Origin of the sequence: Salegentibacter sediminis (assembly GCF_002078605.1) — a bacterium.
In the GTDB taxonomy this organism is placed as follows: domain Bacteria; phylum Bacteroidota; class Bacteroidia; order Flavobacteriales; family Flavobacteriaceae; genus Salegentibacter; species Salegentibacter sediminis.
In genome coordinates, this window is record NZ_MSJR01000001.1 from 114,276 (window position 1) to 901,136 (window position 786,861).

Sequence of the window (786,861 nt, forward strand, 5' to 3'; positions counted from 1 at the left end):
ACTTAAAAATATTTTCTTCATAAATTTTATTATTTTGTTTGTGATGCTAATATTAAGGCGTTGTAAAGATTTACCATTTTTCCTGAAACAGAGAGTTCATTGAATTTTCGAGTGTTTTGACCTTCTTCTCCTACTAAAACGGAAGTCCGGGTGCTTATCCCGCTATCCATAATAATTTGTTTTACCTGTTCGGCAGATAGTTTAGGATAAAATGACCGAATTATTGCCGCTACTCCTGAAACTGCTGGAGCCGCCATAGAAGTGCCTTGCATATATTCATATTCATTGTTTGGGGTAGTGGACCATATCTTTGTTCCCGGCGCAAAAACATCGACATTAAGCTTTCCGTAGTTTGAAAAACCGGCAACCAATCTGGAGCCATATTCGAAATTAAGAGCTCCCACATTTAAGACATTATTTGAAATCTCCGTTGGATTCTCAGGGGTTTGATCGTTGGGATAAACCCTTTTTTCATCAAGATTAATTCCTTCATTTCCGGAAGCATTAACGATTAGCACATCGTTTTTAGCAGCATATTTTATGGCTTCTTCCACCCACTCCGGATTTGGAGAAAAGTATTTACCAAAACTGGTATTGATAATTTTAGCTCCGTTATTTACGGCATAACGAATCCCAAGGGCAATATCCTTATCATATTCGTCACCATCTGGTACGGCTCTAATTACCATTATTTCCACATTATTGGCCACACCTTTTATCCCGCGATCATTTTCCCGGTTTGCAGCAATAATTCCAGCTACGTGAGTCCCGTGCTTGGCGTCCTCTTTTTTAGGATCGGGACCAGAAACTTCATTATTTCCGTAATTGGTATCCTTAATATCGTAGGGATCGTCACCTACGGGTGCTCTTCCATCCAGATCAAGGTTAAAGTGAGTGTCGATTCTTCCGGCATAGTACTCAATGGCTTCATCGAGTTCTTCCAGTGCTTCCGGAATGTTTTCATTAACATTCTCCTGTATTTGAAGCAACATCCCCTTGTACTGTGCTAATTGCTGATTGGTAGTTTCCAAGGCTCTCAACTCCTCATTGATGTAATCTTCTTTTCCTAATTGGGAAGATACAGCTGCGTGGGCGGCAACCAGTTGTTTTTTAATCGCTTCATACTGATTTTTATTCTGAAGAGTTTCGTTGTACTCCTTTTCGTATTCAGCCTTTGCCTCCTGGTAGTAGATATATTCTGCGCGATCTGCAGTGCTAATGGAACTTGCTGGTTTTCCTTCATATTTAGGTTGAAGCCTTTTCATAATACGGGTATATTCCATATTTTCTTCAACAGCATCTCCCAGGAAGTTCCAACCGTGAATATCGTCTACATAACCATTGTTATCGTCATCTTTTCCATTGTTGGGAATTTCATCCCGATTTATCCAAATTACACTGCGCAAGTCTTCGTGGGCTATATCTACCCCGCTATCTAATACCGCTACAATAACTTTTTTACCTTTATTATTTTTAATGATTTCCTGGTAAGCACGGTTTACACTCATCCCCGGGATAGTATCGGCCATAAGATCTGCGCCGCCCCAACCTTTTAATTCGGTTTCAGAAAGATCTGTAATTTTTAATGGGATAGAATCAATATTGGCAATTGGTGTAGAGACTATTTTTGGTGCCGTACTGCTGCAAGCTGTAATAATTACAGTACCGGCCATTACAAGTACCTGTTTTAAAAAAGGTATTTTCATAGTTTTTTCTTAATTAAAAAGTTCGTTAAAAGTAAAAGTTTGATCCAGTCTTACACCTTTCTCGGTGTTTTTAAGACTTATGATTTCGTTGTGGGCATCGTGTTCCAGGAAAAGATAGAAATTTTCATCGGCAGCCTGCTTCAGGAATTTATTCTTTTCGAGTAGGGTGAGTAAAGGCCTGGTATCGTAGCCCATTACATAAGGCAGCGGAATATGCCCCACGGTAGGGAGCAGATCTGCCATAAAAACCAGGGTTTTATCTTTATAAGTAATATGAGGTATCATTTGCTTATCGGTATGACCGTCTACAAATAAAACGCCAAAAGGCAAATTGTCTGACTCTTTGAAGGTTTCAGTTTCTTTTCTTTCCAGGAAATGAAGTTGCCCGCTTTGTTCCATGGGGATAATATTTTCCTTTAAGAAAGAGGCTTTTTCCCGGGCATTTGGCTGGGTGGCCCACAACCAATGTTCTTTATTACTCCAGAATCGGGCATTCTTGAATGCCGGTTCGTAACCTGTCCTGTCTTTATTCCACTGTATACTTCCCCCACAATGGTCAAAATGGAGGTGGGTCATAAAAACATCGGTAATATCATCCCGGTGAAAACCGTGTTGTTTAAGAGATTTATCAATAGAATGATTTCCCCAGCGATAATAATAGCTAAAAAACTTTTCGCTTTGCTTATCACCCATTCCCGTATCGATAAGTATAAGTTTGTCACCATCTTCAATTAAAAGGCAACGGGCAGCGATATCTATCATATTATTTTCATCGGCAGGATTTGTGCGATTCCAAAGGGTCTTGGGAACCACCCCAAACATGGCCCCGCCATCCAGTTTAAAATTTCCGGCTTCTATAGGATATAATTTCATACAAGTTGATTTTTCCCCTGCAAATTACTAAAAGCATAATACATGTTTAAACATTCGGGGGAAGAGGGAAAATTTTTAACAGGAAATTCAGAAATCAGGATAGGTATAGCACCTGTTCTCCCGGTAGAATATCATCATTATAATGAAATGGTCGCTTCTGGCCTTCAGGATTAATAATAATCACAGGAAGAAAATCGGCGTTTTTCTTCTGATGTTCCTTCACCCATTCCCGGGTTGTGATTTCTTCTTCTATCTTTTGTTTATTTTCCTTAAAGTTGCCTGCGGCTATTCTCCTGGACCAGGGTTCCAGCTCGGTCTTATCGGCGAACATGGAGGTAGCATTCACCTTATCCAGCAGTTCCACATCGGCCCCGTTTTCATTTGGAGAAACCAGGACAATCTTTTTTGGAATAAAAAAAGCATCATCGGCAAGTTGAGCAGCCAGAAGATTTATTTCAGTGTTTCCTGTAAGAGCTATAAAGCTGCCTTTTTCTATCGCCCCGGCATCTTCCATTGTTTCTTCTTTAAGTATATTCCCGTGAATGGTATTAAATCCTTGCTGCTTGGCTTCGGCAACAAGTTCCCGGTTTCCATCGATGATAACTATCTCCTGCTCTCCTTTTAACTTATTGGCGATAAAAAGACCAAGCGGATTTGCCCCTAGAATAATATATCCCGACCGGGATTCCTGGGTAATAAGTTCTCCTCTACTCCTTAGCCATTTGGTGGTCCAGGTTAACATAACCGGCACACTTAAAGTGGTAAATATCGCCATGAATACAAGAATAGAAAAGATCTCTGAGGTTATAATTCCCATTTGCAAACCTATTCCCGCGATAATAATCTCTACCGCCCCTCGCCCATTCATCCCGGTTCCTACCGTAATTCCCTCGCGCCAGCCATTTCCGCTTGGGAGGTAAAATACAGCAGTACCAATAATTTTACCAACCATAGCTACGGCAGTAACCACAATAAGCATCCAGAGATCGGTCTGGAAAACTTCTAAAGTCACGTTGAATCCTGCAGAAACAAAAAATATAGGAGCAAGGAATCCAACCGAAACATCGTGGAAGATATGATTGATATCTTTTGAAATCTGCCGCTGAAAAACCCCATCTCTTATGAATAAACCTGCCATAAAAGCACCCAGAATGCTATGAAGCCCGGCAATTTCGGCGAGTTCAGAAAAACCTAATACAATTATCAAAATAAGCGTAAAATGCAGGGTACGGCTGGTGATATTGGCTTTATAGAGGTATTTTCCCAAAAGCGGCAAAAGATAAATACCGGCAAGAGCGGTAAAAATAAAAAATAAGATAGCTTTTGCTGCAACCCAGGTCAAGCCCAAACTGTCTATGCTTCCGGCATCTACATAACTTATTATACCGGCAAAGATTACCAGGGCAAGGGTATCTGAAATTAGGGCGCCGGCCATTAAAACATAAGCTATCCGGGTGTTAAGCAATTTAAGATCAACAAGAATTCTACTTTTGGTCGCCAAAGAGGTTACCCCCACTGCGATTGCAACGAAGATCGCAGCCATTTGTGTTCCGCCGAAGAAAAGAATGGTGTAGTAACCCAGGACAAAGGGGACAATAAAGCCTCCAATCGCGGCCAGTAACCCTGCCCAGGAAGCTTTTCCCAGATCCCTGAAATTGATTTCCATCCCGATGTATACCATAAGAAGAATGATTCCTACTTCAGCTAAAACATTAATCATTTCTGAAGTTTCCAGAAGTCCAAAAAGAGCGGGCCCAAGAAGAATACCTATTAAAAGTTCACCAAGAATAGCGGGATAACCAACTTTTTTAGCCAGGGAACCACCAATCCATGCGCTCGAAAGAATGATTAACAGGTTGAGGATATTTAATTCTTCCATAGGTTTGGTTCTTTATAGTTTAAATTGCATACAAAATATTAATATTTTTCGAACTAAAGTTCAATAATTCAACCTGATAGTGATAAAAGGCAGTTTTTTGTTTAATAAATGAGAAATATCCTTAAATACATTTTTAAATCGGGTTATTTTTGTAAATAGCAATATTCCGCTTAAATAAAAAAAGCATGTTAGAACTTGCAAGTCTTGTTATACTTGGAATCCTGGCCCAATGGTTGGCCTGGAAAATAAAAACCCCCGCAATTCTCCCTTTAATTCTTATAGGGCTTTTGGTAGGACCTGTTTCTACCTTTTTTACCGAGGATGGGACTAAATGGCTGGAACCCATCTGGAATGGCAGTGAAGGTGTTTTTCCAGGGGAAAGTTTGTTTTATTTTGTATCCCTGGCAATATCAATAATACTTTTCGAAGGTGGATTAACCCTCCGCAAAAGTGAAATTGGAAATATAGGTCCCGTTATTGTAAAGCTAATTAGTGTGGGAACCCTGGTAACCTTTGTAGGAGCCGGCCTGGCAGCTCATTTTATCTTTGGCCTGACCTGGCAGATTTCCTTCCTTTTTTCGGCATTGATAATTGTTACTGGCCCCACGGTAATCTCCCCTATTTTAAGGAATATTCCGCTTAGGAAACACGTTTCTTCCATCCTGAAATGGGAAGGAATTCTCATAGATCCCATCGGGGCCCTTATATCAGTATTGATGTTTGAATTTATAAGGGTAGAAGGAGGGCAGGATTTTACCTTAACCGCTTTAACGGAATTTGGTAAGATCCTGCTTTTCGGACTCACTTTTGGATTTACTTTCGCTAATATCCTGGCTTTTCTCATCAAGAAAAATATAATCCCGCATTATCTATTAAACGTATTTATTCTGGCCACCGTGCTTGGAGTCTTTGTTCTGGCAGATATTTTCGCTCATGAAAGTGGATTGCTTGCCGTGGTTATTATGGGAATGGTAATGGGTAACAAAAAACTCCCAAATATCAAAGAGCTTCTTTATTTTAAAGAATCTTTAAGCGTATTGCTTATTTCAATTCTATTTATCCTCCTTGCCGCCAATATAGAAGTGGAGGAAATGTTATTGGTTTTCAACTGGCAATCGCTTATTCTCTTCGGAATAGTGGTGTTGGTCGTTAGACCTTTAGGCGTAGTTCTTAGCTCCTTAGGCTCGGGCCTTAAAGTAAACGAGATTTCCTTTATTAGTTGGGTTGGTCCTCGGGGAATTGTGGCTGCAGGTATCGCTTCCCTCTTCGGACTGCGCCTGGTACGTGAAGGCATAGAAGATGCTGAATATATCACTCCCCTGGTGTTTATGATTGTGCTCTTCTCGGTGCTTTTAAATGCGGCTACCGCCAGGTTTTTTGCTAAAATAGTAGGGGTATTCATTAAGGAATCTGAAGGAATTTTAATTATCGGGGCTTCCTCTATAGCAAGGTTAATAGGAAAATACTTACAAGACAATAATCGGCATGTCGTCCTGCTGGACAGTAACAGGGATAACGTAAAAAAGGCCAAAAGTCTTGGAATTGATGCCATTGAAGGTAGTGTTTATGAAGATAACCTTCTTAACAATATCGAATTAAACGATATTGGATATTTAATGGCTATGACGGGGAATAGCGATATTAACAAGACAGCTATTAATAAATTCAAGAAGCAGTTTGGGGAAAATGGTTCTTTTAGGGTGATTACATCAGATGAAATGACCAACCCTGAACTTAATCCTGAAGAAGGGCTGTTCTCTCATACCGATGATTATATAAAGCTTACGGAATTAGCCAGAAAATATCCTGAAATTCACGAAAAAGAGCTGAATAGCAAAGAGCATTATGAAGGGCTTATCGAAATTACCAAAAGCAGTCCTGATATACTTCCCGTTTTTGTAAAGAACAGGGAAGGAAAATTCACCATTATTCCTTCCAATAGTTCACAGGTGGAAATCGAGGAAGGTTTTAAACTTGTATACCTCGGACAATTGTTGGAAACTGAACAAAATCGAGGGAAAAATGCCAATGAGTCGGTAAACACTTAGAATTTAATCTTACTGGTGTAGGAATTTTTTCAACAGAATAATTATCTGGTTATAAGTCTATAATGATAAAACCATAAAAATATTTTGCAGGGGACATCAGGATAAATTTGTTTATACCCTAAAGGATTATTCCTCCATTGCGTTAATCAGTTCATCGGTGATCTCCAGGTTGTGATACACATTCTGAACATCATCATCATCCTCAAATTTTTCAACCAGGTCTAATATTTTTTTAGCATCCTCAATAGGAAGTTCCAGAGTATTCATAGGAATGCGGTGAATTTCTGAAGCTTTTGGCTCTATCTCCAGTTCTTCCAGTTTTGAAGACATTAATCCAAAATCGGTAAAATCAGTATAAACACTTAGAAGATCCTCTTCTTTTTCAATTTTGGTGGCGCCCCCTTCAATAAGTTCCAGTTCAAACTCCTCAAACTCAATTTCAATTTTATCCCGTTCAATAACGAAAACCCCCTTTTTGTCAAAAAGGAATTCAAGCGAACCATTAGTACCCAGGCTTCCACCATTTTTTGAAAAAATCGACCTGACCGATGCTACGGTGCGGTTGGTATTATCGGTGGTACACTCAATAAAAAACGCGATCCCATGTGGTCCATAGCCTTCAAAAGTGACGAGTTCATAATTATCGGCATCGGCCCCGCTGGCTTTTTTTATGGCTCGCTCAATAGTATCTTTGGGCATATTCACCCCTTTGGCATTGGAAATAGCATTTCTTAAGGCCGGGTTTGCTTCAGGATCGGGGCCACCTCCCTCTTTTACAGCAACACTAATCTCTTTTATGGCCCGGGTAAATTCCTTAGCCCTTTTTTTATCCTGCGCACCCTTGCGATGCTTAATATTCGCCCATTTACTATGTCCTGCCATTTCCTTATTGTTTTTGAAGAATTACAAAAATAAAAAAATGAGTAAAGAGAAAAAACCGGAAAACTTTGGCGCATAAAAAACCCCACATCTTAATGCGGGGTTTAGGTTATATCGTTGGATTTAAAACTAATCGTTAAGTTTTAAAACAGCCATAAATGCTTCCTGCGGAATTTCTACATTCCCTACCTGTCGCATACGTTTTTTACCCTTTTTCTGCTTTTCAAGAAGTTTTCGCTTTCGGGAAATATCTCCACCATAACATTTAGCGGTAACATCTTTTCTAAGCGCTTTTACCGTTTCACGGGCAATGATCTTGGCGCCAATTGCCGCCTGAATTGGAATATCAAACTGTTGACGCGGAATAAGCTCTTTAAGTTTTTCACACATCTTTTTTCCAATATCATAAGCATTATCCACGTGAAGTAATGCGGAAAGCGCATCCACCTTGTTGGCATTTAGCAAAATATCAACCTTTACAAGTTTAGACTGGCGCAAACCAATAGGAGAATAATCAAAAGAAGCATATCCCCGGGATACGGTTTTAAGCCTGTCGTAAAAATCGAAAACTATTTCTGCCAGGGGCATATCAAAAGTAAGTTCGACTCTTTCAGGAGTTAAATAGGTTTGATTGGTAATCTCGCCGCGTTTTTCAATACACAAATTCATTACCGGCCCTACATAGTCAGCTTTGGTAATTATACTTGCTTTTATATAGGGTTCTTCCACCCGGTTAAGAGAGGAAGGTTCGGGCAGGTCTGATGGGTTATTCACCAGAATAACCTCATCTGGATTCTTATTGGTGTAGGCGTGGTAAGACACGTTGGGAACCGTGGTAATAACCGTCATATCAAATTCCCGCTCAAGACGCTCCTGGATAATCTCCAGGTGTAACATCCCAAGGAAACCACAACGGAAACCAAAACCAAGGGCGGCAGAACTTTCAGGAGTGAAAACCAGCGATGCATCATTAAGCTGAAGTTTTTCCATAGATGCTCTCAACTCTTCGTAATCTTCGGTATCTACAGGATAGATTCCGGCGAAAACCATGGGTTTCACATCTTCAAAACCGGCAACGGCTTCGGTGGTTGGATTTTTTGCATCGGTAATGGTATCCCCCACCTTTACCTCGCGGGCATCCTTAATTCCCGTGATGAGATAACCTACATCTCCGGTTTTAATTTCATTTTTAGGTTGCTGTTTCAGTTTAAGGGTACCAACCTCATCAGCGTAATAATCTTTGCCTGTTGCTACAAATTTTATATGCTGACCTTTTTTGATACTTCCATTAATAACCCTGAAGAAGGTCTCTACCCCACGAAAGGGATTATAAACCGAATCGAAAACAAGCGCTCTTAAAGGAGCATCTACCTTTCCACTCGGGGGAGGTATACGGGTGATGATGGCGTGGAGAATCTCCTCTATTCCTAGACCTGTTTTAGCACTGGCTGGAATAACATCTGAAGGGTCACATCCTAAAAGGTCTACGATATCATCGGTTACTTCTTCGGGATTAGCGCTAGGGAGATCAACCTTATTAAGAACCGGGATGATTTCCAGATCGTTTTCCAGAGCGAGATAAAGATTAGAGATGGTTTGTGCCTGAATGCTTTGGGCGGCATCAACTATAAGAAGGGCTCCTTCACAGGCTGCAATAGATCGGGAAACTTCATAGGAAAAATCTACGTGACCCGGAGTGTCGATGAGGTTGAGAATATAATTTTCCCCCTCATGTATATAATCCATCTGGATAGCGTGACTTTTAATGGTAATTCCACGCTCGCGTTCCAGATCCATACTGTCCAGCAACTGCTCCTGTTTTTCGCGTTCGGTAACCGAACCCGTAAAATCCAGCAGCCTGTCGGCCAGTGTACTTTTTCCGTGATCAATGTGTGCAATTATGCAGAAGTTTCTAATATGCTTCATAAAAAATATTGAATGAGCCTGTTCAAAAAGATTTGTTCCGTAACCTTATATACCTTAAAAACAGTAGTATGAGATTTAATTCAACACTTTATTTCTCTTTTCGACAGTCCCGATTTTAAGGCTACAAATATAGGTTATTTAAGCCGTTTCCAATATAGATAGAAAACAAGTTTCTATTTACAGTAAAAACTTTATGACTTCATTTATAAAATAAAAAAATAAGAAATCTATCAACCTTTCTTAAAAAAACTTAGCTAAGTGTCTATTCGTTCTAAAAAAGTTTCTTTTTTTTGTAAGAAGGATTTTTGTTATAAGTTTATTAACACTTAAACTACTTTCTAAAACCTCAACTAACTAATAAAAATATAATATGGGAGTACAGGATCATTCGGGTAGACAAAATACCAACAGGTCGATAATCATTATTGGTGCATTATTCTTTATTTTCGGGTTTGTTACCTGGTTAAATTCAGTACTTATTCCCTTTTTAAAAACTGCCAGCCAGTTAAACAATTTTGAATCTTATCTGGTTGCTTTTGCATCTTACATTTCTTATTTTGTAATGGCTATTCCTTCTGCCTGGGTATTGAAAAAAACAGGTTTTAAAAACGGAATGTCTCTTGGTCTCGTGGTAATGGCAATTGGGGCTTTAATTTTTATACCCGCAGCTATGTCAAGAACCTATGCGCTGTTTCTTTTTGGTCTGTTCATTCAGGGTACGGGACTTGCTTTGCTACAGTCTGCAGCAAATCCATATATCACCATTCTTGGACCTATTGAGAGTGCGGCGAAGCGAATTAGTATAATGGGTATTTGTAATAAGGTGGCCGGGGCTTTAGCACCAATTATTTTTGGTGCAATTCTGCTGAAGAATATGGATGCAGTAGAAGCGAGACTGGAAGGTATGGGTGCAGCAGCCAAAGCGGCCGAGTTAGATGAGCTCGCTTCCCTGGTGATTACACCTTATTTGGTAATGGCGGCTATTTTGGTGGGACTTTCGGTTCTTATTTATTATTCAGCATTGCCTGAAATTGAAACCGATAGCGAGGATGAAACGGTAGCTGCAGCCAATAAAAATAAAACCAGCGTACTTCAGTTTCCTAATCTATTATTGGGAACCCTGGCGATGTTTCTATACGTTGGGGTGGAAGTAATTGCTGGTGATACCGTAATTAGTTACGCCCGCGATGGGCAGGGTATTTCTACAGATATCGCTAAATATTTCACCACTTATACCCTAATCGCAATGATTGTGGGTTACTTAATTGGTACGGTAACCATTCCGAAATATATCAGTCAGCAAAAAGCGCTGCAAATTTCAGGTATTCTTGGGATTATCCTTGGGCTTAGTGCAATTTTTACTGATGGGTATATTTCAGTGCTTTTTATATCGCTATTAGGTTTGGCAAACGCCTTGGTTTTTCCGGCTATATGGCCTTTGGCTCTTAACGGATTAGGAAGATTTACTAAAATAGGCTCTTCATTTTTGATTATGGCGCTGGCCGGAGGAGCTATTCTGCCCCTTGTTTATGGTTATTTAGCCGATACTTTTGATACGCAATCGGCCTACTGGATCGTTATACCTAGTTACTTATATATTTGGTTCTTTGCAGCCAAAGGACATAAAATTAAATAAAGCTTTTATTATGAAAAAAACTATAATTTACTTCTTGTTTACACTGATGTTAGCGCTTCCATTTGGTAGCATAGCTCAGGAAGTTACTGCAGAAAATCCGGCAATTATTCCGCAGCCGGCAGAAATTGAATGGAAAGAGGGTGTTTTTACTCTTCCGGAAAGAACAGTGGTTTGTTACAATTCCGAAGCGAAAGCTTCGGCTGCCTGGCTGCAACAATTGCTCAAAAATACCAATAGTCAAAGTTTCCCGATGCAGGGAGAGGATTGTCTTGGATTTTCACTTAAAATAAAGGAAAACCTGAAGGATAACCTGGGAGACGAAGGTTACAAACTTGATATCACCCATAATAAGGTAAGTCTTTTGGCGGCGACCGAAGCCGGGTTGTTTTATGCGATCCAGACCCTTAGGCAAATGTTTCCTGCCGAAATAGAAACCGGAAAGATTTCCGAAGAGATTAAATTAAAACAGGTAAGCATTACCGATGTTCCAAAGTATGAATGGCGTGGTACTATGATCGATATTTCCAGGAGTTTCTTCGGCCCCGAATACATCAAAAAACACATAGACCGAATGGCTTTTTATAAGCTTAATCGCCTTCACCTTCATCTTACCGACGATCAGGGGTGGAGAATAGAGATCAAACAACTTCCTAAGCTTACTGAAGTAGGTAGTAAAGGAGCCGTAAAAGGTGGAAGATCCGGATTTTTAACTCAGGAAGAATATAAAGAGATCCAGGAATATGCTGCTGCCAGAAATATTATAATAATTCCCGAAATAGACATGCCGGGGCATAATTACTCTGCCCTTATGGCTTATCCTGAACTCAATTGCGACGAATTCGCCAATCTAACTCCGGCCCGGGCTACACCTCCTGCATTATATCACGAATACAATGTTGGCTGGAGCAAGTTTTGTCTTGAGAATCCTGAAACCTACGATTTTGTAGCTACCGTAATGGGAGAAATGGCCGAAATAACCAAAGGTCCCTGGCTCCATATTGGCGGAGATGAAATTGAAGATCCCCTTTATGAAGAATTTATGGTAAAGGCCGATTCCATCGTGAGAGGCCTGGGCAAAACCACTATAGGATGGGAGGAAGCTACCAAGGCCGAAATAGATTCAAGTTTTATTAGTCAGCGTTGGCATGGGGAGGTAGAAAGCGTAGTAGACGTGAAGATCATTGAGTCTATTTGCTCTAGTTTTTATTTGGACCACGCCAATGTTGAAGGCCAGGAATCAACCAATAACTGGTGTAAAGAAGATGGCGTTTCTTTAAAGAATGTATATGATTTTAAAACCAATAACCCGAATGTACTTGGAGTGGAAGCCCCTGTTTGGACAGAAATGGTGTTAAGCGATTCAGCGCTTGACGATAGATTCTGGCCAAGAAGTATTGCTATGGCAGAAGTGGGTTGGAGTAAAACTGAAAGCCGGGAGTATCAAGATTTTATAGACCGACTTGGAAAACACGGGGAAAGACTGGATAGAATGAAGGTTAATTACTACCGAACCCCTGAAGTGAAATGGAATTCGGAAAGAAGTGACGGAGTTTTCTCTGGTTTTCTACCCTCTTCTAAATAAATAATGCTGTAAAAATGAATAAAAATCCCGATACGGAAAGATCTTCCAACTATAACGATTTAGAAAAAATGAGCACTTCAGAATTGCTCACCAATATTAATAAGGAGGATAAAAGTGTTCCTGATAGTGTCGGGAAGGAAATTCCCGCCATCCAAAGCCTTGTTGATGTAATCGTGTCCAAAATGGAAGACGGAGGGCGACTTTTTTATATCGGCGCAGGGACCAGTGGAAGACTCGGGGTGCTAGATGCCTCAGAATGTCCGCCAACCTTTGGCGTAACCGATGATATGGTGATTGGCCTCATTGCCGGGGGTGATACCGCCCTTAGAAATGCGGTGGAAAATGCCGAAGATGATACCGCGCAGGCCTGGAAAGATCTTCAGAAGTATAAAATTTCTTCGGCAGACGTGCTAGTGGGAATTGCCGCATCAGGTACTACGCCTTATGTTATAGGTGGAATAAAGGATGCCCGTGAGAAAGGGATAGTTACCGGTTGTATAACCTGTAGTTCCGGAAGCCCACTCGCTGAATCTTCAGAATATCCAATCGAAGTTATCACAGGTCCTGAGTTCGTTACAGGAAGTACCAGGATGAAAGCAGGCACCGCCCAAAAGTTGGTGTTGAATATGATTTCCACTTCGATTATGATCAAATTAGGTAGGGTACAAGGCAACAAAATGGTAGATATGCAGCTCTCTAATAAGAAGCTTGTTGGCCGGGGAACCAGGATGATCATGGAAGAACTTGATGTTGATGAGGCCAAAGCGGCAGAACTTTTGAAAAAGTACGGCAGTGTGCGTAAGGCAGTTAGCAATTCCAAAAATGAACTTAAATAAAAATTTCATAAAAGTTAAAAAATACTAAAAAAAAATAGGATTCAAATCAAATCTTTTTAATTAATCCAATATCTTTATAAGGAAGTTTCCACATAAATTTCAGTACTTGAATTAAATACAACTTACCACTAACAGATTTATTCACACAAATTTTAATTATGGAAAAACGATTACGAAGGCCTATTTTAATCTTACTGTGCTTTTTCTCGCTTCAGATGTGGGCGCAACAGAAAGAAGTTTCTGGCGTAGTGCAGGATGAAGAAGGAATGCCATTGCCAGGCGTTAACATTTACGTTAAAAATACTAATCGAGGCACCGTTACAGACTTTGACGGTAAATTCAGTTTATCTGTGCCCGAAAGAGAGGATACTATTCTTGTATTCTCTATGATTGGATTTACTACCCAGGAGGTACGTATTGGAGATGAAAGTACCTTTAATATTACCTTAGGAATAGATACGCAAGGTCTTGACGAGGTAGTGGTTACCGCCCTTGGAATAAGACAGGAGAAAAAAGCCCTGGGATATAGTGTAACCGAAGTCGAAGGAGTTACCATTGCTGAAACTCAACGGGAGAATTTTGTGAATTCACTTGCAGGACGTGTCGCCGGGGTTGAGGTTAATGCAACTTCCGGACTTCCGGGGTCTTCTTCTTCTATTGTGATTAGGGGGATTAGTTCCTTAAGTGGGAATAACCAGCCGTTATTTGTGGTGGATGGTTTACCAATTAGTAACAATACTACTTCAACAGGTGTTTTTGCCTCTTCGGTAGGAGCCGGGGCAATGTCTTTTGAAAACCGTGGTGTTGACTTTACCAACCGTGCGGCCGATATTAACCCTGAAGATATTGAAAGTGTTACCGTCCTTAAGGGCCCGGAGGCTGCCGCTCTTTATGGAATCGAAGCTGCTTCGGGAGCTATCGTAATTACTACAAAAAGAGGTGCTGAAGGTAAAGGTCGTATTGATTACAGCAATAGTTTTAGAGTTGACCGAATTGTAGAGTATCCGGAAATTCAACAAACTTATGGTCGTGGAGCTAACGGAATAACCCAGGATGCCGATGAAAGTCTCTATTATTTTGGAGAGCCGTACCCTGAAGGAACTCAGTTCTATGATAATGTTGGAAGCTTCTTCCAGGATGCGATTACCCAACGTCATAACCTTTCTTTTTCGGGAGGATCTGAAAAAATTCAATACCGTCTTTCGGGATCTCATACCGATTCTGAAGGTTTCATTCCAACAACCGGGCTTGAGAAATTAAATCTTACTTCAGCTATTACGGCCGAGGTATCTGATTGGTTAAAAGCTGATGTTACTTTTGATTACACCAGATCTGATAATGATCAAACTTTTAGAGGTTCGGGTGGACCACTGCTTCACCTATTGTTGTGGCCTTCTACAGATGATGCCAGCAATTACCTAACCCCATCGGGAAACAGAAGAAATTATGCTGATTTTGCAACTGCGGTAGAAAACCCGTTTTTCAATGTAAATAAAAATGTTTTTAATTCACTTACCGACAGATACAAACTCAACACCAGTCTTACAGCAACCGCCACCGATTGGCTTAAGTTTGTTGGCCAGGTAGGAGTAGACTATTTTACTGAAAAAAATACCATCGTAAGGCATCCCGAATCAAATTCAGGAAGAAATTATAACGGTATTTTCGATCAGGCGCTTATTACTACCAGGAACCTAACTTTCCAGGGATACACCCAAATTACCCCTCCTGATCTTCTTGATGGAAAAATAAAAACAGACCTTAAACTTGGTTCTGCCATTTACGATTATAATACCTTTAGTGCAGCTGCAAGCGGACAGGATTTTCAAGCGCCCGATCTTTGGTCTATAAATAATACCAGACTTGATACGCATAGAGCTTTTAATAATTTAGTGCAGCGTAGATTGGTTGGTGTATTTGGTAGCTTTAATGCAAGTTATGATAATCAACTTTTCTTAACCTTAACCGGAAGAAATGACTGGAGTTCGACGCTGCCTAAAAAGAATAACTCCTTCTTCTATCCTTCAGCAGGATTAAGCTGGGTTTTTACCGAGTTAGCACCATTTAAGGATATAAGCGATGTATTTTCTTACGGAAAATTAAGAGCTTCTGTAGCTCAGGTAGGAAAAGATGCCCGCCCTTATAGTATTCGTCCATTTTACGAAAATGCTACTACCACAGGAGGCGGTTTCCGTTATGGGTTTACCGGCCCAAGCTTAAATCTCGTACCAGAGATGACCACTTCTTACGAATACGGTATGGAACTTAAGTTCTTTAATAATCGCTTAGGTCTGGACGCTACTTATTTCAATAAAAAATCTGAAGATCAGATTGTTCAAAACCTTCGGCTGAGCTATGCCACAGGTTTTGTATTAATGACCTTTAATGCCGGGGAAATTCAAAACGAAGGTGTTGAACTGCAGTTGAATGCAACTCCTGTTCAAACCAAAGACTTCTCCTGGGATATCCTGGCAAATTATACCAGAAACTGGAGTGAACTGGTTAGCCTGCCCGGTGATGTTGAGGAGTTTTATAATTCTGACACCTGGTTATACGGTAACGTTCGGGGGGGAGCGAGAATTGGTGGACCTCTAACAAGTTTTACGGGCTATGACTTCCTGAAAAATGATGAAGGGGAAATGATCATTAATCCCACTAATGGCCTTCCATTACTTGATACCAGTGAATGGGTCGTGGTGGGAGACAGGAGCCCCGATTTCACTGTTGGATTAACGAACACATTTTCTTATAAGAACCTTTCCCTTAATTTCCTTCTGGATTTTCGTGTAGGTGGAGATGTTTACAATGCAACAGAACACTACCTGACAACCCGAGGTTTAAGTAAAAGAACTTTAGATCGTGAAACCCCAAGAATTGTAGATGGAGTGTTAAGAGATGGATTGGAAAATACTGATAATCCAACTCAGAATAATATACCAATTAATCTCAACACCAACTCCACGTACTGGGGATCTATTTATCCATACCAAAGTTTTATAGAGAAAGATGTAAATTGGGTAAGACTTAGAGATGTAACCCTTAATTACTACCTGCCACAATCCTTCCTTGATAGAACCAACGCTGTACAAACTGCAAGCGTTTTCTTAACCGGAACAGATCTCTTCCTGTTTACTAACTATTCAGGACTTGATCCTGTAGCAAATGGTAACTCCGCAGCGGTAGGAGGTGCCGGTGGTACTGGATTTGACTATGGTAACTTCCCGTTACCACGAGGAATTAACTTTGGAGTTAGAGTAGGACTATAAAAAAATTAATGATGAAAAGAATATTAAAAATATGTATAGTAATTGCGGGCCTCTTTAGTTTTTCGGGCTGTGAGGACTACCTTGATGTTAATACGAACCCAAACGGTCCAGATGCATTATTGCAACCGGAACTTTTCCTGCCTCAAATTCAGTCTGAATTAGCTGTGGCTGTTCAATGGGATGGTAGGTTTACCGGATTTTATACCCAAAACTGGATATATGCTTCCGGTGAGGCTTATTCTCTAAACCTGCACTCAAACCCTCTTTCAGATTTTTATGCTCAATTATGGAGAGCAGTTTATTGGAGTATGGGTTATAACCTTTCTGATATGATTGAAAGTGGTGAACTCAATGAAAAATATGATTTCGTGGGAGTTGGTAAGATACTTAGAGCCTACGGTTGGCAAATGCTTACCGATTATCACGGGCCTATAATTGTTACCGAGGCTTTTGACTCAGAAAAAAGGGTTTTTAATTATGATGAGCAACAAGTGGCTTATGAGGAAGTAAGAAGATTGCTTTTAGAAGGGATTGAAGCTCTTGAAAGAACCGACGGGCTAGGACCGGATGAATCGGGACTTCGCGAAGCCGATCTTATTTACCAGGGAGACCGCGATAAGTGGAAGAAATTTGCCTATGGATTATTAGCTATCAATGCTCATCGTCTAACTAACAAGAGCAGCTATGATCCTCAGGAAGTAATTGATTATGTAGATCAGGCTTTAGGCGGAAATCAGGATGATGCTCTTATCCGGTTTGAAGGAACGGTAAGTTCAAACACGAATTTTTTCGGCCCACGAAGGGGAAATATAGGTTATTACCGCCAGAGTAAATTTATTACCGGACTTCTTGACGGAACAAATCCAGTTTTCCAGGATAGTGACCTGGATGGCGCAGATCCTGTTTATGAGGGGCAACACGTGCACGATCCACGAATCACTTCTATGCTAGCGCCTTCTCCCGATGGGGAATATAGAGGAATAGATCCCGAAACGGGAATTAACGAATATGAAGCTGAAGAAGTACCAAAGAATTTCTGGAATGAAGAAGGCTACGTTGGAAGTAATCCAAGCCCACAAATTTATTTCTTTAATAATGATGCAGATTTCCCGTTAATGACCTTTGCGCAGCTGCAGTTTATTAAAGCTGAAGCCGCTTGGATAGCAGGAAACGAATCTCTTGCTCTGGATGCCTATAACACCGGGGTAGAAGCCCATATGGATTTCGCGAGAACTTATGCTCCTGATGCTGATCTTTTTGACCAGCGAAGAGCCTTGTATGAAACCAACAAGGAGTTATTCCCGGCTACTGCTGATGAACTTAACCTTTCTAAGATTATGCTTCAGAAATTTATTGCAACCTGGGGATGGGGATTCTTTGAATCCTGGTCTGATATGAGAAGATACCACTATGACCTGGATGTTGCTCCTGAAAATAAAGTTTATGTTGGTTTTGAACTACCTGAAACTTTTGCACCGGCTAATAACGAGAATCCTGCTTATAGAGCTCGCCCCAGGTTTAATTCAGAATATATGTGGAACCAGGAAGCCTTAGAAGCTCTGGATGCCTTTGAAGAAGATTATCATACTTACGAAACCTGGTTTAGTAAATCTGAATAAAAATTAAAATTATGAGAACGATATATAATAAGATCTTTTTGGTATTATTAACAGGCCTTCTTTTTGCGGCCTGTGAAGAAAATGCCATTCCGGAACTTGCCGAACCTCTACCGGATTCGGCCACTGAAGCAAAATTCTTTTTTCATGTAGAAGAAGCTCCTGAAGCTAACTTTTATGTTGCAGGGCAAAAAGCCACCTCGGCAGCATCTACCGATGAAACCCTAAAAGGCTTCAATTACGGTTCAATATTTCCATCCAATGCCTATGCAGTGGTTGAATCTGGAGATGTTGATATAGTAGCTGAGACCCTGGAAGGGGAGGCTCTGGCCACTACCAGTGCGAATTTTGAAGAGGACTCAAATTATTCTGTTTACCTGGTAGGTACAACCAATGCCTACGAAATATTTGTAATGGAAGACGAGCTGCCAGAGGTTGATACTGAACGAATCTACTGGAGGTTTGTTAACACTATGGCCGAAATGCCTTTTAGTGTTGATGCCTATGCCGTAAGAGGTGGAGAGGATCCTGCAGTTATTTCTTTAGGAAATAACCTCGATTTTAAACAAGCCGGCGATTATGTAGCTCTGGATCCCGGGAATTATACCTTTAAGGTGTTCGAATCTGGAAGCGAATACGATCCTGAAACCTCAGAGCCTTATATTCAACATAGTTTGAACCTTTCAAGCATGGGAAGAATTTACAGCACCCAGATTAGAGGGACCTATTCTGAAACTCCTGCATCTTCAAATATAGATTACTGGAGAGAATACTAATGATTATCAATCATTCAATAAAAGAGAAAGCGACACACCTTAAGTGTCCTTTCTCTTTTTCTTTTTCTGCTGAATAACTATTCAATTTATTCTGAAAATTATGAAACTCAGATCCATATTTCTCTTTTTGGTTTTAAGTATAATTCTTGTTTCCTGTAAATCTACTCAACCGGTACCGGAAATACCTTCAGAAGAGATCGAGACAAAAGACACCTTAGCTGCTTCTAAACCCGAGGTTTCTTCCGAAGTAAAAGAAGAAATGGTCGGGATCACTCCCTGGGATCCAAACACTCCCAAAAACATAGAAGAATTCCGTGCTGCCTGGGTAGCCACGGTTGCCAATATCAACTGGCCAAGCACACCGGGACTTCCCACTTCAGAGCAACAAAAGGAAGCCCTTGAATTACTTGATTATCTGGAAAACAACAATTTTAATGCAGTGATCTTCCAGGTTAGACCACAAGCCGATGCACTTTACGACAGTAAATTGGAACCCTGGTCCTACTACCTTACCGGGCAACAGGGAAAAGCTCCCGAGCCTTATTACGACCCGCTTAAATTCTGGATAAATGCAGCGCACGAGCGTGGACTGGAATTACATGTATGGTTAAATCCATATCGGGCTCATCATACCACCGGAAAAGAAATCAGTGAAAAATCTGTGATTAAAACAAATCCCGACCTCGTTGTAGAGCTTGAAAACGGAATGTGGTGGATGGATCCTGCCCAAAAAGGAACCCAGGATCTTTCATCGGCAGTGGTGATGGACCTGGTAAAGAGATATGACATAGATGGGATTCATTTTGATGATTATTTCTATCCTTATGATTCTTATAACAATGGAAAGGATTTCCCCGATGATAGAAGCTGGCGGGCATACCAGGCTGCAGGGGGAGAATTATCCCGTGGAGACTGGCGCCGGGAAAGCGTGAATACATTCATAAAAAGAGTATACAACGAAATAAAAGCAGAAAAACCTCATGTGAAATTCGGATTAAGTCCCTTTGGTATTTGGCGTCCCGGTTATCCTGAATCTGTAACCGGTTACGACCAGTATGAAAAACTTTATGCTGATGCCAGGCTCTGGCTGAATGAAGGATGGATAGATTATTACACCCCGCAGCTTTATTGGAAAATCAGTCAGCTAGGTCAGAGTTTTCCCGAATTATTGGGGTGGTGGCAAAGTGAAAACACCAAACAACGTCACTTATGGCCTGGAATGAATGTTGGCGGCGAAGGTGACCAAATGCATATTACCGAAGTAATCAACCAGATTATGATTACCCGTGGGATGCTGCCAAAGAGTAAAGGAGCAGTACATTGGAGCATTGGCCCCCTGTTAAAGCATAAAGAACTTTCAAATGCTTTAAGAGAAGGACCTTACCGTAAGAAGAGCCTCGTGCCGCCAAGTCCCTGGCTGGACAATGAATCTCCAAAAAAACCACAGGTCACCACTCGTGCCGAGAATGACAGACTGGTTATTTCCTGGGAGCATGAACAAGCAGATGCTGTTTTTCGCTGGGTGGTATATTTTAAATATGAAGAAGGAAACTGGGATTACAAGATTCTTAGTCGTGATGCCCGTTCGCAAAATTTACAAAGAATTGTAGGCGACCAAAATCGCAAGCTGGAGAAAATTGGCGTAACCGCCGTAGACCGGACCGGAAACCAAAGTAAATTCAAAGAGATTTTAATAAAATAAGCATCCTGTATGTCCCCCATTTTAGTTTTTAGCATCATCGCCGGATATTTTCTAATGTTGATGGCCATAAGCCATTTCACATCACGGAAAGCCGATAACGCTACTTACTTCACCGCAAACCGCCAGTCGCCCTGGTTCCTTGTGGCCTATGAAATGGTAGGGGCTTCTTTATCGGGGGTAACTTTTATCTCTGTTCCCGGGGAGGTTGGAAATTCCAACTGGACCTATTTGCAATTTGTGATGGGGAACCTGGTAGGGTATGCAGTAATTGCATTGGTGTTAATTCCATTATTCTATAAACTTCGGCTGATTTCCATTTATGAATACTTAAAAGATCGTTTCGGGCAGAGATCATACTATGCGGGAGCTTCATTTTTTCTTATTTCACAAACCATTGGCGCCTCTTTCAGGCTTTTTCTTGCCGCCTTAGTGTTGCAGATCGCTTTTTTCGATGCTTTTGGAATTCCCTTTTGGGCAACAGTTTTAATTACTATCGGTTTGATCTGGCTGTATACTTTCCGCGGAGGAATAAAAACAATTGTGTGGACCGATACCCTGCAAACAACATTCTTATTACTGGCCGTTCTCATCAGCATATTTGTAATCGTAGATCATATGGAGCTCGAGGCTACCCAGGTGTTCTCTGTAGTTTCTGAAAGCAGCATGTCTGATGTTTTCGATTGGGACTGGCGTTCCAATAGCAATTTTTTTAAGAGTTTTCTGGCCGGTATCTTTATTACCATTGCCATGAATGGACTGGACCAGAATGTGATGCAGAAAAATCTTACCTGTAAAAATCAAAAAGATGCCCAAAAGAATATCTTTTGGTTTTCAATCACTTTCTTTATTTCTACGGTGTTATTCCTGGCTTTGGGGGTTTTGCTTTATAAATATGCGATGGACCAGGGAATTGCAATCCCCGAACGCTCAGATGATCTTTATCCGCTCCTGGCGCTTAATCATTTTGGGATTCTTGCCGGTATCGTATTCCTGCTGGGAATAATCGCCGCGGCATTCTCCAGCGCCGATTCAGCTTTAACAGCTTTAACTACCTCATTTTGTGTAGATATCCTGGATATCGAAAAACGCAAAGGCAATCAGAAAAAAACCCGTATGCTGGTTCATATAGGCTTTACGATTTTAATGTTTTTCGTGATCGTGATCTTTAATGCGGTTAACGATAGCAGTGTAGTTAGCGCGGTGTTTAAAGTTGCAGGCTTTACCTATGGCCCTTTATTGGGGCTGTTTGTCTATGGTTTGCTTACTAGTAATCCGGTAAAAGACAAATGGGTACCTCTGGTATGCCTTATCTCTCCAATTATTTCGGTAATTTTAGACTGGAACTCTGCAGAGTGGTTTAATGGATATCAGTTTGGTTTCGAAATACTTCTGGTAAACGCTGCCATTACGATAATTGGGCTTTTTGCTCTTTATAGAGCAAGGTCAATAAATATTTAATTTAAACAAATGAAAGCATTTTCGAACTTCATAATCTTAATGCTATTTCTTGCTATCCCTATTTCAGTATGGGGGCAAGATGGGGAGGATGTTTTTATCAGGTTAAACCAGGCAGGTTATTTAGAGGAAGACACTAAAGTGGCCGTGGTTTTTTCAGCTAAAAGGCCTGATGGAAGATTCATTATAATTAATGCGGAAACAGCAGAAGAAATATATAATGGAAAACTTCAACCCCAAAATAGGGGAGATTGGGGTAATTTTAAACATTATTTTAAAGCTGATTTTTCTGAGGTTGCTACGCCGGGCAACTATTATCTCTTAATAGAAAATCCAGTTGTAAAATCGGCTGAATTTGGTATAGGCCGGGACTTTTCCTATAAAAATCACCACGAAGATTTGATAGGATTTATGCGCCAGCAGCGATGCGGGTATAATCCTTTTTTGGATATGGTTTGCCACCAGCGCGATGGGCGCAGCATGTTTGGACCTATGCCCGATTCTACTTTCGTAGACTTTAGTGGGGGCTGGCATGATGCGGGAGATCAATTGAAATATTTAATCACTTCCAGTAACGCGACCGCAAAAATGTTGAAAGCCTACGAACTTATTCCCGAAAAGTTCGCAGACAAGGTAAATGCATTAGGGCAGGAGGGAAGCAATGGCATTCCAGATGTTTTAGACGAGGCCAAATGGGGTTTAGACTGGATCCATAAAATGCACAGTGGGCCAGGCGAACTTTTTCACCAGGTAGCCGATGACAGGGATCATTTAGGAATGAAATGGCCCGACAAAGATTCATCAGATTATGGATGGGGACCAAATTCCTATCGTGTTGCTTATTTTGCCACCGGAGAACCTCAGGGACTCAGGGAATATAAAAGTAAAGCAACCGGAATTGCAAACCTCGCCGGAAGATCTGCTGCTGCAATGGCCCTGGGTGCACGAATCTGGGAAGATTTCGATCCGGTTTTTGCTGAAAAATGCCGGGTTGCAGCTATAGACCTGTATGAATTGGGAAAAAGACAGGAAGGATTTCAGCAGGGAAATTCTTACGGTGCTCCCTATCGTTACAATGAAGATACCTGGGCGGATGATATGGAATGGGCAGCGGCCGAATTATTCATAAATACAAGGGAAGATATCTTCCTAAACGATGCTAAACGCTATGCCCAAATGGCCAATTCGGTTTCCTGGATGGATAAGGAAGATGCCGATCATTATCGGTTTTATCCGTTTTTTAATATCGGGCATTTTGTGCTTTACGAACATGTTGATAAAGATTTTCAACAGAAACTGGCGCAGTATTATCGCCATGGGATTGATGCTACCCTTAAGCGGGGTCAGGGAAACCCCTTTCAAATAGGCGTGCCCTTTATCTGGTGCTCCAATAATTTAGCTACTAATCTTATCACCCAGATAATTCTTTATGAAGAGATGACCGGCGAAAATCAATATCACGATTTCATGCTTGCTCAACGGGATTGGCTTTTGGGAAATAATCCCTGGGGAACTTCAATGTTTATGAATATTCCGGAAAAGGGAGAATATCCGGAAGAGGTACATACCAGTATCTGGTATCTTACCGGAAAGGAAGTTCCGGGTGGATTGGTGGATGGCCCGGTTTACAAAAGCGTTTATGAAAATTTGAAAGGCCTAAGCCTGAAAGAGGATGATGAATTTGCTCAATTTCAGACTGATTTTGTAGTTTACCACGATGATTTTGGAGATTATTCCACCAACGAACCAACTATGGATGGTACCGCCGATGCGATCTTCTTTATGGCTTGGTTTGCTAAGGATGCAGAAAATAAAATTGACTAAAACCTGAATTATGAAGCTCGAATTCCATCCGTATAATTTAGAATTAAAAAATACCTTCACCATTAGCCATGGCTCCCGGGATTTTCAACCCACCTTGATCGTTGCTGTGAGTGACGGCGGGCATACAGGTTACGGGGAAGCGACAGCCACTTCCTATTATGGGGTTAGCATAGAAAAGATGCAGCAGGATATTAGGGAACTGGAACCTTTGTTAGCCGAAAATATTCATAAAACTCCTGAAGAGATCTGGGAACTTACCTGGCCAATGCTAAAGCAGAATCCCTTCGCGCAGTGTGCTCTTGATATAGCCCTGCATGATCTTCACGGAAAAAGAAACGGGCAGCCGCTTTATAAAATGTGGGGACTCGATGTCAGCAATATACCGCTTACTAATTATACGATTGGGATTGATACTGTTGAAAAAATGGTGCAAAAGATCAAAGATTTCCCCTGGCCCCTTTATAAGATCAAACTCGGCACTCAAGACGACGTGGCTATTGTTCGTGAACTTAGAAAACACACCAAATCAGTTTTTCGGGTGGATGCTAACGCGGCCTGGACGGCAGACCAAGCCATAGAAAATGCAAATGCCTTGAAGGAACTAAATGTTGAGTTCCTGGAACAACCCTTAAAAGCCGATGATTGGGAGGGAATGAAAAAACTCTATAAAGAATCGGTGCTGCCACTAATTGCGGATGAAAGTTGTATCGTGGAAAGCGATGTGGAAAAATGTGCCGGACATTTTCATGGGATTAATATCAAACTCACCAAATGTGGTGGTCTCACTCCCGGGAAAAGAATGATCGAAAAAGCTAAAAAACTCGGCCTGAAAGTTATGGTGGGATGTATGACCGAATCTACCGTTGGAATTTCTGCAATTGCACAATTACTACCACTGCTGGATTATGTAGATATGGACGGAGGGCTTCTGATTAAAAATGATATCGCCGATGGGGTAAAGGTCTATGATGAAAAAGTCCATTTCCCCGAGAGGAACGGTACCGGCGCTGAATTATATGAAAAACAAAAAAAAAGCTGAAATTAGCTGTTATTCTGAATTTGCTTCAGAATAAAAAAAAAATAGGAATATTAGATTTTAAATAAAAAAATAATGAAGCTACTTAGAAAAATTTACCTCCCATTTGCTCTTTTAATCTTACTTGCTGCTTCTTCTTGCGAAGAAAAAAGTCAGAAGGAGGAGAAAAACCCTACCGATGAGTATATAGCCGAAGTAAAAAAAGAATACGCACCCGATGGAAGAGTAGCCCTTTTTGATGTGAAAACCGAAAAACAGGGAGACTCTTATATTCTCAAAGGAGAATCAAACGATCCCGAAGCGGTTGAAAGCCTCAGGCAGAAACTGGAAGCAGAAAACATAAAATTTACCGACAGGATACGTTTGCTGCCAGATGCCGAAGAACTGGAAAACAAAACCAGGGGAGTGGTGAAGATCTCGGTGGCTAATATACGGGATGAACCCAAACATTCGGCCCAGCTGGTAACCCAGGCTACCTTAGGGATGCCGTTAAAGGTATTAAAGAAACAGGGGGGCTGGTATTATGTTCAAACTCCGGAAGCTTACCTTGGATGGGTAGATTACGGTGGGATTCATAATATGAATGAGGAAGAACTCAGGTCCTGGAAACAAAAAGATAAACTCATTTACCTTGAAACTGTCGGGTTTTCTTATGAAGAACCCAACTCCGACTCTCAAAGAGTATCCGATCTTGTTTCAGGAAATATTTTAGAGCTCGTAGAGCGCCGTGGGAAGTTTTATGAGGTGAAGTATCCTAATGGGAAGAGAGCCTTCGTAGAAACCGCTTATGCGCAACCTTATCAGGACTGGTTGGCAAATCTCGAAGCCACCGAAGAAGATCTGGTAGCTACAGGAAAAGACCTAATGGGCGCTCCTTATCTTTGGGGTGGGACCTCACCAAAAGGGATGGATTGCAGTGGCTTTACCAAAACTGTATTTTTCATGAATGGGGTAGTGCTTCCCAGGGATGCCTCCCAGCAAATTCACACCGGAGAAGAAGTTGATACCGAAAGGAATTTTGAGAACCTTGAAAAAGGGGATCTGCTTTTCTTCGGAAAACCCGCCACCGATTCTACTGCTGAAAGAGTAATTCATGTGGGAATGTGGATAGGCGATAATAAATTCATCCATTCTATGGGAAATGTACACATCAGTAATTTCGATAAGGATGCTGAAGATTTCGACGAATACAATTATAATCGCTATTTACGAACAAAAAGAGTTTTAAACAAGGAAGATAAAGGCTTGATATACCTAAGGCAATCAGACCTTTTTACTTTGCCTGAAGCCGAAGAAGTGAAGATGTAAAAAATAAATGCTCCATAAATTAAAAAGCCTCCCAATTAAGGGAGGCTTTTGAATTTTAATATAGTAAATATTGAGACCTCAGCTTTTTAAAAAATTCCAGATCATCCTGCCAGGTCTGAATAATTTCCCGAGGCTTTTTCCCGGCATCAAGAGCTTCACGCACTAAAGATGTTTTTAAAAGTCCGTCCAGCCTTTCTTTGCGCCACTCCAATTGTTCGGGATAAAGTTTTTTAAGGGCATGAAGCATATAGATACCCGCTTCTACAGATTTAAAGTTATCCCTGTTAGTTAAGGTCAATTCTACTGCGGGAATCTCTTCCCCCATAAATTTTGGCGGATAGATTTCGATGCCGTCTACCATTTGCTGTGCGGTGATTTGGGTGGTTTTGTACGAAATCCCCTTCAAGTTATAAGACTCGAGCTGGGTTATTAGATCTTCTGGATGGACCCAGGGAGCTGCGATAAGCTCGAAAGGCTTTAGAGTTCCGCGGCCTTCTGAAACATTGGTGCCTTCCAGTAAACAGGTTGCCGGATAAAAGGTAGCGGTAGTTAGATTAAGCATATTTGGAGAAGGCTTAATCCAGGGCAGGCCGGTTTGATCATACCAAAGTTCACGCTTATAATTTTCCATTGGAATAACCTTTAAATCTGCTGAGAGCAATCCGGAATTTTCTCTTTCCTTATTGAACATTGTTGCGAGTTCCCCAACGGTCATTCCGTGAGTGATAGGTAACATATCGATATCTGTAACAGGCTCTCCTGGTTTTCCAACGGGACCATCTACGTATCTACCTCCAATTGCATTGGGGCGATCCAGCACTATAAAGGGAACATTGTTCTCTGCAGCAGCTTCCTGTACCAGAAGCATGGTTTTTATGTAGGTATAGAATCGGGCACCAATATCCTGAATGTCGAACACCAGTACCTCTACATCCTTTAGCATTTCAGCTGTGGGTTTTCGGGTCTTTCCGTACAGGGAGACCACTGGAAGACCTGTTTTTTCATCTTTTGAATCGCTTACGTGAGTATCCTCTTCACCGCGAATTCCATGTTCCGGACCGAAAAGCATGGTGAGCTCTGTTTCAGGGTTTTGATAAAGAAGATCAACCAGATGGTCTCCATTAGGCAGTAGCCCAGTGTGGTTGGTAACCAGGCCGATTTTCTTGTCTTTGATCAAATTAAAATATTCGGCCTCAAAAAGTCTTTCAGCACCAATTTTTACCGGGTTTTTGACTTTCAGTAAAGCTAATTTCGAATATAAGTCGCCCCCCGGGCAGGTTGTTTCTGCCTGATCTTTATGTCCGCTGATGGTCTCCCGTGAAATATCATATTTCGAAGAAAGGAAGCTTACCAGTTTATTAAGGCTCTCCCATTGTTGAGGTAATAGCTTCTCTTTGTTGAAATCGCCTTCCACAACGATCAGGACGTGGCCATTTAAATCATAATCGGTATTAGAATCCCCCTGAAAGTTAATATCCCGGCCTTCTGCGATCTTCCCGCTGGTGCCTATATAAAAATGATAAGGCACATCGGGCCAGGCTTTTTTAACACTGCCATCGGCCATTGGGGAGTCATTTTGGGAAAAATTCTGCAGCGCCTGAAGTTTCTCTTCAATAGAGCGTTGAGGTTTTTGGGGCATTCCCGTGTGATGTATGGTAATAAACTGCGGCTTATGAGGGATCATTTGCATCACCGGCTCTTTTGCTTTCCAGTTTTCCCTTGTAATAACAGCTAATTCACTTTCTTCAATAATTTGTGCTGAAGAGGACAAAACGCAAAAAAACACTAAGATGAAATTGATAAACCCGATTCTAAACATAAAGCCGCAGTTATAAATATTTCTGATACAAATTGTAAAGTATTTTTAAATCGTCTTCATTAAGAGGAGATTGGATATCTTCCTGAATAAAATGAAGTTTAAATGATTGTAGGGCTGCTGCCATATTACTGGTGTCAAAACCAATTATTCTCAAGGCCATTTCCACATCGAAAGTTGCAGGAATCACTTCAGGGAAAAGTATTTTATCCAGGAAAGAAATTCGTTGGGTTAAAATAGAATTTCTCCCTATTGCCAGGGGGTTTGGCCGAAAGAATTCAGCTTCTGTTTTAAGGCTTTTCACTTCCTCTTCGTTATACCAGAGGCCGTAGCCTTCTTCAGCGAGCCTTTCCCAGGGGAAAGTGGCATTAGGATCTACCTTGCGTCCCGGAGCGATATCTGAATGGCCCACGAAATTTTCAGCGGGGATCTTATAATCTTCTTTGAGACTTTCTAAAACCGCCAGCAGGCTCTGGATCTGGGCTTCAGAGAATTCCTCAGAGCCGTTGTTATCCAGTTCAATCCCAATGGAGGAGGAGTTGAGGTCGGAGTTATTTCCCCATTTTCCTACTCCGGCATGCCATCCGCGGAAGTAATCATTCAGCATATGATACACCTCGCCCTCACGACCAATAACATAATGCGAACTCACCTGCGTTCGCGACAGCGTAAAAGTTTTTAGGGTTTGCTGAACCGAATCCTGCGCGGTGTGATGAATTACCACATAATTGGGTTTACGCAGGTTAAAATTAGTAGTTCCCACCCGGTACTCACCATAATCGAGTGCGGATCCATCAGACTTTTCCGGGAGTGGGAACTTGCTTAATTGCTTTGTGTAGGCTTTTGCCTGTTTTTTATAGACCCGGTTGGTTTTGGAATATGGATTGGAGGCACAGCTTGCCAAAACCAATAAAAGAAGGACTATATTAAGTAGGGCAAATCCTCTTCTCATAGCAATAAGGCTTAATGTTATAATTTCCAGCGTACAAAAGCTTCCATAGCCTCATAATTTGCGAGGCCAAGTTTATCGTAGGCTTCCGCAGTTTCACGGTTTCGCTCTTCTGCACGTACCCAGAACTCTCTTTCATCATCGCCGGGAAATACAGGACGATCTTTTTGAGATTGATGCTGAAATATGGCTTTTCTTTTTCGTTGTACTTCCTGTGGAGAAAGCGGCACAGCCATTTCGATCTCGTGGATCTCGAATTCCTGCCATGCGCCACGATACATCCATAACCAGCAGTCTTTGGTCCATTCTTCGGTCTTGCGGAGCCTGGTAAGTGCCTCGAGGATTATTCGGAAACAAACGATATGGGTTCCGTGGGGATCGGCGAAATCACCTGCGGCAAAAACCTGATGTGGTTTTATTTGCTGAAGCAATTCCATAGTAAGTTTCACATCTTTTTCGGTAACGGGATTTTTCACCCTTTTTCCGGTTTCATAAAATGGCAGGGCCATAAAATGAATGTTTTTGTCTTTCAAGCCGGCAAATCGCGCTCCTGCAATCGCCTCAGATTTCCTGATGAAGGCTTTTACATCCTGGATTTCCTGAAGATCAATATCGTTTGGTTGTTTGTCTTCAAGAGAACGGCGCATTTTCTCATAGGTAGCTTCTAATTTTTCAACATTTTCGCCACGGCTTCGGTTAAAGTCTATAGCGAATTCTACGTATCGAAGCACATCCGTATCCCAAACAGCCGTGTTTCCTGAGGTTTGATAGGCTACATGCACCTCATGCCCCTGATCTACCAGGCGTATAAAAGTACCTCCCATAGAGATCACATCATCATCTGGGTGCGGCGAGAAAATAAGCGAACGTTTTTGGGCCGGTTCTTTTCTTTCAGGCCTTTGGGTATCATCGGCATTTGGTTTTCCCCCGGGCCATCCTGTAATGCTATGCTGTAGCTGATTGAATACATCAATATTGATGTTGTAAGCAGGTCCAAAATCGGTGGCGAGCTGGGCCATCCCGTTATTGTTGTAATCTTCGTCGGTAAGTTTAAGGATGGGCTTTTTAACTTCTGAAGAAAGCCAAATAACTGCCTTTTTGATAAGTTGTTTATCCCATACGCAGTCTTTTACCAACCATGGGGTATTGAAACGGGTGAGTTCAGAAGCGGCATCTTCATCTAAAATAAACTCTACATTTTCTGAAAGTTGAAGGTAAGTGGCAGGAACATTCCCAGAAATTTCTCCTTCAACGGCTTTCCTGATAATCGGTGCTTTTTTGCGACTCCAGGCCATCAGGATGATTTCGCGGGCCTTAAAGATTGTTCCAATACCCATAGTAATTGCCTTGGTGGGTACATTTTCTTTTCCTCCAAAATCACGGGAGGCATCGCGACGGGTAAGATCGTCTAAAGTGACCAGGCGGGTTCCTGAGTTTGGGGCCGATCCCGGTTCGTTGAAACCGATGTGCCCGGTTCTACCAATCCCTAATACCTGAAGGTCTAGACCACCAAGTTCTCCAATCTTATTTTCATAGGCTATACAGTAATCGGCAATATCTTCTTTTGCCAGAGTACCATCCGGAATGTGAATATTCTCTCGTTTTATATCGATGTGCCCAAAGAGATTTTCATCCATAAAACGAACATAACTTTGTTTAGCATCGGGTTGCATCGGGTAATACTCGTCCAGGTTGAAGGTAATCACATTCTGAAAACTCAGCCCTTCTTCTTTGTGTAGGCGCACCAGTTCTTCATACACCTCAATTGGGGTAGCACCTGTTGCAAGTCCCAACACGGCATTTTCACCTTTTTCCTGCTTTTTTTTAATAAGTGTTGCTATTCTTGCTGCTACAGTTTTTGAAGCTATGTGCTCATCTGGATAAACGCTAACCGGTAGCTTTTCGAAACGTGTTTCTTCTAAGAGGTTTAATCTGGCCATAATTTAGTGCTAATTCGGAATTTTTAATTGATGTAAGATTTAACCAGGGCCACCTGGTCTTTAAATATATCGTCCATGACTGCGATGGTACCCCCAAACAAACTTGAATTAGACCCTAATTCTGATAGTTCGATCTTAGTTCGTTCTTTGAGCTGCATCATGCAGTAGGTGTTCATTGATTGGTGGATTGGGGTAGTGATAAACTGTTTGGCTTCGGCGATCTTACCCTCCAGGATAACCAGTTCTGGATTAAATATTTGAATAAGAATGGCAATTCCTTTTCCAAGCTTGATTCCAATCTCCGAAAGTACATTAATAGCAAACTGATCCCCTTTGTTGGCAGCTTCTATAATCACTTCGGGTTCTAATTTGTCCATCTCTTTCTGGCTCAAATTATTTAATACTGAAGTCTGTCCCGCTTTAAGTCCTTCTTTGGCTTTTCTAACCAGAGCGAGCCCCGAGGCTTCTGTTTCCAGGCAACCTCTTTTTCCGCAGTGGCAAAGCAAGCCATCTTCGGTCATTGGGATATGACCGAATTCCCCGGCGAAGCCAGATTCCCCCGAATGCATTTTACCACCCATAATAATTCCCAATCCAATGCCCCAGTCCATAGAAATTACAAGCACGTTGCTTTTATCGCGAGCCAACCCAAAACGGAATTCGGCTAAACAGGCACTTTTTGCATCATTAAGGATCACCACAGATTTTTTGAATTTCTTTTCAAATCTACCTTTTAACGATTCGGGTTCCTGTTCGCTTAAATAATAGGTGAAGTTCTTACCTGCCTCGGCAGAAACAAGCCCAGGCATACTAATAGCCACACCCATTAAATCACTCATTTTTATTTTGGCCGATTTAAGCAGCTTCTGGGACTGCTCAAAAAGTAAATCTACAATATTGGAATCGGGAGAAATTTCCCTGGTTAAAACACTTTCTTTAACAATGCTGTGATTATTGTCTATGACTGCCAGTTTTATTCTGAAACGTTCAATGTGGATGCTTAGCACAAAAAAAGAATGTTCCTGCATCCCATAAAGGTCGGGTTTGCGTCCGCCTTCAGATTTTCCCCTCCCGGTTTTAGACACAATTCCATCCTCTATCATCTGGTTTAAAAGAGACATGGAGGTAGGTAAACTCACATTAAACCTGCTGCATATCTCGGCGTTGGAAGTGTTTCCGTTTAAAAACAGATGTTTTACGATTTTTAGCTTTTGCAAATATTTCTTGCGTTCTACATTGCTGATATGAGCAAGTTTTTCTTCATCTAAGAGAAAATCCTGTAGTTTTTTTGGCATGTGTGGTTTTTTTGGTTTGAATTAAAGAACTATCGCTAAATTTAAAATCTTTTTAAAATTAAGCCTCTAATTCAGAATTAAAAATAGATAAAAAAAATATTCTGAGAAATACTTTTTCAATTTTTTTATAAAAGATCATTTATTTAAATGAAATTTATATTTTTAAGTATTCAAATTTTAATGACGTCTTAAGTCTTTTAAAAAAAATAGATCTATGTCCCCGAAATCTGTCGTAACTCTCCCAAAATCCCAGCGCTATTTCGCACTGGATATTCTTCGCGGAATGACCATCGCCCTAATGATCCTGGTAAACACCCCGGGCAGCTGGTCTCATATTTATGCACCATTCAGGCACGCCGCCTGGCACGGGTTTACCCCAACCGATCTGGTTTTTCCGGCTTTCCTTTTTGTAGTAGGAAATGCGATGAGTTTTAGCCTTAAAAAGTATGAAGCAAAATCGGAACAGGATTTCCTCAAAAAAGTATTTAAACGCAGTCTGCTAATTTTTGTGATAGGCCTGTTTTTAAGCGCATTTCCCTTTGTATATCGGGCAGGAGGGGAACTTGTTTTAAAAGACCTTAGCAATATGCGAATTATGGGAGTGCTGCAACGAATTGCTCTTTGTTATTTATTCGCATCGCTTATAATTCATTATTTTAAGCTTAAAAAATCCCTGATCATTGCCGCGATAATCCTTTTGGCTTATTGGGCGATAATGTGGTTTTTTGGCGATGCTCCCGATCCTTATGGCCTTAAGACTAATGCGGCCCTTAAATTTGACAGGATAATCTTCCCGGAAGAAAATCTCTGGAAAGGTTTTGGCTTCCCCTTTGATCCCGAAGGGCTTTTAAGCACCCTGCCGGCGATAGTAAACGTGATTTTTGGGTATGCCGCCGGGGTATTTATTCAGAAGTCGGGAAATATTATGAAGACCGTTTGGAAACTGGCAATTGCCGCGTTAGTCTTTATAGGAATTGCATTGACCTGGGATATTTATTTCCCAATTAATAAGGGAATCTGGACCAGTAGTTTTGTAATGTACAGCACGGGTTGGACGCTGCTCCTGCTTTCGATATTTATCGCGATTATTGAGGTTGCCGGATTTAAAAAATGGACCTATTTCTTTGAAGCCTTCGGAAAAAACCCCCTTTTTATATATGTAATGTCTGGGGTGGTGGTAATGCTAATGAGTGTAATTTACGTTAACGGCCGAGCCCTGAAGCCTTTGTTATACGAAAAATTTTACCTTAGCTGGCTTAACGATTATAATGCATCCTTGTTATTTGCCATTAGTTATATGGTGCTTATGTGGTTGCTTGGATACTGGCTGGATAAGCGAAAAATATATATTAAGGTGTAAACCTGGATCTGTAATTTAAAATTGAACTTTCAAAAAACATACTGCTTAGATGAAAATTAAAATCTCTCTCCTAATAATTGCAGCCTTCCTCCTGGGATCAAATATCCGGGCGCAGGAGGAAAAACCGCCATTTCTTAAATATCAGAACAGCAAGTGGGTTGATTCCATTATGGAAAACCTCACTCCTAATGAACGCATCGCCCAACTCATTATGGTTGCCGCTTATTCCAACCGTGGGCCTGAACATAAACAGGAGATTCTCAAACTAATAAGGGAACAAAAAATAGGTGGACTCATTTTTTTCCAGGGAGATGCAAGAACCCAGGTCAATCTTATGAATGATTACCAGTTGGTTTCTGAAGTTCCTCTGCTGGGAGCCATAGATGCTGAATGGGGCCTGGGAATGAGACTTGATAATACCATAAGTTATCCTTTCCAGATGGCACTTGGTGCTATTCAAAACGATAGTTTGATTTACGAGCTTGGGCAGGAAGTGGCCCGGCAGATTAAGCGAAGCGGACTGCACCTCAATTTTGCTCCCGTGGTAGATGTGAATAATAATCCTGATAACCCTGTGATCAATTTTAGATCTTTTGGGGAAAATAAGGAAAATGTTTCCCGTAAAGGGATCGCTTATATGCAGGGAATGCAGGATGCTAATTTGCTCACTACAGCAAAACACTTTCCCGGCCACGGAGATACCGATACCGATTCTCATTATGCACTTCCGCAGATAAATCACGCTTTTAATAGGCTGGATTCCCTGGAAATGCATCCCTTTAAAAAACTTATAGACGCCGGAATTGGCGGGGTTATGGTTGCACACCTCGATATACCAGCCCTAGACTCAACAGGGGTGCCTTCAACTTTATCTAAACCCATAATCACCGGAATTCTCAAGGAACGATTAGGCTTTGAAGGCCTGATCGTTACCGACGCGATGAACATGAAAGGAGTTACCGAAGGTAATGAGCCCGGGGTGGTAGATAAGGATGCTATTCTGGCTGGAAATGATCTGCTGGAATTTACCGAAGATGTGCCCAAAGCCATTGCCGAAATAAGAAAAGCCATAAATCAGGGGCTGATCACCCAGGCTGAAATCGATAAGCGGGTAAGAAAATTGCTTGCCGTAAAACAGTGGGTAGGCCTGGATCAATACAAAGCAATCCCGCTCAAGAATATAGATGAAGAGATCACCACCCTTGAAGCCGAATGGTTAAACCGAAAACTGGTTGAAGCCTCGCTGACCGTTCTTAGGAATGAAAATGATATTTTGCCGGTAAAAGAACTTGAGAAGGTGAAGATCGCTTCGGTTTCCTTTGGTGCTAAAAAAGAAAGCGTTTTCCAGGAAAGTCTGAGCCTTTATACCGATGTGAAACATTTCCAGGTGGGAATGGGTGCTAAAACTTCAGAAGTAAAGAAGATCTTTGAAGAGCTAAAGACCTTTGATCTAATAATTGCCGGGATTCACGACGATAGCCGTTTTCCCCGTAATACGATAAAATTTTCAAATGCGGTTCAAAATTTAATGGGGGAGATTTTTGAAGAACAGAACAGCATCGTCGCATACTTTAAAAACCCCTATTCTCTGGATAAACTTAAAGGGGTTGAAAATGCTTCAGGATTAATTCTTACTTACCAGGATAATGATATTAGCCAGGAACTTGCGGCGCAGCTTATTTTTGGCGGCGTGGGAGCCAATGGTCAATTACCGGTAAGTGTGGGTAAAAAGTTCAAATCGGGGGAAGGCCTCGAGGTAGAAGGGGGATTACGCCTTAAATACACCAGGCCTGAAGATGCCGGGATGAATTCTGAAACCCTGTATAATGGGATAGATTCCTTAATGCAGCAGGCTATGGATATGAAAGCCATACCAGGCGGCCAGATCCTGGTGGCCAGAAAGGGGAAAGTGGTTTTTCATAAAGCCTACGGCTTGCACGATTACAGTGACACTGTAAAGGTTAAAAAAACCGATTTGTACGATCTTGCCTCGGTGACGAAGGTATCTTCAGCATTACCTGCACTTATGAAACTTGCTGATGAAGGGAAATTTAATCTCGATGCGGGGATAGATACCTATCTGCCCTATTTCAGAAATTCGAATAAGGCGGGAGTACCTTTCAGGGAAATCCTGGCTCACCAGGCTCGTTTTAAGCCCTGGATTCCTTACTGGAAAAATACCCTGCGCAAGAACGGGAGCTATAGATGGAATACTTTTAAAAAGGATTCTTCAGCCAGGTACCCGGTGAAAGTGAGTGAAAACTTATGGTTGCACCGCAAATATCAAAAGAAGATGTTCAGGGCGATAAAAAAATCAGAGCTCGAAAAGGAAGCAAAATATAAATACTCAGGCCTGGCCTTTTATCTCCTGCCAGATATAGTAGAAAACATTACCGGAGAGGATTTCAGAAGTTATATAAATGAAAATTTTTATGATAAACTGGGGGCCACCACTTTAACCTATAAGCCTTTAGAAGAATTTAATTCAGATAGAATCGTGCCCACTGAGCACGATTATTTTTTCAGGCATAAACCTATACACGGAATGGTTCACGATGAGGGGGCGGTGATGATGGGTGGAATTTCGGCCAATGCCGGACTTTTTTCTACGGCTAATGATCTTGCCAAACTCATGCAGATGTATTTGAATATGGGGGAATATGCCGGAGTGCGTTATATTGAGGAAGACACCTTTAAAGAATGGACCAAAGCGCAGTTTCCTGAAAATGATAATCACCGGGGCCTGGGCTTCGATAAACCCTATCTCGAATATAAAGGAGAAAGTAGCAATACTGCAAAAGATGCCAGTAAGGCGAGCTTTGGCCACACCGGTTTTACAGGGATAATGGCCTGGATGGATCCGGAAGAAGACCTGCTTTATCTTTTTCTTTCTAACCGTGTTTTGCCTTCAAGAAGCAATACCAGATTGTACGCTTTAAATACCAGAACCAATATTCAACAGGTACTTTATGATGCAATAGAGAAATAAAAAGTATTTACGGTTTTACGGTAAAAAGTTAGTTTTTTTGGAATAGAAATACCAAAATAGAAGATAGGTATTAAGGAAATATTATATTTGAAAGAATTTTCCTTAAGTCCTCTTGACCTATATGAAAAAAAACCACACTTATTTTCTGCTTACCCTACTTTTTATTATTTCCACTCAGGCTTTTTCACAGCATTCAGTTCGCGGAAAGCTGATCGATGAAAACCTTCAGCCAGTGGCTTTCGCCAATGTTATTTTACTCAGCGCTCAGGATTCGGTTAGTGTTTATAAAGGAACCATTTCGGAAGAAAACGGGGTCTTTAAATTCCTGGATGTCGAAGAGGATGAATACCTGCTGAAAACCAGTTTTATAGGTTTTGAAGATCATCATGAAATAATCGAGGTTTCCAAAGATCTTGATCTTAACCGGATCGAAATTAAAGTTTCCTCTTCTGAACTCGATGAAGTAACCATACAAGCCCGGAAACCTACAATTAATCGCAGTATAGACCGTATTACTTTTGACGTGGAAAACTCTACGCTTTCCAGCGGAAATTCCTGGGATGTTCTTCGGCAAACTCCGGGAGTGATTCTAAATCAGGGTCAGCTTCAGGTTAGAAACGGCGCAGTTACAGTTTATATAAACGACCGAAAGGTGCAACTCAGCGCCGATGAACTCACAACTTTGCTTCAAACCTATTCCGCAGAGAATCTTAAATCGGTTGAGGTGATTACCAATCCTCCAGCGAGATATGATGCCGAAGGTGGCGCGGTTATCAATATTAACACTACCAAAGCTTTAAATCCGGGATATAAAGGAAGTCTGGAAGGGAATTACACCCAGGGAATTGTTCCAAAATATCAAATAGGGACCAGTCACTACTGGAAAGGAGAGAAGCTTAATTTTTTCGCTAATTACAGTTTTAGTCCACGAAAAGAGATCAAAAGGGATGAAAGCTATATTAATTTTATAAGTGCACAAAACGCCGGAAATTCCCGTTGGGAAACCGATTTTGAACGTATAACACGCTCCCAGGCACATAATGCCAATGTAATGTTGGATTATGATTTTGATGCGAAAAATAAACTGAGCTTTTCTTCTTCGATAATGGTTTCTCCTAACAAGACCTTTAACAACCAGGTTGAGACAGAAATAAGAAATGCCCAGCCGGAACAGCAGGTTAATTCCATGTTTCTATATACCGATAGCAACCTGGAGAATGATGAAAGTAACATAGCTTTAAACCTTGGTTACACTCACAGCATGGATAATGGCGGAAGTCTTTCTTCCAACTTGCATTATACCCGCTTTGATCAGGACCGAATGCAAATGGTGGAAACCGATTATTTTGATGCTGCCGGAGATCCTCTTCAGACCGTCTCGTTTAATACAGATGCCAAGCAGGAGATCGATATTGTAACAGCTCAACTGGATTTTACAAGTCCTCTCGGTAGTTCAAACTTTGAAGCCGGGGCAAAATTCTCAAATATAAACTCCGGCAGCGGAATTGTTTTTTCTAATGCTGAAAGCCTGGAAGACCTTTATGATGATCTTTCAGACGATTTTGAATATGACGAGATGGTTTATGCAGCTTATGCCAATATCTCTAAAGATTGGGAAAACTGGAGCATGCAGGCCGGTTTGCGAGGAGAATACACCGATCTTGAAGGGAATTCATTATCTATGGAGCAGGTGAATTCACAGGAATATTTCGAATTGTTTCCCACCGCTTACCTCCAGTACCGCGCTTCAGATGATCATAGTTTTACCCTTGATTACAGCCGCAGGATAGAGCGCCCAAAGTATGAAAGCCTGAATCCCTTCAGGTATTTCCTCAATGAAAACGATTATAACGCCGGAAACCCAAATTTAAGAGCGGCCATAAGCAATAACTTCAACTTTAATTATACGCTTAAGGGCTCGTATTTCTTTGATGTGTATTATCGCGATTATGGTAATTCACCCGCCACGCTGGCTTTTCAGAATAACGACAGGCAATTTATTAGAAGGGTGAGTATGAATTTGCTGGAGAATAAAACCTACGGGCTGGATATCACCCACGTGAGAATGTTAACCGGTTGGTGGTACTCTCAGTTGTATGCTTCCATTTTTCACGAAGAAAACCGTTTTGCCGCGCTCGAAAGTGAAATAGAGGCACATACCAATGAAGTTGACGGAGTTCTGGCGCAGCTGTATAATAGTTTTACCCTTTCTAAAGACGGCACCTTAACCGGTACGCTCACTTATTTGTATGTGTCAGATTATATGTCTGGCTCATATAATTTTGAACCTTTTTCCACTTTAAGCATCGGACTTCGGAAAACCCTTTGGAACAATCGTGCGGAGCTTAGCCTTAATGTGAACGATATTTTCGATCAAACCAACACCAGGTTAACTTCCCTATATGCCAATCAGGATAATTCGTTCTTTGCCCGAGAAGAAACCAGGTATGTAAGAATTGGTTTCAAATACAACTTCGGAAACTTCAGGTTAGAGGATAATAAGCGCAGTATCGATGCCGAGGAGCGGGATAGGCTGTAATTTAAATTATCATTTAAAAGAACTAATTATCTGAAAATTAGTGAAAAAAACTTCAAGCTATCCTTGGAAGTTTGGGGGCGTTCTTTTATTTCTTAATTTTGCAGCCCAAAATAAACCAACGTGGCTAAAATAGGAAACATAGATGTAGGAGACTTCCCGTTGCTGCTGGCACCGATGGAAGATGTGAGCGACCCGCCATTCAGGGCACTTTGTAAAGAACAGGGTGCCGATGTGGTTTACACTGAATTTATCTCTTCTGAAGGGCTTATTCGCGATGCTGCCAAAAGCACGATGAAGCTGGATATCTACGAGAAAGAGCGTCCTGTGGGCATACAGATCTTTGGGGCTAACCTGGAATCTATGCTACAATCGGTAGAGATCGTAGAGAAATCTAATCCCGATATAATTGATATTAACTTTGGTTGCCCCGTAAAAAAGGTGGTTTCAAAAGGCGCCGGCGCCGGTATTTTAAAGGATATAGACCTTATGGTTTCCTTAACCGAAGCTATGGTGAAACATACTCATTTACCCGTTACTGTAAAAACCCGCCTGGGTTGGGATAACGATTCTATCAAGATCGTTGAGGTTGCAGAAAGACTTCAGGATGTGGGCTGCCAGGCTATCTCTATTCACGGGCGTACCCGCGTGCAGATGTATAAAGGAGAAGCCAACTGGAAACCTATCGCCGAGGTTAAAAATAATTCCAGAATGCATATCCCGGTTTTTGGAAACGGCGATGTCGATTCTCCAGAGAAAGCGATGGAAATGCGCGATAAGTTTGGACTTGATGGCGCTATGATTGGCCGTGCAAGTATTGGTTACCCGTGGTTTTTTAGGGAAGTAAAACATTTCTTTGAAACCGGAGAACATATGGCTCCTCCTACTTTGGAAGAGCGTGTACAAGCGGCAAGACGCCACCTGCAAATGGCAATTGACTGGAAAGGAGAAAAACTTGGGGTTTTTGAAACCCGTCGTCATTATACCAATTATTTTAAAGGAATTCCGCACTTTAAGGAATACCGCATGAAAATGGTGACCAGCGATGATGCCGCCGATGTGTTTGCGGCTTTTGATGAGGTGGAAAAAGAATTTGCCGGCTACCAGTTCGTTTAAAATTTCAACTAAAATATTTAATGAGTCCTTTAATTTATTTCAGGGAGATGGCCGATAAGGCCTGAGGCTGAATCTATTTAGCCTGCAAAGCTTTTTTGCTTCTACCGGCAGCAATATAGGAGGCTCCAAAGCCTAAAATCCCAATGGTAAAGAACACTATAAGAATATTTTCAAGCTTTATAGCTACCGGATAAGGCAGGCTGGGAGTGATCATTACCAATTCGAACTGCATTTGCAGATAAATAAGGATTATAGCGAAAATCAATCCTAAAACCCCACCAAGTAAGGTCATTAGCATTCCCTGGGTAAAAAAGATCTGTTTTATTTGAGAAGTACTGGCGCCAAGGCTATAAAGGGTTTTAATGTTTTCCCGCTTGTCCAGAATCACCATAATAATTGAACCTACTACATTAAAAAGGGCAATAATCAGCACCAGGGTAAAGATGAGATAAACCGCGAGGTTTTCGGTATTCAGCATCTTATAGAGGGTTTCGTTTAGCTGCGCCCTGTTTTTCAGGATTACCCCGTCTTCAAAAACCGGGGTGATCTCCTTGCTGATATCTGATGGAATTATCCCGGGTTTTAATTTTATTTCCACCGCCGAATAAGTGTCCTCATCAAGATCTAACAGGTTTCTCGCAAGGCCTAGATTGGCAAAAACATATTTGCCGTCCAATTCTTCGTTGATGCTGTAAATCCCGCTGGTAATTACCTGTTGGGTATTAAAAGCGGCATCTGGATTGGCAAGACTTACCTGGCCTTTTCCGGGTTTTGGAACCCATAGTTTCAACAGCCTTTGATAGTTAAAAACGCTAAGCCCGAGTTTCCTGGAAATCGTATTCCCCACAACCACCTGTGCTTCACTATCGGTTAGCCAGCTACCGTTTACGATGGCGCTGTCTATTTGGTTGACCAGGCGGTAATTTTTATCTACGCCTTTGATATAAGCCCAGTCGTTCTTCTCGCGGTAATCCAGGAAAACCCGCTCCTCAATCACTTTAGTGAAAGTGGCTATGCCTTCAATTGCTGAAAGCTTTTCGGCCTGGGCTTCATCAAAATGAAATGTTTTTCCGCTTTGGGGCAGTACTTTAAGATCGGGGTCGAATTCATTGGAAAACTGAAGGCTGAAATCCTTCAATCCCGCAAATCCCGAAAGGACTATAAATAGAGAAAAGGCCCCCGCAAACACCCCAATGGCCGCAATAATCGTGATAATATTAATCGCGTTATTGCTGCTTTTGGTAAAAAGATAGCGCCTGGCGATGTACAGCGGAAACTTCAAATTAAGATTTTTTCCTTTTATCCAGTAAATCAGGATTGGAGATAGGATTTTCGTCTCCTTTAATAGATTTTTCTATGTTTTCTATATACTCCAGCGAATCGTCTATAAAATAAGAGATCTCCGGCATCTTGCGCAGCTGATTTCTGGTGCGTTGTGCCAGTTCGTGTTTTATCTTTGGCTTAGCCGTATTTATCTCCTCCAGGATCTCCTGGGCGAATTTCGTTGGAAAGATGCTGAGGTAAGCCTTGGCGATAGATAGGTCTGTAGTGACCTTTACCTTGGAAACCGAAATCAGAATTCCCGTTCTTCCCGCTTCCCTAAGGTTATTCTGAAGGATATCTGCTAAATCCTTTTGTAAAACCCCGCCTATTTTCTTTTGTCTGTTTGTTTCCATACTGCAAAAATAGCTAATTAAAAATTCCCGAACTTTGGTTTTATGAAAATACCCATTTCCTTTGCTGAAAACAAAAAGAATGGCCATCTCTTCCCGATAATCACCGGGATGATATAAACAAAACTAAAGCATTGAATTATAATTTTTTGTGCAGATGAAAAAAATTGAACATATAGGCATTGCCGTAAAAGACCTTGAGGCAGCCAATGCCACCTATAAAGCCTTGCTAAAAAGCGAGCCTTACAAAACCGAAACCGTGGAAAGTGAAGGCGTAAGCACCTCATTTTTTAAAACCGGCGAAAGCAAGATAGAGCTGCTGGCCGCCACGAAGCCCGACAGCCCCGTTGCCAAATTCATAGAAAAACGAGGGGAAGGCATTCACCACATCGCCTTTGCCGTAGACGATATTGAAGCCGAGATTAAGCGGTTGGAAGCCGAAGGTTTTCAACTGCTGAATAAAAGTCCTAAACCCGGTGCCGACAATAAGCTGGTGGCTTTTCTACACCCTAAAAGTTCACATGGGGTATTAGTAGAACTTTGTATGGAAAAAAATCAGCGCGGAGAGAAGGAAAAAAGCAAGTAAGGAAATTGCGTTAAGTCTTGCAGAGATTGAAAATATGTGCTAATATTGCACTCCTAAAATTCGGGTATTTTAATAATATCGGGATTGGTCCTATAGCTCAGCTGGTTAGAGCACTTGACTCATAATCAAGGGGTCCCTGGTTCGAGCCCAGGTGGGACCACAGAAAACCTCGCTTTTTGCGGGGTTTTTTTATGGCTTGTTTTGAGCGAATTTTTGTCTAATTATTTTTGATTACTTGTTCGATCCCGGAGCCTGTCCAGATGTAATGGGGATGAAACCACCAACGAATATCTAGCTTTCAGCCAACCAGAGCTATCGCAGTTTTTTCTCTATGTTATTCCTACTGAAGGATTTAAACCTTCTTCGAGAAAACTTCAAAATCTACCACTTTTGTGGTATTTCAGGATTTGTTTTTGCGCTTTACCTTAGCAACTTTAATAATGGGAGATAAGTAGGCAGGGATCCTCCAGGAAGTTTGGGTAGGGCATAGCTTCCGGGAGATATGTTTGGGGCATAAAAGTAAAATTTGGTCCAGCCTAAATTTGTTTTCCCAATTAAGGAAAAAACCTTCAGAGTATTTCTGAAGGTTTTTCTATTTAGTAACTTCTGATGGATTTTCTATATTAGCATCCTTATCCTCTCAAAGCCAGCAAAGAATGCAAAGCGACCTGCAAAAAATTTCTGATCACTGGGCCAGGGCATATTCCTGCAAACTAAACGGAACCGAATCTTTTAAGCTTTCCGAAGAATTCAAAAGACTAATTGCGCTTACCACTCCTGGAAATTCCTATTCCTATATCGTAAATCTTCTGGATATGAGCCTGGAATATTTATCGGATTCCGCTTCGATTTTTATAGGAAAAGCTCTTGAAAATATTCAATTACAGGATTTGATGCAAAATATACTGCCTTCAGAAGTGGAGAAGATCAAACTTAAAAGTCAGGTTATTAGTCAGTTTTATACTCAATTTTTGAATAAGCAGGAGGGATTGGATTATAAGAACATCTTTTCCTATCGTATGCAGGATGCGGCGGGTTGTATTAGAACGATGTTATACCAGGCCATACCTCTTAGCCTTTCAGAAACAGGAACTCCGGCTTATGTTTTATGTATCCAAACCGATGTGTCTCATCTAAAGATCACTGGCAGTAATGCGGTTAGTTTCCTGCACATAAATGGAGGGCCATCTTATTTTAATGTAGATTCAGCCACGGCCAGTTTTGATCCTGCCAATTGTGATAGCCAAAATTTTAATGAACTGTTTACAGAAAGGGAAAAGCAAATCATCAATAAATTTACCCAGGGCCTAAATGCAAGGCAAATTGCAGAGGAAATGCATCTCTCTATCCATACGGTGAAAACCCATAGAAGAAATATTCTTCAAAAAAGCGGGTGCAATAACACCACTGAGCTAGTTGCTAAATGTCTCTCATCAGGGATTATTTCCCCGGGATTGCAGTAAACGCCCTTTTTTTATTTTACCATCGGGCATTTTATTTACTGAATTCCATTTTTTGTAAAGAATGCGATAACTGATATGTCTAAATAATTTTTCAGCAGTTTAGCCTATTAACGCTTTGTTTTTATCATCCAACCTTTTATAGAGAGGTAAGGTTTTTCTATTCAAATCCATCATTTTCATCTTCAGAAAGATAATGAGCCTTTTAATAAGCCACCTGAAATTGTACTAACATCTTACTGGAATCGTATTGTGATGTTCCGGGTAAATTGTGTTTATAATCATTGATTACGCCTACAAGCGATAATTTAGCATCATAACTTCCGGCAAATACCAGGCTTAACATAGGGACATAAGTATTAATCTCATCATCTTCAACAGCAGTATTTTTGTCCAGATATTCCTGTCTGAAACTTAATTCCAGGGCCCGGAGCCGGGGAGCCTGAAGTCGATATTGCAAACTGTAGAGGAAATAAAAACCTTCCATCGTGTAATTGTCAAGGTTGGGGAGAGGGTCTTCAGAGAGGCGGAAAGCCTCAAAATTAGTCCCTTTTTTATATTCGGCATTGATATCAAGGTCGAACCTGTTTCCCAGGGCTTGCTGGAGCTGCCCGTCGATACCATAAGCCCTGGCTTTTTGCCCATGATAACTGGCTTTGCCGCCATTCAGTCCAATTTTCAATACAGGAAGAGGCATGTATTCCAGGCGCAATGTTAAATTTTTGGAGCTGTCATTATCGCTGATTATGTTTTTATTATTACCATTATAAACCGTAAGGTAGTAGGAAAAAATATTTGATTTTAGGGATCCAAAAGCAGCAGCTCCTATTTGAAAACTTTGCCAGCCGTTGCGGCCAAAAAGGGAATACTGCCTGGACCAGGCATAGGAATTATCAAGCTGGAAAGGATGCAGATCTTCCAGCCCAAAAAATGGCCTGAACTGGCCAAACCTTAATTTGAGAAAAGAATTATGATAGTAAGTTATAAAGGCATTTTCCAGTACTTTTCCGCTTACTTGCTCCTTTTTGAAATCAGCCAGATTCACCATAAGGGAAGTCGAAATCCTGTCATTAATAAAGAAAGTGGTAGATAAACGCGCGTATTGCATTTCAAAGGAGTTGCTTACAACATCCTCATCGGTGTAGTGCTGCCCCAGGTAATCTATATTTTTGTTTAATGAGGTTGTATATCTGCCTACGACCAGGGCATTCAATTTAAATTTTCTTTTATAAAAGGAGTAGTCTTCAATCAGGCTATCATTTTGTGCAAATCCATTTAAATTACTCAGAAGCACAAAAATTATGGTAAATATTGAAATACTGTAGTTTGAACAGCTTTTCATAGCGGTAAAATTCAGATTAGTAGAAAGGGGATATTTTTTTGTAAAGATAGGTATATGCCGGAGCCAAAAAATTGATCCTAATCAGGTTCAGGATCATTTTAATTTTTAGAATTGTCATTAATTTAGTCTGGAATTTTGGTAGGGATCCGGGGCTAAAATTCTGTATAATTTACTCCCTCAAAAGACTTTTTCAAAAAGCCTCCTCAACTACAACGTTTTCGCTGATAGCAAGGGTTTCCAGCGCATTCTCGCTCTTATGTAAGCAAGTGAAATATGACCGTCGTCATATTTTTAGGCTAGGAGTAAGGGTACCTTTAGTTACTTTCTGAAACCAATTTTTTTTGTATGAAGATTATAAGGAAAGTAGAGTACTCTTTTATAACCTCTTAAAGCAACAACCATGAAAAATTTATTGATTCCCTTCGACTTTTCTGATGTTTCCATGAATGCCCTGGAGTATGCCATTAAATTTGGAGCCAGGTGTGAGAAAGCTACCATCAATCTGCTCTACATTTCTAAATCAAAACTGGAAAAGGATAAAGAAAATGAGTTAAAAAACAAATTTGAAGAATTGCTGAAAAAGCATCAGGGAGCAGGTAAACCCGCTTTAGGCTACCATTTTCGCATCGGAAATTTTACGGATGCTGTAGTTGATATTCATAAATCTCTGAAGATTGATCTTGTAATAATGGGTACCAGTGGTGCCGAGGAAGGAGCAGAGTCTCCGGTGACCAGAACCTCCAGGTTTGTGTTGGAAGCCGATTTGCCTGTATTAGTAATACCTGTAAGCCATAGGTACTTTAAACTGGACAAGATTTTGCTGGCCCTGGGAGAAGATGTGATGCATGATACGTCTACACTAAACTTGTTGCTGGATGTTTCCAGTAGATCTAATGCAGAGGTGGATGTGCTTACGGTAAGCCGTACTCCGGAAAGCACAGGATATTCTGAGGCCGATGAAAAGAATGAGAACACCCTGCAGTACTATCTTGAAATGTTCTATTCACACCATAGCTTTGCAGAAAATGAAGATATTCTGCAAGGAATTGACGAGTATATTAAAAAACATGACGTCGATCTCCTGGCTATAATGCCTAAAACCCATTCCAAAACCAGTTCTCCTTCAAAAGGGAAATTAACCAGGGAAGTGACCTTAAAAAGTGAAATCCCTGTCCTGGTGTTGGATTAATCCTGTAAAAAGATGTACCTGCTTTTAGCTATCCTCGCGATTACCATAGTGTTATTTGTCTGGGATAAATACCCTCCAGATGTAGTAGCCCTAATGTCTATGCTGGCCCTTTTCCTTTTTGGGATTCTGGACCTTTCTGAGACTTTAAGTGGGTTTAGTAATCCTACGGTAATAATGATTGCAGCTTTGTTCATTATTGGAGAAGGGCTTTCCAGAACCGGGTGGACTGCCCTCGCCGGTCGTAAGTTTGTTAAACTTGCAAAAAAAAGCAACAATAAATTACTTGTCCTTATTACACTCGGCTCCGGATTGCTTTCAGGGGTAGTGAGCAACACCGGAGCCGTAGCCGCCCTTATGCCTATGACGGTCTCGGCGGCCTGGACGGCCGGAACCCTGCCTTCAAAATTACTTATCCCATTGGCTTACGGCTCCAATACCGGTGGCCTACTTACCTTAACAGGTACGCCCCCAAATATCATTGTGAGTGATACCCTCATTCAAAATGGTATGGATGGGTTTTCCTTCTTTGAATTCAGCCTCATAGGTGTGCCTTTGCTTATTGTTACCTTATTGTACTTTAGGTACATAGGGCAAAAACTTTTGCCTGCCAGGGAAAGTAAAGACAGGCCTATAAACATCGATTCTGAAATGCATAAATGGATTGAAGAGTACAGTATAGGACATAATTTATACCGTTTGAGGATTAGGTCCATGTCCCCCCTCCTCAATACCAGGATTGTAGACTGGAACCTCGAAGAGAAATATGGGGTATCTATTGTAAGGCTTAGACGAAGACATCCAAAACCTTTTAAAAGACATTCCAGGTTTGTAGAGATCCCGGTGCAGAAAACGAAACTGCTGTATCACGATGTTATTACTGTAAAAGGAAGCACAGAAGCTGTAGATAAGCTAATCCTGGACTTTAATCTTGTTATCATTCCCAATGATAAAGAGCTTAAGGAGGAGTTAATAAATCTGGAAGTGGGAATGGCTCAAATGGTGGTTACCCCCAGTTCACGTCTTGTGGGGCAAACCGTGGCCTTGGGGACTTACCTGGAACAAACCGGTATTCAATTACTTGGAGTCTCCCGCGCCAATAAACCCTACAAGGAAAACAAAATAAAGATACAGTCGGGTGATAGTTTTGTGGTACGGGGTTCCTGGAAGAATATAGATAACCTGAAAGCCATTCATGAAAATTTGGTAATTGTTGGTAGCCCCGAGGCTATGAGCAAAGATGTGGATATGCTTGGTTATAGATCTTTTATCGCCATGGGGGCCCTTTTGTTGCTTATATTGCTGCTGGTCTTTGATGTGATGCCGGGATCTGTAGCGGCTTTAATATGTGCAGGAATCGTGATGCTTACTGGTTGTGTTCCTATATCCAAGGCTTACAGCGGTATAAGCTGGACCAGTGTGGTGATGATTGCCGCAATGATCCCGATGGGGCTGGCTTTACAAAAAACCGGTCTGGCACAAATAGCTGCCAATGGGTTGGTGAACTCCCTGGGGGCCATTCACCCTACGGCTCTTCTTGCCGGGATATTTCTGGTGACTTCCCTTTTTAGTCAGGCTATCAGTAATTCGGCAACGGCAATTCTTATGGCTCCAATTACCTTATATGCTTCTAACAAGCTGGGATTATCAGTAGAGCCTTTTTTGATGGTGGTTGCCGTAAGCGCCTCTACCGCCTGCTTAACCCCTGTTGCGACCCCAACTAATGCCATGGTGATGACAGCCGGGAATTACAAATTTGCAGATTACTTTAAAGTTGGAGCTCCCCTTCTTTTATTGCTTTTCATTACTAGCATTATCCTGGTGCCATTAATATGGCCCTATTAATATGACTAAATCTAAAATTATGGAAACACAAGTCAAAAATTTCGATGCCAAGCTTTTAAAAAATTACGGATTAAAAGACACTGTAGCCCACCGCAACCTTTCCGGAGAAGAGTTACAGAGGATCACCGTAGAAAGTAATTGGGGTGTAGAAACAGAAAACGGCACCTTAGCTGTTAATACAGGGAAATTCACAGGGCGATCCCCACAAGATCGTTTTATAGTAAAAGATGATTACACAAACGACAAAGTATGGTGGGGCAAAGTTAATAAGCCTATTTCTCCTGAGAACTTTGATCATCTTTATGATAGAGTGACTGCTTACCTTAGCGGAAAAGAGGTCTACGTCCATGATGGTTATGTTGGTGCTTACCCCGAATACCGGCTCAATGTACGTACTATTGCGGAGTATTCCTGGTCTGCCTTCTTTGTAAAAAACATGTTTCTTCGTCTCGAGGAGGAGGAGCTTGAAGATTTCAGGGAAGATTGGTTGGTAATTTGCGCTCCCGGTTATGTGGAGCAGGATCCTGAGAGCTATGGTTTAAGGCAGGGAAATTTCAGCATACTTAACTTCAGCAGAAAAATTGCCCTAATAGGGGGATCGGCTTATACAGGTGAAATGAAAAAAGGCATTTTCTCTGCGCTTAACCTCATTTTGCCGGTCGAAAAAGATGTATTGCCCATGCATTGTTCGGCTAATGTTGGAAAAGATGGAGATACTGCAATATTCTTCGGACTTTCGGGCACCGGAAAAACCACCCTTTCTGCAGATCCTGCACGTAGGCTTATTGGGGATGATGAACATGGCTGGACTGCTCAAAACATCATCTTTAATTTTGAAGGCGGGTGCTATGCCAAAGTTATAGACCTTAATGAAGAAAAAGAACCGGATATTTACAGGGCGATTAAACCCGGGGCTATGCTGGAAAACATAATCTTTAAGAATAACAGCAGGGAGGTAGATTTTGAGGACAGCAGTATTACCCAGAATACCCGGGTGAGCTATCCCATAGATCATATTGAAAACATTCAGCAAGCTTCCTTTGCAGAAAATCCTACCAATATCTTTTTCCTTACCTGTGATGCTTTTGGGGTGCTTCCCCCGGTTTCCAGACTTACTCCCGGGCAGGCTGCCTATCATTTTATTTCGGGATATACTGCAAAGGTAGCCGGAACAGAAGCTGGCATCCATGAGCCCGTGCCCTCTTTCTCTGCCTGTTTTGGAGAACCTTTTATGCCGTTGCACCCAACTGTTTATGGAGAAATGCTAAGTAAAAAAATGACAGAAGCAAATGTAAAGGTTTGGCTTATAAATACCGGCTGGAGCGGCGGCCCTTATGGAATAGGCTCCAGGATTAAACTCAAATTTACCCGTGCAATGATCTCGGCGATTCTCGAGGGGAAACTCGATGATATGGATTTTAAAGTTCATCCCATATTTGGTCTTCATATGCCTGTTTCGTGCCCCGGGGTTCCTTCAGAGACGCTTGATCCTATAAATACCTGGGAAAACAAGGGAGCTTATATTCAAAAGGCAATACAGCTGGCCCACTCATTTCATTTGAATTTCGAAAAATTTGCAGGGGAGGCTTCCCAGCAGATCCTCGCAGGAGGCCCGCTCATTGATGAGCACCACCACCTGGAAGAACATTTTTAAATCAGGGAGAAAAATGCCTATTTAAACAGCAATTTTTAAAAGCTTTGGATATCCATTTAGAGATATCCGAAGCTTTTCTCCCTATGGAGAGGAAAACGCAATGAAGATAGAAATGATTTTGATATTACCTTTCACCGACTTAAATAAAAATTTTACCGACTTTTTTTGAAAATCAGCAGCTTAAGCTGTAAGTTTACTCTTGTTGAGTTTGAGCTTAATCGCGGAGGAAAAACTTTAAGGTTTGTATTTTAAGATGAGCCGGTTTACCCAGGTACTTTTTACTTTAGGTTTGTTGACGGGATCCCCAAGTTCCTGTTTTTTTAAAAGCATTACCCCATTAACTTTTTTTTGTGATTCCAGGGAATGTATTACATTACGCACGTCTATGAGGGTAAATTATAAATACGGTATAATATTTTCAGCCTTCCTGCTGTTCTTTTCCCTTGAGGTGTTCACACAAACCAGTCCTCCTCAGCCTCAAATGAGCCAGAATAAGGGCCACGGTCCTCCATGTGCGCCAAAAGGTGATGGAAGTGACGGGTTCCCTAATCCGCCACCACCCGGGCTTTGTCTTCCTATAGACGATTATATTCCCTATCTGCTAGTAGGAGGAATGCTTATTGGCCTTATTTATACCAGCCAAAAAGTAGCTAAGCCTGGCGGAGTTCATTAAGACGTTTCACGTATTTCCCAATAACATCAAATTCCAGGTTCACCCTGTCACCTTCTTTAAGGTTTTTAAAGGTAGTTTGCTCAAAGGTATAAGGGATAATAGCTACGCTGAATTCATTCATTTTTGAATTCACCACCGTTAGACTTACTCCGTTAACGGTAATAGAGCCTTTTTCTATGGTGACATTTTGCAGGGTGGGGTCATACTCAAAAGTGAATTCCCAGCTGCCTTCTTTTTCGAGTACCTGTTTACAAACAGCTGTTTGGTCTACATGGCCCTGCACGATATGTCCGTCCAGGCGGGCACCGAGTTTCATGCCTCGTTCCAGGTTAACAGGCGCACCTACTTTAAGATCACCCAGATTGGATTTTTCCTGGGTTTCCTGGATAGCGGTTACTGTGTATTCGTCACCTTCTATATTTACTACCGTTAAGCAAACCCCGTTATGGGCTACACTTTGGTCTACTTTTAATTCTGAAGTCATTTGAGCCTTCACTTTTATATGCAGGTTGCCATTCTCGCGGTTTAGTGCGGTGACCTTACCTGTTTCTTCAATGATTCCGGTAAACATGTTGTATAATATTGGTTACATTTGTGTTGTAAAAATAGAAATAAAAAGCCGGGAAGGATATGAAACACGCTGAAAAGGTAAAATTAGGAATTAGCATAGGAGACCTCAATGGAATTGGTGGCGAGATAGTCCTTAAAACCTTTGATGACTCCCGGATGCTTGATTTTTGTACGCCGGTTATTTTTGCGAATACCAAAACCCTGAATTTTATAAAGAAACATTTCAGGCTCTCCCTTAAATTCCAGGGTATTGATGAACCCTCTAAAGCCATAGACGGAAAGATTAACGTTTTAAATGTTTGGAAGGAAAACGTAAATATAAATTTTGGCCAGGAAGATCCTAAAGTTGGAGAGTATGCATTTAAGTCTCTGGAAGCAGCCACGGCTGCACTAAAGGCAAACGATATAGATGTATTGGTTACAGCGCCTATCAACAAGCATTCTATACAGAGCGATAAATTTAATTTCCCCGGTCATACCGATTATCTGGCGCAGGAGCTCCAGGGCGAAAGTCTTATGTTTATGATAAGCGATGAGCTTCGGGTAGGACTTTTTACCGATCACGTAGCCCTTAAGGATATTGCCAATGTCATCACACCTGAACTTATTGAGAAAAAAATAAGTTTAATCCAGAATAGTTTGAAACAGGATTTCAGAATATCAAAACCAAAGCTTGCGGTGCTGGGAATAAATCCCCATAGTGGGGACCAGGGAGTTATAGGTAAGGAAGATGAAGAAATAATGAAGCCTACCCTGGAGAAATTGCGGGATAAAGGGGAGCTGGTTTACGGCCCATATTCTGCCGATAGCTTTTTCGGGTCTAAAAATTACAAGAATTTTGATGCGGTAATCGCCTCTTATCATGACCAGGGACTTATCCCTTTTAAAACCCTTTCCTTCGGAAACGGGGTGAATTATACCGCTGGATTAAGCAAGGTGCGTACCTCCCCCGATCACGGTACCGCTTTTGAAATTGCAGGGAAAGGAGAGGCAGATATCAATTCGTTTAAAGAGGCTGTCTTTAAGGGAATAGAGATCTTTAATTGTCGTGAAGAATACGCCGAACTCACCCGGAATCCGCTTAAAAAACAACGCAAAAAGATATAAACAAAAAATTGTTTATAAATCATCGTTAATTTATTAATTTTTATATCTTTGCACCCGCCTTATCCTGAGGGAGTAGGCGCTCGAAACTGATGATGAAATGAGGAAACTAGCTGAGTATACAATCCCTTATGTGGGGTTAAAGCTGGGGAAACACCGGTTTGAGTACGAGATAGATAACACGTTCTTTGAACATTTTGGGTACGAAGAATTTAATGATGCCAGGCTTAAGGTAGATTTGTTGTTTGAGAAAAAAACAACAATGATGGAGCTAAGCTTTAGCGTGAGTGGAACCGTGAATGTAAATTGCGACCTCACCAACGAGCCCTACGACCAACCTATAGAAGGGGAGTTGTTTCTGGTAATTAAATTCGGCGATGAGTATAACGATGATAATGAAGACCTGCTTATTTTGCCTCACGGAGAATATGAGGTGAATGTACAGCAGTATATTTATGAACTTGTCGTGCTCTCTGTACCTTTAAAGAAAGTTCATCCGGGCGTGGAAGACGGTACGTTGAAATCTGAAGTACTTGATAAACTGGACGAGTTCAGCTTAAAAGAAAAGAAGAAAGAAGAGGAACAAACAGATCCTCGATGGGATAAATTAAAAAACTTATTAAACGATAAATAATAGCAAGCCATGGCACATCCAAAGAGAAAAATCTCTAAAACAAGAAGAGATAAAAGAAGGACACATTATAAAGCTTCGGTACCTAAAATTGCTACCGATCCTACTACAGGCGAAGCGCATTTGTACCACAGAGCACACTGGCACGAAGGTAAACTGTACTACCGCGGTCAGGTTTTGATTGACAACACCGAAGAAGTTGAAGCTTAATATATTAGAGCTTCCTTGATTTTAGAAACTCTCACCTTGTGGGAGTTTTTTGTTTTAAGTTGAATAAGTCCTAAAAAGACCTTAATTTGCACCCCCGTTAAAGTAATTTTTAGTACATTTCTTTAGCGGCTTCTGCCAAAAATGGTGAGGAAAGGTGTTTAATTTTGATGTGTATGAATAAGATCACAGCTGCTATTACCGCTGTGGGTGCCTACGTGCCCGAAGACGTTTTGACCAACAAAATGCTGGAAGAAATGGTCGATACCAATGATGAATGGATAACTTCCAGAACCGGCATCAAAGAGCGCCGAATCCTTAAAGATCCTGATAAAGGAACTTCTTACCTTGGCATCCAGGCCGCAAAAAATTTAATTGAAAAATCGAATTTGGATCCTGCTGAAATTGATGTAGTGATACTCGCTACAGCAACTCCAGATATGCCGGTGGCGGCATCTGCGGTGCACGTCGCAACACAGATTGGGGCAGTGAACGCCTTTGGATACGACCTCCAGGCAGCCTGTTCAGGATTTTTATATGCTATGTCTACGGCATCAGCTTATATCGAAGCTGGCCGATACAAAAAAGTACTGGTTATAGGAGCCGATAAAATGTCTTCTATAATCGATTATACCGACAGGACTACCTGTATTATCTTTGGGGATGGAGCCGGAGCGGTTCTTATGGAACCTAATGACGAAGGATTCGGACTTCAGGATGAGATCCTAAGAAGTGATTCCATAGGACGTGCATCTCTAAATATAGAAGCCGGTGGTTCTTTAATGCCACCTACCGAGCAAACCGTTGCCAAAAAACTACATTTTGTAAGGCAGGATGGAAAAACCGTTTTTAAATTTGCGGTTTCCAATATGGCTGGCGTTAGTGAGCAAATCATGAAACGCAACCACTTAACCAACGACGATGTTGACTGGCTGGTAGCTCACCAGGCCAATAAGCGTATTGTGGGGGCAACAGCAAATCGCATGAATCTTGAAGATGAAAAGGTTCTTATGAATATTGAACGCTATGGAAATACTACATCGGCTACTTTGCCTTTGTTACTTAGCGACTACGAGAAAAATTTTAAAAAAGGAGATAATATTATTTTCGCTTCATTTGGAGGAGGTTTCACCTGGGGAGCCACTTTCCTGAAATGGGCTTATAATTCTTAAAAAAACCAACACCCTATCATTATGGATTTAAAAGAAATTCAGAATTTAATCAAGTTTGTAGCCAAGTCTGGCGCCAGCGAGGTGAAACTGGAAACGGGCGATGTGAAGATCACCATCAAAACAGGCTCAGACGAAAAAGAAACCACCATTGTTCAGCAAGTGCCAATGGGCAATCAAATGCCGCAACAAATGCCGGTGCAGCAACAAGCTCCCGCTCCAGCACAGGAGAACGCTCCTGCACCTGCAACCGAAGAGAAAAAGCCTTCAGAAGAAGACAACTCAAAGTATGTTACTATTAAGTCACCTATTATTGGAACTTTCTACCGCAAACCTTCGCCCGATAAACCAACTTTTGTAGAAGTTGGAGACTCTATTAAAGAAGGAGATGTACTGTGCGTTATTGAAGCGATGAAACTCTTTAACGAAATTGAGAGCGAAGTTTCAGGAAAAATAGTGAAGGTCCTTGTTGACGATGCTTCTCCCGTAGAGTTCGATCAGCCGTTATTTTTAGTAGATCCATCATAAATTACTACCCATTTAGCCTAAGGGAGTTTTCCCAGGGTCAAAAAAACAATAGGTATGTTTAAAAAAATATTAATTGCCAACAGGGGCGAAATTGCACTGCGCATCCTTCGTACCTGTAAAGAAATGGGAATTAGCACCGTTGCGGTTTATTCTACTGCAGATGCTGAAAGCCTTCACGTAAGGTTTGCCGACGAGGCCGTATGTATTGGCCCTCCGCCGAGTAACCTTTCCTATCTTAAGATATCTAATATTATTGCTGCTGCCGAGATCACCAATGCAGATGCTATTCATCCAGGTTATGGATTTTTATCTGAAAATGCTAAGTTCTCCAAGATCTGTGAAGAACACGACATTAAATTCATCGGCGCCTCAGCCGATATGATTAGCAAAATGGGAGATAAGGCCACGGCCAAAGCCACTATGAAAGCTGCGGGTGTACCCTGTGTGCCTGGGTCTGAAGGTATTCTTGAAGACTATGAAGACTGTCTTAAAACAGCAAAAGAAATTGGTTTTCCCGTTATGCTGAAAGCTACTGCCGGTGGTGGTGGTAAAGGGATGCGTGCCGTTTGGAAAGAAGAAGATTTACAAAACGCCTGGGATTCTGCTCGTCAGGAATCAAGCGCTGCTTTTGGAAACGATGGGATGTATATGGAAAAACTCATTGAAGAGCCACGCCATATCGAGATCCAGATCGTAGGCGACAGCAGTGGAAAAGCCTGTCACCTATCTGAAAGAGATTGTTCGGTACAACGCCGTCATCAGAAATTAACCGAAGAAACCCCTTCCCCGTTTATGACCGATAGCCTTCGGAAGAAAATGGGAGAAGCTGCAGTTAAAGCGGCAGAATATATAAAATACGAAGGAGCGGGAACTATAGAGTTTTTGGTGGATAAACACCGTAATTTCTACTTTATGGAAATGAACACCCGTATCCAGGTGGAGCACCCTATTACAGAACAGGTGATAGATTACGATCTTATCAGGGAGCAAATTCTGGTGGCGTCGGGAGTGCCTATTTCAGGGAAAAATTATTTCCCGCAGCTACATTCTATTGAATGCCGTATCAATGCTGAAGACCCGTATAACGGCTTCAGGCCTTCCCCAGGGAAGATCACCAATCTCCATGCCCCGGGTGGCCACGGAGTACGAATCGATACTCACGTTTACAGCGGATATATAATTCCGCCAAATTACGATTCTATGATCGCCAAGCTTATCACCACGGCCCAAACCAGGGAAGAAGCGATAAGTAAGATGAAAAGAGCTCTTGATGAGTTTGTGATTGAAGGTGTTAAAACCACCATCCCTTTTCACAGGCAGCTAATGGATCATCCCGATTATATTGAAGGAAATTATACCACCAAGTTCATGGAAGATTTCAAAATGAAACCTATGGAGGAATAAGCGGGAATCTTTTCTGCTTAAAGATACGACCCCACAGTTTTTGAGCTGTGGGGTTTTTTATGCTTTATAATGCACTAATCAAGAAGCCGAATTATTTTAAGGCAGCAAGCCTTTATCCAAAACTTTCTGTATTTTCAAAGAAAATTAACTGCCTGATGAATTTTTCTTACTGGGAAATCCAAACCTGGTTTTCAGATATTGATTATTGCATAATTGGAAGCGGAATAACCGGCCTCAACTGTGCCCTCGATCTCAAAAAACGCTTTCCAAAATCCAGGGTTCTCATTCTGGAACGCGGTCTCCTTCCAAATGGGGCAAGTACCAAGAACGCGGGTTTTGCTTGTTTTGGGAGCCTCTCCGAGATCCTGGACGATCTAAATACCCACTCTGAAAAAGAGGTGGTAGACCTGGTAAAAAAACGGATAAAAGGACTTAAACTTCTAAGACAAAATCTTGGAGATGCTAAGATAGGTTACAAAGAATATGGAAGCTACGAGCTTTTTGCAAAAAAAGACGAAGCTTTGTTTGAAGAGTGTGTTTCAGAAATGTCCCGTATTAATTCAATGCTGAAGCCCGTTTTTGGAGAAAAGGTCTTTAGCCAGGAAAAGGATATTTTTAGCTTCAGAAATATTCAGAAAAAACTTATTTATAACCAGTTTGAAGGACAGCTGGATACCGGCAAAATGATGGAAGCTCTTTTGCATAAGGTACAATCGGCCGGAATCAAAATCCTTAATAATATTAGTGTTGAGGATTTTTCAGAAGCAGGGAATTCAGTGAAGATAAAAACAGACCGTCTGGAATTGTCTGCGAAAAAACTTTTAATCGTAACGAATGGTTTTGCATCAAGGCTCGGGATTGAGGGGGTGAAACCTGCCCGGGCACAAGTGCTCATCACAAAACCCATTAAAGACCTGGAGATCAAAGGGACTTTTCATTTGGATAGAGGTTTTTATTACTTCAGAAATATAAACAACAGGATTTTACTGGGCGGCGGCAGAAACCTTGATCTTAAGGGCGAAGAAACTACCGAAATCGCCCAGACCAAACTAATTCAGGATCGCCTGGAGGAACTTCTGAAAACAAGCATTTTGCCGGAAACCAGTTTTGAGATCGACAAACGCTGGAGCGGAATAATGGGAGTTGGAAGCCAGAAAAAACCAATTCTCAAACAGCTTTCAGAAAACGTTTATTGTGGGGTTCGTTTAGGGGGAATGGGTGTTGCTATTGGCAGTCTTGTAGGAAAAGAACTTTCAGAACTTATAAAATGATGAAAAAAATCTTCAGGTTGATCTGGAAATTTATCGCGGGAATTATTTTGTTTTCAATTCTTACGGTTATACTTCTTAACTGGCTGCCCGTCAAATTTACACCGCTTATGGGAATTCGCTACCTGGAAAATCCAGAGGAGGAAATACACCATACCTGGGTTCCCCGCGAAGAAATATCCTTGCATCTACAGCTTGGGGTGATTGCCAGCGAAGATCAGAATTTTATTAGTCACAACGGCTTCGATTTTGAAGCTATAGAAAAGGCTATAGAGGAAAACCAGGAAGGGAAACGTGTGAGAGGAGCCAGTACCATATCTCAGCAAACCGCCAAAAACGTATTTCTGTGGCCGGGTAGAAACTGGATTCGGAAGGGCTTAGAGGTTTATTTTACTTTTTTAATAGAGACTTTTTGGAGTAAGGAACGTATTTTAGAAGTATATCTCAATAGCATTGAAATGGGTCCCGGTATATATGGGGCCAATGCGGCCGCACAATACTGGTTTAATAAGCCCGCCTCAGAATTAACACCTTCTGAAGCTGCTGCTATTGCGGCAATTTTACCTAACCCGCGGGAGTATAAGGCCAATCCTGCCAGCAACTATATTGAAGGTCGAAAGAGCTGGATAGTTAAACAAATGAAGAATTACGGCAAATTCAGTTTTGAAAAAAGAGAAGAATGAGCGAATTGAAAAAGGAATTGATACAAGAGGCTGGTTCTTATGTAGAAGAACGCTTACAGCGAATTCATGCGGCCATTGATGACCTGAAGGCTGCGCTTAAACTGGAGACCAAATGCTCTATGGGCGATAAATATGAAACCGGCCGGGCAATGCTACATCTTGAATTTGAAAAATTGTCGGGGCAGTTGGAACAATATGGAAAACTTAAAAAAACTCTGAATTCTATTCCGGCCAAAGCCCAGGAAAAAGTTGGTTTTGGAAGCCTGGTGAAAACCAGTGGAGCCAATTATTTTATCGCTATTCCGGCTGGGGAGTTAAAGACGAATTCGGGAAAATTTTATGCCGTGGGTGCCAATTCTCCGGTGGCGATTGCCCTGAAAGATAAAAGAGCCGGGGAAGATTTCACCCTTAATGGACAAACTCACACAATTCTAAGCGTAGAATAGTTATTTGCGGGCATCAATGAGCCTGGAAGAAACATTTATTCCCGTTATAGTACCTAATTTTAAGGCCGACGGATTTTCTATAAAGATTTCCTGTCCTTTTAGCCTGGCCTTTATCAAATAATGCTGCCCACGGAAAAAATTTTCTTTTACCTCTACCTTTATATCTGATTTTTTTGAAAAACTAATTTCGTGTGGATACACCAGAATTTTTTTTCGGCTCTTTTCTTCCGGGATTAGGTTTTTAAGCATGATCTCGTTTATTTCTCCAAAAAGTGATGCCACATACTTATTAGGTGGATTCTGGTAGAGTTCTTCTGGTGTGCCTTCAGCGTGAATTTTGGCGTTTTTCAACACTATTGTCTTATCGGCAAAGGAAAGTGCATCAGTGCTATCGTGGGTGGCTACAATACAGGTAATGTTTTTTTCTGCCAGATAGGAAAACAGTTGGCGCCTCAGGTTATTTTTTCTGAAATGATCGATATGGCTAAAAGGTTCATCAAGCAAAAGTAATTCGGGTTCATTTGCCAGTGCTCTGGCCAGGGCAACCCGTTGTTGCTGACCCCCGCTTAGGTGTTTTGCTTTTTCATTGGCAAGCTCGGTCATTTCCACCACTTCCATTAATTCCCTAACCCGCTGTTTCTTCTTTCGCGGATACATATTGCTGAGGTGTTTTCCTATATTTTCAGCAACAGTCAAGGGAGGCATCAGGTCAAAATCCTGGGCTAGATATTTTATAAAAGCTTCTCCCGGCACGATATTAAATTGAGGCCCAAGTAATTCCTTATTATCCCACAAAATTTTTCCATCGGTATGCAGCAGGCCATAGATAAGTTTTAGCAGAGTGCTTTTCCCGCAACCGCTTTCTCCAATTACCGAGAGGTTTTTACCCTTTTCCAGACTGAAGTTGACATTCTTCAATATTGGCTTTTCAAGGTAAGCGAATGAAACGTTCTTTAATTTCAGCATAACATCTTAAATTCTTGTTTAGAAAATGATAATTAGAAATGCGCTGGAATTACATTCATTATCTTTTCTGAAGGTAAAACTAATTAAGCTTATAGAGTTTTCTGCAGGAAAATATGGAAAAAATTATTGTTTATGAGCTTCATCGAGCTTTTGGTGAAAACTAGTAGAAAATAAAAACCGCTGGCATTATTAGTGCCAGCGGTTTTTATAAAATAAGGCTTTTCGATTAGTCTTTTTCCTTTTCTATTGCATTTGGCAAAGCCTCAAAGCCCATATTATAAAGGGTAAACCCAAAAACATCGGCATATTCCTCTATGATCATTTGAGTTGGTTTTCCAGCACCGTGACCGGCTTTGGTCTCAATTCTTATTAAAGTTGGATTATCCCCGGCTTGTTTCTCCTGTAATTCTGCAGCAAACTTAAAGGAATGTGCAGGCACTACGCGGTCGTCATGATCTCCTGTGGTTACCAGGGTAGCCGGATATTCTACTCCTTCTTTTACATTGTGTACGGGAGAATACTCATAAAGATATTTAAACATTTCTTCGCTATCTTCAGAAGTCCCGTAATCATAGGCCCAACCTGCACCGGCAGTAAAAGTGTGGTACCGCAGCATATCCATAACCCCTACGGCGGGCAAGGCTACTTTCATAAGCTCAGGTCTTTGGGTCATCGTGGCTCCCACCAGAAGACCTCCATTTGAAGCCCCCCTTACCGCAAGATAATCGCTGGAAGTATAATTTTCTTCAATAAGGTATTCCGCTGCAGCGATAAAGTCGTCAAAAACGTTTTGTTTTTTAAGTTTAATGCCGGCATCGTGCCACTCTTTTCCATATTCGCCACCTCCTCTAAGGTTTGGAACAGCATAAATGCCGCCCTGCTCAAGCCAAACTGCATTTGCCGTACTAAAAGAAGGTGTTAAACTAATATTGAAACCTCCATAACCATAAAGCATTGTTGGGTTCTTACCGTCAAGTTTAAGACCCTTTTTGTGAGTGATAATCATAGGAACTTTTGTGCCATCTTTAGAAGTATAGAACACCTGCTTGCTTTCAAAATCTTCAGGGTTGAATTTGATCGCGGGTTTGTTATAAACCTCAGAAGTACCCTGCTCGATATCAAATTTATAAATAGTACCCGGGGTAACGTAATTGGTGAAAGAATAGTAAAGTTCTTTCTCTTCTTTTTTGGCGCCAAAGCCACCGGCCGAGCCTATTCCGGGAAGTTCGATCTCTCTTACCAGCTCGCCGTTGTAGTCATATTGTTTTACCTGGGAAATAGCATCAACCATATATTCGGTAAAGATATAGCCACCTCCGGTAGAGGGACTAAGCACATTTTCGGTTTCCGGGATAAGATCTTTCCAGTTTTCAGGAGTTGGATTAGCCGCGTCTACAGTAACAATTCGTTTATTAGGAGCATCGAGATTTGTAACTATTAAAAGCTTGCTACCCTCGTTATCCATCACATAGGTATCGGTTTCTTCGTGGTCTAAAATAGTGACCAGTTCAGGATTATCCTGCTGAAGGTCCATCATATAGAGTTTTCCTCCGGAAGTTGAATTATTTGCTGAAATGAACAAATAGCGATTATCTTCTGAAACGCTACCTCTTACATACCGATGTTTCTGTTCTTCAGTATCACCAAAGATCACTTTGTCTTCTTCCTGAGAAGTTCCTAATTTATGGTAAAATAGTCGGTGCTGATCGGTTTTTGCGGAAAGCTCACTACCCTCGGGTTTTTCATAACTGGAATAATAGAAACCATCGTTTTCTTTCCAGGAGATCCCGCTGAATTTTACATCTCTCAAGGTGTCTTCTACAACTTCTTTGTTTTCAGTATCTATAATAATAATTTTTCTCCAGTCGCTTCCACCTTCAGAAATGGCATAGGCGGCTTTTTTACCATTCTCTGAAAAACTTAGCCCAGCAAGCGAAGTTGTGCCATCTTTACTGAATTTATTAGGGTCTAAAAAGATCTCAGCCTCCCCATCTTCTTTCTTTTTACGGTAAACCACGTATTGATTCTGTAGCCCATCGTTTTTCGAGAAATAAATATAATCGCCTTCTTTTCTAGGGGCGCTTATTTTCTCATAATTCCAGATTTCTGTAAGTCTTTCTTCGAGGTCTTTCCGAAATGGAATTTTTTTAAGATAACCGAATGTTACTTCATTTTGGGCTTTCACCCATTCTTCGGTTTCTTCGCTGCGGTCGTCCTCCAGCCAGCGATAAGGATCTTTTACTTCGGTGCCAAAATAATTTGTTACCGTATCTACTTTTTTAGTTTCAGGATAATTCAAACTGATTTCGTTTTCGGTTTTAGAATCGGTGCAGGAAGCCAGGACGGCGAGTGCAAAAATTCCGGAGAATGTTTTTTTCATAAATTATGTTTTGATGCATAAAGTTAGTACTAAAAAATGCCTGTAAGTTACAATTTTACAGGCATTTTATTGTTGAACGGAAGCTATGGCTTAAACCAATTTATTTGCGATCAAATATTCAGCTATCTGGATGGTATTTGTAGCGGCACCTTTTCTAAGGTTGTCGGCAACCACCCACATATTTAAACTTTTAGGCTGGGAATAGTCCCTGCGAATTCTTCCTACAAAAACATCGTCTTTCCCTTCAGCATAAATTGGCATAGGATAGGTGTTGGTAACAGGGTTGTCCTGTACGCTTACGCCTGGAAACTCACTCAGGATTTTTCTAACTTCAGCCTCATCAAAGTCATTCTCAAATTCAATATTCACAGATTCTGAATGCCCGCCCACTACCGGGATCCTAATCGCGGTAGCGCTAACCAATACCGAATCGTCTCCCAGGATCTTCTTGGTTTCTTTAGTGAGTTTCATCTCCTCTTTGGTGTATCCGTTTTCCTCAAACACGTCGCAATGGGGTAAGGCGTTTTTATGAATAGGATAAGGATAGGCCATTTCGCCTTTTTCATCTCTGTATTCATTTTCCAGTTGCTCTACAGCCTTTACGCCTGTTCCGGTGATTGACTGGTAGGTAGAAACAATTACCCGTTTAATTTTGAAAGCATCATGCAGCGGTTTTAAAGCCATAAGTAGCTGGATGGTAGAGCAGTTAGGATTGGCGATAATCTTGTCTTCTTTCGTTAATTCCGAAGCGTTTATTTCGGGAATTACCAGTTTTTTGGTTTCATCCATTCTCCAGGCCGAAGAATTGTCTACTACGGTCGTCCCATTTTCGGCAAATTTTGGAGCCCATTCCAGAGAAGTTTCTCCCCCGGCAGAGAACAAAGCGATATCGGGCTTAATATCTACCGCCTCCTGTAAGCCAATAACCTCGTAATCTTTCCCCTGAAATTCGATCTTTTTCCCAATAGATCGTTCTGATGCCACCGGATATAATTCGGTTACCGGGAAATTTCTTTCTGCTAAAACCTGTAACATTACCTGGCCTACCATTCCGGTAGCGCCTACCACTGCTATTCTCATAATAAATATTTTAGTCATTTCCGTGAAGACGGAAAACATTTAAATGTTTTTAAACAAGCCGCAAATTTATTGTACGAGGTTTAACTTACCCAGTCTCCGGTCTTAAAAATGGTAAGAATTATAGTTTTTGAACCAATTCCCCTTTTTGGTTAAAAAAAGACCCCACAGTTTCCTGTGGGGTTTGGTTAAATTACGATTTATTTAAAAATGAGCAGTATAGCGGTGCTCGTATTGTATCTCCTTATGGAGTATTGTTCTGTTTTTTAAGTTCGTCTCTAATCTCAGTTAGTAACTCTTCCTGACTGGGGCCTTTGGGTTCCACCAGTTTTGGTGCTTCTTTTTCCTTTTTTGTTTTTTCATAAGCCCGTAGCACCAAAAATATGAAAAAAGCAACGATTATAAAGTGAATTACAGTATCTATTAGATTGCCGTAGGTAATTACTGCCGCTTCCACTTCCTTCGCAGCTTCCAGGCTTTCGTACGAACCTCCATCTAAAGCTATAAATTTTTGGCTAAAATCTGTGCCTCCGGTTATTAAACCAATGATGGGCATAATCACATCGGCAACAACCGAAGCAACAATTTTGTTAAAGGCTGCACCGATTACTACCGCTGTAGCCAGGGCTATAATATCGCCTTTCAGCATAAAAGCCTTAAAATCTTTAATGAAACTCATATTAAACTTGATTGAATTAGTTATAACTAAAGCAATTTACATAAAAATTGAAGATGATTTAATGTGAATTTAAAGTTACTGAAGAATTACCCGTTTCACCCGTTGGGAAATCCCGGTAATGAGTTCGTAGGAAATGGTCGCTCCAGCGCTGGCGAATTTGGTTACATGCTGGGGCCCGCCAAAAACAATTACCTCGTCGCCTTCTTTGCAGGCAATGTTAGTTACATCTATCATAATAATATCCATACATACGTTTCCCACTATCGGCGCATATTTACCATTTACAAAGACCCCGGCTTTTCCGTGACCGTAAATGCGTTTAATACCATCGGCATGGCCAATGGGAAGCGTGGCTGTTCTTGAAGATTTTTTAGCTTTAAAAGCACGACTGTAACCCACCGTATCTCCTTCTTCTAAATCCTGAATTTGTGAGATTACTGTTTTAAGGGTGCCCACTGGTTTCAGTTTTTTATCCAGGTTCGCATCATTCGAAAAACCGTATAATCCCAGGCCACTCCTAACCATATCGAAACCGGCTTCGGGATAATTAAAGATCGCAGAGGTGTTACAAATATGAAATACGGGACGATAATCCAGGTGGTCTAAAAGCATTTCGGCTAATTTCTGAAAGCGATTAATCTGATGTAAAGTAAAGTCCCTTTCCTGCCAGTCTTCACTGGCTGCGAGATGAGAAAAAGCCGAAGCAACTTTGACGGCTCCGGTGATTTTTAACTTTGAAGGAATTTCTTCAAAATTTTTCTCTGTAAAACCCAGACGGTTCATTCCTGTATTGAATTTAATGTGAACAGGATAGTTTTTCTGATTCTGCTTTTCGGCAAGCTCTATAAAAAGCTGAAGAGTCCTTGCACTGTACAAATTAGGTTCCAGGCAATTTTCTATGATTTCAGGGTAATTTACCGGCTGTGGGTGAAGGATTAAAATAGGTTTGCTAATTCCGGCCTTTCGCAACCTAACTCCTTCCACAGTATAAGCTACCGCAAAATAATCGGTGCCGAGTTCTTCCAGCTTTTTGGCGATCTCTACAGAGTCATGGCCGTAGGCATAAGCCTTGATCACCGACATAAATTTTACTTCCGGAGAAATTTTAGATCTAATGAACCTGTAGTTATGGGCTAAAGCTTCAAGATCTATTTCCAGCTGGGTTTCGCGGGCTTCAGGCATTTTTTTCTTTTGGGTTGGGATCCAGTTCCTCTTCGTCTTTTACATCCAGCTTTTTAACTCGCTCCCTAAGCATGGCCTTGTAATATGCGGCCCGGCTTAAAGGTTCATACTCTTCAGTTTCTCCAAGGAAGACAAGCTCGTCGTTAACCGCTTTTCGGTAACTAAACTGGGCGAGATTCCCCGTTCGGGTACACACGGCATGTACTTTAGTGACATATTCTGCAGTAGCCATTAAAAATGGCATGGGGCCAAAAGGATTTCCTTTAAAATCCATATCCAAACCGGCAACAATAACCCGAATTCCACGGTTGGCAAGGTCATTACAAACGCTTACGATCTCATCATCAAAAAATTGGGCTTCATCTATGCCAATAACATCACAACCATCGGCAAGGATAGGAATATTGGATGCTGAAGGCACCGGGGTTGAGCGAATTTCATTGGCATCATGAGAGACCACCATCTCTTCGTCGTAACGCTTGTCTATGGCAGGTTTAAAGATCTCTACTTTTTGCCGTGCAAACTGTGCCCGCTTGAGTCGGCGGATAAGTTCTTCGGTCTTGCCCGAGAACATGCTACCGCAAATAACCTCAATCCAGCCAAATTGCTCTTCGTGATTTACTGTATTTTCGAGAAACATTTTGTAATTTTCAAATCGAAACAGGAACTAGCCCTTTTCGATAAAGGTGGAACAAATTTATTAAAAATACAAGCCATTGCCCGATGCTAATTTCTAAAGTTATTAATGCCGGGATGGGCATCTTTTTTGAGGGATATAGTTTAAAATCCTTTTAGGCTTAAAAATGTAGGGTTCATAAAAATTGTATGAAAATGAAAAACAGACTTAAGAAAGAGTTGGTAAAACTCGCTGAAGAAATAATTTCTGAAAAAGAAAATCTCGATACTAAAGCGCTTAAGCTAAAAGCGGCGACCCTTTATGAACAACTTTCTATACTGAATTTTACCGAGCATAATCTCCAGGCATTTGAAGCTCCCGAAGCTACAGAAACCCTGAGTATAGAAAAACCGAAAAATATAAAGGAACCCGCAAAATCTGAACCTGATGATTACGCCCCCGACGGAACCGAATACCGTGAGGACGCCGATGCCATAACCGAACCCAATACCGAAAAAATTAAGGATATTGTGGCGCAAATGCCACCAGAAACAGAAAAGGTAGATGAACTTTTTGGACAGAGAGAAAGACCTCAAAAAACACCTGATACCACACAGCCCGCACCCCCAAAACAACCTGAGCAGAGGAGTGTGCCGGTTTCTGAGAAGGAGACGCCAGAGCCGAAGAAGGATTTTAGAGATATAGGAGTTGATTATGATAACCTTCCAAATTTTGAACCCCTTAACAGCAAGCAAAAAGATAACCGACCAAAGTCTGTGAATGACAGGTTGAAAAAGGGAATTAATATCGGTCTTAACGAAAGGCTCTCTTTTATTAAACACCTCTTTGACGGCAACACTGCCGATTATAATAGGGTGCTCTCCCAGTTAAATACCATTGATGATCCCGGCGAAGCCAGAAAATTTATCGAAAAAATTGTGAAGCCCGATTATAAGTATTGGGATGGGAAGGAAGTTTATGAGGAAAAGTTCATGGAAAAGATCGAAAATAAATACAGACAGTAGCCGGCTTAATTTATGGGAAAACTTTATTTGGTGCCTACCCCAATAGGTAATCTGGAGGATATCACCTTCAGGGCGGTGCGTATATTGAAGGAAGTAGACCTCATTCTTGCTGAAGACACCCGAAACAGTGGGAAACTCCTGAAACATTTTGAGATCAAAACACCTATGCAGAGCCATCATATGCATAATGAACATAAGACGGTAGAGGGAATTGTGCAGCGCATAAAAAACGGGGAAACTATAGCACTAATAAGTGATGCAGGTACTCCGGCTATTTCAGATCCTGGTTTTTTATTAACCCGTGCCTGCGTGCAAGCCGGCGTTGAGGTAGACTGTTTGCCAGGTGCTACGGCATTTGTTCCGGCTTTGGTGAATAGTGGTTTTCCCAACGATAAATTTATTTTTGAAGGTTTTCTTCCGGTGAAAAAAGGCCGGCAGACAAGGCTAAAATTGCTAGCTGAAGAACCCAGAACGATGATTTTTTATGAATCTCCACATAAACTACTAAAAACCCTTCAACATTTTGCTGATTATTTTGGTGCAGAACGGCCGGTCTCCGTTTCCAGGGAGATCACTAAGCTTCACGAAGAGACAATTCGCGGGACTGTTTCCGAAGTGATTCAATACTATTCACAAAAGCCACCCAAAGGAGAAATAGTGATCGTGGTTGGGGGAAAACCATAAAGTTTTTTATTCAGAATAGAATTGAGAAAAAATATTTTATATTGCTTCCTTCCTGAAGAAATCAGGTTCTTTCCCAAAACTTAGGCTCACAATATCATTTTTGAAAAAATTTTCAAGCATATGCGCTGGACGCTTAAACCTAAACCCGATCCTGAAACCGTTTCTCTTCTTTCCTTGCAACTGGGGGTAGATAAACCAATAGCATCTCTCCTGGTACAACGGGGTATAGACACTTTTGAGGCAGCGAAAAAGTTTTTCAGGCCCAGCCTGGACGATTTGCACGATCCCTACCTAATGAAAGATATGGAGGTGGCGGTTAACCGAATTCAGCAGGCAATCGCTTCCGAAGAAAATATAATGGTTTACGGCGATTATGATGTGGATGGTACAACCAGCGTAGCTTTAATGTCCTCCTACCTTAAAACCCTTACCCCCAATATTGCCAATTATATCCCGGACAGGTATGGCGAAGGCTATGGGATCTCTTATGAGGGTATAGATTTCGCGGCCGATAACGATATTTCACTTATAATCGCCCTGGATTGCGGAATTAAAGCTAGTGATAAAGTCGCCTATGCAGCGGAAAAAGGCATCGATTTTATCATTTGTGATCATCACCGTCCCGGTGCTGAAATACCTAAAGCTGTTGCTGTTTTAGACCCGAAAAGGGAAGATTGCGAATATCCCTATAAAGAATTGTGCGGATGTGGCGTGGGTTTCAAGCTTATTCAGGCCCTGGCTTTGGAAAGAGGAGCTTCTATAGATGTGTTATTGCCATATCTCGATCTGGTTGCCACCGCCATTGGAGCAGATATCGTCCCAATCACCGGTGAAAACCGGATATTGGCTTTTCACGGGCTAAGGGTGATAAATATAGCACCCCGCATTGGTTTCAAGTCAATTTTAGATCAGGTAAAAAAGAAGAAGATCAGTATAAGTGATGTGGTTTTTATCCTGGCCCCACGAATTAATGCTGCCGGAAGAATGAAACACGGGTTGCACGCTGTGAATTTGCTTACCGAAGAAGATGAAGCTACCGCCCTTGAATTCGCAGCAGAAATAGAAAAATTTAATGCCGACAGGAAAGATGCCGACAAAACGATTACCGTAGAAGCTCTTGCCCAGATAGAAGAATTAAAAGAGCAGGAACGCTATACCACCGTGGTTTATGACGAAAACTGGCATAAAGGAGTGATAGGTATAGTAGCTTCGAGGTTAACTGAAACCTATTATCGTCCCACCCTGGTTTTTACCAAAAGTGGAGAGAAGCTTGCCGCTTCGGCGCGTTCGGTGAAAGGTTTTGATGTATATAATGCCCTGGAAGCCTGCCAGGATCATATAGAACAGTTTGGAGGGCATAAATATGCAGCCGGGCTAACCCTGGACCATGCAGAATATGATAATTTTAAACGCAAGTTTGAGGAAGTCGTCTCCGATAGTATAGAAAAACATTTGCTAACCCCCGAAATAAGTATTGATGCTGAATTAAAATTAAGCGATATCACGCCTAAGTTTTACAGGATTCTCAAGCAATTCGCGCCGTTCGGACCCGGGAATATGAGTCCGGTGTTTATGAGCAGAGAACTTATCGATACCGGTTATGGGAAATGTGTGGGGGCAGAAGACGCCCATTTAAAATGCACGGTAACTCAATTGCCGGCAGGACCAACTTTTGATATGATCGGTTTTAACCTGGGTGACAAAGTTGAATTGATTAAAGAGCGAAAGAAATTTAAAGCGGTTTATAGTCTGGATGAGAATGAATGGAATGGAAATGTTTCGCTTCAATTAAAACTGAAAGATATTTCTGAATAAAAACCACTTTTATTAAAAGTCATTGGTATTAGCTTACTTATTTAAATGCCTCTGGGTAAAATTATTAAGTTGTTAAACTGTAAATAAGGAGTACTTTTTTAAGTACTCTTGTGTATTTTTGTAAAATGGAAACAGTTAATTATAGTAATTTCCGTTCAAATCTTAAGTATTGGTTTGACAAAGTAATTAATGATGTAAGTGATGTTATCATTAAACGCAAAGGAGGTAAAGATCTTGTTTTGATATCTTTGGATGAATATAATTCATTAAAAGAAACCACTTACTTACTCACAGGAAAGAACAGGGAGGTTTTATTAAAATCTATCCAGGAATTAGAAAATGGTTCTGTGGTTCGCAAAGACCTTATTGAGTAATGCAGTTGGTTTGGTCTTCCACTGCATGGGAAGATTATTTGTACTGGCAGAAAGTTGATAAAAAGATTCTTAAACGAATCAATACCTTGGTAAAAAGTTGTCTCCGAACCCCGTATGATGGAATTGGTAAACCAGAAGCTTTAAAAGGAGATTTACAAGGTTTTTGGTCAAGACGAATTACCTCTGAACACCGCCTGGTATATAAATTTGAGAAAGAAAAGTTATTAATTGCCGCCTGTCGTTATCATTATGGCAAATAAAATTTCTAATCTAATTTCTTCAAAGAAGTTTTCTCCCCATCAAAAACAGCGTAAGTATAATGCGAGATCCAATCGCCGGTGTTAATATACCTGGAGTTTTCATCCAGTTGAATATCAAGAGGCAAATGCCGGTGCCCAAAAATAAAGTAATCGTAGTGTTTTTCTTCAAGCTTTTTGCGGCAGTACTGAATAAGCCACTCTCCCTCTTCTCCTAAAAATTTCTGATCTTCTACGCCCGAAATCATCTTGTTTTTTACTGAAAAATACTGGGCCAGGGGAATTCCTAAATCGGGGTGGAGCCAGCGATACAACCATTTAGAAAAAGGATTGGTGAACACCTTCTTCATTCGTTTATATCCGTGATCACCGGGCCCAAGTCCGTCTCCGTGGCCAATAAGAAAGCTTTTATTGTTGAATTTAAATTCCTTTGGTTTATGGTAGACCGGAATATTCAATTCCTCCTCAAAATAATCTCTCATCCACAAATCGTGGTTTCCCACAAAGAAATACACAGGAATACCACTGTCCTTTATTTCGGCTAATTTTCCTAAAACCCTTACAAATCCTTTTGGAACCGCATGTTTATATTCAAACCAAAAATCGAAAAGATCGCCTAAAAGAAAGATTGCGGCAGCATCATCTTTAATTTCTTCCAACCATTTTACGAAGCGTACTTCCCGGGGCCTGCTTTGGGAAGCGGTGGGTGCGCCTAAATGATTGTCGCTTGAAAAATAGATTTTTTTGCCTTCAGGAATGGTCATTTAATCGTTTTCTGAATTGTAAATATAAATATTTTGCCAGAAGACCTTACAGGTTTGCAATTCCTGTGAGGTCTGAAATAAAACTTGAAATAATTTAAGTTAGCCTCCCCCTGGGGAACTAACCTATTTGATCGCTAGCATACCACTCGGCAAAACTTGATTCAGTTTCCTGAAGTTTTAAAGAATGAAGCTGTATATGCCCCGGAAGGTGTTTTTTGATCTTTTTAGCAAAATCTATTACCATATTTTCGCTAGTGGGTTGGTAATCAACCAGGATTACATGGTGATCACGATTTTTGAGTTCCTGCGCCAGTTCGATATGTGGGGTGTTTTTATTGAATACAGTGGCGTGATCAAATTTATCGACGATCTCAGATTTTACGATCTTTTTTAGGTCGCCAAAATCTATCACCATTCCAAATTTCACATCAGATTGATCAGTGATGGGCTCTCCAATCACGGTTACATTGAGTTTATAGCTATGGCCGTGCACGTTTCGGCATTTCCCGTCGTATCCATAAAGGGCGTGACCGGTTTCAAAATTAAATTGTTTTGTAATACGTATCTTACTCATAGAAGTAAATTTTGGGCAAAGATACAGGATTTTTGGTGCCTGAATTTTTTCCTCGATAATCGAGATTTAAAAACTAAAAGGCCTATCCTCACTTTTAAAAATTATTTTTCTCTGTATGCCTTTTTGTTTTGAAAAAGTTTATGCAAATAATTCTGTTTCCGGAGTATATTTGCAAAATTTGTGTACTATGGAAAACACCGACATCCAACTTTTTGAACAACTTGAATTTAAGGAAAACCCTTATTACGAGGAAATAATAGCAGAACTTGTAGACAAACAATACTGTATTGCCGATAACTTTTTTAATGCTGAAGAGGTTGCCGCTCTGCGTGATTCTCTGAAACAAAAATTTAAGGAGGACGAATTCAAAAAGGCGGCAATTGGTAGTAAGGTTAACGAAGTGATTGCTAAATCGGTGAGGGGGGATTTTATCCTCTGGCTTAACGAAGCCGAGGCTGGTTTGGCAGAAAATTATTTTTTCAATAAGATTAATTCGTTTGTAAATTATCTAAATAAGACTTGTTTCCTCGGGATCCTTACCAAAGAATTTCATTATGCCCTTTATCCTGAAGGGACATTCTACAAACGCCATCTGGACACTTTTCAAAATGATGGCAGGAGGAAACTTTCTTTGGTTTGTTATTTAAATGATGAGGATTGGAAACCGGAAAACGGCGGGGAATTGGTTATTTATACAGAAGAAAATGGCAAAGAAGTGGCAAAATCGATTTTTCCGTTGCCGGGTAGAGTGGTCATTTTTGAAAGCCAGGTGTTAGAACATGAGGTGAAACCCGTAAATACTACAAGATTGAGTATTACCGGATGGCTGAAGACGCGCTAACTTATTTTTTATACCTGCTGTAAATTACTACAACAATCAAAATTACAGCAAGAATTAGCCAGAAGCCCATTCCGCTTAGAAAACTGAATATTTCCCAGGTGTCTTCGCTCATTAGTTTTGCTTTCTTCTATTCTGGCGTTTTCTCCAGCTTATACGAGCATACAAGAAAATACCAAGGATTAGCAGGATGGCAATCAGATAAAGCCAGTTGTCGGCGATGAATTCCCAAAGGGTGAATCCCCATTCCTCTTCCCGAGTTGCCGGCCGGTCTTTTGGCAGATGTTCCTGAAATAGGCTCATAATCTTCAATTTTCATTAATATACTGAATATTCAGGGATATCGGCTTATTTTTTGAATTTCGCCAGGGCATTTTTTGTGAACTCAGATAACACCAACTCTCCCGAAATAGCCGCCCTTTCTGATAATAATTCTTCCCAGTGAGACGTGTCTTTCCATAAGATTTGTTTCATCTCCAATAAAGCTTCAGGATTATAGGAGGCGAGTTTTTCTGTGAAAAGCTCCATCTCCTTATCGAGGTCTTTTATCGATTCAAAAACCCTGGCGTAGAGGCCTTTTTCCTTTGCCCAGTAAGCGTTTTTCCATTCGTGGGCCGCGAGACTAAGTTCGGCCAGGGCATCTACCCCCATTTTACGTTCTACCGCCGGAGCGATCACAAAGGGACCAATCCCTATGCTTAATTCAGAAAGTTTAATTGCAGCAGCCTCAGTAGCCAGCGCGTAGTCACAAGCAGCCACGAGTCCTACGCCGCCGCCCACAGTCTTGCCCTGAACACGCCCAATAATTAATTTTTTGCATTTCCGCATCGCATTGATCACATTGGCGAAACCAGAGAAAAATAATTTCCCGGTCTGCATCGTCTCAATTGCCACAAGTTCATCGAAAGAGGCGCCAGCGCAAAAAGCTTTCTCACCTTCCGATTTTAAAAGAATTACATTTACATTTTCGTCATCAGAGAGCTTCTGAAATTCCTTTTCCAGACGTTCTAAAAGGGTTGATGGAAAAGAGTTACTTGCAGGGTGCCCGAATTCCAAATGGGCAATTCCGTTTTCGATTTTGGTATATAAACTTCCGTTTTCTGAAGTATTGGTCATAATTTTTCGATTGATTTCCCTCAAATTTAAAATATTAAGCGGGAACAAACGAAATCTTCACACTTCTTTATGCAGGTATTTTCTTCGGAATTTGATCACCAGGGCACTACTTCGAATAAGCATCCATACAAAAAACGCGATCCAAATCCCGTAAAGTTGCAAACCGAAGTAGTCTGAAATTAATAGAGTAGGCGTGAATCCCAGGAAGGTAGCCACCAGTAATAAATTGCGAAGGTATTTGGCTTCGCCCAGCCCTTTAAAAATTCCGTCAAACATAAAAGCGATGGCATTTATAGGCTGCATGAGCAATACGATCCAGAATACTGAAGAGAACAGGGCCAATACTGCAGCCTCCTTATTAAAAACGAGACCTATTTCGTTATAAAACAGGGCACAGATGCCCATCAGGATTAGAGCGATTAGAATGGAGTATTTACTGATCTTTTTGCTGAGTTCCCAAAGATTTTTATAATCGCGGGCACCCAGTAATTTTCCGCCTATTGCGTTCCCGGCATTGGCATAGCCATCGATGAAGAAACTAAAGAATAACCAGATATTCATCAGGATACTTTGTGCGGCGATATAATTTTTCCCATAATCGGTGGCATAGGCATTGGCAAGGTAGATCGCAAAATTAAGAGCTCCGGTGCGCACAAAAAGATTGGCCGCCATTAAAAGCAAGCCTTTAAGCCGGGGATTGATATTAAAACTCAACTTTAGATGAAAAGGTGTTTTTTTGAAGAAAAACCATAAAGCCATAATCAACATTGTAGCCTGGGCAGCAAGGCTGGCGTATGCCGCACCTTTTAGATGCATCGCCGGGATAAGGTCGTCAATTCCATATACTAAAAGGAAATCTAATCCTACATTCACTGCAGCCCCCGCGAGGCTACATTTCATAGCCCACAAAGTATTTTGAAGCCCTCGAAAAACTCCAAAAATAGCGAAGGTGACCAGGGTGAGTGGATAACCTAATGCTCGAATTTGATAGTATTCTTCAGAATAATTCAGGATGAGTCCTTCGGCATTATAGGCGCTGAAGATGGCTTCAGCAAAAAAGGCAGTGGTGAAATAGATAACCAGGCTAAAGGCAAAATTGAAATAAATTGCCTGTGGAATGAGGGTTTTCACCGCGTGCAGCCGGTTGGCACCCAGGTGTTGAGAAACGATGGCCGAAATTGCGGTTTTGGTTTGGGCAACGATCCAAATAATAGCCGAAAGGAAGGAGCCCACGATCCCTGCTGCAGCCAATGCCTCTACAGGATTGTTCTCTACATTTCCAATTACCGCGATGTCGGTTAGGGAAATGAGGGGCTCGGCAATTCCTGCGATAATTGCGGGAATGGCAATACGGTTTATATTTTTAAAACTTACAGGTGCTTCCAAGTTCGCAAAATTAGAAAATTAGGACTGTTAATTCAGAAAGATATTCTCCGGAAAAAAATTCTGAAGCTATAGAACCAGTTCATAACAGTGAAACGGGTGTTTACTTTTCTGCGGAAAATAAATATCTTCCAGTTTCCGGTAACCTCTGGCTTCATAAAACCGCTGATTTCTTTGGTTTTGACTGAAGGTGTCCAGTCGCACCGAAACGCAATCTCTTTTGCGGGCAAAATCTTCGGCAAAATCCATTAGCTGTTGGGCAAAACCCTTTCCCCAATGTTCCGGCAGTATAGCCAACCGGTGCACATACAGATGTCTTGTGGTTTTGGTGATCCAATTTACAGGTTTATAGACTTCATCTTCTCTGGTACAAAGCATTACGATTCCGATGATCTGGTTGTTTCGTTGGTATATATATAAGTCTTCATTTTCAATATCTGCGCGCAGTTGGTCCCGGGATGGGTAGTTCTCGTTCCATTGATGAATACCCTGTTGCTGGAGTGCTGCGGCACAAGCTTCGGTGAGTTTCTTAATTTCCTGCAGATCGGAGAGTTTGGCCGTGTTAATCATTTTTTATTCAGAAAATTATAAAAGCATTTTAATTAAAAAGAAAATTATTATTACATTTGCCCTTCAGTTATGGGGGATTAGCTCAGCTGGCTAGAGCGTTTGGCTGGCAGCCAAAAGGTCATCGGTTCGACTCCGATATTCTCCACCAAAAACCACCGTTTCCGCGGTGGTTTTTTATTTCGGGGCCTTTTCTTTTTCAATATAAAAAAACCACCCGAATAGGGTGGTGTAGAATTTATTTTCTTCCGAAGGAAAATTAATCATTTTCGTCAAGGTCCAGATACTCATCAAAAAGTTCCTGGGCATCGGCATGAAGAAAATCAAGACTTTGATTCAAAACGTGCTGAAATTCCCGGGTTAATTCATCCTTCTTCCAGGGATGTGAGATTCCAAAGGTGTGGTCGGCGCCTTCTACCAGCAGTAATTTTGAGGCGGGACTCCATTCAAAAAGATTTCCTGCATCGGCAATGGAAACACTGGTATCATTACTACCGTGAGCAATGAAATGAGGGATTTCCAGCTTTTTAGCTGCTTTCTGAATATTAAGTCTTTCTTTGTTCTCCCTGAAATTCCGATAAAACTGGTAGTGATGAGGTAGCTGTTGTTTGGTGCGGGTATTGGTGATATATCGCACCCCTTTTTTCTCCCAGGCCTCCAGTTCTTTTCCTTTAGGAAATCTTGATGCAAAATCACTTACTGCGGCTAAGGTTATTAGCTTGGTGACTCTTTTTTCTTCAGCAGCCTTTATAACGGTTATTCCTCCACCCCTGGAATGACCAATAAGACTTATGTTGGAAGGATCTACCTGGGCAAGATGAGGAAAATTAGGTAATAAAATCCAGTCTATAACCGATTGTAGGTCATCCAGTTCTTTGGTATAATTATTATCGCCGAAAGCTTCAATGTTAGGGAATTCAGTTAGATTTTCGGGAGAGGTCCCGTTATGACTAAAGTTGAATTTCACGAAGAAATAACCCTTTTCGGCATAGAATTCGGCCATTTTCTCCCAGGCACCCCAGTCCTTAAATCCTTTGTATCCGTGGGAAAATATGATGACAGGCTTTGGTTTGTCATCAGTATTAAAATAAAGGTCTGCGAGTATTGGTTTATTGTGTTTTCCTTCTATTTGAAGGTTGGTTTCTTTAGTAATTTCCATTTTTAATTTCTTTTTCGATAAATGCCGTATTAGGATCACAAATTTCGGCAATTAATTTCTTTAATTCGGTCTGAAAAGCATTCATTATTTCAGGATCAAGGTCGGTTTTTCCTCCCCCTTTTTGATTCGGCTTTTCGTTTTTGGTAAACTTTAAAAATCCGTTCTGCAGATTTTTAAACGAGATCACTCCTGCCTCCACCGGCGGACTTAGATCCAGACTGTTTTTAATAAGGCTGGCATAGGTAAGTACCTGAAAACTTTTGCTGTACTTATCATAATCTGTGGCCAGTAGTTCCCAATCTACAATTTTAAGTTGAGCCTGTTGTACCTTGCCAGTTTTATAATCAATAATTCTGGTAATACCGTTAGTATTTTCAAGCCGGTCTACTTTGCCTCTTATAAAAACCGGGAAATCCAGAGATTCTATCTTAATTTGAGTTTTAAGGTTCTTCTCGACCATCACTATTCTAACCTCCTCACCGTTTTTTATTCGGTTTAATTCCTGCTGGAGGAAATTTTGTAAGTAGCGTTTGGCCACTTCAAAAATCAGGAGGTTTTTTCCACGGTTCATAGGAGCCGAGGTGTAGGTTTTTTTAAACTGAAGGCTGATCTCCTCTGGAATGCGTTTTTTAAACTGAAGGATATCATTTTCGCTTAGGGTTTTTCCTTCAAAGTCTTTATAAAATGTTTCCAGGCTATCGTGAATAACCGTACCAAGAGTATTATAAGCGACGGTTTCTTCTACATTCTCACTGTCTCTAACCCCAAGTACATAGCGGTGATAAAAATCTATAGGGTTCCTGATGTAAGTGGTAAGCGCCGAAGGTGAAAACCCTGAGGCAGCAAGCTCTTTGAGCTTTGCCATAATTTCGGGTGTTTTTTTCACCTCTTTCAAGCCGGTAGTAAGCGGGGGTACCTTTGGGCTTATCAGTTTTTTGACCAGTCTATGCTTAGGATGTTTTTCTACCTCTAATTGCGTGATAAAGCGGCTTTTCTCGCCGGTATTCATCCCGTCTGGTTCAGTATTGTATAGCAAATAAACCTTTTTTGCTCTTTGGAGTAGTCGGTAGAAATGATAAGTGTAAACCGCATTCTTTTCACTGTAAGTAGGTAGGTTATATGCCTTTTTTAGATCATAGGGTAAAAAGGAATTGTTTGATTTTCCCGAAGGTAAGATCCCCTCGTTGACAGAAGTGATAATCACGGTTTCAAAATCGAGCGCCCGGGATTCCAACATCCCCATAAGCTGGAGCCCCTTAAAGGGTTTCCCCTGAAAATCCAGGTTTTGAGTGGTCATAATTTCCTGGTAAAAACCTTGAAGAGTTTTTAAACTTTTTATGTGGGGATATGTAGTGTTGAGGTTTTCAAGCTTATTGAAAAGGACATGGAATTGATACAAAAATTCCAGCCCAAGCCTGTTTTCTTGTTTTCTGTAGAAATCCCTGATCTCCCGAATGAGGATGTGCAAATTAGCGAGGAGTCTTTCTGGTTTATTGTTTACCTCCCCAAAACAAGCTTTGATTATCTGTTGGTTAACTTCAGGGAAATTGTTAATGATTTCTTCAGAGGGGATATATACCGAGTTCTCCTTTTTGATTCTGATCGAAAAATCATCGGCGGCAGGTTTCAGAAGGCTATGCAAGGCGGGATGATTTATTATAGAGAGCACATCTTTATAATAGAATCCTGAAGTAGCATTGAGATGAATATGGAAAATCTTTTCGAACAGGGAACTCAGTGGAGCATTTTTAAGTGGAAACCCCATAGTAATATTAAGGTCCTGGATGTTTGGTGGTAAACTGTTTAAGACAGGTAGGAGCAGGTCTTCTTCGCCCAGCACCACGGCAGTATTTTCCAGCTGTTGTTGCTCCAGGCCGGAAAGCAGTTCTCCCAGGTATTTTGCCTGTCCAATATTTTTAGGCACCCCAATTAATTCGATTTCCTTCTCCTTGCGGTACTCATCTACTCCCCGAGTAAAATTTCCATCCTTATAAACCGGCCATTCTTTGAGATAATGATTGATGAAGACGGAAGCAGAATGCTCTTTGTCCTGCAGAAAAACATCATCCAAATCCCAGTGAATTTCTGCCTTTTGTGCCTCCAAAAGATACTGTATGATTTCCTGCTCGGCCTTGTTTAGCGCATTAAAACCAATAAAAACATGTTTTTGCGAAACCGTGGAAACATAATGCTTAATGTTGGCTGAGGCTTCCCTGTAAATTAAACCCTGGTACCCCAAATTTCTACTGAGGAGGCTTTCTTTAAGATGTTCATAAAATTCCGGAAGTTGTTGCCAGAACTTGAGGTAATTTTCAATTAGGTCAGTTTTTTCCTTCTGCAGGTACCAATGGTTTATATCCTGAATTCCTGAGAGGTAATTGAAAAAGCTTTTATGATCTATAAGGTATCGGTCTAGTTCATTAAAATCATGAACGAGGGTTTGGGCCCAGGTAGTAAAGGCTTCAAAGTCTTCCCGCTGCGCTTCAGGGGTGAGCGTTCGGTAAACTTCGTAGAACTCAAAAAGGCTTATGGTATTGTCTATAGGCTGGAGTCCTGAGATAATTTGTGCAAATTCTTCAATGCTATATATCCTGGGGGCAAAAAGGTAATTTTGATTTAATTTGGATAGTTCATTCAGTAAAAAACTCCCGGCTCTTTTCGAGGGGAGGATAAAAATAGTTTCTGAAATGTTCTCTTCTGATTCTAAGAGCTTTTGAAGGACCTGGGATATAAAAGAAATCATTTTATAAAAATAAAAAACGCCCCGATTAATCGGGGCGTTTTCAAATAAAGTTTTAAACTTTTCTATTCATCTATATCAGTAGAATCAGTTTCAGTTTCTTTGTCCTTCATTTCCTTGTCTTTATCCAAAGAAATCTCAACACGTCTGTTATCCTGTCTTCCGGCAGCAGTATTGTTAGTAGCGATTGGTCTCGATTCACCGTAACCTTCAGAAGTTAATCTGTTGGCTGGAATTCCGGCGTTTTGTAACCAGTCTTTAACTGATGCTGCACGCTCTTTAGAAAGTTGCAGGTTATACTGATCGCTTCCGGTACTATCTGTGTGACCTTCAACGTGGAAAACAGTATTTGGATACTCTTCCATGATGTCGGCAATAGATTGAAGAGCTTCTTCAGAATCTGAACGGATAGTTGCTTTGTTCAGGTCGAAAAGTACTGTTTTAGAATACTCATTCAATTCAGAAATAACTTCAACGTCCGGTTCTGGACATCCGTCGTTTTCTACTGTTCCGGCTGTGTCTGGACATTCATCGTCTTTGTCAAGAACTCCATCGTTGTCACGATCTTCGAAAGGACATCCATTGTTTTCAGCTGGACCAGCTTCTTCTGGACAGTCATCATCTGGATCGGCAACACCGTCACCATCAGCATCAGGACATCCGTTAAGATCGGCAAGACCAGCTACTTCTGGACAGTCATCTTCTGGATCTGGGATTCCGTCACCATCGGTATCAGGACATCCGTCAAACTCAGGAAGACCAGCTACATCAGGACAGGCATCTCTTCTGTCTTCAATCCCGTCACCATCGGTGTCAGGACATCCATTGAATTCTTGAAGACCTGGAGTTTCAGGACATTCGTCATCTTTGTCGTAGATACCGTCACCATCAGAGTCGGTACCGCCAAACATAAATTTCACACCTGCTGCATGTTGAAAGTGTGTAGCCATTTCCGGGTCGAATACGTGCTTGTAATTAGACTCAACAGTTAAGGCTACGTTATCGCTAAACCAGAAGTTAATTCCTAATTTACCGTTTAGGGTAGCAGCGCTCATATCTGTGATTGGAAGATCTCCTGAATCGCCAATACGGGTGTAACCACCTCCAATACCGAGAACAGGGTCAAACCAACCATCGTTTAACATTGCACGAAGGCTGTAGTTGAAGGTACCGTCAAGTGAGTAGTAAGAAAGATTGCTAACTCCCATATCCCCGTATTGATCAATTTGATTGATAGAGCCTGCAAGGTCAAAAACAAAGCCGCCACCGATGTAGCGTCCTACAGAAATTCTTGATACGGCGGGAATAATATTCCAGTGGTCTCCTACATTAAAATAATCTTCGAAGGTTCCTCCAAGTGGAGCATCTTCACCAGAAGGATAGAAATCTACCGCATTGGTTTGAATACCAATGGACCAGGGATTGTTGGCGTCCTGAGCATTTACTGAAGTAAACCCAAATACCAACAAAGCAGCCATTAAAAATTTGCTAAGATGTTTCATATTCAATTGTTTAGTTTTAAGTGTTAATTGTTAACAAAAGTAGATGCAAATTGGCTATTAACAAAGCGTATAATAATAAAGTTTTCTTAATAAACCCTTGTCTAGCGCCGTTTTTCAGAGCTTTTTTTTCGAAATATCGGCAGTTTTTGGCAACATATTAACACATAAATATGGAGTTAATTAGATCACTCCCAATTCTTTCCCTACTTTGGTGAAAGCCTCAATGGCCTTGTCTAAATGTTCTTTTTCATGGGCGGCAGAAAGCTGTACACGAATTCGGGCTTTACCTTTTGGTACAACAGGAAAGAAAAAGCCAATTACATAAATTCCTTCTTCCAGAAGTTTATCGGCCATGGTTTGCGATAATTGAGCATCATAGAGCATCACTGGTACTATGGCAGCATCTCCATCTATAATATCGAACCCGGCTTCCTTAATTCCTTTTTTAAAGTACTTGGTGTTTTCCTTTAATTTATTCCTGAGAGAGGAATCGGTTTTTAGCATATCAAAGACCTTGATGGAGGCGCCTACAATTGCAGGAGCCAGGGAATTTGAAAATAGATAAGGGCGGGAACGCTGCCTTAGCATTTCTATGATTTCCTTTTTAGCGGTGGTATAACCACCCATAGCTCCACCTAGAGCCTTACCCAGGGTTCCGGTGATGATATCTACCCGATCCATAACATTTTTTTCTTCCAGGGTACCAATTCCGTTTTCCCCTATGAAGCCTGTAGCGTGGCATTCGTCTATCATAACCAAAGCATCATATTTATCGGCAAGGTCACAAATCTTATCCAGCGGTGCTACCAAACCGTCCATGGAGAAGACCCCATCGGTAACGATAATCTTAAAGCGGGCATCTTTTTCATTGGCGGCAATAAGTTGCTTCTCCAGGTCTTCCATATCACCATTTTGATAACGATAGCGCGCCGCTTTACATAACCTTACTCCATCTATAATAGAAGCGTGATTTAGAGAATCTGAAATTATGGCGTCTTCAGCAGTAAATAAAGGTTCAAAGATTCCGCCATTGGCATCAAAAGCAGCCGCATATAATATCGTGTCCTCGGTTCCGTAGAAATCAGCGATCTTTTTCTCCAATTCCTTATGGATATCCTGGGTGCCACAAATAAATCTTACGCTGGACATGCCAAACCCACGCGAGTCAAGGGTGTCTTTTGCCGCCTGGATTACCTCTGGATGCGAAGATAGCCCCAGGTAATTATTCGCGCAGAAGTTTATTACCTCCTGCCCGGTAGAAATTTTAATCACAGCATCCTGAGGACTGGTGATAATTCTTTCTTTTTTAAATAACCCGTTATCTTTAATCTCCTGAAGTTCCTTTTCGAGATGATCTTTTATTTTTCCGTACATTTTATTCTATTTTTCACAAAATTACACATCTTTTTTAGACAAATTCAAGGCTTAACTCCTTGTTTATATATACCAGGATTTTCCTGCCTGGTTTAAAACCCATATTTTGCAGGGTTTCTGCATACCTGTTTATTTGTAAAGCGTGGGAATTTTTATAATTCCCGGTTTTATAATCCAGTATACTTACTTCATTTTCTTTAAAATTAAGCCTGTCTGGCCGAAGTCTTTTTCCACCATCTATGAGAATATCCCGTTCATTTAGATTAGAAGCATCTGGTGAGAAGAACTCTATTAATTGCGGATGCATTATTATAGATTCTATCACTTTGGAGATCTGCGGAAGGGCTTCCGAGGCTATAGTGCCATCCAATACGGCTTGCTCCAGCGCAAGGGTCGAATCTTCGCGGGTGTTGATGTTGGCCAGGATGTCATGAATTATCTCCCCTTTTTCTATGGCTTCTTCTTGTTTTGTATCCCATAACGCACCCGATCTGGTCACAATATGTACTGCCTGGTTTTGAGTTGGTGTAGAATAAAAATGTTCCTGAACCTGGCTGTTAGAACCTCTTTCTCCTGGCCTAGGCTGCGGAAGTTTTCCAAAACTATACTGAAGCTGGCCATCAACCCATTTCCCCATATTCTTTAGAAATCCGATCAATAATCCTGAAATTTTTGCCGGATTTTCATTCCCTTTTTTGTCAATCTCTAATTTTGACAAAATATAAAGTTGTGCTGAAGCTCTTGTGCAGGCTACATATAGAACATTTAAGGTGTCGAGTTCCTTTTGATCAAGAAGTTCCTGATAAACTTCGGAGGCTTTATCTCCCCAATTGAGCATTTTTTTTGAAGCACTCATATAACTTACAGGAATTTCCCCGAGAGCTTCGGGCAGATCCAACCACAAGGAGTCCATTCGGGTGTCCTGAAAACCTGAATTGGCAAAAGGATAGATCACAATTGGAAATTCCAGACCTTTAGAAGAATGAATGGTCATGATTTTAACGGCATTATCCTCTTCCGGGACGGCGATACTGAGTTTTTCTTTCTTCTGTTCCCAAAGATCGAGGAAATCGGCTATGCCGGTAACCGATTTCTGGGTGGTTTCAAAAATATAATCCAGAAAAAACTGGATATAAGCATCGGAGGTTTCGACAAGGGAAAAACTTCTTATGATGTATTCCCCAGATTCATATAAAGAGAGATTTTTTAGGGCTTCCAGACTAAAATCTATATCATATTCCCTCAGCCAATGAAAGAAAGCATCCTCATTATACCTCAGGTTCTCACTTATGATTTGATGTGAAGCTTCAAGCTGGAGTTTTTCCTGAAGAAAACTAAATATTTCGAGCTTTATATTATCGTCTTTTGGGTTAATGGAAAAAGCAAGAAGATTTACTATGAAATTCACGGCAGGGGAATTGGCCACCAAAAGTGTTTCTGAAGATACAACAGGAATACCCTGTTCACTAAGGTAACTTGCTATAGCTATACCTTCTTTTTTTCTTCGGGTTAAAATACAAATATCACCTCTTGAAAAGGCTTTCTCATCGAGGTCCTGTATTATTTCCAGAACTTTTTCAGGATAGATTTCAAATTCTTCTGCGCTGGTATTTGCTTCTATAAATGAAATATCTACGTAGCCGTTATTTTCTTTTTTGGGGGTTTGCGCGCTGTTTTCAAAAAGTTCACTGTAACTGGGATGTCGCAGGGAGGCCGAAGCGAATTGAAAAAGATTATTGTTGAAGTTTACTATCTCCCCTGCACTTCGGTAATTGTCGGGAAGATCTTCTACTTTTTGATCTATACTAAAAGGTTTTGCCTGGAGGTTATAAAGGTCTATAAATTGTTCGGCTTTTCCTCCGCGCCAGCGATAGATACTTTGTTTGGCATCACCAACCAGCATAAGGCCCGCCGGTTCCCCCTCTTTTGGTTCTCCCGAGAGGCTGTGTTCCACCAGGGGTTGGAGGTTTTCCCATTGCATTTTGGAGGTGTCCTGGAATTCATCAATAAAATAATTCTGGTAGCGTTCCCCGAGTTTCTCATAAATAAAAGGGGCCGGTTGGTCTTTTACCTGGGCGCTAATCATTGGGTTGAATTCTGAAATAAGGAGAAGGTTTCGTTCTTTTTTTATGATTTCAACCTGTTGATTTATGGCATTTAAAAGTGAAAGTTGCACCAGTCTTTTTTCTATTTCAGTGAGAAATTCAACATGATAGATGGCTTTTTCTGAAGCTCTAAAAAGCTCACAAAACTGCGGCTGCAGGCTGTCTAATAAGGATTTTTTGTGCTCGTTTTGGTCTTTTTTATATAAAGGAGCGGTTTCCAGAGTCTGAATCCATTTAGTAGAGAAATTAGGGGTTTTACCCTCTTCTAATTTCTTAAAATGTTTAGGTAAATATGAGCCAGTGAAATCTGAAAACTCCAGGTTGTGATCCTGCATTATTCCGAAGAAAATTTCTACAGAGCTTTTTATAATATTTTTGGTGCTTTCTTTTTCGGCTTTTAATTTTTTTGAAAACTTCTCAAAATCTTCCAGGCTTTTGCCTTTTAATTTGCTAAGTGGCAGGTGATTATTTTCATTGGTAAGTAACTTTGAAATTTCAAAAAGATCGGCCGTTATATCCCAACTTTTTTCATCATCGGTTTTACTCAGAGCAAATTCTTTAAGAATTTTGGTAAGAGCTTTATCTGTACCGGCCTGGGCAATTAAAGCTTCCACGGCTTCAAGTAGAATTTGTTCTGTATTTAGTGAGACTTCAAAATTAACCGATAGACCCAGATCTTTGGCAAAACTTCGGAGAATGCGCTGGGTGAAGCCGTCTATAGTAGAGATCTCAAAAGCCGAATAATTATGAATGATATTTTTAAGTATTCTGGCAGATTTAAGCTGAATTTCTTCTCCCGGGAAACCCGTTGCCTGCTTTACGGCATTAAAGAGATTAAAAGAATCTTCTGGCACCGGCGTTTTTGAAAAATTATGAAGGCTTGAGATGATTCTGGTTTTCATCTCTTCTACCGCCTTATTGGTAAAAGTGATGGCCAGGATATTTTTATATGCATCGGGGCGGGAAGAGTTGATGAGGAGAATTAGGTATTCTTTCACCAGCGTAAAAGTTTTTCCCGAACCCGCAGAAGCATTATAAATATTGAAGGAATGTTTCAAAAATCAGCTTAGTTTAGATGAAATTTCAGTTAAGGACAGAAACTTAAAGATAAAATAAAATTGTTTGCCAATACGCCTATGCTTTTAAGTATTTTATAACAGAAAATTATTTTTAGTACATCTCTTAATACTTAAATTTGAGAGAATTTAATACTAATCACAAAAAAACATATAAACTATGGCTTTCGAATTACCGAAACTAAAGTATGCATTTGATGCATTAGAACCTCATATAGATGCCAGGACTATGGAAATTCACCATGGGAAGCACCATGCAGGTTACACAAATAAACTTAACGACGCTATAAAAGGCACCGACCTTGAAGGAAAAACTATAGAGAATATCCTTAAAAACCTGGATATGTCTAAAACAGCCATTAGAAATAATGGTGGTGGTTTCTACAACCATAGTTTATTCTGGGAGATCATGTCTCCTGATGGAGGCGGGAAACCCGAAGGTGAACTTGCTTCTGCTATAGATTCTGCTTTTGGTTCTTTTGAAGCTTTTAAAGATGAATTCTCTAAGGCAGCGGCTGGCCAGTTTGGCTCTGGTTGGGCTTGGTTGTGTGTTCATCCTGGAGGGAAAGTTGAGATTTGCTCTACTGCAAACCAGGATAATCCTCTAATGCCTGAAAAAGGTTGTGGGGGAACTCCAATCCTTGGTCTTGATGTTTGGGAACATGCTTATTACTTAAACTATCAAAACCGTCGTCCAGATTATATTAATGCTTTCTTTAATGTTATTAACTGGAAAGAAGTTGCTAGCAGATATGCAAAAGAAAAATAGATAATAGTAGCTCATTATATAAAGGCCGCCCATTGGGTGGCTTTTTTTATGATCTTTAATTGAATTTTAGGCAATAAAAAAAGGTGGGTCGTTTTAAGATCCACCTTTCTTTGCCCCAAATCTACCATGAACTTAACCTACTTATGTTATGGTCTTACCAAGATAAGGAGAAAGTAAAGCTCTGGAAAACTTTTTAGATGAAATACAAAAAAATTAGTCAATAGGTATTTTGGAAAAAGTAATGTAAGAGAGGGATTATTTTTTGTTCCAAAACCTGTAAAATTGAACATAAAAAAAGGCGGATTTTTCATCCACCTTTTTTTGCCCCAAATCTACCATGAACTTAACCTACTTATGTTATGGTATAGCTAATATAAAACAGTTTTTACTTCCAGCGAGTACTTTTAGCCCAACCACTTAAATATTTGTTGAAATCCTTTTTCAGAAAAGGTTTTGTAGGAAATTACTTATATTTTAATGCAGCCAATACCCATTTATAAACAGGAAATTCCCTGGTTAAAAAGCATAAAAAAAGGCGGATTTTTCATCCACCTTTTTTTGCCCCAAATCTACCATGAACTTAACCTACTTATGTTATGGTCTTACCAATGTATGCAGGAAAATCCCGGGAAAAAAATATTTTAGACGAAAGGCATAATTAATTGATAAACAGCTAATTTGTTAGTATGCTCTGTCTTTATTTCCTTCAAAAAAGTTGATGAAAGCCCTGTTTACTACCCTGTTTCCGCCAAAGGTGGGGTAATCTCCAGTAAAATACCAATCCCCCAGATTCTTGGGGCAGGCTTTATGCAGGTTGTCTACAGATTGATAGATCACTTTTAGCTTTGCCTTAATGGTAGGTTCACTAATCAATTCAGCGATTTTATCTGAAATTTGTTCATCGGTGAAAGGTTCATAGATTTCTTTTACAAAGTTTTTTACCTCATGATCTTCCAAATCTACCTGCTCCTTACATTTTTCATAAACCTCTTCAACAATTTGGTATTGGTTGTTATCTTTTAACAATTCTAAGGCAGCCCGAAAAGCCACGAGATCTTCCAGCCTGGCCATATCAATTCCGTAACAATCGGGGTAACGAATCTGTGGGGCCGAAGAGACAACAACAATTTGTTTGGGATTTAAACGATCCAGCATGGTAATAATGCTTTTCTTCAGGGTTGTGCCCCTCACAATACTATCGTCTATAATCACCAAGCTGTCTTCCGGTTTTACAACTCCGTAGGTTACGTCATAAACGTGAGCAACCAGATCATCACGGCTGCTGTCTTCGGTAATAAAAGTTCGAAGCTTGGCATCTTTAATCGCGATTTTTTCCGTTCTAAGGCGATGGGCAAGTATTTCCTGAAGCCTGGCATCGGTAAGATTTTCTTTTTCGGCCAGGATAGCCTCGTTTTTCTGTTTGTTCAATTCATCCTGGGCTGCTTCAACCATCCCGTAGAAGGAGGTTTCAGCCGTGTTTGGAATAAAAGAAAAAACAGTATTTATGGTGTCGTGCTTTATAGATTTCAGAACCTCAGGCATTAATAAACGCCCAAGCATTTTACGTTCTTTATAGATTTCGGCATCGCTTCCGCGGGAAAAATAAATGCGTTCAAAAGAACAGGCTTTTCGCTCCAGTGGTTCCAGTATTTGCTTTATGGAAACTGTACCGTCCTTCTTGGTAATAATAGCGTGGCCGGGATCGAGTTCCCTCACTTCTTCGTAATCTACGTTAAAAGCGGTTTGAATTACAGGTCGTTCAGAGGCCACTACCACTACTTCCTCATCTTTATAATAATAGGCCGGTCTTATCCCTGAAGGATCTCTTAATACAAAAGAATCGCCATGCCCCAGTAAGCCTGCCATAGCATAACCGCCATCCCAGTTTTTGGAAGATTTTCTCAATATTTTTGCAACATTAAGCTTTTCAGCAATTATAGGCGAAGCTTCTACTTTGGAAAAACCTTCCTTTTTTAATTTTTTATATAATTTCTGAACTTCAGAATCAAGAAAATGCCCGATTTTTTCCATTACCGTAACGGTATCAGCTCTTTCCTTAGGATGCTGCCCCAGGTCCACCAGGTTGTTGAAAAGCTGGTTTACATTGGTCATATTAAAATTCCCGGCTACAATAAGATTACGATGCATCCAGTTATTCTGCCTAAGGAAAGGATGAACATTTTCAATACTGTTCTTCCCGAAGGTTCCATAACGTACGTGTCCTAGGTAAACCTCTCCTATATATGGTATATTTTTTTTCTGAAGAGCGACATCATCGGCATATTCGGGGTTCTCTTTGATCTCAAAGTTGATCCGGTCGTTTATTTGCTCAAAAATATCCTGAATGGGCTGTGCCGCATTAGAGCGTACCCGGCTTATATACCTATCTCCCGGCTTTGTATTTAATTTAATGCTGGCAAAACCGGCGCCGTCCTGGCCTCGGTTGTGTTGCTTTTCCATTAATAAATACATCTTATTTATTCCGTAAAAAGCCGTACCGTACTTTTCCTTGTAATATTCAAGCGGCTTTAAAAGGCGTACCTGGGCAATTCCGCATTCGTGTTTTATGGCATCACTCATAATAGTTGTTCCTGGATTAGGGTATTTATTTTGTCACAAAAAAAGCCCTGAAATTACAGGGCTGTATGATTTAACTTATTTCAATTTCGAATTGAGTGAGTTTTTTAAACTCTTCCAGTCTTTCCTGAACATCGGCCGGAGATAATTCCTGCATCCTTTCGGTACCGAATTTTTCTACGCAGAAGGAAGCAAGGTTAGAGCCGTAAATAATGGCGTTTTTCATATTTTCAAAAGAGATGTCTTCAGTTTTAGCCAAATATCCGGCAAAGCCACCTGCGAAGGTATCTCCGGCTCCCGTGGGATCAAAAACCTCTTCGAGCGGAAGCGCTGGGGCGAAAAATATCTCCTCTTCGTGGAACAACAATGCTCCGTGCTCCCCTTTTTTGATCACTACATAATCTGGCCCAAGCTGGTTGATCTTTCTGGCGGCTTTAACCAAAGAATGTTCTCCTGAAAGCTGACGAGCCTCTTCATCATTAATGGTGATTACATCCACCTTAGCGATTACTTTAAGCAGGTCGTCCCAGGTGTTATCCATCCAAAAATTCATAGTGTCCAGGACTACCAGTTTAGGGCTTTCAATTTGCTCTAAAACACTTAGCTGAACAAGAGGGTGTAAATTACCAAGCATTACGATATCGGCATCTTTGTATGCTGAAGGCACTACCGGATTAAAATCGGCAAGTACATTTAATTGGGTATCAAGAGTGTCCCTTGTATTCAAATCATTATGATAACGACCGCTCCAGAAGAAGGTTTTACCACCTTCAACGATCTCAATTCCGTCTATATTAATGTTATTGCCGGTAAGCAGGTCCAGATATTTCTGAGGGAAATCATCGCCTACCACCGATACCACTGCACTATCCACATTAAACTGCGAGGCCGAAAGGCCTATATAAGTTCCTGCGCCTCCAAGAATTTTATCGGTTTTTCCAAATGGGGTTTCAATCGCATCAAAGGCTACGGTGCCTACAATCAGTAATTTACTCATAACGGGTTTTAAAATGTGCTGCAAATATACAGTTTGTTTTTCAAGGGATAAACCTAAATTAAAAATGGCTTGAGAAAGCTTTAATTTTCTTCAAATCCCTGATCTATAAGTAGTTTTTTCTCTTTGGAAGCGGCTACCGCAAGGCTGTCACAACGTTCGTTTTGCGGATGAGAATTGTGGCCTTTTATCCATTTAAATCTCACCTTGTGTTTTCTATATTCCTTTAGGAAAGCTATCCATAGATCAGAATTTTTACGGTCTTTAAAAGCCTTCTTCTCCCAGTTGAAGACCCAGCCTTTTTCTACAGCATCGGCTACATATTTCGAATCTGTAAAAACAACTACTTCCAACCCCGGTTGTTTAAGTTTCCTAAGCGCTTCAATAACGGCCCGAAGCTCCATTCGGTTATTGGTAGTGTGTTTATAACCTTTTGAAAATTCTTTGCGGTAAGCTTTACCTACCCATTCCATGACAATTCCGTAACCTCCGGGGCCGGGGTTTCCTCTAGCAGCACCATCGGTGTAAATGTAAACCTGGGGTTTATGCACTATTGTTTGTTTTTTTGGAGGAGTTGTTCAATCACTTCGGGAAAGTGTTTATATTCAAGTTGATGTATTTTTCCGGCAAGACTATCGGGCGTGTCGTTTTTATCAACCATTGTTTTTGTTTGAAAAATAATTTCGCCTTCATCATATTTCTCATTTACAAAATGGATGCTAATGCCGCTTTCTTTATCTTTATTATTGATTACTGTCTCGTGGACTTTTGCTCCATACATGCCTTTTCCGCCGTAATTGGGTAAAAGTGCAGGATGAATATTGATCACCTTATCTGGAAATTTCTTTAAAATATTATTCGGAAAAACCCAAAGGAAGCCGGCCAGGACGATAAGATCTGGTTTGATGTCTTCCAAAACGTGTAAAACCTCATTGCTTTTATACAGAGCATCACGATCAAAATACAAGGCTTTAACTTCAAGATCGTGAGCTTTCCTGAGGACTTTGGCTGATTTTCGATTAGAAAATACTGCAACTACCCTTGCCAAGGAGGAATCCTGAAAATATTTAATGATATTCTCGGCATTAGTACCGGTCCCGGAAGCAAAAATCACAATTTTCTTTAGGGAGCTGTTTGTGTGTAGGGCCAAAATGATGCTGTTAACAATTAATAAAGTGTAAAATTAAGGGCTTTCAGGGAAAAATATGTAAATTAGATTCACATTTTTAAAGTAAAAATCGGTTTTAAAATAAAGTTTTTTATTTTTGCCACCTAATCAAAATTAAAATAAAATATTATGTCAGACATTGCATCAAGAGTAAAAGCGATTATCGTTGACAAGTTAGGTGTTGACGAGAACGAAGTTGTAAACGAAGCCAGCTTCACCAACGACTTGGGTGCTGATTCATTGGACACTGTGGAATTGATCATGGAATTTGAGAAGGAATTCGATATCCAGATCCCTGATGACCAGGCTGAGAACATTGCCACAGTAGGTCAGGCAATTTCTTATATTGAAGACGCAAAAAAATAAACCAATAGACCATATGGAGTTAAAGCGAGTTGTAGTCACGGGCCTTGGAGCCCTAACCCCCATTGGTAACAATATTGAAGAATATTGGGATGGCTTGGTGAACGGAAAAAGTGGGAGTGCTCCCATAACCTATTTCGATACCGAAAAATTCAAAACCAAATTCGCTTGCGAACTCAAAAACTTTAATCCGCTGGATTACTTCGATAGAAAAGAAGTGAGAAGGCTGGATAGGTTTGCCCAGTATGCCATTGTAGCTTCAGATGAAGCTATTAAAGATTCCGGCATCGATCTGGATACCGTAGATAAGTATCGGGTTGGTGTAATATGGGGGGCCGGAATTGGCGGATTGGAAACTTTTCAGAACGAAATGATAAATTTCGCCCAGGGAGATGGTTCTCCAAGATTTAATCCTTTCTTTATTCCTAAGATGATCGCAGATATTGCCCCGGGTAATATCTCAATTCGTCATGGGTTTATGGGTGCGAATTATACCACCGTCTCTGCCTGTGCTTCTGCAGCCAATGCCATGATCGATGCCTTAAACAATATCCGTCTGGGATATAGTGATGTGATTGTTTCAGGGGGTTCAGAAGCTGCGGTTACTATTGCAGGAATGGGAGGATTTAACGCTATGCACGCTCTTTCTACCCGGAATGAAAGTCCGGAAACAGCTTCGAGACCATTTGATGCTACCAGGGACGGTTTCGTGCTTGGCGAAGGATCTGGAGCCTTGATCCTGGAGGAATATGAACATGCAAAAGCACGTGGGGCGAAAATTTATGCCGAAGTTATAGGCGGCGGTCTTTCTTCAGATGCTTATCATATGACGGCTCCTCACCCTGAAGGAAACGGGGTAGTGGCGGTTATGGAAAACTGTTTGAGAAACGCCGGACTAAAACCTGAAGATATAGATGCGATAAATACCCACGGAACTTCAACTCCCCTGGGGGATGTGGCCGAGCTTAAAGCCATCGGAAAGGTTTTTGGCGAACACGCGAAAACCATCAATATCAATTCAACAAAATCAATGACGGGGCATTTGTTAGGAGCCGCAGGAGCCGTAGAAGCTATCTCAGCAATCTTATCTATGAAATACGGAATTGTGCCTCCAACAATTAACCATGAGCATGCTGATGAAAATATTGATTCTGAATTAAACCTAACCCTTAATAAAGCTCAAAAACGCGATGTTAAGATGGTTATGAGCAACACCTTTGGGTTTGGTGGCCATAATGCCTGTGTGATTTTTAAAAAACTGGATGAGTAACATTTTCTAAAATGAGCGTTATCCGAAACATATTAAATTCCCGATCTTCTAAAGACGGGAATTTTTTTATGGCCCTAACCCAGATTCTGGGCTTTAAACCTAAGAACCTGGCGCATTACCGTAAAGCTTTTACACACCGCTCACTAAATATAAAGGACGAGAAGGGAAATGCGATTAGCTTTGAAAGACTGGAATTTCTCGGGGACGCTATACTTAGCGCGGTTATAGCTTCCCATCTTTTTAAAGCCGTTCCCGGTGGAAACGAAGGTTACCTCACCAAGATGCGCTCTAAAGTAGTTAGTCGAAAGCACCTTAATGAATTGGGAAGAGACCTGGATCTTATTGAGCACGTAAAAACCAATATTCCGGTAGATCAATTCGGGGTAAATATTCACGGGAATCTATTTGAAGCATTAATAGGTGCAATCTACCTTGATCGGGGATATAAATACTGTAAACGCTTTATCTACCAACGGGTTATAGATCCTTATGTGGATATAGAACAGTTGGAAGGAAGAGTGATTAGTTATAAAAGTCTTTTGATAGAATGGTGCCAAAAGGAGAAAAAGGAGTTCGATTACGAAATTTATGAGGATACGGGAAACGATGAGACCAAACATTTTGCTGTTAAACTCCGTATTGATGACAGGGTGGTAGCCAAGGCCAGAGCAACATCAAAAAAGAAGGCGGAAGAGAAAGCTTCCAAAAGGGCATATTATGCACTTCAAAATATTATCTCGTAATTTCAGAGAATTGCTTTGAGCTATAACGTTTTCGTAGAAAATTGTGAAATTTTTCTGCCGTTAAGCTTCATTATTCTTATTCTTATTTTATCTTTATCCAGAAAGTAGAAGACTTATGCAGGCGCATAAAATGATGTTGGACGAGGTAGAAGAAGACCTCTTTAAGCTCCTTGCTATTTATTGTTCCGTAGAGGATTTTAGAATGGCCTTTTTGCTTAATAAGCATTTAAAACTGGGCTTAAAGAGAGAAAGGGAAGATGTAGATTTCCTACATCAAAATGTTCAGGCCTGCTATGCTAGATTTACTTTTAAAGATCCTAAAAACTTTCACAGCTATAACCTGGTGGCCAATAAATTTAAAGGCCAGGCCTCAAAAGTCCTGAATACGGGTTCTTTATTTGCAGAAGACGAGGTAAGACCGCTGGAACTAAACCTTATTCCCGAATACAAAAAGGTAGATTTTTTTCTGAAAATAGAAGAAGATATGCCCGATCAACATTTTAATAAGCTGGTTAATATAATTAGCCAGATTCCACAGGTGATTGCAGTGCACAAAATTGATGTCGAGCAATTAAAATCTAAACAAAATTTAATTTTTGAGTAATGCCAACAAATAAGAAAACAAAAATCGTTGCTACCTTAGGGCCAGCAACAAGTTCTAAAGAAATCCTAAATAAAATGCTCCAGGCTGGAGTAAACGTGTTCAGAATAAATTTTTCCCACGCCGATTACAATGATGTTAAGGAGCGTATCGCCATGATTAGGGAACTCAATAAAGAAAAAGGTTATAACGCCGCTATTCTTGCCGATTTACAGGGCCCAAAACTTAGGGTAGGTGTTATGAAAGATGAAGTGGTTGTTTCTGAAGGAGACGAGATCATTTTTGCTACCGGGAAAGAATTTAAAGGCACGGCGCAACGTGTTTACATGAATTATGATACTTTTCCTCGCGATGTACAGGCAGGAGAGCGTATACTTCTTGATGATGGTAAACTAATCTTTGAGGTAATTTCAACCAACAAGAAAGATGAAGTGGTAACAAAAGTTATCCAGGGGGGACCTTTAAGATCTAAGAAAGGGGTAAATCTTCCTAATACCAATATCTCTCTTCCTGCTTTAACCGAAAAAGATGTTAAGGATGCCAAATTCGCTTGTGAAATGCAGGTAGATTGGATGGCTCTTTCCTTTGTGCGTCACGCCGAAGATTTGATAGAACTTCAGAATTTAATAAAGGAACATAGCCAATATAAGATCCCAATCGTTGCGAAGATCGAAAAACCTGAAGGTGTGGCTAACATCGAAAAGATTGTTGCTTATTGCGATGGCTTGATGGTAGCACGGGGTGACCTGGGCGTAGAAATTCCCGCACAGGAGGTTCCTCTTATTCAGAAGAAATTGGTGCTAACCGCCAAAAAAGCAAGGATACCGGTAATTATCGCCACCCAAATGATGGAAACCATGATCACAAGCCTTACCCCAACCCGGGCGGAGGTGAACGATGTGGCCAACTCCGTAATGGATGGAGCCGATGCGGTGATGCTTAGTGGAGAAACCTCGGTGGGGCAATATCCCGTACAGGTTATTGAGAAAATGACCCAGATCCTGGAGAGCGTGGAGAATTCACCGCTTATTAAAGTGCCTCATGATCCGCCGCATATTCGCACCAAACGATATATCACAAAATCTGTATGTTATCACGCCGCGCATATGGCCAACGAGATCAAGGCTAAGGCTATTTGTACCCTCACCAATAGTGGGTATACCGCATTCCAGATTTCTTCATGGAGGCCCGAATCACATATCCTTGTTTTTACCTCAAATACCCGGATTCTAGCTCAATTGAGCTTACTTTGGGGGGTGAAAGCATTTAATTACGAAAAATTTGTCAGCACCGATGAAACCATTGATGATGTGAACCGCATCGCCAAGGAAAATGGCTTTGTACAGCACGGGGATTTCACTATCAACCTGGCAGCAATGCCGATCTCAGATAAAGGGATGGTAAATACACTTAGAGTCTCTGAAATTGAATAATTGAAATAAATTATATATTAAAAAGCCACCAATTTTTTGAATTGGTGGCTTTGCTTTTTATTTAAAATTCAAACTTCAGCTGAACCTCTACCTCTTTCTTTTCTTCGGAAGTAATTTTATCCTTATCGGTGTTTAAATTAGATAAGGAAATTCCCAGTAGACGTACCGAGTTTTTCATCTTTTCCTGATACAATAAGTCTTTGGCGATTTCTAAAATTAACTCCTTACCCGAGATATAGTAAGAAATAGTTTTGCTTCGGGTTTGCATGCTGAAATCGCTGTACTTGATTTTAAGTGTCACGGTTTTTCCGGCGACTTTGCTCTTTGTGAGCCGGCGTTCTATTTCTTCAGCGATATTTTCCAACCTTTCCAGCATAAAAATTTCTGAAGAGATATTTTCATTGAAAGTCCGTTCCGCTCCAAGGGATTTTCTTATCCGGTTGGGTTTAACTTCACTAAGGTGAATGCCGCGAACCACATTATAATAATGGGCTCCACTTTTCCCGAATTTTTCAGTTAAGTAATCGAGGCTTTTGGTTTTTAAATCCTTCCCGGTAAAAATTCCAAGCAGGTACATTTTTTCAGCGGTAACTTTTCCCACGCCGTGAAATTTACGAATATCCAGGACTTCTAAAAATTCTTCAACCTCTTCCGGGTTTACCGTTTTTTGGCCGTTGGGCTTATTAAAATCGCTGGCAACTTTCGCGATAAATTTGTTAATGGATATCCCCGCCGAGGCATTTAAGCCGGTTCTCTCCTTGATTTTCTCCCTTATTTCCCTTGCAATAAGCGTCGCGCTGGGATTTCCCTTTTTGTTTTCGGTTACATCCAGGTAGGCCTCGTCCAGCGAAAGTGGTTCTACCAAATCTGTATACTCTAAAAAAATTTCTCTAATGCGCTGGGAGATTTCCCTGTAACGCTCAAACCGGGGTTTCACAAAAATTAAATGCGGACAATTGCGTTTGGCCATTACGCTGCTCATAGCGCTTTGCACACCATATTTTCGAGCTTCATAACTTGCAGCCGCTACTACGCCTCGTTGGGAACTTCCGCCAACAGCTATGGCTTTTCCCTTTAATTCGGGATTGTCTAACTGCTCCACAGAGGCATAAAACGCATCCATATCTATATGGATTATTTTTCTTTGCGACATTTGCTTTTCCACGAGGTAAATTTAATGAAACTTCACCTGACCCTGCTAAAACTAAGGCTAAAGTGAACAGGAGAATTAATCTTACATTCCAGGTTTTTTGAAACAGGAAAGAATTAAACTGTATCTTTAAAAGACTTTAAAACCCGAAAAATGTCAAAAACCGCAATCATATTGGGCGCTACGGGGCTTACCGGGAGTTTTTTATTGAAAAGACTGATTCCGGACAAGAGCTATGATAAGATTATTCTTTTTTCCAGAAGCGCTACCCCCATAAAGAGTTCAAAGATTGAAGAACATCTTATAGACATGTTTGAACTGGGGAGGCATCGCGATAAATTTAATGCCGATGTTGTTTTTTGTTGCGTGGGAACCACACAAAATAAGACCCCGAACAAGGAGATTTACCGTAAGGTAGACTATGGGATTCCGGTTACTGCGGCAAAACTATGTGTGGAGAATAAAATCAAAAATTTTCTCGTGATCTCAGCTTTGAGTGCCGATGATAAAAGTAGGTTTTTCTATAATCGCACTAAAGGGGAGATGGAAAAAGCAGTACTTGAGCAGGAGATTAAGAATACCTATATTTTTCAGCCGTCTTTAATTGGGGGAGAACGGGCAGAAAGCCGGCCATTAGAATTTATATCGAAACAATTGATGAAAGCGGCCAATTTTGTTATGTTCGGTCCGCTTAAGAAATATCAGAGCATACATCCCGATACTATTGCCAGGGCCATGCAAAAAGTTGCTGAAGACGGCTTCGGAAAAATAAGGATAGAATCTGACGAAATTAAGAAAATAGCGAAAGCCGATGATTGAAATCGAAAGAAAGTTCCTGGTGAATTCAGAAGAGTATAAAAAAGAAGCGTTTAAAAAAATTAAGATCAAACAAGGTTTCCTAAGCACCGATCCCGAGCGCACCGTAAGGCTTAGGATCACGAATGAAACCGCTTTTTTAACAATTAAAGGGAAATCTAAGGAAAATGGACTTAGCAGGTTTGAATGGGAAAAGGAGATCGATAAAAAAGAAGCAGAAGCCCTCTTTAAGCTTTGCAAACCAGGCATCATAGATAAAACCAGGTATCTGATTAAAGCCGGTGATTTCACCTTTGAAGTGGATGAATTCTATGGAGAAAACGAGGGATTGGTGGTAGCCGAAATTGAACTTAATAATGAAAAAGATACTTTTCAAAAACCAAAGTGGTTAGGAGAGGAAATAACTGGAGAGCTTAAGTATTACAATTCACAATTAAGTAAAAACCCCTATAAAAACTGGTAAAGAAAATGAAAAAAATATTTTATATACTCCTGCTTCCATTTTTATTTTTTTCCTGTAAAGAAATCCCTGAGCAGGAGCGCGGTATCCCGGGACTTGAAGAAGTTGCCGTAAAAAAACCTAAATTCAATATAGATTCTGTAGAAAAAGATCTTACAGAGAGAGGCTATCAAACCTTTAGGTATGAAGAAGGCGATACCACTTATTTAATGCAGCAGTATTATATGGTTTTTCTGAAAAGAGGTGAAAACAGAAGCCAGGATTCTACCGAGGCAGCTGAATTGCAAAAACAGCATTTGGCCCATCTTTCCCGTATGGCTGAAGAAGGTTATGCGAGTCTCATTGGACCTTTTGGGAGCGATGGCGAAATTCGTGGTATTGCCGTTTACAACACGGCCACTGAGAAGGAAGCTGATAGCCTTGCTAGGCTTGACCCCATGGTGAAATCGGAGAGATTAAAAATTGAAGTGCATCCCTGGTGGACTGCCAAAGGCGGGAAGCTCAACTAATTAAAAAGTTCCGGTAAGTCCAACTCTGCCCAATCCGACGTTAAATTTCCAGCTAATCCTGTTTTTTTCCTTTGGGCCATAGAGACGTTCTTCATTTAAGTAATTATCAATGCTGTCCACCACCAAAACGCTTATAGCAAGACTCAATCCTACATCGGTAAGCCAGTGTGCGCCGGCCCAAAGTCTGGATACCGGGGCGATTAGTCCCAAACCATAAATTCCAGCTTTAACAAAAGGATTGTCAAATTGTTTTCCGATGGCATAAGCTGTAGTAAAAGAGAGGATAGTGTGACCCGAGGGAAACGAATGGTAAGCTCCAATACCTCTAAATGGATCAAAACTAGCTTTCCCTTCTCCGGTTGCCGGTCTTGCACGGCCAACGGCAGTCTTTGTAATCGTTTGTATTAATCCAGCGGTAGAAGCAGCCGAGATAAGCAAAACTCCGGTTTTTCTCACCTTTTCATTTTTAGTGAAAAGCCCATATAGATAGACCGCGCCGTTTATAGCATAGTTGTTTTGGGGACTTCCATAATACCAACCTATATCCTTAATTAATTGTGGAATTTCCTCGTTCTGGTCAATAAAATAATCGCTGGTTTCTTCGTCAAAAATATAAAGTGCAGCTGTTCCTGCGAAAATTGCTCCAGCGGTAATGAAATCGTCTTTCTCCCATTGTAAGGGCCTGGAATAAGTGTATTTCATCCCTCCAAATGCACTGGCTCCGTCGTATTTAAGGAGTTCCCAGGTGCTGGGAAGGCTATCTTTCGAGACTTTGCTGTTATCTAGCTGTGCGGAAGAAATTCCGAAGCTTAAAAGGAGAATTACAAGAAGGTAATTCTCCCATTTTAATTTTCTTAAATCCATCTTCTGATTTTACTATGCTGCGGCAACCTTTCTTAATGATCTTGTTATGCTGAAGACTTCTACAGGATTACTCCTTCCCTTTAAATATTGAGCTCCCAGGGAAGTTGAATAATACCTTTTTTCAACATCGTTCAGATTATAAACGGCTTCAGAGATTAAGAGAGGTTGAGAATGAACTTTGCATAAACCCTCTAATCTGGCTGCAACATTAAGGGTGTCTCCATGGTAGGCGATATCTTTTTTAAGGTCACCAACCTCCACGGCGGTAACCTTACCGAGGTGAACTCCGGCCTTAAATACCGGCGCTATGTTATAATTATTTATATAGTAATCCTGTTTTTCCCTAAAAAGCTCCTCCACTCCACAGAAGAAATCAATATACTCCAGGTTTTTTGCTTTTTCTACTGGCCAGCTAAGAACCACTTCATCTCCTACATATTGGTAGACTTCAGCGTTATATTTTTTCACCATTTTATCAATATCCAGAAAACTATCTTTTATTAGTGCAGAGTATTTAATATGGCCAAGTTGCTCAGCAAGTTTGGTAGAACAACTAAGGTCCAAAAACATAAATATTCGCTCTTCTTCTCTTGGATATTTATATTTTCCTGAAAAAAACGGGAGAAGCATCCCAGGTCCAAACCTCTTGCTTAGTTGGTTTACAAATCCAATAATGAGGCTCATAAAACCGGTATGAACACCTAAGATCATAAAGTAGTAATTCCAATGCTGTGTTAGTAGATTTAAGCTAATTTCATTTAAAAAATTATTTCTCCCGAAGCTCAATAAATATAACCTTACCAGACTAATAGCTCCCATTAGCAAGCCAGTATAAAGGGCGCCAGCGGTTAAGGCATTAAGGCCAAGGGAATAATTTTTGAACTTATCTTTTTCCAAAAGAATATCAACTAAACCTAAAAAAGGACTAAAAAGCAATACCGAAAACATAACAATAAGAGGCAGGGTCGCGGCAGAGCTTTCCAGATCGGCTAAAAAGATCTCGAAAATTGATATGGTATGTAAATGTATAGTGAAAAATAAAAGGGAGTATGCTATTCCCCAGAATGCAAGTTGCCTTAGCGTCTTTTTTAAAAGCTGTTGCTCGTTAATGTTAAATGATATAGGGTAATTTATCGTCATATTTTTAAAATTTTAGTGTAATTATCTGGTATACAGAGTAAAAAACCAATTTTATTGTCTCGTATCTTTAAAAGATATTCATGCTGCAAAATTACTGCAGAAGGGGGCTTCTTTCAGTAACCTTTGTTACTTGTAAAAGAGGAGATTAAATAAATTAGGAGTTATAAAAAACCCGGAATATTTAATCCCGGGTGGGTTTTTAAGAATGTGATTTAATCACTTCAGTAATTTGATGTTTTTGTAATACACCCGATTGGCGCCAGAGTTGTTTCCCGTTTTTATAGAGAATCATGGTAGGAACGCCTCTTACCTGGTATTTCGCCGCTAGTTCCTGGTTACGATCAACATCTATTTTCACAATTTTCACCTGGTCTCCCAATTCGGCTTTCACGTCTTTTAGAATCGGGGCCAACATTTTGCAAGGGCCACACCAGTCAGCAAAAAAGTCTACCAGTACCGGTTGGTCGCCATTTATGATATCATTGAAACTGCTTTTCATAGTCTTGTTTTCCTATAAATTTAAAAAATTTTTAGCTTAGTCGGTTTAGGTGCCAAAACATAACTTCCAAAAAAAAACCAACCCGGGTTTCCCCGGGCTGGTTCACCAACAACTAATAAAACAGATTATTGCCAACCGCCACCAAGGGCTCTGTAAAGATCTACCATGGCCTGTAGCTGGCTGTATCTTGCATTGATGAGGTTTAATTGCGAATTCAAGGCATTTTCTCTTGCTGTTAAAACTTCCAGGTAATTTGCGAAACCATTATTTAAAAGTTCTTCTGAATATTCTGTAGCTCTGGCATAGGCCCCATATTCCTGGTTAAGAACTTTTATTTTCTCGCTGCTTGCTTCATAATTGTATAAAGCATCTGAAACTTCTTTACCTGCATTAAGGATTGCCTGTTTAAAATTTAACAGGGCATCTTCCTGTTGGGCTTCGGCTACTTCAAACTGCGTTCTAATCTTTCTTCCATTTAAAACCGGTTGCATTAATGAGCTGGCCAGGTTTGCAAAAAGAGAATTTGCATTGAATAATTGATCGAGTTCCAGGCTTTGGAAACCACCCGTCGCAGAAAAACTTAAGGAAGGATAAAAATTGCTTCTGGCGACATTAGTAAGCTCAAAGGCATTCACCAAATTATATTCTGCCGCAATAACATCGGGCCGATTTCTAAGAAGTTGTGCCGGCACTCCGGTGTTTAATGGAGTATTGATATCCTGATCCTCAAGTTGGCTACGCTCAATGCTTTGTGGCCCTTCTCCCAGTAAAATTGAAAAACTGTTTTCAAGTAATCTTATCTGGTTATTGATATCAATAAGGAGAGCTTGTGCTGTGTACAACTGGGCCTGGGTTTGTTGTACACCAACTTCGGTAAGATTTCCTGCCTCTTTCAGGGCTTTGGTTGTTTCCAGGCTACGCTGCCTGTTTGCTATGGTTTCTTCTGTGATCTCTTTTTGTGCGTCAAGGCTTAAAAGCTGATAATACGTAGAAGCAATATTGGCTATTAGTCTAGTTTGTACGGCTTTATGCGCAGCTGCACTTTGAAGATAAGAAGCCTGAAACGCTCTTTCATTACTCCTTATTTTACCCCAAATATCGGCTTCCCACGAAAGATTCCCTGTAACATCATACTGGGTAATGCTGCCATCGAAAAAGCTACCAAACTGACTGTTTTTTGAAAGAATCTGGTGGTTTAGGTTTGCGCCTACATTCAAGCTGGGAAAATATCCTGCTTTTCCTTGTTTTACATAAGCTTCGGCCATAAGCATTTGTTGGATGGCCCGCCTAATGTCAATATTGTTTTCGAGGCCATTGGCAATATATTTCCTTAGCATTGAATCAGCGAAAACCTCATCCCATGCGATATCGGCCATATTGAGACTGTCCTGAGAAATTGCATCTGTCCTGTAAAGATTTTCATTTACTTCTTCAATTTCAGGACGTTCATAATCTTTTGCAACAAAGCAGGACATTAAAAGTAATGGGGTGATCCCCGCCAAAAGGCTATATAGTTTAAGTCTTTTCATTATTGATCTTTTTGCAAAGAGTTATTGTTATTTTCTTCAGCTTTCTGAGGCTCTCCTGTGGCCTTTTCCTGAAGCCACTGGAACAGGATAAAAAGAATTGGGATTACAAAAACTCCTAAAACAGTACCTATCAGCAATCCACCTACGGCTCCCGTACCAATAGATCGGTTTCCTGCAGCCCCTGTTCCACCCGCGAATACCAGCGGTAATAGGCCTATAATGAAGGCAAAGGAGGTCATAAGAATTGGCCTAAGCCTTACCTTAGCCGCATCAAATGCAGCCTCGGCAAGCGGTACTCCCGCTCTGCGCCGTTGTATAGCGAACTCTACGATCAGGATGGCATTCTTAGCTAATAATCCCAGAAGCATAATAAGGGCGATCTGGAAGTAAATATTATTCTCCAGGCCGGTAAAGTATGTTGAAACATACGCGCCCATTACTCCAACAGGCAGTGAGAAAAGCACCGAAAGAGGTAATAGATAACTTTCGTATTGCGCTGCAAGAATGAAGTACACAAATAATATGCTTAACAGGAAAATGAAAGTTGTTTGATTCCCAGCCGAAATTTCTTCACGGGTTAAACCGGAGAAACCGATATCAAAATTGGCCGGAAGAGCACCGTTACCTACCTCCTGAACAGCAGCAATGGCATCCCCCGAAGAATATCCAGGTGCGGCAGCACCATTAACACTGGCTGAATTGAAGAGATTGAACCTGGTAACCGATTGGGGCCCGTATACTCTTTTAAGATTCACGAATTCGGTTATCGGGGCCATTTGTCCCTGATCATTTCTGACAAATAAAGAATTAAGATCTGAAGCTTTAGCCCGGTCTTCCGGCAGGGCCTGTACATAAACCCGGTATTGTTTTCCGTAGCGGGAGAAATCGGCTGCATATATACTTCCAATATAGCCCTGTAGTGTTGAAAATATACTGCTGATGTTCACCCCGGCTTCCTTAGCCTTCGGGACATTCAGCTCAATTTCATACTGCGGATAATTGGTGTTGAAAGAAGAATTCGCATATAGAATTTCAGGTCGCTGTGTGAGTTCTGTCAAATAATTTTTAGTGGCTTCATCCAATTCGGTGAAGGAACCACCGGAGCGATCCAGTACCTGTAATTCAAATCCAGAAGAAGCTCCGAATCCTGGTATACTTGGTGGTGCAAAGAAAAGTATGTTGGCATCACTTATTGCCGCTGCCCGCTGAAACAGTTGCGCGGTAATTGCATCTATAGTTTGATCATCACCTTCACGTTCCTCCCATGGATCAAGCTTTATAAATCCGAGCCCAAAATTACTTCCGGCACCACCAATTAGACTATATCCGTTTACCATGGTGATTTCACTAACTCCCGGAATATCTTTAGCAAGTTCTCTAAGCTCCTGAGTAACCTCTACGGTTCTATCAAGAGAAGCGCCGGGTGGGAGTTCGATATTAGTAAATACAATACCTCTGTCTTCATCAGGTACAAAACCGGTAGGAGTAGCAGAGGAGGCAAGGAAAATTCCAATTATTGAAACTACCAGGATGGCTGCCGTAATCCATTTATGTTTAAAAAGAAACCTTAGTGAGCTTACATATCGCTTTGTGGTTACTTGAAATCCAGTATTAAAAGCGGTAAAGAAACGATTTAAAAAGCCTCTTTTCTTTCCTTTTTCGTGTTCAGGTTTTAAGAAAATAGCGCAAAGAGCAGGGCTGAGAGTCAATGCGTTAATCGCAGAAATTGCGATAGCCACCATAAGAGTAACACCAAACTGCTCATAGAAAACCCCTGTGGGTCCGGTAATAAATGTCACTGGAATAAAAACGGCACCCATTACAAGGGTAATGGAGATAATCGCCCCGGCAATCTCATCCATTGCTTTATAGGTCGCTTGTTTTGCATTTTTCGCTCCCTCCTCCATTTTTGCATGCACTGCTTCAACTACCACAATGGCATCGTCTACCACAATACCAATTGCAAGTACCAAAGCAAAGAGGGTAAGAAGGTTAATAGAATAACCAAATAAGCTTAGAAAAAAGAATGTTCCGATTATGGATACCGGTACTGCAATAGCAGGAATTAGGGTAGATCTGAAATCCTGCAGGAAGATAAATACAACCAGAAATACAAGGAGGAAGGCCTCGAGCAAGGTAATTGCCACCTTGTTAATAGAGGCATTGAGAAATTCATTGGTATCGAAATTCACAAAATAGGCCATGCCAGTCGGAAAATCTTTTTCCAATTGGTCCATTTTCTCATGGATTTCTTCAATGATTTCCTGGGCGTTGGAACCTGCGGTTTGGTAAATACCCATACTAACTCCCGGCTTCCCATTGGCGTTAGCAATTGCATTATATCCCTGAGCATCCAATTCTACCTGGGCTACATCTTTTACACGCAGGAACCTTCCGTTATCCATTGCTTTTATGATGATATCTTCATACTGCTGGGCTGTTTTAAACCGTCCTCCGTATTTTATCACATATTCAAAGGCCTGGGCATTGTTCTGGCCTATAGCCCCGGCGGCAGCCTCAAGGCTTTGTTCATTGATCGCTGCTGTAACATCAGCAGGAATGAGGTTATAAGCCTGAAGTTTTTCGGGTTGCAGCCAAATCCGCATTGCATAGGTTTTGGCTCCAAAAATATTGACATTACCTACCCCGTTAATACGTTGTAATTCAGGGAGTACGTTAATGTTTAGATAGTTTTGTATAAAAGTAGCATCATATTTCTCATTTTCAGAATTAACCGTGAGAAACATAAGGGCACTGGTTTGCTGTTTCTGAGTAATAACCCCGGCCTGAGCAACCTCACGTGGCAATAAAGGCGTTGCACGAGCTACCCTGTTTTGCACGTTTACTGCTGCGATATCGGGATTTACTCCTTCTTTAAAAAATACGTTGATGGTACCACTACCATTGTTACTGGCTGTAGAGGTGATATAATCCATATCCTCTACTCCATTAATTTGCTCCTCTATTGGAATAATGACACTTTCAAGCACTGTTTCGGCATTGGCGCCAGGATAATTGGCCCTCACCTGAACAGTAGCAGGAGCAATATCTGGATATTGGGTAACTGGCAGAGAGTTTATTGCCAAAAACCCCAGAATCAAAATTATTATGGAAATAACCGTAGATAAAACCGGCCTGTCTATAAATGTTCTTAACATATTTTTTTATTTAAATACGGGTTCTAAGGTATTGGCTATACTATCAAAAGGAACCGGTTGGGGTTTTATCGGGGTGTTATTGCGCAGTTTGCCAACTCCTTTGGCCACTATAACATCACCTTCGTTTAGGCCAGATGAAACAACGATTAAATTATTAAGCCTGTCCTTAACTTCAATTACCGTTGAAATCGCTAAACTGTCATTTTCCACTTTATAGGCATATACCATTCCCTGTTGTTCGAAAGTGGAGACTTCCGGAATTACAGGAACATTTTTATAGGTCTTAGGGATCCTGATTTTTCCGCTGCTTCCATTGGAAAGTATTCCGTTGGGATTAGGGAATTTTGCCCGGAAACTTACGGTACCTGTGGCTGGATCTATCTGTCCTGAAACTGTTTCAATGGTTCCGGTTTCTTCATAGATGTCTCCATTAATAAGTTCCAGCTCTACCGGTGGAAAATTCTTTAATTTTTCTGAAGTATTTGCACCTTCAGTATTTTTGAGAAAGTCCAGGTACTCTCTTTCATTCATGGAAAAGAAGGCAAATACTTCCTCTGTATTTGAAACCCGGGTGAGCGGGTTGGGATCACCGGGGCTTATTAAAGCTCCTTCCCTAAAGGCTATGGAGCCTATATAACCATCTACCGGACTTTTAATAGTTGCATAATCAATATTAGCCGCGATGCTTTTGTAATTGGCTTTAGCCTGGGCAAGCCGTGCCTTGGCTGTTTCAAGCTGTACCGGACTAATAATGTTCTTTTCAACCAGGGGTTTTAATTTATCCACTTCCACCTGGGCGGCATTTATATTGGCTTGAGCGGCTCCGGCGTCCTGACTTAGAGATTGTGTTTCTAATTTGAAAAGACTTTGGCCTTTTCTAACTTTTTCGCCCGCATCTACCAAAACAGCAGTAATATAACCCGTTACTTTAGCCCTTACCGCGCTATTTACAGTTCCTTCAATGCTAACCGGATAGGTGGTATGACCTGTAAGCGTTTTTGTTGGTACTTCAATCACAGGGTAAGGCATGGCCCCCTGAGTTTGTTTTTGATTAGCCTCCCCATTTTTGCAGGAAATAAAAATCAGAGTACTGATAATAAAACTGAAATAGATTAATTTTTTCATGCGTGCTGTGATTGTTATTTTAATTTATCTTGAGATTTAAGTCTTGATTTTAATTTTTCAAGGGCTTCAGAGGCCTCCTCGAAGAAAGTTAACAGGCTCTGTTGAAATTCAAGGTCAAATTGTGTCTCGATTGTATCTTTATTTATTTCGTTGGACAAACGTTTAAAATCCAAAACCTCCTGGTGCACCAATCTTTGAGCCTCCCATTTGGTAGTGAGTTCGTTAATATAGCTTTTCATGAGCTGCGGGTTCACTATAAAATAGCGTTTACGATCGCCCGGTTTTGTATAATATTCAATACGATTACTCACCTGCAGGTTTTCCAGATGGGAAGAAACGGTACTCTTTCCTGCCTGGAGATCTTTTACCAACTGGTCAAAGGTAATTCCTAGCTTTCCACTCATGATAACGGTGGCGAAAATCCTGGCGGCAACCGGAGCCAGCTGATGTTCTTTCTCGAGCTGTACACCAAGTTTTTCAACCAGCCGATGTTTCTTTTTTTCTAACTGTGCTTTGTTCATCCAATGATTTTGAGCCTGCAAAAATAAGATTAGTTCGGAAAAAACCGAACTAATCGAAACCTAAAAAGATGTTAAATTTTTTTATATCATATTTTTCATAAAAAAACCCCATTTACAATTCTGTAAATGGGGCTAATAATATTTCTGATGTTCTTATTTCACAGGAAAGCTATTCCTCGCCGTAAATACCAATTTCCAGGTCTCCGTTTTTATTCATATGTGCTCTATACATTCCTGCGGTATTGAATTCCATTGCAATATTTCCCTGAAAATCAATCGCGATTATTCCGCCATTCCCTCCAAGATCTGGAATTTTATTCTGAATCACTTCGGCTGCAGCATCTTTCAGGCTAAGTCTTTTGTATTGCATCAAGGCCGAAATATCGTGAGCTACCACTCCACGAATAAAAAATTCACCCCAACCTGTGGCCGAAACCGCACAGGTTTTATTATTGGCATAAGTCCCTGCACCAATTATGGGAGCATCGCCAATACGTCCCCATTTTTTATTGGTCATACCTCCAGTGGAGGTACCCGCTGCAAGATTCCCATCTTTATCCAGGGCTACGCAACCCACGGTACCATATTTGGAATCCTTGATAAATGGATCTACAAAAGCTGCACTCTGGTCGTGATCCAGCTCGGTTTTTTCAGCATCTCTTTCCTTTAAACGTTGAAGACTTTGAAATCGGTTTTCTGTATAAAAATACTCAGGGTCAACAATTTCCATCCCGCGTTCTTCGGCAAAAAGCTCGGCGCCTTTCCCGGCCATCATTACGTGTTCTGAATTCTCCATCACTTCCCAGGCAAGGTTTATCGGGTTTTTAACGGTGGTGACTCCGGCCACGGCCCCGGCGTTCAGCGTTTTTCCGTCCATTATAGATGCGTCAAGTTCGTTGGTTTCAGCATTGGTGAAAACAGCCCCTTTTCCCGCATTGAAAAGCGGAGAATCTTCCATGATATTTATGGTGCGCTGTACGGCTTCCATGGCTGTACCTCCATTGGCAAGGATCTCGTGGCCACGCCTAATCGCTTCCTCCAGTTTGTCTTTGTAGGCCTTTTCCAGAGAATCGGTCATATTTTCCTTTACTATGGTTCCGGCACCTCCGTGAATTACGATTCCAAAGTTATCGGTGGGCTCGGTGCTTAGTTCTTCTTCGGAAACTTCTTCTGGTAATTCTTTTTCTTCTGAAGAATTACAGGCAAAAAACAGAGATAAACTGAGTAATAGAAATATTTTTTTCATCGTTGTTGGTTATTTTATTCCGAAGATAATAAATTTTGCGCCAGTCCGCCAGCAAGGGACTCATGAAGCAAGTAGAATTCAAACAGGAAGGAGCAAGCTTATACCTTAAAAAAGAAAATAATCGATCGGCTTTGTGAGGGAGATTGCGTAATTTTAAGCTTGCAAAAACTAAATTATGGCGGTAAATAAACCTTTTAACCTGAATAAATGGATTGAACAGAACCGGGAAAGTCTGAAGCCACCTGTTGGCAACCGAAACCTTTACCGCGAATCTGAAGATTATATTGTGATGATCGTGGCCGGCCCGAATGCACGTAAGGATTATCACTATAACGAAACCGAAGAGTTATTCTATCAGCTGGAGGGGGAGATAGAAGTGCATATTCAGGAAGACGGAAAAAAGAAGACCATGAAGCTTGGTCCCGGAGATATGTACCTGCATCCTGGAAAAGTACCCCACTCTCCCGAAAGACATGAAAATAGCATTGGCTTGGTGGTAGAACGAAAAAGAACCGATCCTGACGCAAAGGACGGATTACTTTGGTATTGCGATAACTGTAATAATAAGCTTTACGAGGTTTATTTTCAGCTTAACGATATAGAAACCGATTTTTTAAAGCATTTTAAGCATTTCTATGGAAACAAAGATTTAAGAACCTGTAATAATTGCGGGGAAGTGATGCCGGTAGACAAGCGTTTTACTTCTAATGAGGATTAGCACTTTATTTTTATTATTTTCGCAAAGAACACACAAAAGAACAGACTAAAATTTAAGGATTAATGAGTGAAATAGCAGAAAAATTTGGGATTAAACAAGCCCTGAAAGACTTAGGATTAAGTGATGTCAATAACGGTACATCTACCGGCACAGACTTTTTTAGTAACGGGGAAATTATAGAATCCTATTCTCCAGTTGATGGAGCGCTTATTGGGAAAGTGAAAGCTACCACTAAGGAAGATTACGAAAAGGTAATAGAAACTGCCACAAAAGGTTTTAAGGAATGGAGAACCTGGCCTGCACCGCAACGAGGGGAAGTGGTAAGACAATTTAATGATGAACTACGTCGCCTTAAAGCACCTCTGGGTAAACTGGTTTCCTATGAAATGGGAAAATCTTACCAGGAAGGTCTGGGAGAAGTTCAGGAAATGATTGATATCTGTGACTTTGCCGTAGGACTATCCCGGCAGTTGCACGGCCTTACCATGCATTCAGAGCGGCCGGGGCATAGAATGTACGAACAATACCACCCGCTTGGTGTGGTAGGAATAATATCGGCCTTTAACTTCCCGGTAGCGGTATGGTCCTGGAACACAGCTTTAGCCTGGGTTTGTGGAGATGCCTGTATCTGGAAAGGATCGGAGAAGACTCCGCTTACTTCTGTTGCCTGCCAAAATATCGCAGCCAGAGTTTTTGAGGAGAACAATGTGCCTGCAGGAATTTCATCTTTAATAACCGGAGATTATCGTGTAGGAGAGATGATGACCAATGATAAACGTGTGCCTTTAATTTCGGCAACGGGATCTATACGAATGGGAAAAATAGTAGCCCAGGCCGTTGCTGCGAGACTTGGGAAATCCCTTCTCGAATTAGGTGGAAATAACGCCATAATCGTAACCCCAGATGCAGATATCAAGAATACAGTAATTGGAGCTGTATTTGGCGCAGTAGGAACCTGCGGCCAACGCTGTACTTCTACCCGAAGACTTATTATTCACGAATCTATTTATGATAAGGTGAAAGATGCGATCGCAACGGCATACCAACAACTTCGAATTGGAAATCCACTGGATGAAAACAACCACGTGGGGCCTCTTATCGATAAGGATGCGGTAAAAAATTACCAGCACGCTCTCGATAAAGTGGTAGAAGAAGGAGGAAAAATTCTCGTGGAAGGCGGAGTGCTGGAAGGTGAAGGCTATGAAAGTGGTTGCTATGTTAAACCGGCAATTGCCGAAGCTGAGAATCATTTTGAGATCGTACAGCACGAAACTTTTGCACCGGTGCTTTATATTATGAAATATTCAGGGGATGTGATGAATGCACTTGAGCTTCAGAATGGGGTGGTGCAAGGACTTTCTTCAGCAATTATGACCAATAACCTGAGAGAAGCCGAAAGATTCCTTTCCGTAGAAGGTTCAGATTGTGGAATTGCCAATGTGAATATAGGAACTTCAGGAGCTGAAATTGGTGGTGCCTTTGGTGGTGAAAAAGAAACCGGTGGTGGCCGTGAAAGCGGATCGGATGCCTGGAAGATCTATATGAGACGCCAAACCAATACGATCAATTATACTACCGAGCTGCCATTGGCACAAGGTATTAAATTTGATCTTTAAGTTTCTGACTCAGAATCTTTAAATAAAAAAATCCCGCAGCTCGCGGGATTTTTTCATTTAAAGAAGAGTCTTAGTTTATTTTAAAACTTCAGCTCTTTCTGTTTTTGCTTCATAGTCCAGATAACCTTCTTTTCCGGGGGTATAAAAAGTATCCTCATCATATTCACTTAAAGACACATTTTGTTCGAAACGCTCCACAAGATCGGGATTTGAAATAAATGGTTTTCCGAAAGCGACCAGATCGGCGTTACCTTCTTCAATTACTTTATTTCCACTTTCCTGGTTAAAGCCTGCATTGATAATGATCGTACCATTATACATGGGGCGGTAGCGTTTAGCGATCTCGGTTTCAGCATAAGGGATATCGGAAACATCATTAAATGGCTCAGATAAATGCAAATAAGCCAGATCATAATCATTTAGTTTTTTGATGATATAATCGAAGGTAGGAATGGTTTCCTCATCCATGGTCATTCCGAAAATTCCATTTAGAGAAGGATTCAGGCGCAGACCTATTTTGTTTTCCGGCATCACTTCTTTTATAGCCTCAATCACTTCAAACAGAATTTTTGCTCTGTTTTCAATACTTCCGCCATATTCGTCGGTACGATGGTTGGAGGTTCCATTAAAGAACTGATGAAGCAAATAGCCATTAGAAGAATGGATTTCAATTCCATCAAAACCGGCATCCATAGCATTTTTAGCCGCATTTTTATAATCCTGAACAGTCTCTTTGATCTCCTCGATACTCATTTCCTTTGGGGTTACAGTATCCTTAAACCCTTCGGGTGTAAAAGATTGAGCATTTGGGTTTATTGCTGAAGGAGCTAGAGGCAATTCCCCGTTATGGAAATCGGGGTGAGACATTCTCCCTACATGCCACAGCTGAAGAAAAATACGGCCATTGGCTTCGTGTACTTTCCCGGTAACTTCTTTCCAGCCTTCAACCTGTTCCTGAGAATAGATTCCCGGGGTATTTACATAACCAACGGCTTGCTTTGAGATTTGAGAGCCTTCGGCAATGATGAGTCCGGCACTGGCGCGTTGTTTATAATATTCTCCCTGAAGTTCTCCCGTAGGTTTATGCTCGGGATTTGTGGCCCGACTTCTGGTCATGGGAGCCATTACTACTCGGTTTGGTAATTCAAGGCCATTCAGATTATAAGGTTCTAATAAAGCTTGTTTCTTGCTCATTATGTTGATTATTTAAATTAAAATTTCAGTTTCTAGACCTTTTGAAATAAAGGTTCAGCAGAAATGAAGAAAATTATTTCCGTCATTCTAATGAGTGCAAATTTAAGCCCTGTAATACATTAGATTACTTGATGTATGTTAACCAAATGGGTTAAAAACTGTTAAGCTATTGTAATTCTCTGCGAATACGGCTCAGGCTTTCGGGTTTTAGTCCGAGATAATTTGCAATGTGATAGTTGGGTACTCTTTTCTCGATCTTCGGATAGGTTTGGCAGAATTCCAGATAGCGCTCTTTTCCCGTTTTCTGAAGAGAAGAAAGAATGCGGGTTCTCAAGGCTACAAAGGCATTGGTGATCTTTAACCTGAAGAAGCGTTCAAATTTTGGAATGCGCTGGTAGAGCATTTCAAGGGCAGTTTTGTCTAATTTGAGCAAAATCGAATCTTCAATTGCTTCTACATATAGTGCGGCGGGGGTGTCTTTAAAAAATGCTTCAAAATCACTCATCCACCAGTCTTCTATAGCAAATTGGATAATGTGATCTTCGCCGGTTTGGTCGCGGTAAAACGCCTTAAGGCAGCCTTTCACCACATAATATTCTGAATCTACCTTGTCTCCAGGCTGGATGAGGAATTCCTTTTTTAATATGTTTTTTTCTGAAAGTATCCCTGTAAATTCCTCTTTCTCTGAAGCGGTTAGCGAAATATCTCTTGAAATATGATTCAGGATTTGGGAGTACATTTTTGAGTGAATTTTGCGGACAAATTAAGACTTATTGGTTTAGTTTTTTACCAAATCGTGGTGAAAATCTTGAAAACATAACCAGTTTTTTTCTGGTATTTATAAAGTAAACTCCGGTGAGCAGTACGATAGCGGCCAAAACAGCCTGTATTGTAATCTGTTCATTTAGAAAATACCACCCAAGAAAAATAGCTATTACGGGATTGACGTAGGTTGAGGTCGCTACTTTTTCCGGAGAAACCACTTTTAATAAATAATTGAAGGCGGTAAAGGCCACAATACTTCCAAAGATAATAAGCAGTAACATCGAATATCGTGTGGGGTCAGTCCACATAGTAGGCCAGCTCCAACTCTCTCCGAAGGCCAGACTTCCCAGGAGTAAGATAAGCCCGCCACTGACCATCTGGTAAGCGGTATTAACAAAATGATTGGTTGGTAAATTTGCCGTCCCTACAAAAAGGCTCCCATAAGACCAGCTAAGCAGGCAGAGAAAAATCATCCCCACTCCCAACCAGGAATTTTCCTGATTAGTGATCTGGTTTTGACTAACCAGGAGATAAATTCCGATAACACCTAATACTACACCCACCATAGACATAGGAAGGATCTTTTTTCCCTGAAAAACCCTCATCATTATAAGGACCACCAGGGGTTGTGCTGAAATTTCCAAAGCGGCAAAACCACTGTCTACATATTTAAGGGCCCAGACCACCACGCCGTTTCCAAAGGCGAGAAATAGGAACCCGGCAATAATAGTATTGGTCAATTGTCTTCTGGTAATAGCTAAACTTATTTTCAGGATTTTGCAAATGAGAAAGATCAGTAATCCGGCGGTGATAAACCTAACAGAAGCTAACATAAATGGAGGCAATTCGGTAACCGCGATCTTATTCAAAAGGTAGGTAGAGCCCCAGATGAAATAGATAGAAAAGAAAGCCAGAATAACCAGCAGCGTATTTGAAGAATTGTTCATACTAAGATGCAAGTGTATTGCAATATTAGGAATAAACTTCTTTAAGTATGGTACTAAAAAAACCGCTTAAGTAATTTAAGCGGTTTATAGTATTATGTTTTCAGGTTTTTTAAAGCGTTCCGTTTGGCTCCACCCATTTGAATTTGTGCTGATCTTCGGGTATTGCCATTCTATCGGCAATACGGGTCATCCTGTCTGGTAATTTCATTAAATAATCCCGGGCTTTTTGAGCCTCATCGGTAAGGCCCCGCATTTTATCGATTTCCCAGTAATTGTTAAGGGTCTTTAAAATATTGATATAATCTTCAGTGGTGTAAACGCCAAGCCTTTGAGCTGCATTGGAGAAATTCTCAAATGCTGAGGCGATACCTTCGCCACTTTCCCGTATGAATTGGGCGGGCATCACGATCTTTTTCTTCATCATATCGTGGAAAGCCAGCATCATTTCACTTGGGTCGTGTTCAAATATGGTTTTTACAAATTCGCGGTAGGCCATATAATGTCTCATCTCATCTCCGGCAATTATGTTACACATCTTTGCCAGCATCTTATTGCCTTTTTTCTTGGCGAGTTGTCCCACGCGTTTGTGAGAAATATTGGTAGCCAGTTCTTGGAAACTTGTATAAACAAAGTTTCGATAAGGATCGCGCCCGGTACCAATATCAAAACCATCGTTGATGAGGTATTGGGTGGTTTTTTCAATTTCCTTCATGTTCACTCTACCCGAAAGGTAAAGGTATTTGTTTAAGGTATCTCCGTGGCGGTTCTCCTCACCCGTCCAATGACGTACCCATTTGGCCCAACTATTCGATTCCCCCCGGGATTTTCCGTGCTGCTCTACACCTTCCATATCCATTAACCAGGATTCATAGGTGGGAAGGGCTTCTTCGGTTACCATATCGGCTACCAGGACCACCCAAAAATCGTATCCAAGCTCTTTGGCCTCTTCCCGAATCTGGTCTATATCTTCAGCATAATTTTCTTTTTGCAAATCAGGCAACAGGTCGGTGGGTTGCCATATATCTTCTACGGGGATAAGATATTGATCAATAAAACCATCTACTTTCTTTTCAATGGTTTGCATTACTTCTAATCTAACATTACTAAGGGCCATTTCTAAATAATTTACACAAACATCATTACAATGTTGTTGGTTATAACTCTATCAACAAGAATTGTGCTGAACTCTATGTTTTATCAATAGCCAACAAATAAAAGCTAAAATCCTTGAATTACAAATATATAATTCAAAGATGTGGATTTGTTATAAGAAAGTCTTAATTTCTACCGTTTTCCTCAGGATATAGTTTAAAAACAGGGTCGCTTTGCCATATTTCCTTGGTGTTTACTTCTATGGCAGAAATAGGGCCAGTGAAGGCGGCACCGGTATCTATATTCCAGACGTTTGCCTTGTGAACCGGTGTGCTTTTTCCTATGCGGGTTACCGGGGTGTGGCCTATAAAGATTTCTTCAAAAAGCTGAAGTCTTTTGGGATAATACTTATCGTCGGGTTGGATTTTTGTATCAAGAGAAAGTACTGTTTCCCATAGAGTTCGATCCCAATAGAAGCCTGATTCATAGTATTCGGTTTCCGGACCATGCTGATTGGTAAATCCGGCATGTACAAAAAGTCTGTTTTGCTTATCGATATAATAATTTAGCATCTGCTCATAAAACTCTATATGCTGTTTTTTCTCTTCTTCCGAAAAATTCCTGTAGGCGTCAATGCTTGACTGGCCTCCGTGTTGTAGCCACTGTTCTTTTAATTCCCCTGTCTTAAGCCAGCGGTAAGTAAGGTCGTCATGATTTCCACGAATAAAAATACACGTGTTTTGTTGGGATAGTTTAATGAGATAAGAAACCACATTAGCCGAATCGCTCCATCCGTCTACATAATCTCCCAAAAAAATAAGCTCATCATCAGGGGTTAGGTCTACGCGATCAAGTAGCTGGACAAGGCCTTTTAAACCTCCATGTATATCTCCAATGGCAATACTTCTGCCCATATTAGTTGTATTTTACTTTTCTAAGAATCCTGCTGGTTTCCTTGTAGTTATTGTAAGCCTCCTGGCTGTACTTCTTTAAATGCAACCTGGATTCTTCGAGTTTATTAATTGCATTTTCAAAATTATTAAAATAGCAGAGAAGATATGTTGAAGGAAGGTTAATTAGATCTTTTTCTTCTTGTTTGCTCAGGGGTCTGTCTTTTTTTAGTTTTTCCAGAAGACTGTTGTTGCTGTTGTAAATATGGTATAAGACCTTTTTGTCGAATTTAGGAGGCTCAAAAAGGAGATTGCTTTCTATCTCGTAACTCATATTATCCTTAAAATTAATGCTTACCTCTTCCAGCGGATAATATTTAAAACTATCATGCAATCCCAGGTGAACAAACTCCAGAATTTTAAACTGGTCTTTAGTGGTTGTAATACTCACTTCATCTAATTCTGAATAAAATAGCTTCACCTGTTCATTGATTAACTCAATATCTACCCTTGAATAATAAGTGCCTTGTTTTCCTTTTTTCTCTTTTCCTGCCCAACATACTACAAAATACTCTTTAAAGACTTTGTAGGTAGCTTTGAAATCCTGTCGCTTATTTATAAAATCGAAAACTCCATCAAGAGTAAGTTCAATATTATTATGAGAATGATTCTCTATAGAAGTTACTATTTCGTAATTGACATTCTCAATTTCAATTTTGTTAGTGTAAGGCATACTTATGCTGCCCTCCCTTTTAAAAACCAGACCCTGGTAGTATTTCCAGATATTCTTTTGCAGGGAGCATAACTTACCATGGTTTGGCCTTATGGTCACCAATCCTACCACCAGGTGTGAAGGCAGGTGAGGAAACGGTATATTTTCATAGGAGATCAAGGGGGGATTATGGAGATAGGCATTTACAAGATTCTGGATTTTGCTGTCGTCAAAAAAGTCTACGCCTACAATGGAGTTGTCAGTATCTTTCACCCCAATTACTATATAGGAATTGTTCTCAGGGTTTGAGTTTGCCAGAGCACAAACATGCTTTAAAAATTTAGCCTTTCCTTCTCTTTCCCCAATGGTAAGTCGCAGCTTCTTGTCGTAGAAGCTGTTTTCATTGCTATGCGCCAGGAGATTTTTGATAAGGAGGCGTTTATTAATCATACTTACCCGGTTATCTCCGCAAAGACGGAAATCTTTCTTTTATATTCTTATTATTGAAAAAAAGTAAACATTAATCTTTATTTACCGTAGTGCTGTTGGCCTGTGCAGTGGGCATTACCGTAAGATCGGCAATGTTTACATGCAAAGGACGGCTTATCATAAAGTATATTATTTCAGCAATATCCTGAGCTTCCAGAGCTTTATAGCCTTCGTAGACTTTTTTGGCCTTTTCTGTATTTCCCTTAAAACGCACCTCGCTGAATTCGGTTTGGGTAAGGCCGGGATTAACAGCGCCAACTTTTATCTTGTATTTATTCAGGTCTATCCGCATTCCCTGGTTAAGTGCGTCTACTGCATGTTTGCTGGCACAATATACATTCCCATTGGGGTAAACTTCTTTCCCGGCAGTAGAACCAATATTGATAATATGACCGTTTTTCCTTTCTATCATTCCCGGAATCACTGCCTTACTTACATATAAAAGGCCCTTTACATTAATGTCCAACATCGCATCCCAATCATCGGTATTACCGCTTTCAATGGGGTCCAGGCCATGGGCGTTCCCGGCATTATTGACCAGGATGTCTATTTTTTGAAATTTTTCGGGAAGTTGCCTGATATTTTTAAAGACTTCATCTTTATCCCGAACATCAAATCGTAGAACATGAACGGGAACCAGTGCCTGGAGTTCGTCCCTGAGTTTGGCCAGGCGATCCTTTCTTCTTCCGCAGATGATTAATTGTATATTTTCCCGGGCCAAAAGCCTTGCTGTGGCGCGGCCTATACCACTGGAAGCGCCGGTTATAAGAGCAGTTTTCATCGTAATTTTTTTGTTTTAAGGGTCTAACTTGTTAAATGATTGTTTGAGGCGTATTTATAAGATAGGGTTAAAGCCTGTTAAATTTCGTTAATTAAACATTATCAACAAAATGAAATACCTTCTTATCCGTTATCGAAGCAACGAACAATAAAAAAATTCTACTTATGAAAAGATCTTTTAAAAAATGGAGCCTGAAGCCCGCAATTTTTTTAGCGGTATTAGGCTTAGGTTTAACAAGTTGTAGTGACGATGATACCGATGAACCTATTGCGGAGGAAAACGCAAGAATAACTGTGAGAATGACAGATGCTCCCGGGGATTATGATGCTGTTACCGTTGATGTACAGGATGTAATGGTTCAGGTGGAAGCAGAACAGGGGGTAACCGATGAAGAAGGTTGGCTAAGCCTTGATGATGTTCAGGAAGGACAGTATAATCTGCTTGAGTTAACAGGTGGAATGACCCAGTTACTTGCAGATTCTGAAATCCCCGCCGGATTCGTTAGCCAGATAAGACTTGTGCTTGGACCGGATAATTTCGTTACCGTTGACGGGGTAGAACTGCCTTTGGCAACCCCAAGTGCAGAACAGTCGGGATTAAAATTAAATTTAAATCAGGAGCTGGAAGCAGGAGAGGAATATGAATTCCTTCTCGATTTTAATGTGGATGAATCTATCGTGACCACCGGAAATGGAGGTTTCATTCTAAAACCTGTAATCAGACTTTCGGCTTATGCCGATACTGGAGAGATTGTAGGGGAAGTACATCCTACCGAATTCAGCACATTGGTAAAAGCCACTAACGGAAGTCATACTGTTTCAGCATATACTGCCGAGACCGGGGAGTTCGTGTTACACGCCTTGCCTGCAGGAACTTATAAGGTGACCGTTACTCCCGAGGAAGCCAGTGGTTACTCTATGATCACCATTAATGATGTAGTTGTAGAAGCTGATGGAACCACCGATCTTGAAACTATTTTTCTTGATGGCACAGAATAAAAAAAATAAATCTTTACCTGTATTGATTTAACTGAAGGAGCGGCCTAAATGGCCGCTCTTTTTTTAACCATCTCTTAACAGCCAAAATGACAAAGATTTTTCAATTTGTGCGCATATTTAGAAGTATGTATATTCACTCCCGTTAAAAAAATTAAGAATGATAGAAAATGAAGCTTCGATAGATATTGCTAGCTTGAACGAGAAAATAGAGAGGGAGAGTGCTTTTGTGGATATCCTTACCACCGAAATGAACAAGGTGATTGTGGGCCAAAAGCATATGGTAGAACGCTTGCTTATCGGACTTTTAGGGCAGGGGCATATCTTGTTGGAAGGGGTTCCCGGCCTGGCTAAAACACTCGCCATAAATACCCTTTCCCAGGCTGTTCACGGTAACTTTAGCAGAATTCAATTTACCCCCGATCTTTTGCCGGCAGATGTTATAGGTACTATGATCTATAATATGAAACTGAATGATTTCAGCATAAAAAAAGGGCCTATTTTCGCTAATTTCGTGCTTGCCGATGAGATTAACAGGGCTCCAGCCAAGGTGCAGTCGGCTTTGTTGGAAGCTATGCAGGAAAAGCAGGTGACCATTGGAGAAGAAACCTTTACTTTGGATAAGCCATTTTTGGTAATGGCTACCCAAAACCCCGTAGAACAGGAAGGAACTTACCCGCTGCCTGAAGCACAGGTAGACCGGTTTATGCTAAAAACGGTTATTAGATATCCTCAGGTGGCCGAAGAACAGCTTATTATAAGATCGAATCTTAAAGGAGCTTTCCCGAAGGTAAATCCGGTGGTTAATCTGGAGCAAATCCTTCGGGCGCAGGAAGCTGTTCGGGAGGTTTATATGGACGAAAAAATAGAAAAATATATTCTGGATATCGTATTTGCCACCCGTACGCCTGAAAAGTATAAACTGGAAGAGATCAAACCCCTAATAAATTTTGGGGCGTCTCCCAGGGGAAGTATCAATTTGGCTATGGCGGCAAAATGTTATGCTTTTATTAAAAGGCGTGGCTATGTAATTCCTGAAGATGTTCGTGCGGTCGTACACGATGTGTTGCGCCACAGGATTGGAATTACCTACGAGGCCGAGGCTGAAAATATCACCTCAGAAGATATTATTAATAAAATCATTAATGAAATAGAAGTGCCTTAGACCTCCCTTCCCTTTTGGGACTTTTTCTGATTCACTTAATTACAAACCTTCAAATCTCTGCTTTCCTTGAAGCAGACTCGGGAAAGGGCTAAAATGGATACCAAAGAACTACTAAAAAAAGTACGCAAAATAGAGATAAAAACCCGCCGGTTGAGTGACCACGTGTTTGGTGGGGAATATCACTCGGCTTTTAAGGGTAGGGGAATGACCTTTAGCGAAGTAAGACAATACCAGTTTGGCGATGATGTAAGAAGTATAGACTGGAATGTTACCGCCCGTTATAGCGAGCCGTTTGTAAAGGTTTTTGAAGAAGAGCGCGAACTCACCTTAATGCTTATGGTAGATGTTTCGGGCTCCGAAATGTTCGGGACACAATCCCAGTTCAAAAAGGAAGTGATTACCGAAATTGCAGCAACCCTGGCTTTTTCTGCCACTCAGAATAACGATAAGATTGGCCTGATGCTCTTCACCGATAAGATTGAGCTTTATATTCCGCCGAAAAAAGGACGCTCTCACGTCCTGAGAATTATCAGAGAGCTTATAGAATTTAAACCGGAAGGCAAGAAAACCGATATTGCCGGAGCTTTAAAATACCTTTCTAATGTGCTAAAGAAAAAAGCTATTGTTTTTCTTCTGTCAGATTTTATTGCCGACGAATATCAGCATACCTTGAAGATTGCGGCGAATAAACACGACCTTACCGGGATAAGGGTGTACGATCGCAGAGAAGAAGAAATTCCAAATTTGGGCATTGTACAGATGCAGGATGAAGAAACAGGAGAATATCTCACAGTGAATACGGGCTCAAAAGCGGTTAGAAATAATTATGCTGAATTCTACCGGAAACGAAAGAATTATTTCACAGAGAGTTTTAGATTAAGTGGAGCAGGAACTATAGATACCAGGGTAGATGAAAGTTACGTAACCAAATTACTGGGCTACTTTAAACGCAGGGGTTAGAGAAATGATAAAATTAACTGAAAGGAAATATATAGAGGATAAAAGTAGCATGCCCTTATCAGGGGTTATTCTTTTTTTATTGATGCTCATTCCTGTATTTTCCTTTGCTCAGCAAACCCGGGTAGATGCTGAAATTGATACTTCAACAATAAAAATTGGAGAGCAGATCCTTTACAGCATTCAAGTGGAAACCGATTCTTCAAACCTGGTTGTTTTTCCCGAAGGAGATAGTTTTTCTCCTATGGAAGTGGTTGAGAGTTTTAAAGCCGATACCACAAAGCTGGAAGCTCGTTTCAGACTTCTTAAAGAATACAGTCTCACTCAATTCGATTCCGGAAGCTATGTAATCCCCCGGCAAAAAGTTATTATTAACCAGCGTGAATTTTTTACTGATTCAATGCTGATTGAGGTGGCCGATGTAGTAGTAGATACCACCCGGCAGAAAATGTATCCCATAAAGCCTTCGGTAGAAGTGCCGGGGAGTTTCAAAATACCCTCCTGGGTCTGGTGGGTTTTGGTTATTCTTCTTTTGGCCGGGCTTGTTTTTTATCTCTACAGAAAAAAACAGAAAAAAGAGGCAGAAAAAGAGCTTCCACCTTATGAACAGGTAATCCTTGAGTTGCAGCAGCTTGATAATTCAAGCTTGCTGGAGCAGAGAGAAGTTAAGGAGTATTATTCGCAACTTACATTTTCTGCCAGAAAATATTTAGATCGGGAAGTCTATGATCGTGCTCTGGAAAGTACCACTTCAGAGTTGATAGCCTATCTCGAGCTAAATAAAAATGCGGGGAAACTTCAGCTGGACGAAAAAACCATCCAGGACCTTAAGGTGATCCTTAGCCGTGCCGACCTGGCCAAATTCGCGAATTCCAGACCTGATGTAATTACCGCCAAATCAGATAGGTCCAGGGTAGGTGATATAATAGAAGAAGTAAAAGCTTCCATCCCGGAGCCTTCCGAAGAAGAAATTAGGAAAGATGAGGCTTCCCAGGAAACCCGGGAAAGAAAGAGAAAACAAAAAAGAGTGATAATAGCTGCGGTTTTGGCCTCACTTTTAATAATTGGATCTTTTACAACGTTTATCATATCTAAAGGGTTTTATGAGGTTAGAGACAGCCTCCTGGGACATCCAACCAAAGAGTTGTTGGAAGGGGAATGGATTCGAAGTGAATATGGAAACCCTTCAGTTTTAATTACTACTCCCGAGGTTTTAATAAGGACAGAATTAGATCTTCCGGAGGAAACAAAACAAATGATGCTGGGTAGTGAAACCTTTGTATATGGCAGCCCGGTTAGTAATTTTTATACTTCCCTCACCACGGTGAAATTCAGTGGGGAAACAGATTTTGATCTGGAAAAATCTGTGGATGGTATTTATACAATGCTTGAACAACAGGGAGCTCGTAATATTATAATGAAGGAAGAAGAATTTAGTACCTTAAGTGGAGTTGAGGGAATAAAGATCTTCGGAACTTTGGAAATTGAGGATCCTGTAACCGGCAGAGCGGTAACCAACACCTATGAAATTCTGAATTTCGTTGAAAACAGTGGTTTCGAACAAATTATGGTGATATATAATGAAGGTGATACCTATGCTGAGGAGATTTCGAAACGCCTCATCGATTCGGTGGAATTTAATAAAGAAAGCAACTAATGTTCAATAATGTCACTTTCGAGAATCCTGAGTTTTTCTGGCTGCTGCTTTTACTGCTGCCGGCTATAGGCTGGTATTTTTGGAAACGGCACCGTCAAACTGCCGAATTAAAGATCTCCAGTCTGGGGGGATTCAAAGCCAAAAGCTCGATACTGGCAAAATTAAGACCAATACTCCTGGTATTACGGCTTCTTGCGCTGGCACTCATAATTGTTGCGATGGCTCGCCCCCGAACGGTAGATGTATCAACCAGAAGCAGCAGTACTCAGGGAATAGATATTATTATTGCCGTAGACGTATCGGCAAGTATGCTTGCACGTGATCTTCAGCCAAACCGGCTGGATGCAACTAAGGAGGTGGCCATAGAATTTGTAAAAGGTAGACCTGCCGACAGATTAGGCCTGGTTTTGTACGCGGGAGAGAGCTACACCAAAACCCCGGTTACCAGCGATAAAGGTATCGTGATGCGGGCTTTGGAAGAGATAGAATACAACGATATTTTAGAGAATGGCACTGCCATTGGTTCGGGCTTAGCAACCTCGGTTAACCGTTTAAAAGACAGTGAAGCAAAAAGTAAGGTGATAATTTTGTTGACCGATGGGGTTAATAATTCGGGCTTTATAGATCCTAAAGTGGCCAGTGAGCTCGCAGTGGAATATGGGATAAAAACCTATACCATTGGTGTTGGTAGCAATGGTACAGCCTTGTCACCAATTGGGATTTTACCCAATGGCAGATTTCAATATGGGAATGTGCAGGTAGAGATAGATGAAGAATTATTGAAACAAATAGCAGCCGATACCGGCGGTAAATATTTTCGGGCTACCAACAATGAAAAGCTGGAAGAGATCTACGAAGAAATAGATAGCCTGGAAAAAACTGAAATAGAAGAATTCAGATATTATAATTATGATGAAAAATTCCGGCCTTTGGTTTTGCTGGCAGGAGCTTTGCTATTATTTGAAATATTGCTAAGGTATACGCTATTCAGGAGTTTTATTTAAAGAGTATGTTGTTAGAAGAGAAAATATATTTTTGGTTATTGCTGGCGCTTCCGGTGGTCCTGCTCGTTTTCCTGGCCTACAGGATCTGGCAGAAACGCATTCGCAGGAAATTCGCCAATCCTTCCATGTTTTCTCAGCTTAGCCCAAACCGCTCGGTTTTTAAACCCTGGCTTAAAATCTTGCTTATTCTTTTAGCTTTGGGAAGTTTGGTAATTGCGATGGTTAATCCGAAGATTGGTTCTCAAATGGAAACCGTGAAGCGGGAGGGAGTAGACATTGTTTTTGCTATAGATGTTTCCAAAAGTATGGAAGCCGAGGATATTGCCCCTAACCGACTTGATAAATCCAAGCAATTGGTGCGACAGATACTGGACAACCTGGGGAGTGACCGTGTAGGGCTTATCGCCTATGCGGGAAGTGCTTTTCCGCAATTACCGATCACCACCGATTATGCTTCGGCAAAAATGTTTTTACAGGCATTAAATACCGATATGATCTCCTCCCAGGGAACGGCAATTAGCGAGGCGATTAAACTGGCTACTACTTTTTATGATGAGGATAGCCAGACAAACAGGATGCTCTTTATTATTAGTGACGGGGAAGACCACGAAGGAAATACCGAAGATATTGCTGAAGAGGCTGCCAACGCAGGAATTAGGGTTTTTACCATTGGTGTAGGGACAGAGAAAGGCGGGCCTATTCCTATTAAACGCAATAATGTAATTCAGAATTACAAAAAGGATGCCCAGGGCGAAACGGTTATTACCAAATTAAATTCAGAGACCTTAAGGAGTATAGCCTCTGAAACCAATGGAAAATATATAGATGGTAGGGTGACTTCAGAGGTGATAACCCAGGTGATGGACGCCCTTCAGGATATTGAAAAAACCGAATTCGAAGCGAGGCAATTTGCTGAGTATAAATCGCAATTTCAATGGTTTTTAGGTTTGGCCGTAATTTTGCTGTTATTGGATATCTTCCTGTTGGAGCGAAAAACCGCCTGGGTGAGGAAGCTTAACTTGTTTAATGAGCGAAATAAAAAGGAGGAGAAATAGGATGAGCTACCGTTTGAACATAATAAAAGCTGTTTTGATGTTGTTGATAATATTTTTCGGGTTGCAGGTAAAAGCCCAGGAAAACAACAGCAAAGACCAGGCTGAAGCCGAAATTTATTTACAGGAGGCCGAGGATGCTCTTTCAGAAAATGATTTTGCAGCTGCGGAAGCCGCATATCGTAAAGCCATAGCCAAAGACCCGGGCAACCCTACAGCAAAATATAATTTGGGAAACCTCTATTATAACAAAGAAAAACCAGCTGAAGCCGGGGAACGGCTAAATCAGGCTGGAGAAATCGCCGATTCGAAAGAAACAAAACATAAAGCCTTCCATAATTTAGGGAATTCCTTTATGAGACAGAAAAAATATAAGGAGGCTGTAAAGGCTTATAAGGAGGCCCTTAGAAATAATCCCAGCGATGAGGAAACCCGTTATAATCTTGCCTTAGCCAAGAAGATGCTGGAAGAAGAACAGCAACAACAGGATGAACAGGATGATGGCGAGGGAGGTGATAACCAGGATCAGGATCAGGAAGAAAATCAGGAGCAGCAGGAAGACCAGGAAAACCAGGGAGGTGATGGTGAAAATGAGCAGGAATCAAAAGATCAGGGAGAAGAGGAAGAAAAGAAAGATGAGGGAGAACAGCAGGAAGATGAAAATGAAGACGAAGGGGACCAGGAACAGGAGCAGCAGGAAGAGGGTGACCAGCAAGAGCAACCACAAGCACAACCTCAACCACAGCAAGGACAACTGTCTCCAGAGCAGATAAAAAGCTTGCTGGAAGCCATGAATAATGAAGAACGAAAAGTTCAGGATAAAATAAATGCCGAAAAGGCAAAAGGTGCCAAAGTGAAGACTGATAAAGATTGGTAAAATTTTTGCAGAAAAGAAAGCCGGGAAAACAGGGTTTTTAAAGCAATATGAAATTAAAATATCTATTTATAAGCATTTTATTTCTAATGGCCGCCGGCGTGCAGGCCCAGGTAAAATTTGAAGCGAAGGTTAGCAAAAACAAGCTTGGGGTTAATGAACGTTTGAGGGTTGATTTTGAAATGAATAAAGATGGCGATAACTTCAGACCGCCATCATTTGCAGGATTCACCGTGGTAGGGGGACCAAACCAATCGGTGAGCCAGAGTTTTGTGAATGGAAAACGTTCCTATTCTAAAACCTATTCTTTTTTTCTTCAACCAAAATCAAGGGGGAATAAAACCATTGGCCAGGCAGAGATCATCATAGATGAAACCACCTATAAAACCTCCCCCGTAGATATTGAGGTGACAGCTGCTGTAGAAAAACCTACCGATGGTAATGATGCCGAAATTGTGGCAGCCGAAAACCTCCATTTAATCGCTGAAGTCTCAAAAGCTGATCCCTACCTTAATGAGGCAGTTACCGTAGTGTATAAGTTATATGTGAGCCCCAATATAAGTGTTAGCGACTGGCGCGAGGTAGACAGTCCTAATTTTACCGATTTCTGGAGTCAGAACATAGATATCAGGGAATTAAGAGTAGAAAATGGCGAATATAAGGGGGAACCCTATCGCTATGTGGAACTGCGCAAAAGTATACTTTATCCGCAGAAGACGGGAGAGCTGGAAATAGAACCGCTTACCCTTTCTATTTCGGTAGATGTTCCCGGAGAGCGCAGAGATCTTTTTGGTCGGCGATTGTATAAAACGATTAATAAAACCGTGAGTTCCAGCACCAGGACACTGGATGTGAAACCTCTCCCTGAGGAGGGGAAACCCCTAAGTTTCACCGGGGCTGTGGGGAATTTCAGTTTTGATGTTAAAGCCAGCAAAACCGAATTAGATGCCTCTGAATCACTACAGGCCACTGTGGAGGTAAAAGGGAATGGAAACTTAAATCTCTTTGAACTTCCTGTTCTGGAATTACCCTCTTCTCTCGAGGTCTATGACCCTGAACGAAGCGAGAATGTGAATGTTAGTTTAAGAGGACAGGAAGGAACCATTTCAGAAAATTACACCATAGTTCCCACTCAAAAAGGGAAATATCCTATTAAACCGGTAAATTTTTCATATTTCAATCCTAAAACCGAATCTTATCACAGCCTTTCTTCTGAAGAGATTCTTATTGATGTAAAACGCGGTCCTGCAGCTTCTTCCATTGCAGGAAGACAGGGAGGTAGTAAGGCCGTGGCTTTGCCTTCAGATCAGTTCAGGTATATAAAACTAAAACCAAATTTAAAGCCCATTGAACAGTCTTCATTTTTTAATTCCCCTGTATTCTGGGGTAGCCTGGCCCTTCCAATAATTGCAATTCCCTTGCTTATTTTCTTCGGAAGAAAAAGGCTGGAAATAGCTGGCGATGAAAAAGGAAAACGCATAAAAAAAGCTGACAGATTGGCCAGGAAGTATCTTTCGGAAGCAAAGAAAAAATTAGGTGATCAGAAAGAGTTCTATGAAGCGCTGGAGCGTTCTTTACATAATTACCTTAAGGCTAAACTCCATATCCAGACGGCAGAGATGAGTAAGGAGAAAATAAGTGCGATCTTAAAGGAAAAGGGCATTAATGATGAAGATATTATGGCTTTCACCAATTTGTTGAAAAGTTGTGAATTCGCGAGATATACGCCAGCTTCGCAAGTAAGTATGGAACAGGATTACGATAAGGCCGTTACAGTAATTTCAACCCTCGATAAACAGCTTTGATATGAAAAATTTAATCTACATCATATTTTTTATTTCCTGGGTTATGCCGGCCCAGAACGAAGCACTTTTCGAAAAGGCCAATTCCCAATACGCTGAAGGGAATTATGAGGAAGCAATCTCTCTGTACGAACAGATTATTGAAAATGACGAGACATCGGTCCCGGTTTATTATAATTTGGGTAATTCTCATTATAAACTTAATAATGTGGGACCCAGTATCTATTACTATGAAAAAGCTCTCCAACTTGATCCCAATGATGAGGATGTACAAAACAATCTGGATTTTGCCCGTAATATGACCTTGGATGCTATTCCCGACGCGGAAGCCACCGGTTTTTCCGCGTCCATTAATGAGCTTATCTCCATGTTTTCCTATAATACCTGGGGCGTTATGGCTATAATTGGTTCGGTGTTGCTTGCAGTTTTCTTTGTGATATATTATTTCCATCCCCAAACCTTAGCTAAGCGAATCTTTTTTAGTGGAGCTGTTTTTATGTTCATTATGATGGCGGTATCAGTGTTTTTTGCCTTTAAACAGCAGGACCACCAACTAAATAATGAATTTGCGATTATTTATGTAGAAGAGGCTGAAGTGAGAAATGAGCCAAGTCAACGAGCCGGGAATACTTTCACACTTCACGAAGGCACCAAGGCCAGGGTGCTTGAAGACTTTCAAGGCTGGGTTAAACTGGAACTAGCCAATGGGACCCAGGGTTGGACCCTCCATGAAAACCTGAGGAAACTATAAGGAGACTTGATATCTGCTTAACGATAAATTATCGTTAAGGTCTATTGTTATTCTTAGAAGAAGCCTATTTTTGCCCAAAGTGAAAAAAACAGCTTACATACTTGCCTTTTTATTCGTGACCTTTCTGGCTACTCCAAGTTTTGTGGTCTTGATAGATAAATCGGCAGATGTTTCTATGGCCTTTAGTGTAAACGAAGAAGAGAGTTCTAAAACCCAGATAAATCTTGAATTTAACCTGGAAGAAACTCATTCAAATTACCTTAGTATTCACTTTCTTCAGGAACAGAAGAACCCGGGACATTACTATACCGAGGCTTATCCGGTGGTTTTTCTCGATGTTATCTCACCTCCACCTAAACAGGTTTAATCTTACTATTTATTGAGGATTATATGGTATTCCCGTTTTTTAATGGGGATAAATGATAGTGATGCAATCTTTTCAGATTGTAAACATCCTCTAATTTTTCATTTTTCAATTTTAAAGTAAGCTTTAAGGAGGTTTTTAAATCTCCTTTCAAAACCTGTATATATGTTTAAACATTTTAATAAAGATTTTCCTGCCAGTATAGTTGTATTTTTCGTTGCCCTTCCTTTGTGTTTGGGTATTGCCCTGGCCAGTGGTGCGCCACTTTTTTCCGGTTTAATCGCCGGTATGGTCGGTGGGATAGTTGTGGGTGCTCTTTCTGGGGCACAGCTTGGAGTAAGTGGCCCGGCAGCCGGGCTGGCGGTTATTGTACTTAGTGCCATCGAAAGCCTTGGAGCATTCGAAAGTTTTTTACTAGCGGTAGTAATCGCGGGAGCTTTCCAGATTATTCTTGGCGTCTTAAAAGCCGGAATCATCGGTTATTATTTTCCTTCCTCAGTGATCAAAGGAATGCTGGCCGGGATTGGAATCACCATTGCGATTTCACAAATCCCTAATGTGTTTGGCCTTAATGGCGCAAACCTTGAATTTTTCAATTATAGCGACGGAATTATTGCTGCTTTTGGGCAGTTTGCACAAATGATTTCTCCAGGGGCTGTTATTCTTACTCTTGTGGCTTTAACCATCCTTCTTTCATGGGAGAATATTCTGGTGCATAAACATAAGATCTTCAAACTGGTGCCGGGATCTCTGGTGGCTGTGGCGTTTGGGGTCCTGTATTATCTGCTTGTTCCCGCAGGAACATTTGGAATAGGTGACAGCCAATTGGTAGCCGTGCCCGTGCCAGATGACGTTTCTTCCTTCTTTGCTCAATTCACGTTACCCGATTTTACTCAAATTGGAAATTCTGAAGTCTGGATCGTAGCCATTACCATCGCTATTGTCGCCAGTTTGGAAACACTTTTAAGTGTGGAGGCCATTGACAAGATTGATCCTGAAAAAAGGACCACTCCTACAAATAGGGAGCTTTTTGCCCAGGGGACAGGAAATATGGTTTCAGGTTTTATTGGGGGCTTGCCTATCACCCAGGTAATAGTTAGGAGCTCGGCGAATACGCAATCTGGCGGAAAAACAAAACTGTCAACTATAATGCACGGATTTCTAATCCTGGGGTCTATCATTGCCATACCCAGCCTGCTTAATATGATTCCTCTTGCCGTACTGGCAGCCGTACTATTAATAGTAGGATATAAACTGGCAAAACCTGCTTTGTTTAAACAAATGTATACTTTAGGGAAATCCCAGTTTTTACCCTTCGTGATAACAGTAGCCGGAGTAGTGTTTACCGATCTTCTCATGGGAATTGGACTTGGACTATTAGTAGGGATATCTGTTATTCTAATTAATAGTTATAAAAACTCCCATTTTCTTCATAAAGAAGGTTTTGATATTCCTGACGGACAATATCAAATCACCCTGGCCGAAGAAGTTACATTCCTGAATAAAGGAGCAATAATCCGGGAGCTTAATGCGCTGCCTGAAGGTGCAACCGTACGTCTGGATGTTTCAAAGACCCGGGTACTGGATTATGATATCCTGGAAATTCTTGATGAATTCGCTATCAAAGCAAGAAGAAAAAATATCACTATTAAACTAATTTCAGACCGGGGTACTGTGGAGAATCCTGATAGTTATCGAAAATTCTTTGGACTGGATATGCCTGTTTAAACTAATTATACTAATTTAATTACTTAAAAAATTTTAGCTATGGACGCATTTTATAAAAAACTTAAAGAAAACAATAAAAAGTGGGTAGAAAGCCAATTAAGCGAAGATCCCAATTATTTCAAAAAACTGGCTGAAGGTCAGCAACCGCCGGTTCTGTGGATAGGTTGTGCCGATAGCCGTGTGCCGGCCAACCAGATCATTGGTGCAGAGCCGGGAGAGGTTTTTGTACACCGTAATATTGCCAATATGGTTGTGCACAGCGATATGAATATGCTTAGCGTACTCGATTATGCAGTGAATGCCCTTAAGGTTAAACACGTGATTGTTTGTGGTCACTATGGCTGTGGTGGCGTTGCGGCTGCCATGGGTCACGAAACAATTGGTCTTATCGATAACTGGCTAAGACATATTAAAGATGTCTACAGGCTTCATAAGGATGAGCTTGATGCCATTGAAGATGAAAAGGAGCGTCAGGATAGATATGTTGAGCTTAATGTTAAGGAACAGGTTTACGATCTTTCCAAGACTTCAATTGTACAGGGTGCATGGCAAAAGGGACAAGGTTTACAGTTGCACGGCTGGGTGTACGGAGTAGGCTCGGGGATAATCAAAGACCTTAATGTAACTGTTGAGAACAACAGTCAGTTGGAAGGCATTTATCAGTTGAATATATAATCGATCTTAAATTTTCTCTATTGGAGGTCCGGTTAATCCCGGGCCTCTTTTTCTTCAGTGAGTTCGTCAAAACCCTCTAAGAGATCGTGTTTTTGGGCTTCCCTTAAAATAGAAGGTAAGAAGATGGGGGCAATACTCTCGATGGGCCCATACAGCACCGATTGCTCCAGGATTTCTTCAGAAACGATATCAATTTCTTCATTGGTAGCCTTAAAGAACATTATGACCACACTGGCCAGAAAAGCAACTTTAATTAAACCAAAAGCACCTCCCAGGAATTTATTAACCAAACCTAATGCTGCAAAACCGGCAATTTTAGTGAGTACTTTCCCCGCGAGGGAGATAAGAAATACGATTAAAACAAAGGTGATAGCGAAAGCGATTAGGTTTACATATTGAGTATCCCAACCCATTTTTTCTGAAAAGAAGTCGGCCAGAAGATGAGAGAAATGTATTGCTCCATATATTCCAACAAAAATGCCAACCAGAGAGGCTACCTCTGCCAGCAAACCTCGGAAAAAACCTCTAACCAACCCGTACACCAAGATTAGGGCAAGCACAATATCAATTGTATTCATACACCAAATATAGTAATTTCAATAAGTAAGATATTATCTTTGCGCTATGGCAAGAGATGAACAATTAAAAGGACGCTGGGAAGGCTTACAAAAAAAGCTTTCAGCGCAGTTTGCAGACGGAGAATTGATGGACCTTGACGCTATAATATATGTGATTGGGGTCCAGGAACTGGGGCAGGTACATCGCAAATTCAAAAAAGACCATAAAATTGATCTTATGCATATTGCTATATGTAGACTTTTGGAGCCTTATGGCTATTATGAATTCGATTATTTTGATGACGACGGCTGGCCACACTATAAAATCCTGGAGCAATTACCGGTACTTAAAGCCGGGGAACAAAGCGTGCTGATGAAAGAAGCTATCGTGCAATATTTTATTCAGAATGGTTATATAGATTAAATCCCTGCTGAAAAATTCATTTTTACTAAATTTGCCCTTCTGAAAAAGAAAAGCATCCATGATAGATAAAATAAAGGAACATATTGCTGAAGTTGAAGCTTTTAATGCTGAAACGGCCGACCAAATTGAAGCTTTCCGAATAAAATACCTGGGAAAAAAAGGAATTTTAAATGGATTTTTCGCCGAATTCAAATCGGTGCCCAAAGAGCAGAAAAAAGATTTCGGTCAGGCCGTGAATAGTCTGAAGCAGGCAGCTGAAGCTAAAGTGACTTCCCTTAAAGAGGTTCTTGAAAGCAAGCAGGAAGAAAAAGGAGTTTATGGCGATCTTTCCCGCCCTGCCGAACCCATAGAGATTGGTGCCCGCCACCCCATATCTATCGTAAAGAACCAGATTATCGAGATTTTCTCTAATATTGGTTTCAACGTTTCTGAAGGACCCGAAATTGAAGACGATTGGCATAACTTTACTGCCTTGAATTTGCCGGAATATCACCCGGCTCGCGATATGCAAGATACTTTCTTTATCCAGACAGATCCCGACATCTTGTTACGTACCCACACCTCTTCGGTGCAGGTTAGATATATGGAAGATAACCAACCGCCGATTAGAACTATTTCTCCCGGCCGGGTTTTTAGAAATGAGGCTATTTCGGCCCGTTCTCACTGTATTTTCCATCAAGTGGAAGGCCTGTATATAGATAAAGATGTAAGCTTTGCCGATCTTAAGCAAACTTTATTGTATTTCACTAAGCAGCTATTCGGAAAATCAAAAATAAGGCTCAGACCTTCTTATTTTCCTTTTACCGAGCCCAGTGCCGAAGTTGATATCTATTGGGGCCTTGAAACCGAAACCGACTACCGCATTACCAAAGGTACCGGATGGCTGGAGATTATGGGCTGCGGAATGGTAGATCCAAATGTGCTTAGAAATTGTAATATCGATCCTACCGAATATTCCGGTTTTGCTTTCGGAATGGGGATAGAAAGAATTGCAATGCTGCTGTATCAAATAGGGGATATCAGGATGTTCTACGAGAACGATGTGCGATTTCTGGAGCAGTTTAAATCTTCTATTTAAACGAATTCTTCGGAAATTTCCCGGGGATGATTAACTTGTAAAGAAATAAATACTTATGAAAACAGTTGGTTTAGTCATCCTTGGTATTATCGTTCTGGCCGTTATAATCATATTGGTAGTTGTAGAGATTATTGAACTGGCCTTAGGAGCTATTCTATTAGGAATTGCGGCGCTAGCGCTTTGGGGCTTATATAAATGGGCTAAAAATAAGATTCAAGATTAGTGAAAAAAGACATTGAAATACCTAAAGTTGAAGGAGTTTATTTGGCGGCCGTCAAACAATTCAATAAAGATTTTCAGGCAGAAGAATGGAATGCCTACCTCATAAACGACCGTGATGATGCCCTGGAAATGGTGCTTATCGTGAGCCGGGGTTTTTCAGATAAAGACCAGACTTCGGTAATGCGCCATAAGATTGAAAAGCTTCCACCTAAATCTTTCGCCAAGGTTGAATTCCTTCAGGAAGAAGTACTGGCCTTGAACAATGAATTTCAGGTTACTTTTTTTGCTGAAAATAAGATGTTTGAAAAGAAATTTCTTTTCAGAAAAAATAGCATAAACGAAAAAGCGTTGCATGAACTTCCTTTAATTCCTGAAAAAGGAATTTTACTGAAATAACTCTTCAGTAGCTAATCCAGTTTTTCTGCAAGCTTTTTAAATACCTTCTTCGGATTTTTTCCTTCGTACAGAATACCATACACGGCATTGATAATTGGGGTTTTCGCTCCTTTTTCCTTGTTGATCTTGTAAGCGCTTTCGGTGGCATAATAACCTTCAGCGATCATACTCATTTCCATTTGGGCGCTTTTTACGGTATAGCCCTTCCCGATCATATTTCCGAACATACGGTTGCGGCTAAATACTGAATATCCGGTTACCAGGAGATCACCAAGATAGGCAGAGTCATTGATGTTACGTTTCATCTTATGTACTTTCTTGATGAATTTCTTCATCTCACGAATGCCATTACTCATCAACACACTCTGGAAGTTATCTCCGTATCCCAGTCCATGCGCAATCCCTGCGGCAATTGCATAAATGTTTTTAAGCATCGCGGCATATTCGGTGCCGGTAACATCATCGCTTATCTTACATTTTATGTATTCACTGCTTAGATGTTTGGCAACAATTTTTGCTTTTTCTTCATCGCTGCAGGCAATGGTGAGATAAGAAAGGCGCTCCAGGGCCACTTCTTCGGCGTGGCAAGGCCCGGTAATCACTCCTATATTTTCGGCGGGCACATTATGGAATTGCTCAAAGTGTTCTCCAACAATGAGGCTGCTTTCGGGAACGATCCCTTTTATTGCCGAAAAGATCACTTTTCCTTCCAGGGGAACTTCCAAACTGTCTAGCTCTCTTTTGAGAAAAACCGAAGGAATGGCAAAGATTAGATAATCGGCTGCTTTAACGGTTTCGTTGATGTCAGAACTAAGGTCGAGTTGGTTGATATCAAATTCTACCGAGCTAAGATAATTAGGATTGTGTTCCTGTTTCTTCAGGTGCTCAATGGCATAAGTACTTCGCATATACCAATGAATGGTGTCTACGTTTTCACTAAGCATTTTTACAATTGCAGTCGCCCAGCTGCCTCCGCCAATAACGGCAAAAGAAGGAGATTTTTCCATAATTAGATTTTCTATTGCCAAAAATAAACAAAATAAAAGGATATAGAAACCGTGGAAATTAGATGTGGTATGGGATAAGGGCTAATGGCTTAAATTTTAACATGTTAAAATAAACCAAGAAAGCAATCTTTCTGAAAGGCAGCCCGTTATTTGTTTGTTCTTTATTCCAAAAAGGAGAAGAATGGATTTTCTTAGTTTTTTTGGTTGGTTATTTAGTTTGAAAAACGCCGTTGGATCTTGTGGTCTTCCGGCGTTTTTTGCTTAGAAATCTAACAAAATTTTAGGACGACTTTTGGAAATAGAATGATTATGCTTTCGTAATTTACTGTAAATTAATAAAATCTAAAAAGATGGGAGTATTTTCATTTATTAAAGATGCCGGAGAAAAAATCTTTGGCCGGGATAAAAAAGAGGCTGAAAAGCCAACCGAAAGAACAGAAAATACCCGCGAAAAAGCAGATCGTGAAAACGTTAAGGCGGCCTCAAAATTGGAGACTACCCTGCGAGATCTTAAATTACAGGTGGAAAATCTAAATATTAAGATTGAAGATGATATCGCCACCATTACCGGAAAGGCAGAGAACCAAAGCACTAAGGAAAAAGTAGTCTTGGTGGTAGGAAATTCAGAAGGAATTGCCAAGGTGGACGATAGAATGACGGTAGATAAGACGGAGCCCGAAGCTAAGTTTCATACCGTAGAACGCGGAGATACTTTAAGCAAGATCGCAAAGGAACATTATGGAGATGCCATGAAATACCCGGTGATCTTTGAAGCAAATAAACCTATGCTAAAAGATCCCGATAAGATATATCCCGGGCAGGTGCTTAGAGTGCCACACCTGGAGAAAAAATAGAAGTTAAGACTGTTTAAAAGTTTTGAGGAAGTTACTTTGAGGGCAGACGACGTCCTACAGCTTGTAGTTCCACGATGAAAAAAGTAGGTTCAATCAGCTAAACTGAACGACCAAAAGGGTTTTTAAACAGTCTTTCTTTAAATAAAAGTGAAATCCCGATAACACCGCGGGATTTTTATTTTCTGATTATCGTATAAACGATTACTTATAAAAATTCATCAGCTTGATATAATCCCAAACCGCAGATGGAAGCATTGGTTTTATATTTTTTCCCTCTTTTACCGCTCGTCTAATGAAAGTCGAAGAAATTTCCATCACCGGGGCTGCAACCCGGGTGATCTTTGAGTGCTCCTTGAATTGTTCTGCGGGCTTCCCGACAGCAATTCTCGGGTAAACATAGATCTGATGATTTTCAAGGATCACCTCGTAATTCTTCCACTTGTGAAAGCTTTTCAGGTTGTCTTCCCCCATAATGGGGCAAAATTCATTTGTAGGATGTTTTTCCTGAAGATGGGCCAGGGTGGTAACAGTGTAATTGGGCTGAGGTAGGCCAAATTCGATATCGCTGGGTTTTAAATTTTCGTAGCCTTCGCAAGCCTTATACGCCATTTCCAGGCGATGATGATTTTCCAGCAAGCTGCTCTTCTTTTTAAAGGGATTGTGAGGGGTAACTACCAGCCAAACTTCATCCAGGTCTGAGAATTCGGCCATATGATTGGCGATAATTAGATGCCCGATATGCACCGGATTAAAAGTGCCGAAGAACAAGCCTATCTTTTTATTCATTTTCTGCTGGCTTTTCTGCTTTTACATAACTCGCCACCAGCTCATAAGCTTCCTTAAGCGCCGTGCCCAGGTGATGATTTTCGATTATAAAATCGAATTGAGGAGCCGTGGCCAGTTCTATCGATGCTTTTGCCACCCGCATATTTATCTTGTCGTCGCTCTCGGTCTTCCGCTTTTTCAATCGAATTTTTAATTCTTCGATGCTGGGCGGTTTAACGAAAACAGCAAGGGTTTTTTCTGGATAGATATTTTTAATATCGAGTCCGCCAACCACATCAATATCGAAGATCACGTTTTTCCCTTTCGCCCAGATGCGTTCTACCTCTGCTTTTAAAGTTCCGTAGAAATTATCGCGGTAGACTTCTTCCCATTCCAGGAACTCGTCGTTTTTTATCTTTTTCTTGAAATCTTCAGTAGAAAGGAAATAATAGTGCTGCCCATCAACTTCATCCCCGCGTGGGGCTCGGGAAGTCGCCGAGATCGAGAATTCCAGGTTAAGTTCTTTCTGCTTTAATAAATGTTGGACTATCGTGGTCTTTCCCGAGCCCGAAGGCGCCGAAAACACGATAAGTTTGCCATCGCTCATTTAGAGTACGTTTAAGAGTTGTTCTTTTATTTTTTCCAGCTCATCCTTCATCTGAACCACAAGTTGTTGCATAGGTGCGAAATTGGATTTACTGCCAATAGTATTGATCTCCCGACCCATTTCCTGAGAGATAAAGCCCAGTTTTCTTCCGTTAGAATCTTCAGAATTGATGCTTTCTTTAAAATATTCCAGGTGGTTTTCCAGCCTCACCTTTTCTTCGGTGATATCGAATTTCTCGATATAATAAACCAGTTCCTGTTCAAATCGGTTCTCATCAACATTTTCCTTGAGATCGGCTACGCCTTTTTTTAAGCGTTCCCTTACGGCTTCCACTCTTTCGGGGTCGATTTCAATCACCTCCTGGAGCAGGCGGTCAATATTCTCAACCCTTAATTTAAGGTCTTTTTCCAAAGCTTTACCCTCTGCGCTTCTAAAATCGTTGATTTCTTCCAGCGCTTCAATTACTGCATCTTCTATAGCCTTAAATTCAGTCTCGTCGATTTCTTCCCGGGCGGTACTCAACGCATCTGGCATTCTTACAGCCATTTTCAGCAATTCGGTTTCATCGCCGTCGACAATATTTTTTAGCTGCTGAATGTATTTCTTTACAACCCCAGGGTTTACCGAAGCCGTGGTTTCCTCTCCGGTGATCTCTACAAAAAGAGAAAAGTCTATTTTCCCGCGGGTGAGGGATTTAGAAATGGTGTTTCTTAGCTGAAGTTCTTTTTCGCGATATTGCGAAGGAATTCGTGCGTTTACATCAAGATTTTTGCTGTTGAGCGACTTGATCTCTACGGTGATCTTTTTGGCCGGAAGTTGCGTTACGCTTTTTCCGAAACCTGTCATTGACTGAATCATAGGCGATTTTTAAGCTTGCGCAAAGATAATCAATTCTAAAGCAGCGCAAAGCGACCTATACGCTATTTTAAAATTCCCTCTTCTGAAGCTTTCAGGTTTGAAAAGAGGTTTATTGAGAAAAGCCCTGTATAAATTCCAAAGCCCTTTCTTCGTGATAATAGCTTTCCTTATTCTGAATAAATCCTACGTGTCCCCCGTGAGCCGGGATTTCTAAATGAAGAGTTTCAGAATTCTCTGCTATTTCTATCGGATAGCAGGTCGCCGATAAAAATGAATCATTTTCAGCATTGATAATTAAAGTGGGAATTTGAACATTGGGTAAAAACTGAAGTGAGCTGCATTTCTGGTAATAATCGGCTGCATTTTTGTAGCCGTGAGCCCGGCTGGTGTAGAGCTCATCGATGTCCCGAAGCGTTTTGCACCCGTCGATTTCCTTTTTCGTAATTCTCTCCGGAAAAGCCAGGTGCCGCTTGAATAATTCTTTTTTCAGGTTTCTTATAAAGCGTTTTGAATAAATAATATTTCGCGGTTTACTGATTTCTTCCAGCGAGCCTCCCAAATCGCAGGGTGTAGACACCGCTACCGCCGATTTTATTTCTGAAGGTATCTTTACATTTTCACCTAAATACTTCAGCATTAAATTTCCTCCAAGGCTAAAGCCTACCAAAACGATTTCATCGTATTGATTTCCCTTTAATATATGCGATATCACCGCCTCCAGATCTTCGGTTGCTCCGGCATTGTAACTACGATAGAGCCTGTTCATCTCTTCGCTGCAACCTCTTAGATTCATCGCGGCTGTATCCCAGCCATCTTCTTTGAAAATACGGGCCATGGCTTTCATATAAGGACGTTGGGCATTACCGGCAAGTCCGTGCAGGAGGATTACCAGTCGATTATTTTTTTCAGAAGAATAACTTCGGTCCAAATCGAGAAAATCGCCGTCCTCCAGTTCAATGCGGTTGCGTTGGGTGGTGCTAAAGGCCACCTTCCTTAAGCTGGAAGCATAAATGGTCGAAAAATGGGCGTTTCGGAATATTCGCGGGGCCGTATATGTGGTTTCTATCAATGGCATTTGCGGCTAATTTCTGCAAATTAATTTTAAGCACAATAATTATGCACGCATAATATTATTTGTTAGTTTTATTAAAAAATTTACAATGTATATTAAAGAATTCGATATCCGCTGGAGCGATATAGATGCCAACCGTCACCTGGCCAATACAGCCTATATAAATTTTATGAGCCAAACCCGCATGAGCTTTTTAATGGAAAACGGTTTTGGCCATGAAGAACTGGCAAAATATAACCTGGGTCCGGTAGTGTTTTATGAACATGTCTATTACTTTAGGGAGGTTTTTGCCGGTCATCCGGTTAAAGTGACGCTGGAATTAAGAGGTCTTTCAGAAGACGGGATGTATTTTGAATTTCTCCATAATTTTTACGATCATAAGGGAAGGAATTTCGCCAGCTGCGAGATGATGGGGAGCTGGATAGACCTTAAAGAACGCAAGCTCACCAAACTTCCTCCCGAATTGTATAAAAATCTTGATAGTCTTTCCCACACTGAGGATTTCAGGATTTTAACAAAAGAAGACACCCGAAAATACGGAAAACGTCCTCAGCATATTGAACCACATCAACTTTAGTTAATTTCTTATTTCAGTTTTCTTTTTGGTAACCATATAAACCCCGGCAAACACCAGGAGGCCGGCTACAACTTTGGTTAGATTCAACGAATCGGCGCCTGTACTTATGGCATAAACTATGGCGATAAGGGGCTGCAGGTAAATAAAAGCACTTATGGTTGATGCTGAAAGTTGTTTTAGCGCATAAATATTCAGCAAATAGGTAGAAAAGGTTGTGCCCAGCCCAACGAAAGCCATTTTCCAAATCGCATCAAATGGTAAACTGCTCCATTGCACATCTGTGAATTCACCAATGGTGATCGGGAAATTTATAAAAACAGCAATCAGGAATAGCCACTTCATAAGGGTAAAGGAATGGTATTTTTTGGTTAAAGGCTTTACAAGAATCAAATAAAGTCCGTAGGAAAAGGCGTTTACGATAAACAGGATATTTCCCATAGGGATATTTGGAGCATTGGTGCCTGTATCTGCACTAAAAAGCACGAGAATTAAGGCCCCTGCAAGGCCAACGATAATCCCGAGGCTTTTTAAAATTGTGATGCGTTCCCGAATTAGAATGGAAGCAAGAATTAGCACCATTACCGGCGAAAGGGTAACAATCACCGAGCTGTTTATAGGAGTAGAGAGACTAAGGCCCTTAAAAAAGAACAGCATATTAATGACCATTCCAAAAACAGCGCATCCAAGAATCCGTGGCCAGTCTGAAGTGGCTATTTTTTCGCGAGGGCCCAGGAAACTAATAGCCCAAAAAAGAATTGCTGCACCAAAAACCCGAAGAAATATGAACCCGAAAGGCCCAATGTGAAAAGGCATCACTCCTTTAGCTACGGTATGGTTTATTCCGTAAATCGCACTGGCAATAGTTGCTGCAATAATTGCCAGGGCACGATTATTCATTTATAGATTTTTTTGCAGCTTCCACCATTTTTTTTGAGTTTCCGACAAAGATCTCATCGTTCTTGATAATCACAGGGCGTTTCAAAAAAGTATAGTGTTCCAGGATAAGATTTCTATAGCGGTCTTCGGTGAGTTCCTCCAGGTGTAGTTCTTTTTCTCTGTAGAGCCTTGCCCGTTTGCTGAAAAGCGCTTCATAACTTCCGGCCAGCTCCTTCATTTCATCGATTTGTTGCTCGGTGATTCCTTCGGTTTTTATATCCTGAAGTTTAAACGCTGCAGGCGGGTCCAGTTCTTTAAGGATTCTTTTATTCGTATCACAGGTAGAGAGGTGATAAATCTTTTTCATATTGAAATACTTTATAATTCAAGCTTTATGTATTCCGAAATTTCACTTTGATCAAATTCCATCCTGTATGGGCCATCGGCGTAAGCGGCAATTTCGTAAGCGTTGTAATAGAGCATAACTTTTGTACTGCTGAAACCGATGTTTTGCGGAAGTTGAAATTCATCATTTTCAAATAACAAGCCTGTACTGTTTATGGATTCCCCTTCAGGAACTCCCTGTTCTTTTCTGAATCTCTTCTCAACAAAAGCCTTAAAGTCTTCGGTAAAAAGTTCATCCTGGGAATAAATCGCTCCGGTCTCGGGATTAAAATTCAACCAGGTTACACTGCTATAGCCGTGGGCACCACCTTCAAAAACTTCAGAATCAAACTGAATGGAAACTAGCTTATCAGACTCATAGGTAATTTCACTATAAATCGTGGCCTCCCAGGGAGTATTATATCCCGGGAAATCTTTTTTGGTCTTTTCGTAATTTTGGATGAAGATATCGGCCATAGCTTCTACCGATTCGATATTGGGTTCATCTTCATAACCCAGGATATAGCTAAGATGGTTTTCGATTTCTTTATTGATTTCTTTCTCCCGGGTTTTCGTGCCTGAGGCCACAGGGAAATTAAGATCTATAAAACTGCATTTTTCAGTTTCAGGGTCACAGTTATTTGCACTTCTTTCTACTGAATAATTTAAAAATTGGAGACTTTCGGGTTCCTGCTCGCAGGCAGAAAAAAGAAAGATAAGGCTGAAAACAGAGAGTAGTTTTTTCAATTTTATGGCTGTTAAATTGAAAGATAAAGGTACAGCCAATTTTGCTATTGCCCAACAGGTATGCTACATTTGCTTAAGACTCAGTAGCCATGAAATTCAACACCAAGACTATACACGGCGGTCAGGAAGATACAGATCCCGCATACGGGTCGGTCATGCCACCAATTTACCAAACCACTACATATTCGCAAAGTACCCCGGGCGGGCACAAGGGCTTTGAATATTCCCGCAGCGGAAATCCCACACGAACAGCCCTGGAAAAGTCGCTTGCCAGTATTGAGAATGCAAAGTATGGCTTGGCGTTTGGTTCTGGTCTTGCTGCGATAGATGCGGTGATGAAATTGTTTAAGCCTGGTGATGAGATCGTCTCTACGAATGATCTGTACGGAGGCTCTTACCGGCTTTTCACTTCTATTTTTGAGAATTTCGGAATAAAATTCCATTTTATCGGAATGCAGGATGCTTCAAAAATTGAGGAGTATATTAATGAAAACACAAAACTCATTTGGATAGAGACTCCAACCAACCCCATGATGAATATCATCGATATCCAGGCAGTCTCAAAAATCGCCAAAAAACACAAGTTGCTGCTGGCGGTAGACAATACTTTTGCTACTCCCTATTTGCAGCAGCCTATGGATTTGGGTGCTGATATCGTTATGCACAGCGCGACCAAATATCTTGGGGGGCATAGCGATGTGGTGTTGGGGGCACTGGTGGTGAATGATAAAAATATTGCTGATAAATTATATTTTATTCAGAATGCAAGTGGTGCGATTTGTGGCCCACAGGATAGTTTCCTGGTGCTTCGCGGAATTAAAACTTTACACCTGCGCATGCAGAGACATTGTGAAAATGGGGAGGCAGTTGCAAAGTTTCTTAAATACCATCCAAAAGTTGACAAGGTATATTGGCCTGGTTTTGAAGATCAGCCCAACCATGATATCGCTAAAAAGCAGATGACAGGTTTTGGCGGAATGATCTCTTTTACCACCAGGGAAAACACTTTGAACAGTGCCACAAAAATAGTTGAAAAGCTTAAAGTCTTCACTCTGGCTGAATCTCTTGGCGGGGTAGAATCTCTTGCTGGCCACCCGGCCAGTATGACCCACGCTTCCATTCCAAAGGAAGAAAGAATAAAGACCGGGGTAGTAGATTCCCTTATTCGTCTTAGTGTAGGCGTGGAGGATGAAGAAGATTTAATTGAGGATCTGAAGCAGGCTTTGGAATAGAGTTAGTTTTCCTAAAAATATCAGCCACGAATTCAGGGAAAGAATTCGTGGCTCTTTTTAAAAGATTTCTTTCAAGACTCCAATCAATTTTTTTACTTCATCGACGGTATTGTAATGCACAAGGCTTATTCTCACCACGCCGTTTTTTTCCTCCAGACCCAGATCGTGGATTAATTTTTTAGCATAAAAATCGCCAAACCTAATACCGATGCGATGCTCATCTACCTTTTTCACGATTTCGTCGCTTTTCATCCTGGAATGAACAAAGGAGATGGTAGGCACCCGTTTATTTTTATCGGCTTCAGGGTAACCTATAATTCTGATTTCAGGATTTTCTCTAAGGAATGTCAATAAAGGAACACTTATCCTTTCCTCATATCTCGCAATAATATCAAAGCTTTTGGCAAGTTTTTCCGGGGTATCTAATTTCTTTGTGCTGCGAAAATGCTCCCGGTAAAATTCCTCGAAATATTCGGTGATTCCCAGCAGGCTGTAGGTGAGCTCAAAATTGAAATTGCCGGGTTGAAACTTATAAGGCACATCTTTCTTCCCGAAAAAATAATGATTTATTCCGTCCATTTCGTACAGTAAATCGTATTTCCCGTACATAACAGCAAGATGAGGGCCATAGGTTTTATACCAGCTGAAGACATAAAAGTCTACATCCAAATCTTTTACATTTACCTGCCTGTGGGGGGCATAGGCAACCCCATCAACACAAATAAGAGCCCCGGCTTTATGCACTTTTTCAGTAATTTCTCTAATAGGGTTAATCGTTCCCAGTACGTTGGATACGTGGTTTACTGCAACCAGCTTAGTACGTTTAGAAAGAAATTTCTCAAGGTCTGCGAGATCCAGTTCCAGGCTTTCGGGGTTTAGCTTCCAGATCTTCACCTTAATACCTTTCTCCTGGAGATCGGTCCAGGGGGAAACGTTGGCTTCGTGATCGGTATTTGTGACTATTACCTCATCCCCTTCCTGCCATTGTTTGCTAATGCTCAAACTCAGGATTCGTAGGAGCATACTGGAGGAGGCTCCTATGACTATTTCTTCAGTTCGTGAGGCATTGATAAATTTTGATACTTCATTGGTAGCGTAATTGAGTTTCTCTCCCGCTTCTCTGGAAACCTTATAAGAAGCACCCAGTTGCACATTATGATGCAAAAGATATCCGCTTATTCTTTCAGCTACCTTGGCGAGGGTTTGCGAGCCCCCAGCATTATCCATATAAGTAAAGTCCTGCTCCAGTGCCGGAAACTTCCGGCGTACAAAATTTATGTCCATTAATCCAGGAGGCTTTCGTTAAATAGTTTCAGAATACGCTTATATTCATCGGTCCAGCTACTGGGTTCAACAAAACCGTGATCTTCTACGGGGTAAACCGCCATCTCCCAGTTATCTTTTTCAAGTTCGATAAGGCGTTGAGCAAGTCTTACCACATCCTGAAAATGAACGTTTACATCAAGCATTCCGTGGGCTATTAAGAGGTCGCCTTCAAGACCTTCAGCAAAATAAATAGGAGAAGATCTGCGGTAGGCAATTGGATCTTTTGAAGGTTCATTCAAAATATTGGAGGTGTACCCGTGATTGTAGTGAGCCCAGTCGGTCACCGAGCGCAATGCAGCGCCTGCTTTAAAAGTTTCAGGCTCATTGAACATTCCCATCAAGGTGATAAATCCACCATAGCTTCCACCGTATATGCCAACTTTATCTGGATTAATGTCATGATTTTCTATGAGATATTTCACTCCATCTACCTGGTCACTCAAGTCTTTTCCACCCATATGCCGATAGATTCCGGTTCTCCAGTCACGTCCGTAACCTGCACTTCCACGGTAATCGATGTCGATAACGGTATACCCCAGATCGGTTAGCAGATTATGGAACATATATTCCCTGAAATAGCTGCTCCACCATTTATGCACATTCTGAAGATAACCTGCACCGTGCACAAAGACTACCGCGGCATCGTTTTTCACATCAGCTTCAGGTTTGTAAAGTCTGGCAGGAACCATAGCTCCATCTTCAGCCTGGAATTCTATCATTTCGGGAACACGCCAGGAATACGATGAAAACTCTTCAGACTGCCCCGCGGTTAGTTTTTCAGCTTTGGAATTGGAACGGGTTCTTTTTAAATATAACTCCCAGGGCTGGTTGCTGTAAGAATGCCTGATAGCCATATATTTCTCGTCAGGAGAAAGATAAACCTCGTTATTTCCCGGCATCTGGGTTAATTTTTCCATTTTGCCACCCATTAGCGGCATCTTATAGAAATGACGTTCCCCGGGGCCGACTTCTGAAGTAGTTAAAAACCAGTTTTTATTATCATTGGATAATTCAGGGTCAAAAACTTCGAATTCCCCACTGGTAAGAGCCTTTTTATTTCCCGTATCTACATTGAGTAAATAGAGGTGAGAGTAACCTGTTTCCTCACTTTGAAAATAAATATGTTTATTATCGGGGAGCCAGCCGAAGGTACCCCCACCGTAATAGGTATAGCCAACACCAGGACCGGCAATCCAGGCTTCATCGCGTTGGCGGTCAAGGCTTCTTAATTTTCCGCTTTCCAGATCTATTGCCGCGATCCAGCGGTCTTTGTTGTCTTTGGAACGAATATTAACCACCGCCTTTTCACCGTTTTCAGAAAAGTAGGTTCCCGATGGAATTACTTCTCTTTCCATCTCTTCCCAGTCGCGTTCGGGGTAATCTTCGGTATAATCGGGCAGATCTTCCAGGCCGGGAAGAGTTTCGGTATCAACCATAAAAACAGTATCCTTCTCAAAATTGTAAATAGCAAGTTCAACCGTGGTTTCATCATCTCCTACCTTTGACCTGGCGGGAAGATTAACCGTATATCCCGATTCATCTACATAATTCGGCACCTCGGTGCTTTTCCCGGGTTTACGGGTAATGAGGTTAAAAGTGGCATATTTGGCATTAGGGGCTACCTGTAGATTACTGATGCTGCGATCTTCCAGGTAAAAAGTGAAATCTTCTTTTTCGGCAACGGCTTTGCGGTGTGCTTCTGTTTCTTCTTTTTTTGTTTTTCTCTCACGTACAACCCCGAGTAATTCCAGGTTTTCTTTCTTAACCCAGGCATCCTTTTCAGAGGCATCTTCAGTTTTTTCCTCTTTTTTATTGCCTCTTTCAATTTTAGTAAGTTGATCAAGTCTGGCTTTTTTATAGTTAAAGAGATAGGCATTGTTTCCTGAAGTAAAAGTCATCAGGTTTTCATCGGCCATAAACCGGGGATCTTCAATTTTTTCTGAAAGATCAACGAGCTGGGTTATCTCGCTAGATTTTAGATCGGCGATGGCCAGATTCTCATTTTCAATAATCAACTTTTTTGTTCTTTTTTTATTAAGATCGCCAGCGCTGGGAATTATCTCTCTGCGCTCCTCCAGGCTTACTTTCTGAATCTTAGATTTATTCTGAATATTGATCTTATAAAGGGAGTCACCTGGGTTAGCCTCAGGATTGTAATCAAAATAAATATTCTGGCTATCGTAACCCCATTTAATATTTTCGGGAAAGGTTCCCATCCAGGCGGGATCCTGCATTATTTTTTCTACTGATAGTTCGCTCTCCTGGGAAAACCCATTGGTAGAGATAAGGGTAAAAATGAATAAAAAAAGTAATGTTTTTCTCATAAGTAAAATTTTCTATCAGGTATGGACTTGAAACCTGAGGGGGTTGTTTTGCTGAGGCAAGATACTTAAATTCTGAAAAAAATCCTGAAGCCCTGATTTGGGTTTTTGTGGCAGGGGAACTGAAACCTGACTTTGTACTAAATATGATATATTTGAGAATAAAACATTATCAACCTAAAACTTTACGATGAAGTATAAACTACTATTATTTTGTTTTTTTCTGGTTTCTATGGCTGGTACCGCCCAGGACCAACTTGTGGACAATATTATTAAGGAAGCCAATGAAAATTCAAAGCTCGAAGAACTCGGCCATGAGCTAATGGATGTTATTGGACCACGCCTGGTGGGAACTCCGCAAATGGATAATGCTCACAACTGGGCAGTAAAAAAATATGAAAGCTGGGGTATAGCTGCAGAAAAACAGCAATGGGGCACCTGGAAAGGCTGGGAGCGGGGAGTAACCCACGTAGATCTTGTGGAGCCAAGAGTCCAGAGCTTGCAGGCACGCCAACTGGCCTGGAGCCCTTCTACTAAAAAGAAGGGAGTGATCGCCGAGGTTGTTTTGCTTCCTGAGGCTTCAGATTCCCTTGATTTTGTAAAGAATCTAGCAGCAGTAAAAGGTAAAATAGTTTTGGCTTCCATGTACCAGGCTACAGGCAGACCCGATGAAAACTGGGAAGAATGGGCCACCGAAGAATCCTTTCAGAAAATGAAAGATCAGCGGGAAGAACAGGAACAAGCCTGGGAGGAAAAAATGGAGAAGACCGGTCACAATAACAAGAGTCTTCATTTGGCTCTTGAAAAAGCAGGTGCTGCCGCTATTGTAACGTCTTACTGGTCCCGCGGTTTTGGAGCGAACAAAATTTTTGGGGCTTATACAGAAAATATTCCTACTGTGGATATGAATCTTGAGGACTACGGACTGGTGTACCGACTTGCAGAATATGGGGATATACCAAAACTGAGAATTGTTGCTGAATCGAAAGATCTTGGCGAAGTTCCTGCATTTAATACCATCGCGAGAATTGAAGGAACCGAAAAACCTGAGGAATACGTTATCCTCTCCGCTCATTTTGATTCCTGGGATGGCGGAACCGGTGCTACCGATAACGGAACAGGTACCTTAGTGATGATGGAAACAATGAGAATATTAAAGAAACTTTACCCAAATCCCAAACGAACCATTATTGCAGGGCATTGGGGAAGTGAAGAGCAAGGATTAAACGGTTCCCGTGCTTTTGTAAAAGATAATCCCGGTATTGTTGAAAATGTCCAGGCGGTATTTAACCAGGATAACGGAACTGGAAGAGTTGCCAGAATAAATGGACAGGGTTTCCTGCATTCTTATGACTATCTTGGAAGATGGATGGAAGCAGTGCCCGATGAGATTAAGTATGATATTGAAACTACCTTTCCTGGAACACCTTCCGGAGGGGGATCAGATCATTCTTCTTTTGTGGCCGCAGGTGCCCCGGGTTTTATGCTGAGTTCTCTTAGCTGGAATTACTGGAACTACACCTGGCATACCAATTTAGATACTTATGATAAGATTGTTTTTGATGATGTAAGAAGCAATGTGATCTTAACTGCAATCCTTACTTATATGGCTAGTGAAGATCCAGAAACTACTTCCCGTGAGCAAAGTGTGCTTCCCGTTAGCAGAAGAACGGGAGAGCAAATGACCTGGCCGGAGCCCCAGGATGCCACCCGAAGGGGAGGCCTGGATTAATTCAGGAAGAATTTTCATGAAAAAAATCCGTAGTTCTGTTGAGCTAGGGTTTTTTTGTTTTGATTTCTTTTTATCCTTCCAAAGGCGCACCTACAGGTACTGAACAGGAATGCCCAGGTTCTCCGTGAGGCGGATTGATCTTAGGAGTTGAACTCTTCAATCGCACCGGAGACTGGGTACTGGTATTTTGACGGGTAGTGGCAGCCTGGTCTAAAGGCGCTCCTACCGGAATATCGCAACGGTGATAGGGCTCCCCGTGTTTAGGATTCAATTCGGGAGCTTCTGCAGCACTGGTACTGCCTTGCTGATTAGTGGAATTTACACTTGGCGCAGTTTTAGCAGCTTCCGAAGTTTTCTCTTCCTCCTTGCATGAGGTAAAAAGCCCGAGGCTCACTACCAGGATAGAAAGTAATATTTTTGTTGCTGAATTTTTCATAAGGGTTTATTTTTCCTGATTTGCTAAGATAGAAAGAAAGCCAGCGAATTAATAATCTAATCGGTAAGTTGCTTTAATTCCTCGTCGCTAACATCTAAAAGCCCGGCTTTTGGCAATCTCCTTAACATTTCACGCCAGTTTTCATCTTTTTTGAAGATCTTATCGAAAACAGGCTTTGCTTCCTCGATTTCTCCCGCGTTGGCCAGGGCTACCGCCTTCCAGAATTGCATTTCCAGGTTATCGGGGAACATTTTTTCAGCGGTGCCATATTCCTCCAAAGCCTTATCTACGTCACCATCTTCCATAGCAAGGTCACCACGGTTCATATATTCATAGGCACGGGCAGTCTTTAAGAGTCGTTCCAATTCTTTGATAGGTTCAGCATGATCATCTACCCGCAGGTCTATTTTTTTATCTTTCCAGCTTTCCTCAACTCTATTAGCTCCAACTACAATCAAGGCTGCCGATTGTTTTCCGCGGATATCCCCTCCTGTTTCCTGTGCTGCTTTTAGGGCTTCCAGTACCCTTTCAGCCAGGGGGAGATGAGAATTACTGCTGAAACTCTCTGCCATAGCAGGAACGGTTTCATCGTTAAGCATCATATTGGCCTGCACCGAAAAATTTTTTTCGGTGATATGGCTGGCGGCTTCTACACAATTCTGGCCGGTGAATGCGGCAGTATTCCCGCGGCTGTCCAAAAAAGCCACCTGCCTGTATTCACGTCCACTGTCTGAATTGGCGATTTCTTCCAAAGCTTCTACTGCGGTTTTCCCTTCTTCCATTAATTCAAGTCCGCGAGGGCCATACTCCGGATTAACGAAAGACTGGGTGGCAACAACCCCAACGCCGCTTTTCCCCCAGGCTACCAATGGGCCTACAGAAAACCAATGGCTTTGTACACCAACCGCCATTTCACCTGTTACACTGTCGCGGGCTACTATAGAATAAGTGTGGGCAAATGCCTCTTTCTCAATTCCAGGATTTTGAGAAAAAACCGGCAGACTTAAAATAATTGCCATTGCAGAAAGTAAAGTTGTTTTCATATTTAAGTGTTTAGATATTTGGAATATGCAATCTTCTTGAAGGAGTGGGGTTTTTACTGAAAATTGAAAAATGCGCTGTTATAAGAAGCAGATGAATTATTAAAGCCTTTATTGTTTCTCTTTGATACTGTTTACTTCAATATAATCGGGGCCTCCATCTACTGGGTAACCTTCTACTTTTTCACCTTCAATGTTAACGCTTTTACCTTCATATTGGCTGAGGTCTATCTTCTCACTCCGAAGCGCGTAAAAAGTATCTTCGGTTGTTAGAGTATGCGTGCCATATTGATACGAGGTAATTCCTGTGGCTTCGAGGGTGCCGGTAAGCTGAAGTTGATCGTTTTGACCGTCAGGGGAATTACATGTATTGGCGAATAAAAAGATGAAACTGCTTATAGTTGCGAGTAATTTCATGATGCAAAAATTAAGTTCAGATTGAAATTACAAAGTTTCCTGATGCTATGCGAAGTTTTAAGAGGGAATTTGATTTTTTTCTCAAAACATTATTATTTTTGTGGCCTTTACAAGGCCTCGTAGTTCAATGGATAGAATAGAAGTTTCCTAAACTTTAGATCCAGGTTCGATTCCTGGCGAGGCTACTGGGAGTGTTTTAATCAAAACCAAAACCTTGTTAATCACATGATTTTCAAGGTTTTTTGTATTCACGAAATTGATTTGTACCAACCTGGCAGACATTTGGGGATATCCATAAAGAAATAGTTTTGAAGCAGCTCTTTATTAGAGCCCCCCTTTAATTGAAGAAAATTGAATTCGGCTATAAACAGAATAATCCCTCAGGACTTGATTATAAAGTTTATTTTGATTCATATGAAACCTCTACTTTCCGAATTCAAAAAGTGATCATTTAGATTTGATAATTTGAGGGACAAGAGTAAATAGGTAAATTATAAGATCTTTATTCCAAGATTAATTCTCTATTTTTTCAAACTTTTTAATATATCCCGATAAGTTGAATTATTAGGTGAAATTTTCAATAATTTGTTGATAGTGTTTAATGCACTGTCTTTTTTACCGGTTTTTAACTCTCCAATCAATTTTACGTAATGAAGATTTTCATTGTGAGGATTTGTTTTTAGTCTCTTTTTTAAAACCTCCAATGATTTATTAAATTCTTTATTTTCCTGTAATTTCAACGCGTAATTGTAACAAGCTCTTAGATTATTTCTTTGGCAAGCCTCAGATAAATAAAACAAAGATTTTTTTTCTTCCTCCATTTCATTGTAGAGCAAACCAAGCATAAAATAAGAGTCAGCATATTCTGGTTCTAATTCGGTAACCTTGAGGTAAAGTGATTCAGCGATTCTAATATCACCTTGGTTAAATGATAATAATGCTAAATTCATTCTGGCAACATTGTAATGTCTGTCAATTTGAAGTGCTCTTTCATAAGCTTTTTTAGCTAGATTAATTTCACCTTTGGCCTCATAATATAATGCCTGTTGAACTTGTCCAGATGCAAAATCGGAATTCATTTTCAAGCTGTTAAGAAATTCTTCTTCCGCTTTTTCAAAAGATTGGGAGGAAGGTTCTTTTTGATTTCTAATGAAATAATTTGCTGCAGATATCCGAACCATCCTCGAGGAGTCATTCAACAGAGATTCAATATATCCTGAAATCCCAATATCACCCTGTAGCGTAGATAGTTTAATGGCTTCATTTCTTACTAAGGCTGATGAGTCCTGTAGTAAATTAAAAACCAGGTCTCGTCCCTCTTCATCAAGAATGTGATCTGATAGTCTTCTTACAGCCGTGGCTCTGACAATCTCGGGATAACTATCATTTTCCAATAAAAGGTATAATGGTTTTATATCTCCCAAACTCCCCGGCAGCAAATGATCGGAAAAGTGATCTGCTCTTTCTTTACCAAATTTTTTTACTATTACTTCACTTGCCCATTGGGGCGTTTTATCTTCGTGACACTGGTTACATGCATTTGGAGTACCATAAATCATGCTTTGATCTGGACGTGGTATCCTAAAACTATGATCTCTTCTAAAATCATTACCCATATATGTCTTTCCTGCCATATGACAATCGATACAGGAGGAACCGACGCTGTTTTCCTGATGCATATGATGAGAGGGGGCATTATAATCTGTACTATGACAGCTTAAACAAAGTTTATTTCCTGTTTTCTTTAATTTTGTAGTATGCACATTATGGCAATCTGCGCAGGAAACCCCGTGCTGGTACATCTTACTCTGAACAAAAGAACCGTACACATAATCTTCATCATCAATTTGACCATCAATTTCATATTCCGGATCTGTCAAGAGATGAGGTTCATAATGATCAAAAATTTTTCCTTTATAATTAAATTTCTCTGTTATTTGCGTTCTTCTGGAATGACACCTGGCACATTTGTCTACCAATTCAGTAGACGATAGGTCATTACCGATATAAAGGGTATTGGATTCTCCATGATTTCCTCCTTTCTGGTAATAGCCCACATGTTGACCTGCTGGACCGTGACAGGCTTCACAGCTGACGTTTATTTCACTGTAGTGCGTATTATAAATCTTTTGGTCTGGATTAAAATTCTTCTCTAAATCAGTCGAGTGACAATCCGCACACATGGAATTCCAGTTCATTGATCCCCCGGTCCAATGCATCCATTCATCATGTTTTATATCCAGGTCTGGCTGAAGATGGAACCATTTCGATTTTTCAGCATCCCAGGCCACCGGCAGACATTGGTATGCTCCGTCAGGAAATTTTACAATATATTGTTGTAAAGGATAAACCCCGAAGGTATACAAGATCTCAAAATTTTGATTCTCGCCGTTAGAACCTTCGGTATTCACAAAAAATTTATCTTTTCTCTTAAAGAATTTGGTAAGCTTATCCTTGTGTTTAAAATGTTGATCTTCGAAATTTCCTAAGACGGTATTCGAGTTAGCTATCTGCATTGCCTGATAATGATGTGACTCCTGCCATTCTGCATATTCTTCTTGGTGACAGGCGGCACAGGCTTTTGATCCTATAAAGGTTCCTGATTGAGAGGAAATTTCCCCTGATTTTTCAATTGTAAGATAAGCTTCCTTTTCATCATTATGGTTGCACCCTATAAAAAATACAAGTATTAATAAGACTAGGTAAATATTAAATATTCGTGATGAAACTAAATAAAGGGCGGAAGTATGCATTTAGTAAAAACTAAATATGATATAAGAATGATTCAAAAATAATTAATTTTATTTTAAATGTATGTTTTACGTTTGATTTAAATGATTTTAATAGACCTGGGCGACAATTTTTGTGCGGTCCTGGAGGGTAGGGTAGACTTGGTTTTTATTATGCAGCCTTTTGACTAAAAGCTTTTAAAGATCTTAGTTTCGGCTTGGACTTTAGCATCTGCTCGTGGGCCAGGAAATAATAAATAACAAAAAAGAGAAAATACATCACCATTGTTTTCTGCCTGATAATGATTCCCAAATTAGACATTACAAAGGTCATTGCAAAAGAACTCAGTAAGAACAATAACAGGCTCATTTTAACCTTTACAGGGGCAATCTTAATAAATTTGATGAAATTCCTCTTGAACAGCTTCACTACCAGTAAGAGATAGATAAGATTTTCAGCAGAAACGATAACTCCAAAGAATCCGGGTGCGTCAAAGAACAATGGCCTGAACCAAAAAGTGAAAAACTTCTCGAAAAGAGAATATTCGCTCATTGCTACCCCAGAGGTTGCCTGGCCTAAACTATCGGCCCTTTTATTGGTAAACGCAATAAAATCACCGATGAGGTCCTGAGAATTCCCAAGGTTTACCACTCCAAGAATCTGGTCCTTGAAAATTAAGAGCACTCCTGCAATTAGCCCGGTGTAAACCAGTTTCTTTTTCCATTCGATTTGCTTTTTACCAAGTAAGATTCCCAAAACCGCCACTACTGCAACGAGCAGGAAAATGTGGGGTCGAATACAAAATACCAAAAGGGAACCAAAAAAGAGCCCTTGCCAACGTTTTTCAGGATTCTTGACGGCATAGGCAAACATCATAAGTCCTAGAAATATTGGTGCACCTTTTCCCAATGAGGCTGTCCAGAAGTGCATATTTGGAAGGAATAGTAATAGTGGTAATAAGTTAATCTTTTTAAACACCTTGATGCTATGAGGAATATTTTCTCTAAAAATTAGGTATGCATATACAAAACCCAGATAACCAATCCAGGTGAAAAGTAACATCATCATTTCGTAGCTGAAACCGAGGTAGTTTATAAATGGATAGGATATAAAGTCTATGAAACCAGTTCCAGTTGTTGCAAAATCCAACCATTCTTTTCCTTCTCTTTGCGGAACTTTAAAATACCTATGTGAGTCTGATGGGTTAACCGAGGCATAGGTATAGTAAATAGCACCAAAGAGGAGGTGATAAAAAAATAGGCTGTTCATTAGCCTGAAAGAGAAAAAGGTATGTCTTCTCTTAAGACGCTTGAAAATCTCCTGGTTTAGCAGGTATAAAAATGGAATCAGAAATATAACTTGTGCAATATTTAAAAGCAGGTTTATATCGGTCAACATCTTTTTAATTTGGGTTCTTCCCCCTTAAACCAACTTTCTTACCACTTTTTAATTTTCTTTTCTTCAATGAAGTATAAAACACTCTTATAGAGGTTGTTGAATGGGGTTTTTAGTGGGTTTAAGCATTGTGAAAGAAAAGAAATCACACGTGGAGATGCTGCAAATTGGTGTGGAATTCCACAGTTTGTTGTAGAACTCCTTATGAGATTGAATATAACAGATGCTTAACAGCAGTTGTGATCGTAAATCCTTAATTTCAGTAAAGTATAATTAAAAAGTAATGATGATGAAAAAATTGCAATTAAATTTCGTTTGTAGTTTCCTCTTCGCTTTGTTATTTATTAGCACAGGGATTGCCCAGAGTGAAGATCAGGAACGATTAATAGATGACGCAGAAAGAGCTAAAACCGCTTTTGTAACCGATAACCCTGAGTTGGAAGAACTATTTGATATTTCTGCCGGATATGTAATCTTTCCCAATGTAGGAAAAGGAGCTTATATTTTGGGAGGAGCAGCCGGAAACGGTGTGGTTTATCAAAATGGAAATCTTGTTGGTTTTGCTGAATTGAGACAATTGGATATTGGGTTTCAGTTAGGCGGCCAGGCTTTTAGGCAGGCTATTCTATTTCAAACCCAATCTGAATTGAACAAATTCAAGGAAGGGAATTATAAGCTTTCCGGTAATGCATCTGTGGTAATAATTGAAGAAGGTAAAGCTAAAAGTGTAGAATTTGAAAACGGAAGAGCTATCGTGACCATGCCAAAGGCAGGAGCAATGATAGAAGTTTCTGTTGGAGGTCAGAAATTTGATTATAAAGACCTCAATTAAGAAATTCAATCTCAAAAAAAACCGGAATGTATTACATTCCGGTTTTTTTGTGTAAAAGCTTTAAAAGTTGAATCCAAGGCTAAACATAAATCTGTTGCCATCATCCCCCAGGTAATACCCGAAATTTGCAGTTAAAGCGTTAAAGCCATTTATAAAGATTGAACCTCCATAATTGTCATGCCAGTCGTTAGACTCTGCCTCATCACTCCATACTCTTCCGTAGTCATATCCGGCTGTTATCCCGAATCTAAGTGGAATAAAATCTGTTCGTACCTTTGAAAGTCCTACCCGAATATCGGTGCTGTGAAAAAAAGCAGTTTTCCCATTAAAACGTTCATTGCGATAGGCTCTAAGACTGTGGTTACCGCCCAGGGTAGCTCCGTGATAAAATTCATAATTATCCCCGAAGATCATTTCCCCGCCTACTTTGGTGGCCAGGGTAGCGATTCCGCTGGAATGAAGCGGATAATTTATACCTAAAGAAGGTTTAAGATAGCCGAATTTATTATTGTGCTCATCGATATTGGCCTTGTAGCCTGTGGTTAGACTAAAATCAAGTCCGCGGCTTGGGAAGGCGGGATTGTCCTGATTAAAATAACGGTAATAGATTTCGGCACCCCCGTATAGTTGATGGTTAAAAAGTTCGCTATTTTCATCAAAAGTCTGTCCTACAAATTCATTTTCGTTATAGGCTACTTCCATGGATTCCAGTATACCTTTCAGGTGAAAACTGCTACCACGATTATTTTCTCTTATCAGAGAAGGGGCAAAACTTATTTGCTGAATCCTCACCCGGTTAAAGTCCATATCCACCAGGTCTTCGTCATAAAAACTATCATTACCTGTTCCGAAGTAATTTAAGGTGTAATTGGGGCTGGTGTATTTTGCTTCAAGTCCCAGGTTCCAATTGGGGAAGATATGTGCAAATTCCCCGGTATATTCTGCAGAAAATCCATCGGTAGCAAAGAAATAATTAAGGGAAAGGCTGTGTTTTGCCGTGAAGGGGTTTCTGGCCAGGCCATAGGTGGTGTAGGTGTTCTTAACACCCATTTTAAAACCTGCATCGGGATCGAAGCCTATGCTGGGGAATAACACATTGGTTGAATGTTTGCGTTTCGTGGGATCATAGTTATTAATATCATAATTATCGGTAAGCATTTTGGAACCGGTCTTTCCAAAACTGTTCTTTTTACTTTTATAATCATAGATCTTTGTTTGGCGCGGATTATCAAAATTATAGGTATCATTGTTCTTGCCACCTACAATTTTAAGTTTAATCAGGTCATTTCCTTCTCCTTCTACTTTAAAATCGTCTTCACCTTCCAGGCCAAAGATCCATATCTCTTTGGTCTCTGAGGAAGAGTAGGCTCGTTTAAACTCTGAACCGTCACCTCCCTCTACCCGGATTTCAGTTATGCCATTAGGCTTTCGGGTTATAATAAATAAATCGTCCTTTTCGGTGGCGGTAACAATATCGTGTTGTGTAAGGAACTTATAATAGCGCTTAGCGATATCTTCTAGATTACCTCGTCTGGCTTTAAGAGCTTTTTTAATATTTTCTATGCTTGCATCCCGGGTGTCTTCGGGCAGTGCCGCAAACGCTGCCTCAATTTTTTCATCGCTCAAATTTTGCTGAATATATTTCACCTGTTCTTCCCATTCGGGCCATTTGGCATTTCTTATAAAAGCTTTGTCTAATGGATATGCTGCCTTGTTAAACCACTTTATATCGGCAAGATCTGGTTTAAAACTCTGAAAGGCTCTGGTTTCAGGAAAACCAAATTTCAACAATCTCACCATAAGGCCATCATATTTTGAAAAGGCCTGATCGCGATCCCTTGGAATTGGTTTGTACATTTTAACCGAATCGTTTTCTTTAAATTCGGCCCAGCGCCACTGGTCTTCGTGCCTGTCCCAATCTCCAATGAGCATATCGGCAAGCCGGGCGCGTATATAAGTGGGCTCGTGTACGTAAATGTTCTTGGTTTCTCTCAACTCAAGCAAAAGATCAGAAGTACTAAGTATATCATCAGCATTTCCAAAATCTTCAAACTCCTTATTGTGATCCCCAACGTGCTCTTCTAACATATAAAGCTTATCTCCATAATCTTCGTTATAGATATTCAGGTTTTCTTGCTTCGGAACATAATAAAGTTTTGGATTGGCGTGATAAATATCAAGGTCTTCCATGATATCATTAACTGCAAATGGCGCATATGGGTGGGCCGTGGTGTAAAAATCCTGTACGATTCGTTCTGCAACTGTGTTTTGCATATAATCGTAGATATAATGTCCCGGAATATTTCCCTGAATAAATCTGAGGGCACTTTTTCTGATTTCTCTTAGTGTAAATTCATTTTCATTGTCGTCGCGTAACCGAAGGGAACGCGATTGCCGACCTCCACCTTCATTGATGGCAACGGGGTTTCCCGGCAGCGTATCTATAAATAATACCGGTACTTCTATTTGTTTAGCATAAATTTGTCGGTAATGTTCACCCCATAATTTTTTGTAAGCATAAGACTTATTTACCTCTTTTTCGGTATAAACCGAAGCTTTGAAAGTAGCTCCAAAATCTTCTTTGGAATGATAAGTAACCTCCTCCTCACTAATTCTCTCCCGCTTGATAGTCTGAGTGTGCAAAAGCTGTGGTCCCGAAGCCGTAGCCTCGTAAAATTCTACCTTTGAACTGCCATCTTTATAAACATTTAGTTTAACGAACCCGGTTTTCTTTGAGGCAAAATCCTTATCGCCTTCAGGTTTTGATCTTTGGAGTTTACCTAAGGCCCCACTTATGATCTGGGGGGTATTGTCATCTTCTATATATTGCAGATTTCTGTCGTTTCCAGAAACAAAGATCACATCTTCAAACTGTCGGGAGAGGGTTTCCAGCCTGTTACGTAATTCTTGCCGTAGTGGATTTTGGTAGGATTGCTCGGTAAAACCGGCAATTTTATTGATAAAACCATGCCGGGTGTTAGACATTACAGGATGGTGAATACTCACAATTATAGTTTTTCCCTGCTCATCTTTTAATTCATCTTTAAATTCAATAAAAAACTGCTCTCTGGTTTTGATCTCGCATTTATCGTTAATGTATGGATGATTGTCCCATTCTTCCAGAAACCATTGTGAATCTACCATCACCAGGCGAACATCATCGTTTAGATCCTCCCCTTCAATAGGGCAGCCATCATTAGGCCAGAATTCTGCTTCGCTGTTATCCTGAAGAAAAGACTCCATATCGTCCAGGTTTTGGTGGCCTTCTTTGTTCCATTCGTTTACGCCAGGGGTGTAAATGATATTACCGTTGAAACCTTCCAGAGGTTTCATAAGTCTTTCTTTTAAAAAATCTTCTGTTTCTTTACGATCTTTCTTTTTTGGCGGATAACCTCCTTTTGGGGTAATATTTCCTACAATAACAACTGAAGCTTCCTTATCAGATTGTGAAGCCTCATTTATTTGCTTCAGAATTAATCCTGAAGAGTGGGAATCATCAATTCCTGTATTTGCAGTAAAATAAACCGAATGGGAAATTTTCTTATTATTCTGGATCTCCTGGGCAGAAGAGTTTATAAAAAATAGAACCATCACGTGGCATAACAGGGCTTTACCAGGGGTCTTAGTAATCCTAAAAAATCGGTTTTTCATAGATTCAGAGCTTGAATTAATCGAGGTCAACTTTAACATTTTTCAAGTTTCAGAAAAAAATTTCTGCAATCCATAAATTTTAACTGATTATAACATTTTAAAATATTGGTCTTTAAATTTTAATTTAAACTATAAACTTTAAATAATTCGGAATCCAAAGCCCTTTTAAGCGAGTGAAGTACAATTCGTTAACACAAATATGCACTGCTGAAAAAAGCGTGGAATTAATTGATAATTCTTATCTTCACCCACCCTAAATAAAAAAGCTCATGCATAGTAAATCTTATCTGATTTTAACCACGATTGTTTCAGCCCTGGGAGGTTTATTGTTCGGTTATGATACCGGAGTAATAAATGGCTCCCAATATTATTTCAGCCAGTATTTTGATCTTGATGCCGTGATGAAAGGTTGGGTTGTTGGAAGTGCCCTCCTGGGATGTTTTGTAGGTGCAATAATCGCCGGACCTATTAGTAATTTTATGGGGAGAAAGTATTCACTTATCCTCTCAAGTATACTCTTTTCTCTCTCGGCCTGGGGCTCTGGCCTTCCCGATTTCCTTCCGCAGTCGGTGTCTTTACTGGTGGTGTTTAGACTAATTGGGGGGTTGGGAATAGGACTTGCTTCTATGAATGCGCCCACTTATATCGCAGAGATCGCCCCCGCAAAAATACGAGGTACCCTGGTTAGTTATTATCAACTGGCCATCGTAATTGGCTTTTTTGTAGTTTTTCTGGCTACCTATTTCATAGGAAGTTCTGCTACAGAAGCTGAAAATATTGAAAACGGCTGGCGATATATGCTCTGGTCTGAACTTATCCCCAGTCTCTCCTTTTTAATCCTTCTGTTCTTTGTGCCTAAGAGTCCGAGATGGCTGGCCTTAAAAGGATTGAAATCCCAGGCCTTAGAAGTGCTTACAAAAATTCACGGGAAAGAGGTGGCTAATATTGAAATACAGGAGATCGAGAAATCCCTGAAGAAAGAAAAGAGCGGCTTGAAAGTGAACATTTTTGCCAAAGGGATATTTTCTATTATAGTGATAGGGACTGTGCTCTCAGCCCTACAACAATTTACAGGAATTAATGCCGTGCTTTATTATGGTGCCGATATTTTTGAGAAAGCCCTTGGCTTCGGAAAAGAAGATGTACTGGCACAACAAATTCTGTTGGCGGGGGTAAACCTTGTCTTTACCTTTGTTGCGATGGCTACCGTAGACCGCTTTGGAAGAAAACCTTTACTCTATATAGGTTCTGTTGGGATGATGGTTGGTTTTCTCCTGTTAGGAGTTTCCCTAATGACCGGAAATGTTGGTCTTGTTTCCCTAATTGGGGTGCTATTGTTTGTAGCAGCATTTGCAATGTCTATGGGACCAGTGGTATGGGTGATTCTTTCCGAAATGTTCCCTAATAAGATTAGATCTATTGGGATGTCTATTGCCGTAGCGGCACAGTGGGCAGCCAACTATGTAGTGTCACAGTCCTTTCCAATTGTTGCTGAAAGTGATTTAAACAATAGTGATTTCTGGAGTGGATCTTTACCTTATTTTATCTTCTCCTTATTTATCCTGGCGATAATATTTTTTACAATGAAATATATCCCGGAAACAAAAGGGAAATCTTTGGAGGAGTTGGAAGATATGTGGGATATTCCTGAAGAATTGAAAAAGGCCTAAGGTTTGAAATATAATTCAATTAAAAAGCACTGCCGTTTTAGGTGGTGCTTTTTAATTTAGGTTTCTTCTTTCAATAAAGAATCGCTTTAATAATGCTGAAGCTTCTTTTTCGAGAACCCCTTGTTTTACCTGAGTTTTGGGATGAAGTTTCACCCCATTTTTACGGTAACCACGCTGTTGGTCTTCAGCCCCGAACACCAGTTTAGATATTTGACTCCAGTAGAGAGCTCCTGCGCACATCTGGCAGGGTTCCAAAGTGACATACATCGTACAATTAATTAAATATTTTCCGCCTAAAAAATTGGCTGCTGCGGTTATAGCCTGCATTTCGGCATGAGCAGTTACATCGTTTAAGGTTTCGGTTAAATTGTGGCCGCGGGCGATTATTCTGTCGTTAATTACCACCACGACTCCTACAGGTATTTCTCCTTTATCATAAGCAATTTCAGCCTCTTCAAGGGCTTTTCGCATAAAGTATTCGTCGTCAAAGGGACTGAGCATTATTCCAGTATTTTTTCGAAAGATAAAAATAATAGAGCGTTTGTATTTAAAATGCTTACCATAATTACAAATTCATAACTTAACTTTGCGCGCATGGCAACACCTTTATTAAATACAATAAACAGCCCAGAAGACCTGCGAAAACTGCCACAGGAAGACCTTTTTGGTTTGGCTGCAGAGCTTCGTAAATTTATTATAGACATTGTTGCCACCAAAGAAGGTCATCTTGGTGCCAGCCTTGGGGTGGTGGAGCTTACTATTGTTCTGCATTATGTATTTAATACCCCGGAAGACCTCCTAGTATGGGATGTGGGGCACCAGGCCTACGGCCATAAGATTCTAACAGGACGCAGGGATCAGTTTCATACCAACCGACAATTAGGCGGAATTAGTGGATTTCCGAAGCGCTCAGAGAGTATTTTCGATACTTTTGGTACGGGACATTCTTCTACCTCTATATCAGCCGCACTGGGAATGGCTATTGCTTCAAAACTTGAGGGAAATAAGGAAAAACAACATATCGCTGTGGTAGGCGATGCATCGATAGCCAGTGGAATGGCTTTCGAAGGACTCAATCACGCCGGGGTGACCGATGCTAATTTATTGGTTATCCTAAATGACAATGCAATAGGGATTGACCCCAGTGTAGGAGCTTTAAAACAATACCTTACCCGGGCCAGGGTGGGCTATAAACCCAAACAGGATAATATATTTGAAGCGCTTAACTTTCAGTATTTTGGACCGGTGGAAGGTCATGATATTTCTGGTTTAATAAAAATTCTCAGGAAACTTCAGAAGATAAAAGGACCTAAATTCCTGCATGTGGTTACCACCAAGGGAAAAGGTTTAAAAAAGGCTGAAGAAGACCAGGTGAAATATCATGCTCCGGGTAAATTTAGCCCTGAGACCGGGGAGCTTTTGCCTAAAGGAACAGAAAATTTACCCTTAAAATACCAGGATGTTTTTGGACTTAGCCTTGTGGAACTTGCTGAAAAAAATGAGAAAATTATAGGGATCACCCCGGCTATGCCCACGGGTAGCTCTCTTAAATTTATGATGCAGGCTTTCCCAGATCGGGCCTTTGATGTTGGGATTGCCGAACAACACGCGGTAACTCTTGCTGCCGGAATGGCTACGAGAGGGTTTCGGGTTTTCTGTGCGATCTATTCTACTTTTCTGCAAAGGGCTTATGATCAGGTTATCCACGATGTTGCCATACAGAATCTCCCGGTTATATTTTGTCTTGATCGTGCAGGCCTTGTAGGTGAGGATGGAGCGACCCACCACGGAGTGTTTGATATCGCCTATCTGCGGGGGATTCCGAATTTGATTATTGCTGCTCCATCCAATGAAATTGACCTTCGAAATCTGCTTTATACCGCCCAATTAAAACTAGATTCTCCCCTTGTAATTCGATATCCGCGGGGCAGGGGTCAATTGACAAACTGGAGGCAAGCTTTTGAAGAATTAGAGATTGGGAAAGCTAGCTGTCTAAAAGAAGGCAGAGAAGTTGCTGTGCTGAGTATTGGGAATATGACCAAAAATTCTAAACTGGCTATAGAGGCTCTTAAGCCTGAGCATAAAGATAAGGTGGGGCATTTTGATATGCTTTTTGTAAAACCTTTGGATGAAGCATTACTTCATAGGGTTTTTCAGAAATACAAAAGTATTATTACCGTGGAAGACGGGGTTGTGAAAGGAGGTTTTGGAAGTGCGGTTTTGGAATTCGCTGCGAAAAACAGTTATCATATGGAAATCAGGTGTTTAGGGATTCCTGATGAATTTATTGAGCATGGTAGGCTGGATGAATTACAAGAAAAGTGCGGAATAAACGTTGAAAATATACGTGAGGTGATTTTATCTCAACTCTGAATTTTTTATTTTTGCGAATCCGAATAATCCGAAGAATCCAAATTATCCAATGAAAATCCAAATCCTGAGTTTTTTGGCGTGCCTTTTTGCGCTAAATGCTTCTGCCCTGTCGTTATATCAAACAATTCCCGATACCATAAAACCATCTGATACTATTAAAGTTGTAAAACCTGAACCGGTTCAGGATACACTTTCGGTGGTTTTGGATACCATAAGCTTGGAGCCTCCAATGGTTGTTTTCTGGACCGAAAAGAATGCAATAGGCCTAAACCTTAACGAAGTGGCTTTTATAAACTGGAACGCCGGGGGGAACAATTCCATATCTGCCCTTGTACACGGAAATTTTGAAAGAAACTATAAGAAAAAATTGCTTTCCTGGAAGAATCGTGTGTCCTTTAAATATGGATTAAACGCCCAGGAAGGACGGGAGGTGCGAAAGACCGATGATGAATTTAGATTGAATTCTTCTTTTGGGTATCGTAAAGACTCGCTTTCCAATTGGTATTATTCGGCTAAATTCGATTTTAATACTCAAATTGCTAATGGGTATAAATACCCCGAAACCGATAAACCGATCTCCAAATTTATGGCGCCGGGGTATCTCTTTTTAGGTGTTGGTAGTCAATATTCAAGTAAGGATGAATCTCTGGATGTTTATATCTCCCCGCTTACCCAAAAATCTACTTTTGTCCTGGACCAGCGCCTCGCAAATGAAGGGATGTTTGGGGTGCAGGAAGCACAATATGATGATCTCGGGAATTTGGTTGAAGAAGGAGAAAACGTGAGAACAGAAATAGGGTTTTTGGTAACCAGTAATTTTACTAAAGAGATAATTACCAATGTGAAATTGGAAAACAGGATAAGTTTATATTCAGACTACCTCAATAAATTCGGAAATGTAGATGTGGACTGGGAGGTAAATGCCGACCTTAAGGTAAATGATTTCATAAGAGCAAATATTGGTACGAATCTGCGGTATGATGATGATGTAAAATATAAGGAAGATACCAACGGAGACGGCGAGCTGGAAACTTTTGGTCCCCGGGTGCAGTTCAAACAGTTACTAGGTATTGGCCTAATCTATGAATTCTAAGCCTACAGGCTTAATCCCTTATACCTTTCAAAGGAGGCCACGGTTAATCCGTCGGTTAGTGATGCGGTATAAGAACATATTTCCATAAGTATTTTATATACCGAGGTTTCCTCCTGCAAGTGCTGAAGCTTAGGCACCGATTTTAGTACAAGTTTGTTGAAGTTCGAACTCTCCTCTTCCTGAGTCGGTAAAAGAGCTTTTGTATAAGTATCCAGAAGATATGAAAGCATCTTATAGCCGGCAATTTCTTTGTTGATCACTTCTTCGCTCTGGTATATGCGCTCAATGCTTATTTTTATAATGTCTTTGATCTGTGCTTCATAACCGCTTTTGTCAAATAAGGCCTGGTGGAAGTTTCCTGCCAGAATAGCTTCTTCGTTTTGTAAAAAGGTCTCCACGGCTTCAGATATAAGAGTGTTTATTGCCAGTGCCCGTAGATAGGCAAGCCTGTCTGAAGTATTTTGGAGTGTATTGTATTTCTGAGTGTTGATATTGTTTTTAACTAGTTTTATAAGGTATTCCAGGGCATAATCTTCATCTATGAGTCCTAAATTAATACCGTCTTCAAAATCTATAATGGTATAACAAATATCATCGGCTGCCTCAACCAGAAATGCCAGGGGATGCCTCGCATAACCCAAATTTCCATCTTTCCCTGTTTGAATTAGTCCTAATTCCTGGGCCAACTCCTGAAAGCTGTCGCGCTGCAACTGGAAAAAACCGAATTTCTTATCGGCGATATTAGAGGTGGGTTTATGCGGAAGGGACTCTTTAGGATATTTGGTAAAAGCCCCAAGAGTGGCGTAAGAAAGTCGGAGCCCACCGGGGATTCCCGGTCTTGTTTCGGTTAGAATTTTAAAACCATTAGCATTTCCTTCAAATTTTACCAGGTCGCGATATTCTTTTTCTGTAAGTTGTTCTTTGAAGCGTTTGCCTTTATCATGACTAAAATATTCGCCAATCGCCTTTTCTCCTGAATGCCCAAAAGGCGGGTTTCCAATGTCATGAGCCAAAGCCGCCGCTGCCACGATAGCACCAAAATCATTCATTTTGTAACCATGAATTGTTTCCAGATGCGGGTGTTTCTCAAGGATCTTCTGTCCTGCCAGACGTCCCAGGGAGCGACCTACCACAGAAACTTCTAGGCTATGAGTAAGGCGGGTATGAACAAAATCGGTTTTAGAAAGAGGGATAACCTGGGTTTTATCCTGTAAACTCCTAAATGCAGAAGAGAAGATTATGCGATCATAATCTACTTCAAAGCCAAGGCGGGTTTCATTTTGTTCTTTTCTAAGGCGTTTATTGGTGTCTCCAAAGCGTTTTAAGGAGAGAAGATGTTCCCAGTTCATCATTTGTGTTGGTGTTTGAGCTCAGTAGGTTGCGCAGTCTGGTCAAAAATAATAATTCCAAAGACTTCCGGGGCTGGAATTAAGGCTTATTTTCGTTTGTTTTTAAAGGGAATTGAATTTTAGGAGAATCTTGATTAAAATTAAAACCGGGGGGTGTTTTAATAATAGCTCAAAAAACGCCACGTTGGGGGTCGTAGCGTTTTTGAGGCATTACAAATCAGTTTTAAAACTGATTTTATCAGAATCTTTATCTATTTTCTTTCCTGCCTGTTGAAATTTGCCTACACGTTGTTCGGCCAGGCTCGGTCGTCTGTCTGCTTGATCAGATGTTTCTTCTGTATTCTTTTTACAACCAAATTTTTCAAAAAGATTATCGCTAAGCAATTTTAGGTACTGCTCCATATGTTCCACGGGCATTCCTATTAGATTAACCGGTAAACTTTGTAAGAGAAAATCTCCTATTAAATTTTCTGTCTCCAGGATGATTTCTCTTATTTTTTCAGGAGAGATATCTTTTTTGATCTTTTCTGAATAGAGGTGTATGGCCAGGTCACGGTGATAGATTTTATCCCGTGAAATGAGTTCACAATAATAGTTGAATCCCGATAGGTCTTTACGTTTTTTAATCCATAAAAGGGAAGAAAGTGCTGCCGGAAAGAAAATTGCATTCAAGGCAGCAGAAGCAACCAGGGCTTCGGCCAGGGAACCTGAACCTGTCCAGTTTTTGATGCGATTTTCAACAATTTTTAACTGCGGATTAATTTCAGAAAAAAGCCTTTCTTCGGTCTTTGGTCTTTTCAAAAAAGCTCGGGTGAGCATGGAAAAACTTTCGACGTAAACATTTTCTGAAACTGCCTGAAAATCAAAACAGAAGTTCGCTTCGGGGGTATCCCCCTTAAGTTTTCGGGTTATATTCCGGGAGGCAAGGTTTTGAGAACCGGCAAGGAAGGCCATTAAGTTCCTCAGGAAATGAACCTCGTTGGTGTTTAACTTTTGTACTTTAATTTCCAGTTTATGGTCGGAAATATCGGTGTGTGGTGTCCAGAAACGGGACGCCATTTTTTTATACCAATCCCAAATATCGTGGTGTTTAACAGGGAAAATGATGAAACGATTTTTATCGTCTTTCAGCGTGGTTTCCTGCAGGGATTTTGACATATTTTTTGGTGCGAACCTTTTTGGTTTCCAGGCTCACGACAAATATGATGAAATGTTTTGAAAATCAGCTAAATAAAGTTTAAACGTTTTCAACAAAGTTTTCAACACGCTGGCTTGATAAACAGTCTGAAATCTCCCTTATAGCAGTTGTTTCTCTCGAATTACCCCATAAATGTTGATAAATAAAGAATGAAACAAGTGTTAAAACTGATCAATAGGCAGGTGAACAGGATTAATTTTGAAAATTTTATTTTACTAAATATTAGCGAACCACTTTTCAAACTGGTGCCCAAGTATGGGAACCGGTTTTGTTTTGTAATTAACTGCATTAATTAGCCCCATAATCCATAAATACAGCAGGAATATGGAACCCAGAAAACTTAATATCCAACCTAAAATAGGGATCATTCCTATAATGAAAAGGCCCAGGCTAATTAATACCAGGCCCAGGGATTGTTTAATATGAAACGTGGCAAATTCATCTCTTTTATCATTATTCAAAATAAAAGCTATCACCAGTCCGATTATTGTTAAATAAGCAATTATGGCTATTGTTTTCGGATCAAAAGTGCCTTTAGTTTCGTTGGTATGTGCGTTTGTGTTTTCCATGGTTTCCGGTTTTTTATTTGGCTGCACCTAAGGCTGCATAGTTTTCTTTAGTTATAGTAAAAGATTTTTGCTCCAACCCGGTACAACGCATATTCACATTCCGGTCGGGGTTTTTCTTGTCTAGCATTTGCATTTCCATCATTAAAGCATCGCCGTCTTCCAGCCAGTTAGCATTCCAGCCTTTTGGGATATTGCTATTTTTATCACTGTACATATTGGCAAAACTAATAGGTGCTTCTTGTGTGAGGTAGAAGGTGAATTTGTGTTCTTCGGTTTCGGTTTCATAGCCCTGGCATTCATAGCCCAGGATGTTTTTTGTTCCTATTTTCTTTAATTCTGAATTTTCATAGGGATTGGTATCGTCTTCGGGATTGGTAAGATCTTCTATTTTGCTGGCGGTTATAAAATTATTGTCGCCCGATGAGAAATACATAATACTGAGTTTCCTGTCCATATCCAGTACCATAAACATGCCTTCGGCTTGAGGCATACGCATCCCAAAATAAGGGGCGTTTTCTTCTAAAAGATAGGTCATGTCTACCTTCCCATCTTTAGTTTCCATATTTAACTGATACTCCCAGTTAAAATTATAAGCGTTTGGAACTTCGCTAATATCAACGCGATTGGCACCCATGGGGATCGGACTATTTTTTAAGTCGGTCTCCCACATTTTATTGAGGGACTTATTGGCTTCATGCGCCGCCTTGTCTGAAATATTTTCTGTTACCGCATGTTCAACCTTTTTCTCAACTTTTTCCTTTAATTTTTTTAAGAACTGGGCCTCCATAGTGGAGATACAAAAGAGAAGTGAGAACCCCAGGAAGATTAATTTTTTCATGATTTTAAATTTTAGATTATAAAATAAATTGTTGGCCTTTAAGATTAAGGGTAGGGGCAAAATCTAAAATAGGTAGGGCTATGTAAGTACCGAAGTAGGGATAGATTCGGTTTGTATTGGGGCGAAAAATCGAAAGTTGAAGATAAGAAAATATTTCAGAACAAGAAAATAAGATGCTGAAAAACAGGGCTTTAAGGCTTATTTTTCCTTTTGGATTTGTTGTGCGGTTTCTTCGAGCTCCTCGTACCAGTCTTCCCCAAATTTCCTGATTAATGCATCTTTAGTGAATTTATAAATGGGCACCTGGAGCTCTTTACCCAAACTGCAAGCATCATCACAAATATGCCAGTGGTGATAATTTACAGCAGAAAACCGGGAATATTCCTGTACTCTTACCGGATAAAGGTGGCAGGAAACGGGTTTTTTAAAATCGATAAGACCCTCGTTATGGGCTTTCTCTATGCCACAAAGGGCGGTGCCTTTATAGTCGAAAGTGACATAAGCACAATCGGCGCCTTCGATAAGCGGGGTTTCGAGTTCGCCGTCCTCTGTGGTAATATAGGTTCCCTGGGTTTCGATGGCTTCTACGCCTTCTGGTCTAAGAAAAGGCTTAACTTTTGGATAAATCTTTTCCATAATTTCACGTTCCTCTGGTTCTACCGGGGCACCGGCATCTCCGTCTACACAACAGGCCCCTTTGCAGGCCGAAAGATTACAAACAAAATCTTTGTTGATAATCTCTTCTGAAACTATGGTGTTCTTTATCTGAAACATGCGGCAAAGATAATTGATGAAATTAGTTTCTGAAAAAATCTATGAAAAAATAAATGTATTAATCTATTAAGGAAAAGCGTAGGCTGCCATCTGCCTGTCTCGCGGAACTAAAAAAGATGATAAATTCTATTTAAAATCGGATGGAAATTACAAGGGAAAACTTTATAAAGAATTAATAAACAAAACCTTGGCAGCTTGTTTTTTAAAATTACTTTTGCACAAAATTTTTCAAATCCGGAGTTATGTGGAACCAATTAGACCTAAAGCAGATCTTTACCGCGGGAATGATACTTTTTGCGGTAATTGATATAATTGGGAATATCCCGATTATTATAGACCTTCGCAAAAAAGTTGGTCATATTCAAAGTGAAAAGGCCTCTATTGTAGCGGGAATTTTAATGATCGTATTTTTATTTCTGGGGAAAGAAATACTTAATTTAATCGGCATCGATGTAAATTCTTTTGCGGTTGCAGGTGCTTTTATATTGTTCTTTCTGGCTTTAGAAATGATCCTTGGTATCAGCCTGTATAAAGACGATGAGCCCGAGACGGCTTCTATTGTACCCCTGGCTTTTCCGTTAATTGCGGGGGCGGGTACAATGACTACTCTGGTTTCTATTCAGGCTGAATATGAGACCATTAATATTATTGTGGCCATCTTACTCAACCTAATCGTTGTTTATGCAGTGCTGAAAGCTTCAGCCAAAATTGAAAGAATTTTAGGAAGCCAGGGTATTAGTGTAATTAGAAAGGTATTTGGCGTGATATTGCTGGCTATTGCCGTTAAATTGTTCGCCACTAACATTCAGAGTTTATTTGTATGAAAATTTTAATTTACAGTATTATTTTACTTGCTTTAGTCCTTATTGGCTATAGTTCTACTATCCTTGATTTTCATAACTTATTGGAGGGAGATAGTGCCAAAGCTGGAATGGCAATTATTGCCAGTTTATGCGTTATCGTGTTAATGATTATTCTTCTGCTCTCCCGTAAAATCCATAAGAAACAACACGAATAATCTAGGATTTTGAGGTGATTATAATTGGCGGAGGAGCTGCAGGATTGTCTTGCGCTTTAATCCTGGGATCTGCACAGGATAAAGATTTTGCAAGAGATAAAAACGTGGGCATAATTATGCACCAAAAAACCTCACATCTGCAAACAGCCCTTCTTAATAATGTGCTGGGTCTTCCTGCTGGTACCCCGGGGGCTAAGATCCTAAAAGATGGTCCAAAGCATTTAGCAGAGAACTATCCCGGAGTGGTACAGATCCAGGGGGAAAAAGTAAAGGAAATTGAGTCTCAGGATGAAGGCTTCAGCGTAAAAACCAATAAGAACTCTTATTCGGCTAAAAAAGTGGTAATCGCCGTAGGCTATACTAATACAATAACTATAAAAGGTCTTGAGGAATATATTATTCCGCATAAAAAAACAAAGCCAGATAAAAATCGTATTCAGCTTAAGAATGAAGATCACCTGGTGAAATCAGGTTTATACGTTGCCGGTACCCTTTCTGGCTGCCGAAGTCAGTTTGCAATTGCTTGCGGAAGCGGAGCCAGTGTAGCTACCGATATCTTATCCGAGTGGAACGGGGAACATACTAAAATTCACGATAAATTAGTCTAACAGGAAATATCCGATGAGCATAAGCGGTACCGAAATGAACATCAGGATTATGAAAGCGCGGTGTAATTTTTTGTAAAGCAGTGCTATTTTAAGTTTTTTGGTAAAATCTAAATCGGGATGATTGGAGATCTGGTGTTTGATACATTTATCAGAAACATTGGAACTGGTAACAAGTATTTCCTTCTGAAGAAATAATAAAGCACTGTTATCCAACAACCTGAAGCTTACAGCGATTATGAAGAAAAACAGGGGGGATACAATAAGGAAAATTACGAAATTTTCATAGAGTTCGTTCACTGATGCAATTTATTGTTTTTTCTCAGACAATTCAATTACTTTTTCAATTATTTTATCTCCATTATTTATCAATTTCTCAAAAGCGTCTGTGCCGTAGAGCTGTGCGGCCATTGTAGCTTTCAGGTATTTTTTAAGGACATCTTTATACCGGTAAACCCTCACGTTGATATTTTCGGTTCTTCCAAACTGAAGGAAATCCCGAATCATTTCGTCACTAATTTCTATTTCCTGGTTAAAATCTTCTTTGGCAAGAGCATTATAGAATTTTCGGTTTTTTTCCAATTCATCAAATATAAAACGGCTCATCATGCCACTTTTATGCATCAGGATAATATTTTCCATTTCGGCATTGGTATCCCGGCCCACAAACACATCGGGGATAATACCACCGCCGCCGTAAACCACTTTGCCTTCGGGGGTTTCATACCTTAACGAATCGTTTACCTCTATGCTGTCTATACTTTTAAATTCCCCGTTTTCATACCGGTGAACATAGTCCTTAAAATAGGTTTCGTTTCCGTTGTCATATGGTTTTTGAATAGAGCGTCCGGTAGGGGTGTAGTACCTTGCAATTGTAAGTCTCACTGCGCTGCCATCTCCCAATTCCATTTCCCGTTGTACAAGTCCTTTCCCATAAGATCGTCTTCCTACAATGGTGCCTACATCGTTATCCTGAAGCGCTCCTGCAACCACTTCGCTGGCCGATGCAGAATTCTCATTTATAATAACATACACGGGAGCATTTTCAAAATCGCCTTTGCGATTGGCATAGGTCTCTTCAATAGCGCCACTTTTATTTTTGGTGTAGAGTATAAGTTTGTCGTCTTCGAGAAACTCATCAGCGATATTGATTGCTTCGGAAAGATAGCCGCCGGGATTGTCGCGAAGATCCAGCGCGATTTCTGTAGCCCCTTGCTTTTTAAGCTTTTCAAGACTTCTTCTGAATTCTTTAAATGTGGTTTCTGCGAAGCGGTTTATCTTAATATAGCCTAACTTATCCGTAAGCATATAAGCAGCATTTACACTTTTAATTGGGACTCTTCCCCTGCGAACATTAAAGGTAAGCAGGTCTTTTATGCCCTGGCGGAGTACTTTTAAGGTTACCTTCGAATCTTCTTCCCCTTTGAGGTACCTGGTAAGTGAGTCGTTGCTTATATTCTTGTTGAAGAGCTGAGCATCATCTGCATAAAGAATGCGGTCTCCTCCACGAATTCCTAATTTTTCGCTGGGGCCACCTTCCAGGGCCTGAATAACCACCACCGTATCGTTTACATTATAAAAACTCACGCCAATACCCACAAAATCTCCCTGCATATTTTCGGTCACATTGGCATATTCGGTTTGAGGAATATAAACTGAATGGGGATCGAGGTTTTCCAGGATCTTGTTTACCGTAATATCAACAATGCTGTCGGTGTTCACATCGTCAACATATTCATAATCTATGTAATCTATAAGTTTGTTGAGTTTTTCCTTCCTGGGATTGGAAGAGAATAAACCTTCGGAAGAAGAGGAAAAGTTAAGCTGGGTCCCGAGAAATATTCCCAGGGCACAGGCCATTGCCAGTAACATTGGCGTATATATTTTGTAATTTCCTTTCAATCTTCCAGATCGTTTATTTGTTCAAGTTCCACTCCTGCTCTGCTTAAGAACTCCAGGCCTGAGTTGTCTTTGTAATCAATATGATAAACCAGGCGGGTAATTCCCGACTGATGAATAAGTTTGCTACACTCTTTACACGGAGACATGGTAATGTACAAAGTTGCACCCTGGCAGGATTGGGTAGAGCCCGCTACTTTTAAGATAGCATTGGCTTCGGCGTGTAAAACGTACCATTTGGTGTATCCTTCGTCATCTTCACAATAGTTCTCAAAACCGCTGGGAGTTCCGTTATAGCCATCAGAGATTATCATTCTATCTTTAACAATAAGTGCGCCAACCTGTTTGCGATTGCAATGAGAAAGTTTGCTCCATTCCCGGGCTATTCTTAAATAAGCCTTGTCAAACTTAAGTTGTTTTTTCTTATTCATAGTATTCAGACTAATAACCCATTGGGTTTTAAAATGTTGTGAATGTGATTAACTGGCTAATTTATTAAATAGCCAGAAAATTTTCCTGGAGTATGGGCAAAATAATTCCTATAACTATAGAAGAGACCACCAGCACCCAGTCCCGCTTCGAAACCTGGAAGACATTCTGGGCGATAAAAGCAAGAATCATCACAGCAAGTACCACGATAATTTGTGCAGATTCTATTCCAAGAGCAAATTCTAAAAGGGGGAGGAAATAGCTGTCGGTATTAGAAGCTACCATCTTAAAATAACTGGAAAAACCGAGTCCGTGTATCAACCCGAAAAAAATCGTAGTAAAAAACAGCAGGTTTGCATTTTTATTGCGCTCTTTCCGTCCAGCGGTAAGTACGTTATAGATAGCTGTAACAATAATAGTGACAGGGATTAAAAGCTCTACCCAGCCTGGGTCTACTTTTACAATTTCATATACCGAAAGAAAAAGAGCCAGGGTGTGACCTATGGTAAAAAGAGTTACCAGCCAAACGATCCTTTTCCAGCTGGTAAAACTGTATGCAGCTACCAGAACGATAAGAAAGAGTATATGATCGTAGGCCTGCCAGTCCAGAACGTGTTCCAAACCAAGCCTGAAGTACAACCAAAATTGGGACATAATATTAGGGTTATGAAGTGTCCGAAAGTACAATATATTGGCTAAATGACAAAAAGTGCCGGAATGATAATATTCTGAAAATAAGAGAGATTATTCCAAGCGCTCCCTCCACCTTAAGATTATATGTTATAAATGCTCAAAAGGGACATTTTCCTGACTATATCGTGAACAATAATAAGCGGCTTATATAGACCGGGTTGTTCTCTTCCTACAAAATGATGGACTAAAACAATATTTCCTTCTCCTTAAAAGATTTATTTGTTTTGGAAACTTGAACTATACTTTTTGATTGTTATTCCCTATTGAATTGGTGAAAGTTAGGCTTTTAAATCTATTAGATTAAGTATCTTTATTATATGCAAAATTAGATATGGAAGCTACCAGTTTTGATTTCTGGATGTTCGCAGCAGGCCTCGGAATATTTCTTTTCGGGATGCATCATCTTGAGCAAGGGCTTAAAGGTTTAACCGGCAAGGCATTTAGAAAATTGCTCCAGCGTTTTACCAACATGAGCTGGAAAGGAATAATAACCGGAACCATAGTGACTGCCATTTTACAGAGCAGCTCTATGGTAACCCTGTTGGTCCTGGCTTTTTTGGGTGGGGGAATGATAGGCTTAAAGAATTCTCTTGGAGTGGTGTTAGGGGCCAACCTGGGAACTACTTTCACAGCCTGGATGGTGGCTGCCCTGGGTTTTAAAATGAATATTGCCGATTTTTCTTTTCCTTTCCTGGCCGTGGGGATATTAAGCTATCTGTTCTTTAATTCCAGACCGGTTCTTAAAAGCCTCGGCGGTTTTCTCGTTGGTTTTGGGCTGCTTTTCCTGGGGCTAGATTATATGAAGGACTCTATAGAAAGTATCGCGACCCAGGTAGATATGACTAAAATTGCGGTTTATGGCCTGTGGGCTTTTCTTTTAACCGGAATCGTAATTACTGCTATCTTACAATCAAGCTCAGCCTTAATAGTGATTATTTTAAGTGCGCTAAATGCCCAGCTTATTGATATTTACCAGGCCGTCGCGCTAATAATTGGTGCTAATATTGGTACTACGGCTACCATGATTATCGGCTCCCTGGGTGGTACCGCCGATAAAAAAAGATTGGCAATTGCTCACCTGATTTTTAATCTGGTCGCCGGCATCTCTATTTTTTTCTTTATAGAGGAACTGGTGAATCTCACCTATTCTTTTTTTGGTATAGGAGACCCATTGATGGAATTGGTCCTGCTGAATACTCTTATCAACCTCTTCGGAATTCTTTTGTTTTACCCTTTTCTTAAGCCATTCACTAAGTTTCTTAAAAGCCTTTTCGCTAAAGCCGTTCCCAGGGGAGAAACCTTATTCGTTAAAAATATTCCTACTGAAGTTCCCGACGTAGCCATAAAAGCACTTGATAAAGAGCTGGATCAAATATTCCTTTATACTGAAGAGTTTATTCTCGATTGTTTTCAACTGGGAGCTAAAGATAAGAATAGAGAATCCCAATGGAAAAAAATATTCAGCAGCGCCACAAACCTCACCAGGAAATACGAGAAAATAAAGCGTTTGGAAGATGAGCTCACCGTTTATTACGCCCAACTCCAGGAGAAAAATCTTAGCATTGAGCAGGCCCGGCAACTTACGGCTGGTATGATGGGCTTACGATCTATGATCTATGGGGCTAAAGATATTAAGGATGTCATGCATAACATCAGGTTTATTCTGGATAGTGATGATAAACTGGGAACCGAAATTCTTAAACGTTTAAGTAGGCATATGAGTCTTCGATTAAAGGAAATTCATGAATTTATAATTGCCGGGGAGATTGCCCCGGAATTGCAAGCCAGCCTTCCTGCCGGCTGGTTAAAGGAAAACGAAGTGTTTTATAATGAGACCATAAGCTACCTGTATGAGCATTTAACCCACCGGGGCAAAAATGCGGTACCCTTTTCTACCTTAACCAATGTGATCAAGCAAAGTCATTCTTCAATAGATAATCTATGCAGTTCCATTATCTACTGGAAGTTAGAAAAGGGAACAACTCTGGACAACTCTGAAGCAGTGAAGCTGAAGCCGGAGACAGAAGATCAGGTTAAGTCTTAGCCTGACATCCTGGCCACGATAAAAATTGCAAGTAGAACACTTCCCAGAAGAAACAGAAATTTCAACAGATTTGCTACGCGATCATCTCTCATTATGTTTAGATTTAGAATTCTCTATAACATAAAGTAGGTCTGCGGGGAAAATTAAATATACAAAAATCATAGTATAAGACCTGAAGTTTTAAAGCGAATTACTTTGGCAAGGGAAGAGCCAAAACGGGGAAGAAAATTGAGATTAAAGTGAATTTTATACTTTTTAATGCCCCGTTTTTAAGTATTTTTTTGAGTTGGTCTAAAAATTATATAGATTTAACAATAAACAAGTCTTAATTTTGACCAAAAAATTACTTAGCTACTAACCAATACAATTATGGCAAAACCAAATTTTAAGTTTAAATCTACTTCTATCACCTTATTACTTAGTTCTATTTTAATAGTATTTGCATCTTGTAAAAATGATGATGAAGATACCAGGGAGGCTGAAGACATCAAAGTGAGTCAAACCATGAATGCTGAATTGACAGCCCCGCCACAGGTTCCCAAACCTACGGGAAGGCGTAAAGCAAAAAAGCTGGTGGTGGACATGGAGGTTATTGAAGAAGAAAGTGAAATGACCGACGGGGTAAAATATGTTTATTGGACCTTTGACGGCACTGTTCCTGGAAGTTTCATAAGAACCAAAGTTGGGGATGAGGTGGAATTTCATCTAAAAAATCATCCCGACAATAAATTACCGCATAATATAGATTTACATGCCGTAAATGGCCCAGGCGGAGGCGCCGAATCTTCTTTTGTGGCGCCTGGCCACGAAGTTGTTTTCTCTTTTAAAGTATTGAACCCCGGCTTATATGTATATCACTGTGCCACGGCACCGGTGGGGATGCATATCGCCAATGGCATGTACGGTTTGATCCTGGTAGAACCAGAAGAAGGCCTGCCCGAAGTGGACAGGGAATATTACATCATGCAGGGTGATTTTTATACCAAAGATGAATTTGGAGAGCCCGGTTTACAGCCCTTTGATATGAAAAAAGCTATTGATGAAGACGCAGATTATGTAGTATTCAATGGAAAAGTAGGTGCTATGACCGGTGATAATTCGCTTACTGCTGAAGTGGGTGAAACCGTTAGGCTTTATGTGGGTAACGGAGGACCAAACCTGGTGTCCTCCTTCCACGTGATTGGAGAAATTTTCGATAAGGTTTATGTTGAAGGCGGAGATCTCGTCAATGAAAATGTTCAAACCACCTTGATTCCTGCCGGTGGTGCTGCTATTGTAGAGTTTAAAATCGAAGCCCCGGGAGAATATATCCTGGTTGACCATTCGATTTTCAGAGCATTTAATAAAGGCGCCCTTGCACAAATTAAAGCCGAAGGGGAAGGAAATAAAAAGGTGTTTTCAGGAAAGATCGAAGAGGGTATTTATCTGCCTGAAGGTGGAGGCATTCAGGAAATGCCGGTGGATGAAGAAGAATTAGCGGCTTCCCGACCTTCAGAAAAACCAGATTTGCAAGAAAAAATGGAGCTGGGTAAAAACGTTTACGGTCGTACCTGTGTGGCCTGTCACCAGGCTAGCGGACAGGGAATACCTTCGGTTTTTCCTCCCCTTGCTGAGTCTGATTACCTGAATGAAGATGTGAAAAGAGCTATTGATATCGTGCTTCACGGAAAATCAGGAGAGATTACGGTAAATGGAGAAAAATATAATAGTGTGATGACTGCCCAGAATATAAGTGACCAGGAGGCTGCCAATGTGCTTACTTATATCTATAACAACTGGGGAAATAATGGCACCGAGGTTACCGAAGAAATGGTGAAAGCTCAGCGAAGGAATTAAAATAACCTATATGTATAGATTTATCCTTTCAGGGATGTGTCTTTTGATGATTTCCGCGGGTTTTTCCCAGGAATCAGAAATGGCAGCAATAGAAGGGGGCGCTTACATTCCTCTTTATGGAAACGATTCGCTGCCGGTAAGTGTTGAAAACTTTAAAATAGATAAATATCCTGTTACAAATAGGGATTACCAGAAGTTTTTGCTGGAGAATCCCAAATGGAAAAAATCTGAAGTCAGGGCCTTATTCGCCGATGGCCGGTATTTAGCCCATTGGCAGGATGATAGCCATTTAAAACCTGATGAACTGGAGGATGCTCCCGTGACCAATGTCTCCTGGTTTGCAGCCCGGGCGTATTGCAAATGGCGGGGAAAGCGCCTGCCAAGCCTTGATGAATGGGAATATGTGGCCATGGCCGATAAAGTAAGCGCCGATGCGCGAAAAAAGGATGGTTACAATGAATTTATCCTTAGCTGGTATGAAAGACCAAAATCTTTTCACCAAAAGGTGGGAAGTACCTATAAAAATTACTGGGGGGTTTACGATATGCACGGGATGGTGTGGGAATGGACCTCCGATTTCAATTCGGTAATCATTTCGGGAGAAACCAGGCGCGATGAAAACCAGGATAATAATCTTTTCTGCGGAAGTGCAGCCATTGGTTCTTCCGATCTTATGAATTATGCGGCCTTTATGCGTTATGCCTTCCGAAGCAGTGTAAAGGGAAATTATTCCATAAGAAACCTGGGTTTTAGATGCGCACAGGATAGTAACGAAAAAGAAAATTCAGCAAATGAAGCTTTATAAATTGATGCTCCTTAGCTTTCTGCTATTAGGGGTTTCCTGCAAAAATGATAAAAACAAAAGCGAAGAAACCGAGCCGGTGGCTCAGGCCGAAACCGAAGCCCTACCGGAAATGAGTGTTTTTCAACTTCCGTCATCCTGGACTACTCAGGAAGGGGAAGATATTCAATTGGAGGAACTGCGCGGTGAGGTGCTCGTTATGGTGATGATCTACACTTCCTGTCAGGCTGCCTGCCCCAGGCTGGTGGCAGATATGAGAAACATTCAGAAAAAAGTTTCAGAAGAAGCTAACGAAAAAACCAAATATGTTTTTGTAAGTATAGATCCTGAAGTAGACACCCCCAAACGCTTAAAAACATTTGCCAAAGAGAATAAAATGAATAATGACCAATGGTTGTTTCTTAGGGGGAATAAGGACGCTACCAGGGAATTTGCTGCAGTGCTGGCCGTAAATTATAAACGCATCTCTCCAATGGACTTTTCTCACTCCAATATTATTAGCGTTTTTGACAAAGATGGGGTGCTGGTGCATCAAAAAGAGGGCTTAGGGACCGATGATTCCAAAACCATTGAAGCTATTGAGGAGCATGCTATCGATTAATTCATCGCTTCTGGTCGTCTTCACAAAGAAAATTTAGAGATAATCAAAATTTGTATTTTCGGGTACAAAACAAAAAACCTGCATTAGCATTGATTTTTACAATGCTAATGCAGGTTTTAAAAGTACTCGAGGTGGGAATCGAACCCACACGACCGAAGTCACTGGATTTTGAATCCAGCGCGTCTACCAATTCCGCCACTCGAGCCTGGTGGAGCGCAAAAGTATAAAAAATTTCTATTTTCGAAACCAGATTTTTGATTTTTTAAAGGGTTTTAGGAGCTTTTCCATAAGTTGCCTAAAATATTTTATAAGCAGTTGCGTGTTAGCGCTCTCAACCAGATATAATTTTTAAATTTGCGGCGCACAGTTTTAATAACACATAACAACACAACACCATGTCTAATTTCTATCCCGAGGCAAAGATCTTTAATTGTACCCAAAGCAGGGAACTTGCTGAGAAGATCGCAGCTTCCTATGGGTCTAAACTCGGAAATGTAATCACATCTACCTACAGCGACGGGGAATTTCAGCCTTCTTTTGAAGAATCGGTTCGCGGTTCACGGGTCTTTATTATCGGGTCAACCCACCCGGGTTCCGATCACCTTATGGAAATGCTTTTAATGCTTGACGCCGCCAAACGTGCTTCAGCCAGGCATATCACCGCAGTAATTCCATATTTTGGATGGGCAAGACAAGACCGAAAAGACAAACCCCGGGTTCCTATCGCAGCTAAAATGGTTGCCAGTATTCTGGAAACCGCAGGAGCTACAAGAATTATCACCATGGATCTTCACGCCGATCAAATCCAGGGGTTCTTTGAAAAGCCTGTAGATCATCTTTTTGCTTCCACGGTATTTCTTCCTCACTTGAGGGCATTAAACCTGGATAATCTAACCATCGCTTCTCCAGATATGGGAGGTTCAAAAAGAGCTTATGCCTATTCTAAAGCTTTAGAAAGCGATGTGGTGATTTGCTATAAACAACGAGCCAAAGCCAATAAAATTTCCCATATGGAATTAATCGGAAATGTGGAAGGTAAAAATGTGGTTTTGGTAGACGATATGGTAGACACCGCAGGAACCTTAACCAAAGCTGCCGATGTGATGATGGAGCGCGGAGCAATAAGCGTACGTGCTATTTGTACGCACCCGGTGCTATCTGGTGAGGCATACGAGCGAATTGAAAACTCGAAACTCCAGGAATTAATTGTTACCGATTCTATTCCTCTCAAAAAGAAAAGTAAAAAGATTAAAGTGGTAACCTGTGCCGATCTTGTTGCAGATGTGATGAAGCGGGTACATGAGAATGAGTCTATTAGCTCAAAATTTATTATGTAAGCTAATATGAATTAAAGGAAATAGAAATTTCCAAATAATTCATTTTTAAGTTTTTAAAAGCCGCGAAAAAGATTACTTTTGCAGCCTAAAATTTTTCAACAATGAAATCAATTACGATCAACGGATCTAAAAGAGAAAGCGTAGGAAAGAAAGCCACTAAGGCCCTGCGTAATGCTGGACAGGTTCCTTGCGTATTATACGGGGGAGATGCCAAGCCGTTGCACTTTGCAACAGAAGAAATTTCGTTTAACAATCTTGTGTACACCCCAGATGTGCATACTGTGGAAATTAAGTTTGAAGATGGTGATAAATTTAACGCCATTCTGCAGGACATCCAATTCCACCCGGTTACCGATGCTATTTTGCACGTAGATTTCTACCAGATTTCTGAAAACAAACCTATCACTATGGAAATTCCAATCCATACCGAAGGTGTTGCCAGAGGTGTTAAAAATGGTGGGGTTTTACGTTACAACTTACGTCGTTTAAAAGTAAGAGGTTTGGCGCAGGAACTGCCAGATTACATTACTGCTAATGTAACCAAGCTTAAAATTGGTCAGAAGCTTTACGTCACTGCCGTAGCAGACGAGAGCTATGAAATTCAGCATCCGGATAACACAGTAATTTGCCAGGTGAGAACATCTCGTAACATCGTTGCTATTGAGGACGAAGACGAAGATGAAGTACCAGCAGACGAAGTACCGGCAACTGAAACTGATGATACAGCTGCAGTAAAAGAAGGAGAGGATAATTAATTTTTCCTTTTTTGCAAAAACAAAAAAAGCATCCCTTAAGGGGTGCTTTTTTATTTAGGGATAGCCTGTGCTTTTTGGAGACTTCGTTGTAAAGAATTTTAATAATTTTATCTTTACCAAAACGAAACTATGCTTTCTTTCTTCGGAAGATTACTCAATACCAAAAAGCCCCGGGAAGAAGAAACCGAACCCATGAAGAAATTTTTGATCGTAGGCCTTGGGAATATTGGCCCCAAATATGAAAATACCCGTCATAATATTGGATTTAAAATCCTGGATTTCCTGGCAGAAAAAGAGGAGATCAGTTTTACAACCGATAAATTGGGCGATATCGCCCGTTTTAAATATAAAGGCCGAAGCTTCATTTTACTGAAGCCTTCCACTTATATGAATCTTAGTGGGAAAGCTGTTAATTACTGGCTTCAGAAAGAAAAAGTGCCACTGGAAAATATGCTGGTTATCACCGATGATCTCAATCTCGATTTCGGAACAATTCGATTGAAGACCAAAGGCAGTGACGGGGGGCATAATGGACTGAAAGATATCCAGAATACCCTGAACACTACTAAATATAACCGCTTTAGGTTCGGGATAAGCGATGAATTTTCTAAAGGTCAGCAGGTAGATTATGTCCTTGGAGAATGGGGGGAAGATGAACTTAAAAAACTTCCCGAAAGACTTGAGAAATCGCGTGAGCTAATAAAATCTTTTGGAACTGCCGGAGTTAATAACACTATGAATACCTTTAACGGAAAATAAGCAGGCTGTGAAAATACACAATGGAGCTAACGCCTTTAGCAGCGAGCGACAAACAGTGGTTACCATCGGTACCTTTGATGGGGTACACGCTGGCCACCGAAAAATAATAGACCGAATGGTTAATGCGGCCAAAGCCGGAAACCTGGAATCGGTGATCCTCACCTTTTTCCCGCACCCCCGTATGGTCTTGCAACAGGAATCTGATATAAAACTTATCAATACCATAGAGGAACGAAAACAGATACTTGCCGAAACAGGCATTGACCATCTTGTAGTGCACCCGTTTACCCGGCAGTTTTCACGACTCACCGCTCTGGAGTTCGTAAGGGATATCCTGGTAAATAAACTTAAGGCCAGCCACGTAATTATTGGTTACGATCATCGTTTTGGCCGAAACCGTACCGCCGATATCACCAACCTAAAGGAGTTTGGGGAGCAGTTTGGTTTTGAAGTAGAAGAGATTACCAAAGAAGAAGTAGACCAGGTAGCGGTGAGTTCCACTAAAATAAGAAAAGCCTTACAGGAAGGCCGTGTTGAACGTGCCAATAATTACCTCCAACAACCATTTTCCCTGTATGGCACCGTGATAAAAGGTAGAGGTTTGGGAAAAGATTTTAATTATCCCACGGCAAACCTCCATATTGCTGAAGAATATAAACTCATCCCAAAAAACGGGGTTTACGTGGCAAGAGCAGAAATTGAAGGGGAAATGTTTTTTGGAATGATGAATATCGGGACCAATCCTACCGTGGGTGGGGAAGAAAGAACTATTGAAACTTACTTTTTTAATCTCGACAAAGATCTATACGGAAAAAGCCTTAAGATTGAAATGTTGGTGAGAATAAGGGACGAAAAGAAATTCGATTCTGTTAATGCGCTTAAGAACGCGATGAAACAGGATGAGGCTTTTTCAAAGCAATACATCAAAGATAACTATGCTGAATAGATGGCTTTTTAAGCAAATCGATAATTCGGCACTCATTGTTTTTAGGGTGTTTTTTGGTTTGCTTATCACCATCGAGGCCTGGGGTTCGATCTGGACTGGTTGGATAAGGCGCGTCTTTATTGAACCGCAATTCACTTTTAATTTTATAGGTTTTGAGTTTCTTCAACCCCTGCCCGGGGATGGGATGATTTGGTATTACGGCATAATGGGGTTTTTGGGAATTTTTGTTATGCTCGGTTTTAAATACCGGCTAAGTATGTTTGCCTTCGGAATTATGTGGGCTTCGGTCTACCTGATGCAGAAGTCTTCCTACAATAATCACTATTATTTGTTGATGCTGCTTTGCATGATTTTTGTCTTTCTACCAATGCATCGCTATTTCTCCATAGATGCCTGGCGGAATAAAAATCTAAGAAGTATCTATATGCCGCGCTGGGTTTGGCTGGTGATAGTGCTTCAGCTTTGGATAGTCTTTACTTACGCTTCAATAGCAAAGATGTACCCCGATTGGCTGGATGGTACTCTCCCGGCAATTTTAATGAAAAGCAAGCAGGATTATTGGCTTGTAGGCGAATTCCTTCAGCAAGGATGGGTGCGCTACGCTATTGCGTATTTTGGATTATTATTCGATTTACTTATTATTCCTGCTCTTCTTTGGAAGAAAACAAGGTTTCCTGCTTTTCTATTAGCGATTTTCTTTCACCTCTTTAACAGCTTCATTTTTCATATTGGGATTTTCCCTTATCTCTCGCTGGCTTTTAGCCTTTTCTTCTTTCCTTCAGAAAAGATTAATAAATGGTTCCTCTTCCGCAGAAAACCCTATTATGACGCAGATGAGGTTATTGTGCCTAAATACAGAAACCTGATCGTTTTCCTCATTTCAGGCTGGTTTATCGTACAACTTTCTTTGCCTTTACGTCACTGGTTCTTTAAGGATAATGTGCTTTGGACGGAAGAAGGCCACCGGTTGAGCTGGCGTATGATGCTGCGTTCCAAAGCTGGGAAAAGCACTTTTAAGGTGGTGGAGAAAGGTTCGACCGATACTATTTATGTGAAAAAATCGGATTATCTCTCGCGAAAACAGTTACGTGCGGTGAACTCCAAACCCGATATGCTTTGGCAGTTTGCGCAACGCTTAAAAGAAGATTATGCCAGTCGTGGAAAAGAAATTGAAGTTTATATTGATTCCTGGGTGAGGGTGAATGGTCGCCCGGCAAGGCAGCTTATTGATCCCAAAGTTGATATGGCAGCTGAAAGATGGCAACATTTTAAACATAAAGACTGGATTTTACCCTCAAAATTAGACTAAAACTTTTCGTGGCTTTTGTTACATTTGCTGCTCCAAACCGGTAGAAACAAAGCTATGTTACAAGTTAATAATATCAGGGATCACAAAGAACAATATATTAAAGCGCTGGCCAAAAGAAATTTTGAGGCCTCAGCTATTCTGGATCAGGTTTTAGAACTTGATGAAACCCGCCGAAATACCCAGGCCAGGCTCGATGATATCCTTGCAGAATCTAACAGGCTTTCTAAAGAAATAGGAAAACTGTTCAAAAATGGCGAACATCAAAAAGCCAATTTGATCAAAGAAAAGACCGGAAAATTAAAGGAAGATTCCAAAGAGCTTTCAGAAAAGCTTACCGCCACAATACAGGAACTGGAGCAATTGCTTTATACTATTCCAAATGTGCCTCACGAATCTGTACCGGCAGGAGTTTCTGAAGAGGATAATGAAGAGGTTTTTAAAGAAGGAGAAATTCCGCAGTTGGAAAAGACAGCCCTTCCTCACTGGGAGCTTGCTAAAAAATATGATATTATAGATTTTGAACTCGGTAATAAGATCACGGGGGCAGGTTTTCCTGTTTATAAAGGTAAGGGTGCAAGGTTACAACGCGCCCTCATCACATATTTCCTTGACAAAGCTACCGAAGCCGGATATACCGAATTCCAGGTGCCTTTAATGATTAATGAAGCATCTGGTTTTGGCACAGGTCAACTTCCGGATAAGGAAGGCCAAATGTACCATATGGCTGAGGATAATCTTTTTATGATCCCAACGGCCGAGGTGCCTATAACTAACATGTTTCGCGACAATCTTTTAACCGATAAGGATTTCCCTATTTCCTGTACCGGCTATACCCCGTGTTTTAGAAGAGAAGCGGGTTCTTACGGAGCTCATGTGCGCGGGCTTAACCGTCTTCACCAGTTTGATAAAGTGGAATTGGTAAGAATTGAAAAACCTTCAGATTCGTATGCGGCTTTAGATAAAATGGTTGACCACGTAAAAGAACTGCTTCGGGAGCTCAAATTGCCTTACCGTATTTTGCGTTTATGTGGAGGTGACCTTGGGTTTACTTCGGCGCTAACTTATGATTTCGAGGTTTTCTCAACCGCCCAGGATCGTTGGTTGGAGATAAGTTCTGTTTCAAATTTTGAAACCTTCCAGGCCAACCGCTTAAAACTTCGGTATAAAAATAAAGAAGGTAAAAAAGAACTGGTACACACCTTAAACGGAAGCGCGTTGGCCCTGCCTCGCGTGCTTGCAGGAATCCTTGAGAACTACCAAACAGAAAAGGGGATTAATATCCCTGAGGTTCTGGTTTCCTATACCGGCTTTGATCGTATAGATTAAACTCCTGAAATTCACTGCAGAACAAGTCAAATCCTTATCTTTACAAGATGCGGAATTTGCTTTTTATAGCTGCCTTTTTTTGCTGGGTATTTCAACTTAATGCCCAGTCTCAGGAACTTGCCCAAAATTTCTTTGATCAGGGGGAATACGAAAAGGCCTTAAAAATCTACCAACAGCTAGCGAAGGACAATCCGGGGAATCCAGTTTTTTTCTATGGAGTGATATCTTCTTATCAGCAGCTGGAAAACTTTGATGCAGCTGAGGAGATGCTTCGGGAAAAGCTAGAAAACACTGCCAATAACCCTAATCTGCTTATAGAACTTGGTCATAATTTTGAATTAAGAAAAGAGGAAGAGAAAGCAGAAGAATTTTACAGGGAAGCTCTGGATGCTATAAACGCAAGGCCCAATTATGCCTATGGTATCGCCCGGGGTTTTGAAAAATATAATTTGCTTGAGGAAGCGGCCACAGCTTATGAAAAAGGGATGGCACTGCAGAGCGATCACAATTTCAATCTTCAGTTAGCCAGAATCTATGGTGAACAGGGGAAGCTCGAAAAAATGTTTGATAATTATCTCGATCTTATGGATGAAAATCCTAAGCTGTTTCACGTTGCTAACCGGGAATTTGGTCGCTATATCTCTGAGGATGCTGGATCTGAAGCGAATACGATTTTCCGTAAATTATTGCTGAAAAAACTGCAGGAGAATCCACAGGTTTTTTATAATGAAATGCTGGCCTGGCTATTTATTCAACAAAAAGAATTTGATAAAGCCTTTACCCAACAAAAGGCTGTATACCGCCGTGGGGAAGGGGGTTTACAGGATATACTTAACCTGGCTGTTCTCGCTGAAAGAGCCGGAGATACGCAGGCGGCCAAAAAAATTGTGGCTTATGCCATAGAAGAAGCCCCTTCAGAAAATATCGTGTTGCAGGGAAAGCGATTTCTGCTAAACCTGGCAGGTAAGGAGGCCACTACGAATTTCAGAGAGATCGAAATAGAATATCAGGAGCTTTTTGAAGAATTTGGGCTCGACCTAAACACACTGGATCTTCAGTTGGATTATGCACGCTTTCTAGCTTTTAAATCGGGGGAACGAGAACAGGCAATTGAGCAGCTTCGGGAACTATCAGAAATAACCCGTTCAAATTACGACAAGGGCCGGGTGAAAATGGAACTGGCAGATGTGTTGGTTTTGGAAGAGAAATTTAATGAAGCGCTTATTTACTACTCCCAGGTGCAGAATCTCATGAAAAATGACGCGATGTCTCAACAAGCCCGGTTTAAAGTAGCAAAAACCAGTTATTATAAGGGAGATTTTAAGTGGGCTAAAACCCAGCTGGACGTGCTTAAATCTTCTACCTCTCAGCTAATCGCTAACGATGCTATGGAACTCAGTTTATTGATTCAGGATAATTCTATTGAAGATACAGCTCAGGTGGCATTAAAAAAATACGCCAGGGCCGATTTAATGGCTTTCCAAGGGAAAAATGAAGATGCCATAGCATATCTGGACGAAATTCTTGCTAATCATAAAGGAGAGAAAATAGAAGATGAAGTTTTGCTGAAACAGGCAAAACTCTATGAAAAGAGTGGAGAATTTGAGAAGGCTGAATCGAATTACCTGGAAATCATCAGGCTTTTTAATACAGATATTCTTGCCGATAATGCTAATTATTACCTTGCCGAACTCTATGCGAAGAATCTCGATAATCCCGAAAGGGCAAAGGAATATTACGAGCAAATTATCTTTAACTTTGCCGACAGCATTTATTTTTTAGATGCCCGTAAAAAATTCCGTCGTCTTCGGGGCGATACCATCGAATAAAATATTCCCTATGTATATCTATAATGTTACTATTAATATTGAAGAGTCTATTCACGAGCAATGGCTCGACTGGATGAAATCTGAGCACATCCCTGATATGCTAAAAACCGGAAAATTCACAAAAGCTCTTATGACCCGGGTTATGATTAAAGAAGAAATGGGAGGCATCACCTACTCTGTACAGTATACTGCGCCAGATAAGGAAAGCCTTGAGAATTATTATCGCAATCACGCTCAGGACCTGCGTTCCCGGGGCAAGGCCTTTGAAGGAAAAATGGTAGCTTTTCGCACAGAACTCGAGGTAATCACCGAGCAGGAATCTAATTAGAACACCGATATTTAATGGGGAAATTTCGTAAAAAACATACAACTCACCTTGCAGATTCAGAAGTTAGAGCAAAAAAACATCTGGGGCAGCACTTCCTTACCGATGAAAATATTGCCGAAAGAATTGCAGATACCTTAAGCTTTTCGGGTTATAGAAAGGTACTTGAAATTGGGCCTGGGATGGGAGTGCTAACCAAATATTTGCTGAAAAAGGATACTGAAGTTCACGTGATCGAGATCGATACCGAAAGTGTGACCTATCTCCAGGAAAATTATCCCCAACTTCAAGGCAGGATTCACGAAAAGGATTTTTTGAAGTATAAGCTTTCTGAAATTTTTGGGGACGAAGCCTTTGCGGTAATCGGGAATTTCCCATATAATATTTCGACCCAGATCGTGTTCAAGGTTCTGGAAATGCGGGAGCAGATCCCTGAATTTTCCGGGATGTTCCAAAAAGAAGTTGCCAGGCGCATTTGCGAAAAAGAAGGCAATAAAACTTACGGGATCCTATCGGTTTTGGTCCAGGCGTTTTATGAAGCCGAATATCTTTTTACAGTTCCGCCCTCAGTTTTTAATCCGCCACCAAAGGTAGATAGTGGAGTCCTGAGGTTAACCCGAAAGGAAAACCTGAAACTGGCCTGCGATGAAAAACTTTTTTTCAGAGTTGTTAAAACAGCCTTTAACCAACGCCGAAAAACTCTTAGAAATAGCTTAAAAAGCTTCAATTTACCCGATAGTTTAAGGGAAGATGCTATATTTGGCAAGCGTCCTGAGCAACTGGGCTACGATGCATTTATTGAACTGACCTTAAAAATTCAGCCGTATGCAATTTCAGATCAGCAATGAGTTAATAGAAAAAATTAAATTCCTCGTCGAAGAAAAGAATAACGAGGAACTTCTTCTGCATCTGGAAGACGTGCACCACGCCGATATTGCTGAAATTCTTACCGAGCTAAGCCTGGAAGAAGCGGTTTATGTGGTTAAACTGCTGGACAGCCAGAAAACAGCCGAGGCTTTGATGGAGCTTGAGGAGAACGTGAGAGAACGCATTCTCGAAACCCTTACTCCCAAAGAAATTGCCGATGAGCTCGAGGAAATGGATACCGATGATGCCGCCGATATTATTTCTGAGCTTTCCCTGGAGCGACAGCAAAATGTCATCGCCGAAATGGCCGATGAGGAACACGCCGATAATATTGTCGAGCTCTTGCGCTATGATGAGGATTCTGCCGGGGGTCTTATGGCAAAAGAGCTCGTGAAGGTTAATGAAAACTGGAGTGTTACCGGCTGCATGACCGAAATGCGACAGCAGGCCGAAAATGTGACCCGGGTTCATTCTATTTATGTGGTAGACGACAAAAATAAATTAAAGGGTAGACTTTCCTTAAAAGATTTGCTTACCGCGCCAAGCCATGCCAATATCAGTGATGTTTACATCCCACAGGTAGATTATGTGAATGTGCATACCGATGGGGAAGAAGTAGCCCGAATAATGCAAAAATATGACCTGGAAGCTATCCCTGTTGTAGATGAGATGGGCCGATTGGTAGGTCGTGTTACCATTGACGATATCGTTGATTTCATCAAGGAGGAAGCTGAGAAGGATTATCAAATGGCAGCCGGTATCTCTGAAGGGGTAGAGGCTGATGATAATGTATGGCGTTTAACACGAGCCCGTCTGCCCTGGTTGGTACTTGGGCTTTTTGGAGGTTTAGGAAGTGTTTACGTGATGCAGGGTTTTGAAGAGGCTCTCGCCCGCTACCCGGTCCTGTTCTTTTTTACACCACTTATTGCAGCAATGGCAGGAAACGTAGGTGTTCAATCCAGTGCGATAATCGTCCAGGGTCTGGCAAACAATAATCTTAGAGGAAGCCTTTTTAATCGGCTTTTAAAAGAACTAAGTTTAAGCCTTATCAATGGGGTGGTACTGGGGTTATTAATCGTAATTTTTGGTCTTATAGTTGGACAACCGCAACTGGTAAGCCTTACCATAGCTATTTCATTGCTAAGCGTTATTATTTTAGCTGCATTAATAGGTACTTTTGTTCCTATTATCCTTGATAAGCGCGGAGTTGATCCCGCAATTGCCACAGGACCTTTTATTACCACCAGCAATGATATCTTTGGGATATTTCTCTTCTTTTATCTATCTAAAGTTATCCTTGGTTTTTAGAAGCTCTGCCTTCGATTTTTCCTGGTTTCGGCGTCATTCTTTATCTTTGTCTGTTGCATTTGCTATTTCAGATTAAAGTTTCTGAAAGTCAATTGTTTCACAATTTTTTAGAATTAAAACAAATAAAAAATGATCATATTACACGCCGATACCAATCATCCAACCCTTATGAAACAGCTGGAAGAAGCTGGCCATCATAATATTGAAGGCTACACTCAAACCAGAGAAGAAACGCTTGCTAATCAGCACTTATATGATGGGATCGTGATAAGAAGTCGGTATAGTATTGACAAAGAATTTATTGATGCTGCGCCAAACCTGAAATTTATCGCGAGAGTTGGTGCCGGTCTTGAGAGTATTGATGTGGACTATGCTAAAGAGCACAATATAGAACTTTTCTCTGCTCCTGAAGGAAATCGAAATGCCGTAGCCGAACATTCTTTGGGAATGCTTTTATCCCTATTTAATAAGCTGAACAAAGCCGATCGCGAAGTAAGAGACGGCCTGTGGCACCGTGAAGAAAATCGAGGCCTGGAACTTGACGGAAAAACGGTAGGAATTATAGGATATGGAAATATGGGAAAAGCTTTTGCTAAGAAACTGAAAGGTTTCGAGGTGGAGGTGCTTTGCTATGATATCAAGGAAAATATAGGAGATGAAAATGCCAAACAGGTCACTTTTGATGAATTTGTCAAAAAGGTAGATGTGGTTAGTCTGCACACCCCTTTAACTCCGGAAACCCACCAAATGGTGAATAAAGAATTCATCGGGAAATTCAAGAAAGCTTTCTGGTTCATCAATACCGCCCGTGGAAAAAGCGTGGTTACCGAAGATTTGGTAGAAGCCCTTAAAGATGGACAAATTCTGGGAGCAGGCCTGGACGTATTGGAATATGAAAAGGATTCTTTTGAGAGCCTTTTTTCGAATGAGAAAAAGATCGCCCTCAGTGTAGAAAACAAGATTCCCCGCGCAATGCAGGAGCTTATGTTTTTACAAAATGTTATTCTTAGTCCCCACGTTGCTGGTTGGACGGTAGAATCTCACGAAAGACTGGCCAGTGTTATCGCAAAGAAAATCATTGGGAAATTCGGGAAGGGAGACAAGAAATAGTATTTCCCGGAAATTAAGTTAAAAAAGGGCGGCTCAACGAAATATTCGTTGAAGCCGCCCTAATAATATAATTTTTAATTGTTCTGGCTTAATTCAATAAGAGCAGATTTTATAGATTCTTCACCCTCTAATGCTTCAAAAGCCATATTCTTGGCCAGTGGGTCGGCCAGGCACATTACCAATAAGAAAGCAACATCATCACGGGAGATTTCTCCGCGCTCGTCAAGTTTTGGCGCAATTTTTACTTTTGCCAGTCCAAGATCATCGGTTAAGGCGCCGGGTCTCACAATGGTGTAAGGAATCCCACTATCCACTAGATAATCATCGGCCTCTTTTTTGGCTTTCAGGTAATGTTCCAGTTCCTTATTTTGGGAAGGATCATCGGTTCCCATCGCGCTGAGCATGATAAATTTTTTCACCTTAAATTTTTTCGCAGCATCCACCATTTTTTTTGCACCTTCCTGATCTATGCTGGTGGTTTTTTCGGGCCCTGTCTTACTGCCAGATCCGGCTGCGAAGATCACCCGGTCTATCTTTTTAAACGCATGTTCCAGGTCCTCTTCAAGATTGGCAAAAACGGTTTCGACTTCCATATCATCGAACATTTGCTTTTGAGATTTATCCCGAATCATAGCGATGGGTTTAAAATTCTGAGTATTGTTAAGGATTTCTATCACCCTTTTTCCTGTATGTCCTGTCGCTCCTGCGATAAGTATCCTTTCCATAATTTTTTGTTGTTTTTTGTATATGCTGAAAGATAAGAATGAAATAAAAGTTTCCCTAAACCAAGCTTCAGAATAACATGAAATTAACAGGCATGGGAAGTAACCCGGTGTCGGTTTTTAATTGCGTGTTACCAATTGAACGGTGTCGCGGGTTATTTGCTTAAGAAGAATTTCTTTGTCTTTTTCCAGGCTGGCTATTGCATCATCATTAAAATGCCTGATGGTGTAAAGGGAAACACCCGTATTATATTTTACCCTGAACCTGGCTTTTAAGTGCTGAATAAGTTTCTCCAGCTTATTAAACCTGTTATCGACACAAACCGAAAAACTGATCGCTGAATTCTGGATGAGATCCACTTTCATCTGATAGAGGTGAAAAAGCCTGAAGATCTCACTAATATTTTCTTCCACCATAAATGAAAAGTCAAGGGAAGCAAGTGAAATAAGTACCAGCTCTTTTTTGACAATGAAGCAGGGTATCTCAGGCTCTATTCGGTTACCTCTTCTTACCGAAGTGCCTTTTCCATCAGGTTGGACAAAGGACTTAACGTAAAGCGGGATCTCCTTTTTCTGAAGGGGTTGCAGCGTTTTTGGGTGTATAACCGAAGCTCCATAGAAGGCGAGCTCGATTGCTTCTTCGTAAGAGATCTGGTTAAGCAGGGAGGTTTGAGTGAATTCCCGTGGATCGGCATTGAGTACTCCTGGTACATCCTTCCAGATGCTTAAGCTTTCAGCGTTAAGGCAATAAGCAAAGATCCCTGCGGTGTAATCACTTCCTTCGCGGCCCAGGGTAGTGGTGAAATTATCGGCATCTGAAGCTATGAACCCCTGGGTGATATTTACTTGATTTCTGTCAATATTTTTTTCGATTGCTTCCTGGGTTTCTTCCCAGTTTACCTGGGCGTCCCGGTAGGTACTGTCAGTCTTAATGACGGTTCTGGCATCCAGCCAGGTGTTTTTAAAATTATGGGAATTAAGATATTCACTAATTATTGTGGTAGAAAGCAATTCTCCGTAACTCACTATCTGGTCATACACATAATCATATCGCTTAGATTTATTATGCTTCATGAAATTCCGAATATCCTCAAGTAACCCGCTTATTTTTGAAAAAACCGGATGGGAGGGTTCGGCGAAGAGTTCTCTGGCAATTTCGAGATGAGAATTTTCAATTTCCTGAAGTTCCTCCGGAATCCTGGTTTCTTCCAGGTACTTCTTTACAATTTTTTCAATGGCATTAGTAGTTTTTCCCATCGCCGAAATTACGATAAGAAGTTTGCTATGGTCATTAGAAGTTAGTAAGTTAAAGAGGTTTTTTACTGCCTGAGGATCTTTTACCGAAGCTCCTCCAAACTTATATATTTTCATTCGAGTTTTTCAATGTTTTTCTGGATTCCGTTTTCGTCCATATGCACGGTGTACCAGTTTTTCTTAATATCGGCACCGGTGTTTTCATAGAATTCGATGGCATTTTTATTGCCTTCAGAAACGACCCACTCTACACGTCTAACGCCATTATCATAAGCATATTTTACTACCCGGTTGTAAAGAGCGCCACCCAGACCGGTACCACGCATTTTTTTGCGCACAATAAGATCTTCAAGATGAACGGTTCTACCTTTCCAGGTAGAAAAGCGGAAATAAACCAGGGCCATTCCTTCTATTCTGCCCTTAACATCGGCTACAAAGCATTTAAAGTGTTTCTCTTCAAAACCCTCTTTAATCAAATCGTCCAGATGTATCTCTACCTCATCGGCCGCATTTTCGTATTCGGCCAGTTCTTTTATAAGTTCAAGAACCGCAGGCATATCATCCCGTTTAGCTTCCCTAATTTTGTAATCAACACTCATGATTTCTGGTTTTAAAGTTGGTTATAATTCAAAATTAGGAATAGATTTATAAAATATACCGGGGCTTAGCTTTAAATTAACGTGTGTTTTTCAGATATTCGTCCATGGCCTGTTCATCCATTTGCACGGTGCACCAGTCATCAAAGACCAGAGCTCCACTTTTGGTATAGAAATTTTTCGCTGGAGTATTCCAGTCCAGCACTACCCATTCCACCCTTTTTACTCCTTGTTCTTTAGCGTATTCGATTACTTTAGTATAGAGCGCTTTACCTAAACCTTTCTGTCTAAACTTTTTTCTAATCACCAGGTCCTCGAGATGTACGGTCTTTCCTTTCCAGGTTGAATAGCGGTAATAACACAGTGCCATTCCCTCTATTTTACCATTTACTTCAGCAACAAAACAGATAAAAGATGGGTTTTCGCCAAAACCATCTCTTTTCAGGTCTTCGGCTGTGATTATCACGGCATCGGGTTCTTTTTCGAATTCGGCGAGCTCCTGAATTAACTCCAGAACTGCGGGCATGTCTTCGGGAACTGTTTTTCTAATAATATAGTCCATTTCGTACGATGTTTAGAACAAAAGTACAACTTGAAATAGATAATTAACGAAAACGTTGTAGCAAGTGTTTATTTTAAATATTTTTGGTCTATAAAATCAAAATAATGGCTAAACAATATCAAACCCTTGGGGAATTTATAATAGATAATCAGGCAGATTTCCCTTATTCTTCAGGCGAATTGTCCAGATTGATTAACTCCATACGCCTTGCGGCAAAAGTGGTAAACCACGAGGTGAATAAAGCCGGATTGGTTGATATTATCGGGGCTTACGGCGAAACCAATATCCAGGGAGAAGACCAGCAAAAACTGGATGTTTATGCCAATCAAAAATTTATTCAAACCCTTACCAACAGGGAGATCGTATGCGGAATAGCCTCCGAAGAAAACGATGATTTTATCACGATTTCAGGCTGTAACAACGACCATAAAAATAAGTACGTGGTCTTGATGGATCCGCTTGACGGGAGTTCTAATATTGATGTGAATGTTTCTGTAGGAACTATTTTTTCTGTTTATCGTCGGGTAACGCCTATTGGCACTCCGGTAACCAAAGAAGACTTTCTCCAGCCGGGGAATAAACAGGTGGCGGCCGGCTATATTATTTACGGTACTTCTACAATGCTGGTTTATACCACAGGTCATGGGGTGAATGGATTCACCCTGAATCCGGCTCTGGGTTCCTGGTATCTCTCGCATCCGGATATGAAATTTCCTGAAAACGGCAGAATTTATTCTATTAACGAGGGTAATTATGTCCATTTCCCGGAAGGTGTGAAAAAATACATCAAATACTGCCAGGAAGAAGACGACGACAGGCCTTATACTTCCAGGTATATCGGTTCCATGGTTTCTGATATTCACCGAAATATGATTAAAGGCGGAATATTCATTTACCCTAAAAGTTCAAAAGCTTTTAATGGCAAATTGCGACTACTCTATGAATGCAATCCTATGGCCTATATAATAGAACAGGCCGGAGGCAAGGCTAGCGATGGTTATTCCCGAATAATGGATATCCAACCCACAGAGTTACACCAGCGGGCACCATTTTTTGCAGGAAGCAAAAAAATGGTCGAGAAAGCCGAAGAGTTTATGAGGAAATTCCAGTAGAACTAATACTGGTTTAAAATAGAAAAATCCCACTCCAGTGGGATTTTTCCGTTTATTATTTCAATAAGATATCATTCCTTCTTATCAAGAAGAGATTTATAGTCTTCAAAGCTTATTTGTCCTGTGAAAATCTGGATAGACCGTTTGATAATAGCTTCAGAAGCCGCGCTGGAGAAGCCTAAGCCGATGGCGTAACGTTTAATTAGTTCCTCTTCCTCACGATCTATATGATTGTCGGCAAAAATAATTTTAAAAAGATCATGCAGGCGTTCCAGACGCTGTTCTACACTATTGCAGGAGCTAACAGGAAATTCCTGAGGATTTCTAACTACCGTTTTATATTCTGTTTCGGTAATGTCCATCTTATGAGCAAAGCGTTTTAAAAGGGTTTTCTCTTGTTCGTTGATCTCCCCATCCACACTTGCCAGGTTGACGATGCAGGCAAAATGGTTGATGTTTCGGAGGTGTTCCCCCGATCCGAATAAATCTGAAATTGACATTTATTTAGGTTTTATACTACAAATATAGCTAAAGCCAGAACCTTTTCCTTTTAAAAGTCTGCTAAAAAAGCAGATCGGTTTGGACTTTCGCTAATCTTTTCTTAATCCTTTTTTTATGAGGGGCAATTTGGGTATTTTCAAATATAAGCTCTGAAGAAAAATGGAAAAACCTCTATTAGTTTTTGATGATAAAGGTATTTATTGTGCCATTGCCGATGTCTACCTCGATCCCTGGAAACCGGTAGATAAAGCTATTATTTCTCCTGGCCACGCCGATCATTCCAGATGGGGGCACAAAAAATATATAACTCACCATACTAATATCCCCATTATAAAACACCGGTTGGGGGATATTGAAGTCAGCGGAAAGGAATGGAATGAAAGTTTTACAATCAACGGCGTAAAATTTTCACTTCATCCGGCCGGTCATATTATTGGGTCTAGCCAGATTCGGGTAGAATATAAGGGAGAGGTATGGGTTTTTAGTGGAGACTATAAAGATGAAAATGATGGCGTGGCGGTACCTTATGAACCGGTGAAGTGCCATACTTTTATTACCGAATGCACTTTCGGGCTACCCGCTTTTAAATGGCAAGCCCAGGAGGAGGTCTTCGAGGAGATCAATGCCTGGTGGCGACAGAATAAGGAAGACGGCAGAACTTCGGTGCTCTTTGGATATTCACTTGGCAAGGCCCAGCGCCTGCTCAAACATTTAGATGCTTCCATCGGAAAAATTTATACTCACGGCGCGATAGAAAACATGACAGAAGTACTCCGGTCTCAGTTAAAATTCCCGAAGACAACCAGAATTACCCGGGAAGTAAAAAAGGAGGAAATAAAAGGAAATATAGTAATTGCACCACCAAGCGCTCACGGCACGACCTGGATCAAAAAAATGACACCTTATGTTACCGCTTCAGCAAGTGGATGGATGATTTTTAGAGGAGCCAGAAGACGGCGAGCTATTGATCGTGGTTTTGTTCTATCAGATCATTGTGATTGGCAGGGCTTGCTGAAGTCTATAAAAGCTACAGAAGCTTCAAAGATCATATGTACTCACGGTTATACCGATATTTTTTCCCGATTTCTGTGCGAGCAGGGTTACGATGCCAGAACCGTAGCAACGCAATATGAAGGAGAAATGGGAGAATTGGAAACAAAAAATGAAACTGAAATTTAGATTTCCACCTTCACGGAAACTCCAGCGCTATGAAGAAATTTGCAGCATTAATAAAAACCTTGGATACCACCAATAAAACAAGCCTGAAGGTTGAGGCCCTCACTAATTATTTTAAAGAGGCACCCGAAAAGGATAAAGTCTGGACCATAGCAATTCTCTCGCACCGCCGGCCACCACGACCTGTAAATACAACCTTGATGCGCAACTGGGCTTCAGAATTGGCAGAAATTCCGCTGTGGTTATTTGAGGAATCCTATCATATCGTGGGAGACCTGGCAGAAACCATTGCCCTGGTAATTCCCCCGGCAGAGGAATCTTCAGAAAAAAGTTTGAATCAGTTTCTTCAGGAGATTATCGAGCTCAAGTCTCGAAGTGAAGAAGAAAAAAAAGACTATCTTCTCGAAAATTGGCTGGCGCTAAATTATTACGAACGTTTTGTCTTTACCAAACTTATCACTGGAAGTTTCAGGATAGGCGTGAGTCAGAAATTAATGACCCGGGCACTTTCCCGGGCTACAGATATCGATGAAGATATTCTGGCTTATAAAATGATGGGTAACTGGAATCCTTCCGAAACGAGCTTTTCAAGTCTTATTTTAGAAGAAAATGAAGAGGATTATTTATCTAAACCTTATCCGTTCTATCTGGCCTACGCCCTGGAAGGCGATGTGGAAGACCTGGGGGACGTTTCTCAATGGAGTGCCGAGCATAAATGGGATGGTATTCGCTCCCAGGTGATTGTTCGCAACGATGAATTATTCGTTTGGAGCCGGGGGGAAGAACTCGTAACCGATAAATACCCCGAATTTCAGGAGTTTGTAGGCACTATTCCTAATGGGACCGTATTAGATGCCGAGATTCTTTCTTATCCCAATGGGCAAATAGGAACTTTTAATGATCTTCAAACCCGAATTGGAAGGAAAAACATCAGTAAAAATCTGCTAAAAAAGAACCCGGTTATTCTTAAGGCATACGATATTTTGGAGTGGAAGGGAAAAGACATCAGGAATCATCCTTTTGCTGAAAGAAGAAAAATTCTCGAATTGCTTTATGCTGAGGTCTCTTCTGAAGATTTCCCACTGCATTTATCTGAGAAAATTTCGTTTCAATCCTGGGCGGAAGTGGCAGAAGAAAGAGAAAGAGCACGGGAAGAAAAATCGGAAGGCTTAATGTTGAAACGTCTTGATTCTCCTTACTTGGTGGGAAGAAAAAAAGGCGATTGGTGGAAATGGAAGGTCGACCCCCTTACGGTTGATGCGGTGCTTACCTATGCGATGCGTGGCCACGGAAGAAGGAGCAACCTCTTCACCGATTATACTTTCGGATTATGGGATGAAGAGAAAAAAGAGCTGGTAACCTTTGCTAAAGCATACTCCGGCCTCACCGATGCAGAATTCAGAAAACTGGATAACTGGATTAAAAAAAACACTCTGGAACGTTTTGGCCCTGTGCGAAGTGTAACTCCCCACCACGTTTTTGAGATCGCTTTTGAAGGGATAGCCGAATCTAAACGGCATAAAAGCGGAGTAGCAACCCGTTTTCCCAGGATGGTACGCTGGCGAACCGATAAGAATATCCACGAGGCAAATACGCTGGAAGAGTTGAAGGCATTGATACCTAAATAAACCATCCAATCTTTAAAACCAGTATGGTCCTTTCAGAAATGAACAAAAACCAACTTATAAAATTAGCCGAAACCTGGTTTGAACAACAGGACTGGAAGCCTTTTGCCTTTCAGAAACAAACCTGGGCGGCTTTTTTGCAGGGAAAAAATGGCCTGTTGAATGCCCCCACGGGTAGTGGAAAAACTTATGCGCTCTGGATCCCCATTGTTTTGGATTACATAAAAAATAACCCAGACTATAAAACTCAGCATAAAAAAGGACTAAAGGCGATCTGGATCACACCTCTTCGGGCGCTTTCGGTAGAAATTGAACAGGCGGCGAGCCGGTTTGCCGATGAATTGGGTAGCGGATTAACAGTTGGAATCCGCACCGGCGATACCTCTCAAAAAGAAAGAGCAGCTCAAAAAAGAGCTATGCCAGATCTTTTAATCACTACTCCTGAAAGCTTGCAGCTTTTGCTTTCTTCAAAGAATTACGATAAGACATTTAAAAATCTCAATGCCGTGGTTGTAGACGAATGGCATGAATTGCTGGGTACCAAACGCGGAGTGCAGATGGAGCTGGCTCTATCGAGATTGAAAAGCCTTTCTGAAAAGCTGAGAATCTGGGGAATTTCGGCTACGATTGGAAATCTCGAGCAGGCGCGGGAAGTTCTTTTAGGTCCCGACTCCGAAGCTTTCCAGAATTCGGTTTTGGTTAGAGCTAATCTTAAAAAGAAAATAAAGGTTCATTCGATTATTCCTGAGAAAATGGAAAGGTTTCCCTGGCGAGGGCATCTTGGCTTGCATTTAATAGATGAGGTGGTCCCGATTATAAAAAAATCGAGGACTACACTGCTTTTTACTAACACCCGCTCCCAGTGTGAATTATGGTTTCAAAAGCTCATTCATAAATACCCTGAATTTGCCGGGGAATTGGCGATGCATCATGGAAGCATCAATAAAGAAACCCGTCTATGGGTGGAACAGGCTATACGCAATGAAAGTTTAAAAGCCGTAGTGGCCACTTCCAGCCTGGACCTGGGAGTTGATTTTGCCCCGGTGGAGACCATAATACAGATAGGAGGACCCAAAGGGGTAGCCAGATTTTTACAACGCGCCGGGCGTAGTGGGCACAAACCCGGGCAGGAGAGTGTAATTTATTTTTTGCCCACCCACGCTATTGAACTCATTGAAGCTTCAGCACTGCAGAAAGCCGTAAAAACTATGGCTGTAGAAGACAGGATTCCCTACCTGCTTAGTTTTGATGTGTTAGTGCAGTATCTAACCACCCTGGCGGTTTCTAACGGGTTTTTTCCGAAGGAAATATGGCCGGAGGTGAAATCTACTTTTTGTTTCCAGGGAATTACAGAAGAGGAATGGCGCTGGGTCTTGAATTTTATCACGAAAGGAAGTCAGTGCCTGCAGGCATACGATGAATATAAAAAAGTAGAAATAGAAGAAGATGGCCGGTTTAAGGTGAATAATCGTGCCACTGCGATGAGACATCGTTTGCAAATAGGGACTATTGTGAGCGATGCGGTTTTAAGTGTAAAATACCTGAAAGGCGGTTATTTAGGTACCATTGAAGAATGGTTTATCTCTAAACTTAATCCCGGCGACGTCTTTACCTTCGCCGGGCGAAATCTCGAGTTGATACGAATTAAAAATATGCAGGTGCTGGTAAAGACCTCGAAACAAAAAACCTCCAAAGTTCCGAGCTGGGCAGGGGGAAGAATGACCTTTTCGGCGCAGATGAGTGAGCTACTGAGGGAAGAGATGTATACCGCGGCTGAATCGGTGAGCTCCGGTAAGAAAAAATCGGCAGAATTGCAGGCCATGCAACCTATTTTAAAAAGACAGCAAAAAGAATCTATTATTCCCGGCAAGGATGAATTTCTAATCGAAACTTTTAAAACCCGGGAAGGCTATCACGCGATATTTTACCCTTTTGAAGGAAGATTCGTGCACGAGGCACTGGGAAGTTTAATGGCATATCGAATTAGCTTACTCATGCCTGTAACTTTTTCGATCGCCTTTAACGATTATGGTTTTGAATTGCTTTCAGATCAGGAAATCGATATGCAGCAGGTTTTGGATAACGAGCTGTTTTCTTCAGCGTTTCTAATGGACGATTTATACAAAAGTTTGAATGCCACTGAAATGGCCCGAAGGAAATTCAGGGATATTGCGGTGATTGCGGGAATGGTCTTTACCGGATATCCGAATAAATTGATAAAAAGCAAACATCTTCAGAGCAATTCGCAATTGCTTTTTGGCGTGTTCAGAGATTATGAAGAAGATAATTTACTTTATCAACAGGCCTTTAGGGAAACCTTCGAGCATCAATTAGAGGAAGGCCGGTTGAGATTGGCGATGGAGCGAATAGCCTCCCAGGATATCGTATGGAAAAACTGCGAAAAACCCACCCCCTTTTCCTTTCCTATTATTACCGACAGGCTTCGGGAGAAATTGTCTTCAGAAAAGCTGGAAGACAGAATACGCCGGATGCTGGAGCAGCTCGAGAAATGATTTAATAGTTCTTCAGTTTCCTGTTTACATAATTTCTAACCAGCTCGGTGGTCACTCCAAAAAGTACGTGAGCAAATAACTCATTTGCCTGGGTTTTAAGCGGGATATCCTTTGGATTTTCTTCCAGGCCTATCAGTGGCAATGAGGTTTCATGAGTGGTAAACCAGGTGGTGCTACCAAGTATAACCCCATCAGTAATTTTAAGATGATCTTTGTCCTTTTTTCCGTAGCCATAAGCGGCTCCTACGCTTGCACCAATAGGGAAATTCACCAGCTGCTCGGCCAATGCTTCGTTTTGCACGCTTATAGGGCCGCCTGTAATCCTGGTAGAAAGATCATCTAAAACTTTGATCTGTGCTGAGCGTTGCTCCACTTTTCTTACCGGCAAGTAGCGTTCTACTATACTTTTAACCGCGGTTCCGGCGAGACCCCCCAGAAACCCCGAAATTAGTGCTCTTTGTGTATCAGGGGTGTAAGTATCTTTGTTTAAAAAGGCAGTTAGTTTCATGTCGTGTAAATTTTATTAGTTAAAGCTATTTAATAGCCCTTTTTTCTGCAATTGTTTAACATGTAATTGGGATGAGTTGTTTAAAATTTAATAATTTTAAGCTATGAGTAAATCACTAAATACAGCTTTGTTACAGGTAGACCTCACATGGGAAGACCCACAGGCTAACCGCAGTTTGTTTTCAAAAGAAATTAAAGCACTTTCAGATGAGGTAGACCTTATTATTTTGCCTGAAATGTTTACCACCGGTTTCAGCATGAATGCTGAAAAGTTAGCGGAAAGAAATGATGGTCTCAGTTTTAATTGGATGCGGGAGATGGCTGCACTTAAAAATGCTGCAGTAACCGGGAGCCTTATTATTACTGAAAACGGAAACTATTATAACCGTCTGTTCTTTGTCTTTCCCGACGGGAATTTTAAAATCTATGATAAGCGCCACACCTTCACCTTGGCCAAAGAAGATGAAACCTATACCGGCGGAAAAGAGAGGTTAATTGTGGAATATAAAGGATGGAAAATTTGTCCGCTTATTTGTTACGATCTCCGTTTTCCCATCTGGGCAAGAAATACTGAAGATTACGATCTTCTAATTTATGTTGCTAATTGGCCCGATAAGAGAGTGGCAGCCTGGGATGCGTTATTGAAAGCCAGAGCGATTGAAAATATGAGTTACTGCATCGGCATTAACCGAACCGGTACCGATGGTGGTGGCCATTTTTATTCAGGACATAGCGCGGCTTACGATTGTTTAGGAAAAAACTTAACGGGAGAGAACAGGGAATTGCCCTTTGTCGAGGAGGTTAGTCTGGATAAGAACCACCTGGAAAAAACCAGAAAGCAGTTAAAATTTCTTCAGGATAGAGATGAATTTACTCTAAAATAAAACTTTCGTTTAAATCCCAGTTAGAGCGAACCTCCAGGGTGTCACTATGATAAATAATCCTTTCTGCCTGGCGTTTCTCCAGGTAATTGCCGGTATCCCATTGCTGGTTGCCGTTATCATCTATAATTACGCGCACCAGGTATTTTGCCGGTTTCAGGAATCTGAAATTAAAATTTGTTTCGCTTTCTGAAAATCTTTCGGCTTGTACTTCCCCTTCCAGGTTGGTTAATTGAGCAATTATAGGGAAGTTGTTTACATTTTGAAGCCTTAGCATCACGCTGCCATATTCAGAATATGGTTTTGTAGTAATTTGCTGGTTGATGGTGTCGTTGGTCTTTCCGAAGAGATCGGTTAGGGCCCCGGGTAATGCCCGTATCTGGTATTTGTTGTTCTCTTCTTTCTCAAATTGAAGTTGAAGTTCATTTTTAATGAGTAAAAGTTCTGCAGAAAAATTTACTTCAGCCGAATCTTTATCGAGAATTCTTATCAGGTCTGCATTGCTTCCGACAAGGGGGGTATTGGCTCGAAATTTAAAGCTTTGGTTGAATTCGATATTTCCACTTGGTTCAGTGGTTACTTTAAGGGTGTCGCGTTCAAGTTCAGAAATCTTGGTAAAGAGCGTATCTCTCTTTTCAGGGCTCACTATTTCAAAAGAAAGGCTGTCTGATTCCGGTTTTTGGTTATACCAGTAATAAAGCGTATCGGTTTTGGGGTCTTTTATAATTCTAGAACGAAAGCCTTCAGGTTTTGCATTTAAAAGAGTAATCTCAAGACTATCCAAATCTGTAACTCCTTCATAGCCAAAAAGGATCTGGTTTCCTTTTAATAATTTGGGCCTTTGCACACTAAATTCCAGTTCTTCTTTAAAAAGCGTAATATGATAGCTGGTATCTGTTGGAAGGCTAATTGATTCTTCAATAAAGCCTATTTTTTCTGATTTAGGATTGAATTTATAATTAGCATTTTTATCCTGAATCGCGATCATTTTGTAAGTTCCTGCCTTAAGATTTTCGAGTTCAAAAGTGAAAACGCTATCCTTAGAATAGGTTACATATCTCGGGTTTTCTTTGTAGACGATAGAATCGGAATATGTAGAGTCCAGTTCATATAAAAAGATTGAAACCGGTGCTGTAAGCTCTTTTAGGGAAGCATCATCCACAGTGCCCTGCACCGAAAGCGAATCGAGATAATCTCCGGTAGAAAAAACATATTTAAAATAATCTAATTCATTGCCTTCATTATTATCTACTATACTTTTTCCGAAGTTGATGGTATAGGTGGTATTTTCCTGCAGGGTATCAAAGATCTCGATCCTGATATCTTTTCTTGCGCTTCCCAAAGGAAGAATGGTAGGCTTGGGATCCATAGGAGGCGAGATGATAATCTGCTCCTGGGGTTTGTTTAGTTTGATGTATTCGTTAAAATAGATGCGTATCTCATCACCCTTAAAGTTAGTGCTGAAATTTTCTGGGCTGGCCCTCAAAAATTTTGGGGGTTCCTCATCTTCGGGGCCTCCCTGTGGCATTCCTTTTTTTGCACATTGAACCATTCCCAGGGCCAGGACAATTACAAACAGAAAATTAGGAATTCGTTTAAGCATACTTTTGCGATGAATCTTTAGACAAAGAAACGATTATTTTGGGTTTTGTGGCAAACATCAATCGGTAATTGCCATACTTGCCAGGCTTATCTTTACTCCATTTATCTTTTGAAGCTTTAACACGCAAGCCTCCATAGTAGCGCCGGTTGTGATTAAATCGTCTACAAGCAGAAGGTGTTTTTTCTCAAGTTTTTCGGGATTTTCTATCATAAAAGTTTCGTCAATATTTCCCCAGCGGCTTAATCGTTTTTTCAGGGTTTGGGTAGTAGTGGCCGATTTTTTCACAAGAACGTCATCCACGTATAGGGCATCCAGGCTATTTGCGATCTCCTTCCCAAAACCCTCAACCTGATTAAAACCGCGGGATCTTAATTTTTTCCGGTGCAGCGGTACCGGTACCACCGCATCGATTTGGGTGTAAGCAGGAATTTTTGCCAGTTCCTCCCCAAGCCATTGTCCCAGGAAACTTCCTATTTCCCGATTGCCTCGATATTTAAGATTATGAATTAGTTGCTGAACCAGCCCCTTTTTTTTAAAATACAAGAGGGAAGTAGCATTTTCGATACTAAGTCTTCCTGAAAATACTTTTTTTGTAGCGTTCTCGTTATCAAGGTGGAAGTTAGTGAGTGGAAGCTCGTGAAGACAAGAAGTACATATAATAGTTTCGTGAGCAACTAATTCCGTTTCGCAAGCATTGCAAATTTTCGGGTAGAATAAATTAAGTAAATCGTGAAACATTTGTTAACATCTTGTCGGTTCCCTTACTAAACTCATAAATTTACAAACTAAATTCTATTATATGATGACTGAAAAGAAGAACAATACAGCCTTGAAGGTCTTAACCGGTATTCTGGCAATCGCCCTTTTAGTTTTGGGCATCTATACCGTTAAATTTTACAATGAAGAGAAAGAAAATAAGGCAATTCTCCAAAAGGAAAAAGCCGTAATTGAAGATGAACTTAATGACCTTATCATTAAATATGACGAGGCGATCGAAGAAAATGAAGTGCTGGATCAGGATCTTGTGAACGCACGCGATAGGATAGAGCGTCTCCTGGATTCGGTTAAAGATTACGATGCTACTTACGCCATGAATACCCGTCTGCAAAGGGAGATTTCAAACCTCAAAATTGAGCGGGAACGTTTATTCAGGGTCGTGGATAGTTTAAGCGCCCAAAATCAGAGAATGGCAACAACGCTTGATAGTACTAACGTGGTCCTCCAGGAAAGAACCCGAATTTCAGATTCTCTTCAGAGTACCAATCAGAATCTTTCCAATAAAGTAGACCGAGCTTCACAACTTAAAATTACCAGTCTCTCAGGAGAAGGAGTAATTGTGAGAAACAGCGGAAAGCTGGTAGAAAACGACCGCACCCGAAGGATAGACCAGATAAGGACCTGTTTTACCATTACGGCAAATGATCTTGCCGGCCCGGGAGAAAGAAATATGTATGTTCAGGTTTATAATCCCGAAAACGAATTGGTAGGCGACGAAATTGTGGTAAATCACGAGGGCGGTCCAATGGTGTATAGTGCGGCCTCTAAGGTGTACTATGAAAACAACGAGCTGGATGTTTGTATTTTAGCCAACACCCAGGAAGATAAATTGCTGGAAGGAAATTATAAGGTGTATGTCTATGCTGAAGACGTGTTGCTGGGAACAGGATCATTTAGCCTTAGATAATTAAAAATTTAAATTTCAAAGGCCGCCTTGACTAATATCGGGGCGGTTTTTTTATTTTTGCGCTATGGCAAAACAAGAAGATTTATTTAAAAATGTAATATCCCATGCTAAAGAGTATGGGTATATTTTTGCGTCGAGTGAAATTTATGACGGATTAAGCGCCGTTTACGACTATGGTCAGAACGGGGCCGAATTAAAAAAGAACATCAAAGATTACTGGTGGAAAAGCATGGTGCAACTGCACCAGAACATTGTTGGTCTTGATGCCGCAATACTAATGCATCCTACCACCTGGAAGGCTTCAGGCCACGTAGATGCTTTTAATGATCCGTTAATTGATAATAAAGATTCTAAAAAACGTTACCGCGCCGATGTGTTGGTGGAGGATTATGCCGAAAAGATCCATCAAAAGGCGGAGAAGGAAATTGCCAAAGCACGAAAGCGTTTTGGAGATGCCTTTAATGAAGAGGAATTTGTGACTACCAATCCACGGGTTATTCGTTACCGCAAGGAACAAAAGGAGATTCTTGAGCGGCTTGCAAAGTCGTTAACCGAAGAAGATCTGGACGATGTAAAAGCTCTTATTGAGGAATTGGGAATAGCCTGCCCTGAAAGTGGTTCAAAGAACTGGACCAATGTCAAGCAATTCAACCTTATGTTTGGCACAAAGTTAGGCGCTTCGGCCGATACTGCTTCAGATTTATACCTGCGTCCCGAGACAGCCCAGGGAATCTTCGTAAATTTTTCTAACGTTCAGAAAACCGGAAGGATGAAAATTCCTTTTGGAATAGCACAAATTGGAAAGGCTTTCAGAAATGAGATTGTAGCCAGGCAGTTTATCTTCCGTCAGCGGGAGTTCGAACAGATGGAAATGCAATTTTTTGTGCGGCCCGGCGAAGAGCTGAAATGGTTTGAACATTGGAAAGAAACCCGTCAGAAATGGCACGATTCCCTTAACCTGGGGAAAGAAAACTACCGTTTTCACGACCACGAGAAAATGGCGCATTACGCCAATGCCGCTACAGATATTGAATTCAATTTCCCTTTTGGATTCAAGGAACTGGAAGGAATTCATTCCCGTACAGATTTCGATTTGAAAGCACACGAAGAGCATTCAGGAAAGAAGCTGCGGTTTTATGATCCTGAGCTTAAAGAGAATTATGTTCCTTACGTGATTGAGACCTCTATTGGTTTAGACCGGATGTTCCTGGCAGTATTTTCGTCGTCTCTAAAAGAAGAGGAGCTTGAGGATGGAAGCAGTAGAACGGTTTTAAAGTTGCCTGCCGTGCTGGCTCCTACCAAGGCTGCCGTTCTTCCACTGGTTAAAAAAGATGGGTTGCCGGAACTGGCTCAGGAAATAATTGAAGAATTGAAATGGGATCTCCAGGTACAATATGACGAAAAAGATGCCATTGGTCGAAGGTATCGCCGCCAGGATGCCGTGGGAACGCCATTTTGCATTACCGTAGATCATGATTCTCTGGAGGATAGAACCGTAACGCTGCGCTACAGGGATACTATGGAACAAAAACGTGTGAAAATTTCAGAATTGGCATCTCTTATTAAAGAGGAAGTCGACTTTAAAAAATGGTTGAGATAAGTTTCGTTTAATTCAGCTAAATCTTAAAAAAGAGGCATTTAATAGTTTATTAGGTGCCTCTTTTGTTTCTATTATCCTGATAATGATTATTTTTAAAGAATATATCCAGAATTGCTGTAGATGAAAAAAATACTATTACTAATTGCGTTGTTTTTTGTTTTTCAACTTCCTGGCCTGGCACAGGATAGGGTGGTGGCTGGGCCTGGGTATATCGATTCGGCTCAGGCGGTGCCATCTGCAGCATTTTCAAAAACCAGGTTTATTTCCCCTACCACAGAGTACAAATTCTTTAATCCCAGAAATCGGGGAATTAATAAAATAGTACCGGGGAAAGGGCTGCCCAGAGGGGAAGACCCCACAAGGCAGCGTACAATGGGGGATGTAAAACTTTCCGGTGAAAAAAAACTGAATTTTGAGGCTGTGAGTACCCGGGCAACCCCTTCTGATCCTACTGGAGTGGCAGGTCCCAATCATTATGTTAACGCCTGGAATGCAGCTTTTTCTATTTTCGATAAAAATGGAAACCAATTAACACCCCCTGCCGATCTTGCCAGTTTTGGGGGTGAATTTGCCAATGAAAGAGGGGGAGACCCCATAGTGGTTTACGATGAGAATGCCGATCGTTATCTTATTAGCCAAATGGATACGCTTCCGGGAAGTTTTTTAATAGCTGTTTCTCAAGGCCCAGATCCTGTGAATTCTGGGTGGTATACCTACCGATTTCCAACAAATGGGATGTTTCCCGATTATCCAAAAATGTCTGTTTGGTCTGATGGTTATTATTTCACCACCAATAAAGACAATACTACTGCCGAGCAAAGTGAAGTTATCTACGTAATGGAGCGGGATAAGATGTTAAGGGGAGCACCTGCAAAGGTTATTGGGTTTCCGCTTCCCGGAATTAAAACCAGTCGGTTTTATAGTCCGGCAGGTTTCAATGTGAATGGGAAGGAATTACCTCCCCCGGGGAATTCGCCTATAGTCTATATGCAGGATGATTCCTGGGAAGGGGTCAATGAAGATCTTTTAAAATTATGGTTGGTGAACGTTGACTGGGATCAGCCGGAGAATTCTACAATTTCTGAATCTCAAGAACTCGGGGCAGGAGAAGGAGTCTCTCCTTTTCATTCTACTTTTGATGGGGGCTCGTTTAAAAATTTAGCTCAGCCTTTTGATGCTCCTGATATAGACGCCCTGCAGGCCACAATGATGTACGCTACCCAATACCGCCGATTTGGTACTCACAACTCTGTTGTGATGAACTTTGTGGTAGATATCGAGCCCAGTGCAGCCGAACATGCTGCGGTGCGGTGGTATGAGCTTCGCCAGCGCGAGGATGGAGCTCCATGGCAGGTTTACCAGGAAGGTACTTATGCTCCTGATAAAAGTGATAGGTTCGGCGGCAGTATCGCTATTGATGCTGAAGGGAATATAGGTTTAGGCTATACAGTGCTGGATGACAGCCCGGAGCGACCAATTCCGCCTTCGCTTCGCTTTACCGGTAGATTTGAGGGAGATCCCAGAGGAGTGATGACTGTGGAAGAAGAAAGTATTATAGAAGGCATTAGTCCCAATCCCAGTTTTCGTTATGGAGATTATTCTCATATGAGTGTAGATGCCGCGGATGGCTTAACCTTCTGGTATATAGGCGAAGTTTTTGAAGGAGATCAACGCATTAACCAGGTTGGAACCTTTAGAATTGCGCCGGAATATAATAATGACCTTGCCATAACAAAATTGGTAGCCCCAGTAGAGTCTACCCTTGGAGAAAATGAGGAAATAACTATCAGAATCAGGAATCTGGGAAGGAATTCCCAATCAGATTTTGAGGTAAGTTATAGTGTTAATGGAGGAGAAACAGTTACCGAAACCATTAGGGAGACCCTGGGAAGTACTGAGATGTTAGAGTATACATTTAGTGAAACCGTAGATCTTTCTGAAGCGGGAGCAGCCTACGAAATTAGCGTTAGTATTAATCTTGCCTCTGATGAGAATGAGAATAATAATGGTCTTACCGAGACTATCCTGCATCTTCCACCCAATGACATAGGCATTAGTTCAATAGACGCCCCTGAGACAGGAGAATTTTTAGGTGCAACAGAGGAAGTGGTGGTTACCATAGAAAATTTTGGAGGAATGCCCCAGGAGGATTTCCAGGTGAGTTATCAGCTTGGAAATAATTTTAGTGTTGTTGAGAATTTCCCGGGAGTGCTTGAGGTTGGCCAGGATGAGGTTTATACTTTTTCTCAAACCTTAGATCTTTCAAAATCGGGATGGTATAAAATTGAAGCCAGCACCCTACTGGAAACCGATACAAAACCTGAGAATGATTCAATAGTAGAAACTGTAGTGAGTATGGATTGTATTCCGCAGGGAAGTGATTGTAGCTTCGGTGACGGGATATGGTCTTTTGAGCTTGGTGATTTATTGAATGAAAATATCCCCTGCGGAAATGGATATGCCGATTTCACCGATCAAACCACCACTCTGGACCGCTCGGAAAGCACTCATATAGTTTCTGTGCAAACCTCTTTTGTAGCTCAGGAAAGGGAGCAGTTCTCTATGTGGATAGATTTTAATGACAATGCGGTTTTTGAAGATTCGGAAAGGGTGATTACTTCCCAGGCTCTAACCCGTTATAAAGCCTGGGAAAGCTTTGAATTTGATCTTCCCGAAGATGCTCCGCTAGGGCAACATCTATTAAGGATCAGGGCTGGGGATACAGATCCACAATGGAGTGGTGACTTAAACTCCCCCTGTTCAGTAATGCAATATGGGACAACTCACGATTATACAGTTACCATTACCGACAGCACCCTCGATATTGAAGATTTGCTTCTCTCAGAAGCTGAATTGATTATTCTTTCACAGGATCAGCAACAATTTAAGGCTATACTGGAGACCACCTATGACCAGCCCTTACGAATAAGTGTGTATAATATACTTGGACAACAGATGATTGAAAACCAAGTGATGAGTAATGGAGGTGCCTATGTGTACGAATTTGATATGAGCTATGCAGCACGAGGGGTCTATCTTGTGCGGGTAGGTACCCGGAAAGTTGGAAAAGTAAAACGTATCATCGTGAAGTAGAAAATATTCGCCTTTATAAATTTTTCAAATAACAATATTTCTTTTAATTAAAATCCTGGGCTTGCGGTTTTTCCCGGAAGCCTTATTTTTGAACAAAACAGATTAAATGAAAATCATTTCCTATAACGTAAACGGAATAAGAGCAGCAATAAGAAAAGGATTTTTAGATTGGGTACAACAAGTTAACCCAGATGTGGTTTGCCTTCAGGAAATAAAGGCCCAGCCCGAACAACTCAACCTTGAGGATTTTGAAGAAGCAGGATATCCTTATCATTATTGGTATCCAGCACAAAAAAAAGGTTACAGTGGGGTGGCTATCTTAAGCAAAACCAAGCCTGAGAACGTCGAATTTGGTACCGGGATAGATTACATGGATTTTGAAGGTCGAAATATCCGCGTAGATTTTGAGGAATTCTCGGTGATGAGCCTTTATTTACCTTCCGGTACAAATATCAATCGCCTGGAGCATAAGCTTCAGTATATGGACGATTTCCAGCGTTATATCGATGAACTCAAATTAGAGGTTCCCAATCTTGTGATTTGCGGGGATTATAATATTTGCCACCAACCAATCGATATTCATGACCCGGTACGCCTAAAGAATGTTTCCGGTTTTCTTCCTGTAGAGCGGGAGTGGCTTGATAATTTTATGAAAAGTGGCTTCATTGATTCTTTCCGGTATTTTAATGAGGAAGCCGATCAGTATTCCTGGTGGAGCTACCGTGCCAATGCCCGAGCTAATAACAAAGGTTGGCGAATTGATTATAATTTAGTGGCAGAGCCACTGCAAGATAAATTAAAACGAGCCGTTATATTACCAGAAGCTTATCACAGCGACCATTGCCCGGTATTGCTGGAGCTGGAATAAAACCCAAATACTTTACTATGAAAAAAATTGCCCTAATGGCGCTGGTTGTAGTTTTTAGCCTTACCTCCTGCGTATCCTCAAAAGTATATAATGACCTTGAAAGCAAACACGCCGACCTTAAACGGGAAAACCGAGACCTTAAGAGCGAACTTGAAAAATACAAAAATCTCGATGAAGACTTTTCAGCATTAAAAATGGATTATGCTGAAGCCATTGCAGAAAGGGACCGTCTAAAAGAAGAACTAGCGAGTATTAGAAGAAACTATGAAACCCTGAAAGATTCTTATGATGCTCTGGAGGAGAACAGCTCAGCTGCCATTGCTGATAATTCCCGGCAGAATCGTCAACTCCTGGCCGAGTTGGAAGAAAAGGAAAATGCGCTCGCCCAGGAACAATCACATTTGGCCAGACTACAACGTGATTTAGATTCCAGGTCGAGAAGAATAGATGAGCTAGAGAGCCTCATTGCAGCAAAAGATGCTAAGATGAATGCGCTAAAAGAGGCGATTTCGAAAGCACTAACCAATTTTGAGGGAAAAGGCTTGAGTGTAGAACAACGCGATGGGAAAGTTTATGTTTCCATGGAAAATAAATTGCTTTTCAGCTCTGGAAGCTGGGCCGTTAATGCCGAAGGAAGACAGGCTGTACAACAATTAGGGCAGGTGCTGGCGCAAAATCCAGATATCGCAGTTCTAATTGAAGGCCATACCGATGACGTGCCATATGGTGGAAGTGGAGCTTTAAAAGATAACTGGGATCTTTCTACAAAAAGAGCGACCTCTATAGTTCAAATCCTGCGGGAAAACAATAATATTGATCCTCAAAATTTAACTGCTGCCGGTCGGGGGGAATACGCTCCAATCACAACCAATGAAACAGCTGAGGGCAGATCCAGGAACAGAAGAATTGAAGTAATTCTTACTCCAAAACTTGATGAGGTAACTAAATTGCTAAACGAAGAAGACTAAAAGATTTTCCTTAGGAAATTAAAATATGAAATATACCAACCTACCGAATACCGATTTAAAAGTTAGTAAAATATGCCTGGGTACGATGACCTGGGGAGAACAGAATACAGAAACCGAAGGTCACGAACAAATCGATCTTGCCCTGGAAAAAGGAGTTAATTTCCTTGATACAGCCGAAATGTATTCTGTGCCTGCCCGTCCCGAAACCCAGGGAAGAACAGAAGAAATTATTGGGACCTGGCTTAATAAAACCAAACGTAGGGATGAGATCGTACTGGCATCAAAAATTGTGGGCCCGGGAGAATATGTGGCTCATATCCGGGAGAAGCTGGATTATTCTAAAGATACCCTCGAGGATGCTCTCGATAAGAGTTTAAAACGCCTCCAAACCGATGTAATCGATATTTATCAGCTTCATTGGCCCGAGCGGCAAACGAACTTTTTTGGGAAAAGAGGATTTTCGGTTTCAGAGGGTGAAGAATGGGAGGAAAATTTTGAGGAAGTATTATCTAATCTTCAGGATTTCGTGAAAAAAGGAAAGATAAAATACATTGGCCTATCCAATGAAACTCCCTATGGATTAATGCGTTTCCTTGAGGAAAGCAAAAAGGATCTTCCCAGAGTGCTCACGGTTCAAAATCCATATAATCTTCTAAACCGAAAGGATGAAATTGGATTAACCGAGGTGCTGCATAGGGAAAATGTAGGGTACTTGCCCTATTCCCCGCTTGGGATGGGCGTTTTAACCGGAAAACATTTGGATGGAATTCAGAAAAATACCAGGCTGGATTTATTTCCGCAGTATAAAAGATATTCGAATGAGCAGACGGTGAAAGCGACCCGGGCATACTCCGAAATAGCTAAAAAACACGGACTCAGTTTCGCACAAATGTCACTGGCCTTTATCAATCAGCAGCCATTTGTGACCAGTAATATTATTGGTGCCACCAATTTGAAGCAGCTTACTGAAAATATCGAGAGTATAGATTTGGAGCTTTCCCCTGAGTTAATTGAAGAGATAAATGCGGTTCACGAAAGCATTCCTAATCCCGCTCCTTAGATAGGAGCAACAAGACTTTGGTGAATGTAAGAGGCTTTATTTTCAAATGTTCTAACGTGATACCAGTCTTTGGCTTTTCCGAGGAAATTTAAGGTGTCATTTGAGTTTAAGGTTTTCAGAACTTTGGAGTTCCTGGTATCCGGGCGGTTTCTTAGGTTGGCTTTTGTTGAGGTAATTAGTAATTTCTCTGGATAATTGTTTTCCGAAGCATTATTAATTTCCAGCTCCGGGGTTTGAAAAACAAAACCCAATGGATCTATCGCGCCCCGATAACTTTTGTAAATCCCAAAATGTAGATGCGGCGGGGTGGTACGGGCGTTTCCGGTATTTCCCACATAGCCTAGGGTGTCGCCTGTTTTTACTTTTCCTGAAACAGGATGAATGCTGTCTAAATGTGCGTAATACAAAGATTGTTTCCTTTTATTATCGCGCAACCAAACCTGTTTGCCCCCCAGGCCTTTTTCCCCTGTGAAGGTGATGCGGCCATCGGTTGCCGCAACAACGGGAGTCCCTCGTTTGGCAAAAATGTCTATGCCTTCATGGCTTCTTGCGCCTCCATCCCTAACTGCACCCCAATAACTTTGAATTGAGTTGTTTTTACCTGCCAGGACCGGAAAGACATAAGCGGGTTTTTTTTCTATTCTGAAAGTGAAGGCTGTATTTGCTTCAATTTCAGGTTGGACGATAAGTTTGTATGTTCCGGCTGTTTCAGGTTCAAAGCTGAATTCTTTTTTCTGAAAATCAGCAGTTTCAATCTTCTTAAAATTCGGGATAGAATCTCCCATTTTCTGGTACAATTCGATAAACACCAAATTTTTCACTGAATCGGTTTCCGCAGTAAAATTCAGGATCTCTCCCGGCTGAAGTTCAATTTCATAGGAATAGATCTGGAAACCACGAGGCTTGAAATTACCGGTTTCAGCATAAGGAAGTTCAATATTCACACTGTCCTGAAGGGCCAGATCAACCTGGGATTTCCAAAGGTTGAATAATTCATCTGAGATATCAAAGTCACGCTGGTATTTCTCCTTAGCGGTGGGGTTTGTTATAAAATCGGAAGCCTTGTTGATCTGGGAACAGGCGGTGATTAGTAAAACCAAATTGATTAAAAGTACTTTTATCTGAAGCGTTTTTCTCATAGACGCCCATTTAAAAGCAGGAATTATGCCATTATTAGCCAAAGAGATGGCTAACCACATCTTCGATTTTAGCGGATTTTATGACCTCTATGGTAAAATTGTTTTTCGGTATCTTACTTTGTTTAGCGATCATAATCTTTGCGAATCCGAGTTTTTCGGCTTCCAGGATACGTTGCTCCACTTTGGTTACCGGTCTTATTTCTCCGGCAAGGCCAACTTCTGCGGCAAAGCAAATGTCTTTTTCTACCGCGATATCTTCATTTGAAGACAAGATAGCGGCAACCACAGCCAGATCAATAGCAGGATCGTCTACGCTTATTCCCCCGGTGACATTCAGGAAAACATCTTTTGCTCCCAGGCGGAATCCCGCTCGTTTTTCCAGCACGGCAAGCAGCATATTCAATCTTTTCACATTATAACCCGTTGCAGAGCGTTGTGGAGTACCATAAACGGCGGTACTCACCAAAGCCTGAATCTCGATCATCAACGGGCGCATTCCTTCCAGGGTTGCTGCAATGGCAGTTCCGCTGAGGTCTTCGTCGTTTTTGGAAATGAGAATTTCAGAAGGATTAGTGACTTCCCGTAAACCGCTGCCCTGCATCTCGTATATTCCCAGTTCGTGTGTAGAGCCAAAGCGATTTTTATGAGCACGGAGAATTCGGTAGACGTGATTTCTATCCCCTTCAAACTGAAGTACGGTGTCTACCATATGCTCCAAAACCTTTGGCCCGGCGATACTGCCTTCTTTGGTAATATGGCCGATTAAAATTACCGGAGTATCGGTTTCCTTGGCGAATTTTATCAGTTCGGCGGTACATTCTCTTATCTGGGAAATACTACCGGGCGAGCTTTCTATGTAATCGCTGTGAAGGGTTTGTATGGAATCAATAATAAGCACCTGGGGCCCTACACTTTCAATATGCCGAAAGATATTCTGAGTCTTGGTTTCAGTTAGAATATAACAATTTGCCGGATTAGGATTAATGCGTTCAGCCCGCATTTTTATTTGCTGCTGACTTTCTTCGCCCGAAACATACAACACCTTATAATTAAGCTGAAGCGAAATTTGAAGCAAAAGGGTACTTTTGCCAATACCCGGTTCTCCACCGAGTAGGGTAAGAGAACCGGGCACAAGGCCGCCTCCCAAAACCCTGTCCAGCTCATTGTTTGAGGTTTTCCAGCGGTTTTCGGGAGCGGTCTCGATCTCGGCAATTTTGAGTGGCCGGTTTGCTCTTTTAGATTCTTTTGAAGCGGGTGTTTTCCAGTCTTTAGGATCTGGTTTCTGCACCAGTTCTTCAACTATAGTATTCCACTCTCCGCAGGCGGAACATTTCCCCTGCCATTTTGAATATTGGCTGCCACAATTCTGGCAATAAAAAGTAGTCTTTACCTTGGCCATTTAAGCTTCTGAATTTTTATGCTAATAACCGAAATCTTTTTTAATCGCATCGGCTTTGGCTAGCATAAAATCGGTGTCCAGGAAGGCAATTTTTTCCTGTCCATAGGCTTTTTGATAAGTTTTCATCGCCTTTCTGGGATTTCCGGTTTCCTCTTCATAGCGCGCCTCAAAATAGGTAGCCAACATGGTTCCGGGATAATGATTCTCTGCAAGTTTGCTTAGTTCACGATAATCATCCCAGCGGCGGGTTTTTTCTATAGCCTTGTATATAGCCATAAAATCATTCAGCCGTATTTGTTTCTCTACGTGAAAAAGCTCATTTATGCTTTCGTATTTCTCCGTTAAATACTGAACCGGAGATATAGAAGTTTGTAATAGAATCTCGTTATATTCTTTTACAGAAATCGGACTGTAAACCTGGAACATACTAGCCAAAGCTGAGGGGATAGCTTTTCCTACCAAAGTATAATGTGTGGTGTTCTCAAAATTGTCGAAATGGTATTCCACCATTTTGTTGTCTAAAGTTTTTAACTGTTTATCGAAAGAAAGTATTTTTTCTTTGAGTTGAGCGATATCGTCACTTCCGGTAGCCAGGTAGTACCATTTTTTTGTTTCAGACTTAGCCAGGGAATTGCTGATTCTTTCGGTCATTTGAGGAGCCAGGTCTGGACTAAGGTTTATATAACCGTCAAAAAGAGGGTCGGGTTTGAAGAGGTAGTAATTAATAAAGTTAGAAGTGAAATCGTGGCCTACGATAACTCTAAAATCGGTGGTGCGATATTTACCGTCTAAATGTTGCAAAAGTTCCATTCCCAGGAACTCGAAAAAAGCCGCGCCATCTCCCGAGGGTAAAAAATTTCGCTCGTCGTAAGCGGCGTCATATTCCCGGCTGCCATCCTGGTTGATTCCTACCACGATCATTTCGGGAGCATCTTCCCAGTAGGAGTAAAAATCAACATTTCCGGCAACAGGTTCAAAGAGGTAATCGCCGTCCAAAACGATCATTACCGGATAGGATTTTTCAGTATTTGCCTCATAATCCCGTGGTAACTGGATTTTTAATTGTCTTTCTTCCCCGAGTTTCTCCGAGTTAATTGTTTCATAAAGTGTTTGTGAAAATGTGAATATTGGAGCAATAAATGTTACAAATAAGAGTAATTTTTTCATCATAGGTGTTAATTTGGTTATATAACCCCAAGATAATCAATTATTCTTACGGTTAAAAAGAGGAAGTATAATGAAGGAGAGGGCTCCCAGTACCAGTACTAGCAGGGTTTGTGTGCCCCAGGTAAGCCAGCCAAAGGCTTCGCCCGATTGCTTGCTTATTCCAAAAAGCACCAGAATTGCGCCAATGGCTACCGGATATACCCCAATTCCGCCATTGGTGGCTGAAATCGCCAGCGACCCCACGACAAAAGCGGCTAACATCATACCTAATTCGGGTGGCACCATTTCGGGAACAGAGAAGCTTATCACGTAGAACATTAGGATATACATAAGCCAAATGAAAAGGGTGTGAAAAAGGAAAGCCCATTTTTGTTTCATTCTAAAAATGCTCCGCATTCCTTCAATTAAACCCTGGGCCATCTTCCTGATTTTTATCAGAAAAGGTAGATTAGAGCGTTTAATCAGCCAGATGAACCCTATCCCTGCAAGGAGTAGCACAAATAATATTGCGATAGTAACAAGCGGGTTGATCTGATTGGCTTTAAAATAGGTGAGCAGGTGTTCGGTTTGAAGGATAAGCGTGAAACCCATAATTGCGAGCATAATTACTATATCGGCAATCCTTTCGGAAATAATAGTGCCGAAGGCTTTTTCAAAAGGTACTTTTTCATAGCTGGAAAGAGTTGCGGCTCTAAGAACTTCCCCGGACCGGGGGATACCAAAATTAGCCAGATAACCTGCCATAACGGCCATAAAAGAATTTGCGAACCGGGGTTTGTACCCCATTGGCTCGAGCATATATTGCCACCTGTATGCACGGGACATATGTGACAAGGTCCCAAAAACCAGGGAAAGAATTAGCCAAAACGGGTTGGCATTTACAATGTTGTCTAAAAGCTCCCGGCGCTCCTGAGGGGTTGCGCTTTGCAGAGAATACCAAATGAAAATAAACCCGAGTAGAAGGGGGAGAATGATCTTTAGTATTTTGGAGGTTTTTTTGTTCAAAAAAAATTAACTCAAAAGGTTATTTTCTTCGTTAGGAAATACCAATGAGGGTTTGAATGATTTTGCTTCTTCAAATTCCATTATGGCGTAGGCAATAAGTATAAGCACATCGCCTTTGGCTACTTTCCTTGCAGCTGCGCCATTTAGGGTTATTTCTCCGGAATTTCTGGGTCCGGGGATAACGTAGGTCTCAAGCCGTTCGCCATTATTATTATTAACGATCTGGACTTTTTCCCCTTCTATGATATTGGCTGCATCCATAAGGTCTTCGTCTATAGTTATGCTACCAATATAATTAAGGTCTGCACCCGTTACCTTTACGCGATGAATTTTAGATTTTACGACGTGTACCTGCATTTTTAATTAATTTAGGGCCATATTGTCAATTAAGCGAACTTCCCCGGCATAGGCCGCGATAAAAGCACGATATTCCTGGCCTTTTCTTTTTCGGTTTATTTTTTTTAGGGTTGAGGCATCAGCTATTTCGAAGTATTCCAGCTTTAGAAAGGGATGACTTTCGAACTGAGCATATACCCAATCGGTGATGTAGTTAACACTTTTTGTGCCAAATAAGTCCCTGGATTTCAGTAGGGTTTGATGAATAAAGGAAGCACTCTCCCTTTCTTCGGGTTCCAGAAGTTCGTTTCTTGAACTACGGGCCAATCCGTTAGGTTCTCTAAGGATAGGGCAGCCAATTACTTCCACCGGGAGTTTCTCGTCTTTTGTTAATTTACGTATGATCTGTAATTGCTGAAAATCTTTCTGGCCAAAGAAGGCTTTAGAAGGCTTTACTATTTCAAATAGCAATTTTACTACAGTGCCAACTCCGTCAAAATGTCCTGCGCGGTATTTTCCTTCCATGACCTTGCCCAGCCCACCAAAATCGAATTCTTCTGAAATAATATTTTCACCATAGAGCTCTTGGGCGGTAGGGGCAAAAACCCATAAATTCGGGTTCAGGGTTTTTAATAATTCAATATCTTTCTGCAAACCTCGGGGATACTTTTCAAGATCCTGGGGGTTATTGAATTGCGTGGGATTAACGAAGATGCTCACCACCACCTGGTCGCAGATTTTTTCGGCGTTTTGCACCAAAGATAGATGTCCATCATGTAGCGCGCCCATAGTAGGCACTAATCCCAGTGTTTTTCCTTGAGATTTAAGCTCGCGCACTGCCGTTTGAAGGGCCTCTTTTTCCTTAAAAATCTGCATATTATTAAAAAATTAACAGCGTGCAAACTTAATATATTAAGGGCAATCTGCATAAAATTTTGTAATTTTGCGTGTTTTTTATTCGCAACTGCAATTAAAGCAATGAATTTATGAAAGATAAGAGGATATTGTACGTCTCGTCTGAAGTTATACCTTACCTACCTGAAACCGAAATATCATCCACGTCTTTTGAAGCCGCAAAAATGGTAAACAACCTTGGGGGCCAAATTAGAATATTTATGCCCAGGTTTGGTAATATTAATGAACGTCGCCACCAGTTACACGAAGTGATTCGCCTCTCTGGGATGAATTTGGTGATCAACGATCTTGATATGCCATTAATCATAAAAGTGGCCTCGATACCTAAAGAAAGGATGCAGGTTTATTTTATTGATAATGAAGATTATTTCAAACGTAAGGCTACCCTTACCGATGAGGATGGAAACCTCTTCGAAGATAATGACGAACGCGCCATCTTTTTTGCAAAAGGCGTGATTGAAACCGTGAAAAAATTGAACTGGTCGCCAGATATCATTCACGTTCACGGGTGGCTTGCCTCCTTATTGCCTCTTTATCTAAGACGTTATTATGGAAATGAACCTTTGTTTAGCGATGCAAAAATTGTGACTTCGGTGTACAATCAAAGTTTCGATGGGACGTTAAGTGAAGATATGCAGGAAAAGGTACTGTTTGATGGAATGGAGAACCAGGACGTGAAACACCTGAAAAATCCAAACTATGTTAACCTGATGAAAACCGCCGCCGATAATTCTGATGCTCTTATCCAGGGCAGTGAAGAAATCCCGGCTGAGTTGTCTGATTATATGACTAAACTTAAAAAACCAATACTTCCTTATAAAAACCGGGAAGAATTCGCCCAGGCTTATCAGGATTTTTACACCGAAAAAGTTTTACCCCAATAGAAATAATACCGAATGAATTTTAAGAGATTGACAGGCAAAATTGCAGCGCTTCTGGCTGTAAGCTTTGTTTTAGTAGCATGTGATGATGAGTTTAGTACTGTAGGAGGAGAAATAATCGAAAACCCTGCCGATGTAGAACTGCGGGAGCTGGAAGTGAAAACTTACAGCAAAAAAATAAATTCGGTACAAACCAATAACCTTACCGATTATTTGCTTGGAGTATATAACGACCCTGTTTATGGAGAAACCCAGGCAAGTATTTTTTCCCAACTTTCACTCACTACCACCAATCCTGATTTTGGAGATAATACCAAACTGGACAGTGTAGTACTTACTATTCCATTTTATAGTACCGAGGGTGATAGTGACGAAGCTGGGAACATCGAATATAGCCTTGATTCTATCTTCGGCGAAGGAAGCTTTAAGCTATCGGTGCAGGAATCGCGTTATTTTTTAGCCGATTTCGATCCTGATGCCGATTTTCAGAGCCGTCAGAAATATTATTCAGATCAACAGGATCTTGTGGAACAAAACCTTGTAGGGGATGTGTTATATGAAAATGATAATTTTCGTCCTTCTCCAGAGGCAATCGTAAATTATGGTTATGATGATGTTGGAGAGGCCGACACTACTACAACGGGACCTGGTTTAAGAATAAAACTTCCTGTAAATTATTTTCAGCAGAAAATAATAAACAAGGAGGGATCTTCAGAATTGAGTAACAATAACAACTTCAGGGATTATTTCCGCGGTCTTTTTCTTAAAGCCGAAGCCAATAACGATCCTGGAAGCCTAATGCTTTTTAATCTGGGTGAAGGAGATGTAAGTCTTTATTATACTTTTGAGGAAGAAGAAACCAATGAGGATGGAGACGCTGAAACCATAAGAAAAGGAGCAAGTTACCAACTAAAGTTTGGTAGTAATGCGGTTAATACTTTTGAAGGTGAATTCCCTGCAGATGTACTCGAGACCATAACTTCTGCAGACACTGTAAACGGAGAAGAAAACCTTTTCCTTAAAGGTGGCGAGGGCAGCATGGCGGTAATTGAGCTTTTTGAAGATGACACCGTATTGGAAGAATTAAAAGAAAATAATTGGCTTATTAATGAAGTTAATCTTCAGTTTTATGTAGATCAGGACCTTATGGCTGGAGCTCAGGAGCCCGATAGGTTGTATATTTATGACCTGGAAAATAACAGGGTGCTTGCCGATTATTCCTTTGCTGAGCAATTTATTGGCGATCTTAATCCTGAAGACCTTTCAGAATCAATGAAAACTTTTTCAACACCCCTGGAACGGGATGAAGATGGAAACGGAATAAAATATAGCCTAAACCTTACTCAACACGTTAGTGAAATTCTCAACAACGATGGGGAGAACGTTAAACTTGGTTTAGTGATCACCCAAAATATTAATCAAACTGCCAACTCTGCTGTGAGAGGTGGTGGGGAAGTAACCCGTGTACCGGCAATGTCTGTTTTGGCACCCCTGGGAACGGTTCTTTATGGAAATGCGTCCGAAAATGAAGAGAAGCAACCAAAGCTTCGAATTTATTATACGCGAACCACAGAATAAAAAAACTATTAACTTAACTACCAATAACTTAAAATATGTGCGGAATTGTAGGTTATATAGGGCATAGGGATGCTTATCCTGTAGTGCTCAAAGGACTTCAGAGATTGGAATATCGCGGTTACGATAGTGCCGGGATTGCTCTTTATGATGAGACAGAACTTAAACTTTGTAAGACCAAAGGAAAAGTAGCAGATTTAAAAGAAAAGCTGGAGAGTTCTATTTCAACAAAAGGAAATGTAGGGATAGGGCATACCCGGTGGGCTACTCATGGGGTGCCTAACGATATAAATTCCCACCCTCATTATTCTAATTCAGGAAATCTTGTAATAATTCACAACGGGATTATTGAAAATTATGATGCTCTTAAAAAAGAGCTGCAAACCCGTGGATTTACCTTTGAGAGTGATACTGATACAGAGGTTCTCGTAAACCTTATTGAAGATGTTTCGGACAAGGAAGGTGTGAAATTGGGTAAGGCCGTTCAAATCGCCCTTAACCAAACCGTGGGAGCATACGCAATCGCAGTTTTCGATAAGAGAAAGCCAAATGAGATTGTTGTTGCGCGTTTAGGAAGTCCCTTGGCTATAGGAGTGGGAGAAGATGAGTTTTTTATCGCTTCAGATGCTTCCCCGTTTATTGAATTCACCAACAATGCGATCTACCTGGAAGACGGGGAAATGGCTGTGGTAAGGCGTGATAAAGGTGTAAAGGTTAGAAAAATTAAAGATGATTCTCTTGTAGATCCTTATGTGCAGGAGCTTCAGCTTAACCTTGAACAAATTGAAAAAGGGGGGTATGAACACTTTATGCTAAAGGAGATTTATGAGCAGCCCAGCGCCATTAGTGATACTTTTCGTGGAAGAATGCTTGCGGATAAAGGGATTATTAGAATGGCCGGAGTTGATGACAATATTGAAAGGATCTCCAACGCTAAAAGAATTCTAATCGTAGCCTGTGGAACATCCTGGCATGCCGGGTTGGTTGCAGAATATATATTTGAAGACTTGGCGCGTATCCCCGTAGAGGTGGAATATGCTTCTGAGTTTAGATATCGGAACCCGATTATTTCGGAAAATGATGTGGTGATCGCTATTTCCCAGAGTGGGGAAACCGCCGATACTATGGCGGCAATTAAGCTGGCCAAAGAAAAAGGCGCCTTCGTTTTTGGAGTATGTAATGTGGTGGGATCCTCTATTTCGAGGGAGACTCACGCTGGAGCATATACCCACGCGGGACCCGAAATTGGAGTGGCTTCTACCAAAGCCTTTACAACCCAAATTACCGTATTGACTTTAATGGCTCTTAAGCTTGCAAAACATAAGGGAACGATCTCTAATTCAAGTTTTATGTTGCACTTGCAGGAGATGGAGCGCATTCCAGAAAAGGTGAAAGCTGCACTGGAATCTAACGAAAATATTAGAGAAATCGCCGATATTTATAAAGACGCGAGAAACTGCCTGTACCTTGGGAGAGGCTTTAACTTCCCGGTTGCATTGGAAGGAGCTTTAAAATTGAAAGAAATTTCTTACATACACGCAGAAGGTTATCCTGCGGCTGAAATGAAGCACGGTCCTATTGCTTTAATTGATGAGCAGATGCCTGTAATAGTTATCGCAACCAAAAAGGGGCACTATGAGAAGGTGGTGAGCAATATTCAGGAGATAAAATCCAGGAAAGGAAAAATCATAGCTGTGGTCACTCAGGGTGATGAAGAAGTAAGAGATCTTGCAGACCACGTGATCGAAGTACCTGAAACTATGGAGCTTTTAACTCCGTTGTTGACTACCATCCCGCTACAATTGTTATCATACCATATTGCGGTGATGCTCGGTAAGAATGTAGACCAACCAAGGAACCTAGCAAAATCGGTGACGGTTGAATAGATAATTTAGAATAAACTTTTTTTAAAAGGGCCTTTCAAATTTAATTCTGAAAGGCTTTTTTTGTGCTCTTATTTCCGGAGAAATTAAGAATAATCTGCTCTGAGCAGGCTTCGGTTTATAAGACAAAAAGTTATTTGAGCTGGGGTATGATTTTATCAAGAAAAAACTATCTTTGCAGCCTGAAAATAACCTGTTTGGAATTTTGATTAATAATAATTTCCCGGCGGTGTTTTTTAGGATTTTTAAATACTAAACATTAAAGAATTAGATAATGTCTAAAGTAACAGGTAAAGTTGCCCAGATTATTGGTCCTGTAGTTGACGTCGTGTTCGACTCAGAAAGTACTGACTTACCAAAGATCTACGACTCTTTGGAAATTACAAGAAAAGACGGTTCCATTTTGGTATTGGAAGTTCAATCTCACATTGGTGAAGAAACTGTTAGAACAGTTTCCATGGATTCTACCGATGGTTTGAGCCGTGGAGTTGAGGTGGTTGCTACCGGAGCTCCAATCCAGATGCCTGTTGGTGGCGATGTATATGGAAGATTATTCAATGTAGTGGGAGACGCTATTGATGGTCTTGGAAACTTGCCCAAAGCAGGAAAAGATGGTTTGCCAATTCACCGTGATGCACCAAAATTTGAGGACTTATCTGTTTCTACTGAAGTTTTATTTACCGGAATTAAAGTGATCGACCTTATTGAGCCTTATGCAAAAGGGGGTAAGATTGGTCTTTTTGGTGGAGCCGGAGTAGGTAAAACCGTACTTATTCAGGAATTGATTAATAATATTGCCAAAGGCCACGGTGGTCTTTCGGTATTTGCCGGAGTAGGAGAGCGTACCCGTGAAGGGAATGACCTTTTAAGGGAAATGCTTGAATCTGGTATTATAAAATATGGTGATGACTTCATGCATTCTATGGAAGAAGGCGGATGGGATCTTAAAAAAGTAGACAAAAGCGCTATGCGTGAGTCTAAAGCAACCTTCGTTTTCGGACAGATGAACGAACCACCGGGAGCACGTGCGCGTGTTGCGCTTTCTGGTCTTACCATTGCTGAATACTTCCGTGATGGGGCCGGAGAAGGACAGGGAAAAGACGTTCTTTTCTTCGTAGATAACATTTTCCGTTTTACACAGGCCGGTTCAGAAGTGTCTGCACTTCTTGGACGTATGCCTTCAGCGGTAGGATACCAGCCAACACTTGCCACCGAAATGGGGGCGATGCAGGAGCGTATTACCTCAACCAAAAACGGATCGATTACTTCGGTACAGGCGGTATACGTACCTGCCGATGACCTTACCGACCCGGCGCCGGCAACAACTTTCGCCCACCTGGATGCAACTACGGTATTGTCTCGTAAGATCGCTGAGCTTGGTATTTACCCAGCGGTAGATCCTCTTGATTCTACTTCAAGAATTCTTACTCCTGAAATTTTAGGAGATGAGCATTATAAGTGTGCACAACGCGTAAAAGAGTTGTTACAGCATTATAAAGAATTGCAGGATATTATCGCCATTCTTGGTATGGAAGAACTTTCTGAAGAAGATAAACTTGCAGTGTCACGTGCCCGACGTGTACAGCGTTTCCTTTCTCAGCCTTTCCACGTAGCCGAGCAGTTTACCGGACTTAAAGGAGTGCTTGTAGATATTAAAGAAACCATTAAAGGCTTTAATATGATTATGGATGGAGAATTGGATCACCTTCCTGAAGCTGCTTTCAACCTTAAAGGTTCAATAGAAGAAGCTATTGAGGCCGGTGAGAAAATGCTTGCTGAAGAAGACTAAAAGCCTTTCCGCGATTGCGGAAGTTCAAAACATTAGATAACTATGCAATTAGAAATCGTAACCCCAGAAGCGGTAGTCCTCCAGGCCGAAGTCGATGCGGTAAAGGTGCCGGGTGCAAATGGTGAATTCCAGATGCTTAATGATCACGCGCCTATCGTATCCACATTAACTGAAGGAGAAGTTGAGATTAGTCTTACCACCGTAAACCGGGATTTTTTAGAAGACCTATCTTCTGATTTTAGAAAGGGAGGCGAAAAAGTTCTTTATTACCCGATAAAGGGTGGGGTTTTAGAAATGAAAGATAACCAAGCCATAATCCTTGCAGATTAGGGTTTAGTTTCTGATAAATAAAGATAAGCCGAAGGAAATCCCTTCGGCTTTTTCATTGGAGGGATACCTCAAATCGGTTAAAAAAGCCTTGTTTAGTTATGCCAGGATTGCTGAAAATCTAGACCTGTTTATTGATAATGAATTTTCAGTAATTTAAGAAAGTAACTGGATTTTTGGTTTTTTAAGATTATTTAAATTCAGAACCTTGCAAAACCGCAGTTTATGCCCTGTTTTCCTTATTAAACTTAAATAATATCTGCTATATTTGCTGAGAACGGAATTTTGTAAAAAAATATGCTAACAGCTATACTTTTAGGTTTTTTATTTGCGCTGTTCCTGGTTTTTGCTGGGAAATTTTTTAAAGGTAAACTGGCTGTTGTTTCTTCAATAATCCCTTTATCACTATTCATCTATTTCGCTTCATTTATTCCGAGGATTTCTTCAGGAGAGGTGATAAGAAGAACTTACGAATGGGTGCCTTCCTTTGGAGTAAATCTGGGGTTTAGTTTAGACGGGCTTTCCCTGCTTTTCTCCCTTATGATCACCGGGATTGGGTTTTTGGTGTACGTTTATACCTCAACATATTTAAAAAATCATCAGTATCTTGATCGTTTTTACGCCTATTTGAGCGTCTTTATGGGGGCTATGTTAGGTCTGGTGCTTTCAGATAACATTATTTCTATGTTTGTTTTCTGGGAACTTACCAGTATAAGTTCTTTCTTTCTTATTGGGTTTAACAACACCAGTGAGGCTTCCAGAAAATCTGCGCTTACCGCTTTAGGAATCACGGGATTTGGTGGTTTTTCTTTACTGGCCGGCGCCCTGTTACTCGGTAGTATGGCTGGTACTTACAGCATTACCGAGATGCTCAGCATGAAGGAGGCGCTTGCGGGACATGAGTTTTATATTCTTGCCGTGATTTTTATTTTCGGCGCTGCTTTCACAAAATCTGCACAATTCCCATTTCATTTCTGGTTACCCGGGGCGATGAAGGCTCCAACACCGGTGTCTACTTATTTGCACTCGGCAACTATGGTAAAAGCCGGGGTTTATTTATTAATGCGCTTCACGCCTGTGTTGGGGGATACCAATTTCTGGAACACCACGCTTATTAGTGTGGGGGCTATAACCATGTTGTATTCAGCAGTTCATACTTTATTTCGTACCGATCTTAAAGGAGTACTTGCCTACTCAACCATTTCGGCTCTTGGTATTTTGGTGTTTTTGATAGGCCTTGGAAGTCAGGGAGCTTTTCTGGCTGCTGCAGTATTTATAATAGTACACGCGCTTTATAAGGCCACTTTATTCCTGGTGACTGGGGTTATAGACCTGCAGTCTGGCACGCGAAATGTAACTGTCCTGGCAGGTTTGCGAAAAGTAATGATGCCAGTAGCTGTAGCAGGTATTCTCGCCGCCATTTCCAGTGCCGGAATCCCACCAAGTATCGGTTTCCTCGGGAAAGAACTCACTTATGAGGCCAGTACACATTCCACAGGCCTGGTGATTGTAATCGTTGCGGCTATTGTTTTGACTAAAATTCTACTACTTTATGCCGGATTTGTTGCCGGAATAAAGCCTTTTACAGGGAAATTACCCGAAAAATTTTCAGAAGTTAAAATGCCTGGCCCATTGATGTGGGTGCCGCCATTGCTGTTAGCAATCCTGGGAATTGTATTCGGAATATTCCCGGCCCTTATTGAGTCGTCCCTTGTAAAACCAGTAGTTACGGCATTGAGTAAGGATGCTTCCGATATCCACCTGGCTTTATGGCACGGCTTTAATACTGTCCTGATATTAAGTATTATTACAATTGTAGTAGGGATCCTGCTTTATTTATTTCTGAAGCCTTCAGAAAAACTTGAAAACCGGATTGGCAAATTAGAACCTGTTTCTCCTGAAAGCATTCTGAAAAAACTAACTTACTTTTTTGCCGTATTTTCCAAATTCTGGACAAATGTTTTCCAAAATGGATATCTCCGGAACTACGTAACTACCATTGTACTTTTTCTGGTGATTCTGGTGGGCTATATCTTTATCGGAAACTCACGTCTTGTAATAGATCACACACAATTATCTCAGATAACTGCCTACGAACTTGCCGTTACAATAATTCTTATTGGAGGCGTATTCTATACGGTCTTTACCCGGTCCCGTATTGGAGCGGTGGCGGCGATGGGGGTGGTTGGGCTCGCAATTTGTTTACTTTTTGTTTTTTACAGCGCTCCCGATCTCGCCATGACCCAGTTCTCTATCGATACCCTCACCGTTATTCTTTTTGTACTGGTACTTTACAGGTTGCCTAAATACCTCGTGTTATCAGACTATAAGATGAGGATTCGCGATGGAATTCTGTCTCTTACTTTTGGAGGATTAATTAGCCTTTTAGCTTTACAGGTTTTAGCTGAACCGGTTAATAGTGATATTGGAGATTTTTATGCTAAAAATGCCTATTTAATGGCACATGGAAAGAATGTGGTGAATGTTATCCTGGTGGACTTTAGGGGGACAGATACCTTGATAGAAATTTCGGTGCTCGCAATTGCAGCGATTGGGGTATATGGCTTGCTGAAATTACGTGTAAAAAGTTCAGACAGGCCTAACTAAAAGATATAAAAATGAAGACATTAATATTAAAAACAGCATCTAATTACCTCCTGCCGGTATTGTTGGTGTTTTCCGTATTTATTCTCCTTCGTGGGCATTATTTGCCTGGCGGTGGTTTTGTTGGAGGTCTTATTGCGGCTATAGCCTTTGTATTGCATGCATTTGCTAACGGGCTTGATAAATCAAAGGATTTGCTTAAGATACATCCTGGATTTTTGATGCCCGTAGGTTTGGGGCTGGCTTTTATGAGCGGAATTGCCCCGGTGGTAGGCCTGGATGATCCGTTTATGACTGGCCTGTGGTTCCCTGATCCTTTTCCCGTAATAGGGAATGTTGGGTCTGCCCTCTTTTTTGATATTGGGGTATACCTTGTGGTGGTGGGAGTCACCTTAACCATAATATTTACAATATCAGAATCGGCTTAATTTATGGAAATACTTTTTGCAATAATAATAGGGGTGCTTTATGCCGCGGGTATTTATATGATTCTGCGCCGAAGCCTTGTTAAACTTATTATTGGAATTATTTTGCTGGGTAATGGTGCTAACCTCCTAATCTTTCTTCTTGGAAGAATATCAGAGGGAGCTCCCCCGATTATTCCCGAAGAATCCAAAGTTTTTCTTGAAGCCTATGCCGACCCTGTTCCACAGGCACTTATATTAACAGCTATCGTAATTAGTTTTGGATTACAGTCTTTTGCTATTATCCTTGTAAAAAGAGCGCATAAAGTAGTAAAGACAGACGACCTTGACGAAATGAACGCAACCGACGAAGATTCATGACACAACAGTTAATTCTATATCCGTTACTGCTGCAACTGCTATTAAGCATTCTTTTAATGTTTTTCTGGTACAGGATTAATGCACAGAGGGTCATTAGTATTTTAGGAAGTATCCTGCACCTTGGATTAACGATTTTTGTTTTCAGCTTTATCTGGAATAACGGGACACAAACCCTGCAGGCCGGAAGCTGGGAGGCGCCTTTTGGAATAACTTTTATTGCCGACTCGCTTGCGATTACCCTGGTATTGCTTACCGCAATTGCCGGGCTGGCGGTTTCGATATTTTCATCTTCGGCGATGATTCCGGACAGATTACGGTTTGGGTATTTTCCAATTTTTCACTTTTTATTGCTCGGCCTCAATGGGGCTTTTCTAACTGGAGACATCTTTAACCTGTACGTTTGGTTTGAGATTATTATTATAAGTTCCTTTGTTTTAATTACCCTGGGTGGGGAAAAGGCCCAGCTGGAAGGTGCCGTAAAATACTTTACCCTTAATTTCCTGGCATCAATGATCTTTCTTACTGCCATTGCAGTACTGTATGGTTTGACGGGAAGTTTAAATATGGCCGATCTTGCTATAAAAGTTTCCGAGATTGAAAACCGTGCTTTAGTGCAGATCACTGCAGTATTATTCCTTATCGGTTTCGGAATAAAAGCAGCGGTTTTTCCGCTTTATTTCTGGTTGCCTGCTTCTTATCATACCCCGCCATCAGCAGTTTCAGCAATATTCGGAGGCTTGCTAACCAAAGTGGGGGTGTATGCTCTCATCAGGGTCTTCAGCCTCATTTTTGTCGGGGATGCCTTCCTGGATGAAATCCTGTTGGTCATAGCGATTTTAACGCTGTTTAGTGGAGGGGTGGGTGCCCTTGTTCAAAACAATATTAAAAAGGTCTTCTCCTACCTTATAATTTGTCATATAGGCTATATGATTCTTGGTTTGGGAATGTTTACCGAAGTTGCCATTGCGGGTGCAATTTTCTATCTCATTCATGATATTATTGTTAAAACCAACCTATTCATGGTTAGCGGACTTATTTACAGGATAAAAGGTTCGAGCAGTATGCGGGCTCTGGGCGGTTTTTACAGCAATTACCCAAAATTGAGCCTTCTAATTTTTATCCCATTGTTCTCGCTTGTAGGTATTCCTCCCCTGTCTGGGTTCTGGCCTAAAATTTCACTGATAACAGCAAGTTTTGATACCCAAAGTTACTGGGGGTTGGCAGGCATTATTTTTGCCAGTTTTATAACCCTTGTGGTAATTGCTAAACTTTGGGCAGAGGTCTTTTGGAAAAACCCGGGGGAAATTCCAAAAAGAAAGAAATTTGATTACTTTCATAAAATGGGAAAATACCGAAAACTTGGTTTTGTAGTACCCATAGTTTTTTTAAGTTTTGTTTCCCTGTACATTGGTTTTGGTGCTGAAAATATCCAGATTCTTTCATCGCGAGTGGCGCAGGAGCTTATGGATAAACAATTATATATTGATGCCGTGTTTAATAATGCTCAAAATCCCAAATAATGAAAAGCAGGTTCGTCGGAAACTTATTACTTACTTTCATCTGGGTTGCACTAACCGGTGATTTTGCATTTAACAATTATATTTTCGGTTTTGTGCTTAGCTTTTTCATACTTTGGGTAATAAGCAGGGAAAAGAGAAAATATAATTACTTTACGCTGGTTCCGAAATTGATAGCCTTCGTGTTTTATTTTTTGATTGAACTGGTAAAAGCAAATTTACAGGTTGCATATGAGGTGAGTACCCCAAATTTAAAAATGAAACCCGGGATCGTTAAAGTACCTCTGGACATACAATCTGATATTGGAATAACCCTGCTTGCCAATATGATCTCACTTACCCCTGGTACCCTTAGTCTGGATGTTTCTAATGACAAGAAAGTACTTTTTGTACACGCTATGTACATCACAGATAAGGAAGAGTTTATACAGGGGATTAAAAATGGTTTTGAAAAACGCTTATTGGATATTTTTAAGAAATGACGTTAAACGACTATATATATTATGTAATACTGCCTGTTCTGGCTTTTTCTATCCTGTTGATATTTTACAGGTTTTTTAAAGGTCCGAGCATAGTCGATAAGATTATAGCCCTTGATCTTTTGATAACTACAGGAATTGGGATTATAGCTGTTTACAGTATTGTTCATGGAAGATCTACCTTTATGGATACAGCGATGATCCTTGCACTTATTGCGTTTTTAAGTACTGTGGCATTTTCTTACTTCATTGAAAAAAGAAACCGAAAGAAATGATTTCAATAATAATAGTCATATTAATAACTTTAGGAACCTTGTTTATCCTGCTTGCTGCTATTGGCATGGTAAGGATGCCGGATACCTATCTTAGAATTTCGGTAACCACCAAGGCAGCTACTTTGGGGGTTGGACTCTTGTTGATTTCTTCAGCAATTTATTTTAACGATCTTTCAACAACCTCCAGAGCTCTTGTAATTATACTATTTGTGCTGCTTACTGCACCTGTAAGTGCGCATTTAGTGGGTAGAGCCTCCTATTTTATGGGAGTGAAACTTTGGGATAAATCGGTAATGGATGATCTTCGGGGAAAATACCAGAAGAAAACTCACGTGCTTAAAAGCAAAATCGATAATACTCCCGGAGATAATGTGGTGCATGACAGACCCGATAATGAAAATGAAGTGGAAGATTAACTAAACAATGATTGATTAGGTTTCCTTGTTGACTTAGTTTTCGTGGTATTATGCCATAGCAGCAACCTAAAATCCCAAACTATCTAGCCCAAAAGATACCGGGTATTGGAAAACGAATGCTGGAATTGAATGAAGAGGAATAATGAAGACACAAAACCAACTGGAATTAACTGAAATCCCAAGGCTGAAAAGAATCTCCAGGAAAGATTTTATAGAAAAATATGTAAAACCGCAAAAACCGGTAGTGATTGAACATCTTATAGAAGATTGGCCGGCTTATCAAAAATGGAATTTACAGTATATAAAGGAAGTGGCCGGAGATAAAACAGTGCCTCTTTATGATGACAGGCCTATATCTTCAAAATATAAATTCAACGAGCCTCATTCCAGAATGAAAATGGCAGATTATATAGATCTGTTAAAGTCAGGACCTACCAATTACCGTATTTTTCTGTATCATTTGCTCAAGGAAGTGCCCTTGCTTCAACAGGATTTTAAATTCCCTCATATTGGGCTGCGATTTATAAAGAAATTGCCTACTTTATTTTTTGGAGGAGAAAATTCCAAGGTGTTCATGCATTATGATATAGATTTTGCTAATATTCTGCACTTTCATTTCGACGGAAAAAAACGCTGTATTTTATTCCCGCCTTCAGAAACAAAATACCTTTATAAAGTGCCTCACGCTCTGATCTCAAGGGAAGATATAGACTTTAATAATCCCGATCTTGAAAAATTCCCGGTCCTGGCTAAAGCCAAGGGGTTTGTCGCCGAGCTCAATCACGGGGAGTGCCTTTATATGCCTGAAGGATATTGGCACCAGATGACCTACCTTACCCCAGGCTTCTCAATGAGCCTAAGGGCTTTGCCGCGAAATGCAACCAATTTTTCCAAAGCAGTTTATAACCTGCTTATTATGCGTCACTTTGATAATTATATGAGAAAATGGAAAGGACAGCAATGGATAGACTACAAGAACAAGCTGGCTATAAAACGCACCGAGAGGCATAATTAGCCTATTTAATCAATGAATTTACTTTTTCGTATATAAGGTTAGCTTCGTAGCCTTTTAGAAGCAGGAAATCGGCTAATTTTTTCTTTTTCTTAAATGGGTTACTTTCATTTAGCGTTTTTTCTTTTTTTATAGCTAAGTCTTCCAAACTTTGTAAATAGGCATCCTCTTCTATTTCGGTTAATGCAAGTTTTACTATGGGAGAGGAAATTTCCCGGAATTTAAGTTCCTGCTTGATTTTGTTTCTACCCCATTTTTTTATTCTGAATTTACCACGTACGAAACTGCGGGCAAATCGTTCTTCATTTAAAAAATCTTCCTGCATCAATTGCATGATGATCTGTTCCTGTGCCGCCGGAATCATATTCATTTCCCTTAATTTTTCTTCAACTTCTTTGTGAGAGCGATCACGGTAGGCGCAAAACTGCATCAGTTTGATCGTTGCTTCTTTTACGGTATATGATTTATGAGTTTGTCCGGGTTTCATATTAAACAAAATTAATCAAAACTAAACTTAATTATTTTTCAGTCTCATTTTTATCATTTCGTAGAATGGTTTATTTTAACAGAATCAATATAAAAACCAGGCATATGAAAAAATACTTCTTACTTTCTGTCCTCTTTTTGCTTACAGTTTCTGTCAATGCGCAGAAAAATTACGAAGACGCCATTCAAATCATAGAAGTTTGGTTAGATGCTCAAAAAGATTATGAAAAGCTCCCTGCAATAATCGCCAGCGTAACCGAAGACCAGGATAAAATCTGGGCGGGGGCTTTTGGCCTGGCAAACCCCGGGAATAATACACAAGCCGATGTGTTAACTTTATGCAGTATATGTTCTATTTCCAAGCTTTTCACTTCTGTTGCAGTGATGAAATTGTATGATGAGGGCAAACTGAGATTGGATGATAAAATAGAAGATGTGCTACCCTGGTATGATTTAAAACAGCAATTTAAAGATACAGCACCCATCACCATAAGGAGTTTACTTACTCATTCTTCGGGATTACCCCGGGAATCTAATTTGCCCTATTGGACAGGTCCCGATTTTGCTTTTCCCGAATCTGAAGAAATAAGAGAAGGACTATCAGAGCAGGAAACCTTATACCCATCTTCTACTTATTTTCAGTATAGTAATTTGGGCTTAAGTCTGTTGGGAGAAGTAGTGGCAGAGGTTTCAGGCTTGCCTTATGAAGAATATGTTCAAATAAACATTCTTGAGCCTCTGGGCCTCGATAACACCTATCCCTTCCTGCCTGAGGATAAATATGGAGACCAACTGGCAGTGGGATATGGGCCTTTGAAAAGAGATGGTTCAAGGGATAAATTAAAGCTTTTTGATGCAAAGGGAGTTCAGGCTGCGGCAGGATTTTCTTCTACTGTGGGAGATCTGGGGAAATTTGGTGCCTGGCAATTAAGGTTAAGAGACACTTCAGAAGCTGAAATTTTAAAACCTTCAACATTAAAAACGATGCAGCGGGTGCACTGGACAGACCCAGACTGGGAGACCACCTGGGGACTGGGGTTTGCTGTGAGTAAAGGTCCCGATGGTACTACCTGGGTTAGTCACGGCGGTAGCTGTCCTGGGTATCGCTCTATCCTGTTGGTTAATCCTGCTTCCAAGCGAACTTACGCGGTTTTGATTAATGCCAATGGAACAAATCCTGGAAAATACGCAACCGGCATCCACGCAATTTTAAACAAGATTAAAACGGAAACGGAGGAAGAGAAAGATGAGACTAAAAAGGAATCTGGAGATGAGCTTAAACTTGATGATTATGTAGGTTATTATGACAGTAGCCCCTGGACGAGTGAGGTATATATTGGGGCCTGGGGAGAAAAACTGGTAATGATGCGACTACCTACCTCTTCACCCACAGAGGCAATGAGTTTTTATAAACATATTGAAGGTGATACCTTTAGGAGAATAAGAGATGATGAGGAATTAGGCGAAACTCTGGAGTTCGAGAGAGCAGAAACCGGAGAAATCACCAGGTATAAATCCCATGGAAATTATTCAAAGAAACTTGAACGCTAAATAAAAAGTGTTTTAGCTGATTTATGGCATAAAAAAAACGCCTTTCGAATTAACGAAAGGCGTTTTTTTAAACTGTGATCTCTTTCCCTTCTTTATCGTGAAAGTGATACTCCATGTACGTGTAAGCGTCTCTTGGTAAAATTTTAACCCAACGCTTATGGTCTAAAAACCATTGCGAACGGGGTGATGGAAAGCCTTTGGTTAAAAAGGCTGCAATAAATGGGTGCGCACTCAAAGTGATCTTTTTGTGATCTTTCTTAATGAGTTTTTCCAGGTCGGTTTTTATTTTGTTTATTAAAAGTATAGGTGCCTCAATTTCACCACTCCCATTGGGGTTAGTCTCCCGGGTTTTAATATTCATTTCCGGCCGTACGCGTTGTCTTGTAATTTGTATCAATCCGAATTTACTAGGCGGCAAAATCTTGTGTTTTGCGCGGTCGTCGCTCATCTCATTTTTAAGGTGGTCGTAGAGGGCCTTGCGATTTTCGGCTTTGCCCATATCGATAAAGTCTACCACTATTATGCCTCCCATATCGCGAAGTCGCAACTGGCGGGCTATTTCGGTGGCGCTTATCATATTCACCTCTAATGCGGTATCTTCCTGGTTTTTAGATTTGTTAGAACGGTTTCCGCTATTCACGTCTATAACGTGCATTGCTTCGGTGTGTTCTATCACCAGGTAGGCGCCTTTGCTCATAGAGACGGTGCGCCCGAACGTAGTTTTTATTTGTCTTTCGATACCGTATTTTTCAAAGATTGGAACATTCGACTGATATAATTTTACAATTGATTCTTTACTTGGGGCAATCTCGCCCACATAATCTTTAATTTGTGTATAAAGCGTTTCATCATCAACGATAATAGAAGTAAAAGTGTCGTTGAAGATATCCCGAAGCAGGGAAGAGGCTCTGTTGAGTTCTCCCAGTACTTTTGAAGGGTGAGGTGCTTTATGCAGTTTTTTGCACATTCCTGTCCAGCGACCAACTAAATTCTGAAGATCTTTGTCCAGTTCTGCTACTTTTTTGCCTTCGGCTACAGTTCTAACAATAACCCCGAATCCTTTGGGTTTAATGCTTTTTACCAGTCTTTTTAGGCGGTCTTTTTCTTCTTTGCTTTCGATCTTTTGTGAAACCGAAACCCGATTAGAAAAAGGAACCAGCACTATATAGCGGCCAGGGATGGAAAGCTCAGAGCTTATCCTGGGGCCTTTGGTAGAAATAGGTTCTTTTACAACCTGAACCAGTACCGATTGATTTGACTTAAGAACATCGGTGATTTGTCCGTTCTTGTCAATATCCTTTTCAAAAGTAAAATTCTTAAGCGAATAATCTTTTAATTTACCTGTGCTTACACGTTTGATGAACTTAAGCTGGGAAGAGATTTGAGGCCCGAGATCGTGATAGTGCAAAAAACCATCCTTTTCATAACCAACATTTACAAATGCAGCATTTAACCCGGGTACAGCTTTTCTAATTTTGGCGAGAAAAATGTCGCCAACATTAAATTTGTTGCTGTCTTCTTCCTTGTTGAGTTCAATAAGTTTTCCATCTTTTAGTAAGGCAAAATCTACAGCAGAGGATTCGGACCTGATAATTAATTCTTTGTCCACTCTTTTAGATTTTTGTCCCGAAATAATCGGGATGGATTAAACATTATTTTCTCACAGGGTTTTTATTCCTGAAGAAACCTTAACCCCCGCCATGGGCGGGAAATAGGATTTCGATTTCAATGAACTTTTTAAACAAAAAAAGTAGTATGAAAACTACTTTTTCTTATGGCGGTTAGCTCTTCTTCTTTTTTTACGCTTGTGCGTAGCTACCTTATGTCTTTTTCTTTTTTTACCACTTGGCATAGTGTACGGTTTTAATTAATAACTTATTTTCTTTTGCCTGCTGTTGCGGGCGTTTACTTTACTTCAACATTAGACTTAACGCCTTCAACAAATATTTTAGCCGGTTTAAAAGCCGGAATGTTGTGAGCTGGAATCTTGATGGTTGTATTCTTAGAAATGTTTCTTCCGGTTTTTTCGGCTCTTGTTTTAACAACAAAGCTTCCAAATCCTCTCAAGTATACGTTGTCTCCACTCTCAAGTGAAGTTTTAACCTCGTCCATGAAGGTCTCAATAGTAGCCTGAACATCACCTTTTTCCATTCCTAGTTTTTCTGAAATGTTTGCTACGATATCTGCTTTCGTCATTTTCGTGCTATTTAATATTATAAATTGGGGTTTCTAATTTTTCAAGGGCGCAAATATAAGAATTAAATCTCCAATATTTCAAGCCTAATTCATTAAATAATAACGGAATAAACTTTTAATATTGCAACCCGATAATAATTTCTATGGATTTTTCTAAAATACTGATTAATTGGTATTTAAATAATAAACGGGATTTACCCTGGCGAGGATCTGCAGATCCCTACCGTATCTGGTTGAGTGAAATAATGTTACAGCAAACACGGGTAGAACAGGGGTTACCTTATTATTTACGCTTTATCGAGGCTTTTCCCAGGGTTTTAGATCTGGCTGAAGCTTCCCAGGAAAAAGTACTGAAACTCTGGCAGGGATTAGGGTACTATTCCCGCGCCCGTAATTTGCACGAAACGGCTAAATATGTTGCTTTTGAACTCAATGGTATTTTTCCCGATAACTATAAGGAACTCAAAAAACTTAAAGGAGTTGGTGATTACACGGCAAGTGCAATTGCTTCTATTTGTTATAATGAAGCCGTGCCAGTGGTTGATGGAAATGTTTACCGGGTGCTTTCCCGATATTTCGATATTAAAACCCCAATAAATTCAACTGCAGGAATTAAGGAATTTAAATTGCTGGCCGGCGAATTGCTGGACAGGGAAAACCCTTCCCTTTTCAATCAGGGGCTTATGGAGTTTGGAGCATTACAATGTAAACCCAGAAATCCGCTGTGTGAAACCTGTCCTTTTAATAATGGTTGTTTAGCCTTAAAGAAGAATAAAATTGGAGAGTTGCCGGTTAAGCTTAAGAAGTTGAAAGTGAAGAAACGCTATTTCAATTATCTTGTTTTTTCTTCTGAAGATAACGAAACTCTGCTTCAGCGGCGCAAGGGGAAGGGAATTTGGGAAGGGCTTTATGAATTTCCGCTCATCGAGACCCGGGATCCGGCAAGTCCTGAAAATTTTATTTCCGAAGAAAAAATTGAGAAGAAAACCGGTGTTGCAGCGGGTAATGTGGTTTTATATAATGAAAAACCGGTTGTACACAAGCTTTCCCATCAGCATATTCATACACATTTCTGGATGGTTCACTCTCAGGATTTAGGGAGCGAAGGTATTCCAATAGGAAAAGTGAAGAATTATCCTGTGCCTGTTCTAATTCAGAATTTCCTTGAGGAATCGGGCTTTGAGGATTATTAAAAAAGAAGTTTTAAAACTTTTATTTCATTCAATTTTAATCTGCTCAGAATTTTTGAGTATTTTAGAATAATTTTAAACTTGGAAGATCCTCTGGAAGAGGTTCAAATAAAACTAAAAAAATGACTGGTACGCTAAACAAAGTGATGCTAATAGGGCACACAGGGGATGATGTGAAAATGCATTATTTTGAAGGTGGAAATTCCCTCGGACGTTTTCCGTTGGCCACAAATGAGACCTACACCAATAAAACCACCGGAGAACGGGTAACCAATACCGAGTGGCATAATATTGTAGTACGGAATAAAGCTGCTGAGATTTGCGAAAAATACCTTAAAAAAGGAGATAAGGTGTATATCGAAGGGCGAATTAAAACCCGTAAATGGCAGGATGACCAGGGCAATGATAAGTATTCCACAGAGATTCACTGTTCAGAATTCACCTTTTTAACACCCAAGGACCAGGCAGGTGGAAGTGCTCCGCAGGAAACTCAGGCACAAAAACCACAAAGCCAGCCAAAAAATGATAGCTTTGCACAGGATGAAGATGAAGATGATCTTCCCTTTTAAGTTTAACTAAAACCAGAGCATTTGGACTCAGAACCTCCCAGTTTAATTCTGTTTTGGGCCACTATAGACTTCACCCAGATAATTAGTTTAATTATCTTATTGCTTTTGCTGCTTTGTTCTGCCCTTATCTCTGGTGCAGAGGTGGCATTCTTTTCCCTTACCCCGGCTGATGTAATCACCGATGATGGAAAGAGAAGCAAAGCCCAGCAAATAGTTGTTAACCTACTGGACAGGCCTAAAAAGTTGCTTGCCACTATTTTGGTGGCCAACAATTTTATAAATATAGCTATCGTATTGCTTTTTGATATGCTTACCGATGAACTCTTCGGTAGGATGAGAACCATATTCTGGGGAATTGATTTTAAACTTATCATAGAAGTGGGAGTGGTGACCTTCCTTATTTTACTTTTTGGGGAAATATTGCCAAAGGTTTATGCCAGTAGAAATAAAGTGCAATTCTCAAATTTTATGGCCCAACCACTTAATTTCCTCGATAGCTTTTTTTCTCCTCTTAGTATTCCTATGCGATTGGTCACCTTGTTTATTCACGACAAACTCGGGAAACAGCGTTCCTTTTTGAATGTAGACCATCTTTCCCAGGCGCTGGATCTTACCAGTGATGAAGATACCACCAAGGAAGAACAAAAAATCCTTAAGGGAATTGTTTCCTTTGGGAATACCGATACCAAACAGGTGATGCGCCCCAGGATGGATATTTTTGCACTCAACGAAAATCAGACGTATAAAGAGATTATTCCTGAAATTATCGAAAATGGCTACTCCCGTATTCCTGTGTACAGGGAAAATGTTGATAATATCATCGGGATCCTGTATGTAAAGGATCTCCTGCCTTATATTGAAGAAAATAAATTTGAATGGACCAGCTTATTGCGGGAACCTTATTTTGTTCCGGAGAATAAAAAGCTTGACGATTTACTTAACGATTTTAAGGATAAGAAAAATCACCTGGCCATCGTGGTAGATGAATACGGGGGTACCAGTGGATTGATTTCCCTGGAAGATATAATTGAAGAGATCGTTGGGGATATTAGTGACGAATTTGATGATGAAGACCTGATCTTCTCAAAATTAGATGAACATAATTTTATTTTTGAAGGAAAAACCCCGTTAAAGGATTTCTACAAAATCATAAAACTAGAAGATCCGGAAACTTTCGAGGAACAAAAAGGTGAAGCCGAAACCCTTGCCGGCTTTCTCTTAGAGATATCGGCAGGCTTTCCGAAGAAAAATGATGAGATCTTTTTCCTGAATTATACCTTTACCATAGAAGCGGTAGACGATAAACGAATCAAGCAAATCAAGCTTAGCATAACGCCTGTATGAAATTAGCCTCTGCAATAATAATATTAGCGCTCATGTTTTCTTCATGTGGTAATGAAGAAGCCAAACCTAAACCCAGGGCATTTTTAGCACTGGATTACCCAGAGGCCGTTTACTCTCCCATAGATCTTGATTGTCCCTACAATTTTGAGAAGAACCAAAAAGCGGTTATCACTCCCTCAAGAAATAATGTGCCCTGCTGGATTAACCTGGAGTATAAGGATATGAACGGAGTTATTTTTATCACCTATCAGCCGGTTAAGAATAACCTGGATTCGTTGCTTAAAGATGCTCAAAATCTACCTTTACAACACACTATAAAAGCCGATGTTATTGAAGGCGATATGTATACTAATAAGCTGCACGACACCTATGGAATGTTTTATGAAGTTAAAGGTGATGCAGCTTCCCAGGCCCAGTTTTATTTAACCGATAGTGTTGAGCATTTTCTTACCGGGTCAGTTTACTTTGACCGCCAACCGAATTTTGACTCTATTGTTCCCGCGGCCAATTATCTTAAAAAAGATATGAAGCATTTGATGGAAAGTCTCCGTTGGCAAGAGAAAAAGTAATGGTAAAGTTGTTTTGCATAATTTATTATCGATTTTTGCTCCTGAAAAAGCAGAAATTATATGCCACTACAAAAACTGAAATGGATCTATCTCTTATTGCTTTCCCTGGTTTGGGGGAGTTCTTTTATCCTCATTAAAAAAGGTCTTATTGGGCTTACGGCCACCGAAGTTGGCTCCTTCAGAATAATTTTTGCAGCGCTCTTTCTTATCCTGGTAGGATTTAAAAGTCTGCGAAAGCTTTCTTCAAGCCAATGGAAGTGGATTGTAATTTCGGGATTCCTGGGATCATTTTTTCCGGTATACCTTTTTTCCTTTGCTGAAACTGAGATAGACAGTGCAATTGCCTCAATCTTAAATGCCACCACTCCAATTTTAACCCTCATTTTTGGCGCTTTCTTTTTTAGGGAGGTGTTTACCCAAAATAAACTTATTGGGGTAGGGGTCGGCCTGCTTGGTGCGATTGGATTAATACTTAGTGGCGCCAATATAAATCCAGATCAAAATTATCTGTATTCCCTGTTAGTAATTATGGCTGCCGGTTGTTATGCCATAAATGTGAATATTCTTAAAACAAAAATGAGCGATATTTCCCCGCTGGCAATTGCGGCCGGGAATTTTACTGTGCTACTGATTCCTGCACTTATAATCCTTGGAGTTTCCGGATTTTTTCAGAAGGAACTATTTACTTCAGAAATTCAAATTTCTGTGGCCTATGTGGCCATCTTAGGAATAATCGGGACGGGAATAGCTATGATAATTTTCAATAAGCTCGTGCAGATTTCAGATCCGGTATTTACGACTTCTGTAACTTATACAATTCCAGTGGTTGCCCTTGGATGGGGGATTTTGGATGGTGAGATTTTTAGTTTCTGGCAATTGTTTTCAGCCTTGGTAATATTAGCCGGTGTATTTATAGTAAACCGATCTAAAAAACTGTTCAGTAAATTCAGAAAGCAAGCGATATAAAAAGAGGAAACCGGCCCTTAAGCCGGTTTCCTCACCCTCTAACATTAATAAAAATTATTCTTCAAAATCTTCCGCTGTTACCCCTTCATTTACAAGGATCTCAGTTACATTAAATTCGAATGTTTGTGGTCCAGCGGCCTGCGAGATAGAAAAAGGAAATTTCACTCCTTCTACCTCCTGGTAATCGCTATATCCAGTCGGGATACTCATTGTTTGTCCGGCCTGGGATACGGTTTGAACCGTTTTTATTTTTAACCCGGTTTCAGCATCATAAAAGGCTTTGTTGTTTTCGCCTAAAGCCACTACATATGCGTCTTTTCCCTCTACGTTTTCAATACCTTCAAGGCTAGCATCACCTACTTCCAGTTCAGGGAACGGATTGGCATCTAATTTAGCCGCTTTGATCTGGTCTTCGTTGTAAGGAATTTTTTGTCCCTGCGCCACTACAAAGCCTGTTTCTCCATTAAATACCTGCTTGCTCATCACATTTCCGCCAACCGAAACTTCCTGGTTTAATTTACCATCCATAGTTCTTTTCATACTAAGATTTAGAGCCATTCCCTGTACAGTAGCTTCAGCGATCATTGCCACGCTTTCTACTTCCTCTACAGCCTTACGGCCACCAATGGCTTCTATATAATCGGCATAAACCTTTTCTACAGTTACTGAAGCATCAACTTCTTTAGCCTTAGGCTTTTCAATTTCTTCTCCAAGTTTGTTGTAGTATTTAACCGGAAGTGTTTCGCCGTTAAATTCAATCTTTTCAAGATTTTCAGCAATTTCTGAAGCTTTTCCGGCAACTACGATACGCGCTTTATCTAATTTGAAATATTTTTTAGCAACGCGTTGTACGTCTTCTACAGTAACATCGTTGATTTTCTGCAGGTAGGTCTCATAAAAATCCTCAGGGAGGTCTTCTGTTTCAATATCAAGTGCATATTGAGCAACTGTGGATGGCTGTTCAAGCGAAAGAACAAAATTGCCTATATATTTATTCTTGGCGTTATTTAATTCTTCTTCGGAAACTTTCTCAGTGCGAATTCTATGGATTTCATCAAGAAAAGCAACAACCGAGCTGTCGGTTACTTCGTTACGTACCTGGGCTGAAGCGATAAAGGCAGCTGCATATTTATCATTCCCTATGGAAGAATATGCGCCATAGGTGTAACCTTTGTCTTCTCTTAAATTCATAAAAAGTCTGGCATCCCCGCCACCACCAAGAATCCGGTTGGCAATTATGGATGGGAAATAATCGGGATTGCTCTTTTTAAGATCAACACTGTTCACTACGGCAATTTGGCTTTGAACTGCATTTGGCATATCAAGGATATTAATCTGCGTTGTTTCAGCATTTCTTACTTCGGGTAGTTCTTCTTTAGGAAGCTTTTTAGCCTCCCAGCTGCTGAATTTTTCTTCTACCAGCTGCTTTGCTTTTTCAAAATCCACGTCTCCAATAATTGCCAGGTAGGCATTTTCCGGAACGAAATAAGTGTTGTAGTGCGATTTAACTTCCTCAAGGGTAACAGCTTCCAGGCTTTCTGGTGTACTGAACTCTCCATAAGGATGGTTTTTCCCAAAAGTTAGGGTTCTTCTTAAGCGGCCGGCATTAAAGGCTACATCCTTTTCATTGCTTTCAAGTTCTTCGATTTCGCGTTGCTGAAGTTTTTCAAATTCTTCCTGGGTAAACTTCGGAGCTAAAGCACCTTCAGCCATTAATCCCAAAACTTTTGGAAAAAATTTAGAAAGAGTGTTTGCTCTAACGCTTTCGGCGCCAAAATAAAGGTTAGCACCAAGATAATCTACTTCTTCATTAAATTCATCTTTTGGAGTTTTGGTGGTTCCTGTTCCCAGTAGTCCCCCCGTGAGGGTGGAAACCCCTGCTTTTTCTCCTTCAGAATGAGGCGGATTGTCCAGGAAAAGAATCATATTAACCCGGGGAAGCTTATGGTTTTCTACAATCATTACTTTAAGGCCATTCTCTAAAGTAAAGGTTTCTGGTTTTTCAAGATTGATCTTTGGAGCAGGACCCGGTTCGGGTGGAGTACTTCGATCTATTTGTGCAATACTTGTAAATGCCAGAAACAAAAGAGCATTTATGGTAAGAATATATTTTTTCATATTTGTGTCTTTATTTTATTTATTGAACATCATCCTTTTTAGGAAGGTAATAGATTTCGGCGCGTTGATTTTCTTTTAAATACTCGTTGGCCACTCTCTTTATATCTTCCGGAGTTATAGATCGGTAGATTTCTATTTGTTCATTTATTAAATCGGTATCTTCATATAATACATTGTAGGTAGCTAATGATTCTGCTATTCCGGAAACACTGCTGTTTGCGTTTACGAACCGGTTTTCGAATGTATTCTGAAGTTTTTGAAACTCTCTTTCAGAGATTGTTTCATTTTGAAGTTTAACTATCTCCTCGTCAATTTCCTGTTTTAGGGTTTCTAATTGAGTGTCTCCCAATGGCAAACTCAAAACAGCGTATGCGCCGTAATCTTCAAAAGCAAGGTTTATAGCAGATACCTGTAAAGCTTGTTTTTGATCGTCTACCAGTTTTTTGTAAAGCCTCGAGGATTTCCCTCCCGAAAGGATGGTGGAAATCATATCAAGAACCTGAGCATCTTTTGCTGCCATTCCCGGCGTTCTCCATCCTAAGATAAACATAGGTAATTGAATATTAGGATCGTAAAAAGTGTCTTTTACGGTAGTGTTGATTGGCTTTTCTTCTACCCGGGTTCTCGAGACTTGATTTCCCGAAGGAACCGGCCCAAAGTAATCTTCGATGAGCTTTTTTGTTTTATCTATTTCTATATCTCCGGCTACTACCAGGGTGGCATTGTTCGGGGCATAGTATTCATCAAAATACTCATTGAACTCTTCGAGGGTTGCCGCATCCAGGTCTTCCATATAGCCAATGTTTGGGTCTTTATAGGGGTGCTGCGAAAAAAGATTTCGTTGGATCACCTGAAGGAGATTTCCATAAGGTCTGTTATCGTAACTTCTTCTTCTTTCTTCTTTCACCACCTCGTTTTGGGTTTCCACCCCTGTTTCGCCAATCACCGGGTGAAGCATTCTTTCAGATTCAAGCCAAAGGCCGAGTTCGAGTTTATTGGAGGGAAAGGTCTCATAGTAATAAGTTCTGTCTAGAGAGGTGGTGGCATTAAAAGAGCCTCCATTGGAATTTATTATAGACATAAACTCTCCTTTTTTAATGTTTTTGGTCCCTTCAAACAAGAGGTGTTCAAAAAAGTGGGCAAAACCTGTTTTGTCATTTTTCAGATCTTTCCCACCCACATGATACATTACAGAGGTTGAAACTACAGGCGCTGTTTTGTCCTGATGTAATATTACGTGCAATCCGTTGTCCAGGTCGTATTCGGTGAATTCAACCTCCTGGGCAACTCCTGCGGCACTAACCAGTAGAGCACAGGCAGTAAGCTTAATTTGTTTAAACATTTTTAGATGGTTTTTATTAATGTACGTATATAAGTATTAGAAAATACAGATTTGTTACAGAAGTTGAGTATTAATTATGAAAACAATTCTTAAACCAGCCATATTTCAAAATTAACAAGGTGTTAAGGGAGAAACCGGTAGTTTTTTAGGAAATTTACTATCATAAAACCAAAAAAGTACTATGAAAAAATTCAGTATTCCTATAAAACATGGAGTAGCCGTAGCTGCGGGTCTTATTGCTTATTTTTTAATACTTTCATTGTTTGGGGCTCATAAATATCCGATTTTCAGCTTGTTTAATGGGGTGATAATGGCTTATGGTATGTGGGAAGCAATTAAGTATTACCGACTTTCGGCGGGAAATAAATTCAAATATCAAAAAGGTTTTATGACCGGGCTTTTAACCGGATTCAATGCGACAATTATATTCACAATTTTCTTTGGGATCTACGCCACTGAGATCGATCCGGGGTTTAAGGATGAATTGGTGGCCATGTGGGTAGACGATTGGTTTATAAGTATTGGGATGCTTCTCTTTACCGTGGCCTTGATGGGTTTTGCTACCAGTATTGTTTTTACCCTTGCTTTTATGCAGCTTAAAAAGGATTCCTGGAACACCAAAGAAGGAAAAAAACATACATATTAAAAACTTTAGAAGAGTTTGTGAATTAATTAATTAGAAGTATATTTGCACCCGCTTGCTAAAAAGCAGGCGTTTGTAAAGCATAAATCTAATAAAAACACTATGTACGCAATTGTAGAGATAGCAGGGCAGCAATTTAAAGTTGCAAAAGACCAGAAGGTGTTTGTAAACCGTTTAGCGGGAGAAGAAGGAGACAGCGTTTCTTTTGACAAGGTTCTTCTTACCGGCGATGGTGACAACATTACTCTAGGCGCCCCGGCTATAGAAGGCGCTCTTGTAGGAGCCAAAATTTCCCGTCACCTAAAGGGCGACAAAGTAATTGTTTTCAAAAAGAAAAGACGTAAAGGTTACAAGAAGAAAAACGGACACCGTCAGGCTTTAACCGAGATCGTAATTGAAAGCATTGATGTAAAAGGTGGAAAGAAAGCTTCTTCAGCTAAAAAAGAGGAGCCTAAAAAAGAAACCAAAGCCGATAAAAAATCTGAAGATTTAAGCCAGTATACTGTTGCTGAATTGAAAGAGATGGCTAAAGAAAAAGGACTTGAAGGTTATTCTTCAATGAAGAAAGCTGAATTAATTGAAGCTTTAAGCTAATTATTAAACTACTTAAAACCTAAAATAAAATGGCACACAAAAAAGGAGTCGGTAGTTCCAAGAACGGTAGAGAGTCAGAATCGAAACGCTTAGGCGTGAAGATCTTTGGCGGACAAGCTGCTGTAGCCGGAAACATCATCGTAAGACAAAGAGGTACTGCGCACAACCCAGGAGAGAATGTGTATGCAGGAAAAGACCATACTTTACACGCCAAAATAGACGGGGTGGTAAAATTCTCTAAAACAAAGAATAATAAATCATACGTTTCTATTGAACCGTTTGAAGCTTAATTAGCTTTGCTTTAGAACAATATCAAAAGCCTTTTCGGAAACGAAGAGGCTTTTTTTGTATCTTTAAGTGAACCAACCGATTAAGTGATGAAATACATTACAATATACCGTACTAAGGATATCACAGAAGTTTCTGGGATTAAAGAGATCTTTGTTAGAGAGAGCATAGATTTTAAAATACTCGATACAGAAACCTCACCTGAAGAAGCCGATACAGGCCTTAAGGCTGCAGAGAGCCAGATTCAGGTTGAAGAAAAGGAGAAGAAAAGAGCCGAAAGTATTCTTACCCAGCACGGCTATTCTGGTGTAGACCAACATTTTGAAAAACCCCATGTAAGTCGTTTGCCAGATTCCAGGGCAAAACCTATGATTGGAAAATGGACTATTTTTATACTCGTAGCACTGGTGGTACTTATCGCCATCATTTTATTTACCTGGTTTATGATTCCTGAATAAAAAAATCCCTTCTGAATTTCACTTCAGAAGGGATTATGTTGAAATAATTGATTCCCGTCTTCACGGGAATGACACTTTAATATCTGTAATACTCCGGCTTAAATGGACCTTCTACCTCCACCCCAATATATTCGGCCTGATCTTGGTTTAGCTCGGTTAATTCTACTCCAATTCTTTCTAAGTGAAGTTTAGCAACCTTTTCATCCAGATGCTTCGGAAGCATGTAAACTTCATTTTTATACTTGTCGGCGTTTTTCCAAAGCTCGATCTGGGCTAAAGTTTGGTTGGTAAATGAGTTACTCATCACAAAACTTGGGTGGCCTGTGGCGCAACCAAGATTTACCAGACGACCTTCAGCTAAAAGAATAATGTCTTTTCCGTTAACTGTGTATTTATCTACTTGTGGCTTGATCTCATCTTTGGTATCACCGTGATTGTTATTCAACCAGGCAACATCAATTTCGTTGTCGAAGTGGCCAATGTTACAAACGATGGTTTTGTCTTTCATCGCTTCAAAATGCTCGCCTCTAACGATGTCTTTATTTCCTGTGGTAGTGATCACGATATCAGCTTTGCCAACTACGGTCTCCAGTTTTTTCACTTCAAAACCATCCATCGCGGCCTGCAGGGCACATATTGGATCAATTTCGGTAACGGTTACAATAGCTCCGGTGCCTTTAAAAGAAGCTGCGGTACCTTTTCCCACATCCCCATAACCACACACCACAACGCGTTTCCCGGCCAGCATAACATCGGTAGCGCGACGAATGGCATCTACCGCGCTTTCACGACATCCGTATTTGTTATCAAACTTAGATTTGGTCACCGAATCGTTCACGTTTATTGCCGGCATAACCAAAGTGCCGTTTTTCATTCTTTCATAAAGTCTATGAACCCCGGTAGTTGTTTCTTCTGAAAGTCCGCGGATGCCTTTGGCAAGCTCGGGATATTTATCAAAAACCATATTGGTAAGATCGCCCCCATCATCAAGGATCATATTTAAAGGCTCGCGTTCTTCACCGAAAAACAGGGTTTGCTCGATACACCAGTTAAATTCTTCTTCGGTCATTCCCTTCCAGGCATAAACCGGGATTCCGGCAGCGGCAATTGCTGCAGCAGCCTGGTCCTGGGTAGAGAAAATATTGCAGGAACTCCAGGTAACCTCGGCGCCAAGGGCAACCAGGGTTTCAATGAGTACTGCGGTTTGAATTGTCATATGTAAACAACCGGCTATGCGTGCCCCTTTTAAAGGTTGTTCGTCTTTATATTCTTCACGGAGTGCCATTAGTCCCGGCATTTCGGATTCGGCAAGTTCTATCTCTTTTCTTCCCCAATCGGCAAGGGAAATATCCTTAACTTTATAAGCGGTATAAGGCACTGTTTTAGTCGACATATTATTATATTTGAATATTAGCAATTTTTTGTCTCGCAAAAATAAGGAATCTATAACAAACCTACATGCCACTTTACAAAACAATAACAGCAAACCCTCATACTAAAGTCTTCATTTGGAAGGTGGAAGAAGATTTCAATGAGCTTAGTGAGGGGATACAGCTCACAGAACATTGCCAAAGCAGGGTAGATGGAATGAAATCTGAAATTCATCGCCGCGGGTTTATGAGTATACGCCATCTGTTGGCTGAAGTTGGGTATGTAGATTCCGACCTTTACTATGATAAACTCGGAAAACCCCATCTGAAAGACGGGAAAAATATCTCTATCACCCATTCCTTTAATTTCACCGGTATTATTGTTAGCGATGAAAAAGTTGGGATTGATATTGAAAAACAACGAGAAAAAATTCTTAGAATTGCCAATAAATTCACACCTCTTAAGGAGTATCATACCCTGGCGAACGAAGATGCCTTAATTCGTAAACTTACCATTGTATGGGGTGCTAAGGAGTCTGTTTATAAAATGTATGCCGAACCCGGTTTGGGCTTTTTGCAACATATCAACGTTACCGATTTCGATTTTGATGATGCCAAAACCACCGCAAAAGTTTTATTTAAAGGAAAAAAATCTTTTTATGAAATGGAGTTCCTGGAATTTGAAGGCTTTACCTGTGTTTATGGTTGGGTTACTAAGGCAATAGAAAACTGATTTAATGCTGAATTTTTACCGGCATATCGAGACGGCAGTCGCCGAAAACAAAAAACTACTCGCTATTCTTATTGATCCCGATAAATTTGAGGAAAACGGGACTGAAGCTTTCCTAAAGAGCATTCCCGAAAATACCTCTCACATTTTCGTTGGTGGGAGTACGGTAGAAATTAATAAAACTGAAAAAACCGTAAAAGCAATAAAAGACAGCACTCAGTTGCCGGTATTTCTGTTTCCGGGAAATCATAATCAGATTGCAGGAGACGCCGATGCCATCTTATTTCTCAGTTTAATCTCAGGACGAAATCCTGAATACCTTATAGGGCAGCAGGTGAAATCGGTGGCAAAATTAAGGGAGATCAAACTCGAAATTATTCCAACTGGTTATATTTTAATAGACGGGGGCAATGAATCGGCTGTTCAAAGGGTAAGTAACACCGAGCCCATACCACAAAACGAGATACATACTATTGTGAATACTGCACTTGCCGGTCAGTATTCAGGAAAAAAACTAATTTACCTGGAAGCAGGTAGTGGAGCGAAGATTCCGGTTTCTGAAGAAATAATAGCAGCAGTAAAAAAGGCTATAGATATCCCCTTAATTGTGGGAGGTGGTATCTGTACCCCGCTACAGCAGCTGAAAGCCTATGAGGCCGGTGTAGATATGTTGGTTATGGGGACGCATTTTGAAAAAATGAAAGCAGATTAATTGGTTTCCCTTCGACATTACTAACTTCAAAGCTTTAAATTTGGCTTCAATTTGCGACTAAATAAATCAAAAAGATGAAAATTTCAGTAGAACTTACCCTGACTCCTATTCAGGATAATTTTGAGCCTGCGATCATAAACTTCATTAAAAAAATGAGAGATTCAGGATTAACAGTAAAAGAAAATCCGTTGAGCACTCAGGTTTATGGGGATTATGATGAGGTGATGGCATTGCTAAATTCAGAAATAAAAAATGCTTTCGAAGCCATTGACCGCGGCCTGTTGTATATGAAAATTGTAAAATCTGACCGCAGCGATTATGCAGCCGATTTTTGATTTTTTCTTTGACCAGTACTCGGGTTACCCCACACTATTTATTATTCTTGAGATCATTGCAGTGATCTTTGGTTTTTTATCGGTATGGTATTCCAAGCAAAATAACATCCTTGTATATCCTACGGGGATTGTAAGCACCCTTATTTTCGTTTATTTACTTTGGCAGTGGCAGTTGCTGGGGGATATGATGATTAATGCCTACTATTTCTCAATGAGTATTTACGGTTGGTATATTTGGACTCGTAAAGTTGATGCAACCCATTTTACCCCAATTACCAATACCACCAAAAAGGAGAACTGGCAAAGCCTTTTTATCTTCCTTGGGACGCTTATTTTTGTATTTGTGGTTTACGAGTGGTTTGATAAATGGAATAACTGGACCGCTTATGTAGATACCTTAACAACGGCTATTTTCTTTGTGGGAATGTGGCAAATGGCCAAAAGGAAGATTGAAAACTGGATATTCTGGATTATAGGAGATATCATTTCGGTGCCCTTATATTTTTATAAGGGGCTTACCTTCACGGCAATTCAATATTTTGTATTTACAATAATCGCAATATACGGTTACACAGCATGGCAAAAACACTTGCGCAACGACCTACGTCCGTCTTAAAGGCTGTTTTTTTTGGTCCCGAATCCACGGGGAAGACCACCCTGGCTCAAATGCTGGCAGAGCATTTTAACTCCCTTTGGGTAGAGGAATATATGAGGGAATATCTTCAGGAGAAATGGAATTCAGAGCAAAAAATTTGCGAACCTAAGGATATGTTGCCAATCGCCCGTGGCCAAATACAGCGGGAGAATGAATTGGCAGAAAAGGCCAATAAGATCTTGTTTTGCGATACAGACCTCCTGGAATTAAAGGTTTATTCTGAAGCTTATTACAATGAATTTTGCGATCCGCAACTTCTTAAACATGCGTTAAACAACCGGTACGATTTATACTTTTTGATGTATATTGACGTTCCCTGGACTCCCGACGATCTTCGGGATAAGCCCTTTGACCGGGTTGGAATGTTTAAGCGATTTGAAGAAGCTTTAATCCTCACCGGGAAACCTTATGTGGTTTTAAAAGGTGATTTAAATGAGCGCTTCCAAACTGCAGTTTCAGAAATTAATAAACTTATAAAAAACCAATAGACGTGGGATTTAGCGAGATTGATATTTTACAGATTGAAGAGAAAGGATTAAGTTCAAAAGAAGTAGAACGCCAAATTAAATTATTTGAGAAAGGAAATATAAAGGTAGATATTCAGAAGGCTGCGACCCCGGGGAATGGGATCTTTGTTTATTCTGAAAGCGAGAAGAAAGATCTGATCGCTCATTATGAGAACAAGATCATTCACCTAAACCCTCTAAAGTTTGTACCTGCCTCGGGAGCTGCTACCAGGATGTTTAAAGCTCTGCATAATTTCACCGATGAATTTGATCCTGAACAGGAAAGTTTAAGGGCCTACCTGGACCGCAAGGAAGATGCTTCCCTGCAGCGATTTTTTGAAAGTATTGAGAGTTTACCTTTTTATGACCAGGCGCTTAAATTAACCAGAGAAAAGTACTCCTCTTTTAACGATAAATCAAAGGACCAACAGCAATTGCTTCTCGTTAAGACCATGCTTTATGAAGATGGACTTAATCTTACCAACCTGCCAAAAGGATTGGTCCCATTTCATAGTTATAAAGACAGAATCGCTACAGCATTTGAAGAACACCTTTATGGGGCTTCAAAATACCTAAATGTAAATGGTCTTACAAGACTGCATTTTACTGTTGCCCATGGAGATAAAGATAAATTCGAGAAGGAATTTGAGACTATTAAAGAGCGAGTGGAGAAGGCAACTAATACCCAATTTGAGATTAGCTTTTCCTATCAGGATCCTAAAACCGATACCATTGCCGTAGATAATGATAACGAACCTTTCAGAGATGAAGAGGGGCATATCTTTTTCAGGCCCGGTGGACATGGAGCCCTAATTGAAAACCTTAATAACCAGGATGCCGATCTTATTTTCATTAAGAATATAGATAATGTGGTGGTAGAAGAGAACCTTGAGGAGGTGCTAGCATATAAAAAAATGTTGGGAGGAAAACTACTTCAGCTTCAGGAGCAAATCTTTAGTTATTTAAGCCAGTTGGACGCTGGAAATAATTCGGAAACCAAGCTTGATGAGATCGCCCATTTCATCGAAAAAGAGCTTTCCGTAGAGCTTACAACTTCTTTTAATAAATTCACAGGGGAGGAAAAAACCCAGTACTTGTGTAGAAAGCTGGATAAACCTCTACGCGTTTGTGGGATGGTGATGAATGAAGGAGAGCCCGGCGGTGGTCCATTTTTGGTGAAAGATGAAACAGGAGAAGTGACTCTGCAAATTATTGAAGGCGCCCAAATCGATAAGGATAATATGGAGCAACTCAAGATCCTAAATAATTCTACCCACTTCAATCCGGTAGATATCGTTTGTGGGATTTATAACTGGAAAAAAGAGAAGTACGATCTCCATCAATATGTGGATGAGCGAATGAGTTTTATCGCTCATAAAACCAAAGATGGGAAACCATTAAAAGCCCTTGAACGTCCAGGTTTGTGGAATGGAGGGATGGCCTTTTGGAATACTGTTTTTGTAGAAGTTCCGGTATCCACTTTTAATCCAGTAAAGACAGTGGCAGACTTGCTAAAACCGAATCATCGCACAAAATAGAATAGTGGACGAAGAAAGGATAATTCACGAGTTAAAGTTCAAGGCGGTCAGGAGTTCGGGGGCTGGTGGTCAACATGTTAATAAAACATCATCAAAGGTTGAGCTCCATTTTCCGGTGGAGTTTTCTGAAGCTTTATCAGAAGAAGAAAAAACCAGGATTCTTAGAAAACTGGCTAACAGGATAACCGGGGCCGGGGAGTTGGTACTTCAGAGTGATACTTCCCGTAGCCAGCATAAAAATAAGGAGGATGTTATTCTTCGTTTTTTAAACTTGATTAAGGATGCCCTTAGAAAGCGAAAACCACGAAAAAAGACAAAACCTTCTCGTGCAGCCCGGGAAAAACGTTTAAAGAAAAAGAAAATCCAGGCAGAGAAAAAGGCAGGAAGAAAAAATCCACTTCAATAAAACAAGAAGCTGTGGATAATTTCTACACAAATGTGGAAATTGATAAGGAATTCCCCAGGTTTTTAAACTTGATTCTTCGGGGGTAAATGTCTAAGAGTTTAGTCCTCAGTTAAGTGCCTATAGGGGCTAATAGTGGTACGGTTTTCACTTAATGTATTAAGAGTTTGATAAAAACTTGATTCAAACTAACTAAACACAACAGCGTGGATAACTGTTGTATAATTTAGATTTTCGGAGAAAAAAGGGGTCTTAGGACCTCTTTTTTATTTGTGTGTGTTCTCAACTGTGGAATTATGGTGGAAATTTCTACATAATGAATTCTTAAATTAAGTGAAATTCCACATAAAATAATCGGGATTATTAATTATAAATTCAGGAAAATCCTTTATTTTCAAGGGTTTGCGAAGAATTTAACGAAATTGGTATAATTATTCCTGTAAAGCTTACAACTAAAACTTAAAAATAGATAATCATGAAAAAGTTAGGATTAAGCTTACTGGCAGTAACCGCAATGTTTTTTTATTCTGAAAATGTAAACGCTCAGGTTGAGGGTGAGGTAGAAGCGGAGGTAGAAACTCATGCTCAGGAACAGTCAGATTTCAAAGAAATTGATGTAGTAGCACTTCCACAACCAGTTAAGGATGCTGTAATGAGCGATTTTAATGGTGCCGTAACCGAGGAAGCCTGGGTAAAGGAAAAAGACGGAAAAACAATCTATAAACTATCACTTAATGTAGAGGGTGAGAAAAAGAAAGTTTATGTAGATCAGGATGGTAACTGGATAGATAAAGAAGACAAGGATAAATAAACCAAAACTAATTAGCTAACCAACTTTGAATCCGCCATATTTCACCCTATCCTGGAATAAGGCGGTTTTAAAAACATTAGCCGAAGTTTTAGAGACGCCAACTCTTTCGGCAACGGAACAATCAGGATTTTTTATATCCCCTACGTGGGTTTTGAAATTGAGCAAAACGACTTGCAGAGAATCAGGATTCTTTGATCAACTAACACTTTAAAAGAGTCGTTTAGTAAGGTGTTGAAAAGATATTCTGGATTTTTCCGTAAAATGGATACCACTTAATAAGCGACAAGTATAATTTTTAGATTTGTCAGAAAAAGAGATCAATAAGATTGATCTCTTTTTTTTATGCTTAATTTTAAAAACTGTGAACCTAAGATTGTTAAATTTGCACTATACATTTTAATTCAGCATTATTTATGACTAAAATCCTCATAGTAGAAGATGATGTCGCTTTCGGCACGATGCTTAAGACGTTTTTACAAAAAAGAAACTATGAGGTGGGGCTTGCTTTTACGGCTTCAGAAGCATTAAAGAATATAAATGATAAGGATTTTGATCTGATTCTTACCGATGTTCGACTTCCGGATAAAGATGGTCTCGATATCCTCAAGGAAGTGAAAGCCAAAAACACCAGGACGCAGGTTATTGTCATGACAAGCTATGCTGAAATCAGCATGGCTGTACAGGCGATGAAGGATGGAGCCTTTGATTATGTTTCTAAACCCTTTAGACCAGAATCTATTCTTCAAACCATCGAAAACGCATTAAACCATAATGAGGCAAGTGCGGCCGAAACAGTAAGGCCGGCCAAAAAAACTAAAAAAACCACATTACAAAAAGATAGTTTTGTAAAAGGTGTAAGCGATGCCTCCCGAAAGCTTAATGACTATATTGAGCTGGTGGCTCCTACAAATATGTCGGTTCTCATTATGGGGGAAAGCGGTACGGGAAAAGAGCAGGTTGCTAAAAGTATACATTCCCAGAGTAAGAGGAAAGATGCGCCATTTATTGCGGTAGACTGTGGGGCAATTCCGCGGGAACTTGCATCCAGTGAATTTTTCGGGCACTTAAAAGGATCTTTTACCGGGGCAATAAATGATAAAACCGGGCACTTTGAAGCTGCCAATGGAGGCACTTTATTTCTTGACGAGATCGGAAATTTAACCTATGAGCTCCAGGTCCAGTTGCTTCGCGCACTACAGGAGAGAAAGATCAAACCTGTGGGGAGTAACAACGAAATTGAAGTTGATATTCGGGTGATCACTGCCACCAACGAAGATCTTGCCCAGGCGGTTAGAGAAGGAGAATTCAGGGAAGACCTTTATCACAGGTTGAATGAATTTTCTATTAAAGTTCCGGCACTAAAAGACAGGAAAGAAGATCTTATGATCTTTGCAGATTATTTTCTGGATGAAGCAAATATCGAACTTGAAAAAAATGTGATAGGTTTTAGCGAAGAGGCGATAGAGGCTTTTAAAAATTATAATTGGCCCGGAAATTTGCGGGAATTAAAGAATATGGTAAAGCGTGCTGTGCTTTTAACCCAGGATGATTTGATCCCGTTAAAAGTTTTGCCTCATGAAATTTCTACGGCCCAAAAAACCGAGACAGAGTATGGTCTCTTCAAAAATAAAAATGAAGAGCAACTCATCATCGAAGCCCTGGAAAAATCTGGGGGGAATAAAAGTAAAGCTGCAAGGTTACTTTCTATAGACCGTAAAACCCTTTATAATAAACTTAAACAATATGGGATTAAACTGTGATCTCATTTTTCAAATTATTCAATAGCAAGCGAATATTTTTAATCAGGCTGGTAAACCCAGATTCCTCAAAATTATTATAATTTTCAATCTCCCTTAATTTTTCGGCGATTGAATGCGCCTTCATTTGTTTAAACATAGGCAGCATTTTATGTGCAATCGAAGCCAGTTTTTCCTGGTCTTGTTGTTTAAATGCTTCCTCAAGGTCCTCCAGGTTTTTTTCTGAACTATCCAAAAAGGCGTTTATAATAATGTGCATTGCCTTTTCATCACCTCCGGAAAACTGGTAGATCTCTTCAAGATCATATTCGGTTCCGGGTCTTTTGCTTGGTGGGAGATAATTATTAGACGCAACCTCAACCTGGAATATTTCAGCAATACTATTTAAAAGTTCCTGTGGTTTATAAGGTTTGATAAGGCTTTTTGCAAATCCTGCCTTGGTATAGAAATCGGGTTCCAGGCTTGTTCTTCCGGAGATGGCAATCACCGGAATATTCTGTATTTTGGAGTCTTCCTTAATTTGTGAGATGAGTTCCAAACCATCCATTCTTGGCATTTGAATATCGGTGAGCACCAGATCAAATTTATCAGATTTCAATTTGTTTAAGGCGTCGTAGCCATTAAGACTGCTTTCACAGGTAAGTCCTAATGATTTAACCAGTTCCTGAGTGAGAGCCAGTTGAGAGGGTTCATCATCTACCACCAAAGCCTTTTTATTTTTAAGCGACACCGGAGGAGGGCTTGGCTCTTTTGGTTTAGCAATAGCCTTTTCCTGTTTTTTAATTTTAACAACAGGGAGATAGACGATAAATTCACTGCCGTCTCCGGGAGCGCTTATGAGGTCTAATCTTCCTTTAAGTAGAGTAGTTAGACTCCTGGTGATGGTAAGGCCAAGACCGGTACCTCCGTATTGTTTTTCAATCTTGCTGTTTTCCTGGGAAAACTCTTCAAAGATCTCCTCCTGTTTTTCCTTCGGAATTCCAATGCCGGAATCTTTCACCGATATGATGAGGGTATAACTATCCTCAATCTCTTTCCTGAGCCCGACGCTCACTCTCACCTCTCCTTCGTGTGTGAATTTATAGGCATTGGTCACCAGATTTGCAATGATTTGCTTTATCCTGAAGGGGTCGCTCAGAACCTGGACATCGGCATCAAGCTCTATGTCTATTATGATCTCAACATCTTTGTTGATCTCTCCCGGTAAAGAGTTATGTACAGTGTCTTCAATTAATTTTTTAGGATTAAATGGAAGCTTTTCCACCAGCATTTTTCCCGCCTCTAATTTGGACAGGTCCAGCAAATCATTAACCAGCCTAAGGATAAAATCTGAAGACTTCTTCACATGGGTTAAATAGTGATTCTGTTTATTGTTTAATTGGGTTTTCCCCATCAGGTCGGTATAACCTATTAAAGTATTCAGGGGTGATCTGAGGTCGTGAGTGATAGCTGCCATAAATTGTTCCCTGCTCTTTAAAAGGGATTCGGCAAAGGTTTTGGCTTCTTCCAGTTGACTCCGATAACGTTGGCTGCGGCTAACATCCTTTATGATGAGAAATAGAAAAACCAGAAAAATGATAAAACTCAATGAGCCCGCTGCGATCATTATTATAGAGGTATCTTTCAGCATCTTTTCTGAAGTTTCGGCTCGGTTTAGCGAGGCTTCCCGTTCTTCCTGTTCTATGGTTGCCAGTACGCTTCGAAGTTGCTGGTTCAGAATTAAATCGTTATCCAACAATTCATTTTCTTTCTGATTGATTTGCTGGCGGAATTGCTGGTTGGCGGTTTCAAGTTCACTTAACACATTTTTTACCGAACCGATAAGTGAATCGGCAGTTCGGTTGGTTAGCCTTTCTGCATTGTCTTCTTCAGAAAATTCCAGTAATCGTATTAAAACTCTTCGTTGATGAGGTTCGAGATTGGCAAACCGCTTTTCGTAATTATTGGCATTAAAAGACGGGTCTACCTTACGTAGTTCTTCGATTACCTGGGTATAATAACTAGTATTTCGGTCCTGTTCTCTTAATTTCAGTAATTCACTAAGGTTGTTGGTTTTTCTTGAAAGCAGGGCAGAGATACTGTCCAGCTCTGTTTTCATTTGGGTATCGTGATATGATTCTTTTAGCAGGCCAATATTCTCCCGAATGGAGTCTAAATGGTCCTGATATTCCTCAAGATCACTTTCATCGCCAGTCTGGATGAGGCGCCGACTAATATTCTCGGTTTCATATAACTCTGTAGTGATGTCGCTAACCAGGAAGAGTTTCTCGTTATTACTGGTATTGGAATCGGCGAGATTGGTATAAGCCACCACCTGGGTATAGCCGAACCAGACCGAAAGAGCTGCCAGGGCAGCTATTAGGAAATATCCGGCAACCACTTTAAAGGTTATAGAACGCTTGGTGTTTCGCATAACTTAAATTCCGCTAAAATTACACCAATTAAATGAAATGCAATAAAATTATGGGATTTCCCAAAAAGCTTTATACATTTGCTGCAAATCTCACAAGGGGTGCCTTTTAAAAGAGGCTGAGATCATACCCAATGAACCTGGGCAGGTAATGCTGCCAAGGGATGGCGCAAAATGCGCTAAGTATGTACTCCTGAAAATGCCAAAACACCGGTGGGCAATTTCAGGATTTTTTATTTAATAACAACTATAGAATAATCGCCCCTTTTATTCGTAATAAATATTTTACGAATGAAATCTGTATTATTTTTTGCCGGTCTGTGTTTAATTTCTTTGCAGGCCATTGCTCAAACTCACATTTTAAAAGGAAAAGTTACCGAAAAGGAGAAGCCCATCGAGGGAGTTTCGGTTTACAGTAAAAAAGCAGGAACTGGAACCCAAACCGATGCCAATGGGAATTACCGTCTGGAACTCGAGGAAGGATCTTACAACCTGGTCTTTTCTTATGGGAACCAGAAACTTATCCAGGTCGATCTTTTTGAGAATAAAACCCTCAATGTTGATCTTGCCGATGCGCAGGAAGTACTTGATGAGGTTTTTCTCTCCTCGCTAAGGGTGAACGCCCAATCACCTATTACTTACAGCAACCTCACGAACGAGGAAATTGAAAATCGCAACCTGGGCCAGGATATTCCAATCCTCATGAACTATATGCCAAATGTGGTCTCTACCTCAGATGCCGGAGCAGGCGTTGGTTATACCGGAATTCGTGTGAGGGGTAGTGATGGAACGAGGGTAAATGTAACGATTAATGGGGTGCCCTATAATGATGCTGAAAGCCAGGGAAGTTTTTGGGTTAACCTGGGGGATTTTGCTTCCTCAGTTGAAAATATGCAACTTCAGCGAGGGGTGGGAACTTCTACCAACGGTGCCGGTGCCTTTGGTGCCAGCCTGAATATCCTCACCGATGGCTACCAGAAAGAAGCTTCTGCAGAACTTGCTAATAGTGTAGGCTCTTATAACACCAGAAAGCATACGCTAAAGTTCAGTACGGGGCTCATAGACGAGTATTGGGAATTCGCCGGACGCGTCTCGCAGATAAAGAGCGATGGTTATATTGACCGTGCTGAATCCGATTTGAAATCCTACTTTCTTCAGGGAACCTATTTAGATGAAAACACACTTGTAAAAGCCCTTAGCTTTGGGGGAAGTGAACGAACCTATCAGGCCTGGTATGGCATTGATGCTGAAACCCTGGAAAACAATCGCACTTTTAATCCTGCAGGGATGTACGAAGATGAAAATGGAGTAACCCGCTATTACGAAGATCAAACCGATAACTATAAGCAGGATCATTATCAGTTGCTTTGGAACCAGGAATATGATGCCAATTGGTCTTCAAATCTCGCTTTGCACTATACCTACGGAAGAGGATATTACGAGGAATATGAGGAAGGCGCTGAGCTAAGCGAGTTTGGTTTGGAACCTTTTATGGCAGAAGGAGAGGAGATTACCAATTCTGATCTTGTGGGTACCAAATGGCTGGATAACCATTTTTACGGAACAACCTTTGGATTGAATTATCAGAAAAATGATTGGGACATCGTCCTTGGTGGAGGATGGAATAAGTATATAGGAGATCATTTCGGGGAAGTTATCTATACTAAGTTTGCCAGTAACAATCGACCAAACGAGCCCTATTACGAGAATACGGCCACCAAAACCGATTTTAATATCTACGGAAAGGCAAACTTTGCTATTACTGAAAAATTAGCAGCGTATGCCGATATTCAGTTGAGAACTATTACTTATGAAACTGAAGGCAGGCTTTCTGATGGGAGTGAATTTCCTGTAGATGATAATTTGAACTTTTTCAATCCAAAAGCGGGCCTCACATATCAGCTGAATTCCGGGAACCAATTTTATTTTTCTTTTGCCCGGGCACACAGGGAACCCAGTAGAAACGATTATGAAAATGGCGACCCTGAACCGGAAGAATTGAATGATTTTGAACTGGGGTGGAGGTACAACTCGCCAAAGCTTCAAATTAATTCTAATTTTTATTATATGGATTATCAAAATCAGCTGGTCCTCACTGGTGGCCTGGATGAGGTTGGAGCTTTTATTCGGGAAAACAGTGGAGAAAGTTACCGGTTGGGGCTGGAAATAGACGCCTCCATAAGAATTTCAGATAAGATAAATCTTAGACCAAATCTGTCTTTAAGCCGAAATCAAAATATCGACTTCGTCTCTACCTGGAACGGGGAAGTTGTCGATTATGGGAACACAGAGATTTCGTATTCGCCTTCTATTGTTGCTGCAAATATGCTGGGCTATTATCCCTTTGAAGGATTGGAATTAAATCTTCTCTCCAAATTTGTTGGAGAACAGTATATGAGCAATATTGAAACTGAAGCTTCCAAACTGGATAGTTATTTTGTAAATGATTTTAATGTACAATACAGCTGGAAAGAAGCGCCCTTATTCCAGGAGGTAGTTTTTACCGGGCTCGTGAATAATATTTTTGGGGTGGAGTATGTTTCTAACGGTTACTATTACACCTACGATGTGCCTAATCCCGAATTTTCAAGTGGACTTCAAACCTATGACGGCGCAGGGTACTATCCACAGGCAACCACTAACTTTTTAGTTGGGGTCACCTTAAAATTTTAAATTAAAAAAATAGGCCTTGCCATCATTCGCCGTTGGCAGGGCTTTTTAATTGTAGACCTCAATCACATTTCCGCGTCGCTCTATGCGGTAAGGTTTTAAAGAATATTGGCCCTCCCCGGCTGTAAGCTCGCCTGTTACGATATTATATTCGTTGCCATCTTCACACGGGCATTTTGCGGTAATGCCGGTAACCTGCATGGCCGAACAATTATTTGGCGGATGGTTAGGGTCACTTAATTCAAAGGCGGTATACTGGGAATTATTAATATTGTAAACCACAATGCCCCTAATCCCATTGCTGTAAGTGGAATAAGAATTCCCTGGATACTGTAAATTGTTATATTCAGGAAGGTCTAAATTTAGTTGAAGCCTGAAATTTAGATCAGGAAGATTAGGATTGTTAAGGCGATTGTTATCATCTGTAGAGCACCCGCTCAGGAAGATCGAAATGATTAAACCGACAAGTATTTTTTTCATAAAACAGGCATTTCTGGCTAAAAGAATATAATTGCTTTCAAAGCTTAAATTTATTATATTTGTTAAACAAATCCCGTCGTGCTATGGGATTTTTTCTATTTATATAAACGATGAAGTTATGAGCAAAGTATCTTATTATACTGCCGAGGGCTTAAAAAAGTTGAGAGATGAATTAAATCAGCTACGGGATGTGGAGCGTCCAAAAGCCTCTCAGGCTATTGCTGAAGCCCGTGATAAAGGTGACCTTAGTGAAAACGCTGAGTACGATGCCGCAAAGGAAGCCCAGGGTATGCTGGAGATGAAGATTTCAAAAATGGAAGAAATAGTAGCTAATGCCCGCGTTATAGATGAATCTCAACTTGATACCTCTAAGGTCCTGGTACATTCTTTTGTTCGGATTAAAAATTTGGGGAATGGCTCTGAAATGAAATATAAACTGGTGGCTCAAAGCGAAGCCGATCTTAAATCGGGGAAGATCTCGGTAGATTCTCCTATCGGAAAAGGACTATTGGGTAAAAAAGTAGGTGAAAAAGCTGAAATTGATGTCCCCAGTGGTAAGATGGAATTTGAAGTTCTCGAAATCTGGAGAGAATAAGTTTTTTATTTAACAAATAAGTAGAATCCTTTTCCAATTCCTTTAACTCAGGAAGTAAGAAAAGGATTTTATATTTATAGAAACTAACAAAACTACAATTATGGCCACACTTTTTAGTAAAATAGTTCAGGGGGAGATTCCTGCTTATAAGATCGCAGAAGACAGTCAGTTTCTTGCATTTCTCGATATTAACCCAAATGCTAAAGGCCATACCCTTTGTATTCCGAAGAAAGAAGTAAACAATATCTTTGATCTTGAAGAAGAAGTATATCAGGAGTTGATGCGGTTCTCCCGTAAAGTCGCTATTGCTCTGGAGAAAACTGTTTCCTGTAAACGCATTGGAATGGCGGTAGTAGGCCTGGAAGTGCCTCATGTGCACGTACATCTTATTCCGCTGAATTCAATGAAAGACATGGATTTTTCAAATAGCATTGAAATGAGCGAGGAAGAGTTTGAGCAATTAGCTCAGTCTATTCATGTAAACCTGTAAGGAGCTCAGGGAAAACTGGTTTCAGAAAGAATAATGATGGATCAAACCTTTTTTAGGGAGATTCTGAAGCTGGTACCTTTATTGATTTCGCTGTGAGCTACTTTAATTCTTCCGCGGTGATATTCTTCAATAATTCTTTTAGCAAGCGAAAGACCTAAACCCCAGCCTCTTTTTTTAGTGGTATGCCCAGGTTCAAAGATGAGCTTGAACTTGCTCTTATCTATACCCTTTCCCGTGTCCTTAATATTAATATAGGCCCAATGTTTATCTTGTTTTATCTCGATAGTTAATGTGCCTTTTCCCCGCATAGCGTCTATAGCGTTTTTTACGAGGTTTTCTATGGTCCAGCTATAGAGTTGTTGGTTGAGGTTTACATAGATCGATTCTTCTGGAGCGATTAATTGAAAATTGATCAGGTTAGAACTTCTGGTCTTTAGATAATCAAAAGCATTATGGGTTTCTTCAACAATATCGGTTTTTGTTAATAAGGGCGCTGAACCGATCTTTGAAAAACGCTCTGTGATGGTTTTTAGGCGGTCTATATCCTTTTCTATTTCCTCGATATATGAAGGCTTAACTTTTTCATCCTTAAGGATTTCTGTCCACCCAATCAATGAAGACAGTGGTGTGCCAATTTGATGTGCGGTTTCCTTTGCCATTCCAGCCCAGAGTTTATTCTGTTCACTGGATTTAGTGGTGGTATAGAAGAAATAAACAACTCCAATAAACAGAAAGCCTATGAAGGTGAGTCCTATAGGATAATATTTCAGTTTATTTAGAGCCGGGGAATTACCGTAGAAAATATATTGTTCCTGTCCATCGCCCAGGTTAATAACAATTGGTTCATTTTCGTCTTTAATGCGGTTCAGGTATTTTTTTAACCTTTTTTCTTTCTGGGTAATTGCGGGATCTATATTGGTGGTATATGCAACCTCCCCATCTGCATAGGTGTGAATAATAGGGATACTTGTATTATTATTAAGGATCTCAAGGATTAAATCAATCTCTGAATCTGCTGTAGCATTGTCAAGTTCCTGCTGAGCTTTTGCCCAGATATTCATCTTGGCGCGTTCATCTTCCTTAAGACTTTGGAAAAAAATAGAGGTGTTCCACAGAACTAATGCGACCACCACCAAACAGGATATTACTATAAACCAACGATTAAAACTTCGCTCATCGGGAAAATTCATGCAGTCTTACAGGTTTTATAATTTAAAGATAAGCGTTTTTAAACATATATTATTGCCTTGCAGCTCTTTTCATTCCCTATGTGTTTCGTTACCTTTGTCAAAAATCAAAGAATGGTAAGTATTACTCCCGGAGAGGTTAGCACCGGTAAATTACACCAGTATTTACTGGGTGCTGTAGGACCTAGACCTATTGCTTTCGCCAGTACGCTGGATTCACAGGGTAGGCCAAATTTGTCACCTTTTAGTTTTTTTAATGTATTCGGTTCTAATCCACCAACCCTAATTTTTTCTCCGGCGAGACGAGGGAGAGACAACACGGTTAAGCATACTTATAATAATGCCAAAGCAACTAAAGAGGTAGTGATCAATATCGTGAATTATGATATGGTACAACAAATGTCACTTTCCAGCACCGAGTACGCCGAAGGAGTAAACGAATTTGATAAAGCAGGACTCACCATGTTGCCCTCTGAGCTTGTGAAGCCTTTTCGTGTTGCGGAGTCTCCGGTGCAATTTGAATGCAAAGTGAAAGATGTCGTAGAACTTGGCCAGGAAGGTGGTGCCGGAAATTTGATTATCTGTGAGGTGCTGAAAATGCATATTAATGAAGAAATTCTGGACGAAGATGGTTTCATAGATCAGCATAAGATTGATCAGGTGGCAAGAATGGGTGGTAATTGGTATACCCGTGCTAAAATGGGAATGTTTGAAGTGCCCAAACCACTTTCTACTTTGGGAATTGGAGTAGATGCTATTTCTGCTGAAATAAGGGAAAGTGAAATATTAACGGGAAATGACCTGGGAAAACTGGGTAATGTGGAGCGTTTGCCTTCCGAAGAAGAAATTCAAGGTTATTTGAATGAAAATTCAGAAATTGCAGCCCTGATTAAATTTGGGGATAAAAATAAAATTCATTTAAAGGCTCAGGAAATCCTGAAGCAGGAAAAAGCTGAAACAGCCTGGAAAATACTATTAGCAAAATAAAGATTTATGGAAGTACAAGGAAAAATTAAACTTATTGGGGAGACTAAAACCTTTGGCAACAATGGTTTTAGAAAGAGAGAATTGGTGGTGACTACAGAGGAACAGTACCCACAGCATATAATGATCGAGTTTGTGCAGGATAAAACAGATCTATTAAATAATTATCAGGTTGGACAAGCGGTAAAAGTGGGAGTAAACCTACGTGGTCGTGAATGGGTAAGTCCCCAGGGGGAAACCAAATACTTTAACTCGATACAGGGTTGGAGAATTGAAAACCTTCAGGCTCAACAACCCGGCGGCCAGGAAGTGCCGCCACCAGATCAGTTTGAGCCAGCCAGTGACTTTAATGAAGAAGATCACGACGATCTGCCATTTTAATTCTGATAAAATTCATAATTTACATGCCCGGTAGTATTCTATCGGGCTTTTTTTTAACCTTTAAATAATTTCAGTGATCTTTCTTCGTAGCGGCGATCCCTTTCCCCCCATAGATTATGCTGATGAGCAGGGTTTACTTGCTGTTGGTGGGGATCTGAATGTTCAGCGTCTTATCGCTGCATATAGCCAGGGAATATTTCCCTGGTACGATGATAGCCAGCCCGTATTGTGGTGGAGTCCTGATCCAAGAATGATACTTTTTCCTTATCGTCTTAAAGTTTCAAAAAGTATGAAACAGCTCTTAAAAAAAGATGCTTTTAAGGTAACTTATAACGAAGACTTTGCCAGAGTTCTGGAAAATTGTGCCAATATTAAACGTCCCGGCCAGGACGGTACCTGGATCACAGAAGAAATAAAAGCCCAATATCAAAAACTTCACGAGCTGAATATAGCGCAATCGGTAGAGGTATGGAAGGAAGGGGAACTAGTGGGTGGACTTTACGGAATTTACCTAAAGGATAAAAAAGTCTTTTGTGGGGAGAGTATGTTCGCAAAAGTGAGTAATGCCTCAAAATACGGATTTATTAAATTGGTGGAAAAATTAAGAAAAGACGGGCTTAGGCTTATCGATTGCCAGATTTATACTGATCATCTTGCCAGTCTTGGTGCTGAAGAAATTCCCAGAAAGGAATTTTTAAATTTTCTGAAGTGAACTCATTGAAATTACCTTTTAGAGAAGAGGGGAAATTGCTAAAATAACCATCGAATTATGTAAATTTAATACTTAGCAGTGAATTTATGTTTCCCGAAATTAATACAATCAGCATATTTCTTTTATACCTGGGGATTTTCTTTTTCGCCATCCTCTTCAGGTATTTTCTGGCGGCAGGAATTTTTTACTATTACTATTATGTATGGAATTCTGGAGTATTCCATGCTAAAAGGCTAAGCAGAAGAGGCGCTAAAAAAGGTCAATTAAAAAAAGAAATTAATTGGAGCATAAAAGCTTCACTGATTTTTGCCCTGGCGGGCACGGTTCTGTATTGGCTGTGGACAAAAGATCTCACCGCTATTTACCTTGTGCCCAATGAATTTGGTTACTTGTATTTACCGGTAAGTCTAATCATAATTCTGTTAATACACGAAACTTACTATTATTGGGTACACCGTTGGATGCATCATCCCCGCATTTACAAAACTGTACACAAAGTACATCACGATAGCTTAACGCCTACACCCTGGACCGCTTTCTCCTTTCATCCCTGGGAGAGTTTACTGGAAGCAATTATTCTTCCGGTCATCCTGTTATTTATTCCAGTTAATATCTATGTGCTGGCCCTTTACCTACTAATAATGACCCTAAGTAGTGTGATTAATCATTTAGATATTGAGGTCTACCCTAAAAAATTTCAAAAAAGCTGGTTTGGGAAGCTATTTATAGGTGCCACTCACCATCATTATCACCACGCCGAATTCAATACCAACTATGGTTTATATTTTACATTTTGGGATAAATTAATGGGGACAGAAAGCCCCAAAATGGAAACTCCTGGAAGGAAAAATTAGCCTATAAATCGGGGTGTATCTCTTTATACCTGAAACAGTGAATTTCGTGGTCATTCACCATTCCGGTAGCCTGCATATGCGCATAAACCACTGTAGAACCTACAAATTTAAAGCCTCGCTTTTTAAGGTCTTTGCTTAATTTATCGCTGATTTCAGTGGTGGCCGGGGCTTCTTTATAATTCTCAACTTTATTCTGGATGGGGGTCGCATCTACAAAATTCCAAATATATTTACTGAAGCTTCCAAATTCCTCCTGAATCTGCATAAAAGCCTGTGCATTGGTAACTGCCGAGCGTACTTTTAATTTGTTTCGAATTATACCGGAATTACCAAGGAGATCCTGAATTTTCTCTTCAGAATAAACCGCCATCTTTTTATAGTCGAAATCATCAAAAGCCTCACGGAAATTTTCTCTTTTTCGCAGCACCGTAATCCAGCTTAAGCCTGCCTGAAAGGTTTCCAGGATAAGGAATTCAAAAATTGTTTGGTCGTCATAAACGGGAACGCCCCATTCCTCATCGTGATAGGCTTCATATAAAGGATCCCCTTCACACCATCCGCAGCGGTGTTTGTTCTTTTTAAGGCTGGAATTCATAAGTTATAGTTCCTGGTTGGTTATCTCTGCCGGGGAGTTGACTAAAAACGGCCTCGGCAGCATATTTCAGGGCATTATCGATTAGACACTGGTTTGAGGTAGAGGAACTCGCTTTGTTAACCGAAGTTTCCAAAACCCTCCCCCCGGCATCAACACGAATATTGATTACCACTCTACCGGCCCTGTCACATGTATAGACTGGATTAGGGATATTAACTGCATTACGCCCTTTCAGAGAAAATGAAATCGAGCTATTTCTTAAACTGCCTGCTTGAGTCGAATTTTTTTGGGTAGTCTCATTTCCATGAGAAGCCTGCTCTTTTTTTTGAGATGATTTTTGAACAGTATATTCCCCGTCATCGGATTCATTTTCATTCTCTGAAGTTTCCTCGCTTTTTGCGCTGTTCTTTTCGAATATTTCCTCTAATTCCCGCTCAAAGTTTTCCTGTCGGGCTTCTTGGTTTTCATCAAAGGCACGGTGGGTTTCCCGGGGTTTAGATTCTGGGGGTTCTGGAGTTTCCTCTTCGGGTTCGGGTTTTTCTTTTTGTTCTTCGGGCTCAAAATCATCAAGGTCAACAATCATTTCGCTTCGCTGTTTTTGATTTTGGGATAAAGTGAAGTTATACAAAGCCAGAACTACTACCGAGCAGAACAGTATAGTTATAATCAAGGCTTTATGTCTGTCAAAAAAATCCATTGTATATAAAACTTGGCAGGCACAATTTTATTTTAGCTTTTTCGTGATTACTTCTATAAAACACTTAAAATAATTGTGCCAGAACCTGGATGGAGGTTCCTGCTCTTTAGTTTTCCTGTGAAGGTAATAAATTCTGGAAGGATTCTACACTAAAGGCCTTTTCTACGCTATAATCTCCAATACGAGTTCGTCGCAATGTTGAAAGATGTGCTCCACTATCAAGTGCTTTTCCGAAATCGTGAGCCAAACTGCGGATGTATGTTCCTTTGCTACAAACCACTCTGAAATCAATTTCCGGGAACCGGCTGGAATCAATTTCAAAGTCACTTATTTCTACCGGCCTTGTGTTAACTTTCACATCTTCGCCTTTTCTGGCAAATTCATAGAGCCTTTTACCTTCTTTTTTCAATGCTGAAAATACCGGAGGCATTTGTTCAATTTTTCCCGTAAATTTCAATACTGCCAGATTAAGATCCTCCTCGGTGATATGATTTACAGGGAATTCCTGGTCAATTTCGGTCTCCAGATCGTAGGAAGGCGTCGTAGCACCCAGGCTGAAAGTTCCTGTATATTCTTTTTCCTGGCCTTGCAGTTCCTGAATCTTTTTGGTGAACTTTCCCGTACAAATAATCAGAAGTCCACTGGCAAGGGGATCCAGGGTGCCGGCGTGACCAACTTTAATTTTTTTTATGCCACAACTCTTTTTGATAAGCCATCGTACTTTATTTACCAGCTGAAAAGAGGTCCATTCCAGAGGTTTATCAAAGAGAAGTATCTGGCCTGTTTTAAATTCTTCTGCGGTGAACTGTTCTGGTTCCATCTAATAATTGTAATATCCGAAGATAATTGCTGCTACCCCAACCACAAAACAATAAATGGCGAAATAGGAGAGTTTACTTTTTTTAACCAATGCAATCATCCAGGTGCATGCGGCAAGCCCGGCAATGAAAGCTGCTAAAAAACCAATAATTAGCAGGGAAGCATCTGTAGAACTTTGCGCAAGGTTGCCATCCAACAGATCTTTAAGAATTTTCCCTATAATAAGGGGAACCACCATGAGAAATGAAAAACGGGCTGCTTTGGTCTTATCGTTACCCAGTAGAACTGACGTTGATATCGTTGCACCACTTCGTGAAATTCCCGGCAGGATGGATATCGCCTGAGAAACACCAATAACAAAGGCGTTAGAAAAACTCACTTTTTTCTGGGTGTTTTTAGCTTTATCTGCCAGCCATAAAAGAAGTGCGGTAATGATGAGCATAAATCCGACAAACAATACGTTTCCCCCAAAAAGAGATTCGAGTTCATCTTCAAAATAAAACCCGATAAAAGCAGCTGGAATCATGGAGACAATAATTTTTGTCGAAAACTCGGTTTCTTCATTCCATTTAAACTGGAAGAGTCCCCGGAATATCTCGGCTACATCTCTTCTGAAAACTACCAGGGTGCTCAGGGCGGTTGCGAAATGTAATACCACGGTGAATAAAAGTGATTCCTCTGGAACACTGGTATCGCCTAAAATGGCTTTTCCCAGCTCAAGGTGACCACTGGAGGAAACGGGTAAAAATTCGGTAAGTCCCTGGATTATCCCAAGAATTGCAGCATCAAATTCGTTCAAGAGTGATTATTTTTTGTGAGGATTCAATAAAATAGCATAAACTTCAATGGCAAAGCCTAAGAGAACCAAGCTTGGAGCAAGCCGAATACGTCTAAAATTATATATGGCCTCATTAAACTGATTGGGGTCTTCACTGCCCCCTCCCGACATTAAAATGAATCCCAGGGCAATCACGGTCAGGCCAATGAACATATAAGTGTAATTCTTCTTACCAAAAATGAAATCTTGTTCGGGCTTGTTTGGTTCCTTTTCTTTTTTCTTCATAATGGCTCCTGATTTAGGGAGTTCAAAATTAATTAAAAATATCTAACTGCGTCCGAATGGATTTATTTTATAGTTGATTAATAAAAAAAGCTGCGGGCATAGGCCGGCAGCTTTGTGTCTTTTGGTTAAGGCTTTTCTCTTTTAGGCAGCGTGCGTTACATTATAGTGTGTTAGCAAACTTTGATAGAATTCCAGACTCTTTTGGTCTTTTCTTATGCAAGATTTTAAAAAGCGTTGAAGATTCTGGCATTCAAAAGTAATGTTGGTGTACTGTCTTTTTCCAACGGGGATCTGCATTTCCACCGTCTCTTCGGTATAATTTATCTTTACGTTCTTGGCCTCAAAGTATTTTTTAATAATAGCCCGATGCATCGTATTGAAATTAGTCATTTCAATATCGGGATTTGAAATACTATAAGTGATCAAATTCTTAACTTCATCAATAATGTGACTTGGTGGCGTAAAGGTATTCATATTTGAGAATGGTTATTTTGATTAGTAATCTTTATCTTACATAGGCTAAATTAAGATTAGCTTGCCTAATTGCTGTTAAAAAAAATCTAATAGTGCTTTGATTAATAAAAGTTTAACTCCTTTGGCTGGCGTTTTTAAAATTCCTTAAGTGTTTAGGAGTGAAACGTAAGTTTATTCTTACAGGACTTTCTAGAAAAGGAGATGAAATAATCTTAAAGTTCAAATATTATCGGAGAATGGTGGAATCGATATTGGTCGTCCAGGCTTGAGGCATTTATATAAGTGGTAGGAGAAATCCTGGTTTTGCCATAAGTATTATGAATATGTCCAAATATATGTAAAGGTAGTTGCAGCTGTTTGATCCTCTTAAAAAGTTCTTCGCAGCCTACATGACGTTTGTTACTAAGGCTGTCTTTTATACTGTAAGGTGGGGTGTGGGTAATTAAAACCTGAGTGTCAGCTGGTATTCTATTCCAATGTGAGCGTATGTGTTTTCCCCGTTCACGATTAAATGCCCAGGTGCCATCGCCGGGGGTAACAGGGGAACCCCAAAATTTAACCCCTTCAATCTCAATTCCTTCATCTTCGAGATAGAAGATATTGGAGGGGAGATCATAAAGTTCTGTAAGCCCTGATTTTTCCATGAAAAAATCATGATTGCCGGCAATCACGATTTTATACTTATGCGGTTGTTCTATAAACCATTCTAAAAATTCCAGGGTCTCGTGTTTGGTTCCAGCTTCGGTAAAATCTCCTACATGAATTAACACATCTCCGTCTGGGATTTTAATCTCCCGGTGTTTATTATGAGTGTCACCAATGCATACTAGCTTCATGTAGATAGGAGGGGTTTTAAAGTTCAAAAGATAAAAAAATCCGGTGAGTTTTTCACCGGATTTCCCTGTAACATCGATTTCTCAAAAAAGGTTCCTCATCTTCACTTCACTCAAAAATCGCTGTTACCAGATTTTAAACCTCTTCATCTTCAAGTTGTGGAGAAGTATAATCCTTATCTATAGGGAGTAGTTTAGTAATTAATTTAGTTATACCAAAAGCAACAATCAGTGCGGTAACGACAAAGAACAGGAACTTAACCAACAAACTGTCGCTTATTGCCAGGCTATAGAAGGCCAGAAAAATCTCTATAGCTATAAATAATATTTTCACACTGATTTTTAAAAACATCTTACCTTTTTGATTTGGTTCAAAGATATAACCAAAAACCCCTCCAAAATTCAGATTTTAAATGTTTGACTTAAATTTAACGATGTGGAAATGTGGCGGTTAATTTTTTAAGTTAAAAACTCTTAAACGCTTCAGGAGTGGCATGATAGAATTGTAAATTGCCTTAAATAAAATTTGAATTTTGAAGAAAAAGACAAAGATATTTCTCTACACTATTACTGGAATTATACTACTAAGCCTTATTTTATTTGGGCTGAATAATTTTGCTGAAGAAAAGCTGAAAAAAGGAATTCAGGATACCTCGTCACAAATTAATTTAAAATATGAAGAACTCGAGGTAAACCTACTTAGCAGAGAAGCTGCTCTTGAATCTCTTTCTTTTTCTTTAAACGGGAAAAGTTTTAAAGCAGAGAAACTTAGCCTTAAAAACATAAAGATATTTAAATACCTTACAGATAATGATTTAGAAATAGGGGAGCTTACTTTAGAAAGTCCCAGTTTTATCTTTAATAAAAACAAAAAATCTAAAAGCAGTGGTGATTCCTCCTCCTCAAGGTTTAAGGAAAATATTTTAGTGAAAAATCTCCAGATTAAAAATGGAGATCTGGCTATGGTCGAAAATGATTCTGCCGCGAACTCCCTGTATGCTAAATTTAGTTATCTGGAGATTCTGGATTTTCAGTTGGATTCCAGCAGTGTAAATAATAAAATTCCCTTTGACTTTAAGGATTACGTTTTTAAGGGGGATTCTCTTTTTTATAAGCTTGATCCCCGGCATAATATAAGTTTGGGTGCCTTTAATATAGAGGAGGGGCATGCGGTTTTAAATGATTTCAGGATTAATCCTGTTTATGGAAAACAGGAATTTCAGCAGCATATTCCACATGAACTCGATCGTTTTGAATTGACGATCGAAGAAGTGAATTTTAGTAATTTAAAATGGAAGTTTGCAAACGATAGTCTTTCTATTGAGAATCCTTTAACGCAGATTAAAAATGCAAATCTTAAGGTGTATCGGGACAAATTGCAGCCTGATGATACCCGGCGAAAGAAAATGTATAGTGAAATGATTAGGCAGCTCCCGGTCAAATTAAAGCTGGACACCATTAGACTTACTAATACTTACATTAGATATGAAGAGTTAATGAATAGTGACCGGTCTCCAGGAGTGGTAGATTTTAGCACCCTGAGTGCCAGCATTTACAATCTGTCTAATAAGAATATGCAGGCTGAAGACTTTAAGTCTACAGAAGTTGATGTGAAAACCATGTTTATGCAAGAGGCACATCTAAAGGTGAATTGGGAATTTAATATTCAGAATAAGAATGATCGATTTAATATTTCGGGTAATATGGATAGAATTTCTGAAGAAGCGATGAACAGGTTTATGAAACCAGCTATGAATGTTTTGGCTAAAGGATCGATAGAGGATATGTCATTTAATTATTCGGGGAACCATACAGAAGCTATAGGAGATATGAGCCTGGTATATAAAGATTTTAAGGTAGAAGTGCTTCGCGAGGATGGAGAGCGTAAAAACAAGTTTTTGTCTGCCCTGGCAAACCTTATAATGAATAATGATGCAATTTCTGAAGATGTACGGCAAAAGCAACTTGAAGTCACCCGTGATAAAACCCGATCTTTCTGGAATTATCTCTGGAAAATGATACGGGCCGGGGCCCTTAAATCTTTCTTCTAAATTCTGAAGGTAACTACGGGCCGGTTGGCATGGTTTACCAGGTCTTCGCTAACACTTCCATTAAAGAAATGCGCGATACCTTTTCGCCCATGGGTGCTAATTCCAATTAAACCGGCATCTAAATTACGTGCGAAATTAAGAATCCCTTTTTCTACACTGGTATCGTTATAGACGTGTAATTTTATCTTATCTCCATCCACCTCAGAGCCTTTGATGAAATTTTCTAACATTTCATAAGCTTCTTTGCTGGTAATGAAATTATTTGGTGTGTTAATGAATAATAAGTGCAGATTGGCCGACAATTTTTTGGCGATGTCAGCCGCATGTTTCAAGGTATGGCGGTTGGCTTTATCGGCATCGGTGGCAAAAACAAAATCTTCAACATTAAATTCAGGTTGATCCTTTTTTATAACCAAAACGGGGATGTTGGAAGAACGAACAACTTTTTCGGTATTACTTCCAATAAACATTTCCTTGAAGCCGCTTGCCCCATGAGATCCCATCACTATAAGGTCACATTGTCTTTCCTCGCTTACCTCCTTTATCCCGTCAAAGGCCTGATGAAATAACACCGTTTCCTTTACTTTTAGATCTTTCAGATAGGGTTTTGCCATTAATTTGGAAAATCGCTGATGTGCGAGTTTCATAAAAAATATTGACTCCGGGAGATTATGCGCGCTGCTTCCCTGGACAGGATCTATGAGCTGTAAGGGCAATTCCAGCATATGTAAGAGATAAATCTCACTGTCAAATTTACGAGCTAGCTGAGCAGCTACTTTAAGGGCATTTTCAGCCTGATCTGAAAAATCTGTGGGAACGAGTATTTTTTTCATGAGGATGCAAACCTATAGGTTGGTGATAAATATATAATTAAATGTACAAAAAAAATGTGGATAAGAATTTCCTTCTAAAAATATACCGGCATCGAATAATAGAAATCAAATTAAGGAACAGAAGTTTATTTTTTTGGCTAGCGTTTATGGCCTCCTAATTTAATATTGAGAGCTTGCTGTTGATTGCATATCATTTTTACAGCCATAGGACAAAGAGCTGCATCAGTGGTGTATTGAAATAAAAAGAGACACAACGCGATGCTCATGTCTCTTCTTTTTTGTTTTAAAAGCTTATGATTTCAGCTAAACAATATTTGAATAAGTATTAATTATTTAATTCTTTTTCCAAATCCAGTGTTTTAGGGAACAGGATATTGTTTTCCAGGTGAACGTGCTGATGCAGGTCCTGCTCGAATTCATCCAGCTTAGAATAGAAAGCTTTATAGGTGTTGCAGGCAAATTCTGGAGGCGTGTAATTATTGCTTAAAACAGATATCTTCCTCAATAATTCCCCGGCAGTTTCGTGTTCTGCTTCCATCATTTTAATTGGATTATCAGCAGTGCCAAAATGAGGTTTAGGGGCTTCAGTTTCTTCTCGTTTGGCCTGCACCAATTTCTTGATAAAGGGGAAAAGTATCAGTTCTTCTTTTTTCATATGCGCACTTAACTCTCCGGCTACTTCTGAAACAAGGTCGTTTATTTCATTCAATTCAGGGGCGTGATGTCCATGCACCGTGGTTACTTTTGCTGAATATTGCAGAAGAAGGGGAATGTTTTCTTCTACGTAAGTGTGGTGCACATTAATGATATGGTCTGTTAGAAAATCGAGTTCCCAGCTGTTGTAATTGCTTGCCCTGTTAGCGGTGGGGTTTACGTTTAGCAATTCAAGCTCAAGAGCAGAGTAATCTATATTGGCATTCTTGCATGCCTCTGTAACTGGTATGTTTCCACCGCAACAAAAGTCAATTCCATGCTTTTTGAAAACGTGGGCGGTGTCAATGTTTTCTGTAACTAATTGGGCTACGGTCTTTGTTTTTAAATTTTCCATAATTCAGGTGTTTATGTTAATAGACATTTTTTAAATAAGTGGGTTTACAGTTGTTGATTGTTTTGAGACAAAGGTGGTTATTAAGGGTCTGTCTATTTATGAGTTAAGTCATAATGATAAAATTTACATCGGGAAAGATTTAAAGGCTGAATTATTCTATAACAAAACCAGGGATTAAAAGGTGATAATAGGATTTTGCTAAAGCTTTAAGAATGAAAAGCTTATTTTATGAAGTACATTAAATTTGATTGGAAGCGTGGTTTTCTATCTCCAATTTTATTATTATATTTGCATCGTTGAAACTAAAAAAGTACAGCGAGGGGACGAAAGTCCCCTCTTTTTATAAGCTATGTTGCAGGAGAAAGTAGAAAAATTGCTGGAGGAAGCTTTAGAAGAGAATAATTCTTTATTTTTAATAAGCCTGGAAGTAAACCCTACCAACAACCATATTTCGGTGATTATAGATGGAGACCATGGCGTTTCTGTGAATGATTGTATAGCCGTAAGTCGCCAGATTGAACATAATCTGGACCGGGAAGAAGAAGATTTTTCTTTGGAGGTTAGTTCGGCGGGTGTTTCAGAGCCACTTCGATTGCCAAGGCAATACAAGAAAAATATTGGTAGAAAATTAAAGGTGAAGACCGCTTCTGAAACTATTGAAGGAGATTTAAGCCAGGCAACAGAGCAGGATATTACATTGAACTGGAAAACGAGGGAACCCAAGCCGGTAGGTAAAGGTAAACACACGGTCGAAAAAGAAGCCGTGATTCCGTATTCAGAGATTGTAGAAGCAAAAGTTATTATAACATTTTAACCGCAAATTGATATGGAAAATATCGCTTTGATTGAGTCATTTTCAGAGTTTAAGGACGATAAGCTTATAGATAGAGTTACCTTAATGGCAATTCTGGAAGAAGTTTTTAGGAATGCATTGAAGAAAAAATATGGGGAAGACGATAATTTTGATATTATTGTAAACCCCGATAAAGGGGATCTTGAAATTTGGAGAAACCGTGTAGTGGTTGCTGATGGTGAAGTTGAAGATCCAAACCAGGAAATTTCTCTTACTGAAGCACGAAAAATTGAACCTGATTTTGAAGTTGGTGAAGATGTTTCAGAAGAAGTGAAACTTGTAGACCTTGGACGTCGTGCTATTTTGGCTTTGCGTCAAAATCTTATCTCTAAGATTCACGAACACGATAACACCAATATCTATAAGCACTTTAAAGATCTTGAAGGCGAGATTTATACTGCCGAAGTTCATCACATACGTCACCGGGCTATAATTTTACTGGATGATGAAGGTAATGAAATCATTCTTCCAAAAGACCGCCAGATTCCTTCAGATTTCTTCAGAAAAGGAGAAAACGTAAGAGGAGTTATAGAAAGTGTAGAGCTTAAAGGAAATAAGCCCAGCATAATTTTATCAAGAACTGCCCCCGGCTTCCTTGAAAAACTATTCGAACAGGAAATCCCTGAAGTTTTCGACGGACTTATTACCATTAAAAAGGTGGTAAGAGTTCCTGGCGAAAAAGCAAAAGTGGCTGTAGATTCTTATGACGACAGGATTGATCCCGTTGGAGCTTGTGTGGGGATGAAAGGTTCAAGAATACACAGTATTGTCCGTGAATTGGGCAATGAAAATATAGATGTGATCAATTATACCAATAACGATCAGTTATTCATCACAAGGGCATTGAGTCCGGCAAAGATCACCTCTATGAAATTAGATGAAGAAAATAAGACCGCCGAGGTGATGCTTAGACCCGAAGAGGTTTCTAAAGCTATTGGCCGCGGAGGACATAACATTAGGCTTGCCGGGCAGTTAACCGGTTATGAGATCGATGTGTTTAGAGAAGGTGTAGAAGAAGATGTGGAGTTAAATGAATTTTCCGATGAAATTGAAGACTGGGTAATAGCAGAATTCTCTAAGATCGGCCTTGATACTGCAAAAAGTATTTTGGAACAGGATTTGGATGACCTGGTGCGACGTACCGATTTGGAAGAAGAAACCATTCGTGCTGTAATCCGGGTGTTGAGAGAAGAATTCGAAGAGTAAGAATAAATAGAATACAATACAGGTTAATTTAGAGGGCAATTTATGGCTGAAGCAAAAACAATGCGATTAAACAAAGTTTTACGTGAATTCAATATTTCGTTAGACCGGGCTGTGGAATTTCTTAATTCCAAAGGTCACGATATTGAAGCGCGTCCTACTACTAAGATCTCCCCTGAAATTTATCAGGTGCTGTCTGATGAATTCGAAACCGATAAAAGCAAGAAAGTAGCTTCAAAAGAGGTCGGTGAAGAAAAGCGTAAAGAAAAAGAAGAGCTGCGTATAGCCCGCGAAAAAGAGCAGGAAGAAAAGCGCAAGCTTGAAGAAGCCAGGGAGAAAGAACAGGAAAAGGAAGAGGTAATTTCATCTAAAACTAAGCTGGCCGGACCTAAAAAGGTTGGTAAAATAGACCTTGATAAGAAAGAGGAAGCTCCTAAAAAAGAAGAACCTGCTAAGCCCGAAGAGCCCACCGGTAAGAAAGAGGAAGAGAAAGAAGAAAAAGTAGAGAAAAAAGAGGTAGAGAAACCTGCGACTCAAAAAGCAGAAGAGAAGAAAGAGGAAGCCCAGCCCAAGCCTGCTCAGGAATCTAAACCTGCCGCTGAAGAAAAACCTAAAGAACCTGCTAAGGAAACACCGGCCAAACCTGAAGAAGAAAATTCTACAATTAGGACAAAATACACCAAACTTAACGGACCTAATTTTACTGGAGAGAAAATCGACCTTTCCCAATTTAAAAAGCCCGAAAAGAAAAAAGACGATAAAAAAGCTGAAGACGATAAGAAAGACAAGCGTAAAAAGCGTCGTCGTCGAATAAGTAAGGATGCTAAACCCGGAGCTCCAGGTCAAACTGGTAGAAAAGGAGGAGGCGCTGCAGGACGTAAACGCGCAAGGCCAATTGCAAAAGAAGAACCTAGCGAGGAGGAAGTACAAAAGCAGGTACGTGAAACTCTTGAAAAGCTTCAGGGTAAATCTGGAAAAGGAAAAGGAGCCAAATATCGTAGAGATAAAAGGGATCAACACCGTCAACGATCAGAAGACGATCTGGCACAACAAGAAACCGATAGCAAAGTTCTAAAAGTTACAGAGTTTGTAACCGTAAGTGAAGTTGCCACCATGATGGATGTGCCTGTAACGAAGGTGATCTCGGCTTGTATGTCTCTTGGAATGATGGTGACCATGAACCAGCGTCTTGATGCGGAGACACTTTCTATTGTAGCCGATGAATTTGGTTATGAAGTAGATTTCGTAACTGCCGATATCGAGGAGACTACCGAAGAAGTGGTTGAAAATCCGGAAGATCTTGAAGACCGAGCGCCTATCGTGACCGTTATGGGTCACGTGGACCACGGGAAAACCTCTTTGCTGGATTACATTCGTAAAGAGAATGTGATCGCTGGTGAAAGTGGAGGTATTACTCAGCATATTGGGGCCTATAGCGTAGAGCTTAAGAATGGTGAGAGAATGACGTTCCTTGATACACCCGGTCACGAAGCCTTTACGGCGATGCGTGCTCGTGGTGCACAGGTAACAGATATTGCTATTATTGTGATCGCTGCAGATGATGATGTAATGCCACAAACTAAGGAGGCTATTTCACACGCTCAGGCGGCGGGAGTTCCCATCGTTTTTGCCATAAATAAATCTGATCTTCCTACGGCAAACCCTGAAAAAATTAAAGAGAAATTAGCTGCAATGAACCTGTTGGTTGAAGATTGGGGAGGTAAAGTGCAGTCCCATGATATTTCAGCTAAAACAGGAGCCGGAGTTGAAGAATTGCTTGAAAAAGTACTTCTGGAAGCCGAAATACTAGAATTAAAAGCTAACCCTGATAAAATTGCAACCGGAACGGTCGTGGAAGCCTACCTGGATAAAGGTAGAGGATATGTATCCACAATCCTGGTTCAAACAGGTACTCTAAAAATTGGAGACTATGTTCTTGCCGGAAGACATAGTGGTAAAATTAAGGCAATGCACGATGAGCGTGGTCACGAGGTTAAAGAAGCAGGACCTTCTACCCCCGTGTCTATATTAGGTCTCGATGGAGCGCCGCAGGCCGGTGATAAGTTCAAGGTGATGACCGATGAACGAGAAGCTAAAGATATCGCTGCCAAGCGAACTCAGTTGCAACGTGAACAAACAGTAAGAACGCAACGTCATATTACCCTTGATGAAATTGGACGTCGAATTGCTCTTGGAGAATTCAAAGAACTTAATATTATCCTTAAAGGAGATGTTGATGGATCTGTTGAGGCGCTTACCGATAGCTTCCTTAAACTTTCTACTGAAGAAATTCAGGTAAATATTATCCATAAAGGAGTAGGTGCTATTACAGAAAGTGATGTGCTATTAGCTTCAGCATCTGATGCGGTTATAATTGGGTTTAATGTAAGGCCTGCCGGTAACGCCAGACAGGTAGCTGATAAAGAGGAAATCGATATCAGAACCTATTCCATCATTTATGATGCGATCAATGATCTTAAGGATGCGATGGAGGGAATGCTTTCTCCGGAACTGAAAGAAGAGATAACAGGTACTGCAGAGATACGTGAAACTTTCAAGATCTCTAAAATTGGAACAATTGCCGGTTGTATGGTTACCTCTGGTAAAATATATAGAAATTCTGGAATCAGAATTATCCGTGAAGGTGTTGTAATTTTTACGGGTGAGCTTGCTTCTCTAAAACGTTTCAAAGAAGATGTTAAGGAAGTTTCCAAAGGATACGATTGCGGTATGCAGGTGAAAAACTACAACGATATTAAAGAAGGAGATGTAATTGAAGCATTCCGTGAAGTTGAGGTGAAGAAGAAATTAAAGTAACCTGGAGTAAACCATAAAAAAAGCTGTTTCGTTTATCGAAACAGCTTTTTTTATGTGTTAATATTTGCTAGCGTCTGCGTGGTTTTGGAATAAATGCAGAGGGGAAGGTTTCTTTAATCTCCATAAGGGCCCGGTCGGCTGCCAGCCTGTTTCTAAAGTTTCCCACCCATACCTTATAATTAGGAGCTTCATAAGCGATTAAAGAGGGGTAAGAGTATTTACTTCGGTATTCTTTTATCACCTCATTGGCCTTGCCGTTATCCCCATAGAATAATTGGATTTTATAGCGATCTCCAATTTCATTATCTCTGGTCATTTCGGCTTTTAATTCCAATAAAGTTTCAATTTTCTGATCCTGGCTCAAATTAACTGAACTCTCCTGAGCCTGGATTCCGGGGAAGGAAATCCCCGCGAAAATGCAAGCCGAAAGTATAGATTTAAGATTTAAATTTCTCATATTTATTTATTTAGAACAAAAGTAAAATTAAATAACAGAAAGCAGTGTGTTTTATTATTTAGAACTATTATAAATTAAGTGTTAACACGAATGTAACATTCCTCAACTCCACTTTAAGTATTACTTTTGTCCACCAAATTAAGGGTGCGAACTCATTTTATTTGTTATTTTGCGTTAAAATACCGTGCCAAAATTTAGACCTTAATTCAACTTTATAATATGAAAAAGGTGAAATACCGAAATTCAACTTCGCGATTGTGGCTCTTAAGTGTAGCTTTTTTTATTTCGTGTACTTTCCTGAGTTGGTCTCAGGAGGAGGCTGAGCAAAGCGCCGATGCTGAAGTACAGGAGGAACAGGTAGATGAAGCTGCGGCTTCTGGATTGGGTGATCCTGCGAATGGGAAATCCTTATTTAATTCCCTTTGTGCTGCCTGTCATAAACCTTATTCTGAATCTATTGGGCCCGCGCTTCATGGAGTTACCGAAAAACGGGATATGCAGTGGTTGTATCAGTGGATTGAAAACAGTGCAGATCTTATCGCCAGTGGTGATGAGGAGGCCGTTGCAATCTTTGAAGAGTACAACAATACTCCTATGCCTGGTTTTCCGCAGTTGAGCGAAACCGAAGTAAATGATATTCTGGCTTACGTGGAACAGCCAAAGCCTGAGCCAGCAGCTGCTGTTGCTGCCGAGGGTGCAGGGCAGGAATCCGGAGGTGCACAGAGTGGCGTTTCTGTAAATGTGATTCTTGCAATTCTGGTTTTTGTTCTAGTGATGCTTCTTGTGGTTCTGTTTCTTGTTAATAAAACCCTTAAGAATTTTGCTGAAGCTTCTGGAGTTGTAGTTCCTGAAAAAACTAAAAGAAAGCCGCTGTGGAAAGCCTTTATTGAAAATCAATTCCTGCTTCTGGTAACCTCGATAGTTGTGTTGCTTGCAGTAGGATATTTTGCTTACGGTTGGTTTATGCAGGTGGGTGTAGATCAAAGCTATCAACCAATTCAGCCAATTCACTATTCTCATAAAATTCATGCTGGCGATAACGAGATTGATTGTAAATATTGTCATTCTTCTGCCAGGACTTCCAAACAGGCGGGAATTCCTTCCTTAAATGTTTGTATGAATTGCCATAAGACTATTTCTGAAGTTGCTCCCGAAACTGCAACTGCAGAACATTCTAAAGATTTTTATGATGGCGAGATTGCAAAACTGTACGATGCCGTTGGCTGGGATCCTTCTACACAGTCTTATTCCGGAGAAACTCAGCCAGTTAAGTGGGTGAGAATTCATAATCTTCCAGACTTTGCTTACTTTAACCACTCTCAACATGTAAGTGTGGGTGGGGTGCAGTGTCAAACATGTCATGGTCCAATCCAGGAGATGGAGGTGGTTTATCAGGATGCACCTCTTACCATGGGGTGGTGTGTGAATTGTCATCGCGATACTAAAGTTAAAATGGAAGGCAACGAGTATTATGAGAAAATTCATGAGGAATTATCTAAGAAGTACGGGGTAGAGGAGTTGACCGTTGCTCAAATGGGTGGTCTTGAATGTGCCAAGTGTCACTATTAAAAATATATTCCCGCCATGCGGGGTTTAATTTCGAAGTTAATATTTAGATATATATGTCATCAAACAAAAAATACTGGAAAAGTGTTGAAGAGCTAAATGAAAATAGCTCTGTTGTTGAGACGCTCCAACAAAAAGAATTTACAGAAGAAATTCCCGTTGATGAATTTTTAGGAGATAAAGATTCTCTTGAGAGTTCAAAGACTTCACGTAGGGATTTCCTTAAATATGTTGGGTTTAGTACCGCAGCCGCTTCCCTGGCTGCTTGTGAAGGACCTGTTGTTAAGTCTATTCCTTACGTGGTGCAGCCTGAGCGTATTGTTCCTGGAGTGGCTAACTATTACGCTTCTACCATCGCCGATGGTTTTGATTTTGCCAGCGTTTTAGTGAAAACCCGCGAGGGAAGACCTATTAAGATTGAGAATAATGACCTGTCAGTAGCTAAGAGTGGCGTGAATGCGCGTGTTCATGCTTCTGTGTTGTCGTTATATGATACCAAGCGCGTTAAGCGCCCTATGATAGAAGGAAGAAATGTTTCCTGGGAAGAGTTTGACCGCGAGGTGAAAGCTGAACTGGAAAATGTAAATGGAGAAATTGTGTTGTTAACGCAAACTTTCGCCAGTCCTTCTACTGCAAAACTTATTGAAGAATTTTCTTCAAAATATCCTAATGTACGTCACGTAGTATATGATACCGTATCTGAAGATGCTGCTCTTAATGCATTTCAGGCTAAATATGGAAAGCGTGCCTTACCAAATTACGATTTTTCTAAAGCTGAAACCATTGTTTCTGTAGGCGCCGATTTTCTTGGTGACTGGCAGGGTGGTGGTTATGATGCAGGCTATGCTAAAGGACGTCTTCCTGAAAATGGTAAAATGTCCCGGCATATTCAGTTTGAGGCTAATATGACGCTATCCGGAGCAAATGCCGATAAGCGTGTTCCTGTTAAGCCTTCTCAGCAAAAAGCTGTACTGGCTGCTCTTTACGGTTATATTGCAGGTGGGTCTTCTACCAGCAATCTTCCTGATGCAATAGATGATGCCGTTGTGAAAGCCGCACGTCAGTTAAGAAAAGCGGGAAGTGCTTCAGTAGTAGTTTCAGGTATTCCTGATGACGATGCCCAGGCTATTGTACTCGCAATTAATGAAGCTCTTGGTAGCGAAGTTATGGATGTTGCTAATCCAAGAATGATTCGCCAGGGGAATGCACAGGCTGTTAAAGAGCTTGTACAAAATATGAAAAACGGAAGTGTGGGAGCCCTGCTTATGGCTGGTGTAAACCCTGCTTATAGTTTACCTGATCAAAAGGAATTTGCCGAAGCATTAGAAAATACCCCGGTAAGCGTTTCTTTCAGCTTAAAACCCGATGAGACAGCGCTACTTTCTAAATATGTTGCCGCTGTGCCTCATTACCTGGAGAGCTGGGGAGATATCCAGTACACCGAACAGGATTTCAGCTTAATGCAACCAACAATAAAACCTTTGTTTGACACTCGTCAATTTCAGGATTGTTTGCTTCGCTGGAGTGATAAAGATCAATCTTATTATGAATATTTAAAGGAAACCTGGGCTGGTGGTTTCGGGGATAAATCCTGGAACGATGCATTGCATGATGGAACCTTTAAAGCAACTTCTCCGGTTTCAGTGGAAACTCAAACAGCTGGAGAAGCTACAAACATAAATGTTTCTTCAGCAGCCAGAAACCTGGCTAATGCTGAAGAAGGTAATGGGCTTGAGCTCAGTCTCTTTACCAACACTGCCCTTGGAGATGGTCAGCAGGCCAATAACCCATGGTTGCAGGAAATGCCAGATCCAATAACCAGAGCTTCCTGGGATAACTATCTTACTATTTCTAAAGCGGATGCAGAGGAGCTTGGTTTGATTAACGAGCATGTTTCTAACGGTGCACTCAACGGAAGTTATGTGAACATCAAATTGGATGATACTATCGTTAATAATGTTCCGGTAATGATTCAACCGGGTCAGGCTAAAGGTTCTGTGGGATTAGCGCTTGGATATGGTAAAAAGGAAGCTATTCAGCAAGAAATGCAGGTAGGTGTAAATGCTTATCCGCTTTATAAAGATTTTAGTTCTGTACAGAGTATCAGTCTAGAGAAAGCACCTGGTATGCACGAGTTTGCGTCTGTACAGTTGCATAATACCCTAATGGGGAGAGGAGATATCATAAAGGAAACTACTCTTGAGATCTTCAATACAAAAGATGCGCATGTTTGGAATAAAGTTCCGGAGGTGTCGCTGGATCACGTTGAAAAACCTGTAACCTCACCCGAAGTAGATATGTGGGAAGGCTTTGATAGAAGTGTGGGGCACCACTTTAATCTATCAATAGACCTAAATGCCTGTACTGGCTGTGGGGCTTGTGTAATTGCCTGCCATGCAGAGAATAATGTGCCAGTTGTAGGGAAAAGCGAGGTAAGGAGATCACGTGATATGCACTGGTTGAGAATTGACCGTTATTATTCTTCTGAAGATAACTTTAGAGATGATCTTGAGAAGAAAAATAATATATCTGGCCTCGGAAGTTCGCTTTCAGAATTTAAGGAAATGGAAGAGCCTGCAGATAATCCTCAGGTGGTATTCCAGCCGGTAATGTGTCAGCATTGTAACCACGCACCCTGTGAAACTGTTTGTCCTGTAGCTGCCACTTCGCATGGTCGCCAGGGGCAGAATCAAATGATTTATAACCGTTGTGTAGGTACTCGTTATTGTGCTAACAACTGTCCTTATAAAGTACGTCGTTTTAACTGGTTTGATTATTCTAAGAACGATGAATTTGATTATAATATGAACAATGACTTAGGCCGTATGGTGCTTAATCCAGATGTTACTGTTCGTTCCAGAGGGGTAATGGAAAAATGTTCTATGTGTATTCAAATAACACAAAAAACAATCCTTGATGCAAAACGTGAAGGCCGTGAGATAGAAGATGGAGAATTCTATACTGCGTGTTCAGCTGCCTGTGATAAAGGAGCGATGACTTTTGGCGATATTAACAATGATGGAGCAGTGATCAGGGAGAAGAAAGAAGATGCGAGGATGTATCATTTATTGGAATACGTGGGTACTAAGCCAAATGTGATGTACCAGACAAAAATCAGGAATACCACAGAAGCTTAATAAAATCAACTATTAAAGAAATCAATTTAAAAAGGATATGTCTCATTACGAAGCACCTATACGAAAGCCTTTAGTTACCGGGGATAAGAGCTACCACGATATTACAGTGGATGTAGCCGCACCGGTTGAGGGAAGGGCTAATAAAACCTGGTGGATTGTATTTTCTATTGCACTTATCGCCTTTCTTTGGGGTGTAGGTAGTATTATCTATACTATTGCTACAGGAATTGGAACCTGGGGTCTTAATAAAACCGTGGGTTGGGCCTGGGATATTACCAACTTTGTATGGTGGGTAGGTATTGGTCACGCCGGGACACTTATTTCGGCAGTACTCTTGCTTTTCCGTCAGAAATGGAGAATGGCTATTAACCGCTCTGCGGAGGCGATGACTATTTTTTCTGTTATGCAGGCCGGTTTGTTCCCTTTAATTCACATGGGACGCCCATGGTTGGCTTATTGGGTACTTCCAATCCCTAACCAATTCGGATCGCTTTGGGTGAACTTTAATTCGCCATTGCTTTGGGACGTATTTGCGATCTCCACTTATTTATCGGTGTCACTTGTTTTTTGGTGGACAGGCTTACTCCCCGACTTCGCGATGATACGTGATCGTGCAATTACCCCTTTTAATAAAAGAATCTACGGGATATTAAGTTTTGGTTGGAGTGGACGTGCAAAAGACTGGCAGCGTTTCGAGGAAGTATCTCTGGTGCTTGCCGGTTTGGCAACTCCTCTTGTACTTTCGGTACACACCATTGTATCTTTTGACTTTGCAACCTCGGTAATCCCCGGATGGCACACTACTATCTTTCCTCCTTACTTTGTCGCCGGAGCGATATTCTCTGGGTTTGCAATGGTAAATACCTTGCTTATTATTATGAGAAAGGTGTCTAACCTTGAAAATTATATTACCATACAGCATATAGAGTTGATGAATATCGTGATAATGATCACCGGTTCTATTGTGGGTGTTGCCTACATCACCGAGCTGGTTATCGCATGGTATTCTGGTGTGGAATATGAGCAGTATGCATTCCTTAACAGGGCTACCGGTCCTTATGCCTGGGCATATTGGGCGATGATGACCTGTAATGTGTTCTCGCCCCAGTTTATGTGGTTTAAGAAACTAAGAACAAGTATTATGTTCTCTTTCTTTATCTCCATTGTTGTAAATATAGGGATGTGGTTTGAACGTTTTGTAATTATTGTTACCTCGCTTCACCGTGATTACCTACCTTCTTCCTGGACAATGTTTTCTCCAACTTTTGTAGATATAGGGATTTTTATTGGTACTATAGGATTCTTCTTTGTGTTGTTCCTGCTTTATGCCCGTTCTTTCCCTGTGATCGCTCAGGCTGAAGTAAAAACAATTCTGAAGGCTTCAGGAGAAAAATATAAGAAATTAAGAGCCGAGCATGGGGATGATGTTAAACATTATGACCCAATCGTGAGAGAGCCTGTTTCAAATACTGAAGAAGGAGTTCATAAAAAGGTCCAGGATACTGAAGACTATGAGGTTACAAAAGAGGATGATTCTCATAATGAAACTGTAAATGTTGAGGGTCTTGTTATTTCAGATGTTGTACGCGACAGGATTGATGCTATGCTGGAAAGAATTGGAACCTTTAATCCAGACACCCAGACGGCAGATGATCTTCAGAAATTAAAAGCCGTAGGACCTTTCCTTGAACAGCGTTTGCATCAGGTGGGAATTTACACCTTTGTTCAGGTGAGTAATTTAACTCAGGACGATTTCGAATTGCTGGATGAAGTAATAGAAAATTTCCCGAATGCTGCTCAAAGAGAAGACTGGGTCGCACAGGCAGTTAAACTAAAAAACAAGTAATTAAGATGGCATCAAAAGTTATACACGCTATTTATAATGACGACGATGTGCTTCTTCTGGCCGTAAAGCAGGTTCGTGAAGCCCGTTATCATATTGGTGAAATTTATACTCCATTTCCCGTTCACGGTTTGGATAAGGCAATGGGACTGGCCCCAACCAGATTGGCCATTACCTCTTTTCTTTACGGGGTAGTTGGACTTGTTGTTTCTATCTTAATGATGAATTTTATAATGATAGAAGACTGGCCACAGGATATTGGAGGTAAGCCTAGCTTTAGCTTTCTTCAGAATATGCCGGCATTTGTACCCATAATGTTTGAACTAACGGTATTTTTTGCTGCTCACCTTATGGTGATTACTTTTTATATGAGGAGTAAATTATGGCCTTTTAAAGCAGCAGAAAATCCTGATGTAAGAACAACCGACGATAAGTTCCTTATGGAAGTTGATGCAGCTGATCTTAATGTTGATGATCTTTCGGATTTTCTTTATAAAACCGGGGCGTCAGAAATTAAAATAATTGATAATAAATAGACAAAATGAGAAGTTTTTTCCATAAATCTATAGTATTGTTTCTTCTGGCCGGTTTAGTGGCATCCTGTGCCGATAGTAACCGACCTAACTACCAATTTATGCCAGATATGTATGAGCCGGTAGGATATGAGTCTTATGGCGAATACGATATTTTTCCCGGTGGTCAATCTGCTATGGAACCCGTAGAAGGTACGGTAGCCCGTGGGTGGAAGCCATACGATTATGAGAATACTCCCGACGGTAGTGCACAGGCTAAAGCTGAGCTTAAAAATCCGTTGCCTTATACCGAGGAGAATCTAACCGAAGGAAAAGAATTATATACCATTTATTGTGCTGTTTGCCACGGGGATGAAGGTGATGGACAGGGGATTCTCGCTGAAAGAGAAAAAATACTTGGAGTTCCTTCATATGATGATGTAGGAAGAGCAATTACTGAAGGTAGTGTGTATCACGTTATCTATTATGGCCTTAACTCCATGGGCTCTTACGCATCTCAAACCGATGAAAAAGAGCGCTGGCAGATTACTCATTACGTGATGAGCCTTAAAAACCAGTTGGAAGGAAACCCGGAAAGAGAATATGAAGAAGTTGGACCTACAGTAAGTCCAAACGATCCCGATGTACAGGCTGCGCAGGAGAATGTTGGAGAAGGCACTGTGCTTACAGAAGAAGAAAGCAATAATTAAGAAATAAAGCATTTAGATCTATAAATATGTACACGCTATCCAGTAAATTAAAGTTAACAGCAATTATTTTTGTAATTGTTGGTGCCATAGGTCTCGTTATAGGATTTCTGCAAGCACCATCAGACCTTGATGATGTTAGGGAAATGTTGGCTGCGGAAGAACACCATGCAGAACCTGCAGAAAGCACCATGGTGGAAGCCGATTTTGCAAAAGCAGAACATGATATGTTATTGGAGGATGAAGCTGCCACCCACGGCGAAAAGGGAGCCGCATCTCACGATGACGAGCATTTGGAGCATACTTTACACCAATTACAAAACAAACCCTGGGCTGCTGTTTATGTCGCAGCTTTCTTTTTCTTTATGATCTCCCTGGGAGTGCTGGCTTTTTACGCCGTACAGTATGCTGCTCAGGCCGGGTGGTCTCCTGTATTATTTAGGGTTATGGAGGCTATTACCGCCTACCTGGTTCCAGGTGGGATAATTCTTTTTGTCCTGTTAGTGCTTTCTGGAATGCATGTAAACCATCTCTTTATCTGGATGGATCCAGAAGTTGTAGCAGAGGATGCCATAATCAGGAATAAATCAAGTTACCTTAATGTACCATTTTTCTTAATTAGGGCGGCTATTTACCTTGGAGGTTGGTTTATCTTCAGGCATTTTCTGGTTAGAAATTCAAGAAGGCTTGATGAGGCTTCAGATAACCATTACTTTAAGAAAAACTTTAAACTGGCTGCTGGTTTCCTCGTGTTCTTCATTGTTTCTGAATCTATGATGTCCTGGGACTGGATAATGAGCCTTGATCCACACTGGTTTAGTACTTTATTTGGATGGTATGTGTTTGCAAGCCTGTTTGTTTCAGGAATCACTGTTATCGCGCTAATAAGCATTTATCTAAAATCAAGGGGATACCTTCCTTTTGTAAACAATAGTCATATCCATGATTTGGCCAAATTTATGTTCGGAATTAGTATTTTCTGGACTTATTTATGGTTCTCCCAATTCATGCTTATCTGGTACTCCAATATCCCTGAAGAAGTTGTATACTTTATAAGCCGAATTGAAAATTATTCACTGCCGTTTTTTGGAATGGTGGCACTTAATTTTATTTTCCCGTTATTAATGTTGATGAATAGCGACTATAAACGTGTTAACTGGTTTGTAGTCTTAACAGGAATTGTAATTCTGGTTGGGCATTACCTGAATGTATTTGTAATGATAATGCCTGCTACAGTTGGTGAATCATGGTTTATAGGCCTTCCTGAAATAAGTGCAGTTTTATTATTTGCAGGATTGTTTATTTTTGTGGTTTTCAGAGCACTAACCAAAGCTCCGTTGCTGGCTAAAAGAAACCCGTTCATCAAAGAAAGTGAACACTTTCATTATTAATAAAAGATTGATTATTTAAAGAAGAAATTGTAAAATGACCGTATTCTTAGTAATAATTGCACTAGCACTTCTTGCCGTAACCGGATGGCAATTATCCAAGATTTTTGAACTATCCAAGGGGCCGGGTGCAGATTCAACACAAATTGCCAACGATAACGACAACAGGAAGCAAGCCAGGTATATGCTTTGGTTTATGATCTTTTTGTACGTTGGGATGGCCTATAGCTTCTGGAAATGGAGTAAGCTTTATCTTCCCGAAGCTGCATCAGAGCATGGTAGCCAGGTAGATACGCTAATGTTTATTTCAATCGCTATCATTATGATAGTACAGGTGTTAACCCAGGCGCTACTTCATTGGTTCGCTTATAAATACCAGGGAAAAAAAGGAAATAAGGCATTGTTCTTTGCCGATAATGATAAACTGGAATTCATCTGGACTATTATCCCGGTAATCACCCTCGCAGGTTTAATTATTTATGGATTATTTACCTGGTCTGATATTATGAATATCGATGAGGACAGTGACCCAATAGTTATTGAAATTTATGCAAAACAATTCAGCTGGCAGGCTCGTTATGCGGGAGAAGACAATACCCTTGGGAAAGCAAACGTGAGGTTTATTGAAGGGAGAAACAATGTTGGTCTTGATGAAAGTGACCCTTATGGAGATGATGATAAGATCACAACTGAATTACACCTGCCGGTAAATAAACCAGTTCTTTTTAAATTCAGATCTCAGGATGTATTACATTCTGCCTATTTCCCCCACTTCCGTGCCCAAATGAATGTTGTGCCCGGAATGGTGACACAATTTGGCTTTACACCAAGCATTACTACTGCAGAGATGAGAGATAGTGAGTATATGGTAGATAAAGTTCAAACCATAAATGAAATTCGAAAAGAAAATAGCGAAATACTAAGGGCAGAAGGAGAAATGCCACTCGATCCTTATGAATTCGATTATTTTATTGCCTGTAATAAGATTTGTGGAGAAGCTCACTACAATATGCAAATGAAGATAGTAGTTGAAACTCAGGAAGAGTACGACGCATGGTTGAGCGAGCAGGCTACCTTCGGGGAATTCATGGAAAATTAAAAACAACATTAAAAGAATATACTTTAAGATATGTCAGCATTAGCAACAGCACCGGCTCACGATCATCATGATGATCATGGACATCATCATAAACAAACTTTCATTACTAAATATATCTTTAGTACAGACCACAAGATGATCTCTAAACAATACCTTATCACAGGTATTATAATGGGTATCGTAGGTATTATGATGTCTGTATTATTCCGTATGCAACTGGCCTGGCCAGAAGAGTCTTTCGCAATCTTTGAAGCCCTTTTAGGTAAATGGGCTCCAGATGGAGTAATGACGCCATCAATATACCTTGCCCTGGTTACTATTCATGGGACCATCATGGTATTTTTTGTGTTAACTGCCGGATTGAGTGGTACTTTTAGTAACCTACTTATTCCGCTGCAGATTGGAGCTCGTGATATGGCCTCAGGATTTCTTAATATGCTTTCCTACTGGTTATTCTTCCTGTCTTCCGTAATAATGTTGTCTTCCCTTTTTATTGAATCGGGACCGGCAAACGCAGGCTGGACTATTTATCCACCCCTTAGTGCTTTGCCGCAGGCAATTGGTGGATCAGGACTTGGAATGACGCTTTGGTTGGTATCTTTGGCTATTTTTATTGCCTCTTCCCTGTTAGGTTCTCTTAACTATATCGTGACTGTACTTAACCTTAGGACTAAAGGAATGTCTATGACCAGACTTCCACTTACAATCTGGGCATTTTTCGTGACGGCTATTATTGGGGTTGTTTCCTTCCCGGTATTGTTATCGGCCGCACTGCTGCTCATTATGGACCGTAGTTTCGGGACTTCGTTCTTTCTTAGTGATATTTATATCTCGGGAGAGGTTTTAAGTCACCAGGGTGGGTCACCTGTATTATTTGAACACCTTTTTTGGTTTCTTGGTCACCCCGAAGTGTATATCGTAATCTTACCTGCAATGGGTATTGTTTCCGAAGTAATGGCTACTAACGCCCGTAAACCTATTTTCGGTTATCGTGCGATGGTTGCTTCCATACTCGCTATTGCATTCCTTTCTACAATTGTATGGGGTCACCATATGTTTGTATCGGGGATGAACCCTTTCCTTGGTTCGGTATTTACTTTTACTACCCTGCTTATCGCCATACCTTCTGCAGTTAAGGCCTTTAACTGGATTACGACCTTATGGAAAGGTAACTTACAGATGAACCCGGCAATGCTGTTTTCTATCGGTTTTGTATCTACCTTCATTACCGGTGGTCTAACAGGTATTATCCTGGGGGATTCTACACTTGATATTAACGTACACGATACTTATTTCGTAATTGCCCACTTCCACCTGGTAATGGGGATATCTGCTATCTATGGACTTCTGGCAGGGGTATACCACTGGTTCCCGAAGATGTATGGACGTATGATGAATAAAAATCTTGGATATGTGCACTTTTGGGTTACTGCTGTTGGTGCTTATGGGGTTTTCTTCCCGATGCACTTTATAGGTTTGGCAGGACTGCCAAGACGTTACTACACCAATACCGCGTTCCCATACTTTGACGATCTTGCTGATGTAAACGTGATCATTACCGTATTTGCGCTTATCACTGCTGCTGTACAGGTGGTATTCCTTTGGAATTTCTTTGCTTCCATTTTCTACGGAAGAAAAGCAACACAAAACCCATGGAATGCGACTACCCTGGAATGGACTACTCCGGTAGAACACATCCACGGAAACTGGCCGGGAGAAATTCCATCTGTTTATCGTTGGCCTTACGACTATAGTAAGACTAATGAAGACGGGGAATATGTTATAAAAGGACAGGATTTTGTTCCACAAAATGTTCCGCTTCAGGAAAATGAAGAGGAATTGAATCACTAAGATCAACTTACAGAAAAACATTAAGCCGTTTGAGATTCAATCAAACGGCTTTTTTTGTGGCAGTTGTTTTAAACCTGGAAATTTATTTCAGAATCTGGTTTCGATCAGAATAGGAATCCTCTTTTACTTATCTTTGCTCAAGAACCTATTTTGAGAGCAAGACCATGAATGAAAACCTGGATCCCAGCGGAGAAAACTTTTCTCCCGAAGAAGTTGATATAGAACGGGCTTTGCGGCCCCTGGAATTTGACGATTTTGCAGGCCAGGATCAGGTTCTGGAAAATCTTAAGGTATTTGTAGAAGCGGCAAACCAAAGAGACGAAGCTTTAGACCATACCCTCTTTCACGGGCCTCCCGGTTTAGGTAAAACAACTTTAGCCCATATCCTGGCAAACGAGTTAGGAGTGGGAATAAAAGTAACTTCGGGCCCTGTTCTGGATAAACCCGGAGATCTTGCCGGCCTTCTCACCAATCTTGACGAAAGGGATATCCTTTTTATAGATGAAATTCACCGGCTTAGTCCCGTAGTGGAAGAATATCTTTATTCCGCTATGGAAGACTACCGGATTGATATTATGATTGAAACCGGGCCCAATGCGAGAACGGTTCAAATTAATCTGAATCCCTTTACCCTTGTTGGGGCGACCACCCGTTCAGGGCTTCTTACAGCTCCAATGCGCGCCCGTTTTGGGATTTCCAGTAGATTACAATATTATACCACCGAATTGCTTTCAGATATCGTACAACGTAGTGCAGATATTCTCAAAGTTCCAATTAGCCTGGATTCAGCTATAGAAATCGCAGGTAGAAGTCGGGGGACACCGCGTATTGCAAATGCATTACTGAGAAGGGTGCGGGATTTTGCTCAAATTAAAGGCAATGGAAAAATAGATATGGAGATCGCTAAATATGGTCTCAAAGCCCTTAATGTTGACACCCATGGTCTTGATGAAATGGATAATAAGATCCTGGAAACTATTATAGATAAATTTAAAGGGGGACCAGTTGGTATTACCACGCTCGCCACTGCGGTAAGCGAAAGTGCTGATACAATTGAAGAGGTTTACGAACCTTTTTTAATTCAGCAGGGCTTCATTTATCGCACGCCCCGGGGCCGTGAAGTTACCGAAGCTGCTTATAAACACCTAGGAAAAGTGAAGGGAGATATCCAGGGAGGTCTTTTTTAATTTTTCCGGACTTCCATACTGCAGCAATATAATTTGGGATTTATGGCAGAAAAAATTATACCTACAGTTTCCATGTTTCGGTTTCTGAGAAATGCGGGTAAAATTCTTAAAAACCCCTTACCATTTCATAAAGAGAACTTTGAAAAGTACGGCGATGTCTTCCAAATTCATCTTGGGTTTGGGAAAAAGATAATATTTTCCAGGGATGCCGCCTTTGCTGAATATGTACTTCAAAAAAATCAGAAGAATTATCAAAAGTCTAGCATTCAAACCAGGGATTTAGCAAAATATGTTGGGAAAGGGCTTTTAACTTCTAACGGGGAGCATTGGGCGAAACAGCGGAAGCTTATACAACCGGCATTTCATAAATCACATCTTTCGGGTTTGCTTCAATCTGTTCAGGAGGCTATTGAAACCGAAATTGATAGAATTGAGCCTGATAAAACAATTGATGTTTTTCCTGTATTCAATGATTTGGCTTTTCAAACCGTGGTAAAGTCATTATTCAGCAGTGCTGCCAATCAGGAGCAAATAAATCGTTTGCAATATATCACCGAATCAGCACAAAAAATGCTGGTTAAAGAACTTCGTCAGCCTTTTAAGCTATGGTGGTTTCGACTGAGTGGTGAAATAAAGAAACACATCAAGCTTACCCGGGAGGCACGTGAAATTTTGGAAGATATTGTAGAAGAGCGCAAGAAGTCTAAAAAACGATTTGGCGATCTATTGGATATGTTGTTAGACGCACGATACGATGATGGCCAACCTATGGAGAAGGAACAGTTAATAGATGAAATTTTAATTTTATTCACGGCAGGGCACGAGACCACCTCAAATGCATTAAGCTTTACCTGCGAACTTTTAGCCAGAAACCCAGATGCACAGGAGAAAATATTACAGGAGGTGAAAACTGCTAAAAAAGAATCACAGGATCTAATGGAGTATGTAAGATCCTGTAGTTATACCCAACAGGTAATAGAAGAATCTATGCGTCTTTACCCGCCGGCATACTTTATAGATCGTGTGAATATTGAAGAAGATAATTTTAACGGATTTAACCTGCCAAAAAATTCCAGTATTCTATTTTCCTGTTTTGAGATACACCGACATAAAAAATACTGGGAAAAGCCAGAAACTTTTGATCCGGAAAGGTTTGTGGATGCCAAAAAACATTCTTCTTATTATTTTCCGTTTGGTGCCGGACCAAGAAAATGCATCGGTAATAATTTTGCGATGTTCGAGATGATAATGGCAATTGCCGAAGTGATCTCTCGCTATAAAATTTCCCCTAAAACTTCTGAAATTGAAATAAAACCTTTAATTACGCTAAAACCCAGAAATGCGATTTTAGAATTTTTACCTCGATAATTTTGTACGAAAATAAGGCTAAATACACACAATTAATTAAATCCGAAGCTATCCGCCTCGGCTTCCTTTCCTGCGGGATTTCTAAAGCAGAATTTCTCGAAAAAGAAGCTCCTCGCCTGGAGAATTATCTTCAGAAAGGGATGCACGGCGAGATGAAGTATATGGAAAATCATTTCGATAAACGTCTTGATCCCACCAAACTTGTAGAAGGTTCTAAGTCGGTGATTTCGTTATTGCTGAATTATTATCCACATCAAATTCAAAATCAGGATTCCTATAAAATCAGCAAATACGCTTATGGCCGGGATTACCATTTTGTGATCAAGGATAAGCTTAAAGATCTGATGCAATTTATGCAGAGGGAAATTGGGGAAATAGAAGGACGTGCTTTTGTCGATTCGGCGCCGGTGCTGGATAAAGCCTGGGCGGCTAAAAGCGGGCTCGGCTGGATTGGAAAGCATTCCAATTTACTCTCTAAACAAACCGGTTCGTTTTATTTTATCGCAGAATTAATTGTAGACCTTGACCTGGAATACGATACCCCTGTTACCGATCACTGCGGAAGCTGTACCGCCTGCATAGATGCCTGCCCCACCGATGCCATTGTAGAACCTTATAAAGTTGATGGCAGTAAATGTATTTCCTATTTTACTATTGAGTTGAAGGATGAGCTTCCGAATTCTTTTGAAGGCCAGTTTGAAGACTGGATGTTTGGCTGTGATATCTGCCAGGATGTTTGTCCCTGGAACCGTTTTTCTAAACCTCATAATGAACCCTTGTTTAATCCCCATCCCGATTTACTGGAAAATGATAAAAAAGACTGGGAAGAGATTACCCGGGAAACCTTTAATGAGATCTTTAGAAAATCTGCGGTGAAGAGGACCAAATTTGAAGGTTTGAAGAGAAATATCGATTTCTTAAAGAAATAGAACTTCTGGTTACTTCAAGACATAAGCAGACTATAAAAATCATAATTTTTTATTGTACTGTAATAAAACAGGATTTTCGTCACTAAACAGGTAAAGACAATTTTGAGCAAAGATTTCTACACCGAATTTATCCTGCCTTATGCCGGAATTATTATTAAAATCTGCAGGGCTTATACCGATACGGAAGAAGATTTTCAGGATTATTATCAGGAGGTATGTCTGCAAATCTGGAATAGCCGGAAAAATTTTAAAGAAGAATCCAAATGGTCTACATGGATTTACAGAATTTCCCTCAATGTGTGTATGAGCCTTTTGAAAAAGAGAAAAAGAAAACAGGTAGGGACTACAGATTATAAAAAAATACATAACCTACCTGCTAATGAAAATCCTTTTCAGGATGAATCTTTAGAACTTTTGTACAAAGCGATACGTCAACTTTCGGAACTGGACAGGGCTATTATTTTACTTTATTTGGAAGAGAAATCCTACAAGGAAATTGCATCTATTATTGGAACCACGCCAAATAACATTGGAGTGAGAATCACTCGTATTAAAAAACAACTTAAAAAATTACTTGATGGAAAGATCTATTGAAAATATTTGGAAAAAAGGTTTTAAAGCAGAAGAAAAACTTTCATTGCCGGTGATCTCCAATTTATACAAAAGAAAATCTGGGCTAATCATTGATCAAATTAGCAACACCTCAAAGAAGGACAATTTAAGTCTGCTTCCTATGGCGGTTGTTATTTTTGGCGTGTTTGCTTTTATAGGTAAAGTCATGCTGGGAATATACCTGGCCGTTTTTATTATTGCCTTGTTTTTTCTGAACAAAAAAATGCTGAACGACCTTAAAGACCTGGATATTAAAGATAATACCTATAATTATCTCCTAAGATACAGGAATCAAGTGAAACGTATTATAATATATACAACCTGGTTAATTGGTTTAGGTTTGCCCTTAGTTACCCTTCCGGCCTACTGGATGTTCTTTCGAGGTACCAAAGTGTTCGCAAAATTTAAAGAGCTCGATTTTACTATGGAAATGCTGCTTATCATAGGAATGGCTGTATTTCTTTCGATACTCGGAATTCTATCTTATCGTCTCGTGACAAAAATTGTATACGGGAGGTTATTGGCAAGGTTAGAAAGCATCATTGAGGATATGGAAGACCTGATGAAGGCTTAGCTCAATTCTTGATTTCTCTTAAGGAATAATTTTTTGAGGTTTTCATATGTAGGTGAATTATTTTAATCAATTTTTCCTTAAATTAATTCAGGTTATTTTAGAAATATAAATTTGGTGATGAAGCAAGATAATACCTGTCATTATTATCCCCCGGCAGAAGAGAAATTCAATATAATTTCTCACGGATTTGGATTCGCATTAAGCGTAATTGGATTGATCCTCTTAATTTTAAGGGCAAACGAGCTGGGGGGCATCAGGCACCTGGTAAGTTTTAGTATTTTTGGCGCAAGTATGATTCTGCTCTACGCAGCTTCCACCTTCTATCACGCCACAAATGATTCTACCTGGAGATATCGGTTAAATATTGTAGACCATTCCTCAATTTATGTACTTATTGCCGGCACCTATACGCCGTTTGCTTTAGTCACTTTAAATGGAGTTGTAGGCTGGAGTATTTTTGGGGTAGTATGGGGACTGGCTCTTACAGGAATTATTCTGAAACTCTTTTTTACAGGCAGGTATAACACGCTCTCTACCATTATGTATGTGGTAATGGGGTGGATAATCGTTTTTGCGGTAAAACCTCTCCTGGACAATCTCCCTTTGCCAGGGCTTTTATGGCTTTTGGCCGGTGGAATCTCCTATACGTTGGGAGCTGTGATCTTTAGTCTCGATAAAATAAAATTCAATCATGCTATCTTTCATATCTTCGTTTTGCTGGGGAGTTTTTGTCATTTCATTGCTATTTATTTTTACGTCTTAGGCTAGAATTTAGTCTTGCTTATTTCCTCAAGTTTTATGGTCTTTATTTCTGTAAGCTTGCTAACTTTGTAGATATAGCCAAATTGAGCAATTATGAGTAGCAACCCCAGAAAAAGGCGTGAAGCCCTGGTATATCACGCTAAACCAAAACCTGGAAAAATTCAGGTCGTTCCCACCAAAAAATATTCAACACAAAGAGATCTGTCCCTGGCTTATTCCCCGGGAGTGGCAGAACCCTGTTTAGAGATTGAAAAAGATAAAGAAAACGCATATAAATATACCACCAAAGGAAATCTGGTAGCCGTCATCTCTAATGGTACTGCCGTTCTTGGGCTTGGTGATATAGGCCCTGAAGCTTCCAAACCTGTTATGGAAGGAAAAGGCTTGCTGTTTAAGATCTTTGCCGATATAGATGTTTTCGATATTGAGGTAGATACAAAAGAAATAGATAAGTTCATTGAAACTGTAAAAAACATCGCCCCCACTTTTGGCGGAATTAACCTTGAAGATATAAAAGCTCCCGAAGCCTTTGAAATTGAAAGACGCCTGAAGGAAGAGCTTGATATTCCAGTGATGCATGATGATCAGCACGGTACCGCAATTATATCTGCTGCCGCCTTGCTAAATGCCCTGGAGTTGTCTAAAAAGAAGATGGAGAAGGTTAAAATAGTTATTAATGGTGCCGGGGCTGCTGCAATCTCCTGTACCAAACTATATAAAGCTTTTGGGGCAAAACCTGAAAATATTGTCATGTTAGACAGTAAAGGGGTAATTAGGAAAGACAGGCCAAACCTTTCCGAAGAAAAAGCCGAATTTGCAACTTCCCGTAAGATCGATACGCTGGATGAGGCCATGAAAAATGCCGATGTTTTCGTAGGTCTTTCTATTGCCGATATTGTAACTCCCGAAATGTTGAAAAGCATGGCGAAAAGGCCTATCGTATTCGCTATGGCAAATCCCGATCCCGAGATTGATTATAACCTGGCTATCTCTACAAGAAAAGATTTGATAATGGCCACCGGCCGAAGCGATCATCCTAACCAGGTGAACAATGTACTGGGATTCCCCTTTATTTTTAGGGGTGCCCTCGATGTTCGGTCAACCAAGATTAACGAAGAAATGAAAATGGCTGCGGTTAAAGCCCTGGCCGAACTTGCCAAAGAACCGGTTCCCGAACAGGTGAACATTGCCTATGGCGAAACCCGTATGAATTTTGGCCCCGATTATATTATCCCCAAACCTTTTGATCCCAGGCTTATAGCTAAGGTCCCGCCGGCAGTTGCACGAGCTGCTATGGAAAGCGGCTGTGCGCGGCATCCAATCCAGGACTGGGAAAAATATGAAGAAGAGCTTCTGGAACGTATGGGAAGTGACAATAAGATCACGCGCTTATTGATGAACAGAGCAAAAATGGATCCTAAGCGCATTGTTTTTGCTGAAGCTGATCATCTGGATGTTCTTAAGGCTGCCCAAATTGTAAATGACGAGGGAATTGGTATTCCTATTCTACTTGGAAGAAGAGAGGTTATTCAGGAACTTATGCAGGAAATAGATTTTGACGCCGATGTTGAAATCCTTGATCCAAAATCTGATGAACAGGAGGATAAACGCCAGGCCTATGCTGAAGTTTACTGGAAAACACGCAATCGAAGCGGAGTAACCCTTTATGATGCCCAGAATGTTATGCGCCTTCGTAATTATTTCGCAGCGATGATGGTCAATACTGGAGATGCCGATGCCTTGCTGTCGGGGTATTCCAGGGCCTACCCTACAGTGGTAAAACCAATGCTTGAACTTATTGGAATGGCAAAAGGAGTGAGTAGGGTGGCAGCAATTAACCTAATGAACACCTCTCGTGGGCCATTGTTTATAAGTGATACCTCCATTAATATTGACCCGCCCGCAAAAGACCTGGCTAAAATTGCCCAGATGACTGCCCGTACCGTAAAGCTTTTTGGACTTGAACCGGTAATTGCCATGATTTCATATGCGAATTTTGGGTCTTCCAAAGATCCGCATGCTTATAAGGTGAAAGAGGCAGTGTCCTATCTTCACCGCTGGCAACCAGAATTAAAAGTTGATGGAGAGCTACAAACAGATTTTGCTCTTAACAAGGAGATGCTTCAGAGTAAATTTCCGTTTTCTAAACTGGCCGGGAAAAAGGTAAATACTTTAATCTTCCCTAACCTCGATTCAGCGAATAGTAATTATAAAATGCTTAAAGAGTTGAACAAAGCCGATTCTATTGGACCTATAATGATGGGGATGAAAAAACCGGTACACATCCTTCAATTGGGGGCGAGCGTAGAGGAAATGGTGAATATGGCTGCTGTTGCCGTGGTGGATGCACAGGAAAAAGAAAGAAAGAAACAAAAAGAAAATTTGTAGGAATTTTGATGAAGAAGCCCGTAAAATAAGCGTTTCAGGCTTAAGTTAATTTTACTACATTTGATCTCTAAGCTTGAATTGATATATGATTCATCATTTAAAGGGGCAATTGATCGAAAAATATCCCACGCATGTGGTTGTAGACTGTCAGGGCGTTGGTTATTTTTTAAATATATCGTTAAATACTTTTTCTAAACTTTCTGATGCGGAAGCTGTCCATCTTTATACCCATTTGCAGGTAAAGGAAGATTCTCATACCCTGTATGGATTTAGTGACAAATATGAACGTGAAGTTTTCCGGTTGTTGATCTCGGTTTCGGGAGTGGGTACCAGTACAGCAAGAACAATGTTGTCTTCGCTGGAACCTGGTCAGGTGAGGGATGCCATAGCCACCGCCGATGTAGCAACAATTCAGAGTGTAAAAGGCATTGGCGCCAAAACGGCTCAACGGGTCATTTTGGACCTGAAAGACAAGATCCTGAAAGTGCAGGGTGGAGATGAAGTTTTTGTCTCTCAGGACAATACAATTAAAGAAGAAGCGTTATCAGCTTTAGAAACCCTGGGCTTTGCCCGAAAGCAAGCAGGGAAAGTTATTGACAAGATTTTAAAGGAATCTCCCAGCCCTACTGTAGAGTCTCTTATAAAACTGGCGCTTAAAAACCTGTAATAAATTGAAGAACAATTACTTGAAATTGTCAACTTCGGTCCCACTTGCCTTACTGTTGTCGCTGGTGATTTCAACTAATTTATCAGGGCAGGAGACGCAACAGGATACCACCCAAACCGGATATGACCTGGGTACAATTTCTTTGCCCGATCCCGAGAGTTTTTCTTCACAATACGAATACGATCCCATTCTGGACCGCTATATTTTTCGTGAAAGCATTGGTAATATCAGCCTGTCGCAACCCCTTATTCTTACTCCTGAAGAATTTGAAGAGCTGGTGCTTCGGGAAGAGATGCAAAACTATTTTAAGCTTAAAGGTGATGCCCTGGCCGGTAATAAAAAAGGAGCTGAAGAAATTCAGAAAGATATGTTACCGGATTTCTATGTGAACTCCGGTTTTTTTGAGAGTGTTTTCGGGGGGAGCGAGATTGATATCGTGCCACAAGGTACTGTTGAAATGGATTTGGGATTGCTATTCACCAAACAGGATAATCCCGCTTTTTCTCCCCGAAACCGAAGAAATCTCACTTTCGATTTTGACCAACGTATAAGTTTAAGCCTCCAGGGACAGGTTGGAGAGCGCCTTGGTATTATCGCTAATTACGACACCGAATCTACATTCGATTTTCAAAATCAATTGAAACTGGAATATACCCCCAATGAAGATGATATTATCCAGAAGATAGAGGTTGGTAATGTGAATATGCCTTTAAATAATGCTTTGATGCAGGGCGCGCAAAGCCTCTTTGGGTTTAAGACCGAACTCCAATTCGGAAAAACCAGGATTACCGGAGTGTTTTCTGAACAAAAATCAGAGCGGCGTACCGTGAATGTTGAAGGTGGTGCAACTATTGAAGATTTTGAAAGATTTGCTTTAGAATATGATCAGGACAGGCACTTCTTCCTGGCGCACTATTTTAGAGATAACTACGATGAGGCTTTACAGGATTATCCATTTATAAATTCTAATATACAGGTACAACGAATCCAGGTGTGGGTCACCAATCGCACCAACAATATTCAAAACCTTCAGGATACTCGTAATATAGTTGGTATTCAGGACCTGGGAGAAACTTTTATAGAAGGAAATATAGGTTTGAATAATCCGCCTGCAGGATTCTTTAATCAGCCTGAAGGGGCTTTCCCCGATAATAAAAATAACGATTTCAACCCTTTTGGGATCAATGGTCCTGAGGAGTCTGTTCTTACCCCGGCCATTAGGGATATATCTACCGTTGAAAGTGGTTTTGGCGGGGTGCAGGTTTCCGAAGGGATGGATTATATAAAACTCGAAAATGCCCGACAGTTAAATTCTAATGAATATACGCTAAATACACAATTGGGCTATATTTCTTTAAACCAACGTTTAAGTAATGACGAGGTACTGGCTGTTGCATTTCAGTTCACTGCAAACGGCCAGGTTTACCAGGTGGGTGAATTTGCGAACGATGGGGTAGATGCTACTGGTTCTGTTTCTACTGAAGAGCCCGGAGAAGGGGATGAAGAGGAAATCAACCCGAGGTCTAACCGTAACCTGGTGGTAAAACTTCTTAAAAGCACCATCACCAATGTAAATGAACCTATCTGGGACCTGATGATGAAGAATATCTACAGCCTGGGTGCCTACGAGCTGGAAAGGGATGATTTTAGATTGAATATTCTATATACCGATCCGCAACCGCTTAACTATATTAAACCAGCCGGAGATGGTTCTACTCCATTGCCTGAGGATGTTAGCGAAACTCCTTTGTTGAGAGTTTTTAATCTTGATAAATTAAATTCCAATAACGACCCCATTGTAGGCGGGGATGGATTTTTCGATTATGTCCCCGGTATTACCATAGACCCCCGAAACGGAAATGTGATTTTTACTTCGGTGGAGCCTTTTGGGGAACATCTTTTTAGGGAACTGGATAATACCCCAAATACAGGAACTGAAGATTATGCCGATAAGGATACCTGGAATGCAAATCAGCGAAAATACGTTTTTAGATCGCTGTATCGTACCACTAAAACACAGGCCGAACAGGAAGAGGCCGAAAAAAACAAATTTCAATTAAAAGGAAGGTATAAATCTGCAGAAGTCGAAGGAATTCCAATCGGGTTTAATCTTCCGCCGGGTTCTGTTACAGTAACTGCTGGAGGCCGGGTGCTGCAGGAAGGTGTAGATTATGTGGTGAATTATGAACTGGGGCGTGTTCAGATCCTGGATGAAGGGTTGCTGGCCTCCAATATTCCTATTCAGGTAAATACCGAAAATAATGCGCTTTTTGGTCAGCAGACTAAGCGTTTTACGGGGGTGAATGTGGAACATCTTTTCAATGAAAATTTCCTGGTAGGTGCAACCTTCTTGAACCTGAAAGAGCGTCCATTAACCCAAAAAGCTAATTATAGTTATGAACCTTTAAATAATTCGATTTACGGTTTTAATTTAAATTACTCTACTGAAGTTCCTTTTTTCACCCGTTTGGTGAATAAACTTCCGAATATTGATACCGATGTGGAATCTAATTTTTCGGTGACGGGTGAATTTGCCTATTTACAGCCGGGATCTCCTAATATTAATGATTTTGGAGGAAAGACTACCACTTATATAGACGATTTTGAAGCCGCTCAAACCTCTATTGGGATTAATACTCCGCTAAGCTGGGAACTCTCCAGCGTGCCTTTGGGATTTGGGGGCGAGCTTGCCAATGGAGATTTAAATGTAGGCTTTAAGCGGGCAAAATTGGCCTGGTATACTATAGATCCTATTTTTTACAGCAGCAGCCGGCCCGATGGAATCACCGATGCCGATCTTTCCTCTTATGCCACCCGACGGGTTTCAATGAGTGAAATTTTTCCAAATACCGATGTGGTACAAGGGCAGCCTATGGTTGTTTATACTATGGACGTGGCATATTTCCCCGGCCAACGTGGGCCTTATAATTTTAATCCAACTGCTTCAGGTGGAAATAACCTACCGAATCCGGCCGATAATTTTGGAGGAATGATGCGGGGGATTAGTGCGACAAACTTCGAGCAGTCTAACGTAGAATTTATCGAATTCTGGGTTATGGATCCATATATTTATGATGAAAACAGGGGGAACACAGGTGGAACTATCACCTTTAATCTTGGGAATATTTCTGAAGATGTTTTAAAGGATGGTAGGAAACAATATGAAAATGGACTGCCAAAAGATGGGGGCAACAGCAATACTATTTCCACAAATTTTGGAAAAGTACCAGCTGATCAATCTCTCGTATATGCTTTTGATTCTGAAGGCCAGGAGCGCTTAAACCAGGATGTTGGTTACAACGGACTTTCTGATGAGGAAGAAGCGGTGAAATTTCCCGAATTTGGCAACCTGGAAGATCCAGCCAACGATAATTATGAGTATTTCCTTGCCCGTGATGGAAATATTGTTAACCGATACCAGAATTATAATGGGATCGAAGGAAACTCCCCAACCGAAGTTGGTAATACAAACCGTGGGAACAGCACGCTACCTACTGTCGAGGATATCAACAGGGACAATACGATGAACACCATAGACAGTTACTTTGAGTATGAAGTACCTTTTTTCCAGGGTATGGACATCGATAATAACCAATACATCACCGATGTTAAGGAGCTTAATGTGAGTCTAAGAAACGGCCAGGAACTTCCGGTTAGATGGCTTCAGTTCAAGGTGCCTATCTATGAACCCACAGATAGCAAAGGGGGTATAGCCGATTTTAGATCGATAAGGTTTATGAGGATGTTTCTCTCAGGCTTTCAGGATCCTACTTTATTGAGGTTTGGAACAATGGAACTGGTTAGGGGTGATTATCGTAGGTATAACCAAAGCTTACAAACTGAAAATGCCAGGCCCGAAAACTCCAATACCTTATTTGAAGTTACCGCGGTAAATATAGAAGAGAATGAAAACCGGCAGCCAATTCCGTATGTGTTGCCTCCGGGAGTGATAAGAGAAGAACTTTTTGAAAGTAATACCAATATAAGGCAGAATGAACAATCGCTGGCTTTAAGGGTTTGTGATCTTGAACCCCAGGATGCCCGTGCCGTTTATAAGAATTTCCAGATTGATATGCGGCAGTATAAAAATCTTGAAATGTTCCTGCACGCCGAATCCCTGGTGAATCAAACACCATTAAAAGATGGCCAGTTAGTGGCTTTTTTAAGAATTGGTACAGATTTTACCGATAACTTCTATCAGGTGGAAATCCCCTTAAGCCCCACCTTATTTGGAGCACAGTCGGCTGAAGAAATATGGCCGGCAGTAAACCGCCTTAATCTTTCCTTGGAATTGCTGAAAAGGGTTAAAACAAGTGTATTAGGAGATCCATCGTTAAATTCAGGAGACCTTAATTTTTATACCCAGGACCTTGAGTTAACCGATCCTGAAGATCCTTATGATCCCGGGGAAATGCGAATAGGGATCAAGGGAAATCCCAGTTTTGGAAACGTGCGGGTACTTATGCTTGGACTTAAAAACGGGATGCCAAATAATAGCGTGCAGGATTTATGTGGGGAGGTTTGGTTTAACGAATTAAGACTTTCAGACCTTAATAACGAAGGAGGTTGGGCCAGTATTATTAATATGGATACTAATCTTGCAGATTTTGCAAATCTTGCAGCGACAGGACGAAAAAGCACTGTTGGTTTTGGTACGCTGGATCAGGGGCCGAATCAGCGCAGCAGGGAAGATGTTCAGCAATATGATGTGGTTACCAATTTAAATATGGGGCAATTATTTCCGCAGAAATGGGGGCTTAAAATCCCTGTAAATTATAGTCGAGGCGAGGAACTGGTAACTCCCAAATACGATCAGGAGTTCCTGGATGTAGAACTGGATACACGACTACAGGATATCGTTGATCCCGTGGAAAGAGATAGGGTTAAAAAGCAATCTCAGTCTTATACCAAGCGTCAAAGCATAAATGTTATTGGCCTGAGAAAAGAAAGGACCGGCGAGGCAAAACCTATGCCTTACGATATAGAAAACTTTACTTTTTCTACGTCTTATAACCAGGTAGACCACCGGGACTTTGAAATTGAAGAAAGCCTGGATCAAAATGTTCGGGTAGGGGGAACCTATGAATTCAATTTTGCCAATGAACCCATTGAACCTTTTAAGAATATTGCGGTATTAGATAGCAGTGATTATTTCACGATTATTAAAGATTTCAACTTTAATCCGCTGCCTACAAATATTAATGCGAGTTCCAATATTCTACGGCAGTATAATGAACAAAAGTTCCGAAGTCTTGAATTGACAGAAAACGATCTGGGGATTCCTGTTTTGTATCAGCGAAATTATTTATTCAACTGGGATTATGGCATCAATTACAATTTGACCAGATCTTTGAATTTTAATTTTAATGCTTCCAATAACAGGATTATAAGAAATTATATTACTGAAGAGGGTGTTCCCGATAACAGCATTGGCCTTTGGGATGATTTCTTTAATATCGGAGAGCCGAATTTACATTATCAGAGCCTTCAGCTAAATTATGATTTGCCGCTGGAAAAACTGCCGGTATTTCGATTTCTGAAAGCCACCTATTCTTTTACCGGTGATTTTCAATGGCAGCGTGGTTCCAGAATTTATGAAAACCTGGAAGGAATTCCGGATATCGGAAATTCTATTCAGAACTCCAATACGCATCAGGTTAATGCCAGTTTGGATATGCAAAACCTTTACGATTATCTTGGTTTGGTGGAGAAAAAAACCGCGGGCAACAGTACAATAAAAGAGCGCAGTGCCGGCGTACCAACTCTTGATGAGACCCAGGAGGAGCCCCAGGAGGCATCACCTCCCGAGACTAAAGAATATAAAGGATATAACACATTTATTGGGGTGATTACCTCTTTAAAAAGAATCCAGGTGAACTACAGGAACAGCCAGGGAACCTTTTTACCAGGTTATACTCCAGAAATAGGTTTTATGGGAACCTTAAGGCCTACAACGGGATTCACCTTCGGGCTTCAGGATGAAATCAGGTATAGGGCCGCCAGACGGGGATGGTTGACGCTTTTCCAGGATTTTAACCAACAGTTTACAACGGTCGAAAATGAGCAACTCGCGGCTCAGGCTTCTTTAGATCTTCTGCCAGATCTAACCTTAGACATTAGTGCCAACCGAAATTACGCAGAAACCTTTAATGAAAATTACAGGGTTGATCCTAACACACTCGAATATCAATCTCTAACACCATATACCTACGGGAATTTTAATATTTCTACTATACTTATAAAAACTGCTTTTAATCAATCTTCGGAGACATCTTCAGAGACCTTTGAAACTTTCAGGGATAACAGGTTGGAAGTTGCCCGTAGACTTGCTGCTGAACGCGGATTGGATCCCAATGATACCGACGAAGATGGTTATCCGGTAGGCTTGGGCAAAACAAATCAGGCAGTGTTGTTACCGGCGTTTATTTCGGCTTATGCCGGGGTAGATCCCGATAATGTGAAACTGGGAGCTTTTAGGGATGTACCTTTGCCTAACTGGGACCTTAAATATACCGGTTTGATGAGAATTGGATGGTTTAAGGATAAATTCAGGCGTATTTCTATAAATCACGGATACCAATCTAATTATACGATAAATCAGTTTCAGAGTAATCTTGATTATGATCCTGAGGAGAGGTTTGCTGTAAACCAGGCGGGAGATTTTAAAAATCCGGTGTTGTATTCAAACATTGTCTTAACCGAATTGTTTACACCATTGATAAGAGTAGATCTTGAAACGAAATCTTCCATACAGGTGCTTGCCGAAATTAGAAAAGACAGAGCCCTTGCGCTTAGTTTTGATAACAACCTGCTTACAGAAACCCGTGGTAATGAATACAGGCTTGGAATGGGCTACCGTATTAAGGACTTGAAGATAGCGACCAGTTTAGCTGGACAAAATAGAATTTTGAGTAGTGACCTTAATTTTAAAGGAGATGTTTCCTTCAGAAGAAATAATACGGTGATTAGATATTTAGATTTGGAAACCAGTCAGGTTATTGCCGGGCAGGACATCTGGGGCATTAATTTCACGGCAGATTATGCGTTATCTCAAAACCTTACAGCTATATTTTATTACGATCATAGTTTTTCTGAATATGCCGTTTCTACAGCTTTTCCGCAGACCACTATCAGGTCTGGGATAACATTGAGATATAATTTCGGAAATTAGAGAATGGCTGTTTGAACAATTGCATTAAAAAATTACCTTTGTGCCTATATACTATACTATTAAATTATGAACATACCTCAAGATTGTAAGTACACCAAAGACCACGAGTGGGTTAAAATTGATGGCGATACCGCTACTATAGGAATTACCGATTTTGCCCAGGGTGAATTAGGTGATATTGTTTATGTGGAAGTAGATACCCTTGATGAAACTCTGGAAAGAGAAGAAGTCTTTGGAACTGTAGAAGCCGTAAAAACAGTATCAGATCTTTATCTTCCGCTTTCGGGAGAGATCGTGGCATTTAACGACAGCCTGGAAGATGAGCCTGAAAAGGTGAACTCTGATCCTTATGGAGAGGGTTGGATGGTTAAAATTAAATTTTCTGATGCTTCTCAAGTGGAAGATCTTTTAACCCCTGAAGCCTATAAAGAAATTATTGGTAGCTAGAATCCTTTTAATTGGTGCAAGCCTTTATACCCTTGCGCTTACGATTGCTTCCCTGGTGCGACTGGGGAAAATTAGTGTGGGTAGTTTTAACCCTACAGATAAGTTTCTGCATTTTATAGCCTATCTTGTACTGGTTATAATTTGGCAACTTTACATAGTTTTTAGAGAACAGGGTTTTAAGCAGTATTATTCTTATTTAATTAAGATATCTGTTCTCGCTATTGCTTTTGGTATGTTAATTGAGGTTTTACAAGGAGCCCTTACCAGCTTCAGAGAACCCGATTGGCTCGATATTTTAGCCAATATTTTAGGTGTAATGAGTGCCGCGATGTTACTGTTGTTATCTAAAGGAATCCTGCAAAGGTTAAAAAGCAGGATTAATTTAGTTTTTTAGAAAAAATATTTATTTTAGCAATCCTTATTAATCAATAACCCATTATGGAACCAAAGAAAAATCCTAAAGCAGATCTAAGCAGGAGAAGCGTCCTGTTTCTTCAGTTAGGTCTTATTTTAGTCCTTCTAATTACCTGGCAGGCCATTGAGTGGAAAACCTATGACAAGGAAGCCCTCGATACTGGTCAGCTTAATTTAGATGAATTGGATGATGAAGAAATTCCAATTACAGAAATGCAAAATACTCCTCCACCGCCACCGCCACCGCCGCCGGCACCTGAGGTAATTGAGGTTGTTGAAGATGAAGAAGAGGTTGAAGAAGACGAGATTGAATCTACTGAAACCAATTTGGAAGAAATTGTAGAAGTTGAAGAGGTGGTAGAAGCTCCTGTAGAAGAAGAAGTTGCGGATGTTCCTTTTGCTGTTATTGAAAATGTGCCAATCTATCCAGGATGTGAGAACATGAAAAACAATGAAGAGCGTAAGAACTGTATGAGTCAAAAGATTCAGCAACACGTAAACAGGGAGTTCAACAAGGATCTTGGTTCAGAGCTTGGATTATCTGGGGTTAACCGGGTGATCGTTCAGTTTAAAATTGACGAAAAGGGAGATATTGTTAACGTGATGTCTCGTGCGCCACACCCAAGACTTGAAAAGGAAGCTGCAAGAGTAATTAATAAACTTCCTAAAATGCAACCCGGTAAACAACGTGGGAAAGCAGTAGGGGTTATGTACTCTCTTCCAATTGTATTCCAGGTTCAGGATTAAAAATTACTTTATTTTATATATCAAATCCCGGGTTTCCCCGGGATTTTTTTGTTTTGGCTCAAAAACTCTGTTTAAAAAATGTATATTTCCGTTGTGAAACTAACCTACCTGCAAGTGGTATGAAGTATAGGCTACTTCTTTTTGTGATTCTTACCTCGGGCTGCCTGTCTGCACAAACCAAAAACAAGATAGAGGTTTATCCCCGGTTTTCTGAATGTGAAAATGTTCCCTATGAGCGGCAACCGGAATGTTTTGAGCAAACATTCTCCAGCTTTGTAGTTGATAATTTTCAATTGCCCGAAAAAGTAAAAGATGAAGATTATCAGGGTGTCGCTAGCCTTGTCTTTGAAGTTGATAAAAAGGGATCTTTTAATCTTTTGTATACTGATGCCGTTTACTCTGAAATAAAAGAGGAGCTTCAGCGGGTTTTTGCCCTTCTTCCCACCATTGCTCCGGCTACCTATAATTCCAGGCCTTCTTTTATGCAGTTTAAAATGAAGTTGAAGATTCCACTGGAAATTTCCCTTGAAGAAATGTCTGTTCAGGAAGAGCTCGCTATAGAAGAGAATACTAAAACTGAGGTTGCTCCTAAAACGGAATTTCGCCAGGATAAAGTTTTGAATGAATACGACAGCATCAAGTCTGGTGATTTTAAACGTCCCAGGTATCAAAGCCTAATTAATATCCCCTTGAGCCACGAATATTATTCGAGATTTGATGCCGATTTTAATCGGATTGGCACAAATACTCACTCTGCTTCGAAACCCTTGCGGTTCGATGAGGTTGCTCCCTATTACGATTTTGAAGCTGAACAGGCGGAACTGTTGAAAAATACCAATTCCTGGTTAGGCCGTAAAATATGGAATGAACATCTCATCCGGTTTCAGACTAATGATTACTGGTTTACTATAGATTTTGCTATGGATATGCAGTTAGGAAAAGACTTTGAGCAAGCCCAATACGAATTCACTTATAACAATACCAGGGCCGCGATTTTTCAGGGCGGGCTGGGAGATAAACTGAATTTCTATTCAGTAGTTTATGAAAACCAGGGCAGATTTGCTGATTATTACAACCGATATGCCGAATCCATAAAGCCAGACGGGGGTGATCCTGCCATTGTTCCCGGCCGTGGTATCGCAAAGCCATTTATGGATGGAGGTTATGATTACCCCGTGGCTGAAGGCTATCTCACCTATAAGCCTGGAAAATTCTTCAACCTTGAATTTGGGCACGGAAAAAATTTCATTGGAGATGGTTATCGTTCTCTGTTGATGAGTGATAACGCTTCGCCGTATCCATATTTCAAGCTTAATACAACTTTTTGGAAGATCAAATATACCAACACCTGGATGTCTTTGCGTGATGTAAGACCCGAGGTTACCGCAAGTGGTTCCTTCCGTACAAAATATATGGCCAACCATTATTTGAGTTATAATGTCACCAAAAGGCTAAACCTTGGCTTTTTTGAGTCGGTGATATGGGAAAACGATAACGATCGTGGGTTTGATCTTAATTATTTGAACCCTATAATCTTTTATCGTGCCATTGAGTTCTCTACCGGGGCACGTGGCGGAAATGCAATAATTGGTCTAACCGGAAAGTATAAGGTAAATAATCAGGTTAACGTATATGGGCAATGGGTTATAGACGAATTCTCTTCAGCTGATGTGTTTGGGGGCGAGCAGAGTTGGAAAAACAAATTGGGGTATCAACTGGGTATAAAATATTTCGATGCTTTTTCTGTGCCTGGTCTTTTCCTAAGAGCTGAGTATAACCAGGTGCGGCCTTATACTTATTCGCATAACACCGGAGTACTTAATTATGGGCATAATAACCAGTCTATGGCTCATCAGTGGGGTGCCAGTTTTAGGGAAATTCTGGCCATAGCGCGGTATAAAAAAGACCGGTGGTATGGTCATGGAAAATTTATCTACGGCACACGTGGTTATAATTTCAATAATTTTGCCGATAATTATAATTACGGAGGGGATATTTACGGTAGTGAAAGAGATCGCCCGGAGAATATGGACACTGGAGTTAAAATAGGCCAGGGCAATACTGCTAATTCCCTTTTTGCAGAAGTGGAGGCGGGCTATATAATTAATCCCGCGACGAATCTTAAATTATACGGAAGTTTTATATATCGGAATTTCAAGCCTGAGGTAAAAACCTCTAATCAATTTGAGAATTCCACTTCGTGGATTAACTTCGGAATAAGAACCGATATATTTAATTGGTACTACGACTATTAAGTCTTTCTTTGTCTTCCAAAATTAACATTTGTAAGCCCTTGCCTAAAACTAATTAAGGGCTATCTTTGCGCCAATTTAAAAAACTGTTTTTGAATAGCTCCGGCGTACATACTCCAACTGTTTCCCGCTTAACCGATTTTAAAGAGATTACCAAAATGCGACTTGCAGTTAGCGTGGTCTTTTCTTCTATTGCCGGATATTTTCTTGGAGCTGAAACTATAGACTTTGTTGTAGTACTATTGCTGGCTATTGGAGGATATCTTATGGTTGGGGCCTCAAATGCCTTTAATCAAATCATCGAGAAAAACCTCGATGCTTTGATGGATCGCACCAAAAATCGTCCTGTGCCTGCCGGCAGAATGACGGTGACCCGCGCCTTTATTATCGCGAGTGTTTTTACTATTCTGGGCTTGGTTGTACTATATATTATCAATCCTAAAACCGCGATGTTCGGGGCTCTTAGCATCTTCATTTATGTAAGTGTCTATACCCCGCTAAAAACCAAGACTCCCCTCTCTGTTTTTGTTGGAGCCTTTCCGGGGGCGATACCATTTATGCTGGGTTGGGTTGCGGCTACAGATAGTTTTGGAATTGAACCCGGTGTATTGTTTATGATACAATTTTTCTGGCAATTTCCACATTTCTGGGCTTTGGGCTGGTGGTTATATGATGATTATAAAAAAGGAGGCTTTTTTATGTTGCCTACCGGCAAAAGGAATAAAGGAACGGCTATACAAATTGTACTATATACGGTATGGACCGTCCTTGTTTCATTAATCCCTGCATTTGGGGTGACAGGAATGCTCTACCTAACGCCGGTTGCGGCAATTCTGATATTAATTCTTGGGTTAGGGATGTTATATTATGCTCTTAACCTTTACAGGAAAAAATCGGCCCGGGCGGCCAAAAAATTAATGTTTGCCAGCGTTTCATATATTACCTTACTTCAAATTATATATGTGCTGGATAAATTTATAAGACAATGGATTTAACACAAGGAACCGATAAAAGTAAATTCGCCAGGGCAAAAAAAATGATGCTCTGGTTTGGGATTATAAGTATGGTAATGACCTTTGCCGGATTAACAAGTGCTTACGTGGTTAGTAAAAACAGGCCAGACTGGCTTACCGGTTTCGATCTGCCGAATGCCTTTATATGGAGTACTTTTGTGATAGTAGGAAGTAGTATCGCCTTTTTTCTAGCGAAAAGAAGTATTGCCGCTTCTAAACCTAAAAATGGAACAGCCTTTTTGCTTGGAACATTAATCCTGGCTCTTTTATTTGTAGCCCTTCAGTTTAAAGGCTTTAATGATATCGTATCGCAAGGATATTATTTTACAGGGAGTGAAAGTACCATCACTACATCTTTTATTTATGTATTGGTTTTGGTGCATTTAGCTCATTTAGCAGGGGGTTTAATAGTATTATTGGTAGTAATTTATAACCATTTTAAACAACGCTACCGGCCGGGCCAAATGCTTGGGATCGAGCTGGGTGCCACCTTCTGGCATTTTGTAGATATTCTGTGGGTTTATCTGTTTTTATTTTTATATTTCTTCAGATAATAAAATTTACGTTATTTTTGCGCAATACTCAAAAACTAAACTAAAAACTCTTCTATGGACGCGACTGTTGTAAGAACAGGCACCGAAGGTAAATCCTGGGGCGGGGGGAATGAACCTCTTAAAGCAAGTTACGGAAAAATGATGATGTGGTTTTTCATCGTTTCCGATGCTCTTACTTTTTCAGGATTCCTTGCGGCTTATGGATTTTCAAGATTCAAATTTATCGATTCCTGGCCTATAGCCGATGAGGTATTTAATCACTTCCCATTCCTTCATGGCGTTGATGCTCCAATGTATTACGTAGCCTTAATGACTTTTATCCTTATTTTTTCGTCGGTAACCATGGTGCTGGCGGTAGATGCCGGCCATCAGATGAAAAAAGGAAAAGTGATTTTTTACATGTTCCTTACCATTATTGGTGGGCTTATATTCCTTGGTTCTCAAGCCTGGGAATGGAAAAATTTTATTACCGGGACCTACGGCGCGGTAAGCACTAAAGGAGGTAATATTCTTCAGTTTGTAGATAACGAAGGCCATCGCGTGGCTCTCGCCGATGTGGCGCAGGTTATGCCAACCGAACGCGTGCCTCATACCCGTGAAAGCGGGATTTGGTTTGAAGAAGGTGCAGCGCTTCCTACTTATACCATCGAAGAGATTAAAGCTGGTTTTGCGGCTAATGAAAACATTCTGGTACGAACCCAGGCTCTAACAGAAGAAGGTGAGAAAACTATCCTTAGCAGACAGGAGTCTTTAAAAAAGCTGGACGCCGAGGCGGTTGGAGTTATAGAAGGAGCAAATTTGACTCAAAATGAATATGGCCCACCACTGTTTGCCGATTTCTTTTTCTTTATTACCGGTTTCCATGGATTCCACGTCTTCTCAGGTGTTCTAATTAACATCATTATTTTCTTTAATGTGGTGATTGGTACTTATGAGAGACGCGGCAGCTATGAAATGGTTGAAAAAGTGGGGCTTTACTGGCACTTTGTAGATTTGGTTTGGGTATTTGTATTTACCTTCTTTTACCTGGTATAATTTTCTAAGACAGAACGAACAATATTATGGCACACGAAACTGCACATCATCACGAATCTAATACCAAAAGAATCTGGATTGTTTTTGCGATCCTTTCGGTTCTTACTATTGTAGAGGTAATTTTAGGAATAGTAAAACCTGGTTTTCTGGTTCATACCGATCTATTTAGTATGAAGCTGTTAAACTGGATCTTCATTATCCTTACGATCTTTAAGGCTTATTATATTGCCTGGGCCTTTATGCACCTTGAAGGAGAAAAAAAAGGTTTACGAAGAGCAATTGTATGGACCGGGGTATTCTTAATAAGCTACCTGATATTTATTCTCCTTACCGAAGGAGATTATGTATATGAAGTTTTTAAATCAAATCATGTGGCCTGGGATTTTTAGGCTAATGAAAGTTAAATGATAAAGAAAAGACGGTTTTATGAAGCCGTCTTTTTATTTTTGTACCCAGTTGTTGAATTAGGTTTATGAAAAAGTTTTTTGTACTCGTCGTACTCTTCGCATTACCCATTATCGCCTATCTCTTTTTTTCCTCCGGGCAAAATAACTTTGCTAAACTTCCGGTGCTTACCGAGGATATTCATGATATAAATGATTTTAAAAGTTTGCAGGGAGAGAAGGTTTCCCTGGATGATAAGATTAGTATCGTGGCTTTCTTCGGAAAAAACCTGGATCAGATGAAGGGACATACCTTTAATTTAGATCAAAAGATCCTGGAGAAATACTATGAATTTAATGACTTTCAGTTTGTGATCGTTCTGCCGGAATCGGCCCGGGAGAATGCGATTCGTTTTTCTGAAGATTTTGAGGCCATAGGAAATCCGCAGAATTGGAAATTTGTTTTCTCTTCCGAAGAAAAAGTAAAAGCGGTTTTTGAGAGTATGAACTCTAACCTTAAGCTGGATAAAAATCTTCACACGCCTTATGTTTTTATTGTAGACAAAGACAGAAACCTTCGGGGTAGGAAGGACGATGAAGATTACGGAAAGATGTATGCATATGACGCCAGCTCTGTTGCCGATCTAAGCAATAAAATGAACGATGACGTGAAAGTGATACTCGCCGAATATCGAATGGCCCTTAAAAAGAATAACGCCGAAAGGAAAAACTAAATTTCCCGACCACCTTATTAAAAGCATTTATAATGAAGAATTATTCATACATAGGCATTTCCCTGATTATCCTGATTTTTGGGATCATATTTATTCCCAAAATAGTAGATCGTATCAGTAACGATTCAGTAGTAGAATCTGATAGGTTAAATGTCAAGGGAGCTGAGAGAAAATCTGCTCCTGCTGAAGAGCTCGCTTATATAGAGATAGATGGAGAACGAAAAAAGGCGCCTGAATTTGAACTGATTGATCAGAATGGAGACACTATTACCAATGAAGATTACCTGGGAAAAGTTTATGTAGCCGAATTTTTCTTCTCTACCTGCCCCAGCATTTGTCCTATAATGAATAGTAATTTGGTGGAGATCCAGAATGAGATCAAAAATGAAAATGATTTTGGGATCGCTTCATTTAGTATAGACCCCACTTATGATACCCCAGAGGTCCTACAGGAATATGCAGAAAAGTACGGCATCACCAATCCTAACTGGCATCTTTTGACGGGAGATAAGGATGTTATTTATGGGTTGGCTAATAATGGGTTTAATATCTACGCCGAGGAAGACGAGAATGCTCCCGGCGGCTTTGCGCACCAGGGGATGTTTGCCCTTATAGATCAGGAAGGTTACATCAGGTCGCGCAGAGATGCGTATGGCAACCCCATAATTTTTTACAGAGGTTATGTTGAGCGAAATAAATCTGTGGCCCAGGGACAGGAAACCCCCGAAATTGATATATTAATCGAGGATATAAAAAATTTACTGTGAGAGCAAGACTAACTAAAACCGATAAAATTGCGGTGCCGGTAATAATAGGCCTTTCAATTGCCGTCCCCCTTCTTGTGCTTATTTTAATGTATCTCCCTGAGCGCTTTAATTTCTTTGGGGCACAGGCAGGAACCTTTCCTTTTTTTCACGCGGTGCTAAATGGCTCCACAGCTGTTCTCCTAATATTGGGATATTTTTATATGAGAATCAAGGAATATAAGCACCACCGTAATACTATGATAAGTGCATTCTTCTTATCTGCAATTTTTCTGGTGAGTTATGTGATCTCAAAAATAAGCAACGACCCTGTACCTTATGGCGGGGAAGGCACCCTACGATATTTGTATTTCTTTATTCTTATTACCCATATCATCCTTTCAGCGATAATTGTTCCCCTCGTTCTCTTTACCATGTATCGCGGACTTACCGCTGAATATGATAAGCACGCCCGCATCGCCCGGTGGACATTTCCTATTTGGTTGTATGTAGCTGTAACAGGTGTTTTAGTGTATATTTTTATGATGCCGTATTACTAAAATCCCTGCCGTGTTAAATCTTTTCCCGGCTGCGTCTAAATTTTTAAATTTGTGCTTCAATTATAAAAAATGAAAACCAGGTTTTTATTCTTATTTCTTTTACTATTACTTCTTCCGATAGCTGCTGAAGCCCAATGTGCTATGTGCAGAGCGGTTCTTGAAAGTGAGGGTGACCAAAGCATGGCTAAAGGGATAAACGATGGGATTCTATACCTGATGCTATTCCCCTATCTTCTCATTGGAGGAATAGGTTATTTTATTTACCGTTCCCGCAAAAAAGCTCGTAAATCTGGCGAAGCTTAAATCCTTGGGAATTATTTTTTAAGATAAAATGTAACTTTTTCGGTTTCGCAGAGTCTTATGGGTGATACTTTTCATTAAAAGTTGACAACCTGTAAATTCACTGCAATGATAGAAATTAGAGATCTTCATAAGTCCTATAGAATGGGCAGTAATTCGTTGCACGTTTTAAAAGGAATTAATTTTAGCGTAGCCGAAGGAGAACTCGTTTCTATTATGGGGTCTTCTGGATCAGGTAAATCTACCCTTTTGAACATTCTTGGAATGCTTGATGAAGCAGATTTAGGCTCTTATACCCTGGATGGCGTACCTATTAAAAATCTAAATGAAAAAATAGCCGCTCGGTACCGTAATAAGTTTTTGGGTTTCATTTTTCAGTCTTTCAATCTTATTTCTTATAAAAATGCTTTGGATAATGTTGCGCTTCCGCTGTATTACCAGGGAATTAAACGCGGTGAACGTATAGAAAAGGCAATGGCTTACCTGGAAAAAGTTGGCCTTGCCGACTGGGCAGGACATTTGCCCAATGAACTTTCCGGAGGGCAAAAACAGCGGGTTGCCATCGCAAGAGCATTAGCCAGTGATCCAAAAGTGCTTCTAGCCGATGAACCTACCGGAGCATTAGACTCAAAAACATCTTATGAAGTGATGAATCTAATTCAGGAGATCAATGATGAAGGCCGAACAATACTTGTAGTAACTCACGAACCCGATATTGCTGCAATGACAAAGAGGATCGTCAATTTAAAAGACGGTAAGATAATTCAGGATACCAAGGTTAATCAAGTAAGAGCGCTGGAAAATGTTTGATTTAGAACGTTGGGAAGAGATCTTTGATACGATTCGTAAAAATAAATTACGAACCTTTTTAACCGGGCTTTCGGTAGCTTCAGGGATCTTTATTTTGGTGGTGCTTCTGGGGATTGGTGAAGGGATGCGTAATGGAATTTCACAGGAGTTTGAAAGAGACGCCGCCAATATTATTTATGTTTATACCGGTGTAACTTCTAAAGAATACAAAGGTTTAAACCCGGGTAGGAGAATTCAAATGAAGAATGAAGATTTTGACTACACCGCTCTAAAACACCAGGACGACTTAGAATTTAGATCTTCTATTTTTAGAATTTGGAATGGTATCGTAAACTACGGTAAAGAATCTGGTTCTTACCGTGTAGAAGGTGTTTATCCCGATTATCAGTTTCTTGAAAATAGCGGGATGATAGAAGGCCGATTTGTAAATTATAAAGATCACGACAATTTTGAAAAAGTTGTAGTGGTAGGGAATAAAGTTCGAAACGACCTTTTTAAAGATAGTAAAGACCCAATTGGGAAATACGTTCAAATATCCGGAATAAATTTTAAAGTAATTGGAGTTTATACCGATCCGGGAGGCGAACGGGAAGAAAGTAGGGTTTTTATGCCAATTTCTACCGCTCAACGTGTTTTTGGTGGGGGTAACAATATTGCCAATATGGCGTTCACCTTAGAGCCCGAAGACAATTTTAAAGCTGCTCTCGCTGCTTCTAATCGGTTTACCGCCGATGTTGAAAATCAACTTAAAGAAACACATACTATAGCTCCAGATGATGAAAGTGCGGTAAGCATTAATAATTCCCTGGAAAATGCGAAGCGCTTCTACGATCTTATGGATATGATAAAATTCTTCTTTTGGGGTGTGGGTATTTGTACCATTATCGCCGGGGTTGTGGGAGTAAGTAACATTATGCTCATTATCGTAAAGGAAAGAACCAGGGAAATAGGAATTCGGAAGGCACTTGGGGCAGAGCCGCTTTCAATTGTGGGAATGGTGTTGCACGAATCTATTTTTGTGACCGCAATTGCTGGTTTCATTGGTTTAATAGCCAGTTTAATGTTACTGGAATTTGTGGGGCCGCTTATAGAAACTCAATATATCGCCAATCCTGCAGTTAATTTCAATGTAGCGCTTACCACCGTTTTTATTTTAGTGATTGCCGGTGCTATTGCCGGATTTTTCCCTGCCTGGAGGGCTGCGAGAATTAAACCTATTGATGCATTAAGAGACGAATAATATGTTTAGCAGGGATAAATGGAGCGAAATAATTGAAGCACTAAGTTCTAACTGGTTTAGAACTTTACTAACTGCTTTTGGGGTAATGTGGGGAATCTTTATTCTTGTAATTCTACTTGCTGCAGGAAAAGGCCTTGAAAATGGCGTAAAAAAAGGATTTGGAGGTATTGCTACCAATACCATGTTCATGTGGACACAAACTCCGTCTAAACCATATAAAGGCTTGCCTAAAGGCCGAAACTATAATTTTAAAACAGGAGATGTTGAAGCGCTTAGAGAAAATGTACCGGGACTTCGGTTTATTTCTCCAAGAAATCAATTAGGAGGTTTTGGCGGAAATAATAATGTGGTGCGGGGCCTTCAAACCGGGGCTTTCAACGTTTATGGCGATTATCCCGAGATCATTCAGCAAGAACCTATGGATGTCACTGCCGGAAGGTTTATCAATTATCTCGATATTGAGGAAAAACGCAAAGTTGCCATAATTGGCGAAGGGGTAAGGCGCGAACTTTATGAAAAGGATGAAGAGGTTTTGGGGACCTATCTTAAAATAAATGGTGTCAATTTTATGGTAATAGGTACCTATAAGAAAAAAGGCGGTGGCGGCGGAAATGCAGAAGAAGCTCAAAAAGAAATCTATGTGCCATTTACCGCGTTTTCCCAGGCATTTAATATGGGTGATACCGTAGGTTGGATGGCGATTACCGCTAACGATGAAAATTCTATCACCAGTTTAAAATCACGTATTCTGGATCTTATAAAAAGTAGGCATTCTATTCATCCCGAAGATGACCGTGCTGTTGGGAATTTTGATTTATATGAGGAATTCAACAAAATAAACGGGTTGTTCGTGGCGCTAAAAGCAGTCGCCTATTTTGTAGGTATTCTCGTTTTGCTTTCAGGAATTATTGGGATTAGTAATATTATGCTCATCGTGGTAAAAGAAAGAACAAACGAAATTGGTGTAAGAAGAGCTCTTGGCGCTACGCCCTGGTCTATTAGAGGGCAGATTTTAATGGAATCTATTTTCCTGACTATTATTTCGGGAATGGCCGGGATTATTTTCGCAACTGGAATAATTGCAGCAGTAAATTATGCTTTAAGCGGAATGGATACATCAGAAATGATGTTTGCTAACCCAAGTGTAGATTTGGGTGTAGTGCTTACCGCACTGGCAATTTTAGTATGCTCAGGTTTGTTGGCGGGGCTTATCCCGGCACAAAATGCGATAAAAATAAAGCCCGTAGATGCCCTTAGAACCGAATAAAAAGAAAAAAAGTAAAGAAGACAAATACAATCAAAAAATGAAACCAGCATGATGCTGGACCTAATAAGCAAAACAGGGAAATGATTTTAAACCTGTGATAATTTTCCAATTATGAGTCAAAAATTAACCAGATGAAAAAAACAGTTACCATTTCAATTTTAGTACTAATCGCCGTGGTTTTTGTAGGCGCGTTATACTATTTGTTTCAGAAAAATCAGGAGGATCCTACGGTTTATGAAACCGAACAGGCTTCTGTAGAAACCATCGTCAAAAAGACTGTGGCCACAGGAAATATTGTTCCGAAGGAAGAAGTGCTTATTAAGCCCAATATTTCAGGAATTATAGACGAAATATATATTGAAGCCGGCGAGAAAGTGAAGGCTGGAGATCTTATTGCTAAAATACGCGTAATCCCAAATGTAAATTCATTGCAAAGTGCGAAAGATGCCGTGGCTACTGCCAAGATCAATTTAGATAATGAGAAAAAAACCTTTGAAAGACAAAAATCTTTGTTCGAAAAAGGAGTGATCTCTCAAAATGATTTTGACAATGCCGAAGCCAATTACAAAAGGATGCAACAAAACTACCGCTCTGCAGAGCAGAATTTCGAAATTGTGCAAACAGGAACCACTAGTGGAATTGGGAGTGCTGCTAATACACTTATTCGCTCCACGGTAGACGGGATGGTGCTAGATGTTCCCGTTAAGGTAGGAAACCAGGTGATTGAAAGTAATAACTTTAATGATGGTACTACTTTAGCGACTCTTGCTGATGTGAACGAAATGATTTTTGAAGGAAAAGTTGATGAAAGTGAAGTGGGGAAAATTAAGGAAGATTTACCGCTGGAAGTAACGGTTGGTGCTATAGAGAATAAAACTTTCAATGCAGTTTTAGATTATATCGCTCCAAAAGGTGTGGATGAAAATGGAGCTATTCAATTTGAGATTAAAGGAACTTTAGATAAGGCCGATACAACTTTTATTCGTGCCGGTTTAAGCGCCAATGCCTCTATTATTTTAGATCGGGCAGATGAGGTTCTGGCAATTAAAGAAGCTTTAGTGCAGTTTGATCCTAAAACCCAGGAGCCATTTGTGGAAGTAGAAACCGGAGATCAGCAATTTGAAAGAAGAGATTTGGAATTAGGAATTAGTGATGGGATTCAGGTTGAAGTGAAAAATGGTATTTCTAAAGACGATAAAATTAAGGTTTGGAACAAAGTACAACCTGGTCCGGAATTCGCCGGCAGATAGATTTTTATTTCAAAATGTAACAAGTTTAGAATTTCACAGACTCATCAACTACAATTCCGATTATGAAAAAATACAGCTTACTAACCATATTTTTATTTTCTGCGTTATTTGTAAATGCCCAGGAAAACGATAAATGGACACTTCAGGAATGTGTTAATTATGCCCTGGAAAATAATATTTCCATAAAACAATCTGAGCTTAACCTTGAACTTTCTGAAATTGAAGAGCTGGATGCAATAGGGAATTTACTTCCAAATATAAACGCCTCTGCTACCAATTCCTGGAATACAGGGCTAACCCAAAATGTGACCACTGGAATTCTTCAAACGCAAACTACCAGAAACTTTTCAGCTGGAATCACAGCCAGTATGAATTTATTTGATGGGTTACGTAATTTTAAACAACTCCAGGCTTCAAAGATATCTCAACTTTCTGCTCAATATTCATTGGAAAAGATGAAAGATGATATTACCCTTTTCGTGGCCGATTCTTACCTCCAGGTGCTTTTTAATAAACAAAACCTGGAAGTGCTTAGATCACAAAACGAGGTGACTCTGGAGCAATTGGACCGCACACAAGAACTTGTAGATGCCGGTTCCCTGCCCCGGGGTGATTTATTAGAGATTAGAGCGACTAATGCCGATGAGAAACAGCGCATGATAGTTGCTGAAAATAATATTAAGATTTCTCTTATCAACCTGGCTCAAATCTTAAGGATAAGTGACTATGAAAATTTTGATATCGTAGATCGCGATTACGATATCTTCGGAAGCGATATCCTTGAAAATTCGGTTTATGATATTATTGACCGGGCCCGTGAGGAGCGTGCCGAATTAAAAATTGCTGAGGCAAACCACAACCTGGCTCTTAAGGATGTGGAAATTGCAAAAGGAGCTTATCTGCCCAGCCTGGGAGCCTTTTTTAATTATAACACCCGGGAATCGGGAATGGGAAGAATAACCGGGGTTACTATAGATCCCCAGGACCCAACTCGTGAGATAGGAGTAGTGGAAAGTACGGGGGAGGTAGTGGTTGCCCCAAATACGATGAGTACAATTGGAAGTCCATTGCCTTTCTTTGAACAACTTCAAAGAAATGATGGTATAACCTACGGGGTGCAATTAAGTGTTCCTGTTTTTAACGGTTTTGCCACACGTAACCAGGTAAAAAGATCTCAGGTTAATGCGAAACGTGCAGAATATGAAATGGAACAGGCAGAGCTGGATCTTGAAGCAAATGTTTACCAGGCTTACGTAGATGCCCAGGGGGCTTTTGAAGCCTATGAAGCGGCCCTGGTGTCTGCCGAGGCCCAGGAACAGGCTTATGAATATGCTACCCAGCGCTACGATGTTGGGCTTACAAATGCTTTTGATTACAGCCAGTCCAAACTGAGGTACGAAAACGCCCAGCGGGAAGTGGTTCGAACTAAATACGATTATATTTTTAAACTTAAAGTCATAGAGCTTTATTTCGGAATTCCGGTAACAGAGCTTAAATTTTAAATTATGAAGAAAAAGACGCTTTTTATCATTATTGGTGTGTCTCTGGGCCTAATAGTATTACTGGTAGTTGGAAAAAGAGCCGGCTGGTTTGGAGATGCAGGCAACGTAAAAGAAGTGGAGATCACAAAAACAGAGCCTTTGGATATTACGGAAACGGTTGCAGCCACAGGAAAAATTCAACCGGAAGTAGAGGTGAAACTTTCTTCGGAAGTTTCGGGAGAAATCATTGAACTGCCCATCAAAGAAGGCCAAAGTGTAGAAAAAGGAGACCTGTTGGTGAAAATTAATCCTGATATCTATCAGTCTAACCTGCAACGAATGGAAGCAGGGCTCCAGAATATGAGGGCCAACTACAACCAGGCACAGGCCAATTTAAAACAAGCCGAAGCCGATTATAACCGGAATAAAACCCTTTTTGAGAAAGGTGTAATTTCCCAGGCCGAATGGGATGCTGTGGTATCAAACTATGAAGTGGCAAAGGCCGCAAAAGAATCGGCTTATTATAATATGCAAAGTGGTGCAGCCAGTGTTACAGAAGCACGGGATAACCTTGCTCGTACCACTATCTATGCCCCTATGAGCGGCACGATCTCCCGTTTGGATGCAGAGCTGGGGGAAAGAGTAGTAGGAACTCAGCAAATGGCCGGTACAGAGATTCTCAGGGTGGCTAACCTGTCAAATATGGAGGTAGAAGTTGATGTAAATGAAAATGATATTGTGAAAGTTGAGGTAGGAGATTCTACCATTGTTGAAGTTGATGCTTATCTCCGCAGGGAATTTAAAGGCCTGGTTACTGAAATTTCTAATTCAGCCGACAGCCAGCTTACTACCGATCAGGTAACTAACTTTAAAGTAAAAGTTAGGATTATTGAAGAATCTTATGCAGACCTTGTAGAAGGAAAACCTGAGAATTACTCCCCGTTTCGTCCGGGAATGACTGCTACGGTAGATATAATCACTAATAAACGCAAGAATGTTGTTGGGATACCTATTAGTGCAATTGTGGTAAAGAGCGATACTACAGCTAACGGAGATTCAAAGGTGAAACCCGGAGAGGAAATGTTCGAAGCGGTGTTTGTAAAAGAAAATGAAGAGGCGAAACTTAGGGTCGTGGAAACCGGTATTCAGGATGGTTCGAACATCGAAATTACTAAGGGCCTTGAAGAAGGTGAAGAAGTAATTACCGGGCCGTATACCCTGGTTACAAAGTCATTAAAAGCCGGAGATCAGGTGAAGGTAGCTTCCGAAGAAAATTAGTAATTTTGCAAGCGCAGGCTGGAAATATTCTCCCTGCTTATTAAAATTACTATTTTGCCAAACATTCTGTGTTTAGAAACCTCAAGTACCAATTGTTCTGTGGCTATCGCTACAGGGGAAGGGGTTCTTGATATTAAGGAAGATAAGAGTAACAATTATTCCCACGCCGAGAAACTTCACGTCTTTATCGATGAGATACTTAAGGAAAACCAGCTGAAAGTTTCCGATCTGGATGCCATAGCGATAAGTAAAGGCCCTGGTTCATATACGGGGTTAAGAATTGGAGTTTCAGCGGCAAAAGGATTGTGTTTTTCTCTTGAGATTCCCCTCATTTCGATTTCTACCTTAAAATCACTGGCCCTTCAGGTTGAAGAAAAAAATGCCATAGTGATTCCTTTACTCGACGCCCGTAGGATGGAAGTATATTCCGCAGTTTTTAATGCTGAATTTGAGCAGATTAGGGAAACCCGTGCCGAAATTCTTGATGCAGATATTTATTCTGAATATTTAGACCAGGGCAAGGTTGTTTTTATTGGTTCGGGAGTAGAAAAATTTAAAGCCATCTGTGAGCATCCGAATGCGGTCTTTTTGGAAGGTAAATTACCTTCAGCAAAAGAAATGTGTTTGCCCGCCATGGAAAAATACAAAATAAGCGACACCGAAGATGTCGCCTATTTTGAACCTTATTATTTAAAAGATTTTAAAGCCGGTTAACTGGCTGTATTTGAATTCTTGTTATTACCCAAATCCTTTTCTTTTGTACCATTCATTTTTGTTTGGTCGTACAGGTAAACATCACGCTGTGGATATGGAATTGTCATACCGGCTTCTTCCAGCCTTATTTTTCCTTCCTCGATCATATACCAGTGGAGATCCCAGAATTTACTGTTTTCAGCAAAATATCTTACCGAAAAATTCACGGAATCAGCGCCAAGTTCGGCAACGATAATTTGTGGCGCAGGATCTTTTAAAATATCTTCTTGCTCTTCAACAAGATCCCTAAGTACTTGTTTTGCCTTTTTTAAATCATCATCATACGAAATACCAAAGCTTAGAGTTTCTCTTCTGGTGCCGTTGTAACTGTAATTAATAATATTATCGTTACTCAATTCACCATTTGGGATTACCGCTCGCTGGTTTCCAAAAGTGTCTAATTTGGTATAAAATAAAGTGACTTCTACCACTGTACCAGACAATCCCTGGGCTTCTATCCAATCGCCTACTTTAAAGGGTTTGAGAATTATTATCAGCACACCTCCTGCCAGGTTGGAAAGTGAACCCTGCATGGCCAGGCCAATCGCTAAACCTGCGGCACCAATAGCAGCCACAAGAGAAGCGCTCTCTACTCCCAATTGGGTAATCACCAGCACAAAAAGAATTATTCGAAGTCCCCACCGGATAGAGTTTAGAGTAAAAATCTCCAATGTTCTATCGTAATCCTTTCTTTGAAATAGTTTGTCTACATATTTAACAATTAAACTAATTACCCAAAGGCCAATAATTAGCAAAGCAAGTGCACCCAGTAGCGTTGGGAGATAATCAATGAATTTGTTTGCATATTCCCTGGCGATGGCGCCCCAATCGTTTAATTTATCCATATTTATATTTTTTTGTAAAGAGACTACATTAAATAAAATTTCAGGAAAAATCCCTGTTTAAATTTTGTTAAAAGTGTTTAATTAAATTAATAGCTTTTTCAACAGATGTTTGAGGAAGATCACATTTTCCCTCGCTGCATACGTAAATACGATCCTGATTATCCTGAAAACGATGCTGGAGCAAAGGCAAACTGCTTTTAGCGGTGCTCCCTGTTATTAAAGTATTGGGTAAGTACCTTTTTTGAAGGTTAATATTAATATCTTTAGCATTTTCACCTGCTATAGCAATTTCATAGAAAGGATGGGTGAAATTTAGCAGCAGATCCAACCAGTTAGAATAGGAGCCCGGATGGTTTTTTATTTGTGGGTAAACACTTTTCAGCATTTTCTCCGCTCGTTTTTTATATTCGGGCTTCTCCATTAAAGCTGCCAGCTTAAAGAGGTTTTTAGCCATTACCGAATTCGAAGCCGGGATTACATTATCCATAATTTCAAGGGTGCGGGTAATGAGCTTTCTGTCTTTATTTGATGTGAAATAAAACATCGGGGAATCCTCGGTAAAATCTTCAATGCAAATCTCACATAAATCCCTGGCGAGCATTAACCAGGACGCTTCAAAAGTAATTTCATGAAGCTTTATAAAGGCTTCTATAGTAAAAGCGTAATCCTCGAGGTAGGCATTAATCGAGCTTTTGCCATTTTTATAAGTGTGGAACAGCCTACCGTCACTGGCTATTTGTTTTGTTTTAATGAAATTTGCATTTTTTAGAGCTTTGTCCAGGTACTGTGGATCTTGAAGTGCGGTATAGGCGTCTAAATAACCAGAAAGCATAAGGGCATTCCAGGAGGTAAGGGTCTTATCATCCAGGGCAGGTTTTTTGCGATTTTCTCTATGCTTTTTAAGTATCCTCATCCAGGATTTTACTTTCTCCTGAAGTTTTTCTTCGGAAATATTATACTCGGAAGCAATTTGGGCTGAAGCTTTTGTCCTGATGAGTACATACCTGTCTTTTTCCCACTTCCCGTAATTGTTGATGTTGAAATAGGCCGAAAAGAGCTTAAAATCATCCTGAAGTAAATTTTCCAGCTCAGATTTTGTCCAGGTGTAAAAGGCTCCTTCTTCCGATTTGCCTTTTTCATTCAGGCTGTCGGCATCCAAAGCCGAGTAAAAGGCATAATCGGGGGCGGTTAATTCTTCCTGAATAAACTCCAGGGTTTTTTCAATAACACTTTTATAGAGATTATTTTGATCGATTTTATAAGCTTTACTGTATAGACTAACCAGCTGAGCGTTGTCGTAGAGCATTTTCTCAAAATGTGGCACGTGCCAGCGGTTATCTACAGAATACCGGGAAAAGCCGCCGCCCACCGGGTCATAAACGCCACCCCAGGCCATTTTTGTGAGGGTTTTCTCAGTAAAGTTTTGTATTTCTTCATCTTGTTGCTGAAAACCAAACCTCAGTAAAAATTTGTAATTATTGGGCATCATAAATTTTGGGGCCCCTTTGTAACCACCATTTTCCAGATCAAATTCAGCTTTCCATTGCTGTAAAATTTCGGGATAAATATCCCTGGAAAATGGCTGTTCCTCCCCGGGTAATTCTATAAGCTGCAATTTTTGCAATCCTTCTTCCAGTTTTCCGGCGTATTCCTGAAGTTGTTCAGGTTTTTGTTCATATAACACCGAAAGCTGCTTAAGTGCATTTATCCATTGCTCTCTTCTAAAATAAGTGCCGCCCCATACCGGGCGGCCATCTGGAAGGGCCACTATGTTCATTGGCCACCCACCGGTACCTGTCATTACCTGGACCGCATTCATATATACCTGGTCGATATCGGGCCGTTCTTCCCGGTCTACTTTTATGTTTACAAAATCGGCATTCATCACTTTTGCTACTTCTGGATCTTCAAAACTCTCGTGTTCCATCACATGGCACCAATGGCATGCCGAATAACCCACACTAATTATTAAAAGTTTATTTTCCCTGGCCGCCTTTTCCAGGCTTTGATCATTCCAGGCTTTCCAATCTACCGGGTTATGCGCATGCTGAAGCAGGTAAGGGCTGGTTTCATGTATGAGGTCGTTTGTAAATTGCGGTTTTTCGTTTTCCATCCTTAATATTTTTCCTAAAGAAATAGTAGACAGCTTATTGAATTTTATTAATTCAATTTTCAGGAAGGTACAAAATTATATAGGCAGCAGGAAGTACCTGAACTTGTAAACTTTTATTAATTAAAGTTTTAATAATCTTAAAGAACTAAATTTTCCTGTAAAAAAATTCAATTTTGTAGATTGCAAATATTTAAAGCCTATGGAAGACGTATATATAGTAATGTTGGTGGCATTATTTGCCCTTGCGATTACAGACCTTGTGGTTGGAGTTAGTAACGATGCTATAAACTTTCTAAACTCCGCGATAGGTTCAAAAGCGGTTTCCATGCGCACTATTCTAATCGTGGCGAGTCTTGGGGTCGCGGTAGGGGCTGTTTTTTCAAGTGGTCTTATGGAGGTAGCCCGAAAAGGTATTTTTGTACCAGATCAGTTCTACTTTGAAGAGATAATGATCATTTTCATCGCGGTTATGATCACCGATGTTCTGCTTCTGGACTTTTTTAACTCTCTTGGTCTACCAACTTCCACCACCGTTTCTATCGTATTTGAGCTTTTAGGTGCAGCTGTTAGTATGGCTGTAATCAAGATTTATATGGGTGACGGCGATTACAGCCAGCTTACTTCTTATATAAATACCGCAAAAGCCACCGAAATTATCATAGGAATACTCCTGGCGGTTATCATAGCTTTTATTGTGGGTGCGGTAATTCAGTATATATCCAGGCTTATTTTTTCTTTTCAGTTTGAAAGAAAAATAAAATATGTGGGTGCTCTTTTTGGAGGAGTTTCCTTAACCGCTATTCTTCATTTCATCCTGATGAAAGGTTTAAAGGGGGTTTCTTTTATTCCTGAGAGCGTTTTGGACTACCTGACCGAGAATACCCTTATAATTATTGGGGTTAGCTTTGTTATTTTTACCTTGCTTTCCCAGTTTATAATGAGTGTCCTGAAAATGGATATTCTAAGAGTTGTCATCGTGGTAGGAACCTTCGCGCTGGCCCTCGCATTTGCAGGAAATGATCTGGTGAATTTTATTGGGGTTCCTATTGCGGCCTGGCAATCATTCGAAATTTGGCAGTCTGCCTATCAGGCTACCGGGGTTATGCCTTCAGACTTATTAATGACGGAACTCTCTGGGAGTGTCCCCACCCCACAACTCCTGTTAGTATTGGCCGGGGGAGTTATGGTGGTTACCATCTGGTTTTCCGGAAAAGCTCGCTCTGTGGTAGATACAGGGGTGAATCTCGCAAGACAGGGAGATGGGTCTGAGCGCTTTGAGCCTAATTTTCTTTCCCGTAGTATCGTACGTTATTCAGTGGTTTTCGGTAATGCAATTTCCGTAATACTTCCTTTAAGACTAAAGAAAAAAATTGAATCTAAATTTGAAAAATCCACGACGCATGTGAGAAGTAAAAGAGCTAATGCTCCGGCCTTTGATATGGTTCGGGCATCGGTGAACCTGGTTGTGGCCAGTATTCTTATCTCCATTGGTACCAGCATGAAGCTGCCTCTTTCTACAACTTATGTGACCTTTATGGTGGCCATGGGTACTTCCCTGGCAGATAGAGCCTGGGATAGGGAGAGCGCGGTTTATAGGGTTGCTGGAGTTCTTAATGTAGTGGGAGGTTGGTTTGTTACCGCCCTGGTAGCATTTAGTGCTGCAGCGCTTTTTGTCGCAATAATATATTTCGGCGGAATGGTAGCTCTGGCCTTACTTATTATTCTTGCGGTGGTTTTAGTGGTGAGAAGTACAATGCTGCACTCCAAAAAAACCAAGGAAGAAGAGAATAGAAAGCGCTATAATAAAACCGATATCATTACCATCAACGAAATCACTGCTGAAAGTTCAGAAAACATCTCCAGCGTGATTGGTGGGGTGAATAAAATGTACACCAAAACCGTAGATAATCTGGGTTATCATGATCTTGGGAAGTTAAAGAAGAATAGCAAGGCTATTAAAAAGCTGGAATCTGAAGTTGATGAACTCAAGGGTAATATTTTCTACTTTATAAAATCGCTGGATGAGGATTCAGTTGAAGCGAGTAAATTCTATATTTTAATCCTGGATTACCTGCAGGATATGGTACAATCTATTGGTTATATTACCCGTAATTCCTATAATCACGTTAACAACAACCACAAAAACCTGAAGTTTAATCAGGTGAGAGATCTCAAAAAAGTCGATGAAAAAATGCAGGTGTTGTTTGACGATATCAAAGATACTTTCGATAATCACGAATTCAGTAATATCGAGGAGATTCTTGCCGAAAAACAGCAATTACTTGATTATGTATCAGAGTTAATTCAGAAACAGATTAACCGTATCCGAACTTCTGAAACCAGCCCTAAAAATACAAAGCTATACTTCGGATTGTTGCTTGAAACAAAGGACCTGATAAGCTCAACGATGAGTTTACTGCAGCTGTTCCAGGAGTTTAACAATGAAGCAAAAAGAACGCTTTAAATCGATTTTAACCGTTAACAGCTTCTACATATTCTACTTTCCCTCGAAGCATATCTCTTAACATAGTTTCTATACCGCTTTTAAGGGTCATGGTAGAAGACGGGCAACCGCTACAGGCGCCCTGGAGGATTACTTTCACAGTTTTGCTCTCGGCGTTATAGGAATCAAAAAGAATATTTCCCCCGTCACTGGCTACTGCCGGCTTAATGTATTCGTCAAGGATGGCAACCACCTGTTGTGAAGTGTCGTCCAGGCTATCCAGATCGAGCTGAGGTTTAGCCTGTTCTTTTTTAGAACCCGCATTGCTTTGGCCGAGCTGTTCATCACTTATCACTTCGTTACCTTCCTGAATGAAATTGCGAATAAACTCTCTTAACTCCATGGTTATTTCTTCCCAGCCTGCGATATCATATTTTTGAATAGAAACATAATTCTCGTCCATAAATATCTCCTTCACGAATGGGAAATGGAAGAGTTTTTGGGCTAGAGGTGCATTTTTAGCATCATCAATATTCTTGAACTCTGTTGCCTGAAGCACCAGTTTCTTATTGGCCACAAATTTCATTACCGCAGGGTTTGGAGTGCTTTCAGCATAAACCGTTACCGGAATAGATTTATTTTCCTCGGTTTCTTCTTGAACTACAAGGCCTCCTTTATTCAGATAATCCTGAATCTGGCCGGCAACTTCCTCTTGCACATCCTCCCATTCCACGATATCATATTTTTCGATTGCAATAAAATTCTGGGCGATGTAAACGGTTTTTACAAAAGGCAGGTAAAATAATTGCTGTGCAAGGGGAGAGGTTTTGGCTTCATCTATATTGTGAAATTCAAAACTCTTATGCCGGGTAAGAAATTTGTTGGCTTCAAATTTAATGATTCCGGGTTTATCGGTAGCTTGTATATTTATAGTGAAATTGCTCATAGTAAAATTTTTGTGCAAAAGTAGTAAAGAAAACTTAGCTAATCGATATCTTTACTTTCCTTATGAGGTTAGTTTTTCGATTAATTTTTTGTTTCTCAGAACTTTCGAATTGTGCCAGGCTTAAATTTCCGGGTAAAAAATCTTTTTTAATATTAGCCGTTTTTGGTCTTAGTGCTAATGCCCAGGAGGTAATTCCAACCTATTCAGATTATCTAACCGATAATCTTTATTTATTGCATCCCTCTATGGCAGGAGCTGCCAATTCCAATCAAATAAGACTTACTGCAAGACAGCAATGGTTTGACGTAGATAATGCACCCAACTTACAAACCCTGGCAGTGAATGCCCGCACAGGAGAACGGGTAGGACTGGGAGGGATATTGTTTAATGACCAGAATGGAAACTTCTCTAAAACCGGAGCCTTTGCCACTTTTGCATATCATCTAATGTTCTCCCGTAGTGAATTCGATTTGAATCAACTTTCGTTCGGACTAAGTGCGGGGATAATTCAGCATAGATTGGATCAAAGTGGATTTACAGCGTATGATCCTCTTATTGGAGGCAATGACCAGGCTGATATCTACGGAAATATGGACCTTGGTCTTTCCTACTATTACCTGAATTATTATATCCACCTGGCCGCTAAAAATTTACTAACTGTAAGAAGGGAACTGTTTTATTCTGATGCTGTCCCCAGCAATCAACGGAAATATCTGGTTTCAACCGGTTATGTTTTCGAAACTGGGGGTCCCTGGAGTTATGAGCCGTCATTGCTGTTTCAGCTACGGGAACAAACCGCCGAAAAGAATATAGATGTTAATATGAAAGTTTATCACGAGCTTGATTTTGGCCAGGTTTGGGGAGGATTATCTTACCGAAACAGTTTTGAAGGGGCTGAATATACCAGCGCCGGGCAGGAGATCAAAAATCAACAGTTGCGATATCTCACGCCTTTTATAGGGGTCGATTATAATCGTTTTATGTTTGGGTACACCTATACCCATCAGTTTAATTCTATGGTATTAAGCAATAACGGTTTCCATCAGCTTACCCTGGGATACGACTTTGGCGAAAACCGGGGGCGTTATGATTGTAAATGTCCTGCGATAAACTAGAAATCCAGGTGAGAAACCTGGAAATTGTTCTCTTTGGCATTTATGAGCGAGGCTAAAACTTCAGGATTAGTATTGCTGAAGAATTCAGGAATCGGTTTGAATCCTTTTTCGGGTGCGAGGAGGTTGTTCCTGGTTAAAACGACTTTTGTTTGCCTTGCCACCGCTTCTCCCGAATCTATTACCTGAACCTCTTCGGGGAGAATTTGCTTTAGTACAGGTACTAAATAAGGATAATGGCTGCAACCCAGTACCAGGTAGTCTATAGACTGTAACAGCATAGGCTGCAAAAGTTTTAAAAGTAAGTTTTTAGTTTGATTAGAATCCTTCTTTCCGCTTTCTATTAATTCCACGAGTCCGTGGCCTTCTACTTCAATAATATGAATGTCTTTGGAATATAACTCGGAGGCTTGATGGAATAATTCACTGCTAAGGGTGCCTTGCGTTGCAAGAATTCCTATTGCTTTTGTTTTAGAATGAAGAGCCGCGGGTTTTATTGCGGGCTCAATCCCTATAAACGGAACATTGTAAGTGTTCCTTAAGACCTTAATAGCATTGGTAGTGGCTGTGTTACAGGCTACCACAATGGTTTTTGCTCCCATTTCCAGGAGTTTTTCCGTATTTTTTATGCTAAGCTCAATAATTTCCCTAACTGGTTTTTTCCCATAGGGTGCATTTTTACTATCGGCAAGGTAGATGGTTTTTTCAAAGGGAAGAAGTTCGTGTATTTCTTTCCAGATGGAGGTGCCGCCTACACCCGAATCAAAAATGCCAATAGGTTGGGTTGAACTCATAGATGCAAAAATAAAAACTGCGCCTGAATGAGGCGCAGTTTTTATTTATTATTTGAAAAGGAATTACATTCCTAGTTCTTTCTTTACATCGGGCATAAGATCTTTTCCGTCTGCAAGGATTACTCCGGTTCCGGTAGTAGAGTCAAGTACGTAGTCGTAACCCTGAGCTCTTGCTACTTTCTGGATAGCTTCACGAGCTTTCTCTATTACAGGGCGAATAAGATCATTTTCTTTTTTCTGAAGATCCTGTCTTGCCTTCTGGCTATGCTCCTGGATTCTTCTTTCAGTTGCCTGAAGTTCGGTAGCACGTTTTGCATTTTCCTCTTCTGTTTGAGTTTCAGCTTCAGACTGGTAACGTTGCATAGTATTTTGTGCTTCGGTTAACATGTCCTTGATTTCGGCATCATAAGTCTTTTCCAGCTTCTGTAGTTGGTCCATGGCATTTTTATATTCAGGCATAGACTCAACAAGTTCCTGAGTAGCGATATGTGCTACTTTGGATTGAGCGTTGGTAAAAGCGGTAGCACCAAGGGTTAAAGCTAAAGCTATAAAAAGTGTTTTAAATTGTTTCATTTTAAAGGATATTAATTATTAAGTTAAAGGTTAAATTTATTTAGTTTATCGTGTCTTTTTGGTTTCTAATTGCCTGGATGGAATCTTTTCTTCTTTGTCTTTCTTCAAGTATTCTTTTACGACGTTCTTCAAACTCTCTTTGCCTGGCTTCTTTTATAGAATCGCGTTGTCTTTTTCGTTCTTCGATGAGAGCTTCCCGTTCACTTTTATTGTCTCTAACGGCTTTTTCTTTTTCAGCAATTTCAGCATCTTCTTCAACAGTACGGTTTTCCTCGCGTTCAAATTCTTCGATCTCTTCTTTTGAATCTAACTGGCGCCGGTTCGATGCTCTATTAATGCTCCTCAGCACCTGGTCGCTTACATCCAGTTGACGTGAGGCATAAATCATACCACTTTCAGAAGTTCGGTCAAAAACCATATCAAGATTCCTGTTTTTAGCAATTTCTTGAACCGCAGTGAATACCTGGTCCTGGATTGGTCTTATCAATTGCTTTTTCTGAATTATATAATCGCCGTTTGGTCCAAACCTGTTTTGCTCATATTCGGTGGCTTGTTCTTCACGATAGGCGATTTCTTCTTCCCGTTCTTCAATAAGTTCCTTGGTGAGCAATGGTTTTTCATTTTCCAGTTCCTCTTTTAAAGCCGCAATCTCACTTCTGTTCTTCGCAGCAACTTCCCGCCAGTCTTTTACTCTGGTGTCGAGCTGTGCGGAGGCTTCCTGGTATTCAGGAACATTTTCAAGGATATACTCCATATCCACATAACCAATGCGGAAAGATTTTTGAGCATTTGCCTCAAAATTCCCGAGGAAGATTATTAGTGAGATAAGGAGAATTCTTTTCATATTACCGAATATAGAAAATATCGTGCCAATTTAAAACTGTTGTCCTATGATAAAATGAGTTTCCCATCCGTTTGCACCAGGGCTCCCAACGATAGGATCGAAACCGTAACCAAAATCAATACCCAGTAAACCAAATGCCGGCATAAAGATTCGTAAACCTGCTCCTGCCGATCTGTTAAGCTGGAAAGGATTATAATCTTTAAAGTTATCATATGAGGCACCTGCTTCCAAAAAAGTTAATGCATAAATAGACGCTGAAGGCTTAAGGGTGATCGGGTATCTCAACTCCAGGGAATATTTATTGAAAATGGTTGCACCATCATCTGTAGATCCTGTGGGTCTGTCAATCGGAACTACCGATTGGTTTGGATAACCTCTAAGTTGAACAGTTTCCCTGCCATCTAAGCTGAAAGCTCCAAGACCATCTCCCCCAAGGAAGAAACGCTCGAAAGGAGGTACGCCACGATCATTGTTATAGGCTCCGAGGAAACCATATTCCGCATAAGTCCTAAGGACGAGTTTATCATAAATTTGGGTAAACCATTCCCCGCTGAATTTCACTTTGTAAAATTCCAGCCAATTGAATTTCTCCTGGTCTATTTTTCCTTGATCAGGCACGGCGTTTTCTGGAGTTACACGCCCGCCATTACGATCTATTAAATTTCCATTTTCATCTTCCAGCTGGAATTCTCTTTGTTCTCCCAGGTTAGCATAATCTACATCATTCCAAAGTGAATAAGGAGGCGTAAGTTTAGCTGTAAGTTTAAATTTAGAACCTCCGGTTGGGAAAATTGGGTTAATGTAAGTGTTGTCTCTTGTAAGACCAAAGGTATAACTAAGGTTATTAGAGTGTCCATCTCCAAAGGTAAAGAGCCCGGTATTGTAGTTGTTAAGGTTATATCGCTGGAATCCTATTGCATGAGAAACTGTGATATATGGATCTGGCACGGTTAAGCGCTTCGCTAAGCCAACATTTACTCCAAGGATGTCAAAGCTTCTGCTTTTGTCGGCCTCACGGGTTAAATAGTCAAACAGGAATTGTCTTGTATAGGAGAAGGATGTTTGTAAGCTAACCGGTTTCTTGCCTCCAAGCCAGGGTTCCATAAAGCTAAGGCTGTATGTTTGGTAAAAAGTACTGGCTTGCGCCCTTAGGGAAAGCGATTGCCCGTCACCCATTGGTAACGGCTTGTAAGATTCTTTGTCAAAAATACCTGAAAGGGCAAAATTATTAAAGGATAGTCCCAGGGTTCCTATAAAACCTCCACCGCCATAACCACCTTGTAGTTCGATTTGGCTGGCGCCGGCTTCAACTACTGAATATTCCAGGTCGAGCGTTCCGGTTTGGGGGTTAGGGTCAACGAAATTAGGTTCGAGTTGCTCTGCATCAAAGAAACCTAACTGCCCTAGTTCTCTAACCGTAGAAACTACATCTTCCTGACTGTATTTCTGGCCGGGTTTGGTCCTTAATTCCCGGTATATAACGTGATCTTTTGTCTTATCGTTACCGGTAACCCTTATTTCATTGAAATAGGCCTCTTTTCCTTCCATAATCCTTATTTCAAAATCTATGGTATCATTATAGACATTGGTTTCTACCAGGTCTATATTGGAAAAAAGATAACCGTTGTTTTTATAAAGATTGGAAAGATCCTGGGCGTCAGGCCGGGTTTGGTCCATAATTCTTTTGTCAAGTAGCACACCATTGTAGATATCTCCCTTATTTATCCCAAGAACTCTTTGTAAGTGCTCATCAGAATAAACTGAATTTCCTAAGAATTCTATATCGCCAATATAATATTGATCCCCTTCTTCAACTTTGAGATTGAGGGCTATGGTTTCATCATCTTTTCTGATAAGACTATCAGAAACAATCCGGGCATCCCGGTAACCCGTTTCCTTGTATTTATCTATAATGGATTGCTTATCTTCCTGGTAATCTGCCCGCACAAATTTTGATCTCTTCCAGACTCTGAAAAAGTTTTTTTGCTTGGTATTTTTCATCGTGCGCCTAAGCTTGGCGTCTGAAAAATTTTCATTCCCGATAAATTCGATTTCTTCTACTTTAACGCGGTCGCCTTTATCTACGTCTACAACCATATTTACCAGGTTTGATTTGGCTTCAGTGGTATCCTGCACTGCCGTAGTATTTACATTAACTTTAGCATTAAAATAACCTTCTTTGCGGTATTTGCTTTCGATATAGTTCTTAGTGGTGGTAATAAGGTTTTCAGTAACCTTGGCGCCTTCTCTAAGTTTGTTTTCTTCCAGAAGTTCTTCCTGTTCCCGTTTCTTTAATCCCTGGATCCTTACTTTGGAAAGTTTTGGAACCTCCTGAATTTCCAGTTCGAGATCGGCAACACCGTTTTCAACATTCGTGATATAGAAATTAATATCGCTGAAAAGGTCCAGTTTCCATAATTTTTTAAGAACATTACTTAACTTGTCTCCGGGGATATAAATTTCTTCGCCCTTCTTGAGGCCGGTATAGGCGATCACCGTTTGTTCGTTATAACTAACGTTGCCGGTTACGTTTATTTCTCCTAAAATATATTTTTTACCATCTGAAATTGGCAGGTCTTGCGCCTGGGTGGATGTGCCTAAAAATAAACAAAATGCTACAAGTGCTATAAACTTCTTTGTCATGAATGCGCTAACTGAGTTGCTCACTGGTTTTTCCAAATCGTCGTTCTCTATTTTGATAATTGTAAATGGCTTCAAAAAGATTTTCTTTTCTGAAGTCCGGCCATAATAGTTCTGTAAAATATAACTCTGCATAGGCGATTTGCCATAAAAGGAAATTGCTTATGCGCTGCTCACCACTTGTTCTAACAAGCAGATCTACATCTGGTAAATTTCGGGTGTAAAGATGCTGATTTATAACTGATTCATCAATAGCTTCAGCAGATATTTCGTTGTTTTTAACTTTCAGGCTAATTTCCTTCACTGCACTGGTTAGTTCTTCGCGGGAGCCATAGCTTAAGGCAAGGGTTAGTACCATACGGTCATTGCCCTTTGTTTTCTCGATAACTTCCAGGAGTTCACGGTGTGCTTTTTTGGGAAGATTGTCTAGATTTCCAATAGCGTTTAAACGGATGTTATTTTCCTGAAGCGTTGTAATTTCCTTCCGTAGGGAAGAAACCAGAAGTTTCATTAAGGTTTGAACTTCAAGTTTGGGCCTGTTCCAGTTCTCTGTAGAAAAAGCATAAAGGGTGAGGTGCTCCACCCCGATCTCGGCAGCTCCTTCCACGACATCACGTACCGCTGTGGTGCCCTGTTCGTGCCCTTTAATCCTTAAAAAACCCTGCTGCTTTGCCCAGCGCCCATTGCCATCCATAATTAAGGCAATGTGTTTGGGTAGCTTCTTAAGGTTGATTTTTTCTCTATAATCCATATTAAAAATTCCGGTAACAAGGTCTTCGACCCCAGGAAAAGGTGAAGTTCACCCCCGTAAACACATACCAATCGTTTGTATTTCGGTTTCCAAATTCAATTGGCGGATCCCGCCTGTCTAATAATTCTTCGGGCCAGCTACCATCCAGGTTATCGGTAAAGGTATATCGAGCTCCAATTTCGAAGGCTCCCGAAATATGACTTGTAATACTTTCTTTGTAACCAATTACCATCGGGATGGCAAAAGACCAGTTGGTACCTTCGTTCACCAGATTCCCGCCACGACCATTCTTTAAATAAAGATGGTCTGCCCTAAAATAAGTTAGCCCGGTATAAAGATAAGGCGAACTTTGCGGATGACCCTGATGAAGATCAAAATCCCAGAAATTAAATTCCACACCTAAAGACGCTTCAGCGATATTATTGCTGAAAGAATAACCTCTTTGAACTCTTCGGTTCTCAGAAGATTTGGTGTCATCGGCATTAATTTCAGCAAAAAGCAGGGATAATCTGAATGCATGTCTCGGGCTTCGGTTCCATTTTACGAGTCCACCAAAAACCAGGGAATTGGGTAAAACGTAATTAGTTCTACCTACATCACCTATGTAGTTAGCTCCTCCAAGAAATGGGCCTGCTTCAAAGGTTTGTGAATAAGTGTTAGCCGAGTAAGCAAACATGATTACAAAAGCTATTAGGTACCTCATAGGTTTTCAAAAGTTTGCAAATATAACAATAATGTTTGCTCTACAATAATTTGAGCAGTTTTGTACATATTCATAAACAGTTTTAGAAAACTTTTATTGCTTAATTGCGCTTATCTTCTCCCCATAAAAGTTTCTGGCGCAGGGTATACAGGAAGCTTTGTTCATTCAATTCAACTATATTTATTGTGTAGGGGGCCTTGGTAATAGTTATTTTAGTATCACTTTTTAGTGAGGCAATCCGGGAATCCATAGAAAGTAAATGGGAATCTTCCCTTCCTGAAACCCGAAGAGTAATTTTCGTGTTGTCTTTAATAACAAGTGGCCTGGCGTTTAAATTATGCGGGGCAATAGGGGTGATTACAAGAGAATCTGTATTGGGAGTAATCACAGGTCCACCACAACTTAAGGAATATCCTGTAGAACCGGTGGGGGTTGAGATAATTAACCCATCTGCCCAATAAGAAGTGAGATACTGGTCGTCCAGCCAGGTGTCTACAGTGATCATCGAGGTGGTGTTTTTACGGCTAACGGCTATTTCGTTAAGGGCTACGTTATTGAAAATAGGGTCGTGACCGTCGGGGTGACATTCGGTTTTTAAAACACTTCGTGGGGATATGCTGAAATTCTTGTTTAATATTTCGTGGATGGTGCTTTCGATTTCTTCCTTCTGTATAGTTGCTAAAAAGCCTAACCTCCCTGTATTAATTCCAACAATTGGGATTTCCATGTCCTTTACATAATTGATGGACTTTAAAATGGTTCCATCCCCTCCAATGCAAAAAAACAGGTCGTAGGACCTGTCCAAAGAGGTGAAAGTTTCATAGTAACTCCGGGAATTAGGTATTGTTTCATTGAGTTTAATTAAATCAAAGAATTTTTTCTCTATTACTACTTTTACATTTTCATTTTCCAGCAACTCTAGAAGCTGTCCGATATATTCTCCGGCATTGGTGTGATAAAACTGTCCGTAGATGCCAATTTTCATATTAAATATTGAGGTATTTATCTAAGTATTTTGAGCGGTCTTTTAAATTTTTGTTGAAGCTGTCTTCCTGGTGCTCTGAAACCACTTTGTACCCGTACCGCCTGAAGGCCTGAATGATTTCGTTGATTCCCGTAGGGCTGAGTTTTAGGGTTATTTCAGCAAGATCGTTTTCAAATTTTGAAACAAAAACACCAAGGATATTGGCATTGTTTGATTCTGTAATCTGGCTCACTTCACTGAAAGAATAATCTTTAAAGCCTTTTTCTAACACAATTATATTCCCCGGTTCACTTAGGAAAGGGGTCTCATTAAAAATTGCAATAATTTCATTAAGCTCTACGTAGCCAAGGTATTTATTTTCCTCATCCAAAACCGGGAGGATATTTGTGTTGTTTTGCGCAAAGGCTTCCAGAATATCCAGCCAGTAATCAGATTCTCTAACAAAGAAACCTTCAAGAGCATATTGATAATCCTCCAGGGTTTTCTCTGCTTCAAAACAACGAATATCATTTTCTGAGATGCAGCCCATGTATATCCCGTTATTTTCTACCGGGAGATGGGAATAGGTAAGCTGGTTGAATAAATTTTGAATCTCTCCAACCTTATCGGAAAAATGACAAATCGAGACATCGTTAATAATAAAATCTTCTATGTTCATATCCCTCGTCCTTATTTCTGCAAATTAATTAAAATAAAATTCATTAGGGCATTGGCAAGTTTGTATTTTTGTTAATCTAAAGCCAAAAAGATGACCAAATTAAGTGTTAATATCAATAAAATTGCCACGCTCCGGAATGCCCGGGGAGGGAATATTCCAAATGTGGTGCAAACAGCTCTGGATATTGAAAATTTCGGGGCGCAGGGCATAACCGTCCATCCCAGGCCTGACGAAAGACATATTCGTTACAGTGATGTGCGGGAGTTGAAACCGCTGCTGAAAACCGAATTCAATATTGAAGGAAATCCTGTGAAAAAATTCATAGATCTTGTGCTGGAAGTAAATCCTGCGCAGGTTACTTTGGTGCCGGATGCTGAAGATGCTATTACCTCAAACGCTGGGTGGGATACCCTAAAACACCGGGATTTTTTAAAAGAGGTGATTTCAGAATTTAAAAATAACCAAATTCGTACTTCGATCTTTGTGGATCCCGAAATAACACAAATTGAAGGTGCCGAAAAAACAGGAACCGATCGTATTGAATTGTATACCGAGGCCTACGCTCTGGCTTTTTCTGAAGACCATAGAGCAGGAGTAAAGCCTTATGCACAATGTGCCCGAAAAGCGCATGAACTGGGCCTGGGCGTAAATGCCGGTCATGATCTTTCCCTGGAAAACCTTAAATATTTTAAGGAAGAAGTGCCATTTCTTGATGAAGTATCTATAGGGCACGCATTAATTTCTGAAGCTTTATATTTAGGTTTGGAAACCACCGTGAAAAGGTATCTTGAACTTTTAAAATAGAAGCTTTATTATGAAATTACATTCAAATATTCTTGGAGAAGGTACGCCCTTTCTCATTCTACATGGTTTTTTAGGGATGGGAGATAACTGGAAAACCCTGGGCAGCCAGTTTGCCGAAGAGGGTTATCAGGTACATCTTATTGACCAAAGAAACCATGGGAAAAGTCCGCATAGCGACGATTTTGATTATGAAATAATGGCTAATGATATAGTAGAATACTGCGGGCAACATAATCTCTCTGATATTATTTTGTTAGGGCATTCTATGGGTGGGAAGGCCGCTATGCTCGTGGCTGCTCAAAACCCTAAGCTGGTTAAAAAGCTCATTATAGTAGATATAGCGCCAAAATATTATGCGCCCCATCACCAGCAAATTCTGGATGGGTTAACGGCTCTGGAAGAAGCCAATCTTAGTTCGCGAAAAGAAGCAGAGAATCTCCTAAAGGAATTTATCTCCAACAAAGGCATCAGGCTATTTTTGCTGAAGAATCTGGAAAGAGAGTCCCAGGATAAACTTTGCCTTAAGCTCAATCTTTCAGTCCTAAAGGCAAATATCGAGAAGGTTGGAGAAGCCTTGCCTGAAGATCAAAAATATCCCGGGGAAACTTTATTTATCAGAGGCGAGAATTCAGATTATATTACTTCTGAAGATGAAACTACCATAAAAAATCAATTCCCAGAAGCTCAAATTATAAGTATTCCTGGTGCAGGTCATTGGGTCCACGCCGAGAATAGTGAAGCTTTTTATGAAGCGGTACTGAAATTTCTTTAAATTTACCCTGAATATATTATGTATGCATAATAAATCGCTCTGATTCATTGCATACTTTCTAATTTATTATATTTTTGAAAAGACTATTTTATTAAATACCATTATTAATCCTAATTCTATTATGAAAAAACTATTATTTTTATGCCTGTTTGGTTTGGCTGCTGCCGTAACTTATGCCGGAGGTTACCGGGTGAGCCTACAGGGCCAGCGCTCTCTTGCCATGGGGCATACCGGTGTGGCGGTGGTGAACAATGCTGAACTCGCTTTCTTTAATCCCGCTGGGTTGGTGTACCTGGAAGACAAAATTAATATGGCTGTTGGTGCCAGTGCCGTATTCTCGGAGGTAGTATGGCAAAATGATCAATTTGGTGAAACTTACCGTACCGATAGCCCGGTGGGAACACCATTCTATGCTTACTTTTCTTACAGAATGAATGACTGGTTAAGTCTTGGGTTAGCCGCTTATACTCCTTACGGGAGTACCGTAGAATGGCCAACCGACTGGTCTGGATCTCATTTGGTGAATAATATCGACCTGAAAGCAATTTACATTCAAGCTCTGGCTTCAGTAAAGATCACCGATAACTTAAGTGTTGGTGGTGGCCCTATCTATGTAACCGGTGGTGTGAATTTTAATCGAAACCTGAACAGAACATTAACAGATCTTGAAGGTAACCGCTCAAACGTTACTGTAGATGCCAGCGGCGTAAGTGCTTTTGGATGGTCTGCCAGTGCCATGTACAAACCTACCGAGAGATTGACCCTTGGTCTTAATTACCGCTCAGAAATAATGATGGATGCTGAAGGCGGGGAGGCAGATTTTGAAAATATCCCGAACTCTCCTTTAACTCCATTTGAAGATACAGCCTTTGATGCTTCGCTGCCTCTTCCTGCCGAACTTTCTGTTGGGGTTTCTTACCAATTACTCGATAAATGGCTGTTGGCGGTTGATTATAATCGCACGTACTGGAGTGTTTATGAATCTTTGGACATTGATTTTGCAAATCCGAACATTCCAGATTCACAGAACGCAAGAAATTATAAAGATGTTGCCACATACCGCTTCGGAATGCAGTACCTGGCAAATGAAATGTTTACCCTTAGGGTAGGTTACTACTATGATGAGTCTCCGGTGCAATCTGGTTATTTTGCTCCTGAAACACCCAGAAACGATGCACATGGCTTCACCGGTGGTCTATCGGTGAATGTTAACGAAAAACTTTCTATAGATGCGGCTTTCCTTTATAATCGTTACAAGGAAGTTGATGAATCTTATAACTACTATAGCGAAGATGGACAAAATGTGCCTTTTGAAGGATCTTATAAGACATCAGCTTTTGTTCCTGGTCTTGGTTTAACCTATAAAATTTAATTGAAGAAAATGAAAAAATATTATAAATATATAGCCGTAGTACTAGCCGCAGGAGTTTTGTCCTGTGAGCCAGAATTGGAAACCCCTGTTGATGAAATGGGTACTTACAGCAATGGAGAAGCCGATTTTTCAAATTATGTAGCCTTAGGTAATTCACTAACTGCTGGTTATGCCGATGGCGCCTTGTACATTACAGGACAGGAAAATTCTTATCCCAATATCATGGCCCAGCAATTTGCCCTTACCCAGGAAACCAATGATTTTACCATTCCTTATACGAATGATAATACCGGCGGACTTCTATTTGGCGGAAATGTAATTGCTCAAAACCGTTACGTTTTAGCCGTAGGGGAGAATGGTGAGCCGGGACCCGCTCGCTATACCGGAAGTCAGCCTACTACTGAAGTTCTCAATACCCTGGATGGACCATTTAGCAATATGGGAGTTCCCGGTGCTAAAAGTTATCATCTGGCAGCACAAGGTTATGGTAACCCTGAAGGTGTTCCAACTGGGATGGCTAACCCTTATTTTGCGCGTTTCGCTACTTCTGCATCAACTACAGTAATTCAGGATGCGATGATGCTAAATCCCACTTTTTTCTCCCTTTGGATTGGGAATAATGATGTGCTTGGATATGCAACTTCAGGCGGAACCGGGATAGACCAGAAAAATAATACAGAACCTTCTACCTATGGTCCTAATGATATTACCGATCCTAACGTTTTTAATTTGGTTTATTCAGGTCTAGTGGAAACCTTAACCAGTACCGCTTCAGGTGGCGCATTGGTTAATATTCCAGATGTGACTTCAGTTCCATATTTTACCACGGTACCAAACAATGCTTTAGTACTGGATGGTGAAACTGCTGCAAATCTAACCGGATTTTTTCAGGCTGTTTCTCAGGTTTTTGCTGGTGGTTTAATGCAGCAAGGAGTTCCCCAGGACCAGGCAATGGCTCTTGCAGCTCAATATGCGCTAACTTTTGAGGAAGGTCCTAACCGGTTTGTGATTTCTGTTGAGCCTTCAGATATGAACCCTCTTGGATTCCGCCAAATGACTCAGGAAGAATTATTGCTTTTAACTATAGACCAGGGAGCTTTGGCTCAGGGTTATGGTTCAGTAAGGTTGACTCCTGAAGTAATGCAGGTGCTTGGAGTTCTTCAAAGTGGCGGTCAGCCAACCGAAGAGCAGGTGAATACCCTTTTTGGTGCTGTAGCCGGAATTGAAGATGCCGATGTGTTAGATGCTGAAGAAATTGAAAATATTAAGGATGCTACCGCAGCTTATAATCAGGCTATTGCCGCAATTGCAGAAGCAAACGGGCTCGCACTGCTGGATGCAAATTCGTTATTAACTGATATCGCTCAAAACGGTTATAATTTTGATGCAGGCACAGTAACTTCAACTTTCGCAACAGGTGGAGCTTTCTCTTTAGACGGGATACATTTAACTCCTCGTGGGTATGCGATCGTTGCCAATGAGCTTATCAAAGAAATAAACAAGACGTATAATTCTACTGTTCCGCAGGTTAATATTGGAAATTATCCTACGATTACCCTGAACAATGAGGTGAATTAAAAATTTCACTTTCTTCATAATTTTATTAAACGCCGGATATTCCGGCGTTTTTTGCATATTTGTATTACTAACATCATAAGTTATGTACTTCATTTTAAGAATTTTACTTACCGCGCTGGCCGTTGTGGTGCTGGCAAAATTTCTTCCAGGCGTTGCCGTGGCGGGATATGTAACCGCGATTATTGTCGCCATTGTTCTGGCTATTCTAAACCTGCTGGTGAAGCCAATTTTAGTGCTTTTTACTCTGCCGGTCACAATTCTTACTCTGGGACTTTTCCTGCTGGTTATAAACGCGATTATCATTCTTCTTGCCGATGCCTTTGTGAGCGGGTTTGAGGTGAATGGTTTTCTTATCGCCATTCTTTTTAGCCTGCTTTTATCCCTTTTTCAATCCATCTTGTTTTCCCTTCTCGGAAAAGATTAGAAGAAGGCTGAAATTCAATAAATTGAAACTTTGCGGGCTTGGGAAAAAAGTGTAATTTTGCACTCCAATTTTTATAACAAGTCAAGATGAATATTACCAGAGAGAATATTGATGAGCTTAATGCGGTAGTAAAAGTTGATATCGCAAAGGAAGATTATGCCCCAAAGGTAGAGAAGATATTAAAAGATTACCGAAAAAACGCTAATATACCCGGTTTTAGAAAAGGCCATGTGCCAATGGGAATGGTGAAAAAACAATACGGGCAGGCCGTTTTGGTAGATGAGGTCAACAAACTTCTTCAGGATGCCCTTAATAAATACCTTACTGAAGAAAAACTTGATGTTCTAGGGAATCCTATCCCGAAAGAGCAGGAAGACTTCGACTGGAATAAGGAAGAATACATCTTTGAATTTGAACTTGGTCTTGCTCCAGATTTTGAGGTGAATCTTGATCTTGAAAAACCGGTAACCAAATATAATATCGTTGCCGATGAAAAGATGGTAAACAACCAGATAGAATCCATCCAGAAGCAATACGGCAAATTGATTTCAAAAAATGAAGTTGATGATGAAGCTGATATCGTTGCCGGAACTTTCAAAAATGAAGAGGAAGGAATCGAGAAGGAATCTTCAGTAGAACTGGAAAAGATTAACGGTAAAAGAAATCTTGATAAATTTATGGGCTCTAAGGTTGGCGATACCATAAAGCTAAAAACCAAGAATCTTTTCAAGGATGATCACCAGTTAATCGATCTTCTTGGAATCGATCATGATAAAGCTCACGATCTTGATATTGAAGTTGAATTCACTGTTTCTGAAGTAAACAAAAGAGAACTGGCCGATCTTGATCAGGAACTTTTTGATAAACTTTTTGGGAAAGACCAGGTAAAATCGGTTGACGAACTAAAAGATAAGATCAAGGAAGACGCGGCCAAGCAATTTGAGCAGCAGAGCGATCAGCAATTGATGAATGATATCACCGAGACCTTGATTGAAAACACTAAATTCGAGCTTCCGAAGGAATTTCTTCAGAAATGGATTCGCACCGTTGGTGAGAAGCCACTTACAGAAGAAGAGGCCGTAGAAGAATACGAAAAGAGTGAAAAAGGCCTGCGTTACCAATTAATTGAAGGAAAGATCATCAAGGAGAAAAATCTTGAGGTTAATTTTGAAGACCTTAAAGCTTTTTCTCACGAAAAAATTAAGCAGCAAATGGCGCAATTTGGCCAGATGAACCCTTCAGAAAAAGAACTTGACGATATCGCAGCCAGAATCCTTTCAAATCAGGATGAAGTTAAGCGTTTATCGGAACAGTTGATGAATGAGAAACTTCTTGAATTTTACAAGGAGAATATGAAATTTGAAGAGAAAGAGGTTACTTATGATGAATTCGTGAAAGAGATCTATCAATAAGAAATTTCAGAATTTTATACCTATCTTTAAGGCGTTAAACCGTTTGGAATAACGCCTTTTTGGGTTTAGAAAACCCTTCTTTTTAACACGAGAAAAAAGTATTTTAATGGACTACGGAAAAGAATTTGAAAAATACGCCACCAAACATCATGGCATAAACAGTAATTATTACGGCAAGATCGTTAGCAGCATGAATCCTATGGGGATGACTCCTAATATTATCGAGGAACGCCAGATGAATGCTGTTGCTATGGACGTTTTTTCCCGCCTTATGATGGACCGCATTATATTTTTGGGAACCGGCATAAGCGACCAGGTGGCTAATATTGTACAGGCACAAATGTTGTTTTTGGAAAGTACAGATGCTTCCAAAGATATTCAGATATATATCAATTCCCCGGGTGGAAGTGTTTACGCCGGCCTTGGAATTTACGATACTATGCAATTCATAAAGCCCGATGTAGCAACAATATGCACCGGGATGGCTGCTTCTATGGGAGCGGTACTTCTATGTGCCGGAGAAAAAGGTAAACGAAGCGGCTTGCCGCATTCCAGGGTAATGATACACCAGCCGCTTGGAGGTGCCCAGGGCCAGGCAAGTGATATCGAGATTACCGCAAGGGAAATCTTAACCCTTAAAAAGGAATTATACCAGATTATTGCCAAACACTCTGGACAGACCTACGAAAAGATAGAAGAAGATAGTGATCGTGATTACTGGATGAAAGCCGAAAAAGCTTTGGAATATGGTATGATAGACGAGATACTAACGAGAGAAGGAAAATAATTTAAGCAAACATAAGTTTGCGCTAAATTAAACGAAATGGCGAAAGAAGAATTAGAATGTTCCTTTTGTGGAAGAAAAAAACCTGAAACCAATTTGCTTATCGCAGGATTGGATGCTCATATTTGCGACCGCTGTATTGAGCAGGCGCACGGGATCGTCCTGGAAGAATTAAAGCAAGGAGAAGCTCGCGAGCTTTCTTCAGATTTGATGCTAAGCAAACCAAAAAAGATTAAGGCTTTTTTAGATGAATATGTGATTGGGCAGGAGGCTACCAAGAAAGTAATGTCGGTAGCGGTTTATAACCACTACAAACGTTTGTTACAACCAAAATCTGAAGACGATGTAGAGATTCAGAAAAGTAACATTATTATGGTAGGGGAAACCGGAACCGGAAAAACCCTTATTGCGAAGACTATCGCAAAAATGCTTAATGTGCCCCTGGCCATTGTTGATGCTACGGTGCTTACCGAAGCCGGTTACGTTGGTGAAGATGTAGAGGGTATTTTAACCAGATTACTGCAGGCGGCCGATTATAATGTGGAAAAAGCACAACGTGGTATAGTGTTTATCGACGAAATAGATAAAATTGCCAGAAAAAGCGATAATCCATCAATTACCCGTGATGTCTCGGGAGAAGGAGTTCAGCAGGCGTTGCTAAAATTACTGGAAGGAACTACGGTAAATGTTCCGCCAAAAGGAGGCCGTAAGCACCCCGATCAGAAATTTGTGGAGGTTGATACCGAAAACATTCTGTTTATCGCAGGTGGAGCTTTTGATGGTATCGAGAGAAACATCAGCAAGCGTTTAAATATGCAGGCTGTTGGATTTAGCGCCTCAAAAGATGAAGATCAAATAGAGCGCACCAACTTGTTGAAATATATCATTCCGAAGGATTTAAAAGATTTCGGCCTTATTCCTGAAATTATCGGGAGGTTACCGGCCCTAACCTATATGAATCCGTTGGATAAGAAAACGCTACGATCTATTCTCACTGAGCCTAAGAATGCCATTGTTAAGCAATATCAGAAGCTCTTTGAGATGGACGATATTGAATTTGATATGACCGAAGAGGCCCTTGATTACGTCGTAGAGAAAGCCGTAGAATACAAATTGGGTGCACGTGGACTTCGTTCTCTTTGTGAGGCAATACTTACAGATGCAATGTTTGAGATGCCTGAAAGCAACCAAACAAAACTTGTTGTTGATCGGGATTATGCTGAAGATAAACTGAATAAATCTACTATTAACAAGCTTAAGGCAGTCTCTTAGCAAATTACTTACTTTAATATACCAAAAGGCCATTCGTAAAAGAATGGCCTTTTTTTATTTCATAAGGAGTTGTGAAAATCGGAAGGAGAGAAAAGAATTTTTCTATTTTTAATTATTTTTTTAGCTAACCAATCATAAACAATGGAAATTTTTCTTCAACCGGATACCTGGATTGCTTTGCTTACCCTTACTTTTATGGAAATTGTGCTGGGTATAGATAACATTATTTTTATATCTATTGTCGCGGGCAGATTGCCAAAAGATCAGCAAAAGAAAGCGAGAATTGGTGGACTTTCAATCGCCCTTATCATGCGAATTTTACTTTTGCTAAGTATCACCTGGATCATTGGGCTTACAGAACCTGTCCTGGAATACATGGAATTCGAATTGAGCTGGAAAGACATTATTCTGGTGGCCGGAGGTATATTTCTCCTGGTGAAGAGCACCCTGGAAATACATCAAAAAGTAGAAGGACACGAAGAAACTACAGAGGTGAAAAGTGTAAATTCCTTCGGTTATGCCATTTTGCAAATAGTAATGCTGGACCTTGTATTTTCTTTCGATTCTATTTTAACGGCCATTGGATTAACCGATTTGGTCCTGCTGATGATTATCGCAATAACCATCGCTATCATCGTGATGATGATTTTTGCAAAAGCGGTGAGTGATTTTGTAAATAAACATCCCACCATTCAAATTCTGGCACTTTCCTTTTTGATTCTTATCGGGGTGATGTTGCTCGTTGAAGGATTGCATTACCATGTGCCTAAAGGATATATCTATTTTTCTGTTTTCTTTTCCCTGGCTATAGAAATGCTCAATATGCGTTTCAGAAGAAAAAAGAAGGAAACCGCAGAAGCTTAATCGATAATCTCAAAATGGATCGGTTTGAAGCTGCCATTATTACTGTCTTCCGCAGAGCAGGCAGTGAGGCCAACGATAAGATCTTTTTTAGCTTCGAACAGCAAAAAATCCCCTGCTTTATTAAGCGGAGGAGCAACACTCAACTTTCCTTTGGGGTCGAATTGGACATTCATAAAGATATTGAAGGCAGTAGGGACATCATCGGGGCCGACGCCAAATTTCTCCAGGTTGCTGTAGAGGTTTTCAAAACAACTCGGGTGGTACCCTTTATGATCATACATTATCTCAAAAGTCTCCGGGCTACAGGGTGCCAGCAGGAAATCATTCCTGCCATTGGTGTCTTCCAGGATCTCCATCATTTTTTGACTGCGGTTACTCCATAAAAAGTTTCCTTGGGTAATAAGGATACTTTCCTCAAAATCAAGTGTTTTTCCAGAGGATAGCTTCTCCCGTGTATCGTGAGCATTAAACAAAACCATATCGCTAACCTGTTGCGCTTCAGGGCTAATCACTTTTAATTTCTGCCCCTTTTTTAGGGTGAAGGCGGCTCCACTTTGCTTATCTATCTTTTGTATCATTTTCAGCTCTAATATTTTTATCAAGTATCGGATCCATGGGGTTGTCCCGTTCCTTTATTTTTTTGCTAATTCGGTGGATATCTTCTGAATCATAACCCTGGTGAAGTTTGGCTATTCCTTCAACTTTAAAAGGCTCACACCAGAAACCTGTAATTTGCTGAAGATGATCTGAAATTATTTCTGAGGGAATATCCCTGTACTCCAAAGGATTCTCCTGATCTTTTTCGAATTTATGAACCAGGTTAACCAGCGATTGTTCCAGCTCTTCCTCAGATTGTATTTTAAGCCTCACATTCACGTGAACCGCCGAATAATCCCAGGTACTAATATCCTTTTCCCTGTACCAGGACGAGGAAATATACCCGTGAGCCCCCTGGAAAATCAGCAAGGCTTCTGTCCCGTCTTTGAGATATTGTAATTGTTCGTTATGCCTGGCAATATGGCCGTAGAGCCTAAAATTTTCTGCATCACCTTCTATCAAAACCGGGATATGAGTGGCAAGAAGCCGTTCTCCTTTCAAAACGAAAGTGGCGAACGGGTGTTGCCGGATAAAGCTATAAATGTAATTGGAGTCTTTTTTCTGGTATTTCCTGGGTTGGTACATTTATTTATTTTTCCCGTGAAGAAACGGACATTTCCATTCTTCTCCAACTTTTCTACCGCTATATTGCCTGGCTTCGCTGCTTTCGCCAAAATCTTCCAGCATGGGGTTTATGCTACCCTGCAAATCCTTGTCGCGATCCCGTATCTTGTCCCGAACATTTTGGTAAGCCCCCATTTCTCTAAGTTTTTCAAATTGCCAATGCAGGTTGAACGTAAGTGCAGGGTAGGGACTTTGCCTGGCTTTCCTACTACTATTAGGGTGAAGACCTACTATATAGAACGATTTTCCGGCAATACTGAAACTAAAGTCTTTGCTTTCTGGGTCTTTACTCACTTCTGGGTCCCATTTCTCCTTGTCTACCTGGTGAATCTTTTGCAGCTGTTTCCATAGTAATTCTTCAAATTTAAGTTCGGAATAATTTTTTTCTTCCGGAAAGGCAGCTATGAAAGTGTAAAAGTCGTTAGAGGAAAAGTCATAATTTTCCAGGTATTGCTTCAGGTCTTTCAATATCTTTTTTGCAGTTTCCAGGGAGCCAAAATTTTCATAGTTATGAATTTCGGCCTTGTCCATACTGAATACTGTTTGGGCCATCACACAGGGGTGATCATTTTTGATTATAAAATCTCTGAAATCTTTATATGAGGTTTTTACTGAATTATTCTTTTTTAGAGTTTTATGGCCTGCAGCATTCATCGTTTATACGTTTTTCATAAAAATAATAGTATTTGAAAATCCGCTGAAATGGTTTAAGAAGACTTTAGATTAAGATTAGTGAAGATTAACAGCTATTTATCTTTGTTAGAATTTTTGTAGCGAATCATAAGGTAAAGCATCACTCCATTTAAGCCCAGGGAAACGCCATTTGTGGCAATAATGGGTAAATCCTTCTGGGTTATGCCGTAGATAACCCATAAAAAGATGCCAATCATTAAAATGGTGAACATTCCAGGGGAAACATCTTCAACTTTTTTTGTTTTCCAGGCCTTTTTTATTTGAGGAATTACGGCTACAGTAGTACAAATACCTGCTACCAGTCCTAATACGTCTGTCCAGCTCATCGTTCTACGTCTTTTAGCAACCAGGACTCAACTTCCAGGTCTCCATCATTATGCTGTAAAACAGAGATGTCTCCGGTAGTTTCAAAAACCACTGCTTTTATATCAGAAAACTTTGTCACATTTGCCTCCCGTAGTTTAGAGCGTAAGTCTCCCTGGGTTAGACGGGCTTTTTTAAGATTTTCATTTAAAATTTCAGGTCCATCCATAAGAAGCAGGGGAGAGTTGTCAATAAGTTTTTGCAGAGAGGTGTGTCGGCGTAGTATCGCGATTAAAATTTGTAAGAAATAGACCGAAGCCAAACCGGTAATCCCCTGTGCCAAACTGATGGAAGAGTTAAGAGTGGTTCCAGCGATGATAGATCCGATAGCCACCGTCATAGCAAAATCAAAACTTGACATTTTTGAAAAACTGCGTTTACCGGCTATCCGGGTAAGAATAATAACCGCTAAATAAATACCGATAGCGGTTAGTGTGATAGCGATTAAAGATTCGGTAGAAAATTCAAACCATTTTTCCATTTTTTTAGATTTTGATTGGTTAAACCAAAGACATGCTATATGATTGATTTTAAGGAGTCGCGACAATTACCTGGGATGAACCAGTATAACTCGTTAGCTTTTGTGTACAATTTTTTAACCTCCAATTATTTCACCCCCATTCACATGAATTACCTGGCCGGTGATATAACTGCTGTCTTCACTGGCGAGGAATACATAGGCCGGAGCTACTTCGCTGGGTTGACCCGCACGTCCCATTGGTGTATCCTGGCCAAATTCAGATACTTTTTCGAAAGTTGCGGGGATTAGTGGGGTCCAGATTGGACCTGGGGCAACCCCGTTCACCCGGATCTTTTTCCCGACTAACATTTTTGAAAGGGACCTGGTAAAACTAACTATCGCTCCTTTGGTGCTTGAGTAATCAAGGAGATGCTCGCTCCCGCGATAAGCGGTAACCGATGTAGTGTTGATGATACAATCTCCTTCGGCCATATGATTCAAAGTTTCTTTGGCAATATGGAAATAAGGTAAAATATTGGTGTCAAAGGTTTCCCTGATTTGGTTAAAACTGAGGTCTTGCACATCTTCTTTTGGGAATTGTACCGCAGCATTGTTGACCAGGATATTTACTTTTCCCATTTCTGAAATGGTTTTTTGAATTGCCGTCTTACAAAATTCTTCATTTTTCAGATCTCCTTCAAGGATGAAACATGTTTGGTTTTCCTTTTCCACGAGTTTTTTGGTCTCCAGTGCATCTTCATCTTCATTGAGGTAAATAATGGCAATATCGGCACCTTCCCTGGCAAAGTGTACCGCCACACTCCGACCAATGCCACTGTCTCCACCGGTAATAAGTGCGGTTTTATCTTTTAATTTACCGCTTCCGCGGTAATTGTCCCTTATAATCTCAGGTTCAGGTTGCATTTCATACTCCTTTCCGGGTTGGGTTTGTTTCTGTTCCGGGAACTTTCCTGGTTTACTCATTTTAGATGGTTTTTTGTTGTATCCTTAAATTTAGGAAAGGCCCACATTAAAAAAATGTTAAGTTGTAATAAGCCTTTCTAAAGATTTGATCTCAGTTTAAACCATTTCAATAAAGCTTTTACCTTTGCCTAATGAAATCTATTCTGAAAATAGGGCACAGAGGTGCAAAAGGCCATTTGGCTGAAAATACCCTGGAGAGTGTCCAAAAGGCTATTGAAATAGGCGTTGATGCCATTGAAATTGATGTGCACCGGTGTAAAACGGGTGAAATTGTTGTTTTTCATGATTTCACATTAGACCGTATTACCAACGGCAGTGGTGAAATTGCTAAAAAGAGCTGGGACGAATTAAAATCCCTTAAGGTTGAAGAACTTTACCGGATTCCTCTCCTTACTGAAGTCCTGGATCTCATTAAGGGAAAATGCAGTATTAATATTGAACTGAAAGGTTTAAATACCGCTGCGGGTGCTACTGAAATAATTAAGGATTATATCGCCAAAGAAAACTGGAAATACCAGGATTTTATCGTTTCCAGTTTTCAAAAGAATGAACTTTTTCAATTAAAACAACTTGATGAGAAAATCCCCCTTGGGATTTTGAGCAAGGCCAGCGTAAGTGAAGCCATCGAACTGGGGAAATTGCTCAATGCACAGGCAATCCATCCTTCTTTAGGGATAATTACAAGAGACAGTGTTAAGAATTCACACCGGGCCGGATTTAAAGTGAATGTCTGGACGGTTAATGAGCCGGATGATATTACCAGAATGGTAGATTTTGAGGTGGATGGAATTATTTCAGATTTTCCCGATAGGTTGCATAAACTGGTCAATTAAAATAAATAAATGCACGAATACGATATTATTATAATTGGCGGTGGAGCCGCAGGATTTTTCACCGCGATAAATACTGCGGAGATGAATAGGGGGCTGAAGATTGCCATCCTGGAAAGGGGAAAAGAAGTGCTTTCCAAAGTAAGAATTTCAGGGGGAGGTCGCTGTAATGTGACCCATGCTGAATTTGGGCCGAAGGAGCTTAGTGCTAATTACCCGAGAGGGGAAAAAGAGTTGCTTGGCCCATTTCATAATTTTATGACCGGCGATACGATGGAATGGTTTGAGAAAAGGGGGATCGAGCTAAAGATCGAAGAGGATGGCCGTATCTTTCCGGTTTCAGATTCTTCAGAAAGTATCATTAATTGTTTTCTGAGTGAAGTTGAAAGATTGAAGATACAGGTGCTAAAGAATCATTCGGTTCAGGATATTAAGAAAACCGGGAAAACCTGGAGTGTTAAGACCAACAGGGGAGATTTTTCAGCAGGAAAAATTATGCTGGCTTCGGGGAGTAATCCTAAAATGTGGAACCTGCTGGCTAAGTTAGGACATACCATAGTTCCTGCGGTGCCCTCACTATTTACCTTCAATATAAAAGATAGACGAATAAAAAATTTGGCGGGAATCGCCACAGAAGCTTCTGTTCAATTAAAACTTGCTTCTAAAGAAAAAAAATTAGAAAGCAGTGGTCCTTTGCTTATCACGCACTGGGGAATGAGCGGGCCGGCTATTCTAAAATTATCGGCCTGGGGGACAAGGGAGCTTTATGCTGAAAATTATAAGTTTCAGGTAAAAGTGAATTGGTTGCCGGGGATGACTTCCGAAGAAATGAAAGAGGAATTAAGAGACCTCAAATTTAAGGAGGCTAAAAAACAGGTGGCAAAATACTCAAGGTTTGACCTTCCAAAACGCTTATGGCAGAGCCTTGTAGGTGCAGCGGGAATTAATTCAGAGAAGACCTGGGCCGAAATGAATCGAAGTCAGCTGGAAGCTTTGAGCCATCAGCTTTGTGAAGCAGAATTCGAGGTGAATGGGAAAAGCACCTTTAAGGAGGAATTCGTAACCGCTGGCGGAGTAGATCTCAAAGAGGTAAATTTTAAAACCTTTGAAAGCAAGCTGCATAAAAACCTTTATCTGGCCGGGGAAGTCTTAAATATAGATGCCATCACCGGCGGGTTTAACTTTCAAAATGCATGGACGGGAGGATTTATTGCAGCTAAAGCGATGAGTGCTAATTAAAATACCAAACCTCCAGGTTTAGAGCAAGAGCCATAAGTACCCATATAGCATAGGGAATCAGAAGGTATGCCGCGATATCATTTACAATCTTAAACCATCTTATGGTAAGTATCACCAAAATAAATAGGGTAATGGCGGTGAGCAATGACCAAAAAGGTTTATTTAGTCCGAAAAACAAAAGGGACCAGAAACCGTTGAATAAGAGTTGAAACCCAAAATGATAAAGAGCTGTTTTCACCCATTTGTGGTAAAAACCTCTGGTCCAAACGATCCCGGCGGCAACGCCCATTAAAACGTATAAGAACATCCAGACCGGGCCAAAAATCCACTCTGGCGGGTCAAACCAGGGCTTATCCAGGGCTGTATACCAGCCATTCATAGCGGTTTGAGTTGCAACAGCCCCAACAAAACCGAAGAGCAAACAAATGCCAATTGCAATAGCACTGCGTATGAGAAGTTTCCTTGTCATCTTCGAGTTGGTTAGATACCACTAAAATAGGAATTAAATTGAATTATGAAACTTTCAAGGACAGAAGTTATGGATATGGGCAATTTCAGGTTAAAAACTATCTTTGCTAAAATTTTTTACGATGCGTGAACAGGATTTTATTCCGGGAGAATATCAAAAGCCCGTGCAATCGGGTAAAGTAACCTGGCAGTCTCCAAGCAACATTGCCCTGGTGAAGTACTGGGGAAAGAAAGAAAACCAGATCCCGGCCAATCCTTCGGTGAGTTTTACCTTGGAGAAGTGCAGAACTATTACCACTCTCGAATTTCAAAAAAAAGAAACCCGTGGTGAAGCTTTTGATTTTGAATTGTTTTTTGAAGGAAAAAAGAAAGACGACTTTAAACCAAAAGTCGAGAAGTTTTTTGAGCGAATCGAAAAATATTCTCCGTTTTTAAAGGATTATAAACTGATAATTCAAACTGAAAACACTTTTCCTCATAGCAGCGGGATCGCCTCTTCCGCCAGCGGAATGAGTGCCCTGGCCCTTTGTGTGATGAGTCTTCAAAAGGAGTTATATCCGGACTTAACAGAAGATTTTTTCCTGAAAAAAGCCTCTTTTCTTGCCAGATTAGGGTCTGGAAGCGCTTGCAGGAGTATTGAAGGAGAACTTATAGAATGGGGAAAGCACGCTAGCCTGGCCGGTAGCAGTGACCTCTTCGGAATTAAATATCCATATAAAGTTCATGAGATTTTTAAAACCTATCAGGACTCTATTTTGCTGGTAGATAAAGGACAAAAACAGGTGAGTAGTTCGTTAGGGCATAATTTAATGCACGGGCATCCTTTTGCTGGCGCACGGTTTGAACAGGCGCATGCCAACCTTGAAAAGTTACAGGCGGTTTTTGAAACGGGAAATCTGGGAGAATTTATCAAAATAGTGGAAAGTGAGGCCCTTAGTTTGCACGCTATGATGATGAGTAGTGAACCTTATTTTATTTTAATGAAACCCAATACCCTGAAAATTATCAATAAGATTTGGGAGTACAGGGAAGCAACAGGTGTACCTGTTTGCTTTACTTTAGACGCCGGGGCGAATGTTCACGTGCTTTATCCTGAAAAAAATAAAGTAGAAGTTTTGGAATTCATTAAGAATGAGTTGGTTGCCTATTGTGAAAAAGGGCAGTATATTTGCGACAATATTGGAAAAGGTGCGGAAAAATTGTAGATTTACTTAAATTCCTCTGCCTTAAATCGGTACAGTTTATACCAGAGCTTATGAAAGGACCTTTATTTTATTCAAAAATCCTTCTCTTTGGAGAATATGGAATCATCAAAGACTCCAAAGGTTTATCAATTCCTTACAATTTTTACAATGGGGCCCTGAAGGTGGACCAGGATCCATCGGAGGCTGCTATAAAATCCAACAAAAGTCTGGGTAGATTTGCCGATTACCTTAGGGACCTTTCCCAAAATAATCCTGATCTGGTTAAATTCGACCTGGATTCTTTAAAGGCCGATATCGCTAAAGGCATGTATTTTGATTCTACCATTCCCCAGGGATATGGAGTAGGCAGTAGTGGTGCTTTGGTAGCTGCGATTTACGATAAGTATGCTACCGATAAGATCACCGTGCTTGAAAACCTTACCAGAGATAAACTTTTAAAATTGAAGAAAATCTTTGGCGAAATGGAATCTTTCTTCCACGGGAAATCTTCCGGACTGGATCCGCTTAATAGTTATTTAAGTATTCCTATTCTTATAAATTCAAAAGACAATATTGAGCCTGCAGGGATACCTTCCCAAACCGAAAATGGACAGGGAGCAGTATTCTTACTTGACAGTGGAAGCACCGGCGAAACCGGGCCCATGGTAGGGATTTTTATGGAAAACATGAAGCAGGAAGGCTTTAGGAAAATGCTTAAAGATCAATTTGTAAAACATACCGATGCCTGTGTAGATGACTTTTTAAAAGGTGATGTGAACTCACTTTTTAAAAATGTAAAAAGCCTTTCTCACGTAGTGCTTGATAATTTTAAACCTATGATTCCCGCACAGTTTCATAAACTTTGGCAAAAGGGAATTGATACCAACGATTACTATTTGAAGCTTTGTGGTTCAGGAGGTGGCGGATACATCCTTGGGTTTACCGAAGATATTGAAAAGGCAAGAAAAGCCTTAAAAGATTATAAATTAGAAGTGGTCTACAACTTCTAAACAAGCCCTTTAATGGTTTCCATTTCTAACAAACGTTTGTTGCTGAAAATGCTCAGTTTGTTTTCGGTGGTTCGTGGTTATAATATACTGGTGCTAATCCTTGCACAGTACCTTACATCAGCCTTTATCCTTGCTCCGGGTTTACCCTTGCGCGAGGTGTTTTTTGATGATAACTTATTTTTTATCATCCTTTCTTCCGCAACTATTATCGCCTCGGGATATATTATCAACAATTTTTATGATAGTGAAAAAGACCTGATCAACCGGCCTAAGAAAACAATGTTGGATCGAATTGTGAGCCAACGTACCAAGCTCTCGGTGTATTTTATTCTGAATTTACTTGCGATATTTTTTGCCAGTTACGTCTCTTTTAAGATGGTGGTTTTCTTTTCAATTTACATTTTTGCTATTTGGCTTTATTCCCATCGCTTGAAAAAAATTCTGTTCCTGGGGAACCTGGTAGCCTCGATTCTTACCATAACTCCTTTTTTTGTGATCTTTGTGTATTACAGAAATTTTGAAACCGTCATCTTTATTCACGCCACCTTTCTTTATCTTATGATCGTTATGCGGGAACTGGTGAAAGATCTTGAAAATATGCAGGGCGACCTGGCACAGAATTATCAAACTATACCGGTAGTTTATGGGGAAAAATGGAGTAAATTCTTCCTTTCCTTGCTAAGCATCCTTGCTGTAGTTCCTACCTTACTTCTCATCACCAGGTTTGATACAGGTTATATGAATTATTATTTCTATTCTTCCCTTGTTTTATTGGTGTTCTTTGTGTTATTTCTATATTTCAGTAAGGCTAAATGGCAATACCTTTTATTGCATAATATTCTTAAGTTGATAATTGTAGCCGGAGTTTTTAGTATTCTGCTTATCGACCTTCGCGAGGTACTTAGCCGGGTGTTTTAAGCTTCCTTCCTTTCATTAATATTATTCTTTTTATAATTTAGTTAATCTGTACTTATACAGTACCTTTGCAAAAAATAAGCGATATGAGCAGAAATGATAAATCTTCAGGTGGAAAATTCAGCGGAAGACAAGGTGGAGGGCAACGAAAGAAATCTTATACCCGGGGGAATGCCCCTATAAAAAAGGGGGGAGACAAATCTTCAGCAAAACCCACTTCAGCTAAATCTACCGGAAAGACTGAGGGAATCAGGCTCAATAAGTACATTGCGAATTCGGGGATCTGTTCCCGTCGTGATGCCGATATCTATATTTCTTCCGGAAATGTTACGGTTAACGGGAAAGTTATTACCGAGATGGGTTACAAAGTAAAACTAACCGATGAGGTAAAGTTTGACGGTAGGACCCTTAATCCTGAAAAACCCGAATATTTCTTGCTGAATAAGCCGAAAGGAGTTTACGTGACCGGAAGCCTAGAAAAAGGTGGGAAAACCGTAATGGAGCTTATGGCTAAGGCTACCAAAGCAAAACTTGATCCTGTAGGGAAACTTGATACCCAGGCAATGGGATTGTTGCTCTTTACCAACGATGGTACTCTTGCTAAGAAACTTGGGAAACCCAAAAACGGAATAAGGCAGATCTATCATATAAGTCTTACCAAACCCCTCTCCCCAGAGCATCTCGAAAAAATTAAAACGGGGGTGACTCTTGAAGATGGCAAAGTTAAGGTGCAGGATGTTAGTTATATTGCCGACAGGCCCAGAAATGAAGTAGGTCTTGAAACCAACTCCACCAAAAATCACGTAATCCAGAGATTATTTAAAAGTATGGGTTATGAAGTGGAGAAATTAGATCGCGTTGTCTTTGGCGGGCTAACCAAAAAAGACCTGCCCAGAGGACGTTTTAGAAGGCTTACAGACCAGGAAGTTATTAATTTGGGGATGCTTTAAAAAAAGTAATTCCGTATTAAGTTTTTTAATATTTTTGACCCGGATTTTCAATAGAGAATCCGGGTTTTTAATTTTTTAAACCTTCTAATGTACAAGCATAATTGACAAACAATTTTCGTCATTACTTCGGAAGCCTTCCGGCTTTTCAGGGCTATTCTAAATTGGGCCGAATTTCAGGCTTAAAAATATTATCTGGAAAATTCATCTTAACAAACTTTTACCAATCAAATCTTTTGATGTGCTAATATTATCCCTAATTTTTACCTTTAAAACTCTTAAACTACTCCATTGAATACTAAATACAGCGATCTAATAGACCAAACCTACTACTTTCCCCAGGAAGAATTTACTCTGGACGATAACGAGCTAAAGTTTCACGGAATTGACCTTATGGAACTTGTGCAAAAATACGGGGCTCCTCTTAAATTTAATTACCTGCCAAAAATTTCAGATAATATCCAAAGAGCTAAAAAATGGTTTGCCGGTGCTATTGAGAAACATAATTACAAGGGCTCCTATAATTATTGTTACTGCACCAAAAGTTCCCATTTTGAGCACGTGTTGAACGAAGCTTTGAAAAATGATATTCATATCGAGACTTCCTCAGCCTTTGATATCAATATCGTTGAGAATTTAAAGGCTAAAGGGAAGATCACTAACGATACTTACGTGCTTTGCAACGGTTTTAAACGCGATCAATATATTGAGAATATCGCCCGTTTACTTAATAACGGACACAAAAACTGCATCCCTATTATTGATAACTACGAGGAAATCGATCTCTTATCTCAAAGCATAGAAGGGAAATATCCAATAGGAATTAGAATAGCCTCGGAAGAGGAACCAAAATTCGAATTCTATACCTCCAGGTTGGGGATAGGTTACAAAAATATCGTACCATTTTACAACCGAAAAATAAAGGAAAACAAGCAAGTGGAACTTAAGATGTTGCACTTCTTTATAAATACCGGAATACGCGATACCGCTTATTACTGGAACGAATTGATTAAGTGTTTAAAAGTTTATGTTGCCCTAAAAAGGGTCTGTCCAACTTTGGATAGTTTAAATATTGGGGGAGGATTTCCTGTAAAGAATTCCCTGCATTTTGAATATGATTATGAGTATATGGTAGATGAGATCATCAACCAGATAAAACTTGTTTGTGAAGATGCAGAGGTGGATGTGCCAAATATTTTCACCGAATTTGGAAGCTTTACCGTTGGGGAAAGCGGTGGCGCGATCTACGAGATTCTTTACCAAAAACAACAAAACGACCGGGAAAAGTGGAATATGATTAATTCATCATTTATAACCACCCTGCCTGATACCTGGGCGATAAGTAAGAAGTTCGTGATGCTGGCGATAAATCGCTGGAATGAGGAGTATGAAAGGGTTTTACTGGGCGGATTAACCTGCGATAGTGATGATTATTACAATTCAGAACAGAACGTAAACGCGATCTATCTTCCGAAGTATAAAAAAGAAAAACCGCTTTATATCGGGTTCTTTAATACCGGGGCCTACCAGGAAACTATTGGTGGATACGGGGGTTTGCATCACTGCCTGATCCCACAACCTAAACATATCCTCATTGATAAAGATGAAAACGGGAATATCACGACCGAGTTGTTCAGCGAACAGCAGAATGCAGAAGATATGCTGAAAATTCTTGGTTATAAGAATGGCAATTAAAATTTTTATAACTTTATACAACTAACTCTTATTCAATTAACTTTTAAAATGAACAAAAAGAATTACGCCGGAATACCAGATAAGTACTCCCGTATAGACGATGCTAAAGTGGTACTAATTCCTGTTCCTTACGATGGAACAAGTTCCTGGCAAAAAGGGGCCGATAAAGGTCCGGAAGCTTTTTTGGAAGCCTCAGAAAATATGGAACTTTATGACATTGAAACTAGAAGTGAGGTTTACAAAAAAGGGGTTTATTTAGCTCCACCTGTTACCGAAAACTCTTCTCCTGAAAAAATGGTGGAAGCAGTGCACAAAACTGTGAAGAACTATATTAAACAGGAAAAATTCGTAACTATTTTTGGGGGAGAGCATTCTGTTTCCATAGGTACCATTCGTGCTTTTAATGAAAGCTTTGAAGATCTTACCGTAGTGCAACTCGATGCTCATGCCGATCTTCGACCGGAATACGAGGGTTCATCCTGTAATCATGCCTGTGCTGTACATGAGGCCAGTAAAAAGACAAACCTGGTACAGGTAGGAATTAGGTCTATGGATGGTTCAGAAGTAGAGCATATGGATGAGAACCAGGTGTATTTTGCCCATGATCTTTACGAAGATTGGATGGAAGACGCTATTGGGCAGATGACCCCCAATGTTTTTATCACCATAGATCTGGATGCGTTCGATCCCTCTATCCTGCCTTCTACAGGAACACCGGAACCCGGTGGACTTTTCTGGTATGAAACCCTGGAATTTCTTAAGTTGATGTTCAAAAAGAAAAATGTAGTAGGTTTTGATATCGTGGAACTTTGTCCAAATGAAAATGAGAAATCATCTGATTTTCTTGCGGCTAAACTTTACTACAAAATGTTAAGCTACAAATTCAAATATTTAAATCATAACGACGAAGACGAAGATGAATAAAGGAGCGATTTCGCAATTCATAGAAAAATATTATTTACACTTTAACTCTGCCGCTTTGGTAGATGCTGCCAAAGATTACGAAAAGCAGCTGCAGGGCGGTTCAAAAATGTTGGTTTCGCTGGCCGGAGCAATGAGCACCGCCGAGATTGGTAAAATTTTCGCCGAGATGATTCGCCGGGATAAAGTGCATATTGTTTCCTGTACCGGGGCCAACCTGGAAGAAGATGTGATGAACCTCGTGGCGCATTCGCATTACAAACGTGTCCCTAATTACCGTGATCTTACTCCGCAAGAAGAGTGGGATTTACTGGAAAAAGGCCTTAACCGGGTAACCGATACCTGTATTCCCGAAGAAGAAGCCTTCAGAAGAATTCAGCATAAAATAGTTGAGATCTGGAAAGAGGCTGAGGCTAAAGGAGAACGTTATTTTCCACACGAGTTCCTTTACAAATTATTGCTTTCGGGAGCTTTAGAAGAACATTACGAGATTGATATCAAGGATTCCTGGATGTATGCCGCGGCAGAGAAGAATTTGCCGATGGTAGTTCCCGGTTGGGAAGACAGTACCCTGGGGAATATTTTTGCTTCCTATGTGTTAAAAGGAGAACTTAAAGCAAGTACCATGAAGTCTGGAATTGAATATATGACCTTCCTTGCCGATTGGTATACCGATAATTCTAAAGATGGAATTGGTTTCTTCCAGATAGGAGGAGGAATAGCCGGAGATTTCCCTATTTGCGTGGTACCTATGTTATACCAGGACATGGAACGAACCGATACGCCTTTCTGGAGTTATTTCTGCCAGATATCTGATTCAACCACCAGCTACGGTTCTTATTCGGGAGCTGTACCTAATGAAAAGATCACCTGGGGAAAACTCGATATTAACACCCCTAAGCATATTATAGAAAGTGACGCCACAATTGTAGCCCCTTTGATATTTGCTTACTTACTGGATATGTAAAAACGAATTTGAAAATAAAGAAAAGGAGCCTGCAGGTTAAATTGCAGGCTTTTTTGTTTTGAATTCATTTTTGTAGATCTCATAAATCAAAAAAGCATAAACGAATATATATTCTAAGGCGAGAAGCCAGTAATTTTCTTTAAAACCGGAATTGGAATAGGTAAAGTAACTTAGGAAAACCACTGAAGTCCATAAAATCATAAAACGATACTTAGTAAAAACTGATAGCAATAATGGTGTGGCCAGATACCAGGGATGTATGGTAGTAGAAAGGAAAAAGTAAGTGCTTATGCCTAAAAGCATCGAAACTATTATAGCGCTCATAGAATTATTTCTTTTGAAGAAGGCAAGGCCCATTATGATAAGAAGGGTTAAAACAGGCAGAATCTTTCCGGCAGTGGCGATAATGTTATAACCTTTAAGCTCAAAACCAATCCAGCGAATCAGGTAATAAACGCTGGCATTAAATTCGAATTTCTGAAACCATAGCCCAAGGCTCCTGGAAAAATTTGAGATGACTTCCGAAGAGAGGAGGGGTAGGAAGGAGACAACCACCGTTGCTCCCACCACCAAATAATATAAAGCCAATTTTGTGAAGTTTAAACCATTATTTTTTCTGAAAAAATTCCATATCAAAGGCAAAAAGATAAGGGGCAGCAGCTTTACCGAAACCGAAATCCCAAGTAAAATTGAACTCAGCTGCCATTTTTTTTGCTGAAGCAAATACAGAGACCAGACCAGGAAAAACAACATTACGCCTTCAAAATGCAGGTTTCCGGTGAGTTCTATAATGATTAAGGGGTTGAGGATATACCAGAAGATTCTATGTGGGGGAAGGCTAAGATTGAGCAGGAGTTTTCTTCCGAAGAAAAGTGTTCCCAGATCCGCAAAAATGATTAAAATACGCATTATTAATACCGATCCCAAGATGGAATTTCCGCCTAAAAGAACCGAAACGGCAAATAAAAATTGATTCACAGGTGGGTAACTGGTGTAATTTCCCTGGCTAAGATTTCCCATCCCCTGATAAAGTCTGGACCAAAAACCCTGGAAATTTTCAATTAATTCAGATGGTTTGTATAAATAAGGATTGATTCCCTCCAGGATTAATTTTCCGTCCCAAATAAAGCGATAGAAATCCTGAGAGAGGTTTGGCATAGCCAGAAGAAAGATAAGTCTGTATAGAAGCGCTAAGCCTGCCAGAAACCAAAAGTCTGTCTTTTTAAGCTGGATTAGTTTGAGGCTTATAAAGAACAGGCCTCCGTATAGTCCGATAAGTTTTATAAAATCTGCTCGATCGAGGTTATAGGCAAAAGAGAAATAAAAAGCGATGCCGGTAAAGGCAATAAGAATACTGAAGCGGTGGTTTTGGAAAAACTCCTTCATGCTTCTGAAAACTAAGTTCGAATTGTTTTAAAAACCACAAAACCAAAACCAATAAAAAGCATCAAATGGAAAATAGCCAGGCTAAAATCCTTCAGTAAAAAAGCGCTGTAAAGCCCAAATCCAAAATAAAGCCAAAGCCCAAATTCCAAAAGTAATTGCGGACTTAGCGTTTGGCTTAGATATTTATTTTTTCTCCAATTCTGGTTCGTTGAATTAATATTGAATTTTGGCGTTCTGATAAATTCAGATTTTTTCCCAAAATGGCCTTCCAGCACGGCAATAGAATTATGAAGGGAAAATCCCATTACCACCGAGAAAAAACTAAAAAACATTCCTGTAAATTTCAGAAAGCTTTTAAAGCCGCTTCCCTGAACCCTCTTCCAGGCCACAAAATAGCATAAGAAAAAAATGATTGTACTAAGTAGAAAAACTCCCAGCCAGTTAAAATACCAACCTAATTGTGCATGCTGACTTTTTATATATAAAATCGGTACGCTTAAAATTGCCAGTAGCAGTACGATTAAAAACATACTGGAATTAAGCAAATGGAAGAATCCGTGGAATTTTGTGCTAAAGGGAACCGATTTGTCTCTTAGTAGTTTTCTGTAATTTTTTTTAAAGTTTTCGGCTGCCCCTTTATTCCAGCGAAATTGCTGGGATTTTGCAGCACTAATTGCCACCGGGAGCTCGGCCGGGGTTTCAACATCCTCCAGGTATTTGAACTTCCACTTTTTGAGTTGGGCGCGGTAACTTAAGTCGAGATCTTCGGTTAGAGTATCACCGCTCCAGTTGCCAGCATCCAGAATACATTCTTTGCGCCAGATGCCCGCCGTACCATTAAAATTGATAAAATGTCTACCGAAATTCCTTCCTGTTTGTTCCAAAATAAAATGAAAATCGAGCGCAAAGGCCTGAATTTTAGTTAACCAGGAATAATCTCTATTGATATGGGCCCATCGGGTTTGCACCACACCAATTTCAGTATCTTTAAAGTAGGGGACAGTTTGCAAAAGCCAGTCTTTTTTCGGTAAAAAATCAGAATCGAAAATAGCGATAAGCTCACCTTTGGCAATCTTAAGCCCTTCTCTTAGGGCTCCAGCCTTAAATCCCGTTCTGGACTCCCTGCGTATATGTTTGATGTCAAAACCTGCCTCTTTTAAAACGGAAACTCTTTCAGCGATCAAGGCTACCGATTCATCGGTAGAATCGTCCAGGACCTGTATCTCCAGCCTGTCTTTTTGGTATTCAATTGCGGAAATATTATCCAGCAGGCGCTTCACAACGTAAAGCTCATTATAAAGCGGTAACTGTATGGTTACTTGTGGGATTTGGGTTCTATCGCTGAGGTCAAATTTCTTAGCCGTATCGGCTTGTTTTTTGGCTTTTAGGTAATTCAGTAATAATTGGAGCTGGGAAAGGCTGTAGATGAAAATAATTAGTAAAGCGAGGGAATATAATATGAGAATTGCCAAATCCATTATTTAAAACTGTATTTAAGGATCCAGCCCAGGATCTTTACTCCTGCAAAGATAGCACCTTTCACGGTGCCGGAAACTTTTGAGGTGCCAATGCGGTTTTTATAATTCACGGGTACTTCAGTGTAGGTGAGGTTTTTTTTAAGCGCTTTCAATTGCATTTCTACGGTCCAGCCGTAGGTTTTATCCTCCATTTGGAGGGCGAGTAATTTCTCATACTTAATCGCTCTAAAAGGTCCCAGGTCTGTAAACCTTGCACCGAAAAACAGTTTCATCAAGGAGGTGGCAAGCCAATTTCCGAAGATCTGTGGGCCGGTCATGGAACCTTTTTCCCGAAGTTCCTTCAACCTTGTCCCGATTACAAGGTCAACATCCCTTTCTATAATAGGAGTCACAATTTTAGTTAGTTCTTCAGGATAATCACTGTAATCTCCATCTAGAAAAACAATAATATTTGGTTTGGGATCCTGTTTTGCGATGTAATCCATCCCTTTAAGGCAGGCATAGCCATAACCTTTTCTTTTTTCTGATAGTACCGTGGCCCCGGCAGCACGGGCATTTTTCTTTGTGTCATCGGTAGAATTGTTACTCACCACGATGACTTCCTGAACGATTTCTGGAATTTCAGCAACGACTTTTCCTATGGAAGCTTCTTCGTTATAGGCAGGGATGATGACTTTTATAATTTGGGCCATAGGTCTATTTCTATGGGGCAAATATAAGTTTGACCTGGGGTTTCCCCTAAAAAATAGAAAATAAAAAAGCCCCGGAAATACCGGGGCTTTTAAAGGTTGGTTAGTTAGTACTCTAAGTTGGAATTAATTTTCTTCCTCCATAGTTTCTTCTTCATCCATTTCGGTTTCCTGGGTTTCTCCGTTAGATTCTATAATGGTGAATTCACTTCTACGGTTTACAGCATACTGCTCGTTAGTACAACCTGTAGGTTGAGTACAATCGTTAAGCGGCTTGCTTTCGCCATATCCTTTAGAAGTTAATCTGCTACGGTCAATTCCGTTTTCAACAAGATATTCCAGGGTTGAAGCTGCACGTCTTTCAGAAAGTCCCATATTATATTGATCGGAACCTCTGGCATCAGCGTGAGAACCTATCTCAATATTGATGGAAGGATATTTGTTCATAATATCTACAACTTTATTAAGAGTTGGTTTAGACTCTTCTTTGATAGTCGCTTTGTCGAAATCAAAGTAAATATTTCCAACATCTCTTAGTTGTTGTCTTCCCGTTTCTACGTTAGTCTCCCTGTCGTCGAATTCAACTACCGGAGGCTCATAATCTTCGCGGTTGAAAAGGTAAAGGTTGTCTGTCCCTCTTCGGTTAGAGGCAAAATAACCTTCTTCGTCGCCTTCTTTAATTACGAAGGCAAAGTCATCACGATTTGAGTTTACGCTAGCTCCAAGGTTTTGAGCTTCAGAGAAATCTCCTTCACTTCTGAAAACATCCAGGTTTCCATATCCCTGGTGTCCATCTGAAGCGAAATAAAGAACATTCTCTTCACTAATGTATGGAAATTGCTCACGCTGCGGAGTATTAACTCCTGTTCCAAGATTTTGTGGTGTTCCATAAGTCCCATCTTCATTAATATCTACTACATAGATATCGAAAGAACCTTCAGAGCCTGGCATATCACTGGCAAAGTAAAGCTTACTTCCATCGGCATTAAGGCTTGGGTGCTCTGTAGAGTACTCATCGCTGGTAAATGGAAGAGCTTCAATGTTGGTCCAGGTTCCATCTATAAGTTCAGCTCGGTAAAGTTTAATGTGCGCTACTCTAACACCTTCTTCGTTTTTAACTCTTTTTTCGCTGGTACGATCAAAGTACATAACATCGGCATCCTGGTTAAAGGTTGCAGAGCTCTCGTGGGAATCGGTGTTGATCTCGTCAGAAAATAGAAGGATATCAACTAATTCACCTTCGTCAGTCATCTCAGCGCTGTAAAGGTCTAGAGTTGGCTTTTTATTCCACGGATAAATAGGACGCTCCTGATTTCTGGTAGAAGCGAAAACTATACGGTCTCCCATATAAGCTATACCGAAATCTGCAGCAGCACTATTATTCATGACCTGATCTGTGGTGTAAACGTGAGGCACGATAGTATCGAGTTCTCTCTGAAATTCGTCAAAATTAACATCGTTTCCAGTGAATTCACTCATGTGCTCATCGGCTTCTTCGTGTTCACCTACCCCTCTTAGAGCGTGAGCAAACCTGAAACGGTATTCAGGAGCAACTTCAGCCTCGTGTCTCAGGAAAAGCACTCGATAAGTCGCAACTGCATCTTCCATTTGATTGGTATAGAAATAGGCATCTCCAAGGTTTTGTAAAACCTCCTGATTTTTATCTACAACCTGCTCATAAGCTTCTGCCGCATCAATAAGAGCCCTTTGAGCAAAAAGCTTATCGCCTTCTTTTATCTGGGAGCTCTGCCCAAAGGCAGTGATGCTTATCAGTAATAATAAAAGTGTACTATATATATTTTTCATGTCTTGCTGTTTTTAGAAGAATCTAGGTGATTTGTCGTATCCTTTTGTAAGGCCGAAGAGGTCGATGTCCCATAATAACATAACCTCGTGGGTTCCTCCCACATTATACCCCAGAAAATCTGAAGTAAAATGATCGTAGGCATAACCAACCCTTAAGGCAGGGGTGATCTTGAAGTTCACCAGTCCTGTAATGGTTTCGTTAAACCTGTACCCGATTCCTGCTTCCAGTCTGTCATAAAGAAGAACATTGGCAGTAACATCTACCGCTAAAGGTGCACCTTGTACCGCTCTAGCCATAAATGCAGGCTTTAAGCGTACATCCTGGCTGATATCAAATACGTATCCACCAGTGAGGTAGTAGTGTATTTCTTCTTTACCCAAGGCTCGAAGGCCTTGTTCGTTTTCGATGTATTTTGAAGTAAAGAGGTTTGGGGCAGAGGCACCTAAGTAATAGTTGTCTCCAAACCAAAATGCTCCAACTCCAAAAACAGGAAATACTTCATTTACGTTTTGTATAGCACGATCTCCCGGATCCACTACATTAAGACCGGTTAGGTTGGCATCATAGGTAGATAATCCACCTTTAATACCAAATGAGATCTTGCTGGATTCTCCTGCTGGTAGAACATAAGCGAAATCGGCGGTGATATTGTTTTCTTTTACAATTCCACCAATCTCATCGTGTACTACGGTTAGGCCAAGTTCTACCCGTTCACTTACGGGAGTATGAGCGAAGAAGCTGAAGGTGCTTGGCGCACCCTCAACATCCTGCCATTGAGATCTGTAAATACCACCAAGGTTTAACATCCCTGGATCATCGGTAGCATAGCCCGGGTTAATGACACTCATATTATACATATACTGAGTGAACATTGGGTCTTGCTGAGACATACCTTTTATAGAAAAAAGGATAATGCCTGTGAATATTAGATATTTTGTTATAGTTATTTTCATTTCTTTCTAGTGTTTATCCTTTTGATTATCTACTCAAGTAAACTTTACCTTGTTTTGGTTCAGTGCTTCCATCGTTAAAATCAATCACGTAGAAGTATACACCTACAGGTAACACATCGTCTCCAAAGGAACCAGATTGGTTAGAAGTTCCATCCCAAGCAGGAGTGGAAGCATTCCCTTTGTAAATTACATTACCCCATCGGTTAAAGATCTCAATAGAATAGTTTGGATACTCATTAGTGATATTTTTAATAATGAAAGTATCGTTTTTAGCGTCATTGTTTGGTGTGATTATCTCAGGATAAACGATAGGACAATTCTCTACAGATACAGTTACTACAAGTCTTTCTGTGCTTTCACAACCAGTTTCTCCGGTTAGCGTAGCATAGTAAGTTCCTGAAGTTAAGGTAGTAGAAGTTCCCAGTGCGTTGGTACCATCTTCTGAATCATACCAGGTGATTTCACCACTTTCTACGATTTCCGCATTAAGATCGGCAATAGTAGGATTATCGGCATCACAGAACTCAAGGTTTGTTGAGCTAATTGTTGGTGCCGGTGAATCATTAACAGTTACTGTAACTTCAGTAGCTTCAGATTCACATCCGTTTTCAGAAGTAACAGTTAAGTAGTAAGCACCGTCAACCAGCATATCCTCGTCCATCACCATAGTGGTAAGTTCATCATCAGCATACCAGGTTTGTCCTTCTGCCATTGGCAGGTCGGCACCTGTCGCCATTTCGATCGCACAGAAAGCATCCAATTCAGGAGCTGCCGGAGCGTCTGGTACTTCGTTTACAGTAATGGTTAGGGTTGAAGTTGCTACGCCACATTCGTTGATTGGCTCAACGGTGTAGGTCACATCGTAAGATCCTGCACCCATTGCGCTGGCATCGAACATTCCGTCTACTAGAACTTCATCATTGTAAGTGAATTCACCTTCTGCTGAAGCCTCTGCAGCAAGGAAATTATATAGGTCTTGTTCTCCGTCTGTAGTACAGAAGTTTGCAGTCATATCTTCCCCTGCAGTTACTGTTTCTAAAACTGTTATAGTGAAAGTAGCTGAAGCTTCTCCTGTAACACATGGGGAGGTTTCATCTAAAGTATACGTTACTTCAAATTCTCCAGCACCAGTGGTAGAAGGACTGAACATTCCGTCCTCATAACCTTCGAAGTAACCGTTGGTATCGGCACCTTCAGGTAAGAAAAAGAACAGGTCCTGATCGTCATCTATGGAACAAAGCGTTACATCATCGATCGGGTCGATTTCAGCAGGAATTGATTCGTAAACGGTTACAGTTAATTCTGCTGAATCAGAACATTCACCCTCGCTAATGGTATATGTAGTAGTAAAATCACCGATTTCACTTTCATTATTATACCAGTTAACTAATTCCTGGATACTTGGGCTGAAAGTACCATCTCTGGAAACTCCTTCATCAAGCATATTCAAATAGTAATCTCTAACAGAAGTAGAATTAGGGAACATTCCATTTTCAATGTTTGCATTACAAATGGAAGTAGACTTGTCGGCTCCTGCATTTAGGTCTCCGATAATATTAACTGTGAATTCAACTGATTCGTCTCCGGTCACACAATCAACAGTTTCATCAACTACATAGGTGTAAGTGAAAACTCCTTCTCCTAATTCAGAAGTATTAATTGTTCCATCAAAGTCTTCGAAGTAGCCATTTGGATTAGCATCCTCGCTTAGGTAGTCTCTGAGATCGAAATCACCTTGTGAAACACAGAATGTCAATTCAACATCCTCACCCGCTTCTGCTTCCTCAAGATTGTTGATAGTCAGGGAAATAGTAGCTGAATCTGCACAGTTTTCATTGGTCACTGTATAAGTGGTTTCAAAAGTGGCGCTTGGCGAATCTGGTGCTTGAACATATGCGTATACATCCGCTGCCAGGCTTAAAAGTGCCGGATCAAAATCACCATCCTGATCTACTCCTTCAACATCTACGATAGAATTAAACCAATCGATGGCTGCTTGTGGGTCTTCGATCATTTCTGCGGCTTCAGTGATGCAAAGCGTTTCTGAAAAATCATCTCCTGCAAATGGAGCTTCAAAAACCTCAATGCTGAATGCTGCAGTATCAGTGTCTTCAACACAGGCATTTGATGGATCAACCACATAATTGAAATTATATGTACCTGCTCCCAGTTCAGATGGGCTAAAGTTTCCATCCTCATATCCTTCGAAATAACCATCAGGATTTGCATCGTCACTTAAGAAAGAGAATAAGTTTTTGTCTTCTTCATTGGAGCAGAAAGTAGTGGAAAAATCGTCTCCGGCTTCTGCCTTAATTTCACCCTGAACATTTACAGTTACAAGAACTGAATCTTCACAATCTCCGGTTCCTAAAGTATAGGTAGTTTGATACTCACCAATTTTAGACTCCGCATTATTGTACTGATCTCTAATTTCTTCCATTGATGGCTCAAAAGTTCCATTTGAGCTATAGTTTGGAATTAAACTAGCAAAATAGTTTGTGATTGTAGACAGGTTATAAGTTGGCTGCAAATCAGAAACACAGAGGCTAGCTGTAATTGGATCTCCTAATTCTCTGCCTTCAAGAACAAAAATCTGGAAGGTTGTAAAATCAGAATCGCCTTCGGTTACACAATCTGCCGAATCATTTACAGTATAAGTAATGGTATAACCATCTTCTTCATTTACTCCAATTGAAGGATCGAACATATTACCTTCAACTCCCTGTCCAGTAAATGTTCCGCCGGTCATGGCATCAGTACCAATAAGGAAGTCATTTAAATCTACCATCTCATCTCCCACACAAACTTCCTGGTTTGGAATAGTGCCAGCATTAGCATCCTGTGTGTCATTGATGGTGATGCTGAAGTTTGAAACATCAGTTCCACAAAAATCCTGAGGATCTCCTACTGTGTAGGTGCCTTCTAATAATAATGAAGGACCTCTCTCAGTATTCCCATAATAAGCTGCTAATTGACCAGCCAAAATATTTACATCAGGATTAAAAGTACCATCGATATCTCCATCCCAGTTGAAATATTCGAATACTTCAAGAAGGGTTGCTTCAGGATTTTGGGGATTGTAATTTTCTACAAATGTAGCTACTTCAGAAATACAGATTGATTCCTCAATATCCACACCGGCATTTGGCCCCTGAATAACCTCAATGGTGAATGTAGTTTCTTCAGAACCTTCAACACAGAAAATAGATTCATCTACGGTATAGGTGATATCATGAGTTCCAGGTCCGGCAGTAGAAGGATCAAACATATTTTCACTTACTCCTGTTCCCGAAAAAGTTCCGCCTTCAGTGGCATTTGAATCAGTGTTAGTTAAACTAGTAAGTTCAATAGGTTCTTCATTAGTACAAAAGTCTTCGATATTATCAAAGGAACCAGCATTGGCAGTTTCACCTTCAATTATAGTATAACTTAAGACTATAGAATCTGAACACCCATTATCCAGAGCCACTGTATAAGTTGTCTCAAATGTTTGGAAGTTATTCTGGTTATATGCCGAAACGATTTCGTTTATCGTCATATTGGTAAAAGTTCCGCCAGTTGGTGCTCCCGGAATTAGTTCCATATAAAGGTCAATCACATCCTGAGGTACACTATTAACTAAGCCAGGGATTTCTGCATTACATAAAGGAACGTCAGTAACTCCAGATTCAAGAGCGTATTGTTGTAAGTTTGGGCTTTCTAATACTGTGAATTCAAATTCAGCCGTATCTGAGCAACTTCCAGTCCCTGCGGTGTAAGTAGAATTAAAAGGTCCTTCTGATCCATCTTGAATATCTCCGGTGATTTGTGTGATATTAGAGAAAGTCCCTTCATCTACATCTTCACTTAGCAATGAGGTTAGGTAATCTTCCACTTCCTGCTCTGTCACATCAGTTGAAAGGCACACCTCATTGCCTTCAGTGTTATCTTCTCCAGCATCATAACTTTCCAAAACCTCAAATTCAATTACTATATCATCTTCACAACCTTCTTGTGTTACAAAAGTAGCTGTAGTTGTAAAAGTTTGATAAAAATCACCTTGGTAATCATTATAAATCTCTTGAGGTGTTGGATCAAAAGAAACGTTTTCGTATTCAAAATCAATTTCATCTATAAAACTTAATAAAATTTCATTTGCGGTTTCACTAGGATCATCAATACGTGCATCAAGATCTGCCTTACAAATGGTATTGCCTAAACTGTCAGGACCTGCATCGAAGGTGATTACGGTTACTGTAACAGGGGTTCTGAAAGGATTATCTTCGGAATCAAGTCCAGAAGGGGTTTCACAAGGAGGCAAAGGGCTATCACTATCATTTACTACCTGAGCAGCATAGTAAGTTTGACCGTTGATTAATTCAGTGTTTTCTGATAAAGGTTCATTCGCATTTAGAGAACGATACCATCTAATTGCCTGGGTGTTTTCATAAGTTCCAGTGGCCTCTAGGTCAGCTACCGTTGCTCCCTCACATAAAGCCTGAGGTGAAGTGGCAGTAGGACCCTCTATACTGGTTGGGTTGAATCTTACCGCAGTTCTTAAAGATGGACAACCGCTACCTGTTGTGCTGGTATAAACCTGTCCCACAAAGTAGCTTTCACCAGCAGTAAGCGGGCCTGTATAGGGTGTCTCACCAAATTCGGATTCGTAAACTTCAAGATCGTATCCAGTATCATTTACAAAAAGGCCTTCCAGATCTCCGGCACTAAAACCTTCTGATGCACAGGTGGTAAACTCAAAACCAGATACTCTGGAGTTTGTGATAAGGTTCAGAGGTCGATCTTGGCTATTTACGGTTACCTCAACGGCAACTCTGTCGCAATTTTCTGAAGTAGACCCTACATAATAAGTGTCAGTCGCCAATATTTCATCATCAGGAATTGGCTGGGTGTCATTTACAGAATCATCTGTCTGGAAAATTGCGGGATCAGTGCCGCCAGAATACTGAATATCAGCAACTGTAGATAGGTAGCATAAGGTCTGTTGATTTCCAGGTTCAACATTATCCTCATCTGTTACCGTGGCGCAGTCTTGCCCAAACGAGGGCAAGGTTCCAATTAACATAATAAAGGCGAAAAGGAACCAATTTGTTCCCTCCCTCCCAAAAGTAAAATTTTGCATAGGCTAGGTGTTAATTTTAAATATTAGATTTAATCTGATTTAAGTAGCACAAATATTAAAATTATTTTTAACATTGGCCCTCTTATTGTATGCTAGTTTAACAATAATTAGCATTTATAGGTCGTTTTATGAAGTTGTTAGATTTTCGGGACTTCAAATTATTTCAATATTGTACTAAAATTAAGAAAATTTTAATATATGGGTAGGTTTTTTATAGGATTTTTTATTGCATTCATCGTAGTTGCCCCTTTGGCCCAGGCTCAAAATACTTTTGAGGAGGGTGTTGAGTTGCTTGAAAATGGTAAAATTCAGCAAGCAAAAATTGTTTTCTCTGAATATGAGGATAAAGAAGAAGCCATCGATTATTTAGGCGATATCGCCAGTTTTAATAAGAATTGGGATATAGCTATTGAATATTACCGTGAGCTAGTTGATAGAAAACCAGATTCGGCCGAATACCATTTTAAATTAGGAGGTGCACTTGGGATGAAAGCCCTCGAAGGCTCCAAATTCCAGGCAGCCCTATTGGTTAATGAGTTAAAGAAATCTTTGTTAACCGCGGCCGAACTTGATCCTCAACATGCCGAGGTTAGACGCGCTCTGGTAGAGTTTTATATGCAAATACCTTCTATTATTGGGGGAGGAAAAAACCCGGCAATGGAATACGTACAGGAGCTGGAGGATATCAATAAGATAGATGCTCATCTGGCCAAAGCACATATCTTTAAAATTGAGGAGGAGCCGGAAGCGCTTCAGGAGGAAATTGAGAGAGCTATTAAAGTTGCGGTAAATAATCCTGATTTGATCACCAGAAATCAGGTCAATTTTGAATTAGGGGAAAGAGCGGCGGTTCTAAATATTTCTCCCGACGAGGCTTCAGAATTTCTTGAAAGATATATTGCAAATTACGGATACAAAGATCTTAAATCCCCGGCCTTTGCTTATTTGCACCTGGCCCGTATTAAGGCTTCTCAAAATAACAGGTCAGAAGCTCTTAAAAATATCAACCTGGCTATTGATTATAAGCTTATTTTTCCTGAGGCTGAAAAAGAAAAGATGCGTATTCTTCAAATGTAAATTCCCCTTATTCTTCAGGCTTAAATAGTATATTTGCAGAAAATTTCAGCTTTATGAACCTGCACTTTATCGCGATTGGTGGGAGTGCAATGCACAAACTTGCCATTGCCCTACAGAATATAGGATATCAAATTAACGGAAGCGATGATGCTATTTCCGGCCCCTCGAAGATGGCTCTGGAAAAACACCAGCTTTATCCCAAAGAATTAGGCTGGTTTCCGGAAAAGATAGATACAAATTTAGATGCCGTAGTTCTTGGAGAAAAAGTCCAAGCCGATAACCCCGAATTAAAACTTGCTGAGGAACTCGGTTTAAATATATATTCCTATTCCCAGCTTTTGTTTGAAGTAACACGGGATAAAACCCGGGTGGTTATCGCAGGGAGTCAAAGTAAGAACACGCTCACCGCCATGGTTCATCATGTGATGCAGTATCACGGGAAAGAGGTGGATTATATGCTTGAGACACAGGTTTCGGGTTTTGATAACACCTTGAACCTTACTAAAGAAAATGATTTTATTGTGATTGAAGGTGATGAAACTTTTGTCTCCTCGATTGATCATCGACCTAAATTTCACCTTTACCAGCCCAATATTGCCCTTCTCAGCGGAATTGCCAGAGAGAATATTAATGATTTTTCAACTTTAGAGAATTATGTAGATCAGTTTAAGGTTTTTATTAATTCCATAGTAAATGGCGGAATCCTGGTTTATAACGAAGCGGACGAAAAGGTAAAAGAACTCGCTGAAAATACCGAAAATCCAATCAGGAAACATCCATACTCCATTCCGGAATATCATATAGAAGATGATACTTTTATTCTGGATACTCCAGAAGGGGAAATGCCACTGGAGATTTCCGGAGAACATAATATGAATAATCTCGCCGGGGCAAAATGGATATGCCAGCATATGGGCATTGATGAAGATGATTTCTATGAAGCGATCATCGATTTTAAGGCTGCTGTTCGATAGTAAATCTTAAGTAATTCAATTTCAGTCTTTTCGTTAGGGATTTAAAAGTATTTTTTATCTTTAACAGGCGATGGAAAACGAACAGCGAATAAATTTCAGCATTAAGCAATGGGCCGAGGACGATCGTCCCCGGGAAAAATTACTTCAAAAAGGCAAATTAAGCCTTAGTGATGCTGAGTTAATTGCTATTCTTATCGGTTCGGGCAGTCCTAACGAAAGTGCTGTGCAACTAAGCAAACGCATTCTTGCCTCGGGAAAAAATAATTTAAGCGAATTGGGAAAGCTTTCGGTACAACAGCTTTGTAAATTTAAGGGCGTAGGGCCTGCAAAAGCCGTAAGTATAATCGCAGCCTTAGAACTGGGTCGCCGTCGCCGCATCGAAGAAGCTCTGGAACGAAAAAAAATAAGCTCGAGCGCTTCAGTTTTTGAACTGATGCAACCGGTAATTGGAGAACTTCCACACGAAGAATTTTGGATTATTTATTTAAATAACTCCAATAAAGTAATTGAACAGCTTCAACTTAGTAAAGGCGGAATAACCGGCACTTTAGTAGATGTTCGTTTAACACTAAAAAAAGCCCTGGAACTCTCGGCTACATCGCTTATTCTGGTGCATAACCATCCTTCTGGTACGCTCCTGGCCAGTGAACCCGATAAACAACTCACTAGAAAATTAAAGACTGCAGCCCAAAGTCTGGATATTAAAGTGCTGGATCATGTAATTGTAACCGAAAACTCCTATTTTAGCTTTGCCGATGAAGGTGTGCTCTAAAACCCAGGAATGCTATTAATTTATACCCAGAAAATCACCCCCCGAATCATCTATATTTTTAAGCATATTTGCACAAATATGCTGGGGATTTCTATAAGGTTTACTTCAAAAATAGAAGAATTCATAGCGCATGATGGCATGAAGCTTTCCTACGGAAAACAGGCCCTTGGAAATGAACTTTTTATACAGAATACCGGTTTGTTGATGGAGCAGGGACTTTCTGAAGTAGAGATAAAAGTGCAGCCCTGGGGAGAAAGTATTTGTTTTTTTCCGGCTACTGAGAAAAGTGACCTGCCTTTTGACATTTTTGCCGCTTCCTTTTATTTACTGAGCAGATATGAAGAATATTTGCCCCACGTTAAGGACGAATACGGGCGTTTCCCAGCTTCTGAAAGTCTGGCAGAGCAAGAAGGTTTTCTTCAAAAGCCTGTGGTAGACATTTGGGCCTATAAATTCCGCGAAGTTCTGAAGCAACGCTTCCCCGATCTACAAGAGAAGAATCGTAATTTTTCTGTACAAAGTATTATTGCAGTAGAACATGCCTTTAGCTACCGGAATAAGGGCTTTGTAAGAAGCCTTGTTGGGATGTTAATGGACCTTGTAAAACTTCAGTTCGGGAAGGTCCTGGATAGGATACAGGTTTTACTGAGGCTCAAAAAAGATCCCTTCAATATTTTTGAAGACCTAATTCTACTTATAAAACAACACAATTTAAAGTTGATGTTTTTGTTTCAGCTTAGTGATTTTACGGTTCATGACCGCAATATTAATCCTAACAGGATGCCGCATAGATCGGTTATTAAATATGTGGCAGATTATACCAAAGTTGGTTTACTACTGGGATATTATGCGTTGGGGAACATCAAGACTCTAAGAAAGGAAAAACTCAGGCTGGAAGAAATTGTGCACTCCCCCCTGCAAGCTGTTTTGAATAGCAAATATAACCTCAGTCTCCCTGAACATTATAATAACTTAACCGAACTGGAAATTCCCGACGATTATTCTATGGGCTATCCAGAAGCTTACGGTTTTAGAGCCGGTACATGTACCCCGTTTTTGTTCTACGATATCAATACCGAAGTCACTACGCCTTTAAAAATTCATCCTTATGTTTTAAATTCAAATGTGCTGGAAAAGGAGTCAACCGGAAAAATGAAAAGTGAAATCGCTAAAATAATGCAGGACGTAAAATCGGTAGCAGGAAATTTTAATGCGATATTTAAAAATCAGGATTTTTCTGATTATTCAGATAAAGAATTATATTATTCCTTTCTAAAACAGATTCATGAAATTAAATGATATAGAACATATTTATTTTGATCTTGATCATACCCTTTGGGATTTCGATAGAAATTCTGCCCTTGCCTTTGAGCAGATGTTCAGCAAAAGAAAAATTTCTATAAGGATTGAAGATTTTCTTGAGGTATATGTGCCGGTGAATTACAAATACTGGGAATTATACCGGGATAACCGGGTGAGTAAGGAAGATTTGCGGATTGGACGACTGAAAGATAGTTTTGAACTGCTGAAAATGGAAACTTCAGACAGAACCATTGAAGAACTATCGGTAGAATATATAGAATTTTTACCCGAGAACAATCATTTGCTCGACGGAAGTGTGGAAATACTTAATTACCTTAAAGCTAATTATCAGCTTCATATTATCACCAATGGGTTTGAAGAAGTTCAGCATAAAAAGCTTCATAATTCTGGCATTAGTAAATATTTTGCTACCGTAACCACTTCAGAAGAAGCCGGTGTAAAAAAACCTCATTCCCTCATCTTCGAAACTGCCTTAAATAAAGCCAGCGCCCTACCTTCTAAAAGCCTTATGGTAGGTGATAATCTTATAGCCGATATAAAAGGCGCACAGGACTTTGGGATGAGCAGCATTTATTTTGATTATTACCGCAAGAAAGAAAAAATCGATGTAAGACAAATTCAAACGTTAAATGAACTAAGAGATTATCTTTAGTAATAATTGTTTGTTAATTTCGTTAGGAGGGAGTGCCCTCCATAACGAATGCTAATGTCTTTAATTCCGGTAACAAATAAATTTCTCCTGTGCCTTGCATTTTGTATGGTTCTAACCGGGTGTGTGAAGGATATTGATCTGGACCAGGCAGAGGAAATTAGTCTAAGCCCCGATATTGATGTAGACTTGCTTATTTATAATATTAGTGAAGATTATTTTTACCAATCTAAGAACAATGTTTTTCAGCCGGTAATTCGCGATACGGTTCGCCTGGAATTTCTTGACGACGATTACATTCAAAAGGATCTAACTGAGGTGGAATTTTACTTCAGGCATATCAATACTTTTCCGCAGCGTTTTTCTCATACAATCAAATTTCTTTCTAATGCTGGAAGAGAGCAGATTTTGATCCGGTATGAAGTGGCTCCTGGTAGTTTAAACAATCCTGTAGAGACAGAATATACTGAAGTCATTGAGGAGAACCGTATAAATTTGATCCGAAATTCGATTCAAATGGTAGTCGAACTGGAAGCTCATCCTAATTCAGAAGAATTTAAGGGAGAACTGGAATTCGCTTCCACCGGATTATTTAAGTTTGATTTTTAAATATGCGATGCTGGCCCCTCATCACATTCTTGTTTTGTTTTTCAGTGCTATCGGCACAAAATAAACCCCTGCTGTATAATGTTGATGATCTTCCACAAAGTTTGTTGCTAAATCCAGGAGCTCAAATAGATTTCATAGGGCACGTAGGTCTGCCGTTTTTCTCACAAATACACCTTTCAGCGGGGACCAGTGGAGTTAGCCTGCACGATATTTTCAAAAATGATGGCACTAATATTAATACCCGAATAAGGGCGGCGATGCATAGCATGACTTCCTACGACCATTTTACCGCTAATGAGCAAGTAGAAATCATTTCCCTGGGCTGGCAACTGGACAAAAGAAATTATCTCTCAACCGGGATTTATCAGGAACTTGATTTCTTCTCCTATTTTCCAAAAGACCTGGCCATACTCGTAAATGAAGGAAATGCCAACTACATCAATGATGTCTTTGATTTTTCCCAGGCGGCTTTCACCGGGGAAATCATGACGGTTTACCACCTTGGGCTCAATCACCGTTTCGATAAACGGCTCACCGTTGGGGTTAGGGGAAAGCTGTATTCAGGAATATTTAATGCTGAAAGTACCGGAAATACCGGCACTTTTACCACGGTAACCACACCACAGGGTCCTAATAAATATAGACATACCGTTGAAAATATGAATGTTCGGGTGAATACATCGGGCTTTGCTTCATTAAATGAAGAAGAAGGGATGACCGTGGAGGAGGGGACGGCCGAGTTGCTAAAGCGCTCCTTTTTTGGTGGGAATATTGGTGTGGGAATGGATCTTGGCTTAAGCTACCTGGTCAATGAACAGTTCGTGGCCACGGCTTCTGTACAGGATATAGGGGTGATGTTCCAGCGTGAAGATGTCGAAAATTATCACTACTATGGTTCCTATCAAACCGATGGTTTGGAGCCGCTTTTCCCTGAATTAGATGAAACCGGACGGGCGATTCCCTATTGGGATGAGTTTGAGGATGAGGTGGACAAAAACCTTATTGATAGAACCTATAACACTCCCTATGTTACCTGGCGCCCGGCGAAATTTAATCTTGCTATAGAATATGGATTTGGCCAGGCTTTCCTTCCCTGTAATTACTTAACGGTTAATAAGGTTAGATATATGAACCAGATTGGGATGAACCTGGCAGGGGTATTGCGCCCCCGCGGCTTTGTATATGCCTTTACAACTTACTGGGATAAAAAACTCACCGAAAAGCAGCGTTTTAGGATTGCACATACTTTAGATGATTATTCTCTCGCTAATATCGGCCTGATGTATTCTATTACTTTTAATAAATTTAATCTCTATCTTGCAGCCAATAATTTACTGGGGTTTCGTAACCTGGCAAAGGCCAGGAGTACCTCGGTCCAATTAGGCATGCAAATGGTCTTTAAGGATCTTTAAAATAAAATACTATGAAAAAATTACTTTTTTTGCTTCTTATACTTTTGAGTTTTTCAGGTCTGAAAGCTCAAAATCTTAATAATTATAAATACGTAATTATTCCTGAAAGCTTTGAATTTTCTAAGGAGAAAAACCAGTATCAGCTAAATGCCTTGCTGAAATTTCTTTTTGAAAGAGAAGGATTTGAAACTTTAATGAATAGGGAAAACCGCCCTGAAGATCTGCAGCGCGATAATTGTCTCGGTCTTAATGCGAATGTTAAGGAAGATTCCGGTCTTTTTACAACCCGAATGAAAATTACCCTCGAGGATTGTCAAGGAAAACTAATTTTCACTTCTGAAGAAGGAACGAGCAGGGAAAAAGATTATAAAAAGGCCTGGCATGAAGCTTTGAGAAATGCTTTCGAATCGGTGGAAGCTTTGAATTATAGTTTCGAAGCAGATGGCCCACCTGCAGCTATTGTTACCGCAGAGCCTCCAAAGGCGGAAAAAGTGGCCAGAGTTGCTGCTGAAATTCCACAGGGAGAAAAAACTGCCCCTGAAAGACCAGAAGAACCTGTAAGAGTTATTCCCAGCGAACCAACTGTGGGGGAGAATGAGCCCGGAACCCTTACCTTCGAAAAAGATGGAACCTATTTTCAACTTGAGAAGAACGAAAATGGTTACGCCCTATATCAAAGAGGCACGAGCGAACCCTTCGCTTTGCTTATTCGTTCACAGGAAGGCGGTAGTTTTATCTATAATTCGGTAACCAAACAGGGGATTGCCTCATTTTCTGAGAATGGCGATCTTGTGGTAGAACATTTCGATGCCGGGAAAGGAGTTTCGGTAAAAACAATTTACAGCGCTACAAAAGACTAATAATTATATTTCGTTTTCCAGCGTTTCCTTAAAAATTCCCGTTGAGCGTTTTCCCGTGAGTTGTTCCCCGGGTCGTATAATTGCGTACCCTTTATTTCTTCCGGGAGAAATTCTGTTTCGGTAAAATTGTTTTCGTAATTGTGGGCGTATTTATAATCCTTTCCGTAGCCAATATCCTTCATCAATTTGGTTGGGGCATTTCTAATGGCTAAGGGGACCGAGAGATTCCCGGTTTTTTTCACCAACGCCTGTGCCTGATTAATGGCCATATATGCAGCGTTACTTTTTGGTGAGCTTGCCAGATATGTCGCGCATTGGCTAAGGATGATGCGACTCTCTGGGAAGCCGATAGTGCTTACAGCCTGAAAGGTGTTATTTGCGATTACCAGTGCTGTCGGATTAGCATTCCCAATATCTTCACTGGCAAGGATAAGCAATCTTCTGGCGATGAATTTTACATCCTCGCCCCCTTCAATCATTCTGGCAAGCCAGTAAACGGCCCCGTTGGGATCACTTCCTCTTATCGATTTTATGAATGCTGAAACTATATCATAATGCTGTTCTCCTGCTTTATCATAAAGAACCGTGTTCTGCTGAACTTTTTCCAGGACCAACTCATTGGTTATTTCGGTACCTTTTTCTGTAGCATTAGTAAGAATCTCAAATAGATTAAGAAGTTTTCTTGCATCACCACCGCTTAGGCGTATTAAAGCTTCGGTCTCTTTTAATTTAACTTCTCTGGAGGCGATGTGTTTATCATCTTTCATTGCCCGGTAAAGCAGGGCTGTTAAATCTTCTTCAGAAAAAGCTTTCAGAATATAAACCTGGCAACGGGATAAAAGTGCAGAGATCACCTCGAAACTGGGATTTTCAGTAGTAGCTCCTATTAAAGTGACCCATCCTTTTTCCACAGCGCCTAATAGGGAATCCTGTTGAGATTTGCTGAAACGATGAATTTCATCTATAAAGAGAATAGGATTTTTTGTGGTGAATAAACCATCGCTTTTTTTGGCTTTTTCAATTACCTCCCGCACATCTTTTACTCCACTGCTAATTGCGCTAAGCGTATAAAAAGGCCGGTCGGTTTCGTTGGCTATAATGTTGGCCAGGGTAGTTTTTCCCACTCCGGGAGGGCCCCAGAGAATAAGAGAAGGAATGTTTCCAGACTTTATCTGTTGTCTCAAAGCGCCTTTTGGACCTACCAGATGCTGCTGACTAAGATATTCATCCAGATTTTTTGGGCGTAATCTTTCTGCTAATGGTTCATTCATCTGACAAAATTAGTAAATTGGATAACACTTTGTCACTATTAAAGGATATGGTTGATTTTTTGTTGGTAAAAGCTTAAAAAAGAATTGTGAAGCAGGTTGAGCCTTTTGTCTTTTCTACCAGGGTGGTGGGGTATCCCATCCTCTTTGTACTCCTTATTTGGCTTGTATTTTGGTTTGAGGTAAGGTTCAACGTGAATCTTAATATGTATGGGGTACGTCCCAGAGAAATAACAGGCCTGAGAGGAATTTTGTTTTCACCTTTCATTCACGGGGATATTAAACATTTATTTAATAACTCTGTACCGCTTTTAGTGCTATCGATGTCTTTATTTTATTTCTACCGGAGAATTAGTTGGCAGGTTCTTTTAATTGGATTGCTAATAACAGGTCTCTTAACCTGGAGTATTGGTAGGCCTTCTAATCATATTGGCGCAAGTGGAGTGATTTATATGCTCGCTGCTTTTCTTTTTTTTAAAGGGGTTTTTTCAGGATATTTTCGATTGATTGCACTTTCTCTTATTGTGGTTTTTCTTTATGGCGGAATGTTATGGTATGTGGCTCCCATTGAGCCTGGTATTTCCTGGGAGGGCCATCTATCCGGTTTGATCACCGGTTTTGGCCTGTCGTTGGTATATCGTAAAAATATAGCTAAGAAACCCAGATATGAATGGGAGAAACCTGAATACAATGAAGAAAACGATAGGTTTATGAAGCATTTTGATGAAAATGGAAACTTCATTGAACATCTTCCCGAAGACGAGGTAGAGGAAATTGAGGACAAGGAATCGGAAACAGTTCGGTATAAATATTTTTACCGGGAAAACTCTAAGAAAGATCCCAAGGAATAATACTCAATTCTAACTTCTTTGTCTCACTGCTTCATATAGAATTGCTCCGCAGGCTACTGAGACATTTAAGGATTCAATGCTTCCGGCCATCGGGAGTTTAGCCTTTACATCTACTGCATTCAAAATTGAATTAGAAACTCCTTTAGCTTCACTGCCCATTACCAGAGCACTCGCCTTTTTAAAGTCAACCTTATAGATGGTATCATTTGTTTTTTCTGTTGCGGCTACGACCTGAACATCTGAAGCCTGGAGAAAATACACAGCATCTTTAATATGGTTAACTTTGCAAAGTGGCACATTGAAAACAGCCCCCGCTGAGGTTTTTACCGTATCAGCATTTACCGCTGCCGATCCTTTTTCGGGAAATATAATGGCATTTACCCCGGTGCATTCTGCGGTACGGATGATAGCTCCAAAATTCCTGGCATCAGTAATCTGGTCCAGCAAGAGAAAAAGGGGAGTGGAAGTTTCTTCAAAAGCCTGTGCAACTACTTCCTCAATGCTTCGGAAACTAACCGGTGAAATAGAAGCTACTACTCCCTGATGGTTGCCTTTAGCAAGTTTGTTGAGTTTTTCTACCGGTACATAGGAGAGATTGAATTCCCCTTTATTGAGTAAATGATTCAATTCCTGAAATAATGGCCCCGATAGTCCTTTTTGCACATAGACTTTATCGATTGCCTTTCCGCTTTGTATTGCTTCTATTACGGCTCTTATGCCGAAGATCCTGGTGTTTTCTTCCATAACCGCAAAGGTAAGTTATTATCTCTGGTTGGCACAAATAAAAAAGGCTGCCCGTTAAGGCAGCCTTTTGATATACTTAAAAACTACTACTCGTTATCCCAGAAAAGTGGGGTTTGTTGAGAGTCTCCTCCAATTGCGGTAGAGGCGGCCTCGTAGTTAGCCTGGTTAAGATTCTGTTCGTTTACTGGATAAGTAAGACGAAGTGGAACCGGATTTCCTGTATCTTCAGGAAGGTTAAACTCGGGAGCATCAAATTTTCTCCATACACTCCATCCTTCAAAAGGATTATCGAACATAGCGATCCAGAATTGAGTTCCTAACTGCTCCATAGTGCCATCATAGGCAACTTCTGGTTGAGATAGGTATCCAGAAACATCTACATTTGGTCCTAACCAGTATTTCATTGAAGCTGTAATACCTTCTTCGTAGTACCATTGGGCGTCATTTTCTAAAGCTGCACCTTCCATAGCTGCATAAGCCAGGTGGAAGTTTACTTCAGCATAATCCATAAGGATTCCTGCGTGAGTTGGATCTCTAAACTGAGGGCCAATGTGCGTATAGCTCTGGAAAGAGTTACTTCCTCCATAGATACCTCCGGTATATGGTTCGATGTTGTCATCGAAGTATACCATTCTACGAGGATCTTCCAGTTCGTTCATAACGTCTACGATGGTGTTGGCAACAACATAGTCAGAACGTCCACTCTGTACCAAATCTTCCCATAATGGGTTGGTGTTTGGAGCAGAAGGTTGATATTCAATTGTTGCATTATCAGCGTTTGATTCAAATACTCCTTTGCCTACAGCTTCTTCAACTTTAGCAAAGTCATCAGTTCTTGCTGCTAAACGTACCAACAATGAATTGGCAAATTTTGACCATTTTGCCATATCTCCGTTATATAACTTATCAGAAGATGAAAAGCCTTGTGCAGCTTCCAGTGCTGTAGTGACATTGCTAAGTCGGCTCTTTAGATCCTCATAGATTGTTGCAGCATCGTCATAAGCAGGTAAGGTTTGTTCATCGGCATTCAGAGCTTCAGTGTAAGGAATATCCCCAAAACTATCCACTAGAATTTGCCATGCATAAACCTCTAGAACTTCTAATTGAGCTATTCTTGCATCCTTCTCAGCTTGAGATAATTCCGCATCTGATTCAGAAAGATCAGCGGCAACATTCTCTTTAGCATTTTGAAGATCAAAAATCACTTCACGATAAAGAATTCCCCAGTGATTTTGTGGGATATTCCTGTTGTTTAAATCATAGTTAGGTTCATCCAAATAGGTAGTCGCAGTAAGATACTGCGCGATAAACCTGGTAATGTTTAGGTTTACGTTTGGACTGGCCATTTGGTCCATCAAGCTAACCGTTGCTGAAGTGAACAGAAAATCTGCTGATACCTCAACTGGGTTTTTAGGATCTCTGTTGAGATCTTCGTATTGCTCATCGGTCTGGCAAGACCATAAAGTTGATAGAGCAATAAATGTTATTAATATTTTCTTCATGATAATATTTTAATTAAAAGTTAAGTTTAACGCTTGCTCCAATTTCTTTGAATGCAGGATATGCACCAGATTGATATCCCTGGATGTTACCTGCACTAAGACCTGCTTCCGGATCGGAATAAGGAAGATTCTTGTGGATAATCCAAAGGTTTCTTCCTACCACAGAAATAGACGCTCTGGTGAAAGGAAGTCTTTCAATCATTTCTTCTCCAAAAGCATAAGTAAGGCTAGCTTCTCTAAGCTTCACGAAAGATGCATCGTAAACGTGACCTTTGTTTGCGTCTCTGGCATATCCAAATGGAGTACCATAATAACCGGCATAAACTCTGGTTGTGTTTGGCTGACCATCTTCGGTTACCCCTTCAAGAATTACACCACCACCATCGGCAACGGCATCTCTAATTGGATTTCCAAGGTCGTTTGGTCCAACAGATCTGTCATAAAGACCAGTTGCGAAACCATACCAGGTATCAAGAGAGAAAATATCTCCACCTTTTTGAACATCGATAAGGAAGTCAAGACTTAAGTTTTTGTACTGGAATGTGTTAGATACACCTCCGGTCCAGTCTGGCTGGATATTACCGATGATTTCGTTAGAATTTGCAGATCTCAGGTAGTAACCGGCATCGTTAACGATTCGGTTTCCGTTGTCGTCATACACATAATCTCTACCTCTAATAGCACCATAAGGCTCACCTGGGGCAGCGTTAATAGAAACACCACCTTGAAGGGCTGCTAATTGTAGGTTGTCTATCCCTTCGGTAAGTTCAAGAACTTCACTACGGTTACGTGCCCAGTTAATGTTCATATTCCAGTTGAAGTCTTCACTTCTAATTGGATTAAGGTTTAAAGATACTTCAATACCCTTATTTTCAATAGTACCTGCGTTTAATAACTTTTGAGATCTTCCAGTAGCAAATGAGATTGGCACCGGAGTAATCTGATCTTCTGTTTGAGTGTTGTAGTAAGAAATGTCAAACCCAACTCTTCTGTCAAGGAAGTTTGCTTCTAAACCAACCTCATAAGATTTTGCACGTTCAGGTTTAAGCTCAAGATTATTTAATTGTAATGTATTACTTGCAACTCCAGAACCTGCAAAAGGTGCTCCAACAGCGTAAGTATTAAATACATTGTATGGAGTAGTATCTCCACCAACTTCAGCATAATTAGCTCTTAACTTGGCGAAATTAAGCCAGTCGGCATTAATTGCGTTGGTTAGGATAACACTTGTCGAAATAGATGGATAGTAGAAAGTGTTGTTGTCAATAGGAAGGGTTGAAGAACGGTCTCTTCTAAGTGTTCCTTCAATGAAATAAGTGTCAAGGTAACCTAATCCTACCCGGCCGTAAATACCATCAACCATTTGAGTTGCCTCGTATTCATCGGGAGCTAGAAGAGGTCCAGCACTATTTACAAGAGAATAGAAACCAGGAGCACTAATTCCCCCATTGGTGGATGCTCTTATAGAGCTATTTTGGTTTCTTCTAAGGTTCCATCCTAAGTTACCGTCAAGGTTAAGATCGGTAGCGATATCGTGGTTGAAGTTAAGGATAACATCGTAGTTATACTCTGCAACTCGGTTGTTGAAACGTGAGTAACTTGATACCCCTGAGCTTCCTACATTTCTTCTTTCTTCCTGAATTTCATCGTAAGTATCAAAAGAGAAACGTCCTAATACACTAAAGATGTCATTGATCTCATAATTTAGATTAATGTTACCAATATATCTGTTACGGGTATCGGTTTGGTAGTTTTCATAACGTGTAAAGTATGGGTTATCTGAATAGATTGGAGAAAGGTTGGAAGGGCTGTTAGGGTTCCAGGTGATGTTTTCACCGGTTTGGAAATAAGCATCCCTTTGCTCGTAAAGATCTACGTTGGTTTGCCACCATTGACGGAATTGTTGCATTGGGTTTTCAGAATCATAACCTGTCCCATATCTTCCTCTACCATCACTTTTGATATAAGTAACGTTTGTACCAACACTTAGGTCGTCAGTAAAGTCGTGACCAGCACTAAATTTGATAGTGTTTCTTTTCATTCTTGCATTAGGTAGGTTACCATCCTGATACATGTTAGTGAAACCTAATCTAAAGTTACTCTTTTCGGTACCTCCGTCTAAAGCCACAGAATTAATTGCGGTTGAACCAGTTTCCCAAATATCATTAGGATTGTGTTCTCCGGCCACCCAGGGAGTTGCTTGCTGGTAAGTATCGGTTAACTGTGGATAAATTGAATTCCACTGATAGATCATACGGTTAGGATCGAAACGAGCACCAAAAGAAGCATCTTCTGTAAATGGGGTTGTTTCATCAAGGTTACCGTCACCATCAACATCATAAAGACTGAAATACCCGTCTTCAGAAGCATAATAAGGTCCATATCCTGCTCCATATTGATCCTGGTAAACAGGAAGTGTTTCTTTGTCTGCACGGCTGGTCATTAAAGTAGAGTTGATAGAGATACCAATTCCTTTACCTTTTTGACCTTTTTTTGTTTCGATAATAATTACCCCGTTCGCAGCACGCGCACCGTAAAGAGCCGTCGCTGCAGCACCTTTAAGAACGTTCATAGAAGCGATGTCATCTGGGTTGATGTCTGCTGCGGCATTACCGTAGTCATAACCACCTCTACCACCTCTTTGATCGCTGGTGTTAGGCGTAGCGTTGCTTATAGGGGTTCCGTCAATTACAAATAAAGCCTGGTTATTTCCTGTAAGCGAGGAATTACCACGAATTACGATGTCGGAAGAACCACCCATAGTACCAGAGTTTTTAACTTTAAGACCTGCTACTTTACCAGAAAGAGAGTTCATAAAGTTAGTGGTTGGTACATCAGATACTTCAGATCCGTCTACTTCCTGCGTGGCATACCCCAGAGATTTTTTCTCTCTTTGGATACCCAGTGCAGTTACCACAACCTCTTCAAGTTGTGCTGCATCCGCTTTTAACACTACATCAATAGTTGTGTTGTTTCCTACCGGATACTCTGCTGTTTCCAGACCAACGAAAGAGAACACCAACACATCGCCTTCATTGGCAGTGATGGAGTAATTTCCGTCAAAATCTGTTTGGGTACCAGCGCTGGTACCCTTCACTAAAACGTTTACCCCTGGTAACGGCAGACCATCTTCATCGGTCACCGTACCGGTAATCGTTTGTTCTTGCGCAAATGTTATTTGCACAACAAACGCTAGTAATAGCGTTAAAATACTACTAAACTTTGTTTTCATTTTAAAATTTGTTTGAATTAGCCAACGCCAAATGTGCTAATAAATGGTTAATTATACAAGCTTTTGTTTCTTAAAATGATTTGAATTCTTAGTATTTTCTTAAAAAAACCTTTTAGAAGGTTCTTTTTCAGTGCATGAGAGGGTTTTTGAGGAGGTGTTAATGTTTTTGCCAGAACTTCTCAGATTTTGAAGCAAAGGCATGTTTTTATTGAATTTATGTTAAAAACCCGATTTCATCTTTTTTTCACTCCTATTATATATGATGAATTCAAGGGAAGTTTTCTGGGTTTTTTATCAACTTGCCGAGCCGCTTGAAAATTAATTGATTATGGATTTGAAAACTTGGTTTTTATTTCTACATTTGCAAACCCTAAAAAATAGGGAGTAATTTAAAAATTAATTAGGTAAAAGAAATTATGCCAACAATTTCACAATTAGTACGAAAAGGAAGAGCCAAGATTACCAAGAAGAGTAAATCGGCTGCTTTGGATTCGTGTCCTCAAAGAAGAGGTGTGTGTACCCGTGTGTATACTACCACTCCTAAGAAACCTAATTCGGCTATGCGTAAAGTAGCCAGGGTAAGGTTGACTAACGGAAAAGAAGTTAACGCTTATATTCCGGGGGAAGGACACAATTTGCAGGAGCACTCGATAGTATTGGTTAGAGGCGGAAGGGTTAAAGATTTGCCAGGTGTTAGGTATCACATTGTTCGTGGAGCTTTGGATACAGCTGGTGTTGAGGGTAGAACTCAGCGCAGGTCTAAATACGGTGCAAAACGCCCTAAGAAGTAATTAAAAACTTTTAATGTAAAGAAATGAGAAAAAGACAGGCGAAAAAGAGACCTCTTTTACCGGATCCAAAATTTAATGATCAACTTGTTACACGTTTTGTGAACATGATGATGTGGGACGGTAAAAAATCGGTGGCCTTTAAAATTTTCTACGATGCAATGGATATTGTGGAAGAGAAAAAACAAGACGAAGAGAAAACCGCTTTAGAAGTATGGAAAGATGCTTTATCTAACGTAATGCCTCACGTAGAAGTGAGAAGTAGGCGTGTGGGTGGAGCTACCTTTCAAATTCCAATGCAAATCAGGCCAGATCGTAAAGTTTCAACTGCAATGAAGTGGTTGATTAGCTTCTCTCGTAAGAGAAACGAAAAGGCTATGGCTCAGAAATTAGCTGCAGAAGTTCTTGCTGCTGCTAAAGAAGAAGGTGCTGCTGTGAAGAAAAGAGTAGACACTCATAAGATGGCTGAAGCTAATAAAGCATTCTCTCACTTTAGATTCTAAGAAAAATGGCACAAAGAGATTTAAAATTTACAAGAAATATAGGAATTGCAGCGCATATTGACGCCGGAAAAACCACCACTACAGAGCGTATCCTTTATTATACAGGGATAAGCCATAAGATTGGGGAGGTTCACGATGGTGCTGCAACAATGGACTGGATGGAACAGGAGCAGGAAAGAGGTATTACCATTACTTCTGCTGCAACTCACTGTAAATGGATGTACCGTGATCAGGAGTTTACTGTGAATATAATTGATACCCCGGGTCACGTTGACTTTACCGTAGAGGTAGAGCGTTCTTTACGTGTGCTTGATGGGGTTGTTGCTTTGTTTAGTGCTGTGGATGGGGTTGAGCCTCAGAGTGAAACAGTGTGGAGACAGGCAGATAAATATAAGGTTCCTCGTTTAGGATTCGTTAATAAAATGGACCGTCAGGGAGCCGATTTCTTTAATGTGTGTAAGCAGGTTAGAGAAATGTTAGGGGGGAACCCTGTACCGCTTCAGGTTCCAATTGGAGAAGAAGCTGATTTTAAAGGGGTGGTAGACCTTATTTCTAAAACTGCCGTAATCTGGAATGATGAAGATCACGGGATGACCTATGAAACCATAGATATTCCTGAGGAACTTATGGAAGATGTGAATAAATACCGTACAGAGCTTGTAGAAGCTGTAGCCGAGTATGATGAAGCATTGATGGAAAAGTTCTTTGAAGATGAGAATTCAATTACTGAAGATGAAATTATTGCTGCGCTTAGAGCTGCAACCATAGATATGTCTATCATACCTATGATGTGTGGTTCTGCCTTTAAAAATAAAGGAGTTCAGGCAATGCTTGATGCAGTAATGAGATATCTTCCTTCTCCGGTAGACGTTGAAGCTATTGTAGGGGTTAATCCTGAAACTAATGAAGAGGAGAGCCGTAAGCCACACGTTGACTCACCATTCTCTGCTCTTGCATTTAAAATTGCTACCGATCCTTTCGTAGGGCGTTTAGCTTTCTTTAGAGTATATTCTGGTTCTCTTGATGCCGGATCTTATGTTTTGAATAACCGTTCAGGTAAAAAAGAACGTATCTCTCGTATCTATCAGATGCATTCGAATAAGCAGGAACCTATTGATAAAATTGAGGCTGGAGATATTGGAGCTGCTGTTGGTTTTAAAGATATTAAAACCGGAGATACACTTACCGATGAGAAGCACCCAATTGTACTTGAATCAATGTCTTTCCCGGCCCCCGTTATCGGTATTGCTGTGGAGCCAAAGACTAAGGCTGATGTTGAGAAAATGGGAATGGCACTTGGTAAACTTGCAGAAGAAGATCCTACATTTACTGTGCGTACCGATGAAGCTTCAGGCCAGACAATAATTTCTGGTATGGGTGAGCTTCACCTGGATATTATTATAGACCGTATGCGTCGTGAGTTCAAAGTAGAAGTTAATGTAGGTCAGCCTCAGGTTGAGTACAAAGAAGCTGTTACCAGAACTGCCGATCACCGTGAGGTTTATAAGAAGCAAACAGGTGGTAGAGGTAAATTTGCCGATATCGTGTTCACTTTAGGGCCAGCAGATGAAGATTTTGAAGGGGAAGGCCTTCAATTCGTAGATGAAATTAAGGGTGGACGTATTCCTAAAGAATTTGTTCCTTCTGTAGAAAAAGGATTTAAAGAGGCTATGAAAAATGGTCCTTTAGCTGGCTTTACTATGGATAGTCTTAAGGTTACTCTTAAAGACGGATCTTTCCACCCTGTGGATTCCGACCAGTTATCTTTCGAACTTGCTGCTAAATTAGGATATAAAGAAGCTGCTAAAAAAGCCGGTTCTGTAATCCTTGAGCCAATTATGAAAGTTGAAGTTGTTACTCCGGAAGAAAACATGGGAGATATTGTAGGTGACCTTAACAGAAGAAGAGGTCAGGTAAACAATATGTCTGATAGATCTGGAGCTAAAGTTGTAAAAGCTGAAGTACCGCTTTCTGAAATGTTTGGTTATGTAACCACGCTTAGAACGCTTTCTTCAGGTAGAGCAACATCAACTATGGAATTCTCTCATTATGCTGAAACTCCTTCAAATGTTTCTGAAGAAGTGATTAAGGCAGCAAAGGGTACAAACGAATAATCTTAGGAAAATGAGTCAAAAAATTAGAATAAAACTAAAATCCTACGATCATAACCTGGTTGACAAGTCAGCTGAAAAGATCGTAAAAACCGTAAAAACTACGGGTGCAGTGGTAACAGGACCAATTCCTTTGCCTACGCATAAAAAACTTTTTACAGTTTTACGTTCTCCTCACGTAAACAAGAAATCAAGAGAGCAATTTCAGCTTAGCTCTTATAAGAGACTTCTTGATATCTACAGTTCTTCTTCAAAAACGATCGATGCGTTGATGAAGCTTGAATTACCAAGTGGGGTTGAAGTAGAGATTAAGGTGTAAGTCTATCCCCGCGAATGCGGGGATCTATTAAACTTACTTCGGTAGGTTTTACATGTCCTGAGCAGTTGGCGAGGGAAAAACGGAAGAAAGATACATTCAGGGCGAAAGTATTTTTCTGCCCTGAATTTTTTTTAAATAAATAAGTAATAATCAAAAATTAATTATGTCTGGGTTAATAGGAAAAAAAATAGGCATGACCAGTATTTTCGACGAGAACGGGAAGAACATCCCTTGTACCGTGATTGAAGCCGGTCCATGCGTAATTACCCAAGTCAGAACCAAAGAGGTTGACGGGTATGAAGCACTTCAACTTGGTTTCGATGACAAAAAGACTGCCAACAAAGCTGCCGAAGGGCATGCCAAGAAAGCGGGAAGCGCTGCAAAGCGTAAAGTCGTGGAATTCCAGGGATTTGAAGGAGATTTTAAATTAGGTGATGCTATCACCGTGGAACACTTTAAAGAAGGGGAATTCGTAGATGTTTCCGGTACTTCTAAAGGTAAAGGTTTCCAGGGTGTGGTAAAAAGACACGGCTTTGGTGGTGTGGGTCAAGCGACTCACGGACAGCATAACCGTTTAAGAGCTCCAGGTTCTATTGGTGCTGCATCTTATCCTGCGAGAGTTTTCAAAGGAATGAAGATGGCCGGTAGAATGGGTGGAGATAAAGTGAAAGTAGAAAACCTAAGAGTTTTAAAAGTGGTTACAGATAAGAACCTTCTCGTAGTGAAAGGTGCTGTGCCTGGTCACAAAAACTCATATGTAATCATTAGCAAGTAATGGAAGTAGCAGTTTTAGATATAAAAGGAAAAGAAACAGGCAGAAAAGCGCAGCTTTCTGATTCTGTTTTCGCAATAGAGCCTAACGAACATGCTGTTTATCTTGATGTAAAACAATACCTGGCTAATCAACGTCAGGGAACGCATAAAGCTAAGGAACGTGCAGAGATCACTGGTTCTACGCGTAAGATCAAGAAACAAAAAGGTACCGGTACGGCTCGTGCAGGTAGCATCAAGTCTCCTATCTTTAAAGGTGGTGGACGTGTTTTTGGTCCAAGACCAAGAAACTACGGTTTCAAATTGAACAAAAACCTTAAGCGTCTTGCCAGAAAATCGGCTTTGACAATTAAGGCGCAAGGAAATGCGATTACCGTCGTAGAAGATTTTTCTTTTGATGCACCAAAGACGAAAAATTACATCGACTTTTTGAAAGCCCTTGGTATTCAGGACAAAAAATCCCTGATAGTATTGGGCGAGTCAAATAAAAACGTATATTTGTCGTCACGTAATTTGAAGGGCTCTGAGGTTGTAAGTAGTTCAGAATTAAGTACTTACAAAATATTGAACGCGAAGAATATCGTGTTCCTTGAGGGGTCTTTAGAAGGAATCGAGTCGAATTTAAGTAAATAAGCCTTATGAATATCTTAATAAAACCCATTATTACGGAAAAAGCCACAGCAGATAGCGAGCTTAATAATCGTTATGCTTTTGTGGTAAACAATAAGGCGAATAAGATTGAAATCAAGAATGCGGTAGAAGCTGCATACGGAGTTTCAGTTGAAAAAGTTCGTACTATAAATGTCCGTCCAGATCGCAAAACCAGATATACTAAATCTGGAATGATCACTGGTAAAACCAGCGCTTTCAAAAAAGCATTGGTACAGGTGACGGAAGGTGAAACTATTGATTTGTATAGTAATCTTTAAGATTAAAAAATGTCAGTTAGAAAATTAAAACCAATCACACCTGGACAGCGTTTTAGAGTAGTAAATGGGTTTGACGCCATTACTACTGACAAGCCGGAAAAAAGCCTTTTGGCTCCGATCAAAAAGTCGGGTGGAAGAAACAGTCAGGGAAAAATGACCATGCGCTATAAAGGTGGTGGTCATAAAAGACGTTACAGAGTTATCGATTTTAAACGTGACAAGCAGGGGATTCCTGCTACTGTTGCCAGTATAGAATACGATCCAAACAGAACGGCCTTTATCGCATTATTGAATTATCAGGATGGCGAGAAAAGGTATATTATTGCTCAGAACGGTCTTCAGGTAGGACAGAACCTGGTATCAAGCAATGAGGCTGCGGCTCCAGAAATTGGAAATGCAATGCCTTTAAGTTTTATTCCTCTTGGTACTATTGTTTCCTGTATCGAACTTAGAGCCGGACAGGGTGCTGTTATGGCAAGAAGTGCTGGAGCTTTTGCCCAACTTCTTGCGAGAGAAGGTAAATACGCAACCATCAAACTTCCTTCAGGAGAGATAAGAAGAGTGCTTTCTACTTGTATGGCGACTATTGGTGCTGTTTCAAACAGTGATCACCAGTTGCAGATCTCTGGTAAGGCTGGTAGAAAACGTTGGTTGGGTAGAAGACCAAGAACAAGACCAGTTGTGATGAACCCAGTAGATCACCCAATGGGTGGTGGTGAAGGTAGAGCTTCAGGTGGTCACCCACGTTCAAGAAAAGGTTTACCTGCAAAAGGTTTCAAAACCCGTTCAAGAACAAAAGCGAGTAATAAATATATTGTAGAACGTAGAAAGAAATAATAAGATATGGCACGTTCATTAAAAAAAGGACCTTACGTTCACTATAAGTTAGATAAGAAGGTTGCTCAAAATGTTGAGTCTGGAAAGAAAGCCGTGATCAAAACCTGGTCTCGTGCATCGATGATTACTCCAGATTTTGTTGGGCAAACCATCGCGGTTCATAACGGGAAACAATTTGTTCCTGTGTATGTAACCGAGAACATGGTAGGTCATAAATTAGGAGAATTTTCACCAACACGTTCTTTTAGAGGGCATGCAGGTGCGAAAAATAAAGGTAAAAAATAATTGAAGCTATGGGAGTTCGTAAAAGAGAAAGAGCAGAGCAAATAAAAGAAGCCAACAAGCAGGTGGCATTTGCAAAGTTGAATAACTGCCCTACTTCCCCCAGAAAGATGCGTCTTGTTGCGGATCTTGTAAGAGGTGAGAAAGTAGAAAATGCGCTTCATATTTTAAAATTCAGCCAGAAAGAGGCGTCAAACCGTTTAGAAAAGCTTTTGCTTTCTGCTATTGCCAATTGGCAAGCTAAAAACGAAGAGGCAAGTATCGAAGATGCTGAATTATTTGTGAAAGAGATTCGTGTAGATGGCGGCGCAATGCTTAAGAGGCTGCGTCCGGCACCACAGGGTCGTGCACACCGAATTAGAAAAAGATCCAACCACGTTACTTTGGTGCTTGGAGAAAACAATAATACACAAAGCTAAGTAAGAGTATGGGACAAAAGACAAATCCAATCGGGAATCGCCTTGGTATTATCAGAGGATGGGAGTCCAACTGGTATGGAGGAAATGACTACGGCGACAAGTTAGCCGAAGACGATAAGATTAGAAAATATATCCATGCTCGTCTCTCTAAAGCGAGTGTATCCAGGGTAATTATTGAGCGTACCCTTAAGCTTGTAACCGTTACTATCACCACTGCCAGACCCGGTATCATTATCGGAAAAGGTGGCCAGGAGGTAGACAAGCTTAAAGAAGAGCTAAAAAAGATCACAGACAAGGAAGTTCAGATTAACATCTTTGAGATTAAGAGGCCAGAACTTGACGCTCATTTAGTGGCATCAAGTGTTGCAAGACAAATCGAGAATCGTATCTCTTACCGTCGTGCAATAAAAATGGCTATCGCGGCTGCTATGAGAATGAACGCTGAAGGGATTAAAATTGAGATCTCCGGTCGTTTAAACGGTGCTGAAATGGCACGTTCAGAATCATACAAAGATGGAAGAATTCCATTGTCTACTTTTAGGGCCGATATTGATTATGCTTTAATTGAAGCTCACACTACTTATGGTAGACTGGGAGTTAAAGTATGGATCATGAAAGGCGAAGTGTACGGTAAAAGAGAACTTTCCCCGCTAGTTGGCCTGGCCAAAAAGCAAGGTGGGAAGCCTGGAGCCGGTCGAGGTGGTAACAAATCACGTCGTAGAAAGTAATTTTTTAAAGTAAAGAAAAAATGTTACAACCTAAAAGAACAAAATACCGTAAGCAACAGAAAGGCCGTATGAAGGGGATGTCTCAAAGAGGGCATCGACTTTCTAATGGTACCTTCGGAATAAAGTCTATGGACTCTAGTTTTGTAACCGCCCGTCAAATCGAGGCAGCGCGTATTGCTGCTACTCGTTATATGAAAAGGGAAGGTTCGCTTTGGATCAAGATATTTCCAGATAAGCCTATCACCAAGAAGCCTCTTGAGGTACGTATGGGTAAAGGTAAAGGTGCCGTTGAATACTGGGCAGCTGTTGTAAAACCAGGAAGAATCCTATTTGAAATTGGTGGGGTGCCAATGGACGTGGCTAAAGAAGCCCTTCGTCTTGCTGCACAAAAACTTCCTGTGAAAACTAAGTTTATTGTAGCTAGAGATTATCAGGCTTAATATTTAAATGTTATGAAACAATCAGAAGTAAAAGAATTTTCTGTGGCAGAATTACAAGAGGAGCTTGATAAGTCTAGAAAAGCATATTCAGATTTAAAAATGGCTCACGCAGTTTCGCCATTAGAGAACCCAATCCAGCTTAGAGCTGTAAGAAGAGATATAGCGAGACTTGCTACAGAGTTAACTAAAAGAGAACAACAATAAGTGTTATTCTGCTGAACATGGAAAAAAGAAATTTAAGAAAAGAGCGTATAGGTGTTGTTACCAGTAATAAAATGCAGAAATCAATCGTGGTTTCTGAGGTTAAGAAAGTAAAACACCCTATGTATGGAAAATTCGTTTTAAAAACGAAAAAATACGTAGCGCACGACGAGCAAAACGACTGCAACGAAGGAGATACTGTAAGGATCATGGAAACAAGACCTTTGAGTAAATCTAAATGTTGGAGATTAGTAGAAATAATTGAAAGAGCGAAGTAATTATGGTACAACAAGAGTCTAGACTAAAAGTAGCAGACAATACCGGAGCTAAAGAAGTGTTAGCTATTCGTGTATTAGGAGGTACAAAGAAAAGATACGCTTCTGTTGGAGACAAAATAGTTGTCAGCGTAAAAGAAGCTACACCTAACGGAAACATTAAAAAGGGTGCAGTTTCAACAGCAGTAGTTGTTCGTACCAGGAAAGAAGTGCGCAGGCCAGATGGATCTTATATCCGTTTTGATGATAATGCTTGTGTATTGTTAAACCCAACCGGAGAGATGCGCGGTACCCGTGTATTTGGCCCGGTGGCGAGAGAACTTCGTGATAAGCAATTCATGAAAATTGTATCATTGGCACCAGAAGTGCTTTAATACATTAAAAAAATGAGAAAGCTTAAGATAAAAACAGGAGATACCGTAAGAGTAATCGCCGGAGATCACAAAGGTCAGGAAGGTAAAGTTCAAAAGGTATTGATTGATAAGAATAAAGCCATTGTGGAAGGGGTGAATACTATCTCTAAACACGAGAAGCCAAGCGCTGCTAACCCACAAGGTGGAATTGTAAAAAAAGAAGCTCCTATCCATATTTCCAACCTGTCTCTAATAGACAAGAATGGTGAAACAACCAGAGTTGGTTATAGAGAAGAGGATGGAAAGAAAGTGAGATTTTCTAAAAAATCTAATGAAGTAATTTAGTTATGGCATACGTACCAAGACTTAAAGCAGAATTTAATGACAGAATTAAATCTGCGCTTAAAGAAGAATTCAGCTACTCCAATGTAATGGAGATTCCAAAACTTGAAAAGATAGTTATTAGCCGTGGAGTTGGTGCAGCTGTTGCCGATAAAAAACTTGTTGATCATGCAGTAGAAGAGCTTTCTGCTATCTCTGGTCAAAAAGCGATACAGACCATTTCTAAAAAGGATGTTGCTTCGTTCAAACTTCGTAAGGGGATGCCAATTGGCGCTAAAGTAACTTTACGAGGCTATAGAATGTATGAATTCTTAGACAGACTTATAACTTCTGCATTGCCACGAGTTCGTGATTTCAACGGAATTAAAGCCAACGGTTTTGATGGAAGAGGAAATTACAACCTGGGGATTACCGAACAAATCATTTTTCCGGAAATTGATATTGACCGGGTGAACCGCATTGCAGGGATGGATATCACTTTTGTTACTACAGCAAAAACCGATAAGGAAGCAAAATCATTGTTAACCGAACTGGGATTACCCTTTAAAAAGAATTAATTATGGCTAAAGAATCAATGAAAGCCCGTGAGGTAAAGAGGCAGGAAATGGTAAAGAAATATGCTGAGAAACGTCAGGCACTTAAAGAAGCCGGAGATTACGAAGCATTGCAGAAATTACCTAAAAACGCTTCTCCAGTACGTTTGCACAACCGTTGTAAGCTAACAGGAAGACCTAAAGGGTACATGAGACAATTTGGACTATCGCGAGTAATGTTCAGGGAAATGGCCAATAAAGGTCTTATTCCTGGGGTAAGAAAAGCTAGTTGGTAAAATTATAAATTGGTTGAAGGTTCATCCTGTTTCCAGGAATGAAAACCACAGCCGCAAATTAGAATAGATGAATACAGATCCTATTGCAGATTATTTAACAAGAATTAGAAACGCCGTTGCAGCTAACCACAGAGTGGTGGAGATCCCGGCTTCTAATCTTAAGAAAGAAATCACTAAAATATTATTCGATCAGGGTTATATCCTAAGTTACAAGTTCGATGATTCTACCGCTCAGGGCGTGATTAAAATAGCCCTTAAGTATGATAAGATCACCAAAGAACCTGTAATTAAAGAAATCCAGAGAATAAGTAAACCTGGTTTACGTAAGTATGCCGGCGCCAATGAACTTCCGCGTATCCTTAACGGATTGGGGATTGCTATCGTTTCTACCTCTCATGGGGTGATGACCGGTAAGCAGGCTAAAGCCGAAAAAGTTGGTGGTGAAGTATTGTGTTACGTTTACTAATAAAAGACTAAAGAAATGTCAAGAATAGGTAAAAGCCCAATTACAATTCCTGAAGGTGTAACAGTAGATTACAAAGATGGATTTGTTACGGTAAAAGGAAAACTTGGAGAACTTAAACAGGAGATTAAAGGCATCGATGTGAAAATCGAAGATGGCGTGATTACTTTTGAACGTTCTTCAGAAAAAAGTGAACAAAAAGCCAAGCATGGTCTTTACCGCGCTTTGGTAGACAATATGATTGAAGGTGTTTCGAATGGTTATACTAAAACTCTGGAGTTGGTAGGGGTAGGATACCGCGCTAGCAACCAGGGGCAAAAATTAGATATCGCCGTTGGGTACTCTCATAATATTGTAATAGATTTGGCTCCCGAAGTTAAAGTGGAAACAGTTTCAGATAAAGGTAAAAACCCTATAGTGAAACTAACTTCTTACGATAAACAACTTGTGGGCCAGGTTGCCGCTAAAATACGAAGCTTTAGAGCACCAGAACCTTATAAAGGTAAAGGTATTAAGTTTGTTGGAGAGCAATTACGTAGAAAAGCAGGTAAATCAGCTTAATAAAGTTTAGATATGGCAGTTTCAAAACAAGATAGAAGAAATAAGATCAGGAAGCGTGTACGTAAATCAATTACGGGTACTGCAAGCCGACCAAGATTATCTGTATTCAGAAGTAATAAAGAAATTTATGCTCAGATTATAGATGACGTAGAAGGAAAAACCATTGCTGCGGCTTCCTCAAGAGATAAAGATATTTCAGCAGAAGGAGATAAATCCAAACAAGCAGAGCTTGTAGGAAAGAATCTAGCTGAAAAAGCTAAGAAAGCCGGTGTGGAAACCATTTCGTTTGACAGGGGTGGATATCTATATCACGGAAGAGTTAAATCATTAGCCGAGGGTGCTCGCGAAGGAGGCCTAAAATTCTAGAAAATTATGTATCAAGATTATAAAAACGTAGAACATGTAAAGCCGGGCGGACTTGAATTAAAAGATCGTTTGGTAGGAGTACAGCGTGTTACTAAAGTTACAAAAGGTGGTAGAGCTTTTGGTTTTTCTGCTATTGTAGTAGTAGGAGATGAGAATGGTGTTGTTGGGCAAGGTTTAGGGAAATCTAAAGAAGTTGCCGACGCTATTTCAAAGGCTGTAGAAGATGCTAAAAAGAATTTAGTTCGAATTCCTTTGCATAAAGGAACTTTACCTCACGAACAAAAAGGTAAATACGGTGGTGCAAGAGTTTTGTTGCTTCCAGCATCAAACGGTACCGGGATTATCGCCGGTGGTGCAATTCGTGCCGTATTAGAGTCGGTTGGGGTACATGATGTACTTTCTAAGAACCAGGGCTCTTCAAACCCTCATAACGTGGTAAAAGCTACTTTTGATGCATTGCTCCAATTGCGTAGTGCCGATACTGTAGCTAAACAACGTGGTATTTCGTTAGAAAAGGTTTTTAAAGGATAAATCAAGGACAGAGATGGGAAAGATTAGAGTTACAAAAGTGAGAAGTGCTATCAATCGTTCTAAAAACCAGAAACTGGTATTGGAATCACTTGGCCTTAAGAAAATGGGTCAAACTGTTGAGCACAACGATACGCCAAACATCCTTGGTATGGTAAATAAAGTTAAACATCTGGTTTCTGTAGAGGAAACAAAATAAGAGGTTCAAACATGGAATTAAATAACTTAAGACCTGCAAAGGGTTCAGTTAAAAGTAACAGCAAGCGCGTAGGCCGTGGAGAAGGATCTGGAAAGGGTGGTACAGCTACCCGTGGTCACAAAGGTGCTAAATCGCGTTCTGGTTACTCCAAGAAAATAGGTTTTGAGGGTGGTCAAATGCCACTTCAACGCCGGGTACCAAAATTTGGTTTCAATAACAGGAATCGTAAAGAATATCAAGGTATTAATTTAGATACCCTTCAACGTCTTGTTGATGAGGGTAGAATTAAGGATACCGTAGATATGGACGTTTTGGTTGAAAACGGCCTTGCCGGAAGAAACGAACTTGTTAAGATATTAGGAAGAGGTGAATTAAAAGCAAAGTTGAAAATATCTGTTCATAAATTTACAGCCTCAGCTAAAGAAGCTATTGAAGCTGCCGGAGGTGAAGTTGTTACTTTATAATAGATAACCCAATGAAATTCATCAATACTATTAAGAATATTTGGAAGATCGAGGAGCTAAAAAACAGAATTTTAGTAACCCTCGGTCTATTATTAGTATATCGTTTTGGAGCACAGGTAGTGTTGCCAGGTATAGATGCCTCACAGCTCGCAAGCCTGTCAAGCCAAACTGAAGGAGGTATTTTAGGCCTCCTTAATGCTTTTACCGGAGGAGCATTTTCTAATGCCTCGGTTTTTGCCTTAGGGATTATGCCTTATATCTCTGCTTCTATTGTAGTGCAGCTTATGGGAATTGCGATTCCTTATCTGCAAAAACTGCAAAAAGAAGGCGAAAGCGGTAGAAGAAAAATCAATCAGATTACCAGATGGCTTACCATAGCTATCACTCTTGTTCAGGGGCCTGGTTATATTTATAACCTTTTTTCTACCCTGCCATCAAGTGCTTTCCTTTTAGGAGATACTGTTACTTTTGTAGCGGCATCGGTAATTATCCTTACCACAGGATGTATTTTTGCTATGTGGTTAGGTGAGAAAATTACAGATAAGGGTATTGGTAATGGTATTTCATTATTAATTATGGTGGGTATTATTGCGACTTTGCCACAGGCTTTTATTCAGGAATTTGCTTCCAGGGTATTTGAGTCTAATGGTGGGTTGATTATGATTCTTATCGAATTAGTAATCTGGTTTGCGATAATTCTGGCTTCTATAATGCTGGTGATGGCTGTGCGTCAGATCCCGGTTCAGTATGCCCGAAGAACTGCTTCCGGTGGATATGAGAAAAATGTGTTTGGGTCCAGACAATACATTCCGCTTAAGCTTAATGCTTCAGGGGTAATGCCTATTATCTTTGCTCAGGCCATTATGTTTATTCCTGCGGCAGTTGCTGGTCTTTCAGATTCTGAAGCTGCACAGGGAGTAACAGCGGCATTTAGTGATATGTTCGGATTTTGGTATAATGTGGTGTTCGCACTTTTAATTATTGTGTTTACCTACTTCTATACCGCGATTACCGTTCCTACCAATAAAATGGCTGATGATCTTAAACGCAGTGGTGGGTTTATTCCGGGAATTCGCCCTGGTAGCGAAACCGCTGACTTTTTAGACCGAATCATGTCTCAAATTACTCTCCCAGGATCAGTATTCCTAGCTATTATTGCAGTGTTCCCTGCGATAGTTCAGTCATTATTGGGGATACAGGCCGGATGGGCATTGTTCTTTGGAGGGACCTCGCTGCTTATTATGGTTGGAGTTGCGATAGATACTATGCAGCAGGTAAATTCATATTTGCTTAACAGGCATTATGACGGATTGATGAAAACAGGTAAAAACAGAAAAGCAGTAGCTTAATTATGGCAAAACAACCAGCGATAGAGCAAGACGGAACCATCATTGAAGCATTGTCCAATGCAATGTTTCGGGTGGAATTGGAAAACGGTCACGTGGTGACTGCACATATTTCGGGTAAAATGCGTATGCACTATATCAAGTTGTTGCCCGGAGATAAAGTTAAACTGGAAATGAGTCCTTACGATTTGAGTAAGGCTCGCATAACTTACAGATATTAAAAGTAATTTGAGCTATTTAATAAATTTTCAGTACTTTTGCAACCTGAAAAATTTTGATAGCTGAATATCCTGGATGCGAATTTTTGTATCGTTTGCCGGGAGCACAAAAACCTAAAGAGATGAAAGTTAGAGCATCAATAAAGAAGAGAAGTGCCGAGTGCAAGATTGTGCGCAGAAAAGGCAGGCTTTACGTAATTAACAAAAAGAATCCTAGATTTAAACAAAGACAAGGCTAATTATGGCAAGAATTGCAGGGGTTGATATACCAAAACAAAAGCGAGGAGTTATAGCATTGACCTATATCTTCGGAATTGGCAAAAGCAGGGCGCAACAAATCCTGGCCGAGGCCAAAGTAGATGAAAGTACAAAAGTTTCAGACTGGAACGACGATGAGATTGGTCGTATCCGTGAGGCTGTTGGTAATTATACAATCGAAGGAGAATTACGTACTGAAGTTCAAATGAGCATTAAGCGTCTAATGGATATTGGATGCTACAGAGGGATCCGTCACAGAACCGGGTTGCCTTTGAGAGGTCAGCGTACCAAAAATAACTCAAGAACGAGAAAAGGAAGAAGAAAAACAGTTGCTAACAAGAAAAAAGCAACTAAATAGTAAGTAGTATGGCAAAGAAGACAACTCAAAAAAAACGTAAAGTAACTGTTGAGTCTAACGGACAGGCGCATGTTACTGCTTCTTTTAATAATATTATCGTGTCTTTAACTAATAAGAACGGTGATGTTATTAGTTGGTCATCTGCTGGAAAGATGGGCTTTAGGGGTTCTAAAAAGAACACTCCTTACGCTGCTCAGCTTGCTGCAGAAGACGCATCTAAAGTGGCTCACGAAGCTGGTTTACGTAAAGTAAAGGTTTATGTAAAAGGACCTGGAAATGGTAGAGAATCTGCTATCCGATCTTTGCATAACAGCGGGATTGAAGTAACCGAGATCATCGATGTTACTCCATTACCACACAACGGATGTCGTCCTCCAAAAAGACGTAGAGTTTAATAATAATTATAATAATTGAGAGAGGAGTTAAGATTATCGAAGGAGAAATGCCTTAATTCATAATCCCTCTCTTCTAAATTTAAATTTAATGGCAAGATATACAGGTCCACAAACTAAAATAGCCCGTAAATTCGGAGAAGCTATTTTTGGAGATGATAAATCTTTCGAGAAAAGAAACTATCCTCCAGGGCAACACGGTAACAACCGTCGTCGCGGAAAGAAATCAGAATATGCTATCCAGTTAATGGAGAAGCAAAAAGCTAAATATACCTATGGTATTTTAGAGCGTCAATTTAGTAATATGTTTAAAAAAGCAACCCGTGCCCAGGGAATTACCGGGGAGGTGCTTTTACAATTATGTGAGTCTCGTTTGGATAACGTTGTTTTTAGAATGGGTGTTGCCCCTTCAAGAAGAGCTGCAAGACAATTGGTTTCTCACAGACATATAACCGTGAATGGTGAATTGGTAAACATTCCTTCTTACCAATTGAAAGCTGGTGATGTAGTTGGTGTTCGCGAAAAATCTAAATCTCTTCAGGCTATCCAGGATTCACTTGCTAACTCTAGCAATGTATATGAATGGATTACCTGGAATAATGAAACAAAACAAGGAACTTTTGTTTCTGTACCAGGACGTATTCAGATCCCGGAAAATATAAATGAACAATTCATCGTCGAATTATATTCGAAATAATAATTCACAGAAGTCGTAATATGGCAATACTAAATTTTCAGAAGCCCGATAAAGTTATAATGATTGATTCTACAGATTTCGAGGGGAAATTCGAATTTCGTCCCTTGGAACCTGGCTATGGATTAACCGTTGGTAACGCTTTAAGAAGAGTGTTATTATCTTCACTGGAAGGATTCGCAATCACTTCGGTACGTATCGAAGGTGTAGATCACGAATTCTCGGCTATCCCAGGCGTAGTAGAAGACGTAACAGAAATTATCCTAAACCTGAAGCAAGTAAGGTTTAAAAGGCAAATTGATGAAATAGATAACGAAGCCGTTACAATTTCTGTTTCAGGTGAAGAACAACTTACTGCGGGTCATTTCCAGAAATTCATTTCAGGATTTCAAATTCTAAATCCAGATCAGGTAATCTGTAACCTGGATAAAAAGGTTAACCTGAATATGGAGATTACTGTTGAAAAAGGCAGAGGCTATGTTCCGGCAGAAGAAAACAAAAAAGCAAATGCTCCTTTAGGAACTATTTTTACCGATTCTATTTTTACCCCAATTAAAAACGTAAAGTATAGCATCGAAAACTATCGTGTTGAGCAAAAAACCGACTACGAAAAGCTGGTTTTTGAAATCGTAAGCGATGGTTCTATTCACCCTAAAGATGCACTTACCGAGGCCGCAAAAACTCTTATCCACCACTTTATGCTATTCTCTGACGAGCGTATAACGCTTGAAGCCGACGAGATCGCACAAACTGAAACTTATGACGAAGAATCTCTTCACATGAGACAGTTGCTTAAGACTAAGCTGGTTGATATGGACCTTTCGGTTAGAGCATTGAATTGCTTGAAAGCAGCAGAGGTTGATACCCTTGGAGACCTGGTTTCTTACAACAAAAATGATTTGATGAAATTCAGAAACTTCGGAAAGAAATCTCTTACCGAATTGGAAGAGCTGGTAAGCAACAAAGGTTTAAACTTTGGGATGGACCTTTCAAAATATAAATTAGATAAGGACTAATATATAAGTAGTTTTCCATAAAAGCCGGCAGAAGACCAGGCTTTGGGAAAATGAATAAAGAACAGAACAATGAGACACGGAAAGAAAATTAACCATCTTGGCAGAAAGACCGCTCACAGGAAGTCTATGCTTGCTAACATGGCCTGCTCTTTAATTGAGCACAAGAGAATTAATACCACCGTTGCTAAAGCAAAAGCTTTAAAAGTTTTTGTAGAGCCTTTGGTAACAAAGTCTAAAGAAGATACTACTCATAATCGTAGGATTGTTTTTAGTAAACTTCGCCAAAAAGAGGCTGTTGCGGAATTGTTCCGTGAGGTTGCTCCTAAAGTAGGAGATCGCCCGGGTGGTTACACCAGAGTTATTAAACTTGGTAACCGACTTGGAGATAACGCCGATATGGCCCTTATCGAGCTAGTTGATTACAACGAAACTTATAACCTTACCAAACCTGAGAAGAAGAAATCTACTCGTAGAGCCGGTAAGAAAAAAACTTCTGAGGCAGCTGCTCCAAAAGCAGAGCCTAAAAATGAAGAGAAATCTTCACCAAAAGAAGATAAAAAAGAAGAATAGAATGATTCATTCTCTTATAAATTCTAAAAAGGATAAGCTCTCGGGTTTATCCTTTTTTTATATATTAAAATGAAATTTGACATTTCCGCGAAGGCGGAAATCTATAAAGCAGAAAACACACAACACCTATAAGCAATAGTTAACAATGAAGTATCAAACCCGAAAAAAAGCCATTATTCTTCTTGCCGACGGGACTATATTCCACGGAAAGGCCATAGGAGATAAAGACGGAAGCGCCACTGGAGAGATCTGTTTCAATACCGGGATGACCGGTTACCAGGAAATTTTTACCGATCCTTCATATTATGGCCAGCTAATGGTAACTACCAACGCCCATATAGGGAACTACGGAACAACCAAAGAGGATAACGAATCTGATAAGGCCAAGATTGCCGGACTTATTTGTAAGAATTTTAACTATACTTATTCCCGTCCGGCTGCCGATGCTTCTCTGGAGACCTTTCTCGAGGAAAGTGGCATCATTGGTATATCCGATGTTGATACCCGTGCCCTGGTAACCTATATTAGGGAAAATGGTGCGATGAATGCGATTATTTCTACCGATGTAGACAATATCGAAGGTCTAAAAAAAGAACTGGACAAAGTACCTGATATGAATGGTCTGGAGCTGGCTTCAAAGGTTTCCACAAAGGAACCCTATTACTTTGGGAGTGAAAACGCTTCTTATCGCGTGGCTGCACTGGATATTGGGATCAAGAAAAACATTCTTCGCAACCTGGCAGATAGAGATGTATATGTAAAGGTTTATCCTTATAATGCAACCTATGAAGAAATGAAGGAATGGAATCCTGATGGTTACTTCCTTTCCAACGGCCCTGGGGATCCACAGCCCCTAAGCGAAGCTATCGACTTAACTAAAAAGATTCTTGATGAGGACCAGCCTCTCTTCGGAATTTGCCTTGGTCATCAGGTTATCGCTATCGCAAATGGTATAAAAACCTATAAAATGCATCACGGTCACCGTGGGATTAATCACCCTGTACTTAATCTTAAAACAGGCAAAGGTGAGATCACCTCTCAAAACCATGGTTTTTCTGTAGACAAAGCAGAAACTGAAGCCCATCCAGAAGTTGAAATAACTCATATATGCATTAATGACGATACCGTTGGCGGGATAGCAATGAAAAATAAAAACTGTTTCTCGGTACAATATCACCCTGAAGCAAGTCCCGGTCCACACGATGCGAGCTATTTGTTCGATGAATTTATTGATCGTATGAAGGTTTCGGAAGTTTAATCTTTCTATTAAATAACAATAAGTACTGAGGTTTATCCTCAGTACTTATTTTAAACTAATATTTTGCGAATGAAACAATTTTTACTCACTTCTATTTTAATTTTGTTTAGTAATCCCTTTTTTGCTCAAATCGAATTTGAGACAGGTTTTTTTATTAATAATCGAGGTCAAAAAACCGAGGCATTTATTCAAAATAATGAATGGTTAAACAATCCTGTTCAATTTCGCTATAAATTAACAAAGAACTCTTCTTCTCAAATTTTTATAGGGGAACTTAATGAGGTGTCTGAATTTAAAGTTGGAGGACAACATTTTGTTCGTTCTGAAGTACAAGTAGATCAGTCTAAAGATACCGGCGGTAGATACAGTACGAAACCAGAGCCTGAATTTGAAAAGGAAGTCTTGTTTTTAAATACTCTTGTTAAAGGGGATGCATCGTTGTTTAAATATAAAAGAGGAAGGCTGGTTAGGTATTTTTATCAGCACGGAAATGGAAAAATTGAACCTTTGGTATATAAACATTATTTGCGCTCTGGTGGCTTGGCGTCTAATAATAAATACCGTCAACAACTCTTGGAGAATTTTAAATGTGGAAAACTGAACCATGCTGAATTAAAAAGGATTGAATATAAAACCGAAGATTTGGTGGATTTTTTCACTAATTATAATTCTTGTGTGAATTCTGAATTCATTTCATATTACAATATAACGAAAAGAAAAGGGATATTCCATATTACATTAAAACCTGGTCTGAGCTTGGGTGTGCTGGAAGTAGAAAATGGGTTTCTGGCATCTGGAATCAATTTAGAAGAAATGGAACCAAGGATAGGTGTTGAATTTCAGTATATACTTCCCTTCAATCAAAACAGGTGGGGAGTTTTTATCGAACCTACTTATCACAAATTTGTTTCAGAAGAAGAAATTATAAAGGATTTTTCTACAGCTTTACTTAAAGTGGATTATAGTTCTCTTGAGTTATATTCAGGATTACGGCATTATTTCTTTTTAAGTGATAAACATAAAATATTTTTGAATGGAGGGATAATTGTTGACTTTCCATTAGACTCGCAGATTATATTTTTAGAAACTAATCGGGTGATGGATCCAGAATTGACAGATTTGGACTTGTCCGTTTCTCCGGCTTTTGGTCTCGGTACCGAGATATTTGATAAGATATCTTTTGAATTAAGATATACCAAAAGAGGGGTTTCTGGCCGAAAGATAGTTCAAACACACTATGATCTTGATTGGCGGTCTAATTACTCGAGTTTTTCTTTCGTACTTGGTTATACCTTTTTATAAGAACTTTTCCCAATTTGAGTTAATATAATTTTTCTCAACCGGATAATTTCGTATACCTTTTTTTACATCAATCAAGAAATCGATTTCGTTAATAACTAATGTTATAAATGGCTTAAAACTACCGGTTTCACTCGTAATTTAAGCTGGCTATTTGTATCTTGCATACTTCAAAAAATAATTTAAAAAAAAGACTATGAGTGCAATTATAGATATTCACGCCCGTCAAATATTTGATTCAAGAGGTAACCCTACCGTAGAGGTAGATGTAGTAACTGAAACCGGAACTATTGGAAGGTTTGCCGTTCCTTCAGGAGCTTCTACCGGAGAGCATGAAGCAGTAGAACTTCGTGACGGTGGTAAGGATTATATGGGAAAAGGCGTTACTAAAGCCGTTGAAAATGTAAATGATGTTCTTGCAGAAAGACTTCTTGGGTTCTCCGTTTTTGAACAGAACCTAATCGACCAGGCTATGATTGATCTAGACGGCACTCCAAATAAAGGAAAGCTTGGCGCGAATGCTATTTTAGGGGTGTCTCTGGCAGTAGCCAAAGCAGCCGCTAATGAACTTGGACTTCCCTTATATAGGTACATTGGTGGGGTTAGTGCTAAAACTCTTCCTGTTCCAATGATGAATATAATTAACGGGGGTTCGCATAGTGATGCGCCAATCGCATTCCAGGAATTTATGGTGATGCCGGTAAAGGCCGATAGTTTTTCTGCAGCTTTAAAAATGGGAACAGAGATCTTCCATAATCTTAAAAAAGTACTTCATGATCGTGGTTTAAGCACCGCAGTAGGAGATGAAGGTGGTTTTGCGCCAACTTTAGATGGAACCGAAGATGCTCTGGACACTATTCTGAAAGCAATAGAAAAAGCTGGTTATAAAGGAGGAGAGGAAGTAATGATTGCCCTTGATTGTGCCGCTGCCGAATTCTATGAAAACGGGAAATACGATTATAAAAAATTCGAAGGAGATTCAGGAAAAATAAGATCCAGCCAGGAACAGGCCGAATATCTTGCAGAACTAGCCTCTAAATACCCTATTATCTCTATTGAAGATGGGATGGACGAAAATGACTGGGAAGGCTGGAAAGCCCTTACCGACCTAATAGGAGATAAAGTTCAGCTTGTGGGAGATGACCTTTTTGTGACCAATGTAGAACGACTGGGAAGAGGAATTGAGGAAGGAATTGCAAATTCTATCCTTATAAAAGTAAACCAGATTGGTACGCTTACCGAAACTATTTCGGCAGTAAATATGGCGCATAATGCGGGGTATACTTCCGTAATGTCTCACCGTTCGGGGGAAACCGAAGATAATACCATCGCCGACCTTGCTGTTGCCTTAAATACAGGCCAGATCAAAACCGGTTCAGCTTCCAGAAGTGATCGTATGGCAAAATATAATCAACTGATAAGGATAGAGGAAGAACTGGGAGAAGTAGCATATTTTCCACAACGAAAAGCCTTTAAGATCTAATTCGATTTAGAGGGAATTTCAAAAGCCTTTTGATGAAAAATCAAAAGGCTTTTTTTATTTAAAATAATTCTTAGAAAATTGCATTATTAGTGGTTTTTCATTAAATCTTATGCCTGCATAACACATTTTTTAAGGCTATATTTTGTAACTTAGCGACTATCGAAAATTTGTTGAATTAAGTACATTATAAAAATATGTCAAAAGTAGCTACACTTGAAATAGACGGTAAGAGATATGAATTTCCCGTCGTAGAAGGAACCGAGAATGAACTTGGTATTAATATTAAAAGTTTGCGTGGTGAAAGCGGTGCTATAACCCTGGATCCAGGCTTTAAAAACACCGGAAGCTGCGAAAGCGGAATTACTTTTTTAGATGGAGAAAAAGGTATCTTAAGATACCGGGGTTATGCAATAGAAGATTTGGCTGAAAAAGCTGATTTTCTGGAGGTAGCTTATCTGCTTATTTTTGGAGATCTTCCTTCTAAAGAGCAATTAGAAAAATTTTACGATGATATCAAAGAGCAGTCTACCGTAGATGAGGAAATGAAGAAAATCCTGGACGGATTTCCTAAAGCTGCACACCCTATGGGCGTGCTTTCTTCACTTACAAGTGCTCTTGTAGCCTTTAACCCATCTTGCGTTGATGTTTCTTCAGAGCAGGATATGTATAATGCTATTGTAAAGATTCTGGGTAAGTTTCCGGTTCTTGCAGCCTGGACCCTAAGAAAGAAGCACAGCCTTCCGTTAAATTATGGAGACGATTCCCTTGGTTATGTAGAGAATCTTCATAAAATGATGTTTGAAAAACCAGGTAAAAAGTATGAAGTGAACCAATCGGTGATTGATGCCCTGGATAAACTACTAATCCTACACGCCGATCACGAACAAAACTGCTCTACTTCTACTGTAAGAATGGTAGGTTCTTCTCACGCCGGACTTTTCGCCTCTATTTCAGCAGGTATTTCAGCACTTTGGGGCCCGCTTCACGGTGGAGCTAACCAGGCGGTTATAGAAATGCTTGAAAAAATTAAAGAGGACGGTGGAGATACCAAGAAATTCATGGCTAAGGCTAAAGATAAGGATGATCCTTTCCGTCTTATGGGCTTTGGACACCGGGTATACAAAAACTTCGATCCGCGTGCTAAGATCATCAAAAAATCTGCAGATGAAGTGCTTGGTCAGTTAGGTGTTGAAGATCCTGTGTTGGATATCGCTAAAGGCCTTGAAAAAGAAGCCCTGGAAGATCAATACTTCGTAGATAGAAAACTATATCCAAACGTAGATTTCTATTCAGGAATTATTTATCGTGCTTTAGGAATACCTGTAGAGATGTTCACCGTGATGTTTGCACTTGGTAGACTTCCCGGATGGATTGCTCAATGGAGAGAGATGAGATTAAATAAAGAACCTATAGGTCGTCCAAGACAGATCTATACCGGTCATACTCACCGTGAGTTCCAGGCTGTGGACAAAAGATAATTGATCCTTAATATATTAGGAAAAGCCTCATTTAGCAATGAGGCTTTTTTTATATTTGCAAAAATTTGCAGTATGAATTTGCATATCACCAATGAAACTTCCAGGCTGCGCGCCGTAGTGCTGGGCACCGCCGAAAGCTGTGGCCCCACTCCCGATCTTTCAGAAGCTTATGATCCAAAATCAAGAGAACATATCAAAGCGGGGACTTATCCCGTTGAAGAAGATATGGTGAAGGAGATGGATGCCGTGGCAAAAGTTTTGGAGAAATATAAAGTAAAAGTATACCGGCCTGAAGTTTTACAGGATTATAATCAGATTTTCACCAGGGATATCGCCTTTGTAATTGAAGATAAATTCATAAAATCCAATATCCTACCCGATAGGGAAAAAGAGATCGAAGCTATCCATCATGTGATTAATCAAATTCCAGAAAGTCAAATAATAAAACTTCCGGAAGAAGCTCATATCGAAGGTGGCGATGTGATGCCTTATAAGGATTACTTACTTGTAGGAACCTATTATGGCGATGACTATAAGGATTATATCACAGCGCGAACCAATATGCAGGCTGTAAAAGCCCTGCAGGAACTTTTTCCCAATAAAAAGGTGGTTTCCTTCAATTTGAGGAAATCTAATACAGAGCCCCGCGATAATGCTCTTCATTTAGATTGTTGTTTTCAGCCGGTAGGAAAAGACAAGGCTATAATCTACAAAGGTGGATTTTTAGAAGAAAAAGAATATGAATGGCTTGTTGATCTCTTCGGAAAAGAAAATGTCTTTGAGATCACCCGCGAAGAAATGTATAATATGAATTCCAATATTTTCTCCATCGCAGAAGATGTTGTGATTTCCGAAAAGAATTTTACCAGGCTTAATGCCTGGCTAAGAGAACAGGGTATCACCGTAGAAGAAGTACCTTATGCCGAAATTGCTAAACAGGAAGGCTTGCTGAGATGTTCTACCCTGCCTTTAATAAGAGATTAAATTATGCAACAAATCACCAATACAGTTTTAATGGTAAGGCCGGTGGCTTTTCGAATGAATGAGCAAACTGCCGTGAATAATTATTTTCAGGAAGACTTAAATGATGATAATGTAAACGAACGCGCTCAGGCCGAATTTGATGCCTTTGTAAACAAACTTAAAGGGGTTGGTGTTAACGTGATTGTGGTAGATGACGTTAAAGAAGATGATACCCCAGATTCTATTTTTCCTAACAACTGGGTTTCTTTCCATGAAAATGGCGAAATTGCTCTTTATCCCATGTTTGCGGACAATCGTAGAAAAGAGCGCCGTTTGGAGTATTTTGCTAAACTCGAAGCGGAAGGCTTTAAAATCACCAATATAGTAGATTATACCGCTGCTGAAGAGGAAGATTACTTTTTGGAAGGCACCGGAAGTCTCATCCTGGACAGGGAAAACCAGAAAGCTTATTGTGCTATTTCACCCCGTGCTGATGAGGACTTGCTTATCGAGTTTTGTGAGGATTTTGAGTTTACTCCTGTTATTTTTCATGCCAATCAGGATGTAGGGGGAAAGCGTAAACCTATCTATCACACCAATGTTATGATGTGTGTTGCAGAAGAGTTTGCAGTGATTTGTCTTGATACCATAGATGATAAGAAGGAACGTAAAAATGTCCTGAAACACCTTAAAAAAGATGGGAAAGAAATAATTGCCATTTCTGAAGCCCAGATGCATGAGTTCGCCGGAAATATGTTGCAGGTAAAGGGAGCTTTCGATAAGAAATACCTGGTAATGAGTGCGAGCGCCCACGAAAGCCTGCACCCTGACCAGGTGGCAAAAATTGAAAAATACTGCGAAATTTTGAGCAGTGATCTGGAGGTTATTGAAACCTGCGGCGGTGGAAGTGCCCGGTGTATGTTGGCTGAGGTGTTTCTGCCTAAAGAATAGATTTTACCGGCCCTGTTGGTGGAAATGGTATTTGTTTAAGCCAGTCTAGTGTTTTTTTATCAATTCCCTTAAAAATAAGATCATAATCCCGGTGGTGAAAAAAGCAAAAGGGAGGGAGCTTATGATCAGGAACTTTTGCATTGCGGTGAGGACATCGCTGTCTGGCTTTACATTTCCCAGTACGATAATGGCTTCAGAAAAAATAAGGATAATTACTGCCCAGATAAGGCGAAATTTTCTTTTTGGATTTTCCTTCCCTTTATCAGAGAACATACTAAGCACAAAGATTGCAGAATCTACCGAGGTAACCAGGAAACTCACAAGCAAGAGCACCGCAACAATATTGGTAAGATCAGAAAAAGGGAAATATTCAAAAAACCTGAATATGGAGGTGAAAACATTGCCAAATTCGTCATTATAAGCTTCAGCCTGAGTTATTAAATCGAAAGAAGCCGATCCAAAAACACTGAACCAGAAAAAGCTTCCCAGCGAAGGAATAAGTAAAACCCCCAGGATCATTTCCCTAATTGTTCTGCCTTTTGAAATGCGAGCGATAAAAATTCCTGTAAAGGGAGCCCAGGCTAGCCAAAATGCCCAATAATAATAAGTCCAGTCAGTAAGGAATTCTTCCCCTGGATTATATGCGCCCAGAGCAAGGCTTAACGGGATAAAATCTATAAAATATTGGTAAAGTGAAATTCCAAATCGTTCTAAGCTAACAATGATATCAATTTGGAAAAACACAAAAAAAAGTAGCGCCAGGGTGATGAAGATATTCCAGGTGGAGATTCTTTTAATTCCCTTTTCTACTCCGGCATAAGCAGAGAAAAATGCCAGAGAACAAATAAGGAAAACTAATACAATGGTATACCATAGATTTCCGGGCGAGGTAGATGTAAGATGACTTAAGCCTCCTTCAATTTGGGTGGCTCCCAAGCCAATTGCGGCCACCAGACCGAAGACGGTAGTTAAAATTGTAAGAAGGTCTACTCCTTGAGGAAGAAGTTTAACCGATTTTAACTGCGGAAGGCTTTGGCTTAATTTGACTTTGTTATTCCCTATAAATAGGGAATAAGCTATTAATAATGCGAAAATGCCATAAAAAGCCCAGGGGGTAAAACCCCATTGGTAGAATGTGTATTCCAGCGCGATGATATCGGCCGAATCTTGGGTTTGCAGCGGAGGCTTAAGGAACATAAAAACCGGCTCCTGTACCGCTCGTAACAATATACCTGCACCCATTCCTGCGCTGTAGAGCATGGCGATCCAGCCCAGGTGTGAAAATTCGGGTTTGCCGGGGCCCAGCCTAATCTTGCCGAATCTGGAAAAAGCAATTCCTACTAAGAAGAAAACGCTAATTAAGCCTAACCACAGGTAGAAAGGACCAAAATATTCTCTGATCCATAAAGAAGCAAAGTCAATAAGTTGGTAAAAATAATCGTTGAAAAAGAAGATGATAAGAGAGAAAAACAGCAATATTGCTATAGAAGTGGCCAGGATTATGTTTTGCCTTAAAAGCTTAAAAACAGTTTTCAAAAACGAGATTTTTAAATATAATTTTTCAAAATAGCTATCCTTTTCCTTCGGCTATTTTATTCAGCATTCCTTCAAATATAAAATAATGAAAGGGATACATGGCATACCAGTAAAGTCGGCCCCAAATACCTTTTGGGCGAAAGGTGGCGATTTGGTGCAACACATTTTCTTCATCTATTTTAAATTCCAGCCAGGCTTCCCCGGGAACTTTCATTTCGGCAAAAAGCAATAGGCGTTTTTCTTCCTTGTCGGCCAGTAAAACCCGCCAGAAATCAAGGGAATCACCGGCAGCGATCATATTAGGGTGGGTTCTCCCTCGGCGCAGGCCAACCCCGCCAAAAAACTTGTCGATTAGCCCACGAACTTTCCAAAGCCAGTTACCATAATACCAGCCGTTGATTCCGCCAATAGCCCAGATGCGTTCCAAAACTTCTTCTGGATTTTCAACTTTGGCAGTTTGTTCATCCTTTAAACAACCATAAGTTGGAACCTGAATAAATTCATTCAAATCTTTTCTAAACCGGCCACTGCTTAAAGAATCCTTCCAGCTGGAGAGGACCTGGTTTTGTTCGATTTTGTAAAAGGCCAGTTTTATAGCCTCCTCGTAACTTATGGGCTGAATTCCGAGAATTTCCTGAAGCCGGGTGTCGCTGGTCACTACCTCAATCTTCATACTGTCCACCAGGTTTTGGGCGAGTTTGAAAGAAGTAGAGGTTACAAAATATAGCCAGTATGCCGAGAGTTTGGGGGACATAATTGGCACTCCGATGATCCAGATTTTAAGTCCTCTTATCTTTGCATAGATCTCCATCATTTCCCGATAGGTAAGGATATCGGGGCCGCCCACATCAAAAGATTTATTATAGCATTTTTCGTTTCCAATAACTCCGGTTAGAAACTGAATGATATCCCTTATGGCAATAGGTTGGGATTTTGTTTCTACCCAGCGTGGGGTAATCATAACCGGTAACTTTTCACAAAGATCCCTGATGATCTCAAAGGAAGAGCTGCCTGAACCTACAATAATCGCCGCTCTAATAACGCTAAGCTTAAAATTTCCGGTATATAATATTTCTTCTACTTTTTTTCGGGATTCCAGGTGTTTGGAAAGTTTCTCCTCATTGATTATTCCGCTTAGATAGATCACTTGTTTCACCGAGGTGCCCGCCATTATTTTATTGAAATTCTTGGCAGAGGTAGCTTCCTGTTCATCAAAATCTTCTGTAGAGCCGCTCATAGAGTGAATAAGATAGTAGGCCACATCTATGTTTTTAATCTTATCCAGAGGTTCAGAATCCTTTAGAAAATCAATTTCTACAATTTCTACTTTTTTTCTGATATTCTTATTGGAGGTAAATCGGTTTGCATTCCTAACTGCACAAACCACTTCGTGGCCCATTTCAAGAAGTTGAGGGAGAAGTCGCATGCCGATGTAACCGTTGGCCCCGGTGAGTAGTATCCGCATTTTTATATTATTTCAGGTTTAAATTAGGGATTAATTATTACTTTCACTTAAGTTTTGAAAAACTTTATAAAATGAATAATGTTCTCAAGGTTGTTCTTCTCGTAGTTGGCTTAGGCCTTATCGCTTATGGCTTTTATACCCTTATTACTCCTGAAGTTTCTGTAGATGCCGGTCCTTTTCAATTTGAAGCGCAGGGCGATAAAACCCAACCTATTGCAATGATTGCATTTGGGATTCTGGCTTTAATTGGCGGACTTGCCTATAAGAAACGCTAGGACAATAGTTAAAAATTTGGTTTAAACCTACAGGTCTTCCACCTGGGTTGGGGCATTGTCTGTTTTATAATTGAGGATCTTTTTAAAATATTTATGGATCCCGGGATGGTCTGCTTTAACCTTAATATGGTAATGATCCCGGTAGAGTGAATATTCCTCGGCCCGGCCTTTATATAGATGAAGTTTATAATACGGAATTACCAGGGCAAAAGTTTCCAATAAAGAACGAAACATAATGATGATACCTCTAGGTCGCATTTCAATATTACAGGTATTAGCATTATTATCGAGAACCAGAAGGTTATGAATATCTATGCTGGTAGAGGTGATATGTAATTTTGGGGAGCCTATTCCTTTTAATTTCATTCGCTCAAAAAGCGTAAAGGGCGGTCCTACTTCGTCGATAATCTTTTCTTTGATCTTTGGCCGATTATATGAAACATTCAGGAGCATAGCTTTTTGCTTAAAGATAAGCATTTGGCGTCAAAACCTGTAGTAAAACTCTAATTTCTGTTATCTTTGCGCTCTTATTTTAAGCTAAATAACAAAACCCAAAAGTAGCAATGAGCATTCAGGCGAAACTTTCAGAAAAAGTAAAAGATGCTGTTAAACAGCTGTATGAGGTAGAAATTGATCATACCGAATTTCAACCTACACGCAAGGATTTTGAAGGTGATATCACATTGGTGGTTTTTCCTATGCTAAAACAGGTTAAGACCAATCCCGTTAAACTAGGCGAAGATATCGGAAAATACCTTCAGGAAAATGTTGCCGAAGTTGCCCGTTTTAATGTGGTTCAGGGGTTTTTGAACATCGTTTTAAGCGATGCGTTTTACCTGGATTTTTTCAATGAAATAAAAGACCGCGAAGATTTTGGTGTTCTTCCACCTGCCTCAGACGCTAAAGGAATTATGGTGGAATATTCTTCACCAAATACGAATAAACCACTGCATTTAGGTCATATACGGAATATCCTTTTAGGCTATTCTGTTGCTGAAATTTTAAAAGCTGCAGGGAATAAATCCTATAAAACCCAGATTATTAATGATCGTGGAATTCATATCTGTAAATCCATGTTGGCCTGGCAACGTTTTGGTAACGGAGAAACTCCCGAAACTGCCGGGTTAAAAGGCGATAAACTGGTGGGGAATTACTATGTGAAATTCGACCAGGAATATAAAAAGGAGATTTCAGAATTGATAGCACAGGGTAAAACCGAGGAGGAAGCTAAGGCCGAAGCACCAATTTTGAATGAGGCCAAGGAAATGCTACGTAAATGGGAAGCCGGTGACCCGGAAGTAGTTGCGCTTTGGGAAAAAATGAACAATTGGGTTTATGATGGTTTTGAGAAGACCTATAAAGCTCTTGGGGTAGATTTCGATAAGAATTATTACGAAAGCGAAACCTACCTTCTCGGAAAAGATGTGGTAAACCAGGGGCTGGAAAAAGGTGTTTTTTATAAAAAAGAAGACGGCAGTGTGTGGATAGACCTCACCGATGAAGGTCTGGATGAAAAGATAGTGCTGCGTAGTGATGGCACGGCTGTATATATGACTCAGGATATCGGGACCGCCATTCAGCGGGTGAAAGATTTCGATATTAATGGGATGGTTTATACCGTTGGGAATGAGCAGGACTATCACTTTAAAGTCTTATTCCTTATTCTGAAAAAACTGGGATATGACTGGGCTGACTATCTTTACCACCTTAGTTACGGAATGGTAGATTTGCCCTCCGGGAAAATGAAAAGCCGCGAAGGTACGGTGGTGGATGCCGACGACCTTATCGTGGAAATGACAGAAACCGCCAGGAAAATTTCTGAAGAACTTGGGAAACTCGATGGCTATTCAGAAGAAGAAAAAGAAGAATTATACCGAATTATCGGGTTGGGCGCTTTAAAATATTACATTCTAAAGGTAGACCCTCGCAAGCGCATTTTATTTAACCCTGAGGAATCAGTAGATTTTCAGGGAAATACCGGGCCCTTTATTCAGTATACTTATGCGAGAATCCAATCTATTATTCGTAAGGCAAATTTTGATTACAGCCAGCCGGTCGCTCCCGGTTATGAATTGCACCAAAAGGAAAAAGAACTGCTTAAGCAGCTTCAGCTTTTCCCGGAAACCCTGCAGTTGGCAGCCGAAAATCATAGCCCGGCGCTTATCGCAAACTATGTCTATGAGCTGGTGAAGGAATTTAATTCTTTCTATCAGAATGTTATTATTCTGGGAGCTGAAGATCCTTCGGAAAAGATATTTAGAGTGCAACTTTCAAAAGCAGTGGCCAACGTAATAAAATCTGGTTTTGCCTTACTGGGAATTCAAGTACCGGAAAGGATGTAAATAAGGCTGAGAAATAGAATTTCTTAACTGAAATAAAAAGTTTTCACTTCAGGCTCAAATCATTAAATTTGCAAACCGCCTCTTCAAAGGCGCAAAATTAAACTACAGGAAGAGATTATGTTCGATAATTTAAGCGACAAGTTAGATAATGCCTTACACGTTTTAAAAGGTCACGGGCAAATTACCGAGGTTAATGTAGCCGAAACTCTTAAAGAGGTTCGACGCGCCCTAGTGGATGCCGATGTGAATTATAAGATTGCTAAGGAATTTACCAACACCGTAAAAGAAAAAGCACTTGGCCAGGATGTTTTAACAGCATTAAAGCCGGGGCAAATGATGGTGAAGCTCGTCAAGGATGAGCTTACCGAGCTGATGGGAGGTGAAGCTGAAGGAATTGACCTGTCAGGTAACCCATCGGTGATCCTGATGTCTGGTTTGCAGGGTAGTGGTAAAACCACTTTCTCGGGGAAACTGGCTAATTTTCTAAAGAATAAAAAGACCAAAAAACCTCTTTTAGTAGCTTGTGATGTTTACCGCCCAGCGGCGATAAACCAGTTGCATGTAGTGGGAGAACAGGTTGGCGTTGAGGTATATTCTGAAGAAGGGAATATGGATCCGGTTGCGATCTCTAAAGCAGCCATCGCTCACGCCAAGCAAAATGGTCATAACGTAGTAATAATTGATACCGCCGGTCGTCTTGCTGTGGATGAAGAAATGATGACCGAAATTGCCAATATTCACCAGGCGATTGAACCACAGGAAACCTTATTTGTGGTAGATTCCATGACGGGTCAGGATGCTGTGAATACCGCTAAAGCTTTTAACGACAGACTTAATTTTGACGGGGTTATCCTTACCAAATTAGATGGTGATACCCGTGGTGGTGCTGCGATCTCCATTAAATCGGTAGTAAATAAACCTATAAAATTCATAGGTACCGGTGAGAAGATGGATGCGATTGATGTGTTCTACCCTTCCCGTATGGCCGATAGAATTTTGGGGATGGGGGATGTTGTTTCTCTTGTTGAGCGCGCCCAGGAGCAATATGATGAAGAAGAAGCTAGAAAGCTTCAGAAGAAGATTGCCAAAAATAAATTCGGTTTTGATGATTTCCTGAAACAGCTTCAGCAAATCAAGAAAATGGGGTCCATGAAAGACCTGATGGGAATGATTCCCGGGGCCGGAAAGATGCTGAAAGATGTGGATATCGATGATGATGCTTTCAAAGGAATTGAAGCGATAATACATTCCATGACTCCTGAAGAGCGCAGCAACCCAAAAATTATAAACTCCAGCCGTAAGAAGCGTATTAGTAAAGGTTCGGGGACAACGGTGCAGGAGGTAAACCAGCTTTTGAAGCAATTCAACCAAATGGGTAAAATGATGAAAATGATGCAGGGCGGTGGCGGCCAGAAGATGATGCAAATGATGAAGGGGATGAAATAAAGCCCCTAATCCCAAGGGGAAAATTTTTGAAATCAATCGCAACTCTCCTCCCTTTTTTAGAGGTCGGGAGGGCCTTATAGATAAGCTATACATGACTATTTTAGACGGAAAAAAGACCAGTAACGACATTAAAAATGAAATTGCTGGGGAAGTGGAAAAAATCAAGGAAAAGGGCGGGAAGGTGCCGCACCTGGCTGCCATTATTGTGGGAAAAGATGGTGCAAGCCTCACTTATGTAAATGCCAAGGTAAAATCCTGTAAACAGGTAGGTTTTGAGTCTTCCCTTTACCGCTTGCCTAATACCATTAGTGAGCTGGAGTTGCTTGATAAGATCGAGGAACTCAACCAAAATGACGAAATTGATGGGTTTATTGTTCAGTTACCACTACCACCTCAAATCGATACCCAGAAAGTTTTAAATGCTGTTGATCCTAATAAAGATGTAGATGGATTCCATCCTACCAACTTCGGAAAAATGGCTTTGGATATGACCTCGTTCATACCTGCCACGCCTTTTGGAATTCTTGAATTATTGGAGCGCTATGATATTCCTACCAAAGGGAAACACACCGTGGTTATTGGGCGTAGCTATATAGTGGGGAGACCTATGAGTATATTAATGGGCCGCAGTGGATTTCCCGGAAATTCTACCGTAACGCTTACTCATGAATTCACTAAAAATATTACCCAGATTACTTCTCAGGCCGATATTATTATAATTGCCGTTGGGATTCCCGATTTCCTTAAAGCCGAAATGGTTAAAGATGATGCGGTTGTTATCGATGTAGGAATTACCCGTGTGCCCGATGATAGCAAAGAAAAAGGCTATGTAATTAAAGGAGACGTTGATTTTGAAAATTGCAGTAAAAAATGTTCCTATATTACCCCAGTTCCTGGTGGGGTTGGTCCTATGACTGTTTCAATGCTGCTCAAGAACACCTTGCTTGCCAGAGAACGGCACAAGCAAAGAGGTATGAAGAGATAAAAAAAAGGCTTTCTGGTTTATATTTCAGAAAGCCTTTTTTTCTTAAGCTTCTTCTCCTTCTTCCAGCTTCCAATCGAGATATTTGTGTAGATCGGTTTCCATAAATCTTAAGGAAAAAGTTAAGACCGCAAAATCATCGACATAGCCTACTCCCGGAATAAAATCTGGCATCATGTCTAATGGATTTAAAACATATAACAAGGCAAAGGCTATAGCTGCAATGGTAAACCAGGGAACATCTTTATAGATTCCTTTGCGGTAATCCTGCAGCATGCCAAACATTACTTTTCCCAGTTCAGTATATTTTTTAAGGGCATTCGCATTTAGGATCTTATCTGAAATTTCCTGCTGATTTTTAGCTGCCATTTCCACGTCGCCTTCATCAATCTTAGCGACTTTTTCTTCTACATATTTTTCATCAATATTTGTACTTTTTCTGCTAAACATCTTTTAGTTTTTAATAGTGATTAGTATTTATAATTTGTCGTACGAATTTCCGTATTCTTTCTTATAGATCTTCAGTATTAAAAGGAATAAGGAAATCAGTAATGGACCGAAAATCAATCCGATGAAACCAAATAAAGGAACTCCTATTATAACTCCAAAAAGAGTTATTAGTGGGTGCACATCGGCCAAACGTTCCAGAATATATAACCGAATCAGGTTATCGGTAACCCCTACCACTGCAAAGCCATAAATAAGCATGGCAACAGCCTGCCAGTTATCGCCCTGGGCAAAAAGCAAAATCGTTACCGGGATAATCCCTACGGCAGTCCCAACAAAGGGAATCATAGACCCAATAGCGGTAATTACAAACCAGAATAATGGATCGGGTACTCCAAAAATAAGGAATCCTATAAGGGCCACTATACCCTGGAATAGAGCTACCAACGGAATTCCCAGCGCATTCGATTTTACCAGTTCATTGCTTTCATCGCTAATTACATCAATATTATCTCTTCCCATAGGAATATATGAAAAGAGTATTTCCTTCATTTTATCCCTGTTTATAAGCATATAATAGAGCATAAAATACATAATACCAATCGCGATGGTAGCGTTAAAGGTGCCGCCGGCGAGGCTTTGTAAATTGCCCGAAACCCAGTTTGTTACGGCCGAGGTATCTATGTTGCTGCTAATACTATATCCGATGTAACTTTCGGCTTCTGCCAGTTGATCTTTAATTGCCCTTATCACCCTTTCTGAATTAGCCACCGCTTTTCCTATTTTAGAGGTTAGCATAATTACTACCAGGCTTACGGGTACCAGGATCCCAATAAAAGAGCCTGTCATTAAAAGGCCTGCTGCAAGACCGGGATTCCAGCCTCTATCAAGCAGTTTCTTCATCCAGTTTCTAAGGACCACATATAAGGTGACCGCGCCAAGAACTCCGGATAAATATGGAATGATTTCCTGAAAAATTAAAACCGACAGGAATAATATGAGCAGAAGCACAAATAACTGTCTTACAAGGCCCGGTTTTAATCTATCCATAGAAAATTATTTAAGACTACGATGCAAAAAGCTGATCTTGGTTTTTGAAAGCTTTAAATTCCAAAGCATTACCGCTAGGGTCTTTAAAAAACATTGTCGCTTGCTCGCCAACCTCACCCTTAAGTCTTATATAGGGTTCAATTATGAAATCTATCCCCCGGGTTTTCATTAATTTGGAGAATTCCTGGAAAACATCCCATTCCAATACAACCCCAAAATGGGGAACAGGAACATCTTTGCCATCTACAGGGTTAGAATGAGCTTTTTCCGTTTCTGAAGGAGGTTTATAATGAATGACCAGTTGATGGCCAAAAAAATTAAAATCTACCCAGTGCTCACTACTTCTGCCTTCCCCGCATCCCAGAACGTCCCGGTAAAATTTTCGGGCCTCCTGAAGATTAGAAACAGGAATGGCAAGGTGAAAAGGTGGTATTTTCATGTTTAGATAATTACCTGATTAGTGTTTAATTAAAATTAGGAAGTTATCTTAACATATTATCAATAAAGTTCGCTAATAATCTGTTAAGATTTGTGCTTCGGTCCTCGTGAAGGCCTGTTTTTTTTGGGTTTGAACTTAGTGTGTGTCTTTAAGTTCCTGGAGGCAGCTTTCTCCAGTTTGGAGGCCTCTTCTGTTTTTATCGAATCATCTACCATCTTATTGATGGTTTCCAGTTCCTCCCTGGTGAGATCACGCCATTGGCCTACAGGTAGATCAAGGCTCACGTTCATTATTCTGATGCGTTTGAGAGAGGTCACCTCATAGCCTAAAAATTCACACATGCGTCTAATCTGGCGGTTAAGCCCCTGGGTTAAAACAATCCGGAATTCATATTTCCCCAGTTTCTCTACCTCGCTTTTTTTGGTAATCGTATTAAGAATGGGTACCCCATTACTCATTCGTTTAATAAAATCGTCTGTTATTGGCCGGTTTACCGTGACGATATATTCTTTTTCGTGGTTGTTGCGGGCTCTCAGAATTTTATTAACAATATCCCCATCATTGGTAAGAAAAATAAGTCCTTCACTGGGCTTGTCAAGGCGTCCGATAGGGAAAATACGCTTGGGGTAATTTATAAAATCAATAATGTTATCCTTTTCCACCCGGGTATCTGTAGTACAAACAATTCCCACGGGTTTATTAAAGGCCAGGTAAACATTTGGTTCCTTTTTCTCTTTAGCTGAAATCAATTGACCGTCAACCCGAACCTCGTCTCCGGTAGCGATCTTTGTGCCCATCTCAGGAACCTTTCCGTTTAGGGTAATTCGGCCCTGGTCTATGAGTTTATCGGCTTCGCGGCGGGAGCAGTAGCCAACCTCGCTAAGGTATTTGTTTATTCGGGTAAGTTTCTCTTCGGCCATAAATTTGATTTCTGATGCAAAGATACAAGATTTAAAACGCTCTTTTAAATAACTAATTTTCAAAAAAAAATGAATCCACAGGCAACCTTTTGTAACTTTCCTACGTCTATGTATATAGAGGCTAATTTAAAAACCACCGGTGAAAGTAATTCAACTCTTTAAAAACCAGAATTCACTCATTAAACGGGCTGCGAAAAACGACAAGGAAGCGCAGCGGCAATTATATGAAGCGCATGCGGGAAAAATGCTGAGTGTTTGCCGGCAATATATTAAAGATCTACAGCAGGCGGAAGAGGTGATGCTTAACGGGTTTTTAAAAGTTTTTCTTCATCTTAAAAGTTTTAAAAGTGAAGGCAGCTTCGAAGGTTGGATCAGGAAAATCATGGTTCGGGAGTGTATCTCGTTTCTTAGATCAAAGAAAGATTTTCAATTTCTGGAGGATGAATTTTCACAACCTGAAATCGCTGAAACGGTTTCTTCTGCTTTAAGTGCAGAAGAGATCCAGACTTTAATAGATGAGCTCCCAGCAGGCTACCGAATGGTATTTGTGATGTATGCTATTGAAGGTTATAAACATTTTGAAATAGCTGAATTGCTGAAGATCACAGAAGGGACTTCAAAATCCCAGCTTTTTAAAGCAAGAAAAATATTACAGGAAAAATTAATCGCACAAAACGCAGCTTATGGCACTACATAGATTTGAAGAGGAGGCAGGGAAGAAGTTGAGGGAACGCCAAATAGCACCTTCCCCCGGTAGTTGGGAAAAACTTGAAGCCAGATTGGGCCAGGATAGTGAAAAGAGGAAATTCAGAATATGGTGGCCGGGGCTTGCAGCAGTGGTGATTCTGGCCTTTTTAGCAGGAAATTTACTGTTTAAAAAAACTGAAACTGCCCCCGTTATAGTTGAAGAACCCATTATTGAAGAATTGGAAAATTCTTCGGAACCAGGAATTTTTAAAGCTCCCGTTGAGGTAGCTTCAGAAGAAGAAAACACTTCTCAAATTCAGCGAAAGGAGACTGAAATTGCAGAAAATATTCCACAGGAAAAATTAGAAAAGGATGATCGGGAAATTTTGATTTCTGCTTCAGAAGAAATTGAAAATCTGCAAGTTGAAATAGAAAATATTAAGCTTGAACCTCCAACTCAGGAAATAAATGTACCCCAAACCGATTTGCAAGAAGCCATTGCCATGCTTGTTTCTGAACAGGCGGAAAAAGATATAACCGATGCCGAAGTTGATGAGTTGTTACTTGAAGCCGCGAGCCAAATTGCCAGAGAACAAAACTATGTTGGTAATACCAGGGTGAATGCCTCGGCGCTCCTGGCCGATGTAGAAGCTGAGCTCGACCAGTCATTCCGGCAAAAGATTTTTGAAATGCTAAAGGAAGGCTATGCCGAAGCCCGGTATACTTTTGTAAACAGGAATAATTAATTATCAATAAAGCCCATCATTAAGATGGGGTCATTCATCAAACATCAATCTATCATGAAAACACTTATTATCAGTATCACAGTATCTCTTTGTAGCATTTTATTTCAAAAGTTGGAGGCCCAGGAAAATTTGCCTTCCGAAGAAAAAAGAACAGAATTTATTCAGCAAAAAAAAGAGGAAATCATAAAAGAGGAAAAGGCTTTGCTTAAATATAAAGTGGAGCGAATTAATGAACGTCTTGAAAAGAATTTGATTACTGCCGGGGAGGCAACAACTCTTAAAAATGAAGCAGCAGAAATTCATGCCAAAAACATTGAGAATCGTATTGCTATTTTAGAGAATGAAACAGAATTGAAAAACCGGAACGAAGATTTTCGAGGGTATATTTCTTTGGGAGGAAATGGCAAAATTCTCGACATCAAGGTTAATGAAGAACGAGAGCGTCTGTATGATAAAAGAACTACAACAGATTTAGTTATAGCCGCCGGATTTAACAACGCGCTTGAAGATGGCCAGTCCCTAAATGATTCTGATTTTAAAATAGGCGGAAGTCGCTTTTTTGAAATAGGCTGGGCCTGGAAAACCCGGGTATTTGAAAATTCTAACTGGCTGCGGGTGAAGTATGGGGTTTCTTTTCAGTTTAATGGATTAAAACCTACCGACAACCGTTACTTTGTTGAAAATGATAAGGAAACGACTCTTCAAAGTTTTGATTATGATCTCAAAAAATCAAAATTCAGAATGGATAATCTGGTGGCGCCTGTGCATTTTGAATTTGGTCCTTCTACAAAAGTCGAAACCGATAGAAGTATCCGTTATTCTACCGTGGGGAAGCTAAAAATTGGCTTGGGAGGCTATGCCGGTTTTAATATAGGAGAGCGGCAAAAGCTCAAGTATAAAGTTGATGGCGATAAGGTAAAAGAAAAACTAAAAAACGATTATAATACCAACGATTTGGTTTATGGTTTAAGTGCTTACCTGGGATGGGGTGGGGCCACCTTATACGGGAAATACGATTTGAACCCGATTTTCAAAGACCCAAACCGGGAATTGCATAATTTTTCGCTTGGGCTTCGATTTGATGTGGATTAATGAATAAAATATTCAATTCTATAGAAAAGAAAGACCTCATAACCCCATTAATATGGGGCAATGAGGTCTTCGCTGTATAAAAAAAATCAATGAATAATAATTGCTTTTTCTCTGTTCTCTAGCTCTTCTCCATTATACCAAACCTTAAGATTGACAAATAGCCCAGTCTTGGCCTTCCATTCAGTTTTAATGGTGTCTGTTATACCATTGCCGAGTTCAAGATAGCTAATAGATGTTCCTCGTTTTTCACCCTCCTTTTCACTATTAACATCCTTTAAATTACGGGCTGTAAAAATCCGAAGGGAATAAGGCTCGGTTTCATCAATAAGCATAATCCCTTGATGCCTGCCAATATCGGGGTCAAATTCTGAAGCTACAACTTTTTTCCCGTCAACCAGATAATACAATGCCATTTTGTCCCTGGAGAGGTGGTTTTTTGTAGAAGGGTTTAATAAATCCTCTCCATCTTCGTTTAAAAAAACAAGGTCTAGACCTGTGGCTACAACGGCATTTGCTTCTTCCTCGTTGGTAACTTCATCACCTTTAGAGCAGCCAGTAGAAAGTCCAGCAGTGACTAAAAGAAGGAAAAGTAACATCATGAATTTTTTTGGATAAATTTTTCTCATAATTTACAATTAAATGAAGGTTAATATAAAATGCGTTAAATAAAGGAATTAACTGTAGGGTGGGAAAAATTCCTAAAAATTTTATTAAATATATTAAAAAATGAATAATTCCTAAAGTTTTATTTTGAAGATTTAAATAAGTAACAAGACCTTTCATCCTTGAGTTCCCCTAAGACCTAAAAACTTCTCGTGAAAATTTATTAAATTAAATAATTTAGAATCTTTTCGATGAAGTTTAATCATTAAGATTAATTTGTAATTTTATTTGCCTTTTAATTCATAGACCTTGCCGGGGTAAAACGTCGTTAGGTCTAAATGCCAAATAGCCGTTTTATTTTTTAACTTTGCATACCCTAAATTTTGTGTTTCGATATTGCTTTTTTATTGGGAATTACTTCCAGAATTGAATTTTAAAAATCGATTTAGAAACAAAAACTACTTAGGTTAAGTAGGGAACGTTAGCGCCAAAATAACACAAACCTCCCAGATTTATTTAACCTAAGAGGTTTAAAACATACAAACAGTTCAATTTTGATCTCAAAAACCACCATAGACAATGTATTTGAAACCGCCCGGGTTGAGGAGGTTATTGGTGATTTTGTTCAGCTTAAAAAGTCGGGGTCTAATTTTAAAGGCTTAAGCCCTTTTAGCGATGAGCGTACCCCTAGTTTTATGGTTTCTCCAGTGAAACAGATATGGAAGGATTTCTCTAGCGGGAAAGGTGGCAATGTGGTGGCCTTTCTTATGGAACACGAGCATTTCACTTATCCCGAAGCCATAAAATACCTTGCAAAGAAATACGGGATCGAAATAGAAGAAACTCAGCAAAGCGATGAACAAAAGGTACAGGCCAACGAGCGGGAAAGTATGTATCTGGTTTCTGAATTTGCCAATAAATATTTTCAGAAAATACTTCATAAAACCGATCCCGGGAAAGCGATAGGCCTAAGTTATTTTAAAGAACGCGGTTTTACTTCAGAAACCATTAAGAAGTTCGAGCTGGGCTACTGCCTTGATGAATGGGATGCTTTTACCAAAGAGGCACTGGCCGAGGGCTATAAACTGGAATTCCTCGAAAAAACCGGACTAAGTATCGTAAAAGGCGAAAAGCAGTTCGATAGATTTAAAGGAAGGGTGATGTTTCCAATTCATTCTATGTCTGGCCGGGTGCTTGGATTTGGTGGCAGAATTCTCTCTAACGAAAAAAAAGCTGCGAAATACCTGAATTCTCCCGAAAGTGAGATTTACCATAAAAGCAAGGTCCTTTACGGGATTAATTATGCCAAGCAGGCTATTGCCAAAGAAGATAATTGTTTTCTGGTCGAAGGCTATACCGATGTGATCCAGTTCCATCAAACCGGAATAGAGAATGTGGTTTCTTCTTCAGGGACCGCGCTTACGCCTGAACAAGTCCGGCTTATCAACCGGCTTACAAAAAATATTACGGTGCTCTTTGATGGAGATGCAGCCGGTTTGAGAGCTTCACTTCGGGGTATCGATCTTATCCTTGAACAGGGTATGAATGTTAGGATATGTACCTTTCCTGAAGGTGAGGATCCCGATAGTTTTGCCCGGAAAAACTCTGAAGTGGATTTAAGGGATTTTTTGGAAGAAAATTCCAAAGACTTTATTCGCTTTAAAGCTTCTCTGTTAATGGAAGAAGCGAAAAATGATCCGGTGAAAAAAGCCGGATTAATTAGGGAAATAGTTCAAAGCATCTCAAAGATTCCTGATAATATTCAGCAGGAAGTATACCTGCAGGAGTGTTCCAGGATAATGGATATTTCTGAAGAAGTTTTGTATTCAAGTCTGGCACAGTTAAGCAAAAAATCTGAGGGCCAATCCCAGAGAAAACCTGCGAGAAAATCTTTTGATGTTGTAAAAGATGAAAAACAAACAGCTCCCAGGGTAGACGAGCAATTTGAGCTGGAGAAAAAAATTATCAGCCTACTTTTATTATACGGAAAGGAGGAAGAGGAATTCGAGGATCTTCTATTAAAGGAAAAGGAAAACGGGGAGCTGGTCCTGGAGCCTGAAATACAGAAAGCCAGGGTCTTTGAGAAGATTTTTCTTGACCTTCAGGAAGATGAAATAGCTTTTACCAACCCGGATTTTCGGCAAATTTATAGTGAACTTATAGATAAGTTGAATAGCAGCGATGCTTTCGCTATGGAGACCTTTATTAATGAAATTGATGCTGAAAAGGCTTCGGCGATAACCAATATCCTAATGGAGGAGGAGCAATATGAATTGCACGATTGGGATAGGCAGAATATTTTTGTAAAAACCAAGAAAGAAACTCTTTCGCGCCTGGTGTCTGAAACCATCCTTTCGCTGCGACGATTTTTAATAAACCAAAAAATAGATGAACTTTCAACCCAGGTAAAAACTCCCGACCCGGAAATTGACAGCAGTTCGATACTTCAGGATATTATGGATTATTTAAGCTTAAAGAAGGTGTTATCGGATAAACTGAATCGGGTTATGTAGAGGGGTTTATTTCCAGTAGCCGGGATCTTGTAATAAGATCGGCGACATTATCTACATTTAATTTTTTCAGCAAACGGGTCTTGTAGGTGCTTACCGTTTTCTCGTTGATCTGAAGGGTTTCGGCAATATCTTTATTGCGTTTCCCTGCCGAGATAAGGTTTAAGACCTCGATCTCACGGGTAGATAGCTTTTTAAATTTAGTGATAAGGCTTTTGCCTTTTGACATTCCGGTGTTTAATTTCTCTGTTATTTTTTTGTTCAGGTATATTCCACCCCGGGCCACCTGATAAATTGCTGATTCCAGGGTCTTGGGATCGGTGGTTTTAGAAATATAACCAGAAGCCCCTGCTTTAATTGCGCTTAAGGCATACATCTCCTCTGCGTGATAACTAAAGATCAGAATTCTTAATTCGGGATATTCCTTTTTTAAAGTTCTTATAGCGTTAATACCTTGAATTTCGGGAAGATCTAATTCAAGAATTAATACTGTAGGAACCTGCCGGGTTAAAAACTTGAAAAGTTCATTTCCATTGGTGACTTTACCAATAATTTCCAGGGCCGGGTTCATACGTATGATGTTACCGATGCCCTCGCTTACCACAGGATGATGATCCGCAATTAATATCGTATTCATAAAACAGGTTGGTGTTGGAAAAAATAGTATGCTGTAGGGCGAAGCAAACTTTATCTTACTTAAAAATACCTGTTTTCGTGTTAATTATAGAAAATTATATTCTTTATTCGATAAACTGATTAGTTTTTAAGATGAATGGGGATTTCACAAACAGGTATTGGGTTGATCTTGTGTAAATTAGCTTTATGACGCCGGTGATATATTTGAAAAACCTCTTTTTGTCTACCTGAAAAGTCAGCTTCTGTTTTTCCTTTTTCGGCCTCCAGCATAGCCCATTCCAACTCATTATAAGACGCGCCAATTTGATCTTCGTCGCTTGGGCTATCGTCAAAAAGTCCGTCGGTAGGTTCAGCATTAATTATTTCGGGAGAGAGTTGCAGATATTCGGCGATCTGGTAAACCTCACTCTTCATCAAATCGGCGATGGGACTAAGATCCACTCCACCATCGCCATATTTAGTGAAGAAACCAACCCCAAAATCTTCAACCTTATTCCCGGTGCCGGCTACCAGGTAACTATGAAGCCCTGCAAAATAATATAAGGTAGTCATTCTTAAACGAGCGCGGGTGTTGGCAAGACTTAAAGCCAGGTTGTCTGAGGTTTCAGACATAGGAACGGCTTGCTGGAAATTATCAAAAACAGGGGTGAGATTTACCTCCAGGTTACTCACATTGGCAAAATGTTCCTTTAAAAATTGTATATGCCTTTGAGCCCTGGTTACCTGGTTTTTTTGTTGGTGGATGGGCATCTCCAGGCAAAGGGTGCGCATTCCGGTTTTGGCACAAAGGGCAGAAGTTACTGCAGAATCGATCCCCCCGCTAATACCCAGAACAAAACCATTCATATTGGCTTTTGTGGCGTACTCTTTTAACCAGTTAACAATATGATCTATTACTTTATCAGTCTGCATAAATTTGGGTGAATTAGTTTGTAAATAATACCTTTGTCTCAAAACTACTATTTAAAGGTAATTTATAAAAGCCCCCGGCGTTAAAGCCTTCATAAGAAAATTATATGATCAGGAAATTGCTGTTATTTTTCACCGTTTTAGGTTTCATTTCTTGTGAAAATAAGTCAAAGACTGAAAGCGAGATTGAAAAAGTTGATGTCGACTTTGAAGTAATTCGGTTTGATGAGAAATTCGCTGAAGCTACACCGGAAAATCTCCATGAATTGAAAGCAGAATATCCTTATCTTTTTCCTAAACAATACAGCGATGAGGTTTGGAAAGAAAAATTAAGAGATACCATTCAGCTGGAACTCAACGAAGAGGTTTCTAAAGCTTTTCCTGATTTTTCCCGGGAAGAAGATGAGTTGCACAGCTTTTTTCAGCATATAAAATATTATTTTCCTGGTTTTCAAATTCCTGATGTAATCACCATCACTTCCGAAGTAGATTATAAGAATAAGGTGGTTATTGGAGAAGATAAACTTTTTATCGCCCTGGACACTTACCTTGGGGAAGATCATCATTTTTATATCGGGCTGCAGGAATATTTGAAGAAGAATTTCCGTAGGTCTCAAATTCTTCCTGATGTCGCACAAGCTTACGCCGAAAAATATGTGCCCCGGCCAAAGTCCCGTACTTTCCTCGCCCATTTAATTTACTATGGAAAAATGCTATATCTTAAAGACCTCTGGATTCCTTTTAGGAGTGATGCCGATAAAATTGGCTACACCGGGGAAGAGATAGAATGGGCCAAAAACAATGAAGAACAGATCTGGCGGCATTTTGTAGAAAAGGAATTTATCTTTGATACCGATTCTGAGTTGTATACGAGATTCTTGTATCCGGCACCTTTCAGTAAGTTTTATCTGGCACTGGATAATGAATCCCCAGATCGGTTAGGACAATATATCGGGTGGCAGATCATCAGAAAATATATGGAACAGAATGAGGTCCCGGTAGAAGAAATGTTGCAAACCGATGCCCGCACAATTTTTAATAATGCAAATTATAAACCCAGGAAATAATGGCTTACAAAAAATCTGAAATAAATATAGAAGTAATAACCGACGAAAACCAGGTCCCTGAAGAGCTTTACTGGAGTGCCGAAGATGGTGGTGTTCATAAGGAGGAAGCCAAGGCTATGATGCTTTCGGTTTGGGACAGCAAACAACAGGAAACGCTGCGAATTGACCTTTGGACCAAAGATATGCCGGTAGACGAAATGAAAAAGTTTTTTCATCAAACCCTGGTTTCTATGAGTGATACTTTTAATCGCGCGACCCAGGACCAAAAAATGACCGATACTATGAAGGATTTTTGCGATTACTTTGCTGAAAAACTGGAGATCACTAAAAAATAGAAAGAACCGCTGTGGATAAGCTGATTTTCGTTTATAATGCTTTCTCGGGAAGCCATAATCTTGTTCTGGATTCAGTGCTTAAACTGGTGGGATCTAAGTCTCAGCCGTGTAAATTATGTGAGCTTACTCACGGGGTTTTTTCTGAAAAGAAGGCCTGGAAGGAGTTCCGAAAAAAATCAGATCTAGAGATGGATTTTCTGCATTTGGATGAATTCAGGAAAAAGTATGCTTCCAAATTCGGTTATAAGTTTATTTTTCCGATAGTGTTATGGGAAGACGAAAGGGAAATGGGTGTCTTTATTTCTACAGAAGAACTGCAGGGATTAGAAAATGTGCAGGAATTAATAGAACTTATTCAAAGCAGAAACAGGAGATAGATTTATTCCAGCTGTTGGTTCACTGCATCAATATATCCAAGAATTTCATCTTTACCAATTCCTGTGCTTGCCGAGCTAATGAAAAACTCAGGCATTTCTGCCCAGTATTCCAGCATTTCAGCCTGGTAATTATTGATATTGTTTTCCAGCGCTTTTGGTTTAAGTTTATCGGCTTTGGTAAAGATAATGCAGAAAGGAATCTGGTTTTCACCAAGCCACTGCATAAATTCCAGGTCTATCTTTTGTGGTTTATGGCGACTGTCTATTAGCACAAAGGCGCAAACCATTTGTTTGCGATTGGCAAAATAGGCGGTAATGAATTTCTGAAAAGTTCTTTTCGCCGATTTTGAAACCTTGGCGTAGCCATATCCAGGTAAATCCACCAAATGCCACTCACCATTGATGATAAAATGGTTGATGAGCTGTGTTTTTCCCGGTTTCGCTGAGGTCTTGGCCAGGGATTTCCGCTCGGTGAGCATATTGATTAATGAAGATTTCCCCACATTACTTCGGCCAATAAAGGCATACTCGGGCAGCCTGGAATCAGGGCATTTTTCCACCTTCGAGTTACTTATCACAAAATCAGCTGACTTGATCTTCATCAGAAATTAATTTATTGGACTGCTTAGAAATTACGTTCCTGCAGCCAGCCGTGAAGAAGCTCATTAAATAGCTCTGGATGTTCCATCATAGCTGCGTGCCCACACTTGTCAATCCAGTAAAGGTCGGCATCGGGCAAAAGTCGCTTAAAATCTTCGGCAACTTCTGGAGGCGTAACATTATCATCTTTGCCCCAAATAATGCAGGTTGGAGTGCGCATTTTTGGCAGGTCTTTGGCCATATTATGCCTAATAGCGCTTTTTGCGATCGCCAGGGTTTTAACCAGTTTATTGCGGTCGCTTACCGTTTCATATACTTCATCTACTATTTCCTTGGTCGCAACATCAGGGTCATAAAAAACGTTTTGAGCTTTTTTCTTTATGAATTCATAATCGCCACGACGGGGATAACTTTCTCCCATCGCATTTTCATAAAGACCGGAACTCCCGGTTATTACGAGAGCTTTTACCATCTCGGGGTATAATTTGGTAGTGAGGAGGCCAATATGACCTCCCAGGGAATTTCCCAATAAAATAACTTTATCTAAACCCTTAAAATCTACAAATTCCTTAATGTATTTCGCGAAAGTACCCACGCTAGTCTTTAGCAGAGACATGGAGTATAAAGGCAATTCAGGAATTAAAATTTTATAGCCCTTAAGGGGAAAATAATCAATAACACCATCAAAATTACTCAAGCCACCCATTAGTCCGTGTAAAATAACTATCGGAGTTCCTTCTCCTTTCTCCAGGTATGTGAATTTACCCTCTTGCCTTAAATTATTTTTCATTGATAGCCTTTGCGGTTAGCAATCGCAAATATAGCGATTTCGATACAAGTATAATCATTTTTAAGAAATAGCAAAGGCAATTCCTTATAGCATTTAACAGGATTAGCGATCATTTTTAACACAAAATTTTAGGATAAAACCAAGGCTCTGAAATCTAACCTCATAGGTGTATTCAAAAGTCTTTCAGTGTAATAGGAGAGAGAAATTTATCAACAATGTGGTAAAAAGTGGTAAAAAGTGGTAATATTTTCAATATATTTGACTTTGAAAATCTAACTAGTGGTAAATCTCATTGGAACATATGAATGCAAGGTAGACGCTAAAGGCCGGTTAATGGTGCCTTCAGCGTTAAAGAAGCAGCTTGCGCCTATGTTGCAGGAGGGATTTGTATTGAAGCGAGCCGTTTTTCAGTCTTGTTTGGAGTTATATCCTATGGAAGAGTGGGATAAACTGATGAAGAAGATGAATGGTCTCAATCGTTTCAAGAAAAAGAATAATGATTTTATCAGAAGATTTACTGCGGGAGTGAAAAGTGTGGAGGTAGATGCAAACGGTAGGTTGTTAATTCCGAAGGATCTTGTGGGTTTTGCCGGAATCGGGAAAGAAATCGTCCTTAATTCGGCAATTAATATTATCGAGATCTGGGATAAAGAGCAGTACGAGAAGGCTATTTATGAGTCTACCGATGATTTTGCTGAACTGGCTGAAGAGGTAATGGGAAATGACGATCTAGATGGAATATCATAATCCGGTTTTATTAAAAGAATCTGTAGACGGTCTTAATATAAAGGAAGACGGGGTTTATGTTGATGTCACTTTTGGTGGCGGCGGGCATTCCCGGGAGATCCTGAAGAGACTGGGGCCTAAGGGAAAGCTTTATGCTTTTGACCAGGATAAAGATGCTTTGCAGAATAAAATAGATGACGAGCGTTTTACCCTTATCAGTGAAAATTTTCGATTCATCAAGCGGTTTCTGAGATTCTACGGGATAAAGCAGGTGGACGGCATCTTAGGAGATTTTGGGGTTTCTTCTCATCAGTTTAATGAAGCCGGGCGTGGTTTTTCAACCCGTTTCGATGCTAAACTGGACATGAGGATGAATCAGGATAGCAAGCTTAGTGCTTTTGAGGTGATCAATCAATATTCAGAAGAGCAATTAAGGCAGTTGTTTTACCAATATGCCGATTTAAAGAATGCTCCCAAACTTGCAAAAATAATTGTGGAGTCCAGGGAGCAGAAGGAAATTGAAAGCAGTGAACAATTAAATGAGCTTTTGAAGCCACATCTTTTTAAAGGGAAGGAGAATAAAATCCTGGCTCAAATCTATCAGGCGATTAGGATAGAGGTGAACCAGGAAATTGAAGTGCTAAAAGAATTTTTAAAGCAAACAGAAGAGCTTGTGGTAAAAGGTGGGCGCATTAGCCTTATCTCTTATCACTCGCTGGAAGACCGTTTGGTGAAGCGCTTTATTAGAAGTGGATTATTTGAAGGTGAACCGGAAAAGGATTTCTACGGGAATATTTCGGTTCCTTTTAAAAAAGTAGGAGGCTTAATTGTGCCGTCCAAAGAAGAAATTGAAAGAAATAGTCGTGCCCGTAGTGCGAAACTTCGTGTAGCCAAAAGAATTTAAAACCTCTTAGAGAATTATGAAAAAGGGTTTTTACAATCTTCTTAGAGCGAATTTCCTAATTAGCCGAGATGCGGTTAATAACTGGAGGTTTATCGTTTTTTGCACGCTGCTGGCTATAATAATGATCGCCAGTTCTCATAGTGCCGAACGAAAGGTTCATGAAATAGCCCAGCTGCATAATGAAGTACGGGAGTTGAGAAGTGAGTTTGTAGACAGGCGTTCCGCGCTTATGAAAATAAAGATGGAATCTACAATCACCAGGAAAATGAGTGAAAGGGGTGTTGGGCCATCAGAAACACCACCTTTTAAAATAAGAGTAAATATCGCTGAATAAAATGGCAATAACCGAAAAAGGCATATTAAACAGGTTGTACTTCGTGGCAGCCTGTATGTTTTTGTTTGCGGTTGGGGTAGCCGTCAAACTTCTGGATATCCAGTTTGTAGATGGCGATCATTATAAACAATTAGCTGAAGAGCGTACCTACAGAAATTTTAAAATACCTTCAAACCGGGGTAATCTATACGATTCTAATGGGAGCTTACTCGCTACCTCTATTCCCAAATACGATATTAGGTTTGACGCGGTAACTGTTTCCGATAAGGATTTCCAGGAGAATATAGGTCCGCTTTCCAAAGAGTTGGCGGCGATGCTGGGTAATTCAGCCTCTTATTATGCGCAGAAATTACGTGCGGCCAGAGCCAATAAGCAGCGTTACCTTCTCATAACAAGAGGTCTTGGTTATTCAGAATTTCTTAAGCTGAAGCAGTTTCCTATGTTTAACCTTGGGACTTATAAGGGCGGAATGATCGTGGAACAGCGTACCGTGCGGGAGCACCCCCTGGGAAAAATGGGAGAACGAACCGTTGGGTATGAGCGCCAGGATGACCAGGGTTATTTCACCCGGGTTGGTCTCGAAGGAGCTTATAGCTCGTATTTAAGAGGAACCGATGGCCGCCGACTAAAACAAAAAATTGCTAAGGGACAATGGAAACCCATTAGCGATAATAACGAGGTAGAGCCTAAAGACGGTTATGATGTGATTTCCACTATAGATGTAAACATCCAGGATATAGCTCATCATGCTCTCTTGAAACAGCTGGAAAAATACGAAGCCGATCACGGCAGCGTGGTAGTGATGGAAACCGCAACAGGAGAGATCAAGGCAATTTCCAATTTAGGAAGAACCTCCAAAGGGACTTATTATGAAAAACTTAATTATGCCGTAGGTGAATTACACGAGCCAGGTTCGACCTTCAAATTAATGGCCATGGTTGCTGCCCTCGACCAAAAAGTGGTGGATACCGGGGATATTGTGGCAACCGGAAATGGACGCATGCCTGTTCGCGGTAGAATGGTGCGGGATTCAAAACATGGGGGATATGGAGATATAAGCGTAGCAAGGGCTTTTGAAGTTTCTTCCAATGTTGGCACCGTAAAGATCATTTACGATAACTATAAAGATCAGCCTCAAAAATTCATAGATAAGCTAAACTCGATGAATCTCAATGAACCCCTGGGACTTGATATAAAGGGAGAGGGGATCCCATATATTCCGCAGCCTGGCGATAAAAAATGGTCGGGTCTTTCTTTGCCGTGGATGGCTTATGGATATGGAAGTATCCAGATGACGCCTCTGCAAACCCTTACATTTTACAATGCCGTGGCAAACAACGGGGAGATGGTGAAACCGAGGTTTATCAAAGAGGTGAAGGAATGGGATAAAACCATTCAGAAATTTGATAAAGAGGTGATCAATCCTGCCATTTGCTCTCCGGAAACTCTTTCCAAAGTACAGGAGATGCTTAAAAATGTTGTAGAGCGTGGTACGGCTAAAAGTTTGTATTCCCCAAATTTCTCTATGGCCGGGAAAACCGGAACCGCCCAAACCGAATACTGGATGGATGACTGGGCTTCAAATAGACGTTATATTTCGTCGTTCGTGGGGTACTTTCCAGCCGAAAATCCCAAATATACCAGTATAGTGGTAATTCATAAACCCGATAACAGCGTGGGTTATTATGGTGCCGACGTTAGTGGTCCTGTTTTTAAGCGTATTGCCCAAAAGATTTATACCGATACCCCAATAGAAGATGAACTGGATTCTATAGAAGTGAAAAATGAAATTATAGAAGATGATTTCGAAAAATACTACACCAAGATCCAGGATGAAAAAATAATTATGCCCGATGTTGTTGGGATGCCTGCAATGGATGCGGTGTCGCTTTTAGAAAATCTTGGTCTCGAAGTAAAATTCCGTGGAAAAGGAAAGGTGAAGGCACAGTCGGTTTCGGCAGGGCAGAAAATAAAAAATAACCAACAGGTAAACCTGCATTTAAGTTGAAGATTTTAAAAGACATACTATACAGAGTTTCTATGGAGGCCGTAACCGGGAATACCTCGGTTGCAGTTAATAATATTCAGTTTGATTCCCGTAGGGTGGAATTAAATGATGTTTTTGTAGCCATTCGCGGAACACTATCTGATGGCCATAAATTTATTGAACAGGCTGTAAACAAGGGAGCCCTGGCAGTAATTTGTGAGGAGTTACCTGAAAATATTATTAATGGGGTTACTTATGTGCAGGTTAAGGACTCTCAAAAAGCGCTGGCTTTTATGGCAGCGAATTTCTATGACAATCCTTCAGAAAAATTAAAACTTGTAGGAGTAACGGGCACCAATGGTAAGACCACTATCGCAAGCCTGTTATATCAACTTTTTACAAAAGCCGGTTTTAAAGTTGGGTTGCTTTCAACCGTAAAAGTAATGGTAGGGGAAAAGAGTTTTGATGCCGTTAGAACTACCCCCGATTCCCTCAGTATAAATTCTTACCTCAAACAAATGAATGATGAGGGTGTGGAATTCTGTTTTATGGAAGTTAGTTCTCACGGGATTGCCCAGCATCGAACAAGTGCTCTGGAATTCAAAGGAGGGATTTTCACCAATCTGTCTCACGATCATCTCGATTATCACAAGGATTTTGCTGAATACCGTGATGTGAAGAAACGCTTCTTCGATGAGTTACCGGCATCGGCTTTTGCGCTTACCAACGTAGATGATAAAAACGGATTGGTAATGCTCCAGAATACCAAAGCGGTAAAATATACTTACGCGCTCAAATCTCACGCCGATTATAAAGCACAGATCCTGGAAAATCAATTCACAGGTTTATTGCTTAAAGTAAATGGCCAGGAAGTCTGGACCAAACTAATCGGGAATTTTAATGCCTATAATATTCTTGCAATCTATGCTACGGCAGAACTACTGGGTCTGGAAACTCTGGAAACCCTTAAAATTATCAGCGAGCTGGAGTCGGTAAGTGGAAGGTTTCAATATTTGATTTCAGATAAAGAGAAAATTACTGCAATTGTAGATTACGCCCACACGCCCGATGCACTTAAAAATGTGCTTGAAACCATTAATAGCATCAGGACAAAGAACGAAAAATTAATCACGGTTGTTGGTTGTGGGGGAGATAGAGATAAGACAAAACGACCCAAGATGGGCCATATTGCTTCGGCCTTAAGCACCGATGTGGTATTCACCAGCGATAACCCAAGAACCGAGGATCCCGATAAAATCATAGAGGAAATAGAAGCCGGCGTGGAGCCACAGAATTTCAAAAAAACCAATTCGGTTACCAACAGAAAACAGGCAATAAAAACGGCCTGCCAAATGGCAGCTAAAAATGATATAATTCTTATTGCCGGAAAAGGGCATGAGACCTATCAGGAGATTAATGGGGAGAGATTTGATTTTGAGGACCTCAAAATAGTAGCAGAATTTTTAAAGCAATTAGAAAAATAAGAATCGAGCCTGCCTGAGGCAGGCGTCAAACAAGGATATGTTATACTACCTCTTTGAATATTTAGATGCAGAATACCAGGTGCCGGGGGCGCGCCTGTTTCAGTATATCTCCTTTAGGTCGGCGATGGCAATTATCCTTGCGCTTGCAATTTCTACTATTTACGGGAAAAGGATTATCAATTATCTAAGAACCAAACAAATTGGGGAAAGCGTAAGAGACCTTGGGCTCGAAGGACAGAATGAAAAAGCAGGAACTCCTACTATGGGTGGGCTTATTATTATTATTGCCACTATAATTCCGGTATTGCTTTTCGCCAGGCTGGATAACATGTATGTTATTTTACTTATTGTCACCACGCTTTGGATGGGGGCAATTGGCTTTATTGACGATTACATTAAAACTTTTAAGAAGGATAAAGAAGGCTTGTCTGGGAAATTTAAGGTGATAGGTCAGGTTGGGCTTGGACTTATAGTTGGTGCTACGATGTATTTTCATCCTGCGATTACTGTTAAAGAAGAAACCAATCGGCCCGCAACTGAACAGCAGGAATTGTTGGTTGATACCGATGAGATCGTTATGGGGCCTGAGGAAAAAACAACAACTACTACTATTCCCTTTGTAAAGAATAATGAATTTGATTACTCCAGCCTTATTACCTGGATAAACCCTGTGCTTAAAAATTACGCCTGGCTCATTTTTATCCCTATCGTGATCTTTATAGTGACCGCCGTTTCTAATGGTGCCAATTTAACCGACGGGATTGATGGTCTTGCTGCGGGCTCTTCAGCCATAATTGTCCTAACCCTCGGGATTTTCGCCTGGGTTTCAGGGAACATCATTTTTTCAGATTACTTAAATATAATGTACATCCCGCGCTCGGGAGAAATGACCATTTATATCACTGCCTTAGCCGGGGCTTTGGTAGGGTTTCTTTGGTATAATACCTATCCCGCGCAGGTTTTTATGGGAGATACGGGAAGTTTGACTATTGGTGGGGTAATCGCGGTATTGGCTATAGCCACCCGAAAGGAATTATTGATCCCTATTCTATGCGGAATTTTTCTGATGGAAAATCTTTCGGTGGTCCTACAGGTTGCCTGGTTCAAGATCACCAAACGAAAATATGGAGCAGGAAGAAGAATTTTCCTGATGTCTCCTTTACATCACCATTATCAGAAAAGGGGATATCACGAAAGTAAGATCGTTGTGAGGTTCTGGATTGTGGGCATTTTTCTGGCAATTGTGACCATCATCACGCTTAAGGTAAGATAATGAGGAGGGATTGGAGAAATATAAGCGAAGCAGGTTTCCAAAAGCTGGTGATCCTGGGAGGCGGAGAAAGCGGAGCCGGGACTGCTATTTTGGGAAAGAAGGAAGGCTTTAAAGTCTTTGTTTCAGATAAAGGAAAGATTAAAGAAAAGTATAAAGAAGTTCTTGAAAATATTGAGGTTGAATGGGAGGAATTGCAGCATACAGAAGCTAAGATCCTGGATGCCGATGTGGTGATGAAAAGTCCGGGAATTCCAGATACAGCTCCTTTGGTGGTGAAGCTGAAAGAACTTGGAGTTGTGGTTATTTCGGAAATAGAATTTGCCAGTGCTTTTACTTCAGCAAAAATAATTGGAGTAACCGGAAGTAACGGGAAAACCACCACCACGAAGTTCATTTATCATATTCTGAAGGCTGGGAATATTTCTGTGGGAATGGCCGGGAATGTGGGCGATAGTTTCGCTAAACAAGTAGCTGAAACCAACCCCGACTGGTTTGTGCTTGAATTAAGCAGTTTTCAGCTGGACGGGATTGTGAATTTCAGGCCCGAAATAGCTGTGTTAACCAATATAACACCAGATCATCTGGATAGATATGATTATAAGCTGGAGAATTATGTAGCATCAAAATTCAGAATAACCGAGAATCAAACCCAGGATGATTATTTCATTTTTGATGCCGATGATGCGATTATGGAGGAATGGTTAAAAAACAACCAGGTGAAAGCACAACAGCTCCCATTTTCATTGGAGAAAAAAATGGAAAATGGAGCCCAAATAGAAAACGAAAACATTGTAATAAACATTAATAACGATCAATTTAATATGCCAACAACAACATTAGGTCTGCAAGGTAAGCACAATACCAAAAATGCAATGGCTGCTGCTACGGTAGCGCAATTATTACGAATTAGAAAGGAAACCATACGAGAGAGTATGGAAAATTTTCAGGGGGTAGAACACCGCCTTGAAAAGGTTTTGAAGATCAATAATGTTCAGTATATAAACGATTCCAAGGCGACGAATGTAAATGCCACATTTTATGCTCTTGAGAGTATGGAATCTGAAACGGTTTGGATCGTTGGCGGAGTAGATAAAGGTAATGTGTATGATGACCTTTTGCCTTTGGTAAACGAGAAAGTGAAAGGGATTATTTGCCTGGGCGTGGATAATGCGAAGCTGCTAAATACCTTCGGAAATTGTGTTGAAAATATCGTGGAAACCCAATCTATGGCTGAGGCAGTAAAGATGGCTTACAGAATGGCCGAAAAAGGTGATAGTGTTTTGTTATCGCCGGCTTGTGCAAGCTTTGATCTTTTTGAGAATTATGAAGACCGCGGGAGACAATTTAAGGACGCGGTAAGAAATTTGTAGAATTAATACCTGAGAAGAGCATCAAGTAAATGAGCAACTTTTTTTCAAATCTTAAAGGAGATAAGGTTATCTGGGCAACCGCCGGCTTGTTGGCAATATTTTCATTTTTGCCGGTATATAGCGCCAGTAGTAACCTTGCATACCTCTATGGGGATGGAAGTACGTTTAAATATGTGGTGGTTCACTTTTTTCATTTGGTGCTTGGTTTTTCCTTGCTTTTTGCGGTTCACAAAATACCCTATCACTATTTCCGGGGACTATCCATTTTATTTCTGCCGGTAGTAATCGTACTCTTATTATATACAGCGTTTCAGGGGACCATTATTGACGGTGCAAACGCCAACCGTTGGATACAAATACCGGTTCTAGGAGTTTCATTTCAATCGTCTACCCTGGCTTCGGTGGTTTTGATGGTTTACGTAGCTCGTTACTTATCTAAAATGACCCACAAAACCTTAACATTTAAGGAGTCTATTTTACCGCTTTGGGTGCCTGTGGGTTTGGTTTTAATGCTAATTTTGCCGGCTAATTTTTCCACTACAGCCATTATATTCAGTATGGTTCTGGTATTGATGTTCTTAGGGGGGTATCCTGCAAAATATCTCGGTATTATAGTCGCGGCAGGATTACTCTTGCTCACTATGTTCATTCTAACAGCAAAAGCTTTTCCCGGACTTTTACCTAACAGGGTAGATACCTGGGCAAGTAGGATTGAGAATTTTTCGAATGATGAAGATACTGAAGCCGACTATCAAATCGAAAAAGCGAAGATCGCTATCGCTCGTGGTGGAATAACAGGTACGGGAATTGGGAAAAGCGTACAGCGCAATTTTTTACCCCAGTCCTCTTCCGATTTTATTTATGCGATAATAGTTGAGGAAATGGGATTGATAGGAGCATTTGGCGTAATGAGTGCATACCTGATGCTGCTTTTCCGAATAATAATTGTGGCAACCAAAGCCAACACAATGTTTGGGAAACTGGTTGTCATGGGGGTGGGTTTACCAATAATTTTCCAGGCGCTCATCAATATGGCGGTGGCGGTAGAATTGTTTCCGGTTACCGGGCAAACCCTGCCTTTAATCAGTAGTGGAGGAACCTCGATTTGGATGACCTGTATGGCCCTGGGGATTATCCTTAGCGTTAGCGCCAAAAGGGAAGAAATTAAAGAAGCTGAAGAGCGATTAAACGAAGAAGAAAATCCGCTTGATATTTTAAGCGAAGCGATATAAAATGAAAAAAGACCTACGCGTCATATTATCTGGAGGAGGCACAGGAGGCCATATTTATCCGGCGATTGCAATCGCCGACGAGATAAAAAGGCGGTATCCTGAAGCTGAATTCCTCTTTGTAGGTGCGAAGGATAGAATGGAGATGGAAAAAGTGCCCCAGGCGGGGTATAAAATCGAGGGTTTATGGATAAGTGGAATTCAACGGAAAATTAGTCTAAAAAACCTTGCTTTTCCTTTTAAGCTGCTTAGTAGCCTGAGTAAATCCCGAAAAATAATAAAGGATTTTAAACCAGATGTGGTGATCGGGACCGGTGGTTTCGCCAGCGGACCTTTACTGAAAGTGGCGAGTTCGCAGAATATTTCAACCTTGATTCAGGAACAAAATTCCTATCCTGGAATTACCAACCGGCTTCTTTCAAAGAGGGTGGACAGAATATGCGCGGCCTACGAAGAGGTGAAACGCTTTTTCCCTGCCGAAAAGACGGTAATAACAGGTAACCCGGTTAGGCAGGATCTGTTGGAGGTTAATTCAAAAAGAGCTGAGGCCCGGAATTATTTTAAACTTGACCCTACAAAGAAAACAGCCTTAGTTCTTGGCGGAAGCCTTGGCGCGAGAAGGATCAATCAATTGATCGAGCAATATGCTGAAGAATTTGAAAAAAGAGAAATTCAATTGATCTGGCAAACGGGGAAATTGTATTTCAGTGAATATAAAAAGTACAACGGGAAATTTGTACAAACTCACGAATTTCTGAATAGGATGGACCTTGCCTATGCCGCTGCCGATGTGATTATTTCACGAGCCGGTGCCATTAGCGTTTCAGAATTATGCATTGTCGGAAAACCGGTACTATTCATTCCATCGCCCAATGTGGCCGAAGATCATCAGGCGAAAAATGCACGCTCAGTTTCAGAGAAGGATGCCGCATTAATGTTGACTGAAAAAGAGCTTGACGAAAACTTTGAATCCGATTTTTTTGGCCTGCTTAATTCAGAAGAGAAACAAGAGAAATTAAGTCGAAATATTAAGGAATTGGCTTTGCCCAACGCAACTTCAGCAATAGTTGATGAAGTAGAAAAACTGATAAAGAAATAAGGTGATAGAATTAAACCAAATAAAAAACATTTATTTTATCGGCATTGGCGGAATAGGGATGAGTGCCCTCGCGCGTTATTTCAAATTCCAGGGGAAAAACGTAGCCGGTTACGATAGAACTTCCACGCCGCTTACCAGAACTCTGGAGAGCGAAGGTATTCAGGTGGTTTATGATGAAGCGGTAGCCAGCATTCCAGATAATTTCACACATCTTGAAGGTACCCTGGTGGTTTATACTCCCGCTATTCCAAAGGAACATAAGCAGTGGCTATATTTTATTAGCAGGGAATTTCCTTTAAAAAAGCGGGCTGAGGTTTTAGGTCTTATCTCTAAAGGAAAGAACACCCTTGCCGTGGCAGGAACTCACGGGAAAACCACAACTACGGCAATTCTAGGTCATTTATTAAAAGAAACAGGGGCTCCCGTTACAGGTTTCCTGGGCGGAATTAGTGAGGATATTCAGAGCAATCTTATCCTGAAAGGAGATGAAGTGATCGTGGTGGAAGCCGATGAGTTTGATCGCTCGTTTATGCAGCTTTCACCAAATATCGCAGCGATAACTTCTATGGATGCCGATCATCTCGATATTTACGGGGAAAAAGAAGAACTTGAAAAAACATTTAGGGATTTTGCAGCTTTGATTCCGGAAACAGGAACGCTCTTTGTGAAAAATGAACTTCCGATTGCAGGAACAACTTTAGGGATTGAAGATGATGCCGATTATGCGGCAACCGATATAAAAATTGATAATGGTACCTATCATTTCAATTTAAGAACCCCAAAAGAGATAATAAAAGATTTAAAATTTAATCTACCCGGCAAACACAATTTGCTTAATGCTATAACAGCCCTGGCGATGGCTATTCAATACGGCTCCCCAACCGATGAACAACTCGCCAGGGCTTTATATAGCTTCAAAGGTGTGCGGCGTAGATTTACCTATAAAATAAAAACCGATGATTTGGTGCTCATCGATGATTATGCACATCATCCCGCAGAGATAGAAGCGGTGCACCAGGCGGTAAGAGAAATGCATCCCGGGAAAAAGGTGCTCGCTGTATTTCAGCCACACTTATTCAGTAGAACCCGTGATTTTGGAGATGAATTTGCCAAAAGCCTGGCGAAATTTGATGAATTGTTGTTGCTGGATATATATCCTGCCCGCGAAGAACCCATTGAAGGCATTAATTCAGTGTGGTTATTTGATCAGATAAAGATGAATTCCAAAAAGTTGATCACTAAAGAGCAGCTTTCAGAAGAGGTGAAAAAAAGCGATGCCGGGGTGATCGTAATGATGGGTGCCGGGGATATTGGAGAAGAAGTAGAACCTTTAAAAAAGCTTCTGCAAAATGAAAACTAAGATGAGCTACATAAAAGGCTTGTTTTTGCTGGTGTTGGTGGCCTTTTTATATGGTTTTGCCGAACACCGTCACAAATCCCGTAAGATCAGTGAGCTAAACATTGAATTTTTGGAGGATGAAAATCTCTATGTTACTGAGGAAGCGGTTAATAAGTTGTTAATACAAAATAATCTGGGGCTTACGAGCATAGATAAAGAAACTTTAGATTTGAATAAGGTGGAAATCCTACTGAAGAACCACGATATGATTGAAAATGCAGAAGTTTACCTGAATCTGGACGGCAAACTCAAAGCCGATATCAGTCAGCGGAAACCAATTGGGCGTGTAGTTGGAAATTCTTCATTCTACCTGGACAAAAACGGACAGGTAATGCCTCTTTCGCCTTATTATTCGGCCAGAGTGCCGTTGCTTTTCGGGTTTGATGATAGCAATGTTTCGGAGGTATACCCGTTGTTGAATTACATAAAGAACGATAAATTTTTAACTCAGCATATTACAGGTATAAACAGAATGAACGGCGGGAAATTTGAGCTGGAAATGCGCAAACTGGATTTTAGTGTGTATTTCGGGAAGGCTGAAAATATTCCTTTGAAGTTCAACAATTTCAAGGTCTTTTATAAAAAAGCACTTAAAGACGATAAACTGGATGCCTATAAAAAAGTGAACTTACAATTTGGAAATCAGGTTGTTTGCACGAAAAAATAAATTATGGAACAAAGCGACATTGCAGTAGGATTAGATATAGGGACCACGAAGATCGTGGCTATGATAGGTCGTAAAAACGAATACGGCAAAGTAGAGATCGTGGGGATTGGGAAATCCAAAAGTTTGGGTGTACACCGCGGGGTGGTGAACAATATTACCCAAACAATCCAATCTATTCAGCAAGCCATTCAGGAGGCAGAGGCCGATTCCGGATTAAAGATAAAAGATGTGGTAGTTGGCATTGCCGGGCAACACATCCGAAGCCTTCAACACAGCGATTATATTACACGTCCAAACCCCGATGAGGTTATTGACGCCGACGATATTCATACCCTTTGTAACCAGGTGCATAAACTGGTGATGTTGCCGGGCGAGGAGATTATCCACGTGCTGCCACAGGAATACAAAGTTGATGGGCAGGCAGAGATCAAAGAGCCAATCGGGATGTATGGCGGTCGGTTAGAAGCTAATTTCCACGTGGTGGTTGGGCAGGTTTCTTCTATCAGGAATATTGGACGTTGTGTAAAAAGCGCCGGTTTGGAACTTTCGGCAGTGACCCTGGAGCCATTGGCTTCGGCAAATGCCGTATTGAGTCAGGAAGAGAAAGAGGCCGGGGTGGCCCTAATCGATATAGGAGGGGGAACTACCGATCTTGCGATCTTTAAAGATGGAATTATTCGACATACCGCGGTTATTCCATTCGGTGGAAATGTGATCACAGAAGATATCAAAGAAGGTTGTTCGATCATAGAAAAACAAGCTGAATTGCTGAAAATAAAATTCGGGTCGGCCTGGCCGGGAGAAAATAAGGACAATGAGATTGTTTCCATTCCGGGATTACGCGGAAGGGAACCCAAGGAAATTACCCTGAAGAATCTTTCAAAGATAATTCACGCGAGGGTAGTTGAAATTATAGAGCAGGTTTACCTGGAGATTAAGAACTACGGTCACGAAGAACAAAAGAAAAAATTAATAGCCGGAATGGTACTTACCGGTGGAGGTGCACAACTTAAGCATATCAAGCAACTCGCCGAGTACATTACCGGAATGGATACCAGAATAGGCTTTCCTAACGAGCACCTTGCCGGAACAAATGATTCTGAAACTACAAGTCCTGTATATGCCACAGCGGTTGGATTAGTAATGAACAGTTTGGAACATGGAGCCAAAAAGTTTCAGGAGGAAGCCGTGCTTAAGAGCAAGGAACAACGAGAAGAAGAGCTTAAGGAAAGCTTTGATGAGGAAATTGAAAACAAAGAAGACCTGAAACCAGATCCACATGCCCCGGGAAAACATACCCGCAAAAGTATTTTTGATAAGTGGGCAGAGAAGTTTAAAGATTTTTTAGATAACGCAGAGTAAAAAGAGAGAACCAGTAAAACAGAATTTATGAGCAGTACAGAATTCGGAAACATAGCATTCGATTTACCAAAGAATCAATCGAACGTCATAAAAGTTATTGGTGTAGGCGGCGGCGGAAGCAACGCCATAAATCACATGTTCCAGCTGGGAATAAAAGGAGTAGATTTCGTTATCTGCAATACCGATTCCCAGGCCCTGGAAAACAGTCCGGTTCCTAACAAGATCCAGTTAGGGGTAAGCCTTACCGAAGGTCTTGGAGCAGGAGCAAACCCGGAAATTGGTCAGCAGGCAGCTGTAGAGAGTTTTGACGAGATCAAGCAAATGCTCGACACAAATACCAAAATGGTGTTTATCACCGCCGGGATGGGTGGTGGTACCGGTACGGGTGCGGCCCCGGTGATCGCCAAACAAGCTAAAGAAATGGATATCCTAACTGTGGGTATCGTAACCATCCCTTTTCAGTTTGAAGGCAAAATGAGAAACGAGCAAGCACAGATAGGGGTGGAAAGACTTCGCAGTCATGTAGATTCCCTTATCGTGATCAACAATAATAAACTTAGAGAGGTATATGGAAACCTTGGATTTAAAGCCGGTTTCTCAAAGGCCGATGAAGTTCTTGCCACCGCTTCCAGAGGAATAGCCGAGGTAATTACCCACCACTATACTCAAAACATTGACCTTAGGGATGCTAAAACAGTCTTAAGCAATAGTGGAACTGCAATAATGGGATCGGCGCAGGCTACTGGTGCCAGTAGGGCGCAAGATGCTATTAGCAAAGCCCTGGACTCTCCATTGTTAAACGACAACAAAATTACAGGTGCCCAAAACGTACTACTGCTAATCGTTTCGGGATCTGAAGAGATTACTATTGATGAGATCGGTGAAATTAACGATCACATCCAGGCCGAAGCCGGGCATAGTGCCAATATTATTATGGGTGTGGGAGAAGATGAAGCCTTGGATGAAGCCATTTCGGTAACTATCATCGCTACGGGGTTTAATGTAGAGCAACAGAATGAAATTGTAAATACTGAAGCTAAAAAAATAATTCATACTCTTGAGGACGATCAAAGGGCTGAGCAGGATCTTAATCCCAAAAGAACAGGTGGACTTTCTTCTGTAAATAAGCCTGTAAATGAGGTAAAAAACGAAGAACAGCCACCAAAGCAAAAGATCGTCCATACACTAGATGACAGCCTGGAAGAAGTGGACGAGGTGGGTAACATACAGACTAAGGAAGATGAGCTGCTAAAAACTCCCCAGGCAGCCAGAGACCTGGAAGTTACTTATGATGAGGTGAACCCCGATGATTTTATTATCAATGAAACTTCAGAAGAAGTAAATAGCCTGGATGAAAATACAGCTGGAGAAGAAAAATCTGAAAGTGAGGAACAAATAATGTTCACTTTTGATTTTCCGTTGAACAATCAACAGGAAGAGAAGCCGAAGAAGGAAACTTCTTCTGAAAGCTCTTCAGCTAAAAAACAGGAACCAGAAGTTAAAAAACACGATCTTTTTGAGAGCTCCAGAGAGATAGAGGTTAATGAACCGGTAGAAATTGTTCCTGTGACCGAAAGTTCGGCACGTGGGGTTAAGAGATACAGCCTTGACGATTATATGGAATTGGAGCGCTCTCTTGAGCATTCTAAGGTTTCTAAAAAAGAAGAGCCAAAAGATGAGACCATAGCTTTTGAAAAGAAAACTGTGGCCCCACAGCCGGAAACAGAGAAAAAGGATAACGAAGATCCCTTCAATAATCCTATTTCAGAAGTGTTAATTGAACGCGCAGCCGAGAGGAGAGCCAAAATGAAGGAGTTTAATTATAAATTTAGAAGCAATGCGGCTCAGGTCGATGAATTTGAAAAGCAACCCGCTTATAAAAGACAGGGTGTAGACCTTGATCAGAACAGGCCAGGAGAAGAAAAATTATCCCGTACCAGCCTGGGTAAAGATGAAAATGACGAACTACATTTCAGAAGGAATAATTCTTTTCTTCACGATAATGTAGACTAAGCTTTCTAATAACTGCTCATAAAAAAAGGTGCCCTAAGGCACCTTTTTTGTTTTTCAGGATTGAAACTTAATGTTTCTCTGCTTCAATATCTTCGGTATCTTTTCGTCTTTTAATCAGGGAAATTCCTGCCAAAAAGAATATGAATCCAATTATGGTTAGGGCCCAGGGATGCAGCATTAAAGCAATACTGCCAAATATTCCCAGAATACCCATAACCAGTGCGATTGCACCGCCAACAGTCATAATGATTCCTAAGATTTTAATCATAACATAGTGTTTTGGTTAGAGTATAAAGTTACTCAAAGATTTTAGACAGGGGGTATCATTAACATTTCTTAAGGATTGACTCTTAAAGGTTTCGGGTCGCTTTAACTTTTCTGAAAAGCAAGAAATTCCTTTAATCGAAATTAATCCCAATAGATCATAAAGTATTTAATCTTCGCATCATCCGGTATTTGAGAGGCCCGAATTCTGGAGTCGGTGTCATAACGCAAATTGGAGGGAAGCTCCTTTTTGTCTATAGTGATATAGGCATTAATCTCATCGAGGAATACTACTGCGGCATTTAGCGTGTTTTCTATTCTGGAGATGTTGTAATTCTCTACAATATCTTTAAAGGTGCTTTCTATATTAAGGCCCGCTTTGGTTTCATAACGGGGGTCCAATATCCTTATATACCCAATAGTGCTTGTAGAATCAAATTCCTGTAGGGGTTCTAAAATAAGAAGTGGCTTGCCCCCCTTTTCAAAAATCTTGATCTCATCGGTAGAACGCAATTGTTGTTCCCCGCTGGTTTGAGTAATGATGGAATCCTGAGGGAATATGGAGTCTAATTTATTTATTCTAAGGTCTTTTTTAATTGACCCCACCTGCGTGGCGGTGATCAGGAAAGGATTGTCTTCATCTTTTTGACAGGAAATAATACTTATCGCTAAAATTAAGATTAATAAGAATTTACTTTTCATATGGGTTTATTGATTTTTATTTTAATAATTTATTCAGAATTCCCATTGCTCCCCTAATAAAGGAGGCGCTGGTCAATACTTTGATTATTGCTCCCTCGGTTTTATTTTTGTTTCGGGTGCCCCGGTCACTTCCCGAGGCTTCTTTTTGCCGTTTTAAGTCTTCTTCTTTTGCTTTTTCCTTTGCCTTGTCTGCCTCAGCTTCTTCTATTTTTTTATTCAGAAGTTCGTAGGCGCTTTCCCGGTCTATCTCTTCATTATATTTTTTCCTTAAAGCCGAAGAAAATATCTTTTCTTCCAATTCTGAATCACTGAGTACATCCATTCTGCTCATTGGGGCTCTAAGCATAGTTGCAGCGAGGGGGGAAGGTCTTCCTTTTTCATCCAGTGCCGAAACCAAAGCTTCCCCAATTCCTAACGAGGTTAATTCGGTTTTGGTATCGTAAAAATCCGAAAGAGGATAATTCTCGGCGGTTAATTTTATCGCTTTTCTGTCTTTGGCAGTGAAAGCTCTAAGCGCATGCTGGATTTTTAACCCTAGCTGTCCTAAAACTTCTGAAGGCACATCGGTGGGGTTCTGAGTGACAAAATAAAGACCAACTCCTTTTGAGCGAATCAACTTTACGATACTTTCTATCTGATCTAAAAGTGCATCTGAAGCATTTTTAAAGATAAGATGAGCCTCGTCTATAAACAGCACAAGTTTAGGTTTATCGCTGTCTCCTTCTTCAGGAAAAGTGGTGTAAATTTCGGCAAGCAGGCTAAGCATAAAAGTTGAAAATAGCGCAGGTTTATCCTGAATATCGGTTAAACGCATTACGTTTACATAGCCGTGGCCATTGCTGTCTTTTCTGCAAAGATCCTGCACCTCAAAGGAGCGTTCTCCAAAGAAACGTTCTGCGCCTTGTTGTTCCAGTGCCACTATCTTTCTAAGAATAGCTCCGGTGGAAGCAGTGGAAATGCGGCCATATTCTTTTTCAAATTCCTCTCTCCCACCATCTGTAGCATACTGGATTATTTTTTTCAGGTCTTTTAAATCTAAAAGTGGAAGATGGTGATCATCACAATATTTAAATATTATCGCGAGAATCCCTGCCTGGGTAGGGGTGACATCCAGAATCCTGGAAAGCAAGACCGGCCCGAATTCACTTACAGTAGCTCTAAGTCTAACCCCATCCTGTTCAGAAATAGTCAGAAATTCAACAGGAGAACTGCTGGCCTCAAACGGGAAACCTAACTTTTTATGTCTTTCTTCCAAAAAGTCTCCCCCAGCCGATTTTTCAGCTATTCCGCTCAGGTCGCCTTTAACATCCATCAATAGTACGGGAACTCCTTTTTCTGAGAGGTTTTCGGCAAGGATTTGCAGGGTTTTGGACTTTCCTGTCCCTGTGGCTCCGGCGATCAGGCCGTGGCGGTTCATAGTTTTAAGAGGAATTTTAACCGCGGCATCGGCATAGGTCTCCCCTTTGAACATAGCCGCGCCCAGGTGGATGAAATCCCCCTTGGGACTATAGCCTTCCTGAATATGCTGAATAAAGTCTTCTGATTTTCCCAAGATGGAGTTTTTATAAATGTATAAAAATGTTCTGGAAATCTTACTGCACCCCTGGTCTTTCCAGCTTAAAGCTGCCTTTTTCCGCATCCATGCTAGCGGTAATTCCGTTAGGGATGGTTACATTATCATCAATATGCCCAATCATAGCTCCTGAAAAAGCCGGGATATTAAGGGGTTTAATATAATGGTCAATAACCTCTTCTAAGGTAAGCGAACCATAGCCGCTTCCGCCGGGTTTACAACTACTGCATTTTCCGAAGATAAATCCGCTTATTTTATCAAGCACACCTCCAAGATAGAGTTGGGTCATCATCCTGTCTACGGCATAAATCTGTTCGCCCACATCTTCCAGGTAAAGAATCTTTCCTTCCCAGTTTTGAGGGAAATAATCCGATCCCATAATCCCGGTCATTACCGAAAGATTGCCGCCTAGCAATTGCCCGGTTGCCTGTCCCGGGCTAATAGTCCTTATCCTGTTTTTGGTTTGTGTGAGCTGATCACCTTTGTCCTCCGGATTTTCATAAAGAACAGCCTCCTTTTCAAAAAGTAATTTTTTGAGGTGATCGCTGCTGAAAGAATTCCATACAGATACTGCCACCGGACCGTGGTATGTTACCAATCCGGTTTTTTGAAAAATCGCCAGGTGAAGGGCGGTGATGTCACTATAACCTATAAAAATTTTCGGATTTTCGGCAATAGCTTCATAATCCAGTTTGTCAAGAATTCTGGCCGCTCCCGAACCGCCTCTTAGGGCAATGATCGCATTTACTTCAGGATCGCGAAACATCTCATTAAGTTCTTCGGCGCGTTCTTCGTCGCTTCCGGCGAGATGTCCATAACGCTTTTTAACGTGGTTCCCGAATTTTACATTTAGTCCCAGAGCTTCAAAAGATTCTTTGGCGATCTCAAAGGGTTCCGTTTCAAAAATCGCACTGGCAGGGCTAACTATTCCAATGGTTTGTCCGGGCTCCAAAGCTTTCGGAATCACTATTTCAGAGGACTTACTTCTGGAAAAATCCAGTTTGTCTGAAAAAGAACTCAGCGGGAAAGCCAGGCTTCCCAGTCCTATATTTTGTACAAAGGTTCTTCTTTTCATTTTTTATAATTTATATCCCAATTCGGGAATTAGGCACAGAATTATAATCGTGTTTCAGTATGCTACCAGGTTCGCGTACGGCAGCATGCCGGTTTGATTCCTTAAAATTTCTATAAACCGAAATTAGCTATTTTTATTTACTTCCCTTTTATTTTTTAATAATTGTCCCTAATCTGCAGCAGGATCTGTTCCATGCCATCTTTAAGCTCTGAAGTAGGAACGGTGTAATTACTGTTCATAAAACTAAAGATGAGTAATTTGCCTTTCTTAGTGAGTAGATACCCACTAAGGCTATGATTGTGGCGTAAAGTGCCGGTTTTTGCAAATACATAAGGTTTTTCTGCCTTATAGAAATTTTTAAGTGTTCCCGATTGTCCTCCTGTGGCTAACAGTGAAAGCAATCTTTCCCGAGACATTTCTTCTTTTATCTTCAGAAGTAAACTTATCATGGTGCGCGGGGTAAATAGATTATAACGCGATAATCCCGAACCATCCACCCAATGCGGCTCGTCGGGAAGATCTTTTAAATGGGTTTCCTTCATATGTTTAATGGCGATATCGCTTTTTAGCGTATCGCTTAATTCCTGTGCTGCCATTAGCAAAATTTGTTCGGCGATGAAATTATCGCTCACTTCCATCATCCTTTTGTATATACTATCTGCAGGAATACTATAAAGTTTTTCTGAAAACTCTATTTCAGAAGAATTTTTTATAGAAACCGGTTTTTTAAGGGTATCACTTAAAAGAGCCGCAGCCATTTTTGTTGAATAATGGAAGGGAACATGCTGGCTGAAATTATTTTCTCTTTTTGAATTCTGAAAGAAAAATGCATTCCTGCCACTTTCTCTTTTAACTCTGGGCCTTTCCGATGTGGTGCTAACAATTGAATCTGAAAATATTGCAGGAATAATCTCTGGTTTTTCTACGCCTGATTTAAAACTGAACTTCACCAGATTTCCATAAATAGGAAAAGGAGTCCTTTCCGCGGAATAATATGCATTGAAATCATCCCAGGCCCAGCCAGGTCCCTGATGCTTTTCGGTGTATGCCGGGGGAACCATAACCAGGGTTTCCTCACGCTCCTTTAAAAACGTGATGACCCCGGAATCGGGAAGGTTGGGGTTTAGTAGCGACGGGTCGCCTGTGCCGGTAAAGAAAAGGCTGTCGTTTTTGATAGTGTATTTAAGAGCGGGGAGAGAATCGCCTAAGACCTTTAAACCTGTATAAAGACTGAATAATTTTGTGTTTGAAGCCGGAGTAAAATACTTAGCTCCGTTATGATCGTAGAGAATTGCCTTCTCTTCAGGATCATAAACCATCAGCCCGGCAAAACCTTGTTTAAAAGCAGGCAATTCCTTGAAACTCTTGTCAATATTTTTAGTAGTTCTTTTTGACACCGAACAGGAACTAAGAAATATTATTAAACCGAAAAGTGATAATAGGCGAATATTCATCTTTTGAGAATTTTGGTGTTTTTTACTGAATTGTGATTGGATGGAACTTTATATAAAATTTATTTGTTTAAATATATCTTTCGTAAAAATCTAATTAAACTTTATTTTTTAGTTAAGATTAAGTTATAGAGTAGCTGCAATTTATATATATTTAAGGATTATTAGCAAAACTATAACACTTAGAGGAATGAGAAACAAACTTACAATTTTGGCTTTATTGGCCATTTTTCAGATTTCCAGTATGATTGCCCAGGAGCGTACCGTATCTGGTACTGTGACTGTTGCCAGTGACGGGATGCCGTTACCGGGAGTGAATGTACTGGTAAAAGGAACCAACCAGGGGACAATAACCGATATGGACGGAGAATATGCCATTGAGGTTGCTTCTGATGCTGTTCTGGTATTTTCATCGCTTGGTTTTGAGCGCCAGGAAATACCTGTAAACAATCAAACCACGATTAATGTTGAAATGGTGGAAGATTTGGAAGGACTTGATGAGGTAGTAGTGACAGCTCTTGGGATATCCAGGGAAAAAAAATCCCTGGGGTACGCTACCCAGGAAGTCGATGGTGAGGATATGAATTTAACCAATGAACAAAATGTTCTGGGGTCCCTTGCCGGTAGAGTTGCCGGGGTTCAGGTTACCGGTTCTTCGGGAGCCAGTATGGGAGGAACCCAGAAGATAAAAATACGTGGAGTAAACTCAATTAGTGGGGGAGACCAGCCTTTAATTGTTGTCGATGGTACTCCAATTTCCAATGCTAACTTTTCGGGAAGTGCCGGGGCAGATTTTGGAAACCTGGGACAGGATGTTAACCCAAGTGATATTGAATCTGTAAATGTTCTTAAGGGACCAGCAGCTTCTGCTCTTTACGGAATCCGTGGTCAATACGGGGTAATTATGATTACTACCAAAAAAGGTCAACGGGGAGTGAAGGATGTGCAGGTACAGGTTAATTCTTCTTTTTCCATAGAAAAAGCAGGGAATTTTTTGCCTAAACAAAATATGTATGGTGCGGGATCAAGTCAGTCTTTCTCAACGCTGCCTAATGGCGATCCTTATGTAGCTATAAGCGTTGATGAAAGCTGGGGGCCAAAAATGGATGGCACCCCGGTAAGGCAGGTCTTTAGTTTTTATCCACAGGATCCTACTTACGGGCAATTAACACCATTTGTTCCACACCCTGATAATATTGAAAATTATTATGAAACTGGCTATAACCTGAATAATGGTGTAACGGTTTCTGGCGGAAATGAGAATACCACCTTTCGATTAAGTCTTAATGACACACGTATAGAAGGAGTGGAGCCTAACACTTATTTGAATAGGAATAACCTTGGATTAAGCGCTGCACTCGATCTTTCTGAGGAGCTCACCCTTTCAACTAACATTAACTACGCAAGGAATGATGCCAGAAGACCGGGGCAGGGTTCTGAATACGGGGTAGCTTACTTCAACCAGTGGTTTCAGAGAAATCTCGATATGAACCGTTTAAAAGACTATAAATATGACGACGGAACATTTCTTCATTGGAACCTGCGTAATCCCAGTTCTTCAACCGGAGAAATAACTAATTTCAGCCCGTTGTACTGGAACAATCCTTATTTTGATGCCTATGAAAATACCTCGGAAGATACCCGGGACAGGTTCTTTGGGGATGTTTCCCTGAAGTATCAAATTACGCCGGAAATCGATATCACCGGTGCGATCCGATCAGATATGTATACTCAGAATATTGAAGGTAGGACTGCCTTTGGCGGTAAGAGTTTACCTGGATACTCTGTAGGGAAGTATCAAAATAAGGAATTCAACTATGAATTGATCGCACAGTATAACAAGAAATTCGAAGATTTTTCTGTAAACGGAACTATTGGAGGAAATATTTATAACCGCAATTATACTTATTTATCTCAAGCCACTGTTGGTGGGTTATCTGCACCAGGATTTTATAATATTGATGCGTCTATAGATAGACCATCTACCACTTCTTACAAGCTTGAAAAACAAATTAGAAGTGCTTTTGGAATGATTTCCTTAGGTTATCTTGATACCTATTTTGTAGATGCCTCTATCAGAAACGATAATTCTTCGGCCTTACCAGAAGACAACAACTCCTATTGGTATCCGTCTATCTCTGGGAGTATGATTTTTAGTGAACTCATAGAATCTGACTTTCTTACTTTTGGAAAGTTAAGAGCCAGTTATGCTCAGGCCGGATCAGACCTTAGTCCATATCAAACCACCCCGGCTTACGGCGTTGGTACTGTTTATGGAAATGTAAATACTTTATATGTGCCCGATAATTTGAATAACCCTAATATTGAACCTTCTTTTGCTCACTCCTATGAAGCTGGGGTTGATCTTAGATTTTTTAATAATCGGTTAGGTTTGGATTTGACCTATTATCAACAAAAAAATAAAAATCAGATCATTAATCTTGACGTATCAGGAGCAAGTGGTTATAGTTCAAGTACTATTAATGCGGGGCTTATACAGAACCAGGGTATAGAACTTACTTTAACAGGACAGCCGATTAAAACAGACGATTTTCTGTGGGATGCAGTATTTAATATCAACAGAAACCGAAGTGAAGTGGTAGAGTTAGCTCCGGGAATTGATGTGTATACCTATGGATCGACTACCTATTCAAGTGTTTCGAGTTACCTGAATTCTTACGAAGGGGAAGCTTTTGGTAGCCTTATAGGTCAAGCTTACCAGAGAGATGAGGCTACCGGAGAAATTCTGCTGGATCAAAATAATATGCCTTTATATACCGATGCAACCCATAATTTTGGTTCGGTGTTGCCAGATTTTACCGGAGGTTTCCAGAATGCCTTCCGTTATAAGAATTTCAGTCTCGCAGCTATGATCGATTTTCAGGGCGGCGGACAATTCTTTAGCCGCTCCAAAATGCTGGGGGTTAGAACTGGCCAGGATCCACTTACGGTAGCAATTAATGATCGGGGAATGAATGTAAGAGATCCCCTTGAAGATGGAGGTGGAGTAAAAGTTACTGGTATTTCTGCTGAAACTGGTCAACCTGTAGAAGCCTATGTAGATGCCAGGTCTTATTACCGAAATGTTGTAGGAAGAAGGATCTATGAGGAATGGCTATATGATGCTTCCTATATTAAGTTAAGAGAGCTTAGATTAGGATATACTTTTGGAGAAAACCTTATGAATAGTCTTCCTTTTGATACGGTTAATTTGGCGCTTATAGCACGAAATCCCGCAATGATTTGGCAGGAAGCTCCAGATGGTATAGATCCTTCTGCAATTTCTACTGGTAGTCAGTCAATTAGTTGGTACGAATCAGGGCAGTTGGCAACAGTAAGATCTTACGGGATTAATCTAAACATCACATTTTAAAAATTATAGCGATGAAAAAAACATATATAATAATATTCTTGTCGACCTTGATTCTGGGAAGTTGTAGTGATTTTGATGAAGATATCAATATAAATCCGAACCTGCCTAACCAGGCCTCCGGAACCCAATTGATTGCTAACGCCCAACTTTATTTGCCTGGGCTTGCTTCTTCTCCCAAAGGAGAATTTATGGCCCAGTATCTGGCAGAAACTCAATACGTAGGTACCTCGTTATATCCTCAGGAAAGCACAAGTTTTTACGGATATTACCAGGGGCCACTGGCTAATCTTCAAACAGTTTTGGACTCAGACGATCTAAGCGGTTCTGATGGACCCGTGGCAAACCAGATAGCCGTTGCGAAGATTCTTAGAGCATATTTTTACTGGAATTTAACAGATCGTTGGGGAGATATACCTTATTCTGATGCCTTGATGGGATCTGAAAATTTCACTCCTGAATACGATACTCAGGAATTCATCTATAATGATTTATTTAATGAATTGAAAGAAGCCAACGCTATGATGGTTTCCGGAAGTATTAATAATGATATTGTGTATGGAGGAGATATGTCAAAATGGAAAAAACTTGGTAATACCATTAGGTTATTTATGGCTCTTAGGCTTTCGGAAGTTGATGAAGGTACTGCCCAGGATGAGTTTAATGCTGCCTTAGAAGATGGGGTCTTTACTTCGAATGATGATAATCTTGTCTTCCAACATTTGGCTGATGCTAACAACCAGAATTACTGGTATAGTCAGGTGGTAGCCAGTAACCGTGAATGGTGGGCCCTAACCGAAAATCTTGTTGAAGAAATGAAACCCGTTGATGATCCACGTCTTGAGGTTTATGGTAACCCTGCGAGAGCAACAGGAGAATATGTTGGGCTTGAGTTTGGTGAAGAAGAAAACATAGGAACTGAAGAGTATTCACTTCTTGGATCCCAAATTTTTGCCCAGGATGCACCCGTTTACCTGGTTACTTATGCCCAGGTTTTATTTGCAAAAGCCGAAGCTGCTGCCCGCAACTGGACCACCGAAGGGGATGCAGCTACTTACTACGAGGAAGCTGTAGAGGCTTCCATTGAACAATGGACCGGAAGCTCAGATGGTGTAGATGAATTTCTTAGTCAACCTGAAATCGCTTTTGATCCGGAAAATGCCATTGAGAAAATTTCTAACCAGCGTTGGGTTCATTTATATATGTTTGGTTATGAAGCCTGGTCAGAATGGAGAAGAACCGGTTTTCCTAATGATTTGGTAGAACCAAATGGTGCTGCAGTACCAACCCGTTTAAGCTACCCAGATAATGAAGCTTTTAATAATGAGGCTAATTATAATGAGGCAGTACAACGCCAGTTTGGTGGAGAAGATAGCATCTATGGTAAAGTATGGTGGGACGAATAGAATTAAAATTTTGATTAAATTAGAAGGGCTGCTTTGTGCAGCCCTTTTTAATACAGGAAATATGAAGAGAATTATTTTAATCGCTATGCTTGCTTTTCTTGCTTCCTGCGGAACAAATAAAGAAGCAGCCTATTTAATTGTAGACAGACCCATAAATTTTGATGCGGAGCGTAGGGAACTCAGCCTGGATTATATGAGGGAGCGTTATAACCTGCATAGCAAAGACCCTAAGATAAACCCTAAAATGATCGTTTTACATTGGACGGCCATACCCACCCTGGAGGCTTCTTTCAATGCTTTTGATCCCGTGAAATTACCCGGGGCCAGGGCCGATATTAAAAAGGCGGGTGATTTGAATGTTTCTGCCCATTTTCTAGTGCATCGCAATGGAGAAATTTACCGTCTTATGCCTGAAAGACTTATGGCCAGACACGTCATCGGGCTTAATCATGTTGCAATTGGTGTGGAAAATGTTGGTGGTACAGAGGATCCACCTTTAACTAAGGCTCAAATCGATGCCAATATTTGGTTGGTGGAGTACCTGGCATCTAAATATGATATTGATTATCTAATAGGTCATTATGAATATACCAACTTCGAGAATCATCCACTATGGAAAGAAAAAGATCAGGCATATCGCACTCAAAAAACCGATCCCGGAGAAGATTTTATGACTGCTGTAAGAAATGCTACTAAAAAGTTTAATTTTAAACCCGTTCCCAGGTTTAAAACTTCAGAAAAATGAAAAAGCTTTATACTCTATCAATCTTCCTTCTTCTTATCAGCTTCGGCTTGTCGGCTCAGGACACTCAATTTTATAATGAGCTTTATGAAAAATATTCCAGGTATAAAGAAGAAAGCATCAACCAAAGAAGATTTACTCACGATACTGTTGTAAAACTGATCAAAAAACAGGAAGACAATCCTGATTTTAAGATTAAAAAAGTTGGGGAATCTATAGAAGGTAGAAGTTTGAATCTTTTGAGTATTGGATCTGGCGAGACCGATGTACTGTTATGGTCGCAGATGCATGGAGATGAATCTACCGCTACCATGGCGCTTTTTGATATTTTTAATTTCCTCAATTCTCAGGATTTTAAAGCAGAAAAAGAAGAGCTATTAAACAACGTGACTTTGCATTTTCTGCCCATGCTTAACCCAGATGGCGCTGAGAAATTTCAAAGGCGAAATGCATTAGGGATAGACGTGAACCGGGATGCATTGCGATTACAATCTCCAGAAAGTAAAACCTTGAAAAAAGTAAGAGATAGCCTTGATGCCAATTTCGGGTTTAATCTTCACGACCAGAGTAGGTATTATAATGCTGAAGGCACTGAAAAACCTGCAACAATCTCATTTTTAGCGCCGGCTTATGATTATGAGAAATCCATTAATGAGGTTCGGGGGGACGCTATGAAACTCATTGTTCTTATGAATAATGTGATCCAGAATTATGCACCTGGGCAGGTGGGCAGATATAATGACGATTTTGAACCCCGTGCTTTTGGAGATAATATTCAGAAATGGGGCACCAGCACTATTTTAATTGAAAGTGGGGGATACCCTGATGATCCTGAAAAACAGGAAATAAGAAAATTGAATTTTGTTGCCATCCTCGCAGCGGTTTTTGCAATTACAGATGAAGATTATAAAACGGTGGATATAGCAGAATATGAAGAAATCCCGCAGAATGATTCTAAACTCTACGATTTGAAATTAACCGGGATTACTTACGAGTTACTGGGCAATGAATACATCCTGGACCTGGGGATAAATCACAGTGAAGTACCGGAAGATACAACCCGGCAATACTCCTATCGTGCTTATGTGGCAGACCGTGGTGATTTATCTACCAATTATGCCTACAACAGTAAAAACTTTTCAGGTTATAAGTTGATTTCCGGAAAGGTGTATCCCGAAATTTTACGTGATTTGGATGCGGTCGGGAAACTGAATTTTAAAAAACTACTGGAAATGGCTTATGCCTATATCCCGGTTGAGAATTTACCCGAAAAGGAGAAATTCACCGATTATCCGGTGAACCTTGTTTCTCCCGGCTTTGAGGTTTCAGATGATATCTCACATTCTTTTTTTCTCGAAAAAGATGGGAAGATTGAATATGCGGTTATAAACGGATTTTTGGTTAAAATAGGAGAAACACCTTCCGTAGAAAATGCTTTGATCCTGCGTCAATAATCATCATTTAATAATCACAGCCTAAAGCTGGGATGAAAAAAAGGATATTCCGTATCTTTGCGCGCTATGATTACAGAAGAGACAAGAACGCTGGTTGATGAGGGGATTATGCTTCCGTTAATGGAAGAATTTTATACCATACAGGGAGAAGGCTTCCATAAAGGAACCGCCGCATATTTTATAAGAATAGGTGGCTGCGATGTTGGATGCCACTGGTGCGACGTAAAAGAGAGTTGGGATGCAGGCCTGCATCCGCCTACTCATATTGGAAAAATTATCGAAAATGCCACAGCCCATAGTGATACTGTTGTGGTGACAGGGGGTGAACCCCTTACCTGGGACATGACCCAGCTTACTCAGGGTTTAAAAAATAAAGGGAGTAAAATTCATATTGAAACTTCAGGCGCATATAAGTTAACCGGGCAGTGGGATTGGATCTGTCTTTCACCAAAAAAGAAAAAACTTCCAACCGAGGAGATTTATCCTTTGGCCAATGAACTTAAGATGATCATTTTTAATAAGCACGATTTTAAGTTTGCTGAAGAACAGGCTGCGAAGGTTAGTGAAGATTGCATTCTCTATCTTCAGCCGGAATGGAGCAAAAGAGATAAAATGATGCCGTTAATCGTGGATTATGTAATGAAGAATCCAAAGTGGAAAGTGTCCCTCCAAACTCATAAATATCTTAATATCCCATAAAAAAACGCCCGGTAAGGGCGTTTTTTAATTCATCATTATTATAGCTTAGTTTATATTTTTAAAAGGTACTTTAACATATTTATCGTCCCAACCAATTAAAAGATTAGTGCCGCTGCCATCGCTGGCACGCTCAAATGTCATAGATAGGTTTTCTATATTCGTAGAAGACTCTCTTACCGGCACCGTAATTCTTACTTTATCCTCCTCGTCGGTATATTCGTAAGCGCCCCAGGTATGGGTTTTCTGATTTAAAATTATAGTCCAATTCTTTTCCTCGGGAATAGAATAGAGGGTATAGGTTCCAGCTTCTACTACAGCATCTCCCACCTTCATGTCTTTATAAAGGGTGAGCTCGGTGGCTTCATTTGCTCCGGTTCTCCAAACTTGTCCGTAGGGCACTAATTTGCCAAAGACAACCCGATTGCGTTTCCTGGGCCTGCTGTAAAGTACCCGCGCGATAACATCGTTATTATTGTCCCGGTAGATGGTTAGGTCCATTGGGCTGGCGTCCATCTTCGGGAAATTGGGGGAGGTGGTATCCCTCTCTTGTGCTTTTAGCTGCGGAATTCCTAATAAACAAACAATTCCTAAAGCTGCAATAAAAATTTTTTTCATAGTGTTGCTAATTGATTTTTCCTTTAAATATAAGAGATATTGTGAAAATTACAGAAGGGATCTGTAAAAAACATCAATAATTAATAGGCAGAGACTCCTGTTCAGTTTACATAACTAAACTTTTTGAGATAAATTTTAGTTGTAAAGCTTTTAAACTTATGCGAATAATATAGTTTTTGTTTTCATGTAATAGCAAAAAACGATTTTTTGTTTTTAAAATGAAACCCTCGGCGCATATTTGTATTGAAATATTAAAGCAATTATTATGTGTGGAATTTTAGCAGTAATCGGAGAGCGATTAAGTAAAGAGAAAGTGAGTGGGATTTCCAAAAGAATGTCTCACCGCGGACCAGATGAAAGTGGACTGCAAATTACAGAGGAAGGCTACTTATTAAGTCATGAAAGACTTTCGATTGTGGATTTGCAAACCGGGCAACAGCCAATTCAGGGAACTAATAAAGCCTGGATGATCCACAATGGTGAAATTTATAACCATGCTGAACTGCGCGAAAATGAGCTAAAGGACCATCAATTCAGAACAACAGGTGATTCTGAAGTAATTGTGCATATGTATGAAGAATTCGGGTATGATTTTGTGGATAAACTCGATGGTGTTTTTGCTTTCGTTGTTGTAGATGGTAAAGATTTTATCGCTGCCCGTGATCCCATTGGAGTTAAGCCCTTGTACTATGGAACCGATGAAGATGGAGCGATCTGGTTTTCCAGCGAAATGAAGGCACTTGCAGACCAATGTACGAGTTTCGCAGCTTTTCCTCCAGGACATTATTATACCCCGAAAACAGGTTTTGTAGAATATTATAAGCCCGATTGGTATGATTATACCAAAGCAGATAAAAAATTGGACCTTAAAAAGCTTAGAGAAAGCCTTATTGCGGCAACAAAAAAACGTCTTATGGCCGATGTGCCTCTTGGGGTGTTGTTGAGTGGAGGCCTGGATTCTTCGCTAACTTCTTCTATAGCGGCAAGATTGATGAAAGACAGTGGGCAGAAATTACATTCTTTCTCAATTGGTTTAGATGAAAGTGCCCCAGACTTGGTTGCTGCCAGGAAGGTAGCTGAATTTCTGGGAACTGAGCATCACGAAATCTATTTCACTATAGAAGAGGGAATTGAAATTCTGAAAAAACTGGTATGGCATCTCGAGACCTATGATGTAACATCTATTAGGGCGAGTACCCCAATGTATTTTCTGTCTAAGGCCATAAAAGAGAAAGGGGTTAAAGTAGTACTGTCTGGGGAAGGAGCCGATGAGATCTTTGGAGGATATCTTTATTTTAAGAATGCGCCTTCTCCCGATGAATTCCAGAAGGAAACCATACGAAGGGTTCAAAGATTAGCTACTGCTGATTGTTTGAGGGCGGATAAATCAACAATGGCTCACGGCCTTGAGGCCAGGGTGCCATTTTTAGATAAAGCCTTTCTGAAAATTGCAATGGAAACCCAGGCAAAGTATAAAATGCCGGTCACCTATGATGGAGTAGAGAAGTACATCGTGAGAAAAGCTTTCGATACTCCTGAAGAGCCCTTCTTGCCAGAGGAAGTTCTTTGGAGGCAAAAAGAGCAGTTTAGTGATGGAGTTGGTTACAGTTGGATAGATGAGCTCATTGAATATGCTTCGGCTCGTGTAAGTGATAAGGAGATGGCTAAGGCGGCTGAAAAATATCCGCATAATACGCCGGCCACAAAAGAAGCTTATTTCTATCGTGAAATTTTTGCTTCTCATTATCCGCAGGAAAGTGCAGCGAAAACAGTTAAAAGATGGGTCCCAAAATGGCAGGAAGATCTTGATCCCAGTGGTAGGGCTAACACCTCCCACGTGGCTTCTACCGCTAAAAAGGAACTGGAAGAGTTAGCTAAAGCTTCATAAAATAAACATGTGGTTTGTTAAGCCCGTAGTTCAGGTTCAAGTTAACCTGTTCTTCGGGCTTTTTTTTGCACAAATTGTTAATAACTTAAAGGCTTAAAATCAGGCTTTGACTAGCAAAAAATAGGGGTTTTGTTATATTTGTTCGTTATATAAAACAGACGAATTTAATTAACAGAATATATGAGCGAAGAACCCAAGAAACAATATTCGGCTGATAGTATCCAGGCGCTTGAGGGAATGGAGCATGTGCGCATGCGGCCTTCAATGTATATTGGAGATACAGGGGTAAGAGGATTACATCATTTGGTATACGAGGTGGTAGATAACTCCATAGATGAAGCTATGGCTGGGCACTGCGATACCATTAAGGTGACAATTAACGAAGACGGTTCGGTGAGAACTGAAGATAATGGCCGTGGTATCCCTATCGACCTGCATAAAAAAGAAGGTGTTTCTGCTCTTCAGGTGGTGATGACCAAAATTGGAGCCGGTGGAAAATTCGACAAGGATTCTTATAAAGTTTCTGGGGGATTGCACGGGGTTGGAGTGAGTTGTGTGAACGCATTATCCTCTCATCTTAAAGCTACTGTCTACCGCGACGGGCAGATCTGGGAACAGGAATATGAATTGGGAAAACCATTGTATCCGGTTAAGCCAGTTGGAGAAACCGAGCTGGCAGGAACAGTTGTGACCTTTAAACCTGATCCCACTATTTTTCAGCAAACTGTAGATTTTAGTTATGAAACCCTTGCCAGTCGCATGCGCGAACTGGCTTTTCTGAATAAGGGGATTACCATAATCCTAACCGATAAGCGAGAAAAGGATGATAAGGGTGAGTTTTTAAATGAGACTTTTCATTCTGAAGAAGGGCTTAAGGAATTTATCAAATTTTTAGATGGAAACCGGGAGCCAATTATTTCTGAAGTAATCTCTATGGAAGGTGAAAAGAATGAAATTCCTGTTGAGGTGGCAATGGTTTATAACACCTCTTTCAACGAAAATTTGCATTCTTACGTAAATAATATTAATACTCACGAAGGGGGGACGCACCTGTCGGGATTCAGGCGGGGTTTAACTACTACGCTTAAAAAATATGCCGATGCTTCGGGAATGCTGGATAAGCTAAAATTTGAGATTACGGGAGATGATTTCCGTGAAGGATTAACGGCGATTATTTCAGTAAAAGTAGCAGAACCTCAGTTTGAAGGACAAACTAAAACAAAACTTGGTAACAGGGAGGTGACTTCAGCCGTTTCTCAGGCTGTTTCTGAGATGCTGGAAAACTACCTTGAAGAAAACCCGAACGATGCCAAAACCATAATTCAAAAGGTAATTCTCGCGGCCCAGGCGAGAAATGCGGCTAAGAAAGCCCGTGATATGGTGCAGCGTAAAACCGCGATGAGTATAGGTGGTTTGCCCGGGAAATTATCAGATTGCTCAGAGCAGGATCCCACGCAGAGTGAAGTTTTCCTTGTTGAGGGAGATTCGGCGGGTGGAACTGCCAAACAAGGTAGGGATCGAAGATTCCAGGCTATACTTCCGTTAAGAGGTAAGATCCTTAATGTTGAAAAAGCGATGACACATCGCGTTTTTGACAACGAAGAGATTAAAAATATCTATACGGCCCTTGGGGTGACCATTGGTACCGAAGAGGATAGTAAAGCGCTGAATACCGATAAATTAAGATATCATAAAATTGTGATTATGTGTGATGCCGATGTGGATGGTAGTCACATTGAAACTCTTATTCTTACCTTCTTCTTCAGATATATGAAAGAACTTATTGAAGGGGGTAATATTTACATCGCCACTCCGCCTTTATACCTTGTGAAAAAAGGAAATAAAAAGCGCTATGCATGGAGTGAAGAAGAGCGTGATGAAATTGCCGAAAGCTATAGCGGTGGAGTTCAAATTCAGCGATATAAAGGTCTGGGGGAGATGAACGCCGAACAGCTTTGGGACACTACTATGGATCCTGAAAGACGTAAGTTGCGCCAGGTGAATATAGACAATAGTAGTGAGGCAGATAGAATTTTCTCTATGCTAATGGGAGATGAGGTTCCGCCAAGACGGGAGTTTATCGAAAAGAACGCGAAATATGCAAATATTGATGCATAATCTATAGAAGTTTAAAAGGAAAAACCTGTGCCCGGCACAGGTTTTTTTCTTTGAGAATCCTTTTTGATTCTTCATTTATTTCTCGTCCCCATAAATTTCGGGAAAAGTATTTTTCCTATTTTTACTCTATTAACTAAACCTCAATCCTGTGAAAATTATAACCAGAACAATTTGTACCCTACTTTTATTCATTTCGTCGAATCTTATAACAGCTCAAAATGATGTAGATGCCGTAGTAGGGGATTTACTTCATATAGCCGATGAATTTGCAAGTCCGGCAGCAGCCGGGGCAGCTTATCAGGCCAGTGCGGGATGGTTCACCTCTGCGCAAAGCCTTGCTCCCTGGAAGTTTGAAGTTTCTGTTCATGGGAATGGTCTTATTGTACCTTCAAGTAAAAAGAGCAGTACTATTTCTAATAATGAATTAAGTTTACTTAATATTAAAGGTGCGTCTAGCGCTAAAGTTCCAACTGCCTTTGGAGAGACTACCGATATCTATTACGAAGGAAGCGTAATGGGGAATTATTTTGAGTTTCAGGCCCTGGAAGGGGTTGATAAGGGGCTTATTCCACACCCCTTTGTCCAGGTGACCATGGGCTTGCCTTTTGAATCTGAATTCACCGTTCGAGCTCTGCCCGAAATGACTGTTGATGATGTGAATTTTAGTACTTACGGGGCAGGGATAAAACATAATTTTAGTCAGTATTTTAGGTTTAATGAGCCTGAGGATCTCCAGGTTTCTGCTCTCATTACCTATAGTAAGTTTGAAGTGAAATATGCTTTCGATCCTGTTATTATTCCGCAGGTAGCCGTTCTTGATCTAATTGATGTTAACGGTGATCTCTGGCTTTTTGAGGCTTTGGCTTCAAAACGCTACGAAAATTTTGAAATCTTCGGGGCCCTTGGTGCAACAAATTCCAACTTCGCCTACGCTATGGATGGGAGTGGGCCATTTTTAGGAAATATTAATACAGCCCTTGAAACCCTGGGGGAGAATGAGCTTCAATTTAAAGGAGATATAGGTTTTAATTTATATTTCAATAAATTTAAAGTAAGTACCATGGTAACGGCAGGGAACTTTTTTAATATGAATCTGGGGCTGCACTTTAGGATATAAAGCCTTGGTTTTAACCCCATTCTTATTAGTAAAGATTCACCTTATTTCGTATTTTCGTGGGAAACTAATATTAATCGATATATAATATAAAATATGAAAGTTACAATAGTTGGAGCTGGTGCCGTAGGTGCCAGTTGTGCAGAATATGTTGCCATTAAGGATTTTGCTTCTGAAGTGGTTCTGCTGGATATTAAAGAAGGCTATGCAGAGGGAAAAGCAATGGATCTTATGCAAACTGCAACCCTCAATGGTTTTGACACTAAAATTACCGGAACTACCGGTGATTATGCCAAAACCGCTAACAGCGATGTTGCCGTTATCACCAGCGGTATTCCACGTAAACCCGGAATGACCAGAGAAGAATTGATAGGGATTAATGCAGGAATTGTAAAAGAGGTGGCTTCAAATCTTATTAAGCATTCCCCCGATGTTACTCTTATAGTGGTTAGTAATCCAATGGATACCATGACGTACCTGGTACATAAGAGCACAAACCTTCCAAAAAATAAGATTATTGGAATGGGAGGAGCTTTAGATAGCGCCCGTTTCAAATTCCGATTGAGCGAAGCTTTAGAATGCCCGCCATCTGATGTGGATGGAATGGTGATTGGAGGCCATAGTGACACCGGAATGGTACCGCTTACCCGACTGGCTACAAGGAATTCCGTTCCGGTAACCGCATTTTTGTCTGAAGATCGTTTGAATCAGGTTTCTGAAGATACTAAGGTTGGTGGAGCTACGCTAACCAAACTTCTGGGAACCTCTGCCTGGTATGCTCCGGGTGCTGCTGTATCTGCGCTTGTTCAGGCTATTGCCTGTGACCAGAAGAAAATGTTCCCTTGTTCGGCAATGCTGGAAGGAGAATATGGCCTAAACGACATTTGCATAGGCGTGCCGGCTATTTTGGGAAAAGAAGGACTTGAAAAAATCGTGGAACTTGAACTTAGCGATGCTGAAAGCTCTAAAATGAAAGAAAGCGCAGAAGGTGTGAAAAAGACTAATGCGTTATTAGAGGTATAAGTCCATAAAAGTTTAAATGTTTTCTTAAAAAAGGCCGCAGTTTCTGGGGCCTTTTTTATGTTCAAAAGTTAAATTATTCCAAAAAAAAATATTGGGATTTGATTTTTGAAACCCTATATTTGTCCGTTTTTAAAATCGACCTAATTAATTATAATTTAAGGAATAATGCAGAACAAAGGACTGATTAAGGTTTTTGCAATTTTATTTGGACTGGTATGTATTTACCAGCTTTCATTTACATTTATCACAAATAAAGTTGAAAATGAAGCTGAAGAATTTGCCATTCAAAAAATTGGTGAAGATGTAGAAGATTATTCAGTTTTAAGAGATGCTGAAGAAAAACGTTATCTGGATTCTATTGGAGGAGATGATATCGTTGCTGGCATAACTTATAATGACGCAAAGGATAAAGAGCTTAATAAAGGTTTAGACCTTAAAGGAGGGATAAACGTAATTCTTCAAATCTCGGTAAGAGACATACTTCACGGCCTTGCCAATAACACCAATGATCCTGCTTTTAACCGTGCTTTGAATGAAGCCGATGCAGCTCAAAAAGATAGTCAGGAAGATTATATTGATCTGTTCTTTGAGGCTTTCAATAATATTCCGGATGCCAGGCTGGCTTCTCCCGATGCTTTCTTTAATAAATCGCTTAGCGATGAGATTAATGCTCAAATGTCTAATGACGAAGTAGAAGGTATTATAAGAAGAAAAGTAGATGAGTCTATTACTTCAGCTTTTGAAGTACTTCGTAAACGTATTGATAAATTTGGGGTTACTCAGCCAAATATTCAGCGTTTAGGAAATTCAGGAAGAATTCTTGTAGAGCTTCCGGGAGCTAAAGATATCAGCAGGGTTCAGAACCTGCTTCAAAGTACTGCTCAATTAGAGTTTTGGCATGTATATAAAAGCAATGAATTCGGAAACTTTCTCGCACAGGCTAATAATCGACTGAAAGATTTAGTGAGCGATAAAAAGGAAGCTCAGCAGGAAACCGATTCTACCACTACAGAAGATAGTGATATTGATGAACTATTGGCTGAAGCCGAAGAAGATACATCTGATGTTGCTACTGGCAACAACCCATTATTCGATATAATTAAATCACCAGGTTCTCAGGGAGGACCGGTTTTAGCCTATTTCTCTGCCAGAGATACAGCTAAGGCAATGGAATACCTTAATAAATCTCAGGTAAGATCTCTTCTGCCTGCAGAACAACGTTACACCAAATTTGTGTGGGGAATTCCAGAAGGAGATGCAGATCTTGTAGGTCTTTATGCCTTAAAAGGAAATAGAAGTATGACTCCGCCCTTAAGCGGAGATGTGATTACCGATGCCCAGCAAACATACGACCAATTAGGTAGAATTGCAGTTTCCATGCAAATGGATGGTAGGGGAGCGAAAATTTGGGAAGAAATGACCGGTTTCGCCTCTAACAATCAAAGCCAGATTGCTATAGTTCTTGATAATATTGTGTATTCTGCTCCTGGGGTTTCCAGTGGGCCTATCTCCGGAGGAAGAAGTGAGATTACAGGAGACTTTACTATTACTGAAGGACAGGATTTAGCCAACGTACTTAGAGCGGGTAAACTTCCTGCTTCAGCAGATATAATTCAGAGTGAGATTGTAGGGCCTAGTTTAGGTCAGGAGGCTATCGATAGTGGAATTATGTCTTTTGCTATTGCGCTTGTCTTTGTACTTCTTTGGATGATTTTCTACTATGGGAAAGCCGGTGTTTATGCCGATATTGCCCTGGCCGTTAACATTCTTTTCATCTTCGGAATTTTAGCCGGACTTGGTGCTGTGCTTACGCTTCCGGGTATTGCCGGTATCGTTTTAACCATCGGTATTTCGGTAGATGCGAACGTACTTATATTTGAAAGGATTAGAGAAGAGCTTGCAAAGGGTAAAGTGCAGAAGGATGCTATTAAAGATGGTTTCAACAATGCGCTTTCTTCTATTTTAGATGCTAACATTACTACCGGTCTTACAGGTTTTATTCTTTTGATTCTTGGAACCGGTCCTATTAAAGGATTCGCTACTACCTTATTAATTGGTATTGCTACTTCTTTATTTACTGCCATATTTATTACCCGATTATTTATTGATGGATACGCAAAAAGCGGAAAAGAACTTCCGTTCTCAACTGCTGCAACCAAGAATCTTTTCAGAAATGTAAAAATAGATTGGTTAGGGAAGAGAAAAATGGCCTATGTTATTTCAGGTATTTTGATTATTATAAGTTTAGGCTCATTGCTTGTGCAGGGATTAAACCTTGGGGTTGATTTTGTTGGAGGTAGAACTTACACTGTTCGTTTTGACCAGGATGTTTCTCCTACCGATGTTCAGGATGATCTGGTGGCTGTTTTTGAAAGTGCAGAGGCTAAAACTTTTGGACCTAATAATCAGCTTAAAATCACAACCAATTATCGTGTTGAAGACGATGGAACGGAAGTAGATGAAGAAATTGCCAGAACAATGTATGATGCACTACAGGAATATCTTCCAGCCGATCTTACTTACGAACAATTTGCTGCTGGTGGGACAGATCGTGAGCTTGGAATCATGCAATCTATGAAGGTGGGTCCAACCATTGCCGATGATATTAAGAATGATTCCTTCTGGGCAATTTTAGGCTCCCTGGTGGTTATTTTCCTTTATATCTTATTGAGGTTTAGAAAATGGCAATTCAGTATCGGCTCTGTTGCTGCTGTTGCCCATGATGTTATTATAGTATTGGGAGTTTTCTCACTGCTTTATAAGGTGATGCCTTTTAGTATGGAGATTAACCAGGCTTTTATTGCAGCCATATTAACCGTAATAGGTTACTCCCTTAACGATACCGTGGTGGTGTTTGACAGGATTAGGGAATATGTAAATGAGCATACCTCCTGGAATCTTGACAGAACTATTAACAAGGCGCTGGATAGTACGATAAGCCGTACGTTGAACACCTCGCTAACTACCTTATTAGTATTGCTTGCTATCTTTATCTTTGGAGGAGAAAGCATTAGAGGCTTTATGTTTGCTTTGATTGTGGGTGTAATTGTAGGTACTTATTCCTCACTCTTTATAGCAACGCCTGTTATGTTTGACAGCGTTACCGATAAGGCCAAAATCCAGAAGAAAAAGAAAGTTGAAGAAGAAACTGAAACTACCGTTTAAATATAATTTAATGCTAATGAAAAAGGCTTTCCAATTATGGGAAGCCTTTTTTTACTCTTCTGGTTTGGATCCATACCAGAACATTCTATTCAAGAATTAAGTATATTTAGAATAGGGTTGATAAAGATGTTAGCTTTAAATATCCAATTTGAGGAAATAGGTGACCCACAAAAAAAGCTTTCCTTTAGGAAGAAAGCTTTAGTCTTTATTAGTTAAAATATGTTTGTTTAATCTTCTGTTCTTTCGAAAAAGATCTTATCTCCAATTTCAATATTCCATTTCTCAATCAGGCCTGCATTTATTTCAAGAATAAACTGTGTAGGTTCTCCAGAGGGCAATGAAGTCTCATCCATAGGTTCAGCGTTTTCATAGTAGCTTACCGCTGTACTGTCTGAAGAGTAATAGATGATATCCAATGGGATGTAAGTGTTTTTCATATAAAAAGCACGTGGTGCTGCATCGTCATAGATAAAGAGCATTCCCTGCAGTTCTTCCATACTTTCCCTGTACATTAAACCGGTTGCATGTTCGTATTCACTATCGGCAATTTCAATATCTAATTGCTTTATGGTATCCCCTTCAGGTTTAATGAGGCTTAGTTCACCTTCTTTGGTGAATTCAATACTTTCTTCAATTATTTCTTTTTCGGGTTCCCCATCCTCTTTACAGGAAGAAAAAAGAATCACCGAAGCCAGGCCCAGGCTTAAAAAAAGATTTTTGCGAATCATAGGCTGCGATTTTTGGTTGGGCGATACATAAAATAGAAACCTGCAATAATAAACGGAATACTTAGCCACTGTCCAGTATTAAGCAGCCAGGTTGCGCGTTCTTCTACCTGAGCTTCCTTTATGAATTCCACAAAAAATCTTACTGTCCAAAGCAGCACCAGGAATAAGCCAAAGATGTATCCTACTTTAAAACGTTTTTCGGTTTTCCAGTATAAGTACCAAAGTAGAATAAAGATGAGTAGATAACAAACCGATTCGTAAAGCTGTGCAGGATGTCTGGGAAAATCTTCACCGAGTTTGGCAAAGATGATTCCGTAGTCTGAATTGGTAGGCTTTCCAATAATTTCAGAGTTGATGAAATTTCCTATTCTTACAAAAATACCACCGCTGGCAACCGGAATTACAATCCGGTCTAGAATCCAGAGAACAGGTTTATCCAGTACTCTTTTTCGGAATAAATACATTGCTATAATGATCCCGATTGCGGCCCCGTGGCTTGCAAGGCCTCTGAAACCTGTGAATTGGAATTCCGGTTCAAATCTTACGGGCAAAAAGATTTCCAGTAAATGATTTTGAAAGTATTCCCAATCATAGAAGATTACATGGCCCAGTCTTGCTCCAATAAGGGTAGCAAGTACCGTGTAGATAAATAAAGAATCCAGTTTTTCTATGGCAATACCTTCCCGTGTAAAGATACTTTTCATTATATACCATCCCAAACCAAAGGCGATAAGGAACATTAAGCTGTAATAATGAAGGGTAAAGAACCCTAAATCCAAACCTTCAGAAGGGTTCCAGGTAATGCCATTTAAAAACATGAAGTATATTTAATTGTTAGTTAGGTAAAGATACATATTTGCAGATTTCTGAAGCTAGCTAGCTATTCTTTTTTGGCGGAACAGGATCGTAGCCTTTACCACCCCAGGGATTACAACTCACTATCCTTTTAATGCTTAGCCAGCCTCCCTTAAATAACCCAAATCTTTCTAAAGCAGTAAGGGAGTATTGAGAGCAGGTAGGGGTATAGCGACAGCTTGCCGGGGTAAGTGGTGAAATGAAATTGCGGTAAAATTTCACCAATAAAATAAAGGGATATGCAAGTATCTTTTTAAGCATGCTTACTCTATACTGAAGGTCGTGCCTTCTTTCCCGTCTTTAAGCTGAATGCCCAAAGCCTGTAGCTGGTCCCTAATTTGGTCGCTTAAAGCAAAATCCTTGTTTAGCCTTGCTTCGGCTCTGAGTTTTATAAGCAGCTCTATGGTTGCTGAAAGTTGTTTTTGTGTGCTTTCTTCATTTTCTGAAGCTTTATCTAAAAGTCCCAACACGTCAAACAAAAAGTCTTTCATCGTTTGGTGAAGGGTTTCCTTGTCTTCTGAAGTGATTTCGGCCTTACCTTCTTTAACGCTATTTATAAATTTTACGGCATCAAAAAGCTTTGCGATAAGAATAGGGCTATTAAAATCGTCGTTCATGGCATCGTAGCAGGATTGTCTCCAATCGCTAACAGAAATAGACGAAGAAGTGCCAACCGGAAGATTCCCGATTTGATGATAGGCATCCATAAGCCTATTGAAGCCTTTTTCACTTGCTGAAAGTGCTTCATTAGAGAAATCCAGTACACTGCGATAATTCGCCTGAAGCATAAAAAACCTTGTGACATTAGGAGAAAATGGCTTATCCAAAATATCATTGTTGCCAGAGAAGATTTCTTCGGGGAGAATATTATTCCCCGTGCTTTTGGCCATTTTCTTGCCATTAAGAGTTAGCATATTAGCATGCATCCAGTAATGAACAGGATTTTTGCCGGTAGAGGCTTCACCCTGTGCGATTTCACATTCGTGATGTGGAAACTTCAGGTCCATTCCGCCGCCGTGGATATCGAATTCTTCTCCGAGGTATTTGGTGCTCATGGCGGTACATTCTAAATGCCAGCCAGGAAAGCCGTCACTCCAGGGAGATGGCCAGCGCATAATATGTTGGGGTTCGGCTTTTTTCCACAAGGCAAAATCCTGGGGATTCTTTTTGTCGCTTTGGGCGGCGAGTTCCCGGGTATTTGCGATCATATCTTCTAGTGAACGCCCACTCAATTTTCCGTAGTGATGATTTTCGTTGTATTTTATCACATCAAAATAAACCGAACCGTTGGCTTCATAAGCAAATCCTTTTTCCAGGATCTCTTTTATAATCTCAATTTGTTCCACAATATGGCCTGTAGCAGTTGGCTCAATACTTGGCGGTAAATTGTTGAATTTTTGAAGAATATTATGGAAATCTATAGTGTATCGCTGTACTACTTCCATAGGTTCAATTTTTTCCAGCCTCGCCTTTTTTGCGATACGGTCTTCTCCGCTGTCGGCATCGTTTTCCAGGTGGCCGGCATCAGTTATGTTTCTAACATATCTTACCTTATAACCAAGGTGTCTCAGGTACCTGAAAACTAGGTCGAAGGAGATGAAAGTACGGCAATTGCCTAAATGAACATTGCTGTAAACAGTGGGGCCGCAAACATACATGCCTACGTGGCCTGGATTTATGGGGGTGAATACTTCTTTCTCTCCACTCATTGAATTATACAGTTTTAAGCTTTGTTCATCATAAAGCGCCATAGGTAATTGGTTATTTTAATTGCAAATAATTAATTATGAAAAGGAAGTGTCTAGTTTGATGTAATCCAGGAATTCACGTTTTACCTCTTTGTTTTTAAAAGCTCCGCCAAACTCACTGGTTACTGTGCTGCTTTCAATATCTCTAATTCCCCTGCTGTTTACACAAAGGTGCTTGGCATCAACTACACATGCAACATCGGGTGTGCCCAGAGCTCTTTGAAGCTCCTGAACTATTTGCATTGTCATACGCTCCTGGACTTGGGGACGTTTTGCGAAATAATCTACTATACGATTCATTTTCGAAAGCCCTATCACTCTTCCTTTGGAAATATAAGCGACGTGTGCTTTCCCAACAATTGGTAGTAAATGGTGTTCACAGGTAGAGTAAACAGTGATATTCTTCTCTACCAGCATCTCTCCATATTTGTATTTATTCTCAAAAGTGGAAGCTTTTGGTTTGTTTTCAGGATCAAGTCCTGAGAAGATTTCGTTCACGAACATCTTGGCAACCCGTTGTGGTGTTCCCTGTAGACTGTCATCGGTTAAGTCCAGGCCAAGGGTCTCCATGATTTTTTTTACATCATCCTTGATTAATGCAACTTTTTCAATATTACTAAGGTCAAAAGCATCCTCGCGTATTGGTGTGTCTGCACTGCTACCCGCATGGGCATCCCCCATTTCATCAATTTCCGTCAAAATTTTGTCTATTTTCATGCCGTTTTACAATAATTGTCGTAATCAGTGGTTTCAGCTTGCAAAGATACAATTTTAATGGGTTTTTTACTTCGTCTTAAAAACTGAAGATTTCGCCTTATTATTTAAATTTATATATCTTGCTGTGGTAGCTATGAAACCAGTTTTTGCTTTATTAATATTCTTTTTGCTAAGCTTTCCATCTGTATGGGCTCAGGGAGAAGTTTGTGCAAATATTGAGCCTTTTTGTGCGGGAGGTGAGGAATTTGTATTTGCTAATACATATAATGAAAATGGACCACCAATAGAAGCTGAAATAGGCCCTTATTATGGTGATCTTACGACGCAACGAAATCCAAGCTGGTACTTTCTTCAGGTACAGGAAAGCGGAAGGCTTGAGTTTCTTATTTCTCAAACCCAAAACCAGGATGGTAGCGGAGGAATTTTAGATGTAGATTATGCTGTCTGGGGGGCTTTTTCACCTAAAGATGATATTTGTGATTATGATATGCTTAGTGAGGAAAACCTGGTAAATAGCTCCTACGAACCGGACAGTACTGAGAGAATGGATCTTGGAGAAACCGAGGCGGGTGAGATTTATGTAGTTTTAATAACTAACCATAGTAACAAAAATGGATTTATTAAACTAGAACAAGTTAATGCAGGACAGCCCGGAGCGGGATTGACTGATTGTTTCCAGGGTGGTCTTGAAGATGAGATCTATGGTTGCGAAGGAGAAACAGTGATTGTAGATGGTACCGTTTTATTTGCCGATGAATATACCTGGTTTGTAGAGAAAAATGGATCATTTGAAGAAATGGTAGGTGAAACCGATGCCTACCTGGAAGTAGAGGAAGAAGGTAATTACAAGCTCATTGTTTCCAATAGGTTTTCTGAAGTGATAGAGGATACAGTTTTTGTTGAATTTAACCCCGAACCTGTGGCTAATGAGCCTGGGGAATTGTATATCTGTGATGACAGCCAGGAATTTATAGATCTTACCGGTTTAAATCCTGAAATAACCGCCGGCAATCCACCTTCAGAAATACTTGAAGTGATTTATTATGAATCTGAAGAACAGCTTGAAGAAGATGAGGCTATAGCCAATCCGGGAAATTACACAAAACTTGAAACCCATGAGATAATTGCGTTGATTAGATCTGAAAGTGGTTGTTTATCCGATCCGGTAAAGGTGAGTATTAAAGTGGAGGTCATCCCGGAAGAGGTTTTAGCTGAAACTATAATACTATGTGCAGATCTTCAGGGGAATATTCTTGAGGATATTGAGTTGGGAGAAGATCTTGGTCACAATTATGGATACGAATGGTTCTTAGGAGAGCAACAGGTTTCAACGCAGCCAATTCTGGTGCTGGATGAAATCCCACTAACCGATGAACTCCGATTAAAAATAACTGATATTAAAGGCAATTGTTCCCGAAGCTTCCAATCTGAAATATTGGTGTTTTCGGCTCCGGAAAGGCTTGAATTTGAAATTCAGGGGAATGATTTTCAGGAAGGTTATACAGTAACTGCTGAAGCTATTCCCGGGATTTCGCCAGATGCTGTTTATGAATTTCAGCTTGACAACGGGCCTTGGCAGGAAAGCAATGTGTTTAAAAATGTTCCTCCCGGCAGGCACAACATCACGGCCAGGGAAATAAACGGCTGTGGAGCAACAACCTCATTATATTTTGATCTGGTGGGTTATCCCCGGTTTTTTACACCTAATTCCGATGGCTTTAATGATAGCTGGAAAATTGATGGCGATGAGGATATCCAGGTTCTAAAGCTTTTTATCTTCGATCGGTACGGAAAATTAATTAAACAATTAAACCCCAATGGTGCCGGCTGGGATGGTAGCTTTGGAGGTCGTGATCTACCCGCAAATGATTATTGGTTCAAGTTGGAATATCTCGATAGAAATACAGGAAAAACCAACATCTTTAAGTCTCATTTTACTCTGAAAAGGTAGAAAACTTAAAAAGCGCCTTTCGGGCGCTTTTTAAGTTCATTTTCTTTAAATCTCCCTAAAGTCCGAAACTAAGGGATAAAACCACACTGGAAAGGTCGCGGGTTATTCTGTAAGTGTCTGTGAGTCCTACATCAAACATTTGCGGGTTTTCATCTCTTTGGGCATTGGTATAAGCCAGATCTAATTTAATGCTGCCAAAATTATATCCAACTCCGGCTGAATAGCCGGTAAGTTCACCAACTGTAATTTCATCCTGGTATGGACTTTCCTCAAAGCGGTATCCTCCGCGAAGGCTCCAGTTCTGAATTCTGTATTCCCCTCCAAATCTAAATGTAGAAGCCGCCTTTAAATTATCTCCTATTTGAGCATTTTGATAGCTAAAATCCGGATCATCTTTTGGTCTGAATTCTATATTGGAATAATCCTTATAGGAATAATCAAAACTTATAAGTCCTTGGCTTCCAAATAAAACAGCAATGCTACCGTTTAGTTTTGAAGGAGTTTTCAAGGTGTAGTCAGGATAAACGTTTAGTACATTTGGATTTACTGTTACCCGTTCCCCCTGGTTATTATTAGTCTCAAGATATTGGGTGGTTTGTTCTTCGATATTCAACCAGGTTGGTGATTCGTAAGATGCTCCAAACCTTACATTTTCATTTACTTTGGCAATAGCCCCAAGCTGAAAAGAGAATCCGTTTCCGTTGGTGCTCAGATTATTATTAAACCGAACTTCATTTGTTGCGCTCCCACTATTATTATTGGTTTCCAGGTACCGGGTAGACCGGTCGTAATTAATGAAATGAGTGTTAAGGTTGGCTCCCAGGTAAAGGAAATCTTCGTACTGTGTACCAAAGTTAAAAGTGAACTTTCCATTTAAGCCTGTGGCATAAGAAGCAAATTCCTGGTTAAAATTACCCGGAGCAATAAAGGAATTATAAGTTGTATTATCTGGATCATCAAGATCATGGTCAATTACATAGCCCTGGTAACCAAGCATAGCCTGCTGAGCGCCGAAGCCTTCATTTTCACCTAAATAGGTATAAAGCTCTGAAATTGATTCCCCATCCATAGTTTGAAGAAGCTCCAGAGGAAGGCCTTCAGCATAACCTAAAAAATATTGATCAATGGAACTATTCCCGGTACCCGCAGCAAGGAAACTATGGTCAAAATTTTTAGTTTTGGAGTAGTTCATTCCAAGGCTGAATTTTCTCCAGGAGCTGTTATTGGCGGTGTCAAAAACCAAAACCCCACCAGCCTGATTGAAATATACATCAGATTCCTTATTGGAGGTATAGCTATTGAAATAATTTACATCGCTGTTGCTGTTTCTGAAATCCAGGCTAATTGTTCCAAAACTACTAAGAAAAACAGCAGAGCCTGCCGGGTTTAGTGAAATTGCCGAGATATCCCCTCCCAGTGCTCCAAAAGCACCACTCATAGCGCGAAAACGCGCTGTCCCCGTAAGGTCTTCTGAAGAATATCTGTAAGCATCTGTTATATTTTGAGCCTGGGTATATGTGAAACCCAATAAGGTGATTAATAAAAAGGCTAAATTTTTCATATTGAATTTTTTATGTTTTTTGTCTTGAGAAATCTTAAAAAAACCTCACAGGAATTATCCTGTAAGGTTGTGCTTTATGTCAAATCCCTGGCTACATTTTATCCTCTGCCGCCTCCACTCCTGCGTGAGCTTCCAGAACTTCTCGTAGTTCCGGAGCTTCGACTTGAAGAAGATGAGCTCCTTACTGCGCCGCTACTGCGAGATGAATTATTAGAAGACCTGTTATAGGTGTTATTATTCCTGGTGGTACGGGTTCGGTTATAGGTGTTATTCGAATTTGATTGTCGCCTGTTAACATTCGTATTTATACGGGTTGGTTCTGAGTTTCTAGCCGTTCTACTGTAAATTCGGGAATTTTCACCTCTGCTTACAGCCTGTCTTCGGGCAGAAACGCCATTATTACGAATGCTTCTAATACTTCTTGAATAAGAACTTCTGCTATCTACAGAGGCATCTCTTCGTGTAGAGGTATAATCCGAATAGGAATTTCTTCTGCCGGTATTATACGCAACATCATTGTATGTGTTCCTGTAATGGTAATTATAGCCCCACCTATTATAAGGGTGTCCATAATAGTTTCCATATCCATATCCCATTCCAAACCAGCTACCCCAATAAGTGCCAAATCCAAAGCCCCATCCTATGCGGCTGCCCCATGGGCTGTAGCCATATGGAGAACCCCAGTATGGGCCATAGTATCCAGGACCCCAGAACGGATCGATAAAAAATGGGTCATACCAACGATTGTAATATGAAGCACTCCAACCCCAACGATATGGATTGTAAAATCCGCCATACCATCCGGTGTTGTAAATATTAATGGTGTATTGATCGGGGTCGTTTCCCCAGGGTGCATATCCCCCAGTATACCCTAAAGTATCCTGCTCGTAAATTTCATCTTCGTAAGCATCTGCTGAGGTATATTCTTCTACATCAGTAAAGATGATATTATCTGCCATTTCTCCATAAATTGCAGATTTTTCAGCGAAGAGATTCTTATAGTAGGTGTTCGCATTATTGTCTTGAGTAGCATATTGAGATTGATCGGTTTCAGAAGGGTAGGTTTGGCTTCTGTCGCCATAGATTCCGTCTTCATAGCCGGAATACTGTGTGGAACCACAAGATGCTAACAATAGCAATAATATTAGAGGAGATATAAAAATCACCGCTCTTTTAAGAATGTAGTAATTGCGTATCATTAGCTTATATTTTATTGTTGAACATTACAAAAATAGTTAGTTTTGCGCTAATTGTTAGTTATACACAGACTAACTGTTTATTAATAAGTGTTAAATATAGCACAAGTTTTGTGCCAAATTACTGGAATGGGGAAGAACATAGTTACACGCAGCGAAGATTATTCAAAATGGTATAACGAGCTGGTAGTTAAGGCAAACCTGGCCGAAAACTCTGCGGTTAGAGGTTGTATGGTTATTAAACCTTACGGTTATGCCATATGGGAGAAGATGCAGGCCCAATTGGATAAAATGTTCAAGGAAACGGGGCATGAAAATGCCTATTTCCCCCTTTTTGTCCCAAAGAATTTGTTTGAGGCTGAAGAAAAAAATGCAGAAGGATTTGCCAAGGAATGTGCTGTGGTGACCCATTATCGATTAAAAACCAATCCTGATGATGCTTCTAAACTAATTGTTGATCCCGAAGCTAAACTTGAAGAGGAACTTATTGTTAGACCAACTTCAGAAGCGATTATCTGGAATACTTATAAAACCTGGATTCAGTCTTACCGCGATTTACCTCTTTTGATCAATCAATGGGCGAATGTGGTGCGCTGGGAGATGAGAACCCGGTTATTCCTGAGAACTGCTGAGTTTCTATGGCAGGAAGGACATACCGCACACGCTACAAAACAGGAAGCCCTGGATGAGACTATGCAAATGAATAATATCTATGCTGAATTTGCCGAGAATTTTATGGCAATGCCGGTTATAAAAGGTAGTAAGACAGAAAGTGAGCGTTTTGCTGGAGCCGAAGAAACTTATTGTATAGAGGCGATGATGCAGGACGGGAAAGCTCTGCAGGCAGGGACTTCGCATTTCCTTGGTCAGAACTTTGCCAAAGCCTTTGATGTGAAGTTTACTTCTAAAGAAGGTAAGCTAGAACATGTGTGGGCTACTTCCTGGGGGGTTTCCACAAGGTTGATGGGCGCGCTGGTAATGACACATAGCGATGATAAAGGCTTGGTTTTGCCACCAAATCTTGCACCTATCCAGGTGGTGATCGTTCCAATCTATAAAGGAGAAGAACAATTACAGCAGATTTCTGAAGTTGCCAATAAACTCGCCGATGAATTAAAAGCCGCAGGCGTTTCAGTAAAATATGACGATCGTGATACTCAAAAACCCGGATGGAAGTTTGCCCAGTACGAAATGCAGGGAGTTCCGGTGAGATTGGCGATTGGACCCAAAGACCTTGAGAAAGGTTCTGTAGAGCTGGCCAGAAGAGATACTTTGACTAAGGAATTTGTACAGCAAACTGAGGTTGTTGAAAAAGTAAGGGGCCTTATGGTAGAGATTCAGGATAATCTTTTTAATAAAGCGAAAAACTTTAGAGATGAGCATATCACTAAGGTGGATTCTTTTGATGAGTTTAAAAAGGTATTAAAAGAAAAAGGCGGATTTATCTCCGCGCATTGGGATGGAACGCCTGAAACTGAAAATAAAATAAAAGACCTCACCAAAGCCACGATAAGATGTGTTCCCTTTGATAGAGAAGAGGAGACGGGAAGCTGTGTTCTTACAGGAAAACCTTCTGCTGGCAGGGTGCTTTTTGCTAAGGCATATTAAATTTTAAATTTTTTCAGCATAGATTTGCGGCATTGAAAAATAGTTGTATTTTTGCATCCGCATTTAAAGAAAAAATGGTCCGTTCGTCTAGGGGTTAGGACGCCAGGTTTTCATCCTGGTAACAGGGGTTCGATTCCCCTACGGACTACAAGAGAAACAGAATGTTGTTTCGTAGTTACCTGAAAAGGTGTTTTTATTGAAAATTAATGGTCCGTTCGTCTAGGGGTTAGGACGCCAGGTTTTCATCCTGGTAACAGGGGTTCGATTCCCCTACGGACTACAAGAAAAGATTAATTAAAGAAGAATATAATGGCAAATCACAAGTCAGCGTTGAAGAGGATTCGTAGCAATGAGGCAAAACGCCTTAGAAATCGCTACCAGCATAAAACAACCAGAAACGCAATCAAAAAATTGCGTGAGGCTGATAAGAAAGAAGCTGAGACTTTGCTTCCTTCTGTAGTATCTATGGTAGATAAATTGGCAAAGAAAAACATTATACACGATAATAAGGCTGCTAACCTTAAGTCTAAGCTTACAAAGCACGTAGCAGCGCTTTAAGATTATTACAGTGTTCAATTAATGAATGCTTTCTGTGAAAACGGGAAGCATTTTTTTGTGCTTATAAATTTCCCATGGGTCTTTTGTCTTCTCTAAATGACTCTAGAAAACGGAAAGACCCGAAAGCGTGGTGAGTCTTTCCAGAGCCTTCATCCCCAACTCTGAATTTCCTTTATGATTAAGAATAGGGCTCCAAACCGCAACTGAATACTGGTCTGGATGAATCGCAACTATCCCGCCACCTACGCCACTTTTTCCCGGCAAACCTACTTCAAAACTAAATTCTCCGGCTTCATCGTAAAAACCACAGGTCTGCATTAATGCATTTATACGTTTTACCGAGGTTGGCGTTAAAATTTCTTCTCCCGTTTGAAGGATTCTACCTTTATTGGCGTAAATCATAAAAGCTTGTGCCAATTCCTTGCAGGACATTGAGAGGCTGCATAGGTGGAAATAAAAATCTACGATTGGTTCTACCTCACATTTGATATTTCCCAATGCTTTCATATAATTTACGAGGGCAATATTTCTATATCCGGTAGATTTTTCGGAAGCAGCGATTTTCTTATCAAAATTTATTTCGGGGTTTCCTGTAATTTTTCTTACAAAATCAAGCAGTTCCTGTTTAGGATCTTCTAATTGATCAACCAGAATATCTGAGATCACCAAAGCCCCGGCGTTTATAAAAGGATTGCGGGGCACCCCCTGTTCATATTCCAACTGCGTGAGAGAGTTAAACGGATCGCCTGAAGGTTCTACGTCTACACGCTGCCATAGGTCTTCACCCATAAGAATCATGGCCATCGATAGGGAGAAAACTTTTGCTATACTCTGTATAGAAAAATTCTCGTTGCTGTCGCCAAAAAAGAAATGCTGATTATCTCCGCAATAAACGTGCATCCCGAATTTTCTCGGGTCTACTTTAGCCAGTTCCGGAATGTAAGAGGCTACTTTGCCTTCTACATCCCGGTAATTCATCTCGCTTTCAATAGTATTCAGAATTTTCTGGTAATCCATTAATGTAAATCCTTTAAAGTAGTTCCTGTTTCCACCTCGAAAGGTACTTGTTCTGGCTTGAAAATTCGGGCCTCCGGTTTTCCTTTTAACGTAATTTTATCACCGTGAACCTCCAGCCAGCTTCCCTCGCGTAATCCAATTACAGGTTGAGTATTTAGCGTGTGAAATTCTTTGATTCTGGTTTCCCGGGTTTCTCCCTTATGAGTTGAATTCTTATCGGGATCTAAATAATGAGGATTTATATTAAAGGGAACGACCCCCAGTGTTTTAAATGATGGCGGATAAATTATAGGCATATCATTGGTAGTTTGCATCGTGAGCCCGGCAATATTAGTTCCCGCGCTGGTACCCATGTAGGCTGTGCCTGATAGGATAGCCTCCTGTAAGATCTTCATGACCTTATTTTTATATAACTGGGTAACCAGTAAAAAAGTATTACCGCCACCCGTAAAGATTCCTTCAGCTTTTTTTACGGCTGCCGCGGGATCCGGATATTCCTGTATCCCCTTTAATTGGAATCCGGCTTTGGAAAATGCAATTCGGGCCTTGTTGGTATACTCATCAAGAGAAATTCCTCCCGGGCGGGCGTAGGGAATGAATAAAACCTCTGAAACCCCCTGGAAGAACTTCTTTATTTCAGGGATTAAATATTCGAGGTATTCCTGGTCGTGCAGGGTAGAGGTGCTGGCTAGAAGCGCTTTTTTCATCATTGTTTTTTTGTAAATTTAGAGGAAAAGGCAGGTTTAACAAAAATTTACCTGCGACTTATCTTTTTCATAAGAAGATAAATTGTTCCTTTAAGTCATAGAAATTGTGTTATGCTACGCTTTGTAATCACTTTGGTATTTTTGATAACTGCTTTTCCACTTCTCTCTCAGGAAGTGCAGAGAGTGGTGGTAGATGGTAAAATTATTGTTCCTGAAGGGGATAATCCGGAGGGGATGACTGTTTATAATGAGACTTCCCAAAGAGGAACTATTTCTAATACCGAAGGAGAATTCAGAATATCTGTCGCCATAAATGATAGCATAAGTTTTTCTGCTTTACAATTTCAGAAATTTACCGTAGTGGTAGATCAGGGAGTTATTGATTCGGGAGAACTTAATGTTTTTATCAGTGAAACGGTTACCGAGTTGCCTGAAGTGGTTGTTTTGCCTCATGATCTCTCCGGAAACGTAAATGTGGATGTTGCCCGCATAGAAGTGGTAGATCCCGACCTGCCCAGGTATAGTGCCGCCGATTTGAAGGATATGAATCTTGTCCCTGAGCCGGATGCTCTCACGGGGCCAGGTAAAAATGAAGCAATGGCGGCAAGCAAAACCCGCCTTATTAACGGGCTTAATCTTGTGAATATTTTCAAGCTTTTGGTAGAGGATAATAATGGTAGCCAACAAATTAGGCAACAGGAAAAAGATAAATATATCCGTGAATTATATGACGACGAATTTTTTCAGGAGAACCTGGATATCGAAAAAGAAAATATCAATGATTTTATTTTTTACGCATCAGATAATGGGCTCACTGCCGAAATGATGCAGGCAGGTAACGAACTTGATCTCATAGAATTTCTTATCGCTAGAAGTAAAGATTACAAGACTCAAATTGAAAATTAATAAAGCCCCTCAAAGTATTTCATGCCCAATTAAAACCTCACAGGGATTTTGATGAGGTTAGTAGTACTTGTATTCACAGCGGTAATTTTTAATTACACTCTCCAGGCTCAGGAGCGGGATTTCTTACACGGAAAAATCACCAATGACAGTTTAATTTCCCAGGTTCATATTGTAAATATGACTTCAAAAAAGGGTACGCTTAGTGAAGCTTCAGGAGAATTTATTATTCAGGCTAAACCCGGAGATTCTATTCTTTTTTCTGCTGTTCAGTACAAAAAAATAACTATCGCGATCACCTCCGTGATGTTAGACGAAATGTTGAAAATTGAACTGGAAAATGAACTCACCGAACTCGACGAGGTACAACTTCATGAGCTTTCCGGTAATTTGAAGCGTGATATAGATAATATTGAAACCATAAATCTCTCAGAATTTGGCATTCCCTTTTCCGATAAAGAGACCGTAGGGATTGTGGAACGAAAAATCAGGAGCATGAGTAGCCCTATGGACCCCGTAGGTTTAATTTATGGAGCCATAAGTGGGGAAAGAAAAAAATTAAAGCAAGCTTTAAAAAATGAACGTCTAAAAACCCGGGTGCTAAGAGCCCGATATCTGCTTTCAGAAGATTTTTATTTAAAGGAACTTAACCTGGAAGAAGTAAGGATTATGGATTTTCTGTATTATTGTGCCGAAAATCCCGGCTTTTTTAAACTGGTTAAGGAAGAAGATAAGCTGGGGCTCATTGAATTTTATAAAAAAACGATCCTTAATTACCAGGCTTTTATAAGTTTGGATTGAATCTTGATGACAAAAACTAAAAGCCTTTAATGAAAAAGATTTTTATTCTCTTTGGTCTTTTCTTTATTTTGACCTCTTCTAAAGTTACCGCGCACGAGTATTACCTTAGTGTTACTGAAGTTAATTACAAAGCCGAAAGTGAATCGCTCCAGATTATTACCCGGGTCTTTGTAGATGATTTTGAGAATGTATTGCGAAAGCGTTTTAACGATGAGATTCGCCTGGTAAAAGATAACGAAGAAGGACCGGTGAGGAAAATGATAGAGCGTTATCTCGGGCAGAAACTTCATCTTAAAACAAATGGGAAGGAGCATCAATTAAAATATCTTGGAAAAGAATATGATACTGACCAGGTGATTCTCTATATCGAGGTTGAAAACGTGGCACCTTTCACAGAGATAAGCATTACGAATTCAATCCTGACTGATCTTTTTGATGACCAGAAAAACGTGGTTCACGTAGAAGTAAACGGAGTTACAAAAAGCCTCTTGCTTCAAAAGAATGAGGACCGTAAAACTTTGAAATTTAGAAATTAAACCATTTACCTTACATAAAGTCTTATTTTTAGAAAAATTAAATAATAATTCAGTTTTCATGAGAAAAATTAAATTCTTCACTTCCGTATTTTTAATGCTCTTTTTTGTTGGTCTTTCTGCTCAGGAAGAGCAACAGCAACCGGAACGGCAGGAAGGTCACACAAACCAAAACAAGTTCAGACAGCTTTATGATGAGTTTTCAACTCCTAATCAATACCGGACAGGAGCCGGTGCCCCTGGAGAAGCTTATTACCAGAATCAGGCCGATTATAAAATGGATATCGTCCTTGATGATAAGAATACCAAATTAACCGGAAAGGAAACCATTACTTACCATAATAATTCTCCAAATAAACTTGAATATCTTTGGGTACAACTGGACCAGAATATCCGTTCAAAAAATTCGCCCGCTCAGGAGAAAAACCCAAGTAAGATGAACCCGGTTTCCACTCCTGAAAGATTTACCAGTCAGTTTTTAAAAGAATCTTTTGATGGTGGTTTCAATATTGAAAAGCTTCACCAGAACGGAAAACCCTTAAATTATACTATTAACCAGACTATGTTGAGGATTGACCTGCCTGAACCTTTGGCGCCAGGAGAAAGCTATACCTTTTCTATAGATTGGTGGTATAAAATCAATAATCACGTTACAGATAGAGCCCGTTCGGGTTACGAGCATTTTCCAGAAGATGGGAATAATGTATACGTTATTGCGCAGTTCTTCCCCAGAATGGCTGTTTATAATGATGTAGAGGGATGGCAGAACATGCAATTTTGGGGTAATGGGGAATTTGCGCTTCCCTTTGGAGATTATGAAGTGAATATTACCGTTCCGGCAGACCATATCATGGAGGCTACCGGGGAACTTCAGAATCGTAAGCAGGTTTACACTAAAGATATGCTGGAGCGCTACGAAGATGCTAAAAAATCTTTCGATAAACCTGTGGTTATTGTAACTCAGGAAGAAGCTGAAGAAGCTGAAAAAGGTTTTTCAAACAAAACCAAAACCTGGAAATATAAAGCAGAGATGGTTAGAGATTTCGCCTTTTCTACTTCGAGAAAATTTGTTGTGGATATGATGAATACCGATGTTCAGGGGAAAGAGGTGATGGCGATCTCACTTTACCCAAAGGAGGGGAACCCGCTATGGGAAGAGTATTCTACGCTAGCCGTAGCTACTACTCTTAAGAGTTATTCTGATCAAACTTTCCAGTATCCTTATCATAAAGCAGTGTCGGTACACGCCAAAAATCAGGGGATGGAATATCCAATGATTTGCTGGAACTATGGTCGTCCAGATGAGAACGGGGAATATAGCGACAGGGTAAAATACGGGATGATAAGTGTAATAATACACGAAGTTGGTCATAATTTCTTCCCGATGATCGTAAATAGCGATGAACGCCAGTGGGGTTGGATGGACGAAGGTTTGAATACTTTCTCTCAATACCTTGCAGAGCAGGAATTTGGAAAAAAATACCCGGAAGCAATCGCGCCTCTGGATCAATATCCTTCCAGAAGGGGGATTCCTTCCAAAATAGTTCCTTATATGAAAGGGGACCAGCAATTTATCGCTCCTATTATGTCTAATCCTGAGCAGGTTATACAGTTAGGAAATAACGCTTATGGAAAACCCGCCACTGCTCTTAATATTCTCAGAGAAACCGTTATGGGCCATGAGTTGTTCGATCAAGCTTATAAAACCTACGCTAATAGGTGGATGTTTAAACATCCAACTCCCGAGGACTTCTTTAGAACTATGGAAGATGCTTCTGGTGTAGATCTGGATTGGTTCTGGAGAGCTTGGTTTTATACCACAGATAATGTGGATATGGGTATCAAATCTATCAAGAAATATTATATCACCGATAAGGCTACAAAAGAGGGCACTGAATTCCTTGAGCGCTACGGTGCAAAACCAGAAGATATAGAGGGGATCTATGTAGTAGAGGAAGGAAGCGAAGAATTTGAAGAAACAATGAAGGCTAAAGATCCACTGGAGAATGCATCTACCCTTAACGAATATGTAATGGATAATTTTTCTGAACAGGAACGTGCCGGAATGAAAAATCCGAAGTATTTCTATGAAATAACTTTTGAAAAGCCGGGCGGGATTCCTATGCCACTTATCGTTGAATATACCTATGCCGATGGGACATCAGAAAAAGTGACTTATCCGGTACAACTTTGGAGGAAAAACGATGCTGAGGTAACCAAGGCAATAGCTTCAGAGAAAGAAATCACTTCTGTAGTGGTAGATCCCGATCTGGAAACAGCCGATGTTGATGTTAGCAACAATAGCTGGCCGCAGGAAAAGACAACAGATAAATTTGAAGAGTTTAAAGAAAGCCTTGATAACTAAGCAAAAATTATTGAAATAAAATAATTAAGCCGACTTTAACGAGTCGGCTTTTTTTATGGCTAAATTTGTGTTTATATTTGCGCGTTATGGTAGTATATCCATTATTTATAAGTGGCGCTGAGATCGCCTTTATTATGTTTATTCTCGTGATGGTTTTTGGGGCCGATAAGATCCCGGAGATCGCTCGTGGACTGGGGAAAGGTATGCGTACGCTAAGAAATGCTTCCAATGATATTAAAAGTGAGATTCAGAAAAGTGCCGAAAAACAGGGCATTGATACTGATATCTCTAAAGATGTTAAAGGAGAGATCGATAAGGTAAAAGAAGATATAGAGGAAATTACCGGTTCGGTTAAACGTAGATTCTAAAACCTGTTGAAATGTGGCAACAGCTTAAGCAATGGGACCGGGAATTATTTGTTTACCTTAATGGATTAGGAATAGAATCTTACGATAATTTTTGGATTTTTGTAACCCAAATAGAAAACTGGATTCCTTTTTATATTCTCTTATTCCTTTTATACTTCATCGCTTTTCATTGGAAAAAAGCAGGATTCTCTTCCTTATTCTTATTAAGTGCTTTTCTTACTACCTGGGGGTTTACTAATACCGTAAAGGTGCTGCTTGTTCGGTTAAGGCCTAATAACAACCCTGAACTTGTAGATATAATAAGAATACTCCAGGAACCTACAAACTATAGCTTTTTCTCAGGTCACGCTTCCTCTTCTATGGTAGCTTCTACCTTTATTGTACTTACCTTAAAGGATAAATTCCGCTGGATTTATTTGGTATACATCTGGCCTCTTATATTTATGATGAGCCGTGTGTACGTTGGGGTTCATTATCCCAGCGATTTACTGGTTGGCGCTATTGTAGGGCTTATTTTTGCCTTTATCTTTTTCTGGCTCTATAATAAATCTGGCAGAAGATTTATTTAACCCGGCTTAAGCTTAGGCCATCTCTTATTGGCAACATTACAGTCTCCAGGCGTTCGTCTGTTGCTAAAATATCGTTATATGTCAATAATGCCTTTGTAGATTCGTCTTCGGCATTTGGAGTTTCAACTACCTTCCCACTCCACAGTACATTATCTGAAAGTATAATCCCGCCTTTATTCATTTTTTCAATGATAATTTCAAAATATGCGGGGTAATTGGGTTTATCGGCATCGATAAACACAAGGTCGAATTTTGCATCTATCCCTGGAATTATCTTAAGAGCATCTCCAAGGTATTGTTGTATCTGATCCTTATATGGCGACGCTTCAAAATATTTTTTCTGAAAATCGTATAATTCCTCATTAATATCTATGGTATGCAATTTACCCCCTTCAGCGAGTCCTTCGGCCAGGCAAAGAGCCGAATATCCCGTGTAAGTTCCAATTTCCAAAATCGTTTTGGGGCTTTTCATTTTTGATAAAAGACTTAAAATCCTGCCTTGATAATGCCCGCTAAGCATTCTGGGTTGTAAAACCTTTTGATTGGTCTCTCTATTGAGCTTTGCCAGTAAAGCCGGTTCTTTGGCCGAGTGTTCAATTATATAATCATCTATGGCTTCAGGAAGAAAATGCATAATATTAGACTAAAGATTTATTTTGACAAAGATAAAGGGATTCCGGGGAAAATAAGTCGGGGCGAAAAGGCTATTATTATGAAACTTCAGCTTAAATTGTATTTTTACTTAAATTAATCAAATCAGCAACATGCAATTTAAAAATACCCTGGAGTTTGCCCGGAAACTTGATGAACAGGATGAACTAGCCAGATATAGAGAACAATTCATTTTCCCAAAGCACAATGACAAGGAGGTAGTGTATTTCACCGGGAATTCCCTTGGCCTTCAGCCTCGTTCTGCTATGAAGTATGTAGAAGAGGTGATGAGCGATTGGGCAAATCTTGCGGTGGAAGGACATTTTTATGCTGAAAAACCCTGGTGGGAGTATCACGAACGTTTTTCAGAAAAATTGGCGAAAGTAGTAGGCGCAAAACCTGCTGAAGTTTCTGTGATGAACACCTTAACGGTAAACCTTCACCTGCTTATGGTTTCGTTTTACAGGCCTAAAGGGAAAAGATATAAAATTATTTGTGAAGAGAAGGCCTTTCCCAGTGACCAGTATATGATTTCCAGTCAGGTGCGTTTCCATGGATATGATCCGAAGGATGCAATAGTCGAACTAAAAAGACGTAAAGGAGAACATAATTTTCGAACGGAGGATATTTTGGCTAAAATCGACGAAGTGGGCGAGGAGTGTGCTCTGGTTTTGATTGGTGGGGTTAATTATTATACAGGGCAGGTCCTGGATATGGAAAATATCACAAGAGCTGGTCATAAGACAGGTGCTATTGTTGGTTGGGACCTGGCCCATGCTGCGGGTAACATTGAATTGAAATTAAGCGAATGGAAAGTAGATTTTGCCGCCTGGTGTAGCTACAAGTATATGAATAGTGGACCTGGAAATGTTTCAGGATATTTTATAAATGAAAAATACCACGGCAAGAAAGATATTCCGCGGTTTGAGGGTTGGTGGGGACACAATAAGGAACGCAGGTTTTTAATGGAACCCGAATTTCAGCCTGAAGCCGGTGCCAATGCATGGCAAATTAGCAATGCACCGGTGCTTGCGCTTGCGCCATACCTCGCTTCGCTGGAGATGTTTGATGAGGTAGGAATGCCAGCCCTGATAAAAAAGCGTGATAAAATAGTGGCTTATCTCGAATTTGTTTTAAACGAAATTGATAAAGAGGTTGATAGTAGTTTTGAAATTATTACTCCGCCAAATCAGGAAGAACGTGGCACACAACTTTCAGTTTTTCTACACGGGGAAGGAAGGGAGTTATTTACTTATCTAATGGAAAACGGTGTGATTACAGACTGGCGGGAACCAAATGTAATAAGGCTCGCCCCGGCACCTTTCTATTGTTCATATGAAGATATGTATAGTTTCGGGCAGATTCTTAAGAAAGGAATTCAAAAAAAGAAATCCATGACCCGATTATAAACTGAAAGAGATGAAGAGGATTACTTTTCTTACCTTATTGCTTTGCGGAATTTTAACAGCCCAGGAGAACAATATTGACACCCAGCTTCAACAAAAACTTGAAAGGTATACAAAAGATTTTCGAGGTACCGCCGGGGTGTATGTTTTTAATACGAAGACCGGAAAACAGGCGGGGGTGAATGCCGATACTATATTTCCCACAGCCAGTATTGTAAAAATCCCAATTCTTGTAGGATTATTCGATAAGATAAATGAGGGGGAGCTAAATCTTAACGATAGCCTTATTTACAGGGATTCCCGGCAGTATGGTGGCTCTGGATTAATGCAGTTTTATAAAGATTCCACCCTTACAGATCTTAGAACTCTAGCGGCTTTAATGATAACCTACAGCGATAATGTCACTTCCATCTGGAGCCGGGAGCTTGCAGGGGGAGGAGAATCCATCAATCCACTTATGGAAAAATTAGGGATGAAACATACCAGGGTGAACTCAAAAACCAGGGGCAGAGAAAAGAATTGGGAAAAATACGGTTGGGGGCAAACCACTCCCCGGGAAATGGCCACCCTGCTTGTTAAGATTAGAAATAGGGAGGTCGTAAGCAATGCCGCCAGCGATGAAATGTACCGGATGCTTAGCAATTCTTTTTATACCGACTACGCGCTTTCCCAGATTCCGCCATATATTCAGACTGCTGCCAAGCAGGGAATGGTAAATAAATCCCGTTCTGAAATTGTGTTGGTTAATGCTCCTTTCGGAGACTATGTGTTTTATATCGCGACCAAAAATAATTTGGACACTTCCTGGGATTATGGAAATGAAGCCTGGGAACTACAGCGAAATATTTCGGCAATGTTATGGAACTATTTTGAGCCTGAAAGCCACTGGGAACCTGCAGAAAATTATGATAACCTGGTTCGGGGCCTGCGTTATTAATTCACTTCAATATCAGTGAAATATAACTCAAAACTTCCGTCAGGAGATTTATGAGATTTGGCAATTTTCAGACCTTTGAAATCTTCAAAATTTTCCCAGGTTGTAGGCATTTCACGATTACCATCGGCAGATTTGTAGATCCATTCTTTTAATAAAAGATCATCTTCATAATAAATCACGTAGGTGTCCCCAGGGGTATATCCGCCTTCATCGTTATAAGAAACTTCCAGATAGTTCATTTCTTTCTTGCTTATAGGGGCCTTGCCGGTTTTTTCTTCTGAAATCCCAGCATCACTCCATACCATTTGGAAAGGGAATAACAACCAATAAGAATCGTTAATAAACTTTTGATCCAGTTCTTTATCTTCTTCATTAATATTATTGGTTTTTGTATACGTACGGCTTATGTCACCTTCGGTAAGCCTAATCTCATCGGTTTTCGGGTTCCAGGTCCAGGCGCGACTGGTTCTTACCGAATCCTCAATCTTTACATTAAAGGTAAACTTGATTTCTTCAATTTTATCAAAATTATTTAAACCGTGGGCCTCAGCTATTTGCTGTTCAATACTCATATTAGAATCAACAACTGTTTCCGGACTGATTTCCAAATTGGTTTTCTCGTTTTTACAGCTAATTAGTACTGTAATTAAAAAGCTAAAAAGTAGAATATTTTTCATTTTGATGTTTTTTTAAAGATACATAAGTCTGCTTAAATAGCATTCACGCTCATTCCGCCATCGGCGATAATATTTTGTCCGGTGATATAAGAAGATTTATCCATAGCCAGAAAAGCAATAATTGATGCCATTTCACTGGCTTTGGCAACGCGCTTTAATGGGGTTCTTTTAATTATAGGATTCATTCTTTCCTTTTCACTTAAAAGCCCTTGAGTGAGCGGAGTAACCGTAAACCAGGGAGAAACAGCGTTTACCCTTATTCCATCCCCGGCCCATTCTACAGCCAAACTTCGGGTTTGCTGAAGTAAACCCGCTTTAGACATCGCATAGGGTGTGCCTGTTCCTACGTCTTGAATCGCTGCGGAAGAGGCGACATTTATAATTTTGCCATTGCCGGTTTTTTGAATTAAGGAATGTAGTTTTCGGCTTAAAAGAAAAGGAGCGTTAAGGTTTATTTCCAAAACCTTTCTAAATTCTTCTTCAGAATAATCATTGGCTTTTTTTCTGATATTTATGCCGGCATTGTTCACGAGAATACCCAGTTTGCCCCAGGAATTGTGGATATGATCGTAGATTTTCTGCCTATCTTCAGTCACAGTAACGTCTGCAACCAGACCCTGCACTTTTTTGTAATCTTTTTGAAGTTCTTTCAATAGATCATCAATATCCTTTTTAGTCCTCGAGGTAAAGAGAACTTCTGCTCCAAGATCGAGAAATTCTAAAACTGCAGCTTTTCCAATTCCTTTGGTACCACCAGTTACCAGAGCGTATTTATTATTGAGATTCCACATAGCTTTTTATTTAAAATCCAAGATAAGATTTTATTAAGCAAAATACCCTTTAAGATCTCTCCTAAAGGGTATTTAAAACTCGTTGTTATCGTGTAATTATAGTCGGCGGCCGGTTAGCAGCTTATATAAAATTAAAATAACGGCAATTACGATAAGGATGTGAATAATGCTTCCTAAATCGGGAAAGGCAAAATACCCTATCAGCCATCCAATTACTAATAGAACTACGATTAGCCAAATTAAATCTCTCATAATAGTGGTTTTTAGGCAACTTAGTTGCGTTGGTTAATTGATTGTATTAAATATAATAATTATAAATTTATTTTCACGAACCTATTTGGTAGTGAGGTTGTTACGGCCTTCTTCCGGTTGCAAGACGGTATAAAATTCCAATTATGGCCAATACCAGAAGGATGTGAATAAGATTACCTACGGCTTCTCCAAATCCTATGTACCCTATAAGCCAGGCGATAATTAGTATGACAACAATAAGCCAGATAAGATCTCTCATTTTATTATTGGTTAAGGTTTATTCAAACTAAATTACGATATCGAAGGTGTCGGTATGTTTGATTTAACGAGTGTTTAACCTTATTGTTAAATTATTCTTGAAAATTTAATTAATCCTGTGACTCTATTTTATTGATCCTCATTTCATAATCTTCCATGGCTTCACGAATAGCGTCTACATTGTCTGATGCCTTTTGATGAGCCTCTTCCATTACTTTTTCCAGGTCCTTATCGGGGTGCTGAAAAAGATCGGTTATTACATGATTTATTTTATCAATTATACTCTCCTGAGTATTTTTGATATCCTCAAGTTTGTTAAGAACAGAGCGCATTTGTTCCAGTTTTTGTTCATCCATAATAGCTTTCTTTGGTTTTGTTATAAATTAAATTTAGATATTTCACACTGGACCCATGTCGCTCTTAACCCTGCTTTAGGTTTTTTTATAAAAATATTAGCACATTTGAGGGTATTTGGATAAAAACCAGCTTCAGGTTTCAGGAATTAAGTATTTTCGTAGACGAACCAGGCGATTTTAGATCGCTTTTTCATTAGTATTTATGCAGTCTCCCAAAAAAATAGCCGTAGTAGGCTCAGGCCTAGTTGGTTCCTTATTGGCACTTTATCTTCAAAAAGCAGGTCATGAAGTAGTAGTCTTTGATAGACGCCCCGATGTTCGAAAGGTAGAATTTTCAGGGAGGTCTATTAATCTCGCAATGTCTAATCGTGGTTGGAAGGCACTGCGTGAAATAGGGATAGAGGCCGAAATCAAAGAAATCGCTCTCCCCTTAGATAAAAGGGCTTTACACGTCTCTTCTCAACCGCTGTATTTTCAACCCTACGGAAAAAAGGGAGAAGCAATATATTCGATCTCCCGGGGCGTTCTTAACCGTAAAATGATAGACCTTGCTGAAGCAGAAGGCGTGAAATTCAGATTTGAGGAAAAGGTTTGGGATATTGATCTCACAAATGCTCACTTGTATACAGGTGAGTCTGAAAAGAGTGAATGGAAGCAATACAAATATGACCTTATTTTTGGAGCCGATGGAGCTTTCTCTCGTGTGCGACATAAAATGCAGCGTCAAAGTCGGTTTAATTATTCACAGCATTTTGTAGATGTGGGATACAAGGAACTTACTATTCCGGCGAATCCCGATGGCAGCCATAAGCTTGATAAGGCCTCCTTTCATATCTGGCCCCGGGGGGAATTTATGCTTATTGCTATGCCTAACCTCGATGGTAGCTTTACCTGCACCCTGTTTTTACCCTTTGAAGGAGCTATATCTTTTGAGAGCCTCACTACCGAAGAAAAAGCCGATGAATTCTTTGAAAAACATTTCCCCGATATCAAAGAAGAAATCTCAAACCTTAAAAGAGACTTTTTTAAAAACCCAACCAGTTCCATGGTCACCATTAAATGTTTCCCCTGGACTTATTCGAATAAAGTTGCTCTGGTAGGGGATTCGGCGCATGCTATAGTGCCGTTCTACGGGCAGGGCATGAATGCTGGTTTTGAGGATATCTCAGAGTTATTTGGGAAAATGAAACAGCACAAAGACGATTGGGAAGAAATTTTCAAAGAGTACCAGGAAGAACGCAAGCCTAATGCCGATGCAATCGCAGAACTCAGTTACCGTAATTTTCTTGAAATGAGCAGCAAAACTGCAGACCCCGAATTTATTCTTCGGAAGAAGATCGAAAAAAGGTTTGGGGAAAGATATCCGGAGCTTTGGCTTCCTATGTATTCCCGGGTTACCTTTTCTGATAAACCTTATACTGAAGCATTAGCGATTGGAGACTGGCAACGTAAAGTTATGGATGAAGTCATGGAAATCCCCGGGATTGCTCAGAAATGGGATTCCAGGGAGGTGGAAGAAAAGATACTGGAGATTATTGAAACCGATAAAAAATACTAAACTTCTTCCTGTTCTTCTTCTTTAGGTTGCAGTGGTAACTTAAGGCTATCATAAACGCCCTGGAGGGTTTCTTTATCTTCAGTTAAAACGATTAAGATATCATTGGGTTCAATCACAGTGTTTCCATTAGGGGTAATAAACTTATCGTCTCGCGAGATCATTGCAATTATAGCTTTCCGGGGAAATTTTAAGTCTACAATCCTTTTTCCTACAGAATGGTTGTACTCGGGAATGTTTATCTCGTTAAGTAGTGATTTTGCCCCATCGGCAAGGAATGCATCAACCGGCGATTTAGGTTTTGCCTTCATCGGTAGAGCAACATGCAGCCATTTTGCTACAAGGGATAAGGTGGTTCCCTGAAGGAGTACTGAAGAAAGGGATACAAAAAATACGATATTAAAGATCATGTTCGCCTTTTCTATACCGGCTATAAGCGGGTAAGTGGCAAAAACAATGGGTACAGCGCCCCTAAGACCTACCCACGAGATGTACCATCGCCGACGCATCTTCATTTTAAAGAAGGAAAGACTAAGCATAACCCCCAGGGGGCGGGCGATGAAAATTAAAAATCCGGAAACCAGGATTCCTATTCCTATTATGGGTAAAACCTGAGAAGGATATACCAAGAGTCCCAGAGTAAGGAATAAGACAATTTGCATTAACCAGGCGAGTCCGTCAAACATTCTCATAATGGTTTTTTTATGGATTATGCTGTGGTTGCCCAGGTAAACCCCACTAAGGTAAACGGCGAGGAACCCGTTACCTCCAAGAAAATCTGTAGCTGAAAACACGATAAACATTAAAGCGATAGCCAACACCGGGTAGAGCCCTTCAAAATCAAGCCTTATTTTATTAATAATAATTTTGCTGAGTTTTCCCATGAGAAATCCCATCGCGGTACCTATAAGAATTTGTTGAAGAAAAAAGGGAATAATGCTCCATACACTTTTCTCAGGGCTTAGGACAAGGCTTAAAAAGGCGATGGTAAGGAAATAGGCCATGGGGTCATTACTCCCGCTTTCGAGCTCAAGTGTAGGTCGTAGTTTGGATTTTAAGGCCAGATTTTTCGACCTTAAAATAGAAAATACAGCAGCAGCATCTGTAGAAGAAACAATTGCTCCCAGGAGCAATGCTTCATAAATTGTGAAATCTGTAATGGTCCATACAAAGGTTCCCAACCCCAGAGCGGTGAAAAGCACTCCTAGTGTAGACAGAGAAATCCCCTGCCAGAGCACGGGTTGTATACTTTTCCAGCTGGTATCTAGACCCCCGGAAAAAAGGATGAAATTCAGGGAGACTATTCCGATGAATTGAGCCAGGCTGGGATCATTAAAATGAATATTGCCAATTCCCTCCGAACCTGCCAGCATTCCTACTGCCAGGAAAAGCACCAAAGTTGGCACCCCAAACCTGTAAGAGGTTTTTCCTGCCAGAATACTAATAAAGAGCAACAAAGAACCAATTAGGAGTACGTTTTCTATGGTGATATTCATCTATCCTTAAATTTGATGCTAAAATTACATTTTTTGGGGCAGGAATATATCTAATTCCAAAAAGAATGGCAGCTCTTAAGCTGCCATTCTTTTTGGTTTGTGTTAAAAGTTTAATGTTCTTTTTTCTTTAGAATATCCGGGAATTTTTCTTTAAATCTTTTTAGTCGGGGAATCGATACTTTCTGGATATAGGGGTTGTTGGGATTGTTTTTTTCATAATTCTGATGATAATCCTCGGCAACCCAGAATTTCTGAAATGGAAGAATTTCGGCCGCAATAGGTTTGCTATAGTTTTTGGCGACTTCTGCTTTAACTTCCGTGATAATCTGCTTCTGTTTTTCATTCTGAAAAAATATGATTGAGCGATATTGAGAACCATGATCTGGCCCCTGTCCGTTTACCTGCGTAGGGTCTTGAGAACCAAAATATACTTCTACAAGGGTCTTGAAATCTACAATTTCGGGATCATAGATCACTTCTACGGCTTCGGCGTGACCTGTTCTTCCGGTGTTGCTTGACTCATAGGTTGGGTTTTTGGTATGCCCGCCCGAATAACCTGAAACAGCCTCCTTTACACCTTCAATACTCTCGTAGATGGCTTCTACGCACCAAAAACATCCGCTGGCAAAATAAGCCTTCTCCAGGCCGTTTTGCGGCTTCACTTCTATAGGTTCTGCATTAGCTATCTCTGGTTTAGTAACCGATTTTTCCTGCGCATTGTTACCGCAGGAAAAGAAAAGTATAGCTAAAAAGCTAAAAATATATTGTTTCATTATTTATTGTTTTTTATATGAGCCTTCCAGGGTTTTTTTTCCGTAAATCGCATAATCTACAGCTAATTCACCATTAATAGAAAAACCTTTCCAGTCAAGATCCATTCCATCGGCCGTTGGGGTTATTTCGGCGATTGGCGTATTGGTGTCGAAATCTTCCCATGGAAGTTCGTCGTTGGTGTTTTTCGCTGAGGGCGCTGAAAAATAGACCAGGGTAGTGTTTCCGCTTTGAGAAAATCTTGCATTGATATAGATCTCATTCTCCTTAAGGCAAAGCTCAGATTGCCCTGAACTTATAATATCTACACAGTAGCATTCACAATTAACATCACTCTCATCTACTTTTACATATTTACTATTGCTAACACTTCCTGTACTTTCCTCTTCAGAATTTGCATCGCTTAGATCATCCGGACTTTCCATATTTTCCCTTTCCCAGTCTTCCTCATTAGTATTTCGCGAGGTTTCTCTAGGGGAATCAGGCATGTCCTGATTTGGATTGCTATATCCTTCATTTTCCTGTTCTGTCATTCTAATGTCATCAGTATCCTGATTCTCTTTCTCATTTTTACAGGAAACCAACACTAGTGCCAGGCTGAATAATATTAAATAATTTCTCATATTAGTAGGTTTTTGATCATCTAAAGTTAGAATATATATGGTGTATTAATGTGAAATACTTGTTAATCCATATCTAAACAGAAGCCAATAAAAAAGCCCCGAACCATTAGGTTTGGGGCTTTGGAAATTATTTTGAATGAATTCTTAGCCTACTTTGGTAAACAAATTGGTCATTTTTTCCTGTTCTTCTTTAGCAAGTTCTTCATCTACCAGAATACGGCCACTATGCTCATCGGTGATGATCTTTTTGCGACCTGCAATCTCCATAATTACCTGTGGCGGAATTGTGAAGTAAGAACCTCCCGATGCACCGCGTTCAACCGGCACGATAGCCAGACCGTTCTTTACATTACTTCTAATTCTCTTATATGCTTTTACCAGGCGCTCTTCGATGTTTTTCTCGAATTCTGCAGATTTCTTGATAAGAGCTTGCTCTTCCTTTTCGGTTTCTGAAAGAATTTCATCAAGCTCATTTTTCTTGTGCTCAAGATGCTTTTCTCTTTCGTTTAAACGCTCTTTAGTTTGTTCGATTACCTCTTTCTTCTGTTCTATTTGAGCTTTGTATTCTTTGATATGCTTTTCTGCAAGCTCTATTTCCAGTTCTTGAAATTCAACTTCCTTTGAAAGGGCATTGAATTCGCGGTTGTTACGGACATTCTTCTGTTGCTCAGAATATTTTTTAATGGTGGCTTTAGACTCGTCTATCTGGTTTTTCTTACTTTTTATATCATTCTCAATAACCTCAATATCGGCATCCAGTTTATCTAAACGAGTATTTAATCCAGCTACTTCATCTTCCAAATCTTCAACTTCTAAGGGAAGCTCGCCACGTACGTTCCTGATTTCATCAATTCTTGAGTCCACCAGCTGAAGATCGTACAATGCTCTTAACTTCTCTTCTACAGTAACTTCGTTTTTTTTTGCCATAGTTAAATATACTTGATAGGATTGGTATTTGTCTCTGCTAAAATAAGTGCAAAATTACTAATTTTTTTTGTCAAATAAGAATGTAGCAGATTTTTTGTGTATTGCTCACTTTCATAATGCCCAATATCTGCCAGCACCAGCTTTTTCTCGGCTTTGTAGAAGTCGTGGTATTTAAGATCGGCAGTAATATAAACATCGGCCCCGGCTCTTTTGGCATTTTCGATAGCAAAACTGCCGCTACCACCCAATACCGCAACTTTTTTCACCGGTTTTTCTCTTAATTCTGAATGCCGAATGCAGCCTGAATTAAATATTTGCTTCACCTCCTGTAAAAACTCAGCCTCATTCTGCTCTTGCTCTAGTTCACCAATCATTCCCATTCCCAAATGCTGATTGGAGTTATCTAAAGTGCTTACTTCGTAGGCCACTTCTTCGTAAGGATGATTTTTGAAAAGTGCCTTAAGGATTTCTGACTCTAAATGAGCCGGGAAGGTTAAGCCAATTTGTGTTTCCTCTTCAAAGTGTACCTCGCCTTTTTTGCCAATCACCGGATTCGCTTCTTCATTCGGTTTAAAACTCCCCGAACCTTTTAGGTTAAAGCTGCAGTTGTCGTAATTTCCAATGCTTCCGCCTCCTGCACCAAACAGGGCTTTGCGTAACTCGTCGGCATTATTGTTCGGAACAAATGTGGTGAGCTTTTTAATGCTTTTCTTACGCGGAATAAGGATCTTTCTGTTCTTTAATTTCAGCTTTTCACAGATCATATCGTTCACCCCTTTATGCTGATTGTCCAGGGCGGTGTGAATCGCATAAATAGCGATATCATTTTTTATCGCTTTAATTATAGTGCGCTCCACATAATTTTTTCCGTTTAGTTTTTTTAAACCTGAAAAAATAATAGGGTGAAAACTAATAATAAGATTGCATTTTTTCTCTATTGCTTCGTCTACTACTTCTTCCAGGGTATCTAAAGTGATAAGGGCCCCTTTCACGTCGGTGTTGGGATCTCCGGCAAGAAGGCCTACATTATCAAAGTCCTCAGCATAGGCCGTAGGCGCAAAATCTTCCAGAATATTAATTACTTCCTGAATCTGCATTTAATTTGTGTTATATTGAAAGCAGAAGTCTGCTTTTGTTAATTTTGTTTGAACCAGCCTAAGCTCAAATATAAATATTATAGTTCGCCCTATGGAACTTTTCCGAAAAATCCTCCTGCCTTTTTCACTATTGTATGGTTTTGTAATGCTCATCAGGAATTTTCTTTATGATAGCGGCGTCCTGAAATCCAAAGCTTATAAAGTTCCCGTTATTTGTGTGGGGAATCTCAATACCGGGGGCACAGGGAAATCTCCCATGATAGAGTTTCTGTTGAAAGTTTTAGGAAAAGAGTACCGTATTGCGAGCCTAAGCCGTGGATATAAACGTGAGACCCGGGGATACCGGTTGTTAAAGGGAACAGAGACCGCCGCCGAAGTGGGAGATGAGCCACTTCAGTTCAAGAAAAAATTTCCTGAAGCTTTTATAGCTGTAGATGCCAACCGCCAAAATGGAATTTCGCAATTACTTAAAGAAAATCCCGAGGTAATTTTGTTGGATGATGCTTTCCAGCACAGAAAAGTGAAAGCCGGATTTAATATTCTGCTCACCGCTTTTGGAGATCTTTTTACAGATGATTTCATGTTGCCAACCGGGAATTTACGAGAACCTGGATTTGGGGCTGAACGGGCAGATATCATCCTGGTTACAAAATGTCCTGTCAACCTTTCACGAAACGAGCAGGAACACATTAGGACAAAACTCGAGTTGCGTAACTATCAGGAGCTTTTTTTTACTTCTATAAGGTATTCAGAAGAAATCGTTTCCGCAGAAAAAAGGATTAAGCTGGAGGATTTGAAAACAACTCCATTCACCCTTGTTACTGGTATAGCTAATCCCGAGCCCTTGTTGAAACATTTAGAAGAGGAAAAACTTGAATTTGAGCATAAAGCTTACGGAGATCATCATAATTTTTCTTTCTCAGAAATCAGTGAACTTCAAAATAAAAACCTGATTTTAACTACCGAGAAGGATTATATGCGGCTGCAGAAGAAGATAGCAATGGAAAAGTTGTTTTACCTTCCTATAGAAGTGTCTTTTATAAATGGAGAGATGAAGTTTCTTGAAGAGATCCTGGCTTTTGTAAACCCTGTAGAATTTAGTGAGCGTAAGTAGTTTTTGCCAAAGCTTCCTTTTCGTCGCTAATTAATTTAAACAGGTTTTTATCTTGTAGGATATCCCGATAATCATATTCTTTTCCATCTACAAGCACATGGTTAGAAATGAGTCGTGCTCCGTGGCTGTAATCTACATAGGTGTTGATATGGCCATTATAAAGAGGTTGAATGGGCTTACCGTTTAATTTATGCCATCCATAAATACTCACGTGCCGACTTCTGGTAGAATCGCTGAGTTTATGGGAGATGACAATATCCTTTTTACTACCAGCAACAAAGCTGCCCGCAGAAAAACCTGCAGCTTTTATCTGAGCCTGAATGACCTGGGAATGGTCGTAAAAAATATCCACAGTTTCATTTCTGTTATTTCGCGGAATATAATTGAACGGTTCTATTTTTAATTCGGCGTGGCGATAGATAATATCTGTTACCTTTGGGGTAGGGGGGGAAGCATTGTATTTATTTGCTACTTTTTGAGCTGTCATTGGACTTATAGGTATAATGAAATAATCCTCTATATTTCCTACAGAAAGGTAATCGGGAGAGACAAATAAACTAAGCTTTCTAGTTTGTCCTGAAGCATCTTTTTGAATAGTTATAATTTCTTCCCAGTCTAAAAGAAATTCAGGGAAATTACCGCTAAGCAATTCTTTAGAGATCAAGGCTTCTCGTTCCTCGAAATCAAGCAACCTGATTTGCTCATAAATTTCCGATCCTGATTTCTGAGCTGACAGGGTGCCTGTGCTTAATACTAAACACAGAAGGATAGCCAGTCTGAAATTAAATTTTGATTCCATGAATGTTTAGGTATTGGAATAAAAATGAGGTGCGCAGGCACCTCATTTCTTTTAGGCTAATTCAAACTATATATGTTGTAATCTGCGATATATAATTTTACTAGCCAGGTTTTTGCAAAGCATATGCCAAAGCGCTAAACGGTTGATTCTCTTAATGCTAAATGAGTGTTAATCTTTCTGTAGAACTCTTCCGTCTTGTATGGTTTGGGAATAATATCACTAAACCCATTTCCGTAGAATTCGTCCAGATTATCATCAAGGGTGACCGCGGTTAGCGCAATTATCGGGATATTTCCATTGAATTTTCTAATTGCCGCGGTAGCTTCAATTCCACTTATGCCGGGCATATGAATATCCATAAGGACCAGATCGAATTCTTCAGATTTTATTTTTTCTATAGCATCGGTTCCGTTATCGGCGACATCGCAAATAGTACCGTTCTTTTCAAGAATCTTCCTGGTAATCATTTGGTTGATCTTGTTGTCTTCAACCACCAGGATTTTTTTACCTTTCATCAACTCCATATTTTCTGTGGTAGTTGGAAGTTCAGTAGATTCATTTTTTGTAAATTCTTCTGCCTCAAACTTAAGCTTAAACGTAAAGCAGGATCCTTTTCCCAGTTCGCTTTCCAGGGTAATTTCACTTCCCAGTAAATGGAGAAGGTTTTTAACAATAGATAGGCCGAGTCCGGTGCCACCGAATTTTCGGTTTATCTGGGTTGAGCCCTGGGTGAAATTTTCAAAAATGGCTTTTTGTTTTTCCTTGGTGATTCCCTCGCCATTATCTTTTATTTCAAAATTTAACCAAATAAATGGGCCCTCCTGCCTGGTCTTTTTAACGCTTATCCAAATATCTCCATTCTCTGTAAACTTGATGGAATTTCCTATTAAGTTGATGAGTACTTGCGAGATCTTGAGAGGGTCACCTTTTATTTTACGGGGAATCTCCTTATCAAAAGTAAAGTGGATTTTTGTATGTTTTTCATCGGCTGAATTTTTAAGGGCGATGAGCACATCTGAAATTCTTTGCTCCAGATTAAAACTGGCTTCCATAACTTCCACCTTATTGGCCTCGAGCTTGTTGAGGTCCAGGATATTATTGATGAGCGATAACAGGTATTCCCCGGAAAATTTCAGGGAATTCAGGTGTTCTTTTTGGTTTTCAGTAGGACTCTCTTCCAGTAATAAATGGGTGAGCCCGGTAACAGCATATAAAGGAGTGCGAAGCTCATGTGTGATGGTAGAAAGGAACTGTGCCTTGGCCATAGATGCTTTTTCGGCGTTTTCTTTGGCTTTGGTGAGTTCTGTATTTTTCTTCTGAAGCAACTCATTGGCTCTTGCTCTCAGATTATTGTTCTTATAAAGCGATAAAGTTAATAAGGAGAGGATAGTGATTAAAGCTACACTTAAAATGGTAGTAAGCTTATTTACTTTTAATGATCGTTCCTGCTCGGCGTTTTGAAGGGCGAGTTCATTGAGACTGCTTTTCATGGCATCCACTCCATATCGGGTGGTGGCATCTAATGCCATGGCTTCCTTGTTCATGTTAAAGATAGAATCCCTAATCCTGTTACTGATCTTTAGGAATTCAAGAGCCAGTGCCGGATTGCCTATTTCTTCATGAACCCTGCTAAGCACCTTGTTGGAACTGGTTAATAACCCGCTAAAGCTCTGTTCTACCCCTATATCTCTTGCTTTTTCGAGATCGATGAGGGCTAAATTGTAATTTTTTAATTCGGCATGACTTCTACCGCGGTAATAATGAAGCCGGGAAATCTCGTAAAGGTCAGGAGTATCATCGTTTCTTAAGTATTCTTCTGCCTTATTAAAATTAGAGAGGGCCAGAGAAGGATTTTGATCCAGGTTTAGATTTACGATCCCACGGTTTAGGTGAATAATACCCAGATATTCAGTATTGTCATTTTGAACAGATAGGCTTTCAGCAAGATTTAAATATTGGTGAGCCCGGTTGCTTTCTTTTTCTGAATTAAGGATTTTTGCGTAGGTTATATAGCTGTAAGCCAGCCCCATATCGTCTTCGATTTCCCGCTGGATGGAAATAGCGCGATTCAACTCGGTAGTAGCTTTGCTATACTCATGCCGAATGTAGTATAACTTAGCCAGAATGCTACTGGAGAGAGCAATATATTTTTTGTTATCTATGGCTTTTGAAAATTCAAGGGAAGTGTTTAGCTGCTGCAAGGCCTTATCGAAATCCAGAATATTTATTGATTCTTCTGCTTCCCCCAGGAGCTTTTGGATTCTTGCATTGGTCTCTTCAATCTCATCAACATCCTGGGTTGGTAAGGAGACTGAGAAAAATAAGAAAAATACCCATATATGCGTAAAGTTCATCACTTGGGGTGGTTGGAGGCTAATTTGATGTTAAATATAGTTAATTATCATTAACCACTGAAATTAAATCGATAAGCCTGCTGGAATAACCAATTTCATTATCATACCAGCCAATAAGTTTAACGAGCCTTCCGCCTATCACCGAGGTCATTTGAGCATCAAAAATGCAGGAATGGCTGTTGCCCTGTATATCTATGGATACTATGGGATCTTCAGTATAACTTAAGATTCCTGCCAGTTTCTCTTCCGAAGCTTTCTTAAACAGTTTGTTTACCTCTTCAATGGAGGTTTGTTTCCTGATATTTAGGGTCATATCGGTTAGGGAGCCATTGGGTACAGGAACCCGAATCCCGCAGCCTCCAATAACTTTGCTTAAATCGGGGAAAATGTGTGTTAAGGCTTTAGCGGCGCCCGTTGTGGTTGGAATGATAGATTGTGCTGCTGCCCTGCTTCGCCTAAGGTCACGGTGGGGCTTATCATGCAGACTTTGATCGGAGGTATAAGAGTGAACCGTGGTGATATAGGCCTGTTCTACTCCAAAATGCTCGTGAATAAGTTTAAGCATAGGCGCAGCATTATTCGTAGTACAGGAAGCATTGGAGATAATCTTCTCTGTGCCGTCAAGAATATGCTCATTTACCCCTAAAACCACCATTTTAATCCTGTCGTCCTGAGGTGGAACAGAGAGAATCACTTTCTTTACCCCTTCTTTTAAATGATGCTGAAGATCCTTGGTAGTTTTAAATTTTCCGGAAGCTTCAACTACATAATCTACTTTATAATTCTCCCAATTAAGTTCTTTAGGATGAGATTTGTTTAGCAGTTTTACCGGATTTCCGTCGACATTAAATCCGTCTTCAGAAGCACGAATCTCATTTTTTAAGACTCCGTGAATACTGTCGTATTTCAATAAATGAATTAAGGTAGGAGCATCAGAAATATCGTTGACTACTACCACCCTGATAGTGGGGTGTCCAATTAACAACCTAAAAAGGTTACGTCCTATACGACCAAAACCATTTATGGCTATATTGATTTTTGCCCGCATAGAAAGCTCTTGCTTAGTTTATGTGTTTTTGTGCTTTATAAGAGGAACGTACCAGAGCACTGCTTTCCACGTGACGGAAGCCCAAATCCAATCCTATAGCCTCGTATTTCTTAAACTGATCCGGAGTAATGAATTGTTTCACCGGTAAATGTTTTTTGCTGGGTTGAAGATATTGCCCAATAGTTACCACATCTACTCCGGCATCTTTTAAATCATGAAGCGTTTGAATTACTTCATCCTCCTGTTCTCCAAGACCAAGCATGATCCCAGATTTTGTTCGGTTGATGCCTTGTTCTTTAAGATAACGTAAAACTTCCAGGCTTCGCTCGTACTTGGCCTGAATTCTTACCTCGCGGGTTAATCGCTTTACGGTTTCCATATTATGGGAGACCACTTCCGGAGCAACTTCAATAATACGATCAAGATTTCTTTCATTTCCCTGGAAATCGGGAATAAGAGTTTCCAATGTGGTTTCAGGATTCATTCTTCGAATGGCCTTTACCGTCTCGGCCCAAATGATAGAACCCATATCTTTAAGGTCATCGCGGTCTACACTTGTGATTACCGCGTGTTTGATCTTCATGAGCTTAATAGATCGGGCAACTTTCTCGGGTTCATCCCAATCTACAGTTTCCGGCCTACCGGTTTTAACCCCGCAAAATCCACAGGACCGGGTACAAATATTTCCCAGAATCATAAAAGTAGCTGTGCCTTCACTCCAGCATTCCCCCATATTGGGACAGCTCCCGGAGGTACATATAGTATGGAGGTCATATTTGTCTACCAGACTACGTAACTCGGTGTATTTTTTTCCGGTAGGTAGCTTAACCCTTAACCATTTAGGTTTGGATTTTGTCCTGGTTTCTTTAGGGGAAATTGTCTCTGTACTCATAGCAAAATTCAATTGGTCAAAGATACAATAATCTGTGTAACTGCATAAATTAGGCGGGCTTTGTTCTAATTGCTTACAGGCTGTTTCTGTTTTTTATAATCTCCGCCAGTAGTTTTTTGGCTCTAAGCAATTTAACCTTAACATTGTTCATCGGTTCATTAAGAGCTTCAGCGATTTCCTTGTAGGATTTCTCCTGAAAATATCTAAGATTAATCACTTCCTGGTAATGAGGTTTTAACTGCTTGATATCGGTTAGCAATTGTGCGAGATGCTGTTCCTTGATGAGCTTGTCTTCAATAGTAGGGGTTTCATCGGCAATCTTATGAACCTGACTTATATTTTCTGAAGTGGTTTTAGACCTTATAGAAGCATTCTTTTTTCTAATAAGATCTACATGCAGATTTTTTGATATCGCAATAAGCCAGGTGCTAAAAGAATAATTCTCATCGAAACTTTGAATCTTATTAAAAGCTTTGGAAAAAGTTTGAATGCTTATGTCTTCAGCCTCATATTCATCGCGGGTTTTTTTTAGCTGAAAACCATACACATCATTCCAGAATTTATCCAGTAGATAATTGAAGGCAGTCTGACTTCCATTCTTGGCGGCTTTTATCTTGGCAAGCAGCTCCTCCTGGTTTATTTCCAATGGCTTGGTTTTGAGAAAATATTAGCTATAAAAATGCTTAAATGCGATAAGATTAAAAATACTTCTAAAAGCGGAAATAACCAAACCACATCTGTTTCTCCTAATTTTCGTGCCGATTTGTAATAGACCAGCAATTCTAAAAACAATAAGATCCCTAACGCCAATAATACTATTACGGGGTAAACCTGCGCGATTAATAAAATTGGCAATAATAGCCAGAAAAATAACCTGGAGCTGTAAAAAAGACCCAGTAGCAATTTATGTTTTGGTTTGTAATGTTTGGCAATGGAGGTGTGTCTTCTTTTCTGCTGAAACCAACTCTGAAAAGAGCTTTTTGGGACACTACGGGTTATAGCATCCTTATTGAAACAAATAGCGGTGTTGGTGGGTGTAGCGGCTTCATTCACAAAAAGATCATCATCCCCCGATCGCAGATGCAAATGACTGGCAAAACCTTTATGCGCATAAAATTCTTCTGAGGTATACGCCAGGTTTCGACCTACGCCCATATAAGGACTTCCCAGCCTGGCATAAGAAAAATACTGAATGGCAGTAAGTAGGGTTTCAAACCTTATCAGTTTGTTTAATAAGGAATTTTTATGCTTAAAGTAACCGCCATAGCCCAGGATAATACTCTTTTCGCCCTTAAAATTTTGGACCATTTCAGCAATCCATTTGTTGGATTGAGGGGCGCAATCGGCATCGGTGAATAGGAGGTGAGAGTTTCTGGCTTTTTTTATTCCAAGGGTAAGAGCATATTTTTTATTCGCCCAGAAAGCTTCGTTATTCTGAACGTTCACAATCTTTATACGTCCATCTATTTTCTGAAATTCCTCGATTACCTCGAGGGTATTATCGGTGGAAGCATCATTGATTACTACAACCTCAAAATCGGGATAATCCTGTTCCAAAACTGAGGGAAGAAAATTCCTTAAATTTTCAGCTTCGTTTTTAGCACAAATAATTACAGAAACCGGAAAGCCAGCTTTGTCGATCTTTCGGTTTCTGGCATTGGCAAACGAGAGAAAAGCCAGGAAAAAAAGGATATTGATTAAACTGAATAATAAATAGAAACCGAGTAAAGTTAGGGCCATTCAGTTATTTAATCTGTTTCCCTTGTGTATCGGTGCTACAATTTCCCATTTCTTCAGGCATCTTTCCGCAGAAACTGCAGGATTCGCCTTCCTTATTTAAATACGGACTTTGGCTAGCACAGGTGCCGGCAAATTTTCCGTCTTTCTTACTCCAAATTTTTATAGCAAGCCCTGCAAAGGCAAGAGCTAGCAATACTATACTTATGATTATTAATTTCATGCTGATAAATTTCTTCTGCAAAAATAACAATAAAAACAGGATTGGTAAAATTAGATAGCACATTAGGAAAAGCTTTACACTATTTAACTAAACATTATATGTAAATCTCTAATAATGTTGGGGTTACGAAATAGATTTGCGGGTTAATAAATTAAAAAGCTCAATTATGAAAATTAAAAAGATTTTGCTTATACTATTTTTAGGTCTTTTTGTGTTTTCTTCTTGTGAAGATGAAAAGAAAAAGGCTGAAGAGGAAAGATTAGAAAGACAGGAGGCTGAACGAGCCGCCGAATTGCAGGCCGAAGAAGAACGTATGGACCGGGAAGCAAACAGTATTACCGCAAAAACTATGGAAGATGATTCGCTGAGTTCCTTGTCTGGCGCTTTACAAAATGCCGGGCTTGCACAAACTTTTACTGAAGAGGAGGGACCGTATACTATTTTTGCTCCTACCAATGAGGCATTCCAAAAGATTGATCAGGCTACTTTGGATACATTAATGAAAAGTGAAAACCGCGAAAAGTTGAGCGATGTGCTCAAATATCACGTAGTGGAGGATAAAATAACGGCAGAGGAACTTTCTAAAAGAATTGATCAGGGTAATGGAGAATATACCATAACAACCTTAAGTGGAGCCTCGCTTACTGCTCTTAAGAGTGGAGATGATATCCTTCTCAAAGATGAGAACGGCAATACTGCTAAAATCACTAAAACTAATATTGATGCCTCAAACGGTGTTATTCATCAAATAGATGGAGTGGTGATTGGAAAAAAATCCTAGCGGTTTAAATGAATAAACATAAAGTTTAAAAGTGAAAGCTACCGGCAACTACCAGTAGCTTTTTCATTTTTTTAAGTACAAAAAAAAGCTTCATTTCCTGTAAAGGAAATGAAGCTCCTCTATATGAGGCGTTTAGCCTCGATAGATTCAATATTTCCTACACTGGGATTATCCAGATCAGGTTGTGCGGGTATAATCTCAGCCTAAGCACCCCGATATTGATATAATAAAGATAAGGAATAAAAAGAGGAGGCTTTGATAATAAAATCTTAAATAAAAGCTTTTTAAACTGTAGGGGTTGTTAAATATATTCCTACAAAAAATTAGAATATATTCACTTCGGTTTCCAGCTTTATTTTGAACTCTGAAAATATCTTGTTGCGAATTTCTTTGGAAAGGTCAAGCAACTCCTCGCCTGTAGCTTCCCCGTAGTTTACAAGGACCAGTGCCTGGTTTTTATGCACCCCGGCATCGCCTCTGCGGTAGCCCTTAAGGCCTACCTTATCAATAAGCCAGCCGGCGGGTACTTTCACCTTGTCTTCGTCTATAGGATAAGAAGGGATTTCCGGAAATTTTTCCCGTAGTTTTAAATACTCTACTTTTCTGATTATTGGATTCTTAAAAAAACTTCCGCTGTTGCCAAGCACCCGTGGGTCTGGTAATTTAGACTGCCGAATAGCGATTACAGCATTGGAAATGTCTTTTATCCCTGGTTTGGTTATTTTTTCTCCAACCAACCAATCATTTATTGCCCCGTAGCCGGTGTGCAATTGGTGTTGAGTTTTGCTTAACCTAAACCTTACAGAGGTAATTATGTATTGGTCCTTTAATCTTTGCTTAAAAACGGAATTTCTATATCCGAATTCACAATCTTCAGGTTTGAAGGTTACCTCTTCAAGAGTTTGTATTTGTATTGCGGTGCAGGATTCAAAAACATCTTTCAGCTCTACCCCATAAGCACCAATATTTTGAATAGGGGCTGTTCCTACGTTTCCGGGGATAAGGGAAAGGTTTTCAAGGCCGCCGAAATCGCGCTCCAGCGTCCATAAGACAAATTGATGCCAGTTTTCCCCGGCATTGGCTTCTACAACAACCTCATCTTCAGTTTCAGAAATGATTTGTTTGCCGGTAAGACCAATATGTAAAACTGTTTTGGAGATATCCTGGGTGAGGAGCATATTGCTCCCGCCGCCCAGGATAAATATTTCTGATGCATAGGTTTGCTGAAGTGCCTTCCTTAATTCTTCAGGAGAAGAAACCGAAATAAACTTTCTGGCATTTACGTCTATACCAAAGGTGTTATAATTCTTCAAAGAAACATTTTCAGAAACCTGCATATGAGCTTATTTGTTGTATTGCTTTAAGGCTATTTCCAATATTTCAATTGCTCTTATCAGGTTTTCTTTTTTCAATACATAGGCAATTCGAACCTGATTAAGGCCGGTATTGGGGGTAGAGTAGAATCCCGCGGCGGGAGCGACCATAATGGTTTCGTTATCCATTTCAAACTCTTCCAGCAACCATTGAGCAAAATCATCAGCGTTTTTCACCGGGAGTTCAGCGATGCAATAAAATGCTCCCTTTGGTTTGGCTACCTTCACGCCATCAATTTTTTCGAGGCCTTCTATAAGGATATTTCTTCGGTTGGTATATTCTTCAATTACTTCATCAAAATATTCCTGTGGAGTGTCTAAAGCAGCTTCGCTGGCAATTTGAGCAAAAGTTGGAGGACTAAGCCGTGCCTGCGCAAATTTCATAGCTGTTTTCATAACCTCCTGGTTTTTTGATACAAGGCAACCAATTCTTGCCCCGCACATGCTATAACGTTTGGAAACCGAATCGACCATAATGGCGTTCTGTGCAAGTTTTGGAATACTCATAATGGAATGATGCTTTACTCCGTCATAAGCAAATTCGCGGTACACTTCGTCCGCTACGATAAAAAGATCATGTTTAAGAGCGATTTCTGCCAGTTGTTCGATCTCTTCTTTAGTATATAAGTATCCGGTGGGATTTCCTGGATTACAGAGAATTATTGCTTTGGTTTTTTCGCTTATCAGGGCTTCAAAATCTGAAATAGGTGGTAAAGCAAAATTATTCTCTATAGAACTTTGTATGGGAATGATCTTTACGCCAGAGGCGGTAGCAAAGCCGTTGTAATTTGCGTAAAATGGCTCGGGGATAATTACTTCGTCTCCCGGATCGGTAATGCTCCCCATGGCGAACATCAAAGCTTCAGAACCTCCAGTAGTCACAATAATTTCTTCTGCATTTACAGGGATATCATTTTTCTGATAATATGCAGCCAGCTTAGTTCGGTAAGATTCAAAACCTGCCGAATGGCTGTAAGACAATACCTCAATATCATTGGTTTTAACCGCATCAAGCGCGGCTTGAGGAGTTTTTATGTCGGGCTGTCCAATGTTTAATTGATAGATATTACGACCCTTTCTGATAGCGGCTTCAGCATAAGGTACCAGTTTTCGTATCGGAGATTCGGGCATGTTTCTACCCTTATTAGAAATATTAGGCATGATTGATATTTTTAATGGTATGCAAAAATGCAAAATTATTGTCACAAAGTTAGCCGCCTTATGCTCATTATTTTGTGAATATTTCATAAATTAAAGAAGAATGAAAAGGCTAATGGTTTTATGGTTGTGCATGCTTTGGTTAACGGGTTTAACCTTGCCTGCTACAGCCCAGAGTGAATATCGTATTGAAAATAGAAAAAGCTATTTTAAGTTGCCTTTCCTGTTGATTAATGACCTGGTGATCGTTCCTGTGACGGTCAACGGCGTTGAACTTTCTTTTTTGCTGGATACCGGAGTGAATGCAACCTTGGTTTTTGCGATAGATGGTAAAATTCCTGATGTTAAAAATACTAGCAGAATCTTTCTTCGGGGTTTGGGGGCCGGGGAGCCGGTTATGGCGTTAAAATCTATAAATAATACGGTGGTATTGGGTGATGCGGTAAGCGATGGAGAAACTCTTTTTATTGTTGATGAAGAATTGATCGGACTTTCAAACCGGCTTGGCATTGAGTTAAACGGGATTTTGGGTTATGACTTCTTTCGGCATTTCATTGTTGAATTCAATTACCGAAGGAAATTTATTAAGGTTTACGAGCCCGGAAATTATAAATATAAGAAGTGCAGACGCTGCGTGGATATCCCTTTAATTTTTAATGAAAATAAACCATACCTGAAAGCTGATATTAATATCGATGAGCAAGAACATAATTTATTATTTCTGATGGATAGTGGCGCGGGGGATGCCGTTTGGATATTTACGGATGAAGAAAAAGGAATTGCTGTCCCCAAATCCTCTTTTGAAGATTTTCTGGGCTACAGCATTAGCGGAAGTGTCTATGGCCAAAGAAGCAGGATAAAATCTTTAAATCTTGGTGGTTTGGAACTAAAAGAGGTTACCGCCAGTTTCCCCGATACGCTTTATATAGAAAATGTATCGCTTTATGATAAACGCAATGGTAGCATTGGGAGTCAGGTTCTTAAGCGTTTTCACTATACCCTGGATTACCCCGGGAAGAACCTTCGGCTTAAGCCAAATTCAGATTTTAGAAAATCTTTTGAATATAATATGAGCGGAGTGGTGGTAGAACACAGGGGCCAAAGATTTGTAAGGGAATATGAAACCCCACCGCCTTTTTTTGCTGTGGAAGAGATTAAGAAAGAGGGGGTTGAGGTTTCTGAAAGTACTTATCAGCTTAAATTCTCCCTGGCTCCAGATTACCAAATCGCCGAAATCAGGCCTGGTTCTCCGGCTGAAAAAGCCGGACTGCGAAAAGGTGATATAATCCTTGAGATTAACGGGAGACCAGCCCATACATATTCTCTTGATAAAATTTCGAAACTATTTACTTCCCGCGAAGGCCGGCAGATAAAGCTGGTGGTGGAAAGAGAACAAAAAGAGATGAAATTTGCTTTCAGGCTTAAACGAATTATATAAAAAAAACTCCTGCGATTAGGCAGGAGTTTTAAGATTTTTAAAAGTGAAAATTTTACAAAGTATCTTCGTCTACCACTTTCCCTTTTATTTTAAGGGCTTTAGTTGGAACATCAGAATTTGAATATACGGTAACTGTTTTTCTGATTGGGCCAACCCGTTTAGTGTCGTATTTTACCTCGATCTCCCCGGTTTCTCCCGGCATAATAGCCTCTTCGGGCTTTTTTGGAATGGTACATCCACAACTGGAAGTCACATTCTCGATCACTAAAGGTGCATTTCCGGTATTGGTAAATTCAAAAACCCGAACCCCGTCGCTACCTTTCTTTATTTCGCCGTAATCAATAGTTTCTGTTTTAAATTCCATTTTTGCGGTATTCTGGGCAGTGGCTACACCAACTCCGGCTAAAACAAAAACAGCGATTGCAATTAACTTTTTCATATCTCATAATTTAGAAGTCTTTAAAAGCCTAAGCTTTCAAGGACTTTGGTTGAACATTGCCTTAGAAGGCATGATAATTTAGTTTTTTCGGAATAGTAAAGATAAGCTGAAATGCAGTTATTCACAAAATTTTATTCAATTCAACTCCTTTTAAATTCCTTAACTAATGGTTACTTTTGCCATTATTTTCAAAAACCAGACCAATTATGGCGATAGCTTCCAAATATAACGCGAAACAAGTAGAGGAAAAATGGTACCAATACTGGATGGAAAACCGGTATTTTCATTCTGAAGTAGACGAGCGTGAACCTTATACCATTGTAATTCCTCCTCCCAACGTGACCGGGGTTTTACACATGGGCCATATGCTGAATAATACCATTCAGGATGTTCTGGTAAGAAGAGCGAGACTTAAAGGTTTTAACGCCTGCTGGGTTCCAGGAACTGACCACGCTTCCATCGCGACCGAGGCTAAAGTAGTTGCTAAATTAAAAGCTGAAGGGATTGATAAGAATAGTCTCAGCCGTGAGGAATTTCTACAACATGCCTGGGACTGGACTCATAAACACGGGGGCATCATTCTGGAACAGCTTAAAAAGCTGGGAGCTTCCTGTGACTGGGACCGTACCAAGTTCACTATGGATGAAAAAATGTCGGCGTCGGTTATAAAAGTTTTTGTAGATCTCTATGAAAAAGGCCTCATTTATCGCGGTTACCGTATGGTGAACTGGGATCCGGAAGCTAAAACCACCTTGTCTGATGAGGAAGTAATCTACCAGGAAAAACAAGGTAATTTATATTTTCTTAATTATAAAATTGTTGGTAGTGATGAGGTGGTGACCATTGCCACTACACGTCCCGAAACCATTCTTGGGGATACCGCTATTTGTATAAACCCCCATGACGAGCGATTTAAACATTTAAAAGGGAAAAAAGCTATAGTGCCGGTAGGTAATCGTGAAATTCCGGTAATAGAAGATGAGTATGTGGATATGGAATTCGGAACCGGTTGTTTAAAGGTTACTCCCGCCCACGACGAAAATGATAAGATGCTGGGCGATAAGCATAACCTGGAAGTTATAGACATTTTAAATGATGATGCCAGCCTCAATGAATACGGTTTGCATTATAAAGGAATGGATCGTTTTAAGGTCCGAAAAGAAATAATCATTGAACTGGAAGAGCTTGGGGTTTTAGTTAATACTGAAGAGCATACCAATAAAGTGGGAACCAGTGAACGCACAGGTGCCGTAATTGAGCCTAAATTAAGCGACCAATGGTTTCTTAAAATGAAAGAAATGGCCAAACCGGCTCTTGATGCAGTTGTTGATAAGGATATTAATCTTGTTCCTGATAAATTTCTGAACACCTATAAACACTGGATGGAAAATGTTCGGGACTGGAACATTTCAAGACAATTGTGGTGGGGCCATCAAATTCCTGCTTGGTACTTTGGTACGGGTAAAGAAGATTTTGTGGTGGCGGAAAATGCAGAAACGGCCTTGGAAAAAGCTAAAAAGAAATCTGGAAATAGAAATTTACAGGCTGCCGATCTTTCCAGGGATAAGGATGCTCTTGATACCTGGTTTTCTTCCTGGTTGTGGCCCATGAGTGTTTTTAACGGAATCCTGGAACCTGAAAATCCGGAGATCGAATATTACTATCCAACCAACGATCTTGTAACCGCTCCTGAAATTTTGTTTTTCTGGGTTGCCCGTATGATTATGGCTGGCTATGAATATCGTGGAGAAAAGCCTTTTAAAAATGTTTATCTCACGGGGATAGTGCGCGATAAACAACGCCGTAAAATGTCTAAATCCCTGGGGAACTCCCCGGATCCTCTAGGATTAATTGAGCAATATGGCGCAGATGGCGTAAGGGTAGGGATGCTGCTTAGCTCCCCTGCCGGGAACGACCTGATGTTTGAGGAAGAACTTTGTAAGCAGGGTAGTGCCTTCAGCAATAAAATATGGAATGCTTTCCGCCTGGTAAAAGGTTGGGAAGTTTCTGAAGAAAAAGAGCAGGAAGAAACCTCAAGAATTGCGATAGACTGGTATACGGCTAAATTCAGAAAAAGCCTGACCGAGATCGAAGATCATTTTTCCAAATTCCGCATAAGTGACGCATTAATGACTACTTATAAACTGGTTTGGGACGATTACTGCTCCTGGTTTTTGGAAATGGTAAAGCCTGCTTACGGTGAGCCAATTGACGCTAAAACCTATAAAGCTGTGATCTCGATCCTGGAAGATAATCTTAAGATTCTTCACCCTTTTATGCCTTTTGTTTCTGAAGAGATCTGGCAGGAAATTACCAGCAGAACTCCGGAGGAGGCTTTGATTGTAGCCAAATGGCCGGAGCTAAAAGATTTCGATCAGAATATTATTGAAGAGTTTGCAGTTGCTTCTGAAGTGATCGCGGGTATAAGAAAGATCAGGAAAGAGAAAAATATTTCCTTTAAGAACACCATTGATTTTATGGTGCTGAATAATGAGAAAACTTCCGAAGTATTCGATCCTGTTATTAGAAAAATGGGGAATATCGCCCAATTTCAAACCGTAGAAAAACAAGTGGAAGGAGCGCTAAGCTTCCGGGTAAGGTCTAACGAATACTATATCCCTATCACCGGGGCTGTAGATGTTGAGGCCGAAATTAATAAGATGGAGGAAGAGTTGGAATACACCCGCGGATTCCTGAAGACTGTAGATAAAAAACTTTCCAACGAGCGTTTTGTAAATAATGCTCCAGAAAAGGTAGTAGCCGTAGAAAAAGCCAAAAAGGCCGATGCTGAGGCAAAGATCGAAGCACTGGAGGCTAGTTTGAAGAATTTGAAATAATGAAAAGAGGAAATATTGGTGCTCTATCCTATTCTGGTATTTCGCCAATATGTTCTTCTACAAGAGCGATATATTTTTCCTGTGCGTCTTTTTTGCTGAGGTCTTTTACCTGAACCAAAGCATTAATTTTGAAAGCACTTCTAAGGTCACCCTGTTCAGAAGGAGGTAAATAAAAGCCGTTCTTTTCGGTAGCTCTTTTATAATAAGCATAGAAACTAAGCATAATATCTGGAGGGAAACTAAGGTTGGTAGTACTGGCCAATTCGTAGGCCTTGTTGAATCTTTTTTGTGTTGAATCTAGCATTTTTAATCCTCCTCAATTTTTGCGATTAGGCTTAAACCGCCTTTCACTTTTTGATTTAATTTTACCCTTAATGGAGTATTAACCGGTAAAAGCACATCTACTCTGGATCCGAATTTAATAAAACCGCTATCGCTTCCCTGGGTAACCTCAGAGCCTTCTTCAGCATAATTAACTATGCGTTTGGCTAATGCTCCTGCAATTTGGCGGTAAAGTACTTCTCCTGCAAGCTTATTTTTAACCACAACCGTAGTACGTTCATTCTCCTCACTGGATTTTGGATGCCAGGCTACTAAAAATTTTCCTGGATGATATTTGCTGTAAATCACAGTTCCGCTTACGGGATGCCTTGTCACGTGAACATTTAAAGGAGACATGAAAATAGAGACTTGCAGTCTTTTATCCTTAAAATATTCTTTTTCATAAACCTCTTCAATAGCAACTACTTTTCCGTCTACGGGTGCGACTATATGAGCATCGTTATGCTGGGTGCTTCTTTTTGGATTCCTGAAAAACTGGATGATCAGTAAGAACAACAAAATAGAAATCAGCAAAACTGAAAATTTAATCCAGTATGCGTTTATTAAACTATAAGAAAGCACGTTTATTGCAATAAGAATTATTGCAGTAAAGGCCATTATTTTATATCCTTCTCTATGAAACATAATTTAATAGGTATAAATATGCGTATACAAATGGGCTGGCAAAAATAATACTATCCAGTCGGTCAAACAATCCACCGTGGCCCGGCATCAACTTTCCGCTGTCCTTTACGCCAGCCTGTCTTTTAAATTTAGACTGAATTAAATCTCCTAAGGTCCCGAAAACACTAAGTATTATAGCCATTCCGAGCCAGAGGGGGAAACTGAGAAATTGGGTGTAATAAAAAATAAAAAAACTTGCTATTCCACTAAATACAAGACCACCCAGAAAACCTTCTATGGTTTTTTTGGGGGAAATACGTTCAAACAGTTTATTCCTGCCAAAATTTTTTCCTACAATATAGGCAAAGGTATCGTTAGTCCAAATCAGGATAAAGATTCCAACTATTAAATCAGGTCTAAAAAACCCGTGAATAGTAGGGAGTAAGGTTAGAAATATAACCGAAGAAATCAGATAGAAAATTATTATTATATATTTCTTCTTTTCAAAAACCGGAATCTTCTGGACTACCATAAGGTCTTTAACCAGAAATAAATTTACAAAAATGGTGATGAAAAGCAGTAATACGGTAGCATCGGGATTGAACTTTAAATAGCTGAAAAGATAAAATAAAAGCGCCTGTACAGCGTAAAGAGCATAGCTCTTAAGGTGAAGGAGCTTTTGCATCTCAATAAGGCATACCAGGCCTAAAAGATAGAATAGGCTAATGAATACGAGCTCATCATGAAGGATAGAAGCAACCAATATGGATATATACAATAACCCTGAAATTGTCCTGATAATTGCTTCCCTCATGTGTTATAGATCTTCCAGCAGGAGCAAATATAGGTTTTTCGTGCTACTTCCGTAACTCATGAAATCACCTTCTTTTTGTGTTTCGAAGTTTTTAATCGTGGTGATATTAGAGGGGATGCTCTGCTTATTACGCGATTTAATACCTCTAAGCCCCTCACCAATAGTGTCTACCAGCTGGCTGGTAGAAGAAATAATCACAAAATTGGCGGGTAATTCATGAAGTTTACACTCTTTGATTTGATTTGAAGAAATTAAAATAGAACCATCATTGGCCACTAAAAATTCGCAGGTAGAAAGATAGAAGGCTGCTGTACCCGATTTAGTGAACTCAAGGTTGAAACCCTTAAATCTATCCTTAAGATTGGGGTCAAAACAACAACACTCCTTTTCATACCAATCGTTCTCCAGTAAAATATTATCAAAAGCTTCCCTGATCTCCGATTCATCTTCGCAATAAAGGAATTTTCCTCCATTATTTTTGAAGTTAAGCATAAATCGCTCATCGGTTGGAAGTTTCACTTCCGGCATGTATTTGCCCCGATCAGCATTTTCAGGGGATTCCTGTTTTTTGTCTGATTTAGATTTAGGGTTAAGGAATCTTCTAAATAGACTCATAGAGTTTTGGGTGTGGTTCTAAAGCTCATTTTAACCAAAGGTAAAAAATCTTACTTTAACTTACATTAAAATAAGATTTTTTAAACTTTGGTTATAAACTATTTATTAACGGAATCGTTTTCTGAAACTTCAGATTCGGTTTCGCTTGATCCCTCTTCAGAAGATTTTTCCGAATTTTTGGGAGATTCTTCAGTTTGGGATCTCTTTTTAGCTTCTTTCTTTGCCTGTTCTGCCTCAGCAAGGTGTTTATCCTTTTGAAAGGGCCGGGCACCGAATATTTTCTCAAGGTCGTCCTTGAAAATAACCTCCTTATCCAATAGGATATCAGCAAGTTGAGTGAGCTTGTCTTTGTTCTCCGTGAGAAGCTTTATGGCTCGTTTATACTGGGCTTCAATAAGATTTGATATCTCTTTGTCTATCAGTTCTGAGGTCTTTTCACTATAAGGCTTGGTGAAGTTATATTCACTCTGCCCCGATGAATCATAATAGGTAAGATTACCTACCGCTTCGTTTAATCCATAAATAGTAACCATGGCTTTGGCTTGCTTGGTTACTTTTTCAAGATCGCTTAGAGCCCCGGTGGAAATATTGTCAAAAATTACCTTCTCGGCTGCGCGGCCACCAAGAGCGGCACACATTTCATCAAGCATTTGCTCAGGTCTAACAATTAACCTCTCTTCCGGAAGATACCAGGCAGCACCCAGCGATTGTCCCCGGGGAACAATGGTTACTTTTACCAGGGGAGCCGCATGTTCCAACATCCAGCTAACTGTAGCGTGACCCGCTTCGTGAAAGGCGATAGCCTTTTTCTCTTCTGGGGTAATAATCTTATTTTTCTTTTCAAGCCCGCCAACAATTCGGTCTACGGCATCAAGAAAATCCTGTTTACCAACGGCTTTGTTGCCTTTACGGGCTGCAATAAGGGCAGCCTCATTACATACGTTAGCGATATCTGCTCCGCTGAAGCCTGGAGTTTGTTTGGCAAGGAATTCAGTATCAAGTTCATCTGCCACTTTTTTCAATGGCTTAAGGTGAACCTCAAATATCTCTTTTCTCTCATTGAGGTCAGGCAGGTCTACATATATCTGTCGATCAAAACGACCAGCACGCATTAAGGCCTTATCCAGTACGTCGGCCCGGTTAGTGGCAGCTACTACAATAACATTGGTATTGGTGCCAAAACCATCCATTTCAGTAAGTAATTGGTTCAGGGTGTTTTCGCGCTCGTCATTAGAGCCAGAAAAATTACTTTTTCCCCGTGCACGGCCAATAGCATCAATCTCATCAATAAAGATAATAGAAGGAGATTTCTCTTTAGCCTGTTTGAAAAGGTCTCTTACTCTTGAGGCTCCGACCCCCACAAACATCTCTACAAAATCTGAACCTGACAGGGAGAAAAATGGCACCTTGGCTTCACCAGCAACGGCTTTTGCCAATAGCGTTTTACCGGTTCCCGGAGGGCCTACAAGTAAGGCTCCCTTTGGAATTTTACCTCCCAGGGAAGTATATTTTTCAGGTTGTTTAAGGAAATCTACAATTTCCTGTACTTCCTCCTTGGCGCCTTCAAGACCGGCAACATCTTTGAAAGAGGTTTTTACATCGGTATTCTGGTCGAAAAGCTTAGCCTTGGATTTTCCTATATTGAAGATCTGGCCTCCGGCACCGCCACCGCCACCACTGCTCATTCTTCTCATAATAAAGATCCAAATCCCAATTATAAGTACAAATGGCAGTAGGGTTATGAAGATCTCTCCCCATACATTGCTTTGCGTGTCGTAAGTGACCACAGTGTCCAGATTTTCTTCATTTTTAATTTCAGAGATACTATTCTCGAAATTCTGAAGATCCCCAAACTGGAAAGTATAGGCCGGAGTTTCACCAGTGGCAAAGATTTCCGGGTCCTGGGCTTTTTTATGAACTTCTTTTTGCTTGGCTTCTTCGGTAAGGAATACCTGGGCCTGGTTTTTATTGATGATGACTACTTTTTCTACATCACCGTTTCTTAGGAAAGTTTGAAATTCTGCAGGGTTGGTCTTGGCCGGTTCATTAAAACCGCCGCCACTGAAGAAATTAATTCCTAAAAATACTAAGATTATCGCTGCATAGATCCAGTATGCGCTGAATTTTGGTTTCTTGGGATCGATATTTTTCTTGGGTTGTTCTTTCGCCATACCTGGTAGGTCTTATAAGTTTAGTAATTAGTCTCGATAGAGGTGATCTTTGCATCACCCCAGAGGCTTTCAATGTCGTAAAATTCCCTGATGTGTTTTTGGAAAACGTGTACTACTACATTCACATAATCCATTAAAACCCACTCGGCGTTTTCGCTGCCTTCAATATGCCAGGGTTTGTCTTTAAGGGCTTTACTTACCGTTTTTTGGATAGAGTTGACTATGGCGTTTACCTGCGTGTTTGAAGTACCATTGCAGATGATAAAATAATCACAAACTGTATTTTCAATTTCTCTAAGGTCTAGAATTTCAATGTCATTTCCTTTTACCTCTTCTATCCCTTTAATTATATGTGCAATAAGTTGATCGCTGTTCGTTTCCTTTTTTACCATTAAAATTTTTTATTTTCGCAAAGTTATTACTTTTTGAGCTTTTTTAGAGCCTGTTAACACAAGATTTAACTCCTTTACGACTTCTTAATCACCTATGCGTATAATCAAAGTTAATGCCATCAATTCTACCAACGATTTTGCCCGGGAACTCTATCGTGGGAATTCTAATTTTGATCCTTGCTGCGTGCTGGCACAAAATCAAACCAGTGGGCGTGGACAGCGGGGGTCGGGGTGGATGGCAAACCCGGGGCAGAATCTAACCTTTAGCATTCTGTATCCAAAGATAGAGGTGGAGGTGGACCGACAGTTTTTATTTAGCGCAGGGGTTTCAGTGGCTGTAGTGAAGGCCCTGGAAATATTTAATATTCCAAACCTAAAGGTGAAATGGCCAAACGACATAATGTCAGGGAATTTTAAAGTGGGTGGAATCCTTATCGAGAATATTTTGAAAAACAACCAGATTTCAGCCTCGGTGATTGGTGTTGGGCTTAATGTAAACCAGGTGGATTTTCCTGGTTTACCCCAGGCGGCCTCCTTAAAAATGCTCACCGGGAGAACCTTTGAATTGGAGGAGGTGCTGGATGGAATCCTGACCTCCATCGAAAAGGACTTGCAGTCCATTTCTTCTACCAATCAAAGTCGGGTGCTGGAGGAATACGCCGAAAGAATGTTTAGGAAAGATGTGGTTTCCACATTTCAATATCCTGATAATTCTTTTCTCACAGGAATCATTCGGGGGGTAACCACTGCGGGCAGACTCAATGTGGAGATCGAAAATTCGGTTTTTAAAACTTTTGATCTCAAGGAACTTAGGCTCATGTATTAAAAAATAAAACCCCGGAAAGTTTCCAGGGTTGAATATATTCTGAAATAGCTAACTTACTTAAAGTTTGCCAGCGTTTTCAGATAGCGTATTAATAAATTTTTGAAGCGGGCCTTTTACCATCATCGCCATCATCGCATTAAACTTCCCCTCAAAATCCATGAAAATGAGACTTTGCTGTTCGCCTTCCTGTTCAATATGTATATTTAGAGCAAAATTGAACTTATCTGAAGTTGATCCTAAAACCACTAATTCGGGTTCTTTGGTTTCTTTGATCTCCAGCTGTATTTCGGGCATTCCCTTTAAACCAAATAAAAACCGGTCGTGAGCCTTTACCTCAAACTTCTCTGTGCTTTCAGGCATTAATTGCTCGTAATTTTCAACATTGGTTAAAAATTCAAACATTTCCTGCTGATTCTTTCCGGTAGTAACTTTTTTACTTTCTAAATGCATGTTTATTTTTTCCAGTTGCTAGGGTCCTGCCGCCAATCCTTAAGGGTTTCGGCTTCCGAAGCGTTTATGTAATTTGTGCGTTGTGCGGTTTCCAGTAAGTAATCGTAATTGCTTAAGGTATGTAACTCCACTTCTGCATGTTTAAAATTATCTTCGGCAGTGCTAAATCCGTAGGTGAAGATGGCAAGCATTCCTTTAACATTGGCACCGGCTTCCTTAAGGGCTTTTACTGCATTTAAACTGCTCTTTCCGGTACTTATAAGATCTTCTATCACCACTACATTCTGCCCTTCTTCCAATGCGCCTTCAATTTGGTTTTTACGACCATGACTTTTAGGCTCTGGTCTAACATAGATAAAAGGAAGGCTCAAATACTCGGCAACCAACATCCCGATACCTATGGCTCCGGTAGCAACTGCGGCTATAACGTCTGGTTTGCCATAGAGTTCCTCGGTTTGGCGGGCAAAGTGTTCCCTGATGTAGTTTCTGATTGGCGGATAGGATAAAACAATCCTATTGTCACAATAAATTGGCGATTTCCAGCCACTGGCCCACGTGAATGGAGCTTGTGGTTCTAATTTTATTGCTTTAATTTGCAGGAGTAGTTCAGCAGTTTTGATTGCTGTTTCTTTATTCAAAATCATAATACAAATGTATAAAGTTTTTGTCAATGATGTTCCAATAATCCTTTCTACTAAAAAAGATTTTGGCGAAAAATACACCTCTTATCCCATTAAAAAGGTGAAACTCAAGCGTATCATTAAACAAATTAATAAAGGGGAGTTGCTTTTTGTGAACCTTTATCACGAAAAGGAAGAGAAGCTTTTGAAACATTTGTATAAAAAACTTCCGGTAGTAACCGCTGGCGGTGGGATGGTTTTCAATGATAAAAATGAAATCTTATTTATTTACCGCAATAAACGCTGGGACCTGCCAAAAGGAAAAACCGAAAAAGGTGAGGATATTGCAGCTTCAGCAATAAGAGAAACCGAAGAAGAAACCGGGGTGAAAAACCTAAAGCTTACCGGGTTTTTAGCCAAAACTTACCATGTTTTTAAAAGAAAAGGTAGATTTAGATTAAAAGTAACCCACTGGTATGAAATGTATTCAGATTATACCGGCGAACTTATTCCGGAGGAAAAAGAGGGGATTGAAAAAGCAAAATGGAAAAACCTTGAAAAGTCCCGCAAAGCCCTCAAAAAATCCTATGCTAATATAAGAGAACTTTTTCCGAAGAAATACTTATCGGGGAACTCTAAAAACAGGGTAGCGTAAATGGGCCTCCTCATAATGCTTAGATCTTTGGTGCAACCAGCTTAACTGGGAATAGGAATTATTCGCGAATTCCGGTTCGTTGCTTTTTTTCTCCTCAAACTCTTCTTTTAGCTCTGGGTTTTCTTCCAACATAGCTTTGGCTGTGTCTTCAAATACATAGCCCGAGAAGCCTTCTTTTTTCTGAAGGATGGGATCGAAGAAATTCCAGTTGAAGAAGGAGTCAGGCGCGGTTGGTTCCAAAGTCTCTAATAAATACCTGGCACCGTCCTGAAACGTTTTTACATAAAAATCTCCTTTTCTGAATTGAATTGAATCTATCCTGGTGCTCACCTGGGTGTTCTTATGCAAATAATGGCCTTCGTAAGCCTTGCTTGTAGTTTCAAAATCTTTAATTCTGTAACTTTCTACAAGAATAATGGTATCCTGCGGCAAAGGTTCTAAAACAATGTTGTTAAGTTCGAGAAGTTCGGTGACATTCCACCAGCCCTGCGGAATGATGTAGGCCCTTGGGATTTCTATCCGGTCTTGAGCAACAAAATTATCATAATAATCAATCTCCTCGGTAAAGGGCTTGTCCCGGTTATATTTTAATCTTTGCCCTCCGGTGACTTCACTTTGAACCGTTTCAGCCTCAAAACCTTTAAAACTCCTTTTACTCGGGTTTTCCATATCGGGTTTGAAATTGATTGGATACCAGCGATCGGTGAGGTATTTCCTCCTGGCTCTGTCCCGAAGATCTTTGATGGTTTCCTTTTCAGTATCGGTGAAATTAATAACAGAAGTCAGAAATTGATAGGTGCCGTGAACCCTTTTTTTATAGGGTTTCAGCATATGAGTTTCCATCATCATTCCCAGGGTATTGAATAAAGTTGTGTAGCCAGTGGAGTATCTTGGTTTGTCGAGAAATTGAGGAAATCCTTCCTCGGGAACCTGGTTAAAAACGTTTACATATGGTGTCATCTCCCAGTTTTTGTTCTGCAGGGAGTCTTCTATCGCGGGCATCATTTTCTTATTTAAATATTCGCCCAGCTCGCCACCAAGTTTGTTGTGTTGGGTGAATAAATGGGTTAGTGTATATTGATAATCGGCCCCGTTACTCACGTGGTTGTCTATAAAAACATCGGGTTGTACCTTATGGAAGATTTCATAAAAACTCCGGGTGTTACGGGTATCGGCCTTAATAAAATCCCGATTTAGGTCATAATTTCGGGCGTTGCCTCTAAATCCATATTCTTCGGGCCCATTTTGGTTGGTTCGCGTGGTGGAATTGCGGTTAAGAGCTCCGCCAACATTGTAGATGGGAATGGTGGCGATAACAGTGTTTTTAGGGGTTGGAATGGAATCACCGGCTAAATCACGAAACAACATCATAGTGGCATCAATACCATCGCTCTCCCCGGGATGGATCCCGTTGTTGATTAAAATTATCCCGTTTTCCTCCCTTAAATCATCAAAATTGAAATTTTCGTTTTGACTGTAGATGGCAAGGTGGAGTGGTTCGCCACTATCGGTAATACCAATTTTTTCCAGACTTACATTCGGAGATGCATCGGCGAGCTCCTGGTAGAATTCTATAACTTCGGCATAGGGGCCAGTTTCTTTGCCTTCAGATTTCTCGAATTTTGTTAAAAAATCAAAATCATTTACCAATCGGTATTTTTCGAAATCACAGGAAATCAGTAAAAAAGCCCCAAGAAATATAGTGATGAGTTTTTTCATAAAAAAACCAAAATATTTTGCCATAAACTTAGTTAAAAGGCCCTTAGTAGCAAAACCCTTTGTGCATTATTAATCTTTTTCAGCTTGTGTGCCTAGTGGCAATAAGGTATTTTTACATTATAAAATTATTATTCGGAAATTGTTAAATATAAAACTATTGAAAAATTTATTATTGCTCCTTCTGGTTTTAATTGGTACAGAGCAGGTTATAGGCCAGAATTTTGAGGGAAAAGTTATAAATGCTGCTTCTGCAGCACCAGTTTTAAAGGCTCGAATTGAGAATACTGCCACAGGAAGCGTAGTCTTATCTGATGAAGCAGGGAATTTCGAAATAAGCATTGTGGATTTTCCGGCCAGGCTCAATATAACAGCGGCAGGGTTCGAAAACCTTGACATTGATATCCTTAACCCTGATCATCCCGGGGTTTTCTATCTCAACCCCTTACTGGAAAATCTCTCAGAGGTGATTATTACCAGCACCGCAATTCCTGCCAGGTTGCAGGAATTACCTGCACCTGTGAGCCTTGTTTCTTCGAGAGATCTCAAGCGCGGTGATAATACCAATCTTGTGGAAAAATTTAATAATGTGCCGGGAATGTTCGTAAATCAGGGTGCACTTAATACCAATAAAATTAATATTCGCGGTATCGGTGCCCGCTCGCAATACAGCACTAATCGAATTCAGTCATATTTTGACGGTATCCCCCTTACCACGGCTGAAGGAGAACTTACCTTAGATGATATCGACCCCGAAAGCCTGGACCGCATTGAGGTGATAAAAGGGCCTACTTCCAGTATTTATGGCGCCGGACTCGGTGGCTCGGTTAATCTTTTTTCAGCCCTGCCAAAAAAACCGAAGACCGAAGCTTCAATAAAATCGCAGATTGGAAGTTTTAATACCAGGAAAAATGTGGTGAGAGCAATGCATGCCACTTCGAACACCGCTATCCACGCCAATTTCACTAATTTAACCAGTGATGGTTATCGCGATAATGGCGAGTACGATCGCCAGTCTGCTTTAATTAATGCAAGGCTGCAAACTTCTGAAGATAATAGTCTTTCCCTGCTAGCCAATTTCACAAAACTTAAGGCCTATATTCCAAGCTCGTTGAATAAAAATGATTTTTTGAACAATCCACAAATTGCCAATGCCAACTGGGAAGCGGCACGGGGCTTCGAGTCGTATGACCGCGGAATGTTGGGAGCTTCCTACCTGCATAAGTTTTCTGAAAATTTTAGCAATAATACCAGCATATATTTGAGTTTTAGGGATGCTTATGAACCACGATTCTTTGATATCCTGAAAGAAGAACGGGTTTCTGCCGGAGCCCGTACCAGGTTTAATCTTGATATACTGGCGTTCAATTTGCCTTCCCAGATAAGTTTTGGTGCCGAATATTATAACGAATGGTACAACACTTCTATTTTTGAGAATTTGTTTCGGGAATTTGAAGACCAGGGAAGCGTATTGGGGCAACGCCTTAGTGGGAATGAACAGGACCGGAACTATATTAATTTTTTTGGGCAAATGAATTTGGAAGTTTCCGAAAAATGGAAGTTGACAGCGGGCTTCAATGTCAATTCTACGCAATATAGCCTTAACGATCTTTACGTTCAGGATGAAGTAGATCAATCGGGGGATTATCGTTTCGACCTCATCTTTTCCCCCCGCATTGGAAGCACCTACGAAATTAGTACCGGGAAAAATCTTTATGGCACCATAAGTCACGGTTTTTCTACACCGACTGTGGCCGAAACCTTAACTCCCGAAGGACTTATTAACACCGATCTTCAGCCTGAAACCGGGATTAACTATGAGCTGGGCTTTAAAGGAAACTGGTTAGAAAATCATCTTTATACCGAATTCTCGGCCTATTCCATTAGGATAGAAGATCTTCTGGTGGCCCAGCGCGTGGCCGAAGATCGTTATGTTGGGCTCAATGCAGGAAAAACCATTCATAACGGACTTGAATTTCTTGTAAACTATAATTGGAACCTGGCACCCGGGATTTCTGCAAAACCATATTTCAATGCAGCTTTTAACTTTTTTGAATTTGAAGACTTCGTAAATAACGATCAGGATTTTTCAGGAAACGAATTGCCAGGTGTGCCAAAATCTACGCTTAACCTGGGCCTGAATCTTGAAAGTGATTTGGGACTTGATCTCTTTGCAGGGTACAGTACGGTTGGTGAAATTCCTTTGGATGATGCCAATTCTGGTTATTCAGAAAATTATCAGTTGGTAAACCTAAAGGCTTCCTGGAACTTTAATATTTTGAGGGATCTTGGGGTGAATTTTTATGCCGGGATTAATAATGTCTTTGATGAACACTATGCTGCCAGTATTCTAACCAATGCCGTAGGATTTGGAGGCGCTGCTCCAAGATATTATTATCCAGGGAACCCGCGAAATTACTATGGGGGAGTTCAATTAAATTACCTCTTTTAATCTTTTTTTCTAACAACACTGGGCACCATGAATTCATAGTCTCCGCCGTGTCTAATTACATCACGTACCACCGTAGAAGAGATATGACTGTGCCCGGAAGAACAGATGAGAAATACGGTATCAATACCGGCCATCTTATAATTGGTCTGACCAATCGCTTTTTCAAACTCCAGGTCCTGAACGCTTCTAAGTCCTCGCAAAAGAAAATCGGCGCCCTGCTCTTTACAAAAATCTACGGTTAGGCCTTTATAGGTCATCACCTTAACCTTGGGAACATCTTTATAGGTTTCCTCCAAAAAATGAAGTCTTTCTTCCAGAGAAAACATATAATTCTTGTTAGAATTTGTCCCTATAGCCAGAATTATTTCTTCAAATAAAGGTAAAGCCCTGTCGATAACGTCGGTGTGGCCCAGGGTTAAGGGGTCAAATGATCCCGGAAATACAGCTTTTCTCATAATATCAAAATTTAGTCTTTTCGGTGAAGGCGGAAAACTAATTTAGTCTTTTCCGCCCCTCCCGAATGTCGGGATAAACTCCGGCGGAGAACCTTTTTATAATTCCGGCTGTACTGATTTTTCTTCAGTAAAACAGGAAACTTCGTAAATATAGTTATTTGATTTACTTTAATGCCGCTTCAATGGCACTTCCGTAAAGCTCTGTAAGGTTTATATTGGCAGCCATTGCCTGTTGTGGTAAAATACTGGCCTGGCTCAGACCGGGCGTGGTATTCATTTCAATAAAATGAGGCTCCCCATTATGAAAAATAAATTCTGAGCGGGTAAAACCTCTCATTTTTAGTTTCTTGTAGATTAGTTTAGCAATCTCCTGGACTTTTTTTGTTTTCTCTTCTGAAATATTTGCCGGGGTGATCTCCTGTGATTTACCCAGGTATTTGGCTTCATAGTCGAAGAATTCATTTTCAGAAATAATCTCGGTAACCGGAAGGGCCCGAACTTTTCCTTTCCACATAATCACTCCCACTGAAACTTCGGTGCCGCCCAGGAAAGATTCGATAATAATCTCATCGTCTTCTTTAAATGCGGTTTTGGTAGCCGGTATTAAATCTTCCTCTTTTTTAACCTTGGTGATGCCAAAGCTGCTTCCGGCGCGGTTTGCTTTTACAAAACAGGGGAGGCCCACACGGTCTATAATAGCCTTGACATCAATTTTCTCATCTTTGTTTAAAAAGTAATTTGTTGCGGCTTTAATTCTATAGGCTTTTAAAACACTTATCAGGTCTCTTTTATTAAAAGTGAGGGCGGCCTGGTAATATCCACAGGTGGTTTGTGGAATTCCAACTAATTCGAGGTATGCCTGCAGTAAACCGTTCTCACCCGGAGTACCGTGGATGGTATTAAAAACACAATCAAAGCTTATGGTCTTTTCGCCTATCTTAACCGTAAAGTCATTCTTATTTATGGGGTAGGGATTGTCGTTTTCATCTATCACAGACCAGCCGTTCTGTAAAATATGTACCCGGTAAGGTTCATAAATTTCCCGGTTTAAATGTTTATAAACCATATTACCACTGTTAATAGAAATGTGATATTCGCTCGAATACCCGCCCATTGCGATGGCGATTTTTTTCTTCATCTTCAATTTTTGGAGTTTATTTCCGTTAAACAAAAATATCATTAATAAGGCCTGCAACCAAAAGCACGGGTTTTATATCTTTGTCGCTCACAAACAAATGTATGGGATTATTTAAATTTATCTTTAGCAAAACTTTTTTAATTCAGTTGGTACTGGCTGTAATTGTTCTTATAGTGCTCGCCTTTTTAGCCTTAAAATGGCTCGATTATTCTACCAATCAAGATCAGCGCATCGAGGTGCCCGATCTTTCCAAAATGTCTCTTGATAAGGTAGACGACCGCCTCGCGACGCTGGAATTGCAGTATGAGATCCTGGATTCTGCTAATTTTAATCCCGATTTCCCGCGCTTTTCAGTGATCGAACAGGTTCCCGAACCCGGACAATTTGTAAAAGAAGACCGAAAAATATATTTAACCCTTAATCCTTCGGGTTACAGAACCGTAGTTATTCCCGATCTTATAAGGAAAACCCGCCGCCAGGTAGAACCAACCCTGCGTTCGCTGGGGTTTGAAATAGGAGACGTTACCTATAAACCAGATATCGCCAAAGATGCGGTACTGGAACTAAGGCATGAGGGTCAGAAAATAGAAGCGGGAGATGAATTGATGAAGACCTCCAAAATAGATCTTATTTTAGGGGACGGTTCCGGCCGCTATTCGGTAAGTGAAGAAGAGGAAGAGGATGATAACGCGGAAGAACTGGATTTTTAATGAGGAAAGAAGACGATAACAACGAGCTTGAAGAACAGGACGAAACCCTCTATGAACATCACAAATTCGTAGCGAAAGTTGGTCAGAAGCCTTTACGGGTGGATAAATTTCTGATGAATTTCATAGAAAATGCTACCCGGAATAAAATTCAGAAAGCTGCTAAAACCGGAAACATTTATGTTAACGACGAGCCGGTTAAGCAAAACTATAAAGTGAAAGCAGGCGATATTGTACAGGTGATGTTCGAACACCCGCCTTATGAATTTCTGCTTACTCCAGAGAATATTCCACTCGATATTGTGTATGAGGATGACAGCCTGTTGGTAATTAATAAACCAGCTGGAATGGTAGTGCACCCCGGTCATGGCAATTACAGCGGCACCCTGATTAACGCCCTGGTGTATCATTTTGAAAATCTGCCAAATAACAGCAGTGAACGGCCGGGTCTGGTACATCGTATAGATAAAGACACCAGTGGCCTGTTGGTCGTAGCCAAGACCGAACATGCGATGACTCACCTATCTAAACAATTTTTCGATAAAACCAGCGACCGGGAATATGTTGCCCTGGTATGGGGGAATGTGGAAGAAGATGAAGGTAAAATTGAAGGTAATATTGGCCGTCATCCGAAAAACAGATTGCAGAATACAGTATTTGAAGGCGAAGAGGAAATTAAAGGAAAACCGGCCGTTACTCACTACAAAGTTTTGGAGCGTTTTGGCTATGTTAGCCTGGTCTCCTGTAAACTTGAAACTGGTCGTACTCACCAGATTCGCGTTCATATGAAGCACATTGGGCATACGCTGTTCAATGATGAGCGCTACGGGGGAGATAAGATCCTTAAAGGGACTACCTTCTCAAAATACAAGCAGTTTGTCGATAATTGTTTTAAAGTGCTTCCCCGCCAGGCTTTGCACGCTAAAACCCTTGGCTTTATTCATCCCGAAACCGGAAAAGAACTAAGCTTCGATACCGAAATCCCTCAGGATATGCGGGATTGTATTGAAAAGTGGCGTAATTATTCTAAAAACCTGAAAAATAACCTGAATTAGCTTTCTCAAATTTCCTTGTGCTTCAGATGGCTGAAACCTTTTGGTTTCCTTAATTTTATAGATTCTAAATCTAAAAATCTGAAGCAATGAGCAATAAAATAAGGCCTTACGTATTAGCCGAAACCAATTGGAAACAGGTTAAAGATGAGAATTATACCGTAGCCATCCTGCCCTGGGGTGCTACCGAAGCTCATAATTACCACCTCCCTTATGCTACCGATAATATTTTAGGAGAATCCAATGCTATAGAAGCTGCTGCCAAAGCCTGGAAGCAAAATGCAAAGCCCATTGTCTTGCCTACTATTCCTTTTGGTGTAAACACCGGCCAGATGGATGTTAAGCTTTGTATGAATATGAGTCCTTCTACCCAGTATGCAGTTTTAAAAGATGTGGTACAGGTGCTTGATGCTCATAAAGTTCATAAACTGGTTATTCTTAATGCTCACGGCGGGAATAATTTCAAACAGATGATTCGGGAACTTAGCCTGGAATATCCCGATGTTTTTATTTGTGCTATTAATTGGTGGCAACTTTCAGATGCAAAAAAGTATTTTGAGGAGCCCGGTGATCACGCAGGAGAACTGGAAACCGCCACGGTGATGCATTTAAAACCAAATTTGGTGCTTCCCCTGGAAGAGGCTGGAGATGGCGCCGCCAAAACTTTTAAAATTCGTGGTCTAAAAGAAGGCTGGGCGACTTCACAACGAGCCTGGACTAAAGTTACCCAAGATACCGGAGTGGGGAATCCCAAAAAAGCCACCGCCGAAAATGGCAGACAATTCTTTGAAAAAACCACCGATATGATTGCCGGCTTTATCACAGATTTGCATCATGCCGATCTTCAGGATATGTATGAATAAGCACCTTGTTTTATGCTGAAGAGCCTTCTTTATATTTTTGGGTTTTTAATTGTGGGAGAATTTGTCTCCTGGCTTTTCCAGCTTCCGGTAGCGGGAAATATTCTGGGAATGCTACTTCTCTTTATCGCTCTAAAATTACAATTGCTAAATTTGGAAGATGTGAAACCTGCATCAGATAAACTAATTAAATACCTCGTGGTTTTCTTCATTCCTTATGGGGTTGGCTTGATGGTTCATTTTAATTTGATAGCTGAATTCTGGCTTCCCATAACAGTAGCTGTGATTTTTAGCAGTATCCTTACGCTGTATGTTACGGCTAAAATCCTCGAAAAATCTGGGAAATGATGCAGCAGTTTTTTCAGCTTCCGGTATTTGGGGTTTTTATAACATTAATCGCATATTTCCTTGCGGTAAAACTGAGGAAAAAGTGGAATTATGTATTGTTAAATCCGGTGTTGATCGCTATTGCAGGAATAATTGGTTTCCTGCTAATCTTCCGAATTGACTTTGAAACTTACAATGTGGGGGGAAAATACGTTAGTTTCTTTCTGGGACCATCTGTGGTAGCCTTAGGAGTGTTTTTTTATGAGAAGTATGAAGAGGTAAAGCAGAATTTAAAGATATTTATTCTGGCGGTACTCGCCGGAGGGATTACCGGGGTGCTTAGCGTTATCGGTTTTCTTTTATTACTGAAAGCTCCTGAAGTGATCACCAGGTCTCTTGCAGCAAAATCGGTGACCACCCCAATTGCGATCGAAATAACCAGGCTTTTGAATGGAATCCCGGAAATAACTGCGGGAATCGTCATTGCAGTAGGAATATTTGGCAATGCCTTCGGGCCATTTATTCTGAAAAAATCAGGGATTAAAAGCAAAATCGCCATCGGCACAGCCCTAGGTACCGCCGCCCACGGAATTGGAACCGCAAGAGCTTTTGAAGAAGGAAAACTTCAAGGGGTTTACAGTGGCATGGCGATGTGCCTTAATGGAATTATTACCGCTTTAATAACCCCTTACCTTATAGAATTAATTTTCTGATTCCTTTGTGATTTCGTTTTCTTCTTCATCTACAACATCATTTCCAAACCTGTCTTTTTTGAAATAGCTTATAATAGATGGAGCGGTGAAGCCGTGAATAACTATTGAAATTAGGATAATATACGCCGTGATAGAATGCAGCTCATTCCTATTATCAAAACCTTCAAATTGTACCAATGCCCAGGAAAGATAAAAGACCGAACCAATTCCTTTTATTCCCAGGAAACTTATTGCCAGTTTGCTTTTAAAAGACTCCTTTATACCAATAAGTCCAATTAAGCCGGCAAGGGGGCGTATGATCAAAACAAATACAAAAGCAAATAATATCCCTTTCCAGTCGGTTAATTCCAGCATTCCGTTCATGAGCGAGCCTCCAAATAAAATGATCCATACCACCAGTAATAAGCGTTCGATTTCGTGCACAAAATCATGCATTTTCCTCTTAAAATCTCCACTTATTTTTTCATAGTACCTTAAACTAAGTCCGGCAAAGAATACGGCCAGAAAGCCATAACCATGCAAAAGCTCTGTTATTCCGTAGCTAAAGATGGTGAGCGATAATGCCAGGAATCCATCAAAAGTTTTAATATTCGTCCACACATGGAGCCTGTCAAGAAGAAAACCTATAAACCTGCCTATGGCTATTCCGCAAATAACACCTATAATAATTTTTAATAGGAATTTATCCAAAAACCAGTCGCTGAAGTCAAACATAGCCCATCCGCCGGCCTGGGCTACGAGCAGGGCCATATAGGTAAATGGAAAAGCCATCCCGTCGTTTAAACCTGCCTCAGCGGTTAAGGAAAATCTCACCCGCTCCCTGAACTTTTTTTCCCGTTTTGGGTCGTCTAACTGGGTCTCAGCCGCCAGCACCGGATCTGTTGGCGCCAGAACCGCGGCCAGTAGCAGAGAAGATGGAACACTTAGCAATAAAAAATGATTACCCAGAAGATAAGCCGAGAGCATACAGAGAGGCATGGTGACAAAAACCAGTAAGAGGGGGCGTTTCCAGGTTTTAAGGCTATACTCGGTGCCAATCTTTAATCCTGCCCCCATTAAGGAGATGATCACGATCATTTCAGAAAAATACATCAGGTTACGATCATTCCATAAGGGATCTGGCCAACTCAATGGAATGTCGATGTAAAAAAGTAAAAAACCTATTAATAGTAATAGAATTGGGGAGCTTATTTTGATTTTCCGTGAAATAGAGGGGAGCCAGGCCATAACCAGGGTGGCTAGCCCTAATCCTGCAAGGATAAGGTAGTGGTCTTTCATAGTAAATAAAAATAATAGAATTTTTTCGTTGGTGCGAAAATGTATTCAGACTTTCACAAAAGACTAACACTTAGAGAAAATAAGCGGTGCAGGAGTAGTTTTTCTGAATTTAATTTGCTGATTTTCATCATTTTTCAACCAATTATATTCCGGTAAATTTATAATCTGTAATCCCTGAAAAATGAAAATTCTTGTTGGTTTAATTTTTCTTATTCACGCCCTCATTCATCTGTTGGGTTTTCTCAAGGCATTCCGTCTGGCTGAATTACGACAACTTCCCTTGGAAATCTCCAGGCCCCTGGGATATTTATGGTTGTTTTGTGCACTTCTTTTTTTGTTTGTGCTATACTTATTTCTTCAGGGTAAATCCTGGTGGCCGTTTTTTGCCATTGCGGCTATAATAATTTCTCAAAGTCTTATTATTCTAGTTTGGCAAGACGCCAAATATGGTAGTATTCTTAACCTTATTATTTTACTTATAAGTCTTCCAGCCATGGGGAGTTTTTATTTTCAGAAAAAGACAGAAAAAGAAGTGACCCGCTTAGTCCAATTGGCTACAACTTCAACAGAGGCCACCGTAGAACTGGAAGACAGAGCTCAACTCCCCGAAATAATCTGGAAATGGTTAAGAATTTCAGGAGTAAATGCTAAATCGGAAGTTGCTTTTGTTCGGCTTCGGCAGCAGGGTAGAATGAAGATTAAACCCGATGGGGATTGGATGCCCTTTCGGGCTAAGCAATATTTTAATGTGAAAGCACAGTCTTTCCTCTGGACCACCCGTGTTAATACTGGTTCTCCCATTTATTTTGATGGCCGGGATAAGCTAATGAACGGGCAGGGAGCAATGCTTATTAAGTTGTTTTCGCTGTTTCCCCTCGTAAATGAATATGATAATGATAAAATAGATGCCGGAGCTATGCAGCGCTTTCTCGCCGAGATCTGTTGGTTTCCCACAGCCGCCTTAAGCAGGCAAATTAGCTGGGAGGCCATGGATGGTAATGCTGCCCGGGCAGAATTAGAAATAAATGGAAAGAAAGTGTCAGGGATTTTCAATTTTTCTGAAGAAGGAAAGTTGCTTTCTTTTCAAACCAAACGCTTTTACGGTGGAAAACAGGATTCCAGGGAAGAAACATGGAAAGTTGAAATGCTTGGTTTTAAAGAATTTTCCGGGTATGAAATTCCTAATAAATGCCGAATTACCTGGAAACTGCCAGAAGGGGATTTTACCTGGCTGGAGCTGGAAATAGTGGAAGTAGATTATAATAAGGCTGAGTTATACCCAAATTAAGCCATTCTGTACTGACAAATGTCATATTAATTCTGGCTTATTACTGGTAAATTTGGGTTAAACCAATGCGTTTTAGGTTATGGAACCATCTGTCTTTCTTGCCAAATTTTGGGGCTGGTATCTGCTCATTTTTTTCTTTATCCTTAGTTTCAATCCACGAAGGATCAGACAAATTTTTGACGATCTCAAAGATCAAAAGTTTCTGATTCTGGCCGCCTTTGCAGCGATTATTTTAGGACTTTTAAATATTCTTTTCCATAATATCTGGGAGCCTGATTGGCGCATTATTATTACAGCGCTGGGTTGGATATCCCTTTTTATTGGCCTCGGACTTTTTGTTTTTCCCGATTCTACAACCCGCCGGCTAACCACCCTTAACATAAGGTTTGTGCAGGTAATTTATATTATTCTTTTCCTTTTGGGCATATTTCTGTTGAACATGGGCTATCAACTGGTATTATATTAAAATCCTTAACTATGATGGAGTTTATAAAGAAATTCAGCAACTTATCTCTGGACGATCTTCCACAGGTAGGAGGTAAAAATGCCTCCCTGGGCGAAATGTTTAATGAGCTTTCTTCTGAAGGCGTTTTGGTACCCGATGGTTTTGCGACAACCTCAGACGCTTTTTGGTCTTTTCTGAAGGAGAATAACCTGGACCAAAAACTAAAAGATCTCATCAAGACTCTCGATAAAGATCATTTTGAGAACCTCCCCGAAATTGGAGCTGAAGCGAGAAAGATCATAAAATCTTCTGAGTTTTCCGACGCATTTGCCAATGAAATCAGGCAAGCCTATAAAGAACTGGGCGAAACGCTTAATATTCCGGTAGCAGTAAGAAGCAGCGCCACAGCCGAAGATCTTCCTGATGCTAGTTTTGCAGGCCAGCACGATACATTTTTAAATGTTACCGGCGAAGAAGCCCTTTTAAAGGCCGTTAAAAATTGTTTTGCCTCCCTCTATACAGATCGTGCTATAAAATACCGCGAAGATCACGGTTTTGTACATCACGATATTGCACTATCGGTGGGGGTTCAAAAAATGGTGCGATCAGATACAGGCTGCTCTGGGATTGGCTTCAGCCTGGAACCCGAATCGGGTTTTCGAAATCTCATTCATTTATCGGGAGTATGGGGCTTAGGAGAAACTATAGTGCAGGGGCTGGTGAATCCAGATGAATTTGATGTTTTTAAACCCACCCTTAAAAAAGATAAAAATCCCATCGTTCAGAAAAAGCTGGGCAGAAAAGAGCTCACCATGGTTTATTCTGAATCCAACGGGCATTCCTCTACCGTGACTATGGATACCACTGTTGAAAAACAGGATTCCTACGTTCTAAGCGATGAGGAGGTAATCCAGCTTTCTAAGTGGATTCTGGTGATCGAAGATCATTATTCCCGTCCTATGGATGTCGAATGGGCAAAGGATGGTGAAACCGGGCAACTATATATTACCCAGGCCCGCCCCGAAACTGTACATAGAGAGAAAGAGGGTAGATATCATTTGGAGTACCATCTTACTGAGCATTCTGAAATGCTGGTAAGCGGGAATGCCATAGGATCCAGTATCGCTACGGGGATTGCACGCTACCTTAAATCTCCAACTGAAGCACATAAATTAAAACCCGGGGATATTCTGGTAACTTCAACCACCAGCCCAGACTGGGACCCGCTACTTAAAAGATCGGCAGCAGTAATTACAGACCGGGGAGGTCGCACCAGCCACGCAGCTATTGTAGCCCGGGAGTTAGGTGTGCCTGCAGTAGTAGGAACCAATAATGCTACAGAAATCATTAAGGACGGCCAGGAAATAACTGTTTCCTGTGAAGGCAAAATCGGTTTTGTTTATAAGGGAAAACTGAAATTCGAAAAGAAGGAAATAGATTTTGGTAAAATAAATCTGCCTAATACAGAGGTTAAACTAATCCTTTCCGATCCCGCCAGGGCTTTTCAACTTTCTTTTTATCCCAATAACGGAATAGGCCTGCTACGCATGGAATTTATAATTACTCATCTAATTAAGGTACACCCAATGGCCCTGGTGAAGTTTGACCAGATAAGCGATTCCAAAACAAAAAAAACCATTGAAGATCTCACCTGGCAATACAAAGATAAGAAAGACTACTTTGTAGAGGAATTATCGCGTGGGCTCGCAGTTATGGCAGCGGCTTTTTATCCTAAAGAGGTGATCGTTAGAATGAGTGATTTCAAAAGTAACGAATATGCAAATCTCATAGGCGGAAAACAGTTTGAACCGGAGGAAGAAAACCCGATGCTGGGCTTCCGGGGAGCAGCACGTTATTACCATCCTTTTTATAAAGACGGGTTTGAATTAGAGTGTAAAGCTATTAAAAGGCTAAGGGACGAAATGGGCCTCACCAATGTAAAGGTGATGATTCCGTTTTGCCGAACCCTGGAGGAAGGTAAAAACGTGGTTGGACTGATGAAAAATTTCGGACTGGTTCAGGGAGAGAACGGTCTCGAGATCTATATGATGGTAGAAATTCCTTCTAATGTGATTCTGGCAGAAGAGTTTGCTGAAATTTTCGACGGTTTCTCGATTGGCTCAAACGACCTTACCCAACTTACTCTTGGGGTAGACAGGGATTCAGAGGTAATGGCCGGGGTTTTTGATGAAAATGATGCGGCAGCCAGGGAGATGATCGCCACAGCTATAAAGAAAGCCAATAAGGCTGGTGTGAAAATAGGACTCTGTGGGCAGGCGCCAAGCGATTTCCCTGAATATGCAGCATTCCTCGTAAAAGAAGGCATAAATAGTATTTCTTTTAATCCCGATGCGCTGCTGAAAGGTATTGAAAACATCAATAAAGCCGAAGGAGACCGAGGTTAAATATTTTTAATCAAACGCAGGTATAATGCCCAAACAACCCCATGCGAGAGCGTACCAGGAAATTCTTTCTGAATTTTCTGTAGATCCTGAAAAAGGCCTTTCTGCAGCTGAAGCACAGAAACGCCTGAAACAATACGGGCAAAATAAATTACGTGATGCCAGAACCAAAAACATCTGGTTAATTCTCTTTGAACAATTCCTCGATCCTATAATTTATATTCTTGCGGGAGCAATGGTACTGGCCTTTGCATTTAGCGAGTGGCTGGAGGGATTTGCCGTGTTAATTGTGATTCTTATAACGGCACTCATCGGGTTTTTTATGGAGTGGCAGGCGATAAGATCGGTAGAGGCCCTGCAAAAAATGGTACAAACCGTGGCCACGGTACTTAGAGACTCCAGGACTGAAAAGATAAAGGCTAAGTCATTGGTGCCCGGCGATATTATTGAATTGGAGGCGGGAGACGTTATTCCTGGCGATGCCCGGGTGTTGGGATCCCGGAGTTTTGCAGTAAAAGAAGCCGTTCTCACCGGGGAAAGTAACCAAATTGAAAAAATTGAGGAGAAACTCCCTGAAGACACTCCGCTTGCAGACCGTAGAAATATGCTTTACAAGGGCACTATTGCCGCCAGGGGTAAAGCCAAAGCGATAATCGTAGCCACGGGCACCAAAACCGAAATCGGAAGGATTAGTGAGCTCACCCACGAAGCTAAGAAAGAAACAACTCCGCTGGAAAAAAAGCTCAAAAAACTTAGTTATTGGTTGATTTGGCTAACCCTTGGTCTCGCTTTATTAATTGTAATAACCGGATTTTTCCAGGGTAAAGACCTCACCTTAATGATAAAAACCGGGATCGCCCTGGCTGTAGCTGCCATTCCAGAAGGTCTTCCTATTGTGGCAACTATAGCACTGGCCAGGGGAATGTTGAGGCTCTCCCGGCGGAATGTAGTGATTAAAAAACTGGAAGCTGTACAAACTCTTGGAGAAACAGGAATCATCTGCACCGATAAAACCGGCACGCTTACCGAAAATAAAATGAGTATCCACTATATGGTGCTTTCTTCGGGAGATTATCCTGTTGAAGAAATAAATGCAAAAAGCTTTAAAGACGAGAAAGCCTTTCAAAAAATTATCGAAGTTGCTGCGCTTTGTAACGATAGCAGCCTTCGTGATGGAAAACAAAAAGGGGATGCGGTAGAAATCGCACTTGTTGAATTTCTTGCGGAGCAGGGCTTCAATTATCAGGAAATGCGGGAAAGATATTCCAGAATAGCTGAAATTCCCTTCGATGCAGAGATCAAGAAAATGGCCACCCTCCATACCTATGAAGAACATTATCTCATCACTGTAAAAGGGGCCCTGGAAGCCTTACTCCCGGATTGTGATTTTATTTTAACCCCAGATGGAAAAGAGGATTTCACCGATAAGGATTTTTGGTTAAAAAAAGCTGCTGAGATCGCTGCCGAAGGGATTAGGGTGTTGGCTTTTGCTTACCGGGAATCTCAGGAAAAACCAGAAAATGAACAACTCTTGAAGAATTTGGTTTTTGTGGGGGTTCTTGGTTTTCTGGATCCGCCGCGAAAAGATATTAAACAGGCGATAGAAACCTATAAAAATGCGGGGATTAGGGTGGTGATGATCACAGGGGATCATCCCGATACTGCGCGGAAGATAGGGGAGGAAATAGGTTTAATCGAAAAAGATGCTCCTGTAACCAATGTGATTTTGGGGCGGGAACTGGAAGAATTTGAAACCTTTTCTCCCGAAAAGAAAGAAACCGTCATGGAAGCCGGGATATTTGCCAGGATGGTCCCAAAACAAAAACTTGATCTGGTGGAATTTTATCAGAAAAATAAAGCGATAGTGGGGATGCTTGGAGATGGAGTTAATGACGCTCCCGCTCTCAAAAAAGCAGATATTGGAATAGCGATGGGTATTCGGGGAACAGAGGCTGCCAAGGAAGTAGCCGATGTGATCCTGATGGACGATAAATTTACCTCGACCGAACTGGCTATCCGGCAGGGGCGAACCATCTTTGAAAATATCAGGCAATTTGTGGTCTTTTTGCTTTCCTGTAATCTTGCAGAGATAATTTCTGTGGCACTGGCATCCTTCAGCAACTTGCCTTTACCGCTATTACCCCTGCAAATTCTGTTTTTAAACCTGGTGACAGACGTGTTCCCAGCCCTGGCCCTGGGCGTAGGTAAGGGTGATCCACAGGTCATGAAGCAGCCTCCCCGCGATCCGCAGGAACCCATTCTCACCCGCAAATTGTGGACCTCTACTGTCTTGTATGGCCTTAGTATTACTGCAGCAGTAATAGGAATTGTGGTCTATGCTCATTTGGGCAAAGGCTATCCTGCCCTTGAGGTTAATAATATCGCCTTTTATACCCTGGTCTTAGCACAATTGCTAAATGTTTTTAATCTGCCCCGCCGAAAAACTTCCTTCCTCCTAAATGAGGTGACGAAAAATCCCTGGGTTTGGGTTGCGCTGGTGTTTTCAATTGCTATAATGGTGTTAGTCTATTTTATTCCTATTATGCAGGAGGCCCTATCCCTGGTAGCTTTAAATGAAGAGCAATTCCTGATAATTGCGGGCTTCGCCTTTGCTTCCCTGTTGTTATCACAGATTTTTAAAAAAACAGGCTTAACAAATTAAACCTTATTTGATATACATTCCTCCATCAATTACCTGTTGGGTGCCGGTTATATATTTGCTTTCATCGCTGGCAAGAAAAAGAGCCAGTTGTCCTATTTCTTTTGATTCAGCATAGCGACCAAATGGAATTGAATTTTCAAAACCACCCTTGACTTCTTCTGGATTATCCGGACCGAGTTGATCTTCTATAGACCGCATCATACGGTTGTCTACAGGACCGGGATGTATAGAATTTACCCTTATTTTTCTTTCAGCAAATTCCAGGGCAGCAGTGCGCATAATACCGATAACCCCATGTTTAGAAGCTACATAAGCCCCAAGCTTAGGAAAACCTTTTAATCCTGCAACCGAGCTGGTAATGATAACACTCCCTCCATCTTCCATCCTGGGAATAACATGTTGGCATCCCAGCCATACCCCTTTTAGGTTTACAGCTATAACCCGGTCAAAAACCTCTTCAGGATATTCTGCAATGGAACTGGTTTTACCTTCAATTCCGGCATTGCTGAAGAAAATATCTATCTTACTAAAATTATAAAGACATTTTTCCAAATATTTCTTAGTGTCCCCGGCTTTAGATACATCGGCAGCGAACCATGCTACCTTGTCGCTTTTTAAGCTTTCTGCAGCCTTTTTAAGTTTCTCTTCCTCCAGGTCGGTTAAAAATACTTTAGCACCTTCTGCAAGGAACAACCTGGCTGTTTCCAATCCAATCCCACCGGCGCCCCCGGTGATTAATGCGACTTTGTTTTCTAATCTTTTCATAGTTATTCGTGTTAGATTAATCCCTGAAAATTTTAACCCTTAGGCTTTCCGTATTCCCGGTTGGTTTCGTGCAGTATCTCTATAGCTTCTTTATCGCTTACCGCCCTGAAATCTTCATAAAACTGTCCTACTGCACTGAAATTGAAAGGAGTTTCAAGACAAATTACTTTGCTGATTTCGGGGGAGTTCTTTAATTTTTCAACAGAGGAAGGAGGCGCTACCGGGATGGCCACAATAATTTCCCGGGGCTTTTGTTTGTGCACCAACATGACCGTACTTAAAAGCGTATTCCCGGTAGCGATTCCGTCATCGGTTATAATTATGATTTTGTCCTTTAAATTAACCGGACTGGAATTTTTATGATATTCCCTGTCTCTTTTGCGAAGGAGCTCTCTTATTTTCTCTGTTTGTGTACTGATATATTCTTCTGAAAAATGTTCAGTAGGACTTAGTGTGATATCCTCCAAACTAACTGCACCTATAGCAAATTCTGAATTATAGGGATGGCCTATTTTCTTAGATAAGACTACATCCAGAGGGGCTTCCAGGCTTTTTGCAAGTATAGCTCCTATTGGGAGCCCGCCTCTGGGAATAGCCAACACAACAACTGGCTTTCCCTTGTAGTCTGCCAATTCCCGGCTTAATTGCTCTCCTGCATCTATCCTGTCTGTAAACATGGCTGAGGTTTTGATCTGAAGTTATTATAAAGTTACCTCCCCCCAAATGATAAAAATCAATCTTGCGGCTGTATGATTAAAATCATTATTTTTTATGACTGAAAGAGGTAATTTCAGAAGGAAATAAATTCTTGCATTATGGAAAATTTTAGAAAAAGGCCAAAAGGAGAATTCATGATTCAGGCCAACTGGGAACAGCTCTATTTGCTTACCAAACACTGGGAATCTGATCTGAAATTTTTTAGGGATGATCTGAATTTTCTCAATAAACTTATCGATAAATATTTTATTTGGATAGACAGTGATGAGAGTATAAATGAAGTTTCCAGGATTAGATCTGAGCTTCAGGAAATTCGTTCCCGATGTGAAGATCTGCTTCATAAAACCCAAAAACACCGGGCCCAGTTAGGAGTAATGATGGAGAAGGAGAATGATGACTCCAGGATATTCCGCCTGGAACACGAACACCTTGAAGATGAGGTAACCGATTTCGTGAAATCCTTTAGAAATAACAGAAAAGAAATTTTTAAGATTACCGAATATCTTAAAGATACAGAGGACTTTTCAGGAATTAATTAAATCTAAAACAAACAAAACATCCCATATTTGGTGGGATGTTTTGTTTAACGAAACTCAGGTCTCGAAGCTTTTCTCACCCGTCTTCTTTTTTTTGTTCGTAACGCGTTAGCATGAGAAGACCCGTATTCAGAGCTTTCAGGATAGGATTCCATTATCAGCCTTGCCATTAGGTAACAAATGGTAGACTCGGCACCCTGATTTAAATTCACATTCTCTTTTTCGAGCCCATCTCCACAACCGCCTGTAACGGGGTTGTAGATAATGCGGTTAAGATGATTGTCTCCAAGAAACCAATTGAAAGCTTTTTCCATTTTTATTTTATACTCCGGCTTTTTAAAATGCTGGTAAAAAATATCCAGGGCCTGGATAGTGTAGGCAACATCTATAGGTTGCTCTCCGTAAATTTCCGGTTTTGTATGTTTTTGGTGCCAACCTTTGTTAGAGATCACCCTAAATTTGCCGTTTTTGTACATTTTGGATAACAGGAATTCAAATGATTCCAGTGCAGTATTTTTATACACCTTCTTCCCAGTGGTTAAAAAAGCAAGCAACATGGCCTCGGGGAGGATACTGTTGGCATAGGTGAGGTATTCTTCAAACCATTCCCAGTCCTTTTCCCTGTTCAGATCGTACCTGCTTATTAGATTTTCGGCTAATTTTTCTATTGCTTTTTTAAATTCCTGGTCTTCAAAATTTTCCAGGTAAAGGAAAAGCCCCTTTATGGTAAAGGCTATGGACCGGGGTGATAGAACTCCTGGTATCCAGGACCGGGCTTTGTCCAAACAGCTTTTTGCTCTTTTAATGTATTCAGGAGGAAGATTATGGACTTCACTAACCACCTGGCCAAGTGCCCAGATGGCTCTGGCATTGGAATCTTCCAGGTTTACATAATCGTTTTTAATATGAACCTGGTTATGTTCATCAATATAATTCACAAAATTGCCGGACCCGGTCTGGCATCTTTCAATAAAAGACAAATAGAGATCTATATAATCTAGATCTTCGCTGGTTCTGAAAATATTATAATGCATCAGCATAACAATAAGTGCCCTGGCATTATCATCAAGGGTATATCCCGAATCCCGATCGGGAATGTTTATCTTGGAAAATTGAATCATTCCCAATTCCGTGCTTAGTCTCTTAAGATGATCCAGCTTGATCTTTGGCCTTGAGAATTTAAGGGGCTCATTTTTATCCAGAACGTCCTGGTAGACCTTCGCATGTTGAATAGCGATATTGTCCCAAACACTGGAACTGGTTTTGGTGTAGGCCTGTACAGCCATAAATTTCCGAAGTTTTTTATCTGAAAGTAATTTTATGGCTGCTTCTGAAAGCTGCTTGTGATCACCAATTTTAATGAGGATTCCCAATTCATGGTTAAGGATTTCCCTGGTATGAGGATTGGTAGTGGCAATAATAGGGCAGGCACAACTCATTGCATAAGAAAAAGTGCCACTCACCGCCTGGTTAGGATCCTTGGAGGTAAACAGGTAAACATCTGTGGCCTGTAATAATTCGAGGAGCTGCTTTAACTCCAAATAAGAATCATAAAATTTTACATGAGCTGATAGTTCAAGCTGGTTTACCAGGCTTTTTAAAAACCTCCTGTAATCATCCCTGTTGTTTTTGATATTTCCGGGATGGGTTTTTCCAATTATGAGATATAAGACGTCCGGATGTTGTTTTATGATTTCAGGTAAGGCATATAAAGCCGTCTCAATGCTTTTTCCTGCTCCCAGTAAACCGAAAGTAGATAAGACCAACCTTCCTTTAAACCCATATTTCTCCTTGACCTCTTCGGGGGATTTCCATGCTACCATATGAGTGCCGTGCTGGATAAGCTCCAGGTCTTCTTCCCGAATATCATAAGCCTCCCTCAGAATCTTTACCGATTCCTGGGTCATAACAAAAATTACCTTTGAGAAGGCAGCTAGTTTCTGAACCACCGATTTTAATTCGGGGTTGGGGTTGGGAAGTACCGTATGAAAAGTCATCACAACCGGTTTATTTATCTTTTCTAAAAAATCAAACAGATAAGTGCCGTAATCTCCGCCAAAAAGCCCAAACTCGTGCTGTATATGAATCAGTTTAACTTCAGGATCCCTGTTAATTTCCTCTGCGATACGTACATACTCCTGTTTTTCCTCTGGATTGAAATGATAAGGAAAACCCGGTTTCTGATCTTTTACAATTTCCAGTTCTTTACACTCAAAACTTTTTCCGAATTTACGCTGAATAGATTGCATAGTATCGGTGGTATAGGTAGCTATTCCGCAGGTGGTGGGCGGAAAGGTGGACATAAAGAGGATTTTGGAAGTCTTATTTAAATTTTTCATTCTGATTCCTTTTTTAGTTCATTAAGCAAATTTTTTAATTTAACCGAAGCTACGGCAATACAATCGTCTCCCGCCCCATAGTAGATATACAAATCCTCTCCGAAAACGGCCGTGCCGGTAGGGAATACCACATTGTCTACCACTCCCTTTTTTTCATATTCTTCGGTAGGAGAGAATAAGGGAGTTTTCAATTTGGAAATCAGTTTTCTGGGTTCTTGCAGGTCCAGTAATGCAGCCGAAGCGTGGTAAACCAATCCTTTCACGGTGGTCTCTACCGCGTGATATATAAGAAGCCAGCCCTCTTCGGTTTCAATGGGGGGACAGCCGGCCCCAACGTGACTGCATTCATAATGGTACCGCGGGCGTAAAACAATATGTTCGCGCAAATTCTTCACATAATCCCGCCAGAATGCCCGACTGAGATCTTCTTTCTCTTCAAAATAAAAGATTTGAATGGAAGGCCAAAGGCGATGAAGCACAGCAAATTTTCCATTTATTTTTTTCGGGAAGAACATCACATTTTTATCCCATACATAAATCTTTCCCTTCATTAATTCGTTGAGCTTATACCGCACGAAAAGTTCGTAGAAGAGCAGGTGTTTTTCACTTATTTTTTCGAAGTTTTCTCTGATGAGCTCTGAATATTCTTCATAGTTAAAGACAGGAGTAAGAATGCCCTGGCGGGTGAAATTTTTCAGATCTTTAGAGGTGGCATAAGCGCCAAAAACATTGATGCCGTCAAAGGCCGAATAAGTAAGATAATAGGTGTCTTCAATTTTGGCGATTCTGGGATCCTCTGTCCCCTGGAATTCATAGGTTTCTGTGGGGAAAAATATGGGGGAGGTGTTTCTTTTGACAACCTCCAGTGGACCCTCCAACCGGCAATAGCCCAAACTCGAATAGTTGCCAATGCGCACAGCCCGGTAGAAGATATGCACGGTGTCATCCTCTTTTATTACTGCAGGATTAAAAACCCCTTCATTTTCAAAATTGTGTGGGGTCTTCTCCAGTATCACTCCGTGTTTTTTTACTTCCAGCGGCATTATGAGGTGAATTATTAAAGGTAAAAATGAATAAAAAGAACCTTTAAAGCTATGATATTTATCAAGTTAAAGATTTGTGCGGGCAATAATCTTTTGTTAAAAATGCCTTGTTGATTAAAGTGAATTTTAGCTGATGCCGGTCATATTAATTTTAGGGAGTTCGATGTAAATTAGGGTAATCATTAAAACATCTACTATGCATATCAATATACAGTTTGTGAAGATCAAAAACAGCGAAGCTTTAGCTGAATTTATCAACCAACAACTCGAAAAATTACAGAATAAGTATGAATGGCTTATCCGGGCTGAGGTTTTCATCAAATGGGAAAGTCAGGCAATTGGAAGGGATAAGATCTGCGAAATAGAACTCAGTGCTCCGGGGCCAAGAATTTATGCTGAAGCCAGGGCAGAGAATTTTGAATTAGCCGTGAAAAATACTGTTGCAGAACTTGAACAACAACTTAAAAAGCGAAAAGCAGTTTTTCAGAATTATTAATTAGTTTAGGTGTTAATTTTTGACCCGGCGCGAGCCGGGTTTTTTCTTTTCCAAAATTTAAAACAAAAGATCACGGTATTCCCATACCTTATAAATAAACAGGAATAAAAAGCCTATGGCAACAAGAAATTCCATAAATGTTGAGGCCAGTAAGCCTACAAAAGAACCAAAAGCCGCCCGAACCGCCGCTCTTGAATCGCTTTTATTGATGATCTCTCCAATAAAAGCTCCCACAAAAGCCCCTATGATAATACCAAAAGGAATGGGAGTAAAAATACCTATTACCAGGCCAATAGTTGCGCCCCACATGCCGGTCTTACTTCCTCCATACCTTTTTGTGCCAATAGCAGGGATCACCAATTGAAGCACATAAATTAGCATGGCTATGGCTAAAGTAATCCCCAAAAATAAATAGTTAACAGGCACCGAAGGAGCGAGATACAAAAATAATAAACCTATCCAGCTAACCTGAACTCCCGGCAATACCGGAAGAAAACTACCCAGAATTCCGGTTATGATTAAAATACCGCCGAGAATTATAAAGAGTAAATCCATAGTGCGTATGCTATTTTTAAGGGAAGTTACGAATTAAAAGAAATTTCCCTGAAAATATTTTTAACTAAAACATTAGGTGCAACTAAATAATTAGTTTATATTAGCAGGCATAGAGGATAAAATGAATAAATAGATTTCTGCCTTCGCGGAAATAACAAAGCAACTACTATGAAACAACTAACCAAAGCAGAAGAAGAGATCATGCAGATCCTCTGGAAACTGGAAAAGGCCAATGTCGCTTCTATCATAGAAGAAATGCCCGAGCCTAAGCCAGCATATAACACGGTTTCTACTATTGTGCGAATCCTGGAAGACAAAGGTTTTGTAGACCACGAGAAGAAGGGAAAAGGCTATTTGTATTTTCCGCTGCTTGAGCGGGAAACCTATAGCAACCAGAGCATTAATAAACTAATGAACTCTTATTTTAATGGGTCTTTTAAAAGTATGCTTTCGTTTTTTATGAAAAATAATGATATGACTACCAAAGACCTAGAGGCAATTTTAAAAGAAATCGATAAAAAAGAGGAATAATGGCACATTATATCTTACAGGTAATATTATTTCAGTTAGTCTTTCTGCTGGTCTATGAGTTTTTGTTGAAAAAAGAAACATTTTTCCTTGCCAACCGTTGGTATCTATTACTTACTCCGGTCTTTTCACTTCTCCTGCCTTTGCTGAAAATTGAAGCTTTAGCCGGCCTTTTTCCCGAGGAATCCACAGCGGTTTGGTCTAATATTCTGTTGCCTGAAGTTTTTCTGGGAGGGACAGCCCAAAATGTTCAGAATTTACCTGAAGTAATTATAAACCAGCAACAGTATTTTCAGATCAACTGGTGGTTGATGGTATATTTTGGCGGTGCTTTGCTGAGTATTCTTCTGTTTTTTAAGAAGTATCAAAGTCTAAACCGACTCTTTAGCTTCAGCAGAATTTCAGAAGAAAAAGAGTTCAGGATTATTGAAGTCCCAAACTCAAAAATTGCCTGTACATTTTATAAAACGATTTTCCTGGGCGACCGACTTTCCGAAGAAGAAAAACAACAGATCCTCTCGCACGAATTGGTGCATGTAAGACAAAAACACAGCCTGGACCTGGTTTTTTTCGAGCTACTAAAGATCATTTTCTGGTTTAATCCCCTGGTTTATATTTTCCAGCATAGGATTGCTGTCTTGCACGAGTTCATCGCCGATGCGAGCGTGGTTAAAACCACTAAAAAACGCAATTATTATGAGCAGTTGCTCAACACTGCCTTCAATACCCGTAATATTTCATTTATCAATCAATTTTTCAATCATTCATTAATCAAAAAACGAATACTTATGTTACAAAAATCAAGATCAAAATCAATCGCAAAATTTAAGTTTCTCGTCATCGTACCGCTCCTGCTTATAATGCTCACTTATGTGGCGTGTTCGCAGGATAAAGCTTCTGATGAACTTCAAACCCAAAATTTAGAAAATGAAAATCTTACTATTCAGGTTGAGAATCTAAGTGATTTTACGCCGGGAGAAAAAGAAGAGCTTTCAGAAGTTATGAAAGTAATGAATTCCACTTCAGATTATAAAGAGGTAAGAATGACCGATGGTAAAAAAACTATCATTTATTCTGTGAATACCCCTGATGGCACACCTTCAATTACGGTTGAGAATAATGGCGAAAAGGAACCGTATATCAGGGGAAAAGAGGTTGCAATGGATAAGGATCAGAAAAGTAGTGAAGTACCCTTCGCTGTAATCGATGAGGTGCCGGTTTTCCCAGGCTGTGAAGACCTGGAAAGCCTGGAATTAAGAAAACATTGTATGAGTTCTGGAATTACTGATTTTGTTAGCTCAAATTTTAATGTTAAGGAAATGCGGCAATATGCCGAGCAAGGTATCAACCGGGTAATCGTTCAGTTTAAAATCGATGCTACAGGCCAGGTAGTGAATGCCAAAGCCCGTGCAAGCAGTCCGGAACTTGAAGCAGAGGCCATTCGCGTGGTAAACGCTTTACCTAAAATGGAACCCGGAAAACAGAGAGGTAAGGAAGTTGGAGTGATGTACTCCCTTCCAATAGTTTTTCAGGGAGGGGAATAGAACCTATAATTTCTAAAGCAATAGTTGGCCTGTCCAAAAAAATATTTTGAGGCAGGCCTTGTTATTTATTACTTCTTTTTCAGGCTCTTCCCGGATTTTTTAATTTGTATGTGCTTACCAGAATACCAGGAAAAAAGAGAGTGTTTCTGTTACTTTCCTTTGGATGATTTATAACCCCCCGGCCCGTTCTTCTTCAATGTGCTTAAGAATATCGATCTTAACAAATAGCTTTGATCCTTAAAGATTTATGTCTTAAAAGAAATAAATTCCCGTGTTTTGGATGACTTTCGTTACTCCCTGAGAACCTCCTGTGGTCTATCTTTAATAGAGGGTTCTGTAAGCAGGATCTGCCATTGTGTTTAACTAAAATTATGGGGTCATGAAAAAACTTTTACTTTTCTTATTAGGAATAATACCGGTTTTATTGTCCGGGTCAATATGGAGTCAGGAAACCGACTTTCCATATACAGAAGGCTTTGAAGACAGCTTCACTATACAAAATGAGAACTTTATTCCCAACTGGTCAGGGAACGAGGTAGATGGAATTAGAATTTTTCAGGAGGATTTTTTTACAAGAACAGGAGATTATTCATTAGGGCTTTGGCCGGTAGTGGAAGAGGGGGAAGATGAGGAAGAAGTAGAGATCTTTGCACAGGTTCGTCTCGATCTTAGTGGCCTGGAAAATGTTGCTGCCAATTTCTGGGTGGCTACCAGGGCAACAGGGGCTATGAAACACGTAAAGCTATTCATGCAGGTTTCCACAGATGGAGGACTTAGCTTTGGCTCCAGGATTTTAATGGGTTCGGATCACCGGGGGTTCAATAATGTAGATTCTGAGTTCAAAGAATTTACTTATGCTTTGCATCCAGCCGCTTTTAATAACAGCAATGTGGTACTGCGATTTCTCACTAAAGCAGGAGCCCGTAAGGGAACAGCTGCAAAGGTTCTTATCGATGATGTGCTGATCTACGCCGCAGAGAGTGATATTTTTCCTCCTGTTGCTCTTGAGCCCAAACCCTTAAATATTGATGAGATACAAATAGAATTCAGTGAACCGGTAAACCACACTGCCCTGGATATATCAAATTATAGCCTGAATTCAATACCCGTTGAAGGATGGGTTGAAATTTCAGCAGAAGGGGATTTGGTTGTACTCCATCTAGCCAATCCTATTGGCATAGGTAAATATTATGAACTTGGAATAGCCAATGTCCAGGACCTCGCAGGCAATGTTATGCAAGCTATGACTTCAGATATCATTTACAACCCACTGCGGGAAGGCCTGGTAATAACCGAGATCATGTATGACGAACCTCCTAAAGAACAAAATGACGATCTTGAATTTATCGAGTTGTATAATGCCACCGATGAAGCAATAGAATTGGGCGGTTTGAGAATTAAAGGCGGGATCACCAGCGGCCGTTTACCCGAGTATACCCTGCAACCCGGAGCATACTGGGTAACAGCAAAAAATGCTGAAATCTTTACTGATTTCTTCGGTGTTCCAGCCTATGAATGGCATGGGGCAAACTTAAGCAATGATGAACCGGAGACCATTTATATAATAAATACCGATCATCATTCTGATCTTAGGATTGATCTGGTTACCTATGGTATTGGATCACCATGGCCCGAAGGTGCTGCGGGAGTTGGTTACTCTATGGAGCTTTGTGATGCCAGCCTGGATAATAACGATCCCGCCAATTGGAGTGATGCTACTATGTATGCAGGCACTTATAAAGGATACGATATCTATGCTAGTCCGGGGAAAAGTTGCTGTACCTCAGAGATTCTTGTCGATGCAGGGCCAGATAAGATAGTTTATACCGGTTTACCTGATAAGTTTAGTTGCACTGAATTGTCTGTTATGGCATCCGGAGGAACACCTCCATATACCTACAGCTGGACATCCCTGCCTGAGTTTTCTGGATCTGAAGTAGAAGTATGTCCGGAGGTTACCACTACCTATACTGTAAGGGTAACAGATGCGCAGGGTTGCTCAGCCATCGATGAAGTTAGCGTTTTGGTATCGGATATTTCTGAAAAGAGGAAAATCGAACTGTGTTATAACGAAAAAACTCTTTCAGTTCCACCGGCTGCAGTTAAATCTTTCCTTGCTAAAGGAGCGCTACTAGGGGCCTGTGTGGATCTTTCAGGTACTACTAATTCCCAGGATGAAATTGTAAATATCAATATATATCCTAATCCATCTACCGGACCAGTAACTCTTGAATTTAAAACCCTCTTTGAAGGTAGAGCTTCTGCAGAGGTCTTTAATCTTTCAGGGAAAAGGATGGAAACTCTCTTTTTAGGGAATGTATTGGCCGAAAAAAATTATAATTTTAAACTGGATGTTGGTAACTGGCCAAATGGATTTTATCTCTTTGTAGTGAAAACCGGGGGAACCACTATTTCCCGGCAATTTATAGTTCGGAAATAATATCTTTTCTGAATAAAGAGACCGGGATTATCCCGGTCTCTTTATTTTCCTGGAAAAATTTTCTCGCCCTCTCCTGTTTTTTGAAAAAATACAGGATCAATCTGTCACAGATTGCTGCAGGATATCTTAATTCAGGATAAGCCTTAAAATGGTTTCTTTATCTTTTCCTTTTCTGCAGCAGCAGTAAAAGTTTTTTGTCCTTTTAAGCAAGAGCAGCCGTTTGATAAGATAGAAGTTCCCTTCATTTTCCTTACTTTTGTCTAAAGTCTAAGCGCAGTTTGCTAATGAAAAGAACTTTACTCCTGCTTTTACCTATTTTCTTGTTTGCCTGTAATTTCGAGACCAAGAAGATATCTTCGGAAGAGGTGCTGGAAGTCGAATCCCAAAGCCTTAACTGGAAGGAAGTAGACGAATATCCCGCCTTTGAAGACTGCCAGAATGAAACGGAGCTCACCGCAGCACGAGACTGTTTTGAGCGGGAAGTCGCCGAAAGTGTCTATGCTTACCTGGCTAAACAACAACCTGTGGTGACCGAAGCTATTAACGATACTTTATTGTTGTATTTAGAAATAAGTAAGGAAGGCCGGCCCAGGATCGATTCGGTGGAGATCGATTCTACCACCATAAACCAGTTACCGGAAATCAGAACCTGGCTCACTCAAAGCATCGATTCCCTGCCAAAAATTTATCCCGCCAGCAAACGAGGCATCCCTGTTTCTACGGTGTTTAAAATGCCCATCCTAATTAAGGCGGAATAAACTTTTATACTCCCAGCATCATTTCGTCGAAATCAGTAACCTGCTTATCCTTATAATCATTCAGCAGATTGCAAATGAGATTCCCTATGGCATCATGGCGTTCCTGAGCCTTAGTCATAAACTGGATTTTACTCCAACCTCTAATATCACAAATCATCATTCCTTTGGCGTCCCTAATGGTTTGTGCCGAGTCTTCATAGTGTACCGGGAAATCTATTGTAGATATTGCCAGTAATGTTTTCTCAATACTTGTCATAACTTATTTTCGGCAAAAATAATTCCTTTATGAGCATTAAGCTGTTACCTCAATATTAAAGAAGATTGAAGCAGTATTAAAGTATGGTTAATTAAGTTATTCTCTTATTGCTCAAAACAATTTCCAATCACCACATTCCATTGGCGAATCTCCGATTTTGCAATGAGGCCGTTTTGAACATACGGATCTTGTCTGGCAAATTCAGCAACCTCTTTTTCCGATTCCGTTTTAAAGACCAATATGGCTTCATCGGTCGGATCGGCTAAAGCTCCACCGAGTACCAGCAACCCACGATCGGCATAGTCTTTTGCCAGTTTAAGATGTTCCTCCCTGTATTTTCCCCGCTCTTCCATATAGGTTGGGATGAGACTGTACTTTAAAATAAAATAGTTCATAATTCTAATTTTTAAATTCCTACTTCTAAGCTCGTACTTTCAATTTCACACCTCTAATTTCTAAATTTCCTTCCTTTCCATTCATAACCCGAAACAAGTGATTTTAAAGCCACATAAGTCGAGAAAAATGGATAGGCCAGGCTACTCCAGAAATAACTACGCAATACTGCCTCGCGTTGAAAAAACCTTGCTGAAAGATATAGAAGTCCGAAATCAAAATTAAATTTCAAAAGAAAGATGATTAATATAGGATAATAAGGCCAAATCTCCATCAAGGCCAAAACTGCTCCCAATACGAGTCCGACATTCATTAATAACACAATGGCTCCCGTAAATTTAGAGAACAAACTTTTATATGCCGGAGCCTTAGCTGCCCAGCGAATGCGTTGTGAGATCAAGGCGTGTAAATTCTTTTGCGGCCGGGTCTTTACAATAGCATCCCGACTTTTTAAATAAGCTACTTTATATTTTTCCTGCTGAAATTTCTGAAGCAAAAACACATCATCTCCGCTTGCTATTGCATCATTACCACTAAACCCAGCTACTTTAAGAAACGCTTCTTTGCGGTAGCATAAATTTGCCCCGTTGCACATAAAAGCCTGCTGGATTCCAAAAGCTCCTGCGCCCGCTGCCTGCAAACTTAAAACATCCAATTCTTCAAAGATCTGAAAAGACTTTGTAGTTTTCCCCCCTTGGGGAGAGAGGGATACCGGGCCGGCAATTAATGAAAGTTTTGTTTTAGAAATAAAATCATTAAAAGTCTTTAGCCAGAGTTTTGGTGCCCTGCAATCGGCATCGGTGGTGAGGATATAATCAAATTTAGCTTTCTCAATTGCCGTTGTGATGGCATCTTTTTTTGGAGAATTCGACCAACGTTCATTTTCCAGGATTTTAATGCTGAAGTGGGGGTGTTTTTCCTGAAATTCCTTACAAATTTTTACCGAATTATCTACTGAGGCATCGTTCACCAGCAAAACTTCAAATTTATCTTTGGAATATTGGATTTCGGCTAGTGAGTTTAATAAAACCGGTAAATTTTTGGCTTCATTTCTAAAGGGGATGATAATCGAAAACCCGGTTTGTGCAGGAGAGAAGTCGGCGGAGAATTCAGGGATTTGTCGCCAGCCGTAGATCAGGGAGATCATTAGGATGAGGTAGGCGATACTTATAAAGATGAAAATTATCATTGGGCTTTAGAATTCCTTAGCTTTGCCTGGCTGCCCGAAATTACGTAATTTTTGACGGCTTTAAACCCCAACTGCGATTTTGAAGAGCGAAAAAATCATTTTAGGAATCGATCCCGGAACCACGATAATGGGCTTCGGACTTATCAAGGTGGAAAATAAAAAAATGCAATTCCTGCAACTCAACGAATTGCAGCTGAGTAAATATTCCGATCCGTACATCAAATTAAAGCTCATTTTTGAGCGTACCATAGAACTTATAGACACTTACAATCCCGACGAGATCGCGATCGAGGCGCCTTTCTTCGGAAAAAATGTGCAATCTATGCTGAAGTTGGGCCGGGCGCAAGGAGTTGCGATGGCCGCCGGACTTTCCCGCCAGATCCCCATCACCGAATACCTACCGAAGAAAATTAAAATGGCAATTACGGGGAATGGAAACGCTAGCAAGGAACAGGTGGCCAGGATGCTACAAAGTCTGCTTAGCCTGAAATCTTTACCCAAAAATCTCGACTCAACCGATGGCCTCGCCGCGGCGGTTTGCCATTTTTATAATTCAGGCCGCACCGAGATAGGCAAAAGCTACACAGGTTGGGAGGCTTTTGTGAAGCAGAATCCGAAAAAAATCAAATAACAATTAGCAATTAACAGTTAACATTAAAAATTAATAATGAACAAATCAACTGATAATCCGTTATCTGAAAAATCCTATTCTTTTGCTTTAAAAATAAATAAGAAGTATTTGATCATTGTTAAATGATAATTGATAACTGATGTCTGGTATCTACATCCATATTCCCTTTTGTAAGCAGGCCTGTCATTACTGCGACTTTCATTTTTCGACATCTATGAAAAAGAAAGATCAGCTGGTGGATATGTTATGCAAGGAATTGGTGCTCCGGAAAGATGAATTGCCCGATGCTGAAATTCAAACCATCTATTTTGGCGGGGGAACACCCAGCTTGCTTTCTACTGAAGAACTTGATAGGATTTTCGAAACGATTTATGCCGAATATCAAATCACAAAAGATCCCGAAATCACTCTTGAGGCCAATCCCGACGACCTTTCTATGGAAAAAATAGAAATGCTGGCCGCTTCGAAAATCAATCGGCTCAGTATTGGGGTGCAGTCGTTTTTTGAAGAAGACCTGCAGTTGATGAACCGGGCGCATAATTCAAAAGAAGCCCTGGAAAGCATTCAACTGGCCAGTAAATATTTCAAAAATATTTCCATAGACCTTATTTACGGGGTGCCGGGGATGAGTGAGGAGCGCTGGAGGGAGAACCTGGAAATCGCTCTGGAGCTAGGTGTACCCCATATTTCCAGCTACGCTCTTACCATAGAACCCAATACCGCACTTCAGAAATTCATCGAAAAAGGCAAAGTGAAACCCGTTGATGATGAAGCTGCCAGGAGGCATTTTGAAATTTTGGTGGAAACATTGACCAATAACGGATTTGAGCATTACGAATTTTCCAATTTCGGGAAACCCGGTTATTTTTCTCAAAACAATACGGCCTATTGGCTTGGTAAAACCTACCTTGGGATAGGCCCTTCGGCTCATTCCTACGATGGAAATACAAGAAAATGGAATGTGACCAATAATAGCCTCTACATCAAAGCCCTGGCGAAAGACCAGATACCACAGCAAACAGAAAAGCTCTCCACCGCCGATAAATTCAATGAATATGTGATGACCCGGCTTCGTACAAAGTTTGGAGTTTCCCTGGTGGAGGTAGAAGAAAAGTTCGGAGTTGATTACAAGCTGCACATTCTAAAAAATGCAAGCCCGCTTCAGCAAAAGCAACTTTTGGAAGAAAGAAATGGGGTTTTGCATATCACGGCTAAAGGAAAATTTCTCAGCGATGGGATCGCGGCCGATCTTTTCTATCTTGGTTAAATGCCTATACATATTCCAATAATTTTTCTTTCCCTTTTCGTAATTTTACAGGATGCTAGCGAACATTAACCATAAGGACAAGACTTATCAGATAGACCTTTCCAAACCTCTGGATATTTCTTTGAGTTTACGGGGTGACTCCAAAAATCCCATAGCCTGGTATTTGGGTCCACCGGTGATAGAGCCGGTGAAAGATGGCGATTTTATAGGCAAGGTTACTGAAGGTGCTGCGGTAAATTTCAATAATGTAAAATTCAATCCGCACGCTCACGGTACGCATACCGAATGTGTGGGGCATATTACCAGGGAATTCCACAGTATCAATCAAACCCTGAAGAACTTTTTCTTTACCGCAAAAGTGATTTCTGTGACTCCGGAAAACTGGTTGGAGGATATGGAAATCACCCAGGTTATGATCCAAAAGCTTCTGAAAAAGGGAGAGACCGATGCTTTGGTGATAAGAACGCTTCCAAATTATATCGAAAAACGCAGTCGGAAATATTCACATACCAATTGGCCTTTTTTAAGCGAAAATGCCGCTACTTATATTCGTGAATGTGGAGTGCAGCATTTGCTCATCGACCTGCCATCTGTAGACAAGGAAAAGGATGATGGGAAATTACTGGCTCATAAAGCCTTTTGGAACTATCCCAAAAATACCCGTTTTGAGGCTACCATAACCGAACTTATCTATGTGCCGAATTCAATCCCGGATGGGGAGTATTTGCTGAATCTGCAAATCGCTTCTTTCGAGAACGATGCCGCTCCCTCCAAACCTGTTTTGTATAAACTTCTGTAATTATGAAATTCACCCTTAAACTGGAAGAACTGGCAATGTTTCTTCTGGGAATTTTTGCCTTTAGTCAGCTGGACTTTGCCTGGTGGTGGTTTTTATTGCTATTTCTCGCTCCCGATCTTGGAATGCTGGGCTATCTTTTCGGAAATAAACCCGGGGCCCTGTTCTATAATATTTTTCACCATAAAGGCCTCGCGATTTTATTCTGGTTTGTAGGCTTAGGTCTTCAGAAGGAAGTAATTCAATTAATAGGCGTAATTTTGTTCGCCCACGCTTCATTTGATAGAATGCTGGGCTACGGACTCAAATATGAGACCGGATTTAAATACACGCATTTGGGAGAAATTGGAAAATAAATCTTATTCAAATCCCTCCCTCCTTTAGGGGGAGGGCCAGGGAGGGGGCTTATGGATATCGAAACTTTTAGAAATTACTGCATCAGCAAAAAGGGAGTGACTGAAGGTCTTCCTTTTGGGCCCGATACTCTTGTGTTTAAGGTGATGGGTAAAATGTTTGCTTTAGCTGCATTAGACAAGGTGCCTTTATTTGTAAATCTTAAATGTGATCCGGAGAAAGCTATCGAATTGCGGGAAACTTACGAAAGCCATATCCTTCCGGGATATCATATGAATAAAAAAAACTGGAATAGCCTTATATTAGACGGCCAGATAAATCCGTCGCTGGTCTTTGAACTAACCGATCATTCCTATGATCTTGTGGTGCAGGGGCTTCCGAAGAAATTGCAGCAGGAACTCGAAACTATAAAATGAAACAAGCTTTAGAATTTTATATAGATCAAAAAGAGAATCATCAATTTCAACTCAACCAAATATCCCGGAAATTACTTTTTTCCAGTTTATTGAGGCTACTGGTTTTTTTGATCATCGCCTTTGCGATTTATTATTTCTTCGGAAATATGAATGTGCTGGTGCCGGTGGTTATTGGAGGAATCGCCCTCTTTCTCTTTCTGGTGTCCAGGCATAGCAATCTTAAGGATAAAGCCGATAAACAGAAGGAGCTTATCCGCCTTAATGAGCTGGAGATAGAAATCTTAAAACACAGGAATTTCTATGATCTTCCCGAAGGAACTGAATTTGAAGATCCGCTGCATGCTTTTAGCCAGGACATCGATCTCTTCGGAAGAGGGTCTTTTTTCCAATATCTGAATCGCACGGCACTCTACGAAGGCACAAAGAAATTGGCAGCGATGCTAACTGAAAATTCTATCGATTTCATTCGGCAGAAACAGGAAGCGATAAAGGAACTTGAACAAAAACCCAAATGGAGACAGGAATTTACTGCCCTTGCCAGCTTGGTGAAAACAGAAACGCCATCCAAAACCGTGGTGCAGTGGCTCAAAAAATACAGGAATTTTGTGCCAGCTTATATGAAATGGCTACCCATAGTGTTTTCAGTGCTTTCCTTGTTGGTGATCCTGGGTTACTCTTTAGATTATCTAAAAGGCATTCATCTTTTTCTTTGGTTTCTCGCAGGCTTGCTGTATACCGGGATTTACCTAAAAAAGATCAACCTGCTGTCTGGTAGTGTGAGCAAAATACAGGATACCTTTCATCAGTATCATCATTTACTGGCTTTGCTGGAAAAGGCTGAGTTCTCTTCAGAAATAATGAAAAAGAATCAGCAACTCATTCACACCGAAAAGAAAAAAGCATCAGCGATTTTCAAAGAATTTTCCAAAGCCATAGATGCACTTGACCAGCGAAATAATATGTTGTTTGGGATTTTTGCCAACGGATTCCTGCTTTGGGACCTGCGTCAAAGCTATAAACTGGAGAAATGGATCACTGCTTACCGTCAGAATGTTGAGAACTGGTTCGAAGTGATAGAAAATACCGATGCCTATAACTCCCTGGGAAATTTCTCTTTTAATCATCCCGATTATGTTTTCCCGGAAATCAATGCTGAAGAAAATGGGATTTCAGCAACTGCTCTCGCCCATCCTTTGCTGGATCCCGAGAAAAGGGTAGCTAATGATTTCAGTATAAATAACGAAGAATTTTTCATCATCACCGGAGCCAATATGGCCGGGAAAAGTACCTTCCTGCGCACTGTTTCTTTGCAGATCCTGATGAGCAATATCGGTCTCCCTGTTTGTGCTGAAAACTGTAAATACTCGCCGATTAAACTCATTACCAGTATGCGTACCAGCGATTCGCTTAGCGACGATGAATCCTATTTTTTCTCAGAATTAAAACGCCTGAAATTTATCGTAGACGAAATTAAAACCGATAGGTATTTCATTATTCTCGATGAGATCCTTAAGGGAACTAACAGCAGCGATAAAGCTATAGGTTCAAAGAAATTTATCAGAAAACTTGTCGGTTCAAAATCTACCGGGATCATCGCTACCCACGACCTGAGTCTTTGCGAGATCACCAGCGAATTGCCACAGGTGAAAAATCATTATTTCGATGCCGAAATTGTAAACGACGAATTGTTTTTCGACTATAAGTTCAAAGACGGAATTTGCCAGAATATGAATGCTTCATTCCTGCTTCGGAAAATGGAAATCGTGGATGATTAATTAGAATTCTACAAGTACGTCATACCGGACTTGATCCGGTATCTCATCCTCAAATTATGGATAAATCGGAAACGCTGATTAACTTATAAACCAATAAATGGATTCATTAACTCAAATTGTATTAGGTGCCGCGGTTGGAGAGGCCGTACTCGGCCGAAAGGTTGGAAACAAGGCAATGCTTTATGGCGCTATTGCGGGAACCATTCCCGATCTTGATACCTTTGCCAGTGCTTTTACCGATACCATCACCGCGATAGAAATCCATCGCGGATTCACTCATTCTATTGTTTTTGCGGTCTTGTTCGCCCCGGTCTTTGGCTGGCTGATTTCAAAGATCGAGCGCAAATCTATGGCCACCTGGAAAAACTGGTCCTGGCTTATGTTTTGGGGCTTGTTTACTCATCCTTTGCTGGATGCTCATACCACCTGGGGAACTCAGTTGCTCTGGCCGTTGGAAGTGAGGCTGGCTTATAAGAATATTTTTGTGATCGATCCGCTTTATACCTTACCATTTCTGGTTTTTCTTATCCTGGCGATGCGACAGAAACGGGATTCTCAAATGCGCAGACGCTATAACAATCTTGGTCTTATAATTTCAAGTATTTATCTACTGATCATCACTCCCGGAATAAAATTATACACCTATAACAAATTTACCGAAGCTCTGGCAGCACAGGGAATTGCCTATAAAAAGATCGAAACCAAACCCGCTCCGTTAAATACCATTCTCTGGACGGCCAATGTGGAGGTGGAAGATTCCTATTTAATCGGGGACTATTCCCTCTTCGACTCAAAACCCATTCAATTTGTAGAATATCCCAAAAACCATCATTTACTGGGAGACTGGAAAGAAAAAAGGAATGTGCAGCGCCTTATCAAAATCTCTGAAGGCTGGTATACGATATCCGAAAAGCAAGGAGAACTTTTCTTTAACGATCTTCGCTTCGGAACTCTGGATCCTTTTCCCCGCGCCGATTCCGAATTCGCTTTTAATTATAAGCTGGTGGAAGAAAACGGTAAAATTATGGCCGAAGAAACCCCTAAAACCCGTGGGGATGCAAAAGAATTGATGGCGCAACTGGGAGATCGTATTATGGGGAATTAGAGTTTAATTAAGCTCAAGATTATTATCCATTAATTCCACATTGAAACTGATTTTCGCATTGAGTGCTTTAAAAACTTTTAAGATAGTTTCAAATCTTGCGTCGTTTAGGTTATTCTCAATTTTAGAGATCTGTGCTTTTTGAACGCCAACCAATTTTCCGAGTTCAGCCTGAGTAAGATTTCGATCCTTTCTCGCCTTTTTTATGGCCTCTCCAATAAGGTCTAAGCGAAGTTCATCTTCGAAATCTTCTCTCTCCTTAGTTCCTGGTTTCCCGATGTATTTGTCGGTTACTTCCTCCAGGCTATAATGCTTTATCTTTTTAGTTTTCATTTCTATCATTAATTATTCTGAAAGTAAAATTTCATTATCCCTTCAGCCTTTAAAATTTCTTTCTTTGGAATTTTGCCTGTGCTTTTTGAAATCCCATGTGTAGCCAAAATTAAAGTTGAACTTTTGTCCCTTTTATCCCAAAAAGCAAAAAGACGGTAATAATTTTGATTATAGAGAGTTCGAAATTCCCAAATTTAATTTGTAAGTTTCTTTAATAAATTACTGTCGCGGGTGACTTGAGCCTTCCTGATATTATAGATGATTTTTCTTCGTGATTTATTATCGAGACTTTCAAGGAACTTTTCTGCCTCTTCTAAAAATATGACTTTAAAATTTTCATCCATCACTTAAAGATAGATGTTTCTTAATAAGGAAACAATTTTTGTGCCTTATTTCTTTATTTATTCAAAATTCAAAAGCTTTCTTATCTTTAGCTCAAATCTACTTCACTTATGAAAACCAGCTTTCAATACCTTCTCCTGCTCACAGTTTTTGTTTTCAGTAATGTTCTCCTGGCGCAAACCGAATCCGCAAAACTGGATTCCATAATCAAAACGGTTCAGGAGCATAAATTCTACGACCGGGAGGAATTCCCACTAGGGCTTTATTCCGAAGAAAATTATAAGCATCAGGCCGATTTTGCTGAAGAACGAATCGCAGAGCTGGAAAAGGTCAATGCAGAATCCCTAAGCGAGACGGAGAGAATTTCTCTGGAATTGCTAAAATTTAAACTTCAGGAGGATGTAGATCATTATAAATACGAGGCTTATTTGAATCCGCTGCTTTCCGATGCCGGATTTCATTTAAGTCTGGCTTATCAGGTTCGGGATCTCAATAATTATGCTCAGGTAAAGGCTTATCTCAATAAGCTCAATGCGATTCCTGCTTATGTAGATCAGCATTTGGTTTTGCTGCGAAAGGGCCTGGAAAAAGGCATCACTCAACCCCGGGTGATCTTTGAGGGATACGAGTCTACTTACAACGACCAGCTCGTAGATTCTCCCCGGGAAAGCTATTTCTTTGAGCCTTTTGAAAATCTGCCCCGCGGACTTTCAGCAGCACAAAAAGATTCGGTATTAAATGCTGCGGAAGAAGCGATTTCTAATAATGTGGTGCCGCAGTTTCAGCGGATAAAGGATTTCTTCGAGAAGGAATATTTGCTAAATACCCGCAACGAGCTTGGAGTTTCAGAAATTCCGAACGGGCGGGAGTATTACCAGAATAGACTCGATTATTATACCACCCTCGATCTTTCTGCAGAAGAGGTGCATCAAATCGGTTTGGATGAGGTAGCCCGTATCAATGCTGAAATGAAAAAGATCATCAAGGAAGTGGAGTTTGAAGGCAGTTTTGAAGATTTCATCCACTTTTTGCGAACCGATGAGCAGTTTTATGCAAAAACCGCCAAGGAACTTTTAAAGGAAGCCCGGGATATTTCCAAGCGTATAGACGCTAAGCTGCCGGCTTATTTCAAAACCCTGCCGCGAAAACCCTATGGGGTGGCGCCGGTGCCCGATGCCATCGCTCCAAAATACACTACCGGGAGATATATTGGTGCTTCGGATGAAACTCAACCTGGCTATTACTGGGTAAATACTTATAATTTGCCAAATCGCCCGCTGTATGTATTGCCTTCGCTTACCGCTCACGAGGCTGTGCCAGGGCATCACCTGCAAAATGCGCTAAATGCTGAACTGGGGGACAGCATCCCTAAATTCAGAAGAAATATGTATTTATCGGCTTACGGAGAAGGCTGGGGGCTTTATTCTGAAACCCTTGCCGAAGAGATGGGAATTTACCGAACTCCTTATGAGCGCTTCGGAAAACTCACCTACGAGCAATGGCGAGCCTGCCGACTCGTAATCGATACCGGAATTCACGCCATGGGCTGGAGCAGGGAAGAAGCTGTTGAATATTTCAGGAAAAACACAGCACTTTCTATGCATAATATCAATACCGAAGTAGATCGCTATATCTCCTGGCCGGGACAGGCGGTATCTTATAAAATAGGCGAGATCAAGATCAGGGAGCTTAGGAAAAAAGCAGAGGAGCAACTTGGTTCCGATTTCGATGTGCGGGAATTTCACGAGGTAATCCTGGAACAGGGCGTGGTAACGCTGCCGATCCTGGAAAAACGAGTGAATGCTTATATTCAGGAGTTGAGTTATAAATAGTTAAAAACTATCTTTGCAGCTTCAAATAAGTAAAATGAAATTAAAAGAAGAAATACAACAGCGCTCCGACTCCACCTGTGAACTTTGTGGAAATAAAGAAAATTTAAGTCTTTATACTCTGGAGGATTTTCCTGGAGAAGAGGTGGATGGCAGTTTTATGATTTGTTCGGTTTGTAGAGAGCAATTTGAAGATCCCGAAAAAGCAGAACCGAATCACTGGCGCTGCCTCAATGACTCAATGTGGAGCAGCGTGCCGGCGGTGCAGGTGGCAGCCTGGCGAATGCTGCATCATCTTAAAGCTGAAGGCTGGCCGCAAAACTTATTGGATATGATGTATATGGAAGATGAGCTGAAAGCTTTTGCGCAAAAGGGAATTAGCAACGGAGAGGCTTCCGCAGAAATTGTTCACCGCGACAGCAATGGTGCCGTGATCGAAGCCGGAGATACCGTGGTGCTTACCAAAGACCTGAATGTGAAAGGCAGTAGTTTAACTGCTAAACGGGGCACGGCAGTACGCCGGGTTTCCCTGGTGCACGATAACCCTGAACAGATTGAGGGAAAAGTGGAGGGACAGCAAATCGTGATTCTCACGAAGTTTGTAAAAAAAGTATAAAAAATGGCGCGGAATTCCGCGCCATTTTTTCTGTTTAACCTGCGATTAGATTTTACTCCGCAGCCTCATTTTCATCCAGAAGGTTATATTTTCTGGTGTATTCCAACATCTGAGTTTCAAAACTCTCAGGCTGGGTTACTTCGATTTTGATGATCTCACCACTTGCATTGGTTTCAGGAACAAGCACCGGATTCACAAATCCGCTATATGGTGCCGATTTGAAGGGCTCGTTTCTTTCGATCACTTCCTGGTGAATATCCTGGTCTACCTTTACTCCGTAGTTTTCTACGAGGTTTTTGGCGGCTTCATAATCACCTTCAGATTTTATTCTCTGGGTTTCACGTAGCAAGTCTCCGAATAATTCTCTAAGTTTCTGGTAATCTTTGATGTCGTAATAGGTTTTACCATCTTTGGTTACCTTCTCGATCACCCCGTCTTCACGACCTTTTTCAATTACCCAGGCACTTACCCACATTCTGTTTCTCATATGAGCTTCTTCGATATCGTCTCCCGGCTCAATTCTAAGCAGTTGAACTAACATCGCGTTTCTAATATAGCTGTCGTAGGAAGCTTTTCCGAGCTCTTCGGCGTTTTCTACAAGGCCTAATTCTTCCAGTTTCGGGTCCATAAGATAGTACAAACCTACAAGATCGGCGCGACCTTCTTCCATAGTGGAGGCGTAGCTCTTAAGGGTTTCTTTGGTTTCTCCCACTCCCGGGTTTATTTGCCCTGAGGCGTGACCTACCACCTCGTGCAAGGCAGTATGAAGTTTTCCAGAAAGCTCGCCGTACTTTTCAGCCAGTCTTATCTCTTCTTCATCATGTGCGAATTCGTGAAGTTTTTCAGAGCCACCAGCCTGGTTATAGGCTTCAATGATATTTCCTAAGGAAACAGATTTACTGCCGTGGGCCTTCCTGATCCAGTTGGCGTTTGGAAGGTTCACGCCAATAGGTGTACTTGGTGAAGCGTCTCCAGCTTCCCCAGCAACCACAACGGTTTTATAGGTTACCCCTACAACTTCTTCCTTCTTATGCTCGTCCATAATTGGGGCATTATCTTCAAACCACTGCACGTTATCTTCAAAAACCTGCATCTTCTTAGACATGTCGAAGTCCTTAATCTGTACGATATTCTCGTAAGAACCGCGGTATCCAATAGGGTCGTTATAGACCTCGATGAAACTGTTGATGTAATCAATATTACCTTCGGTAGCTTCTACCCAGGCTACGTTATAGTCGTCCCAGGTTTGTAGATCGCCGGTGGTATAATAATCAATAAGCAATCCTAAGGCTTTAGCCTGCTTTTCATTTTCGGCCACAGCCTCGGCTTTTTCCAGCCAGGAAATAATCTCGGTAATGGCATCTCCATAAAGTCCGTCTGCTTTATAGACCTGCTCAACGAGCTCTCCGTTTTGTTTTACTAATCTGGAGTTAAGTCCGTAGGAAAGCGGTTTCTCAGGATTTGGAGATTCTTTTTTAGCGTAAAAAGCTTCCGCTTCAGCGGCAGTCACATCGGGACCATAAAAGTTAACAGCCGAGCCTAATAACAGGCCTTCTTCCTGGTTAAGGTTTACTTTTTTGTTATCCTTATCGTTAAAGATTACCTCGTAAGCCTCTCCGTTAAGTTCCGTATTGGTTTCAGCAAGAAGGGTATCGAAATAATCTTTGCTGAAGCCCGGTTTTAGTTTGGCATTGGAGTAGTGGTGGTGAATCCCGTTTGAGAACCAAACCCGTTTCAGGTAGGTTTCAAATTCTTTCCAATCTTCTGAAGTTTTATCGCCCTGGTAATTGGTGTAGATGTTTTCCAGTGCTTTTCTGATTTTCAGGTTATGCCTGTAATTCTGTGCCCACATAATATCGCGGCCAGAAAGTCCGGCTTCCACCAGGTAATAAACCAGTTTTTGTTCCTTTAGGCTGAGGTCTTTCCAGCCCGGGATCTGGTAACGCAGGATCTTGATGTCTGCAAACTCGTCTACCAGATAATTAAATTCATCGTTTTCAGTAGTAGTTTCAGTATTCGTTTCAGGGGTTTGAGGGGTCTCGGGAGCTGGAGGAGCTATCACGGGACCATCAGTTCCTTGTCTGCTGGCATCACAGGCTGTAAAAACAGTGGCAAGGGCCAACAGGAAAATGCTAAATATTTTTCTCATAATGTTTTTGTTCTTATTGTAGTCAAAGTTATGAAACTTCATGCAGTAATGGATGCTAAAAAACTGATCAAAGACAGGAAACGCCTATATTTTTATTCGAAATATTTAAAAAACCGATCTTTTTACAGGGAGGTGCTGAAGCATCTGTAATAATCAGGTCGTTTAATTACAGATGTGTAATTGGCTTATTTTTAGGCTTTGGGGTGCTTTTTTGTAAAAAAACCTCATAGCTCCCGAAGACCTGTGAGGTTTAAAATATTAGGGTGCTTTTAACTACTCTTCCTGCTTCAGCTTCGTAAAATGCTTAAAGAATAAGGGAATAGTTTCAATTCCCTTCAGGTAATTCCAAATTCCGAAGTGTTCATTAGGAGAATGGATAGCATCGGTATCGAAGCCGAAGCCCATTAGAATTGTTTTGCTCTTTAATTCCTCTTCAAAAAGGGAGACAATAGGAATACTTCCTCCACTATGCTGCGGAATAGGTTCTTTCCCGAAGGCTTCAGCATAAGCATCATTCGCAGCCTGATATTCCAGGGTGTCTATTGGGGTTACGTAAGCCTGCCCACCGTGATGCGTGGTTACTTTCACCTTTACCGATTTTGGGGCGAGGCTTTCAAAATGTTTTGTAAACAATTCACTGATCTTTTCCCAGTCCTGATCGCTAACCAGCCGCATCGAAATCTTAGCATAGGCTTTTGAAGGCAATACCGTTTTGGCACCTTCCCCAATATAACCTCCCCAGATCCCGTTTACGTCCAGGGTAGGGCGAATAGAAGCGCGTTCGAGAGTAGAAAAGCCTTCCTCTCCCTGCACATCTGCGATGTCAAGTTTCTTTTTATATTCTTCCAGGTCAAACGGAGCTTCGGCCATTTTAGCTCTTTCGGCTTCGCTATATTCTTTTACATCATCATAGAATCCCGGAATAGTAATCCGGTTATTCTCATCCTGCAGGGAAGCGATCATCTTAGATAGCACGTTGATAGGATTGGCTACGGCGCCCCCGTAGAGTCCGCTGTGGAGGTCACGATTGGGCCCGGTTACTTCCACTTCCATATAGCTGAGGCCACGTAGGCCTGTGGTAATAGAGGGAGTGTCCTTAGCGATCATCCCTGTGTCACTGATGAGGATTACATCATTCTGAAGTTTCTCCCTGTTATTCTCAATAAACCAGCCCAGGTGTTCACTACCTACTTCCTCCTCACCCTCAATCATAAATTTCACGTTGCAGGGGAGCGCATCGTTTTTGGTCATATACTCCAGGGCCTTCACGTGCATGTACATTTGGCCTTTATCATCGCAGGCACCACGGGCGAAGATGGCGCCTTCCGGATGAATTTCGGTCTCTTTGATTACCGGCTCGAAAGGTGGCGAGTTCCAGAGATCTAAAGGATCTGGGGGTTGCACATCGTAATGGCCGTACACCAACACGGTGGGCAGGTTCTTATCGATTATTTTCTCGGCATAGACAACGGGATGACCGGGAGTCTCACATATCTCGGCGGAATCACAACCGGCCTCCAAAAGATTTTTCTTCACCGCTTCAGCGGTTTTTAGCATATCAGGCTTGTGTTTGGAATCGGCACTTACCGATGGAATTTTCAGAAGATCAATGAGTTCGCTTAGAAAACGATCTTTGTTCTCTTCTACGTATGATTTGATGTCTTTCATTATATGAATTTTTGATTGAGATAAAGGTAAAAAATTTTTTTGCGGACTATTTGTGAATTGAAACATTTATGTATATTTGCATCCGCTTACAACAAGTAAGTGCTTTTACAACGAGTCCTAAGTGTTGTAAAATGTAAATGCGGGCGTGGTGGAATTGGTAGACACGCTAGACTTAGGATCTAGTGCCGCGAGGTGTGAGAGTTCGAGTCTCTCCGCCCGCACAGCAAGGGAAAAGCCGACTTTTAGGAGTCGGCTTTTTTTGTTTGGGTAACACAAGGGTAACACATTTTATTAAAACGCCTTACATTAAATTCTTTTTAAACTTTTTTAACATCAAAAGTAGCAGAATGAAATGCGGTCGACGGTGGTCTTCCTGAGCACGAGCTAATTGCGGTCCAAAAAAGAAAGGGAATTCGAACGATGCTGCCAAAGAAGCCCTTAAAAAATTAAAAGAAAAAGAATCTACAGTAGCCATGGTTGGGGATGGGGGAAACGATGAGCCGGCAATAGCCAATAGCACCGTAGGAATAGCCAGCAGGAAGTAATGTTGCCTTGGAAGCGATGGATATTGCATTGATGGCCGACAAGCCGGAAACACTTCCATATGCTATTGGATTGAGTAGAAAATCTGAATCTATTATCAGCCCCATCCGCCTGGAATCCAAATTTACAAAACTTAGCTTTTTCGTAATTTAGGAAAGGATCTTTTTTGGATGGCTATAATAGTTGATAGAAATTTTAATTAGAAGATTCGTTAATTAAGTTTTTTCTAATTTTCTTAAATAAGGATTATTCAAATGGGGGTATCGGGCTGCGTAAGGATAACACCTTTTGGTTACCGGAAGTCCAATGAATTATAACTGAGAGTGTAAAAAATCTGCAGTATCCTTTAAACCTCTGTTCCGTAAAATATCTAAAACTTCAAACTCATTCAGATCAGGGTTTCTTCTGTTTAGCACCATTTCTTTAAAAGCCTCAACTGCTTGTTCCGGATTTAAATCGATTATATCGGTTAAAAAATCATCTGCAGTTTTAGCCGAAAGACCAAATGAAGCAAGATATTCTTTTGGAAAATCCTTTATATTATTAGTTACTATTACGTTAGCATTGGTTTTTATTCCTGCAGCTAAAACATGACAATCTTTAGGATCTGGTAGTGTGAGATTAGGTATTAAGGCTGAGTAATTATTAACCATGGCATCTGGAAAGGCTAAATTTGCTTTCTCAGCTCTTTTGCTGGCAACTGATTCTTCTACTCCCTTTCTTTTCATTACATCTTTCCACTCATCGAATATATGTTCGCTCCATTTCGGGGTATACAAATCATAATAAGCAAACCAGAAAAGCAAATCTCTAATTTCAATTGGATAAATGACGTTTGTGTCCAGAACACATTTAAACCTTACACTATGAATCATACAGACCTAATTCTTCATCAGACTTCATTATATCAATTAGATGTTGCTTCTGGTCCTTCTTCATCTTTCTTTTGTATTTCATAACATCTTCAAACCTAACACGTCTATGTTTACCAACCTTGGTAAATTCAATTTTACCTTCTTCGAGCAATTTCACGAAATGAGGTCTTGAACAACCCAAAATCTCCGCCGCTTTTTGCGTAGTAACTTCTGTAGCCATCGGCACTATCGAAAAAGGTTTACCTTCACTCATTGCCTTCAGAACTTCTCCCAATAATTTTAAAGCTTTTAATGGAATTTTGATCCTTTCCTGGGTTTCTTCAATTTCAATTTCAGGATTTTCCGATTTTAACTGCCGGATTACAGATGCTAAAGCATCATATGACTCAATAGCAATTTTTTGCTCATCTTTTGAAGGACGATTAATATTTTTAAAAGTTTCCATAACCTGATCTGTTTTGCTTCTACAATATTAAACGAAATAAACGAAACAGAATGATAAAAATTGTTAATTATATTAGCTATATCCAAAAACGGATTTACCCAAATTAAGATTATTGAACGACCTGGCGAGATGGCTCTCTCGCTTCGCCTCACTCAAAACATCAATTTGAATTTCGATATTGGGCAGGCGTATAGCCTGTCCCTTTTTTAAACATCCGGGTAAAATGCTGTGGGTATTTGAACCCCAATTCATAAGCGATCTGGCTTATAGATTTATCTGCTTCAAATATCTTTTCTTTAGCTATATCTATTAATTTAAGGTGGATATGATCCATTGCCGATTTACCGGTTTCCTTTTTAATTAAATCGCCAAAATAATTTGGGGAAAGATTTAATTCCTCTGCAAAATACGCTACAGAAGGCAGGCCTATTTGCTTCGGATTTTCAGAATGGAAATATTCATGTAATAATTTTTCAAAATTGGAGAGAATACCCTTATTTAAGTTCTCTCTGGTAATAAACTGCCTGTCATAGAAACGTTCGCAATAGTTCAGCAATAGTTCAATATTATTGGCTACAATCGTTTTACTGTGTTTGTCTATATTTTGATCGAGTTCGTAATCTATTTTTAAAAACAGTTCCTTTACTATTTGTTGTTCTTTTTTAGATAAGTGCAAAGCCTCGTTTAACTCATAGGAAAAAAAGTTATATCTATGGATATTTGCTGCAAGCGGAGTGCCTTTGATGAATTCCGGATCAAATAGTAAGGCAAAGCCTTTTGGATTGTAATCTTTTTGGCTTTTTATTCCCACCACCTGACCGGGACCCATAAATACCAGGGTACCTTCTTCATAATCATAATTATTACGCCCGTATTGGAGCTGCCCGCAGTTTACACCTTTAAGGAATATGGCATAAAAGCCGAAACTGAAATTGCCACTATGTAAAGGTTTCGCTGTGGAACTGTCAAAAGCAGTAATTAAGGGATGCCTGGTGGGTATCGCCTTAAGTTCATTGTACTGGGAGATGCTATCTATCTTAACTAAATCCTTCATATTACAGTATCTGAAATTTCCATACAAATATACCAATCAGATTATTAGTAAATTAGAAGACCAGGTCTAATCAGTAAAAATGGTAAGGATAGCAGTATTCTGTATACAAAGTGTGGCTGTTTATTATTCGATATTTGTATAGATATGGAATATTTATCTTTATTTAGGTATATGTTCAATTCAAAAATTTAGTAATATGATATTAAAAACACATATTAAACCTAAGACATTATCTTCTCCTTTTAAGGGGATTTTATTATTGCTAAGTTTTTTAATTTTTTCCTGCGGGGTTCAACATAATGATGAATTAATTATTGAAAAACAAGGAAGTTTCACCGTTGGAGGTACAGTAAAAAAGAGTCCTGGTACTTTTGACCCGGTGGAACACGGAGCATTTAATCCCGCTAATCAAAGTACCCAGGGGCAAACCCTGCACGGGGATCACGCCACGGTGCTTTTTCAACACCCGGTAAACTCCCGCGAATTACCACTGGTTTTCTGGCACGGATTCGGGCAATCGATGAGAACCTGGCAAACTACTCCCGATGGTAGAGAGGGATTCCAAAGTATTTTTCTTCGGAAACGTTTTCCGGTGTATTTAATCGACCAGCCCCGAAGAGGATTATCTGGAAGAAGTACTGAACCTACCACCATTTCGGCAGGTACCGATGATCAGTTGTGGTTTGGTATCTTCAGATTGGGATTAGGGACCGAATTTTATGAAGATGTACAATTCTCAAAAGATCCTGAAGCTTTAGATCAGTTCTTCCGACAAATGACTCCCGATACCGGGCCCTTGAATATAGAATTAAATATTGATGCGGTTTCTGCTCTATTCAATAAAATCGGTCCTGGCGTGTTGGTGACCCATTCCCACAGTGGTGGGCAAGGCTGGCTCACAGCTCTGGAAAATGACAATATAAAAGCTATCGCATCTTATGAGCCGGGAAGTAATTTTGTATTTCCGGAGGGAGAAGTACCGGAAGCAATACCTTATTTAGGCGGTCAACTCAGTGCACGGGCAGTTCCTATGTCTGATTTCGAAAAGCTTACTGAAATTCCAATTATCATCTATTATGGAGATTATATCCCTGAAGAAGAAACACAGAACCCGGGTAAAGAACAGTGGCGGGCAGCGCTTACTATGGCCAGAAAATGGACTTCTATCGTGAACAAGCACGGGGGAGATGTTACGCTGGTACCACTACCCGAAATCGGAATGAAAGGTAATACGCATTTCCCAATGTCAGATTTAAACAATCAAGAAGTTGCTGAACACTTGTTCGAGTGGCTACAGGAAAAAGCTTTGGACTAAAAACATAATAATCTTAAATAATACATTATGAGACTCATAAAAAAATTCTGTTTAATTGCCGTAATCGGGCTGCTTTCATCGTACTCCTTGATGGCTCAAAATGAAATTTTTCCGAAAGGTGAAAAAGCACCGAACGTTTATCATACCGGAGATGTTTGGCTAAACCACCTGGCTGATGCCGATGAAAACTTCGATTTTAATGTAGTACAGGCAACAATGGCAGCCGGTTCAAAATTGAATTGGCATCTTCATCCAAAGGGTCAACAATTATACATCACAGGCGGAGTTGGCTATTACCAGGAAAAAGGAAAGGAAGTTCAGGTAGTAAAAAAAGGAGAGGTGATAAAATGTGATCCAGAAGTGGAACATTGGCACGCTGCCACCCCCAATACCCCGGTTACTTATATCGCAATAAGTGGAAATGCACCTACCAAATGGACTGATACCATTACCGCGGAAACCTATAATGCTATCAAGGCTCCAGAATTATCAAGTTCGGATATTGAAAAAGAAATCAAAGAACTTTCCAAAAAGAAATGGGATTGGATGGCCGATAAGGATGCCGATAAACTTGAAAACTTATTTCACGAGAAATCCCAGTTTGTTCATATGGGCGGAAGCTGGGGAAAAGACCGTGAGGTTGAGGTTATTCGTAGCGGAGGTATACACTATAAGAAAGCAGATATTCACGAAGTGTCTGCAGATATTATAGGTAATACTGCTATTGTTTCAAGCCGAATCACCCTATTGGCAGTGGTAGGTGGAAATGAAGTAACTAATCCTTTTATAGCGACCGAGGTTTATGTAAAAGAAGGGAATGAATGGAAATTAGCAAACCTTTCTTTTGTAAAACAACTTTCTAGTCCTAATGAAGATTAAAAAAGCAGGGATGAAACTCCCTAAAGTAGTGTTGATATTATTTTTAGCAATATTCTGTATTAGTTCTTATGGCCAGGAAAAAAATGAGGACCAGGATGTTGAAGTCGATGAAATGATTATAAGGATGGCTAAAATTAAAGTATATGCTAACCACAGAGATGAATACATTGCTATTCTTAACGAAGAGGCAGAAGCTTCAATTAAATTGGAACCGGGAGTAATATGTATTTATCCAATGTATCAAAAAGAAAATCCTACTGAGATAAGGTTACTGGAAATCTACGCTAATAAAAAGGCTTATCAATCACATTTAGAAACACCCCATTTTAAATCTTATAAAGAAAAAACGAGAAGTATGATTGATACCCTCGAATTAATTGATATGGAGGCTTTAGATAAAGAAGCAATGCCTCTAATTTTTAGTAAAATTAAAGAATAAGATTAATTCAAATTTCAATCTCAATTAAATATTGAAGTTAATGAACAAGAGTTTAGTTGTCATATTATCATCCCTAATTTTTGCAGTGGAAATGGATTGTGCTAATTCTCAGGAGAAAATATCTTTAGGTTCAGAGAAACCACTTATTGTATACCTGTCTCGAACCCAAAATACAAAAGTGGTAGCCGAGCTAATCCAGAATAAGGTGGGTGGAGAACTGGTAGCCCTTGAAAAAGAAAATCCCTACCCCGAGGATTATCAAAAAATCGTGGATCAGGTAGATCGTGAGAATGAAGAAGGATACCTACCTCCATTAAAAACAAAAATAGAAGATCTTGAAAGTTATGATACGATCTTTATAGGCTTTCCTACCTGGGATATGCAAATGCCACCACCAATGAAATCCTTTTTAACTGAAAATGATATGAGTGGAAAAACCATAATCCCATTTAACACCAATGCCGGATTTGGAGTAGGACAGGGATTTGAACAATTGCGAGAGCTATCTCCTGAAAGTGATATTCTTGAAGGTTTTTCGATAGAAGGCGGCTATGAAAAAAGAGGGGTATTCTTAGCCATTCAGGGAGAACGTGAGGAAGAAGTCTCAGATCAGCTTTATACCTGGTTGCAAAAAATTGGGCTTCTAGAAAGATTATCCAAATAACTATTGAATCTTAAAATTTAAAAAAATGAACTATAATTTTAGAAGTATACTTTTTTGTTTGTTGATAGTAGTGCCTTTCACTATTTCAGCACAATCGGAAAATGAAAAGTTAAATCCTACTGAATATAGTATTGCCAGAATTTCTGCGGCTACTGCTACAGGAGATCTTGAAACTTTAGAAGATGCCTTAAACGAAGGTTTGGATAATGGACTTAGCATCAATAAAATAAAAGAGGAACTTGTTCATCTGTATGCCTATACCGGATTCCCCAGAAGTCTTATGGCCATCAATATGCTAACCGAGGTGTTGGACGATAGAAGGGAAAAGGGAATTGAAGACGTAGTGGGGGAAGCGCCTAAAGATTTAGAAGAAGGCAATAAATATGAAATAGGAAAGGAAGTTTTGGCCGATCTAACCGGAGTAGAAGACCGCCCAACAGCTGGTTATGCTAAGACAGTTCCCATTATTGAAGTCTTTTTAAAGGAACACCTCTTTGCAGATATTTTTAAGCGAGGGGTATTGAGTTATAAAGAGCGGGAAATTGCTACGGTGGCTGCCCTTTTAAGTATGGGGGGTGCGGCACCTATGGCTACAGGTCATATTAAAATTAGTATGAGACACGGAGTGACTGAACCGCAGATACTTCAAATTGTGGAGATGATAGAAAACGAAATTGATAAAGAAACAGGTCTTGAGAGTAGGGACGTTGTAGCAGGATTAATTTCCGGGGAACCTGCTGAAACGAAACCCACAACTGATAACAGTGAAAAAATATATCCACGAGGTGAAAAAATAGAAAATCCTGTATTTACCGGGAATGCGTGGGTTAATTTTTTAGTTACAGCCGATGAGGTAAATAAAAATTCTGTAGGTGTCGTAACCTTTGAACCCGGAGCCAGGACCTTTTGGCACCAGCATCCCAATGGACAGATAATACTTGCCCTTTCGGGAGAAGGATATTATCAGGAAAAGGGGAGTGCAAAAGTAATAATGAAAAAAGGAGATGTAGCAAAATGCCCTGCGGATACACCTCACTGGCACGGCGCTGGTCCGAATGACGAATTTGTGCAAATAGCCATTACCAGTAGGGTTGATGGTCCTACACAATGGGGTGATGAGGTTTTAGATTCCCAGTATAATGAATAAAATGGTCAAGAAAAAAAAGGATTAAATAACCACCATAGGCCAACGAGCTTGTTTTTAGGAACCAACCTTTGTTCATTGAAGTTTTTCCTCTTGAAATAACTTTTTAAAAATTAATCTATATTCCGGAAAAGGTATTCCGGCTTTCTAAACCTGGTTATAGCAAGAATTATATGGAATATATTCATCACTATTATAAATAATTTACTTGATAAGGTATTTAATTTCACATAATTTAAAAAATTTAATAAGTTGTGACTAAAAATAATCGCTTTTAGTATTTAAAACTGTAAAAATGGTAAGTAATTCAGTGATTCGGGTTAATTGGGTCATCCAATAATTAACCAACTTTGTAATATTCATATCTTTTAAAAAGGTAAGAGATTAACGGGAATAGTTTTCTATTTGTTAATTTTAACAAGCTAAAAAGATTATTTTTTATACTTTAATAGCCCTTCAACTAAATATAGATAATTATGGCACAGTTCGATGTAAAGATTAACGGTAAGAAGCATTCGGTAGATGTAGATCCTGAAACTCCATTACTTTGGGTGCTGCGCGATAATTTTAAATTGGTTGGCACAAAATATGGCTGCGGGATTGCACAATGTGGTGCATGTACCGTCCACTTTAACGGTTCTGCTGTACGCTCCTGCCAGGTTCCAATTTCAGCAGTAGAAGATAATGAAATAACAACTATAGAAGGCCTCTCCGAAAACGGAGATCACCCTGTTCAAAAGGCCTGGTTGGAGCACGATGTCCCCCAATGCGGATATTGCCAGGCTGGGCAGATTATGGCAGCTACGGCACTTTTAAAAAATAACCCCAGTCCCAGTGATTCAGAAATTGAAGAGGTAATGAATGGAAATATTTGCCGCTGCGGAACTTATAATCGGATTAAAGCCGCTATCAAATCAGCTTCCCAAACCGTATAATTAAAACCCGAAAAAATGAAGAAAGTAAAAACAGGAATGGGCAGAAGGTCATTCATCAAGAATGTATCACTTGTCGGTGGAGGATTATTGATCGGTTTTAACTGGCTGGCCTGCAAGCAAGCGGCTGAAGAAAACGGTGGAGAAGTGGCTATGCAAATGCCCGATGAGTGGTTTGAACTCAATGGATATTTGAAGATTGGAGATAATGGAATTGTCACTATTTATTCTCCTAACCCCGAGATAGGACAAAATGTAAAAACAGCAATGCCAATGCTTGTTGCAGAAGAACTGGATGTTGACTGGAGCAATGTGATTGTAGAACAAGCACCGCTTAACCTTGATGTTTTTACACGGCAACTTGCCGGAGGTAGCCAATCTATTCGCCAGGGATGGGAGCCGCTAAGAATGGCAGGGGCTACCGCCAAACAAATGTTGTTGAGTGCAGCGGCTAAAGAGTGGGAAGTCCCCGTTTCTGAACTTTCTGTTGATAAAGGAATCATTAGTCATAAAGCTAGCGATAGGTCTATAGGTTATGGAGAAATTGCCAAAGCGGCTACAAAGATTGAAGTACCTAAAGAAATTGAACTGAAAGATAATAGTGATTTTAAAATTATCGGTACTTCCCGAAAAAATGTAGATGCTAAAAAAATAGTAACGGGAAAACCCTTATACGGGTTGGATAGCTATGAAGATGATATGCTTATTGCAATGATAGTTCAACCGCCGGCCTTCGGGATGGAGTTTAAATCCATGGATGCAACTAAAGCAAAAGAAATGCCCGGAATAAAAGATATTTTTACCATAGATACATATCCTGAAGCTATGGAGCGGGAATGGAGTGATGTGGCTGCTTTTTCCAAATTGGTAGTAGTCGTGGGGGAATCAACCTGGCAGGTAATGCAGGCTAAGAAAGCTTTAAATGTGGAATGGGATTTAAAACCTGATTTAACACATCAGGTGCAAATTCTGGAAAAATCTCCTGGAATGGAGGAAACAGGTGGCCTGGAGAATTCCGATATGCATACAGCCCTGATGAACGATGCCGGACCTGCGAAATCAGAAGTAGTTAGAAAAGATGGCGATCCCGAATCGGCTTTTAAGAATGCTGCCCGGGTTATTGAGCGTTCGTATTCCTGCCCATTCCTCGCGCACAATTGTATGGAACCGATGAACTTTTATGCCAATGTCACCGATGAAAAGGCAGAACTATTGGGGCCAATCCAAACCCCTGAGTTTGCTGAGAAAAGTGTAAATAAACGATTAGGATTCGAGCTCGATAAAATAGATGTTCAAATGACCCGAATGGGTGGGGGATTCGGCCGCCGGCTTTATGGTAACTTCCTTGTGGAAGCTGCGGTAATATCACAAAAAATGAAGAAGCCGATAAAATTAGTATATACCCGGGAAGACGATATGGCTAATGGAGTGTATCGTCCCGCTTACAAGGTCTCCTACCGGGCTGCACTTGATGCGAACAATAATATTACCGCGTTTCATGTAAATGCCGGGGGGATTACCGAAAGTCCACTTTTTGCAAATCGTTTTCCGGCAGGAGCAATTGATAATTATTTGGCCGAGAGTTGGACAATAGATTCGAGTATCTCCACAGGAGCTTTCAGGGCACCGCGTTCGAATTTTATTGCCGGGGCAGAACAATCTTTTTTAGATGAACTTGCTGAGGAAGTTGGAAAAGATCCGATCCAGTTTCGTTTGGATATGCTAAAACGAGCGAAAAATGATCCGGTAGGTGAAGAGAATGATTACGATCCGGTGCGATATGCCGGGGTTCTGGAACTTGTCAGGGATAAAGCTGGTTGGAATAATAATAATTCTACTTCAAGTAAAGGTGTAGCTGCCTATTATTGCCATAATTCCTATGTTGCACAAATTTTAGAAATGGATCTAAAAGATAACGAGCCGGTCATCGATAAAGTAACCTGCGCCGTAGACTGTGGTATTGTCGTAAATCCTGATGCCGCCAAAAATATGGTGGAAGGAGGTACTATCGATGGGATTGGACATGCCTTATACAGCGAATTATCATTTAAGGATGGCGCCGTACAACAAAATAATTTTGATTCCTATCGCCTAATTCGACATCGTGAAGCTCCAAAAAAGATCGATGTACATTTTGTGGAAAATGGAATAGATCCAACGGGATTAGGAGAGCCGCCCTTTCCACCGGTGCAGGGAGCTTTGGCAAATGCCCTGTATAAAGCAACCGGAAAGCGAATTTATAAGCAACCGTTTTTACCGGAAATCACCGCGGAAAGCAGAGAGTTAAAAACTTAATTGGTTTAAGCTCTTTATGAAAAAGATTAAATTCAAATATTGGGTAGAGAATGAAGATGAAAAATTCTATGGCCCTGGTCCCAATGAATTGATCAAACGTATTCAAAAAGAAGGATCCCTTTCAAAAGCAGCGGGCCAAATGGATATGTCTTATAAGAAAGCCTGGGATCTGGTTCAAAGATTAAACAAGCATTCTACCGAGCCCTGGGTAATTTTAAAGAAGGGTGGCTCGCACGGCGGCGGAGCGGAAATTACCCCCTATGCTTTAAAGGTTATACGGGAATACGAGAAATTGGAACAGAAGATAAGTGAGCTTCTGGAGCAGGAACAGGATTTACTAAAAACTATTAAGTAACAAGATATGGGGATTTCAGCGGAATTCCCTTAAGTTTAAGAACCGATATATATAGCAATACATATCGATGATGTCACAAAATAAGACCATATACCTCGATTACAACGCAAGCACTCCGGTAGCCCAGGGAGTAGTGGATACTATGCTGCCATATTTCACTGAAAAATTCGGTAATGCCAGAAGTGACCATGTCTTTGGATGGGATAGCCAGGAAGCCGTTGAACATGCCAGGGAGCAAATAAGCGGATTGTTAAACTGCAGATCGACAGCACTAACATTTACTTCAGGGGCTACCGAAGCTGCCAATCTTGCCCTTTTCGGGTTTTGTGAGAAGAATAAGGTAAAAGGTAAGCATATTATTACCTGTGAAACCGAACATAAAGCGGTGCTGGATCCTATACAAGCTTTAGAGAGAAAGGGTTTTGAGGTGACTTATCTTAAGGTGGATCCAGATGGGAATATTGATTTGGAAGATTTGGAAGATGCTATTTCCCCTGAAACAATATTGGTTTGTCTAATGCTGGCAAATAATGAAACCGGACTTATCCATCCTATGGCTGAAATTGAAAATATTGTGCATTCAAAAGGGGCGAAATTAATGAGCGACATAACACAGGCGGTAGGTAAGATACCGGTGGATTTAAAAGAATTGAAATTAGATATGGCCATTTTCTCTTCACATAAGATTTATGGGCCTAAAGGAATCGGTGCGTTGTATGTAAATAAAAGGAATAAAGTAGCAATTGATCCTTATGTTTTTGGGGGCGGCCAGGAAAAAGGATTGCGGCCTGGAACTTTAAATGTTCCCGGAATTGTAGGCTTTGGAAAAGCTGCTGAAATAGCTATTTCGAAAATGGCAGTGGAATCAGAAAGAATGATGAAATTAAAGAATAAACTAGAAGAAGCTCTGGGAAAAATAGATGGAGCTATTATCAATTGTAAGCATTCTAAGCGGCTTCCCAATACCACCAATATTTCTTTTAAAGATATCACCGGAAATATATTGCTAAGAAAATTAAAGCATTTAGCCATTTCACGTGGTTCAGCATGTACTTCCAATCTTGTCAAGCCTTCTCATGTTTTAATGGCTATGGGCTTAAGCGATGAATTGGCTTTATCCTCCATAAGGATTAGCCTGGGAAGGGAAACAAGTGATCAGGATATTGAATTTGCTGTCAATGAGATCGGAAAAGCGGTAAATAGTTTAAAAACTACGTCTGTATGAGAGAACTGGATGTCATAATTTCAAAATATGATTTTCTGCGGGAGAACAGTGTGGAATGCGTTCTGGCTACAGTGGTTCATGTACAGGGTTCCTCGTACAGAAAAGCCGGTGCACGAATGCTGGTTGATGAATATGGAAATATTACCGGGGCAATTAGTGGCGGCTGCCTGGAAGGCGATGCCTTGCGCAAGGCGCTTCACGCCCTGCACAGGCAAAAAAATAAATTGGTAACGTATGACACCAATGATGAAGATGATGCTATTATCGGTGCACAATTGGGATGTAACGGTGTTATTCAGGTATTATTTGAACCTATTGATTATTTGGATGATTTAAACCCGTGCGAACTCTTGAAAAAAGTTACCAAACAAAGTAGTCCTTTGGCAATTGTGGTGCAATTTAACCTGAACAAACAGAAAGAGCAGATCGGAACAAAATTGGTAATTAACAAGGACTTAAAAACTTTTGGACAAAAACCAGAAAAGCAATTATTTAATTATATAGAAGAACAAGCAAGTCTTACACTAAAATATAATCATCCCCATTTTGCTGAATTTCCAAGAGGAGAAGAATCCACCCATATTTTTATTCAAAATTATCAGCCCCCTGTAAAACTGATTATTGTTGGCGCCGGGAATGATGCTCAAATTCTTGCACAACAAGCAGATTTACTGGGTTGGGATGTAATAGTGACCGATGGAAGGCCAACCCACGCAAATAAAGACCGTTTTACCTCCTCCTGCCAGGTGATCGTTTCCAAACCGGAAGAAACCCTACAAAATATTGAAATAGATCATCGCAGCTGCTTTGTGCTGATGAGTCATAATTACAATTATGATTTGGCGGTTTTAAAGTTGCTTTTTAAGGAAAAGCTTATCCCCTACATTGGAATCCTGGGGCCATTAAAAAAATACCAGCGAATGCTCAATGATTTAGAAGAAGAAAATTTTGATTTGATAGATGAAAATTTGAATAAAATATATGCACCGGTGGGATTGGAAATAGGTGCAGAAACCCCTGCAGAAATAGGCCTTTCTATTCTGGCTGAAATTCAAATGGTTTTAACAGGTAAAAGTGCTAAGCCGCTACGAGAGAAAGAGGCGCCCATTCATGACAAAAAGCTTAATCATTTTACAAAGGTTGCGATATGATAGAAAAGACAAAAATTGGAGTTATTGTTTTGGCAGCGGGGGCTTCTAGAAGGCTTGGTTTTCCAAAACAACTGGTGGAATTTAAAGGCAAACCTTTACTACAGCATAGTATGGATGTAGCGGAATTACTTGAATTCGATTGCAGGATGTTAATGTTGGGGTCAAATGCAGAAAAGATTAAAAAGGGACTGGACATTGGGAACTTTACCATTATCATTAATGAAGAATGGGGACTAGGTATGGGCACGAGTATAAGCAAAGGCGTTGCCTCTGCCCTAAACGCTAAAAGTGATCTTGAACATATTTTAATATTACTTTCAGATCAGCCTTTTGTTACCAAAGAAAAAATTCAGGAATTAATTCGGGTGCAGATAGAAAATAAAAAGCCTGCAACTTTTTCCGAATATGACGGGGAGGTCGGGGTGCCTGCAATTTTTTCAAAGGAAACTTTTTCGGATTTAATGATGCTAAAAAAAGACCAGGGCGCTAAAAAACTAATATTAGACGAGAAAATAAGCTTTGAAACCCTAAAATTTGAAGGAGGAAATTTTGACGTGGATACCGCTGAAGATGTGGAACAATTAAAACAGATGGAATGAAGATAAATATTAAATATTTCGGAATGATTGCCGAAACCGCGGGCAAAAATGAAGAAATCCTGGAAGTGGACGAGGGGATTTTTGCCAGGGAGTTGAAAGCCCGGCAAATAAAAACTTACCAGATTGCTGATCCGGAATCTGTACAACTTGCGGTGAACCAAAATTTAAATACTGAAGTTGAACTAAAAGAAGGCGATGAGGTTGCATTTTTACCGCCCTTCGCAGGAGGATGATGAGATACGATAGACAAATAAAGTTGGATGAGGTTGGTTTTTCTGGCCAGGAGAAACTAAAGAATTCGAGCGTTTTAATTGTAGGGGTTGGTGGACTGGGCTGTCCCGCAGCCCAATACCTTGTGGGAGCGGGAGTGGGACGAATTGGTCTTATGGATCACGACCGGGTTTCGCTTTCCAATCTTCACAGACAGGTATTGTTTGATGAAAGCGATGTTGGTAAATCCAAAGCTGTTGTGGGCAAAGAAAAACTTCAAACACTTAATTCCGAAGTTGAAATTGAAGATTACCAGGAAGCCTTGACTATTGATAATGCAGAAACACTTTTTCAGCAATATGATATTATTATGGACGGGACCGATAATTTTGAAACGAAATACCTGATCAATGATGCCTGTATTTTAACGGAAAAACCCTGGATCTACGCTTCAATTTATAAGCATGAGGGGCAACTTTCAGTTTTTAATTATAAAAACGGGCCTTCCTATCGCTGTCTTTTTCCAAAAACTACACAGCAAAATATAAGCTGTGAAGCTACGGGCGTTCTGGGAGTTACCCCCGGAATCCTGGGAATGCTCCAGGCTACCGAGGTTCTTAAAATCATTCTTGAAACCGGTAATGTGCTTTCTGGAAAATTAAAACTGATAAATATCCTTTCAGGAACCGGGGAGGTAATGAATATTCAGCAACGACCGGAGGAGATCGAAAAGATCAGAAACAACGGGATTATCCCGGTGAAAATAGAATGTGAACTTAAGGATAAATCAAAAACCTTCCTTGATATTCGTGAGGTTTTTGAACAACCAAAAGTAGCTTCAGAAAATGTAATTCAAATCCCACTGAGCAAGCTTGATGAGCGTATTTGGGAAATTCCGAAGGAAGAAGAAGTGCTGGTTTTTTGCAAGGAGGGTAAGCGCAGTAAAAAGCTTGTGGATTTACTAAAAGCTGAATACGGCTTTGAAAATTTAAAAAATGTTGAAGGAGGTATAAAAACTATAATTGATGGATAAGAAAAAACCGAAAAAAGTATTTATGCAGGGCGCGATTCCGCCGGAAAAGATTGCCAAATCGATCGCAAATCACCAGTCAAAGACCAATATCGGGGCGCACAGCATTTTCCTGGGACAGGTTCGTGCCGATGAAATTGATTGTAAAACCGTGAGCGCGATAGATTATTCGGCTTATGAGGAAATGGCCGAGCAGGTATTTCACGAAATAAGGGAGGATGCCTTTTCAAAATTCGATATTACCTGCGCCCATATTTACCATAGCCTTGGCGAAGTGAAAACTGGCGAATTATGCCTGTTTGTATTTACTTCCTCAGCACATAGAAAAATTGCTATAGAAGCCTGTAATTATTTTGTCGAAGAAATAAAGGCAAAAGTGCCAATTTTCGGAAAAGAGATTTTCGAAGATCAAACTCATCAATGGAAAGTGAATAAATAAATGGTTGATATTACCCATAAAATAACAACGCTTAGGGAAGCTACTGCAATTGCTGTGGTTAAAACTTCCAGTCAAGAAACGATAAAAAGGCTTCGGGAAAATTCCGTGCCCAAGGGCAATGTTTTTGAAATGGCGAAAGCCGCAGGTTTACTGGGGGTGAAAAAGACTCCTGATTTATTACCCGATTGCCATCCCTTACCCATCGAATATACCGGGATTGATTATGAAATTAACGGCCTGGAGATTCAAATTTCAGTGACAGTAAAAACGATCTATAAAACCGGGGTGGAAGTGGAAGCTATGCACGGGGCAAGTATCGTGGCCCTTACAATCTACGATATGCTGAAACCAATTGATAAGCAGGTAGAGATTGGAACCATAAAGCTTCAGCAGAAAAAAGGTGGAAAATCTTCATTTAAAGTGAATTCCGAAGGACTTACGGCTATAGTGGTGGTTTGTTCGGATACCATTTCAGCCGGAAAAGGAGAAGATAAAGCCGGAAAGGCCATTGTTGCAAAATTAAAAGATTTGGGGATAACTTCTGAGATTCTCATTATTCCTGATGAAGCCCAGCAGATTACATCGGCTTTACTTAAGGCAAATTCAGACCTGGTAATATTTACAGGAGGTACCGGAGTAGGGCCGCGCGATGTGAGCCCGGACACCATATCGCCGCTATTGGATATCAGGCTAAAAGGCGTAGAAGAGCAAATGAGAAATTACGGGCAACAGCGAATGCCGTATGCGATGCTGTCCAGATCGGTGGCAGGAATAAAAGATGGCAAACTGGTTCTGGCCCTGCCTGGGTCAACCAAAGGAGCGAAAGAGTGCATAGATGCGATATTTCCGCACGTGTTGCACGTTTATAAAGTGATAGAAGGAAAAAGACATGACTGAAGCGAAAAAACAAATAGTAGACAATTTTGGAAGACCACATACTTACCTTAGAATTTCACTCACCGACAGGTGTAATTTAAGGTGTTTCTACTGTATGCCTGAGGATGGGGTTGAACTTATCGAGAAACCGAATATTATGAGCCTGGAAGAAATTATTGAGTTATCCAGGACATTTCGGGATCTCGGGGTAGATACCATCCGGCTTACCGGCGGGGAACCATTGGTAAGAAAGAATTTTGGTTACCTCGTTGAGGAACTGGCAAAACTTGGGGTCACCTTAAAAATCACTACCAATGGGATTACTTTGGATAAATACCTGGAGTTGTTTCAAAAGATCGGGCTTCGAAAAATCAATTTAAGCCTGGATACCCTGGATAAGGCCAAATCTGTATTTATCACCAAGCGCGACTATTTTGAACGTGTAATGAGAAACCTGGAAAAATCCCTGGAGATGGATATGGAGGTTAAACTCAACATTGTTTTAATCAAAGGGGTAAACGACAACGAGATTAATGATTTTATTGCGTTTACCAAACATAAGAACCTGACCGTTAAGTTTATTGAATTTATGCCTTTTAAGGGCAATAAATGGGACTGGAGCAAAGGGGTTGGAAAACAGGAAATCCTCGATACCATTTCTGAGCAGTTTGGAACTATTCAGGAACTAAAGAATCCGCGGCATAGTACCTCTTCTAATTTTAAAGTGGATGGACACACCGGAAGTTTTGCCATTGTAAGTACTATTACCAGTCCTTTCTGCGAAGATTGTAACAGGATTCGGGTGACCGCCGATGGAAAAATGATGAATTGCCTTTTTGCCAGTTCTGATACCGATTTGCTGACACCAATGCGAAACGGGGAACCAATGAATGATATAATAATGAACGCCATAAAAACCAAGAAATATTCCCGGGATGGGATGGATGTAAAGATGGACGCCGATCATTATGAGAAAAACAGGTCGATGATTTCAATAGGAGGCTAATGTTACAAATAGAAGAAGCTTTAAAAATTATTCGGAATCAACAAGTTCAGGTTAAAACTGAAACAAGGGAGTTGAGCGATTGCCTGGGGTTTTCACTTTTTAATGAAATCTCAGCCCCTTTCGATATGCCTGCCTTTGACAATTCGGCTATGGATGGTTATGCCCTCTGTGGGATCTCAAAAGAATATAAAATTATAGGGGAAATTGCAGCAGGGGATGAAAGCCAATTCAGGTTAAGTGAAGGGGAAGCGGTACGGATTTTTACCGGGGCAAAAGTTCCCGAAAATACCAGTGCGGTGATGATGCAGGAGAAAACAAAAGTTTCCGGCAATAAACTTTTTATTGAACAGCCTCTAAAGCACGGGCAGAGCATCAGGAAAAAAGGGGAGGAACTGAAAAAGGGTGAGATTGTTTTTCAAAAAGGATACACGATCACCCCGGCAGGAATTGGGATGATAGGCAGTTTGGGAATTGATAAGGTTGAAGTGTTTAAAAAACCAATCATTCATTTGATTACAACCGGAAACGAACTGGTTAAACCCGGAACGCTAAAAAAAGGAGGACAAATTTTTGAATCCAATAGTTATGCATTGGATTCAGCCTGTGAAGATTTTGGCTTTAGTTGTAAGGAGAAAAAGCAAATTCAGGATGATTTTAAAGCTATTAAAAACGGCATAAAAGATTCCCTTAATACTGCTGATATTTTGATTCTTTCCGGTGGCATATCGGTGGGGGATTATGATTTTGTAAAACAGGCATTGGAAGAGAACGGGGTGCAGGAACATTTCTATAAAGTCTTTCAGAAACCGGGTAAACCTCTTTACTTTGGAAGAAAAGAGAATAAATTTGTATTTGCTCTACCGGGCAATCCCGCTTCTTCATTAAGCTGTTTTTATATTTATGTATTGCCATTACTTTATAAGTTGAGCGGATCTGTAAAAAAGGGGTTAGATCGCTTGAATCTTCCTATTGCGAAAGATTATGATAACAAATCTGACCGGCCCTCCTTCTTAAAGGCAAATATTCAGAATGGATTTGTTGAAATATTAGACGGGCAGGGATCTTCTATGATAAAATCTATGGCACTTGGAAATGCTTTGGTTTTTATGGACGCCACTATTTCAGTTAAAAAGGGAGAGGGTGTAGATTGTTATTTAATTTCCTGATATGCCTTTAGAATACCTCCCTTTTGTTTTCTTTTTTATCGCATTATTTTATAGTTCGGTTGGTTTTGGTGGTGGCTCCAGTTACCTGGCAATCCTTAGTCTTGTATTAACCGACTTTTATGAAATACGGTCTACCGCATTAATACTGAATATATTTGTGGTAACTATCGGTACCCTGGTTTTTATTAAAAACAGTGTGCTTAAATTAAAATTAATATGGCCATTTTTTGTGCTGAGTATTCCATTGGCCTACCTGGGGGCGGTAATTAAATTATCGCAAACTACATTTTTTCTAATCCTTGGAGGCGCATTGGTGATGGCAGGTTTTTTTATGATTTTAAAATTTCTGCAAAATAAAATACAGACTCAAGAATTTTCCAATCCTAAAAAAATTATTCTTGGCGGAAGTATAGGCCTACTTTCAGGAATATCCGGGATAGGAGGAGGAATTTTCTTATCTCCAGTTTTAAACCTTTTGAACTGGGCGAATCCCCGCATCATTGCATCGGTAGCTTCTGTTTTTATTCTGGTTAATTCCTTAGCCGGACTTATTGGACTAAATATGGCCGGGACTTTTCAAGTAAATTATAGCCTCATATTTAAATTGATTATTGCTGTAATCTTGGGTGGAAGCCTGGGGTCTTATCTTTCTAATAAAAGATTTAACCTAAAATTTCTAGGGATATTTACTGCTTTTCTTGTAATCTATGTAGGGTTGCGCCTCGTTCTATTTCATGGTTTTGCAATAAAGATTTAGACTTTATAGCACTAAATTATTTGCCTTGGAATTATAATTTTTCGTTAAAAATAATAACCATATTTGCTCATAATAAAATTTTTTAGGGAGGGTTAGAAGACGTTTTAATAAATTCCAGCCCCAAATCTACCATAACTTACCTGCGCCGGATCCTATGCTGTTTTTATAGCGTACGGGAAGTTAAGTGTAAAGTAAAAACAGCATAGGGCGCACCTACTGCTTCATTTTGAAGTATTATTTCCTTTCTGAACTGGAATTTCTTTTCTTAGCTGGCTATTTAATTTCTGGGTCTCATTTTGGCTTCCAATCACCTTATAGGTGAGATAACTAAATGATATCAGTAGGACCAATAAAATACTGAGAAGTAATCCTGCCAGGCTCTTAGGAAGGATATATGCCCTTTCCAATTTTGAAAGTATTAATTCCAGATTTCCAGTTCTCGCATTTTCCTTTTGCTGCTGGACCTCAAGAAAGGAATTCAAATGTTTTTCTAAGACCTCCGTACTCAGCGGCACACTGGTTTTGTGCAATTTATTAGATAGATCTTCAAGGCGCTCCAGGGATGATTTAAAATCAGCCATCTCATCGGCCATCAGTTCCATAATTTCATCCAGTTTTTTCATCCTTCAAACTTTTATAATCACATTCCTATTCCTGTATCCATTACTTTTTTTAAAGCTCCTTTTATAATGTCTTTGGTTATTTTGGAGGCAAGGTTGCTGCTTAATTGCACCGTTTTGTTTAAAACCAAAAGGTTTCTTGGCGCCTCCTTTAATCTTGTAAAACTCTTGTTTTGTGAGATTACCGCAATTAATTTATTACCACTCATGGAACGGTCGATTTCACTGGCCTTAAGATTTACACCATTATATTCCATACGAAACCCCTGAAGCTTATTGGCTTTATTGATTGTTGGAATCACCTCCACCTTGTAAGTTTTCATCTTATTTATATAATCATCCAGGGACTTTGGTTTTGTTTGCAAAACCCGATCATGAATACGCTTTATTTCCTGCCGAAGGCCTTTTAATTCCTGAAGTTTTCCTTGCTGTACTTCCTTAACCCGGGTAAAACCTAATTCTTTTGCGACATTCTCTGCGGCTATTTGACTGCGCTTTCCAATAAAACTGTCATTGTAGGCTTTACCATCAAAGCCAATTCTATTGGTATAGATATGAAGGTGGGTATGCGCTTTATCCCGGTGAACAAATCCTATGGACTGATGGTCTTGCAGTTTCATTTCTTTTAAAAACTTTCGGGCGAGTTCTTCCAGGTCTTTATTGTTTAAATTCTTTCCGTCTTCAATCGTTGGGCTTACTATGAAGCTTAAGGTATTCTTGTTACAGCGCTCATTCTGCGACTGGATAATCTTAAACTCCTCGGCTATCTCAGCGGGAGTATCTCCGGACACATATTCTCTCAGTACAATTTCAGCTTCTTTTCCCTGGTTCCAACCATAGGAGATAGAAACTTTTGTTCCGGCAATGGCGTGTCCTTTCCCAATCATTTTTTAAAGTTTTTTAAATGTTCTCTTATTTCATTGGCCAGACTTTTTACGGTTATGGCCAGCTTTGGATCCCGCTTTTTAAACATATTTCCAATTCGGGAAAAATTGTTTTTATACTGAACCAACATCTGGTATATTTCCAGTTGTTCAGGAGTAATTCGTTCTACAATATTCCTTTGAAAGGCCGCACCTCGGATATATTCTGATAGGGAAATTCCTGCTCTGGCCGCTCTTCTTTTAAGCAGCTTTTTCTCGTAGATCGAGCAGCGAACCTGGATGTATTCCCTTTTCATATTTTCTTTAAAATCTTTGCAACCATCGGGCGCAAAGCAAGATTGTCATTACAATGACACATCTTGCTTTGCTGCTCCTTATTGAAATTTCACGTAACTATTATTATTCTCCCTTTCTTCAGGGAGGTAAGGATTATTTGATCAGCGGTAATTTTACCAACTTCTCGTTTTATTTATTTTTTAGTTAAGGTTGCGGAGGTAAGCCAAAAAAGGTTTAATAAAACAGATACTTTACAATTGCCAGATCAGAAGTTCTAATTTTCCTCCCTCAAGATTTTTTGGCTTACTTCCAAATCCCATTTCCTGGACGAACCTCTTTTTTCTAAGCTGCAGCTTTTGCGCAAGCGTGGGAAATGTGGTGAGGACTTTTTAGTACTAATCATTCTCGCCAACTCTTCCCTTCCCATTTAATGATATTAAACATTTCCGGTAACCGGTCTCCAATATGATTTCCATAGCGGGCAGTAATCGCCGATGGGTTTTCATTGGTAGTCACAAAAGTTTTTAATTTCCTGCGGTGCCTTTCAAAGAGTAATTTTCCAATGATCTCTTCCCGGTTATAGGCCTTATCTTCTTTACCCAAATCATCCAGATACAATTTTCCGTGGTAATAGTTTCCCAGTTTAAAATTGCTGGTTTTATCCCTCTGTGATTCATAATACCTAGTAAGCAAATGAACCGTTGAAATGCGTGGGAACCAAAGCTGGGTGCTTCGGGTATGCTCCAGGATTATTCTTCCAATGTTATGGATAGCATCAAAAAGTGTCGTTTTCCCCACGCCATAATCTCCATAAACCAACAGGCCTTTTTCAAGTGTCGCCTTGTTTTTAATAATCCCAAATTCATTAAAATCGGGCTGCAGTAAAAAATAACGAAAAATGCTAAAGATGATTTGATGGTTTTCATCCGTTATTAGAAACCCAGGATAATGCTTACGAAATAACTTCCAGAAAACATGTTTGCTGATCTGGGCCTGGTTTGGATTGCCTTCCCTTTTTTGGGCATTAAGCTTTGACGAAATGAATGGAGATTCCGAGCTAGTCATAATTTTGAACTTTATGCTGAACTTGGAGGTCCATGGTTTTTATTTTCACCGGCTTTTTCCCCTGGGCGATGAGTGATCCAATTTTTTCCCGGAGTTTACGAGTGCTTAGTATAATTCCTTTCCAGAATTCGTCGGAACCATTCAACAGCTCATAGGCCAGTTGTAGTTGTTCTTGTGAAACCCCATCTTTCTCCATCATCAGCCGAATCGGCTCGAAACACTCCTTAAAACTCGCCTTTTCTGTTTTTTTTGTTGGCGCACCTTTATTTTTTAAGTTTTCTAAAAAAAGTTTTTGAAATTTAAGAGCCCAATCAAGATAGCCCAGGTAGTTTTCTGGAATTTCAGATCTATTCACTTTTAAAAATTCCTTTTTAAAGAAAGTTTTAAGGTTTAATAGGTTTATTTGTTTATGGTTTAATTGTTTATCTATACTAGCAATGCTTTGGACTTGCTTTGTACACTGCCCAGACAAGGCTTTGTCCAATGCTTTGGGTGGTGCTTTGGTATTTTTTACTAAAGCAATGACATTGGCAGTGTACTGGTTCTTGCTTTTCTGAATCCATTCTATAAATTTCCATGCTACAAGGTCCTCAAGGGCCCGAATATAAGTTTTATAGTTCCGGATGCCCAGGGCTTCCATAGCCAGATCGGTTGGAAATCCAAATGTTTCCTTCCATCCCAGTCTATTGCAGCGTTCAATGGCAAAAAAGTAAATAGCGGTATGGATCGGTTTAACTTTGTTAGAATGGTTAAAACTAAAATCGAACCATGCCCTTGAAAATTCATAACCATTCATAGCTTAAGCTTTTTGATTTCCGAGTAGCCATGCATTGAGTTTACTCCTCTCAAAATAGATAAACTTCCCTCTGGGTTTAGAATGGGGAATTAGTTCCTTAGAGGTGAGCTTGTACATATAGCTTCTGGAAATCCCGGAATACAGGCAGGCTTCATCAAAGGTTAATACCTCCTTGGTGGCACCGAGCATTTGTTCAATGCGCAGTAATCGATCTTCTAATTCTAAATTATTCATAGGTTCTATTATTTTACAAAAACAACACTGCAGTTGTCTTCTGGTTATAGAAACAAATGACTAATTAAAATCCTTGTAAATCAATATGGTAACAGGTAATCAAGTGGTAATTACCTATAAGATGGCTTTGAAAATACTGGAGATTTCTTTAAGATAAGAGGATTTGTTATTTCGCCAGTCGGAAATATTCTTGCTGGATAAGTGTTGCTCGGTTCCTGCGGTGTTTTTAAGAATGAAATAATGCTCAACAAACAGAATCATTTGATGATTATCCAGGTTTTCAAAACCGATTAATAAATGGCTTAAAAATTCTAATAATGTTTGTCGGTTTACTTGCTTTGGTCTTTTAGGAGATAGATCTTGCCATTTTAATCGACTCCTCGCTGGCACGGGTTCCATTAAAATTAAAGATTGGAAGCTTTGGTAATCGCCGGTGAGATATTTCCTGGAGAACGCTTTAAAGACAGCATTGGTTTGACCAAGTGTTAGTGGGATAGGCTTCAGGTTTAACTGCTTAATTTTTGCTATTTCAGGATTATTTACGGTATATACTTCCAGAGTATCAGACCTTTTCCTAATTCTCTTTCTGGTGAGAATAAAATAAATTGCTGAAATACAGAACAAAGCGGATAGCAGGTAAATAACAGTAAAACTGAACTTAAACCACAGAGAATAAGGGGTGATCCAGATATAAAAAAGAAGTCCGGTCAATAAGATAAGACAACACGTAAAAAAGATTTGCCCAAGTTGGGAATCTGTTTCCCTAAGCAGGTAGTTATAAAAATCCAGGAGTTTTGCCCTTAACCGAAGAGTAAAAACTGCGAACCGTTCCAAAAACATATTATAAAGCTTGCTATTCTCTACTTAAAGATAACGAAAAGAAAGTATAAGTTTCTTTGATAGATCTTATACTTGAGCCTAATGAGAGTGTTGGATATTTGAGAATATTATTTTTTTTATGTTTTCGAAGAAATCCATAGCCTAATTTAGGGTATTTTGAGCTTCCTTATATGCGAATTAAATGTCAATGTAATTTTGAATCAATTCCCCACGTCACTATTGGAAAATTTTAAAATTTCGTGCAAAGCCTCATCTGAACTTTTATGAATGAAATTCCTTTGGTATCCAATTGTGGTCTGAAGACTACTATGTCGATATAGCTTTTGTAACATTTGAGGAGAAACTTTATCTCCGGCAATATTGCCAAAGGAATGTCTCGCAATGTGATTGGTTATTTTCTTATTAATTCCTGCAAGTTTTGCAATATCCTTTAGATTTGAATTATGTTTTTTTATAGCTCCCTTTATTAAACTATATTTTTCTTTGGTTTCTACATCTCCGACTTTTTTCAATTCGGGAAAAATAAAATCTGAATGCGACTTTTTATCATTCCGGTAAAAATCCAGAATTTCAATTGCTTTTCCTGGTAATTTTAATGAATCAAGTTTGGAATTTTTCTTCATTCTATAAAATAATCGATCCTCTATGATATCGTTCCATCTTAGATGAAGAAGATCGGTGATTCTAATTCCTGCTAAATAGAAGGAGAATAAAAAAATGTTTCTTGAATGCCATAACGAAGAATGCTTCTTTAAACTTACTTGTTCAATTTTTAGAATTTCCTGCTCAGTTAAACCAATTTTTAATGAATCCGGATATTTAATAAGTATTTTATCCCTTCCAAAAGGATAAAAATTTCGGTCAATTATCCCTTTTCTGATTGCACGGTTATATAATAACCTTATAAACACGTAGGAGTTCATAACAGTCCTTTCTGAATTATTCTTTTCATTAATAAGGTAAACTTTAAAACGTTTTAGGAAATTCTCATCAATTTCCTGAAAGAGGATGTCTCGTCCTTTAGTGAAGTCTTTGATGATTTTTGCTTTAGACCGGTCTGAAATAGCTCGATTAAATTTTTTTGATCTTTCCAAATCAGCAATATGTTCATCAGCAAAGTCAAAGAAAGAAATAGTTTTCCTGGATTGCTTTATTTTATCCATAATTTGCTTTGCTGATAACTGCCTCTTATTGCGTTCTGCCTCATAAATAATATCATCTATCTGATCATACTTTTTACGAATTAGACGATTTAAATGTTGATATTTAGGGTGGGACTTTTTTACTTTCTCAGCTTGCTCATCCCAATCGTCTGGATCGAGGTTATAACCTAAATGATAATAGCTGCGTTTCCGAAATGAAGTTACTCTTATGGCAAGCCGGAAAATTTTTTCATTTTCATCAATCTTTTTCGGGTGTAATATTACTTTAATATGAGCCATAATTCTTAGTTTAAGAATACTAAGATAATTATTCTGGGTAACACATAGGTAACACATTTACTGAATTTAAATGATATTATATGTATCTGTAAAATATGTAAATATTCTGATTATCAATCAAATAACATTATTTGTTTTTATTTGATATCCCCTCTAAAGGAACTTAGGATCTAGTGCCGCGAGGTGTGAGAGTTCGAGTCTCTCCGCCCGCACGAAAAGCTTCTCAGCAATGAGGAGCTTTTTTTATTTCTGGTAATTCAAAAAAAACACTCATAGTGGGGAGAGGAGAAGTTATTCCCAATTTGAATACGAAGGGCCCGCACAGAAAAAAAGCCGACTTTAAAGAGTCGGCTTTTTTGTTTGAGTAACACATTAAGGGTAATCATGGCCGTTGGTCCTACTGCATTCGGAACAAAAATGATTTGATGTTATTCATATCTGGAAAATTTTAATGACTGTGCCCACCGTCTCCTTTGTTCATCTCTCCTATTAAATAATAAGCATTATTGTAGGCAAACCTGGTATCTTCAGGTAGATTTTCTAAAAGCTTAATTTCAATCCATCCATTTTCTAGCGTGCCGGGAATTACTTCCACGGGTTTAAAGCTCCAGGCATCCCCTTCCTCTTCAACTGAGAACACGTAGAATTGATCTCCATCTTTTGCAAGTGCAGCTTCTGGAAGAGCGATGCTACGCTTATCGTCAACTGCAATTTTTCCGCGGACGTACATTCCCGGAACTAAGTTTCCGGGGCGATTTTTAATTTCCGCATGTACGTGCAAAGCTTTGGGATCCTGTTCAAAATTCTGGCTGATGGAAATAATTTTTGCCGTTAGCTCCGTTCCGGGTAAAGATTCTACTGAAAATTTAACCGCCTGACCCTTTTCTACTTTAGCCACATCTTTTTCAAACACCAACAGGTCTACATGCACATGTTCTGTATTAATAATCTCAAACATATTGGTTTGCGCCTGTACGAATTGACCGGTTTTTATATTGACTGCCTGTACCGCCCCTTCAATGGGGCTTAAGATTGGAATTTGCCGTTGTATGTTGCCGTTTTTGATCTTTGCAGGCTTAATGTTCAGCTGCCTTAGTTGAGCTTCCAAACCAGAAACCTGCCCTTTAAGGCTTTGAAATTCTGCTTCTGCTCTTTGAAAAGTTTCCCCTGAGCCAACACCGGCCTCATACAATTTTTGCTGTCTCTGGAATTCTTTCCCCTGAAAGTTCATTTGGTTTACCGCATTAATAAAATCGGTCTGGATCTTTATAATATCTGGATGTTCTATAGAAGCCAAAACACTTCCTTCTTTTACCCGCTCTCCTTCAATTACCCTAATGTTTGCTACGTTTCCACCAATTACCGGGGTGATCGTGGCTTCGTTTTGGGGTGGTACTTCCAGCTCACCGTTAGCCTCTACAAAGCCTGTCATTAATCTGCTGCTTAGGGTATCTATCTTTATATCCAGAGCGTTGTACTGCTGTTGCGATAGCATCACTTCTTTTTCCGGCTTAGCGGTATTGGTTTCTATAGTTTCCTGCCCGGTTTCTGCGGGTTTCTTGTCCTCGCCACAAGAAGCAAATAGGAGTAGGATGAATAGCAATGATATATTTATTAGTTTCATGATATCTTTATTTGTTTTTAAGGTAAAATTGTACTTCTGCAATTGAGAGTTGGTAGTTTTCATAGGCTTCCAGGGCTTTTAGTTCAGATTGGACGGCATTGTCTAAATTTTGGATAAAAGCTACATATTCAATAGCTCCTTCGTTAAAAGCTAACAGAGATCCTTGCCGCTGTTCCTCAACCAGGGCTAGTACTTCATCCCGATAAAACTCCCAGGAAATTTTCCATTTTTTGTAATTCTCCATCATTACTGAAAATTCCGTTTGTACCTTCTCTTTTGCAAATGCTGCCGACTCCTCTGCAATTTTCTTCTCGATTCTGGCCGCTTTTACCTCGGCACGTTCTGAACCGGAAAGAAGGGGAATGCTTATTCCTGCCTGGTAGTTGTAAAATCCACTGGCGCCATCGATTTTCTGAAGCCCGTACTGCAAATTAAATTCCGGTAGGAAATCTGCTTTTTCTACGGAAATTCGTGCATTGGCAACGGCGACTTTCTGCTGGGCCATTTGAATTAAAGGATGTTCAGGCGGAATCTGGAGTTCTTCTGCAGGAAAAAAACCTGCTTCAAACTCATCAGGAACGCCGTAATTAGCATCATCTCCAAGCCATAAATTAAGTTTCTGAAGAGCAGTGATATAATCCCTTTGAGCCTGTTGTTTTTCAATTTCTATCTCACTAATCCTATTTTGCGTGCTAAGTTTTTCCAGGCGCGAAATAGCTTCTACTTCATATCGAAGTTCCACCGCTTTTTCCCATCTTGTGTAGAGCGAATCAAGGCGTTGAAATAGTTGATATTTTTGTTTGGCTGAAAAGGCCGCTATCCAGGCTTTTTTCACTTCACGGCTCACTTGTAATTGGGAAAGCTCATAAGATTCTGCAGCCCGGCTAATTCGCTCTCTGGCTAATTTTTTCTTCGGAAGAATGCCAAAGACATCGATATTCTGTTGTTGAAACCCGGCAGTGGTATAAATTCCTCCAGAATCCCCAATTTCCTCACCTCCGGTAAAAATCTGGGTTTGCCCCAGGTCCCAGGCCGAACTCTTAAAAGCCCGCTGCCTGTCTATCTCCCTGTTTTCATTTTTCAAAAGCGGATAATTTTGCAATGCCAATTCCACAGCTTTTTCACGGGAAATTTCAGGATTTAAATTACCTTCTTCCTGGGCTTGTAAAGTGGATGGTGTCGATAGCAACAGTGCCGTAACAGTTACTGCTAAAACCAGCTTCTTATTGTCGTTAAGCTTTGTCTTTCTACTTTCAACCCATCTGTAGAGAATTGGCAGAATGAACAAAGTCAATAGTGTGGAAGTGATTAAACCTCCAATAACGACAGTAGCCAAGGGTCTTTGAACTTCAGCTCCCGAAGAACTGGAAATCGCCATAGGCAGGAAGCCTAAAATATCCGTTAGAGCAGTTAAAAGAATTGGTCTTATTCGTCTTTTGGTACCCAACATTATCCGGTCATTCAAATTCGCGACTCCTTCTTCTTTCAGTTCATTAAAAGCGCTAATGAGCACCAACCCGTTTAATACGGCTACTCCAAACAGCACTATAAATCCTACCCCTGCAGATATACTAAATGGCATATCCCGAAGCCACAGGGAGAAAACACCTCCAATGGCCGCCAGGGGGATGGCGATGTAGATCATTGTTGTTTGTTGAAAAGATTTTAGAGCAAAATAGATAAGAATAAAAATAAGTAGCAGCGCTATTGGCACCACAATTTGTAATCTCTTGCTTGCTCTTTCAAAATTTTCAAATGCTCCGCCGTATCTTATATAATAACCGGGTGGCAAATCGAACTCGGCATCCAGTTTTTCCTGTATATCTTCCACGACAGATTTAACATCCCGGTTCCTAATATTCACCCCAACATAAGTACGCCTGTTGGTATTATCCCGGCTAATCTGCATCGGTCCCGGTTGATAGCTGATGTTCGCTACTTCTTTTAAAGGGATTTGAGCTCCAGATGGTAAAGTGACATATAGATTCCTTATATTTTCTATGCTGGCACGATCTTCCTCCTGAAGTCTTACCACCAGGTCAAAGCGTTTTTCGCCCTGGAATATCACCCCTGCCTGTCCTCCTGCAAAAGCAGATTGAACTAAGGTATTAAGATCCTTAATTTGCAGCCCATATTGGGCGGTCTTATTCCTGTTGTAATTAATGGTGATTTGTGGCAATCCTGCTGTTGCCTCAACTTTCATGTCTGCAACTCCTTCCACAGTTCCAATAATAGCACCCATTTCCTGAGCCTTACTCGCCAAAAGATCGAGATCTTCTCCATATAATTTAACCGCTATATCTTCCCGAACCCCGGTGAGCAACTCGTTAAACCGCATTTCTACAGGCTGGGTGAATTCATAGCTCACTCCGGGAATGATTTCAATGGTTTCCTTAATTTTTGCAATAAGCTCATCCTTTGTCTCTGCTGAAGTCCATTCAGATTTATCTTTAAGAATAATAAAACTGTCGCCAATGTCCATAGGCATAGGATCTGTAGGTACATCAGAAACTCCGAAGCGTGTTACAACCTGCTCGATCTCGGGATACTCTGCCAGTAATAATTTTTCGATTTTGGTAGAAGTCTCTATCCCTTCATCCAGGGAGCTTCCGGGTTGTAAAATGATGTGAAAAGCGATATCTCCTTCGTCCAGCTGCGGAATGAATTCTCCGCCCATCCTGGTAAACATAAAAACCGCCAGGGCAAAGAACCCCACTGCCAGACCAATAATCAATTTTCCCTTTTTTAAGGATTTATTCAGTAGCGGCTCATATTTATTCTGAAGCCAGATAATAACTTTATCTCCAAAAGATCTTTTTGTGTTTTTGGGCTCTTTTAGAAAAAGTGCTGAGATCATGGGCACGTAGGTGAGACAAAGGATCATTGCTCCCAACATTGCGAAAATAAAGGTAAGGGCCATTGGTTTGAACATTTTGCCTTCCACACCTTCCAGGAATAAAATTGGCAGGAACACGATCAGGATGATTAGTTGCCCAAAAAAGGCAGAATTCATCATCTTTTTTGATGATGATGCTGCAATCTCATTTTTTTCAGAATTAGAAAGCTCGTTTCTTTTCTTCATCCGTTGGGTGATCATAAATACCGTGCTTTCAACGATTATTACTGCCCCATCCACTATAATTCCAAAATCAATTGCGCCCAGGCTCATAAGGTTGGCCCATACGTCAAAGGCATTCATAAGGATGAAAGCAAAAAGCAGAGAAAGCGGAATAGTGGATGCAACTATAAGTCCACCGCGCCAGTTTCCAAGTAAAATTACCAGAACGAAAATCACAATCAATCCTCCCTCAAGTAAGTTCGTGGTAACGGTGGAAGTCGTATCACTTATAAGTTCACTCCGGTCAAGAAAAGGTTGAATGGATACCCCTTCCGGAAGGGATTTTTGAATCTGGACGATGCGCTCCTTTACATTATCGATCACCTCGTTAGAATTGGCTCCTTTCAGCATCATCACCATTCCGCCGACAGCCTCGCCCTGTCCATTTTTGGTAAGGGCCCCATATCTCACGGCACTTCCTATTTTAACCTCTGCAACATCCGCAATTTTAATGGGAACTCCGCCGCGATTCGCCACGACAATCTTTTTAAGGTCTTCTACACTGCGCGCCAAACCTTCCCCTCGAATGAAATTGGCCTGGTGATTTTTTTCAATGTAAGCACCCCCGGTATTTTGATTATTATTCTCGAGGGCAGTAAAAATATCGGAAACCGTAAGGCCGATGGCATTCAATTCTTCGGGATCTACAGCAACTTCAAACTGTTTAATTTTTCCTCCCACGCCGTTCACCTCCACGACTCCAGGCACCATTGCCATTTGTCTTCGTACAATCCAGTCCTGAATTGTTCGAAGTTCTGTAGGAGAATATTTATCTTTAAACTCGTCTTCGACTTCAAGGGTATATTGGTAAATCTCTCCCAGACCCGTGGAAATTGGTCCCATTGAGGGTTGACCAAAACCTTCGGGGATTTCCTCTTTTACGGCATCTAACTTTTCAGCTACCAGCTGCCGGGGGAGGTAAGTACCCATATCGTCTTCAAAAACTATGGTGACCACAGAAAGTCCAAATCGGGAAACAGATCTAATTTCAATTACTCCCGGCAAATTACTCATTGCAATTTCCACAGGATAGGTCACAAATTGTTCAATATCTTCGGTTCCGAGGTTAGGAGCCTGGGTGATCACCTGCACCTGGTTATTGGTAATGTCGGGCTGGGCATCTACGGGAACCTGTAACATGCTCCAAATTCCGGTACCGATCAGTACTACGGTAAGCAGCCCAATAATAAATTTATTATTGATCGAAAAATCAATGATTTTGTTAATCATATAAAATGGAATTTAATTCAATTAAAAATGTGATTGATCACGGAATGATCAATAGTAGAAGGATATAAGTATCCTGTAAATTGAATTAAATACGCGGAGGTTGGAAATGAGTATTGGGAATTTCTTCGCCCAATCTTTCTCCTTTTTGTACAATTAGGGTAGAAACAGCAGGTTCTATGACTTCAAATTTAGCGGTGCTGAATTGAACCACGTGCACATGACAGCAGTGGCAAATACAAAAAGGAGGACATACATCCTGTCCATCACTTTCCCGGTGATCCTGGTTTGAATCCAGAACTACTGAAACATTTTCCTGATCCTCATAAACCACGGCATCATCACAGGGAAGGAAGTTGAGCCCCAGGAAATAAAAAGATAATATGATCGTCAGAAATTTCATGTGGCACAAAAGTATAAAATTATTGCTGGACCGAAAGTGCAAAACCAGGGATTCTAATTTTTCTTTTAGCTGTACTTTCTTTTCTGTAAAAAATTTCTTCGGAAGCACAGAGTTTGCAAACTCAATGCCTCCAACCTATAGTGGTGAATTGCTTTCAGAATTATTTTTTTATTGCCGGAAATTAAAAAAAAACAAGCTGACTGAACAGAAACATCTCTGTAGGTAAATTGAAACAGCCGGAAGAACACAAGATTAGAGTTTTTCTACTATCTTTTCTTTTTATAAAAACCATAAGATGAAAAAACTGATCGCTTTATTGCTCCTCGCGGTAGCGCCGGTAATGGCCCAGACCCCGGAAGAACGATTAGTCGAATTGGGTATAGCACTGCCGGAAGTAAGGCAGCCTTCGGCAACTTTTGTGAAATGGAGACAGGTGGGGAATCTGCTTTACCTGGCCGGGGAAGGCAGTCCTGAAAAAGGCACTTTAGGAAAAGACCTTAGCACCCAGGAAGGGCGTGAGGCAGCCCGAAATACGGGCATTAGGATTCTGGCTACGCTCAAAGCGGCCACGGGAGACCTGGGGCGTATCAAACAATTCGTTAAGGTGAGGGGCATGGTGAATTCTGCGCCCGATTTTTATGAACAGCCACAGGTGATCAATGGTTTTTCTGATTTGATGGTTGAGGTTTTCGGGGAACGTGGAAAACATGCGCGGGCCGCTGTAGGTCATGTGAGTCTGCCTTCGAATATAGCCGTAGAGATCGAGGTAGTAGTGGAGCTTGAGGACTGATTAAACTATTTCTTAAAACCTGGTCCGATAGCCGACGGGAATGGTTCAGCATTCCCTTTAACTAAGAGAAAAAGTGGACGCCATCAAAAAAAATAATTGTTTACATTTGAATTAAACCCAAATCTATGAAGCAAGTTTTTCTGCTTTTAATTTTAATATTCTTTATTTCCTGTGAGGACGAGGAAAAAAATCAATCTTCACAAGAAACCCAAAAGATAGAGGAGATTATTGAAAAGACTATTGAGACTGCCGGAGGTGAAAATTATACCAGGGCTACTATCACCTTTAATTTCAGGGACCGCACCTATAAAAGTATGCGGCGTGGAATGGAATTTTCCCTGGAAAGACAGTTTGCAGAGGCTTCAGATAGCATTCGGGATGTGGTGAGTAATAGCGGCTTCCACCGGTATGTTAATGATAGTATTCGCGTTATTCCCGATTCCCTTGTTGCCCGGTTTAATAAAGAAATTAAAACGGTAAACTATTTTGCACACCTGCCTTATGGCTTAGATCATCGTGGGCTGGTAAAAGAATTGGTGGGAGAGGCCCAAATAAAGGGAGAGCCTTATTTTCAGCTAAAGATGCTTTTTGGGCAGGGTGCCTCAGGAGTTGTAGGGCACGATGAATTTATATACTGGATTCATAAAGAAGATTTCACCCTGGACTACCTGGCATATAAATTTGTGGAGGACGAAGATGGGATTAGGTTCAGGGCGGCATATAACCCGAGAAGCATTAAGGGAATAAGATTCGTCGATTATAAAAACTATACCTATCATGATCCTGATACTAAACTTTCAGAGCTTGACGAACTCTATGAAGCAGACCAATTGGAGCTGCTTTCCACCATTGAAACCGAAATCCTGGAGGTGGAGCTAAGAGAGTAGAAGGTTCATTCATTCCTGCTTTTCTAAATGTTCAAACTAAGGAGCTAAGCTAAAGCCGAAAGCGCTTGATGAGATCCCAATCCATCCCGATAGCTATCGGGTTTGACGTTTCTTCCATGGCCGTCATCCTGAACTTGATTCAGGATCCCATCTGAGTGAGGTTAGTTTGTTCGGTCTCTCTGGAATTAAGTGAGGCTCAATTTAGCAACCATTACTGAATGGGATACCGGGTCAGGCCCGGTATGACGATGAAACAATTTTGATGAGATACCGGGTCAAGCCCGGCATGACGTTTCCTCCATGGCCGTCATCCTGAACTTGATTCAGGATCTGATCTGAGTGAGGTTAGTATGTTCGGTCTCTCTGGAATTAAGTGAGGCTCAATTTAGCAACCATTACTGAATGGGATACCGGGTCAGGCCCGGTATGACGATGAAACAATTTTGATGAGATACCGGGTCAAGCCCGGCATGACGTTTCCTCCATGGTCGTCATCCTGAACTTGATTCAGGATCTCATCAGAGTGAGACAAATGGTACCCTTAATTCCGAAGCCCATCATCCTGAACTTGATTCAGGATCACATCAGAGTGAGGCAAGAAGTGCCATTCATTCTACAAGAAAAGACTAAATTCAATATTGTCAGTAGGATGAGATGCCGGATCCAGTCCGGCATGACGATGAAACAATCTTTATGAGATGCCGGGTCGTCCCGAGAGCTATCGGGAGGCATATCGGTTCCTCCATGGTCGTCATCCTGAACTTGATTCAGGGTCTCATCAGAGGGAGCCAAATGGTTCCCTTAATTCCGAAGCCCGTCATCCTGAACTTGATTCAGGATCCCATCTGAGTGAGGCAAGAAGTGCCATTCATTCTACAAAAAAAGACTAAATTCAATATTCTCAGTAGGATGAGATACCGGGTCAAGCCCGGTATGACGATTAAAAAAGATGGATGAGATGCCGGGTCATCCCGCTAACTATCGTAGTAGTGAAAAAATCTCTCATTAATGCCTATGAGCTTTTTCCAGCTCACAGGTTTCGCTATCCAGTTCGGTTTCTATGGTGTAGTGTTCAAAGGCATAAACTTTCAGAATCTCTTTCACCTGCTTTTTAACCTCCAGTATTTCTGAAAATTCACTGATCTCCCGTAATTTCAGGTGGGCGGTAAATACATGGTGTTCCCCTTCCAGCGACCAGATATGGGTATGATGCAGGGAGGCCACTTTTTCTACTTCCAGGATGCTGTTTTCAATTTCTTCCAGGTTCAGGTCTTTTGGTACTCCCTGTAGAAAGATGAACAAAGTTTCTTTGAGCCGTTTGAAAACATTCCACAAAATATAAAGGGTGATAAGCAGGGAGAGGGCGGGATCCAGGTAAAGAATTTCTTTGAAGCTCAGGATCACAGCTACCACCAGCACGGCAAACCAGCCCAATACATCTTCCAGCAGGTGCCAGGAGACCACCTTTTCGTTGAGGCTCTTTCCGCCGCTGAGTTTGTAGGCTGCATAACCGTTCACCGCAACCCCTATTAAGGCAAAAATGATCATTCCTGTGGCATCGGAGGCTTCAGGTTCAATGAGCCGCCCTACAGCTTCAGAAATCACATATACAGAGCCAATGATAAGGACAAGACTGTTGATGAGGGCACCCAAAAGTGAAAACCGGCGATACCCAAAAGAAAATTTTGAATTCGATTTTTCCTTACTCTTATTATCCAGGTACCAGGCCGAACCCAAAGAAAGACTGTCTCCCAAGTCGTGCACCGCATCCGACATTATTGCCACGCTGTTTACATACCAACCCCCGATAAACTCCAGGATGGTGAAACCCAGATTCAGAAAAAATGCCAGCTTAAGATTCTTTCCCGTGCTGCTGTGCGAATGATCATGACCCATATCCTGATTTTGCTCCCGGAAAGATACTAAGAAATTTTCAGGAGCAAAATGAAGGAATAATATTCGCTAATACTTTTAATTCTGGGTGCGGGTGGTTACCTGAGGTCCAATTCCGCTTAATTCCTGGTCGTAAATCCAGATCTCGGTTTGTGCCCCGTTGAGGAGGTCCATCCAGCCTTTGTAGAAGCTTTCATAACTGCCTTGTCCGTGCTCTTTTTCATATTTTTCTTTCCATTTATGATCCACTCCCAGGGTAGCGAAATCATCGAAGAAATACACCAGGGAAAGGTCGCGCCCATCTTTGGTGGCTGCAAATTCATTCGTATAGATCCCCAGGGGAGTTTCCGGGTATTGATTCTTAAAGACTGCCGATATTTTTTCCACATGGTCCATCGCTGCCTCGTAGGTCCCGGCTTTAAAATCATAAGTAGTGACATCGAGTTTAGACATTTCAAAATTCTGCGGGAAATGGGAGTTCCCGGTATCAAATCGCCAGTAAGTTATATCCTGCTCGTCTTTCATATAAGGCACCACGTTCTCATACCAGTCTTTGTCGTGCGCCTCCCGGTTGTCATAGGTGGCATTATCCAGGGCACTCCAGGGCATCGGGCCCATTACGGCCATCATTTTTTCGGCATTGGGGCCATTCATTACCTGAAAAATACGTACGCCCATGGCACCTTCAGCGTGATATTCATTATTATGCGCTTTTAAGCCTTCCCTGAATTTGAAAAAATCTGCGGGTTCCGGAGCGATTAGCATCGTTGCAATAATCAGGGGTTCCTGTGTTTCGTTTTCGGTTTGAGAGATGCCCAAAAAAGGGATGAGCATCAACCAGATAATTAGTGTTTTCATAAGACTTATGTTTAGTGAATTAATACTCTTAACAGAAGCCTGGGGCAGGGTGGCTTGCTTTTGTCCGGGAGGAATACCTTCTTAAGGTACTAAAAATATCTATGATAATCAGTATTTTATATTTTTTTTGGTAGTTGTGGAAGCTTGATTTATTTAAAAAATAACCGGCCTGAGCCTTAGCATATTTCTCATTATGTCATCCAATGAACCCAAAACTATTGGGAGGCTAAGCCCGACCAGAAGGAGGAAGAGCTTGTCCTGAGCGCGCAGCAGCCGAAGGGTCGAAGCCTTTCGAATTTCCGACAATAGTGTCTACGTACTATCAGGCACTTCGACTTTTCCTTCGGCTATCGCCTCGGGCTCAGTGTGACAGTTGGTGGCTTAAGAAGTAACTGCTTTATACAAAAGATTACTTCGGTTGTGCCTCCCTCGTAATGACGGTTTATTTGTACCCGATTTTCATCAGGATCCTTCGTAATTACGACTTCATTTGCCCCGTCATTGCGAGCGCAAAGCGCGTGGCAATCTCTTCTAAGGAGTAGCAATATATAGGCAAAATCCCTGTCAGGCTGAGCCCTTAGCAACCGGCAGGGTGCTAAGGAAAGTCGAAGCCCTTTCGGTGTGATAGCCTATTTGAATTAAGAAATATATTATTAATAAGATCGCTTCACAAAACCGATACCCCTTAACTGACAACTCAGAACCGGGAACTCAGAACCCGGAACCGGGAACCGAAACCCTACCTCACAAACATCGGCTCATTTTCCTTTTTCGTTTCTTCCTCGCTAAACCGATAATCCATATAATCAAAGCCTTTGATGTCCTCCAGGCTTTGCGCATCTTTATCGATAATATAACGCACCATCGCACCACGAGCCTGCTTGGCGAAGAAGCTGATGATCTTTAGCTTGCCGTTCTTGAAGTCTTTGAAAACAGGAGAGACCACTTCCGACTTTAATTTCCTGGCATCCACGGCCTTGAAATATTCCTTGCTGGCCAGGTTGAGGAAGAGTTCTCCTTCTTCGAGTTCGCTGTTTAGGTAATTGGTGACTTTTTTCTGCCACAACTCATAAAGATTCTCTTTGCGTTCTATCCCCATGTTGGTGCCCATTTCCAGACGGTAAGGCTGAATGAGATCCAGAGGCCTTAAGATCCCGTACATACCCGAGAGGATACGCAGACTATCCTGCAGGTGGTCCAGCTTTTCGGTGGGGATGGTATAAGCATCCAGGCCGGTGTACACGTCGCCGGCAAAGGCGTAAACGGCAGGCCGGGAATTCTTCTTGTTGTGCTCCTCCTCAAACTCGTGGTAGCGGTTGTAGTTGAGATCGGCGAGTTTATCGCTGATGCTCATCAGCTTCATGAGTTCCTTTTTGCTCATTCGGGAGAGCTTACGGTTTATCTTTGCTGCGGTGTCCAGGAATTCGGGTTGGGTGCCGCGGGTGGTAGGGAGTTTAGAGTCGTAGTCCAGACTCTTGGCGGGGGAAACAACAATTTTCATAGGCTTCTTATTTACTTTCAAAGATAATTTAAAGCTCCTAAAATGAAAACCCCCAGGCTTCATACTTTTTTATGAGAGCATAAATGGAACTTATCTGCTGAAAAGGAGTTTAACAAAGGTTTTTTAGGTTGTGAAAATAGTGTTAAATTGGAGCGAACTTAAACTAACTAACCCTTTTTTTAATTAATGCTGAATTATTATTATAAAGATGAAATATCATCTTTTGTTCAAAAAAGTGCAGAAGAAATAATCGGCCAGATAACGCTCTCCAATCAATTTGACGCTACACGGAATCAAAATAAATCTTGGGAACTTCAAATTCGTTCCTTAAAAGATATACTTAGAGGTTACCAAGGAACAATTTTCTTTGAATTTTCTATACCAAGAATGGGGAAACGAGTTGATGTAATCTTAATTATTCAAGATATTGTTTTTGTAGTTGAATATAAGGTTGGGGAAAGTAATTATTTGAGTTATAATCTCGAGCAAGTTTGGGATTACGCTTTAGATTTAAAAAACTTTCATGCACCAAGTCATAATTCTTTATTAGTACCTGTCTTGGTAGCTACGGAAGCTCTGGAATCTTTTATTGAAATTGGCACAACTTCCCACAATGATAACCTTTTGCTACCTATTCGCACAAATAATTCAGGCTTGAATGAGGTGATCAAAACTACTATTAGCTTTTTTGGGGAGAAAAAGAATCTCATTGAGGGGAAACTTTTTTCTCAGGGAAGGTATTCGCCAACACCAACGATTGTAGAAGCAGCTGTCTCACTATATAATGATCATACGGTAGATGAAATTACGCGAAATGATGCTGAGGCAAAAAACCTAACTGCCACTACTACTTCGATAGCACAAATAATAAAGGAGGCTAAAAATGAAAGTAAAAAAGTTATTTGTTTCGTGACAGGAGTTCCCGGTGCAGGAAAAACTTTAGTTGGTCTAAAGGTAGCTACAACCCATTTAGAAGAGAAAAATGGAAATGCGAGTGTTTATTTATCTGGAAATGCACCGTTGGTAGCAATTTTACAGGAAGCATTGGCACGTGACAAAGTGAAAAATGAAAGGGAAAAAGGGAATAAAATTACAAAAGGAAAAGCGAAAGCAGGAGTGAAAGCTTTCATCCAGATAATTCACCATTATAGAGATGCATATTTAGCTGATCCCAATCCTCCTTATGATCATATCGCAATTTTTGATGAGGCGCAGCGAGCCTGGAACAAAGAGCAAACGGTGAAATTTATGAAACAAAAGAAGGGACAGACTGACTTTGATTACTCTGAACCTGAATTTTTGATTTCTTGTTTAGATAGGCATGAAGACTGGGCGGTAGTTGTTTGTTTAGTTGGGGGTGGTCAAGAAATAAATACGGGTGAGGCAGGAATTTCTGAATGGTTAGAAGCAATAAATAAAAGATTTAAGTATTGGGAGGTTTATATTTCTCCTAATCTAACTGACTCTGAATATGCTGCAGAAACTTCAATTAATCAATTAAAAAATAAAACTAAAGTTAAATTTGATTCAGACCTTCATTTAGCTGTTTCGATGCGCTCCTTTAGAGCAGAAAACCTCTCCTTATTGGTGAAAAATATTTTGGACCTAGATATTGAAAAGGCACGGCAGACTTTTTCTAATCTATCACCCAAATATCCAATTGTATTAACAAGGGATTTGACTAAAGCTAAGAAATGGTTACAGGAAAAAGCTAGAGGAAGTGAACGGTACGGAATTGTTGTATCATCACAGGCACAACGATTAAAACCTTATGCAATTGACGTTAAATCACCAATGAATCCTGTACACTGGTTTTTGAATGATAAAGATGATGTTCGCTCCTCCTATTTTATGGAAGATGTCGCCACCGAATTCCATGTTCAAGGACTTGAATTGGATTGGGCATGTGTGGCTTGGGATGGTGATTTAAGATACTCAGAAAAGGGTTGGCAAACATTTTCGTTTGTAGGAAAAAAGTGGCAACATATTAGAAAAGAAGAGCGGAAAAAATATTTAATTAATGCTTATCGAGTTTTGCTAACGAGAGCAAGACAAGGAATGGTTATCGTAATTCCAGAAGGAAGCAATGAAGACCATACTAGAAAATCTGATTTTTATGATTCCACATATAATTACCTGAAAAGGGTTGGAATTCCATTTTTATAATGTAAAAAAATATGATAAAAAATAATATTGAATTTGAATACAGATATAGAGATGCTGCGAACTATAAAACGTATGGAGGCATCGTATTCAGCAATATGCATAAACTCTCTATTGAAGATATTAAGGATAGTATAAAAAAAATATTAATTGATGGTGAGTATTTTTATCCCTCTCCCTTGGGTATTCCTACTTTTGAAACCAGTTTGATAAACCTCGATATCAATCCTACTTGGTATGAATTTACGGAGGTTGAGGTTACAGAAGAAAAAGTTTCTGATAACAGAGATATTACTGAATTCATAGAAGATTTGAAACATCAGAAATTAGCTGTAGGTTAATATATGTCAGAAGAGCTCATTTATAGATATTCCGCCTATTTCAAAAAACTAAATCGAGGTTATACCAAAGACCTTGGGAGGGCCCCTCATAAGCCAATTTTACTTCTTTCTGTAATTCAACTTATAGCTAAAGGATTAATTACCACTAATAAAATATTTATTGATTCCGATCTGCTATTGGCGTTTCAAAATAATTGGAAACTATTGGTGCACACCGGTCATTCTCAAAATTTTGCTTTACCATTTTTCCATATGAGATCTGAACCATTCTGGCATTTAGTAGCCAAACCTGGAAAGCAATTATCGTTAACCAGTTCAAAAAGTATCAAAAGTTTCAATAGTCTCAATGAAACTTTTGCATTTGCAGAAATTGATAAACAATTATTTCAGTTGCTTCTACTGCCGGAAAATCAATTATGGTTTGAGCAGTTATTAATCGAATTATATTTCCCTAATTTTAAATCATATTACAAACGTCCCGAAAAGTATTCAGAAGAAATTAAAATTGAAAATGAGATTCTTAATGAACCAAGTGAAAAGTATCAGGCTCATATAAATGAATTAAAAAACCAATTAGAGGATAATCAATTTGAAGAGGAGATATTTATTCGGGGAAGTTTATTTAAGAAAACAGTTCCAAAAATATACGATTATACTTGCTGTATTTCTGGTTTAAAGATAAACTCAACACATAATGTGCAAATGGTAGATGCCTGCCATATTTATCCCTTTAGTATTTCTAATGATGATACCGTTACAAATGGGATTGCTTTATCACCAACGCTTCATCGGGCTTTCGATCGGGGTTTGATTACTCTTAATTCTAGCTATGTAGTCAGAGTTTCACCTTCAATTCAAGATGAAAGTAGTAACTATTCATTGAGCCAGTTTGAAGGTCGGCAAATTCTTCTTCCCGAAAATGAAAAATGGTATCCATCCCAGGAATCGCTGAACTGGCACAATAAAGAAGCTTTCTTATTGTAATTCCAGATATATTCTCAAAGTAGAATAATAAGGGAAACCTTGTACTTTTCTTTTTTACGAATCAAGTTTCCACCTTGATCTTATTTTTTCGTATCTTATACCATCCAATTTTTTGAAAATTATGGAAGGTCCTGAGAAAAAACCCAATTATGTGAAGTCCTGCATCGCCAGGTTCAGCTTCAGGGAGTCCTGCGATTTTTTGCTGGACTTTAACAGGTTTATGCTCTCCGATGATGAGAAGAAGGGCGAGGGGAAATTCATCAGGATTAGCTTCAATCGCGGCCGGCGCAAAGCCCGGAAACAAAACTTTAAATGCAGATATAAGATGATGACTAACTACGACAGATCGCTTAATTAGTTGGTAGTCTTTTTAGTTCTCGGTTTTCGGTTCTCGGTTTTCGGTTCCCAGTTCTTGGTTTTCGGTTCTCGGTTCTCGGTTTTTTGTTTATTGTTTGGGTTTGTTGTTTTTCCTGTGACCCTGTGATGCAGTGAAGTTGTGACGCTGTGACGAAGTGATGTTGTGATTCGTTAGTTTGTTAATTCGTCGGGGACGTGAACCTTAAACGTTCAAAAGATTGCCGCGTCGGGCTAGGGCCCTCCTCGCAATGACGGTGGAAACAAAAGATTGCCACGTCGGGCTCGCGCCCTCCTCGCAATGACGCTTGAAACAAAAACTTCTACCGTCTACCGACTAAAGACTACCGACTAAAGTCTACCCACTAACTTTATAGAAATTTTAGCACTCCAAATCCCGCTTAGCTCTTTATCTTTTAATAGTTTTCGGAAGTAACCAGAATATTTATTTTTTAAAAACTTCAGATGAAAATTCAAAAAGTATTGGTAGCCAACAGGGGAGAGATCGCAATCAGGATCTTTCGTGCCTGCACCGAGATAGGAATAAGAACCGTGGGGATCTACACCTTTGAAGACCGTTATTCCCTGCACCGCTACAAAGCCGACGAGTCTTACCAGATAGGCAGCGATAAAGAACCTCTTAAACCATACCTCGATATCCAGGCCATTATAAAACTGGCCAAAGAGATTGGTGCCGATGCTATTCACCCCGGCTACGGATTCCTTTCAGAAAACGCCGACTTTGCCCAGGCCTGCGCCGATAATGAGCTCATCTTTGTGGGGCCGGAGGTTTCCGTGCTTAAAAGTCTGGGGGATAAAGTCACCGCCAAAAAGGTGGCTATAGAAAACAATGTACCGGTAATTGAAAGCAATACCAAAGAGCTCAATGATGAGGCAACGGCCCTGGAGGAAGCCGATAGGATTGGTTACCCCGTGATGCTGAAAGCAGCCAGTGGAGGTGGAGGCCGCGGAATGCGCGTGCTGCGCAATGAAGAGGAGCTAAAAAAGGCTTTTACCGAGTCTAAGCGGGAAGCCCTGAATGCCTTTGGAGACGACACGGTTTTCATCGAGAAGTTTATTGAAAATCCGAAGCATATAGAAATACAAATCGTCGCCGATAACCACGGAAATATGGTGCACCTCTTTGAGCGCGACTGCTCCGTGCAACGCCGCTACCAGAAGGTGATAGAATTTGCACCTTCCCATAACCTGGAACAGGAAACCAAAGAAAAGCTATACCAATATGCCCTGAATATTTGTGGCGCGGTGAATTATAATAACATCGGGACCGTAGAATTCCTGGTAGATGAAGATGGCAGCATCTATTTTATAGAGGTGAATCCGCGTATCCAGGTGGAGCACACCGTCACCGAGGTGGTAACCAATATAGACCTGGTGAAGGCCCAGCTTTTTATCGCCGGCGGTTATCACCTAAGCGACAAACAAATCAAGATCAAAGACCAGGAGTCTTTACAGATCAATGGTTTTGCCCTGCAATGCCGAATCACTACTGAAGATCCTGCCAACGACTTTAAACCCGATTACGGGACCATTACTACTTATAGGAGTGCTTCCGGATTTGGGATAAGGCTGGATGCGGGAAGTCTATACCAGGGCGTGACTATCTCTCCCTTTTTCGATTCTATGCTGGTGAAGGTTTCGGCCAGTGGGCGTACCCTCGATGGCGCCTGCCGGAAGATGCGCCGTGCCCTGGCAGAGTTCAGGATACGAGGGGTGAAGACCAATATCTCTTTCCTGGATAATATTCTGAATCACCCAGGTTTCCGCGACGGAAGCGCTACGGTGAATTTCATCGCCAGCCACCCGGAACTATTTAAGCTGAGGGAAACGCGAAACCGTGCCACCCGAATGGTGGAATTCCTCGGAGATATTGTGGTTAACGGAAATCCCGATGTGAAGGAGGTAAAGGAGAAACCAGATTTCATCAAGCCTGAAGTGCCGGAATTTGACGCTAACGCGGCTTATCCCAAAGGTACCAAAGACCTGCTCACCGAACTGGGGCCGGAAGGCTTTTCAGAATGGTTGAAAAAGGAGAAAAAGATTCACTTTACCGATACCACCATGCGCGATGCGCACCAAAGTTTGCTGGCTACGCGTATGCGTACTGTAGATATGCTGAAAGTGGCTGAAGGTTATGCTAAAAACCACCCTGAAACTTTCAGTATGGAAGTCTGGGGCGGGGCTACCTTCGATGTTTGTTTGCGTTTTCTGAAGGAAAATCCCTGGGAACGCCTGCAATTACTTCGCAAGGCGATGCCTAATATCCTGCTGCAGATGCTCATAAGAGGTTCTAATGGCGTAGGCTACACCGCCTATCCCGATAATCTCATCGAGAAATTTGTAGCTGAAGCCTGGGAGAACGGGGTGGATATCTTCCGTATTTTCGATTCTCTTAACTGGATGGAATCTATCGCGCCCTGTATTGATTATGTGAGAAAAAATACCGGCGGACTTGCAGAGGCTTCTATTTGCTATACCGGCGATATCCTGGATACGAAAAACACCAAATACAATCTTGACTATTACCTTCAACTGGCAAAAGATATCGAGAACGCCGGGGCACATATCCTGGCGATAAAAGATATGGCCGGCCTGCTAAAACCCTACGCTGCCGGCGAGCTTATTTCCGCATTGAAATCAGAAATAAATATTCCGGTGCACCTGCATACCCACGATACTTCCTCTATTCAGGCGGCAACTTACCTGAGGGCGATAGAAGCAGGGGTAGATGTGGTAGACGTAGCCCTGGGCGGACTCTCAGGCCTTACCTCGCAACCTAACTTCAATTCCCTGGTGGAAATGACCGCCTCCGGAGAGCGCCAGGCCGATTTTAATATGGAGAAACTCAATGAGTATTCTCATTACTGGGAAGAAGTGCGCAAATATTATTTCCCTTTTGAGAGTGGCCTGAAAGCCGGTACCGCCGATGTGTATAAACACGAGATCCCGGGAGGGCAGTATTCCAACCTGAAACCCCAGGCCGAATCTTTAGGGCTTGGGCATCGTTTTCACGAGATCACCGCGATGTACTCTAAGGTGAACATGCTCTTTGGTGATATTATTAAAGTGACGCCCAGCAGTAAAGTGGTGGGAGATATGGCGCAGTACCTGGTCAGCAATAACCTGAGTATCGAAGATGTGAAGGAAAAAGGGGAGAAGCTTAACTTTCCGCAGTCGGTAGTGAATTTCTTTAGAGGAGACCTGGGGCAGCCCGTAGGTGGCTTCCCGAAAGACTTGCAGAAGATTATTTTGAAAGGGGAGAAACCTTATACCGACAGGCCAAATGCGCACCTGGAACCCATTGATTTTGATAAGGAGTTCAAAGAATTTGAAAACACTTTTAAAGAAGGTATGGGCCGTAAACTAGAAATGACCGATTTCCTTTCCTATAAACTCTATCCAAAAGTATTCACCGATTTCTTTAACCATTACAGGCAGTTTGGGGAAGTGATGAATATCCCAACCCCTGATTTCTTCTACGGAATGACCCCGGGCGAGGAGATCACCGTGGAGATGGACAAAGGAAAGACACTGCTTATCGAGTTCCTTTCGGTGGGAACCGCAGGGGAAGACGGCCTGGTAGACGTTTTCTTTAAAGTAAACGGACAAACCCGAACGGTGAAAGTTCAGGATAAATCGGTTAAAGTGGAAAAGGTGGTGCACACCAAAGTCGATAAGGATGATTTTAAACAAGTGGGAGCACCGCTACAGGGGTCTTTATCCTCTATATTGGTAAGGCAGGGAGAAAAGGTTAAGAAGAACCAGCCCTTGTTCGTGATAGAAGCGATGAAGATGGAAACCACCATCACCGCCACGGCCGAAGGAGAGATCGCTGATATTATCCACAAGGAAGGCACGATGGTCTTCGCCGATGACCTGGTAGTAAAACTTAAATAAAAAAACCAAAGCTTATTTTTCATCATACACATCCATATCGTCCTTTTATTCCTGAAAATGCGACAAAACTCATCGTGGGGACCTTACCCCCGCCGAGATTTACAAAGGGAGAGCTGAAGGAGGGCGATGTGGATTTCTGTTATGGGAGCCGGGATGGTTTGTTGTGGACGGTCCTGGATAAGATCTTTGGGCTGGATCTGAAATTTGAGACCACCGAGGAAGCCGTCCAGCAGCGAATAGATTTCCTGAAGGAACGCGGGATTGGTATCTGCGATATGGTAGAGAGCAGTCGGCGTGAAAAGATAGACGCCAGTGACCTGGGGATGCAAAAGGTAGAGCTTCGGGATATGATAGGCATTCTGCGGGAACATCCTAAAGTAGAACGGCTGTTATTCACGGGAGGGAACTCCAAAAACGGCCCCGAATATTTTTTCCGAAGACATCTCAGGGAAATAGAGGAGGATATCAGGCTTAAAGTGATCTCCAACGAGGTGCCCAGGGTTCATCAATTTGTCCTCGATGGCCGATTGATAAACACGGTTTCCCTCACTGCTCCCTCTGGTTCTGCTAACCGTGCGATAGGCAGTATGGAGCTCTATAAATACCTGAAACAAAAAGATGCTAATTTCAATACCATAGATTTTAGGGTGATGCAATACAGGGAATGGCTGTAATTCGGTTATGAGTTGTCAGTTTTGAGTTGTGGGTTCTCCGTTTTTTTGTTTATGGTTTGGGGTTCGGTGTTTGCAAAGTGGAGAGAGGAGAGTCGATTTTTATCCCTTAAGGTTTGCTTATTACTTGCTGGGCTCACGGAGGAGGTTTTTTTCTTCCGCCGTCATCCTGAACTTGATTCAGGATCCCATCAGGGTGAGAGCAGAAGATAAACAGAATGAGATACCGGGTCAAGCCCGGTATGATGATTCTCTGCGCGTTTATACCTACTGGCGTCACCCTGAACTCGATTCAGGATCCCATCAGGATGAGACCAGAAGTGAAAACAGGATGAGATACGGGATCAAGCCCGGTATGACGATTCTCTACGCGTTTATATCTACTGGCGTCACCCTGAACTCGATTCAGGATCCCATCAGGGTGAGACCAGAAGTGAAAACAGGATGAGATACCGGGTCATCCCGATAGCTATCAGAACGCCATGACGTTTATCTTGAAACCGTCACCCTGAACTCGATTCAGGGTCTCATAAGAGTGAGGGGGCGGACAGTTGCGATAAGAGGGAACCCATAACTGAGAACCATTAAAAAAGCCTACCGACTGAAAACAAAAAACCCCAGGCTCAAAGTAAACCTCTGAAGCTGGGGTCAACTGTAAAGTAGTTTTTTACGACTACTCCAGTTTTTCTATTATTTCAAGTTGTGCTGTCGGAGAACCGACGCTATTTTTTTCAAGGTCTTCAGTCTTATTGAAGTTCTTTCTTACTCTGCTCGGCTACTGTGGTAGGTTTCACCTTAAACTTTTTTCGTTTAGGACGTAGTTTACCATAAGTGCCGATGGCAATTTTACCGCGTTTGGTTTTTTTGTCTCCTCTACCCATAAATTACTTTTTGTTTTGTTGATCTTTTATGGTTTTTTCATCAAAATCAACCTCGTTAGTATCCCGGTCGGTTTTTCCGGTAGGATTGGTTGGATTTTTATGATCTTCTTTCCTTTTCTTTTTATTATTTTCAATTGGACCTGGCATAATTATCTGTTTTTGAATTCCTTACTAAGGTACAAAAGCAGAGTCTTAAAACCTGTCAAGGGGATGTTAGAGTTAGGTTAAACCGGTCGGATAGCTTTAACAAAACCAGGAATATCGTGCTTTCCACCGCTGTTGAGGTGTTTTATAAAGGCCGAGCCGATGATCGCTCCTTTGGCAAATTTGGTGGCCTGCCCATAAGTTTCCTCGTCACTAATCCCAAAACCAACGATCTGCGGATTCCTGAGGTTCATTGCTGAAATTCTTTTGAAATAATCCCTGGTTTCCTGGCTGAAGCCTTTGGTTGAACCTGTAACGCTGGCCGTGCTTACCATATAGATGAAACCTTCAGAAACCGAATCTATGAAGCGAATGCGTTCTTCTGAAGTCTGCGGGGTGATCAAAAAGATATTGCTCAGCCCGTGTTTTTCGAAGATGTCGCGATATTTCTCGTTGTATTCCTCCACCGGAAGATCGGGGATGATGAGTCCATCGATGCCTACAGCAGCACATCTTTTGCAGAATTCTTCTACCCCAAATTGCAGGATAGGATTGAAATACCCCATAATAATAAGCGGAATTTCAACTTCCTCTCTTATGCCTTCCAATTGCTGAAAGAGTTTTTTAGTGGTCATTCCATTTTTAAGCGCCACCCCGGAACTCTCCTGAATGGTAGGGCCATCGGCCAGAGGATCGCTAAAAGGCAGCCCGATCTCAATAAAATCGACCCCGCTTTTTTCCAGATCTTTAATGATGGAAACGGTATTACCAGGCTCGGGATATCCGGCTGTAAAGTATATAGAGAGCAGTTTTTTGTCTTGGGCTAATGTGTTTTTTATTCTGTTCATTTTGTTGTGTTAATTCGTTAATTCGGAATTCGTTTCTTTTCTTTGGAGAAACGCCTCCTTCAGCTTTTCCACGCAGAGGCCGCAAAGTTTCCCGCAAAAGTCGCAAAGTTCTTTGCTCAGAGGTTATGATTTGGATTCAACAAAAAACAACAAACACCGAACAACAAACTTTTGAATTACAGCTTAAAATAATCAATATAAGTACTCAAATCCTTATCGCCGCGTCCTGAGAGGTTCACTACTACGATATCCTCTTCTTTAAACTTACGATCCTCGAAGATGGCCAGGGCGTGAGAACTTTCGATAGCGGGAATAATGCCTTCCAGTTTTGCCAGTTCAAGCCCCGCTTTCATTGCGGCTTCATCGGTAATGGAGATAAATTCCCCGCGACCGCTTCGGAATAAATTAGCGTGCATAGGTCCTACCCCGGGATAATCGAGTCCGGCAGAGATGGAGTAGGGCTCGGTGATCTGTCCGTCTTCGCTTTGCATCAACAGGGTTTTGCTACCGTGGATAATGCCTTCTTTGCCAAGGGCCGAGGTTGCTGCGCTCTCTCCGGATTCTATTCCTTTTCCGGCGGCTTCCACGGCGATAATGCCCACTTCAGGGGTATCGAGATAGTGGTAATATGCACCGGCGGCGTTGCTGCCACCGCCCACGCAAGCTACTACATAATCGGGATTTTCCCGGTTTTCCTTTTCCTTTAGTTGCACTTTGATCTCTTCAGAAATCACCGCCTGTAACCGCGCCACCATATCGGGATAGGGATGCGGCCCCACCACCGAACCGATAATATAATGCGTATCCAGCGGATTGTTGATCCAGTCCCTTATCGCCTCGTTAGTAGCATCCTTGAGCGTTCGGCTTCCCGATTTGGCAGGTACGACTTTAGCGCCCAACATCTTCATTCGGGCTACATTGGGTGCCTGCCTTTCGATATCAATCTCGCCCATATACACGATGCATTCGATGCCCATAAGCGCGCAAACTGTGGCCGTGGCCACCCCGTGCTGACCCGCGCCGGTTTCAGCGATGATACGGTTCTTGCCCAGGCGTTTTGCCATTAAAATCTGCCCCACGGTGTTATTGATCTTATGAGCCCCGGTATGGCATAAATCCTCGCGTTTAAGATATACTTTGGTGCCGTATTTTTTGCTGAAACGCTCTGCATAGTACAAAGGCGTAGGCCGCCCCACATAATCGCGCAGGAGCTCTTTAAATTCTTTCTGGAAAGATTCCTCTTTCATAATGTCCAGATACTGCCGGCGCAGTTCCTCTACGTTGGGATACAGCATCTCGGGAATATAAGCCCCGCCAAAATCGCCGTAATAGCCTTTTTTATCTACCTGATAACTCATTTCTTTCTCTGTTGTGGGTTATGAGTTGTGGGTTGTCGGTTATAAGTTAGTAACCATAAAACAGCAAACCACAAACTATAAACTATTTATTTTTATTTATAAAAAGATTGCTTCACCTTTCAGGTTCGCAATGACGCTTATATTTAAAATTGCTTTTTAAATCTTTCTAATTTTTCTACATCTTTCAAACCTGGTTCCGATTCAAACCTTGAATTTATATCTACTGCATATAAAAGCTCCTTTTTATCCTGCTTTTTGAAATAATTCTGCAGCTTTTTGATCGCTTCCACTTCATCAAGGCCAATTCCGCCGCTTAGGAAAAACGGCGTGGAGGAAGGGTAGTCTTTTAAAAGTTCCCAATTAAAAGTTTCTCCCGTGCCGCCTTTGGTTTTTCCTTTGGTATCGAAGAGGAAATAATCTACAATTCCTTCAAATTCCTGCAATACCGAAAAATCGAATTCTTCCTTAACCGAAAATACTTTTATAATCTCCATCCTGTCCATCCCGGCAAAGATGATCTTTAATTCCTGGCAGAATTCTGCCGACTCCCCGCCGTGCAGCTGCACCGCCCGGAGTTTATGTTTTTTTACCTTTTCCAGGATATAATCTGGGGAAGCATTTACAAATACCCCTGTTTTTTTTATTTCTGAATCCAGCTGAGGAATTTTTCCCTCGAAAAAGCGTGGGGTTTTTTCATAGAAGATAAAACCTATATAATCCGGCTGAAGCGTAGCAACTTCGCTGATGTTTTCCGGATGCTTCATCCCGCAGATTTTTAGTTTTAGGTTCTTCATCTTTTAAATTTATTAGCGTTTCCCTCCGGGTACTCCTCCATAAAACAAGGGGAGAGCTTTTTATTTTTGTTCACATCTCAACTTCGCTCGAAGTAAGTTTATTTTTCCAATTCTTTTATAAAATCTGCGGCTGCCTCTCCGGGATTATCGGTTTTCATAAAATTCTCCCCGATTAAAAAGCCCTGGTAGCCGTAGTTTTTTAAATCTTTTATGGCCTCTACGGAGCTTATCCCGCTTTCAGAAACCTTTACAAATTCTGTGGGGATCTGTGCCGAAAGCTCTTTGCTGATATCGGTGCTCACTTCAAAGGTCTTTAAATTCCGGTTGTTCACGCCCAACATATCCAGACTGGGCATTACAGATTTTTGAAGTTCTTCTTCGTTATGGACTTCCAGGAGTACTTCCAGGTTCAGACTTTTTGCAAATTCTGAAAGCTGTTTTATCTGCTCCCGCTCCAGCACCGCTGCGATAAGAAGAATGACATCTGCCCCGTGGGCTTTGGCCTCCAACAGCTGATATTCGTTGATGATGAAATCCTTGCGCAATAAAGGTAAATTAGGCGAAGCCCTGGCATAAAGCAGATCCTCCAGGGAACCGCCAAAATACTTCCCATCGGTTAACACCGACATCCCGCAAACCCCGGCTGTTTCATAGCCTGTGGCGACATCGCTCACATTCAAATCCTGATTGATCACCGATTTTGAAGGCGATCGCCTTTTATGCTCTGCGATGATCCCGCTGGCTGAATTTCTCAGGCGCTGAGACAGCGAAAGCTTTTCCCGGTCAAAAAGAGCTGAATTCTCCAGCTGCGAAACCGGGATTACCTGCTTTTTTAAAGCTACTTCTTTGTGCTTATCGGCTATTATTTTTTCTAAAATGTTCATTTCTCTGTTGTGAGTTCTGGGTTCTCAGTTGTCGGTTAATTTGCTGTTTGTGGTTTGGGGTTCAATGTTCGAAATTTCCACTTTCCACTTTCCACTATTTACTAAGTTCCTGTAATTTTTTCAATCCTTTTAATGCTCTACCTGATTTCAACGATTCCTGAGCTTCTGCAAAACCTTCCTGGGGGCTCAGGTTTTTGGCGGTGGCGATGGCCATTCCGGCGTTGGCGCAAACCACATTGTTTTGAGCTGCGGTGCCTTTTCCGCTTAGAATCCCGGTAAAGATCTTTGCTGCACTTTCTATGCTGCCTCCTCCTGTGATCTCTTCCTGCTTCAATGGTTCCACTCCAAGATCTTCGGGACTCAGCATCATTTCCGAAGAATTGGAAATAATCTTGGTGCTACCCGTTAGTGAGATCTCGTCATAGCCGTCCAGGGCGTGCAGAATGCTAAAATTCTTATCGGTATTCTGATACAAATAAGCGTACATCCTGGCCAATTCCAGGTTGAAAACCCCAACCAGTTGATGTTTCGGAAAAGCCGGATTCACCATTGGCCCCAGCATATTAAAAAAGGTCTTTACCGCCAGGGATTTTCTGATGGGCGCAACATTTTTCATCGCGGGATGAAACAAAGGCGCATGTAGAATACATATCCCAGCTTCATCCAGGCTTTTTTCCAAAAACCCGGCATCGTTGGTGAATTTAATGCCAAGTTGTTCCATCACGTTGGAACTTCCGCTTACCGAAGAAACCCCGTAATTTCCGTGTTTGGTGACTTTTACTCCTGCGCCTGCAGTAACAAAGGAAGCCGTCGTGGAAATATTAAAAGTGTCTTTGCCATCGCCTCCGGTTCCGCAGAGATCGATGGGATTATAGGCGCTGAGGTCTACGGCCAGGCAGAGTTCCAGGAGTCCGTTGCGAAAGCCTTCCAGCTCCTCGATGGTGATGCTACGCATCATATACACCGTAAGAAAAGCGGCGATCTGGCTCTCGTTATATTCTCCTTTCGAAATGCTGAAGAGGGCCTGTTTGGCTTCTTCCTTGGAGATGGTTTGGTGGTTTATTAACCTGTTTAATAGTGCTTTCATTTATTTGTTTTGTCACTCCCGCGAAGGCGGGAGTCTAATTTTTTTGGATTTCCTCCTTTACAATGTTTAATAATTTTTAAATCTTAAGCTTAGATCTTCCCAATCAGGATTAAAATCATTTATTAAATTTACTTTCCATAACCGGTTCCATTTCTTTAATTGCTTTTCACGTTGAATCGCCAAAAATGGAGAATTGAATTTTTCATAAAAGACTAACCTATTTAAATTGTATCTCCCACTAAAACTCTTTAAATTTTTGTTGCGATGCTGATGCAATCTTTGTTTAATATTTCCAGTCATACCAATATATAATGTGCCATTTTTTCTATTAGTGATAATATATACGTGATATTCCGGGTTCGATTTCATTTATACTAATCCTTAAGAAATTTTATGTATCAAAGAGATTTCCGCCTTCTTCAACGATTTTCAAAATTTAAGAGATTTCCGCCTTCGCGGAAATGACTTTAGAATTTACCCAATTCTTGATCATTTGTTTCCCCTCAGGCGTCAACACCGATTCGGGGTGGAACTGTACCCCGCGTACATCATAATCCCGGTGACGCAGGGACATCACCTGTCCGTTTTCGTCATAGGAGGTTGCAATGAGGGAATCGGGGAGTTCCTTTAAAACCACCCAGGAGTGGTAACGCCCTACTTTTAACTTCTTCGGAAGATCTTTAAAAAGTGGTTCGTCGTCTACACAAATTTCAATTTCGGTAGCAACACCGTGGTAAACGCTTTCCAGGTTTCCCAGTTTTCCACCAAAAACCTCTCCTATGGCTTGTTGCCCGAGGCAAACTCCCAGTATGCTTTTGTTGGCCGCATATTTTTCTATGATAGGCTTCAGGAGTCCGGCTTCATCTGGAATTCCCGGCCCGGGGGAAAGCAGGATCTTATCAAACTCTTCTACATCTTCCAATTCCAGTTGATCGTTTCTCCTCACTGTGACTTCGCAATCAAGTTCTTCCAGATAATGCACCAAATTGTACACAAAAGAATCGTAATTATCGATAACTAATATTTTTTTCATTTTTACTTGATGTAAAATTAAAATCTAAATTTTTGTTCTAAAAAACTCCTTATTATGGAGTGGGAGCAGAGTTTATATTTCTTCTGCAATTTCCAGGGCTCTTGTTAATGCTCCCAGTTTATTATAAACTTCCTGTAATTCATTTTCTTCCACCGATTCTGAAACCACGCCGGCGCCGGCCTGGTAATGTAGTTGATGGTTCTTGCTCACAAAAGAGCGAATGATGATGGCGTGATTGAAATTGCCCTCAAAATCCATAAATCCGATAGCGCCGCCGTAGGCATCCCGGTTTACGTTTTCATATTTTTCAATGAGTTTCATCGCGCTGTGTTTTGGAGCGCCGCTAAGCGTTCCCGCCGGAAAGGTGTCGGCTACTACCTGCATAGTGTTGGTGTTGGGATCTTTTTGCCCGGTGACTTTGCTCACCAGGTGAATCACGTGGGAGAAAAACTGAATCTCCCGGTATTTTTCCACTTTTACATCGTTTCCATGGCGGCTAAGGTCGTTTCGGGCCAGGTCTACCAGCATTACGTGTTCGGCATTTTCTTTCTCATCGGCGGCGAGTTTTTTGGCCAGTTCGGCGTCCTCCTCATCGTTTCCTGTCCGTTTAAATGTTCCGGCGATGGGGTGTATTTCGGCCCGACTATCTTTTACTACTAATTGGGCTTCAGGCGAACTTCCGAAGATTTTAAAACTTCCGTAGTCAAAATAGAAAAGGTAAGGGGAGGGGTTCACGCTACGAAGCGCCCGGTAAACATTGAACTCGTCTCCCTTGAATTTCTGGGAAAACCTGCGGGAAAGCACCATTTGAAAAACATCTCCCCTGAAGCAATGTTTTTTGCCCAGTTTCACGTTTTCTTTGAACTCTTCATCGCTGAGGTTGGAAACCGGAGCTTCCTGACGCGTGAAATTATAGGTGGCAAAATTGCGCACTTTGATTTGTTGTTCTATTTCTTCGATCCGGCTATCTGTATTGTAGCTGTGATCGAAGATATAAGCTTCGTTGTTGAAGTGATTTATCGCGATGATATTCTGATAAACCGCATAATAAATATCGGGAATCTGCAGATCGCCCTTCTTTTTGCTAATCTCAATATCCTCGAAATACCGTACCCCATCATAAGCGATATAGCCGAAGAGTCCGTTATTTATGAACTTGAATTTGCCGTTTTTAGCCCTGAATTTTTGAGAGAACTCCTGAATCTTTTCGGGAATGTTTACGTCAGAAGTAATCGGGCTAGTATTTTTTGTTCCATCGGGAAAAACCTCGGTAACCACTTCATTCTGAAGTTTTATTGAAGCTATGGGGTTGCAGCAGATATAAGAAAATGAATTATCGCTGGCGTGGTAATCGCTACTTTCCAGCAACAGGGAATTAGGGTATTTGTCCCGCAGCTTCAAGTAAACGCTCACCGGGGTGATGGTGTCGGCGAGGAGTTTTTTATGGGTGGTTTTAAGTTCGAACATATAATATTATTAAATAAAAAAAGGCTTGTCGTGAGACAAGCCTTTGTATGATTTTATACTATAGCAGTGTTACTTCACGACGATTGACGTAAATTATTCCACCACCAGGTATTTGCTATTCTGTTTTTCATCAGGTTCAAATATAGAAAGCATCTTGAAAAAAGCAAGGCATTTTCTTATTAAAAAAAGCCGGAAAAGTAATTTTAACTTTTCCGGCTGAAGTTGGGGCAATTTTTATTGGAATTTCAACTCAACATTTAAATCGAAATTATCGTAAATGGTTTGGTCTCCTAGTCCGCTAAAGAAACTACCTGAATTATAGCGCACGTTGTATTTAGAACGGTCGATAGTTAATTTGGTAGTAGCGGTATTATCGCTCCAGTCCAGGTCAAAAGTTACAGGATGAGTCTGATCTTTGATAGTGAGATCACCAACCACACCATAAGTACCGTCGTCTTTTTTGGCGACACTGGTAATTACGAGCTTTGAAGTTGGATAATTATCTACTCCAAAAAAGTCATCTGAATTCAGGTGGCCTTCAAGACCTGCTTTATCGTCTCCTTTAAGGTCGGTTACGGTAATGCTGGTCATATCCATTACAAACTCTCCACCTACTATTTGATCGTTTTCCAGCTGGAATTTACCATCTTTAAGATCGATCGTTCCTTCGTGAGATCCAAGTACTTTTTTTCCTTTCCAGGCAACATTACTGGCCTGAGCATTTACTTTCTTTTCCATAGTCATATTATCTTTTTTCTTTTTCTTTTATTTCTTTTCAATAGCAATTTCTTTCCCTGCGATTTAGAATTTTAAATCAACTTTTAAGTCGAAGTTATCATAGATGGTCTTGTCTCCAAGGTTATCGAAGAAGCTGCCTGACCCATAACGTACATTATATTTGGACCTGTCGATGCTTAACTCGGTAGAAGCAGAATTTTCGTTCCAGTCGAGGTTAAAGGTTACAGGGTGAGTGTCTTCTTTGATAGTAAGATCGGCCACGACACCATAAGTACCGTCGCTTTTCTTAGCGGCACTGGTGATCACCAATTTAGCGGTAGGGTAGGTCTCCACTCCGAAGAAATCATCAGATTTCAGGTGACCTTCCAGTTTGCCTTTGTTCTCACCTTCAAGGTCGGTTACCTTAATAGAACTCATGTCCATTACAAATTCTCCGCCTTTAAGCTCACCGTCTTCAAGGATAAAATGACCTTCTTTAAGTTCAACGGTCCCTGTATGGAAGCCGGTAACTTTTTCACCTCTCCAGGTCACTTCGCTGTCTTTTACATCAATTTTTTTCTTTTCGATACCGTTTGCGGTAAAAGCTACAGTAGTTAACACGATCACCGATGCAAGAGCACCTTTTAAAACATTCTTTTTCATACTTTTTGTTATTTGATTTTGGTTTATTTTTAATTAAGTTTTTGTGGGAGATAATTGGTGCCCCTTTTTGTGAAGGGATTAACCTCTTAACTCATTTAAGCTATCGTTTATCAACTCAATTTCTTCGGAATTTATCCGTGAAGCGATTTCAGATTCAATGTGGTCTATCACCGGGTCTACCTCTTGTAAAAACTCCAGTCCTTTTTTGGTAATACTAATCTCCACTTTGCGCCTGTTTTTCTCACAGATTACTCTTTCTACATATCCTTTTAGAATCAATTTATCTACCAGTCTCGTGGTATTACTCATCCTGCTAACCATTCGCTCCTGGATGGTACTTAGATTTGCCGGTTTTCCTTTTTGTCCTCTAAGAATGCGTAATACATTAAACTGGGGAATAGAAAGATCAAAATCTTTTAGGGCCTCTCCAATCCTGTCGTTAATATGATTGGCTGTAACCAGGATATTAAGGATAAGCCGGCGGGACTCCGGGAGCTTATTGGTGGTTTTTATGGTTTCTTCTATGCTCATTTGTCATTACAACATTTGTATGTACAAATATAAGATAGGGAATGAGATTTGGTATTGTGGATAGTGTTAAATATTTTACAAAATTTCTATTGGGAATGAGCAAAAGGCTTTATAAGGAGGAAATCTTTTTACCTTTCGTCAAAATTTGAATAACAATATATTTTCACTTTCAGAGAATAAAAAAAATAAGCTTAAAGATTATGAAAGAACTAACTCAGGAAGAATGGAGAGAAAAACTGGAGCAGGATGATAAGGCTGTGGTTTTGGATGTGAGGACAGAAGAAGAGATGGAAGAGGGCTATCTTCCGAATGCAAAACTTATAGATATTTATAAGGGACAGGAGTTTGTAGATGAAATCGAAAAGTTGGACAAGACCAAGAATTATTATATCTATTGCCGCTCTGGACAGCGCAGCGAGCAGGCCTGCCAGCTTATGGATCAAATGGGATTCCCCAATACCTATAACCTTCTTGGAGGAATTATAGAATGGGAAGGTGAAATAGTGGAAGACTAATTTTTGCTATGATAAATATAAGCCGACTGCTGGCCGGATTCCTTTTATTAGGGAATTTTTATTCCTGTAAAGAAGTTCAGGCCGAATCTTCAGAATCACCAAATTCCGTCGAACATATTAGTGTAGAAGAGATGAAGTTGCATCTTCAGATGGAAGATGTACAGCTAATTGATATCCGGTCCCGGGATGATTATACCGATGCTCATATCGTGAATGCAGAAAATATTGTTTTCGATAAGGAATTCAGAAAAAAACTGACTAAGCTCGATAAAATTCGGCCGGTATTGCTTTATTGTACCGATGGCTCTAAAAGTAAAGAGGCTTTAAAGATTCTCAAGCGAATGGGATTTCAGAATGTCCAGGAACTGGATGAGGGTTTTAAGCAATGGGTGGCCAAAAATGGCCAGGTAAAAACTCCTGAGTAATACATAATAAAAATCTTAAAATAATAGCAAGTCCCCTGTTTTTAGGGGGCTTTTTTTATGGTGAATTTTACATTTATTCGAGCATATCCTTGCTTTTCTTCTAATAAAAAATAAAAAAATTTGTTTTTTATCTATAAAATCATAGCTTTGATCGATCTATTAACCTTTTATTAACCAAACATTTAATTTTATGATTTTACAAAAACTCAGGCCTTTAGCAGTTACTGTTATGGCCGCAGCATTCATGTTCTCCTGTTCCCAGGATAAGGAGGAAAACCAAAGTCTGGAAGAGCAGCAGGTAGCTCCTTCCAATTCCGAAATTATTCAGGGCCAATACATCGTGGTTTTTAACACCGATGTGACAGGTGATGAAGCTGCAAAGTATCCTGACAGCTATGCAAAAGCCCAGGAATCGGTTAAAGCTAAAACCGAAAAACTTTTAAAAGAAAGCGCTATTGAAGATGCCGACATTTTTGCGGTATACAGTAAAGTGTTAAATGGAGCTGCAATGAAATTAACTGCGGAACAAGTGGAACGCCTTCGCGGAAAAAAAGAAGTGTCTTATATTGAAGAAGACAGGATTGTAACTTTCGCTCCACCTTGTGGTACACCAAACGGTGGCCCATGTGATGGTGACGGCGGTGGAGATGGTGGAGGTAGTACCGGCCAGGAGACTCCCTTTGGTATCACCCGCGTAAACGGAGTAGCAAATTACACCGGTTCGGGAGTGGCCTGGGTAATTGATTCGGGAATAGACCTGGATCACGAAGACCTTAATGTGGATGCTTCCAGAGGTTTTAATGCCTTTACTTCCGGAAAGGATGGTAAATCTACCGATGATGGTAACGGGCACGGAACACACGTTGCAGGTACTATCGCTGCACTAAATAATGATATAGGAGTAATTGGGGTTGCACCAGGTGCGACTGTAATTCCGGTAAAAGTTCTTGACAGTCGTGGTAGTGGCTCTTACTCAGGAGTAATCGCCGGGGTTGATCACGTTGCAGCTAACGGAAACAGCGGAGATGTAGCCAATATGAGCCTTGGAGGACCAACTTCTGATGCTTTGGATCAGGCTGTACTTTCGGCTTCACAACAAGGGATTAAGTTTGCTCTTGCTGCTGGTAATGAAAGCTCCGATGCTAACACCAGTTCTCCTGCAAGGGTTAACGGTGCTAATATCGTTACAATTTCAGCAATGGATTCTAATGATAACTGGGCTTCTTTCTCTAACTACGGAAACCCACCCGTAGACTATGCAGCTCCTGGAGTCGCGATTAAGTCTACCTGGAAAGGTGGTGGATATAATACCATAAGCGGTACCTCTATGGCTTCACCACATGCAGCAGGAGTGTTGTTGCTTGGTAATGCCAGTACCGATGGTACTGTAAACGGAGATCCAGATGGAAATGCAGATCCAATTATTGTACACTAAGAAATTAAATAGATCATTAAAAGCATCGGTTTTACCGGTGCTTTTTTTGTTGATATACGTTTAGCCGTTTTTTTGCGTTAAAAAGATATAGAGTATTATTCTATTATTTTATTTAATTGATATATTTACCCGGGAAGTTAAGACCGATAAATCTACATTTATGAACAAAAGTTTTTTACCCATTTTAATTGGGCTAATGTTTTTCAGCCTTTCTTCAAATGCTCAGGAATATAGTTTTGGAGTGAAAGGGGGTGGTAATTATGTAATGGGAGGATCCATTACCGGCGAAAATTCAGGAGTAGGCAATTTTGATGGCACCGTGGAAGCTGATCCTGAATTTGGATTTCACGCCGGGGTTTTCTTTCAGTTGAAATTTGGTAAATTCTTCATCAGGCCGGAAGCGATGTATCACACTATGGGAACTACCTTCGAATTTCCAACGCAGCCTTCTGCTTACGAGGTGGAGAAATTAAGTATCCCGCTTCTTTTTGGTTATAATATTTGGGGCCCAATAGATATCTATGCGGGACCTGCCTACCAGAATGTTATGAGTTCCTCCCTGGAAGGTACCGAACCACCAGATCAGGTTATCGTGGCGCAGAATACTCCGTTGGCAGCTCAGGCAGGGGTGAAAGTCAATTTCGGAAGGTTTGAATTTGACCTGAGGTATGACCGTACTCTTGCTTCTAAGGAAACCCAGAATATAGACATAGTTAGGGCGGAATATGGAATTAATAAAGGTTATTTTACCGATACCCGTCTTAACCAGGTGCTTTTAAGTATAGGCTTTAAAATAGGGGATAGTGAGTCTAATCCGGGTAGACGCCGTGGCAAAGGTTGCTATTTCTAATAACAAAAATATAAATATAGAAAGCCTCAGTTTCGAGATTCGGAATTGAGGCTTTTTTTATTAGGAAAAACTTAAAAAAACCGGGCTTATTTTGTTATTTTGTATGGCACTCAATTGTTTACAAGAGAGCGTGATTTTTGATTAATCCCGATTGCTATGAAAGATCTATTTTCCATTAAGCCTGAAAAAAGGAAACGCCTTATATTGTTGCTTAGTCTTTTTTTTGCTCTTATTCTTATTGCTGAATTGATTGAGAATAAAAACCTTCAAAAAATCGATAACGATTTTTCTTCCCTGTATGAAGATAGGTTGATCCCCGCTTCGCAAATGTATATGCTTTCCGATCTTCTTCACGAAAAGCAACTCATCTTTGAACACCTTAACGACAATAACTTTAGAATTGCGTCTACTGATCTCGAAAAGATAAAGGAGGAGAACAGGGAGATAAATAATATTCTGGCAGCATATGAAACTACTTATCTGGTGGAGGAGGAAGTAGAACATCTGTCAAATTTTAAAGCTAATCTAAAGGCTTACCAGGAGGTGGAGACTGAGATTCTTTATCATCTTGAGAATAAAAATTTTGGGGTGGCCCAGGGACTAATCAACACCAGAGGGAGAAAGCTTTTTGATAATGCTAATACTCATTTAAACCGACTTGCAGAGATACAGCCGGAAGTAGGCAGAGAATTACTGGCTCATTATCGTTCCAGTTTTGGGAGTTCCAGTTTGTTGTATTACTTTAAAATTGCGATTACGCTGCTTTTTGGGGTTTTTGTTTTACGCCTGCTTGGCCTGGTGAATCTGGTGAGTCAGCCAAAACAGAAATTCGAGCTCAATTAGTAAACAGCTGCGACCAGGCGGGGATCGCTTAAAACAGGCTGTCTTTCTATCGATTTTACCTGCAGGGAAAGATAACCTAATTCATTTACTACCCTGCCCTTACACAGGTAAATGCCCTTAGCTCTTACCGGATATTTTTCGGCTATATTGGGGAAATGCACCGTGTCGAAAACATCATCGTTTTTATCGAAAAAAGTTCCGAAATACATATACCGCCCATTAATGGTTGCTGTTTTCTTCAGGGTAATGAGGTTTCCATAGATACTAACTTCCTTCCCTACATAAGCTTTTAATTGGCCAGCCATTACCGAGGCCTTCATTTTATATTTCAGCAATCTAAACCGACTGCACAGCGGAAACCCGAGAAGTTCTATCTCGTCGTAGGCATCTATCAATTCGGAATAAGAGAATTCAGGTAACTCAAAATCTTTATGCGGAGGTTTGAACAACACCGCCTGCGAGGTTCTGGCTTTGGTTTTGTTGAGTTTGAAGTGGGCTTTCCATAACAGTTGATGTTTGTCTGTGCCTGTAAATCTGAAGGCATTGATGCGCAGGAGAATGCTAAGTTGTTCGATGGAAATGCTTACCCGATCTATAAATTCATCAAAGGATTTAAACTCCCCAAAAAACTGGCGATTCTCCAGGATCTTCTGAATGCTTTTGAGCTCAAGTTCTTTTAGGTACCCAAAGCCAAGGTAGACATCTTTTCCGTAGATTACTGTGGGGTGGTCGCTTTTATTGATACAGGGCGGATGGATGTTGCCGCCACATCTTTTTATTTCCTTGAGGTAGGTTTCCACGTCATAAAATCCGCCACCGTTGTTTAGTGCCGCCACCATAAATTCCAACGGGAAGTAGCGCTTTAAATAAAGGCTCTGGTAGCTTTCTACCGCATAAGAAGCCGAGTGGCCCTTCGGAAAGGCATAGCCGGCAAAAGAAGCGATTTGTTCCCAAACTTCCTCTATCAGGTATTCTTCATAGCCTTTTTTAAGACAATTCTCTCTGAAAGTAGTTTTGATGCGCAGGAGGTCTTCCTGCAGGTATTTCTTCCCGCTCATGCCACGTCGTAATACATCGGCATCGTCAAAATTAAGATCAGCGAAGTGGTGAGCTACTTTCATCACATCTTCCTGGTACACCATTACTCCATAAGTGTCGGGCATAATTTTTAGCAACACGGGGTGAGCCTCCTTCCTTTTCTCCGGATTCCTGTGACGCTGAATATACTCTTCCTTCATCCCTCCGCTGGAGACCCCCGGTCGTATCACCGAGCTCGCTGCCACCAGATTCATATAATCCTGAGTCTGCAGTTTGATAAGTAGCCCCCGCATGGCAGGAGATTCTACATAGAAAACTCCCATACAATCTCCTTTCTTCAGCAGGGAATTGATCTTGGGGTCTTCCTTGAAAAGCTGTATATTTTCAATGTCTTCTATTTTTGCCTCCGGCTGGTTTTCTTTGATGATCTCAATAGCATCGGTGATCTTGGAGAGTCCGCGCTGGGCGAGGATGTCGAATTTATGGATGCCTACATCTTCGCAAACATTCATATCTATTTGCAGCGTTCTAAAACCTTTGGGTGGTAAAAAAGTAGCACAATAATTATAAACGGAATCATCGAGGATGGCGATTCCGCCGGAATGCACGCTTAAATAATTGGGAAAACCTTCAATAAGAGCGCTATACCTCAGTACCAGTTTCTGGGTTTCGTCCAGTTCTTTAAGTTCAAAATAGCCCGATGCCAGTTTGTCGATCTCTTCTTTAGGAAGTCCGAAAACCTTGCCGAGTTCCCGGGCCACCGCGCGGCGTTTAAAAGTGACGTAGGTGGTTAGCAGGGCTGTGTTTTCATATTTTCTGAAGATATAGGAGGTTACCTCGTTGCGGTCTTTCCACGAAAAATCTATATCGAAATCGGGCGGCGAATTACGGTAGGCATTGATGAAACGCTCAAAATAGAGGTCAAGTTCAATGGGATCTACATTGGTAACCCCAATGATATAAGCTACAATGGAATTGGCTCCGCTGCCCCGACCAATGAACGGGAAATTCCTGGATCGGGCATATTCCACGATGTCGAGATTGATGAGGAAATAGGGCGTGAAATTGAGGGCGGTGATGGCTTTGAGTTCTTTTTCCACCCGTTCCAAGATTTCCTGAGTGGGGCTTGGGTATCGTTTTGACAAACGTTCATAGCAAAGCTCCCGTAGCTTATTAATATCATCAGGTTTATTATTTCCGAAGACCTGCAGGTTGCGGTTGATGCGGTTTGCGCCAAAATCGAAGTTTACGCGGCAGGACTGCATCAGCTTCCTGGTGTTTTCTATGATGTACGGGAAATCTTCAAATTCCTTTAAAAGCTCCTCTTCGGGAAACATTTTTTGAGAAAAAGGAGCCTGTTCCTCTTTTGGAAGTTTACTCAGCAAGGTATTATTGTCTATGGCCCGAAGGAGTCGGTGTGCGTTGTAATCTTTTTTACTTCGGAAGCTCACGCTTTGGAGAAGCACCAGCTTATCTTCGAAGTTCAGGTATTCTGAGAATTTTAATTTCCGAAGGCGTTCCGCAGAAACCCCGATAAATTCATTAGTGCGGAAGTGAATTTTCTTCCTGCTCATCACTTTTTCAAGAGGGTAGATGATGAAGCATTCCGGGAGTTCAGGAGCATCTGCGGGAAAATCTTTTTTCTGATGAAGCTGTTCAGCAAGATGTGTATTGAGTTCCCTGAAGCCGGTATTGTTCGCGGCTATCCCCACATATTGCTGATCTACACCATTTCTGAAATCTATCCCGATAATTGGCGTGATTTGATATTGCGGGGCCTGTTTAATAAAATCCAGGCAGGCCGAAGTGTTGTTAATATCGGTTAAAGCCAGAGTAGAAACGGCATTTTTTTGTGCAAGCTTGCAGAGTTTCTCTACAGAAAAGGTTCCGTAGCGCAGGGAATAATATGTGTGGCAGTTGAGGTACATTATTGTTTTCTATGGGCCAGAACTATCGGCGGGGCGCCATCAAAAGCATTCCCCATTCTACCGATGGTTTTTGTGCCTAAAGTGATGGCCCGCATCACGCTGTGTTCCCCAAATTTATTGCGAATACGATCTATGGAATTGTAGAGGTTCAGCATTTCTTCAGAATCATCGAAGAGATTGATCTGGTAATTTCCGCCTACGATCCCGCTGAATCTCACTCCTATAAGCCTTATCAACAAGCGGCGGGAATAAAGTTGTTGAAAGAGTTGTTCCACCTTTGGAATGAGAATATGATCGGCACTGGTATAAGGAATTTTGATCTGTTTGCTTTGCGTCTGAAAATCGGAATATCTGATCTTTACGCTCACCTGGCTGGTGAGTTTATTTCCTTTTCTAAGCTGATAGGCCAGGCTCTCTGTCATGGCTACCAGGGTGGCGTGTAACCTTACCACATCTATGGTATCGCGACCAAAGGTACGTTCGGTAGAGATAGATTTTCTCTCGTGAAAAGGGATGATAGGGGGATTGTCTATGCCGTGGGCCCTTTTCCATATCGTGCGGCCGTTTTTGCCCAAAACGCTTTCCAGCATTTCTACGGGCATTTGCTGGATGGTTTCAATTTTATAAATGCCCAGGTTCATTAGGGTTTGATAGGTTTTATTGCCTATCATCGGGATCTTGTTTACGGCGAGAGGCGCCAGGAAATTCCGTTCGTTGCCCTGGGCGACGATACTTTCAGCATTGGGTTTTGCTTCGCCGGTGGCGATTTTTGAAACGATCTTGTTCTGCGATAAGCCAAAAGAGATGGGGAGGCCACTCTCTTTTATAATACTTTGGCGAAGCTCTTTAGCGAATTTCTCTATTCCGAAGAACTTGTCCATTCCGCTGAGATCGGCATAGAACTCATCTACGCTGGCTTTTTCAAAAGAAGGAACCTGATTTTTAATGATTTCGGTAACCACATGGGAGTGGTGGGTATAGGTACTGGCATTTCCTTTTATAACAGTAGCCTGGGGGCAAAGCTGCCGGGCTACTTTCATAGACATTCCGGAGAAGACCCCAAATTTACGCGTCTCGTAACTCGAAGCAGCTACCACCCCGCGGTCTCCCATGCCACCTACGATAAGCGGACGGTTGTTTAATTTGCTGTTGTGCAAACGTTCTACCGACACAAAAAATGTGTCCAAATCCAGATGTAAGATAGACTTTTTATTCATTAAAAAAAGGAATTAATCCATTAAATAGGAAATAATCCAAAATTATAAAATTGTGAAGATGTAGCAGTGGGTTTATGCGTTAAATTTTAAGTGATAAAAACGGCGGGCTGAAAAATAATTTAAGAATTTTTTTTTCCTGAGAAATATCATTCTTTCCAGTGCATTTATGCGCTAAGTTTATTAGAGATATTAACCTAAAGTAAATATAATGAGGATACTATTTTTATTGGTATTTCTGTTCTTAGGCGTCCAAACAGGGATTGCGCAGGACAGGGATCAGGACAAAGACCAGGATCGTGATCAAACACGATTAATGATGGTAGATGGAGATCTTTTACAGATAAGAGATCAGGATCAACAGCGGTTACAGGACAAAATAACCCTGAATGACGGTACCGTATTAAGTCCGAATGGGGCTTATGTAACCCGCGACGGGAAAAGACTTCGACTTAAAAACGGAGAATGTCTTGATATGGACGGGGTGAAGTATAACAACGAATATCAGTACCGGTTCAAGGTTCAACAGGAGAATAAAGGCTTATCTGAAGCCCAGATCCAGGAACGGAATCAAAATCGTGTGCAATATTCCCGTATAGATGGAGATATGTATCGGATAAGGAATCAGTCGCAAAACCGTGTGCAGGAACAGCTTAACGTGGGAGATGGGATATCTGTAAGACCAGATGGAACTTACCAGGTTCGCAATCAACAACAAATGCGCCTTCAGGATGGCGAATGTCTGAATATGGATGGTGAGAAACTCACCAATATGTATCAGTTTCGTAAAAACATCGCGCAGAAGAATATGATGCAGAACAAGGTACAGAAGAACATGCAAAAAAACGTTCCAAAGAACGTACAAAAACAGGTTCAGAAAACTCCCCGGAAAGGAAAAAACAATTAATCAGAAAGCCGGCAATCAGTTTTGATTGCCGGCTTTCTTTAAATCTTAATTATGAAAAAGCTACTACTATTCCTCATGATATTTCAGGGGATTGGCTTATGGGCCCAGGCCGATAAAAACCTAAGGGAAGAAAAAAAACAGGAAGGGATTTCCTTTCTTTTTGCAGACCTTAGTTATTCTAGTGATGCGGTTTTTATGGGAAGAAGAGATTCTGTGGCGGCGCCTTATGTGATGCCGTCTTTAGGATATTACCACCGTTCCGGTTTTTATGCCGATGCTTCGTTGTCTTACCTGGTAAAAGATGAAAACAGGGTGGATATGGGCTTGCTTAGTGCCGGTTACCGCTTTGATGCAAATGGGCTTAACGGAGGGATTTCGGCTACCAAATATTTCTTTAATGAAGACAGTTACAATGTGCAGTCTCAAACCTCCGGAAACCTAATGGCTCTGTTAGGCTATGATTTTAATTTCCTGGAATTGAGTGTGACCGGGAGCGCTTATTTCTCTGAAGACGGGGATACCGATTTTTTCGCCGGGCTTATCCTTGATAATACCCTTAATTTAATTGAAAATAAGCTCACTCTAAACCCTACTTTCAGGTTAAATGCGGGCTCCCAGTATTTCTACCAGGAATATTATCAAACCAGCCGTTTGGGAAACCGAAAGGGAAAAAACGCTATGCAGCAGGTTCCGGCAGAGACTATAGAGATAGAGGAAGCTTCAAACTTCAATATTCTTTCTGTGGAATTGAGCCTACCTGTGTATTACTATCATAATCAATTTATTTTTTCTTTCAGGCCTCATCTTGCATTTCCGCAGGGAGAGAGCAAGATTATTATCCAGGACGCGGTGTATGAAGAAACTTTAGACGATGTTTTCTATTTTTCAGTGGGAATAGGTTACTGGCTTATTCCATAGAAGCTGTCTATTAAAAAACAAATTGCTCTTACTTGTATGATCTCCTGCTTATTTTTTGAGAAATGCTGCTTTTGTTTTCTCTTGCATCATAAAATTTTGTGAAAGCTGCCGGACTAAGTTCCTATTGGCTCAAAACTTCTTAGTTTTAAATTTCTTTCTTAATAACACCAAAACCTAAATTATGAGTAACAGTAAGTCTTATCAAGTTGAACCGATTCATCAGGACACTTACCTGGCAAACGGAGAATTAATAAAATGGGAAGGGAAGAAGGATGAGGTTTATTCCACTATTTCTTCTTCGGAAAGCTACAGCAAAACCCTGTTAGGGACGGTGCCGCATATGGATGAGGCTACTGCCCTGGAGGTATTGGAGCACGCCTGCAATGCTTACGATAAAGGGAAAGGAGAATGGCCTACCGCGAAAGTGGCTGAGCGGGTGAAGAGCATGACGAAGTTCGTGAAACTTATGGAGAAAGAGCGGGAAACCGTAGTGAAGTTCCTGATGTGGGAGATAGGTAAATCCCTGCCCGATTCTGAAAAGGAATTTGACAGGACGGTGGAATATATTTACGATACTATTGAAGATTATAAACAGCTGGATCGCGATAGCGCCAATTTTAAGAAGCGGGATAATGTGCACGCACATATCCGCCGCGGGCCATTGGGAGTGGTTTTATGCTTAGGCCCATATAATTATCCATTAAATGAAACCTTTGCCTTGCTTATTCCGGCCTTAATTATGGGGAACACGGTGATCTTTAAACCGGCAAAACACGGGGTATTATTATTGTCTCCTTTGCTAAAGGCCTTCCAGGAAAGCTTCCCTAAAGGCGTGGTAAACATTATTTACGGCAGGGGTAGAGAAGTGGCCGCACCAATTATGAAAACCGGCAGAATAGATGTGCTGGCGTTAATTGGCAATAGCAAGTCGGCTATTGCCTTGCAGGATCAGCACCCGCATAAGAACAGGCTGAGACTGGTGTTAGGTCTCGAGGCTAAAAATCCCGCGATTATCCTACCCGATGCTGATCTGGATCACACCATTGAGGAAGTCCTGTCTGGGACTCTATCCTTTAACGGCCAACGTTGTACAGCTTTGAAGATCATATATGTTCATGAAGATATAAGAGAGGAGTTTAATAGGCGTTTTGCCGAAAGGGTAGACCAGTTAAAATTCGGCAATCCCTGGGATGATGGCGTAAAACTAACGCCCCTGCCTGAACCGGATAAACCTAAATATATCACCGAATTGATAGAAGATGCACAGGAAAAAGGGGCAAAGATCCTGAATAAAAAAGGAGGCAAGGTGATCGATAATTACATTTTCCCTGCCGTGCTTTATCCGGTGACCAAAGAGATGAGGGTGTATCAGGAAGAGCAGTTTGGCCCGGTGATTCCCGTAAAGTCCTTTACTTCTATAGAAGACCTTCTAGACGAGATAGCCGATTCCAATTATGGCCAGCAAGTAAGTCTCTTCGGAAAAGATGTGCATAAGCTCGCGCCGCTTATCGACACCATGGTAAACCTGGTTTGTCGTGTTAATCTAAACTCTGCCTGCCAGCGAGGGCCAGATGTGTTCCCTTTCACCGGAAGAAAAGACTCTGCTGTGGGAACCCTGAGCGTACACGATGCACTACGTTCTTTCTCTATAAGAACCTTTGTGGCTTCCAAGGACAACGAGTATAATAACAAGATCCTGCAGGAATTGGTTTCCGGGAAGGAATCTAATTTTGTGAGTACAGATTATATTCTTTAAACTCAGTTCTCAGTTCTCAGTTCTCAGTTCTCAGTTCTGAGAACTGGGTTCTGTATTTTAGTTTTTCCGTGGATAGTGGATTGTTGAAGTTGGAAGTCTTTGGTCTATAGATTTACTTAACTTTATAATCCCATTTTGAAGCCCTTATTAAATGAAACTTTCCAGGTTTTTACAAAACATTGTTCCCTTTCCTGCTGATGAACTGGAGGATATTGTTTCTTATTTTGAAAGAGAAACAGTTTATAAAAATGTTCCCCTGGTTAAGGGAGGACAGGTTTGCTCTAAACTTTACCTGGTAGAGGAAGGAGTAGGAAGAAGTTATTACCTTAAGGAAGACGGGAAAGAAATTACACAGTGGTTTTTTGTAGAAGGGCAATTCATGTCAAGTATTGAAAGCTTTTTTCAGCAGAATCCCAGTTTATATTACCTTGAAATGTTAGAGGATTCGGTTTTATACAGCATTACGCGGGAAAATCTCGATCTCTTGTTTGCTCGTTACCACAATATGGAAAAACTGGGCAGGCTTCTTTCTACAGAGATGCTTACGCGCGTAGTTAATAAACTCAATGCTATCCAGTTTCAAACGGCCCGTGAGCGTTACGATTATATGCTTAACGAATACCCCAATATTGTTAACCGGGTACCCCTGGGAAATATTGCTTCCTACCTGGGAATGACCCAGGAAACCCTAAGCCGTATTCGTAAAACAGAATCCCGTAATAAATCCTGATTTGTATTATTTGATCTAGGTCAAAAGAAACTAGCTCCCTAATAAGGAAATTTGCAGTGTTTAAAAAAAGCTGCAATGAAAATAGATTTATTGAAATTTACCCTACAGGTTATTCTGCTGGTGGGGCTGCTTCCTGATGCTTCTATTGCCCAGGAAACAGATCCTGCCCTGGAAAACCTTATTAAAAAGGGCCTGGAGAAAAGCCATAGTATTAACATTAATCAGCTGGATGCCGAACAGGCGCAGGTAGATCAAAAACTTGCAAAGTCTGTTTTTCTTCCAAAGATTTCTCTCAACGGTAGCTATACCCGTCTTAACGATGATATCTCCTTTGATGATGATACTCAAAACCTTTTAATGGCTACTCAAAAGCTTCTGATAAAAGAAGCAGCAGGTCTTCCTTTTAATGCGGCTTTTCCCGAAAATATTCCACTACAGGAAGTCAACAATCTTCAGGATAAGGATATCCTGAAATCTTCTGTAGATGTGGATTGGGTCTTGTTTAGCGGATTTGAGGCTACCAATGCTCTCAAAGCTGCGAAACATAAGGAGGCATCTTTACACTATGCAGGAATGGCCGAAAAAGACCGAATCATTCTCAAAATTATTGAAACATACGACAAATTGGCCCTGGTAAATGCCTCAGAAAATGTGCTTGCTGCTTCTGAAGAATATTTAAAGGATCAGGAACATTTTGTAAAGAAAGCTATAGAGAATGGACTGGCTACTCCTATAAGCCGGAAAAAAATAGAGCTGGCCCAGCAGCAACTGGCAGCCAGGCAACTGGAGTTCAGCCATAACAAGACCCTTCTTATCGAGGTGTTACACCAGCTCACGGGAGAAAATAAGAAAGTCTTAGGCTCCCTCAATCCCAGACTTACCGGGATGCAAACTAATGAATTAGCTCCTGAAAAACGGAATGAAGTGATGGCTTTGGAAGAGGCAGAAAAAGCTACTGAATATAAATCAAAGATGGAGAAAAGCCAGTTTATACCTAAAATAGCCTTAAAAGGCCATTATGAATTTCTAGAGGATGATTTATCGCTTTTTGATCCCCAATGGTATGCCGCAGTTGGTGTTAAATGGAATCTTTTTGATGGTGGGCAGGCCCGGTTGAACAGTCAAAAAACAGAACTTGAAGCAAGAAAATACAGGGAACAGATCCAAGAAGCTGAAGAAATGATCGCCTTGAGCATTGTTAAAGCCGAAAACGCTTATGAAGCTTCCCTCCAAAATTCCCGTATTGCCAAAAAGGAGATTGAATTGGCCAGTGCCACCTTTGAGCTGGTGAACAAGCAGCATAAAAATGATCTGGCCTCTATTGCCGAAGTTTTAGATGCCCTGAAGGACCTGGAAAGGGCCAATTTCCAATTGCAGGAATCTTACTTCAGCCAGCGAAGAGCCGCAACCACGCTGCTTCATTCTAAAGGATTACTTAATTACTAAAGCATTTTAAAGATATGAGAATAATAAAGATTGGATTAAGCCTTATTAGTTTATCGATGTTACTTTCCTGTAACAATGAGCAGGAAATCACTCCCTACAGAGGGAAAGTGAAATTTGAAAGTATTTCTGTTAGCAGTAAGCTGGCCGGGCGCATTAATAAACTGTATGTAGCAGAAGGGGATGAAGTACGTAAAGGCGATACCCTTGCCTATATTGATATACCCGAGATCAATGCAAAAATGATGCAAGCCGAAGGTGCAATAACAGCTGCCCGCGGGCAATTCAACATGGCTAATGCCGGGGCCACAAAAGAACAGCTTACCCAGATAGAAGGAAAACTGAATGCTGCAAAAGCAGAATTGGAATTTGCCCGTGAATCGTATTCACGACTGGACAATATGTACAAGGATTCTCTGATAACCCGTCAGCAATTGGATGAGGTGAATATGAAACTTCAAATGGCCAGGGCCCAGGTGGAAGCACTGGAAGCAAAACGAGAAGAAGCTGGAAAAAGTGTTAGAACTGAACAGCTGAACCAGGCCCGGGGGCAATTGGATCGTGCCCGTGGTGCCAGGGAGGAGGTGCGCACTGCTTCAAGTGAAAAGTATCTTCTTGCCCCTGCCGATATGACTATAGAAACTATAAGTTTGGAAGAAGGAGAGCTGCTTAGTCCCGGATATGCGCTGTTTAATGGTTATAAAAAGAACAGTGTTTATTTCAGATTTACTATTAATGAATCCAAAATATATGACTTTGAGAGAGGAAGTGAATTAGTGATGCTTAACCCATACACCAAAGAAGAAATCACTGGCAGAATCGCCTACATAAAGCAACTTCCCCGATATGCCGAGATCACCAGTACGGCGCCGCTTTATGATTTGGCAGAATCTGTATACGAATTAAAGGTGGTTCCTACCACCAACTTAAATGAGAAAGCCTATTATACCAATGCTACCATTCTGATAAAAGAATAAACCGATGAAAGAGTTTTATAAGTTATTAAGATGGGAATTTAAGCGTATTTTTTCCAATAGTGTTCTCTGTGCTATCTTTTTCGGTGCCCCTGTACTTTACGGAATTCTGTTTGGTTATGTTTACCAGCAGGCTAATGTAGTTGACTTGCCAATTGTAATCGTAGACCAGGATAATAGTCCGTTAACAGATAAGATTACTGATGCATTTGAAGATAATGAAGGGCTTCTCGTGAAAGACCGGCGTTATAACCCCGGCAATATACTGGACGAAATGCCGGTTGAACAATATGTTGCTGTGGTGACCTTACCTTCAGGTTTTGAGGCAGATGTACTTCAGAAAAGATATCCTGAGGTTAGGGTGGATCTCAATATGGCCAATATCCTTAACGCCAATACTGCCAGTAAGAATATTCAGCAGGTTTTAATGAGCCTCAATGCGGGGATAGAGATTGAAGGTCTTAAGAAGCAGGGTTTAAATCCGGCGGCAGCTAAAGCATCCTTTGAGAGTTTTAAAATTAACTTCCATAAGCTTTATAACTCTACCGGCAATTACCTTAGCTTTATGATGCCCGGTTTGTTGGGAGCTATTATGCAGCAGATAATTTTTCTTGCAATGGCGCTGGTATTTTCTAGAGATTTTGAAGATGGTTATTTCAGACAACTGGTGAAAAAAGATAAATCGTCTTTATATCTCATAGTTTTAAAAGCTACACCGTTTATACTGTTTTTGCCTTTTATGTGGCTATTTGTAGGGCGTTTGTTTATATTCTTTAATATAGAGGCCGAGATCTTTAATTTCCCTATGCTGATTTTGATCACCCTCTTAAGCCTGGCCTCCATGGGAGTGGGGATGTTGTTCTCAGTGGCTATTCCCAATCAATTAAAAGCAACAGAATTACTTATGGTGATTTCTACCCCGGCCTTTGTAATTAGTGGATTTACCTGGCCCAGCCTGGCCATTCCGGGGTTTATTAACGGGATAGCACAATCAATTCCTGTCACTCATTTTCTTACTGCCTTCAGAAAAGTAGCTTATTTAGGGGGTGATCTGAGTCATGTATTTCCGGAAATTAAAATGCTGTTGCTTATTATTTTAATAAGCTTTATTGCAATGGCTGTGTTACTACAAATTAAAATAAACAGAGCCCGGACGAGACATGTATCAAGAAGGGTATAAAATCTGCTATTGAAGAATATCCTCACGGGTTTGGATGATGTGCCGAGGTAGATATTTAAAAAGCCCCGCTATAAACGGGGCTTTAAAATAATGGTTTCTTTTTACCAGGTATCAACAGCTAAAGCAGCATCGATTCTTGCAAGCAGGTCGTTCCAATGGTAAACGCTTAATTGATTATTAACCCGATTTCTTCTTGCTCTAAGGTCTCTCCTTAACTGCTCCAGATCTCCACGCATTAATGCGATTATATCGGTAGAGGTGACCTCGCTTCTTTCTTCCTTTTTTAGGTTCTGAACATATTTGGCCGCGGCATCAACATAGGCACGTTGAATATTTCTCCTGTAGGCATCTACTTTCTGAGATTTATACAGCTCTTCAAAAATGCCTTTTCTAAGGTCGGTCATCATTTCGACAGCCGTGTAAGCTGAATTGCCGTTCACCTGCTCATTACTAATCATTCGTTGTAGACGGTCGCTTTCCAGAAGATCGTTCAGGGCCCGGCTTTGAAGGCTCTGTACACGTTCAATGGCACCCGAGGGCTCTATGCGTTGCAATAGTTCACGATCCAGCAGCCACTCCGGAGTAGAAAAGGCGTGGTCGTTTAAAAATTTCACTGCTGATTTTTGTTTTGTTTCCGGTACTTGGGTATAAACGCTTCCTTCCTGGTCTGCAGTTTTTCTGGTTTCGTAGACTCCGCCTACGTTTGCCACCACATGGGATACATAGCCTCTCCACATATAAGTAAGTTCGCGGTAAACTTCAGTTAACTCAGAATAATCGGTGTTGTCTTTTGAGGTCCATTCCACCAGATTTGGCACTACTTTTTTCAGGTTCGCAAGACCGTACTCACTGGCTTTGATCTGGTCGTCGCCTAAGCTTTCTCTTTGCGACTGCGGATCAACCCCGCCGTAACCGTTTCCAAATTCATACACCGGATCTCCCGCTTTCTCCAGGATCCACTTGCTCAGAATTGGCTTCTCTTCCTGGGGGGAATCGGCTTCAGGAATATACCTGTAGCCCCAGTTGATCGCGTAAAGGTCATAAGGTCCCATCATCCTGATGTAGCGTACGCCTTCATCTTCCTGCTGTGCCACATAGTTCACCCGGGCATAATCCATAATGGAAGGAGTAAGGCCATACTTTTGAGTAAATTTTGCAGAACGAAGTGAATCTGTGGCATAAGCCGAACTCGCCTTCATATTATGCGGTAACCCAAGGGCGTGTCCCACTTCGTGCGCGATCACCATTCGCATCATCTCCCCAATCTCTTTCTCGGGCGTGTTGAGACTGCGTGCTGAAGGCTTTTGTGCCCCGGCCTCAATCATGTAACGATTCCTGTATGAGCGCAGGTGGTTGTGATACCAAATAATATCACTTTCTATAATTTCCCCGGTGCGAGGATCGGTTACTGAAGGCCCCATGGCATTTCGTGTGGTACTGGCAACATAACGTACTACCGAGTAGCGAACATCTTCAGGGCTAAAATCCGGGTCTTCCTCTTTACTGGGAGGATCTTTGGCGATCACCGCATTTTTGAAACCTGCAGCTTCAAAGGCCACATTCCAGTCTTCAATTCCCTGCTTAAAGTAAGGTCTCCATTTTTTTGGCGTGGCAGGATCCAGATACCATACAATAGGTTCTACCGGCTCTACCAATTCCCCCCTTTTGTAGGCTTCAATATCTTTAGGTACCAACTGCCATCGGTTGATGATCCTATAGTCGTCACTCTTTAGTTCATCGGAATTATAGTCATATTTTTTAGTAGTGAACCAGCCCACTCGATGATCGGCCAGCCGTGGCTGCATTTGCTCTTCCGGAAGCAGGATCATAGACTGGTTCATCATCATGCTAATGGTCCCGGCCTGGTCTCTTTCGGGTGGTTCTTCCGCTTCATAGGTCAATACGTGTTTCACCTCAATATTTTCGGGAAAAGCATTGGCCGAAGTGATATAAGAGCGGGATTTATCCAGTTTTTTTACCTTGTAACGTTTCCGTAGTGCAGGGGATATTCCATTTATGGCAGCTACCTCTTCTTTAAAAAGATCGCTTACCTCGATTACTGCGGAAGTTTTTTCGTCGTTATAAGCTACGATCTTTGAGCTGAAGAGGATAGGAAAGAAATTATTGGCAGCCACCGATTGGTATATTGGCGACCCTTCCTCGCTTTCATTCTCAAAGCTAATCACCTTCATGTCGATATTATTGTCTCTTTTTGACCAACGAACTACCTGTTCGTTGGCTTTGGAACCGGCATTTACATAGCCGCCGCCAAAACCTGCGGGCACTCCGGCAATACGGCTTACCAGGAGCATGTCTTTCTCCAGCATCTCCAGGGGAATTTCGAAATAAAGCTTATCATCTACAAAATGAGTAATAAAGAGACCCTCGTCACTCTTCGCGTCAGCGGTGATGACTTCATCGTAAGGTTTAATGTCTTCCTGGGTCTTTTTTGGAGTCGTGGACTCATTTGTTTGTGTCGTAACTTCCTTTTGGGTTTGGCAACTCACGCCAACGGCCAGGATGAGTCCGAACACCGGTAATTTTTTTATCATGTGGAATTTGGATTTTAAAAGCCCACAAGATAAAGATTGTAGGTAGAACTAAGAAATTGGAGGAACAAAGAGACCCAGGAGTCCGCTTAGGCCATTAATAATTGCAATAGGACGAAGGTTATAATAAGACAATTTTTTGCTTTCTTGTGGCTGTCTATTTCTGTTAGGCTTGCAATTGATCGCTTTTCTAAAAATAAGTAGCTTTTTCTCAGTATAAATTTTAATGTAAATAAAACTTTACAATTTGTTATTTTTAATTACATTTGTAAAGTAAACATTACATTAAGTAAACTATTAATTACATCATAATGAAAAAGGAACGTAAAAAAAATCTTTATAGCCTTGCCGTATGGACCTGGAGTTGGGTGGCTACAATGGCAATCGCTACTTTTGGACCGATGTACATTTGGGATGACCATAGTGTACTAACAGTTCTGGCAGTAGCAGTAAACTTTGTTCATGGAATTCTAATGATAATCGCAAACAGGAGGTTATTTAATAATTTTGATGAGCTGGAACGCAAAATCCATTTGGAGGCTCTGGCCTTAACATTGGGATTGGCTGTGGTGATCGGGTTATCATACTCACTTTTAGACACCACCAATTTAATTGGTTATGATGCAGAAATAAGCAACCTGGTGATATTCATAGGTGTAACTTATTTAGTTATTGTCACTATAAATACTAAAAGGTACTTATGAAAAACAGGTTAAAAGTACTTCGGGCTGAAAACAGCTATACGCAGGAGGACTTAGCTGATATTATAGGTGTTTCCCGACAAACAATTAATGCCATTGAAAAGGAGAAATTTGATCCCAGTCTGCCAACGGCTTTTAGAATCTCCAAACTCTTTAAATTACCCATAGAAGATATTTTCTATTTTGAAGAAACTTAAAGAAACTTACATTGGAACGGAAGTCAAAGAGAAAGCTTCAGCCTAAAAATTAGGCTGTTAATACCACTGGAGTAATTAGAGAAAAGAAAGTCGGTGCGCTTAATCATACATCCGGCTAATCCTTTCGAGTCCGTTAGGGTCGCTGATTTTAATTCGGGTACCCTGGGTGCTGATAAGCTTTTCCGATCTGAACTCAGAGAGGAGTCGGTTAACGGTTTCTTTAACCGTACCTACATAGCCAGCGAGATCTGCCCGGGTCATGGCAACCTGGAAAGGTTCTCTGCTGGTGGTATTGAATTTACTGTCGAGACTAAGCAAGGCTTCTGCCAGGCGACCCCGTACCGGTTTGTAAGCCAGGTCTACTATTTTCTCATTGCCTTTCCTAATATTCTGAGCAAGTTGTTGCAATAAACTTCTAAAAATTTGGTCATCCTCTTTTAAAACCTTCCAGAAATCTTGTTTTGGAATAAAAAGAAGAGACGAGTCTTCCAGGGTTTTGGCAGAATTTCCATACCTGCATTGTGAGAACAGGTCTGAGAGACAAAGTAGTTCGCCATTAGTTGCTATTCTTAGGATTTGTTCTTTTCCTGAGCTCCCCAGTTTAACGATCTTTATACTTCCGTTTTCTACAAAATAGGCCCCAAGAGGAGTGCTGCCTTCCTGGTAAATCAACTGAGCTTTTTTATAGTACAAATAATCTGCTCGTGCCCTTAAAGGAGCCGGAATCTCCAGGGCGTGGTTATCGGTGGAATACGAAACAGGTGTCATATAATGGTTTTTTAAAAGATTAGCTGGTAACATATATGATGAAAATTAAGAATAAAACCCAGCGCTTACAATGACAAATGTCATTTTTGGGATTTTGAAATTGGAGTGTAATATGTTTTAAGTCAAATATTTAGCTAGATATTTCAGGCTAATTTTTGGCGTTCTTTTAAGGAGGTGTTAGAAAAAAACCAGCTCCGAAAGGGAAAGAAGTAAAGGCGTGCCAATTTTATTTTTGAAGCAGTGATTTTAGTCACCACAATTAGGATATAAAACATTTTTTTGGATAGCAAGCACTACTTCAAAAACCGGTTAATTTATTTAATTTCAGGGTATTGGGTAAAAATCCAAAACTTCTATTAACCTTAAAATATTAAGATGATGAAACTATTTAGCATTTTTTTAAAATCGGCAGCGATTGCCGTACTCATGGTCTTTTTCACCGGTTGTGAGAAAGATGAGCTAAACGAACAGCTTTATGAAGTCGAAGCGAAAGTAAAAGTTCCTACTGTAGAATCTGTAGGAAATAACCTTTCTTTCCCTGTTATCTGGGCTGAAAATGTAACCAAATCACTTCGAACTCCTCCTGCAAACCTTGGGGAAGCCGAATATTTACTGGAAGGAACCTGGTGGTATGTTTGGGGAGACGATCCAATAGATCCTTCTTATCCAATTTACAGTTGTGCTCCCAGTCCCGCTGATTCATTATTATGTGTGGATCAAACCGAACCAGGGGAAGATGTATTTAAGGCCTGGGTTCAAAAAGATCCGCTTAACTACTGGGAGGCTTATAATGCTACTGCTCCAAATGAGGTAAATGTAGATTTTATCGACTGGGGTGATAATCTGGAGTCTATAGACTGGACAATTCAATCCAGGGTACGTACTGAATTGGTTTTATATGAAAATGTTGTTGACCAGGGAGAAAGTGGTCCCGTTCTTCAATATCCAATGAGGCATGTGTCGGGCTGGGGTACCGATGAAGTACACGGCCTTCAAACAAACCTAGATGGATCCATTTACGATCCTACCCTTGAAGACCCATTATCAACTTTTGGAATGCAGGCTACCGTTTATTCTACACACACCAGGATGACTATTCAGAAACTTAATGTAGATCGTGGAGACGAGAGATTAAATCAATTGAGCTGGGATGAAGAAACTGCTCAATGGGTAGATAACGGCGGTGGAGAGTTCCTTCTTATCAACGAGCCATTATTTAGTAATGCTTTATATGAAGCCGCTGATGGCCCGGGCTATTTCAATGCTGAGGTTAACGTTAAGGGTAAAATCATGTACGGATACACCTGGGATATGAAGAAGATGAATGAAGGAACCGGATCTTATAGGATCACTTATAGCTTTGATACAGATGCCCCTGGTTCTTTAGGTTTAAATACCTTTTTCACTGAAAATACAGAAATAATTGTTCCTTTAGAAGAAGAGGAAGAAATAAGTGTGGCAGCAGAGGAAGCTGATAGAGGGGGAGTTGGAATGTTGGATGTTGGTAATAACCTTACCTATATGGACATTGAAATAATTGGAAGAACTACCGGTGGCGGTGGCGGAAACAGCGGCGGCGGAAACGGCGGTGGCGGCAACAATAGTGGCGGTGGCGGCAATGGCAATGGCGGCGGTCGTAATTAATTCATACTAAATACCATTCTAATAGCAAAAGCCGGTCTACAAATGCAGACCGGCTTTTTAATGCTTCATAAATCATTTTCTTATTTCCTTTGAAGTTCCAGATTTGTTTCGGGGATTTCGAGGGCTCCCTCCTTGAGGTAGGTATCAAACCAACGCATCATTCTAAGCATAAAATCATACCTGGCGGTGGCTTTTCTGTTTCCATGGCCTTCCCCGGGATAAAGCACTAACCTTACCGGAGTGTCTGTTCTGGTTTTAAGATGACGGTACAATTCAAAAGATTGCCCGGGGTTTACACGGGTATCTTCTTTTCCGTGGAGAATAAGAAGCGGGGTTTTGCCTTGCCCGGCATAAAAGATGGGACTGCGCTCCAGGTAGAACTGATAATCGTCCCAAATACGCTTGCGACTGTGTACCAGGAACATTTCCTCTGGGATATCGCTGGTTCCCCATTTTGAGATGTTGTTGCTTATTCCTACAGACATCACTCCGGCAGCAAAGCGCTCGGTGTGTCGGGTGGCCATCCAGGCCGTGGCATAACCTCCGTAAGATCCTCCGGTAACGCCCACTTTATCTTTATCAATATTATAATTTTCAATAAGGTGATCTACCCCGTCAATAATATCATCAAATTCCTTTCCTGCTGGATCTCCCTGGCTGGATTTAGCGAATTTAATGCCTCTACCTGTGCTTCCCCTGTAATTAGGATAGAATACCGCGTAAGCATTTGCGGCACCAACCTGCCCGGGCATACTGTATGCGGTGAGCCAGCCATTGTCGTAATGCGCCTCGGGACCGCCGTGAACAACTGTTATCAATGGGGTTTTGCCTGAGGTCTCTAAAGGATGTATCAAAATACCCTGTAGCTCCAGGCCATCTTCAGCTTTGTAAGTAATCACTTCCTGTTTACCCAGCTTTCTGTCTTTCAACCAGGGATTAGAATCGGTAATCCTGATAAGCGCATCATTTTTAGTATTCAGCATAAAAAGCTCTCCGGGATGTTCTGCAGAATTCCCCGTGAAAGCTATAGTATTGGTTTTAGCTGCAGAAAAACCGCTAATATTCAGGTTTTGGTCTGTAAAAATTTTATTCATTTTATCATTGATGTCCAGGCTGTACAGGCTGCTGTAAACTCCTTCACTGGCAAGAACCCTGAGGCTTTTGTTATCTTTCCATTCAAGCTGGTGAAACTGACCTTCAAAGTCTTTCTGAAGGATTTTCGGGCTGCCCCCGGAGGTTTCAGCGATGAAGATGCGGCCTTCAATAGGATCGTGTTGATCTTCTCCGGCGAGAAAAGCTATCCGTTTGCCATCGGGGCTCCAATTTAAAGCTCCCATTTTGCCTGTATGATCAACTTTCGCAGTGACCTTTGAAGTATTAGCATCTACAAAATAGATCTTTTGGCTGGTGTAATAATCATCTACCAGAGAAGAAGGAGCAGCACTTACGGCAAGACTGGTTGAGTTTGGACTCCATTGCACCGAGGTGATGTGGCCTTCCACTTCCAGTTTCTTCGGGCTTGCATCATCAAGATCTACAATATATGCCGATGCTTGCTGAAGATCGGTTTCGTAGATCTCGGGTTGATAGGGAAGGGGATTATCCACTTCATTTTTTACAGCTGAAACAAAGGCAAGTTTGGTTCCGTTGGCCTGCCAGTCGTAAGAAGAAATATTACCTTCAAACTCGTAGAGTTTTTGGGCCTCTCCACCGTTTAGGCTAATTTCGTATAAAGCCGTAGTCTTATCGTCTTCCTTTTTGGTGGTAAAGCTGATACTGTTGTGTTCAGGCCTCAGTTTAACATTGGAGGCACTATATCCGGTTACAAATGGAGTAGCTGTTTTGTTACTCGTATTGTACACATAGAGATGGGTGCTTGCCGGTTCATTTTCCTTGGTGGGATCGGCTGGTACCAGGAGCTGGTAAACAATATTTTCTCCGTCTTCAGAAATAATGGCCTGGGAGACTTGTTGTATTTCGGCTACATCCTCCGGACTAAGGCCGGGTTGCTGGGCAAACAGCCCGTGGAGGACAAAAAATAAAAGAAGCGTGATTGATCTTTTCATGTGGTTTTTACTTTAATTATTTGTTTCTTAAAGATACCGTAAAATGGAAATTCTTACAAGTATACTTTAATTGTTTAGCAGGTTACGGGCATTCTCAATACTGGAATTAACGGCCTCCTTCATTTCATTTACCTTCTCAATTTCCTCCTGAAGGCCCTGGTTTTTCTTTAGGATTTCTTCTTCAGAAAGATCTTCCAGAGGAGGCTGGTTTTTAACATAATTATCAGAAAAATCGTGCATCCAATCCATCATAAAATCGTGAGCATTTTCCAGGTCTTTTCTGGCTTCCTTATAGGTTTGGAAATCACGTGAAGAAGAATCTGTTTTTTCTTTCAGTTTCATGGAAAGAGCATTTAACTCACCCATTTTAGGCATTACTTCATCGTGAATACGTAGAACTTCATCATAATTTTGTTCATACTCTTTCCTGGCATCAGATTCGTTATTACAGGCCAAGAAACCTATACTTAAAAATATAAGCAGGAACCATTGTGTTTTTAATAGTTTCATAAGTACTTTATTAGTTTTTTAATTTAAATTATTTATTAGTCTAATATACTATTTGATTTCCCTTCGGGGATGCTGTAAGCTCAAAAAAAAAACTATTTATGAAGGCTTTGAACACCTGTTTGAGTGCAGCCGGGATGATATTTTGGAAATTTTTTATCTGACCAAAGCTGTCAGGAATGCGATTAAGATATGTAAAAGGCAATAAAATTATGGAGGAATGGTAGGGAATAAGAGGCTTTATTTTTATGTTTAAGAATTATTACTTTATTTTTTTTTAGGAATTAAATAGCAAGAAAGCAGAAGTATGAGCAAAGAAGAGTATCTTATAAGAATAGCGGTAGGATTAATTGCGGGCTTATTAATTGGGATTGAACGAGAAGCCCAAAGTAAAAGTGCAGGTATAAAAACCAATGCCCTCGTGGCCTTAGGTGCAGCTGTATTTATTATTCTTTCGCTACAATATCGAGGTGAAGAGTTTGTAGATATTACCCGGGTTCTTGGACAGGTAGTAATTGGAGTTGGTTTTATTGGGGGTGGGGTAATACTTCAACATAAGGGGAGCATACTTGGCTTAACCACTGCTGCTACTGTTTGGTGCAGTGCAGCAGCAGGTTGTATGGCCGGAATGGGTATGTTCTTTGAACTCCTGTTTCTGGTTTTATTCGTCCTTTTAATAAATATATTTTTGGAGCCACTTGATAAATTTATCAGGGGAAAGTTTAAAGAAAACAGGAAGAGAACGCCTGATTAAAAGTCAATACCTATTATTGAAGAATCTTAAGCATTTTAAGCTTTCAGAAATTAGAAGTAACACCCACCTTAGTTTTCTTATACCATTCTAAAAAATAGCATTTTCCAACTAAAAAAACCTAATCCAACGGAAAGTAATAAGAGTGGATACTATTTATCCTAGATCGATATTAATAAAAGCGAATTAAAAATACTAAAAACTCCAAAAAAACCCCGTAAATCCTGAGATTTCGGGGTTTTTATTGTTGACTGGTAGCCAAAAAGTGGAGTCGGAGGGAACGACCATTTTTTGAAGCTTATAGTATTTACAAGCCTTTCCAGAGGGTAAAAAAAATTGGTCACCGGATTGGTCTCGCTTTAACAAATTTTAACGTTTATGCGCTCAACTCAGATTATTTTCAACTTTAGTCTTAGGGACGAATGGAGCTGCATTATAAATTTTAGAATTATTAAGTAGATAATTCTTCAGTTAATCAGCAATTATAACCTCCACATTATTTTTTTCCAACATTTCTATATCTGCTTTCTCGATCCCTTCATCAGTAATTACTTTATTGATATGTTCGAAATTTTGTATAAAAGCAAGCCCTGTTTTTTTAAATTTAGTAGAATCTGCGACTACAATCACTTCTTCAGCAATATCAATCATTATTTGATTAAGGTAAGCTTCTTCCATATGGTGGGTAAAAAAACCAATGTTACTTCTTATTCCATCTACACCTAAAAATAATTTATTGCAAAATAATTGTTTAAGATTTCGCTCCGCCATTGGGCCAACCAATGACATAGAAAATTCCTGTAAATAACCCCCGGGCATATATACTTTGAGATTGTCAAATTGAGCCAAATTGTTTACAATATCCAGGGCGTTGGATATAACGGTTATCTCCTTAAAATTTCCCAAATTACTGGAGATCTCAAAAGTAGTGGTTCCTGAATCTAATATAATAGAATCATTTTCCTGAATAAGACTAACAGCTTTTTTCCCGATTAGTTTTTTTAGATCTTTGTTTATAGTTTTCTTTTCGGACACGGCAAGAGCTAAATTACTGGTTTTAAACGCACCACCGTGTGCCCTAACTAAAAGTTTACTTTGTTCTAATTTATCCAGATCGTTTCTTATCGTAACCTCACTCACTTTTAGTTGATTACTTAGATCGGTAACATTTACCTTATTGAATTCATCCAAAATTTCAAGTATTTTGGACCTTCGTGCCGCGGCTTTTCTCATATGTTTGTATTATTCAAGGATTTACCCGTTTCAATTTTAAATCGGATATATCTATTATAATAAAGTGAAAATAAAAAATTCCTGTCATTTTTCATCAAAAAACAGGAATTTAAAAAAATATTGGTTTCATTCGAAAGAAACTAGGCTAAAACACAAAAAATTTAACTTTTTAGAAGTACCTCAGTAGTACCTCCCCCTTGCAAGCTAATATCTACAGGTTTATTGCCTTTCCAGCCACCTCTTGTAAAATCGGGTACATCTACAGATTGAGCCCTGTTATTTACAGAATCTACAGAAAGAGGAGTAATAGAACTCCATAATGCTGCATCATAAACATCCTGATCCAACGGTAATCCATTTCTTAGGCAATCTATCAACCTCCAATCCATTATGAAGTCCATACCGCCATGTCCTCCAACTTTTCTAGCCATTTCTCCTACCTTTTTAACAATTTCAGGGGTGTATCTGGCTTCTAGTTCTTTGAATTCTTCTTCATTTAACCAGGTATGCCCTTTAGCTACTCTTTCCGGAGTAGGCCATTTCCTAGCAAAAGCTTCAGTACCACTAACTAAATGGATCCTTGAATAAGGTCTGGGAGACGATACGTCGTGTTGTACCATTATACTTTTCCCATTCATAGTTTTTATCATTGTAGTATTCATATTACCCCGATAATCTTTACCGGTGAACTGTTCATAAAAACTATCATCAGCAGCTAACTCCCTGGCTTTTGCCGCCATATGGAAATCATTGCTAGAAAGAGAGGTTAAATAATCCATCTGGTCCCCACGATTTATATTCATGATCTGGCAAATAGGCCCTAAGCCATGAGTCGGATAAAGATTTCCGTTTCGTTCATAATTCTCGCGTAAACGCCACATATCTTCATAGCCATTTTTATCGAAATTCAAATCTATTAAGTCATGAATATATGCACCTTCTCCATGGATGATTTCACCAAAATAGCCCTGCCTTGCCATATTCAGAGTTAATAACTCAAAGAAATCATAGCAACAATTTTCAAGCATCATACAATGTTTTCTGGTCCTTTCAGAAGTTTCTACGAGTTCCCAGCACTCATCGATGGTTTTTGCAGCAGGAACTTCTACAGCAGCGTGTTTACCGGCATTCATGGCATAAACAGCCATGGGAGTATGCCATTCCCAGGGAGTAGCAATGTAAATTAAATCTAGGTCCTCGCGATCCACCATTTCCTTCCAGGCATAGTCGCTTCCTGAATATAAATCGGGATCATGAGAAGTATTTTCTAATAATGCTTTTGTTTTCTCTACTGATTCAGGTCTTAAATCACATAATGCTTTAATTTCAACACCTTCAATCTGGCTCATTCGGTTTACCGCTTGGGGCCCACGCATACCTAGGCCAATAAACCCAATTCTTACAGTTTCTAATTTGGGTGCTGCATAACCGCTCATATTAAAACGTTGCGGTCCAGCAGGTCCACCAGTTAAAACCCGCTGTGAAGTATCACAGCTCAATAGGCTTCCACTTATCAGGCCCAGTCCGCCTAAACTGGTTACTCTTAAAAAATCTCTTCTATTATTTTTCATGATATAAGTTTTAGTAGCAAAATGCTGTATGTGGATTTAAAAATCAGAAAATCCGTAAGTTTCTTTGGCGTTGGTATAGAAAATCTTATTCACCACTTTCTCAGGAAGGTCAAGGCCTTTGAACTCACCCTGAAATTCAGGCGCAGTCAAGGATTTATTTGTGGCAAAAAAGTCGTAGTGAAAATTCCACAAATGTTCAAACCGGGCTGCGATTTCATCCGCCGGGGTGTTCCCATCGTCTATTACATCGGTACCATAGATGATCCTGTCCTGGTATTTTATGCAGAAGTCACGTACAGCCTGCCAATTATCTTTTGCCTGAAGCTGCAAATGACAAACCCGTTCAGCCACATCGGTTAAGGTGTTGGGATATTTGTCAAGCCGTGTGGCCACTTCATGAATACTCCATTCCATACTGAAAAGATGAAGACCGACATAGGTGATTCCGGGGAATTTAAGAAGCATGTTGTCTCTTGCACGCATTTGTTCCTCATAGGAAGGATATTCCTTTTGCAGGAACATATGGTATTCTGGATGATCTTTGAAATAATTCCGGTCTGAATCTACGGTCATTTCCTCTAGCGGCAACCAACAGTTTCTAGGTTCCCCCTGATGACCTATCAGCATAATATTATTTTTCTGTAGGTATTCAAAAATTGGATCAAAAACCGGGTCATCTATCATAACAAAACTGCCATCTTCTTTGTGGTAATCAAAGCCTACATCCTTCCAGATTTTCACTCCAACAGCCCCATTACCTAATCCGCGTTTTATTTGAGCAATGGCATCCTCAACAAATTCAGGTGTTCCCCATTTTTTGAAATTAAAAGTGGTAAAGTATTTCACCCGACCGGGATATTCCTTCTGAAATTTCAGAATTATCTTTTCTTGTTCTTCGATTTCATCAAAAAACGGGATATTAGTATTTATGGATAAAAACCCCGCATTATATTCCATCATTTTCTCCATTTTTTCCGGGGACAGCGTGTTTAAATGTACGTGTGCGTCTATAAATTTTGGTATCATATGGATTTCTTTTAAATTTTCATTCACCGATTAAACTTTTAAAGGCTATTACTTTACCTGACTAGCCTTGTCAAAAGAGGATTAGGGACCTTTATATTCAAATTATTTTCAGGTATTATTTTTTATGGTCTCCAATTTCCCTTTAACCAGTTTGGTAATTTCACCGGTTGCTACGGGGAATACCTTTCGTAAATCTATTTCTTCATTATTTCGTAATTGGAATTGCAGGGTTTTCATAAAAATATTCTTTATCTCGGTAGCAAGATTTACTTTGCAAATTCCTCTGGAAATTGCCGCCTGCAATTGTGAGGCTGGAACTCCAGATCCGCCATGCAATACCAAGCCCACAGGAGTGGCTTCAGCGATTCTCTCAAGTAAACCCAATTGTAATTCAGGTTCTTTTTTATAAAATCCGTGAGCTGTACCAATAGCTACCGCCAAGGCGTCAATTCCTGTTTCCTCCACAAATTGCTTTGCCTCTTCAGGCTGGGTAAAAACCTTATCGTCATGCGATTGCCCTAACTTGGCCACATATCCTAATTCAGCTTCCACGTGGGCACCGTATTTCTTAGCACGCGCCACGACCTCTTTTGTGATTTTTATATTTTCCTCAAAAGCTAGTTCACTACCGTCTATCATCACTGAATCGAAACCAGCATCCAGACAGCGTTGCGCCAGTTCCACAGATCCGCCGTGATCTAAATGGATCCAACCTTCCACACCAAATTGTTTTAATCCTGTTCGGCCTAAATTAACAGCAGTTTCTAAACCCATATAATCTATAGAGCTTTCTGTAAGTTGTAAGATTAAAGGTTCGTTCATTTCTGAAGCGGCACCCAGCACACCGTGCAGGGTCTCCAGGTTATAAAAATTAGTAGCCAGAATTCCACGGCCTTCACTTCGTAATTGGTGTAATTTTTCTTTTAACTTCATTATAGTTTATTATTCTTGATTTCTTGAATTTTTATTTCAATTTCCTTAGCATCACCAAATGCTCCAGTTCCTCCTGCAGCCGTAGTATTTAATGACCCGGTAAGGTTCGCAAAATCCAGGCATTCCTTTAATGTCGCCCCTTCCAGGAATTTTTTGAGGAACCCGGCATTAAAAGAGTCGCCTGCGCCGATAGCATCTTTGTAAGCTTTATTTAAATAAGGTTTGATCAAGATATCTTCCGAGTCTGTTACAACACGTCCACCTTTATCTCCTAATTTTAAAGCAAGAGTATTACTATAGTTTTTTATTACTTGAATTGCATCTTCAAGGTTATTCTTTCCGCTAAGCTTCAAAAGTTCATTTTCGTTTGGAAGAAAAATATCTACAAATGGCAAACAATTTTTATAATCAAAATCCCAATTGTTGTCGGGATCCACCTGTAAATCCAGAGAAGTGCTAAGCCCGGCTTCCTTTGCTTTTTTAAATAGGTTCACGATGTTTGGCTGCATGCCCGGTTGGAGAAAATAACTTGAAAAATGCAGATGATCGAATTCAGTAATGTTCTTCCAAGGAATATGATTGATAGTTAATTCATTCATCGCTCCACAAAAAGTCACATTGGCCCGGTCCTGGTCGTAATTCATTACGACAGTAATCCCGGTTTTATGCTTTTTGGAGAGACTAACGAACCGAGGGTCAACATTTTTATTTTGCAATTCTTTTAGAATATACTCTCCAAAATTATCTTCCCCTAATAGCCCACAAAAAGAGGTTGAAATTCCTAAGGCCGATATATTGGAAGCTAAAATTGCTGAAGAGCTACCTAAGGTGAAATCCATATTTTCGGCCAGTTTTTCTGCGCCAATTTCCGGGAAGCCATGAATATCATTTAAAATCAGATCGATATTTAATTCACCCACAACAAGGATTTTTTTATTACTCATAAGTTTCTATTTGAACTTGTTTCAACATTTTTTCTACATCTTGCTTTTTTAACATTCCCAATTCTTTGTTTAAGCAATTAGCTGTTCCACAGGCAACGCCCCAGGTGGCAATCTCTGATAGTTTAAGCTTCTGGTTTAAAGCAAGGGCAATTCCAGCAGTTAAACAGTCACCACTACCAACCGTACTTATAACTTGGCTGGGTGGAAGGCTGATTTTAGCTTTGATAATTTCATCCCTATAGGCGAGTTCAAGCCCTTCAGCCCCTTTGGTTAAAACTATAAATTGAACTTTATCACCAAGAAATTCTCGAAGAGTTCTTATATCGGTTGCACCGCAAATCGTTTTGGCTTCGTGATGATTAAGGTGAATTCCGAAGAATCCTTCCTTTAAAGCGTTTTGCAATTGAATTCCAGTACAATCCAAAATTACTTTTTTATGATACTTCTTTGCTATCTCAATAAGCTGTGCATAGCCATCATTAGGGGATTCTGCCGGCCAGGATCCCGACATACAGATAAATTCAGCCTTGGTAACCTCTCTGTTGAATAGGGTAATAAATTCTTCGAAGTGTGAATGATTAATTTTCGGGCCTGGTTCCAGTAATTCGGTATGGTGCAATTTCGTATTTTCTGAGATAAACGTATAGCATTTACGGTTGTTTCCTCTTATATTCACACCATCTATTTCTACCTTCTTAGTCTTACATTCCTGAATAATCCAATCACCACTTCCTCCGGCCCAAAATCCGAGAAGTTTAGACGAAAAACCTAACTCAGCAATAGCAAGAGCCACGTGTACACCTTTTCCTCCCGGATAATCCTCTAAAGCAGAGATTCTATTAACCTCTCCAAGTTTAAAATCAGGAATCCGGGCATATGAATCGATAGAAGGATTGGGACAAAGATTAAGGATCATTTTTTTTGCTTTTCAGGATAATCGTAAATTTTCACACCCTGTACTACACGGCTTATTGCTCCGGAAACTGAAGGGTTGTCTGGGTTCAGTCCTAATTGCAGTGATTTATAGTATCCTAAAATCTGCCCAATGATAGTAGCTGGAATGATATTGAAATCTTGGTTTTTGTCCAGTTCTAAATCAATATTTAAATAAGAATTAATATCCGAATCAGCTTTCCGACCAACACTGAAAGTTAATAAATTTCTGGGATCCCGGGCTATGGAGATTGCCAGATCGCGCTCATAACGATATACATGATCTTGAGAAGAGAACAGATAAACGACTAGCGTTTTCTCATTGGTTACTGCGCGGGGGCCGTGTCGAAAACCTAAGAAAGAATCGTGTTTACAAATAATCTTGCCATCTGTTAATTCTTGAAGTTTTAAGTGGCATTCCCGAGCTATGCCAAGCATGGGGCCGGAACCTAAAAACACTACTCGTTCGAATTCTAATTGGGTTAGCTTTTTGAGTTGTGTATAATTGCTTAGCAAATAGTTAGCTTGAATAATTATTTTATCAACCTGCTTTTTCAAAGTAAAAACATTCTTTTTGCTGCTTGCCAAGAGGACACTTAATAACATAGAAGTAAAGCTTCCGGTCATAGCAAGACTTTTATCATTTGCTTTTTCCGGGAGCAATATTGCTAAAGCAGTTTTGGTATTCGCACGGGTATAAGTGAATAGTTCCCCCTCTTTATTGCAGGTTATTATCAAATGATAAATGTTCTTGCAAAATTTATCGGCAAGCTTTACGGTTTCAATACTTTCAGGACTATTACCAGAACGGGCGAAAGAAACCAAAAGAACAGGACTACTATTTATTGGAAAAAATAATTCGGGATGTGTTACCAAATCAGTAGTTGCAATTGCTCGTGTTAAACATCCGGTGTTCTTTTGCACTAATCCTTGAGCGGCCTCTCCTACAAATGCAGAAGAACCGGCACCTGTCAAAATAATTTGTAAATTTTCTTTTTCATATAAAGGAGTGAGAAAGCGCTTAATTCCTTCTTCTTCTGCCTTTATTTGATTAAAAACCTCCTGCCAAAGCTTAGGTTGGCCTTCAATCTCAGTTCTTGTATGATTAAGTTCAGTATTTATCATTTATAATTGGTGTGAGAATAAAATTTTTCATTTAAAAAAAATAACTCGTTAAAAGTTTCATTTAAAATGATAAATACAAATAAACAAAATAAAACGAAATAAAAAAAGCTAAATAATGTAATTTTTTATTCGGTTTTTTAAAATAAGCAATCCATTCTTAGGGTAGGGATACAATTTCTGGAGTTGTCTCAGCTATTATTTGATATAACCTGTGAATGCAGTGTAATCAAGGCATTGTATTAGTATCTAATACACTTTAGGAGTAAAAGATTTCTTTTTAAGAGCACTTCTCTCAAAAAATAAAGTAATAAATTGAAAATTATTGTCTAAAACTTTTGTTAATATCATTAAAGTTTTATCTTAGCAACAAGAATTGAAGATTTTTTTTGTTCTTTCGAAGAATAAAATCAACTTTTTTATTTTTTTTACAAACTAAATCGATTTCGAATAAATAATTATAATCTATTAAATAACAATATCGAAATGAAAAACATTCTACTACTAATGTGTTTTGTTTTACTTTCTCAAGTAAGCAGTTTTGCACAAGATTCTAACATTGACGTGAGTGGTGTGGTGACCGATGAGAATTCTGGGTTGCCTATACCAACCGTAAATGTTGTCGAAAAAGGCACGTCGAACGGTGTAATGACAGATTTTGATGGAAATTTTAATATTAATGTTGCGGAAGACGCAGTTCTAGTTTTTTCTTTTATGGGTTATTCCACAAAAGAAGTGAGCGTGCAAGGACGGGACTATATTGAAGTTACTATGAAAGAAGAAGCTTCAGCCTTAAATGAAGTAGTTTTAATTGGATATGGTACGCAGAAGAAGAAAAATCTCACTGGTGCTATCTCTTCTATTGAAACTGAGGATATTGTGTTGACTGGCGGGGCGGATATAGGGAATATGATCAAAGGAAAGGCTGCTGGATTGAATATTCAGCAGAACAGTGCTCAACCTGGTGGTGGTTTAGATATTACGATTAGAGGAGCTGGTTCGATAAATGCTAGTAATGACCCCTTAATCGTAGTGGATGGTTTTCCGATTACAGATTTGGAGCAACCTGATACAGGAGGGAGATATGACGCGGGCACACAGAGTATTTTAAATTCCTTCAATCCCAGTGATATTGAATCCATAGAGGTTCTAAAAGATGCGAGTGCTACTTCAATTTATGGGTCAAGAGCGGCCAATGGAGTAATTTTAATCACTACCAAGAGAGGTGCAGAGGGTAGACCTACAGTTCAGTATTCTGTTTCTTCTTCTTTTCAACCTTATAATAGTCCCTTTGATGTTTTACCATTAAATGAATGGATGGAAGTGAGGAATGAAGCAGCCTGGGAACATTGGTTATTCACCAATAATGTATCTCCCTGGGGCGAGCGTTCTTTGGAGGAGGCGGAATCGAATCCTGTTGCAGGTCAATACCAGCAACTCTATACTCAAAACGCTATTAATAATGTAGGTAAAGGAACTGATTGGGTTGATTTGGTGACTAGGGATGGAATGATAAAACAACATAACATTTCTCTTTCTGGTGGAAGTGATTCTTTTAAATATAGGCTTTCTGGAAATTATTTCGATCAGGAAGGTGTTGTGAAAAACTCTGCATTAACCAGATATACAATAAGGGGTAATTTGGACCAGACTTTTAATGAATATCTGAAGCTTGGTTTTAATATTTCAACCAGCCGTATAGACAATGAAAATAGTTCTCTGGGAGGTGGAATGTGGGAGAATTCGGGAGTCATCAGAGCTGCTATGCAGCAAGGACCTCATATTCAGGCTATTGATGAGGATGGGAATTACCCAATAAATCCACAATTGTCTCAGCAACCTAATCCATACTCCTTACTTACAATTACTGATAGGGGAAGGATAGAGAGGACTATGATTAATTCATTTTTGGACATAACACCTGTAGATGGATTGTTGGTAAGATTAAAAGCAGGTTTGGATAGAGGAATAACTGACAGATGGAGTTATATTCCTAAAACAACTCTCCATGGAGCTTTGGAAGATGGAAGAGCTAGTATATCAGAGATAGATAATAATCATTATCTTCTTGAAGCTACTGCTAACTACAACCGGGAGATAGGAGATGGACATAATTTTGATCTTTTGGTTGGTGTTTCGGAAGAGCACTTTGAAGACGCTTCTAATAGTAGTGGGAATACAGGATTTATTACTGATGCTTTTCTATGGAACAATTTAAACGCGGGTACCGGCACAAGAAGTGTTAGTTCTTACGGGCAGGAAAGAATGATAGCTTCCTATTTTAGTCGTTTGAATTATAATTTTAAAGAAAGGTATCTAATTACTTTTACTGTTCGTACAGATGGTTCAAGTGTGTTTGCGGAAAACAATAAATGGGCTACTTTCCCTTCTGGGGCTTTCGCCTGGAATATCGCGGAAGAACCTTTCCTTGAAGATATTGATGAGGTTGTGTCACACTTGAAATTAAGGTTTAGTTATGGAGAAACAGGGAATGCTTCAATTGGAAGTAATGCCTTTGCCGCTTATTCGGCTTATCCAGCATATCTTTCAGGAGAGGATGTGAGAAATATAGGTGTTTCCCTTGCCAGGCTCGAAAATCCTGATCTAAAATGGGAGACTACTACCGAAGCAAACTTTGGAATCGATTTTGGGTTCTTTGAAAACCGGATCAATGGTTCGGTAGAAGTTTATCACAGGATAATATCTGATCTCTTAGCCACAAAACCATTAAACTCTTATCATGAGATTAACACAGTTATTGCAAATATTGGTGAGACAGAAAGCAAAGGTCTTGAAATAACCGTTAACACTCATAATATTAAAAGTCTGGACTTCCAATGGAAAAGCACCTTTACCTTTGGGAGCTTTAAGGATAATTGGAGGGAAAGAGCAGATGATTGGAAGCCGGCAGTTTATCAAAACGAGGACGATCCGATCAGGGCCATCTATAGTAGAATCTCTGACGGGATTATGCAGGAGGGAGAGGAAGTTCCAGCGCAACCAAATCTTCAACCCGGAATGATAAAGATTGTTGATTTTAATGGATTTGTACGTGATGATGCAGGAAACCCTGTTGTTGACGAAAATGGTCGCTTTCTGAGAACAGGTGCGCCTGATGGAATGATCGATGAAGCAGACACGAAATTAATAGGCACTTCGGATCCAGATTTCGTAATAGGTTTCTCCAATGTTTTAAACTATAAAAACTTTGATTTTAAATTTGACTTCAATGGAATGTTCGGACGCAAAATGGCTGATCCAAATTACACTGCCTATGGAGTTAGCGCTGAGCCGATTTATACTTATGGGTACAACGCTTTAAGGACAGTCAAAGATCGTTGGACACCTAATAATCCATCTACTACACAACCCAGCTCTTACTATGGCTGGTCGGAGTATGGATCTGGAGACTTCTTTTTGGAAGATGCATGGTTTATTCGATTGCAAAATGTTTCCTTGGGATATGACTTGCCACAAACCTGGTTTGGAGGTGTTTTTGAGCAGGCTCGTATACATGTTGACGGACAGAATTTATTCGTGATTACCCCTTATGGCGGGATTGATCCTGAAACTGATTCCTATACTGCGGCATATCCAAACGTCCGAACCTTTACCTTAGGAGCGAACATTACATTTTAGGTTAAAATAAAAATTTCGAGTTATGAAAACACACAAAATAATTATCTTATTGTTAGCAGCTCTTACCTTTGGCAGCTGTGAAAAGGAACTTGAACTAGTGGATTATGGGGAAATAAACCCTTCTATATTTCCTCAGTCCGCCGCCGATGTGCAGGCCATGGTCGATGCTTCCTATTATCCATTGCGTGCCTCCTGGTGGGATGGTATAAATTCACCTTCAGAAAGAGGGATCATGTTCGCTAATGCATCAACCACGGAAGTGCTCACGGGAGATTTCGGGGTGCAGTTAAATGCTAGTCTGCTTCATTTTACTCCTGCAAGTACGGAAATCACTTTTTTCTACGATTGGTACTATAATAAAATCAGCCGAATGACAACGACCATTGATTATATTCAACAGGCCGATGTGAGCGAGGAAATAAAGACTAAAGCCATTGCGGAGGTTCGTTGTGCAAGAGGTATGCTGGCTTATTATCTATACGATATGTACGGCCCAATTGTAATAGCGCCATTGGAGGTCCTGAAGAATCCTCTCAAAGAGGAACCCTTGCCAAGACTTTCCCATGATGAAATGGTAAATTTTATTGAAGCAGATCTTAAAGCGGCAGCCGAGGATCTACCGCATCCGGCGGAAACAGAATACGGAAGATTTAGCAAGGGGCTTGCAAAAATGCTTGCCATAAGATTGAATCTTAAAGAGAAAAGATGGGATGAGGTAAACAAACTTGCCGATGAGATCATTGCCATGGGATATTATGAGCTGGATTCTGATTATTTGGGTATGTGGGATTTGGACGGAGCTAGAAATAGCCAGGAAGTTATTTGGGCCATTCCAAATGATTATGAAGGCACTAGTGAGAACCAATGGCAGATGATGGCTTTGCCTTCCAATTTTCCAGGTAGAGGTGGCTGGGGAACTGTCCAGAGTACATGGTGGTTTTATGACACCTTCGAAGAAAATGATGTCCGGAAAACGAATCTTATTGCAGAATATGTTGGAACAGATGGCATTACATACAATAGAAGCAATCCAGGGAATAATATGAATCTTGGACCGATTCCCCTTAAAATGGATGCAGATGCAGCAAGAACGACTGCACTTTCAACGGTTGATCTTATTCAATATCGTTATGCGGACGTACTCCTTTCAAAGGCGGAAGCAATAGCTAACCATAACGCTTCCGGCCCGAACGAAGAAGCCATGGAGTTGGTTAATCGGGTACGTCGGAGAGCTAATCTTGATGATTTGGAGCTGGATGACTATAGCAACCTTTCTGACTTCAATGATATGATTCTTACGGAAAGAAGCCATGAGTTCTGGTGTGAAAATGGTCAATATCGGGCAGATCTTATTCGTCACGGTAAACTTATTTCCAGGGTTATTGAAGTTACACAATCGCCCTATGCAACAGAAACAGACACTGTATATCCGTTCTCCAGAGAAAGAATCAGTGAAGGGAAAGGGGTTTTTATCCAGAATCCAGGATATAACTAGTAGTCTGTATTAATGATCAAATTGAAAACAGAACTAAATGAGAAGAAAGATGTTTAACGGATTATTATGGGGCCTACTGTTTGGTAGCTTAAGCCTAGGTTGTTCGGATTCAGGGCCTGATGAAGAAATACCCGAAATTAAACCAAAAGGAATAACTTACGAGGAATCACAAGAGGTTTTTCCTAACCCCGAGAGAGGTTTCTATGACCACACAGAGGCTCACGGCCCAGATGATGGATTGACTTCAACACAATTGAGTTCTCTAAAATCGGAAAATGTGTCCTTGATCATTAGGGTATACTATTTAACCAATTATAGGGATGGGCAGATAGATGTGGCAATGTTAGAAATGATCAAAAGCGATATGGAAGCCGTACGTGATGCGGGAATTAAAGCTATCATAAGGTTTGCCTATACCAATGAAATGGAAGGGGAGGATGCGTCTCTGGAAAAAATAGAAGACCATGTAGAGCAGTTGGCCCCCGTTCTTAATTCAAATAAAGATGTAATAGCTTTTATCCAGGCGGGTTTTATTGGTCCCTGGGGAGAGTGGCATAATTCAAGCCATGGCCTGACGACTGTGGAAAATGAAAGAAAAATTCTTTTCAAACTTTTAGAAGAGCTTTCTTCGGACATCTTAGTGCAGGTGAGAACTCCAGGAGCAAAACAAAGAATTTTCGAAACAGCTGAACCTATAGGATCGGCAATAGCTTATACAGATGAATTTCGTGCCAGGGTTGGCCATCACAATGACTGTTTTATGGCAGGAGTAGATGATTACGGGACCTACGCTAATGTAGAGGCCGAAAAAGCATATATTAACCAGGAAGCTCTATATGTTCCTACAGGGGGTGAAACCTGTCCTCCACAGGGTGACTATCCTGATTGTGCAAAAGCCCGGGAAGAAATGAAACTCCTAAGATGGACGTATTTGAATCGCGATTATTACCTGCCCGTAATTAGCAGTTGGAAAGATGCAGGATGTCTGGATGAATTCAAAAGGAGACTGGGTTATCGTTTTGTCCTGGATAGTGCTATTCTACCGGAAGAGATAGATCAGGGCGGGAATTATCCTCTACAAATAAACCTAACTAACAAGGGATTTGCGCCGCTCTATAAGGCAAAGACAACAAGCTTGGTGTTTGTTAATAAAACAGATGGCGGTAAGTATACCTTTGAATTGGCTGTGGATTTAAGGGAAGTTAAACCTGGTGTATCTTTTACTATTGAAGAATCAGTGAAAATTTCAGAGCTTCCTGCCGGTAATTATGATCTCTTTTTGGAAATCACAGATGAATCAGAAAAACTTGAAAACCGGGTGGATTATAAAATCCGTTTGGCAAATAAAAATTCCTGGGACCCCGAAAGCGGAATGAATAAACTCCAGCAGCAAGTAACAGTGTTGGCAGATTAACCAGAGAATTTGGGGACCTCTAACTAAAATTTAATAAATATTTTATACTCAACATCATGAAAAAAAATAAATGGATACCTATCGTAAATATCCTTGCGTTACTTCTAGTTGTTTCGTGCAGTAAAGATGAAGATACCTCCAGTGACACAAAAGCTGTTTTTAGTTATGTAGCAGATGGATTCCTAGTAAATTTTACCAATTTCTCTAGGAATGCAGATGAATACTTATGGGATTTTGACGTTGACGGAGCCACTTCCACACGCCGTGATCCCGCTCATATTTTTCCTGAAAAAGGGGTGTATCTTGTGAGTCTTACAGCTACGAGAGGCCAGGAATCTAGCACATTTGTAGATACTGTTCGTATAACCGGACCTAATATTAAGATCGATGGGGACTTTTCAGATTGGGAACATGTGGATTATACTTTTGAGAACCCGGAAGGTAGTGGGGGTACACTTTTAAAAGTCAAAACATTTGCTTCTCCGAATGCATTGAACTTCTACATTGAAGGAACTTCTGAGATGAACTTCGCTGTAATGAACTTTTATCTGGATACCGATAATAATACCGATACAGGCCATACTACCTGGATGTATCCCGCTGGATCGGGAGCAGAATTCATGGGAGAAGGAAACTTTAATCCCGAAGATCCTGGAGCTTCTTCTGGAGCTATTTATGAATATGGAGGCCCCGGGGGCAGTGACTGGACCTGGGCTTCAGTTGCCTCTTTTGCCGATGCCATGCAGTTTGCTGAATTTGGAACTAACGAAGGAAACAAAGCAATAGAGTTTTCTATTTCACGCGATGTTCTTGGAGATATGGAAGGGGTTGTTAATTTTGGATTAACGGAAAGTGATTCCGGGTGGACCCACATCGGATCTATTCCTGTATTTCAAACTCCAGAATCTGAATTCGCCCCATTTGAACTATAGAATTTCATGTTGAATTTATAAAAAACACCGTGCTGTACGAATTTAATTTTAGCAATTATTGACCATAGGAGTCTAGACTGACTTGACCAGAAAAAAGTCGCGCCAAAATTAAATGGATATGAATGATGCTAAAATTGATATAGCAGGAATTATAGAAGTTAAAAAATGCTCAGATTTTGAACTGAATGGTGATGGTGAGAATCAAAACTGGGCATTAACGGAATGGATAAATTTACCCCAACGAAATTCACTAAGTAAAATTCTGCTCACTAAAACCAAAGTATTATATTCTGAAAATGGTATTTATTTTCTTTTTTATTGTGAAGACAACGAAATCACAGCTACTCTGAATGCTGATTTTAAAGATCTTTGGAAAGAAGATGTGGTAGAGGTTTTTCTTTGGCCAGATGAATCGGTCCCTGTTTATTTTGAATATGAAATTTCACCTCTGAATTATGAACTACCCATATTAGTGTCCAATGAAAAGGGAGATCTTGTAAGATGGATCCCTTTTCATTATCATTCTGATAGGAAAACTCTGCATGCTACCAGCGTAAAAGGAGGAAGGAAAATGAGTTATTCAAAGGTTTCAAGTTGGACGGCAGAATTTTTTCTGCCTTTTAAGCTCCTAAGGCCTCTTTCGAATATTCCTCCAAGCAAAGGCTCAAAATGGAGAGCAAATATGTGCAGAATAGACTATCAGGCTGAAAATGCTGTTTTGTGGTCTAAGGGATCCATAGAAACTAGTTTTCATGAGTATGAAAGCTTTGTTACTTTCTCATTCCAATAAGGATGACGTTCAGAAATTATCTAAATAAACAGCTCAAGGAATTCAGGAAATTTAAAATTCTGGTCATCTCAATAGATTATTAGGCATTCTTTGACCTGGTAAAAATCCAAAAGGTTTCTATTTTATAAATCTTTGAATAAGGTTGAAGCAAAGACTTTAAAAGAAATTACTGAATCTCTCCTTCACACTTTTGTGCGAATTATTATAAAAAATACTGAGTTTATTTTTCATTTATAAATGAACAACTATTCTTCTACCAATCACAAAAAGTAAATTGAAATACAATACTTCTTTTTGTTCTTATAGCTATGGGGAAGGGATGTTTGTGGATTATTTTGCTTTATTTCAGGGTTTTATCGAAACTTATAATATTTAATAGATAAAATTAAAATTATGATAAGAATAATTGTGCCACTTTTTCTAATAGTTTTGACAGGCAACTTTTCTTTCGGACAAGAACAAGATATTTTGTTAAAGGAATATGATCCCGTCTCTATATATAATATTCCAAAAACCTTTCCTGTAAAGGCCAGGTTTCCTGTAATCGATATGCATTCTCATCCATATGCGAAATCTCAGTCAGAAATTGAAGAATGGATAGATAACATGGATGAAGCCGGAATAGAAAAGACAATACTTCTCACTTATGAGACCGGAGTTGCTTTTGATAGTATTTACGACGTTTATTCGAAATATGAAGGGCGATTTGAATTATGGTGTGGGTTTGATTATACAGGATACGATCAGCCGGACTGGACCAAAAAAGCTGTTGCAGAACTTGTGCGCTGCTATAAGAAAGGGGCCAGGGGTGTTGGCGAGTTGGGAGATAAGGGAGAAGGTCTTTCTTATTCTCAACCAACTGCAGCTCCTGGGATGCACATCGATGATAAGAGGATGGTTCCTCTTCTTAAAAAATGTGGGGAATTAGGAATGCCTGTGAACATTCATGTTGCTGAGCCCTACTGGATGTATCAACCTATTGACAAGCATAATGACGGGTTAATGAATGCCAAGACTTGGAAAGTAGATACAACAAAGAATGGAATTTTGGGGCATGCAGCACTTTTGAAGACTTTGGAAAATGCAGTAAACAGCAATTCTGGGACTACTTTTATTGCTTGTCATTTTGCTAATACAAGTTATGACCTCGGCATTCTGGGTGATCTCCTGGAAAAATATCCAAACCTTTACGCAGATATTTCTGCGCGCTATGCAGAGACTGCTCCTATTCCTCGACGTGTTAAAAAGTTTTTTGAAAAGTACCAGGATAGATTACTTTATGGAACTGATATGGGTTTTTCACCTTCCATGTATACCACAACTTTCAGGATTTTAGAAACCGAAGATGAACATTTTTACCAAAAGGATATGTTTAGTTATCACTGGGCGTTAAACGGCTTTGGTTTATCTGATAATATTTTAAAAAAAATATACTATGAAAATGCGAGACGAATACTTCAATAAAAAAAACTTTTTCAGACTTCTACTTTTTTTACTTGTTATTCTGGGGATTACCGGTTTTTCAATAAAACAGTCAAAAAACATGTCGTCAGTAAAGATTACTAAAGGGAATATTATATTTGAAGTAAATTCTGATCTTTATACCCGGATTTCTTCCAGCTTTCCCGAAAGTAAACCAATCATGGATGGGTACCAGGCTTCCGAAAATCTAACAATAAATAATAAGGTTATCTCCAAATTTAAGCTAAAAGAAGTTCAGGAGAGCACCTTAGAAGGGAAATTATTAGGAAGAGAATGGTTGGTAAGGGGGGAGGTTGATGAGGATGGCCTTAAATTGTTGAAAAACCTGAAATTAACGGCTTATGATGATTTTCCAAATCTTATTTCAGTGGAAGTGGAATATGTTAACGCTTCCAAAGAGGATGTATATATCAATAATTGGATTAATGGAAATTATCAAATTCTTCCTCAAGGAGATCAACCTCCTTTCTGGGCTTTCCAAGGAAGCTCCTCGTCCAGTCGCAGTGATTGGGTGAAACCTTTAGGGCCTGGTTATTACCAAAAGAATTACATGGGAATGAATGACTCTGATTACGGAGGTGGAATTCCTGTGACTAGTGTCTGGAGACCGGATTTGAATATTGCTGTAGGGCATTTGTCCCTTGTCCCTGAGCTGGTAAATCTTCCTACGGAAATGTTGAAAGATTCGAAGGTTGTCATAGGTGTTTCAAATGATTTTGCCCACCGCACCCTATTTAAAGCCCAGGATACAATTACGACCTTAGAAACCTTCGTTTCCGTTTCCAAAGGCGATTATTTTGAGAACCTTGCAAAATACTCCGAGCTGATGCAGGAAAAAGGAATTGAAATGGTAAAGCCAGAGGAAGCTGCATTTGAACCTATCTGGTGTGCCTGGGGATATGGAAGAGAATTTACTATGGAAGAAGTGGTGAATACCCTTCCAAAAGTAAAAGAACTAGGTATTGACTGGGCCGTACTGGATGACGGATTTCAAGTTGCTGAGGGCGACTGGGAACCAGCTTCCGATAGATTTCCGGAAGGGGAGGATGCCATTAAAAAGCTGGTTGAAAGGATTCACGGATATGGATTAAAAGCCAAGATATGGTGGACACCCCTAGCTGCTGATCCGGGAAGCAAGGCATTAGAGCAAAATCCACAAATGATAATAAAAAAAGAGAACGGTGCACCGCAATTTATAACATGGTGGGATGCTTATTACTTATCTCCCACTAAAGAGGAAACTGTTAAGCACACCAAGGATATCCTTCATCTATTTCTAAACCAATGGGATTTCGATGGTTTAAAAATGGATGGGCAACACATGAATGCTGTAGCTCCCGATCATACTCTCGAAAATCCTGAAGAAGCCCCCAAAGGCCTCCCGGATTTCTTTCATATGATATATAATGAAGCTCGGAAGATAAAACCTAACGCAGTTGTAGAAAACTGTCCTTGCGGAACTTGTATGTCATATTATAACATGGCATCTACCAACCAGACAGTTTCCTCCGATCCATTGTCGAGCTGGCAAATACGTCACAAAGGGAAAACATACAAAGCCCTCGTTCCCCAGACTGCCTATTACGGTGATCATGTAGAATTGAGTGATAATGGAAGTGATTTTGCCAGTTCATTTGGAATAGGGGCAGTGTTGGGAACGAAATTTACCGTACCTAGTTCCAGTGAGAATGAAGAATCGGAAAAGTTTCTACTGACAGAGAGGAAAGAAAAGGTTTGGAAAAAATGGTTTAATCTATACAACGATAAAATGTTGTCGAAAGAGAAATATATAGGTAGCTTATATGACATTGGTTATGATAAACCTGAAACTCATGTTATAAAAAAGCAGGATAGGTTGTATTATGCTTTTTATGCGGACTCCTGGGAGGGGAAAATAGAATTGCGAGGGTTGGAAAACAATACAGAGTATCGTATTGTGGATTATTTCAACAAAGTAGATTTAGAACATGTAAAAGCGTCTCAACCATTTCTTGATGTAAACTTCAAGGAGTTTATTCTTTTAGAGGCTGTCCCGGTAGGGAAGTAAAAGGAGGCTTATCCAGGTCTAATGTTTTGCAGGTAAATAGTTCTTTTTTTAGAAGAATGAGGAAATGGCACCAACCATAAGTTAAGCCAGAAAATAAATATCCGACGGTTAGATGGGAAAAACATCAGATTGCTTAAGCAAGATCATTCTGCATCTTCTGCTTGAATTATTGCTATTGCCCAAAAGCTGTCATAACATTACGTATAGAAAATCCTTTGATCTAGGCTTACAATTGAATTAGCAACTATTCTGGTGGACAGTATAAAATGGATAGCTCGGATCTAAAAGAGGAGATTTCTAAAGGTTGCCAACAGGAGGGGAGTGGGAACATGCCACAGGTGCTTGAAAAGTAAAGGTGACGAATGTTTGCAATGCTACCAGATTATATCTTAGGTGCTTAACAATAAAAAAGAGTCCGTGGTTCCTTAATCTTCCTTGGACTCTTCTTTCAAAGTAAAGGGCAATTCAAACGGATAAAATAAAAATAGCAACTACAGCCAGGATCAATCCTATTATGAGGATTGGACCTGGCATAACACTGTATATGATCAAGGACAGAATAATGGTGATTAGGGGCGCCAGGCCCGTGAGCGGAGCAACAATTATAGCTTTTCCATAGCGAAAAGCGTAAACCAGCGTTAAAGCACCTACTGCATTTAATACATGTATTATGGCAGCAAGGTAAGGTCCCTTGAACCCCCAGTTAATCGATTGACTGAAATCAGTCATCCATATTGCTAAAGGGGCCAGAAGAAGTCCCATTAGAGCCATATAGAAGAAAATGCTTTCCGCTTTCATAGTTTTATTGGAAAATTTCATGATGAAGGCTTGTAAGCCCCAGGCAATAAAAACCATTACTGAAAATGCAAGCCAAACATATCCCCGGACTTCCGATGTTCCAGGTTCTTGATAGGAAAGGAAAAAAATAGCTATCAATGCAGTTCCTATCCCTATCCATTTTAAAAATGATGTTTTTTCTTTTAATAGTACCACTGACAAAAGAATGGTGAGTGCCGGAGAAAGAGATATGAAAGGGAAAATGATGTAAGCAGGTCCGTCTTGGAGGGCTTGGAAAAGCAGGAGTTGACCTCCTGCTCCAAGAATTCCCACGGCTGATCCTAAAATTATTGATCGTTTATCCTTATCAATTTTCCACTTTACCAGATACAGTGCAATGGCGGCACAGGGAATCATGGTAAGTGCCCAAATCACATACCCGAGAGTGGCAGGGAAACCTGCTTTCTCTGGTATTTCGATAAGTGCACCCCAAACTCCCCAGAATACTGTTGTTATTATCGCATAAAATAGCCACGAGTGTAATTTCTTCATAATAATTTTTTCGTCAGGTCCGGGTATGTATAATCTTTCGGACGCAATAGAAAATTGAATACAGCATTCCATCCGCATACCAAGTCAATTCCGATGGTTTTAATCATTCTCCCAATTCTTTTATAGCTTTTTTGATAAAGCATAAACTGCTTATTTTCTTTTGAAAATGGGCAATTCATTTAAATTCACTTCGACTTCAATTCGATTCCCTCCAAAAAAGGTTTTACCTTTCCAGGTCCATTCCCCTTTTGGCAAGATGACCATCCTTGAATTTGTGCCACGCTTTAATACTGGGGCTACAAGAATATCAGGACCTAGCATGAACTGATCTTTAATATTATGATAGCCCTCTCCGGGAAAATCGTATTCCATTGGTCTAACTATAGGTTGGCCATCCTGTGAAGCCTGTTGAACCAAATCCATAATCACTGGCAAGTATTGTTTCCTTAACTTTACGGCTTTTTGTACAGCTCCCAGGTGTTCTTCATCCAGGACTCTCCATGGAGCAACTGAAAATTGCATCATCGGCATTAGTGCATGCACCTGTGCTGACCGTACGATCAGTTCCTGATCTACTTCCTCAAGATTGCGGAAGGAACCGAATTCCCCGCCTCCAATCATATCAGGAGCATTAAAAGGATAGCCTATAAGGCCCTGAAGCAACATTTGCGGGATTAACATTTGTAAATCATCCCAATTATGACCTTTATCATGTAACCTTTGTGCCAGGGGTTGTCCTCCCATTTTCCAGGATGCTCTATATTCGTTTAGAGGGTATTCCAGGCCGAATTGCTGAAAAGTAAGCGTATGCTCATTCGGGGAGACCTCCTTGTAGGACTTTAAGGGTTGGTTATAGAAATAGCTGTCCCCAGCGTCAAATTTAAACCCATCGACACCATAAGTGTCACTGAGCCTGTTCAATTGTTCCTGATACCATTCCACTGCTCCAGGATTAGTAAAATCCAGGACCGCACTGGCACCATTCCACCAACGTACAATTAAAGGATTGTTATCACCTGTGGCTTCTTGAATCAGATAGTTTTTGTTTTCCAGTTCCCTATAAACATCGCTATCGGGGCTTACAAATGGGCATACCCAAAGCATCACTTTGAAACCCATCTCATGTAAAGAATCCATCATTAATTTGGGATCCTCAAACCTTCCCTCATGGAACTGCCACTTGCCGTAATCCTCCTGCCAATTATCATCAATCATCAGCACCCCAGGAGGAAATCCATTTTTTAATATGTTCTCGGCATATTCCAAGATGTCCTTTTGATTCTGATTGTACGTAAGTTCAATCCAGGTATTGTACTGTGGTTTGGTAAAAAGAAGGGTATCCGGGATTTTTCCGGAGGCCGGGAAATATTCAGAAGAAGCATGGGCGAAAGCCGTCTTTAAATTACTGCTTCCGTCTGGTTCCGAGACCTCAATGGGAGTTCCGTAGGATCCAACCTTTATCTTTTGGTTGTCCACAGTGAATTTTATAGGGGATTCAGACCAGATCACCCTTCCTTTGTCGGATAGCAGCATAGGTTGAATTTGGTTCCCTTTATTGTTACCCCATAAGTCAATTGAGTATTCCTGGTCAGTTTCAAAAGGCATTAAATGTCCATCCCTAACAACCCCACCCCACCAGTTCTCATCCGGAAGCAGTTTAACAGTTGTAGAATCCGTCACTTCTTGTGCATTAAGAAGGAAGGAGGTCATCAAACAGGTCGTTAGGAGTAAACCTTTATAGATGTATTTTTTCATAGTTAAGGTAAGTGGTTTGAACGATCGTTGTTACTTATTGACGTTAATGGTAAAATCAAGGTTATTGTATCCTTTATTTTTGTCCCACATTTTTTCATTTGCTAACCTTATGGCGTACTCAGGGCGGTCAGCAATGGATTCATTGGCATCAGGTAAGAATAAATGTACCGTATATTCCCCGGCTTCTATATCCGCTGGAAGATGAAAGGTTTGTTCATGATTTACACTATCGGTCCAGAACCTAATATCGGTATCTAATGGCAACCGGACCTCCTTTTCGCCTGAATTAGCTCTTAGGACAAGGAACACAGGACGTTCTTTTACTGGTGAAGCATACCCGACGTTTCTAAAATCGAGTTCAATATCAAATTCATCAGAGATACTGATATTTTCCGGAATAACAGCGCGGTCCAATATCAGACGGTACCCAAGGTTCTTCTTAATGTCATCCATGCACCCATTATCTACCCAGTCGTTATTTACTTCATTGTTATAGTCAGCGTTCAGGTAGGTATAATGTAACAGTCTCAAATCTTCATCGGCCATTCCGCCGGGGGCGCAGTCATTTTCCGGACTGTAGCCATCAGAACAGGTTTCTCCACCTATGACTACCCACTTACTGTCTTTTGCAAAATAAGACTTTAAGGTCTCGATGTCCTGGCGTGCCGGCGTGTCAGAGTTTCCATAGTCTTTGTAAGTTCCATAATCATCCGCACTGGCAAATAAACAATCATTGTGGATTCCTATTCTAGCCTTGTGAGAACCACTGAAAGCTTCCTCTTTGGTTAGAGGATCTACACTGGTTTCTGCATCGATACCATATACAGCACGTTGTTTGATTTGAGGGTATCGAACCTGAACCATCAATTCTTCCGGGGTAGCATCTAACAAGGCTTTTAGGACTTCAATCCGGTCTTCCCAGTTCTCATCTGTTAATTTCCCTTGATTTGCATTCGATGAAGCATCTCCAAAATAGTCCGTGTAATACTGTTCACCCCATATTCCAATAAATCCCATTTGAAGCGTAAAGATAACATCAGCGTTTTTCGTAAGGATAGGGGCCACCTGATCTATGTGGTTTAAAATGATTTCCTTTGGAGCATCACCATAAGGGGGGCAGAATGAACTTTCAGGGCAGTCTCCTGGCCGAGGAGATACTGTATATGCAAATCGTGGAATCAATTTCACTCCCGCTTCTCGTGCCGCATCGAAATCCTCCTGCATTGCCTGGAGATATTCTTCCGATATAGGCTGGTCTATAAAATCTTCTAATACAAAATATCTGAATACTAACGAATTGAAGCTGGGATAGGATGCTCCGCGAGAAATAGTTTCTTTTCTGTATCTCTTTAACGTATCAATTGAAAGGGGCTCATAATCACTCGAGCTAACTCTCGACGCACGATAAAAGCCTCTTTCCGGGTTTACAAAATCTTCATCTGATTCAATAAAAGTCATTTCATTAGATGAAGTATTTGATTCTTCACCTGTTTTACAGCCTATCAGTAGGAGTAGAAAAATAAAGGTAATAAATGGTTTCATATGGAAGTTTTTTATAAAACGAAAGAAAGTATTTACTTTCCGGTCTTTAATAATCATAAAAGTATATAAAAACAGTCGGTTAATAAATTTTAAATTTCGTTTTCTTTGTATTTTGCTTGCACAATATATAAAAAATATTGTGAATTACCCTTTTTATTATGCCAGATTTTATAACTAGAATGTTGTTTTAATCTATTATTTTATGAAGTAATCCTCTAAAAATAACGATTCTAATTTATGTTAGGAAGTTTTGTGTTTAAAGTGATAACTTGAAATAAGAATTTTATGATTTAAAAATTAAGAAAGGAATCGAAGTTTAAATTTTACTATTTGGCTATTTAATTATAGATTTATGCACTTTTTCGAATGAAAAAAATACAAATTCTTAAAGACCTCTGAACTGGTCAATAGAAATATACTCTTAAAACAAGATGAATTTCAAAGTAGGGTATCATTAAACAAACTAATTTAAAAAGCGAAGAACCAATGGTAAAATCTTCAAATAGTACAACTCGTTCAATCATCATAATAGGTGCCCTGTTTTTCATTTTTGGGTTTGTGACGTGGTTGAATTCCGTTTTAATTCCTTATCTGAAAACAGCAAGCCAACTGAACAATTTCGAATCATACCTGGTTGCGTTTGCTTCATACATTTCCTACTTCGTAATGGCTATACCCTCGGCTTGGGTATTAAAAAAGACGGGCTTTAAGAATGGGATGTCCCTTGGTCTTATTGTCATGGCGATTGGGGCCCTAGTTTTTATTCCTGCAGCTATGTCTAGGACCTACGCTTTATTTTTATTCGGATTATTTGTGCAAGGCACAGGTTTGGCCTTATTGCAATCGGCAGCAAATCCTTACATCACAATTCTTGGCCCTATAGAAAGTGCGGCTAAACGAATTAGTATTATGGGAATTTGCAACAAAATGGCCGGGGCCCTTGCACCAATTATTTTTGGTGCAATCTTGTTGAAAAATATGGATAAATTGGAAGCGAGCTTGGTAGGAATGAACGCTATTGAAAAAGCCGTTGAACTGGACGCACTATCAGACAGAGTGATTACACCTTATATAATTATGGCGATAATTCTGGTAGGTCTATCAGTGTTAATTTATTATTCGGCTTTACCTGAAATCGAGACCGACGGAGAAGATGAAACCTTAGCGGCAACCAATAAGAATAAAACCAGTGTTTTTCAATTTCCTAACTTACTATTGGGTACCCTGGCCATGTTTCTATACGTGGGGGTGGAAGTAATTGCGGGCGATACAGTTATTAGTTATGCCCGGGACGGACAGGGAATCTCTACCAATGTGGCCAAATATTTTACTACCTATACCCTCATCGCAATGATTGCGGGTTACCTTATCGGTACCGTAACTATTCCTAAATTTATTACCCAGCAGAAAGCTTTACAAATTTCCGGAATGTTGGGAATTATTTTTGGGCTTGTAGCTATTTTCACTGAAGGTTATATTTCTGTATTGAGTATTTCATTTTTAGGTCTTGCAAATGCCTTGGTTTTTCCGGCAATCTGGCCGTTGGCTCTTGATGGTTTAGGACGATTTACTAAAATAGGATCTTCTTTTTTAATTATGGCACTGGCTGGAGGGGCAATTTTACCCCTTATCTATGGCTTCCTGGCAGATACTTTTGACCCTCAATCAGCTTATTGGATAGTAATTCCTTGTTATCTCTACATTTGGTTTTACGCCACAAAAGGCTATAAGATTCAATTTTAATTTAGGATATATAGACCTTGAGTTCGTTCGACATTACTTATATCTGACAAATTTGGAAGCCTCTTGGTTATTCGTTATTCCGCGTGTTAATTTGTAGACATAATTGAAGACTTTTATGGAGAGAGGCCAAGAACATCCGAAGCTCATTAAACTATTAAAAAGACCGGGCAACCAAAAAAACTCTTAACTCCGGAATTAAAAGAAAAACTAGATTTCGACAATAAAAAGCAGATTGGTTTGAACCTACAATAGAAACAAATGATTTATTCAACAACCTCGATCCGGAATACTTTCTCAAATAGATTTATTAACGATTCCCTTCCCGGGAGACAATATTCACCACATCATCATAAACTCCAACTTTATTATCACAGCCATTATTCAACGCAAACTTGGTTCCCAAGTGATGAGTTGTGAATGGCTTTCAGAATTGTATTTTTAATTAGGATTCACAGGAGTGTGAACATCCAGGGCTTGACCTTTATTGTTGTGAATTGTCGAGTTTCAGGTAGTAAGAAGTGCTTCGTCCGCCCCCCTCTTTGATAAAAATTCCTTTATCATAAAGATCCTGGAGATCTCTGGTGGCAGTTGCTTTCGAAGTTCTATTCAAAGAAACATATTTTCTTGCATTAATGCCACCTTCAAATCCTTCCGGGCCTGCTTCGAACATTCTCTTTAGAGCCTTTAATTGTCTTTCATTAAGTTTACTTTTGAACCTGTCGAAAAACTTAGTTTTTTTCAGGGTAAAAGCAACTAAAGATTCGGCATCTTTTTGAGCAGTAATTGTTGTATTTATGAAATAAGTTATCCAGGGAGTAATTTCATTCTTTCGTTGAGCTCGTTGTAATTCGTCATAATAATCCTTTTTATTGTTTTCAATGGTCTTAGAAAGACTAAGTAATACTGGCCTTCGCATAAATTGTGAAAGGGCTTTTTCTGAAATGGCTCTTCCAATTCTTCCGTTGCCGTCTTCAAAAGGATGTATTGATTCAAAATAAAGGTGGGCAACTGCCGCTCGAATGATGGGTTTTCTTATTTCTGTTTTGCCTCTATGGGCTGTGTCATTAAACCATTGAATAAACCTTTTCATTTCAGAAGGAACTACTTTAGAAGGTGGAGCTTCGTAATGGATTATTTCTCTACCCATGGCACCCGAAACAATTTGCATGGGTTCCTTGTGACTACGCCATTTCCCCGCTTCAATTCTTCTATTTCCTTTCATAAGCATTCTGTGCCATGTTAAAAGACTGCTTTTTGTTAATGCCTGCTGATAATTTTGTTGAGCATCTACCATTAACTCGGAAATTCCCTGTGCACTAAGATCTTTAGTTGTATATTTTGTGTAAAGGCCCAGGTTATTTTTAATAGAAGACATCACGTCTTTCCTGTCAAGATATTCACCCTCAATTTCTGAGGTTTTGATTGCTTCCGAAACCAAAATTTCAATTATGGATTCCATTTTAATATCCTGGGGTAATCCTTCTAATATTCCATTAATTCTTCCGCTTCTTTCAGAAAATTCAAAAAGGAGATCTTCTACATGTTGTGTAGAATACTGAAATTTTGGCCAGTCAGGTTGTTGCCAATTGTATTTCATGAGCCGAATAAATTAATTAATCGGCTCAAATATACGTAATTTTTGATTTGTTTGTTTTGCTAATCGGCTCAGTATTTTAGGTATAGGTGTCTCAAAATTTTTCAAGAACAAAAATCATCAGTTTTTGGAGTATTTATAAACTGGGCCTGTTAAGTCAAATTTTAGACCTGGATTTTAATTTTTCTTCTTTTTAGCATCTGTAGATTTCTGAACATCTTTTTCTGCCAGTTTACTTTTAAAGGCCTTCATATCATCACTGATTTTTCGGTCTACGATTTTAGCATAATGTTAGGTAGTTCGAAGATCTCTATTTCCCAACATTTTACTTACAGATTCTATAGGAACACCATTGGTGAGTGTAATAGTGGTTGCGAACGTATGTCGGGCCAGGTGAGTGGTAAGGGGTTTGGTAATTCCACATAGTGCAGCGATTTCTTTTAAAAATGCATTTGATTTCTGATTGCTTAGTACCGGTTAAACATACTTACCGTTTTTCACCTCAGGGTGATCTTGGTAACGTTCTAAATTTCTTCTGCAACAGGTAACAGGGGAATACTGCTTAAAGATTTTGTCTTGTCCTTTTTATGCGAATCCATTTACCGCCGTCTATGCCTTTAGTTATATCAGCACTGCTTAATTTTTTCAAATCAGAATAGACCAGGCCGGTATAACGGCTAAAAAAAACATCTCCCGAACCAGTTTCAGGCGATCCAGGAGGAGGTTTTTCTCGATTAGTGTTTGAACTTCTTCCTCATACAAAAATTCCCGTTCCACCGTTTCAAACAGTACCTTGTAATTATAGAAAGGATCCTGGTCCATCCACTTTCAAGATTAAGTGAATCACGTAGTTATTTCTATCTATCCTTTCTCTATTTTTGCACCAGCATACAGGAAGCTTTAAAACCAAATATCAAATTTTCAAAAATATCCATTAAAGGTTAATTTTGTCAATTTCTCTATAGATCATTTTCCTTATTTTAAGGCACCCGCTACCAAGTGGTTACCACTCTATGAACTTCAACCTATATGACAGAAATTTATCCTGGAAAAGACGCCTCTAATATCTCATTAAAACAACTTGCAAAGGAGTTCAAATTTGTAATTGACCTTATGCCACAAATGGTTTGGGCAACCCAACCTGACGGCTATCATGATTTTTACAATCAACGTTGGTACGAATTTACCGGTCTTTCGTTTGAGGAGACAAAAGATAAAGGTTGGTCATTGGTTCTCCATCCTGACGATTATGAGCGTGCCTGGGAGGTGTGGCAAAAATCCTTAGATACCGGTGCACCATATGAAATTGAATACCGAATGAGGAAATATGACGGTACTTACACCTGGTTTCTCGCCCGGGCTCAGCCTCTCAGAGATGAAAATGGGAAAATTGTCAAATGGTTTGGCACGTGTACAGATATCCAGGAACAAAAAGAGACTCTGGAAGAGTTGGAAAGGACTAAAGAAGAGCTTCATAAGGCAAACAAGGACTTGAGCCACTCTGTGGACGATTTAAGTAAAATTAATTTGGAACTGGATAATTTTGTCTATTCCGCATCACACGATCTTAAAGCTCCCTTAAATAACTTGGAAGGACTTATAGCTCTTCTCCAGCCTTCTGAAAAAGAGGAGTCGAATCAAAAAGAAATACTCCCACTGATAGGTAAATCAGTAAGCCGCTTTAAAGAAGTGGTCAATGATATGACCTTAATAGCTCAAACTGCAAAAGACACCTATAATATTCATAATATAGACTTTCCTGTTTTACTGGGCGAAATAAAAAGCGATCTTAATCATCTTATTAATTCAACAGAAACTGTTTTAAAGCTGAATTTACAGGTTAAGCATTTTCAATATCCAAGAAAGGATATTAGAAGTATTTTATTCAATCTTATTTCTAACGCAATAAAATACAGGCATCCCGACAGACCACCAAAAATTAAAATAAGTACCAAAATTACACTGGAAGAAATTATTCTGGTGGTGGAGGATAATGGCTGCGGAATTGAAGATAAATATTTATCCGCATTATTCGACAAATATTTCCGAATCAACACCACTGTTGAGGGGTCGGGCTTAGGCTTATTTATTATAAAACAGATGGTCGGGAACAGAGGAGGAAGAATTGAAGTCACAAGTAAACCTGGAGAGGGTTCCCGGTTTTCAGTTTTCCTTAAGATTCAAAAAAGCACTTCCAACTAATTTAATTATCAGTACCGGAATGTTACGTACTGTAATCTCTTCTTTAAAAGAATTTCTAGATTTTAATGGATGGCTTTTCATAGCTATTTATCAATTTTAAGGTCTGGTAAACCTCTCATTAATTCACCTTCAGATTTACCCGGAAATGTAACTTCCGAACTTAATTTATAGGCTTCAATCTAATAAACAACATTTAAATCTATATTTTAATAGCCTGCATTGTTTTTGCCTTAAACTTCCACGAACTAAGATTCACATCCAGCAGGGATTCTAATTCCTCGATATCTCTTTTAAAATAGGTATAATAAATATATTTCGCAGTGTCTTTCTCTAATTCACTATTTGATTTAGAGAAATAACTCAATATTCCTATCCTTTTGCCCGCAACTTTTTGTCTGCTGAGGTTATGTTCAATTTTCTCGCTTGAGAATTTAAACTCCAACTCTAAACTTTCCTTGATCTCCATTAAAATTTGATATGAAGAATTTTTTAAAGTTTCATATCGAATAATTTGAAGTTTATGTTCACTTGAATTTTTTATTAAATTTTTAATTGTTTGCAAATATTTTCCTGCAAGTATATAACCTGTTTTAGTTGATCCTATACCAACTTCATCAGGTGCATTATCCCATTTAATAGCTTCCATAAAACCGGTGTGTTCTATTTTATCTTCCTTATTTTTCTTGTAAGCGGCAAAAGCTCTATGAACGGGATTCCTTAAGAGCAAGTAAATTTGACCGCCTGATTTTAAATGTGAGAAGATATTGAGATCGCACAGTTCCTCCAGATTTTTCACCTCAAAAATCCCCAGACTTTTCTGAGTAAAAACCCTGGATTCAAGCCTTAGTATAGCTCTATTATCTAGAATATCAGGAGGTGTCATACTTTTCAGATTCTGCTGCAAAAGATTAAATATCTCTCTGGCCCCACTGTATTCAGGGGCGATTATAATACAATCGAATTTATTTACCATAGGGGCTGGCTTTAAATTGGAAAACTTCTTTTTTTAGATCCTATATTACCAGAATCTTAGTTCTATCGGTTAAAACAGATCTAAGATTCTTTTAATCATAATCAACTATTATCTCTACTGATCCAGGACTGGTATATAAACCCGGTTCCTGTTCATTCTTCACCAAAATGACAGCTCCTAATACAAGAATATCCTGATTTTTATTTAACCCTTCTTGAATTGACCGGTTACTGTAAAACTCTTTGATCTTCAATTGGGCAGTACCATTGCTAAGTATAAGTTCCTCATTGGGCAGATTGATCCTCAAATTTCTAATTGATTCCCCTTCAAGTTGAAAGCTGGCAAGATTACTAAATGCAGCTTGCCCCATTTCTAAATCTGCAGAATTTATGCGAACTCCTCTTGTTGTGGAGCGTTTTACCTTGGAATTTGCGGAATTTACTCTGGAAATTTTTATCGATTCCGGTGGTGTGTAACTATCCGGATTTACAATAGTTACGGAGGCTTTAAAACTGGCTGAAGCCTGTCCCAAGAAATTCAAAGGAATAAAAAACAGTATCAGGGTTGCTATCAATTTCACGGTGATTCTCAGGCTTTTAAATTCAGGTTAACCTAAATTACCTCCATTTCCGTACTTATTTTACCGTAAACTACCTATTCTGCCTCTAAGTAAAACACTTAGATGCATATCGTGTCTTTCAAAATTTAGGTTTATAATAGTGGATCACCTATATAAGCATTTAGATTAAATTACGATAGTCTGCCTTAAGGAACTTCTTAAGACTATTGGGCCCAATAGGCTTATTTAGAAAATCAATTACCAGGGGGGATTTTTTTGCCCGCTCATAATCTTCCTGGAATTTAGAAGAGGTAACTACTACCACCGCAAGCTGGAATGGATAATCTCTTTGCTTCAAAACTTCAAGGAATTCCCAGCCATTCATAACTGGCATATTTAGGTCCAGAAGAATAAGATAATTTTCCGATGGTTTTTTTATTATTTGTTCATCCAGAAAATTCACTGCTTCTAAACCATTAGAGAAGACTTCCGCTTTACGATTAAAGGTTTTTGTTATCCACATCTTTTGCATTATGGCCACCACAGCATCATCTTCTATGATAAGAATATTCTTTTTCATTAAAATTAAATTTCTTCGGTTTTTCTTATGATCTTTATAACTACATCATCCAGTTCATCGGCTGAATTACTGATTAGATCTATGAGTTCATCATGGTTCCATTCATCATATACCTCATTTTTTACAAGTTCCACAAGTCCTTTCAATCTGGTAAGGGGTCCACGCACAACATGTGCCTGTTCCCAGGCTATTTCCCGCAGCACTTTGTTTTGCTTTTTGATTTCCCTAATCATTCTTCGGGAATCTGAAACGTCCAGTGTGGCCCCAACCATTCTGATGGCTTTTCCTTTTGCATCTCTAATAATATACCCACGATCTATTACATAGGCTTTTTCGCCGGTTTTTTTCAGAAAACGGTATTCACGTTTCCATTTCGTAGCTTTTGGGTCTTCCAGAACAGCAAAAAGAGACTCTTTAACCTTTTCCCTGTCCTTCAATAAAATTTTATCAAACCAAAACCGTTCTACTGAAGAATCATTACTATCGTAGCCGTATAGTTTCTTAAAAGCTTTGCTTCTTTGAATAATATTTTCTTTAATATTCCAGTCCCAGATCATCTCCCGGGTGGCTTTCATGGCGTAATTGAATCTTATATTCGCCAGTTTTACAGCATCCTTGCTTGAGATTATTTCTGAAATATCACTGGTAGCACCAATTAGTCTTACAGCTTTTCCCTCATCATCTCTAATTATCTGCCCCCGATCTATTATGGTAGCATAAGTGCCATCACTTCGCTTAAATCTATATTGAACACTGATATTATCGGTATTAGGGTTATTAATAGATGCATGTAGACTCTTTATCCATTCTTCTCTATCCTCAGGATGGACATGTTCTTTCCAGAATTTTCTTTTCTCAATTTCGTCTAAAGAATATCCATACAAAAGCTTTTTACCATCAGTGAATTTGGTAACCTCATCAGTTAATAAATTCCAATCATATATGAGATCATGGGTAGCTTTGGCTGCTAATTTGTAGCGTTTATTTAAATCCCTAATCTCCTTATTACGTTCCATTTCCTGTGTAATTTCACGGGAATTAGTTATTATTCCCTCTATTGGAGCAACATCCAGGAGATTGGTGGCAATGGTCTCTACCCAACGCCATTTACCCTCTCCATCCTGGAAGCGGAAAGGAAGAATTTGAATATGCTTTTGGGAGTTAATAGAAGAGAATTGAGCAAATACAAAATCTTTATCCTCAGGATGAATAAAATCAAAGGCGTTCTTACCTATAAATTCTTTTGGAGGAATTCCTAAAACCCTGTCAGACGATGCGCTTACAAATTTATAAGTGCCGTCAGCTTCAAGTATTCCAATAAGATCAGAGCCCTCTTGTACCAGAAACTCGAATTTTTTTTCCGTCCTTATTAACTCCTCTTCCTTTTTCCCTATTTCGAGATCAGCTTTTTTCTTGTCAACAAAGCTCACCACACTTTTTAAAAGGCTTTTGAGGAAATCTTTTTCCTCCGGGTCCCACATTTTTTCATTGGTTCGGTATTCAACTCCTACTAATCCTAACAAATCATTATTTAAAAAAACTGGAAGAAGAAGTAAAGATTTAATTCCTTTCTCTTTAAGTATTGCCTGTTGTTCTTCTGTATAGCAACTATCGGGTTGAAACATCTTATGAGTATCATACTGAAAAGGCCCAAATATTTTCTTTAGCTTGTTATACCAACTTAGATTAATAGAGACAAAATGGGTTTTATTTGGCTTCCTGCTCCAACAAATAGTTTCGGAAATAAGCCTATTTCCTTTCAGGTCTTCCAAGGCAGCTCCTAGATAATAAATCTGATCAGCATTTATTGTTTGACCAATTTCTCCAAATATATACTCAAGATTTTTGGAATCTACCCCATGGGCAACCAGTAGATCTATTAATCGCGAATAAAGCTCAAGAAACTCTTTCTTTTTACTAAGGTCTTTTTCTGAACTTCGTAACCTGGTGATGTCTTTTGCGATCCCGTAAGCCCCTACAATTTGTGCATCCATCTTCATGGGGAGTAGATCAATACTTAAAATCATCTCCCTTCCCCTTGAAGACACAAAGTCTCCTTCAAATTTTTGAGGCCTACCTTCAACCGTCTTCAGAAAATAACTGAGAATCCTCTCCCGATCATGATCAGCACAAAAGGGGAGAAAATCCATTTGCAATAATTCCTCTTCAGAGGCTTCTGTTATTTCCAATAAACCTTCGTTGACACTTAGAAACCTTCCGGTTTTATCTAAAGAATATAAACCATCGCTGTTTTCCTTAATAAAGACTCGGTTCAGTTCCGTTCTTTGTAACCTTTCGGTTTCCAGAACTCTTTTTTGTCTTTCGTAAAGAATTTCAGCGGTCTTATCTACCGCGAAATGCCATATATAAACGCCCTCATTAGTCCCCGGAACATTTGCCAGGAAATTTTGAACCTGCCAGTATCTTTCCTTTAATTCTCCGGAACGGGATTCAGCAAGATCATATCTCATGGTTTCCATGAAGTCTGGTTCTCCGGTTTTGATCACTTTAGTAAAGGAGGTTTTTAATTGCTCCCAATCGTCTGAATTGGTAGGATAGGCATCGGGCACATTTTTTCCTATAACGTCTTCACGAGCCATTCCCGTTAATTTGCAATGGGCATCAGTAGTATTTATTATAATGAATTTTTCCCCTTCAACTTTAAGTAAAACCCCTGATAAGGGTAGGCTGTTGAAAAAATCAGAGTTTAAAAATGGCCCTTGATAATCGAAAAGGAATTTTTGGAAAAGACTAAAAATGCTCATTACAAATTAGGAAGTATACTTATAAATTACAGGTTGAATTTTGCAACCAAAAAACAATTCCGATTAAATTACCGGAAGAATTTAATTAGAAATTTAAGAAATTAATATTTAAGATAATTCAATAATTTTTTCTTAAGAGCAGTGAAATAGTTTTATTATTTACAATGAATGCTTATTAATTCTTTCAGTTTTTCAGGGTCAAAAGGTTTCATGAGATACTCGGTAAAATGATAAAGTTCTTTTTTACCGGGAATCTCTGTAACAGCTGTAAGAGCAATTACAGGAAGCTTTTTATATTTATCCCCGGAAAGATTCCGGATTTCCTGAATTGCCTCCAGGCCATTCATCTCAGGCATATGAATATCCATTAGAACTATATCATATTCTGAACTCACAACCTTTTCAAGAGCTTCTTTCCCGGTCTCGGCAATTTCACATTCCATCTGCCATAGTTCCAGGTACTTTGAGATCACAAGTATATTAATCTTGTTATCTTCTACCACAAGCACTTTTTTTCCTCTTAAGTCTGAACCATTTAGTTTCCCCAAATCATATAAATTCTGGGTTGCAGAAGTTTTTTCAAAAGGCAGACTAAACCTGAAATATGTTCCGGCGCCGGGCTCACTCTCAACCCAAAGATCTCCTTCAAGGATTTTAATTAACTTCTGGGTAATACTCAACCCCAGGCCGGTACCGGCATAATTAATATTAATATCTTCCTCTCCCTGGTGGAAAGGTTCAAAAATCCTGTTTATCTGGTTAGTAGGTATACCGATTCCCGTATCATTCACCTCACACAATACAACCAAAGAGTCTTTATTGTCATTCTGAAGCCTTAAGCTAACGGCCACTTCTCCTTCATCGGTAAATTTTATCGAATTAGAGACTAAATTGATGAAGATCTGGCAAAATTTCACCTGGTCTCCTATAATGATTTCAGGGATTCCGGGATCAAATTCCAGTTTAAACTCCAGGCCTTTTTCCCTTGCAGTCTGTTGTTGGGAATACAGGCAATGCTCAAGTTTTTTTCTAATATTAAAAGGTTTGTTGGTTAACTGTAGGTCCCCTGAATTTATTTTACTAAAGTCGAGAATGTTATTCACCAACTCTAAGAGATTTTCTGAAGTGCTTTGCAGTACTTTGTAATATTCCTCCCTATGCGTTGTTTCTGACTTTTGTAAGAGATCTGATATTCCAATAATGGCATTTAAAGGGGTTCTTATCTCATGACTTAAAAGCGTAAAAATTTCAAGGTTTTTATCCGGGGATTTATCCGTCAAATTTTCAACATTCATTTTTCCACATCACTATTTTAAATCGACTGTTTCAAAACAATCTAAGATTTAAATTAAACTTTTATTAATTTGTTGTCTTCCAAAGCCATCTATCGCAAGTTCAGTTTGGCTAATAATTTTCCTGCAAAAATAATTAGAAGCAATTTTTACCACTGCGGGAATCACGTAATTGATATTAGGTGTAATACTTATTAACCTTTAACTGGAAAAATCCTCCACAAGATTATTCTTTAGCGCGAAAACCACCAGACCGGCAATAGATTTTGCTCCTGTTTTACTGATAAGGTTTTGCTTATGAGTTTCCACGGTTCGGACACTAATATGAAGCAGGTCCGCTATCTCTTTATTAGATTTATCTTTTAAAATAAGGTTCAACACTTCCTTTTCTCTGGGGCTTACTGAAGAAATATCGATATTGTTCAGTTCCCGCTTAAGTTGGCTGAATTCCATCATCACTTTATTGGAAACACCACGGCTAAAATAGGTGTTGCCTCCGGCTACCTCCAGGATTGCCTCCTTTAATTCTTCCTTATCGCAATCCTTTAAAACGTAACCATGCACCCCTTCTTTCAACATTTGTTTGATATGTAAGCTTTGGTTATGCATGGTCAGGGCTATAATTCTTAGCTCGGGAGAAAGCTTTTTTAATTCCCGGGTACAATCCATTCCATTCATATGGGGCATATTGATGTCCATGAGTACCACATCCGGTTTGGTTTCCATAGCCCGAATGACGTTTAAGGCTTCCACGCCGTTCCCTGCAGCCCCAAAGAATTCAAAACTCCCCTGGAAACTCTTTACAATAGAGATTAAACCTTCTCTTACTAATTGATGGTCATCTACTATAAAAATGTGTGCTGGTTTCTTCATTTGATTCTTCTTTATATTTAACAGGGATCTTAAACGAAATTACAGTGCCTTTACCTGAAAAAACTCTGAATTTCCCCTTCATCTTCTTAATCCGATCCCTCATTGAAATAAGGCCTATTCCCTGCTTATGATAACTTTTCTTCACATCAAATCCTTTGCCGTCATCCTGTAAAGTACCTCGCACAAAATCCTCCTCAAAAAATAAACGTATTTGTATATTTTCTGCTTCGGAATGTTTCAGGGCATTCCCGAGCCCTTCCTGGATAATCCTGAAGATATGCAATTCTTTACCCGATGCCATTTTTCGATATTCCGTATGCTCAAAACTTATATTTTTTTTGCTGCCTGAGGAAGATTGTTCCACTAACTCCCTTACAGCCTCAATTAAACCAAAATCCTTAATAGAACTGGGCATAATGGCATGGGCCAGGCTTCGGGATTGGTCGATTACATTATTAAGGTAGTCTAGGGCTCTGTTATAGCTTTCACTGCTGGAAAGTTCGTTATAATCATACCGCAAATTTTTCATATTCATCGCTACCACGCTAAGAGACTGCGTGATTCCATCGTGGATCTCAGAAGCGATTTTGGAACGCTCTTTTTCACGGGCCTTTATACTGGCATTAGATACCTCAATTTCTTGTTGTACCCTTTGAGTCATATCCCTTAGCACTACCATAGCTCCAATTCGGTTTCCGGAGGCATCTTTTAAAGCTGATCCATTAGACTGAACATATCTTACCGGTTTCCCCGGTTTTTTTATCAAAAATTCATGTTTATAAGCTTTTCCGGTTTCTAGTGCACGGAATAGACTTAGTTCTGAAGGCTTTAAATGCCGGTCGTCATCAACAGAATAGAGATGATAAACTTGAGGCCAGTTCTTGGGGGCCAGGGAGAGATCGGGGGAGCCAGCCCAATCCATGAGGGTCTGATTCACATACTTAACTTTCCCGGATAAATCACAGGCAATTATGGCATCTGAAGCATGTCTGGTCAAAACCTGCATAAATTCCTCCTGCTCCCTAAGTTTATTTTCAGCGAGTTTCTTTTCGGTTACATCTAGTACCAAAGCATTCCAGGTTATGGTGGCATCCTTATTTTTCGTAGGGATTCCAATACCATGATGCCAGGAAATATCCCCTGTCTCTGAAAGTGTTCTCCATATTATACTCAATCGCTCTAATCTTTTTGAAGCTACCTGTAGCGACCGTCTAATATAATTATGATCTCTTGGATGAATGTTTTGAAAAAGGTGTTTTCCATTTCCACTAAATGCTTCTTCCCTCGAAAGATTCCAGATCTTTTCAGCGCCTTTTGAAAGATAAAGTACCTGGGGTGGCAAATTCCCATTAACCCTAAACTGAATAAGTCCCCCGGGGATATTATCCGAAAGCAGTTGAAGCCGCTTATTGGTGGTCTCCAGTTTTGACTGAGCTATCTTTATGGAGGTCACGTCCTGGAAGATGCCCATAACTCTGGACACTTCATAATTAGCATCCAAAATAGGCACTGCGATGATTCTTAAATGCTTTAATTTTCCATCCGGAAGAAAAATATCACCTTCCATGGAAACACTACTTTTATCCTCTAAAAGCTTTTTGATAGCCCTCCGGAACTTTAAAGCAGAAGAATGATGAAATTGACCTATTACTTCCTTCAATTCTAAAGCTGAAGCATTCTTCCTTCTCCCGAATATTCTATACACCATAGCCGAACATGAAAAAGTTTCTGTAGCTGTTTCAAGTTCCCAATCGCCAACCATTCCCATTTCCTGGGCTCGTCTTAAACGTTCTCCCGTGCTTAAAAGTTCCAGTTCTTTCTTTTTAACCCTATCAATATCCACATGGCTACCCGCCATGAGTAAAACCCGCCCTTTTGAGTCGCGTTTAATAACCTTACCGGAATTCAGGACCCATTTAAATTCTCCGTTTTTGCATTTCAGTCTCATTTCCTGGTAAAATGAAGTTTGCCTTCCCTGCAATATTGCCTGGACAGACCTTTGAAAGGCAGGTTGATCTTCGGGATGAATTAAACTTTCGAAAAACTCTTTGGTAGGAGAGATTTCAAATTTTTTATAGCCTAACATTTTAGCCCACTCCTCATTCACTTCATTATATCCGGTTTCCAGATTGATATTCCAGGTGCCTAAACCACCTCCTTCAATAGCAGCAAGCATTTTGCCTTTTTCCGTAGAGGTCTCGGTGACATCAATAACAGAATAAATAAATCCTTCGAGTTCTTTTGAAAGAAAGGCTTCCGAATTCGAAAGTACACTTCTAAATTCGCCGTTTTTTCTAACAACCTTGGTTTCCTGATGTATTGATTCGCCCACATTTCCGGAAGCAACCTTTTTCCTAAAGGCCCTGGTTTGATAAGCCTTATCTTCCGGGGGAAGAAGAAGAGAAAAATGTTGCCCTATTAATTCCTCTTTTGTATATCCATAGATTTTACAGAATCTATTGTTTAGCTTTTGGAAACAGCCGTTATTATCCAGTAAAGCGAATCCCACCGAATCGGTCTCAAAGATTACTTCAGAAAATCTTTGGTTGTCTTCCAGAGCTTTTTCTTTTTTGTGGAGTTCTGTATTGTTTTTAATTATGGAGATTAAAAGATCCTGTGAGGGAACAGGTACCCGTTTGATCTCGAGTTTTTTAGCATCTCCTTTTTTATCAATAACTATCTGGTTCTTATAGTCAACAGGAATTTTTGGTGGATGAAAACCTGATTCAGGAAACATTTCATTAATATTATGCTTCTTAGGATTAAAATCATCAAAATGGGAATTCCCTTGTTCCGGATGGTCGGACTCCAGGCTGAAAAATTCTGAAAATTTTTTATTTGCAATTTTAAGTTCTTTTCCTTTGAGCGTACTTACGGCAAGACCTAGAGGAAGATGTTCTACAACAAGTGATAGTAATTCTGTTTTATTCTTTAATTCCTTATCCTTTTCCTCTAATTTATAATGTAATCCAGTAATCAATTCATTGATCTGACTCTTAAGCTCGCCTTCCACTTTATTTTCAGCCTCTTTTCTGAAGGAAATGATCTCCTCGTTGGTTTTCATCTTCTTTAGCGCATTTTGCAATAGAATTCGGGAGCTTTCATAACCGCTGTGAAACGAATAAAAATAAAATAGGAACAGAGTCAGAGAGATAAAAAGCAGGAAGAGTTGCAGTACACTACTTATCCGCTTAAGGTTCATTAACTCGTTAGAAGTACTTCGGGAAAATAAACTTAAGTTAGTAAGTAACTCGTCAATATACCCATCTTGAGCTTTAAGAAGCTGTATCCGGGCTTCATGGCCGCTGTTATTTTCAACTCCCGATTCCATGACAGCAGTAAAGGCGCTGAAATCTCGTTTTACCGCAGCCTTTAGATGAGGGTGTTGCTCCAGGATCTGGTTAATATCAGAAACATGATGGTTCCATTGTTCCTGAAGTGTCCCCTGGTAATTTTTATAACCGGAGATATTCAATAATAAAAGATTGACCTTTTCTACGATCTCATCTGAGGCAGCTTCTTTTCTGGTTTCCGCGCTTATGGTTGCCAGCAAATAAGCATGCCATCCAAATACTGTGATAAATACCACCACAGAAATTATCAAGAATTTCTTAAAACCTGAAACGGATTTCATAGCAATTTTTCCGTATTAGACTAATTACAAATAAATTGAGTCTTGTAATTGAATCCAAACATAGTATAAAGAAATGTTAAAATAAAGAAAAATATAGAAATTTCTTACAGCTTTATTTCAACACTTATTAAAGCTGGTATTTTATCGGGGTTAATCATCCTTATGTCGCCAGAAAGGATAGAGGGATTTAAAGGCTTAGAGAATAAACACAGCCTAAAATAGAACAAACTGCAAGTAACCAGGCAAGAAAAATTATTATTGATCTATTAATCACAGGTTTGGGTTCAGGTGGTTCGTTCTGTTCCTGTTTTTGGTGGGTTTCAAATCCCATCACCTCTATCACTTTACCATAATCGGTTAAGGAGTATCCCTCATTGTTTGGTTTAATTAAACCTTCGTCTACCATTTCCTCGATAATTTCAAAATCTTTTTCATCTATACAAAGCGGTTCCTTGCTCGAAATTTTAGTGAGGACTTCTTCTGCTTCCTTTGTGTGCATATTGGTTGAGAAACTAACATTATAAAAAAGGAGCAAAGTTCAATCAATATATTATTCTGGTTCTCAGGATTTCCACGAAACATTGTATAAGGGAATCTCTAAGCGGGATTTTTATTTTAAGTGGATCGCGTAAGGGAAACAACCAAAAATTATTTTAGATGAATTTTTAGCCAGACTTTTCAGTTTTAAGCAATTATATTAATGTTGATTTGAATTCACACTTAACATAATTTTATACTTTTGCCTCCCAAATCCTAAAATCTTGTGAAAGGAAATGTATTGTTAATACAGGAAGATCTTATTGTTCGTCGAATTATCGAGCGAATGTTCCTGGTTAATGAATATAACTGCACAAGCCTGTCTTCTCTGGAACAAATCAAACCTGAGGACATAAGTCATCATTATAAATTTGTTATTTCTGATCTGGTTTTCCGTGGTGTGAGTCCCATGGAATATGTGATCCATTTGCAGGAGGTGCTGAAATACGAAAAAATAATTATTGTAAGTATTCTGGGCCAGGAGAAGATGAAACGGAATGTTTCCCGCCTTACAGAAGTTAATGCTTATTATAAATTTCCTGTTGATCTGGAAGATATTGAAGCTCAAATTTAATAAGTGATGGATATTAACACCCTCGAATTTCTAATAAAGCTTTCGCTAATCTTTTTATTGGTTAATATCCTAATGACTTTTTTCACAGCACAATGGCGCCGTTATAATAACACCAGAAAACGGCAAATTGAAAAGGTATTTGCAGAACAAATAAGTTCCTTTCTTTATCCTTTACCGGGAGAAACCCCAAACTTTATAAAAGTTCAGCGGGCACTCAGGAATATTGGAATTAAGGAGTCGAAACCGGCCAGTGTTCAATTTCTAATTCGGTTAATGATAAGGACCCAGCAAGCCCTTGGCGGTTCTAATCATGAGAAACTGCAGGAGCTCTACAGCCAAATTCCCCCTTATAGAGCTTCGATTTCAAAAGTTCAAAGAAAAGACTGGTTTCAAAAAGCACGTGGAATAAGAGAGATTTATGAAATGGATCAAAGACAATATTTAAAAGAGATAGCGATTTACCGGGACCATAAAAATGTTTATCTCCGACGGGAATCTCAAATAGCCCTTGTTTGTTTTTTAGGTTGGGAAAGTTTGAGGTTTCTTCCCTATCTAAGCCGAAAAATAAGCCTTTGGCAGCAAATTAAAATCGTGGAAAAACTCCATGATATTTGCAAACAACCCAAAGTTGAATATCTGAGAAAGGCCTATACCACCAAAAATCCTGATGCTATTGAGCTGATTATTCGTATTATTAAAAAGTTCTACCTAAGTTCCGAAGCCAAATTCGTTTTTGAGCATTTGAAACATGAAAATTATGAGGTAAGAAAAGCCGCAATTTACTGTTTGTTGAGTCTTGGAGTAAAGCAAACTTTAATTAGAGATCAATTACAGGAAGTGCTTCATGAAATCCCCTCAGAGATTCAGCAAAGACAAATAATGAAATATCTGGCGAAAAGTAATAAAGAGGTACCTACATCAGCCCCACCGTATAAAGAAGAAGTCGTACTCTAAAAAATTACTACCCTATTAACCAATGGAAATTCCACTTTTGAAAGACCTGGCAAATTTTAGTTTCCTTATCTACGGGGCTTGTCTTACTTCAATTTATTTCCTGGGTATTTTTCTAGCCAACCGCGGTATATTTAGATCTAAGCGTAGAAATGTCTTCTTGCGTTCCAAAGATGTAATAAGTGCCTCCGATTTGCCCCACGTAACCCTTATAGCCCCGGCTTATAATGAAGGCCCTACAATAATTGACAATGTGCTCTCTTTGCTATTACTTAAATATCCATATTACGATCTCATTGTTGTCAACGATGGTAGTAGTGATGATAGCCTGGAAAAACTTATTCATCGTTTTAAACTAGTTCCTACGGAGCCCGAAAGTCTAAAAGGGGTGATACCTACCGCTAAGCTGAGGAATGTTTATAAAAGTACATTATCCCACTATACTAATCTAACAGTAGTAGATAAAGAAAACGGGGGGCGTTCTGATGCGGTTAATGCAGGAATAAATATAGCAAGCTCTGAACTTATTCTGTGTACCGATGCCGATTGTATCATAGAAGAAAATGCGATCATTAAAATGGTGACTCCTTTCCTGGACGAAGAGGGTAAGGAGATTATAGCCTGTGGCGGAGGAATTGGTGTTGCCAATGGTTCAGTTATAGAAAATGGAGTCCTGAAAAAACTCAAGCTACCCCGAAACCTCCTGGGCAGAATCCAGGTGGTTGAATATATTAGAGCTTTTTTATTGGGAAGAATGGCCTGGGGCGAGGTAAACGGATTACTATTGGTTTCGGGAGCATTTGGGATGTATCCCCGGCAACGACTTATGGAGATTGGCGGATTTGATACCAACACCATAGGAGAAGATTTCGAGCTCTGTGTAAGACTTAGAAGACATATGGAAAACCTTAAGAAACCATATAAGGTAATTTATCTTCCTTTAACTTTATGTTGGACTGAAGCCCCGGATAACTATTCCATTTTTGTAAAACAAAGGGATCGATGGGCCAGGGGACTCTGGGAAACCTTAAAAACCCAGGGGAAATTAATTGGAAATCCCAATTACAGAGCTATGGGAATGTTGTTCCTTCCTTATTGGGTGATCTTTGAATTTGGAGCTCCTTTAATAGAATTCGCAGGCTTATTATATCTTCTGCTATCTGGTTATATGGGTTGGTTAAACTGGGAGATGGCGCTTAACCTATTTCTGTTTGTGTACTTGTTGGGCTGTCTTTTTTCAACCGCAGCGGTATTTATGTATGTGAACAACTTTAACGAGTATAATAATTTCAGGCACATTTCAGGGCTTCTTATCGCTGCATATCTGGAGCCCCTGGTTTTTCATCCTGTTTTGGTATTTGCCTCCATAAAAGGTTATTATAAGATGTTGTTCAATATTAAATCCGGTTGGGGCACTATGACGAGAAAGGGATTTGCACAAAGTTCTTAGGAACCTATGACAATTACATCAATACAAACCAAGTTTCAGTATTTCTTAATTACTCATGTGCGAGGGGTGTTTTTCCCCTTTTTACAGAATTATTTTTTAAGATACCTCCAATTGAATATATTTGGATTCTTAAAATTTTAACAAAGAAGCGAAGTTCTAAAAGAAATTTTCTTTGGAGAATTTCACAAACAACAATGATTTTCGGCCTTTTTTCTTAATCAATAATGATCACGGGATAATTATTTGAAAAAATATGATTATAATTTTACTTATTGCCGGAATCTTTGGCTTTGTACTTTCAACTACTTTATTTTTCAAAAAATCTACTAATACGCTTGCGACCCGCATACTTGGGAGTTTTTATCTTATTTTATCGGTTTACGCCTTACAGGCTTATATCATAGACGGAGGTTATTTGGAACATTTCACCTGGTTTTTTCTATGGCCATTACTTTTATATCATCTGATTTTTATTCCTATTTATTATTATTTCAAAGTATTATTAACCGATCAGTTCACCTGGGATAAGGCTGAACTGATTCTACTTGTTCCATTTTTATTAGGTTTAATAGATGTGGGTTACGTTTATCTTCAACCGGAATCTTTTTATAAGAATATTTTAACTGAGGCTATTTCGACTCCTGAAACAAGACTTAATGTTCAATACTGGCTCCTAAGCCTGGATCAACATCTTCTTATGCGGCATCTGTGGCAATTAGGAGTTTTAATAGTGCTTTTTCCTGAAATTAAATTTTTTATTAAAAATGGTGAAGATGAAGAGCTGAAGAATATACTTGATAGATGGGTATTGGTTTTCTGGGGAATATTAATGGTTATGGCTGGTTTGGCTATTATCTATGCTTTGGAAAAGATGATGCTGGTAGAGATTTTCGACTCCTTAATTATCATCGGGAAAAATGGTGGGATAATAACCTTTCTATTGTATATAGCTCTTTTCCTAATCGGAATCATCCCAATTTATTTTCCCAGTATTTTATACGGATATCCGCAAAAGCCAAGACCTGATTCAGGTTTCATCTTACATGAAGGAACTGAAGACCTGAAATTTGGTTTGGAGAAAGAGGAAGTACTGGCCAAACTCAAAGGCCTGAAGGAAAACAACTGTCATTTAGATAAAAATTTCAACCTTACTGAATGTGCCAAAAAGGTGGATATGCCTTCCCATCATATTTCTTATTTCCTCAAGCAATATTTCGGATTAAGTTTTGCCGCATACAAAAACATCTTACGAACAGAACATGCAAAACAATTAATTGAAGAGGGCTACCTGGAAAATAATACTATCGATGCTTTAGCCGAAGAATGTGGGTATGCCAGCCGAACTTCCTTCAGTAAAACTTTTAAAAGTCTTATAAACATTAGCCCCAGCGAATATGCCAGTACCTTAAATTAACAGCTCAACAGCTTCCAATTTCTGAATAAAACCCGTGTTCAAATCAAATTTGGACACCTCATTTCTCTTATTTTAACAGCCTTAACATTTTATTTAGACTTTTTTTGCTTCATAAATAAATAATGCACATTTCAGATTTTGCCCTTCTGGAATGTACAAAACCAAATCCATAATCTAAATCTTAACCTACTCTCTTATGATGAACTTTTACACTTCTACTATTACCAAAGCAGCATTTAATCTGTTAGCTTCTTTTCAAAACCAAAACATTTAAAACTGTTTTTAACTATCCCGGACTGACATTAATGCTGGGAATGGTGAACAAAATGAAAACTCAATCAGCATCATAAATATCTTACCAGACTAAGATGTATGATTCTTTTCCGTTTTTCTGATTCATCACTTTAGGCCTGACAGATCAAAGCCATTCTATGTTATAACCGATATTCATTCTTAATCTATGCAACAATTTTACAACCAAAAAATAGCTCCGAATTTCAGTAATAAGAGCTTTTTAATGCTTTTCATTTTTTTGTCTTTTATCAGTGGAACGGCAATGGCTCAAACGCCGGCTGATGAAAATTTCGAAAGCTATCCGGATGATGGCGCTGCTGTTCAAGTAGGCGCCAATGGAAGGACTGTAGGCGACCTTATATTTTTTTCCGATAATATTTCAAAAGAAACGGCTATTGGAACGGATATTTCCATTGGGTGGACATTTTTTCCAACTGGTGATCGATATTTTTCATACATATATCCTGAAGCAGAAACGACTGAGATTGGGTTTAAGTCTGCAAGTGGTGATTCCTTTAAACTGGTTTCTCTAGCAATTAGTAATTCTGATGGACTAAACGGAAGCAGGACAGAAAATTATATTGTAAGAGGATTTGATGAAAATGGAGTTGAGGTTGCCTCCGATAACTTAAATTTGGCAACAAGTGATGGTAGTGGCTCTATTAATTATAATAGGATAGAGTCCGTTCCTACGCTACAAGATGGTATTTTAACCTTCAACTCAGATTGGGAAAATGTGCAACGTGTAACTTTTACCGGAACAGATTTAAATGTAGGAATTACACATGGGCCGTCACTATCCTTTGACAATTTTGATTTTGAGCCGGCTGTTACTTCCACTTTCACTCCATATGTCACCACCTGGAAAACTGACAACCCGGGTACTTCTTCCTCAACTTCTATTACAATACCTACTAATGGGACAGGTTATAACTATGATGTAGACTGGAATAATGATGGTATTTACGAAGATATTGGAGTTACGGGAGATATTACACATGATTATGGAACTGCCGGAACTTATACGGTTGCTATTAGAGGTGACTTTCCACGTATTTATTTTGCGAATGGGGGAGATAAGGATAAAATAATATCAGTAGACCAATGGGGTGATATTGTGTGGAATTCTATGGCTCGGGCTTTCCAGGGATGTAGTAATGTACAATTTATTGCCGTAGATATTCCAAATCTGGCAAATGTTACAGACATGTCCTATATGTTTTATCAGGCTACCTCATTCAATGGTGATATAAGCACGTGGGATGTTAGCTCGGTTACTAATATGCACAGTATGTTTCTTGAGGCTAAGGCTTTCAACCAAAATATCGGGAATTGGAACGTGAGCAATGTGAAAAACATGGGTTATATGTTTAGAGGTGCTTCTTCTTTCAATCAGAATATTGGCAGTTGGAATGTGGGGAATGTGACTGATATGCAGGAAATGTTTCTTTTTGCCTCCGCTTTCGATCAGAATATCGGGAATTGGAATGTTAGTCAAGTAGTTACCATGAGAAGCATGTTTAACCGGACTACATTCAACCAAAATATTGGGAATTGGGATGTAGGCAATGTAACTAACATGTCCTTTATGTTCTCTAATGCTGCGTTTAACCAGGATCTTAATACCTGGAATGTGAGCAAGGTAACCGATATGGGCGGTATGTTTTACGGGAATCGAGCATTTAATGGTAAAATTCTAAACTGGGACGTAAGCCAAACACAAAACATGTATTATATGTTTAGAAGTGCTATAGCTTTTAATCAAGATATTAGTAATTGGAATGTGAGTAATGTGAAAAACATGAGATCCATGTTTTATAGTGCATCATCTTTCAATCAAAATATTAGTAATTGGAATGTAGGGAATGTGACAGATATGCAGGAAATGTTCTATTACGCCAGAAACTTCAATCATAATATCGGGAGTTGGGATGTAAGTAATGTAAGCAACATGCGCAATATGTTCTCTGGTGCTTCTGAATTTGATCAGGACCTCGGCACATGGGATATTGGTAATGTGACAGATATGAGCTATATGTTTAAATCAATTAAACTATCCCGATCAAATTATGACAATATATTAAAAGGTTGGAGTACGTTGGATGCCGGGGAGGTGAAAATCCCTACTAATGTAACCTTTGATGGAGGAAACAGCACCTATTGCGACGGGGAAGCAGCAAGGGAAGAACTGACCGCTACCTACAACTGGACAATTACTGATGCTGGTCCGGAATGTCCTGATACTGAAGCACCGGTTGGCTATGCTATTTCCATTGATCAGGCTTCTATTGATGAGAATAACGAAACCTCGATTAGCTTTACTTTTGCAGACGCGGAACCCGGAACCACATACAATTATACCTTTAGTAGTGATAACGGAGGTACTGATGTAACCGGTTCAGGTTCCATAGTGACAGCAACAGATCAAATTACAGGAATTAATATTAGTGGTCTCGAGGATGGGACTATTACCTTATCGGTAACACTTACAGATGCTTCCTTAAATGAAGGAATAGCGGCAACAGATTCTAAGCTTAAAGCTACAAATCAGGCACCGGTTGCAATTTGCAAAGCATTTACTGCGAAATTGGATGCGACTGGAAATGTCAGTATTTCTCCTGAAGACGTAAATAGTGGTTCCAGTGATGATAAAGCAGGATTTATACTATCTCTTGACGAAGACACTTTTGATTGTTCCAATGTAGGTTCCCCTGTTACGGTAACACTTACAATTACCGATAGTGAGGGCTTGTCTGATTCTTGCACAGCAACGGTAACCGTTCAGGATAATGTAGTTCCGGTGGTTGCAACACAAAATATCACTGTTCAGCTGGATGCTAATGGTGAGGCTTCCATAGTACCTGCCGATATTAACGATGGTTCTACCGACAATTGTGCAATAGACACCTACAGCCTGGACATCGAAAGCTTTACTTGTGCTGATGTTAATTCCCCGGTAACAGTTACCCTGACAGTGAAAGATGTGAATAGAAATTCCGCTTCAGAAACCGCAACTGTAACTGTTGAGGATAATGTAGCTCCTATAGCCTTAGCTCAGAACATCACGGTTTACCTGGATCAAAACGGTACTACGAGCATCACACCTGATCAGATCGACAATGGCTCAACAGATGCCTGTGGTATTGCAGAGCTAAGCCTGGATATTACAGAATTCAGCTGTGAGAATGTTGGTGCAAACGAAGTGACTTTAACTGTTACCGATAAAAATGGCAATCTTTCTCAGGCAACAGCCATCGTAACTGTTGAGGATAATATAGCTCCTATAGCTTTAGCTCAGAACATCACCGTTCAGCTTGATGAAAATGGAGTTGCAAAAATATCTCCTGAAGAGATCGATAACGGATCTTCAGATAATTGTGAAATTAATGAAGTAGCATTATTAAAAGAAGGTACAGCCTTTTCAGAAGTAGGGGAAGGTCAGAACCTCTCTATTACCTTACCAGCCGGCAAAGTTGTAACAGCAGTCAATTTCGCAAGTTATGGAACGCCAACCGGAGGTGAGGGTGATTATGCATTGGGTTGGTGCCACGCTGCCAATTCACAACAAATTGTGGAAAGTTACGCTCTCGGTAAGAATAGTTTTACTATTCCTGCCACCAACGAAGTATTTGGCGATCCTTGTGTTGGAACAGTTAAGAAATTATTTGTTGCGGTAAGTTATTCCGCAGAAGCAAATGACCTTGAGTTTACCTGTAATGACCTTGGAGAAAACATGGTCACTCTAAAAGTTACCGATAAAAGTGGGAACAGTTCTGAAAGCACTGCTACCGTTACCGTTGAAGACGATGTACTACCAACTGCCATAGCACAGGATATTACCATTTATCTTGATGAAGATGGAAAGGCAGTAACCAATGCAGTAGACGTTAACAGTAATTCTACAGACAATTGTTTTATTGAAAGCCTGAGTTTAAGTAAAACTCAATTTGATTGTACAAATGTTGGAGAAAATACTGTAGAACTCACTGTAACCGATCCTAGTGGCAATGAGGCAATTGCTGAAGCTACTGTAACTGTAGTAGATAACATTGTTCCGGTCGTATTAACTCAGAATATCACGGTTCAGCTTGATGAAAATGGAGAAGCTACTATCACTCCTGAAGATATCGATAACGGCTCAACAGATAATTGTGAGATCGATTCAATGAATCTTGATAAGGATAGCTTTGACTGCACTGACGTCGACACTCCCGTTACAGTAACGCTGACAGTGACCGATGTTAATGGAAATAAATCTTCAGAAACTGCGATAGTAACTGTAGAAGATAATCTTGATCCGGTTGTAGTAAGCCAGGATATCACTGTTCAACTGGATGCTGATGGAGTAGCCTCCATTGTGCCTTCAGATATCGATAATGGTTCTTCCGATAATTGTGAGATTGATTCAATGAGCCTGGATATTGACAGCTTTGATTGTGCGGATGTTGACAATCCTGTAACGGTTACCTTAATTGTGGTCGATGTTCATGGGAATGAATCTTCAGAAACTGCAACGGTAAACGTAGAAGATAATGTAGTTCCGGTTGCAGTAACCCAGGATATCACGGTCCAACTGGATGCCGATGGAGTCACCTCTATTTTACCTGCGGATATCGACAATGGATCCTCAGACAATTGTGAGATTGATACTATGAACCTTGACATTGACAGTTTCAGCTGTTCAGATATTGATAATCCCGTTACAGTAATCCTAACTGTTACAGATGTTAACGGAAATAAATCTTCAGAAACTGCAATCGTAACGGTTGAAGATAATATTGCTCCTGAAGCAATCAGTAAGAACATCACCGTTCAGCTTGATGAAAATGGAGTTGCAACAATTACCCCTGAGGAAATCGACAATGGCTCAAAAGATGCCTGTGGAATTGCTGACCTGCGATTGAATATCACAGAATTTAGCTGCGCTGATGTTGGCGAGAATGAAGTTATTCTGACTGTTAAAGATGAAAACGGAAATACTTCAGAGGCTACTGCAATAGTAACTGTAGAAGATAATGTAGATCCAGTTGTGATCACTCAGAACATCACTGTTCAACTGGATCAAAATGGAACAGCGACAATTACGCCTGAAGAGATCAACAACGGCTCAAACGATGCCTGTGGAATTGCTGATTTAAGTCTGAACATCACAGAATTCAATTGTGAAAATGTTGGCGAGAATGAAGTTATTCTTACTGTTGAAGATAACAATGGAAACACTTCAGAGGCTACTGCAATAGTAACTGTAGAAGATAATGTAGATCCAGTCGTGATCACCCGGAACATCACCGTTCAACTGGATCAAAATGGAACAGCGACAATTACGCCAGAAGAGATCAACAACGGCTCAAACGATGCCTGTGGAATTGCTGATTTAAGTCTGAACATCACAGAATTCAATTGTGAAAATGTTGGCGAGAATGAAGTTATTTTTACTGTTGAAGATAACAATGGAAACACTTCAGAGGCTACTGCAATAGTAACTGTAGAAGATAATGTAGATCCAGTCGTAATCGCTCAGAACATCACTGTTCAACTGGATGCTGATGGAACAGCGACGATTACGCCTGAAGAGATCAACAATGGCTCAAACGATGCCTGTGGAAATGCTGATTTAAGTCTGAACATCACAGAATTCAATTGTGAAAATGTTGGCGAGAATGAAGTTATTCTTACTGTTAAAGATGAAAACGGAAATACTTCAGAGGCTACTGCAATAGTAACTGTAGAAGATAAAGTAGATCCAGTCGTGATCACCCGGAACATCACCGTTCAACTGGATCAAAATGGAACAGCGACAATTACGCCTGAAGAGATCAACAACGGCTCAAACGATGCCTGTGGAATTGCTGATCTGCGATTGGATATCACAGAATTTAGCTGCACTGATGTTGGCGAGAATGAAGTTATTCTGACTGTTGAAGACGAAAACGGCAACGAATCTTCAGAAACTGCAACGGTAATTGTTGTAGATAATCTTGATCCGATTGTAGTGACTAAGGATATCACGGTCCAACTAGATGCTGATGGAGTCGCCTCCATTTTACCTGCGGATATCGACAATGGCTCCTCTGATAATTGTGATATTGATACCATGAGTCTTGATCAGGATAGCTTTGCCTGTAATGATGTCAACGCTCCCGTTACAGTAACGCTGACAGTAACCGATGTTAATGGAAATGAATCTTCAGGAACTGCCATTGTAACTATAGAAGACAAAATTAATCCTCTAGCTCAAGCTCAAAACTTCACTGTTCAGTTAGATGAAAATGGAGTAGCTAGTATCACTTCAGAAGATATTGACAATGGTTCCAATGACGCCTGCGGAATTGCAGAGCTAAGCTTGGATATTACAGAATTCAGCTGTGAGGATGTAGGCGAAAACGAAGTGACTTTAACTGTTACCGATAATAATGGCAATCTTTCTCAAGCTACAGCCATCGTAACTGTAGAGGATAATATAGCTCCTTTAGCTTTAGCTCAGAACATCAGCGTTGAGCTTGATGAAAATGGAAGAGCGACGATTACTCCAGATATGATCGACAACGGCTCAAACGACGCCTGCGGTATTGCAGAGCTACGCCTGGATATTACAGAGTTTAGCTGTAAGGATGTTGGTAGAAATGTGGTGACTTTAACAGTAACCGATAATAATGGGAATACTTCGAAAGCTACAGCCATTGTAACAATAGAAGACAATGTAGCTCCTGTAACAATCACCCAGAACATCACTGTTCAGCTGGATGAAAATGGAGTTGCTTCCATTACCCCTGAGGAAATCGACAACGGTTCCAATGACGCTTGCGGAATTGCAGAAATTACTCTGGATAAAACAGAATTCAGCTGTGAAAATCTTGGTGCAAACGAAGTGACTTTAACTGTTGCCGATAATAACGGGAATACTTCTAAAGCAACAGCCATAATTACTGTAGAAGACAATGTGGCTCCTATAGCCTTAGCTCAAGACATCACAGTTCAGCTTGATGAAAATGGAGTTGCTACTATTACATCTCAAGATATCAATAACGGCTCTAACGATGCCTGCGGAATTGCAGATTTAAGTCTGGATGTTAGCAACTTTGAATGTGTTAATGTTGGGGAGAATGAAGTTATCTTAACAGTAACCGATAATAACGGGAATACTTCGGAAGCTATAGCCATAGTAACTGTAGAAGATAATCTCGATCCTGTGGCCATAGCCAAAGACATCACTGTACAACTTGATGAAAATGGAAAGGCTACTATCACTCCGGAAATGATCGACAATGGATCTAACGATTCCTGTGGAATTGCTGAAATGAGTCTTGACTTTACCGAATTCAGCTGTGCAGATCTTGGTGTCAATCCGGTGAAATTAAGTGTTACCGATTCAAATGGAAATGTTGCTTCGGTTATGGCCAATGTAACTGTACTCAACATCCAGCCACTGGAGTTAATGCAGGCAAATCTTCCGGAGATTACTTCAGAATGTGCCATCGCACTGAGTGACCTGGAGGTGCCAAAAGCATCAGGACTATGTAACACCGAAATCCTCGCAAGCACCCAGGCGTCTGAAGTGATTGGAGAAAGCATGACCATCACCTGGATGTTTGAAGACGAAAGTGGCAATACACTTAGCCAAACCCAGCAGATCACCATTGAAGATAAAACTGCTCCGGTACCTAACCAGGATATCCTGGAGGATATTATTGTAGAATGTAGTGTGGAAAATATTTCTGCGCCAACGGCTACCGATAATTGTGGTGGACAAATCACTGCTACCACCGGCGATCCTACCAGTTATACTCAGCAGGGAGATTATATAATCACCTGGACTTTTACCGATGCTGCAGGAAACAGCACCACTCAGGATCAGTTTGTAGTAGTGGAGGATATCACGGCGCCTGTTGCCCAGGCTTCTGATCTTAATATTGAGATCGATTTCAATGACTCTATCACTATAAGACCTGAGGATATTGACGCGGGTAGTTATGATGAGTGCGGTGAAGTTACGCTTAGTCTTGACCGGGATTATTTTGATGAGGAAGGAACTTATGACGTAATCCTTACCGTGACCGACCCTAATGGCAACATTGCTCAAACTACTGCCACGGTAAACGTCAGCTTAAAGAAATTCCAAACCACCAATGTACACGTAGTGCCAACGATGCTTGAACCAGGAGAAGTGGCGAAAGTTATAGTTTCAGGAGGAAGCCTTATTAAAAATATTGAGGTTCTGGAAACGGAAACCGGAAAATATAAGGTCATCCGCGGAAACGATCTTCAACAAATGAACCTTGATGTCGCACCTTTCAAGGGAACCCTCCTTATCCGGGTTGCCGATGATAAAGGAAAAGTTCACCTTAAAAAAATAATTGCCCTATAAACTTAGAAAAAATGAAAAGAAATATCTCAACATATAGTTTTATAAGTCTTTTACTAATGAGCTTTTTCGGCTCGCAACTTACTGCTCAGGAATTGGTGCGCCCCGTGATTACGGGTGCACCCTTTCTGCAGGTAGTCCCCGATGCTCGCTCGGGTGGAATGGGCGAGGTTGGCGTTGCCAGCTTAGGAGACAACTTCTCCCAGTTTCACAACCCTGCAAAATTCCTGTTTATGGAAGGGGAGAGCAGTGGTGTAGGTTTGTCTTACATTCCGCAATTCGTAGGCTATGCCGATGATATCTTTCACGCCCAGGCCGGGTATTTTCAGAAACTCAATGAGCGCTCAGCTCTTAGCGGTTCTCTTACTTATTTCAGCTTCGGAAATGTAGACCTGGAAGAAGAACAGGCCGGGCAGATTATCAATACCGGGAGTTTCGTACCCAACGAATTGGCTCTGGAAGCAGCCTATAGTCTAAAACTCAACGAATATTTTGGGATGGCGGTAACAGGAAGGTATATCAGATCTGATATTACCGATAATCAAATGAACTCCACCCTTCGATTAAAGACAGGGCAGGCAGTTGCAGCAGATGTTTCAGGTTACTATATTTCCAATCCTTTTACTCACGCTAATAAATGGACAGCCGGTTTTGCTTTAAAAAATGTGGGGTCTAAACTGGAATATGCTAACGAATCAGGTTATGAATACCCCTTACCCACCAGCTTAAAATTAGGAGGTGGTTATCATATCGCCACTGGTGAAAATGATTATATTTCATTTTATGGAGAAGCCCTGAAATATTTGGTGCCGGCAACCGATGATCAGCGAAACCTTTCACAAAACTCCGCTATAGGAGGAATTTTTAATTCCTTCACCGATGCCCCTGGCGGTTTCTCTGAAGAAATGAAAGAAATGATTTGGTCTTTAGGATCAGAAATTAATCTGAATAATTCTTTGCAGCTTAGAACCGGGTACATTACACAGAGTGGGGAAAAAGGATTCAGGAATCATGTAACTTTTGGGCTTGGTATGAATTGGGAAGGTTTCAATTTCGACTTCGCCTATCAAAGCCCTGTAATAAAAAACGTATCCTTTGATAATGATAAGGTTATGAAATTTTCTTTGAGCTATATGTTTGGAAGCACTCCGGGAAGATCCACCCTGGACCCCGCAAGAAATGAGCAAATAAGTGCCAGGTAAACTTTACTTATTCTCATTAAATTATATACTTAAAGTAGAAAATTACCCGTTGGCTGAACTATAGGTTTAACGGGTAATTTTTTTTAATCTGGTCCGGGCTGCCCGCCATACAGTATCTAAAATCTATACCGGTAACCTATGCCTATTAGAACTTGGTTCCCTTCTTTGTCAGATGTAATTTCTTGCCATAATAACCCTCCATCAAAACGGATAATATGGCTTGAACTTAACTGAAAATTAATTCCCAATCCTGTAAAATAAGCCTCCAATCCTGGGTTCTCCTGTACCTGGACAAATAAGGTGCTTTCATCCGGAGAGATTCCTCTGCTTAAACGCGTAAACAGATAGTTATCGCTACCCTTAAAGTAATACCTCACATTGAACTGGTAATTTTGAATCATTTGCTGAGCTCGTTCAGGGCCAATTGCCGCTCTGAGGTTTAGATAAAATTTTCCCGCATAATGGGTTAAACCCAGGATTCCGGTAAAATAGTTTTTACCACCATAGCTTAACATTTTTCCACCGGTTTCCACTTCAAAGCCCTTGGCGAAGCCATAAAAAACAGAGGCGCTGGATTTAAAATCAGGAAACAAGTCTCCTGAAGAAAACCCGATATTACCAAAGAAATATAATTTATCATTAATCACCGGATAGGCTTCAATTTCATATAATTGCCCCTCATTTAGCCTTCTGTCTGAATGCGTTACCCGGCCTAATAAAGTTGTTTTCTTGATGTTATGTTGATATTCCAGAAAGAAATTCTGCCAGTTCGTCCTGTTGTATTCACTACTGAAATCTATCAGTTGATACGATAAGCCTATTTCATTTTTGATAGTGCTTCGTAAAATATTATTAAGCTGATATCTTTGATCACCCGTTAATCCATTCCTTCTGCTGAGATCCTGGGCAAGTTCTCGGGCCTCTTCCGGCTGGTTGTTTCTTAAAAGTTTTTGAGCTTTTAAAAGCTCAATTTCAGGATCATTATTGTAGACCGCTCGAAGTTGATCTAAAAACTTTGAACCTTTCTGGAATTCCATCAACCTAACCTGTCTAATAGCGAGCTCCTTGACCGCATGATAATCAGGTTCCTTATTCAGCAGGTAAGAAAGATCTTCCCGGGAGCCTTCTAAATTGTTTAAGGCCTGAAAAATTCTGATTCTTAATACCCTTATATCATGGTAATCCGGTGCCAGGTTTAATCCTTTATTAGCGTATTCTAAAGCTCTTTTTAAATTTTGATCCTGATATAAGGTAATACCTTCCTTTAGTAGGACATCAGTATTTTCCTCTTGGATGGTCTGAGCATAATTGAATTGAAAACCAATAAAAAAAACAAGTAGAGCGATTTTTTCTTTCATAAGATTTTTCTTGCCGGCAAAATTAAATAAAGCTTTTCGTTATTTTATTGCTAATGATAGAATTTGGTTTAATTGTCTATAATAAGCCTGATCGGGGGGTGATTTTATCTGGATAATTAGCAGGAATAAACACGGAAATGGGTATTTTTAATTAAATCAAAATAGTAAAAATAAACCGAAGCTAAAATGCTTCGCGGGCGCAGGTCAAGCTCTCGCCCTTCGGGTTTCACCGGAAATCTCCATCCTCAAACAAAAGTATGTTAAACAACATCTCCAAAATATGCGGATAGTATTTCCGCCGAAAAGCTTGCCTGCTGGCTCAACATTTTGTTAGAATAGCTTTCTTTTTTCTCTTTTTTTCTTTTCAAAAATAATCTTGATAGAAGGGTGATACCGGAAAAAGGCTACAAGTCATAGCAATCCCCTGAACCAACCTAACAATCTCCGGCTCTGCAGGAAGTAAATACATTCGAAGAAAATTTTCATTTCGCTCTTTTTCCTTTAAAAACCAAAAAAATGAAAAACCTTGAGGATATGAAAAGTAAATTAAAAAAATCCTTTATAAGGATTGATCTCTTATGTTGCTGTTTATTGCTTTTATATAACTTTTCACACTAAGCAATATCAAATTTAATTTCCATAAAAAAACAGGGCCTAACTACTTTGAAATCAAATTTTTAATTATTTTTAAATAGTTGAATTACAGTAATTTTTGAAGTACTTAATTGTCTTATTTTTTGTTTTGACTTCGCTGACAAGAGTACACATCTAAAAATCATTTTTGGATTTCCTGCCTTTTAAACCAGGTTTTGGTTGAAGGCAGAATTGTATGAAATTTTGTTCCGCCCTGGCGGGACAAAAAGGAATAGCAAGAGGGTAACGGGCAGAGCCGCGTTACAGATCTTTTTTTGTGCTTTTAAGAGACTGTTAGTCAATGACTTGTGAAATTTTAATGTGACTTTAAATTAAGATGAGAGTCATTTTTTTACTAAAACCCTTCCGAAACCATAGAAAAAGGGGCAAAATTTTACTAAAAAATGGATGAAGAGTATAAAATGATAATGTGGTTATTGCAAATTTGAAGGATATCAAAGAAAACCAGACTAAGTCTACCAGTTCAATTTTGAATGAAATCCTGGAACAACCTGAAGCTAAAAAAGACCCAGGGTATGTGGAGAAGAAAGTTTTCTGGACAGGGGCAAAGACTGGATATAGTTAAGGACACTTTTTAAGAATAATAAAATAATAACTAATACTAATAATTTGATAGAATTATGAAAGAGAACATCCACCCATTTATGGTAAGTATGTATTCCCTCGAGGCTAAAATAGATCAGCTGACAAGGGAATTCAGAATCAGGCAGATCAAAGATCCCACTTTCATTTTATTGGATAATGCTGATTTTATCCAGATGTTCAGGATAAGTGCTAAAACAGCCCAAACCTGGCGGGAAGAGGGGTTAATAGAATATGCACAGGTGAAAGGAAAGATATATTACAGCTTGAAGGATATCAAAGGCTTTATAAACCGTCACAGAAAAAGCAGAAGGTAATCTAATCTGTAGAAAATGAGTCCGGAAATCTCAGTTCCCATACAGCTATTTATAAATGCACAACAAAAAGGCTATGTTAAAAAGCTCCAATTCTTTTTATCCTTAAAGCTTCTTTATAGATGCGGAAAGGCGAAACTAGATGCAGGGGAATTACTATTTTTAGAACTCACTGAAGAAATCAGCTCCCGAAAAACTACTTTGAAGTATATAGACTTTCTTGTAGATAAGGGGTGGCTGCAGTACAATGCAAAGACAGGATATTATATTATTAAATCCTTCGATAGGATAAGAGATGAGAACAATTGGAAGATAAGACTTTCTTTTCCGGTGGATTTTAATTCCTACAGGAACATTAAGGCAATTACAGGAGCAATTTTCTATGGGTACCTTCATAAAGACTTCTGGAGAAAAGTAAGGAGAAAGAAAAGCGTACAGATAAAAGGCAGTACCTATCATTTTCTCTCCCCTCACTTTAATTATAAAGAAGCACCCGCACCGCTTTCTGTCCTAGGGATCTGTAACATATTTCAGGTTTCACCGTCTACTGCTTCCAGGCTTAAAGATTGTGCCGTAAAGCAAAAGTTGCTTGCGGTTGAAAAAAATTATGGCACTGAAGTACCTAATAAAAAAGCCATGGAATTGTGTTTAGACTACAATGATAAGAGGAACAATATTGTTTTTTATCAGGGAAATTACCGATTCCAGTTAATTGATACTATTTTACCTCTTTTTCTTTTTAAAAAGCGGCAAAAACTGAAAACATAAAAGAAAGGTTTATAGGATGTATTAAAATAAAAAACTTTTTGGCCATAGTTTGAGAATGTTTGAGCGCGATAGCGTGTTTGCTTATTTTTCGAGGCCAAGAGTATCCAAGCTTTTATAGTTGAGGAGCAGAGCTTGTTTCCAACTTGTTTATTACTAGTCCATTTTTTGGACAAGTTGAATTTATAAAACAGAATCGAATCTAGTGTAACTTCTAAATTTTAGCTAACTCTCTTTTGATGTATTCTTTTTGGTAGATTCTGCTTCCAGCTTTTCTCGGAGTTCTTTCATATCATCACTAATTTTTCTATCTACAATTTTAGCGTAATGCTGAGTGGTCCTTAAATCTTTATGGCCAAGCATTTTGCTCACAGATTCTATTGGAACTCCATTTGTTAGTGTAATTGTGGTGGCGAATGTGTGTCTAGCAAGGTGAGTAGTGAGTGGTTTTGTAATACCGCACATCATAGCTATTTCCTTTAAAAAAGCGTTAGACTTTTGATTGCTGAGAACCGGAAGAATACAATTTCCATTTTTTACTTCTGGGTGTTCCTTGTATCGATCGATGATTTCCTCAGCAATAGGAAGTAAGGGGATGCTGCTTAAGGATTTAGTCTTGGTTCTTTTTATCCTAATCCACTTTCCACCATCAATTCCTGTAGTTAAGTCTTCGTCACTTAATTTTTTTACATCGGAATATGCTAATCCAGTATAGCAACTGAAAATGAACATGTCTCTTACAAGTTTTAAACGGTCAAAATAAAGATCTTTTTCAACCAGAGTTTTTACTTCTTCTTTATTCAGAAATTCACGCTCAACAGATTCGAATTGTACCTTGTAATTATAGAAAGGATCCCGGTCCATCCACTGGTTAGCCAAAGCAATGCGAATAATTTTTTTAAAATTGTTGACATACTTAAGGGCTGAGTTATGATTACATTCCCGCTTGGTCTTAAGAAAATACTCGAATTTAGAGATGAAGTGATGATTAATATCATTCATGGGATAATCCTCAGTCTTATATTCTTCCAAAAGGAATTGCTCAATATGATTATAACAGGTCCAGTATCGCTTTGCCGTGCTCTTGGATATACTTTTACCCGATAGCCTATCCATTTGTTCATTATGCTCTTTAAAGACCTCCAGGGTCAATTTGGGCGCTTTTTTGTTCTCACCCTTCAAGTTCCCTATCATTCTGGCAGCTGTAATCCGTTGATCGTTATCTGATAATATCTGGTGAATTTTATTGAGCTTATGGCGAATATTGTTGATATGGGTATTGATTTCTTTTTCGTTCGGATTATTACCCATTACTTTTTGCAATTTGGAATTCCATATTTCAGGCTGAATTCTTCTGGAAATACTGTATTCCTTTCTTTTTCCATCAACCGTAAGACGGAGATAAATAGGTGCTACTCCACGTTTATTTTTCTTTTTTTCCAGGAGGTGAAAGTGGGTGTGAAAATCAGTTCTCATAAGTTTTTCAAATTTTAGGTCTCGATTGGTCTCGCAAAGTACCTAAAAAGAACATAAGATTTAAAACTTTAACTTAGTGTAAAGAATTGAAAAACAACAATTTGAGAGCTTAGCGAGACCCCTTTTTGAATTTAGAAATAGGTCACCGAATTGGTCTCGATTTATTTGATTTTATATGGTTTTATTTGATAGCTATAAAAACAAAAAACCCTGTAAATCATAGGATTACAGGGTTTTTGATGTCATTTGATAGGTAAAAAGTGGAGTCGGAGGGGTTCGAACCCTCGTCCAAACAAGCAATTCAGATGCTTTCTACACGCTTAGTCTTCGTTTGGTTGTCGATGCAAGACCGGCCGAAAACCACCAATCTTACACGTATTCCCAATTAAGTTTCGAAACCGCATCAGGACCCTACGGTTTCTATATTTACTTTTTCGGTGCCTCTGGAGCGGACGCCGTAAATCAAGGCTTCCGCGAGGCATCTTGGCTCCCTACCTTGTAGGGACTAAGAGTAACCTACTGTGATTCGGTTACGCAGCCAAGGCGTAGTTATTCTCGCCGTTTAAAAAAGTGTGAAATATGAGATTTACGAGCTATATCCCAGCGCTCGACGTGCTTACAACTCAATTAGACTCGCTGTCAAAACCAAGTCGACCCCATATATTAAAGAACTTCATTTCCGCCTTTTGAATCCCTCAGGATAAACTTCGACATGAAATATTCTCAGTTATTCTTAACTGATCTGAGCCTGCAAAGATACCAATAAAATTATATCTTTGAAACTCACTCATTACTATGCAAAATACATACCAGAAATGATAAAATTCGCCCTAATAAAAGAACGCAAGACTCCGCCAGATCGCAGAGTGGTTTTCTCCCCTCAAAAACTGCAGGAAATATGTCAAAAATTCCCTGAGGCCGAGTTTAAGGTAGAGAGTTCTGATATTCGTATATTTTCTGATGAGGCTTATCGAAAGGCCGGGTTTGAGGTGACAGACGATGTGTCAGATTGTGAGGTGATGCTGGGAGTGAAGGAAGTACCATTGCCTGCACTTATTCCGAACAAAAAATATTTCTTTTTTTCGCATACCATCAAAAAGCAACCTTATAACCGCGACCTTTTAAGAGAAATCCTGAAGAAGAATATTGAACTCTACGATCATGAGGTGATTGTGAAGGAGAATGGGGCCAGACTTATTGGCTTTGGGCGTTACGCCGGGTTGGTAGGTGCCTATAACGGTTTCCGCGGAATTGGACTTAAGGAAGGGCTTTTTCGGCTTCCCAAGGCTGAAGATCTCCCCGACCTCGATGCTATGTGTGCCGAACTGGACAAGATTAAAATCCCCCCAATTAAGATTGTGCTCACCGGAAGCGGCAAAGTAGCTCATGGGGCAAAGGAAATTCTCGATCATTTAAAAATAAAGAAGGTAGGAGTTGAAGAGTATTTAAATAATGATTTCAAGGAAGCGGTATACTGCATAATTGACGTTTTGGATTATAATAAGCGCAAAGATGGTAGCCTGAGAAATAATAAAGATTTCTATAAACATCCTGAAGAATATAAGTCTGATTTTATGCGTTTTGCCAGGCAAAGTGATATGTTTATCGCGGGGCATTTTTACGGAGATGGAGCTCCTGTATTCTTTACTTCTGAAGATGCCAAATCACCTGATTTTAAAATAAAATATATCGCCGATATCTCCTGCGATATCCATGGGCCTATAGCCAGTACTATTAGACCTTCAACCATATCAGAACCCTTTTATGGATATGACGCCCAGAATGAGTCCGAGGTAGATTTTAGAGAAAAGGACTCTATCCTGGTTATGGCTGTAGATAACCTCCCTTGTGAACTTCCAAAGGATGCCAGCGAAGGTTTTGGAGAAATGTTCCTGGAGCACGTGATCCCGGCATTTTTTAATAATGACAAAGATGGTGTGCTAAAAAGGGCCAAAATGACCAGCGCCGGTAAATTGACCGGAAAGTTCAACTATCTCGAAGACTATGTGACAGGGGAACTGGTTAAGCAGGACAATATCTAATTAGAGTCTGTACTAACTACTAGCTTTTTAGAAAATTTTATTTTCAGTTTTGATCCAGGGAGTTTATCTCTTTGCGATATGCGGCTGGAAGGATCAATGATCTCAAAACCCGGTCAAGTTTAATCCTTCGACTTATTTGGTATGGGGGAAGCAAGAGGGTGAGAAGCGATAACTTCCGAAGCGATAAGAGGTCTCTTACTTTCTTCGGCGTGATATAGATTTGGGTTTCGAGTAACAGGCGATAACGTAGGGGGCCGAGATGTTTTCGGTACCGGCGATAGAGATCCCGGGTGTAATCTCCGGCTTCAAGGTTTTGTTTAAGATGCGATTGTCGCATCTTTTGGAAGGCTTCAAAATCTTGTGGTAATCCCTGTAACTGCATTCTTTTTCCAACCCGAAAGAAGACGTGGAAAACTTCCTGTTTTTGGGTTAAGTTTAGTTCTTTTTCGAGCAGCTCATAGGACCTAATGGAATAATCAATGAGCATGAAAAGCACATCCCTGTAGGCCCAATCGGGAATCGCCTTCCCGCGATTAGCTTCTACGGCAGAATGAATTGCAGCGATAGAATCAATGGCCTTTAAAGCAGTTTCCTTTTCAGAAAAAACTATTTTCCGGGCATAGGAAACTGTAGAGAAGAGCCTACCCAGGGGGTCATTGGGTAGCCTACCGGTATAGTAAAGCCAGTCTACAGCCTTGTTAAGAGCAAACTCGGCCGATGCTCCCGCAAAGATAAAGAGAATAGTGTCCCCCTTACCCCAGATTTGCCGTACTATCGAATTCTCATCTACAAAATATTCCATTACAGGGTTTTTAAATTTCCAGGTTTCTTCGTTCTGGAATTTTTATGGAAATACTTAACTCCCTGCGAAAGGCGTTCCAAAAACTCCCACAGCTAATTCTGCCCAAATCAAAAAAAGTATGGCCAGGATGATCCCGGATAAAATAATTCGGTTTTTGATGGTTTTTACCCTTCTCAATATAAATTCTATTGCCAGCCCGGTACTTAAAAGCAATACTGCTGCAATAACAAAATCGGAGGTTGTCCATACTACCTCTGCGCTGAACTGCATAGCGACCAAAGGAATCAGTAAAAGAACTGGCACTATAAACACGATAAATAAAAGTCTCTTGTTTTTCATAATAAATAGAATTAAAGTTTATTGCCAGGTAAGCACTTTGAAATTCAAAGTAGGTTGATAAATTTTTTTTGTTATGTTTTTTTATGATTTTGATTTAATAGTTTTTCAATCGCTTCTATATGTTTTCTGAAATCTTCCCGGCCTGTCTCAGTTGTGCTATAGCGGGTGTTAGGTTTGCGGTCAATGAATGATTTTTCTACTTTTACATATCCTTTTTTTTCCAGGGCTTTCATATGGCTTGCAATATTTCCGTCGGTTACGCCCAGGACTTCTTTAAGCGTAGTGAAATCGGCATACTCGTTTACCATAAGCACACTCATAATTCCCAATCTTACCCTATTATCAAAAGCCTTATTGATATTACCGATGATGTTTTTCATCTATTCGGGTTTGCGTTCATACTTATTATACATCCAAATGCCATAAAGAATGTGGAAAAGACCAAAGCCTGCTGTCCAGAAATACAATCCGTAGGCAGGGAACTGGGTGGAGATTAGTCCCAGAACCAAATTGGTATATCCCAGATATTTAAGGTCGCTATAAGTGTATTTGCTGGCGTGAATTAAAGCCAGCCCATAGAAAATCAGCATGGAAGGCACCAAAAGCTGCACCATTTCATTTTGTAATAAAACCAGACAAAAAATTCCGCCGGCAAAAAGGGGAGCAGAAAAATTGATCATCAATCTTTTACTCGTGCTATCCCAGATCTTCTTATTATTTCGCTTTGCCTTATAGGTGGTGAGTGCAATGGCGGTTCCAATGGCTAAAACGAGAACAGCAAGAGCTAAGTAGAATAATTGGTCTATAAGATTAATGTCACCAAAAATCACAAGCTCCGAAACCTTATTTGTATTACTGGCTTGTTCTGAAAGAAGGAAGCCAGCTATCACTGCTCCTATAATGGCATAGCATCCGGCAAAAACTCCTGCGAGCCCACTTAAGGAAATAAAACGGGAGGAGCTGTTCATCATTTTTTTGATCTCGCTAAGATCCCGTAGATACTTTTCATTTTCCATTTTAAAGTACTTTGAAATACAAAGTAAGTGAAAAAAACCGATAAAATTACATTCCTCTAAAAAAATAATCATTATCCTGGGTTGTGAATTATTGCGATCTTTGTATAAAACTGAAATTTTATGAAATATCTTTTTTCACTATTCGCCGTTTTGTTTTTGCAACTTGATCTCCAGGCGCAGGAGATGGATCTTATGACTTACAATATTAGATTTCAAACCGAAAACGACGGAGAGAATTCATGGTCAAAACGAAAAAACCATCTTACCAAGCAGATTAAGTTCTACGAACCTGCTATTCTTGGGGTTCAGGAGGCTGTGTTGAGCCAGCTGAAGCATTTTGAGAACGAGATGGATAATTACAAATACATAGGTGTGGGGCGCGACGATGGTAAAGAAGCAGGGGAGTTCAGCGCGATTTTTTATGATCTGCGGGAAGTGGACATTCTGGATGAAGGAACATTCTGGCTTTCTGAGACTCCTGGTGAGGTTTCTGTAGGTTGGGATGCCGCCATGGAGCGTGTGTGTACCTACGGGAAATTCAGGGAGAAAACTTCGGGGAAAGCTTTTTGGGTCTTTAATACACATTTTGATCATAGAGGAGAAAAAGCCAGAGAGAATAGTTCAAAACTGATCTATGAAAAAATTTCAGAATTGAATACAGAAAAACTTCCGGTAATCCTTATGGGGGATCTCAACCTGGAGCCAAATGCACCGGGGATCAAATTCCTTTCAGAAAAAATGAATGATTCTAAAAAGGTAGCCGACCTTGATTTTGGCCCCGAAGGCACTTTTAATGCCTATGAATTCAACAAACCGGTAAAAAGAAGAATTGATTATATTTTTACCAGTGATGATCTAAAAGTGGTGAAATATGCCGTTTTAAGTGATTCCTGGGAATTAAAATATCCTTCAGATCACCTGCCGGTATTTGTAAAGGTGGAATTTAAATAATTCTGAAAATAATATTACTAAAAAACCGGAATCATCCGATTCCGGTTTTTTTAAATCCTTGCGTTAATTAAATTATTTTCAAAAATAATCGGTTACTTGGTGATCCATAAGGGAGCCGGTAATTCCTGATTAAACACTTCGTCTGTTACGCTCCCTACCATTAATGATGATACGGCATTACTACCTTTATCACTTAAAATAATCATATCGGCCTTATCTCTTTTGGCTTCGATAAGCAATTTTTCACCTATGCTGGCATCCCGGCCGGGGTAAATCTTAAAACCGCTTTCCTTCTCGTAATTCATTTTTTTCAAAAATTTAGTGGCTTTTTCCCGGATGTGGGTTTCAATTTTAGGGGCGACTTCCTCTTTTATCAAATAAGGAGTAAACTGAACCGGCACATTAAAGATATGAACCAGGTTAATTTGGGCTGAAGTGAGATCTTTAAGCTTTATCCCTCTGGTAAAGGCTTCCTGTGAGGGCCTGGAGAAATCTGTTCCCACCCAAATGTTATTGATTTCTGGTTTAGCCGTTGGAGGAATGCTAAGCAGGTCACATTTTAACATCCTCAACAATTTACTGCTCACCACGCCACTTCCTTTGCCCGAGGGCTTATTGCCTAAAATAGCAAGATCTATGGAATATTTATGGGTAATGTAGTTAATAAGAGATTCTGTATAAGGGTCTTCAGAAGTTAGAACCTCCCAGGGCGTATTGCTTTTAAAAGAGTTGGAAATTTTATCGTCCAGTTCGTCCCCAATAATTTTGTCCAGATTCAAATCTTTTAGCTCTTCTTTGAAAAGCTCTGAGATCTCATATTTTTTAATGTTATGTACAAAATAGATCTTTTCTGCTCCAAGTAAATCTGAAATAAAAGCAGTGTATTCAATAAGGGTGTCATCACTATTAGAAAGATCTAAGCCAACGAGTATATTTTTAATTGCTGCCATAGCTTAATATTTTATTTTTTAGAAATTGGATTATCTCTGCGTTTCTTGACGATGTCTGCAACTATTTCTTCATAATTCTCAAGCTCCTTTTGAGATTCTTTTTGTCTTATCTTTTTTAAATCTTCATTAAGTCCTTTATACAGCGAGTAGCACATAAAAAGAAGGATGAAGGCAAAGGGCAGACCTGTAACTATAGATGCGGTCTGCAAGGCTTGCAGGCCTCCTCCCACAAGTAAGACTGCCGCTACGGCACCTTCGGTAAGTGCCCAAAAGATTCTTTGTCCCACAGGAGCGTCAATTTTTCCACCAGAGGTTAAACTATCGATCACCAGAGAACCTGAATCAGAGGAGGTGACAAAAAATCCTGCAATCAAAAGCACCGCTACCAGGTTTAATACGATGGCTATAGGATATTCTTCCAAAAAGACAAAGAGGGCGATGGCTACATCTTCATTTACAGCATCTACAATAGCGTTGTTGCCAAGTAAAGCCTCCTGGATGGCTGAGCTTCCAAAAGCCGAAATCCAAAAGAAAGTGACCAGCGAAGGCACGATCAATACTCCAAGAATGAATTCCTGTATAGTTCGGCCCTTAGAAATTCGTGCGATAAACATCCCTACAAAGGGTGACCACGCAATCCACCAGCCCCAATAGAATACAGTCCAACTGTTTTGCCAGTCGTTGCCAGTAAAACTTTCGGTCCAGGTGGCAGTTTCCAGAAAGGTGTAGAAATAATTTCCTGTATTCTGCACGAAGGATTTAAAGATGAAAATTGTAGGGCCCAGTACAAGAACTAATAATAATAGAAGAACAGCAATACGCATGTTCCATTCGCTCAATACTTTCACTCCCTTGTCTACGCCTAATACCACAGAAATTGTGGCGATAATCGTTATTCCTGCAATTAAAATTACCTGGGTAGTAATTCCTTTATCTATAGCGAATACATGTTCCAGACCGGCGGCTATTTGTTTTACCCCTAATCCCAGGGAGGTGGCTAAACCAAAGAGGGTAGCCAAAACTGCAAAAATGTCTATAATGTTCCCAATTCTTCCATAGATACGGTCTCCAAGAAAAGGATAAAAAACCGAGCGTATGGTAAGTGGAAGCCCACGGGAATATGCGAAATAAGCCAGAGCCAGTCCCACCAGAGCATATATTGCCCAGGCGTGAAATCCCCAGTGTAGAAAAGTAAAATTCATCGCCTGGCGGGCAGCTTCGGGGGTTCCTCCTTCTGTCATTGGGGGATTATTAAAATGGAAGACAGGTTCAGAAATACTCCAGAATAGTAAGCCAATCCCCATCCCCGCGCTAAAAAGCATGGCAAACCAGGAAAGGGTTTTAAATTCTGGCTTTGCCTTGGGACCGCCTATTCTTATATTTCCAAATTTGCTGAAGGCCAGGTATATCATAAAAATCAGATACACATTAACAGAAAGAATGAAAAACCAACCCGCCTTGTTGGCCACAAAATCCTGAATTTTATCAAAATAGGATTCTGCCTGCTCCTGGAAGACCAGGGTTAATACAATGCTCGCGATTATGATGAAGGTAGAAGTAAAGAAAACCGGGCCATTGAGTTCCAGTCCGAAAATGCTTGTTCTTTCGTCGCTTCTTACAACTTTTTTTGTCATAGCTTTTGTTTTCTTAATTAATTTTTTCTAAAAATAATACCCGAGGTTAATATTAAACCTTGCTTCCCATTTTGCATCAGGATTTCCCTGAGCAAAATCGTCTATAAAATTACCCCCCAACCAGGAGTGATTATATCCCGCTGCATAATCTATATAGGTATAGATTTGTCCGGCAGTGACCAGAACTCCTGTTACATTCATAAAAGAATCGGTAAATGAATTCTTTCTTTTTTTCATAAATCCAAAATCATTATAAAACTCCAGATTTGAAACCGGCCCCCAGTTAACCGGGATATTCCTTGAAATAGCCAGAGAATATAATTCAAAATCGGAGGCTACCTGGTAGGGCGCGCCGTAAGCCGCCATAGTAATTTCATCACGGCTTTCTCCTATAGCATTCTCCGGGTTATGGGAAGTGGTAAGCGCCTGCGCCTTTAAGTTCCATCGTTTATAGGTGATTTCATAATGAGCAGCCAGCCCGTAGTGGTCTCCGTTTTCTTTGGTATCCAGATTATAAAGCGAGCCATACTGCGCTGAAAGTCCCAACCTGTTGGCGGCCTGCTCCCCGAATTTATAGATGAATTTTCCATTAACCTGGTTGATCTCCTTGTTCCTTCCGGCTATATCATAGGAATAGCGGCTGGGGGAAGATTCGGTGTCGCTCCCAAAGCGTAATTCTTCAGAATTTTTAAAAAAGGCGAAGTGATATTCAAAAGTATCTCCGTAATGCACATATTTTATTCCCATATCGTGATCGTCTTCCAGTCCCATATAATAAGTGAGGTTGAAGAACCAGTTGTGAGAATTATATTGTTGGATTCCAAAAGGAACCTGGGTGAGGCCAACCTGAATTTCATCTAAATCGTTAAACCAGTAGCCCATCCACCCCTGCTTCATGACCCCACCTCCAAAGGCATCGGAATAAAGCCGGTATTCGGCGTTGAGGTATAATCCTTTATACTTTGCATTGAAGTTTACGCGAAACATATCGTAACCAAAATCTCCACCCCTGTTTTTTTGACCTTCTTTCCAGGAGGAGAGATTGTAATTATATCTAAGAGCCCCTCCTACCGCAATTTCTGGCTCTTCCTGGGAGTTTACTAAATCAGGAAGGAAAAGTATGAACGCAAAAAGAAGGTATATCCTTTTGTTTCTAAGAAAGTTGAGGTAGAAACACATTAAGCAACTATTTGGTTAGTTGCTTAAAGCTAAGGAAATAATTAAAAAATGCCGATTTAGGCACTAAGTCTTAAGAAAACTTTAAAATTCATTTATCGTTTTCCTGATCTTTACCAGGCGGGTTAATAAGGCTTCAAGATACTGCAAATCCAACATATTTGCTCCATCGCTTTTAGCAGTAGATGGATCGAAATGCGTCTCAATAAAAATTCCATCTACATTATTTACAACCCCCGCCCGGGCTATGGTTTCGATCATCTCGGGTCTGCCACCGGTTACTCCGCTGCTTTGATTGGGTTGCTGTAGCGAATGTGTAACATCCAGCACTGTGGGGGCAAATTCTCTCATAGTGGGAATGCCCCGAAAATCCACGATCATATCCTGATAGCCAAACATTGTCCCACGATCGGTAATCATTACTTGCTCATTGTGGCAATCGGTGACTTTGGTCACGGCGTGTTTCATACTTTCCGGACTCATAAACTGGCCTTTTTTGAGGTTGATGGTCTTCCCGGTTTTTGCGGCGGCAACCACCAGGTCTGTTTGACGCACCAGAAAGGCTGGAATCTGCAAAATGTCTACATATTCGGCAGCCATCGCAGCATCGCTTACCTCATGAATGTCGGTAATGGTTGGAATTTTAAATGTTTCTGAGACCTTGCGTAGAATTTTTAATGCCTTTTCATCTCCAATGCCTGTAAAACTATCTATACGGCTGCGATTGGCTTTTTTAAAAGAACCTTTAAATACGTAAGGGATTTCAAGTTTATCGGTGATTTCAACTACTTTCTCTGCAATGCGCATGGCCATTTCTTCACTTTCTATGGCGCAGGGACCGGCGAGTAGAAAAAAGTTATTGGAATCTATATATTTTAACTGCGGAATTTTATCAAGTCTCATATCAGAAGATTTTCAGCAGCAAAGATAACTGAATTCCGCTGGAGCTGCAATTTTCAGCAAAAAAGGGGTTTTCCCTTAATTTATTCCGAAGAAAATATTATCGAGCAAAAGGATTTTGTTGTAATTTAATCACTTAATTCTAAGCCTGATGGAACTCCATAAATGTCTTATTTCCGAACTTCAACATGAAGTGGTTTTAACCGAAAAATTCTTAAAGCGTATTCCGCAGGATAAAATGGACTGGAGGCCACATCGAAAATCGATGAGCATAAGGCAGCTGGCTAATCATCTTGCTGAGATCCCCAGCTGGATTACGGCTACTATGGAATTGGAAGAAATGGATGTGGAAGGCTATAAGCCGCCCGATTTTGGCGATATTGAAAGTATCCTGGAAGTGCTGCGCAATAATACCTCTGAAGCGGAAGCCGCCTTAAAAAAACCGGATAGCGAATTTGAAAAGAACTGGAAAATGGTTCACGAAGGTAAAACCCTTATGGATATGCCTAAATTCAACGTGCTGCGAATGATGGTGTTAAATCAAATTCCGCACCACCGGGCCCAGTTAGGGGTTTATTTCCGGTTGCTGGATATTCCCGTACCGGCTACTTACGGGCCATCTGCAGATGAAACCTGAGTTCGTTTTAAAGCCGTAGGTTTGCACAAATTTTAATTATGCAGGCTTTAAAAGAACAATTCCAGAAATTCTATACCCCTAAACGATGCCTTATCAATGCCGGGATAATGTTTGCGGCCGTGATTTTTTTTCTCACTCAAAAACTCGAAGAATTTTTATTACCTATTGGTTTCGGTGTAATTGGAGCCTTGTATCTTACTGGATTTATCTACCTGAAAACCAGGACGGAAAAAAAATAATGCTACTATAGGTATTATTTTCCCATTTTAAGGATTTTAGCAGGGGATTCTTTAAAAATAGGCGTACCTTTGCAGACTTTTAAAAATGAGGCGCTTATATGACAGCTATTAAAAACATTGCAATTATTGCTCACGTTGACCACGGAAAAACTACCCTGGTTGATAAAATAATGTATCACTGCCGCTTGTTTCGCGACAATCAAAACACCGGGGATCTTATCCTGGATAGTAACGATCAGGAGCGGGAACGCGGAATTACCATTACTTCCAAGAACGTTTCTGTAAAATACAAAGACACCAAGATCAATATTATTGATACTCCTGGTCACGCCGATTTTGGTGGGGAAGTAGAAAGGGTGTTAAATATGGCCGATGGGGTGCTGCTTTTGGTAGATGCCTTTGAAGGACCTATGCCTCAAACCCGTTTTGTACTTCAAAAAGCGATCAACCTTGGCCTTAAGCCGTGTGTGGTTGTGAATAAAGTAGATAAGCCAAACTGTACTCCCGATGAGGTTCACGAGAAGGTTTTTGACCTGATGTTTGAACTTGGAGCCGAAGAATGGCAGCTGGATTTCCCTACTGTTTATGGTTCTGCTCTTAATAACTGGATGAGCGATGACCCCGATGTGAAAACCGACAATATAGAGCCGCTTTTAGATATGGTTCTTGAACATATACCTTCTCCGAAGATCGAAGAAGGAACCCCACAAATGCTTATTACCTCCTTAGACTTTTCTTCTTTTACAGGAAGGATTGCCATTGGCCGACTTCAACGTGGGACCCTGAAAGAAGGAATGCAGGTTGCTCTTGTAAAGAGAGATGGATCAATTAAAAAGACCAAGATTAAAGAGCTTTACACTTTTGAGGGCCTTGGCCGTTTAAAAGTTCAGGAAGTTCAGGCGGGTGATATTTGTGCCCTTGTGGGACTGGAAGGTTTCGAGATTGGCGATACCATTGCCGATGTTGAGAACCCGGAAGGTCTTAAAACCATCGCTATCGATGAGCCTACCATGAGTATGTTGTTCACCATCAACGATTCTCCTTTCTTCGGAAAAGACGGTAAGTTTGTGACTTCAAGGCACATCAAGGAACGTTTGACCAAGGAGTTGGAAAAAAACCTTGCCCTTAGAGTTGAAGAAACCGATAGCGCTGATAAATTTTTGGTTTATGGGCGTGGAGTAATGCACCTTTCTGTTTTAATCGAAACGATGAGAAGGGAAGGATACGAACTTCAGATAGGTCAGCCGCAGGTAATCATTAAGGAAATTGATGGTGTGAAAAGCGAGCCTGTTGAGGAGTTAACCATAGATCTTCCGGAAGAAGTTTCAGGAAAAGCTGTAGAAATGGTTACGATGAGAAAAGGGGAGATGCTCAGTATGGAAACCCGTGGCGAACGTATGATCATTCAGTTTATGATCCCTTCAAGGGGAATAATTGGTTTGAGAAACCAGTTGCTTACGGCTACTGCCGGAGAGGCGATTATGGCGCACCGCTTTAAGGAATACCAGCCTTTGAAAGGTGGGATTCCGCAGCGACAAAACGGTTCTCTTATCTCTATGGAAAAAGGAAAAGCCATTCCTTATTCTATCGATAAGCTTCAGGATCGCGGTAAATTTTTCGTAGATCCGGGTGAAGATATTTATGAGGGACAGGTTATTGGTGAAAATTCGCGTCAGGATGATATGGCGGTGAATATTACCAAAACCAAGAAGCTTTCTAACGTGCGTTCTTCAGGAGCCGATGAAAAAGCCAAGATCGTGCCGGCTATTAAATTCTCGCTGGAAGAAGCCCTGGAATATATTCAGAAGGATGAGTATGTTGAGGTGACTCCAAGACATATAAGGTTGAGAAAGATCTATCTTACCGAGAACGAGCGCAAGAGAAATAAAATAGTTTAAGATAATTAATAGGAAAAGACGTCATAGCAACAGCTGCGACGTCTTTTTTATTTTTGCTGAAATATGGAAATATTAGGAATTAGTCTTACTGATTGGATTGGTTATATCGCTTCTTTTTTTGTGGCGATCTCTTTCTTTATGAAGAATATTATCACGCTTAGGATCGTGAATTCCATTGGGTGTATTGCTTTTATCGTGTATGGTGTGATGATAGATTCCTGGCCGGTAATTGCAACCAATGCGATAATTGTGGGCGTGAATTTCTATTACCTGCTTATCAATAAAACCACTCACGTTCCGGCAGATGAGGTTAAGCCTTAAGCTCCAATTTCAGAATTATCCCGTAGCGTGAATTAAACCGATTTCTGCACCACCTCGAATACCCTTTGTCCGTCACATTTTAATGTTTTGGAAGGATATTTTAATAAAAGGGCATAATCGTGCGTGGCCATAAGAATGGTGTTCCCATTCTTGCTAATATCCTGAAGCACTTCCATCACTTCTACTGAAGTTTGAGGATCGAGATTCCCGGTAGGCTCGTCGGCAAGAATGAGTTCGGGATCGTTAAGCAATGCTCTTGCAATAGCAACCCGTTGTTGCTCTCCACCTGAAAGTTGGTAAGGAAATTTAAAACCTTTGCTTTTCATTCCCACTTTATCCAGCACTTCATCGATCTTATGATCCATGGCTTTTTGATCTTTCCAGCCTGTAGCCTTTAGTACAAAAAGCAGGTTGTCTTTTATATTGCGGTCGGTGAGCAGTTTGAAATCCTGGAATACTACCCCGAGCTTTCGACGTAAATAGGGAATATCTTTTTCCTTAAGGGTCCTAAGATTATAATCTACGATGGTTCCTTCCCCTTCGGTAAGCGGTAGATCCCCATACAGTGTTTTCATAAAACTACTTTTTCCCGTTCCGGTCTTTCCGATAAGGTATACAAACTCCCCTTTGTTTACGGTGACATCAACCTCAGATAAAATGAGGCTTTCCCGTTGATAAATAGCAGCGTTTTTAAGGTCCAGGATGGTCTCTGACATAGATTTATGATTTAAGGGTAAAAGTAAGAACTAATTTCACATAGTCAAACAGCTTAAGGCCTAAGATTGTTTCTGAATAACGAGAATAATAAAATTGAAATTGTGGAAAACAATTGCTTATTTTTATAGTTCTTAAATCCCAAACTTTATGAGACCAGTATTATTAGTAATCGTAACTCTTGTTTTTTCTATTAATTTATCGACAGCACAGCAAGGTGATGCCCTGCATCCTATTGTTAAAGGTTTTGGAGGCGTCTATGAGATCGAGGATGCGGTTGAAATACCTGAAAATAAAAAGACCAAGATCCTTGTCGACCTTAAAGAAGCGGTAACCAATCGGATGAACCCTGACGCCGAACCGGATTTTTCAAAACCTATTTGGGGACTTATAAATACTGCACGCCTACTCAATCTACATGGCGTGGGGGGAGTTTCTAAGGAAAATCTGGAGGTTATCGTAGTGGTTCACGGGACAGCAGTAATGTCTCTTTTCGAGGATAAAACTTACCAGGATCTTTTTCAAACTGAATTCGATAATCCAAACCTTCCTATTCTTAATGCCTTGCACGAAGCAGGGGCTAGGGTTGTAGTTTGCGGGCAATCTCTTCTGGCCAGAGATATACAGGCCGAACAATTATTCGAACACACCGAAATAGCACTTTCCGCCTTAACCACGATTTCCAAAAGAGTACAGGAAGGTTACGTGGTTTACAGTTTTTAAGCTTTTTCTCTCTTAATAAAGCGCTGAGGTTGCATTTTAGAGTGTTAAAAACCAGGTGATTGCGATAGCATTACTTGAAAGATACAGTTTTAAAGCAATTTATAAGCTTAAATAACTTCTTCTTCGGAAAATGGTAGAGGGTCTATTTTTTTAGCCTTAACATAATTATCACTTTAAACCTGCGTTAATAAAGCAGCGTTTAAATATCTTTGACCATCAACTTAAACAAATTTTCATGAGACTTAACAAGGCATTCCTGCTTATTGCTTTCCTTTTTCTCTTTGTTTCGGGATTCGCACAACAGTCGGCAGCTTATACCCACGAGCTGGCCGATTTTAACCGTGCGCTCGAGCTTTATAACAATCAGCAATATCTCGCTGCCCAGAACCTTTTTGATGAGGTTATGGATGAGACTGAAGACGAAAAAATCAAGGGAGATTGCGCTTACTATATTGCCAATGCTGCGGTGCGGCTTAACCAACCCGGGGCCGACAGGCTGATGGAGCGTTTTGTTACCCGCTACCCAACTAGCACCAAAACCAATACGGCCTATATTGATGTGGCAGACTATTATTTTGAAACCGGAAAATATTCACTGGCCCGTAAGTGGTATGACAAGGTAGATGAAGGGAGTTTGGGTCGGAAAGACCGCGAACGCTTCTACTTCAATAATGGATATGCTTATTTTAGAGCAAATCGATATGAGCAGGCGAGAACTTACCTGGAACGTGTTCGGGATTCTAAGGAGTATGGTTCGCAGGCAAAATATTATATCGGTTATATGGCTTATGAAGGTGATGACTATGAAGAAGCCAACGAAAATTTTGAAGATATTAAAGACAATGAGCGCTATAGCGAAAACCTGTCTTATTTCCAGGCCGATATGAATTTTAAGCTCGGAAATTTTGAAGAAGCTATAAAATTAGGGAAAGAGCAATTGCCTAATTCCACCAGAATAGAGCAATCTGAACTCAATAAAATTATCGGGGAGAGTTATTTCAATCTTCAGCAGTATGAGGAGGCGATTCCTTATTTGAAGGAATACCGCGGAATGCGTGGAAGATGGAATAACACCGATTACTACCAACTTGGGTATGCTTACTACAAGCAAGGCGATTATGAGAGTGCGGTTTCTGAATTCAATAAAATTATTGATGGGAAGAATGCAGTGGCTCAAAACGCCTATTATCACCTGGCGCAAAGTTATTTGAACCTTGATAAAAAACAGCAGGCATTGAATGCGTTTAAAAATGCCAGTGAAATGGATTTCGATGCTGAAATTAAAGAAGATGCCCACCTCAATTACGCTAAACTTAGCTATGAGATAGGAAACTCTTATGAGAGCCCTTCGCAGGTGCTCATTACATTCCTGGAAACTTATCCTGAATCTGAGGCAAAGCCTGAAGTTGAAACTTTATTGATAGATTCATTTATAACTTCAAAAAATTATGAAGAAGCGATGAGGCTTCTTGAGAACAACAGAAACTTCAGCGATAAACAGGCATACCAGAAAGTAGCTTATTACTATGGTTTAGAATTGTATGAAGAAGGAGATTATCAGGAAGCTATCAAAAATTTTGAAAAAGCCTTGTCTGAGCCTCGTAACCCGAAGATCACCGCGCAGTCAACCTATTGGAAGGCCGAGAGTGAATTCAGCATAAACCGAATTGACGATGCGATAATCGGGTACCGGGAATTTAGCGGAATGAGTGCGGCTCAGGGTACACCCGAAATGGAAAACCTGGATTACAATCTGGGGTATGCTTATTTTAAGAAAAATGAATATGCCCGTGCCGCCGATTATTTTAAGAAATACTCTTCAGATAGTTCGAAAGATTCCGAGAGAAGGAATGATGCTTTGCTGAGACTTGGCGATAGCTATTTTGTAACCAGCCAATACTGGCCGGCGATGGAAGCCTACAATAAGGCTATAGATAATAGTGTGTCCAACAGCGATTATGCTGCCTTTCAGAAGGCAATAAGCTATGGTTTTGTGGGTAGAAATGAAACCAAAGTACAGGAGTTGAACAGTTTTGTAAATCGTTATAACCGTTCTTCTTACCGGGATGATGCTTTATATGAACTTGGAAATACTTACGTTGCGATGAACAATACTTCACAGGCCATTCAGGCTTATGATAGGTTGATTAGAGATGTTTCGGGAAGTTCTTTCGTGCCGAAGGCGATGCTTAGAAAAGCATTGATCTATTATAATTCTGACCAGGGAGAAAGAGCCCTCACCGATCTAAAACGAATTGTCAATGATTACCCAAATACGCCTGAAGCGATGCAGGCGGTATCAACCGCAAGGATGGTTTATGTAGATCTTGGCCGTACCGACGAGTATGCCAATTGGGTGAGAAATGTAGATTTCGTAGAAATTTCTGATGCCGATCTGGATAACACCACCTATGAAGCGGCAGAAAATCAGTATTTCAATAATAACAACGAACGAGCAATTAGCGGATTTGAGAAGTATCTTCAAAGTTTCCCTAACGGAATTCATTCTATAAATGCCAATTTTTATCTGGCACAGCTATATTATCGTCAGGGAAGCAAAGATAGGTCTGAAAAGCATTATGAATATGTGGTGAACAAGCCCACAAATGAGTTCACCGAGCAGTCATTGGCAAGATTATCTGAGATCAGATTAGAAAACAGCAAGTATAACGAGGCAGTTCCTTTATTGGAAAGGCTGGAGAAAGAGGCTTCTTCCGAAGAAAACAGGATATACGCCCAGGCTAATTTGATGAAATCTTACGATGAATTAAACCAGCCAGACAGAGCAGCTTCTTACGCTGAAAAAGTGTTGAATAATCCGCAAGCCGATATCCGTGCGAAAACCGATGCGCAATTGATCGTAGCGCGGTCAGCGATGAAAAATGGTAATGAAGCCCGTGCAAAAACCGCTTATGCCGAGGTGCAAAAGAATGCCAAAGGAGAGCTCGCCGCCGAGGCTTTGTATTACGATGCCTACTTTAAACATAAAGCTGGTAATTATGAGGCTTCGAATGCCGCGGTACAAATTCTGGCCAAAGACTTTTCAGGATATAAGCGCTGGGGTGCAAAAGGTTTGGTGCTCATGGGTAAGAATTTTTACCAGCTTGACGATGCGTACCAGGCAACTTACATCCTGGAGAATGTGATCAAGAATTTCGAGAACTACCCTGAAGTTGTACAGGAAGCCAAAACCGAACTATCACGCATAAAAGCTGAAGAGGCCAAAACCAACTCCTCAGTAGAAACCAATAATTAAAAGTCACTCAATCTACCTGAATATGAATAAAGTTTCGATAAAAGGAAGTCTGTTTTTAAGTTTATGCTTGCTAAGCGGAGTCCTTTTTGCCCAGGACCCCATAGGAAGTGAAACCGTAACCGTAGTCAAGCCTTACACCCCAGAGGTGGGCGATGCCAATAAAATAAGGGAAAGTCCGGTTCGTGCAGATTCTGTAGACCTGGAAAAAAAACCGGTAAAATACAGCATATTTTCTGTGCCGGTAGCATCAACTTTTACTCCATCTAAAGGTCGTGCCACCACCGTGGAGAGGGCCAGACCTGTAAAAGTTTATGATAATTACGCCACTCTTGGTTTCGGGAATTACACCAATGCCCTGGCTGAATTCTACAGCAACCTCGAGGTGAACCGCAGTGATAACTTCGGAATTTATCTTCGGCATAACTCCTCGCAGGGAGGAATAGACGGGGTTTTGCTGGATGATAAGTTTTATGATACCGAAATGAACCTTAGTTACACTTCCCGTAACCGGGATTTGGGCTGGAAGACCGAAGTTGGAGGAGAGCATCAGCTTTTTAACTGGTATGGGCTCGAGCCTTCGGCTAATCTAAGTGACAATGAGATTGCTGCCATAGACCCTGCTCAAAATTATTATTCGGTATATGCTGGAGGAGAAATAGAGCTTTATGATTCTTTTTTCAATAATGCCGAAGCTACATTCAGGCATACCGGCGATTCCTATGAAACTGCCGAAAACCATCTTGATGCCACCGGTACTTTTGAATTTAATATCGCCGGAGAGCTCATCACCACGAATATCTATGCCGATATCTTAAATACGAAGTTTGAAGAGACCTATCTCAACACCGCTTCAGGCCTGGATTATACCTTTATGAACTTCGGAATAAATCCTGGTTTGTTGGTGTTAAGAGATGATCTTACCCTGGATCTTGGTTTGGCCTTCTTTTACAGTATGGATGCTGAGAATTCTGATAATAATTTTTATATATATCCAAGGGTTTCGGCAAGCTATCGTCTGGCCGGGGAATACTTTACGGCCTATGCCGGGATAGAGGGAGATCTGGAGCAGAATACCTATTATAATTTTGTTCAGCAAAATCCATATGTATCACCAAACACAGAGCTACGACCTACCAATAAAGAGTATAACGCCTATGTTGGAGCCAAAGGTAAGTTGAGCAATAGTATTGGTTATAACCTGAGAGGAAGTTACATTTCTGAGCTCGATAAGAGTCTTTTCCGAAGAAATCCTTACGGAAGTGTAAACAATGATAGCGATTACACCTACGGAAATTCATTCAATGTGCGTTATGATGATGTAAGGACCCTTTCGGTTTTTGGAGAAATAAGTGTAGATGTTAACCGGGATTTCAGACTTGCGATAAACGCAGAAGCATTTGATTATTCTACCGATACAGAAACCGAGGCCTGGAATTTACCTAATTTTAAAGCCTCCCTGAACGCCGATTATCAGATCACCGAAAAATGGTATTCGGGAGCCAATATTTTTTATGTGGGGGAAAGGAAGGATTTGCGCAGTTACGGAGATCCGCAACTAATGGACACTGCTCCGGAAACCATTAGCCTGGATTCCTACCTTGATCTAAACGCTCATATCGGTTACCGTTTTAACGACCAGCTTTCAGCTTTTGTGAAAGGGAGTAATCTTTTAAACAATGATTATATGCGTTGGACTAATTTCCAGGTTCAGGGCATACAAGTGCTGGCAGGAGTTACTTATAAATTCGATTTCTAAATCGGAAAACAGTTTTTATTAAAATTTAAAAGCATTCCGTTTTTCGGAATGCTTTTTTGTTTTGGTTCATTTCAAATTTTAATGAATTTGCAATTATTTCTATATTAAATAGAGTAATTTTCTGAATTTCAGGGTTTTATTGTTTTTTGTAAATGCAATACTTAACGTTTAGGCAACATTGGTAACTAAAAAATAATATAATATTGCAGCGCATAAATTTTAACCTATTTCTATCCCAAATTTAAATGGCAAAGGCAAAAAAATTTAAAAGAGTAGACCGGAGCAAACCGTATTTAAATATACTGGACGTCCTGGTAAAGGAAAAAACCTTCCTGGCAATTATAATTATTGGAATTATCTTGGCCGGAATCGCCTCTGGCTATGCGCAGGCCGGAATGTGGTTGGGATTCTTTTTTGCGGCATACGCAACCGTAGCCAACGACAGTATCCAGTCCCTGGGTACTTTTATTGAAAGTAATAAGGCCAAACGTTGGTGGGTTTTATGGCTTTTTGTGGGAAGTATATTTCTATTAACCGTTAGTTTTAGTTGGGTGGTTTTTGACGGAGACGTCACCTACCAACGATTACTAAGCCCCGATGGCACCTCCAAATATCCGCATCCGGAGCAGTTTAGTTTCTGGCAGATCATTGCACCTCTCGTGCTGCTAATTCTCACAAGAATGAGAATGCCAGTATCTACCACTTTCCTTATTTTAAGTGTTTTTAGTGCCGATACCTCCGGTATAACTTCGGTAGTGTGGAAGAGTTGGAGTGGGTATATTATGGCTTTTATCCTGTCTTTCCTGGTATGGTATTTTTCGTATAATATGATCAAAAAATACTTTAAAAGCCGAAAAGCACACGGAGCCTGGACGGCTGTACAATGGATCGTGAGTGGGACCCTGTGGGCCGTATGGGTGATGCAGGATGGCGCCAATATCGCCGTCTTTCTCCCAAGGCAGCAAAGCTTATTTCAATTTATAATCTTCGCCATAACTATCTTCTTTGGACTCGGAGTTCTATTTTACCTGCGTGGGGATAGAATTCAGAAAGTAGTTAGTGAAAAAGTGAGAATATCAGATATCAGGGCAGCGACCCTGGTAGACCTTACCTATGTGATCTTGCTTATCTATAAGCTTTTTATTAGTACCGTGCCAATGAGTACCACCTGGGTATTCCTGGGGGTAATTGGGGGTAGAGAGATCGCGATTAGCCTTGCCCGAACCAAGAAAGGCAAGAAGCACCGTAAGAAAGCCGGTAAGATGATCTTCAGGGATTTCGCTTATGCGATGGCCGGATTGTTCGTTTCAGTTGCCCTGGCAGCTGCTGCTAACCCTGGAATCAGGGAGGAAATCGCCAGAGCAATTTCAAATTTATTCTAAGCTGAATTAATAAAATAAGATGAAAAATGCGCCTTAGCTAAGGCGCATTTTTTATTTTTAGACAAAATTATTTAAAAATGAAGAACTTACTACTTGTATTAGGCCTTGGTATTTTTCTGATCTCCTGTAATTCTGAAGAGAAAAAAGCAGCAGATCTTTTGGTATACAACGCCAAAGTTTATACCGTTAACCCCGATTTCGAAAGCCTCGAAGCTTTTGTGGTTAAAGATGGGAAGTTTTTGGAAATCGGTACCACAGATGCTCTAAGAGAAAAATATAAGGCCAGAGAAGACCTGGATGTAGGGGGTAAGGCTGTGTTTCCCGGCTTTATTGATTCCCACGCGCACTTTTTTGGATTGGGTCTTCAGCAGCAGAAAGTTGATCTCACCGGAACTAAAAGTTTTGAGGAGGTAGTACAGCGAATCGTAGACTTCCAGGAAAAACGTAATGCCGATTTTATTACCGGTCGTGGTTGGGATCAAAATGACTGGGAGGTAAAGGAATTTCCGGTAAAGGATACCCTGGACCAACTTTTTCCTGACACTCCTGTGGCCATCACCCGAATTGACGGGCACGCGCTACTGGCAAATCAGGCCGCCCTCGATCTCGCAGGAATTACCACCGAAACTCCTTTTGAAGGAGGGGATATAGTACAGAAAGATGGTAAATTAACCGGCATTCTTGTAGATAATCCTATGGGATTGATCACAAATGCTGAACCTGTGCCCTCAAGAAAAGAACAAATAGACGCCCTGCTGGAAGCCCAGGAGATATGTTTTAGCTACGGCCTTACAACGGTAGACGATGCCGGAATCAATAAAAGTACGGTTGAACTCATTGATAGTTTGCAACAAGCCGGTGACTTAAAAATCAGGATCTATGCGATGTTGAGCAATACTGAAGAAAATCTTGATCACTACCTGGATAAAGACCCAATAAAAACCGACAGGCTCAACGTGCGGTCGGTTAAATTTTATGGTGATGGGGCACTGGGTTCCAGAGGAGCTGCTCTAAAGGAAGAATATAGTGACCGTCCCGGGCATTTTGGAGCTTTGCTCTCTTCTCCTGAAGATTTTAAAAAAACTGCTGAAAGAGTAGCGAATTCTAAATTCCAGCTAAATACTCACGCAATAGGAGACTCGGCTAATTACCTGGTGCTTGAAACCTATGATAAGTTGCTTCAGGACGGAGAAGATCGTCGTTGGAGAGTAGAACATTCACAGGTGATCGATGAGGAAGATTTTAATTATTTCAGCAAAAATATTATTCCCTCGGTACAGCCAACTCACGCTACCAGTGATATGTATTGGGCAGAAGACCGATTAGGTGAAGAAAGGATAAAAGGAGCCTACGCTTATAAAAAACTGCTGGACCAGGCTGGGGTGTTACCTTTAGGTACCGATTTTCCTGTGGAAAAAGTGAGTCCATTTTTAACTTTTTATGCTGCTACAGTCAGGCAGGATACCGATCAGTTTCCTGAAGGTGGCTTTATGAAAGAGCAGGCACTTTCTCGTGAAGAAACCTTAAAGGGAATGACCATTTGGGGTGCCTATGCTAATTTTGAAGAGCAGGAAAAGGGAAGTATAGAAGCGGGGAAATTTGCCGATTTCATTATTCTGGATAAGGATATTATGGAAATCGATGCCCGTGAGATTCCTGAGGTGAAGGTGTTAGAAACTTATGTAAACGGAGAAAAGGTAAACTAATCTATATTCTCAAATTGGATTATCTTTGCCACACAAAAAAATAGAAAAAATGAACGACGGATTATATGCAAAATTCCATACCAGCAAAGGAGAGATCCTTGTTGAACTGGAATATGAAAAAGTGCCGGGAACGGTAGGAAACTTTGTTGGACTTGCTGAAGGTAACCTGGAGAACCAGGCTTTTCCCCAGGGAAAACCTTTTTACGACGGCTTAAAATTTCACCGGGTGATTCCTAATTTTATGGTTCAGGGGGGAGATCCTCAGGGAACAGGAATCGGTGGTCCCGGTTATAAATTTGAAGATGAAATTCATCCCGACCTTAAGCACGATGCTCCCGGTAAACTATCTATGGCCAATGCCGGTCCCGGAACCAACGGGAGCCAGTTCTTTATTACACATGTAGAAACGCCCTGGTTAGACGGAAAGCACAGCGTGTTTGGAAGTGTAATTGCCGGGCAGGATGTTGTTGATGCTATAGAGCAGGGAGATGTGATCAAAAAACTGGAGATAATGAGAGTTGGAGAGGACGCAGAACAATTCAATGCTGTGGAATCTTTTAGAATATTTAATGGCGCCAAGGCCGAACGGGAAGCGGCGGCCAAAAAGCGGGAAGAGGAGCTAATGGGAGAACTCTCTCAGGGTTTCAAAACTACAGGGAGCGGACTTCGGTATAAGATCGAAAAGGAGGGCGACGGCCCAAAAGCGGAAAAAGGAAAAACCGTATCGGTGCATTATAAAGGGATGTTGGCTGATGGGACTGTTTTCGACTCTTCTTATAAAAGAAATCAACCGATTGATTTTCCACTTGGGTTGGGACATGTAATCGCTGGTTGGGATGAAGGCATTCAATTATTGAAAGTTGGAGACCAGGCGCGTTTTGTTATTCCATCACATCTGGGCTACGGAGATCGTGGTGCCGGAGGAGTTATACCTCCTAATGCAAGTCTTGTCTTCGATGTAGAACTTGTAGCTGTAAAATAACATTAGGTTAAAACAATAAAAAAAACCTCACAGTCTAAAAGCTGTGAGGTTTTTAGTTTTTGAGAACCTATTTTGAATCTGGTTCAGGAGTCATCCTTAAGTAAGATTTAATTTCTTTAAATCCTTTTGGGAACATTTTTTTCGCCTCCTCATTAGAAACCGATGGGCTAATCACCACATCTTCTCCTTTTTTCCAATCAGCCGGAGTAGCGACCTTTTGGTACGCGGTAAGCTGAAGAGAGTCAATTACCCTAAGCAATTCCTCAAAATTACGGCCAGTACTTGCGGGATAGGTGATCATTAGTTTTATGGTCTTATCTGGCCCAATCACGTAAACCGAGCGTACGGTAAAGGTATCATCAACCTTTGGGTGAAGCATATCGTACAGTTCAGAAACCTTTCGGTCTTCATCGGCGATTATAGGGAAGTTTACCTGGGTGTTTTGGGTCTCATTAATATCTTTTATCCATTTTTTATGAGATTCAGCATCGTCTACACTCAAGGCCATAACTTTGGTGTTGCGCTTGGCAAATTCATCTTTGTATTTAGCCACAGCTCCTAATTCAGTAGTACATACCGGGGTGAAATCGGCAGGGTGAGAGAACAAAACCCCCCAGCCATCACCAAGATAATCGTAAAAATTTATTTTTCCTTCTGAAGTTTCCGCATCGAAATTCGGTGCTTTATCTCCTAATTTTAAACAACTCATATCTATATGTTTTTAAAAATTAAACTTCTATAAATTTAAGAAATCGATATCCATATAAACTGCGAAATATCAGGCTTTGGCACAGTTTAAGAAAAGATTAACGGATGTAGAAAATGAGGAGAAGTTTTCCTAGAGACCAGGATTATCTTTCCATTTTATATTACATCCCATACTGGGCTTTTGGTTTTTTGAAACCTTTTTATTTGAAAGTACGGCATCCATAGCTTCCCTAAGATCTCTGCCATTAACCGGGATCCCATTTCCGGGGCGTGAATCATCCAGTTGCCCACGGTAAATGAGTTTTAATTCATCGTCAAAGAGGTAGAAATCCGGAGTGCAGGCCGCATGATAGTCATGAGCTACAGCCTGGGTTTCATCATAGAGATAAGGAAAAGAAAACTGATGTTTTCGAGCCACCTCCTGCATATTATCGGGGTGATCTGCAGGATAATTTTCTACATCATTGCTCATTATCGCAGCAAAACCAAAACCCTGCACGCGGTAATCACCCTCCAGCCGTACAATTTCCTCGTTCACATGTTTTACGAAAGGGCAATGGTTGCAGATAAACATAATGAGAGTGCCTTTGTTGCCTCTTACATCCTCCAGGGTGTAGATATTGCCGCTTATCACATCTCTAAGGCTGAAATGTGGAGCCCTTGTGCCTAAAGCAAGCATTTTTGACTGGGTACGGGACATTTTTTCTTTTCTTATAAATTTACAAAATATCGCCGGTTTATCCTGATTTGCTTATTTTTCCTGAAAATTTAGTGCGATGGAGATTTCCTGGAAAGATTTTGAAAAAGTAGACATGCGGGTGGGGACAATTATCGAAGTCCTGGATTTTCCTGAAGCCAGGAATCCTGCCTATAAGATGAAAATCGATTTTGGCCGAAAGCTGGGAATAAAAAAAACTTCAGCCCAAATCCCCAAACGCTATAAAAAGGAGGAGTTATTAAACCGGCAAATCGTGGCTGTGGTTAATTTTCCGAAGAAACAAATTGCCAGCTTTATGAGTGAATGTCTTGTGTTGGGAGCCGTTGGCGCAAATAATGATGTTGTATTACTTCACCCCGGGATGCAAGTTGAAAACGGCCTGCGAATAAGTTAAAATTAAGCAGAATTTTTTGGGTTTTCACAGAATAATAAAGGCCGGAAATATCCATTTCCGGCCTTTATTTTTGCACTAAAGTTATTTACATCTCATCTCCAAAGAAGATGGCATTCATAAGGAGTTTGTTGGTCCCAAACCAAAATGCTCTGAAGTTGGTGTTGTCGGTAAACAATATAACATTCCCTTTTTTCATTGGGGCCTGCTTAAATGGAACTGTACCTTTTATAGAATCCAGGTTCGGTTTACTTATATAACCGCTTAGTAAAGGTTTTTCTGAATATTTTATTGGATTTTTATAGCTCTGTTCATCGGCTTCAATAAAGATGGTGGTGTTTCTAAAGAGTGCAATTTTATCATCCTTATACCCAAAATTAATCGGGTGGGAACGGTCGGTGTTGGCTTCAAAGATAGCGCCGCCAATACCTTGTGCTCCGGTAAAATCCCTTCGGTCTTCAAAGGAAATATTTTCGGCTACCAAAGTGTCTTTTTTGATTTCCATTTCCATAAAATCGTGACGTTTAAACCACCGGGCTATATTTCGGTAACCTATGAGGGTTCCTCCATTTTTCACCCAGTCTTTAAGTTTGTCGGCTTCGTTTTTGCCCAGCCCATTGCCCCAGGTATTCGGGATAATGATATCGGTATAACGGCTAAGGTCTGCCCTGGAAAAATTTCGGGTGTCCAGCTTTGTTATCTTCATGTCATAACGCTGGTCGAATAAATGCCAGATCTCACCGGCATCATAAGGAGTTATGCCGTCACCAACCACGAGGGCAACTTTTGCAGGTTCCAGCGCCCTGAACTGGTTACTGCCAAGATTGATTCCACTGGTAAGCCCTGTGTTTACAGCATTGATCTCTACATTGGTTTCTGTGGAGACCTTCTGAAGGAATTCGTGAAGTTCTGAAGCATTAAGTTTCTGGTTTTGAACCGGGATTAAAATGGTGCCGTAGTCATACTGCTTATCTTCGGTGCTAAACTGATTCATACCTACTTTAGCTCGAAGTTCTTTCTCCAGGATCATATTTAATGCTTTTGGGGCATAGAAGTCGTGCCACTCCATCAGATAGGCATATTCCGATTTTTCGGTTGCGGGAATTTCAGGTTTTTGAAGTTCCTGGATTTCATTTCCAGCATTTCTTATTCGCACATCTTCAGCAAAATCAAGATTGAAAGCCATGGGGAAATTCCAGGCCGAGATATCATAAAATAAACTATCCTGAAATTCGGTTCGTCTCTCGAACATAGCTTCTACTAAACGATGTTGCCGCTGATCTTTTGGCACAATATAGGTGCTGCCTTTTTTAAATTGTTTTCCACCAGCTTCAAAATCCTCCTTTAACTCATGAATTTTTACCTTGTGTTTTTTCAGGATTTTAGCAAGTTCGTATGCTGAAGAGGCATCTTTTGTGCTTCCAAAGGCCCAGGCGCCTTTCTCTGCTGAATTCCTTGCGTTTTTGTAAAAATTACGCTGGTAATTCAATAGTTTTACCCGCATATTTTTAGCGGCTTCCAGGGTTGAAAGGGCTGCGGTAAATTGATTTCTAATAGTAAATGGGAAGCTTAGGATTCCGTTCTCGGTCTCCTGGGCGTGTCCCCGGGAGCTTCCCTGTTCAAAGAGTATTCCTATACTACCATTAATATCGGGGAAGGTAGAACCTTTACCGTAGTAAAAATCGTCGTAATCCTCTTCGGTGTAATAAAAAGAACCCAGTTCATCAAAAGCAGCAGCATGATAGGTGCCTATTTCTCTGGTTAAATCCTGATTGATATCGGGAGTTAAAGGATGGGTTCTGGAGGGGATTCCAGGCTGAAAGAAAAAGCTGGAATTTGATCCCATTTCGTGATGATCGGTTAAAATATTGGGATACCACTTATGGAAGGTAGTTAGTCTGGCCTGAGATTCGGCGAGTTGTACCGGAAGCCAGTCCCTGTTCATATCAAACCAGTAGTGGTTGGTGCGTCCTCCCGGCCATACTTCGCTGTATTCGCGGTCCTGGGGGTCGGGATTAATGTTTTTGCTTTTGTTGGTATTGGCCCAGTATGCAAAACGTTGCAAACCATCTGGGTTAAACACAGGGTCAAACAGGATAATGGTATTTTGAAGTAGTTCTTCAATTTCGGGCCCTTCGGCCGCAGCGAGGTGATAGGCTACAAGTAGGGCTGCGTTGGAGCCGCTGGCCTCATTCCCGTGAATAGAAAAGCCCTGGTTGACTACCACAGGCATATCTTCAGTATTAATATTGGCAGCATTTTCTTCGATTAAAGCCAGGTGGTTTTTTCTTATTTCTTCGATATTTTCGTGATTTTTTGCAGCAGTAATGGTGAGCAACACCAGGGGGCGGCCTTCATAGGTATGTCCGCGGGTTTCCATACTTATTCGGGGAGAAGCTTTCTCCAGTGCCCTCATATAATTAAGAAGCAGATCATGGCTTACATGCCATTTGCCGGGTACATAACCAATGATATCCTGGGGTTTTGGAATGTCCTGGTTGTAGCTTACATCATCTGGTAAATAATAATCCAGGCTTAGGTCTTTTTCCTGGGCTTGAAATTGTAAGCAAAAAATGAGGCTTAGGGTGGTAATTATATATCGCATTTGAAAGTGTTTTTTTAATTTCTGAATATAAAAAAACCGTCCGGAAAGATCGGGACGGTTCTTGAATAAAATTCTAAAGTAATTTTTTAGATGTCGTCAAAACTCACATTAGTGAATTTTTCGGCCGGGGCTTCCTCTCCGTTTTCAGAAGTCTCACCGTCGTATTCCTTCTTGTAATCTTTTTGATGACGCTCACTAATTACTTCCTCTCCTTTTTCAGAAATAATGAAATCGGTCATTTCCTCAAGGATCTCATGGAATCCAGCAAAATCCTCTTTGTAAAGGTAAATCTTGTGTTTTTTGTAGAAAAAAGAGCCGTCGTCGTTGGTGAACTTTTTGCTCTCAGTAATAGTGAGGTAATAATCATCGGCACGGGTGGCTCTAACATCAAAAAAGTAAGTTCTTCTACCGGCCCTTAACACTTTAGAGAATATTTCTTCTTTCTCCATCATTCCATTATCACTCATAAATAGATTCTTTAATAGTTTGTTTTTGTGTCCTTCAAAAATCTAAAAATTTTTAACATTCCCCAAAATTATTTCACATTTCTTTTTCATTTAGCTGTTTTGCATAAAGTTCTTTATAGTAGCCTTCCTGATTTAATAATTGGGAATGGGTGCCTTCCTGAACTATCTGCCCGTCTTCCAGGATTATAATTTTATCGGCATTCTTTGCTGAGGAAATCCTGTGGCTTACAATGATGGTAGTTTTGTTGGTAGAAATTCGGAAAAGATTGCTTAAGATCTCTTCTTCCGTTTCGGTATCTACTGCCGATAGACAGTCGTCGAACAGTAGGATCTTGGGATCATGAATGATGGCGCGAGCTATGGAAACTCTTTGTTTTTGTCCTCCCGATAGTGTTATGCCACGTTCTCCCAATACAGTATCGTAGCCTTTACTGAAGCCTACGATGTTTTTGTGCACCGAAGCATTTTTAGCTGCTTCTATAATCTCTTTATCGGTGGCATCGGTTTTGCCGAATTTAATATTGCTTTTTATTGAATCACTGAAAAGGAATGCATCCTGTGGCACGTAGCCAATACTTTTTCTAAGACTTTCCAGGTTAAGCTCCCGGATATTGTGGCCATCGATAGTAATTTCTCCGTCTTCCACATCATAAAGTCTTCCTATGAGTTCCAGGATGGTGGATTTACCCGCTCCCGTTTTTCCAATTATGGCCAGGGTTTCTCCGCTTTTAACTTCAAAAGAAACATTTTTTAGGGCTGTGATGTTGGTGTCATCATAGGTGAAATTCACATTTTTAAAAGCGATATTTCCGCCTATATCGTCTGGGGTTGGCTTAGGATTGGTGATCTCTGGCTCTTCATCAAGGAATTCGTTTATACGTTCCTGTGAAGCTTCTGCCTGTTGTACCAAAGATGTTACCCATCCTATAGAAGCTATAGGCCAGGTTAACATGTTGACATAGAGCAGGAATTCTACAATAACTCCCAGGTCTATAAGGCCATTAATATATTGCCGCCCTCCGATATAAATTACCAGGACATTACTAATTCCGATAAGCAAAACCATAAGAGGAAAGAAAAAGGCCTGCACTTTCACAAGGGCGATATTCTTATCGCGGCTTCCGTTGGAAAGCTCGGTGAAATTCTTATTGGTTTGCGGTTCTATGCCGTAGGATTTAATCACGGCAATCCCGCTAAAGCTTTCCTGGGTAAAGGTGTTTAATTTTGATAGGTACTGCTGTACAACGGTGCTTCGCTTATGAATGGCCACGCTGATTTTGTAAATAGCGAAGGAGAGTACCGGGAGGGGAAGAACGGTATATAAGGTAAGCATGGGCGCTGCTTCAATCATGAAGATCAATACCACAACGCTGGAGGTAAGGGTCGTTACGCTGTACATTAGCGCGGGCCCAAGATACATTCTTACTTTGGTCACATCTTCGCTTATGCGGTTCATAAGATCGCCGGTGCGGTTCTTTTTGTAAAAATTAAGTGATAGTTCCTGGTAGTGTTTATAGACCACGTTTTTAAGGTCAAATTCGATATGGCGTGAGACCACTATAAAGGTTTGACGCATAAGGAAGGTAAAAAAAGCGGCTATAAGGGTAGCTCCAATAATGAGCGTGATATTCCAGGCCAGTTCATCTTGAACATATTCAATATCGGTGATCTCGCCATTGATATATTTTTCGATAACATCGGTAGACCTCCCTGCAAGTGGAATATAGAACAAGGCAAAAATTCGCGCTGCTACCGTTATAATAAAGCCAATTAGCAATCTCCATTTATATTTGAGGAAAAATTTATTGAGGGATTTAAGGTGTTTCATTCAGAATAAACCAAATTTTTGAGGATATGCCATTTTAACAGGTCATAAAATCCTCTTTATTAAATTATTGATTATTTTTGCTAAACGATTTTCAGAAATATTGAAAATCATAAATTTAAAACCTTACAAGTTATGCAAGTTGACGTTCTAAACGCTAAAGAGCTTAAAAAAGCCGCACCGGTCTTCGGACAGCTTTCTTTTGACAACCATGAACAGGTGGTTTTTTGTAACGACAAAGATACAGGATTAAAAGCAATAATAGGAATTCACAATACTGTTTTAGGTCCTGCTCTTGGGGGTACCAGGATGTGGAACTATAGCAGCGAATGGGAAGCCCTTAATGACGTGCTTCGCCTATCGCGCGGAATGACCTTTAAAAGCGCAATCACCGGCCTTAATCTTGGTGGGGGAAAAGCCGTTATTATTGGGGATGCTAAAAAAGATAAGACCCCTGAGTTGATGAGAAAATTTGGAGAATATGTTCACTCTTTAGGCGGGAAATATATTACTGCCGAAGATGTAGGAATGGAAACTTCAGATATGGATACGGTAAGAGAGGTAACTCCTTACGTTAGCGGGATTTCAGAATCTAAAGGAGGTTCTGGTAATCCGTCTCCAATAACTGCTTATGGAGTTTATATGGGGATGAAGGCCGCTGCAAAATATAAATTCGGAAGCGATAATCTCGAAGGAAAATCGGTGATGGTGCAGGGGATTGGTCACGTGGGTGAAACCCTGGTAGACTATCTTACCAAAGAAGGCGCTAAGGTTTATATTAGCGATATCAATATGGAGCGACTAGAAGCTATTAAAAAACAATATGGAGCCATCATTTTTGAAGGTTCAGATGTGTATGCTGCCGAGGTTGATATTTACGCTCCCTGTGCGCTTGGTGCCACTGTGAACGATCAAACCATAGATCGTTTAAAGGCTAAGATCATAGCGGGAGCAGCTAACAACCAGCTTGCCGATGAGCTTGTGCATGGAAAACAACTTCAGGAAAGAGGAATCGTTTACGCGCCAGACTTTCTAATTAATGCCGGTGGAATTATAAACGTTTACGCCGAGCTAGAAAAATACGGCAAAGAAGAAATTATGCGTAAGACTGAAAATATCTACAATACTACTTTGGAGATTTTACAGGCTGCCGAAAAGAATGATATGACCACTCACTTTGCCGCGCTTAAAATTGCACAGCAAAGAATTGATGACAGAAAAAAACAAAATTTGAAGTAATCTATTTCAAAAGTTTGATATTTTTGCAGGGCGGAAGACAAAATCTTTCGCCCTTTCTAATTCTAAAAAAGTTCTTTTACAGTTATGTTGACAAGAAGACATATTCGGGTTAAGGTGATGCAATCGCTTTACGCCTTCAACCAAAGCCAAAATGATAAACTGGCAACAGAAGAAAAATTCCTGATTAAAAGTATGGAGGAGATGTATGACCTGTTTCTTCTTCAACTTAGCCTCATTACAGAAATAAGGCATAAGGCCGAAACTTTTTTAGAAAAATCACAACAAAAACACCTTGCTACAACCGAGGATAAGGACCCAAATCGCAAATTTTTAAATAATCGGGTTTTTGCACTGCTTAATGATCACGAAGGACTGCAGGAAGCCCTGGAAGATCGCAAAATCACCCATTGGAAAATGGATGACGAATATGCAGCCATTATTTGGGAGGAATTGAGGCAAAGTGATATGTATGAGACATATATGGAGACCCGTGAGTCTAGTTTCAAGGAGGATAAGGATTTTATAATACGGGTATTTAAAGAGATTATCGCGCCTAACGAAAAGTTATACGATTATCTTGGGGATAAGAAATTAACCTGGCTGGATGACCTGCCTCTGGTAAACACAGCCATTCTTAAGTTGCTTCAGAAATTAAAAGACAAGCCCGGGCATTCTTTTAATCTGCCAAAATTGTTTAAAAGCGAAGATGATAAAGATTTCGCGAAAGAATTATTCAGAAAAACATATCTCAACGATGAGATGCTGGCCGATGAAATGCTGGGAAAAACTCCCAACTGGGATAAAGATCGAATTGCCGAAATTGATATGTTGCTTATAAAGATGGCTATTTGCGAGTTTCTAAAATTCCCCTCTATTCCGGTAAAAGTAACCATTAATGAATATCTGGAACTAGCCAAGGAATACAGCACTCCAAAAAGTAGTATTTTTATCAATGGGGTTCTGGATAAACTTTCTAAGGAATATGCTGAAAACGGTAAACTAAATAAAATAGGTCGCGGCCTTATGTAGCACCGAATTTTTTAGTAATTTTAACCTTTAATCCTAAAAAACAACAAAATGAAAAAAGGAATTTTAATGATAGCAGCAGTAGGGGCGATGCTATTCACTTCTTGTAAAGATAACAACTCCAATGCCTCTGAAAAAGTGAAAGCAGAAAATGTTGAAACCGCAGCTGAACGTGATGCTCAGGCTACTGTTTATCCCGAAATCTCTTTTGAAGAAGAAGAACATGATTTTGGTAATATCCCAAAAGGTGAACCGGTGGAACATACTTTTAAATTCACCAATACAGGAAAAGCTCCTTTGGTAATTACCAATGCCAGTAGCTCTTGTGGGTGTACTGTTCCAACCTATCCTAAAAATGAATCTATCCAGCCTGGAGAAACCAGGGAGATGGTGGTGAAATTTGATGGATCAGGAAAAGGGCAGGTAACCAAGACAGTTACTTTGAATGCCAATACCGAGGCCGGTAAAGAGCGCATCAGGATTAAAGCTTTTGTAGAATCTGATGAAAATGCGAGCTAATAAATGGATCAATTAACCCAGTTTGCCCCAATAATCTTAATGTTTGTAGTGGTGTATTTTTTTATGATACGCCCACAGATGAAACGCGCTAAACAAGAAAAAAACTTTGCCGCCGAACTTAAAAGAGGTGACCGCATTGTTACTAAAAGCGGAATGCATGGTAAAATTGTTGATTTTAGCGAAAAAAATAATTCGGTAGTTATTGAAACAGGTGCAGGAAAGATCACTTTCGATCGCTCTTCTCTTTCAATGGAAATGAGCAGGAAGCTAAACGAACCCGCAAAACCTGAAAAGGAGAAAAAATAATTATCCTTTACCCACAAAAAAACCTCATAGCAACCTGTGAGGTTTTTTTATGCTCAAATATGAGATGAATTTACTGATATCTTCTGGAGGTAAGTTCAGCAATTTTCACAATCACTTCGGCAGCTTTCTGCATACTTTCTACAGGGATATATTCGTATTTTCCATGGAAATTATGGCCCCCGGCAAAAATATTGGGGCAGGGAAGCCCCTTGTAGCTAAGCTGAGCCCCATCCGTGCCACCTCTTATGGGTTTTATGATGGGCTCTATATTTACGGCCCGCATGGCTTCTTCTGCGATGTCTACAATATGCATTGCCGGTTCGATTTTTTCACGCATATTGGCATACTGATCCTTAAGCTCTATTTCTATGCATTCACTCCCATACTGGGTGCAGATCTCATTTTTTAGATCTAACATCATTTCTTTTCTGGCCTGAAAATGTTTCTTGTCGTGATCACGAATAATGTATTCTAACTGGGTTTGTTCAACATCACCCTTAATACTGCTTAAATGGAAAAAACCCTGTCGGTCTTCTGTGTGCTCAGGAGTTTCTAAACGCGGGAGAGAATTGATGAAGTCCTGGGCGATGTACATGCTATTCACCATTTTGTCTTTAGCATAGCCTGGATGAACGCTTTTCCCCTGGACTTTTACCACAGCCCGGGCAGCATTAAAATTTTCAAACTCGAGTTCTCCAACTTGGCTTCCATCCATCGTATATGCCCACTGTGCACCAAATTTTTCAACATCAAATTTATGCGCGCCCCTACCGATCTCCTCATCGGGGGTAAAACAAATTCTTATTTTTCCGTGTGGAATCTCGGGATTGTCCAGTAGATATTGTAAGGCGGTCATTATTTCTGTGATTCCTGCCTTATCATCGGCACCCAACAAGGTGGTGCCATCGGTAGTGATTATGGTTTGACCTTTGTACTGGGCCAGGTCCTCAAAATATTCAGGTGAAAGGATGATGTTTTTTTCCTCATTTAATACAATATCACCTCCATCATAATCTTCGGTGATTCTTGGATTTACATTAGTGCCACTAAAATCGGGGGAGGTATCAAAATGCGAAATAAAACCTATAACAGGGACTTTGTGCGCTACATTTGCCGGAAGCGTAGCCATAACATAGGAATTTTGGTCTAGTTCCACCTCGCTCATTCCCATTTCGCGAAGTTCCCCGGCTAATTTACGTGCCAGAACCCATTGTTTTTCGGTGCTGGGCGTGGTGTTGCTTTTTGGATCGCTTTGAGTGTCAATTTGAACATAGCTCACAAAACGCTCTATGATATGCTGTTTATTGGTCATTGGTTAGTAGTTTAGCCAAAAATAAACATTCGGTAAATCGCTTCAAAACCTTTTAAGAATAGGCTAAGTTATTTTATGATTTCCTTTATTTTTGCACAAACCAACTACTATGTATAAATCACTTGTCAGGTCGCTTTTATTCCACTTCGATCCGGAATGGGTTCATCACTTCACTTTTAAAAGTTTACAGAATTTTGGCAAAATCCCGGGGTTTTCAGCTTTCTTAAGAAAGCAATTTCAGTTGAATGATCCCCGCCTGGAGCGAGAGGTCTTCGGAATAAAATTCAAAAATCCTGTAGGTCTGGCCGCCGGTTTCGATAAGGATGCAAAACTCTACAAGGAGCTCGATGATCTTGGATTTGGTTTTATTGAAATTGGCACTTTAACTCCCAAACCCCAACCCGGGAATGAAAAAAAAAGACTTTTCCGACTAAAGAAAGATGAGGCTATTATTAATAGAATGGGTTTCAATAACGAGGGGGTAGACGCTGCGGTAAAGCACCTTAGAGCTAACAATAATGTAATTATTGGCGGAAACATTGGAAAAAATAAGATAACTCCCAATGAAAAAGCTTTTGAGGACTATAAGATCTGCTTTGAGGCTCTTTTTGATTATGTAGATTATTTTGTGGTAAATGTGAGTTCTCCAAATACTCCAAACCTAAGAGAGCTCCAGGATAAAGAACCGCTCACAAATCTTTTGAATAGCCTCCAGGAATTAAATGTAACTAAACCCAAACAAAAGCCAATTTTGCTGAAGATCGCTCCCGATCTTACCGATTCTCAATTGCTCGATATTATAGACATTGTAAAGGAAACAAAGATCGCCGGAGTGATCGCTACCAATACCACGATTTCCCGTGAAGGTTTAATTTCTGAAGATAAAAATGAAACCGGTGGATTAAGTGGTAAACCATTAAAGAAGCGTGCTACCGAGGTAATTCGTTTTCTTTCTGAAAAGAGTAACAAAGCTTTCCCAATTATTGGTGTGGGAGGAATCCATTCTGCTGAAGATGCCCTTGAAAAACTGGATGCAGGGGCGAGTCTGGTGCAGTTATATACCGGCTTTATCTATGAAGGTCCTGGTTTGATAAAAAAGATTAATAAAGCAATCTTAGCTAGAAAATAACCTATTGTTAGAGCAAATAATTCCCTTCTTAACTGCCTCTGTTTTCCTCACCCTTTCCCCGGGACCCGACATTATTTATGTCATGGTGCAGGGGATGGCCAATGGAAGAAAGCACGGGCTTGTAACTGCTCTGGGCCTTGCAACGGGTATTATTATTCATACCAGCCTGGTAGCTTTTGGAGTTTCGGCCGTTATCAAAAGTTCTGAAACTTTATTTTTCATTATTAAGCTATTCGGTGCATTCTATTTGCTATACCTGGCCTACCAGGTTTTTAAAAGCGATCCTCAAATAGCCTATTCTGCTGAAGGGATTAAACAAAAATCCTTGTTCGGCCTTTATAAGCAGGGTTTTATTATGAATGTTTTAAATCCCAAGGTAACGATCTTTTTTCTGGCCTTTTTTCCTGGATTTCTTTGGGAGCCCGGTGGGAATACGGTTTTGCAATTCTTTATTCTGGGAGGAGTGTTCATGCTGCAAACGATTCTCATTTTTGGTTCGGTCGCTGTTTTGGCTGGAAAAATCTCAAAGTACCTTAAAAAACATACACATTCCGGGTTGGTTTTAAAGTGGTTACAGATAGTTGTCTTTGTGGGAATAGCTGTTTTTATTCTGTTTTAGACTGGATTGTTTATCATCTTTTTGTCAAAAGACTAACTGATCTCTGTTTTTCCTTCTTTACCTTATGTGAATTTTATTAAATAGGATATATTTTTAAATAATCCTTAAAATACTATCTTTGGAGGATATGGGAAAAATCAAGCTCATCGAGTGTCCACGGGATGCCATGCAAGGCATAAAAACCTTTATTCCTACAGAAAAAAAGGTGCAATACATCCAGGCTTTGTTGCGCTGCGGATTTGACACCATAGATTTCGGAAGTTTTGTTTCTCCAAAGGCGATTCCGCAAATGGCCGATACCGCCGAGGTTCTGTCTAAACTGGATCTCTCCACAACACAAAGTAAATTGCTGGCCATCGTTGCCAATACCCGGGGAGCATCAGATGCTTCTAAATTTGAAGAAATAGATTATTTGGGCTATCCCTTTTCGATTTCAGAAAACTTCCAAATGCGTAATACGCACAAAACCATTGCTGAATCGGTAGAGATATTAAAGGAGATCCTGGAAATTGCTAACCATAGTAATAAAGAAGTCGTGGCATATCTTTCTATGGGCTTTGGAAATCCTTATGGTGATCCATGGAGTATTGAGATCGTTGGGAACTGGACCGAAAAATTATCGGCAATGGGAGTGAAGATACTCTCTCTCTCTGATACTATTGGGACCTCTTCTCCCGAAAATATTGAATATTTATTTTCAAATCTTATTCCTAAATATCCTCAAATAGAGTTTGGGGCACATTTGCATACTACTCCTTCAAAATGGTTTGAAAAAATTGATGCGGCATACAAGGCCGGGTGTACCAGATTTGACGGTGCCATTCAGGGTTTTGGTGGATGCCCGATGGCCAAGGATGAATTAACTGGTAATATGCCTTCAGAAAAAATGCTTTCTTATTTTAATTCCAAAAAGGCAGAAACCAATATTAAGATGACCAGTTTCGAATCTGCTCATAATGAAGCTACTAAGATTTTCTCTACTTACTATTAGGAAAACCAATGGTTTTCCCGTATTTCTATCACATTTTTTTATTTGAATTTAATCTAAATAAGCTTGGGTAAATGTTGTTGCTGGCATATATTTGCTGCATTATTTTAAACAAGTCTAAATAAGAATCATGAAGAAGTTTTTACTATCATTGGCAATAGGAGCGACTACTGCTGTTTCAGTTGCCCAAACCCAGCAGGACTCAATTACTTTTGATCCTCAATATCAACAAAACGCTGCTCAGCGTATTTTATCTGCCGACAATAATGCTGTTACTCTGGGAGCTTATGGGGAAATAACTTATAATCAACCGGAGGGAGACAATGGGGAGTTAGATGTTCAGCGTCTTGTAATGTTAATGGGATACCAGTTTAATGAGAAGGTCCAGTTTTTAACTGAAATTGAATTTGAACACGTAGAAGAAGTTTATATTGAGCAGGCTTTTGTAAATTATAATATTGCGAACAATGTAAATTTGAGAGCCGGGCTTATGTTGGTGCCCATGGGGATTATTAATGAGTATCATGAACCCACCACTTTTAATGGAGTTGAAAGACCCGCTATTGCCGGTTCTATTGTTCCTACTACCTGGAGAGAGATCGGTCTTGGGGTGACCGGAAGGATCAACTCGGCTTCTCTTAGCTACCAGGCTTATATTTTTAATGGTTTCCAGTCTACTACTGCAGACGGTACCGGGTTAATTGGAGGAAGTAGCGGACTTCGCGGCGGACGTCAAAAAGGAATTAAGTCTACGGTTAACACACCAAATCTTTCTGCTAAGCTTGAATACTATGGTATTCTTGGAATGAGGTTAGGTCTTGCCGGTTACTTCGGAAGCACACAGGCTGCAGATGAGGTTGATATGCTTGATGGTGCTGATGTTGGAATGTCTATGGTAGGTCTGGATGCCCGATATGTATATAAGCGTTTTACAGCAAGGGGAGAATTCATCTATGCTTCTCTTTCAGATACCGAGGAATACAATGCCTTTACCGGAAGGGATCTTGGAAGTGCGCTTTCTGGATGGTATGCAGAAGCAGCATACAATTTGTTGCCAATGACCAATAGCCAAAAGCTTTTCGCTTTTGCACGCTACGAAGATTACGATACCCATGCAGATACAGCTGGTAGTCTTACCGAAAACCCTGCCTACGACAGGAATGACGTAACTCTTGGTTTGAGTTATCACATTGCTCCTGGTGTGGTTTTTAAAGGGGATTACCAGATCAAGGATAACGCTGTTGATGGCGCCGATTCTATGAACCAACTCAACTTTGGGGTGGGGGTTTGGTTTTAAACTATAGTAAAAGAAGTGCCACAGTCGGGGAGAACCTTGATTTTTTCCGGCTGTTGGCATATATTTTGCCCCATGCGGAATAAAAACTTAATTTTGTACGGATGAAAAAATTTGGAAGTCTTATCGTCTTTTTGCTCACCCTGCCTTTTATATTGTCTTTTGGCCTTATGAAGGAGTTGGACAAAAAGGTAGACCGCGAAATAAAAGATGAGTTTGAGGTTGCCAATTATTTGCATGAAGGAATAGAGGTCTCTGCAGAAATACAGCAGGAATTGCCTTCAAGGGTTTCGAAAGATAATTTTTTCAGGCTTAAACATGAAGGTTCACTTTTAGGATATGTTTACCTGGACCACGCACCCAGTAAAACTGCACAATTTGATTATCTCGTAATCTTTAATGAAGACCTGAGTATTGCCCGCACAAAAGTACTCGTGTACCGTGAGGAATATGGCGGGGAAATTGGGAGCCGCCGCTGGTTACGACAATTTACCGGTAAGTCGAAAGCCAGCGATTTAAATCATATTGCAGCAATCTCAGGAGCTACAATTTCTGTGCGATCTATGAAAAAAGCTATGAAAGATATCCTGGAAAGTGTGGAGATCCTTCAAAAAAACAACCTGATTTAATGCAGTATAACGGCCTACTTTTAGCACTTCCCCGGGAAATAAAATCTTTCCTTGCTGTTTTTGTTATCGTGTTAAGTATAGGTTATTTCACCGGTTTACTTTTTGTTGGGCTAACAGAAACAACTACCCCCGCAGGTATTGAAGAAAATTACCTGGGAAATGAGGGCGATGCTGATGTGGAGGTGATGAAATTTAAAAAAGGGGAACGGGAAATGCTTACCATTATTCACACCCATGTCTTGTCCATGTCTTTTATTTTCTTCCTGCTGGGTGGGATTGTACTGTTTACAAAATTGCCTAAAAAACTGAAATTCTTTCTTATTCTGGAGCCTTTCTTTTCTGTACTTGCCACTTTTGGGGGAATCTACTTTGTGTGGAAAGGTATAGACTGGGTGAAATATTTAGTTCTGGTATCTGGGATTTTAATGACACTTATCTTTATCACCTCGGTATCGATTGTGCTGTACCAATTGCTCTTTCAAAAGGCTGTACCAAAAACTTCCATTCAGGCCTAAACCACTAAACATTCTAAATGCTGGGAAAACAAATAATTGCCAGTCTTTATTCCGTTATTGTTATTTTTAAAATGTATATTTGCACGCAATTAAATCCTTAATTGCTATGACTGCACACGAATCCAAAATCTTAGGAGAAGCCCTTACTTACGACGACGTACTTTTAGTCCCGGCCTTTTCTGAAGTCCTTCCCCGGGAAGTAGATATTACCACAAAATTCACCAAAAATATTCGCATAAATGTCCCCATAGTTTCAGCGGCTATGGACACCGTTACTGAATCCAGAATGGCTATTGCTATTGCCCGTGAAGGCGGAATTGGAGTATTGCATAAAAACATGACTATAGAGGCCCAGGCCTTAAAAGTGCGAAAAGTAAAACGTGCTGAAAGCGGGATGATTATAGACCCTGTGACGCTTTCTATTTCGGCCAGGGTTAGTGATGCTAAAGCGAGTATGAAAGAACATAGCATTGGAGGAATTCCTATTGTAGATGAGGAAGGCAAATTGCTTGGGATTGTTACCAATAGGGATTTGAGATTTGAAAAAAATAACCAGCGTCCAATTTCAGAAGTGATGACTTCAGAAAACCTGGTGACGGTAGCAGAAGGGACTTCCCTTGATGAAGCTGAAGATATCCTCCAGGAAAATAAGATCGAAAAGTTGCCGGTAGTCAATGCTGATAAAAAACTGGTTGGATTAATTACCTTTAGAGATATTACCAAGCTTTCTCAAAAACCAACTGCCAATAAAGATTCCTACGGAAGGCTCCGCGTTGCAGCCGCTATTGGTGTTACCGGAGATGCTGTTGAGCGCGCTGGTGCCTTGGTGAAAGCCGGAGTTGATGCTGTGGTGATCGATACTGCCCACGGCCATACTAAAGGGGTGGTATATGTTTTAAAAGAAATAAAGAAAAATTTCCCTGAACTTGAAGTAGTGGTAGGAAATATTGCTACTGCTGAAGCCGCTAAATATCTTGTCGATGCAGGCGCCGATGCCGTTAAAGTTGGAATTGGTCCTGGTTCTATTTGTACTACCAGGGTGGTTGCAGGGGTTGGATTTCCTCAATTCTCAGCGGTACTGGAAGTTTCAGCAGCACTTAAGGGCTCTGGAGTACCAGTGATTGCCGATGGGGGAATTCGCTATACCGGAGATATTCCAAAAGCACTTGCTGCCGGAGCCGACTGTGTAATGCTGGGCTCATTGCTTGCAGGAACCAAGGAATCTCCCGGAGAAACCATCATCTTTGAAGGAAGAAAATTTAAGTCTTACCGCGGAATGGGCTCTGTAGAGGCTATGAACAAAGGCTCTAAAGACCGGTATTTCCAGGATGTAGAAGATGATATCAAGAAACTTGTCCCGGAAGGGATCGTTGGAAGAGTGCCTTACAAAGGAGACCTGGAAGAAAGCATTCACCAATTTGTGGGAGGCTTACGAGCCGGAATGGGCTACTGCGGTGCTAAAGACATTGAAAACCTCAAGGAAAGAGGGAAGTTCGTGAAAATTACTTCGTCAGGAATTCATGAGAGTCATCCCCATAATGTGACTATCACTAAAGAATCCCCTAACTACAGCAGATAAATTATCCGTAAATAATTACAACAAAAAACCCGGCAACTGCCGGGTTTTTTATTTGGTGATTTTAGAGGTACAGAGTTTTAATTTTCTTCGGTTTCTTTTTCCTGAACTTCATCAGGATCGATGCCTAATTTATCCAGGACTTTCTCGGTAATATCATAGCGCTCATCGGCAAAGGCCAAACTGTTGCCATTGGCATGAAAGATTTGGGTGTAAGCTTCCTCTTGTATAACCAGCTGCATCGCCTTATTGATTTCCTCATAGAGAGGCTTGGTAAGTTCGTTTCTGCGCATCTGCATCATTACAGAAGCTCGCTGGCGAAAACCTTTAATATCATTCTCAAGACCGATTATCTCATTTTCCTTTTCGGCTCTTTCTTCTTCTGTTAAAGTATCCCGATCTTTCTGGTACACCTCAATTAGGCCTTCATATTCCTTGATGGTCTCCTGAAGGTCTTCCTGCATCTCGGTATTATAGTCTTGTAATCCAAGGTTTACCTCTTCCATTGCCGGCATCTGGGCAAGTATATAATCGGCATCAATAGTCCCGGTTTTAGTTTGGGCATTGGCTATATGAGCAACAAGTACAAAAGCAATTAATAAGGATATTTTTTTCATAATTGAATAAATTTTTGGCAAATATAACCGCACAGATGTTTTAATCACAGTTTTTATTTAATAAAAATGATAAAAAAGTAGCAAGCCAATCTTGTAGGACCTGTTTTAGACTGGGTGGATGAAAATCTTAAACAAAAAGGTTCAGAATTAAATAAGAGCGCTAATAATTTCCAAAACAAATAATCGTTTTTGGATTAGCTTGTAGAACCTAAAGGAATTCTTATTTTTGCTCTCATGTAAAAGGCAGAAGAATAGCTGTTTGTAATTGGTATATAAATTGCTGGCCTTAACCAAAAAAAATATTGAAAAGTATACACCGATTTTTAATAATTATACTGTTTGCCCTGGGGGTGACAGGCTGTAATCTATTTGAAGAAACCGACGAACGAAAGGTGGTGGTACGGGTTAATGATTCTTACCTTTACGAAGAAGATATTAATGCTCTTCTTAATGAAGATACCAGTCCCGAAGACAGTAGTCTGATCGTATCTACTTATATTACCCGCTGGGCTACCCAGCAATTAATAGTAGACCGTGCGCGGCTTAATCTTTCTGAAGAACAACAGAAGGAATTCAACGATCTGGTGGAGAATTACAGAAACGAACTCTATACCAATGCTTATACCGAAGCCCTGGCCAGAAAGAATATGGATACCAGCTTTACCGAGACAGAGCTTGAAACTTATTATGAAGAGAACAAGGAAAACTTTAGATTAAAGGAAGATCTGGTGAAATTAAGGTATATAAATCTTGACAAAAACCTTAATAACCTTAAGCAGATCAAGACGTGGTTTGAGCGGTTTAATGAAGAAGACAGGCAGGAACTCGATAAAATTGCGCTTCAGTTTAAGAACTATTCCTTTAATGATTCGGTTTGGGTGAAAACCAAATCGGTTTATGATAAAATAAAACCTTTAAGTATAGAAGATAGGTCAGACTTGCTTAAAACCTCTAATTTTCTTCAGCTTGAAGATTCTTTAGGCGTATATTTGATCTATGTTAACGATGTGTTGGAGAAGAATGAACAGGCGCCTATAGATTATGCCAGGCCCTCGATAAAACAGATTTTGCTCAATAAAAGAAAGCTGGATCTAACAAAAGAACTAGAAAAAGAAATTACAAAAGATGCAATTAAAAACAATCAATTTGAGATTTACGACTAAGCTGTGTGCATTCATTTTCGGATTATTTTTTAGTCTGAATACTTCTGCCCAGGAGATTATAGTAACCGACAGCACTGCAATTCAGCCAGAGGAGGAATTGGCAAAGAATACCGATACAGATGGCAAATTTAAGCGCAGGAAAGTTGATGGAATCGCCGCGGTAATTGGCGATTATATCGTCCTGGAAAGCGATGTGCAATTAATGTATAAAGATATGCAAAGCCAGGGTATGTCTACTGCAGGCATCACCGACTGTCAATTGGCAGGATCCCTTATGGAAAACAAGCTTTATGCTCACCACGCCATTCAGGATAGTATTATAATTATGGATGCCGAAATCAATAATTACATCGATCAGCAAATCGGTCAAATGGTAAATCAGGTGGGCTCTATTGAAAAGGTACTTGAATTTTATAACAAAGACACTGAGGAGGAGTTTCGCAGTGAGTTGTTCGAGCTTAACAAGGAAAGACAACTTGCCAGCCGTATGCAACAGAAAATCATTGAAAATGTAGAGATTACTCCCGAGGAGGTAAGAGAATATTTCGATAATATTCCTGAAGATGAACTTCCAATGTTTGGGGAAGAGGTAGAGCTTGCTCAAATCGTGATAAAGCCCGAAATTCCCGAATCGGAAAAAAATAAAGTTATCTCCCGTCTAAATGAATTCAAGGCCGATGTTGAAGATAACGATGCAAATTTTGGGACCAAGGCAATTTTGTATAGTCAGGATCCTGGGAGTGCCAGTAACGGTGGACAAATAAGTCTTTCCCGAAAAGATAATTTTGTACAGGAATTTAAGGATGTAGCTTTCAGCCTTCAGCAAGGAGAGGTGAGTGAACCTTTTGAAACCGAATTTGGATACCATATCATCCAGGTAGATCGTATTCGAGGTCAAACCGTAGACCTTCGCCATATTTTACTTATTCCAGATGTAAATAACCAGTCTGTGGAAGAAGCAAAAAATGAGATTGATAGTATTCGTAAGAGAGTAAAAGAGGGAGTTCTGGATTTTGCTGAAGCTGCCAAAGAATTTTCAGATGAAGAAGAAACCCGAAACGATGGCGGGCGCCTAATGAACCCCCAAACGGGCGATACCCGTTTCGAACTTTCTAAAGTAGATCCCAAACTTTACGACCAGATTGGAGATTTGCAGGAAGGGGAGTTATCCCTTAGATTAACCGAACAGGATCGCACCGGTCGCCCCACTTTTAAGTTGATAAAAGTGACTAAAAGAATTCCGGAGCATAAGGCCAATTATTCTACAGACTATATGAAAATTAAAGAGCTTGCCCTGCGTGACAAACAAATGGAAGCTATTGAGGAATGGCAGAAGTCGAAGATTGAAGAAACTTATGTGAAGATTAGTGGTGAATACCGCGATTGCGAGTACAGCAGTAACTGGCTAAAAAAATAAAAAAATGTCTGATGTTGCCCTGGTAGAGAAACTGGTTGAAAAAAACCGGCAATTAAAAAAAGAAATTGCCAGGATTATCGTAGGACAGGATAAAGTAATAGACCAAATTTTGCTCTCCGTTTTTTCCGGGGGGCATTCTTTGTTAATAGGGGTGCCGGGTCTTGCAAAGACCTTGATGGTTAACACCATAGCCAGGACACTGGGTCTTGATTTCAAGCGAATTCAGTTTACTCCAGATTTAATGCCAAGTGATATTCTTGGTGCCGAAATCCTGGATGAAAACCGCCACTTTAAATTCATCAAAGGGCCAATCTTTGCAAATATCATCCTGGCAGATGAGATAAACAGAACTCCGCCAAAAACACAGGCCGCTTTGCTTGAGGCTATGCAGGAGCGCGCTGTAACCGTGGCGGGGCATCATTATAAATTGGCAAAACCATATTTTGTTCTTGCTACTCAAAACCCCATAGAACAGGAAGGAACCTATCCTTTGCCGGAGGCACAATTAGACCGGTTTATGTTTGCTATCAATCTGGATTATCCCAGCTTTGAAGAAGAAGTAAATGTGGTAAAAAACACTACTTCTGATGATGAAGTTGAGGTTGAAGCCTTGTTCAATGCTGAAGAAATTATTCAGATACAACATCTTATAAGAAGAATTCCGGTAGCCGATAATGTTGTGGAATATGCGGTGAGGTTAGTTGGGAAGACCAGGCCAATAGCTGACGGGTCCCCGGAGCTGGTAAAAAACTATCTTGACTGGGGGGCAGGACCCAGAGCTTCGCAAAACCTTATACTTGCAGCTAAAGCAAATGCCGCGGTAAGCGGGAAGTTCTCCCCTGACATCGAGGACGTACAAAAAGTAGCTGTTGGCATCTTGCGCCATCGAATTATAAAAAACTACAAGGCCGAAGCCGAAGGCATTTCCGAAGAAAAAATAATTACCGAATTATTTTAGATAGATTTCTTTTCAAGGGATTTATTATAATTGTCAATATCGTAATTTCTTACTATTAATTTTAATATCCGATAATTTTAACCTGTATAATTTGAAGATAATTGAATTATTTTCAAGTAATTTTGATATTAGGTTCTAATTTTTAAAATCCGCCTGAATTCCGTAAATTTGCGAGACTTTTTAGAACTAAAAACAAACAGATATGGCATACGATATTGATATGATCAAGAAGGTTTATAGCCAAATGCCCGAGCGGGTGAATAAAGCGCGCGAGGTGGTTGGAAAACCTTTAACCCTTTCAGAAAAAATTCTTTATTCTCACTTGTGGGATGGCGAAGTAAAAGAGGCTTACCAAAGAGGAAAAGATTATGTAGATTTTGCTCCCGATAGGATTGCCTGTCAGGATGCCACTGCTCAAATGGCTTTACTTCAATTCATGCAAGCCGGAAAAAAGGAAGTTGCAGTTCCAACAACTGTACATTGTGATCACCTTATCCAGGCCAAAATGGGCGCTGCAATAGACTTGCAGGCTGCCAATAAATCAAGTAGTGAAGTTTTCGATTTTCTGGAATCGGTTTCTAATAAATACGGAATTGGTTTCTGGAAGCCTGGAGCCGGGATTATTCACCAGGTTGTGCTTGAAAACTACGCTTTCCCTGGAGGAATGATGATAGGTACCGATTCTCACACCGTAAATGCCGGTGGTCTTGGAATGGTCGCTATTGGAGTTGGTGGTGCAGATGCCGTAGATGTTATGGCCGGAATGGCCTGGGAACTGAAATTCCCTAAACTTATTGGAGTGAAGCTAACCGGAAAACTTTCCGGGTGGACTGCGCCTAAAGATGTGATCTTAAAAGTAGCCGGAATTCTTACCGTAAAAGGGGGAACCGGAGCTATTATAGAATATTTTGGAGAAGGAGCCCGCTCTATGTCGGCTACCGGAAAAGGTACTATTTGTAATATGGGGGCCGAAGTAGGAGCTACCACTTCAACTTTTGGTTACGACGATTCTATGGAACGTTACCTTAGAGCTACCAACCGCGCTGATGTTGCCGATGCTGCCAACCAGGTAAGAGAGCATTTAACAGGAGATGACGAAGTATACGCCAATCCAGAGCAATATTTTGATGAGCTTATCGAAATCAACCTTTCAGAATTAAAGCCTCATCTTAACGGACCTTTTACTCCAGATCTTGCTACTCCAATTTCAGAAATGGGGGCTAAAGCCAAAGAAAACGATTGGCCAATCAATGTAGACTGGGGACTTATAGGTTCCTGTACGAACTCTTCTTACGAAGATCTTACCCGTGCAGCTTCAATTGCCAAGCAGGCTGTAGATAAGAAGATCAAGGCTAAATCAGATTTCGGTATTAACCCAGGTTCAGAGCAAATTAGATTTACTGCCGAGCGTGACGGATTGCTACAGATCTTTGAAGATTTGGATGCGACCATCTTTACCAATGCTTGTGGACCTTGTATTGGTCAGTGGGACCGAAGCGACCGAAAAGGAGAAGAGAAGAACACCATTGTTCATTCCTTTAACCGTAACTTTTCTAAACGTGCTGATGGTAATCCTAATACTCACGCTTTTGTTGGTTCTCCAGAAATGGTTGCCGCTATTGCTATATCAGGTCGTCTTGATTTCGATCCAACCCGCGATAAGCTTATCAACGAAGATGGGGAGGAAGTAATGCTGGACGAACCAAAAGGAATAGAATTGCCAACAAAAGGTTTCGCTGTTGAAGACGCAGGTTATGTTCCACCTAAAGAAGACGGAAGTTCTGTTGAAGTGAAAGTGGCTGAAGATAGTGAGCGTTTAGAATTATTGACTCCTTTTGAGCCCTGGGATAGTAAAAACCTTACCGGTGCCAAACTACTTATAAAAGCATTTGGAAAATGTACTACCGACCATATTTCTATGGCTGGGCCCTGGTTGCGTTACCGTGGTCACCTTGATAATATTTCCAATAATATGCTTATTGGAGCCATCAATGCATTTAATAAGAAAACCAATTTTGTTAAAAATCAACTAACCGGTGAGTATGACGGTGTGCCAAGTGTACAGCGTGAATACAAAAAGGCTGGAGTTCCTACTGTTGTGGTAGGGGATCATAACTATGGAGAAGGTTCTTCCAGGGAGCATGCGGCTATGGAGCCACGTCACCTTGGAGTGAAAGTCGTACTGGTTAAATCTTTTGCCCGTATTCACGAGACAAACCTTAAAAAGCAAGGTATGCTTGGGCTAACCTTTGACAATGAAAGCGATTATGATCTTATCCAGGAAGACGATACCTTTAACTTTATAGATTTGGAAGATTTTGCACCAAACAAGCAAATCACTATAGAAGTGGTTCACGCCGATGGTAGCAAGGATACCATAAAAGCTAATCATACTTATAACAAGTCTCAAATAGAATGGTATAAGCATGGTTCGGCGTTAAACCTGATCAAAAAGCAGAATGCTGCTTAAACATCCCAGGTTTATTAAAAATGATAAAATCCCGCCATACCATAGGCGGGATTTTTTTTATCAAAAATTGGTTTGTTAAGTTTACCTTTGTCTCTCGTCTAAACCTGAAATTTGTTTTATGAAGTTTTTTAAAAATCAATGGTCCAATATTATTTTCATAGTATTGATTCTAATTCTCATAATTCCCCAAACCAGAAAACCCATTCAAATATTCGTAAATAAGATCTTTTCTTTCAGTCCTTCGGTTACCGATGAGGAAGATCGCGAAAAACTAGCCGATTATAATTGGATCCTGGAAAACAGCGAGAGAGAACGGGTTAATTTTTCAGATTCTGAAGGCGAAGTGGTAATTGTTAATTACTGGGCAACCTGGTGTCCGCCCTGTATCGCCGAGATGCCCAGCTTCCAGGCTTTATATGAAGATTATAAGAATAAGGTAGATTTCTACTTTGTTTCGGGGGAAGAACACAATACCACTCAAAAGTTTCTAAATTCAAAAAATTATACTATTCCCAGTTACCGGATGCTTTCGGAAGACCCTAAACCTATGGATGGTTATTCCCTCCCTACTACTTATCTCATCAATAAAAATGGGGAAATTATTATTAGAAAAATTGGTGCGGCCGACTGGAATAGTCAGAAATTGAGAAATACCCTGGACGAACTATTAGCCGAATAAAGCTTTTAAAAGTTTTTTCTGAAAAAGGATTTGATGAATTCAAAGCTGTAAAGCGACATCATGATTTTTAAATCTTCCGAAAAAGTGGTCTCTTCATCCAGAAAGCTGAAGATCTCTTCGGGGGTATTCTTTGTGTAGAATTTCGTGAAGATCTCTTCTCCTTTTTCATTGTTTTTGGCTAGTACATCTAGAAAAATCCCATCGTAATTTTTAAATTTTTTGTTGATGAGGCCTTCCCCGGGTGGTTTTCCGCTTTTGAGATTTTCAACAATTTTGCTAACTCTCTTTTGTGTGTTTATGAAGGAATAGCCGGTTGAAGCTTTTACCCAACCCCCGCCGGTTCCTATCTTCGTGATATTGGAAATATTGCCTTTTTCAAAAGGAAAGTCTGTCATGGGGATGATGCCTGTTTCAGTATTTTTTATACTGTAATCCTTTAGCTTAAGAATCTCTTCAAGGTAACGCTTAAGCATTTTATCATAGACCGCATCTTCGGTTAGAAACGGGGTAAAGAAAGTGAACTCTACAAGGGCTCTCGTTTTTGTAACCGGTAAAACATAAGTAAAAGCCGTAGCATCTTTATATTTCAGGCGATAATCCATCATCGTAAATTCTTCAGGAGAAAAAACGGGTACCGGAGTTTCAATTTCCCAGCCCTTAAAATGCTGATAGATTAAGGTGTGTTTTCCTTCTTCCAGATATTCAGGATCCACACGACTGTCGAAGAAATGGGTTGCGGTATAATTATTAAACTTCCCTGAAGCCTCCCGGGTAACGGGATCTATTTCTGAAATTTCATCCCGAATCAATTTTATGTCGTTTGATGCTTCCAGCTCCTGAAGGGTCTCCCTGTAAAAATCTTCAGCCTTTATCATTTTATACTGATAGGGCTCCAGCTCCAACTTTTTATTTAACTCCGAAGTGATAAACCGACCATTATTCCAGGTTTTAGAAACCAGCTTTTCCCATTGACCTTTGCCTTTTTCCCAAAAACACCAGGTCTTGGATGGGGCTTTAAAATCTGGATCTATTACCGCAATCTGTTTTCCTTTAAAAAAAATATCCCGGCTAAGTTGCCGGGCAAGCTGCAATCCTGCGAGTCCACCTCCTACAATTACATAAAAATATTTAGGTACCTGCATAGCAATGTAACGACAGAATTTAGAAGTTATTTTTTAAAATATTTGAAAGGCACCCACAGCATCCCAAAACATTCTCCATCCTCTTTGCCCAGGTGCTTATGATGCATTTTATGAGCTCTCCTTATACCTTTGGCAAATCTATTGTTCGCATTCCTAAATATTTTGAATCGCTGATGAATAAAAATATCATGAACGGTAAAATATGTGATGCCGTAGGCCAGAATGCCAAGACCTATTGGTAAGCCAAACCATACTCCTTCATATCTCCACAGCAGGAAAAAACCTATGCTTACCAGGGCATAAAAAATAAAAAAGAGATCGTTGCGCTCCCACCAGTGGCTGTGATCTTTATGATGGTGATCTTTATGCAAAGACCATAGAACACCATGCATAATATATTTATGAGTGAACCAGGCCATCCCTTCCATAATGATGAAAGTGCCCAGAAAAACTGCTATCCAGAGTAAAATGCTCATTTAAAGTATATTTAATCTATACGAAATATACGATTTTGCCAGCAATCCTACCTTCTGATAATCAGAAACTCTTATTCGACGGTTTTTTATTTCCATAGGCGGAGTTTTTTTGAGTTTATGAAGTAACTTCTTATAGTAGATAAATGCTGTGTATACCCCAAATTTAGCTTCTACAGGTAATTTTGCTATTCCCTCAAACCCGTGTCTAAAATCACTGTCTATTTCATCTATTATTTGTTTTTTTCCCGCTTCATCCAGCTGTGCCAGATTGGTGTGAGGGAAATAACTTCGACTTAGGTCTTCGTAATCGGCTTTTAGGTCCCTAAGAAAATTAACCTTTTGAAAGGCAGAGCCAAGGCTCATTGCCGAGTCTTTTAAAGCTTCGAATTTTTGAGGATCGCCTTTTACGAAAACTTTCAGACACATAAGGCCTACAACATCTGCACTCCCGTAAATGTATTCTTTGTAATCTTCAAAACTTTCATATTCGGTTTTGTACAGGTCCTGCCGCATACTTTTCATAAAGGCATTGTAATGGGAAGCCTCAATATTGTATTTGTGCACCGTTTCCTGAAAAGCGTTAAGAATAGGGTTCAGGCTTATTTTGTGTTCAATGGCCAGGTGCAGGTCTCGTTCAAAATCATCAAAAAGTTGTACTTTATTATAATCGTGAAAACTATCTACGATCTCATCTGCCAACCGCACAAAACCATAAATGTTGTAAACATCCTGTCTTATAGAAGGTGCGAGCATTCGGGTAGCCGTAGAAAAGGAAGTACTGTAGGCATGAGTCACGCTCCTGCTACATGTGTGAGAAAGGGTGTCGAAGATTGTTTTCATAGCTATTTATTTGAATTTTGAATAAGGCCGGCCGCAAGTTTTCCTGAAATTAGCGAAGGAGGTACTCCCGGGCCGGGAACGGTCAGTTGTCCCGTAAAAAACAGGTTATGAACCTTTTTACTTTTTAGTTTTGGTCTTAGAAAAGCGGTTTGGAAAAGTGTATTGGCCAGCCCGTAGGCATTTCCTTTATACGAATTGTATTCTTTTTTAAAGTCTAATACACAAAAAGATTCCCGAAAAAGAATATGATCAATTACTTTTTGTTGTGTTATGTTTTCAAACCGGGTAATTATCTTTTGGAAATATTTTTCTCTTATTTCTTCGGAATCCTCCAAATCTGGGGCAAGTGGAATTAAGAATATTCCTGCCTCTTTGTCTTGTGGTGCCGTTGATGCATCGGTTACAGAAGGAAAACTCGCGTAAAAAAGAGGGTCTTCGGGCCATTTAGCTTCATCGTAAATAGCTCGGGCATGATCTTCAAAATCGGTATCAAAAAAAAGGCTATGGTGGGTAATGTTTTCCAGTTTTTTATTAAATCCTACATAGAAAAGTAAGGAGGAGGGAGCGAAGGTTTTCTTCTCCCAGAAAGATTCGGGATATTGCCTGTTATCTTTTGGTAAAAGCCTTTCGGTATGGTGATAATCGGCACCACTTAAAACGTAATCGCTTTTGATGCGTTTCCCGTTTACCAGAATTCCTGTGGCGGTATGGTTTTTTACAAAGATCTTTTCTGCAGGGGCACTGGTGTGTATTTTTACCCCTAAAGAAAGGGCGAGCTGCTCCATTCCTTCAATTACCTTAAACATTCCCCCTTTTGGATGCCAGGTGCCCAGGCCAAAATCGGCGTAATTCATAAAACTATAAAATGCCGGCGTATTACTGGCCTTAGCCCCAAGAAATAGTACCGGAAATTCCAGGATCTGAATTAATTTAGGATTTTTAAATTCATTTCTGACTTCTTTTGAGATCGTGCTGAAAAAACTCCCGAGTTTTTTTGCGGTGGCTGATGTCACTAGTTCCAGGGGGGAAAGCCCCGGGCGATACACTAGCTCTTTAATGGCAATATTATAATTATCAAGAGCTTCAGCTATGAATTTCTGCAACTTTTTTGCGCTTCCAGGCTCTTCAGTTTCAAAGGCCTTATAGATTTTTTCAAGACTGTCTTCAATGGTAATGCTTTCCTCTTTTCCGAAGAAAACTTTGTATGCCGGATTTAATTTTTCCAGCTCGTAAAAATCTGAAGGAGTTTTTCCGAAATCGCCAAAAAAACGCTCAAAAACATCGGGCATCCAATACCAGGTTGGGCCGATATCAAAAGTAAAACCTTCCTTTTTTAATTGCCTGGCGCGGCCGCCAATGCTTTTATTTTTTTCAAAAATATCCACAACATAGCCATCCCGTGCCAAATAGCAGGCTGCGGCAAGGGAGGCAAAGCCCGAACCAATTATTGAAACTGTTTTTCTCATAGACTCAGTAGAAACTGGTTTAGGTTATCAAATTTTTGGACAAATGGGGGGAGGTTTTGGGCATCCAGATCTTTTAATTTCTGCCCGAATAACAGAAGTTCATAATTCTTTTTCTTGCAAATCTGTTTTTCAAATTCCTTTATAAATGTGCTAACCTCTATAGGCGAAGTAGTAAAATAGCTCAAAAAACAAATGTCCTCATGGCGTTCCATGAGATAGCCCAGGTCTGATAACGGAAGGCTTGGGCCCAGATAGATTGCATTTCTATGATGGTAGATCAATTCATAGTATAGATATATGATCCCAATGTCATGAATTTCATTTTCAGGAAGGAAGAGGACATAGAGTTTTTCACTGTTTGGTTTATTGGTCTTCTTAATCTCGGCAAGATGGAGATAGATCTTTTGTTTAATAAGATCTACGATAAAGTGTTCGTGTATAGGTTTTATTGTGTCGGTTTGCCACAACACCCCTATATTTCCCAGAAATGGAAGAAAAACCAGATGAAATACCTCTCTGAAACTTTTATCCTTTCTCAGGCTTTCATAAGTGGTATTAAAAAGTTCTTCATCAAAATTTATCATTGAAAGTTTTAGCGCATTTAGCGCTCTGTTCTCGGTGCTGGCCTTTGCATTTATGTTTTTAACCATCTTATTGATTTCCTCCTCATTTAATTTAGAAATACGGGAAATCTTGTACCCATGTTCGTTGAGAAAAGAAATATTCAGAAGCTTCTGAAGGTTAGAACTATCATAAGTTCTTATATTAGTAGCTGTACGATTAGGATTGAGAATATTATATCTTTTTTCCCAAATTCTTATCGTATGAGCCTTGATTCCAGTTAAATTCTCAAGGTCTTTTATGCTAAAGTTCTGTTTGATTAATTCCATAGTATTTTAAAGATAGACAAATCTACAGAATAATAGAATTTAAATGGATTATCAAAATGTTAAATTGTTTAATTTAGTAGTTAATTTATTAAACAAAAAATATTCGGAATATGACCAAAATTAAATCCAGTCGGGTACTAATAACCGGTGGGGCCTCAGGAATAGGTAGATTAATGGGGAAAAAAGTGCTGGAAAAAGGAGGGGAATTAATCATCTGGGATCTTAATGGGAAAAAACTCAAAGAAACACAGGACCAGCTGAAAGCCTGTGGCGAAGTCCATGCCTTCGAAATTGATATAACCAAACAGCAGGATGTAAAAGAACTTGCGGCTAAAATAAAGGCTGAAATAGGTCCTGTTGATATTTTGATTAATAATGCAGGAATTGTTTATGGAGGTAATTTTCATGAATCTACTCCTGATGCAATCAATAAAACCATGGCTGTTAATGCCCTGGCCCCAATGCATCTAACCCAGGAGTTTTTACCTGGTATGATTTCCCGAAAGTTTGGGCATATTTGTAATATTGCGTCTTCAGCAGGGTTGGTTTCTAATCCAAAAATGGCCATTTATGCCGGAAGTAAATGGGCCTGTACCGGGTGGTCTGATAGTTTAAGATTGGAAATGAAAGCTCTTAAAGCCGGAGTGCACGTCACCACAGTAACTCCCTATTATATTAACACGGGAATGTTTGACGGGGTGAAGTCTTTTATTCCCATTCTAAAGGAAGAAAAGGTAGCTTCAAAAGTTATTAAGGCAATTGAAAACAACCGGATTTTCTTAAGCATGCCCTGGAGCATGCGCTTTGTGAGATTTTCTCAGGGACTGTTTCCTATTTGGTTCTATGACTGGTTTGTAGGAAAGGTACTGGGGGTTTACAAGACTATGGATGAATTTAAAGGTAGAAACAATAATTAAAATGGAAGAAACATCCCTAATTAATATTGAGGCGATTTTCAAAAGTCAGAAGGAATTTTTTGGAACTCAGCATACCAAAGAAGTATCCTTTAGAATCGAACAACTCAAGATCCTTAAACAGGCTGTCTTAAAGTATGAAGATCGCATATATGAAGCCCTGTTTATGGACCTTCATAAAAGTAAGGAAGAAGCATTTTTAACCGAGGTAAGTATTGTTTTACAGGAAATAGATTATCATCTTAAAAAACTTAAAAGCTGGGCCAAACCAAAAAAAGTATCATCTCCTCTGGTGATTTTACCTTCCAGTTCAAAGATTCATTATGAGCCTTTAGGAATAGGACTTATTATCTCTCCCTGGAATTACCCCTTTCAACTAAGTCTCAACCCGCTGGTTGGTGCGATCTCTTCCGGATGCTGCGCGATTTTAAAACCTTCACCCGATTCTGAAAATACTTCCAGGGTCCTGCAAGAAATGGTCGGAGAGTTTTTTCCTTCAAAATATATAAGTTTGGTGCAGGGAGGAAAAGAAACCAATCAGGCGCTTTTTGAATTTCCGTTTGATGTTATTTTCTTCACAGGCAGTTCCAGGGTTGGGAAAATAGTGATGAAAGCTGCCGCAGAGCATTTGAGTAAAGTTGTACTTGAGCTCGGTGGAAAAAGTCCCTGTATTGTAGATAAGGAGGCTAATCTTGATCTTGCCGCAAAGCGCATTGCCTGGGGGAAAACAATTAATGCGGGCCAAACCTGTATCGCTCCCGATTATCTTTTAGTTCATAGCTCTGTTAAAGAGGAATTACTGAAAAAGATTATGGAAGCCTATAAGGAGATGTATGGAGAAAAATTAAAGGAAAGCGACCACTACGCGAGAATAATAAATAAAAATGCCTTTGAAAGGCTTACCGCGTATTTAGATACGAAAGATGTTTATCCCAGGAAAGAAGTGGATTCGAAGACCCGATTCATTGCTCCCGTCATTCTGGACAATGTAACCGCTGAAGATGAAATAATGCAGGAAGAGATTTTTGGACCAATCCTTCCGGTAATGGAATTTGGAGAAATTTCTAAAGCCATGGCATACATAAATGCAAACCGGAAACCTCTTGCGCTATATTATTTTGGAGATAAAAGTAAAGCCGGGGAGGTTCTTCAAAAAACAAGTTCGGGAGGTGCCTGTATAAATGATACCCTGTTACATATAGCTAACCATAAAATGCCATTTGGGGGAGTAGGCCATAGCGGAATGGGGAATTATCATGGGCATAAAAGTTTCCTGGCTTTTAGTCATGAAAGAGCAGTAGTGAGTTCATCAACAAAGATAGACCTACCATTAAAATATCCGCCTTACCGGTTTTTTGGAATGATAAAGAAAATACTGGGGTAAATAAAGAAGTGAAAAGTGTGCCCGGAGCGGGAGTCGAACCCGCACGCCCTAATGGACACATGGCCCTCAACCATGCCTGTCTACCAGTTCCAGCACCCGGGCAAAAGCAGGATTCGAAAATCTGACTTTTATTTGGGTCTCAGTAAGTTGAATTCCGAAGGGATTCTGAACTTAATAAGTGATTTGAGATGTCACTTAATAATATGATCTGGCTGGGGCTTCCTTCGACTTTGCCTATCGGCATCGCTCAGGATAAACTTCTCGCCCAAAAAGATCAGAACTTCAAGTTGTGATCTGGCTGGGGCTCGAACCCAGGACCCTCTCCTTAAAAGGGAGATGCTCTACCAACTGAGCTACCAGATCTTGTTTTAATTAAAAAAGGAACTTCAATTTGTGATCTGGCTGGGGCTTCCTTCGACTTTGCCTATCGGCATCGCTCAGGATAAACTTCTCGCCCAAAAAGATCAGAACTACAATTTGTGATCTGGCTGGGGCTCGAACCCAGGACCCTCTCCTTAAAAGGGAGATGCTCTACCAACTGAGCTACCAGATCATTTGTGGCATACGTCGTTTTGCGAATGCGGGTGCAAATATACACTCATTAATTTATTTTTCAAGGCTAAAATCATATAAATTTGCATTTGTTTTCAATTCATCTAAAAACGAGTAAATTATACTATGAAAATATTTCTTGCCGGATATATGGGTTCCGGAAAATCCCTGTTAGGAAAGCAACTTGCTAAACGGTTAAACCACGATTTTCTTGATCTTGATGATCAAATCGAAACTATAGAAGGAAAAACCATAGCCGATATATTTAACGAAAAAGGAGAGCTTTATTTTCGTAAACTGGAAACCAAGGTGTTAAAAGATGTGCTGGAAGACCCATCAGACCTGGTTGTTTCTCTGGGTGGTGGTACTCCTTGTTACGGGAAGAATTTGGAACTCATCAAAGAAACCCCCAATACAAAAACCATTTACTTAAAAGCTTCAGTAGAGGAGCTTACCCGCAGGTTGTTTCCGGAGAAAATTCACAGGCCGGTTATAAGCCATTTGGAAACAAAAGAGGCCCTCGAGGAATTTATTAGAAAACATATGTTCGAAAGAGGTTACTATTACCATCAATCAGATATTGTAGTAAATGTAGATAATTCCGAACCAGAAGAAATTTTGAATTTATTAATAGAGAAATTAAAATAGCTCTGCTTTGTTCTTCCCTTTCTCGAAACTCAATTTTACCGTTTCGTGAATTGAAGTTGAAAGTGAAATTCCTTTAAAATCGGCTTTTACCGGGTATTTTTTGTGATTTCTGTCAACAAGTACAGCTGTCTTGAATTGTTTTAAAGGAACCTCGAGAAAATGCTTAACCCCGTAAATTAAAGTGGTTCCTGAATTTAGGACATCATCGGCCAGAATCACCGATTTGTCCTGATATTCAGATTTCTCCAGGGAGGTTGTTATCTTGCCCAGTGGATTTTTCTTATCAATCTTTACCTCGCAAAGGATTATCTTTAACGGGGAGATCTCCTCCAGCCACTTTTTTAGGCGTTGAGTAAATTCATAGCCGTTTTTGGAAATCCCGGCTAATACGATCTCTTTTTCTTCCAGGTTGGTTTCATATATCTGGTAGGCAATGCGCTTTATTTTATGCTGAATTTGTTCGTGGTTTAAGATCAATACACCTGCTTTCATCTGTATAAAAATTTATAATCTATTGGTTTTGTTGCTATCGTCCCGATAATTAAGATAATTAAGCGGAGGCGTTTTTTTAAATGCCCCGTATGGACTTTTATAATTTTATGAATATGAAAAAGAGCTCATTAGCCTGTCGGGGTTTTATAGAATTATAACACGGTTCCAGGATATCTATTCTAAAGTACTCGCTAAAATACGTTAAATATTCATTTTTACTACCACCAAAGGGAGGTCCGTTTTCAGTGAACTCAAAGTTAAAAAGAACTCCCGATATTTTTCCTGTTGGCGTTAGCAGGTTAAAGCACTTTTTAGCATAGGCAGGTCTTTTTTTCCGGGGCAGCGCACAAAAGAAGGTCTGTTCCAGGATAAGATCGAACTGGTCTTCGATCTCAAAAAAATCGGTATGCAGGATTTGCTTCCGGGGAAAACCGGGACAGCGTTTTGAAAGATTTTCAAGCGGTTTTTTAACAAGATCGGCCACAAAAACATTCCTGAATCCTTGCTGAAAAAGGTATTCGGCTTCCCAGGAGTTACCAGCGCCGGGAATTAGAATTTTCAGGTCCTTGTTAGTGAGCTGGTCAATATAAGCCTTTAAGGGTCTTGATATTTCACCAATATCCCAGCCTGTTTGGTTTTCCTCATAACGCTGCGACCAGAATTCTGAAGAAAAATTATTTTTCTTTGTCATCGGGGTTGGGATCTGTATTTTCAAACCATTCGTCTATATCCCGGCGATCTTTTTTAGTTGGCCTACCCGTGCCTTTTTTGCGATAATAGTCTTTGGAATACTTCAGTAGTTCCAGTTTTTCGAATGCCTCTTTTGGGGTTAGATCGTTAATATATAAATTCACCAGTTTAGCACCAACCCGGCTTGGGGGAATATCCAGAACCTCAATCTGATAATCGATCTGGTTTTTGCGTACGCTAATCTTATCGGTAGGAAAGACCTCCCTGGAAGCCTTTACATTGCTGCCTTCCATTTTTATTTTTCCCTGTTTACAGGCATGCGTAGCAAGGCTGCGGGTTTTAAAATATCTTACACACCATAAAAACTTATCAATCCTCATAAAACTGGGGTTTAATCCTTAAGCAAAAATACAAGAATATTGTATCTTGCGCCCCAAAATAGAATAATGATGAGATTGAAATATTTATTTTTAACGGGTATTGTTTTTAGCATGGCCCTGGCTTCCTGTAGTGATGATGACGACGTTGTGGAAGAAGTACCTGAAAGAGATAAGGGAGAGCAGGCCCTTGAAGATGATCAGGCCTTAAAAGCATACCTGGAGACCCACTTTTACAATTATGAAGATTTTGAAAGTCCCGCTGAAGATTTTGATTATGTAGTACGCTTTGATACTATTGCGGGAGATAATGCCGATAAAACCCCTATAATAGAATCTGAAAATCTAATTCAAAAAACCTATAATCAGGATGATGTAGCTTATAATATATACGTTCTTAAAGTGAGAGAAGGAGTAGGGGAGCAACCAACTTTTGCAGATTCGACCCTGGTTACATACCGCGGTGAATTGCTTGACCGTTCTACTTTCGATAATGCAAAAACTCCGGTTTGGTTTGACCAGGTTTCACTAATTGCTGGTTTTACCCAGGGAGTGATCGAGTTTAAGGGAGCTTCAGGATATTCTGTAAATGCCGATAATACCGTTAGTTTTAATAACGATTATGGAGTTGGCGCAGTGTTTATGCCTTCTGGGTTGGGGTACTTTTCTAATTCACAACCCAAGATTCCTGCATACAGTCCGCTTATTTTTAGCATTAATCTTCTGCAGGTGAATGAGGCCGATCATGATGCTGATGGTATTCCAAGCTGGATGGAAGATCTTGATAATGATGGAGATCTTGCAAATGATAATTCAGATGAAGACGAAACTCCCAATTTCGCCGATAGCGATGATGACGGCGATGGTACTCCCACCAGGGATGAAATTGTAATTAACGAGGATGGAAGCATTGAATTTCCCGACACGAACAATAATGGAACTCCAGATTACCTGGATCCCGATACCTTTTAAAGGAAAAAACATAAAAATAAAAATGCCCGGAAAAATTTCCGGGCATTTTTGATTTAAGCGAACTGCTGAATTATAATTTATAAGATAGACTTAAGGCCCATTGCGAGGGGCGGGAATCTATACTGAAATTTTCTGAAGCCGTTTCACTAAAAGCCGTATTTTCTTTAAATGCGCCTTCATAACGAATGTCAAAGCCTAGACGCCCTAAATTAAGACCTGCCCCCAGCTGGTAACCGATGGTGATTTGATCTTCTGGCTCGCCAATCTGTAGGCTTGTGTCTTCCAATTCGTTGTTAACAATATACTGAAAAGAAGGTCCGGCCTTTATATTAAGAGGTCCCAGAACATTGAGTCCCACCAATACCGGTGCATCGATCTTGTTTATTTTATAATCAAAGGTTTCATATTCGGTATTCAAGCTGGTATATAAGAGTTCGGGTTGAAGAAATATTCCGGCGAATTCAAAATTTCCGAAGAATCCTAAATGATAACCCGATTTGCTTTTCCCCTCAATAGTGGTTGCATCTTCAAATCCTGCTTCTGCATTTTCGTAATCTCCGGCGGCTCCATAGTTGATCCCTCCTTTAATTCCAAAATTGGCTTCCTGCGCCATTAAACCTGTACCGGTTAGAAACACAGCGATAATTATTAGCTTTTTCATATTATTTTAATTTTAAGTTAGGGCTTCAATAACGCATAAACGATGCCGTTTATTCTGAAGCAATAAAAAAAGCCTTTCAGAAATTCTACTGAAAGGCTCTTAAAATACTGTTTTACAAAAGTTTATTTTCTACTTAAAACTTTTTCTGTTGCCTTAATAATAGCTTCAGCATTAAGTCCGTATTTGTCCATTAATTGTTCTGGCGTGCCACTTTCCCCAAAAGTATCCTGGGTGGCCACGAATTCCTGTGGTGCAGGATTATTTTCAGCTAAGGTGCGTGCTACGCTTTCTCCAAGTCCGCCAAGGAAGTTATGCTCTTCTGCAGTAACCACGCATCCGGTTTTCTTAACCGATTTTATGATCGTCTCTTCATCCAGCGGTTTGATAGTGTGTATGTTTATCACTTCAGCGCTTATCCCTTTTTCTGAAAGTTTTTCTGCTGCCTGAATCGCTTCCCAAACCAAGTGTCCGGTTGCGATTATGGTAACATCGTTACCTTCATATAAATTTACGGCTTTTCCAATCTCAAAATTTTGATCTTCAGGAGTGAAATTTGCTACTTTTGGTCTTCCAAATCTAAGGTAAACCGGGCCCTCATGTTCTGCTATAGCCAGGGTGGCTGCTTTGGTTTGATTATAATCACAGGTGTTGATTACCGTCATCCCGGGTAGCATTTTCATTAACCCGATATCTTCAAGGATTTGGTGAGTGGCACCATCTTCCCCAAGAGTTACTCCCGAGTGACTGGCACAAATCTTTACATTTTTACCTGAATAGGCCACACTCTGCCTGATCTGGTCGTAAACCCTTCCGGTAGCAAAATTGGCGAAGGTACCGGCAAAAGGTATTTTTCCCCCAATGGTTAATCCAGCGGCAATACCAATCATATTGGCTTCAGCAATTCCAACCTGGAAAAAACGTTCTGGGTTTTCGTCTATGAAATCCTGCATTTTAAGTGAACCTACAAGGTCGGCACAAAGGGCTACAACATTTGGATTCTTCCTGCCCAGTTCGGTAAGTCCATCACCAAAACCTGAACGGGTGTCTTTTTTTCCTGTATCTGTATATTTTTTCATTCTAATTGTCTTTGTTATTTCCGTCCCGCAAAAAGGCGGGATAAACTGCGGCGGAAATCTATTTTTATTTGACTACCTTAATAGGGCTTTTAATAATCTCCTAAAGTTTCAGGATTTTGAGCAAGAGCTTTTTCAAGCTGCTCATCATTTGGTGCTTTTCCGTGCCATGCGTGGGTGTGCATCATAAAATCTACCCCGTTGCCCATCACAGTGGTCATTAAGATACAAACCGGCTTTCCTTTTCCGGTATGTGTTTTGGCTTCTTTCAGGCCGTCAATAACCTGTTCAATATCATTTCCGTCTTCAATTTCAATAACATCCCACCCAAAAGCTTCAAACTTCTTTTTGAGATTACCCATTGGGAGTACGGTTTCAGTGCTTCCGTCAATTTGTTGCCCGTTAAGATCTACTGTAGCTATAAGGTTATCAATCTTATTGGCCGCAGCATACATAATCGCTTCCCAGTTTTGGCCTTCCTGGAGTTCACCATCACCATGTAGGGAAAAAATAAGGTGTTTGTCCTTATTTAATTTTTTGGCTTCCGCAGCACCAATCGCTACAGACATCCCCTGGCCAAGTGAGCCTGAAGCTATGCGTATGCCGGGCAGACCTTCATGTGTGGTTGGGTGACCCTGCAAACGCGAGTTAATAAGTCTGAAAGTGTTAAGTTCATCTACCGGAAAATATCCGGTGCGGGCAAGTACACTATAAAATACCGGGGAAATATGGCCGTTGGAAAGAAAGAATAAATCTTCGTCCTTACCATTCATATCAAAATCGGTATTTTGGTGCATTACCTCCTTGTAAAGTGCTGTGAAAAATTCGGTACAGCCTAAAGACCCTCCGGGATGCCCCGAATTAACCTTGTGTACCTGTCTTAAAATATCTCTGCGCACTTGCGTGGCAAAGTCTTTTAATTCCTGAATGTCTGACATTATAGTATTGTGTTGTTTAAATAATGGCCACAAAAATAGGCTTTTAAATAGCTTTGACAAAGCCCCGAATGCCCAGTTATTAACTTTGAGACTCAAGTAACTAACAATTTAGCTTTTTAAGCGGCTTCAATTTGATTTTTAGTTGAGTATCTTTGCAGCGATTTAATTAAGACTATGAAATTTGATTTATTGACTACCGATGCCGGTAGTAAAGCCCGTGCCGGAACCATCACCACCGATCACGGCAAAATTGAAACGCCTATTTTTATGCCTGTTGGGACAGTAGCTTCAGTAAAAGGAGTGCACCAACGAGAGCTAAAGGAGGATATTAATCCTGATATAATTTTGGGCAATACCTATCATCTTTATTTAAGACCTCAAACCGAAATTTTAAAGAAAGCCGGCGGTCTACATAAGTTTATGAATTGGGATCGCAACATCCTTACCGATAGTGGTGGTTACCAGGTTTATTCTCTGTCTGCCAGGAGAAAAATTAAAGAAGAAGGCGTGAAATTTAAATCCCATATCGATGGGTCATTTCATACTTTTACTCCTGAAAATGTAATGGAAATTCAGCGTGCCATTGGAGCCGATATTATTATGGCCTTTGATGAGTGTACCCCATATCCCTGTGATTACCGGTACGCTAAACGCTCTATGCATATGACGCATCGATGGTTAGATAGATGTGTGAATCACCTGGATAAGGTTGAACCTTTTTATGGATTTAATCAAACCTTATTTCCAATTGTGCAGGGAAGTACTTATAAGGACCTTAGAGAACAATCTGCGGAATATATCGCATCAGTTGGCGCAGAGGGGAATGCTATCGGAGGCTTATCTGTAGGAGAGCCTGCGGAAGAAATGTATGCAATGACGGAGGTGGTCACCAAAATCCTTCCGGAGGATAAGCCACGCTACCTGATGGGGGTGGGAACTCCAATAAATATTCTGGAAAATATCGCTTTGGGAATAGATATGTTCGATTGTGTGATGCCCACCCGGAATGCGAGAAACGGTATGCTTTTCACCGCTCATGGCACCATCAATATTAAGAATAAGAAGTGGGGAGATGATTTTTCTCCCATAGATGATATGGGGATTACCTGGGTGGATACCGAATACTCTAAAGCCTATCTTCGACACCTGTTTACCGTAAACGAAATGCTTGGCAAACAAATTGCTACCATTCATAATCTGGGCTTTTACCTTTGGTTGGTGAGAGAGGCCAGAAAGCATATCTTAGCAGGGGATTTCACGTCCTGGAAGGACAAAATGGTAAAACAAATGGATAAGCGTTTATAAATTGAAGATTCTTGATTGGTACATATTAAAGCGGTATTTGGGAACTTTTTTCCTGATGTTGTTGCTGTTTATACCTATTGGAATAACGGTAAATCTAGCAGAGAAGATCGATAAGATTCTTGAAAATGAGGTGCCCTTTATTGAAGTTGCCTTTTATTATCTTGATTTTACAATTTATTTCGCCAACCTGCTTTTCCCTTTATTCCTCTTTTTATCGGTTATCTGGTTTACGTCTAAGTTGGCCAATAATACTGAAATTATTGCCTTTTTAAGCAGCGGGGTCTCTTTTTACAGGTTTTTACGACCTTATTTAATTGGAGCGACTATTGTTTGTGGTTTTGCCCTCGTACTCAGTATGTATCTGGCCCCAAAAGCCAGCAAGGGTTTTAATGAGTTTAAATATGAATATCTTAAAAAAGGCACTCAAACCCAGGAGACCAATGATGTTTACAGGCAGATTAATGATGATGAATATATTTATGCCAGTCACTTCCAACCAAGAACAAAAACGGCAAGGAACTTTACTCTTGAACATTTTAATGGAAATGAACTTGAATTCAAAATAAGCGCTTCCCGCCTTAAATACAACGAGGAGGATTCTACCTATACGCTAAGTGTATTTGATAAAAGAATAATTGGTGAGAAAGAAGATGAAATCATACATGAAACATCGGTAGATACCATTCTCCCTTTTGATTTTGATGAGCTCACCCCAGAAAACTATATCGCCGAAACGCTTAACTATACAGAGCTTAACGAATTTATAGAAAAAGAACGCCGTCGGGGTTCAGGGAATATTAACCGTTATTTGGTGGTAGCCTATAAAAGATGGAGTATCCCGGTCTCCGCATTTATTTTAACAATTATTGCTGTAGCAGTCTCTTCCATAAAAAGAAGGGGAGGAATGGGGGTAAACCTTGCATTGGGAATTACTTTGGCCTTCGTGTTTATTTTCTTCGATAAAGTATTTGGTACTATGGCCGAACAGTCTACTTTTTCTCCACTAGTTGCGGTCTGGTTTCCCAATATAAGTTTCGGGGTATTAGCTGTTTATCTGTTGTTTAAGGCTAAGCGATAGGTCTCAAAAATTCCTTGATAAAATATTGATGCATCATAGGAATTCTTCCTTTTAAAGTTTGTTATATTTGTAAGCTAATAAAAAACACCCATAACTACTTATGGAATATTTAGATTTTGAATTACCCATTAAAGAGTTAGAAGAACAGTACGAGAAAGCTTGCAATATAGGTTCAGAAAGTGAAGTTGATGTTACTGCTACCTGCAAACAGCTCGAGAAAAAACTGAAAGAGAAAAAAAAGGAGATTTATAAGAATCTTACTGCCTGGCAAAGGGTGCAGCTTTCCAGACACCCTAACAGGCCATATACCCTGGATTATATAAATGCCATTTGTGGTGATACTTTCCTCGAACTTCATGGAGACAGGAATGTAAAAGATGATAAAGCAATGATTGGTGGTCTGGGAAAGATCGATGATCAAAGTTTTATGTTCATTGGCCAGCAAAAAGGTTATAATACCAAAACAAGGCAATATCGCAATTTCGGGATGGCTAATCCCGAAGGTTATCGTAAAGCGCTAAGGTTGATGAAATCTGCCGAGAAATTCGGAGTACCAGTAGTAACCTTTGTTGATACTCCCGGAGCCTATCCCGGAATGGAAGCTGAAGAACGTGGCCAGGGAGAAGCAATCGCCAGGAATATTCTGGAGATGACCCGCCTTAAGGTTCCAATCTTTGTTGTGATTATAGGAGAAGGAGCCAGTGGTGGAGCCCTGGGAATTGGAGTTGGAGACAAGGTGTTAATGCTGGAAAATACCTGGTATTCGGTTATTTCTCCTGAATCCTGTTCTTCAATTTTATGGAGAAGCTGGGAATATAAGGAACAGGCCGCAGATGCCCTAAAGCTTACCGCCGGGGATATGAAAAAACAAAAGCTGATCGATGAGATCGTAAAAGAACCTCTTGGAGGCGCACACAGCGATAGGGAGGAAACGTTTGCAACGGTGAAAAAGGCAATTGCTTCTTCTTATGATGAGTTTAGAAACTTATCACCAACCGAACTTGTTGAAAAAAGAATGGATAAATATTTGAATATGGGAGTCTTTAAAGGCTGAGTCCTTAAATAACATAACCTGATAAAAATCCGAAACATTTTGTTTCGGATTTTTTTACCCTTATTAACAGGAATGCTTAGTTATCAACACCACAAATGTTGAATACCTGTGAATTAACTCAAGTTGGTTTCTTTAAGACCGTCTTAACATTTTATTTACTTTAGTGCTATGGAAAAAATCACTGCCCCCCAAAGTTTTAAATATCAGAAGTCTAATGTAATAAACCTTGAAAAAGGAAAACTGCCTCCACAAGCTGTTGATTTAGAAGAGGTTGTGTTGGGTGCTATGATGATTGATAAAAAGGGGGTGGACGAAATTATAGATATCCTCAATGCCGATGCATTTTATAAAAACTCCCATAAACTAATTTTTGAAGCGATACACAAACTCTTTGAAAACACTGAGGCGATCGACTTATTAACGGTTTCCAATCAATTGAAGAAAGATGGAAATTTTGATAAGGTTGGGGGCGATTATTACCTCATTCAGTTAACGCAAAAGGTGTCTTCTTCGGCTCATATCGAGTTTCACGCGCGAATAATCCTTCAGAAATATATTCAGCGTAGTCTTATAAAAATTTCTAACGAAATTATTGAGGAGGCTTATGATGAAGGAACCGATGTTTTTGATCTTCTGGATAGTGCCGAGGCAAAACTTTATGAGGTAACCCAGGGAAATATTCAGAAATCTACCGAGACGGCCCAGAGTTTGGTTATTCAGGCAAAGACCAGGATCCAGGAAATATCGAATAAGGAAGGACTTAGCGGTGTGCCTTCAGGATTTGAGAAGCTCGATCAGCTAACTTCAGGATGGCAACCCAGTGACCTTATTATCGTTGCTGCCCGTCCTGGTATGGGGAAAACGGCTTTAACCTTATCTATGGCCCGTAATATTTCTGTTGGACAAAATATTCCTGTGGCATTTTTCTCCCTGGAGATGTCTTCCGTACAGCTTATTACCAGACTTATTTCATCTGAAACCGGTCTTTCTTCAGAAAAATTAAGAACCGGAAACCTGGAAAAACATGAGTGGGAACAGTTAAACGTAAAGGTAAAAGACCTGGAAAAAGCTCCGCTATTTATAGACGATACACCATCTCTGTCTATTTTTGACCTTAGGGCTAAGGCTCGGAGACTTGCTTCCCAGCATGGCATTAAATTGATAGTTGTAGATTACTTGCAGTTAATGACGGCCGGTGGTTCACAAAAAGGCGGTGGGAACAGGGAGCAGGAAATTTCAACTATTTCCCGTAATCTCAAAGCGCTGGCCAAAGAATTGAATGTACCGGTTATTGCCTTGTCACAGCTTTCCAGAGCAGTGGAAACACGCGGGGGAAGCAAAAGGCCTTTACTTTCAGATTTGAGGGAATCTGGGGCAATTGAGCAGGATGCCGATATAGTTTCCTTTATTTATCGTCCCGAATATTACAAAATTGATGAATGGGATGATGAAGAGCGTACCCCTACCGAGGGTCAGGGAGAATTTATCGTGGCTAAACACAGGAATGGTGGCCTGGAAAATATCAGGCTTAAATTTATTGGGCATCTTGGTAAATTTGATAACTTAGATGAGTTCGATTCACCATTTGAATTTCATTCCAAAATGAATAGTGGAGGTGATGAATCGCAGGAGTTTGGCAGTGCTAACCTACCAAGCCCTAGTGCCGATGAAGCTTTTGGAAGCTCGATGAATGATGATTTTAATAATGAAGACGATAGCGAAGTGCCATTCTAAAAAATATTTGTTTTCTGCGGAAGACAGCTTTTATTTATTTAATATTTTGAAAGGATTTGCCAGGACCAATGGCAAATCCTTTTTTATTTCCATTATGTTTATTCTTTCGGTCTCCCCTGTATTTTCCTCCAGTATTCTTATCCCGATGGACGAATTCCAGGAGGATCATCTGAAGGCTTACGGAATAACCTATTTTGCCCTGGAGGGAAACCTTGAAGTTAGGTGGCTGCTTAATTACCGGGGAGGATCTTTCCTTATATCTGATACAGAAAATCTTCAGAAAGAGTGTAAAATAAGAGGAGTATCTTATGAGGTAATGAGTGATGCAAAGACCCTTGAAGTTCTCAAAGAGATTTCGAGTCCCTCACAAAATATGGAAAATGTTGTACTTGAGAAGGCTCCAAAAATAGCGGTTTATTCTCCGGGAGATGCCCGGCCCTGGGACGATGCGGTGACTATGGTGCTAACTTATGCGGAAATTCCTTATGAAACCATTTATGATGAAGAGGTTTTAGGAGATGCTCTTGTTTTATATGATTGGCTTCATCTTCATCACGAAGATTTTACTGGCCAATATGGGAAATTTTACCGGGCGTTTCGCATTACACCCTGGTATATCGAAGAGAAAAAAGAGGCTGAAGCTCTGGCTGAAAGATTGGGTTATGACAAAGTATCAGAAGAAAAACTTGATGTCGCCCTTAAAATTAAGGACTATGTGATTGGGGGCGGATTCATGTTTGCGATGTGCAGCGCTACCGATAGCTTTGATATTGCTTTGGCAGCCGAAGGTGTTGACATTGCCGAGCCTATGTTTGATGGGGATCCCAGCGAACCGGGCTACCAGTCTAAAATTAATTATAATAAAACCTTTGCTTTCACCGATTTTATTCTGGAACGCAGCCCTATGGTTTATGAATTTTCATCTATTGATATGACTGATAGACGACAAATTCCGAAGGAATCAGATTATTTTACACTTATGGACTTTTCAGCAAAATGGGACGTGGTACCCACTATGTTAACTCAAAACCATACCCGCCTGGTAAAAGGCTTTATGGGACAAACAACGGCTTATAATTCAGAAACAATAAAACCGAATGTGTTGATAATGGGTGAAAGTAAATTGAACGGGGAAGCCAGGTATATCCATGGTATTAAAGGTAAGGGCTTTTTTACTTTTTACGGAGGTCACGACCCTGAAGATTATCAGCACAGGGTAGGAGACCCTAAAACCGAACTCTCCCTTCATCCTAATTCCCCGGGCTATCGTTTGATACTAAACAATGTATTATTCCCTGCCGCCAAAAAGAAGCCACAAAAAACTTAAAAAAAGTAAGATGAAAGTATTTCAGAAGGAAATAAAGCTTAAGCCTAAAGCGAGAGGATTTCATTTGGTAACCGGTGAGATTATGGGATGGATTAATGAAATTGAAGACTTTAAAACCGGTATATTTCATGTTTTTATTAAACATACTTCAGCTGGCTTAACCATTAATGAAAACGCCGATCCAACGGTGAGGGACGATTTTGAAAGTCATTTTAATGAAATGGTTCCTGAAAATATGCCTTATTACAAACACACTGCCGAAGGCCCCGATGATATGCCGGCACATATTAAAGCTTCTTTGCTGGGAACTTCTCTACAAATCCCGGTTACAAATGGCAAGTTGAACTTAGGTATCTGGCAAGGTATTTATCTTTGCGAACACAGAGATCACGCCAGCGGCAGGAAGCTGGTAGTTACCATTACAGGTGAAAAATAAAAAAGCCCGGTTATTCACCAGGCTTTTTCTAAGAGAGTATAATATTTGTTTATTTTACTTTGTCTACTATTGCTTTAAAAGCGGCGGGTTGATTCATCGCAAGATCGGCAAGAACTTTACGGTTCAAACCGATGCCGTTTGCTTTAACTCCTCCCATAAACTGAGAATAAGACATACCGTGTTCACGGGCTGCAGCATTTATACGCATAATCCACAATGAACGGAAATTACGTTTCTTGGTTTTGCGGTCTCTGTATGCATAAAGCATAGCTTTCTCTACCGCGTTTTTGGCAACTGTCCAAACGTTTTTACGACGTCCGAAGTAACCTTTTGCTTGCTTAAGAACCTTTTTTCTTCTGGCTCTTTTCGCAACTGAATTTACTGATCTTGGCATAATTTTACATTTTTTTGTAGCAGGCGGTCGGTAATTGACACTTTATTAAAATCGGTTAGATTTTGCCCAACTCCAGGGTTTTTAAATTGTTTAAACCGTTAAGCGCTTCAGTTTACTTTAAACGTAACTGAAGTTTAACATTGTCCTTATCTGCATCGTGTACTAAAGTACTGTGCGTTAAGGCTAGCTTACGTTTTTTAGACTTCTTTGTTAAGATGTGGCTTTTAAACGCATGCTTTCTTTTAATTTTACCGGTACCTGTAAGCTTAAAACGCTTTTTGGCACTGGATTTTGTCTTCATTTTAGGCATGTTCTCTTCTTTTATAATTAACTCTCTTATGCTTATTTTGTCTTTCTTGGTGAAAGGAACATAGTCATCCTTTTACCTTCCAGTTTAGGCATTTGTTCTACTTTACCTAAATCTTCAAGGTCCTGGGCCAGACGAAGCAGCAGGATTTCACCTTTATCTTTAAATACAATAGATCTTCCTTTAAAGAATACAAATGCTTTTAGCTTAGCTCCGTCTTTTAGGAATTTTTCAGCATTACGTTTTTTAAACTCATAATCGTGATCATCGGTATTAGGTCCAAAACGAATCTCCTTTACTACTACCTGACTTGCTTTCGCCTTTAAGGCTTTTTCGCGCTTCTTTTGTTCGTAGAGAAACTTCTTGTAGTCCATTACCTTAACAACAGGTGGCTTGGCATTTGGAGATATCTCTACCAGGTCAAGGCCTTGCTCATCAGCAATTTCCAGGGCTTTTTTGGTAGGGTATACTCCCATTTCTACATTGTCGCCTACAAGGCGCACTTCATCAACCCTGATCTTATTGTTGATCCGGTGTTGATCTTCTTTAATTTCTCTTAGCGGTCGCTTTGATCTTTTTCTACGTATTGCTATGGCTTATCGTATTTTAATTAAACTTCAAACGTCTTTAACGTCTCTCTTATTTCTTTATTTATTATTTCGGCAAAGGCTTCAGGGGTCATTGTTCCCAGATCTCCTTCTCCACGTTTTCGTACAGAAACTGTACCATCTTTCTCTTCCTGCTCTCCTACAATCAACATGTAAGGGAATTTGTTTACTTCGGCTTCACGGATTTTCTTCCCAACGGTTTCATTCCGGTTATCGGCCAGGGCGCGAATTTCGTGATTTTCTAGCAAAGTTAAAACTTTTTGTGAGTATTTTTCATACTTCTCGCTGAGCGAGAGAATGATAGCCTGTTCTGGCATTAACCATAGCGGGAAGTTCCCAGCAGTATGCTCAAGCAAGATCGCAATAAACCTTTCCATACTGCCAAAAGGCGCACGATGTATCATGACAGGTCGATGTGACTCATTGTCACTGCCTTTATAATTGAGGTCAAATCTTTCTGGCAGGTTATAATCTACCTGTATGGTACCCAACTGCCAACTTCTGCCCAAAGCATCTTTAACCATAAAGTCCAGTTTTGGACCATAAAAAGCGGCTTCTCCCGTTTCGATTACATAATCAAGCCCTTTTTCTTTTGCCGCATTGAGGATAGCGCTTTCAGCTTTTTCCCAAACATCATCGCTGCCAATATATTTTTCTTTGTTATCTGGGTCCCTGAGGGAAACCTGGGCCGTGAAGTTTTCGAAACCTAAAGAATCGAATACATATAAAGTAAGGTCTATAACTTTTTTGAATTCTGAATCTAATTGATCTGGAGTACAGAAAATATGGGCATCATCCTGGGTAAATCCTCTAACCCTTGTTAATCCGTGTAATTCCCCGCTTTGTTCATAACGGTATACCGTTCCAAATTCTGCGAAGCGCTTGGGAAGGTCACGATAACTCCACGAAGAAGCATTATAAATCTCACAGTGATGAGGGCAGTTCATGGGTTTTAGTAGGAATTCCTCTCCTTCATTAGGCGTATGTATGGGCTGGAAGCTGTCTTCACCGTACTTGGCATAATGTCCTGAGGTAACATATAGCTCCTTTTGTCCAATATGTGGACTCACCACCATTTCATATCCTGCTTTTTTCTGGGCTTTTTTAAGAAAATTTTCCAGCCGTTCTCTTAAAGCCGCCCCTTTTGGTAACCATAATGGTAAGCCCTGACCCACCTTTTGTGAAAAGGTGAAAAGTTCAAGCTCCCGCCCTAATTTTCGGTGATCCCGTTTTTTGGCCTCCTCTAATAGTTCCAGATATTCTTTTAATTCTTTTTGCTTCGGAAACGAAATTCCATAAACCCTGGTAAGCTGAGGGTTCTTTTCATCCCCCCTCCAATAGGCTCCTGCAACGCTCATTAGCTTTACCGCTTTTATAAAACCTGTGTTGGGAAGGTGGCCTCCGCGACACAGATCGGTAAAATTGGAGTGGTCACAAAAGGTAATCTCTCCGTCCTTTAGATTTTCAATAAGCTCAACCTTAAAGGGATTGTTCTGGTTTTTATAATATTCAAGAGCTTCGGCCTTGGAAACTTCACGCATTCTAAAGTCGTGTTTTTCACGAGCGATCTCCAGCATTCGGTTTTCAATCTTTTTAAAATCGTTTTCCGATAGCTTCTCTTCGCCGAAATCAACATCGTAATAAAAACCATTTTCAATAGCAGGGCCAATGGTGAGTTTGGCACCGGGGTAAAGTTCTTCAATGGCTTGAGCCATAACGTGAGAAGTGGAATGCCAGAATGCTTTCTTACCTTCATCATCTTTCCAGGTGTAAAGAATAAGGTCTCCGTCTTCTTTAAGCGGAGTTGAGGTTTCCACCGTTTCTCCTTTATATTTAGCCGAAATGACATTTCGGGCCAGGCCTTCGCTTATGCTCATTGCAACATCCATAGGAGTGGTGCCCTTCTCAAATTCCTTTATACTGCCATCCGGCAAACTTACCTTGATCATTTTCTTGATTTCTGAACTAATTTATGCGCAAAGATAACAAGCTGACTTTGGTTGCGCAATAATGTATGAGTATAAAAATAGGCGATTATAACGGGTATTATTCTGTCCTTAATATATGTACTTGAATTTTCTTGTATTTAGGTGTATTTCTGTTTTGGATTTTCTTCGGAAAAAATTATAATTTCTAAAGAGTTCAGACTGAAGTTGTTTGGGTGTTTATTTAAGATTTCTTTAAAAAACTTTTGAATTACGCTTGCGGGACTAAAAAAGCCC

Annotated in this window: 721 protein-coding genes, 10 tRNA genes, 1 other RNA gene, 3 pseudogenes and 1 riboswitch (1 of these 736 cut by a window edge); of the genes and pseudogenes, 429 read left to right on the forward strand and 306 right to left on the reverse strand. The window is 40.3% G+C overall.

Annotated elements, in window-relative coordinates; translation table 11 throughout:
• The 4 genes from BUW93_RS00590 to BUW93_RS00605 all read right to left on the reverse strand — a co-directional run.
• A protein-coding gene (locus BUW93_RS00590; RefSeq protein WP_081208185.1) for a M1 family metallopeptidase crosses the window boundary here: on the reverse strand, nucleotides 1–21 show its beginning. The gene continues 1,818 nt to the left of window position 1, outside the view; only the first 21 of its 1,839 coding nucleotides appear in the window; it begins with the start codon at nucleotides 19–21; its stop codon lies off the left edge, out of view.
• Between the two features lie 8 nt (nucleotides 22–29).
• Nucleotides 30–1,706 carry a S8 family peptidase gene (locus BUW93_RS00595; protein ID WP_081208187.1) on the reverse strand — a complete coding sequence of 559 codons (1,677 nt, stop codon included), beginning with the start codon at nucleotides 1,704–1,706 and terminating at the stop codon, nucleotides 30–32.
• 9 nt (nucleotides 1,707–1,715) lie between these two features.
• A complete protein-coding gene (locus BUW93_RS00600) occupies nucleotides 1,716–2,579 on the reverse strand; it encodes an MBL fold metallo-hydrolase (RefSeq protein ID WP_081208189.1) in 864 nt (287 codons plus the stop codon).
• A gap of 94 nt (nucleotides 2,580–2,673) precedes the next feature.
• Complete coding sequence (locus BUW93_RS00605; protein ID WP_081208191.1) at nucleotides 2,674–4,458, reverse strand: cation:proton antiporter; 1,785 nt, start codon at nucleotides 4,456–4,458, stop codon at nucleotides 2,674–2,676.
• Nucleotides 4,459–4,643: 185 nt separating this feature from the next.
• Between BUW93_RS00605 and BUW93_RS00610 the strand changes: the two genes are divergently transcribed.
• The gene (locus BUW93_RS00610; RefSeq protein ID WP_081208193.1) at nucleotides 4,644–6,506 is read left to right on the forward strand and encodes a cation:proton antiporter; all 1,863 of its coding nucleotides are present in this window, start codon (nucleotides 4,644–4,646) and stop codon (nucleotides 6,504–6,506) included.
• A 126-nt stretch (nucleotides 6,507–6,632) separates the two neighbouring features.
• Here BUW93_RS00610 and BUW93_RS00615 read toward each other — a convergent pair whose 3' ends face one another.
• Both BUW93_RS00615 and lepA read right to left on the reverse strand, forming a co-directional pair.
• A complete protein-coding gene (locus BUW93_RS00615; RefSeq protein ID WP_081208195.1) occupies nucleotides 6,633–7,388 on the reverse strand; it encodes a YebC/PmpR family DNA-binding transcriptional regulator in 756 nt (251 codons plus the stop codon).
• Between the two features lie 126 nt (nucleotides 7,389–7,514).
• On the reverse strand, nucleotides 7,515–9,311 hold the full coding sequence (gene lepA, locus BUW93_RS00620) for a translation elongation factor 4 (protein WP_081208197.1): 1,797 nt from the start codon (nucleotides 9,309–9,311) through the stop codon (nucleotides 7,515–7,517).
• Nucleotides 9,312–9,681: 370 nt separating this feature from the next.
• Between lepA and BUW93_RS00625 the strand changes: the two genes are divergently transcribed.
• The 11 genes from BUW93_RS00625 to BUW93_RS00675 all read left to right on the forward strand — a co-directional run bounded on the left by BUW93_RS00625 (nucleotide 9,682) and on the right by BUW93_RS00675 (nucleotide 26,348).
• Nucleotides 9,682–10,947: a sugar MFS transporter gene (locus tag BUW93_RS00625; RefSeq protein ID WP_081208199.1), complete on the forward strand. Its 1,266-nt coding sequence runs from the start codon at nucleotides 9,682–9,684 to the stop codon at nucleotides 10,945–10,947.
• A 10-nt stretch (nucleotides 10,948–10,957) separates the two neighbouring features.
• Entirely contained in the window at nucleotides 10,958–12,529 is a 1,572-nt protein-coding gene (locus BUW93_RS00630; protein WP_157893272.1) for a beta-N-acetylhexosaminidase, read from the forward strand.
• A 14-nt stretch (nucleotides 12,530–12,543) separates the two neighbouring features.
• Nucleotides 12,544–13,365 (forward strand): N-acetylmuramic acid 6-phosphate etherase, encoded by an 822-nt coding sequence (murQ, locus tag BUW93_RS00635; RefSeq protein ID WP_081208203.1) that lies wholly within the window; start codon nucleotides 12,544–12,546, stop codon nucleotides 13,363–13,365.
• A 158-nt stretch (nucleotides 13,366–13,523) separates the two neighbouring features.
• The gene (locus BUW93_RS00640; protein ID WP_081208205.1) at nucleotides 13,524–16,631 is read left to right on the forward strand and encodes a SusC/RagA family TonB-linked outer membrane protein; all 3,108 of its coding nucleotides are present in this window, start codon (nucleotides 13,524–13,526) and stop codon (nucleotides 16,629–16,631) included.
• Between the two features lie 8 nt (nucleotides 16,632–16,639).
• Nucleotides 16,640–18,250, forward strand: a complete 1,611-nt coding sequence (locus tag BUW93_RS00645) for a SusD/RagB family nutrient-binding outer membrane lipoprotein (protein WP_198536966.1) — start codon at nucleotides 16,640–16,642, stop codon at nucleotides 18,248–18,250.
• A gap of 11 nt (nucleotides 18,251–18,261) precedes the next feature.
• A complete protein-coding gene (locus tag BUW93_RS00650; protein WP_081208207.1) occupies nucleotides 18,262–19,023 on the forward strand; it encodes a DUF4397 domain-containing protein in 762 nt (253 codons plus the stop codon).
• Nucleotides 19,024–19,123: 100 nt separating this feature from the next.
• On the forward strand, nucleotides 19,124–20,725 hold the full coding sequence (locus BUW93_RS00655; protein WP_081208209.1) for a glycoside hydrolase family 10 protein: 1,602 nt from the start codon (nucleotides 19,124–19,126) through the stop codon (nucleotides 20,723–20,725).
• Nucleotides 20,726–20,734: 9 nt separating this feature from the next.
• Entirely contained in the window at nucleotides 20,735–22,183 is a 1,449-nt protein-coding gene (locus BUW93_RS00660; RefSeq protein WP_081208211.1) for a sodium:solute symporter, read from the forward strand.
• Nucleotides 22,184–22,192: 9 nt separating this feature from the next.
• Complete coding sequence (locus BUW93_RS00665) at nucleotides 22,193–24,004, forward strand: glycoside hydrolase family 9 protein (protein WP_081208213.1); 1,812 nt, start codon at nucleotides 22,193–22,195, stop codon at nucleotides 24,002–24,004.
• 10 nt (nucleotides 24,005–24,014) lie between these two features.
• Nucleotides 24,015–25,043, forward strand: a complete 1,029-nt coding sequence (locus BUW93_RS00670; RefSeq protein WP_081208215.1) for a dipeptide epimerase — start codon at nucleotides 24,015–24,017, stop codon at nucleotides 25,041–25,043.
• A gap of 72 nt (nucleotides 25,044–25,115) precedes the next feature.
• Nucleotides 25,116–26,348, forward strand: coding sequence for a C40 family peptidase (locus tag BUW93_RS00675; RefSeq protein ID WP_081208217.1), 1,233 nt, complete (start codon nucleotides 25,116–25,118; stop codon nucleotides 26,346–26,348).
• A gap of 55 nt (nucleotides 26,349–26,403) precedes the next feature.
• Here BUW93_RS00675 and BUW93_RS00680 read toward each other — a convergent pair whose 3' ends face one another.
• Genes BUW93_RS00680 through BUW93_RS00695 form a run of 4 tightly spaced genes read right to left on the reverse strand, consistent with a single transcriptional unit; the run spans nucleotide 26,404 to nucleotide 32,348 of the window.
• Complete coding sequence (locus BUW93_RS00680; protein WP_081208219.1) at nucleotides 26,404–28,167, reverse strand: exo-beta-N-acetylmuramidase NamZ domain-containing protein; 1,764 nt, start codon at nucleotides 28,165–28,167, stop codon at nucleotides 26,404–26,406.
• Nucleotides 28,168–28,177: 10 nt separating this feature from the next.
• A complete protein-coding gene (locus tag BUW93_RS00685) occupies nucleotides 28,178–29,116 on the reverse strand; it encodes an N-acetylmuramoyl-L-alanine amidase (RefSeq protein ID WP_081208221.1) in 939 nt (312 codons plus the stop codon).
• A gap of 17 nt (nucleotides 29,117–29,133) precedes the next feature.
• Nucleotides 29,134–31,053 carry a glucosamine-6-phosphate deaminase gene (gene nagB / locus BUW93_RS00690; RefSeq protein WP_081208223.1) on the reverse strand — a complete coding sequence of 640 codons (1,920 nt, stop codon included), beginning with the start codon at nucleotides 31,051–31,053 and terminating at the stop codon, nucleotides 29,134–29,136.
• Between the two features lie 23 nt (nucleotides 31,054–31,076).
• Entirely contained in the window at nucleotides 31,077–32,348 is a 1,272-nt protein-coding gene (locus BUW93_RS00695) for an ROK family transcriptional regulator (RefSeq protein WP_081208225.1), read from the reverse strand.
• Between the two features lie 214 nt (nucleotides 32,349–32,562).
• Between BUW93_RS00695 and BUW93_RS00700 the strand changes: the two genes are divergently transcribed.
• The 4 genes from BUW93_RS00700 (at nucleotide 32,563) to dusB (ending at nucleotide 40,349) form a co-directional block, all read left to right on the forward strand.
• Entirely contained in the window at nucleotides 32,563–33,708 is a 1,146-nt protein-coding gene (locus tag BUW93_RS00700) for an acyltransferase family protein (protein WP_081208227.1), read from the forward strand.
• A 49-nt stretch (nucleotides 33,709–33,757) separates the two neighbouring features.
• Complete coding sequence (locus tag BUW93_RS00705; RefSeq protein WP_081208229.1) at nucleotides 33,758–36,697, forward strand: glycoside hydrolase family 3 N-terminal domain-containing protein; 2,940 nt, start codon at nucleotides 33,758–33,760, stop codon at nucleotides 36,695–36,697.
• A 121-nt stretch (nucleotides 36,698–36,818) separates the two neighbouring features.
• On the forward strand, nucleotides 36,819–39,236 hold the full coding sequence (locus tag BUW93_RS00710) for an outer membrane beta-barrel family protein (protein WP_081208231.1): 2,418 nt from the start codon (nucleotides 36,819–36,821) through the stop codon (nucleotides 39,234–39,236).
• Nucleotides 39,237–39,356: 120 nt separating this feature from the next.
• A complete protein-coding gene (dusB, locus tag BUW93_RS00715; protein ID WP_081208233.1) occupies nucleotides 39,357–40,349 on the forward strand; it encodes a tRNA dihydrouridine synthase DusB in 993 nt (330 codons plus the stop codon).
• 73 nt (nucleotides 40,350–40,422) lie between these two features.
• On the opposite strand, the gene BUW93_RS00720 is transcribed toward dusB, so the two are convergent.
• Together BUW93_RS00720 and rbfA are read right to left on the reverse strand one after the other, a co-directional pair.
• Entirely contained in the window at nucleotides 40,423–41,631 is a 1,209-nt protein-coding gene (locus tag BUW93_RS00720) for an ABC transporter permease (protein WP_081208235.1), read from the reverse strand.
• A 1-nt stretch (nucleotide 41,632) separates the two neighbouring features.
• Nucleotides 41,633–42,025: a 30S ribosome-binding factor RbfA gene (rbfA, locus tag BUW93_RS00725; RefSeq protein WP_081209472.1), complete on the reverse strand. Its 393-nt coding sequence runs from the start codon at nucleotides 42,023–42,025 to the stop codon at nucleotides 41,633–41,635.
• A 154-nt stretch (nucleotides 42,026–42,179) separates the two neighbouring features.
• Here rbfA and mce point away from each other — a divergent pair, with 154 nt between their 5' ends.
• From mce to BUW93_RS00740, 3 genes are all read left to right on the forward strand, one after another.
• Nucleotides 42,180–42,608 carry a methylmalonyl-CoA epimerase gene (gene mce, locus BUW93_RS00730; RefSeq protein ID WP_081208237.1) on the forward strand — a complete coding sequence of 143 codons (429 nt, stop codon included), beginning with the start codon at nucleotides 42,180–42,182 and terminating at the stop codon, nucleotides 42,606–42,608.
• Between the two features lie 86 nt (nucleotides 42,609–42,694).
• Nucleotides 42,695–42,768, forward strand: a tRNA-Ile gene (locus BUW93_RS00735).
• 496 nt (nucleotides 42,769–43,264) lie between these two features.
• On the forward strand, nucleotides 43,265–44,071 hold the full coding sequence (locus BUW93_RS00740; RefSeq protein WP_081208239.1) for a response regulator transcription factor: 807 nt from the start codon (nucleotides 43,265–43,267) through the stop codon (nucleotides 44,069–44,071).
• A gap of 202 nt (nucleotides 44,072–44,273) precedes the next feature.
• On the opposite strand, the gene BUW93_RS00745 is transcribed toward BUW93_RS00740, so the two are convergent.
• Nucleotides 44,274–45,410: a porin gene (locus BUW93_RS00745; RefSeq protein WP_081208241.1), complete on the reverse strand. Its 1,137-nt coding sequence runs from the start codon at nucleotides 45,408–45,410 to the stop codon at nucleotides 44,274–44,276.
• 400 nt (nucleotides 45,411–45,810) lie between these two features.
• Between BUW93_RS00745 and BUW93_RS00750 the strand changes: the two genes are divergently transcribed.
• From BUW93_RS00750 to BUW93_RS00765, 4 genes are all read left to right on the forward strand, one after another.
• Nucleotides 45,811–46,599 (forward strand): universal stress protein, encoded by a 789-nt coding sequence (locus BUW93_RS00750; protein ID WP_081208243.1) that lies wholly within the window; start codon nucleotides 45,811–45,813, stop codon nucleotides 46,597–46,599.
• Nucleotides 46,600–46,611: 12 nt separating this feature from the next.
• Nucleotides 46,612–48,441, forward strand: coding sequence for an SLC13 family permease (locus BUW93_RS00755; RefSeq protein WP_081208245.1), 1,830 nt, complete (start codon nucleotides 46,612–46,614; stop codon nucleotides 48,439–48,441).
• Nucleotides 48,442–48,460: 19 nt separating this feature from the next.
• A complete protein-coding gene (gene pckA / locus BUW93_RS00760) occupies nucleotides 48,461–50,095 on the forward strand; it encodes a phosphoenolpyruvate carboxykinase (ATP) (RefSeq protein WP_081209473.1) in 1,635 nt (544 codons plus the stop codon).
• A gap of 385 nt (nucleotides 50,096–50,480) precedes the next feature.
• Complete coding sequence (locus BUW93_RS00765; protein ID WP_081208247.1) at nucleotides 50,481–50,768, forward strand: hypothetical protein; 288 nt, start codon at nucleotides 50,481–50,483, stop codon at nucleotides 50,766–50,768.
• On the opposite strand, the gene BUW93_RS00770 is transcribed toward BUW93_RS00765, so the two are convergent.
• Nucleotides 50,746–51,339, reverse strand: coding sequence for a riboflavin synthase (locus BUW93_RS00770; RefSeq protein WP_081208249.1), 594 nt, complete (start codon nucleotides 51,337–51,339; stop codon nucleotides 50,746–50,748). The genes BUW93_RS00765 and BUW93_RS00770 overlap by 23 nt on opposite strands.
• A 59-nt stretch (nucleotides 51,340–51,398) precedes the next feature.
• Between BUW93_RS00770 and pdxA the strand changes: the two genes are divergently transcribed.
• The 9 genes from pdxA (at nucleotide 51,399) to BUW93_RS00815 (ending at nucleotide 58,778) form a co-directional block, all read left to right on the forward strand.
• Nucleotides 51,399–52,445, forward strand: a complete 1,047-nt coding sequence (gene pdxA / locus BUW93_RS00775) for a 4-hydroxythreonine-4-phosphate dehydrogenase PdxA (protein ID WP_081208250.1) — start codon at nucleotides 51,399–51,401, stop codon at nucleotides 52,443–52,445.
• 97 nt (nucleotides 52,446–52,542) lie between these two features.
• Entirely contained in the window at nucleotides 52,543–53,076 is a 534-nt protein-coding gene (locus BUW93_RS00780; RefSeq protein WP_081208251.1) for a YceD family protein, read from the forward strand.
• Nucleotides 53,077–53,085: 9 nt separating this feature from the next.
• Entirely contained in the window at nucleotides 53,086–53,283 is a 198-nt protein-coding gene (rpmF, locus tag BUW93_RS00785; protein ID WP_081208252.1) for a 50S ribosomal protein L32, read from the forward strand.
• Nucleotides 53,284–53,456: 173 nt separating this feature from the next.
• Entirely contained in the window at nucleotides 53,457–54,452 is a 996-nt protein-coding gene (locus BUW93_RS00790) for a beta-ketoacyl-ACP synthase III (RefSeq protein ID WP_081208253.1), read from the forward strand.
• A 21-nt stretch (nucleotides 54,453–54,473) separates the two neighbouring features.
• Nucleotides 54,474–54,977: an acetyl-CoA carboxylase biotin carboxyl carrier protein gene (accB, locus tag BUW93_RS00795; RefSeq protein ID WP_081208254.1), complete on the forward strand. Its 504-nt coding sequence runs from the start codon at nucleotides 54,474–54,476 to the stop codon at nucleotides 54,975–54,977.
• A 54-nt stretch (nucleotides 54,978–55,031) separates the two neighbouring features.
• Nucleotides 55,032–56,381: an acetyl-CoA carboxylase biotin carboxylase subunit gene (gene accC, locus BUW93_RS00800; protein ID WP_081208255.1), complete on the forward strand. Its 1,350-nt coding sequence runs from the start codon at nucleotides 55,032–55,034 to the stop codon at nucleotides 56,379–56,381.
• Nucleotides 56,382–56,536: 155 nt separating this feature from the next.
• Nucleotides 56,537–57,652, forward strand: coding sequence for an NAD(P)/FAD-dependent oxidoreductase (locus tag BUW93_RS00805; protein ID WP_081209475.1), 1,116 nt, complete (start codon nucleotides 56,537–56,539; stop codon nucleotides 57,650–57,652).
• A complete protein-coding gene (gene mtgA, locus BUW93_RS00810; RefSeq protein WP_081208257.1) occupies nucleotides 57,649–58,332 on the forward strand; it encodes a monofunctional biosynthetic peptidoglycan transglycosylase in 684 nt (227 codons plus the stop codon). Before BUW93_RS00805 ends, mtgA begins: the two co-directional genes overlap by 4 nt.
• Entirely contained in the window at nucleotides 58,329–58,778 is a 450-nt protein-coding gene (locus BUW93_RS00815; protein WP_232778294.1) for a transcription elongation factor, read from the forward strand. The genes mtgA and BUW93_RS00815 overlap by 4 nt, the downstream gene beginning before the upstream one ends.
• Here BUW93_RS00815 and BUW93_RS00820 read toward each other — a convergent pair whose 3' ends face one another.
• The 6 genes from BUW93_RS00820 to BUW93_RS00845 form a co-directional block, all read right to left on the reverse strand.
• Entirely contained in the window at nucleotides 58,779–59,744 is a 966-nt protein-coding gene (locus BUW93_RS00820) for an ABC transporter ATP-binding protein (RefSeq protein ID WP_081208259.1), read from the reverse strand.
• 226 nt (nucleotides 59,745–59,970) lie between these two features.
• Nucleotides 59,971–62,124, reverse strand: coding sequence for a prolyl oligopeptidase family serine peptidase (locus tag BUW93_RS00825; RefSeq protein ID WP_081208261.1), 2,154 nt, complete (start codon nucleotides 62,122–62,124; stop codon nucleotides 59,971–59,973).
• 90 nt (nucleotides 62,125–62,214) lie between these two features.
• Nucleotides 62,215–63,204, reverse strand: a complete 990-nt coding sequence (locus BUW93_RS00830) for an aspartate-semialdehyde dehydrogenase (protein ID WP_081209477.1) — start codon at nucleotides 63,202–63,204, stop codon at nucleotides 62,215–62,217.
• A 241-nt stretch (nucleotides 63,205–63,445) separates the two neighbouring features.
• Nucleotides 63,446–63,880 carry a large-conductance mechanosensitive channel protein MscL gene (gene mscL / locus BUW93_RS00835; protein WP_081208263.1) on the reverse strand — a complete coding sequence of 145 codons (435 nt, stop codon included), beginning with the start codon at nucleotides 63,878–63,880 and terminating at the stop codon, nucleotides 63,446–63,448.
• A 75-nt stretch (nucleotides 63,881–63,955) separates the two neighbouring features.
• Nucleotides 63,956–65,062, reverse strand: a complete 1,107-nt coding sequence (gene alr / locus BUW93_RS00840) for an alanine racemase (RefSeq protein WP_081208265.1) — start codon at nucleotides 65,060–65,062, stop codon at nucleotides 63,956–63,958.
• Nucleotides 65,055–65,702, reverse strand: coding sequence for a thymidine kinase (locus tag BUW93_RS00845; protein WP_081208267.1), 648 nt, complete (start codon nucleotides 65,700–65,702; stop codon nucleotides 65,055–65,057). The genes alr and BUW93_RS00845 overlap by 8 nt, the downstream gene beginning before the upstream one ends.
• A 191-nt stretch (nucleotides 65,703–65,893) precedes the next feature.
• Here BUW93_RS00845 and BUW93_RS00850 point away from each other — a divergent pair, with 191 nt between their 5' ends.
• The 5 genes from BUW93_RS00850 (at nucleotide 65,894) to BUW93_RS00870 (ending at nucleotide 69,836) form a co-directional block, all read left to right on the forward strand.
• Complete coding sequence (locus tag BUW93_RS00850) at nucleotides 65,894–66,703, forward strand: hypothetical protein (protein ID WP_081209478.1); 810 nt, start codon at nucleotides 65,894–65,896, stop codon at nucleotides 66,701–66,703.
• A 12-nt stretch (nucleotides 66,704–66,715) separates the two neighbouring features.
• A complete protein-coding gene (gene rsmI / locus BUW93_RS00855) occupies nucleotides 66,716–67,387 on the forward strand; it encodes a 16S rRNA (cytidine(1402)-2'-O)-methyltransferase (RefSeq protein ID WP_081208269.1) in 672 nt (223 codons plus the stop codon).
• 120 nt (nucleotides 67,388–67,507) lie between these two features.
• Nucleotides 67,508–69,202 carry a single-stranded-DNA-specific exonuclease RecJ gene (recJ, locus tag BUW93_RS00860; protein ID WP_081208270.1) on the forward strand — a complete coding sequence of 565 codons (1,695 nt, stop codon included), beginning with the start codon at nucleotides 67,508–67,510 and terminating at the stop codon, nucleotides 69,200–69,202.
• 125 nt (nucleotides 69,203–69,327) lie between these two features.
• The gene (locus BUW93_RS00865) at nucleotides 69,328–69,576 is read left to right on the forward strand and encodes a type II toxin-antitoxin system Phd/YefM family antitoxin (protein ID WP_081208271.1); all 249 of its coding nucleotides are present in this window, start codon (nucleotides 69,328–69,330) and stop codon (nucleotides 69,574–69,576) included.
• The gene (locus BUW93_RS00870) at nucleotides 69,576–69,836 is read left to right on the forward strand and encodes a Txe/YoeB family addiction module toxin (RefSeq protein ID WP_081208272.1); all 261 of its coding nucleotides are present in this window, start codon (nucleotides 69,576–69,578) and stop codon (nucleotides 69,834–69,836) included. Before BUW93_RS00865 ends, BUW93_RS00870 begins: the two co-directional genes overlap by 1 nt.
• A gap of 5 nt (nucleotides 69,837–69,841) precedes the next feature.
• Here BUW93_RS00870 and BUW93_RS00875 read toward each other — a convergent pair whose 3' ends face one another.
• Nucleotides 69,842–70,597: a UDP-2,3-diacylglucosamine diphosphatase gene (locus tag BUW93_RS00875; RefSeq protein ID WP_081208274.1), complete on the reverse strand. Its 756-nt coding sequence runs from the start codon at nucleotides 70,595–70,597 to the stop codon at nucleotides 69,842–69,844.
• Nucleotides 70,598–70,715: 118 nt separating this feature from the next.
• The gene (locus BUW93_RS00880) at nucleotides 70,716–71,171 is read right to left on the reverse strand and encodes a 6-pyruvoyl trahydropterin synthase family protein (protein ID WP_081208275.1); all 456 of its coding nucleotides are present in this window, start codon (nucleotides 71,169–71,171) and stop codon (nucleotides 70,716–70,718) included.
• 187 nt (nucleotides 71,172–71,358) lie between these two features.
• Here BUW93_RS00880 and BUW93_RS00885 point away from each other — a divergent pair, with 187 nt between their 5' ends.
• Nucleotides 71,359–72,012 (forward strand): 2OG-Fe(II) oxygenase, encoded by a 654-nt coding sequence (locus tag BUW93_RS00885; protein WP_081209480.1) that lies wholly within the window; start codon nucleotides 71,359–71,361, stop codon nucleotides 72,010–72,012.
• 111 nt (nucleotides 72,013–72,123) lie between these two features.
• Here the strand turns inward: BUW93_RS00885 and BUW93_RS00890 are convergent, their stop codons facing one another.
• The 4 genes from BUW93_RS00890 to BUW93_RS00905 all read right to left on the reverse strand — a co-directional run bounded on the left by BUW93_RS00890 (nucleotide 72,124) and on the right by BUW93_RS00905 (nucleotide 75,078).
• Entirely contained in the window at nucleotides 72,124–72,312 is a 189-nt protein-coding gene (locus BUW93_RS00890) for a hypothetical protein (RefSeq protein WP_081208276.1), read from the reverse strand.
• Between the two features lie 45 nt (nucleotides 72,313–72,357).
• Entirely contained in the window at nucleotides 72,358–73,125 is a 768-nt protein-coding gene (locus BUW93_RS00895) for an enoyl-CoA hydratase/isomerase family protein (RefSeq protein ID WP_081208277.1), read from the reverse strand.
• A gap of 57 nt (nucleotides 73,126–73,182) precedes the next feature.
• The gene (locus BUW93_RS00900) at nucleotides 73,183–74,511 is read right to left on the reverse strand and encodes an MATE family efflux transporter (protein ID WP_081208279.1); all 1,329 of its coding nucleotides are present in this window, start codon (nucleotides 74,509–74,511) and stop codon (nucleotides 73,183–73,185) included.
• A gap of 66 nt (nucleotides 74,512–74,577) precedes the next feature.
• A complete protein-coding gene (locus tag BUW93_RS00905) occupies nucleotides 74,578–75,078 on the reverse strand; it encodes a GNAT family N-acetyltransferase (RefSeq protein ID WP_081208280.1) in 501 nt (166 codons plus the stop codon).
• Between the two features lie 71 nt (nucleotides 75,079–75,149).
• Here BUW93_RS00905 and BUW93_RS00910 point away from each other — a divergent pair.
• Nucleotides 75,150–75,226, forward strand: a tRNA-Ala gene (locus tag BUW93_RS00910).
• Between the two features lie 108 nt (nucleotides 75,227–75,334).
• On the opposite strand, the gene BUW93_RS00915 is transcribed toward BUW93_RS00910, so the two are convergent.
• From BUW93_RS00915 to BUW93_RS00935, 5 genes are all read right to left on the reverse strand, one after another.
• Nucleotides 75,335–76,234 (reverse strand): alpha/beta hydrolase family protein, encoded by a 900-nt coding sequence (locus BUW93_RS00915; RefSeq protein WP_081208281.1) that lies wholly within the window; start codon nucleotides 76,232–76,234, stop codon nucleotides 75,335–75,337.
• Nucleotides 76,221–78,977 carry a PD-(D/E)XK nuclease family protein gene (locus BUW93_RS00920; RefSeq protein ID WP_081208283.1) on the reverse strand — a complete coding sequence of 919 codons (2,757 nt, stop codon included), beginning with the start codon at nucleotides 78,975–78,977 and terminating at the stop codon, nucleotides 76,221–76,223. The genes BUW93_RS00915 and BUW93_RS00920 overlap by 14 nt, the downstream gene beginning before the upstream one ends.
• Before the next feature lie 62 nt (nucleotides 78,978–79,039).
• The gene (locus tag BUW93_RS00925) at nucleotides 79,040–80,476 is read right to left on the reverse strand and encodes an OmpA family protein (protein WP_081208284.1); all 1,437 of its coding nucleotides are present in this window, start codon (nucleotides 80,474–80,476) and stop codon (nucleotides 79,040–79,042) included.
• 180 nt (nucleotides 80,477–80,656) lie between these two features.
• Nucleotides 80,657–81,850, reverse strand: a complete 1,194-nt coding sequence (gene kbl, locus BUW93_RS00930; RefSeq protein ID WP_081208286.1) for a glycine C-acetyltransferase — start codon at nucleotides 81,848–81,850, stop codon at nucleotides 80,657–80,659.
• Between the two features lie 34 nt (nucleotides 81,851–81,884).
• Entirely contained in the window at nucleotides 81,885–85,013 is a 3,129-nt protein-coding gene (locus tag BUW93_RS00935) for a UvrD-helicase domain-containing protein (RefSeq protein WP_081208288.1), read from the reverse strand.
• 178 nt (nucleotides 85,014–85,191) lie between these two features.
• Between BUW93_RS00935 and BUW93_RS00940 the strand changes: the two genes are divergently transcribed.
• Complete coding sequence (locus BUW93_RS00940; protein WP_081208290.1) at nucleotides 85,192–85,800, forward strand: superoxide dismutase; 609 nt, start codon at nucleotides 85,192–85,194, stop codon at nucleotides 85,798–85,800.
• Between the two features lie 681 nt (nucleotides 85,801–86,481).
• Here the strand turns inward: BUW93_RS00940 and BUW93_RS00945 are convergent.
• From BUW93_RS00945 to purN, 4 genes are all read right to left on the reverse strand, one after another.
• Complete coding sequence (locus tag BUW93_RS00945) at nucleotides 86,482–88,380, reverse strand: amidophosphoribosyltransferase (protein ID WP_081208292.1); 1,899 nt, start codon at nucleotides 88,378–88,380, stop codon at nucleotides 86,482–86,484.
• A 70-nt stretch (nucleotides 88,381–88,450) separates the two neighbouring features.
• Nucleotides 88,451–89,374 (reverse strand): PfkB family carbohydrate kinase, encoded by a 924-nt coding sequence (locus tag BUW93_RS00950; protein WP_081208294.1) that lies wholly within the window; start codon nucleotides 89,372–89,374, stop codon nucleotides 88,451–88,453.
• 80 nt (nucleotides 89,375–89,454) lie between these two features.
• Nucleotides 89,455–89,922 (reverse strand): ribonuclease HI, encoded by a 468-nt coding sequence (gene rnhA, locus BUW93_RS00955; protein WP_081208296.1) that lies wholly within the window; start codon nucleotides 89,920–89,922, stop codon nucleotides 89,455–89,457.
• Nucleotides 89,922–90,521 carry a phosphoribosylglycinamide formyltransferase gene (gene purN, locus BUW93_RS00960; protein ID WP_081208298.1) on the reverse strand — a complete coding sequence of 200 codons (600 nt, stop codon included), beginning with the start codon at nucleotides 90,519–90,521 and terminating at the stop codon, nucleotides 89,922–89,924. The genes rnhA and purN overlap by 1 nt, the downstream gene beginning before the upstream one ends.
• 147 nt (nucleotides 90,522–90,668) lie before the next feature.
• Here purN and BUW93_RS00965 point away from each other — a divergent pair, with 147 nt between their 5' ends.
• The 5 genes from BUW93_RS00965 (at nucleotide 90,669) to pyk (ending at nucleotide 94,949) form a co-directional block, all read left to right on the forward strand.
• On the forward strand, nucleotides 90,669–90,905 hold the full coding sequence (locus BUW93_RS00965; protein WP_013069791.1) for an acyl carrier protein: 237 nt from the start codon (nucleotides 90,669–90,671) through the stop codon (nucleotides 90,903–90,905).
• A gap of 13 nt (nucleotides 90,906–90,918) precedes the next feature.
• A complete protein-coding gene (gene fabF / locus BUW93_RS00970; protein WP_081208300.1) occupies nucleotides 90,919–92,172 on the forward strand; it encodes a beta-ketoacyl-ACP synthase II in 1,254 nt (417 codons plus the stop codon).
• A gap of 11 nt (nucleotides 92,173–92,183) precedes the next feature.
• Complete coding sequence (gene rnc / locus BUW93_RS00975) at nucleotides 92,184–92,915, forward strand: ribonuclease III (RefSeq protein ID WP_081208302.1); 732 nt, start codon at nucleotides 92,184–92,186, stop codon at nucleotides 92,913–92,915.
• Nucleotides 92,916–93,030: 115 nt separating this feature from the next.
• Nucleotides 93,031–93,519 carry an IPExxxVDY family protein gene (locus BUW93_RS00980; RefSeq protein ID WP_081208304.1) on the forward strand — a complete coding sequence of 163 codons (489 nt, stop codon included), beginning with the start codon at nucleotides 93,031–93,033 and terminating at the stop codon, nucleotides 93,517–93,519.
• Nucleotides 93,519–94,949: a pyruvate kinase gene (pyk, locus tag BUW93_RS00985; protein WP_081208306.1), complete on the forward strand. Its 1,431-nt coding sequence runs from the start codon at nucleotides 93,519–93,521 to the stop codon at nucleotides 94,947–94,949. The genes BUW93_RS00980 and pyk overlap by 1 nt, the downstream gene beginning before the upstream one ends.
• Before the next feature lie 61 nt (nucleotides 94,950–95,010).
• Here pyk and dinB (BUW93_RS00990) read toward each other — a convergent pair whose 3' ends face one another.
• The gene (gene dinB / locus BUW93_RS00990) at nucleotides 95,011–96,102 is read right to left on the reverse strand and encodes a DNA polymerase IV (RefSeq protein WP_081208308.1); all 1,092 of its coding nucleotides are present in this window, start codon (nucleotides 96,100–96,102) and stop codon (nucleotides 95,011–95,013) included.
• Nucleotides 96,103–96,252: 150 nt separating this feature from the next.
• On the opposite strand from dinB (BUW93_RS00990), the gene BUW93_RS00995 reads away from it, so the two are divergent.
• From BUW93_RS00995 to BUW93_RS01005, 3 genes are read left to right on the forward strand one after another with little or no spacing between them, the layout of a single operon-like run.
• Nucleotides 96,253–96,918: an NAD-dependent epimerase/dehydratase family protein gene (locus BUW93_RS00995; RefSeq protein WP_081208310.1), complete on the forward strand. Its 666-nt coding sequence runs from the start codon at nucleotides 96,253–96,255 to the stop codon at nucleotides 96,916–96,918.
• On the forward strand, nucleotides 96,911–97,378 hold the full coding sequence (locus tag BUW93_RS01000) for a CYTH domain-containing protein (RefSeq protein WP_081208312.1): 468 nt from the start codon (nucleotides 96,911–96,913) through the stop codon (nucleotides 97,376–97,378). Before BUW93_RS00995 ends, BUW93_RS01000 begins: the two co-directional genes overlap by 8 nt.
• A gap of 5 nt (nucleotides 97,379–97,383) precedes the next feature.
• Nucleotides 97,384–97,884 (forward strand): YciI family protein, encoded by a 501-nt coding sequence (locus tag BUW93_RS01005; RefSeq protein ID WP_081208314.1) that lies wholly within the window; start codon nucleotides 97,384–97,386, stop codon nucleotides 97,882–97,884.
• Here BUW93_RS01005 and BUW93_RS01010 read toward each other — a convergent pair whose 3' ends face one another.
• The 8 genes from BUW93_RS01010 to BUW93_RS01045 form a co-directional block, all read right to left on the reverse strand.
• Nucleotides 97,885–98,748 (reverse strand): phosphatase PAP2 family protein, encoded by an 864-nt coding sequence (locus BUW93_RS01010; RefSeq protein WP_081208316.1) that lies wholly within the window; start codon nucleotides 98,746–98,748, stop codon nucleotides 97,885–97,887.
• Between the two features lie 12 nt (nucleotides 98,749–98,760).
• Complete coding sequence (locus BUW93_RS01015; RefSeq protein WP_081208318.1) at nucleotides 98,761–99,888, reverse strand: adenylate/guanylate cyclase domain-containing protein; 1,128 nt, start codon at nucleotides 99,886–99,888, stop codon at nucleotides 98,761–98,763.
• Nucleotides 99,889–100,087: 199 nt separating this feature from the next.
• Nucleotides 100,088–100,387, reverse strand: coding sequence for a thioredoxin (gene trxA, locus BUW93_RS01020; protein WP_081208320.1), 300 nt, complete (start codon nucleotides 100,385–100,387; stop codon nucleotides 100,088–100,090).
• Between the two features lie 125 nt (nucleotides 100,388–100,512).
• Complete coding sequence (locus tag BUW93_RS01025; RefSeq protein WP_081208322.1) at nucleotides 100,513–101,916, reverse strand: efflux transporter outer membrane subunit; 1,404 nt, start codon at nucleotides 101,914–101,916, stop codon at nucleotides 100,513–100,515.
• Entirely contained in the window at nucleotides 101,916–105,074 is a 3,159-nt protein-coding gene (locus BUW93_RS01030; RefSeq protein WP_081208324.1) for an efflux RND transporter permease subunit, read from the reverse strand. The genes BUW93_RS01025 and BUW93_RS01030 overlap by 1 nt, the downstream gene beginning before the upstream one ends.
• A 6-nt stretch (nucleotides 105,075–105,080) precedes the next feature.
• Complete coding sequence (locus BUW93_RS01035; protein WP_081208326.1) at nucleotides 105,081–106,199, reverse strand: efflux RND transporter periplasmic adaptor subunit; 1,119 nt, start codon at nucleotides 106,197–106,199, stop codon at nucleotides 105,081–105,083.
• Nucleotides 106,200–106,213: 14 nt separating this feature from the next.
• Nucleotides 106,214–106,720 (reverse strand): GbsR/MarR family transcriptional regulator, encoded by a 507-nt coding sequence (locus tag BUW93_RS01040; protein WP_081208328.1) that lies wholly within the window; start codon nucleotides 106,718–106,720, stop codon nucleotides 106,214–106,216.
• A gap of 169 nt (nucleotides 106,721–106,889) precedes the next feature.
• Entirely contained in the window at nucleotides 106,890–107,966 is a 1,077-nt protein-coding gene (locus tag BUW93_RS01045; protein ID WP_081208330.1) for an isoaspartyl peptidase/L-asparaginase family protein, read from the reverse strand.
• 175 nt (nucleotides 107,967–108,141) lie between these two features.
• Here BUW93_RS01045 and BUW93_RS01050 point away from each other — a divergent pair, with 175 nt between their 5' ends.
• Both BUW93_RS01050 and amaB read left to right on the forward strand, forming a co-directional pair.
• The gene (locus BUW93_RS01050) at nucleotides 108,142–108,684 is read left to right on the forward strand and encodes a 3-hydroxyanthranilate 3,4-dioxygenase (protein ID WP_081208332.1); all 543 of its coding nucleotides are present in this window, start codon (nucleotides 108,142–108,144) and stop codon (nucleotides 108,682–108,684) included.
• Between the two features lie 62 nt (nucleotides 108,685–108,746).
• Nucleotides 108,747–110,300, forward strand: a complete 1,554-nt coding sequence (gene amaB / locus BUW93_RS01055; RefSeq protein WP_081208334.1) for an L-piperidine-6-carboxylate dehydrogenase — start codon at nucleotides 108,747–108,749, stop codon at nucleotides 110,298–110,300.
• Between the two features lie 75 nt (nucleotides 110,301–110,375).
• Here the strand turns inward: amaB and BUW93_RS01060 are convergent, their stop codons facing one another.
• The 7 genes from BUW93_RS01060 to BUW93_RS01090 form a co-directional block, all read right to left on the reverse strand.
• Nucleotides 110,376–111,494 carry an alkene reductase gene (locus BUW93_RS01060; RefSeq protein WP_081208336.1) on the reverse strand — a complete coding sequence of 373 codons (1,119 nt, stop codon included), beginning with the start codon at nucleotides 111,492–111,494 and terminating at the stop codon, nucleotides 110,376–110,378.
• Between the two features lie 166 nt (nucleotides 111,495–111,660).
• Complete coding sequence (locus tag BUW93_RS01065) at nucleotides 111,661–112,233, reverse strand: Crp/Fnr family transcriptional regulator (protein ID WP_081208338.1); 573 nt, start codon at nucleotides 112,231–112,233, stop codon at nucleotides 111,661–111,663.
• A 31-nt stretch (nucleotides 112,234–112,264) separates the two neighbouring features.
• On the reverse strand, nucleotides 112,265–113,206 hold the full coding sequence (locus tag BUW93_RS01070) for an EamA family transporter (protein ID WP_081208340.1): 942 nt from the start codon (nucleotides 113,204–113,206) through the stop codon (nucleotides 112,265–112,267).
• Nucleotides 113,207–113,315: 109 nt separating this feature from the next.
• Nucleotides 113,316–114,320 (reverse strand): acyl-ACP desaturase, encoded by a 1,005-nt coding sequence (locus BUW93_RS01075; protein WP_081208341.1) that lies wholly within the window; start codon nucleotides 114,318–114,320, stop codon nucleotides 113,316–113,318.
• A gap of 163 nt (nucleotides 114,321–114,483) precedes the next feature.
• Complete coding sequence (locus BUW93_RS01080) at nucleotides 114,484–115,212, reverse strand: metallophosphoesterase family protein (protein WP_081208343.1); 729 nt, start codon at nucleotides 115,210–115,212, stop codon at nucleotides 114,484–114,486.
• 1 nt (nucleotide 115,213) lies between these two features.
• Nucleotides 115,214–116,350: an ATP-binding protein gene (locus tag BUW93_RS01085; RefSeq protein WP_081208345.1), complete on the reverse strand. Its 1,137-nt coding sequence runs from the start codon at nucleotides 116,348–116,350 to the stop codon at nucleotides 115,214–115,216.
• 70 nt (nucleotides 116,351–116,420) lie between these two features.
• The gene (locus BUW93_RS01090; protein ID WP_081208347.1) at nucleotides 116,421–117,170 is read right to left on the reverse strand and encodes an SDR family NAD(P)-dependent oxidoreductase; all 750 of its coding nucleotides are present in this window, start codon (nucleotides 117,168–117,170) and stop codon (nucleotides 116,421–116,423) included.
• 164 nt (nucleotides 117,171–117,334) lie between these two features.
• Between BUW93_RS01090 and BUW93_RS01095 the strand changes: the two genes are divergently transcribed.
• From BUW93_RS01095 to can, 12 genes are all read left to right on the forward strand, one after another.
• Nucleotides 117,335–118,168 (forward strand): DUF4382 domain-containing protein, encoded by an 834-nt coding sequence (locus BUW93_RS01095; RefSeq protein WP_081208349.1) that lies wholly within the window; start codon nucleotides 117,335–117,337, stop codon nucleotides 118,166–118,168.
• 157 nt (nucleotides 118,169–118,325) lie between these two features.
• On the forward strand, nucleotides 118,326–119,330 hold the full coding sequence (locus BUW93_RS01100; protein WP_081208351.1) for an AAA family ATPase: 1,005 nt from the start codon (nucleotides 118,326–118,328) through the stop codon (nucleotides 119,328–119,330).
• Nucleotides 119,331–119,423: 93 nt separating this feature from the next.
• Nucleotides 119,424–120,290: a DUF58 domain-containing protein gene (locus BUW93_RS01105; RefSeq protein ID WP_081208353.1), complete on the forward strand. Its 867-nt coding sequence runs from the start codon at nucleotides 119,424–119,426 to the stop codon at nucleotides 120,288–120,290.
• A gap of 4 nt (nucleotides 120,291–120,294) precedes the next feature.
• The gene (locus BUW93_RS01110) at nucleotides 120,295–121,944 is read left to right on the forward strand and encodes a DUF4381 domain-containing protein (RefSeq protein ID WP_081208355.1); all 1,650 of its coding nucleotides are present in this window, start codon (nucleotides 120,295–120,297) and stop codon (nucleotides 121,942–121,944) included.
• The gene (locus BUW93_RS01115; RefSeq protein WP_081208357.1) at nucleotides 121,944–122,948 is read left to right on the forward strand and encodes a vWA domain-containing protein; all 1,005 of its coding nucleotides are present in this window, start codon (nucleotides 121,944–121,946) and stop codon (nucleotides 122,946–122,948) included. The genes BUW93_RS01110 and BUW93_RS01115 overlap by 1 nt, the downstream gene beginning before the upstream one ends.
• 5 nt (nucleotides 122,949–122,953) lie before the next feature.
• Nucleotides 122,954–124,003 carry a VWA domain-containing protein gene (locus BUW93_RS01120; protein WP_081208359.1) on the forward strand — a complete coding sequence of 350 codons (1,050 nt, stop codon included), beginning with the start codon at nucleotides 122,954–122,956 and terminating at the stop codon, nucleotides 124,001–124,003.
• Between the two features lies 1 nt (nucleotide 124,004).
• Nucleotides 124,005–124,877, forward strand: a complete 873-nt coding sequence (locus BUW93_RS01125; RefSeq protein ID WP_081208361.1) for a tetratricopeptide repeat protein — start codon at nucleotides 124,005–124,007, stop codon at nucleotides 124,875–124,877.
• Between the two features lie 47 nt (nucleotides 124,878–124,924).
• Nucleotides 124,925–126,679, forward strand: a complete 1,755-nt coding sequence (locus tag BUW93_RS01130; protein ID WP_081208363.1) for a BatD family protein — start codon at nucleotides 124,925–124,927, stop codon at nucleotides 126,677–126,679.
• A gap of 1 nt (nucleotide 126,680) precedes the next feature.
• A complete protein-coding gene (locus BUW93_RS01135; protein ID WP_081208365.1) occupies nucleotides 126,681–127,427 on the forward strand; it encodes a tetratricopeptide repeat protein in 747 nt (248 codons plus the stop codon).
• Nucleotides 127,428–127,506: 79 nt separating this feature from the next.
• Nucleotides 127,507–127,794: a hypothetical protein gene (locus tag BUW93_RS01140; RefSeq protein WP_081208367.1), complete on the forward strand. Its 288-nt coding sequence runs from the start codon at nucleotides 127,507–127,509 to the stop codon at nucleotides 127,792–127,794.
• Between the two features lie 162 nt (nucleotides 127,795–127,956).
• The gene (locus BUW93_RS01145; protein WP_081208369.1) at nucleotides 127,957–129,519 is read left to right on the forward strand and encodes a SulP family inorganic anion transporter; all 1,563 of its coding nucleotides are present in this window, start codon (nucleotides 127,957–127,959) and stop codon (nucleotides 129,517–129,519) included.
• A gap of 39 nt (nucleotides 129,520–129,558) precedes the next feature.
• A complete protein-coding gene (can, locus tag BUW93_RS01150; RefSeq protein WP_081208371.1) occupies nucleotides 129,559–130,194 on the forward strand; it encodes a carbonate dehydratase in 636 nt (211 codons plus the stop codon).
• Between the two features lie 32 nt (nucleotides 130,195–130,226).
• Here can and BUW93_RS01155 read toward each other — a convergent pair whose 3' ends face one another.
• Complete coding sequence (locus BUW93_RS01155; protein WP_081208373.1) at nucleotides 130,227–130,772, reverse strand: CvpA family protein; 546 nt, start codon at nucleotides 130,770–130,772, stop codon at nucleotides 130,227–130,229.
• A gap of 46 nt (nucleotides 130,773–130,818) precedes the next feature.
• Between BUW93_RS01155 and BUW93_RS01160 the strand changes: the two genes are divergently transcribed.
• Genes BUW93_RS01160 through BUW93_RS01170 form a run of 4 tightly spaced genes read left to right on the forward strand, consistent with a single transcriptional unit; the run spans nucleotide 130,819 to nucleotide 132,871 of the window.
• Nucleotides 130,819–131,175, forward strand: coding sequence for a hypothetical protein (locus BUW93_RS01160; protein WP_081208375.1), 357 nt, complete (start codon nucleotides 130,819–130,821; stop codon nucleotides 131,173–131,175).
• Between the two features lie 58 nt (nucleotides 131,176–131,233).
• The gene (gene pheS / locus BUW93_RS01165) at nucleotides 131,234–132,253 is read left to right on the forward strand and encodes a phenylalanine--tRNA ligase subunit alpha (RefSeq protein ID WP_081208377.1); all 1,020 of its coding nucleotides are present in this window, start codon (nucleotides 131,234–131,236) and stop codon (nucleotides 132,251–132,253) included.
• A 55-nt stretch (nucleotides 132,254–132,308) separates the two neighbouring features.
• Nucleotides 132,309–132,476 (forward strand): hypothetical protein, encoded by a 168-nt coding sequence (locus BUW93_RS14885; protein WP_157893273.1) that lies wholly within the window; start codon nucleotides 132,309–132,311, stop codon nucleotides 132,474–132,476.
• Nucleotides 132,476–132,871, forward strand: coding sequence for a hypothetical protein (locus BUW93_RS01170; protein ID WP_081208379.1), 396 nt, complete (start codon nucleotides 132,476–132,478; stop codon nucleotides 132,869–132,871). The genes BUW93_RS14885 and BUW93_RS01170 overlap by 1 nt, the downstream gene beginning before the upstream one ends.
• A gap of 11 nt (nucleotides 132,872–132,882) precedes the next feature.
• Here BUW93_RS01170 and BUW93_RS01175 read toward each other — a convergent pair whose 3' ends face one another.
• Nucleotides 132,883–133,878: an NAD(P)H-dependent glycerol-3-phosphate dehydrogenase gene (locus BUW93_RS01175; RefSeq protein WP_081208381.1), complete on the reverse strand. Its 996-nt coding sequence runs from the start codon at nucleotides 133,876–133,878 to the stop codon at nucleotides 132,883–132,885.
• Nucleotides 133,879–134,228: 350 nt separating this feature from the next.
• On the opposite strand from BUW93_RS01175, the gene lysM reads away from it, so the two are divergent.
• Entirely contained in the window at nucleotides 134,229–134,732 is a 504-nt protein-coding gene (lysM, locus tag BUW93_RS01180) for a peptidoglycan-binding protein LysM (RefSeq protein ID WP_081208383.1), read from the forward strand.
• Between the two features lie 201 nt (nucleotides 134,733–134,933).
• Here the strand turns inward: lysM and nadD are convergent, their stop codons facing one another.
• The 4 genes from nadD to BUW93_RS01200 all read right to left on the reverse strand — a co-directional run bounded on the left by nadD (nucleotide 134,934) and on the right by BUW93_RS01200 (nucleotide 138,037).
• Complete coding sequence (gene nadD, locus BUW93_RS01185; RefSeq protein ID WP_081208385.1) at nucleotides 134,934–135,518, reverse strand: nicotinate (nicotinamide) nucleotide adenylyltransferase; 585 nt, start codon at nucleotides 135,516–135,518, stop codon at nucleotides 134,934–134,936.
• Nucleotides 135,511–136,104: a guanylate kinase gene (gene gmk / locus BUW93_RS01190; protein WP_081208387.1), complete on the reverse strand. Its 594-nt coding sequence runs from the start codon at nucleotides 136,102–136,104 to the stop codon at nucleotides 135,511–135,513. The genes nadD and gmk overlap by 8 nt, the downstream gene beginning before the upstream one ends.
• Nucleotides 136,105–136,962, reverse strand: a complete 858-nt coding sequence (locus BUW93_RS01195) for a YicC/YloC family endoribonuclease (RefSeq protein ID WP_081208389.1) — start codon at nucleotides 136,960–136,962, stop codon at nucleotides 136,105–136,107.
• A gap of 109 nt (nucleotides 136,963–137,071) precedes the next feature.
• Nucleotides 137,072–138,037 carry a YheT family hydrolase gene (locus BUW93_RS01200; protein ID WP_081208391.1) on the reverse strand — a complete coding sequence of 322 codons (966 nt, stop codon included), beginning with the start codon at nucleotides 138,035–138,037 and terminating at the stop codon, nucleotides 137,072–137,074.
• Between the two features lie 85 nt (nucleotides 138,038–138,122).
• On the opposite strand from BUW93_RS01200, the gene BUW93_RS01205 reads away from it, so the two are divergent.
• On the forward strand, nucleotides 138,123–138,611 hold the full coding sequence (locus BUW93_RS01205; RefSeq protein WP_081208393.1) for an acyl-CoA thioesterase: 489 nt from the start codon (nucleotides 138,123–138,125) through the stop codon (nucleotides 138,609–138,611).
• On the opposite strand, the gene BUW93_RS01210 is transcribed toward BUW93_RS01205, so the two are convergent.
• Genes BUW93_RS01210 through BUW93_RS01220 form a run of 3 tightly spaced genes read right to left on the reverse strand, consistent with a single transcriptional unit; the run spans nucleotide 138,612 to nucleotide 140,618 of the window.
• On the reverse strand, nucleotides 138,612–139,508 hold the full coding sequence (locus BUW93_RS01210) for a DMT family transporter (protein WP_081208395.1): 897 nt from the start codon (nucleotides 139,506–139,508) through the stop codon (nucleotides 138,612–138,614). It abuts the gene before it with no gap.
• Nucleotides 139,501–139,854 carry an arsenate reductase family protein gene (locus tag BUW93_RS01215; RefSeq protein ID WP_081208397.1) on the reverse strand — a complete coding sequence of 118 codons (354 nt, stop codon included), beginning with the start codon at nucleotides 139,852–139,854 and terminating at the stop codon, nucleotides 139,501–139,503. Before BUW93_RS01215 ends, BUW93_RS01210 begins: the two co-directional genes overlap by 8 nt.
• 11 nt (nucleotides 139,855–139,865) lie before the next feature.
• Nucleotides 139,866–140,618: a DUF3298 and DUF4163 domain-containing protein gene (locus tag BUW93_RS01220; RefSeq protein WP_081208399.1), complete on the reverse strand. Its 753-nt coding sequence runs from the start codon at nucleotides 140,616–140,618 to the stop codon at nucleotides 139,866–139,868.
• 89 nt (nucleotides 140,619–140,707) lie between these two features.
• Between BUW93_RS01220 and BUW93_RS01225 the strand changes: the two genes are divergently transcribed.
• Nucleotides 140,708–141,850 carry a cystathionine gamma-synthase gene (locus BUW93_RS01225; RefSeq protein ID WP_081208401.1) on the forward strand — a complete coding sequence of 381 codons (1,143 nt, stop codon included), beginning with the start codon at nucleotides 140,708–140,710 and terminating at the stop codon, nucleotides 141,848–141,850.
• 57 nt (nucleotides 141,851–141,907) lie between these two features.
• Here BUW93_RS01225 and BUW93_RS01230 read toward each other — a convergent pair whose 3' ends face one another.
• Entirely contained in the window at nucleotides 141,908–143,134 is a 1,227-nt protein-coding gene (locus BUW93_RS01230) for a cysteine desulfurase-like protein (RefSeq protein WP_081208403.1), read from the reverse strand.
• Nucleotides 143,134–145,500: a S9 family peptidase gene (locus tag BUW93_RS01235; protein WP_081208405.1), complete on the reverse strand. Its 2,367-nt coding sequence runs from the start codon at nucleotides 145,498–145,500 to the stop codon at nucleotides 143,134–143,136. The genes BUW93_RS01230 and BUW93_RS01235 overlap by 1 nt, the downstream gene beginning before the upstream one ends.
• Before the next feature lie 187 nt (nucleotides 145,501–145,687).
• Between BUW93_RS01235 and BUW93_RS01240 the strand changes: the two genes are divergently transcribed.
• On the forward strand, nucleotides 145,688–147,229 hold the full coding sequence (locus BUW93_RS01240; protein WP_081208407.1) for a M20/M25/M40 family metallo-hydrolase: 1,542 nt from the start codon (nucleotides 145,688–145,690) through the stop codon (nucleotides 147,227–147,229).
• Nucleotides 147,230–147,299: 70 nt separating this feature from the next.
• Here BUW93_RS01240 and BUW93_RS01245 read toward each other — a convergent pair whose 3' ends face one another.
• From BUW93_RS01245 to BUW93_RS01255, 3 genes are all read right to left on the reverse strand, one after another.
• On the reverse strand, nucleotides 147,300–147,665 hold the full coding sequence (locus BUW93_RS01245; RefSeq protein ID WP_081208409.1) for a hypothetical protein: 366 nt from the start codon (nucleotides 147,663–147,665) through the stop codon (nucleotides 147,300–147,302).
• Between the two features lie 56 nt (nucleotides 147,666–147,721).
• Nucleotides 147,722–148,708, reverse strand: coding sequence for a DUF1028 domain-containing protein (locus tag BUW93_RS01250; RefSeq protein ID WP_081208411.1), 987 nt, complete (start codon nucleotides 148,706–148,708; stop codon nucleotides 147,722–147,724).
• 108 nt (nucleotides 148,709–148,816) lie between these two features.
• Entirely contained in the window at nucleotides 148,817–149,122 is a 306-nt protein-coding gene (locus BUW93_RS01255) for a hypothetical protein (protein WP_081208413.1), read from the reverse strand.
• 113 nt (nucleotides 149,123–149,235) lie between these two features.
• Here BUW93_RS01255 and BUW93_RS01260 point away from each other — a divergent pair.
• Nucleotides 149,236–149,307: transfer RNA gene (locus tag BUW93_RS01260), tRNA-Arg, on the forward strand.
• Between the two features lie 336 nt (nucleotides 149,308–149,643).
• Here the strand turns inward: BUW93_RS01260 and BUW93_RS01265 are convergent.
• Together BUW93_RS01265 and BUW93_RS01270 are read right to left on the reverse strand one after the other, a co-directional pair.
• A complete protein-coding gene (locus tag BUW93_RS01265; RefSeq protein ID WP_081208415.1) occupies nucleotides 149,644–151,875 on the reverse strand; it encodes a multiheme c-type cytochrome in 2,232 nt (743 codons plus the stop codon).
• Nucleotides 151,876–152,023: 148 nt separating this feature from the next.
• Nucleotides 152,024–153,250 carry a hypothetical protein gene (locus BUW93_RS01270; RefSeq protein WP_081208417.1) on the reverse strand — a complete coding sequence of 409 codons (1,227 nt, stop codon included), beginning with the start codon at nucleotides 153,248–153,250 and terminating at the stop codon, nucleotides 152,024–152,026.
• A 280-nt stretch (nucleotides 153,251–153,530) separates the two neighbouring features.
• Here BUW93_RS01270 and BUW93_RS01275 point away from each other — a divergent pair, with 280 nt between their 5' ends.
• On the forward strand, nucleotides 153,531–154,079 hold the full coding sequence (locus BUW93_RS01275) for a lipid-binding SYLF domain-containing protein (RefSeq protein ID WP_232778295.1): 549 nt from the start codon (nucleotides 153,531–153,533) through the stop codon (nucleotides 154,077–154,079).
• A 60-nt stretch (nucleotides 154,080–154,139) separates the two neighbouring features.
• Here BUW93_RS01275 and BUW93_RS01280 read toward each other — a convergent pair whose 3' ends face one another.
• The gene (locus BUW93_RS01280) at nucleotides 154,140–157,730 is read right to left on the reverse strand and encodes a metallophosphoesterase family protein (protein WP_157893274.1); all 3,591 of its coding nucleotides are present in this window, start codon (nucleotides 157,728–157,730) and stop codon (nucleotides 154,140–154,142) included.
• 269 nt (nucleotides 157,731–157,999) lie between these two features.
• On the opposite strand from BUW93_RS01280, the gene BUW93_RS01285 reads away from it, so the two are divergent.
• Nucleotides 158,000–159,400, forward strand: coding sequence for a sugar porter family MFS transporter (locus BUW93_RS01285; protein ID WP_081208423.1), 1,401 nt, complete (start codon nucleotides 158,000–158,002; stop codon nucleotides 159,398–159,400).
• Nucleotides 159,401–159,451: 51 nt separating this feature from the next.
• Here BUW93_RS01285 and BUW93_RS01290 read toward each other — a convergent pair whose 3' ends face one another.
• The gene (locus BUW93_RS01290) at nucleotides 159,452–159,901 is read right to left on the reverse strand and encodes a nucleoside deaminase (RefSeq protein ID WP_081208425.1); all 450 of its coding nucleotides are present in this window, start codon (nucleotides 159,899–159,901) and stop codon (nucleotides 159,452–159,454) included.
• A 93-nt stretch (nucleotides 159,902–159,994) separates the two neighbouring features.
• On the opposite strand from BUW93_RS01290, the gene dxs reads away from it, so the two are divergent.
• Together dxs and BUW93_RS01300 are read left to right on the forward strand one after the other, a co-directional pair.
• Entirely contained in the window at nucleotides 159,995–161,773 is a 1,779-nt protein-coding gene (gene dxs / locus BUW93_RS01295) for a 1-deoxy-D-xylulose-5-phosphate synthase (RefSeq protein ID WP_081208427.1), read from the forward strand.
• 49 nt (nucleotides 161,774–161,822) lie between these two features.
• A complete protein-coding gene (locus BUW93_RS01300; protein WP_081208429.1) occupies nucleotides 161,823–162,866 on the forward strand; it encodes a DUF3078 domain-containing protein in 1,044 nt (347 codons plus the stop codon).
• A 2-nt stretch (nucleotides 162,867–162,868) separates the two neighbouring features.
• Here the strand turns inward: BUW93_RS01300 and dgt are convergent, their stop codons facing one another.
• From dgt to BUW93_RS01325, 5 genes are all read right to left on the reverse strand, one after another.
• The gene (gene dgt, locus BUW93_RS01305; RefSeq protein ID WP_081208431.1) at nucleotides 162,869–164,215 is read right to left on the reverse strand and encodes a dGTP triphosphohydrolase; all 1,347 of its coding nucleotides are present in this window, start codon (nucleotides 164,213–164,215) and stop codon (nucleotides 162,869–162,871) included.
• A gap of 210 nt (nucleotides 164,216–164,425) precedes the next feature.
• On the reverse strand, nucleotides 164,426–165,373 hold the full coding sequence (locus BUW93_RS01310; protein WP_081208433.1) for a ribonucleotide-diphosphate reductase subunit beta: 948 nt from the start codon (nucleotides 165,371–165,373) through the stop codon (nucleotides 164,426–164,428).
• A gap of 255 nt (nucleotides 165,374–165,628) precedes the next feature.
• Complete coding sequence (locus tag BUW93_RS01315; protein WP_081209481.1) at nucleotides 165,629–165,982, reverse strand: DUF4870 domain-containing protein; 354 nt, start codon at nucleotides 165,980–165,982, stop codon at nucleotides 165,629–165,631.
• A 13-nt stretch (nucleotides 165,983–165,995) separates the two neighbouring features.
• Nucleotides 165,996–166,820, reverse strand: a complete 825-nt coding sequence (locus tag BUW93_RS01320) for a DUF4412 domain-containing protein (protein ID WP_081208435.1) — start codon at nucleotides 166,818–166,820, stop codon at nucleotides 165,996–165,998.
• 198 nt (nucleotides 166,821–167,018) lie between these two features.
• Nucleotides 167,019–167,594, reverse strand: a complete 576-nt coding sequence (locus tag BUW93_RS01325; protein ID WP_081208437.1) for a DUF3109 family protein — start codon at nucleotides 167,592–167,594, stop codon at nucleotides 167,019–167,021.
• A gap of 242 nt (nucleotides 167,595–167,836) precedes the next feature.
• Between BUW93_RS01325 and BUW93_RS01330 the strand changes: the two genes are divergently transcribed.
• Both BUW93_RS01330 and BUW93_RS01340 read left to right on the forward strand, forming a co-directional pair.
• The gene (locus BUW93_RS01330; RefSeq protein WP_081208439.1) at nucleotides 167,837–168,418 is read left to right on the forward strand and encodes a MarC family protein; all 582 of its coding nucleotides are present in this window, start codon (nucleotides 167,837–167,839) and stop codon (nucleotides 168,416–168,418) included.
• 208 nt (nucleotides 168,419–168,626) lie between these two features.
• Nucleotides 168,627–169,220, forward strand: coding sequence for an NAD(P)-binding domain-containing protein (locus tag BUW93_RS01340; protein WP_081208443.1), 594 nt, complete (start codon nucleotides 168,627–168,629; stop codon nucleotides 169,218–169,220).
• On the opposite strand, the gene BUW93_RS01345 is transcribed toward BUW93_RS01340, so the two are convergent.
• From BUW93_RS01345 to BUW93_RS01360, 4 genes are all read right to left on the reverse strand, one after another.
• Nucleotides 169,212–169,517, reverse strand: a complete 306-nt coding sequence (locus BUW93_RS01345; protein ID WP_081208445.1) for a hypothetical protein — start codon at nucleotides 169,515–169,517, stop codon at nucleotides 169,212–169,214. The genes BUW93_RS01340 and BUW93_RS01345 overlap by 9 nt on opposite strands.
• Nucleotides 169,518–169,526: 9 nt before the next feature.
• A complete protein-coding gene (locus BUW93_RS01350) occupies nucleotides 169,527–171,119 on the reverse strand; it encodes a S41 family peptidase (protein ID WP_394334619.1) in 1,593 nt (530 codons plus the stop codon).
• Entirely contained in the window at nucleotides 171,116–171,547 is a 432-nt protein-coding gene (locus BUW93_RS01355) for a deoxycytidylate deaminase (RefSeq protein WP_081208447.1), read from the reverse strand. The genes BUW93_RS01350 and BUW93_RS01355 overlap by 4 nt, the downstream gene beginning before the upstream one ends.
• A 64-nt stretch (nucleotides 171,548–171,611) precedes the next feature.
• Nucleotides 171,612–172,199, reverse strand: a complete 588-nt coding sequence (locus BUW93_RS01360; protein WP_081208449.1) for a HupE/UreJ family protein — start codon at nucleotides 172,197–172,199, stop codon at nucleotides 171,612–171,614.
• A 370-nt stretch (nucleotides 172,200–172,569) separates the two neighbouring features.
• Between BUW93_RS01360 and BUW93_RS01365 the strand changes: the two genes are divergently transcribed.
• From BUW93_RS01365 to BUW93_RS01380, 4 genes are all read left to right on the forward strand, one after another.
• A complete protein-coding gene (locus BUW93_RS01365) occupies nucleotides 172,570–174,282 on the forward strand; it encodes a Na/Pi cotransporter family protein (protein ID WP_081208451.1) in 1,713 nt (570 codons plus the stop codon).
• 369 nt (nucleotides 174,283–174,651) lie between these two features.
• Nucleotides 174,652–176,118 (forward strand): copper-containing nitrite reductase, encoded by a 1,467-nt coding sequence (gene nirK / locus BUW93_RS01370; protein WP_081208453.1) that lies wholly within the window; start codon nucleotides 174,652–174,654, stop codon nucleotides 176,116–176,118.
• A gap of 10 nt (nucleotides 176,119–176,128) precedes the next feature.
• The gene (locus BUW93_RS01375) at nucleotides 176,129–176,923 is read left to right on the forward strand and encodes a formylglycine-generating enzyme family protein (RefSeq protein ID WP_081208455.1); all 795 of its coding nucleotides are present in this window, start codon (nucleotides 176,129–176,131) and stop codon (nucleotides 176,921–176,923) included.
• Nucleotides 176,910–177,521 carry an SCO family protein gene (locus BUW93_RS01380; RefSeq protein WP_081208457.1) on the forward strand — a complete coding sequence of 204 codons (612 nt, stop codon included), beginning with the start codon at nucleotides 176,910–176,912 and terminating at the stop codon, nucleotides 177,519–177,521. The genes BUW93_RS01375 and BUW93_RS01380 overlap by 14 nt, the downstream gene beginning before the upstream one ends.
• A gap of 123 nt (nucleotides 177,522–177,644) precedes the next feature.
• Here the strand turns inward: BUW93_RS01380 and BUW93_RS01385 are convergent.
• Nucleotides 177,645–177,726 (reverse strand) — tRNA-Leu (locus BUW93_RS01385).
• Nucleotides 177,727–177,916: 190 nt separating this feature from the next.
• Between BUW93_RS01385 and BUW93_RS01390 the strand changes: the two genes are divergently transcribed.
• The 11 genes from BUW93_RS01390 to BUW93_RS01440 all read left to right on the forward strand — a co-directional run bounded on the left by BUW93_RS01390 (nucleotide 177,917) and on the right by BUW93_RS01440 (nucleotide 189,392).
• Complete coding sequence (locus BUW93_RS01390; protein ID WP_081208459.1) at nucleotides 177,917–178,858, forward strand: ribose-phosphate pyrophosphokinase; 942 nt, start codon at nucleotides 177,917–177,919, stop codon at nucleotides 178,856–178,858.
• A 101-nt stretch (nucleotides 178,859–178,959) separates the two neighbouring features.
• On the forward strand, nucleotides 178,960–179,613 hold the full coding sequence (locus tag BUW93_RS01395) for a 50S ribosomal protein L25/general stress protein Ctc (protein ID WP_081208461.1): 654 nt from the start codon (nucleotides 178,960–178,962) through the stop codon (nucleotides 179,611–179,613).
• 129 nt (nucleotides 179,614–179,742) lie between these two features.
• Complete coding sequence (pth, locus tag BUW93_RS01400) at nucleotides 179,743–180,372, forward strand: aminoacyl-tRNA hydrolase (protein WP_081208463.1); 630 nt, start codon at nucleotides 179,743–179,745, stop codon at nucleotides 180,370–180,372.
• Between the two features lie 7 nt (nucleotides 180,373–180,379).
• On the forward strand, nucleotides 180,380–181,318 hold the full coding sequence (locus tag BUW93_RS01405; protein ID WP_081208465.1) for a bifunctional riboflavin kinase/FAD synthetase: 939 nt from the start codon (nucleotides 180,380–180,382) through the stop codon (nucleotides 181,316–181,318).
• Nucleotides 181,308–182,627: an HTTM domain-containing protein gene (locus tag BUW93_RS01410; protein WP_081208467.1), complete on the forward strand. Its 1,320-nt coding sequence runs from the start codon at nucleotides 181,308–181,310 to the stop codon at nucleotides 182,625–182,627. Before BUW93_RS01405 ends, BUW93_RS01410 begins: the two co-directional genes overlap by 11 nt.
• Before the next feature lie 54 nt (nucleotides 182,628–182,681).
• Nucleotides 182,682–183,953 (forward strand): serine--tRNA ligase, encoded by a 1,272-nt coding sequence (gene serS, locus BUW93_RS01415; RefSeq protein WP_081208469.1) that lies wholly within the window; start codon nucleotides 182,682–182,684, stop codon nucleotides 183,951–183,953.
• Nucleotides 183,954–184,000: 47 nt separating this feature from the next.
• Nucleotides 184,001–185,782, forward strand: coding sequence for a tetratricopeptide repeat protein (locus BUW93_RS01420; RefSeq protein ID WP_081208471.1), 1,782 nt, complete (start codon nucleotides 184,001–184,003; stop codon nucleotides 185,780–185,782).
• Between the two features lie 10 nt (nucleotides 185,783–185,792).
• A complete protein-coding gene (locus tag BUW93_RS01425; protein ID WP_081208473.1) occupies nucleotides 185,793–186,110 on the forward strand; it encodes a DUF4286 family protein in 318 nt (105 codons plus the stop codon).
• A gap of 14 nt (nucleotides 186,111–186,124) precedes the next feature.
• On the forward strand, nucleotides 186,125–186,955 hold the full coding sequence (rsmA, locus tag BUW93_RS01430) for a 16S rRNA (adenine(1518)-N(6)/adenine(1519)-N(6))-dimethyltransferase RsmA (RefSeq protein ID WP_081208475.1): 831 nt from the start codon (nucleotides 186,125–186,127) through the stop codon (nucleotides 186,953–186,955).
• Nucleotides 186,933–188,282: a magnesium transporter gene (gene mgtE, locus BUW93_RS01435; RefSeq protein WP_081208477.1), complete on the forward strand. Its 1,350-nt coding sequence runs from the start codon at nucleotides 186,933–186,935 to the stop codon at nucleotides 188,280–188,282. The genes rsmA and mgtE overlap by 23 nt, the downstream gene beginning before the upstream one ends.
• A 129-nt stretch (nucleotides 188,283–188,411) precedes the next feature.
• Nucleotides 188,412–189,392 (forward strand): 2-hydroxyacid dehydrogenase, encoded by a 981-nt coding sequence (locus BUW93_RS01440; protein ID WP_081208479.1) that lies wholly within the window; start codon nucleotides 188,412–188,414, stop codon nucleotides 189,390–189,392.
• 74 nt (nucleotides 189,393–189,466) lie between these two features.
• Here the strand turns inward: BUW93_RS01440 and BUW93_RS01445 are convergent, their stop codons facing one another.
• From BUW93_RS01445 to BUW93_RS01460, 4 genes are all read right to left on the reverse strand, one after another.
• On the reverse strand, nucleotides 189,467–190,117 hold the full coding sequence (locus BUW93_RS01445) for an SDR family oxidoreductase (RefSeq protein ID WP_081208481.1): 651 nt from the start codon (nucleotides 190,115–190,117) through the stop codon (nucleotides 189,467–189,469).
• Between the two features lie 117 nt (nucleotides 190,118–190,234).
• The gene (locus tag BUW93_RS01450; RefSeq protein ID WP_081208483.1) at nucleotides 190,235–191,485 is read right to left on the reverse strand and encodes an aspartate kinase; all 1,251 of its coding nucleotides are present in this window, start codon (nucleotides 191,483–191,485) and stop codon (nucleotides 190,235–190,237) included.
• Nucleotides 191,482–191,967 carry a GNAT family N-acetyltransferase gene (locus BUW93_RS01455; protein ID WP_081208485.1) on the reverse strand — a complete coding sequence of 162 codons (486 nt, stop codon included), beginning with the start codon at nucleotides 191,965–191,967 and terminating at the stop codon, nucleotides 191,482–191,484. Before BUW93_RS01455 ends, BUW93_RS01450 begins: the two co-directional genes overlap by 4 nt.
• A gap of 76 nt (nucleotides 191,968–192,043) precedes the next feature.
• Nucleotides 192,044–192,526, reverse strand: coding sequence for a GNAT family N-acetyltransferase (locus BUW93_RS01460; protein ID WP_081208487.1), 483 nt, complete (start codon nucleotides 192,524–192,526; stop codon nucleotides 192,044–192,046).
• 104 nt (nucleotides 192,527–192,630) lie between these two features.
• Here BUW93_RS01460 and fbp point away from each other — a divergent pair, with 104 nt between their 5' ends.
• A complete protein-coding gene (gene fbp, locus BUW93_RS01465; RefSeq protein WP_081208489.1) occupies nucleotides 192,631–193,638 on the forward strand; it encodes a class 1 fructose-bisphosphatase in 1,008 nt (335 codons plus the stop codon).
• A gap of 71 nt (nucleotides 193,639–193,709) precedes the next feature.
• Here the strand turns inward: fbp and BUW93_RS01470 are convergent, their stop codons facing one another.
• Nucleotides 193,710–194,138: a TerB family tellurite resistance protein gene (locus tag BUW93_RS01470; RefSeq protein WP_081208491.1), complete on the reverse strand. Its 429-nt coding sequence runs from the start codon at nucleotides 194,136–194,138 to the stop codon at nucleotides 193,710–193,712.
• 160 nt (nucleotides 194,139–194,298) lie between these two features.
• On the opposite strand from BUW93_RS01470, the gene BUW93_RS01475 reads away from it, so the two are divergent.
• The 3 genes from BUW93_RS01475 to BUW93_RS01485 are packed head-to-tail and all read left to right on the forward strand — an operon-like array spanning nucleotide 194,299 to nucleotide 199,453.
• Nucleotides 194,299–195,318 carry a ligase-associated DNA damage response exonuclease gene (locus tag BUW93_RS01475; RefSeq protein ID WP_081208493.1) on the forward strand — a complete coding sequence of 340 codons (1,020 nt, stop codon included), beginning with the start codon at nucleotides 194,299–194,301 and terminating at the stop codon, nucleotides 195,316–195,318.
• A gap of 29 nt (nucleotides 195,319–195,347) precedes the next feature.
• Complete coding sequence (locus tag BUW93_RS01480; RefSeq protein ID WP_081208495.1) at nucleotides 195,348–196,943, forward strand: ATP-dependent DNA ligase; 1,596 nt, start codon at nucleotides 195,348–195,350, stop codon at nucleotides 196,941–196,943.
• 38 nt (nucleotides 196,944–196,981) lie between these two features.
• Nucleotides 196,982–199,453, forward strand: a complete 2,472-nt coding sequence (locus BUW93_RS01485) for a ligase-associated DNA damage response DEXH box helicase (RefSeq protein WP_081208497.1) — start codon at nucleotides 196,982–196,984, stop codon at nucleotides 199,451–199,453.
• A gap of 1 nt (nucleotide 199,454) precedes the next feature.
• Here the strand turns inward: BUW93_RS01485 and BUW93_RS01490 are convergent, their stop codons facing one another.
• Nucleotides 199,455–199,961 carry a DUF1440 domain-containing protein gene (locus BUW93_RS01490; RefSeq protein WP_081208499.1) on the reverse strand — a complete coding sequence of 169 codons (507 nt, stop codon included), beginning with the start codon at nucleotides 199,959–199,961 and terminating at the stop codon, nucleotides 199,455–199,457.
• A 103-nt stretch (nucleotides 199,962–200,064) separates the two neighbouring features.
• Between BUW93_RS01490 and BUW93_RS01495 the strand changes: the two genes are divergently transcribed.
• On the forward strand, nucleotides 200,065–200,844 hold the full coding sequence (locus BUW93_RS01495; protein ID WP_081208501.1) for an amidohydrolase: 780 nt from the start codon (nucleotides 200,065–200,067) through the stop codon (nucleotides 200,842–200,844).
• On the opposite strand, the gene BUW93_RS01500 is transcribed toward BUW93_RS01495, so the two are convergent.
• Nucleotides 200,831–202,444, reverse strand: a complete 1,614-nt coding sequence (locus tag BUW93_RS01500) for an Ig-like domain-containing protein (protein WP_081208502.1) — start codon at nucleotides 202,442–202,444, stop codon at nucleotides 200,831–200,833. The two genes, BUW93_RS01495 and BUW93_RS01500, sit on opposite strands and share 14 nt — an antisense overlap.
• A 57-nt stretch (nucleotides 202,445–202,501) precedes the next feature.
• Nucleotides 202,502–203,182, reverse strand: coding sequence for a ComF family protein (locus BUW93_RS01505; protein WP_081208503.1), 681 nt, complete (start codon nucleotides 203,180–203,182; stop codon nucleotides 202,502–202,504).
• A 61-nt stretch (nucleotides 203,183–203,243) separates the two neighbouring features.
• Here BUW93_RS01505 and BUW93_RS01510 point away from each other — a divergent pair, with 61 nt between their 5' ends.
• The 6 genes from BUW93_RS01510 to BUW93_RS01535 all read left to right on the forward strand — a co-directional run bounded on the left by BUW93_RS01510 (nucleotide 203,244) and on the right by BUW93_RS01535 (nucleotide 211,717).
• Nucleotides 203,244–204,128, forward strand: a complete 885-nt coding sequence (locus BUW93_RS01510) for a hypothetical protein (RefSeq protein WP_081208504.1) — start codon at nucleotides 203,244–203,246, stop codon at nucleotides 204,126–204,128.
• Nucleotides 204,129–204,192: 64 nt separating this feature from the next.
• Nucleotides 204,193–205,728, forward strand: a complete 1,536-nt coding sequence (locus tag BUW93_RS01515) for a glycine--tRNA ligase (protein ID WP_081208506.1) — start codon at nucleotides 204,193–204,195, stop codon at nucleotides 205,726–205,728.
• A 120-nt stretch (nucleotides 205,729–205,848) separates the two neighbouring features.
• Complete coding sequence (locus tag BUW93_RS01520; RefSeq protein ID WP_081208507.1) at nucleotides 205,849–208,821, forward strand: GEVED domain-containing protein; 2,973 nt, start codon at nucleotides 205,849–205,851, stop codon at nucleotides 208,819–208,821.
• A gap of 106 nt (nucleotides 208,822–208,927) precedes the next feature.
• Complete coding sequence (locus BUW93_RS01525) at nucleotides 208,928–209,689, forward strand: exodeoxyribonuclease III (protein ID WP_081208508.1); 762 nt, start codon at nucleotides 208,928–208,930, stop codon at nucleotides 209,687–209,689.
• 17 nt (nucleotides 209,690–209,706) lie between these two features.
• Nucleotides 209,707–210,657 (forward strand): OmpA family protein, encoded by a 951-nt coding sequence (locus BUW93_RS01530; RefSeq protein ID WP_081208510.1) that lies wholly within the window; start codon nucleotides 209,707–209,709, stop codon nucleotides 210,655–210,657.
• Nucleotides 210,658–210,682: 25 nt separating this feature from the next.
• Nucleotides 210,683–211,717: an aldo/keto reductase gene (locus BUW93_RS01535; protein ID WP_081208511.1), complete on the forward strand. Its 1,035-nt coding sequence runs from the start codon at nucleotides 210,683–210,685 to the stop codon at nucleotides 211,715–211,717.
• Here BUW93_RS01535 and BUW93_RS01540 read toward each other — a convergent pair.
• Genes BUW93_RS01540 through panC form a run of 6 tightly spaced genes read right to left on the reverse strand, consistent with a single transcriptional unit; the run spans nucleotide 211,714 to nucleotide 217,639 of the window.
• Nucleotides 211,714–212,856 carry a peptidoglycan DD-metalloendopeptidase family protein gene (locus tag BUW93_RS01540; protein WP_081209485.1) on the reverse strand — a complete coding sequence of 381 codons (1,143 nt, stop codon included), beginning with the start codon at nucleotides 212,854–212,856 and terminating at the stop codon, nucleotides 211,714–211,716. The genes BUW93_RS01535 and BUW93_RS01540 overlap by 4 nt on opposite strands.
• Before the next feature lie 34 nt (nucleotides 212,857–212,890).
• A complete protein-coding gene (radA, locus tag BUW93_RS01545; RefSeq protein ID WP_081208512.1) occupies nucleotides 212,891–214,255 on the reverse strand; it encodes a DNA repair protein RadA in 1,365 nt (454 codons plus the stop codon).
• Between the two features lie 21 nt (nucleotides 214,256–214,276).
• Nucleotides 214,277–215,425: an alpha/beta hydrolase gene (locus BUW93_RS01550; RefSeq protein ID WP_081208514.1), complete on the reverse strand. Its 1,149-nt coding sequence runs from the start codon at nucleotides 215,423–215,425 to the stop codon at nucleotides 214,277–214,279.
• Between the two features lie 33 nt (nucleotides 215,426–215,458).
• Complete coding sequence (locus BUW93_RS01555) at nucleotides 215,459–216,427, reverse strand: lysylphosphatidylglycerol synthase transmembrane domain-containing protein (protein ID WP_081208515.1); 969 nt, start codon at nucleotides 216,425–216,427, stop codon at nucleotides 215,459–215,461.
• 6 nt (nucleotides 216,428–216,433) lie between these two features.
• Nucleotides 216,434–216,784 (reverse strand): aspartate 1-decarboxylase, encoded by a 351-nt coding sequence (gene panD, locus BUW93_RS01560; RefSeq protein ID WP_081208516.1) that lies wholly within the window; start codon nucleotides 216,782–216,784, stop codon nucleotides 216,434–216,436.
• A 6-nt stretch (nucleotides 216,785–216,790) separates the two neighbouring features.
• Nucleotides 216,791–217,639: a pantoate--beta-alanine ligase gene (gene panC / locus BUW93_RS01565; RefSeq protein WP_081208518.1), complete on the reverse strand. Its 849-nt coding sequence runs from the start codon at nucleotides 217,637–217,639 to the stop codon at nucleotides 216,791–216,793.
• Nucleotides 217,640–217,749: 110 nt separating this feature from the next.
• Here panC and BUW93_RS01570 point away from each other — a divergent pair, with 110 nt between their 5' ends.
• The 13 genes from BUW93_RS01570 to BUW93_RS01630 all read left to right on the forward strand — a co-directional run bounded on the left by BUW93_RS01570 (nucleotide 217,750) and on the right by BUW93_RS01630 (nucleotide 231,224).
• Complete coding sequence (locus BUW93_RS01570; RefSeq protein ID WP_081208519.1) at nucleotides 217,750–218,562, forward strand: glycogen/starch synthase; 813 nt, start codon at nucleotides 217,750–217,752, stop codon at nucleotides 218,560–218,562.
• 12 nt (nucleotides 218,563–218,574) lie between these two features.
• The gene (locus tag BUW93_RS01575) at nucleotides 218,575–220,137 is read left to right on the forward strand and encodes a DUF4270 domain-containing protein (protein ID WP_081208521.1); all 1,563 of its coding nucleotides are present in this window, start codon (nucleotides 218,575–218,577) and stop codon (nucleotides 220,135–220,137) included.
• A gap of 35 nt (nucleotides 220,138–220,172) precedes the next feature.
• Nucleotides 220,173–222,020: a glutamine--fructose-6-phosphate transaminase (isomerizing) gene (gene glmS / locus BUW93_RS01580; protein WP_081208523.1), complete on the forward strand. Its 1,848-nt coding sequence runs from the start codon at nucleotides 220,173–220,175 to the stop codon at nucleotides 222,018–222,020.
• Nucleotides 222,021–222,291: 271 nt separating this feature from the next.
• Nucleotides 222,292–223,806 (forward strand): F0F1 ATP synthase subunit beta, encoded by a 1,515-nt coding sequence (gene atpD, locus BUW93_RS01585; protein WP_081208525.1) that lies wholly within the window; start codon nucleotides 222,292–222,294, stop codon nucleotides 223,804–223,806.
• A 42-nt stretch (nucleotides 223,807–223,848) separates the two neighbouring features.
• Nucleotides 223,849–224,136: a F0F1 ATP synthase subunit epsilon gene (locus tag BUW93_RS01590; RefSeq protein WP_081208527.1), complete on the forward strand. Its 288-nt coding sequence runs from the start codon at nucleotides 223,849–223,851 to the stop codon at nucleotides 224,134–224,136.
• 294 nt (nucleotides 224,137–224,430) lie between these two features.
• A complete protein-coding gene (locus BUW93_RS01595) occupies nucleotides 224,431–226,740 on the forward strand; it encodes a putative monovalent cation/H+ antiporter subunit A (protein ID WP_081208529.1) in 2,310 nt (769 codons plus the stop codon).
• An 11-nt stretch (nucleotides 226,741–226,751) separates the two neighbouring features.
• Nucleotides 226,752–227,165, forward strand: a complete 414-nt coding sequence (locus tag BUW93_RS01600; RefSeq protein ID WP_081208531.1) for a Na+/H+ antiporter subunit B — start codon at nucleotides 226,752–226,754, stop codon at nucleotides 227,163–227,165.
• Between the two features lie 3 nt (nucleotides 227,166–227,168).
• Nucleotides 227,169–227,522: a Na+/H+ antiporter subunit C gene (locus tag BUW93_RS01605; RefSeq protein WP_081208533.1), complete on the forward strand. Its 354-nt coding sequence runs from the start codon at nucleotides 227,169–227,171 to the stop codon at nucleotides 227,520–227,522.
• Nucleotides 227,519–229,042, forward strand: a complete 1,524-nt coding sequence (locus BUW93_RS01610) for a proton-conducting transporter transmembrane domain-containing protein (RefSeq protein ID WP_081208535.1) — start codon at nucleotides 227,519–227,521, stop codon at nucleotides 229,040–229,042. The genes BUW93_RS01605 and BUW93_RS01610 overlap by 4 nt, the downstream gene beginning before the upstream one ends.
• Nucleotides 229,042–229,521, forward strand: a complete 480-nt coding sequence (locus BUW93_RS01615) for a Na+/H+ antiporter subunit E (protein ID WP_081208537.1) — start codon at nucleotides 229,042–229,044, stop codon at nucleotides 229,519–229,521. The genes BUW93_RS01610 and BUW93_RS01615 overlap by 1 nt, the downstream gene beginning before the upstream one ends.
• Nucleotides 229,518–229,793 carry a cation:proton antiporter gene (locus tag BUW93_RS01620; RefSeq protein ID WP_081208539.1) on the forward strand — a complete coding sequence of 92 codons (276 nt, stop codon included), beginning with the start codon at nucleotides 229,518–229,520 and terminating at the stop codon, nucleotides 229,791–229,793. The genes BUW93_RS01615 and BUW93_RS01620 overlap by 4 nt, the downstream gene beginning before the upstream one ends.
• The gene (gene mnhG, locus BUW93_RS01625) at nucleotides 229,790–230,209 is read left to right on the forward strand and encodes a monovalent cation/H(+) antiporter subunit G (protein WP_081208541.1); all 420 of its coding nucleotides are present in this window, start codon (nucleotides 229,790–229,792) and stop codon (nucleotides 230,207–230,209) included. The genes BUW93_RS01620 and mnhG overlap by 4 nt, the downstream gene beginning before the upstream one ends.
• Nucleotides 230,210–230,351: 142 nt before the next feature.
• Nucleotides 230,352–231,224: a cupin-like domain-containing protein gene (locus BUW93_RS01630; protein ID WP_081208543.1), complete on the forward strand. Its 873-nt coding sequence runs from the start codon at nucleotides 230,352–230,354 to the stop codon at nucleotides 231,222–231,224.
• A 1-nt stretch (nucleotide 231,225) separates the two neighbouring features.
• Here the strand turns inward: BUW93_RS01630 and BUW93_RS01635 are convergent, their stop codons facing one another.
• Nucleotides 231,226–231,708 (reverse strand): regulatory protein RecX, encoded by a 483-nt coding sequence (locus BUW93_RS01635; protein WP_081208545.1) that lies wholly within the window; start codon nucleotides 231,706–231,708, stop codon nucleotides 231,226–231,228.
• 104 nt (nucleotides 231,709–231,812) lie between these two features.
• Here BUW93_RS01635 and BUW93_RS01640 point away from each other — a divergent pair, with 104 nt between their 5' ends.
• A complete protein-coding gene (locus BUW93_RS01640; RefSeq protein WP_198536967.1) occupies nucleotides 231,813–233,258 on the forward strand; it encodes a serine hydrolase in 1,446 nt (481 codons plus the stop codon).
• A 67-nt stretch (nucleotides 233,259–233,325) separates the two neighbouring features.
• Here BUW93_RS01640 and BUW93_RS01645 read toward each other — a convergent pair whose 3' ends face one another.
• Both BUW93_RS01645 and BUW93_RS01650 read right to left on the reverse strand, forming a co-directional pair.
• Nucleotides 233,326–234,867, reverse strand: a complete 1,542-nt coding sequence (locus BUW93_RS01645; RefSeq protein WP_081208549.1) for an Rne/Rng family ribonuclease — start codon at nucleotides 234,865–234,867, stop codon at nucleotides 233,326–233,328.
• A gap of 296 nt (nucleotides 234,868–235,163) precedes the next feature.
• Nucleotides 235,164–235,472: an HU family DNA-binding protein gene (locus tag BUW93_RS01650; RefSeq protein WP_262506692.1), complete on the reverse strand. Its 309-nt coding sequence runs from the start codon at nucleotides 235,470–235,472 to the stop codon at nucleotides 235,164–235,166.
• 125 nt (nucleotides 235,473–235,597) lie between these two features.
• Between BUW93_RS01650 and mutY the strand changes: the two genes are divergently transcribed.
• From mutY to BUW93_RS01675, 5 genes are all read left to right on the forward strand, one after another.
• Nucleotides 235,598–236,647 carry an A/G-specific adenine glycosylase gene (gene mutY / locus BUW93_RS01655; RefSeq protein ID WP_081208553.1) on the forward strand — a complete coding sequence of 350 codons (1,050 nt, stop codon included), beginning with the start codon at nucleotides 235,598–235,600 and terminating at the stop codon, nucleotides 236,645–236,647.
• A 119-nt stretch (nucleotides 236,648–236,766) separates the two neighbouring features.
• A complete protein-coding gene (locus BUW93_RS01660; RefSeq protein ID WP_081208555.1) occupies nucleotides 236,767–237,213 on the forward strand; it encodes a single-stranded DNA-binding protein in 447 nt (148 codons plus the stop codon).
• A 21-nt stretch (nucleotides 237,214–237,234) separates the two neighbouring features.
• On the forward strand, nucleotides 237,235–238,557 hold the full coding sequence (locus BUW93_RS01665) for a gliding motility-associated protein GldE (protein ID WP_081208557.1): 1,323 nt from the start codon (nucleotides 237,235–237,237) through the stop codon (nucleotides 238,555–238,557).
• Nucleotides 238,554–239,126 (forward strand): gliding motility lipoprotein GldD, encoded by a 573-nt coding sequence (gldD, locus tag BUW93_RS01670; RefSeq protein WP_081208559.1) that lies wholly within the window; start codon nucleotides 238,554–238,556, stop codon nucleotides 239,124–239,126. Before BUW93_RS01665 ends, gldD begins: the two co-directional genes overlap by 4 nt.
• 60 nt (nucleotides 239,127–239,186) lie before the next feature.
• Nucleotides 239,187–240,092, forward strand: coding sequence for a DMT family transporter (locus tag BUW93_RS01675; protein ID WP_081208561.1), 906 nt, complete (start codon nucleotides 239,187–239,189; stop codon nucleotides 240,090–240,092).
• A 54-nt stretch (nucleotides 240,093–240,146) separates the two neighbouring features.
• Here BUW93_RS01675 and BUW93_RS01680 read toward each other — a convergent pair whose 3' ends face one another.
• Both BUW93_RS01680 and BUW93_RS01685 read right to left on the reverse strand, forming a co-directional pair.
• The gene (locus BUW93_RS01680; protein WP_081208563.1) at nucleotides 240,147–242,210 is read right to left on the reverse strand and encodes a M16 family metallopeptidase; all 2,064 of its coding nucleotides are present in this window, start codon (nucleotides 242,208–242,210) and stop codon (nucleotides 240,147–240,149) included.
• Between the two features lie 19 nt (nucleotides 242,211–242,229).
• Nucleotides 242,230–243,552 carry a M16 family metallopeptidase gene (locus tag BUW93_RS01685; protein WP_081208565.1) on the reverse strand — a complete coding sequence of 441 codons (1,323 nt, stop codon included), beginning with the start codon at nucleotides 243,550–243,552 and terminating at the stop codon, nucleotides 242,230–242,232.
• Nucleotides 243,553–243,733: 181 nt separating this feature from the next.
• Here BUW93_RS01685 and BUW93_RS01690 point away from each other — a divergent pair, with 181 nt between their 5' ends.
• The 4 genes from BUW93_RS01690 (at nucleotide 243,734) to BUW93_RS01705 (ending at nucleotide 245,535) form a co-directional block, all read left to right on the forward strand.
• Nucleotides 243,734–244,198 (forward strand): DUF4199 domain-containing protein, encoded by a 465-nt coding sequence (locus BUW93_RS01690; RefSeq protein ID WP_081208567.1) that lies wholly within the window; start codon nucleotides 243,734–243,736, stop codon nucleotides 244,196–244,198.
• Between the two features lie 99 nt (nucleotides 244,199–244,297).
• A complete protein-coding gene (gene rplU, locus BUW93_RS01695) occupies nucleotides 244,298–244,789 on the forward strand; it encodes a 50S ribosomal protein L21 (RefSeq protein WP_081209487.1) in 492 nt (163 codons plus the stop codon).
• A 29-nt stretch (nucleotides 244,790–244,818) separates the two neighbouring features.
• Nucleotides 244,819–245,079, forward strand: a complete 261-nt coding sequence (rpmA, locus tag BUW93_RS01700; protein ID WP_081208569.1) for a 50S ribosomal protein L27 — start codon at nucleotides 244,819–244,821, stop codon at nucleotides 245,077–245,079.
• Between the two features lie 87 nt (nucleotides 245,080–245,166).
• Nucleotides 245,167–245,535: a hypothetical protein gene (locus BUW93_RS01705; RefSeq protein ID WP_081208571.1), complete on the forward strand. Its 369-nt coding sequence runs from the start codon at nucleotides 245,167–245,169 to the stop codon at nucleotides 245,533–245,535.
• A 76-nt stretch (nucleotides 245,536–245,611) separates the two neighbouring features.
• Here the strand turns inward: BUW93_RS01705 and ahcY are convergent, their stop codons facing one another.
• Nucleotides 245,612–246,928, reverse strand: a complete 1,317-nt coding sequence (ahcY, locus tag BUW93_RS01710) for an adenosylhomocysteinase (protein ID WP_081208573.1) — start codon at nucleotides 246,926–246,928, stop codon at nucleotides 245,612–245,614.
• Nucleotides 246,929–246,993: 65 nt separating this feature from the next.
• Here ahcY and BUW93_RS01715 point away from each other — a divergent pair, with 65 nt between their 5' ends.
• The 9 genes from BUW93_RS01715 to BUW93_RS01755 all read left to right on the forward strand — a co-directional run bounded on the left by BUW93_RS01715 (nucleotide 246,994) and on the right by BUW93_RS01755 (nucleotide 254,355).
• The gene (locus BUW93_RS01715; protein ID WP_081208575.1) at nucleotides 246,994–247,638 is read left to right on the forward strand and encodes a 4'-phosphopantetheinyl transferase family protein; all 645 of its coding nucleotides are present in this window, start codon (nucleotides 246,994–246,996) and stop codon (nucleotides 247,636–247,638) included.
• A 4-nt stretch (nucleotides 247,639–247,642) separates the two neighbouring features.
• Nucleotides 247,643–248,347 carry a geranylgeranylglyceryl/heptaprenylglyceryl phosphate synthase gene (locus BUW93_RS01720; RefSeq protein WP_081208577.1) on the forward strand — a complete coding sequence of 235 codons (705 nt, stop codon included), beginning with the start codon at nucleotides 247,643–247,645 and terminating at the stop codon, nucleotides 248,345–248,347.
• 74 nt (nucleotides 248,348–248,421) lie between these two features.
• Complete coding sequence (locus BUW93_RS01725) at nucleotides 248,422–248,682, forward strand: thiamine-binding protein (protein WP_081208579.1); 261 nt, start codon at nucleotides 248,422–248,424, stop codon at nucleotides 248,680–248,682.
• Nucleotides 248,666–249,298 carry a nicotinamide riboside transporter PnuC gene (pnuC, locus tag BUW93_RS01730; protein ID WP_081208581.1) on the forward strand — a complete coding sequence of 211 codons (633 nt, stop codon included), beginning with the start codon at nucleotides 248,666–248,668 and terminating at the stop codon, nucleotides 249,296–249,298. Before BUW93_RS01725 ends, pnuC begins: the two co-directional genes overlap by 17 nt.
• Nucleotides 249,259–249,825 (forward strand): AAA family ATPase, encoded by a 567-nt coding sequence (locus BUW93_RS01735; RefSeq protein WP_081208583.1) that lies wholly within the window; start codon nucleotides 249,259–249,261, stop codon nucleotides 249,823–249,825. The genes pnuC and BUW93_RS01735 overlap by 40 nt, the downstream gene beginning before the upstream one ends.
• Nucleotides 249,826–249,827: 2 nt before the next feature.
• The gene (locus BUW93_RS01740) at nucleotides 249,828–251,381 is read left to right on the forward strand and encodes a DUF4301 family protein (RefSeq protein WP_081208585.1); all 1,554 of its coding nucleotides are present in this window, start codon (nucleotides 249,828–249,830) and stop codon (nucleotides 251,379–251,381) included.
• 4 nt (nucleotides 251,382–251,385) lie between these two features.
• Entirely contained in the window at nucleotides 251,386–251,787 is a 402-nt protein-coding gene (gene arfB / locus BUW93_RS01745; protein ID WP_081208587.1) for an alternative ribosome rescue aminoacyl-tRNA hydrolase ArfB, read from the forward strand.
• 472 nt (nucleotides 251,788–252,259) lie between these two features.
• Nucleotides 252,260–252,595: a hypothetical protein gene (locus BUW93_RS01750; RefSeq protein ID WP_081208589.1), complete on the forward strand. Its 336-nt coding sequence runs from the start codon at nucleotides 252,260–252,262 to the stop codon at nucleotides 252,593–252,595.
• A 413-nt stretch (nucleotides 252,596–253,008) separates the two neighbouring features.
• Nucleotides 253,009–254,355, forward strand: coding sequence for a sigma-54-dependent transcriptional regulator (locus BUW93_RS01755; protein WP_081208591.1), 1,347 nt, complete (start codon nucleotides 253,009–253,011; stop codon nucleotides 254,353–254,355).
• On the opposite strand, the gene BUW93_RS01760 is transcribed toward BUW93_RS01755, so the two are convergent.
• Nucleotides 254,345–256,765 carry an ATP-binding protein gene (locus BUW93_RS01760; RefSeq protein WP_081208593.1) on the reverse strand — a complete coding sequence of 807 codons (2,421 nt, stop codon included), beginning with the start codon at nucleotides 256,763–256,765 and terminating at the stop codon, nucleotides 254,345–254,347. The two genes, BUW93_RS01755 and BUW93_RS01760, sit on opposite strands and share 11 nt — an antisense overlap.
• Before the next feature lie 288 nt (nucleotides 256,766–257,053).
• On the opposite strand from BUW93_RS01760, the gene BUW93_RS01765 reads away from it, so the two are divergent.
• Entirely contained in the window at nucleotides 257,054–259,435 is a 2,382-nt protein-coding gene (locus BUW93_RS01765) for a TonB-dependent receptor (RefSeq protein ID WP_081208595.1), read from the forward strand.
• Nucleotides 259,436–259,480: 45 nt separating this feature from the next.
• On the opposite strand, the gene BUW93_RS01770 is transcribed toward BUW93_RS01765, so the two are convergent.
• Nucleotides 259,481–259,912: a Rieske (2Fe-2S) protein gene (locus BUW93_RS01770; RefSeq protein ID WP_081208597.1), complete on the reverse strand. Its 432-nt coding sequence runs from the start codon at nucleotides 259,910–259,912 to the stop codon at nucleotides 259,481–259,483.
• Between the two features lie 118 nt (nucleotides 259,913–260,030).
• Here BUW93_RS01770 and greA point away from each other — a divergent pair, with 118 nt between their 5' ends.
• Nucleotides 260,031–260,507, forward strand: coding sequence for a transcription elongation factor GreA (greA, locus tag BUW93_RS01775; protein ID WP_081208599.1), 477 nt, complete (start codon nucleotides 260,031–260,033; stop codon nucleotides 260,505–260,507).
• Between the two features lie 100 nt (nucleotides 260,508–260,607).
• The gene (locus BUW93_RS01780; RefSeq protein ID WP_081208601.1) at nucleotides 260,608–260,997 is read left to right on the forward strand and encodes an HIT family protein; all 390 of its coding nucleotides are present in this window, start codon (nucleotides 260,608–260,610) and stop codon (nucleotides 260,995–260,997) included.
• 41 nt (nucleotides 260,998–261,038) lie between these two features.
• Here BUW93_RS01780 and BUW93_RS01785 read toward each other — a convergent pair whose 3' ends face one another.
• Nucleotides 261,039–262,187 (reverse strand): sensor histidine kinase, encoded by a 1,149-nt coding sequence (locus tag BUW93_RS01785; RefSeq protein ID WP_081208603.1) that lies wholly within the window; start codon nucleotides 262,185–262,187, stop codon nucleotides 261,039–261,041.
• Nucleotides 262,188–262,298: 111 nt separating this feature from the next.
• Between BUW93_RS01785 and BUW93_RS01790 the strand changes: the two genes are divergently transcribed.
• The 4 genes from BUW93_RS01790 to BUW93_RS01805 all read left to right on the forward strand — a co-directional run bounded on the left by BUW93_RS01790 (nucleotide 262,299) and on the right by BUW93_RS01805 (nucleotide 265,115).
• Complete coding sequence (locus BUW93_RS01790; RefSeq protein WP_081208605.1) at nucleotides 262,299–263,171, forward strand: flavin reductase family protein; 873 nt, start codon at nucleotides 262,299–262,301, stop codon at nucleotides 263,169–263,171.
• A gap of 6 nt (nucleotides 263,172–263,177) precedes the next feature.
• Complete coding sequence (locus BUW93_RS01795; protein ID WP_081208607.1) at nucleotides 263,178–263,549, forward strand: DUF3127 domain-containing protein; 372 nt, start codon at nucleotides 263,178–263,180, stop codon at nucleotides 263,547–263,549.
• 73 nt (nucleotides 263,550–263,622) lie between these two features.
• Complete coding sequence (gene aat, locus BUW93_RS01800; protein WP_081208609.1) at nucleotides 263,623–264,261, forward strand: leucyl/phenylalanyl-tRNA--protein transferase; 639 nt, start codon at nucleotides 263,623–263,625, stop codon at nucleotides 264,259–264,261.
• A gap of 86 nt (nucleotides 264,262–264,347) precedes the next feature.
• Nucleotides 264,348–265,115 carry a sterol desaturase family protein gene (locus BUW93_RS01805; RefSeq protein ID WP_081208611.1) on the forward strand — a complete coding sequence of 256 codons (768 nt, stop codon included), beginning with the start codon at nucleotides 264,348–264,350 and terminating at the stop codon, nucleotides 265,113–265,115.
• Nucleotide 265,116: 1 nt separating this feature from the next.
• Here BUW93_RS01805 and BUW93_RS01810 read toward each other — a convergent pair whose 3' ends face one another.
• From BUW93_RS01810 to BUW93_RS01845, 8 genes are all read right to left on the reverse strand, one after another.
• Nucleotides 265,117–265,710, reverse strand: a complete 594-nt coding sequence (locus BUW93_RS01810) for a DNA-3-methyladenine glycosylase I (RefSeq protein ID WP_081208613.1) — start codon at nucleotides 265,708–265,710, stop codon at nucleotides 265,117–265,119.
• The gene (locus BUW93_RS01815) at nucleotides 265,694–266,407 is read right to left on the reverse strand and encodes an energy transducer TonB family protein (RefSeq protein WP_081208615.1); all 714 of its coding nucleotides are present in this window, start codon (nucleotides 266,405–266,407) and stop codon (nucleotides 265,694–265,696) included. Before BUW93_RS01815 ends, BUW93_RS01810 begins: the two co-directional genes overlap by 17 nt.
• Nucleotides 266,408–266,513: 106 nt before the next feature.
• Complete coding sequence (gene truB, locus BUW93_RS01820) at nucleotides 266,514–267,227, reverse strand: tRNA pseudouridine(55) synthase TruB (protein ID WP_081208617.1); 714 nt, start codon at nucleotides 267,225–267,227, stop codon at nucleotides 266,514–266,516.
• Nucleotides 267,228–268,025: an undecaprenyl-diphosphate phosphatase gene (locus tag BUW93_RS01825; RefSeq protein WP_081208619.1), complete on the reverse strand. Its 798-nt coding sequence runs from the start codon at nucleotides 268,023–268,025 to the stop codon at nucleotides 267,228–267,230. It lies immediately after the preceding gene.
• Nucleotides 268,026–268,031: 6 nt separating this feature from the next.
• Nucleotides 268,032–268,289 (reverse strand): DUF3098 domain-containing protein, encoded by a 258-nt coding sequence (locus BUW93_RS01830; protein ID WP_081208621.1) that lies wholly within the window; start codon nucleotides 268,287–268,289, stop codon nucleotides 268,032–268,034.
• A 141-nt stretch (nucleotides 268,290–268,430) separates the two neighbouring features.
• Nucleotides 268,431–268,763, reverse strand: a complete 333-nt coding sequence (locus BUW93_RS01835; protein ID WP_081208623.1) for a hypothetical protein — start codon at nucleotides 268,761–268,763, stop codon at nucleotides 268,431–268,433.
• 212 nt (nucleotides 268,764–268,975) lie between these two features.
• Nucleotides 268,976–269,599: a metallophosphatase domain-containing protein gene (locus BUW93_RS01840; RefSeq protein ID WP_081208625.1), complete on the reverse strand. Its 624-nt coding sequence runs from the start codon at nucleotides 269,597–269,599 to the stop codon at nucleotides 268,976–268,978.
• 133 nt (nucleotides 269,600–269,732) lie between these two features.
• A complete protein-coding gene (locus tag BUW93_RS01845) occupies nucleotides 269,733–269,948 on the reverse strand; it encodes a hypothetical protein (RefSeq protein ID WP_081208627.1) in 216 nt (71 codons plus the stop codon).
• A gap of 181 nt (nucleotides 269,949–270,129) precedes the next feature.
• On the opposite strand from BUW93_RS01845, the gene BUW93_RS01850 reads away from it, so the two are divergent.
• Entirely contained in the window at nucleotides 270,130–271,647 is a 1,518-nt protein-coding gene (locus BUW93_RS01850; RefSeq protein WP_081208629.1) for a hypothetical protein, read from the forward strand.
• Here BUW93_RS01850 and BUW93_RS01855 read toward each other — a convergent pair.
• Nucleotides 271,644–272,480: a universal stress protein gene (locus BUW93_RS01855; RefSeq protein WP_081208631.1), complete on the reverse strand. Its 837-nt coding sequence runs from the start codon at nucleotides 272,478–272,480 to the stop codon at nucleotides 271,644–271,646. The genes BUW93_RS01850 and BUW93_RS01855 overlap by 4 nt on opposite strands.
• 325 nt (nucleotides 272,481–272,805) lie before the next feature.
• Complete coding sequence (gene ric / locus BUW93_RS01860; RefSeq protein WP_081208633.1) at nucleotides 272,806–273,528, reverse strand: iron-sulfur cluster repair di-iron protein; 723 nt, start codon at nucleotides 273,526–273,528, stop codon at nucleotides 272,806–272,808.
• A gap of 349 nt (nucleotides 273,529–273,877) precedes the next feature.
• On the opposite strand from ric, the gene rimP reads away from it, so the two are divergent.
• From rimP to infB, 3 genes are read left to right on the forward strand one after another with little or no spacing between them, the layout of a single operon-like run.
• A complete protein-coding gene (gene rimP / locus BUW93_RS01865) occupies nucleotides 273,878–274,342 on the forward strand; it encodes a ribosome assembly cofactor RimP (protein WP_081208635.1) in 465 nt (154 codons plus the stop codon).
• Nucleotides 274,343–274,354: 12 nt separating this feature from the next.
• Nucleotides 274,355–275,587 carry a transcription termination factor NusA gene (gene nusA, locus BUW93_RS01870; RefSeq protein ID WP_081208637.1) on the forward strand — a complete coding sequence of 411 codons (1,233 nt, stop codon included), beginning with the start codon at nucleotides 274,355–274,357 and terminating at the stop codon, nucleotides 275,585–275,587.
• 42 nt (nucleotides 275,588–275,629) lie between these two features.
• The gene (gene infB, locus BUW93_RS01875) at nucleotides 275,630–278,401 is read left to right on the forward strand and encodes a translation initiation factor IF-2 (RefSeq protein WP_081208639.1); all 2,772 of its coding nucleotides are present in this window, start codon (nucleotides 275,630–275,632) and stop codon (nucleotides 278,399–278,401) included.
• Nucleotides 278,402–278,468: 67 nt separating this feature from the next.
• Here infB and BUW93_RS01880 read toward each other — a convergent pair whose 3' ends face one another.
• The gene (locus BUW93_RS01880; protein ID WP_081208641.1) at nucleotides 278,469–278,858 is read right to left on the reverse strand and encodes an SPOR domain-containing protein; all 390 of its coding nucleotides are present in this window, start codon (nucleotides 278,856–278,858) and stop codon (nucleotides 278,469–278,471) included.
• Between the two features lie 219 nt (nucleotides 278,859–279,077).
• On the opposite strand from BUW93_RS01880, the gene BUW93_RS15190 reads away from it, so the two are divergent.
• The 36 genes from BUW93_RS15190 (at nucleotide 279,078) to tsaB (ending at nucleotide 323,841) form a co-directional block, all read left to right on the forward strand.
• Nucleotides 279,078–280,427 carry a cytochrome c3 family protein gene (locus BUW93_RS15190; protein ID WP_081208643.1) on the forward strand — a complete coding sequence of 450 codons (1,350 nt, stop codon included), beginning with the start codon at nucleotides 279,078–279,080 and terminating at the stop codon, nucleotides 280,425–280,427.
• A gap of 53 nt (nucleotides 280,428–280,480) precedes the next feature.
• A complete protein-coding gene (locus BUW93_RS01890) occupies nucleotides 280,481–283,561 on the forward strand; it encodes a TAT-variant-translocated molybdopterin oxidoreductase (RefSeq protein ID WP_081208645.1) in 3,081 nt (1,026 codons plus the stop codon).
• Nucleotides 283,562–283,598: 37 nt separating this feature from the next.
• On the forward strand, nucleotides 283,599–285,407 hold the full coding sequence (gene nrfD, locus BUW93_RS01895) for an NrfD/PsrC family molybdoenzyme membrane anchor subunit (RefSeq protein WP_081208647.1): 1,809 nt from the start codon (nucleotides 283,599–283,601) through the stop codon (nucleotides 285,405–285,407).
• 5 nt (nucleotides 285,408–285,412) lie between these two features.
• Nucleotides 285,413–285,940 (forward strand): DUF3341 domain-containing protein, encoded by a 528-nt coding sequence (locus BUW93_RS01900; protein ID WP_081208649.1) that lies wholly within the window; start codon nucleotides 285,413–285,415, stop codon nucleotides 285,938–285,940.
• A 5-nt stretch (nucleotides 285,941–285,945) separates the two neighbouring features.
• Nucleotides 285,946–286,626, forward strand: coding sequence for a c-type cytochrome (locus BUW93_RS01905; protein WP_081208655.1), 681 nt, complete (start codon nucleotides 285,946–285,948; stop codon nucleotides 286,624–286,626).
• A 26-nt stretch (nucleotides 286,627–286,652) separates the two neighbouring features.
• On the forward strand, nucleotides 286,653–288,014 hold the full coding sequence (locus tag BUW93_RS01910) for a quinol:cytochrome C oxidoreductase (protein ID WP_081208657.1): 1,362 nt from the start codon (nucleotides 286,653–286,655) through the stop codon (nucleotides 288,012–288,014).
• Nucleotides 288,015–288,048: 34 nt separating this feature from the next.
• Nucleotides 288,049–289,110 carry a cytochrome c oxidase subunit II gene (locus BUW93_RS01915; RefSeq protein WP_081208659.1) on the forward strand — a complete coding sequence of 354 codons (1,062 nt, stop codon included), beginning with the start codon at nucleotides 288,049–288,051 and terminating at the stop codon, nucleotides 289,108–289,110.
• Nucleotides 289,111–289,140: 30 nt separating this feature from the next.
• Nucleotides 289,141–290,961, forward strand: a complete 1,821-nt coding sequence (locus BUW93_RS01920; protein ID WP_081208661.1) for a cytochrome c oxidase subunit I — start codon at nucleotides 289,141–289,143, stop codon at nucleotides 290,959–290,961.
• Between the two features lie 164 nt (nucleotides 290,962–291,125).
• A complete protein-coding gene (gene ruvB, locus BUW93_RS01925) occupies nucleotides 291,126–292,148 on the forward strand; it encodes a Holliday junction branch migration DNA helicase RuvB (protein WP_081208663.1) in 1,023 nt (340 codons plus the stop codon).
• A gap of 42 nt (nucleotides 292,149–292,190) precedes the next feature.
• Entirely contained in the window at nucleotides 292,191–293,516 is a 1,326-nt protein-coding gene (locus tag BUW93_RS01930; RefSeq protein WP_081208665.1) for a cytochrome P450, read from the forward strand.
• A gap of 2 nt (nucleotides 293,517–293,518) precedes the next feature.
• Entirely contained in the window at nucleotides 293,519–294,445 is a 927-nt protein-coding gene (gene queG / locus BUW93_RS01935) for a tRNA epoxyqueuosine(34) reductase QueG (RefSeq protein WP_110688255.1), read from the forward strand.
• Between the two features lie 102 nt (nucleotides 294,446–294,547).
• Complete coding sequence (locus BUW93_RS01940; protein WP_081208669.1) at nucleotides 294,548–295,039, forward strand: RNA polymerase sigma factor; 492 nt, start codon at nucleotides 294,548–294,550, stop codon at nucleotides 295,037–295,039.
• Complete coding sequence (locus BUW93_RS01945) at nucleotides 295,023–295,631, forward strand: hypothetical protein (RefSeq protein WP_081208671.1); 609 nt, start codon at nucleotides 295,023–295,025, stop codon at nucleotides 295,629–295,631. Before BUW93_RS01940 ends, BUW93_RS01945 begins: the two co-directional genes overlap by 17 nt.
• A 117-nt stretch (nucleotides 295,632–295,748) precedes the next feature.
• Complete coding sequence (gene trhA, locus BUW93_RS01950) at nucleotides 295,749–296,399, forward strand: PAQR family membrane homeostasis protein TrhA (protein WP_081208673.1); 651 nt, start codon at nucleotides 295,749–295,751, stop codon at nucleotides 296,397–296,399.
• 87 nt (nucleotides 296,400–296,486) lie between these two features.
• Nucleotides 296,487–298,781 carry an NADP-dependent malic enzyme gene (locus BUW93_RS01955; protein ID WP_081208675.1) on the forward strand — a complete coding sequence of 765 codons (2,295 nt, stop codon included), beginning with the start codon at nucleotides 296,487–296,489 and terminating at the stop codon, nucleotides 298,779–298,781.
• Between the two features lie 85 nt (nucleotides 298,782–298,866).
• The gene (ruvA, locus tag BUW93_RS01960) at nucleotides 298,867–299,448 is read left to right on the forward strand and encodes a Holliday junction branch migration protein RuvA (protein WP_081208677.1); all 582 of its coding nucleotides are present in this window, start codon (nucleotides 298,867–298,869) and stop codon (nucleotides 299,446–299,448) included.
• Nucleotides 299,449–299,452: 4 nt separating this feature from the next.
• Nucleotides 299,453–306,619 carry a T9SS outer membrane translocon Sov/SprA gene (sov, locus tag BUW93_RS01965; RefSeq protein ID WP_081208679.1) on the forward strand — a complete coding sequence of 2,389 codons (7,167 nt, stop codon included), beginning with the start codon at nucleotides 299,453–299,455 and terminating at the stop codon, nucleotides 306,617–306,619.
• A 66-nt stretch (nucleotides 306,620–306,685) separates the two neighbouring features.
• A complete protein-coding gene (gene gcvH / locus BUW93_RS01970; protein ID WP_081208681.1) occupies nucleotides 306,686–307,066 on the forward strand; it encodes a glycine cleavage system protein GcvH in 381 nt (126 codons plus the stop codon).
• Nucleotides 307,056–307,460 (forward strand): VanZ family protein, encoded by a 405-nt coding sequence (locus BUW93_RS01975; protein ID WP_232778296.1) that lies wholly within the window; start codon nucleotides 307,056–307,058, stop codon nucleotides 307,458–307,460. Before gcvH ends, BUW93_RS01975 begins: the two co-directional genes overlap by 11 nt.
• A 44-nt stretch (nucleotides 307,461–307,504) precedes the next feature.
• Nucleotides 307,505–308,227, forward strand: coding sequence for an energy transducer TonB (locus tag BUW93_RS01980; RefSeq protein ID WP_081208683.1), 723 nt, complete (start codon nucleotides 307,505–307,507; stop codon nucleotides 308,225–308,227).
• Nucleotides 308,228–308,346: 119 nt separating this feature from the next.
• Entirely contained in the window at nucleotides 308,347–310,482 is a 2,136-nt protein-coding gene (locus tag BUW93_RS01985; RefSeq protein ID WP_081208685.1) for a gliding motility protein RemB, read from the forward strand.
• An 89-nt stretch (nucleotides 310,483–310,571) separates the two neighbouring features.
• Entirely contained in the window at nucleotides 310,572–311,474 is a 903-nt protein-coding gene (cyoE, locus tag BUW93_RS01990; RefSeq protein WP_081209491.1) for a heme o synthase, read from the forward strand.
• Entirely contained in the window at nucleotides 311,465–312,046 is a 582-nt protein-coding gene (locus tag BUW93_RS01995) for a cytochrome c oxidase subunit 3 (RefSeq protein ID WP_081208687.1), read from the forward strand. The genes cyoE and BUW93_RS01995 overlap by 10 nt, the downstream gene beginning before the upstream one ends.
• A 54-nt stretch (nucleotides 312,047–312,100) precedes the next feature.
• Nucleotides 312,101–313,081, forward strand: a complete 981-nt coding sequence (locus BUW93_RS02000) for a cytochrome c oxidase subunit 3 (protein ID WP_081208689.1) — start codon at nucleotides 312,101–312,103, stop codon at nucleotides 313,079–313,081.
• Between the two features lie 26 nt (nucleotides 313,082–313,107).
• The gene (locus BUW93_RS02005) at nucleotides 313,108–313,470 is read left to right on the forward strand and encodes a cytochrome C oxidase subunit IV family protein (protein WP_081208691.1); all 363 of its coding nucleotides are present in this window, start codon (nucleotides 313,108–313,110) and stop codon (nucleotides 313,468–313,470) included.
• Nucleotides 313,471–313,553: 83 nt separating this feature from the next.
• Nucleotides 313,554–314,198 (forward strand): hypothetical protein, encoded by a 645-nt coding sequence (locus BUW93_RS02010; protein ID WP_081208693.1) that lies wholly within the window; start codon nucleotides 313,554–313,556, stop codon nucleotides 314,196–314,198.
• Nucleotides 314,199–314,230: 32 nt separating this feature from the next.
• Nucleotides 314,231–314,965 (forward strand): SCO family protein, encoded by a 735-nt coding sequence (locus tag BUW93_RS02015; RefSeq protein ID WP_081208695.1) that lies wholly within the window; start codon nucleotides 314,231–314,233, stop codon nucleotides 314,963–314,965.
• Nucleotides 314,962–315,501, forward strand: coding sequence for a DUF420 domain-containing protein (locus BUW93_RS02020; RefSeq protein WP_081208697.1), 540 nt, complete (start codon nucleotides 314,962–314,964; stop codon nucleotides 315,499–315,501). Before BUW93_RS02015 ends, BUW93_RS02020 begins: the two co-directional genes overlap by 4 nt.
• A 69-nt stretch (nucleotides 315,502–315,570) precedes the next feature.
• Entirely contained in the window at nucleotides 315,571–315,804 is a 234-nt protein-coding gene (locus BUW93_RS02025; RefSeq protein WP_081208699.1) for a hypothetical protein, read from the forward strand.
• Between the two features lie 105 nt (nucleotides 315,805–315,909).
• The gene (locus BUW93_RS02030) at nucleotides 315,910–316,611 is read left to right on the forward strand and encodes an ABC transporter ATP-binding protein (protein WP_081208701.1); all 702 of its coding nucleotides are present in this window, start codon (nucleotides 315,910–315,912) and stop codon (nucleotides 316,609–316,611) included.
• The gene (locus BUW93_RS02035) at nucleotides 316,604–317,851 is read left to right on the forward strand and encodes an ABC transporter permease (RefSeq protein ID WP_081208703.1); all 1,248 of its coding nucleotides are present in this window, start codon (nucleotides 316,604–316,606) and stop codon (nucleotides 317,849–317,851) included. The genes BUW93_RS02030 and BUW93_RS02035 overlap by 8 nt, the downstream gene beginning before the upstream one ends.
• Before the next feature lies 1 nt (nucleotide 317,852).
• Nucleotides 317,853–319,118, forward strand: coding sequence for an ABC transporter permease (locus tag BUW93_RS02040; protein WP_081208704.1), 1,266 nt, complete (start codon nucleotides 317,853–317,855; stop codon nucleotides 319,116–319,118).
• A 131-nt stretch (nucleotides 319,119–319,249) separates the two neighbouring features.
• Nucleotides 319,250–320,368, forward strand: coding sequence for an efflux RND transporter periplasmic adaptor subunit (locus BUW93_RS02045; protein ID WP_081208706.1), 1,119 nt, complete (start codon nucleotides 319,250–319,252; stop codon nucleotides 320,366–320,368).
• A 62-nt stretch (nucleotides 320,369–320,430) separates the two neighbouring features.
• Nucleotides 320,431–321,870 carry a TolC family protein gene (locus BUW93_RS02050; RefSeq protein ID WP_081208708.1) on the forward strand — a complete coding sequence of 480 codons (1,440 nt, stop codon included), beginning with the start codon at nucleotides 320,431–320,433 and terminating at the stop codon, nucleotides 321,868–321,870.
• Nucleotides 321,871–321,873: 3 nt separating this feature from the next.
• Nucleotides 321,874–323,127, forward strand: coding sequence for an efflux RND transporter periplasmic adaptor subunit (locus BUW93_RS02055; protein ID WP_081208710.1), 1,254 nt, complete (start codon nucleotides 321,874–321,876; stop codon nucleotides 323,125–323,127).
• Nucleotides 323,128–323,181: 54 nt separating this feature from the next.
• A complete protein-coding gene (tsaB, locus tag BUW93_RS02060; protein ID WP_081208711.1) occupies nucleotides 323,182–323,841 on the forward strand; it encodes a tRNA (adenosine(37)-N6)-threonylcarbamoyltransferase complex dimerization subunit type 1 TsaB in 660 nt (219 codons plus the stop codon).
• Here tsaB and BUW93_RS02065 read toward each other — a convergent pair.
• Nucleotides 323,838–324,725 (reverse strand): mechanosensitive ion channel family protein, encoded by an 888-nt coding sequence (locus BUW93_RS02065; protein WP_081208712.1) that lies wholly within the window; start codon nucleotides 324,723–324,725, stop codon nucleotides 323,838–323,840. The two genes, tsaB and BUW93_RS02065, sit on opposite strands and share 4 nt — an antisense overlap.
• Before the next feature lie 67 nt (nucleotides 324,726–324,792).
• Nucleotides 324,793–326,838, reverse strand: a complete 2,046-nt coding sequence (locus tag BUW93_RS02070) for a thioredoxin domain-containing protein (protein ID WP_081208714.1) — start codon at nucleotides 326,836–326,838, stop codon at nucleotides 324,793–324,795.
• A 199-nt stretch (nucleotides 326,839–327,037) separates the two neighbouring features.
• Between BUW93_RS02070 and BUW93_RS02075 the strand changes: the two genes are divergently transcribed.
• Nucleotides 327,038–329,302, forward strand: a complete 2,265-nt coding sequence (locus BUW93_RS02075; protein ID WP_081208715.1) for an inorganic phosphate transporter — start codon at nucleotides 327,038–327,040, stop codon at nucleotides 329,300–329,302.
• A 7-nt stretch (nucleotides 329,303–329,309) separates the two neighbouring features.
• On the opposite strand, the gene BUW93_RS02080 is transcribed toward BUW93_RS02075, so the two are convergent.
• Nucleotides 329,310–330,227 carry a NifU family protein gene (locus BUW93_RS02080; protein ID WP_081208716.1) on the reverse strand — a complete coding sequence of 306 codons (918 nt, stop codon included), beginning with the start codon at nucleotides 330,225–330,227 and terminating at the stop codon, nucleotides 329,310–329,312.
• A gap of 62 nt (nucleotides 330,228–330,289) precedes the next feature.
• On the opposite strand from BUW93_RS02080, the gene BUW93_RS02085 reads away from it, so the two are divergent.
• Nucleotides 330,290–331,342, forward strand: a complete 1,053-nt coding sequence (locus tag BUW93_RS02085; protein WP_081208717.1) for a PorP/SprF family type IX secretion system membrane protein — start codon at nucleotides 330,290–330,292, stop codon at nucleotides 331,340–331,342.
• Here BUW93_RS02085 and murI read toward each other — a convergent pair.
• From murI to BUW93_RS02125, 8 genes are all read right to left on the reverse strand, one after another.
• Nucleotides 331,339–332,133 (reverse strand): glutamate racemase, encoded by a 795-nt coding sequence (murI, locus tag BUW93_RS02090; RefSeq protein WP_081208719.1) that lies wholly within the window; start codon nucleotides 332,131–332,133, stop codon nucleotides 331,339–331,341. The genes BUW93_RS02085 and murI overlap by 4 nt on opposite strands.
• Before the next feature lie 63 nt (nucleotides 332,134–332,196).
• Nucleotides 332,197–332,706 (reverse strand): OmpH family outer membrane protein, encoded by a 510-nt coding sequence (locus tag BUW93_RS02095; protein WP_081208720.1) that lies wholly within the window; start codon nucleotides 332,704–332,706, stop codon nucleotides 332,197–332,199.
• Nucleotides 332,707–332,746: 40 nt separating this feature from the next.
• Entirely contained in the window at nucleotides 332,747–333,550 is an 804-nt protein-coding gene (locus BUW93_RS02100) for an OmpH family outer membrane protein (protein ID WP_081208722.1), read from the reverse strand.
• A 30-nt stretch (nucleotides 333,551–333,580) separates the two neighbouring features.
• Nucleotides 333,581–336,193, reverse strand: coding sequence for a BamA/OMP85 family outer membrane protein (locus tag BUW93_RS02105; protein ID WP_198536968.1), 2,613 nt, complete (start codon nucleotides 336,191–336,193; stop codon nucleotides 333,581–333,583).
• A gap of 7 nt (nucleotides 336,194–336,200) precedes the next feature.
• Nucleotides 336,201–336,941, reverse strand: a complete 741-nt coding sequence (locus BUW93_RS02110; protein WP_081208725.1) for an isoprenyl transferase — start codon at nucleotides 336,939–336,941, stop codon at nucleotides 336,201–336,203.
• Between the two features lies 1 nt (nucleotide 336,942).
• Nucleotides 336,943–337,644, reverse strand: a complete 702-nt coding sequence (porG, locus tag BUW93_RS02115) for a type IX secretion system protein PorG (protein ID WP_081208727.1) — start codon at nucleotides 337,642–337,644, stop codon at nucleotides 336,943–336,945.
• Between the two features lie 100 nt (nucleotides 337,645–337,744).
• The gene (locus BUW93_RS02120; protein ID WP_081208729.1) at nucleotides 337,745–338,629 is read right to left on the reverse strand and encodes an NAD kinase; all 885 of its coding nucleotides are present in this window, start codon (nucleotides 338,627–338,629) and stop codon (nucleotides 337,745–337,747) included.
• 1 nt (nucleotide 338,630) lies between these two features.
• Nucleotides 338,631–339,287 carry a CBS domain-containing protein gene (locus BUW93_RS02125; RefSeq protein ID WP_081208731.1) on the reverse strand — a complete coding sequence of 219 codons (657 nt, stop codon included), beginning with the start codon at nucleotides 339,285–339,287 and terminating at the stop codon, nucleotides 338,631–338,633.
• Nucleotides 339,288–339,377: 90 nt separating this feature from the next.
• On the opposite strand from BUW93_RS02125, the gene BUW93_RS02130 reads away from it, so the two are divergent.
• The 9 genes from BUW93_RS02130 to BUW93_RS02170 all read left to right on the forward strand — a co-directional run bounded on the left by BUW93_RS02130 (nucleotide 339,378) and on the right by BUW93_RS02170 (nucleotide 348,569).
• Nucleotides 339,378–340,091, forward strand: a complete 714-nt coding sequence (locus BUW93_RS02130) for a pyridoxine 5'-phosphate synthase (protein WP_081208733.1) — start codon at nucleotides 339,378–339,380, stop codon at nucleotides 340,089–340,091.
• Between the two features lie 10 nt (nucleotides 340,092–340,101).
• On the forward strand, nucleotides 340,102–340,863 hold the full coding sequence (locus tag BUW93_RS02135; protein WP_081208735.1) for an alpha/beta fold hydrolase: 762 nt from the start codon (nucleotides 340,102–340,104) through the stop codon (nucleotides 340,861–340,863).
• 121 nt (nucleotides 340,864–340,984) lie between these two features.
• Nucleotides 340,985–342,235: an OmpP1/FadL family transporter gene (locus tag BUW93_RS02140; RefSeq protein ID WP_081208737.1), complete on the forward strand. Its 1,251-nt coding sequence runs from the start codon at nucleotides 340,985–340,987 to the stop codon at nucleotides 342,233–342,235.
• Between the two features lie 9 nt (nucleotides 342,236–342,244).
• Nucleotides 342,245–343,813, forward strand: coding sequence for an SGNH/GDSL hydrolase family protein (locus BUW93_RS02145; RefSeq protein WP_081208739.1), 1,569 nt, complete (start codon nucleotides 342,245–342,247; stop codon nucleotides 343,811–343,813).
• 82 nt (nucleotides 343,814–343,895) lie between these two features.
• On the forward strand, nucleotides 343,896–344,237 hold the full coding sequence (locus BUW93_RS02150; RefSeq protein ID WP_081208741.1) for a phage holin family protein: 342 nt from the start codon (nucleotides 343,896–343,898) through the stop codon (nucleotides 344,235–344,237).
• Between the two features lie 86 nt (nucleotides 344,238–344,323).
• Nucleotides 344,324–345,649, forward strand: a complete 1,326-nt coding sequence (gene tig, locus BUW93_RS02155; RefSeq protein WP_081208743.1) for a trigger factor — start codon at nucleotides 344,324–344,326, stop codon at nucleotides 345,647–345,649.
• A 106-nt stretch (nucleotides 345,650–345,755) separates the two neighbouring features.
• A complete protein-coding gene (gene clpP / locus BUW93_RS02160; RefSeq protein WP_081208745.1) occupies nucleotides 345,756–346,436 on the forward strand; it encodes an ATP-dependent Clp endopeptidase proteolytic subunit ClpP in 681 nt (226 codons plus the stop codon).
• 36 nt (nucleotides 346,437–346,472) lie between these two features.
• Entirely contained in the window at nucleotides 346,473–347,705 is a 1,233-nt protein-coding gene (gene clpX / locus BUW93_RS02165; RefSeq protein WP_081208747.1) for an ATP-dependent Clp protease ATP-binding subunit ClpX, read from the forward strand.
• 141 nt (nucleotides 347,706–347,846) lie between these two features.
• On the forward strand, nucleotides 347,847–348,569 hold the full coding sequence (locus BUW93_RS02170) for a TerC family protein (protein ID WP_081208749.1): 723 nt from the start codon (nucleotides 347,847–347,849) through the stop codon (nucleotides 348,567–348,569).
• Here BUW93_RS02170 and BUW93_RS02175 read toward each other — a convergent pair.
• From BUW93_RS02175 to BUW93_RS02200, 6 genes are all read right to left on the reverse strand, one after another.
• A complete protein-coding gene (locus BUW93_RS02175; RefSeq protein WP_081208751.1) occupies nucleotides 348,566–349,147 on the reverse strand; it encodes a DUF1989 domain-containing protein in 582 nt (193 codons plus the stop codon). The genes BUW93_RS02170 and BUW93_RS02175 overlap by 4 nt on opposite strands.
• Entirely contained in the window at nucleotides 349,128–349,751 is a 624-nt protein-coding gene (locus BUW93_RS02180) for an FMN-binding negative transcriptional regulator (RefSeq protein WP_081208753.1), read from the reverse strand. The genes BUW93_RS02175 and BUW93_RS02180 overlap by 20 nt, the downstream gene beginning before the upstream one ends.
• Entirely contained in the window at nucleotides 349,752–350,444 is a 693-nt protein-coding gene (gene gntA / locus BUW93_RS02185; RefSeq protein ID WP_081208755.1) for a guanitoxin biosynthesis heme-dependent pre-guanitoxin N-hydroxylase GntA, read from the reverse strand.
• A 92-nt stretch (nucleotides 350,445–350,536) separates the two neighbouring features.
• Entirely contained in the window at nucleotides 350,537–350,809 is a 273-nt protein-coding gene (locus BUW93_RS02190; RefSeq protein WP_081208757.1) for a SemiSWEET family sugar transporter, read from the reverse strand.
• Nucleotides 350,806–351,327 carry a DUF421 domain-containing protein gene (locus BUW93_RS02195; protein ID WP_081208759.1) on the reverse strand — a complete coding sequence of 174 codons (522 nt, stop codon included), beginning with the start codon at nucleotides 351,325–351,327 and terminating at the stop codon, nucleotides 350,806–350,808. Before BUW93_RS02195 ends, BUW93_RS02190 begins: the two co-directional genes overlap by 4 nt.
• Before the next feature lie 114 nt (nucleotides 351,328–351,441).
• Nucleotides 351,442–352,290, reverse strand: coding sequence for an SDR family oxidoreductase (locus BUW93_RS02200; protein ID WP_081208761.1), 849 nt, complete (start codon nucleotides 352,288–352,290; stop codon nucleotides 351,442–351,444).
• A gap of 131 nt (nucleotides 352,291–352,421) precedes the next feature.
• Here BUW93_RS02200 and BUW93_RS02205 point away from each other — a divergent pair, with 131 nt between their 5' ends.
• Together BUW93_RS02205 and BUW93_RS02210 are read left to right on the forward strand one after the other, a co-directional pair.
• Complete coding sequence (locus BUW93_RS02205; RefSeq protein ID WP_081208763.1) at nucleotides 352,422–353,123, forward strand: glycerophosphodiester phosphodiesterase; 702 nt, start codon at nucleotides 352,422–352,424, stop codon at nucleotides 353,121–353,123.
• Nucleotides 353,124–353,132: 9 nt separating this feature from the next.
• A complete protein-coding gene (locus BUW93_RS02210) occupies nucleotides 353,133–354,359 on the forward strand; it encodes a BaiN/RdsA family NAD(P)/FAD-dependent oxidoreductase (protein ID WP_081208765.1) in 1,227 nt (408 codons plus the stop codon).
• On the opposite strand, the gene BUW93_RS02215 is transcribed toward BUW93_RS02210, so the two are convergent.
• Nucleotides 354,352–354,828: a TspO/MBR family protein gene (locus tag BUW93_RS02215; RefSeq protein ID WP_081208767.1), complete on the reverse strand. Its 477-nt coding sequence runs from the start codon at nucleotides 354,826–354,828 to the stop codon at nucleotides 354,352–354,354. The genes BUW93_RS02210 and BUW93_RS02215 overlap by 8 nt on opposite strands.
• 121 nt (nucleotides 354,829–354,949) lie before the next feature.
• Between BUW93_RS02215 and BUW93_RS02220 the strand changes: the two genes are divergently transcribed.
• The 7 genes from BUW93_RS02220 (at nucleotide 354,950) to BUW93_RS02250 (ending at nucleotide 362,466) form a co-directional block, all read left to right on the forward strand.
• A complete protein-coding gene (locus BUW93_RS02220) occupies nucleotides 354,950–356,032 on the forward strand; it encodes a diphosphomevalonate/mevalonate 3,5-bisphosphate decarboxylase family protein (RefSeq protein ID WP_081208769.1) in 1,083 nt (360 codons plus the stop codon).
• 50 nt (nucleotides 356,033–356,082) lie between these two features.
• Nucleotides 356,083–357,021 carry a mevalonate kinase family protein gene (locus tag BUW93_RS02225; RefSeq protein WP_081208771.1) on the forward strand — a complete coding sequence of 313 codons (939 nt, stop codon included), beginning with the start codon at nucleotides 356,083–356,085 and terminating at the stop codon, nucleotides 357,019–357,021.
• 12 nt (nucleotides 357,022–357,033) lie between these two features.
• On the forward strand, nucleotides 357,034–357,939 hold the full coding sequence (locus BUW93_RS02230; RefSeq protein WP_081208773.1) for a geranylgeranylglycerol-phosphate geranylgeranyltransferase: 906 nt from the start codon (nucleotides 357,034–357,036) through the stop codon (nucleotides 357,937–357,939).
• Nucleotides 357,940–358,022: 83 nt separating this feature from the next.
• Nucleotides 358,023–358,886, forward strand: a complete 864-nt coding sequence (locus BUW93_RS02235) for a pseudouridine synthase (RefSeq protein WP_081208775.1) — start codon at nucleotides 358,023–358,025, stop codon at nucleotides 358,884–358,886.
• A gap of 288 nt (nucleotides 358,887–359,174) precedes the next feature.
• On the forward strand, nucleotides 359,175–360,578 hold the full coding sequence (locus BUW93_RS02240) for an arginine decarboxylase (RefSeq protein WP_081208777.1): 1,404 nt from the start codon (nucleotides 359,175–359,177) through the stop codon (nucleotides 360,576–360,578).
• A gap of 48 nt (nucleotides 360,579–360,626) precedes the next feature.
• Nucleotides 360,627–361,502 (forward strand): agmatinase, encoded by an 876-nt coding sequence (gene speB, locus BUW93_RS02245; RefSeq protein WP_081208779.1) that lies wholly within the window; start codon nucleotides 360,627–360,629, stop codon nucleotides 361,500–361,502.
• Complete coding sequence (locus BUW93_RS02250) at nucleotides 361,495–362,466, forward strand: deoxyhypusine synthase family protein (protein ID WP_081208781.1); 972 nt, start codon at nucleotides 361,495–361,497, stop codon at nucleotides 362,464–362,466. Before speB ends, BUW93_RS02250 begins: the two co-directional genes overlap by 8 nt.
• 36 nt (nucleotides 362,467–362,502) lie before the next feature.
• Here BUW93_RS02250 and BUW93_RS02255 read toward each other — a convergent pair whose 3' ends face one another.
• From BUW93_RS02255 to BUW93_RS02280, 6 genes are all read right to left on the reverse strand, one after another.
• Nucleotides 362,503–363,852, reverse strand: a complete 1,350-nt coding sequence (locus BUW93_RS02255) for a putative hexosyltransferase (protein ID WP_081208783.1) — start codon at nucleotides 363,850–363,852, stop codon at nucleotides 362,503–362,505.
• An 11-nt stretch (nucleotides 363,853–363,863) separates the two neighbouring features.
• Nucleotides 363,864–365,330, reverse strand: coding sequence for a cellulose synthase family protein (locus BUW93_RS02260; RefSeq protein WP_081208785.1), 1,467 nt, complete (start codon nucleotides 365,328–365,330; stop codon nucleotides 363,864–363,866).
• Nucleotides 365,330–366,022 carry a glycosyltransferase family 2 protein gene (locus tag BUW93_RS02265; protein ID WP_081208787.1) on the reverse strand — a complete coding sequence of 231 codons (693 nt, stop codon included), beginning with the start codon at nucleotides 366,020–366,022 and terminating at the stop codon, nucleotides 365,330–365,332. Before BUW93_RS02265 ends, BUW93_RS02260 begins: the two co-directional genes overlap by 1 nt.
• A 123-nt stretch (nucleotides 366,023–366,145) precedes the next feature.
• Nucleotides 366,146–367,825, reverse strand: a complete 1,680-nt coding sequence (locus BUW93_RS02270) for an OmpA family protein (protein WP_081208789.1) — start codon at nucleotides 367,823–367,825, stop codon at nucleotides 366,146–366,148.
• A gap of 12 nt (nucleotides 367,826–367,837) precedes the next feature.
• Nucleotides 367,838–368,779 (reverse strand): PorP/SprF family type IX secretion system membrane protein, encoded by a 942-nt coding sequence (locus tag BUW93_RS02275; RefSeq protein WP_081208791.1) that lies wholly within the window; start codon nucleotides 368,777–368,779, stop codon nucleotides 367,838–367,840.
• A 25-nt stretch (nucleotides 368,780–368,804) separates the two neighbouring features.
• Nucleotides 368,805–373,898: a gliding motility-associated C-terminal domain-containing protein gene (locus BUW93_RS02280; protein WP_081208793.1), complete on the reverse strand. Its 5,094-nt coding sequence runs from the start codon at nucleotides 373,896–373,898 to the stop codon at nucleotides 368,805–368,807.
• 198 nt (nucleotides 373,899–374,096) lie between these two features.
• Between BUW93_RS02280 and BUW93_RS02285 the strand changes: the two genes are divergently transcribed.
• The 8 genes from BUW93_RS02285 (at nucleotide 374,097) to BUW93_RS02320 (ending at nucleotide 381,574) form a co-directional block, all read left to right on the forward strand.
• The gene (locus BUW93_RS02285; RefSeq protein WP_081208795.1) at nucleotides 374,097–374,975 is read left to right on the forward strand and encodes a tetratricopeptide repeat protein; all 879 of its coding nucleotides are present in this window, start codon (nucleotides 374,097–374,099) and stop codon (nucleotides 374,973–374,975) included.
• Nucleotides 374,976–375,028: 53 nt separating this feature from the next.
• On the forward strand, nucleotides 375,029–375,949 hold the full coding sequence (locus BUW93_RS02290) for a Mur ligase family protein (protein ID WP_081208797.1): 921 nt from the start codon (nucleotides 375,029–375,031) through the stop codon (nucleotides 375,947–375,949).
• 70 nt (nucleotides 375,950–376,019) lie between these two features.
• Entirely contained in the window at nucleotides 376,020–376,721 is a 702-nt protein-coding gene (radC, locus tag BUW93_RS02295) for a RadC family protein (protein ID WP_081208799.1), read from the forward strand.
• Between the two features lie 9 nt (nucleotides 376,722–376,730).
• Nucleotides 376,731–378,020, forward strand: coding sequence for a polysaccharide deacetylase family protein (locus tag BUW93_RS02300; protein ID WP_081208801.1), 1,290 nt, complete (start codon nucleotides 376,731–376,733; stop codon nucleotides 378,018–378,020).
• The gene (locus BUW93_RS02305) at nucleotides 378,007–378,696 is read left to right on the forward strand and encodes a YjjG family noncanonical pyrimidine nucleotidase (RefSeq protein WP_081208803.1); all 690 of its coding nucleotides are present in this window, start codon (nucleotides 378,007–378,009) and stop codon (nucleotides 378,694–378,696) included. Before BUW93_RS02300 ends, BUW93_RS02305 begins: the two co-directional genes overlap by 14 nt.
• 123 nt (nucleotides 378,697–378,819) lie before the next feature.
• Entirely contained in the window at nucleotides 378,820–379,302 is a 483-nt protein-coding gene (locus BUW93_RS02310; RefSeq protein WP_232778297.1) for a hypothetical protein, read from the forward strand.
• A 2-nt stretch (nucleotides 379,303–379,304) separates the two neighbouring features.
• Nucleotides 379,305–380,714: a DUF5723 family protein gene (locus tag BUW93_RS02315; protein ID WP_081208807.1), complete on the forward strand. Its 1,410-nt coding sequence runs from the start codon at nucleotides 379,305–379,307 to the stop codon at nucleotides 380,712–380,714.
• 11 nt (nucleotides 380,715–380,725) lie between these two features.
• Entirely contained in the window at nucleotides 380,726–381,574 is an 849-nt protein-coding gene (locus tag BUW93_RS02320) for a hypothetical protein (RefSeq protein WP_081208809.1), read from the forward strand.
• Here BUW93_RS02320 and BUW93_RS02325 read toward each other — a convergent pair.
• Nucleotides 381,571–382,845 (reverse strand): replication-associated recombination protein A, encoded by a 1,275-nt coding sequence (locus BUW93_RS02325; protein ID WP_081208811.1) that lies wholly within the window; start codon nucleotides 382,843–382,845, stop codon nucleotides 381,571–381,573. The two genes, BUW93_RS02320 and BUW93_RS02325, sit on opposite strands and share 4 nt — an antisense overlap.
• An 86-nt stretch (nucleotides 382,846–382,931) precedes the next feature.
• Between BUW93_RS02325 and BUW93_RS02330 the strand changes: the two genes are divergently transcribed.
• Nucleotides 382,932–383,693, forward strand: coding sequence for a rhomboid family intramembrane serine protease (locus BUW93_RS02330; protein WP_081208813.1), 762 nt, complete (start codon nucleotides 382,932–382,934; stop codon nucleotides 383,691–383,693).
• A gap of 9 nt (nucleotides 383,694–383,702) precedes the next feature.
• Here BUW93_RS02330 and rlmB read toward each other — a convergent pair whose 3' ends face one another.
• From rlmB to BUW93_RS02345, 3 genes are all read right to left on the reverse strand, one after another.
• Nucleotides 383,703–384,437 carry a 23S rRNA (guanosine(2251)-2'-O)-methyltransferase RlmB gene (gene rlmB / locus BUW93_RS02335; RefSeq protein ID WP_081208815.1) on the reverse strand — a complete coding sequence of 245 codons (735 nt, stop codon included), beginning with the start codon at nucleotides 384,435–384,437 and terminating at the stop codon, nucleotides 383,703–383,705.
• Nucleotides 384,438–384,523: 86 nt separating this feature from the next.
• Nucleotides 384,524–385,939: a SusD/RagB family nutrient-binding outer membrane lipoprotein gene (locus tag BUW93_RS02340; protein ID WP_081208817.1), complete on the reverse strand. Its 1,416-nt coding sequence runs from the start codon at nucleotides 385,937–385,939 to the stop codon at nucleotides 384,524–384,526.
• Nucleotides 385,940–385,952: 13 nt separating this feature from the next.
• The gene (locus tag BUW93_RS02345) at nucleotides 385,953–389,171 is read right to left on the reverse strand and encodes a SusC/RagA family TonB-linked outer membrane protein (protein WP_081208819.1); all 3,219 of its coding nucleotides are present in this window, start codon (nucleotides 389,169–389,171) and stop codon (nucleotides 385,953–385,955) included.
• Nucleotides 389,172–389,587: 416 nt separating this feature from the next.
• Between BUW93_RS02345 and rpsL the strand changes: the two genes are divergently transcribed.
• The 38 genes from rpsL to ctlX all read left to right on the forward strand — a co-directional run bounded on the left by rpsL (nucleotide 389,588) and on the right by ctlX (nucleotide 414,163).
• Nucleotides 389,588–389,962 carry a 30S ribosomal protein S12 gene (gene rpsL / locus BUW93_RS02350; RefSeq protein ID WP_010230128.1) on the forward strand — a complete coding sequence of 125 codons (375 nt, stop codon included), beginning with the start codon at nucleotides 389,588–389,590 and terminating at the stop codon, nucleotides 389,960–389,962.
• 23 nt (nucleotides 389,963–389,985) lie between these two features.
• Nucleotides 389,986–390,462: a 30S ribosomal protein S7 gene (gene rpsG / locus BUW93_RS02355; protein ID WP_081208821.1), complete on the forward strand. Its 477-nt coding sequence runs from the start codon at nucleotides 389,986–389,988 to the stop codon at nucleotides 390,460–390,462.
• A gap of 5 nt (nucleotides 390,463–390,467) precedes the next feature.
• On the forward strand, nucleotides 390,468–392,576 hold the full coding sequence (fusA, locus tag BUW93_RS02360; RefSeq protein WP_081208823.1) for an elongation factor G: 2,109 nt from the start codon (nucleotides 390,468–390,470) through the stop codon (nucleotides 392,574–392,576).
• Between the two features lie 10 nt (nucleotides 392,577–392,586).
• Nucleotides 392,587–392,892 carry a 30S ribosomal protein S10 gene (rpsJ, locus tag BUW93_RS02365; protein WP_072318085.1) on the forward strand — a complete coding sequence of 102 codons (306 nt, stop codon included), beginning with the start codon at nucleotides 392,587–392,589 and terminating at the stop codon, nucleotides 392,890–392,892.
• Between the two features lie 163 nt (nucleotides 392,893–393,055).
• Nucleotides 393,056–393,667, forward strand: coding sequence for a 50S ribosomal protein L3 (rplC, locus tag BUW93_RS02370; protein ID WP_081208825.1), 612 nt, complete (start codon nucleotides 393,056–393,058; stop codon nucleotides 393,665–393,667).
• Complete coding sequence (gene rplD / locus BUW93_RS02375; RefSeq protein ID WP_081208827.1) at nucleotides 393,667–394,296, forward strand: 50S ribosomal protein L4; 630 nt, start codon at nucleotides 393,667–393,669, stop codon at nucleotides 394,294–394,296. Before rplC ends, rplD begins: the two co-directional genes overlap by 1 nt.
• Before the next feature lie 5 nt (nucleotides 394,297–394,301).
• Complete coding sequence (gene rplW / locus BUW93_RS02380) at nucleotides 394,302–394,592, forward strand: 50S ribosomal protein L23 (RefSeq protein ID WP_081208829.1); 291 nt, start codon at nucleotides 394,302–394,304, stop codon at nucleotides 394,590–394,592.
• A gap of 9 nt (nucleotides 394,593–394,601) precedes the next feature.
• Complete coding sequence (rplB, locus tag BUW93_RS02385) at nucleotides 394,602–395,429, forward strand: 50S ribosomal protein L2 (RefSeq protein WP_081208831.1); 828 nt, start codon at nucleotides 394,602–394,604, stop codon at nucleotides 395,427–395,429.
• A gap of 6 nt (nucleotides 395,430–395,435) precedes the next feature.
• Nucleotides 395,436–395,714: a 30S ribosomal protein S19 gene (gene rpsS / locus BUW93_RS02390; protein ID WP_081208833.1), complete on the forward strand. Its 279-nt coding sequence runs from the start codon at nucleotides 395,436–395,438 to the stop codon at nucleotides 395,712–395,714.
• An 8-nt stretch (nucleotides 395,715–395,722) separates the two neighbouring features.
• Entirely contained in the window at nucleotides 395,723–396,130 is a 408-nt protein-coding gene (gene rplV, locus BUW93_RS02395) for a 50S ribosomal protein L22 (protein WP_081208835.1), read from the forward strand.
• A gap of 8 nt (nucleotides 396,131–396,138) precedes the next feature.
• Nucleotides 396,139–396,858 (forward strand): 30S ribosomal protein S3, encoded by a 720-nt coding sequence (gene rpsC / locus BUW93_RS02400; protein WP_081208837.1) that lies wholly within the window; start codon nucleotides 396,139–396,141, stop codon nucleotides 396,856–396,858.
• Between the two features lie 20 nt (nucleotides 396,859–396,878).
• The gene (gene rplP, locus BUW93_RS02405; protein ID WP_081208839.1) at nucleotides 396,879–397,298 is read left to right on the forward strand and encodes a 50S ribosomal protein L16; all 420 of its coding nucleotides are present in this window, start codon (nucleotides 396,879–396,881) and stop codon (nucleotides 397,296–397,298) included.
• 12 nt (nucleotides 397,299–397,310) lie between these two features.
• Nucleotides 397,311–397,502 carry a 50S ribosomal protein L29 gene (rpmC, locus tag BUW93_RS02410; protein WP_081208841.1) on the forward strand — a complete coding sequence of 64 codons (192 nt, stop codon included), beginning with the start codon at nucleotides 397,311–397,313 and terminating at the stop codon, nucleotides 397,500–397,502.
• 17 nt (nucleotides 397,503–397,519) lie between these two features.
• Nucleotides 397,520–397,777 carry a 30S ribosomal protein S17 gene (rpsQ, locus tag BUW93_RS02415; RefSeq protein ID WP_081208843.1) on the forward strand — a complete coding sequence of 86 codons (258 nt, stop codon included), beginning with the start codon at nucleotides 397,520–397,522 and terminating at the stop codon, nucleotides 397,775–397,777.
• Nucleotides 397,778–397,779: 2 nt separating this feature from the next.
• The gene (gene rplN / locus BUW93_RS02420) at nucleotides 397,780–398,148 is read left to right on the forward strand and encodes a 50S ribosomal protein L14 (protein WP_081208845.1); all 369 of its coding nucleotides are present in this window, start codon (nucleotides 397,780–397,782) and stop codon (nucleotides 398,146–398,148) included.
• 12 nt (nucleotides 398,149–398,160) lie between these two features.
• Nucleotides 398,161–398,472, forward strand: a complete 312-nt coding sequence (gene rplX / locus BUW93_RS02425; RefSeq protein ID WP_081208847.1) for a 50S ribosomal protein L24 — start codon at nucleotides 398,161–398,163, stop codon at nucleotides 398,470–398,472.
• Nucleotides 398,473–398,474: 2 nt separating this feature from the next.
• Nucleotides 398,475–399,026, forward strand: a complete 552-nt coding sequence (gene rplE / locus BUW93_RS02430) for a 50S ribosomal protein L5 (RefSeq protein WP_081208849.1) — start codon at nucleotides 398,475–398,477, stop codon at nucleotides 399,024–399,026.
• 2 nt (nucleotides 399,027–399,028) lie between these two features.
• Complete coding sequence (gene rpsN / locus BUW93_RS02435; RefSeq protein ID WP_081208851.1) at nucleotides 399,029–399,298, forward strand: 30S ribosomal protein S14; 270 nt, start codon at nucleotides 399,029–399,031, stop codon at nucleotides 399,296–399,298.
• Nucleotides 399,299–399,365: 67 nt separating this feature from the next.
• Entirely contained in the window at nucleotides 399,366–399,764 is a 399-nt protein-coding gene (gene rpsH / locus BUW93_RS02440) for a 30S ribosomal protein S8 (protein WP_081208853.1), read from the forward strand.
• Nucleotides 399,765–399,779: 15 nt separating this feature from the next.
• Complete coding sequence (rplF, locus tag BUW93_RS02445) at nucleotides 399,780–400,322, forward strand: 50S ribosomal protein L6 (protein ID WP_081208855.1); 543 nt, start codon at nucleotides 399,780–399,782, stop codon at nucleotides 400,320–400,322.
• Between the two features lie 12 nt (nucleotides 400,323–400,334).
• Complete coding sequence (gene rplR, locus BUW93_RS02450; RefSeq protein WP_081208857.1) at nucleotides 400,335–400,688, forward strand: 50S ribosomal protein L18; 354 nt, start codon at nucleotides 400,335–400,337, stop codon at nucleotides 400,686–400,688.
• A gap of 6 nt (nucleotides 400,689–400,694) precedes the next feature.
• A complete protein-coding gene (gene rpsE, locus BUW93_RS02455; RefSeq protein WP_081208860.1) occupies nucleotides 400,695–401,219 on the forward strand; it encodes a 30S ribosomal protein S5 in 525 nt (174 codons plus the stop codon).
• 13 nt (nucleotides 401,220–401,232) lie between these two features.
• The gene (gene rpmD, locus BUW93_RS02460; RefSeq protein ID WP_081208862.1) at nucleotides 401,233–401,415 is read left to right on the forward strand and encodes a 50S ribosomal protein L30; all 183 of its coding nucleotides are present in this window, start codon (nucleotides 401,233–401,235) and stop codon (nucleotides 401,413–401,415) included.
• Between the two features lie 11 nt (nucleotides 401,416–401,426).
• Complete coding sequence (rplO, locus tag BUW93_RS02465) at nucleotides 401,427–401,879, forward strand: 50S ribosomal protein L15 (RefSeq protein ID WP_081208864.1); 453 nt, start codon at nucleotides 401,427–401,429, stop codon at nucleotides 401,877–401,879.
• Between the two features lie 11 nt (nucleotides 401,880–401,890).
• Nucleotides 401,891–403,228 (forward strand): preprotein translocase subunit SecY, encoded by a 1,338-nt coding sequence (gene secY / locus BUW93_RS02470; RefSeq protein ID WP_081208866.1) that lies wholly within the window; start codon nucleotides 401,891–401,893, stop codon nucleotides 403,226–403,228.
• A gap of 2 nt (nucleotides 403,229–403,230) precedes the next feature.
• Complete coding sequence (infA, locus tag BUW93_RS02475; protein WP_013073244.1) at nucleotides 403,231–403,446, forward strand: translation initiation factor IF-1; 216 nt, start codon at nucleotides 403,231–403,233, stop codon at nucleotides 403,444–403,446.
• Between the two features lie 119 nt (nucleotides 403,447–403,565).
• Nucleotides 403,566–403,682 carry a type B 50S ribosomal protein L36 gene (ykgO, locus tag BUW93_RS02480; RefSeq protein ID WP_013621733.1) on the forward strand — a complete coding sequence of 39 codons (117 nt, stop codon included), beginning with the start codon at nucleotides 403,566–403,568 and terminating at the stop codon, nucleotides 403,680–403,682.
• Between the two features lie 2 nt (nucleotides 403,683–403,684).
• Nucleotides 403,685–404,059: a 30S ribosomal protein S13 gene (gene rpsM, locus BUW93_RS02485; RefSeq protein WP_081208868.1), complete on the forward strand. Its 375-nt coding sequence runs from the start codon at nucleotides 403,685–403,687 to the stop codon at nucleotides 404,057–404,059.
• Nucleotides 404,060–404,067: 8 nt separating this feature from the next.
• Entirely contained in the window at nucleotides 404,068–404,454 is a 387-nt protein-coding gene (rpsK, locus tag BUW93_RS02490) for a 30S ribosomal protein S11 (protein WP_081208870.1), read from the forward strand.
• Between the two features lie 88 nt (nucleotides 404,455–404,542).
• Entirely contained in the window at nucleotides 404,543–405,148 is a 606-nt protein-coding gene (gene rpsD, locus BUW93_RS02495) for a 30S ribosomal protein S4 (RefSeq protein WP_081208872.1), read from the forward strand.
• Between the two features lie 20 nt (nucleotides 405,149–405,168).
• Nucleotides 405,169–406,161, forward strand: a complete 993-nt coding sequence (locus BUW93_RS02500) for a DNA-directed RNA polymerase subunit alpha (protein WP_081208874.1) — start codon at nucleotides 405,169–405,171, stop codon at nucleotides 406,159–406,161.
• A gap of 69 nt (nucleotides 406,162–406,230) precedes the next feature.
• Complete coding sequence (gene rplQ, locus BUW93_RS02505) at nucleotides 406,231–406,731, forward strand: 50S ribosomal protein L17 (protein ID WP_081208876.1); 501 nt, start codon at nucleotides 406,231–406,233, stop codon at nucleotides 406,729–406,731.
• A 145-nt stretch (nucleotides 406,732–406,876) separates the two neighbouring features.
• Nucleotides 406,877–407,989 carry a glutamine-hydrolyzing carbamoyl-phosphate synthase small subunit gene (gene carA, locus BUW93_RS02510; protein WP_081208878.1) on the forward strand — a complete coding sequence of 371 codons (1,113 nt, stop codon included), beginning with the start codon at nucleotides 406,877–406,879 and terminating at the stop codon, nucleotides 407,987–407,989.
• Between the two features lie 69 nt (nucleotides 407,990–408,058).
• On the forward strand, nucleotides 408,059–409,291 hold the full coding sequence (locus BUW93_RS02515; protein ID WP_081208880.1) for a porin family protein: 1,233 nt from the start codon (nucleotides 408,059–408,061) through the stop codon (nucleotides 409,289–409,291).
• A 193-nt stretch (nucleotides 409,292–409,484) separates the two neighbouring features.
• Entirely contained in the window at nucleotides 409,485–410,771 is a 1,287-nt protein-coding gene (gene eno, locus BUW93_RS02520; RefSeq protein ID WP_081208882.1) for a phosphopyruvate hydratase, read from the forward strand.
• A 194-nt stretch (nucleotides 410,772–410,965) separates the two neighbouring features.
• Complete coding sequence (locus tag BUW93_RS02525; protein WP_081208884.1) at nucleotides 410,966–412,249, forward strand: citrate synthase; 1,284 nt, start codon at nucleotides 410,966–410,968, stop codon at nucleotides 412,247–412,249.
• Between the two features lie 72 nt (nucleotides 412,250–412,321).
• On the forward strand, nucleotides 412,322–413,233 hold the full coding sequence (locus BUW93_RS02530; RefSeq protein ID WP_081208886.1) for a dimethylarginine dimethylaminohydrolase family protein: 912 nt from the start codon (nucleotides 412,322–412,324) through the stop codon (nucleotides 413,231–413,233).
• 3 nt (nucleotides 413,234–413,236) lie between these two features.
• Nucleotides 413,237–414,163, forward strand: coding sequence for a citrulline utilization hydrolase CtlX (gene ctlX, locus BUW93_RS02535; RefSeq protein ID WP_081208888.1), 927 nt, complete (start codon nucleotides 413,237–413,239; stop codon nucleotides 414,161–414,163).
• Between the two features lie 45 nt (nucleotides 414,164–414,208).
• Here the strand turns inward: ctlX and BUW93_RS02540 are convergent, their stop codons facing one another.
• On the reverse strand, nucleotides 414,209–415,699 hold the full coding sequence (locus BUW93_RS02540; RefSeq protein WP_081208890.1) for a BCCT family transporter: 1,491 nt from the start codon (nucleotides 415,697–415,699) through the stop codon (nucleotides 414,209–414,211).
• 34 nt (nucleotides 415,700–415,733) lie between these two features.
• Nucleotides 415,734–417,164, reverse strand: a complete 1,431-nt coding sequence (locus tag BUW93_RS02545) for an SDR family oxidoreductase (protein ID WP_081208892.1) — start codon at nucleotides 417,162–417,164, stop codon at nucleotides 415,734–415,736.
• 71 nt (nucleotides 417,165–417,235) lie between these two features.
• Here BUW93_RS02545 and BUW93_RS02550 point away from each other — a divergent pair, with 71 nt between their 5' ends.
• Nucleotides 417,236–417,439, forward strand: coding sequence for a hypothetical protein (locus tag BUW93_RS02550; protein WP_081208894.1), 204 nt, complete (start codon nucleotides 417,236–417,238; stop codon nucleotides 417,437–417,439).
• Between the two features lie 27 nt (nucleotides 417,440–417,466).
• Here the strand turns inward: BUW93_RS02550 and BUW93_RS02555 are convergent, their stop codons facing one another.
• Nucleotides 417,467–417,892 (reverse strand): hypothetical protein, encoded by a 426-nt coding sequence (locus tag BUW93_RS02555; RefSeq protein WP_081209493.1) that lies wholly within the window; start codon nucleotides 417,890–417,892, stop codon nucleotides 417,467–417,469.
• Between the two features lie 110 nt (nucleotides 417,893–418,002).
• Here BUW93_RS02555 and argS point away from each other — a divergent pair, with 110 nt between their 5' ends.
• The 3 genes from argS (at nucleotide 418,003) to BUW93_RS02570 (ending at nucleotide 422,212) form a co-directional block, all read left to right on the forward strand.
• Nucleotides 418,003–419,781, forward strand: a complete 1,779-nt coding sequence (argS, locus tag BUW93_RS02560) for an arginine--tRNA ligase (protein WP_081208896.1) — start codon at nucleotides 418,003–418,005, stop codon at nucleotides 419,779–419,781.
• Between the two features lie 117 nt (nucleotides 419,782–419,898).
• Nucleotides 419,899–421,227 (forward strand): signal recognition particle protein, encoded by a 1,329-nt coding sequence (ffh, locus tag BUW93_RS02565; protein WP_081208898.1) that lies wholly within the window; start codon nucleotides 419,899–419,901, stop codon nucleotides 421,225–421,227.
• Nucleotides 421,228–421,318: 91 nt separating this feature from the next.
• Complete coding sequence (locus BUW93_RS02570; RefSeq protein WP_081208900.1) at nucleotides 421,319–422,212, forward strand: bifunctional 5,10-methylenetetrahydrofolate dehydrogenase/5,10-methenyltetrahydrofolate cyclohydrolase; 894 nt, start codon at nucleotides 421,319–421,321, stop codon at nucleotides 422,210–422,212.
• A 42-nt stretch (nucleotides 422,213–422,254) separates the two neighbouring features.
• Here BUW93_RS02570 and BUW93_RS02575 read toward each other — a convergent pair whose 3' ends face one another.
• The 4 genes from BUW93_RS02575 to rluF all read right to left on the reverse strand — a co-directional run bounded on the left by BUW93_RS02575 (nucleotide 422,255) and on the right by rluF (nucleotide 425,065).
• Nucleotides 422,255–422,659 carry a YkvA family protein gene (locus tag BUW93_RS02575; RefSeq protein ID WP_081208902.1) on the reverse strand — a complete coding sequence of 135 codons (405 nt, stop codon included), beginning with the start codon at nucleotides 422,657–422,659 and terminating at the stop codon, nucleotides 422,255–422,257.
• A 27-nt stretch (nucleotides 422,660–422,686) separates the two neighbouring features.
• The gene (locus tag BUW93_RS02580) at nucleotides 422,687–423,706 is read right to left on the reverse strand and encodes an AI-2E family transporter (protein WP_081208904.1); all 1,020 of its coding nucleotides are present in this window, start codon (nucleotides 423,704–423,706) and stop codon (nucleotides 422,687–422,689) included.
• 16 nt (nucleotides 423,707–423,722) lie between these two features.
• Nucleotides 423,723–424,145 (reverse strand): VOC family protein, encoded by a 423-nt coding sequence (locus tag BUW93_RS02585; RefSeq protein WP_081208906.1) that lies wholly within the window; start codon nucleotides 424,143–424,145, stop codon nucleotides 423,723–423,725.
• Between the two features lie 83 nt (nucleotides 424,146–424,228).
• Nucleotides 424,229–425,065 (reverse strand): 23S rRNA pseudouridine(2604) synthase RluF, encoded by an 837-nt coding sequence (rluF, locus tag BUW93_RS02590; RefSeq protein ID WP_081208908.1) that lies wholly within the window; start codon nucleotides 425,063–425,065, stop codon nucleotides 424,229–424,231.
• A gap of 139 nt (nucleotides 425,066–425,204) precedes the next feature.
• On the opposite strand from rluF, the gene BUW93_RS02595 reads away from it, so the two are divergent.
• Genes BUW93_RS02595 through BUW93_RS02605 form a run of 3 tightly spaced genes read left to right on the forward strand, consistent with a single transcriptional unit; the run spans nucleotide 425,205 to nucleotide 427,590 of the window.
• Nucleotides 425,205–425,762 carry an RNA polymerase sigma factor gene (locus tag BUW93_RS02595; protein WP_081208910.1) on the forward strand — a complete coding sequence of 186 codons (558 nt, stop codon included), beginning with the start codon at nucleotides 425,205–425,207 and terminating at the stop codon, nucleotides 425,760–425,762.
• Nucleotides 425,749–426,498, forward strand: coding sequence for a hypothetical protein (locus BUW93_RS02600; RefSeq protein ID WP_081208912.1), 750 nt, complete (start codon nucleotides 425,749–425,751; stop codon nucleotides 426,496–426,498). The genes BUW93_RS02595 and BUW93_RS02600 overlap by 14 nt, the downstream gene beginning before the upstream one ends.
• Before the next feature lie 54 nt (nucleotides 426,499–426,552).
• Nucleotides 426,553–427,590, forward strand: a complete 1,038-nt coding sequence (locus BUW93_RS02605) for a YbaB/EbfC family nucleoid-associated protein (protein WP_081208914.1) — start codon at nucleotides 426,553–426,555, stop codon at nucleotides 427,588–427,590.
• 86 nt (nucleotides 427,591–427,676) lie between these two features.
• Here BUW93_RS02605 and BUW93_RS02610 read toward each other — a convergent pair whose 3' ends face one another.
• Entirely contained in the window at nucleotides 427,677–428,216 is a 540-nt protein-coding gene (locus BUW93_RS02610) for a hypothetical protein (RefSeq protein ID WP_081208916.1), read from the reverse strand.
• Between the two features lie 531 nt (nucleotides 428,217–428,747).
• Between BUW93_RS02610 and dnaG the strand changes: the two genes are divergently transcribed.
• Nucleotides 428,748–430,706 (forward strand): DNA primase, encoded by a 1,959-nt coding sequence (gene dnaG / locus BUW93_RS02615; RefSeq protein WP_081208918.1) that lies wholly within the window; start codon nucleotides 428,748–428,750, stop codon nucleotides 430,704–430,706.
• Here dnaG and BUW93_RS02620 read toward each other — a convergent pair.
• Nucleotides 430,699–431,340, reverse strand: coding sequence for a response regulator (locus BUW93_RS02620; RefSeq protein ID WP_081208920.1), 642 nt, complete (start codon nucleotides 431,338–431,340; stop codon nucleotides 430,699–430,701). The two genes, dnaG and BUW93_RS02620, sit on opposite strands and share 8 nt — an antisense overlap.
• A gap of 119 nt (nucleotides 431,341–431,459) precedes the next feature.
• The gene (gene nadE, locus BUW93_RS02625) at nucleotides 431,460–432,251 is read right to left on the reverse strand and encodes an NAD(+) synthase (RefSeq protein ID WP_081208922.1); all 792 of its coding nucleotides are present in this window, start codon (nucleotides 432,249–432,251) and stop codon (nucleotides 431,460–431,462) included.
• 104 nt (nucleotides 432,252–432,355) lie between these two features.
• On the opposite strand from nadE, the gene gldB reads away from it, so the two are divergent.
• From gldB to BUW93_RS02640, 3 genes are read left to right on the forward strand one after another with little or no spacing between them, the layout of a single operon-like run.
• A complete protein-coding gene (gene gldB / locus BUW93_RS02630) occupies nucleotides 432,356–433,315 on the forward strand; it encodes a gliding motility lipoprotein GldB (RefSeq protein ID WP_081208924.1) in 960 nt (319 codons plus the stop codon).
• Nucleotides 433,315–433,650 (forward strand): gliding motility protein GldC, encoded by a 336-nt coding sequence (gldC, locus tag BUW93_RS02635; RefSeq protein WP_081208925.1) that lies wholly within the window; start codon nucleotides 433,315–433,317, stop codon nucleotides 433,648–433,650. The genes gldB and gldC overlap by 1 nt, the downstream gene beginning before the upstream one ends.
• Nucleotides 433,651–433,661: 11 nt before the next feature.
• The gene (locus BUW93_RS02640; RefSeq protein WP_081208927.1) at nucleotides 433,662–434,027 is read left to right on the forward strand and encodes a GTPase; all 366 of its coding nucleotides are present in this window, start codon (nucleotides 433,662–433,664) and stop codon (nucleotides 434,025–434,027) included.
• A gap of 2 nt (nucleotides 434,028–434,029) precedes the next feature.
• Here the strand turns inward: BUW93_RS02640 and yihA are convergent, their stop codons facing one another.
• The gene (gene yihA / locus BUW93_RS02645) at nucleotides 434,030–434,629 is read right to left on the reverse strand and encodes a ribosome biogenesis GTP-binding protein YihA/YsxC (RefSeq protein ID WP_081208929.1); all 600 of its coding nucleotides are present in this window, start codon (nucleotides 434,627–434,629) and stop codon (nucleotides 434,030–434,032) included.
• A gap of 23 nt (nucleotides 434,630–434,652) precedes the next feature.
• A complete protein-coding gene (locus BUW93_RS02650) occupies nucleotides 434,653–435,417 on the reverse strand; it encodes an alpha/beta fold hydrolase (protein WP_081208931.1) in 765 nt (254 codons plus the stop codon).
• Between the two features lie 279 nt (nucleotides 435,418–435,696).
• On the opposite strand from BUW93_RS02650, the gene mraZ reads away from it, so the two are divergent.
• Genes mraZ through ftsZ form a run of 13 tightly spaced genes read left to right on the forward strand, consistent with a single transcriptional unit; the run spans nucleotide 435,697 to nucleotide 451,264 of the window.
• Nucleotides 435,697–436,164 carry a division/cell wall cluster transcriptional repressor MraZ gene (mraZ, locus tag BUW93_RS02655; protein ID WP_081208933.1) on the forward strand — a complete coding sequence of 156 codons (468 nt, stop codon included), beginning with the start codon at nucleotides 435,697–435,699 and terminating at the stop codon, nucleotides 436,162–436,164.
• The gene (rsmH, locus tag BUW93_RS02660) at nucleotides 436,151–437,047 is read left to right on the forward strand and encodes a 16S rRNA (cytosine(1402)-N(4))-methyltransferase RsmH (RefSeq protein ID WP_081208935.1); all 897 of its coding nucleotides are present in this window, start codon (nucleotides 436,151–436,153) and stop codon (nucleotides 437,045–437,047) included. The genes mraZ and rsmH overlap by 14 nt, the downstream gene beginning before the upstream one ends.
• A 16-nt stretch (nucleotides 437,048–437,063) precedes the next feature.
• Complete coding sequence (locus BUW93_RS02665; protein ID WP_081208937.1) at nucleotides 437,064–437,381, forward strand: FtsL-like putative cell division protein; 318 nt, start codon at nucleotides 437,064–437,066, stop codon at nucleotides 437,379–437,381.
• A gap of 1 nt (nucleotide 437,382) precedes the next feature.
• On the forward strand, nucleotides 437,383–439,389 hold the full coding sequence (locus BUW93_RS02670; RefSeq protein ID WP_081208939.1) for a penicillin-binding protein: 2,007 nt from the start codon (nucleotides 437,383–437,385) through the stop codon (nucleotides 439,387–439,389).
• Entirely contained in the window at nucleotides 439,386–440,852 is a 1,467-nt protein-coding gene (locus tag BUW93_RS02675; RefSeq protein ID WP_081208941.1) for a UDP-N-acetylmuramoyl-L-alanyl-D-glutamate--2,6-diaminopimelate ligase, read from the forward strand. Before BUW93_RS02670 ends, BUW93_RS02675 begins: the two co-directional genes overlap by 4 nt.
• A gap of 37 nt (nucleotides 440,853–440,889) precedes the next feature.
• Complete coding sequence (mraY, locus tag BUW93_RS02680) at nucleotides 440,890–442,125, forward strand: phospho-N-acetylmuramoyl-pentapeptide-transferase (protein ID WP_081208943.1); 1,236 nt, start codon at nucleotides 440,890–440,892, stop codon at nucleotides 442,123–442,125.
• Nucleotides 442,125–443,495 carry a UDP-N-acetylmuramoyl-L-alanine--D-glutamate ligase gene (gene murD, locus BUW93_RS02685; RefSeq protein ID WP_081208945.1) on the forward strand — a complete coding sequence of 457 codons (1,371 nt, stop codon included), beginning with the start codon at nucleotides 442,125–442,127 and terminating at the stop codon, nucleotides 443,493–443,495. The genes mraY and murD overlap by 1 nt, the downstream gene beginning before the upstream one ends.
• A gap of 29 nt (nucleotides 443,496–443,524) precedes the next feature.
• On the forward strand, nucleotides 443,525–444,727 hold the full coding sequence (locus BUW93_RS02690; protein WP_081208947.1) for an FtsW/RodA/SpoVE family cell cycle protein: 1,203 nt from the start codon (nucleotides 443,525–443,527) through the stop codon (nucleotides 444,725–444,727).
• Between the two features lies 1 nt (nucleotide 444,728).
• Nucleotides 444,729–445,823: an undecaprenyldiphospho-muramoylpentapeptide beta-N-acetylglucosaminyltransferase gene (gene murG, locus BUW93_RS02695; RefSeq protein WP_081208949.1), complete on the forward strand. Its 1,095-nt coding sequence runs from the start codon at nucleotides 444,729–444,731 to the stop codon at nucleotides 445,821–445,823.
• Between the two features lie 4 nt (nucleotides 445,824–445,827).
• Complete coding sequence (gene murC, locus BUW93_RS02700; RefSeq protein ID WP_394334621.1) at nucleotides 445,828–447,183, forward strand: UDP-N-acetylmuramate--L-alanine ligase; 1,356 nt, start codon at nucleotides 445,828–445,830, stop codon at nucleotides 447,181–447,183.
• Nucleotide 447,184: 1 nt separating this feature from the next.
• Nucleotides 447,185–447,889, forward strand: coding sequence for a cell division protein FtsQ/DivIB (locus BUW93_RS02705; protein ID WP_232778298.1), 705 nt, complete (start codon nucleotides 447,185–447,187; stop codon nucleotides 447,887–447,889).
• 3 nt (nucleotides 447,890–447,892) lie between these two features.
• Nucleotides 447,893–449,251, forward strand: a complete 1,359-nt coding sequence (gene ftsA, locus BUW93_RS02710) for a cell division protein FtsA (protein ID WP_081208953.1) — start codon at nucleotides 447,893–447,895, stop codon at nucleotides 449,249–449,251.
• Between the two features lie 27 nt (nucleotides 449,252–449,278).
• Nucleotides 449,279–451,264 (forward strand): cell division protein FtsZ, encoded by a 1,986-nt coding sequence (gene ftsZ / locus BUW93_RS02715; RefSeq protein ID WP_081208954.1) that lies wholly within the window; start codon nucleotides 449,279–449,281, stop codon nucleotides 451,262–451,264.
• Between the two features lie 67 nt (nucleotides 451,265–451,331).
• Here ftsZ and BUW93_RS02720 read toward each other — a convergent pair whose 3' ends face one another.
• The 5 genes from BUW93_RS02720 to dacB form a co-directional block, all read right to left on the reverse strand.
• Nucleotides 451,332–451,532: a hypothetical protein gene (locus tag BUW93_RS02720; protein WP_081208955.1), complete on the reverse strand. Its 201-nt coding sequence runs from the start codon at nucleotides 451,530–451,532 to the stop codon at nucleotides 451,332–451,334.
• Between the two features lie 140 nt (nucleotides 451,533–451,672).
• Complete coding sequence (locus BUW93_RS02725) at nucleotides 451,673–452,230, reverse strand: hypothetical protein (RefSeq protein ID WP_081208957.1); 558 nt, start codon at nucleotides 452,228–452,230, stop codon at nucleotides 451,673–451,675.
• Nucleotides 452,231–452,246: 16 nt separating this feature from the next.
• Nucleotides 452,247–453,782, reverse strand: coding sequence for a helicase HerA-like domain-containing protein (locus BUW93_RS02730; protein WP_081208958.1), 1,536 nt, complete (start codon nucleotides 453,780–453,782; stop codon nucleotides 452,247–452,249).
• Nucleotides 453,783–453,822: 40 nt separating this feature from the next.
• Entirely contained in the window at nucleotides 453,823–454,878 is a 1,056-nt protein-coding gene (locus tag BUW93_RS02735) for a S66 peptidase family protein (protein ID WP_081208959.1), read from the reverse strand.
• 155 nt (nucleotides 454,879–455,033) lie between these two features.
• The gene (gene dacB, locus BUW93_RS02740) at nucleotides 455,034–456,332 is read right to left on the reverse strand and encodes a D-alanyl-D-alanine carboxypeptidase/D-alanyl-D-alanine endopeptidase (protein WP_081208961.1); all 1,299 of its coding nucleotides are present in this window, start codon (nucleotides 456,330–456,332) and stop codon (nucleotides 455,034–455,036) included.
• A 187-nt stretch (nucleotides 456,333–456,519) separates the two neighbouring features.
• On the opposite strand from dacB, the gene BUW93_RS02745 reads away from it, so the two are divergent.
• From BUW93_RS02745 to BUW93_RS02765, 5 genes are all read left to right on the forward strand, one after another.
• Nucleotides 456,520–459,702, forward strand: a complete 3,183-nt coding sequence (locus BUW93_RS02745) for a SusC/RagA family TonB-linked outer membrane protein (RefSeq protein WP_081208962.1) — start codon at nucleotides 456,520–456,522, stop codon at nucleotides 459,700–459,702.
• A gap of 11 nt (nucleotides 459,703–459,713) precedes the next feature.
• On the forward strand, nucleotides 459,714–461,105 hold the full coding sequence (locus tag BUW93_RS02750) for a SusD/RagB family nutrient-binding outer membrane lipoprotein (protein WP_081208964.1): 1,392 nt from the start codon (nucleotides 459,714–459,716) through the stop codon (nucleotides 461,103–461,105).
• Between the two features lie 61 nt (nucleotides 461,106–461,166).
• A complete protein-coding gene (locus tag BUW93_RS02755; protein WP_081209495.1) occupies nucleotides 461,167–461,850 on the forward strand; it encodes an N-acetylmuramoyl-L-alanine amidase in 684 nt (227 codons plus the stop codon).
• The gene (locus BUW93_RS02760; protein WP_081208965.1) at nucleotides 461,847–463,301 is read left to right on the forward strand and encodes a M14 family metallopeptidase; all 1,455 of its coding nucleotides are present in this window, start codon (nucleotides 461,847–461,849) and stop codon (nucleotides 463,299–463,301) included. Before BUW93_RS02755 ends, BUW93_RS02760 begins: the two co-directional genes overlap by 4 nt.
• Before the next feature lie 66 nt (nucleotides 463,302–463,367).
• A complete protein-coding gene (locus BUW93_RS02765) occupies nucleotides 463,368–464,000 on the forward strand; it encodes a 7-carboxy-7-deazaguanine synthase QueE (RefSeq protein ID WP_081208966.1) in 633 nt (210 codons plus the stop codon).
• 45 nt (nucleotides 464,001–464,045) lie between these two features.
• Here BUW93_RS02765 and BUW93_RS02770 read toward each other — a convergent pair whose 3' ends face one another.
• Nucleotides 464,046–464,615 (reverse strand): DUF2911 domain-containing protein, encoded by a 570-nt coding sequence (locus BUW93_RS02770; RefSeq protein ID WP_081208968.1) that lies wholly within the window; start codon nucleotides 464,613–464,615, stop codon nucleotides 464,046–464,048.
• A gap of 265 nt (nucleotides 464,616–464,880) precedes the next feature.
• Here BUW93_RS02770 and asnB point away from each other — a divergent pair, with 265 nt between their 5' ends.
• From asnB to secDF, 5 genes are all read left to right on the forward strand, one after another.
• Nucleotides 464,881–466,503: an asparagine synthase B gene (gene asnB, locus BUW93_RS02775; protein ID WP_081208969.1), complete on the forward strand. Its 1,623-nt coding sequence runs from the start codon at nucleotides 464,881–464,883 to the stop codon at nucleotides 466,501–466,503.
• Nucleotides 466,504–466,683: 180 nt separating this feature from the next.
• Nucleotides 466,684–468,621 (forward strand): DNA topoisomerase (ATP-hydrolyzing) subunit B, encoded by a 1,938-nt coding sequence (gyrB, locus tag BUW93_RS02780; RefSeq protein WP_081208970.1) that lies wholly within the window; start codon nucleotides 466,684–466,686, stop codon nucleotides 468,619–468,621.
• A gap of 148 nt (nucleotides 468,622–468,769) precedes the next feature.
• Nucleotides 468,770–469,738, forward strand: coding sequence for a DUF6588 family protein (locus BUW93_RS02785; protein ID WP_081208971.1), 969 nt, complete (start codon nucleotides 468,770–468,772; stop codon nucleotides 469,736–469,738).
• 93 nt (nucleotides 469,739–469,831) lie between these two features.
• Entirely contained in the window at nucleotides 469,832–470,758 is a 927-nt protein-coding gene (locus BUW93_RS02790) for a malate dehydrogenase (RefSeq protein WP_081208972.1), read from the forward strand.
• 165 nt (nucleotides 470,759–470,923) lie between these two features.
• Nucleotides 470,924–473,923 (forward strand): protein translocase subunit SecDF, encoded by a 3,000-nt coding sequence (gene secDF / locus BUW93_RS02795; protein ID WP_081208973.1) that lies wholly within the window; start codon nucleotides 470,924–470,926, stop codon nucleotides 473,921–473,923.
• Nucleotides 473,924–474,150: 227 nt separating this feature from the next.
• Here the strand turns inward: secDF and BUW93_RS02805 are convergent, their stop codons facing one another.
• From BUW93_RS02805 to folE, 5 genes are read right to left on the reverse strand one after another with little or no spacing between them, the layout of a single operon-like run.
• Nucleotides 474,151–474,651, reverse strand: a complete 501-nt coding sequence (locus tag BUW93_RS02805; RefSeq protein WP_081208975.1) for a DUF192 domain-containing protein — start codon at nucleotides 474,649–474,651, stop codon at nucleotides 474,151–474,153.
• Nucleotides 474,648–475,469 carry a prolipoprotein diacylglyceryl transferase gene (gene lgt / locus BUW93_RS02810; RefSeq protein WP_081208976.1) on the reverse strand — a complete coding sequence of 274 codons (822 nt, stop codon included), beginning with the start codon at nucleotides 475,467–475,469 and terminating at the stop codon, nucleotides 474,648–474,650. Before lgt ends, BUW93_RS02805 begins: the two co-directional genes overlap by 4 nt.
• A 58-nt stretch (nucleotides 475,470–475,527) precedes the next feature.
• Nucleotides 475,528–475,767 (reverse strand): membrane protein insertion efficiency factor YidD, encoded by a 240-nt coding sequence (gene yidD, locus BUW93_RS02815; RefSeq protein WP_081208977.1) that lies wholly within the window; start codon nucleotides 475,765–475,767, stop codon nucleotides 475,528–475,530.
• Nucleotides 475,768–475,769: 2 nt separating this feature from the next.
• A complete protein-coding gene (gene cysS, locus BUW93_RS02820; RefSeq protein WP_081208978.1) occupies nucleotides 475,770–477,257 on the reverse strand; it encodes a cysteine--tRNA ligase in 1,488 nt (495 codons plus the stop codon).
• Between the two features lie 33 nt (nucleotides 477,258–477,290).
• On the reverse strand, nucleotides 477,291–477,971 hold the full coding sequence (gene folE, locus BUW93_RS02825; RefSeq protein ID WP_081208979.1) for a GTP cyclohydrolase I FolE: 681 nt from the start codon (nucleotides 477,969–477,971) through the stop codon (nucleotides 477,291–477,293).
• A 133-nt stretch (nucleotides 477,972–478,104) separates the two neighbouring features.
• Between folE and BUW93_RS02830 the strand changes: the two genes are divergently transcribed.
• Nucleotides 478,105–479,922, forward strand: a complete 1,818-nt coding sequence (locus tag BUW93_RS02830; protein WP_081208980.1) for a T9SS type B sorting domain-containing protein — start codon at nucleotides 478,105–478,107, stop codon at nucleotides 479,920–479,922.
• Between the two features lie 55 nt (nucleotides 479,923–479,977).
• Here the strand turns inward: BUW93_RS02830 and BUW93_RS02835 are convergent, their stop codons facing one another.
• Together BUW93_RS02835 and BUW93_RS02840 are read right to left on the reverse strand one after the other, a co-directional pair.
• On the reverse strand, nucleotides 479,978–481,483 hold the full coding sequence (locus BUW93_RS02835) for an OmpP1/FadL family transporter (protein ID WP_081208981.1): 1,506 nt from the start codon (nucleotides 481,481–481,483) through the stop codon (nucleotides 479,978–479,980).
• Between the two features lie 98 nt (nucleotides 481,484–481,581).
• Nucleotides 481,582–482,682: a hypothetical protein gene (locus BUW93_RS02840; protein WP_157893275.1), complete on the reverse strand. Its 1,101-nt coding sequence runs from the start codon at nucleotides 482,680–482,682 to the stop codon at nucleotides 481,582–481,584.
• 126 nt (nucleotides 482,683–482,808) lie between these two features.
• Between BUW93_RS02840 and proS the strand changes: the two genes are divergently transcribed.
• The 4 genes from proS (at nucleotide 482,809) to rpsT (ending at nucleotide 484,845) form a co-directional block, all read left to right on the forward strand.
• The gene (gene proS, locus BUW93_RS02845; protein WP_081208985.1) at nucleotides 482,809–484,287 is read left to right on the forward strand and encodes a proline--tRNA ligase; all 1,479 of its coding nucleotides are present in this window, start codon (nucleotides 482,809–482,811) and stop codon (nucleotides 484,285–484,287) included.
• 76 nt (nucleotides 484,288–484,363) lie between these two features.
• A tRNA-Glu gene (locus BUW93_RS02850) sits at nucleotides 484,364–484,435 on the forward strand.
• A gap of 60 nt (nucleotides 484,436–484,495) precedes the next feature.
• Nucleotides 484,496–484,567 (forward strand) — tRNA-Glu (locus tag BUW93_RS02855).
• A 29-nt stretch (nucleotides 484,568–484,596) separates the two neighbouring features.
• A complete protein-coding gene (rpsT, locus tag BUW93_RS02860) occupies nucleotides 484,597–484,845 on the forward strand; it encodes a 30S ribosomal protein S20 (protein ID WP_081208987.1) in 249 nt (82 codons plus the stop codon).
• A gap of 102 nt (nucleotides 484,846–484,947) precedes the next feature.
• Here rpsT and BUW93_RS02865 read toward each other — a convergent pair whose 3' ends face one another.
• On the reverse strand, nucleotides 484,948–485,862 hold the full coding sequence (locus tag BUW93_RS02865; RefSeq protein WP_081208989.1) for a glutaminase: 915 nt from the start codon (nucleotides 485,860–485,862) through the stop codon (nucleotides 484,948–484,950).
• Nucleotides 485,862–486,569 (reverse strand): dipeptidase PepE, encoded by a 708-nt coding sequence (gene pepE / locus BUW93_RS02870; protein ID WP_081208991.1) that lies wholly within the window; start codon nucleotides 486,567–486,569, stop codon nucleotides 485,862–485,864. Before pepE ends, BUW93_RS02865 begins: the two co-directional genes overlap by 1 nt.
• Before the next feature lie 111 nt (nucleotides 486,570–486,680).
• Between pepE and BUW93_RS02875 the strand changes: the two genes are divergently transcribed.
• The 6 genes from BUW93_RS02875 to BUW93_RS02900 all read left to right on the forward strand — a co-directional run bounded on the left by BUW93_RS02875 (nucleotide 486,681) and on the right by BUW93_RS02900 (nucleotide 492,108).
• A complete protein-coding gene (locus tag BUW93_RS02875) occupies nucleotides 486,681–487,475 on the forward strand; it encodes a peptidase associated/transthyretin-like domain-containing protein (RefSeq protein ID WP_081208993.1) in 795 nt (264 codons plus the stop codon).
• Between the two features lie 51 nt (nucleotides 487,476–487,526).
• Nucleotides 487,527–488,273 carry a peptidase associated/transthyretin-like domain-containing protein gene (locus tag BUW93_RS02880; protein ID WP_081208995.1) on the forward strand — a complete coding sequence of 249 codons (747 nt, stop codon included), beginning with the start codon at nucleotides 487,527–487,529 and terminating at the stop codon, nucleotides 488,271–488,273.
• 29 nt (nucleotides 488,274–488,302) lie between these two features.
• Nucleotides 488,303–488,809 (forward strand): DUF6702 family protein, encoded by a 507-nt coding sequence (locus tag BUW93_RS02885; protein ID WP_081208997.1) that lies wholly within the window; start codon nucleotides 488,303–488,305, stop codon nucleotides 488,807–488,809.
• A gap of 58 nt (nucleotides 488,810–488,867) precedes the next feature.
• A complete protein-coding gene (locus BUW93_RS02890; protein WP_081208999.1) occupies nucleotides 488,868–491,171 on the forward strand; it encodes a M1 family metallopeptidase in 2,304 nt (767 codons plus the stop codon).
• Between the two features lie 86 nt (nucleotides 491,172–491,257).
• A complete protein-coding gene (locus BUW93_RS02895) occupies nucleotides 491,258–491,539 on the forward strand; it encodes a Sec-independent protein translocase subunit TatA/TatB (protein ID WP_081209001.1) in 282 nt (93 codons plus the stop codon).
• Between the two features lie 11 nt (nucleotides 491,540–491,550).
• On the forward strand, nucleotides 491,551–492,108 hold the full coding sequence (locus BUW93_RS02900; protein ID WP_081209003.1) for a phosphatase PAP2 family protein: 558 nt from the start codon (nucleotides 491,551–491,553) through the stop codon (nucleotides 492,106–492,108).
• On the opposite strand, the gene BUW93_RS02905 is transcribed toward BUW93_RS02900, so the two are convergent.
• Nucleotides 492,101–492,742 (reverse strand): O-methyltransferase, encoded by a 642-nt coding sequence (locus BUW93_RS02905; protein ID WP_081209005.1) that lies wholly within the window; start codon nucleotides 492,740–492,742, stop codon nucleotides 492,101–492,103. The genes BUW93_RS02900 and BUW93_RS02905 overlap by 8 nt on opposite strands.
• Nucleotides 492,743–492,872: 130 nt before the next feature.
• Between BUW93_RS02905 and kynU the strand changes: the two genes are divergently transcribed.
• The gene (kynU, locus tag BUW93_RS02910; RefSeq protein ID WP_081209007.1) at nucleotides 492,873–494,168 is read left to right on the forward strand and encodes a kynureninase; all 1,296 of its coding nucleotides are present in this window, start codon (nucleotides 492,873–492,875) and stop codon (nucleotides 494,166–494,168) included.
• A 10-nt stretch (nucleotides 494,169–494,178) separates the two neighbouring features.
• Nucleotides 494,179–495,102: a serine hydrolase gene (locus BUW93_RS02915; RefSeq protein ID WP_081209009.1), complete on the forward strand. Its 924-nt coding sequence runs from the start codon at nucleotides 494,179–494,181 to the stop codon at nucleotides 495,100–495,102.
• Here the strand turns inward: BUW93_RS02915 and BUW93_RS02920 are convergent.
• The 5 genes from BUW93_RS02920 to BUW93_RS02930 form a co-directional block, all read right to left on the reverse strand.
• On the reverse strand, nucleotides 495,099–495,779 hold the full coding sequence (locus tag BUW93_RS02920; protein WP_081209011.1) for a hypothetical protein: 681 nt from the start codon (nucleotides 495,777–495,779) through the stop codon (nucleotides 495,099–495,101). The genes BUW93_RS02915 and BUW93_RS02920 overlap by 4 nt on opposite strands.
• A gap of 32 nt (nucleotides 495,780–495,811) precedes the next feature.
• Entirely contained in the window at nucleotides 495,812–496,570 is a 759-nt protein-coding gene (locus BUW93_RS02925) for an SDR family oxidoreductase (RefSeq protein ID WP_081209013.1), read from the reverse strand.
• Nucleotides 496,571–496,666: 96 nt separating this feature from the next.
• On the reverse strand, nucleotides 496,667–496,822 hold the full coding sequence (locus tag BUW93_RS14840; protein WP_106197114.1) for a lmo0937 family membrane protein: 156 nt from the start codon (nucleotides 496,820–496,822) through the stop codon (nucleotides 496,667–496,669).
• A 100-nt stretch (nucleotides 496,823–496,922) separates the two neighbouring features.
• Nucleotides 496,923–497,081, reverse strand: a complete 159-nt coding sequence (locus BUW93_RS14845; protein WP_110688256.1) for a lmo0937 family membrane protein — start codon at nucleotides 497,079–497,081, stop codon at nucleotides 496,923–496,925.
• 109 nt (nucleotides 497,082–497,190) lie between these two features.
• Complete coding sequence (locus BUW93_RS02930; RefSeq protein ID WP_081209015.1) at nucleotides 497,191–497,436, reverse strand: hypothetical protein; 246 nt, start codon at nucleotides 497,434–497,436, stop codon at nucleotides 497,191–497,193.
• Between the two features lie 202 nt (nucleotides 497,437–497,638).
• On the opposite strand from BUW93_RS02930, the gene BUW93_RS02935 reads away from it, so the two are divergent.
• Nucleotides 497,639–498,994 carry an FAD-dependent oxidoreductase gene (locus BUW93_RS02935; protein ID WP_081209017.1) on the forward strand — a complete coding sequence of 452 codons (1,356 nt, stop codon included), beginning with the start codon at nucleotides 497,639–497,641 and terminating at the stop codon, nucleotides 498,992–498,994.
• Here BUW93_RS02935 and BUW93_RS02940 read toward each other — a convergent pair.
• The 5 genes from BUW93_RS02940 to BUW93_RS02960 form a co-directional block, all read right to left on the reverse strand.
• Nucleotides 498,991–500,487, reverse strand: coding sequence for a potassium/proton antiporter (locus BUW93_RS02940; protein ID WP_081209019.1), 1,497 nt, complete (start codon nucleotides 500,485–500,487; stop codon nucleotides 498,991–498,993). The two genes, BUW93_RS02935 and BUW93_RS02940, sit on opposite strands and share 4 nt — an antisense overlap.
• 110 nt (nucleotides 500,488–500,597) lie before the next feature.
• Nucleotides 500,598–501,260 carry a peptide-methionine (S)-S-oxide reductase MsrA gene (msrA, locus tag BUW93_RS02945; protein ID WP_081209021.1) on the reverse strand — a complete coding sequence of 221 codons (663 nt, stop codon included), beginning with the start codon at nucleotides 501,258–501,260 and terminating at the stop codon, nucleotides 500,598–500,600.
• Nucleotides 501,261–501,263: 3 nt separating this feature from the next.
• Nucleotides 501,264–501,881 (reverse strand): hypothetical protein, encoded by a 618-nt coding sequence (locus BUW93_RS02950; RefSeq protein ID WP_081209023.1) that lies wholly within the window; start codon nucleotides 501,879–501,881, stop codon nucleotides 501,264–501,266.
• Nucleotides 501,882–502,025: 144 nt separating this feature from the next.
• Entirely contained in the window at nucleotides 502,026–502,808 is a 783-nt protein-coding gene (locus BUW93_RS02955) for a zinc ribbon domain-containing protein (RefSeq protein ID WP_081209025.1), read from the reverse strand.
• A 2-nt stretch (nucleotides 502,809–502,810) separates the two neighbouring features.
• A complete protein-coding gene (locus BUW93_RS02960) occupies nucleotides 502,811–503,905 on the reverse strand; it encodes a Nif3-like dinuclear metal center hexameric protein (RefSeq protein WP_081209027.1) in 1,095 nt (364 codons plus the stop codon).
• A 91-nt stretch (nucleotides 503,906–503,996) separates the two neighbouring features.
• Here BUW93_RS02960 and lpxK point away from each other — a divergent pair, with 91 nt between their 5' ends.
• Nucleotides 503,997–505,019, forward strand: a complete 1,023-nt coding sequence (gene lpxK, locus BUW93_RS02965) for a tetraacyldisaccharide 4'-kinase (protein ID WP_081209029.1) — start codon at nucleotides 503,997–503,999, stop codon at nucleotides 505,017–505,019.
• On the opposite strand, the gene BUW93_RS02970 is transcribed toward lpxK, so the two are convergent.
• From BUW93_RS02970 to BUW93_RS03000, 7 genes and pseudogenes are all read right to left on the reverse strand, one after another.
• The gene (locus tag BUW93_RS02970) at nucleotides 505,003–505,818 is read right to left on the reverse strand and encodes a hypothetical protein (RefSeq protein WP_081209031.1); all 816 of its coding nucleotides are present in this window, start codon (nucleotides 505,816–505,818) and stop codon (nucleotides 505,003–505,005) included. The genes lpxK and BUW93_RS02970 overlap by 17 nt on opposite strands.
• Before the next feature lie 134 nt (nucleotides 505,819–505,952).
• Entirely contained in the window at nucleotides 505,953–508,172 is a 2,220-nt protein-coding gene (locus BUW93_RS02975; protein ID WP_081209033.1) for a tetratricopeptide repeat-containing hybrid sensor histidine kinase/response regulator, read from the reverse strand.
• A 40-nt stretch (nucleotides 508,173–508,212) separates the two neighbouring features.
• Nucleotides 508,213–509,220 carry a type I glyceraldehyde-3-phosphate dehydrogenase gene (gene gap / locus BUW93_RS02980; protein ID WP_081209035.1) on the reverse strand — a complete coding sequence of 336 codons (1,008 nt, stop codon included), beginning with the start codon at nucleotides 509,218–509,220 and terminating at the stop codon, nucleotides 508,213–508,215.
• Nucleotides 509,221–509,233: 13 nt separating this feature from the next.
• Nucleotides 509,234–510,175: pseudogene (lipA, locus tag BUW93_RS02985) on the reverse strand (lipoyl synthase); the annotation flags it as partial.
• A 10-nt stretch (nucleotides 510,176–510,185) separates the two neighbouring features.
• Nucleotides 510,186–510,758, reverse strand: coding sequence for an RNA polymerase sigma factor (locus tag BUW93_RS02990; RefSeq protein WP_081209039.1), 573 nt, complete (start codon nucleotides 510,756–510,758; stop codon nucleotides 510,186–510,188).
• Nucleotides 510,749–511,852 (reverse strand): glycosyltransferase, encoded by a 1,104-nt coding sequence (locus BUW93_RS02995; protein ID WP_081209041.1) that lies wholly within the window; start codon nucleotides 511,850–511,852, stop codon nucleotides 510,749–510,751. Before BUW93_RS02995 ends, BUW93_RS02990 begins: the two co-directional genes overlap by 10 nt.
• A 4-nt stretch (nucleotides 511,853–511,856) precedes the next feature.
• Nucleotides 511,857–512,072: a membrane or secreted protein gene (locus BUW93_RS03000; protein WP_081209043.1), complete on the reverse strand. Its 216-nt coding sequence runs from the start codon at nucleotides 512,070–512,072 to the stop codon at nucleotides 511,857–511,859.
• Between the two features lie 166 nt (nucleotides 512,073–512,238).
• Between BUW93_RS03000 and BUW93_RS03005 the strand changes: the two genes are divergently transcribed.
• On the forward strand, nucleotides 512,239–512,853 hold the full coding sequence (locus BUW93_RS03005; RefSeq protein ID WP_081209045.1) for a fasciclin domain-containing protein: 615 nt from the start codon (nucleotides 512,239–512,241) through the stop codon (nucleotides 512,851–512,853).
• Nucleotides 512,854–512,990: 137 nt separating this feature from the next.
• Nucleotides 512,991–513,078, reverse strand: a riboswitch (TPP riboswitch).
• A 98-nt stretch (nucleotides 513,079–513,176) separates the two neighbouring features.
• Here BUW93_RS03005 and murB read toward each other — a convergent pair.
• Both murB and BUW93_RS03015 read right to left on the reverse strand, forming a co-directional pair.
• Complete coding sequence (gene murB / locus BUW93_RS03010) at nucleotides 513,177–514,190, reverse strand: UDP-N-acetylmuramate dehydrogenase (RefSeq protein ID WP_081209047.1); 1,014 nt, start codon at nucleotides 514,188–514,190, stop codon at nucleotides 513,177–513,179.
• A 6-nt stretch (nucleotides 514,191–514,196) separates the two neighbouring features.
• Nucleotides 514,197–515,387, reverse strand: a complete 1,191-nt coding sequence (locus BUW93_RS03015) for a pyridoxal phosphate-dependent aminotransferase (protein WP_081209049.1) — start codon at nucleotides 515,385–515,387, stop codon at nucleotides 514,197–514,199.
• A 100-nt stretch (nucleotides 515,388–515,487) separates the two neighbouring features.
• Here BUW93_RS03015 and BUW93_RS03020 point away from each other — a divergent pair, with 100 nt between their 5' ends.
• Nucleotides 515,488–516,822 carry an aspartyl protease family protein gene (locus tag BUW93_RS03020; RefSeq protein WP_081209051.1) on the forward strand — a complete coding sequence of 445 codons (1,335 nt, stop codon included), beginning with the start codon at nucleotides 515,488–515,490 and terminating at the stop codon, nucleotides 516,820–516,822.
• Nucleotides 516,823–516,874: 52 nt separating this feature from the next.
• On the opposite strand, the gene BUW93_RS03025 is transcribed toward BUW93_RS03020, so the two are convergent.
• Nucleotides 516,875–517,261, reverse strand: coding sequence for a DUF1573 domain-containing protein (locus BUW93_RS03025; RefSeq protein WP_081209053.1), 387 nt, complete (start codon nucleotides 517,259–517,261; stop codon nucleotides 516,875–516,877).
• A 206-nt stretch (nucleotides 517,262–517,467) separates the two neighbouring features.
• Between BUW93_RS03025 and BUW93_RS03030 the strand changes: the two genes are divergently transcribed.
• Complete coding sequence (locus tag BUW93_RS03030) at nucleotides 517,468–520,098, forward strand: valine--tRNA ligase (RefSeq protein WP_081209055.1); 2,631 nt, start codon at nucleotides 517,468–517,470, stop codon at nucleotides 520,096–520,098.
• 28 nt (nucleotides 520,099–520,126) lie between these two features.
• Here the strand turns inward: BUW93_RS03030 and BUW93_RS03035 are convergent, their stop codons facing one another.
• The 6 genes from BUW93_RS03035 to rsfS form a co-directional block, all read right to left on the reverse strand.
• Nucleotides 520,127–520,402: an acyl-CoA-binding protein gene (locus tag BUW93_RS03035; RefSeq protein WP_081209057.1), complete on the reverse strand. Its 276-nt coding sequence runs from the start codon at nucleotides 520,400–520,402 to the stop codon at nucleotides 520,127–520,129.
• A 2-nt stretch (nucleotides 520,403–520,404) separates the two neighbouring features.
• Entirely contained in the window at nucleotides 520,405–521,064 is a 660-nt protein-coding gene (locus BUW93_RS03040) for a phosphatidylserine decarboxylase family protein (RefSeq protein ID WP_081209059.1), read from the reverse strand.
• Nucleotides 521,054–521,857 carry a phosphatidate cytidylyltransferase gene (locus tag BUW93_RS03045; protein WP_081209061.1) on the reverse strand — a complete coding sequence of 268 codons (804 nt, stop codon included), beginning with the start codon at nucleotides 521,855–521,857 and terminating at the stop codon, nucleotides 521,054–521,056. Before BUW93_RS03045 ends, BUW93_RS03040 begins: the two co-directional genes overlap by 11 nt.
• 3 nt (nucleotides 521,858–521,860) lie before the next feature.
• Nucleotides 521,861–522,472 (reverse strand): LUD domain-containing protein, encoded by a 612-nt coding sequence (locus tag BUW93_RS03050; protein ID WP_081209063.1) that lies wholly within the window; start codon nucleotides 522,470–522,472, stop codon nucleotides 521,861–521,863.
• 98 nt (nucleotides 522,473–522,570) lie between these two features.
• Nucleotides 522,571–524,643, reverse strand: coding sequence for an ATP-dependent zinc metalloprotease FtsH (gene ftsH, locus BUW93_RS03055; RefSeq protein WP_081209065.1), 2,073 nt, complete (start codon nucleotides 524,641–524,643; stop codon nucleotides 522,571–522,573).
• 20 nt (nucleotides 524,644–524,663) lie between these two features.
• Nucleotides 524,664–525,035: a ribosome silencing factor gene (gene rsfS, locus BUW93_RS03060; protein ID WP_081209067.1), complete on the reverse strand. Its 372-nt coding sequence runs from the start codon at nucleotides 525,033–525,035 to the stop codon at nucleotides 524,664–524,666.
• A 94-nt stretch (nucleotides 525,036–525,129) separates the two neighbouring features.
• Between rsfS and BUW93_RS03065 the strand changes: the two genes are divergently transcribed.
• Nucleotides 525,130–525,861 (forward strand): biotin--[acetyl-CoA-carboxylase] ligase, encoded by a 732-nt coding sequence (locus tag BUW93_RS03065; RefSeq protein ID WP_081209069.1) that lies wholly within the window; start codon nucleotides 525,130–525,132, stop codon nucleotides 525,859–525,861.
• A gap of 57 nt (nucleotides 525,862–525,918) precedes the next feature.
• Here BUW93_RS03065 and BUW93_RS03070 read toward each other — a convergent pair whose 3' ends face one another.
• Entirely contained in the window at nucleotides 525,919–526,311 is a 393-nt protein-coding gene (locus BUW93_RS03070) for an SRPBCC family protein (RefSeq protein ID WP_081209071.1), read from the reverse strand.
• A 2-nt stretch (nucleotides 526,312–526,313) separates the two neighbouring features.
• On the reverse strand, nucleotides 526,314–526,955 hold the full coding sequence (pyrE, locus tag BUW93_RS03075) for an orotate phosphoribosyltransferase (protein ID WP_081209073.1): 642 nt from the start codon (nucleotides 526,953–526,955) through the stop codon (nucleotides 526,314–526,316).
• 7 nt (nucleotides 526,956–526,962) lie between these two features.
• Here pyrE and BUW93_RS03080 point away from each other — a divergent pair, with 7 nt between their 5' ends.
• Entirely contained in the window at nucleotides 526,963–527,586 is a 624-nt protein-coding gene (locus tag BUW93_RS03080; RefSeq protein WP_081209075.1) for an NUDIX hydrolase, read from the forward strand.
• Here the strand turns inward: BUW93_RS03080 and BUW93_RS03085 are convergent.
• Nucleotides 527,554–529,305 (reverse strand): M14 family metallopeptidase, encoded by a 1,752-nt coding sequence (locus BUW93_RS03085; protein ID WP_081209497.1) that lies wholly within the window; start codon nucleotides 529,303–529,305, stop codon nucleotides 527,554–527,556. The genes BUW93_RS03080 and BUW93_RS03085 overlap by 33 nt on opposite strands.
• A 157-nt stretch (nucleotides 529,306–529,462) precedes the next feature.
• On the opposite strand from BUW93_RS03085, the gene BUW93_RS03090 reads away from it, so the two are divergent.
• Nucleotides 529,463–531,754 (forward strand): TonB-dependent receptor family protein, encoded by a 2,292-nt coding sequence (locus tag BUW93_RS03090; RefSeq protein ID WP_110688262.1) that lies wholly within the window; start codon nucleotides 529,463–529,465, stop codon nucleotides 531,752–531,754.
• Here BUW93_RS03090 and coaD read toward each other — a convergent pair.
• Both coaD and BUW93_RS03100 read right to left on the reverse strand, forming a co-directional pair.
• A complete protein-coding gene (gene coaD / locus BUW93_RS03095; protein ID WP_081209077.1) occupies nucleotides 531,751–532,209 on the reverse strand; it encodes a pantetheine-phosphate adenylyltransferase in 459 nt (152 codons plus the stop codon). The genes BUW93_RS03090 and coaD overlap by 4 nt on opposite strands.
• A 163-nt stretch (nucleotides 532,210–532,372) precedes the next feature.
• Complete coding sequence (locus BUW93_RS03100; protein ID WP_081209501.1) at nucleotides 532,373–533,347, reverse strand: D-alanine--D-alanine ligase; 975 nt, start codon at nucleotides 533,345–533,347, stop codon at nucleotides 532,373–532,375.
• A 101-nt stretch (nucleotides 533,348–533,448) separates the two neighbouring features.
• On the opposite strand from BUW93_RS03100, the gene BUW93_RS03105 reads away from it, so the two are divergent.
• The 5 genes from BUW93_RS03105 to BUW93_RS03125 all read left to right on the forward strand — a co-directional run bounded on the left by BUW93_RS03105 (nucleotide 533,449) and on the right by BUW93_RS03125 (nucleotide 537,006).
• Nucleotides 533,449–534,057, forward strand: a complete 609-nt coding sequence (locus BUW93_RS03105; RefSeq protein ID WP_081209079.1) for a PASTA domain-containing protein — start codon at nucleotides 533,449–533,451, stop codon at nucleotides 534,055–534,057.
• On the forward strand, nucleotides 534,057–535,109 hold the full coding sequence (locus tag BUW93_RS03110) for an RluA family pseudouridine synthase (protein WP_081209081.1): 1,053 nt from the start codon (nucleotides 534,057–534,059) through the stop codon (nucleotides 535,107–535,109). The genes BUW93_RS03105 and BUW93_RS03110 overlap by 1 nt, the downstream gene beginning before the upstream one ends.
• Nucleotides 535,110–535,195: 86 nt before the next feature.
• Nucleotides 535,196–535,969 (forward strand): creatininase family protein, encoded by a 774-nt coding sequence (locus BUW93_RS03115; RefSeq protein ID WP_081209083.1) that lies wholly within the window; start codon nucleotides 535,196–535,198, stop codon nucleotides 535,967–535,969.
• A gap of 12 nt (nucleotides 535,970–535,981) precedes the next feature.
• Nucleotides 535,982–536,314: a CidA/LrgA family protein gene (locus BUW93_RS03120; protein ID WP_081209085.1), complete on the forward strand. Its 333-nt coding sequence runs from the start codon at nucleotides 535,982–535,984 to the stop codon at nucleotides 536,312–536,314.
• Nucleotides 536,311–537,006, forward strand: a complete 696-nt coding sequence (locus BUW93_RS03125) for an LrgB family protein (RefSeq protein WP_232778299.1) — start codon at nucleotides 536,311–536,313, stop codon at nucleotides 537,004–537,006. The genes BUW93_RS03120 and BUW93_RS03125 overlap by 4 nt, the downstream gene beginning before the upstream one ends.
• On the opposite strand, the gene BUW93_RS03130 is transcribed toward BUW93_RS03125, so the two are convergent.
• Nucleotides 536,995–538,284, reverse strand: a complete 1,290-nt coding sequence (locus BUW93_RS03130) for a cation:proton antiporter (RefSeq protein ID WP_081209087.1) — start codon at nucleotides 538,282–538,284, stop codon at nucleotides 536,995–536,997. The genes BUW93_RS03125 and BUW93_RS03130 overlap by 12 nt on opposite strands.
• A 181-nt stretch (nucleotides 538,285–538,465) precedes the next feature.
• Here BUW93_RS03130 and BUW93_RS03135 point away from each other — a divergent pair, with 181 nt between their 5' ends.
• The 4 genes from BUW93_RS03135 to BUW93_RS03150 all read left to right on the forward strand — a co-directional run bounded on the left by BUW93_RS03135 (nucleotide 538,466) and on the right by BUW93_RS03150 (nucleotide 545,081).
• Nucleotides 538,466–539,572, forward strand: a complete 1,107-nt coding sequence (locus tag BUW93_RS03135; RefSeq protein ID WP_081209089.1) for a DUF6544 family protein — start codon at nucleotides 538,466–538,468, stop codon at nucleotides 539,570–539,572.
• Nucleotides 539,573–539,651: 79 nt separating this feature from the next.
• Nucleotides 539,652–540,038 (forward strand): hypothetical protein, encoded by a 387-nt coding sequence (locus BUW93_RS03140; protein WP_081209091.1) that lies wholly within the window; start codon nucleotides 539,652–539,654, stop codon nucleotides 540,036–540,038.
• Nucleotides 540,039–540,049: 11 nt separating this feature from the next.
• Nucleotides 540,050–542,422 (forward strand): phosphoenolpyruvate synthase, encoded by a 2,373-nt coding sequence (ppsA, locus tag BUW93_RS03145; protein WP_081209093.1) that lies wholly within the window; start codon nucleotides 540,050–540,052, stop codon nucleotides 542,420–542,422.
• A gap of 25 nt (nucleotides 542,423–542,447) precedes the next feature.
• Nucleotides 542,448–545,081, forward strand: a complete 2,634-nt coding sequence (locus BUW93_RS03150; protein WP_081209095.1) for a cation-translocating P-type ATPase — start codon at nucleotides 542,448–542,450, stop codon at nucleotides 545,079–545,081.
• 3 nt (nucleotides 545,082–545,084) lie between these two features.
• Here the strand turns inward: BUW93_RS03150 and BUW93_RS03155 are convergent, their stop codons facing one another.
• Together BUW93_RS03155 and BUW93_RS03160 are read right to left on the reverse strand one after the other, a co-directional pair.
• On the reverse strand, nucleotides 545,085–545,846 hold the full coding sequence (locus BUW93_RS03155) for an SDR family NAD(P)-dependent oxidoreductase (RefSeq protein WP_081209097.1): 762 nt from the start codon (nucleotides 545,844–545,846) through the stop codon (nucleotides 545,085–545,087).
• A 32-nt stretch (nucleotides 545,847–545,878) separates the two neighbouring features.
• On the reverse strand, nucleotides 545,879–546,523 hold the full coding sequence (locus BUW93_RS03160) for a phosphoribosyltransferase (protein ID WP_081209099.1): 645 nt from the start codon (nucleotides 546,521–546,523) through the stop codon (nucleotides 545,879–545,881).
• A gap of 138 nt (nucleotides 546,524–546,661) precedes the next feature.
• Between BUW93_RS03160 and BUW93_RS03165 the strand changes: the two genes are divergently transcribed.
• A complete protein-coding gene (locus tag BUW93_RS03165) occupies nucleotides 546,662–547,102 on the forward strand; it encodes a hypothetical protein (RefSeq protein WP_081209101.1) in 441 nt (146 codons plus the stop codon).
• 44 nt (nucleotides 547,103–547,146) lie between these two features.
• Here the strand turns inward: BUW93_RS03165 and BUW93_RS03170 are convergent, their stop codons facing one another.
• Together BUW93_RS03170 and BUW93_RS03175 are read right to left on the reverse strand one after the other, a co-directional pair.
• A complete protein-coding gene (locus BUW93_RS03170) occupies nucleotides 547,147–549,438 on the reverse strand; it encodes a glycosyltransferase (protein WP_081209103.1) in 2,292 nt (763 codons plus the stop codon).
• On the reverse strand, nucleotides 549,435–550,481 hold the full coding sequence (locus tag BUW93_RS03175) for a glycoside hydrolase family 130 protein (protein WP_081209105.1): 1,047 nt from the start codon (nucleotides 550,479–550,481) through the stop codon (nucleotides 549,435–549,437). The genes BUW93_RS03170 and BUW93_RS03175 overlap by 4 nt, the downstream gene beginning before the upstream one ends.
• A gap of 196 nt (nucleotides 550,482–550,677) precedes the next feature.
• Between BUW93_RS03175 and hpf the strand changes: the two genes are divergently transcribed.
• Nucleotides 550,678–550,977, forward strand: coding sequence for a ribosome hibernation-promoting factor, HPF/YfiA family (hpf, locus tag BUW93_RS03180; protein ID WP_081209107.1), 300 nt, complete (start codon nucleotides 550,678–550,680; stop codon nucleotides 550,975–550,977).
• A gap of 57 nt (nucleotides 550,978–551,034) precedes the next feature.
• Here the strand turns inward: hpf and BUW93_RS03185 are convergent, their stop codons facing one another.
• Nucleotides 551,035–551,532: a DUF456 domain-containing protein gene (locus BUW93_RS03185; protein ID WP_081209109.1), complete on the reverse strand. Its 498-nt coding sequence runs from the start codon at nucleotides 551,530–551,532 to the stop codon at nucleotides 551,035–551,037.
• A 168-nt stretch (nucleotides 551,533–551,700) separates the two neighbouring features.
• Between BUW93_RS03185 and BUW93_RS03190 the strand changes: the two genes are divergently transcribed.
• The 4 genes from BUW93_RS03190 (at nucleotide 551,701) to BUW93_RS03205 (ending at nucleotide 556,802) form a co-directional block, all read left to right on the forward strand.
• Nucleotides 551,701–552,063, forward strand: coding sequence for a BlaI/MecI/CopY family transcriptional regulator (locus BUW93_RS03190; RefSeq protein WP_081209111.1), 363 nt, complete (start codon nucleotides 551,701–551,703; stop codon nucleotides 552,061–552,063).
• Nucleotides 552,063–553,604 (forward strand): M56 family metallopeptidase, encoded by a 1,542-nt coding sequence (locus tag BUW93_RS03195; RefSeq protein WP_081209113.1) that lies wholly within the window; start codon nucleotides 552,063–552,065, stop codon nucleotides 553,602–553,604. Before BUW93_RS03190 ends, BUW93_RS03195 begins: the two co-directional genes overlap by 1 nt.
• A gap of 379 nt (nucleotides 553,605–553,983) precedes the next feature.
• A complete protein-coding gene (locus tag BUW93_RS03200) occupies nucleotides 553,984–556,044 on the forward strand; it encodes a lamin tail domain-containing protein (RefSeq protein ID WP_081209115.1) in 2,061 nt (686 codons plus the stop codon).
• A 284-nt stretch (nucleotides 556,045–556,328) separates the two neighbouring features.
• Nucleotides 556,329–556,802 carry a hypothetical protein gene (locus BUW93_RS03205; RefSeq protein WP_081209117.1) on the forward strand — a complete coding sequence of 158 codons (474 nt, stop codon included), beginning with the start codon at nucleotides 556,329–556,331 and terminating at the stop codon, nucleotides 556,800–556,802.
• Between the two features lie 4 nt (nucleotides 556,803–556,806).
• Here BUW93_RS03205 and BUW93_RS03210 read toward each other — a convergent pair whose 3' ends face one another.
• From BUW93_RS03210 to BUW93_RS03220, 3 genes are all read right to left on the reverse strand, one after another.
• On the reverse strand, nucleotides 556,807–557,058 hold the full coding sequence (locus BUW93_RS03210; protein WP_081209119.1) for a hypothetical protein: 252 nt from the start codon (nucleotides 557,056–557,058) through the stop codon (nucleotides 556,807–556,809).
• A 104-nt stretch (nucleotides 557,059–557,162) separates the two neighbouring features.
• Nucleotides 557,163–557,453 (reverse strand): YciI-like protein, encoded by a 291-nt coding sequence (locus tag BUW93_RS03215; RefSeq protein ID WP_081209121.1) that lies wholly within the window; start codon nucleotides 557,451–557,453, stop codon nucleotides 557,163–557,165.
• Nucleotides 557,454–557,506: 53 nt separating this feature from the next.
• Nucleotides 557,507–558,640 carry a glycosyltransferase family 2 protein gene (locus BUW93_RS03220; protein WP_081209123.1) on the reverse strand — a complete coding sequence of 378 codons (1,134 nt, stop codon included), beginning with the start codon at nucleotides 558,638–558,640 and terminating at the stop codon, nucleotides 557,507–557,509.
• A 79-nt stretch (nucleotides 558,641–558,719) separates the two neighbouring features.
• On the opposite strand from BUW93_RS03220, the gene ruvC reads away from it, so the two are divergent.
• The 7 genes from ruvC (at nucleotide 558,720) to BUW93_RS03255 (ending at nucleotide 564,984) form a co-directional block, all read left to right on the forward strand.
• Complete coding sequence (ruvC, locus tag BUW93_RS03225; RefSeq protein WP_081209125.1) at nucleotides 558,720–559,271, forward strand: crossover junction endodeoxyribonuclease RuvC; 552 nt, start codon at nucleotides 558,720–558,722, stop codon at nucleotides 559,269–559,271.
• A gap of 139 nt (nucleotides 559,272–559,410) precedes the next feature.
• The gene (gene hemW, locus BUW93_RS03230; protein ID WP_081209127.1) at nucleotides 559,411–560,538 is read left to right on the forward strand and encodes a radical SAM family heme chaperone HemW; all 1,128 of its coding nucleotides are present in this window, start codon (nucleotides 559,411–559,413) and stop codon (nucleotides 560,536–560,538) included.
• Nucleotides 560,539–560,590: 52 nt separating this feature from the next.
• Nucleotides 560,591–561,337 (forward strand): cyclase family protein, encoded by a 747-nt coding sequence (locus tag BUW93_RS03235; RefSeq protein ID WP_081209129.1) that lies wholly within the window; start codon nucleotides 560,591–560,593, stop codon nucleotides 561,335–561,337.
• Nucleotides 561,338–561,339: 2 nt separating this feature from the next.
• The gene (locus BUW93_RS03240) at nucleotides 561,340–561,690 is read left to right on the forward strand and encodes a DUF4260 domain-containing protein (protein ID WP_081209131.1); all 351 of its coding nucleotides are present in this window, start codon (nucleotides 561,340–561,342) and stop codon (nucleotides 561,688–561,690) included.
• Between the two features lie 51 nt (nucleotides 561,691–561,741).
• Nucleotides 561,742–562,104, forward strand: coding sequence for an MmcQ/YjbR family DNA-binding protein (locus BUW93_RS03245; RefSeq protein WP_081209133.1), 363 nt, complete (start codon nucleotides 561,742–561,744; stop codon nucleotides 562,102–562,104).
• On the forward strand, nucleotides 562,101–563,879 hold the full coding sequence (locus tag BUW93_RS03250; protein ID WP_081209135.1) for a MutS-related protein: 1,779 nt from the start codon (nucleotides 562,101–562,103) through the stop codon (nucleotides 563,877–563,879). Before BUW93_RS03245 ends, BUW93_RS03250 begins: the two co-directional genes overlap by 4 nt.
• Nucleotides 563,880–563,976: 97 nt before the next feature.
• Entirely contained in the window at nucleotides 563,977–564,984 is a 1,008-nt protein-coding gene (locus tag BUW93_RS03255) for a metal-dependent hydrolase (protein ID WP_081209137.1), read from the forward strand.
• A gap of 3 nt (nucleotides 564,985–564,987) precedes the next feature.
• Here BUW93_RS03255 and BUW93_RS03260 read toward each other — a convergent pair whose 3' ends face one another.
• Together BUW93_RS03260 and BUW93_RS15170 are read right to left on the reverse strand one after the other, a co-directional pair.
• On the reverse strand, nucleotides 564,988–565,314 hold the full coding sequence (locus tag BUW93_RS03260) for a helix-turn-helix domain-containing protein (protein ID WP_232778300.1): 327 nt from the start codon (nucleotides 565,312–565,314) through the stop codon (nucleotides 564,988–564,990).
• Between the two features lie 8 nt (nucleotides 565,315–565,322).
• Nucleotides 565,323–565,508: a type II toxin-antitoxin system RelE/ParE family toxin gene (locus BUW93_RS15170; protein WP_394334622.1), complete on the reverse strand. Its 186-nt coding sequence runs from the start codon at nucleotides 565,506–565,508 to the stop codon at nucleotides 565,323–565,325.
• Between the two features lie 258 nt (nucleotides 565,509–565,766).
• Between BUW93_RS15170 and BUW93_RS03270 the strand changes: the two genes are divergently transcribed.
• Together BUW93_RS03270 and BUW93_RS03275 are read left to right on the forward strand one after the other, a co-directional pair.
• Nucleotides 565,767–567,488, forward strand: coding sequence for a DUF885 domain-containing protein (locus tag BUW93_RS03270; RefSeq protein ID WP_081209139.1), 1,722 nt, complete (start codon nucleotides 565,767–565,769; stop codon nucleotides 567,486–567,488).
• Nucleotides 567,489–567,522: 34 nt separating this feature from the next.
• Nucleotides 567,523–568,101 (forward strand): PhnA domain-containing protein, encoded by a 579-nt coding sequence (locus BUW93_RS03275; RefSeq protein ID WP_081209141.1) that lies wholly within the window; start codon nucleotides 567,523–567,525, stop codon nucleotides 568,099–568,101.
• A 52-nt stretch (nucleotides 568,102–568,153) separates the two neighbouring features.
• On the opposite strand, the gene BUW93_RS03280 is transcribed toward BUW93_RS03275, so the two are convergent.
• Both BUW93_RS03280 and BUW93_RS03285 read right to left on the reverse strand, forming a co-directional pair.
• The gene (locus tag BUW93_RS03280; protein ID WP_081209507.1) at nucleotides 568,154–570,250 is read right to left on the reverse strand and encodes a dipeptidyl-peptidase 3 family protein; all 2,097 of its coding nucleotides are present in this window, start codon (nucleotides 570,248–570,250) and stop codon (nucleotides 568,154–568,156) included.
• A 273-nt stretch (nucleotides 570,251–570,523) separates the two neighbouring features.
• A complete protein-coding gene (locus BUW93_RS03285) occupies nucleotides 570,524–571,918 on the reverse strand; it encodes a dipeptidase (RefSeq protein ID WP_081209143.1) in 1,395 nt (464 codons plus the stop codon).
• Nucleotides 571,919–572,057: 139 nt separating this feature from the next.
• Between BUW93_RS03285 and BUW93_RS03290 the strand changes: the two genes are divergently transcribed.
• Nucleotides 572,058–572,139, forward strand: a tRNA-Leu gene (locus tag BUW93_RS03290).
• A 216-nt stretch (nucleotides 572,140–572,355) separates the two neighbouring features.
• A pseudogene (locus BUW93_RS03295) lies at nucleotides 572,356–572,560 on the forward strand (heavy metal translocating P-type ATPase); the annotation flags it as partial.
• Between the two features lie 212 nt (nucleotides 572,561–572,772).
• Here BUW93_RS03295 and BUW93_RS03300 read toward each other — a convergent pair.
• From BUW93_RS03300 to BUW93_RS03310, 3 genes are all read right to left on the reverse strand, one after another.
• Nucleotides 572,773–573,336, reverse strand: coding sequence for a PIN domain-containing protein (locus BUW93_RS03300; RefSeq protein WP_081209145.1), 564 nt, complete (start codon nucleotides 573,334–573,336; stop codon nucleotides 572,773–572,775).
• On the reverse strand, nucleotides 573,326–573,781 hold the full coding sequence (locus tag BUW93_RS03305) for a helix-turn-helix domain-containing protein (RefSeq protein WP_081209147.1): 456 nt from the start codon (nucleotides 573,779–573,781) through the stop codon (nucleotides 573,326–573,328). Before BUW93_RS03305 ends, BUW93_RS03300 begins: the two co-directional genes overlap by 11 nt.
• Before the next feature lie 160 nt (nucleotides 573,782–573,941).
• A complete protein-coding gene (locus BUW93_RS03310; RefSeq protein WP_081209149.1) occupies nucleotides 573,942–574,835 on the reverse strand; it encodes an AraC family transcriptional regulator in 894 nt (297 codons plus the stop codon).
• Nucleotides 574,836–575,031: 196 nt separating this feature from the next.
• On the opposite strand from BUW93_RS03310, the gene BUW93_RS03315 reads away from it, so the two are divergent.
• From BUW93_RS03315 to BUW93_RS03400, 18 genes are all read left to right on the forward strand, one after another.
• Complete coding sequence (locus tag BUW93_RS03315; RefSeq protein WP_081209151.1) at nucleotides 575,032–576,150, forward strand: alpha/beta hydrolase; 1,119 nt, start codon at nucleotides 575,032–575,034, stop codon at nucleotides 576,148–576,150.
• 27 nt (nucleotides 576,151–576,177) lie between these two features.
• Nucleotides 576,178–577,029 (forward strand): DUF4440 domain-containing protein, encoded by an 852-nt coding sequence (locus tag BUW93_RS03320; RefSeq protein ID WP_081209153.1) that lies wholly within the window; start codon nucleotides 576,178–576,180, stop codon nucleotides 577,027–577,029.
• Nucleotides 577,019–577,468, forward strand: a complete 450-nt coding sequence (locus BUW93_RS03325; RefSeq protein WP_081209155.1) for a putative quinol monooxygenase — start codon at nucleotides 577,019–577,021, stop codon at nucleotides 577,466–577,468. The genes BUW93_RS03320 and BUW93_RS03325 overlap by 11 nt, the downstream gene beginning before the upstream one ends.
• 40 nt (nucleotides 577,469–577,508) lie before the next feature.
• Nucleotides 577,509–578,132 (forward strand): flavodoxin, encoded by a 624-nt coding sequence (locus BUW93_RS03330; protein WP_081209157.1) that lies wholly within the window; start codon nucleotides 577,509–577,511, stop codon nucleotides 578,130–578,132.
• 25 nt (nucleotides 578,133–578,157) lie between these two features.
• A complete protein-coding gene (locus tag BUW93_RS14890) occupies nucleotides 578,158–579,279 on the forward strand; it encodes a carboxymuconolactone decarboxylase family protein (protein WP_081209159.1) in 1,122 nt (373 codons plus the stop codon).
• A 473-nt stretch (nucleotides 579,280–579,752) separates the two neighbouring features.
• On the forward strand, nucleotides 579,753–580,211 hold the full coding sequence (locus BUW93_RS03340) for a (2Fe-2S)-binding protein (protein WP_081209161.1): 459 nt from the start codon (nucleotides 579,753–579,755) through the stop codon (nucleotides 580,209–580,211).
• A gap of 15 nt (nucleotides 580,212–580,226) precedes the next feature.
• A complete protein-coding gene (locus tag BUW93_RS03345) occupies nucleotides 580,227–582,503 on the forward strand; it encodes a xanthine dehydrogenase family protein molybdopterin-binding subunit (RefSeq protein ID WP_081209163.1) in 2,277 nt (758 codons plus the stop codon).
• Between the two features lie 16 nt (nucleotides 582,504–582,519).
• Nucleotides 582,520–582,858 (forward strand): winged helix-turn-helix domain-containing protein, encoded by a 339-nt coding sequence (locus BUW93_RS03350; RefSeq protein WP_081209165.1) that lies wholly within the window; start codon nucleotides 582,520–582,522, stop codon nucleotides 582,856–582,858.
• Nucleotides 582,859–582,925: 67 nt separating this feature from the next.
• A complete protein-coding gene (locus BUW93_RS03355) occupies nucleotides 582,926–584,083 on the forward strand; it encodes a cysteine desulfurase family protein (RefSeq protein ID WP_232778301.1) in 1,158 nt (385 codons plus the stop codon).
• On the forward strand, nucleotides 584,080–585,234 hold the full coding sequence (locus tag BUW93_RS03360) for an XdhC family protein (RefSeq protein WP_081209167.1): 1,155 nt from the start codon (nucleotides 584,080–584,082) through the stop codon (nucleotides 585,232–585,234). Before BUW93_RS03355 ends, BUW93_RS03360 begins: the two co-directional genes overlap by 4 nt.
• On the forward strand, nucleotides 585,231–585,833 hold the full coding sequence (locus BUW93_RS03365) for a nucleotidyltransferase family protein (protein ID WP_081209169.1): 603 nt from the start codon (nucleotides 585,231–585,233) through the stop codon (nucleotides 585,831–585,833). Before BUW93_RS03360 ends, BUW93_RS03365 begins: the two co-directional genes overlap by 4 nt.
• Complete coding sequence (locus BUW93_RS03370; RefSeq protein ID WP_081209171.1) at nucleotides 585,830–586,066, forward strand: MoaD/ThiS family protein; 237 nt, start codon at nucleotides 585,830–585,832, stop codon at nucleotides 586,064–586,066. Before BUW93_RS03365 ends, BUW93_RS03370 begins: the two co-directional genes overlap by 4 nt.
• The gene (locus BUW93_RS03375; protein WP_232778302.1) at nucleotides 586,063–587,076 is read left to right on the forward strand and encodes a HesA/MoeB/ThiF family protein; all 1,014 of its coding nucleotides are present in this window, start codon (nucleotides 586,063–586,065) and stop codon (nucleotides 587,074–587,076) included. Before BUW93_RS03370 ends, BUW93_RS03375 begins: the two co-directional genes overlap by 4 nt.
• On the forward strand, nucleotides 587,069–587,512 hold the full coding sequence (locus BUW93_RS03380) for a molybdenum cofactor biosynthesis protein MoaE (protein WP_081209175.1): 444 nt from the start codon (nucleotides 587,069–587,071) through the stop codon (nucleotides 587,510–587,512). Before BUW93_RS03375 ends, BUW93_RS03380 begins: the two co-directional genes overlap by 8 nt.
• Complete coding sequence (gene moaCB, locus BUW93_RS03385) at nucleotides 587,513–588,409, forward strand: bifunctional molybdenum cofactor biosynthesis protein MoaC/MoaB (protein ID WP_081209177.1); 897 nt, start codon at nucleotides 587,513–587,515, stop codon at nucleotides 588,407–588,409.
• Nucleotides 588,402–589,394 (forward strand): GTP 3',8-cyclase MoaA, encoded by a 993-nt coding sequence (gene moaA / locus BUW93_RS03390; RefSeq protein WP_081209179.1) that lies wholly within the window; start codon nucleotides 588,402–588,404, stop codon nucleotides 589,392–589,394. The genes moaCB and moaA overlap by 8 nt, the downstream gene beginning before the upstream one ends.
• Entirely contained in the window at nucleotides 589,394–590,560 is a 1,167-nt protein-coding gene (locus BUW93_RS03395; protein ID WP_081209181.1) for a molybdopterin molybdotransferase MoeA, read from the forward strand. Before moaA ends, BUW93_RS03395 begins: the two co-directional genes overlap by 1 nt.
• Nucleotide 590,561: 1 nt before the next feature.
• Complete coding sequence (locus BUW93_RS03400; RefSeq protein ID WP_081209183.1) at nucleotides 590,562–591,317, forward strand: sulfite exporter TauE/SafE family protein; 756 nt, start codon at nucleotides 590,562–590,564, stop codon at nucleotides 591,315–591,317.
• 221 nt (nucleotides 591,318–591,538) lie between these two features.
• Here BUW93_RS03400 and BUW93_RS03405 read toward each other — a convergent pair whose 3' ends face one another.
• The 10 genes from BUW93_RS03405 to BUW93_RS03455 form a co-directional block, all read right to left on the reverse strand.
• Nucleotides 591,539–591,940, reverse strand: coding sequence for a DUF6730 family protein (locus BUW93_RS03405; protein ID WP_081209185.1), 402 nt, complete (start codon nucleotides 591,938–591,940; stop codon nucleotides 591,539–591,541).
• Nucleotides 591,941–591,957: 17 nt separating this feature from the next.
• A complete protein-coding gene (locus tag BUW93_RS03410) occupies nucleotides 591,958–592,824 on the reverse strand; it encodes a relaxase/mobilization nuclease domain-containing protein (RefSeq protein WP_081209187.1) in 867 nt (288 codons plus the stop codon).
• Nucleotides 592,821–593,117, reverse strand: a complete 297-nt coding sequence (gene mbpA, locus BUW93_RS03415) for a mobilization protein MbpA (RefSeq protein WP_081209189.1) — start codon at nucleotides 593,115–593,117, stop codon at nucleotides 592,821–592,823. The genes BUW93_RS03410 and mbpA overlap by 4 nt, the downstream gene beginning before the upstream one ends.
• 379 nt (nucleotides 593,118–593,496) lie before the next feature.
• Complete coding sequence (locus BUW93_RS03420) at nucleotides 593,497–594,162, reverse strand: P-loop NTPase family protein (protein WP_081209191.1); 666 nt, start codon at nucleotides 594,160–594,162, stop codon at nucleotides 593,497–593,499.
• A complete protein-coding gene (locus BUW93_RS03425) occupies nucleotides 594,155–594,958 on the reverse strand; it encodes a hypothetical protein (protein WP_081209193.1) in 804 nt (267 codons plus the stop codon). The genes BUW93_RS03420 and BUW93_RS03425 overlap by 8 nt, the downstream gene beginning before the upstream one ends.
• A gap of 3 nt (nucleotides 594,959–594,961) precedes the next feature.
• On the reverse strand, nucleotides 594,962–595,192 hold the full coding sequence (locus BUW93_RS03430) for a helix-turn-helix domain-containing protein (protein WP_081209200.1): 231 nt from the start codon (nucleotides 595,190–595,192) through the stop codon (nucleotides 594,962–594,964).
• 1,040 nt (nucleotides 595,193–596,232) lie between these two features.
• Nucleotides 596,233–597,474 carry a site-specific integrase gene (locus tag BUW93_RS03440; RefSeq protein WP_081209509.1) on the reverse strand — a complete coding sequence of 414 codons (1,242 nt, stop codon included), beginning with the start codon at nucleotides 597,472–597,474 and terminating at the stop codon, nucleotides 596,233–596,235.
• 448 nt (nucleotides 597,475–597,922) lie between these two features.
• Nucleotides 597,923–599,098 (reverse strand): efflux RND transporter periplasmic adaptor subunit, encoded by a 1,176-nt coding sequence (locus tag BUW93_RS03445; protein ID WP_081209510.1) that lies wholly within the window; start codon nucleotides 599,096–599,098, stop codon nucleotides 597,923–597,925.
• A gap of 7 nt (nucleotides 599,099–599,105) precedes the next feature.
• The gene (locus tag BUW93_RS03450; RefSeq protein WP_081209204.1) at nucleotides 599,106–603,446 is read right to left on the reverse strand and encodes a CusA/CzcA family heavy metal efflux RND transporter; all 4,341 of its coding nucleotides are present in this window, start codon (nucleotides 603,444–603,446) and stop codon (nucleotides 599,106–599,108) included.
• Nucleotides 603,447–603,531: 85 nt separating this feature from the next.
• A complete protein-coding gene (locus BUW93_RS03455; RefSeq protein ID WP_081209206.1) occupies nucleotides 603,532–603,846 on the reverse strand; it encodes a DUF6660 family protein in 315 nt (104 codons plus the stop codon).
• Nucleotides 603,847–604,141: 295 nt separating this feature from the next.
• Here BUW93_RS03455 and BUW93_RS03465 point away from each other — a divergent pair, with 295 nt between their 5' ends.
• Nucleotides 604,142–604,636 carry a RidA family protein gene (locus tag BUW93_RS03465; RefSeq protein ID WP_081209210.1) on the forward strand — a complete coding sequence of 165 codons (495 nt, stop codon included), beginning with the start codon at nucleotides 604,142–604,144 and terminating at the stop codon, nucleotides 604,634–604,636.
• 125 nt (nucleotides 604,637–604,761) lie between these two features.
• Nucleotides 604,762–605,523, forward strand: coding sequence for a DUF6503 family protein (locus BUW93_RS03470; RefSeq protein WP_081209212.1), 762 nt, complete (start codon nucleotides 604,762–604,764; stop codon nucleotides 605,521–605,523).
• Nucleotides 605,524–606,528: 1,005 nt separating this feature from the next.
• Here the strand turns inward: BUW93_RS03470 and BUW93_RS03480 are convergent.
• The 3 genes from BUW93_RS03480 to yaaA all read right to left on the reverse strand — a co-directional run bounded on the left by BUW93_RS03480 (nucleotide 606,529) and on the right by yaaA (nucleotide 609,775).
• Nucleotides 606,529–607,419 carry a cation diffusion facilitator family transporter gene (locus BUW93_RS03480; RefSeq protein ID WP_081209216.1) on the reverse strand — a complete coding sequence of 297 codons (891 nt, stop codon included), beginning with the start codon at nucleotides 607,417–607,419 and terminating at the stop codon, nucleotides 606,529–606,531.
• 75 nt (nucleotides 607,420–607,494) lie between these two features.
• Nucleotides 607,495–608,274 (reverse strand): hypothetical protein, encoded by a 780-nt coding sequence (locus BUW93_RS03485; protein WP_081209218.1) that lies wholly within the window; start codon nucleotides 608,272–608,274, stop codon nucleotides 607,495–607,497.
• A gap of 739 nt (nucleotides 608,275–609,013) precedes the next feature.
• Nucleotides 609,014–609,775 (reverse strand): peroxide stress protein YaaA, encoded by a 762-nt coding sequence (yaaA, locus tag BUW93_RS03490; protein WP_081209511.1) that lies wholly within the window; start codon nucleotides 609,773–609,775, stop codon nucleotides 609,014–609,016.
• A gap of 186 nt (nucleotides 609,776–609,961) precedes the next feature.
• Here yaaA and BUW93_RS03495 point away from each other — a divergent pair, with 186 nt between their 5' ends.
• The 6 genes from BUW93_RS03495 to BUW93_RS03520 all read left to right on the forward strand — a co-directional run bounded on the left by BUW93_RS03495 (nucleotide 609,962) and on the right by BUW93_RS03520 (nucleotide 618,209).
• A complete protein-coding gene (locus tag BUW93_RS03495; RefSeq protein ID WP_081209220.1) occupies nucleotides 609,962–611,941 on the forward strand; it encodes a DUF2075 domain-containing protein in 1,980 nt (659 codons plus the stop codon).
• An 11-nt stretch (nucleotides 611,942–611,952) separates the two neighbouring features.
• Entirely contained in the window at nucleotides 611,953–612,279 is a 327-nt protein-coding gene (locus tag BUW93_RS03500; RefSeq protein WP_081209221.1) for a hypothetical protein, read from the forward strand.
• A gap of 3 nt (nucleotides 612,280–612,282) precedes the next feature.
• On the forward strand, nucleotides 612,283–613,263 hold the full coding sequence (locus BUW93_RS03505) for an HNH endonuclease (RefSeq protein ID WP_081209223.1): 981 nt from the start codon (nucleotides 612,283–612,285) through the stop codon (nucleotides 613,261–613,263).
• Between the two features lie 121 nt (nucleotides 613,264–613,384).
• A complete protein-coding gene (locus tag BUW93_RS14895; protein WP_157893276.1) occupies nucleotides 613,385–613,621 on the forward strand; it encodes a hypothetical protein in 237 nt (78 codons plus the stop codon).
• Nucleotides 613,622–614,082: 461 nt separating this feature from the next.
• Entirely contained in the window at nucleotides 614,083–617,535 is a 3,453-nt protein-coding gene (locus BUW93_RS03515) for a pyruvate carboxylase (protein ID WP_081209227.1), read from the forward strand.
• A 14-nt stretch (nucleotides 617,536–617,549) separates the two neighbouring features.
• Nucleotides 617,550–618,209: a uracil-DNA glycosylase family protein gene (locus BUW93_RS03520; RefSeq protein WP_081209229.1), complete on the forward strand. Its 660-nt coding sequence runs from the start codon at nucleotides 617,550–617,552 to the stop codon at nucleotides 618,207–618,209.
• A gap of 743 nt (nucleotides 618,210–618,952) precedes the next feature.
• Here BUW93_RS03520 and BUW93_RS03530 read toward each other — a convergent pair.
• From BUW93_RS03530 to BUW93_RS03585, 13 genes are all read right to left on the reverse strand, one after another.
• Nucleotides 618,953–619,087 carry a 30S ribosomal protein THX gene (locus BUW93_RS03530; protein WP_081209233.1) on the reverse strand — a complete coding sequence of 45 codons (135 nt, stop codon included), beginning with the start codon at nucleotides 619,085–619,087 and terminating at the stop codon, nucleotides 618,953–618,955.
• 3 nt (nucleotides 619,088–619,090) lie between these two features.
• Complete coding sequence (locus BUW93_RS15000) at nucleotides 619,091–619,234, reverse strand: hypothetical protein (protein WP_198536969.1); 144 nt, start codon at nucleotides 619,232–619,234, stop codon at nucleotides 619,091–619,093.
• 77 nt (nucleotides 619,235–619,311) lie between these two features.
• Nucleotides 619,312–620,079: a tryptophan synthase subunit alpha gene (trpA, locus tag BUW93_RS03535; protein ID WP_081209235.1), complete on the reverse strand. Its 768-nt coding sequence runs from the start codon at nucleotides 620,077–620,079 to the stop codon at nucleotides 619,312–619,314.
• Between the two features lie 176 nt (nucleotides 620,080–620,255).
• Nucleotides 620,256–621,437, reverse strand: coding sequence for a tryptophan synthase subunit beta (trpB, locus tag BUW93_RS03540; protein ID WP_081209237.1), 1,182 nt, complete (start codon nucleotides 621,435–621,437; stop codon nucleotides 620,256–620,258).
• 143 nt (nucleotides 621,438–621,580) lie between these two features.
• Nucleotides 621,581–622,231, reverse strand: coding sequence for a phosphoribosylanthranilate isomerase (locus BUW93_RS03545; RefSeq protein ID WP_232778303.1), 651 nt, complete (start codon nucleotides 622,229–622,231; stop codon nucleotides 621,581–621,583).
• A 98-nt stretch (nucleotides 622,232–622,329) separates the two neighbouring features.
• A complete protein-coding gene (gene trpC / locus BUW93_RS03550) occupies nucleotides 622,330–623,115 on the reverse strand; it encodes an indole-3-glycerol phosphate synthase TrpC (protein ID WP_081209239.1) in 786 nt (261 codons plus the stop codon).
• A 94-nt stretch (nucleotides 623,116–623,209) separates the two neighbouring features.
• Nucleotides 623,210–624,202 carry an anthranilate phosphoribosyltransferase gene (gene trpD, locus BUW93_RS03555; RefSeq protein WP_081209241.1) on the reverse strand — a complete coding sequence of 331 codons (993 nt, stop codon included), beginning with the start codon at nucleotides 624,200–624,202 and terminating at the stop codon, nucleotides 623,210–623,212.
• Nucleotides 624,203–624,268: 66 nt separating this feature from the next.
• Nucleotides 624,269–624,571, reverse strand: a complete 303-nt coding sequence (locus BUW93_RS03560) for a GIY-YIG nuclease family protein (RefSeq protein ID WP_081209243.1) — start codon at nucleotides 624,569–624,571, stop codon at nucleotides 624,269–624,271.
• 67 nt (nucleotides 624,572–624,638) lie between these two features.
• The gene (locus BUW93_RS03565) at nucleotides 624,639–625,235 is read right to left on the reverse strand and encodes an anthranilate synthase component II (protein WP_081209245.1); all 597 of its coding nucleotides are present in this window, start codon (nucleotides 625,233–625,235) and stop codon (nucleotides 624,639–624,641) included.
• A gap of 72 nt (nucleotides 625,236–625,307) precedes the next feature.
• Nucleotides 625,308–626,702: an anthranilate synthase component I family protein gene (locus BUW93_RS03570; RefSeq protein ID WP_081209247.1), complete on the reverse strand. Its 1,395-nt coding sequence runs from the start codon at nucleotides 626,700–626,702 to the stop codon at nucleotides 625,308–625,310.
• Between the two features lie 234 nt (nucleotides 626,703–626,936).
• Nucleotides 626,937–627,440: a YceI family protein gene (locus BUW93_RS03575; RefSeq protein ID WP_317042178.1), complete on the reverse strand. Its 504-nt coding sequence runs from the start codon at nucleotides 627,438–627,440 to the stop codon at nucleotides 626,937–626,939.
• 63 nt (nucleotides 627,441–627,503) lie between these two features.
• The gene (locus tag BUW93_RS03580; protein WP_081209251.1) at nucleotides 627,504–628,082 is read right to left on the reverse strand and encodes a YceI family protein; all 579 of its coding nucleotides are present in this window, start codon (nucleotides 628,080–628,082) and stop codon (nucleotides 627,504–627,506) included.
• A gap of 78 nt (nucleotides 628,083–628,160) precedes the next feature.
• A complete protein-coding gene (locus BUW93_RS03585) occupies nucleotides 628,161–628,613 on the reverse strand; it encodes a MarR family winged helix-turn-helix transcriptional regulator (RefSeq protein WP_081209253.1) in 453 nt (150 codons plus the stop codon).
• A gap of 200 nt (nucleotides 628,614–628,813) precedes the next feature.
• On the opposite strand from BUW93_RS03585, the gene BUW93_RS03590 reads away from it, so the two are divergent.
• From BUW93_RS03590 to BUW93_RS03610, 5 genes are all read left to right on the forward strand, one after another.
• Nucleotides 628,814–629,128, forward strand: coding sequence for a rhodanese-like domain-containing protein (locus tag BUW93_RS03590; RefSeq protein ID WP_081209255.1), 315 nt, complete (start codon nucleotides 628,814–628,816; stop codon nucleotides 629,126–629,128).
• Between the two features lie 8 nt (nucleotides 629,129–629,136).
• Nucleotides 629,137–629,553, forward strand: coding sequence for a rhodanese-like domain-containing protein (locus BUW93_RS03595; protein ID WP_081209257.1), 417 nt, complete (start codon nucleotides 629,137–629,139; stop codon nucleotides 629,551–629,553).
• A 190-nt stretch (nucleotides 629,554–629,743) separates the two neighbouring features.
• The gene (locus BUW93_RS03600; RefSeq protein WP_081209259.1) at nucleotides 629,744–630,988 is read left to right on the forward strand and encodes a S8 family peptidase; all 1,245 of its coding nucleotides are present in this window, start codon (nucleotides 629,744–629,746) and stop codon (nucleotides 630,986–630,988) included.
• Between the two features lie 160 nt (nucleotides 630,989–631,148).
• Nucleotides 631,149–631,838, forward strand: a complete 690-nt coding sequence (locus tag BUW93_RS03605) for an outer membrane beta-barrel protein (RefSeq protein ID WP_081209261.1) — start codon at nucleotides 631,149–631,151, stop codon at nucleotides 631,836–631,838.
• Nucleotides 631,839–631,994: 156 nt separating this feature from the next.
• The gene (locus tag BUW93_RS03610) at nucleotides 631,995–632,681 is read left to right on the forward strand and encodes an MCP four helix bundle domain-containing protein (RefSeq protein ID WP_081209263.1); all 687 of its coding nucleotides are present in this window, start codon (nucleotides 631,995–631,997) and stop codon (nucleotides 632,679–632,681) included.
• Here the strand turns inward: BUW93_RS03610 and BUW93_RS03615 are convergent.
• The gene (locus BUW93_RS03615) at nucleotides 632,678–635,647 is read right to left on the reverse strand and encodes a DNA polymerase III subunit alpha (RefSeq protein ID WP_081209265.1); all 2,970 of its coding nucleotides are present in this window, start codon (nucleotides 635,645–635,647) and stop codon (nucleotides 632,678–632,680) included. The genes BUW93_RS03610 and BUW93_RS03615 overlap by 4 nt on opposite strands.
• On the reverse strand, nucleotides 635,647–636,864 hold the full coding sequence (dinB, locus tag BUW93_RS03620) for a DNA polymerase IV (RefSeq protein ID WP_081209267.1): 1,218 nt from the start codon (nucleotides 636,862–636,864) through the stop codon (nucleotides 635,647–635,649). The genes BUW93_RS03615 and dinB (BUW93_RS03620) overlap by 1 nt, the downstream gene beginning before the upstream one ends.
• A gap of 208 nt (nucleotides 636,865–637,072) precedes the next feature.
• Between dinB (BUW93_RS03620) and BUW93_RS03625 the strand changes: the two genes are divergently transcribed.
• From BUW93_RS03625 to BUW93_RS03655, 7 genes are all read left to right on the forward strand, one after another.
• The gene (locus tag BUW93_RS03625; RefSeq protein WP_081209269.1) at nucleotides 637,073–637,768 is read left to right on the forward strand and encodes a DUF6799 domain-containing protein; all 696 of its coding nucleotides are present in this window, start codon (nucleotides 637,073–637,075) and stop codon (nucleotides 637,766–637,768) included.
• A gap of 51 nt (nucleotides 637,769–637,819) precedes the next feature.
• Complete coding sequence (locus BUW93_RS03630) at nucleotides 637,820–638,686, forward strand: hypothetical protein (RefSeq protein ID WP_232778304.1); 867 nt, start codon at nucleotides 637,820–637,822, stop codon at nucleotides 638,684–638,686.
• Nucleotides 638,687–638,867: 181 nt separating this feature from the next.
• Nucleotides 638,868–640,442, forward strand: coding sequence for an NADP-dependent glyceraldehyde-3-phosphate dehydrogenase (locus BUW93_RS03635; RefSeq protein WP_081209273.1), 1,575 nt, complete (start codon nucleotides 638,868–638,870; stop codon nucleotides 640,440–640,442).
• A gap of 151 nt (nucleotides 640,443–640,593) precedes the next feature.
• Complete coding sequence (locus tag BUW93_RS03640; protein WP_081209275.1) at nucleotides 640,594–641,172, forward strand: Crp/Fnr family transcriptional regulator; 579 nt, start codon at nucleotides 640,594–640,596, stop codon at nucleotides 641,170–641,172.
• 75 nt (nucleotides 641,173–641,247) lie between these two features.
• Nucleotides 641,248–642,618, forward strand: coding sequence for a TolC family protein (locus tag BUW93_RS03645; RefSeq protein ID WP_081209277.1), 1,371 nt, complete (start codon nucleotides 641,248–641,250; stop codon nucleotides 642,616–642,618).
• 14 nt (nucleotides 642,619–642,632) lie between these two features.
• Entirely contained in the window at nucleotides 642,633–643,592 is a 960-nt protein-coding gene (locus tag BUW93_RS03650; RefSeq protein ID WP_081209279.1) for an HlyD family secretion protein, read from the forward strand.
• Between the two features lie 4 nt (nucleotides 643,593–643,596).
• A complete protein-coding gene (locus tag BUW93_RS03655; protein ID WP_081209281.1) occupies nucleotides 643,597–644,769 on the forward strand; it encodes an ABC transporter permease in 1,173 nt (390 codons plus the stop codon).
• A 101-nt stretch (nucleotides 644,770–644,870) separates the two neighbouring features.
• Here the strand turns inward: BUW93_RS03655 and BUW93_RS03660 are convergent, their stop codons facing one another.
• Nucleotides 644,871–647,321: a zinc-dependent metalloprotease gene (locus BUW93_RS03660; protein ID WP_081209283.1), complete on the reverse strand. Its 2,451-nt coding sequence runs from the start codon at nucleotides 647,319–647,321 to the stop codon at nucleotides 644,871–644,873.
• A gap of 308 nt (nucleotides 647,322–647,629) precedes the next feature.
• On the opposite strand from BUW93_RS03660, the gene BUW93_RS03665 reads away from it, so the two are divergent.
• The gene (locus BUW93_RS03665) at nucleotides 647,630–648,022 is read left to right on the forward strand and encodes a hypothetical protein (RefSeq protein WP_081209285.1); all 393 of its coding nucleotides are present in this window, start codon (nucleotides 647,630–647,632) and stop codon (nucleotides 648,020–648,022) included.
• Nucleotides 648,019–648,216, forward strand: coding sequence for a helix-turn-helix transcriptional regulator (locus tag BUW93_RS03670; protein ID WP_081209287.1), 198 nt, complete (start codon nucleotides 648,019–648,021; stop codon nucleotides 648,214–648,216). Before BUW93_RS03665 ends, BUW93_RS03670 begins: the two co-directional genes overlap by 4 nt.
• Nucleotides 648,217–648,315: 99 nt before the next feature.
• Here BUW93_RS03670 and BUW93_RS03675 read toward each other — a convergent pair whose 3' ends face one another.
• On the reverse strand, nucleotides 648,316–648,984 hold the full coding sequence (locus tag BUW93_RS03675) for a Crp/Fnr family transcriptional regulator (protein WP_198536970.1): 669 nt from the start codon (nucleotides 648,982–648,984) through the stop codon (nucleotides 648,316–648,318).
• Between the two features lie 375 nt (nucleotides 648,985–649,359).
• On the opposite strand from BUW93_RS03675, the gene BUW93_RS03680 reads away from it, so the two are divergent.
• A complete protein-coding gene (locus tag BUW93_RS03680) occupies nucleotides 649,360–650,628 on the forward strand; it encodes a hypothetical protein (RefSeq protein WP_157893277.1) in 1,269 nt (422 codons plus the stop codon).
• An 80-nt stretch (nucleotides 650,629–650,708) separates the two neighbouring features.
• On the opposite strand, the gene BUW93_RS03685 is transcribed toward BUW93_RS03680, so the two are convergent.
• Together BUW93_RS03685 and BUW93_RS03690 are read right to left on the reverse strand one after the other, a co-directional pair.
• Nucleotides 650,709–652,694 carry a S9 family peptidase gene (locus BUW93_RS03685; RefSeq protein ID WP_081209293.1) on the reverse strand — a complete coding sequence of 662 codons (1,986 nt, stop codon included), beginning with the start codon at nucleotides 652,692–652,694 and terminating at the stop codon, nucleotides 650,709–650,711.
• A gap of 66 nt (nucleotides 652,695–652,760) precedes the next feature.
• Nucleotides 652,761–653,204: a hypothetical protein gene (locus BUW93_RS03690; protein ID WP_081209295.1), complete on the reverse strand. Its 444-nt coding sequence runs from the start codon at nucleotides 653,202–653,204 to the stop codon at nucleotides 652,761–652,763.
• 304 nt (nucleotides 653,205–653,508) lie between these two features.
• Here BUW93_RS03690 and BUW93_RS03695 point away from each other — a divergent pair, with 304 nt between their 5' ends.
• Nucleotides 653,509–653,955 (forward strand): MgtC/SapB family protein, encoded by a 447-nt coding sequence (locus tag BUW93_RS03695; protein ID WP_081209297.1) that lies wholly within the window; start codon nucleotides 653,509–653,511, stop codon nucleotides 653,953–653,955.
• 468 nt (nucleotides 653,956–654,423) lie between these two features.
• Here BUW93_RS03695 and BUW93_RS03700 read toward each other — a convergent pair whose 3' ends face one another.
• The 7 genes from BUW93_RS03700 to BUW93_RS03730 all read right to left on the reverse strand — a co-directional run bounded on the left by BUW93_RS03700 (nucleotide 654,424) and on the right by BUW93_RS03730 (nucleotide 661,717).
• Entirely contained in the window at nucleotides 654,424–655,185 is a 762-nt protein-coding gene (locus tag BUW93_RS03700; RefSeq protein WP_081209299.1) for a DeoR/GlpR family DNA-binding transcription regulator, read from the reverse strand.
• Between the two features lie 161 nt (nucleotides 655,186–655,346).
• Nucleotides 655,347–656,756 (reverse strand): Gfo/Idh/MocA family protein, encoded by a 1,410-nt coding sequence (locus tag BUW93_RS03705; RefSeq protein ID WP_081209301.1) that lies wholly within the window; start codon nucleotides 656,754–656,756, stop codon nucleotides 655,347–655,349.
• Between the two features lie 36 nt (nucleotides 656,757–656,792).
• Nucleotides 656,793–657,782, reverse strand: coding sequence for an amidohydrolase family protein (locus BUW93_RS03710; RefSeq protein ID WP_081209513.1), 990 nt, complete (start codon nucleotides 657,780–657,782; stop codon nucleotides 656,793–656,795).
• A 108-nt stretch (nucleotides 657,783–657,890) separates the two neighbouring features.
• Nucleotides 657,891–658,715: a class II fructose-bisphosphate aldolase gene (locus BUW93_RS03715; RefSeq protein ID WP_081209303.1), complete on the reverse strand. Its 825-nt coding sequence runs from the start codon at nucleotides 658,713–658,715 to the stop codon at nucleotides 657,891–657,893.
• Nucleotides 658,715–659,659, reverse strand: coding sequence for a carbohydrate kinase family protein (locus tag BUW93_RS03720; protein ID WP_081209305.1), 945 nt, complete (start codon nucleotides 659,657–659,659; stop codon nucleotides 658,715–658,717). The genes BUW93_RS03715 and BUW93_RS03720 overlap by 1 nt, the downstream gene beginning before the upstream one ends.
• A complete protein-coding gene (locus BUW93_RS03725) occupies nucleotides 659,652–660,575 on the reverse strand; it encodes a 1-phosphofructokinase family hexose kinase (RefSeq protein WP_081209307.1) in 924 nt (307 codons plus the stop codon). The genes BUW93_RS03720 and BUW93_RS03725 overlap by 8 nt, the downstream gene beginning before the upstream one ends.
• Nucleotides 660,572–661,717: an SIS domain-containing protein gene (locus BUW93_RS03730; protein ID WP_081209309.1), complete on the reverse strand. Its 1,146-nt coding sequence runs from the start codon at nucleotides 661,715–661,717 to the stop codon at nucleotides 660,572–660,574. Before BUW93_RS03730 ends, BUW93_RS03725 begins: the two co-directional genes overlap by 4 nt.
• Before the next feature lie 483 nt (nucleotides 661,718–662,200).
• On the opposite strand from BUW93_RS03730, the gene BUW93_RS03735 reads away from it, so the two are divergent.
• The 7 genes from BUW93_RS03735 to BUW93_RS03765 all read left to right on the forward strand — a co-directional run bounded on the left by BUW93_RS03735 (nucleotide 662,201) and on the right by BUW93_RS03765 (nucleotide 673,513).
• A complete protein-coding gene (locus BUW93_RS03735) occupies nucleotides 662,201–665,353 on the forward strand; it encodes a SusC/RagA family TonB-linked outer membrane protein (protein ID WP_198536971.1) in 3,153 nt (1,050 codons plus the stop codon).
• Between the two features lie 157 nt (nucleotides 665,354–665,510).
• Entirely contained in the window at nucleotides 665,511–666,848 is a 1,338-nt protein-coding gene (locus BUW93_RS03740; protein ID WP_232778311.1) for a RagB/SusD family nutrient uptake outer membrane protein, read from the forward strand.
• 37 nt (nucleotides 666,849–666,885) lie between these two features.
• A complete protein-coding gene (locus BUW93_RS03745) occupies nucleotides 666,886–668,262 on the forward strand; it encodes a DUF4832 domain-containing protein (protein ID WP_081209315.1) in 1,377 nt (458 codons plus the stop codon).
• 56 nt (nucleotides 668,263–668,318) lie between these two features.
• Nucleotides 668,319–669,194 (forward strand): PKD domain-containing protein, encoded by an 876-nt coding sequence (locus BUW93_RS03750; RefSeq protein ID WP_081209317.1) that lies wholly within the window; start codon nucleotides 668,319–668,321, stop codon nucleotides 669,192–669,194.
• A gap of 118 nt (nucleotides 669,195–669,312) precedes the next feature.
• Complete coding sequence (locus tag BUW93_RS03755) at nucleotides 669,313–669,984, forward strand: carbohydrate-binding family 9-like protein (RefSeq protein WP_157893278.1); 672 nt, start codon at nucleotides 669,313–669,315, stop codon at nucleotides 669,982–669,984.
• Between the two features lie 393 nt (nucleotides 669,985–670,377).
• Entirely contained in the window at nucleotides 670,378–671,448 is a 1,071-nt protein-coding gene (locus BUW93_RS03760; protein ID WP_081209319.1) for an amidohydrolase family protein, read from the forward strand.
• Nucleotides 671,420–673,513, forward strand: coding sequence for a glycoside hydrolase family 36 protein (locus BUW93_RS03765; RefSeq protein ID WP_081209320.1), 2,094 nt, complete (start codon nucleotides 671,420–671,422; stop codon nucleotides 673,511–673,513). The genes BUW93_RS03760 and BUW93_RS03765 overlap by 29 nt, the downstream gene beginning before the upstream one ends.
• A gap of 465 nt (nucleotides 673,514–673,978) precedes the next feature.
• On the opposite strand, the gene BUW93_RS03770 is transcribed toward BUW93_RS03765, so the two are convergent.
• The 3 genes from BUW93_RS03770 to BUW93_RS03785 form a co-directional block, all read right to left on the reverse strand.
• Complete coding sequence (locus tag BUW93_RS03770) at nucleotides 673,979–674,842, reverse strand: EamA family transporter (protein WP_081209321.1); 864 nt, start codon at nucleotides 674,840–674,842, stop codon at nucleotides 673,979–673,981.
• 150 nt (nucleotides 674,843–674,992) lie between these two features.
• Nucleotides 674,993–676,597, reverse strand: a complete 1,605-nt coding sequence (locus BUW93_RS03780; protein WP_081209323.1) for a glycoside hydrolase family 31 protein — start codon at nucleotides 676,595–676,597, stop codon at nucleotides 674,993–674,995.
• Nucleotides 676,598–676,627: 30 nt separating this feature from the next.
• Nucleotides 676,628–678,139, reverse strand: coding sequence for a DUF4832 domain-containing protein (locus tag BUW93_RS03785; protein WP_198536973.1), 1,512 nt, complete (start codon nucleotides 678,137–678,139; stop codon nucleotides 676,628–676,630).
• 486 nt (nucleotides 678,140–678,625) lie between these two features.
• Between BUW93_RS03785 and BUW93_RS03790 the strand changes: the two genes are divergently transcribed.
• Nucleotides 678,626–679,882, forward strand: coding sequence for a sugar MFS transporter (locus BUW93_RS03790; RefSeq protein ID WP_081209325.1), 1,257 nt, complete (start codon nucleotides 678,626–678,628; stop codon nucleotides 679,880–679,882).
• 481 nt (nucleotides 679,883–680,363) lie between these two features.
• Here the strand turns inward: BUW93_RS03790 and BUW93_RS03795 are convergent, their stop codons facing one another.
• The 3 genes and pseudogenes from BUW93_RS03795 to BUW93_RS15065 form a co-directional block, all read right to left on the reverse strand.
• Nucleotides 680,364–681,479, reverse strand: a complete 1,116-nt coding sequence (locus BUW93_RS03795; RefSeq protein WP_081209326.1) for a Fic family protein — start codon at nucleotides 681,477–681,479, stop codon at nucleotides 680,364–680,366.
• 288 nt (nucleotides 681,480–681,767) lie between these two features.
• Nucleotides 681,768–681,935, reverse strand: a pseudogene (locus BUW93_RS15060) (tyrosine-type recombinase/integrase); the annotation flags it as partial.
• A gap of 186 nt (nucleotides 681,936–682,121) precedes the next feature.
• Complete coding sequence (locus BUW93_RS15065) at nucleotides 682,122–682,298, reverse strand: hypothetical protein (RefSeq protein WP_232778305.1); 177 nt, start codon at nucleotides 682,296–682,298, stop codon at nucleotides 682,122–682,124.
• Nucleotides 682,299–682,505: 207 nt separating this feature from the next.
• On the opposite strand from BUW93_RS15065, the gene BUW93_RS03805 reads away from it, so the two are divergent.
• Entirely contained in the window at nucleotides 682,506–683,678 is a 1,173-nt protein-coding gene (locus tag BUW93_RS03805) for a sensor histidine kinase (protein WP_081209327.1), read from the forward strand.
• A gap of 199 nt (nucleotides 683,679–683,877) precedes the next feature.
• Here BUW93_RS03805 and BUW93_RS03810 read toward each other — a convergent pair whose 3' ends face one another.
• The 8 genes from BUW93_RS03810 to BUW93_RS03845 all read right to left on the reverse strand — a co-directional run bounded on the left by BUW93_RS03810 (nucleotide 683,878) and on the right by BUW93_RS03845 (nucleotide 694,853).
• Nucleotides 683,878–684,651 carry a hypothetical protein gene (locus BUW93_RS03810; RefSeq protein WP_081209328.1) on the reverse strand — a complete coding sequence of 258 codons (774 nt, stop codon included), beginning with the start codon at nucleotides 684,649–684,651 and terminating at the stop codon, nucleotides 683,878–683,880.
• A 91-nt stretch (nucleotides 684,652–684,742) separates the two neighbouring features.
• Complete coding sequence (locus tag BUW93_RS03815) at nucleotides 684,743–685,231, reverse strand: DUF4402 domain-containing protein (protein ID WP_157893279.1); 489 nt, start codon at nucleotides 685,229–685,231, stop codon at nucleotides 684,743–684,745.
• Between the two features lie 160 nt (nucleotides 685,232–685,391).
• Nucleotides 685,392–685,790, reverse strand: a complete 399-nt coding sequence (locus BUW93_RS03820) for a response regulator (protein ID WP_081209331.1) — start codon at nucleotides 685,788–685,790, stop codon at nucleotides 685,392–685,394.
• A 5-nt stretch (nucleotides 685,791–685,795) separates the two neighbouring features.
• Entirely contained in the window at nucleotides 685,796–688,555 is a 2,760-nt protein-coding gene (locus BUW93_RS03825) for a PAS domain-containing protein (protein ID WP_081209333.1), read from the reverse strand.
• 155 nt (nucleotides 688,556–688,710) lie between these two features.
• Nucleotides 688,711–689,850 carry an ATP-binding protein gene (locus BUW93_RS03830; RefSeq protein WP_081209335.1) on the reverse strand — a complete coding sequence of 380 codons (1,140 nt, stop codon included), beginning with the start codon at nucleotides 689,848–689,850 and terminating at the stop codon, nucleotides 688,711–688,713.
• Between the two features lie 198 nt (nucleotides 689,851–690,048).
• Nucleotides 690,049–690,720: a response regulator transcription factor gene (locus BUW93_RS03835; protein ID WP_081209337.1), complete on the reverse strand. Its 672-nt coding sequence runs from the start codon at nucleotides 690,718–690,720 to the stop codon at nucleotides 690,049–690,051.
• Entirely contained in the window at nucleotides 690,686–694,354 is a 3,669-nt protein-coding gene (locus tag BUW93_RS03840; protein ID WP_081209339.1) for a PAS domain S-box protein, read from the reverse strand. Before BUW93_RS03840 ends, BUW93_RS03835 begins: the two co-directional genes overlap by 35 nt.
• A 187-nt stretch (nucleotides 694,355–694,541) precedes the next feature.
• Complete coding sequence (locus tag BUW93_RS03845; protein ID WP_081209341.1) at nucleotides 694,542–694,853, reverse strand: hypothetical protein; 312 nt, start codon at nucleotides 694,851–694,853, stop codon at nucleotides 694,542–694,544.
• A 264-nt stretch (nucleotides 694,854–695,117) separates the two neighbouring features.
• Between BUW93_RS03845 and BUW93_RS03850 the strand changes: the two genes are divergently transcribed.
• The 6 genes from BUW93_RS03850 (at nucleotide 695,118) to porV (ending at nucleotide 709,138) form a co-directional block, all read left to right on the forward strand.
• A complete protein-coding gene (locus BUW93_RS03850) occupies nucleotides 695,118–695,465 on the forward strand; it encodes a hypothetical protein (protein WP_081209343.1) in 348 nt (115 codons plus the stop codon).
• 6 nt (nucleotides 695,466–695,471) lie between these two features.
• Nucleotides 695,472–696,419, forward strand: coding sequence for a hypothetical protein (locus tag BUW93_RS03855; RefSeq protein WP_081209345.1), 948 nt, complete (start codon nucleotides 695,472–695,474; stop codon nucleotides 696,417–696,419).
• Nucleotides 696,420–696,441: 22 nt separating this feature from the next.
• Nucleotides 696,442–697,866 (forward strand): glycosyltransferase family 2 protein, encoded by a 1,425-nt coding sequence (locus BUW93_RS03860; RefSeq protein WP_081209347.1) that lies wholly within the window; start codon nucleotides 696,442–696,444, stop codon nucleotides 697,864–697,866.
• Nucleotides 697,867–698,119: 253 nt separating this feature from the next.
• Nucleotides 698,120–699,280: a helix-turn-helix transcriptional regulator gene (locus BUW93_RS03865; RefSeq protein ID WP_081209349.1), complete on the forward strand. Its 1,161-nt coding sequence runs from the start codon at nucleotides 698,120–698,122 to the stop codon at nucleotides 699,278–699,280.
• Nucleotides 699,281–699,797: 517 nt separating this feature from the next.
• Nucleotides 699,798–707,939, forward strand: coding sequence for a BspA family leucine-rich repeat surface protein (locus BUW93_RS03870; protein ID WP_198536975.1), 8,142 nt, complete (start codon nucleotides 699,798–699,800; stop codon nucleotides 707,937–707,939).
• Nucleotides 707,940–707,950: 11 nt separating this feature from the next.
• Nucleotides 707,951–709,138: a type IX secretion system outer membrane channel protein PorV gene (gene porV, locus BUW93_RS03875; RefSeq protein WP_157893280.1), complete on the forward strand. Its 1,188-nt coding sequence runs from the start codon at nucleotides 707,951–707,953 to the stop codon at nucleotides 709,136–709,138.
• A gap of 116 nt (nucleotides 709,139–709,254) precedes the next feature.
• Here porV and BUW93_RS03880 read toward each other — a convergent pair whose 3' ends face one another.
• Complete coding sequence (locus BUW93_RS03880) at nucleotides 709,255–710,496, reverse strand: YaiO family outer membrane beta-barrel protein (RefSeq protein ID WP_081209354.1); 1,242 nt, start codon at nucleotides 710,494–710,496, stop codon at nucleotides 709,255–709,257.
• A gap of 1,063 nt (nucleotides 710,497–711,559) precedes the next feature.
• On the opposite strand from BUW93_RS03880, the gene BUW93_RS14900 reads away from it, so the two are divergent.
• Genes BUW93_RS14900 through BUW93_RS03890 form a run of 3 tightly spaced genes read left to right on the forward strand, consistent with a single transcriptional unit; the run spans nucleotide 711,560 to nucleotide 712,814 of the window.
• Complete coding sequence (locus tag BUW93_RS14900; protein ID WP_198536976.1) at nucleotides 711,560–711,715, forward strand: hypothetical protein; 156 nt, start codon at nucleotides 711,560–711,562, stop codon at nucleotides 711,713–711,715.
• Nucleotides 711,716–711,770: 55 nt separating this feature from the next.
• The gene (locus BUW93_RS03885; protein WP_081209355.1) at nucleotides 711,771–712,049 is read left to right on the forward strand and encodes a helix-turn-helix domain-containing protein; all 279 of its coding nucleotides are present in this window, start codon (nucleotides 711,771–711,773) and stop codon (nucleotides 712,047–712,049) included.
• Between the two features lie 15 nt (nucleotides 712,050–712,064).
• Nucleotides 712,065–712,814 (forward strand): hypothetical protein, encoded by a 750-nt coding sequence (locus BUW93_RS03890; RefSeq protein ID WP_081209356.1) that lies wholly within the window; start codon nucleotides 712,065–712,067, stop codon nucleotides 712,812–712,814.
• 222 nt (nucleotides 712,815–713,036) lie between these two features.
• Here BUW93_RS03890 and BUW93_RS03895 read toward each other — a convergent pair whose 3' ends face one another.
• Together BUW93_RS03895 and ssrA are read right to left on the reverse strand one after the other, a co-directional pair.
• A complete protein-coding gene (locus tag BUW93_RS03895) occupies nucleotides 713,037–714,287 on the reverse strand; it encodes a site-specific integrase (RefSeq protein WP_081209357.1) in 1,251 nt (416 codons plus the stop codon).
• 258 nt (nucleotides 714,288–714,545) lie between these two features.
• Nucleotides 714,546–714,945: a transfer-messenger RNA gene (gene ssrA / locus BUW93_RS03900) on the reverse strand.
• A gap of 157 nt (nucleotides 714,946–715,102) precedes the next feature.
• Between ssrA and BUW93_RS03905 the strand changes: the two genes are divergently transcribed.
• Entirely contained in the window at nucleotides 715,103–716,329 is a 1,227-nt protein-coding gene (locus BUW93_RS03905) for an NAD(P)-dependent oxidoreductase (RefSeq protein WP_081209358.1), read from the forward strand.
• A gap of 43 nt (nucleotides 716,330–716,372) precedes the next feature.
• On the opposite strand, the gene BUW93_RS03910 is transcribed toward BUW93_RS03905, so the two are convergent.
• From BUW93_RS03910 to BUW93_RS03925, 4 genes are all read right to left on the reverse strand, one after another.
• The gene (locus BUW93_RS03910) at nucleotides 716,373–717,131 is read right to left on the reverse strand and encodes an oxygenase MpaB family protein (RefSeq protein WP_081209359.1); all 759 of its coding nucleotides are present in this window, start codon (nucleotides 717,129–717,131) and stop codon (nucleotides 716,373–716,375) included.
• A 54-nt stretch (nucleotides 717,132–717,185) separates the two neighbouring features.
• Complete coding sequence (locus tag BUW93_RS03915; RefSeq protein ID WP_081209360.1) at nucleotides 717,186–717,470, reverse strand: hypothetical protein; 285 nt, start codon at nucleotides 717,468–717,470, stop codon at nucleotides 717,186–717,188.
• Nucleotides 717,471–717,541: 71 nt separating this feature from the next.
• Nucleotides 717,542–717,850 (reverse strand): winged helix-turn-helix domain-containing protein, encoded by a 309-nt coding sequence (locus tag BUW93_RS03920; RefSeq protein ID WP_081209361.1) that lies wholly within the window; start codon nucleotides 717,848–717,850, stop codon nucleotides 717,542–717,544.
• Entirely contained in the window at nucleotides 717,851–718,486 is a 636-nt protein-coding gene (locus tag BUW93_RS03925; protein WP_081209514.1) for a hypothetical protein, read from the reverse strand.
• Nucleotides 718,487–718,606: 120 nt separating this feature from the next.
• Between BUW93_RS03925 and BUW93_RS03930 the strand changes: the two genes are divergently transcribed.
• Nucleotides 718,607–719,437, forward strand: coding sequence for an endonuclease/exonuclease/phosphatase family protein (locus BUW93_RS03930; protein WP_081209362.1), 831 nt, complete (start codon nucleotides 718,607–718,609; stop codon nucleotides 719,435–719,437).
• 92 nt (nucleotides 719,438–719,529) lie between these two features.
• Here BUW93_RS03930 and BUW93_RS03935 read toward each other — a convergent pair whose 3' ends face one another.
• From BUW93_RS03935 to kdsA, 4 genes are all read right to left on the reverse strand, one after another.
• Nucleotides 719,530–720,387, reverse strand: coding sequence for a universal stress protein (locus BUW93_RS03935; RefSeq protein WP_081209363.1), 858 nt, complete (start codon nucleotides 720,385–720,387; stop codon nucleotides 719,530–719,532).
• 11 nt (nucleotides 720,388–720,398) lie between these two features.
• The gene (locus BUW93_RS03940) at nucleotides 720,399–722,021 is read right to left on the reverse strand and encodes a BCCT family transporter (protein ID WP_081209364.1); all 1,623 of its coding nucleotides are present in this window, start codon (nucleotides 722,019–722,021) and stop codon (nucleotides 720,399–720,401) included.
• A 27-nt stretch (nucleotides 722,022–722,048) separates the two neighbouring features.
• Nucleotides 722,049–723,200, reverse strand: coding sequence for a hypothetical protein (locus tag BUW93_RS03945; RefSeq protein ID WP_110688257.1), 1,152 nt, complete (start codon nucleotides 723,198–723,200; stop codon nucleotides 722,049–722,051).
• Nucleotides 723,201–723,281: 81 nt separating this feature from the next.
• Nucleotides 723,282–724,100, reverse strand: a complete 819-nt coding sequence (gene kdsA, locus BUW93_RS03950; protein WP_081209365.1) for a 3-deoxy-8-phosphooctulonate synthase — start codon at nucleotides 724,098–724,100, stop codon at nucleotides 723,282–723,284.
• 148 nt (nucleotides 724,101–724,248) lie between these two features.
• Between kdsA and BUW93_RS03955 the strand changes: the two genes are divergently transcribed.
• The 4 genes from BUW93_RS03955 (at nucleotide 724,249) to BUW93_RS03970 (ending at nucleotide 727,192) form a co-directional block, all read left to right on the forward strand.
• Nucleotides 724,249–724,734 (forward strand): DinB family protein, encoded by a 486-nt coding sequence (locus BUW93_RS03955; RefSeq protein WP_081209367.1) that lies wholly within the window; start codon nucleotides 724,249–724,251, stop codon nucleotides 724,732–724,734.
• Nucleotides 724,735–724,772: 38 nt separating this feature from the next.
• Entirely contained in the window at nucleotides 724,773–724,973 is a 201-nt protein-coding gene (locus BUW93_RS03960; protein ID WP_081209369.1) for a hypothetical protein, read from the forward strand.
• A 98-nt stretch (nucleotides 724,974–725,071) separates the two neighbouring features.
• Entirely contained in the window at nucleotides 725,072–726,871 is a 1,800-nt protein-coding gene (gene typA / locus BUW93_RS03965) for a translational GTPase TypA (RefSeq protein WP_081209371.1), read from the forward strand.
• A 63-nt stretch (nucleotides 726,872–726,934) separates the two neighbouring features.
• Nucleotides 726,935–727,192, forward strand: a complete 258-nt coding sequence (locus BUW93_RS03970) for a YgjV family protein (RefSeq protein ID WP_081209372.1) — start codon at nucleotides 726,935–726,937, stop codon at nucleotides 727,190–727,192.
• A gap of 32 nt (nucleotides 727,193–727,224) precedes the next feature.
• Here BUW93_RS03970 and BUW93_RS03975 read toward each other — a convergent pair whose 3' ends face one another.
• On the reverse strand, nucleotides 727,225–727,908 hold the full coding sequence (locus BUW93_RS03975) for a cell division ATP-binding protein FtsE (protein ID WP_081209374.1): 684 nt from the start codon (nucleotides 727,906–727,908) through the stop codon (nucleotides 727,225–727,227).
• Nucleotides 727,909–728,056: 148 nt separating this feature from the next.
• On the opposite strand from BUW93_RS03975, the gene BUW93_RS03980 reads away from it, so the two are divergent.
• The 6 genes from BUW93_RS03980 to BUW93_RS04005 all read left to right on the forward strand — a co-directional run bounded on the left by BUW93_RS03980 (nucleotide 728,057) and on the right by BUW93_RS04005 (nucleotide 737,711).
• Nucleotides 728,057–728,629, forward strand: coding sequence for a DsrE family protein (locus BUW93_RS03980; RefSeq protein ID WP_081209376.1), 573 nt, complete (start codon nucleotides 728,057–728,059; stop codon nucleotides 728,627–728,629).
• Nucleotides 728,630–728,864: 235 nt separating this feature from the next.
• The gene (locus tag BUW93_RS03985) at nucleotides 728,865–731,885 is read left to right on the forward strand and encodes a tetratricopeptide repeat protein (protein ID WP_081209378.1); all 3,021 of its coding nucleotides are present in this window, start codon (nucleotides 728,865–728,867) and stop codon (nucleotides 731,883–731,885) included.
• A 22-nt stretch (nucleotides 731,886–731,907) separates the two neighbouring features.
• The gene (locus BUW93_RS03990; protein WP_081209380.1) at nucleotides 731,908–733,641 is read left to right on the forward strand and encodes a porin family protein; all 1,734 of its coding nucleotides are present in this window, start codon (nucleotides 731,908–731,910) and stop codon (nucleotides 733,639–733,641) included.
• A 245-nt stretch (nucleotides 733,642–733,886) separates the two neighbouring features.
• Complete coding sequence (locus BUW93_RS03995) at nucleotides 733,887–735,023, forward strand: hypothetical protein (RefSeq protein ID WP_081209382.1); 1,137 nt, start codon at nucleotides 733,887–733,889, stop codon at nucleotides 735,021–735,023.
• 77 nt (nucleotides 735,024–735,100) lie between these two features.
• Complete coding sequence (locus BUW93_RS04000) at nucleotides 735,101–736,729, forward strand: amidohydrolase (RefSeq protein ID WP_081209384.1); 1,629 nt, start codon at nucleotides 735,101–735,103, stop codon at nucleotides 736,727–736,729.
• A 49-nt stretch (nucleotides 736,730–736,778) separates the two neighbouring features.
• Nucleotides 736,779–737,711 (forward strand): peptidylprolyl isomerase, encoded by a 933-nt coding sequence (locus tag BUW93_RS04005; protein ID WP_081209386.1) that lies wholly within the window; start codon nucleotides 736,779–736,781, stop codon nucleotides 737,709–737,711.
• A 67-nt stretch (nucleotides 737,712–737,778) separates the two neighbouring features.
• Here BUW93_RS04005 and BUW93_RS04010 read toward each other — a convergent pair whose 3' ends face one another.
• Entirely contained in the window at nucleotides 737,779–738,420 is a 642-nt protein-coding gene (locus BUW93_RS04010) for a peroxiredoxin (protein ID WP_081209388.1), read from the reverse strand.
• A 129-nt stretch (nucleotides 738,421–738,549) separates the two neighbouring features.
• The gene (locus BUW93_RS04015) at nucleotides 738,550–739,119 is read right to left on the reverse strand and encodes a thioredoxin family protein (protein WP_081209390.1); all 570 of its coding nucleotides are present in this window, start codon (nucleotides 739,117–739,119) and stop codon (nucleotides 738,550–738,552) included.
• Between the two features lie 76 nt (nucleotides 739,120–739,195).
• On the opposite strand from BUW93_RS04015, the gene BUW93_RS04020 reads away from it, so the two are divergent.
• Entirely contained in the window at nucleotides 739,196–739,531 is a 336-nt protein-coding gene (locus BUW93_RS04020) for a tRNA-binding protein (RefSeq protein ID WP_081209392.1), read from the forward strand.
• An 85-nt stretch (nucleotides 739,532–739,616) separates the two neighbouring features.
• On the opposite strand, the gene BUW93_RS04025 is transcribed toward BUW93_RS04020, so the two are convergent.
• The 3 genes from BUW93_RS04025 to BUW93_RS04035 all read right to left on the reverse strand — a co-directional run bounded on the left by BUW93_RS04025 (nucleotide 739,617) and on the right by BUW93_RS04035 (nucleotide 744,428).
• The gene (locus tag BUW93_RS04025) at nucleotides 739,617–742,133 is read right to left on the reverse strand and encodes a M14 family metallopeptidase (protein WP_081209393.1); all 2,517 of its coding nucleotides are present in this window, start codon (nucleotides 742,131–742,133) and stop codon (nucleotides 739,617–739,619) included.
• Nucleotides 742,134–742,219: 86 nt separating this feature from the next.
• Nucleotides 742,220–742,600: a PUR family DNA/RNA-binding protein gene (locus tag BUW93_RS04030; protein ID WP_081209395.1), complete on the reverse strand. Its 381-nt coding sequence runs from the start codon at nucleotides 742,598–742,600 to the stop codon at nucleotides 742,220–742,222.
• Nucleotides 742,601–742,673: 73 nt separating this feature from the next.
• Entirely contained in the window at nucleotides 742,674–744,428 is a 1,755-nt protein-coding gene (locus BUW93_RS04035; RefSeq protein WP_081209397.1) for an ABC transporter ATP-binding protein, read from the reverse strand.
• A gap of 132 nt (nucleotides 744,429–744,560) precedes the next feature.
• On the opposite strand from BUW93_RS04035, the gene BUW93_RS04040 reads away from it, so the two are divergent.
• From BUW93_RS04040 to yajC, 4 genes are all read left to right on the forward strand, one after another.
• Complete coding sequence (locus tag BUW93_RS04040; RefSeq protein WP_081209399.1) at nucleotides 744,561–745,664, forward strand: Glu/Leu/Phe/Val family dehydrogenase; 1,104 nt, start codon at nucleotides 744,561–744,563, stop codon at nucleotides 745,662–745,664.
• A gap of 84 nt (nucleotides 745,665–745,748) precedes the next feature.
• Nucleotides 745,749–746,693 (forward strand): transcription antitermination protein NusB, encoded by a 945-nt coding sequence (locus BUW93_RS04045; protein ID WP_081209401.1) that lies wholly within the window; start codon nucleotides 745,749–745,751, stop codon nucleotides 746,691–746,693.
• A 48-nt stretch (nucleotides 746,694–746,741) separates the two neighbouring features.
• Nucleotides 746,742–747,209 (forward strand): DUF1573 domain-containing protein, encoded by a 468-nt coding sequence (locus tag BUW93_RS04050; protein WP_081209403.1) that lies wholly within the window; start codon nucleotides 746,742–746,744, stop codon nucleotides 747,207–747,209.
• Between the two features lie 3 nt (nucleotides 747,210–747,212).
• The gene (gene yajC / locus BUW93_RS04055; protein ID WP_081209405.1) at nucleotides 747,213–747,515 is read left to right on the forward strand and encodes a preprotein translocase subunit YajC; all 303 of its coding nucleotides are present in this window, start codon (nucleotides 747,213–747,215) and stop codon (nucleotides 747,513–747,515) included.
• A 70-nt stretch (nucleotides 747,516–747,585) separates the two neighbouring features.
• On the opposite strand, the gene pepT is transcribed toward yajC, so the two are convergent.
• Nucleotides 747,586–748,827 carry a peptidase T gene (pepT, locus tag BUW93_RS04060; RefSeq protein ID WP_081209407.1) on the reverse strand — a complete coding sequence of 414 codons (1,242 nt, stop codon included), beginning with the start codon at nucleotides 748,825–748,827 and terminating at the stop codon, nucleotides 747,586–747,588.
• A gap of 109 nt (nucleotides 748,828–748,936) precedes the next feature.
• Here pepT and BUW93_RS04065 point away from each other — a divergent pair, with 109 nt between their 5' ends.
• The 7 genes from BUW93_RS04065 to guaB all read left to right on the forward strand — a co-directional run bounded on the left by BUW93_RS04065 (nucleotide 748,937) and on the right by guaB (nucleotide 755,580).
• Nucleotides 748,937–749,956, forward strand: a complete 1,020-nt coding sequence (locus BUW93_RS04065) for a quinone-dependent dihydroorotate dehydrogenase (protein ID WP_081209409.1) — start codon at nucleotides 748,937–748,939, stop codon at nucleotides 749,954–749,956.
• A gap of 4 nt (nucleotides 749,957–749,960) precedes the next feature.
• Nucleotides 749,961–750,575 (forward strand): LysE family translocator, encoded by a 615-nt coding sequence (locus tag BUW93_RS04070; protein WP_081209411.1) that lies wholly within the window; start codon nucleotides 749,961–749,963, stop codon nucleotides 750,573–750,575.
• A 127-nt stretch (nucleotides 750,576–750,702) separates the two neighbouring features.
• On the forward strand, nucleotides 750,703–751,566 hold the full coding sequence (locus tag BUW93_RS04075; protein WP_081209413.1) for a hydroxymethylglutaryl-CoA lyase: 864 nt from the start codon (nucleotides 750,703–750,705) through the stop codon (nucleotides 751,564–751,566).
• Nucleotides 751,567–751,693: 127 nt separating this feature from the next.
• A complete protein-coding gene (locus tag BUW93_RS04080; RefSeq protein ID WP_081209415.1) occupies nucleotides 751,694–752,860 on the forward strand; it encodes a porin in 1,167 nt (388 codons plus the stop codon).
• 101 nt (nucleotides 752,861–752,961) lie between these two features.
• Nucleotides 752,962–753,486, forward strand: a complete 525-nt coding sequence (locus BUW93_RS04085; RefSeq protein ID WP_081209417.1) for an FMN-binding protein — start codon at nucleotides 752,962–752,964, stop codon at nucleotides 753,484–753,486.
• Nucleotides 753,486–754,001: a hypothetical protein gene (locus tag BUW93_RS04090; protein ID WP_081209419.1), complete on the forward strand. Its 516-nt coding sequence runs from the start codon at nucleotides 753,486–753,488 to the stop codon at nucleotides 753,999–754,001. Before BUW93_RS04085 ends, BUW93_RS04090 begins: the two co-directional genes overlap by 1 nt.
• Nucleotides 754,002–754,107: 106 nt before the next feature.
• Nucleotides 754,108–755,580 carry an IMP dehydrogenase gene (guaB, locus tag BUW93_RS04095; protein WP_081209421.1) on the forward strand — a complete coding sequence of 491 codons (1,473 nt, stop codon included), beginning with the start codon at nucleotides 754,108–754,110 and terminating at the stop codon, nucleotides 755,578–755,580.
• A 77-nt stretch (nucleotides 755,581–755,657) separates the two neighbouring features.
• Here the strand turns inward: guaB and BUW93_RS04100 are convergent, their stop codons facing one another.
• Nucleotides 755,658–756,194, reverse strand: a complete 537-nt coding sequence (locus tag BUW93_RS04100; RefSeq protein ID WP_081209423.1) for an OmpH family outer membrane protein — start codon at nucleotides 756,192–756,194, stop codon at nucleotides 755,658–755,660.
• 302 nt (nucleotides 756,195–756,496) lie between these two features.
• On the opposite strand from BUW93_RS04100, the gene BUW93_RS04105 reads away from it, so the two are divergent.
• The 5 genes from BUW93_RS04105 to BUW93_RS04125 all read left to right on the forward strand — a co-directional run bounded on the left by BUW93_RS04105 (nucleotide 756,497) and on the right by BUW93_RS04125 (nucleotide 762,881).
• A complete protein-coding gene (locus tag BUW93_RS04105) occupies nucleotides 756,497–757,357 on the forward strand; it encodes a peptidyl-prolyl cis-trans isomerase (RefSeq protein ID WP_317042180.1) in 861 nt (286 codons plus the stop codon).
• The gene (locus BUW93_RS04110; RefSeq protein WP_317042181.1) at nucleotides 757,341–758,774 is read left to right on the forward strand and encodes a peptidylprolyl isomerase; all 1,434 of its coding nucleotides are present in this window, start codon (nucleotides 757,341–757,343) and stop codon (nucleotides 758,772–758,774) included. The genes BUW93_RS04105 and BUW93_RS04110 overlap by 17 nt, the downstream gene beginning before the upstream one ends.
• A 4-nt stretch (nucleotides 758,775–758,778) precedes the next feature.
• A complete protein-coding gene (locus tag BUW93_RS04115) occupies nucleotides 758,779–759,732 on the forward strand; it encodes an AAA family ATPase (protein ID WP_081209427.1) in 954 nt (317 codons plus the stop codon).
• 202 nt (nucleotides 759,733–759,934) lie between these two features.
• The gene (locus BUW93_RS04120; protein WP_081209429.1) at nucleotides 759,935–762,202 is read left to right on the forward strand and encodes an aconitate hydratase; all 2,268 of its coding nucleotides are present in this window, start codon (nucleotides 759,935–759,937) and stop codon (nucleotides 762,200–762,202) included.
• 118 nt (nucleotides 762,203–762,320) lie between these two features.
• Nucleotides 762,321–762,881 (forward strand): TlpA family protein disulfide reductase, encoded by a 561-nt coding sequence (locus tag BUW93_RS04125; RefSeq protein ID WP_081209431.1) that lies wholly within the window; start codon nucleotides 762,321–762,323, stop codon nucleotides 762,879–762,881.
• Nucleotides 762,882–762,886: 5 nt separating this feature from the next.
• Here the strand turns inward: BUW93_RS04125 and BUW93_RS04130 are convergent, their stop codons facing one another.
• The 5 genes from BUW93_RS04130 to BUW93_RS04150 are packed head-to-tail and all read right to left on the reverse strand — an operon-like array spanning nucleotide 762,887 to nucleotide 767,695.
• Nucleotides 762,887–764,023, reverse strand: coding sequence for a lycopene cyclase family protein (locus BUW93_RS04130; RefSeq protein WP_081209433.1), 1,137 nt, complete (start codon nucleotides 764,021–764,023; stop codon nucleotides 762,887–762,889).
• A gap of 26 nt (nucleotides 764,024–764,049) precedes the next feature.
• A complete protein-coding gene (locus BUW93_RS04135) occupies nucleotides 764,050–764,499 on the reverse strand; it encodes a sterol desaturase family protein (RefSeq protein WP_081209435.1) in 450 nt (149 codons plus the stop codon).
• Entirely contained in the window at nucleotides 764,500–765,339 is an 840-nt protein-coding gene (locus tag BUW93_RS04140) for a phytoene/squalene synthase family protein (protein ID WP_081209437.1), read from the reverse strand.
• A gap of 2 nt (nucleotides 765,340–765,341) precedes the next feature.
• Nucleotides 765,342–766,805: a phytoene desaturase family protein gene (locus BUW93_RS04145; RefSeq protein WP_081209439.1), complete on the reverse strand. Its 1,464-nt coding sequence runs from the start codon at nucleotides 766,803–766,805 to the stop codon at nucleotides 765,342–765,344.
• Nucleotides 766,802–767,695, reverse strand: coding sequence for a MerR family transcriptional regulator (locus BUW93_RS04150; RefSeq protein WP_081209441.1), 894 nt, complete (start codon nucleotides 767,693–767,695; stop codon nucleotides 766,802–766,804). The genes BUW93_RS04145 and BUW93_RS04150 overlap by 4 nt, the downstream gene beginning before the upstream one ends.
• A gap of 110 nt (nucleotides 767,696–767,805) precedes the next feature.
• Here BUW93_RS04150 and BUW93_RS04155 point away from each other — a divergent pair, with 110 nt between their 5' ends.
• Nucleotides 767,806–768,612, forward strand: a complete 807-nt coding sequence (locus tag BUW93_RS04155; RefSeq protein ID WP_081209443.1) for an SDR family oxidoreductase — start codon at nucleotides 767,806–767,808, stop codon at nucleotides 768,610–768,612.
• A 1-nt stretch (nucleotide 768,613) separates the two neighbouring features.
• Entirely contained in the window at nucleotides 768,614–769,993 is a 1,380-nt protein-coding gene (locus BUW93_RS04160; RefSeq protein ID WP_081209517.1) for an aldehyde dehydrogenase, read from the forward strand.
• Nucleotides 769,994–770,011: 18 nt separating this feature from the next.
• Here BUW93_RS04160 and BUW93_RS04165 read toward each other — a convergent pair.
• The 3 genes from BUW93_RS04165 to BUW93_RS04175 form a co-directional block, all read right to left on the reverse strand.
• A tRNA-Leu gene (locus BUW93_RS04165) sits at nucleotides 770,012–770,095 on the reverse strand.
• Between the two features lie 188 nt (nucleotides 770,096–770,283).
• Nucleotides 770,284–770,356, reverse strand: a tRNA-Lys gene (locus BUW93_RS04170).
• A 117-nt stretch (nucleotides 770,357–770,473) separates the two neighbouring features.
• Nucleotides 770,474–770,546: transfer RNA gene (locus BUW93_RS04175), tRNA-Lys, on the reverse strand.
• A gap of 125 nt (nucleotides 770,547–770,671) precedes the next feature.
• Between BUW93_RS04175 and BUW93_RS04180 the strand changes: the two genes are divergently transcribed.
• Entirely contained in the window at nucleotides 770,672–771,193 is a 522-nt protein-coding gene (locus tag BUW93_RS04180; RefSeq protein ID WP_081209445.1) for a shikimate kinase, read from the forward strand.
• On the opposite strand, the gene BUW93_RS04185 is transcribed toward BUW93_RS04180, so the two are convergent.
• The 3 genes from BUW93_RS04185 to BUW93_RS04195 form a co-directional block, all read right to left on the reverse strand.
• The gene (locus BUW93_RS04185; protein ID WP_081209447.1) at nucleotides 771,185–771,685 is read right to left on the reverse strand and encodes a phosphoribosyltransferase family protein; all 501 of its coding nucleotides are present in this window, start codon (nucleotides 771,683–771,685) and stop codon (nucleotides 771,185–771,187) included. The two genes, BUW93_RS04180 and BUW93_RS04185, sit on opposite strands and share 9 nt — an antisense overlap.
• 97 nt (nucleotides 771,686–771,782) lie before the next feature.
• The gene (locus tag BUW93_RS04190) at nucleotides 771,783–772,376 is read right to left on the reverse strand and encodes a methyltransferase domain-containing protein (protein ID WP_081209448.1); all 594 of its coding nucleotides are present in this window, start codon (nucleotides 772,374–772,376) and stop codon (nucleotides 771,783–771,785) included.
• Entirely contained in the window at nucleotides 772,360–772,755 is a 396-nt protein-coding gene (locus BUW93_RS04195) for an RNA-binding S4 domain-containing protein (RefSeq protein ID WP_081209449.1), read from the reverse strand. Before BUW93_RS04195 ends, BUW93_RS04190 begins: the two co-directional genes overlap by 17 nt.
• A 66-nt stretch (nucleotides 772,756–772,821) precedes the next feature.
• On the opposite strand from BUW93_RS04195, the gene BUW93_RS04200 reads away from it, so the two are divergent.
• Entirely contained in the window at nucleotides 772,822–773,724 is a 903-nt protein-coding gene (locus BUW93_RS04200; RefSeq protein ID WP_232778306.1) for an FKBP-type peptidyl-prolyl cis-trans isomerase, read from the forward strand.
• A gap of 70 nt (nucleotides 773,725–773,794) precedes the next feature.
• On the opposite strand, the gene BUW93_RS04205 is transcribed toward BUW93_RS04200, so the two are convergent.
• The 3 genes from BUW93_RS04205 to BUW93_RS04215 form a co-directional block, all read right to left on the reverse strand.
• Entirely contained in the window at nucleotides 773,795–774,385 is a 591-nt protein-coding gene (locus tag BUW93_RS04205) for an outer membrane beta-barrel protein (protein WP_081209450.1), read from the reverse strand.
• Nucleotides 774,386–774,507: 122 nt separating this feature from the next.
• Nucleotides 774,508–775,461, reverse strand: coding sequence for a transketolase family protein (locus tag BUW93_RS04210; RefSeq protein ID WP_081209451.1), 954 nt, complete (start codon nucleotides 775,459–775,461; stop codon nucleotides 774,508–774,510).
• Nucleotides 775,462–775,550: 89 nt separating this feature from the next.
• Entirely contained in the window at nucleotides 775,551–776,396 is an 846-nt protein-coding gene (locus BUW93_RS04215) for a transketolase (protein WP_081209452.1), read from the reverse strand.
• Nucleotides 776,397–776,570: 174 nt separating this feature from the next.
• Here BUW93_RS04215 and tgt point away from each other — a divergent pair, with 174 nt between their 5' ends.
• The 6 genes from tgt (at nucleotide 776,571) to BUW93_RS04245 (ending at nucleotide 783,330) form a co-directional block, all read left to right on the forward strand.
• The gene (gene tgt, locus BUW93_RS04220; protein ID WP_081209453.1) at nucleotides 776,571–777,701 is read left to right on the forward strand and encodes a tRNA guanosine(34) transglycosylase Tgt; all 1,131 of its coding nucleotides are present in this window, start codon (nucleotides 776,571–776,573) and stop codon (nucleotides 777,699–777,701) included.
• 1 nt (nucleotide 777,702) lies between these two features.
• Nucleotides 777,703–778,779: an LptF/LptG family permease gene (locus BUW93_RS04225; RefSeq protein ID WP_081209454.1), complete on the forward strand. Its 1,077-nt coding sequence runs from the start codon at nucleotides 777,703–777,705 to the stop codon at nucleotides 778,777–778,779.
• Between the two features lie 100 nt (nucleotides 778,780–778,879).
• On the forward strand, nucleotides 778,880–779,833 hold the full coding sequence (locus BUW93_RS04230; protein WP_081209455.1) for an acetyl-CoA carboxylase carboxyltransferase subunit alpha: 954 nt from the start codon (nucleotides 778,880–778,882) through the stop codon (nucleotides 779,831–779,833).
• 168 nt (nucleotides 779,834–780,001) lie between these two features.
• Nucleotides 780,002–781,567, forward strand: coding sequence for a replicative DNA helicase (gene dnaB, locus BUW93_RS04235; protein WP_081209456.1), 1,566 nt, complete (start codon nucleotides 780,002–780,004; stop codon nucleotides 781,565–781,567).
• 94 nt (nucleotides 781,568–781,661) lie between these two features.
• Entirely contained in the window at nucleotides 781,662–782,894 is a 1,233-nt protein-coding gene (locus BUW93_RS04240) for an asparagine synthetase B (protein WP_081209519.1), read from the forward strand.
• 10 nt (nucleotides 782,895–782,904) lie between these two features.
• Nucleotides 782,905–783,330: a secondary thiamine-phosphate synthase enzyme YjbQ gene (locus BUW93_RS04245; RefSeq protein ID WP_081209521.1), complete on the forward strand. Its 426-nt coding sequence runs from the start codon at nucleotides 782,905–782,907 to the stop codon at nucleotides 783,328–783,330.
• A gap of 49 nt (nucleotides 783,331–783,379) precedes the next feature.
• Here the strand turns inward: BUW93_RS04245 and rplT are convergent, their stop codons facing one another.
• From rplT to thrS, 4 genes are all read right to left on the reverse strand, one after another.
• Nucleotides 783,380–783,724 (reverse strand): 50S ribosomal protein L20, encoded by a 345-nt coding sequence (gene rplT, locus BUW93_RS04250; protein ID WP_081209457.1) that lies wholly within the window; start codon nucleotides 783,722–783,724, stop codon nucleotides 783,380–783,382.
• 112 nt (nucleotides 783,725–783,836) lie between these two features.
• The gene (gene rpmI, locus BUW93_RS04255; protein WP_011708523.1) at nucleotides 783,837–784,034 is read right to left on the reverse strand and encodes a 50S ribosomal protein L35; all 198 of its coding nucleotides are present in this window, start codon (nucleotides 784,032–784,034) and stop codon (nucleotides 783,837–783,839) included.
• Between the two features lie 32 nt (nucleotides 784,035–784,066).
• Nucleotides 784,067–784,582: a translation initiation factor IF-3 gene (gene infC, locus BUW93_RS04260; RefSeq protein ID WP_198536978.1), complete on the reverse strand. Its 516-nt coding sequence runs from the start codon at nucleotides 784,580–784,582 to the stop codon at nucleotides 784,067–784,069.
• A 59-nt stretch (nucleotides 784,583–784,641) separates the two neighbouring features.
• Nucleotides 784,642–786,588 carry a threonine--tRNA ligase gene (gene thrS, locus BUW93_RS04265; protein ID WP_081209459.1) on the reverse strand — a complete coding sequence of 649 codons (1,947 nt, stop codon included), beginning with the start codon at nucleotides 786,586–786,588 and terminating at the stop codon, nucleotides 784,642–784,644.
• Nucleotides 786,589–786,861 lie beyond the last annotated feature (273 nt).

What these genes read in the sequence shown, in the direction of transcription:
- BUW93_RS01015 (WP_081208318.1), bottom strand. Translation starts at nt 99,888, where the DNA reads ATGACGATAAATTACCCTATATCATTTAACATTAACGAGCAACAGCTT.
- BUW93_RS01615 (WP_081208537.1), top strand. Translation starts at nt 229,042, where the DNA reads ATGAAAAGCAGGTTCGTCGGAAACTTATTACTTACTTTCATCTGGGTT.
- BUW93_RS02230 (WP_081208773.1), top strand. Translation starts at nt 357,034, where the DNA reads ATGGTTTCCATTTCTAACAAACGTTTGTTGCTGAAAATGCTCAGTTTG.
- BUW93_RS01110 (WP_081208355.1), top strand. Translation starts at nt 120,295, where the DNA reads ATGATAAAATTAACTGAAAGGAAATATATAGAGGATAAAAGTAGCATG.
- BUW93_RS03710 (WP_081209513.1), bottom strand. Translation starts at nt 657,782, where the DNA reads ATGATACCAAAATTTATAGACGCACACGTACATTTAAACACGCTGTCC.
- BUW93_RS02210 (WP_081208765.1), top strand. Translation starts at nt 353,133, where the DNA reads ATGCACGAATACGATATTATTATAATTGGCGGTGGAGCCGCAGGATTT.
- BUW93_RS04130 (WP_081209433.1), bottom strand. Translation starts at nt 764,023, where the DNA reads ATGCAGGTACCTAAATATTTTTATGTAATTGTAGGAGGTGGACTCGCA.
- BUW93_RS03320 (WP_081209153.1), top strand. Translation starts at nt 576,178, where the DNA reads ATGAGACTCATAAAAAAATTCTGTTTAATTGCCGTAATCGGGCTGCTT.
- BUW93_RS03795 (WP_081209326.1), bottom strand. Translation starts at nt 681,479, where the DNA reads ATGAAATACAATTGGCAACAACCTGACTGGCCAAAATTTCAGTATTCT.
- BUW93_RS00655 (WP_081208209.1), top strand. Translation starts at nt 19,124, where the DNA reads ATGAAACTCAGATCCATATTTCTCTTTTTGGTTTTAAGTATAATTCTT.
- BUW93_RS03170 (WP_081209103.1), bottom strand. Translation starts at nt 549,438, where the DNA reads ATGAAAAATTTAAATAAGACTTCCAAAATCCTCTTTATGTCCACCTTT.
- BUW93_RS02290 (WP_081208797.1), top strand. Translation starts at nt 375,029, where the DNA reads ATGAACCTGCACTTTATCGCGATTGGTGGGAGTGCAATGCACAAACTT.
- BUW93_RS00680 (WP_081208219.1), bottom strand. Translation starts at nt 28,167, where the DNA reads ATGTTTAGAATCGGGTTTATCAATTTCATCTTAGTGTTTTTTTGCGTT.
- BUW93_RS03255 (WP_081209137.1), top strand. Translation starts at nt 563,977, where the DNA reads ATGGATTCATTAACTCAAATTGTATTAGGTGCCGCGGTTGGAGAGGCC.
- mce (WP_081208237.1), top strand. Translation starts at nt 42,180, where the DNA reads ATGAAAAAAATTGAACATATAGGCATTGCCGTAAAAGACCTTGAGGCA.
- BUW93_RS03130 (WP_081209087.1), bottom strand. Translation starts at nt 538,284, where the DNA reads ATGAAAGACCACTACCTTATCCTTGCAGGATTAGGGCTAGCCACCCTG.
- BUW93_RS02570 (WP_081208900.1), top strand. Translation starts at nt 421,319, where the DNA reads ATGACTATTTTAGACGGAAAAAAGACCAGTAACGACATTAAAAATGAA.
- BUW93_RS03120 (WP_081209085.1), top strand. Translation starts at nt 535,982, where the DNA reads ATGCTGAAGAGCCTTCTTTATATTTTTGGGTTTTTAATTGTGGGAGAA.
- BUW93_RS00750 (WP_081208243.1), top strand. Translation starts at nt 45,811, where the DNA reads ATGAAAAATTTATTGATTCCCTTCGACTTTTCTGATGTTTCCATGAAT.
- ftsH (WP_081209065.1), bottom strand. Translation starts at nt 524,643, where the DNA reads ATGGCGAAAGAACAACCCAAGAAAAATATCGATCCCAAGAAACCAAAA.
- BUW93_RS01510 (WP_081208504.1), top strand. Translation starts at nt 203,244, where the DNA reads ATGATGACTGAAAAGAAGAACAATACAGCCTTGAAGGTCTTAACCGGT.
- BUW93_RS01040 (WP_081208328.1), bottom strand. Translation starts at nt 106,720, where the DNA reads ATGAACAAAGCACAGTTAGAAAAAAAGAAACATCGGCTGGTTGAAAAA.
- yajC (WP_081209405.1), top strand. Translation starts at nt 747,213, where the DNA reads ATGGATCAATTAACCCAGTTTGCCCCAATAATCTTAATGTTTGTAGTG.
- trpC (WP_081209239.1), bottom strand. Translation starts at nt 623,115, where the DNA reads ATGAACATTTTAGAAAAAATAATAGCCGATAAGCACAAAGAAGTAGCT.
- BUW93_RS00870 (WP_081208272.1), top strand. Translation starts at nt 69,576, where the DNA reads ATGCAGTTGGTTTGGTCTTCCACTGCATGGGAAGATTATTTGTACTGG.
- BUW93_RS03190 (WP_081209111.1), top strand. Translation starts at nt 551,701, where the DNA reads ATGAAACAACTAACCAAAGCAGAAGAAGAGATCATGCAGATCCTCTGG.
- BUW93_RS03195 (WP_081209113.1), top strand. Translation starts at nt 552,063, where the DNA reads ATGGCACATTATATCTTACAGGTAATATTATTTCAGTTAGTCTTTCTG.
- BUW93_RS03810 (WP_081209328.1), bottom strand. Translation starts at nt 684,651, where the DNA reads ATGGTAAATAAATTCGATTGTATTATAATCGCCCCTGAATACAGTGGG.
- BUW93_RS02600 (WP_081208912.1), top strand. Translation starts at nt 425,749, where the DNA reads ATGGCACTACATAGATTTGAAGAGGAGGCAGGGAAGAAGTTGAGGGAA.
- BUW93_RS03280 (WP_081209507.1), bottom strand. Translation starts at nt 570,250, where the DNA reads ATGAGAAAAATATTTAGCATTTTCCTGTTGGCCCTTGCCACTGTTTTT.
- ftsZ (WP_081208954.1), top strand. Translation starts at nt 449,279, where the DNA reads ATGAGCAGTACAGAATTCGGAAACATAGCATTCGATTTACCAAAGAAT.
- greA (WP_081208599.1), top strand. Translation starts at nt 260,031, where the DNA reads ATGAGCAAAGTATCTTATTATACTGCCGAGGGCTTAAAAAAGTTGAGA.
- BUW93_RS02265 (WP_081208787.1), bottom strand. Translation starts at nt 366,022, where the DNA reads ATGGCCCAAATTATAAAAGTCATCATCCCTGCCTATAACGAAGAAGCT.
- BUW93_RS01540 (WP_081209485.1), bottom strand. Translation starts at nt 212,856, where the DNA reads ATGAGAAAAACGCTTCAGATAAAAGTACTTTTAATCAATTTGGTTTTA.
- BUW93_RS02885 (WP_081208997.1), top strand. Translation starts at nt 488,303, where the DNA reads ATGAAAAAGATTTTTATTCTCTTTGGTCTTTTCTTTATTTTGACCTCT.
- BUW93_RS02580 (WP_081208904.1), bottom strand. Translation starts at nt 423,706, where the DNA reads ATGGATAGATTAAAACCGGGCCTTGTAAGACAGTTATTTGTGCTTCTG.
- BUW93_RS14895 (WP_157893276.1), top strand. Translation starts at nt 613,385, where the DNA reads ATGGAAGGTCCTGAGAAAAAACCCAATTATGTGAAGTCCTGCATCGCC.
- BUW93_RS01195 (WP_081208389.1), bottom strand. Translation starts at nt 136,962, where the DNA reads ATGATTCAGTCAATGACAGGTTTCGGAAAAAGCGTAACGCAACTTCCG.
- murG (WP_081208949.1), top strand. Translation starts at nt 444,729, where the DNA reads ATGAAAAAAGACCTACGCGTCATATTATCTGGAGGAGGCACAGGAGGC.
- BUW93_RS03580 (WP_081209251.1), bottom strand. Translation starts at nt 628,082, where the DNA reads ATGAAAAAGAATGTTTTAAAAGGTGCTCTTGCATCGGTGATCGTGTTA.
- tig (WP_081208743.1), top strand. Translation starts at nt 344,324, where the DNA reads ATGAATATTACCAGAGAGAATATTGATGAGCTTAATGCGGTAGTAAAA.
- BUW93_RS04035 (WP_081209397.1), bottom strand. Translation starts at nt 744,428, where the DNA reads ATGAAACACCTTAAATCCCTCAATAAATTTTTCCTCAAATATAAATGG.
- BUW93_RS01360 (WP_081208449.1), bottom strand. Translation starts at nt 172,199, where the DNA reads ATGTCCCAATTTTGGTTGTACTTCAGGCTTGGTTTGGAACACGTTCTG.
- BUW93_RS01810 (WP_081208613.1), bottom strand. Translation starts at nt 265,710, where the DNA reads ATGAATTCCAGCCTTAAAAAGAACAAACACCGCTGCGGATGGTGTGAA.
- BUW93_RS03630 (WP_232778304.1), top strand. Translation starts at nt 637,820, where the DNA reads ATGAAAAAGCTACTACTATTCCTCATGATATTTCAGGGGATTGGCTTA.
- rpsM (WP_081208868.1), top strand. Translation starts at nt 403,685, where the DNA reads ATGGCAAGAATTGCAGGGGTTGATATACCAAAACAAAAGCGAGGAGTT.
- BUW93_RS03020 (WP_081209051.1), top strand. Translation starts at nt 515,488, where the DNA reads ATGAAAAGGCTAATGGTTTTATGGTTGTGCATGCTTTGGTTAACGGGT.
- BUW93_RS02830 (WP_081208980.1), top strand. Translation starts at nt 478,105, where the DNA reads ATGAAACCAGTTTTTGCTTTATTAATATTCTTTTTGCTAAGCTTTCCA.
- BUW93_RS01610 (WP_081208535.1), top strand. Translation starts at nt 227,519, where the DNA reads ATGACACAACAGTTAATTCTATATCCGTTACTGCTGCAACTGCTATTA.
- pnuC (WP_081208581.1), top strand. Translation starts at nt 248,666, where the DNA reads ATGCAGCCGATTTTTGATTTTTTCTTTGACCAGTACTCGGGTTACCCC.
- BUW93_RS03165 (WP_081209101.1), top strand. Translation starts at nt 546,662, where the DNA reads ATGGAAAATTTTAGAAAAAGGCCAAAAGGAGAATTCATGATTCAGGCC.
- dxs (WP_081208427.1), top strand. Translation starts at nt 159,995, where the DNA reads ATGGCAACACCTTTATTAAATACAATAAACAGCCCAGAAGACCTGCGA.
- BUW93_RS03830 (WP_081209335.1), bottom strand. Translation starts at nt 689,850, where the DNA reads ATGAATGTTGAAAATTTGACGGATAAATCCCCGGATAAAAACCTTGAA.
- BUW93_RS00850 (WP_081209478.1), top strand. Translation starts at nt 65,894, where the DNA reads ATGAAAAACAGACTTAAGAAAGAGTTGGTAAAACTCGCTGAAGAAATA.
- BUW93_RS03665 (WP_081209285.1), top strand. Translation starts at nt 647,630, where the DNA reads ATGAAAAAGGAACGTAAAAAAAATCTTTATAGCCTTGCCGTATGGACC.
- BUW93_RS01495 (WP_081208501.1), top strand. Translation starts at nt 200,065, where the DNA reads ATGAGTAAATCACTAAATACAGCTTTGTTACAGGTAGACCTCACATGG.
- BUW93_RS01060 (WP_081208336.1), bottom strand. Translation starts at nt 111,494, where the DNA reads ATGAGCAAGAAACAAGCTTTATTAGAACCTTATAATCTGAATGGCCTT.
- BUW93_RS02235 (WP_081208775.1), top strand. Translation starts at nt 358,023, where the DNA reads ATGAGCAGAAATGATAAATCTTCAGGTGGAAAATTCAGCGGAAGACAA.
- BUW93_RS14845 (WP_110688256.1), bottom strand. Translation starts at nt 497,081, where the DNA reads ATGAGAGATCTTATCTGGCTTATTGTTGTCATACTAATTATCGCCTGG.
- BUW93_RS03000 (WP_081209043.1), bottom strand. Translation starts at nt 512,072, where the DNA reads ATGAAATTAATAATCATAAGTATAGTATTGCTAGCTCTTGCCTTTGCA.
- BUW93_RS01620 (WP_081208539.1), top strand. Translation starts at nt 229,518, where the DNA reads ATGACGTTAAACGACTATATATATTATGTAATACTGCCTGTTCTGGCT.
- BUW93_RS03930 (WP_081209362.1), top strand. Translation starts at nt 718,607, where the DNA reads ATGAAATATCTTTTTTCACTATTCGCCGTTTTGTTTTTGCAACTTGAT.
- gmk (WP_081208387.1), bottom strand. Translation starts at nt 136,104, where the DNA reads ATGAGCGATGGCAAACTTATCGTGTTTTCGGCGCCTTCGGGCTCGGGA.
- BUW93_RS01115 (WP_081208357.1), top strand. Translation starts at nt 121,944, where the DNA reads ATGTTCAATAATGTCACTTTCGAGAATCCTGAGTTTTTCTGGCTGCTG.
- BUW93_RS02085 (WP_081208717.1), top strand. Translation starts at nt 330,290, where the DNA reads ATGAGGTTAGTTTTTCGATTAATTTTTTGTTTCTCAGAACTTTCGAAT.
- BUW93_RS00780 (WP_081208251.1), top strand. Translation starts at nt 52,543, where the DNA reads ATGAGGAAACTAGCTGAGTATACAATCCCTTATGTGGGGTTAAAGCTG.
- BUW93_RS03715 (WP_081209303.1), bottom strand. Translation starts at nt 658,715, where the DNA reads ATGAAGTTAAAAGAAAAATTACACCAATTACGAAGTGAAGGCCGTGGA.
- BUW93_RS03400 (WP_081209183.1), top strand. Translation starts at nt 590,562, where the DNA reads ATGCCTTTAGAATACCTCCCTTTTGTTTTCTTTTTTATCGCATTATTT.
- BUW93_RS03310 (WP_081209149.1), bottom strand. Translation starts at nt 574,835, where the DNA reads ATGAAGGATTTAGTTAAGATAGATAGCATCTCCCAGTACAATGAACTT.
- BUW93_RS03005 (WP_081209045.1), top strand. Translation starts at nt 512,239, where the DNA reads ATGAAAATTAAAAAGATTTTGCTTATACTATTTTTAGGTCTTTTTGTG.
- atpD (WP_081208525.1), top strand. Translation starts at nt 222,292, where the DNA reads ATGTCTAAAGTAACAGGTAAAGTTGCCCAGATTATTGGTCCTGTAGTT.
- BUW93_RS02300 (WP_081208801.1), top strand. Translation starts at nt 376,731, where the DNA reads ATGCTATTAATTTATACCCAGAAAATCACCCCCCGAATCATCTATATT.
- secY (WP_081208866.1), top strand. Translation starts at nt 401,891, where the DNA reads ATGAAATTCATCAATACTATTAAGAATATTTGGAAGATCGAGGAGCTA.
- BUW93_RS01160 (WP_081208375.1), top strand. Translation starts at nt 130,819, where the DNA reads ATGGCAAGAGATGAACAATTAAAAGGACGCTGGGAAGGCTTACAAAAA.
- BUW93_RS00645 (WP_198536966.1), top strand. Translation starts at nt 16,640, where the DNA reads ATGATGAAAAGAATATTAAAAATATGTATAGTAATTGCGGGCCTCTTT.
- BUW93_RS02940 (WP_081209019.1), bottom strand. Translation starts at nt 500,487, where the DNA reads ATGAATATCACCATAGAAAACGTACTCCTAATTGGTTCTTTGTTGCTC.
- rnc (WP_081208302.1), top strand. Translation starts at nt 92,184, where the DNA reads ATGAGCGTTATCCGAAACATATTAAATTCCCGATCTTCTAAAGACGGG.
- rplD (WP_081208827.1), top strand. Translation starts at nt 393,667, where the DNA reads ATGGAAGTAGCAGTTTTAGATATAAAAGGAAAAGAAACAGGCAGAAAA.
- BUW93_RS00700 (WP_081208227.1), top strand. Translation starts at nt 32,563, where the DNA reads ATGTCCCCGAAATCTGTCGTAACTCTCCCAAAATCCCAGCGCTATTTC.
- murQ (WP_081208203.1), top strand. Translation starts at nt 12,544, where the DNA reads ATGAATAAAAATCCCGATACGGAAAGATCTTCCAACTATAACGATTTA.
- BUW93_RS03615 (WP_081209265.1), bottom strand. Translation starts at nt 635,647, where the DNA reads ATGTACCTCAACTGCCACACATATTATTCCCTGCGCTACGGAACCTTT.
- BUW93_RS02905 (WP_081209005.1), bottom strand. Translation starts at nt 492,742, where the DNA reads ATGCATTTTCTTCCTGAAGCCATAGATGATTATATAATTGAACACTCG.
- BUW93_RS02325 (WP_081208811.1), bottom strand. Translation starts at nt 382,845, where the DNA reads ATGAATGAACCATTAGCAGAAAGATTACGCCCAAAAAATCTGGATGAA.
- BUW93_RS02670 (WP_081208939.1), top strand. Translation starts at nt 437,383, where the DNA reads ATGGCAATAACCGAAAAAGGCATATTAAACAGGTTGTACTTCGTGGCA.
- hemW (WP_081209127.1), top strand. Translation starts at nt 559,411, where the DNA reads ATGTCTGGTATCTACATCCATATTCCCTTTTGTAAGCAGGCCTGTCAT.
- BUW93_RS03235 (WP_081209129.1), top strand. Translation starts at nt 560,591, where the DNA reads ATGCTAGCGAACATTAACCATAAGGACAAGACTTATCAGATAGACCTT.
- BUW93_RS03215 (WP_081209121.1), bottom strand. Translation starts at nt 557,453, where the DNA reads ATGAACTATTTTATTTTAAAGTACAGTCTCATCCCAACCTATATGGAA.
- BUW93_RS01365 (WP_081208451.1), top strand. Translation starts at nt 172,570, where the DNA reads ATGGAAGCTACCAGTTTTGATTTCTGGATGTTCGCAGCAGGCCTCGGA.
- BUW93_RS03645 (WP_081209277.1), top strand. Translation starts at nt 641,248, where the DNA reads ATGAAAATAGATTTATTGAAATTTACCCTACAGGTTATTCTGCTGGTG.
- BUW93_RS03660 (WP_081209283.1), bottom strand. Translation starts at nt 647,321, where the DNA reads ATGATAAAAAAATTACCGGTGTTCGGACTCATCCTGGCCGTTGGCGTG.
- mtgA (WP_081208257.1), top strand. Translation starts at nt 57,649, where the DNA reads ATGATGAAAAAAATCTTCAGGTTGATCTGGAAATTTATCGCGGGAATT.
- panD (WP_081208516.1), bottom strand. Translation starts at nt 216,784, where the DNA reads ATGCAGGTACACGTCGTAAAATCTAAAATTCATCGCGTAAAGGTAACG.
- BUW93_RS00630 (WP_157893272.1), top strand. Translation starts at nt 10,958, where the DNA reads ATGAAAAAAACTATAATTTACTTCTTGTTTACACTGATGTTAGCGCTT.
- BUW93_RS01250 (WP_081208411.1), bottom strand. Translation starts at nt 148,708, where the DNA reads ATGAAAACAACTTTACTTTCTGCAATGGCAATTATTTTAAGTCTGCCG.
- BUW93_RS01290 (WP_081208425.1), bottom strand. Translation starts at nt 159,901, where the DNA reads ATGCTCAGTCCCTTTGACGACGAATACTTTATGCGAAAAGCCCTTGAA.
- BUW93_RS01715 (WP_081208575.1), top strand. Translation starts at nt 246,994, where the DNA reads ATGCCACTTTACAAAACAATAACAGCAAACCCTCATACTAAAGTCTTC.
- BUW93_RS01265 (WP_081208415.1), bottom strand. Translation starts at nt 151,875, where the DNA reads ATGCATACTTCCGCCCTTTATTTAGTTTCATCACGAATATTTAATATT.
- BUW93_RS02105 (WP_198536968.1), bottom strand. Translation starts at nt 336,193, where the DNA reads ATGACAAAGAAGTTTATAGCACTTGTAGCATTTTGTTTATTTTTAGGC.
- BUW93_RS03395 (WP_081209181.1), top strand. Translation starts at nt 589,394, where the DNA reads ATGTTACAAATAGAAGAAGCTTTAAAAATTATTCGGAATCAACAAGTT.
- BUW93_RS01640 (WP_198536967.1), top strand. Translation starts at nt 231,813, where the DNA reads ATGAAAAAATACTTCTTACTTTCTGTCCTCTTTTTGCTTACAGTTTCT.
- BUW93_RS02195 (WP_081208759.1), bottom strand. Translation starts at nt 351,327, where the DNA reads ATGGAAAAATGGTTTGAATTTTCTACCGAATCTTTAATCGCTATCACA.
- BUW93_RS01735 (WP_081208583.1), top strand. Translation starts at nt 249,259, where the DNA reads ATGGCAAAAACACTTGCGCAACGACCTACGTCCGTCTTAAAGGCTGTT.
- BUW93_RS14840 (WP_106197114.1), bottom strand. Translation starts at nt 496,822, where the DNA reads ATGAGAGATTTAATTTGGCTAATCGTAGTTCTATTAGTAATTGGATGG.
- BUW93_RS04200 (WP_232778306.1), top strand. Translation starts at nt 772,822, where the DNA reads ATGATGAGATTGAAATATTTATTTTTAACGGGTATTGTTTTTAGCATG.
- ykgO (WP_013621733.1), top strand. Translation starts at nt 403,566, where the DNA reads ATGAAAGTTAGAGCATCAATAAAGAAGAGAAGTGCCGAGTGCAAGATT.
- moaA (WP_081209179.1), top strand. Translation starts at nt 588,402, where the DNA reads ATGACTGAAGCGAAAAAACAAATAGTAGACAATTTTGGAAGACCACAT.
- BUW93_RS03720 (WP_081209305.1), bottom strand. Translation starts at nt 659,659, where the DNA reads ATGAGTAATAAAAAAATCCTTGTTGTGGGTGAATTAAATATCGATCTG.
- BUW93_RS03690 (WP_081209295.1), bottom strand. Translation starts at nt 653,204, where the DNA reads ATGAAACTATTAAAAACACAATGGTTCCTGCTTATATTTTTAAGTATA.
- BUW93_RS01720 (WP_081208577.1), top strand. Translation starts at nt 247,643, where the DNA reads ATGCTGAATTTTTACCGGCATATCGAGACGGCAGTCGCCGAAAACAAA.
- BUW93_RS01570 (WP_081208519.1), top strand. Translation starts at nt 217,750, where the DNA reads ATGAAAGATAAGAGGATATTGTACGTCTCGTCTGAAGTTATACCTTAC.
- pepE (WP_081208991.1), bottom strand. Translation starts at nt 486,569, where the DNA reads ATGAAAAAAGCGCTTCTAGCCAGCACCTCTACCCTGCACGACCAGGAA.
- rplP (WP_081208839.1), top strand. Translation starts at nt 396,879, where the DNA reads ATGTTACAACCTAAAAGAACAAAATACCGTAAGCAACAGAAAGGCCGT.
- BUW93_RS00650 (WP_081208207.1), top strand. Translation starts at nt 18,262, where the DNA reads ATGAGAACGATATATAATAAGATCTTTTTGGTATTATTAACAGGCCTT.
- BUW93_RS01135 (WP_081208365.1), top strand. Translation starts at nt 126,681, where the DNA reads ATGAAAAATTTAATCTACATCATATTTTTTATTTCCTGGGTTATGCCG.
- BUW93_RS03210 (WP_081209119.1), bottom strand. Translation starts at nt 557,058, where the DNA reads ATGACAAGTATTGAGAAAACATTACTGGCAATATCTACAATAGATTTC.
- BUW93_RS03610 (WP_081209263.1), top strand. Translation starts at nt 631,995, where the DNA reads ATGAAAGATCTATTTTCCATTAAGCCTGAAAAAAGGAAACGCCTTATA.
- BUW93_RS02040 (WP_081208704.1), top strand. Translation starts at nt 317,853, where the DNA reads ATGTTTAGCAGGGATAAATGGAGCGAAATAATTGAAGCACTAAGTTCT.
- fabF (WP_081208300.1), top strand. Translation starts at nt 90,919, where the DNA reads ATGGAGTTAAAGCGAGTTGTAGTCACGGGCCTTGGAGCCCTAACCCCC.
- BUW93_RS01240 (WP_081208407.1), top strand. Translation starts at nt 145,688, where the DNA reads ATGAAGTATAAACTACTATTATTTTGTTTTTTTCTGGTTTCTATGGCT.
- BUW93_RS00595 (WP_081208187.1), bottom strand. Translation starts at nt 1,706, where the DNA reads ATGAAAATACCTTTTTTAAAACAGGTACTTGTAATGGCCGGTACTGTA.
- BUW93_RS00950 (WP_081208294.1), bottom strand. Translation starts at nt 89,374, where the DNA reads ATGAGTAAATTACTGATTGTAGGCACCGTAGCCTTTGATGCGATTGAA.
- kynU (WP_081209007.1), top strand. Translation starts at nt 492,873, where the DNA reads ATGCAATTTAAAAATACCCTGGAGTTTGCCCGGAAACTTGATGAACAG.
- rpsC (WP_081208837.1), top strand. Translation starts at nt 396,139, where the DNA reads ATGGGACAAAAGACAAATCCAATCGGGAATCGCCTTGGTATTATCAGA.
- BUW93_RS01520 (WP_081208507.1), top strand. Translation starts at nt 205,849, where the DNA reads ATGAAAAAAATACTATTACTAATTGCGTTGTTTTTTGTTTTTCAACTT.
- BUW93_RS03670 (WP_081209287.1), top strand. Translation starts at nt 648,019, where the DNA reads ATGAAAAACAGGTTAAAAGTACTTCGGGCTGAAAACAGCTATACGCAG.
- kbl (WP_081208286.1), bottom strand. Translation starts at nt 81,850, where the DNA reads ATGTACGGAAAAATAAAAGATCATCTCGAAAAGGAACTTCAGGAGATT.
- BUW93_RS03300 (WP_081209145.1), bottom strand. Translation starts at nt 573,336, where the DNA reads ATGATTCATAGTGTAAGGTTTAAATGTGTTCTGGACACAAACGTCATT.
- BUW93_RS03920 (WP_081209361.1), bottom strand. Translation starts at nt 717,850, where the DNA reads ATGAAAAACATCATCGGTAATATCAATAAGGCTTTTGATAATAGGGTA.
- BUW93_RS03270 (WP_081209139.1), top strand. Translation starts at nt 565,767, where the DNA reads ATGAAAACCAGCTTTCAATACCTTCTCCTGCTCACAGTTTTTGTTTTC.
- BUW93_RS03200 (WP_081209115.1), top strand. Translation starts at nt 553,984, where the DNA reads ATGAAAAAACTTTTACTTTTCTTATTAGGAATAATACCGGTTTTATTG.
- rsfS (WP_081209067.1), bottom strand. Translation starts at nt 525,035, where the DNA reads ATGGTAAAAAAGGAAACGAACAGCGATCAACTTATTGCACATATAATT.
- can (WP_081208371.1), top strand. Translation starts at nt 129,559, where the DNA reads ATGGACGCATTTTATAAAAAACTTAAAGAAAACAATAAAAAGTGGGTA.
- BUW93_RS00885 (WP_081209480.1), top strand. Translation starts at nt 71,359, where the DNA reads ATGGAAAACACCGACATCCAACTTTTTGAACAACTTGAATTTAAGGAA.
- rplE (WP_081208849.1), top strand. Translation starts at nt 398,475, where the DNA reads ATGGCATACGTACCAAGACTTAAAGCAGAATTTAATGACAGAATTAAA.
- BUW93_RS03030 (WP_081209055.1), top strand. Translation starts at nt 517,468, where the DNA reads ATGGCGATAGCTTCCAAATATAACGCGAAACAAGTAGAGGAAAAATGG.
- BUW93_RS03315 (WP_081209151.1), top strand. Translation starts at nt 575,032, where the DNA reads ATGATATTAAAAACACATATTAAACCTAAGACATTATCTTCTCCTTTT.
- BUW93_RS02005 (WP_081208691.1), top strand. Translation starts at nt 313,108, where the DNA reads ATGGCACACGAAACTGCACATCATCACGAATCTAATACCAAAAGAATC.
- BUW93_RS03545 (WP_232778303.1), bottom strand. Translation starts at nt 622,231, where the DNA reads ATGAAGAACCTAAAACTAAAAATCTGCGGGATGAAGCATCCGGAAAAC.
- BUW93_RS02690 (WP_081208947.1), top strand. Translation starts at nt 443,525, where the DNA reads ATGAGCAACTTTTTTTCAAATCTTAAAGGAGATAAGGTTATCTGGGCA.
- BUW93_RS00605 (WP_081208191.1), bottom strand. Translation starts at nt 4,458, where the DNA reads ATGGAAGAATTAAATATCCTCAACCTGTTAATCATTCTTTCGAGCGCA.
- murI (WP_081208719.1), bottom strand. Translation starts at nt 332,133, where the DNA reads ATGAGTTCAACCCAACCTATTGGCATTTTTGATTCGGGTGTAGGCGGC.
- BUW93_RS01680 (WP_081208563.1), bottom strand. Translation starts at nt 242,210, where the DNA reads ATGAAAAAATATATTCTTACCATAAATGCTCTTTTGTTTCTGGCATTT.
- rpmI (WP_011708523.1), bottom strand. Translation starts at nt 784,034, where the DNA reads ATGCCTAAAATGAAGACAAAATCCAGTGCCAAAAAGCGTTTTAAGCTT.
- BUW93_RS02035 (WP_081208703.1), top strand. Translation starts at nt 316,604, where the DNA reads ATGTTTGATTTAGAACGTTGGGAAGAGATCTTTGATACGATTCGTAAA.
- BUW93_RS03915 (WP_081209360.1), bottom strand. Translation starts at nt 717,470, where the DNA reads ATGAAAAACAAGAGACTTTTATTTATCGTGTTTATAGTGCCAGTTCTT.
- BUW93_RS03185 (WP_081209109.1), bottom strand. Translation starts at nt 551,532, where the DNA reads ATGGATTTACTCTTTATAATTCTCGGCGGTATTTTAATCATAACCGGA.
- rpsG (WP_081208821.1), top strand. Translation starts at nt 389,986, where the DNA reads ATGAGAAAAAGACAGGCGAAAAAGAGACCTCTTTTACCGGATCCAAAA.
- BUW93_RS03325 (WP_081209155.1), top strand. Translation starts at nt 577,019, where the DNA reads ATGAAGATTAAAAAAGCAGGGATGAAACTCCCTAAAGTAGTGTTGATA.
- BUW93_RS03650 (WP_081209279.1), top strand. Translation starts at nt 642,633, where the DNA reads ATGAGAATAATAAAGATTGGATTAAGCCTTATTAGTTTATCGATGTTA.
- BUW93_RS03685 (WP_081209293.1), bottom strand. Translation starts at nt 652,694, where the DNA reads ATGAAAAGATCAATCACGCTTCTTTTATTTTTTGTCCTCCACGGGCTG.
- BUW93_RS01330 (WP_081208439.1), top strand. Translation starts at nt 167,837, where the DNA reads ATGTGGAACCAATTAGACCTAAAGCAGATCTTTACCGCGGGAATGATA.
- BUW93_RS02075 (WP_081208715.1), top strand. Translation starts at nt 327,038, where the DNA reads ATGGAAGACGTATATATAGTAATGTTGGTGGCATTATTTGCCCTTGCG.
- BUW93_RS01915 (WP_081208659.1), top strand. Translation starts at nt 288,049, where the DNA reads ATGACCGTATTCTTAGTAATAATTGCACTAGCACTTCTTGCCGTAACC.
- BUW93_RS03880 (WP_081209354.1), bottom strand. Translation starts at nt 710,496, where the DNA reads ATGAAAGAAAAAATCGCTCTACTTGTTTTTTTTATTGGTTTTCAATTC.
- BUW93_RS01035 (WP_081208326.1), bottom strand. Translation starts at nt 106,199, where the DNA reads ATGAAAAAATTAATCTATTTCAGTTTTATTATCAGTACTCTGATTTTT.
- BUW93_RS02285 (WP_081208795.1), top strand. Translation starts at nt 374,097, where the DNA reads ATGGGTAGGTTTTTTATAGGATTTTTTATTGCATTCATCGTAGTTGCC.
- BUW93_RS02190 (WP_081208757.1), bottom strand. Translation starts at nt 350,809, where the DNA reads ATGAGCTGGACAGACGTATTAGGACTGGTAGCAGGTATTTGTACTACT.
- mgtE (WP_081208477.1), top strand. Translation starts at nt 186,933, where the DNA reads ATGCAATTTCAGATCAGCAATGAGTTAATAGAAAAAATTAAATTCCTC.
- rpsT (WP_081208987.1), top strand. Translation starts at nt 484,597, where the DNA reads ATGGCAAATCACAAGTCAGCGTTGAAGAGGATTCGTAGCAATGAGGCA.
- dacB (WP_081208961.1), bottom strand. Translation starts at nt 456,332, where the DNA reads ATGAATATTCGCCTATTATCACTTTTCGGTTTAATAATATTTCTTAGT.
- BUW93_RS01380 (WP_081208457.1), top strand. Translation starts at nt 176,910, where the DNA reads ATGAAGCTTTATAAATTGATGCTCCTTAGCTTTCTGCTATTAGGGGTT.
- BUW93_RS00890 (WP_081208276.1), bottom strand. Translation starts at nt 72,312, where the DNA reads ATGAGCCTATTTCAGGAACATCTGCCAAAAGACCGGCCGGCAACTCGG.
- BUW93_RS03465 (WP_081209210.1), top strand. Translation starts at nt 604,142, where the DNA reads ATGAAAAAACTGATCGCTTTATTGCTCCTCGCGGTAGCGCCGGTAATG.
- cysS (WP_081208978.1), bottom strand. Translation starts at nt 477,257, where the DNA reads ATGGCGCTTTATGATGAACAAAGCTTAAAACTGTATAATTCAATGAGT.
- porG (WP_081208727.1), bottom strand. Translation starts at nt 337,644, where the DNA reads ATGAGGTACCTAATAGCTTTTGTAATCATGTTTGCTTACTCGGCTAAC.
- BUW93_RS03565 (WP_081209245.1), bottom strand. Translation starts at nt 625,235, where the DNA reads ATGAAAAAAATATTAGTTATCGATAATTACGATTCTTTTGTGTACAAT.
- BUW93_RS03705 (WP_081209301.1), bottom strand. Translation starts at nt 656,756, where the DNA reads ATGAAAAATAATAGAAGAGATTTTTTAAGAGTAACCAGTTTAGGCGGA.
- BUW93_RS03250 (WP_081209135.1), top strand. Translation starts at nt 562,101, where the DNA reads ATGAAACAAGCTTTAGAATTTTATATAGATCAAAAAGAGAATCATCAA.
- BUW93_RS03625 (WP_081209269.1), top strand. Translation starts at nt 637,073, where the DNA reads ATGAGGATACTATTTTTATTGGTATTTCTGTTCTTAGGCGTCCAAACA.
- BUW93_RS02995 (WP_081209041.1), bottom strand. Translation starts at nt 511,852, where the DNA reads ATGGCCCTAACTTTACTCGGTTTCTATTTATTATTCAGTTTAATCAAT.
- BUW93_RS03855 (WP_081209345.1), top strand. Translation starts at nt 695,472, where the DNA reads ATGGATATTAACACCCTCGAATTTCTAATAAAGCTTTCGCTAATCTTT.
- BUW93_RS00665 (WP_081208213.1), top strand. Translation starts at nt 22,193, where the DNA reads ATGAAAGCATTTTCGAACTTCATAATCTTAATGCTATTTCTTGCTATC.
- BUW93_RS01840 (WP_081208625.1), bottom strand. Translation starts at nt 269,599, where the DNA reads ATGAAGCTAGTATGCATTGGTGACACTCATAATAAACACCGGGAGATT.
- BUW93_RS00820 (WP_081208259.1), bottom strand. Translation starts at nt 59,744, where the DNA reads ATGCTGAAATTAAAGAACGTTTCATTCGCTTACCTTGAAAAGCCAATA.
- BUW93_RS03530 (WP_081209233.1), bottom strand. Translation starts at nt 619,087, where the DNA reads ATGGGTAGAGGAGACAAAAAAACCAAACGCGGTAAAATTGCCATCGGC.
- lgt (WP_081208976.1), bottom strand. Translation starts at nt 475,469, where the DNA reads ATGTTTTTAAATGGCATTACCTGGAACCCTTCTGAAGGTTTGGATTTA.
- BUW93_RS01985 (WP_081208685.1), top strand. Translation starts at nt 308,347, where the DNA reads ATGAAGTATAGGCTACTTCTTTTTGTGATTCTTACCTCGGGCTGCCTG.
- murD (WP_081208945.1), top strand. Translation starts at nt 442,125, where the DNA reads ATGAGGAGGGATTGGAGAAATATAAGCGAAGCAGGTTTCCAAAAGCTG.
- BUW93_RS04080 (WP_081209415.1), top strand. Translation starts at nt 751,694, where the DNA reads ATGAAGAAGTTTTTACTATCATTGGCAATAGGAGCGACTACTGCTGTT.
- BUW93_RS02750 (WP_081208964.1), top strand. Translation starts at nt 459,714, where the DNA reads ATGAAAAAAACATATATAATAATATTCTTGTCGACCTTGATTCTGGGA.
- BUW93_RS02070 (WP_081208714.1), bottom strand. Translation starts at nt 326,838, where the DNA reads ATGGAAAACGAAAAACCGCAATTTACAAACGACCTCATACATGAAACC.
- glmS (WP_081208523.1), top strand. Translation starts at nt 220,173, where the DNA reads ATGTGCGGAATTGTAGGTTATATAGGGCATAGGGATGCTTATCCTGTA.
- BUW93_RS02120 (WP_081208729.1), bottom strand. Translation starts at nt 338,629, where the DNA reads ATGAAAATTGGCATCTACGGACAGTTTTATCACACCAATGCCGGAGAA.
- BUW93_RS03245 (WP_081209133.1), top strand. Translation starts at nt 561,742, where the DNA reads ATGGATATCGAAACTTTTAGAAATTACTGCATCAGCAAAAAGGGAGTG.
- rpsK (WP_081208870.1), top strand. Translation starts at nt 404,068, where the DNA reads ATGGCAAAGAAGACAACTCAAAAAAAACGTAAAGTAACTGTTGAGTCT.
- BUW93_RS01575 (WP_081208521.1), top strand. Translation starts at nt 218,575, where the DNA reads ATGAATTTTAAGAGATTGACAGGCAAAATTGCAGCGCTTCTGGCTGTA.
- carA (WP_081208878.1), top strand. Translation starts at nt 406,877, where the DNA reads ATGAAGTATCAAACCCGAAAAAAAGCCATTATTCTTCTTGCCGACGGG.
- alr (WP_081208265.1), bottom strand. Translation starts at nt 65,062, where the DNA reads ATGCCTGAAGCCCGCGAAACCCAGCTGGAAATAGATCTTGAAGCTTTA.
- BUW93_RS00790 (WP_081208253.1), top strand. Translation starts at nt 53,457, where the DNA reads ATGAATAAGATCACAGCTGCTATTACCGCTGTGGGTGCCTACGTGCCC.
- BUW93_RS01675 (WP_081208561.1), top strand. Translation starts at nt 239,187, where the DNA reads ATGCCACTACAAAAACTGAAATGGATCTATCTCTTATTGCTTTCCCTG.
- BUW93_RS00845 (WP_081208267.1), bottom strand. Translation starts at nt 65,702, where the DNA reads ATGTTTCTCGAAAATACAGTAAATCACGAAGAGCAATTTGGCTGGATT.
- BUW93_RS00815 (WP_232778294.1), top strand. Translation starts at nt 58,329, where the DNA reads ATGAGCGAATTGAAAAAGGAATTGATACAAGAGGCTGGTTCTTATGTA.
- ctlX (WP_081208888.1), top strand. Translation starts at nt 413,237, where the DNA reads ATGCAACAAATCACCAATACAGTTTTAATGGTAAGGCCGGTGGCTTTT.
- BUW93_RS03305 (WP_081209147.1), bottom strand. Translation starts at nt 573,781, where the DNA reads ATGGAAACTTTTAAAAATATTAATCGTCCTTCAAAAGATGAGCAAAAA.
- BUW93_RS04205 (WP_081209450.1), bottom strand. Translation starts at nt 774,385, where the DNA reads ATGAAAAAGCTAATAATTATCGCTGTGTTTCTAACCGGTACAGGTTTA.
- rsmI (WP_081208269.1), top strand. Translation starts at nt 66,716, where the DNA reads ATGGGAAAACTTTATTTGGTGCCTACCCCAATAGGTAATCTGGAGGAT.
- BUW93_RS04230 (WP_081209455.1), top strand. Translation starts at nt 778,880, where the DNA reads ATGGAATATTTAGATTTTGAATTACCCATTAAAGAGTTAGAAGAACAG.
- BUW93_RS02720 (WP_081208955.1), bottom strand. Translation starts at nt 451,532, where the DNA reads ATGATTAAAATCTTAGGAATCATTATGACTGTTGGCGGTGCAATCGCA.
- BUW93_RS00830 (WP_081209477.1), bottom strand. Translation starts at nt 63,204, where the DNA reads ATGAGAATAGCAGTGGTAGGCGCTACCGGAATGGTAGGCCAGGTAATG.
- coaD (WP_081209077.1), bottom strand. Translation starts at nt 532,209, where the DNA reads ATGAGAAAAGCTGTATTTCCGGGATCATTTGACCCCTTAACCCTGGGC.
- BUW93_RS03355 (WP_232778301.1), top strand. Translation starts at nt 582,926, where the DNA reads ATGATGTCACAAAATAAGACCATATACCTCGATTACAACGCAAGCACT.
- BUW93_RS03025 (WP_081209053.1), bottom strand. Translation starts at nt 517,261, where the DNA reads ATGAAAAAGTTAATTGCAATCGCTGTTTTTGTTTTAGCCGGAGTTGGT.
- rsmA (WP_081208475.1), top strand. Translation starts at nt 186,125, where the DNA reads ATGGGGAAATTTCGTAAAAAACATACAACTCACCTTGCAGATTCAGAA.
- BUW93_RS03975 (WP_081209374.1), bottom strand. Translation starts at nt 727,908, where the DNA reads ATGTCAGAGACCATCCTGGACCTTAAAAACGCTGCTATTTATCAACGG.
- rplC (WP_081208825.1), top strand. Translation starts at nt 393,056, where the DNA reads ATGTCTGGGTTAATAGGAAAAAAAATAGGCATGACCAGTATTTTCGAC.
- BUW93_RS03015 (WP_081209049.1), bottom strand. Translation starts at nt 515,387, where the DNA reads ATGCCTAATATTTCTAATAAGGGTAGAAACATGCCCGAATCTCCGATA.
- rpmF (WP_081208252.1), top strand. Translation starts at nt 53,086, where the DNA reads ATGGCACATCCAAAGAGAAAAATCTCTAAAACAAGAAGAGATAAAAGA.
- BUW93_RS04100 (WP_081209423.1), bottom strand. Translation starts at nt 756,194, where the DNA reads ATGAAAAAAATATCCTTATTAATTGCTTTTGTACTTGTTGCTCATATA.
- mraY (WP_081208943.1), top strand. Translation starts at nt 440,890, where the DNA reads ATGTTATACTACCTCTTTGAATATTTAGATGCAGAATACCAGGTGCCG.
- BUW93_RS01025 (WP_081208322.1), bottom strand. Translation starts at nt 101,916, where the DNA reads ATGAAAAGACTTAAACTATATAGCCTTTTGGCGGGGATCACCCCATTA.
- BUW93_RS03140 (WP_081209091.1), top strand. Translation starts at nt 539,652, where the DNA reads ATGGAACCATCTGTCTTTCTTGCCAAATTTTGGGGCTGGTATCTGCTC.
- BUW93_RS02805 (WP_081208975.1), bottom strand. Translation starts at nt 474,651, where the DNA reads ATGATTCGCAAAAATCTTTTTTTAAGCCTGGGCCTGGCTTCGGTGATT.
- BUW93_RS00710 (WP_081208231.1), top strand. Translation starts at nt 36,819, where the DNA reads ATGAAAAAAAACCACACTTATTTTCTGCTTACCCTACTTTTTATTATT.
- BUW93_RS03925 (WP_081209514.1), bottom strand. Translation starts at nt 718,486, where the DNA reads ATGGAAAATGAAAAGTATCTACGGGATCTTAGCGAGATCAAAAAAATG.
- gldC (WP_081208925.1), top strand. Translation starts at nt 433,315, where the DNA reads ATGGCTTACAAAAAATCTGAAATAAATATAGAAGTAATAACCGACGAA.
- rluF (WP_081208908.1), bottom strand. Translation starts at nt 425,065, where the DNA reads ATGGCCGAAGAGAAACTTACCCGAATAAACAAATACCTTAGCGAGGTT.
- BUW93_RS01795 (WP_081208607.1), top strand. Translation starts at nt 263,178, where the DNA reads ATGGAAGTACAAGGAAAAATTAAACTTATTGGGGAGACTAAAACCTTT.
- yihA (WP_081208929.1), bottom strand. Translation starts at nt 434,629, where the DNA reads ATGAAGATCAAGTCAGCTGATTTTGTGATAAGTAACTCGAAGGTGGAA.
- BUW93_RS01155 (WP_081208373.1), bottom strand. Translation starts at nt 130,772, where the DNA reads ATGAATACAATTGATATTGTGCTTGCCCTAATCTTGGTGTACGGGTTG.
- BUW93_RS02255 (WP_081208783.1), bottom strand. Translation starts at nt 363,852, where the DNA reads ATGAAGGAGTTTTTCCAAAACCACCGCTTCAGTATTCTTATTGCCTTT.
- BUW93_RS03740 (WP_232778311.1), top strand. Translation starts at nt 665,511, where the DNA reads ATGGTCGATGCTTCCTATTATCCATTGCGTGCCTCCTGGTGGGATGGT.
- BUW93_RS03045 (WP_081209061.1), bottom strand. Translation starts at nt 521,857, where the DNA reads ATGAGGGAAGCAATTATCAGGACAATTTCAGGGTTATTGTATATATCC.
- BUW93_RS00740 (WP_081208239.1), top strand. Translation starts at nt 43,265, where the DNA reads ATGCAAAGCGACCTGCAAAAAATTTCTGATCACTGGGCCAGGGCATAT.
- BUW93_RS00745 (WP_081208241.1), bottom strand. Translation starts at nt 45,410, where the DNA reads ATGAAAAGCTGTTCAAACTACAGTATTTCAATATTTACCATAATTTTT.
- BUW93_RS02340 (WP_081208817.1), bottom strand. Translation starts at nt 385,939, where the DNA reads ATGAAGAAAATATTAATAACATTTATTGCTCTATCAACTTTATGGTCT.
- rplN (WP_081208845.1), top strand. Translation starts at nt 397,780, where the DNA reads ATGGTACAACAAGAGTCTAGACTAAAAGTAGCAGACAATACCGGAGCT.
- BUW93_RS01205 (WP_081208393.1), top strand. Translation starts at nt 138,123, where the DNA reads ATGTATATTAAAGAATTCGATATCCGCTGGAGCGATATAGATGCCAAC.
- BUW93_RS03590 (WP_081209255.1), top strand. Translation starts at nt 628,814, where the DNA reads ATGAAAGAACTAACTCAGGAAGAATGGAGAGAAAAACTGGAGCAGGAT.
- clpX (WP_081208747.1), top strand. Translation starts at nt 346,473, where the DNA reads ATGGCGAAAGAAGAATTAGAATGTTCCTTTTGTGGAAGAAAAAAACCT.
- BUW93_RS03865 (WP_081209349.1), top strand. Translation starts at nt 698,120, where the DNA reads ATGATTATAATTTTACTTATTGCCGGAATCTTTGGCTTTGTACTTTCA.
- BUW93_RS01320 (WP_081208435.1), bottom strand. Translation starts at nt 166,820, where the DNA reads ATGAAAAAATTAATCTTCCTGGGGTTCTCACTTCTCTTTTGTATCTCC.
- BUW93_RS01310 (WP_081208433.1), bottom strand. Translation starts at nt 165,373, where the DNA reads ATGTCAAAATCCCTGCAGGAAACCACGCTGAAAGACGATAAAAATCGT.
- folE (WP_081208979.1), bottom strand. Translation starts at nt 477,971, where the DNA reads ATGAAAATAGACAAAATTTTGACGGAAATTGATGAAATGGGGGATGCC.
- BUW93_RS02220 (WP_081208769.1), top strand. Translation starts at nt 354,950, where the DNA reads ATGCGTGAACAGGATTTTATTCCGGGAGAATATCAAAAGCCCGTGCAA.
- BUW93_RS03485 (WP_081209218.1), bottom strand. Translation starts at nt 608,274, where the DNA reads ATGAAAACACTAATTATCTGGTTGATGCTCATCCCTTTTTTGGGCATC.
- BUW93_RS02915 (WP_081209009.1), top strand. Translation starts at nt 494,179, where the DNA reads ATGAAGAGGATTACTTTTCTTACCTTATTGCTTTGCGGAATTTTAACA.
- BUW93_RS03910 (WP_081209359.1), bottom strand. Translation starts at nt 717,131, where the DNA reads ATGGAATATTTTGTAGATGAGAATTCGATAGTACGGCAAATCTGGGGT.
- BUW93_RS04120 (WP_081209429.1), top strand. Translation starts at nt 759,935, where the DNA reads ATGGCATACGATATTGATATGATCAAGAAGGTTTATAGCCAAATGCCC.
- BUW93_RS03100 (WP_081209501.1), bottom strand. Translation starts at nt 533,347, where the DNA reads ATGAAGAAAAAAATCGCCATCGCAATGGGCGGGTATTCGAGCGAATAT.
- BUW93_RS03605 (WP_081209261.1), top strand. Translation starts at nt 631,149, where the DNA reads ATGAACAAAAGTTTTTTACCCATTTTAATTGGGCTAATGTTTTTCAGC.
- BUW93_RS02315 (WP_081208807.1), top strand. Translation starts at nt 379,305, where the DNA reads ATGCGATGCTGGCCCCTCATCACATTCTTGTTTTGTTTTTCAGTGCTA.
- BUW93_RS04020 (WP_081209392.1), top strand. Translation starts at nt 739,196, where the DNA reads ATGGAGATTTCCTGGAAAGATTTTGAAAAAGTAGACATGCGGGTGGGG.
- BUW93_RS01765 (WP_081208595.1), top strand. Translation starts at nt 257,054, where the DNA reads ATGAAATCTGTATTATTTTTTGCCGGTCTGTGTTTAATTTCTTTGCAG.
- BUW93_RS02955 (WP_081209025.1), bottom strand. Translation starts at nt 502,808, where the DNA reads ATGGCAAAAAAAAACGAAGTTACTGTAGAAGAGAAGTTAAGAGCATTG.
- BUW93_RS01500 (WP_081208502.1), bottom strand. Translation starts at nt 202,444, where the DNA reads ATGCTTAAACGAATTCCTAATTTTCTGTTTGTAATTGTCCTGGCCCTG.
- BUW93_RS01945 (WP_081208671.1), top strand. Translation starts at nt 295,023, where the DNA reads ATGGAAAGATCTATTGAAAATATTTGGAAAAAAGGTTTTAAAGCAGAA.
- BUW93_RS02095 (WP_081208720.1), bottom strand. Translation starts at nt 332,706, where the DNA reads ATGAAACAATTTAAAACACTTTTTATAGCTTTAGCTTTAACCCTTGGT.
- gap (WP_081209035.1), bottom strand. Translation starts at nt 509,220, where the DNA reads ATGCGGGCAAAAATCAATATAGCCATAAATGGTTTTGGTCGTATAGGA.
- BUW93_RS00940 (WP_081208290.1), top strand. Translation starts at nt 85,192, where the DNA reads ATGGCTTTCGAATTACCGAAACTAAAGTATGCATTTGATGCATTAGAA.
- BUW93_RS01835 (WP_081208623.1), bottom strand. Translation starts at nt 268,763, where the DNA reads ATGAATACCTTTACGCCACCAAGTCACATTATTGATGAAGTTAAGAAT.
- BUW93_RS02135 (WP_081208735.1), top strand. Translation starts at nt 340,102, where the DNA reads ATGAAATTACATTCAAATATTCTTGGAGAAGGTACGCCCTTTCTCATT.
- BUW93_RS02525 (WP_081208884.1), top strand. Translation starts at nt 410,966, where the DNA reads ATGTCAAAAGTAGCTACACTTGAAATAGACGGTAAGAGATATGAATTT.
- BUW93_RS00670 (WP_081208215.1), top strand. Translation starts at nt 24,015, where the DNA reads ATGAAGCTCGAATTCCATCCGTATAATTTAGAATTAAAAAATACCTTC.
- BUW93_RS04075 (WP_081209413.1), top strand. Translation starts at nt 750,703, where the DNA reads ATGGGAAAAATCAAGCTCATCGAGTGTCCACGGGATGCCATGCAAGGC.
- BUW93_RS00995 (WP_081208310.1), top strand. Translation starts at nt 96,253, where the DNA reads ATGTCAAAAACCGCAATCATATTGGGCGCTACGGGGCTTACCGGGAGT.
- pdxA (WP_081208250.1), top strand. Translation starts at nt 51,399, where the DNA reads ATGAAACACGCTGAAAAGGTAAAATTAGGAATTAGCATAGGAGACCTC.
- BUW93_RS03110 (WP_081209081.1), top strand. Translation starts at nt 534,057, where the DNA reads ATGAGGAAAGAAGACGATAACAACGAGCTTGAAGAACAGGACGAAACC.
- BUW93_RS03115 (WP_081209083.1), top strand. Translation starts at nt 535,196, where the DNA reads ATGAGCAATAAAATAAGGCCTTACGTATTAGCCGAAACCAATTGGAAA.
- BUW93_RS02765 (WP_081208966.1), top strand. Translation starts at nt 463,368, where the DNA reads ATGATTACAGAAGAGACAAGAACGCTGGTTGATGAGGGGATTATGCTT.
- BUW93_RS01275 (WP_232778295.1), top strand. Translation starts at nt 153,531, where the DNA reads ATGATGATGAAAAAATTGCAATTAAATTTCGTTTGTAGTTTCCTCTTC.
- rpmA (WP_081208569.1), top strand. Translation starts at nt 244,819, where the DNA reads ATGGCACACAAAAAAGGAGTCGGTAGTTCCAAGAACGGTAGAGAGTCA.
- BUW93_RS03410 (WP_081209187.1), bottom strand. Translation starts at nt 592,824, where the DNA reads ATGATTGGGAAAGGACACGCCATTGCCGGAACAAAAGTTTCTATCTCC.
- mutY (WP_081208553.1), top strand. Translation starts at nt 235,598, where the DNA reads ATGGATTTTTCTAAAATACTGATTAATTGGTATTTAAATAATAAACGG.
- BUW93_RS03275 (WP_081209141.1), top strand. Translation starts at nt 567,523, where the DNA reads ATGAAATTAAAAGAAGAAATACAACAGCGCTCCGACTCCACCTGTGAA.
- BUW93_RS02545 (WP_081208892.1), bottom strand. Translation starts at nt 417,164, where the DNA reads ATGCGGATACTACTCACCGGGGCCAACGGTTACATCGGCATGCGACTT.
- BUW93_RS03760 (WP_081209319.1), top strand. Translation starts at nt 670,378, where the DNA reads ATGATAAGAATAATTGTGCCACTTTTTCTAATAGTTTTGACAGGCAAC.
- BUW93_RS00905 (WP_081208280.1), bottom strand. Translation starts at nt 75,078, where the DNA reads ATGATTAACACGGCCAAACTCTCCGATCTGCAGGAAATTAAGAAACTC.
- rpsS (WP_081208833.1), top strand. Translation starts at nt 395,436, where the DNA reads ATGGCACGTTCATTAAAAAAAGGACCTTACGTTCACTATAAGTTAGAT.
- BUW93_RS02225 (WP_081208771.1), top strand. Translation starts at nt 356,083, where the DNA reads ATGAAAGGACCTTTATTTTATTCAAAAATCCTTCTCTTTGGAGAATAT.
- BUW93_RS02150 (WP_081208741.1), top strand. Translation starts at nt 343,896, where the DNA reads ATGTACTTCATTTTAAGAATTTTACTTACCGCGCTGGCCGTTGTGGTG.
- BUW93_RS01980 (WP_081208683.1), top strand. Translation starts at nt 307,505, where the DNA reads ATGGAACCAAAGAAAAATCCTAAAGCAGATCTAAGCAGGAGAAGCGTC.
- BUW93_RS03655 (WP_081209281.1), top strand. Translation starts at nt 643,597, where the DNA reads ATGAAAGAGTTTTATAAGTTATTAAGATGGGAATTTAAGCGTATTTTT.
- rplF (WP_081208855.1), top strand. Translation starts at nt 399,780, where the DNA reads ATGTCAAGAATAGGTAAAAGCCCAATTACAATTCCTGAAGGTGTAACA.
- BUW93_RS02840 (WP_157893275.1), bottom strand. Translation starts at nt 482,682, where the DNA reads ATGATACGCAATTACTACATTCTTAAAAGAGCGGTGATTTTTATATCT.
- BUW93_RS03735 (WP_198536971.1), top strand. Translation starts at nt 662,201, where the DNA reads ATGAAAAACATTCTACTACTAATGTGTTTTGTTTTACTTTCTCAAGTA.
- fusA (WP_081208823.1), top strand. Translation starts at nt 390,468, where the DNA reads ATGGCACAAAGAGATTTAAAATTTACAAGAAATATAGGAATTGCAGCG.
- BUW93_RS03680 (WP_157893277.1), top strand. Translation starts at nt 649,360, where the DNA reads ATGATGAAACTATTTAGCATTTTTTTAAAATCGGCAGCGATTGCCGTA.
- BUW93_RS02260 (WP_081208785.1), bottom strand. Translation starts at nt 365,330, where the DNA reads ATGGATTTGGCAATTCTCATATTATATTCCCTCGCTTTACTAATTATT.
- BUW93_RS00675 (WP_081208217.1), top strand. Translation starts at nt 25,116, where the DNA reads ATGAAGCTACTTAGAAAAATTTACCTCCCATTTGCTCTTTTAATCTTA.
- BUW93_RS02010 (WP_081208693.1), top strand. Translation starts at nt 313,554, where the DNA reads ATGAAAAAGTTTTTTGTACTCGTCGTACTCTTCGCATTACCCATTATC.
- BUW93_RS01830 (WP_081208621.1), bottom strand. Translation starts at nt 268,289, where the DNA reads ATGAAGAAAAAAGAAAAGGAACCAAACAAGCCCGAACAAGATTTCATT.
- BUW93_RS00660 (WP_081208211.1), top strand. Translation starts at nt 20,735, where the DNA reads ATGTCCCCCATTTTAGTTTTTAGCATCATCGCCGGATATTTTCTAATG.
- BUW93_RS01145 (WP_081208369.1), top strand. Translation starts at nt 127,957, where the DNA reads ATGTTTAAACATTTTAATAAAGATTTTCCTGCCAGTATAGTTGTATTT.
- BUW93_RS02320 (WP_081208809.1), top strand. Translation starts at nt 380,726, where the DNA reads ATGAAAAAATTACTTTTTTTGCTTCTTATACTTTTGAGTTTTTCAGGT.
- BUW93_RS02705 (WP_232778298.1), top strand. Translation starts at nt 447,185, where the DNA reads ATGAGCTACATAAAAGGCTTGTTTTTGCTGGTGTTGGTGGCCTTTTTA.
- BUW93_RS03990 (WP_081209380.1), top strand. Translation starts at nt 731,908, where the DNA reads ATGAATAAAGTTTCGATAAAAGGAAGTCTGTTTTTAAGTTTATGCTTG.
- BUW93_RS01855 (WP_081208631.1), bottom strand. Translation starts at nt 272,480, where the DNA reads ATGAAAAAAATACTCGTTCCCACAGATTTTTCAGATCAGGCTGAAAAT.
- BUW93_RS04145 (WP_081209439.1), bottom strand. Translation starts at nt 766,805, where the DNA reads ATGAGAAAAACAGTTTCAATAATTGGTTCGGGCTTTGCCTCCCTTGCC.
- ftsA (WP_081208953.1), top strand. Translation starts at nt 447,893, where the DNA reads ATGGAACAAAGCGACATTGCAGTAGGATTAGATATAGGGACCACGAAG.
- BUW93_RS02000 (WP_081208689.1), top strand. Translation starts at nt 312,101, where the DNA reads ATGGACGCGACTGTTGTAAGAACAGGCACCGAAGGTAAATCCTGGGGC.
- BUW93_RS04180 (WP_081209445.1), top strand. Translation starts at nt 770,672, where the DNA reads ATGAAAATATTTCTTGCCGGATATATGGGTTCCGGAAAATCCCTGTTA.
- BUW93_RS01550 (WP_081208514.1), bottom strand. Translation starts at nt 215,425, where the DNA reads ATGATGAAAAAATTACTCTTATTTGTAACATTTATTGCTCCAATATTC.
- speB (WP_081208779.1), top strand. Translation starts at nt 360,627, where the DNA reads ATGAACAAAAAGAATTACGCCGGAATACCAGATAAGTACTCCCGTATA.
- accB (WP_081208254.1), top strand. Translation starts at nt 54,474, where the DNA reads ATGGATTTAAAAGAAATTCAGAATTTAATCAAGTTTGTAGCCAAGTCT.
- BUW93_RS00685 (WP_081208221.1), bottom strand. Translation starts at nt 29,116, where the DNA reads ATGAGAAGAGGATTTGCCCTACTTAATATAGTCCTTCTTTTATTGGTT.
- trhA (WP_081208673.1), top strand. Translation starts at nt 295,749, where the DNA reads ATGAAGCAAGATAATACCTGTCATTATTATCCCCCGGCAGAAGAGAAA.
- BUW93_RS03560 (WP_081209243.1), bottom strand. Translation starts at nt 624,571, where the DNA reads ATGAAATCGAACCCGGAATATCACGTATATATTATCACTAATAGAAAA.
- BUW93_RS01450 (WP_081208483.1), bottom strand. Translation starts at nt 191,485, where the DNA reads ATGAAAATATATAAGTTTGGAGGAGCTTCGGTAAAAGATCCTCAGGCA.
- rpsE (WP_081208860.1), top strand. Translation starts at nt 400,695, where the DNA reads ATGTATCAAGATTATAAAAACGTAGAACATGTAAAGCCGGGCGGACTT.
- BUW93_RS04065 (WP_081209409.1), top strand. Translation starts at nt 748,937, where the DNA reads ATGTATAAATCACTTGTCAGGTCGCTTTTATTCCACTTCGATCCGGAA.
- BUW93_RS00695 (WP_081208225.1), bottom strand. Translation starts at nt 32,348, where the DNA reads ATGCCAAAAAAACTACAGGATTTTCTCTTAGATGAAGAAAAACTTGCT.
- BUW93_RS02200 (WP_081208761.1), bottom strand. Translation starts at nt 352,290, where the DNA reads ATGAGTAAACCAGGAAAGTTCCCGGAACAGAAACAAACCCAACCCGGA.
- BUW93_RS04240 (WP_081209519.1), top strand. Translation starts at nt 781,662, where the DNA reads ATGTTTATTCTTTCGGTCTCCCCTGTATTTTCCTCCAGTATTCTTATC.
- BUW93_RS04005 (WP_081209386.1), top strand. Translation starts at nt 736,779, where the DNA reads ATGAACGACGGATTATATGCAAAATTCCATACCAGCAAAGGAGAGATC.
- BUW93_RS01505 (WP_081208503.1), bottom strand. Translation starts at nt 203,182, where the DNA reads ATGTTTCACGATTTACTTAATTTATTCTACCCGAAAATTTGCAATGCT.
- BUW93_RS15065 (WP_232778305.1), bottom strand. Translation starts at nt 682,298, where the DNA reads ATGGACCAGGATCCTTTCTATAATTACAAGGTACTGTTTGAAACGGTG.
- BUW93_RS02835 (WP_081208981.1), bottom strand. Translation starts at nt 481,483, where the DNA reads ATGAAAAATTTAGCCTTTTTATTAATCACCTTATTGGGTTTCACATAT.
- BUW93_RS03425 (WP_081209193.1), bottom strand. Translation starts at nt 594,958, where the DNA reads ATGAATGGTTATGAATTTTCAAGGGCATGGTTCGATTTTAGTTTTAAC.
- BUW93_RS00705 (WP_081208229.1), top strand. Translation starts at nt 33,758, where the DNA reads ATGAAAATTAAAATCTCTCTCCTAATAATTGCAGCCTTCCTCCTGGGA.
- BUW93_RS03050 (WP_081209063.1), bottom strand. Translation starts at nt 522,472, where the DNA reads ATGAGTCTATTTAGAAGATTCCTTAACCCTAAATCTAAATCAGACAAA.
- BUW93_RS00805 (WP_081209475.1), top strand. Translation starts at nt 56,537, where the DNA reads ATGAATTTTTCTTACTGGGAAATCCAAACCTGGTTTTCAGATATTGAT.
- BUW93_RS01595 (WP_081208529.1), top strand. Translation starts at nt 224,431, where the DNA reads ATGCTAACAGCTATACTTTTAGGTTTTTTATTTGCGCTGTTCCTGGTT.
- pheS (WP_081208377.1), top strand. Translation starts at nt 131,234, where the DNA reads ATGATAGATAAAATAAAGGAACATATTGCTGAAGTTGAAGCTTTTAAT.
- BUW93_RS01280 (WP_157893274.1), bottom strand. Translation starts at nt 157,730, where the DNA reads ATGAAAAACCGATTTTTTAGGATTACTAAGACCCCTGGTAAAGCCCTG.
- asnB (WP_081208969.1), top strand. Translation starts at nt 464,881, where the DNA reads ATGTGTGGAATTTTAGCAGTAATCGGAGAGCGATTAAGTAAAGAGAAA.
- rpsJ (WP_072318085.1), top strand. Translation starts at nt 392,587, where the DNA reads ATGAGTCAAAAAATTAGAATAAAACTAAAATCCTACGATCATAACCTG.
- BUW93_RS01270 (WP_081208417.1), bottom strand. Translation starts at nt 153,250, where the DNA reads ATGTTGACCGATATAAACCTGCTTTTAAATATTGCACAAGTTATATTT.
- BUW93_RS01660 (WP_081208555.1), top strand. Translation starts at nt 236,767, where the DNA reads ATGACTGGTACGCTAAACAAAGTGATGCTAATAGGGCACACAGGGGAT.
- BUW93_RS03405 (WP_081209185.1), bottom strand. Translation starts at nt 591,940, where the DNA reads ATGAAAAAACTGGATGAAATTATGGAACTGATGGCCGATGAGATGGCT.
- BUW93_RS02895 (WP_081209001.1), top strand. Translation starts at nt 491,258, where the DNA reads ATGGTAGTATATCCATTATTTATAAGTGGCGCTGAGATCGCCTTTATT.
- BUW93_RS04140 (WP_081209437.1), bottom strand. Translation starts at nt 765,339, where the DNA reads ATGAAAACAATCTTCGACACCCTTTCTCACACATGTAGCAGGAGCGTG.
- BUW93_RS01455 (WP_081208485.1), bottom strand. Translation starts at nt 191,967, where the DNA reads ATGAGTGTTGATTACAAAATTAGGGAAGCTAAACGGGATGATATGCCT.
- ruvB (WP_081208663.1), top strand. Translation starts at nt 291,126, where the DNA reads ATGAATGAAAACCTGGATCCCAGCGGAGAAAACTTTTCTCCCGAAGAA.
- BUW93_RS01445 (WP_081208481.1), bottom strand. Translation starts at nt 190,117, where the DNA reads ATGGAAAGGATACTTATCGCAGGAGCGACAGGACATACAGGAAAAAGG.
- BUW93_RS03380 (WP_081209175.1), top strand. Translation starts at nt 587,069, where the DNA reads ATGGATAAGAAAAAACCGAAAAAAGTATTTATGCAGGGCGCGATTCCG.
- BUW93_RS01600 (WP_081208531.1), top strand. Translation starts at nt 226,752, where the DNA reads ATGAAGACATTAATATTAAAAACAGCATCTAATTACCTCCTGCCGGTA.
- BUW93_RS03570 (WP_081209247.1), bottom strand. Translation starts at nt 626,702, where the DNA reads ATGTTCGAACTTAAAACCACCCATAAAAAACTCCTCGCCGACACCATC.
- BUW93_RS03340 (WP_081209161.1), top strand. Translation starts at nt 579,753, where the DNA reads ATGGCACAGTTCGATGTAAAGATTAACGGTAAGAAGCATTCGGTAGAT.
- BUW93_RS03895 (WP_081209357.1), bottom strand. Translation starts at nt 714,287, where the DNA reads ATGAGAACTGATTTTCACACCCACTTTCACCTCCTGGAAAAAAAGAAA.
- BUW93_RS01355 (WP_081208447.1), bottom strand. Translation starts at nt 171,547, where the DNA reads ATGAATAAGAAAAAACAACTTAAGTTTGACAAGGCTTATTTAAGAATA.
- BUW93_RS01785 (WP_081208603.1), bottom strand. Translation starts at nt 262,187, where the DNA reads ATGAATTTTCCCGATGAGCGAAGTTTTAATCGTTGGTTTATAGTAATA.
- amaB (WP_081208334.1), top strand. Translation starts at nt 108,747, where the DNA reads ATGAGTGAAATAGCAGAAAAATTTGGGATTAAACAAGCCCTGAAAGAC.
- BUW93_RS03750 (WP_081209317.1), top strand. Translation starts at nt 668,319, where the DNA reads ATGAAAAAAAATAAATGGATACCTATCGTAAATATCCTTGCGTTACTT.
- BUW93_RS01045 (WP_081208330.1), bottom strand. Translation starts at nt 107,966, where the DNA reads ATGAAAAAAATATTTCTATTACTCAGTTTATCTCTGTTTTTTGCCTGT.
- BUW93_RS03845 (WP_081209341.1), bottom strand. Translation starts at nt 694,853, where the DNA reads ATGCACACAAAGGAAGCAGAAGAAGTCCTCACTAAAATTTCGAGCAAG.
- BUW93_RS01815 (WP_081208615.1), bottom strand. Translation starts at nt 266,407, where the DNA reads ATGGATTTTTTTGACAGACATAAAGCCTTGATTATAACTATACTGTTC.
- BUW93_RS02180 (WP_081208753.1), bottom strand. Translation starts at nt 349,751, where the DNA reads ATGTACCAACCCAGGAAATACCAGAAAAAAGACTCCAATTACATTTAT.
- BUW93_RS02175 (WP_081208751.1), bottom strand. Translation starts at nt 349,147, where the DNA reads ATGATACAAAAGATAGATAAGCAAAGTGGAGCCGCCTTCACCCTAAAA.
- BUW93_RS03160 (WP_081209099.1), bottom strand. Translation starts at nt 546,523, where the DNA reads ATGTTTACAGACAGGATAGATGCAGGAGAGCAATTAAGCCGGGAATTG.
- BUW93_RS01120 (WP_081208359.1), top strand. Translation starts at nt 122,954, where the DNA reads ATGTTGTTAGAAGAGAAAATATATTTTTGGTTATTGCTGGCGCTTCCG.
- BUW93_RS03885 (WP_081209355.1), top strand. Translation starts at nt 711,771, where the DNA reads ATGAAAGAGAACATCCACCCATTTATGGTAAGTATGTATTCCCTCGAG.
- BUW93_RS02550 (WP_081208894.1), top strand. Translation starts at nt 417,236, where the DNA reads ATGAATAATGTTCTCAAGGTTGTTCTTCTCGTAGTTGGCTTAGGCCTT.
- rplW (WP_081208829.1), top strand. Translation starts at nt 394,302, where the DNA reads ATGAATATCTTAATAAAACCCATTATTACGGAAAAAGCCACAGCAGAT.
- BUW93_RS02575 (WP_081208902.1), bottom strand. Translation starts at nt 422,659, where the DNA reads ATGTTTAGCAGAAAAAGTACAAATATTGATGAAAAATATGTAGAAGAA.
- BUW93_RS02950 (WP_081209023.1), bottom strand. Translation starts at nt 501,881, where the DNA reads ATGAGAAATTATTTAATATTATTCAGCCTGGCACTAGTGTTGGTTTCC.
- BUW93_RS03480 (WP_081209216.1), bottom strand. Translation starts at nt 607,419, where the DNA reads ATGGGTCATGATCATTCGCACAGCAGCACGGGAAAGAATCTTAAGCTG.
- BUW93_RS02515 (WP_081208880.1), top strand. Translation starts at nt 408,059, where the DNA reads ATGAAACAATTTTTACTCACTTCTATTTTAATTTTGTTTAGTAATCCC.
- BUW93_RS01685 (WP_081208565.1), bottom strand. Translation starts at nt 243,552, where the DNA reads ATGTTTAAACAAATTAAGCTTACTGCCTGTGCTCTACTGGTTAGTGCC.
- BUW93_RS01300 (WP_081208429.1), top strand. Translation starts at nt 161,823, where the DNA reads ATGAAAATCCAAATCCTGAGTTTTTTGGCGTGCCTTTTTGCGCTAAAT.
- BUW93_RS02045 (WP_081208706.1), top strand. Translation starts at nt 319,250, where the DNA reads ATGAAAAAAACAGTTACCATTTCAATTTTAGTACTAATCGCCGTGGTT.
- BUW93_RS02620 (WP_081208920.1), bottom strand. Translation starts at nt 431,340, where the DNA reads ATGAATACGATATTAATTGCGGATCATCATCCTGTGGTAAGCGAGGGC.
- BUW93_RS03155 (WP_081209097.1), bottom strand. Translation starts at nt 545,846, where the DNA reads ATGAAAAGATTAGAAAACAAAGTCGCATTAATCACCGGGGGCGCCGGT.
- BUW93_RS01750 (WP_081208589.1), top strand. Translation starts at nt 252,260, where the DNA reads ATGAAAAAGTTAGGATTAAGCTTACTGGCAGTAACCGCAATGTTTTTT.
- BUW93_RS03940 (WP_081209364.1), bottom strand. Translation starts at nt 722,021, where the DNA reads ATGACAAAAAAAGTTGTAAGAAGCGACGAAAGAACAAGCATTTTCGGA.
- BUW93_RS01095 (WP_081208349.1), top strand. Translation starts at nt 117,335, where the DNA reads ATGAAAAGATCTTTTAAAAAATGGAGCCTGAAGCCCGCAATTTTTTTA.
- BUW93_RS01910 (WP_081208657.1), top strand. Translation starts at nt 286,653, where the DNA reads ATGTACACGCTATCCAGTAAATTAAAGTTAACAGCAATTATTTTTGTA.
- BUW93_RS03260 (WP_232778300.1), bottom strand. Translation starts at nt 565,314, where the DNA reads ATGAAAACTAAAAAGATAAAGCATTATAGCCTGGAGGAAGTAACCGAC.
- BUW93_RS01690 (WP_081208567.1), top strand. Translation starts at nt 243,734, where the DNA reads ATGAAAAAATTCAGTATTCCTATAAAACATGGAGTAGCCGTAGCTGCG.
- BUW93_RS03370 (WP_081209171.1), top strand. Translation starts at nt 585,830, where the DNA reads ATGAAGATAAATATTAAATATTTCGGAATGATTGCCGAAACCGCGGGC.
- BUW93_RS01530 (WP_081208510.1), top strand. Translation starts at nt 209,707, where the DNA reads ATGAAAAAAATTGCCCTAATGGCGCTGGTTGTAGTTTTTAGCCTTACC.
- nagB (WP_081208223.1), bottom strand. Translation starts at nt 31,053, where the DNA reads ATGGCCAGATTAAACCTCTTAGAAGAAACACGTTTCGAAAAGCTACCG.
- BUW93_RS03035 (WP_081209057.1), bottom strand. Translation starts at nt 520,402, where the DNA reads ATGCTAGATTCAACACAAAAAAGATTCAACAAGGCCTACGAATTGGCC.
- BUW93_RS01175 (WP_081208381.1), bottom strand. Translation starts at nt 133,878, where the DNA reads ATGGAAAAATCTCCTTCTTTTGCCGTTATTGGCGGAGGCAGCTGGGCG.
- BUW93_RS01900 (WP_081208649.1), top strand. Translation starts at nt 285,413, where the DNA reads ATGGCATCAAAAGTTATACACGCTATTTATAATGACGACGATGTGCTT.
- BUW93_RS03455 (WP_081209206.1), bottom strand. Translation starts at nt 603,846, where the DNA reads ATGAAATTTCTGACGATCATATTATCTTTTTATTTCCTGGGGCTCAAC.
- BUW93_RS01525 (WP_081208508.1), top strand. Translation starts at nt 208,928, where the DNA reads ATGAAAATCATTTCCTATAACGTAAACGGAATAAGAGCAGCAATAAGA.
- BUW93_RS02215 (WP_081208767.1), bottom strand. Translation starts at nt 354,828, where the DNA reads ATGACAAGGAAACTTCTCATACGCAGTGCTATTGCAATTGGCATTTGT.
- BUW93_RS03065 (WP_081209069.1), top strand. Translation starts at nt 525,130, where the DNA reads ATGCGTATAATCAAAGTTAATGCCATCAATTCTACCAACGATTTTGCC.
- BUW93_RS02015 (WP_081208695.1), top strand. Translation starts at nt 314,231, where the DNA reads ATGAAGAATTATTCATACATAGGCATTTCCCTGATTATCCTGATTTTT.
- yaaA (WP_081209511.1), bottom strand. Translation starts at nt 609,775, where the DNA reads ATGAAAATTGTTGTTTCCCCCGCCAAGAGTCTGGACTACGACTCTAAA.
- BUW93_RS02250 (WP_081208781.1), top strand. Translation starts at nt 361,495, where the DNA reads ATGAATAAAGGAGCGATTTCGCAATTCATAGAAAAATATTATTTACAC.
- gyrB (WP_081208970.1), top strand. Translation starts at nt 466,684, where the DNA reads ATGAGCGAAGAACCCAAGAAACAATATTCGGCTGATAGTATCCAGGCG.
- trpD (WP_081209241.1), bottom strand. Translation starts at nt 624,202, where the DNA reads ATGAAAGCACTATTAAACAGGTTAATAAACCACCAAACCATCTCCAAG.
- BUW93_RS02305 (WP_081208803.1), top strand. Translation starts at nt 378,007, where the DNA reads ATGAAATTAAATGATATAGAACATATTTATTTTGATCTTGATCATACC.
- BUW93_RS00770 (WP_081208249.1), bottom strand. Translation starts at nt 51,339, where the DNA reads ATGTTTACCGGAATCATTGAAGAAACAGGTAAGGTCACCGCACTAAAC.
- BUW93_RS02745 (WP_081208962.1), top strand. Translation starts at nt 456,520, where the DNA reads ATGAGAAACAAACTTACAATTTTGGCTTTATTGGCCATTTTTCAGATT.
- BUW93_RS00895 (WP_081208277.1), bottom strand. Translation starts at nt 73,125, where the DNA reads ATGACCAATACTTCAGAAAACGGAAGTTTATATACCAAAATCGAAAAC.
- argS (WP_081208896.1), top strand. Translation starts at nt 418,003, where the DNA reads ATGAGCATTCAGGCGAAACTTTCAGAAAAAGTAAAAGATGCTGTTAAA.
- BUW93_RS03840 (WP_081209339.1), bottom strand. Translation starts at nt 694,354, where the DNA reads ATGAAATCCGTTTCAGGTTTTAAGAAATTCTTGATAATTTCTGTGGTG.
- BUW93_RS02975 (WP_081209033.1), bottom strand. Translation starts at nt 508,172, where the DNA reads ATGAACTTTACGCATATATGGGTATTTTTCTTATTTTTCTCAGTCTCC.
- BUW93_RS03935 (WP_081209363.1), bottom strand. Translation starts at nt 720,387, where the DNA reads ATGGCAGCAATTAAAAATATACTCGTTGGCTTAGATCTTTCTAATAGT.
- BUW93_RS03700 (WP_081209299.1), bottom strand. Translation starts at nt 655,185, where the DNA reads ATGAGAAAAGCCGCGGCACGAAGGTCCAAAATACTTGAAATTTTGGAT.
- BUW93_RS01000 (WP_081208312.1), top strand. Translation starts at nt 96,911, where the DNA reads ATGATTGAAATCGAAAGAAAGTTCCTGGTGAATTCAGAAGAGTATAAA.
- pckA (WP_081209473.1), top strand. Translation starts at nt 48,461, where the DNA reads ATGGAAACACAAGTCAAAAATTTCGATGCCAAGCTTTTAAAAAATTAC.
- pepT (WP_081209407.1), bottom strand. Translation starts at nt 748,827, where the DNA reads ATGACCAATAAACAGCATATCATAGAGCGTTTTGTGAGCTATGTTCAA.
- lepA (WP_081208197.1), bottom strand. Translation starts at nt 9,311, where the DNA reads ATGAAGCATATTAGAAACTTCTGCATAATTGCACACATTGATCACGGA.
- BUW93_RS02665 (WP_081208937.1), top strand. Translation starts at nt 437,064, where the DNA reads ATGAAAAAGGGTTTTTACAATCTTCTTAGAGCGAATTTCCTAATTAGC.
- dnaB (WP_081209456.1), top strand. Translation starts at nt 780,002, where the DNA reads ATGGAAAAAATCACTGCCCCCCAAAGTTTTAAATATCAGAAGTCTAAT.
- BUW93_RS01375 (WP_081208455.1), top strand. Translation starts at nt 176,129, where the DNA reads ATGTATAGATTTATCCTTTCAGGGATGTGTCTTTTGATGATTTCCGCG.
- BUW93_RS03285 (WP_081209143.1), bottom strand. Translation starts at nt 571,918, where the DNA reads ATGAAAGACATCAAATCATACGTAGAAGAGAACAAAGATCGTTTTCTA.
- BUW93_RS03870 (WP_198536975.1), top strand. Translation starts at nt 699,798, where the DNA reads ATGCTTTTCATTTTTTTGTCTTTTATCAGTGGAACGGCAATGGCTCAA.
- BUW93_RS01760 (WP_081208593.1), bottom strand. Translation starts at nt 256,765, where the DNA reads ATGCGAAACACCAAGCGTTCTATAACCTTTAAAGTGGTTGCCGGATAT.
- nadE (WP_081208922.1), bottom strand. Translation starts at nt 432,251, where the DNA reads ATGCAGACTGATAAAGTAATAGATCATATTGTTAACTGGTTAAAAGAG.
- nadD (WP_081208385.1), bottom strand. Translation starts at nt 135,518, where the DNA reads ATGAATAAAAAGATAGGCTTGTTCTTCGGCACTTTTAATCCGGTGCAT.
- BUW93_RS02930 (WP_081209015.1), bottom strand. Translation starts at nt 497,436, where the DNA reads ATGGATGAACAAAAACTGGAACAAATGCGCTCTGTTCTTAACAAACTT.
- lysM (WP_081208383.1), top strand. Translation starts at nt 134,229, where the DNA reads ATGGGAGTATTTTCATTTATTAAAGATGCCGGAGAAAAAATCTTTGGC.
- BUW93_RS03125 (WP_232778299.1), top strand. Translation starts at nt 536,311, where the DNA reads ATGATGCAGCAGTTTTTTCAGCTTCCGGTATTTGGGGTTTTTATAACA.
- BUW93_RS02920 (WP_081209011.1), bottom strand. Translation starts at nt 495,779, where the DNA reads ATGAAAAATATTCTACTTTTTAGCTTTTTAATTACAGTACTAATTAGC.
- BUW93_RS00610 (WP_081208193.1), top strand. Translation starts at nt 4,644, where the DNA reads ATGTTAGAACTTGCAAGTCTTGTTATACTTGGAATCCTGGCCCAATGG.
- BUW93_RS01460 (WP_081208487.1), bottom strand. Translation starts at nt 192,526, where the DNA reads ATGGACTATATTATTAGAAAAACAGTTCCCGAAGACATGCCCGCAGTT.
- BUW93_RS02275 (WP_081208791.1), bottom strand. Translation starts at nt 368,779, where the DNA reads ATGAAAATAACTATAACAAAATATCTAATATTCACAGGCATTATCCTT.
- BUW93_RS01410 (WP_081208467.1), top strand. Translation starts at nt 181,308, where the DNA reads ATGCTGAATAGATGGCTTTTTAAGCAAATCGATAATTCGGCACTCATT.
- yidD (WP_081208977.1), bottom strand. Translation starts at nt 475,767, where the DNA reads ATGCTTAAAAAGATACTTGCATATCCCTTTATTTTATTGGTGAAATTT.
- BUW93_RS00615 (WP_081208195.1), bottom strand. Translation starts at nt 7,388, where the DNA reads ATGGCAGGACATAGTAAATGGGCGAATATTAAGCATCGCAAGGGTGCG.
- BUW93_RS04215 (WP_081209452.1), bottom strand. Translation starts at nt 776,396, where the DNA reads ATGTCAGACATTCAGGAATTAAAAGACTTTGCCACGCAAGTGCGCAGA.
- BUW93_RS02270 (WP_081208789.1), bottom strand. Translation starts at nt 367,825, where the DNA reads ATGAAAAATATATATAGTACACTTTTATTATTACTGATAAGCATCACT.
- guaB (WP_081209421.1), top strand. Translation starts at nt 754,108, where the DNA reads ATGACTGCACACGAATCCAAAATCTTAGGAGAAGCCCTTACTTACGAC.
- BUW93_RS01210 (WP_081208395.1), bottom strand. Translation starts at nt 139,508, where the DNA reads ATGAATAATCGTGCCCTGGCAATTATTGCAGCAACTATTGCCAGTGCG.
- ahcY (WP_081208573.1), bottom strand. Translation starts at nt 246,928, where the DNA reads ATGTCGACTAAAACAGTGCCTTATACCGCTTATAAAGTTAAGGATATT.
- BUW93_RS02080 (WP_081208716.1), bottom strand. Translation starts at nt 330,227, where the DNA reads ATGAGCAATTTCACTATAAATATACAAGCTACCGATAAACCCGGAATC.
- BUW93_RS04185 (WP_081209447.1), bottom strand. Translation starts at nt 771,685, where the DNA reads ATGAAAGCAGGTGTATTGATCTTAAACCACGAACAAATTCAGCATAAA.
- BUW93_RS04045 (WP_081209401.1), top strand. Translation starts at nt 745,749, where the DNA reads ATGTTGACAAGAAGACATATTCGGGTTAAGGTGATGCAATCGCTTTAC.
- rpsL (WP_010230128.1), top strand. Translation starts at nt 389,588, where the DNA reads ATGCCAACAATTTCACAATTAGTACGAAAAGGAAGAGCCAAGATTACC.
- BUW93_RS01225 (WP_081208401.1), top strand. Translation starts at nt 140,708, where the DNA reads ATGAAATTCAACACCAAGACTATACACGGCGGTCAGGAAGATACAGAT.
- BUW93_RS04245 (WP_081209521.1), top strand. Translation starts at nt 782,905, where the DNA reads ATGAAAGTATTTCAGAAGGAAATAAAGCTTAAGCCTAAAGCGAGAGGA.
- BUW93_RS00825 (WP_081208261.1), bottom strand. Translation starts at nt 62,124, where the DNA reads ATGAAAAAAACATTCTCCGGAATTTTTGCACTCGCCGTCCTGGCTTCC.
- BUW93_RS02880 (WP_081208995.1), top strand. Translation starts at nt 487,527, where the DNA reads ATGAGGTTAGTAGTACTTGTATTCACAGCGGTAATTTTTAATTACACT.
- BUW93_RS02130 (WP_081208733.1), top strand. Translation starts at nt 339,378, where the DNA reads ATGACCAAATTAAGTGTTAATATCAATAAAATTGCCACGCTCCGGAAT.
- BUW93_RS04195 (WP_081209449.1), bottom strand. Translation starts at nt 772,755, where the DNA reads ATGAGGATTGATAAGTTTTTATGGTGTGTAAGATATTTTAAAACCCGC.
- nirK (WP_081208453.1), top strand. Translation starts at nt 174,652, where the DNA reads ATGGCAAAACCAAATTTTAAGTTTAAATCTACTTCTATCACCTTATTA.
- BUW93_RS14885 (WP_157893273.1), top strand. Translation starts at nt 132,309, where the DNA reads ATGAAAACAGTTGGTTTAGTCATCCTTGGTATTATCGTTCTGGCCGTT.
- BUW93_RS01200 (WP_081208391.1), bottom strand. Translation starts at nt 138,037, where the DNA reads ATGCCATTGATAGAAACCACATATACGGCCCCGCGAATATTCCGAAAC.
- BUW93_RS01480 (WP_081208495.1), top strand. Translation starts at nt 195,348, where the DNA reads ATGAAGAAATTTGCAGCATTAATAAAAACCTTGGATACCACCAATAAA.
- BUW93_RS00875 (WP_081208274.1), bottom strand. Translation starts at nt 70,597, where the DNA reads ATGACCATTCCTGAAGGCAAAAAAATCTATTTTTCAAGCGACAATCAT.
- BUW93_RS01790 (WP_081208605.1), top strand. Translation starts at nt 262,299, where the DNA reads ATGGTAAGTATTACTCCCGGAGAGGTTAGCACCGGTAAATTACACCAG.
- BUW93_RS03420 (WP_081209191.1), bottom strand. Translation starts at nt 594,162, where the DNA reads ATGACTAGCTCGGAATCTCCATTCATTTCGTCAAAGCTTAATGCCCAA.
- BUW93_RS02530 (WP_081208886.1), top strand. Translation starts at nt 412,322, where the DNA reads ATGAATTTGCATATCACCAATGAAACTTCCAGGCTGCGCGCCGTAGTG.
- rlmB (WP_081208815.1), bottom strand. Translation starts at nt 384,437, where the DNA reads ATGGAAGAAAACACCAGGATCTTCGGCATAAGAGCCGTAATAGAAGCA.
- BUW93_RS04015 (WP_081209390.1), bottom strand. Translation starts at nt 739,119, where the DNA reads ATGTCCCGTACCCAGTCAAAAATGCTTGCTTTAGGCACAAGGGCTCCA.
- BUW93_RS03725 (WP_081209307.1), bottom strand. Translation starts at nt 660,575, where the DNA reads ATGATCCTTAATCTTTGTCCCAATCCTTCTATCGATTCATATGCCCGG.
- BUW93_RS01880 (WP_081208641.1), bottom strand. Translation starts at nt 278,858, where the DNA reads ATGAGAAATTTAAATCTTAAATCTATACTTTCGGCTTGCATTTTCGCG.
- BUW93_RS03365 (WP_081209169.1), top strand. Translation starts at nt 585,231, where the DNA reads ATGATAGAAAAGACAAAAATTGGAGTTATTGTTTTGGCAGCGGGGGCT.
- rpmD (WP_081208862.1), top strand. Translation starts at nt 401,233, where the DNA reads ATGGGAAAGATTAGAGTTACAAAAGTGAGAAGTGCTATCAATCGTTCT.
- rpsH (WP_081208853.1), top strand. Translation starts at nt 399,366, where the DNA reads ATGAATACAGATCCTATTGCAGATTATTTAACAAGAATTAGAAACGCC.
- BUW93_RS01485 (WP_081208497.1), top strand. Translation starts at nt 196,982, where the DNA reads ATGAACAAAAACCAACTTATAAAATTAGCCGAAACCTGGTTTGAACAA.
- BUW93_RS00600 (WP_081208189.1), bottom strand. Translation starts at nt 2,579, where the DNA reads ATGAAATTATATCCTATAGAAGCCGGAAATTTTAAACTGGATGGCGGG.
- BUW93_RS03220 (WP_081209123.1), bottom strand. Translation starts at nt 558,640, where the DNA reads ATGATAATTTTCATCTTTATAAGTATCGCCTACCTCATCCTAATGATC.
- BUW93_RS04030 (WP_081209395.1), bottom strand. Translation starts at nt 742,600, where the DNA reads ATGAGTGATAATGGAATGATGGAGAAAGAAGAAATATTCTCTAAAGTG.
- serS (WP_081208469.1), top strand. Translation starts at nt 182,682, where the DNA reads ATGTTACAAGTTAATAATATCAGGGATCACAAAGAACAATATATTAAA.
- hpf (WP_081209107.1), top strand. Translation starts at nt 550,678, where the DNA reads ATGCATATCAATATACAGTTTGTGAAGATCAAAAACAGCGAAGCTTTA.
- BUW93_RS04210 (WP_081209451.1), bottom strand. Translation starts at nt 775,461, where the DNA reads ATGAAAAAATATACAGATACAGGAAAAAAAGACACCCGTTCAGGTTTT.
- BUW93_RS02100 (WP_081208722.1), bottom strand. Translation starts at nt 333,550, where the DNA reads ATGAAAAGAATTCTCCTTATCTCACTAATAATCTTCCTCGGGAATTTT.
- tgt (WP_081209453.1), top strand. Translation starts at nt 776,571, where the DNA reads ATGAAATTTGATTTATTGACTACCGATGCCGGTAGTAAAGCCCGTGCC.
- gldB (WP_081208924.1), top strand. Translation starts at nt 432,356, where the DNA reads ATGATCAGGAAATTGCTGTTATTTTTCACCGTTTTAGGTTTCATTTCT.
- BUW93_RS04090 (WP_081209419.1), top strand. Translation starts at nt 753,486, where the DNA reads ATGCAGTATAACGGCCTACTTTTAGCACTTCCCCGGGAAATAAAATCT.
- rplU (WP_081209487.1), top strand. Translation starts at nt 244,298, where the DNA reads ATGTACGCAATTGTAGAGATAGCAGGGCAGCAATTTAAAGTTGCAAAA.
- BUW93_RS01470 (WP_081208491.1), bottom strand. Translation starts at nt 194,138, where the DNA reads ATGTCAATTTCAGATTTATTCGGATCGGGGGAACACCTCCGAAACATC.
- BUW93_RS01755 (WP_081208591.1), top strand. Translation starts at nt 253,009, where the DNA reads ATGACTAAAATCCTCATAGTAGAAGATGATGTCGCTTTCGGCACGATG.
- pyrE (WP_081209073.1), bottom strand. Translation starts at nt 526,955, where the DNA reads ATGATTTTGAATAAAGAAACAGCAATCAAAACTGCTGAACTACTCCTG.
- BUW93_RS00880 (WP_081208275.1), bottom strand. Translation starts at nt 71,171, where the DNA reads ATGAGTAAGATACGTATTACAAAACAATTTAATTTTGAAACCGGTCAC.
- BUW93_RS03755 (WP_157893278.1), top strand. Translation starts at nt 669,313, where the DNA reads ATGAATGATGCTAAAATTGATATAGCAGGAATTATAGAAGTTAAAAAA.
- BUW93_RS04125 (WP_081209431.1), top strand. Translation starts at nt 762,321, where the DNA reads ATGAAGTTTTTTAAAAATCAATGGTCCAATATTATTTTCATAGTATTG.
- BUW93_RS01235 (WP_081208405.1), bottom strand. Translation starts at nt 145,500, where the DNA reads ATGAGAAAAACATTACTTTTTTTATTCATTTTTACCCTTATCTCTACC.
- BUW93_RS02555 (WP_081209493.1), bottom strand. Translation starts at nt 417,892, where the DNA reads ATGCTCCTGAATGTTTCATATAATCGGCCAAAGATCAAAGAAAAGATT.
- BUW93_RS04135 (WP_081209435.1), bottom strand. Translation starts at nt 764,499, where the DNA reads ATGAGCATTTTACTCTGGATAGCAGTTTTTCTGGGCACTTTCATCATT.
- BUW93_RS02960 (WP_081209027.1), bottom strand. Translation starts at nt 503,905, where the DNA reads ATGCAGATTCAGGAAGTAATTAATATTCTGGAAGATTTTGCGCCTACG.
- BUW93_RS03695 (WP_081209297.1), top strand. Translation starts at nt 653,509, where the DNA reads ATGAGCAAAGAAGAGTATCTTATAAGAATAGCGGTAGGATTAATTGCG.
- BUW93_RS00925 (WP_081208284.1), bottom strand. Translation starts at nt 80,476, where the DNA reads ATGAAACATCTTAGCAAATTTTTAATGGCTGCTTTGTTGGTATTTGGG.
- BUW93_RS03985 (WP_081209378.1), top strand. Translation starts at nt 728,865, where the DNA reads ATGAGACTTAACAAGGCATTCCTGCTTATTGCTTTCCTTTTTCTCTTT.
- BUW93_RS02055 (WP_081208710.1), top strand. Translation starts at nt 321,874, where the DNA reads ATGAAGAAAAAGACGCTTTTTATCATTATTGGTGTGTCTCTGGGCCTA.
- BUW93_RS02280 (WP_081208793.1), bottom strand. Translation starts at nt 373,898, where the DNA reads ATGCAAAATTTTACTTTTGGGAGGGAGGGAACAAATTGGTTCCTTTTC.
- BUW93_RS03375 (WP_232778302.1), top strand. Translation starts at nt 586,063, where the DNA reads ATGATGAGATACGATAGACAAATAAAGTTGGATGAGGTTGGTTTTTCT.
- panC (WP_081208518.1), bottom strand. Translation starts at nt 217,639, where the DNA reads ATGCAGATTTTTAAGGAAAAAGAGGCCCTTCAAACGGCAGTGCGCGAG.
- BUW93_RS03350 (WP_081209165.1), top strand. Translation starts at nt 582,520, where the DNA reads ATGAAAAAGATTAAATTCAAATATTGGGTAGAGAATGAAGATGAAAAA.
- BUW93_RS04085 (WP_081209417.1), top strand. Translation starts at nt 752,962, where the DNA reads ATGAAAAAATTTGGAAGTCTTATCGTCTTTTTGCTCACCCTGCCTTTT.
- BUW93_RS03070 (WP_081209071.1), bottom strand. Translation starts at nt 526,311, where the DNA reads ATGCATTTAGAAAGTAAAAAAGTTACTACCGGAAAGAATCAGCAGGAA.
- BUW93_RS03105 (WP_081209079.1), top strand. Translation starts at nt 533,449, where the DNA reads ATGGGATTATTTAAATTTATCTTTAGCAAAACTTTTTTAATTCAGTTG.
- mscL (WP_081208263.1), bottom strand. Translation starts at nt 63,880, where the DNA reads ATGAGTTTCATTAAAGATTTTAAGGCTTTTATGCTGAAAGGCGATATT.
- BUW93_RS04040 (WP_081209399.1), top strand. Translation starts at nt 744,561, where the DNA reads ATGCAAGTTGACGTTCTAAACGCTAAAGAGCTTAAAAAAGCCGCACCG.
- BUW93_RS03780 (WP_081209323.1), bottom strand. Translation starts at nt 676,597, where the DNA reads ATGAAAAAATACATCTATAAAGGTTTACTCCTAACGACCTGTTTGATG.
- BUW93_RS01420 (WP_081208471.1), top strand. Translation starts at nt 184,001, where the DNA reads ATGCGGAATTTGCTTTTTATAGCTGCCTTTTTTTGCTGGGTATTTCAA.
- BUW93_RS04050 (WP_081209403.1), top strand. Translation starts at nt 746,742, where the DNA reads ATGAAAAAAGGAATTTTAATGATAGCAGCAGTAGGGGCGATGCTATTC.
- BUW93_RS01955 (WP_081208675.1), top strand. Translation starts at nt 296,487, where the DNA reads ATGAGTAGCAACCCCAGAAAAAGGCGTGAAGCCCTGGTATATCACGCT.
- BUW93_RS00945 (WP_081208292.1), bottom strand. Translation starts at nt 88,380, where the DNA reads ATGAGTGATGCCATAAAACACGAATGCGGAATTGCCCAGGTACGCCTT.
- BUW93_RS00920 (WP_081208283.1), bottom strand. Translation starts at nt 78,977, where the DNA reads ATGATTTCTTTTATATCCCAGGTCCTTCAAAAGCTCTTAGAATCAGAA.
- BUW93_RS03730 (WP_081209309.1), bottom strand. Translation starts at nt 661,717, where the DNA reads ATGATAAATACTGAACTTAATCATACAAGAACTGAGATTGAAGGCCAA.
- rplT (WP_081209457.1), bottom strand. Translation starts at nt 783,724, where the DNA reads ATGCCAAGATCAGTAAATTCAGTTGCGAAAAGAGCCAGAAGAAAAAAG.
- BUW93_RS03835 (WP_081209337.1), bottom strand. Translation starts at nt 690,720, where the DNA reads ATGAAGAAACCAGCACACATTTTTATAGTAGATGACCATCAATTAGTA.
- BUW93_RS01535 (WP_081208511.1), top strand. Translation starts at nt 210,683, where the DNA reads ATGAAATATACCAACCTACCGAATACCGATTTAAAAGTTAGTAAAATA.
- BUW93_RS02025 (WP_081208699.1), top strand. Translation starts at nt 315,571, where the DNA reads ATGAAAACCAGGTTTTTATTCTTATTTCTTTTACTATTACTTCTTCCG.
- infB (WP_081208639.1), top strand. Translation starts at nt 275,630, where the DNA reads ATGGCTGAAGCAAAAACAATGCGATTAAACAAAGTTTTACGTGAATTC.
- BUW93_RS03960 (WP_081209369.1), top strand. Translation starts at nt 724,773, where the DNA reads ATGCAGGCTTTAAAAGAACAATTCCAGAAATTCTATACCCCTAAACGA.
- BUW93_RS00865 (WP_081208271.1), top strand. Translation starts at nt 69,328, where the DNA reads ATGGAAACAGTTAATTATAGTAATTTCCGTTCAAATCTTAAGTATTGG.
- BUW93_RS03505 (WP_081209223.1), top strand. Translation starts at nt 612,283, where the DNA reads ATGTCAGAAGAGCTCATTTATAGATATTCCGCCTATTTCAAAAAACTA.
- typA (WP_081209371.1), top strand. Translation starts at nt 725,072, where the DNA reads ATGACAGCTATTAAAAACATTGCAATTATTGCTCACGTTGACCACGGA.
- BUW93_RS01395 (WP_081208461.1), top strand. Translation starts at nt 178,960, where the DNA reads ATGAAATCAATTACGATCAACGGATCTAAAAGAGAAAGCGTAGGAAAG.
- BUW93_RS03890 (WP_081209356.1), top strand. Translation starts at nt 712,065, where the DNA reads ATGAGTCCGGAAATCTCAGTTCCCATACAGCTATTTATAAATGCACAA.
- BUW93_RS02900 (WP_081209003.1), top strand. Translation starts at nt 491,551, where the DNA reads ATGTGGCAACAGCTTAAGCAATGGGACCGGGAATTATTTGTTTACCTT.
- msrA (WP_081209021.1), bottom strand. Translation starts at nt 501,260, where the DNA reads ATGAAACAATATATTTTTAGCTTTTTAGCTATACTTTTCTTTTCCTGC.
- BUW93_RS01920 (WP_081208661.1), top strand. Translation starts at nt 289,141, where the DNA reads ATGTCAGCATTAGCAACAGCACCGGCTCACGATCATCATGATGATCAT.
- BUW93_RS01080 (WP_081208343.1), bottom strand. Translation starts at nt 115,212, where the DNA reads ATGGGCAGAAGTATTGCCATTGGAGATATACATGGAGGTTTAAAAGGC.
- BUW93_RS01390 (WP_081208459.1), top strand. Translation starts at nt 177,917, where the DNA reads ATGTCTAATTTCTATCCCGAGGCAAAGATCTTTAATTGTACCCAAAGC.
- BUW93_RS01930 (WP_081208665.1), top strand. Translation starts at nt 292,191, where the DNA reads ATGGCAGAAAAAATTATACCTACAGTTTCCATGTTTCGGTTTCTGAGA.
- BUW93_RS01245 (WP_081208409.1), bottom strand. Translation starts at nt 147,665, where the DNA reads ATGAAAAATTCAGCAACAAAAATATTACTTTCTATCCTGGTAGTGAGC.
- BUW93_RS01325 (WP_081208437.1), bottom strand. Translation starts at nt 167,594, where the DNA reads ATGTTTCAGATAAAGAACACCATAGTTTCAGAAGAGATTATCAACAAA.
- mbpA (WP_081209189.1), bottom strand. Translation starts at nt 593,117, where the DNA reads ATGAAAAGGGAATACATCCAGGTTCGCTGCTCGATCTACGAGAAAAAG.
- BUW93_RS02065 (WP_081208712.1), bottom strand. Translation starts at nt 324,725, where the DNA reads ATGGATAAATTAAACGATTGGGGCGCCATCGCCAGGGAATATGCAAAC.
- BUW93_RS00755 (WP_081208245.1), top strand. Translation starts at nt 46,612, where the DNA reads ATGTACCTGCTTTTAGCTATCCTCGCGATTACCATAGTGTTATTTGTC.
- BUW93_RS01425 (WP_081208473.1), top strand. Translation starts at nt 185,793, where the DNA reads ATGTATATCTATAATGTTACTATTAATATTGAAGAGTCTATTCACGAG.
- BUW93_RS03635 (WP_081209273.1), top strand. Translation starts at nt 638,868, where the DNA reads ATGAGTAACAGTAAGTCTTATCAAGTTGAACCGATTCATCAGGACACT.
- moaCB (WP_081209177.1), top strand. Translation starts at nt 587,513, where the DNA reads ATGGTTGATATTACCCATAAAATAACAACGCTTAGGGAAGCTACTGCA.
- BUW93_RS01605 (WP_081208533.1), top strand. Translation starts at nt 227,169, where the DNA reads ATGGAAATACTTTTTGCAATAATAATAGGGGTGCTTTATGCCGCGGGT.
- BUW93_RS03825 (WP_081209333.1), bottom strand. Translation starts at nt 688,555, where the DNA reads ATGAGCATTTTTAGTCTTTTCCAAAAATTCCTTTTCGATTATCAAGGG.
- BUW93_RS01770 (WP_081208597.1), bottom strand. Translation starts at nt 259,912, where the DNA reads ATGAAAAAAATACTTGTCGGTTTAATCATTTCGATCTTCCTGAGCGGG.
- BUW93_RS03470 (WP_081209212.1), top strand. Translation starts at nt 604,762, where the DNA reads ATGAAGCAAGTTTTTCTGCTTTTAATTTTAATATTCTTTATTTCCTGT.
- nusA (WP_081208637.1), top strand. Translation starts at nt 274,355, where the DNA reads ATGGAAAATATCGCTTTGATTGAGTCATTTTCAGAGTTTAAGGACGAT.
- BUW93_RS15000 (WP_198536969.1), bottom strand. Translation starts at nt 619,234, where the DNA reads ATGCCAGGTCCAATTGAAAATAATAAAAAGAAAAGGAAAGAAGATCAT.
- rplR (WP_081208857.1), top strand. Translation starts at nt 400,335, where the DNA reads ATGGCAGTTTCAAAACAAGATAGAAGAAATAAGATCAGGAAGCGTGTA.
- BUW93_RS02770 (WP_081208968.1), bottom strand. Translation starts at nt 464,615, where the DNA reads ATGAAAAAAATTTTTATTGCAGCTTTAGGAATTGTTTGTTTATTAGGA.
- BUW93_RS01845 (WP_081208627.1), bottom strand. Translation starts at nt 269,948, where the DNA reads ATGTTTTTAAAAATCAGTGTGAAAATATTATTTATAGCTATAGAGATT.
- BUW93_RS03945 (WP_110688257.1), bottom strand. Translation starts at nt 723,200, where the DNA reads ATGTGTTTCTACCTCAACTTTCTTAGAAACAAAAGGATATACCTTCTT.
- BUW93_RS02725 (WP_081208957.1), bottom strand. Translation starts at nt 452,230, where the DNA reads ATGAAAAGTAAATTCTTATTAATCTTAATTTTAGCGATAAGTATTATT.
- trpB (WP_081209237.1), bottom strand. Translation starts at nt 621,437, where the DNA reads ATGAGTTATCAGGTAGATAAAAAAGGCTATTACGGCGATTTTGGCGGG.
- BUW93_RS01705 (WP_081208571.1), top strand. Translation starts at nt 245,167, where the DNA reads ATGAAATACATTACAATATACCGTACTAAGGATATCACAGAAGTTTCT.
- BUW93_RS03080 (WP_081209075.1), top strand. Translation starts at nt 526,963, where the DNA reads ATGTATAAAGTTTTTGTCAATGATGTTCCAATAATCCTTTCTACTAAA.
- BUW93_RS04160 (WP_081209517.1), top strand. Translation starts at nt 768,614, where the DNA reads ATGGAAGAAACATCCCTAATTAATATTGAGGCGATTTTCAAAAGTCAG.
- BUW93_RS03995 (WP_081209382.1), top strand. Translation starts at nt 733,887, where the DNA reads ATGGCAAAGGCAAAAAAATTTAAAAGAGTAGACCGGAGCAAACCGTAT.
- BUW93_RS01090 (WP_081208347.1), bottom strand. Translation starts at nt 117,170, where the DNA reads ATGAAAACTGCTCTTATAACCGGCGCTTCCAGTGGTATAGGCCGCGCC.
- ppsA (WP_081209093.1), top strand. Translation starts at nt 540,050, where the DNA reads ATGATGGAGTTTATAAAGAAATTCAGCAACTTATCTCTGGACGATCTT.
- BUW93_RS04150 (WP_081209441.1), bottom strand. Translation starts at nt 767,695, where the DNA reads ATGGAATTAATCAAACAGAACTTTAGCATAAAAGACCTTGAGAATTTA.
- BUW93_RS03860 (WP_081209347.1), top strand. Translation starts at nt 696,442, where the DNA reads ATGGAAATTCCACTTTTGAAAGACCTGGCAAATTTTAGTTTCCTTATC.
- BUW93_RS02610 (WP_081208916.1), bottom strand. Translation starts at nt 428,216, where the DNA reads ATGAGAAAAATTTATCCAAAAAAATTCATGATGTTACTTTTCCTTCTT.
- BUW93_RS03495 (WP_081209220.1), top strand. Translation starts at nt 609,962, where the DNA reads ATGCTGAATTATTATTATAAAGATGAAATATCATCTTTTGTTCAAAAA.
- rpsD (WP_081208872.1), top strand. Translation starts at nt 404,543, where the DNA reads ATGGCAAGATATACAGGTCCACAAACTAAAATAGCCCGTAAATTCGGA.
- BUW93_RS02760 (WP_081208965.1), top strand. Translation starts at nt 461,847, where the DNA reads ATGAAAAAGCTTTATACTCTATCAATCTTCCTTCTTCTTATCAGCTTC.
- BUW93_RS03575 (WP_317042178.1), bottom strand. Translation starts at nt 627,440, where the DNA reads ATGGAAAAGAAAGTAAATGCTCAGGCCAGTAATGTTGCCTGGAAAGGA.
- BUW93_RS01285 (WP_081208423.1), top strand. Translation starts at nt 158,000, where the DNA reads ATGCATAGTAAATCTTATCTGATTTTAACCACGATTGTTTCAGCCCTG.
- BUW93_RS01215 (WP_081208397.1), bottom strand. Translation starts at nt 139,854, where the DNA reads ATGAAAAAGATTTATCACCTCTCTACCTGTGATACGAATAAAAGAATC.
- BUW93_RS01630 (WP_081208543.1), top strand. Translation starts at nt 230,352, where the DNA reads ATGAAGACACAAAACCAACTGGAATTAACTGAAATCCCAAGGCTGAAA.
- BUW93_RS02650 (WP_081208931.1), bottom strand. Translation starts at nt 435,417, where the DNA reads ATGAAAAATAATTTAAGGCAAGAGGGTAAATTCACATACCTGGAGAAA.
- thrS (WP_081209459.1), bottom strand. Translation starts at nt 786,588, where the DNA reads ATGATCAAGGTAAGTTTGCCGGATGGCAGTATAAAGGAATTTGAGAAG.
- rplX (WP_081208847.1), top strand. Translation starts at nt 398,161, where the DNA reads ATGAGAAAGCTTAAGATAAAAACAGGAGATACCGTAAGAGTAATCGCC.
- BUW93_RS03515 (WP_081209227.1), top strand. Translation starts at nt 614,083, where the DNA reads ATGAAAATTCAAAAAGTATTGGTAGCCAACAGGGGAGAGATCGCAATC.
- BUW93_RS03805 (WP_081209327.1), top strand. Translation starts at nt 682,506, where the DNA reads ATGACAGAAATTTATCCTGGAAAAGACGCCTCTAATATCTCATTAAAA.
- BUW93_RS04115 (WP_081209427.1), top strand. Translation starts at nt 758,779, where the DNA reads ATGTCTGATGTTGCCCTGGTAGAGAAACTGGTTGAAAAAAACCGGCAA.
- pth (WP_081208463.1), top strand. Translation starts at nt 179,743, where the DNA reads ATGCTTTCTTTCTTCGGAAGATTACTCAATACCAAAAAGCCCCGGGAA.
- BUW93_RS01085 (WP_081208345.1), bottom strand. Translation starts at nt 116,350, where the DNA reads ATGATTAATAAACGCCTCCTTATCAAAAATCTCCTGGCGCATAGCAAT.
- BUW93_RS01635 (WP_081208545.1), bottom strand. Translation starts at nt 231,708, where the DNA reads ATGAAACCCGGACAAACTCATAAATCATATACCGTAAAAGAAGCAACG.
- trpA (WP_081209235.1), bottom strand. Translation starts at nt 620,079, where the DNA reads ATGAACAGAATAAAAAACACATTAGCCCAAGACAAAAAACTGCTCTCT.
- BUW93_RS00640 (WP_081208205.1), top strand. Translation starts at nt 13,524, where the DNA reads ATGGAAAAACGATTACGAAGGCCTATTTTAATCTTACTGTGCTTTTTC.
- BUW93_RS01125 (WP_081208361.1), top strand. Translation starts at nt 124,005, where the DNA reads ATGAGCTACCGTTTGAACATAATAAAAGCTGTTTTGATGTTGTTGATA.
- mnhG (WP_081208541.1), top strand. Translation starts at nt 229,790, where the DNA reads ATGATTTCAATAATAATAGTCATATTAATAACTTTAGGAACCTTGTTT.
- BUW93_RS03600 (WP_081209259.1), top strand. Translation starts at nt 629,744, where the DNA reads ATGATTTTACAAAAACTCAGGCCTTTAGCAGTTACTGTTATGGCCGCA.
- BUW93_RS01070 (WP_081208340.1), bottom strand. Translation starts at nt 113,206, where the DNA reads ATGAACAATTCTTCAAATACGCTGCTGGTTATTCTGGCTTTCTTTTCT.
- BUW93_RS02585 (WP_081208906.1), bottom strand. Translation starts at nt 424,145, where the DNA reads ATGAAAATACCACCTTTTCACCTTGCCATTCCTGTTTCTAATCTTCAG.
- lpxK (WP_081209029.1), top strand. Translation starts at nt 503,997, where the DNA reads ATGGAACTTTTCCGAAAAATCCTCCTGCCTTTTTCACTATTGTATGGT.
- BUW93_RS02890 (WP_081208999.1), top strand. Translation starts at nt 488,868, where the DNA reads ATGAGAAAAATTAAATTCTTCACTTCCGTATTTTTAATGCTCTTTTTT.
- gntA (WP_081208755.1), bottom strand. Translation starts at nt 350,444, where the DNA reads ATGAATGCTGCAGGCCATAAAACTCTAAAAAAGAATAATTCAGTAAAA.
- BUW93_RS03500 (WP_081209221.1), top strand. Translation starts at nt 611,953, where the DNA reads ATGATAAAAAATAATATTGAATTTGAATACAGATATAGAGATGCTGCG.
- BUW93_RS01230 (WP_081208403.1), bottom strand. Translation starts at nt 143,134, where the DNA reads ATGGACATAAATTTTGTACGCCGGAAGTTTCCGGCACTGGAGCAGGAC.
- BUW93_RS01515 (WP_081208506.1), top strand. Translation starts at nt 204,193, where the DNA reads ATGGCAAAACAAGAAGATTTATTTAAAAATGTAATATCCCATGCTAAA.
- rpmC (WP_081208841.1), top strand. Translation starts at nt 397,311, where the DNA reads ATGAAACAATCAGAAGTAAAAGAATTTTCTGTGGCAGAATTACAAGAG.
- BUW93_RS03585 (WP_081209253.1), bottom strand. Translation starts at nt 628,613, where the DNA reads ATGAGCATAGAAGAAACCATAAAAACCACCAATAAGCTCCCGGAGTCC.
- BUW93_RS03745 (WP_081209315.1), top strand. Translation starts at nt 666,886, where the DNA reads ATGAGAAGAAAGATGTTTAACGGATTATTATGGGGCCTACTGTTTGGT.
- BUW93_RS01105 (WP_081208353.1), top strand. Translation starts at nt 119,424, where the DNA reads ATGGATACCAAAGAACTACTAAAAAAAGTACGCAAAATAGAGATAAAA.
- dinB (WP_081209267.1), bottom strand. Translation starts at nt 636,864, where the DNA reads ATGAATAAAAAGTCTATCTTACATCTGGATTTGGACACATTTTTTGTG.
- BUW93_RS01065 (WP_081208338.1), bottom strand. Translation starts at nt 112,233, where the DNA reads ATGTACTCCCAAATCCTGAATCATATTTCAAGAGATATTTCGCTAACC.
- BUW93_RS04190 (WP_081209448.1), bottom strand. Translation starts at nt 772,376, where the DNA reads ATGACAAAGAAAAATAATTTTTCTTCAGAATTCTGGTCGCAGCGTTAT.
- BUW93_RS01255 (WP_081208413.1), bottom strand. Translation starts at nt 149,122, where the DNA reads ATGAAATTACTCGCAACTATAAGCAGTTTCATCTTTTTATTCGCCAAT.
- BUW93_RS14890 (WP_081209159.1), top strand. Translation starts at nt 578,158, where the DNA reads ATGAACTATAATTTTAGAAGTATACTTTTTTGTTTGTTGATAGTAGTG.
- proS (WP_081208985.1), top strand. Translation starts at nt 482,809, where the DNA reads ATGGGGAAGAACATAGTTACACGCAGCGAAGATTATTCAAAATGGTAT.
- BUW93_RS15190 (WP_081208643.1), top strand. Translation starts at nt 279,078, where the DNA reads ATGAAAAAGGTGAAATACCGAAATTCAACTTCGCGATTGTGGCTCTTA.
- BUW93_RS03790 (WP_081209325.1), top strand. Translation starts at nt 678,626, where the DNA reads ATGGTAAAATCTTCAAATAGTACAACTCGTTCAATCATCATAATAGGT.
- BUW93_RS03330 (WP_081209157.1), top strand. Translation starts at nt 577,509, where the DNA reads ATGAACAAGAGTTTAGTTGTCATATTATCATCCCTAATTTTTGCAGTG.
- BUW93_RS02345 (WP_081208819.1), bottom strand. Translation starts at nt 389,171, where the DNA reads ATGAAAACAAAGTTTAGTAGTATTTTAACGCTATTACTAGCGTTTGTT.
- BUW93_RS01100 (WP_081208351.1), top strand. Translation starts at nt 118,326, where the DNA reads ATGATAGAAAATGAAGCTTCGATAGATATTGCTAGCTTGAACGAGAAA.
- rplQ (WP_081208876.1), top strand. Translation starts at nt 406,231, where the DNA reads ATGAGACACGGAAAGAAAATTAACCATCTTGGCAGAAAGACCGCTCAC.
- BUW93_RS03675 (WP_198536970.1), bottom strand. Translation starts at nt 648,984, where the DNA reads ATGACACCTGTTTCGTATTCCACCGATAACCACGCCCTGGAGATTCCG.
- BUW93_RS02970 (WP_081209031.1), bottom strand. Translation starts at nt 505,818, where the DNA reads ATGGAATCAAAATTTAATTTCAGACTGGCTATCCTTCTGTGTTTAGTA.
- BUW93_RS03430 (WP_081209200.1), bottom strand. Translation starts at nt 595,192, where the DNA reads ATGAATAATTTAGAATTAGAAGATCGATTACTGCGCATTGAACAAATG.
- BUW93_RS01075 (WP_081208341.1), bottom strand. Translation starts at nt 114,320, where the DNA reads ATGGCCCTTAGTAATGTTAGATTAGAAGTAATGCAAACCATTGAAAAG.
- BUW93_RS01440 (WP_081208479.1), top strand. Translation starts at nt 188,412, where the DNA reads ATGATCATATTACACGCCGATACCAATCATCCAACCCTTATGAAACAG.
- BUW93_RS02790 (WP_081208972.1), top strand. Translation starts at nt 469,832, where the DNA reads ATGAAAGTTACAATAGTTGGAGCTGGTGCCGTAGGTGCCAGTTGTGCA.
- kdsA (WP_081209365.1), bottom strand. Translation starts at nt 724,100, where the DNA reads ATGAGACTTGATAAAATTCCGCAGTTAAAATATATAGATTCCAATAAC.
- BUW93_RS01010 (WP_081208316.1), bottom strand. Translation starts at nt 98,748, where the DNA reads ATGGATTTAAGAAAATTAAAATGGGAGAATTACCTTCTTGTAATTCTC.
- dgt (WP_081208431.1), bottom strand. Translation starts at nt 164,215, where the DNA reads ATGAACTGGGAACATCTTCTCTCCTTAAAACGCTTTGGAGACACCAAT.
- BUW93_RS01030 (WP_081208324.1), bottom strand. Translation starts at nt 105,074, where the DNA reads ATGTTAAGAACATTTATAGACAGGCCGGTTTTATCTACGGTTATTTCC.
- pyk (WP_081208306.1), top strand. Translation starts at nt 93,519, where the DNA reads ATGCCAACAAATAAGAAAACAAAAATCGTTGCTACCTTAGGGCCAGCA.
- BUW93_RS04010 (WP_081209388.1), bottom strand. Translation starts at nt 738,420, where the DNA reads ATGAGTTGTTTAAAATTAGGAGATAAAGCACCGAATTTCGATGCGGAA.
- nrfD (WP_081208647.1), top strand. Translation starts at nt 283,599, where the DNA reads ATGTCTCATTACGAAGCACCTATACGAAAGCCTTTAGTTACCGGGGAT.
- BUW93_RS03785 (WP_198536973.1), bottom strand. Translation starts at nt 678,139, where the DNA reads ATGAAACCATTTATTACCTTTATTTTTCTACTCCTACTGATAGGCTGT.
- BUW93_RS03345 (WP_081209163.1), top strand. Translation starts at nt 580,227, where the DNA reads ATGAAGAAAGTAAAAACAGGAATGGGCAGAAGGTCATTCATCAAGAAT.
- infA (WP_013073244.1), top strand. Translation starts at nt 403,231, where the DNA reads ATGGCAAAACAACCAGCGATAGAGCAAGACGGAACCATCATTGAAGCA.
- BUW93_RS03360 (WP_081209167.1), top strand. Translation starts at nt 584,080, where the DNA reads ATGAGAGAACTGGATGTCATAATTTCAAAATATGATTTTCTGCGGGAG.
- BUW93_RS03770 (WP_081209321.1), bottom strand. Translation starts at nt 674,842, where the DNA reads ATGAAGAAATTACACTCGTGGCTATTTTATGCGATAATAACAACAGTA.
- BUW93_RS01490 (WP_081208499.1), bottom strand. Translation starts at nt 199,961, where the DNA reads ATGAAACTAACTGCCTTTTTAAACAAAGATACTTACACCCCTGATACA.
- BUW93_RS01590 (WP_081208527.1), top strand. Translation starts at nt 223,849, where the DNA reads ATGCAATTAGAAATCGTAACCCCAGAAGCGGTAGTCCTCCAGGCCGAA.
- BUW93_RS03240 (WP_081209131.1), top strand. Translation starts at nt 561,340, where the DNA reads ATGAAATTCACCCTTAAACTGGAAGAACTGGCAATGTTTCTTCTGGGA.
- BUW93_RS01780 (WP_081208601.1), top strand. Translation starts at nt 260,608, where the DNA reads ATGGCCACACTTTTTAGTAAAATAGTTCAGGGGGAGATTCCTGCTTAT.
- BUW93_RS03980 (WP_081209376.1), top strand. Translation starts at nt 728,057, where the DNA reads ATGAGACCAGTATTATTAGTAATCGTAACTCTTGTTTTTTCTATTAAT.
- BUW93_RS01905 (WP_081208655.1), top strand. Translation starts at nt 285,946, where the DNA reads ATGAGAAGTTTTTTCCATAAATCTATAGTATTGTTTCTTCTGGCCGGT.
- BUW93_RS02875 (WP_081208993.1), top strand. Translation starts at nt 486,681, where the DNA reads ATGCTACGCTTTGTAATCACTTTGGTATTTTTGATAACTGCTTTTCCA.
- BUW93_RS02500 (WP_081208874.1), top strand. Translation starts at nt 405,169, where the DNA reads ATGGCAATACTAAATTTTCAGAAGCCCGATAAAGTTATAATGATTGAT.
- BUW93_RS01805 (WP_081208611.1), top strand. Translation starts at nt 264,348, where the DNA reads ATGTTTCCCGAAATTAATACAATCAGCATATTTCTTTTATACCTGGGG.
- BUW93_RS03135 (WP_081209089.1), top strand. Translation starts at nt 538,466, where the DNA reads ATGAAAATTCTTGTTGGTTTAATTTTTCTTATTCACGCCCTCATTCAT.
- BUW93_RS01475 (WP_081208493.1), top strand. Translation starts at nt 194,299, where the DNA reads ATGGAAAAACCTCTATTAGTTTTTGATGATAAAGGTATTTATTGTGCC.
- rsmH (WP_081208935.1), top strand. Translation starts at nt 436,151, where the DNA reads ATGGAATATCATAATCCGGTTTTATTAAAAGAATCTGTAGACGGTCTT.
- rpsQ (WP_081208843.1), top strand. Translation starts at nt 397,520, where the DNA reads ATGGAAAAAAGAAATTTAAGAAAAGAGCGTATAGGTGTTGTTACCAGT.
- BUW93_RS01890 (WP_081208645.1), top strand. Translation starts at nt 280,481, where the DNA reads ATGTCATCAAACAAAAAATACTGGAAAAGTGTTGAAGAGCTAAATGAA.
- BUW93_RS03450 (WP_081209204.1), bottom strand. Translation starts at nt 603,446, where the DNA reads ATGATTAACAAAATCATTGATTTTTCGATCAATAATAAATTTATTATT.
- gldD (WP_081208559.1), top strand. Translation starts at nt 238,554, where the DNA reads ATGAAATTAGCCTCTGCAATAATAATATTAGCGCTCATGTTTTCTTCA.
- BUW93_RS04000 (WP_081209384.1), top strand. Translation starts at nt 735,101, where the DNA reads ATGAAGAACTTACTACTTGTATTAGGCCTTGGTATTTTTCTGATCTCC.
- BUW93_RS03150 (WP_081209095.1), top strand. Translation starts at nt 542,448, where the DNA reads ATGCCCAAACAACCCCATGCGAGAGCGTACCAGGAAATTCTTTCTGAA.
- rbfA (WP_081209472.1), bottom strand. Translation starts at nt 42,025, where the DNA reads ATGGAAACAAACAGACAAAAGAAAATAGGCGGGGTTTTACAAAAGGAT.
- eno (WP_081208882.1), top strand. Translation starts at nt 409,485, where the DNA reads ATGAGTGCAATTATAGATATTCACGCCCGTCAAATATTTGATTCAAGA.
- BUW93_RS02925 (WP_081209013.1), bottom strand. Translation starts at nt 496,570, where the DNA reads ATGTGGAATCTCAATAATAAATACGCTCTGGTAACTGGTGGTACCAAA.
- BUW93_RS03640 (WP_081209275.1), top strand. Translation starts at nt 640,594, where the DNA reads ATGAAACTTTCCAGGTTTTTACAAAACATTGTTCCCTTTCCTGCTGAT.
- BUW93_RS00765 (WP_081208247.1), top strand. Translation starts at nt 50,481, where the DNA reads ATGAGGGTAAATTATAAATACGGTATAATATTTTCAGCCTTCCTGCTG.
- BUW93_RS00980 (WP_081208304.1), top strand. Translation starts at nt 93,031, where the DNA reads ATGCAGGCGCATAAAATGATGTTGGACGAGGTAGAAGAAGACCTCTTT.
- dinB (WP_081208308.1), bottom strand. Translation starts at nt 96,102, where the DNA reads ATGTCGCAAAGAAAAATAATCCATATAGATATGGATGCGTTTTATGCC.
- BUW93_RS00915 (WP_081208281.1), bottom strand. Translation starts at nt 76,234, where the DNA reads ATGGAAATTACTAAAGAAACCAACCTTCAAATAGAAGGAAAACACAAT.
- BUW93_RS03440 (WP_081209509.1), bottom strand. Translation starts at nt 597,474, where the DNA reads ATGGCTCATATTAAAGTAATATTACACCCGAAAAAGATTGATGAAAAT.
- fbp (WP_081208489.1), top strand. Translation starts at nt 192,631, where the DNA reads ATGGCTAAACAATATCAAACCCTTGGGGAATTTATAATAGATAATCAG.
- radC (WP_081208799.1), top strand. Translation starts at nt 376,020, where the DNA reads ATGGAAAACGAACAGCGAATAAATTTCAGCATTAAGCAATGGGCCGAG.
- BUW93_RS01995 (WP_081208687.1), top strand. Translation starts at nt 311,465, where the DNA reads ATGGATTTAACACAAGGAACCGATAAAAGTAAATTCGCCAGGGCAAAA.
- BUW93_RS02145 (WP_081208739.1), top strand. Translation starts at nt 342,245, where the DNA reads ATGAAAAAATATTATAAATATATAGCCGTAGTACTAGCCGCAGGAGTT.
- BUW93_RS03085 (WP_081209497.1), bottom strand. Translation starts at nt 529,305, where the DNA reads ATGAAAAAACTCATCACTATATTTCTTGGGGCTTTTTTACTGATTTCC.
- rpsN (WP_081208851.1), top strand. Translation starts at nt 399,029, where the DNA reads ATGGCTAAAGAATCAATGAAAGCCCGTGAGGTAAAGAGGCAGGAAATG.
- radA (WP_081208512.1), bottom strand. Translation starts at nt 214,255, where the DNA reads ATGGCCAAGGTAAAGACTACTTTTTATTGCCAGAATTGTGGCAGCCAA.
- BUW93_RS01315 (WP_081209481.1), bottom strand. Translation starts at nt 165,982, where the DNA reads ATGGAAAACACAAACGCACATACCAACGAAACTAAAGGCACTTTTGAT.
- BUW93_RS03765 (WP_081209320.1), top strand. Translation starts at nt 671,420, where the DNA reads ATGAAAATGCGAGACGAATACTTCAATAAAAAAAACTTTTTCAGACTT.
- BUW93_RS03955 (WP_081209367.1), top strand. Translation starts at nt 724,249, where the DNA reads ATGGAACTCCATAAATGTCTTATTTCCGAACTTCAACATGAAGTGGTT.
- BUW93_RS00965 (WP_013069791.1), top strand. Translation starts at nt 90,669, where the DNA reads ATGTCAGACATTGCATCAAGAGTAAAAGCGATTATCGTTGACAAGTTA.
- BUW93_RS02205 (WP_081208763.1), top strand. Translation starts at nt 352,422, where the DNA reads ATGAAATCTATTCTGAAAATAGGGCACAGAGGTGCAAAAGGCCATTTG.
- BUW93_RS02735 (WP_081208959.1), bottom strand. Translation starts at nt 454,878, where the DNA reads ATGAAAAGAAGAACCTTTGTACAAAATATAGGACTGGGAAGCCTGGCT.
- BUW93_RS02140 (WP_081208737.1), top strand. Translation starts at nt 340,985, where the DNA reads ATGAAAAAACTATTATTTTTATGCCTGTTTGGTTTGGCTGCTGCCGTA.
- BUW93_RS04155 (WP_081209443.1), top strand. Translation starts at nt 767,806, where the DNA reads ATGACCAAAATTAAATCCAGTCGGGTACTAATAACCGGTGGGGCCTCA.
- BUW93_RS01725 (WP_081208579.1), top strand. Translation starts at nt 248,422, where the DNA reads ATGAAAATTTCAGTAGAACTTACCCTGACTCCTATTCAGGATAATTTT.
- BUW93_RS02605 (WP_081208914.1), top strand. Translation starts at nt 426,553, where the DNA reads ATGAAAACACTTATTATCAGTATCACAGTATCTCTTTGTAGCATTTTA.
- BUW93_RS03820 (WP_081209331.1), bottom strand. Translation starts at nt 685,790, where the DNA reads ATGAAAAAGAATATTCTTATCATAGAAGATGATGCTGTGGTGGCCATA.
- BUW93_RS01005 (WP_081208314.1), top strand. Translation starts at nt 97,384, where the DNA reads ATGAAAAAAATATTTTATATACTCCTGCTTCCATTTTTATTTTTTTCC.
- rplV (WP_081208835.1), top strand. Translation starts at nt 395,723, where the DNA reads ATGGGAGTTCGTAAAAGAGAAAGAGCAGAGCAAATAAAAGAAGCCAAC.
- BUW93_RS02170 (WP_081208749.1), top strand. Translation starts at nt 347,847, where the DNA reads ATGGAAATTTTTCTTCAACCGGATACCTGGATTGCTTTGCTTACCCTT.
- trxA (WP_081208320.1), bottom strand. Translation starts at nt 100,387, where the DNA reads ATGAAAAGCAGTTTCAATGATATCATAAATGGCGACCAACCGGTACTG.
- ffh (WP_081208898.1), top strand. Translation starts at nt 419,899, where the DNA reads ATGTTCGATAATTTAAGCGACAAGTTAGATAATGCCTTACACGTTTTA.
- recJ (WP_081208270.1), top strand. Translation starts at nt 67,508, where the DNA reads ATGCGCTGGACGCTTAAACCTAAACCCGATCCTGAAACCGTTTCTCTT.
- BUW93_RS03595 (WP_081209257.1), top strand. Translation starts at nt 629,137, where the DNA reads ATGATAAATATAAGCCGACTGCTGGCCGGATTCCTTTTATTAGGGAAT.
- BUW93_RS02755 (WP_081209495.1), top strand. Translation starts at nt 461,167, where the DNA reads ATGAAGAGAATTATTTTAATCGCTATGCTTGCTTTTCTTGCTTCCTGC.
- BUW93_RS01050 (WP_081208332.1), top strand. Translation starts at nt 108,142, where the DNA reads ATGGCGGTAAATAAACCTTTTAACCTGAATAAATGGATTGAACAGAAC.
- BUW93_RS00625 (WP_081208199.1), top strand. Translation starts at nt 9,682, where the DNA reads ATGGGAGTACAGGATCATTCGGGTAGACAAAATACCAACAGGTCGATA.
- BUW93_RS03970 (WP_081209372.1), top strand. Translation starts at nt 726,935, where the DNA reads ATGGAAATATTAGGAATTAGTCTTACTGATTGGATTGGTTATATCGCT.
- truB (WP_081208617.1), bottom strand. Translation starts at nt 267,227, where the DNA reads ATGGAACCAGAACAGTTCACCGCAGAAGAATTTAAAACAGGCCAGATA.
- BUW93_RS02030 (WP_081208701.1), top strand. Translation starts at nt 315,910, where the DNA reads ATGATAGAAATTAGAGATCTTCATAAGTCCTATAGAATGGGCAGTAAT.
- gcvH (WP_081208681.1), top strand. Translation starts at nt 306,686, where the DNA reads ATGAACATACCTCAAGATTGTAAGTACACCAAAGACCACGAGTGGGTT.
- BUW93_RS02935 (WP_081209017.1), top strand. Translation starts at nt 497,639, where the DNA reads ATGCAGTCTCCCAAAAAAATAGCCGTAGTAGGCTCAGGCCTAGTTGGT.
- BUW93_RS04025 (WP_081209393.1), bottom strand. Translation starts at nt 742,133, where the DNA reads ATGCGATATATAATTACCACCCTAAGCCTCATTTTTTGCTTACAATTT.
- secDF (WP_081208973.1), top strand. Translation starts at nt 470,924, where the DNA reads ATGCAGAACAAAGGACTGATTAAGGTTTTTGCAATTTTATTTGGACTG.
- BUW93_RS02110 (WP_081208725.1), bottom strand. Translation starts at nt 336,941, where the DNA reads ATGGATTATAGAGAAAAAATCAACCTTAAGAAGCTACCCAAACACATT.
- BUW93_RS03445 (WP_081209510.1), bottom strand. Translation starts at nt 599,098, where the DNA reads ATGAAACTAATAAATATATCATTGCTATTCATCCTACTCCTATTTGCT.
- rimP (WP_081208635.1), top strand. Translation starts at nt 273,878, where the DNA reads ATGTTGCAGGAGAAAGTAGAAAAATTGCTGGAGGAAGCTTTAGAAGAG.
- BUW93_RS03905 (WP_081209358.1), top strand. Translation starts at nt 715,103, where the DNA reads ATGATAAAATTCGCCCTAATAAAAGAACGCAAGACTCCGCCAGATCGC.
- ric (WP_081208633.1), bottom strand. Translation starts at nt 273,528, where the DNA reads ATGGAAAATTTAAAAACAAAGACCGTAGCCCAATTAGTTACAGAAAAC.
- BUW93_RS02050 (WP_081208708.1), top strand. Translation starts at nt 320,431, where the DNA reads ATGAAAAAATACAGCTTACTAACCATATTTTTATTTTCTGCGTTATTT.
- rplB (WP_081208831.1), top strand. Translation starts at nt 394,602, where the DNA reads ATGTCAGTTAGAAAATTAAAACCAATCACACCTGGACAGCGTTTTAGA.
- BUW93_RS03205 (WP_081209117.1), top strand. Translation starts at nt 556,329, where the DNA reads ATGAAAAGAACTTTACTCCTGCTTTTACCTATTTTCTTGTTTGCCTGT.
- ruvA (WP_081208677.1), top strand. Translation starts at nt 298,867, where the DNA reads ATGATTCATCATTTAAAGGGGCAATTGATCGAAAAATATCCCACGCAT.
- BUW93_RS01130 (WP_081208363.1), top strand. Translation starts at nt 124,925, where the DNA reads ATGAAATTAAAATATCTATTTATAAGCATTTTATTTCTAATGGCCGCC.
- BUW93_RS02125 (WP_081208731.1), bottom strand. Translation starts at nt 339,287, where the DNA reads ATGAACATAGAAGATTTTATTATTAACGATGTCTCGATTTGTCATTTT.
- murB (WP_081209047.1), bottom strand. Translation starts at nt 514,190, where the DNA reads ATGCAGGTTTCTGAAAATGTTTCTTTGAAGAATTATAACACCTTTGGT.
- clpP (WP_081208745.1), top strand. Translation starts at nt 345,756, where the DNA reads ATGGACTACGGAAAAGAATTTGAAAAATACGCCACCAAACATCATGGC.
- accC (WP_081208255.1), top strand. Translation starts at nt 55,032, where the DNA reads ATGTTTAAAAAAATATTAATTGCCAACAGGGGCGAAATTGCACTGCGC.
- BUW93_RS03040 (WP_081209059.1), bottom strand. Translation starts at nt 521,064, where the DNA reads ATGTTTCATAGAGAAGGATATAAAATAATGGCCTTTACTGCAATAATT.
- porV (WP_157893280.1), top strand. Translation starts at nt 707,951, where the DNA reads ATGAAAAGAAATATCTCAACATATAGTTTTATAAGTCTTTTACTAATG.
- rplO (WP_081208864.1), top strand. Translation starts at nt 401,427, where the DNA reads ATGGAATTAAATAACTTAAGACCTGCAAAGGGTTCAGTTAAAAGTAAC.
- BUW93_RS03175 (WP_081209105.1), bottom strand. Translation starts at nt 550,481, where the DNA reads ATGCCGCTGGAAGTAAAAAAACACGGAGTGATACTGGAGAAGACCCCA.
- BUW93_RS02865 (WP_081208989.1), bottom strand. Translation starts at nt 485,862, where the DNA reads ATGGATTACCAGAAAATTCTGAATACTATTGAAAGCGAGATGAATTAC.